The organism is Actinoplanes oblitus, assembly GCF_030252345.1.
In the GTDB taxonomy this organism is placed as follows: domain Bacteria; phylum Actinomycetota; class Actinomycetes; order Mycobacteriales; family Micromonosporaceae; genus Actinoplanes; species Actinoplanes oblitus.
In genome coordinates, this window is the sequence record NZ_CP126980.1 from 572,844 (window position 1) to 1,315,000 (window position 742,157).

Annotated in this window: 664 protein-coding genes, 14 tRNA genes, 1 other RNA gene, 8 pseudogenes and 4 riboswitches (1 of these 691 only partly in view); of the genes and pseudogenes, 436 read left to right on the plus strand and 251 right to left on the minus strand. The window is 71.0% G+C overall.

Annotation, left to right across the window (positions count from 1 at the left end):
• Positions 1 to 726, minus strand: partial view of a LysR family transcriptional regulator gene (locus Actob_RS02540; RefSeq protein ID WP_284918359.1) — the 5' portion only. It extends 150 nt beyond the left edge of the window; the window shows 726 of its 876 coding nt (coding positions 1-726); its start codon is at positions 724 to 726; its stop codon lies off the left edge, out of view.
• Positions 727 to 817: 91 nt separating this feature from the next.
• Between Actob_RS02540 and Actob_RS02545 the strand changes: the two genes are divergently transcribed.
• Positions 818 to 1,156 (plus strand): YybH family protein, encoded by a 339-nt coding sequence (locus Actob_RS02545; protein ID WP_284922215.1) that lies wholly within the window; start codon positions 818 to 820, stop codon positions 1,154 to 1,156.
• A 2-nt stretch (positions 1,157 to 1,158) separates the two neighbouring features.
• On the opposite strand, the gene Actob_RS02550 is transcribed toward Actob_RS02545, so the two are convergent.
• Positions 1,159 to 1,803, minus strand: a complete 645-nt coding sequence (locus tag Actob_RS02550; protein WP_407653684.1) for a LysM peptidoglycan-binding domain-containing protein — start codon at positions 1,801 to 1,803, stop codon at positions 1,159 to 1,161.
• Positions 1,803 to 1,977, minus strand: a riboswitch (cyclic di-AMP (ydaO/yuaA leader). (Overlaps the previous gene by 1 nt.)
• Before the next feature lie 428 nt (positions 1,978 to 2,405).
• On the opposite strand from Actob_RS02550, the gene Actob_RS02555 reads away from it, so the two are divergent.
• Positions 2,406 to 3,644 (plus strand): saccharopine dehydrogenase family protein, encoded by a 1,239-nt coding sequence (locus tag Actob_RS02555; protein ID WP_284918360.1) that lies wholly within the window; start codon positions 2,406 to 2,408, stop codon positions 3,642 to 3,644.
• A gap of 387 nt (positions 3,645 to 4,031) precedes the next feature.
• Here the strand turns inward: Actob_RS02555 and Actob_RS02560 are convergent, their stop codons facing one another.
• Positions 4,032 to 4,880 carry a class I SAM-dependent methyltransferase gene (locus Actob_RS02560; protein ID WP_284918361.1) on the minus strand — a complete coding sequence of 283 codons (849 nt, stop codon included), beginning with the start codon at positions 4,878 to 4,880 and terminating at the stop codon, positions 4,032 to 4,034.
• Positions 4,881 to 5,038: 158 nt separating this feature from the next.
• On the opposite strand from Actob_RS02560, the gene Actob_RS02565 reads away from it, so the two are divergent.
• Genes Actob_RS02565 through Actob_RS02575 form a run of 3 tightly spaced genes read left to right on the plus strand, consistent with a single transcriptional unit; the run spans position 5,039 to position 7,356 of the window.
• Entirely contained in the window at positions 5,039 to 5,647 is a 609-nt protein-coding gene (locus Actob_RS02565) for a GNAT family N-acetyltransferase (protein ID WP_284918362.1), read from the plus strand.
• 21 nt (positions 5,648 to 5,668) lie between these two features.
• Positions 5,669 to 6,766, plus strand: a complete 1,098-nt coding sequence (locus Actob_RS02570) for a DNA glycosylase AlkZ-like family protein (RefSeq protein ID WP_284918363.1) — start codon at positions 5,669 to 5,671, stop codon at positions 6,764 to 6,766.
• Positions 6,763 to 7,356, plus strand: coding sequence for a hypothetical protein (locus Actob_RS02575; protein ID WP_284918364.1), 594 nt, complete (start codon positions 6,763 to 6,765; stop codon positions 7,354 to 7,356). The genes Actob_RS02570 and Actob_RS02575 overlap by 4 nt, the downstream gene beginning before the upstream one ends.
• A 128-nt stretch (positions 7,357 to 7,484) precedes the next feature.
• Here Actob_RS02575 and Actob_RS02580 read toward each other — a convergent pair whose 3' ends face one another.
• The 4 genes from Actob_RS02580 to Actob_RS02595 form a co-directional block, all read right to left on the minus strand.
• On the minus strand, positions 7,485 to 7,793 hold the full coding sequence (locus Actob_RS02580) for a hypothetical protein (protein WP_284918365.1): 309 nt from the start codon (positions 7,791 to 7,793) through the stop codon (positions 7,485 to 7,487).
• Between the two features lie 50 nt (positions 7,794 to 7,843).
• Positions 7,844 to 8,548, minus strand: coding sequence for a hypothetical protein (locus Actob_RS02585; RefSeq protein WP_284918366.1), 705 nt, complete (start codon positions 8,546 to 8,548; stop codon positions 7,844 to 7,846).
• A gap of 349 nt (positions 8,549 to 8,897) precedes the next feature.
• Entirely contained in the window at positions 8,898 to 9,173 is a 276-nt protein-coding gene (locus Actob_RS02590; RefSeq protein WP_284918368.1) for a DUF3040 domain-containing protein, read from the minus strand.
• 402 nt (positions 9,174 to 9,575) lie between these two features.
• Positions 9,576 to 10,805 (minus strand): dolichyl-phosphate beta-glucosyltransferase, encoded by a 1,230-nt coding sequence (locus Actob_RS02595; RefSeq protein WP_284918369.1) that lies wholly within the window; start codon positions 10,803 to 10,805, stop codon positions 9,576 to 9,578.
• Positions 10,806 to 10,930: 125 nt separating this feature from the next.
• Between Actob_RS02595 and Actob_RS02600 the strand changes: the two genes are divergently transcribed.
• On the plus strand, positions 10,931 to 12,172 hold the full coding sequence (locus Actob_RS02600; RefSeq protein ID WP_284918370.1) for an FxsB family cyclophane-forming radical SAM/SPASM peptide maturase: 1,242 nt from the start codon (positions 10,931 to 10,933) through the stop codon (positions 12,170 to 12,172).
• Positions 12,173 to 12,211: 39 nt separating this feature from the next.
• On the opposite strand, the gene Actob_RS02605 is transcribed toward Actob_RS02600, so the two are convergent.
• The 4 genes from Actob_RS02605 to Actob_RS02620 all read right to left on the minus strand — a co-directional run bounded on the left by Actob_RS02605 (position 12,212) and on the right by Actob_RS02620 (position 18,122).
• Positions 12,212 to 14,371 carry an ArnT family glycosyltransferase gene (locus Actob_RS02605; protein WP_284918371.1) on the minus strand — a complete coding sequence of 720 codons (2,160 nt, stop codon included), beginning with the start codon at positions 14,369 to 14,371 and terminating at the stop codon, positions 12,212 to 12,214.
• A gap of 131 nt (positions 14,372 to 14,502) precedes the next feature.
• Positions 14,503 to 15,567 carry a 3-deoxy-7-phosphoheptulonate synthase gene (locus tag Actob_RS02610; RefSeq protein ID WP_284918372.1) on the minus strand — a complete coding sequence of 355 codons (1,065 nt, stop codon included), beginning with the start codon at positions 15,565 to 15,567 and terminating at the stop codon, positions 14,503 to 14,505.
• Between the two features lie 202 nt (positions 15,568 to 15,769).
• Positions 15,770 to 17,383, minus strand: a complete 1,614-nt coding sequence (locus Actob_RS02615) for a sensor histidine kinase (RefSeq protein WP_407653545.1) — start codon at positions 17,381 to 17,383, stop codon at positions 15,770 to 15,772.
• Position 17,384: 1 nt separating this feature from the next.
• Positions 17,385 to 18,122: a response regulator transcription factor gene (locus tag Actob_RS02620; RefSeq protein ID WP_284918374.1), complete on the minus strand. Its 738-nt coding sequence runs from the start codon at positions 18,120 to 18,122 to the stop codon at positions 17,385 to 17,387.
• Between the two features lie 202 nt (positions 18,123 to 18,324).
• Here Actob_RS02620 and Actob_RS02625 point away from each other — a divergent pair, with 202 nt between their 5' ends.
• Both Actob_RS02625 and Actob_RS02630 read left to right on the plus strand, forming a co-directional pair.
• On the plus strand, positions 18,325 to 18,696 hold the full coding sequence (locus Actob_RS02625; protein WP_284918375.1) for a tetratricopeptide repeat protein: 372 nt from the start codon (positions 18,325 to 18,327) through the stop codon (positions 18,694 to 18,696).
• 9 nt (positions 18,697 to 18,705) lie between these two features.
• Complete coding sequence (locus Actob_RS02630) at positions 18,706 to 18,990, plus strand: Smr/MutS family protein (RefSeq protein WP_284918377.1); 285 nt, start codon at positions 18,706 to 18,708, stop codon at positions 18,988 to 18,990.
• Between the two features lie 27 nt (positions 18,991 to 19,017).
• Here Actob_RS02630 and Actob_RS02635 read toward each other — a convergent pair whose 3' ends face one another.
• Positions 19,018 to 21,369, minus strand: coding sequence for a M28 family peptidase (locus tag Actob_RS02635; RefSeq protein ID WP_284918378.1), 2,352 nt, complete (start codon positions 21,367 to 21,369; stop codon positions 19,018 to 19,020).
• A gap of 76 nt (positions 21,370 to 21,445) precedes the next feature.
• Between Actob_RS02635 and Actob_RS02640 the strand changes: the two genes are divergently transcribed.
• From Actob_RS02640 to Actob_RS02680, 9 genes are all read left to right on the plus strand, one after another.
• The gene (locus tag Actob_RS02640) at positions 21,446 to 21,802 is read left to right on the plus strand and encodes a hypothetical protein (protein WP_284918379.1); all 357 of its coding nucleotides are present in this window, start codon (positions 21,446 to 21,448) and stop codon (positions 21,800 to 21,802) included.
• Between the two features lie 92 nt (positions 21,803 to 21,894).
• A complete protein-coding gene (locus Actob_RS02645) occupies positions 21,895 to 23,091 on the plus strand; it encodes a PP2C family protein-serine/threonine phosphatase (RefSeq protein ID WP_284918380.1) in 1,197 nt (398 codons plus the stop codon).
• Positions 23,088 to 24,689, plus strand: coding sequence for a sensor histidine kinase (locus Actob_RS02650; RefSeq protein WP_284918381.1), 1,602 nt, complete (start codon positions 23,088 to 23,090; stop codon positions 24,687 to 24,689). The genes Actob_RS02645 and Actob_RS02650 overlap by 4 nt, the downstream gene beginning before the upstream one ends.
• On the plus strand, positions 24,686 to 25,138 hold the full coding sequence (locus Actob_RS02655; protein ID WP_284918382.1) for a response regulator: 453 nt from the start codon (positions 24,686 to 24,688) through the stop codon (positions 25,136 to 25,138). Before Actob_RS02650 ends, Actob_RS02655 begins: the two co-directional genes overlap by 4 nt.
• Entirely contained in the window at positions 25,131 to 25,949 is an 819-nt protein-coding gene (locus Actob_RS02660) for an inositol monophosphatase family protein (RefSeq protein WP_284918383.1), read from the plus strand. Before Actob_RS02655 ends, Actob_RS02660 begins: the two co-directional genes overlap by 8 nt.
• Positions 25,950 to 26,111: 162 nt before the next feature.
• Positions 26,112 to 27,122 (plus strand): coiled-coil domain-containing protein, encoded by a 1,011-nt coding sequence (locus tag Actob_RS02665; protein WP_284918385.1) that lies wholly within the window; start codon positions 26,112 to 26,114, stop codon positions 27,120 to 27,122.
• A 24-nt stretch (positions 27,123 to 27,146) separates the two neighbouring features.
• On the plus strand, positions 27,147 to 28,655 hold the full coding sequence (locus Actob_RS02670; RefSeq protein WP_284918386.1) for a fused MFS/spermidine synthase: 1,509 nt from the start codon (positions 27,147 to 27,149) through the stop codon (positions 28,653 to 28,655).
• Positions 28,656 to 28,736: 81 nt separating this feature from the next.
• Positions 28,737 to 30,518 (plus strand): serine/threonine-protein kinase, encoded by a 1,782-nt coding sequence (locus tag Actob_RS02675; RefSeq protein ID WP_284918387.1) that lies wholly within the window; start codon positions 28,737 to 28,739, stop codon positions 30,516 to 30,518.
• 36 nt (positions 30,519 to 30,554) lie between these two features.
• Positions 30,555 to 31,280, plus strand: a complete 726-nt coding sequence (locus Actob_RS02680) for an SDR family NAD(P)-dependent oxidoreductase (RefSeq protein ID WP_284918388.1) — start codon at positions 30,555 to 30,557, stop codon at positions 31,278 to 31,280.
• 134 nt (positions 31,281 to 31,414) lie between these two features.
• Here Actob_RS02680 and Actob_RS02685 read toward each other — a convergent pair whose 3' ends face one another.
• Positions 31,415 to 31,810, minus strand: a complete 396-nt coding sequence (locus Actob_RS02685) for a hypothetical protein (RefSeq protein WP_284918389.1) — start codon at positions 31,808 to 31,810, stop codon at positions 31,415 to 31,417.
• 433 nt (positions 31,811 to 32,243) lie between these two features.
• On the opposite strand from Actob_RS02685, the gene Actob_RS02690 reads away from it, so the two are divergent.
• The 4 genes from Actob_RS02690 (at position 32,244) to Actob_RS02705 (ending at position 36,418) form a co-directional block, all read left to right on the plus strand.
• Positions 32,244 to 34,373 (plus strand): RecQ family ATP-dependent DNA helicase, encoded by a 2,130-nt coding sequence (locus Actob_RS02690; protein WP_407653685.1) that lies wholly within the window; start codon positions 32,244 to 32,246, stop codon positions 34,371 to 34,373.
• 140 nt (positions 34,374 to 34,513) lie between these two features.
• Positions 34,514 to 34,819 (plus strand): metal-sensitive transcriptional regulator, encoded by a 306-nt coding sequence (locus Actob_RS02695; protein WP_284918392.1) that lies wholly within the window; start codon positions 34,514 to 34,516, stop codon positions 34,817 to 34,819.
• A gap of 239 nt (positions 34,820 to 35,058) precedes the next feature.
• Positions 35,059 to 35,271, plus strand: a complete 213-nt coding sequence (locus tag Actob_RS02700; RefSeq protein WP_284918393.1) for a heavy-metal-associated domain-containing protein — start codon at positions 35,059 to 35,061, stop codon at positions 35,269 to 35,271.
• Between the two features lie 199 nt (positions 35,272 to 35,470).
• Complete coding sequence (locus Actob_RS02705; RefSeq protein ID WP_284918394.1) at positions 35,471 to 36,418, plus strand: hypothetical protein; 948 nt, start codon at positions 35,471 to 35,473, stop codon at positions 36,416 to 36,418.
• Here the strand turns inward: Actob_RS02705 and Actob_RS02710 are convergent.
• The gene (locus Actob_RS02710) at positions 36,411 to 37,568 is read right to left on the minus strand and encodes a class I SAM-dependent methyltransferase (protein ID WP_284918395.1); all 1,158 of its coding nucleotides are present in this window, start codon (positions 37,566 to 37,568) and stop codon (positions 36,411 to 36,413) included. The genes Actob_RS02705 and Actob_RS02710 overlap by 8 nt on opposite strands.
• Before the next feature lie 107 nt (positions 37,569 to 37,675).
• On the opposite strand from Actob_RS02710, the gene Actob_RS02715 reads away from it, so the two are divergent.
• Positions 37,676 to 38,329, plus strand: a complete 654-nt coding sequence (locus Actob_RS02715) for a biliverdin-producing heme oxygenase (RefSeq protein ID WP_284918396.1) — start codon at positions 37,676 to 37,678, stop codon at positions 38,327 to 38,329.
• 69 nt (positions 38,330 to 38,398) lie between these two features.
• On the opposite strand, the gene Actob_RS02720 is transcribed toward Actob_RS02715, so the two are convergent.
• From Actob_RS02720 to Actob_RS02730, 3 genes are all read right to left on the minus strand, one after another.
• A complete protein-coding gene (locus tag Actob_RS02720) occupies positions 38,399 to 40,273 on the minus strand; it encodes a DEAD/DEAH box helicase (protein WP_284918397.1) in 1,875 nt (624 codons plus the stop codon).
• A gap of 220 nt (positions 40,274 to 40,493) precedes the next feature.
• A complete protein-coding gene (locus Actob_RS02725; RefSeq protein WP_185039358.1) occupies positions 40,494 to 40,718 on the minus strand; it encodes a DUF3107 domain-containing protein in 225 nt (74 codons plus the stop codon).
• Positions 40,719 to 40,757: 39 nt separating this feature from the next.
• Entirely contained in the window at positions 40,758 to 41,417 is a 660-nt protein-coding gene (locus Actob_RS02730) for a TetR/AcrR family transcriptional regulator (protein WP_284918399.1), read from the minus strand.
• A gap of 236 nt (positions 41,418 to 41,653) precedes the next feature.
• On the opposite strand from Actob_RS02730, the gene Actob_RS02735 reads away from it, so the two are divergent.
• The 6 genes from Actob_RS02735 (at position 41,654) to Actob_RS02760 (ending at position 51,249) form a co-directional block, all read left to right on the plus strand.
• Complete coding sequence (locus tag Actob_RS02735; protein WP_284918400.1) at positions 41,654 to 43,393, plus strand: Daple; 1,740 nt, start codon at positions 41,654 to 41,656, stop codon at positions 43,391 to 43,393.
• Positions 43,393 to 44,340 (plus strand): alpha/beta fold hydrolase, encoded by a 948-nt coding sequence (locus tag Actob_RS02740; RefSeq protein ID WP_284918401.1) that lies wholly within the window; start codon positions 43,393 to 43,395, stop codon positions 44,338 to 44,340. The genes Actob_RS02735 and Actob_RS02740 overlap by 1 nt, the downstream gene beginning before the upstream one ends.
• A gap of 87 nt (positions 44,341 to 44,427) precedes the next feature.
• Entirely contained in the window at positions 44,428 to 45,309 is an 882-nt protein-coding gene (locus Actob_RS02745; RefSeq protein ID WP_284918403.1) for a DUF3152 domain-containing protein, read from the plus strand.
• A gap of 669 nt (positions 45,310 to 45,978) precedes the next feature.
• Positions 45,979 to 49,023, plus strand: coding sequence for a DUF3152 domain-containing protein (locus Actob_RS02750; RefSeq protein WP_284918405.1), 3,045 nt, complete (start codon positions 45,979 to 45,981; stop codon positions 49,021 to 49,023).
• A gap of 110 nt (positions 49,024 to 49,133) precedes the next feature.
• Positions 49,134 to 50,315, plus strand: a complete 1,182-nt coding sequence (gene moeZ / locus Actob_RS02755) for an adenylyltransferase/sulfurtransferase MoeZ (RefSeq protein WP_284918406.1) — start codon at positions 49,134 to 49,136, stop codon at positions 50,313 to 50,315.
• A gap of 127 nt (positions 50,316 to 50,442) precedes the next feature.
• Positions 50,443 to 51,249, plus strand: coding sequence for a prenyltransferase/squalene oxidase repeat-containing protein (locus tag Actob_RS02760; protein ID WP_284918407.1), 807 nt, complete (start codon positions 50,443 to 50,445; stop codon positions 51,247 to 51,249).
• 39 nt (positions 51,250 to 51,288) lie between these two features.
• Here Actob_RS02760 and Actob_RS02765 read toward each other — a convergent pair whose 3' ends face one another.
• Both Actob_RS02765 and proB read right to left on the minus strand, forming a co-directional pair.
• Positions 51,289 to 52,533, minus strand: coding sequence for a glutamate-5-semialdehyde dehydrogenase (locus tag Actob_RS02765; protein WP_284918408.1), 1,245 nt, complete (start codon positions 52,531 to 52,533; stop codon positions 51,289 to 51,291).
• Positions 52,534 to 52,552: 19 nt separating this feature from the next.
• Positions 52,553 to 53,665 carry a glutamate 5-kinase gene (proB, locus tag Actob_RS02770; protein ID WP_284918409.1) on the minus strand — a complete coding sequence of 371 codons (1,113 nt, stop codon included), beginning with the start codon at positions 53,663 to 53,665 and terminating at the stop codon, positions 52,553 to 52,555.
• A gap of 62 nt (positions 53,666 to 53,727) precedes the next feature.
• Between proB and Actob_RS02775 the strand changes: the two genes are divergently transcribed.
• Both Actob_RS02775 and Actob_RS02780 read left to right on the plus strand, forming a co-directional pair.
• A complete protein-coding gene (locus tag Actob_RS02775; protein ID WP_284918410.1) occupies positions 53,728 to 54,051 on the plus strand; it encodes an MGMT family protein in 324 nt (107 codons plus the stop codon).
• On the plus strand, positions 54,029 to 54,835 hold the full coding sequence (locus tag Actob_RS02780) for a class I SAM-dependent methyltransferase (RefSeq protein WP_284918411.1): 807 nt from the start codon (positions 54,029 to 54,031) through the stop codon (positions 54,833 to 54,835). Before Actob_RS02775 ends, Actob_RS02780 begins: the two co-directional genes overlap by 23 nt.
• Positions 54,836 to 54,848: 13 nt before the next feature.
• Here the strand turns inward: Actob_RS02780 and Actob_RS02785 are convergent, their stop codons facing one another.
• Complete coding sequence (locus tag Actob_RS02785) at positions 54,849 to 55,532, minus strand: TetR/AcrR family transcriptional regulator (protein ID WP_284918412.1); 684 nt, start codon at positions 55,530 to 55,532, stop codon at positions 54,849 to 54,851.
• Between the two features lie 102 nt (positions 55,533 to 55,634).
• Here Actob_RS02785 and Actob_RS02790 point away from each other — a divergent pair, with 102 nt between their 5' ends.
• On the plus strand, positions 55,635 to 56,561 hold the full coding sequence (locus Actob_RS02790; RefSeq protein ID WP_284918413.1) for an NAD-dependent epimerase/dehydratase family protein: 927 nt from the start codon (positions 55,635 to 55,637) through the stop codon (positions 56,559 to 56,561).
• A 14-nt stretch (positions 56,562 to 56,575) separates the two neighbouring features.
• Here Actob_RS02790 and Actob_RS02795 read toward each other — a convergent pair whose 3' ends face one another.
• Complete coding sequence (locus Actob_RS02795; RefSeq protein WP_284918415.1) at positions 56,576 to 57,967, minus strand: gamma-glutamyltransferase; 1,392 nt, start codon at positions 57,965 to 57,967, stop codon at positions 56,576 to 56,578.
• A gap of 48 nt (positions 57,968 to 58,015) precedes the next feature.
• On the opposite strand from Actob_RS02795, the gene Actob_RS02800 reads away from it, so the two are divergent.
• The 4 genes from Actob_RS02800 (at position 58,016) to Actob_RS02815 (ending at position 62,695) form a co-directional block, all read left to right on the plus strand.
• Entirely contained in the window at positions 58,016 to 59,347 is a 1,332-nt protein-coding gene (locus Actob_RS02800) for an MFS transporter (RefSeq protein ID WP_284918416.1), read from the plus strand.
• Complete coding sequence (locus tag Actob_RS02805; protein WP_284918417.1) at positions 59,344 to 60,762, plus strand: pyridoxal phosphate-dependent decarboxylase family protein; 1,419 nt, start codon at positions 59,344 to 59,346, stop codon at positions 60,760 to 60,762. The genes Actob_RS02800 and Actob_RS02805 overlap by 4 nt, the downstream gene beginning before the upstream one ends.
• An 84-nt stretch (positions 60,763 to 60,846) precedes the next feature.
• Entirely contained in the window at positions 60,847 to 61,383 is a 537-nt protein-coding gene (locus tag Actob_RS02810; RefSeq protein WP_284918418.1) for an NADH-quinone oxidoreductase subunit B, read from the plus strand.
• Positions 61,384 to 61,393: 10 nt separating this feature from the next.
• Entirely contained in the window at positions 61,394 to 62,695 is a 1,302-nt protein-coding gene (locus Actob_RS02815) for a DUF2252 domain-containing protein (protein ID WP_284918419.1), read from the plus strand.
• Between the two features lie 11 nt (positions 62,696 to 62,706).
• On the opposite strand, the gene Actob_RS02820 is transcribed toward Actob_RS02815, so the two are convergent.
• Positions 62,707 to 63,639, minus strand: coding sequence for a hypothetical protein (locus Actob_RS02820; RefSeq protein WP_284918420.1), 933 nt, complete (start codon positions 63,637 to 63,639; stop codon positions 62,707 to 62,709).
• Positions 63,636 to 64,181 (minus strand): RNA polymerase sigma factor, encoded by a 546-nt coding sequence (locus tag Actob_RS02825; protein ID WP_407653546.1) that lies wholly within the window; start codon positions 64,179 to 64,181, stop codon positions 63,636 to 63,638. Before Actob_RS02825 ends, Actob_RS02820 begins: the two co-directional genes overlap by 4 nt.
• Before the next feature lie 64 nt (positions 64,182 to 64,245).
• Between Actob_RS02825 and Actob_RS02830 the strand changes: the two genes are divergently transcribed.
• From Actob_RS02830 to Actob_RS02870, 9 genes are read left to right on the plus strand one after another with little or no spacing between them, the layout of a single operon-like run.
• Positions 64,246 to 65,088 (plus strand): NADH-quinone oxidoreductase subunit C, encoded by an 843-nt coding sequence (locus Actob_RS02830; protein WP_284918421.1) that lies wholly within the window; start codon positions 64,246 to 64,248, stop codon positions 65,086 to 65,088.
• Positions 65,088 to 66,047 carry a complex I subunit 1/NuoH family protein gene (locus tag Actob_RS02835; protein WP_284918423.1) on the plus strand — a complete coding sequence of 320 codons (960 nt, stop codon included), beginning with the start codon at positions 65,088 to 65,090 and terminating at the stop codon, positions 66,045 to 66,047. The genes Actob_RS02830 and Actob_RS02835 overlap by 1 nt, the downstream gene beginning before the upstream one ends.
• A 58-nt stretch (positions 66,048 to 66,105) precedes the next feature.
• Positions 66,106 to 66,705, plus strand: a complete 600-nt coding sequence (locus Actob_RS02840; RefSeq protein ID WP_284918424.1) for a 4Fe-4S binding protein — start codon at positions 66,106 to 66,108, stop codon at positions 66,703 to 66,705.
• On the plus strand, positions 66,702 to 67,274 hold the full coding sequence (locus Actob_RS02845; protein WP_284918425.1) for an NADH-quinone oxidoreductase subunit J family protein: 573 nt from the start codon (positions 66,702 to 66,704) through the stop codon (positions 67,272 to 67,274). The genes Actob_RS02840 and Actob_RS02845 overlap by 4 nt, the downstream gene beginning before the upstream one ends.
• The gene (gene nuoK, locus Actob_RS02850) at positions 67,274 to 67,639 is read left to right on the plus strand and encodes an NADH-quinone oxidoreductase subunit NuoK (RefSeq protein ID WP_284918426.1); all 366 of its coding nucleotides are present in this window, start codon (positions 67,274 to 67,276) and stop codon (positions 67,637 to 67,639) included. The genes Actob_RS02845 and nuoK overlap by 1 nt, the downstream gene beginning before the upstream one ends.
• Positions 67,636 to 69,543, plus strand: a complete 1,908-nt coding sequence (locus tag Actob_RS02855; protein WP_284918427.1) for an NADH-quinone oxidoreductase subunit 5 family protein — start codon at positions 67,636 to 67,638, stop codon at positions 69,541 to 69,543. The genes nuoK and Actob_RS02855 overlap by 4 nt, the downstream gene beginning before the upstream one ends.
• A complete protein-coding gene (locus Actob_RS02860; protein WP_284918428.1) occupies positions 69,543 to 71,120 on the plus strand; it encodes a complex I subunit 4 family protein in 1,578 nt (525 codons plus the stop codon). The genes Actob_RS02855 and Actob_RS02860 overlap by 1 nt, the downstream gene beginning before the upstream one ends.
• Positions 71,120 to 72,574 (plus strand): NADH-quinone oxidoreductase subunit N, encoded by a 1,455-nt coding sequence (locus tag Actob_RS02865; protein WP_284918429.1) that lies wholly within the window; start codon positions 71,120 to 71,122, stop codon positions 72,572 to 72,574. The genes Actob_RS02860 and Actob_RS02865 overlap by 1 nt, the downstream gene beginning before the upstream one ends.
• A gap of 29 nt (positions 72,575 to 72,603) precedes the next feature.
• On the plus strand, positions 72,604 to 73,581 hold the full coding sequence (locus tag Actob_RS02870; protein ID WP_284918430.1) for an L-histidine N(alpha)-methyltransferase: 978 nt from the start codon (positions 72,604 to 72,606) through the stop codon (positions 73,579 to 73,581).
• Here Actob_RS02870 and Actob_RS02875 read toward each other — a convergent pair.
• The 8 genes from Actob_RS02875 to Actob_RS02910 form a co-directional block, all read right to left on the minus strand.
• Entirely contained in the window at positions 73,574 to 73,876 is a 303-nt protein-coding gene (locus Actob_RS02875) for a GNAT family N-acetyltransferase (RefSeq protein WP_284918431.1), read from the minus strand. The genes Actob_RS02870 and Actob_RS02875 overlap by 8 nt on opposite strands.
• Before the next feature lie 30 nt (positions 73,877 to 73,906).
• On the minus strand, positions 73,907 to 74,566 hold the full coding sequence (locus Actob_RS02880) for an MOSC domain-containing protein (protein ID WP_407653547.1): 660 nt from the start codon (positions 74,564 to 74,566) through the stop codon (positions 73,907 to 73,909).
• Positions 74,563 to 75,384 (minus strand): GNAT family N-acetyltransferase, encoded by an 822-nt coding sequence (locus tag Actob_RS02885; protein ID WP_284918433.1) that lies wholly within the window; start codon positions 75,382 to 75,384, stop codon positions 74,563 to 74,565. Before Actob_RS02885 ends, Actob_RS02880 begins: the two co-directional genes overlap by 4 nt.
• Positions 75,385 to 75,402: 18 nt before the next feature.
• Complete coding sequence (locus Actob_RS02890) at positions 75,403 to 76,410, minus strand: LLM class flavin-dependent oxidoreductase (protein WP_284918434.1); 1,008 nt, start codon at positions 76,408 to 76,410, stop codon at positions 75,403 to 75,405.
• A 9-nt stretch (positions 76,411 to 76,419) separates the two neighbouring features.
• Positions 76,420 to 76,896, minus strand: a complete 477-nt coding sequence (locus tag Actob_RS02895) for a DUF1707 SHOCT-like domain-containing protein (protein WP_284918436.1) — start codon at positions 76,894 to 76,896, stop codon at positions 76,420 to 76,422.
• Positions 76,897 to 77,037: 141 nt separating this feature from the next.
• Entirely contained in the window at positions 77,038 to 78,291 is a 1,254-nt protein-coding gene (locus Actob_RS02900) for an MFS transporter (RefSeq protein ID WP_284918438.1), read from the minus strand.
• 155 nt (positions 78,292 to 78,446) lie between these two features.
• Positions 78,447 to 79,352, minus strand: a complete 906-nt coding sequence (gene htpX / locus Actob_RS02905) for a zinc metalloprotease HtpX (protein ID WP_284918440.1) — start codon at positions 79,350 to 79,352, stop codon at positions 78,447 to 78,449.
• 160 nt (positions 79,353 to 79,512) lie between these two features.
• Positions 79,513 to 79,593 (minus strand) — tRNA-Tyr (locus Actob_RS02910).
• 147 nt (positions 79,594 to 79,740) lie between these two features.
• Here Actob_RS02910 and Actob_RS02915 point away from each other — a divergent pair.
• The 4 genes from Actob_RS02915 to Actob_RS02930 all read left to right on the plus strand — a co-directional run bounded on the left by Actob_RS02915 (position 79,741) and on the right by Actob_RS02930 (position 83,021).
• Entirely contained in the window at positions 79,741 to 80,232 is a 492-nt protein-coding gene (locus Actob_RS02915) for a YajQ family cyclic di-GMP-binding protein (protein ID WP_284918442.1), read from the plus strand.
• Positions 80,233 to 80,528: 296 nt separating this feature from the next.
• Positions 80,529 to 81,275 (plus strand): hypothetical protein, encoded by a 747-nt coding sequence (locus tag Actob_RS02920; RefSeq protein ID WP_284918443.1) that lies wholly within the window; start codon positions 80,529 to 80,531, stop codon positions 81,273 to 81,275.
• A gap of 134 nt (positions 81,276 to 81,409) precedes the next feature.
• On the plus strand, positions 81,410 to 81,721 hold the full coding sequence (locus tag Actob_RS02925) for a hypothetical protein (protein WP_284918444.1): 312 nt from the start codon (positions 81,410 to 81,412) through the stop codon (positions 81,719 to 81,721).
• Between the two features lie 262 nt (positions 81,722 to 81,983).
• On the plus strand, positions 81,984 to 83,021 hold the full coding sequence (locus tag Actob_RS02930) for an AlbA family DNA-binding domain-containing protein (protein WP_284918445.1): 1,038 nt from the start codon (positions 81,984 to 81,986) through the stop codon (positions 83,019 to 83,021).
• A 54-nt stretch (positions 83,022 to 83,075) separates the two neighbouring features.
• Here the strand turns inward: Actob_RS02930 and Actob_RS02935 are convergent, their stop codons facing one another.
• Both Actob_RS02935 and Actob_RS02940 read right to left on the minus strand, forming a co-directional pair.
• Positions 83,076 to 83,633, minus strand: a complete 558-nt coding sequence (locus tag Actob_RS02935) for a flavoprotein (RefSeq protein WP_284918446.1) — start codon at positions 83,631 to 83,633, stop codon at positions 83,076 to 83,078.
• Positions 83,630 to 85,045, minus strand: a complete 1,416-nt coding sequence (locus Actob_RS02940) for a helix-turn-helix domain-containing protein (RefSeq protein ID WP_284918448.1) — start codon at positions 85,043 to 85,045, stop codon at positions 83,630 to 83,632. Before Actob_RS02940 ends, Actob_RS02935 begins: the two co-directional genes overlap by 4 nt.
• Before the next feature lie 662 nt (positions 85,046 to 85,707).
• On the opposite strand from Actob_RS02940, the gene Actob_RS02945 reads away from it, so the two are divergent.
• The 5 genes from Actob_RS02945 (at position 85,708) to Actob_RS02965 (ending at position 88,544) form a co-directional block, all read left to right on the plus strand.
• Positions 85,708 to 85,920, plus strand: a complete 213-nt coding sequence (locus tag Actob_RS02945) for a hypothetical protein (RefSeq protein ID WP_284918449.1) — start codon at positions 85,708 to 85,710, stop codon at positions 85,918 to 85,920.
• 35 nt (positions 85,921 to 85,955) lie between these two features.
• Positions 85,956 to 86,240, plus strand: coding sequence for a hypothetical protein (locus Actob_RS02950; RefSeq protein WP_284918451.1), 285 nt, complete (start codon positions 85,956 to 85,958; stop codon positions 86,238 to 86,240).
• 499 nt (positions 86,241 to 86,739) lie between these two features.
• Positions 86,740 to 87,030: a hypothetical protein gene (locus tag Actob_RS02955; RefSeq protein ID WP_284918452.1), complete on the plus strand. Its 291-nt coding sequence runs from the start codon at positions 86,740 to 86,742 to the stop codon at positions 87,028 to 87,030.
• Between the two features lie 23 nt (positions 87,031 to 87,053).
• Positions 87,054 to 87,686 (plus strand): LysE family translocator, encoded by a 633-nt coding sequence (locus tag Actob_RS02960; protein WP_284918453.1) that lies wholly within the window; start codon positions 87,054 to 87,056, stop codon positions 87,684 to 87,686.
• A gap of 48 nt (positions 87,687 to 87,734) precedes the next feature.
• Positions 87,735 to 88,544 carry a sulfurtransferase gene (locus tag Actob_RS02965; protein ID WP_284918455.1) on the plus strand — a complete coding sequence of 270 codons (810 nt, stop codon included), beginning with the start codon at positions 87,735 to 87,737 and terminating at the stop codon, positions 88,542 to 88,544.
• Between the two features lie 2 nt (positions 88,545 to 88,546).
• Here the strand turns inward: Actob_RS02965 and Actob_RS02970 are convergent, their stop codons facing one another.
• A complete protein-coding gene (locus tag Actob_RS02970) occupies positions 88,547 to 88,879 on the minus strand; it encodes a hypothetical protein (RefSeq protein ID WP_284918457.1) in 333 nt (110 codons plus the stop codon).
• Between the two features lie 255 nt (positions 88,880 to 89,134).
• Between Actob_RS02970 and Actob_RS02975 the strand changes: the two genes are divergently transcribed.
• The 56 genes from Actob_RS02975 (at position 89,135) to truA (ending at position 131,668) form a co-directional block, all read left to right on the plus strand.
• Positions 89,135 to 89,284, plus strand: a complete 150-nt coding sequence (locus tag Actob_RS02975) for a hypothetical protein (RefSeq protein ID WP_284918458.1) — start codon at positions 89,135 to 89,137, stop codon at positions 89,282 to 89,284.
• 44 nt (positions 89,285 to 89,328) lie between these two features.
• Positions 89,329 to 91,854, plus strand: coding sequence for a putative bifunctional diguanylate cyclase/phosphodiesterase (locus Actob_RS02980; RefSeq protein ID WP_284918459.1), 2,526 nt, complete (start codon positions 89,329 to 89,331; stop codon positions 91,852 to 91,854).
• Between the two features lie 94 nt (positions 91,855 to 91,948).
• Positions 91,949 to 92,021 (plus strand) — tRNA-Thr (locus tag Actob_RS02985).
• Between the two features lie 49 nt (positions 92,022 to 92,070).
• Positions 92,071 to 92,143, plus strand: a tRNA-Met gene (locus tag Actob_RS02990).
• A 109-nt stretch (positions 92,144 to 92,252) separates the two neighbouring features.
• Positions 92,253 to 92,420: a 50S ribosomal protein L33 gene (gene rpmG, locus Actob_RS02995; RefSeq protein WP_014440704.1), complete on the plus strand. Its 168-nt coding sequence runs from the start codon at positions 92,253 to 92,255 to the stop codon at positions 92,418 to 92,420.
• A 72-nt stretch (positions 92,421 to 92,492) separates the two neighbouring features.
• Positions 92,493 to 92,942, plus strand: a complete 450-nt coding sequence (locus Actob_RS03000; protein WP_284918460.1) for a MaoC family dehydratase N-terminal domain-containing protein — start codon at positions 92,493 to 92,495, stop codon at positions 92,940 to 92,942.
• A 2-nt stretch (positions 92,943 to 92,944) separates the two neighbouring features.
• Positions 92,945 to 93,340, plus strand: coding sequence for a MaoC family dehydratase (locus Actob_RS03005; protein ID WP_284918461.1), 396 nt, complete (start codon positions 92,945 to 92,947; stop codon positions 93,338 to 93,340).
• A gap of 79 nt (positions 93,341 to 93,419) precedes the next feature.
• A tRNA-Trp gene (locus Actob_RS03010) sits at positions 93,420 to 93,492 on the plus strand.
• Positions 93,493 to 93,596: 104 nt separating this feature from the next.
• Entirely contained in the window at positions 93,597 to 93,977 is a 381-nt protein-coding gene (secE, locus tag Actob_RS03015) for a preprotein translocase subunit SecE (protein WP_284918462.1), read from the plus strand.
• Positions 93,978 to 94,030: 53 nt separating this feature from the next.
• On the plus strand, positions 94,031 to 94,750 hold the full coding sequence (nusG, locus tag Actob_RS03020) for a transcription termination/antitermination protein NusG (RefSeq protein WP_284918464.1): 720 nt from the start codon (positions 94,031 to 94,033) through the stop codon (positions 94,748 to 94,750).
• Positions 94,751 to 94,827: 77 nt separating this feature from the next.
• Positions 94,828 to 95,547: a 50S ribosomal protein L1 gene (rplA, locus tag Actob_RS03025; RefSeq protein WP_284918465.1), complete on the plus strand. Its 720-nt coding sequence runs from the start codon at positions 94,828 to 94,830 to the stop codon at positions 95,545 to 95,547.
• 70 nt (positions 95,548 to 95,617) lie between these two features.
• Positions 95,618 to 96,409 carry an ATP-binding cassette domain-containing protein gene (locus Actob_RS03030; RefSeq protein ID WP_284918467.1) on the plus strand — a complete coding sequence of 264 codons (792 nt, stop codon included), beginning with the start codon at positions 95,618 to 95,620 and terminating at the stop codon, positions 96,407 to 96,409.
• Entirely contained in the window at positions 96,406 to 97,104 is a 699-nt protein-coding gene (locus Actob_RS03035; protein ID WP_284918468.1) for a hypothetical protein, read from the plus strand. The genes Actob_RS03030 and Actob_RS03035 overlap by 4 nt, the downstream gene beginning before the upstream one ends.
• Positions 97,105 to 98,222: 1,118 nt before the next feature.
• Positions 98,223 to 98,768 carry a 50S ribosomal protein L10 gene (rplJ, locus tag Actob_RS03040; protein WP_284918470.1) on the plus strand — a complete coding sequence of 182 codons (546 nt, stop codon included), beginning with the start codon at positions 98,223 to 98,225 and terminating at the stop codon, positions 98,766 to 98,768.
• A 58-nt stretch (positions 98,769 to 98,826) separates the two neighbouring features.
• Entirely contained in the window at positions 98,827 to 99,213 is a 387-nt protein-coding gene (gene rplL / locus Actob_RS03045; RefSeq protein WP_284918472.1) for a 50S ribosomal protein L7/L12, read from the plus strand.
• 600 nt (positions 99,214 to 99,813) lie between these two features.
• Positions 99,814 to 103,254 carry a DNA-directed RNA polymerase subunit beta gene (gene rpoB / locus Actob_RS03050; RefSeq protein WP_284918473.1) on the plus strand — a complete coding sequence of 1,147 codons (3,441 nt, stop codon included), beginning with the start codon at positions 99,814 to 99,816 and terminating at the stop codon, positions 103,252 to 103,254.
• Between the two features lie 100 nt (positions 103,255 to 103,354).
• Positions 103,355 to 107,245 (plus strand): DNA-directed RNA polymerase subunit beta', encoded by a 3,891-nt coding sequence (locus Actob_RS03055; RefSeq protein WP_284918474.1) that lies wholly within the window; start codon positions 103,355 to 103,357, stop codon positions 107,243 to 107,245.
• Positions 107,246 to 107,366: 121 nt separating this feature from the next.
• Positions 107,367 to 107,711, plus strand: a complete 345-nt coding sequence (locus tag Actob_RS03060; RefSeq protein ID WP_284918475.1) for a hypothetical protein — start codon at positions 107,367 to 107,369, stop codon at positions 107,709 to 107,711.
• 145 nt (positions 107,712 to 107,856) lie between these two features.
• A complete protein-coding gene (locus Actob_RS03065; RefSeq protein ID WP_284922220.1) occupies positions 107,857 to 108,228 on the plus strand; it encodes a hypothetical protein in 372 nt (123 codons plus the stop codon).
• 424 nt (positions 108,229 to 108,652) lie between these two features.
• A complete protein-coding gene (gene rpsL / locus Actob_RS03070) occupies positions 108,653 to 109,027 on the plus strand; it encodes a 30S ribosomal protein S12 (protein ID WP_007465318.1) in 375 nt (124 codons plus the stop codon).
• A gap of 1 nt (position 109,028) precedes the next feature.
• Entirely contained in the window at positions 109,029 to 109,499 is a 471-nt protein-coding gene (gene rpsG, locus Actob_RS03075) for a 30S ribosomal protein S7 (protein ID WP_196415138.1), read from the plus strand.
• Between the two features lie 84 nt (positions 109,500 to 109,583).
• Entirely contained in the window at positions 109,584 to 111,680 is a 2,097-nt protein-coding gene (gene fusA / locus Actob_RS03080; RefSeq protein ID WP_328518411.1) for an elongation factor G, read from the plus strand.
• A gap of 118 nt (positions 111,681 to 111,798) precedes the next feature.
• Positions 111,799 to 112,992 (plus strand): elongation factor Tu, encoded by a 1,194-nt coding sequence (gene tuf, locus Actob_RS03085; protein WP_284918482.1) that lies wholly within the window; start codon positions 111,799 to 111,801, stop codon positions 112,990 to 112,992.
• Between the two features lie 374 nt (positions 112,993 to 113,366).
• Positions 113,367 to 113,675: a 30S ribosomal protein S10 gene (gene rpsJ, locus Actob_RS03090; protein ID WP_007073037.1), complete on the plus strand. Its 309-nt coding sequence runs from the start codon at positions 113,367 to 113,369 to the stop codon at positions 113,673 to 113,675.
• Between the two features lie 12 nt (positions 113,676 to 113,687).
• Positions 113,688 to 114,338 carry a 50S ribosomal protein L3 gene (gene rplC / locus Actob_RS03095; protein ID WP_284918492.1) on the plus strand — a complete coding sequence of 217 codons (651 nt, stop codon included), beginning with the start codon at positions 113,688 to 113,690 and terminating at the stop codon, positions 114,336 to 114,338.
• Complete coding sequence (gene rplD, locus Actob_RS03100) at positions 114,335 to 114,982, plus strand: 50S ribosomal protein L4 (RefSeq protein WP_284918493.1); 648 nt, start codon at positions 114,335 to 114,337, stop codon at positions 114,980 to 114,982. The genes rplC and rplD overlap by 4 nt, the downstream gene beginning before the upstream one ends.
• A complete protein-coding gene (gene rplW, locus Actob_RS03105) occupies positions 114,979 to 115,281 on the plus strand; it encodes a 50S ribosomal protein L23 (RefSeq protein WP_122976227.1) in 303 nt (100 codons plus the stop codon). The genes rplD and rplW overlap by 4 nt, the downstream gene beginning before the upstream one ends.
• Before the next feature lie 14 nt (positions 115,282 to 115,295).
• Positions 115,296 to 116,135 (plus strand): 50S ribosomal protein L2, encoded by an 840-nt coding sequence (gene rplB, locus Actob_RS03110; protein WP_203739457.1) that lies wholly within the window; start codon positions 115,296 to 115,298, stop codon positions 116,133 to 116,135.
• 13 nt (positions 116,136 to 116,148) lie between these two features.
• Positions 116,149 to 116,430, plus strand: a complete 282-nt coding sequence (rpsS, locus tag Actob_RS03115; protein ID WP_014687760.1) for a 30S ribosomal protein S19 — start codon at positions 116,149 to 116,151, stop codon at positions 116,428 to 116,430.
• A gap of 37 nt (positions 116,431 to 116,467) precedes the next feature.
• Positions 116,468 to 116,926, plus strand: a complete 459-nt coding sequence (rplV, locus tag Actob_RS03120; RefSeq protein ID WP_284918497.1) for a 50S ribosomal protein L22 — start codon at positions 116,468 to 116,470, stop codon at positions 116,924 to 116,926.
• A complete protein-coding gene (gene rpsC, locus Actob_RS03125) occupies positions 116,926 to 117,774 on the plus strand; it encodes a 30S ribosomal protein S3 (RefSeq protein ID WP_284918498.1) in 849 nt (282 codons plus the stop codon). Before rplV ends, rpsC begins: the two co-directional genes overlap by 1 nt.
• A gap of 3 nt (positions 117,775 to 117,777) precedes the next feature.
• On the plus strand, positions 117,778 to 118,203 hold the full coding sequence (gene rplP / locus Actob_RS03130) for a 50S ribosomal protein L16 (protein ID WP_014687763.1): 426 nt from the start codon (positions 117,778 to 117,780) through the stop codon (positions 118,201 to 118,203).
• Positions 118,203 to 118,436, plus strand: a complete 234-nt coding sequence (gene rpmC / locus Actob_RS03135; RefSeq protein WP_284918499.1) for a 50S ribosomal protein L29 — start codon at positions 118,203 to 118,205, stop codon at positions 118,434 to 118,436. Before rplP ends, rpmC begins: the two co-directional genes overlap by 1 nt.
• Entirely contained in the window at positions 118,433 to 118,705 is a 273-nt protein-coding gene (gene rpsQ, locus Actob_RS03140; protein WP_284918500.1) for a 30S ribosomal protein S17, read from the plus strand. The genes rpmC and rpsQ overlap by 4 nt, the downstream gene beginning before the upstream one ends.
• Positions 118,706 to 118,797: 92 nt before the next feature.
• Positions 118,798 to 119,166 (plus strand): 50S ribosomal protein L14, encoded by a 369-nt coding sequence (rplN, locus tag Actob_RS03145; protein ID WP_093618755.1) that lies wholly within the window; start codon positions 118,798 to 118,800, stop codon positions 119,164 to 119,166.
• Entirely contained in the window at positions 119,163 to 119,483 is a 321-nt protein-coding gene (gene rplX / locus Actob_RS03150; RefSeq protein WP_185046399.1) for a 50S ribosomal protein L24, read from the plus strand. The genes rplN and rplX overlap by 4 nt, the downstream gene beginning before the upstream one ends.
• Complete coding sequence (gene rplE, locus Actob_RS03155) at positions 119,483 to 120,052, plus strand: 50S ribosomal protein L5 (protein ID WP_284918501.1); 570 nt, start codon at positions 119,483 to 119,485, stop codon at positions 120,050 to 120,052. The genes rplX and rplE overlap by 1 nt, the downstream gene beginning before the upstream one ends.
• 2 nt (positions 120,053 to 120,054) lie before the next feature.
• The gene (locus Actob_RS03160; protein ID WP_020513598.1) at positions 120,055 to 120,240 is read left to right on the plus strand and encodes a type Z 30S ribosomal protein S14; all 186 of its coding nucleotides are present in this window, start codon (positions 120,055 to 120,057) and stop codon (positions 120,238 to 120,240) included.
• A 73-nt stretch (positions 120,241 to 120,313) separates the two neighbouring features.
• Complete coding sequence (rpsH, locus tag Actob_RS03165) at positions 120,314 to 120,721, plus strand: 30S ribosomal protein S8 (RefSeq protein ID WP_014440735.1); 408 nt, start codon at positions 120,314 to 120,316, stop codon at positions 120,719 to 120,721.
• A gap of 14 nt (positions 120,722 to 120,735) precedes the next feature.
• Positions 120,736 to 121,275 carry a 50S ribosomal protein L6 gene (gene rplF / locus Actob_RS03170; protein ID WP_185039467.1) on the plus strand — a complete coding sequence of 180 codons (540 nt, stop codon included), beginning with the start codon at positions 120,736 to 120,738 and terminating at the stop codon, positions 121,273 to 121,275.
• Positions 121,272 to 121,667 (plus strand): 50S ribosomal protein L18, encoded by a 396-nt coding sequence (rplR, locus tag Actob_RS03175; protein ID WP_456319238.1) that lies wholly within the window; start codon positions 121,272 to 121,274, stop codon positions 121,665 to 121,667. The genes rplF and rplR overlap by 4 nt, the downstream gene beginning before the upstream one ends.
• 13 nt (positions 121,668 to 121,680) lie before the next feature.
• On the plus strand, positions 121,681 to 122,304 hold the full coding sequence (rpsE, locus tag Actob_RS03180) for a 30S ribosomal protein S5 (RefSeq protein ID WP_185039468.1): 624 nt from the start codon (positions 121,681 to 121,683) through the stop codon (positions 122,302 to 122,304).
• Entirely contained in the window at positions 122,304 to 122,486 is a 183-nt protein-coding gene (rpmD, locus tag Actob_RS03185; protein ID WP_014687772.1) for a 50S ribosomal protein L30, read from the plus strand. Before rpsE ends, rpmD begins: the two co-directional genes overlap by 1 nt.
• The gene (gene rplO, locus Actob_RS03190; RefSeq protein WP_284918504.1) at positions 122,487 to 122,936 is read left to right on the plus strand and encodes a 50S ribosomal protein L15; all 450 of its coding nucleotides are present in this window, start codon (positions 122,487 to 122,489) and stop codon (positions 122,934 to 122,936) included.
• A gap of 230 nt (positions 122,937 to 123,166) precedes the next feature.
• Positions 123,167 to 124,507: a preprotein translocase subunit SecY gene (gene secY / locus Actob_RS03195; protein WP_284918505.1), complete on the plus strand. Its 1,341-nt coding sequence runs from the start codon at positions 123,167 to 123,169 to the stop codon at positions 124,505 to 124,507.
• Positions 124,508 to 124,578: 71 nt separating this feature from the next.
• A complete protein-coding gene (locus tag Actob_RS03200; protein WP_284918506.1) occupies positions 124,579 to 125,232 on the plus strand; it encodes an adenylate kinase in 654 nt (217 codons plus the stop codon).
• A 1-nt stretch (position 125,233) separates the two neighbouring features.
• Entirely contained in the window at positions 125,234 to 126,067 is an 834-nt protein-coding gene (map, locus tag Actob_RS03205) for a type I methionyl aminopeptidase (RefSeq protein WP_284918507.1), read from the plus strand.
• 44 nt (positions 126,068 to 126,111) lie between these two features.
• The gene (locus tag Actob_RS03210) at positions 126,112 to 126,555 is read left to right on the plus strand and encodes a DUF1707 SHOCT-like domain-containing protein (RefSeq protein ID WP_284918508.1); all 444 of its coding nucleotides are present in this window, start codon (positions 126,112 to 126,114) and stop codon (positions 126,553 to 126,555) included.
• 441 nt (positions 126,556 to 126,996) lie between these two features.
• Positions 126,997 to 127,218 (plus strand): translation initiation factor IF-1, encoded by a 222-nt coding sequence (gene infA / locus Actob_RS03215; protein WP_007073013.1) that lies wholly within the window; start codon positions 126,997 to 126,999, stop codon positions 127,216 to 127,218.
• Positions 127,219 to 127,266: 48 nt separating this feature from the next.
• Positions 127,267 to 127,383, plus strand: coding sequence for a 50S ribosomal protein L36 (gene rpmJ / locus Actob_RS03220; protein ID WP_014687778.1), 117 nt, complete (start codon positions 127,267 to 127,269; stop codon positions 127,381 to 127,383).
• A 150-nt stretch (positions 127,384 to 127,533) separates the two neighbouring features.
• The gene (gene rpsM, locus Actob_RS03225) at positions 127,534 to 127,914 is read left to right on the plus strand and encodes a 30S ribosomal protein S13 (protein ID WP_185039472.1); all 381 of its coding nucleotides are present in this window, start codon (positions 127,534 to 127,536) and stop codon (positions 127,912 to 127,914) included.
• Positions 127,915 to 127,931: 17 nt separating this feature from the next.
• Positions 127,932 to 128,339: a 30S ribosomal protein S11 gene (gene rpsK, locus Actob_RS03230; protein WP_014440747.1), complete on the plus strand. Its 408-nt coding sequence runs from the start codon at positions 127,932 to 127,934 to the stop codon at positions 128,337 to 128,339.
• A 16-nt stretch (positions 128,340 to 128,355) separates the two neighbouring features.
• Entirely contained in the window at positions 128,356 to 128,982 is a 627-nt protein-coding gene (gene rpsD, locus Actob_RS03235) for a 30S ribosomal protein S4 (RefSeq protein WP_014687780.1), read from the plus strand.
• 85 nt (positions 128,983 to 129,067) lie between these two features.
• On the plus strand, positions 129,068 to 130,090 hold the full coding sequence (locus Actob_RS03240; RefSeq protein WP_014440749.1) for a DNA-directed RNA polymerase subunit alpha: 1,023 nt from the start codon (positions 129,068 to 129,070) through the stop codon (positions 130,088 to 130,090).
• A 38-nt stretch (positions 130,091 to 130,128) separates the two neighbouring features.
• Positions 130,129 to 130,695, plus strand: a complete 567-nt coding sequence (gene rplQ / locus Actob_RS03245; RefSeq protein ID WP_284918511.1) for a 50S ribosomal protein L17 — start codon at positions 130,129 to 130,131, stop codon at positions 130,693 to 130,695.
• A gap of 148 nt (positions 130,696 to 130,843) precedes the next feature.
• Positions 130,844 to 131,668, plus strand: a complete 825-nt coding sequence (gene truA, locus Actob_RS03250) for a tRNA pseudouridine(38-40) synthase TruA (protein WP_284918513.1) — start codon at positions 130,844 to 130,846, stop codon at positions 131,666 to 131,668.
• A 185-nt stretch (positions 131,669 to 131,853) separates the two neighbouring features.
• On the opposite strand, the gene Actob_RS03255 is transcribed toward truA, so the two are convergent.
• Entirely contained in the window at positions 131,854 to 132,603 is a 750-nt protein-coding gene (locus Actob_RS03255; RefSeq protein ID WP_284918514.1) for a hypothetical protein, read from the minus strand.
• A gap of 95 nt (positions 132,604 to 132,698) precedes the next feature.
• On the opposite strand from Actob_RS03255, the gene Actob_RS03260 reads away from it, so the two are divergent.
• The 9 genes and pseudogenes from Actob_RS03260 (at position 132,699) to thiC (ending at position 141,631) form a co-directional block, all read left to right on the plus strand.
• Entirely contained in the window at positions 132,699 to 133,319 is a 621-nt protein-coding gene (locus Actob_RS03260) for a class I SAM-dependent methyltransferase (RefSeq protein ID WP_284918515.1), read from the plus strand.
• A gap of 26 nt (positions 133,320 to 133,345) precedes the next feature.
• Positions 133,346 to 134,992 carry an ABC-F family ATP-binding cassette domain-containing protein gene (locus tag Actob_RS03265; protein WP_284918516.1) on the plus strand — a complete coding sequence of 549 codons (1,647 nt, stop codon included), beginning with the start codon at positions 133,346 to 133,348 and terminating at the stop codon, positions 134,990 to 134,992.
• 33 nt (positions 134,993 to 135,025) lie between these two features.
• Positions 135,026 to 135,136: riboswitch (TPP riboswitch) on the plus strand.
• Positions 135,130 to 135,714, plus strand: coding sequence for a thiamine phosphate synthase (locus Actob_RS03270; protein WP_284918517.1), 585 nt, complete (start codon positions 135,130 to 135,132; stop codon positions 135,712 to 135,714). (Overlaps the previous riboswitch by 7 nt.)
• A complete protein-coding gene (gene thiO / locus Actob_RS03275; protein ID WP_284918518.1) occupies positions 135,711 to 136,727 on the plus strand; it encodes a glycine oxidase ThiO in 1,017 nt (338 codons plus the stop codon). Before Actob_RS03270 ends, thiO begins: the two co-directional genes overlap by 4 nt.
• On the plus strand, positions 136,718 to 136,918 hold the full coding sequence (gene thiS / locus Actob_RS03280) for a sulfur carrier protein ThiS (protein WP_284918519.1): 201 nt from the start codon (positions 136,718 to 136,720) through the stop codon (positions 136,916 to 136,918). Before thiO ends, thiS begins: the two co-directional genes overlap by 10 nt.
• A gap of 2 nt (positions 136,919 to 136,920) precedes the next feature.
• Complete coding sequence (locus Actob_RS03285) at positions 136,921 to 137,667, plus strand: thiazole synthase (RefSeq protein ID WP_284918520.1); 747 nt, start codon at positions 136,921 to 136,923, stop codon at positions 137,665 to 137,667.
• Positions 137,661 to 138,239, plus strand: a pseudogene (locus tag Actob_RS03290) (thiamine phosphate synthase); the annotation flags it as partial. The gene Actob_RS03285 and the pseudogene Actob_RS03290, both read left to right, overlap by 7 nt.
• A 1,037-nt stretch (positions 138,240 to 139,276) precedes the next feature.
• On the plus strand, positions 139,277 to 140,038 hold the full coding sequence (gene thiD, locus Actob_RS03295; protein ID WP_284918521.1) for a bifunctional hydroxymethylpyrimidine kinase/phosphomethylpyrimidine kinase: 762 nt from the start codon (positions 139,277 to 139,279) through the stop codon (positions 140,036 to 140,038).
• Positions 140,039 to 140,110: 72 nt separating this feature from the next.
• On the plus strand, positions 140,111 to 141,631 hold the full coding sequence (gene thiC, locus Actob_RS03300; protein ID WP_284918522.1) for a phosphomethylpyrimidine synthase ThiC: 1,521 nt from the start codon (positions 140,111 to 140,113) through the stop codon (positions 141,629 to 141,631).
• Here thiC and Actob_RS03305 read toward each other — a convergent pair.
• The 4 genes from Actob_RS03305 to Actob_RS03320 all read right to left on the minus strand — a co-directional run bounded on the left by Actob_RS03305 (position 141,628) and on the right by Actob_RS03320 (position 147,010).
• A complete protein-coding gene (locus tag Actob_RS03305) occupies positions 141,628 to 144,051 on the minus strand; it encodes a DUF5305 family protein (RefSeq protein ID WP_284918523.1) in 2,424 nt (807 codons plus the stop codon). The genes thiC and Actob_RS03305 overlap by 4 nt on opposite strands.
• A gap of 219 nt (positions 144,052 to 144,270) precedes the next feature.
• Positions 144,271 to 144,705, minus strand: a complete 435-nt coding sequence (locus tag Actob_RS03310; protein ID WP_284918525.1) for a hypothetical protein — start codon at positions 144,703 to 144,705, stop codon at positions 144,271 to 144,273.
• Between the two features lie 19 nt (positions 144,706 to 144,724).
• Positions 144,725 to 144,799, minus strand: a riboswitch (cyclic di-GMP riboswitch).
• Positions 144,800 to 145,053: 254 nt separating this feature from the next.
• The gene (locus tag Actob_RS03315) at positions 145,054 to 145,482 is read right to left on the minus strand and encodes a ribonuclease domain-containing protein (RefSeq protein ID WP_284918527.1); all 429 of its coding nucleotides are present in this window, start codon (positions 145,480 to 145,482) and stop codon (positions 145,054 to 145,056) included.
• Between the two features lie 115 nt (positions 145,483 to 145,597).
• Positions 145,598 to 147,010 carry a hypothetical protein gene (locus Actob_RS03320; RefSeq protein WP_284918528.1) on the minus strand — a complete coding sequence of 471 codons (1,413 nt, stop codon included), beginning with the start codon at positions 147,008 to 147,010 and terminating at the stop codon, positions 145,598 to 145,600.
• 543 nt (positions 147,011 to 147,553) lie between these two features.
• On the opposite strand from Actob_RS03320, the gene Actob_RS03325 reads away from it, so the two are divergent.
• The 4 genes from Actob_RS03325 to Actob_RS03340 are packed head-to-tail and all read left to right on the plus strand — an operon-like array spanning position 147,554 to position 151,806.
• Positions 147,554 to 150,403 carry a sensor histidine kinase gene (locus Actob_RS03325; RefSeq protein ID WP_284918529.1) on the plus strand — a complete coding sequence of 950 codons (2,850 nt, stop codon included), beginning with the start codon at positions 147,554 to 147,556 and terminating at the stop codon, positions 150,401 to 150,403.
• On the plus strand, positions 150,400 to 150,804 hold the full coding sequence (locus tag Actob_RS03330) for a roadblock/LC7 domain-containing protein (RefSeq protein ID WP_284918530.1): 405 nt from the start codon (positions 150,400 to 150,402) through the stop codon (positions 150,802 to 150,804). The genes Actob_RS03325 and Actob_RS03330 overlap by 4 nt, the downstream gene beginning before the upstream one ends.
• A gap of 44 nt (positions 150,805 to 150,848) precedes the next feature.
• A complete protein-coding gene (locus tag Actob_RS03335; protein ID WP_284918531.1) occupies positions 150,849 to 151,211 on the plus strand; it encodes a DUF742 domain-containing protein in 363 nt (120 codons plus the stop codon).
• Positions 151,192 to 151,806 (plus strand): GTP-binding protein, encoded by a 615-nt coding sequence (locus tag Actob_RS03340; protein ID WP_284918532.1) that lies wholly within the window; start codon positions 151,192 to 151,194, stop codon positions 151,804 to 151,806. Before Actob_RS03335 ends, Actob_RS03340 begins: the two co-directional genes overlap by 20 nt.
• A 638-nt stretch (positions 151,807 to 152,444) precedes the next feature.
• Here the strand turns inward: Actob_RS03340 and Actob_RS03345 are convergent.
• Positions 152,445 to 153,569 carry a uroporphyrinogen-III synthase gene (locus tag Actob_RS03345; RefSeq protein WP_284918533.1) on the minus strand — a complete coding sequence of 375 codons (1,125 nt, stop codon included), beginning with the start codon at positions 153,567 to 153,569 and terminating at the stop codon, positions 152,445 to 152,447.
• Positions 153,570 to 154,290: 721 nt separating this feature from the next.
• On the opposite strand from Actob_RS03345, the gene rplM reads away from it, so the two are divergent.
• The 3 genes from rplM (at position 154,291) to glmM (ending at position 156,812) form a co-directional block, all read left to right on the plus strand.
• Entirely contained in the window at positions 154,291 to 154,734 is a 444-nt protein-coding gene (gene rplM / locus Actob_RS03350) for a 50S ribosomal protein L13 (RefSeq protein WP_109598659.1), read from the plus strand.
• 20 nt (positions 154,735 to 154,754) lie between these two features.
• Positions 154,755 to 155,270 (plus strand): 30S ribosomal protein S9, encoded by a 516-nt coding sequence (gene rpsI / locus Actob_RS03355; RefSeq protein ID WP_284918535.1) that lies wholly within the window; start codon positions 154,755 to 154,757, stop codon positions 155,268 to 155,270.
• A gap of 186 nt (positions 155,271 to 155,456) precedes the next feature.
• On the plus strand, positions 155,457 to 156,812 hold the full coding sequence (gene glmM / locus Actob_RS03360) for a phosphoglucosamine mutase (protein WP_284918536.1): 1,356 nt from the start codon (positions 155,457 to 155,459) through the stop codon (positions 156,810 to 156,812).
• 64 nt (positions 156,813 to 156,876) lie between these two features.
• Here the strand turns inward: glmM and Actob_RS03365 are convergent, their stop codons facing one another.
• A complete protein-coding gene (locus tag Actob_RS03365; RefSeq protein ID WP_284922222.1) occupies positions 156,877 to 158,016 on the minus strand; it encodes a pyridoxal phosphate-dependent aminotransferase in 1,140 nt (379 codons plus the stop codon).
• A gap of 67 nt (positions 158,017 to 158,083) precedes the next feature.
• Positions 158,084 to 158,803, minus strand: a complete 720-nt coding sequence (locus tag Actob_RS03370; protein ID WP_284918537.1) for an MmpS family transport accessory protein — start codon at positions 158,801 to 158,803, stop codon at positions 158,084 to 158,086.
• Between the two features lie 166 nt (positions 158,804 to 158,969).
• On the opposite strand from Actob_RS03370, the gene glmS reads away from it, so the two are divergent.
• Entirely contained in the window at positions 158,970 to 160,853 is a 1,884-nt protein-coding gene (glmS, locus tag Actob_RS03375) for a glutamine--fructose-6-phosphate transaminase (isomerizing) (RefSeq protein ID WP_284918538.1), read from the plus strand.
• 23 nt (positions 160,854 to 160,876) lie between these two features.
• Here glmS and Actob_RS03380 read toward each other — a convergent pair whose 3' ends face one another.
• Both Actob_RS03380 and Actob_RS03385 read right to left on the minus strand, forming a co-directional pair.
• Positions 160,877 to 162,358 carry an alpha/beta hydrolase gene (locus tag Actob_RS03380; RefSeq protein WP_284918540.1) on the minus strand — a complete coding sequence of 494 codons (1,482 nt, stop codon included), beginning with the start codon at positions 162,356 to 162,358 and terminating at the stop codon, positions 160,877 to 160,879.
• On the minus strand, positions 162,355 to 162,642 hold the full coding sequence (locus Actob_RS03385; RefSeq protein ID WP_284918542.1) for a hypothetical protein: 288 nt from the start codon (positions 162,640 to 162,642) through the stop codon (positions 162,355 to 162,357). Before Actob_RS03385 ends, Actob_RS03380 begins: the two co-directional genes overlap by 4 nt.
• Before the next feature lie 131 nt (positions 162,643 to 162,773).
• Between Actob_RS03385 and Actob_RS03390 the strand changes: the two genes are divergently transcribed.
• The 12 genes from Actob_RS03390 (at position 162,774) to Actob_RS03445 (ending at position 174,615) form a co-directional block, all read left to right on the plus strand.
• The gene (locus Actob_RS03390; protein WP_284918543.1) at positions 162,774 to 163,142 is read left to right on the plus strand and encodes a holo-ACP synthase; all 369 of its coding nucleotides are present in this window, start codon (positions 162,774 to 162,776) and stop codon (positions 163,140 to 163,142) included.
• A 45-nt stretch (positions 163,143 to 163,187) separates the two neighbouring features.
• The gene (locus Actob_RS03395) at positions 163,188 to 164,639 is read left to right on the plus strand and encodes an NAD(P)H-hydrate dehydratase (RefSeq protein WP_284918545.1); all 1,452 of its coding nucleotides are present in this window, start codon (positions 163,188 to 163,190) and stop codon (positions 164,637 to 164,639) included.
• A gap of 59 nt (positions 164,640 to 164,698) precedes the next feature.
• The gene (alr, locus tag Actob_RS03400; RefSeq protein WP_284918546.1) at positions 164,699 to 165,817 is read left to right on the plus strand and encodes an alanine racemase; all 1,119 of its coding nucleotides are present in this window, start codon (positions 164,699 to 164,701) and stop codon (positions 165,815 to 165,817) included.
• Between the two features lie 175 nt (positions 165,818 to 165,992).
• Positions 165,993 to 167,147 carry an alpha/beta fold hydrolase gene (locus Actob_RS03405; RefSeq protein WP_284918547.1) on the plus strand — a complete coding sequence of 385 codons (1,155 nt, stop codon included), beginning with the start codon at positions 165,993 to 165,995 and terminating at the stop codon, positions 167,145 to 167,147.
• On the plus strand, positions 167,144 to 167,593 hold the full coding sequence (gene tsaE / locus Actob_RS03410; protein WP_284918548.1) for a tRNA (adenosine(37)-N6)-threonylcarbamoyltransferase complex ATPase subunit type 1 TsaE: 450 nt from the start codon (positions 167,144 to 167,146) through the stop codon (positions 167,591 to 167,593). Before Actob_RS03405 ends, tsaE begins: the two co-directional genes overlap by 4 nt.
• Positions 167,590 to 168,273 (plus strand): uracil-DNA glycosylase, encoded by a 684-nt coding sequence (ung, locus tag Actob_RS03415; RefSeq protein WP_284918549.1) that lies wholly within the window; start codon positions 167,590 to 167,592, stop codon positions 168,271 to 168,273. Before tsaE ends, ung begins: the two co-directional genes overlap by 4 nt.
• A gap of 359 nt (positions 168,274 to 168,632) precedes the next feature.
• Positions 168,633 to 169,289, plus strand: a complete 657-nt coding sequence (tsaB, locus tag Actob_RS03420) for a tRNA (adenosine(37)-N6)-threonylcarbamoyltransferase complex dimerization subunit type 1 TsaB (RefSeq protein WP_284918551.1) — start codon at positions 168,633 to 168,635, stop codon at positions 169,287 to 169,289.
• A complete protein-coding gene (gene rimI / locus Actob_RS03425) occupies positions 169,286 to 169,723 on the plus strand; it encodes a ribosomal protein S18-alanine N-acetyltransferase (RefSeq protein ID WP_284918553.1) in 438 nt (145 codons plus the stop codon). Before tsaB ends, rimI begins: the two co-directional genes overlap by 4 nt.
• 53 nt (positions 169,724 to 169,776) lie before the next feature.
• A complete protein-coding gene (gene tsaD, locus Actob_RS03430; RefSeq protein ID WP_284918554.1) occupies positions 169,777 to 170,829 on the plus strand; it encodes a tRNA (adenosine(37)-N6)-threonylcarbamoyltransferase complex transferase subunit TsaD in 1,053 nt (350 codons plus the stop codon).
• A gap of 9 nt (positions 170,830 to 170,838) precedes the next feature.
• Positions 170,839 to 171,093 carry a hypothetical protein gene (locus Actob_RS03435; RefSeq protein WP_284918555.1) on the plus strand — a complete coding sequence of 85 codons (255 nt, stop codon included), beginning with the start codon at positions 170,839 to 170,841 and terminating at the stop codon, positions 171,091 to 171,093.
• A 43-nt stretch (positions 171,094 to 171,136) separates the two neighbouring features.
• Positions 171,137 to 172,822, plus strand: coding sequence for an ABC transporter transmembrane domain-containing protein (locus Actob_RS03440; RefSeq protein WP_284918556.1), 1,686 nt, complete (start codon positions 171,137 to 171,139; stop codon positions 172,820 to 172,822).
• The gene (locus tag Actob_RS03445) at positions 172,819 to 174,615 is read left to right on the plus strand and encodes an ABC transporter ATP-binding protein (protein WP_284918557.1); all 1,797 of its coding nucleotides are present in this window, start codon (positions 172,819 to 172,821) and stop codon (positions 174,613 to 174,615) included. Before Actob_RS03440 ends, Actob_RS03445 begins: the two co-directional genes overlap by 4 nt.
• 9 nt (positions 174,616 to 174,624) lie before the next feature.
• Here the strand turns inward: Actob_RS03445 and groL are convergent, their stop codons facing one another.
• Both groL and groES read right to left on the minus strand, forming a co-directional pair.
• Positions 174,625 to 176,280 carry a chaperonin GroEL gene (gene groL / locus Actob_RS03450; protein ID WP_284918558.1) on the minus strand — a complete coding sequence of 552 codons (1,656 nt, stop codon included), beginning with the start codon at positions 176,278 to 176,280 and terminating at the stop codon, positions 174,625 to 174,627.
• Positions 176,281 to 176,355: 75 nt separating this feature from the next.
• The gene (groES, locus tag Actob_RS03455; protein ID WP_014440794.1) at positions 176,356 to 176,670 is read right to left on the minus strand and encodes a co-chaperone GroES; all 315 of its coding nucleotides are present in this window, start codon (positions 176,668 to 176,670) and stop codon (positions 176,356 to 176,358) included.
• Positions 176,671 to 176,887: 217 nt separating this feature from the next.
• Here groES and Actob_RS03460 point away from each other — a divergent pair, with 217 nt between their 5' ends.
• The 10 genes from Actob_RS03460 to Actob_RS03505 all read left to right on the plus strand — a co-directional run bounded on the left by Actob_RS03460 (position 176,888) and on the right by Actob_RS03505 (position 189,385).
• Positions 176,888 to 178,066 carry a class I SAM-dependent methyltransferase gene (locus Actob_RS03460; RefSeq protein ID WP_284918560.1) on the plus strand — a complete coding sequence of 393 codons (1,179 nt, stop codon included), beginning with the start codon at positions 176,888 to 176,890 and terminating at the stop codon, positions 178,064 to 178,066.
• 85 nt (positions 178,067 to 178,151) lie between these two features.
• Positions 178,152 to 178,634 (plus strand): Cys-tRNA(Pro) deacylase, encoded by a 483-nt coding sequence (gene ybaK / locus Actob_RS03465; RefSeq protein WP_284918561.1) that lies wholly within the window; start codon positions 178,152 to 178,154, stop codon positions 178,632 to 178,634.
• Between the two features lie 306 nt (positions 178,635 to 178,940).
• Positions 178,941 to 180,047, plus strand: a complete 1,107-nt coding sequence (locus tag Actob_RS03470; RefSeq protein ID WP_284918562.1) for a sugar ABC transporter substrate-binding protein — start codon at positions 178,941 to 178,943, stop codon at positions 180,045 to 180,047.
• A gap of 121 nt (positions 180,048 to 180,168) precedes the next feature.
• Positions 180,169 to 180,972 carry an ATP-binding cassette domain-containing protein gene (locus Actob_RS03475; RefSeq protein ID WP_185039515.1) on the plus strand — a complete coding sequence of 268 codons (804 nt, stop codon included), beginning with the start codon at positions 180,169 to 180,171 and terminating at the stop codon, positions 180,970 to 180,972.
• On the plus strand, positions 180,969 to 182,228 hold the full coding sequence (locus Actob_RS03480) for a sugar ABC transporter permease (protein ID WP_284918564.1): 1,260 nt from the start codon (positions 180,969 to 180,971) through the stop codon (positions 182,226 to 182,228). The genes Actob_RS03475 and Actob_RS03480 overlap by 4 nt, the downstream gene beginning before the upstream one ends.
• 2 nt (positions 182,229 to 182,230) lie before the next feature.
• Positions 182,231 to 183,409, plus strand: coding sequence for an ROK family transcriptional regulator (locus tag Actob_RS03485; protein ID WP_284918566.1), 1,179 nt, complete (start codon positions 182,231 to 182,233; stop codon positions 183,407 to 183,409).
• Positions 183,410 to 183,588: 179 nt separating this feature from the next.
• Positions 183,589 to 185,073 (plus strand): peptidase M16 family protein, encoded by a 1,485-nt coding sequence (locus Actob_RS03490; protein ID WP_284918568.1) that lies wholly within the window; start codon positions 183,589 to 183,591, stop codon positions 185,071 to 185,073.
• A 64-nt stretch (positions 185,074 to 185,137) separates the two neighbouring features.
• Complete coding sequence (locus Actob_RS03495; protein ID WP_284918569.1) at positions 185,138 to 186,082, plus strand: hypothetical protein; 945 nt, start codon at positions 185,138 to 185,140, stop codon at positions 186,080 to 186,082.
• Positions 186,079 to 187,785 (plus strand): M16 family metallopeptidase, encoded by a 1,707-nt coding sequence (locus Actob_RS03500; RefSeq protein WP_284918570.1) that lies wholly within the window; start codon positions 186,079 to 186,081, stop codon positions 187,783 to 187,785. Before Actob_RS03495 ends, Actob_RS03500 begins: the two co-directional genes overlap by 4 nt.
• A 34-nt stretch (positions 187,786 to 187,819) precedes the next feature.
• The gene (locus tag Actob_RS03505; protein ID WP_284918571.1) at positions 187,820 to 189,385 is read left to right on the plus strand and encodes a molybdopterin-dependent oxidoreductase; all 1,566 of its coding nucleotides are present in this window, start codon (positions 187,820 to 187,822) and stop codon (positions 189,383 to 189,385) included.
• A gap of 159 nt (positions 189,386 to 189,544) precedes the next feature.
• Here the strand turns inward: Actob_RS03505 and Actob_RS03510 are convergent, their stop codons facing one another.
• Positions 189,545 to 189,931 (minus strand): WhiB family transcriptional regulator, encoded by a 387-nt coding sequence (locus Actob_RS03510; protein WP_221325578.1) that lies wholly within the window; start codon positions 189,929 to 189,931, stop codon positions 189,545 to 189,547.
• A 232-nt stretch (positions 189,932 to 190,163) separates the two neighbouring features.
• Between Actob_RS03510 and Actob_RS03515 the strand changes: the two genes are divergently transcribed.
• Positions 190,164 to 191,009 carry a response regulator transcription factor gene (locus Actob_RS03515; RefSeq protein WP_284918572.1) on the plus strand — a complete coding sequence of 282 codons (846 nt, stop codon included), beginning with the start codon at positions 190,164 to 190,166 and terminating at the stop codon, positions 191,007 to 191,009.
• 490 nt (positions 191,010 to 191,499) lie between these two features.
• On the opposite strand, the gene Actob_RS03520 is transcribed toward Actob_RS03515, so the two are convergent.
• Positions 191,500 to 191,898 carry a DUF5319 domain-containing protein gene (locus Actob_RS03520; RefSeq protein ID WP_284922223.1) on the minus strand — a complete coding sequence of 133 codons (399 nt, stop codon included), beginning with the start codon at positions 191,896 to 191,898 and terminating at the stop codon, positions 191,500 to 191,502.
• A gap of 119 nt (positions 191,899 to 192,017) precedes the next feature.
• On the opposite strand from Actob_RS03520, the gene guaB reads away from it, so the two are divergent.
• Both guaB and Actob_RS03530 read left to right on the plus strand, forming a co-directional pair.
• Positions 192,018 to 193,505 (plus strand): IMP dehydrogenase, encoded by a 1,488-nt coding sequence (gene guaB, locus Actob_RS03525; protein ID WP_284918573.1) that lies wholly within the window; start codon positions 192,018 to 192,020, stop codon positions 193,503 to 193,505.
• A gap of 55 nt (positions 193,506 to 193,560) precedes the next feature.
• Positions 193,561 to 194,682: a GuaB3 family IMP dehydrogenase-related protein gene (locus tag Actob_RS03530; protein WP_284918574.1), complete on the plus strand. Its 1,122-nt coding sequence runs from the start codon at positions 193,561 to 193,563 to the stop codon at positions 194,680 to 194,682.
• A 371-nt stretch (positions 194,683 to 195,053) separates the two neighbouring features.
• Here the strand turns inward: Actob_RS03530 and Actob_RS03535 are convergent, their stop codons facing one another.
• Both Actob_RS03535 and Actob_RS03540 read right to left on the minus strand, forming a co-directional pair.
• Complete coding sequence (locus Actob_RS03535; protein WP_284918575.1) at positions 195,054 to 196,445, minus strand: M1 family metallopeptidase; 1,392 nt, start codon at positions 196,443 to 196,445, stop codon at positions 195,054 to 195,056.
• Positions 196,446 to 196,472: 27 nt separating this feature from the next.
• Positions 196,473 to 197,585: an LCP family protein gene (locus tag Actob_RS03540; protein ID WP_284918576.1), complete on the minus strand. Its 1,113-nt coding sequence runs from the start codon at positions 197,583 to 197,585 to the stop codon at positions 196,473 to 196,475.
• Between the two features lie 146 nt (positions 197,586 to 197,731).
• Between Actob_RS03540 and Actob_RS03545 the strand changes: the two genes are divergently transcribed.
• From Actob_RS03545 to Actob_RS03565, 5 genes are all read left to right on the plus strand, one after another.
• On the plus strand, positions 197,732 to 199,564 hold the full coding sequence (locus Actob_RS03545) for a S8 family serine peptidase (RefSeq protein WP_284918577.1): 1,833 nt from the start codon (positions 197,732 to 197,734) through the stop codon (positions 199,562 to 199,564).
• Positions 199,565 to 199,692: 128 nt separating this feature from the next.
• Entirely contained in the window at positions 199,693 to 201,240 is a 1,548-nt protein-coding gene (gene guaA, locus Actob_RS03550) for a glutamine-hydrolyzing GMP synthase (RefSeq protein WP_284918578.1), read from the plus strand.
• A 131-nt stretch (positions 201,241 to 201,371) separates the two neighbouring features.
• Positions 201,372 to 202,319, plus strand: a complete 948-nt coding sequence (locus Actob_RS03555; protein ID WP_284918579.1) for an NUDIX hydrolase — start codon at positions 201,372 to 201,374, stop codon at positions 202,317 to 202,319.
• A gap of 5 nt (positions 202,320 to 202,324) precedes the next feature.
• Positions 202,325 to 203,215 carry an NUDIX domain-containing protein gene (locus Actob_RS03560; protein ID WP_284918580.1) on the plus strand — a complete coding sequence of 297 codons (891 nt, stop codon included), beginning with the start codon at positions 202,325 to 202,327 and terminating at the stop codon, positions 203,213 to 203,215.
• 179 nt (positions 203,216 to 203,394) lie between these two features.
• The gene (locus Actob_RS03565; RefSeq protein ID WP_407653551.1) at positions 203,395 to 204,360 is read left to right on the plus strand and encodes a CDP-alcohol phosphatidyltransferase family protein; all 966 of its coding nucleotides are present in this window, start codon (positions 203,395 to 203,397) and stop codon (positions 204,358 to 204,360) included.
• A gap of 175 nt (positions 204,361 to 204,535) precedes the next feature.
• Here Actob_RS03565 and Actob_RS03570 read toward each other — a convergent pair whose 3' ends face one another.
• From Actob_RS03570 to Actob_RS03580, 3 genes are read right to left on the minus strand one after another with little or no spacing between them, the layout of a single operon-like run.
• On the minus strand, positions 204,536 to 205,780 hold the full coding sequence (locus Actob_RS03570) for a phosphatidylserine decarboxylase (RefSeq protein ID WP_284918582.1): 1,245 nt from the start codon (positions 205,778 to 205,780) through the stop codon (positions 204,536 to 204,538).
• A 53-nt stretch (positions 205,781 to 205,833) separates the two neighbouring features.
• Positions 205,834 to 206,181: a phage holin family protein gene (locus Actob_RS03575; RefSeq protein WP_284918583.1), complete on the minus strand. Its 348-nt coding sequence runs from the start codon at positions 206,179 to 206,181 to the stop codon at positions 205,834 to 205,836.
• Positions 206,178 to 207,572 (minus strand): PspC domain-containing protein, encoded by a 1,395-nt coding sequence (locus Actob_RS03580; protein ID WP_284918584.1) that lies wholly within the window; start codon positions 207,570 to 207,572, stop codon positions 206,178 to 206,180. Before Actob_RS03580 ends, Actob_RS03575 begins: the two co-directional genes overlap by 4 nt.
• Before the next feature lie 133 nt (positions 207,573 to 207,705).
• Here Actob_RS03580 and Actob_RS03585 point away from each other — a divergent pair, with 133 nt between their 5' ends.
• The 7 genes from Actob_RS03585 (at position 207,706) to Actob_RS03615 (ending at position 215,548) form a co-directional block, all read left to right on the plus strand.
• Positions 207,706 to 208,968: a PspC domain-containing protein gene (locus tag Actob_RS03585; protein ID WP_407653552.1), complete on the plus strand. Its 1,263-nt coding sequence runs from the start codon at positions 207,706 to 207,708 to the stop codon at positions 208,966 to 208,968.
• A complete protein-coding gene (locus Actob_RS03590) occupies positions 208,965 to 209,630 on the plus strand; it encodes a response regulator (RefSeq protein WP_284918585.1) in 666 nt (221 codons plus the stop codon). The genes Actob_RS03585 and Actob_RS03590 overlap by 4 nt, the downstream gene beginning before the upstream one ends.
• Before the next feature lie 247 nt (positions 209,631 to 209,877).
• The gene (locus tag Actob_RS03595) at positions 209,878 to 211,515 is read left to right on the plus strand and encodes a peptide ABC transporter substrate-binding protein (protein ID WP_284918586.1); all 1,638 of its coding nucleotides are present in this window, start codon (positions 209,878 to 209,880) and stop codon (positions 211,513 to 211,515) included.
• A gap of 133 nt (positions 211,516 to 211,648) precedes the next feature.
• On the plus strand, positions 211,649 to 212,575 hold the full coding sequence (locus tag Actob_RS03600; protein ID WP_284918588.1) for an ABC transporter permease: 927 nt from the start codon (positions 211,649 to 211,651) through the stop codon (positions 212,573 to 212,575).
• The gene (locus Actob_RS03605) at positions 212,568 to 213,506 is read left to right on the plus strand and encodes an ABC transporter permease (protein ID WP_284918589.1); all 939 of its coding nucleotides are present in this window, start codon (positions 212,568 to 212,570) and stop codon (positions 213,504 to 213,506) included. The genes Actob_RS03600 and Actob_RS03605 overlap by 8 nt, the downstream gene beginning before the upstream one ends.
• Positions 213,507 to 213,510: 4 nt before the next feature.
• Positions 213,511 to 214,548, plus strand: a complete 1,038-nt coding sequence (locus tag Actob_RS03610) for an ABC transporter ATP-binding protein (protein ID WP_284918590.1) — start codon at positions 213,511 to 213,513, stop codon at positions 214,546 to 214,548.
• Positions 214,541 to 215,548: an ABC transporter ATP-binding protein gene (locus Actob_RS03615; RefSeq protein WP_284918592.1), complete on the plus strand. Its 1,008-nt coding sequence runs from the start codon at positions 214,541 to 214,543 to the stop codon at positions 215,546 to 215,548. The genes Actob_RS03610 and Actob_RS03615 overlap by 8 nt, the downstream gene beginning before the upstream one ends.
• Before the next feature lie 81 nt (positions 215,549 to 215,629).
• On the opposite strand, the gene Actob_RS03620 is transcribed toward Actob_RS03615, so the two are convergent.
• Both Actob_RS03620 and Actob_RS03625 read right to left on the minus strand, forming a co-directional pair.
• Complete coding sequence (locus Actob_RS03620; RefSeq protein WP_284922225.1) at positions 215,630 to 215,905, minus strand: chorismate mutase; 276 nt, start codon at positions 215,903 to 215,905, stop codon at positions 215,630 to 215,632.
• Positions 215,906 to 216,279: 374 nt separating this feature from the next.
• Complete coding sequence (locus Actob_RS03625; protein ID WP_284918593.1) at positions 216,280 to 218,121, minus strand: bifunctional metallophosphatase/5'-nucleotidase; 1,842 nt, start codon at positions 218,119 to 218,121, stop codon at positions 216,280 to 216,282.
• 169 nt (positions 218,122 to 218,290) lie between these two features.
• On the opposite strand from Actob_RS03625, the gene pcrA reads away from it, so the two are divergent.
• From pcrA to Actob_RS03640, 3 genes are all read left to right on the plus strand, one after another.
• Entirely contained in the window at positions 218,291 to 220,705 is a 2,415-nt protein-coding gene (gene pcrA / locus Actob_RS03630) for a DNA helicase PcrA (protein WP_284918594.1), read from the plus strand.
• Between the two features lie 373 nt (positions 220,706 to 221,078).
• On the plus strand, positions 221,079 to 221,861 hold the full coding sequence (locus Actob_RS03635) for an ATP-binding protein (RefSeq protein ID WP_284918595.1): 783 nt from the start codon (positions 221,079 to 221,081) through the stop codon (positions 221,859 to 221,861).
• Complete coding sequence (locus Actob_RS03640; RefSeq protein ID WP_284918596.1) at positions 221,858 to 222,445, plus strand: STAS domain-containing protein; 588 nt, start codon at positions 221,858 to 221,860, stop codon at positions 222,443 to 222,445. Before Actob_RS03635 ends, Actob_RS03640 begins: the two co-directional genes overlap by 4 nt.
• A gap of 157 nt (positions 222,446 to 222,602) precedes the next feature.
• On the opposite strand, the gene Actob_RS03645 is transcribed toward Actob_RS03640, so the two are convergent.
• Both Actob_RS03645 and Actob_RS03650 read right to left on the minus strand, forming a co-directional pair.
• Positions 222,603 to 223,388 carry a M23 family metallopeptidase gene (locus Actob_RS03645; RefSeq protein ID WP_284918597.1) on the minus strand — a complete coding sequence of 262 codons (786 nt, stop codon included), beginning with the start codon at positions 223,386 to 223,388 and terminating at the stop codon, positions 222,603 to 222,605.
• Between the two features lie 123 nt (positions 223,389 to 223,511).
• Complete coding sequence (locus Actob_RS03650; RefSeq protein ID WP_284918598.1) at positions 223,512 to 224,267, minus strand: M23 family metallopeptidase; 756 nt, start codon at positions 224,265 to 224,267, stop codon at positions 223,512 to 223,514.
• Between the two features lie 383 nt (positions 224,268 to 224,650).
• Here Actob_RS03650 and Actob_RS03655 point away from each other — a divergent pair, with 383 nt between their 5' ends.
• From Actob_RS03655 to purH, 6 genes are all read left to right on the plus strand, one after another.
• Entirely contained in the window at positions 224,651 to 225,055 is a 405-nt protein-coding gene (locus tag Actob_RS03655; RefSeq protein ID WP_284918599.1) for a cobalamin B12-binding domain-containing protein, read from the plus strand.
• A 461-nt stretch (positions 225,056 to 225,516) separates the two neighbouring features.
• Positions 225,517 to 226,695, plus strand: coding sequence for an ADP-forming succinate--CoA ligase subunit beta (sucC, locus tag Actob_RS03660; protein WP_284918600.1), 1,179 nt, complete (start codon positions 225,517 to 225,519; stop codon positions 226,693 to 226,695).
• A 4-nt stretch (positions 226,696 to 226,699) separates the two neighbouring features.
• Positions 226,700 to 227,581: a succinate--CoA ligase subunit alpha gene (gene sucD / locus Actob_RS03665; protein ID WP_284918602.1), complete on the plus strand. Its 882-nt coding sequence runs from the start codon at positions 226,700 to 226,702 to the stop codon at positions 227,579 to 227,581.
• Positions 227,582 to 227,692: 111 nt separating this feature from the next.
• Positions 227,693 to 229,168 (plus strand): cell division protein PerM, encoded by a 1,476-nt coding sequence (locus Actob_RS03670; protein ID WP_284918603.1) that lies wholly within the window; start codon positions 227,693 to 227,695, stop codon positions 229,166 to 229,168.
• 44 nt (positions 229,169 to 229,212) lie between these two features.
• The gene (gene purN / locus Actob_RS03675; RefSeq protein WP_284918604.1) at positions 229,213 to 229,830 is read left to right on the plus strand and encodes a phosphoribosylglycinamide formyltransferase; all 618 of its coding nucleotides are present in this window, start codon (positions 229,213 to 229,215) and stop codon (positions 229,828 to 229,830) included.
• The gene (gene purH / locus Actob_RS03680) at positions 229,827 to 231,389 is read left to right on the plus strand and encodes a bifunctional phosphoribosylaminoimidazolecarboxamide formyltransferase/IMP cyclohydrolase (protein WP_284918605.1); all 1,563 of its coding nucleotides are present in this window, start codon (positions 229,827 to 229,829) and stop codon (positions 231,387 to 231,389) included. The genes purN and purH overlap by 4 nt, the downstream gene beginning before the upstream one ends.
• Positions 231,390 to 231,543: 154 nt before the next feature.
• On the opposite strand, the gene Actob_RS03685 is transcribed toward purH, so the two are convergent.
• Positions 231,544 to 231,669: a hypothetical protein gene (locus Actob_RS03685; protein WP_284918607.1), complete on the minus strand. Its 126-nt coding sequence runs from the start codon at positions 231,667 to 231,669 to the stop codon at positions 231,544 to 231,546.
• Between the two features lie 184 nt (positions 231,670 to 231,853).
• Here Actob_RS03685 and Actob_RS03690 point away from each other — a divergent pair, with 184 nt between their 5' ends.
• Positions 231,854 to 233,068 carry an NADP-dependent isocitrate dehydrogenase gene (locus Actob_RS03690; protein ID WP_284918608.1) on the plus strand — a complete coding sequence of 405 codons (1,215 nt, stop codon included), beginning with the start codon at positions 231,854 to 231,856 and terminating at the stop codon, positions 233,066 to 233,068.
• Between the two features lie 943 nt (positions 233,069 to 234,011).
• Here Actob_RS03690 and galT read toward each other — a convergent pair.
• The 4 genes from galT to Actob_RS03710 all read right to left on the minus strand — a co-directional run bounded on the left by galT (position 234,012) and on the right by Actob_RS03710 (position 237,885).
• Positions 234,012 to 235,106, minus strand: a complete 1,095-nt coding sequence (galT, locus tag Actob_RS03695; RefSeq protein ID WP_284918609.1) for a galactose-1-phosphate uridylyltransferase — start codon at positions 235,104 to 235,106, stop codon at positions 234,012 to 234,014.
• The gene (locus Actob_RS03700; RefSeq protein WP_284918610.1) at positions 235,103 to 235,879 is read right to left on the minus strand and encodes a DeoR/GlpR family DNA-binding transcription regulator; all 777 of its coding nucleotides are present in this window, start codon (positions 235,877 to 235,879) and stop codon (positions 235,103 to 235,105) included. Before Actob_RS03700 ends, galT begins: the two co-directional genes overlap by 4 nt.
• Before the next feature lie 91 nt (positions 235,880 to 235,970).
• Positions 235,971 to 236,885 carry a glycosyltransferase family 2 protein gene (locus Actob_RS03705; protein ID WP_284918611.1) on the minus strand — a complete coding sequence of 305 codons (915 nt, stop codon included), beginning with the start codon at positions 236,883 to 236,885 and terminating at the stop codon, positions 235,971 to 235,973.
• Positions 236,886 to 236,952: 67 nt separating this feature from the next.
• A complete protein-coding gene (locus Actob_RS03710) occupies positions 236,953 to 237,885 on the minus strand; it encodes a sulfotransferase family protein (RefSeq protein WP_407653554.1) in 933 nt (310 codons plus the stop codon).
• A gap of 62 nt (positions 237,886 to 237,947) precedes the next feature.
• On the opposite strand from Actob_RS03710, the gene Actob_RS03715 reads away from it, so the two are divergent.
• Positions 237,948 to 238,943, plus strand: coding sequence for a WecB/TagA/CpsF family glycosyltransferase (locus Actob_RS03715; RefSeq protein WP_284918614.1), 996 nt, complete (start codon positions 237,948 to 237,950; stop codon positions 238,941 to 238,943).
• A 227-nt stretch (positions 238,944 to 239,170) separates the two neighbouring features.
• On the opposite strand, the gene Actob_RS03720 is transcribed toward Actob_RS03715, so the two are convergent.
• Positions 239,171 to 239,698 carry a DUF4262 domain-containing protein gene (locus Actob_RS03720; protein WP_284918615.1) on the minus strand — a complete coding sequence of 176 codons (528 nt, stop codon included), beginning with the start codon at positions 239,696 to 239,698 and terminating at the stop codon, positions 239,171 to 239,173.
• 99 nt (positions 239,699 to 239,797) lie between these two features.
• Here Actob_RS03720 and Actob_RS03725 point away from each other — a divergent pair, with 99 nt between their 5' ends.
• Positions 239,798 to 240,166 carry a VOC family protein gene (locus Actob_RS03725; protein ID WP_284918616.1) on the plus strand — a complete coding sequence of 123 codons (369 nt, stop codon included), beginning with the start codon at positions 239,798 to 239,800 and terminating at the stop codon, positions 240,164 to 240,166.
• Here the strand turns inward: Actob_RS03725 and Actob_RS03730 are convergent.
• The 8 genes from Actob_RS03730 to cysC all read right to left on the minus strand — a co-directional run bounded on the left by Actob_RS03730 (position 240,156) and on the right by cysC (position 250,184).
• Positions 240,156 to 241,151: a glycosyl hydrolase gene (locus tag Actob_RS03730; protein ID WP_284918617.1), complete on the minus strand. Its 996-nt coding sequence runs from the start codon at positions 241,149 to 241,151 to the stop codon at positions 240,156 to 240,158. The two genes, Actob_RS03725 and Actob_RS03730, sit on opposite strands and share 11 nt — an antisense overlap.
• A complete protein-coding gene (locus Actob_RS03735; RefSeq protein WP_284918618.1) occupies positions 241,144 to 241,881 on the minus strand; it encodes a class I SAM-dependent methyltransferase in 738 nt (245 codons plus the stop codon). The genes Actob_RS03730 and Actob_RS03735 overlap by 8 nt, the downstream gene beginning before the upstream one ends.
• Entirely contained in the window at positions 241,878 to 243,380 is a 1,503-nt protein-coding gene (locus tag Actob_RS03740; protein ID WP_284918620.1) for an oligosaccharide flippase family protein, read from the minus strand. The genes Actob_RS03735 and Actob_RS03740 overlap by 4 nt, the downstream gene beginning before the upstream one ends.
• Complete coding sequence (locus tag Actob_RS03745) at positions 243,377 to 244,255, minus strand: sulfotransferase domain-containing protein (protein WP_284918622.1); 879 nt, start codon at positions 244,253 to 244,255, stop codon at positions 243,377 to 243,379. Before Actob_RS03745 ends, Actob_RS03740 begins: the two co-directional genes overlap by 4 nt.
• Positions 244,255 to 245,484 (minus strand): hypothetical protein, encoded by a 1,230-nt coding sequence (locus tag Actob_RS03750; RefSeq protein ID WP_284918623.1) that lies wholly within the window; start codon positions 245,482 to 245,484, stop codon positions 244,255 to 244,257. Before Actob_RS03750 ends, Actob_RS03745 begins: the two co-directional genes overlap by 1 nt.
• Positions 245,481 to 246,854, minus strand: a complete 1,374-nt coding sequence (locus Actob_RS03755; protein WP_284918624.1) for an O-antigen ligase family protein — start codon at positions 246,852 to 246,854, stop codon at positions 245,481 to 245,483. Before Actob_RS03755 ends, Actob_RS03750 begins: the two co-directional genes overlap by 4 nt.
• Positions 246,851 to 248,575 carry a Wzz/FepE/Etk N-terminal domain-containing protein gene (locus Actob_RS03760; protein ID WP_284918625.1) on the minus strand — a complete coding sequence of 575 codons (1,725 nt, stop codon included), beginning with the start codon at positions 248,573 to 248,575 and terminating at the stop codon, positions 246,851 to 246,853. The genes Actob_RS03755 and Actob_RS03760 overlap by 4 nt, the downstream gene beginning before the upstream one ends.
• 88 nt (positions 248,576 to 248,663) lie before the next feature.
• Entirely contained in the window at positions 248,664 to 250,184 is a 1,521-nt protein-coding gene (cysC, locus tag Actob_RS03765) for an adenylyl-sulfate kinase (RefSeq protein ID WP_284918626.1), read from the minus strand.
• 176 nt (positions 250,185 to 250,360) lie between these two features.
• Here cysC and Actob_RS03770 point away from each other — a divergent pair, with 176 nt between their 5' ends.
• The 6 genes from Actob_RS03770 (at position 250,361) to Actob_RS03795 (ending at position 256,148) form a co-directional block, all read left to right on the plus strand.
• Entirely contained in the window at positions 250,361 to 251,614 is a 1,254-nt protein-coding gene (locus Actob_RS03770) for a glycosyl hydrolase (protein ID WP_284918627.1), read from the plus strand.
• A 110-nt stretch (positions 251,615 to 251,724) separates the two neighbouring features.
• Positions 251,725 to 252,639 (plus strand): ABC transporter ATP-binding protein, encoded by a 915-nt coding sequence (locus tag Actob_RS03775; protein WP_284918628.1) that lies wholly within the window; start codon positions 251,725 to 251,727, stop codon positions 252,637 to 252,639.
• A complete protein-coding gene (locus Actob_RS03780; RefSeq protein WP_284918629.1) occupies positions 252,632 to 253,492 on the plus strand; it encodes an ABC transporter permease in 861 nt (286 codons plus the stop codon). Before Actob_RS03775 ends, Actob_RS03780 begins: the two co-directional genes overlap by 8 nt.
• Positions 253,489 to 254,451, plus strand: coding sequence for an ABC transporter ATP-binding protein (locus Actob_RS03785; RefSeq protein WP_407653556.1), 963 nt, complete (start codon positions 253,489 to 253,491; stop codon positions 254,449 to 254,451). The genes Actob_RS03780 and Actob_RS03785 overlap by 4 nt, the downstream gene beginning before the upstream one ends.
• Positions 254,451 to 255,161 carry an ABC transporter permease gene (locus Actob_RS03790; protein WP_284918630.1) on the plus strand — a complete coding sequence of 237 codons (711 nt, stop codon included), beginning with the start codon at positions 254,451 to 254,453 and terminating at the stop codon, positions 255,159 to 255,161. The genes Actob_RS03785 and Actob_RS03790 overlap by 1 nt, the downstream gene beginning before the upstream one ends.
• A gap of 336 nt (positions 255,162 to 255,497) precedes the next feature.
• Positions 255,498 to 256,148 (plus strand): SMI1/KNR4 family protein, encoded by a 651-nt coding sequence (locus tag Actob_RS03795; RefSeq protein ID WP_284918631.1) that lies wholly within the window; start codon positions 255,498 to 255,500, stop codon positions 256,146 to 256,148.
• A gap of 562 nt (positions 256,149 to 256,710) precedes the next feature.
• On the opposite strand, the gene ppc is transcribed toward Actob_RS03795, so the two are convergent.
• Both ppc and Actob_RS03805 read right to left on the minus strand, forming a co-directional pair.
• On the minus strand, positions 256,711 to 259,509 hold the full coding sequence (gene ppc / locus Actob_RS03800) for a phosphoenolpyruvate carboxylase (RefSeq protein WP_284918632.1): 2,799 nt from the start codon (positions 259,507 to 259,509) through the stop codon (positions 256,711 to 256,713).
• Positions 259,510 to 259,682: 173 nt separating this feature from the next.
• Positions 259,683 to 261,464, minus strand: a complete 1,782-nt coding sequence (locus tag Actob_RS03805) for a hydrogenase maturation protein (protein WP_284918633.1) — start codon at positions 261,462 to 261,464, stop codon at positions 259,683 to 259,685.
• A gap of 180 nt (positions 261,465 to 261,644) precedes the next feature.
• Here Actob_RS03805 and mfd point away from each other — a divergent pair, with 180 nt between their 5' ends.
• Genes mfd through Actob_RS03825 form a run of 4 tightly spaced genes read left to right on the plus strand, consistent with a single transcriptional unit; the run spans position 261,645 to position 268,696 of the window.
• On the plus strand, positions 261,645 to 265,253 hold the full coding sequence (mfd, locus tag Actob_RS03810; RefSeq protein ID WP_284918635.1) for a transcription-repair coupling factor: 3,609 nt from the start codon (positions 261,645 to 261,647) through the stop codon (positions 265,251 to 265,253).
• 32 nt (positions 265,254 to 265,285) lie between these two features.
• Entirely contained in the window at positions 265,286 to 266,113 is an 828-nt protein-coding gene (locus tag Actob_RS03815) for a hypothetical protein (RefSeq protein ID WP_284918636.1), read from the plus strand.
• A complete protein-coding gene (locus Actob_RS03820; protein WP_284918637.1) occupies positions 266,110 to 267,069 on the plus strand; it encodes a nucleoside triphosphate pyrophosphohydrolase in 960 nt (319 codons plus the stop codon). Before Actob_RS03815 ends, Actob_RS03820 begins: the two co-directional genes overlap by 4 nt.
• Positions 267,070 to 267,079: 10 nt before the next feature.
• A complete protein-coding gene (locus Actob_RS03825; protein WP_284918638.1) occupies positions 267,080 to 268,696 on the plus strand; it encodes a DUF885 domain-containing protein in 1,617 nt (538 codons plus the stop codon).
• A 93-nt stretch (positions 268,697 to 268,789) separates the two neighbouring features.
• Here Actob_RS03825 and Actob_RS03830 read toward each other — a convergent pair whose 3' ends face one another.
• Positions 268,790 to 269,416 carry a hypothetical protein gene (locus Actob_RS03830; RefSeq protein WP_284918640.1) on the minus strand — a complete coding sequence of 209 codons (627 nt, stop codon included), beginning with the start codon at positions 269,414 to 269,416 and terminating at the stop codon, positions 268,790 to 268,792.
• A 101-nt stretch (positions 269,417 to 269,517) separates the two neighbouring features.
• On the minus strand, positions 269,518 to 270,147 hold the full coding sequence (locus Actob_RS03835; RefSeq protein ID WP_284918641.1) for a hypothetical protein: 630 nt from the start codon (positions 270,145 to 270,147) through the stop codon (positions 269,518 to 269,520).
• A gap of 249 nt (positions 270,148 to 270,396) precedes the next feature.
• On the opposite strand from Actob_RS03835, the gene eno reads away from it, so the two are divergent.
• From eno to Actob_RS03915, 16 genes are all read left to right on the plus strand, one after another.
• The gene (eno, locus tag Actob_RS03840) at positions 270,397 to 271,680 is read left to right on the plus strand and encodes a phosphopyruvate hydratase (RefSeq protein ID WP_284918642.1); all 1,284 of its coding nucleotides are present in this window, start codon (positions 270,397 to 270,399) and stop codon (positions 271,678 to 271,680) included.
• 92 nt (positions 271,681 to 271,772) lie between these two features.
• Positions 271,773 to 272,369, plus strand: coding sequence for an FtsB family cell division protein (locus tag Actob_RS03845; RefSeq protein ID WP_284918643.1), 597 nt, complete (start codon positions 271,773 to 271,775; stop codon positions 272,367 to 272,369).
• Entirely contained in the window at positions 272,369 to 272,869 is a 501-nt protein-coding gene (locus Actob_RS03850) for a DUF501 domain-containing protein (RefSeq protein WP_284918644.1), read from the plus strand. The genes Actob_RS03845 and Actob_RS03850 overlap by 1 nt, the downstream gene beginning before the upstream one ends.
• Positions 272,863 to 273,357, plus strand: a complete 495-nt coding sequence (locus tag Actob_RS03855) for an amino-acid N-acetyltransferase (RefSeq protein WP_284918645.1) — start codon at positions 272,863 to 272,865, stop codon at positions 273,355 to 273,357. The genes Actob_RS03850 and Actob_RS03855 overlap by 7 nt, the downstream gene beginning before the upstream one ends.
• A 28-nt stretch (positions 273,358 to 273,385) precedes the next feature.
• Positions 273,386 to 274,297, plus strand: coding sequence for a Ppx/GppA phosphatase family protein (locus tag Actob_RS03860; protein ID WP_284918646.1), 912 nt, complete (start codon positions 273,386 to 273,388; stop codon positions 274,295 to 274,297).
• A 227-nt stretch (positions 274,298 to 274,524) separates the two neighbouring features.
• Positions 274,525 to 275,097, plus strand: coding sequence for an LppU/SCO3897 family protein (locus tag Actob_RS03865; RefSeq protein WP_284918649.1), 573 nt, complete (start codon positions 274,525 to 274,527; stop codon positions 275,095 to 275,097).
• Positions 275,098 to 275,168: 71 nt separating this feature from the next.
• Positions 275,169 to 275,921: a uracil-DNA glycosylase gene (locus Actob_RS03870; protein WP_284918650.1), complete on the plus strand. Its 753-nt coding sequence runs from the start codon at positions 275,169 to 275,171 to the stop codon at positions 275,919 to 275,921.
• Between the two features lie 51 nt (positions 275,922 to 275,972).
• Positions 275,973 to 276,665 (plus strand): DUF4129 domain-containing protein, encoded by a 693-nt coding sequence (locus tag Actob_RS03875; protein WP_284918651.1) that lies wholly within the window; start codon positions 275,973 to 275,975, stop codon positions 276,663 to 276,665.
• Positions 276,662 to 277,240 (plus strand): hypothetical protein, encoded by a 579-nt coding sequence (locus Actob_RS03880; protein WP_284918652.1) that lies wholly within the window; start codon positions 276,662 to 276,664, stop codon positions 277,238 to 277,240. The genes Actob_RS03875 and Actob_RS03880 overlap by 4 nt, the downstream gene beginning before the upstream one ends.
• A 13-nt stretch (positions 277,241 to 277,253) precedes the next feature.
• A complete protein-coding gene (locus tag Actob_RS03885) occupies positions 277,254 to 278,255 on the plus strand; it encodes an AAA family ATPase (protein ID WP_284918653.1) in 1,002 nt (333 codons plus the stop codon).
• Entirely contained in the window at positions 278,248 to 279,552 is a 1,305-nt protein-coding gene (locus tag Actob_RS03890; RefSeq protein WP_284918654.1) for a DUF58 domain-containing protein, read from the plus strand. The genes Actob_RS03885 and Actob_RS03890 overlap by 8 nt, the downstream gene beginning before the upstream one ends.
• Before the next feature lies 1 nt (position 279,553).
• Positions 279,554 to 280,117 carry a hypothetical protein gene (locus Actob_RS03895; RefSeq protein ID WP_284918655.1) on the plus strand — a complete coding sequence of 188 codons (564 nt, stop codon included), beginning with the start codon at positions 279,554 to 279,556 and terminating at the stop codon, positions 280,115 to 280,117.
• A 98-nt stretch (positions 280,118 to 280,215) separates the two neighbouring features.
• Entirely contained in the window at positions 280,216 to 281,586 is a 1,371-nt protein-coding gene (locus Actob_RS03900) for an NAD(P)/FAD-dependent oxidoreductase (protein WP_284918656.1), read from the plus strand.
• Between the two features lie 77 nt (positions 281,587 to 281,663).
• Positions 281,664 to 281,746 (plus strand) — tRNA-Leu (locus tag Actob_RS03905).
• Positions 281,747 to 281,958: 212 nt separating this feature from the next.
• Positions 281,959 to 282,840 (plus strand): Bax inhibitor-1/YccA family membrane protein, encoded by an 882-nt coding sequence (locus Actob_RS03910; protein WP_284918657.1) that lies wholly within the window; start codon positions 281,959 to 281,961, stop codon positions 282,838 to 282,840.
• 465 nt (positions 282,841 to 283,305) lie between these two features.
• Entirely contained in the window at positions 283,306 to 283,611 is a 306-nt protein-coding gene (locus Actob_RS03915) for a hypothetical protein (RefSeq protein WP_284918658.1), read from the plus strand.
• A 329-nt stretch (positions 283,612 to 283,940) separates the two neighbouring features.
• On the opposite strand, the gene Actob_RS03920 is transcribed toward Actob_RS03915, so the two are convergent.
• The 3 genes from Actob_RS03920 to Actob_RS03930 are packed head-to-tail and all read right to left on the minus strand — an operon-like array spanning position 283,941 to position 287,076.
• Positions 283,941 to 285,185 (minus strand): acetyl-CoA C-acetyltransferase, encoded by a 1,245-nt coding sequence (locus tag Actob_RS03920; RefSeq protein ID WP_284918659.1) that lies wholly within the window; start codon positions 285,183 to 285,185, stop codon positions 283,941 to 283,943.
• Between the two features lie 56 nt (positions 285,186 to 285,241).
• Positions 285,242 to 286,030, minus strand: a complete 789-nt coding sequence (locus Actob_RS03925; protein WP_284918660.1) for an SGNH/GDSL hydrolase family protein — start codon at positions 286,028 to 286,030, stop codon at positions 285,242 to 285,244.
• Positions 286,031 to 286,074: 44 nt separating this feature from the next.
• Complete coding sequence (locus Actob_RS03930; protein WP_284918661.1) at positions 286,075 to 287,076, minus strand: SGNH/GDSL hydrolase family protein; 1,002 nt, start codon at positions 287,074 to 287,076, stop codon at positions 286,075 to 286,077.
• A 182-nt stretch (positions 287,077 to 287,258) separates the two neighbouring features.
• Between Actob_RS03930 and Actob_RS03935 the strand changes: the two genes are divergently transcribed.
• Together Actob_RS03935 and Actob_RS03940 are read left to right on the plus strand one after the other, a co-directional pair.
• Positions 287,259 to 287,603, plus strand: a complete 345-nt coding sequence (locus Actob_RS03935) for a YkvA family protein (RefSeq protein WP_284918662.1) — start codon at positions 287,259 to 287,261, stop codon at positions 287,601 to 287,603.
• A gap of 3 nt (positions 287,604 to 287,606) precedes the next feature.
• The gene (locus Actob_RS03940; RefSeq protein WP_284918663.1) at positions 287,607 to 288,965 is read left to right on the plus strand and encodes a cystathionine beta-synthase; all 1,359 of its coding nucleotides are present in this window, start codon (positions 287,607 to 287,609) and stop codon (positions 288,963 to 288,965) included.
• A gap of 137 nt (positions 288,966 to 289,102) precedes the next feature.
• On the opposite strand, the gene Actob_RS03945 is transcribed toward Actob_RS03940, so the two are convergent.
• A complete protein-coding gene (locus Actob_RS03945; protein ID WP_284918664.1) occupies positions 289,103 to 290,032 on the minus strand; it encodes a S1C family serine protease in 930 nt (309 codons plus the stop codon).
• Positions 290,033 to 290,233: 201 nt separating this feature from the next.
• Between Actob_RS03945 and Actob_RS03950 the strand changes: the two genes are divergently transcribed.
• A complete protein-coding gene (locus Actob_RS03950) occupies positions 290,234 to 290,527 on the plus strand; it encodes a hypothetical protein (protein ID WP_284918665.1) in 294 nt (97 codons plus the stop codon).
• Positions 290,528 to 291,364: 837 nt separating this feature from the next.
• On the opposite strand, the gene Actob_RS03955 is transcribed toward Actob_RS03950, so the two are convergent.
• From Actob_RS03955 to Actob_RS03970, 4 genes are all read right to left on the minus strand, one after another.
• Positions 291,365 to 291,868, minus strand: coding sequence for a GNAT family N-acetyltransferase (locus Actob_RS03955; RefSeq protein ID WP_284918666.1), 504 nt, complete (start codon positions 291,866 to 291,868; stop codon positions 291,365 to 291,367).
• 383 nt (positions 291,869 to 292,251) lie between these two features.
• Positions 292,252 to 293,145, minus strand: coding sequence for a ribonuclease Z (locus tag Actob_RS03960; protein WP_284918667.1), 894 nt, complete (start codon positions 293,143 to 293,145; stop codon positions 292,252 to 292,254).
• Positions 293,146 to 293,455: 310 nt separating this feature from the next.
• Positions 293,456 to 294,409, minus strand: coding sequence for a polyphosphate kinase 2 (gene ppk2 / locus Actob_RS03965; protein WP_284918668.1), 954 nt, complete (start codon positions 294,407 to 294,409; stop codon positions 293,456 to 293,458).
• 3 nt (positions 294,410 to 294,412) lie between these two features.
• Positions 294,413 to 295,843 carry a CYTH and CHAD domain-containing protein gene (locus Actob_RS03970; RefSeq protein WP_284918669.1) on the minus strand — a complete coding sequence of 477 codons (1,431 nt, stop codon included), beginning with the start codon at positions 295,841 to 295,843 and terminating at the stop codon, positions 294,413 to 294,415.
• Positions 295,844 to 295,995: 152 nt separating this feature from the next.
• Here Actob_RS03970 and Actob_RS03975 point away from each other — a divergent pair, with 152 nt between their 5' ends.
• Complete coding sequence (locus Actob_RS03975; RefSeq protein ID WP_284918670.1) at positions 295,996 to 296,166, plus strand: hypothetical protein; 171 nt, start codon at positions 295,996 to 295,998, stop codon at positions 296,164 to 296,166.
• Between the two features lie 49 nt (positions 296,167 to 296,215).
• Here the strand turns inward: Actob_RS03975 and Actob_RS03980 are convergent, their stop codons facing one another.
• Together Actob_RS03980 and Actob_RS03985 are read right to left on the minus strand one after the other, a co-directional pair.
• Positions 296,216 to 296,563 (minus strand): hypothetical protein, encoded by a 348-nt coding sequence (locus Actob_RS03980; protein WP_284918671.1) that lies wholly within the window; start codon positions 296,561 to 296,563, stop codon positions 296,216 to 296,218.
• A 159-nt stretch (positions 296,564 to 296,722) separates the two neighbouring features.
• On the minus strand, positions 296,723 to 297,034 hold the full coding sequence (locus Actob_RS03985; RefSeq protein WP_284918673.1) for an EthD family reductase: 312 nt from the start codon (positions 297,032 to 297,034) through the stop codon (positions 296,723 to 296,725).
• A gap of 212 nt (positions 297,035 to 297,246) precedes the next feature.
• On the opposite strand from Actob_RS03985, the gene Actob_RS03990 reads away from it, so the two are divergent.
• A complete protein-coding gene (locus Actob_RS03990) occupies positions 297,247 to 297,588 on the plus strand; it encodes a winged helix-turn-helix transcriptional regulator (RefSeq protein WP_284918674.1) in 342 nt (113 codons plus the stop codon).
• 142 nt (positions 297,589 to 297,730) lie between these two features.
• On the opposite strand, the gene Actob_RS03995 is transcribed toward Actob_RS03990, so the two are convergent.
• From Actob_RS03995 to Actob_RS04005, 3 genes are all read right to left on the minus strand, one after another.
• Entirely contained in the window at positions 297,731 to 298,324 is a 594-nt protein-coding gene (locus tag Actob_RS03995) for a hypothetical protein (protein ID WP_284918675.1), read from the minus strand.
• A gap of 161 nt (positions 298,325 to 298,485) precedes the next feature.
• Positions 298,486 to 299,145: a peptide-methionine (S)-S-oxide reductase MsrA gene (gene msrA, locus Actob_RS04000; protein WP_284918676.1), complete on the minus strand. Its 660-nt coding sequence runs from the start codon at positions 299,143 to 299,145 to the stop codon at positions 298,486 to 298,488.
• 2 nt (positions 299,146 to 299,147) lie between these two features.
• Positions 299,148 to 299,594 carry an HIT family protein gene (locus Actob_RS04005; RefSeq protein WP_284918678.1) on the minus strand — a complete coding sequence of 149 codons (447 nt, stop codon included), beginning with the start codon at positions 299,592 to 299,594 and terminating at the stop codon, positions 299,148 to 299,150.
• A gap of 24 nt (positions 299,595 to 299,618) precedes the next feature.
• Between Actob_RS04005 and Actob_RS04010 the strand changes: the two genes are divergently transcribed.
• From Actob_RS04010 to Actob_RS04025, 4 genes are read left to right on the plus strand one after another with little or no spacing between them, the layout of a single operon-like run.
• Entirely contained in the window at positions 299,619 to 300,785 is a 1,167-nt protein-coding gene (locus Actob_RS04010) for a cystathionine gamma-synthase (protein WP_284918680.1), read from the plus strand.
• 26 nt (positions 300,786 to 300,811) lie between these two features.
• A complete protein-coding gene (locus Actob_RS04015) occupies positions 300,812 to 302,170 on the plus strand; it encodes an amidase (protein ID WP_284918681.1) in 1,359 nt (452 codons plus the stop codon).
• 32 nt (positions 302,171 to 302,202) lie between these two features.
• Positions 302,203 to 303,438 carry a threonine ammonia-lyase gene (ilvA, locus tag Actob_RS04020; RefSeq protein WP_284918682.1) on the plus strand — a complete coding sequence of 412 codons (1,236 nt, stop codon included), beginning with the start codon at positions 302,203 to 302,205 and terminating at the stop codon, positions 303,436 to 303,438.
• 51 nt (positions 303,439 to 303,489) lie between these two features.
• Positions 303,490 to 304,743 carry a M48 family metallopeptidase gene (locus tag Actob_RS04025; protein WP_284922227.1) on the plus strand — a complete coding sequence of 418 codons (1,254 nt, stop codon included), beginning with the start codon at positions 303,490 to 303,492 and terminating at the stop codon, positions 304,741 to 304,743.
• Positions 304,744 to 304,746: 3 nt separating this feature from the next.
• On the opposite strand, the gene greA is transcribed toward Actob_RS04025, so the two are convergent.
• Together greA and Actob_RS04035 are read right to left on the minus strand one after the other, a co-directional pair.
• Complete coding sequence (greA, locus tag Actob_RS04030; protein ID WP_284918683.1) at positions 304,747 to 305,241, minus strand: transcription elongation factor GreA; 495 nt, start codon at positions 305,239 to 305,241, stop codon at positions 304,747 to 304,749.
• Positions 305,242 to 305,378: 137 nt separating this feature from the next.
• Positions 305,379 to 305,801 carry a DUF4307 domain-containing protein gene (locus tag Actob_RS04035; RefSeq protein WP_284918684.1) on the minus strand — a complete coding sequence of 141 codons (423 nt, stop codon included), beginning with the start codon at positions 305,799 to 305,801 and terminating at the stop codon, positions 305,379 to 305,381.
• A gap of 132 nt (positions 305,802 to 305,933) precedes the next feature.
• Here Actob_RS04035 and mca point away from each other — a divergent pair, with 132 nt between their 5' ends.
• The 5 genes from mca (at position 305,934) to Actob_RS04060 (ending at position 312,089) form a co-directional block, all read left to right on the plus strand.
• The gene (gene mca, locus Actob_RS04040; protein ID WP_284918687.1) at positions 305,934 to 306,815 is read left to right on the plus strand and encodes a mycothiol conjugate amidase Mca; all 882 of its coding nucleotides are present in this window, start codon (positions 305,934 to 305,936) and stop codon (positions 306,813 to 306,815) included.
• 16 nt (positions 306,816 to 306,831) lie between these two features.
• Positions 306,832 to 307,182: a hypothetical protein gene (locus Actob_RS04045; protein WP_284918688.1), complete on the plus strand. Its 351-nt coding sequence runs from the start codon at positions 306,832 to 306,834 to the stop codon at positions 307,180 to 307,182.
• A 235-nt stretch (positions 307,183 to 307,417) separates the two neighbouring features.
• Complete coding sequence (locus Actob_RS04050) at positions 307,418 to 309,928, plus strand: putative bifunctional diguanylate cyclase/phosphodiesterase (RefSeq protein WP_284918689.1); 2,511 nt, start codon at positions 307,418 to 307,420, stop codon at positions 309,926 to 309,928.
• Positions 309,929 to 309,959: 31 nt separating this feature from the next.
• Entirely contained in the window at positions 309,960 to 310,085 is a 126-nt protein-coding gene (locus Actob_RS04055) for a hypothetical protein (RefSeq protein WP_284918690.1), read from the plus strand.
• Positions 310,086 to 310,097: 12 nt separating this feature from the next.
• Entirely contained in the window at positions 310,098 to 312,089 is a 1,992-nt protein-coding gene (locus tag Actob_RS04060; protein ID WP_284918691.1) for a thioredoxin domain-containing protein, read from the plus strand.
• Between the two features lie 6 nt (positions 312,090 to 312,095).
• On the opposite strand, the gene Actob_RS04065 is transcribed toward Actob_RS04060, so the two are convergent.
• The gene (locus tag Actob_RS04065; protein WP_284918692.1) at positions 312,096 to 312,656 is read right to left on the minus strand and encodes a Uma2 family endonuclease; all 561 of its coding nucleotides are present in this window, start codon (positions 312,654 to 312,656) and stop codon (positions 312,096 to 312,098) included.
• A 181-nt stretch (positions 312,657 to 312,837) separates the two neighbouring features.
• Here Actob_RS04065 and Actob_RS04070 point away from each other — a divergent pair, with 181 nt between their 5' ends.
• On the plus strand, positions 312,838 to 313,980 hold the full coding sequence (locus tag Actob_RS04070; protein WP_284918693.1) for a 5-(carboxyamino)imidazole ribonucleotide synthase: 1,143 nt from the start codon (positions 312,838 to 312,840) through the stop codon (positions 313,978 to 313,980).
• Positions 313,980 to 314,477 carry a 5-(carboxyamino)imidazole ribonucleotide mutase gene (gene purE, locus Actob_RS04075; RefSeq protein ID WP_284918694.1) on the plus strand — a complete coding sequence of 166 codons (498 nt, stop codon included), beginning with the start codon at positions 313,980 to 313,982 and terminating at the stop codon, positions 314,475 to 314,477. The genes Actob_RS04070 and purE overlap by 1 nt, the downstream gene beginning before the upstream one ends.
• 279 nt (positions 314,478 to 314,756) lie before the next feature.
• Here the strand turns inward: purE and Actob_RS04080 are convergent, their stop codons facing one another.
• Positions 314,757 to 319,691, minus strand: coding sequence for an SCO7613 C-terminal domain-containing membrane protein (locus tag Actob_RS04080; RefSeq protein WP_284918695.1), 4,935 nt, complete (start codon positions 319,689 to 319,691; stop codon positions 314,757 to 314,759).
• A 206-nt stretch (positions 319,692 to 319,897) separates the two neighbouring features.
• Here Actob_RS04080 and Actob_RS04085 point away from each other — a divergent pair, with 206 nt between their 5' ends.
• Together Actob_RS04085 and Actob_RS04090 are read left to right on the plus strand one after the other, a co-directional pair.
• Entirely contained in the window at positions 319,898 to 321,052 is a 1,155-nt protein-coding gene (locus Actob_RS04085; RefSeq protein ID WP_284918696.1) for an acyl-CoA dehydrogenase family protein, read from the plus strand.
• A 523-nt stretch (positions 321,053 to 321,575) separates the two neighbouring features.
• Positions 321,576 to 322,019: a hemerythrin domain-containing protein gene (locus Actob_RS04090; protein ID WP_284918697.1), complete on the plus strand. Its 444-nt coding sequence runs from the start codon at positions 321,576 to 321,578 to the stop codon at positions 322,017 to 322,019.
• Positions 322,020 to 322,043: 24 nt separating this feature from the next.
• On the opposite strand, the gene Actob_RS04095 is transcribed toward Actob_RS04090, so the two are convergent.
• The 3 genes from Actob_RS04095 to Actob_RS04105 form a co-directional block, all read right to left on the minus strand.
• Complete coding sequence (locus Actob_RS04095) at positions 322,044 to 323,600, minus strand: AI-2E family transporter (RefSeq protein ID WP_284918698.1); 1,557 nt, start codon at positions 323,598 to 323,600, stop codon at positions 322,044 to 322,046.
• Between the two features lie 207 nt (positions 323,601 to 323,807).
• Positions 323,808 to 325,250 (minus strand): ATPase domain-containing protein, encoded by a 1,443-nt coding sequence (locus Actob_RS04100; protein ID WP_284918699.1) that lies wholly within the window; start codon positions 325,248 to 325,250, stop codon positions 323,808 to 323,810.
• Positions 325,247 to 325,591, minus strand: coding sequence for a response regulator (locus tag Actob_RS04105; RefSeq protein ID WP_284918700.1), 345 nt, complete (start codon positions 325,589 to 325,591; stop codon positions 325,247 to 325,249). Before Actob_RS04105 ends, Actob_RS04100 begins: the two co-directional genes overlap by 4 nt.
• A gap of 481 nt (positions 325,592 to 326,072) precedes the next feature.
• On the opposite strand from Actob_RS04105, the pseudogene Actob_RS43960 reads away from it, so the two are divergent.
• Positions 326,073 to 326,837: pseudogene (locus tag Actob_RS43960) on the plus strand (YhjD/YihY/BrkB family envelope integrity protein); the annotation flags it as partial.
• A 153-nt stretch (positions 326,838 to 326,990) separates the two neighbouring features.
• Here the strand turns inward: Actob_RS43960 and Actob_RS43965 are convergent.
• The 5 genes from Actob_RS43965 to Actob_RS04130 form a co-directional block, all read right to left on the minus strand.
• Positions 326,991 to 327,587 carry an STAS domain-containing protein gene (locus Actob_RS43965; protein WP_407653558.1) on the minus strand — a complete coding sequence of 199 codons (597 nt, stop codon included), beginning with the start codon at positions 327,585 to 327,587 and terminating at the stop codon, positions 326,991 to 326,993.
• Positions 327,588 to 328,133, minus strand: coding sequence for a cation-transporting P-type ATPase (locus Actob_RS04115; RefSeq protein ID WP_284918703.1), 546 nt, complete (start codon positions 328,131 to 328,133; stop codon positions 327,588 to 327,590). It abuts the gene before it with no gap.
• Entirely contained in the window at positions 328,130 to 329,104 is a 975-nt protein-coding gene (locus Actob_RS04120; protein WP_284918704.1) for an Acg family FMN-binding oxidoreductase, read from the minus strand. The genes Actob_RS04115 and Actob_RS04120 overlap by 4 nt, the downstream gene beginning before the upstream one ends.
• Before the next feature lie 65 nt (positions 329,105 to 329,169).
• Entirely contained in the window at positions 329,170 to 331,545 is a 2,376-nt protein-coding gene (locus Actob_RS04125; protein ID WP_284918705.1) for a phosphoketolase family protein, read from the minus strand.
• Positions 331,545 to 332,372 carry a slipin family protein gene (locus Actob_RS04130; RefSeq protein ID WP_284918706.1) on the minus strand — a complete coding sequence of 276 codons (828 nt, stop codon included), beginning with the start codon at positions 332,370 to 332,372 and terminating at the stop codon, positions 331,545 to 331,547. The genes Actob_RS04125 and Actob_RS04130 overlap by 1 nt, the downstream gene beginning before the upstream one ends.
• A 448-nt stretch (positions 332,373 to 332,820) precedes the next feature.
• Between Actob_RS04130 and Actob_RS04135 the strand changes: the two genes are divergently transcribed.
• The 5 genes from Actob_RS04135 (at position 332,821) to Actob_RS04155 (ending at position 339,068) form a co-directional block, all read left to right on the plus strand.
• Positions 332,821 to 333,438 (plus strand): DoxX family membrane protein, encoded by a 618-nt coding sequence (locus Actob_RS04135; protein ID WP_284918708.1) that lies wholly within the window; start codon positions 332,821 to 332,823, stop codon positions 333,436 to 333,438.
• Positions 333,439 to 333,523: 85 nt separating this feature from the next.
• Positions 333,524 to 333,991 carry a universal stress protein gene (locus Actob_RS04140; protein WP_284918709.1) on the plus strand — a complete coding sequence of 156 codons (468 nt, stop codon included), beginning with the start codon at positions 333,524 to 333,526 and terminating at the stop codon, positions 333,989 to 333,991.
• 56 nt (positions 333,992 to 334,047) lie between these two features.
• Positions 334,048 to 336,753: a cation-translocating P-type ATPase gene (locus Actob_RS04145; protein WP_284918710.1), complete on the plus strand. Its 2,706-nt coding sequence runs from the start codon at positions 334,048 to 334,050 to the stop codon at positions 336,751 to 336,753.
• A gap of 138 nt (positions 336,754 to 336,891) precedes the next feature.
• Positions 336,892 to 338,031, plus strand: a complete 1,140-nt coding sequence (locus tag Actob_RS04150) for a glycosyltransferase (RefSeq protein ID WP_284918711.1) — start codon at positions 336,892 to 336,894, stop codon at positions 338,029 to 338,031.
• 68 nt (positions 338,032 to 338,099) lie between these two features.
• Positions 338,100 to 339,068 (plus strand): glycosyltransferase, encoded by a 969-nt coding sequence (locus tag Actob_RS04155; RefSeq protein ID WP_284918713.1) that lies wholly within the window; start codon positions 338,100 to 338,102, stop codon positions 339,066 to 339,068.
• Between the two features lie 260 nt (positions 339,069 to 339,328).
• On the opposite strand, the gene Actob_RS04160 is transcribed toward Actob_RS04155, so the two are convergent.
• A complete protein-coding gene (locus Actob_RS04160; protein WP_284918714.1) occupies positions 339,329 to 339,766 on the minus strand; it encodes a hypothetical protein in 438 nt (145 codons plus the stop codon).
• A 318-nt stretch (positions 339,767 to 340,084) separates the two neighbouring features.
• Between Actob_RS04160 and Actob_RS04165 the strand changes: the two genes are divergently transcribed.
• The 4 genes from Actob_RS04165 to Actob_RS04180 all read left to right on the plus strand — a co-directional run bounded on the left by Actob_RS04165 (position 340,085) and on the right by Actob_RS04180 (position 343,438).
• Positions 340,085 to 340,714 carry a DUF5994 family protein gene (locus tag Actob_RS04165; RefSeq protein WP_284918715.1) on the plus strand — a complete coding sequence of 210 codons (630 nt, stop codon included), beginning with the start codon at positions 340,085 to 340,087 and terminating at the stop codon, positions 340,712 to 340,714.
• A gap of 13 nt (positions 340,715 to 340,727) precedes the next feature.
• Positions 340,728 to 341,453: a GAF domain-containing protein gene (locus Actob_RS04170; protein ID WP_284918717.1), complete on the plus strand. Its 726-nt coding sequence runs from the start codon at positions 340,728 to 340,730 to the stop codon at positions 341,451 to 341,453.
• A gap of 37 nt (positions 341,454 to 341,490) precedes the next feature.
• Positions 341,491 to 342,222 carry a GAF and ANTAR domain-containing protein gene (locus Actob_RS04175; protein ID WP_284918718.1) on the plus strand — a complete coding sequence of 244 codons (732 nt, stop codon included), beginning with the start codon at positions 341,491 to 341,493 and terminating at the stop codon, positions 342,220 to 342,222.
• A gap of 154 nt (positions 342,223 to 342,376) precedes the next feature.
• Entirely contained in the window at positions 342,377 to 343,438 is a 1,062-nt protein-coding gene (locus Actob_RS04180; protein ID WP_284918719.1) for a fatty acid desaturase family protein, read from the plus strand.
• A 316-nt stretch (positions 343,439 to 343,754) separates the two neighbouring features.
• Here Actob_RS04180 and Actob_RS04185 read toward each other — a convergent pair whose 3' ends face one another.
• From Actob_RS04185 to Actob_RS04195, 3 genes are all read right to left on the minus strand, one after another.
• The gene (locus Actob_RS04185; protein ID WP_284918720.1) at positions 343,755 to 344,210 is read right to left on the minus strand and encodes a DUF5994 family protein; all 456 of its coding nucleotides are present in this window, start codon (positions 344,208 to 344,210) and stop codon (positions 343,755 to 343,757) included.
• Positions 344,211 to 344,330: 120 nt separating this feature from the next.
• Positions 344,331 to 344,513 (minus strand): LapA family protein, encoded by a 183-nt coding sequence (locus Actob_RS04190; protein ID WP_284918721.1) that lies wholly within the window; start codon positions 344,511 to 344,513, stop codon positions 344,331 to 344,333.
• 353 nt (positions 344,514 to 344,866) lie between these two features.
• Positions 344,867 to 346,573 (minus strand): Na+/H+ antiporter, encoded by a 1,707-nt coding sequence (locus tag Actob_RS04195; protein ID WP_284918723.1) that lies wholly within the window; start codon positions 346,571 to 346,573, stop codon positions 344,867 to 344,869.
• A 231-nt stretch (positions 346,574 to 346,804) separates the two neighbouring features.
• Between Actob_RS04195 and Actob_RS04200 the strand changes: the two genes are divergently transcribed.
• The 8 genes from Actob_RS04200 (at position 346,805) to Actob_RS04235 (ending at position 371,117) form a co-directional block, all read left to right on the plus strand.
• Positions 346,805 to 347,677 (plus strand): helix-turn-helix domain-containing protein, encoded by an 873-nt coding sequence (locus tag Actob_RS04200; RefSeq protein ID WP_284918724.1) that lies wholly within the window; start codon positions 346,805 to 346,807, stop codon positions 347,675 to 347,677.
• A 73-nt stretch (positions 347,678 to 347,750) separates the two neighbouring features.
• Positions 347,751 to 348,551, plus strand: coding sequence for a carbohydrate-binding protein (locus Actob_RS04205; protein ID WP_284918725.1), 801 nt, complete (start codon positions 347,751 to 347,753; stop codon positions 348,549 to 348,551).
• A gap of 326 nt (positions 348,552 to 348,877) precedes the next feature.
• Complete coding sequence (locus tag Actob_RS04210) at positions 348,878 to 355,243, plus strand: RHS repeat domain-containing protein (RefSeq protein ID WP_284918726.1); 6,366 nt, start codon at positions 348,878 to 348,880, stop codon at positions 355,241 to 355,243.
• A 139-nt stretch (positions 355,244 to 355,382) separates the two neighbouring features.
• A complete protein-coding gene (locus Actob_RS04215; RefSeq protein ID WP_284918727.1) occupies positions 355,383 to 356,441 on the plus strand; it encodes a hypothetical protein in 1,059 nt (352 codons plus the stop codon).
• A 209-nt stretch (positions 356,442 to 356,650) separates the two neighbouring features.
• Positions 356,651 to 361,555, plus strand: a complete 4,905-nt coding sequence (locus tag Actob_RS04220) for a LamG domain-containing protein (protein WP_284918728.1) — start codon at positions 356,651 to 356,653, stop codon at positions 361,553 to 361,555.
• 275 nt (positions 361,556 to 361,830) lie between these two features.
• Complete coding sequence (locus tag Actob_RS04225; RefSeq protein ID WP_284922228.1) at positions 361,831 to 368,643, plus strand: RHS repeat-associated core domain-containing protein; 6,813 nt, start codon at positions 361,831 to 361,833, stop codon at positions 368,641 to 368,643.
• Positions 368,640 to 368,966, plus strand: coding sequence for a hypothetical protein (locus tag Actob_RS04230; RefSeq protein ID WP_284918729.1), 327 nt, complete (start codon positions 368,640 to 368,642; stop codon positions 368,964 to 368,966). Before Actob_RS04225 ends, Actob_RS04230 begins: the two co-directional genes overlap by 4 nt.
• A 330-nt stretch (positions 368,967 to 369,296) precedes the next feature.
• Entirely contained in the window at positions 369,297 to 371,117 is a 1,821-nt protein-coding gene (locus tag Actob_RS04235) for an arabinofuranosidase catalytic domain-containing protein (RefSeq protein ID WP_284918730.1), read from the plus strand.
• A gap of 62 nt (positions 371,118 to 371,179) precedes the next feature.
• Here the strand turns inward: Actob_RS04235 and Actob_RS04240 are convergent, their stop codons facing one another.
• Together Actob_RS04240 and Actob_RS04245 are read right to left on the minus strand one after the other, a co-directional pair.
• Entirely contained in the window at positions 371,180 to 371,983 is an 804-nt protein-coding gene (locus Actob_RS04240) for an alpha/beta fold hydrolase (RefSeq protein WP_284918731.1), read from the minus strand.
• 18 nt (positions 371,984 to 372,001) lie between these two features.
• Complete coding sequence (locus tag Actob_RS04245; protein WP_284918733.1) at positions 372,002 to 372,769, minus strand: 3-hydroxybutyrate dehydrogenase; 768 nt, start codon at positions 372,767 to 372,769, stop codon at positions 372,002 to 372,004.
• 152 nt (positions 372,770 to 372,921) lie between these two features.
• Here Actob_RS04245 and Actob_RS04250 point away from each other — a divergent pair, with 152 nt between their 5' ends.
• From Actob_RS04250 to Actob_RS04270, 5 genes are read left to right on the plus strand one after another with little or no spacing between them, the layout of a single operon-like run.
• The gene (locus Actob_RS04250) at positions 372,922 to 374,109 is read left to right on the plus strand and encodes a substrate-binding domain-containing protein (protein ID WP_284918734.1); all 1,188 of its coding nucleotides are present in this window, start codon (positions 372,922 to 372,924) and stop codon (positions 374,107 to 374,109) included.
• A 5-nt stretch (positions 374,110 to 374,114) separates the two neighbouring features.
• Entirely contained in the window at positions 374,115 to 374,861 is a 747-nt protein-coding gene (locus tag Actob_RS04255; RefSeq protein ID WP_284918735.1) for an ABC transporter ATP-binding protein, read from the plus strand.
• The gene (locus Actob_RS04260; RefSeq protein WP_284918736.1) at positions 374,855 to 375,559 is read left to right on the plus strand and encodes an ABC transporter ATP-binding protein; all 705 of its coding nucleotides are present in this window, start codon (positions 374,855 to 374,857) and stop codon (positions 375,557 to 375,559) included. Before Actob_RS04255 ends, Actob_RS04260 begins: the two co-directional genes overlap by 7 nt.
• Before the next feature lies 1 nt (position 375,560).
• A complete protein-coding gene (locus Actob_RS04265; RefSeq protein ID WP_284918737.1) occupies positions 375,561 to 376,427 on the plus strand; it encodes a branched-chain amino acid ABC transporter permease in 867 nt (288 codons plus the stop codon).
• Complete coding sequence (locus tag Actob_RS04270) at positions 376,424 to 377,440, plus strand: branched-chain amino acid ABC transporter permease (protein WP_407653559.1); 1,017 nt, start codon at positions 376,424 to 376,426, stop codon at positions 377,438 to 377,440. Before Actob_RS04265 ends, Actob_RS04270 begins: the two co-directional genes overlap by 4 nt.
• Before the next feature lie 195 nt (positions 377,441 to 377,635).
• Here Actob_RS04270 and Actob_RS04275 read toward each other — a convergent pair whose 3' ends face one another.
• Entirely contained in the window at positions 377,636 to 378,628 is a 993-nt protein-coding gene (locus Actob_RS04275) for a hypothetical protein (protein ID WP_284918740.1), read from the minus strand.
• Positions 378,629 to 378,994: 366 nt separating this feature from the next.
• Between Actob_RS04275 and Actob_RS04280 the strand changes: the two genes are divergently transcribed.
• Positions 378,995 to 379,825 (plus strand): TrmH family RNA methyltransferase, encoded by an 831-nt coding sequence (locus tag Actob_RS04280; RefSeq protein ID WP_284918741.1) that lies wholly within the window; start codon positions 378,995 to 378,997, stop codon positions 379,823 to 379,825.
• Between the two features lie 204 nt (positions 379,826 to 380,029).
• Here the strand turns inward: Actob_RS04280 and Actob_RS04285 are convergent, their stop codons facing one another.
• The gene (locus Actob_RS04285; protein ID WP_284918742.1) at positions 380,030 to 381,115 is read right to left on the minus strand and encodes an NAD(P)/FAD-dependent oxidoreductase; all 1,086 of its coding nucleotides are present in this window, start codon (positions 381,113 to 381,115) and stop codon (positions 380,030 to 380,032) included.
• A gap of 148 nt (positions 381,116 to 381,263) precedes the next feature.
• Between Actob_RS04285 and Actob_RS04290 the strand changes: the two are divergent.
• Positions 381,264 to 381,947, plus strand: a pseudogene (locus tag Actob_RS04290) (helix-turn-helix domain-containing protein); the annotation flags it as partial.
• Here the strand turns inward: Actob_RS04290 and Actob_RS04295 are convergent.
• Positions 381,920 to 382,990, minus strand: coding sequence for an alpha/beta hydrolase (locus Actob_RS04295; RefSeq protein WP_284918743.1), 1,071 nt, complete (start codon positions 382,988 to 382,990; stop codon positions 381,920 to 381,922). The pseudogene Actob_RS04290 and the gene Actob_RS04295 overlap by 28 nt on opposite strands.
• Positions 382,991 to 383,147: 157 nt before the next feature.
• Between Actob_RS04295 and Actob_RS04300 the strand changes: the two genes are divergently transcribed.
• The 3 genes from Actob_RS04300 (at position 383,148) to Actob_RS04310 (ending at position 388,298) form a co-directional block, all read left to right on the plus strand.
• Positions 383,148 to 384,173, plus strand: a complete 1,026-nt coding sequence (locus Actob_RS04300; RefSeq protein ID WP_284918744.1) for a LacI family DNA-binding transcriptional regulator — start codon at positions 383,148 to 383,150, stop codon at positions 384,171 to 384,173.
• A 106-nt stretch (positions 384,174 to 384,279) separates the two neighbouring features.
• A complete protein-coding gene (locus Actob_RS04305) occupies positions 384,280 to 386,127 on the plus strand; it encodes a ricin-type beta-trefoil lectin domain protein (protein ID WP_284918746.1) in 1,848 nt (615 codons plus the stop codon).
• Positions 386,127 to 388,298, plus strand: a complete 2,172-nt coding sequence (locus Actob_RS04310; protein ID WP_284918747.1) for a carbohydrate-binding protein — start codon at positions 386,127 to 386,129, stop codon at positions 388,296 to 388,298. The genes Actob_RS04305 and Actob_RS04310 overlap by 1 nt, the downstream gene beginning before the upstream one ends.
• Before the next feature lie 753 nt (positions 388,299 to 389,051).
• Here Actob_RS04310 and Actob_RS04315 read toward each other — a convergent pair.
• Together Actob_RS04315 and Actob_RS04320 are read right to left on the minus strand one after the other, a co-directional pair.
• Positions 389,052 to 389,687, minus strand: a complete 636-nt coding sequence (locus Actob_RS04315) for a nuclear transport factor 2 family protein (protein WP_284918749.1) — start codon at positions 389,685 to 389,687, stop codon at positions 389,052 to 389,054.
• Between the two features lie 150 nt (positions 389,688 to 389,837).
• Positions 389,838 to 390,992 (minus strand): trans-sulfuration enzyme family protein, encoded by a 1,155-nt coding sequence (locus tag Actob_RS04320; protein ID WP_284918750.1) that lies wholly within the window; start codon positions 390,990 to 390,992, stop codon positions 389,838 to 389,840.
• Positions 390,993 to 391,056: 64 nt separating this feature from the next.
• On the opposite strand from Actob_RS04320, the gene Actob_RS04325 reads away from it, so the two are divergent.
• Positions 391,057 to 392,583, plus strand: coding sequence for an aminotransferase-like domain-containing protein (locus tag Actob_RS04325; protein ID WP_284918752.1), 1,527 nt, complete (start codon positions 391,057 to 391,059; stop codon positions 392,581 to 392,583).
• A 1-nt stretch (position 392,584) separates the two neighbouring features.
• Here the strand turns inward: Actob_RS04325 and Actob_RS04330 are convergent, their stop codons facing one another.
• Positions 392,585 to 393,745 (minus strand): hypothetical protein, encoded by a 1,161-nt coding sequence (locus Actob_RS04330; protein WP_284918753.1) that lies wholly within the window; start codon positions 393,743 to 393,745, stop codon positions 392,585 to 392,587.
• 58 nt (positions 393,746 to 393,803) lie between these two features.
• Between Actob_RS04330 and Actob_RS04335 the strand changes: the two genes are divergently transcribed.
• The gene (locus Actob_RS04335; RefSeq protein WP_284918754.1) at positions 393,804 to 394,313 is read left to right on the plus strand and encodes an acyl-CoA thioesterase; all 510 of its coding nucleotides are present in this window, start codon (positions 393,804 to 393,806) and stop codon (positions 394,311 to 394,313) included.
• A gap of 51 nt (positions 394,314 to 394,364) precedes the next feature.
• Positions 394,365 to 396,293 carry an acetoacetate--CoA ligase gene (locus Actob_RS04340; RefSeq protein WP_284922229.1) on the plus strand — a complete coding sequence of 643 codons (1,929 nt, stop codon included), beginning with the start codon at positions 394,365 to 394,367 and terminating at the stop codon, positions 396,291 to 396,293.
• Here the strand turns inward: Actob_RS04340 and Actob_RS04345 are convergent.
• Complete coding sequence (locus Actob_RS04345) at positions 396,290 to 397,027, minus strand: TIGR03089 family protein (protein ID WP_284918755.1); 738 nt, start codon at positions 397,025 to 397,027, stop codon at positions 396,290 to 396,292. The genes Actob_RS04340 and Actob_RS04345 overlap by 4 nt on opposite strands.
• Positions 397,028 to 397,231: 204 nt before the next feature.
• Between Actob_RS04345 and Actob_RS04350 the strand changes: the two genes are divergently transcribed.
• Both Actob_RS04350 and Actob_RS04355 read left to right on the plus strand, forming a co-directional pair.
• Positions 397,232 to 398,377: a glycosyltransferase family 4 protein gene (locus Actob_RS04350; RefSeq protein WP_284918757.1), complete on the plus strand. Its 1,146-nt coding sequence runs from the start codon at positions 397,232 to 397,234 to the stop codon at positions 398,375 to 398,377.
• A gap of 22 nt (positions 398,378 to 398,399) precedes the next feature.
• Positions 398,400 to 399,518, plus strand: a complete 1,119-nt coding sequence (locus Actob_RS04355; RefSeq protein ID WP_407653560.1) for a mannose-1-phosphate guanylyltransferase — start codon at positions 398,400 to 398,402, stop codon at positions 399,516 to 399,518.
• A 10-nt stretch (positions 399,519 to 399,528) separates the two neighbouring features.
• On the opposite strand, the gene Actob_RS04360 is transcribed toward Actob_RS04355, so the two are convergent.
• From Actob_RS04360 to cofD, 4 genes are all read right to left on the minus strand, one after another.
• Positions 399,529 to 400,194 (minus strand): DUF4232 domain-containing protein, encoded by a 666-nt coding sequence (locus Actob_RS04360; protein ID WP_284918759.1) that lies wholly within the window; start codon positions 400,192 to 400,194, stop codon positions 399,529 to 399,531.
• Between the two features lie 104 nt (positions 400,195 to 400,298).
• Positions 400,299 to 400,853, minus strand: coding sequence for an NUDIX hydrolase (locus Actob_RS04365; RefSeq protein ID WP_284918760.1), 555 nt, complete (start codon positions 400,851 to 400,853; stop codon positions 400,299 to 400,301).
• Positions 400,853 to 401,863: a coenzyme F420-0:L-glutamate ligase gene (locus Actob_RS04370; RefSeq protein ID WP_284918761.1), complete on the minus strand. Its 1,011-nt coding sequence runs from the start codon at positions 401,861 to 401,863 to the stop codon at positions 400,853 to 400,855. The genes Actob_RS04365 and Actob_RS04370 overlap by 1 nt, the downstream gene beginning before the upstream one ends.
• Positions 401,860 to 402,810, minus strand: coding sequence for a 2-phospho-L-lactate transferase (cofD, locus tag Actob_RS04375; protein ID WP_284918762.1), 951 nt, complete (start codon positions 402,808 to 402,810; stop codon positions 401,860 to 401,862). Before cofD ends, Actob_RS04370 begins: the two co-directional genes overlap by 4 nt.
• Before the next feature lie 93 nt (positions 402,811 to 402,903).
• Here cofD and Actob_RS04380 point away from each other — a divergent pair, with 93 nt between their 5' ends.
• The 3 genes from Actob_RS04380 (at position 402,904) to Actob_RS04390 (ending at position 407,834) form a co-directional block, all read left to right on the plus strand.
• Positions 402,904 to 403,866 carry a hypothetical protein gene (locus Actob_RS04380; protein ID WP_284918763.1) on the plus strand — a complete coding sequence of 321 codons (963 nt, stop codon included), beginning with the start codon at positions 402,904 to 402,906 and terminating at the stop codon, positions 403,864 to 403,866.
• A gap of 99 nt (positions 403,867 to 403,965) precedes the next feature.
• Entirely contained in the window at positions 403,966 to 406,467 is a 2,502-nt protein-coding gene (locus Actob_RS04385) for a bifunctional FO biosynthesis protein CofGH (protein ID WP_284918765.1), read from the plus strand.
• A 1,109-nt stretch (positions 406,468 to 407,576) separates the two neighbouring features.
• A complete protein-coding gene (locus Actob_RS04390; protein WP_014688021.1) occupies positions 407,577 to 407,834 on the plus strand; it encodes a WhiB family transcriptional regulator in 258 nt (85 codons plus the stop codon).
• Positions 407,835 to 408,340: 506 nt separating this feature from the next.
• Here Actob_RS04390 and Actob_RS04395 read toward each other — a convergent pair.
• Positions 408,341 to 408,817 (minus strand): metallopeptidase family protein, encoded by a 477-nt coding sequence (locus tag Actob_RS04395; RefSeq protein WP_370644366.1) that lies wholly within the window; start codon positions 408,815 to 408,817, stop codon positions 408,341 to 408,343.
• A gap of 187 nt (positions 408,818 to 409,004) precedes the next feature.
• Between Actob_RS04395 and Actob_RS04400 the strand changes: the two genes are divergently transcribed.
• Positions 409,005 to 409,358: a DUF3499 domain-containing protein gene (locus Actob_RS04400; protein ID WP_284918767.1), complete on the plus strand. Its 354-nt coding sequence runs from the start codon at positions 409,005 to 409,007 to the stop codon at positions 409,356 to 409,358.
• 354 nt (positions 409,359 to 409,712) lie between these two features.
• Here Actob_RS04400 and Actob_RS04405 read toward each other — a convergent pair whose 3' ends face one another.
• Positions 409,713 to 410,588, minus strand: coding sequence for a polysaccharide deacetylase family protein (locus Actob_RS04405; protein WP_284918768.1), 876 nt, complete (start codon positions 410,586 to 410,588; stop codon positions 409,713 to 409,715).
• Positions 410,589 to 410,816: 228 nt separating this feature from the next.
• On the opposite strand from Actob_RS04405, the gene Actob_RS04410 reads away from it, so the two are divergent.
• On the plus strand, positions 410,817 to 411,395 hold the full coding sequence (locus Actob_RS04410; RefSeq protein WP_284918769.1) for a GNAT family N-acetyltransferase: 579 nt from the start codon (positions 410,817 to 410,819) through the stop codon (positions 411,393 to 411,395).
• Between the two features lie 78 nt (positions 411,396 to 411,473).
• On the opposite strand, the gene Actob_RS04415 is transcribed toward Actob_RS04410, so the two are convergent.
• The 3 genes from Actob_RS04415 to Actob_RS04425 are packed head-to-tail and all read right to left on the minus strand — an operon-like array spanning position 411,474 to position 414,660.
• Complete coding sequence (locus tag Actob_RS04415) at positions 411,474 to 411,848, minus strand: DUF779 domain-containing protein (RefSeq protein WP_284918770.1); 375 nt, start codon at positions 411,846 to 411,848, stop codon at positions 411,474 to 411,476.
• 11 nt (positions 411,849 to 411,859) lie between these two features.
• Complete coding sequence (exaC, locus tag Actob_RS04420; RefSeq protein ID WP_284918771.1) at positions 411,860 to 413,383, minus strand: acetaldehyde dehydrogenase ExaC; 1,524 nt, start codon at positions 413,381 to 413,383, stop codon at positions 411,860 to 411,862.
• Positions 413,384 to 413,415: 32 nt separating this feature from the next.
• Entirely contained in the window at positions 413,416 to 414,660 is a 1,245-nt protein-coding gene (locus Actob_RS04425) for a GAF domain-containing protein (RefSeq protein ID WP_284918772.1), read from the minus strand.
• A 73-nt stretch (positions 414,661 to 414,733) separates the two neighbouring features.
• On the opposite strand from Actob_RS04425, the gene nfi reads away from it, so the two are divergent.
• The 13 genes from nfi (at position 414,734) to hpf (ending at position 429,097) form a co-directional block, all read left to right on the plus strand.
• Positions 414,734 to 415,387 carry a deoxyribonuclease V gene (gene nfi / locus Actob_RS04430; RefSeq protein WP_284918774.1) on the plus strand — a complete coding sequence of 218 codons (654 nt, stop codon included), beginning with the start codon at positions 414,734 to 414,736 and terminating at the stop codon, positions 415,385 to 415,387.
• 86 nt (positions 415,388 to 415,473) lie between these two features.
• On the plus strand, positions 415,474 to 416,853 hold the full coding sequence (locus tag Actob_RS04435) for a phosphomannomutase/phosphoglucomutase (protein WP_284918775.1): 1,380 nt from the start codon (positions 415,474 to 415,476) through the stop codon (positions 416,851 to 416,853).
• A 42-nt stretch (positions 416,854 to 416,895) separates the two neighbouring features.
• Positions 416,896 to 417,090: a Trm112 family protein gene (locus tag Actob_RS04440; protein ID WP_284918776.1), complete on the plus strand. Its 195-nt coding sequence runs from the start codon at positions 416,896 to 416,898 to the stop codon at positions 417,088 to 417,090.
• Positions 417,090 to 418,313: an SIS domain-containing protein gene (locus Actob_RS04445; RefSeq protein WP_284918777.1), complete on the plus strand. Its 1,224-nt coding sequence runs from the start codon at positions 417,090 to 417,092 to the stop codon at positions 418,311 to 418,313. The genes Actob_RS04440 and Actob_RS04445 overlap by 1 nt, the downstream gene beginning before the upstream one ends.
• On the plus strand, positions 418,310 to 419,272 hold the full coding sequence (locus Actob_RS04450; RefSeq protein WP_284918778.1) for a cation diffusion facilitator family transporter: 963 nt from the start codon (positions 418,310 to 418,312) through the stop codon (positions 419,270 to 419,272). The genes Actob_RS04445 and Actob_RS04450 overlap by 4 nt, the downstream gene beginning before the upstream one ends.
• Positions 419,273 to 419,292: 20 nt before the next feature.
• Complete coding sequence (manA, locus tag Actob_RS04455) at positions 419,293 to 420,477, plus strand: mannose-6-phosphate isomerase, class I (protein ID WP_407653562.1); 1,185 nt, start codon at positions 419,293 to 419,295, stop codon at positions 420,475 to 420,477.
• A 1,481-nt stretch (positions 420,478 to 421,958) separates the two neighbouring features.
• A complete protein-coding gene (locus Actob_RS04460; protein WP_284918779.1) occupies positions 421,959 to 422,810 on the plus strand; it encodes a helix-turn-helix domain-containing protein in 852 nt (283 codons plus the stop codon).
• 50 nt (positions 422,811 to 422,860) lie between these two features.
• Entirely contained in the window at positions 422,861 to 423,064 is a 204-nt protein-coding gene (locus Actob_RS04465; protein WP_284918780.1) for a DUF397 domain-containing protein, read from the plus strand.
• Positions 423,065 to 423,249: 185 nt separating this feature from the next.
• The gene (gene mtrA / locus Actob_RS04470) at positions 423,250 to 423,939 is read left to right on the plus strand and encodes an MtrAB system response regulator MtrA (RefSeq protein WP_122976451.1); all 690 of its coding nucleotides are present in this window, start codon (positions 423,250 to 423,252) and stop codon (positions 423,937 to 423,939) included.
• A 29-nt stretch (positions 423,940 to 423,968) separates the two neighbouring features.
• A complete protein-coding gene (gene mtrB, locus Actob_RS04475) occupies positions 423,969 to 425,615 on the plus strand; it encodes an MtrAB system histidine kinase MtrB (protein WP_284918781.1) in 1,647 nt (548 codons plus the stop codon).
• 1 nt (position 425,616) lies between these two features.
• On the plus strand, positions 425,617 to 427,470 hold the full coding sequence (locus Actob_RS04480) for an LpqB family beta-propeller domain-containing protein (protein WP_284918782.1): 1,854 nt from the start codon (positions 425,617 to 425,619) through the stop codon (positions 427,468 to 427,470).
• Positions 427,467 to 428,186 (plus strand): ComF family protein, encoded by a 720-nt coding sequence (locus Actob_RS04485; protein ID WP_284918783.1) that lies wholly within the window; start codon positions 427,467 to 427,469, stop codon positions 428,184 to 428,186. Before Actob_RS04480 ends, Actob_RS04485 begins: the two co-directional genes overlap by 4 nt.
• Before the next feature lie 293 nt (positions 428,187 to 428,479).
• Complete coding sequence (hpf, locus tag Actob_RS04490; RefSeq protein ID WP_284918784.1) at positions 428,480 to 429,097, plus strand: ribosome hibernation-promoting factor, HPF/YfiA family; 618 nt, start codon at positions 428,480 to 428,482, stop codon at positions 429,095 to 429,097.
• Here the strand turns inward: hpf and Actob_RS04495 are convergent.
• Positions 429,081 to 430,277 (minus strand): GNAT family N-acetyltransferase, encoded by a 1,197-nt coding sequence (locus Actob_RS04495; protein WP_284918785.1) that lies wholly within the window; start codon positions 430,275 to 430,277, stop codon positions 429,081 to 429,083. The two genes, hpf and Actob_RS04495, sit on opposite strands and share 17 nt — an antisense overlap.
• A 184-nt stretch (positions 430,278 to 430,461) precedes the next feature.
• Between Actob_RS04495 and secA the strand changes: the two genes are divergently transcribed.
• Positions 430,462 to 433,377: a preprotein translocase subunit SecA gene (gene secA / locus Actob_RS04500; RefSeq protein WP_284918786.1), complete on the plus strand. Its 2,916-nt coding sequence runs from the start codon at positions 430,462 to 430,464 to the stop codon at positions 433,375 to 433,377.
• 251 nt (positions 433,378 to 433,628) lie between these two features.
• On the opposite strand, the gene Actob_RS04505 is transcribed toward secA, so the two are convergent.
• Complete coding sequence (locus Actob_RS04505) at positions 433,629 to 434,024, minus strand: Rv3235 family protein (RefSeq protein WP_284918787.1); 396 nt, start codon at positions 434,022 to 434,024, stop codon at positions 433,629 to 433,631.
• Between the two features lie 522 nt (positions 434,025 to 434,546).
• Positions 434,547 to 434,774 (minus strand): helix-turn-helix domain-containing protein, encoded by a 228-nt coding sequence (locus Actob_RS04510; RefSeq protein ID WP_284918788.1) that lies wholly within the window; start codon positions 434,772 to 434,774, stop codon positions 434,547 to 434,549.
• Positions 434,775 to 434,921: 147 nt separating this feature from the next.
• On the opposite strand from Actob_RS04510, the gene Actob_RS04515 reads away from it, so the two are divergent.
• The gene (locus Actob_RS04515; protein WP_284918789.1) at positions 434,922 to 435,452 is read left to right on the plus strand and encodes a DUF6912 family protein; all 531 of its coding nucleotides are present in this window, start codon (positions 434,922 to 434,924) and stop codon (positions 435,450 to 435,452) included.
• On the opposite strand, the gene Actob_RS04520 is transcribed toward Actob_RS04515, so the two are convergent.
• The gene (locus Actob_RS04520) at positions 435,449 to 436,393 is read right to left on the minus strand and encodes a hypothetical protein (protein WP_284918790.1); all 945 of its coding nucleotides are present in this window, start codon (positions 436,391 to 436,393) and stop codon (positions 435,449 to 435,451) included. The two genes, Actob_RS04515 and Actob_RS04520, sit on opposite strands and share 4 nt — an antisense overlap.
• Positions 436,394 to 436,522: 129 nt before the next feature.
• On the opposite strand from Actob_RS04520, the gene pruA reads away from it, so the two are divergent.
• From pruA to ssrA, 9 genes are all read left to right on the plus strand, one after another.
• Complete coding sequence (pruA, locus tag Actob_RS04525) at positions 436,523 to 438,151, plus strand: L-glutamate gamma-semialdehyde dehydrogenase (protein WP_284918791.1); 1,629 nt, start codon at positions 436,523 to 436,525, stop codon at positions 438,149 to 438,151.
• A 236-nt stretch (positions 438,152 to 438,387) separates the two neighbouring features.
• A complete protein-coding gene (locus Actob_RS04530; RefSeq protein ID WP_284918792.1) occupies positions 438,388 to 438,903 on the plus strand; it encodes a PadR family transcriptional regulator in 516 nt (171 codons plus the stop codon).
• Between the two features lie 52 nt (positions 438,904 to 438,955).
• On the plus strand, positions 438,956 to 440,068 hold the full coding sequence (prfB, locus tag Actob_RS04535; protein WP_284918793.1) for a peptide chain release factor 2: 1,113 nt from the start codon (positions 438,956 to 438,958) through the stop codon (positions 440,066 to 440,068).
• 140 nt (positions 440,069 to 440,208) lie between these two features.
• Positions 440,209 to 440,889, plus strand: coding sequence for a cell division ATP-binding protein FtsE (gene ftsE / locus Actob_RS04540; RefSeq protein WP_185039700.1), 681 nt, complete (start codon positions 440,209 to 440,211; stop codon positions 440,887 to 440,889).
• Positions 440,890 to 440,955: 66 nt separating this feature from the next.
• Entirely contained in the window at positions 440,956 to 441,831 is an 876-nt protein-coding gene (gene ftsX, locus Actob_RS04545) for a permease-like cell division protein FtsX (RefSeq protein ID WP_284918794.1), read from the plus strand.
• 114 nt (positions 441,832 to 441,945) lie between these two features.
• Positions 441,946 to 443,235 (plus strand): M23 family metallopeptidase, encoded by a 1,290-nt coding sequence (locus Actob_RS04550; RefSeq protein ID WP_284918795.1) that lies wholly within the window; start codon positions 441,946 to 441,948, stop codon positions 443,233 to 443,235.
• A 38-nt stretch (positions 443,236 to 443,273) separates the two neighbouring features.
• Positions 443,274 to 443,750 carry an SsrA-binding protein SmpB gene (gene smpB / locus Actob_RS04555; protein ID WP_284918796.1) on the plus strand — a complete coding sequence of 159 codons (477 nt, stop codon included), beginning with the start codon at positions 443,274 to 443,276 and terminating at the stop codon, positions 443,748 to 443,750.
• Between the two features lie 72 nt (positions 443,751 to 443,822).
• Positions 443,823 to 444,509: a cellulose binding domain-containing protein gene (locus Actob_RS04560; protein WP_284918797.1), complete on the plus strand. Its 687-nt coding sequence runs from the start codon at positions 443,823 to 443,825 to the stop codon at positions 444,507 to 444,509.
• A 23-nt stretch (positions 444,510 to 444,532) separates the two neighbouring features.
• Positions 444,533 to 444,914: a transfer-messenger RNA gene (ssrA, locus tag Actob_RS04565) on the plus strand.
• 565 nt (positions 444,915 to 445,479) lie between these two features.
• On the opposite strand, the gene Actob_RS04570 is transcribed toward ssrA, so the two are convergent.
• Positions 445,480 to 445,692, minus strand: a complete 213-nt coding sequence (locus tag Actob_RS04570) for a type II toxin-antitoxin system HicB family antitoxin (RefSeq protein ID WP_284918798.1) — start codon at positions 445,690 to 445,692, stop codon at positions 445,480 to 445,482.
• A gap of 620 nt (positions 445,693 to 446,312) precedes the next feature.
• On the opposite strand from Actob_RS04570, the gene Actob_RS04575 reads away from it, so the two are divergent.
• From Actob_RS04575 to Actob_RS04600, 6 genes are all read left to right on the plus strand, one after another.
• Entirely contained in the window at positions 446,313 to 446,822 is a 510-nt protein-coding gene (locus Actob_RS04575; RefSeq protein WP_284918799.1) for a HEAT repeat domain-containing protein, read from the plus strand.
• 207 nt (positions 446,823 to 447,029) lie between these two features.
• Positions 447,030 to 447,569: a SigE family RNA polymerase sigma factor gene (locus Actob_RS04580; protein WP_407653564.1), complete on the plus strand. Its 540-nt coding sequence runs from the start codon at positions 447,030 to 447,032 to the stop codon at positions 447,567 to 447,569.
• On the plus strand, positions 447,550 to 448,209 hold the full coding sequence (locus tag Actob_RS04585; RefSeq protein WP_284918800.1) for a LytR C-terminal domain-containing protein: 660 nt from the start codon (positions 447,550 to 447,552) through the stop codon (positions 448,207 to 448,209). Before Actob_RS04580 ends, Actob_RS04585 begins: the two co-directional genes overlap by 20 nt.
• Before the next feature lie 273 nt (positions 448,210 to 448,482).
• Complete coding sequence (locus tag Actob_RS04590) at positions 448,483 to 450,015, plus strand: Re/Si-specific NAD(P)(+) transhydrogenase subunit alpha (protein WP_284918801.1); 1,533 nt, start codon at positions 448,483 to 448,485, stop codon at positions 450,013 to 450,015.
• Between the two features lie 4 nt (positions 450,016 to 450,019).
• Positions 450,020 to 451,438 carry a Re/Si-specific NAD(P)(+) transhydrogenase subunit beta gene (pntB, locus tag Actob_RS04595; protein ID WP_284918802.1) on the plus strand — a complete coding sequence of 473 codons (1,419 nt, stop codon included), beginning with the start codon at positions 450,020 to 450,022 and terminating at the stop codon, positions 451,436 to 451,438.
• Between the two features lie 82 nt (positions 451,439 to 451,520).
• Complete coding sequence (locus Actob_RS04600) at positions 451,521 to 452,738, plus strand: cytochrome P450 (RefSeq protein WP_284918803.1); 1,218 nt, start codon at positions 451,521 to 451,523, stop codon at positions 452,736 to 452,738.
• A 315-nt stretch (positions 452,739 to 453,053) separates the two neighbouring features.
• Here the strand turns inward: Actob_RS04600 and Actob_RS04605 are convergent, their stop codons facing one another.
• A complete protein-coding gene (locus tag Actob_RS04605; RefSeq protein WP_328518412.1) occupies positions 453,054 to 453,869 on the minus strand; it encodes a mechanosensitive ion channel family protein in 816 nt (271 codons plus the stop codon).
• Positions 453,870 to 454,256: 387 nt separating this feature from the next.
• Between Actob_RS04605 and Actob_RS04610 the strand changes: the two genes are divergently transcribed.
• Positions 454,257 to 454,442: a hypothetical protein gene (locus Actob_RS04610; RefSeq protein ID WP_284918805.1), complete on the plus strand. Its 186-nt coding sequence runs from the start codon at positions 454,257 to 454,259 to the stop codon at positions 454,440 to 454,442.
• Between the two features lie 332 nt (positions 454,443 to 454,774).
• On the opposite strand, the gene Actob_RS04615 is transcribed toward Actob_RS04610, so the two are convergent.
• A complete protein-coding gene (locus tag Actob_RS04615; RefSeq protein ID WP_284918806.1) occupies positions 454,775 to 455,239 on the minus strand; it encodes a hypothetical protein in 465 nt (154 codons plus the stop codon).
• 328 nt (positions 455,240 to 455,567) lie between these two features.
• Between Actob_RS04615 and Actob_RS04620 the strand changes: the two genes are divergently transcribed.
• The 3 genes from Actob_RS04620 to Actob_RS04630 all read left to right on the plus strand — a co-directional run bounded on the left by Actob_RS04620 (position 455,568) and on the right by Actob_RS04630 (position 456,604).
• Entirely contained in the window at positions 455,568 to 455,732 is a 165-nt protein-coding gene (locus tag Actob_RS04620; protein ID WP_284918807.1) for a hypothetical protein, read from the plus strand.
• 108 nt (positions 455,733 to 455,840) lie between these two features.
• Positions 455,841 to 456,371 (plus strand): site-specific integrase, encoded by a 531-nt coding sequence (locus Actob_RS04625; RefSeq protein WP_284918808.1) that lies wholly within the window; start codon positions 455,841 to 455,843, stop codon positions 456,369 to 456,371.
• Positions 456,353 to 456,604, plus strand: a complete 252-nt coding sequence (locus Actob_RS04630) for a tyrosine-type recombinase/integrase (protein WP_284918809.1) — start codon at positions 456,353 to 456,355, stop codon at positions 456,602 to 456,604. Before Actob_RS04625 ends, Actob_RS04630 begins: the two co-directional genes overlap by 19 nt.
• Before the next feature lie 106 nt (positions 456,605 to 456,710).
• Here Actob_RS04630 and Actob_RS04635 read toward each other — a convergent pair.
• Both Actob_RS04635 and Actob_RS04640 read right to left on the minus strand, forming a co-directional pair.
• Positions 456,711 to 456,783, minus strand: a tRNA-Ala gene (locus Actob_RS04635).
• A gap of 77 nt (positions 456,784 to 456,860) precedes the next feature.
• Complete coding sequence (locus tag Actob_RS04640) at positions 456,861 to 457,409, minus strand: YqgE/AlgH family protein (protein ID WP_284918810.1); 549 nt, start codon at positions 457,407 to 457,409, stop codon at positions 456,861 to 456,863.
• A gap of 125 nt (positions 457,410 to 457,534) precedes the next feature.
• On the opposite strand from Actob_RS04640, the gene Actob_RS04645 reads away from it, so the two are divergent.
• Positions 457,535 to 458,341 carry an S-methyl-5'-thioadenosine phosphorylase gene (locus Actob_RS04645; RefSeq protein WP_284918811.1) on the plus strand — a complete coding sequence of 269 codons (807 nt, stop codon included), beginning with the start codon at positions 457,535 to 457,537 and terminating at the stop codon, positions 458,339 to 458,341.
• A 143-nt stretch (positions 458,342 to 458,484) separates the two neighbouring features.
• On the opposite strand, the gene Actob_RS04650 is transcribed toward Actob_RS04645, so the two are convergent.
• On the minus strand, positions 458,485 to 458,910 hold the full coding sequence (locus tag Actob_RS04650) for a PLD nuclease N-terminal domain-containing protein (RefSeq protein WP_284918812.1): 426 nt from the start codon (positions 458,908 to 458,910) through the stop codon (positions 458,485 to 458,487).
• A gap of 181 nt (positions 458,911 to 459,091) precedes the next feature.
• Entirely contained in the window at positions 459,092 to 459,478 is a 387-nt protein-coding gene (locus Actob_RS04655; protein WP_284918813.1) for a response regulator transcription factor, read from the minus strand.
• A 141-nt stretch (positions 459,479 to 459,619) separates the two neighbouring features.
• Between Actob_RS04655 and Actob_RS04660 the strand changes: the two genes are divergently transcribed.
• The gene (locus tag Actob_RS04660; protein WP_284918814.1) at positions 459,620 to 460,462 is read left to right on the plus strand and encodes an LLM class flavin-dependent oxidoreductase; all 843 of its coding nucleotides are present in this window, start codon (positions 459,620 to 459,622) and stop codon (positions 460,460 to 460,462) included.
• Positions 460,463 to 460,503: 41 nt separating this feature from the next.
• Here Actob_RS04660 and Actob_RS04665 read toward each other — a convergent pair whose 3' ends face one another.
• From Actob_RS04665 to Actob_RS04705, 9 genes are all read right to left on the minus strand, one after another.
• Positions 460,504 to 461,085, minus strand: a complete 582-nt coding sequence (locus Actob_RS04665) for a type IV pilus inner membrane component PilO (RefSeq protein WP_284918815.1) — start codon at positions 461,083 to 461,085, stop codon at positions 460,504 to 460,506.
• Positions 461,085 to 461,783 carry a hypothetical protein gene (locus tag Actob_RS04670; protein WP_284918816.1) on the minus strand — a complete coding sequence of 233 codons (699 nt, stop codon included), beginning with the start codon at positions 461,781 to 461,783 and terminating at the stop codon, positions 461,085 to 461,087. Before Actob_RS04670 ends, Actob_RS04665 begins: the two co-directional genes overlap by 1 nt.
• Positions 461,780 to 462,805 (minus strand): type IV pilus assembly protein PilM, encoded by a 1,026-nt coding sequence (pilM, locus tag Actob_RS04675; RefSeq protein ID WP_284918817.1) that lies wholly within the window; start codon positions 462,803 to 462,805, stop codon positions 461,780 to 461,782. The genes Actob_RS04670 and pilM overlap by 4 nt, the downstream gene beginning before the upstream one ends.
• A gap of 44 nt (positions 462,806 to 462,849) precedes the next feature.
• Positions 462,850 to 463,635 (minus strand): prepilin peptidase, encoded by a 786-nt coding sequence (locus Actob_RS04680; protein WP_284918818.1) that lies wholly within the window; start codon positions 463,633 to 463,635, stop codon positions 462,850 to 462,852.
• Between the two features lie 40 nt (positions 463,636 to 463,675).
• Positions 463,676 to 464,200, minus strand: coding sequence for a type II secretion system protein (locus Actob_RS04685; protein ID WP_284918819.1), 525 nt, complete (start codon positions 464,198 to 464,200; stop codon positions 463,676 to 463,678).
• 99 nt (positions 464,201 to 464,299) lie between these two features.
• Positions 464,300 to 465,532 carry a type II secretion system F family protein gene (locus Actob_RS04690; RefSeq protein ID WP_284918820.1) on the minus strand — a complete coding sequence of 411 codons (1,233 nt, stop codon included), beginning with the start codon at positions 465,530 to 465,532 and terminating at the stop codon, positions 464,300 to 464,302.
• Between the two features lie 2 nt (positions 465,533 to 465,534).
• Positions 465,535 to 466,656, minus strand: coding sequence for a type IV pilus twitching motility protein PilT (locus Actob_RS04695; RefSeq protein WP_284918821.1), 1,122 nt, complete (start codon positions 466,654 to 466,656; stop codon positions 465,535 to 465,537).
• An 81-nt stretch (positions 466,657 to 466,737) separates the two neighbouring features.
• On the minus strand, positions 466,738 to 468,405 hold the full coding sequence (locus Actob_RS04700; protein ID WP_284918822.1) for a GspE/PulE family protein: 1,668 nt from the start codon (positions 468,403 to 468,405) through the stop codon (positions 466,738 to 466,740).
• Between the two features lie 62 nt (positions 468,406 to 468,467).
• Positions 468,468 to 469,439: a GlxA family transcriptional regulator gene (locus Actob_RS04705; RefSeq protein WP_284918823.1), complete on the minus strand. Its 972-nt coding sequence runs from the start codon at positions 469,437 to 469,439 to the stop codon at positions 468,468 to 468,470.
• 59 nt (positions 469,440 to 469,498) lie between these two features.
• On the opposite strand from Actob_RS04705, the gene Actob_RS04710 reads away from it, so the two are divergent.
• Positions 469,499 to 470,776, plus strand: coding sequence for an MFS transporter (locus Actob_RS04710; protein ID WP_284922233.1), 1,278 nt, complete (start codon positions 469,499 to 469,501; stop codon positions 470,774 to 470,776).
• Between the two features lie 395 nt (positions 470,777 to 471,171).
• Here Actob_RS04710 and Actob_RS04715 read toward each other — a convergent pair whose 3' ends face one another.
• Positions 471,172 to 471,474: an STAS domain-containing protein gene (locus tag Actob_RS04715; protein WP_284918824.1), complete on the minus strand. Its 303-nt coding sequence runs from the start codon at positions 471,472 to 471,474 to the stop codon at positions 471,172 to 471,174.
• 177 nt (positions 471,475 to 471,651) lie between these two features.
• Here Actob_RS04715 and fxsT point away from each other — a divergent pair, with 177 nt between their 5' ends.
• The gene (fxsT, locus tag Actob_RS04720) at positions 471,652 to 474,003 is read left to right on the plus strand and encodes an FxSxx-COOH system tetratricopeptide repeat protein (RefSeq protein WP_284922234.1); all 2,352 of its coding nucleotides are present in this window, start codon (positions 471,652 to 471,654) and stop codon (positions 474,001 to 474,003) included.
• A gap of 3 nt (positions 474,004 to 474,006) precedes the next feature.
• Here the strand turns inward: fxsT and Actob_RS04725 are convergent, their stop codons facing one another.
• The 3 genes from Actob_RS04725 to fxsA form a co-directional block, all read right to left on the minus strand.
• On the minus strand, positions 474,007 to 475,692 hold the full coding sequence (locus Actob_RS04725; protein ID WP_284918825.1) for a putative bifunctional diguanylate cyclase/phosphodiesterase: 1,686 nt from the start codon (positions 475,690 to 475,692) through the stop codon (positions 474,007 to 474,009).
• 157 nt (positions 475,693 to 475,849) lie between these two features.
• Positions 475,850 to 477,406, minus strand: coding sequence for an aKG-HExxH-type peptide beta-hydroxylase (locus tag Actob_RS04730; RefSeq protein ID WP_284918826.1), 1,557 nt, complete (start codon positions 477,404 to 477,406; stop codon positions 475,850 to 475,852).
• A 17-nt stretch (positions 477,407 to 477,423) separates the two neighbouring features.
• Positions 477,424 to 477,612, minus strand: coding sequence for an FxSxx-COOH cyclophane-containing RiPP peptide (gene fxsA / locus Actob_RS04735; protein ID WP_284918827.1), 189 nt, complete (start codon positions 477,610 to 477,612; stop codon positions 477,424 to 477,426).
• 160 nt (positions 477,613 to 477,772) lie between these two features.
• On the opposite strand from fxsA, the gene Actob_RS04740 reads away from it, so the two are divergent.
• Together Actob_RS04740 and Actob_RS04745 are read left to right on the plus strand one after the other, a co-directional pair.
• A complete protein-coding gene (locus Actob_RS04740) occupies positions 477,773 to 478,246 on the plus strand; it encodes a hypothetical protein (RefSeq protein ID WP_284918828.1) in 474 nt (157 codons plus the stop codon).
• Positions 478,236 to 478,628, plus strand: a complete 393-nt coding sequence (locus Actob_RS04745; RefSeq protein WP_284918829.1) for a hypothetical protein — start codon at positions 478,236 to 478,238, stop codon at positions 478,626 to 478,628. Before Actob_RS04740 ends, Actob_RS04745 begins: the two co-directional genes overlap by 11 nt.
• A 23-nt stretch (positions 478,629 to 478,651) precedes the next feature.
• Here Actob_RS04745 and Actob_RS04750 read toward each other — a convergent pair whose 3' ends face one another.
• Positions 478,652 to 478,936 carry a DUF427 domain-containing protein gene (locus Actob_RS04750; RefSeq protein WP_284918830.1) on the minus strand — a complete coding sequence of 95 codons (285 nt, stop codon included), beginning with the start codon at positions 478,934 to 478,936 and terminating at the stop codon, positions 478,652 to 478,654.
• Between the two features lie 130 nt (positions 478,937 to 479,066).
• Between Actob_RS04750 and Actob_RS04755 the strand changes: the two are divergent.
• Positions 479,067 to 480,110: pseudogene (locus tag Actob_RS04755) on the plus strand (hypothetical protein); the annotation flags it as partial.
• 263 nt (positions 480,111 to 480,373) lie between these two features.
• The gene (locus Actob_RS04760) at positions 480,374 to 481,906 is read left to right on the plus strand and encodes a hypothetical protein (RefSeq protein WP_284918831.1); all 1,533 of its coding nucleotides are present in this window, start codon (positions 480,374 to 480,376) and stop codon (positions 481,904 to 481,906) included.
• A gap of 332 nt (positions 481,907 to 482,238) precedes the next feature.
• Here the strand turns inward: Actob_RS04760 and Actob_RS04765 are convergent, their stop codons facing one another.
• The 4 genes from Actob_RS04765 to Actob_RS04780 form a co-directional block, all read right to left on the minus strand.
• Positions 482,239 to 484,047 carry a GAF domain-containing SpoIIE family protein phosphatase gene (locus Actob_RS04765; protein ID WP_328518413.1) on the minus strand — a complete coding sequence of 603 codons (1,809 nt, stop codon included), beginning with the start codon at positions 484,045 to 484,047 and terminating at the stop codon, positions 482,239 to 482,241.
• Positions 484,048 to 484,146: 99 nt separating this feature from the next.
• Positions 484,147 to 485,043, minus strand: coding sequence for a bifunctional DNA primase/polymerase (locus Actob_RS04770; RefSeq protein ID WP_284918832.1), 897 nt, complete (start codon positions 485,041 to 485,043; stop codon positions 484,147 to 484,149).
• A complete protein-coding gene (locus Actob_RS04775; protein ID WP_284918833.1) occupies positions 484,976 to 485,470 on the minus strand; it encodes a beta family protein in 495 nt (164 codons plus the stop codon). Before Actob_RS04775 ends, Actob_RS04770 begins: the two co-directional genes overlap by 68 nt.
• A 36-nt stretch (positions 485,471 to 485,506) precedes the next feature.
• Positions 485,507 to 486,802, minus strand: a complete 1,296-nt coding sequence (locus Actob_RS04780) for an AAA family ATPase (RefSeq protein WP_284918834.1) — start codon at positions 486,800 to 486,802, stop codon at positions 485,507 to 485,509.
• A gap of 134 nt (positions 486,803 to 486,936) precedes the next feature.
• Here Actob_RS04780 and Actob_RS04785 point away from each other — a divergent pair, with 134 nt between their 5' ends.
• From Actob_RS04785 to Actob_RS04815, 7 genes are all read left to right on the plus strand, one after another.
• The gene (locus tag Actob_RS04785; RefSeq protein ID WP_284918835.1) at positions 486,937 to 487,308 is read left to right on the plus strand and encodes a hypothetical protein; all 372 of its coding nucleotides are present in this window, start codon (positions 486,937 to 486,939) and stop codon (positions 487,306 to 487,308) included.
• A gap of 1,089 nt (positions 487,309 to 488,397) precedes the next feature.
• Positions 488,398 to 489,066, plus strand: coding sequence for a hypothetical protein (locus tag Actob_RS04790; protein ID WP_284918836.1), 669 nt, complete (start codon positions 488,398 to 488,400; stop codon positions 489,064 to 489,066).
• Positions 489,067 to 489,286: 220 nt separating this feature from the next.
• Positions 489,287 to 490,066 (plus strand): SDR family NAD(P)-dependent oxidoreductase, encoded by a 780-nt coding sequence (locus tag Actob_RS04795; protein ID WP_284918837.1) that lies wholly within the window; start codon positions 489,287 to 489,289, stop codon positions 490,064 to 490,066.
• A gap of 141 nt (positions 490,067 to 490,207) precedes the next feature.
• The gene (locus Actob_RS04800; protein WP_284918838.1) at positions 490,208 to 494,617 is read left to right on the plus strand and encodes an AAA domain-containing protein; all 4,410 of its coding nucleotides are present in this window, start codon (positions 490,208 to 490,210) and stop codon (positions 494,615 to 494,617) included.
• A 328-nt stretch (positions 494,618 to 494,945) separates the two neighbouring features.
• Positions 494,946 to 496,598: an EAL domain-containing protein gene (locus tag Actob_RS04805; protein ID WP_284918839.1), complete on the plus strand. Its 1,653-nt coding sequence runs from the start codon at positions 494,946 to 494,948 to the stop codon at positions 496,596 to 496,598.
• Between the two features lie 203 nt (positions 496,599 to 496,801).
• Positions 496,802 to 497,251 (plus strand): MarR family winged helix-turn-helix transcriptional regulator, encoded by a 450-nt coding sequence (locus Actob_RS04810; protein ID WP_284918840.1) that lies wholly within the window; start codon positions 496,802 to 496,804, stop codon positions 497,249 to 497,251.
• Positions 497,252 to 497,288: 37 nt separating this feature from the next.
• Positions 497,289 to 498,374: an S-(hydroxymethyl)mycothiol dehydrogenase gene (locus tag Actob_RS04815; protein WP_284918841.1), complete on the plus strand. Its 1,086-nt coding sequence runs from the start codon at positions 497,289 to 497,291 to the stop codon at positions 498,372 to 498,374.
• A 19-nt stretch (positions 498,375 to 498,393) separates the two neighbouring features.
• Here the strand turns inward: Actob_RS04815 and Actob_RS04820 are convergent, their stop codons facing one another.
• Complete coding sequence (locus Actob_RS04820) at positions 498,394 to 499,764, minus strand: MGH1-like glycoside hydrolase domain-containing protein (RefSeq protein WP_284918842.1); 1,371 nt, start codon at positions 499,762 to 499,764, stop codon at positions 498,394 to 498,396.
• Between the two features lie 131 nt (positions 499,765 to 499,895).
• A complete protein-coding gene (locus tag Actob_RS04825) occupies positions 499,896 to 500,981 on the minus strand; it encodes a DNA polymerase ligase N-terminal domain-containing protein (RefSeq protein ID WP_284918843.1) in 1,086 nt (361 codons plus the stop codon).
• 307 nt (positions 500,982 to 501,288) lie between these two features.
• Between Actob_RS04825 and Actob_RS04830 the strand changes: the two genes are divergently transcribed.
• From Actob_RS04830 to Actob_RS04845, 4 genes are all read left to right on the plus strand, one after another.
• Positions 501,289 to 502,395, plus strand: a complete 1,107-nt coding sequence (locus Actob_RS04830; RefSeq protein ID WP_284918844.1) for an FAD-dependent monooxygenase — start codon at positions 501,289 to 501,291, stop codon at positions 502,393 to 502,395.
• A 136-nt stretch (positions 502,396 to 502,531) separates the two neighbouring features.
• Positions 502,532 to 504,292 (plus strand): aa3-type cytochrome oxidase subunit I, encoded by a 1,761-nt coding sequence (gene ctaD, locus Actob_RS04835; RefSeq protein WP_284918845.1) that lies wholly within the window; start codon positions 502,532 to 502,534, stop codon positions 504,290 to 504,292.
• A gap of 247 nt (positions 504,293 to 504,539) precedes the next feature.
• Positions 504,540 to 505,838 carry an MFS transporter gene (locus tag Actob_RS04840; protein ID WP_284918846.1) on the plus strand — a complete coding sequence of 433 codons (1,299 nt, stop codon included), beginning with the start codon at positions 504,540 to 504,542 and terminating at the stop codon, positions 505,836 to 505,838.
• A gap of 636 nt (positions 505,839 to 506,474) precedes the next feature.
• Positions 506,475 to 507,716: an LLM class flavin-dependent oxidoreductase gene (locus tag Actob_RS04845; protein WP_284918847.1), complete on the plus strand. Its 1,242-nt coding sequence runs from the start codon at positions 506,475 to 506,477 to the stop codon at positions 507,714 to 507,716.
• Between the two features lie 215 nt (positions 507,717 to 507,931).
• On the opposite strand, the gene Actob_RS04850 is transcribed toward Actob_RS04845, so the two are convergent.
• Both Actob_RS04850 and Actob_RS04855 read right to left on the minus strand, forming a co-directional pair.
• Entirely contained in the window at positions 507,932 to 508,513 is a 582-nt protein-coding gene (locus Actob_RS04850; RefSeq protein ID WP_284918848.1) for an isochorismatase family protein, read from the minus strand.
• A 9-nt stretch (positions 508,514 to 508,522) separates the two neighbouring features.
• Complete coding sequence (locus Actob_RS04855) at positions 508,523 to 509,809, minus strand: nicotinate phosphoribosyltransferase (protein ID WP_284918849.1); 1,287 nt, start codon at positions 509,807 to 509,809, stop codon at positions 508,523 to 508,525.
• A gap of 97 nt (positions 509,810 to 509,906) precedes the next feature.
• Here Actob_RS04855 and clpS point away from each other — a divergent pair, with 97 nt between their 5' ends.
• The 5 genes and pseudogenes from clpS to Actob_RS04880 all read left to right on the plus strand — a co-directional run bounded on the left by clpS (position 509,907) and on the right by Actob_RS04880 (position 512,620).
• Positions 509,907 to 510,197, plus strand: coding sequence for an ATP-dependent Clp protease adapter ClpS (clpS, locus tag Actob_RS04860; RefSeq protein ID WP_284922236.1), 291 nt, complete (start codon positions 509,907 to 509,909; stop codon positions 510,195 to 510,197).
• Between the two features lie 20 nt (positions 510,198 to 510,217).
• Positions 510,218 to 510,718, plus strand: a complete 501-nt coding sequence (locus tag Actob_RS04865) for a DUF2017 domain-containing protein (protein WP_284918850.1) — start codon at positions 510,218 to 510,220, stop codon at positions 510,716 to 510,718.
• A gap of 62 nt (positions 510,719 to 510,780) precedes the next feature.
• Positions 510,781 to 511,277 (plus strand): annotated as a pseudogene (locus Actob_RS04870) (Mov34/MPN/PAD-1 family protein).
• Positions 511,278 to 511,334: 57 nt separating this feature from the next.
• Positions 511,335 to 511,649: a MoaD family protein gene (locus Actob_RS04875; RefSeq protein ID WP_284918851.1), complete on the plus strand. Its 315-nt coding sequence runs from the start codon at positions 511,335 to 511,337 to the stop codon at positions 511,647 to 511,649.
• Between the two features lie 5 nt (positions 511,650 to 511,654).
• Positions 511,655 to 512,620, plus strand: coding sequence for a PLP-dependent cysteine synthase family protein (locus Actob_RS04880; RefSeq protein WP_284918852.1), 966 nt, complete (start codon positions 511,655 to 511,657; stop codon positions 512,618 to 512,620).
• Here Actob_RS04880 and Actob_RS04885 read toward each other — a convergent pair.
• Positions 512,617 to 513,003: a hypothetical protein gene (locus Actob_RS04885; protein ID WP_284918853.1), complete on the minus strand. Its 387-nt coding sequence runs from the start codon at positions 513,001 to 513,003 to the stop codon at positions 512,617 to 512,619. The genes Actob_RS04880 and Actob_RS04885 overlap by 4 nt on opposite strands.
• 273 nt (positions 513,004 to 513,276) lie before the next feature.
• On the opposite strand from Actob_RS04885, the gene Actob_RS04890 reads away from it, so the two are divergent.
• The 4 genes from Actob_RS04890 (at position 513,277) to rdgB (ending at position 516,645) form a co-directional block, all read left to right on the plus strand.
• Positions 513,277 to 514,023, plus strand: coding sequence for an MBL fold metallo-hydrolase (locus tag Actob_RS04890; protein ID WP_284918854.1), 747 nt, complete (start codon positions 513,277 to 513,279; stop codon positions 514,021 to 514,023).
• Between the two features lie 63 nt (positions 514,024 to 514,086).
• Complete coding sequence (locus Actob_RS04895) at positions 514,087 to 515,295, plus strand: glycosyltransferase (RefSeq protein ID WP_284918855.1); 1,209 nt, start codon at positions 514,087 to 514,089, stop codon at positions 515,293 to 515,295.
• A gap of 10 nt (positions 515,296 to 515,305) precedes the next feature.
• Entirely contained in the window at positions 515,306 to 516,034 is a 729-nt protein-coding gene (rph, locus tag Actob_RS04900; protein ID WP_284918856.1) for a ribonuclease PH, read from the plus strand.
• Entirely contained in the window at positions 516,031 to 516,645 is a 615-nt protein-coding gene (gene rdgB / locus Actob_RS04905) for an RdgB/HAM1 family non-canonical purine NTP pyrophosphatase (RefSeq protein ID WP_284918857.1), read from the plus strand. Before rph ends, rdgB begins: the two co-directional genes overlap by 4 nt.
• Positions 516,646 to 516,649: 4 nt before the next feature.
• Here the strand turns inward: rdgB and Actob_RS04910 are convergent, their stop codons facing one another.
• Positions 516,650 to 517,483 carry a MurR/RpiR family transcriptional regulator gene (locus Actob_RS04910; protein ID WP_284918858.1) on the minus strand — a complete coding sequence of 278 codons (834 nt, stop codon included), beginning with the start codon at positions 517,481 to 517,483 and terminating at the stop codon, positions 516,650 to 516,652.
• 98 nt (positions 517,484 to 517,581) lie between these two features.
• On the opposite strand from Actob_RS04910, the gene Actob_RS04915 reads away from it, so the two are divergent.
• Positions 517,582 to 518,400: an MOSC domain-containing protein gene (locus Actob_RS04915; RefSeq protein ID WP_284918859.1), complete on the plus strand. Its 819-nt coding sequence runs from the start codon at positions 517,582 to 517,584 to the stop codon at positions 518,398 to 518,400.
• 85 nt (positions 518,401 to 518,485) lie between these two features.
• Positions 518,486 to 519,421 (plus strand): expansin EXLX1 family cellulose-binding protein, encoded by a 936-nt coding sequence (locus tag Actob_RS04920; RefSeq protein WP_284918860.1) that lies wholly within the window; start codon positions 518,486 to 518,488, stop codon positions 519,419 to 519,421.
• A gap of 703 nt (positions 519,422 to 520,124) precedes the next feature.
• On the opposite strand, the gene Actob_RS04925 is transcribed toward Actob_RS04920, so the two are convergent.
• The 3 genes from Actob_RS04925 to Actob_RS04935 all read right to left on the minus strand — a co-directional run bounded on the left by Actob_RS04925 (position 520,125) and on the right by Actob_RS04935 (position 521,988).
• Positions 520,125 to 520,208 (minus strand) — tRNA-Leu (locus Actob_RS04925).
• Between the two features lie 807 nt (positions 520,209 to 521,015).
• Complete coding sequence (gene bcp, locus Actob_RS04930; protein WP_284918861.1) at positions 521,016 to 521,492, minus strand: thioredoxin-dependent thiol peroxidase; 477 nt, start codon at positions 521,490 to 521,492, stop codon at positions 521,016 to 521,018.
• Between the two features lie 67 nt (positions 521,493 to 521,559).
• Entirely contained in the window at positions 521,560 to 521,988 is a 429-nt protein-coding gene (locus tag Actob_RS04935; RefSeq protein ID WP_284918862.1) for an S-adenosylmethionine decarboxylase family protein, read from the minus strand.
• A gap of 254 nt (positions 521,989 to 522,242) precedes the next feature.
• On the opposite strand from Actob_RS04935, the gene Actob_RS04940 reads away from it, so the two are divergent.
• Positions 522,243 to 522,614, plus strand: coding sequence for an Asp23/Gls24 family envelope stress response protein (locus Actob_RS04940; RefSeq protein WP_284918863.1), 372 nt, complete (start codon positions 522,243 to 522,245; stop codon positions 522,612 to 522,614).
• Here Actob_RS04940 and Actob_RS04945 read toward each other — a convergent pair.
• From Actob_RS04945 to Actob_RS04960, 4 genes are all read right to left on the minus strand, one after another.
• On the minus strand, positions 522,611 to 523,606 hold the full coding sequence (locus Actob_RS04945; protein ID WP_284918864.1) for a hypothetical protein: 996 nt from the start codon (positions 523,604 to 523,606) through the stop codon (positions 522,611 to 522,613). The genes Actob_RS04940 and Actob_RS04945 overlap by 4 nt on opposite strands.
• Entirely contained in the window at positions 523,603 to 524,328 is a 726-nt protein-coding gene (locus Actob_RS04950; RefSeq protein WP_284918865.1) for a DsbA family protein, read from the minus strand. The genes Actob_RS04945 and Actob_RS04950 overlap by 4 nt, the downstream gene beginning before the upstream one ends.
• Entirely contained in the window at positions 524,325 to 524,810 is a 486-nt protein-coding gene (locus Actob_RS04955; protein ID WP_284918866.1) for a MauE/DoxX family redox-associated membrane protein, read from the minus strand. Before Actob_RS04955 ends, Actob_RS04950 begins: the two co-directional genes overlap by 4 nt.
• Before the next feature lie 88 nt (positions 524,811 to 524,898).
• The gene (locus Actob_RS04960) at positions 524,899 to 525,456 is read right to left on the minus strand and encodes a sigma-70 family RNA polymerase sigma factor (protein ID WP_284918867.1); all 558 of its coding nucleotides are present in this window, start codon (positions 525,454 to 525,456) and stop codon (positions 524,899 to 524,901) included.
• Positions 525,457 to 525,541: 85 nt separating this feature from the next.
• Here Actob_RS04960 and Actob_RS04965 point away from each other — a divergent pair, with 85 nt between their 5' ends.
• From Actob_RS04965 to Actob_RS04995, 7 genes are all read left to right on the plus strand, one after another.
• The gene (locus Actob_RS04965; RefSeq protein WP_284918868.1) at positions 525,542 to 527,203 is read left to right on the plus strand and encodes a copper resistance CopC/CopD family protein; all 1,662 of its coding nucleotides are present in this window, start codon (positions 525,542 to 525,544) and stop codon (positions 527,201 to 527,203) included.
• Positions 527,204 to 527,295: 92 nt separating this feature from the next.
• On the plus strand, positions 527,296 to 531,390 hold the full coding sequence (locus tag Actob_RS04970; RefSeq protein ID WP_284918869.1) for a hypothetical protein: 4,095 nt from the start codon (positions 527,296 to 527,298) through the stop codon (positions 531,388 to 531,390).
• Positions 531,391 to 531,821: 431 nt separating this feature from the next.
• Positions 531,822 to 532,379, plus strand: a complete 558-nt coding sequence (gene orn, locus Actob_RS04975) for an oligoribonuclease (RefSeq protein WP_284922238.1) — start codon at positions 531,822 to 531,824, stop codon at positions 532,377 to 532,379.
• An 80-nt stretch (positions 532,380 to 532,459) separates the two neighbouring features.
• Positions 532,460 to 532,535, plus strand: a tRNA-His gene (locus Actob_RS04980).
• 195 nt (positions 532,536 to 532,730) lie between these two features.
• A complete protein-coding gene (locus Actob_RS04985; RefSeq protein WP_284918870.1) occupies positions 532,731 to 533,975 on the plus strand; it encodes a GH12 family glycosyl hydrolase domain-containing protein in 1,245 nt (414 codons plus the stop codon).
• A gap of 41 nt (positions 533,976 to 534,016) precedes the next feature.
• Positions 534,017 to 534,544 carry a SigE family RNA polymerase sigma factor gene (locus tag Actob_RS04990; RefSeq protein WP_284918871.1) on the plus strand — a complete coding sequence of 176 codons (528 nt, stop codon included), beginning with the start codon at positions 534,017 to 534,019 and terminating at the stop codon, positions 534,542 to 534,544.
• Positions 534,537 to 535,334: an RAD23 family protein gene (locus Actob_RS04995; RefSeq protein WP_284918872.1), complete on the plus strand. Its 798-nt coding sequence runs from the start codon at positions 534,537 to 534,539 to the stop codon at positions 535,332 to 535,334. Before Actob_RS04990 ends, Actob_RS04995 begins: the two co-directional genes overlap by 8 nt.
• An 88-nt stretch (positions 535,335 to 535,422) precedes the next feature.
• On the opposite strand, the gene Actob_RS05000 is transcribed toward Actob_RS04995, so the two are convergent.
• The 4 genes from Actob_RS05000 to Actob_RS05015 all read right to left on the minus strand — a co-directional run bounded on the left by Actob_RS05000 (position 535,423) and on the right by Actob_RS05015 (position 539,205).
• A complete protein-coding gene (locus tag Actob_RS05000) occupies positions 535,423 to 535,920 on the minus strand; it encodes a hypothetical protein (protein WP_284918873.1) in 498 nt (165 codons plus the stop codon).
• A gap of 4 nt (positions 535,921 to 535,924) precedes the next feature.
• Positions 535,925 to 536,392, minus strand: coding sequence for a GNAT family N-acetyltransferase (locus Actob_RS05005; protein WP_284918874.1), 468 nt, complete (start codon positions 536,390 to 536,392; stop codon positions 535,925 to 535,927).
• Positions 536,393 to 536,566: 174 nt separating this feature from the next.
• Positions 536,567 to 537,820: a L,D-transpeptidase gene (locus Actob_RS05010; protein WP_284918875.1), complete on the minus strand. Its 1,254-nt coding sequence runs from the start codon at positions 537,818 to 537,820 to the stop codon at positions 536,567 to 536,569.
• Positions 537,821 to 537,966: 146 nt separating this feature from the next.
• A complete protein-coding gene (locus tag Actob_RS05015) occupies positions 537,967 to 539,205 on the minus strand; it encodes a L,D-transpeptidase (protein WP_284918876.1) in 1,239 nt (412 codons plus the stop codon).
• A 133-nt stretch (positions 539,206 to 539,338) separates the two neighbouring features.
• Here Actob_RS05015 and Actob_RS05020 point away from each other — a divergent pair.
• The 3 genes from Actob_RS05020 to Actob_RS05030 all read left to right on the plus strand — a co-directional run bounded on the left by Actob_RS05020 (position 539,339) and on the right by Actob_RS05030 (position 540,556).
• A tRNA-Lys gene (locus Actob_RS05020) sits at positions 539,339 to 539,414 on the plus strand.
• A gap of 67 nt (positions 539,415 to 539,481) precedes the next feature.
• Positions 539,482 to 540,444, plus strand: a complete 963-nt coding sequence (locus Actob_RS05025) for an SEC-C metal-binding domain-containing protein (RefSeq protein WP_284918877.1) — start codon at positions 539,482 to 539,484, stop codon at positions 540,442 to 540,444.
• 36 nt (positions 540,445 to 540,480) lie between these two features.
• Positions 540,481 to 540,556: transfer RNA gene (locus Actob_RS05030), tRNA-Lys, on the plus strand.
• A 115-nt stretch (positions 540,557 to 540,671) separates the two neighbouring features.
• Here Actob_RS05030 and Actob_RS05035 read toward each other — a convergent pair.
• Complete coding sequence (locus tag Actob_RS05035; protein ID WP_284918878.1) at positions 540,672 to 540,872, minus strand: hypothetical protein; 201 nt, start codon at positions 540,870 to 540,872, stop codon at positions 540,672 to 540,674.
• Between the two features lie 169 nt (positions 540,873 to 541,041).
• Positions 541,042 to 542,826, minus strand: coding sequence for a glycoside hydrolase family 9 protein (locus tag Actob_RS05040; protein ID WP_284918879.1), 1,785 nt, complete (start codon positions 542,824 to 542,826; stop codon positions 541,042 to 541,044).
• A gap of 112 nt (positions 542,827 to 542,938) precedes the next feature.
• On the opposite strand from Actob_RS05040, the gene Actob_RS05045 reads away from it, so the two are divergent.
• Positions 542,939 to 543,568 (plus strand): NADPH-dependent FMN reductase, encoded by a 630-nt coding sequence (locus tag Actob_RS05045; protein WP_284918880.1) that lies wholly within the window; start codon positions 542,939 to 542,941, stop codon positions 543,566 to 543,568.
• Here the strand turns inward: Actob_RS05045 and Actob_RS05050 are convergent.
• The 4 genes from Actob_RS05050 to Actob_RS05065 all read right to left on the minus strand — a co-directional run bounded on the left by Actob_RS05050 (position 543,557) and on the right by Actob_RS05065 (position 547,654).
• A complete protein-coding gene (locus tag Actob_RS05050; RefSeq protein ID WP_284918881.1) occupies positions 543,557 to 545,086 on the minus strand; it encodes a sulfatase family protein in 1,530 nt (509 codons plus the stop codon). The two genes, Actob_RS05045 and Actob_RS05050, sit on opposite strands and share 12 nt — an antisense overlap.
• A 287-nt stretch (positions 545,087 to 545,373) precedes the next feature.
• A complete protein-coding gene (locus Actob_RS05055; protein ID WP_284918882.1) occupies positions 545,374 to 546,024 on the minus strand; it encodes a response regulator transcription factor in 651 nt (216 codons plus the stop codon).
• Positions 546,021 to 547,121: a sensor histidine kinase gene (locus Actob_RS05060; protein ID WP_284918883.1), complete on the minus strand. Its 1,101-nt coding sequence runs from the start codon at positions 547,119 to 547,121 to the stop codon at positions 546,021 to 546,023. The genes Actob_RS05055 and Actob_RS05060 overlap by 4 nt, the downstream gene beginning before the upstream one ends.
• A 35-nt stretch (positions 547,122 to 547,156) precedes the next feature.
• The gene (locus Actob_RS05065; protein ID WP_284918884.1) at positions 547,157 to 547,654 is read right to left on the minus strand and encodes a hypothetical protein; all 498 of its coding nucleotides are present in this window, start codon (positions 547,652 to 547,654) and stop codon (positions 547,157 to 547,159) included.
• A gap of 115 nt (positions 547,655 to 547,769) precedes the next feature.
• Here Actob_RS05065 and Actob_RS05070 point away from each other — a divergent pair, with 115 nt between their 5' ends.
• Complete coding sequence (locus Actob_RS05070) at positions 547,770 to 549,014, plus strand: cytochrome P450 family protein (protein WP_284918885.1); 1,245 nt, start codon at positions 547,770 to 547,772, stop codon at positions 549,012 to 549,014.
• 62 nt (positions 549,015 to 549,076) lie between these two features.
• Positions 549,077 to 549,679: an FIMAH domain-containing protein gene (locus Actob_RS05075; RefSeq protein ID WP_407653686.1), complete on the plus strand. Its 603-nt coding sequence runs from the start codon at positions 549,077 to 549,079 to the stop codon at positions 549,677 to 549,679.
• A 1-nt stretch (position 549,680) separates the two neighbouring features.
• Here the strand turns inward: Actob_RS05075 and Actob_RS05080 are convergent, their stop codons facing one another.
• Genes Actob_RS05080 through Actob_RS05090 form a run of 3 tightly spaced genes read right to left on the minus strand, consistent with a single transcriptional unit; the run spans position 549,681 to position 557,010 of the window.
• Positions 549,681 to 554,486, minus strand: coding sequence for a DNA repair ATPase (locus tag Actob_RS05080; RefSeq protein ID WP_284918887.1), 4,806 nt, complete (start codon positions 554,484 to 554,486; stop codon positions 549,681 to 549,683).
• Entirely contained in the window at positions 554,483 to 556,447 is a 1,965-nt protein-coding gene (locus Actob_RS05085; RefSeq protein ID WP_284918888.1) for a flotillin family protein, read from the minus strand. The genes Actob_RS05080 and Actob_RS05085 overlap by 4 nt, the downstream gene beginning before the upstream one ends.
• Complete coding sequence (locus tag Actob_RS05090; protein WP_284918889.1) at positions 556,447 to 557,010, minus strand: hypothetical protein; 564 nt, start codon at positions 557,008 to 557,010, stop codon at positions 556,447 to 556,449. Before Actob_RS05090 ends, Actob_RS05085 begins: the two co-directional genes overlap by 1 nt.
• Before the next feature lie 133 nt (positions 557,011 to 557,143).
• Between Actob_RS05090 and Actob_RS05095 the strand changes: the two genes are divergently transcribed.
• Together Actob_RS05095 and Actob_RS05100 are read left to right on the plus strand one after the other, a co-directional pair.
• Positions 557,144 to 557,962, plus strand: a complete 819-nt coding sequence (locus Actob_RS05095; protein ID WP_284918890.1) for a helix-turn-helix transcriptional regulator — start codon at positions 557,144 to 557,146, stop codon at positions 557,960 to 557,962.
• Between the two features lie 32 nt (positions 557,963 to 557,994).
• Positions 557,995 to 558,717 carry an SDR family NAD(P)-dependent oxidoreductase gene (locus Actob_RS05100; protein ID WP_284918891.1) on the plus strand — a complete coding sequence of 241 codons (723 nt, stop codon included), beginning with the start codon at positions 557,995 to 557,997 and terminating at the stop codon, positions 558,715 to 558,717.
• Positions 558,718 to 558,855: 138 nt separating this feature from the next.
• Here the strand turns inward: Actob_RS05100 and Actob_RS05105 are convergent, their stop codons facing one another.
• Positions 558,856 to 560,688, minus strand: a complete 1,833-nt coding sequence (locus tag Actob_RS05105) for a sensor domain-containing diguanylate cyclase (protein ID WP_284918892.1) — start codon at positions 560,686 to 560,688, stop codon at positions 558,856 to 558,858.
• Between the two features lie 280 nt (positions 560,689 to 560,968).
• Here Actob_RS05105 and Actob_RS05110 point away from each other — a divergent pair, with 280 nt between their 5' ends.
• A complete protein-coding gene (locus Actob_RS05110) occupies positions 560,969 to 561,292 on the plus strand; it encodes a hypothetical protein (RefSeq protein WP_284918893.1) in 324 nt (107 codons plus the stop codon).
• Between the two features lie 92 nt (positions 561,293 to 561,384).
• Positions 561,385 to 562,524, plus strand: a complete 1,140-nt coding sequence (locus tag Actob_RS05115; protein WP_284918894.1) for a hypothetical protein — start codon at positions 561,385 to 561,387, stop codon at positions 562,522 to 562,524.
• 157 nt (positions 562,525 to 562,681) lie between these two features.
• Here the strand turns inward: Actob_RS05115 and Actob_RS05120 are convergent, their stop codons facing one another.
• From Actob_RS05120 to Actob_RS05130, 3 genes are all read right to left on the minus strand, one after another.
• Positions 562,682 to 563,533, minus strand: a complete 852-nt coding sequence (locus Actob_RS05120; protein ID WP_284918896.1) for a S1 family peptidase — start codon at positions 563,531 to 563,533, stop codon at positions 562,682 to 562,684.
• A 241-nt stretch (positions 563,534 to 563,774) separates the two neighbouring features.
• Positions 563,775 to 563,990 (minus strand): DUF397 domain-containing protein, encoded by a 216-nt coding sequence (locus Actob_RS05125; RefSeq protein WP_284918897.1) that lies wholly within the window; start codon positions 563,988 to 563,990, stop codon positions 563,775 to 563,777.
• 39 nt (positions 563,991 to 564,029) lie between these two features.
• On the minus strand, positions 564,030 to 564,878 hold the full coding sequence (locus Actob_RS05130; RefSeq protein ID WP_284918898.1) for a helix-turn-helix domain-containing protein: 849 nt from the start codon (positions 564,876 to 564,878) through the stop codon (positions 564,030 to 564,032).
• A 249-nt stretch (positions 564,879 to 565,127) separates the two neighbouring features.
• Here Actob_RS05130 and Actob_RS05135 point away from each other — a divergent pair, with 249 nt between their 5' ends.
• Genes Actob_RS05135 through Actob_RS05145 form a run of 3 tightly spaced genes read left to right on the plus strand, consistent with a single transcriptional unit; the run spans position 565,128 to position 568,068 of the window.
• Positions 565,128 to 565,769 (plus strand): GOLPH3/VPS74 family protein, encoded by a 642-nt coding sequence (locus Actob_RS05135; protein ID WP_284918899.1) that lies wholly within the window; start codon positions 565,128 to 565,130, stop codon positions 565,767 to 565,769.
• On the plus strand, positions 565,766 to 567,457 hold the full coding sequence (locus Actob_RS05140) for an APC family permease (RefSeq protein ID WP_284918900.1): 1,692 nt from the start codon (positions 565,766 to 565,768) through the stop codon (positions 567,455 to 567,457). Before Actob_RS05135 ends, Actob_RS05140 begins: the two co-directional genes overlap by 4 nt.
• The gene (locus Actob_RS05145; RefSeq protein ID WP_284918901.1) at positions 567,454 to 568,068 is read left to right on the plus strand and encodes a GNAT family N-acetyltransferase; all 615 of its coding nucleotides are present in this window, start codon (positions 567,454 to 567,456) and stop codon (positions 568,066 to 568,068) included. The genes Actob_RS05140 and Actob_RS05145 overlap by 4 nt, the downstream gene beginning before the upstream one ends.
• Positions 568,069 to 568,076: 8 nt before the next feature.
• Here the strand turns inward: Actob_RS05145 and Actob_RS05150 are convergent, their stop codons facing one another.
• On the minus strand, positions 568,077 to 568,631 hold the full coding sequence (locus tag Actob_RS05150; RefSeq protein ID WP_284918902.1) for a hypothetical protein: 555 nt from the start codon (positions 568,629 to 568,631) through the stop codon (positions 568,077 to 568,079).
• A gap of 478 nt (positions 568,632 to 569,109) precedes the next feature.
• Here Actob_RS05150 and Actob_RS05155 point away from each other — a divergent pair, with 478 nt between their 5' ends.
• On the plus strand, positions 569,110 to 570,771 hold the full coding sequence (locus Actob_RS05155) for a cellulase family glycosylhydrolase (RefSeq protein WP_284918903.1): 1,662 nt from the start codon (positions 569,110 to 569,112) through the stop codon (positions 570,769 to 570,771).
• Positions 570,772 to 571,952: 1,181 nt separating this feature from the next.
• Here the strand turns inward: Actob_RS05155 and Actob_RS05160 are convergent.
• The 3 genes from Actob_RS05160 to Actob_RS05170 all read right to left on the minus strand — a co-directional run bounded on the left by Actob_RS05160 (position 571,953) and on the right by Actob_RS05170 (position 576,883).
• Complete coding sequence (locus Actob_RS05160; RefSeq protein ID WP_284918904.1) at positions 571,953 to 572,585, minus strand: LysE family translocator; 633 nt, start codon at positions 572,583 to 572,585, stop codon at positions 571,953 to 571,955.
• A 227-nt stretch (positions 572,586 to 572,812) separates the two neighbouring features.
• Positions 572,813 to 575,620, minus strand: a complete 2,808-nt coding sequence (locus Actob_RS05165; RefSeq protein WP_284918905.1) for a glycoside hydrolase family 3 protein — start codon at positions 575,618 to 575,620, stop codon at positions 572,813 to 572,815.
• A 156-nt stretch (positions 575,621 to 575,776) separates the two neighbouring features.
• Positions 575,777 to 576,883: an ROK family transcriptional regulator gene (locus tag Actob_RS05170; RefSeq protein WP_284918906.1), complete on the minus strand. Its 1,107-nt coding sequence runs from the start codon at positions 576,881 to 576,883 to the stop codon at positions 575,777 to 575,779.
• Positions 576,884 to 577,054: 171 nt separating this feature from the next.
• Here Actob_RS05170 and Actob_RS05175 point away from each other — a divergent pair, with 171 nt between their 5' ends.
• The 3 genes from Actob_RS05175 (at position 577,055) to Actob_RS05185 (ending at position 580,622) form a co-directional block, all read left to right on the plus strand.
• Positions 577,055 to 578,698: an extracellular solute-binding protein gene (locus tag Actob_RS05175; protein WP_284918907.1), complete on the plus strand. Its 1,644-nt coding sequence runs from the start codon at positions 577,055 to 577,057 to the stop codon at positions 578,696 to 578,698.
• 65 nt (positions 578,699 to 578,763) lie between these two features.
• On the plus strand, positions 578,764 to 579,690 hold the full coding sequence (locus tag Actob_RS05180; protein WP_407653687.1) for an ABC transporter permease: 927 nt from the start codon (positions 578,764 to 578,766) through the stop codon (positions 579,688 to 579,690).
• Positions 579,687 to 580,622: a carbohydrate ABC transporter permease gene (locus Actob_RS05185; protein ID WP_284918909.1), complete on the plus strand. Its 936-nt coding sequence runs from the start codon at positions 579,687 to 579,689 to the stop codon at positions 580,620 to 580,622. Before Actob_RS05180 ends, Actob_RS05185 begins: the two co-directional genes overlap by 4 nt.
• Positions 580,623 to 580,688: 66 nt before the next feature.
• Here Actob_RS05185 and Actob_RS05190 read toward each other — a convergent pair whose 3' ends face one another.
• The gene (locus tag Actob_RS05190) at positions 580,689 to 582,896 is read right to left on the minus strand and encodes a glycosyl hydrolase family 95 catalytic domain-containing protein (RefSeq protein ID WP_284918910.1); all 2,208 of its coding nucleotides are present in this window, start codon (positions 582,894 to 582,896) and stop codon (positions 580,689 to 580,691) included.
• Positions 582,897 to 583,049: 153 nt separating this feature from the next.
• Here Actob_RS05190 and Actob_RS05195 point away from each other — a divergent pair, with 153 nt between their 5' ends.
• Both Actob_RS05195 and Actob_RS05200 read left to right on the plus strand, forming a co-directional pair.
• Entirely contained in the window at positions 583,050 to 584,990 is a 1,941-nt protein-coding gene (locus Actob_RS05195) for a beta-galactosidase (protein WP_284918911.1), read from the plus strand.
• A 10-nt stretch (positions 584,991 to 585,000) separates the two neighbouring features.
• Positions 585,001 to 585,588, plus strand: coding sequence for a hypothetical protein (locus tag Actob_RS05200; RefSeq protein WP_284918912.1), 588 nt, complete (start codon positions 585,001 to 585,003; stop codon positions 585,586 to 585,588).
• Here Actob_RS05200 and ftrA read toward each other — a convergent pair.
• Positions 585,549 to 586,532 carry a transcriptional regulator FtrA gene (ftrA, locus tag Actob_RS05205; protein WP_284918913.1) on the minus strand — a complete coding sequence of 328 codons (984 nt, stop codon included), beginning with the start codon at positions 586,530 to 586,532 and terminating at the stop codon, positions 585,549 to 585,551. The genes Actob_RS05200 and ftrA overlap by 40 nt on opposite strands.
• Positions 586,533 to 586,603: 71 nt before the next feature.
• Between ftrA and Actob_RS05210 the strand changes: the two genes are divergently transcribed.
• Positions 586,604 to 587,026 (plus strand): rhodanese-like domain-containing protein, encoded by a 423-nt coding sequence (locus Actob_RS05210; RefSeq protein WP_284918914.1) that lies wholly within the window; start codon positions 586,604 to 586,606, stop codon positions 587,024 to 587,026.
• Between the two features lie 59 nt (positions 587,027 to 587,085).
• Here the strand turns inward: Actob_RS05210 and Actob_RS05215 are convergent, their stop codons facing one another.
• Both Actob_RS05215 and Actob_RS05220 read right to left on the minus strand, forming a co-directional pair.
• Positions 587,086 to 588,201, minus strand: coding sequence for a low temperature requirement protein A (locus Actob_RS05215; protein ID WP_284918915.1), 1,116 nt, complete (start codon positions 588,199 to 588,201; stop codon positions 587,086 to 587,088).
• Positions 588,198 to 589,421, minus strand: coding sequence for an FAD-binding protein (locus Actob_RS05220; protein ID WP_284918916.1), 1,224 nt, complete (start codon positions 589,419 to 589,421; stop codon positions 588,198 to 588,200). The genes Actob_RS05215 and Actob_RS05220 overlap by 4 nt, the downstream gene beginning before the upstream one ends.
• A gap of 115 nt (positions 589,422 to 589,536) precedes the next feature.
• Here Actob_RS05220 and Actob_RS05225 point away from each other — a divergent pair, with 115 nt between their 5' ends.
• The 4 genes from Actob_RS05225 to Actob_RS05240 all read left to right on the plus strand — a co-directional run bounded on the left by Actob_RS05225 (position 589,537) and on the right by Actob_RS05240 (position 593,342).
• A complete protein-coding gene (locus Actob_RS05225) occupies positions 589,537 to 590,121 on the plus strand; it encodes a PadR family transcriptional regulator (protein ID WP_284918917.1) in 585 nt (194 codons plus the stop codon).
• A 115-nt stretch (positions 590,122 to 590,236) separates the two neighbouring features.
• Positions 590,237 to 591,130, plus strand: coding sequence for a response regulator (locus Actob_RS05230; protein WP_284918918.1), 894 nt, complete (start codon positions 590,237 to 590,239; stop codon positions 591,128 to 591,130).
• A gap of 246 nt (positions 591,131 to 591,376) precedes the next feature.
• The gene (locus Actob_RS05235) at positions 591,377 to 592,213 is read left to right on the plus strand and encodes an MHYT domain-containing protein (RefSeq protein ID WP_284918919.1); all 837 of its coding nucleotides are present in this window, start codon (positions 591,377 to 591,379) and stop codon (positions 592,211 to 592,213) included.
• Positions 592,214 to 592,403: 190 nt separating this feature from the next.
• Entirely contained in the window at positions 592,404 to 593,342 is a 939-nt protein-coding gene (locus Actob_RS05240; protein ID WP_284918920.1) for a 3-oxoacyl-ACP synthase III family protein, read from the plus strand.
• A 405-nt stretch (positions 593,343 to 593,747) separates the two neighbouring features.
• On the opposite strand, the gene Actob_RS05245 is transcribed toward Actob_RS05240, so the two are convergent.
• On the minus strand, positions 593,748 to 594,077 hold the full coding sequence (locus tag Actob_RS05245; RefSeq protein ID WP_284918921.1) for a hypothetical protein: 330 nt from the start codon (positions 594,075 to 594,077) through the stop codon (positions 593,748 to 593,750).
• 211 nt (positions 594,078 to 594,288) lie between these two features.
• Here Actob_RS05245 and Actob_RS05250 point away from each other — a divergent pair, with 211 nt between their 5' ends.
• Complete coding sequence (locus Actob_RS05250; protein WP_284918922.1) at positions 594,289 to 595,053, plus strand: hypothetical protein; 765 nt, start codon at positions 594,289 to 594,291, stop codon at positions 595,051 to 595,053.
• Positions 595,054 to 595,328: 275 nt separating this feature from the next.
• Here Actob_RS05250 and Actob_RS05255 read toward each other — a convergent pair whose 3' ends face one another.
• Together Actob_RS05255 and Actob_RS05260 are read right to left on the minus strand one after the other, a co-directional pair.
• Positions 595,329 to 597,878, minus strand: a complete 2,550-nt coding sequence (locus Actob_RS05255) for a lipopolysaccharide biosynthesis protein (RefSeq protein WP_284918923.1) — start codon at positions 597,876 to 597,878, stop codon at positions 595,329 to 595,331.
• A gap of 160 nt (positions 597,879 to 598,038) precedes the next feature.
• Positions 598,039 to 599,154, minus strand: a complete 1,116-nt coding sequence (locus Actob_RS05260) for a magnesium and cobalt transport protein CorA (protein WP_284918924.1) — start codon at positions 599,152 to 599,154, stop codon at positions 598,039 to 598,041.
• Between the two features lie 142 nt (positions 599,155 to 599,296).
• Between Actob_RS05260 and Actob_RS05265 the strand changes: the two genes are divergently transcribed.
• Complete coding sequence (locus tag Actob_RS05265) at positions 599,297 to 600,253, plus strand: helix-turn-helix transcriptional regulator (protein WP_284918925.1); 957 nt, start codon at positions 599,297 to 599,299, stop codon at positions 600,251 to 600,253.
• A 135-nt stretch (positions 600,254 to 600,388) separates the two neighbouring features.
• Here the strand turns inward: Actob_RS05265 and Actob_RS05270 are convergent, their stop codons facing one another.
• The gene (locus tag Actob_RS05270) at positions 600,389 to 600,922 is read right to left on the minus strand and encodes a GNAT family N-acetyltransferase (protein ID WP_284918926.1); all 534 of its coding nucleotides are present in this window, start codon (positions 600,920 to 600,922) and stop codon (positions 600,389 to 600,391) included.
• Positions 600,923 to 600,947: 25 nt separating this feature from the next.
• On the opposite strand from Actob_RS05270, the gene Actob_RS05275 reads away from it, so the two are divergent.
• Positions 600,948 to 602,330, plus strand: a complete 1,383-nt coding sequence (locus Actob_RS05275) for a family 20 glycosylhydrolase (RefSeq protein ID WP_284918927.1) — start codon at positions 600,948 to 600,950, stop codon at positions 602,328 to 602,330.
• Positions 602,331 to 602,406: 76 nt separating this feature from the next.
• Positions 602,407 to 604,443 (plus strand): M48 family metalloprotease, encoded by a 2,037-nt coding sequence (locus Actob_RS05280; RefSeq protein WP_284918928.1) that lies wholly within the window; start codon positions 602,407 to 602,409, stop codon positions 604,441 to 604,443.
• 309 nt (positions 604,444 to 604,752) lie between these two features.
• Here Actob_RS05280 and Actob_RS05285 read toward each other — a convergent pair whose 3' ends face one another.
• The 3 genes from Actob_RS05285 to Actob_RS05295 form a co-directional block, all read right to left on the minus strand.
• Complete coding sequence (locus tag Actob_RS05285; RefSeq protein WP_328518414.1) at positions 604,753 to 606,027, minus strand: helix-turn-helix transcriptional regulator; 1,275 nt, start codon at positions 606,025 to 606,027, stop codon at positions 604,753 to 604,755.
• A 64-nt stretch (positions 606,028 to 606,091) separates the two neighbouring features.
• Positions 606,092 to 606,862: a hypothetical protein gene (locus tag Actob_RS05290; protein ID WP_284918929.1), complete on the minus strand. Its 771-nt coding sequence runs from the start codon at positions 606,860 to 606,862 to the stop codon at positions 606,092 to 606,094.
• Positions 606,863 to 606,873: 11 nt separating this feature from the next.
• Positions 606,874 to 607,533 (minus strand): hypothetical protein, encoded by a 660-nt coding sequence (locus Actob_RS05295; protein WP_284918930.1) that lies wholly within the window; start codon positions 607,531 to 607,533, stop codon positions 606,874 to 606,876.
• 269 nt (positions 607,534 to 607,802) lie between these two features.
• Between Actob_RS05295 and Actob_RS05300 the strand changes: the two genes are divergently transcribed.
• The 4 genes from Actob_RS05300 to Actob_RS05315 are packed head-to-tail and all read left to right on the plus strand — an operon-like array spanning position 607,803 to position 611,883.
• A complete protein-coding gene (locus Actob_RS05300; RefSeq protein ID WP_284918931.1) occupies positions 607,803 to 610,511 on the plus strand; it encodes a sensor histidine kinase in 2,709 nt (902 codons plus the stop codon).
• Entirely contained in the window at positions 610,511 to 610,927 is a 417-nt protein-coding gene (locus tag Actob_RS05305) for a roadblock/LC7 domain-containing protein (RefSeq protein WP_284918932.1), read from the plus strand. The genes Actob_RS05300 and Actob_RS05305 overlap by 1 nt, the downstream gene beginning before the upstream one ends.
• Positions 610,917 to 611,303 (plus strand): DUF742 domain-containing protein, encoded by a 387-nt coding sequence (locus Actob_RS05310; RefSeq protein WP_284918933.1) that lies wholly within the window; start codon positions 610,917 to 610,919, stop codon positions 611,301 to 611,303. The genes Actob_RS05305 and Actob_RS05310 overlap by 11 nt, the downstream gene beginning before the upstream one ends.
• Positions 611,284 to 611,883, plus strand: a complete 600-nt coding sequence (locus Actob_RS05315) for a GTP-binding protein (protein ID WP_284918934.1) — start codon at positions 611,284 to 611,286, stop codon at positions 611,881 to 611,883. The genes Actob_RS05310 and Actob_RS05315 overlap by 20 nt, the downstream gene beginning before the upstream one ends.
• Positions 611,884 to 612,044: 161 nt before the next feature.
• On the opposite strand, the gene Actob_RS05320 is transcribed toward Actob_RS05315, so the two are convergent.
• Positions 612,045 to 613,487, minus strand: coding sequence for a BTAD domain-containing putative transcriptional regulator (locus Actob_RS05320; protein WP_284918935.1), 1,443 nt, complete (start codon positions 613,485 to 613,487; stop codon positions 612,045 to 612,047).
• 165 nt (positions 613,488 to 613,652) lie between these two features.
• On the opposite strand from Actob_RS05320, the gene Actob_RS05325 reads away from it, so the two are divergent.
• On the plus strand, positions 613,653 to 614,435 hold the full coding sequence (locus Actob_RS05325) for a hypothetical protein (protein ID WP_284918936.1): 783 nt from the start codon (positions 613,653 to 613,655) through the stop codon (positions 614,433 to 614,435).
• On the opposite strand, the gene Actob_RS05330 is transcribed toward Actob_RS05325, so the two are convergent.
• Positions 614,432 to 615,466, minus strand: a complete 1,035-nt coding sequence (locus Actob_RS05330; RefSeq protein WP_284918937.1) for a LacI family DNA-binding transcriptional regulator — start codon at positions 615,464 to 615,466, stop codon at positions 614,432 to 614,434. The genes Actob_RS05325 and Actob_RS05330 overlap by 4 nt on opposite strands.
• A gap of 35 nt (positions 615,467 to 615,501) precedes the next feature.
• A complete protein-coding gene (locus tag Actob_RS05335; RefSeq protein ID WP_284918938.1) occupies positions 615,502 to 615,696 on the minus strand; it encodes a hypothetical protein in 195 nt (64 codons plus the stop codon).
• 102 nt (positions 615,697 to 615,798) lie between these two features.
• On the opposite strand from Actob_RS05335, the gene Actob_RS05340 reads away from it, so the two are divergent.
• Positions 615,799 to 616,857: a lactonase family protein gene (locus Actob_RS05340; protein ID WP_284918939.1), complete on the plus strand. Its 1,059-nt coding sequence runs from the start codon at positions 615,799 to 615,801 to the stop codon at positions 616,855 to 616,857.
• A gap of 248 nt (positions 616,858 to 617,105) precedes the next feature.
• On the plus strand, positions 617,106 to 618,815 hold the full coding sequence (locus Actob_RS05345) for a substrate-binding and VWA domain-containing protein (RefSeq protein WP_284918940.1): 1,710 nt from the start codon (positions 617,106 to 617,108) through the stop codon (positions 618,813 to 618,815).
• Positions 618,816 to 618,906: 91 nt separating this feature from the next.
• Here the strand turns inward: Actob_RS05345 and Actob_RS05350 are convergent, their stop codons facing one another.
• Positions 618,907 to 620,037 carry an ROK family protein gene (locus Actob_RS05350; RefSeq protein WP_284918941.1) on the minus strand — a complete coding sequence of 377 codons (1,131 nt, stop codon included), beginning with the start codon at positions 620,035 to 620,037 and terminating at the stop codon, positions 618,907 to 618,909.
• Positions 620,038 to 620,111: 74 nt separating this feature from the next.
• Here Actob_RS05350 and xylA point away from each other — a divergent pair, with 74 nt between their 5' ends.
• From xylA to Actob_RS05370, 4 genes are all read left to right on the plus strand, one after another.
• Complete coding sequence (xylA, locus tag Actob_RS05355; RefSeq protein WP_284918942.1) at positions 620,112 to 621,296, plus strand: xylose isomerase; 1,185 nt, start codon at positions 620,112 to 620,114, stop codon at positions 621,294 to 621,296.
• Positions 621,297 to 621,298: 2 nt separating this feature from the next.
• Positions 621,299 to 622,699: a xylulokinase gene (gene xylB, locus Actob_RS05360; RefSeq protein ID WP_284918943.1), complete on the plus strand. Its 1,401-nt coding sequence runs from the start codon at positions 621,299 to 621,301 to the stop codon at positions 622,697 to 622,699.
• A 133-nt stretch (positions 622,700 to 622,832) separates the two neighbouring features.
• Positions 622,833 to 624,275 carry a pectinesterase family protein gene (locus Actob_RS05365; protein ID WP_284918944.1) on the plus strand — a complete coding sequence of 481 codons (1,443 nt, stop codon included), beginning with the start codon at positions 622,833 to 622,835 and terminating at the stop codon, positions 624,273 to 624,275.
• A gap of 2 nt (positions 624,276 to 624,277) precedes the next feature.
• Complete coding sequence (locus Actob_RS05370; protein WP_284918945.1) at positions 624,278 to 625,744, plus strand: RICIN domain-containing protein; 1,467 nt, start codon at positions 624,278 to 624,280, stop codon at positions 625,742 to 625,744.
• Between the two features lie 59 nt (positions 625,745 to 625,803).
• Here Actob_RS05370 and Actob_RS05375 read toward each other — a convergent pair whose 3' ends face one another.
• Both Actob_RS05375 and Actob_RS05380 read right to left on the minus strand, forming a co-directional pair.
• Positions 625,804 to 626,700 (minus strand): phosphotriesterase family protein, encoded by an 897-nt coding sequence (locus tag Actob_RS05375; protein ID WP_284918946.1) that lies wholly within the window; start codon positions 626,698 to 626,700, stop codon positions 625,804 to 625,806.
• A gap of 8 nt (positions 626,701 to 626,708) precedes the next feature.
• Entirely contained in the window at positions 626,709 to 627,134 is a 426-nt protein-coding gene (locus tag Actob_RS05380) for a carboxymuconolactone decarboxylase family protein (RefSeq protein ID WP_284918947.1), read from the minus strand.
• An 82-nt stretch (positions 627,135 to 627,216) separates the two neighbouring features.
• On the opposite strand from Actob_RS05380, the gene Actob_RS05385 reads away from it, so the two are divergent.
• Both Actob_RS05385 and Actob_RS05390 read left to right on the plus strand, forming a co-directional pair.
• Positions 627,217 to 627,783: a CGNR zinc finger domain-containing protein gene (locus Actob_RS05385; RefSeq protein ID WP_284918948.1), complete on the plus strand. Its 567-nt coding sequence runs from the start codon at positions 627,217 to 627,219 to the stop codon at positions 627,781 to 627,783.
• 194 nt (positions 627,784 to 627,977) lie between these two features.
• Positions 627,978 to 629,438, plus strand: coding sequence for an MFS transporter (locus Actob_RS05390; RefSeq protein ID WP_284922239.1), 1,461 nt, complete (start codon positions 627,978 to 627,980; stop codon positions 629,436 to 629,438).
• Here the strand turns inward: Actob_RS05390 and Actob_RS05395 are convergent.
• From Actob_RS05395 to Actob_RS05425, 7 genes are all read right to left on the minus strand, one after another.
• Entirely contained in the window at positions 629,346 to 630,950 is a 1,605-nt protein-coding gene (locus Actob_RS05395; protein ID WP_284918949.1) for a glycoside hydrolase family 13 protein, read from the minus strand. The two genes, Actob_RS05390 and Actob_RS05395, sit on opposite strands and share 93 nt — an antisense overlap.
• A 27-nt stretch (positions 630,951 to 630,977) precedes the next feature.
• Positions 630,978 to 631,697 carry an HD domain-containing protein gene (locus tag Actob_RS05400; RefSeq protein WP_284918950.1) on the minus strand — a complete coding sequence of 240 codons (720 nt, stop codon included), beginning with the start codon at positions 631,695 to 631,697 and terminating at the stop codon, positions 630,978 to 630,980.
• Positions 631,698 to 631,739: 42 nt separating this feature from the next.
• A complete protein-coding gene (locus tag Actob_RS05405) occupies positions 631,740 to 632,810 on the minus strand; it encodes an MHYT domain-containing protein (RefSeq protein WP_284918951.1) in 1,071 nt (356 codons plus the stop codon).
• A 173-nt stretch (positions 632,811 to 632,983) separates the two neighbouring features.
• Entirely contained in the window at positions 632,984 to 633,127 is a 144-nt protein-coding gene (locus tag Actob_RS05410; protein WP_014688232.1) for a GPGG-motif small membrane protein, read from the minus strand.
• A gap of 46 nt (positions 633,128 to 633,173) precedes the next feature.
• Positions 633,174 to 633,926: a metallophosphoesterase family protein gene (locus tag Actob_RS05415; protein WP_284918952.1), complete on the minus strand. Its 753-nt coding sequence runs from the start codon at positions 633,924 to 633,926 to the stop codon at positions 633,174 to 633,176.
• The gene (locus Actob_RS05420) at positions 633,923 to 634,216 is read right to left on the minus strand and encodes a hypothetical protein (protein ID WP_407653688.1); all 294 of its coding nucleotides are present in this window, start codon (positions 634,214 to 634,216) and stop codon (positions 633,923 to 633,925) included. The genes Actob_RS05415 and Actob_RS05420 overlap by 4 nt, the downstream gene beginning before the upstream one ends.
• Positions 634,195 to 634,764, minus strand: a complete 570-nt coding sequence (locus Actob_RS05425; protein WP_284918954.1) for a nucleotidyltransferase — start codon at positions 634,762 to 634,764, stop codon at positions 634,195 to 634,197. The genes Actob_RS05420 and Actob_RS05425 overlap by 22 nt, the downstream gene beginning before the upstream one ends.
• A 139-nt stretch (positions 634,765 to 634,903) precedes the next feature.
• Here Actob_RS05425 and Actob_RS05430 point away from each other — a divergent pair.
• A pseudogene (locus tag Actob_RS05430) lies at positions 634,904 to 635,518 on the plus strand (dTMP kinase); the annotation flags it as partial.
• A 594-nt stretch (positions 635,519 to 636,112) separates the two neighbouring features.
• Here Actob_RS05430 and Actob_RS05435 read toward each other — a convergent pair.
• Positions 636,113 to 636,796: an SDR family NAD(P)-dependent oxidoreductase gene (locus Actob_RS05435; protein ID WP_284918955.1), complete on the minus strand. Its 684-nt coding sequence runs from the start codon at positions 636,794 to 636,796 to the stop codon at positions 636,113 to 636,115.
• A 538-nt stretch (positions 636,797 to 637,334) separates the two neighbouring features.
• On the opposite strand from Actob_RS05435, the gene Actob_RS05440 reads away from it, so the two are divergent.
• Complete coding sequence (locus Actob_RS05440) at positions 637,335 to 638,336, plus strand: sigma-70 family RNA polymerase sigma factor (RefSeq protein ID WP_122976665.1); 1,002 nt, start codon at positions 637,335 to 637,337, stop codon at positions 638,334 to 638,336.
• Positions 638,337 to 638,410: 74 nt separating this feature from the next.
• Here Actob_RS05440 and Actob_RS05445 read toward each other — a convergent pair whose 3' ends face one another.
• The 3 genes from Actob_RS05445 to Actob_RS05455 all read right to left on the minus strand — a co-directional run bounded on the left by Actob_RS05445 (position 638,411) and on the right by Actob_RS05455 (position 640,499).
• Positions 638,411 to 639,274, minus strand: a complete 864-nt coding sequence (locus tag Actob_RS05445) for a C40 family peptidase (RefSeq protein ID WP_284918956.1) — start codon at positions 639,272 to 639,274, stop codon at positions 638,411 to 638,413.
• 122 nt (positions 639,275 to 639,396) lie between these two features.
• A riboswitch (cyclic di-AMP (ydaO/yuaA leader) is annotated at positions 639,397 to 639,544 on the minus strand.
• A gap of 178 nt (positions 639,545 to 639,722) precedes the next feature.
• Complete coding sequence (locus tag Actob_RS05450) at positions 639,723 to 640,046, minus strand: DUF3817 domain-containing protein (RefSeq protein WP_284918957.1); 324 nt, start codon at positions 640,044 to 640,046, stop codon at positions 639,723 to 639,725.
• 21 nt (positions 640,047 to 640,067) lie between these two features.
• Positions 640,068 to 640,499, minus strand: a complete 432-nt coding sequence (locus Actob_RS05455) for a hypothetical protein (protein ID WP_284918958.1) — start codon at positions 640,497 to 640,499, stop codon at positions 640,068 to 640,070.
• On the opposite strand from Actob_RS05455, the gene Actob_RS05460 reads away from it, so the two are divergent.
• Positions 640,498 to 640,839 carry a DUF6158 family protein gene (locus Actob_RS05460; protein ID WP_407653566.1) on the plus strand — a complete coding sequence of 114 codons (342 nt, stop codon included), beginning with the start codon at positions 640,498 to 640,500 and terminating at the stop codon, positions 640,837 to 640,839. The two genes, Actob_RS05455 and Actob_RS05460, sit on opposite strands and share 2 nt — an antisense overlap.
• A 28-nt stretch (positions 640,840 to 640,867) precedes the next feature.
• Positions 640,868 to 641,389: a DUF1360 domain-containing protein gene (locus tag Actob_RS05465; protein WP_284918960.1), complete on the plus strand. Its 522-nt coding sequence runs from the start codon at positions 640,868 to 640,870 to the stop codon at positions 641,387 to 641,389.
• Here the strand turns inward: Actob_RS05465 and Actob_RS05470 are convergent.
• Positions 641,386 to 641,592 carry a hypothetical protein gene (locus Actob_RS05470; RefSeq protein WP_284918961.1) on the minus strand — a complete coding sequence of 69 codons (207 nt, stop codon included), beginning with the start codon at positions 641,590 to 641,592 and terminating at the stop codon, positions 641,386 to 641,388. The genes Actob_RS05465 and Actob_RS05470 overlap by 4 nt on opposite strands.
• 375 nt (positions 641,593 to 641,967) lie before the next feature.
• On the opposite strand from Actob_RS05470, the gene Actob_RS05475 reads away from it, so the two are divergent.
• On the plus strand, positions 641,968 to 642,804 hold the full coding sequence (locus tag Actob_RS05475) for a GAF and ANTAR domain-containing protein (RefSeq protein ID WP_284918962.1): 837 nt from the start codon (positions 641,968 to 641,970) through the stop codon (positions 642,802 to 642,804).
• An 86-nt stretch (positions 642,805 to 642,890) separates the two neighbouring features.
• Here Actob_RS05475 and Actob_RS05480 read toward each other — a convergent pair whose 3' ends face one another.
• The 5 genes from Actob_RS05480 to Actob_RS05500 form a co-directional block, all read right to left on the minus strand.
• The gene (locus Actob_RS05480; protein WP_284918963.1) at positions 642,891 to 643,205 is read right to left on the minus strand and encodes an antibiotic biosynthesis monooxygenase family protein; all 315 of its coding nucleotides are present in this window, start codon (positions 643,203 to 643,205) and stop codon (positions 642,891 to 642,893) included.
• Between the two features lie 68 nt (positions 643,206 to 643,273).
• Entirely contained in the window at positions 643,274 to 645,004 is a 1,731-nt protein-coding gene (locus tag Actob_RS05485) for an MDR family MFS transporter (RefSeq protein WP_284918964.1), read from the minus strand.
• Positions 645,001 to 645,399: a MarR family winged helix-turn-helix transcriptional regulator gene (locus tag Actob_RS05490; RefSeq protein ID WP_284918965.1), complete on the minus strand. Its 399-nt coding sequence runs from the start codon at positions 645,397 to 645,399 to the stop codon at positions 645,001 to 645,003. Before Actob_RS05490 ends, Actob_RS05485 begins: the two co-directional genes overlap by 4 nt.
• Positions 645,400 to 645,581: 182 nt before the next feature.
• Positions 645,582 to 646,181 carry a class I SAM-dependent methyltransferase gene (locus Actob_RS05495; protein ID WP_284918966.1) on the minus strand — a complete coding sequence of 200 codons (600 nt, stop codon included), beginning with the start codon at positions 646,179 to 646,181 and terminating at the stop codon, positions 645,582 to 645,584.
• Between the two features lie 77 nt (positions 646,182 to 646,258).
• A complete protein-coding gene (locus Actob_RS05500; RefSeq protein ID WP_284918967.1) occupies positions 646,259 to 646,747 on the minus strand; it encodes a hypothetical protein in 489 nt (162 codons plus the stop codon).
• 213 nt (positions 646,748 to 646,960) lie between these two features.
• On the opposite strand from Actob_RS05500, the gene Actob_RS05505 reads away from it, so the two are divergent.
• Positions 646,961 to 647,620, plus strand: coding sequence for a response regulator (locus Actob_RS05505; RefSeq protein WP_284918968.1), 660 nt, complete (start codon positions 646,961 to 646,963; stop codon positions 647,618 to 647,620).
• Between the two features lie 102 nt (positions 647,621 to 647,722).
• On the plus strand, positions 647,723 to 649,033 hold the full coding sequence (locus tag Actob_RS05510; RefSeq protein WP_284918969.1) for a hypothetical protein: 1,311 nt from the start codon (positions 647,723 to 647,725) through the stop codon (positions 649,031 to 649,033).
• 22 nt (positions 649,034 to 649,055) lie between these two features.
• Here Actob_RS05510 and serA read toward each other — a convergent pair whose 3' ends face one another.
• Positions 649,056 to 650,339, minus strand: a complete 1,284-nt coding sequence (serA, locus tag Actob_RS05515; RefSeq protein ID WP_456319239.1) for a phosphoglycerate dehydrogenase — start codon at positions 650,337 to 650,339, stop codon at positions 649,056 to 649,058.
• A 276-nt stretch (positions 650,340 to 650,615) separates the two neighbouring features.
• Here serA and Actob_RS05520 point away from each other — a divergent pair, with 276 nt between their 5' ends.
• Positions 650,616 to 651,473 (plus strand): DMT family transporter, encoded by an 858-nt coding sequence (locus tag Actob_RS05520; protein WP_284918970.1) that lies wholly within the window; start codon positions 650,616 to 650,618, stop codon positions 651,471 to 651,473.
• On the opposite strand, the gene Actob_RS05525 is transcribed toward Actob_RS05520, so the two are convergent.
• A complete protein-coding gene (locus Actob_RS05525) occupies positions 651,445 to 652,554 on the minus strand; it encodes a sensor histidine kinase (RefSeq protein ID WP_284918971.1) in 1,110 nt (369 codons plus the stop codon). The two genes, Actob_RS05520 and Actob_RS05525, sit on opposite strands and share 29 nt — an antisense overlap.
• The gene (locus Actob_RS05530; RefSeq protein ID WP_284918972.1) at positions 652,551 to 653,207 is read right to left on the minus strand and encodes a response regulator transcription factor; all 657 of its coding nucleotides are present in this window, start codon (positions 653,205 to 653,207) and stop codon (positions 652,551 to 652,553) included. Before Actob_RS05530 ends, Actob_RS05525 begins: the two co-directional genes overlap by 4 nt.
• Before the next feature lie 126 nt (positions 653,208 to 653,333).
• On the opposite strand from Actob_RS05530, the gene Actob_RS05535 reads away from it, so the two are divergent.
• The 4 genes from Actob_RS05535 to Actob_RS05550 are packed head-to-tail and all read left to right on the plus strand — an operon-like array spanning position 653,334 to position 656,817.
• Positions 653,334 to 653,900, plus strand: a complete 567-nt coding sequence (locus Actob_RS05535; protein ID WP_284918973.1) for a hypothetical protein — start codon at positions 653,334 to 653,336, stop codon at positions 653,898 to 653,900.
• The gene (locus Actob_RS05540; protein ID WP_284918974.1) at positions 653,897 to 654,952 is read left to right on the plus strand and encodes an efflux RND transporter periplasmic adaptor subunit; all 1,056 of its coding nucleotides are present in this window, start codon (positions 653,897 to 653,899) and stop codon (positions 654,950 to 654,952) included. Before Actob_RS05535 ends, Actob_RS05540 begins: the two co-directional genes overlap by 4 nt.
• A gap of 5 nt (positions 654,953 to 654,957) precedes the next feature.
• Positions 654,958 to 655,608: an ABC transporter ATP-binding protein gene (locus tag Actob_RS05545; protein WP_284922241.1), complete on the plus strand. Its 651-nt coding sequence runs from the start codon at positions 654,958 to 654,960 to the stop codon at positions 655,606 to 655,608.
• A complete protein-coding gene (locus Actob_RS05550; RefSeq protein ID WP_284918975.1) occupies positions 655,609 to 656,817 on the plus strand; it encodes an ABC transporter permease in 1,209 nt (402 codons plus the stop codon).
• A 7-nt stretch (positions 656,818 to 656,824) separates the two neighbouring features.
• Here the strand turns inward: Actob_RS05550 and Actob_RS05555 are convergent, their stop codons facing one another.
• On the minus strand, positions 656,825 to 657,040 hold the full coding sequence (locus tag Actob_RS05555; RefSeq protein WP_284918976.1) for a hypothetical protein: 216 nt from the start codon (positions 657,038 to 657,040) through the stop codon (positions 656,825 to 656,827).
• Between the two features lie 98 nt (positions 657,041 to 657,138).
• On the opposite strand from Actob_RS05555, the gene Actob_RS05560 reads away from it, so the two are divergent.
• Entirely contained in the window at positions 657,139 to 658,146 is a 1,008-nt protein-coding gene (locus Actob_RS05560; RefSeq protein ID WP_284918977.1) for a hypothetical protein, read from the plus strand.
• Between the two features lie 296 nt (positions 658,147 to 658,442).
• Here Actob_RS05560 and Actob_RS05565 read toward each other — a convergent pair whose 3' ends face one another.
• Positions 658,443 to 659,369, minus strand: a complete 927-nt coding sequence (locus Actob_RS05565; protein WP_284918978.1) for an inositol monophosphatase family protein — start codon at positions 659,367 to 659,369, stop codon at positions 658,443 to 658,445.
• A 19-nt stretch (positions 659,370 to 659,388) separates the two neighbouring features.
• Entirely contained in the window at positions 659,389 to 660,522 is a 1,134-nt protein-coding gene (locus tag Actob_RS05570; RefSeq protein ID WP_284918979.1) for a hypothetical protein, read from the minus strand.
• A 326-nt stretch (positions 660,523 to 660,848) separates the two neighbouring features.
• On the opposite strand from Actob_RS05570, the gene Actob_RS05575 reads away from it, so the two are divergent.
• The 4 genes from Actob_RS05575 to Actob_RS05590 all read left to right on the plus strand — a co-directional run bounded on the left by Actob_RS05575 (position 660,849) and on the right by Actob_RS05590 (position 663,643).
• On the plus strand, positions 660,849 to 661,094 hold the full coding sequence (locus Actob_RS05575; RefSeq protein WP_284918980.1) for a hypothetical protein: 246 nt from the start codon (positions 660,849 to 660,851) through the stop codon (positions 661,092 to 661,094).
• 353 nt (positions 661,095 to 661,447) lie between these two features.
• Entirely contained in the window at positions 661,448 to 662,572 is a 1,125-nt protein-coding gene (locus Actob_RS05580; protein ID WP_284918981.1) for a radical SAM protein, read from the plus strand.
• Positions 662,569 to 662,733, plus strand: a complete 165-nt coding sequence (locus Actob_RS05585; RefSeq protein ID WP_284918982.1) for a hypothetical protein — start codon at positions 662,569 to 662,571, stop codon at positions 662,731 to 662,733. Before Actob_RS05580 ends, Actob_RS05585 begins: the two co-directional genes overlap by 4 nt.
• Positions 662,734 to 662,812: 79 nt before the next feature.
• Positions 662,813 to 663,643: a phosphotransferase family protein gene (locus tag Actob_RS05590; RefSeq protein ID WP_284918983.1), complete on the plus strand. Its 831-nt coding sequence runs from the start codon at positions 662,813 to 662,815 to the stop codon at positions 663,641 to 663,643.
• Between the two features lie 213 nt (positions 663,644 to 663,856).
• On the opposite strand, the gene Actob_RS05595 is transcribed toward Actob_RS05590, so the two are convergent.
• The gene (locus Actob_RS05595) at positions 663,857 to 664,684 is read right to left on the minus strand and encodes a DUF7019 family protein (RefSeq protein ID WP_284918984.1); all 828 of its coding nucleotides are present in this window, start codon (positions 664,682 to 664,684) and stop codon (positions 663,857 to 663,859) included.
• 608 nt (positions 664,685 to 665,292) lie between these two features.
• Between Actob_RS05595 and Actob_RS05600 the strand changes: the two genes are divergently transcribed.
• The gene (locus Actob_RS05600; RefSeq protein ID WP_284918985.1) at positions 665,293 to 665,526 is read left to right on the plus strand and encodes a tyrosine-type recombinase/integrase; all 234 of its coding nucleotides are present in this window, start codon (positions 665,293 to 665,295) and stop codon (positions 665,524 to 665,526) included.
• 90 nt (positions 665,527 to 665,616) lie between these two features.
• On the opposite strand, the gene Actob_RS05605 is transcribed toward Actob_RS05600, so the two are convergent.
• Together Actob_RS05605 and Actob_RS05610 are read right to left on the minus strand one after the other, a co-directional pair.
• Positions 665,617 to 665,692, minus strand: a tRNA-Arg gene (locus Actob_RS05605).
• Between the two features lie 13 nt (positions 665,693 to 665,705).
• Positions 665,706 to 666,785, minus strand: a complete 1,080-nt coding sequence (locus tag Actob_RS05610; protein WP_284918986.1) for an alpha/beta hydrolase — start codon at positions 666,783 to 666,785, stop codon at positions 665,706 to 665,708.
• Positions 666,786 to 666,948: 163 nt separating this feature from the next.
• Between Actob_RS05610 and ssb the strand changes: the two genes are divergently transcribed.
• From ssb to Actob_RS05655, 9 genes are all read left to right on the plus strand, one after another.
• Entirely contained in the window at positions 666,949 to 667,581 is a 633-nt protein-coding gene (gene ssb, locus Actob_RS05615; RefSeq protein WP_284918987.1) for a single-stranded DNA-binding protein, read from the plus strand.
• Between the two features lie 248 nt (positions 667,582 to 667,829).
• The gene (locus Actob_RS05620; RefSeq protein WP_284922242.1) at positions 667,830 to 668,288 is read left to right on the plus strand and encodes a hypothetical protein; all 459 of its coding nucleotides are present in this window, start codon (positions 667,830 to 667,832) and stop codon (positions 668,286 to 668,288) included.
• Between the two features lie 23 nt (positions 668,289 to 668,311).
• Positions 668,312 to 669,364 (plus strand): cobalamin biosynthesis protein, encoded by a 1,053-nt coding sequence (locus Actob_RS05625; RefSeq protein WP_284918988.1) that lies wholly within the window; start codon positions 668,312 to 668,314, stop codon positions 669,362 to 669,364.
• Positions 669,361 to 670,887 carry a cobyric acid synthase gene (locus tag Actob_RS05630; RefSeq protein WP_284918989.1) on the plus strand — a complete coding sequence of 509 codons (1,527 nt, stop codon included), beginning with the start codon at positions 669,361 to 669,363 and terminating at the stop codon, positions 670,885 to 670,887. Before Actob_RS05625 ends, Actob_RS05630 begins: the two co-directional genes overlap by 4 nt.
• 100 nt (positions 670,888 to 670,987) lie before the next feature.
• Positions 670,988 to 672,064: a M48 family metallopeptidase gene (locus Actob_RS05635; RefSeq protein ID WP_284918990.1), complete on the plus strand. Its 1,077-nt coding sequence runs from the start codon at positions 670,988 to 670,990 to the stop codon at positions 672,062 to 672,064.
• 39 nt (positions 672,065 to 672,103) lie between these two features.
• Positions 672,104 to 673,456: a dipeptidase gene (locus Actob_RS05640; RefSeq protein ID WP_284918991.1), complete on the plus strand. Its 1,353-nt coding sequence runs from the start codon at positions 672,104 to 672,106 to the stop codon at positions 673,454 to 673,456.
• 18 nt (positions 673,457 to 673,474) lie between these two features.
• Positions 673,475 to 674,953, plus strand: a complete 1,479-nt coding sequence (locus Actob_RS05645) for an FAD-dependent monooxygenase (RefSeq protein ID WP_284918992.1) — start codon at positions 673,475 to 673,477, stop codon at positions 674,951 to 674,953.
• A 117-nt stretch (positions 674,954 to 675,070) separates the two neighbouring features.
• Positions 675,071 to 675,364, plus strand: a complete 294-nt coding sequence (locus tag Actob_RS05650; protein WP_284918993.1) for a hypothetical protein — start codon at positions 675,071 to 675,073, stop codon at positions 675,362 to 675,364.
• 480 nt (positions 675,365 to 675,844) lie between these two features.
• A complete protein-coding gene (locus tag Actob_RS05655) occupies positions 675,845 to 677,395 on the plus strand; it encodes an ATP-dependent DNA ligase (RefSeq protein WP_284918994.1) in 1,551 nt (516 codons plus the stop codon).
• Here the strand turns inward: Actob_RS05655 and Actob_RS05660 are convergent.
• Positions 677,352 to 677,951, minus strand: coding sequence for a hypothetical protein (locus Actob_RS05660; RefSeq protein ID WP_284918995.1), 600 nt, complete (start codon positions 677,949 to 677,951; stop codon positions 677,352 to 677,354). The genes Actob_RS05655 and Actob_RS05660 overlap by 44 nt on opposite strands.
• A gap of 10 nt (positions 677,952 to 677,961) precedes the next feature.
• The gene (locus Actob_RS05665; protein ID WP_284918996.1) at positions 677,962 to 678,867 is read right to left on the minus strand and encodes an SURF1 family cytochrome oxidase biogenesis protein; all 906 of its coding nucleotides are present in this window, start codon (positions 678,865 to 678,867) and stop codon (positions 677,962 to 677,964) included.
• Between the two features lie 138 nt (positions 678,868 to 679,005).
• Here Actob_RS05665 and Actob_RS05670 point away from each other — a divergent pair, with 138 nt between their 5' ends.
• On the plus strand, positions 679,006 to 681,111 hold the full coding sequence (locus Actob_RS05670) for a cobyrinate a,c-diamide synthase (protein ID WP_284918997.1): 2,106 nt from the start codon (positions 679,006 to 679,008) through the stop codon (positions 681,109 to 681,111).
• A 290-nt stretch (positions 681,112 to 681,401) separates the two neighbouring features.
• Positions 681,402 to 682,055, plus strand: coding sequence for a TIGR03086 family metal-binding protein (locus tag Actob_RS05675; protein WP_284918998.1), 654 nt, complete (start codon positions 681,402 to 681,404; stop codon positions 682,053 to 682,055).
• Between the two features lie 149 nt (positions 682,056 to 682,204).
• Here Actob_RS05675 and Actob_RS05680 read toward each other — a convergent pair whose 3' ends face one another.
• On the minus strand, positions 682,205 to 684,349 hold the full coding sequence (locus Actob_RS05680; RefSeq protein ID WP_284918999.1) for a transglycosylase domain-containing protein: 2,145 nt from the start codon (positions 684,347 to 684,349) through the stop codon (positions 682,205 to 682,207).
• Positions 684,350 to 684,424: 75 nt separating this feature from the next.
• Between Actob_RS05680 and cobC the strand changes: the two genes are divergently transcribed.
• The 3 genes from cobC to cobA all read left to right on the plus strand — a co-directional run bounded on the left by cobC (position 684,425) and on the right by cobA (position 687,819).
• Entirely contained in the window at positions 684,425 to 685,483 is a 1,059-nt protein-coding gene (cobC, locus tag Actob_RS05685; RefSeq protein ID WP_407653567.1) for an Rv2231c family pyridoxal phosphate-dependent protein CobC, read from the plus strand.
• Between the two features lie 81 nt (positions 685,484 to 685,564).
• Positions 685,565 to 686,617, plus strand: coding sequence for a nicotinate-nucleotide--dimethylbenzimidazole phosphoribosyltransferase (gene cobT / locus Actob_RS05690; protein WP_284919000.1), 1,053 nt, complete (start codon positions 685,565 to 685,567; stop codon positions 686,615 to 686,617).
• A complete protein-coding gene (cobA, locus tag Actob_RS05695; RefSeq protein ID WP_284919001.1) occupies positions 686,614 to 687,819 on the plus strand; it encodes a uroporphyrinogen-III C-methyltransferase in 1,206 nt (401 codons plus the stop codon). The genes cobT and cobA overlap by 4 nt, the downstream gene beginning before the upstream one ends.
• Before the next feature lie 62 nt (positions 687,820 to 687,881).
• On the opposite strand, the gene Actob_RS05700 is transcribed toward cobA, so the two are convergent.
• Positions 687,882 to 689,294, minus strand: a complete 1,413-nt coding sequence (locus tag Actob_RS05700) for an alpha,alpha-trehalose-phosphate synthase (UDP-forming) (protein WP_284919002.1) — start codon at positions 689,292 to 689,294, stop codon at positions 687,882 to 687,884.
• 167 nt (positions 689,295 to 689,461) lie between these two features.
• On the opposite strand from Actob_RS05700, the gene Actob_RS05705 reads away from it, so the two are divergent.
• The 5 genes and pseudogenes from Actob_RS05705 (at position 689,462) to Actob_RS05725 (ending at position 693,650) form a co-directional block, all read left to right on the plus strand.
• Positions 689,462 to 689,947, plus strand: a complete 486-nt coding sequence (locus Actob_RS05705; RefSeq protein ID WP_284919003.1) for a hypothetical protein — start codon at positions 689,462 to 689,464, stop codon at positions 689,945 to 689,947.
• A gap of 97 nt (positions 689,948 to 690,044) precedes the next feature.
• Positions 690,045 to 691,721, plus strand: coding sequence for an energy-dependent translational throttle protein EttA (gene ettA, locus Actob_RS05710; RefSeq protein WP_284919004.1), 1,677 nt, complete (start codon positions 690,045 to 690,047; stop codon positions 691,719 to 691,721).
• A 53-nt stretch (positions 691,722 to 691,774) separates the two neighbouring features.
• Positions 691,775 to 692,158, plus strand: a pseudogene (locus tag Actob_RS05715) (acyl-CoA thioesterase); the annotation flags it as partial.
• 122 nt (positions 692,159 to 692,280) lie between these two features.
• Positions 692,281 to 692,940 (plus strand): serine/threonine-protein kinase, encoded by a 660-nt coding sequence (locus Actob_RS05720; RefSeq protein WP_284919005.1) that lies wholly within the window; start codon positions 692,281 to 692,283, stop codon positions 692,938 to 692,940.
• 128 nt (positions 692,941 to 693,068) lie between these two features.
• Entirely contained in the window at positions 693,069 to 693,650 is a 582-nt protein-coding gene (locus tag Actob_RS05725; protein ID WP_284919006.1) for a type III secretion system chaperone family protein, read from the plus strand.
• Between the two features lie 424 nt (positions 693,651 to 694,074).
• Here the strand turns inward: Actob_RS05725 and Actob_RS05730 are convergent, their stop codons facing one another.
• The 4 genes from Actob_RS05730 to Actob_RS05745 form a co-directional block, all read right to left on the minus strand.
• Positions 694,075 to 695,337: a PKD domain containing protein gene (locus Actob_RS05730; protein ID WP_284919007.1), complete on the minus strand. Its 1,263-nt coding sequence runs from the start codon at positions 695,335 to 695,337 to the stop codon at positions 694,075 to 694,077.
• 63 nt (positions 695,338 to 695,400) lie between these two features.
• Positions 695,401 to 695,805 carry a globin gene (locus tag Actob_RS05735; RefSeq protein ID WP_284919008.1) on the minus strand — a complete coding sequence of 135 codons (405 nt, stop codon included), beginning with the start codon at positions 695,803 to 695,805 and terminating at the stop codon, positions 695,401 to 695,403.
• Positions 695,806 to 695,844: 39 nt separating this feature from the next.
• A complete protein-coding gene (locus Actob_RS05740) occupies positions 695,845 to 697,155 on the minus strand; it encodes an MFS transporter (RefSeq protein ID WP_284919009.1) in 1,311 nt (436 codons plus the stop codon).
• Positions 697,156 to 697,357: 202 nt separating this feature from the next.
• Positions 697,358 to 698,359: a mechanosensitive ion channel family protein gene (locus Actob_RS05745; RefSeq protein ID WP_284922244.1), complete on the minus strand. Its 1,002-nt coding sequence runs from the start codon at positions 698,357 to 698,359 to the stop codon at positions 697,358 to 697,360.
• Between the two features lie 268 nt (positions 698,360 to 698,627).
• Here Actob_RS05745 and Actob_RS05750 point away from each other — a divergent pair, with 268 nt between their 5' ends.
• A complete protein-coding gene (locus Actob_RS05750) occupies positions 698,628 to 699,182 on the plus strand; it encodes an HNH endonuclease (protein ID WP_284919010.1) in 555 nt (184 codons plus the stop codon).
• Here the strand turns inward: Actob_RS05750 and Actob_RS05755 are convergent, their stop codons facing one another.
• Together Actob_RS05755 and Actob_RS05760 are read right to left on the minus strand one after the other, a co-directional pair.
• Positions 699,183 to 699,974, minus strand: coding sequence for a class F sortase (locus Actob_RS05755; protein ID WP_284919011.1), 792 nt, complete (start codon positions 699,972 to 699,974; stop codon positions 699,183 to 699,185).
• A 7-nt stretch (positions 699,975 to 699,981) separates the two neighbouring features.
• Complete coding sequence (locus Actob_RS05760; protein WP_284919012.1) at positions 699,982 to 700,464, minus strand: hypothetical protein; 483 nt, start codon at positions 700,462 to 700,464, stop codon at positions 699,982 to 699,984.
• A 203-nt stretch (positions 700,465 to 700,667) separates the two neighbouring features.
• On the opposite strand from Actob_RS05760, the gene ctaJ reads away from it, so the two are divergent.
• Together ctaJ and Actob_RS05770 are read left to right on the plus strand one after the other, a co-directional pair.
• Complete coding sequence (gene ctaJ, locus Actob_RS05765; RefSeq protein ID WP_284919013.1) at positions 700,668 to 700,958, plus strand: aa3-type cytochrome oxidase subunit CtaJ; 291 nt, start codon at positions 700,668 to 700,670, stop codon at positions 700,956 to 700,958.
• Positions 700,945 to 701,334, plus strand: coding sequence for a DUF5130 family protein (locus Actob_RS05770; protein WP_284919014.1), 390 nt, complete (start codon positions 700,945 to 700,947; stop codon positions 701,332 to 701,334). The genes ctaJ and Actob_RS05770 overlap by 14 nt, the downstream gene beginning before the upstream one ends.
• A 4-nt stretch (positions 701,335 to 701,338) precedes the next feature.
• Here Actob_RS05770 and Actob_RS05775 read toward each other — a convergent pair whose 3' ends face one another.
• Both Actob_RS05775 and pepN read right to left on the minus strand, forming a co-directional pair.
• Positions 701,339 to 701,884: a Uma2 family endonuclease gene (locus Actob_RS05775; RefSeq protein ID WP_284922245.1), complete on the minus strand. Its 546-nt coding sequence runs from the start codon at positions 701,882 to 701,884 to the stop codon at positions 701,339 to 701,341.
• Between the two features lie 128 nt (positions 701,885 to 702,012).
• Complete coding sequence (pepN, locus tag Actob_RS05780; protein WP_284919015.1) at positions 702,013 to 704,571, minus strand: aminopeptidase N; 2,559 nt, start codon at positions 704,569 to 704,571, stop codon at positions 702,013 to 702,015.
• Between the two features lie 101 nt (positions 704,572 to 704,672).
• Here pepN and Actob_RS05785 point away from each other — a divergent pair, with 101 nt between their 5' ends.
• From Actob_RS05785 to Actob_RS05795, 3 genes are all read left to right on the plus strand, one after another.
• Positions 704,673 to 705,299 carry a mycothiol-dependent nitroreductase Rv2466c family protein gene (locus Actob_RS05785; protein WP_284919016.1) on the plus strand — a complete coding sequence of 209 codons (627 nt, stop codon included), beginning with the start codon at positions 704,673 to 704,675 and terminating at the stop codon, positions 705,297 to 705,299.
• A 265-nt stretch (positions 705,300 to 705,564) separates the two neighbouring features.
• Complete coding sequence (locus Actob_RS05790; protein WP_284919017.1) at positions 705,565 to 706,761, plus strand: DUF1015 family protein; 1,197 nt, start codon at positions 705,565 to 705,567, stop codon at positions 706,759 to 706,761.
• A gap of 118 nt (positions 706,762 to 706,879) precedes the next feature.
• Positions 706,880 to 707,692, plus strand: a complete 813-nt coding sequence (locus Actob_RS05795) for an alpha/beta hydrolase (protein ID WP_284919018.1) — start codon at positions 706,880 to 706,882, stop codon at positions 707,690 to 707,692.
• On the opposite strand, the gene rpiA is transcribed toward Actob_RS05795, so the two are convergent.
• The 3 genes and pseudogenes from rpiA to Actob_RS05810 all read right to left on the minus strand — a co-directional run bounded on the left by rpiA (position 707,689) and on the right by Actob_RS05810 (position 710,074).
• Entirely contained in the window at positions 707,689 to 708,390 is a 702-nt protein-coding gene (rpiA, locus tag Actob_RS05800) for a ribose 5-phosphate isomerase A (protein ID WP_284919019.1), read from the minus strand. The genes Actob_RS05795 and rpiA overlap by 4 nt on opposite strands.
• A gap of 49 nt (positions 708,391 to 708,439) precedes the next feature.
• Positions 708,440 to 708,823, minus strand: coding sequence for a hypothetical protein (locus Actob_RS05805; protein ID WP_284919020.1), 384 nt, complete (start codon positions 708,821 to 708,823; stop codon positions 708,440 to 708,442).
• A gap of 28 nt (positions 708,824 to 708,851) precedes the next feature.
• Positions 708,852 to 710,074: pseudogene (locus tag Actob_RS05810) on the minus strand (GNAT family N-acetyltransferase).
• 102 nt (positions 710,075 to 710,176) lie between these two features.
• Here Actob_RS05810 and Actob_RS05815 point away from each other — a divergent pair.
• Positions 710,177 to 710,914 (plus strand): DNA-directed RNA polymerase II, encoded by a 738-nt coding sequence (locus Actob_RS05815; RefSeq protein WP_284919021.1) that lies wholly within the window; start codon positions 710,177 to 710,179, stop codon positions 710,912 to 710,914.
• A gap of 24 nt (positions 710,915 to 710,938) precedes the next feature.
• The gene (locus Actob_RS05820) at positions 710,939 to 711,835 is read left to right on the plus strand and encodes a glycosyltransferase family 2 protein (RefSeq protein WP_284919022.1); all 897 of its coding nucleotides are present in this window, start codon (positions 710,939 to 710,941) and stop codon (positions 711,833 to 711,835) included.
• A gap of 6 nt (positions 711,836 to 711,841) precedes the next feature.
• On the opposite strand, the gene Actob_RS05825 is transcribed toward Actob_RS05820, so the two are convergent.
• Genes Actob_RS05825 through Actob_RS05835 form a run of 3 tightly spaced genes read right to left on the minus strand, consistent with a single transcriptional unit; the run spans position 711,842 to position 712,863 of the window.
• Positions 711,842 to 711,991 (minus strand): hypothetical protein, encoded by a 150-nt coding sequence (locus tag Actob_RS05825; RefSeq protein ID WP_284919023.1) that lies wholly within the window; start codon positions 711,989 to 711,991, stop codon positions 711,842 to 711,844.
• A gap of 48 nt (positions 711,992 to 712,039) precedes the next feature.
• Positions 712,040 to 712,546, minus strand: a complete 507-nt coding sequence (locus Actob_RS05830) for an SRPBCC domain-containing protein (RefSeq protein WP_284919024.1) — start codon at positions 712,544 to 712,546, stop codon at positions 712,040 to 712,042.
• On the minus strand, positions 712,543 to 712,863 hold the full coding sequence (locus Actob_RS05835; protein ID WP_284919025.1) for an ArsR/SmtB family transcription factor: 321 nt from the start codon (positions 712,861 to 712,863) through the stop codon (positions 712,543 to 712,545). Before Actob_RS05835 ends, Actob_RS05830 begins: the two co-directional genes overlap by 4 nt.
• Before the next feature lie 140 nt (positions 712,864 to 713,003).
• Between Actob_RS05835 and Actob_RS05840 the strand changes: the two genes are divergently transcribed.
• The 5 genes from Actob_RS05840 to Actob_RS05860 all read left to right on the plus strand — a co-directional run bounded on the left by Actob_RS05840 (position 713,004) and on the right by Actob_RS05860 (position 725,192).
• On the plus strand, positions 713,004 to 721,994 hold the full coding sequence (locus Actob_RS05840; protein WP_284919026.1) for a golvesin C-terminal-like domain-containing protein: 8,991 nt from the start codon (positions 713,004 to 713,006) through the stop codon (positions 721,992 to 721,994).
• A 21-nt stretch (positions 721,995 to 722,015) separates the two neighbouring features.
• The gene (locus tag Actob_RS05845) at positions 722,016 to 722,513 is read left to right on the plus strand and encodes a hypothetical protein (protein ID WP_284919027.1); all 498 of its coding nucleotides are present in this window, start codon (positions 722,016 to 722,018) and stop codon (positions 722,511 to 722,513) included.
• Between the two features lie 145 nt (positions 722,514 to 722,658).
• Positions 722,659 to 723,975: an AfsR/SARP family transcriptional regulator gene (locus Actob_RS05850; RefSeq protein ID WP_284919028.1), complete on the plus strand. Its 1,317-nt coding sequence runs from the start codon at positions 722,659 to 722,661 to the stop codon at positions 723,973 to 723,975.
• Positions 723,972 to 724,421: an SIR2 family protein gene (locus Actob_RS05855; RefSeq protein ID WP_284919029.1), complete on the plus strand. Its 450-nt coding sequence runs from the start codon at positions 723,972 to 723,974 to the stop codon at positions 724,419 to 724,421. Before Actob_RS05850 ends, Actob_RS05855 begins: the two co-directional genes overlap by 4 nt.
• 489 nt (positions 724,422 to 724,910) lie before the next feature.
• Positions 724,911 to 725,192, plus strand: a complete 282-nt coding sequence (locus Actob_RS05860; protein WP_284919030.1) for a hypothetical protein — start codon at positions 724,911 to 724,913, stop codon at positions 725,190 to 725,192.
• Between the two features lie 533 nt (positions 725,193 to 725,725).
• On the opposite strand, the gene Actob_RS05865 is transcribed toward Actob_RS05860, so the two are convergent.
• Positions 725,726 to 725,793: transfer RNA gene (locus tag Actob_RS05865), tRNA-Gly, on the minus strand.
• A 457-nt stretch (positions 725,794 to 726,250) separates the two neighbouring features.
• On the opposite strand from Actob_RS05865, the gene Actob_RS05870 reads away from it, so the two are divergent.
• From Actob_RS05870 to Actob_RS05880, 3 genes are all read left to right on the plus strand, one after another.
• Positions 726,251 to 726,529, plus strand: a complete 279-nt coding sequence (locus tag Actob_RS05870) for a hypothetical protein (protein ID WP_284919031.1) — start codon at positions 726,251 to 726,253, stop codon at positions 726,527 to 726,529.
• A gap of 351 nt (positions 726,530 to 726,880) precedes the next feature.
• On the plus strand, positions 726,881 to 728,500 hold the full coding sequence (locus tag Actob_RS05875; protein ID WP_284919032.1) for an RNA-directed DNA polymerase: 1,620 nt from the start codon (positions 726,881 to 726,883) through the stop codon (positions 728,498 to 728,500).
• A gap of 53 nt (positions 728,501 to 728,553) precedes the next feature.
• Entirely contained in the window at positions 728,554 to 729,168 is a 615-nt protein-coding gene (locus tag Actob_RS05880; RefSeq protein ID WP_284919033.1) for a hypothetical protein, read from the plus strand.
• Between the two features lie 64 nt (positions 729,169 to 729,232).
• Here Actob_RS05880 and Actob_RS05885 read toward each other — a convergent pair whose 3' ends face one another.
• Positions 729,233 to 729,709: an NUDIX domain-containing protein gene (locus Actob_RS05885; RefSeq protein WP_284919034.1), complete on the minus strand. Its 477-nt coding sequence runs from the start codon at positions 729,707 to 729,709 to the stop codon at positions 729,233 to 729,235.
• 24 nt (positions 729,710 to 729,733) lie between these two features.
• On the minus strand, positions 729,734 to 730,951 hold the full coding sequence (locus Actob_RS05890) for a helix-turn-helix domain-containing protein (RefSeq protein ID WP_284919035.1): 1,218 nt from the start codon (positions 730,949 to 730,951) through the stop codon (positions 729,734 to 729,736).
• 357 nt (positions 730,952 to 731,308) lie between these two features.
• Here Actob_RS05890 and Actob_RS05895 point away from each other — a divergent pair, with 357 nt between their 5' ends.
• The 6 genes from Actob_RS05895 (at position 731,309) to Actob_RS05920 (ending at position 735,543) form a co-directional block, all read left to right on the plus strand.
• Complete coding sequence (locus tag Actob_RS05895) at positions 731,309 to 731,563, plus strand: hypothetical protein (protein ID WP_284919036.1); 255 nt, start codon at positions 731,309 to 731,311, stop codon at positions 731,561 to 731,563.
• A 358-nt stretch (positions 731,564 to 731,921) separates the two neighbouring features.
• Positions 731,922 to 732,647, plus strand: coding sequence for a GntR family transcriptional regulator (locus tag Actob_RS05900; RefSeq protein WP_284919037.1), 726 nt, complete (start codon positions 731,922 to 731,924; stop codon positions 732,645 to 732,647).
• Between the two features lie 121 nt (positions 732,648 to 732,768).
• On the plus strand, positions 732,769 to 733,188 hold the full coding sequence (locus tag Actob_RS05905; RefSeq protein ID WP_284922246.1) for a hypothetical protein: 420 nt from the start codon (positions 732,769 to 732,771) through the stop codon (positions 733,186 to 733,188).
• Positions 733,189 to 733,289: 101 nt separating this feature from the next.
• A complete protein-coding gene (locus Actob_RS05910) occupies positions 733,290 to 733,523 on the plus strand; it encodes a hypothetical protein (protein ID WP_284919038.1) in 234 nt (77 codons plus the stop codon).
• 398 nt (positions 733,524 to 733,921) lie between these two features.
• Positions 733,922 to 734,896 (plus strand): hypothetical protein, encoded by a 975-nt coding sequence (locus tag Actob_RS05915; RefSeq protein WP_284919039.1) that lies wholly within the window; start codon positions 733,922 to 733,924, stop codon positions 734,894 to 734,896.
• Between the two features lie 293 nt (positions 734,897 to 735,189).
• Positions 735,190 to 735,543, plus strand: a complete 354-nt coding sequence (locus tag Actob_RS05920; RefSeq protein ID WP_284919040.1) for a site-specific integrase — start codon at positions 735,190 to 735,192, stop codon at positions 735,541 to 735,543.
• Here Actob_RS05920 and Actob_RS05925 read toward each other — a convergent pair.
• A tRNA-Gly gene (locus Actob_RS05925) sits at positions 735,512 to 735,585 on the minus strand. The genes Actob_RS05920 and Actob_RS05925 overlap by 32 nt on opposite strands.
• Before the next feature lie 129 nt (positions 735,586 to 735,714).
• Between Actob_RS05925 and Actob_RS05930 the strand changes: the two genes are divergently transcribed.
• From Actob_RS05930 to Actob_RS05960, 7 genes are all read left to right on the plus strand, one after another.
• Positions 735,715 to 735,788 (plus strand) — tRNA-Pro (locus tag Actob_RS05930).
• A gap of 37 nt (positions 735,789 to 735,825) precedes the next feature.
• Positions 735,826 to 737,175 carry a trigger factor gene (tig, locus tag Actob_RS05935; RefSeq protein WP_284919041.1) on the plus strand — a complete coding sequence of 450 codons (1,350 nt, stop codon included), beginning with the start codon at positions 735,826 to 735,828 and terminating at the stop codon, positions 737,173 to 737,175.
• 205 nt (positions 737,176 to 737,380) lie between these two features.
• Positions 737,381 to 738,016, plus strand: a complete 636-nt coding sequence (locus tag Actob_RS05940) for a ClpP family protease (RefSeq protein ID WP_284919042.1) — start codon at positions 737,381 to 737,383, stop codon at positions 738,014 to 738,016.
• Positions 738,017 to 738,027: 11 nt separating this feature from the next.
• Positions 738,028 to 738,690 (plus strand): ATP-dependent Clp protease proteolytic subunit, encoded by a 663-nt coding sequence (locus Actob_RS05945; RefSeq protein ID WP_284919043.1) that lies wholly within the window; start codon positions 738,028 to 738,030, stop codon positions 738,688 to 738,690.
• Positions 738,691 to 738,902: 212 nt separating this feature from the next.
• Positions 738,903 to 740,192, plus strand: a complete 1,290-nt coding sequence (clpX, locus tag Actob_RS05950) for an ATP-dependent Clp protease ATP-binding subunit ClpX (RefSeq protein WP_284919044.1) — start codon at positions 738,903 to 738,905, stop codon at positions 740,190 to 740,192.
• Positions 740,193 to 740,305: 113 nt separating this feature from the next.
• Positions 740,306 to 740,836 (plus strand): GNAT family N-acetyltransferase, encoded by a 531-nt coding sequence (locus tag Actob_RS05955; RefSeq protein ID WP_284919045.1) that lies wholly within the window; start codon positions 740,306 to 740,308, stop codon positions 740,834 to 740,836.
• Positions 740,837 to 740,893: 57 nt separating this feature from the next.
• The gene (locus Actob_RS05960) at positions 740,894 to 741,688 is read left to right on the plus strand and encodes a carbon-nitrogen hydrolase family protein (protein WP_284919046.1); all 795 of its coding nucleotides are present in this window, start codon (positions 740,894 to 740,896) and stop codon (positions 741,686 to 741,688) included.
• Positions 741,689 to 741,713: 25 nt separating this feature from the next.
• Here the strand turns inward: Actob_RS05960 and Actob_RS05965 are convergent, their stop codons facing one another.
• A complete protein-coding gene (locus tag Actob_RS05965) occupies positions 741,714 to 741,929 on the minus strand; it encodes a hypothetical protein (RefSeq protein WP_284919047.1) in 216 nt (71 codons plus the stop codon).
• Positions 741,930 to 742,157: the final 228 nt, after the last annotated feature.

Genomic DNA, 742,157 nt, shown 5'->3' on the forward strand with positions numbered 1-742,157 from the left:
GAGCACGGCGACCCCCAGGCCGCGGCGGGCCAGGCCGGCCACGGTGTCCGGCGAGGTGGCGACGAGCGCGACCGCCGGTCGCAGCCCGGTCACCCCGGCGAAGGCCCGATCCAGAACGTCCCGGATGCCGGTCCCTTCCGGCAGGCAGATTATTTCGTACGCGGTGAGCCCGGTGACAGTGACACTGCCCCGAGCAGCGAGTTCACTGCCTGGCGCGGTCAGCGCCACCAGACGCTCGCTCGCGATGATCCGGGAGGCGAGATGGTCGGGTGGCTCGCCGGCCAGCCCGGCCAGGGCGACGTCGAGGCTGCCGGCGCGCACCCCGGCGACCAGGTGATCCGAGTTCGCCTCGGCCAGCTCCAGCTCGATGCCGGGATGCTCACGGTGGAACCCGGCGAGCGCGTCGAACAGCGGCGCCACCTCGCAGCCGATCACCATCCCGATGGTCAGCCGGCCCCGGACCAGCCCCTTGACGTCGTCGATCGCGTCCCGCAGGTCCAGTGTCGAATCGAGTGCCGCCCGGGCGTGCCGCAGCGCCGCCGAGCCGGCCTCGGTCAGCCGGGCAACCCGGCCGCTGCGGTCGAAGAGCTCCGCGCCGAGCTCCTGCTCCAGCGCCTTGATCTGGGCACTCACCCCGGACTGGGTGATGTGCACCCGGGTCGCGGCCCGGGTGAAGCTGCCGGTCTCGGCGACCGCGACGAAGTACTCCAGCTGCCGCAGATCCATGAGTCCTGATTGTAGTAGGTATGAAAACCATTCGTTGGACTTGTGGAGCCACGCGCGGCAAGGTGGAGTCATGAGCGAACGAGAGAAGGCAATGCACCCGGAGGACTTGACCCGTTTGTTCGTCGAGCGCGCCAATGCCAAAGACGCCGAGGGCCTCGCGCTGCTGTATGAGGAGGACGCCGTGATGGCCTATCCGCCAGGCAGCGAGACCGTCGGCCGCGCCGCGATCCAGAAGCTGTGGGCGGAGCTCCTGCCGAAAATGCCGGCTTTCGAGCCCGAGACCCCGCTGCCCACGCTGATCAGCGGCGACCTGGCCCTCACCTCGACCCCGCCGAAAGACGGAGCCGGGGCGCGGGCACAGGTCGTCCGCCGTCAGCCCGACGGCTCCTGGTTGCGCGTGCTGGACCACCCGGAGCTGGGTCGGTCCTGACCTCAGATCGCCAGAGGCTGGCCCACCCGAAGCCGGTTCGGGCTGCTCAGGCGACTCGCATTGGCGCGGTAAAGGGCCTTCCATCCGCCCTTGACGCGGTAACGCGCGGCGATGCCGGACAGGGTGTCGCCGCGCCTCACCACGTAGGTGCGGGTCGCCTTCAGCGGCGTCGTGTAGGACGCCAGGCGGTAGGGGCCCACCGACGTGCTCTTACGCGCCTTGGTGAGGCCGCGACGTCCGCATGTGGGCCAGGCACCGATGCCCTGGTTGCGCAGCACCCGCTCGGCGACCAGGATCTGCTCGCTCTTGGAGGCCAGATTGGCGGTGGAGCCGTATTTGCTGCCGCCGTGCGCCCGCCAGGTGCCCCGGCTGAACTGCAAACCGCCGTAATAGCCATTCCCGGTGTTGATTCTCCAGTTTCCACCGGATTCGCACTTGGCCACGGCGTCCCAGTTCACGTTCGGGGCGGCGCTGGCCGGGGACGCCTCGACGGCGAGCAGGCCGATGGCGCCGGCCAGGCCGGCCATGGCGATGCCGAGAGTGCGCTTGAGAGTGGTGCGCTTGCTCTGTGCGGGCCGATTCAGGGCGCGCGGGGACTGGGCTCGCCGGGACAGGGCACGACGAACCCGCTTGTTCAGGTGAAGCATGAAGTTTTCCTCCACGCCTGCGAGGTGAGCTGTCGGGTTCGGGCCGAGGAGCCCGGCCGCTTGAAGTGCGGCTTCACCCCGAGGTGCGCTCCGGAGAGCGCGCCGAGGAACTGTGGGTCCCCCGCTCCATGCCTGTGGGTTGTTGACCGTGACCAGCAGGCAGGACTCGGCGTTCCGGCCACGGTGTCCGCGAATTGCGGACTGTCGACGGTAGCCACCGCTTCATGGAACTGACCAAGACCGGAAGCGGGGCCGGTGACTTTGTTCTCACAAATTAGCCGCTTTGATCTTCCTTTGTGTGACTAACTCCCCGAGTTCTTGAGTCGCGCCGGGACTTGCCACCACCGTGGTCCACCATGCGGGGGAAAAGCCCGACGGGGCGGGATTGTCAGCGTCCGCAGTGGGTAAAGAGAGCCTGCTTTTTGGAGTTTCACCCGCATGCCGTTCCGGCGTGATCGGCGGCCCGGGCGCGCTCCTCCCGCACACCGTGCGCCTCTGCCCTGGGCGCGATCGGGGCGACAGACGCATTTTGGCTGCATGGCGCGATCTTTGTTACCCACGGGTTGCCTACGAGCCAGGCATAGGGTGCACAATCTCCGACCATGAGCGATCTCCCCCGAGACTTCGACGTCGTCGTCTACGGCGCCACCGGCTTTGTCGGGGCACTGGTGGCGAAACACCTCGCCGGGCACGCGCCGGCCGGCACCCGCATCGCCCTGGCGGGGCGCTCCGCCGCGAAACTGGCGGACGTCAAGTCCCGGCTGAACGTCGACTGGCCGGTCCTGATCGCCGACGCCGCGGACGCCGAAGCGCTGGCCACGGTCGCCGCCCGCACACGCGTGGTCATCACGACGGTCGGGCCGTACGCCAAGTACGGGCGTCCGCTCGCGCACGCCTGCGCCGCCGCCGGCACCGACTACGTCGATCTGACCGGAGAAGTGCTGTTCGCCCGGGACAGCATCGACGAGAACCACGAGCTCGCTCGCAGCACCGGTGCGCGGATCGTCCACTCCTGCGGCTTCGACTCCATTCCGTCCGATCTCGGCGTGCACGTGCTGCACCAGCGGGTCGAACAGGACGGCGCGGGCGAACTCACCGAGACCACGCTGGTGGTGACCAGCATGAGCGGCGGGTTCAGCGGCGGGACGATCGACTCGATGCGCAACCAGGTCGACGTACTGAAAAAGGAGCCGTCGCTGCGCAAGGTGGCCGGCAGTCCCTACTCGCTGAGCCCGGACCGGCACGCCGAGCCGAAGCTGGGCCGGCAGAGCGACATGGACACGATCCCCGCCTCCGAGGTGCACCCGAAACTGCGGGGCCGGCTCGCCCCGTTCGTGATGGCCTCCTACAACACCCGGGTGGTGCGGCGGACCAACGCGCTGCGCGGCTGGGCGTACGGTCGCGGTTTCAGATATCGCGAGGCGATGAGCGTCGGCGCCTCGCCGCTCTCCCCGCTCCTGGCCATCGGCACCAAGCTCGGCCTGGGCGCCCTGGTCGCCGGCCTCGCGGTGCCGCCCACCCGCTACCTGCTGGACCGCGTCCTGCCCAAGCCCGGCGAGGGCCCGAGCGAGAAGGTCCAGCAGAACGGGCACTTCACCATGGACATCTTCACCACGACGACCACCGGCGCCCGGTACACGGCCCGGGTCCGCGCCAAGGGCGACCCCGGTTACGCCGCGACAGCGGTCATGCTCGGCGAGTCCGCGCTGGCCCTGGTCCTGGACCGGGACGCCCTCCCGCCGTCGGAGGGCGGCGTCCTCACCCCGGCGACGGCCATCGGCGACGCCCTGGTGAACCGGCTCCGGGCGGCTGGCTTCGAGATCACCGCTCGCAAGGTGTAGCTGCTGACGGCGGATCGCCGCGGTTGTCCACAGTTGAGCTTTGTCCACAGCCCGCCCGTCCGCCCGGCCGCACTTCCGCCACACTGATTGCGGGGGCTACCCCCTTGGGGGAGGGCGGGCTGACGGGTTCGGCGGGGTAGGCGGGCGAAGATCGAGAAACTGGACATTCCGGTCGTCACGCGTCGCTGAACGATGGGCCGCCGACCTGAAAATGACCGTCGCAGTGAGCCTCTCCGCCTTCAACGGCTGGCGTCTCGGCCCCACCGACCGGGTCCCGGCCACCGACCGGGTCCCGGCCACCGATCGGGGCGTCAGCGTCTTCTCCGGGTCCTTCAGCGAGCCATCGGGACCGTTGCCGGGATTCGTCCGGTGGCCGGCGCACGCGGGTCAGCGGCGACGGGCGATCAGTTCGAAGACGTGCCAGTGTTTGGGGCCGCTGAAGGCGGGGCCCACCTCGTCCTCCTCGTGCCAGTGTTCGGTGGTGAGGCCGGTGGCCAGGGCGGCGGCTTCGGCGGCGGTCAGGAAGGTCATGTTCGGCGAGCCGGCCCAGGCGTCGTGCACGCCGAACAGGTCGACGGCGATCAGGCCAGCCGGGCGCAGGGCCGCGCGGATCAGGGTCCACAAGCGATCGAACGAGTGGCGGGGCTGGTAGGGCAGCGCGTAGCCGGCGTAGATCAGGTCGGCGGGCGGCAGCTCGGTGATCTGCTCGAAGGCGAGCAGGTGGGCGGTCAAGGCCGGGTGGGTTCGGTCGGTGGCGGAGAGCATGGTGGGTTCGCTGTCGTAGGCGTGCACCCGCCAGCCCGCCTCCAGCAGGGCGCGGGTCTCGCGGCCGGCGCCGCAGCCCAGGTCGACGGCGGTGCGGTCGCGTCCGGGCCCGGCCAGGTCCAGTGCTCGGCGGAGGGTTTCCCGGATGTCGCGGTCGCCGTGGCCGGCGTTGTAGCGCGCCCAGTGCCCTTGGGCGTGTGCCGGGTGGGTCGCCGTGGTGCCGATGCCGTCGGGGCCGGATGGCGGGCCGAGGCGGGCGGCGTCGGTCGGGGTGTCGGGTCCAGCGACGCTGCACTCGGCGGGGGTGGCCGGGCTGTTGGGTTCGGCGGGAGTGGCCGGGGCGTTCGGCTGGGCGGGAGTGGCCGGGCTGTTGGGTTCGGCGGGAGTGGCCGGGGCGATCGGCTGGGCGGGAGCGGTCGAGGCGTTCGGCTGGCCGGGGGTGGCTGAGGGCGTACCGGAAAGGGGTGACATGGGGGTAATCGTGCAGTGCCTGGTGGCTCGGGAGAAAGCGCCCAGAGGGCGCTCCGGAGCGCGATCCATGATCCGACGGATGGGCGGTCGAGAATTGGTGAGCGTGACCTGTCGATCGCCACTAGCCGCATACGGTCCTGATGGGCAGGATCTGAAGAGTGACCGCCAGCCCGCTGCCGCACCCGCTGAGGTTGGCGGGTCATGGTGTCGTGCTGCGCGAGTGGCGCCCGGATGATCTGCGCGATCTCGTCACGCTCCTGGACGAGCCGGACATCGCGCGGTGGACGCCGATGCCGTCGCCGTTCGATGTGGAGGCCGGGCTGGCCTATCTGAAACGGGCGCGGCAGGGTCGCCTGACCGGGCGGCGGATACAGCTCGCGATCACCGCTGACGGTGGTGCGCCGCTTGGCGAGGTGCTGCTGTTCGGGGTCAATGCCACGCTGCGCGAAGCCGAGCTGGGATACCTGGTGGGCGCGCCCTATCGGCGGCGCGGGCTGGCGGCGGCCGCGTTGTCGCTGCTCACCGACTACGCCTGCGGCACGCTCCGGCTGAGCCGGTTGCTGTTGCGCATCGACCCGGGAAACACGGCGAGCACCGCGGTGGCCCGGCGGTGCGGGTATCGGCTGACCGGCGAGCCGCCGATCCCGCAGGCGGGGCCCTACGGCCCGACCAGCCTGGACACCTGGGAGTACGTGCCGGGCCTGCCCGGCGCCCGCCGGGAACGCCTGAGAAATGTCGCAGCCCGGCGGTACGGTCGTCGCACCTGACCAACGGTGGAGGTGGGGCCCGTGATCGAGGTGGACCGCAGGCAAGTGCTGGCCTTCCGGGTCGCCGCGCTGGGACTGGCCGAGCGTGTCGATGCCCGCCCGGCCGACCTGCCCGTGCTCGACCTGGGCGTGCAGGAGTACACGCCGGGCTCCACGCACGTCGCCCTGGCGGCTCGCACCAGCGCCCAGTCGGAGGACGAGCGGCTGGTCACCGTCTGGGCGGCCCGTGGCGCCCCACACCTGCACCGGCGCGCCGACCTCGAGTCGCTCACCGCCCGGTTGTGGCCGGTCAGCGACGCGGACGCGGCAGCGCGGATCAAGAGCGGGCAGATCTCGGACGGGATGCGACTGGGCATCGCCGCGCTGCGGGTCACCGCCGAGGCGTTCCGTGCTGTGGTGCGTGAGCCGATGCCGCGCGGCGAGGTGAGCACCGAGGTGAGCAAGCGGGTGCCCCGGGAGCTGACCTATGACTGCAAGGCCTGCGGAGCGCGGCACATCGCCGGCAACGTCTGGCAGCAGTCCGGGCTGCCGGGCGCCGTCCAGGTGCTCTCCCGGGGGCGGGACGCGATGCTGGGGCCGCTCGACGCACCGCGGCCGGCGCTGCCGGAGGCCAATCAGGGCATCGACGAGCTGATCACCACCTATCTGCGGTTCCTCGGTCCGGCGGGGCCGGCCGAGGTGGCGAAATATCTGCTCAGTCCAACGGCCGAGATCCGGGCGAGGTGGCCGGCCGGCCTGGTGGAGGTGCGCGTCGACGGGCGGAAAGCCTGGTTGCCGGCCGACCGGGTGTCGGCGCTGGAGTCGGCGGCCACCCCGCGTGGGGTGCGGCTGCTGCCGGCGATGGACCCGCTGCTGCAGGGCCGCGATCGCGACCTGCTGGTCCCGGACCGGGAGCGGCAGAAAGAGGTGTGGCGGGTGCTGGGCAACCCGGGCGTGGTGCTGCTCGACGGGGAGATCGCCGGGGTGTGGCGGCCGCGGATGGCCGGGAAGAAACGGGTGGACCTGACGGTGACCGGGTTCGGGGCGTTCAGCGCGGCGCAGCGGGAGCTGATCGAGACGGAGGCCACGGTGGTCGCGCGGGCCCGGGGCGTCCCGGCGGCCACTACGGTGTTCGAGTGAGCACGATCGGTTTCCTGCACACCGCGGATGTGCACGTGGCGACGTTCCACGAGCTGGTCGCCGAGCTGGCGCCGGGGTGGTCGGATCGGCATCTGGTCGACGCGAGCCTGCTGGCCGACGCGCGGGCCGGGGTGCCGGTGGAGGAGCGGGTGCGGGCGCGGCTGGCCGAGCTGGCCGGCGCTGACGTGATCGTCTGCACCTGTTCGACGATCGGGCCGGAAGCGGAGCGAGCCGGGGCGCTGCGCGCCGACCGGCCGATGGCCCGGGCCGCGGTCGAGGCGGCGGGTGGCGGGCGGATCGCTGTGGCGTTCTCGGTGGCGTCCACTCAGGAGCCGACGGCAGCGCTGCTGCGGGACACGGACCCGCGGGCCGATCTGCTGCTCGTGCCGTGCCTGGAGGCGTGGGAGTTTTTCGAGGCGGGCCAGCTGGAGCGGTATCACGGGGCGGTGGCCGCCCGGTTGCGGGAGGTGACGGCCGACGTGATCGTGCTCGCTCAGCCGAGTCTGGCACCGGTCGCCGCGCTGGTGCCGGGCCGCGTGGTGCTGTCCAGCCCGCGCGCCGCTGTGCTGGCCGCCACGGGCGTGACCTGACCGGCCGCGTGGGCGTGACCTGGCGCGGTGACAGCATCGCTCACAGGCCGACAGCCCTCCCGGTGCCGGGTTCTCCCGGAGCGGCCCAGGGGCTTACTCCGGGAGAACGCGACAGTGTCCGCCGAGTGTCAGGGATTCGTTTCGGAAACCGAGTTCTCGATCACGACGGTGTCCGCCGACACCAGGAAGAACGCCATCAGAATCGCAGCGACCGACAGGGCTCCCGCCATGACGGCGAGAAAGATCAACAAACCCCGCGATTTCTTCGCGGTGACTGCCGACACGGTGCTGACCGCGAGCGCTATCAGCGACACCGGAATGGCGACAAGGAAGTTGACCGCCAGCATCGCACCCGCGAGCAAGACCAGAAAGCTGCTGACAATCTCGCGGACAGGTGCTTTCCGGACGCTTTCCTGCACTGGAGTGGTAGTGACCACGCAGGTCTCCTAGGTTGTCGAAGTTGCAGGTGGCCGCTCGCTGTCGTCAATCAATCGTACAGGCTGCAAACTTTGTCCGGCACGCCCTGCGAACCGTCGTTCATCCCGAACGTGCGGACGCACGCGTCGACGTTCTGCACGTCCCAGCCGGCCAGGCCGAGAATGAACTTGTGCTTGGCGAATCCGCGGGCCCAGACGGTGTTCACGACCCTGGCGCCCTTGTTCTTCACGCCGTCATAGCGCCAGCCAGGCGTGCTGGTCTCACCGTCCGCCTCGACGATGCTGGCCTTGGTGATCTTCTTGCCGTCGGCACACCACTTCAGGACCACCCAGTAGGTGAACAGCGTGTTGCCGCCCTTTGCCTTGTTGCCGAGCCGAGCCTTGGTGGTCCAGCAACCCTTCTTCGCCTTCGCGGCCAGAGCGGAGACGCCGGCAAGGCTTCTGGTCACGTCATCGGCGGGGGCCGCGTCCGAAGCCGGCTGCGGAACCGCCTGGTCGACGGCCGGCTCGGTGACCGAGGTGCCGAAGCTCTCCGCCGGAAGCATGAAGCGATCGAACTCACGCTTCTCTTCGGGGCGAAGGAGTTGGTAGGCGAGTTTCGCGTTTTCCGCGCCGATCACCTTCGCGACGGCATTGCTCTCGATGACGGTTCCGTCATTGAGAGTAATTGTCGTCGTGGCATTGCCTTCCTCGGCGCTGGATGCGTGGACCGCCGACGGTCCGCCGGCGATGATGGCAGCGGAAACCGCCAGCATGCCAGCCAGTCGTCCTGTTGTTGATAGCCGCACTTAAGTTCCCCCGGTTTGACCAATACGCGCCTGCACGGCCCTTTCGACACCTCGGCCGTTCGGCCCGGGTGGATAGACATCAGCAGGCGCGAATGACCTTACACAATCAACGAATGAATGGTTGGGCCAGGGGCGGCCGCGCAGTTCTTCGACGCCCGTTTTGATGCTGTTTGCCGACTCGGATACGGCAAAGGGGTCTGATGCCCGGCTGACCGTTTTGGCGGGAGATTTCTCCGGGGCATTGTTCCACCGTTCGCGGCACCGATCGGATCGCATTCGCGGTCGGACGCCCGCCCGTCGAACCGATGCCGGTCGGTCAGCGGGAGCGGAATTTGCGGAGGCGGTAACCGGCGGCGATCGCGGTGACGACGCCCCAGACGGCGACGATCAGGGCGGCGATCCACCAGCCGAGCGCACCGAGGACGATCGCGGCGACGGCGATCACGGCGGCGACGATGAAGAGCGCCAGCGGCGGCCGGGGGGTCGGGATGCTGAAGTTGCCGCCACCCATCCGGGCGCAGAAGTCGGGGTCGTCGCGCCGGAGCTGGCGCTCCAGCTGTGCCAGCCGTCGGCTGTCCTCTTTGCTGAGCATGGTTGCTACCTTCCGGTCCGCCGCGCCGGTGAAGCAAGGATCGAGAGTCGGCTATCCCGATCAAAGCCCATTGTTACCTCTGAGTTGCCTCGGTGATACGTCTGCGTGTGCCGAATTTTCCGGCCGATCTGCCCGTGCGCGCGGGCGCCGCGCCCACTGGGTGAGATGCCCGGAAAGTTGTTTGTAACCGGTACAACGGCTTTGCCGCCTTTCGATGACGGCGCGAACACCCGGACTGCCGTCCTACATTTCGGACTGTTCCGGTCAGATGGCGATAGAAACGGCATCGGTGTGGGCAGACGGGAACGCGGCGCCCATGCATGTGGGCGCCGCGTCGGGCGTACATCGAAGGCGGAGCTCGGACCATTCAGGAGTTAGCCGCTTTTCGGGAGATACCGGCTCTCAGGCGCGATTGCGGCCGCCGCGGAAGACCCAGATCCGGAGCATCAGGAAACGGACCGCGGTGGCGACCAGGTTGGCCAGTACCAGCACGACGAGTTCGACGGCACGGGACGGTTCGGTGGCCGCCGCGTGGAGCAGGGCCAGGGAGCCGCTGGTCAGTCCCAGCCCGATGCCGAAGACGACAAGACCCTGCGCCTGGTGGCGGAGCGCGCCGCCGTTGCCGCGTACCCCGAACGTGAGCCGCCGGTTGGCGGCGGTGTTCGCCACCGCGGTGGCCAGCAGCGCGACCAGGTTGGCGGACTGGGCGCCGAGGCCGGCCCGGAGCAGGGCGTAGAGCACCAGGTAGGCGAGCGTGCTGGCGACACCGACCCCGGCGAACCGGATCAACTGGCCGGTCAGCCCGGCCGGTACCCCGTCGACCGGGAGCGGATCGCGCCCGAGCTGCTCGCGGAGGGCGGCCAGGGGTAACCGGCCGGTGCTCAGCGCGCGGGTGATCCGGACGATGCCCTTCAGATCGGCGATCGCGGTGGCCGCGATGTCGACCCGGCTGTCCGGGTCGTCCACCCAGTCCACCGGGACCTCGTGGATGCGCAGCCCGGCCCGCTCGGCCAGGACCAGCATCTCGGTGTCGAAGAACCAGCCGGTGTCCTCCACCATCGGCAGCAGGCGGCGAGCCACGTCGGCCCGGATCGCCTTGAAGCCACACTGCGCGTCGGAGAAACGGGCGGCCATCGTCGTACGCAAGATGAGGTTGTAGCCGCGGGAGATGAACTCGCGCTTCGCGCCCCGGACCACCCGCGAACCGCGCGCCAGCCGCGATCCGATCGCCAGGTCGGAGTGGCCGGAGATCAGCGGCGCCACCAGCGGCAGCAGCGCGTCGAGATCGGTGGAGAGGTCGACGTCCATGTAGGCCAGCACGGCGGCGTCGGAGTGCGTCCAGACGTGGTTCAGCGCGCGGCCGCGGCCCTTCTGCGTCAGGTGCACCGCCTCGACCTCGGGGTAGGCGGCGGTGAGCTGCCGCGCCACCGCGGCGGTGCCGTCGACGCTCGCGTTGTCCGCGATGGTGATCCGGAATGGGTACGGGAACGAGGCGGCGAGATACGCGTGCAGGCGCTGGACGCAGGGCCCGAGGTCGACCTCTTCGTTGTAGACCGGCACGACGACGTCGAGGACCGGGGCGGTGACCCGGGCCGGCCCGGCATCCTGCGAAGACAGCGTCGAAAGGCTCATGGAAGCAACTTCCGCCGCCGGCCTTTGCGCCCTGTGTGGCGAAACTGTGCGGCGCCTGTGAGTTGAGGCGCTGCGGCGGCCGGCGGATGCGGCGGCGCCGCGCCGGGAAGCGGGAGAATGACGGGATGACGCTCCCGCTGATCCCGGTCCGCACCGACCCGCCGGGCGTCGCGGCCGAGCCGGCGTGGCCGCACCGATCGCTCGACGTCCGCGCGCTGCGGGCCGGCGGCTGGCGGCCCCGGCCCTTCCGGGACTTCGTCATCAAGGCGCATCAGCGCTGCAACCTGGCCTGCGACTACTGCTACATGTACACGATGGCGGACCAGTCGTGGCGGAGCCGGCCGGCCACCATGCCGCCCGAGGTGGCGCAGGCCGCGGCGGAGCGGATCGGCGCACACGTGCGCGCGCACGACCTGGATCGGGTCCGGTTCATCCTGCACGGCGGGGAACCGCTGATGGCCGGCCGGGACGGGCTGCGCTCCATCGTCGGCACGCTGCGCGCCGCGCTGCCCGAAACCTGCGTCGGCGACGTCGGGTTGCAGACCAACGGGGTGCTGCTGGACGAGCCGATGCTCGACGAGTTGCAGTCGCTGGGCGTCACGATCGGGGTGAGCCTGGACGGGCCGGCGGTCGCCAATGACCAGCACCGCCGGACGGCCGGCGGGCGGGGCAGCTTCGCCGCCGTCGACCGGGCGCTGACGTTGCTCAACCGGCCGGAACGCCGCGGCGCGTACGCCGGTCTACTGTGCACGGTCGATCCGCGCACCGACCCGGTGGCCTGTTACGAGACGCTGCTCGGGTACGCGCCACCCGCCATCGACCTACTCTTCCCGCACGCCAACTGGGCGGAGCCGCCGTGGCGCCCGGCACCCGGCGCCACCCCGTACGCGGACTGGCTCGTCGCGATCTTCGACAGGTGGTACGACGCGGTCCGGCAGGAGACCCGGATCCGCCTCTTCGAATCGATCATCAACCTGCTGCTCGGCGGGGGCAGTCGCAGCGAACAGGTGGGGCTCAGCCCGGTGGCCGTCGCGGTGATCGAGACGGACGGGGCGGTGGAGCAGGAGGACTCGCTCAAGTCGGCCTACGAGGGCGCCTGTGCCACCGGCGCCAACGTGCTCACCGACGACCTGGACACGGTGCTCCGGCACCCCGGCGTCGCGGCTCGGCAGATCGGCCGGGACGCGCTCGCCGACGTCTGCCGGAGCTGCCCGCTGCACCGGGTCTGCGGCGCCGGCCACTACGCACACCGCTACCGGCCGGCCGACGGCTTCCGGAACCCGTCGGTCTACTGCGCCGACCTGTCCCGCCTGATCACCCACGTACATGACCGGGTCAGCGCCGACCTGGCCCGGTCGAACGGCTGACGGGCGGCCCCTTCGCGGTGCCGCCCGTCTCGCTCGGGATCAGCTGGTCAGGTCGTAGACGGTGGCGTTGCCGACGGTCCGTGCGGTGAAGGTGTCGGCCACCCAGGAGGCGATCTGGCTGCTGTCGTTGCTGCCGGAACCGCCGCCGCCGAATCCGCCGCCACCGATGAAGTAGTGGATCTTCCCGGCGGCGACGTACTCCTTGAACTGGGCCAGGGTGGGGGACGGGTCGGTGCCGTTGAAGCCGCCGATGGCCATCACCGGCTGCTCGGTGGCCAGCTGGTAGCCGGAGGCGTTCTGGGAGCCGACGGCCGCGGCCACCCAGGTGTACTCGGCGGCGTCCTGCTCCAGCAGGGCCTTCATCTCGGCGCTGACCGAGGCGGCGTTGAGTAGGCCGCCCATGCCGCCGGCCGGACCGCGGCCGCCGTCCTGGCCCGGGCCGCCTCCGGCTCCCGGGAGACCGCCCGGGAGACCGCCCTGGGGCTGGCCTTGGTTCTGGCCGCCGCCGGGGAAGCCGCCGGTGCCCGCACCGCCGTTGCCCGCACCGCCGTTGCCCGCGCCGCCGGGGAAGCCGCCGCGGTTGCCGCCGCCACCCGGGAAACCGCCTCGGCCACCGCCTGGGCCGCCGAAGCCGCCGGCGACCGCCGGGCCCGCCGACGGGATCGACCCGGTGTGCGGCTGGGAGGCGGTCTGCACCGCGTACGCCGCCGGCCCGGCCAGCGCCGTGACCAGCGCGACCACCCCGCCCACCAGGGCGATCCGGCGGGACAGCCGGAACGCGGCGACCACCGCGACCGCCGCCGCGATGCCGGCCACCAGGAGCGGCGTGCGCAGCCACGGCAGGAAGTCCGAGCTGCGGCCCAGCAACCGGTACGACCACCAGGCGGTCACCGCGATCGTGGCGCCCAGGGTCAGTGCGGCGACCAGGTTGGCCCGGTGTTTCCAGAGCAGGGTCACGCCCATGCCGACCACCGCGCCGACCGCCGGGGCCAGCGCCACCGTGTAGTACGCGTGGAAGATGCCCTGCATGAAGCTGAAGATCAGCCCGGTGATCAGCAGCCAGGAGCCCCACAGCAGCAGGCCGGCCCGCTGGAGGTCGGTACGCGACCGGCGGGCGGTGATCACCAGCCCGGCCACCAGCACGATCAGTGCGGCCGGCAGCAGCCAGGAGATCTGACCACCCTGCGCGCTCTCGAAGAGCCTGGTCACACTGGGCGAGCCCCACATGCCGCCGGCGTTGCCGCCGCGCCCGCCGCCGCCGACACTGCCGGTCTCGTCACCGTTGAGCCGGCCCAGGCCGTTGTAGCCGAGGGTGAGTTCGAGCAGGCTGTTGTTCTGCGAGCCACCGATGTACGGCCGGGCCGAGGCCGGCACCAGCTCGACGATCGCGATGTACCAGCCGGCCGAGACGACCAGGGCGCCCAGCGCGAGCAGCAGCTGCCAGATCCGCTTGCCGAGCTTGGGTGGGCCGGCGAACAGGTAGGCCAGGCCGTACGCCGGGACCACCAGCAGCGCCTGGAGCATCTTGGTGAGGAAACCGAAGCCGACGAGGACCCCGGCCAGCACGATCCACCTGGTCGAGCCGTTCTCCACGGCACGCAGGGTGGCGTAGGCGCCGGCCACCATGAGCAGCACCAGCAGGGCGTCCGGGTTGTTGAACCGGAACATCAGCACGGCCACCGGGGTCAGCGCCGAGACCGTGCCGGCGAGCAGGCCGGCCACCGGGCCGAAACCGCGCCGGACTGTCGCGTAGAGCAGGCCGGTGCTGGCCACGCCGAGGAGCGCCTGCGGGACCAGGATGCTCCACGAGCTGAGGCCGAAGACGCGTACCGACAGCGCCATGATCCATAGCGAGGCCGGCGTCTTGTCCACGGTGATCGAGTTGGCCGCGTCGGACGAGCCGTAGAAGAAGGCCTTCCAGCTCGCCGAGCCGGCCTGGACCGCCGCCGAGTAGAACGCGTTGGCCCAGCCGGACGCGCCGAGTCCCCAGAGGTAGAGGACGGCGGTGCCGATCAACAGCGCGACGAGGGCCGGGCGGACCCACGGGGCGTCGGCGCGGCCGAGAAGAAGACGGGCGGCGCCGGACCGGTCTCGCGGCGGTGACGGCGGCGTCCCATCGGCGGGCGTCTCGCCCACGATGGCCTCGCCGTCGATCACGGCCACCGGAGCGGAGGGTTCAACGGGTGACGTCGAGGTCATCGAGGTACTCCCAGAGCTGGTGGATCGGTACCCGAGGAACTATTTACACCAGCGCTGTCGCGTCCTTGTGCCGTCGCTGTGCGCTCCCTGTGAGTCCCGCCGGGCGCCGGCGGGACTCACCGCGAGATCCTTCAGATAGCCCGGCGCTTGGCCGACGCCACGGCCAGCCGCTCCAGCGTGGTGACCGTGCTGTCCCAGCCCATGCACGCGTCGGTGACCGACTGGCCGTACGTCATGTTCTCGCCCAGCTCCTGGCGCCCCGGCTCCAGGAAGCTCTCCAGCATCACGCCGCTGATCGCCCGCTGGCCGGCCTCCATCTGCCGGGCGATGTCCTCGGCCACCAGCGGCTGCCGGTTGTGGTCCTTGTTGCTGTTGCCGTGCGAGCAGTCGATCACCAGGCGCTCCGGCAGGCCGGCCTTGCGCAACAGCTGCAGCGAGGCCTCGACGTCCGCGGCGCTGTAGTTCGGCTTGCCGCCACCGCCGCGCAGCACCAGGTGACAGTCCGGGTTGCCGGTGGTGTGCAGGATCGCCGGGGTGCCGGAGTAGTCGATGCCGGGGAAGACGTGCTGCGCCGCGGCCGCGTGGATGGCGTCCACGGCGGTGGCGACGCTGCCGTCCGGGCGGTTCTTCATGCCGATCGGCATCGACAGGCCGGACGAGAGCTGGCGGTGCACCTGCGACTCGACGGTCCGGGCGCCGATCGCGCCCCAGGCCACGGTGTCCGCGATGTACTGCGGGGTGATCGGGTCGAGGAACTCGACGGCCACCGGCAGACCCCGGCTGACCACCTCGAGCAGCAGCTTGCGGGCGATCCGCAGGCCGGTGCCGACGTCACCGGAGCCGTCCAGGGCCGGATCCATGATCAGGCCCTTCCAGCCGACAGTGGAGCGCGGCTTCTCGAAGTACACCCGCATCACGATCAGCAGGTCCTCGCTGAGGCGCTCGGCCTCCAGCTTGAGGCGGTCGGCGTACTCGCCGGCGGCGGCCGGATCGTGCACCGAGCACGGCCCGACCACCACCAGCAGGCGCTGATCTCGGCCGTTCAGCACGTCCTCGACCTGCTTGCGGCCGGCCAGCACGGTGTCGTGCAACTCGGGGGTCAGCGGCAGCTCGTGGTGCAGGAGCGCCGGGCTCATCAGCGGGACGATCTTCTCGATGCGCTGGTCGCGGACGCGCTGCACCTCGGGGGCGGTCATGGTGATCTCTCTCCTTCAACCGGCCCTGGGCGAGAGCCGGTTTGCTCGGGGCAAACAAAAAGGCAGCGACGTCGTCGCTGCCTCAGCCGGCTCTGGCGGGATGTCTCAGGTCATGCGGTCATGGCCGAGGCACCGGCGCGAGCCGGCCTCGTAAACCAATAGAACGCGTACGTCTGGGACATGCCCGCCAGCATAGACCGGATCAGCCGGCCCGCGGCAGAAACGGCGTGTGATGTTCAGCAGTTGGGACGGCCGGCGCCGTGGCGACCGGCAGCATCACGGTGAAGACGGTCTGCCCGGGCCGGCTCTGCACGCCGACCTTGCCGCCGTGCGAGGTCACCACGGCGTGCACGATCGACAGGCCGAGGCCGGTGCTGCCGGCCGCCCGGGACCGGGAGCTGTCGCCGCGGGCGAACCGCTCGAAGATGTGCGGGACCAGCTCGGCCTGGATGCCCGGCCCGTTGTCGATCACCTGGAGCACCGCGGCGTCCGGGACGGTGCCGACCTTGACCGTGACGGTGGAGCCCTCCGGTGTGTGCGTGCGGGCGTTGGCCAGCAGGTTCGCCAGCACCTGGTGCAGCCGGGCGCCGTCGCCGATCACGGTGACCGGCTCGTCCGGCAGATCCAGCTGCCAGTAGTGACGCGGGCCGGCCGCGTGCGCGTCACTGGTCGCGTCGACGGCCAGCATGGTCAGATCGACCGGATCCTGGGCGAGCGGGCGGCCGGCGTCCAGCCGGGCCAGCAACAGCAGGTCCTCGACCAGGGCGGTCATCCGCTTGGCCTCGGACTCGACCCGGCCCAGCACGTGCGCGAGCTCGTCCGGGATCGGCTGCCGGCTGCGGCGGCTCAGCTCGGCGTAGCCACGGATGGCGGCCAGCGGCGTCCGCAGCTCGTGGCTCGCGTCCGCGACGAATTGGCGGACCTGCATCTCGCTGGCGTGCCGCGCCTCCAGGGCGTTGCCGACGTGGTCGAGCATCCGGTTGAGGGCGGCGCCGACCTGGCCGACCTCGGTGCGCGGGTCGGTGTCGACCTCGGGGACTCGCTGCGCGAGTCGCACCTCGCCGCGGTCCAGGCGCAGTTCGGCGACCCGGCTCGCGGTGGCCGCGACCCGATCCAGGGGCTTGAGGGTACGGCGGACGATGAGCGCCCCACCCCACCCGGCGATGAGCAGCGACCCGAGAACGATGCATCCGGTGAAGATGGCCACCTTGACGAGCGTGTGATTCTCGTCGGCGACGGACAGCGCGGTGATGACTCGCACGGTGCCGCTGTCGGTGTCGACGCTCCACGACGCGGTGCGGAAGTCGCCGAGACCGTCGACATCCACCCCCACCTTGTCGCCGTTGGTCGGGACCGCGGCCGCGAGCGTGCTCACTTGGCTCTCGGTGAGGTCGTTGTACTTGTTGTTGAACCGGTGGTTGGAAGACGCTTCGGCCTCGTTGAACACGACGTGGCCACCGCCGACCACCGCGCCGGACGAGTCGAGATAAAGCAGGATCGACCCGGTCGGAATGTTGGGCGGCGGTTCATACAGGGGCAGGTCGTTGAACCCGAGCACCATGCCACCGACACTCTGCGGTGGACCGCCGGGTCGGTTGATGAACTCCCGGATCGCGAACTTGCGCGCCTCGGACAGCTTGGTGTCGACCTGCTTGTAGAGCGACTGGCGCAGATAGAGCTCGGCGGTGCCGCCGACGACCAGGCCCAGGACCGCGAGCAGCGCGATCATGATGGCGACCAGGCGGGTACGCAGCGGCCAGCCCGCCGGGCTACGCCAGCGGGCTGGGCGGGAAGGGGTGGTGCCGGCAGCGGCCACGTCAGTCCGCCGGCTTGAGGACGTAACCCGCGCCGCGCATCGTGTGGATCATCGGCGCGCGACCGGCGTCGATCTTCTTCCGCAGGTACGAGATGTACAGCTCCACGACGTTGGCCTGCCCGCCGAAGTCGTAGTTCCACACCCGGTCCAGGATCTGCGGCTTGCTGAGCACCCGGCGCGGGTTGCGCATCAGATAGCGCAGCAGCTCGAACTCGGTCGCGGTCAGCGTGATCAGGTCACCGCCGCGGCGCACCTCGTGCGAGTCCTCGTCCAGGCTGAGGTCGCCGACGACCAACTGCGACTCGGTACGCATCGGGGCGTGCCCCATCCGGCGCATCAGCCCGCGCAGCCGGGCCACCACCTCTTCCAGGCTGAACGGCTTTGTCACGTAGTCGTCGCCGCCCGCGGTGAGCCCGGTGATCCGGTCCTCCACCGAGTCCTTGGCGGTCAGGAACAACACCGGCACCTCGGGCGACTCACCGCGCAGCCGGCGCAGCACCTCCAGCCCGTCGATGTCCGGCAGCATCATGTCCAGGATGACGGCGTCCGGGCGGAAGTCCCGCGCGGTGCGCACCGCGGAGAGCCCGTCGCCGGCGCTCCTGACCTCCCAGCCCTCGTAGCGCAGCGCCATCGACAGGAGCTCGGCCAGCGTCGGCTCGTCGTCCACCACGAGCACCCGGACCGGGGTCCCGTCGGCCCGCCGGAGTTCGGTGCTGGAGTCTGGGTTCGCCATCGTCATGCCCCCACTGTGCTGGGCGACGCTCTGCGCCGGCTTTCCGTTTCCTGTGTACCAACTGTGAGACGCGTACCGTGCCGTCTTTGTCTTCGGCACGACGGCGCCGCCGGTTGAGCACGAGGGTGAGTTCAGCCGGCGGAACACTCGCCGTCGGCTCGATGTTGTGCAAGCGTTGGTCATCGAGGCGCTAGCGTGGGGAGTGCACGTGGATCTTCTCGAGGAGTACCGCAGGGCCAATTTCTTCTTCGAGTCCGGCGACCCGCTCGGCGCGTCCCGGCTGCTCGAACCGATAGTCGAGGCGGAGCCGCACAACACCGCGGTCCGTCAGCTGCTTGCCCGGGCCTACTTCAACTCGGCCCAGCTCAACGGCGCGGAAACGCAGCTCAGGGCACTGATCGAGCATGATCCGTCGGATCACTACGCGCACCACGTGCTCGGCCGGACCCTGGAACGGGCCGGCCGTTTCCGTGAGGCGCTGCCGCACCTGCGCCTGGCCGCCGCGATGAAGCAGCAGCCCGACTACCAGGACGCCTTACGCCGCGTCGAGACCTGGCTCGGCAAGAACGAATCGGCATAAGGTCGCGGCATGAAGCTGAAGCTCGACCTGCACGACATCTTCAACAAGGGCCAAGAGATCGACAAGGCCCTGCGGGGGATCATCGACGAGGCCGTCCAGAAGAAGGCGGCGCTCGTCGAGATCATCCCGGGGAAAGGCAGCGGCGCGCTGAAGAAGAAGGTGATCCGCTTCCTCGACCAGAAGGAGATCAAGCAGCTGTACCACCGGGTCGAGAAGGACGGCGACAACTGGGGCCGGCTGTTCGTGCACTTCCGCCACGAGGCCCCGGCCGGCCGTCGTGGCCGGGGCAGATAGCGCCTCCAGGACTCGCGGGCGACCCGCCTAGAAGTCGTAGGTCTTGGCGACGGCGACCATCTCGCTGCTGTGCGAGCCGAGGACGCCGACCCCGGCCGGCCGGGCCCGGAAACCGGGCATCTCGGTGACGTTGTCGCTGGCGTCCATCGCCCGCACCCGCACCGGCCCGGTGCCGCGGACGGTGAGCGCCACCTCGACGCCCTCGGGCGGTGGGGCGTGGAAGATGAAGCCGAAGCCCCACCCGCCGCCGGCGGACTTGTCGACCGGGACCACCTTGCCGCCCACCGTGGCGTTGACGACCTGGTCCTCCGCGGCGACGTGCAGGGTGACGAACCGGACCGCCCGCCGCGGTTTCACCAGCATGGTGAGGACCCGGTCGGTGGTCTTCAGGTCGGCCGTCACGGTCACGGCCGGCGCGGGCAGGTCGGCGGCCGGGGCCGGGCCGGTCCGCAACTCCTCGTCGCCGAAGGCCGGGAGGGTCTGGGCCACCGGTTTCGGGTCGCCGGAGACGTACTGCGAGGTCCACTCCTGGGTGCTCGCCTCGGTGCTCAGCCACTGGGCCGTGCCGGTGTCCGCGTCCAGCGCGTACATCAGCTGGGTCAGGGCCGGGTGCTCGGCGTCGGATCGGTCCACCGCCAGGCCGGCGACGGTGCAGGCCAGCACGGTCAGTGAGGCGATCAGGGTGGGCAGCGCGCCCCGGCGGCGGGCGCGCGCCGCGGGCAGCCCCCGCACCGGCTCGGCGGACGGGTGGATCAGGTCGATCACCGGCAGCAGGGCGAGCAGGAGCAGCACGGTGAGGAACGCGCCGGCCGCGCCCATCCCCATGCCCAGGGCGGGGAACAGCATGATCACGGTGGGCAGCAGGATCACCGTGGCCACCGCGGCGCCGGCGGTGATCGCGGCGGTGGCGGCCCAGTCGCGTACGAAAAGAGCCACCAGGGCGCCGAGCGCGCCGGCCAGGGCCGGCAATGTCGCCAGGTAGGCGCCGCCCGGGGTGACCGCGGCGAGCAGCACGCCGAGCCCGGCGAGCCAGCCGAGACCGGCGACGGCCAGGGCGGCGGCGCCGAGCCGGCGGCGCAGCAGCGCGAACCAGCCGAACACCACCGCGGCGCTCAGCGCGATCACGGCGATCCGGTAGAGACCGGGACGGTACGGGTCGATCGGCAGCGCGGCGTATGCCGGGCGGATCAGCGTGAGAACGGTCCAGAGCAGCTGGGCCAGCACCGCCGAGACCACGATCGGGGCCAGGGTGAGCACCCCGGCGAGGGCCAGCCGCCGCCCGGTCAGCCGGCCCCGGCGCCGGGCCAGCCAGGCCAGCGCCACGACCGCGAACACGGCAAGCAGCGCGAGCGGCCAGATCAGTACGCCCGGGTACCTGACCAGCCGGCCGAACACCGGGAAGTACGTGGCGTCGCCGGCCGCCCGCAGCTCCGACTTCAGGTCCTCGTCGCCCAGCTCACGAGCCACGGCCAGCGCGTTCGCCCCGTGGTGCTGCAGGCTGTCCCGGTTCATCGCGGACGGCAGGTCGGTGGGCGCGTGGTAGACCGCGGCGCCGTCGATGTACGCCGAGTTCAGCCCGGTGAACCCGGCGTCCCGGAACGCGGTGAAATCGGTGTCGTTCGGCAGCCGCCGGTAGATCTCCACGGCGAACGAGGTGCCCACCGGGAACGGGGCGTGCGCGTACGCCTCGACCAGTTCGGCGTTGCCCGGCGAGGTCTCGAACATGATCGCCGGACCGGAGCTGCCGCGCGCCTCCAGGTTCAGCACCACGCCGCTGTCCCGGGCCAGCGGGTGCTGCCGGACGAACGCCTCGGCGCCGCACAGGCAGGCCTCCTCGGCGTCGGTGAGCACCAGCACCACGTCGTTGCGCAGCTTGCCGCCACTGGTCAGGGCGCGGGCGGTCTCCAGGATGGTGGCGGTGCCGGCCGCGTCGTCGTTGCCACCCGGGCCGGTCTGCGCCGAGTCGTAGTGCGCGACCAGGAAGATCCGCCCAGTGGACGCGGCGCCCGGGATCACCGCCACCACGTTGCGCACCCGGGCCAGGCCGGTACCGCCCGCGCTGGCCGACAACTCGCCGCCCTGCGCCGAGACGGTGTCCTGCACCTCCGGGCTCAGCCCCAGCCCGCGCAGGGTCTGGACCAGGTAGTCGCGGACCTGGTCGTTGGCCGCGCTGCCGGCCGGGTGCGGCCGGGTGGCGATGGCCCGCACGTGCTGGAAGGCGCGCTCGGCGCTGAACTCGCCGGCCGGGGCGGAGACCGGCGCGGCCGCCGGCGGCAGGATGGAACGCACCCCGGCGAAGCCCGCGAGGGCGAGCACGGCGAGGACGGCCAGCGCGGCGAAGCCGCGCCGCGCCGGCCGGAGGAGAGCGGCGTCACGCATGGGTGACATCTAACAGCCGGGGTACGACGTCCGGGTACCCGGTAGATCAATTGCAACGTGCAATAGCGTTGTCGGGGTGACAGCCTCGCTCGACCCGGCCGCCGTCATCGCGGAGTTCATCGACGCGGTGGCTCCCTACGACCCGCAACCGGACGCCGCGCCGGTGGCTCTGCTCGGCCTGCGCACCGCGCACGGTGCCGAGATGTTCCCGATGAGTGATCACCTGATTCGGGCGATGTGTCGTGCTCTGGCGTCCTATCGGGACCCCGAGGACCGGGGCGAATGCGTTGAGTGTGGCGGTCGCCACCTCGACGAGAACCTGCACTGCCGGGACTGCGGACGATTGCACGGCATCCTGGGACAGGTGATCGCTGACCATGCCCGGCGGGTGGCCGCCTCCGGCGACGGTGGCGTTCCCACCGAGCCGGCGTGAGGGCATGTCACGAGGTGGTGACCATTGTTGTGCCACCGCGCCCGGTGGTACACGATTTCCGGGTCAGCTACGCGTCGAGTGGGGATTGTTAGATGATGGAGCGTTCGCTCGCACCCCGCACGTACGCGCTGAACCAGCTGGAGCGGCTGCGCATCCTGCTGGTCGAGGACGACGAGGGTGACGCCTTCCTGGTCCGTGAGCTGCTCAGCGAGGCCGAGGCGCCGTTCGAGCTGACCGTCGCCAGCAGTCTGCGGGAGGCCACCGCGCTGGTCGGTGGCGCCGACTGTGTGCTGCTCGATCTGGGCCTGCCGGACGCCGAGGGCATCGACGGCCTGCGCAAGCTGCTGGCGGTCGCCGGCAGTGCCGCGGTGTGCGTGCTCACCGGCCGCTCCGACGAGCACCTGGGCGTCCAGGCGGTCGCCGAGGGCGCCCAGGACTACCTGGTCAAGGGTCAGGTCGACGGCGTGTGGCTGGTCCGCGCGCTGCGTTACGCGGTGGAGCGCAAACGTGCCGACGACAACGCCCGCCGGCTGCGTGAGGTGGAGCTGCGCCAGGAGGAGTCGGCCCGCCTGGAGCGCGGCCTGCTGCCCAAGCCGCTGATGCAGACCAGCGAGGTGCTGGTCGAGACGTTCTACCGGTCCGGCCGGGCGGCCGGCCTGCTCGGCGGCGACTTCTTCGACGTGGTGCAGACCGGCGAGGACCGGTTGCACGTGATCGTCGGTGACGTCTGCGGGCACGGCGTGGACGAGGCCGCGCTCGGCGTGGAGCTCCGGGTGGCCTGGCGGGCACTGGTCCTCGCCGGGGTCCCCGAGGAACAGGTGCTGGCGTCACTCGAACAGGTGCTGATCACCGAGCGACGGGCCCGTGAGGTGTTCGCCACCGTCGCCTCGGCGGTGATCGACCTGCCGGGCAACCGGGCGACCGTACGGCTGGCCGGCCACCCGCCGCCGGTGGTGCTCACCGCGGGGCGTGCCGCCCCGGTCCGGGCGCGGACCGGCATCGTGCTCGGGGTCCGGCCCACCCCCACCCCCGCTACCGAGCTGGAGTTCGACGGCGATGACTGGTCCCTGCTGATGTACACCGACGGACTGATCGAGGGGCGGACCGGCGCCGGCGACGAGCGCCTGGACGTCGACGGCCTGTGCAAGCTGCTGGACGAGCCGGACTCGCGCCAGGTCCCGCTGACCGCGCTGCCGGCCTGGCTGGTGGGCCGGGCCGACCAGGACAACGGCGGTCCGCTCACCGACGACGTCGCGATGCTGCTGATCTCCCGGGGGAGTGGCCGGTGAGCCTGCTCAACGTACAGTCGTGGACTCTCCGGGCTCGGATCGTCGCGCTCTGCGCGGTGGTCGGCCTGATTCTCACCTGCCTCGGTGTCTTCGCCGCGATCACCGCCACCGCGCACAACCGGCAGCTCGACGACGTGCTCGACCGGGGGAGCCCGATGCGGGCGGCGGGCGAGAAACTGAACACCGCGATGGTCGATCAGGAGACCGGCGTCCGCGGTTTCGCCATCACCGGCCGGGACACCAGCCTGGATCCGTACCGCCGAGGGCTCGTCGACCAGAGCGTTGAGATCACCCGGATCGAGAATCTCCTGAAATCCGGTGATACGGAGGTCCGCGTCGCGCTGGACGACGTCGAGGCACGGATCAACGCCTGGCATCGGAATGTGGCCGATCCGGTGATCGCCACGGTGCGGACCAAGGGCACCGAAGCCGCGCAGGCTGAAGTCGAGGCGGCCGGTACCGGGCAGTTCGACGAGCTTCGCGCCTCCATCGATCGGATGCAGGCGAAGATCGTGGCCCTGCGTACCCGGAGCGCGGATGCCGCCAAGAACTCCAGCGAGACCATGGTCGAGATCGAGATCGCCGCCGCCGCGATCATCGTGCTGGCCGGCGCCGTTCTGATCTTCTTGCTGGACCGGCTCGTCACTCGTCCGATCCTGCAGCTGGCCGATGAGGTACGCCAGGTCGCGGCCGGCGACTACGAGCGACGCATCCAGAGTCCCACGGGAGCGCCGGTCCTGGCCGCGCTCGCCGAGGACGTGGACGGCATGCGCCGGCAGATCGCCTCCGAACTCTCCCAGGTGCGCGACGCCCGCCAGCAGGTCGAGTGGGTCAACCAGCAGTTGCAGAGCCAGGCCGAGGAGCTCACCCGGTCCAACCGGGACCTGGAGCAGTTCGCCTATGTCGCCTCGCACGACCTGCAGGAACCGCTGCGCAAGGTGGCCAGCTTCTGCCAGCTGCTGCAACGCCGGTACGCCGGGCAGATGGACGAACGCGCCGACCAGTACATCGGTTTCGCGGTGGACGGCGCGCAGCGGATGCAGCGGCTGATCAACGACCTGCTGGCGTTCTCCCGGATCGGCCGGCTCACCAGCGGCTTCACCGACGTCGACCTGAACCGGGTGCTGGGCGAGGTGAAATCGCAGCTGGACGCGCGGGCCGGCCTGGACGCCGAGATCACCTGGACGCCGCTGCCCACTGTGGAGGGTGAGGAGCCGCTGCTCACCACGCTCTTCATGAACCTGGTCGGCAACTCGCTCAAGTTCCGCCGGCCGGACGTGCCGCCGGAGGTGCGGATCACCGCCGAGCGGGACGGCAAGGAGTGGCGGATCAACGTCCGGGACAACGGCATCGGGATCGAGGCCGAGTTCGCCGACAAGGTTTTCGTGATTTTCCAGCGGCTGCACGCGCGGGACGCTTATGAGGGGACCGGCATCGGATTGGCGATCGTCAAGAAGATCGTCGAATACCATGGCGGACGGATCTGGCTGGACGTCGACGTCTCCCCGGGGGCGTCGATCTGGTTCACGCTTCCGGTGCTGATCGGGGCCGACGAGCCGGGCGAGGAGCAGGAGAGCCGAGAGGTGGTGGAGGCGTGAGCATCGAGCGCGAGAGTGGTACTCCTATCGAGGTGTTGCTGGTCGAGGACGACCCCGGCGACGTCCTGATGACCCAGGAGGCATTCGAGGAGCACAAGGTCCGCAACCGGCTGAACGTGGTCTCCGACGGCTCCGAGGCGCTGTCCTACCTGCGCCGCGAGGGGCAGTATGCGAACGCGGTCCGGCCCGACCTGATCCTGCTGGACCTCAACCTGCCCAAACGGGACGGCCGCGAGGTGCTCGCCGAGATCAAGAAGGACGACGAGCTGGGCCGGATCCCGGTCGTGGTGCTCACCACCTCGTCCGCCGACGAGGACATCCTGCGCAGCTACCAGCTGCATGCGAACGCGTACGTGACCAAGCCGGTGGACTTCGAGCGGTTCATCGCGGTGATCCGGCAGATCGACGAGTTCTTCGTCAGCGTCGTGAGGCTGCCGCCGCGTGCTTGATCAAGTTTCCGGCCTGATCCGCGAGGTCGCGCAGACCGTCGTGCTGCCTCGCTTCCAGCGGCTGGCGGCCGACGAGGTACACCAGAAAAGCCCCGGCGACATGGTCACCATCGCCGATCAGGAATCCGAGCGGGTACTGACTCGGGGCCTCACCGCGTTGCTGCCCGGTTCGACGGTGGTCGGCGAGGAGGCGGTCGCCGCCGACCCCGCGGTGCGCGATCGGATCAGCGCGGGCGGCGCCGTCTGGATCGTCGACCCGGTCGACGGCACCAACAACTTCGCCGCCGGGCGGACCCCGTTCTGCGTGATGGTCGCGCTGGTCCGGGACGGCGTCACCACCGCGTCCTGGATCCTCGACGTGGTCGCGGACCGGCTGACAGTGGCCGAGTCGGGCTCCGGGGCGTTCCGCGACGGGGTGCGGCTGAAGACCCGCTCCGACGCGCCGGCCGCCGGTGATCTGTACGGGGTGATCTCCCGGAAGTACTTCCCGGACGACTTCCGTGAGCGGGTCGACGCGCACGCGGACGAGCTCGGCGGTCACACCATCGGCCGGCACTGCGCCGGTTACGAGTACCCGGCGATCGCCACCGACCTGCAGCAGTTCGCGATGTTCTGGCGGATCCTGCCGTGGGATCACGCGCCCGGCACGCTGATCGTCCGCGAGTCCGGTGGCGTGGCCCGGCACCTGGACGGCGCCGAGTACCAGCCGGCCAACAAGCGCCGCGGGCTGCTGGTGGCGGCGAACGAGGAGATCTGGAAGACCGTGCACACCACCCTCTTCCCGGACGGACCGCCCACGATCGAGGACTGACCGGACGTTCCGTGGCCGATCTCACACCGCGTTCCGGCACGGTCACCGGGCGTTCTACGGTCCCGCCATGACGTCGACGGCGGCTATTCGGCGACCTGATCGATCTCCCTTCCGCCAGGTCCGGCACGGTAAAGTACCCGCGCTCCCGACTTGGAGGTTTTCGTGGCGGCCCTCTCCCCGCGCCGGTGCACCGCCCTGCTCGCCCTTGTCGCTGCCGCGGTCACGGCGATCCTCGTCGTGCCCGGCACGCCCGCCCTCGCCGCCGACCCGGAAGGCGGATCCAAGAAGCTGCGCGCCAACCTGGAAGCCGCCGCCAAGGGCTACGACCAGGCGAAGACGAAGCTGGCCGCGTCCAAGAAACGGCAGATCCAGCTGGCCGCCACGCTGAAGACGGCGCAGGGGCGCTCCGACGCGCTCACCAGGCGGGTGTCCGCGGTGGCCAACCGGTCGTACCAGATGGGCCGGATCAGCACCGTGATGCTGCTGCTGAACAGCAGCTCGCCGGACAGTTTCGTGGAGCGGGTGCAGGGCCTGGACATGCTCGCCCAGGTGGACAGCGCCACCCTCGCCGACTACCGGACGGACATCGCCACCATCAAGCGGGCGCAGGACGCGCTGGCCGCCGAGATCACCGAGCAGAAGCGCCAGGTCACGGTGATGGAGCGGAAGAAGAAGCAGGCCGAGATCGCGCTTGCCGAGGTGGGCGGCGGCTCGGCCGGCGGCTTCATCGACGCGGACTCGCCCGCCGCCGCGCCGGCCCCGCGCAACCCGGACGGCTCGTGGCCCAAGGAGACGTGCTCGATCAAGGATCCGACGTCGAGCGGGTGCCTGACGCCGCGGACGCTGCACGCGTACCAGGAGGCCCGCTCGGACGGGTTCACCCACTACACGGTGTGCTGGAGCCAGCGGTCGTCGGGTGAGCATCCGAAGGGCCGGGCCTGCGACTTCTCGGCCAACGCGACGACCTTCAAGACCTCGGCCGCGACCGGCAGCGACAAGGCGTACGGTGACCGGCTGGCCGCCTACTTCGTCAAGAACGCCGACCGGCTCGGGGTGATGTACGTGATCTGGTACCGCCAGATCTGGATGCCGAGCACCGGCTGGCGGGCCTACAGCGCGACCGGGGATGCGGCCGCCGTGCACACCAACCACGTGCATCTCTCCATGCTCTGACGACCCGCCGGATAACATCCGGCGGTGGAGACCGCGCCGCCTCGCGCCCTGCCCTCGGTCCTGGCCGCCGCCCTGGCCTTCGGCGCCAGCGGTGCCGTCCTGGTCCTGGAGATCGTCGCGCTGCGCCTGGTCGGCCCGTACGTCGGCGTCACCCTGCAGGTCAGCAGCTCGGTGATCGGCATCTCGCTGGCCGCCATCGCCTACGGCGCGTGGCTGGGCGGCCGCCTCGCCGACCAGTACGACCCCCGGATGCTGCTCGCCCCGGCCCTGATCCTCGGCGCGATCGGCACCGCGGTCACCCTGCCGCTGGTCCGCTGGGGTGGCGAGCTGCTGCGCGGCGGTGCCGCCCCGGCGGTGCTCCTGCTCGCCGCGCTGGCCGTCTTCCTGCCCGCCTTCGTCCTCTCCGCGATCCCGCCGATGGTGGTGAAACTCCAGCTCAGCAGCCTGCGGGAGGCCGGTACCGTGGTCGGCCGGCTGTCCAGCATCGGTACTCTGGGCGCGATCACCGCGACCCTCGGGACCGGGTTCGTCTTCGTCGCCGCGATGCCGAGCAGCGCCATCGTCCTGAGCCTCGCGGCGCTGCTGGCGCTCGGTGGGCTGGCGCTCGGCTGGTGGCTGCGGCGCGACGAGACCCATCCGGATCTGCCCGGCTCGCCGCGCTTCCGGGCCATGCTGGCCACTATCGGACTGCTCGGCGCCGGGATGGGCGCGATCTCGCCGACGCCGTGCGACGTCGAGACGGCGTACCACTGCGCCCACGTGGCGGCGGACCCGGATCGCCCCGGTGGCCGGCTCCTGCTGCTGAACTCGGCACCGCACTCGTACGTCGATCTCGACGACCCCCGCCACCTGGAGTTCGAGTACGTCCAGTGGATCGGCGCGGTCGCCGACGTGGTCCGCCCGGCCGGTGCCCCGATCGACGCCCTGCACATCGGCGGCGGTGGGTTCACCGTGCCGAACTACCTGCGCGCCACCCGCCCCGGCAGCGACCAGCTGGTCCTCGAGCTCGACGGCGAGCTGGTCGAGCTGGACAGGCGCGAGCTCGGCCTGGTCACCGGCCCGGACCTGCGGGTCCGGGTGGGCGACGCCCGGGTCGGGGTGACCGAGCGGCCGGCTGGCGCGTACGACCTGGTGGTCGGCGACGCCTTCGGCCACCAGGTGGTGCCCTGGCACCTGGCGACCCGGGAGATGGCCGCGGAGATCTCCCGGACCCTGCGGCCGGACGGCGTCTACGCCCAGAACGTCATCGATTACCCGCCGGACCTGTTCATCCCGGCCGAGGTGGCGACCGTCGCCGCGGTGTTCCCGCACGTCGCGCTGATCGCGCCGGCGGACGCGCTGGCCGGCGACACCGGCTCCAACTTCGTGATCGTGGCCTCGCGCAGCCCGCTGCCGCTGGCCGCCCTCGGCGCGCGGCTCGCCCGGATCGAGGAACCGGTCGAGGTGCTCACCGGAGCGGCACTCACTCGGTACCTCGGCGACGCCCGGGTGCTGACCGACGACTACGCGCCGACGGACCAACTTTTGGGCTGATTTGAGCGGTCTGGGCAGCGATTCCGTACGGGTTTTGGTGTGCAGCAACAGAGCATGAGCTGATCGGGCGAGAATCGGCGCATGGGGCGTACGGAGCGAAACGGTCATGAGGGATCGCTTCGCATCGCCGGGCGGTATCGCCTCGTCGAGAAGCTCGGCACCGGCGGCATGTCGGTGGTCTGGCGCGGTTACGACGAGACCCTGGGCCGCGAGGTAGCGGTCAAGGTGCTCTCCTCCCAGCTGGCCGAGGACCGCACGTTCCGTGACCGGCTCCGGCAGGAGGCACTGGCCGCCGCCCGGCTCTGCCACCCGCACATCACCGGCGTCTACGACTTCGGCGAGGCCATGCTCGCCGACCAGGAGCTGACCGTCCCGTACGTGGTGATGGAGCTGAACGACGGCGAGTCGGTCGGCGCCCGGATCGGCCGGCAGGGCTCGCTGGACTGGCGGGAGGCCGTGATGGTCTGCGCCGAGGTGGCCTCCGCGCTGGCCACCGCGCACGCCCGGGGCGTCGTGCACCGCGACGTGACCCCGGCCAACGTGATGCTCACCGGGGCCGGCGCGAAGGTGGTCGACTTCGGCATCTCGGCGGTGGTCGGCCAGCGGGACGCCGGCCCGGACGGCAGCCTGCTCGGCACCCCCGCCTACCTGGCCCCGGAACGGCTCGCCGGCGCCCCGGTCTCCCCGGCCACCGACGTGTACGCCGTCGGCCTCCTCCTCTACCGCGCGCTCACCGGCCGGATGCCGTGGCCCGCCGAGAGCACCGCCGAGGCCCTGCGCGCCCACCTTTACGCCGACCCCGACCCGGTCCCGGAGCTGCCCGGCATGCCGGCCGCGGTCGCCGACCTCTGCCTGCGCTGCCTCGCCAAGGCCCCGGCCGACCGGCCGCCCTCGGCCGAACTGGCCCGCGCGCTGGCCGCCACCGTCGGGGTCCGCCCGATCATCCCGCCGCTGCGCCCGGGCGAACTCTCCTCGGCCCCGATCGGCTCGGTGGAGCGCTCGCCGGTCCCGGCCGCCCGCGGCGTGGTGCCCGCCCCGCCGGCGCCCGACGACCGGAGCGGCCGGCTCGGCGGCACCCAGGTCCTCAAGCTGCGACTGCGCGCCGCGCTCCGGATCGGCGCGGCACTCCGGCTGGGCCGGGTGCGGCCGCTGGGCGGTGGTGTCTTCGTCGGCGCCCGGCTGTGGAGCCCCCGTCCGGCGGCGGCCCGGAACCGGCTGTCGGCGGTCGCCGCGCTGGCCGGCGTGGTGCTGCTGGCCGGCAGCGCGCTCAGCTGGTCGGCCCGGCGGGAGGCCGCCGACGCCGGCCGGTCCAGCGCCTCGGCGGCCGGGCCCGCGCCGGGCGGCGCTGCCGTGCAGCGGATCCGTTGTGCGGTCCGTTACCAGGTGCAACGCGACTCGGGCGGTAGCTTCCAGGCGCGGCTGACGGTGCAGACCACCGGCGGACCGGGCGGCTGGCGGGTCGACTTCAGCTTCCCCGGTGGCCAGCGGCTGACCGGCTCGCCGAAAGCCGTCGACCAGCACGGCCGGCACGTCATGATCCACGGGCAGGGCCGCAGCCGGGTGGTCACCCTGCGCGGCGGTTACCAGCAGCGCAATCCGCTGCCGCTCTCCTTCGCCATGAACGGGCACCCGTGCCGCGCCGAGGTGCTGGGCAGCGTCACCGAACCGGCGCCGGTCAAGGACGACTCGGTGAGCGCGGCCTCCGCCGAGGACCGCACCGGCCCGGAGGAGCCGATCCGCAAACGCAAGCGCTCGTCGGCCCGCCACGACACCGGTCCCCGCAAGCCGGCTCCACCGCCGCCGGCCGGTCGCTCGGCGGCCCCGCCCGCCAAACGTGACGGCGGCTTCTCGCTGGCGCTGTGAACGATCCGCTCGGACGGTCTGGATAGGGTCGACTCCATGACAAGACTGGCAGTGGTCACCGGCGGTGGCACCGGAATCGGCCGGGCGACGGCCGGCATGCTCGCGGGCGAGGGCTACGACGTGATCATCGTGGGCCGGCGCGCCGACGTGCTCGCCGACGCGGTGAAGTGGATCGGCCCGCAGGCGGCAGCGGTCACCGCGGACGCGGCCGACCCGGCGCAGATCCCCGCGGTGGTCGACGCGGTCGCCGGGCGCCCGGTGGACGTCCTGGTCAACAACGCCGGCGCGTTCGTCGGCGGTGACGAGAGCACCCTGGACGGGGTGGCCGCGCAGTGGCGGGCGAACCTCGACTCCAACGTGCTCACCGCGGTGCTGATGACCACCGCGCTGCTGCCCTCGCTCCGCCGGCCCGGCGGCAAGGTCATCCTGACCAGCTCGATCGCGGCCCAGCGCGGCGGGGGCGGGCCCTACTCCGCCGCCAAGGCCGCCCTGCACGGGTACATGCTCGACCTCGCCACCAAGCTCGGCGGGGAGGGGATCACGGCGAACGTGATCTCGCCCGGGTACATCACCGACAGCGAGTTCTTCGACGGTCGGATGACGCCGGAAGGGCACGCGTCGCGGGTGAACGCGTCGCTGCTCAAGCGCGCCGGCGAGCCGTCCGACATCGCCGAGGCGGTGCGCTGGCTGACCGGTCCGGGCGGCGGGTTCGTCACCGGTCAGATCATCAACGTCAACGGCGGGACCGTGCTGGGTCGCTGAGCGTTGCCACTGGCGGGCCGCTCGCTTTTTCCGTACGCCGAAAGCCCTCCCCGCCCACCCGCCTCCCGTGCCCGCGGGGTGTGGTGGCCGCCCGGCGGCCGGATCGTCCGGCCGCCGGAGTGGGTCGCGGTGGATCACTTGTCGCCGGTGAAGCGGCCCTCGTCCGGGCGGTTCGGCCGGAAGCGCAGGCCGGACCAGCGCTCGTCGATCGCCACCTGCCCGCACGGCCGCATGTCGAAATCGGCCACGATGGGCCACAGGGTGTCCCGGTTGATGTCCGCCTTGTTGCCCTTCGGATAGGCGATCCAGAAGGCGCCAGGCTTGCCCAGGTCGGCCCGGTGCTCGGTGAGCTGCTCGCGCGCGCCGGCGGCGTCCTCGACGAAGAGCACGGCGGTGCCGGCAGCGGCCAGCGACCCGGTCTCGCGCACGCCCTCCGGCATCGGGGTGAGCAGCGGCAGGCGGGCCGGCTGGTTGAGCCAGACGGTGGAGTTCGGCTTGATCAACAGCTTCTCGGCGATCGTTTTGCTCATGAGCTGAGACTTCCATTCGGGAGTGGATCCGGGTCGGGTTTGCGGCGAAGCCAGCCGCCCGGCCGCCGGGCCGGGACCGGCCTGTCGGAGGCCGGGCCGGAAGCGGCTCGGCGGCGGCTAGGCCGGGCCGGGTGTCGTGGTGGCCGGGCCCTGTGCGGCCTGGTGGGGCCGGGCCCTGTGCGGCCTGGTGGGGCCGGGCCCTGTCCGGCCTGGTGGTGGCCGAGCTCCGTCGCCCCGGTCGCCCGGCCGGAGCCGGCGCCTCGGCCGGTGTGCTGTCCGCATGGCTACCTCCCGCCGCTGAATTCGGTGCCCCCGCAGCTTGGCCCGAACCGCTCGAATCCGCCGGGCAGCCTGTGGACAACGGCGGAATGTGGATAACTCCGGTTCTGTCGGTGGGGGCTGATAGACATGCCGGGTGACCGAGACGACGCGAATCACGGCCGGAGCGGCCGAGCGGGCGAGTGTGCGGGAGCGCGCCGAGGAGGTGCTGCGCCGGCTCGCCGGCGAGCACGCGAGACTGCGTGAGGACCAGTGGCGCGCCATCGAGGCGCTGACCGTCGACCGCCGGCGGGTGCTCTGCGTGCAGCGCACCGGGTGGGGCAAGTCGGCTGTCTATTTCGTGGCCACCGCGCTGCTGCGGGCCACCGGCTCGACCGGTCCCACGGTGATCGTGTCCCCGCTGCTCGCCCTGATGCGTAACCAGGTGGACGCGGCGGCCCGGGCCGGCATCCGCGCCCGCACCATCAACTCGGCCAATCTCGACGAGTGGACCGAGATCGAGCAGGAGATCCGGGCCGGCGCCGTCGACGTGTTGCTGATCAGTCCCGAGCGGCTGAACAATCCCGACTTCCGCGACAACGTGCTGCCCGGCCTGGCGCACAGCACCGGCCTGTTGGTGGTCGACGAGGCGCACTGCGTCTCCGACTGGGGCCACGACTTCCGGCCGGACTATCGGCGACTGCGCACCTTCCTGGGTGGACTGCCGAGTCACACGCCGGTGCTCGCCACCACCGCCACGGCCAACGCCCGGGTCACCGCCGACGTCGCCGACCAGCTCGGCGACGACGCCCTGGTGCTGCGCGGCTCGCTGGACCGCGACTCGTTGCGCCTCGCCGTGCTGCGGCTGCCCGATCCGGCGCACCGGCTGGCCTGGCTCGCCGACCACTTGGAGCGGCTGCCCGGCTCCGGCATCGTCTACACGCTGACCGTGGCCGGTGCCACCGAGGCCACCGACTTCTTGCGCTCCCGAGGGTTCCCGGTCGCGTCGTATACCGGGCAGTCGGAGGACGCCGAGCGCCGCGCCGCCGAGCAGGACCTGCTGGACAACAAGATCAAGGCGCTGGTGGCGACGTCCGCGCTCGGCATGGGCTTCGACAAGCCGGACCTCGGCTTCGTCGTGCACCTCGGCGCGCCCAATTCGCCGATCGCCTACTACCAGCAGGTCGGGCGGGCCGGCCGGGCCGTCGAGCACGCCGAGGTGGTGCTGCTGCCCGGTCCGGAGGACGCGGCGATCTGGCGATATTTCGCCTCCCTCGCCTTCCCGCCCGAGGAGCAGGTCCGGTCGGTTCTGGCGCAGCTCTCCGCCGACCGGCCGATGTCCACCCCGGCCCTGGAGCCCCTGGTCGAGCTGCGTCGCAACCGGCTGGAGCTGATGCTCAAGGTGCTGGACGTGGACGGCGCGGTGCGCCGCACCCGCGGCGGATGGCTGGCCACCGGCGAGCCGTGGACCTATGACACCGTCCGTTTGCGGCGGGTCGCCGAGGCCCGCGAGGCCGAGCAGCAGACCATGCTGGATTACGCGGTGACGTCCACCTGCCGGATGGAGTTCCTCCGCCGCTGCCTCGACGACCCGGAGGCGGCGCCCTGCGGCCGGTGCGACAACTGTGCCGGCCCGCTCTTCGAGGCCGAGGTGTCGTCCGGTTCGTTGATGGCCGCCGAGGCGTTCCTCGGGCGGCCCGGGGTGGAGATCGCGCCGAAGAAGATGTGGCCCACCGGGATGGCAGCGGTCGGCATCTCCGTGAAAGGCAAGATCGGCCCGGCCGAGCAGATCGAGGCCGGCCGGGCCGTCGGGCGCCTCTCCGACCTGGGCTGGGGCGCGCGGCTGCGCGGCGTGGTCGGCCCGGAGTCACCGGACGCGCCGATCCCGGCCGAGCTGGCCGCCGCTGTGGTCGAGGTGCTCAAGGCGTGGGCCCGCGGGGAGGACGCGTGGGCACAGCGCCCGGTCGGCGTCGTGTCCGTCGGCTCACGCCGTCATCCACAGCTTGTCCACAGCCTCGCCGAGCACATCGCGACGATCGGCCAGCTGCCGTTGCTCGGCACGCTGAGCTCGACCCGATCCGGCGCGGAGACCTTCCGCGGCAACAGCGCCCAGCGGGTCCGGGCCTTGCACGACGCCTTCACCGTCCCTCCCGAGCTGGCCGCCGGTGTCGCCGCTCACCCCGGCCCGCTGCTGCTGGTCGACGATCTGGTCGACTCCGGGTGGACGATGGCTCTGGCCGGCCGTGCCCTGCGCCGCTGCGGGGCGGACGCCATCCTTCCGCTCTCCCTCGCGGTGGCCGGTTGATCGGTTACTACACGGGGCCGGAGTCTTCCGTCTGCACGGCGGCGGGCGGAGCGGCCGGGTGCTCAGGCGTGGCCGCCGGGCCGTGGACCGTCCCGCCGCCGATCATGCGATCGGATACCGGCGGGGGGTATGCTTGGCGCATGTCCGATGAGCCGACTCCGCAGCACGGGCCACATGGCTACTCCGGGGACAAGGCGGCCCTGCTCAGCCGCCTGCGCCGGATCGAGGGGCAGATCCGCGGCCTGCAGCGGATGGTCGACGAGGACACGTATTGCATCGACGTTCTGACCCAGATCTCCGCGGCGAAAAGCGCGCTGCACGCTGTCGCGGTCGGCCTCCTGGAGGACCACCTGGCCCACTGCGTGGTGGACGCGGCCCGAGCCGGTGATCCCACCGCCAAGGTCAAAGAGGCATCCGACGCGATCGCTCGGTTGATCAAATCCTGAGGGGCGCGGGGACCGGAAGGCCGGCGAGCCGCACGGCCGCAGGAGCCGAAGTGGCCCGGAAGTCTTGAGGAGGCGGGAGCCGGATCGGCCGGAAGTCTCGAGGACGCGGGAACCGGATCGACTCGGAAGTCTTGAGGGGCGGGAACCGGAGCGGTCCGGAAGTCTTGAAGACGCGGGAACCGGAGCGGGTCCGGAAGCGACATAGGTTTCAGAAGGCAGCAAGAGCGAAAGGCTTCATCATGGCTGTGACCAGCACCTACACCGTCAAGGGCATGACCTGCTCGCACTGCGTCAACGCGGTGACCGAGGAACTCTCGGCGCTGCCCGGCGTCGCCGGCGTGCAGGTCGATCTCGCGTCCGGTGGGGTGACGGTGACCAGCGAGGAGCCGCTCACCCAGGACGCGGTCCGCGCCGCGGTCGACGAGGCCGGCTACGAGCTTGCGGATGCCTGACCAACAGGACGCGGCCCCAAAGCGGATACCAGAGCAGCAGGACGCGTCACCGGAGCGGTCCGCAGGGCAACCGGGCGCGTCACCGGAGCGGGCAGCAGGACAGCAGGACGCCTCGCCGGAGCGGGCAGCAGAGCCGAGGGACGCGACCCCGGAGCGGGCAGCGCAGCGGCAGGACGCTAGCCCGAAGCGGACGAAATGGGTGCTGGACGTCACCGCTGAATCGGAAGCTGACACCGGCACGGCGAGCCCGGGCAAGAACGAGGGCTTCCGCTTCGCCGCCTTCGGGGCGTTGCTGATCGTGGTCCTCTTCGCCGGTTACGGCCTGGGCCGCCTCAACAGCGGCACCTCGGCGACCGCCACCCCGGCCGCCACCGGCAGCGCCGCCCCCGCGGCGGTCAACGAGAACATGCCGCACACCCACGGTGCCGGTGGAGCGGGCATGCCGACCACCGCCGGCGCCGCGGTCGGCGGCCTCTCGCTCAGCTCGGACGGTCTCACCCTGCACCCGGTGGCCACCGCGTTCCAGGCCGGCCGCCGACAGCGGCTCGGCTTCACCGTCGACGCCACCGGCGGCACCCCGGTCACCTCGTACGCGATAGTGCACGACAAGCCGCTGCACCTGATCGTGCTCCGCCGCGACCTCACCGGCTTCCAGCACCTGCACCCGGCGATGGCCGCCGACGGCACCTGGAGCATCGATGTGACACTGGCCGAGCCGGGCGTCTACCGGATGATCGCCGACTTCACCGCCCTGGTCGGCGGCCGGCAGATCGCCACCACGCTGGGCACCGACCTGACCGTCACCGGCGACTACCGGCCGGCGCCGCTGCCCGCGCCGGAACGGACGGCCACCACCGACGGGCTCACCGTCAGTTACGCCGGCACCCCCGGCACCCAGGCCGTGCAGCCGCTGCTGATGACGGTGACCGGCGGGGCCGTCGAGCCCTACCTCGGCGCTTACGGCCACCTGGTGGTGATGCGCCAGGGCGACCTCGCCTACGTGCACGTCCACCCGGAGCAGCAGCTGGTCGACGGCAAGGTGAAGTTCTGGATCACCGCGCCCAGCCCCGGCGACTACCGGATGTTCTTCGACTTCCAGGTCGCCGGGAAGGTGCACACCGCCGCGTGGACCCTGCGGGTCAGCTGACCGGCGCCCGGTCGCCGAGCATCAGCGCCAGCGCCGGTTTCACCTGCCACTGATCGAGCAGCGCGTCATACTCGGCGCGCTGCTCGGGACTGGCCGGAGCACCCGTCCGGCGGGCGCGGAGCAGCAGGTTCCGCGGGGTGTGCGCCGAGTCGATGAACTCCACCACGTCGACCCGATAGCCGTTCAACCGGAGCAGGCCGGCACGCAGCGAGTCGGTGAGGACGTCCGCGAAGCGCTCCCGGAGGATGGCGTGCCTGGTGAACTCACCGTACGGCGTGGGCGACGCCCCACCCTTGAGCTGCGCGGCGATGTCGTGGTGGCAGCACGGCGCGGCCAGCACCCAGCGCGCCTGCCAGTCCACCGCGCGGGCCAGCGCCTGATCGGTGGCGGTGTCACAGGCGTGCAGGGCGAGCACCAGGTCCGGGGTGAACGGCAGCTCGGCCGCCTCGATGGTGCCGGCCACGAAGGTCACCTCGGCGGAACAACCCAGCCGCTCGGCGACGGCGCTGTTGCGTACCCTCTGGTCCTCGCGGACATCGACGCCCACCACCTGGACATCGACGCCTCGCCCGGCCAGATGGCGGTAGGCGGCGAAGGTCAGATAGGCGTTCCCGCAGCCGAGGTCGACGACGCGCAGCGGCGTCGGCAGCTCGTCGGGGAGCGTGGCGGCGAGCGCACGCAGGAACGCGTCGATCTGCCGGCGCTTGGCGGCGTTGCCACCGATCACGTCGAAGAGCGGGTCGCCCGGATCGAGCAGCCACTGCTTGGCCCGGTCGTGCTCACGTGCGGCCGGCGCGGCCGGCGCCGCGGCGGACCGGTGCACCTGGGCGTCACCCTTCTTGGTGACCCGGACCTGGACGGTGGCCTCGGCCGTCTCCACGTGCCAGTTGCCGAACGGCTCGGCGAGCAGCTCGTCGACGGCGGTGGCCGCCTCGGCGCCGGGCGCGACGTTACGGGTGAAGGGGCGGGTGCCGTCATCGGTGACGATCTGCAGTTTCGGACCGCTCTTGAGCGTGACGGGACGGATCTGGGCGCGGGTCACCGAGGGTGCCTGCCCGCGGCGCCGGCCGGCGGCGACGGCCCGGGTCAGTCCGGGAGCGAGGAGGAGTTCGCGCACCTCGGCGAGCGCTTGATCGAGCGGTTGTGGCATAACACCATTCTGCCCGGAAGCTGGGATGTCCCCGAGGGGCTGTGGACAACGCCGCGTCCGGCTAGGTTGATCCGGGGCGCGGAGGGAGGAACGGTCCGATGTGGCACATGTCGGAGACCAGGACACCGGCCTCCAGCCTGCCGTCGGCGCGGGTGCGGCAGATTCTCGGTGACATGTACACGGTTGCCCGGCACAGCCGGTTCATCGGTGACCTCACCCGGGGCCGCCTGCCAATCGCGGCGTATGCCGAGCTCACCGCCCAGCACTGGTTCGTCTACGAGACTCTCGAACTGGCCACCGCCGCGATGGCCGACGACCCGGTGGCCGGCCGGTTCTGCTTCCCGGAGCTGTTCCGGATCCCGGCGCTCGAGGCCGACCTGCGGTTCCTGCACGGCGCGCGCTGGCAGAGCCGGCTCGTCGCGCTGCCCGCGACGACCACCTACTGCACCCGGATCCGATCCTCGGCGTTCGACCGGGCGACCGGTTACGTGGCCCACCACTGCACGCGGTACCTGCACGATCTCGACGGCGGGCAGTGGCTGGGCGCCGCGGTGCTGGAGGCGTACCGGTTCCGCCGCCAGGGCTACCGCTTCTTCGTCTTCGAGGGCGTCGACCCGGAACTGTTCCAGGCGCGTTACCGCACCCGGCTGAACCTGGTCCCGTGGAACCACGCCGAGCAGGACGCCTTTCTCGCCGAGGTGGCCGCCGCCGCGCAGCTCAATCTCGACCTGCTCACCGATCTGGAGAACCGCTGGACCTGAACCCCACCGGCAGAACCGAGCTGGGGTACGCCGTGGGACCGCGCCAGCGGTCCCACGCGCGAGTGGCGATCAGGCCTCGGCGGTGCCCACGCCGGCGTCGGAACCGCCGGTCATGCTCTCCGTCGGCTCACCGGCGTCGGCGGTCGGGCCGGTCGTCCGGCGACGGCGGCGACGCGGCTTGGCGTCGGTGTCCGCGTCGGCGGCCGGAGCGTCCGGGCCAGTGGCCGAAGCCGCGGCCGGAGCGGCCGAGTCGGCGGCCGGAGCGGACGAATCCGACGGGCCGGCTTCCAGGGTGATCGCGGGCGAGACGCCGGCGGTGCCCTCCGTGGCGGAGTCCGAGAAGGCCACCGCCGTAGCCGCGGTGCGCCGCCGCCGGGTCCGAGCCCGGGGAGCCGCTTCGTCAGCGGGCGCGGGTGCTGCTGACGCCTCCGTCGGCACGGATGCTTCGGGCGTACCGGAAATCTCGGACGCCGGACCCTCGACCACCCGGCGCCGGCGCCGCTCCCGCTTGGGCCGCTCCCCGTCCTGGGACGAGGAAGGCGACGACGGCGCCGCCGAGTCGCCCGGCGAAGCCGGAGCGGACCCGCCACGCGTGCGCCCGCCGCGTCCCGGGCGCTGCCGGCGACCCCGACCACCGCCCCCGAGATCCTCCTCGATCTCGGCGGACAGCCCGGCCCGGCTCCGCTCCGCGGTCGGCAGGGTGCCCGAGATGTCGGACGGAATGTCCAGGTCCGCATAGAGAGCCGGACTCGTGTGGTACGTCTCCGGGGGCTGCGGCATGGTCAGGCCGAGCGACTTGTCGATCAGCACCCAGCGCGGCATGTCCTCCCAGTCCACGAACGTCACGGCGACGCCCGTGGCGCCCGCGCGACCGGTCCGGCCGATGCGGTGCGTGTAGGTCTCCGGGTCCTCCGGGCAGTCGTAGTTGATCACGTGGGTGACGCCCGAGACGTCCAGGCCACGGGCCGCCACGTCGGTCGCCACCAGCACGTCGATCTTGCCGCTGCGGAACGCGCGCAGGGCCCGCTCGCGGGCGCCCTGGCCCAGGTCACCGTGCACCGCGGCGACCGCGAAGCCACGGAAGTCGAGGTCCTCGGCGACCCGGTCGGCGGCCCGCTTGGTCCGCGTGAAGATCATCGTGAGGCTGCGGTCCTTGGCCTGCAGGATCCGGGCCACCATCTCGATCTTGTTGAGCGGGTGGGTGCGGTAGACGACCTGCTTGGTGAGCGGGTTCGGACCGCTGTCGGTGGTGTGCCCGGCGTGGATGGTCATCGGGTTGCGCAGGAACCGGCGGGACAGCGCCACGATCGGATCCGGCATGGTGGCCGAGAACAGCATGGTCTGCCGCTGCTCCGGGAGCATCGCCAGGATCTTCTCGACGTCGTCGAGGAAGCCCAGGTCGAGCATCCGGTCGGCCTCGTCCAGGACCAGCGCGTGGACCGCGTTCAGCTTGAGCTGCTTCTGCTTGGCCAGGTCGAGCAGGCGGCCGGGGGTGCCGACCAGGATCTCGACGCCCTTCTTCAGGGTGTCCACCTGCGGCTCGTAGGCCACCCCGCCGTAGATCGGCAGCACCCGGACGCCGCGCGTGCTGCCGGCGGCGGCCAGGTCGCGGGCCACCTGCAGGCCCAGCTCACGGGTGGGTACGACGATCAGGGCCTGAGGACGGCCGTCGGCGCCCTCGGCAGGGGAGAGCACCCGCTCCAGCAGGGGCAGGCCGAAGCCGAGGGTCTTGCCGGTGCCGGTCGGTGCCTGGCCGATCAGGTCGGTGCCGCGCAGCGCGATCGGCAGCGCGTACTCCTGGATGGCGAAGGCGTGCGTGATGCCCGCGGCGGCCAGCGCCTCCACGGTCTCGGGACGAACGCCCAGCTCGGCAAAGGTGGGGCTGTCCGGGCGGACCGGAGCGCGGTTCGTAACGGGGACTAGAGCTTGCTCATTGTCGGTCATGAAGTTTTACGGGTGCCCTCTCGTGGTGCGCCCGTCGACTGTCCTGGGGCGCGGTCTGGATGTGGCGCGGGCCGCACGCTCGAAAGCGGGCCACGCGCGGGGTCGCCGACGGATCGATGCCGGCGGCGACATACGCCACTCTACCTGACCCAATAGCAGACGCACGCGAGAGCAGTTTCGGGAGGGAACGCTGTTACCAGCGCGCCCTCCCGTTACCGCATCAGCGGGTGGTGAAACCGAACGGCCGGTGCGAGGCCTCGGCGATCTCCACGTAGGCCAGCTTGGCGACCGGGATGATCACCTTGCGGCCCTTCTCATCCGTGAGCGAAAGGACGCCGTCCTTGGCCAGAGCCTCGGACACGGCCTGCTCGACCTCGGCCGGCGTCTGAGCGCTTTCCAGCACGAGCTCGCGCGGCGAGTGTTGCACGCCGATCTTGACCTCCACGGAGTCCTCCTCTGTCAACCCGTGTACCGCTTGGAAAGGCTATCCGATTTCCGGTGCCGTTCCGGCCGATGAACCGCCCTGCAGCGGGAAGCTCGCGATCCCACGCCAGATCAGAGCGGCGACGAGGCTCTCGGCTTCAGCTTTGGGCGTACGCCGGCCGTTCGCCAGCCAGTACTGAGCGGCCGCCCCGGAGGCCCCGGCGAGGCCGGAGGCGAGCAACTGCGCCTGGTCCTGCCGGAGCCCGGTGTCCGAGATGATGGTCTCGGTCAGCGCCTCGATGCAGCCCTGCTCGACCCGTTCCACCCGCTGCCGGACCTGCGGATCGTTGCGCAGGTCGGACTCGAAGACGAGCCGGAACGCCTCGCTCTCGTGGTCCATGAAGTCGAAGTACGCCCGGACCGCGCCCTTGACGCGCTCCTTGTTGTCCGGGGTCGCCTCCAACGCGCCCCGCACCTTGGCGATTATCGCGTCGCAGTGCGTGTCCAGCAGGGCCAGGTACAGCTCGAGCTTGCCGGGGAAGTGCTGATAGAGCACGGGCTTGGACACGCCCGCGCGTTCCGCGATGTCGTCCATCGCGGCGGCGTGGTAGCCGTGCGCGACGAAGATCTGCTGGGCGGCGGCCAGCAGTTGCTTGCGGCGTGCCGAACGAGGCAGCCGGGTGGGGCGAGTGGTCTGAGCCCCGCCGGACGCGGCGGTCATATCTGGTGAACCTCCAGGGGGTCGGTCCCCGCGGTTTGTCGTCGCGGATTGCCCGGATCGGTGCATGTCGCGGTCGTGCGGGCAATTGTCGCGACGCTGCAACTTATCGCCACTGCAACCACACGGTAGCCTCAGCGGGGGCGAGCGAGGAGCACGCGGTGGATGAATCAGGGCATTCCGGAGACACCGGAGCCGCGGGTGGCGGCAACGGTGCCGACGCGTATGACCGCAATCGGATGAACGGCTGGGCAAACGGCGAAAGTCCGTGGTCGAACGCGGGTTCGGCGCCGGAGCAGGAGGCGGACGTGCCGCCGTGGCGACGCGGTGCCGCCGGACGCCAACCGTTCCCGGAGCGCCCCTTCGGGCCCGCCCCGAGCTCGGCCGCGCCGGCCCAGGTGCCGCCGCCCCCGGGGTTCGGGGACCTGTCGCAGCCCACCGAGATTCCCCCTTCCGGGAACACCGACATTCCGCCGTCCTGGTCCGGCGACCGCAGCCGGCTCGCTGACATTCTCGGTCACCGACCGCGTCCGGTCGATCCGGCGTCACCCACGCCGTCCAGCGCGCCGCCGTTTCCCTATGAGGGGGACCTCGACGACTCGTACCGCGCCGCACCACCACCGACCGTGCAGCGCGCCGCCGTGCCGATGACCCGGCCCATCCCGCCGGGTCCGACCCAGGGAGATCCACTGAGCCGTACCGACGCGCCGTCCGAACCGATCCGATCCCGGCACGCCCTGCTCAACGACACGTTGGCGCAGGGGCTGCCCAGGGTGGAGCCCGCCGCACCGGCGGGGGACCAGCGATCGGTGGACAACGAGCCCGGGATGGGCCTGCCGACGTACGATGCCAGCGGCTTCGCCCGCCGGAGCTACCCTTCCGAGAGCCCGAGCTCCGCGCTGGACGAGCCGAGCGGGGCGCTGCCCCAGCGCGTGCCGGCCCAGCCGGACGTGCCCCGAGTCCCGGAGCCGCCCGCGGTGGAGCCATCGGCTGAGGCGCCAGCCCTGGCGCGGATCGCGACGCACCTGCGCCGCGGCGACGTGGTGCCCGCGCAGGAGCGCCAGGAGGGCTTCGACGTGCAGGCCATCCTGGCCGCGGTGCGCGAGGTGGACGGGGTCCGCGACGCGTCGCTGCGAGCCACCCCGGCCGGCGCGCACAGCCTCCGGCTGGACCTGGCCGACGGCGCCGACGCCGCCGAGGTGAGCCGGCACGTCGCCCGCCTGCTCCAGGAGCGGATGGGCCTGGACGCCGCGATGCCCGGTGGCCTGCCCACCGCCCCGCCCGCGGCCCCGCCGGTGCCGCAGCAGATCCCCCGGCCGGGTCGCGCCTCGGTCAAACCGATCTCGGCGGCGCCCGCCCCCGCGCCGGTTTCGGCAGCTCCGGCCCCGGCTCCGGCCCCGGTGTCCCCGATCCTGGCGCCGAGCCCGGTGTCCCCGATCCCGGCCTCGGTGTCCCAGGTCCCGGTGTCCCAGGTCCCGGTGATTCCGGAGTCCCCGCAGCCGGCGCCGCAGCCCGCGGTCCGCCCGCGCGATCTCAACCAGCCCCGCCCGCTCGACCCGGGTGACCGCCCCGGCCCCCGCGTGCTGATCGAGAACGTGCACGTCAACACGTTCGGCGCGGACGCCACCGTCGAGGTGCGGCTGCGCGCCGGCGACCGGACCGCCTCCGGCATCGCCACCGGCCCGGCCGTCGATGGCTACCTGCTGCGCCTCTGCGCCACCGCCACCGCCGGCGCTGTCGACGAGCTGCTCTCCGCCTCGACCCACGCGGACGGGCCGGCTCGCTGCTTCGTCGAGCACGCGTCAGCCGTCTCGTTCGGGTCCACCCAGGTCGCCGTCGTGGTGCTGCTGCTGTCCTGCGGTGGCGGCTGGGTCGAGCAGCTCGCCGGCTCGGCAGTGGTCACCGGTGACGACCGGCACGCGATGGTTCGCGCCACACTGGCGGCGGTCAACCGGCGCGTCGAGGCACTCTTGGCTTGATGAGAGGTGCTGTTCTGGCCGGCGACACCGCGGTGTTGCCGGAGGGCGAGGTTCCGCCACCCTGGCCCGCGCGACGTGTCCCGGTGGGCGGCGCGATGCTGCACGTCCGCGACACCCCGGCGCTGCGTCCCGACGCCGAGCCCGCTGTCTACGTGCACGGCCTCGGCGGTTCCTCGCAGAACTTCACCGACCTCGCCGGGCTGCTCGCCGACCGGCTCGACGGGCAGGCCGTCGACCTGCCCGGCTTCGGTTACAGCGATCCCAGCCCGCGCTATTCGATAGCGGCCTTCGCGGCCACCCTGATCGACTACCTGGAGGCCGCCGGCCGCGGCCCGGTCCACCTGATCGGCAACTCGCTCGGCGGGTCCATCTCGGTGCGCGTCGCCGCGCTCCGCCCCGACCTGGTGCGCACCCTCACGCTGATCTCCCCGGCGATGCCGTTCCTCGATCCGCGCCGTACCGCGCAGGGCCCGGTGCTGCCGCTGCTCGCGCTGCCCGGCGCGGAGCGCCTGATGGCCTGGGCGCTGACCCGGATCACCGCGGAGCAGATGGCCGAGCAGGTGCTGGCGGCCTGCTTCGGGGACACCACCAAGGTGCATCCGCAGCGCCGCGCCGAGGCGATGGAGGAGATCCAGCTCCGGTACACGGTGGCCCACTACCCGCGGGCCTATCTGGGCACCCTGCGCGGGCTGGTGGGCAGCTTCCTGCGGGCGTACCTGCCGGGGGTCAACTCGCAGTGGCGGCTGGCCGCCCGGGTGCAGGCGCCCACGCTGGTGATCGGCGGTCTCAACGACAAGCTCGTCGATCCCCGGGTGCCGGTCCAGGTGGCCAGGGCGATCCCGGACAGCCGCCTGCTGATCCTGCCCGGCGTCGGCCACGTCGCCCAGATGGAGGTGCCCCGGCTGGTGGCCCGGGCCATCGCCGGCATGCTCGACGAGTCGGCCTAACCTCGGTCTCACAAGATCGACTCGGATGCGTACGAGTCGCGCTCATGTGCGAGGCTGACGCGTAAGATGATCGCTCCCGTCACGCCAGTGCTCGAACCGGAAACCCCGCCACCCGCGGCCGACCGGTGGCGCCAGTGGTGGCTCGCCCTGTTCGCCGTCACGATGGTCCTGCTCACCGTCGTCACGATGGTCGCCCGCACCTCGTCGTCGCCCGGCGCGTCCGCCACGCCGGCGCCCTCCGCCCCCGTGCCGTCGCCCTCTCTCGCGCCCTCCGCGTCCCCGTCGGCGCCTCTGCTGGAGTCCGCGCCCGCCTCGGCCTCGGCTTCGCCATCGGCCACCCCGGCGCTGGTCGACCCCAAGATCCTGCAGGTCGCCGGGGCGGTCCCGACGCACGGTTCAGGCGATTTCCGGTACGCGACGAGACGCGGCCCAATCATGGGAACCAAGGGACCGGTACGCCGTTTCCGCGTCGCCGTGGAGAAGGAGAGCGGCGAGGATCCGGAGGCGTTCGCCGCCCAGGTGGTGAGCACACTCGGCGACCCCCGCAGCTGGATCGGGAACGGCACCCTGCGCCTGCTGATGGTCGGCGCGGGCGACCGGGCGGACTTCACCGTCTATCTGGCCACCCGGGACACCGCGGGCCGGATGTGCCAGCAGGGCGGGACCAACATCCGGATCGGCGGGGTGCCCTACACCTCCTGCCGCGCCACCGGCCAGGCCATCATCAACCTGGACCGCTACCGCAAGTCGTCGAAGCCCTACCTGAACGCCAAGGTGCCCCTCGCCGTCTACCGCAACTACGTGATCAACCACGAGGTCGGCCACGAATTCGGCCACCACCACGAGGGGTGTCCGCGCTCGGGCGGGCCGGCTCCGGTGATGGTCCAGCAGACGTTGACCACGCGGGGCTGCGTCCCGTATGCGTGGCCCCGTCTCGGCAACAAGCCCTTCGCCGGCCCACCCCTCTAGACCGTGTTTCGGAGTCCGACCGGGGCTGCGGCGTGGCCCAGAGCGCGCCTGGCAGCGTCCGCGAAACACCCGCATACCGGTGTTGTATGTGGGTGTTTCGCGGACGCTGCCAGCCACACTCTGGACCTCGCCTCGCACTCGGCCGGACTCCGAAACACGGTCTAGCCGGCGGAGCCGGTTCCACCCGGTCGTCGCTTCCGGGGCCTGACCGCCGGTCCGGTGCCGCTGCCCGGCGTCCCCGGTTCGGCGGGTCCGCGGCGGCCGTCGGCCGGGATCAGTGCTGGTCCTGGGCGATGTCTGGGCCTGGTGCGGGGGACCAGTGGAGCGCGCGCCGATGACTGCCGTGGGCAGGCGGGGTGGTGGGGTTCGCTTTCTCCGCTGGGGTATTCGATTCTCCTGTGACGGGCGGCGAGTCGTGGCAGGCTGGCCCTTGTTATGGCAAAAGCGACGAATGCCTCCCCTGATCCGGCGGCCGGCGCGAACCCGCCCGCCGCCGGCCGGCGTGCCCGCAACGAGCAGACCCGAGCGAAGACGACGTCCGCGGCAACCGCGACGTCCGCGAAGGGCGTGATCACGGCACCGGCCGACACCGCGAAGAAGTCCGCCCGGACGCGGAAGACGGCCGCCGAGCCCGCGTCACCGGCCGGTCGGTCGACGACGAGATCCGCCGTGCGTGAGACGGCCACCGCTAAGTCCGGCGCTGTCGCTCGCGGCACGGCCACCGCGAAATCCGCGGGTACGGCGAAGTCCGGCGTTGTCGCCCGCGGGACGGCCGCCGCGAGATCCGCCGCGGTTCGCGGGACCACTGCCGGGAAGCCTGCCGCCACCGGCCGCGAGGCGGGTGCGGCGAAGTCCGGCACCGCCGTTCGCAAGACGACCGCGGCGAAGGCCGCCGCCTCGGCGGTCCGCAAGGCGGCGGCACCCACCGTTCGGCCGGCGGATGCCGTGCGCGCGGCGAAGACGGCTCTTCGGGGCACGGCCGGCTCCGGCGACGCTCCGGCGGCCGGCAAGCCGGCGACCCGCCGGCCGGCCGGGCAGAGCACACCGGCCCGCAGCCGGGCCGTGCCGGCCGAGGCCAGCACGGCGGCGCGTCCCCGCAAGACGCTGTCCACCGAGGTGCCCGCGACGCCGCGCAAGACCGTGGTGCGGAGCGCGGGGCCGGCGCGACCGACACCGCACGCCGTTTCGGACCCGGACGGCGTGATCGAGGGCGGCGGCCGGCACCGGCTCAGCGCGGAGTCCCTCGCGCCCGGCGGCGGCCGCCACCGGTCGGCCGCGGAGGAACCGCCGGCCCGCCACCGGGCCGAACCGCAGCCGGCCGCTGTCCCGCCGGCGCCCGGTTCGCCGCCGTCGCCCGGTTCCGCGCCGGCGGGTATCCCGTCGTCGCCCGGTTCCCCGTCGTCCTCCGGTTCCGTGCCGCCCGGTTCCCCGTCGTCCTGTTCCGCGCCGGTGGCGGGGACACCATCGCCGCAGCAGCAGCCGGCGGAGGTACCGGGCCGGCACGCGGCGGCGCGGCACGCCCAGCCGCAGCCCGCGCCGATCCCGGTGGACCCGGAGACCGGGCTGCCCCCCGGCATGACCCGCGGCATCCTCGAACTGGCCGCCGAACGCCTGGCCGCCGCCCGCGCCACCCCACCGGAGGAGCCGGAACCCGAGCCGGAGGAGCCGGAACCGGTCGACGAGGCGCCCCGCCCGGTGGTGCGCCGTCGCTCGACCGGCGCTTCCGCCCCGCGCGCCACCGGGGTGCCCGCCGCCGGCACCCGGCCCGGTTCGGGCTCCCGGCCGCCCCTGGCCTCGCGCCCGCCGGCCGGCCCGCCCGAGGCCGTACGCCCGCCGACCACCCCGCCCGAGGCCGGCCCGCGCCACCCGTCAGCCGGTCCCGAGGCGACCCACCGCCACCCGTCGGCCGCTCCCGAGGCGAACCGCCGCCGCTCGGCGCTCGCCCCGGAGGCGGGCTCGTACCGTTCGGCGCCCGCACCGGAGGCGGCCTCGTACCGCTCGGCGAGCGTGCCGGAGGCGGACCTGCCGGTTTCGCCGGCCGCCCCCGACCAGCAGCCGACCCCCGACCAGCAGGCGAACCGCGGCGGCCGCCGCCGTCCGATCGTCCGCCCGTTGAAGGCGGACCCGTCAGCTCGGCCGAAGCCGGCCCACCCGTCCGCTCAGGCGGGGTTCTTCGCGCCGGTTCCCGCGGACCGGCCCGGCGGTCGGCCGGCGACCGGGCTCGAGAGCGCGGAGCCACCGCCGTCCGGGGCGCACCCGCGACCGATCATCGCCCCGGCGACGGATCCGGCCCGCCCCACCCGGAACTCGGCCGCACAGGCTCCGGCCGCGCTGGCGATGCCCGGGGCGGAGACCACGTACCCGATGGTGGAAGCGGCCGGGCCGTCCGAGACCGCCCCGGCCCCGGTCGAGGCCACCGCTCCGGACACCGCCGAGCACGGCCGTCCCGAGGCGCAGGCCGAGGAGGCGCCGGACGCCGCCCGGTTCTGGTCGGCAGACGAGCATCCGCGGCCCGGCTTGCCGGCGAGCGTCCGGCTGCCGGCCGGCCTCCCCGACAAGCTCTGGCACCCCGCCGAACAGCACGTCGAACCACCGGCCCCGGAACAGGCGATTCCGCACCAGCCCGACCCGCACCAGCCCGACCCGGTCCACTCCGACCCGGCGCACTGGGAACCGGCGCCATCGGAACCCGCCCACCCGGAGTCCGCCGCGCCGGAATCGGCTTCCGCGCAGGCCGGGGTGCGGCTCGCCGTGCCGCACACCGTCGCCTACGTCGCCGGCCAGGACGCGGACGCCGACCGCCTCGCCGCGCAGTCGCCCACCGCGGAACTACCGGTCGTCGAGATCGACCGGACCAGTCCGCCACCCGACGTCGACGAGCACCCCCGGAGCGGGACGAGCCTCACCCCCTCCGGCCGCAAGCTGCTGCGTCGCCGCCGCCGGGTCACCTTCCTGGCGTACGTCATGGTTGTCGCCCTGGTCCTGATCGTCGGCCATGAGCTGCGGGATCGGCAGCGACCCGGCACCGCCGGCCGGGAGACCGCGCAGCGCGCGGCCGAACCGGCGGGCGGTCCGCGACCGGCTGACGTGCAGGCGGAGAAGGAGACGGATCAGGTCGGTTCGGTGCAGGGCGCGCTGCCGGCCGACGGCCGGTCGGGCGATTTCCGGTACGCCAAGGGCCGCGGCCCGATCCTCGGTGACGCCGGCAAGCTGCACCGCTTCCGGGTGGCCGTGGAGGAGACGGTGACCGAGGTCGCGCCGGCCGATTTCGCCGAGTCGATCGACAGCATCCTCGGTGACCGGCGGAGCTGGATCGCGAGCGGCAAGCTGCGGCTGCGCCGGGTGCCGAAGTCGGACCGGGACGCCGACTTCACCATCTTCCTGGCCACCCCGGACACGTCGGAGCGGATGTGCGCCGCCGGCGGCCTGCACACCGAGGGTTTCACCTCGTGCCGGCTACCGGGCCAGGTGGTGATCAACGCCGAGCGCTGGGCCACCGCGATCCCGGACTACGCGGGCGAGCTGGACCAGTACCGCGAGTACGCGATCAACCACGAGGTCGGCCACCAGCTCGGGCACGGTCACGAGAGCTGCCCGGGCAGGGGGAGACCGGCGCCGGTGATGCTGCCGCAGACGTACGGTCTGGAGGGCTGCACCCGCAACGCCTGGCCCTACCGCGACGGCAAACGGTACGAGGGTGAACCGCGCCCGTGAAATATTCCTTGATCCCGCATGTCGGGCCCGTGTCCGACGTCATGGGCGTGGCGCCGCTCAACGAGCAACAATGGGCGGCGATCCTTACCACCGAACCCGGGGAGTGAACTGTGGCTCTGCCCCCGCTCGTCGAGCCGGCCGCCGAGCTGAGCGTCGACGAGATCCGCCGCTATTCGCGTCACCTGATCATCCCCGACGTCGGGATGGACGGGCAGAAGCGGCTGAAGAACGCGAAGGTGCTCGCCGTCGGCGCGGGCGGCCTCGGCTCGCCGACCTTGCTCTACCTGGCCGCGGCCGGCGTGGGCACGCTCGGCATCATCGACTTCGACACCGTCGACGAGTCCAACCTCCAGCGCCAGATCATCCACGGCGTCTCCGACGTCGGCACGCCCAAGGCGGAGTCGGCGGCGCGCAGCATCGCCGAGGTCAACCCGCTGGTCAACGTGGTCATTCACAACACCGCGCTGGACCGCGACAACGTCAAAGAGATCTTCAGCCAGTACGACCTGATCGTCGACGGCACCGACAACTTCGCCACCCGCTACATGGTGAACGACGCGGCAGTGCTGCTCGGCAAGCCGTACGTGTGGGGTTCGATCTATCGCTTCGACGGGCAGGCCTCGGTCTTCTGGGAGGAGCACGGTCCCTGCTACCGCTGCCTCTACCCGGAGCCCCCGCCGCCCGGCATGGTGCCGAGCTGCGCCGAGGGCGGCGTCCTCGGCGTGCTCTGCGCGTCGATCGGCTCCATCCAGGTCAACGAGGCGATCAAGCTGATCACCGGCATCGGTGAGCCGCTGGTCGGCCGCCTGATGGTCTACGACGCCCTGGAGATGGAGTACCGCAAGATCAAGGTTCGGAAGGACCCGAACTGCGTGCTCTGCGGGGAGAACCCGACGCTCACCGACCTCATGGACGACTACGAGGACTTCTGCGGCGCGGTCTCCGAGGAGGCGCAGGAGGCGGTGACCGGCTCGACCATCACCGCTCGTGAGCTCAAGGAGTGGCAGGACACGGGCAAGGACGTGTTCCTGGTCGACGTCCGCGAGCCCGCCGAGTGGGAGATCAACCGGATCCCGGGCGCGGTGCTGATCCCCAAGGGCGAGATCCTGTCCGGCGAGGCGCTGGCCAAGTTCCCGCAGGACCGGCAGATCGTGCTGCACTGCAAGTCGGGGGTGCGCTCGGCGGAGGCGCTGGCCGCGCTGAAGGCGGCCGGCTTCAAGGACGCGGTGCACGTCCAGGGCGGCATCGTCTCCTGGGTCAACACCGTGGACCCGTCGCTCCCGTCGTACTGATCGTTGTCACACTGGGGAGTCATGATCTTGACTCCCCAGTGTGACAGTTCCGGGACGGAATCGGACCATTGCGACAGATGGCCGATAGGTCCGCCGAAACACAGGATCGCCGGGTAGCGTCTCCACCGTGGTCGATATCGATGCCGCGATCGGTTACGTCGTGGCCCATGGTGACCCGGTCGAGCGTGCGCGCCTGTCGTACCTGCGGACCGGTCAGCCAGCGCCCTCGGAGATCATCGATCGGATCGCCGGCGGTCAGATGCCGGAGGGCGGCTGGCCCGCGTCGGCCGACGGGCAGGTTCCCTCGGTCGACGCCACCTGCTTCCGGCTCGCCGAGCTCGACGACCTCGGTGGCCTGCAGGCCGGGCCGGTCGCCGAGCGCGCGCTGCACTGGCTGGCCTCCGCCCAGCGCCCCGGTGGCACCTGGCAGGAGCACGAGTCGCTGGCCGGCGAGGCCCCGGCCTGGGCGCTGCCCGGCGACCCGGAGGCCACGCTCTATCTGACCTCGGTCGCCGGCTTCTGGCTGACCGCCGCCGCCGTCGAGAACGGGCCGTACCAGACCCGGGGCCGTTACGACGAGGTGCTCGCCGCCGCTGCCGGGTTCGTTGTCTCGCAGCTGCGTCCGGACGGCACGTGGCCGTCCTTCCTCGCCGCCGGGTGGCACGCCGCCGGCCTGCTCTATCAGCAGCAGTACTTCTACGAGTCGTCCCGGGTGCAGCTGGTGCTCGGCGAGCGGCTGCCCGACATGTCGCCGGCCGACGTCGCCGCGATGGCGGCCGCGCTGCGCCGGGTCAACCTGGGCGACGACTGGCTGCTGCGCAACGCCTGGAAACGGCTGGGGGAGACGCAGCGTACCGACGGCGGCTGGGACAGCAACGAGGGACCGATCTTCGACGTCAACATCACCCTGACGGTCCTGCGCGCGTTCCGCTGAGCCGCCGCCGGCTTGCGCGGGCCCCGAGCCGGTCGGCGGTCAGCCGCGGGTGTGACCGTTGCCGGTGACGATGTATTTCGTCGAGGTGAGTTCGGGCAGGCCCATCGGCCCGCGGGCGTGCAGTTTCTGCGTCGAGATGCCGATCTCCGCGCCGAAGCCGAACTCGCCGCCGTCGGTGAACCGGGTCGACGCGTTCACCACCACGGCCGCCGCGTCCACCCCGGCCACGAAGCGCCGGGTCGCGCCGAGCGACTCGCTCACGATCGCCTCGGTGTGGCCGGTGCCGAACTGGCGGATGTGGTCCATGGCGTCCTCCAGCGAGTCCACCACCGCGACAGCGATGTCCGCGGAGAGGTACTCCCGGCCCCAGTCCTCCTCGGTCGCCGGGACCACGTCGTCGCTGTATCCGGCCACCCGCGGATCGCCGTGCACGGTGACGCCGCGGGCGCCCAGCTCCTCCAGCACCAGCGGCAGGAACGAGTCGGCGATCTCGGCGTGCACCAGCAGCGACTCGGCGGCGTTGCAGACCGAGTTCCGCTGGGTCTTCGAGTTGATCGTGATGGCCAGGGCCTTCTCCAGGTCGGCGTCGGCGTCCACGTAGACGTGGCAGTTGCCCACCCCGGTCTCGATCACCGGCACCGTGGACTGCTCCACCACCGTTTTGATCAGGTCGGCGCCGCCGCGCGGGATCAGCACGTCGACCAGGCCGCGGGCGCGCATCAGCTCCTTCACCGAGTCGCGGGTGGTGGCGTCCAGCAGCTGGATGGTGTTGGTCGGCAGGCCGGCGTCGGCGACCGCCTTGCGCAGCACCGAGACGATCGCCGCGTTCGACGAGTAGGCCGACCGGGAGCCGCGCAGCAGCGCCGCGTTGCCCGACTTGAGGCAGATGCCGGCGGCGTCCGCTGTCACGTTCGGCCGGCCCTCGTAGATCATGCCGACCACGCCGAACGGCACCCGGACCTGGCGCAGCTCCAGGCCGTTGGCCAGGGTGGCGCCGCGCACCACGTCACCGACCGGGTCGGGCAGGGCGGCGAGCTGGCGCAGGCCGTCGGCCATCGCGGCGACCCGGGCCGGGTTCAGCGCCAGCCGGTCGATCATCGCCTCGGAGATCCCGGACTCCCGGGCGTTCGTCACGTCGACGGTGTTGGCCGCGACGATGTCGTCGGTCCGCTCCACCAGGCGGTCGGCCATCAGCAGCAGCGCCGCGTCCTTCTCCGCGCGGGTGGCCCCGGCCAGGTCGATGGCGGCGATCCGGGCCGCGGCCGCCTGCTCCAGCACGCTCATGAGAGACCTTCCTGAGGATTCAGAGGAGTACGAGGTCGTCACGGTGGACGACCTCTCGTTCATAGCCCGGCCCGAGCGCCGCCGCCAGTTCCGGAGTGGACCGGCCGAGCAGCGCGGGCAGCTCCACCGCGTCGTAGTTGACCAGCCCGCGGGCGACCGGCGTGCCGGAACCGGCGTCGACCAGGTCGACCGGGTCGCCGGCCGCGAACGAGCCGTCCACGGCGGTGATCCCGGCCGGCAGCAGCGATTTGCGCCGGGCCACCACCGCCGCGACCGCGCCCTCGTCCAGGTGCAGCCGGCCGCGCGGCGCGGTGGCGTGGGCCAGCCAGAACAGTCGCGCGGCGGGCCGCGAGGCGGACGCCTCGAAGAGCGTGCCCACCTCGTCGCCGGCCAGCGCGGGCGCGGCCAGCGGAGCCGCGGTGAGCACCACCGGGATGCCGAACCCGGTGGCGATCCGGGCCGCCTCCACCTTGGTCACCATGCCGCCGGTGCCGACCCCGGCCTTGCCGGCCGAGCCGATCGCCACGCCGTCGAGATCCGCGTCGGTGCGCACCAGCGGGATACGCCGGGAGGCCGGGTCCGCCGGGCTGCCGGTGTAGAGCGCGTCCACGTCGGAGAGCAGCACCAGCAGATCGGCGTCGACGAGGGCGGCGACCAGCGCGGCCAGCCGGTCGTTGTCACCGAACCGGATCTCCTCGGTGGCCACCGTGTCGTTCTCGTTCACGATCGGCAGGGCGCCCAGGTCGAGCAGCTTGCGCAGCGTCCGGTACGCGTTCCGGTAGTGCGCCCGCCGCGTCACGTCGTCCACCGTGAGCAGCACCTGGGCCACGGTCAGCCGATGCCGGGCGAAGCCGGCGGTGTAGCGCCCGATGAGCAGACCCTGGCCGACAGCCGCGGCGGCCTGCTGGGTGGCCAGGTCACGGGGCCGGCGGCGCAGCTGCAACGGGGCCAGCCCGGCGGCGATCGCGCCGCTGGAGACCAGCACCACCTCACGACCCTGGCCGGCCAGGCCGCCGAGGACGTCGACCAGGGTGTCCAGCCGCTGCTCATCGATGCCGCCCGCCGCGGTGGTCAGCGAGGACGACCCCACCTTGACCACGATCCGGCGCGCACCGGTCACCACTTCCCGCACTCGGCCCATTCTGCTCGGCCGCCCGGTGCCGAGCCGTCGCGGATCCCATATCGTGGCCGGTGATGACACCGGAGGAGTACGTCGAAGCGGTCCTCACCCTGGTCGAGAGCATCCCGGAAGGCCGGGTGATGTCGTACGGCGCGATCGCCGACGCGCTCGCCGAGCGGTCCGGCCGCAACTCGCCCCGGCAGGTCGGGACCATCATGGCCCGGCACGGCGGCGGGGTGCCCTGGCACCGGGTGGTGAACAGTGCCGGGCGGCTGCCACCCGGCCATGAGCGGGAGGCGCGGGCGCGGCTGCTGTCCGAGGGCGTACCGTTGCGCGGCGACCGGGTAAGGATCGACGAGGCCGGGTGGACACCTGATGGAGAGCGGACAGGCGAGTAAGACCGCGTACAGCGCGGCGCGGTATCGAGCGGCGCATCAGGTGCTGGAGCAGGGGTCGATCTTCCGTGACCCGCTCGCCCTGCGGTTGCTCGGCGCCGACGCCGAGGATCTGGAGCAGGACGCGCCGCGGCGAGGGATGCGGCTGTTCATCGCGGCCCGGCACCGGTTCGCCGAGGATCGTCTGGCGGCCGCGGTGAGCCGCGGGGTGCGCACCGCCGTGGTGCTCGGCGCCGGGCTCGACACGTTCGCCTACCGCAATCCGCATGCGAGTCTCCAGGTGATCGAAATCGACCATCCGGACACCCAGGCGTGGAAGCGCGAGCGGCTCGCCCGGGCCGGCGTCGCCATTCCCCCGGACGTGCGACATCTCGGCGTCGACTTCGAGAAGGAGAGCCTGGGCGACCGCCTGGACCTCGACGGTCCGGCGTTCTTCCTGTGGCTGGGCGTCGTGCCCTACCTGTCCGACGGCGGTTTCGGGGAGACGCTCAGGTTCGTCGCGCGGGAGCCGGGCAACGAGGTCGTCTTCGACTACGCCCAGTCACCGGAGCGGATGCCGGCCGAGCGCCGCGCCGCCCTGGAGGCCCGCGCCGCCCGGGTCGCCAAGCTCGGCGAGCCCTGGCTGACCTTCTTCGAGCCCGAGGAGATCGCTGCCGACCTGGACAAACTCGGCTTCGGCGAGATCGAGGACCTGGGCCCGGCCCAGCTCGCGGCCCGCTTCTTCAACCGCCCGGACATCCCGCCGGAGACGCCGGGCGGCCACGTCCTGCACGCCCGGCGCCGCTGAGACGGCCACCGCCTCAGCCCAGGCCGGCGAAGGATGCCGTGGCGCGCATCTGCCAGTCGAAGAAGCCTCGGCGATCTTCCTCGATCGTGTTGTTGAGCTGGCCGAACAGCTCGGCGCTGACCGCACCGCAGAGGTGCACGAAGCCATACATCGTCGCGCCCACCAGGTGCGCCGGCACCTCCGGCCCGAAGTGCTGGGCGACCGCGGCCATCTCCGCACCGAACCGTCCCTCCGGCTGGGCCGGCACCTCGACGAGCTTGCCGGAGGTGAGGGCGTCGCGCAGCACCCCGGCCAGCAGCATGATCACCCGAGTGGCCGGCTCGATGGTGTCCTGCGGCGCCTGATAACCCGGCACCGGACTGCCGTAGATCAGCGCCCACTGGTGCGGGTTGGCCAGTGCCCAGTCGCGGACCGCGTGCGCGATCGCCACCCACCGCTCGGCCGGCTCCGCCTCGGGCGAGTCGTGCAGCTCGGCGGCGTCCCCCACGGCGCGGTACGCGTCGATGATCAGCGCGGTGAGCAGCTCGTCGCGGCTCGCGAAGTAGCGGTAGACGGCTGACGAGGCCATCCCGAGGTCGCGCGCGACGGCCCGGAGCGAGAGGTTGGCCCCGTCGGTGGCCAGGTGGCGCCGGGCCACCTGCTTGATCTCTTCGGTCATCTCGGCCCGGACGCGGGCGCGCAGGTTGGCGGCACTCATGGGGGCCAGTGTGCCACAACGAGAGCACTGCTCTTGCATGCTGCGGGAAAACGTGCCATCGTTGTTCTCGCCAGAGAGCAGTGCTCACAAAGGAGAACACTAATGTCACATGTGATCATCGGTTCCGGTCCGATCGGTTCCGGAGTCGCCCGGCTGCTGGTCGAGCAGGGCGAGCGGGTCCGCATGGTGACCCGCAGCGGCAGCGGCCCGGAGCACCGGCTGATCGAGCGGGTCGCCGCTGACGCCTCCGACGCCCGCCGGCTGACCGAGCTGGCCCGGGACGCCGAGGTGATTTACAACTGCGCGAACCCGAAGTACACCGAGTGGGCCGACAAGTGGTTCCCGATGAACAACGCGATGATCGCCGCGGCCAAGGCGTCCGGCGCGGTCTACGCGATCACCGGCAACCTGTACGGCTACGGCCCCCAGCCCGGCGGCCGGATGACCGAGGACACCCCGCTCGCCGCCACCGGTCGCAAGGGCCGGATCCGGATCAAGATGTGGGAGGACGCGCTGGCCAGCGGCATCCGCACATTCGAGGCCCGGGCCTCGGACTACGTCGGCGCCGGTGCGGTCAGCACGCTCTCCGCGGTGCTGCTGCCGGCGATCAACAAGGGCCGCACCGCCTGGGCGCCGGGCGACGTCGACGCGCCGCACACCTTCACCTACACCGGCGACATGGCCCGCACGCTGGTCACCCTGGCCCGGGACGAGCGGGCACCGGGGCAGGCGTGGCACGTGCCGTCCGGCCCGGCGATCACCATGCGCGAGCTGGCCGCGCGGTACTGCGCGGCGGCCGGGGTGCCGCGGGTGCGGGTGCGGAGCCTGCCGCGGTTCGTGATGCGCACGGCCGGCCTGGTCGTCCCGATCGCCCGCGAGCTGGCCGAGATGGACTACCAGTTCTACGCGCCGTTCCACATGGACAGCTCGCGCACCGAGCGGACCTTCGGCCTGGCTCCGACCGATCTGGAGATCGCGCTGCGGGAGACCGCCGCCGCGTCCGAGGCCACCGCCGCCCGCCGGATGTGACTCCGAAGCGCGGCCTAGAGGAGCAGCCCGACGCCGCCCCGCCGCGGATCACCCGCGGCGCCGGCCTGGCCGACGGCTGTCACCCCGCCGAAGTAGTGGTTGAGGTCCGGCCACTCGACCACCTGCCACCCGGCGTCGCGCAGCACCGCCAGCTCCTCCGCCGAGCACCCGTGCTCGGCGTGGACGGTGTCCTCCACCGCGTGGAACCGGGGCCGGGCGATCGCGTCCGCCACGTCCAGCCCGTCCACCAGCACCCCGAGCAGCGTGTCGACGAGCGCGGTGCGGATCCGCGAGGCGCCCGCCGACCCGGCCGCCACGGCCAGCGAGTCGTCCGGCCCGATTACCACGAGCGGGCACATGTAAGACGACATCCGCCGGCCCGGCACCAGTTCCTCGGTGAGCAGCTCACCCTCGCCGAGCATCGAGTTCAGGTTGATCCCCAGCCCGGGCAGCCACACCCCGGCGCCCAGCCCGAGCGTCGTGGTGATCACGCAGGCGTTGCCCTCCGGGTCGACCACCGAGACGTTGGTGGTGTCGCCCAGCCGCTGTGCGCCGAGGTCGCGCAGCGCGGCGGCCACCCCGGCGGCCCGGCCGGGCCGGGACAGGTCGGCCGGCAGCGCGCCGATGGTGTCCACGGTCCGGTTCAGGTCGTGCCGGGCACAGACCCGATAACCGGCCAGCGTCGCGTAGTCCACCGGTGCCTCGGCCACCCGGTAGCTGGCCAGGTCGGCCGGGCCGATCGTGCCACCGGCCTCGCGCACCGTGGCGACCAGCAGGTCCGCGTACTCCCCGGTGTAGAAGACCTCCGGCCCGTCCACCGCGAGCGCGTCCATCGCGGTGGACAGGCCTTGGTGGAAGAGCAGCTCGTCGCTCTCCAGCAGGCGGCCGCCCGGCTGGTACGGCGCGGCGCCGTCGCCGTAGACCAGCGCCGGCGCGCACGACTTCAGCGTGCGGGCGTGCGCGGCCGGCAGCAGCACGCCGGTCCGGGCCAGGCCGGCCGCCGGGGCGACCACCTCGGACCAGGGCAGCCGCCCCCAGCGCCGGTGCACCTCGCCGAGTCCGGCCGGCACTCCCGGCACCGCCACGCTGGCCCCGCCGATCGAGTAGATCTGTGGCAGCCCGCCGAAGAACACGTCGACGGCGACCATCGGTTCCGGTTTCCGGTCGCCGTCCAGACCTGGCACCGCGACGAAGAAGTCCAGGCAGGTGACCTCGCCGGTGCGCGCGTCGAAGTAGGTGCCGAACCCGCCACCGCCGATGCCGGTGTAGATCGTTTCGGCGACACAGCAGGCCAGGACCGCGGCGACCGCCGCGTCGGCGGCGGTGCCGCCCGCTTCGAGGATCCGCACTCCGGTGCGGGCGGTGGCCGGATGGCTCGCGGCGACGCCGGCCGCAACGCTTCCCATGCGGCGAGCGTAGGCGGCAAGGCCCGATCATGGTTACGATGCGCGTCGATGACGGCCGCCGGTCCCTCTCCCGTGGTAACCCGGCCGAGTGTCCTGCCCAGGCATGTTTTGGCTGGGTATGCGCTCGGGTCCCTGGTCACCGGAGCGTTCGGCACGGTGCCCGGTTTGTTGCTTCTGCCGTATCTGACCGACACGCTGGGTGTCGCAGCGGGTGTATCCGGCCTGCTCGTGCTCCTGCCGAAGGCGTGGGACGTACTCATCAATCCGCTCGCCGGTCGGATCTCCGACCGGCGCGGTTCCCGCCGCCCGTTTCTCCTGGTCGCGGGCCTGTCGCTGAGCGTGTTGTTCGCTGCCATCTTTCTCGCGCCCTTCCCGGGCGCCGCGGCCTCCGGCGCCTACGTCGCCATCGCCTTCCTCGTCGCCGCCACCGCCTACGCGTTCTTCCAGGTGCCCTATGTCGCGATGCCGGCCGAGCTGACCGACGGCTACACCGAGCGCACCCGCCTGATGACCTGGCGCGTCGCCGTCCTGGCGGTCGCCATCCTGATCTCCGGGGCGCTGGCGCCGCTGATCGTCGAGACGACCGGCGGCGGCCGGACCGGCCACCGGTGGTCCGGGTTGTTCGTCGCCGCACTGATCGCCGTGGGCACTGCCGGCACCTTTTTCGGTACGCGTGGAGCCGAGTCCCGCATCGCCCGCGCGGCCGAGCCGTCACTGCTCGCCCAGCTGCGCGTCGCGTCGGGCAACGCCCCGTTCCGGGCGCTGCTGCTCTGCTGGATCGTGCAGGCGGCCGGGATCGGCACCATGCTGGCCGGCGTGCAGTACTTCGCCGACCACGTGCTGCGCCGGGAGACCGGCGGGACCTTCCTGTTCGCCGCGTTCGTCGGCCCGGCCCTGCTGGTCATGCCGCTCTGGACGGCGATCGGCAAGCGGCACGGCAAGCTCCGGTCGCTGGTCGCCGCCTCGCTGCTGTTCGCGGCCGGCGCGATGCTGCTGCTCGGCGCCGAGGTGCTGCCCGCCGTCGTGGTCTACCTGATCGTCGCCCTGGTCGGCGTCGGCTACGCCGGTCAGCAGGTGTTCGCGATGGCCATGCTGCCCGACTGCATCGCCGCCGACACCGCGCGTACCGGCCGCCGCCAGGCCGGCGTCTTCACCGGCCTGTGGACCGCGGGGGAGACCCTCGGCCTGGCCCTGGGTCCCGGCATCTACGCCCTGGTCCTGCAGGTCTTCGGCTACGTCTCGTCGGCGACCGGGCAGGCCGCCGCGCAGGACGCGACCGCCCGGCTAGGCGTGCTGCTCGGCTTCACCGTGCTGCCGGCGCTGCTGGTCGGCGTCGCGGTCGTGCCGCTCCGCGGTTATCGGGAAAGGATCGCTGAATGATCGACGCGCTTCCGGAGAAGGGCGTGCCCGCCGACCAGATCCTCGCGGAGCTGCGCGGGTTGCGGTCCGCCGATCTGCCCACCCACGGCGGGCGGCTCTTCGCGTACGTCTACGACCCGGCCGTGGCCGGTCTCGACGAGCTGGCGCGGCAGGCGTACGCGGTCTCCGCCTCGGTCAACGGTCTGGACCCGACCGCCTTCCCGTCGCTGCTCGCCATGGAGAACGCGCTGGTCGGCGCGGCCGCCAGGCTGCTCGGCGGGGACGCGGCGACGGTCGGCAGCGTGACCGGCGGCGGCACCGAGTCGCTGCTCCTCGCGGTGAAGGCCGCCCGGGACGCGCACCCGGCCGTGGCGAACCCCCGGCTGGTCGTCCCGTCCACCGCGCACGCGGCGTTCGCCAAGGCCGCCCACTATCTGCGGGTGGGGCTCGACGTCGTACCGGTGCGGGAGCTCCGGGCCGACCCGGCGGCGATGGCCGCCGCGATCGGACCGGAGACCGTGCTGGTCGCGGCCTCCGCGCCGTCCTACGCGCACGGCGTCGTCGACCCGATCCCGGCGATCGCCGCCGTCGCCGCGGAGCGCGGCGTGCGGTTCCACGTGGACGCCTGCTTCGGCGGCTGGCTCCTGCCCTACCTGCGCCGGCTCGGCGCCGACCTGCCGCCCTTCGACCTGTCCGTGCCCGGTGTCACCAGCATCTCGGTCGACCTGCACAAGTACGCCTACGCGCCGAAGGGCGTCTCGGTGCTGCTGCACGCCACCGAGGAACTGCGCCGCCCGCAGTACTTCGCCCACGCCGACTGGCCCGGGTACCCGATGATCAACCCGGTGGTCTCGTCCACCCGCTCCGGCGGGCCGATCGCCGCGGCCGTGGCCACGCTGCGCTCCATCGGCGACGCGGGCTACCTCGACCTGGCCGCCGCCACCCGGGAGGCGGTCGGCATCCTCGCCGGCGCGGTCACCGCCGTCGACGGCGTGCGCCTCCACGCCCCGCCGGAGACCAGCGTGGTCTGTCTGGCCTCGGACGGCGTGGACCTGTTCGTCCTGGCCGACGAGCTGACCGCCCGTGGCTGGCACACCCAGCCACAGATGGCGTACCGGGAGATGCCCCCGACCATCCACCTGACCGTGACCGCCGCGGTCCGCGCGACCGCCGCCTCCTTCCGGCCCGACCTCGCGGACGCGGTGGCGGCCGCCGCGGCCCGCGGCCCGGCGCAGGTCCCCGACCTGCCGCCGCTCTCACCCGAGATGATCACCCCGGACCTCGTCGCCGGCCTGGCCGCCGACCTGGGCCTGGGCGACGGCTTCAGCCGGATGGCCGAGGTGAACACGCTGCTCAACGCCGCCCCACCGGCGCTGCGAGAGGCCCTGCTGACCGGCTTCCTGAGCCTCCTGCAACGCCCCGCAGCCCCGGCGTGACGCTTGCCCGGCCGGTCCGTCCGGAAGAGGCGCGACGTCCGATGACGCCGACCGAGCCGTACGCCGATGCGTTAGGTTGACCGGATGGCCCTTCCTGGAGTGCTCGGTGAACCCATCCGGTTCGTGCTGAACTGGGGGCGCCGGTATTCGCTGTGGGTGTTCAACTTCGGGCTGGCCTGCTGCGCGATCGAGTTCATCGCGTCGAGCATGAGCCGGCACGACTTCATGCGGCTGGGCGTCATCCCGTTCGCGCACGGGCCGCGCCAGGCCGACCTGATGGTGGTCTCCGGCACGGTCACCGACAAGATGGCCCCGGCGATCAAGCGGCTCTACGACCAGATGCCCGAGCCGAAATACGTCATCTCGTTCGGTTCCTGCTCCAACTGCGGCGGGCCGTACTGGGACTCGTACTCGGTCACCAAGGGCGTGGACCAGATCATCCCGGTGGACGTCTACGTCCCGGGCTGCCCGCCCCGCCCGGAGGCCCTGCTGCACGGCATCCTCCGCCTCCAGGAGAAGATCGCCGCCGAGCAGTCCGGTCTCGGCGGTGTCGCCCGCCCGGACCCCTTGGCCAAGGACGCCGCCACGTTAACCGCTCCGATGGTGGCCCCGCCGGTCTAGCGTGATCGGCATGAGCGAAGTGTCCCGTGCGGACTTCATCGTCGACGTGCTGACCCGCGAGTTCGGCGAGCTGATGGCTATCGACCCGGCGGCGTTCCGCCGCAAGTTCCGGAAGATGGCGGCGTCGCCGTTCGCGTTCTACCGGGGCAGTGCGTCACTGTTCTACGCCGATCAGGTCGGCGACTACCGCGACGACAGGTACCTCGACGAGCGGACCAGCCGGGTGTGGATCCACGGCGACCTGCACGCGGAGAACTTCGGTACGTACATGAACTCGTCCGGGCGGCTGGTCTTCAACGTCAACGACTTCGACGAGGCGTACGTCGGGCCGTACTCCTGGGATCTGAAGCGGTTCGCGGCCAGCGTGGCCCTGATCGGCTACTCCAAGGCGCTCTCCGACGACAGCATCACCGCGCTGGTCACCGCGTTCGCCGAGTCGTACCTGACCGAGCTGCGGGCGATCGCGCACGGCGGCGACGACGCGATCGGCTCGATCACCCTGGAGAACGCGACCGGGGCGCTGCGCCGGGTGCTCCAGGAGGCCCGGCTGAACACCCGGGTCGACCTGCTCAGCGAACAGACCACCATCGACGAGTACGAGCGCCGGTTCGCCGTCGGCGAGGGCGTCTACGAGGTCGACGAGGCCACCGCCGCCCAGGTCACCGACGCGTTCCAGCGGTACCTGGGCACGCTGCCGGACGCCGGCCGGAGCATCTCGACGCACATCAAGGACATCAAGCTGCGCAAGGGCGTGGGGATCGGCTCGGCCGGTCTGCCGTCGTACAACCTGCTGCTGGAGGGGCACACCGAGGCGCTGGAGAACGACGTCGTCATCTACATGAAGCAGGCGCAGATCCCGGCCGTGGCGCGGTGGATCGACGACGAGCGGGTGCGGTCGTATTTCAAGCATCAGGGTCACCGGACCGCCGAGTCGCAGCGGGCCCTGCAGGCGCACGCCGACCCGTGGCTCGGGTTCACCGAGCTGGGCGGCGTCGGCCAGCTGGTCGCCGAGGTGTCGCCGTACGCCGCCGACCTGGACTGGTCGAACGTCAACGAGCCGGACGAGCTGTCCGGGGTGATCGCCGACCTGGGTCGCGCGGTGGCCCGGATGCACTCGGTCGCCGACGACGAGTCCAGCCACGACCTGGTCGACTTCTCGACCGAGGAGGCGATCGTCGCGGTGGTCGACAAGGACGAGGCGGGCTTCGTCGCGCACCTGGTCGAGTTCGCCCACAAGTACGGCGACCAGGCGCGCGAGGACCACCAGGACTTCGTCGACGTGTTCCGCAACGGCCGCATCCCCGGTCTCTGAACGACCGGGGATCAGAGCGGATCCCACCGCCAGGCCACGCCGGCCTGGTTCTCCGCCCCCTTCGACGGCGTCACCAGGATGGTCGCTTCGGTCGTGCCCGCCGGCATGGTGATCTCGTAGCCGCCCACCTTTCCGTCGCATTTCCGCTGGTACGTAGCGATCGGTCCGGCCGCCATCAGCTGCTGGTTGCCGAGCTCGATCCGGATCGAGCCGGCCCCGGCGCAGGCCACCGTGAACCGGTACCTCCCGGCATCGATCCGGTCCTCCTGCATGGTGACGTCGGAATAGACGAACGCCTGGTTGCCGCCGAATTCCGGGCTGCCACCGATCCGTTGGTAAGCGGTGAAGACGAGCGCGTCCTTGGCGTCCTGGGTCAAGGCCATCGAGTACGCCACCCCGACCCGGTCCCGAGCGGCCGCGTCCGGGGTGGCCTCCAGGGTGACCTGGTGTTCCGTCGCGGGGACGGTCACGGTGGCGTGCACCGGTCCGGGTTTCGCGCCGCACGGCAGGCTCAGGTGGGTGCCGGACACGTCCAGGCCGACGGTGCCCTCCTGGCCCGCGCAGGCCGCGATGAGCTCGTACTCGCCCGGGACGCGATCGAGGGTGACCGCCCGGCCGGGTTCGGATCCGTTGATGGTGCCGCCGTACAGATCGCCGTCGTGCAGCCCGATCTGCTGGGCCGCGACCCGGGCGAGCGAGTCCCGCGCCTGCGGGGAGAGCGTGGCCGGCTGCTCGGCGGGTGGGGACGGCCGGAACGGCGACAGGAAGCCGAATCCGGCGCCGGCCGCGACGACCGCCACCGCGAGTCCGGCGCCGGCGATCGCCGTCCGCCGGATGCGACGGCGCCGGACCGTGCTCCGGGCCGCGGCCGTACCCGGCGGCGTGATCCGCGGCGTCGTCTCGGCCCGCAGATCGGCGAAGAGTCGTTCGAGTTGATCCGTCATCGCTCGCCTCCAGCAGGCTCGGTCAGGTTCAGCCGTGCGGCCATCGCCGCGCGGCCGCGGTGCAGCCAGGACTTCACCGTTCCCTCGGCGACCCCCTCCCGGTGGGCCACCTCGGCGATCGGCATGTCAGCGAGGTAGTGCAGGACCAGGGCGCGACGCTGTTTGTCGGGCAGTTCGGCCAGTGCGGCCAGCAGGGCGACCCGGTCCGGACCGGGACCGTCGGCGTGCATGTCGCCGGCCGGTTGCCGGCGCAGGAAGCCGAGCGCGGTCCGGGCCCGGCGCCAGCGGCTGACCGCCAGGTTCCAGGCCACGCGCCGGACCCAGGCGACCGGATCGTCGTATCGGGAAACGGTCCGCCACCGGCTCAAGGCCCGGCAGAAGGCTTCCTGTACGACGTCCTGTGCCTCCTGTCGGTCGCCGAAGTAGGCATACAACTGGACGGTGAGATCGGCGTAGTGGGCGGCGTACACCTCGTCGAACGACGGCGGGTCATGGTGCACGGCGCTCGGCGTCCCCGATCTGGTCTCGGCGATGGCTGTCACGGCGACTACACGTTCGCGCCCGGCGGCAGGTTGCGGACCGGCCCCGGATCATAGGATGGCCGCTATGACGCCCGAAGAGGTCGGAGATCGACTGGTAGCGCTGCTCGCGACGGAGGAGCCGACGCCGGGCGTCGTCACCGCGAGTGTCTCCGGCGGTGGCCCCGGCCACGCCCGCGCGGTCGTCGACGTGCCGGCCGCCCGCTGGTGGCACGCGGCCACTGTCGCGCGGGACCCCGGCGCGCTGGGCTGTGACTTCTTCGACTGGCTGTCCGCGGTGGACGAGCTGGAGGACGGGTTCGACGTGGTCGCCCACCTCTGGTCGACCCGGCGCCGGCACGGGGTGCTGCTGCGCACCCGGGTGCCGCGGCGCGACCCCGAGGTGGAGTCCCTGGTCGACCTCTATCCGGGCGCTGCCTGGCACGAGCGCGAGACGCACGAGATGTTCGGCATCGTCTTCGCCCGGCACCCCGGCCTGCGGCCGCTGCTGCTGCCCCCGGAGTTCGAGGGGCACCCGCTGCGCAAGGAGTTCGTGCTGGCCTCCCGGGTGGCCAAGCCGTGGCCGGGCGCCAAGGAGCCGGGGGAGTCCGACCACGGCACCGCCAAGCGTGCCCCGATGCGCCCGCCCGGCGTCCCCGACCCGAACGAGTGGGGCCCGCTGAAGGGCACGATCCCGGCCCCGGAGACGCCGGCGCGTCCGGCCCGCGGCGAGCGCCCGGTGCGGACCCCGGGTGAGCGCCCGGCACGCCCACCGCGTACCGAAGCATCCGCCGCGACCGAAAAGCCGGCCGTGACGGAAAAGCCGGCCGTGACGGAAAAGCCGGCTGTGACGGAAAACCCGGCCGCGACAGAAATGGCCGCCGAGAAGCCCGCCGAGCAACCGAAGACGACCGGGGAAGAGGCCAACTGATGCCGCTCTGGCTGGACCTCCTCATCCGGGTAGCCGGCGTCATGGTCGGCTTCCTGGTCCTCCCGCTGCTGGTCGGCCAGGCCGAGCACAAGGTGATGGCCCACATGCAGGGCCGCGTCGGCCCGATGTACGCCGGCGCCTTCCACGGCTGGGCCCAGCTGGTCGCCGACGGCGTCAAGTTCGTGCAGAAGGAGGACGTCCATCCGCACGGCGCCGACCGCCAGGTCTTCCGCCTCGCCCCGATCGTCGCCCTCTTCCCCTACCTGGTCGTCATCCTGACCATCCCGCTCGGCCCGCACGGCCTGGTCGCCCAGCGCCTGGACATCGGTCTGTTCCTGGTCCTGGCCATCCTCGGGATCGGCGTGGTCGCGGTGCTGATGTCCGCCTGGGCCTCGGCCAACAAGTACAGCCTGCTCGGCGGCCTGCGCGGCGCCGCCCAGCTGCTGGGTTACGAGCTTCCGCTGGTCCTGGCCGCGGCCAGCGTCGCGATGGCGGCCGGCACGCTCAGCCTGCCCGGCATCGTCGAGGCCTGGCGCCCGTGGTGGCTGGTCTGGCAGGCCCCGGCCGCTGTCGTCTTCTTCGTCGCCGGCCTGGCCGAGATCCGCCGCCCCCCGTTCGACATGCCGATCGCCGACTCCGAGCTGGTCTTCGGCTACATGACCGAGTACACCGGCCTGCGCTTCGCGTTCTTCCTGCTCGCCGAGTACGTGGGCATCATCGTCATCGCCGGCCTCACCACCGTCCTGTTCCTCGGCGGCTGGCACGGCCCGTTCAGCGATCAGCTGGGCTGGTTCTGGACGCTGCTGAAGATCTTCGCCCTGTCCTTCGTGATCATCTGGTTCCGGGTCACCTATCCCCGGCTGCGCGAGGACCAGCTGCAGCGCCTCTGCTGGCTGGTCCTGGTCCCGCTCGCGCTGGCCCAGCTGGTCCTCACCGTCGCGGTGAAGTCCCTCCTTTAGCCGAAGGTCGCCGGGGCGAGGTCGCGTGAGCGGGCCGGACCGGGCAGGATATGCCCTTGTGACTGATGACGGCGATCGCCCCACGCCCGGCAAGGGACTGATCAATGGTCTTGCCGTCACGCTCAAGACGCTGACCAAGAAGACCACCACCCAGCAGTACCCGGACGTCGAGCCGGAGCTGCCCCCGCGCTCCCGCGGCGTGATCGCGCTGCTGGAGGAGAACTGCACGGTCTGCATGCTCTGCGCCCGCGAGTGCCCGGACTGGTGCATCTACATCGACTCGCACAAGGAGGAGGTCGTCGTCCCCGGCGCCGCGCGCGCCCGCCAGCGCAACGTGCTGGACCGGTTCGACATCGACTTCTCCCTCTGCATGTACTGCGGGATCTGCATCGAGGTCTGCCCGTTCGACGCGTTGCACTGGACGCCCGAGTTCGAGTACGCGGAGACCGACGTGCTCTCCCTGCTGCACGACAAGAACCGGCTCGGCGAGTGGATGCGGACCGTGCCGCCACCCCCGGCCCACGACGTGCTGGGCGAGCCCTCCAAGGAGGAGGCGACAGCGGCGCGCAAGGCGGCGGGTCCGGGCGCGGCCACTGCCGCCAAGACCGCAAGACCCGCTTCGGTACGCCCGGAGCCTCGCCCGGAGTCCGGCAAGTGACGGTCGCCGATGTTCTCCTGCTCGCTCTGGGTGCCGTCGCGGTCGGCGCCGGCGCCCTGGTGGTGACCAGCACCCACCTGGTCCGCTCCGGCCTCCACCTGGTGGTCAGCCTCGGCGCGATCGCCGGCCTCTACCTGGTGCTCGGCGCCGAGCTGGTGGCCTGGGTGCAGGTCCTGGTCTACGTCGGCGCGGTGGTCGTGCTGCTGCTGTTCGCGGTGATGCTGACCCGGGCCCCGATCGGCCCGTCCGCCGACCTGGACCGCCCGGCCGGCCCGTCCGCCCTGATCGGCGGTGGGGTGGGGCTCGGCCTGGCCGCGCTCCTCGCCGACGCGTTCCGCTGGATCGAGTACCCGCGCCCGGAGCCGGGCACCGCCGAGGTGATCGGCGAGGAGGTCTTCGGGACCTGGGTGCTGCCCTTCGAGGTGCTGTCGATCCTGCTGCTCGCCGCGCTGGTCGGTGCGATAGTGCTGTCCCGGCCGGACATCGGAGCCCGTCCGGCTCCGCCGGCCGAGCCCGCGGAGACCGATGATGATCAGGCCGGCGACGAGCCCGAGGAGGTCCCGGCCTGATGCACGTGACGATTCCGTACGTGGTGGGCGCCGCCCTGTTCGGCCTGGGTGTCTACGGCGTGACCCGCCGCCGCAACGCGATCCTGGTGCTGATGGCGATCGAGCTGATGCTGAACGCGGTGAACCTGATCCTGGTGACGGCCGACGTGTCGCTGCGGTCCGCGCTGCGCGGCATCCCCGGCGAGGCCTGGTCGATGCCGAACTCGCAGGCCGGGTCCGGCGGGGTGTTCGCGCTCTTCGTGATCGTGCTGGCCGCCGCCGAGGTCGGCGTCGGCCTGGCGATCATCCTGCAGTACTACCGGCTGCGTAAGGCCGTCGCGATCGACGAGGTGCGGCTGGACGCCGAGGAACGGGTGGACGGGTGAGCGTCGACACCGCTGCTTCGCTGCTGCCGGTCGTGCCCCTGCTGGCCGGTCTGCTCGGCCTGCTCCTGCCGCCGGGCGACGGTCGCGGCCCGCGCCGGCGGATCGCCGCCGGTCTCGGCGTGGCGGGTGCCGCGCTGGCCCTGCTGGTCGCGCTGCGCCTGCTGGCCTACCCCGGCGAGCCGTTCCAGGTCGGCGTCGAGCTGGTCCGGTTCGGGGATCTGCCGGTCACCTTCGGCGCGGCGATCAGCCGGCCGGTGGTCTACGTGGCGATCGCGGTGAGCCTTGTCGCGCTGATGGTGCAGATCTACTCGATCACCTACCTGCACGACGACCCGCGCTACGCGCCCTACGCCGCCCAGGTCAGCCTCTTCACCGGCGCGATGCTGCTGGTCGTGACCGCGAACGACCTGATCGTCATGCTGATCGGCTGGGAGGTGATGGGCGCCTGCTCCTACCTGCTGATCGGCCACGACCGCCGGCTGCCCGAGGCGCCGGCCGCCGCGGTGAAGGCGTTCCTGGTCACCCGGGTGGGTGACGTCGGCTTCCTGCTCGGCATCGCCGTGCTGATCACCGGGGCACACACCGCGAACCTCGGCGAGGTGCTCGCCACCGACTACGACCCGGCCACCCTGACCGCCGCGCTGCTGCTGCTCCTGGGCGGCGTGGCGGGCAAGAGCGCGCAGTTCCCGCTGCACACCTGGCTGCCCGACGCGATGGCCGGCCCGACCCCGATCTCCGCGCTGATCCACGCCGCGACGATGGTGGCCGCCGGGGTCTACGTGGTGTTCCGCACCTACCCGCTGTTCAAGCAGTCCCCGGCCGCCCTGGCGGTGCTCGCGGTGCTGGCGTCGATCACCATCCTGCTCGGCGCGCTGTCCGCGATGGCCCAGGACGACCTGAAACGGGTGCTGGCCTGGTCCACCGTCTCGCAGATCGGCTACATGACCGGCGCCCTGGCCGTCGGCTCACCCGCCGCCGCGCTGTTCCACCTGCTCACCCATGCCGCGTTCAAGGCGCTGCTGTTCCTCGCGGCGGGCGCGGTGATCCACGCGGTGGGCACCAACCTGCTGTCCCGGATGGGCGGGCTGCGCACGCACATGCCTGTCACCTTCTGGTCGTTCGTGATCGGCCTGGGCGCGCTCGCCGGCCTGCCCCCGCTGTCCGGGTTCTGGTCCAAGGAGAACGTGCTGACCGCCGCCGCGCACGCCACCGACGGCGGTGAGCCGGTGCCGGTCTGGGCCGCCTGGCTGGTCTGGCTGGCCGCGCTGCTCGCTGTCGGCATCACCGCCTGGTACTCGACGCGGCTGCTGCTCCGGGCGTTCTTCGGCCCGTCCCGGGCGTACGGGCCGGACGGCCCGGACTGGGCGGTCGGCTTCGACGACGCCGGCTACCGCACCCCGGCCGTCCCGCACGACCCGCCGGCCCTGATGCGCTGGCCGATCCTGCTGCTCACGATCCCGGCCGCGCTGCTCGGCTTGGCCGCCTTCGCCCCCGGTTTCCGGCACGCCCTGGAGCTGGACGACCCGCACCTCGGTGTCGCCATCGCCCTGCCGATGCTGCTGCTCGCGACCGGGGCCGGCACCGCCTGGTGGCTCTGGTGGGCGGCGCCCGGCGTCGACCCGGTGCTGGCGCTGGGCCGGGCCCGGCCGCTGTTCGCCTCCGGCTTCCACCTGGACCACGTGCAGGGTGTGCTGATCGTCCGCCCGGTGAAGGCGCTGGCCCGGCTGGCCACCGCCGCCGACGAGCGGGTGGTGGACGCCGCGGTGGAGGGCACCGGCACCGCGACCCGCGAGGTCGGCGGGATGTTCGCCGAGGCGCACCGGACGACGCTGCCCGGCGCCGCGGTCCTGGTGCTGTTCGGCGCCCTGATTCTCGGCATCGTCGCGTGGCTGGGGGCGGCCTGATGGTTCTCACCGGAGACTCCTTGACCGGGCAGGCGCTGCTGGTCGCGCTGCTCGCGGTGCCCACCCTGGGCGCGGTGGTGGTGGCGCTCTGGCCGGCAGCCAAGGACCGGCAGGCGCGGATCGTCGCCACCGTCTTCGCGGCTGTCGCCTTCGTGCTGTCGGTCGCCCCGGCCCTCGCCGGACGCGATCAGGGCTGGACGGCGGCCGGCGGCCGGAGCATCGCGCCGCTGCTGCCCTGGATCGACCTGGACCTGCCGTGGGTGCCGGCCCTCGGGCTGCGTTTCCACCTCGGGATTGACGGCGTCTCCTACCCGCTGGTGGCGCTCACCGGGCTGTTGACGCTCCTCTGCTGCGCCTACACGGTGCGCAAGGTGCCCCGGGGCGGTGGCTCCGGTCGTACGCTGGCAGTCCTGCTCTTGATCTTGGAAGTGGGTGTGCTGGGCACCTTCCTGGCCCTCGACCTGATCCTGTTCTTCGTCTTCTTCGAGGTCGTCCTGCTGCCGATGTACGCGGTGATCGCCGGCTGGGGTGGTGAGAAGCGCCGGGCGGCCGCCCGCAAGTTCGTGCTCTACACGCTCTTCGGCTCGGTCCTGCTGCTGCTCGGCGTGCTGCTGGTGGTCACCAAGTCGGGCACCGGCGACCTGGTCGCGCTCAGCGGCGAGCCGGTGCTCACCCGGACCACCCAGTGCGTGGTGTTCGCCCTGCTCGCCGTGGCGTTCGCGGTGAAGGCGCCGCTCTGGCCGCTGCACACCTGGCTGCCCGACGCGCACACCGAGGCGCCGACGGTGGGCTCGGTGATCCTGGCCGGCGTGCTGCTCAAGATGGGCACCTACGGCCTGATCCGGATCGGCGTCGGCGTCGCCCCGGACGGCGCCACCTGGGCCGCCCCGGTTCTCGGGATCCTCGCGGTGGTCGCCATCCTGGCCGGTTCGCTGATCTGCCTGCGACAGCGCGAGCTGAAACGGCTGATCGCCTACTCCAGCGTCGGGCACATGGGTTTCGTGCTGCTCGGCATCGCCACGCTGACGGTCACCGGCCTGCAGGCCGCGCTGCTCGGCAACGTGGCGCACGGGCTGATCACCGGCCTGCTGTTCTTCCTGGCCGGCACGATCAAGGACCGGGCCGGGACCGGTTCGCTGACCCAGCTCAGCGGCTTGCGGGAGACCGCGCCCCGGCTGGCCGGCCTGTTCGGGTTCGCCGCCATCGCCTCGCTCGGCCTGCCCGGCCTGGCGGGCTTCTGGGGTGAGGCGTTCGCCGTGGTCGCCGCCGTGCGGCGGGGCGGCCCGCTGTGGGTGACGCTGGCCGTCGTCGCGGCGGTGGGCGGCGCGCTGACCGCCGCCTACTTCTTGCGGCTGCTGCGCGGGCTCACCCACGGTCCGGCCACCCCGACCGTTCACTCGCTGCGCCCGACGATCGCCGGGGTCGAGTGGTTCGCCTGGGCGCCGCTGGTCGCGCTGATCCTGATCGTCGGCGTGCTCCCCGGCCTGATCCTGACCGAGACCGCCCTGCCGCTGGCCACCATCCTGGGCATCCCGGACATCGGCCAGACGCACACCCTGTCCGGAGGTGGCCGCTGATGAGCCAGTCGGTCGACCACGTCGCGCTGCTGCCGCTGTACGCCGCGGCCGGCACCGCGATTCTCGCCTTCCTGGCCGACCTGCTGGTCGCCAGGCGCGCCGTCACCGTGGCCGCGACAGCGCTCGGCGGCCTGGCCACCGCGGCCGCCGCGCTGGCCGTCGGATCGCGGGCCGGCACCTTCTGCACCACCGGCGGCTGCTCCTGGGTGCCGACCTGGCCGGCCGCCGTCACCGCCGTGCTCTTCGCCGGCCTGACCGTCGGCGTGCTCGCTCTCTCCACCCCGGCCCTGCGCCTGTCGATCGCCCCGGCCGGCGAGTTCTGCTTCCTGCTCGCCGCCTCGATGACCGGCGGCGTGGTCGTCGCCTACGCCGGTGACCTGATCACCCTGATCGTCGGCCTGGAGACGCTGACCCTGCCGCTCTACATCCTGGTCGGCCTGCGCCGGTTCGTCCCCGGTGAGCGGGTCACCACCGAGGGCGCCTCCGCCTCGGTCACGTTCTTCCTGATCAGCGTGGTCGCCACGGCCGTCACCCTGCTCGGTGCCGCGCTGAACTACGCCGCCACCGGTGCTCTGCACCTGGCCCTGCTGACCCACGCCACCGGCGTCTTCGGCCCGCTGGCCGGCGTCGGCGTGGCCCTGCTGGTGATCGGCCTGGCCTTCAAGGTCGCCGCCGTCCCGCTGCACGCCTGGGCCCCGGCGACGTACGACGGCGCCCCCATCCCGGTGGCCGCCTACCTCTCCACCGCCTCCAAGCTCGGCGGTGTCCTGGCCCTGGCCGCTGTCGTCACCCAGCTGGACGCGCGCGCCGTGCTGGCGGTGCTGGCCGTCCTCACCATGACCGTCGGCAACCTGGTCGCGCTGCGCCAGACCCGGATGGTCCGCCTGCTGGCCTGGTCCTCGATCGCCCAGGCCGGCTACATCCTGGCGGCCCTGGCGCTGGGCGCCGCCGGCGTCCCGGCGGCCCTGGCCTACGCCGTCTTCTTCGTGGTCCTGGAGCTCATCGCGTTCGGCGTGGTGGTCGCGCTCCGCCCGCCCGGCGCCGACGGCGGTCTCCTGCTCGACTACCGCGGGGCCGGCCGCCACCACCCCTGGCTCGGCGCCGCCTTGGTGCTGTCGCTGGCCGGTCTCGCCGGCCTGCCCCCGGGTCTGGCCGGCCTGTTCGCCAAGCTCTCCGTCGTCGACGTCCTGGTCCAGCGGAACTGGGCCTGGCTCGCCGCCGTGGTGGTGCTGAACGCTGTCGTCGCCCTGGCGTACTACGTGCGGGTCGCCGCGTCCCTCTACACCCTGCCCCCGCGCATCGGCCTCAGCGTCGCCGACCCGGTGCTGCTCGACGCGGCCCTGCACCCGAGGCTCCCGATCGCCCGCCCGGTCGCCGCCACCCTGGTCGTCTCGGTGGTGGTGGCGGTGGTGCTGGGGTTCGCCCCGCAGGTCCTCTTCGACGCCCTCACCTGACCATCGACTGACGACCATATGATCGCCGCATGATGGACGCCGACGAGCTGCACCGGCTCTTCTCGGAACAGCAGTTGACGGTGCTGGTCGACGCGCTCCGCGAGCACGCCGAGTTCCCGAAGGAACTGGGCTACATCGCTGGCGCGGACCGCTGGCGGCAGGCGGACGAGGCGCCCTCCGCCGACTCGGCGCCGCCGGTGCGGGACTTCCACAGCCTGCTCGGCGATCACCTCGACCAGGTGCTCGCCGGCCTGCCCGCCGGACAGCCGGTGGAGGTGGTCGACCTCGGTCCCGGCACCGGCCTTCCGGTGCTCGGGCTGCTGCGGCGGCTGCTGGACGCCGACCGGCTGGCCGGCTATCGCGGGATGGACGTCAGCCCGGACATGCTCGGTTTCGCGGGCAGCCGGCTGCGTGCCGAGTTCCCGGCCCAGGCCGGCCGGTTCGCGTTCCTGGTCGGCGACTTCACCGGTCCCGACCTGTACCGTGCGCTGCCCCGGGAGACCGCCGGCGGCCCGCCCCGGCTCGTCATCCTGGCCGGCGCCACGCTGGGCAATCTCGCCGATCCGGAGCACTTCCTGCGCCGGGTCGGTGCCGCCCTGACCCCGCGCGACGTGCTGCTCGTGACGCTCCGCTTCGACACCGGGGCGCACCGCCCGGCCTTCATGGACCGGCCGGAGGTCGGTTGCGCGATCCCGCCGCACCACCGGGCCGGCGTCGACCTGCTCGGCATCGACCCGGCCGCCTATCAGGCCGAGCGTGGCTTCGACGCGGACCGCGGCGAGATCTTCATCCGGCTCAGGTTCGTCAGGCCGGTCACGCTTGAGTTCGGCGACCGGGGCACGGTCGGGTTCGGCCCCGGCAGCACCGTGCTGCTCTACCGCTATCGCTACCTGGACCGGTCCGGATGGCTCGACATCATCGGCCGTGCCGGGCTGGAGACCCGGCTGTTCCAGGTCGGCGGCAGCGGTGAGGTGGCCCTGATCGTGGTGGGCCACCCACTCACTTGACCCGGCGGGTGTTGCGGACCACCAGCGACTCGTACGCCGGGTGCTTGTCCAGCCACGCCGAGACGAACGGGCACATCGGGACCACCGTCCGCGATCGCGCCCGGGCGTCGTCGAGCGCCGTCCGGGCCAGGGCCGAGCCGACGCCCCGGCCCTCGAACGCCGGATCCACCTCGGTGTGGGTGAACACCACGATCTGCCCGGTGACCTGATAGGTCAGCACACCGGCGAGCGCACCCGACTCGTCACGAGCCTCGAAACGGCCCTTCTCCGGCACGTCGGCCACCGCGAATTCCATCCCGCCATCCAACCACGGCGCCCCCGGGGGTCAGCCGAGACGTTCGCGGAGCTCGGCGAGCAGCTCCGGCGGCAGTTCGGGGGCGTCCAGCAGGCGCGCCAGCCGGGACTGGTCGTGCATGTAGATCTCGAACGACTCGGTGAGGGTCAACCCGTGCGCGGGCCGGTCGACCACCGTGATCCGGTCGCCCGGCACCAGCGAGCCGGGGACGACAACGCGCAGGTAGGCCCCGGTCCGGTTGGCCGCCGCGAACCGTTTCACCCAGCGCGGCTCGGCCATCCGGTTCTGGAAGGTGACGCACGGGATCCGGCCGAACGTGACCTGCAGCACCAGGCCGGACCCGAACTGCCACTTCTCGCCGATCACGCCGCCGAGCAGGTCGAGGCCCGAGGTGGTCAGGTTCTCCCCGAAGATCCCCGGCGGCAGTTCGCGCCCGAGCTGCGCGGCCCACCAGGCGTAGTCCTCCGTGGCGTACGCGTAGACCGCCTGGTCGTCACCGCCGTGATGGGCGGTGTCCCCGATGTGGTCGCCGACCACCCCGCTGTGCAGCCCGGTCTGTTTCGGTCCCGGCGCCCGCACCTGCACCGGCACGGACACCGGCTTCTTGTGGATCCCGGTCGACGTGGTGGCCTTGCCCATCGGCGGCTCGGCGGCGCCCACGTTCACCGACAACGCGATTCCAGCAGTCATCCGAACCTCACCATCGTCCGATCCTCCACCGGCCGGTAACCCAGCCGCTGGTACAGCGCGTTGCTCGTCGGGTTCGCCAGGTCGGTGTAGAGCACCACCTCGCTCACCCCGTCGTCGAGTGCGGCCCGGGTGGCGGCCGTGGTCACCGCGCCGGCGTACCCGCGGCGGCGCGACTCCGGCGGCGTCCAGACGCGCAGGATTCGGCTCATGCCGGCCTGCGGGCGGGAGCGGATCGCCATCGCGACCGGCTCTCCACCGTCGATCCACAGGGTGATCCCGGAGTACGACAGGTGGTCGTCGACCACCTCGGCGACGTCGTCGCGCGGCTCACCGATGAACGTCGCGAAGTCGGCCACCCAGGCGATCAGCAGGTCGCGGTCGGCCACTGTGGCCGGTCGGGCGAAGCCGCTCGGCGCCGGGTCCGGCGGGGTCAGGGCGGCGAGGCGGAACAGTCGCGTGCGCATCCCGACGGCGTACGGCCGGGAGCCGGCGAACGCGGCGATGTCGGCGGCCGCCATGTTGACGGCGGACACCTCGCGATCGGCGAGCGCGACGGCCGCCGCCGGAACGGCCTCGGCGGGCAGGGAACTGAACAGCACCGGATGCGGCGGGGTCTGCAGGAGAACGCCGCCGGTCGCTCCGGACGGCGTCGTCCACCAGCCGAACAAGGGGTCCGCCGGACCGTACGCGTGCGGTCCCCGGACCCGAAGGTTGTCGATCAGGGTGAGGAAGATGGTGTGCCGAACCGGCGCGGACCGCAGGAAGCCGTCCGCGGCCGCGGCGAACCTCTCCAGGTCGGTGGTGATCTCCCAGGCCATCCGGTCATGAAACCAGACTTACCGCCACCACGCCTTCGCGATTCGGGCCAGGCTGTCCCGCCGCGTCGCCGGGTCGTAAACCGTCCCGGCGAGGATCAGCTCGTCCGCTCCGGTACGCGTGACCAGCGCGTCCAGGCCCGCCACCACCTCGTCCGCCGTGCCCGCGTACTGGGTGCCGGGCAGCGAATCGAGCATCTGACGATCCAGATCGGACAGCTCCCGGTCGGCGGCGTCGGCCGGCGAGACGATCGGGCCGAGCCGCCCGGTCCGCAGGCTCAGCGCCATGATCCGGCTGGGTCCGGCCAGGTACTGAGCTTCCTCGGTGGTCTCCGCCGCGATCACCGAGGCGCTGACCATCACGTACGGCTCGGGGAACCGGGGCGACGGCTGGAAGCCGGACCGGTACAGCTGAAGCGCGCCGTCCACATCAGAGGAGACGGCGAAGTGATACGCGTAACAGAACGGCAGGCCCAGCGCCGCCGCCATCTGCGCCCCATAGGTCGACGACCCGAGCAGCCACACCTCGGGGTACGTCTCCGGCGCCGGCGTCGCGTGCAGCCGGCCCGCCTTCCCGGCCGCCCGCTCGTCGCCGAGCAGCCCCAGTACCGTCTGCAGGTGCTCGGGGAACCGCTCCACGGTCAGGTAGGGGGAAACGCCGCGCAACGCCGCCGCGGTCGCCTGGTCGGTGCCCGGCGCCCGCCCGATCCCCAGGTCGATGCGTCCCGGGTACAGCGCCTCCAGCAGCGCGAACTGCTCGGCCACCGGGAACGGCATGTGGTTGGGCAGCATCACCCCACCGGACCCGACCCTGATCCGCCGGGTCTGAGCGGCGACCGCCCCGATCAGCACCGGCGGCGCGGTGGACGCCACGGCCGGCATGTTGTGGTGCTCGGCGACCCAGAACCGGGCGTAACCCAGCTCGTCGGCGGCCTTCGCGGTCTCGATGGTGCCGCGCAGCGCGTCGGCGCTGCCGTGCCCCTCGCGGACGGTGGCCAGGTCGAGCACGGAAAGCGGTACACGGGTCATGGGGAAAAATTACCCGGGGCGCCGCTGGTGGCGGATCACCTGCACGCCGACCGTGACGGCGGTCAACGCCGCGCCCGGCACCAGCATCCAGATCGGCCACGGGTACACCCAGTGGTCGACGGTCTCCCGGACCAGGGCGTAGACCACCACGTTCACCGCGGCCAGCGAGGCCCAGACGGTCCAGAGGACCAGCAGCGCCATCGGCATCCGGCGGGCGGCGCGGCGCGCCTCGGCGCTCCGGCGGGCGTGCACCTCGGCCGCGCTCACCCCGGGCCGCGGCAGGTCCTGGACCAGGACCAGCAACTCCGCGTACGTCCGGGCGGCCCACGCTCCGGCGACGCGCTCGTCGTACTCGTGCAGGGAGAGCCGGCCCTCGTCGAGTGCGCCCTTCAGCTGATCGGCGATCTGCTGCCGGTCGGCGTCCGCCGCCCGCAGCGTCTCGAACTGCTCGGAGCGCCGGCCGGGGCCGGAGACCTCTTTAGCCATGGCCGGGCTCCTTCGCAGACGCCGGTTCTCGGCGTCAGGCTATCCAAAACTCGCCACCGGGTGGTGCTGCCGATGCCGGTGTGCCACGGCGTACCGCTTGGCGCCGGTGATCCTCCAGCGGTCACCGGGACGGTCAGTGCGTCACAGCACCGCGGCCTCGGCCGCCGTGGCGTGCCGGTCGGCGCGGGCCATCGACCCCTCCGGGATCGCGGCGACCGCGGCGGCCAGCAGCAGCACCCCGGCCGCGAAGACGAACGACCACGGCAGCCCGCCCGGCCGGTCCACGATCACCCCGGCCAGCGCGCCGCCCGCGGCGCTGCCGGAGACCGACACGGTGACCATCCAGGTGTACGCCTCGTTCAGCATCCCGGCCGGTGCGAGCCGTCCGACCAGGCTGTTCTCCACGGTCAGCGCGGGTGCGATGGTGGCGCCGCCGAGCACCAGGGCGACGCCCAGGTAGAGCGGGCTGGGCATCAGGGCCAGCACCAGGAAGCTCAACGCGACAGCGCCCAGCAGCCAGGCGAACTGCCGGGGCAGGGCCATGGCCGGTCGCCGGGTGCCGAACCAGATGCCGCCGATCGCCGAACCCACCCCCCAGACGCCGAGAAGCACCCCGCCGAGCGCCTCGTCGCCGCCGTGCTGCGCGGCGTAGGCCGGCACGATCACCCCGGCCGCGCCGAACGCCACCCCGAGCGCGCTGACGCAGAGCAACAGGGTCGGGAAGCCGCCGGCCCGCAGCGGGCCGAGTCCCTTCGCCGCGTGCTCCGCGTGCCCGGCACCGCGATGCCGCATCACCGGCAGCCGGGAGATCCACGCCGTCCCGGCGAAGGTGGCCACCGCCGCGGTGATCAGCGCGGTCGCCGGGTCGGTGGTGAGCACCAGCAACGCCGAGACCAGCATCGGGCCGAGCACGAAGACCAGCTCGAACAGCGAGGTCTCGGCGGCCAGCGCGGCCGCTCGCAGACTCTGCCGGCCGCTGCCCGGCGCGGTCATGTCGTTCCAGGCGCGGCGGATCGCCGCGGTCAGTGGCGGATAGGAGGCGCCGGCCAGGGCCGACGCCACGAAGATCGAGGCGAGCGCGTCCTCGCCGCCGCGGCTGGCCAGCAGCAGGGCGCCCAGCGCGAGCGGGTGCAGGATCGCGGTGGCGAGCAGGATCGGCGCCGGGCCGATCCGGTCGGCCAGCCGGCCGGCGACCGGGCTCAGGGCCGCGCCGGCCAGCGCGTAGACGCCGCCGGCGAGCCCGGCCGAGGCGTACCGCCCGGTGGCCTGCTCGACGAGCAGCAGCAGGCCGAGCGGGGTCATCCCGATGCCGAGCCGGGCCAGGATGCCGACGATCAGCAGGGTCCGTCCGCCGGGGAGCTGCCACACGCCAAGGTACTGACGCAACGCGGTCACGGGCGGAACCTCCGGGAATTGGTGTAACGGCCAACAAGCCCTTCGACGCTAACCTCGGCACCCCGGAAAGGCACCTGGAAAAGGTCCGCCTGTCATGCGGCTCACCATGCGCCGACGGCCGCGCCCGGGCGCGGCCGTCATCTGGAGTACGCGGATCAGCGCAGGTAGGGCCGAGCCGCCCCGCGGGTGAGAGCCGCCTGCTCGTGCAGCCGCCGCACCCGCTCCCGCATCGGCGGGTGGGTGGCGAACAGCGCCGCGACGCCACCACCCCGGAACGGGTTGGCGATCATCAGGTGCGCGGTGCTGGTGAGCTGCCCGTCGGCCGGCAGCGGGACACGTTGCGTACCGTAATGAATCTTCTCGAGGGCGCTGGCCAGTGCGAGCGGGTCGCCGGTCAGGGTGGCACCCGAGGCGTCCGCCTGGAACTCCCGGTTCCGGCTGATCGCCAGCTGGATGACCGACGCGGCCAGCGGGCCGAGCACCAGCATGAGCAGCAGCGACGCCGGGTTCGGCGCGTCCTCGTCGTCCGACCCGCCGAACGGCAGGAAGATCGCCAGCTGGGCGAACATCGTGATGATCCCGGCGAGCGCACCGGCCACGCTGGAGATCAGGATGTCCCGGTTGTAGACGTGTGACAGCTCGTGCCCGATCACGCCGCGCAGCTCACGCGCGTCCAGGATGCGGGTGATCCCGACCGTCACGGCGACCGCCGCGTGCTCCGGATCCCGCCCGGTCGCGAACGCGTTCGGCTGCATCGACGGCGACACGTAGAGCCGGGGCATCGGCTGCCCGGCCTGCTGCGCCAACTCCCGCACGATCTGGTAGAGCTGCGGGAACTCGGCCTCGCTGACCGGCCGCGCGCCCATCGACCGCAGTGCGATCCGGTCCGAGTAGAAGTAGCTGACCGCGTTGGTGACCAGCGAGAAGATCACCGCGATGACCAGGCCGGTGCTCCCGCCGAGCCAGTAACCCACCGCCAGGATCAGGCCGGTGAGCAGCCCGAGGAGGGCGGCCGTCTTGAGTCCGTTGTGATGGCTGTGCACGTTCGACTCCTTCAGCATGCGGGCTCGTGACCCACACCCAAGAGAACGCGAATCTCCTGCACGTTCATCCTGGGGTCCGCTGTGAGTTCGCTGGACCCGCTGCCGCTCTCGAACGGGTGATCCCCGGAAACGAGAACGGCCCCGGTTCCATCGGAACCGGGGCCGTTCTGCCTGCCTGTGGCGGGTAGAGGATTCGAACCTCTGTAGCTTTCGCGACGGATTTACAGTCCGCTCCCATTGGCCGCTCGGGCAACCCGCCTGGGCAGCCGCCCCGCTTTCGCGCGGCAGCGGAGATGAGCATAGCCGTACCGCGAGGCTGGTCCGCAACCGGGTACGGTCGGCATGTCGCGGGGCCGGAACGGGTCCCGAGCGACATCGACAAGCATCCAGCCGCAGGAGTCTGATCATGGCAGCCAACCCGTCGTTCGACATCGTCAGCAAGGTCGACCGGCAGGAGGTCGACAACGCTTTCAACCAGGCGGAGAAGGAGCTGAGCACCCGGTTCGACTTCCGGGGCACGGGCACCGAGATCGCCAAGTCGGGCGAGGCCTTCACCATCACGTCGGAGACCGAGGAGCGGGCCACCGCCGCGCTCGACGTCTTCAAGGAGAAACTGGTGAAGCGGAACATCTCGCTGAAGTCGCTGGACGCCGGTGAGCCCCGGCAGTCCGGCAAGACGTTCAAGATCGACCTGAAGGTCGTCGAGGGGATCGAGTCCGACAAGGCCAAGGCGATCAGCAAGAAGATCCGCGACGAGGGCCCGAAGGGCGTGCAGGCCCAGATCCAGGGCGACCAGTTGCGCGTCACCGGCAAGAAGCGGGACGACCTGCAGGCCGTGATCGCCCTGCTCAAGGCCGACGACTTCGGCGTCGCCCTGCAGTTCACCAATTACCGATAAGGGCGTTTGGCCGGTCCTGGCAGCAGGACCGGCCATGGGCGTTGACCTGGGTAAACGCCGTTAGTCATGGTCATCTTTGGTCAACGTTTTGGAACGTCTGACGGCCCAGAGACGGCCCAGGACGGCCTCAGCGGCCCGAGATCGTCGGACCCATGTCCTAGCCTTCGTCCGTGCGATCCCGCCCGCTACCGGAGCCACAGACGCTGGCACTCTCCTGGGCTGACTGGCTTCCGCTGAACGACCGGGCGGCCCGTCTCCGGGTACCGCGCGGCCCGGGGCTCTACCGCGTGAGGCGGGTGGGGGAGAGCACGCTCGCCTACGTCGGGCAGAGTTCGGGGCTCCGTGGCCGGCTCAGCCAGCTTTGCGCCCTGTATGGCGACGAGATGCCGTACAACGACCCGCACACCGCCGCCCCGTGCCTCTGGGTGATGCGCACCGCGGAGGGCGCCGAGTTCGAGGTCTCGGTGGCTGAGTTCGCGGGGGACGTCCGGGAGCGCACGCTCGCCGAGTGCGTCGTGGTGTCGCAGCATCGGGCGGAGTTCGGCCGCTCGCCGACGGCCAACTTCGGGCGCATGCCGGGCGGGTGGATCAAGTCCACCGGCAACAACGCTGCGCTGGTGAAATCCGGTCGCCGGGCTCGCGGGTATCAAGATCCTGCCGTCACCCGATCGCTGGATCATGCCTCGGTGCTCGACCTGGATCATGCCCCAACCGCCCCTGAGTGGGCCGGCCTCCCGTGGAGTCCTTGGCACCCCGGGCTGATCGCCGAGCCGACCCTGGGCGTCTACCGGATCCGCCGTGCCGGGGAGCAGCACCTCGTGTACATCGGCCAGGGCCGAATCGGGGCTCGGCTGGTCGCTCACGCCGCCAAGAGCCGCCTTGAAGACCACCGTCAGCGCGCTGCGTTCACAGGAGACCTCGAAAGATCCTGGGCGGCCTTACCGACCTGCACCGCGGCCCAGCTCCTGGAGGTGGAGTGCGACCTCATCGCCAGTCACGCCCTCCTCACCGGGTCAGCACCCGAGGCACAGTTCCTCGGCTGAGCCTTCCCGATGGCAAGCCGCGAAGCGGCGCGGCAGCGATCGCCGGAAGCACAGCGGCACCCAGCCACGAAAGCGATCGTCACGGCCTGGACCTGGTGCCTACTCTGAGCGCCGTCAGGGAGGAGGGGCCGGTCATGGCGTTGCCGCGCAAAGGGAGTCGTCTCATCACCGTGGATGACACGGTCTATCGCTGGTCGATCAGACCTCGGCCGACCTACTCGCAGGGCCTCGTCTGGTGGTCCCTGACCTTCGCCGTCGAGATCGCCGACTCCCCGAGACAGGTTCTGTCGGTGAGGACTTCGCTGCCCAGGCTGGACAACTGGCTAGGGCTCCGAAGCAAGCCGGTCACCCCGCGGATGGTGGAACGGACCATCAGAGCGGCCCTCGCCGCTGGCTGGAAGCCCCAAACGCCTGGCAGAACCTTCGTGTTCGACCTGCAGGACTAAGACCGCCGAGAGACGGTTGGGCCGGCGCGCCGGCCGATGCCGGCCGCAGGCCGCCAGCAGGCCGAGCGCGACCGGCCCGCGCCGCGCTTGCGCGGCGCCTTGATCCAGAACAGATCAATTCGGCAGTACAGGTCGCACCTCAAGGTCGCACCTCAACGTGGCCGATAGGTTGGCCGGAAAGTCAGTTGGGCCATAGGGTTGGGCGGAGGCTCGGAGCGGAAACCGTTACGCCAGAGCGTGGCACTGCTGGCATCATGTCCCGATGCGTCTTAGTTGGGATGAGACCTCGAACAAGATCGTTACCGAAGACGGCGCAGCTATAGGTGAACTGCGCAACATTGAAGATTACGACATTCCTTCTGAAGCGGTCGCCGATGTCTCGCTACGGGAATGGAAGCAGCTATTCCGCGAGGTTTTGACGAAGCGCGGAGAGGTGGTCAGCCCGGCCATCTGGCGGCGCGATAAAAAGTTCATCTTCGTGGATGATCTCGAATCGGGCAAGGTTGAGGTTTCGATTGATGCGCATGGCCCTCAATGGGACCTGGACCAGGTGAAGCGGACGATCGAGGCCTTATGTTTAGCCTCAAACGATGAATTGCACGAAATCGTCTATCAGGAGGAATACTGGATCTTCCACCTTGTATGCGATCCCGACGATCGGACAACTGAGCAATTATTCGCGCTTCAAGGTGCCTGCGCCGACCTATTGAAATTACCGGACGGTCCTGGGCTGGAGGCGTTAACTCACGCGGAGTCAGTGCATCGTATGGTGCTGGCTGGCGGAGGCGTGGCGATCGTTGGATTGAGGGAATCGTCGTGGCTGGAGGTAAAGTCTAGGGCCTACAACTCTGCCGTCTTCGCAGATGAAATCGAGCTTGCTCAAGATGTGGCACGTTTCGCTAACGGCTCGGAGTCCGCACTCTTGCTGCTCGGGTATCGCACCTCTAAGCGGGATGGGGTGGACAGGATCACTAAGATCTGCCCGCTGCGTATTGAGGAAAGCTTATGCAGTCGATATCAGCAGCTCCTGGATCGGAGGGTCTACCCGCCGCTAGAAGGTCTTAAAATCGATTACGTTGCAGCAGGGTCCGGGGGTTTGCTCGCAATACTTATCCCGAGGCAGCCTGAGGCAGCCAAGCCCTACCTCGTGCACGGTGCCATTATCGACGGCAAAAACGAGGGGTCTTTCATCTCGATCATCCAAAGGCGCGATGAAGGATCTCGCCCCATGTCTCCAATGGAAATCCATGCACTACTATCCGCTGGTCGATCAGCTTTGAGAGGTACATTCGGGAGTTGATCATGGTTCCGGCGTGCGGTAGGTACTGCTGTGCGACGCAAAGCGAGTCACTGATCAAAGAGACGGCCCGGTCAGGTATCGCCGACTCACTCGATCCAGCGCCAACTGCCAGGGATAGCCATTGAAGTGATCACCTCCGGAGCCCGGAGCGTGAGGCTCGAACTCGCCCGGTCCGAGTAGGACTTCCACGCCTTCGAGCCGAAGCTGTTCGATGCTCCGGTGAAGCGGCGCGCGGGAAGCGAAAGCGCTATTGACGAAGGGTAGGACGACCACTGGGATGCCGAGCCCGGGTGCTTCGGCTAGCAGGCCGAGAGCGTAGGTGTCGGCGATGCCCTGGGCGAACTTGTTGATCGTGTTGAAGGTCGCGGGGGCAACGATGATCGCGTCTGCTCGGGGACTCTTCGGATCACCAGGCTTGCGGTATTGGTTGCGCACCGGCCGGCCCGTCTGTTCCTCCAGCGCTGGCACGTCGATGAAGTCGAGGGCTGATGGGGTGGCGATGATCTGGACGGTCCACCCGTCGTCCTGAGCGAGCTTGGCCAGCTGACCGACTTCACCGGCCGGGCCGGCGGCGCAGACGATGATGTAGAGGACTTTGCTGTCGGTGCTCACGCGGCGATTCCGTAGGCGTCGGCGAACTCGCGGGCTTCGCGGCGGACGGTGATCGGCGCGGTGGCGACCAGGTCGCCGACGAGCTTGTGGATCCGCGGGCGTCCGGTGATCTCCTCGGGGGCAATCTGCCCGGCCGCCCGCATGGTGTGGAGGGCCTGTTCGTGCTTGCCCCACATGAGGAACGCGCGCGTGACATCGAGCAGGAGCACGGCCTTGCGTTCGTTGATCGGCAGGGCGTCCAGGTCGATGCGGCGGGCGTAGTCAATGGCGGTGCCGGCGTCGCCGAATCGCAGCGCTGCGTTGACCCGGTGGCAGAGCACGTTGTTAGGGCCGAAGGCGGTCCACATGTGATTGCCCTCGTGGCCGAGACGGTCGCCGGCCTGCTCTGCCTCATCGAGTAGTTCGGTGGTGGTGTGACGGTCGCCGTTGTGAGCGGCTGCGATCGCGCCGCGGAGTAGGAGCGAGCCGTAGACCGACAGGTCGTTGTCCGTCGGCTGGGTGAGCGCCGCGTCCATGCGCTGGGCGGCGCTGCTGGCGTTGATGGCTGCGGCGCCGTGGTGGCCGCCGTCCATGAGGGCGTGGGTGATGATCCGGGCACTGGACCCGATCATCAGCGGCACCTCGGTCTGCTGCGCGGTCTGGACGCTGCGGTCCGCAGCCAGCCACGCAAGGCCCTTGTCGCCCTGCTTGAGCAGGATGGAGGCGGCGACGTGGTACGCCTCCGCGGACAGCGCCTGCGCCTTGCGCTGCTGGGCGCCGTCGGTGGCGGTCGACGCGGTGCGTAGGGATCGAAGGAGCGGCGGCAGCATCGTGAGCACTTCGCCGTACTTGCACGCCTGGTAGTCACGCTTGGCGGCGGCGACCGTCGCGGATAGGCGGGTGAGGTTGACCGGGCCGGCGGCCGGCGTCGGCATCTCGGTGAGGGCCGTGGCCAGGTCGTCGATGCCGCTCGCCGCCGGTTTGGGGGTTGGCTCGGTCTCCGCCAGGATGGCGCCGAAGAGGGCGGCCCCGGTGAGGCCAACGAACTCGCGACGTCGCACGGCGTTGTCCTCCTCCGGTCGCGGATCTCTCTCCACGCTACGCGTCGAGTTGACCGTGCCCGTTGCATCGGAGTGGGAACCATCCCGGGCCGAGATGCTGCGCGGCGCCAGTCCGAGCGTCATGCGTGCGGTGTCCGGTAGTCGGAGCCCGTCGGCGATGCGTTCGTAAACGTCCAGCGTGGTGACCTGCTGGCTTCCCGCCATGATGCCGCTGACCTTGCCCTGACTCATCCCGATCAGGCTGCCGATCGCGGTCTGCGACATCCCGGCGTGCTGGCGCACCAAGCGGAACACGTGAGCGATGTCGCGCGACTGCAATGCGGTGAGCATGTCGGGCCGGGTCCAGATGGAGCCGGGGATCTCGGACTTCAATGGCACGTCCCTCCGCCAGGGCTTCCACGTCTCGTGATCCATCGTGGCCTGCCGATGGCCTATCCCGTCAAGGGATACCGCCGCGGAATGGGTTGAAAGGGTCTTGCGGCCGACCCTTTACGCATGACGAGCGATCAGATCAACGCGCAGGTTGCCGGGTCGTGTCGTAGCTGTGAGGGGCGCGGTTGGCGGTTGGCCTCGCCGCGCCGGACGGTGCGAGTCGACGAGATCACGGATCGGCTGATGCGCCGTGGCTGCCCCGACTGTGCGACCACGGGTGTCGCGTCGCGGGTGGGCTGACCAGTGTCAGGCGCGCTCGCTGCGTCGACGAGCGGGCGCCTGCGTAGGAGGCAATGGAAAGTGGCTGATCTGTCCTTTTCTCTCGACGAGCCCCCGGCGCGTCCGCCGAAGGAATGCGGCGACGAGCTGATGTGGCACTTGTCCTTCCGGCTATTCGTCGATCACCGGCCGGATGCGGACGGGTTCTGCATCACCTGCATACCGAGTGAGTTCATCCCTTGCGTGGCGCGGCATCTGGCCGTCCGTGGACTCCTGGCATCGTGCGGGGTGTCCGAACCGGGGGCGGTTCGATGAGCGGCAAGCACGGCACCGTGTTCCGAGTCCGGAGCAGGGGCCGGCTTACCCCGCAGGCTATTCGAGAGGTGCGGTTCCGGAGGACTGCGGGGTTTCTCCAGGGCGTACGGGCCGACGATGTCCACCAGTTCGTCGACCAGGTCTCGGAGGACGTCGCTTCGCTGTACGACGAGCTGGCCACGGTGTACGCCGAGAACTATCGGATCAAGACTGCGTTGCGCGACTGGCAGAGCGCGCAGGCAGTGCCGTCGTCGGCCGCTCACGATCAGGCGGACCGGTGACCCGGGCAGGCCCTCCCCGGCGGAGGACGGTGTGCATGAACGCCCGGCCCAAGTCCTCGAATGGGCCTCCACCGGTCCGTCAGCCGAAGGCCGGTGACGTGGTCCGCCTGACCACGAAGGCCAGCGTGCAGTTCGCCGGCGTCTGCGCGATGGTCTTCCGGATCATCCGCGTTGATCCGCGGGAGACGTACGCCGGCTGGGTCTGGCTGATCGGGTACTCCCTCGACGCGAGCGGCAGGGCCATTGAGCGCCGCGAGGTCTTCGTGCAGATCGCCGGGCTGATCTACGTGACGACGCCCCGCGTGCCTCCGGCTGAGTGAAGGGGCCGGATAGCTGTCCTTGACGCCGGTTCTGCCCTGGGAGACGCCCACCGGCAAGCGGGTGACAGCCGACCTGGTGATCTACGGCAAGACCGGCATCCCGCTGGACCGGAACGTCTTCAACCGCTACGCCTGGTGGCCGGCGGCTGCGGCGGCCGGGATCGCGAGAACCCGCGTGAAAGGGATGCACGGCCTCCGGCAGTTCTACGCCTCGGCCCTTCCTGGACGGCGGGGAGTTGATCAAGGCGCTGGCTGCCTACCTCGGCCACTCGGACCCCGGATTCACCCTCCGGACGTACACCCACCTCATGCCCAGCAGTGAGGAACGAACCCGCCGGGCCATCGACCTGCTGCTCGGCGGCGAGACGGTCCCGCGCCCCAGCGACGGCCCAGACAGGTCCGAGCAGCACGAAACCGCAGCTTGAGGCCCTGCGCCTCGCCGTACACCAATTACCGCTAAGCACCGGAACGCCGCCCGCTCCGGTCGCACACTGGGGCGATGAGTACCACGGTGCTGGGCGGCGTACTGGGCCTCGCCCTGTTCGTCTTCGGCATGCGGATGGTGGTCCGGGGCGAGGCGCCGGGCATGATCGCCCGCTCGTTCCGGTCGGCCCGCGACGCGGGGTACTACCACCTGCTGTTCGGCCTGGCCCTGCTGATCTACGTGGGCGGCCTGCACCTGCGTACCGTCGTCGCCGGGCAGGCCGCCGCACTGATCGCGATGGCCCTGGTGGCCGTGGCTCTGGTCCGGTTCCGGCCCCGGGGGCGCGGCCCGACTCGCAAGGCATGAACCGGACCGGCTAGGAATGACCCATGGACCTGACCCACGCCGTCCTCTCCTTCGCCCTGCTCGGCGCCCTGCTCACGATCACTCCCGGTCTGGACACCGCGCTGGTCCTGCGGTCGGCGGTGACGATGGGCCGCGGTCCCGCCTTCGCCACCGCGCTCGGCGTCAACGTCGGCGCGCTGACCTGGGGTGCGGCCGCCGCGGTCGGCGTGTCGGCGCTGCTCACCGCGTCCACCGTCGCCTACACGGCGCTCCGGGTGGCCGGCGCGGCGTACATGATCTTTCTGGGTGTCCGGATGATCCGTGCGGCCGTCCGCGCCGCACCGATCGAGTCGGCCGCCCCCGGCCCCGCCGCCCCGACCTGGTGGAGCACCTTCGGCAGGGGCCTGCTCACCAACCTGCTCAACCCCAAGGTCGGCGCCTTCTACGTGGCGGTCCTGCCGCAGTTCATCCCGCCGGACACGTCACCGCTCGGTGTCGGACTGCTGCTCGCCCTGGTGCACGACCTGGAGGCGCTGGTCTGGTTCGCATTGATCATTTTCGGCGCGCAGGCCGCGCGCGGTGTCCTCGCCCGCCGCTCGGTCCGGCGTAGCGTCGACGCGGGAACCGGCGTGGTCCTGCTCGGCTTCGGCCTGCGCCTGGGTCTCGCCAGCCGATAGCCGAAACAGGGAAGCTACAGCCGAACAGGGAAGAAGGTGGCAAGCGCGGTGCTCGACCCCGTGGTGGACCTGGACTGGCTGCACGCCCACGCCGGTGACGTGATCCTGGCCGACGTGCGGTGGTACCTCGACGGCCGGTCCGGCCACGAGGCGTACCGGAAAGGTCATCTGCCCGGCGCGGTCTTCATCGATCTGGACACCGCGCTGGCCGCACCCGCCTCGCCGGCCGAAGGCCGGCATCCGCTGCCGGACCCGGAGGTGTTCGCCGCGGCGATGTCCGCCGCCGGGATCGGGGACGCGTCGACAGTGGTCGCCTACGACGACGCCGGCGGCGTCATCGCCGCTCGTCTCGTCTGGTTGCTGAGCGCTCTCGGGCGCGAGGCCGCGCTGCTCGACGGAGGCCTGCTCGCGTACGACGGGGAGCTGACCACCGAGATCCCGGTCCCGTCGACAGCCGTCTTCACCCCGCGCCCATGGCCCCGCGAGCGGCTGGCCGATCTGGCCGAGACCGTCGACGGCGGCCACGTGGTGCTCGACGCCCGGGACGCGGCCCGGTTCCGTGGCGACACCGAGCCGGTCGATCCGCGCCCGGGCCACATCCCCGGCGCCCGTAACCTGCCCTGCCGGGACAACGTGTCCGCCGACGGCCGCTTCCTCCCGGTCGCCCGGCTGCGCGAGCGGTTCGCCGCGGTCGGCGCGGACGGCTCGGCCGAGGTGATCTCCTACTGCGGCTCGGGCGTGACCGCCTGCCACAACCTGATCGCGCTGGAGCACGCCGGGCTGGGGGAGGGCCGGCTCTATCCCGGCTCGTGGTCGCAGTACAGCCACACCGACCGCCCCGCCGCCATCGGCGACTGAGTTCAGCTCAGCTCGTGCTGCCGGGCCTGCTCCTCGATCCAGCGCTGGTGTGCCTCCCAGGCGGCCTGTTTGCTGGTGCCGAGGGCGGCGCCGATCTGGGTCCAGGAGGCGCCGGCCGCGCGGGCCGACCGCACCATGGCCTGCCGGCCGTAACCGGCCTTGCGGATCACCACCTCGCTCAGCGCCAGCATCTCCAGCATCTCCGCGGGGGAGAGGGCCGCTCCGCCGTCGTCCGGGTGCACGGCCGCGAGCGCGTCCCGCATCCGCAGGTCGTCGTAACGGCGAGTAGCGGTGATCAGCGTGTGCTGTCGTTCCAGCTCGTCCGGGGTCGCCATGGCATTCAGCCTTTCGTCAGGCGGCCTTGACGTCAAGGTGCCCTGACGGAGGTAGGTGAATTTGCCTCACTTCTCCCGCTAAATCGGCTATAAAGCCGCCAATTCTTCAGGTTGGACAGTCATGGTCGACTCAACCGTTCGGCCAGGTTTTGCCGGGGGGTCGTGGCGACCCGCCGATGAACACTCCCTGTCGCACAAGCTGTGTGGCACCATCAGGTAACCCGTCAACCGCAACCTTTAACGCGGGAGCCAAACATGTCATCAAGGAAGCTGGGCCGCCTCGCGGGCTTGGTTTTCGTTCTGGTTGCCGCCTTTGGCGGCGTCGGTGCGGTCAGTGTTGCCGAGCAGAGTTCATCGGACAGCGTCGCGGTGGTTTTCTCGACGCTCGACGCAGTCTGGACATGATGCCGCGATCGGCTGGCTAATCCAGAGTCACCGTTAGGAGCGTCATGAGCGGGCCCAGGGCATCCTCAAGGCGCTCCTCGGTTTATGCGTGGCTGGTCACCGCGCCGCTGGGGCTCTTCGGGATCATCTGTTTCGCGGTGTTCGCGACCGGCGAAAACGGGTGGTACAAGGCGTGGACCGGCGGGTTGATCATCGCGGCCGGCGCCGTCGCGGCGGGTGTGGCGGTAACGCACATCGTCATCGGCCGGCAGACCTACACCGTTGTGGTGACCGAAACGCCGCTGATCGTCGGCCTCTTCTTTCTTCCGCCGGCAATGGTCATTCTCGCCATGACCTGTTCGGCGCTGATCACCTACATTCGGCTCGAGCCCGCCAAACTGGGATTCAACGTCGCGAAACAGGCGGCTTCCACCTCGGCTGCCCTGATCGTCATGGCCTTGCTGCCGCCGGTCCGCGATGCCGGACCCGGCACCTGGGGCATCCTCTTCGCCGCCGGGGCGGCCAGCGCGATCGCTTCGCACACCTTCGTCGCCGGCGTCATCGCCGTGGTGCAGAGCGCGCACGCCGGGCGGCAGGCATTGATCGCCGGGTTGCCGACTCTCATCACCTCCGGGATCAGCATCCTCATCGGCCTGGTCTTCGTGGTCACGCTCGACGTGACCTGGTGGTCCGTCATCCTGCTCGCCGGCCTGATCCTGGCCATCGTCCTGGTGCTGCGCTCGTTCGCCGGGGTCTTCCGGCAGCATCGGACGCTCGCCGAGGTCTATGAACTGACCCTGGCTCTGCGCGACGAGGTCGACGCCGGCGGCCTGCCCGACGTGCTGCTCGGCCGGGTACGCACACTCATGCAGTCGGAATACGCGACGCTGTGGCTGCCCCCGCAGGGCCGGCACCCCGAGGTTCTGCTCACCGCCCGGGTCGACGACAGCGCGGGTCTGTTCGACATCTCGCCGACGCCCTCGGTGGTTCGCAGCCGGGTGGTGGAGACCGGCCGGGCCGTCGCGGTGGGATCCCAGTTCGAGACGGCCACCGACCTGCGGAACTCGATGCGGCGGCACAACCTGCGTGATCTCATCGCAGTGCCGCTGCGCTCCGGACCGATCACCATCGGCACACTCGAGGTGGTCAACCGGGTCGGAGCGACCTCGACGTTCCGGGACGCGGACGTGCAGGTGCTGGAGACGATCGCCGCGCATGTGGCCGGCGCCGTCGAGAACTCGCGGCTGGTCGACCGCCTCCGCTACGACGCCTACCACGACCGGCTCACCGCCCTGCCCAACCGCCGCCGGATCGTCGACGCGCTGGCCGAGTCGGTGACCGTGCGCGCCGAGGACGAGGTCGTCGCCATCCTGCTCTTCGACGTCGACGGCCAGCGCAACGTGAACGAGTCGATGGGCCACGCGGCCGGCGACAAGCTGCTGGTCGAGGTCGCCGAGCGGATCCGCGGCATCGCCGACTCGGGTGCCCTGGTCGGCCGGATCGGCGGCGACGAGTTCGTGGTGACCCTGCGGGCCGCCAGCATCGAGGCGACCATCGAGCTGGCCACCCAGATGCGCGAGCGGCTGCGCGGCCCGATGGCCGTGGGCTCACTCACCCTGGACGTGGACACCGCGGTCGGCGTCTCGGTCTATCCGGACCACGGCAGCGACCCGGAGACCCTGCTGCAGCGCGCCGAGCTGGCCGCCAACGCGGCCAAGGTCCTTCCGTACGGCGTGCAGCCCTTCCACCCGGCCCTGGAGTCCCGCGCCGTGCGCCGCCTGGGCATCGCCGCCGACCTGCGCCGCGCCATCGACAACGACCAGCTGGAGGTCTACTTCCAGCCCAAGGTGACACTGGCCGACCGGCATGTGCTCGGCGTGGAGTGCCTGGCCCGCTGGGCGCACCCGACGCACGGCGAGGTCGCCCCGGAGGACTTCGTGGCGGTGGCCGAGCACACCGGCCAGCTGGCCCGGCTCACCGAGGTGGTGCTCACCGCCGGCCTGCGGCACTGCAAGGCCTGGGCGGACGCGGACCGGCCGCTCTCCATCGCGGTCAACCTGTCGGCCCGCACCCTGCTCGACTCGCGCTTCCCGGACCTGGTCCGGGAGCTGCTGGAGGAGCATCGGGTGGAGCCCTGCCAGGTGACCTTCGAGATCTCCGAGCCGGGCATGCTCAACGACATCGAGCGGGTGCTGCCCACCCTCTACCGGCTGCGCGACCTAGGCGTCCGGCTGAGCGTCGACGACTTCGGCACCGGTGCCTCGTCACTGGGCTACCTGCGCCAGTGGCCGGTCCACGAGGTGAAGATCGACGACACCTTCGTCCAGGGCATGGCGACCGACTCGGGGGATCTCGCGATCGTCCGGGCGATCGTCAGCCTGGCCCGCGAATTCGGTCTCACCGTGGTGGCCGAGGGCGTGGAGAGCGAGCTCACCCTGGAGCTGCTGGAGGAGATGGGCTGCGAGATCGGTCAGGGCTATCTGTTCAGCCGGCCGCTGCCGTTCGAGCGCCTGGAGGCCTGGCTCAGTGCTCAGACCGAGCCCGAGTCCACTCCGACCGGTGAGGTTCGCAGGCTCCGAGCTGTCATCTGACCTGCGGTTTTGTGTTGTCGGGGGGTCGATTTCACCCCAGGGTCGGAGCCGTGTAGTCTTACTCCTGCAGCGAGCGAGAGATCGCAAGCGGCAAGCCCCCTTAGCTCAGTCGGCAGAGCGTCTCCATGGTAAGGAGAAGGTCTACGGTTCGATTCCGTAAGGGGGCTCTACCGGGTTCGTTCCCGCCCCGCCCGGCGTTGGACGTGAGCCTGGCTCGGCGGTGTAGCTCAGATGGCAGAGCAAGCGGCTCATAATCGCTGTGTCGCCGGTTCAAGTCCGGCCACCGCTACTCTTCTAGTCGGGCCTCAAATCCGAGGCCCACTTTGCAGAGCGACCGACTGAGCGTCTACGCTGATTGGTCGTCAAGTTAGATCCCGTTAGCAGGAAGGCACCCCGCCGTGGCCAAGGCGACCGACGTACGTCCGAAGATCACCCTGGCGTGCACGGAGTGCAAGGACCGGAACTACATCACCAAGAAGAACCGGCGCAACGACCCCGACCGCATCGAGCTGAAGAAATTCTGCCCGCGCGACGGGAAGCACACCCTGCACCGCGAGACTCGCTGAGCCTCGCAGCCCCACAGCTTCTCTCTGCGCCGCCCGGAGTTACTCCGGGCGGCGCATTGTAGTTTGTGGGGTATGCCCCTGGATCAGACGTTTGCCGGCCGGACCTGGCCGCCCACCGAGACCTACCTCGTCGGCCGGGAGAAGATCCGCGAGTTCGCCCGCGCGATCGGCGCCACCGACGCCGAGTACCACGACCCCGAGGCGGCCCGCGCTATCGGATACCCGGACGTGGTGGCCCCGCCGACCTTCCCGGTCGCCATCACCATGGCCGCCAGCCGCCAGGTGGTGAACGATCCCGCTCTCGGCCTGGACTACAGCCGGGTGGTGCACGGCGACCAGCGGTTCGCGTACACCCGCCCGATGGTGGCCGGGGACGCGGTGGTCTGTGTGAACTCGGTGGACGAGATCATCACCCGGGGCGGCCACTGGTTCCTGACGATCCGCACCGAGGTGCGCACCGAGGCCGGCGACCCGGTCGTCACGGTGTGGTCGAAACTGGTCCAGCGCGGCGAGGAGCACTGAAGATGAACGAGATCCTGGAACCGCAGACCTTCCGGGTCACCCGGGCCGACCTGGTCCGCTACGCCGGCGCCTCCGGCGACTTCAACCCGATCCACTGGAGCGACCGGGTCGCGACCGGGGTGGGCCTACCCGGCGTCATCGCCCACGGGATGTTCACCATGGCCCTGGTCGGCCGCGCGGTGACCGCCTGGGCCGGCGCCCCGGACACGGTGCGGGAGTTCAGCGTGCGGTTCGCCCGGCCGGTTCCGGTGCCGGACACCGACGAGGGGACCGAGGTCGTCGTCACGGCCACGGTGAAGGAAGTCACCGAGGATGGGGACACCCGGCTCGCCCTGACTGCCACGTGCAACGGAGACAAGGTACTGTCTCTGGCACAGGCGCTTGTCAGGAAGCGGTAGCCCGGGTTGGGATAACCAAGGGCGTACCCGTACACTGGTGCGCCGTGGGGCTGTGAGTCGCAAGACGACGGTCCCGCAAAGGGGTGTAGCTCAATTGGCAGAGCAGCGGTCTCCAAAACCGCAGGCTGCAGGTTCAAGTCCTGTCACCCCTGCGCAATCCTCCTCGACGTGCCCGCCCGGTGCGCGGTTTGCACAGTCCGCGTCCGGTCGAGTGCTGACGGGAAATCAACACCACCGACGACGGAAGTAGGGCGAAGTGGCCGATAAGGACCGGCCCGGTGACGACGTCCCGGGCGACGACGAGCTGCTCGCCGACTCCGCCGGCGGTGGCGATGCCGATGAGGCCGACGACGCACCGGTGACCCGTGGCGGCGGCACCGCCGTCGCCGAGCGCACGAAGGACGACGACACCCCGAAGACGAAGAAGGAGCGCAAGCGCACCGGATTCTTCGGTCGGATCGGTGGGTTCTTCCGCGAGGTCATCAGCGAGCTCCGCAAGGTCATCTGGCCGACGCGCAAGGAGCTGCTGACCTACACCGGCGTCGTGATCGCGTTCGTCACCGTGATGACGGCGATCGTGACGGTCCTGGACTACGCGTTCGGCAAGGGGATCCTGTACGCGTTCGGCGGCAAGTGAGCCGTAACGCGGCGGAAATCCGAACCGAGTGACTTATCTGGAAGTGAGCGAGCGTGCCTGAGTACGACGACGAGACCGCGCAGTTTGCTGACGAGCAGTCGTCGCCGGTCACCGAGGAGTCGGTCGAGGAGCTGGCCGACGAGACCCCGGTGGCGGTCCAGGCGCCCGAGGCCGACGAGGACTACGACCCGGTCAAGGAGCTGCGGCAGAAGCTGCGGTACGCGCCCGGCGACTGGTACGTCGTGCACTCCTACGCCGGTTACGAGAACAAGGTCAAGACCAACCTCGAGACCCGGATCACCAGCCTCGACATGGAGGATTTCATCTTCCAGGTCGAGGTGCCGACCCGCGAAGAGGTCGAGGTCAAGAACGGCAAGCGCAACCAGGTGCAGGCCAAGGTCTTCCCCGGCTACATCCTGGTCCGGATGGACCTGACCCCGGAGTCCTACTCCTGCGTGCGCAACACGCCCGGGGTGACCGGCTTCGTCGGTGCCACCGACCGGGTCGACCGGCCGGCGCCGCTCTCCCTCGACGAGGTGCTGAAGTGGCTGGCCCCGGCCGTCCAGGCCGAGGAGAAGAAGGCCAAGCCCGAGATCAAGGTGCTGGACTTCGAGGTGGGTGACTCGGTCACCGTCACCGACGGCGCGTTCGCCTCGCTGCCGGCGTCGATCAGTGAGATCAACGCCGACCAGCAGAAGCTGAAGGTCCTGGTGTCGATCTTCGGCCGGGAGACCCCGGTCGAGCTGAACTTCAACCAGGTCACCAAGATCTGATCGCCGGGTCCCCGGCGAGATCAGTGGGAGGGGCCGCCGTCGAGCGGCCCCGCCATCAACCACAGGAGTACTGAGAAATGGCACAGCGCAGCAAGGTCTACCGCGCGGCGGCGGAGAAGATCGACGCCAACAAGCTCTACGAGCCGAAGGACGCGGTCGCCCTCGCCAAGGAGACCAGCTCCAAGAAGTTCGACGCCACCGTCGAGGTCGCGATGCGCCTGGGTGTCGACCCGCGCAAGGCCGACCAGATGGTCCGCGGCACCGTCAACCTGCCGCACGGCACCGGTAAGACCGCCCGCGTCATCGTGTTCGCCCAGGGCGCGAAGGCCGAGGAGGCCGTCGCGGCCGGCGCCGACGAGGTCGGCACCGACGAGCTCGTCGCCCGGATCCAGGGTGGCTGGCTGGAGTTCGACGCCGCCATCGCGACGCCGGACCAGATGGCCAAGATCGGCCGGATCGCCCGGATCCTCGGCCCGCGTGGCCTCATGCCGAACCCGAAGACCGGCACCGTCACCATGGACGTGACCAAGGCCGTCAACGAGATCAAGGGCGGCAAGATCACCTTCCGGGTGGACAAGCACTCGAACCTGCACCTGATCATCGGCAAGGCGTCGTTCACCGCCGAGCAGCTGGTGGACAACTACGCGGCCGTGCTCGACGAGGTCCTGCGGGCCAAGCCGTCGGCAGCCAAGGGCAAGTACCTGAAGAAGGTCACCGTCGCCACCACGACGGGCCCGGGCGTCCCGGTCGACCCGAACGTGCAGAAGAACCTGCGCGGCGACGCCACCCAGGCCTGATCGCCCGCCAGCCAGACGACGAAGCCCCCGGGGACATCCCCGGGGGCTTTTTCGTGCGATCCTTGCCGCCATGCGTTTCGACGGCGTCTGGTTCCGGTACGCCCGCCGTGCGCCCTGGGCGCTGCGCGAGGCGGCCGCCAGTGTCGAGCCCGGGCAGACAGTGGTGGTTCTCGGCCCCAACGGCGCCGGCAAGTCCACCCTGCTCCAGCTGGCCGCCGGTGTGCTGCGCCCGGTGCGCGGGACGATCCGGGACCGGCCGCGGACCGTCGGCTGGGTTCCCGAGCGCTTCCCGGCCGACCAGCCGTTCACCGCGCTCGGCTACCTGCGCGCGATGGCCGAGCTGCGGCGTGCCCCGGCGTCCGCTGCCGACGACTGGATCGACCGGCTGGGCCTGACCGAACACACCGGCACCCCGCTGCCCGCGCTCTCCAAGGGCACCGCGCAGAAGGTCGGCCTGGCCCAGGCCCTGCTCACCCCACCCGGCCTGCTGGTGCTCGACGAACCGTGGGAGGGGCTGGACGCGCGAGCCCGTACGCTGATCCCGGACATCGTCGCCGAGATCACCGCAACCGGCGGAGCGGTATTGGTCAGCGACCACCGCGGCGAGATCGCCGGACTGCCCGAGGCGACCCACTGGTCGGTCGCCGCCGGCGCGCTCCGGGTGGAGACGACCGTCCCGGCCGCTGCGCGACCGGACGCCGACGAGGTGGTGGTCGAGATCGCGGTGCCCCGCACGGCAGCCGACGACGCGGTGGTCCGGCTCCGCGAGTCAGGTCACCGCGTGCTGGGCGTCCGAGAGATCAAAGACTTCGCGGTACGCCCGGAGCCGCCGGCCGGCGCTCGGTGGGAGGGCCCCCGATGATCGCCCTGGTGCGCATGCGCCTCGCCGGGTTCTTCCGCGGCGGCCGGGCACTCGCTCCGCTGATCGCCGTGCTGGTCGTCCTCGGCGTGCTCTACGGCGGCGGTGCCTCGCCGGCCGCCAGCGCCTACGGCTATTCGGCGGCCGCGCTCTTCCCGATCCTCGCCTGGCTCGCCAAGATCCTGCTCGACACCGAGCCGGACGTGCAGCGCCGCCTGGCCCGCCTCACCGTCGGCCCGGTCCGCGAGGGTGCCGCCGGCCTGCTCGCCGCCACCCTCGCCGGCGCGGCCGTCTGCGCCGCCGCGATGGTCGCCCCACTGCTGTTCCACGGCATCCGCCCACCGGAACCCGGCTCCCACGAGGCCTCCCTCGCCGCCGGCGTCCTGCTCGGCGCCCTGGCCCACCTGCTGTCCCTGATCGCCGCGGTATCCCTGGGCGCCCTGTCCGGCCGAGCCGTCACCCGCCGCGTCCTGCCCGGCGTTGCCGTCCTGGTCACCGGCTCACTCCTGGTCGTCATCCTGGGCCTCACCGGCTCGATCGCCCCATGGCTGGTCCCTCCCGTGATGGCCACCGCCCGCGCCCTGAACGACGGCAGCACCCCGCCGGTCACCCAGCTCACGCTCCTGACCACCTGGACGGTCACCTGGTCCGCCGTGGCCCTGACCGGCTACGCCCGCCTGCGCCGGTCCCGCTCCTGACCGGTCGTGCCGGCTCGCGCCGTTTCTGCTTCTGACTGGTCGTGCCGGCTCGTGCCGTTTCTGCTTCTGACCGGTCGTGCCGGCCCATGCCGATTCGGCTCCTGACCGCTCGCGCCGCTTACGCGCCCGACCGATCGGCGCCTTCGTGCCCGCCGATCGCGCGCTCGTGGCTCGCCGCTCATAGCCCGCCCACCCAAGGGGTAGCCCCCGCAATCAGTGTGGCCGGGATTGGCCGGCATCAAGAGGCCGGCTGTGGACAACCCGTAGCTGTGGATTCGCCTTTGAGGCAGATCGCTGGAGCGCTGCTGGCAGGCCCTCGTCGCCCGTTGTCCGGCGATGGTTCTTGAGGCAGTCGGCGGTGTGCTGGGTTGTCGGCGATATCAGGCTGTGCGGCGGCGGCGAGCGGGGGACTGGCTGCACTCCGGGCGCGGGCGGGCGTGTGGCGCTCGGGCTCGTAGGCGTGCTGGCGGGGTGGACGTGCTTGAGGCGGGCAAGGGCGGTGGGCTGGGCGTGGGCGAGCGTGTGGCGCTCGGGCTCGTAGGCGTGCCGACGGGGCGGACGCGCTCGGGAGCGGGCAAGGGGGAGGCGGGCTCGGCGCGGGCGGGCGTGTGGCGCTCCGGCTCGCGCGCATGCTGGCGGGCGGACGTGCTCGGGTCGTGGCAGGCGCGGACGTGCTCGGGTCGGGCTGGAGCCGACGTGCTCAGGGCGGACAGGCGCGGACGTGCTACGGGCCGGCCGCGGGAGACGGGCTCGGTGCGGGCGCGCTCGTGGCGTACCCGAATGGGGTCGGACGAGGCGGGCCTTAAAGCGCGTCGCGGTCCGAACATGGGCGGCGGTGGCGGGGGCCGGTGGGCGATTTGGTTTTTGGTGGGGTAGCCGCGTACTGTTGCTTTTCGAAGTTCCACCCATAGACCGCTGGTCGCCGCAGTGGCCGTCGTGAGACGGACGCCGCGGCCGAAGGTTCCGCAAGAGCGGGCGACCTGCGCAGGGAGAACGGTTCGTGATGTGACGGCGTGCGTTCGCGCGTGCTGGAAATCCGCCCCGTGCCCTGCGCCGGGGCGTTTTGCTTTTCCGGGCCCTCTCGACCAGTGGCAACGAGCACTGAGGAGAGGAGGGACATGGCGGACAAGCCGGTCCGGGCCGACAAGGCCACGGCCGTCGCCGAGCTGACGGAGAACTTCCGTGGTTCGACGGCCACCGTGTTGACCGAATACCGCGGCCTCACCGTCAAGCAGCTCACCGAGCTGCGGCGGGCGCTGGGCCAGCAGGCCAAGTACTCCGTCGCCAAGAACACGCTGGCGAAGCGTGCTGCTGGCGACGCGGGCATCGAGGGCCTCGACGCACTGTTCACCGGTCCTACCGCGCTCGCCTTCGTGAGCGGTGACGTGGTCGAGGCGGCCAAGGGCCTTCGTGCCTTCGCCAAGGCCAACCCCGCTCTCGTCATCAAGGGCGGCGTCTTCGAGGGCAAGGCCCTCAGCGCCGACGAGGTCAACAAGCTTGCCGACCTCGAGTCCCGTGAGGTGCTGCTGGCCAAGCTGGCCGGCGCCATGAAGGGCAACCTGACCAAGGCGGCCGGTCTGTTCCAGGCCCCGCTTGCTCAGGTGGCTCGCCTCGGGGCGGCCCTGCAGGAGAAGCGCGAGAAGGAAGGTGCCGCGGAGGCCTGATCTGGCCTTGCGGTGCCCACGCACGTTCTACATCAGAAGCTAGGAAAGGTTGCCTAACATGGCGAAGCTCAGCACCGAGGACCTGCTCGAGGCGTTCAAGGAGATGACGCTGATCGAGCTCTCCGAGTTCGTGAAGCAGTTCGAGGAGACCTTCGAGGTCACCGCCGCTGCTCCGGTCGCGATCGCGGCCGGCCCGGCTGCCGGTGGCGCTGCTGCCGAGGCTGCTGTCGAGCAGGACTCCTTCGACGTCGTTCTGGAGAGCGACGGCGGCAAGAAGATCCAGGTCATCAAGGTCGTGCGTGAGCTGACCGGCCTGGGCCTGAAGGAGGCCAAGGACACCGTCGAGGGCGCGCCGAAGGCGATCCTCGAGGGCGTCAACAAGGAGAAGGCCGAGGCCGCCAAGGCCAAGCTCGAGGGCGAAGGCGCCAAGGTCACCCTCAAGTGACCTAACGCTCCTCAGCGTTTTTCTTCGATGGCGGAGATCCGACTCGGGTCTCCGCCATCGGCGTTCTCCCGGACATCGGACCTGGTCAGCAGCGCGTGTTCGGGCTGCTACCGGGGCGGGTGACAAAGCATCACAAAGCTCGCCATCCATGCAGTAAGGTCGCTTTGGTGCGGCGACCGGGCGACCGTGTCCGTCCGACCCGCGGCACAGCCCTTGACTGTGTGTCCCCTGACAGGCACGCTGATGGCAGCAAGTTTCCGCGCTTGCGACAGCCGCCCCGTGGGTAATCGGTTGACTCGATGACCACGAACCGGCACCCGAGGAAGATGCGCCGCGTTTCTTGAGCGGCCCCGGCCACGGCGTTGACCACGATGATGCAGGTCAGCGGTGCTGGGGACTCGTTCCGCAGGCCACTTCGTGGTGTGGGCTGGACAGCGGTTAGCCAAGCGGCTACACTGCTAGTTTGCGCTGCCTTCTGTCTTGACGCCTGTCGTTGTATCCATGTCTATGGATGTCGACGGGTGTCTTTTGGAGTGCACGCAGACCAGTTGCATCAGCAACTCAGCCGCATAGCAGCACCGGTCCTCGGAAGGACGCATCTTGGCAGCTTCCCGCCCTGCGAAGACCAGCCGTACGTCGAGCGCTTACGCACCCCGCCGTGTCTCTTTCGGCCGGATCACCGAGCAGCTAGAGGTCCCCAACCTCCTCGCCCTCCAGACGGACTCCTTCGACTGGCTGGTTGGCAACGAGGCTTGGCAGGCCCGGACGACGGACGACCCGCACGCCCACTCGGGCCTCGCAGAGATCCTCGAAGAGATCAGTCCCATTGAGGACTTCTCCGGCACTATGTCGCTGTCCTTCTCGTCTCCCCGATTCGACGAGGTCAAGGCCTCGATCGAGGAGTGCAAGGAGAAGGACCTGACGTATTGCGCGCCGCTGTTCGTGACCGCGGAGTTCACCAACAACACGACTGGCGAGATCAAGAGCCAGACCGTGTTCATGGGCGACTTCCCGATGATGACCCCCAAGGGGACGTTCGTCATCAACGGTACCGAGCGCGTCGTGGTGAGCCAGCTCGTCCGCTCGCCGGGCGTGTACTTCACCAAGGAGCCGGACAAGACCTCCGACCGCGACCTCACCAGCGTCAAGGTCATCCCGAGCCGGGGTGCCTGGCTGGAGTTCGACATCGACAAGCGCGACACCGTCGGTGTCCGCATCGACCGTAAGCGTCGCCAGGCCGTCACCGTCCTCCTCAAGGCGATCGGCTGGTCCGCCGACCAGATCCGTGAGCGCTTCGGCTGGTCCGAGCTGCTCATGACGACGCTGGAGAAGGACCACATCGCCGGGCAGGACGAGGCCCTGCTCGACATCTACCGCAAGCTGCGTCCGGGCGAGCCCCCCACGCGGGAGAACGCGCAGACCCTGCTCGACAACCTCTTCTTCAACCCGAAGCGGTATGACGTCGCCAAGGTCGGCCGTTACAAGTTCAACAAGAAGCTCGAGATCGACGTCCCGATCGTCCGGGGCACGTTGTCCGAGGAAGACATCGTCAAGACCGTGGAGTACCTCTGCCGGCTGCACGCCGGTGAGGAGGGCTACGAGGCCGACGACATCGACCACTTTGGCAACCGTCGTCTCCGCACCGTCGGCGAGCTCATCCAGAACCAGGTCCGCGTCGGCCTGTCCCGGATGGAGCGCGTCGTCCGCGAGCGGATGACGACCCAGGACGTCGAGGCGATCACGCCGCAGACCCTGATCAACATCCGCCCCGTGGTGGCTGCGATCAAGGAGTTCTTCGGTACGTCGCAGCTGTCCCAGTTCATGGACCAGACCAACCCGCTCGCGGGTCTGACCCACCGCCGCCGCCTGTCGGCGCTCGGCCCGGGTGGTCTGTCGCGTGAGCGGGCCGGCTTCGAGGTCCGTGACGTGCACCCGTCGCACTACGGCCGGATGTGCCCGATCGAGACCCCCGAGGGCCCGAACATCGGTCTGATCGGTGCGCTCTCGACGTTCGCGCGGGTCAACCCGTTCGGCTTCATCGAGACGCCGTACCGCAAGGTGGAGAACGGTGTCGTCACCGACGAGGTGCACTACCTCACCGCTGACGAGGAAGACCGCTTCATCAAGGCCCAGGCGAACGCCGTGCTGTCCAGCGACAACACGTTCGCCGAGGACCGCGTCCTGGTCCGCCGGAAGGGCGGTGAGGTCGACTACGTTCCCGGTGAGCAGGTCGACTACATGGACGTGTCGCCGCGGCAGATGACCTCGGTCGCCACCGCGATGATCCCGTTCCTCGAGCACGACGACGCCAACCGTGCCCTCATGGGCGCGAACATGCAGCGTCAGGCCGTGCCGCTGGTCAAGGCCGAGGCGCCGCTGGTCGGCACCGGCATGGAGTACCGCGCCGCTGTCGACGCCGGTGACGTGGTCGTCGCCGAGGTCGCCGGTGTGGTCGAGGACCTGTGCGCCGACTACGTGACGGTGCACCAGGACGACGGCCACCGCCGCACCTACCTGCTGCACAAGTTCCGCCGCTCGAACGCCGGCTCCTGCGTCAACCAGAAGCCGGTGGTCTTCGAGGGTGACCGGGTCGAGGCCGGCCAGGTCATCGCCGACGGCCCGTGCACCGACGAGGGGGAGATGGCCCTGGGCCGTAACCTCCTGGTCGCGTTCATGTGCTGGGAGGGCCACAACTACGAGGACGCGATCATTCTGTCGCAGCGCCTCGTCCAGCAGGACGTGCTCACCTCGATCCACATCGAGGAGCACGAGGTCGACGCCCGCGACACCAAGCTGGGTCCGGAAGAGATCACCCGCGACATCCCGAACGTCAGCGAGGAGATGCTGGCGGACCTGGACGAGCGCGGCATCATCCGGATCGGCGCCGAGGTCGTGCCCGGCGACATCCTGGTCGGCAAGGTCACGCCGAAGGGCGAGACCGAGCTGACGCCGGAGGAGCGGCTGCTGCGCGCGATCTTCGGTGAGAAGGCCCGGGAGGTCCGGGACACCTCGCTGAAGGTTCCGCACGGCGAGACCGGCACCGTCATCGGTGTCCGCACGTTCTCCCGCGAGGACGGCGACGAGCTGCCCCCGGGCGTGAACGAGCTGGTCCGGGTCTACGTGGCGCAGAAGCGGAAGATCCAGGACGGTGACAAGCTCGCCGGCCGGCACGGCAACAAGGGCGTCATCTCCAAGATCCTGCCGGTCGAGGACATGCCGTTCCTCGAGGACGGCACCCCTGTCGACATCGTGCTCAACCCGCTCGGTGTCCCCTCGCGTATGAACATCGGCCAGGTCCTGGAGACCCACCTCGGGTGGATCGCCAAGACCGGTTGGTCGATCGAGGGCGACGACGAGGAGTGGAAGCGCCAGCTCCGCTCGATCGAGGCGCACGAGTCTCCCGCCGACAGCAACGTCGCGACCCCGGTCTTCGACGGTGCCCAGGAAGAGGAGATCAAGGGCCTGCTGGAGTCGACCCTGGTGAACCGGGACGGCAAGCGGCTGGTCAACGGTGACGGCAAGGCGCAGCTGTTCGACGGCCGCTCCGGCGAGCCGCTGCCGGACCCGATCTCGGTCGGCTACGTCTACATCCTGAAGCTGAACCACCTGGTCGACGACAAGATCCACGCACGGTCGACCGGCCCGTACTCCATGATCACGCAGCAGCCGCTCGGTGGTAAGGCCCAGTTCGGTGGCCAGCGGTTCGGTGAGATGGAGTGCTGGGCGATGCAGGCCTACGGCGCGGCCTACGCGCTGCAGGAGCTGCTGACCATCAAGTCCGACGACGTTCTCGGCCGCGTGAAGGTGTACGAGGCCATCGTCAAGGGCGAGAACATCCCGGAGCCGGGAATCCCGGAGTCGTTCAAGGTGCTTCTCAAGGAACTCCAGTCGCTGTGCCTGAACGTCGAGGTGCTCTCCAGCGACGGTGTGGCCCTGGAGATGCGCGAGACCGACGACGAGGTCTTCCGGGCCGCGGAGGAACTCGGCATCGACCTGTCCCGTCGCCCGAACGAGGGCGTCAGCAGCGTCGAAGAGATCTGACGGAGAGCGTCCCCGGTCGGTCCCGCGATTACCGGACCGGCCGGGGCGCCCCCGCCGGCCTTGAATTCACCCGAGCAACGAAACACGAGGGATAGTCCAAGTGCTCGACGTCAACTTCTTCGACGAGTTGCGCATCGGCCTGGCTACCGCTGACGACATCCGGCAGTGGTCGCACGGCGAGGTCAAGAAGCCCGAGACGATCAACTACCGCACCCTCAAGCCCGAGAAGGACGGACTCTTCTGCGAGAAGATCTTCGGTCCTCAGCGGGACTGGGAGTGCTACTGCGGCAAGTACAAGCGCGTCCGGTTCAAGGGCATCATCTGTGAGCGCTGCGGCGTCGAGGTGACCCGCTCCAAGGTCCGGCGTGAGCGGATGGGCCACATCGAGCTCGCCGCCTCGGTCACCCACATCTGGTACTTCAAGGGTGTCCCGAGCCGCCTGGGTTACCTGCTCGACCTGGCGCCGAAGGATCTCGAGAAGATCATCTACTTCGCCTCGTACGTGGTCACCAGCGTGGACGCCGAGGCGCGTCACCGCGATATGTCCACCATCGAGAACGAGATCTTCGCGGAGAAGCGGCAGTCGGAGAACGGCCGCGACTCGGAGATCGAGAAGCGTGCCGCCAAGCTGGAGCAGGACCTGGCCGAGCTCGAGGCCGAGGGTGCCAAGGCCGACGTGCGCCGCAAGGTCAAGGAAGCCGGCGAGCGCGAGATGCGCCAGATCCGGGACAAGGCGCAGCGCGAGATCGACCGCCTCGACGAGGTGCTCGACACCTTCCGCAAGCTCGACTCCAAGCAGCTGGTCACCGACGAGCTGCTCTACCGCGAGCTGCGGGACCGCTTCGGTGAGTACTTCACCGGCGGGATGGGTGCCGAGGCGATCAAGGCGCTGCTCGAGAACATGGACCTGGACGCCGAGGCGGAGAACCTTCGGGAGATCATCCGCACCGGTAAGGGCCAGCGGAAGATCCGGGCGCTCAAGCGGCTCAAGGTGGTCGCGGCGTTCCTGAACACCCGTAACTCGCCGCTCGGCATGGTGCTGGACTGCGTCCCGGTCATCCCGCCGGACCTGCGCCCGATGGTGCAGCTCGACGGTGGCCGCTTCGCCACGTCCGACCTGAACGACCTGTACCGCCGGGTGATCAACCGGAACAACCGCCTCAAGCGGCTGATCGACCTCGGCGCGCCCGAGATCATCGTCAACAACGAGAAGCGGATGCTGCAGGAGGCCGTCGACGCGCTGTTCGACAACGGCCGCCGCGGCCGGCCGGTCACCGGTCCGGGTAACCGCCCGCTGAAGTCGCTCTCCGACATGCTCAAGGGCAAGCAGGGCCGGTTCCGGCAGAACCTGCTCGGCAAGCGCGTCGACTACTCCGGCCGTTCGGTCATCGTCGTCGGCCCGCGGCTCAAGCTGCACCAGTGCGGTCTGCCCAAGCAGATGGCGCTGGAGCTGTTCAAGCCGTTCGTGATGAAGCGCCTGGTCGACCTGAACCACGCGCAGAACATCAAGTCCGCCAAGCGGATGGTCGAGCGGCAGCGGCCGGTCGTGTGGGACGTGCTGGAGGAGGTCATCAGCGAGCACCCGGTGCTGCTGAACCGTGCTCCGACCCTGCACCGCCTGGGCATTCAGGCCTTCGAGCCGCAGCTGGTCGAGGGCAAGGCGATCCAGATCCACCCGCTCGTCTGCACCGCGTTCAACGCGGACTTCGACGGTGACCAGATGGCGGTGCACGTGCCGCTGTCGGCCGAGGCGCAGGCCGAGGCCCGGATCCTGATGCTGTCGTCGAACAACATCCTCAAGCCGGCCGACGGCAAGCCGGTGACCATGCCCACCCAGGACATGATCATCGGGCTGTACCACCTGACCCACCTGACGCCTGGCGCGAAGGGTGAGGGCCGGGTGTTCAGCTCGGACGCCGAGGCGCGGATGGCGTACGACAACGGCGAGCTGCACCTGCAGGCGCCGGTGAAGATCCGCCTGCGCGACGTGATCGGCGTGGACAACGGCGCCAAGTCCGCCGCGTGGGAGGCTCCGGAGGAGTGGGTCGAGGGCGAGCCGCTGCTCGTCGAGACCACGCTCGGCCGGGTCATCTTCAACGAGACGCTGCCGCCGGGGTACCGGTACGTCAACTACGAGATCCGCAAGGGTCAGCTGTCGGCGATCGTCAACGACCTCGCCGAGCGCTTCCCCAAGGTCGCCCTGGCCGCGACCCTGGACGCGCTCAAGGAGGCCGGCTTCCACTGGGCCACCTGGTCCGGTGTGACGATCGGCATGGGCGACGTCATCGGCCCCCCGCGCAAGCCGGAGATCCTGCAGCGCTACCAGGTCGAGGCGGACCGGATCGACAAGCAGTACCAGCGTGGTCTGATGACCGCCGAGGAGCGCCGCGGCGAGCTGATCGAGATCTGGACCAAGGCGACCAACGAGATCTCCAAGGAGATGGAGACCTCGCTGCCGCAGGAGAACCCGCTCTGGGTCATGATCAACTCCGGTGCTCGCGGTAACCTGCTGCAGCTCCGGCAGATCGCCGCGATCCGTGGCCTGGTGGCCAACCCGAAGGGTGAGATCATCCCGCGGCCGATCACCTCGTCGTACCGCGAGGGTCTGACCGTGCTGGAGTACTTCATCTCCACCCACGGTGCCCGGAAGGGTCTGGCCGACACCGCGCTGCGGACCGCCGACTCGGGTTACCTGACCCGGCGTCTGGTGGACGTCTCGCAGGACGTCATCATCCGCGAGGAGGACTGCGGCACCGACCGCGCCATCCCGATGGCGGTCGGCGAGCGGGAGGCCGACGGCACCCTGGTCGTGCACACCCACGCCGAGACCGGCGTGCACGCGCGGACCATCGCCGACGACATCACCGACGAGGCCGGCAACCTGGTCGTCGCCCGGGGCACCGACCTCAACTCGATCCTGGTCGACAAGCTGGTCGCCGCGGGCGTCGAGAACGTCCGGGTGCGCAGCGTGCTGACCTGCGAGTCGAAGCTCGGCGTGTGCGCGGCCTGCTACGGCCGTTCGCTGCCGACCGGCAAGTCGGTCGACATCGGCGAGGCGGTCGGCATCATCGCGGCCCAGTCCATCGGTGAGCCGGGTACCCAGCTGACGATGCGTACCTTCCACACCGGTGGTGTCGCGGGTGAGGACATCACCCAGGGTCTGCCGCGTGTTCAGGAGATCTTCGAGGCCCGGGTGCCGAAGGGTAAGGCGCCGATCGCCGACACCCCCGGCCGTATCCGGATCGAGGACGGCGAGCGGTCGCGCAAGATCATCGTGATCCCGGACGACGGCAGCGACGAGATCGTGTACGACAAGATCTCGAAGCGGGTCAAGCTGCGGGCGCACGACGGCGACCACGTCAACGTCGGCGAGAAGCTCACCGAGGGCACCATCGACCCGCACGAGCTGCTGCGCATCATGGGCCCGCGCGCGGTCCAGGTCCACCTGACCAGTGAGGTCCAGGAGGTCTACCGCTCGCAGGGTGTGCTCATCCACGACAAGCACATCGAGATCATCATCCGCCAGATGCTCAAGCGGGTGACGGTCATCGACTCCGGCGCCACCGAGTTCCTGCCGGGCGTGCTGGTCGACCGGGCGCTCTTCGAGTCGGAGAACCGCCGGCTCGTGGGCGAGGGTGGCGAGCCCGCCGCCGGTCGTCCGGTGCTGATGGGTATCACCAAGGCCTCGCTGGCGACCGACTCCTGGCTCTCGGCGGCCTCCTTCCAGGAGACCACCCGGGTGCTCACCGACGCTGCGATCAACTCGCGCAGCGACTCGCTGGTGGGCCTCAAGGAGAACGTCATCATCGGTAAGCTCATCCCGGCCGGTACCGGTATCTCCAAGTACCGGAACATCCGGGTCGAGCCGACCGAGGAGGCCAAGGCCAAGGTGTACTCGATGACCGGGTACCCGGAGACCGACTACGGTTTCGGGCCGGCCAGTGGCCAGGCGGTTCCGCTGGACGACTTCGACTTCGGGTCGTACCGCTGACGCCGTACCGGAAAGGGCCGACGCCGTCCGTAAGAGGCTGAGGCCGTACCGGAAAAGCTGTGTTCGTCTGGGGTGGTCGCGCATCGCGCGGCCGCCCCAGCGGCGCTTCTAGGATGTACGGGTGAGCGCTGAAGCCGTGCCTGCCCGCCATCCGCTGGACCCGGAGCCCGCGTCCTCGACGAAGGCCCGGGCCGTCTTCGCGCTCGGCCTGGTCGGCCTGCTGACGGGTCCGCTGGTCGGCGGAGTGATCCCGGCCACGATCGCCCTGGTGCTGGCCCGGCAGACCGCCCGCGAGGCGTTCGCCGCCGGCGGCTACCTGACCGGGGGCCGGTGGATCCAGCGCGGCCGCAAGCTGGCCTGGGCGGGGCTGGTGCTGGCGCTGGTCACCCTGGTGGTGGCCGGGATCGCCGGGCTGCTGCACCTGGCCGCGGCGCCGGGTCCGGATTTCGCGCCGGGGACCGACTAGATCGCCCCACGGCCCGGGCTGCGCCACGGCTCGTCCGGGTGACATGCTTCTGCACATGATGCAGCCGCCGCCCCCGCCCTACGGACCGCCGCCATACGGCCCGCCGGTGCCGCCGCAGCCGGCCAGCGGCTGGGAGGCGGAACGGGTGGACGTGGTGGGCGGGACCGGGTTCGGCCTGGTCCAGCTGCGTGTCGTACCGATCACCTCGGGTCTGGCGATCGGCGGCCTGGCCGCCGGCATCGGCTCGATCTTCGTCTCGATCCTGGTGATCTGTTTCGGCGTCGGCGGCGCGGGTAGCTGGGTGGCCGGCGCTTTCACGCTGCTCAGCGTTCTGGCCGGTGGGGGAGCGGTGACCGCGTCGCTGATCGCGATGCGGCAGATCCGGCGCTCCGGCGCGCCGGGCCGGGTACGGTTCACCGGTCGGGGACTGGCGATCGCCGGGATCTCCTGCGGCGGCGCGGGCGCGGGAATATCGCTCCTCGCGTTGGTGCTGGGATTGGTGTTACACGCTTCATGACGGTGCCGGCGCCGGGATCCGGCACCGCGGCATTGCCGCGCTGGAGCACCCGGTACACTGGTATACGGAGATGTCCATCGTGGGAGCCCAGGTCTAATCTGACTGGTTCATTTTGACCTGGGTGCTTGAGGTGGGTACTCTTTCCCCTCGTGCCCGGGCTCGCCCGGGCAACTCGTGCGTGCACCCGAATCGGAACGTACGACGGGTAAAGCCGCACGACGGGCAGGGTTCGGCATGAACCCTTGTCCTGACACAAAGACAAGACCCGGGACGCGTGAATCATTCACGCGCGACGGGACCGTGAGCCGGACGACACGCCCGACCGCGGGTGCGGGACACTCCCTCCCGGGAGGGCCCTACACACAAGGCAGAAAACTCGGTGCGGCCGTAAACAGGAAGCGGCCGAAGGGAGCGGAGAAACCCGGTGCCCACGATCCAGCAGCTGGTCCGCAAGGGCCGCCAGGCGAAGACGACCAAGACGAAGACGCCGGCACTGAAGGGAAGCCCTCAGCGGCGCGGCGTGTGTACCCGCGTGTACACCACCACCCCCAAGAAGCCGAACTCTGCGCTGCGCAAGGTCGCTCGCGTGAAGCTGAGCAGCCAGATCGAGGTCACGGCGTACATCCCGGGCGTCGGCCACAACCTGCAGGAGCACTCGATCGTGCTCGTGCGTGGCGGCCGTGTGAAGGACCTGCCCGGCGTCCGCTACAAGATCGTCCGCGGTTCGCTCGACACCCAGGGTGTGCGTAACCGCAAGCAGGCCCGCAGCCGTTACGGCGCGAAGAAGGAGAAGAGCTGACATGCCGCGTAAGGGCCCCGCTCCGCGTCACCCGGTGGTCGCTGACCCGGTGTACAACTCCCCGCTGGTCACCCAGCTGGTGAACAAGATCCTCATCGGTGGCAAGCGTCAGCTCGCCGAGCGCATCGTGTACGGCGCCCTGGAGGGCTGCCGTGAGAAGAGCGGCACCGACCCGGTGGTCATCCTCAAGCGCGCGATGGACAACGTGAAGCCGACCCTCGAGGTCCGCAGCCGCCGCGTCGGTGGCGCGACCTACCAGGTGCCGGTCGAGGTGCGGACCCCGCGCCAGACCACCCTCGGTCTGCGCTGGCTGGTCCAGTACTCCAAGGCCCGCCGTGAGAAGACCATGATCGAGCGGCTGCAGAACGAGCTGCTCGACGCCAGCAACGGCCTCGGCGCCGCGGTGAAGCGTCGCGAGGACACCCACAAGATGGCGGAGTCCAACAAGGCCTTCGCGCACTACCGCTGGTAAGACCCTGCTGCGGGCCCGGCATCCGCCGGGCCACGGCAGTCGTACCGGTCCACGAGACGACGACGAAGAAAAGTAGGGATGGAAGTGGCCGCCGCAGACGCGCTCGCCAAGGTACGCAACATCGGCATCATGGCGCACATCGATGCTGGTAAGACCACGACGACCGAGCGAATCCTGTTCTACACCGGTATCACGTACAAGATCGGTGAGGTCCACGAGGGCGCTGCCGTCATGGACTGGATGGAGCAGGAGCAGGAGCGCGGTATCACCATCACTTCCGCCGCCACCAAGTGCGAGTGGAAGGGTCACACGATCCAGATCATCGACACGCCCGGCCACGTCGACTTCACGGTCGAGGTCGAGCGGTCGCTGCGGGTGCTCGACGGCGCGGTGGCGGTCTACGACGGCGTGGCCGGCGTGGAGCCGCAGACCGAGAACGTGTGGCGGCAGGCCGACAAGTACCACGTCCCCCGGATGTGCTTCGTCAACAAGCTCGACCGGACCGGCGCGGACTTCTTCCGCTGCGTGCAGATGATGATCGACCGGCTCAACGCGACGCCGCTCGTCCTGCAGATCCCGATCGGGCTCGAGGGCGACCACATCGGCGTCGTCGACCTGATCGAGATGCGCGCGCTCACCTGGCGTGGGGAGACCCAGAAGGGTGAGGACTACGCGATCGAGGAGATCCCGGCGGATCTGGCCGACTCCGCGGCCGAGTGGCGCGAGAAGCTGCTCGAGACCCTCGCGGACGTCGACGACGCGGTGATGGAGAAGTACCTCGAGGGCGAAGAGGTCTCGGTCGAGGAGATCAGGGCCGCCATCCGGCGCGCCACGATCGCCAGCAAGGCCAACCCGGTGCTCTGTGGCTCGGCGTTCAAGAACAAGGGTGTGCAGCCGATGCTGGACGCCGTCATCGAGTTCCTGCCGTCGCCGCTGGACATCCCGGCGATCGAGGGCACCGCTACCGACGGCGAGACGCCGATGGTGCGGAAGCCGTCGAACGACGAGCCCTTCTCGGCGCTGGCCTTCAAGATCCAGACCGACAAGCACCTCGGCAAGCTGACCTACGTCCGGGTCTACTCCGGCACGCTCGAGACCGGTACCCAGGTGATCAACTCCACCAAGGACCGCAAGGAGCGCATCGGCAAGATCTACCAGATGCACGCGAACAAGCGTGAGGAGCGCACCACCGCGCAGGCCGGCGACATCATCGCCGTCCAGGGTCTGAAGCAGACCACCACCGGTGACACGCTCTGCGACCCGGCCAAGCCGGTCATCCTGGAGTCGATGACCTTCCCGGAGCCGGTCATCCAGGTCGCCATCGAGCCGAAGACCAAGTCTGACCAGGAGAAGCTGGGCACCGCGATCCAGCGCCTCGCCGAGGAGGACCCGACCTTCCGGGTCTTCAACGACGAGGAGACCGGGCAGACCATCATCGCCGGCATGGGCGAGCTGCACCTCGACATCCTCGTCGACCGCATGCGGCGCGAGTTCAACGTCGAGGCGAACATCGGTAAGCCGCAGGTGGCGTACCGCGAGACGATCCGCGGCACCGTGGAGAAGCTCGACTACGTGCACAAGAAGCAGACCGGTGGCTCGGGCCAGTACGCGAAGGTCATCGTCAAGGTCGAGCCGCTGCCGCTCGACGCCGACGGCCCCACGTACGAGTTCGTCAACGCCGTGACCGGTGGCCGGGTTCCCAAGGAGTTCATCCCCTCGGTGGACGCGGGTGCGCAGGACTCCCTCCAGTACGGCGTTCTCGCCGGCTACCCGCTGGTGGGCGTCAAGTTCACGCTGCTGGACGGTCAGTACCACGAGGTCGACTCGTCCGAGATGGCGTTCAAGATCGCCGGCTCCATGGCAATGAAGGAAGCGGCCCGCAAGGCCGATCCCGCGCTGCTCGAGCCGATGATGTCCGTCGAGGTCACCACCCCTGAGGACAACATGGGTGACGTCATCGGCGACCTCAACTCCCGTCGTGGCATGATCCAGTCGATGGAGGAGCGTCACGGCGCCCGCGTCGTCAAGGCTCTGGTGCCGCTCTCGGAGATGTTCGGCTACGTCGGCGACCTGCGGTCGAAGACTGCGGGCCGGGCTAGCTACAGCATGCAGTTCGACTCCTACGCCGAGGTTCCCGCGAACGTGGCGAAGGAGATCATCGCTAAGGCCACCGGCGCCTGACGCGTTGAGGCACGTGCGGTCCGTCGAGGACCGCACGTGCACGAGCAGTCGACAGAGTCCTGAGCGCCTTATCGGCGTGCCGGGCGAAAAGTAATGATCAGTCCACAGGAGGACACCAGTGGCGAAGGCGAAGTTCGAGCGGACTAAGCCGCACGTCAACATCGGCACCATTGGTCACATCGACCACGGTAAGACGACGCTGACTGCGGCCATCACCAAGGTCCTGCACGACGAGTTCCCCGAGCTGAACCCGTACACCCCGTTCGACGAGATCGACAAGGCGCCGGAGGAGAAGGCTCGTGGTATCACGATCTCCATCGCGCACGTCGAGTACCAGACCGCGGCGCGTCACTACGCGCACGTGGACTGCCCCGGCCACGCCGACTACATCAAGAACATGATCACCGGTGCCGCCCAGATGGACGGCGCGATCCTGGTCGTGGCCGCCACCGACGGCCCGATGCCGCAGACCAAGGAGCACGTCCTCCTGGCCCGCCAGGTCGGCGTTCCGTACATCGTCGTCGCCCTGAACAAGAGCGACATGGTCGAGGACGAGGAGCTCCTGGAGCTCGTCGAGCTCGAGGTCCGCGAGCTGCTGAGCACCTACGAGTTCCCGGGCGACGACCTGCCGGTCGTGCGCGTGTCGGCGCTCAAGGCGCTCGAGGGCGACCCGGAGTGGACCGGCAAGCTCATGGAGCTGATGAACGCGGTCGACACCGCGATCCCGCAGCCCGAGCGTGAGACCGAGAAGCCGTTCCTCATGCCGATCGAGGACGTCTTCACGATCACCGGTCGTGGCACCGTGGTGACCGGTCGCGCCGAGCGCGGCATCCTCAAGCCGAACGAGGAGGTCGAGATCGTCGGTATCCGCGAGAAGTCGACCAAGACCGTTTGCACCGGCATCGAGATGTTCCGCAAGCTGCTCGACGAGGCCCGCGCGGGTGAGAACGTCGGTCTGCTGCTCCGCGGCATCAAGCGCGAGGACGTCGAGCGCGGCATGGTCGTCGTGAAGCCGGGCACCACGACTCCGCACACGGAGTTCGAGGGCCAGGTCTACATCCTCTCGAAGGAGGAGGGTGGCCGGCACACCCCGTTCTTCCAGAACTACCGGCCGCAGTTCTACTTCCGTACCACGGACGTCACCGGCGTCGTCACGCTGCCCGAGGGCACCGAGATGGTCATGCCGGGCGACTCCACCTCGATGGCCGTGAAGCTGATCCAGCCGATCGCCATGGAGCAGGGCCTGAAGTTCGCGATCCGTGAGGGTGGCCGCACCGTCGGCGCCGGCACGGTCACGAAGATCATCAAGTGATTTTGAGGGGTGTTCACTTCGGTGAACACCCCTCGTTGGTGACCCCGATTAGCAATGCTGGAGTTAATCCGGCATACTAGTCAGGTTGCGTCCGCGCGGGGTGGGTAGTCGAGCTGGTCACTTTGACTTGATCAACTGCCCACCCTCGCCGGGTGTCCGGGTGTGTTTCTTTGCCGCCCGGCGCCCCAGATCCCCGCGATCGCGTCCGCCCCGACAGGGGGCGGAGGCCGGAAGCTGAGTGCCCAGCACTCTGTGACGAGGCGCGACACGCCCGACCGCGGGGGTCGGACAACGCAGGATCAACGGTCCTGCGGGCATGTGGAGGCCACCGCTTCCGCACGTAGCGGCATCGAGAGAAGGAAACAGAAGCCACCATGGCGGGACAGAAGATCCGCATCCGGCTCAAGGCCTATGACCACGAGGTCGTCGACTCCTCGGCGCGGAAGATCGTCGAGACGGTGACGCGTACCGGGGCGCAGGTCGCGGGCCCGGTGCCGCTGCCCACGGAGATCAACCGTTTCTGCGTGATCCGTTCGCCGCACAAGTACAAGGACTCGCGCGAGCACTTCGAGATGCGCACGCACAAGCGTCTGATCGACATCATCGACCCGACCCCGAAGACGGTCGACTCGCTCATGCGCCTCGACCTGCCGGCTGGCGTCGACATCGAGATCAAGCTGTAGGGATCCGGACAAATGGACAGGCAAGTGAAGGGGATCCTGGGCGCCAAGCTCGGCATGACCCAGGTCTGGGACAACAACAAGGTCGTCCCGGTAACCGTGGTGCAGGCCGGCCCGTGCGTCGTGACCCAGGTCCGCACCTCTGAGAAGGACGGCTACTCGGCTGTCCAGCTGGCGTACGGCGCGATTGACCCCCGCAAGGTCAACAAGCCGGAGAGCGGCCACTACGCGAAGGCCGGTGTGTCGCCGCGGCGTCACCTCGTCGAGCTTCGCACCGTCGACGCGAGCGAGTACGAGCTCGGCCAGGAGGTCACCGTCGACGCGTTCGCCGTCGGCCAGCCGATCGACGTGACCGGCAAGACCAAGGGCAAGGGCTACGCCGGTGTCATGAAGCGGCACGGCTTCCACGGTCTGCGCGCCAGCCACGGTGTCGAGCGCAAGCACCGCTCGCCGGGCTCGATCGGCGCCTGCGCCACCCCGGGTCGCGTCTTCAAGGGCGTCCGGATGGCCGGCCGGATGGGTAGCAAGCGCTACACCGTGCAGAACCTGACGATCCAGGCGGTCGACGCCGAGCGCAACCTGATCCTGGTGAAGGGCGCTGTGCCCGGTCCCAAGGGTGCGCTGATCCTGGTCCGTAGCGCGGCCAAGAAGGGCGGTGCCAAGTGAGTTCGGTCGACATCATCAACGCCGAGGGCGCCAAGGCCGGCTCGGTCGACCTGCCCGCGAGCGTCTTCGACGCGCAGGCGAACATCCCGCTGATGCACCAGGTCGTCGTGGCCCAGCTGGCCGCGGCCCGGCAGGGTACGCACAAGGCGAAGACCCGCGGCGAGGTCGCCGGCGGCGGCAAGAAGCCGTACAAGCAGAAGGGCACCGGTCGCGCCCGTCAGGGCTCGATCCGCGCGCCGCAGTTCACCGGTGGTGGCGTCGTGCACGGCCCGGTGCCGCGCGACTACAGCCAGCGGACCCCCAAGAAGATGAAGGCGGCCGCGCTCCGTGGCGCCCTCTCCGACCGGGCCCGTGACGGCCGCGTGTTCGTCGTCGAGTCCTTCGTCACCGGCGAGACGCCGTCGACCAAGGCCGCCGTCGCCACGCTGCGGAAGGTCGCGCAGACCAACAAGATCCTCGTCGTGCTGGACAGCCAGGACGAGCTGAACTGGATCTCGCTGCGCAACGAGCCGACCGTGCACCTCATCGAAGCCGGCCAGCTGAACACGTACGACGTGCTGGTCGCCGACGAGGTCGTCTTCACCAAGGTCGCGCTCGACGAGTTCCTGGGCGGGTCCGAGCAGTCCGAGGAGGGCGACAAGTGAGCACGATCGCCGACCCGCGCGACATCATCGTCGCCCCGGTGGTCTCCGAGAAGAGCTACAGCGTTCTCGACCAGAACTGGTACACGTTCCTCGTCCACCCGGACGCGAACAAGACCCAGATCAAGATCGCGATCCAGCAGATCTTCAACGTCCGCGTGCTGACGGTGAACACCGCGAACCGCGAGGGCAAGCGCAAGCGCACCCGGACCGGCTTCGGTCAGCGCAAGGCGACCAAGCGCGCGATGGTGAAGCTGGCTGACGGTGACCGTATCGAGGCCTTCGGCGGCCCGGTCAGCTAAGGGGTTTGTGAATCATGGCAATCCGTAAGTACAAGCCGACCACGCCTGGCCGCCGCGGCTCGAGCGTCGCCGACTTCGCCGAGATCACCCGGTCGACGCCGGAGAAGTCTCTGCTGGTCCCGCTGCCCAAGAAGGGTGGTCGCAACGTCCACGGCCGCATCACCACGCGGCACCAGGGCGGTGGCCACAAGCGGCAGTACCGGCTGATCGACTTCAAGCGGAACGACAAGGACGGCGTGCCGGCCAAGGTCGCTCACATCGAGTACGACCCGAACCGCACCTCGCGCATCGCGCTGCTGCACTACGCCGACGGCGAGAAGCGCTACATCCTGGCTCCGAAGGACCTGAAGCAGGGCGACCGGGTCGAGTCGGGTGTCGGCGCGGACATTAAGCCGGGCAACAACCTGCCGCTGCGCAACATCCCGGTCGGTACGACGATCCACGGCGTGGAGCTTCGTCCCGGCGGTGGCGCCAAGCTGGCCCGTTCGGCCGGCGTGGGCATCCAGCTGCTCGGTCGTGAGGGCGCGTACGCCACGCTGCGTATGCCCTCCGGCGAGATCCGTCGCGTCGACGTGCGCTGCCGCGCCACCGTCGGCGAGATCGGCAACGCCGAGCAGTCGAACATCAACTGGGGTAAGGCCGGCCGTATGCGGTGGAAGGGCAAGCGCCCGACCGTCCGTGGTGTCGCCATGAACCCCGTCGACCACCCGCACGGTGGTGGTGAGGGTAAGACCTCCGGTGGTCGTCACCCGGTCAACCCGGCTGGTAAGCCGGAGGGCCGTACCCGCCGCAAGGGCCAGGAGAGCGACAAGCTGATCGTTCGCCGCCGCTACGCCACCCGCAAGCGCGGGTAACGGGAGTTAAAAGATGCCTCGCAGCCTGAAGAAGGGCCCGTTCGTCGACGACCACCTGCTCAAGAAGGTGGAAGTCCAGAACGAGAAGAACTCGAAGAACGTCATCAAGACCTGGTCGCGGCGTTCGACCATCATCCCGGACATGCTCGGGCACACGATCGCCGTGCACGACGGGCGCAAGCACGTCCCGGTGTTCGTCACCGAGGCGATGGTCGGGCACAAGCTCGGCGAGTTCGCTCTGACCCGCACGTTCAAGGGTCACGAGAAGGACGACCGCAAGAGCCGTCGTCGCTAAGCAGATACACGGATTAGAGGATTTAGGAGCTACAGCGATGCCAGCAAAGGGCGACGCTCCGGTGCTTCCGGGCGCGCGGGCGATTGCGCGACACGTGCGCCTCTCGCCGACCAAGGCGCGCCGGGTGGTCAACCTCGTCCGCGGTCTGCCCGCGAAGGAGGCGCTGACCGTCCTGCAGTTCGCGCCGCAGGCCGCCAGCGAGCAGGTCTACAAGGTGCTTGCCAGTGCCGTGGCGAACGCGGAGAACAACGAGCGGCTCGACCCCGACGCCCTCCTCGTGAGCGAGGCGTTCGTCGACGAGGGTCCGACGCTCAAGCGGTTCCGGCCGCGGGCGCAGGGCCGGGCGTACCGGATCCGCAAGCGCACGTGTCACATCACTATCGCGGTCGAGGCGGTCCAGACGGTCCGTCCGGCGAAGAAGGCTACGGCGAAGAAGGCCACCAAGGCCGCTGAGCCGGCTGCCGCCGAGTCCCAGAGCACGGAGGGTGCCGAGTAATGGGTCAGAAGGTTCACCCCACCGGGTTCCGCCTCGGCATCTCCACCGACTGGAAGAGCCGCTGGTTCGCGGACAAGCTCTACAAGGACTACATCGGCGAGGACGTCAAGATCCGCCGGATGATGTCCAAGGGTCTTGAGCGCGCCGGCATCTCCAAGGTGGACATCGAGCGGACCCGCGACCGGGTTCGGGTCGACATCCACACCGCCCGGCCGGGCATCGTCATCGGCCGTAAGGGCGCGGAGGCCGACCGGATCCGCGGCGAGCTCGAGAAGCTCACCGGCAAGCAGGTCCAGCTGAACATCCTCGAGGTGAAGAGCCCGGAGTCGGACGCTCAGCTGGTGGCGCAGGGCGTCGCCGAGCAGCTGTCCTCCCGGGTCAGCTTCCGCCGGGCGATGCGCAAGGCCATGCAGTCCGCCATGAAGAACCCGATCTGCAAGGGCATCCGGGTGCAGGTCTCCGGCCGCCTCGGCGGCGCGGAGATGAGCCGCACGGAGTTCTACCGTGAGGGTCGCGTTCCGCTGCACACGCTGCGGGCGAACATCGAGTACGGCTTCTTCGAGGCCCGTACCACGTTCGGCCGGATCGGCGTGAAGGTCTGGATCTACAAGGGCGACGCCGTTCCGGGTCGCGAGGCTGTCACCGAGGCTCCCGCGCGTCCGCGCCGGGACCGGGCTGACCGTCCCGAGCGTCCGCGTCGTGGCCGTTCCGGTTCGTCCGGTACGACCGCGGGCGGCACCGAGGCCGGCCGGGCCGCCGCCCAGTCGCGCGGCGCCGACGGCGACAATGTGAACGACGCCGCGGTTGCCGCGGCTCCGGCCGTGGCCGAGACGCAGCAGGAGGGCTGACACATGCTGATGCCGCGTAAGCCCCCAAAGGGCTTCCGTAAGCCGCATCACCCGGACCGCCACGGCGCGTCCAAGGGCGGTAACCGGGTCGTCTTCGGCGAGTTCGGTATCCAGGCGCTGGAGCCCGCGTACGTGACGAACCGGCAGATCGAGTCGGCGCGTATCGCGATGACCCGTCACATCAAGCGTGGCGGTAAGGTCTGGATCTCGATCTTCCCGGACCAGGCCCTGACCAAGAAGCCTGCCGAAACCCGCATGGGTTCCGGTAAGGGTTCTCCCGAGTGGTGGGTGGCGAACGTCAAGCCGGGACGCATCCTCTTCGAGATGTCGTTCCCGAACGAGACGGTCGCGCGTGAGGCGATGCGCCGCGCGATCCACAAGCTCCCGATGAAGTGCCGCATCGTGACGCGCGAAGTGGGTGAAAGCTGATGGCAGCGGGCGTTAAGGCAGCCGAGCTCCGCGAACTCTCCGAAGAGGAGCTGGTCGCGAAGCTGCGGGAGGCCAAGGCGGAGCTGTTCAACCTTCGCGTGCAGCGCGCGACCGGCCAGCTCGACAATCACCGTCGGCTGCAGGTCGTCCGCAAGGACGTCGCGAAGATCTACACGATCATGCGTGAGCGTGAGCTGGGGCTCTCGGTTGCGCCGGATGAGGTGAGCGCATGAGTGAGAACACTGCTGCGCCGCGCGCCCAGCGCAAGGTGCGTGAGGGTCTCGTGGTCAGCGACAAGATGGACAAGACCGTCGTCGTCGAGGTCGAGGACCGCGTCAAGCACGCGCTGTACGGCAAGGTCATCCGTCGTACCCGCAAGCTGAAGGTGCACGACGAGCAGAACTCGGCGGGCACCGGCGACCGGGTTTCGATCATGGAGACCCGCCCGCTCTCCGCCACCAAGCGGTGGCGGATCGTGGAGATCCTCGAAAAGGCCAAGTGAGTACGCTGGGCCGGCTACGGCCGGCCCAGCGGACCATCGTTCCGCCAAGCTTCGGTAGGTCACCGGAGAACTGGCAGACATAGGAGACAGACGTGATCCAGCAGGAGTCGCGACTGCGCGTCGCCGACAACACGGGTGCCCGGGAGATCCTGTGCATCCGCGTACTCGGTGGCTCCGGTCGCCGTTACGCGAGCATCGGCGACGTCATCGTGGCCACGGTCAAGGACGCCATCCCCGGCGCCGGTGTGAAGAAGGGTGACGTCGTCAAGGCGGTCGTCGTCCGCACCAGCAAGGAGCGGCGTCGTCCGGACGGCTCGTACATCCGCTTCGACGAGAACGCCGCCGTCATCATCAAGGACGGCGGGGACCCCCGCGGTACCCGCATCTTCGGCCCGGTCGGCCGCGAGCTGCGCGACAAGCGGTTCATGAAGATCATCAGCCTGGCGCCGGAGGTGCTCTGACCGTGAAGATCAAGAAGGGCGACACGGTCGTCGTCATCGCCGGCAAGGACAAGGGTGCCAAGGGCAAGGTCATTGCGGCCTTCCCGCGGCAGGACAAGGTCCTGGTCGAGGGCGTCAATCGCGTCAAGAAGCACGAACGCATCCGCACCACCCAGCGTGGTTCGAAGACCGGTGGCATCGTCACGCAGGAAGCCGCGATCCACATCTCGAACGTGCAGATCCTGGACGACCAGGGTAAGCCGACCCGGATCGGTTACCGGATCGACGAGAACGGCACCAAGGTCCGTATCGCGCGTACGACCGGTAAGGAACTGTGATGACTGCCGCCACTGAGACGAAGACGCTGCCGCGTCTGAAGAGCAAGTACCGGGCCGAGGTTCTCCCGGCGCTGCAGGAGCAGTACAAGTACGGCAACCCCATGCAGATCCCCGGCCTGGTCAAGGTCGTCGTGAACATGGGTGTCGGCGAGGCTGCCCGCGACGCCAAGCTGATCGACGGCGCGGTGCGTGACCTGACCACCATCACCGGTCAGAAGCCGCTGGTGCGCCGGGCGACCAAGTCCATCGCGCAGTTCAAGCTCCGTGAGGGCATGCCGATCGGCGCGAAGGTCACCCTCCGCGGCGACCGGATGTGGGAGTTCCTGGACCGGCTGCTGTCCATCTCGCTGCCGCGTATCCGCGACTTCCGGGGTCTCGACGGCCGCAAGCTGGACGGGCACGGCAACTACACGTTCGGCCTGACCGAGCAGTCGGTGTTCCACGAGATCGATCAGGACAAGATCGACCGGCCGCGGGGCATGGACATCACGGTGGTCACCACCGCCACGACCGACGACGAGGGCCGGGCGCTGCTGAAGCTCCTGGGCTTCCCGTTCAAGGAGAACTGAGCATGGCTAAGAAGGCGCTGATCCTCAAGGCGGCCGCGAAGCCGAAGTTCGCCGTGCGTGCTTACACCCGCTGCCAGAAGTGCGGTCGCCCGCACTCGGTCTACCGCAAGTTCGGCCTCTGCCGCGTTTGCGTGCGGGACATGGCTCACCGTGGTGAGCTGCCCGGCGTGTCCAAGGCCTCCTGGTAACCGACTTAGTAATACCGCTTCGCCGTAGGCCCGCACCCGCGGGAACCCCGGCGAGAAAGGTTGACGAATACCCATGACGATGACGGACCCGATCGCAGACATGCTGACGCGTCTGCGCAACGCCAACCAGGCGTACCACGACAAGGTGACCATGCCGTACTCGAAGATCAAGGCGAACATCGCCGAGGTCCTCAAGGCGGAGGGTTACATCGCGTCGTGGACGTCTGAGGAGCCCGAGGAGGGCGCGGTCGGCAAGCGTCTGGTCGTTGAGCTCAAGTACGGCCAGAACCGCGAGCGCAGCCTCGCCGGCATCAAGCGCGTCTCGAAGCCCGGCCTGCGGGTTTACGCCAAGTCCGACGAGCTGCCCCGCGTGCTCGGTGGCCTCGGTGTCGCGATCATTTCGACGTCCCAGGGACTGCTGACCGACAAGCAGGCCCGCAAGCGGAGCGTTGGCGGGGAAGTCCTCGCCTTCGTCTGGTAACTGGAGACTTAGACATGTCGCGAATCGGACGTAAGTCGATCCCGGTCCCGGCCGGCGTCGACGTCACCATCACCGGCCAGACCGTCAAGGTCAAGGGCCCCAAGGGCGAGCTCTCGCACACCGTGGCCGAGCCGATCACGGTGTCCCAGGAGGGCGCCGAGCTGGTCGTCAACCGCCCGAACGACGAGCGCAAGGCCAAGGAGCTGCACGGTCTCTCGCGCACCCTGGTCGCCAACATGATCGTCGGTGTGACCGAGGGCTACAAGAAGACCCTCGAGATCAACGGCACCGGTTACCGTGTCACCGCGAAGGGCAAGGACCTGGAGTTCGCTCTGGGCTTCTCGCACCCGGTGAACATCGTGCCGCCGGCCGGCATCACCTTCTCGGTGGAGAAGCCCACCCAGTTCACTGTGGCGGGCATCGACAAGCAGCTGGTCGGCGAGGTCGCCGCCAACATCCGGAAGATCCGCCCGCCGGAGCCCTACAAGGGCAAGGGCGTCAAGTACCAGGGCGAGGTCATCCGCCGCAAGGCTGGAAAGGCAGGTAAGAAGTGACCGCCACGCTGCTCAAGCGCCGCAATGGCGGCGGTGTCGCCGCTCGGCGCGCCGTTGGCAAGGCGCGTCGGCACTTCCGGGTCCGCAAGAACGTGCGCGGCACCGCCGAGCGTCCCCGTCTGGTCGTCACCCGGTCCACGCGGAACATCACCGCGCAGATCATCGACGACCTCAAGGGTCACACGCTGGCTTCCGCCTCGACCCTCGACACCTCGATCCGGGGCACCGAGGGCGACAAGAGCGCGCAGGCCGGCAAGGTCGGCACGCTCCTCGCCGAGCGGGCCAAGGCCGCGGGTATTTCCAAGGTCGTCTTCGACCGGGGTGGCAACAAGTACGCGGGGCGTATCGCCGCGCTTGCCGACGCCGCTCGCGAAGCCGGACTCGAGTTCTAGGAGGAATTGACCAATGCCTGGTCAGCAGCGCCGTGGCGGCGGGTCCGGCGGTAACAACGAGGGTGGCGGCCGCCGCGACAACCGTCGCGAGGGCGGTCGCGGCAACGCGCCCGTCGAGAAGACCCCGCACCTCGAGCGGGTCGTCGCGATCAACCGCGTCGCCAAGGTCGTCAAGGGTGGTCGGCGCTTCAGCTTCACCGCCCTGGTGATCGTCGGCGACGGTGACGGCACCGTCGGTGTCGGTTACGGAAAGGCCAAGGAGGTGCCCGCGGCGATCGCCAAGGGCGTCGAGGAGGCCAAGAAGCACTTCTTCAAGGTCCCGCGGATCGGTGCGACCATTCCGCACCCGATCACGGGTGAGGCTGCCGCGGGTGTCGTCCTGCTCAAGCCGGCGTCCGCTGGTACCGGTGTCATCGCCGGTGGTCCGGTGCGTGCCGTGCTGGAGTGCGCGGGCATCCACGACATCCTCTCGAAGAGCCTCGGCTCCTCGAACCCGATCAACATCGTCCACGCCACGGTGGCGGCGCTGAAGGGCCTCGAGTCCCCGGAGCAGGTCGCGGCTCGCCGCAGCCTGCCGGTCGAGGACGTGGCGCCGGCCGCGATGCTGGCGGCGCGTGCGGAAGCGGCGGTGCACTGATGGCTCGCTTGAAGGTCACCCAGATCCGGTCCGAGATCGGCCGTAAGCAGAACCAGCGGGACTCCCTGCGGTCGCTCGGGCTGAAGCGGATCAACGATGTGGTGGTCAAGGAGGACCGTCCCGAGATCCGGGGCATGATCTTCGCCGTGAACCACCTCGTCACTGTCGAGGAGGTCGAGTAAATGGCGATCAAGATTCATGACCTGAAGCCGGCGCCGGGTGCCAAGACCAAGAAGACCCGTGTGGGTCGTGGTGAGGGCTCCAAGGGCAAGACCGCCGGCCGCGGTACCAAGGGCACCGGCGCCCGGAAGAACACTCCGGCGTCGTTCGAGGGTGGGCAGATGCCTATCCACATGCGCCTGCCGAAGATCAAGGGCCTGAAGAACCGCCCGCGCAACAAGGTCGTGTTCCAGGTCGTGAACCTGGACCGGCTTGCCGAGCTGTTCCCGAACGGCGGCGAGATCGGCCCGTCCGAGCTCGTCGAGGCCGGTGCGGTCCGCAAGGGCCAGCCGGTCAAGGTGCTGGGCTCCGGCGAGCTGGGCGGCGTCACGCTGACCATCTCGGCGCACGCGTTCAGCGAGTCGGCCAAGGAAAAGATCGCTGCTGCGGGTGGTTCGACCACCGAGCTGTGAGGCTTGCGGGGATGCTCGTCCGGACTGATGTTCGGCGAGCATCCCCTTGTGGCGTTTGACCAGCACTTATGTGATCGGTCGTGACGCAGCGCCGTGTGGACGGCTACCGTGGCTGACCACGGCTGGCCAAGACTGTTAGAGTCCGTTTCCAGTTAGGGACATCGGTCATCCGGACCGTTGCCCTCCCCCCGTACCGCCGACCGGCGGTCACCTCGCGCAGGAGGAAGAAGTTGCTCTCCGCTTTTACGAGTGCGTTGCGGACGCCTGACCTGCGCAAGAAGTTGTTGTTCACGGTCGCGATGATCGCCATCTACCGGCTCGGCGCCACCATGCCCAGCCCTGGCGTGTCGTACACCAACGTCAAGGCGTGCCTGAAGCTCACCGAGCAGTCGGGTAACCAGGTTCTGAACCTGTTGAACCTGTTCTCCGGCGGCGCTCTGCTCCAGCTCTCGGTCTTCGCGCTCGGCATCATGCCGTACATCACCGCGTCGATCATCCTGCAGCTGCTGACCGTGGTGATTCCGCGGCTCGAGCAGCTCCGCAAGGAGGGTCAGTCCGGTCAGGCGAAGATCACCCAGTACACCCGGTACCTGACGCTGGGCCTCGCGATCCTGCAGTCCTCGGCGTTCGTCGCCCTGGCCCGGACCGGACAGCTGTTCGGCGGCCTGTGCGACCAGGACAACCCGCAGTACCAGATCATCCCCGAGAACACCGGCATCCCGATCTGGCTGACCCTGACCGTCCTGGTGATGACGATGACCGCCGGTACCGGCGTGGTCATGTGGCTCGGCGAGCTGGTCACCGACCGCGGCGTCGGCAACGGCATGTCCGTCCTGATCTTCACCTCGATCGCGTCCCGCCTTCCCGGCGAGGGCTGGACGATCAAGCAGTCCGCCGGCACCGCCAAGTTCCTCCTGGTGATCGCGCTGGTCCTGGTGATCATCGGCCTGGTGGTCTTCATCGAGCAGGCCCAGCGGCGCATCCCGGTGCAGTACGCCAAGCGCATGATCGGCCGGCGGATGTACGGCGGCACCTCCACCTACATCCCGCTGAAGGTGAACCAGGCGGGTGTCGTCCCGGTCATCTTCGCCTCGTCGCTGCTCTACCTGCCGCAGCTGTACTTGCAGTTCTTCGACAAGAACAAGCTGCAGAACTACCAGATCTGGATCCAGAACTGGCTGGCCACGCCGACCAGCTGGCTCTACATCACGGTCTACTTCCTGCTGATCATCTTCTTCACGTACTTCTACGTGTCGATCACGTTCAACCCGACTGAGGTCGCGGAGAACATGAAGAAGTACGGTGGTTTCGTGCCGGGTATTCGCCCGGGCAAGCCGACCGCCGACTACCTGGACTTCATCCTCAGCCGGATCACCCTGCCGGGTGCGCTCTACCTGGGCCTGATCTCCGTCCTGCCGAACTTCTTCTTCATCTGGCTGGACCAGAAGCAGTACCAGAACTTCCCGTTCGGTGGCACCGCCGTGCTGATCATGGTGGGTGTGGGCCTGGAGACGGTGAAGCAGATCGAGAGCCAGCTCATGCAGCGGAACTACGAAGGGTTCCTCCGGTAGTGGGTACGCGGGGCCGGGGGGCTCTGGCGGCGGTTGGCGTGGCTTCTTGCGGACGAAGCGAGGCGATGTAGGTGCGGCTGGTACTGGTGGGCCCTCCGGGGGCCGGCAAGGGGACCCAGGCTGAGTTCATCGCCGCCCATCTCGCCGTACCGAAGATCTCGACCGGGGACATCTTCCGGGCCAACGTGTCGCAGGGGACCCCGCTCGGGGTCGAGGCCAAGCGATACATGGACGCCGGGCAGCTGGTGCCGGACGAGGTCACCATCAACATGGTCCGTGACCGGCTCGCCGAGCCGGACGCCGGCGACGGTTTCCTGCTGGACGGGTTCCCGCGCACGGTGCCGCAGGCGTCCGCGCTGGACAAGCTGCTGGCCGACCTGGGCACGGCGCTGGACCTGGTGATGGAGCTCGTGGTCGACGACGACGAGGTGATCCGGCGGCTCTCCGGCCGCAGGACCTGCCGGGGCTGCGGCAAGATCTGGCACGTCGAGTTCGACCCGACCAGCAAGGAGAACATCTGCGACCGGTGCGGGTCGGAGCTGTTCCAGCGGGACGACGACAAGGCCGAGACCATCGCCAACCGGCTGGTGGAGTACGCCGACAAGACCGCTCCGCTGGTCGACTACTACGGCGCGCAGGGCAAGCTGGTGGGCATCGACGCCACCGGGCCGGTCGAGGACGTGACGGTGCGCGCCATCGACGCTCTGCGGTCGTACGGGGGCTGACGTGGCACGGCAGGATTCCGGCATTCAGCTCAAGACGCCGGAGCAGATCGAGAAGATGCGGGCGGCCGGACTGGTCGTCCACGCCGCGCTGGAGGCGATGCGTGAAGCGGTCGCCCCCGGCGTCTCGACGGCCGACCTCGACGCCATCGCGGAGAAGGTGATCCGCGACCACGGGGCGATCCCGTCGTTCAAGGGCTACCACGGCTTCCCGGCCTCGATCTGCGCGTCGAACAACGAACAGGTCGTGCACGGCATCCCGAACCCGGAGCAGATCCTCGTCGAGGGCGATCTGATCTCGCTGGACTGCGGCGCCATCCTGAACGACTGGCACGGCGACTCGGCGATCACGGTGGGCGTCGGCGAGACCGACCCGGCGTTGCTGCGGATGGCCGAGGTCGCCGAGGACGCGATGTGGGCGGGGATCGCCGCCGCCGCCCGCGGCGTGGCGAACGGGCGCGGCCGGCTGACCGACATCTCGTTCAACATCGAGAAGGTCATCCGCAAGGCCGGCCGGTACGGCATCGTCGACGGCTACGGCGGGCACGGCATCGGCACCGAGATGCACCAGGAACCACACGTGCTCAACCACGGCAAGCCGGGCCGCGGCCCACGGCTGGTCCCCGGCATGGCGCTGGCCATCGAGCCGATGATCACGATGGGCTCGCCGCGGACCCTGGAGCTCTCCGACGGCTGGACCGTGGTGACCCGGGACGGCTCCCGGGCGGCGCACGTTGAGCACACCATGGCGCTGCTGGAGGACGGGGTGTGGGTGACCACCGCCCTGGACGGCGGCCGGGCCCGCCTCGGCGATCTGGTGACCGCGCGGCAGCCCTAGGGTGGCCCTAGGAGGACGAGCGTCCGCCTGGCATGCTGTGACCCATGGGACGCGAGGGGATGCGGGCCGGCGACAGTGATCGTCAGCGCGTAGCGGATCAGTTGAAGTCCGCGCTCGACGAGGGCCGGCTCGATCTGAACGAGTACGACGAGCGGGTCCAGCGGGCCTACGGCGCCCGGACCTACGCGGATCTGGACGGTCTCCTCGACGACCTGCCCGGCACGGTGCCGCCCCGGCAGTCCCAGATGCAGCCACACATCCCGGCGCAGCACCCGGCCGCCGTGCCGGTCGGCAAGGCCGAGCGCGGCCACAGCGGCCGGCACACCTTTCAGTCTGCCCTGACCGCCTTCCTGATCTGCACGTTGATCTGGGCGGTCACCTCGTTCACCTCGGGGCACGCTCAGTATTTCTGGCCCGCCTGGGTCCTGATCCCGGTGATCATCACGGGCGTCGGCGCCTTCACGGAGCGCGGCCGCCGAGGCCGCTGAGCGAGACGGCCGGTGCCGCCGACCGAGACCTGCCGAGGCCGCTGAGTGGGTCTGCCGGTGCCGCCGACCGTGGCTCGCCGAGGCCGCTGAGCGAGATGGCCGTCGCCGTGGCCGGTGGCCGGTGGCCGGTGACGGGCGCGGCCGCTAGGGCCGCTGAGCGGGCCTGTGGGAGCCGCGGAGCACGGGCGACAGAGACCGCTGATCCGGGCCTGCCGGGGCGGCTGAGACGCGCGTGACACGCCCGACCCCGGGTAACGGTGACCTCGGTTTGGCGTCCCCGAAACGTGCGCGTAGACTGGCTTGCTGGCGCGCAGCGTCCACTCCTTCATGTCCTCAGCGCTTCGAGGAACGGGGGAGCCGCGGCTGGTCCGAGCCCCCCAAGAGGCTCGGGTACGACGTTGCACAGCCTGCCCCAGAACCCGATGTCAGGTAGCGGAGGACATGCCTAAGAAAGACGGAGCCATCGAGATCGAAGGCCGAGTGATCGAGCCCCTGCCGAACGCCATGTTCCGCGTTGAGCTCGCCAATGGTCACAAGGTCCTGGCACACATCTCCGGGAAGATGCGCCAGCACTACATCCGCATCCTTCCCGAGGACAGGGTCGTCGTCGAACTGTCGCCGTACGACCTGACCCGCGGGCGAATCGTCTACCGCTACAAGTAACGGGTCGCGGGGTTTTATGTCCCGTCTGACTGAGAGTTAAGGCAAACCGTGAAGGTCAAGCCGAGCGTCAAGCGGATCTGCAACAACTGCCGGATCATCCGGCGGCACGGCCGGGTCATGGTCATCTGCTCCACCGACCCGCGCCACAAGCAGCGTCAGGGCTGAGTAGACCCGCGCAAGATCCGCACCACTGAATAAGCCCGTCCCAGTCGTCGCGAGGCGGCTGTACCCCCGGTCGGAGGCCGGGGCCCGCCCGGGCAGGCGGGAGGGGACGGGCACAGACCTCCGCGACAAAAACGAGGAGTACGCCCACTAATGGCACGTCTCGTCGGCGTCGATCTTCCCCGCGAAAAGCGGATGGAGATCGCGCTCACCTACATCTTCGGGATCGGGCGCACCCGGTCCGTCGAAGCACTGAACGCTACGGCGATCGACCTGAACAAGCGCGCCAAGGACCTCACTGAGGAGGAGCTGCTCAAGCTCCGCGAATACATTGAGGCCAACTTCAAGGTTGAGGGCGACCTGCGCCGCGAGGTCGCCGCGGACATCCGCCGCAAGGTTGAGATCGGCTGCTACGCCGGCATCCGCCACCGCAAGGGCCTGCCCGTGCGGGGTCAGCGGACCCGGACCAACGCTCGTACCCGTAAGGGCCCGAAGCGCACGGTCGCCGGTAAGAAGAAGCCCGGTCGGAAGTAATAGGAGCGCACTGACTTATGCCACCGAAGGCACGCGCAGGGGCCGCAGTCAAGAAGGTCCGGCGCAAGGAACGCAAGAACGTCGCCCACGGGCAGGCGCACATCAAGAGCACCTTCAACAACACCATCGTGTCGATCACCGACCCGACCGGTGCGGTCATCTCCTGGGCCTCGTCCGGCCAGGTGGGCTTCAAGGGCTCCCGCAAGTCGACTCCGTTCGCCGCGCAGCTGGCCGCCGAGGCCGCCGCTCGCCGGGCCATGGAGCACGGCATGCGCAAGGTCGACGTGTTCGTCAAGGGCCCCGGTTCCGGCCGGGAGACCGCCATCCGTTCGCTGCAGGCCGCTGGTCTCGAGGTCGGTCAGATCTCCGACGTGACCCCGCAGCCGCACAACGGTTGCCGTCCGCCGAAGCGTCGCCGGGTCTAAGGGAGATATCGAAGCAATGGCTCGTTACGTTGGTGCGGACTGCAAGCGCTGCCGCCGCGAGAAGATGAAGCTGTTCCTCAAGGGCAGCAAGTGCGACGGGCCGAAGTGCCCGTTCGAGTCGCGTCCCTTCCCGCCCGGCCAGCACGGCCGTGGCCGGACCAAGGAGACCGAGTACCTGCTCCAGCACCGCGAGAAGCAGAAGGCCCGCCGCGTCTACGGCGTGCTGGAGAAGCAGTTCCGCGGGTACTACGAGGAGGCTGTCACCAAGCCCGGCAAGACCGGTGAGGTGCTGCTGCAGATCCTCGAGTCGCGTCTGGACAACGTCGTCTACCGGGCCGGTTACGCCGCGTCCCGCGACGCCGCCCGCCAGCTGGTCAAGCACGGCCACTTCCTGGTGAACGGCGTCAAGGTCGACATCCCGTCGTACCGGGTGAAGGAGCACGACATCGTCACGCTCCGGGAGAAGTCGAAGGAGATGACCCCCTTCGTCGTCGCCCAGGCCCAGGCCGGTTCCCGGCCGGTGCCGGCGTGGCTGGAGCCCATCCCGAGCGAGATGAAGATCCTGATCCACACGCTCCCGGCCCGCGCTGTCATCGACACGCAGGTCCAGGAGCAGCTGATCGTGGAGCTTTACTCCAAGTAGCAATTTGCCCGGTGCTTCGTCATGAGGTGCCGGGCAAACCAGATGGCCATCAAATAGCGGTTGGCCTGACAGAAAGAAGAACAGCGTGCTCATCAGCCAGCGGCCGACCCTCTCGGAGGAGTCGCTCAGCGAGACCCGTTCCCGGTTCACCATCGAACCGCTGGAGCCGGGCTTCGGCTACACCCTCGGCAACTCGCTGCGGCGGACCCTGCTGTCGTCCATCCCGGGCGCGGCGGTCACCAGCATCAAGATCGACGGCGTGCTGCACGAGTTCACCACGATCCCCGGTGTCAAGGAGGACGTGGTCGAGCTGGTCATGAACGTCAAGGAACTGACCGTCAGCTCCGAGCACGACGAGCCGGTCAGCATGTACCTGCGCAAGCAGGGCCCTGGCGACGTGACCGCCGGAGACATCCAGCCGCCGGCCGGTGTCTCGGTGCACAACCCCGATCTGAAGCTGGCGACGCTGAACAGCAAGGGCCGGCTCGACATGGAGCTGACCGTGGAGCGTGGCCGTGGCTACGTCACCGCGGCGCAGAACAAGAGCGCGGGCGCGGAGATCGGCCGGATCCCGGTCGACTCGATCTACTCGCCGGTGCTCAAGGTGACCTACCGTGTCGAGGCGACCCGTGTCGAGCAGCGCACCGACTTCGACCGTCTGATCATCGACGTCGAGTCGAAGGCGTCCATCTCGCCGCGGACCGCGCTGGCCTCGGCCGGCTCGACCCTGGTCGAGCTGTTCGGCCTGTGCCGGGAGCTGGACGAGACCGCCGAGGGCATCGACATCGGCCCGTCGCCGCAGGACGCGCAGCTCGCTGCCGACCTGGCTCTCCCGATCGAGGAGCTGGACCTCACCGTCCGGTCGTACAACTGCCTCAAGCGCGAGGGCATCAACTCGGTGGGCGAATTGATAGGGCGTACCGAGGCCGACCTTCTGGACATCCGGAACTTCGGCCAGAAGTCCATCGACGAGGTCAAGATGAAGCTCGCCGGAATGGGCCTGGGCCTCAAGGACAGCGCGCCGTCCTTCGACCCGGCGCACGTCGTGGACTCGTTCGGCGACGTGGACTACGACACCGACGATTACCGCGAGACCGAGCAGCTCTAAGCTCTCGGCCCTGCGCATCTTTTCAAGGAGCATCTGAAATGCCCACGCCCACGAAGGGTGCCCGCCTCGGCGGCAGCCCGGCACACGAGAAGCTCATCATGGCGAACCTGGCCACCGAGCTCTTCCGGCACGGGAAGATCAAGACCACCGAGACCAAGGCGAAGCGGCTGCGCCCGCTGGCTGAGCAGCTCATCACGAAGGCCAAGCGGGGCGACCTGCACGCCCGTCGCCGGGTGCTGGCCACCGTGAAGGACAAGGACGTCGTGTACGCCCTGTTCGAGCAGATCGCTCCGCGGTACACCGGTCGCCCCGGTGGCTACACCCGGATCACCAAGACCGGCCCGCGCAAGGGCGACGCCGCTCCGATGGCGATCATCGAGCTGGTCGAGGAGGCTCCGGTCGCGGCCACCACCGCGCCGGCCGCCAAGTCCGCCGCTCGCAAGGCCACCGCGCAGCAGGACAAGGTCGAGGCTCTGGCCCCGGAGGAGACGGTTCCGGCCGTCGCCGACGACCAGGACGCCGAGCCTCCGGTCAACGCCTCCGGCGACAAGGGCGCCGAGGGCCCCGGTGACCAGGCCGAGGGCGACGACACCGCCAAGGCCTGACATCGCTTCGAAGTGAGGCCCGGCATCCGTTCAGGGTGCCGGGCCTTTCGGTTTCACCACCACACCATTTCGGTACGGCCTGAGCACAGTCCCGTGGCAGCGGCGACGCGAGGCGGGTCGTGTTCCAGGCCGAGGAGCGCGCTGCGGCATGACGGAAACCATCCGCCTACGACTGGACGTCTCGTACGACGGCCGGGACTTCTCCGGCTGGGCGGCGCAGCCTGGACGCCGTACCGTAGCCGGGGTTCTGGTCGAGGCCTTGCACCGCGTCCTCGGCGCCTCGGGCGCGGACTGGCCGCTGGGCCTGACGGTGGCCGGTCGGACCGACGCCGGGGTGCACGCCACCGGCCAGGTGTGCCACATCGAGTTGCCCGCCGAGCGCTACGCGGAGCTGGCCGGCTCGCTGCCGCGCCGGCTGAGCGCGCTGATGCCGCCGGATGCCCGGGTCAAGGGCGTGCTGCCGGTGCCGGACAGCTTCGACGCCCGGTTCTCGGCCACCTTCCGCCGCTACGAGTACCGGGTCTGTGACGACGGCTGGGGACCGGAGCCGCTGCGGCGTTACGACACCCTCGGCTGGCCGCGTCCGCTCGACCTGGACCGGCTCAACGCCGCCGCCGCCGGGCTGCTCGGCGAGCACGACTTCGCGGCGTTCTGCAAGCGCAAGGAGCACGCCACCACGATCCGCGCGATCAACCGGTTGGACTGGCGCCGGGACGCGGACCGTACGCTGGTCGCCACCGTGCAGGCCGACGCCTTCTGCCAGGCCATGGTCCGCAGCCTGGTCGGTGCGATGCTCGCCGTGGGCGAGGGCCGCCGCGAGCCGGACTGGCCGGCCAAGCTGCTCACCCTGCGGGAACGCTCCAGCGAGGTGACTGTCGCTCCGGCGCACGGCCTGACGCTGGTCGCTGTCGGCTACCCGGCCGAGGCCGAATACGCGGCCCGCGCCGACGCCACCCGCCGCCTGCGCGCCTGACGTCCACACGGTCCCGTCCGGCGGTGACGCCGCCCGCTCCCACCACCCGGCTGGTCGTGGGGGTTCTGTGCGGGGCGGGGATGCCACCGTGAGTGCCAGCCCGGGGGTCTCGGCTGGTTGTGGGGGTTCTGTGCGGGGCGGGGATGCCACCGTGAGTGCCAGCCCGGGAAGGGTGGGAGCGCTGCTCAGCCGTGGCGCGCGAGGACCTCGTCACTGAGATACGAGTCGAGCAGGTGAGCCGTGATCTGCGCCAGCCGCGGGTCCTCGCCGAGCGCGGGTGCGCCGCCCGCCTCGGTGATCGCGCAGTAGATCAGGTAGTGACCGCGGGCCCGCCAGCCGATCGGGGTGCCCGCGGCGGTCGGGCTGCCGGACATCGAGGTGAAACCGCCGTCGCCGGTCTCCACCAGGGCGCGGACCCGGTCGGCGACGGCCGCGGCGCTCTGCGCGTCGGCCAGGTCCAGGATGCCGGCGGTGACCTGGTAGGCCCCGTCCGGGACGGTGAGGCTGGCACGGACGGCCTGGCTGCAGCCGTACCCGGAAAGCGCGGACCGCAAGTCGCCGGTGACCGCGAGCGTGCAGTCGGTCTCGGCCACCGCCCGGTCCACCTGATAGCCGGCGGCGCCGGCCGGAAAGGCCTCCGGGACGGTCAGCGGCACCCGGCCGGTGGGGGCGGCCGGGTCCTGGTGGTCGTCGGCCACGATCAGGAAGCCGAGGGTGAGGAAGATGCCCAGCACGATCATGGCGGCCAGGCCGCGGGTGAGTAGTTGGATGGCCGGATACGGCTCACGCCAGGCGTGCCGTCGCGGCGGGGCCTGAGTTCGGGGGTGCTGGCGGTGCTGGCCGGCGCTGGGCCGGGGGAGGCTCCGGACCAGGAACATCAGGTCGAGTGCCGGGGTGGCGCGGTGGGCGGAGCGGTTCGGGGTGGCGTACCGCATGGGTGTCAACGTAGGAGGGCACGTCGATCTATGAACGCACAGCGTGTCCGGCACCCGGTCGCCCGGGCGGCGTTGTTACGCGGGAGACTGAGCGGGTGACCGCCGAGCATTACTTCAGCACCGACCCGGACGCCCCGATGCGCCGGGGTGAGATCGAGTTCAGCGTGGCCGGCCGGGACTACCGGCTCGCCGTCGCCTCCGGGGTGTTCTCCGCCGGCCGGCTCGACCCGGGCACCGCGGTGCTGCTGCGCAAGGCCGGCCTGCCGACCGGTGACACCGGGGGTGCGCTGCTCGACCTCGGCTGCGGTTACGGCCCGATCACCTGCGTGCTGGCCACCGAGGCGCCAGGGGCGACCGTCCACGCGATCGACGTGAACTCCCGCGCTCGCGAGCTGACCGCCGAGAACGCCGCGAGTCTCGGGCTGGCCGACCGGGTCCGGGTGAGTTCGCCGGAGGACGTCCCGGCCGATGTCACCTTCACCCAGATCTGGAGCAACCCGCCCACCCACGTCGGCAAGGCCGAGCTGCACGCGCTGATGGAGCGCTGGCTGCCCCGGCTCGCCCCGGCTGGCGTGGCCTGGCTGGTGATCAACCGGAACCTGGGCGGTGACTCCCTGCACACCTGGCTCGTCGCGAAGGGTTGGCAGGTCGAGCGGATCGCCAGCCAGCGAGGTTTTCGGGTGCTCAAGGTGACCGGAAAACCGGCTGCCATCTGAGACCTCGACCCGGCAGGATGCCGGACATGGGTTACGTGGATGTCGCCGGCGTCGGTTTCGTGCTGCCCGACGGGCGGGAGCTCTTCACCGACGTGTCGTTCCGGGTCGGCGAGGGCGCCAAGGTCGCCCTGGTCGGGCCGAACGGGGCGGGCAAGACCACCCTGCTGCGGACGGTGGCCGGGGACATCCCGGCGCAGAGCGGGACTGTCGCGCGCTCCGGCGGGCTCGGTGTGATGCGCCAGTTCATCGGCATGATCGGCGACGACCGGACGCTGGAGGACCTGGCCCTGTCGCTGGTCGCGCCGCCGCTGCGCGAGGCCGGGCTGGCATTGCGGCTCGCGACGGAGCGGCTGGACGACACCGAGAAGAGCCAGATCGCGTACGCGAACGCGCTGGCCACCTGGGGCGAGGTCGGCGGATACGACGCCGAGGTGCTCTTCGACACGGTCGCCGTCGCGATCTTGGGCAAGCCGTGGGACGAGGCTCGCAGCCGGATCGTCCGGACCCTCTCCGGCGGCGAGCAGAAACGCTTCGCCCTCGACCTGCTGCTGCGCGGCGGCGACGAGGTGCTGCTGCTCGACGAGCCGGACAACTTCCTCGACGTGCCCGCCAAACGCTGGCTGGAGCAGCGGATCCGCGAGTCGAACAAGTCGGTGCTCTACATCTCGCACGACCGGGAGCTGCTGGCGCAGACCGCTGACCGGGTGGTCGCCGTCGAGGGCGGTGGCGCGTGGACGCATCCGGGCGGGTTCGCCTCCTGGCACGAGGCCCGGTCGAACCGGCACGAGCGGATGGAGGAGCTGCGCCGCCGCTGGGACGAGGAGCACGAGAAACTCCGCGAGCTGGTCTTCACGCTGAAGAACAAGGCGGCCTTCAACGACGGGCTGGCCTCGCGCTACCAGGCCGCGCAGACCCGGCTGCGCAAGTTCGAGGAGGCCGGCCCGCCGCCGCTGCCGCCCAAGGACCAGTCGGTGCGGATGAACCTGCGCGGCGGCCGTACCGGCAAGCGCTCGGTGATCTGCGAGAACCTGGAGCTGGAGGACCTGACGTTCCCGTTCGACCTGGAGATCTGGTACGGCGACCGGGTCGCCGTCCTGGGCGCCAACGGCACCGGCAAGTCGCACTTCCTGCGCCTGCTCGCGGCCGGCGGCAGCGAACCCGACCTGGAGCACCAGCCGGTCGACGGGGCACCGCTCACGCCGGTGCGGCACCACGGTGTCGCACGTCTCGGCGCGCGGGTGCGGCCCGGCCACTTCTCGCAGACCCACGACCGCCCCGAGCTGGTGGACAAGACGCTCGTCGAGATCCTCTGGCGGGGTGACGAGCACCGCTCCGGGATGGACCGCGCCGGCTCGATGAAACACCTGAGCCGGTACGAGCTCTCGGCGCAGGGCGACCAGCGGTTCGGCACCCTCTCCGGCGGTCAGCAGGCGCGGTTCCTGGTGCTGCTGCTGGAGCTGTCCGGGGCGACGCTGCTGCTGCTCGACGAGCCGACCGACAACCTCGACCTGGCCTCGGCGGAGGCGCTGGAGGAGGGATTGAAGGGCTTCGAGGGCACCGTGATAGCCGTCACCCACGACCGCTGGTTCACCAGGTCCTTCGATCGTTTCGTGCTGTTCAGGAGCGACAACGAGGTGGTCGAGGTCCCCGAACCGGTCTGGGACGTTCGCTAGCTTTTTTGGTGACGGACCGGTTAGGGTCCGGTTACTACAACCCACGGGAGTCCGGGCACCGGGCTGAGAGGGGGGCTGATGCGGCCCCCGACCGTCGAACCTGATCCGGGTCATGCCGGCGCAGGGAGGAGCGCGTCATGGACGCATTGTCGTTCCCCAGACTGCACGTCATCACCGACGACCTCGACGTCGTGCGCGGGGTGGCGCAACCCGGCGTGGCGGTGCAGATCAGAATCAAGAGCAACGACCGTTTCGCGTACGCGGTAACCGTCGAAGCCGTCCAGATCTGCCGGGCAGCCGGAGCGATGTGCCTGGTCAACGACCGGATCGGGGTCGCTCTCGCGGCCGGTGCCGACGGCGTGCACGTGGGCGCCGACGACCTGCCCGTCCACGCCGCCCGCCGGGTCCTCGGGCCGGACGCCGTCGTCGGGGCCACCTGCCGCACCCCGGAGGCGGCTCGCGCCGCGGTCGCCGAGGGCGCCTCCTACCTGGGAGTCGGCCCGGCCTTCGCGACGTCCACGAAGGACGGACTCCCGCCACCGCTCGGACCGGACCGGGTGGCGGAGGTCGCCGCCGCGGTGCCCGGCACCCCGGTGCTGGCGATCGGCGGCATCACCCTGGAACGGGCGCCGCTGCTGAAGACCCACGGGATCGCCGCCGTCGCCGCGTTCACCGCCGACCCGCGGGGCTCGGCCGCCGCGTTCCTCGAGGTCCTGGCATGAGAGCCGCGGTCGTCGGCGGCGGGATCATCGGGCTGAGCATCGCGGCCGAGCTGCTGCGGCGCGGTGCGGACGTCACCGTCTACGACCCGGCGCCGGAGGGCACCGAGGGCGCCTGGCACGTCGCGGCCGGGATGCTGGCACCGGCCGGCGAGTCGGTCTTCGAGTTCCCCCAGCTGGAACGGCTGCTGGCGGCGTCGAACGAGCTGTGGCCGGCGTTCGCCGCGTCGCTCGGTGACGTCGGCTACGACGACGCCGGGACGCTCGGGGTGGCGCTGACCGCTGATGACGTGACCGAGATGGCGCGCGAGTGGAAGCACCAGGGGTTGTCGCCGCTCACCGGCTCGCAGCTCCGGGAGCTCGCCCCCTCGCTCTCGCCCCGAGTGCGGGCCGGTGTCTTCGCGCCGACCGAGCGGCAGGTGGATCCGCGCCGGGTGGTGCGGGCGCTGCGCGGGATGCTCGGCGGGCGTACCGTAAATCGGTTTGTCTCCGACGTGTCCGAAGTGGAAGCCGACGTCGTGGTGGTCGCGGCCGGCTGCGGCACGGCAGGGCTCACCGGGCTGCCGATCCGGCCGGTGAAAGGCCAGGTGCTGCGCCTGCGAGGCGAGCCGGGACTGCTCCGGCACGTGATCGACGGGGCCGCCGACGGCCGGCACGTCTACCTGGTCCCGCGCGCCGACGGTGAGGTCGTGGTCGGCGCCACCCAGGAGGAACGCACCGACAGCACGCCCACCGCCGGCGGCGTCCACGATCTGTTGCGCGCCGCCCTGGACCTGGTACCCGGCCTGGCCGAGCACGAGCTCGCCGAGGTCACCGTCGGGCACCGCCCCGGCACCCCGGACAACGCGCCGGTCCTCGGCACTCTCCGCGACAACGTGGTCGTCGCCGCCGGGCACCACCGCAACGGCATCCTGCTCGCACCGATCACCGCGAGGCTGATCGCCGACCTGGTGCTCACCGGCAAGACCGATCCGATCATCGACGACTTCACCCCCGGGAGGTTCGGATGCGCCTGACCGTCAACGGCCGGCACCAGACCCGGCCCGAGTCCTGCTCGGTCGCCGTACTGGTAGCGGAGATCACCGACGCGCACCGCGGTGTCGCGGTCGCCGTCAACGGCTCGGTAGTCCCACGATCCACCTGGGCACAGGTCGACCTCGCCGACGGCGACGCGGTCGAGGTGCTCACCGCGGCGCAGGGCGGCTGACCATGGACCTGTTGCCGGAGAACGGACTCATCCTCGGCACCGGCGGCGCGAACAGCCTCGCCGCGCTGGAGGAGGCGATCGTCGCGTCGGAGACCGACCTGGTCACTGTGGCGCTCCGCCGGGTCGAGGCGGCCGGTCCCGGGCTGCTGCCGATGCTGGAGCGGCTCAAGGTGCGGATCCTGCCGAACACGGCCGGCTGCTACACCGCCGGCGACGCGATCAAGACGGCCAAGATGGCCCGGGAGGCGTTCGAGACCGACCTGATCAAGCTGGAGGTGATCGGCGACGAGCGGACCCTGCTGCCGGACGGCGTCGAGCTGCTGAAGGCGGCGGAGGCGCTGGTCGTCGACGGCTTCACGGTCCTGCCGTACACCACCGACGACCCGATCCTGGCCCGCCGGCTGGCCGACGCGGGCTGCGCCGCGGTGATGCCGGCCGGCTCGCCCATCGGTTCCGGGCTGGGCATCTCCAACCCGCACCACATCGAACTGATCCGGCAGAGCGTCGACGTGCCGGTGGTCCTCGACGCCGGGATCGGCACCGCCTCGGACGCCGCGCTCGCCATGGAACTGGGCTGCGACGCGGTGCTGGTGGCCAGCGCGATCACCCGGGCCGACGACCCCACCACGATGGCGGTGGCGATGCGGCACGCGGTGGCGGCCGGGCGGCTGGCCCGGCAGGCCGGACGGATCCCACGCCGCTTCCACGCGGTGGCGTCCACACCGGACGACGGGATCCCGGTGTGGTGACGCCGGGCGGGCTCGTCGTGCTCACCGACCGGCGGTCCACCGCCGGGCCGCTGGTGGAGACGATCGCCGCGGCGGTACGCGGTGGTGCCGCCTGGGTAGTGCTCCGCGAACGTGATCTGCCGCCCGAGCAGCGCGCCGAGCTGGCGGCCCAACTGCGCGCTGTGGTGCCCGCCGGGCGACTGATCGTGGCCGGCCCCGACCCGCTCGGCGGCGCGGCGGTGCACCTGGCCGCGGCCGACCCGGTCCCGGCCGGCGTGCCCCTGGTCGGCCGCTCCTGGCACGGCATCGAGCCGCTGTCCGAGGTGGACTATGTGACGCTCTCGCCGATCTACCCGACGGCGACCAAGCCGGGATACGGTCCCGCGCTCGGGGCCGAGCACGCGGCGGCGCTGGCCGGCGCCGTGCCGTGGCTCGCGCTCGGCGGGGTGGACTCGGCGGCCCGGGCCGCCGAGTGCGCGGCCGCCGGTGCGGCGGGGATCGCGGTGCTGGGGGCGATCATGCGGGCGGCGAACCCGGAGCGGGTCGCCCGGACGCTGGCCGGTGCCTTCGCGGCGGCGTGTCACGCAGCCGCGGGTCGCAGCCAAGCGGGGTCGGCTGGTGGTCGTGGTGGTGTCGTGGGGCCGGATGCGACGCTCAGTGCCAGCCGGGTTTCGTTGGCTGGTGGTCGTGGTGGTGTCGTGGGGCCGGATGCGACTCTCAGTGCCAGCCGGGTTTCGTTGGCTGGTGGTCGTGGTGGTGTCGTGGGGCCGGATGCGACTCTCAGTGCCAGCCGGGTTTCGTTGGCTGGTGGTCGTGGTGGTGTCGTGGGGCCGGATGCGACGCTCAGTGCCAGCCGGGTTTCGTTGGCTGGTGGTCGTGGTGGTGTCGTGGGGCCGGATGCGACTCTCAGTGCCAGCCGGGTTTCGTTGGCTGGTGGTCGTGGTGGTGTCGTGGGGCCGGATGCGACGCTCAGTGCCAGCCGGGTTTCGTTGGCTGGTGGTCGTGGTGGTGTCGTGGGGCCGGATGCGACTCTCAGTGCCAGCCGGGTTTCGTCGGCTGGTGGTCGTGGTGGTGTCGAGGGGCCGGATGCGACTCTCAGTGCCAGCCGGGTGACGTCGGCTGGTGGTCGTGGTGGTGTCGAGGGGCCGGATGCGACTCTCAGTGCCAGCCGGGTGACGTCGGCTGGTGCTCATGGTGGTGTCGTGGGCCGGGATACCACCGTCAGCGCTAGCCGTGAGGTGGCGCCTTCCGTGTGCGCTGGTCAAGCAGCTCCCGGAACAGCCATTAGCGCCCGCCTCGCACGTTCGGCTGGTGCTCGTGGTGGTGTCGGGGGTGTTGATGCGACTGTGAGTGCCAGCTCGGTGAGGTGGGCTGGTGCTGATGGTGGTGTCGGGGGTGTTGATACGACTGTGAGTGCCAGCTCGGTCAGATTGGCTGGTGCTCATGGTGGTGTCGAGGGCGCTGATACGACTGTCAGTGCCAGCCCGGACCGACAAGCCGCAACCCGGACGCAGCCCCCGCCCTCCCTGGGGGGCGACCCCAAGCACCATCCTGACCCCCACCCCCAAGATCCCGCCGGCCCCCTGTGGACAACCCCGCACTGTGGACAACGGCACCACGAGGCCCCCGCATGACGCCGCCCGTAGTGCTCACCATCGCCGGCTCCGACTCCGGCGGCGGCGCCGGCGTCCAGGCCGATCTCAAAACCTTCGCCGCGCTCGGCGCCTACGGCACCTCGGTGCTCACCGCGATCACCGCGCAGAACACGCGAGGGGTGACAGCCATCCACCCGGTCCCGGCCGACATCGTCGCGGCGCAGCTGGACGCCGTGCTCAGCGACTTCCCGGTGGCCGCCGTCAAGGTCGGGATGATCGCCGACCCGGCAGTCGCCAAGGTGATCGCCGATCGCGCCGCCCGGCTGCCCCACCTCGTCGTCGACCCGGTACTGGTCGCCACGTCCGGCAGCCGGCTCGGGGAGGCTTCCACGGTTTCGGTGCTCCTGCCGTACGCCGAAGTGGTGACGCCGAACCGGGCGGAGGCCGGCGCCCTGAGCGGACATCGGGTGGAGACCACCTCGGAGATGGCCGCCGCGGCGGCCGTGCTGGCCGGACTCGGGCCGCGGGCCGTGGTGGTGACCGGCAGCGAACTGGCCGTCGACGTGCTCTGGGCCGACGGTGTGGTCACCGAGCTGCCCGGCGAGCCGGTGCCGACGGCGAACAACCACGGGTCGGGGTGCACCTTCTCCTCGGCGATCGCGGTACGGCTGGCGGCCGGTGATCCGGTCCCGGAGGCGGTCGCGGCGGCGAAGAGGTACGTGACCGGGGCGCTGCGCGGTGGCGCCTCCTGGCGGCTGGGCGCCGGGCCCGGACCGCTTGATCACTTCTGGGCTTAGTCCCACGTCGATGCTCCGGCGGGGTGGCGTGCTGCCATCCGCCGCCGGTTTTGTACCTATCTGGGAGGAAACATGAGGCGCAAGGTCTACGTGGAGGGCTCCCGTCCGGAGATCCGGGTGCCGTTCAGCGAGGTGGTGCTGACCGGCGACAACCCGCCGGTCCGGCTCTACGACACGTCCGGTCCGGGCAGTGACCCCGAGCAAGGTCTGCCGAAGCTGCGGCAGCCGTGGTGGGACGGGCGGACCCAGCTCGCCGCCGCGCGGGCCGGCGACATCACGCCGGAGATGGAGTTCGTCGCGGTCCGCGAAGGGGTCGACCCGGAAGTGGTGCGGGACGAGATCGCGGCGGGGCGCGCGGTGCTGCCGGCCAACCGCAACCACCCGGAGTCCGAACCGATGATCATCGGGTCGAAGTTCCTGGTGAAGGTCAACGCGAACATCGGCACCTCGGCGGTGACCTCGTCGGTCGCCGAGGAGGTGGAGAAACTGACCTGGGCCACCCGCTGGGGTGCGGACACCGTGATGGACCTGTCCACCGGGCCGCGGATCCACGAGACCCGGGAGGCGATCGTCCGGAACTCGCCGGTGCCGATCGGGACCGTGCCGATCTACCAGGCCCTGGAGAAGGTCAACGGCGATCCGCTCAAGCTGACCTGGGAACTGTTCCGGGAGACCGTGATCGAGCAGGCCGAGCAGGGCGTGGACTACATGACCATCCACGCCGGGGTGCTGCTCGAATACGTGCCGCTCGCCGCCGAGCGGGTCACCGGGATCGTCTCCCGCGGCGGATCGATCATGGCGGCCTGGTGTCTCGCCGAGCACCGGCAGAACTTCCTGTACGAGCACTTCCGGGAGCTGTGCGAGATCTTCCGGGAGTACGACATCACGTTCTCCCTCGGCGACGGCCTGCGCCCCGGCTCGATCGCCGACGCCAACGACGAGGCGCAGTTCGCCGAGCTGCGCACGCTGGGCGAGCTGACGCACATCGCCTGGGAGTACGACGTCCAGGTGATGGTCGAGGGCCCCGGCCACGTGCCGATGCACAAGATCAAGGAGAACGTGGACCTGCAGCAGGAGCTGTGCTCGGGTGCGCCGTTCTACACGCTCGGCCCGCTGGCCACCGACATCGCCCCGGCCTACGACCACATCACGTCGGCGATCGGCGCGGCGATGATCGGAATGTTCGGCACCGCGATGCTCTGCTACGTCACCCCGAAGGAGCACCTCGGCCTGCCCAACAAGGAGGACGTCAAGGCCGGGATGATCGCCTACAAGATCGCGGCGCACTCGGCGGACCTGGCGAAGGGCCATCCCGGCGCGCAGGCGTGGGACGACGCGCTGTCGCACGCCCGGTTCGAGTTCCGCTGGGAGGACCAGTTCGAGCTGGCCCTCGACCCGGAGACGGCCCGGGCGTACCACGACGAGACCCTGCCGGCCGCACCGGCGAAGACCGCGCACTTCTGCTCGATGTGCGGCCCGAAGTTCTGCTCCATGAAGATCAGCCACGAGCTGCGGGCAGCCGGGATGAAGGCCAAGTCCTCGGAGTTCGTGGACGCCGGCGGCCGGGTCTACCTGCCGGTCACCTCGGCCTAGTCGTCCCGGGGCTGCTTGTCGCGCGGCAAGAAGTCGAAGACCGGGTCACGCGGGGCGCTGCGTGCCAGCCGCTCCTTGCGGGCCCGGTCGGCGGCGGCCTGGTCCTGCTCGGCCTTGCGAGCGATGGACTCCTCCAGGACCTTGTTGCGGTCGGCCAGCTCTTCGGCGGCCTTGCGTTCCGCCGCCGCGCTCTCGCCGTCGGCTGCGGCGGCCGACGGCTCGGCCTCGGTCTTCGGGGCCTCGGTCTTCGGGATCTCGGTCTTCGGGATCTCGGTCTTCGGGGCGGCGGCCTTGCGGGCGCGCGGTTTGCGGGGAGCCGCACGCTTCCGGGGAGCGGCTTTCTCCGGTGCGGCACCGCTGCCCGCCGCCGGGTCGTCCGCCGGCCCGGTCAGAGCCTCTTGGGGTACGGCTGGAGCCACCACCCCGGGTTCCGTCGCCGGCGGCCCGGCCGTCTTCCGCGCGGTCTTGGCTGCTCGCGGAGTGGTGGTCTGGCGCGCGGGCTTGGGCTTTCGCTGGGTGGTGCGGGGCGGGGCTTCCGCGACTGGGGATTCTTCGGCGGCGGGGGACTGCTCGAGCTCGGCCGGGTCCCGCGCCTCTGGTGGCGGCGCCTCTGCGGGCTTGGCCTCCTCGGACGGCGTTTCCGAGGGCTTCGCCTCCTCGGGCGGTGCTTCCAAGAGCTTGGCCTCCTCGGGCGGGGTCGCCTGGGCGGCTGGCTCTTGGCCCGCAATCTCTTGAGACGGCGTCTCTTGGGCTGCGGTCTCCCGGGAAGGCGGCTCCGGGGTGGCGGGCTCCGGGGTGGGCGGCTCTTGGGCTGCCGGTGGCGGGCTCGTCGGCTCTCCGGGTGGAGGTTGCGGCGGTTCCGTCTCCAGGAACGGGGTCTCGCGGGCCGGCGCCTCCGGTGTCTGGACGGGCGGCGGGGCGGGAGTGTTGATGACCGAGGCGATGCCGAGCGCCGCCGACTTCCGTGCGTGGCGAGCGGGGTGCGGCATCCCGGACAGCGGCGGCTTCGCGCCGGCCGGCCGCGCCGGCACGATGCGGAACCGGTAGATGACCCCGTCGTCGCGAACCACGAAGTCGTCGGCACCGTCCGGCCGGGTCCAGGTCAGGATCATCTGACCGTACTTCTCCGCCAGCTTCACCAGCGCCGGGAAGGTGGCCACCGTCACCACCGGCTCGCTCTGCTTCGCCATCGGCTCGATCGGCACCAGCAGGTGCCCGTACCGTCGCTGGATCTGCGCCCGGGTGGCCAGCGGCACGCTCCGCGACGCCGCCAGCCCGATGCCGATGATCCCGGCGAGGGCGATCAGCAGCAGCCGGATCGCGTGATTTCGTGCCGCGGCGGCCGTCATGAGGTCATGGCCGAGCACGCTGAGCTGCCGCGGATAGGTGGCACCGCCGGCGGCCTTCCCGGAGTGACTGACCACCAGGCTGTCGGGGCCGTTGACCATGGAGAGTTGCAGCGGCCCCAGCCCGAGGGCGAGTTGCGGCGCGAAGGTGCTGCCGTCGTCGTGCAGCACGTGCGCGATGACCAGGACGGTGATCGGGCCGAGGTCGGCGCCGATCGCCCGGGCGGCTTCCCGCGCGCGATCGGCCATCCCGTCGAGGTCGAGCAGAACCGTGCCGGTATAGCGGTCGGCGGTGAATCGGCGAGGCTGGGAGAGCTGGATCGTCGAGTGCCATCCGCTCTGCGCGGACAGGCGAGCGTCGACGTTCAGCCGGCCGGGCTTCCCGCGGTACTGCAGCTGGAGGTCGACGAAGTCGGCGAGCTTGCGGTAGATCGGGTCCGGCGAGTAGGCGACCGTGCCGTCGTAGGCGGCCGAACGTTCCACCTCGGCCGAGTACGAGAACCGCATCGACTCGCCGCTCTGGTTGCTGATCGGGGCACTCTGGGTCGCGGGCCGCATCCAGCCGGCCACGCCGAGCAGGAGTCCGGCCGCTCCGCAGAGGGCGGTGAGCGCGGCGGCCGCTCGAAGGATCGGGTGGAGCCGGCTGACCGCCTTGACCACGGCCGCTGCCGCTGCCCAGGAGCCGCCTTGGCGAGACATGCCCTTCACTTTCCTCTTACGACGACCGCGCGGGACGTCCCTGCGGTTCTCGGCAGCGCCCGCCCCGCCTCCGATGACGAGGAAACCGACCATCCCCAGGCTGGTGGGGCTGAGCAGGGGGCGGAGCCAGGTGCCTCCGCGGGGGACATGAAGGACTGCTCGTCCGATCAGTTCCCCGGCGGCCGGCCGGGCCGGGTCGATGAAATCGTTGTTGTCGCCTTGGAAGACGAATCCGGATTCGGCATCGCCACCGATGATGCGGTGCAGCACCTCGACGTCGGCGCTGGCACTATGGTATGCGGCGATCTGGCCGACCTCGTAGGAATCGACCTTTGTGAGGAAGACCAGGTCACCGGCGTGGTACAGGGGTTGCATGCTGACGCCGTGCGTCACGACATAGGAAATGCGATGAGTTCCGATCGCCCATGCGCCGATGGCCGCCATCGCGAGGATGGCGGCCACGGTGAAACGACGCAGCGAAGCGGATATGACGACTCAGTCCCTAGCGCGGTAAGCCGATGTCGGACTCCTCGCCGGCCGGGCCGTGAGGACCACACTCAAGGCTAGATGCGCTAGCGCCGCGCGAAACTCGAATCAGGGGACGGTCACGTTCAGGGCGGTGAGCTGACCGTCGAAGGTTCCCGCGCTGGGCGTGCAGTTCGAGGTGAACGGCGCCTGGTCGGTGTTGGTGCCGGTGCCGGTGATGGCGGTGCAGGTGAAGGTGGCACCGCCGGACGACGGCGTCAAACCGGTCAGGGTCAGGGTGGGCACCTTGCGCACGGTCAGGTCGGCGAAGGTGAGGTCGAGGGCGCTGAGCTTGGTGTTGGCGGTGTCGGACCAGGTGTAGGCGATGGCGTTGATGGTGGCGCCGGTGACGGTCTGGGTCGCCGTGCCGCCGATGAACTTGGTGGCGGTCGCGCCGTTCGAGCCGCCCAGGCCGACACCACCGCCGGCGGTGAAGGCGGTCGTTCCGGCCGCGACCACACCCGCGGCCGCGACGCCACCGATGAGCTGAAGCATTGTGCGCATATCGTTCCCCTGTTCGTCCGGTGGTAGCCCAGCCGACCTCGTGGGTCCTGTGGCTTTGCGTCCCCGGCTCGCACCGGGTTTGCCCTTCTCGCCGAGCGGACTTCGTCATCCCCTGGCGACAGGTTGATTCGGTCGGGGTGGGGACCGGGTGAGGCTTAGCCGTGAGTCTTGCCGGACTGACCTTTTCGGTTCGGTCGCCTTGATGGCAGTTCCGGTGCTATCGGTGAGGCGACGGTTGCGAAAGGCGGCCGGGAACCGGACGTCGACGGCGAACAGGTGCGGCGGACAGCGCGGCAGCCGTCTCGGGACGGCTGCCGCGGGAGTGCTCAGGGCGTACGGAAAACGGGTTCAGAGCTTGTAGAAGGTCACGTAGTGATCCGGGGTGAAATAGGCGACCCGGGTGCTGCGGTTCACCACGATCCGGTACGCGTCGCGCGACGCACCCTGGGCGCGCGAGTACACGTCATATTCGTTGTAGGTGGCCGACGGCAGGTAGCCCTCGCGGTTCTGGAACGTGCCGCCGGTGTAGTTGTAGTTGCCGTACGGCCAGGAGTACCAGCCCTTGCTGGTCGGCCAGCCGAGCGACTGCCAGCCGGTGTACGCGGTGCGCGCGGCCGAGCAGCGGCTGATCGTGCACGACGAGTAGACGGCGGCCTGGGCGGCCGAGGTGTGCGTGGGGGCGACCACGGCCGGGGCGACGAGCGCGGTGCCGGCCAGGCCGAAGACCAGGGCCAGGCTGACTAGCAGCTTGCGGACGCGGGGCAGGGGACGGTTCACGTTCGAACTCCGATGCGTGCGGAGGGGATGGGGCCCGGACACCGGTCATCGTTTCGGTCCGAGCCGTCCCGCGGTACCTCCCGGCCGCATCATTTCATCGGAGTTAACGAATGTTTTACTGGCCCCCGAGCCCGCTCACCCAATCGACATAGTCCGTTTCTGATCCCGGTCGACGGCCCGGTCCGCTGATCGAGGTGGGTTCCACCACGGGCCCCTGCGAGGCGGTGACCGGGCCGGCGTTGAACCCGTCGAACCGCTCGGCGGGCGGCGGCGGGGTCGGGGCCGGTGCCGTGGTGCGCCGGGACCGCCAGCCGCCTCGCCCGCCGGCGGCCGGGGTGGGCTGCTGTCCGGAGAAGCGCGGCGGGTTGCCGGGCGCCGGCGCCTGCGGCGGGGCCTGGACCGGCGCGGGCGCCTGGGGGCGGGCCTGGGCCGGGACCGGCTCGGCGGCGAACGGCGCGCCGGACCGGAACGGGCTGCCGGTGCCGGCCGAGAACGGGTTGTTCGGGGTGCCGGGCACCGCCGGCAGCACGCCGGTGTCGGACGGCCGCAGCTGCTCCGCGGGACGCTGCGCGGCGGCCGCGGCGGCCTGCGCGATCGCCGACTCCACCGGCACGTCCCGCTTCGGCAGCGGTGCGGCGGCCGGTTCGCCGGGCTCGGTGGCCGGCGAGGACGAGGTGGCCGGCACGCCGCGGACGACAGCGGCCAGCACCGAACCGAGCACGCCGGCGCCGCACGCGGTCATCGCCGCCCAGTACGGGTCGGACCGGAACCCGGTGGTGCCCGCTTCCGGGCCGGCGATCAGGTACGCCATGGTCAGCAGCGCCGGACCGGCCAGCCCGGCCAGTCCTACGGCGAGGGTGGGCAGCCTGCGCCCGCGCGCCACCCAGCCGACCACCAGGCCGGCGAGCAGGGCCAGGGTCGGCATGGTCAGGAAGGCGGTGTGCCCGGCCACGGCGGGCGGGATCAGGCTGCCGTTCAGCACGCCCAGCCGGATGGCGATCGGGGTGCGGCCGGGCAGCAGCGACGGGACGATCGAGACCAGCGCGACCACCCACATCAGCACGCTCAGCGTCGCCGCGCTCCACCGGGCCGCCGGCTTGGCGGCAGCGGCCCAGGCGGCGAAGATGCCGGCCGCCGCGCCGAGCCCGACGGCCGCGCCGATCACGAAGACCGGCTGCACCCCGGCGACCTGCGCGGCCCGGGCCGGCTGCATGGTCAGTGGCAGCACGGCCAGCGAGCCGAGTCCGGCCGCGATGCCCATGGCCAGGGCGCCGCCGGGGCCGACCGGGCGGGGGCGCCAGCGCGGGCGCATGCCGGTGCCGACGATCGCGCCGAGCACGGCGGCGGTCGTGGTGATCCAGGCGACCCAGGCGAGCTGTGCGGTCCAGCTGTTACGCGCAGTGACATCGAGAACGCGGTCCAGGCGCACGATGCCGAGTCCGTAGGCGATGCCGAGTTGGCCGGCTCCGATCACCACGGCTGCCGTGGCGGTGGTGGCCAGCAACTTCACCCAGCTCCGAAATGCCATGCCGGGCACGTTACGGAATGCGGTGGCCGGTCCGCCAGTGGGGACTCGGCTTCTTAAGGCAGCCTAAAGTCTGGTTGCTATCAGTCACTCTGCGTCATTTCGGGACGACTCGACGGTGAGTTGCGAGAGATACCCTCCAGAGTGGACACTGTCCGGCACGGACAACGAGTCCGTCGCGTCGTGCTGATCCTTGCGAACGTGAGACCCCTGCTCAGAAGCCGCGATGCGGTCAATGAGCGGGACGGGGCTCTCACATAGTGGTTGGAATCATGATGGTGTTCGGTGGCCGTGGCCGCGCCGGAAGTCGCACATGAGACATTCGTGCACGTCAAAGCGTCTGCGGTGGTATGAGCCGGGTCGCCGGTCCGGTCGCCACTCGGACAGCCGGGTGGTTTCCGGGAGGATCCAGGCTTCCCAAACCGGTCGGGGTTCTGATGAAATCGCCGCCGTGCCGAGTTCGGCACGAACCTTGCTGCGCGCGCCGGACGGGGCCGGCCCGCAGACCTCGAACGGCATCGCGCCGGCGTCCGCGAAGGAGATGTCGTGAGCACGGGATCCTCGGCCCTGGCTGTGCGACGTGGTCCTTTCTCCCGTCTGCGGGACGCCGGCATCCGCACCAAGCTGGCCTTCCTGCTGATCATCCCGATCACGGCGGTGCTGGTGCTGGCCTCGGTGCGCCTGATGGACGTGCGCGGCCGGGCCACCGACGCCGGCCGGGTCGCCGACCTCACCGTGCTCGGCAACGACGTCTCCGAGCTGGCCCGCCTGCTGCACCGGGAGCGGATGGCGGCCGCCGCGTACCTGGCCGCGCCGGACGTGTCGCCGGACGCGTACCGGCAGACGGCCGCCGCTGTCGACGCGCGGGTCCAGACCTTCCGGGCCCACCGCGACCAGGCCGGACAGGTGCCGGCCCGGGTGCGCGACCGGCTCGGGCTGATCCAGGAACGGCTCGACACGCTCGCCGGCACCCGTGACGACGTGTCCGCCCGGCAGAAGCTGACGATGGCCGCCGCGGTCCAGCGGTACAGCAGCATCCTCGAGGGACTGTCCGATTACGACGATTCGCTCAGCCAGGTCGCCGAGCCGGGCGTGGTCGCCGACGGGCTGCGCGCGCTGGCCGCGTTCAGCCGGATCGAGTCGGCCGCCGCCGACCAGGAGGCGGCCGCGTACACGGTCCGGATGACCGGTCTGCTCAGCGGGACCTGGCAGCAGCAGCTGATCGGCGCGCAGGCGGCCCGGCAGGAGGCGCTCGACGACCTCCGGCAGATCGCCACCGCCGAGCAGGCCGGCCTGGTCGAGGGAACCCTGGCGAACGCCGCGGTGGCCCGGGCGGACGGCCTGATCACCCGGCTGACCGGGCCGGCGGCGGTCTCGGACACCGAGCTGACCGAGGCGTACCAGCAGGTTCTCGACCTGCTCCGGGCCACCGGCACCCGGCTGGAGGCGGACGCCGTCCGGGTCTCCCGGGACGACAGCGACAGCACCGCCGAGCGGGCCACCGTCGAGTTCGTGGTGGTGCTGCTGGTCCTGCTCGCCGCGATCGCGCTCGGCGTCTACCTGGCCCGGACCCTGCACCTGTCGGTCCGCCGGTTGCGCGAGGGCGCACTCGCCGTCGCCAACCGGGACCTGCCCGACGCGGTGCACCGGCTGAAGGACGTGGACAGCCTGGACGCGGGCGGCGTCGACCAGATCATCGCGCAGTCCCGGGACCCGATCCGGCTCGCCGACCGGGACGAGTTCGGGCAGGTCGCCGAGGCGTTCAACATGGTGCACCGGGAGGCCATCCGGGTCGCCGCCGAACAGGCCGCGCTGCGGACCAGCGTCTCCGCGATGTTCCTCAGCCTGGCCCGGCGCAGTCAGGCACTGGTCGACCGGATGATCGGCGAGCTGGACCACATCGAGCGTACCGAGGAGGACCCGAAGCGGCTGGCCAAGCTCTTCGACCTGGACCACCTCGCCACCCGGATGCGCCGCAACGACGAGAACCTGCTGGTACTGGCCGGCGCCGACGTGGGCGCCCCGCGCCGCGAGGACGCGCTGCTGATCGACGCGCTCCGGGCCGCTCAGTCCGAGGTGGAGCTTTACCACCGGATCGAGTTCGGCGCCCTGGACGCCGACGTCTCGGTGGTCGCCGCGGCGGTCAACGACGTGGTCCGGCTGCTCGCCGAGCTGCTCGACAACGCCACCCGGTTCTCCCCGCCGACCACCGTGGTGGTGGCGCACGGGCGGCGGTCCGGCGACCACGCGGTGCTGCAGATCGAGGACCGCGGGCTGGGCATCACCCCGGAGCAGCTGGAGCAGATCAACCGGCGGCTGAGCGAGCCGGCCGAGGTGGACGCCAGCGCGTTCCGGCTGATGGGCTTCGCGGTGATCGCCCGGCTGGCGGCCCGGCACGGCATCGGGGTGCGGCTGCTGCCCAGCCGGGAGGGCGGGACGGTCGCCGAGGTGACCCTGCCGGCCGACATCGTGGTGCTGCCCGGTGCGCCGTCCAGCACCGCCGGGCGGGCGGCGAGCTGGACCCGCCCCGGCCCGGCCCCGCAGCCGGTCGGCGGCCGTGCCCCGGAGACCCGCGCGCCGGTGCGGTCCGCGCCGATGCCGGCGCCCGTCTCGCCGCGCTGGGCGCCGCCGGTCGATCCCGGACCGCCCGCCGAGCTGGATCTCCGGCCGACCCCGGACCGCCCGCCGCTGCCCACCCGGGTGCCCAGGCCGCCCACCGCGGAGCCGGACTCCACGCCGCTGTTCGCGCCGGTCTCGGCGCAGCCGGCGCCGGACTCCACGCCGCTGTTCGCGCCGGTCTCGGCGCAGCCGGCGCCGGACTCCACGCCGCTGTTCGCGCCGGTCTCGGCGCAGCCGGCGCCGGACTCCACGCCGCGGTTCCCGCCCGTCTCGGCGCAGCCGGCGCCGGTCTCGGCCCAGCCGGTGCCGATCCGGATGGAGATGCAGCACACCTGGTTCGACGCCGAGATGGAGCTACCGGAGATGCAGGGCATGCCGACCGCCGGTTACGCCCCGGCGCCCGTCTCGGCGGCTCCCGCCGGCCCGCCGCCGGTGGCCCCGGAGCCGGCGGCGCCCGAGCCGGTGGCGGCATCGGCGGTCCCCAGGCCCCGCCCGGCAGCCGACGACGACGAACGCTGGCGGAGCGCGGCCGACGAGGGCTGGGCTCGCGCGATGGCCGCTGCCGCACCCCAGGACGCCGGCACCACCCGCTCCGGTCTGCCGAAACGGATCCCGCAGGCGCAGCTCGTGCCGGGCGGGGTGCGGGACCTGCCGCGGGCACAGCATCGTCGCAGCCCCGACGACGTGCGCGGGCTTCTCGCCGCGTACACCAGCGGGGTGCGGCGCGGGCGGACCGACGGCTCCGTCGACCAGGTTCCTAAGGAGAGCGAACAGTGATCAGGCCCACCATGCAGGACATGGGCTGGCTGCTCAACAACTTCGCCGACAGCATCGCGGGCATCGCGCACGTGGTGGCGGTCTCCGCCGACGGGTTGTTGCTGGCCTGCTCGCGGGATCTGCCACCGGACCGGGCGGACCAGCTGGCCGCCATCACCTCCGGTGTGGTCAGCCTGACCGAGGGGGCGTCCCGGATGTTCACCGCCGGGAAGGTGCAACAGACCATCATCGAAATGGACAGCGGCTATCTTTTCCTGATGTCCATCAGCGACGGTTCGTCGATGGCCGTGCTGGCCGCGCGCAGCTGCGACGTCGGTCAGGTCGGCTACGAGATGGCCCTGCTGGTGGAGCGCGTCGGCGCCGCGTTGTCGCCGGCGGCACGCGAGGCCGTCAGCCACTAGGCGCCGGGGTTGCCGTACCCCGGCGGAGATGAGGTGACCGCGACATGACAGAGCCGCACGATCCCCGGGGGAACCTGGTGCGGCCGTACGCGGTGACCCGCGGCCGGACCGAGCCGATCCGGGACATTCCGATCGAGGCGGTCCTGGTCGCCAGCGCGGCGGCCGTCCAGGAAGCGCGTTTTGCCGGACATGACAAGTACCGCATCGCCGTGCTGTGCGAGCCGAAAGCCCTGTCGCTGGCCGAGCTGGCGGCGCTCACCCGGTTGCCCCTCGGGGTGGCCCGGGTGCTCGTCGCCGACATGGTCACCGAGGGACTGCTCGCGTTGCACAGCGCCGCTCCCCGGAAGGGTTTCACGGAGCGGATGGACCTGCTGGGAAGGGTTTTGAGTGGACTTCGCAAGCTCTGAGCGGGCGGGGGCGCCTCAATCGGAGATCGTCTCGGCGAAAATCGTCGTCGCCGGTGGGTTCGGCGTCGGCAAGACGACGCTGGTCGGTGCGGTCTCCGAGATCGAGCCGCTGACGACCGAGGCGGTGATGACAGCGGCCGGCGCCGGGATCGACGACGCCTCCAAGGTCCCGGAGAAGGGCACCACCACGGTGGCGATGGACTTCGGCCGGATCACCATGGCCGACGACCTGATCCTCTACCTGTTCGGCACGCCCGGTCAGACCCGCTTCTGGTTCATGTGGGACGAGCTGATCCGCGGTGCCGTCGGCGCCGCAGTGATGGTCGACACCCGCCGGCTCACCGACGCGTTCGCGCCGCTCGACTACTTCGAGAACCGGCACCTGCCCTACCTGGTGGCGGTGAACTGCTTCGACGGCGCACCCCGCTATGAGCCGGAGGAGGTGCGCGAGGCGCTCGCCATCCCGGAGCGGGTGCCGCTGGTGATGTGCGACGCCCGGCACCGCGAGTCGGTCAAGTCGGTACTGATCGGCGTCGTCGAGCACGCCATGGCCACCCTGGTCACCGAACACGAACGCGGCATGGTCGTGGGGTGATCGAACGCCGCCGCCAACCGATCCAGCAGGCCGGTAGCCACTGCGGCTGATAGCCAATGCGGCTGATCCGTTGATCGATGCCGCTGATCCGTGGATCGACGGTGTGGGCGATGCGGCGACGCGTAGTCGATATTCGCTGGCACCCTGAAGATCAACTTCAAGATCTTCATTTACGCGGGTCCGCTGTGGTGCGGATCGCATGCTCCCGCGCGGGCCGAGGGCGGCGATCTGGCCGCTGCGCGTCCATGGCGATCGCCGCCCTCTTCACTGTTCGTGGGTGGTCACCGAAACCCCCGTCACCCGCACGTGTTGTCCGTGAGTGGCCGGGCGGGCCGGGGTGGAGTTCCGCGAGCCGCGAGCCGCGAGCCGCGAGCCGCGAGCCGCGAGCCGCGAGCCGCGAGCCGGGGGACGGGGGTTCGGGGGTTCGGGTTGTAGGGGTTCGGGTTCTGGCGGGTCGTGACCACCCGCGGGCGTCGCCCTGGAAGGTCGGGCGTTCGGGACGCGCCAGCGTCCTGCCCGGCCTGGAAGGGTCCCTGGCGGGAGCGGCGATCAGTGATCAGCGCGGGTCCGAGTCAGCAATCTGTTGATCTGGAAGTTGATCTTGATTGGGGTTGGCGCGGGCTTCAGGGGGATGGGCTTCAGGTGGGGATGCGGTAGCCGCGTCTGACTACGGTTTGGATGACGCCGGGGATGGCGGCTCGGAGGCGGGCGACGGCCATTTCGACGGCGTGCTCGTCGGCGTGGCGGGGGAGGGCCTGCAGGAGGGCGGCTCGGGAGAGGACGCGGCCCGGTGAGTTGGCCAGGGCCCGCAGGACGGCCATCGGGGCGGGGGCGAGCTGGCGGAGTTCGCCGTCGACCACCGCGGCGTGGCCGCGCAGGGTGATCGCGTGGCCGTTGACCTGGATGGTGACCGCGCGTGGGGGGAGTTCCTCGACCAGGGTGCGGACCAGGGCGCTGAGCCGGGCGCGGTGCGGGGTGGAGACCGGGACGTCGTGGCGGCGCAGCGGCGCGGCGGTGACCGGGCCCACGCAGGCGGCCAGCACCTCGGTGCGCAACGCGTCGAGCAGCGCGTCGGTGGCCGGGCCGGCGGCGCGCAGCAGGGCGTGGACCGCCGCGGCCGAGGTGAACGTCACGGCGTCGACGAGCCGGCCGGTGATCAGATCCACCAGGCGGTGCAGCGGGGCCGGGTCGACCGGTGGCGCCCAGCGGTAGACCGGCACCTCGATCACCCGGGCGCCGGCCGTCTCCAGCGCCTCGCTGTACTCCGGCTGGCTCTCGCCGTGCAGCTGGAGGGCGACGGTGAGGCCGGCGACGCCGCGGGCGGTCAGGTGCTCGATGATCTCCGCGGAGCCCTCGCCGTCCGGGGTCCACTGGTCCCGCAGGCCGGCGGCCCGGACCGCGGCTTGCGCCTTGGGGCCGCGGGCCACCAGGTAGGCGCGGTTGAGCACGTCGCGCAGCGGCTCAGCCAGGCCCCAGCTCTCGGCGGCCTCGAGCCAGCCGCGCATCCCGATGCCGGTGTTGACCAGCACGATGTCCGGGGGAGTGTCGAGGCAGGCGCGGGTCGCGGCGCGCAGGTCGGCGTCGTCGGCGATCGGGACGATGCGCAGCGCGGGGGCCAGCACGACGCGGGCGCCGCGGCTCTCCAGCAGGCCGGCCAGCTCGTCGCGGCGGCGGTCGGCGGTGACGCCGACGGTGTAACCGGAGAGGGTCGCGGCCGGCTGCGCCAGTACCGGGCGGCGGGCCCCGGGGATCCGGCCCGTCATCAGCGGGTGCTCCCGGTGCCGGTGGACTCTCCCGTGCCGGTGGACGCTCCGGTACCGGACTCTCCGGGGTGGGCGGCGGTCCGATGGCCGGGGGCGTGGTGGCCGGGGGAGTGCGGGACGAGGGCGAGAAGTCGCGGCGTGGCCGGGCGGTCCACCGAAGGGCACGCTCGCGGACCGTCGTCCTCAGCGTGAACCCGCTCCCATGCCACGCTTACGGTCCGCGCCGTACCTCCGTCCGGGGCACGCCGCGACTTCTCCTCACCACTCCGGCGAGCCGGGGTGGTGAACACCGTCAGGTCCGTCCTCAACCCTGACGGTGGTCTCTCCATGGTGCGCCTGACCACACCGCGCCGGCCATCGCCGAGCCGCGTCGTCCGGGGTTCCGCACCGTTGGGCATGTCTGGAAGCGTGCCGGTGGGGAATTTCGGCCGGGCGTCCCTTTTGTTTCGAGCCTGCTAAGAGCCGTCCGGCAGCAGTTGTCGAACCCGCGGCTGGGCTGCTCCAGACACCGAGTATGCTGGATACCGTTTGAGGTCCCGCCTCGGGCCATTCACCCAGGGGCAGCCTGTTTTGACCACGCGCCGCGCGGCCGGGTATTGTTGCCTGCTGTTGTGCGATAGCTGCGAGCGCTCCCCCTGGGGTGTGCTTGAAGTTCGTGTCGACTCCCTGTTCGACATGATCAGCGCGCGCCCCCAGACCGACGACGAGACAAGGTAATTCTGTGCGTACGTACAGCCCGAAGCCGGGTGAGATCGAGCGTCAGTGGCACATTATCGACGCTTCTGACGTCGTTCTGGGCCGCCTGGCTACCCACACCGCGACCCTTCTGCGCGGCAAGCACAAGCCGACGTTCGCCCCGCACGTCGACACCGGCGACTTCGTGGTGATCATCAACGCCGGCAAGGTCGCGCTGACCGGCAACAAGCGGCAGACCAAGGTCGCCTACCGGCACTCCGGCTACCCGGGTGGTCTGAAGCAGGTCGGTTACGAGGAGCTGCTGACCAAGCGCCCCGAGAAGGCGATCGAGCTGGCCGTCAAGGGCATGCTCCCGCACAACAAGCTCGCGCGGCAGATCATCAAGAAGCTGAAGGTCTACCCGGGCGCCGAGCACCCGCACGCCGCTCAGCAGCCGCAGCCGTTCGAAATCAAGCAGATCGCGCAGTGAGCGCGGGAGAAGGCAGCAGCATGACCGACATCATCGAGCCCGAGGCCGTCGAGACCGAGGCTGTCGTCGAGACCGTCGAGGAGCCCGCTGAGACGGTCGTTGTCGTCGAGACGCCCGCGCCGGCTGCGGTCCGCGCGCCGCGTCCGGGCGACCGTCCGGTCCAGACCGTTGGCCGCCGCAAGGAGGCCATCGTCCGGGTGCGCCTCGTCCCCGGCACCGGCAAGATCACCTGCAACGGCCGTGACCTCGAGGAGTACTTCCCGAGCAAGGTTCACCAGCAGCTGATCCGTGAGCCGCTGGGCACCGTCGAGCGCGCCGAGCAGTTCGACGTCTTCGCCAACCTGCGTGGCGGCGGCATCACCGGCCAGGCCGGTGCGCTGCGTCTCGCGATCGCCCGGGCGCTGATCTCCAGCGAGCCCGACGACCGCCCGGCCCTGAAGAAGGCCGGCTTCCTGACCCGTGACGCCCGGGTCAAGGAGAGCAAGAAGTACGGTCTCAAGAAGGCCCGTAAGGCGCCGCAGTACTCGAAGCGCTGATTCTTCACCGACGGCCGAGTGCGCTCCCGGGTTTCCGGGTGCGTGCTCGGCCGTCGTGGTATTTCCCGGCACCACGTGGTTTTCCGGCATCATCCCCTCCCCCCAACTAGCCGTTTCGGTACTCCTGCCCTGGCCGTTTGCTGTTGCACGCTTGAGGGCACGTGTCACCGGCGAAAGGAAGCCGCCATGGGGCGACTCTTCGGCACCGACGGCGTTCGCGGTCTCGCGAACGGCGACCTGCTCACCCCGGAACTCGCCCTGTCGGTCGCTGTCGCGGCCGCCCGGGTTCTGGTCGAGACCGACAGCAGCCATCAGCCGCTCGCGATCGTGGGGCGTGACCCGCGGGCCAGCGGCGAGATGCTGGAGGCTGCCGTCGTCGCCGGCCTGACCAGCGCGGGGGCGAACGTGGTCCGGGTCGGCGTGCTGCCGACGCCCGCGGTCGCGTACCTGGTGGGGCAGACCGGCGCCGACCTGGGTGTGATGCTCTCGGCGTCGCACAACCCCATGCCGGACAACGGCATCAAGCTGTTCGCCGCCGGCGGCACGAAGCTGCCGGACGAGCTCGAGGCGCGCATCGAGAAGGCGATCGAGGACGGGCACGGCCTGATCGGGCGGCCCACCGGCGCCGCCATCGGGCGGGTGCACGACCTGCTGGACGGCGCCGAGCACTACATCAAGCACCTGATCGAGTCGCTCCCGCACCGGCTGGAGGGCATCAAGGTCGTGGTGGACTGCGCGAACGGCGCGGCGAGTGAGGTCGGGCCGGTGGCGTACCGGGAGGCCGGCGCCGAGGTGATCGCGATCCACGCCGAGCCGGACGGCCTGAACATCAACGAGGAGTGCGGCTCCACGCACCTCGACAAGGTGCGCGAGGCGGTCCTGCTGCACGGTGCCGACCTGGGCCTGGCGCACGACGGCGACGCCGACCGCTGCCTGGCCGTCACCGCGTCCGGCGAGGAGGTGGACGGCGACCAGATCATGGCGATCCTGGCGCTGGCCATGCGCGACGCCGGCACGCTCACCGACGACACCCTGGTCGCGACGGTGATGAGCAACCTGGGCCTGCGGATCGCGATGAAGCAGTCCGGGGTCAAGCTGATCGAGACCAAGGTCGGCGACCGGTACGTGCTGGAGCACCTGCAGGCCAACGGCCTGGCCCTGGGCGGCGAGCAGAGCGGGCACATCGTGATGCCGGCCTTCGCCACCACCGGCGACGGCGTGCTGACCGGCCTGCACCTGATGGCGCAGCTCGCGGCGAGCGGCAAGTCGCTCGCCGACCTGGCCGCCGTGGTGCACAAGCTGCCCCAGCAGCTGATCAACGTGAAGGTCGGCAACCGGGAGGCCGGTGCCGCCGCGCCCACGGTGCAGGCCGCGGTGGCGCTGGCCGAGGCGGAGCTCGGCGAGACCGGCCGGGTGCTGCTGCGCCCGTCGGGCACCGAGCCGCTGGTCCGGGTGATGGTCGAGGCCGCGACCGAGGAGCAGGCGCGCGCCGTCGCGTCGCGGATCGCTGACGAGGTGCGGGCGGCGAGCCCGGTCGTCTGACCGTCCCGGCGAGCCGGTCGTCCCGGTCGTTTGGTCTGCTAGGTCGCCCCGGTCGTCTGGTCTGCTAGGTGAGCGCCTTGAGGTGGTCGACAGCTTCGTCGATCACCTCGGGGCGTTTGCAGAAGGCGAACCGGATCAGGTGCCGGCCGGCCTCCCGGTGGTCGTAGAAGACCTGGGTGGGCACCGCCACCACGCCGCCGCGGCCAGGCAGCTCCCGGCAGAACTCGACGCCGTCGGTCCCGCCCAGCGGCCGGATGTCGGCGGTCACGAAGTACGTCCCCTCGGCGTGCAGCACGTCGAATCCGGCCGCGGTCAGCCCGGCCACCAGCCGGTCCCGGTTGGCCCGCAGCCCGGCCGTGAACCCGGTGAAGTACGCGTCGGGCAGGCCCAGGGCGACCGCGACGGCCGGTTGCAGCGGCGCCGCGTTCACGAAGGTCAGGAACTGTTTGACCCGCAGCAGCGCGGACACCAGCCGGGCCGGGCCGGTGGCCCAGCCGACCTTCCACCCGGTGCAGGAGAACGTCTTGCCGGCCGAGGAGATGCGCAGCGTGCGCTCGCTCATGCCGGGCAGACCCGCCAGCGGTACGTGGGTGCCCTCGAAGACCAGATGCTCGTAGACCTCGTCGGTGACCGCGTAGCTGTCGTGCTCCTGGCACAGCTCGGCGATCAGGGCCAGCTCGGCCGGCGTGAACACCTTGCCGGTCGGGTTGTGCGGGGTGTTCAGCAGCACCAGCCGGGTGTGCGGCCCGAACGCGGCGCGCAGCTCGGCCTCGTCGAACGCGTACCGCCCGTCCGGGCCGGGGCGCAGCGTGACCGGCCGCCGGACCGCGCCGGCCAGGGTGATCGAGGCCGCGTACGAGTCGTAGTACGGCTCGAAGCAGACCACCTCGTCGCCCCGCTCGCAGAGCGCCAGGATGGCCGCCGCGACCGCCTCGGTGGCGCCCGCGGTGACCGCGACCTCGGCGTCCGGATCCCGGGTCAGACCCCAGAACCGCTGCTCGTGGGCCGCGATCGCGTGCCGCAGCGCCGGGATGCCGGCCAGCGGTGGATATTGGTTGGCGCCGCCGCGCAGTGCCTCGGCGGCGGCGGCCAGCATCTCGGGCGGCCCGTCGGTGTCCGGGAAGCCCTGCCCGAGGTTCACCGCGCCGGTGCGCAGGGCGAGCGCGGACATCTCGGCGAAGATCGTGGTCCCGAACGGGCGCATCCGTTCGACCAGCGGGTCCGTGCTCACCGGGCTCCTCGGGGGTCGGTCTCGGGTCGGTCTCGTCAGGTCAGTTGAAGACCAGTTTGTTGCAGGTGGCGGTGGCCGCCGGGCCGGACGCGGTGTGCTCGGCGGCGGTCGTGCCGTCCACGGTGACCCGGCAGCTGATGCTGCCGTCCTCCAGCGACTCGCGGATCGCCGTCACCGAGGCGAACGACGCGCCCGCCATGGTCAGCGACAGTTTCCACGGGAGTTTCGTCTGTTTGATCGTTTTGGGCAGGTCGCCGAGCTTCTCGGTGTAGAGAATCGTGGCCGAACCGCTGCCGGTCACCTCGTACTTGACGGTGACCTCCTTGCCGTCGGTGAGCCCCGACACGTCACTCGGCAGGGCGGTCGGCAACGTCGTCGGCAGGGCGTCGGGGAGTTTCTCGGCGGCCTCTTTCGCCTTGTCGGTGGCACGCTGGACGAGCAGCACGCCGGTGGTCACCACGCCGCCGCAGAGCAGCAGGGTGACGGCCAGCACCAGGGCGATCAGCGGGACGTTGCTGCGCCGCGGCGGTGGCGGCGCGGCGTAACCGGGCGGGGCGTAACCCGGCGGCGGCGGGTAGCCCGGCGGTGGGTAGTCGCCCGCGGGCAGCGGGGCGTAGCCCGGCGGGGAGTAGTCGCCCGGGTGGCCGACGGGCGGGAACGCCGAGGTGGGCGGGTAGTCCGGGGACGACTCGTGGGGTGGCAACGAGGCGTGTCCCGCAGTGAACTCCGGCGACCGCGGCTGCTCGCGGTAATCGCTCATCTTCCCCTCCCGGTGGCCGATTGCCGACGGTACGCCAAAGGCGCACGCCGGTGGCAGCGGCCGGCGGGCGGCCCGCCAGCAGGTTTATGTTTCCGATCACGTACCATGCTCGTAACGGTGCTTCTCGCGCATGACGTTTGAGCGAAAGTCCGCTACGCTGCCCGGCATGTGTGGGATCGTGGGTTACGTAGGCAATCGTCCGGCCCTGAGCATCGTTCTCGATGGTCTTCGGCGGCTGGAGTATCGCGGGTACGACTCCGCGGGCGTCGCCGTCATCGACAATGACGTGGTTCGCACCGAGAAGCGGGCCGGCAAGCTGGCCAACCTGGAGAAGGCACTGGCCGAGCGTCCCGCCGACGGGATCGCCACGGGCAGCACCGCGATCGGGCACACCCGGTGGGCGACCCACGGCGGGCCGACCGACCGCAACGCCCACCCGCACCTCTCCGCCGACGGCCGGGTCGCCGTCATCCACAACGGCATCATCGAGAACTTCGCCCGGCTGCGTGCCGAGCTGGAGGCCGACGGCGTCGAGTTCCACAGCGACACCGACACCGAGTGCGCGGCGCACCTGCTCGCCGCCGAGATCCGTGGGCTGCGCGAGTCCGGCGAGCTGGCCGGTCCGGCGCTGCTGGCCGAGGGCATGCGGCGCGTCGTGCGCCGCCTGGAGGGTGCGTTCACCCTGCTCGCCGTCGACGTCGACGTGCCGGACGCGGTGGTCGCCGCGCGGCGCAACTCGCCGCTCGTGGTGGGCCGCGGCAACGGGGAGAACTTCCTGGCCAGCGACGTCTCGGCGTTCATCGAGCACACCCGGGAAGCGATCGAGCTGGGACAGGACCAGGTCGTCCTGATCACGCCGGCGGGCATCGAGATCACCGACTTCGACGGCGCCCCGGCGACCGGGCAGGAGTTCCACGTCGACTGGGACCTGTCCGCCGCGGAGAAGGGCGGCTACGAGTACTTCATGCTCAAGGAGATCGCCGAGCAGCCGCAGGCCATCGCGGACACGCTGCTCGGCCGGCTCAGTGACCGCGGCGAGATCATCCTCGACGAGGTGCGGCTCACCGACCAGGACCTGCGGGACGTGGACAAGGTGTTCATCGTGGCCTGCGGCACGTCGTACCACGCCGGGATGGTCGCCAAGTACGCCATCGAGCACTGGGTGCGGATCCCCTGCGAAGTGGAGCTGGCCAGCGAGTTCCGGTACCGCGACCCGATCCTGGACCGCTCCACCCTGGTGATCGTGATCAGCCAGTCCGGCGAGACCATGGACACCCTGATGGCGCTCCGGCACGCCAAGGAGCAGAAGGCCCGGGTGCTGGCCATCTGCAACACCAACGGCTCCACCATCCCGCGTGAGTCGGATGCGGTCCTTTACACCCACGGTGGCCCGGAGATCGCTGTCGCCTCCACCAAGGCGTTCCTCACCCAGCTGGTCGCCTGTTACCTGATCGGCCTGCACCTGGCCCAGATCCGCGGCGTGATGTACGCCGACGAGGTCGCCGCCGTGGTCGAGAAGCTCCAGGCCACCCCGGACAGCCTGCGCACCCTGCTGGACGGCATGGAGGACGTCCGGGCGCTGGCCCGCGACCTGCGGACCGCGTCGACGCTGCTGTTCATCGGCCGGCACGTCGGGTTCCCGGTGGCCCTGGAGGGCGCGCTCAAGCTCAAGGAGCTCGCCTACATGCACGCCGAGGGCTTCGCGGCCGGCGAGCTCAAGCACGGCCCGATCTCGCTGATCGACCAGGGCACCCCGGTGGTCTGCATCGTGCCGTCGCCGGCCGGCCGCGGCGTGATGCGCGACAAGGTGGTCTCCAACATCCAGGAGGTCCGCGCCCGTGGCGCCCGGACCATCGTGATCGCCGAGGAGGGTGACGACAGCGTCGCCGCCTTCGCCGACCACCTGATCACCGTGCCGCCGACGCCGACCCTGCTGGCCCCGCTGATGACCACCGTGCCGCTGCAGATCCTGGCCTGCGAGATCGCCGCGGCCCGGGGCAACGACGTGGACCAGCCGCGGAACCTGGCCAAGTCGGTCACCGTCGAGTAAGAGCGACGACAGGCAGCCGGCCCTCATGGCGTCCCGCCCAGCGTGATCCGGGCGAGGGCGTCCAGGGCCGGCTTGCCCGGCTCCCAATAACCCAGGTGGCCGCCGTTCCACTGGCTGCCGAAGACCCGCGCGCCGAACTCCGGGTCGGCGGGGTTGTGCCCGAACCACAGCCGGTCGGCCGGACCGGTGACCGGCAGCCCGGGCACCAGGTGGCGAGCGGCCGTGTCGAGCGAGACCGCGCCGTACTGGATCGGATCGCTGATCGAGGTGGAGGCGAAGACCCGGTCGGCCGGCAGCCGCAGCTGTGCCGCCGAGTCGACGCCGACGCCCGGCGAGCCCACGAAGATCACCCGGTCGGCGTCCAGCGCCCCGGTCGCCGCCTTGCCCACCACCAGCGACCCGTAGCTGTGCCCGAGAACCGTCTGCCGCGCCGCCGGCCCGTCGTGGGTGGCCCGCAGACCCTCCTGGAAACGCCGCAGCCCGGTGGCCCCGCTCTCGGCCTGCCCGGCCGACCAGGCCTCGTGCAGGAAGTCCGGCGCGTCGTAGCCCAGCCACAGCACCGAGCTGGTCGCCGCCTCCGGCCCCAGCTCGCCGGCCCGGGCCGCGACCCGCTCGGCCCGGGTCAGCTCGCCGCCGAGGCCGGCCAGGTCGGCGGTCATGCCCGGCACGTGAGTCAACACGTTCGCCGCGTGGTCCGGGTCGCCGAGAGCGACGATCGCCCGGCCGTCGCCGGCGACATCCAACCCGATGAGGTACGCCCGGGGCCCGCGCTCGTCCTCCAACCGGCCGGCCAGCCGGTCCAGGCCACGCAACTTCGCCGCGTCCGGGGTGCCAGCGGTGTGCCGCAGCCGGTCGCGCCGGTCGGCGAGCAGCAGCCGGTTGGCCAGGTCCCGGTCGGCGACCGGCACCCCGTCCAGCCCGGCGACCGCACCCGGCTCGGCGGCCAGCAGCCACATCCGCTCGGCCGGGGAGAGCCCGGCCCACCAGCGCGCCACCTGAGCGGGCGTCGCGGTGCAGTCCGGGCGGGCCGAGCCGGTGGGCGCGGCCGGGGCGACGGCAAGCTCGGCCAGCCGGGCCGCGGCGCTCTCGTCGGCGTCGCCGGCCACCCGCAGCGCCGTGGCCAGCTCGGCCGCCGCCGGTCCGGGTGCGACCCGGCCGGCGTCGTCGATGGTGAGGCCGGTGGCGTGTGCGGTGGCCCGCGCCCGGTCGAGCAGCGCCCTGGCCCGGGTCAGCGCCGCGGCGAACTCGCTGAGCGCCTGGTCGGCCCGCCAGCAGAGCAGCCGGAGCAGGACCAGTCGCCGGCGGAGTGCCCCGAGCCGGGCGGCCGCGGCGTCGGCGGCCGCACCCGACCAGGCCGCCCGCACCCTGGCGAGCAGCGGGCCGAACTCGCCGCAGAGCACGCCGATCAGCGCGGCCCAGTGCCGCCAGGCGAGCGCGGTGGCGGACCAGCGGGCCGGGTCGGTGGCGCGCAGGCGGGTGTAGGTGACCCGGACGGCGACGGTCATCGCACGGTCCGCAGGCGGGTGGCGGCACGGTGGTCGGCTTCCTCGTACGCCGCGATCGTCGTCTCGATCCGCCGGCCCGCGGCGGTGAGATCCGAGCCGGCCGTGAGCAATCGCCGCCCGGCCGCGTCAGCTGCCGAGTCGGCGGCGTCGGACGCCGCCCAGCGTGGGCCGGGCACGGGTGGCGGGGCCGAAGCCGCCGCCGCCCGCACCCGGGACGCCGTCCCGAAGACGGCGGAGACGGCGCGCCGCAACTCCTCGGTGGTCACGTCGAGATCGGGATTCATGGCGGCAACCTCCTGGGCTCCGGGGGACGGATGCGCCACGGTAGGCCGATTCCGGGAGGCACGTGACCGGCCTGTGGACAACGCCGCGCAGCCTGTCCACAGGCGCCGGAGCGGCGGCTAGGGTGTCCGTTGTGATCGTTTCTGTCGGCATCGACGTCGTCCTGGTGGACCGCTTCGCCCGTGCGCTGGACCGGACCCCGCTGCTCGGGGACCGGCTGTTCACCGAGGCCGAGCGCCTGACCGGGTCGGGCAACCCGCGGTCGCCCGAGTCGCTGGCCGCCCGGTTCGCCGCGAAGGAGGCGGTGGCCAAGGCGCTCGGCGCACCGGCCGGGCTGCGCTGGCACGACTGCGAGATCGTCACCGATCCGGACGGACGGCCGTGGTTGACCGTTTCCGGTACGGTCGCCGCCGCCGCGTCCGAGCGCGGGATCAATCGATGGCACCTGTCGCTGTCGCACGACGGCGGGATCGCGTCCGCGATGGTGGTCGCCGAGCAGTGAGGTGCTGGCCCGGGTTCGCGCGGGCCGGGCGCCGGAGGGGGAGAGATGCGGCAGGCATGGCGGGTCGCCGACGTACGGGCGGCGGAGAAGACGCTGATGGCGACGCTGCCGGAGGGCGCCCTGATGCAGCGGGCGGCGGCCGGCCTGGCCCGGCGCTGCGCGTTGCTGCTCGGCGACACTGGCGGGGTCTACGGGGCGCGGGTGCTGCTGCTGGTCGGCAGCGGGGACAACGGCGGGGACGCGCTCTACGCCGGTGCCGCGCTGGCCGCCCGCGGCGCCCAGGTGCGGGCCCTGCTGCTCACCCCGGAACGGGTGCACCTGGCCGGGCTCACGGCGCTGCGCCGGGCCGGCGGGTTCACCACCACCGACCTGCCCACCCGGGCCGACCTGGTGCTGGACGGGATCGTCGGGATCGGCGCGTCCGGTGGCCTGCGCCCGCCGGCCGCGGCGCTCGTGCACTGCCTGGGCGACTTGCGCGGGCGGACCGGTGAACGGGCCGTCGTGGTGGCCGTCGACGTGCCCAGCGGCGTGCGGGTGGACACCGGCGACGTGCCGGGCGAGGCGGTGACCGCCGACGTCACGGTGACCTTCGGCTGCCTCAAGCCGGCGCACGTGATCGGCCCGGCCGCGCCCCGCTGCGGGCAGATCGAGCTGGTCGACATCGGGCTCGGCCCGGTGCTGGTCACCGACCCGGCGGTGCGGGTGGCCGAGGCCGCCGACATCGCGGCCTGGTGGCCGACACCCGGGGTGGCTTCGGACAAGTACACCCGCGGCGTGGTCGGCCTGGCCACCGGCTCGGCGAAGTACCCGGGCGCGGCCCTGCTCTCCACCGCCGGCGCGCTGGCCGGCCCGACCGGCATGGTGCGCTACGCCGGCAGCGCCCACCGCGAGGTGGTCCGCGCCCACCCGTCGGTGGTGGCCGCGCCCCGGGTGGCCGACGCCGGCCGGGTGCAGGCCTGGGTCTGCGGCTCCGGGCTGGGCACCGAGGACCAGGCGCGTACCGAGCTGCGCAGCGTGCTGGCCACCTCGCTGCCGGTGCTGCTGGACGCCGACGCGATCACCATGCTGGTCGGCGGCCAGCACGCCGAGGACCTGCGCCGGGACGCGCCGCTGGTGCTGACCCCACACGACGGTGAGTTCAAGCGGCTGGCCGGCGAGGCGCCGGGCGCCGACCGGATGGCCGCGGCCGCCAAGCTGGCCGCCTGGACCAACGCGGTGGTGCTGCTCAAGGGCGACCGGACGATCGTGGCGACGCCGGGCGGCGAGATCTGGGCGAACCCCACCGGAACCGCGGCGCTGGCCACCGCGGGCAGCGGCGACGTGCTCGCCGGGCTGCTCGGCTCGCTGCTGGCGGCCGGGTTGCCGCCGGTCCGGGCGGCGGTGGCGGCGGCGTACGTGCACGGTCTGGCCGGCCGCCGGGCCGCGCTGGACGGGCCGGTGACGGCGCCGGACGTGGCCGCCGCGGTGCGCCCGGTGCTGGCCGATCTGCTGGGCTGATCACCTGCTGGACACCCGGTCCGGCGGAAACTGTCATACCCCTCAGTAGGGTGGATGGCATGTGGCAGGCCGAAGTCCGCGTCGATCTCGACGCCATCCGGGACAATGTCGCGACCCTGCGTGCCGGCACCTCGGCCGAGGTGCTGGTCGCGGTCAAGGCGGACGGGTATGGGCACGGCATGGTCCCGTCCGCCCGGGCCGCGGTGGCCGGCGGCGCGACCTGGCTCGGCGTCGCCACCCTCGACGAGGCACTGGAGCTGCGCCGGGCCGGGATCGGCGCGCGGGTGCTGGCCTGGCTGATCGCTCCCAGTCTCCCGCTGCACGAGGCCATCGCGGCAGGTGTCGACCTCAGCGCGGCCACCCCGGCCCTGCTCGACGAGCTGGTCACCGCCGCGCGGCGGGCCGGGCAGCCGGCCCGGGTGCACCTCAAGCTGGACACCGGGCTGTCCCGGGGCGGCGCGGTGCCGGCCGAGTGGCCGGCGTTGTTCGAGGCGGCGGCCAAGGCCCAGGCCGGCGGGGACGCCGAGATCGTCGGCGTGTGGAGCCACTTCGCCTGCGCCGACGAGCCGGGCCACGAGTCGGTCGACCGGCAGCTCGCCGCGTTCACCGACGGTCTCGCCCTGGCCGGGCAGTTCGGGCTGGCCCCGAGATATCGGCACATCGCCAATTCGGCGGCTACCCTGACCCGGCCGGACGCGCACTTCGACCTGGTCCGGGTGGGGATCGCGGCCTATGGCCTCTCCCCGATCGCCGGGGAGGGCTTCGGCCTGCGGCCGGCGATGACCGCCCGGGCCCGGGTCACCATGACCAAACGGGTGCCGGCGGGGCAGGGCGTTTCGTACGGGTTGACGTACCACACCGCGGCCGAGACCACGCTCGCCGTGGTTCCGCTGGGCTACGGGGACGGCGTGCCCCGGCACGCGTCCAGCGCCGGCCCGGTGCGGATCGGCGGCACCACCGCCCGGATCGCCGGCCGGGTCTGCATGGACCAGGTGGTGGTCGACGTCGGCGACGCCCCGGTGGCCCCCGGCGACGTGGCCACCCTGTTCGGCCCGGGCGACGACGGCGCGCCGACCGCCGACGACTGGGCGGCCGCCACCGGCACCATCAACTACGAGATCGTCACGCGGTTCGGCAGCAGCCGGGTGCCGCGGGTCTACACCGGGGAGGTCGCGTGAGCGGGCTCGTGGGCCGGTCCGCGCCGGGGCGGCGGGGTGAGCGGGTTCGTCGGCCGGTCCTGGGCCGGAGCCGGCTCGTGGGCCGGTGCGCGCCGGGGCGGCGGGGTGAGCGGGTTCGTCGGCCGGTCCTGGGCCGACCCGGGCTGATGGGCCGGTTCTCGGTGGGAGGGACGGCATGAGTCCGTCCCGCGCTGCCAAGCGGGCCGGCATCGCCGGTGCCGTGGTCGGTGTGGCGGCGGCCGGGCTGGCCACCGCGTTCGCCGTCGAGCGGGTCCTGGTGCGCCGCTCGGTCAACAAGCCCGGTGACCCCTACGTCGACGAGCCGTTCGGCGACCAGCCGTTCGACGAGGAGCTGACCGTCACCGCCGCGGACGGCACCGACCTGCACGTCGAGATCGTCAATCCGCGGGTGCGGCCAGCACCGGAGGCGTCCCCCGCACCGCCGGCGTCCAGGCGGTGGCTGGGCCGGAAGCAGTCCGGCAGCGCGGCGCCGGTCGGCGCGAGCGGCAAACCGACGATCGTCTTCGTGCACGGCTTCGCGCTGGACATGGGCACGTTCTACTTCCAGCGCAAGGCGCTGGCCGAGCTCGGCGAGCACCGGCTGGTCTTCTACGACCAGCCCGGCCACGGCCGGTCCTCCAAACTGCAGTCCGGGACCTATGACATCGCCGCGCTCGGCAGGTCGCTGGCCGCGGTGCTCGACGCGACAGTGCCGGAGGGCCACATCATCCTGGTCGGGCACTCGATGGGCGGCATGACGATCATGGCGTTCGCCGAGCAGTTCAAGGAGTGGTTCGGCAACCGGGTCACCGGCGTGGTGCTGATGTCCACCTCGGCCGGCCTGTTCGACAAGGCCACCCTCGGCGTGACGAACGTGGTGGCCCGGGTCAGCGCGCCGTTCTTCCCGCTCTGGGACAAGGCGGCCAAGCTGGGCGGCGGCACCATCGACCGGGCCCGGGTGGCCTCCTCCGACCTGGCCTGGCTGCTCACCCGGCGCTACGGCTTCGGCGACGCGAAACCCAGCCCGTCGCTGGTCACCTTCGTGGAGAGCATGAATTCGAAGACCTCGGTGGAGACGCTCACCAAGTACCTCAACACGCTCTACCGGCACAGCCGCCTGCCGGCGCTCACCGCGCTGCGCGGGGTGCCGGTGCTGGTGGTCGTGGGGGACCGGGACTATCTGACCCCGGTGACCCACTCCGAGCAGATCATCCAGCAGTTGCCCCAGGCCGAGCTGCTCAAGGTGGAGAACAGCGGGCACGTGGTGATGCTGGAGAAGGCCGACGAGGTGAACGCGGCCCTCATCCCATTCCTGGAGAAGATCTCGTGAAGCTGACCACCGTCGAGGAGACCAAGGCCTTCGGCCGCCGGCTCGCCGCCGTGCTGCGGCCGGGTGACCTGGTGCTGCTCACCGGCCCGCTGGGGGCCGGCAAGACCGCGCTGGTGCAGGGTATCGGCGCCGGGCTGGGGGTGCGGGGGCCGATCACCTCGCCCACCTTCGTGATCGCCCGGGTGCATCGGGGGCCGGTGCCGCTGGTGCACGCCGACGCGTACCGGCTGGGCGACCGGCCCGACCCGCGTGCCGAGATCGACGACCTGGACCTGGACGCCGCCGCCGACGAGGCGGTCACCGTGGTGGAGTGGGGCGCCGGGCTGGTCGAGCAGCTGAACGAGGAGTACCTGCTGGTCCGCATCGACCGGCTGGACGACGACACCCGAGTGATCGAACTGGTCCCGCACGGCGGCGACTGGGCCCGACGACTGGAGAGAATGTGAACCTGACCGAGCTGCTCCCCCCGCAGTGGCGCGCCGAGCTGGCCCCCTTCCTGGACGAGAAGGCGACCGCCGCGCTCGGCGAGTTCGTCGCCGCGGAGTACGCCGAGCACACCGTCTACCCGCCGGTGGAGGACCTGTTCTCGGCGTACCGGCTGTGCCTGCCGGAGCAGACCCGGGTGCTGATCCTGGGCCAGGATCCCTACCACGGCGCCGGCCAGGCGCATGGGCTGAGCTTCAGCGTGCGCGACGGCGTCCGGGTGCCGCCGTCGCTGCGTAACGTCTTCAAGGAGCTGGCCGAGGACGTCAACATCGCCCCGCCCAAGAGCGGCAACCTGACCGGCTGGGCCGAGCAGGGCGTGCTGCTGCTCAACGCGGTGCTCACGGTCCGCGCCGGCAAGGCCGCCTCGCACGCCAACAAGGGCTGGGAGACGTTCACCGACGCGACCATCCGCGCGCTGAACGAGCGGACCGAGCGGATCGTCTTCATGCTCTGGGGCAACTACGCGAAGAAGAAGGCCGGCCTGATCACCAACCCGGTGCACGCGGTGCTGGAGGCCGGTCACCCGAGCCCGATGAACCCGGCCGGGTTCCTCGGCTCGCGGCCGTTCAGCGCGGCCAACAAGGCCCTCGCGGACGGCGGCCGCCCGGTCATCAACTGGGACCCGCGGCCGGCTGCCTAGCGGGCGCTCGCGAGCCCGGGTTCGCGCGTGGCCGCGCGGACCATCGGGACCGGCGGTGGCGCGGGCCGGGGACGGCGGCGGCGCGGGCCCGACACGGCGGTGGCGCGGGCCGGAAAAGCGGTGGAGCGGGCCCGGCACCGCGACGGCGTGAGCCGGAAACGCGGTGGCGCGGGCCCGGCACGGCGGTGGTGCGGGCCCGGCACGGCGGTGGTGCGGGCCGGAAACGGCGGTGGCGCGGGCCCCGGCACGGCGGTGGCGCGGGGCCCGGGAAAAACGGTGGCGGCTGCTCCGGAGCGCGGGCTCGCGGGAGCGGGCGAGGTCCGGGTGGGGGTCGCCGGGCGGAGGCTAAGGTTTCAGGCGTGCTTGTTCTTGCTCTGGACACCGCCACGCCCGCTTCGACGGCGGCGCTCGTCGAGGTGACCGCCGACGGTCTGTTCGGGGTGGCGGAGAGCCGTACCGTCGATCCCCGCGCGCACGGCGAGAAGCTGGCGCCGGAGATCGCGGCGGTGCTCGCCGAGGGCGGGTTCCGGCCCCGCGATCTGACGGCGATCGTGGCCGGCCTGGGCCCCGGACCGTTCACCGGCCTGCGGGTCGGGTTGGCCACCGCCGCGAGCATGGGCCAGGCGCTGGGCATCCCGACCTACGGCGTGTGCTCGCTGGACGCGCTCGGGCGCGCGGCCGGCCCGGGGCGGGTGCTGATCGCCACGGACGCGCGGCGGCGCGAGGTGTATCACGCGACGTATGCGGACGGCGTACGGGAAATCGGTCCTGATGTCGCGAAGCCGGCCGATGTCGAGGTGCACGCCGACAGAGCGGCCGGCGAGGGTGCGCTGAAGTATGGCGACATCTTCGGCGTGCCGGTGGAGGAGCACCTGCTTTATCCGCCCGGCGCCGCGCTGGTGGCGATCGCCGCCGACCGGGTCCGGGCCGGGGCGCCCGGTGAGATCCTGACGCCGCTCTACCTGCGCCGGCCCGACGCCGTCGAGCCGGCCGGCCGCAAGCCGGTGCTGACGTGAGGATCGAGCGGTTCCGCTGGTGGCACATCGACGAGGTGCTGCCGCTGGAGGAGGACCTGTTCGGGGCGGAGAAGTGGTCGGCCGCGATGTTCTGGAACGAGCTGGCGCAGCGCAACCACTACGTCGTCGCCCTGGAGAACGACGAGGTGGTCGGCTATGCCGGGCTCTCCATCGTGGACGCGGAGGAGTCCTGGGTGCAGAACATCGCGGTGCGGCGGGACGCGCAGCGACTCGGGATCGGCCGGGCCCTGCTGGAGAATCTGCTGGCTGAGGCGGAGAAGAACCGGGTGGGGCGGATGCTGCTGGAGGTGGCGGTCGACAATCATCCGGCGCAGAAGCTTTACGCCACCTACGATTTCGAGCCGGTCGGCATCCGGCGTGGTTACTACCAACCCAGCAACACCGACGCCCTGGTGATGATGCGAGATGCGTGACCGGTTCCTGGTTCTCGGGTCCGAGGCCACCTGCTTCCTGATGATGGTGCGAGATGCGTGACGAGCCCCTGGTTCTCGGGATCGAGACCTCCTGTGACGAGACCGGCGTCGGGATCGTGCGCGGGCACACGCTGCTCGCCGACGCGCTGGCGTCCAGTGTGGAGCAGCACGCTCGGTTCGGCGGCGTGGTGCCCGAGGTGGCCAGCCGGGCGCACCTGGAGGCGCTGGTCCCCACCATGCGGCGGGCGCTCGACGAGGCCGGCGTCACTCTCGCCGACATCGACGCCATCGCGGTGACCAGCGGCCCCGGCCTGGCCGGCGCCCTGCTGGTCGGGGTGGCCGCGGCCAAGGGCTACGCGCTCGCCGCCGAGAAGCCGATCTACGGGGTGAACCACCTGGCCGCGCACGTCGCGGTGGACACCCTGGAGCACGGGCCGCTGCCCGAGCCGGCGATCGCCATGCTGGTCTCCGGGGGGCACTCGTCGCTGCTGCTGGTCGACGACCTGACCGCCGGGGTCACCCCGCTCGGCGCGACCATCGACGACGCGGCCGGCGAGGCGTTCGACAAGGTGGCCCGGCTGCTCGGGCTGGGCTTCCCGGGTGGTCCGATCATCGACCGGTCGGCCCGGTCCGGCGATCCCGCCTCGATCGCCTTCCCGCGCGGCCTGACCGCCCCCAAGGACCAGGCCGAGCACCGGTTCGACTTCTCGTTCTCCGGGCTGAAGACCGCGGTGGCCCGCTGGGTGGAGGCGCGCGAGCGGGCCGGCGAGCCGGTGCCGGTGGCCGACGTCTCGGCCAGCTTCCAGGAGGCGGTCTGCGACGTGCTCACCGCCAAGGCGATCGACGCCTGCCTCAGCAACGGGGTGGGCACGCTGGTGATCGGCGGCGGGGTGGCGGCGAACTCGCGGCTGCGGGTGCTCGCCGAGGAGCGCGCGGCCCGGCACGGGATCGCCGTGCGGGTGCCGCGCCCGCAGCTGTGCACCGACAACGGGGCGATGGTGGCCGCTCTCGGCTCGCACCTGGTCGCCGCCGGGGTCGCGCCGAGCCGCCTCGACCTGCCGGCGGATTCGTCGATGAGTTTGACCTCGGTCAGCGTGCCGGGGTAGGAAGCCTGCATGATCGCGCGGATGTGGGAGGTGCGGGCCTCGCGCAGTGGCTTCGACGAGCTGCTGAGCTGGGTCTGTGACACGGCGGTGCCCTCGGTGGAGGTGCTGCCACAACATGTGTCGAGTGACGTCTATTCGTCCACGGATCATCGCATCGTCGTCATCACCAAATGGCGAAACACCCCGGAGAGCCTGCCGGCGCCACCGGAGAAGCTGGTAGCACGCGCTCCGCACGTCTGGGATTTCACCCCCGTCGATCGCTGAGCGGTCGCAGCTTCGGCATCCCGGCTTTACCGTCGGGAGCCTGATGCGCAGACTGCCCGTGGCCGATCCCGGCCTGCCCGACGCCCGGTCCGCCACTCGATACCTCAGCTGGCTGGTCCGGCGCTCCCGTATGACGATCGTCGTCGCGATAGCGCTCTCGGCCGCCTGGATGGGATGCCAGTCCCTGGTGCCGGCGATGGTCGGCCGGGCCATCGACGCCGCCGCCGTGCGGGACGGGCGGGCGCTGGCCGGCTGGGGCCTGGCCCTGCTCGGGCTCGGCGTCGTGCAGGCGCTGACCGGGATCACCAGGCATCGGTACTCGGTGGCGAACTGGCTCGGTGCGGGATTCCGTACCGTGCAGGTCACCGTGCGCCGGGCGAACCAGCTCGGTGCCGCGCTCCCGGGCCGACTGGAGGCCGGTGAGGTGGTGGCGATCGGCACGTCCGACATCAACCACATCGGCGGTGCCGTCGACGTCGCCGCGCGGGGCACCGGCGCGCTGCTCGCTGTCACCACGGTCACCGTGCTGCTGCTGCACACGTCGATCCCGCTCGGGCTGGTGGTGCTGCTCGGCGTACCGCTCCTGATGATCGTCGTGGGTGGACTGATCCGGCCGCTGCACCGGCGCCAGCAGGTCTACCGTGAACAGCAGGGCCGGCTCACCGGGCGGGCCGCCGACCTGGTCACCGGGCTGCGCGTGCTGCGCGGCGTGGGCGGCGAGGAGGTCATGGTGGCGCGCTACCGGGAACAGTCGCAGGCGCTGCGCGCCGCCGGGGTGCACACCGCCTCGGTGGAGTCCCTCCTGGAGTCGGCGCAGGTGCTGCTCCCCGGCGCCTTCCTGGTCCTGCTCACCTGGCTGGGTGCCCGGTTCGCGGCCGGCAACCGGATCACCGTCGGGCAGCTGGTCTCGTTCTACGCCTACGCCGCCTTCCTGGTGGCGCCGTTGCGGCAGCTCACCGACTCGATCGACAAGCTGACCCGGGGGCACGTGTCGGCCCGCCGGGTGGTCGGCATGCTGCGGCTGCCACGGGAGCTGGCGGATCCGCCCGACCCGTTACCGGCGCCGGACGGCGACCTGGCCGACCCGGAGTCCGGGGTCCGCGTCGCGACCGGCCGGCTGACAGCGATCGTCGCGGAGGATCCGGCGGACACCGCCCGGGTCGCCGACCGGCTCGGCCGGTACGCCGACGGCGCCACCCTGGGCGGTGTGCCGCTCGCCGCCCTGCCGCTCGCCGTGGTGCGCCGGCGGATCCTGGTGGCCGAGAACGACGCCCGGCTCTTCTCCGGCCGGCTCCGGTCCGATCTGGACCCCGAGCACAGCGGCCGGCTCGCCGCCGCCCTGGAGGCGGCCGCCGCACAGGACATCGTGGACGGACTGCCGCGCGGCCTGGACACCGTGGTCGCCGAGCGCGGCCGGTCCTTCTCCGGCGGCCAGCAGCAACGCCTGCGACTGGCCCGGGCGCTGGTCGCCGATCCGGAGATCCTCATCCTGGTGGAACCGACGAACGCGGTCGACGCGCACACCGAGGCCCGGATCGCCGAGCGGATCACCGCGTTCCGGGCCGGGCGCACCACTGTCGTCTGCACCTCCAGCCCGCTCGTGCTGGGCCACGCCGACCGGGTGCTCTATCTGGAGCGGGGCCGGGTGGTGGCCGCCGGCACCCACCACGAGCTGCTGGAATCCGAACCGCGGTACGCCCGCGTGGTGCTCCGTGAGGAGCCGACGTGACCCACGCGCTACCGGTCGCCAGCCGCACCCAGGCCTGGCGGTACGCCCGATCGCTGTTCCGCGCCCACCCCGGCGTGTTCCGCGCCACCGTGGGCCTGCACCTGCTCGCCGCGCTGGCCGGGCTGGCCGGTCCCCGGCTGCTCGGCGAGCTGGTGCAGGCGGTGCAGGCCGGGACGAACCCGGCTCGGCTGGACCGGCTGGCCGGCACGCTCGCGCTGTTCGTGCTGCTGCAGGCGGTGCTGATCCGGTACGCCTATCTCGCCTCCGCCCGGCTCGGTGAGCAGGTGCTGGCCCGGCTGCGGGAGGAGTTCATCGCCCGGGTGCTGACGCTGCCCCTGAGCACCGTTGAGTCGACGCGGACCGGGGATTTGCTGACGCGTACCACCCGGGACGTGGACGCGCTCTCCAAGTGCGTCCGGCTGGCCGTGCCGGAGACCACCATCGCGCTGCTCACCGGCGGTCTGGTGGTGGTCGCCCTGATCGCGGTGGACCCGGTGCTGGCCGCCCCGCTGCTGGTCGGCGTGCCGATCACGGTGGCCGGCACCCGGTGGTACGTGCGCCGTGCCCCGTCCGGCTACCTGCGGCAGAACGCCGCGTACTCGGAGGTGACCGACGGGCTCACCGAGACGGTCGAGGGGGCCCGGACGGTGGAGGCGCTGGGGCGGCAGGGGCAGCGGGTGGCGCGTACCGACCGGGACCTGTACCGGTCCTGGCGGGCCGAGCGGTACACGCTGTTCCTGCGTACCGTCTGGTGGCCGGTGATCGAGATCAGTTACGTGATCCCGATGGTGCTGACCCTGCTCACCGGCGGCGTGATGTACCTGCGCGGCACCGTCACCCTGGGCCAGCTGACCGCCGCCGTGGTCTACGTCCAGCAGCTGATCCACCCGCTGGACCGGTTGCTCTCCTGGCTGGACGAGCTGCAGGTGGGCGCGGCGTCGCTGGTCCGGCTGCTCGGGGTGGCCGACGCGCCGCAGCGGTCCCGGCGGGACGCGCCGCCGCCGGACGGCACCCAACTGGAGGTACGCGGCGTGCGGTTCGCTTACGTCGAGGGGCGCGAGGTGCTGCACGGTGTCGACCTGACCCTCCGGCCCGGCGAGCGGCTCGCCGTGGTCGGCCCGTCCGGCGCCGGGAAATCCACACTGGGCCGGCTGCTGGCCGGCATCCACCAGCCCACCGAGGGCAGCGTCACGGTGGGCGGGGTGCCGCTCGCCGAGCTCTCCCCGGACCGGTTGCGGGCCGAGGTGGCGCTGGTCAGCCAGGAGCACCACGTCTTCGTCGGCACGCTGCGGGACAACGTGGCGATGGCCCGGCCGCGGGCGCCGGAGCCGGACATCCGGACCGCCCTGGCCGCGGTGCACGCGCTGGAGTGGGCGGACGGGCTCCCGGACGGGCTGGACACCCTGATCGGCGACGGCGGGCTGCCGGTGACCGCCGCGCAGGCGCAGCAGGTGGCGCTGGCCCGGCTGATCCTCGCCGACCCGCACACGCTGGTGCTGGACGAGGCGACGGCGCTGCTCGACCCGCGGGCGGCGCGGGACCTGGAGCGGTCGCTGGCGGCGGTGGTGCACGGGCGGACGGTGGTGGCGATCGCGCACCGGCTGTTCTCGGCGCACGACGCGGACCGGGTGGCGGTGGTGGAGGACGGGCGGATCACCGAGCTGGGGTCGCACGACGAGCTGGTCGCGGCGAACGGGTCGTACGCGGCGCTGTGGCGTGAGTGGCAGGGCGAGGCGCCGGAGAAACCCCCGGACACGGCGAGGGCGCGCCCCCGGGAGGACGCGCCCTTGTGAGACAACCGGTCAGAAGCCCGGACCGTGCTGGTGGCCGTGCCCGTGGCCGCCGTGGCTGTGCCCGTGGCCACCGGCCGCGGCGGGGGCCGGCTCGGCCGGCTTCTCCACCACGAGGCTCTCGGTGGTCAGCAGCAGCCCGGCGATCGAGACGGCGTTGGAGACCGCGTTGCGGGTCACCTTCACCGGGTCGATGATGCCGGCCGCGGCCAGGTCGACGTACTCGTCGGTGGCCGCGTTGAGGCCGTGGCCCCAGCCGAGCTCGTTCACCTTGCCCACCACGACGTAGCCGTCGTGGCCGGCGTTCTGAGCGATCCAGCGCAGCGGCTCGACCAGCGCCTTGCGGACGATCGACACGCCGATCGCCTCCTCGCCGGACAGGCCCAGACCGCCGTCGAGCTCCTTGGCGACCTGCGCGAGGGCGGCGCCACCGCCGGGGACGGTGCCCTCCTCGACGGCCGCCTTGGTCGCCGCGATGGCGTCCTCGATGCGGTGCTTGCGCTCCTTCATCTCGACCTCGGTCGCGGCGCCGACCTTGATCACCGCGATGCCGCCGGAGAGCTTGGCCAGCCGCTCCGAGAGCTTCTCCCGGTCCCAGTCGGAGTCCGACGCCTCGATCTCCTTGCGGATCTGCGAGACCCGGTCGGCGACCTCGGCGGCGTTGCCGCCACCGTCGACGATGGTGGTGTTCTCCTTGTCGACCACGATGCGCCGGGCGCTGCCCAGCTGCTCCAGGCCGACCTGGTCGAGCTTGTAACCGAGCTCGGGGGCGATCAGCTCGCCGCCGGTGGCGATCGCCAGGTCCTGCAGGATCGCCTTGCGGCGGTCACCGAAACCGGGGGCCTTCACCGCGGCGACCTTGAGGGTCTTGCGCAGCGAGTTGACCACCAGGGTGGAGAGCGCCTGGCCCTCCACGTCCTCCGCCACGATCAGCAGCGGCTTGCCGGTCTGCAGCACCTTCTCCAGCAGCGGGAGCAGCTCCTCGATGCTGGAGATCTTCTGCGTGGTGAGGAGGATGTGCGCGTCCTCCAGCACCGCCTCCTGCGACTCGGCGTCGGTCACGAAGTTCGGCGAGATGAAGCCCTTGTCGAACTGCAGACCCTCGGTGACGTCGAGCTCGGTGTGCAGGGCGGAGCCCTCCTCGACGGTGATCACACCGTCGCGGCCGACCCGGTCCATCGCCTCGGCGATCAGCTCGCCGATGGTGGCGTCCTGCGCCGAGATGGTGGCCACGTTCGCGATCGCCTTGTGGTCGGCGACCTCGACGGCCTTGCCCAGCAGCGCCTTGGAGACGGCCTCGGCGGCCTGGTCCATGCCGCGCTTGAGGCCGATCGGGTTGGCACCCGCGGTGACGTTGCGCAGACCCTCGCGGACCAGCGCCTGCGCCAGCACGGTGGCCGTGGTGGTCCCGTCGCCGGCGACGTCGTTGGTCTTCGTCGCCACCTCCTTGACCAGCTGCGCGCCAAGGTTCTCGTACGGGTCGGTGAGCTCGATCTCCTTGGCGATGGTGACGCCGTCGTTGGTGATCGTCGGGGCGCCGAACTTCTTGTCCAGGACGACGTTGCGGCCGCGCGGGCCGAGAGTGACCTTGACCGTGTCGGCGAGCGTGTTGACGCCGTGCTCCAGCAGGTGCCGGGCGTCGTCAGAGAAACTGAGGATCTTCGCCATGTATGAGGTCCCTTCACGCGCCGACGCCCTGCCCCGATTTCCCGGAACAGGGCGTCTGCACAGTCGGTTTAGGTCTTACTTCTCGATGACCGCGAGGACGTCGCGGGCGGAGAGCACCAGGTACTCCTCACCGGCGTACTTGACCTCGGTGCCGCCGTACTTCGAGTAGAGGACCACGTCGCCGACCTTGACGTCGAGCGGGACGCGGTTGCCCTTGTCGTCGATCCGGCCGGGGCCGACGGCGAGGACGGTGCCCTCCTGCGGCTTCTCCTTCGCGGTGTCGGGGATCACGATGCCCGACGCCGTGGTGGTCTCCGCCTCGTTCGCCTGGACCACGATGCGGTCCTCGAGCGGCTTGATCGCAACCTTGGTCGCGGTAGTCACGGGCATACCCTCCTGGGTACAGGTTTCGCCGGCCATGAAACAGGCCGGTCAGATGCCTCATGCCACCGGGCGGGGCCGTCGTCGCGGGTGCCGGTCCGCCTGGTGCCTAACCGCCACGAGCAAGCCCGGGCGGCTGGCACCCTCATGTTGAGAGTGCTAATCGGAGATTATGCCGGAACTAGCACTCCGTCAACCAGAGTGCCAACCTGTCACGCCGGGGAGAATGCCTGGTGTGACCCCTGAACTTCTCGCTCTCCTGCAAACCCCGGAAGGGACCGAGGCCCTGGCCGTGGCGGCCGAGGTCGGCGACGGTGAGCCGCTCGCCGCGGCCTCGGCCTTACGGGCCCGGGGCTTCGGCGCGGAGCTGTCCGCCGCCGCACTCACCCAGGCTAGTTTGCGCCGCCGGGCGGCGATGAAGTTCGGCCCGGACGCCACCGGAATGTTCTTCACCCGTCCGGGCCTGGAGCAGGCGACTCGCGCGGTGGTCGCGGAGCGCCGGGCGGCCCGGCTCGCCGCCTGCGGCGTGACGACCCTCGCGGATCTCGGCTGCGGGCTGGGGTCCGACGCATTGGCCGCGGCCCGGCACGGGATCGCGGTGTACGCGGTGGACGCCGACCCGGGCACCGCCGCGCTGGCCGCCGCGAACGCCGAAGCCGCCGGGCTGGCCGACCGCATCACGGTGGTCTGCGCCGACGCCACCACGGTGGAGGTGGAGCGGTACGACGCGGTGTTCGCCGATCCGGCCCGGCGGCAGGCCGGGCGGGGCCGGGTGTTCGACCCGAAGGCGTACTCGCCGCCCTGGGACTTCGTGGCCGGGCTGGCCGGGCGGGTGCCGCGGACGGTGCTCAAGCTCGCTCCCGGCATCGACCACGGGCTGCTGCCGCCGGGTGCGGAGGGCGAGTGGGTGAGCGTCGGCGGCGACCTGGTCGAGGCGGCGTTCTGGTGCGGGCCGCTGGCGTCCGCGCCGCGCCGGGCCACCCTGGTCGGCCTCGGTGAGCTGACCGGTTCGGGCCTGGAGCAGGCCCCGGTCGGCCCGGTCGGCGCGTGGTTCTACGACCCGGATCCGGCGGTGGTCCGGTCGCATCTGGTCGCCGAGTTCGCCGAGCTGATCGGCGGGCGGCTGGCCGACCCGGCGATCGCCTACGTCTACACCGACGAGCCGGTGGACACGCCGTTCGCCAGGCGGCTGGCGGTCACCGACGTGCTGCCGTTCTCCCTGAAGCGGCTGCGGGCCCTGCTCCGCGAGCGGGGCGTCGGCACCCTGGAGATCCGCAAGCGCGGGTCGGCCCTCGTCCCCGACCAGCTGCGCAAGGACCTCAAGCTGTCCGGGCCGCACGCGGCGGGGCTGGTGCTGACCCGGGTGGACGGCGCACCCACCGCGCTGTTGACGGCGCATTCCTGAGGAGTTCCGGAGGACGGCACCGAACCGTCGTAACGCGCCCGAATCGGGCGTACGGGTGGATCACTCCCGGAGTAGCGTGCGGCGCATGCCGAAGAAAGCGGCCGGCACCCCGGCCACCGCGCTGCTGACCGCGGAGCGAGTGGCGCACACCCTGCACCCGTACGAGGTGTCCCCGGACGCCCCGAACTACGGCGCCCTGGTCGCGGCGGCCCTCGGCGTGCCACCGGAACGGGTGTTCAAGACGCTGGTGGCCGAGGTGGACGGCCGGCTCGTGGTCGGCGTCGTGCCGGTCACCGGCGATCTGGACCTGAAGGCCCTCGCGCAGGCGGCTGGCGGCAAGCGGGCGACGCTGGCCGACCGCGCCGTCGCCGAGCGCAGCAGTGGGTACGTCCGCGGCGGGATCAGTCCGCTGGGTCAGCGCAAGCGGCTGCCCACAGTGATCGACGACTCGGTGACCGGACTGGACCTGATGTACGTCTCGGCCGGTCGGCGCGGCCTGCAGGTCGCCCTCGCGCCGACCGAGTTGATCAGGTTGACCGGCGCCACCGTTGCCATGATCCGGACGTGACGCCGGGTTCCGCCGACATCCGAGCGAGTTATTACTTAGCGTTACGTCATGCGACGGGAAACGCGACTTTCGGGGGCGGGTCGGGCGGGTTGCGAGGCGACCACGTTGCCGGATTGTTATCCCTCGTTACGAGATAGATCACCGGGGTGCCTTGTGTTCTAGGCCACCGCCGGAATACGTTGCCGGGCACAACAAACCGGTTCCTGATCCATCGGCGCCCAGGGGAGCGACACTCCCAGGCACGCACCACACCCCTGACAAATCCGAACGAAGGCTCCGGATTTACCCCCCGAAAGGACATACGGAATGCGTAAGGGACTGTTCGCCCTTGCCGCCGTCGGCCTCCTGGCCACCGGCAGCATGGCCGCCTGTGGCGACAAGAGCGACGACACCGCCAAGTCCGGCTCCGGCGACACCGCCAAGGCCGGCAAGGTCGGCGTGATCCTGCCCGACACCAAGAGCTCGGCTCGCTGGGAGACGGCGGACACCAAGTACCTCACCGAGGCGTTCAAGGCCGCGGGCGTCGAGGCCGAGATCAAGAACGCGCAGGGCGACAAGACTTCGTTCCAGACCATCGCCGACGGCATGATCCAGAGCGGCGTCAAGGTCCTGATGATCGTCAACCTGGACTCCGGTACCGGCAAGAACGTCCTGGAGAACGCCAAGAAGGCCGGCATCGCGACGATCGACTACGACCGTCTGACGCTGAGCGGTGGCGCCGACTACTACGTCTCGTTCGACAACAACGAGGTCGGCAAGCTGCAGGGTCAGGGCCTGGTGGACTGCCTGACCGCGGCCAAGGCCGTGAAGCCGGTCGTGTCGTACCTGAACGGCTCGCCGACCGACAACAACGCCACCCTGTTCAAGGAGGGCTACGACTCGGTCCTCAAGCCGAAGTTCGACTCGGGCGACTTCGTCAAGGGCCCGGACGACGCGGTTCCGGACTGGGACAACGCCAAGGGCGGCACCATCTTCGAGCAGCAGCTCACCAAGAACCCGAAGATCGCCGGCGTGCTCGCCGCGAACGACGGTCTCGGTAACGCGGCCATCGAGGTGCTGAAGAAGAACAAGCTGAACGGCAAGGTCCCGGTGACCGGCCAGGACGCCACCGTGCAGGGTCTGCAGAACATCCTCGCCGGCGACCAGTGCATGACCGTCTACAAGGCGATCAAGAAGGAGGCCGACGCGGCCGCCGAGCTGGCTGTCGCGCTGGCCAAGAGCCAGACCCCGACCACGGCCACCGGTTCGGTGACCGACCCGGAGTCGAAGAAGGAGGTCAAGTCCGTGCTGCTGAAGCCGGAGGCGATCACCAAGGAGAACGTCAAGACGGTTGTCGACGACGGCTTCGTGACCAAGGCCGAGCTCTGCACCGCCGCCTTCGCGGACAAGTGCAAGGCCGCGGGCATCAGCTGATCCCGCAGCATCACCGCTAGATCACCGGCGACGGCGCCGCTCACGTCCTCCGTGAGCGGCGCCTGAGTCGATTTCCAGCGGTCCCCTGAACGGTCGGTCACCGAACGAAGGAGAAACATCCGTGGCCGCGACACCCCTCTTGGAACTGCGCGGGATCGACAAGAGCTTCGGTCCCGTACAGGTCCTCCACGATGTCGAACTGAGCGTGTACCCCGGCGAGGTCACCGCCCTGGTGGGTGACAACGGCGCCGGTAAGTCGACGCTGGTCAAGTGCATCAGTGGCATCTACCCGATCGACGCCGGCACGGTCACCTTCGACGGCAAACAGGTCGCCATCCACAGCCCCCGGGACGCCTCGGAGCTGGGCATCGAGGTCGTCTACCAGGACCTCGCGCTCTGCGACAACCTGGACATCGTCCAGAACATGTTCCTCGGCCGGGAGAAGAAGCGCGGCATCGTGCTCGACGAGCCGACCATGGAGCAGATGGCCGGTGAGACGCTGGCCAGCCTCTCGGTGCGCACCGTCAAGTCGCTGCGCCAGCTCGTCGCCAGCCTCTCCGGTGGCCAGCGGCAGACCGTGGCGATCGCCAAGGCCGTGCTCTGGAACAGCAAGGTCGTCATCCTGGACGAGCCGACCGCCGCTCTGGGTGTGGCACAGACCGCCCAGGTGCTGGAGCTGGTCCGCCGGCTGGCCGACAACGGCCTCGGCGTGGTGCTCATCTCGCACAACATGAACGACGTCTTCGCGGTCTCGGACCGGATCGCCGCGCTGTACCTCGGCCGGATGGCCGCCCAGGTCAAGGCGAGCGACGTCACCCACTCGCAGGTCGTCGAACTGATCACCGGCGGACGCAGTGGCAACCTGGGTCTCCCGCCGGAGAAGCCCACCGACTTCGTCGAGATCATGCCGGGAGCCGAGCAGTGAGCACCTCAACCCTCGAGACCGCCGGTGGCGTCAAGGTCGTCAAGCCGACCGTCGCCAGCCACTTCCGGGACTACTGGGGCCGGGTCCGGGGCGGCGACCTCGGCGCGCTGCCCGCCGTACTGGGCCTGGTCGTCCTGGTGCTGATCTTCGGCACCGCGCGGACCGACACGTTCTTCAGCGCCGGCAACTTCGCGAACCTGTTCAACCAGGCCGCCGGCATCATCATGATCGCGATGGGCCTGATCTTCGTCCTGCTGCTCGGCGAGATCGACCTGTCCGCCGGTTTCACCTCCGGTGTCTGCGGCGCGGTGATGGCGATCCTGCTCACCAAGCACGGCGTCAGCCAGCCACTCTCGCTGCTCGCCGCGCTGGCCACCGGTATGGTGGTCGGCCTGCTGCTCGGTTTCCTGGTGGCGAAGGTCGGCATCCCGTCGTTCGTCGTCACGCTGGCCGCCTTCCTGGCCTTCCAGGGCGTCCTGCTGAACCTGCTCGACGAGGGCAAGAACATCTCGATCCCGGACGGCTTCATCAAGTCGCTGAACAAGGACAGCCTCCCGGTCTCCTGGAGCTGGATCCTGGCCATCGGCTCGGTGGCGGTATTCGCGCTGATCCAGTTCATGCGGTTCCGCGGCCGGGCCAAGCGTGGCCTGGTCACCGAGCCGGTCGGCATCATCGCGCTGCGCATCGCCGGTCTCGCCGCGCTGCTGCTGATCACCACCGCGATCCTGACCCAGGAGCGGGCGATCAACCCGGCCATCGCCTCGCTCAAGGGCGTGCCGATCGCGGCACCGGTGATCGGCTTCTTCCTGGTGCTCTGGACGTTCGTCCTGGGCCGCACCACGTACGGCCGGCACGTCTACGCCGTCGGCGGCAACGCCGAGGCCGCCCGCCGGGCCGGTATCCCGGTCGACCTGATCCGGATCTCGGTCTTCGTGATCGGTTCGTTCATGGCCGCGGTCGGCGGCGTCATGGCGGTCAGCCGGGCCGGCTCGGTCGACCCGAACACCGGTGGCAGCACCACCCTGCTCTTCGCGGTCGGCGCGGCGGTGATCGGTGGCACCAGCCTCTTCGGCGGCAAGGGCAAGGTCATCCACGCGGTGATCGGTGGCGCGGTGATCGCGGTCATCGACAACGGCATGTTCCTGATGGACGTCTCGTCCGGCAGCCGGTACATGGCCACCGGTGTGATCCTGCTGATCGCGGCGGGCGTCGACGCCCTGGCCCGGCGCCGGGCCGCCGCCACGGGCAACCGGTAACGATGCGAGCGGGGCCCAGCCAGGAAGAGGTTCGCCGGCACAATCTCGGGACACTGCTGCGGTACGTCCACGTACACGGCGCCACGTCCCGGGCGGAACTCACCACCCGGCTCGGCCTCAACCGCAGCACCATCGGGGCACTCACCGCCGAGCTGATCACCGCAGGGCTGGTCAGCGAGGCGGTCCCCAAGGAGACCGGCCGGGCCGGACGACCGTCACTGGTCGTCCGGCCCGAGTCGGACCGGGTCTTCGCCTACGCCCTCAGCATCGAGGTGGACCGGCTGCGCGCCGCCCGGGTCGGGCTCGGCGGGCAGATCCTGGAGCAGTACCAGACCGACCGGCCGCCCGGCATGAGCGCCGACGAGGCCGTCGAACCGCTGGCCCGGTTCGTCCGGGCGATGCACGACCAGCTGCCTGACGACTCCCGCTGCGTGGGCAGCGGCCTCGCGGTGGCCGGCATGGTGCGCCGCGACGACGGCATGGTCCGGCTCGCCCCGACCATCGGCTGGGTCGAGGAGCCGGTGGGCGCGGCCCTGCGCGCCGAGCTGGGCGATCCGGCCACGCTGAGCATCGGCAACCACGCCGACGTCTGCGCGCTCGCCGAGCACGCCCGCGGCGCGGCGGTGGGCTGCGACAACGTCATCTACCTGTACGGCGACGTCGGCGTCGGCGCCGGCATCGTGGCCGGCGGCCGCCGGGTCACCGGGCACGGCGGCTACGGCGGCGAGGTGGGCCACATGGTGGTCAACCCGTACGGCCGGCCGTGCGACTGCGGCTCCCGCGGCTGTTGGGAGACCGAGATCGGCGAGCACGCGCTGCTCCGCCTCGCCGGACGGGCCGACAAGACCGGGCGGGACGCGGTGCTCGAGGTGGTGGACGCCGCGGTCCGCGGGGACAGCCAGGCCCAGCACGCGCTGCGGCACGTCGGCGACTGGATCGGCTTCGGCGTCGGCAACCTGGTCAACATCTTCAACCCGGAGGTGGTGATCTTCGGCGGTACGCTGCGCGACGTCTATCTGGTGGCCGCCGCCCAGATCCGCAGCCGGCTCAACTCGGTGGGCCTGCCGGCCTGCCGCGAGCACGTCCGGTTGCGCACCCCGGAGCTGGGCGCTGACGCCGCGCTGATCGGCGCCGCGGAGCTCGCCTTCGAGCACCTGCTCGACGATCCCCTGGTCGGCTGAGCCGGCGAAGCGAAACCCGGGAGCGTCGGCTGAGCCCGGTAGCGGAAACCGGGGCGCGTCGGCTGAGCCCGGTAGCGAAACCCCGGGGGCGCGTCGGCTGAGTCCGGGAAGCGAAACCCGGGGCGCGTCGGCTGAGCCCGGCAGGCGCGGATCGCCGCGGAAGATCTATGCTGCCGCGCATGTCCCCCCGCCATCCTGATGCACCGCTCGAGGTGGACGGCGTACCCGCGCTGCTCGCTCCGGTCTCCGGGCCGACGCACGCGGGCCTGGTCTTCCGGGTCGGCGTGGTGGACGAGCCGCTGGCCCGGCGCGGGATCACCCACCTGCTGGAACACCTCGTGGCGCCGGTGCCGGTGACGGCCGGGACGCACCGCGACAGCGCCACCGGAGTCGAGCACACCTACTTCCACGTGCAGGGCACCGACGACGAGATCGTCGCGTTCCTGGCCGGCGTCTGCGACCGGCTGCGGGACCTGCCCACCGGGCGGATCGCGGCGGAGCGGGACGCGCTGCGGGCCGAGGCGGCCACCCGGCGGGCCGACTGGATGCCGATGTGGCGGCACGGCGCCCGGGACTTCGGCATGCCGAGCTATCCCGAGCTCGGTCTCGACGGCCTCGCGCCGGAGCATTTGAACGAGTGGGCCGCCCGCTATTTCACCAGGGAGAACGCCGCTCTCTGGGTGGGCGGCGAGGCGATCCCGGCGGGACTCGAGCTCGATCTGCCCAGCGGGGAGCGGCGACCGTCCCCGGTGCCGTCCTCGACGCTGCCGGCCACCCCGGCCTACTTCGTGGCCGGCGCCGACGACCTGGGCTGGGACACCGTGGTGCCCCGGGGGCCACGCGCTGCCGTCTTCGCCAACCTGCTGGAACGCCGGATGAACCGCGAGCTGCCGGCCGGGCCGGACGACGCGGACCGGGTCCGGACCCGTTACGAGCCGCGTGCCGACGGCTCGGCCCGCATCGTGGCCGCCGCCGGGATCCGGCCGGAGCACGCCGACGCGGCCCTCGACGCCCTGGTGGCCCTGCTGGCCGAGATGGGCGACGGGCAGATCGACGCGGCGGATGTCGCCGAGGTGACCGAGCTGACCGCCGACGGCCTGCGGGCGGCGCGGCAGCGGGGCGCCCGGCTGCCCGGGCAGGCGTTCAACCTGCTCACCGGCCACCCGGTGCAGAGCCTCGGCGAGGCGGTGGCGGCGGTGCGCGAGGTGACCCGGGACGACGTGGCGGAGGTGGCGGCGCTGGCGTACCGGGCCGGGCTGCTGATGACGCCGGCCGGCACCGAGACGGAGCTGCCCGGCTACACCGCGGCGCCGGCCGCCTCCACCGAGGCGGTGCGGGGCCGGGTCCACCGCGGCCGCGGCAACCGCGAGCTGCGGCTGATCTCCGGGGCCGACGGGGTGAGCGCCGACGACGGTGAGACCATCGCGACCGTCCGGTACGACGCCTGTGCCGCGCTGCTCGCCTGGCCGGACGGCGGGCGCCAGCTGATCGGTGAGGACGCCGTCGTGGTGCGCGCCGAACCGGGGCTGTACCGGCGTGCCCACCGGGTGACCGCGGAGATCGACGCCCGGGTCCCGGCCGACCGCCGGATCGAGCTCGCGCCCCGGGAACCGGCCGCCATCCCACGGCCGGCGCGGCGATTCGCCTGGTTCGCCGGAGGGTAGCGGCAGAACGGCCGAGGGTCGATCGCCGACATGGGCAAGCCGGCCGGAGCCTATGCTCCCGCCCATGTCACCAGCCCTCGACGTGGTCTTCGATCCGGCCGCTGCCTACCCGGACATCGCGGTGCTGAGCACCGCGCTGGCCCGCCGGGACTGGCCGGCCTGCCGGACCCTGCTCGACGCCGTCAGCACCGCCGACCGGACCGCCCTGATCCTCACCTGTGCCGAGGGGCGGGACCTGGAGGGGTTCCTGCGCCCGGTGGTCGAGGCGGACCCGTACGACGGTGCGGCGGCCGCCCTGCTCGGCGCCCACCTGATCACGCTGGGCTGGGAGATCCGGACGAGCGCCTGGGCCAAGGACGTCACCCCGGCGCAGTGGGCCGGCTTCCGGGCGTACCTGTGCCGGGCGGAGCAGGTGCTGATCGACGCCGCCGCGTACCAGCCGGCCGACCCGGCGATCTGGACCGTCCGGATGCTCTCCGCCCGCGGCCTGTCGCTCGGCATCGACGAGATCCGCCGTCGCCACCAGCGGCTGGACGCCGTGGCGCCGCACCACCTGCCCGGCCAGATGGAGCTGGCCAGCAGCCTGGAGCCGAAGTGGTCGGGCAGCTGGCCGGAGCTGCACGCCTTCGCCCGGGAGGCGGCGCTGGCCGCGCCGGCCGGCAGCCCGCACGGCCTGCTGGTGGTCGAGGCGTTCTTCGCGCACTTCCGGACGGCCACCGACGAGGCGGAGAAGGCGCGGGTCTACCACGACCCGGCGCTGCGGGACGCCCTGTACGCGGCCGCCCACCACTCGGTGCTGCACCCGCAGTTCCGCCGGGCGTACGGCTGGGTGCGGGCCTGCGGCAACTACGCGGCGCTCTTCAGCATCCTGGAGGACCGGCCGAACGCCGCCCGGATGTTCACCATGCTCGGCCCGCTCGGCACCGTCGACCCGTGGTCGGAGAGCGAGCAGGAGTCGGCGGTCAAGATTCGGCAGGCCCGCGAGTGGGCGTACGGAGGCACCCTGTGATCACCACCCATCAGGTGAGCGGGGTTCCCGTGCTGCTCGCCCCCACCACCGGCGCGATGCACGCCGGCCTCGCCTTCCGGGTCGGGTTCGCCGACGAGCCGCTGGCCAAGCGTGGCATCACCCACCTGATCGAGCATCTCGCGCTGCACGCGTTCGGGGTGACCGACCACCACTACAACGGGGCCACCGGCACCGAGTACACCTACTTCCACACCCGTGGCACCGAGGCCGACGTCGTGGCGTTCCTGAACGGGGTCTGCGCCGCCCTGCGCGACCTGCCGATGCAGCGGCTGGAGGTGGAGAAGGAGATCCTGCGGACCGAGGAGAACGGCCGCGCCGAGGGACCGGCCGAGCGGCTCGCGCTCTGGCGGCACGGCGCCCGCGACTTCGGCATGCCCGCCTACCCGGAGTGGGGCCTGACCGGGCTCACCCCGGACGACCTGCGAGCGTGGGTGGCGCACTACTTCACCACCGAGAACGCGGCCCTGTGGATCGCCGGTCCGGGCGTGCCCGCCGGGCTCGACCTGACCCTGCCGCGCGGGGTGCGGCGCCCGGCGCCAGCCGCGTCGTCGGCCCTCCCGGTGCGCCCGGCCTCGTTCGCCGGACCGGCGAACGTGGTGGCCTGGAACGCGGCGGTGCCGCACCGGCCGGCCGCCGCGGTGTTCAGCGGTGTGCTGGAGCGGACTTTGTTCCGCTCGCTGCGGCAGGACAGCGGCATCTCCTACACCGTGCAGTCCGACGTCGCCGTCCGTGGGGACGGCACGGCAGTCGTCACCGCGGTCGCCGACGCGCTGCCCGAGAAGCAGGCGGCGGTGCTCGGCGGGTTCGTCGACGTGCTGGCCGCGGCCCGGCTCGGCCGGTTCGACCCGGCCGACGTGGCCGGCGTGGTGAACCAGCGGATCACCGAGCTGACCTCCGCCGAGGAGACCGGCGCGCGCCTGCCCGCGCAGGTGTTCAACCTGCTCGCCGGGCGCCCGGTGGAGCAGCTCGACCGGATGCTGGCCGGCCTGCGTGCGGTCACCCCGGCGGAGGTGGCCGAGGTGGGCCGGATGGCGGTCGCCGACGGGCTGCTGATGACGCCGGGGCGGACCACCGCCGACTGGGCCGGGTACACCCCGGCGCCGGAGGGTTCGCCGGCGGCGGCGCCGGGCGCCGTGCATCCCTCGCTGGAGCGCCCGGACCTGCGCCTGGTCGCCGGCGAGCAGGGGGTCAGCCTGGTCGACGGGGACTCGGTGGCGACGGTCTGGTTCGACCGCTGCGCCGCGATGCTGACCTGGCCGGACGGCGCGCGCCGGCTGATCGGCGACGACGGGGTCCAGGTCCACCTGGAGCCGACCCTGTTCGCCGGCGGCCCGGCGGTGGTGGCCGCGCTGGACTCCCGGGTACGGCCCGGGCTGCGGGCCCCGATGCCGCCCCGCGACCCGTCGCGGGTGCCGAGCCCCCGTCCGGCGGCGCAACCGGTGCCCAGCGCGCCGGCCCGGCCGGCCGGGCGGGCCGGTTCGGTCGCCCTGCTCGTCGTGCTGAGCCTGGTCATCGTGCTCTGCGGTGGCCTCGGTGTGCTGATGGGCGCCGACGCGGTGGCGGAGCGGGAGGACCGGGCCTACGCGATCGGCATCGCGGTGGTCGGTCTCGGGTTCGCCGTCGCCGCCGGCTTCGGGGTGCGCGGCGTGCTGCGCCGGCGGCGCGGGAACCTTACGAACTGAGGAAGCGGTGCACCGGCGCCCGGCGTTCGCGCCGATGGCGAGGCAGGATGGCCTGGTGAGGACATCGATCCGGGACGGGCTGGCCGGCGTGGCGGCGGCCGCTGTGGCGCTCGGCGTGGCCGAGCTGCTGGCGGTCTTCGCCGGGGCACGCTCGGCGCCGCTGGTGGCGGTCGGCGGGGTGGTCGTCGACCACGTGCCGGCCGCCGTCAAGGACGCCGGCATCGCCGTGTTCGGGGTGCACGACAAGACCGCCCTGCTGACCGGGACGGCGATCCTTCTCGGCCTCTACGCGTTCGGCGTCGGGGTGCTGGCCCGGCGCCGGTGGCCGGTGGCGGTGGGCGGGATCGCGCTGTTCGGGGTGATCGGCGCGGCGGCCGCGGTGACCCGCCCCGGCGCGGGGGTGGGTGCCGCGATCCCGGCACTGGCCGGTGCGGCGCTGGCCGTGCCGGTGCTCCGCCACCTGATCGGGCTGACACCTGACGAGCAGCCGGGAGAGCGGGTGCCCACGGCGTACCGGACATCCGGCGGACCGGAGGAACCGGAGACCCGGCGGCGGTTCCTCAAACAGTTGGGGGTCGTGGCCGGGGTCGCCGCCGGCGGCGGCCTGGCCGGGCGTTGGCTGACCTCGCGCGGCGCGGTGACCGAGGCCCGGGACGCGGTCGCGCTGCCGTCGGCGGCCGAGTCGGTCCCGGCGGTCCCGGCGGGCGCCCAGGTTGCCGGCGCGGTGCCCTACGTGACGCCGAACAAGGACTTCTACCGGATCGACACCGCTCTGATCACCCCGCAGGTGGACCCGGCGGGCTGGACCCTGCGGATTCACGGGATGGTCCGCAACCCGATCACCATCACCTGGGCCGAGCTGCTGCGCCGGCCGATGATCGAGCGCTACGTGACGATCGCCTGCGTCTCCAACGAGGTGGGCGGTGACCTGATCGGCAACGCGCTGTGGCTGGGCACGCCGATCAAGGCATTGCTCGACGCGGCCGATCCGCTGCCCGGGGCAGACCAGGTGGTCCAGCGGTCCCGGGACGGCTGGACCTGCGGCACGCCGACGGCGGTGCTGCGCGACGGGCGGGACGCGCTGCTGGCGATCGGGATGAACGGCGAGCCGCTGCCGGTCGATCACGGTTTTCCGGTCCGGATGATCGTTCCCGGTCTGTACGGCTACGTCTCCGCGTGCAAGTGGATCACCGAGATCGAGTTGACCCGATTCGCTGACTTCGATGCCTACTGGGTGCCGCGGGGCTGGGCCGCGCAGGCACCGATCAAGACCCAGTCACGGATCGACACGCCCCGCGACGGCGCCGCCCGCAAACCCGGACCGGTGGTGGTGGCCGGTGTGGCCTGGGCGCAGCACCGCGGGATCGCCAAGGTCGAGGTGCAGGTGGACGACGGTGCGTGGGAGACGGCGGCACTGGCCCCGGCGGTTTCCGACGACACCTGGCGGCAGTGGACGCACGCCTGGCAGGCGACGCCGGGCAAGCACGTGCTGCGGGTCCGGGCGACCGATCTCGACGGCTACACACAGACGTCGGAGACCGCCGCTCCGGCCCCGGACGGGGCGACCGGATGGCATCAGGTGACGGTCGCCGTCGGCTAGCCGAAAGCCGCACTTTCGGTCCGACTCGAAAACGCAAGTCGCTCATACGGTGGGTTGCATGTCCACCAATGCGGTTGAAGAACCGCTGAATCACTCGACACGGCCCCCCGGGGAGGACCGTGTCGCCAGTCGTGTGGTGATGCCGCGCGCCGGGCGCCCTCAGGCGGCTGGTGCCTGCCTCTGTGCGGGTACCGCAGACTTGTGGGGCCGGCCGAGGCGCGCCTCGAGGCGCAGCAGGTCGACCCGTCCGTGACGATCGGCCAGATCCTCCCAGCCGACCGCGAGCAGCCGCAGCCGCTCCGATTCGCTGAACCCTCCCCATACCCCGTACGGCTCGCGCACCGCGAGGGCGTGGGCGGCGCACTCGGCTCGCACCGGGCACGCGCCGCACATCGTCTTGGCCTTGGCCTCGCGGCGATTGCGGGACGAACCGCGCTCGCCGTCCGGGTGGAAGAACTGCGCACTGTCCCGGCCCCGGCAGAGTCCGAGCCGCTGCCAGTCCCACAGGTCGGCAATGGGGCCGGGCAGCCTGCGAACGTTCGACATCAACACCCTCCTCACCGCGCGGCACCGCGGAGTGGTCGACATGGGGGCCTGGCGACAGGCCTCACGCGGGTGTACCCCGGCGATCGCCGGCTCACACGCAACATGTCGATGTCTCTGCGGACGGTGTGGCAAAGAGGTGGCAAGTCATACCTTTCTTTCCCGTTTTTTCCATCTAAAGCGCGTAATGCTGCGGCCCTCGCGTGATCTCCTCTGAGAGAGAAGGAGGATCACTGTGCGTACCGTCCTCGTGTGCGTCCGAACCCCGCTGGCGGCCCAGACCGTCGCGTCCACCGCGGCCCGGCTCGGCATGACCGGCGTCGTCCGGACCGCGGTCAGCGAGACCGAGGCCATGATCCGACTGGCGGAACGGCCGGCCGAAGTGGTCCTGGCCGACACCGCCGTTACCCGACCCGACAGCGTCGGCTTCACCCGGCGCGTGCTCGCCCGCGCCCCGCAGGCCCAAGTGGTGCTCTTCGGGGCTGAGGATCCCCGGGTGGCGGCGGCGACCGTCGCCGCCGGCGCCCGCGGCGTGATCCGCGGCGTGGAACACGACCTGGTCAGCGTCGTCGCCAAGGCGCTGCTCCTGCTCCTGTTGCCGGTCCGCCCGCAGGGCATGCCGATCAACGGGGCGAACGCCCAGCCGGCCGGGGTGGCCGGTGCGATGCGCAACAACAACTCGCCGGCGGCCCGCGGGCAGTATCGCGACGGGATGGGCATGGGCGCGCCGAACGCGGCGGCGGTGCCGGCCATGCTGCCGAACTCACCGATGGTGCCGGCGCAGCGCGGCGACGCACCCATCGACCCGGCGACCGGCCGGCCGATGGTGGCCTGGCCGGGCAACGAGGGAGTCGGCATGGGCGATGCTCAGCCGGCCGGCCGGCGGCTCACGCTCACCGAGCGCGAGTTGCAGGTGCTGCGCGGCATGGCCGACGGCAAGAGCAACGCGGAGATCGGCCGTGAGCTGTTCGTCTCCGAGGACACGGTCAAGACGCACGCCCGTCGCCTGTTCCGCAAGCTGGGCGCCCGCGACCGCGCCCACGCGGTGGCCGCCGGCTTCCGGGCGGGACTGGTCGCCTGACCGATGACGCGGGGGCGGGTTTCCGCCCCCGCGTCATCGGGAGATCATTCGTCTCGGGCGACCAGCTTCACGATCTTTCAAGATCAAGAGCTTGCTGACTCGGATCCGCGCTGATCACTGATCGTCGCTCCCGCCAGGGACCCTTCCGGGCCGGGCAGGACGCTGGCGCGTCCCGAACGCCCGGCCCTCCAGGGCGACGCCCGTGGGTGGTCACGACCCGCCAACCCCGAAACCCGGGTGTGGTGACGGGCTGCCGGACCGAACCGTGGTGGTCGCGATCCGCCGACGCCGAGACTCCGGGCGGCTGTGACGTGCCGGCCCTGGAATCGTGGGGGTCGCGACGTACCTGGCGCACTCCGGGACCGGACGCCGTCGTGGGCCGGGGCGGGGACGGAGCGGATGGCGCGGTGGGCGGGCTCGTGGCGTACCGGAAATCGGGCGCGACCGGGGCGCACGCGGACCGGGAGGCGGCGGACGGCCGCGACCGGGGTCAGCTCTCGTCGTCGTTGCCCTCGGTGAGGGTGTCGTGGACGCCGTCCGCGTAACCGCGGGCATACTCCCAGGTGACGTAGTGGTCCGGGTCCGGATCGTAGGCCGGCTCGTGCACCCGTGGGCGGCCGCTGCTCAGCAGGTGGCGCAGGTTGCCGCGGAGCAGGTCCCAGTCGAAGTAGTGCGGCTCGTGACAGTCCTCGCACTCGATGACCAGGCCGCGGATGCCGGTAGGGCTCAGCAGGGCCTGGTAGATCTCCAGGTCGGAGAGGTCCTCCAGCACGTCCTGCCGCTCGTCCTCGGACAGCGGCTCGGTCTCGGCGTCCTCGTTGAGGTCGTCGAGTTCCGCGGCCGGGTCGGCGGGGTCGCCGTTGAACGGGTCGATCGGCTCTTCTTGCACCCCCATACCGTACTCACCTCATCGGCGGGTGTGCTGGCCCGCACGTTCTGTCCGCCGCCCGGGTGCCACCTGTGGGATGGGTAGGATGATGAACTCCGCCTCTTCTCTAGGGATGATCTGTGGAAACTGACAGCGCTCGCACTGTTCCCCTCGGTCTGACTTTCGACGACGTGCTGTTGCAGCCCGGCGAGTCCGACGTGGTGCCCAGCCGGGTCAACACGGTGACGCGACTGACTCGCAACGTCGAGCTGTCCATCCCGCTGTTGTCGGCGGGGATGGACACCGTCACCGAGGCGCGGATGGCGATCGCGATGGCCCGGCAGGGCGGCATCGGCGTGCTGCACCGCAACCTCTCGGTGGAGGACCAGGCCGCCCAGGTCGACCTGGTGAAACGGTCCGAGTCCGGCATGATCACCAACCCGATCACCTGCGGCCCCGACGACACCCTGCGCCAGGTCGACGCGCTGTGCGGGCGGTACCGGATCTCCGGCGCCCCGGTGGTCGACGGGCAGGGCGTGCTGGTCGGCATCGTCACCAACCGGGACATGCGCTTCGTCAGCGACCTGGACGCCAAGGTCCGCGACGTGATGACCAAGGCGCCGCTGATCACCGCCCCGGTCGGTGTCTCCAAGGACGAGGCGCTGGCCCTGCTCAGCAAGCACAAGGTGGAGAAACTTCCGCTGGTCGACGAGGGCGGTCACCTGCGCGGCCTGATCACCGTGAAGGACTTCACCAAGTCCGAGCAGTACCCGCACGCGGCCAAGGACGCGCACGGCCGGCTGCGGGTGGCGGCTGCGGTCGGCGTCGGCGACGACTCCTACAAGCGGGCCCGCGCCCTGGTCGACGCCGGTGTCGACGTGGTCATCGTGGACACCGCGCACGGCCACCAGCGTGCCGTGCTGGAGATGGTCGCCCGGCTGAAGAAGGACGTCGCCATCGACATCGTCGGTGGCAACGTGGCGACCTACGCGGGCGCCAAGGCCCTGGTCGAGGCGGGCGCCGACGCGGTGAAGGTGGGCGTCGGCCCGGGCGCGATCTGCACCACCCGGATCGTCGCGGGCGTCGGGGTGCCGCAGATCACCGCGATCATGGAGGCGTCCCGGGCCTGCGCGCCGGCCGGCGTCCCGGTGATCGGCGACGGCGGCATCCAGTACAGCGGCGACATCGCCAAGGCGATCGTGGCCGGGGCCAGCACGGTGATGCTGGGCAGCCTGCTGGCCGGCTCCGAGGAGAGCCCCGGCGAGCTGATCTTCGTGAACGGGAAGCAGTTCAAGTCGTACCGGGGGATGGGTTCGCTCGGCGCGATGCAGTCCCGCGGTCAGGCCAAGTCGTACTCCAAGGACCGCTATTTCCAGCAGGATGTGAACGAGGACAAGCTGGTACCCGAGGGCGTCGAGGGTCAGGTGCCCTATCGTGGTCCTCTGTCCAGGGTGGCGCACCAGCTCATCGGCGGGTTGCGCGCGGCCATGGGCTACGTGGGCGCGGAGACCATTCCCGATCTTCAGGAGCGGGGACAGCTCATCCGGATCACGGCGGCCGGGCTCAAGGAGTCCCACCCGCACGACATCCAGATGACGGTCGAGGCTCCCAACTACCACTCCCGCTAAAGCCTTCCCAGCACCCCGCCCGCCACCCTAAAAAGGAACTGAAGGCATCCCAATCATGCGTGACGTAGTGGAGATCGGCCTCGGTAAGACCGCTCAGCGCGGATACCACCTGGACGACATCGCGATCGTGCCGAGCCGCCGGACCCGGGACGTCGACGACGTCTCGACGGAGTGGAAGCTCGACGCGTACCCGTTCAAGATCCCCTGCGTCGCGCATCCGTCGGATGCCACCCAGAGCCCGGACTCGGTGATCGCCCTGGGCCGCCTCGGCGGCCTGGGCGTGCTCAACGCCGAGGGCCTGTGGACGCGTTACGAGGACCCCACCAAGATCCTCGAGGAGCTGGCCTCGCTGGACGAGGAGGCGGACGCCACCAAGCGGCTCCAGGAGGTGTACGCCGAGCCGATCAAGCCGGAGCTGATCGGTGAGCGGGTCCGCCAGATCCGCGAGGGCGGCGTGACAGTGGCGGTCCGGGTGTCCCCGCAGCACACCCTGGCGCTCGCCCCGGTGATCCTGGACGCCGGCGTGGACCTGCTGGTCATCCAGGGCACCCTGGTCTCGGCGGAGCACGTCTCCACCACCGACGAGCCGCTGAACCTCAAGGAGTTCATCGCCGACCTGGACCTGCCGGTCATCGTCGGCGGCTGCACCGACTACAAGACCGCCCTGCACCTGATGCGGACCGGCGCGGCCGGCGTGATCGTCGGCGTGGGCGCCGACGAGTGGTCGACCACCGACACGGTGCTCGGCATCCGGGTGCCGATGGCCACCGCCATCGCCGACGCGGCAGCGGCCCGCCGGGACTACCTGGACGAGACCGGTGGGCGTTACGTGCACCTGATCGCCGACGGCGGCATCGCCACCTCCGGCGACATCGCCAAGGCGATCGGCTGCGGCGCCGACGCGGTGATGCTCGGCGAGCCGCTCTCGCTGGCCGAGGGCGCGCCGGCCGGCGGTGCCTGGTGGCACTCGGCGGCCAGCCACCCCGCTCTGCCGCGCGGCGGGTTCTGCATCGCCGGCGAGCCCGACGGGACGCTGGAGCAGCTGCTCTACGGCCCGGCGGACCGGCCGGACGGGCAGCTGAACCTGTTCGGCGGTCTGCGGCGGGCGATGGCCAAGTGCGGGTACCGGGACGTGAAGGAATTCCAGAAGGTCGCGCTGGTCCTCGACCGGAGCTGAGTTAGCAGAGCTGGCTGGCTTCGCTGCGCTCCGCGGCAAAGCTGAGCTGGCTGGCTTCGCTGCGCTCCGCGGCAAAGCTGAGCTGGCTGGCTCCGCTGCGCTCCGCGGCAAAACGCCTTGTAACCGGTGACGAGGCAGGCGATTCTCCGCCACCCGCAAACCCCGCGGGCGTCGGAGAATCACTTGCCTCGTCACCGGCGGCGTTTTGCGGGGCTGCGGGGGCAGCAGGTCTCGTGGGGTCGGAAGGGGCCTGCCTTGGCGGCGGCGCGGCGTTTTGCCGGGTGTGGGGCGGGGGCGCCGGTCTTGGCGGCGGCGGTTTGCCGGTGTGGGGCGGCGGGGTGCCTGCCTGGTTGGTGGCGGCGTTCTGGTGGTTAGGGGGCTGGGGGCATTTTGTCGCCGTAGAGCCAGGTCTGGAAGAACGTGTCGAGGTTCTTCCCGGACAGGCGTTCGGCGGTGGCGATCATCGCGGCGGTGTCCGCGTTGCCGTCGCGGTGTTCGCTGGTCCAGGTCTTGAGCAGGCGGAAGAACGCGTCGTCGCCGATCGTCCTGCGCAGCGCGTGCACGGTCAGCGCCCCGCGCTCGTAGACCGCCGCGCCGAAGAGCCGCTCCGGTCCGGGGTCGCCGGCCGGCTGCCGCCAGTCGGTCGAGGCGTACGACTGCTCGAACCGCCGCTGCGCGCTCTGCCCGCCCGCGTGCTCGGTCCACAGCCACTCGGCGTACGTCGCGAACCCCTCGTTCAGCCAGATGTCCGCCCACCGGTGCAGCGCCACGCTGTCGCCGAACCACTGGTGGGCCAGCTCGTGCGCGACCACCCCGGGGTTCGTCTCGCCGCGGGCGAAGAAGCTGGGCCCGTACACCGGGCGGGACTGGGTCTCCAGGGCGTACCCGATCCGGCTGTCGGTGACCACCACCCCGCCGTTCGCGTCGAACGGGTAGGGGCCGAAGACGCTCGCCAGATAGTCGGTGATCTGCCCGGTCATCGCCAGCGACCGGGCCGCCGCGCCGGTCGCCGGCATCGACTCGGGCACCGCGATGATCATCGGCTTGCCGTCGTGGGTGCTGGTGCTGATCCGGTACTTGCCGATCACCACGGTGGAGAGGTAACTGGCCATCGGCGCGCTCTCGGTCCACCGCCAGGTGGTCCAGCCGTCCTTGGTGGCCCGCGGCCCGGGCACCCCGTTGCTGATCACTTGCAGCCCGTCCGGGACCGTCATCGCCAGGGTGAGGGTGGCCTTGTCGGACGGGTGGTCGTTCACCGGGTACCAGGTGCTGGCCGATTCCGGCTGGCCGAGCGCGATGCCGCCGCCGTCGCCGGTCCGGATCCAGCCACCGTTGCCGAGCGCCTTGTTCTCCACCTGGTCGGGGATGCCGGCGTAGTCGACCACGACGGTGAACCGCCGGCCGCTGGGGATCCCGGCAGCCGGCGTGATCACCAGCTCGTTGCCGTCGGCCCGGCTGGTCGCCGCCGCGCCGTCGACGGTGACGCCTGACGCGCTCAGGTGGGCCAGGTCGAAGTTCAGCCGGGACAGGTCCTGAGTGGCCGTCGCGGTGATCGTCGCCCGGCCGCCGAGCCGCCCGGCCTTCGGGTCGTAGCGCAGGTCGAGGTCGTACCCGGCGACGTCGTAGCCGCCGTTGCCGTACCGGGGGAAGTACGGGTCGCCGGCCCCGTCCGCACCGGGCTCGAACCCCGGCGCGGCGTCCGGGGCGCAGCCCGCGGCGACCAGCAGGAGGGCGAGCAGCGGCAGCGAACCCCGTCGTGTCATACGCCGAGGTTATGACGGCCGGGCCGGTCAGCCCTTGTTGACCAGTTTCGGGTGCGCCTTCAGGTACGCGGCGATCTTGCCCGTGGCGACCGCCTTGAGGAACCCGCGGGCCTCCGCGTTGAGCTGCTCGCCCAGGTAGCCACTGCCGCTGCCCACGCCGCTGCCGTCCAGCTGGACCATGGTGATGCCGGCCGGCCGCAGGTCGCGCAGGGCGTACGCGTACTCCACCGGACGCCGCCCGCCCACCGTGACCAGCGTCCTGCCCAGCGCGGTGATCAGCGTCTGCAGCCGGGCCGGGTCGCTGAGGTTCTCCGCGAGCGCCTTGCCGAGGATCGCCTTGACCAGTTGCCGCTGGTGCCGCTGCCGGTCGTAGTCACCGTTCGGCAGGCCGTACCGCTGCCGGGCGTAATCGATGGCCTGCCACCCGGTCAGGTGTCGCTTGCCGGGCAGGTAGACCGCCTGCGGGCCGACGTAGTCGTGGCCGGACAGCTTGCGCGGCTTGCCGTTCGGCTGGCGGTGTTTCGACTTCACCTTCTGGTCGATGGTGAGGTCGATCCCGCCGAGCTTGTCGACCAGTTTGTCCAGGCCGCCGAAGTTGAGGATGGCGCCGGCCTGGATCGTCCTGACCCCGGTGTAGGCGCTGACCGACCTGGCCAGCAGCTCGTACCCGTTCGGGATGTTCCTGGTCTTCTTCCCGGGCACCCGGGAGCCGTAGGCCATCGCCTCGGTGATCTTGTGCGTGCCGCCGGCGAACCCGGACTTCTTGAACGCCGGGATCCGCACCCGCAGGTCGCGGGGGAGCGAGTAGAGGTAACCGGACTTCAGGCCCGGTTCCACGTGCAACAGCATGATCGCGTCGGAGTGGGTCTGCCAGTCCGGGATGGTGACCCGGGTGTCCACGCCGACCAGCAGCAGGTCCAGCGGGCCGGTGATGTCCGCGCCGGGGGAGGGCGCCGCGGACGCCGACGGGCGGGGTGTGTTCTCCAGCACCGGCGCCGAGCCGCTCGGCGTGGCCGGGCCGGTCGGTGCCGCCGCCGGTTCGCCGGAGCCGCGATTGACCGCGATCGCCACGCCGACGCCGGCGAGCACCGCGATGACCACCCCGGCGATCACTGCCCACGTGATCTTGCTGTTCCGCATAGCGGAACCCTAGATGACACCTGTGTGGTGCTCAATGCCTCGATATCTCGCCAACTGGAAGAGGTATTGCGAAATGCAAGATCACCAGTACTCTGGCCGGGCGATTCGCCGGTTCGCGGCGGTCGCCCACGGGGAGGCTCCAACTCATGAACCGTAAAGCCCGGCGGTGGACCGTCGGACTTCTCTCCGCTGCTCTGATCACGGCCGCCGGTGGTATCGCCGGCACGGCCAGCGCGGCGGACACCCTTCCGGTCCGGCTCCTGGTCGGGCTCAAGCCCGGCTACGACGCCAGTGCCCGGATGGCCACGCTCGCCGGCCTGGGCCTGCAGGGCGCCGAGGCGCAAGGCCACGCGCGCAGCTCGCTGCTGTCCGGCCTCGGGGCGAAATCCCTCAGCGTGCCGACCGCCCAGGTGCAGAGCACCCTCGCGGCGCTGCGGCGTGACCCGGCTGTCGAGTTCGCGCAGGTGGACGTCCAGCGGCACCTCAGCGCCGTCGTCACTCCGAACGACACCCTGTACGCGCAGCACCACCAGCCCGAGCTCGGGCAGATCAAGGTGCCGGACGCGTGGCAGACCACCACCGGCTCGGACCGGGTCACCGTGGCAGTGGTGGACAGCGGCGTGAACCAGGTCGGCGACCTGCGGGACAAGCTGCTGCCCGGTTTCGACTTCTTCAACTACGACGACGACCCCACGGACACCGGGAGCTTCCCGCACGGCACCGTGGTCGCCTCGCTGATCGCCGGCGCCAGCAACAACGGCAGCGGCCTGGCCGGCGTCTGCTGGCAGTGCCAGATCCTGCCGGTCCGGGTGATGGGCCCGGACGGTTCCGGCTACGACTCGGACATCGCCCAGGGCGTCATCTACGCGGTCGACAACGGCGCGCAGATCATCAACCTGTCGCTCGGCGGTTTCGAGAACGACCCGGTGCTGGCCAGGGCGGTCGCCTACGCCAACGGCCGCGGCGTGCTCGTGGTGGCCGCGGCCGGCAACGAGGACACCACCCGCCGCTCCTATCCGGCGGCGCTCCCGGACGTGCTCGCGGTCGGCGGCACCGACACCGTGCAGGGCGGCAACAACCGGGTCTACTTCTCCAACTACTCCAGCAGCCGGGACAACTGGGTGGACGTCGCGGCGCCGGCCATCACGGCCGGCATGCTGAGCAAGGGCCGGGGCACCCCCTGGTACTGCTACAACGGCACCACCGACAGCCGGTGCCTCTACCGGGGCAAGTACATGGTGCGGGGCACGTCGTTCTCGTCGCCGCTGGTGGCCGGCGTGGCCGGTCTGATCAAGTCGGCGCACCCGGAGTACTCCGGGTGGTCCCTGCAGCAGGCGATCACCAGCTCGGCCGTCCAGTCCGGCATCCGCTGGACCCGGTACGGCCTGGTCAATGCGGCCGCCGCGCTGACCAAGGGCACCGACCGGACCAAGCCGACGCTCAGCGGGATCTCGCCGGCGCAGAACGCCCGGGTGCACGGCTCGGTCCCGATCACGCCGGTCGGCCTCAAGGACAACTGGGCCGGTATCCGGGGCGTGCAGCTCTACGTGAACGGCAGGTACCACAGCTGGTCCTACTCCGGCCCGTCGTTCGCGCCGAAACTGAACACCGCGGGCAAGAACGGGCCGATCAGCGTCCAGCTGAAGGTGTGGGACAAGGCCGGTAACTACACCTGGTCCGGCACCCGCACGGTGATCGCCGACAACATCAAGCCGAAGCTGTCGGTGACCAGTTGGCCGAAGAACAAGAAGAAGGTCAAGGGCACCGTCACGGTCAAGGCCAAGGCCAGCGACGCCTCCGGGATCAGCAAGGTGCAGCTGCTGGTCAACGGCAAGGTGGTGGCGACCGACTACAGCGCCGCCTACAAGCTGACCTTCAAGGTCAGCAAGCAGAAGAAGACCATGAAGGTCAAGGTCCGCGTGTACGACCGGGCGGGCAACTACACGACGAGTTCCATCCGTACGTACACCCGCGCCTGACCCAGCGCGACGTCGTGTTCCGATCCGGGCGGGGGAATCCGCGCGGTGTGTGATGGTTTGCGGGGCCGGTCGGTGACGACCGGCCCCTCAGCGCATTCGGGCCAGGCCACCGTCGGTAAACTCGCCGGGTGAGTACCCCGCGTCCCGTCCTCGTCGTCGACTTCGGCGCCCAGTACGCCCAGTTGATCGCCCGCCGGGTCCGTGAGGCCCGCGTCTACTCCGAGATCGTCCCGCACTCGATGCCGGTGGCCGAGATGCTGGCGAAAAACCCCGCAGCGATCATCCTGTCCGGCGGCCCGTCAAGCGTCTACGAGCCGGGCGCGCCGGTCCTCGACGCCGGGCTGTTCGACAGCGACGTGCCGGTCTTCGGCATCTGCTACGGCTTCCAGGCGATGGCCCAGGCCCTCGGCGGCACCGTCGCGCACACCGGCTCCCGGGAGTACGGGCGGACCCTGCTGACCGCACAGGGCGGCTCGTTGCTCCGCGATCTGCCGACCGACCTGCCGGTCTGGATGAGCCACGGGGACAGCGTCTCGGTCGCCCCGGCCGGTTTCATGGTCACCGCGTCCACCCCGGGCGCCCCGGTCGCCGCGTTCGAGGACGTCACGACCAGGCGTGCCGGTGTGCAGTTCCACCCCGAGGTGGCGCACACCGAGCAGGGCCAGGAGATGCTCAAGCGGTTCCTGTACGACATCGCCGGCATCGAGCCCACCTGGACCCCCGGCAACATCATCGACGACCAGGTCGCCCTGATCCGCGAGCAGGTCGGCGACAAGCAGGTGCTCTGCGCGCTCTCCGGCGGTGTCGACTCGGCGGTCGCCGCGGCCCTGGTCCACAAGGCCATCGGCGACCAGCTCACCTGTGTCTTCGTCGACCACGGCCTGCTGCGCGCCGGTGAGCGCGAGCAGGTGGAGAAGGACTACATCGCCGCCACCGGCATCCGCCTGGTGGTCGTCGACGCGGAGGAGCAGTTCCTCGGCCACCTGGCCGGCGTCACCGACCCGGAGCAGAAGCGGAAGATCATCGGCCGCGAGTTCATCCGGACGTTCGAGGCCGCGGCCCGTGACCTGGACGCCGAGCGGCACATCGAGTTCCTGGTGCAGGGCACCCTCTACCCGGACGTGGTGGAGTCCGGCGGCGGCACCGGCACCGCGAACATCAAGTCGCACCACAACGTCGGCGGCCTCCCCGACGACCTGCAGTTCGCGCTGATCGAGCCGCTGCGCACGCTGTTCAAGGACGAGGTGCGCGCGCTGGGCGCCGCGCTCGGCCTGCCCGAGGCGATGGTCCAGCGGCACCCGTTCCCCGGTCCGGGCCTGGCCATCCGGATCATCGGCGCGGTCGACCGGGAGCGGCTGGACATCCTGCGCCAGGCCGATCTGATCGCCCGCGACGAGCTCACCGCCGCCGGCCTGGACCGCGACGTCTGGCAGTTCCCGGTGGTGCTGCTGGCCGACGTGCGCAGCGTCGGCGTGCAGGGCGACGGCCGCACCTACGGGCATCCGGTGGTGCTGCGGCCGGTCTCCTCCGAGGACGCGATGACCGCCGACTGGTCGCGGCTGCCGTACGACCTGATCGCCAAGATCTCGAACCGGATCACCAACGAGGTCCGCGAGATCAACCGGGTGGTGCTGGACGTCACGAGCAAGCCGCCGGGCACCATCGAGTGGGAGTGACGGCCAGTAGTGGATCAATCGCCCAGGGCGGCTAAATCCGCCCTGAGCTGCGGTTACTTAGCGCGATTCAACTGTCAGGAACCCGACAGTCGGTCTGAATTAGTAACATAATCCGGGCAGAATGCCGCTTCGTGACTCCCGCACTGGAACCGCTCCGCAGGATCGCCGCCTACGCCGTCGCGACCGACGACGAGGGCCGCGTGCTTCTGGTCCGCGCATCGGCCAAATCCGGGACGCCCGGAATCTGGTCGCTGCCCGGCGGCGCCGTCGACCACGGCGAAGATCCCAATCACACCGTCGTCCGTGAGACCGCGGCGGAGACCGGCCTCTCCGTCGCGGTGACCGGGCTGCGTGACGTCCTGGCCGACATGCGCTCGCTGCCGCACCGAGGCGTCACCATCCACACCGACCGGCTGATCTACTCCGTGTCGGTCCGCGGCGGCACCCTGATCGACCGGGTCGGTCACCCCACCGACCTGGCGCGCTGGCACACCCTGGAGGAGGCCGAGCGGCTGAAACTGCGGCCGTTCGCCGCGGCCGCCCTCGGGCTCAGCGCCGCCTCCGCCGACCTGCGCCCGGACGTGCCGCCGACCTTCCCGTCCTTCTATGCCTACGAGGGGCCGGACGGGCTGCACCGGGCACAGCGCTTCGCGGCGTACGCGATCGCCACCGACCCGTACCAGAACCTGCTCCTGACCCGGATCGCCCCGGGCTATCCCGGCGGCGGCCGGTGGCACCTGCCCGGCGGCGGCACCGACTACGGCGAGCAGCCCGGCCCGGCGCTGCTCCGCGAACTGGTCGAGGAGACCGGTCAGCAGGGCCGGATCATCGAGCTGCTCGGGGTGGCCAGCCACCGGGACGCCGCCTCGCTCGGGCCGGAGGGCTACCCGATCGACTGGCACGGGGTGCGGGCGTTCTACCGGGTGGTGGTCGACCACCCCACCGAGGTGACCATCCATGACGTGGGCGGCTCCACCGACGACGCCCGCTGGATGCCGCTCAAGGACGTGGCGGCGCTCGCCGCCGACCAGCTCACCGAAGTCACCGCCGATGCGCTCCGGGCGGCCGGGCTAATCTAGGGCCGGTGAAGATCAGAAGGGTGGCGGCGTACGGCGTGTGCCGCGCCGCCGACGGCAGCGTCCTGCTCACCCGCGGATCGGACCTGAGCTCGTTCCCGGGTGTCTGGTCGCTGCCCGGCGGCGGCGTCGACCACGGCGAGCACCCGGCCGACGCGGTCGTCCGGGAGTTCACCGAGGAGACCGGCCTGACCGTCGCCGTGAGCGGGGTCCGGACCGTGGTCGCCGACGTGATCGCGCTCCCGGACGGGCCGGTCGAGCACACCGACCGGATCGTCTACGACGTCACGGTCACCGCCGGCGAGCTGCGCCCGGAGGCGGACGGCACCAGTGACCTGGCCGCGTGGGTGGCCCCGGCCGCGGTGCCTGGGCTGCCGCTGCTGCCGTTCACGGCGCGGGCGCTCGGCGTGCGGTGCGCCGCGCCGGCCGAGGTCGCGCCGGACGACGAGCCGGTGCACCGGACCGGCCCGGTGCAGCGGTTCGGGGCGTACGGGCTGGTCACCGACCCGGAGGGGCGCATCCTGCTGGCCCGGATCGCCGAGGGCTTCCCGGGCGGCGGCCGGTGGCACCTGCCCGGCGGCGGCACCGATTACGGCGAGACCCCGGAGCAGGCGGTGCTCCGCGAGCTCTTCGAGGAGACCTCCCAGCGCGGCCGGCTCGACGGCCTGATCAGCGTCGGGCACCGTTACGACCCGGCCGCCCTGGGCCCCGAGGGGGTGCCGATGGACTGGCACGTGATCCGGGTGGTGTACCGCGTGCACGTGGACGAGCCGGTCCCCGCCGCGGTCACCGAGGCGGCCGGCGGTTCCACCGACCGGGCGTCCTGGTTCACCCCCGCTGAGGTGGCCGAACTGCCTCTGACCGAACTGGCCCAGGAGGCGCTCGCCAACGCGGGCTAAAATCGTTACGAGGAATAACGCGACGGCGACGTCGTTACAGGTAAGACGCGATGCGGCCCGTTACACAGCGCTACCAGGCGAACTCTCGCCAAGGCCGCCCCGCTGTGCGATGGTGTAACCCGCAATTTCGCCGGGCTCATGGAAGACGCCGGTGACCACGAACTCCATGGAGGAAGCACGTGCCGAGTACCCCTTGGCGCCGGCGTCGATCGACGGATAGTCCTCGTCCCGCCGGACGCCGTTGGGCTGGCCGCTTGCGCCGCGGCGGGTCGCTCGCCCGGCAAGCCCTGTTGGTTCGGGTGGGTCGCCGCTCCGCCGAGACGAGCCGGGCCGCCACGGCGACCCGCGCCGAGGTGTTGTACACCACGGTGGAGCCGGGGCTGAGCCGTAACATCGCCGCACCCGGAGTTCCGCTGAAGACCTCTACGACCATCGACGACGCGTCCGTCCCGGCGACCATCCCGCTACTCCCCGGCGAGCCCACGATGGCCCGCCGCGCGCGGTTCGCGCTGGTCAACGCGTGCACCCTGAGCAGCCTCGGGCTCGGCCTGCTGGCGATCTTCCTGGCCATGGACGGGCACGCCAAGATCGCGGCGGCCTGCCTGGTCGCCTGCGTGATCTTCGACGGCCTGGACGGCGCGCTGGCCCGCAAGCTCGGGGTCGCCAGCCCGTTCGGCGCGCAGATGGACTCGCTCGCCGACATGTGCTCGTTCGGCCTGGCCGCGCCGGTGGTGGTCTACGCCTCGCTGGTCGACAAGGCGCCGCAGTCGGCCGCCGCGCTGGCCTGTGCCCTGGTGGCCGGGTGTGCCGCGATCCGGCTGGCCCGCTTCAACGTCTCGCCGAAAGACGGCCGGTTCTTCTGCGGCGTGCCCACCACGATGGCCGCCGCGGTGCTCGCCCTGGCCGTGCTGATCGGCCTGCCGCTGCCCGGGCTGGCGGTGCTGGCCGGCGTCGCGCTGATCGCCTTCGCCATGGTGTCCAGCTTCCCGTACGCGAAGCTGGCCCGGATCGTGAAGCTGCCGCCGTGGCTCTGGCTGCTCCCGATCGTCGGCGCCCTGCTCCAGCCGAAGATGACGTTCGTCCTGGTCGTCGCGACGTACCTGGTCAGCGGCCCGGTGCTCTGGGTTCGCGCCAAGCGCGCCTGACGTCCGACAGCACTGAAGTCCGACAGCACTGAAGTCCGACAGCACTGAAGTCCGACAGCACTGAAGTCCCTCAGCACTGAAGTCCCTCAGCACTGAAGTCCCTCAGCACTGAAGTCCCTCAGCAACGCGGAAGGCCGCCTCCCGACGGAGGCGGCCTTCCGCGTTGTCCGGGCGGTTACTTCCAGCGGGCGATCACCGTCGCGCCACCGACCACCCGCTCACCGACGCTGACCAGCGCCTCCGCCTTGTCAGCGGGCAGGTAGACGTCGGTGCGGGAACCGAAGCGGATCAGGCCGAAGCGCTCGCCCTTGGCGACCAGCGTGCCGACCGGCGCGCGCTGCACGATCCGGCGGGCGATCAGGCCGGTGCGCTGGGCCACCACTACCGTGCCGTGGTCGGTGTCCAGGACCGTGTACGCCGCGACGTTGTGCTCGGCGGCGGCGGTCGCCGCGTTCGCGTAGCCACCCTCCTCGACGAAGTAGTCGGCCACCCGGCCGGCCACCGGCGAGCGGTTGACGTGCACGTCGAAGACGGACAGGAAGACGGCGATCCGGAGGAACTCGCCCGGACCGAACCGGTCGTCGTGCAGCCGCTCGACCGAGAGCACCTTGCCGTCGGCGGCGGAGATCACCGCGGACGCCTCGGTGGGCACGTCCCGCTCCGGGTCCCGGAAGAACGCCGCGACCGGGGCGGCGGCCAGCGCCGGGATCAGCCACAGCTTGGACTTCGGCCGGGCGCGGCGGGCCAGCGCGGCCAGGCCGAGCGCGATGCCGGCGGCGGCCACGCCGTTCGAGTCGATGTGCATGCCACGGGTGACCGGCACGCTCGACGGCCGGTACGCCGGGGCCAGGCCGGCGGCGCTCGCCACGTCGGCCGGGGTGAAGCGCAGCTTGTGCACGCGCAGCGGCGGCTGGTTGCGGACCACCAGGTCGGAGCCGACGCCGAAGAGCGAGCCCTGCCGGAACAGCTCGGCAGCGGCGCCGCCGGTGCGGCCCGGGCCGGCCGGGGTGGCGATGCTGAGCACGGCGCCGTCGTTGAGGTGTTTCGCCAGCTTGTCGATCAGGCCGCGGGTGTCCTCGGCGGTGCCGGTCTGCGGCTCGCCGACGATCACCACGTCGGCGGCCGGCGCCTCGTCCAGCGACTCGGCGATCCGCACCCGGTCGGCCACCCAGCTGCCCAAGCCGGTGATGTGGCCGCGGAGCAGGTCGGCGCTGCTGTGCTCGCCGGCCACCAGGACCAGCGTGTCACCGGGAAGCAGCGCCTCGACGGCGGCGGCCACCACGGCGGAGGCGTGGTCGGCGCCGATCAGCAGGGCGGTGGTGGCCGCGTTCTGCCTGGCGAACTCGGCGGTGAGGGCACGAGCGGCCCGGGCTCCCACGGCCGGAACGGGCGTGGCGGACACGGCGGGAAACTGGGTCATTCAGCGAGCATATTGCCCCGCCCCCGGGCGGTGGCCCGTGGGCGGGGCTTCGGTCATTTCTCCGGCTGCCGTTCGGTGCCCGGGTGCTCCTTCTGGAAGCGTGCTCCCGGGTCCTCCAGGAGCTCCTGGACGATCGAGGCGTGCACCTCGGGAGGCAGGTCGCCGGGCGTGGCGGGCACCCGGACCGGCTCCGCGACAGGGGCCACTGACTGGTCCCGGCGTCCGGAACTGATCGCCCCGAGCAGGCCCACCACCCCGAACAGGATCAGGCCGCCGGCCACCGTCCAGCCCAGCGCGGGCAGGTGCAGGGTGACCACCTGGGAGACCGCCCACCAGATCGCGATCAGGAGGAAGAACAGGCCGAAGGTCAGCGAGACGCCGTCCAGGCGATGCGGTTTCATCGGAGGACCTCCAGGTTCCCGGTGTCGAGGCGCAGGTCGAGGTGGAGCTGGCCGCCGCCGGCGCCGTCCCGGCCGAGGTCGGTGATCGACTTCGACTGTGCCTCGGTGCCGCTGTACTCCTGGCCGAAGACCTCGGCGCGGCCGCCGACCTGGACCTGGGTGGTGGTGTCCACCTGGTCCGGCAGCAGCACGCGCAGCTGGCCGACCTTCATGGTGACGGTGGTGGTCTGCTCGGCACCGGTGAAGTTCACCCCGCGCAGGTCGAGGGTGACGTTGCCGAGGGTGAACTCGTAGGAGTCGGCGACCTCGGCGAGGCTGGCCGGACGGTAGACGCTGTCCCGGAACTCACTGCCCCAGCGCTCGGTGCCCGTGGAGATCACCAGACCGATAGTGGTCAGGAAGGCTAGGAAGATCAACCCGCGGGCCCGGCCGAACCAGGCACCGACCAGCAGGCCGAGCGCGATGGTGACCAGGGCGGCCGCGAAGTACGCCGAGACCGCCACGCTCACGCCGGCCATGTCCAGCGCGACCAGCAGGCCCATCACCACGATCAGGGCGGAGAAGGTGAGCCGGCCGAGGATCGAGCGCTCCTTCGGCGGCTTCGGCGGTTTCGGCGGCTTGGGCGGGACCGACGGGTACGGCGGGTGCGCCCCGCCACCGGCGAACGGGCCGTGCGGCGCGAACGGCGGCCGGTACCCCGACTCGGTCGGCGGGGTCCAGCGCGGCGGTTCGTACGGCGGCGGCACCGGGGTCACCGGTTGGCCGGCCGGTGCGGCCGGGGCCGGCGGCGTGAACGCCATCGTGGGCTCGTCGGACGCCGGAGCCGGCGGCGGACCGGCAGGTGGCGCGGCCGGCGGGGGCGGTGGAAAGGCGCCGGCCGGCGCCCCCCTTTTGATCAGTAGGAACGCGCCGACCAGGACGGCGGCCGCGAGCATGCTGGCCCGGGCGCCGTCGCTGACGACGAACGAGAAGGTGAGCAGCGCGGCACTGCCGAGCAGCACCACGGAGAGCGGCGACATGCCGGAGTGGCCCTTGCCGAGCAGCGACTCGACAGGCGAGGCGGAGTCGCCCTCGGACGGGATGATCAGCCAGCCGATCAGGTAGAACAGCACCCCGGCGCCGCCCAGCACGCCGAGCACGGCGAGCAGCACCCGCCAGAGCACCGGGTCGGTGTTGGTGCGCCGGGCCAGCGCGCCGCAGACGCCGGCGATGTACCGGCCCTCCCGCGGGCGGATCAACTGCTGCCTGGCGAACGCCGCGCCGGCCGCGGAGAGCCACGGCGGCACGTTCGCCCCGGGCGGCGGCGGGGGCGGTGCGGTGGAGGCGGAAGGTGCCGGCCCGCCCTCGGGGCCGGTACCCGGGGTACGGGGTTCGGCAGCTTCGTCGGTCATGCCTTCGATCCTGCGTCCCGGGCGGCCCGAGGCGCCTCAGGACCCGACCCTGAGGCCACCCTGAGATCCCGGTCCCCGGTTACCGGGGAAGTTCCCCGTGGCCGGGGCTTGCCGTACGTGTGACGATTCGAGGGTGACTACCGCCACCGCTCCGCCGCCACCGCGCCGGTTGTATCGCCCCCGCGAGCACCGGATCGTGGCCGGTGTCGCCGCGGGCCTGGCCCGCCACCTGGGCGTGCCGGTGCTCGCGGTGCGCATCAGCCTGGTGGTGCTGCTCGGCTTCAACGCGCTCGGCCTGCTGCTCTACGCCGCCTACTGGGCGGTCCTCCCGCAGGAGGCGCGCAACGACGAGCGGCCGGCCCGCCGCGACTTCGCCGCGCTGGTCCCGTTCGCGGCGATCGGGCTGGGCGTGGTGCTGCTGCAGGCGCTGGTCTTCGGTGACCAGGTGGCCACCACGGTGGGCTGGATGATCGCGGTGGTCGCGGTCGGCGCCGGGGTGATCTGGCACCAGTCCGACCCGAGCCGCCGCGAGCAGTGGACCGACGCGAACGGCAAGTCCGGCTGGATGGCCGCGATCGTCGGCGAGACCGACCGGCGCTCGTTCATGCTCCGCTTCGTCGGCGGCGGCGTGCTGGTCGCGATCGGCGTGATCGGCGTCGTCGCGATCTATTCGCCGGCCGGCTCGCTCTCCTCGGTGCTGAACGGGATGATCTTCGCGCTGGTCGGCCTGCTCGGCGTCGGCGTGGTGGTGGCGCCGCTGGTCTGGCGCACCTTCGGCCAGCTGCGCGCCGAGCGCGAGGGCCGGATCCGGGAGCAGGAGCGGGCCGAGGTGGCCGCGATGATCCACGACCAGGTGCTGCACACGCTGGCCCTGATCCAGCGCAACTCCGCGGACATCAAGGAGGTGCAGCGGCTGGCCCGGGGCCAGGAGCGCAGCCTGCGCAACTGGCTCTACAAGCCGACCGCGTCGCCCACCGAGCGGTTCTCCGCCGCACTCGAGCAGGCCGCCGCCGAGGTCGAGGACACCTACGCGATCAGCGTGGAGACGGTGGTGGTCGGCGACACCCAGTGCGACGAGCGGGTGGCCGCGCTGGTCGCCGCGGCGCGCGAGGCGCTGGTCAACGCGGCCCGGCACGCCGGGGTGCAGACCGTGTCGCTCTACGCCGAGGTGGAGCCGGACGAGCTGAGCGTCTTCGTCCGGGACCGGGGCACCGGCTTCGACCTGAGCGGCGTGGCCGAGACGCGGCACGGGGTTCGTGGTTCGATCATCGGGCGCATGCAGCGCCACGGCGGGCGCGCGGAGATCCGCAGCGCCGCCGGCAACGGAACGGAAGTGCGTCTCACGCTCCCGGTCTCCCGGGAGAGCGTGACCGCCGGTAAGGAGTCAGCACGATGACCGAGCCCGTGACCCAGTCGGCCGGCCGGCTGACCGTCTTCCTGGTCGACGACCACGCGATGTTCCGCGCCGGGGTGCGCGCCGAGCTCGGCCAGCACGTCGAGGTGGTGGGCGAGGCCAGCACGGTGGCCGAGGCGATCAGCCGGATCGGCGCCATCGGGCCGGACGTCGTGCTGCTCGACGTGCACATGCCGGACGGCGGCGGCCGCGCGGTGCTGGAGAGCATCCGGCGCAGCCACCCGCAGGTCAAGTTCCTGGCGCTCTCCGTCTCGGACGCGGCCGAGGACGTGATCGGCCTGATCCGGGCCGGCGCCCGGGGTTACGTCACCAAGACCATCTCGCCGGACGAGCTGGCCGCCGCGGTGCGCCGGGTGGCCGACGGGGACGCGGTGTTCAGCCCGCGGCTGGCCGGGTTCGTGCTCGACGCGTTCGCCTCCCGGCCGGACGTGCCGGTCGCCGACCCGGAGCTGGACCAGCTGACCAACCGGGAGCGGGAGGTGCTGCGGCTGCTCGCGCGGGGGTACGCGTACAAGGAGATCGCCAAGGAGCTGTACATCTCGATCAAGACGGTCGAGACGCATGTCTCCAACGTGCTGCGCAAACTGCAGATGAGCAACCGCTACGAGTTGTCACGCTGGGCCGCCGACCGCCGGCTTGTCTAAGCCCGCATCAACCGAGTGTCACCGAAGTTCCCACGTTCGGCCGCGTTCGGTGTACGTTCGGCCACTGCGAGGAGTACATGCAGGTCAGACCCGTCGAATCAGCCGAAAGAACGATCTTTGAGCCTGCGTACGGACGTAAACGGCTAATATCGGCTTGATAACGGCGCTCTTTGGTTTCAGTGCCCCTGTGTCACAGTGGCAGCTACTCACACAACCCCTCGTGAGCGCCCCTGAAGGAGGCACTCCCATGTTTGGGAAAAGCCCATGGAAGATGGCGGTCGGTGCGACCGCCATCGCCTTGTTGGCCGCCGGTTGCGGTGGTGGCGGGTCGGAGGACTCGGACGCCGCTTCGAACACGGTAGTTATCGGTATCGGTGAGCCGCAGCACCTGATTCCGAGCAACACCACCGAGACCGAAGGCGCCGCGGTGCTCGCCGCGCTGTTCTACCCGCTGGTCGACTTCGACGCGCAGAACAACGCCGTCCCGGTCGCCGCGGAGTCGATCACCCCTGATGCCAAGAACACCGTCTGGACGATCAAGCTGAAGCCGGGCTTCACGTTCAGTAACGGCGAGCCGGTTACGTCGGACAACTACATCAACGCTTGGAACTACGGCGCCTACGGCCCGAACGGCCAGGGTGGCTCGTACTTCTTCGAGCGCATCAAGGGCTTCGCGGACATGCAGTCCAAGGACCCGGACGGCGAGGAGGGCCCGCAGAAGGCCCCCGAGCCGAAGGCGAAGAAGCTGACCGGGCTGGAGAAGGTGGACGACACCACCTTCAAGGTGACCCTCTCGGCGCCGTTCGCCGGCTGGGCGTCCGTCATGGGCTACACCTCCTTCTACCCGCTGCCGAAGGCCGCCTTCTCGTCGGACGGCGTCATCGCCGACGGCTTCGAGGACGCCATCATCGGCAACGGCCCCTTCAAGATGAAGGGCAAGTGGGAGCACGACTCGCAGATCGTCGTGGAGAAGGTCGCCGACTTCAAGGGCACCGTTCCCAAGATCGATGGCATCACCTGGAAGATCTACCAGGACCAGCAGGCGGAGTACGCCGACCTGGTCGCCGGCAACGTCGACGTCCAGACCGTGATCCCGACCGAGGCGCTGGCCAAGGCCTCCGCCGACCTGGGTGACCGGTTCAAGAAGAGCCCGAACTCCGGTTTCGGCTTCGTCGGCTTCCCCACCTTCCAGAAGGAGTTCTCGGACGTCCGCGTCCGCAAGGCGATCTCGATGGCGATCAACCGCGAGGAGATCAGCAGCCAGATCTTCCTGGGCTCGCGTTCGCCGGCGACCTCCTTCGTCTCCCCGGTCGTCGCGGGCTACCGCGCCAACTCGTGTGGCGACAACTGCGTGTACAACCCGACCGAGGCCAAGAAGCTGTACACCGAGGCCAACGGTCCGAAGGAAATCAAGATCACGTACAACGTCGACGGCGGCCACAAGGCGTGGATCGACGCGACCTGTAACCAGATCAAGGCTTCCCTGGGTGTCAACTGCGTCGGTGGCGAGGAGCCCAAGTTCGCCGACCTGCTGACCAAGGTCGAGAAGAAGCAGCCGGTCGGCCTGATCCGCCTCGGCTGGGTCATGGACTACCCGCTGATGGAGAACTACCTCGGCCCGCTGTACAGCACCGACGGTTCCTCCAACTACTACGGCTACTCCAACACGACCTTCGACAACCTGGTCAAGGCCGGTTCCGAGGCCGCGACGCCGCAGGACGCCATCAAGAAGTGGCAGCAGGCCGAGGACATCCTGGCCAAGGACATGCCGGTCGTCCCGATCTACACGCAGCAGAACGTGTACGGCTACTCGGAGAAGGTCACGAACGTGAACATGGACCTGTTCCGCAAGGTGGACCTGTACAAGATCGAAGTTGTCGGCTGATCTAGCCTGACCGCTCGACCGGTGGTGGCGTCACGGAGAATGTGAAACCGTGGCGCCACCACTGTGTTACCCCAACCTCATCGTCGCCGTGCTCACGAGGCCGGCGCTCTTCCGCGGAAGAGGCTAAACCCACATGTTCCGCTACATCGTGCGGCGCTTACTCCAGATGGTGCTCACCTTCTTCGGTGCCACGTTCCTGGTGTACGCGCTCATGTTCGCCAACCAGACCGACCCCATCCAGGCGTTGGTTGGCGAACGACCCGTTTCGGAGAGTCAGCGCATCGCGCTGACCGAGCGGTACCACCTGGATGAAAGCTTTTTCATGCAGTACTGGTACTACATCAAGGGCGTCCTCACCGGTGATTTCGGTACGTCGCTGACCGGCCGCAAGATCGCCGACATGATGGCCGACGCCTGGCCGGTGACCATCCGCCTCGCGCTGATCGCCATCGTCATCGCCGCGGTCTTCTCCATCACCGTTGGTGTCTACTCCGCCATCAAGCGCGGCGGTATCTTCGACAACTCCACGCTGATCCTCACTCTCGTCCTGCTGGCCATGCCGATCGTCGTGATCGCGCCGATCGCGCAGCTCGTCTTCGGCATCGAGCTGGGCTGGTTCCCGCCCACCGCAACACGGGACGCGACGTTCTGGCAACTGCTTTTGCCGGCGATCGTGTTGGCCTGCATCGTGATCGCGCCGGAGATGCGGGTGACCCGGACGTCGGTGGTGGAGAACCTCCGCGCCGACTACGTACGCACCGCGCGGGCCAAGGGCCTGACCCGGATTCGCGTCATCTGGGTGCACGTGCTGCGCAACTCGCTGATCCCGGTGGCCACGCTGATCGGCGTCGACCTGGGCACCTTGCTCTCCGGCGCCATCGTTACCGAGCACGTCTTCAACATCCCCGGTGTCGGGTTCAACCTGGCTCGTGCGATTCGCACCGAGGACGGCCCGCTCGTGGTCGGTTTCGTGAGCATCTTGGTGATCCTCTTCTTGTTCATCAACCTGCTCGTCGACCTGCTGTACGCCGCCCTCGACCCCAGGATCCGCTATGAGTGACTTGAACACCGTGACCGAGGCCGAACTGCCCGGCGGTCAGCCGAACGTCCCGCACGGCCCGGTCAGGAAGGACAAGCCGCGCAGCCTGGCCGGCGACGCGTGGGCCGACCTTCGCAAGCGCAAGACCTTCTGGACGGCGATCGTCCTGGTGGCGCTGATCCTGCTGATGGCACTCTGGCCGTCGCTGTTCACCACCGCCGACCCGGGGGCCTGCTCGCTCGCCAACCAGTTCAAGGGTCCGACCGGCAACGCGCTGTTCGGGTATGACTTCCAGGGTTGCGACATCTACGCCAAGATCGTCAACGGCGCCTGGAACTCGATCAAGGTGGGCGTGCTGTCCACGCTGCTGGCCGGCCTCATCGGTCTGGCCTTCGGTCTGGCTGCGGGCTACTTCGGCGGCGGAGTGGACGCGGTCCTGTCCCGGATCATCGACATCATGCTCGGCGTCCCGTTCTTGCTGGCCGGCATCGTGTTGTCCCGCCGGCTCGGCGCCGACCCCAAGTCGGACGGCGTGCTCGCCGTGACCCTGACCCTGGGCCTGCTCAGCTGGACCTCCGGCGCGCGTGTCATGCGATCCGCGGTCATCTCGGCCAAGCAGCAGGACTACGTGGCGGCCGCCCGGATGCTGGGAGCCAAGCCGAGCCGGCTCATGCTGCGGCACATCCTGCCGAACTCCATCGCGTCCTACATCGTCATGCTGACGCTGCTGCTGGGCATCAACATCTCCAGCGAGGCGACCCTGTCGTTCCTGGGCGTCGGCCTGAAGAACGGCGCGATCAGCTGGGGCATCATGATCTCCGAGGGCACCGCGTTCGCGCGGGCCGAGCCGTGGCCGCTGGTCTGGCCGGCCGTCTTCCTCGGCGTCACGGTGCTGGCCTTCATCATGCTCGGCGACGCGGTCCGCGACGCCTTCGACCCGAAGCTGCGGTGACCCGGTGACTGATATCAAGGCGCAACTGGACGTCCTACCGGGCGTCGATCCGCGCGCACCCCTGCTCGAAGTGACCGACCTGCACGTCGAGTTCCGTACCCAGTACGGCGTGGCCAAGGCCGTCAACGGCGCGAACTTCCTGCTCTCCCCGGGCGAGACGCTCGCCATCCTGGGTGAGTCCGGCTGCGGCAAGTCGGTGACCGCGCAGGCGATCATGGGCATTCTCGACACCCCGCCCGGCTACGTCACACAGGGAGAGATCCGCTACCGCGGTATCGACCTGCTGAAGCTGAAGGAGGAGGAGCGTCGGAAGGTCCGCGCCAACAAGGTCGCGATGATCTTCCAGGACGCCCTCTCCGCGCTGAACCCGGTCTACACGGTCGGTTTCCAGCTCGGCGAGCTGTTCCGCAAGCACCGGGGGATGTCCCGGGCTGACGCCAAGAAGCAGGCGATCGACCTGCTGGAGCAGGTGAAGATCCCGGCCGCGCGGAACCGGGTGAACGACTACCCGCACCAGTTCTCGGGTGGTATGCGGCAGCGCGTCATGATCGCCATGGCGCTGGCGCTCGACCCCGAGGTGCTGATCGCCGACGAGCCCACCACGGCGCTCGACGTCACCGTGCAGGCGCAGATCATGGGTCTGCTCGCCGACCTGCAACGGCAGCGCAACATGGGCCTCATCCTGATCACGCACGACATGGGCGTGGTCGCCGACGTGGCCGACCGGATCTCGGTGATGTACGCGGGCAAGGTGGTCGAGGAGGCGGGTGTCTACGACATTTACTCGCGGCCGGCCCACCCGTACACCCGTGCCCTGCTCGAGTCGATTCCCCGGCTCGACATGAAGGGGCAGCAGCTCAGCGTCATCCGCGGCCTGCCGCCGGCGCTGACCGACGTCCCGAAGGGCTGCGCGTTCAACCCGCGTTGCGCCTACGCGCGGGACGCCTGCCGGCAGGATCCGCCGCCGCCGGCGTACCAGGTGTCGGTCACGCCGCACCGCACGGCCCGCTGCCACTTCTTCCGGGAGGTCATCAGTGAGTGACGTCGTCCTCGAGACCAAGGGCCTGGTCAAGCACTTCCCGATCACCCAGGGCATCGTCTTCAAGAGCAAAGTCGGCGCGGTCCGGGCGGTCGACGGCGTCGACCTCCAGCTGCGCCGGGGCGAGACCCTGGGCGTCGTCGGCGAGTCCGGTTGTGGCAAGTCGACACTGGCCAAGCTGCTGGTCGGTCTGGAGAAACCGACCGCCGGCTCGATCAACGTGCGCGGCCAGGACATGGTCACGATGAAGGGTGCCCAGCTGCGGCGCGCCCGGCGCAACATCCAGATGGTGCTCCAGGACCCGTACACGTCGCTGAACCCGCGGATGACGGTCGGCGACATCATCGGCGAGCCCTTCGAGATCCACACGGAGGTGGTCCCGAAGGGCGGCCGGCAGCGCGCGGTGCAGGACCTGCTGGACACGGTCGGCCTCAACCCCGACCACATCAACCGGTACCCGCACCAGTTCTCCGGCGGTCAGCGCCAGCGGATCGGCATCGCCCGGGCGCTCGCGCTCAAGCCGGAGATCATCGTCTGCGACGAGCCGGTGTCGGCGCTGGACGTGTCCATCCAGGCCCAGGTGATCAACCTGCTGGAGCGGCTGCAGAACGAGTTCGGCCTGTCGTACATCTTCATCGCGCACGACCTGTCGGTGGTCCGGCACATCTCCGACCGGGTCGCCGTGATGTACCTCGGCAAGGTCATCGAGACCGGCGGGGACCAGGCGATCTACGAGCAGCCGACGCACCCGTACACGCAGGCCTTGCTCTCGGCCGTGCCGGTCCCGGACCCGCGCCTGCGCGGCCACCGTGACCAGATCGTGCTGGAGGGTGACGTCCCGTCGCCGGCCAACCCGCCGTCGGGGTGTCGCTTCCGCACGCGGTGCTGGAAGGCTCAGGAGGTCTGCGCCCAGCAGGAGCCGCTGCTGCAGATCCGCGAGCGGTCCCCGCACCCGAGCGCGTGCCACTTCGCGGAGATCCGCGACGTCGTGCACGGACGCTGAGCTGAGAAAAGGCCGGGCCGGAGCATTCCGGCCCGGCTTTTTCGTTTTCCGGCGCTTCGCGTTCCGGAGATCAGAACCCGGTCACAGGGGGCCGCGGCCGGAGCGGAGCAGCAGCAGGGCGACCTGGGTGCCGTCCGGGCCCAGGGCGGTGCGGAAGCGGTCGACGATCTCGCGCTCGCGGGCCAGGACGAGGCGGGTGCCGCCGGAGGCCATCCGGGTCTTGCCGACCTCCTGGGAGAGCCGGGAACGCTCCAGCCACAGGTCGATGATCGCCTGGTCGATCTCGTCGATCCGCTCGCGCATGCCCCGGATCTCGTCGGCGGCCAGCGGCTTGCCGGCGCCGGTGACCTGGTCCATCGCGGAGTTCTCGGGGGACTTCTCGGTGTTGGTGGACTGGTCCATCACGTCGGCGGTCATGTCGTGCTCCTCGGGTGCTCGTCGTCCCGGACAGCCCGGCCCGGAAAGCAACAAGCCCCGGGCTGTGGAAGGCCCGGGGCTTGAAGTAGGTCTGTCGTTCAGAGGCGACCTACGGCTGCCGGACTTCCGGTGCCGTAGTAAAAAAATCGCGCCTGCTGGATCACGAGCCGAGTATGCCCCGCTGCCGGACCGGCCCGCAAGGAAACCGCCCGAACGATGGGACACCGCTCCGGGGACGGTGCGTCCGCCGTACCGGAAAGGGTGCGGAGAGGGAGAGCGGCCCGGCGCGAACGCCGGGCCGCGAGGGACATCGGTCAGGGGGTCGTGCTGATCCGGTCGGCCGGGCCGGGCTGGATGGTGCCGCTGCCCAGGTAGGCGGTCAGCGCGTCGACGTCGAAGCCGGGGGCGGTCACCACCAGCGACGGGTCGACGACCAGCTTGCCGAAGCCGTCACCGCCGTTGGCCAGGAAGTTGTTCATGGTGACCCGGTAGGTGGCGGCCGGGTCGATCGGCGTGCCGTTCAGCGCCAGGTTGCTGACCTTGGCGCCGAGCGGGGCGGACGCGCTCCAGGTGTAGGTGAAGCCCGCGGAGACCTGCAGGATCTTCGTGGTGGTCTGGCCCTGGTAGCCGGCGAACTGCTGCTCCAGCGCCTCCTTGAGCTGCGCGCCGGTCAGCGGCTCGGTGGTCACCAGGTTGTTGAACGGCTGAACGGTGAACGCCTCGCCGTAGGTGACCTGGCCGTAGCCCTCGCCGCCGGACGACTGGTCGGCGTCCAGGTCGGCCCGGATACCGCCCGGGTTCATCAGGGCCAGCTGCGCGCCGGCGCCCGTCGTGTACTTCAGCTGGGCGTCCGCGATGACGTCGCCGAGCGGGCTCTCACCTGCCGCGTTGTTCGTCCGGACGATGTCGCCGGAGATGGTGCCGACCAGCTTGTTGGCGATCGGGGCGACAGCGGCGCGGTACTTGTCGGCCACCTTCTTCGCCGTCGCGTCGACGGTGTCCGGGTTCCTCAAGTAGACGCCCGACGTGTCCTTCTTCCACCCGCCGTTGCCGTCCGGCACGCCGTTCTCCACGATCACGTTCTTCGCGGTGATCCCGGCGAACCGGCCGGTGCGCCGGTCCAGTGAGTAGTCGATGTCGGTGATCAGCTGGCCGTTGGCGCCGGCACTGGTCACCACGGTGTCGGTGCCCGCCTTGTTGGGCAGCTTGCAGGAGTAGAACCGGTGGGTGTGCCCGGACACCACGATGCCGATCTCCGGGTTCAGGCCCGCCACGATCGGCACGACGGCGCCCGAGAAGTTCACGCAGTCCGAGACGCCCGGGGTGGGCGTGGCCGAGCCCTGCGAGCCGCCCTCGTGCAGCAGGAGCACCTGCGCCTTGACGCCGAACAGCTTGAGGATCCGGCTCCACTTGTTCGCGGTCGCCACCTCGTCGGTGAAGTGCACGTTCTTGATGCCGGCCGGGTTCACGATGCCGGCCGTGCCCTCCAGCGTCATGCCGATGAAGCCGACCGGTACGCCACCGACGAACCTGATGTCGACCGGCGGCAGGATCGGGCGGCCGGTCTTGTTGTCGATGGTGTTCGCGGCCAGGTAGCTGAACTCGGCGCCGCCGAAACCGTCGCCGTCCTGGCAGCCGTCGGTCGGGTGGCACCCGCCGCGCTGCATCCGGATCAGCTCGGCCACGCCCTCGTCGAACTCGTGGTTGCCCACCGAGCTGACCTGCAGGCCGACGGTGTTCATCAGCTCGATCGTCGGCTCGTCGTGGAACGCGGCGCTGACCAGCGGGGTGGCGCCGATCAGGTCGCCGGCGCCGACAGTGGTGGTCTGGCGGCCCTCGGCCGCCGCCTCGGCGCGCAGCCTCTTCAGGTACGTCGCCAGGTACTCCACCCCGCCGGCCGGGGTGCTGGTGCCGCTCGCGTTGACCACCGCGCCGCTGCCGGTGGGCGGGTCGATCGCGCCGTGGAAGTCGTTGTAGCTGAGGAACTGGCCCTTGACCAGGGCAGCGCGGTCAATGGCGGGGTAGGACGCGGTCACCGGGGCGAACTCGGCCGGTGGCGCGGCGGTGGCCGGCTGCACGGGCACGGTGCTGAGCGCGCCGGCGACGGCCAGCGCGACGGCCGGCACGGCGATCCGCCGCCGTAGCGGTGATGTCATGATATTCGATCCCTCGATCCGAGTGGACTGTCAAGTGACTCGATCAGACTGGTGGATCGGCCGGGTGGACGCCACCACTTCCAGGTGACAAGTCAATTGCCGCACACCGATGCGCCGGCCGCCTCGGCGCGATTTCCTGTCGGAGGGGCGGCATACACTGGCTCCCGCGATGCGACCTTCTTCAGAACCTTCCGACAACGCCCTGTTCGCGCTGCCCACGGTGGTCCCGCCGGCCCCCGTCGGCAGGCCGCCGGCGCCGGTGGCCACGCGTGCGCCGCGTCCCGCCGTCGACCCGGAAGCGCTGCTCGAGGGGCTGAACGGCCCTCAGCGCGACGCCGTCACCCACGCCGGTGGCCCGCTGCTGATCGTGGCGGGTGCGGGCTCGGGCAAGACCCGGGTGCTCACCCACCGGATCGCCTACCTGCTGGCCAAGCGGGACGTGCATCCCGGCGAGATCATCGCGATCACGTTCACCAACAAGGCGGCCGGCGAGATGAAGGAGCGGGTGGCCCATCTGGTCGGCCCGCGCGCCCGGTTGATGTGGGTGTCGACGTTCCACTCGGCATGTGTCCGGATCCTGCGTGCCGAGCACGAGCACGCCGGGCTGAAGAGCACCTTCTCCATCTACGACGCGGACGACTCGCGCCGGTTGATGCAGCTGGTGGCCCGCGAGCTGGACCTGGACCCGAAGCGTTACACCGCGCGCGGCCTCGCCGCCCAGGTGTCGAACCTGAAGAACGAGCTGGTCGACCCGGAGGAGTTCAAGCAGCGGGCGAAGGGGCCGAACGAGCGGGCCGTCGCCGAGGCCTACGAGCTCTACCAGCGCCGCCTGAAGGAGGCGTACGCGCTGGACTTCGACGACATCATCATGGCAGTGGTGCACCTGTTCCAGTCGCACCCGCTGGTCGCCGAGGCGTACCGCCGGCGGTTCCGGCACGTCCTAGTCGACGAGTACCAGGACACCAACCACGCGCAGTACACGCTGATCCGCGAGCTGGTCGGCACCGAGGACCCGTCGGAGCTCTGCGTCGTCGGTGACGCCGACCAGTCGATCTACGCGTTCCGCGGCGCGACGATCCGCAACATCCTGGAGTTCGAGCGCGACTACCCGGACGCCCGCACCATCCTGCTGGAGCAGAACTACCGCTCCACCCAGACCATCCTGTCCGCGGCCAACGCGGTGATCGACCGGAACACCTCGCGCAAGCCCAAACGCCTCTGGAGCGACCAGGGCGCCGGCGAGCAGATCGTGGGGTACGTCGCCGACACCGAGCACGCCGAGGCCGACTGGGTGGCCCGGGAGATCGACCGGCTGACCGACCGGCACCAGGTGCGGCCCGGCGACGTGGCCGTCTTCTACCGCACCAACAACCAGTCCCGGGTGTTCGAGGAGGTGTTCATCCGGGTCGGCCTGCCCTACAAGGTGGTCGGCGGGGTGCGCTTCTACGAGCGCAAGGAGGTCCGCGACGCGCTGGCCTACCTGCGGGCGGTGGTGAACGAGGACGACACGGTGAGCGTCCGCCGGGTGCTGAACACGCCGAAACGCGGGATCGGCGACCGGGCCGAGGCGTGCGTGGAGGCGCTGTCGAACCGGGACCGGATCTCGTTCGGCCAGGCGCTGCGGCACGCGCGGTCGGCGCCGGGCATCTCCACCCGCGCGGCGAACAGCATCGGTGACTTCGTGCAGCTGCTCGACGACCTGCGGGAGATGGCGCTGATCGTGCCGCCGGAGGAGGTGCTGGAGGCGGTGCTGCAGCGTTCCGGCCTGCTCAGCGAGCTGGAGGAGAGCCTCGACCCGCAGGACCAGGGCCGGGTGGAGAACCTCCAGGAGCTGGTCAGCGTCGCCCGCGAGTACACCGAGCGGGTCGAGTCGCAGGAGGAGACGGCGACTCTGGCCGGGTTCCTGGAGCAGGTGGCACTGGTCGCCGACGCCGACCAGATCCCCAGCGACGACCCCGACCATCAGGGCGTGGTCACCCTGATGACGCTGCACACGGCGAAAGGCCTGGAGTTCCCGGTGGTCTTCCTGACCGGCCTGGAGGACGGCGTGTTCCCGCACATGCGGGCGATGTCCGACAACGCCGAGTTGGAGGAGGAGCGCCGGCTGGCCTACGTGGGGATCACCCGGGCCCGCCAGCGGCTCTACCTGTCCCGCGCTGTCACCCGGTCGGCCTGGGGCCAGCCGCAGTACAACCCGCCGTCCCGGTTCACCGACGAGCTGCCGGCCGAGCTGGTGCGGTGGGAGCGGACCGGCGGGTCGTACACGTCCTGGTCGGGCACCGGCGGCGGGGTGGGTGGCCGCGGTGGCGGCGACCGCCAGCGCGGTGGCGGCTTCGCCGGTGGCACGCCCAAGGCGCAGCGCATCGCCGAGCGGCTCGGCATCGACGCCAGCAAGCTGGCCACCGCCAGCGAGCTGAAACAGGCACCGAAGGTGGCGCCCGGCGACCGGGTCAACCACCAGCGTTACGGCCTGGGCCGGGTGGTGGTGGTCGAGGGGCAGGGGCCGGGCGCCCGTGCCCAGATCGACTTCGGCGACCAGGTGATGTGGCTGATCCTCCGGCACGCCCCGATCGAGAAGATCTAGGCCGTTGCCGGTGAGCCGCGGAGGTTCGCGTCGACCATCCGGTCGGACATCGGCGCGGCAGCGGCTGCCATGATTGAGGAGTCCGGTCCTTCAGCCGGTTGGCGCCACCTCTCAGTGACTTGCGAAACCGCCGCTTCTCATGCGTTCCTCCACGCCGCGCGGCCCCGGCGGACCACCGGAACGGGTGACACGTAGCCCGGCGGACCTGCCGAGCACCCCACCCTGACGGCATCCAGCGGGTCGGCCGGCTCGGCGGGATACCCGAGTGATCGGTGCGCCCGAGGCCTATGAGCCCTTCACTATGGGCGTCTTGAGGAGAAGACTGCTGGATGTCAGGCATCATGCGCGATGATCTGGATTTGGTGGTCTTGATATGGATACCGGCTATCTGGTTCCCGAAGATTCCCATATCAGCTGCGCCAACAACCCTGACACCGGTGTGACGGAGGTGTCCGTGCACGGGTCCTGGGACCCGCAGGTACGCACGGCGATGGCGCAGACGTTGCGGATGTGTGTGGCCGAGACGCCCCGCTTGCTTCTCATCGACGTAGCCCGGCTGTCGGATCCCGCTGGCGAGTCCCTGACGACGTGGCAGATCGCGCACCAGTACGCCCGCGAGCGGACCCCGCCGGTCGACGTGGTCATGTGCGCGCCGACGCCGCGCCTGCGGCACCGCCTGTCCGGCACTGCCGGCGGTGTGACGATCGCCGTATCACTCGACGCCGCTCGCGCGGCCGGCCCACGGCAGCCGATATGGCCCCAGCGCCGTACGCGGCCGTTGCCGGCGGACCCGGCCTCCGTCAGGCTGGCCCGCGGCATGGTGAGAGATCTGTGCGACGGGTTGCGACTGCCGCGGCTCCGCTACCCAGCACAGCTGATCATCAGCGAGCTGGCCACCAACGCTGTCGAACACGTCCGCGCCGCCTTCGGCGTCGCGGTCACGCTGCGCGGTGACGTACTTCACCTGGCCGTGCAGGACCAGGCGCGGCAACTGCCCCGCCCCGCCGCGAGGCCGTTGCGAGGGCAACGGCCGATGCGACGCGGCGCGGGCCTGTGGGTCGTTGACGCCGCCGCCACCGCCTGGGGCGCCGTGCATTGCGGGGGCGGCAAGATCGTCTGGGCCACCCTCGCCATCGGCGGGAAGGAGATGTCGTGACAGACGATTCCCCCGGCCGGCTTCCACGCGGTGCCCGGATGCATCGCACGGCGTCGACCGTGACCATTATCTTGTCTGGTGAATTCGACCTGATGGCGAGATACTGGATGCCGGACTTCATCGTCGACACCATCGACGCCACCCTCCGGCACATCGTCCTCGACCTCAGCGAGCTCGCCTTCATCGATGTAGCTGGCCTGCGCATCCTGCTGGACGTTCACGACATCAGCATCCGCAACGGCATCACCCTGACCCTGCGCCGTCCGCCATCGTGTCTCGTCTGGCTGCTGGACACCTGCGGCGTCACCGACCTGTTGATTGACGACGACAGCGGCTCCCAGTACCGCGACGACGACCAGCCTCCTGCTCACATCCCTACTGCCGATCCGGCCCGCCACTCCACGGCCGACGAACGCGGCCGCGCGGCCGACGAACGCGACCGCGCGGCCGACGAACGCGACCGCGCCGCCGACGAACGCGACCGCCAGATCAACGATCACCAACGGTGGGAAGACATCCGCGAGGACAGGGCCAACCAACGCGAGCGTGATCTCGAAGCGCGTGAACGCTCTGACCTGCCGTGACATGGACACGATGAGCAGGGCATTCCTCTTGACGCCTTGAGCTAGGTGGCGCTGATCTTCGTCGCGAGACCCATGGCGCAGGTCGAGCAGGGGCCCGATCGGACCTGCTGAAGGCCACCCACGCGAGGCCAGGCATTAGCGGCTCGGCAACCTGCAGCTAGCAGCCGGGGATGTCGACACCGTGCTCGCGCATCCACGCGGTCGGCTCGACCGGGTTCTTGTAGTGCCCCTGGTGCACCTCGAAGTGCAGGTGCGGGCCTGTCGAGTGCCCGGTGGAGCCCTCGTCGCCGATCCGCTGCCCGGCCCGGACGCTCTCGCCCACGGTCACGGCGATCCGGGACAGGTGGCCGTAATGGGTGAGCCAGCCGTCGCCGTGGTCGATCAGGACGGCGTTGCCGTACCCCTGGGCCATCCCGGCGGCCACCACCACGCCGGCGCCGGCCGCGACGATCGGGGTGCCGTCCGCGGCGGCCAGGTCGACACCGGCGTGCAGCCGGCCCCAGCGCTGGCCGAAGCACGACGTGACCCGGGCGGTCGGGTTCGGGTTCACCCAGGCGGCGCCGCCGGCGACGGCTGTCGTCCGCTCCTCCCGCGGGAGCGGTTTCGCCTTGCGCTGGACCGTGGCCGGCACGACGGCGGCGCGGTGCGCGGCCGGTTGCCGGAGGTGCGTCTTGGCCGGGGCCTCGTCATCGGCCGGCGGGACGATCGGCAGCGCGGCCGGGGCGTGCGCGGCGGTGTGCTTCTCGTCCGAGGTGTGGTCGGCCGCCGAGGCGCTGGCGCTGGCCGCGCCGATCCCGGTGGCCAGGGTGGCGGTCAGCGCGGTGAGCGAGACCGCGGAGCGGCCGCGGCTGGCGAACAGGGCCGGGAAGGCCGGGGCACGGTGCCGGTGGAGACGTTCCTGGCGGTGCCGACCGGTGCTGCCCGATGCCGAAGTCTGCCGCACGCGCGACTCCCCTCCCGACGTCCGTGATCAGTGCTGACACGGTTCTGTCGGCCCGGGGCGGGATGCGCTGAGGGGGTGGGCGGCCGGTTCAACCGAGCCGCAACCGGGTGGTACCCGGAGGGGTCAGGAAGCGGCCTCGGCGGCGGCCATGCCCGCGTACACCGACTCCATCTGGAGCTGGATGTCCACGCCGTGCGGCTTGAGGAAGGTGATCGGGTCGACCGGCTTGCCGCCGACGTGGATCTCGAGGTGCAGGTGGGTCCCGTACGAATAACCGGTGTTGCCCACCTCGCCGATCACCTGACCGGCCTTGACGGCATCGCCCTTCTTGACCAGCAGCCGCCGGGAGTGGGCGTAGATGACCTCGGTGCCGTCGTCCTGCTGAACGGTGATCGAGTAGCCGTAACCGCCGTTGTAACCGGCGGCGGTCACCGTGCCGGCGTGGATCGACTTGTACGGGGTCCCGTCCGGGGCGGCCAGGTCGATGCCGGCGTGCAGCTTGCCGAACCGGACGCCGAACGCCGACGTGAACTGGTAGTCGTCCAGGGGGAGCAGGTAGACCTCGGCGGCGGCCTGCTCGTCGCTCAGCTTGCTGGCCGCCTTGGCGGCGGTGCCACGGTTTTCCGAGCGGGAGGCGCGGTTCGCGTCGCCGGCGCGGCTCTGCAGCGCGTCCGTGGCGACCTGGGACTTGTCGAGGCTGGACAGGACGTCCGGGCTGACCGTCTTGGCGTCCGGGAGGTTGGAGGCCGCGCCGAGGGCGACCACACCGGCGCCGACGAAGGCGGAGGTGACGACTGCGGCGTAGCGGCTGCGCGGCGGGGTCGGAACGCGGCGTCGGCCGCGATAGCGATCCGGCTCAGACGACAAGCGCTGGCGCACGAAGGACCCTCCGTCGGTGGCATTGCGGCGGCACGCTCATGGCCCCGCGCAAGCGGTTAACGAGTGTTGGCCGGGCGGTCGCTGGGGGGTGAACCTGTGCGACAGCCGTGGCCACGGTAACGAAACGACCGCCGGGTCACAAGTCGCAGCGCCATTTTCGTGACAGTTCCACGCCGGTATTGATCAGCTATTGTCCGAATTGGCCACCTTTCCTTAGGGGCAATTTAGCGACGGTGCGTGATCGCTCAGAAAACGGAAAGTAATGTGACCGGGGTAACCATTACTGGGCCGTGTCGCGGCCGGAGGCGCTACCCGGGGGCCGGTGGCGCGGGTTACCGTTCGTTCAGGTGGGACGTCGAGGTCCCCGGCGTGGAGGGGTCAGCATGCAAGCACGGATCAGGGTCGTCGTCGCCAAGCCCGGGCTGGACGGGCACGACCGGGGAGCCAAGGTGGTCGCCCGGGCGCTGCGCGACGCCGGCATGGAAGTCGTCTACACCGGGCTGCATCAGACGCCCGAGCAGATCGTCGAGACCGCGATTCAGGAGGACGCCGACGCCGTTGGCCTGTCCATCCTCTCCGGCGCCCACATGACGTTGTTCCGGCGAGTGATGGAACTGTTGGCGGAGCGTGATGCCGCGGACATCGTGGTATTCGGCGGCGGCATCATTCCGGAGGATGACATCACGGAATTGGAATCACTCGGGGTAGCCAAGGTATTCACGCCGGGTGCTACCACGGCGTCCATCATCGAATGGGTTCGCGCCAATGTGGGGACCCAGGTCGCGTGAGCAAAGGGGAGAGGCCGGACGCACCCCTCACACGTCCGGCCTCTCCATGCGCGATGCCCCGCCGCCACCCCTCGACCGACAGGGCATCGGCCGTTCTCATCCGCGGGCCCGTGTAGCACCTCGCTGACATCACACTCAACGACGCCCTTCTCCGCGGGGTTACGCGCGCTCCGGTGACTTTTTCTGACCAGTTCCCGGGAAGTCACCGCCGTCACTCCTCGCCCAGTCGTCCCGACCGTCCCGGAGCTGCGATTTCGTCCCTCCAGTGTGTGGTCTTGCACACCGTGTACCCGCGAGGGCACGGGGGCCGATTCGGTCGCTAGTCTGCGGGTGACGGCCATTTCCGGATGGCCGGACGATCCTCACGCTGGCGGCGCCGCTGCGACGCGCCGCGCACACAACAGGTCGGGACGCAATGGTGCGGCTTGCCGGCGCTTGGCGTCGCGAGCGAAAGGAGACACGTGGACCTGTTCGAGTATCAGGGGCGCGACCTGTTCGAACGGCACGGGCTGCCCGTGCTGGGCGGCGGCGTCGCCGAGACCCCGCAGGAAGCCCGGGCGATCGCCGAGCGGCTGGGCGGCAAGGTCGTCGTCAAGGCGCAGGTCAAGGTCGGCGGCCGCGGTAAGGCCGGCGGCGTCAAGCTGGCCGACGGCGCGGACGAGGCCGAGGCCCGCGCGACCGACATCCTGGGCATGGACATCAAGGGCCACACGGTCCACAAGGTGATGCTGGCCGAGACGGCCGACATCAAGGAGGAGTACTACTTCTCCTACCTGCTGGACCGCGCGAACCGGACGTTCCTCTGCATCGCCAGCGTCGCCGGCGGTATGGAGATCGAGACGGTCGCCGAGGAGGACCCGGACCGGGTCGCCAAGATCGCGATCGACGCGAGCAAGGGCGTGGACGAGGCGAAGGCGCGGGAGATCGTCACCGCCGCCAAGTTCCCGGCCGACGTCGCCGACCAGGTCGTCGACATCGCGGTGAAGCTGTGGCAGGCGTTCGTCGCCGAGGACGCCCTGCTGGTCGAGGTCAACCCGCTGGCCAAGGTCGGCGACGGCCGGGTGCTGGCGCTCGACGCCAAGGTCACCCTGGACGAGAACGCCGGCTTCCGGCACCCCGACCACGAGGCGCTCGAGGACAAGTCCGCCGTCGACCCGATCGAGCAGGCGGCCAAGGCCAAGAACCTCAACTACGTCAAGCTCGACGGCGAGGTCGGCATCATCGGCAACGGCGCGGGCCTGGTCATGTCGACCCTGGACGTGGTCGCGTACGCCGGTGAGCGGCACGGCAACGTCAAGCCGGCCAACTTCCTCGACATCGGTGGTGGCGCGAGCGCCCAGGTGATGGCGAACGGCCTGGAGATCGTCCTCGGCGACCCGTCGGTGAAGTCGGTCTTCGTGAACGTCTTCGGCGGCATCACCGCCTGCGACGCGGTGGCCAACGGCATCATCCAGGCCCTGGCCCTGCTCGCCGAGCGCGGCGAGACGGTCACCAAGCCGCTCGTGGTGCGTCTCGACGGCAACAACGCCGAGGCCGGCCGCGCCATCCTCGACGGTGCCAACAACCCGCTGGTCGAGCGGGTCGACACGATGGACGGAGCGGCCGAGCGCGCCGCCGAGCTCGCGGCTGCGGGGAAGTGAACTAATGGCTATCTGGCTCACCAAGGACTCCAAGGTCATCGTCCAGGGCATCACCGGTGGTGAGGGCTCGAAGCACACCAAGCGGATGCTCGCCGCGGGCACCCAGGTGGTCGGCGGCGTGAATCCGCGCAAGGCCGGCACCAAGGTGGACTTCGACGGCACCGAGCTGCCGGTCTTCGCCACCGTCGCGGAGGCGATCAAGGAGACCGGCGCCGACGTGTCGGTGATCTTCGTGCCGCCGGCGTTCACCAAGGCCGCGGTGGTCGAGGCGATCGACGCCGAGATCCCGCTCGCCGTGGTGATCACCGAGGGCGTACCGGTGCAGGACTCGGCGTCCTTCTGGGCGTACAACGTCGCCAAGGGGCAGAAGACCCGGATCATCGGGCCGAACTGCCCGGGCATCGCCTCGCCCGGCGCGTCGAACGCCGGCATCATCCCGGCCGACATCACCCCGCACGGCCGGATCGGCCTGGTCAGCAAGAGCGGCACGCTGACCTACCAGCTCATGTACGAGCTGCGCGAGTTCGGCTTCTCGACGGCTGTCGGCATCGGTGGTGACCCGATCATCGGCACCACGCACATCGACGCGCTGAAGGCGTTCCAGGAGGACCCGGAGACCGACGCGATCGTCATGATCGGTGAGATCGGTGGCGACGCCGAGGAGCGGGCGGCCGAGTTCATCAAGGCCAACGTGACCAAGCCGGTGGTCGGCTACATCGCCGGCTTCACCGCCCCGCCCGGCAAGACCATGGGGCACGCCGGCGCGATCATCTCCGGCTCGGCCGGCACCGCCGACGCGAAGAAGGCCGCGTTGGAGGCGGCCGGCGTCAAGGTCGGCAAGACGCCGAGCGAGACCGCGCGGCTCATGCGCGAGGTCATGAGCTGAGTACGGCACGGCACGGACGGCGCGCCGTCGATCAGGTCGATGCGACCCGATCGGCGGCGCGCCGCTGTTTCTGCATCGCCGTGAGCGCCGCGGCGTGACAAGGTAGTCGCGATGTCCAGCACAACCGACCGTCCCGGCGGCTCGGAGGACCCGTTCGCGGTCGCCGAGGCGCTGCAATCCGTGGTGCGGGACACCGAGCCGCTGCGGCCCGGGGCCCGGGACACCGAGGCGCTGCGGCCCGGGGTGCGGGACACCGAGGCGCTGGAGGTCCCGCCGGACCGGGACGAGGAGAACCGGGACACCGTCGTCGTCGACGAGGCGATGCTCGGCCGGCGGGAGACCGTCCGGGTGCCCGGCCCGCGCCGGCCGGAGTCCCGCCGGGGCGCGCCGCTGCCGGTGGCGGTGCTCTTCGCCACGCTGTGGGCCGCGCTGCTCACCTACCTGCCGGTCGCCGCGGTGCTCGGGCTGGCCCGGACTCTCGAGGGGGCCGGCGGGCTGCTCGGCGCGGCCCGGGCCGGGGCTGCCGCCTGGCTGCTCGGGCATGGCGTGCCGATCGGCACCTCGCTCGGCTCGCTCGGGCTCGCCCCGCTGCTGCTCACCGTGCTGGTGGTGTGGCGGCTCAACCGGGCCGGGCTGCACGTGGTCCGGGCGATCGGGGCGCGGCGTACCGGGTCGATCCGGTCGGCGCTGCTGGTGGCCACGGGCGTGGGGGTGGCGTACGCCGGAATCGGTGGCCTGACCGCCCAGCTCACCGATGGCCGCGGCACCCAGGTCTCCACCGCCGGCGCCGCGTGGCACTTCCTGGTCCTCGGCCTGGCCGGCGCACTGATCGGCGCGGTGCGCGGCAGCGACGCGGTGACCACCCTGGCCCGCCGGGTGCCGCCGGTGCTGCGGCACGGGGTGCGGACCGGCCTGGTCGCGGTCTTCTTGATGGTCGGCGCGGGCGCGGCGGTCGGCGGCCTGTCGATGGCGCTCGGCGGTGGCGACGCCGCGAAGGTCCTCTCCGCCTATCACACCGGGGTGGCCGGCCGGGCCGGGATCACCCTGATCAGCGTGGCCTACGCGGCGAACGCCGCGATCTGGGCCACCGCCTACCTGCTCGGGCCGGGTTTCGCGCTGGGCGTCGGCTCGGTGATCCGGCTCACCGAGTTCACCGTCGGTGACCTGCCCGCCCTGCCGCTGCTGGCCGGCCTGCCGGACGGGCCGATCGGCGCGGCCGGCACGCTGCTGCTGATGCTCCCGGTGATCGCCGGCGGGGCGGCCGGCTGGGGTCTCACCCAGCGGCTGCGCTACGGGCGGGCGCACGCCTGGGGGCCGGGCCGCGGGTCCGGCGCGGACGGGCCGGAGCCGGCCTGGTCGCTGCTGGTCGGCGCGAGCCTGCTGGCCGGTCCGGTGGCCGGGCTGGCGATGGCGGTCCTCGCCCGGGCGTCCGGTGGACCGGTCGGCGGCGGCCGGCTGGCCGAGATCGGGCCGGTCGCCGGGCAGGTGGGTCTGGTCGCCGCGATCGTGGCCGCCGTCTCGGTGCTGGCCGGGGCGTCGGCGGCCCGCGCCTTCCACGCCCCGCGTCGCCCCAAAGGCCGGAAGTAAGCCCCAGAATCCGGAAGTAGGCGCAGCCCGGATAGGGTGCACAGGTGACTGACCCCGCGCCCGCCCGCCTGGTCGTCCTGATCTCCGGATCGGGCAGTAACCTGCAAGCCCTTCTCGAAGCGACACGTGATCCGGCCTACGGCGCCGAGGTGGTCGCCGTCGGCGCGGACCGGGACGGCATCGCCGGTCTCGAGATCGCCGCCGCGGCCGGGATTCCCACTTTCGTCGACGCGGTGAAGGCCTACCCGACCCGGGACGACTGGGACGCCGCCCTCACCGGGCACGTCGCCGCCCACCGCCCCGACCTGGTGATCTCGGCCGGCTTCCTGAAACTGGTCGGCAAGCAGTTCCTGGACGCGTTCGGCGACCGGTACATCAACACGCACAACGCGCTGCTGCCGGCGTTCCCCGGCATCCACGGCCCGCGCGACGCGCTCGCCTACGGCGTGAAGCTGGCCGGCGCGACCCTCTTCTTCGTCGACGCCGGTGTCGACACCGGACCGATCATCGCCCAGGTCAGTGTCCCCGTGCTCGACGACGACACGGAGGAGACGCTGACCGAGCGGATCAAGGTGGCCGAGCGGGCCCAGCTGGTCGAGTTCGTCGGCCGGCTGGTCCGGGACGGCTGGACCATCGAGAACAGGAAGGTACGGATTCCGTGACTGCCGACGAGGGGCGCCGCCCGATCAAGCGGGCGCTGCTGAGCGTGTGGGACAAGGCGGGGATCGTCGAGCTCGCCCAGGCTCTGCACGCCGCCGGGGTGGAGGTCGTCTCGACCGGCTCCACCGCCACCACCGTGGAGAAAGCCGGCGTGCCGGTGACCCGGGTCGAGGACCTGACCGGCTTCCCGGAGATCCTCAGCGACCGGGTGAAGACCCTGCACCCGAAGGTGCACGGCGGGCTGCTCGCCGACATGCGGCTGGACAGCCACGTGGCGGAGCTGTCCGAGCACCGGATCGAGCCCTTCGACCTGCTGGTGAGCAGCCTCTACCCGTTCTCCGAGACGGTCGCCTCGGGGGCCGGCGAGGAGGAGTGCATCGCCAAGATCGACATCGGTGGGCCGGCGATGGTCCGCGCGGCGGCGAAAAACCACGCGTCGGTGGCCGTGGTCGTCTCGACCGACGGCTACCCGCTGATCCTCGCCGCTCTGCGGGACGGCGGCTTCACCCTGGCGCAGCGCAAGATGCTGGCGTCCACGGCGTTCATCAACATCGCCGAGTACGACATCGCGGTGGCGAACTGGACCGCGTCCACGCTGGTCGCCGGCGCCGAGTGGCCGGAGTTCACCGGCCTCGCCCTGAAGAAGCAGGACACCCTCCGGTACGGCGAGAACCCGCACCAGCGGGCCGCGCTCTACGTCGACCCGAACGCGCCGGCCGGGCTCGCGCAGGCCGAGCAGCTCAACGGCAAGGAGATGTCCTACAACAACTACGTCGACGCGGACGCCGCCTGGCGTACCGCGAACGACTTCACCGACCCGGCCGTGGCGATCATCAAGCACGCCAACCCGTGCGGCGTGGCGATCGGCGCGGACGTGGCCGAGGCGCACCGCAAGGCGCACGAGTGCGACCCGGTCTCCGCGTTCGGCGGCGTGATCGCCGTCAACCAGGAGGTCACCCTCGAGCTGGCGAAGCAGGTCGCGGAGATCTTCACCGAGGTGATCGTGGCGCCGGCCTACGCGCCCGACGCCCTCGCCCTGCTCCAGGAGAAGAAGAACCTGCGCGTCCTGGTCGCCCCCGCCTGGAACCCGCCGCCCGCGGAGATCAAGCAGGTCGGCGGCGGCGTGCTGGTGCAGCTGGCCGACCGGATCGACGCCGACGGCGACGACCCGGCGAACTGGACCCTCGCCACCGGCGCCCCGGCCGCCCCCGAGGTGCTCGAGGACCTGGTCTTCGCGTGGCGGGCGATCCGGAGCGTGAAGAGCAACGCGATCCTGCTGGCCAGCGACGGCGCCACGGTCGGCGTCGGGATGGGCCAGGTCAACCGGGTCGACTCGGCGAAACTGGCGGTCTCCCGGGCCGGCGCCGACCGGGCGGCCGGCAGCGTGGCCGCCTCCGACGCGTTCTTCCCGTTCCCGGACGGCCTGGAGGTGCTGATCGAAGCCGGCGTCAAGGCGGTGGTCCAGCCCGGTGGCTCGATCCGGGACAACCTGGTGATCGAGGCCGCGGAGAAGGCCGGCCTCACCGTCTACCTGACCGGCACCCGGCACTTCTACCACTGAGGTCCGCTTCCCGGCGCCGGACCGCTCGCGGTCCGGCGCCGCCTGCTTTCCGGTACGCGGTCAGCAACCCGCCCGGCGGTCCTGGTCCGAGCGGTGCTCGCGCCGTACCGAAAGCGCAGTGCACCTGGTCAACCGGCGACCGTGACCGCCGTGATCAGCGCACCCAGGCGGAACGCCGCGCCGACCAGCACGCGGACGCCGACGCCGCCCGCTGGAAGTGCTCCCGGGTCGCCGCGTAGAAGGCGAGGGCGGCGGTGAACAGGCCGGCGAAGCGTGACACTGGGCGCAGGGTCGGGAAGGGGTGGCCGCCATGTCGGGGCTGGTATCGCTGATCGCCACGCCGGATCTTCATCGCCTGGGATGGTAGAGGCAGATCACCAGTTCGGGGCCGCCCGGCGATCTTCAGTGGGCGGGCAGTACGCTCGTACTGCTAAGCATGTGTTTCGGGAGAGGAGCGCCGGCCGATGGCGAAAATCAAGGTCAAGAACCCGGTCGTCGAGATCGACGGCGACGAGATGACCCGGATCATCTGGAAGCAGATCCGTGAGCAGCTGATCCTGCCCTACCTCGACGTCAACCTCGAGTACTACGACCTCGGCATCCAGTACCGGGACGAGACCGACGACCAGGTGACGATCGACTCCGCCAACGCCATCAAGCGGCACGGCGTCGGCGTCAAGTGCGCCACCATCACCCCGGACGAGGCGCGGGTTCAGGAGTTCGGCCTGAAGAAGATGTGGCGGTCGCCGAACGGCACCATCCGCAACATCCTCGGCGGCGTGGTCTTCCGCGAGCCGATCATCCTGAAGAACGTACCCCGCCTGGTACCGAGCTGGACCAAGCCGATCATCATCGGCCGGCACGCCCACGGCGACCAGTACAAGGCCTCCGACTTCGTCGCGCCCAGCAAGGGCAAGATGACCGTCACCTTCACCCCTGAGGACGGCTCGGAGCCGATCGAGATGCACGTGGCCGACTTCCCGGCCGGCGGCGTCGGCATGGCCATGTACAACTTCGACGAGTCGATCCGCGACTTCGCGCGCGCCTCGTTCCGGTACGGCCTGGCCCGCAACTACCCGGTCTACCTGTCCACCAAGAACACCATCCTGAAGGCCTACGACGGCCGCTTCAAGGACCTGTTCGCGGAGATCTTCGAGACCGAGTTCGCCGAGGACTTCAAGGCCGCCGGCATCACCTACGAGCACCGGCTGATCGACGACATGGTCGCCGCCGCGCTCAAGTGGGAGGGTGGCTACGTCTGGGCCTGCAAGAACTACGACGGTGACGTGCAGTCCGACACCGTCGCGCAGGGCTTCGGCTCGCTCGGCCTGATGACCTCGGTCCTGATGACGCCGGACGGCCAGACCGTCGAGGCCGAGGCCGCGCACGGCACCGTCACCCGGCACTACCGGCAGTGGCAGAAGGGCGAGAAGACCTCGACCAACCCGATCGCGTCGATCTTCGCGTGGACGGGCGGTCTCAAGCACCGCGGCAAGCTGGATGGGACGCCGGAGGTCACCCAGTTCGCCGAGAAGCTCGAGCAGGTCTGCATCGAGACCGTCGAGGGTGGTCAGATGACCAAGGACCTCGCCCTGCTGATCAGCAAGGACGCGCCGTGGCTGACCACTGACGAGTTCATGAACGCGCTCGACGAGAACCTGGCGCGCAAGCTCGCCTGATCTCGCCTCGCGACAGGGCCCGCCGGTATTCCGGCGGGCCTTTCGTTTTGCGGTCCGCTTGTTCGGCTGGGGTGCTGGTGGGCCTTCTGGTCTTGCGGTCCGCTTGTTCGGCTGGGGGGTGCCGGCGGGCCTTTTCGTTTTGCGGTCCGCTTGTTCGGCTGGGGTGCTGGTGGGCCTTCTGGTCTTGCGGTCCGCTTGTTCGGCTGGGGGGTGCCGGCGGGCCTTTTCGTTTTGCGGTCCGCTTGTTCGGCTGGGTCTTTCGCCTGCGGCCCGTTCGTCGGGCGGGCCGTCTCGAGGGCCAGTGGGCCTTCGCTTGGGGTCCGGCCGTGAGCTCGGCTGCCAGGCGTGCCGGAAATTTCCCGAAAAAGGGATGTTTCTGGATAGTAACCGCTGGGTAGAAGGATTCGTTTGTCCTAGTGGTGCGGGTGGTGGGCTTGGGTACGCCGCTCGCCGTCCCCTTCAGCGGGGGCCTTGTCCCGGGCCCCCGCTGGTCCCTTTTCCGCCGCCCGCACCCCCAGCGGCATTCGCGACACACAACGGCTGGCACCCACGGTGGTCTCAACCGCCGGGACACCACCGCCAGTGCCAGCCGGTCGCTTTGCAGCTGTCCGGCTGGTGCCCACGGTGGTGTCCGGCACCGGGATACCACCGCCAGTGCCAGCCGGTCGCTTTGCAGCTGTCCGGCTGGTCCTCACGGTGGTGTCCGGCACCGGGATACCACCGCCAGTGCCAGCCGGTGGCTTTGCGGCTGTTCGGCTGGTCCTCACGGTGGTGTCAAGCGCCGGGATACCACCGTGAGTGCCAGCCGGTGGGCTGGGCTGGTGCTCAGGGTGGTGTCGGGCGCTGGGATGCCACCGCTGGTGCCAGCCGGCTGCTGGGCTGGTGCTCAGGGTGGTCTCGCGGTCGCGGAGACCACCGTCACGGCCAGCCGCTTCGGGCTGGGCTAGGCGGCGTCGCGGAGCATCTGGGCGGCCTTCTCCGGGACGACGTCGCTGACGAAGGCGCCCATCGCGGACTCCGAGCCGGCCAGGTACTTCAGCTTGTCGGCGGCGCGGCGGATGCTGAACAGCTGCAGGTGCAGGTAGCCCAGGTCGCGGCCCTCGCCGACGACCGCCTGGTGCCAGGCGGAGATGTACGGCATCGGCTTGCCGAACAGGCCGTCGAAGCGGTGCAGCACGTCGAGGTAGAGCGGGCCGAACGCGTCGCGTTCCTCGTCGGTGAGCGCGGGCAGGTCGGCGACCTGCCGGTGCGGGGCCAGCTGGACCTCGAACGGCCAGCGGGCGGCGGCCGGCACGTACGCCGTCCAGTGCTCGTTCGCGGCGATCACCCGGACCTTCGCGGCCTGCTCGGCGGCGAGCACGTCGGCGTACAGGTTGCGCCCGCCGGTCTTCTCCGCGTGCTTGCGCGCGGCCCGCAGCATCGCGGCGGTGCGCGGCGGAACCGTCGGGTACGCGTAGATCTGGCCGTGCGGGTGGTGCAGCGTCACGCCGATCTCGACGCCCCGGTTCTCGAACGGGAAGACCTGGCTGACGCCCGGCAGCTCGGACATCTCGGCGGTCCGGTCGGCGAGCGCGTCGACGACGGTGCGCACCCGGGACGGCGGCAGCGCGCCGAACGAGCTGTTGTGGTCGCTGGTGAAGCAGACCACCTCGCAGCGGCCCAGCCCGGGTCGGACCGGCACCATGTCGGTCAGCTCGGTGATCTCGCCGCCGGGCACCTCGCGGTAGCTGAACGACGGGAACTGGTTCTCGAAGACCACCACGTCGTAGTCCGGCGCGGGGATCTCGCTGGCGAAGTTCGCGTTCGTCGGGCAGAGGGGGCAGGCGTCGGACGGCGGCAGGAACGTGCGGGTCTGCCGGTGCGCGGCGACCGCCACCCACTCGTCGACCAGCGGGTCGTAGCGCAGCTGGGAGGCCGGCGGTGGCGGCGGCAGCTCCCGGGTGTCCTGGTACTTCGTCCGGCCGGAGTCCGGCCTCTCGTCGAAGTAGATGAGTTCACGGCCGTCGGAGAGGTTGACGGCGGAGCGGACGAGGGTCACTGGGGGTTCACCACCACGAGTTCGGGGACGGTTTCGGAGAGCAGGGAACGCGTGGCGGCGTCCAGGCCGTCGTCGGTGATCAGCACGTCGGCGCGCTGCAGGGGCACGATCGAGGAGATGCCGACGGTGCCCCATTTGGTGCTGTCGGCGAGGACGACCAGTCGTTCCGCGGCCTCGACGAGGGCGCGGTTGACGTCGGCCTCCATCAGGTTCGGCGTGGTGTAACCGGCCCGCTCGCTCATCCCGTGCACGCCGAGGAACAGCACGTCCAGGTGCAGGGTGCCGATCGCGGCGACCGCCACCGGGCCGACCAGGGCGTCGGACGGGGTGCGGGTGCCACCGGTGAGCACCACCGTCTGGTCCGGCCGGCCGGCGCGGTAGAACACGTCGGCGACCGGGATCGAGTTGGTCACCACGGTCAGCGAGGGCACGTCGACCAGGCGCTGGGCGAGCACCGCTGTGGTGGTGCCGGCCGAGAGCGCGATGGCGTCGCCGGGGGAGACCAGTGCGGCCGCGCGGGCGGCGATCGCGGCCTTCTCGTCGCGCTGGCGCACCGACTTGGCGGCGAAGCCCGGCTCGTGTGCGGAACCGGGGCTGACCGTTGTCGCGCCGCCGTGTACCTTCGCCAGCAGTCCGCGGTCGGCCAGGGCCTCCAGGTCGCGGCGGATGGTCATGTCGGAGACGCCGTACTCCGCGGCCAGCTCGCTGACCCGGACGCCTCCGGTGGCGCGGACCCGGTCGAGGATGGCAGCTTGACGTTGCTGTGCCAGCATTAGCAATCCACCATCTTCAGTCGCGGTATCCGCACTATTTCGAACACACTTGAACAGTACCTGCTGATCGGGTGTGCGCGAAAGAGTGACCTCAGATACCCCGGCCGCGCTTGTGCAGCGCTGAAAGAACATTCTCCACCTTCACCGCCCCGGTCATCGCGGCCAGGGCGATCGCGGTGCGCGGTTCCTTCCAGTTGGCACGTACCGCCTCCTTGCTGAACTGCCAGGCCTGGCTGCGGTTGCCGGTCGCCGCCGACCAGCACGCGAGCTGCCCGTACACCCGGGCGGCGCCGGGCCGGCAACCGCTGATCTCCGGGTGCCGCTGCATCATCCAGCGCAGTGAGGAGATCTTGGTGGCGTACTCGTAGGCGTAGTGCGAACTGCGGCCCCAGAGCACCCGCACCAGCGGCTCGTCCAGATGCACGATCGGCGCGCGGCGGGCCGCCCTGAGCAACAGGTCCCAATCCTCGTTCTGGCTGCCCGGGGCGTCCTCGGCGACCAGGCCGACGGCGTCCTCGGCGAGGGCCTCGCGGCGGATCAGGAACGACGACGAGTGCAGCATCGCCATCCGCGACCGGGCCAGGTCCTCCACCGTGACCCGGCTGCGGCCGGCCAGCCGGGGCGTGGTGCGCCCCTCGAACTCCACCTCGATCGCGCAGGTGGCGAACTCGGCGTCCGGCTCGGCCAGCAGCGCGGCCACCTGACGGCGCAGCTTGTCCGGCACCCACTGGTCGTCGTCGTCGCAGAACGCCACCAGTTCGGTGTCCAGGGCCAGGACCCCGGTGTTCCGGGCGCCGGCCAGGCCGGCGGACCGCCAGTTGGTCAGGACCAGCACCGGTACGTCCTCGGTACAGGCCAGCAGATAGTCCGGTTCGGTCTGGTCGTAGACCACGATGACCTTGAGCTCGCCGGGGTATCGCTGCTCCCGTACCGCGGCGATCGACCGGCGGACCAACTCGGGGCGGTTCCGGGTGGGGATGACGACTCCTACCGACGGCCAGTTCATCGGCTCTCCTGTGGGTAGCTGCTGCGCCGGGCTTCCGGTGGGTGGTTCCGTTCCGTCCGGGGGCGCTTCACCGGGCTTCCTGTGGGTTCAGCGGATAGCCGTACGCGCGCAGCATCGGTCCGCACACCGCGCCGACCAGGCGGCGCTGGGCGGCCGGAAGTGATCGCATCCAGGCGTCGTCGTGGCGCAGCGGCAGGCGGCCGACGGTGAAGCGCATCGGGTTGCCCGCCGCGCTGTGCCCGACCCGCAGGTCGGCGTGGCCGGGCCGGAGGAAGTCCAGGTCGCTGGGGTGCAGGGTGAGCCCGGCGAAGTCGGCCAGCCGGATCAGCGCGGCCCGCGGGTCGGCCAGGAACTCCTCGTAGCGGATCCGGCGGACCGGTACGCCGCGGCGGGCGAGCAGCCCGAACGCGGCGTTGTGCGCGTTCCACAGCAGGGCCGAGCGGCCGGGGGAGTAGCGGGTCATCTCCTGCACGCCGTCGGTCTCCGGGCGGGCCACCCGTTTGGTCCAGGAGTACGCGACCCCGCGCGCGTCCCGGACCACGTGCAGCACCTTGAGGTCGATGCCACCGGCCGCGCGCAGCACGTGGGCCAGGGCCGAGTGCTTCGAGGAGTCGACCACCAGCCGGGCGCCGGAGATCTCCGCGGCGGCGGCGTAGATCCTGGCGTAGTAGCCGGCGTACTCCCGCACGTCGGCGGCGGGTGTGGCGGAGGCGGCCAGCCGGGGGATGTGCCGGGTCCGCTCGACCGCGTCGCGCAGCGCGTGCACCCGGTCGACGTCGACGTTCGCCCAGCCGTCGAAGGCGTTCTTGCCGACCTGTTGCCAGAACTCGCAGGCCGAGAAGCGCGCACCGCACCCGCAGCGCTCGTCGTCACACAGGTCGCGCTGCCACAGGTGGACGACCTCACCGAGCGCGCAGACCCCGGGCAGTTCGCCGAGCAGACGTTCGACGAGTGTGGTGCCGCTTCGCCCCAATCCGCCCAGAAATAGCACTTGTGCCACTTTGGCCCGCCTTCACTCGTTTCGCTCTGGTAACGAGTGAAGCAGGCAAAAGGAGGCGTCAGGTGGTTATCGAGGCTTTCGACCGCGTGCACCTGGACGGCACCGGGATCGACCGGATCACCGAGGACGAGGTGGTGGCGGTGGTCCGGGACGCGCTGTCCCGCGGTCGGGGCGGCCGGATCATCACCCCGAACGTCGACATCCTCCGTCGCGCGTCCATCGACCCGGAGGCGCGCCGCCACCTCGACGACGCCGACCTGATCGTGGCCGACGGGATGCCGCTGATCTGGGCCAGCAAGCTGGGTGGGGCGCCGCTGCCGGAGCGGGTGGCCGGCAGCAGCCTGATCTGGTCGCTGTCGCGAGGGCTGGGGCGGGACGACCGTTCGATCTTCGTGATCGGCGGCGCGCCGGCGCCCCGGACGATCACCGCGGACCCCGAGGCGCCGCTGAGGACGGCCGTGGATCTCGAGGGCGCCGCGGCCCGGGCGAGGGCGGCGCTGGCCGGGGCGACCGTCGAGGTGCCGACGATCGGGGCCTCGGCGCTGGCCGGTCCGACCGCCGAGGTGCCGATCGTCGGCCGGCGGCGGAGCTCGGCTGCCGGCGCGGTGACGGTGCGCGAGGTGCGGGCGTCGGGGGCGGTGCGCGCCGCGGTCCGGCTCGCCGCCGCGAGCCCCGGGCTGCGCATCGCCGGCGCGGTCAGCCCGCCGTTCGGTTTCGAACGGGACGAGACGTCTTACGCCGAGGTGTGCCGGCAGGTCGCTGACGCGCGGCCGGACCTGGTCTTCGTCGGGCTCGGGTTTCCCAAGCAGGAGCTGGTCATCGAACGCCTCCGCCGGCAGCTGCCGGCAGCCTGGTTCGTCGGGTGCGGGGCGGCCGTCAACTTCGTGGCCGGCGACGTGCACCGGGCGCCGCGCTGGATGCAGCGCACCGGCCTGGAGTGGGCGCACCGCCTGAGCACCGAGCCGCGCCGGCTGGCCGGCCGCTATCTGCGCCACGATGCTCCGTACGCCCTGCGTCTGCTGGCCCGCGCGCCACGCCGCCGGTCCCGCCGAGCCTGAGCCGGTCGCGGGGCGGCCCGGCGGCCGCCGTGCGGGCCTGAGCCAATTCCGGAGAGGGGCCGGCGGCGGCCGTGCGGGCCTGAGCCACTCCCGGAGAGGGGCCCGGCGGCGGCCGGGCGGGCCGATCCGGATGGAGACGGTCATGCGGTGGCCCGGCCCGGAAGGCACCCGAGCGCACCGGCCCCGAGCCCCCCACCCGGCAGCCCGCCCAGCGAAGCGGGGACCACTCACCGGGTGGTCCGGCCACGACGGCCGCGCGGGCCGGCCAGGCTGCGAGGCGCCCGGCAGCGGATCACCACGGCCGGCGGGGCGTCGATCAGGGGCTGCCGGTACTCCTCCGCCGGATAAGCCGGCTGCCAGGGAAACCGGTCCTCCGGATCGGGCCAGACCAGCTGCTGGAGGCGGACCCGGCCGGACCCGTAGCGAGCCAGGGCGGCGCCCGGCCACAACTCGGCAGTGGGCGAGCCGGCGAGGACCACCACCTCCTGGTCGACGATCAGGTCGGCGACCCGGCGGCCGTGCCGGAACCGGGCGCCCTCCTCGTGCACCCGGCCGGCCACCTCGTTGAGCAGCTGATGGCCGAGGTCCGGCGGCAGCCCGGCGATGATCAGCTCGGGATGGCCGCCGGCGGTCAGGCCCACCGTGTAGGCGAACGGGACGGCGCCGGGCGGATCCTCGTCGGACGGCAGCACGTGCACGACAGCCCAGCCGAACTGCTGGATGATCTCGGTCTGCTCACTGAAGAAGTCGGACATGGGACCCCCTGGGAAGACGGACTGAGGCCCACTATGGAACAGGTGTACGACACTTTTCGCGGTACCCAAACCGTACGTACGTACTGTTAGAATGCCGCCATGCGCATCGTCGGCCTGCATCATGTCCAACTGCTGATCCCGCCCGGCGGCGAAGCCGTCGCGCGGTCCTTCTACAGCGGCGTCCTCGGGATGGCCGAGGTGGTGAAACCGCCGGTCCTGGCGGCTCGGGGAGGCTGCTGGTTCCGGGCCGGCGGCTGGGAGGTGCACCTCAGCCCGGTCCCGGACTTCGCCCCGGCCACCAAGGCGCACCCGGGCGTGCTGATTCACGACCTGGACGCCCTGGCCGAGACGCTGAAAGCCGCCGGCCACCCGGTCGAGTGGGATCCACACTTCCCGGGTCACCGGCGGCTCTACTCCGCCGACGGCCACGGCAACCGCCTGGAGTTCCTGGAACCGATCAGGGGTTGAAGTACGGGTCCGTGACCAGTGCGTGGAACGCGCCGAAGGCGGCCCGGTCGCCGCTGAGCTGGAACTGCTGGTTGGGGCCGTTGCCGTCCGGGTCGGACTCGAAGTACGCGACCGCCTTGATCTGCCGGTTCGCCTTGAAGGTGCGTTCCGCGTCGCGCAGCCAGGCGGCCCGGTTCGCCGAGCCCCAGGCCTTCGCCACGCCGAACTCGCCGATGATGATCGGTTTCGGGCGTTGGGCGGCCCACTGCAGGAACGGGCCCATCAGCTCGCCGATCGGCTGGAAGTCGGCGCCGGCGTACACGTCGACACAGGTCCAGTCGACCTGGTCGTCGCCCGGGTAGAAGTCCGGCGCCTCGCCGCGCTGGAAACCCTCGGCGGTCGGGCACCACACCCAGGAGACGTTGTCGGCGTGCTCCCGGTGGAAGATCGCCCGGACGTACTTCCAGGCCGCGATGTAGTCGGCGCCCGACCACATGGTCGCCCGCAGGTTCGGCCGGTCCATCTCCCAGCGCATCCGGAGCAGCACCGGGCGCTTGATCTTCCGGATCCGCCGGGCCTGCTGGGCGATCAGCCGGTCGTGCTCACCGTCCAGGATGGACCTGTTGTCGCCGGTCGCCCAGCTGATCATCAGGGACTGGCCCTGCGCCAGGAACTCCTGATCGGACTCGGTCCCGACCAGCTGGTCGAAGCGCCGGTAGGTGTTCAGGATGTCCAGCCGCCGGCCCAGCGAGGTCTCCAGCGAGTCGACAGCTGCCAGCCGCCCCACGTGGGTGAGCTCGTCCGGCTTGATCCAAGCGCCGACGTACGCTCCCGTCGCCGGAGGCGCGAACGGCCCGGCGGCGAACGGACCACCGCGCACCGCTACGGCCGGCGGCCGGCCGGAGAGATCGGGGGACGGCTCGGGCGCCGGTCGCGGCTTGTCGCCGGTGCAGGCCGACAGCAGCACGAGTACGGCGACGAGCGTCCCGGCCAGCGCCTTACGCATGGACCCGCCGGGCCGTGTAGAGCACGTTCACCGCGTACCCGTCGGTGCCGGGCAGCCGCCGGGCCGCCGCGTCCGCGAGCCGGGCCAGCCGGTGCTCGTGCAGCGACGGGGTGAGCATGGAGAACCCGCGGCGCTCCACGATCTCGAAGCCGTGCCGGTCGAGCAGCGCGGCCACCTCCTCGTGGGACAGTTCGGCGAACCAGCGCTCGCCGTGGTGCCGGCGGGCCCGCAGGTGCCGCACCGATCCGGCGTTGCCGTGGTTCTCCACCACCAGCAGCCCGGAGCCGCGGTGCGGCAGCGCCTTGGCGGCGAACGCCAGGGCCCGGTCGCGGACCGTCTCGTCCACGTTGAGCAGCAGCCGGAACACCGTCACGATCGCCGGGAAACCAGCCGCCACCGGGGTCGGCACCGGGCCGTCGGTGGCGACCTGATGCCAGTACGCCCGGGAGCCCACCTCGGCCGCCTTCGCCATCATCTCGGCCGACGTGTCGTAGCCGTGCGCCTCGCGGACCAGGCCGTGCAGGGTGCGGATGGCTCGCCCGGTGCCGCAGGCGAAGTCGTGGTGTACCGGCGGGTGGTGCCCCTCGAACTCGCGGCGGACCAGGTCACGCAGGTAGTCGCGCTGCCGGTCGTTGATCCGGGACGCGTAACTGTCCGGCGCGTAGGTCACCGACTCGTATTTCTCCACCGCTTCGGTGTCCCGGAACACCTGCGTGTAGTCGCTGGTCAACTCGCCTCCTGAGGGTTTCGTCGGGTGAACGCGCCGAGTTCGAGCCGGTCGCGCAGCAGCCAGGCGCCGCCGGCGAAGGCGGGCACCGCGACCGCGGTGGCCAGCGCCAGGCCGGCCGGACCGCCCCCGGCAAGGGTGGTCACGGCCCACGGCAGTACGCCGAAGCAGCCGGCCGCCAGCAGCGCGGCGGCCCGGGTGCCCGGCCCGAACGGGTGCAGGCGGGCGCCGCGGTACACCTGGACCAGCGGCAGCAGGTTGTTGGCCACCATCGCGCCGGCCAGTCCCGCGGCCGCGCCCAGCGCGCCCCACCGGGGAATCAACAGCACGTCCAGGCCGATCGTGACGGCCAGGGCGACCAGCACGTTGCCGAGATTGAGCGAGGTGCGCCCGGCCATCGCCAGCACCATGTCGACCATGCCGCAGCCGGTGGCCACCAGCATCGCCACCGCCAGCAGCCGCACCACCGGCGTCCCGGCGGCATAGCCGGGACCGAAGAACCGCAGGTAGTACGGCGCGAGCAGGATCACCAGCAGGCTGATCGGCCAGGTGATCAGCACCAGCCAGCCGGTGGCGACCTGGTAGAGCCGGTTGGCGGTGTCCCGGTCGCCGGTGCTCAGTGCCTCGGCCAGCCGCGGCTGCACGGACTGCGAGATGCCCTGGTTGGCGAACTGGATCAGGATCACGAAGCGGCCGGCCACCGCGTAGACGGCGGCCGCCCCGAGCCCGCCGAGCGCGGCGACCAGCAGCACGTCCACCCGTTGCAGGGCGAGCTGGGCCACCGCGGCGAGCGCGCGCGGTCCGGTGAACAGCCAGAATTCACGGCGCAGGGCCCGGCGCTCGGCCCGGCGGCTGGTCGCGCCGGCGGGACGTCCGGTCAGGTGGACGCGGCGGGCCGCGAGCCCGGCGAGCACGGCGGCCGGGAGGTAGGGGACGGCCCAGGCCAGCGCGAGAGCGGGCAGCGAGGGGAACCACAGTGCCGCGGCGCCGACCGTGAGCAGTTGCAGGACGTTGCGGGTCACCCGGTCCACCAGCACTGTCGGGCGCATCGAGCGATAGCCGCGGGTGGCGGTGAGGAGGGTGTCGGTGAGCACCTGCAGCGGCAGGAAGACCGCGAGCATCCGCAGCGCGTCCCGGTGGCCGCCGGAGCCGGCGATCCCCATCGCCAGGGCCAGGACCAGCGACAACCCGACGACCGGGAGGATGCCGGTGCGCAGGCAGGCGCCGAGCAGGTGGTCCCGGCCGGTGGCTCGCAGCCGGGCCGGCCAGTAGACCAGCCCGGTGCCGGTGCCCAGCTTGGCCAGGCCGCCGGCCAGCACGAACGCGGCGGTGGCGGAGAAGAACGCGCCGGCCTCGGCCGGTCCGAGGCGACGCGCGACGATCCAGGTCACCACCACGCCGACGCCGCCGGCCAGGGCCGATCCGGCGATGTTGGCCAGTCCGCCGCGGGCCGCGCCGCGCGTCTGTTCGGCGGGGTTCGCGGTGAGCAACCCTGAGGTCACCCGCGGCGCCAGATCGGGGTGTGCCGCAGCCAGGAGGCCAGCGCCTCGTCGTGCGGCTGGTAGTAGGCGCGCAGCTCGCGCCGCAGCCCCGGGTCCATGTCGGCCTGCCGGGGGCGGGCGTTGTGCCGTTCGAACGCCGGGCGTTCCAGCTGCGGCGGCAGCCCGAGGAAGCGGCAGACCTCGTCGTAGACCGGCTCCGGATCGGCGAAGAACCGCTCCGACTCCACCACGTGGATGCGTTCCCGCCCGACGTGCTGGGCCATCACGCTCAGGTACCGGGCGTACTCGCCGCGGGCCCGGTAGGCGTGGTGCTGGTGGGCGAAACTGTAGTACTCCGGGTCGGCGGCCAGCCGCTCCTCTTGCCGGTGCAGGCGAGCCGGCTCCAGGGCGAGCGCCGCGCCGAAATCACGCTCGGTGTCGAAGCCGCGAGCCACCTCGTGGTGGTGCTGCGAGTAGGCGCGCTCCACCGGATCACGAACCAGGACCACGATCTTGGCGTACGGCAGGTCGCGGGCGATCCGAGCGACGGCCTGCGGGTGATACATGTAGTACGGACTCGACTCGAAGGTCTGCGCCGGGACGCCGTACCGCTCGGCCACCTTCTCCGCCGCGCGCCGGGCCGGGAAGTGCGCCCGGTACCAGTCGATCCCGCGGTGGTAGGACGTGTCGAAGTAGTGCACGCCCTTGTGCAGCACCGCCTTGAGCACCACCGGGTGCGCGGACATCGCCCGGTACAACGAGGTGGTGCCGCAGCGCTGGCCGCCGCAGATCAGGAAGCTCGGGAGCATCCGCTGGTCCGAGGTGAGCCGGCCGAACGATCGGGAGCCCAGGTGCACCACCGCCTTCATCGGGGCGGGCAGGTTGCGGACGTTCATCAGAGTTCCTCCACGCGCCGGATGAGTACCGGCAGCAGCCAGGTGCCGAGCACGCCGAGCCGGGCACCGGCCTCGGCCTGACGGTCGGTCAGGTAGCGCACGGCGAGATCGACCAGGTAGAGCAGCGCGGTGGTCTCGCGGGCCACCGGAGCGACCCCGAACGGGGCGAGCAGCTCGTCGGCCCGGCGTACCGTGGCCTCCACCGCGCCCCGGGCGTCGCCGCTGGTCTGGATGCGTTTCTGCAGTTCGTGGTGCACCGCGTCGAAGCCGAGCGGCACCCCGGTGGCGAACCGCTCCCAGTCCCAGACCAGCAGCGCGTCGGCCAGGTTGGCCATGTTCCAGGGCGCCCAGTCGCCGTGCCAGGCGCCGTACCGCAGGGTGGTCTCACCGCTGTGCGCGGCGAGCAGGTCGACGGCGGCGGCCAGCCCGGCGCCCTCCGGCCGTTCGGCGACCGCGGCCAGCCGGGCACGCAGTTCGTGCCAGTACGCGCTCTGCACCAGCGGCCCGGTGGTGTATCCGCAGCACCCGGCGATGTCGACCATCGCCGCGGTGAGCCGGCGCGGGGTCAGCGGCGCGCGCGGCAGCCAGACCGGCAGCGCGGTCTGCACCAGCACCTGCAGGCCGCGCCACTGCCCGGCGTGCAGCACCCGGGGCACTGTCAGCTTGGTCAGCCCGCTGCTGCCCAGCGCGTGCAGCGCTGCCGTCTCGGCGCGGACCAGCCGCTGGGTGAGCGGGCCGGTGCCGATCTTGCCGAAGGCGAACGTCTCGCCCTCCGGGGTGAGCAGCTGGAGCACCGGCTTGCGGTTGGCCCGAGCCGGACCGATATGGACACTTACTGACAAATCGCGCCGGAGTGAGTCGCTCAGGTAACCGTCGATGCTGGCCGAGACCGGGCCGGTGATCCGGATCCGGTCGCGGAAGACCAGCCGGTCGGCCCGGGCGTGCACGGTGGCCACCACGGCGTTGCGCTTGAGCCGGGCCATCCGGGACTGTGGCTCGGCGTACCGGCGCACCGCCGCGGCGGCGACCGGGCGGGACGCGTTCGGCACCAGCAGGCGGGGGCGGTGCGCGTTCGGCACCACCAGGTACTCCGCGATCAGGTTGCCCTCGCCGCCGTTCGGGTCGCACGGCCGCGGGTACAGCAGGCTGAGGACCTCGGTGAGGTACTGCGTGCGCAGCGCCGCGTCACCCGCGGTCAGCGCGGCGGGTGCGGTCTTGACTGGGCTCAATTGGTGGTCTTCCCCTCGATCCAGTTGCGCCAGAGCAGCGCGTACGCCAGAACCATGAATGCCAGCGGGGTGACCAGCGAGTTGTACCAGAGCATCGCGGAGAACGAGCTGACCAGCGCGGCGCTGCCGGCCACCCCGATCGCGGAGCGGTCCCGGCGGAAACGCCACAGGCCGTACCCGAAGAAGCCGAGGTATCCGGCGGTGCCGACCGCGCCGTACGCGTAGAGCAGCTGCCAGAGCTGGCCGTTGCCGCCGATGGTGAAGTTGCCGCAGCGCTCGCACTCCGAGCTCTCGCCGACCGTGATCGAGTTGCGCCCGCCGAGGGTGTTGCGGGTGCCGCCGTAACCGATCACCGGGGAGTCGGCGAATCCGTCCATGGCCCGCTCGATCAGGAACGAGCGGACCCCGTTCGACTTGCCGTTGTCCAGCCGGGCCTGCACGGTGCCGCCGAGCGGGGTGGCCAGCAGCGCGACAGCGATCGCGGCGGCCGCCAGCGCCAGCGCGCCGAGCACCCAGAGCTTGCCGGCCAGCACGTAGCGGATCCCGGCGTAGAGGACCACCACGCCGAGGCCGATCCACAGGCCCCGGTTCAGCGAGACCACCGCCGGAGCCACCGAGACCAGCAGGCAGAGCCAGGCCAGCACCCGCCGGCCGCGGCGGTGGGTGGCCGCGGCGGCCACCATCAGCCACGGGACCAGCAGGCAGAAGTTGTTGCCCCAGGTGTTGGTGTATCCCCAGGGTGCCGCCGGGCGGGGCTTCTCGCCGCCGACGATGTCCATGATCTGCGCGGCGTACGGGTGCACCAGCGAGCGGACGAAACCCTTGCTCCGGATCCCGTGCGGCAGCAGCCACTCCACCGGCGCGGTGAACTCGAACGTGCCGGCCACCATGCCGAGCAGCCCGCCCAGCACGGTCAGCACGAACATCCCGGCCAGCAGCCGGACCAGCCGGCGCCGGGGCAGCTCCCGCTCGGTCAGGTTCCCGGCGTAGAGCAGCAGGACGGTCAGCGAGGCGTACATGGCCAGCTTGTAGAGCACCGCCGGCAGCCGGCCGGCGGCGCGCTCGACAACCGTCTGCGCCGGGTCCGCGCCGAGCGCCGCGATGCTCACCACCGCGGCGATCAGGAAGATCGCCCACCAGGCGAAACCGGGGGGCAGCCGGAGCGGGCGGCCGGCGGCCCGCCGGCGGATCAGCAGGACCAGCATCGGTACGGCGAACAGCGGAAAGATCAGCACGCCGAGCCCGAGCGCCCACCAGAGCGGGTACAGCAGCAGGATCCCGGTCACCGGCCAGGCCGGCAGGCTCAGGTCCCGTCCGGCGCGTTGCTGGGCCGAGCCGGCCGGGGGCGCCGCCGGGGCGACCGCCGTCACTTCTCGTCGCCGTCCGTGGCGCCCGTGCCGGCGAGGTCGATGATCGAGGTCGGCTCGCCCGGCTCGCCGTCGGCGGGGCGCGGCCGGACCGTGGCGGACACCGGCTCGCCGCGGTCCGGCAGCGAGGAGAGCTGCTGGGTGGCCTCGTCGATCACCGGTTCGGTACCGGGCAGCGGCAGGGTCACCGCCGGTCCGGACATCGCCTCGGTACGCCGGGCGGCCAGCCGTGGCAGCACCACCGCGCCGAGCAGCCGGGTGCCCACCCGCTGCAACTGCTCGGTGGCGTCCAGCAGCGCGGGGCGCCGGGTGCGGCGCAGCTCGACGGCGAGGATGGCCGCGTCGGCGAGGCTGGCCAGGCTCTGCGCGTCGGCGCTGCTGCTTGTCGACGGGGCCTCGACGACCACGTACCCACCCTGCCGGCGCAGTGCCTCCAGGGTGTCGCGCAGCCGCTGCGACTGCATCAGCCCGGCCGCTGTCGCGGTGCCACCGGTGGTGATCACCCGCAGCGACGGGATGCGCGGGGTGCGCTGCAGCGCCCGGGACAGCGGGACCCGGCCGGCCAGCAGGTCGGAGAGGCCGGGCGTGGCCGAGACACCGAGCATCCGGGCCAGCGGCGCGGCGTCCACCACGCTGTCCGGCAGGTGCGCGCCGATCAGCACCACGTCACCGCCGGTACGGGCCAGCGCGGCCGCCAGGTTCGCCGCGACCAGGGTGCTCGCCGAGCCCCGGCTGGTCCCGGTCACCACGATCACCCGGTCCTCCGGGCGCAGGCTGGCCAGCACCTCGTTGCGCAACCTGTTGAAGACCCGGCCACCCGGGCCGTACGGCTGCAGCACGTCGTCGAAGTGCGGGGTGGTCCGCTCGTCCAGGGCGGCCAGCACCGGCACCCGGCCCCGGTCCCGGACGTCGGCAGCGGTGACCAGCCGCCGGTCGAAGCGCTCCCGCAGGTATGCCAGCGCCAGCCCGGCCAGCAGGCCGATCATCCCGCCGGTGGCGATGTCCAGCAGCGTGTTCGGGCTGGACGGGGCGTCCGGCATCCGGGCGTCGCTGATGATCGCGCCGGCGCCCACGGTGGTGGTGGTCAGCTCGTTCAGCCGGCCGGTCAGGTTGTTCAGCTGGTTCTGCGAGTTGCTCCGCAGGCTCTGCAGATTGCTCTCCAGGGAGCTGCCGCTGCGGGCGGTGGCCAGCCGGGCGTTGATCCCGGTGAGCGCGGTGGTGAGCTGCTTGACCTTCAGGTTCAGCGAGGCGATCTGCTGGTCCAGCACCGACCGGGCGCTCTCCTCCCGGTTGCGCAGGTACGCCTCGGCGAACGCGTGCGATCCGGCCTGCGCCTTCAGCGGGGTGTCCGCCTGGAAGGTGATCACCAGGACCGTGGTGTTCGCCGGCACCTGCACCGACACCGAGTGCGCCAGCTCCAGCGGCGGCACGGTGGTACGCAGCAGCGCGGCGGCCTTCCCGGCGACCGCGCCGGAGCCGACCAGCTGGGCCTCGGTGTCCAGGTTGACCGCGCCCTTGGTGCGGCCACCCTGGGCGTTCACGTCCTGGTCCACCGGCTGGACCAGGACAGCAGCGGAGGACTCGTAGACCCGGGGCAACGCGTGCGTCACCCCGGTGCCCACGCCCAAGCCGGCGGCCGTCGCCAGCAGGGCGATCCACCAGTGCCGGCGAACCGCGCCCAGGTAGTGCGCGACATCGGAGGACGGCGGACGAGACGCTTCCATCGGATTCCGCGGCCTTTCGAGGAGGAGTGTCAGCTTTGGGCGTTTCGCCCTAAGGGGCTAACGTCCCACTCCAGCCGCGAGTGATGGGCTAACTGAGCTTCGGCTCGACCCAGCCGTTCTCGACCAGGTAGCCGAGGACCTGCTCGACGGCCTCGGGGACCGACATGGTGGTGGTGTCGAGGGTCAGCTCGGCGTCGGCCGGCTCCTCGTACGGGTCGTCGATGCCGGTCATGCCGCGCAGCTGGCCGGCCCGGGCGCGGGCGTACAGGCCCTTGCGGTCGCGGCGCTCGCAGACCTCCAGCGGGGTGGCCACGTGCACCAGGATGAAGCCGGCGCCGGCCTCCACGGCCATCCGGCGCACCGCCGCGCGAGCCGCTTCGTACGGCGCGATCGGGCAGGCCACCGCCATCCCGCGGTGCCGGCCGACCTCGGCCGCCACCCAGCCGATCCGGCGCACGTTGCGGTCCCGGTCGGCCTTGCTGAAGCCCAGCCCGGCGGTCAGCTCGCGGCGCACCACGTCGCCGTCGAGCAGGGTGACGGTGCGGTCGCCGGTCTCCCGCAGCGCGTCCGCCAGGTTGCGCGCGACCGTCGACTTGCCGGAGCCGGACAGGCCGGTGAAGAAGACCACCAGCCCGCGGTGCCGGCGCGGCGGCCGGACCCGGGACAGCTCCTTGGCCACCGCCGGCGGGGTGTGCCACTCGGGCAGCGGGAAGCCCCGGTCCAGCAGGTCGTCGATCTCCGCCGGGGTCATCGCCAGCCGGCGGTTGCGTGGCGGGATATCGTCCCGCCAGCGCCACTGCCCGTCCCGGTTGTCGTACGCCAGCTCGCGCGGGACCAGCACGCGCAGGCCGGCGCCGGGCAGTGCCTCGACGGTGGAGAGCACGTGGGTCACCCCGTAGGCGGCGGCCACCCGGGACCGCAGCAGCGCGTCGCGCATCTCGTCGCCGTGCGGCATCAGCGGCACCGCGACGACGGTGGCCGGGGGCATCCGGTCCCGGGCCGCGAAGATCGCCCGGACCAGCGCCTCGGGCGGCAGGCCGTCCGGCCCGTGCCCGCTGATCGGGATCAGGATGAGCAGGTGCGCGGCGAGCGTCCGGGCGGCGTGCGCGATCTGCGCGAGCTGCGGCCGGTGCAGCGGGCGGTCGGCGATCACGCCGAGCACCCGGCCGGGCGGGAGCAGCGCCTTGACCTCCTCCGGCGAGCGGCGCAGGCGCTGGAACGGGCCGTGCCCGCCGTCGCCCATCTTGCGCACCGGGCCGCCCAGCCCGTACCGGTTGTCGGCGATCCGCCAGACGTCCGCCGCCTCGATCGCGGCGATCGGCGCGCCCTCCAGGTCGGTCAGCACCACGGTGCGCCGCGCCGGGTCGGCCGGGTCGAGGCGCTCGGCCAGCTCGGCCGGGATCTCGCAGGTGACCGGAACCGGCCACGGCGTGCCGTCGGCCAGCCGGCCGGTGCGGGCCAGCGCGGCCAGGTCGGCGCGGACCAGGAAACCGGTCAGCGGCGCGTACGCCCCGGAGAGCAGCAGTTCGAGATCTGCCAGCTCAAAAGGGCGCGGGGCGAACGACGGTGCGTCCCGCAGGACGTCTTCGGGCAGTACCGAGCCACTCACCTTGCGATCCCCTTGCCGCGGCTGACTTGGGTGACAGTTTCGCAGCCCCGTTCGATCCGGTCGAGGCGGGATCACGATCTCGCGTTCGCGCCGACAAAATCGTCCGTTTACCCGATACCGGTTTGCGGGCCGTTCTTCCTGGACAATTCGGCATGATCCTCTAATACTGGGCGATTGTGAGACAGATCCTGCACGTCACCGCTCTGGGCACCGCCTTCGCGATGTCCGTGGCGGCCACCCTGGCCTGGGCCTGGACCGGAGGTGTGGAACAGCTCGGGCTGACGCCGTACGGGGACCCGACGGTCACCGCGGCGCCCGGCGCCAGCACGTCGTACCGGGAAGTCGAGCCCACCGGGACCACCTCGCCCACCGCGAGCTTCGCGGCGATCCGGGAGCGGCCGGTCCGGATCCGGCCGACCGTGCTCAGCGGCGCCGAGCGACCGCTGCGGGCCGGCCTGCCGGCGGGCGCGGCCTCGGCCCGCAAGCCCTGCCACACCGGGCCCAAGCTGGTGCCCACCTGCGGCGTGCTGTGGGGCGTGGCGCCCGGCGCGCGGACCGAGGAACGCGGTCCCAGCGCGCTCGCCGACTTCGAGCGCAAGACCGGCCGGCACCAGGCGATCTACCACGCCTACCACCACGGGATCCGGCAGGTCTTCCCGACCGAGCAGGAGATCGCGATCGCCCGGCAGCCGGGCCGCAAGCGGATCCTGCTGCTCAACTGGAAGCCGGAGAGCACCACCTGGGCCGGGATCGCCCGCGGCGACCGGCGCACCGACGAGTTCCTCGACCGGATGGCCGAGCACCTGCACCGCGACTTCCATGAGCCGTTCTTCTTCGCCATCCACCACGAGGCCGAGGACCAGGTACGCGAGCGGCCCGGCTCGGGGTACACCGCGCGGGACTACGCGGCGATGTTCCGGCACGTGGTGCGGCGGCTGCGGGCGCACGGGGCGACGAACATGGTGACCGTTCTGGTGCACATGGCGTACGTCCCGCACACCACGAAGAGCTGGTTCAGCGACATGTATCCGGGTGACGGCGTGGTCGACTGGATCGGGTTCGACACGTATTCGTACAGCGATCCCGGGTACGGCCACGGCGACTTCGAGGAGCTGCTCAACCGGCGGTCGGCGCTCAAGCCGCGCTGGCCCGGCTTCTACAACTGGGTGCGGGCCCGGCACCCCGGGAAACCGCTGATGGTGGCCGAGTGGGGGGTGTGGTTCAGCAAGCGCAACCCCGGACACATGGCGGAGTTCTACCGCGAAGTGGGGCAGCAGATCGGGCGGTTCCCGGCGATCAAGGCGATGGTGCACTTCGAGACGCCGGCCAACCAGAAGGGCCAGGACTCGTCGGTGGACTGCACGCCGGCGGCGCTGCGCGAGTACCGGCGGCTGGGCAAACTCCCGGTCTTCCAGGTGTCGCTGGGCTGAGAACGTCCCGCTTCGGGCGTATCGAACCTGTGAGAACGCTGAGGGACCCTGAGGACGCCTCAGGGTCCTTCCGGATTCGGCGGGGTGCGGTGGGTTCCTAGGCTGAGGCCGTGAACATCATCGCTACTCAAGCGCTCACCAAGACGTACGGGGGCGGGGTGACCGCCCTGGCCGACCTCACCGTCGAGGTCGAGGCCGGCGTCATCGGCCTTGTCGGCGCCAACGGCGCCGGCAAGAGCACGTTCATCAAAATCATGCTCGGCCTGATCGCGCCCAGCGGCGGCTCGGTCCGGGTCTTCGACCTCGACCCGGTCACCGAGACCGACAAGGTGCGGGCGCGGGTCGGATACATGCCGGAGAACGACTGCCTGCCGCCCGACGTGTCGGCCGCCGAGTTCGTCACCCACCTGGCCCGGATGAGCGGCCTGCCGCGCACCACCGCCCGGGAACGCGCCTCCGAGGCGCTTCGGCACGTCGGCCTCTACGAGGAGCGGTACCGGCAGATCGGCGGCTACTCCACCGGCATGAAGCAGCGGGTCAAGCTCGCTCAGGCGCTGGTGCACGACCCCGACCTGCTGCTGCTCGACGAGCCGACAAACGGCCTGGACCCGGCCGGCCGGGACGCCATGCTCGCCCTGATCCACCGGATCGGCACCGAGTTCGGCATCTCGGTGGTGGTCTGCTCGCACCTGCTCGGCGAGGTGGAGCGGATCTGCGACTCGCTGATCGCCATCCAGGGCGGCCGCCTGCTGCGCGCCGACCGGATCTCCTCGATGACCGCCGCCTCCGACGTGCTCGCGGTCGAGGTCAGCGAGGGCACCGACCAACTGGCCGCGCACCTCGCGCAGATGGGCCTGCCGGTGTCCCGGGACGGGCGGATGCTGCTCGTGCCGCTGGACTCGGACACGGCGTACGACCGGATCCTGCGCGCGGTCACCGACCTCGATCTCAACCTGCACCGTCTGGACCAGCGCCGGCACCGCGTCGCCGAGCTCTTCACCGCGAAGGAGACCGCCGATGTCTGAGACCGGCGTCATCCATGACATCGGCTATCAGCGGTACACCGGCCCCCGGCTGGGCCGCGCCGCCGGGATCAACGCGCTCTACGTGCACGGCCTGCGCGCCGCGTTCGGACTGGGCCGTTCCGCCAAGGCCAAGATCTTCCCGTGGCTGGTCGCCGGCATCACCGTGCTGGTCGCGGTGATCATCGCGGCGGTGCGGTCGCAGATCCCGGACTTCGAGTTCGGCTACGCCGAGTTCGACGACTCGCTGAGCTGGCTGATCATCTTCTTCGCCGCGATCCTGGCGCCGACGCTGGTCTCCCGGGACATCCGCTCCGGCACGCTGCCGCTGTACTTCAGCCGGCCACTGCGCGCCGCGGACTACGTGATCGCCAAGTTCCTGGCGATGACCACCGCCATCTTCCTGCTGCTCGGCGTGCCCCAGCTGATCATGTTCCTGGGTGCGGCGTTCACCACCGACAAGGGCTTCTCCGGGGTCTGGGCGGAGGTCAAGGACCTGGTGCCCGGCCTGGGGTACAGCCTGGTGTGGGCACTGCTGTTCACCAGCATCGGCCTGCTGATCGCGTCGCTGACTGGCAAGCAGGCGTTCGCCGCCGGCGGCATCGTCGCGGTGTTCCTGATGACCACCCCGGTGGTCGGGGTGATGAGCGTGCTGCCGTCCACCACCGCCAACCACCTGGCCGGCCTGGTCAGCCCGATGACCCTGATCAGCGGGTTCGGCTCCTGGGCGTTCGGCACCGAGATCGGCATCGACCTCGGCCGGTACGGCCCGATCTACGGCATCGAGGCGTTCTGCCTGATCGCCGCCTGCCTCCTGCTCCTGCTCGCCCGGTACCGGAAGGTGGCCGCGCTGTGACGACCTCTGTGGAATCCTCGGCCCTCGCCGTGCCTGACGACGTCACGCCCGGCGTGGTCGACCTGCGGAACGTGTCCCGCTGGTACGGCAACGTGGTCGCCGTCAACGACATCACCATGGCCCTCGGCACCGGGGTGACCGGCCTGCTCGGCCCGAACGGCGCCGGCAAGACCACGATCCTGCACATGATGGCCGGCTTCCTGGCGCCGTCCCGGGGCGCTGTCACCATCGACGGCAAGCCCACCTGGCGCAACCCGGCCGTCTACCGCGACCTCGGCCTGGTCACCGAGCGCGAGGCGGTGCACGCCTTCCTCACCGCCGAGCAGTTCGTGCTGGCCTGCGCCCGGATGCAGAAACTGCGCGACCCGGCCGGGGCCACCCGCCGGGCCCTGGAGCTGGTCGAGATGACCGACGCCGCGAACCGCCGGATCGGCACCTTCTCCAAGGGCATGCGCCAGCGCACCCGGGTGGCCGCCGCGCTGGTCCACGAGCCGCGGGTGCTGCTGCTCGACGAGCCGTTCAACGGCATGGACCCGCGGCAGCGGATGCACATGATGGAGCTGCTGCACCGGCTCGGCGACAACGGGCACACCATCCTGTTCAGCTCGCACATCCTGGAGGAGGTCGAGCAGGTCGCCGGGCTGGTCCAGGTGATCGTGGCGGGCCGGCTCGCCGCCTCCGGCGACTACCGCAAGATCCGCCGGCTGATGACCAACCGGCCGCACGTGTTCGCCGTCCGCAGCTCCGACGACCGCCGGCTGGCGGTGGCGCTGATCGGCGAGAAATCGGTGGCCGGCATCGAGATCGAGAACGGCGGCATGACCGTCCGTGCCGCCGACTACGGCGACTTCACCCGCGCCCTGCCCCGTATCGCCCTCGACCAGGGGATCCGCCTGCACCAGCTGGTGCCGTCGGACGAGTCCCTGGAGAGCGTCTTCTCCTACCTGCTGGAGGCCTGATGTCGACCGTCGCCATGATCACGGCACGCGGCCTCTTCGGCCGGCGCCGGGCACTCCTGCTCCTGCCGCTGCCCCTGCTGCTCATCGGCCTGGCGGCCATCTGCAAGGCGTACGGCCTGGAGCCCACCCAGTGGGGCACCGCCGTCATCGTCGGGCTCGGCTTCGCCGTGGTGCTGCCGGTGGTGGCCCTGATCGTCGGCACCGGGGTGCTCGGCTCCGAGGTCGACGACGGCACGCTGGTGCACATCCTGACCAAGCCGTTGCCCCGCCGGGACATCATCCTGGCGAAGTTCGCTGTCGCCGTACTGGCCACCGCGATCACCACCATGCTCCCGCTCTTCGTGGCCGGCGCGCTGGCCGGCTCCGTCCAGCTCGGTGTCGCCCTGGCCGTCGCCGCACTGGTCGGGTCGTTCGCGTACACCGCGCTGTTCCTGCTGCTCAGCCTGCTCACCAAACGCCCGGTGCTGCTCGGCCTGGTCTACATCCTGATCTGGGAGGGCCTGCTGGGCCGCTGGGTGAGCGGCACCCGCGTGCTCTCCATCGAGCAGTACGTGATCACCATCGCCGACAAGCTGCAGCCCACCGCCCTGCTCGACGCCAAGGTCGGCCTGATGACGGCCGCGGTGATGAGCGCGGTCTTCGTGGTGCTGTGCACGGTCATCGCCATCAACCGCCTGGGCTCCTTCAGCCTGGCCGGCGAAACCAGCTGACCCGGCCGGATCCGGTGCCCCGCGCGGACTTCCGCGCGGGGCATTTTCCATTCCGCTCCGGGCAGTCCGTCCCTACAGGTCAGACCATTTTTCGGTACGTCGTTCGCCGCCCGCCCGGTTCGCCCGCCCGCCCGCCCGGTTCGTCCGCCCGCCCAGCCGGTTCGCCTGGCCGTCCGGTTCTCGGGCTCTCGGTTTTCGGGCGCCCGGCCGGTTCGGCCGCCTACCCTCATTGCCGCTCCGCGCCCAGCAGTGCGCCGCCTTCCACCTCCGGCGTGGATTCCGAAGGCCGGCCTCGCCCGAGCGTTTTTGTCGGTGGGGGCTTGTAGGTTGCGGGCCGTGACAGGAATCGATTGGAGCGATGTTCGGGCGCGAGTGGCGGCTCTCGGCGCGCATCCGGATCGCGGCGAGGTGTTCGGTGCCCGGTGGGGACATGGCTGGGTGCTGGAGCCGCCGCTGTCCACCGCCGAGCTGGCCGAGGTGGAGGCGCAGATCGGCGCCGAGTTGCCGGGGGAGTACCGGTCGTTCCTGCTCCAGGTGAGCAGGGGCGGCGCGGGGCCGGCCTATGGGCTGTTTCCGCTGCGCCGGGTGGGCGGCAGGTGGCGGTGGGAGGGCGACGGGGCCGACCTGACGGACTGGGCCCGGCTGGGGGAGGCGTTTCCGCACAGCGAGGCGTTCAACCCGGTCGAGGGCATGCCGGAGCCACCCGACGACGAGGAGGCGGAGGACGACTACTGGGCGGAGCACGATCGGCTGATGGAGGAGGCGACCGACTTCGGCGGCCTGCTCTACCTGTGTCATCTCGGTTGTGCCTACCGTGAGGCGCTGGTGGTCAGCGGGCCGCGGCGCGGGGTGATGTGGGCCGACCAGACCGCGGACGGCGATGGATTCACCCCGATGCGGGACGACGACGGGTCGCCGCTGGGCTTCGCCCGCTGGTTCCGCCGCTGGCTCGACAACTCCGAGCACGTCGTCGCCGCAAAGACCTAGCCGACACCTACCGCCGCCCCGGCCCACGCCGAACCGGCTTCCGCAGCGGCCCACGCCGAACCGGCTTCCGCAGCGGCCCACGCCGAACCGGCTTCCGCAGCGGGCCGCGCCGAATGCGGCTACGCCGAATGGGCTGCCGGGCGGGAGGGGCAAGAAGGGTGAGCTGCCGCCGGGAAAGACAAGCGGGGGCCGTGTTTTTGATCTCCTGAACCACCCACGGACAGTGAAGAGGGGGGCGATTGTTTTGGACGCGCAGCGGCCAGATCGCCGCCCTCGGCCCGCGCGGGAGCATGCGATCCGCACCCGAGCGGACCTGCGTATATGAAGAACTTGATCTTGGATGCGGCCCGCAGGAAAGCGGTCCGCAGGAAAGCGGTCCGCAGGAAGAGTCGCCCGCAGGAAGATTCGCCCGCAGGGAAATCGGTCCGCAGGGAAATGGCCCGCAGGAAAGCGACCCGCTCGCAAGCGGCCTGCCGAGAAAGCGGCCCGAGAGGTAAGCAGCCGAGAAGCCAAACCGAAAGCGGCCCGGCGCTGAATGACGCCGGGCCGCTCGGTCAGACGATCAGCCGGTGTTGCGCATGCCGGCGGCGATGCCGTTGACAGTGGTGAGCAGGGCCCGCTCCAGGGCCGTCGAGTCCGACGGCCCGCGGCGGACGCCCGGAGCGGTAGGCAGCTGGCGGCCGGTCTCGCCCAGGTCGCGGTACTGGCGCAGCAGGGCCACCTGGAGGTGGTGCAGCGGCTCCAGGTACGTGTCGCGGACGCCGAGGGTGCGGGACAGCTCCGGCTGCGCCGCCAGGATCTGCGGCTCGCCGGTGATGGCCAGGACCTCCTGGACGGTCCGGTCGTATTCCGCCTCGATGGTGGCGAAGATCGGGTGGAGTTCCGCCGGGACCAGCGTCTCGACGTATCGGCGGGCGATCGAGAGGTCGGTCTTGGCCAGCATCATCGCCACGTTCGACAGGAACGTGCGGAAGAACTGCCAGTTCTCGTGCATCTCGTCGAGCACGTCGCCGAGACCGGCGGCGCGGGCCGCGGCGAGGCCGGTGCCGACGCCGAACCAGCCGGGAACGATCTGCCGGGTCTGGGTCCAGCCGAACACCCACGGGATGGCCCGCAGGCCGCCCAGGCCGGCGTCCGCGTTCGGCCGCTTGGCCGGGCGGGAGCCGATGTTCAGCGCGCCGAGCAGCTCGGTCGGGGTGGCCGCCCAGAAGTACGCGGCCAGGTCCGGGTTCTCGACCAGTGCGCGGTACGCCCGGAACGCCGCGTCCGACGCGGTGTCCATGGTGGCGTCCCACACCTCGAGCCGGGACGGGTCGACCGAGAGGGTGGTGTGCAGCAGCGTGGCCTGCAGCACCGCCGCCGTGGTCAGCTCCAGGTTCTCCCGGGCCAGGGCCGGCACCGTGTACTTGTCGGAGATGACCTCGCCCTGCTCGGTCACCTTGATCGCGCCGTCCAGCGTGCCGTACGGCTGCGCCAGGATCGCCTCGTGGGTCGGGCCGCCGCCGCGCCCGACGGTGCCGCCCCGGCCGTGGAAGAGCCGCAGCCGCACCCCGTGCCGGGCGGCCACGTCGCGCAGCGAGCGCTGTGCCTTGTGGATGCGCCACTGGCTGGTGGTGATCCCGGCCTCCTTGTTGGAGTCCGAGTAGCCGAGCATGACCTCCTGCACGTCACCGCGCGCCCGGACGATCTCCCGGTACGCCGGCATCGACAGCATCTCGTCCAGCAGGTCGCCGCCGGCGTCCAGCTCGGCCGGGGTCTCCAGCAGCGGCACGATGTTGACCCGGGCCCGCCCGGTCTGGATGTCGATCAGGCCGGCCTCGCGGGCCAGCACCGCCGCGGCGAGCACGTCGTCGACGCCGAGGGTCATCGAGATGATGTAGGTCTCGATGACGTCCATGCCGAACCGGTCCTGCGCGTCCCGGATCGTGTGGAACACGTCGAAGGTCTTGCGCGCCGAGTCGGTCAGCGGGGTGTCCGCGCTGGACAGCGGCCGCCGCCCGGTCAGCTCGGCGGCGAGCAGCTTGGTGCGCTCGGTGCGGTCCAGGGTGGCGTAGTCCTCCACCTCGCCGACCTGGGTGTACATCTGCTGGAGCACCTCGTGGTGCTTCTCCGCGTGCTCGCGCACGTCGAGCGTGGCCAGTTGCAGGCCGAACGCCGACACCTGGCGGATCGCGGTGGACACCAGGCCGACAGCGGACAGCTGGCCGGAGTTGCGGGCCAGCGACGCGCGCATCAGCTCCAGGTCGGCGATCAGCTCGTCGCTGCCCAGGTAGTCGCGGCCGGCCACGTGCGGGGTGCCGCTCTGCAGCCGGGCCCGGGTGTTGGCCAGCTTCGCCTTGATCGCCCGTACCTTCAACCGGTACGGCTCCTCGGCGTTCACCCGGCGGAACCGGGGCGCCACCTCGGGCAGGTTGTCCAGGTCCTGGGCCAGGCTGGCGGAGAGGTCGAGGGAGACCCCGCGCAGCCGGCGGGAGACGGACAGCTCCTCGATCAGCTTGTCCATCACCTTCTCGGCGGCCTGGATGCCGTGCTCGTGCTGGATGAGCAGCACGTCGCGGGTGACGGCCGGGGTGACGAACGGGTTGCCGTCCCGGTCGCCGCCGATCCACGAGCCGAAGGTGAGCGGGCGGGACGTCGGCGCGGTCTCCACGCCCAGCCGGCGCAGCGTCTCGGCCAGGTCGTCGAGCACCTGCGGGGCGGCCTCGGCGTACAGGTCCTTGAGGTAGTAGACGGCGTTGCGGGCCTCGTCCAGCGGGTCCGGCCGGTCCAGTCGCAGCTCGTCGGTCTGCCAGAGCAGGTCGATCAGCTCGGCGAACCGCTTGGTGGAGACGGTGGTGTCGGTGTCGCCGTAGAGCGCGGCGGCCGCCGACTCGGCGTCCAGCGAGTCCGCGACCTGGCGCAGCTTGCTCAGGATCGAGCGGCGGGCGGCCTCGGTCGGGTGCGCGGTGAAGACCGGGCGGACCGCGAGCCGGCGGGCGGCCGCGGCGATCTCGTCGGCCGGGACGCCCTGCTCGGCGATCCGCTTGGCGGCCTGGTCCAGCCAGCCGCCCTCCTTGGCGCGGCGGCGCCGCAGGTCCCGGGCGCGGTGCACCTGCTCGGTGATGTTGGCCAGGTGGAAGTAGGTGGAGAAGGCCCGGGCCAGTTTGGTGCCGGTGGTGATGTCCATCGCGGCGAGCCGCTCGGCGGCCGCCGGCGCGTCCTGCCGGACCAGGGCCCGGATCTCCTCGACCAGGTCGAGCAGCGGCCGGCCTTCCTGCCTGGCCAGGGTCTGCCCGAGCAGCGTGCCGATCCGGCGGATGTCGGCGCGTAGCGCGGCGTCCGACCCCTCCGGCTCGTCGAGGTGGGCAGGCAGCTCTGTCATCGGGGCGCTCCTTCTTTCGGATGGCTCCAGGACGGCGCTGTCCCGACTTCGCCGATCGTATCGGCGTCCCCCGTCGCGGGGGTGAATTGAGTCAAGAGTCTCACGGTCGTTCAGGCGGTCCGCGTGCTGGCCCGGCCACCACCAAGATCAAGACCGGTTTTCGGTACGCCCGGTCAGGCGGTCACCGGCACGGCCGGACGCACCGTCACGGGCGGCCGCCGGTCGCCCGGCCCGGCGTTGCCGGTACGGAGCCGGCCGGCGATCGCCGGTCCCGCGTTCCCGGCCAGCAGCAGCCGCCGCGGCGTGCCACCGGTACCCGCCTTGGTGACGAACGCACGCCGGGCCGCCGCGAAACCGGACCGGTCGGTGTAGATGTCCCGGCTCATCTCGGCGAGCTCCCGGGTCTCGTAGACGTCCAGCGGAACCCGCTCGGCGGCGAGCCGTCGTGCCTTCGCGGCGCGCCGCTTGCGCACCGTCCGGGGGTCCGCGTGCCGCTCGGCCAGCAGGGCGAGCCACTGCGCGTACGCCTCCGGGTGCCGCGGCCCGACCTCGTCGACCAGCCCGATCCGGACCGCTTGCGCGGTGCTCACCGGCAGTTTGTCGTCGATCAGCCGCTGCGCCCGATCCGCGCCGACTCGCCGCGGCAGGCTGAAGGTGTGCAGCTCGGAGCCGTACAGGCCGATGTCGTAGTACGGGTTGAGCACGATGCCGTCCCGGGCCGCGACCACGTCCGCGCCCAGCCCGAGCATCACCCCGCCGGCACCGGCGCTGCCCGCGTAGGCGGCCACCACCACCTGCCGGGTGCAGGTGATGATCTCCCGGCACACCTCGTTGATCGCCCGGATGTTCGCCCACGCGGTACCGGCCGGGTCCGGTGCCGCGTCGATCACGTTGAGGTGGATGCCGTTGCTGAACGCCTCGGTCCCGCCGCGCAGCACCAGCACCCGGGTGTCCTGCCCGGCCGCGTGCCGCAGCGCGGCCAGCAGGCGCCGGCAGTGCCCGGGCGCCATCGCGCCGTTGTAGAAGTCGAAGAACAGCCAGCCGATCGCTCCGGTGCGGCGGTAGCGGATCTGCCGGTACGTCTGCGGCGCCTCCGGCTCCTGGTCGGCGCCGAGCGGCGCGTGCGGCACCCCGCGCAGCCGCGCGCCGAGTGCCGTGGTGGCCGGCACCTTGATCCCCTCCGGCACCCTGAGGTGCCCGATCCACAGGCTGCCGTCGCCGGTCGCCACCAGCACCGCGCCCTGGCGGCGGCTCAGCAGCGTGCCGGGCCGGGCGCCGTGGGCCGGCCCGGGGTGCGCGTCGTAGACGTACGCGGGCAGCCCGCCCACCTCGGAGAGCACTCCCGGCGACCCGTCCGCGGCCCGGATCCGCCGCAGGATGGTGTCGCCCGGCTCGCCCCAGTCGAAGGCCCGGTCGGACTGCCGCATCAGCGGCCGGGGCCGGGCGCCGGGCGTCTCGGTCGGCGTGTTCTCCGCCGGTACCGGGCGGAACGCCGGGTCGGCGGCCTTGGCCACCACCTCGAGGGCGCACTCCAGCGCGGCGTCCGAGACCGGGCCGGCGTAGAGCGCCGACTTGCGCGGCGGGGCGGCCGGCAGCGGGAAGGTCCGGGTGGCCCAGATCGGCCCGGCGTCGAACTCCTCGACCGCCTGCAGCGCGGTGACGCCCCAGGTCCGGGCACCCTCGCTGATCGCCCAGTCCAGGGCGGACGGCCCGCGGTCGCCGACCGGGCCGGGATGCAGGATCACCGTGCGCCGGCGCTGCCACACCGAGGCCGGCACCCGGTGCTTGAGGAACGGGCAGAGGATCAGCTCCGGGTCGGCGGCGTGCACCCCGTCGGCGATCTGCTCCTCGCTCTCGGCGATGAGCAGGCCGACCTGGTGCCCGGCGTCGCGCAGCGCGCACCAGACCCGCTGACTCAAGCCGTTGAACGCGCTGACGAGCAGCAGGATCCGCACGTTGCCTCCCCTAGGTCCGCCACGAAGTCTTGGCGGGGCCACCGCCCTGATGTCGGACATGCGGTGCGATGAGGCGCACGCGGCGGGAAGTGTCGGTGGGTCGGACTAAGCTGTGTGGCACAGACCCCCGCCCCACTGGGCGACCGGGGTTGTTCGTCGTGCCCTCGGGGGGTCCTCGTCATGCAACTCGCCGGTCTCATCCCGGCCGCCCTGCGCGACCGCGGCCTCGCCCGGGCCCGTGACCTGGCTCGCAAGAGCTTCGTCGACGCCGACGCGCTGGACCTCACCGCGCCGGTCTCGCTGCGCCCGTTCGTGGTGGCCACGGTGGCCGGTCCGGCCGACGTCGGTGGCGCGCAGCGCCCGGTGCTCGCGGTCACCGCGACCTCGCGCGAGGCGGACGACCTGGCCGACGCGCTCGGCTGCCTGCTCGATCCGGACCAGGTCGCGGTCTACCCGTCCTGGGAGACGCTGCCGCACGAGCGGCTGTCCCCGCGCTCGGACACGGTCGGCAAGCGGCTGGCCGTGCTGCGCCGCCTGGCCCACCCCGGTGAGCAGCCCCTGCGGGTGGTCGTGGCGCCGGTCCGGTCGCTGCTGCAGCCGCAGCTCAAGGGCCTCGGCGACCTGGAGCCGGTGGAGCTGGTCAGCGGTCGTGCGGCCGAGCTGGAGGAGGTCGCCCGGCGGCTGTCCGACATGGCGTACGCGCGGGTCGACCTGGTCACCAAGCGGGGCGAGTTCGCCGTCCGCGGCGGCATCCTGGACGTCTTCCCGCCCACCGACGAGCACCCGTCCCGGGTGGAGTTCTGGGGCGACGAGGTGGAGGAGATCCGCACCTTCGCGGTCGCCGACCAGCGGACGATCGAGCAGGTCGAGCGGCTGTGGGCGCCGCCGTGCCGGGAGCTGCTGCTCACCCCGGCGGTGCGGGAGCGGGCCGCGGCGCTGGCCGCCCGGCACCCGGAGCTGGCCGAGATCCTGGACAAACTCTCCGCCGGCATCCCGGTCGAGGGGATGGAGTCGCTGGCCCCCGCCCTGCTGGACGGCACCGACAGCATGGAGCTGCTGATCGACTGCATGCCGGCGGGCACCCACGTGCTGCTCTGCGACCCGGAGCGGATCCGGACCCGGGCGCACGATCTCACCCGGACGTCGGACGAGTTCCTGGAGGCCTCCTGGGCCGCGGCGGCGGTCGGTGGTGAGGCGCCGATCGACGTCGGCGCCGTCGCGTTCCGCAGCCTGGCCGATGTCCGCGCGCACGCCGCGGTGCTGAAGCAGCCGTGGTGGACGGTCTCGCCGTTCGGCCTCGCCGCGCCGTCGGCCGACGAGGCGCTGCCCTGGGAGGACTCCTTGGCCGTCGAGGTCAGCCCGGACACCGGCGACGCCGTCGCGCTGGCCGCCCAGCCGGTGCCGCTCTATCACGGCGACACCGCGCGGCTGGCCGGCGACCTGTCCGGGTGGGCCGCCGCCGGCTGGGCGATCGCGCTGGTCTTCGAGGGCAAGGGGACCGCGCAGCGGGCCACCGAGCTGCTGCGCGACGCGGGTCTCGGGATCACCCCGGTCGACTCGATCAGCACCCCGATCGCCGACGGTCAGCTGCTGGTCACCTGCGGCGGGCTGAACCACGGCTTCGTCGACGAGGCCTCCCGGCTCGCGGTGATCACCGGTAACGACATCTCCGGTGGCCGCGGCGCGTCCACCAAGGACATGCGCAAGATGCCGGCCCGCCGGCGCAACACGATCGACCCGCTCGAGCTGAAGATGGGCGACTTCGTGGTGCACGAGCAGCACGGCATCGGCCGCTACATCGAGCTGGTGCAGCGCACCGTCAACGGCGCCGACCGGGAATACCTGGTGATCGAGTACGCCGCGTCCAAGCGCGGCCAGCCCGGCGACCGGCTCTACGTGCCCACCGACCAGCTCGACCAGCTCTCCCGCTACGTCGGCGGCGAGCAGCCCACGCTGCACAAGATGGGCGGCGCCGACTGGCAGAAGAGCAAGGCCCGGGCGAAGAAGGCGGTCAAGGAGATCGCCGCCCAGCTGATCCAGCTGTACGCCGCCCGGCAGGCCTCCAAGGGCCACTCGTTCGGGCCGGACACGCCGTGGCAGCGGGAGCTGGAGGACGCCTTCCCGTACACCGAGACGCCCGACCAGCTGGCCGCCATCCACGAGGTCAAGCACGACATGGAACTGCAGACCCCGATGGACCGGCTGATCTGCGGCGACGTCGGTTACGGCAAGACCGAGATCGCGGTGCGCGCGGCGTTCAAGGCGGTGCAGGACGGCAAACAGGTGGCCGTTCTGGTGCCCACCACGCTGCTGGCCCAGCAGCACTACAACACGTTCACCGAGCGGATGAGCCAGTTCCCGGTGCAGATCAAGCAGCTGTCCCGGTTCCAGACGCCGAAAGAGGCCGCGCTCACCCTGGAGCAGGCCGCCGACGGCACCGCCGACATCGTGATCGGCACGCACCGGCTGCTCTCCAAGTCGACCCGGTTCAAAAATCTCGGCCTGATCATCGTGGACGAGGAGCAGCGCTTCGGCGTCGAGCACAAGGAGCAGCTCAAGGCGCTGCGCGCGTCGGTGGACGTGCTGACCATGTCGGCCACCCCGATCCCGCGGACGCTGGAGATGGCGATCACCGGCATCCGGGAGATGTCCACCATCGCCACCCCGCCGGAGGAGCGGCACCCGGTGCTGACCTACGTGGGGGCGTACGACGACAAGCAGGTCGCCGCCGCCATCCACCGGGAGCTGCTCCGCGACGGCCAGGTGTTCTACCTGCACAACCGGGTCGAGTCGATCGACCGGGCGGCGCGCAAGCTGCGCGAGCTGGTGCCCGAGGCCCGGGTCGCGGTGGCGCACGGCCAGATGAGCGAGGAGCAGCTGGAGAAGGTGATGGTCGGCTTCTGGGAGAAGGAGTTCGACGTCCTGGTCTGCACCACGATCGTCGAGTCCGGCATCGACATCCCGAACGCCAACACCCTGATCCTGGAGCGCGCCGACCTGCTCGGCCTGGCCCAGCTGCACCAGATCCGCGGCCGGGTCGGCCGGGGGCGGGAGCGGGCGTACGCGTACTTCCTCTACCCCCGGGAGAAACCGCTCACCGAGCACGCCCACGAGCGGCTGGCCACCATCGCCCAGCACACCGAGCTGGGCGCCGGCATGTACGTGGCGATGAAGGACCTGGAGATCCGCGGCGCCGGCAACCTGCTCGGCGGCGAGCAGTCCGGCCACATCGAGGGCGTCGGCTTCGACCTGTACGTCCGGATGGTCGGCGAGGCGGTCAGCGCCTTCAAGGGCGAGCGGCCCGAGGAGGAGCCCGAGGTCAAGATCGACCTGCCGGTCGACGCGCACCTGCCCACCGACTACATCGCCGTCGAGCGGCTGCGCCTGGAGATGTACCGCAAGCTCGCCGAGGCCCGCGACGACGCCCGGCTGGAGGAGGTCATCGCCGAGATGACCGACCGGTACGGCGAACCGCCCGCCCCGGTGGTCAACCTGATCGCTGTCGCCCGGTTCCGCCAGCTGGCCCGGGCGTACGGCCTGACCGACGTCTCGATGCAGGGCAAGCATCTCCGCTTCGCCCCGCTCGACCTGCCCGACTCCAAGCAGCTGCGGCTCAAGCGCTACCACCCGGACTCGGTCTACAAGGCGGCGAACGATCAGGTCAGTGTCCCGCGGCCGAGCACCCGGCGGGTCGGCGGCGAGCCGCTGCGCGACCAGGAGCTGTTGCAGTGGTGCGCCCAGCTGCTCAAGGACGTGCTCGGCGACGCGCCCGTCCCGGCCCGCGTGTGACGGATCACATTCCGCGTGAGACAGTGTTGACCATGCAGCGTACCCGCCGACTCGCATCCATGGCCGTCGTCGCGTCACTGGCGATCGCCGGCCTCTCCGCCTGCCGCTCCGACCCCGCCGTCGCCGCCTACATCGGCGACAGCACGATCTCCGAGCGCCAGGTGGAGAGGGTCTGGGACGAGGCCCGGAAAGCGTTCGACGCGGAGACCGGCAAGCAGGTCGCCGCGGCCCAGGCCGCGGTCGACGACGCGAAGCGGAAAGTGGCCGCCGGCCAGGGCACCGAGGCGGACGTCCAGGCCGCCGACGAGGCGCTCGCGCAGATCCCCAGGACGCTGCCGATCACCCGGACCGACGTGGTCAGCGCCCTGCTCAGCCGGAAACTGTTCGACCAGGTCGCGCAGCGGCACAGCGTCACGCTGCCGGCCGAGCTGGCCTACGACCGGGCCGGCGCCGCGGTCGGCCTGCCGGCCTCCACCGAGTACGTGCGGCTCTACACCCAGAACGCGGTCCTGCAGTACCTCGTGTCGCAGTCGATCACCGGTGCCGCCACGCTCAGCGACAAGGATCTGAAGGACGTCTTCCGGCGGGCCGGCGAGAAGCAGGCGATCCAGCCCGGCACCACCTTCGAGTCCTTCCGCGACGGGCTCAACCCCCAGCTCGCCGAGGAGCTGAAGACCGGGGTCGCGCTGCGCGACGAGCTCACCTCGGCGGCCGAGCCGCTGCACATCACGATCAACCCGCGGTACCGGCCGATGGAGATCGTCACGTACGCCTACCCGCGGCAGAACGCGCCGGCCCTGGACCTGGTCGGCGCTGCCCTGGACGACCAGGCCACGCTGCCGGTCCTCGACGTCTCTTGAGCGCCCGGATCGTCCTGCTGGTCACCTCGCCGCGGCTGCCGGCGGGGCTGCTCACCGCCGAGGCGTGGGACACCGTGCGGTCCGGTCCGGTCTTCGCCGCCGCCGACTCCGAGCAGGCGATGGCGCTGCGGGCGGCCGGGGTGCCGGTCACCGTGCTGGACACCGACGCGCAGGGGCTGCTCGACGCGATCGGCCCGGCGCCGCTCGCGGTCTGGCTGGCCGGCCCGCACGGCGACCAGCCGTTCGCCAGGCAGCTCGGCCTGCGGCTGGCCCGGGAGCCCGGCCTCGCCGAGCTGGAGCTGATGTACGGCTCCTGGGACCCGCCCGGCGCCCGGCTGCTGGACGCGGTGGCGGTGATGGACCGGCTGCTCTCGCCCGGCGGCGACCCGTGGAAGCGGGCGCAGAGCCACCGGACGCTCGCGCCGTACCTGCTGGAGGAGAGCTACGAGGCGTACGACGCGATCGAGCGCGACGACCTCGACGAGCTCCGCGAGGAGCTGGGTGACGTGCTGCTGCAGATCGTGCTGCACGCCCGGCTCGCCGAGGAGCTGCCGGACGGCCGGGCGTGGAACGTCGACGACGTGGCCGGGACCCTGGTGGAGAAGATGGTGCGGCGCAACCCGCACGTCTTCGCCGGCGAGCGGGTCGAGGACATCGAGGAGATCACCGCCAACTGGGAGCGGATCAAGCGCGAGGAGAAGGCGCGGGAGTCCGTCCTGGACGGGGTGGCGCTGAGCCAGCCCGCGCTGGCGCTGGCCGCCAAGATCCTGCAGCGGGCCGAGCGCGGGGCTGTCGACGTGCCGTTGCCGGTCGGCGACGACCTCGGCCCGGCGCTGTTGCGCCTGGTCGCCGACGCCCGGGCGGCCGCCCGCGATCCGGAGGCGGAGCTGCGGCGGGCCACTTTGGCGTACGCCGAAGCCGTGCGTGCGGCGGAAATTGTCGGACCCGCCGAGTAGTTTTCTCGGCATGCCGGAGTTTGTGCCGCTCGCCGACCGCATCGCCGACGCTCTGCTGGAGAGCGACCCCGTGACGGCCCTCTACGCGGGGGACCATCGCTTCGACGATCGCCTGCCCGACCTCTCCACCGGCGGGGTCCAGGCCCGGGTCGCCATGCTGCGCGACGCGGCCGACGCGCTCAGCGGGATCGACGCCGACGCGCTCGACGCCGAGGAGCAGGCCGACCACGCCATCCTCACCGCCCAGGTGGAGCGCGGGCTGTTCGAGCTCACCGACGTCCGTGAGCACGAGTGGAACCCGTTGGAGCACAACCCCGGCCCGCTGCTGCACGGCCTGCTGTCCCGGCCGTTCGCGCCGCCCGCCGAGCGGCTGGAGAGCCTGCGCGGCCGGCTCGCGGCGCTGCCCGACGCGCTGGTCACCGCCCGGTCGGGGCTGCGCGACGTGCCGCGCGTGCACGCCGAGACCGCGGCCGGCCAGTTCGCCGGCACCGCCGGGCTGATCCGCGACGAGCTGCCCGTGCTGCTCGACCAGGAGCCCGGGCTGCGCGGCACCGTCGAGCCGGTCGCCGAGGCCGCGCTCCGGGCGCTCGGCGAGTTCGACGGCTGGCTGCGCGGCCTGCTGGAGGGCGGGGAGCCCGGCCGCGACCCCCGGCTCGGCCGCCGGCTGTGGGAGGCGCGGCTGTGGCACACGCTGGACACCGAGCTCTCCGCGGCCGAGGTGCTCGCCCGGGCCCGGGCGAATCTCGACCGGGTCGGCGCCGAGCTGCGCGTCCTCGCCGCCGAGCTGGTGGGTGGGCCGGCCGCCGACGAGACGGTGCGCCGGGCGCTGGACACCATCGCCGAGAAACATCCGGACAACGCGACGATCGTCGGCCTGGCCCGGCTGACGATGGACGAGGCGACCGCGTTCGTCCGGGAGCACGACGTGGTGTCGCTGGTGGACGACCCGTGCGTGATCGAGGAGATGCCGGAGTTCGCCCGCGGCGTGGCGGTGGCCTATTGCGATCCGCCCGGCCCGCTGGAGACGGCCGACGTGCCGACGTTCTACTGCATCGCCCCGGCGCCGTCGAGCTGGTCCGCCGAGCGGGTCCGCAGCTTCTACCGGGAGTACAACCACGAGATGATCCGGAACCTCACCGTGCACGAGGCGATGCCCGGCCACTTCCTGCAGCTGGCGCACGCCCGGCGGTTCCGGGGCAGCAGCAAGGTGCGGGCGCTCGGCTGGTCCGGCCCGTTCGTCGAGGGGTGGGCGGTCTATGCCGAGGAGCTGATGGCCGGTCTCGGCTTCGGCGGCACGGCGGTGCGGTTGCAGCAGCTCAAGATGCAGCTCCGGATGAGCCTGAACGCGATCATCGACCAGCTGGTGCACTGCGAGGAACTGCCCGAGGAGGAGGCGATGGCGCTGATGACCGGGCGCGGCTTCCAGGAGGAGGGCGAGGCGGCCGGCAAGTGGCGGCGGGCCCTGCTCACCTCGACCCAGCTCTCCACCTACTTCGTGGGGTACACCGAGGTGTCCGCCATCGCCGCCGCGCGCCCGTTCGGCGCGACGCCGAAAGCGTGGCACGACGCGATGCTGGCGCACGGCTCGCCGCCGCCACGCCACCTGCGGGCTCTCCTGGGGGTCTGACCGGCACGTCCGGGCGCAGGCGCAGACGCCCGCGGCGGAGCCGGAGACGCCCGCGGCGGAGCCGGAGACGCCCGCGGCGGAGCCGGAGCGCGGTCAGCGGGAGCGGTGGTCGTGGACCCGCACGCCCGCCGGCAGGCGGAAGCCGTCCGGGTCGGCGCGGGAGGTGAGCTCGGTCAGGGTGATCTCCAACCGGGTCGTCCCGCCTACCGTGCCGGTGAAGGCGGCCAGCGTGCCGTCCCCGGTCACGCAGGCCTCGTAAGCGGCCGGCCCGCCCCATCGGACGCAGGCGGCGTGCCGCTGGGCGATGGTGGTGTCCCGCTGGGAGATCACCAGGGCCGGGTCGGTCTCGGCCGAGCGGAGCATCGTGGCGACCGCCTCCGGGGTGATCAGACCGGTGGCGGCCGGCAGCTCGGGGTCGGCCTTGGCGGTGATGACGCAGGCCGCCGCGTCGCACCGGGTGGTGTCGGCCGGGGTGACGATGAGCCGCCCGGCCGGCCAGCGGTACGCGGTCCGGGCCGGGTCCTGTGCCCGGGCCACCGTGGCGGTGCCGCCGTCGGCCAGGCGGTAGATGGCGGTGTAGGTCAGGCCGGCCGAGTCGGCGAGCTGGCCGGCGATCACCGCCACCGCGTCGGCCGGGCCGACCCCGGCGGCGCTGGCCTGATCGACACCGGTGCAGGCCGCCCCGGCGAGCAGCGCGCCGGCGGCCAGTAATCCATTCACGAAACGACGGCGGGCCACGATCACCACCCTGGCCCAACCCCGATGTCGCGCGCAAACGATATCCACCGATCAATGGACCGGCGGACCGATCAATCGTTCATTCAGGCGGACTCCGCGGTTCTGGCGCGCATCTGGAGCTGATAACGCATGACATAACGGCGAATGATCTTCGCCTGCCACTCCTCCGGGTCGTAGAGCGCGACCATCTCCACCGAGAGCGGCCCGCGTACCGGCACCTGCTGGCGCATCGCGCTGGCCTTCGTCACGGTGGCCGGCAGCTCGATCACGTCCGGCCCGAGCTGCGTCCGCAGCGACACCTCGTGGCCGGGCCGCACCTCGACGTCGGTGAAGTGCGCGCGCACCGAGCGCTCACTGATGTCGTGGACCCAGCCGATCGCCTCCGGGAGCTCGGGGCGCGTCATCACGATCGGCTCGCCGCCGCCGCCGCGCACGTAGAGCCGGTTCTGGTTGATCTGCGGCTCCCCGATGAACCGCAGCTCGGCGCGGTTCTCGTCGACAGCGGCGACCGCGGCGGACACCTCGAACCGGCCGCGGGGCGCGGCTGCCCAGCGCAGCGTCACCGTGGCGCCGGTGGCCGGTACGTCGGCACGGGGGAGCGAGACGGTCACGGCCGCGGCGGAGGCGGCCACGACACGGACGCCGGAGTGGCATTCGCCGCCGGCCTCCATCTCGATGTGTGAGCCGTCCTCGGGAAACAGGCTGCTGCTCATAGTGCCCCCTGTTTCGGCAGGCGAGCCGCTGTTTTGAGGCATACCGGCGAGTCAAGTTGCCGGGCGGGCGGCCGAGGGCCCGGGAAAATCACCCACCCGGCGACCGGCTGCCGGGGCATACCGGCCGGTGAAGTTGACCGGGCGGCCGAACGAGCGCCCGGTGGGCTCGATACGCTCAGGAGCGTGGTCGGCCCGCAGGGTCGCGGACCGAAACTGTATTCGTACAACGCTTAGGGAGCGACACCACAAATGGCCACCATTGAAGCGATCGTCGCCCGCGAGATCCTGGATTCCCGGGGCAACCCGACCGTCGAGGTCGAGGTCGGCCTGGACGACGGCACTGTCGGCCGCGCGGCGGTCCCGTCCGGTGCCTCCACCGGCGCGTTCGAGGCGCTGGAGCTGCGTGACGGCGACAAGGGCCGGTACCTCGGCAAGGGCGTGGAGAAGGCCGTCGCCAACATCGAGGACAAGATCGCCGACGAGCTGATCGGTTACGAGGCGAGCGAGCAGCGCCTGATCGACCAGAAGATGCTCGACCTGGACGGCACCGACACCAAGTCGGAGCTGGGCGCCAACGCGATCCTGGGTGTCTCCCTCGCGGTCGCCAAGGCCGCCGCGCTCTCCGCCGAGCTCCCGCTGTTCCGTTACGTCGGTGGCCCGAACGCCGCCGTCCTGCCGGTCCCGATGATGAACATCGTGAACGGTGGCGCGCACGCCGACTCCAACGTCGACGTGCAGGAGTTCATGATCGCCCCGATCGGCGCCCCGACCTTCCGTGAGGCGCTGCGCAGCGGCGCCGAGGTCTACCACGCGCTGAAGTCGGTGCTGAAGAAGAAGGGCCTCTCCACCGGCCTGGGCGACGAGGGCGGCTTCGCGCCGAACCTGCCGGCCAACGCCGCCGCGCTGGACCTGATCGCCGAGGCCGTCCAGGCCGCCGGCTTCTCCCTGGGCAGCGACATCGTGCTGGCCATGGACGTCGCCGCGACCGAGTTCTACAAGGACGGGTCGTACGTCTTCGAGGGCTCGCCCAAGTCGACCGACGAGATGATCGCCTACTACGCGAAGCTCGCCGCCGACTACCCGATCGTCTCCATCGAGGACCCGCTGGCCGAGGACGACTGGGCCGGCTGGAGCGCGATGACCGAGCAGCTCGGTAACAAGATCCAGATCGTCGGCGACGACCTGTTCGTCACCAACCCGCAGCGCATCGCCCGCGGCATCGCCGAGGCGGCCGGCAACGCGGTGCTGGTCAAGGTGAACCAGATCGGCTCGCTGACCGAGACGCTGGACGCCGTGGACCTGGCCCACCGGGCCGGCTTCAAGACCATGATGTCGCACCGCTCCGGTGAGACCGAGGACACCACGATCGCCGACCTGGCCGTCGCGGTCGGTTCCGGCCAGATCAAGACCGGCGCCCCGGCCCGCTCGGACCGCGTCGCCAAGTACAACCAGCTCCTGCGCATCGAGGAGCAGCTGGAGAGCGCCGCCCGGTACGCCGGTGCGGGCGCGTTCCCGCGTTACCGCGTCGCGTAACACCGGACCGGCAGATCATGGGTGGTGGCACCCGCCCGGCGGTGGGTGCCACAATCCGTGACGGTCGTATCGATCGGGGGGAGGGCCGACGGATGACACAGCGCCGCATGCCGAGCGGTCAGGGCCCGTCCCGTCGCGCGACCGGCGCCACCGGCCGTCCCGGCTCGCGGACCCGGGTCACCGGTCCGGTCCGGACCGAGGCACGCCCGACCGTGCGGGTGCCCACGTCCCGCTCCGCGCGGCCGGCCGGCTCCCGGCGGACGTCACAGTCCGGCGGCCCGGCGGCCAAACGCACCGCCGCCCCACGCCCGCGCTCGCTGACCAGCCGGGCCACCGTCCTGCTCGCGATCTTCGTGGTTCTCGCCCTGGCCTACACCTACCCGTTGCGGATCTACCTGCAGCAGGAGGCGCAGATCGCGGAGATGGAGCGGGCGCAGGCCGCCCAGCAGGCCAAGATCGCCGAGACCCGCAAGGAGCTGGCGAAGTGGGGCGACGACGACTACATCCGGATTCAGGCCCGGGAGCAGGGTTTCTTCGTGCGCCCGGGTGAGACGCCGCTGCGGGTCTACTCCGACCCGGACGCCGCGGCTCGCGAGTCCGATCAGAAATCCCCGGCGGCCGCTCCGGACCGCTGGTACGACACGCTGTGGCACAGCGTCCAAGCCGCCAACGCGGAGCCTTCGAACTGATGGAAGCACCAAGCCCCGCCGACCTCGACATCGTGGCGGCCCAGCTCGGCCGCCGTCCCCGCGGCACCCGGGCGATCGCGCACCGCTGCCCATGCGGCAACCCGGACGTGGTGGAGACCTCACCGCGGCTGGACGACGGCACGCCGTTCCCGACGATGTACTACCTCACCTGCCCGCACGCCACCGCCGCCTGCTCCCGGCTGGAGTCGGCCGGCGTGATGCGCGACATGCAGGAGCGGCTCAGCACCGACCCGGAGCTGGCCGCCCACTACGCCCGCGCGCACCGGGACTATCTGGACCGGCGCCAGGCGATCGACGACGTGCCGGAGATCCACGACGTCTCGGCCGGCGGCATGCCGGACCGGGTGAAGTGCCTGCACGTCCACCTGGGACACGCGCTGGCCGCCGGCCGCGGGGTGAACCCGTTCGGCGACGAGGTGCGGGACGCCGTCGAGCCGTGGTGGGCCGAGGGCCCCTGCGTCAAGCGCGACGAATGCTGATCCGCCGCGCCCGGACCGGCGACGTCAAGGCGATCCGTGCCCTGGTCGACACGTACACCACCGACCGGCGGCTGCTCAGCAAGGCGACGGTCACCCTCTACGAGTGCGTCCAGGAGTTCTGGGTGGCAGTCGACGAGGACGACGTGGTGGTCGGCTGCGGCGCCCTGCACGTGATGTGGGAGGACCTGGCCGAGATCCGCACGGTCGCCGTGCACCCCGACAAGCGCGGGCACAAGATCGGCCACAAGATCGTCGGCGCGCTTCTCGACCAGGCGCGTGAGCTGGGCGTACGCCGGGTCTTCTGCCTCACCTTCGAGACCGGGTTCTTCGGCTCGTTCGGGTTCACCGAGATCGACGGCGCCCCGGTGCCGCACGCCGTCTACGAGCAGCTGCTGCGCTCCTACGACGAGGGTGTCGCCGAGTTCCTCGACCTGGAGCGGGTCAAGCCGAACACGCTGGGCAACAAGCGGATGCTGCTGCACCTGTGAACGCCGGACACCGGGGGGAAGGGCACCCATGAGAGTCGCCGCCATCGACTGCGGGACCAACGCGATCCGCCTGCTGATCGCCGACGTCGACGGCGATCGGCTGACCGACGTCGTACGGAAAATGGTGATCGTCCGTCTCGGCGAGGGCGTGGACCGTACCGGGATGCTGTCACCCGCCGCGATCGAGCGCACCCGGGTCGCGCTGGCGGGTTACGCCGCGGAGATCGCCGCGGCCGGTGTCCGGAGGACCCGGATGTGCGCCACCTCGGCCTCCCGGGACGCCTCGAACGCGCAGGATTTCCGGGACATGGTCCGCGGCGTGCTGGGCCTGGACCCCGAGGTGATCTCCGGCGCGGAGGAGGCTGCCCTCTCCTTCCTCGGCGCGGTCAAGGGCCTCGACGCTCCGGGCCCCTACCTGGTCTTCGACCTGGGCGGCGGTTCCACCGAGTTCGTCACCGGGACGGACACCGTCGAGCACGCGATCTCGATGGACATCGGCTGCGTCCGGATGACCGAGCGGCACCTGCACGACGACCCGCCGACCGCGGACCAGCTGGCGGCGGCCGAGAAGGACATCACGGCCGCCGTGGACACCGCCCTGGCGGCCGTCCCGGGCCGGGAGGCGCGCACCCTGGTCGGCCTGGCCGGTACGGTCGCCACCGTGGCGGCGCTGGCGCACGACCTGCCGGAGTACGACTCGGCCCGCATCCACCACAGCCGGGTCAGCCGGGACGCGGTCAGCCGGGTCACCGGCGACCTGCTCGGGATGACCGTCGAGCAGCGGCGGGCGCTGCCGGTGATGCATCCGGGCCGGGCCGACGTGATCGGCGGCGGGGCCTTGATCATGCGCGTCATCATGGAGCGTTCCGGCCAGCACACGGTGATCGCCTCGGAGCACGACATCCTCGACGGGATCGCGTTCGGCCTGGCCGCCGACTGATCGCCCACGGTCGGCCGACCGGACATTTCGAAATACCGTTTCGGCCATTTTTCGCCACCCCGGTGTCGCTGCGGCGGCACCCTGCGTCATTTTCCCAGCAAAGTCTCAGGGCTCCACCTGTGATTGTCGATAACCGCAGGTGAAGTGGGGTCGCGCGATCCTCCGGCGGGTCGTTATCCTCGCCTGCCAAGCGATCGGGCCTCGATCGTGCGTGAAAGGAAACGTCAATGTCGAACCCGGTTGAGCCGACTCCGTACGGCGCGAACGTTCCGCCGGCCACCGGCGGTCCGGCCTACCCGCCGCCGAACGGTGGCGCCGCCGGCTTCCCGCCGCCGAACGCCGGCGCCCAGGGCTTCCCGCCGGCCGGTGGCGCTCAGGGCTTCCCGCCGGCTCCGGGCGCTCCCGGCGCCCCGGGCTTCCCCGGTGCCCTCCCGACCCCGCCGAAGAAGTCGGCGGGCAAGAAGGTGCTCAGCGTCCTCGGCGTGATCGCCGTGATCATCGTGGTCGCCGGGCTGAAGTTCGGCCTGCGCAGCGCGCTCTCCTCGGACCCGACCGCGGATGCCAAGGTCGGTGACTGCATCTCGGTGAACAGCGCTCTGAAGGACGAGGCGTCGGACACCGACGCCAAGATCGTCGAGTGCTCCTCGTCGGACGCCAAGTTCACCGTGATCGGCCGCGTCGAAGGCGTCAGCGACGTGAACAGCACGGCGTGCGACAAGTTCTTCAAGGAGGGCGACGAGGGCGCCGTGCTCTCCAGCGACAAGGGCAAGGGCTACCTGCTCTGCGTGAAGACCAAGTAAGCGGCACCGAGTAGGTCCACCGGGGGTGGTGCGTCGTCACGGCGTACCACCCCCGGTGGCATTCTGGTCCGGTGCAACCGTCCGAGGCGTCACCGCGTACCCCCGAGGGGGTTGCCGCACAGGCGGCCTCGGCCGCCTCGCTGCCCGTGCTGGACGCGCGCGTCGCGGATTGTTTCGCCTGTCCCCGGCTGGTCGCCTGGCGCACCGACGTGGCCACGGTCAAGCGCGCCTCGTTCCGTGACCAGGATTACTGGGGGCGCCCGGTGCCCGGTTTCGGCCCGGCGGACGCCTCGATCGCCGTGCTGGGCCTCGCGCCCGCCGCGCACGGCGGCAACCGGACCGGCCGGATCTTCACCGGCGACCGCTCCGGCGACGTGCTCTTCGCCGCCCTGCACCGCGCCGGGCTGGCCAACCAGCCGACCAGCGTCGCCGCCGATGACGGCCTGGAGCTGCGGCACACCCGGATCTTCTCGGCGGTGCGCTGCGCCCCGCCGGACAACAAGCCCACCCCACAGGAGCGGGACACCTGCGCGCCCTGGTTCCAGCATGAGCTGACGCTCATCAGACCCACCTTGCAGGCCGTGGTCACGCTTGGCGCGTTCGCCTGGGCCGCCTGGTGGCCGGCGATGCGATCGGCGTACGGGGTACGCCCGCCCGTCCCTCGCCCGAAATTCGGGCACGGCGCCGAGGTGCACCTGCCCGGCGTGCCCCCGGTGCTGGGCTGCTTCCACGTCAGCCAGCAGAACACCTTCACCGGCCGGCTCACCCCCGGCATGCTGGACGAGGTGTTCACCCGTGCGAAGGTTCTGGCGGGCCTGGCATGATGCGAGTCCTGTCCGATTCCCTCCTCGAGTCACGGATCTGAAACCGCCCGCATGGACCTCAAGATGGTGCGCCGCTGGTGGCCGCTGGCCGCCGTCATCGGCCTGCTCTTCGTGACCTCGCTGGCGGCCACCCGATCCGCGCCGCAACTGGACCGGATCACGCCGAGAGCGACAGCCACGCCCACCCAGGCGCCGCTGCTGCCGCCCACCGCCCGCCCGACGCCCTCGTCGACCACCGAGACCCCGGTCGAGGCGGCCCGCGGCCTGCCCGACTGGGTCGGCACCGCGACCACGGTCATCCTGGTCATCCTGGTGGTCGTCATGGTGGTGGTGCTGTCCTGGGCGCTGATCCGGGACGCCGGTCGCCGGCGGCGCAACCGGACCGGCCGCCTCGCCCCGCGTCGCGCCGGGCAGACCGCCGAGGACCTGGTCGCCGCGCTCGACGCCGGCCTGGAGGAGCTCTCCGACACCGACCGTGACCCGCGTCGCGCGGTGATCGCCTGCTGGGTGCGCCTGGAGCAGGCGGCCGCCGCGGCCGGCACCCCGCGGCATCCCGGCGACAGCCCGACCGACCTGGTCGGCCGGCTGCTCGCCGAGCAGCGGGTGGACGCGACGGTGCTGGCCGCGCTGATGGAGGTGTACCGGGAGGCCCGGTACGCCACGCACGCCGTCGACGACCACATGCGCCAGCAGGCCCGGTACGCGCTGGAGCGCCTGCGCGCCGACCTCGGGGCCCTGGCATGAGCGACGGGGGACTGGGCGGGCTGTTCGAGGGCGCCGCCGCGCCCGCCTCGGCGGAGCCCGCGCCGCGGGTGCGCCGGCGGCGCTCGCCGGCCGCCCGGATCATCGGCAACCTCGTCCTGGTGGCCGCGGCCACAGTGGTCGTGGTGGCCGCCCTGCGGGCCGGCTCGGTGCGCGCTCCACTGCTGCTGGTGGTCGCCCTGATCGCCGGGTTGCGGCTGGTCACCATCGCGGCCGCGGCGGTCCGCCCGCCGAAACCCGGCAAGGGCGGTGCCGGGGCCGGCGGCGCCTCGGCCCGGGCCACCGACTCGCTGCGGGCCACCGTGCGCCGGTGGGAGAAGACACTCGACAAGGCGCACTCCGACCCGGACACCTATGCGCGTAACGTTCTGCCGGTGCTCGGCGAGCTCGCCGACGAGCGGCTGCGGCTGCGGCACGGCCTGACCCGGTCCACCGACCCGCGTCGCGCCCGGGAACTGCTCGGCGAGCCGGCCTGGGCGGTACTGTCCGACTCCGGTCGGCACGGGTTGAAGACGCGGGACCTGGAGACGTACGTACAAGCGATGGAACGACTGTGAGAAAGGTGCGCCGGTGACGCAGCAAGGCGTGCAGGCTCTTCCCCCGTACGAGGTGGGGCGGCTGGCCGGCGCGGTCCTCGACGCCGTGAACAGCGTCGTGGTCGGCAAGCGGGAGGCGCTCGAGCTGGTGCTGGCCGGCATCCTGGCCGGCGGGCACGTCCTGCTGGAGGACCTGCCCGGCCTGGGCAAGACGCTTACCGCGCGCTCCTTCGCCCAGGCGCTCGGGCTCGACTTCCGGCGTCTGCAGTTCACCCCCGACCTGCTGCCCGCCGACGTCACCGGCTCGTTCCTCTACGACCAGCGCAAGGGCGACTTCGCGTTCCGGGCCGGCCCGGTCTTCACCAACATGCTGCTGGCCGACGAGATCAACCGGACGCCGCCGAAGACCCAGTCCGCCCTGCTCGAGGCGATGCAGGAGAAACAGGTGTCGGTGGAGGGCGTGACGTACCGCCTGGACCCGCCGTTCCACGTGCTGGCCACCGCCAACCCGATCGAGTACGAGGGCACGTACCCGCTGCCCGAGGCACAGCTCGACCGGTTCCTGCTCCGGGTGTCGTTCGGCTATCCGACCGCCGAGGAGGAGTGGGAGGTGATGCGCCGCCGGATGTCCCGCCGTCAGGAGGAGGCGCAGCTCGCCCCGGTGGTCGACGCCCGGACGCTGCAGGTCATGCAGGCCGCGCTGGAGTCGGTGACGGTCGAGGACTCGATCGGCCGGTACATCGTGTCGCTGGCCGCGGCCACCCGCGAGCACAGCGCGGTGCTGGTCGGCTCGTCCCCGCGTGGCTCGCTCGCGCTGCTCCTGCTGGCCCGGGCCCGGGCGGCGATGTCCGGCCGGGACTACGTGGTGCCGGAGGACGTGAAGGACGTCGCGGTGCCGGCCCTGGCCCACCGGATCACGCTGCGCCCGGAGATGTGGCTGCGCCAGGTGAACCCGGCGTTCGTGGTGCAGGAGGTGCTCAGCGCGGTGCCGGCCCCGGCCAGCGGGGCGCTTCCCACGTACGCGCGGCATGACTGAACCTGTCGCTCCGAGCTGGGCGCCGACCCGGGCGCTCGGCCGCTCGGTGCTGCTCACCGGGCTGCTCCTGCTGCTCGGCGTGGCGCTGGGCCGGGTCGACCTGGTCCTGCTGGCCGCTCCGTTCGCGATCGGCGCGGCGCTGAACCTGCGCCGGATGCCGCAGGCGGTGCCCGAGGTGACCATCACCGCCGACGAGGCCCACCTGGTCGAGGGCGGCGCGGTGCAGGCCGGCCTGACCGTGGCCAACCCGGACGCCCTCGGCTACGACCTGGTGGTGGTCCGCACCAAGACCTCACCGTGGCTGCGCCTGCAACACGCCGACCGGCCGTTCGCGATCACCGTCCCGTCCGACGGCTGGGCCGCGATCGACCTGCCCGGCGAGGCGCTGCGCTGGGGCCGGCAGGACGTCGGACCGGCCGCCGCGGCGGCGGCCGCCTGCGGTGGGCTGCTGTCCTGCCGCCCGGTGGTCACCCCGGCGCACGGCGTCCGGGTCTACCCGGTCACCGAGCCGTTCAAGGCCACCGAGTCGATGCCGGCCGCCGCCGGCCTGGTCGGCGCGCACCGCTCGCGGCGGCTCGGCGAGGGCGGCGAGCTGGCCGGCGTGCGGCAGTTCGCGCCCGGCGACCGGCTGCGCCGCATCGACTGGCGGGTGTCGCTGCGCACCCGGGACCTGCACGTCGCGTCCACCCTCTCGGACCGGGACGCCGAGGTGCTGCTGCTGCTCGACCTGCTCGGCGAGGTGGGCCTCTCCGGCGGGGTGGGCGGCACGTCGTCGGTGCTGGACACCACGGTCCGGGCCGCCGCCGCGATCAGCGAGCACTACCTGCACCGCGGCGACCGGGTGTCGTTGCTGGAGTACGGCGCCACCGCCCGCCGGCTGCGCGCCGCGTCCGGCCGCCGGCAGTACCTGACGGTGCTGGAGTGGCTGCTCGACGTCCACGCCGACCCGGTCGACGAGGAGTACGAACCGGCGCTCGGCTCGCACCAGATCTCCACCTCCGCGCTGGTCGTGGTGCTCACCCCGCTGATCGACCCGCGCGCCGCCGACATGCTGGCCCAGCTCACCCAGGCCGGCCGGTTCGTGGTCGCCGTGGACACGCTGCCGGCCGACGCCGCCCCGCCGGTCCGCAACCAGTGGAGCCCGCTGGGCACCCGGCTGTGGCGGATCGAGCGGGAAAATGTGCTGGGCCGGCTCCGCGAGCACGGCGTGCCGGTGGTGTCCTGGGCCGGCGCCGGCAGCCTGGATCTGGTGCTGCGCGACGTGGCCCGGATGGCTGCCGCGCCGAGGGGGCGATGACGTGCTGGCGACGCTGCTGCACCGGCTCGGCCGGATCCCGACGCTGGTTCGCCGGGCCACCGTGCTGCCGTTCCTGGTCCGCTGCGGGGTCGCGCTCTGCGGCCTGCTGGCCACCGCGGTCGCCTGGCCCACCGAGCTGCTGGCCAGCCAGTTCGTGCTGCTGCCGCTGGCGGTGGCGATCTGGCCGGCGGTCGCGCCGCGCGGCCGGGGCGCCAGCTTCGCCGCGCTGCTGACGGTGGGCGGCTGGATCGTCGACACCGCGGGGTACGACTCCCGGATCGCGCTGTGGCGGGTGCTGTCCCTGGCCACCCTGCTCTATCTCGGTCACACGCTCACCGCTCTGGCCGCCGTTCTGCCCTCCGACGCGGTGGTCAACCTGGACGTGCCCGGTCTCTGGCTGGGCCGGGCGCTGATCGTGGTGCTGATCTCCGCGGTGTTGACGGTGCTCGCTCTCGGGCTCACCGAGGACCTTGGGGGTGAAGCGTTCCAATTGGCCACACTGGTCGGATTGGCTGCTGCGACGGGTGTGACGATTCTTTTGGTTCGCCTTACCAGGAGAAGTTGAATTCCGGGGAGTTTATGTGGCCTTCGACACTTGACTTTCAAGGTTGCGATGGTCACAGAACGACGCATGAACTGCCCGTCGCGCGCGAGAATAGGGGCGTGAATCCGCCGCGCATAGTCGTCGTAGGTGCAGGTCATGTCGGGCTGTACACGGCCCTACGCCTGTCCAAGAAGCTGAACCGGAACCACGCCGAGGTCGTTGTCATCGACCCCGTGCCGCACATGACCTATCAGCCGTTCCTGCCCGAGGCAGCGGCCGGTAGCATCTCGCCGCGCCACGCCGTTGTGCCGCTGCGCCGTGAGCTGAAGAAGTGTCGCATCGTCTCCGGTGAGGTCACGAAGGTCGAGCACGCTCGCAAGACCGTGACCATCCAGCCGATCGACGGCCCCTCCTACGAGATGGCCTACGACCACATCGTGGTGGCGCCCGGCTCCGTCTCGCGGACTCTCCCGATCCCCGGCCTCAGCGAGATCGGTATCGGTCTCAAGACCATCGGTGAGGCCATCTACCTGCGTAACCACATCCTCGACCGGCTCGACGTCGCCGCCGTGACGCCGGACCCCGAGGTGCGCAAGGCCTCGCTGAACTTCGTCTTCGTCGGTGGTGGCTTCGCCGGCATCGAGGCGCTCGCCGAGATGCAGGACGTGGTCGCCGACGCGCTGAAGTACTACCCGGAGCTGGACCCCAAGGAGGTCCACTTCATCCTGGTCGAGGCGACCAACCGGATCCTGCCCGAGGTCGGCCCGGAGATGGGCGCCTACGCCGCCCGTCAGCTCGCCGCCCGCGGCATCGACCTGCGCCTGGACACCTTCCTCAACTCGTGTGTCGACGGCCAGATCGAGCTCTCCGACGGTGACTCGTTCCGCGCCGAGACCCTGGTCTGGACGGCCGGCGTCAAGCCGTCCCCGATGCTGCAGCAGACCGACCTGCCGCTCGGCCCGCGCGGGCACGTCAACTGCCTGCCCACCCTGCAGGTCGCCACGCTGGAGGGCGAGGTGCTCGACGGCGCCTGGGCCGCCGGTGACTGCGCGCAGGTCCCCGACCTGACCAACCCGGGTGGCTGGTGCTCGCCGAGCGCCCAGCACGCGGTGCGGCAGGCCAAGGTGCTCGCCGACAACATCCGTCAGGTCGTCCTCGGCGGCGCCCCGGTGGAGTACCGGCACAAGCACGTCGGTGGCGTCGCCGGCCTGGGCATCAACAAGGGTGTCGCGCACGTCTACGGCATCAAGGTCAAGGGCTACCCGGCGTGGCTGATGCACCGCTTCTACCACGTCAGCCGGATCCCGTCGTTCAACCGCAAGGTGCGGGTGCTCGCCGACTGGGTGCTGGCCTTCGTGCTCAAGCGGGAGACCGTGGCGCTCGGCCAGCTGCACGCGCCGCGTGAGGAGTTCCTCGAGGTGACCCCGCCGGTGGCGCCGAAGCCCAAGGCGGAGGAGAAGTCGGCCGACAAGGTCGGCTCCACCCGCTGACCGACGGCCCTTTCCGGGCCGGCAGCAAGGCCGTTCCCCATCACCCGGGCGGCACCAGCTACGGTGTTCGCAGGCCCGCCCGGGTGGTGGAATGGCAGACACGGCCGCCTTAAAAGCGGCTGCCCTCACAGGCGTGCGGGTTCGAGACCCGCCCCGGGCACAGATAACGAAGCGGTCGCGACGTGATGTCGCGGCCGCTTGGCTTTTGTGGGCGTTTGTGCTCGCCCGGATACCACCGCCTGTCCGGTCGCACCCATGACACCTGTCATTTTCAGCCTGCTCACAGCTTCACCGAGCGGCAGTCCGCGCGTACAGCGCTTACCCTGGAGCTACAGGCATTGTTGTGCCGAACCTCAAGGGAGGCTGGACACAGTGAAGACTTCTAACCCGGTGCTCTCGCGCCTCGGCCAGGCGGCCGAGCGGGAGCGGACGGCCGGGTACGGGCCATCTGGGCCGGCCGGGCACGCGGGTTACGGTCAGCCGGGTTACGGTGCGCCGGGCTACGGTCAGCCGGCCTACGGTGCGCCGGGCTACGGCCAGCCGTACCCGACCGCTGATGGCTACGCCGCCGCCCCGCCCTCCGTGCAGCCGATGACCATCGACGACGTCGTCGTCAAGACGGTCACCCTGCTGGGCATCACCGGCATCACCGCGATCGCCGCGTGGAACCTGATCCCGACGGAGCTGACCGGCATCGCGTGGATCGGCGCCGCCATGGTCGGCGTCGTGCTCGGCATGGTCATCTCGTTCATGCGGGTCGCCAACCCGGCGCTGGTCATCGCGTACGCGGTGGTCGAGGGCGTCTTCGTCGGCATGGTCAGCAAGGCGTTCGAGACGATCTTCGGCTACGAGGGCATCGTCCTGCAGGCGGTGGTCGCCACCTTCGGCGTCTTCTTCCTGATGGCGGCGCTCTACCGAGCCCGGGTCATCCGCGCCACGCCGAAATTCCAGCGCATCATGATCTCGGTGATGGCCGGCCTGTTCGCGGTCATGCTGATCAACTTCGTGCTGTACCTGTTCGGCGTCAACACCGGCCTGCGCGACAACGGCCCGCTCGGCTACGCCTTCAGCCTGGTCTGCATCGTCGTCGCCTCGCTGAGCTTCATCCTGAACTTCAACGAGATCGAGGAGGGCGTCCGCGCCGGCCTGCCGCGGCGCTACTCGTGGACCGCGGCCTTCGGCATCCTGGTCGGCCTGGTCTGGCTCTACATCGAGATCCTGCGCCTGCTCAGCTATCTCCAGGGCGACGACTGACGGTTCGTCAGCAGCCGCCACCGGGACGCCCGGCCCGCCTCTTCCGCGGTCCGGGCGTTGCCCACCACCGACGCCCGGCCCGCCTCGCGGTCCGGGCGTCACCCTTTGCGCCTTTCCGCGGTTCCCGTTTTCGCATGCCTTTTCCCGGCTGACGCGGCGCGCGTCACCGATTCGGGTCGCTACGGCATGTCCGGTGCTCCTCTCCCGGAATGCGCTTTTCCCGACCGCCCGTCGATTTCCTCCGGAAAGCGTCCCGATTAGCCCACGGATCGCATTCCGCAAAACAATTTCCGGTACGCCGGGAAAACGGTGGTCGCCTCGCCACCCGGCCACCGCCGGTAAGAACAACGCTGCCGGCTCGCCGGGGATGCGCGGGGCGCCCGGCTCGCCCCGGACCGGGCGGGCGTCGCGTCCAGGGACGGGCGGAGCGCGGGCCGGTGCCGGGGCGGCGGGTAGGCTCGCCGGGTGTCCGAGTTCGCGACCTCCGTCGAGCGGCTTCTGACCCAGGTGCGGCACTGGGAGGAGCGGCGCTGGGCGGCATCCGCCGGTGCCGGCAGCAAGGGCGACCTGGCCCATCGGCTGGTGCAGCGCCTGGCCGACCTGGGTGCCGAGGCGGAGGGACGATCGGCGCGCGCGGTGCCGCGGCTTCCGGACCTGGTGCTGCCCGACCAGTTGCGGGTCGTCGCCGATGACATCGTCACCGCCGGGCCTTCCGCCGACCTGCTGACCCGCGCCACCACCGCCGTCGACGAGACCCGTCAGCTGCTCTGAGGGGGCCGCTGGTGGCTGCGAGGGGCTGGGTTGGGGCGTCGTCCCGCCCTCGACCGGTGGGAGCCGGCTGACTCGCGGAGGGGCCGGCCGTCAGGCTGCCCGGCTCGGTCACCAGTGGAGGGGCCGGGCCGCCCAGGGTGCCCTGTTCGGTCACGCGCGGTGGGACCAGGCCGCCAGGGTGCCCGGCTCGGTCACCCGCGGCGGACGTGCCGGCGAAGGGCCGGGCGACCGGCGTACCGAAAGTGGGTCAGGGAGACGAAGCGGGCCCGGCGCGCAGACGCCGGGCCCGGAGTGGTCGCTGCCGACCGGGTGTGAAACGACCTGACGGGTCAGCTGAGCCGCTCGATGACGAGGGCCATGCCCTGGCCACCGCCGACGCACATGGTCTCCAGGCCGATCGACTTGTCGTGCCAGTCGAGCGAGTTGATCAGGGTGCCGGTGATCCGGGCGCCGGTCATGCCGAACGGGTGGCCGACGGCGATGGCGCCGCCGTTCACGTTCAGCTTCTCCAGCGGGATGCCCAGGTCCTGGTACGACGGGATGACCTGGGCGGCGAACGCCTCGTTGATCTCGACCAGGTCGACGTCGTCGATGGTCATGCCGGCCCGCTTGAGGGCCTGCTTGGAGGCCTCGACCGGGCCGAGACCCATGATCTCCGGGGAGAGCGCGGTGACGCCGGTGGAGACGATCCGGGCGAGCGGGGTGATGCCCAGCTCCCGGGCCTTGGTGTCGCTCATCACGACCAGCGCGGCGGCGCCGTCGTTGAGCGGGCAGCAGTTGCCGGCGGTGACCCGGCCGTCCTCCCGGAAGACCGGCTTGAGCTGGGACACCGCGTCCAGCGTGACGCCCGGGCGGGGGCCGTCGTCCTTCGACACGACGGTGCCGTCGGGCAGGGTCACCGGGGTGATCTCACGGGCCCAGAAACCGTTGGCGATGGCCTTCTCGGCCAGGTTCTGCGAGCGGACGCCGAACTCGTCCATCTCCTCGCGGGAGACGTTCTTCAGCTGGGCGAGGTTCTCCGCGGTGTAGCCCATCCCGATGTAGATGTCGGGGAGCAGGCCGTCCTCGCGCGGGTCGTGCCAGACCCCGCCGTTCTTCGCGGTGGCGGCGGTGCGGGCCCGCGCGTCGGCGAACGCGGGATTTTCCCAGCCGCCGCCGACCAGCTCCTGCGCGGCCGAGGGCAGGCCGTCGGAGCTGCCCCGGGCGAACCGGGAAACGGTCTCCACACCGGCCGAGATGAAGATGTCGCCCTCGCCCGCCTTGATGGCGTGGAACGCCATCCGGGTGGTCTGCAGCGACGACGAGCAGTACCGGGTGATGGTGGCGCCCGGCAGGCCGTCCAGGCCCAGCTTGGTGGCGACCACGCGACCCATGTTGAAGCCCTGCTCACCGCCGGGCAGGCCACAACCGAGATAGAGGTCCTCGATCAGGGTGCGGTCGAGCTCGGGCACCTTGTTGAGCGCGGCGTCGACGATGGTGGCGGTGAGGTCGTCGGGGCGCAGATCCTTGAGCGAGCCCTTGTGGGCGCGACCGATCGGCGAGCGGGCAGTGGCGACGATGACAGCTTCCGGCATGGCCCCAGTTTACTTACGGGTAACATGGTCGGAAGTGTGGATTCGTCACACCTGCTTCATACTCCGCTCATCGCGGCCTTGGCGACCGCCGGGTAGAGCGCGTGCGCCCAGACCCGGTAACCGTCAGCGGACGGGTGGAACCCGTCGTAGCAGAGCGTTCCCGCGTCGGCGCGGAACACCGCCCCGGTCTCCGCGCCGAGATCGACCACCGAGCCGCCCGCCTCGATCACCGCCTTGGCCTGGGCCCGCGCCATCCGGCGGCCGACCAGCCCGGCGATCTGCCGCAGCGGCGGCGCCAGCGAGCGCATCGCGCCCAGGTCGGGGCAGGTGCCGACGACCACCTGCACGCCTGCCGAGCGGAGCCGCCGCACCGCCTGGCCGAGGTGACCGGCCGCCTCCTCGGGGTCGCGCAGCGAGGTGGCGTCATTCGACCCGATCAGGATGACCGCGACGTCCGGCCGGGCGCCGAGCAGGGCCCGGGCCACCTGGGTGGCCAGGTCCATCGACCGGGAACCGGCCACGCCGACGCTGGACAGCAGCACGTGCCGCGGGCCGGTCTCCGGCGAGCCGTCGGCGACCAGCCGGGCCAGTTGCCCGCCGACCGTGTCGGCCAGCCACTCCACGCCGACCCCGACCGCTGCCGAGTCGCCGAGCAGCACCAGCCGCAGCGGCGGGGCGCCGGCCGGGCCCATCGAGGTGCGCAGTGCCAGACCCATGGTGGGTTTCGCATAGCGGCGGGCCTTGGCGGCCAGCATCTCCCCGGCGAGCAGGGCGGCACCGCCCAGCGCGCCGGCGAGCAGGCTCGTGGCCGCGGCCTTGGTCAATCGTTCCGGCAGCCCAGCCATGTCCCGCCTCCCTTGCGTCCGGTCGATTCGATGATCCTTGCCTTCTACCCTACGGCGCTGGCGGCACCCGGCTTCGAGCCAGAGCCGAACCAGTGCCGCGACTCCCCGAACCACGGGTGCCGCCGCAACTGCGCCCAGCGCCCGCCGGCCCGGATCGGGCTGACCTCGGTGCCCGGCGAGCGGACCGCCTCGTCGGCGGCCTCCGGCAGGGTGCGCACCGCCTCGGCGACCGGCACGGCGGGGCGGTCGTCCTCGCCCAGGGCAGCCATCACCGTCGGCATCATCACGGCCGCTGCTCGTGCGTACCCCTCGGCGGACGGGTGGAAACGGTCCGAGCCGAACATCCGGGCCGGGTCCGCCTCGAACATCGGGCCGAGCAGGTTGCCGATCGACACGGTCCGGCCCCCGGCGCCGACCACCGCCACCGTCTGCGCGGCCGCCAGCTGGCGGCTCCAGCGCCGGGCCAGCCAGCGCAGCGGCGGCTTGATCGGCTGGATCGCCCCGATGTCCGGGCAGGTGCCGACGACCACCCGGCAGCCGGCCTCGCGCAGCCGGCGCACCGCGTCGCCGAGGTGCCGCACCGCCGAGGCCCGGGCCGAGACGTGGGTGACGTCGTTACCGCCGATCAGGATGATGGCCAGGTCCGGCTGATATTCCAGGGCGGCGTCGACCTGCCAGGGCAGGCCGGCCGAGACGCTGCCCACCACGGCCAGGCGGTGCAGGCGGACCGGGCGGTGCAGGCGGCGGGAGATGCCGGTGGCGAAGAGCGCGCCAGGGGTCTCCCGGGGCCGGTGCACGCCGTAACCGGCAGCCGACGAGTCACCCAGGATCACCAGGTTGAGTGGTTTGCCGGGCAGTTTCGGGCCGTAGAGGCCGTCGCCGCGCGGCGGTGGCGCCTCGGCCAGCGGGATGATCCGGCGCGCGTCGGCGGCCTGCCGCAGCAGGAGCCCGGCGGAGAGGGCGGTGACGCCGGCGAGTGCCCCGGCGATCTGCCCGGCGGCCTTGATGCGCTGCCGGGTGCCGCTGCTGATGAAAATGCTGTTCACAGTCTCCCTCGCTGTCGTCCGAAGGGAACCAACCGGCCCGGCGTTCGCTTCCCGCGGTGGCAGGAGCGGTCCGGCACGGCCTAGATCGGCACCTGGCGTCGGGATTCGAGGCTAACTCGCGTCCGCGAGGGGCAATCATGGCGGACCCAAGTCATGCTGGAGTTGCGGAAAGGGGAACAGACATGGCCAAAACACTGAAGCGTACGGCGGCCTTCACCGCGCTGGGCCGGGCCCTGATGGCCGGCGCCCGCGGCGGGCCGTCGCTGAGCCGGCGACTCGGGGCGATCCCACGGATGCTCAAGGCGACCGCCAAGGGTGAGTACGACGGCGGCATGCGGCTGGCCCTGATGGCCGCCGCGACGGCCTATGTGATCTCTCCCATCGACGCCGTTCCGGAGGCCTTCCTCTTCGTCTTCGGCCTGGTCGACGACGCGGTGGCGATCACCTGGCTGGCCGGCACGGTGCTCAGCGAGACGGAGCGGTTCCTGGAGTGGGAGCGGGTGACGAAGCCCGCCGTCGTACGCTGAAGCGTGCGCTATTACGACAACGTGGTCGAGATCATCGGCAACACCCCGCTGGTCCGGCTGAACAGCGTGACCGAGGGCATCAGTGCCACAGTGCTGGCCAAGGTCGAGTACATGAATCCCGGCGGTTCGGTGAAAGACCGGATCGCCCTGCGGATGGTCGAGGACGCCGAGGCCGCGGGGCTGCTCAAGCCCGGTGGCACGATCGTCGAGCCGACCAGCGGCAACACCGGGGTCGGCCTGGCCCTGGTGGCGCAGCAGCGGGGCTACAAGTGCGTCTTCGTCTGCCCGGACAAGGTCAGCGAGGACAAGCAGAACGTGCTGCGGGCGTACGGCGCCGAGGTCGTGGTCTGCCCGACCGCTGTGGCTCCGGAGGACCCGCGTTCCTACTACAACGTTTCCGACAAGCTGACCCGGGACATCCCGGGCGCCTGGAAACCCGACCAGTACAGCAACCCGGCGAACCCGCGGTCGCACTACGAGCAGACCGGCCCGGAGCTCTGGGAGCAGACCGAGGGCAAGATCACCCATTTCGTGGCCGGTGTCGGCACCGGCGGGACGATCAGCGGCGTCGGGCGCTACCTCAAGGAGCGGGGCGACGTCCGGGTGATCGGCGCCGACCCGGAGGGCTCGGTGTACTCCGGCGGCACCGGCCGGCCCTACCTGGTGGAGGGCGTCGGCGAGGACTTCTGGCCGACGGCGTACGACCAGCAGGTCACCGACGAGGTCATCAAGGTCAGCGACTCGGACTCGTTCGAGATGACCCGCCGCCTGGCCCGCGAGGAGGGGCTGCTGGTCGGTGGCTCGTGCGGGATGGCAGTGGTCGCGGCGCTCGAAGTGGCTCGCAAGGCCGGCCCGGACGACGTGGTGGTGGTGCTGCTGCCGGACGGCGGCCGCGGTTACCTCTCCAAGATCTTCAACGACAAGTGGATGGCCCGGTACGGGTTCCTGCGTACCCCCGGCGACGCGCCGACGGTGGCCGACGCGCTGGCCGCCAAGGGTGCGGAGATCCCGCCGCTGGTGCACGTGCACCCCACCGAGACGGTCCGCGACGCGATCGACTACATGCGGGAGTACGCGGTCAGCCAGCTCCCGGTGCTCAAGGCGGAGCCGCCGGTGGTGACCGGTGAGGTGGCCGGCTCGATCTCGGAGAAGGCGCTGCTCGACGCGCTGTTCACCGGGCAGGCGCACCTGCACGACACGATCGAGCGGCACATGAGCGAGTCGCTGCCGATGATCGGTGGCGGTGAGCCGGTGAGCGAGGCGGTGGCGTTGCTGGAGAAATCGGACGCGGCGATGGTTCTGGTGGACGGCAAGCCGGCGGGCGTGCTGACCCGTCAGGATCTGCTCGCCCATCTCTCCTGAGCGGTCCGCACTCTTTCTGCTCCTTCTCTCGAGCGCTCCGCCGGTTCTGCTTCTCCTCTCGAACGCTCCGCCGGTTCTGCTCCTTCTCTCGAGCGCTCCGCCGGCCTCGGTGCCCCACCTGCCGGGGCCGGCGGAGTTCAGGTCAGCTCGGCCGGCAGGGCGACCACGTCCACCAGTGCGTTGCGGCGGAGCAGGGTGATCGGCAGGTCCACGCCGATCGCCGGTCCCAGCATCAACCGCTGCAACGCCCGCACCGATCCGACCGGGCGCCCGCCCGCGGTGATCAGCACGTCGCCCAGGTAGATCCCGGCCAGCCCGGCCGGGCTGCCCGGCACCACCTCCACCACCCGCAGCCCGTGCTGCTGCGCCAGTCGTCCGGCCAGCTGCGGCGGCAACGGGATGGGCACCCCGGCGACGCCGAGCCAGGCGCGCCGGACCCGACCGGTGGCGACCAGGTCGCCGATGATCGAACGGGTGGTGCTGTTGATCGGGACGGCCAGGCCCAGGCCGTACCCGGCGACAGCGGTGTTCACGCCGACCACGGTGCCGGTGGAGTCGGCCAGCGCGCCGCCGGAGTTCCCCGGGTTCAGTGCCGCGTCGGTCTGGATCACGTCGTCGATGATCCGTACCCGGCGGCCGTCCCGGGCCGGCAGCGAGCGGCCCAGGCCGGAGACCACGCCCGCGGTGACCGAGCCGGCCAGGCCCATCGGGTTGCCGACCGCCACCACGAGCTGGCCGATCCGCAGCCGGTCGGCGTCGCCCAGCGGCGCGGCCGGGGCGCCCGGGCGGTGCACCCGGACCACCGCGAGGTCGGCGAGCGGGTCCGCGCCGACCACGTCGAAGGGCGTGTCGGTGCCGTCCGCGAACGCCGCCGAACCGGTGGTGGCGCCGGCCACCACGTGTGCGTTGGTCAGCAGGAACCCGTCGTCGGTGAAGGTGACCGCGGAGCCGGCGCCGCCGCGCGGAGAACTGATCGTGAGGGCCGCCACCGAGGGCAGGAGACGGCTGGCCACACCGGTGACGATGCGGCTGTAGGCATCGAGCGCTTCGGACTCTTCGGTGTCCATGCCAGGGTCAACACCGGGCCCGGAGACGTCGATGCCGGTAGATCGTCCGCCGTCGGCGAACACGACAACGGGGACACTGTGGACATCTACCGTCACAGATAGTCGCCACAGTCGCACACACAGTCCGACCAGCGGGGGACCCGATGCGGTTGTATGTGTCGTGACGGAGCTATGAGCCACTCCCGGACGAAGGGGTAGGGAATGGTCGACGTCGACGAGGCGGCACCTGCCGACATCGTGGATCGCCTACTGTGGCAGGACGCGCAGCAGATGCTCGGGCGGCACCTGACGGCCGGCCCGGACGGCAACTGTGTCTGGTGTGGATGGCGGTGGCCCTGCTCGGCCCGCCGGCTGGCGGAGCGCGCCGACGCGGTGTCCCGCCGGCCCTGGCGCGAGGCCTGGACCCTGCGACACGACCGCAACAGTCTGCCGGCCGCGATGTCCGAGCGCGGGCGCCCGGACCACAACCATCATCATCGGAGGTACCTGGACTGAGACTTCGACGTCGCCGACGAGCTTGACCGTCCCCCGGCAAGCCTTGGCTTCCCGGCCCGGCGTACGTCTCCCGGCGGTGACGCCGGGGCGCCCCGCCAGCGCTCCGGTATTCCCGCGCCCAAGCCCGCTCACAACCGGGCACGGATCAGCACGCCTCCGCTGATCCGCGCCTCCGGCCAGGCGCACCGGTTCGAGCGGGGCGGTTGGCGGGAGCGCGTGACTACAGGTTCCCCCGCATTCACTCGGTCGCGCGTTCCCGCCCAACCAGCGCTTTTCCTGGCCGGCCATCGTTTCTCTTTTACGCGCGTCCGCCATGGTGCGGATCGCATGCTCCCGCGCGGGCCGGGCCCGGCGATCTGGCCGCTGCGCGTCCACAGCGATCGTCGGCCCCTTCATTGCCCGTGGGCGGTCCGGGAAACCCATCCCCGTTCGCACCCACCGCCTGTTCAGAGCCCGACTTGGTCCGCCCGCGCCTGCCTTGCCCGGATCGCGGCGTAAGCCGCCCGCCATGGTGTGCCCGGCTCCGGTAGCAGCCTGAGCCGGTCTCGTCCGCTGCGCGCTCGACCCGCGCCCGCTGCGCGCTCAGCCCGGCCGCAGTCTGAGCCGTCTCCCTGCGGCGTGTGCCGTCCCGGTCGTCGTCGGGGCCCTCCCGCCCGCGGTCCTGTCCGCCGGCTGTTCTGCAGCCCTGCCCCCGGCGGCGCGCTCAATCCGTTGCAGCACGCCCCCCGTCCGCACTGCCCTTTTCTGCTGCAGCCCAGCACGCCTCGTCTGAACCCCACCCGCGCTGCCCGCTTCCCTCCCCGGCGCCAGCCCTGAGCGCTCGGTCCGCACCCCCGGTCACAGCGGGTGGGAGTAGCGGAGTTGGGGGACAGGAACGTCGTTTACAGGCTCGGTCCGGGTGGCGCCGTCGGGATGCCAGCCACCTCTCTCATAGAAGCGACGGGCCTGATGGTTTTCGGTCAGGACCCACAGGACCGCGCGGTCACCGCCGATGCTGGGCAGCTCCTTCAGCGCGTGGATCATCAGGGCGCGGCCGATGCCGGTGCCGATGTGGTCGGGGTCCACGTGGATGGCGTAGAGCTCGGCAGCCTCCGGGGTCTCGCTCGGGCCCAGGTAGCTGAAGCCGGCCAGCTCGCCGTCCACCTCGGCGAGGGTCAACCGGTGGGTCTCCCGCTCCCATCGCCAGCGCTCGGCCCACCACTCGCCGAACGACTCCGCGCTGCGGGCCTCGAGCACCTCACGGCTGATGAAACCGGAGTAGGTGGCCACCCGGGAACGCTGGTGCAGGGCGCCGACCCGGAACGGATCGGCGTCATCGGCGGGACGCAGCAGAACGCTCATGCGGTCGAGAGTAGTGCCGGATCTCGGGGGACAACCGGTTGTCCACAATGCTGGTTCGTCCACAGGGCGGTTCGCGGACCTCGGTGTTTCCCGGCAGACTGGTCAGCGGAGGACCCCCGGGAGGGTGGGACCTGTGGGCGCGGCGTCCGGACGAGACCTGCGGAGGAGACCTGCGGAGCGGTTTCCGGACGAGACCCGCGGGGCGGCCTCCGGACGAAACCTGTGGTTCGGGACCTGCGGGCGCAGCCCCGGGCAAGACCCGCGGGTGCGACCTGTCGGCGGAACCACCCGCCTGCGGCCCGAACCCGCTGGCACCGCCAAAGCCTCGACCAACGCCGAACGCGGATCCGCCCCCGATCACCCCGCCAGCAGACCCCGCCTGATCAGCGCCGCCCAGGAAACGGAACGCGCAACAGATCCTCAGCGACGGTGATCGGCCCGTCGAACTCCTTGCGGGCCTCCTCCAGGAACCGGGACGGGTCCGGATAGCGCTGGGAGAAATGGGTCAGCACCACGTGCCGCACCCCGCACTCCCGGGCCACCGCCGCCGCCTGCCCGGCCGTCAGATGCCCCACCTGCGCCGCCATCCCGGCGTCCTCGGCCAGGAACGTCGACTCGATGACCAGCAGGTCCACTCCCTGCGCCAGGGCGTAGACGTTGTCGCACAGGCCGGTGTCCATCACGAACGCCATGCTCTGCCCGGGGCGCTCCGTGCTCACCTGTTCCAGGGTCACCGCGCCGGCCCGGCCGGTCCGCTGCAGCTCGCCGACGGCCGGCCCGCTGATCCCGTGCGCGGCCAGCAGCTCCGGCACCATCCGGCGGGAGTCCGGCTCGGTGAGGCGGTACCCGTACGTCTCGATGGAATGACGCAGGGGCAGCGCCGTGAGGCGCCCGGCGGACGTCTCCGCGACGAACGCCGCGCCCACCGGCGACGGCACGATGTCGGCATTGTCCCAGTAACTGGTGGCGTGCCGGAGACGGTGGTAGAACTCCTGGCCGCCGGCCGGATAGTGCACCGAGACCGGATGCGGCACCCGGTCCAGCGAGATGCGCTGCAGGATGCCGGGCAGGCCGAGGCTGTGGTCGCCGTGGAAGTGGGTGACGCAGATCCGGGTGATCGGGGTGACCGGCAGGCCGGCCAGCAGCAGCTGCCGCTGGGTGCCCTCGCCGGGGTCGAACAGGATCACCTCGTCGTCGAAGCGGAGCAGGTAACCGTTGTGGTTGCGGTGACGGGTCGGCACCTGGCTGGCCGTGCCCAGCACGATCAGCTCACGCATCGTGTAGTTCGCGCATCGAGCGCCCCCGGTCGGAAAATGAAGCGACCCCCGGGGACTTCCATGCTCTCCGCGTTGACGAAGATCATGGTCCGGTCGGACAAGGCCGGATCCCCGGGGGCCGGGTGGCTGTCTGGTACTCGCCGGGCCGCTGCCACACGGTCTCGACGCATTCAAAACGAAGCTGTCAAGGACAGCGGCTAGCGGACAGCCACCTCACGAGTCCCGTTGCTATACAACTTCGGACCACCTCCCTTCACGTGTACGGCCACGTTAACCAGCCACGGCCGCCCGCGCCAACGGTTTTGAATCACTAGAGACGCGGGAATACCCGCGGGCCGGAGTCGGTGTACTCCACCACCAGCGAGGCCGGGCCGACGATCAGCGGGTCGGGGCGGCCGACCACCTCCTCGTCCTTCCCGGCGTACTCGAAGCGGCTCAGCACGTGCCGCATCGCCTCCAGCCGGGCGCGTTTCTTGTCGTTGCTCTTCACCACGGTCCACGGCGCGTCGGCGGTGTCGGTGTAGAAGAACATCGCCTCCTTCGCCTCGGTGTAGTCATCCCATTTGTCGAGGGACTCCAGGTCCATCGGCGAGAGCTTCCACTGCCGGACCGGGTCGACCTGGCGGATGGCGAAGCGGGTGTGCTGCTCCTTCTGGGTCACCGAGAACCAGAACTTGACCAGCTTGATGCCCGAGTTGACCAGCATCCGCTCCAGTTCCGGGGTCTGCCTGAGGAACTCCAGGTACTCCTTGCGGGTGCAGAAGCCCATCACCCGCTCCACGCCGGCCCGGTTGTACCAGGACCGGTCGAAGAGCACGATCTCACCGGCGGACGGCAGGTGCTTGATGTAGCGCTGGTAGTACCACTGCGTGCTCTCCCGCTGGTTCGGTTTCTCCAGCGCCACCACGGAGGCGCCGCGCGGGTTGAGGTGCTCCATGAAGCGCTTGATGGTGCCGCCCTTGCCGGCGGCGTCCCGGCCCTCGAAGAGGATCACCAGGCGCTCCCCGGTGTCCTTGCACCAGTTCTGCAGCTTCAGCAGCTCGATCTGGAGCAGCCGTTTGTGGTGGTCGTACTGCGCGCGGGACAACCGGTCGTCGTACGGGTAGTCCTCCCGCCACGTGTCCACCGGGGTGCCGTCCGCGTTCAGCAGACGCGGGTCATCGTCCTCGTCGTCGACCACGCGGTACCCGGTCAGCTCGGCGATCGGCCCCGCGTAGGGGTGGGTGATCGCCTCTTCGTACTCAGAGTCGACTTCAGTGCTCATCTGTCACGCCTTCATCAGCCAGCGACGAACCTTTTTACGCCGTGACGCCCGCTTCAGCACGGGGACGGCGTTGAGCGTCTCCTTACCCACGGCCTCCTGTCGACCGTAGAGGACGCCGAAGTGGAAACTGTCCGGCCCGATTTCACGCAGGGTTTCCCGGGCGATCGTGGAGTCCTGGTGGGCGCCCAGGCCGTCCTGCAGGCCGGTGAGCGCCTTGACCAGCTTCTTGGCGGGTTTGCCGGCCTCCGGGGCGATCAGTTCGACCGCGTACCGGGCCTGTTTGTACTTCTTGCGGGCGGCGTGCAGCTCCTCGTCGACGCCGTCGGCAAGTGCGGTGTCCAGCCGATCGTCCGCCTTGGCGAGCACCGCACGGACCCGTTTCGCCGGGTTGCCGGCGGCCGGCAGTGGGGCGTCGACCAGCGCGTCGATCCGGTCCAGCAGGTTCAGGTAGCGGTCGCTGTCGAGGGCGGCGACCAGTTCCTCGCGGCCCTTGGCGACCCGGTGCTCCAGGGCGGCCCGGATCCGGTGCGCGGTGGCCCGGAACTCCGGCCCGGACTCGGCGACGCCGGCCAGCAGCTTGCCCTCCAGCACCTGCGGGTCGCGGACCGCGCCGAGCACCCCGGCCAGCCAGCGCAGCTCGTCGCCGAGCTCGGCGGTGTCCTGCTCCGGGAACCAGCGGCGGAAGCTTTTCAGGGTGCTGCGCAGCCGGCGGGTCGCCACGCGCATCTTGTGTACGGCGTCCTCCTCGCCCCGCCGGGCCGCCGGGTCGTGCTCGATGATCGCGTCGCGCTGCTCCCGGGCGTACCGGGAAACGGGGTTGATCTTGTTTTTGCCGGACTCCGGTGGCGTGAGCCGGCCGGCCAGCGCGCGGGCCACCTTGGACGGGCCCGCGGCGGGACTGGCACCCGCCTTGAGCAGTACCTTCTCCACCTCGGCGAGCACCTTCTCGTCGCCGTCGACGAGTTCGACCTCGATCTCCTGCCAGGCGCTGTGGTCGTCGCCGGACTCGGCACGCACCTGGTCCTGGGCGATCAGCGCGAGGGTGCGGCCGGACTCGTCGCGCAGCGGCGTCTCGACGCGGTGGGTCCGCAGCCGGGCCACCGGCGCCAGCGGCCGGTGCCGGACGTAGGTGCGGACCAGCGCGAGCAACTCGTCGGGCACCTGCTCGCTCGCACCGGACATCCGGTGCTCCTTGCGGCCGTCCCCGTCGGCGGGGGTCTTCAGGTGCCAGCCCGCGTCGTGGCCACCGGAGCGGCGCCGAAGAGTCCGGCGATTTTTCATCAACCGGAGGTCCTCGGTGTCGAAGTACGTGGCGTCGAGATCGTGGGTCTCGGCACCGTCGACCCGGGCGATGCCGGCGGCACCGGTCAGGTCCGGAAGCTGGAAGGACTCGGGGACGTCGTACTTGCGTTCGGTCTCGGTCGCGGTCTCCACCCGATCAATGGTGCCCGCCACGGCCGTTTCGACACAGCGATGTCTCAGGTTGCCCTGGCATCGTGAAATTCTGCCCCGGTTCCCGATCGCCGCCGCGATCCGACCGGGGCGGCGGTGTTGTCACATCCCGGAAACCACCGAGGAGTCGCGGTATGGAGAAGTCGGATCGTCGCCAGGTCTCGCTCGCCGGCCTGCGGTTGATCGGAGCCGGCGCGGTGCTGGGTCTGGCGCTCGCGGCGCCGGTGAGCCCGGCGCAGGCCGCGCCGCCGCGTCCGGACACCGCGCCGGTCGCCGAGCACGACACCCCGCACCCGGACCGCTGATCCGCTTCCGGTTTTCCCGGACATTTCCGGTACGCCCGTACGCGCCCTCTCAGGCGCGCGCCGAGCGGCTCGTGTGCAGGTAGAGGGCGCGCGAGTAGTTGGCTGCCGCCGCGCCGTAATACATCGACGCCAGTGACACGTAGAAATTGTTGTTGGTGATCGCGTTCTTCGCGGCCGTCGACGCCGACCAGCGGATCTCCGCGTCCGTAGTGCCGATGCCCCGGCGCTCGCAGCGCAGCCGGTTCATCTCCTTGCCGGTCTTCCACATGTTCAGCGCGTTCTCGGCCTCGCGCATCATCGCCCGAGCCTGCTCCAGCAGGGCCTCGGCCTGCGCCCAGGCGTCCCGCTCGTCCGGATTACGGAACCGTTCGTCGTGGTGAAACAGGCTCGCTGACATTGGTCCACCTCCCACGTGTCTCACTTTCGAGTGTGCGGTGAGAGGTCGGGACCTGTCGATTTTTGTACCTCGACGGCGTGAACATTTCCGGTCAAACAGCGCCGCGCCGGATTTCACAGCGCCGCGCCGGAGTGACCCGGCCGGTCGGTCAGCCCGGGCTCAGCGGGCGCCGTCCTGCACCGGGTAGTGGATGACGACGACACCACCGGTGGCGTAGTTGGCGACATCGGCAGTCACCTGCCGGCCCTGCGGAGACGCCCTCGCCGCGGTCATCGCCGCGGCGTCGGCGAACTCGGCCTCGAAGACCGCGAAGTACGGCGGCTGTCCCTGGGTCGCTGCCACGTCGAAGCTGTAGCGCCACGCGAGCAGGCCCGGCATGCGCGTGACCAGCGGGAGATGGCGGGTCACGTAGTAGTCGCGGAAGTGGTCGGGATCGGCGGGCTCGGGATACAGCACCAGCAGCTTGTGCATGACAACCTCCGTTCGGCGGCGAGGCGGCCACGACATCCCGGGCCGTCGCCGTCTCGGCACCGCCACCTCCGACGCCCGGCCGGTCGCCGAACCCCGTGGTGATCGCCTCCCAAAGCCCCCTGAGTGCTTCGGAAATCGAATCGATGAGAGGCACGATAATGTGTCGGATATCGAAGCGGCAAGAGGGGACGGGGCGACGGATGGCGGGACCCATGCCGGGACGGGCGGTCCGCGGGTCGAGCACCGGCCGGCCACTGATGGCCGCCCTCGACCTGTTCGGCCGCAGGTGGAACCTGCGCATCGTCTGGGAACTGCGACACGGGCCGGTCGGGTTCCGCGCGCTGCGGGAGCGCTGCGACAACATGTCCTCCAGCGTGCTGCGGCAACGACTGACCGAGCTGCTCGACGCCGCCCTCGTCGAGCAGCATCCGGACGCCAGCTACGCCCTCACCGAGCTGGGCCACAGCGCCCGCCGCGCGCTGCGCCCACTCATCCGCTGGTCCGCGGAGTGGGCCGAGACCCTCTCCGCCGCCGACTCCGAAGAGGCCCGCTAGCGGTTCTGCCATCGAAGCGGGGTGGACGCGGCACATGTGGCACCAGCCGTGCCGGCCGCCGGTGTCGCGTCCGCGGCCCGCGGACTTCGCCGTTTCCCGCTCGCGCGGAGCCGGCATTCCGGCACAAGGCTCCAGGCCAGGCTCACTCGATGAATTTCGAGTCCGTATAGCCCATCTGGCGCATCTTCGAGGCCGTGAACACGACCACGATCTCGTCCCCCGGAATGAACACGCTTTCCGGGTTGGGGAACTGCGGAATACCGGCGACGAACCACACCGGGCCGCCGTCGAAGTCCAACCGCAGAGCGGTGGGAACGTCTACGTCATGCGATCGGCCGACCACTTGACCGTTCGACCGCATGGCAGGTCCGATAGTGAACCGTTCCCATGACACCCGCGCATCGCGCACCGGCTGTCCCAGCACCGCTGTCCAGCGCGAGTCGGTACTCGGCCCGACCCGTTGCGTCCCATTCTGGTCGACGTGGCGGTCAATCGGTTGCAGGAATACCTCGACGCCGTACGGATAGAACGTCGCAGTCCAGGTCACCGTCACCGGACCCGCACCGGTCGTCAACTGCACGCCCATCACCGCGTGGTGCCAATCGCCGAAGTCCCACTCGGCGTCCGGCCCCATGCCGTTCAGGTCCCAATATCCGACGGAAAGCACGCGGCGGCCCCGCAGCGAGCCGACTCGACGGTCGAAGTCGGCGCGTACCTCGGAATCTTGGATGGTCATAGCTGCAGGATCTCCCCGCAATGCCGGGCCCGACAACACCGTTGACAACCGGCGGTCGTACGCGAAACTGCCGCCGAAGTGCCGTAACTCGGCCAACCGGTTCCCACGCGAGGGCCGCTGCCGGGAAAGGCAGCGGCCCTACGGCGGTGGGACTAAACAGATTAAATGGTCTTTGCCACGCCAGTAGGACAAGTCAGGCCGTTGGGGCCGTGATTGCAATAACCGTTCGGGTTCTTCGTGGGGGCGAGGTACTGCTGGTGGTAGTCCTCGGCGTAGTAGTACTCGCCGAGCGGGCGGATCTCGGTGGTGATCTCGCCCAGGCCGGCCTTGCTGACCACCGGCTGGAACGCCGCCAGGGACGCCCGCGCGGTCTCGGCCTGCGCCTCCGTGGTGGTGTAGATCGCCGAGCGGTACTGGGTACCCACGTCGTTGCCCTGGCGCATGCCCTGCGTCGGGTCGTGGTTCTCCCAGAACGCCTTCAGCAGCCGCTCGTAGCTGATCTTGCTGGGGTCGTAGACCACCTGCACGACCTCGGTGTGGCCGGTGGTGCCCGAGCACACCTCCTCGTAGGTCGGGTTGGCGGTGAACCCGCCGGCGTACCCGGCCGAGGTGGAGTGGACGCCCGGCAGCTGCCAGAAGATCCGCTCGGCGCCCCAGAAACAGCCCATCCCGAAGACGGCGACCTCGTAGCCGGTCGGCCACGGGCCCTCCAGCGGGGTGCCCAGGACCTCGTGCTTGTCGGAGACCGGCATCGAGATCAGCCGGCCCGGCAGCGCGGTCTCGGCGGTGGGCAGGTCAAGCTTCTTGTGCCGCAGGAACACGGTCACTCCCTTCGTCCGCTGTCTGTAACGCCGAGGCGGCGGTATTCCTTACCGATGTTCTCGGCGAACTCCGCCGCCTCCTCGTCGCCGGCGTACTTGTGCCGGGGCCAGAAGAATCCGCGCAGGCCGTCGCCCTTGGTGCGGGGGACGACGTGGGTGTGCAGGTGGGGCACCGACTGGGAGACGAGGTTGTTCATCGCGACGAAGGTGCCGGTGCTGCCGGTGGCGCCGGGGACCGCGGCCGCCACCCGCTGAACGAAGGCGAAGTATCCCGGAAGGAGCTCGGCCGGGAGGTCGACGAGCTGGACGACGTGCGGCCGTGGAACGACCAGGACATGCCCCTTGAAGACCGGCCTGGTGTCGAGGAAAGCGAGCCCGGCAGCCTCGTCGGCGACCTTGAACGCGGGCACCTCGCCCGCCACGATTCGACAGAACACGCAGTCGGCCACGGAGTGAGACTAGCCTTGCGCTACATGACAACCGATCACAATCTGGCCGGTGGAGCAGGCTTCGACACCCTCGCCATCCACGCGGGCCAGGACCCGGACCCCCGCACCGGCGCGGTGGTTCCGCCGATCTATCAGACCAGCACGTACGCACAGGACGCGGTCGGTTCCCCCCGGCTCGGCTACGAGTACAGCCGCTCCGGCAACCCGACCCGGGACTCGCTGCAGGAGTGCCTCGCGGCGATCGAGGGCGGCCGGCGTGGGCTGGCCTTCGCCAGCGGTCTCGCGGCCGAGGACACCCTTTTGCGTACGGTCTGCCGGCCCGGTGACCACGTCGTCATCCCGAACGACGCCTACGGCGGCACGTACCGCCTGTTCGCCAAGGTCGCCGAGCGGTGGGGTCTGGCCTGGACCGCCGCCCCGCTGGACGACCTGGACGCGGTGCGCGCCGCGTTCCGCCCCGGCCACACCCGGATGATCTGGGCCGAGACGCCGACCAACCCGCTGCTCAACATCGCCGACATCCCGGCGCTGGCCGGGCTGGCCCACGAGTACGACGCGCTGCTCACGGTGGACAACACGTTCGCCTCGCCGTACCTGCAGCAGCCGCTCGCGCTGGGTGCCGACGTGGTGGTCCACTCCACCACCAAGTACCTGGGCGGACACTCCGACGTGGTCGGCGGCGCCCTGGTGGTGGCGGACACCGGCCTCGGCGACGAGCTGGCGTTCCACCAGAACGCGATGGGCGCGGTGAACGGTCCGTTCGACGCGTGGCTGACCGTGCGCGGCATCAAGACCCTTGGCGTACGCATGGACCGGCACTGTGACAACGCCGAGCGGATCGTCGCCTTCCTGAGCGAGCACGAGAAGGTGTCCCGGGTGCTCTACCCGGGGCTGGACTCGCACCCGGGGCACGAGACAGCGGCCAAGCAGATGCGCCGGTTCGGCGGCATGGTGTCGTTCCGGGCGGCCGGCGGCGCCGAGCAGGCGATCGAGATCTGCAACCGGACGAAGCTCTTCGTGCTCGCCGAGTCGCTGGGCGGGGTCGAGTCGCTGATCGAGCACCCGGGCCAGATGACACATCTGTCGGCTGCGGGCTCAGCGCTTGAAGTTCCCGCCGATCTCGTGCGACTGTCTGTCGGCATCGAAACCGTTGACGATCTGCTCGCCGACCTGGAGCAGGCGCTCGGCTAGGCATCGGAACCGCGGGAGATTCGGCGATGGACACGACGACCTGGGTGGGCGCCACCGCGAAACAGATCGCTAGGGCGGTCCGGCGCGGGGATACCAACGCCACCCAGGTCGTGGCCGACCACCTGGAGCAGATCGGCATCTCCGACCCGGCGCTCGGCGCGTTCCGGGTGGTCCGCGGCGGTGAGGCGATCACCGAGGCGGAAAAGGTCGACGAGCAGGAGGACCTGGCCAATCTCCCGCTGGCCGGGGTGCCGGTGGCGGTCAAGGAGAACACCGCGGTGGCCGGCCTGCCGACCTGGCACGGTTCGGCCGCGGCCCGTACCGCGGAGGTGGCCGAGGAGGACCACGAGGTGGTCCGCCGGCTGCGCGGGGCGGGCGCGGTGGTGGTCGGCGTCACGAAGATGCCGGAGATGGGTCTGTGGGCGGTCACCGACGACGAGAACGGGCCGACCCGCAATCCGTGGGACCTGGACCGCACGCCCGGTGGCTCGTCCGGTGGCTCGGCCGCCGCGGTGGCCGCCGGGCTGGTCCCGATGGCGCAGGGCAACGACGGGCTCGGCTCGATCCGGATCCCGGCGGCCTGCTGCGGCCTGGTCGGCCTCAAGCCGGGCCGCGGCGTGGTGCCCGTCGACTTCGGCGACAAGGACTGGTTCGGCCTGGTGGAGAACGGCGTGCTGACCACCACGGTGGCGGACGCCGCGCTCGGCTTCAGCGTGCTGGCCGGGATGGCGCCGGCCAAGCTGGTCGAGCCGGCGCGGCTGCGGGTCGGGGTGTCGCTGCGCTCGCCGATCTCCGGGGTCAAGCCGGACGAGGCGAACGTCTCGGCGGTCACCAAGGCGTCGAAGCTGCTGGTCGACGCCGGGCACGACACGGTGGTGGCGGATCCGCGCTATCCCACCGCGGTGCAACTCGGCGTGCTGGCCACCTGGTTCGCCGGGGCGTACAAGAACTCCGAGGGTCTTGATCTGCGCACCCTGCAGCCGCGCACCCGGCGGCACATCCGGCTCGGCCGGGCCGCGACCCGGGCCGGGCTGGTCCGCGAGTCGCAGCGGGCCGCGTGGCGGGAGCGGTCGATCGGCTTCTTCGCCGACCGCAACGTGGACCTGCTGCTCACCCCGGCGCTGGCCACCGCCCCGCCGCCGGCGCTGCAGTACTCGTCGATCCCGTGGTACCGCAACATGCGCGCGAACGCCGAGTACGCGCCCTACGCGGCACCGTGGAACTTCGCCGGGCTGCCGGCCATCGTGGTGCCGGTCGGGTTCCGGCCGGACGGGCTGCCGCTCGCCGTGCAACTGGTCGGCCCGCCGGACTCGGAGCTGCTGCTGCTCTCGGTGGCCGGCCAGTTCGAGGTGCGGAACCCCTGGCAGCGTCACGCCCTCGTGTGATGAATCCCGGACGGGTGGCACGATGGGTCCCCATGACCGACCTGCTCTCCCTGTCCGACGTCGAGGCGGCCCGGAAGCTGCTCGGCGAGGTCGTCAAGACCACGCCGCTGGTGACGTCCCGCCCGCTCTCCGAGATCACCGGGGTGCCGGTCTGGCTCAAGTGCGAGCACCAGCAGCGCGCCGGGTCCTACAAGGTGCGCGGCGCCTACACCCGGATCGCCCGGCTCTCCGAGGCCGAGCGGGCGCGCGGGGTGGTCGCGGCCAGCGCCGGTAATCACGCGCAGGGCGTGGCGCTGGCGGCCGGCCTGCTGGGCATCAAGGCGACCGTCTTCATGCCGGAGGGCGCGCCGCTGCCCAAGGTCACCGCGACCAAGGGGTACGGCGCTGCCGTCGAGTACGCCGGGACCAGCGTCGACGACGCGCTCGCCGCGGCCGGCGACTTCGCCCGGCGGACCGGGGCGGTGCTGATCCACCCGTTCGACCACCCGGACGTGATCGCCGGGCAGGGCACCGTCGCGCTGGAGATCCTGGAGCAGTGCCCGGAGGCGAGCACCATCGTCACCGCTGTCGGTGGCGGTGGACTGATCTCCGGCCTCGCCGTCGCGGCCAAGGCGCTCCGGCCCGACCTGCGGATCGTCGGGGTGCAGGCGAGCGGGGCCGCCGCGTTCCCGCCCTCGCTGGCCGCCGGTGCCCCGCACAAGCTGGACGCCTGCGCCACCATCGCGGACGGCATCGCCGTGCTGCGGCCCGGCGACCTCACCTTCGCGCACGTCGCCAAGCTGGTCGACGACGTCGTCACGGTCACCGACGAGGACCTGTCGGCGGCGCTGCTGGTGCTTCTCGAGCGGCACAAGATGGTGGTCGAGCCGGCCGGCGCCGCCGCGGTGGCGGCCCTGCTCACCGGCGCCTACGTGCCACCGCGCGACGGCGGCCCGGTGGTGGCCGTGCTGTCCGGCGGCAACATCGACCCGATGCTGCTGCTGAAGGTCATCGAGCACGGTCTCGCCTCGGCCGGCCGCTACCTGCGCCTGGCGGTGCGCTGCACCGACCGGCCCGGCCAGCTGGCCCGGATGCTGCGCGAGATCGCCGAGCAGCGGGCCAACATCGTCGACGTGGTGCACTCCCGGCAGAGCCCCCGGCTGGGCTTCGGCGAGGTGGAGGTGGCGCTCTCGGTGGAGACCCGCGGCCCGGCCCACTCGGCGGCGCTGATCAGCGCCCTGCGCGACGCCGGTTACCGGGTCGCCCTGCTGGCCGACGCGACCCCCTGACCGGAGGTTGCCGAGGCGCCCGCCGACCATGGATGATCCTGCTTCGTGTCGATGGTCTCGGTGGTGACGAGCTGCCCGAAGTGCACGGCGGCGACGATCAGCAAGCGGTCCGCTGAGCCCTGGTGTCCCGCCTGTGAATGGAACCTGGACCGGTTCGAGGCGGACCGGGCGCCGGAGCTCGGCTGGCGCTGGCTGGACCGGCGGCTGTTCGGTGCGGCGTACCGGCTGACCGAGCGACAGTTCGCCGAGCTGAAGGGCGCGCCCCGGGCCGGCCGTCCGGCGTCCGCCGCCCGGATCGCCACCATCGCCCTGTCGGTGGTGCTGCTCGCCGCGGTCGCCGCGCTGCTGGTGACCGGCGTCTGGCTGGCCACCTACGACTTCTTCGCCCCGATCAACCTGATCGGGGCGTTGCTGGTGCTGATCGCTGTGGCGCTCCGCCCCCGCCTGGGCCGGCTGTCCCGACTCACCGCGGGCCGGCAGGAGCTGGACCGGTCCACCGCGCCGGCCCTGTTCGCGGTGATCGAGCGGGTGGCCGCGGCGGTCGGCGCGCCGATGCCGGACGTGGTGCTGCTCTCCGCCGACCGGAACGCGTTCACCACCACGGTCGGGCTGCGCCGCCGTCGTGTGCTCTGCCTGGGCGCCCCGCTCTGGGCGGTGCTGGACCCGCAGGAACGGGTTGCGCTGCTGGGGCACGAGCTGGGCCACTTCGTGAACGGGGACGTCCGCCGTGGCATGGTGACCCAGGCCGCGGTGACCACTCTCGGACAGGTGGCGTACCTGTTGGCGCCTCGGGGGCGCCGCAGCGGCTTCGTCGAGATGGTTGTCGACCTTCTGGCCCGGACGGCGGCCCGCCTCTTCCTGGTGCTGCACCTGGTGCTGGTGTGGATCAGCATGCGTGACTCCCAGCGCGCCGAGTACCGGGCCGACGAGATGGCGGCGCGGGCCGGCGGCAGCGACGCGGCGATCCGGCTGTCCGACCAGTTCCTGTTCGACGACGCGATCGACACCGTGGTGCGGCGGGAGGCTCGGGCCGGCAACGGCGCGGCGGCGTGGCGGACCGCCGCGGACGAGGCGCGCACCGGGCTGTCCGTGGACGTTTCGGCGTTCCGGCAGCTCAGTAGGCGTACCGAAGCATCGCTTTTCGCTTCTCATCCGCCCGCTGGACTGCGGGCCGGACTGATCGCCGCGCGGGCCGCCCAGCCGGCCGCTGTCGTCCTGACGGAGCCGGAACGGGCCCGGATGGACGACGAGCTCGCGGCGCACTACGAGCGAGTGCGCCGCGAGCTCGCCGCAGCGGTCTGGTGAGGGTCAGCCCTCGAAGGCGCCGAACTTGACGACGGTGACCTTGATGTCGGCGCCGCTGGGCGCGGTGTAGGTCACGGTCTGGCCCGGGCGGGCGCCGAGGATCGCCTTGCCGAGCGCCGACTCCGGGCTGTACACGGTGAGGTCGGTGGTCGACGAGATCTCCCGCGAGCCGAGCAGGAACGTCTCGGTGTCGGCCTGGTCGTCGTCGAAGTAGATCGTCACGACCGAGCCGGGCACCACGCTGTCGGCGGCCTGGACCTCGCCGACCTCGGCGTTGCGCAGGAACTCCTTCAAGTACAGGATCCGGCCCTCCTGGCGGCTCTGCTCCTCGCGGGCCGCGTGGTAGCCGCCGTTCTCCCGGAGGTCGCCCTCCTCGCGCCGGGCGTTGATCTCCGCCGCTATCGCCGGCCGGCCTGCGATCAACTCGTCGAGCTCGGCCTGCAGCCGGTCGTATGCGTCCTGGGAGAGCCAGGTCTTCGGCGCCTCGGAACTGGACACGGTCGATCTCCTTGCTGGACGTGAAGTGCGAAAAGCTGAAACGGGCAGTGCACAACGTGAGTGCGTCGGAACGCAGCGAATCACCAACCTTACCAGCGGTACGCCGCACGCCGGACCGGTCGATCTCCCGCCCGAGGTCAGCCGGCCGGGCGGCAGCTCATCACGTCGCCCACCGAACCGCGCGCGGTCGTCGGCACCGTCTCGGAGACCACTACCTCGCCGCCGCCGTCCGGGGCGGGCACGGTGACGGTCCGGGTTCCCAACTCGTAACCCTGGTAATCGCGGGCCCGCAGCACGCAGGAGGCGGTCTCGCCGGCCGGCACCCGGACCCGGAATTTGATCACCATCTGGGTGTCGGCGGGCTCGTTCCAGCCGATGATCTCCGGGCGGTAATCGGTCTGCCCGAATTTCTGGTAATAGGCCCAGGTCACCCCGAGGGCGGCGATCCCGAAGACGGCGGCGGCCACGATCAGCGGCAGCGGGCGGCGCCGGCGGCCGTCCCGGCGCCGGCCGTATCGCCCGGGCGGGAAAACCGGAGTTGTGGCGCGCGTCTCGCTCACCTGGCGGCCCTCTCGTGCGTTTGTCGTCGGGTAATCGGCAAGAATGGCAGTGTTTCATCATCGCAGCCGAGCTCGCGCTGTCGGCCGGCAGGCTGCTGGCTGGCAGGCCAGGTCGAGAGGGTCTTAACAACTGTGGCTGAGCAACTGCGTCTCATGACTGTGCACGCGCACCCCGACGACGAGTCCAGCAAGGGTGCCGCCACGATGGCGAAATACGTCGCGGAGGGTGCCCAGGTGCTCGTGGCCACCTGTACCGGCGGCGAGCGCGGCAGCGTGCTGAACCCGAAGATGGACCGCCCCGAGGTGCTGGCGGACATCACCAACATCCGCCGCAAGGAGATGGACCGGGCCCGCGAGATCCTCGGGGTGGACCAGGCCTGGCTCGGCTTCGTCGACTCCGGGCTGCCCGAGGGCGACCCGCTGCCGCCGCTGCCGGAGGGCTGCTTCGGCCTGCAGGACCCGCAGGAGGCGGCGAAACCGCTGATCAAGCTGATCCGCGAGTTCCGCCCGCACGTCATGACCACCTATGACGAGAACGGCGGTTACCCGCACCCCGACCACATCATGTGCCACAAGGTGTCGGTGGTCGCGTTCGACCAGGCCGGTGACCCGGAGCTCTACCCGGAGCTGGGTGAGCCGTGGCAGCCACTGAAGCTGTACTACAACTCCGGCTGGACCCGGGCGCGGATGCTCGCGCTGCACGAGGGCATGCTCGCGGCCGGGCTGGAGTCGCCGTACGCGGAGTGGCTGGAGAAATGGTCGGACCGGCAGGACCGGGGCGACAAGATCACCACCCGGGTCGAGTGCGGGGAGTACTTCGCGGTCCGCGACGACGCGCTGCGCGCGCACGCCACCCAGGTGGATCCGGACGGGTTCTGGTTCCACATCCCGCTGGAGATGCAGCAGAAGGTGTGGCCGACCGAGGACTTCGAGCTGGCCCGCTCACTGGTGGACAGCCCGATTCCGGAGTCCGACCTGTTCGCGGGCATCCGGGAGAAGGTCGAGGCGGCCTGAGCAGTACGCTTGGGTCGTGGACATTCTCGCGGTCAACAACTTCGGGGACACCCGGGGCGGCGGCCTCGCCGGCCCCATGGGCCTGTTCCTGATCGTCCTGATGTGTATTGCGACGGTCGCGTTGATCCGCAACATGAACAAGCGCATCCGTCGGCTTCCCGACAGTTTTGACGCCGAAGCCGAGCGTGGACGTGTGGCGGAAATCGCGCGGCTCAATGCGGATCTCGAGCGGTCCGGCGGCGACGGCACCGGTGATGTCGAAGCGGATCGATCGACCAAGACCGGCGGTGGCGCGGAGTCCGAGGTGGCGGCGGTCGCCGACGACAAAACCGAGTCCGCATCGGACACCGGCCGCGACTCGCGCTGATCGTCGCGTCGCCCATCGCACCGGCCGTCCGGCCCGCGGTGGGCGACGAGTGGCGCCGGTCGTTCGCCGTCAAGCCCTGTTGCGTTCATCGGTATTGATTTAGCCTTCCGCCGGGGGCCATACGGCTTCCGGGACCCTGCGCGGAAGGGGGCGCCGAGATGAGTGCATTCCGGCGCCGAGTCGCTCCAGGGCATCTGCACGTGCATCGTCTCGTGCCATGCCGGCAGGCGCGATCATGAGCGGTCCATCCGCACCGCACCGTCGTGCGTGGACCGCCCTGACCGGCCGTTCCCGGCCGGTGCGCGTGCTGACCGTCACCGTCGTGGTCGCCGCCGTCGCCGCGGTGCTCCTCGGCGCGCTGCAACCCCCGCACCTGCCGCCCGGCAGCCCGCTCTCCGCCGTGGACGGCGTCTGCGTGGCCACCGTGCTGGCCGCCATCGCTCAGCTGGCCGGCCTGCGCTTCCGGCTCGGGCCGGACGCGATCTCGGTGAGCTGGGCCGAGGCGGCGGTGGTGGTCGGCCTGGTGATCTGCCCGGCCGGCTGGCTGCCGGCCGCCACCCTGGCCGGTATCGGCGCCGCCTGGCTGCTGCTGGCCTGGCTGACCGGGGTGCGCAACCCGGCCGAGATCGTCCACCTGGTCGCCTCGATGACGCTCGGTGTCTCGGCGGCCGCCCTGGTCACGTCGCTGCTGGCCGACGGCGCCGGGGTGCGCAGCGGCCGGCTGGCGCTGGCCCTGGTCGCCGGTGCGGCCACCTACTTACTGATCACTTTCGGCCTGGTGGTGCTCACCCTCACCCTGGAGCGCGACGTCCCGCCGGCCCAGCTCGCCGCCAAGGTGCTCTACGCCAAGGCGCCGATGTCGGCCGGCAACGTGATCGTCGGCCTCGGCGCGGTCGTCGCGCTGGTCCGCGAGCCGCTCTGGCTGCTCGCCTTCGGCCCGGCGCTGTGGCTGCTGCACCGCACCTACCGCTTCCACCTGCGGGCCGCCGAGGAGCGCCGGATGTGGGAGGCGTTCGCCGCCGCCACCGCGCGCCTGCCCGGTGTGAGCGAGGCCGAGGTGGCCCGGGCCGGACTGCGCGGCGCGCTGGACGTCTTCGGTGCCCGCCGCGTGCAACTGGAGTTGCGCTCCGAGCGGGGCAGCCGGAAATACACCGAGGACGGGCCCGGGCAGAGCCCGGACGTCACGCACTCCGGGCCGGCGGTCACCCGCAGCATGGCGGTGGCCGGCCGGCCGGTCGGCGAGCTCACCCTGTGGCTCGGCGAGCCGACCCTGCCGGTGCCGCACGACGAGGCGGCGCTCACCGCGTACGGGGAGGCGCTGGCCGGGGCGCTCCGCGACGCGGCCGCCCACCAGCGGATCGCCGAGCTGGACGCCCGGGTCGCGCACGACCGGGTGCACGACCCGCTGACCGGGCTGATCAACCGGGCCGCGCTGGTCAGCGACGGGGACGCGGTGCTGCGCGCCGGCGAGCGCGGCCGGCCGGCCGCCCTGCTGCTGCTCGACGTGGTGGACTTCCGCGAGGTGAACAGCACGCTCGGGCACCGCGGCGGCGACGAGGTGTTGCGGCTGATCGCCGAGCGGCTCACCGAGCAGGCCCGGCCCGGCGAGCTGGTCGCGCGGACCGGCGACGACGAGTTCGCCCTGCTGGTGCCCCGGCTGACCACGCTGGCCGGCGCCTCCGGGGCGCCGCACTCGCTCTCCCAGGCCCTGCGCCGGGCCCGGGAGCTGGTCGAGCAGCTGCGGCTGCCGATGCGGGTGGCCGGGGTGCGGCTCGCCGTCGAGGTGACCGTCGGCGCTGTGGTCGCCCCGGCCGGCCAGGTCGAGGTGGGTGAGCTGCTGCGCCGCGCCGCGCTGGCCGCCGGCCGGGCCCGGGAGCAGGGGCTGACCGTCGGCACGTACGACAGCGGCCAGGACGCCAGCAGCACCGACCGGCTGGCGCTGCTCGCCGAGCTGCAGGACGCGTTCGCCGCCGACGACCAGATCGTGCTGCACCTGCAGCCCGCCGTCGATCTGATCACCGCTGAGCCGACCGGCTGCGAGGCGCTGGTCCGCTGGCGGCACCCGCGGCGCGGCCAGCTCTCCCCGGCCGAGTTCCTGCCCGCGGTGGAGCGCAGCGAGCTGCTCATCCCGTTCACCCGGCGGGTGCTCGACCTGGCCCTGGCCGCCGCCGCCGACTGGACGGCGCACGGCATCGACGTGCCGGTCTCGGTCAACGTGTCGGCTCGCAGCCTGACCGACCCGACCTTCCCGGCCCAGGTCACCGAGGCGCTGCGGCGGCACCGGACCCCGGCCTCCCGGCTGGTCCTGGAGATCACCGAGTCGGTGGCGATCAGCGAGCAGGAGATCGTCGACGAGGTCCTCGCGCGGCTGCGGGCCGGTGGGGTGCAGGTCTCGCTGGACGACTTCGGCACTGGGTTCTCCTCGCTCGCCTCGGTCACCCGGATGCCCGTCGACGAGATCAAGATCGACCGTACGTTCGTGGACGAGATGATCGACTCGGCGGCGGCCGGCGCTGTGGTGCGCGGCGCTGTCGAGCTGGGCGCGCGGCTCGGCGTCCGGGTGGTGGCCGAGGGGATCGAGACCGTCGAGCAGCGTGCGGCGCTGATCGCGCTCGGCTGCCCGTCCGCACAGGGTTACCACTTCTGCAAGCCGATGCCCGCTGACAAGATCGTGCAGGCGCTGTCCCAGCTGCGGGACTCCTCGTCGGCCAAGGTGACCCCGCTGCGCGCCGACGACGCCTCCTGAGCACCGCTCCTCCAGGTGACCGTGCGCTGACATGCGCCTGGTCGAGCCGCGCCTGGTGGAGCGCCGCTTCGCCGGCCCGCGCTTCGTCCAGCGGCGCCTTGTTGATCGCCGCGCCCGAGTTGCCCGCTCGTTGATCGTCACGTTCCGGCCGGCGTGAGAGGCTGGGGACATGGCCAACCGTCTCGCCGACGCCACCTCGCCCTACCTGCTGCAGCACCGGGACAACCCGGTCGACTGGTGGCCGTGGTGCGAGGAGGCGTTCGCGGAGGCCCGCCGGCGGGACGTGCCGGTGCTGATCTCGGTCGGTTACGCGGCCTGCCACTGGTGTCACGTCATGGCGCACGAGTCCTTCGAGGACGAGGCGGTCGCCGCGCGGCTCAACGAGAACTTCGTGGCGATCAAGGTGGACCGCGAGGAGCGGCCCGACGTGGACGCCGTCTACATGACCGCCACCCAGGCGATGACCGGGCAGGGTGGCTGGCCGATGACGGTGTTCGCCACCCCCGGTGGGGACCCGTTCTTCTGCGGCACCTACTTCCCGAAACCACACTTCAACCGCCTGCTCGACTCGGTCACCACGGCCTGGCGGGACCAGCGGGACGACGTGCTCAAGCAGGGCGCGGCGGTGGTCGAGGCGGTCGGCGGCGCCCAGCTGGTCGGCGGGCCGACCGCGCCGATCTCGGCCGAGCTGCTGGCCGCCGCGGCCGAGGGGCTGGCCAAGGAGCACGACCAGACCTACGGCGGGTTCGGCGGCGCGCCCAAGTTCCCGCCGCACATGAACCTGCTGTTCCTGCTGCGCCACCACGAGCGCACCGGCTCGGCCGAGGCGCTGGAACTGGCCCGGCACGCCGGCGAGCAGATGGCCCGCGGCGGCATCTACGACCAGCTGGCCGGCGGTTTCGCGCGCTACGCGGTGGACGCGCACTGGACCGTGCCGCACTTCGAGAAGATGCTCTACGACAACGCGTTGCTGCTGCGGGTCTACACCCAGCTCTGGCGGCTGACCGGGGACGTGCTGGCCCGGCGGGTGGCCGACGAGACCGCCGCGTTCCTGCTCCGTGACCTGGGCACGCCGGCCGGTGGGCTGGCCTCGTCGCTGGACGCGGACACCGACGGGGTGGAGGGTCTGACATACGCGTGGACCCCGGCCCAGCTCACCGAGGCGCTCGGCGAGGACGACGGCGCCTGGGCGGCCGACCTCTTCCGGGTCACCCCGGACGGCACGTTCGAGCACGGCACGAGCGTGCTGGTCCTGGCCCGCGACATCGACGCCGCCGACCCGGAGATCACCGCTCGCTGGCGGGACGTCCGCGCCCGGCTGCTCGCGGCCCGCGCGCGGCGGCCACAGCCGGCTCGCGACGACAAGGTCGTCGCCTCCTGGAACGGGCTGGCGATCACCGCGCTGGCCGAGCACGGGGTGCTGACCGGGTCGCCGGAGTCCCGTTCGGCGGCTGTCGCGCTCGCCGAGGCGCTGGCCGATCGGCACCTGGTGGACGGGCGGCTGCGGCGTGTCTCCCGGGACGGCCGGACCGGCGAGCCCGCCGGGGTGCTCGACGACTACGGGTGCGTCGCCGAGGCGTTCCTGGCGGTGCACCAGATCACCGCGGATCCGCGCTGGTTGCGGTCGGCGGGCGGCTTGCTGGACGTCGTTCTGGCCCATTTCGGTACGCCGTCGGGTGGCTTCTACGACACCGCCGACGACGCCGAGCAGCTGCTCACCCGCCCGGCCGACCCGACCGACAACGCCACGCCGTCCGGGCTGGCGTCGGCGTGCGCGGCGCTGGTCGGTTACGCGGCGCTGACCGGCGAGACGGCGTACCGGGAGGCGGCGGACGCGGCCCTGGCCACGGTGGGTCCGCTGATCGGCGGGCATCCGCGGTTCGCCGGTTACTCGGCGATGGTGGCGGAGGCGGCGCTGGCCGGTCCCTACGAGATCGCAGTCGCCACCGACGACCTGGCCGACCCGCTGGTCACCGAGGCCTATCGAGAGGCCCCGGCCGGCACCGTCATCGTCGCCGGCGCCCCGGACCTGCCGGGCGTGCCGCTGCTGGCCGACCGCCCGATGATCGACGGCAAACCCACCGCCTACGTGTGCCGCGGTTTCGTCTGCGACCGCCCGGTCACCTCTCCCCAGGAGCTGATCGCCCGCTTCCAGCGCTGACCGGCGTCAGCTCGCCGGCGGCAGGTGATCGCCCGGGGCGGACTGCAAGAGCCAGGCGAGGGGCAGCTTGGTCGCCGTCTCGCAGTCGTCGCTGCCGTTGCTGCGATAAAGGGTCACCGTGTTCGCCGGATCGCGGTCGACCACCCAGTAGTGGGGGATGCCGGCGCGAGCATATTCCTTGACCTTGTGCTCCCGATCGGTGGTCCGGGAACTGGGCGAGACGATCTCGATGGCTAGCACCAGGCGGGTTGTCTTCGGCCAGACTCCCTGCGGAGGCTCTGTCCAGAGAGTCACATCCGGTATGCGACCACCGTCGCCCTCCGGCAGTGAAATGCGGATGCCCACGGCTTGCAGGATCTGCCGCGGCGGCCAACCGGCGGCGAGGAGCCATGCGAACAGGTCGCTGGCGATTCCGGCGTGCTCCGCATCGGGCGGCAGCGTGATGGTGACCACGCCCTCGGCGCTGAGCTCGAACCGATGGCCGTATTCGTCGGCCTCGATCATGGCGGTGAGGTTGTTGAGCGTGACGACAGGCGGCACGGACTTGGCGAATGCCTCTGCGCTCATACCGCCGTGCTAGTGGCTGCGCCTGCCGCTTTCCTCCATCACGCGGGGTCGTCCGGTGTCTGGCGGGAAGGGCTGCGGGCGTACCGGAAGCAGGTTTTGATCTCGGGGTGGCTGATCGGAAATGGGACGGCACCGGGTTGATTTCCGGAGGTCGGGAGGGCGTCGCTAGGCTGGGCGGGCGATGGATACCCGAACCGGTCTGCCTGTGGTCGGCATGGTGGGGGGCGGGCAGCTGGCCCGGATGACCCACCAGGCCGCTATTTCCCTGGGTCAGTCACTGCGCGTGCTCAGTGAGAAGCCCGATGACTCCGCTGCCCTGGTCGCGGCGGACGTGCCGATCGGCACGCACACCGATCTCGCGGCGCTGCGTGAGTTCGCCAAGGGGTGCGACGCTGTCACCTTCGACCACGAGCATGTGCCGACCGAGCACATCGAGGCGCTCGAGGCCGAGGGCGTGAAGATCTTCCCCGGGTCGAAAGCGCTGGTCTTCGCTCAGGACAAGGGCATGATGCGGGAGCGGCTGGGTGCGCTCGGCGCGCCGGTGCCGCGCTGGGCGCGGGTCAGCACGGCCGCCGAGATCGAGGCGTTCGCCGGTGGGTCCTGGCCGGTGGTGGCCAAAGCCACCCGAGGCGGGTACGACGGCCGTGGCGTCTGGATGGTCGGCTCCCGGGAGGCGGCCGAGGACCTGGTGTCGACGGGCATCCCGCTGATCGTCGAGGAGCGGGTGCCGTTGCGGCGCGAGCTGGCGGCGCTCGTGGCGCGGTCGCCGTTCGGGCAGGTCGCGGCGTACCCGGTGGTGGAGACGGTGCAGCGGGACGGGATCTGCGTGGAGGTGATCGCGCCGGCTCCGGACCTTTCCGAGGAGCGCGCGCTCGACGCCCAGCAGCTCGCCATCGACCTGGCCACCGAGCTGGGCGTGGTCGGCCTGCTCGCCGTCGAGCTGTTCGAGACCGACGCCGGCATCGTGGTGAACGAGCTGGCGATGCGCCCGCACAACTCCGGGCACTGGACCATCGAGGGGGCCCGGACCTCGCAGTTCGAGCAGCACCTGCGGGCCGTCCTGGACTATCCGATGGGCGCCACCGCGCTGACCGCCCCCGTCGTGGTGATGGCGAACGTGCTGGGTGGCGAGCCTGGCGGGATCTCCATCGACGAGCGGCTGCACCACCTGTTCGCCGAGGTCCCCGACGCCCGGGTGCACCTCTACGGCAAACAGGTCCGGCCGGGCCGCAAGATCGGGCACGTCACGGTGCTCGGCGACGATCTGACATCGGTACGCGCGCGGGCCGCGCGAGCCGCTCGGTGGCTTCAGGAAGGCAAGTGATGGCACCCTCCGTCGGCATCATCATGGGCAGCGACTCGGACTGGCCGACCATGGAGGCGGCCGCCCTGGCGCTGGCCGAGTTCGAGGTGCCGTTCGAGGTCGGCGTGGTCTCCGCGCACCGGACCGTACGCAAGATGGTGGACTACGCGGAGTCGGCGGCCGGGCGCGGCATCAAGGCGATCATCGCGGGGGCCGGTGGCGCGGCGCACCTGCCGGGCATGGTCGCGGCGCTCACCCCACTGCCGGTGATCGGCGTCCCGGTGCCGCTGAAGCACCTGGACGGGATGGACTCGCTGCTCTCGATCGTGCAGATGCCGGCCGGTGTCCCGGTGGCCACCGTGTCGATCGGCGGGGCGCGCAACGCGGGGCTGCTCGCGGTCCGGATCCTCGGGGCTTCCGACCCGGCGCTGCGGCAGAAGATGGTCGACTTCCAGGCCGGTTTGGAGAAACTGGTCGCGGAGAAGGACGCCGCTCTCCGCGACAAGCTGCTCGGTTAGCGGTGGTGGGTCGTGTCGCCGGCCTGAGGTGACGGAGCACGCTCGGGGCCCGGCGTGGGCGCGGGGTGGAGCCTGCTGGGTTCCGCGTGCCGGGACGCGTGTGTGGACATCGCGACGGTGGGCACCGGGGTTTCGGTGACCACCCACGGGCCGTGAAGGGTGCGGCGATCGCTCTGGACGCGCAGCGGCCAGATCGCCGCGCCCGGCCCGCGCGGGAGCATGCGGTCCGCACCTCGGCGGACGCGCGTAAAGGAGTATCCGAATCTGATTCTGCCGTGGTCAGCGCATCTGGGAGACGCGGGTGCGGAGTTCCTGGGTGCGGCGGCGGCTTTCGCTGGTGGCGCCCAGGAAGATCAGGATCACGCCGACCGGGACCAGGGTGACCCACGGGCCGCCCAGGCTGAAGACGAACTTCAGGGCGGCGACCACGGTGGCGAGGGTGCCGATCAGCACCGGGGCCTGCTGGCGGGTGCGGGAACCGATGATCAGGGTGGTCACGCCGCCGAGCAGGAGCATCAGGGCTCGGGCGTCCTGGTGGCCGCCGGCCAGCACGATGCCGATGGTGGGGACGAAAGCGGCCAGCAGGGCCGGGCCGTAAGCCGCCCAACTGCTCAGCTCGGGGCGGTGGTGCGCCTCGACGATGCCGACCGCGAGGGCCAGCGCCGCGAACGGCAGCGTGTAGGCCTCCGGCAGCGCCACCTCGGCCAGCGCGATGAACAGCCACCAGCCGACGATCTCGAAGCCGACGGCGAGCCAGAACATCAGGCGGCGCTGGCTCGGCGTGCGGTCCGGGCGGGACGCGGTCAGGCCGAGCACCGCGCCCCAGGCGGCCAGCAGCGCGGCCAGGTGGGCCGGTGAGTCGAAGGCCAGCGCGCCGGCGATGGCCGCCGAGGCGTAACCGCTCCACTCGACGGTGACCGCCTCGGCGCGGTACTGCGCCAGGCCGAGCCGGGGGAGCAGCGACTCCAGGGCGAGCAGGCCGGCGCCCACGGCGAGCACGCCGAACGCCGCCCAGTGCCGGTCCAGGCCCGCCGCGATCGCCCCGGCCAGCACGAACATCTGGCCCATCAGCGCGGCGAACAGCCAGCCCAGCAGGCGCGCGGCCGAGGTGCGCCCGGCGACCGCGGCGACCAGGCCGACGCCGACCGCACTGCCCAGGGTGAACAGCGTGAGATCCTGCCGCGCCAGGCTGCCGGCCAGGCCGGCGCCACCGGCCAGCAGGCCGATCACGAACACCACGGTCCGGGTACCGCGCAGCAGCGGCGCCCGGGTGGCGCCGGGCGGCAGGGTGAGCGCCAGGCCGAGCATCGAGATGGTGAAGACCACCAGCGCCGCGCCGGTCGCCGCCGGGAACCCGGCGTGCAGCGCGAGCGGGGTGATCAGCAGGGTGATCGCCACCCCGGGCAGGATCACCGGGACGGTCTCGGCGGGACGTCCGCCGAATCCGAGGGCGGCCAGCGCGGCCGCCCCGGTGAGCAGCACCGCGGCGAGGGCGCTGGTGGCGTCGACGTTGCCGGCGTCCGGGGTGATCAGGGCCGGGACCGGGCCCTGCCAGACCGCGCTGAGCTGTTTCATCGGGTCGACCAGCGCCGCGCGCAGGGCCGGGGCCAGCGAGAAGAGCGCCAGCACGGTGGGCAGCAGGGCGAGCATCACCGCGCCGGTGGCCGGGTCCTGCAGCCAGCGCTGGTAGAGGCCGCTGCCCCGGACCCGGCGGGCCCGGTGGTAGCGGATGTCGCCGGCCGGGAACTCGTCGACCACGGCGGGCCGGGTCGGCAGCGGGACGGCGCCGCGCAGCATCTCGGCGAGCACCCCGAGCAGGGCGGCGGCCGCGGCGTAGAGCGCTGTCGGGTACGACGTCCCGACCGACACCAGCGCGGTCACCGTCGAGCCGAGCACCAGCCCGATGGTGGCCCAGGGCAGGTACTGCGGGACGTGCTTGCCGAACATGGCAAGCAACGCCAGGCCCATGCTGGAGCCGGCCAGGGCGGCGGTCAGCACCACCTGGGCGTCCGAGCCCTGCTCGGCGGCGAACGCGGCGAGCATCCCGGGCATGGCGAGCAGCACGGCAGCGGTGGCGGCACCGCCGACCTGCGCCCGGTGCGGGGGCAGCAGGCCGCGCTCCGCGTCGCGGACCTGGGGGAACCGGGCGGTCACCGCGACCAGGGAGCCGAGCAGCACCACGGTGAGCAGGGCCATCCCGGTCGACCAGGGGCGGGCCAGACCGACCGTGGCGGCGTGCAGCAGGACCACGCCGGCCACTGTGGCGCGGGCCCGGGCCGCGTGCGGGTCGTTGGTGGCCAGGGCGGCCATCGCGTACGCGGTGGCCACGGCGGCGCCGATCAGCAGCGGGGACCACCAGGGCAGCCCGAGTGCCCAGGGCGCACCCATCGCGGCCAGCGCGGCACAGACCCCGGAGGCGTAGTGCGACCACGGCTTGGGCAGCCCGATGGCGGCCGTGATGGCGACCATGACCAGGGCGAACGGGGCCTGCCAGGCACCCGCCGGCGGAGCGGCGACGAAGTGGTCGACGTCGGACTGCCACAGCGGGCCGGGCGCGGACAGGATCCGCAGGCTGCCGCCGACCGCCTGCCAGCCGGCCAGTCCGGCGACCACCAGCGCGGCGATCCCCAGGCCGCGGGCCGGGCCGCGTTTCCAGTCGTCCATCAGCACCGTCACGCCCATGCCGACCAGCAGCACCACCACGCCGGCCACGGCCAGCGGAGCGGTCGGGAAGGCGAGCGCGGCGACCCGCGCCAGCGCGCCGCAGATCGCCACGGTGGCGGCCGCGGCGGCCAGGTCCGGGCCGTCCAGGTCCCGATCGGTACGGCCGCGGTTGTCGATGGTCTTGGCGAGGAAGAGCAGCAGCGCGGCGCCGAGCAGCAGCGCGCCGACGCACACGTCGGGGATCGTGCGGCCGGGCGCGAACAGCGCGGCAGCGGCCATCGCCAGCGCGCCCACGCCGGTGCCGGCGGTCAGCGGGAAGCTGATCTCCCGGCGGGCCACCTGGAACACCGCGGCGTAGCTGAGCGTGCCGGCCACCGCGAGGAAGCCGGCGGCCAGCGCCGGGACGGTGGCCGCGGCGGTGGGCGGCGGGCCCTGCCCGGTGTCCGAGATGGCCAGCGCGGCGGTCACCGCGGCGCCCGGGATGGCCAGCGCGGCAGCGCCGGCCGCCCAGTCGCCGACCACCCAGGCGAACAGCCGGACCGGGATCTGCCGGGCCGCGATGGTGACCATCACGCCGGCACCGGCCAGTGCGGTCAGCACCGCGGCGGTCAGCCAGGTGGCGGAGAGCGCGGCGCCGGCCCCGAACAGGCCGACCACGCCGGCCGCCACGACGTGGGTGATCGCCATCCGATGGGTGCTCGACCAGAGGCCGGCCCCGCCCAGCCCGATCGCCGCCAGCACCAGCGGCCAGGGCGCCTCGGACCAGTTCAGGCCGAGGGAGACCGGCAGGGCCAGGGCGGTCATCGCGATGCCGAGCACGGCGCCCTCGTGCCGGATGCCGGCCGGCAGTGCGAGCGCCGCGGCGATCGTCACCAGCAGCGCGCTGAACGCCAGCAGCCAGCCGGCCGGGCCGACCGCCTCGGCCATCGTCCGGGCGTAGCCGGCGATGTCGGCGTGCCAGATCGGACGGGCCGCGGCGACCGGGGCGATCGCGGCGCGGATCGTGTCGATCGCCACCAGGAAGCCGATCAGGCCCAGGGCGGCGGTGGACGCGTACTGCGGGCCGGTGCGGACGTTCGCCGGCAGCAGGCCGACGACAGCGCCGGTGAGCGCCACCGTGGCGGCCGCGATCACCAGCGTCCAGCGCGGGTCGATCACGTCGGCGACCCGGGCCGCGGCGCCGATCACCGCGAGGGTGAGCACGCCGCCGGCGATGTTGCGGGCCAGCGGCTGGTCGAGCAGCTGGGCGGCGGCCACCACGGTGCTCGCCGCGGCGATCAGGATCAGGCCGGAGCGCAGCGCGTCCGGAACCGCCTGGGCCTGCAGCAGCGCGACCGAGGAGTAGAGCAGGGCGCCCGCCGAGGCGGCGCAGAGCAGGGCGAAGGTCAGCTCGCGCAGCCAGTTCGCCGACGGCGGGACGGCGGGCGGGGCGAGCGGGACGGAGCCGGCGGGCTCGGCGCCCTCCGGTCGCGGACCGGGGAAGATCCGGGTCGGGATCCAGCGGCGGCGTTTCGGCTGCAGGCCGGGGATGATGAGGTCCGGCTCCTCCGGCAGCGACTCCGGCCGGGCGGTGCTCTCGGCGCGGGCCTCGGCCTCGGCTTCGGCGGCGGCGACCCGGTCGGCGGTGGTCGGCCGGCCCAGCGGCCAGCGCGGCACCAGCCGGCCCCGGCGCAGCACCCGGGTGAGCAGCAGCAGGTCGAGGACGGCCACCACGGTCAGCGCCATGCCCCAGCCGGCCGGGCTCTCGATCATCGGGTACGCCAGCAGGGGCGCGACCGGCTGGGTGGCGATCACCGTGGCGTACCGCGGGATGGCCAGGCGGGTGGCGCCGGCGTACACGAAACTGGCGATCGCGGTGACCGCGAAGGTGATGCCCAGGTAGAGCGGGGTGGCCACGTCCGGGCCGCCGGCCAGCGCGCTGCCGTGCAGCGTGTACAGCGTCATCGGCAGCAGGATCAGGCCGATCGCGGCGATCGTCTCGGCGGTCGAGGTGAGCGTGCGGCGGGCCACGCCGGGTGCGACGGTCAGCGCGATCGCGGTGAACAGGGCCAGGATCGTCGCCCGGGCGACCGGGTTGGAGAAGGCCACCCCGGCGAACACCACGGCGGCCACGCCGATCAGCAGCGCGCCCAGGCCGAGCAGGAGGTTCTGCACCGACTTGGTGGACGCCTCGGGCGGGTGCTCCATCGGCGCCAGCGGCTCCCGGGGCGGGCGCCGCTCGGCACCGGGCACGCCGGACCGGCCGGGCACGCCGAGGCGCCGGGCGCCGGCCGGCGGGGGTGGCGCCTCCTGCGGGCCGGTGGCCCGGGTGCCGGGCGGTGGCGGGGGCGGGTAGTCCCCGGTGTCCGGCTGCGGGCGGCGCGCCTTGGTGCCGGCCTTCTGCTTCTGCGCGTGCGCCAGGATGTCGCGCTGGAACTGGGCAGCCTGGATCTTGCTGGCGATCTTGGTGCGGGTGGCGGCGGCATCCATGTCCTGCACCTTGAGCGCCGCTATCGAGGCGTCGATCCGAGCCAGTTCGTCCTGATAGTCAGGCTCGTCAGCCTTCGCCACGGGACCCCCTCGCCAGCACTTCGCTCCGTAGTTAGAGCATGCCCGGTTGCGACACCATTAGAACAGTCTCAAGCGGGTCGAGATCTGTTGAAACGACCCCGAACCCGGCAGCGATATTCCGCACAGACCCGGTTCCGTTGCCCGCCGTGCGCTACGCGCCAGTAACATTGCGGCGGGTCCGTTGCTGAGGGAAGGTTAAGGCGAGCATGACTGATTTCGATGTCTACCGGTTGCCGGAGGATCACGAGACCATCCGCGCCGCCGTGCGCGAGGTCTGTGACGCCCGGGTGGCTCCGAACGCCGCCGAGGCCGACGAGACCGGGGAGTTCCCCAAGGCGTCGTACGACGCCCTGCGCTCCTCCGACTTCCACGCCCCGCACATCCCGGTGGAGTACGGCGGCGCCGGCGCGGACGCCCTGGCGACCGCGATCGTGATCGAGGAGGTGGCCCGGGCCTGCGCGTCCTCGTCGCTGATCCCGGCGGTCAACAAGCTCGGTTCGCTGCCGCTGATCCTCTCGGCCTCCGAGGAGCTCAAGCAGAAGTACCTGTCGAAGGTCGCCGCGGGCGAGGGCATGTTCTCCTACTGCCTGTCCGAGCCGGAGGCCGGTTCCGACGCCGCGTCGATGACCACCCGCGCGGTGCGCGACGGTGACTTCTGGGTGCTCAACGGCGTGAAGCGGTGGATCACCAACGCCGGGGTGTCGGAGTTCTACACGGTCTTCGCGGTCACCGACCCGACCGCCCGCTCGCGTGGCATCTCCGCGTTCGTGGTGGAGAAGTCGGACCCGGGCGTCAGCTTCGGCGCGCCGGAGAAGAAGCTGGGCATCAAGGGGTCGCCGACCCGCGAGGTGTACTTCGACAACGTACGGATCCCGGCCGACCGGATGATCGGTGCCGAGGGCACCGGCTTCGCGACGGCGATGAAGACCCTGGACCACACCCGGGTCACCATCGCGGCGCAGGCGATCGGCATCGCGCAGGGCGCGCTGGACTTCGCTTTGGCGTACGCCAAGGACCGCAAGCAGTTCGGCAAGTCGATCGCGGAGTTCCAGGGGCTGCAGTTCATGCTCGCCGACATGGGCATGAAGCTGGAGGCCGCCCGGCAGCTGACGTACGCCGCGGCCGGCAAGAGCGAGCGCGGGGACGCGGACCTGACCTACTTCGGCGCGGCGGCGAAGTGCTTCGCGTCGGACGTGGCCATGGAGATCACCACGGACGCGGTCCAGATCCTCGGTGGGTACGGGTACACGCGCGACTACCCGGTCGAGCGGATGATGCGGGACGCCAAGATCACCCAGATCTACGAAGGCACCAACCAGGTGCAGCGCATCGTGATGGCGCGACAGCTTTTGAAGGACTGAAAGAGCGCAAGTTTTAGCAGGTCAGAGCGGGGCTGACGGTCCGAGTCAGCCCCGTTTGCCATGACGAGTCCTCTCGTCGGGGTGGCGGCAAGACGCTTCCGAGGGCCGGTGAATCCGATGCTCGCTACGCTAAGTGATTTCTAGAGGGCTCCACCCCCGCGCGGGAAGGCGTTCAAGGCCGGTTGCGGTGAAGGGCCGGCCAGATGGCTGCGGGGTTGATCTCGGCTTGCGGTCGTGACGATCCGTTACCGCAGGCCGTCGTGCGGAGTTCTGCTCCGCGCCTCGCTCCTGGGCGATGGGGCTACGGCGCGCCAGCGATCGGCCTGGACCACTCCGCGAGGGAACGGGCGGCCACGCCGAGGTACTTCGTGCGGGATCCGGAGTATCGTGGAGAGGTCATCCCACAACGCTCCGGACCCCGGCGTCCCTGCTGTTGTGAGGTCTGGGGGCCGGCCATGAGATCCTCGATCCCTGTCGCATCGCGCACCTTCATCCGTCAGCCTGTCGTCAGCGGGTGGTCGTGATGGGCTACTCCGACGTGATCGACCTGCTGCTGGAGCAGCACGACGAGATCCGCCGGCTGTGTGCCGGTGTCGAGCGTTCCCGGGGTGCGGAACGAGAGCGTCGGTTCGCCGAGCTCGCCCACCTGGTTCACCTGCACGAGCGGGGCGCACGGGTGGTCGTCCATCCGGCCGTCCGCAACGGCACCGCCACCGCGGACATGGTCGGCGTCGCCCGCACGCTGGAAGGAGCCGCCATCGAGCGGTCCCTCGTGACCCTGCACGACCTCGGCACCCGCCACCCGGGTTTCGGAAGCGGGTTCGCAGCGCTGTACCGGGCGATCCTGGAGCACGCCACCCGTGAGGAACTGGACGAGTTCCCGATCCTGCGTGTCCAGGTGCCGGTCCAGCGCCTGCACATGATGGCCGGTGAGCTGAACGACGTGCAGGTCATGGATGCGGCTTGAGCTCACGGAGGCATGCGTGGCGACTCATCGTGACAGGTCGGTCTCCGTGGTACGCGGTTCCGGCACGGCCAATCTGTCACCGGCTGGTGTCGCCCCTCCGTCGTCCGGTCCCCGGTGGATGGTGTGCTGGAATGCTCTGTCGTCCGTCGATTCGGTCCCGGGCGGCTGACGGTCCGGGGTGGGTTCGCCGTGAGGATGGCTGAACAGGTATCGCACTGCGGTGTTGAGAACAGCGAGCAGCGGGACGGCGACCAGCCCGCCGATGATGCCGGCGGCGAGGACGCCGGTGGCGATGGTCAGGATCACGGCCAGGGGATGCAGGGCGACGGCCCGGCCCATGATCAGCGGCTGCAGGACATGGCCCTCCAGTTGCTGTACGGCGATCACCACGCCCAGCAGGATCAAAGCCTTGACCAGTCCGACGGTGACGAGAGCGACCAGGACGGCGACCGCGCCGGTGAGGGTGGCACCGATGACGGGAATGAAGCCGCCGAGAAAGACCAGCGCGGCCAGGGGCAGGACGAGTGGCACGCGCAGGATCGCCAGCCCGATACCGATCCCGACCGCGTCGACGAAGGCGACCAGCACCGTGGCGCGCACATAGGAGACCAGAGTGTGCCACGAGTAGTGCCCGGCGCGGGCGACGGGCAGCCGGGCGTTGCGGGGCAGCAGGCGGCACAGGAAGGTCCAGATCTGACCGCCGTCGCGCAGGTAGAAGAAGAGCGTGAACAGCACCAGGAAGAAGCCGGCCACGAGTTCGCCTACGGTGCTGGCGGTGGTGAGTGCGCCGGAGGTGAGGGCGCCCTGGTTTTCGGTGATCGCCGTCCGCAGGCGGCCGGCGGCATCGTCGAGCTGGGTCTGCGACAGGTGTAGCGGACCCGTCGCGAGCCAGTTCTGCACTTCGTCGATGCCGTGACCGACCTGGGTGCTCAGATCGGCCAGCTGCGCGACGAAGGTCCGCACGATCAGCGTGAGCCCGCCGACGACCGCGGTCAGGCCGGTGACCAGTACCAGAACCGCGGCAAGGGAACGGTTCACACCCCGGTTGCGCAGAGCCGCGGCGACCGGCTCGAACATCGCGGCCAGCAGCAGGGCGACCACCACCGGGATGACCACCACGCGCAGGTCGCTGATCACCCGGATGATGAGGTAAGCCGCCGCGATGAACAGGATCAGGCGCCAGGCCCACGCGCCGGCGATGCGCACTCCGCGGGGCAGGCCGTCGTCGACGGACGGCGTTTGTTCGACCAGCATCAGGGGCGCCGGCACCGCACCGAGTTCGGGTGTGGCGGTGAATGGCGGTGGCGCCAGGGCGCGCTGCGCGGCCGCAAGCCGCCGCCGCGCCCGCTGACGGGCGGTGGTCACCCAGATGGGCATGGGGCCTCCTCGGGTGTGTCCGGATGATTGCCGGACACCATGGATTCGAGGTTGCCGAAGAAATAGGGTGACCGGACCACGAACGATGTCGACCGGCTGCCCCGGCAGCCCCTTTCCGCTTCGGGCCTCGGCGGGGAGCCTTACGCCGGCCTGTCCGCTCGTGATCAGTCGAGTGGACGAAGGGCTGTCGGCTTCAGGCGCCACAGCGGGGCGGTGGGGAGTTACCAGGCCGCGGGGGCTGGACGGCCGCCGTAATCGGTCGTCTGCTGAGCAGCGACTACGACGTGAAAGATGTCATGGTGGTGATACCCCCCGAAACGGGGCACCAACCACTCGCTTCACCTTACTCCTCGACCGGTTACCCGGCTCGCCGAAGGAGCCAGGGTGTGGTCGCTGGCCGCCTCACCTGATTCAGTTGCCGAGGGTGGGGCAGTCGCGGAGGACGCTCCAGCCGAGTATTCCGGTGACTCGTCCCAGTTTGTCGCCCACGGTGAAGCCGTCGTCGGTGATGTGGCAGGCGTACATGCTGTGGTCGTGGCGGCTGCTGCGCATCTTCAGGACGTTGAGGGCCCGGCCGATCTCGGTGCAGCGTTCGAGGTAGCGGAGCTGGATCACGTTGTCGAACAGATACATGAGTCCCACCAGGGGATCTTCCATGGGTCCGAACGTCGTCGTCTCGCTGGTGACCCAGAGGGAGGCGCCGGCGTCGCGGACGACGCCGAGCAGACTGCGCAGGTAGGCGGGGAACCGGTGCGCCTCGCGAGCGGCGTTGGTCATGGCGTCCAGGCTGTCGATCACGATCCGGGTGGTCGCGCCGTCCGCGATGTGGTGGCGGATCACGGACGCGAGCACATCGAGGTCGAGGCTGCCCATCGGCACGTGCGAGACGACCAGTTGGTCGGCGGCGCGGGCGGCTTCGAAGTCCCACCCGAACGTACCGGCCATGTAGATCAGTTGATCGACGGTGTCCTGGAAGGTGATGTGGAGACTGCGCTCGCCTCGGGCCAGGCCTTCGGCGACGAATCGCAGAGAGCTGATGGTCTTGCCCACGCCACACGCTCCGAGCAGGAGGGTGGCGTCACCGTCGGGTATCCCACCGCCCATCAACGCGTCCAGCCCGGGAATCCCGGAGGGGATGCGCCCACTGCTAGGCGTCACTGTCTCGGGCAGGAACGACTCGACACGGGGATACACCTGGAAGCCGTCGGCGGTGATGTGCACGGCGTGCGTGCCGTTGAGGTGCGTGGCGGCACGCAGCTTCACGACTCGCAGACCGCGTCGGTCGACCGGCTCGCGGGACTCGTGCGTCAGGTGGATGATGCCGTCCGCCAGGGCGAACTCCACCCCGGTCTGCATGTCCTCGGGGGTGTATTCGCCGAGCAGCAGCAGCACCGTTCCGCTGTGCGCGACGCGGCTGGTCAGGTCGTACAACGACATGCGGAGGGCATGGTCGCTGACGAAGTCCCGCAGCATCTTGGCGCTGTCGATCACCACCAGCGCCGGCTGGTCGTCGAGGGCTTTGCGGACCACCTCGTCGATCAACGCTTCGAGGTAGCTCTCGCCGGTGTCGCGAAGCATGTCACCCAGGTGCACGTATTCGACCTTCGGTCCCACAGCCTCCGGGTCGAAGAACGGAAACCTGCTCAGGTGCTCGACGAGTTTGGTGTGCGGCTCCGACAGGGTCGTGTAATAGACGGCCCTGTGCTCGACGGTGGCGTTGGCGAAGCAGATCTGCTGGGCCAGGATCGTCTTACCGGATCCGGGCGGCCCGGCCACGACGACCATCGAGCCGCGCTGCAGGCCGCCACCGAGGATCAGGTCCAGATCCGCCAGCCCGGTCGACAGCCGCTTCACTTCGCGCCACGTCCTTCCCGCAGTAGGCCTTCAGCCACCTCGAGAAGCTCAGCGCTTTGACACGGCTTGGCGAGAGCGGCGTCGGCGTCGACCGCCAAGTGCGCGTCGCCGCTGACCGCCAGGACCGGAATCGAGATGGTCGCCGGGTCGGACCGAAGCGCTCGGATCAGTTCGACACCGCCCATGATCGGCATCATCATGTCGGTCACCACCAGATCCGGTGCCGACGTGTGCACCGAGACGAGAGCGGCGGCACCGTCACCGGCCTCACTGACCTCGTGGCCGGCACGGAGGAACACGCGGCGCATCATGAATCGGAGGTCCGGCTCGTCATCGACCACCAGAATCCTGCCCACCGAACCCGTCCGTTCACGAGGCAGCCTGCCAGCCCCCACCGTGATCAAGATACGCTGATCGGACCTGTGCGGTGGTGCATATCCAGCGATTGCGACAGGGCTTCAAGCGGCCGACATCTCCGGTGACTTCCGGTTCCCGAATGATCCGGGAGGCCCCGCATACGGCTGGCCGGACGATGTCGCGGGGCAGGTGCCGTCTCACTGTGGGCACGGTTGAGCTGGCTGCGCGTACAGTTGGGGTGACCGATGGCTCCGTCATCGGCGTCGGCCTCGGCGGCGTGCGGTCCGTCAGTCGGATGCCGCGCGGTTCACCGGACTCGGTGAACCTCATCATCGCCCGCGCAGCCGCCACCCATGATCGGCAGCAGCACCCCGGCGTCGGATCGCCCGTGGCGCACCATGCTTACGGCCGCCGGACAACTTCCCGTGCGCAACGACCACGACGGACGGCATGATGGCGAGCGGCATGGTCGAGCGGACCGTTGCAGGGTGGCAGCGTGCGCGGCGCCGCCACCGCTGGCTGGATCACCTGGCGCGCGCGTTGGTGCGTTACGACGAGGCCGATGGTGGCCGGCTCGCCGCCGCGCTCACGTACTACGCGTTCTTCGCGACATTCGCGTTTGCCTTGCTCGGCTTCGCGGCTTTCGGATTCGTGCTCGACAGGCCGGAGGTACAGCAGTCGTTGCAGCGGTATCTCGCCGAGAACCTGCCCAGTCTCGACGTGGAGCAACTGCGGGTGGCCCGCGGGACCATCGGATTCGTCGCCTTTCTCGGCCTCCCGGTCACCGGATGGTTCTGGATCGACGCCATGCGCTCCTGCATCCGCAAGGTATGGCAGCTTCCCGAGTATCCGGGCCGCATCGGGCCGCGCCTACTCCTCGATCTGCTCGCCCTGGTGGGGCTCGGCCTGCTGCTGGCCGCCTCCCTCGTCATGGCGTTCCTCACCGTCGCCGTCGCCAATCGTCTGATCCAGCCGTCAGGCGCGAGCGCCGTCCAGGGCCGGTGGCTGCTCACCGCGGTCAGTTTCATGGTCAGCATCGGGGTGAACACCCTGCTGGCGACCGCGGTTCTGTCCGGCCTGCCCCGGTTGCGCATGCCACTGCGCCGCGTCGTCGTACCCGCGCTGATCGTGGCGCTCGGGCTGGAATTACTCAAGACTGTCGGCCGCGTCTTCGTGCAGCACGTGGAGGCGAACCCGACGTACCAGGTCGTCGCCGGAACGGTCGGGTTGCTGTTCTCCCTCAATATCATCAATCAATTGATCATGTTTGCCGCGGCACTCGCCGCGACCAGCAGCGCCGGTGACGTCACCGACCTGTCCGCCCGAGCCTCATCGCCAAGCCGTACCTCCGGTCGGAGCGATCACGCCGCACACCTGGCCGGGTCACCCGATGAACACGTCGGCGACGCCGGCTGGGCCGATCGCGGCGAGAGGCGCTCTGCCGGGCTCCGCGGTGAGGACACCGAGCAGCCCGGTCAGCTTCAGGACACGACGCACGATGCCTTGCGGGTCCTTGATCCGCAGTCGACAACCTGTGCGGGCGCCGACCTGGCGCGCGACGATCAGGGCGGTGAGTCCGCTGCAGTCCAGGAACGTGACCGCGGCGAGTTCGACGTCGATGCGGCGCGGGCGCAGCGCGAAAAGAACGGTGAGTAGCTCCGCGTGCAGCATACCGACGGTCGCCAGGTCGATCTCGCCGATCATGACGACCCGGACGACGCCCGGTGACGGGCAACTGAGGTCGATACGCAACGGTGATGACAGGGCCACCGCGGGGCGACTGATGTCCATGGTCCCTCCAGCCAACGACCTTCGTCCGAAGAAATGCGTGGTGGGCGGGCAGGGTCCGGACCCGGCGTCGAGAAGACGACAACCACGGGATCGCGGCCGTTGCCGGCTCGGCACGGTGCTTGCGTTGGTGAGGTGAAACACTGACGCTACTCGCCGGACGTCTCGATCGGGTATCTCGCGGCACCGCATTCAGTGGGCGTCTTCACCCGCCCTCGCGTCCGCATCCGGGTGCGGGTTTCTCGGCGACGGGTGGACACGCCGGTCGATGCGGATGGCGGCATATCCGAGCGTGGCGGCGGCCGCGACGATCAGCAAGTCGGTGCCGGTGACCGGTTCGGTACCGAGTAGCTGTCGTAGCGCCGGCGCGTAGATCGCGGCGAGTTGCAGCAGCAGCGCGGTGCCGACCGCGGCGAACAGCATCGGGTTGGCCCAGGTGCCGGGACGGGCGCGTGAGCCGACGGCGACCGCGAGCTGGGTCAGGCCCCGGGCCAGGAAGGTCAGGGTCTGCCAGGGCCGGTCGGTGGCGTGCGCCCATACTCCGATGCTGATGGTGACGGCCGCGAGCAGGACCACCACCAGCGGGTCACGCAGCTGCGTGACGATCCTTCGCCACAGGGGTGTGGGCCGTGGCGACGGCAGCACGTTGCCGCCGTCGCGGGCCAGCCGCTGTGCGGCGTCACTCGACGACAGGCCGCCCGCGTCCGGCGCGGCCAGGCGAGCGGCGCCGGCCGTCACGGGTGACCGGGTGATATCCGATGCATCCGGAGTGACCTGTCTTGATCCGCGAGGCGCCGTGGTGTGCGCGCTGCGGCGGTGCGGGCCGGCTCACCGGTGGTGAGGCGAAGCACGAGGTGCGGGTGGCCGAGGCCGGCGAGCAGGTGCCGGAGGCGGTTCCGGGTGACGGCCACTTCGATGGTCGCGCTCAGCGGCAGGACCGACATGCCGAGCTCGGTGGCAGTGAGCCAGACGGCCGACAGTGCTTCGCCGGCGCGAAGCCAGTCGGCCGCCCCGTCCTCGGGTCCGTAGAGGATTGCGAACGTGGCGGCGCTCTCGTGCGCTGCGGAGACGGGCAGGTCGCCGTGATGGCCGAAGTCGCTGCCCGGCACGGTCGTCCGGGTGGCTCGATCCGGAATGGCGGCGTCCGGGATGCCATGGCCCGGTGGCCGGGTGCCGCCGGGCCAGTAATTGACCTCCGTCTGCCAGGTGAGGTCCTCGTTCTCGGCGCGTTGTGCCTGGTCGGCGGCGCAGGCCAGCTCGAGCACCTGATCGGGGGGCAGTATGTGCAGGCCCGCGCCGGCGGATTTCACGACTCCGACGACCGCGGTCAACTCGTCGGCGTCTATCGGGGTGCTCCCGGTGGGCCGGCGGTCGGTGTGCCGCAGCCCGATGGTCTGCCGGTGGCGTCGCGCTTCGAGACTGACCGGGACCCGGCGGTCGAGACGCAACCGCGCGAGATGATCGGGATGCTGGGGGTCCGGCATGCGCGCGAGAACGGTGTGCCAGCCGTCGGCGGCGAGGCTGACCAGGGCGTGGTGCAGTGCGGCGCCGCAGCTGAGAATGGCGAGCCGGGAGTCGGGGTCGGTGACGTCGAATGCCCGGCTGCGATCGAGGTAGAGGTCGAGTTCGGCGCCGCTGACACGCCAGCGCCACGGTTGCGTGTGGTGAATCGAGGGGGCGTGGACCGCCATGGTGGCGGCGTCGGACAACGCCTTGGCCTGCCCGCGAGCAACGGTGGTCATGGTGGTGCCTTCCTGAAGAGCATCAGGGCCGGTCAGGGCGTGTGCGGCCAGGTCCAGTCGCGGATCTCGGGCAGGTCTTCGCCGGTGCGGCGTACGTAAGCGCGGTGTTCGGCGCGTTTGTCGGCCATCTGCTGGCGCAGGACGGCGGCTTTGCGGGCGAGGCCGGGGACCCGGTCGATGACGTCGATGACGAGGTGGAAGCGGTCCATGTCGTTGACGACGAGCATGTCGAATGGTGTGGTGGTGGTGCCTTCCTCTTTGTAGCCGCGGACGTGCAGGTTGTGGTGGTTGGCGCGGCGGTAGGTCAGGCGGTGGATCAACCACGGGTAGCCGTGGTAGGCCATGATGATCGGCCGGTCGGTGGTGAAGATGGCGTCGAACTCGGGGTCGGGCAGGCCGTGCGGGTGTTCCGAGTCCGGTTGCAGGCGCATCAGGTCGACGACGTTGACCACCCGGACCTTGAGGTCGGGCAGGTGCTGTCGGAGCAGGTCGGTGGCGGCGAGGATTTCCAGGGTGGGTACGTCGCCGGCGGCGGCCAGGACGACGTCGGGGTTGCCGTCGTCGTTGCTGGCCCAGTCCCAGATGCCGAGGCCGCGGGTGCAGTGCAGGGCGGCGTCGTCGATGTCGAGCCAGGTCGGTGCGGGTTGTTTGCCGGCGACGATGACGTTGATGTAGTCGCGACTGCGCAGGCAGTGGTCGGCGACCGAGAGCAGGGTGTTGGCGTCCGGCGGCAGGTAGACCCGGACGACTTCGGCCTTCTTGTTGACGACGTGGTCGATGAAGCCGGGGTCCTGGTGGGAGGTGCCGTTGTGGTCCTGGCGCCAGACATGTGAGGTGAGCAGGTAGTTCAGCGACGGGACGGGGTTGCGCCAGCCGAGGTGCCGGGTCGTCTTCAACCATTTGGCGTGCTGGTTGACCATCGAGTCGACGATGTGAACGAAGGCCTCGTAGCAGGAGAAAAGGCCGTGCCGGCCGGTCAGCAGGTAGCCCTCCAGCCAGCCCTGGCAGGTGGTCTCGGACAGGATCTCCATGACCCGGCCGTGCCGGTCCAGGTGCTGATCCACGTCGTCGACCCGGGCCTGCCACGCCTTACCGGTGGTGTCGAGGACCGCGCCGAGCCGGTTCGACTCGGTCTCGTCCGGTCCGACCAGCCGGAAGTTGCGGTACCCGGCGTTCGCGGTCAGCACGTCGCGTAGCCAGCCGCCGAGCACCCTGGTCGCCTCGGCGGTCTCGCCGGCCTTGACCGCGTAGTCGCGGAACGCGGGCAATTCCAGATCACGAGGGAATCGGCCGCCGTTGGCGTGCGGGTTCGCCGACATCCGCAGATCGCCGTGGGGCAGCCAGTCCGTGATCCATGATTGCGGGGCACCGTGGTCGTCGAACAGCTCGTCAGGCCGGTAGGAGGACATCCAGGCGTGCAGGGCATCCAGGTGAGCGATGTCGTCGCGGGCCGCGGTCAGCGGGACCTGGTGGGCTCGCCAGGTGCCCTCCACCTGCAGGCCGTCGACGATCTTCGGTCCGGTCCAGCCCTTGGGGGTCCGCAGTACGATCATCGGCCAGCGCGGACGGTCGGTGACGCCGTCCTCGCGGGCGGCCCGCTGGATCTCGGTGATCTCGTCGAAGACCGTGTCGAGGGTCGCGGCGAGAAGTTGGTGCACGGTGTCCGGGTCGTCGCCGTCGACGAGGTACGGCTGGTGGCCGTACCCCTGGAGAAGTGCCGTGAGCTCGGCGTCGCCGATGCGCGCGAGCACGGTCGGGTTGGCGATCTTGTAGCCGTTGAGGTGCAGGATCGGCAGGACCGCGCCGTCGCCGACCGGGTCGAGGAACTTGGTGGAGTGCCAGGACGCCGCGAGGGGCCCAGTCTCGGCCTCACCGTCGCCTATCACGCACGCCACGACCAGGTCCGGGTTGTCCAGGGCGGCGCCGTAGGCGTGCGCCAGCGAATAGCCCAGCTCGCCGCCCTCGTGGATCGACCCAGGGGTCTCCGGGGCCACGTGGGACGGGATGCCGCCGGGGAACGAGAACTGGGTGAACAGCCGCTGCATGCCGACCGTGTCCCGGGAGATCCGCGGATAGATCTCGGAGTAGGTACCTTCCAGCCAGGTGTTCGCGACCAGCCCGGGCCCGCCGTGGCCCGGGCCGGTCACGTAGATGACCTCCCGGCCGCGGGCCGCGATGATCCGCGACAGGTGGGCGTAGAGCAGGTTCAGGCCGGGGGTGGTGCCCCAGTGCCCGAGTAGCCGCGGCTTGACCTGGGCCGGTTGCAGCGGCTCGCGCAGCAACGGGTTGCCCATCAGGTAGATCTGTCCGACGGACAGATAGTTCGCGGCCCGCCAGTACCCGTCGACGCGGTGCAACTCGTCGGCGCCCAACGGCTCACCCCGTGCCACGGAGAGGACGCCGGACATCAGCGGGCCGTCGTGGGCAGTGCGTTGCCGTTGATCGCAGTCGCCGCGGGTACGGTGGCCGCCGCGCTGTTCTCCCGGGCCAGGAACGTGCCCAATTCGCCGATGGTGCTCATCAGCGGCGCCGGGAACACGACGGTGCTGTTCTTGTCCACGCCGAGCTCGACCAAAGTCTGCAGGTTGCGCAGCTGCAGGGCGAGGGGGTGGGCCATCATGATGTCGGCGGCGGACCCGAGCGCGTCGGCGGCGAGGGCCTCACCCTCGGCGGCGATGATCTTCGCGCGCTTCTCCCGCTCGGCCTCGGCCTGCCGGGCCATGGCCCGTTTCATGCTCTCGGGCAGCTGGATGTCCTTGAGCTCGACCAGGGTGACCTCGACACCCCAGTCCTCGGTGGCGACGTCCAGGATCGTCTTGATGTCGATGTTGATCCGGTCGGTCTCGGACAGGGTTTCGTCGAGGGTGTGCTGACCGACGACCTTCCGCAGGGTGGTCTGGGCGATCTGGTTGATCGCCGCGCCGACGTTCTCGATCGCGACGACCGACTTCTGCGCGTCGACGACCCGGTAGTAGGCGACGGCGGAGACGTCGACGCTGACGTTGTCGCGGGTGATGATGCCCTGCGACTGGATCGGCATGGTGATGATCCGCAGGCTCACCCGGTTCAGCACGTCGACGAACGGGATGATCAGGGTGAGGCCGGCCTGCCGGACGGCGATGACTTTGCCGAGCCGGAACAGCACTCCCTGTTCGTACTGCTTGACGACCTTCACCGACAGAGCGGCCAGAACGAGGATCAAGAACACGATCAGGGTGATCCACAGGTACGACATGGTGGGATCCAGACTCCGGCCGCGGCCGGATATTCGAGCTAGAGAACAGTTTGCGTACGAAACGCACCTGATCGCTGCGGAGGCGAAGAAACGCCGGACACTCACAGCGGCCAACTACCGGGCCACCGGGGTCTCGGGCGACAGCTCAACCGTACGCCTGTTCACGACATCCAGCGGCGCGTGCCGTCCGGCAGACCGGACCGGCTCGGCAGGCCTGGCGAAATGCGCGTACGGTCGAGGTGTCGCCCGAGACCCCGGTGGCCGTTGAGCCCGCTGATGCCGCGACATCTCCCACCATTCGTGGAACCTGCCGTGGCTGGCCCCGGAGTCCGTACGGGAGCACGGCTGCCGCCCTGAGCGGGCGGCGCCGCACTCCGATCGATCCGTTGAGCGCGCTGGACGTGCCGCGGACCATGTGCCACGAACAAGCCGAAGGAATGTGAGTGCGATGGTCAACATCGCCGACAACCACGAAACGTCTGCTCACCGCACTCCCCGGGCCACCACTGGACGGCCGGACCGGGGCGCACGGCACCAGGCTCCGGTGCCGGACACCGCGCTTCCGATCACCGGCAGGACGGTCACCGCGACGCGATACCTGATGGCCGGCATCCGGCTCGCCCTGGGCTGGGTCTTCCTGTGGGCGTTCCTCGACAAGTTGTTCGGTCTGGGACGCAGTACTCCCGCCGCGCATGCGTGGCTGAAGGGCGGCAGCCCCACCGCCGGATTCCTCGGCAAGGCCGCGACCGGCCCGTTCACCGACCTCTACCATTCGATCGCCGGGAACACTGCCATCGACGTGCTGTTCATGGCGGCTCTGCTGGGTATCGGCATCGCGCTGATCCTCGGCATCGGCATGCGTATCGCCGCGTCCGCCGGGGCTCTGCTGACCGTCCTGATGTGGACCGTGGTGCTCCCGCCGGAAACCAACCCGTTCATGGACGAGCACCTCATCCACGCTGCCGTCCTGGTCCTGCTCGCCGTGCTCGGAGCCGGAACCACCTGGGGCTTCGGTCGACGATGGGCGGCGACCACGCTCGTGCGACGCAGCACCTGGCTGATCTAGGCCGGACCGCGTTTCGTTGCCCGCCCGCCGTGTTCATCGAGCCCACCCGCGTCTGGTGGTGGGCCTCTCATCCCAGGAGATCTTCATGATCCGTCAGGAACAGGTACCGGACCATCGCATCGTCGTCGGCGTCGACAATTCCGAGGGCGCGGCGGAAGCGCTGCGCTGGGCACTCGCCCACGCGCGGCTGACCGGCGCCACCGTCGAAGCCGTCACCGCGTGGCAGGTGCCACCCATGTACGCCTACGCCTATGGCTGGACACCGACCGGCATCGATGACGCCGGCATCATCAGATATGCCGAGAAGACCCTGACCGAGATAGTGGAGCAGGCGCAGGCCGGGGATGACCAGCCCGTAGCCGTCACCACCCGGGTCACGGAAGGGCCTACGGCACGGGTCCTGCTGGCCGCCGGAAAAGGCGCCGACCTGCTGGTGCTCGGCAGCCGCGGTAACGGCGCCTTCGCCGGGATGTTGCTCGGCTCGGTCAGTCAGCACTGCGTCCAGCACGCCACCTGCCCCACGGTGGTCGTCCCGGAACAGACCGGGCCGTAGGCGCACGGCCGCCGCGTCAGCATGGTTCGCCAACCGCAGATGAAGAGGCCCCGAGGATGACCACAGGAACCAAGAGCCCCGACGGCGTCGTCACTGCCGGCAACGCCGATACCGAGGTGAACGCCCGGGAGCCACTCGCCGAGCTGTATCGAGACCTGCGCACCTCACCGCACGGGCTGGCCGGCCGCGAGGCCGCCCGGCGGTTGATCGTGTACGGAGCGAACGAGCTGACCCGGCACACCGGCCGGCGCTGGCCCAGCGAGCTGCTGTCGCAGTTCACCCAACCGCTGGCCATCCTGCTCGCGGTCGCCGCCGGTCTCGCCTGGGCCGGCGGCACCCCGGCACTCGCCATAGCGGTGGTCGCGGTGATCCTGCTCAACGCCGGTTTCGCGTTCGTCCAGGAGATGCAGGCCGAACACGCCGTCGACGCCCTCGCCGCGTTCCTGCCCGCGACAGCCTGGGTGGTCCGCGACGGCGTACGCGCGGAGATCCCCGCCCGTGACCTCGTACCCGGTGATGTTCTGATCGTCGTCGAGGGCGGCCGGGTCAGCGCTGACGCCCGCATCATCGACGGCGACGTCACCGTCGATCTGTCCGCCCTGACCGGCGAGTCAGTGCCCGCCGACCGCAGCGCCGGGCCCACCGTGGTCACCGGCTCGCTGCTGGACGCTCACGACCTCGTGTTCAGCGGCACCACCTGCACCGGCGGCGAAGCCACCACCGTCGTGACCCGCACCGGCATGCATACCGAACTCGGTCGCATCGCCGCCCTGTCCCAACGTGGGGCCGCCCAGCCCAGCCCGCTGGAGACCCAGGTACGCCGGGCGACGTGGATCATCGCGGTCGTCGCCGTCACCGTCGGGGTGGCGTTCCTGCCTGTCGGCGTCTGGGCCGGCCTCGGCTGGAGCGCCGCGATCAGCTTCTCCATCGGGCTGATCGTCGCGAACGTCCCCGAAGGCCTGCTGCCCATCATCACCCTCGCCCTGGCCGTCGGCGTCCGCGAACTCGCCCGCAAGGGCGCCGTCGTCAAACGCCTCTCCGCCGTCGAGACCCTCGGCTCCACCACCGTCATCTGCACCGACAAGACCGGCACTCTCACCGAGAACCGGATGACCGTCACCCGGATGTGGCTGCCCGGAGCCGAAATCGACGCCACCGGCCGGGCCGACGACCGACGTGCCGTGATCCTCGCCGCAGCCGCGGCCGCCTGCACCAGCGCACACCCGCCGACCGACGTCGAACCCGCCGGCAGCGGTGATCCCACCGAATTGGCCCTGTTGCGCCTGGCCGCACACCAGGACGCGGCGGTGCAACCGGCATTGCGCGACGCCAACCGCCTGGCGATCTTCCACTTCGACGCCCATCTCAAACGCATGACCAGCGTCGACGACACGGCCGCAGGCGTGGCCGTGCACACCAAAGGCGCACCCGAGACGGTGCTGCCCTGCTGCACCGGGCTCGACGAACCGACCCGCCGCGACCTGCAACAAACCATCGACCGGTACGCGGCTGGCGGCCTGCGCGTCATCGCCGTAGCGCACCGCGTCCTCGCCGCAGGCGAAATCGCTCCGGTACGACGCGACGACGCCGAGACGGGCCTTACCCTGCTCGGCCTGGTCGCGATGGTGGACCCGGCCCGTGCCGGCGTGGCCGACGCGGTCGCCAGCGCCCACCGGGCCGGTATCCGCATCCACGTCATCACCGGCGACTACGGGCCTACCGCCGCCGCTATCGCCCACCAGGTCGGCATCGGCCGCACTGCCGGCCGCACTGTCACCGGCGACGACCTTGACCGGCTCAGCGACGCCGACCTCGACCACCTCGTCGCCGGCGACGACGAGATCGTGTTCGCCCGCGCCTCGCCCGAGGCGAAACTGCGGATCTGCGAGGCCCTGCGTGCCTGCGGGAACATCGTGGCGATGACCGGCGACGGCGTCAACGACGCCCCGGCGCTGCGCCACGCTGACATCGGTGTGGCGATGGGCCGATCCGGCACCGATGTCGCCCGGGAAGCCGCGACCATGGTGCTCACCGACGACAACTTCGCCACCATCGTCACCGCCGTCGACGCCGGCCGCCGGGTCTTCGCCAACGTCCGCAAATTCGTGCTCTACATCTTCGCCCACGCCGTACCCGAAGTCGTCCCGTTCTTGATCTTCGCCTTGTCCGGCGGAGCCATCCCGCTGCCACTGACCGTGCTGCAGATTCTCGCCATCGACCTCGGCACCGAGACACTGCCCGCCCTCGCCCTGGGCCGCGAACCCGCTGAACCCGGCCTGATGGACCGACCGCCCCGGTCCCGCCGCACCGGCGTGATCGACCGCAAACTGCTGCTACGAGCCTGGCTGCTGCTCGGCGGAGTGTCCGCTCTGCTCGTCATGGGCGGCTACCTCTACACCCTCACACGTGCCGGCTGGCATCCCGGCGACCCCACCGGACCTGGTACCGCCCTGCACCAGGCCTACCTGCAAGCCACCACCATCACCTTCGCCGGCATCGTCGCCTGCCAGATCGGCACCGCTTTCGCCGCTCGCACCGATCGGGCCGCCCTGTTCACCATCGGCGTGTTCAGCAACCGGCTCCTGCTCTGGGGAATCCTGTTCGAACTCGTCTTCACCGCCGCCGTCATCTACACACCGTGGCTGCAGCACATCTTCGGCACCACGGCACTCAACGCAGCGCAGCTCGCGGTCATCGTCCCGTTCCCGTTCATCGTCTGGGGCGTCGACGAAGCGGCACGCCGGGTGGCCCGGCGCCGGTGAATGCCACCCAGATCAGGTAATCCGAGATCGGCGCTCGGGCTGTCCGAGGAAGGACCTCGACAGGCGTAGTCTGTCAACTGTCGCTCCAGACCCCGGCGGCTCGACCAGCCGCCGACGAGTGATCTGGAAAGAGCGACGATGATCATCACGTATGGATTTCTCAGCACTCACCCGCCCACCCGGTGCGGCCTGGCAACCTTCAACGCCGCACTCGCGGGCCACCTGGGTGCGGCCGGTGGCCCGAGCGGCATTGTGCGAGTCGCCGAGGCCGGCGACGACCTCACGCCGACGCCGGGTGTGGTCCACACCTGGGTCGGGGGCGCGCCGTCCGGCTGGCGCGACAGCGCCGACGTGCTGAACACCTTCGACGTCGCCGTCGTCCAGCACGAGTACGGCATCTATCCCGGCCGCGACGGGGGAGAGGTCCTGTCCGTGCTACGCCGGCTCACCGTGCCGAGCATCGTCGTCCTGCACACCGTGCCGGCCGCACCCACCCCACGGCAGAAGTCGCTGCTCGAACAGATCGCCGCCGTCGCCGGCGCGGTCGTCACCCTCACCAGGTCCGCGCGCGACCGGCTTCTTCTCGGCTATGCCGTCGACGCCGCGAAAGTCTCCGTGATCCCGCACGGCGCCTCCGACTTCGCCGGGGAGCCGGCCCGCCGGAATGCCCGGCCACACCTGTTGACCTGGGGACTACTGGGCCCGGGAAAAGGGATCGAATGGGCGCTGGGTGCCCTCGCCCGGCTGCAGAAAGTCAAACCCGCACCGGTCTACACCGTGGCCGGCCGGACCCATCCCAAGGTCGCCGAGTTGCACGGCGAGGCGTACCGGGCCAGTCTGCACCAGCTCGGTGCGGCCCTCGGCGTCGGTCGCGACGTGCACTACGAGTCGTCCTACCTCGACCAGGCCGCACTCGGCGAGTTGATCCGCTCCGCCGACGTCGTCGTGCTGCCCTACGACTCCACCGACCAGGTCACCTCGGGTGTGCTCGTGGAGGCGGTGGCGGCCCGGATCCCGGTCGTCGCGACCACCTTCCCGCACGCGGTGGAAGTGCTCACCGACGGACCCGGCCTGCTCGTGCCGCACAAGAACCCGGCAGCCCTGGCGACCGCCATCAGGAAGATCCTCACCAGACCCGCCCTGGCCGCCGCCCTGCGGGAACGCCACGGCCACACCGAACCGGCACTGCGGTGGCCCGCCGTCGCCCAGCGGTATCAGGAACTCGCCGCGACACTCGTCACCGCCGGCTCCCGCCCGGTCCCCGTGGCGGGCAGGTGACCGGCAGCACCACCGCCACGGCGCCGAGGCCCGGCCAGGAGAATCCCGTTCCCCCTTTCACACACCTGATGCGGCTCACCGACGACACGGGACTCTTCGAACATGCCCGGCACGCCATCGTCCGCCGCGAACACGGTTACTGCACCGACGACGTCGCCCGTGGTCTCGTTGTCACCTGTCGCGAGCCCGACCCGCCCACCGAGATCGTCCAGCTCGCGGAACGCTATCTGGCGTTCCTCGCCCACGCGCAGGACACCGGAGGAGCCTTTCGCAACCGGCTCGGATTCGACCGGGTCTGGACCGACCAGCCAGGGCTCGGGGACTGGTGGGGGCGTGCGCTCTGGGGCCTGGGGACCGCCGCCGCGCGCTCCCCGGTCCCGTGGATCCGGCGGGAATCGTTGTTCGCCTTCACCCGGGGAGCCTCCCGCCGGGCCGCCGACCCGCGGGCGATGGCCTTCGCCGCGCTCGGCGCCGCCGAGCTGCTCCGAGCGGATCCCGGCAACGCGGCCGCCGCGGAACTCATGGCCGACGCCGCGGTCGTCATCGGCACTCCGGGTCCTGATCCGCGCTGGCCCTGGCCGCAGGAGCGGCTCACATACGCCAACGCCGCCCTGGCCGAGGCCCTCATCGCCGCCGGCGACCTCCTCGGCGCCCCGCGGGTCCTGGCCGCTGGTCTGCGGATGCTGACGTGGCTGCTGGAGATTCAGGTCAGCCAGGGCCATCTGTCCGTCATCGCCTCGGCAGGCTGGGAACGCGGCGGTCCTCGGCTCCGGCACGACCAGCAACCCATCGAGGTGTCGACGCTGGCGGACGCCTGCGCCACCGCCGCCGCCATCACCGGCGATCAGATCTGGTACGCCGGAGTGCGCCAGTGCGTCGCCTGGTTCCTCGGTGACAACGATGTCGACCAGCTCATGTGGGATCCGGCGACCGGCGGCGGCTACGACGGGCTGACGCCGCACGGGCCCAACCTGAACCAGGGTGCCGAGTCCACCCTCGCCCTCATTTCCACACTCCAACATCGCACCTCTGGGTGAGTTCGGGCCCGCGACCTCGGTCGCCAGCGCTCACCAGGCACTCGACGAGCCCGCTGCCCGCACGATCGGACGACTCGCCAGCAGCAGCTGACCGTGTTCGTCAGGGCCGTGCCGCGCTTGGTGGAGGCCCATCGCCATGCCGTAACCGTTAGTCCAGCATCGTTCGCGCCGATCGGCGATGAGACGGCACCGCCCGGTGACTCGGGACGGTATGTCAACCGGCCGCCGGCCGCCCCGTGGAAGTGGACCGGGTGCACCTTTCAGAGCGGCCAGAGGTCTTCGATCGGCCGGCCCAGCAGCTCCGCCAGCTCGTGCTCCGCGCGGGAGAGCCCTGATTCGTGGTGAGGCGGGACTGCGGGGTCCCGGCGCCAATCCGCGATCCGTCGGTCCATGATCCGATTGATCCACTGTGCGGTGTCGGATTCCGCGTCGCTTCGGCAGCCGGCGAGCCACCACAGCTCGACGTAGGTGGCGGCGAGGATCGCGATCCGCTGCCGTGGCTCCGGAAGGCGTGCCGTGAGGTCCGCGGCGAGGTCCTTGGCCGTGCGGTCGAAGAGTGCGGCGAACGCTTCGTGACTGCCGCGCGAGATCGCCTCCAGGGCCGCCGATTCGAGGTGTTTCCCCGCCGATGGTGCAGTGCTGGCCGGGCGTACGGCAGGCGTTACCGGACGGGCAGTGTTGCGGGCGAAGATGTGCATGGGTGCTCCAGGCTGGGGTCGAGCTGCCGCCGGGGTCTGGAGCGACCTGCTGGGTTTCGTCGGGTTCGGTGCCGCCTGATCGCGGACTGCCGCACCGCTGTGTTCACTTGATCGAGGTACCACGTCCGGGCGGTACCGGCGCCCGGCGAATCCGTGCCGATGGCGCCGTCGGCCAGGCGGCTCTCCGGGCAGCTGGAACGTGTCTCAGCCGAGCCGCACTACCCTGCGGCCGGGGGCGTTCTGACTCATGACAGCGCGCCTTTCCGTGGACGGCGCCCGTGCCGTTCGAGGGCTGGCGCCGCTTCACCGTACGCGCATATGAGCTGGCTGCGCGTACACTTGGGGGTGACCGATGGCTCCGCCGTCGGTGCCGGCCCCGGCCGGTGCGCGGCTCGCCTTTCGGATGTCGCGCGTTTCACCGGACTTGTGGACCTCGTCCTCGCCTGTTGTCTTCGGGTTGGGCCCCGCGCCTGCGTCGGTCCTGGACGATGGGATCTGGTCATGGCTCTATTCATCCGGCACCCCGAATTTCTGTCTCCGGCCGAGCGCCTCCGGGCGCGGGAGCCGGTGCGGTCCGATCACACCGCGTTCGACGGAAGCTGGTGGCCCGATTCAACCGATCTCGACATCGAGCTGGGCGTTCTCCTGCCTCTTCTCGATCACGTCCGCGGACCGGTGCGACGGCTGGTGATGAGCGCCGAGGACTGGCCGGCCGGGCCGGATCGGATCGTGACGGATCTGCGTACGGTCGGCGTCGACTATCTGACCGGCCAGTCGCGGTGGACGATGACCGTCGTCTGCGTCGACGGGGGCACCTTCACGATGCGAGTGGTGCCGCCCGGCCCGAGTCCCGCGGCGCCGGACGGTTCGGAGGCAGGGCGCGACGCGGATGTCTGGGAGGGCGAAGGCGGTGGGCTGGGCCTGCCGCTTCAGCGAGCGGCCCGATGACCCGGTGGGCATCATGGATGACCGGACCAGGATGATCCGCGGTCTCATCGCCGCTCAGCCCGCCCACACCGGCGGGCTTGTCGATCGCCTGCGGTGTGTCTGCCAGGCCGCGACGGGAGCGTTGTCGGCCTCCGGTACCGGGATCAGTGTGCTCACCGACGACGGGACCCGTGGCGTGTACGCCGCGTCCGACCCGCTCAGCGAGCACGTGGAGGAACTCCAGTTCCTCCTCGGCGAAGGCCCGTGCCTGGATGCTTTCGAACGCCGCCGGCCGGTGTTGATCGCCGATCTCGCCGAGGAGGCGATGTCGCGGTGGCCGATATACGCATCGGAGGCCCACGACCGCGGGGTCCGTGCCGTTTTCGCGTTCCCCCTGCAGGTCGGCGCGGCCCGGCTCGGTGTCCTCGACGTGTTCCGCGACCGCGCCGGCCGGCTTTCCGAGCAGCACCTGGCCGACGCCCTCTGCTTCGCGGACGTCGCGGTCGAGGCGCTGCTCGACCGGCAGAGCGACGACACCTCCGCAACCGACGGGCCGGCACCGGACAGCGTGACCGACGCGATCGGGAACAGAGCAGAATTGTTCCAGGCCCAGGGCATGGTCATGGTCCAGATCCGGGGCAGCATCGCCGACGCCGCGGCCCGTATCCGGGCGTACGCCTACGCTGAGAACCGCAGCCTCGGCGAGGTCGCCCACGCTATCGTCGCCGGTGACCTGCGCTTCGAAGCGGACCGCCGATGACCGTGCCACCGCACCGCCCAGCAGCCAGGAGCCAGGGATGACCACCGTTTCCGCGCAACGGCTAGCGTCGATCTTCGTCGAGGTCGCCGACACCCTCGTCGAAGAGTTCGACCTGATCGACTTTCTGCAGATGCTCACCGACCGCACCGCGGACCTGGTCGGTGCGGCCGCCGTCGGGCTGATGCTCGCCGACGGGCGCGGCAACCTCGAGTTCATGGCCGGATCCAACGAGAACGTCAAACTGCTGGAGCTGTTCCAGCTGCAAGCCCGGGAGGGCCCGTGCCTTGAGGCGTACCGCACCGGGCAGCCGGTCATCAACGTCGACCTGGGCGCCGCTGCCTCCCGGTGGCCGCGGTTCGCGCCGCGGGCGGCCGTCTCCGGGTTCCAGTCCGTGCATGCCTTTCCGCTGCGACTGCGCAGCCAAGTCATCGGCGCGTTGAACGTGTTCGGCGACACCAAGGGCGGCGACTTCAGCGGGGCCGACATACCGATCGTGCAGTCCCTGGCGGACGTGGCTGCCATCGCGCTGCTGCAGGAGCGTGCGCTGCGCCGCGGCGAAGCGCTGACCGAGCAACTTCAGGGCGCGCTCAACACCCGGATCGTCATCGAACAGGCGAAGGGCGCGGTCGCCTATGGCCAGGATGTCAGCGTCGACGAGGCGTTCACCCGGATCCGCCGTTACGCCCGCGATCACAACCGGAAGCTGACCGATGTCGCCTGGGCCATCGTCCACGACCGGACCATCTCACCGGAGCTCCGTCCGAGTTAGGCCGCCGAGTGGCGTCAAGCGCTGCCGTGGGCCGAGTGAGTCACCGAATCCCCGATGCTTTCGGTTTAGCGGGCTCCTGCCCGGGTAGTAAATCCGAAGTCGCCCTGGACCCCGGCGGTCGCCCGACATTGTCAGCGTCGCCGAGGGAGCCAGCATGACCGCCACCGACACGCCAACCGGTGGGCAAGCGCATCCGGCTGATGCCCTATCGACGGTATCCCGGGGCAGCGCGTACGCGCAGCTGTCTCGGCAGATCAAGCAAGCCGGCCTTCTCGACCGACGGCTCGGCTATTACACCGGTCAGGCCGCTCTCGTCCTGACCCTGGTGATCGCGGGCGTCGCGGCCCTGGTGGTGATCGGTGACTCCTGGTGGCAGCTGGCCGTGGCCGCGTACTTCGCGGTGCTCTCCACCCAGCTCGGTTTCCTCGGCCACGACGCGGGGCACCGTCAGATCTTCCGGTCCGCGCGCGGCAACTACGGATTCGGTGTCGTGCTGGCCAATCTCGGTGTCGGTTTCAGCTATGGCTGGTGGGTCGACAAGCACAGCCGGCACCACGCGCACCCGAACGACGAGGACAAGGACCCGGACATCGGCGCCGGTGCGCTGATCTTCACCACCGGGCAGGCGCAGGCCAGCGGGCGGATCGCCCGGGTCTTCTACCGCTGGCAGGCGTGGACGTTCTTCCCGCTGCTGATGCTGGAAGCGGTCAATTTGCGAGTGTCCAGCGTGCGATACCTGCTCGCCGGCCGGGGCCGCTCCGGAATCCGTGAGATCATGCTGATCGGCCTGCACGTCGTGGTTTACCTGACGGCCGTTTTCATGGTCCTCCCGCCCGGCAAGGCGCTGGCCTTCGTAGGGATTCACCAGGCTCTGTTCGGCTTGTATCTGGGCTGCTCGTTCGCCCCCAACCACAAGGGCATGCCGCCACTGAGCGACGCGGACAACGCCGACTACCTGCGCCGGCAGGTTCTCACCTCGCGCAACGTGCGCGGACACTGGCTTACCGACTTCGCCCTCGGCGGCCTCAACTACCAGATCGAACACCACCTGTTCCCGTCGATGCCGCGCGGCAACCTGCGCCGCGCGCAGCGACTGGTCAAGCAGTTCTGCGCCGACCAGCAGGTTTCCTATCTCGAGACCGGTTTGATCTCGTCGTACGCCCAGGCGCTCCGGCACCTCGACACGATCGGCCGGGTGGCCGCGCCCGCCGGTTAGCCGCCGGTGCCGCTCCACCGGTCGGCCATGGGTGCTGTGATCACCGTTTCCGGTTGAACCTGTTGGCAAGCTCCCGGAGTTTGCGCTGAGTCTGCGGCTTGGCCAACTCCTGACGTCCCCGCTTGACCATACGCTGCCCTCCAGGGCCCGCCAGGAAGGTCTTGATCCGCTGCGCCACTGATGTCATTTCTTGCCTCTTCTGTCGTCGTGTGTCGTCGATACATGTCCCGGACAGGGGCGTCCGGATGATCGAACGCTGGCTCGGGGCGGCGCCGTGTCGGCCGGTGGCCGGGGACCCGGTGTCGGGCTGACGGCGTTATCCGCGGTCGATCCGCTCATTCATGTCGGTAAGCATTCCTAGGGTGCGCCGCAGGTTGCCTGTGGCGGCGGCGCCGTTCATCGCTGTCTCCGCGCCGGTCGCTGTGGCGTTTGCCGGCACGACGAGCAGGTCGAAGCGGTCTCGGCCGAACTCGCAGATCAGGGTCAGCAGACCGGCCGGTTGGGAGGTGTACCAGCCCAGCCGGACGGTTCGGCCGTTGACGGTGATCTGAGGCTGGTGTGGCAGGTCCCATTGGCCGACGTTCAACAGCACGTGACTGATGGGACCGTGCCGACTGTCCAGCGTCGCGATCAGCGCGGGAAGTTCCGCGCCGGCGTCGCTGGACCGCGGCCACCATCCTCCATCGAGCAGCGTGGTGCGTGAGGATGTCGGCTCCAGTGTCAGTCGCGGCGACGGTGATGCGTTCACGGGCGGAAATGCGGTGATGGACACGGTCGTGGTTCCTTCCCGGTCAGTAGGCCCAGACTTGCCGGACACCTACGCGAATGTCATAGGCAGGGCCGGCTCGGCGGCTCTGGCGGAACCGGCTTACCGATCTCGGCTATCCGCGGATCAGCGGCGGCGGGAGAGCCGCCGCAATTGAGCGATGCGCGCTGTAGCGAAAGCCGCGGTGGCGATCCCGAAGCCGGTTGCGGCGATCGTCAGGGCCAGCGCCAAGGGCACGCTGCCGTGCATCCACAGGAAGGTCACTTCAACCTTGCGGGTGTTCTGCAGCATGAAAACGATGAGAACCACCAGCAACAGGGTGGCTGTGCAAATAGCGGTCCAGGTGGCTCCGATCCTGGTGGAGGGCACCTGAAGTTGCGACGGCTGCCGTGACGGGGATGCGCCTTGAGCATCTGTCGACCGGTCGGCCGGGTCTGCGGCACCGATGGCGCCTGGAGTGGTGGGAGAACGCGGAGCGGACATGACATCCCCTGAATGGAGCCGGTGTGGCGCACCTCAGGTGGGATGCCGTCGATTCCGGGATGTCCCAACCGTACTCCTGTTCGGCCTGCCGAAACGAGTTCGTGGCCGACCGATATCACCAGGGCGGCAGCTACTCCCACGCTGTCCGGGAGCCAGAGCGGCGGTGTCGCCAGATCGGCTCAGGTACGTTCTCGCCGGCGTACCGGCCGGTCGGGCAGGAGTCCTTCCTCGTGATCGAGTTCGCGTTCCAGCACCCGCAGCCCCACATCGGGCAGCCGACCGGCATCGCGCCACCGCAGCAGCTCCTCCCGCTGAGCATCGATCGCCACCCGGCGGACATGGAGGGCCGCCTCGTACCCCGGCGACACCGGCAGACACGTCGAGTCACTTTCCCGCAGCAGGGTGAGCCGGCCCTGGTAACGGGTCATCCGAGTGCCGAGTTGCCCGCGCATCGTCTCGATCACATGGGCGTGGATGTCATCGTGCTCCTGTGTCTCCAACTCGTCGAGCGCGGCGAGAGCGGCCTGCACAGAGGCCGAACGCGCCTCGTTGCGAAGGCGGGCCTGGTCTTTCTCGCCGGCGTGGAGCCCGAGTGCCCGGACAATCGGCGCGAAGGTGAGTCCTTGACCGACCAGGGTGACGAATACGACAACGAAGGTGCAGAACACCAACAGGTCACGAGCGGGGAAGGGCACGCCGCCGTCGGTGACCAGCGGAATGGTGGAGATCGCCGCAAGGCTGATCACTCCGCGGGTTCCCGACCAGCTCAGAGCGACGACCTCACGGCGGGTCAGTCGCTGGTCGCGCCGTCGGTCAGCCGGCGACAGCCTCGTACCGTCCGCGTCGTCACCGGTGTCCCGGTCCGACCGGTCACCGCCCAGCCAGGTGTGCAGTGAGCGCGGCATCGACTGGGTGAGGACCAGCCACACCGGTCGCAGCACGAGGACGATACCGAGGCTGATCGTGACGGCGATGACGATGGTGGTGGTGTCGTACCGCGTCAGCCCCTGTACGACGTCGGGCAGTTGCTGGCCGATCAGCAGGAACACGCATCCTTCGAGTAGGAAGTCGACCAGCCGCCACACCGCGCTGGTCTGTAGTCGGCCCGCGCCCGAGGCCGACCGAGGCGAGTGATGCCCGACGACGAGCCCGGCGATGACCACCGCCAGCACGCCGGACACGTGAACGTTCTCCCCGATCAGGTAGGCGCCGAACGGGGTGGCCAGCGAGACCGCGTTGGCCATCATCGGATCGCTGGCCAGCGGCCGGGACAGAAGACGGACGGCGAAGGCGACCAGCACGCCCACGGCCACCCCGCCGGCCGCCGCGATCAGGAACCGGCCCAGTGCGGACGGCAACGAGAAGTCGTCACCCGTGGCCGCGGCGACGGCGACGCTCAGGATGGTGAGGGCGGTCGCGTCGTTGAGCAGCCCCTCACCCTGAATCAGCGTGACGATTTTCGGGGGCAGCCCTACCCGCCGCCCGACCGCCAGGGCGGCCACCGGGTCCGGCGGTGCCACCGCCGCACCGATCGCGATACCGGCGGCCAGGGTCGCGCCGGTGACGAACCAAGCGAAGCAGAAGCCGATCGCCAGCGCCGTCAGCAGAACCAGGATCACCGACAGGCTCATCACCGTACGCAGGTTGCGGCGGATCCCGTGCAGGGACGAGTCCAGGGCCGCGCTGTACAGCAGCGGTGGCAACAGCAGCGTCAGCACGATGTCCGGGTCCAGCGACATATTGGGCCCCGGCAGCAACGCGTAGCCGACACCGATGATCGGCAGCAGCGCCGCCGCGGGCAACCCGGTCCGATTGGCGATCCACCGCACCACCACGACCACTGCGACCGCGGCCAGGACGAACACCAGGGACGATTCGACGCTCACCGTCCCATCCTCCCGGATCACCCGCCGCCGCCCCGGAAGAATGGGTGCGAGGTCAGCGTGGACGGCCCGTGTCCGAGCGTGCACAGCCCGCGCTGCGGAGGCTTGTCGTGCTGGTTGCTGTCGTCGCCTCGATCCGTGTCGGATCGCCGCCCATCCGACGCAACGTGGCGAGGGCTTCCCTGACGTTTTCAGCGCCTATGGTTAGGAAACCTTCCAACTAGACTGATCGGCATGCGTCGATGGGCTGACCCCCTGCCGCGACATGACCTCGAGGTGCCCGACCCCGAGGTCCTCCCGTTCGCCATCGGCACGTTCGACCGGATCGGCCCGCTCGCGCACGCCGACTTCGCGCACCGGCACACGTTCTACGAGATCGACTTCGTCACCGGTGGCCACGGGGCCCATGTGGTGGACCTCGCCGAGCGGGCGCTGTGCCCGCCGCACCTCTGCTTCGTCACCCCGGGCCAGATCCACTACTGGCGGGCTTCCGGGCTGCGAGGCCACGTCGTCCTCTGCACCGACGACTTCCTGCTCGCCCACCCCGGCGACCGGGAGGCGCTGCACCTGCTCGCCGCCCTGCCGTGGCGGCGGTTGGATCCGGCGGAGGCCGGGCGCATCCGGTGGCTGATCCGGCAGATGGAGCGGGAGCGTCACGCCCGGGAGGCCGGCTTCGCGACGGCCCTGCAGTCGTACCTGCACCTGCTGATCGTCGAGGCCGGCCGCCTGCACCGGGGCCGGCCGCCGGGCGGCGGGGAGCCGGCCGCCAGTCTGGTCCGGCGGTTCCGGGAGTTGCTCGCCGACGAGGATTTCGGCGAGTGGACGGTCGCCGCCTACGCCGCCCGGCTCGGGGTCTCGGCGAGCGCTCTGAACGAGACGGTCCGGCAGGCCATGGGCGCCACGCCCGGTCAGGTGATCCGCCGGCTGCGCACGCTGGAGGCGAAGCGGCTGCTGGCGGGCGCGGAGCTCTCCGTCACCCAGGTGGCGCGGCGGCTCGGCTTCGCCGATCCGGCCTACTTCTGCCGCTTCTTCCGGCGGGAGACGGGGCGCACGCCGGGTGGTTTCCGCGATGGCGTACGCGAAAAGCACCAGCATCCCGGCGTCTAGTCCATCGCCGTAGATCAATGGCGTTCGTAGTGTCGAGCCGATCCCATCCAGCGTGGACCAGAGGAGATCTGACATGCCCGAACCGTCAGGCATCAGCCGCAAGAGTCTGCTGAAGGCGGCGGCGCTCGCCGTCCCGGCACCGCTGCTGATGGCCGGTGCCGCCCGCGCGATGACCGGCGACCGGCTGGAACCGACCCCGTTCTGCGACGACGGCGACGATCCCACGCCGCCGCAGATCGAAGGCCCCTACTTCAAGCCGTCGTCACCGCAGCGCGGCTCGCTGCTCGAGCCCGGCATGGCCGGCACCCGCCTGACCGTCACCGGGTACGTCTTCGGTACCGGCTGCCAGCCCCTGGGCAACGTCCTGCTGGATTTCTGGCAGGCCGACGACAACGGGGCGTACGACAACGCGGGCTTCCGCCTGCGCGGCCACCAGTACACCAACGCGCAGGGTGCCTTCACCCTGACCACCATCGTGCCCGGGCTCTACCCCGGACGCACCCGGCACATCCACGTCAAGGCGCAGGCGCCGAACCGCCCGGTGCTCACCACGCAGCTGTACTTCCCGAACGAGCCGCGGAACACCACCGACACGCTGTTCGACCCGCGCCTGCTCATGACGGTACGCCCGGTCGGCAGCGCCAAGGAGGCGTCCTTCGACTTCGTCCTGAGTGTCGCGCCGTCGCCCGGAACGCCGTCGCCGAGCGGGTCGAGCCGGCCGCCGCAGCCGGGCGGCACCTGGGCGCCGGACATCGCGTACGCGATCGGCGCGCAGGTCACCTACGCCGGCGTGACGTACCGCTGCCTGCAGGGGCACACCTCGATGGCCGGCTGGGAGCCGCCGAACGTGCCGGCCCTGTGGCAGCGCGTCTGAGAGTCCCGAACGTCCCCGTGGGTGCATGGCCCGCGGGGACGTTTTCGTTCGGTGCGCCCGCCGTTTACAGCTTGTCCGGAAGCGCTTACGGTGATCGCAATCGATCAAGATCACACGGGGGATCGTTCCATGTCGAGCGCGCACCGGCGTTCCAAAAGAGTGGCTTGTCAAGCTTCACCCATCTTGTGACGCCCGAAGAGCAGCCGTCCGGCGGATGACCGCCTGAAACTCCTCCTCGCCGACCCCGGCGCCACAGCGGTGTGGGCAGCCGTGGGTGACCCCTGCGCGGGAACCCCCCCCGTTCATACCCCTGGGAGAAGTCCACTATGAGTCGTGCACGTCCTCCGTCGGGCGTACCCGCACGGAGACCCGCCCGCCGGCGTTGGCAGGCGCGGATCGCCGTCGTCGCGCTGGGCCTGCTGGTCCTGCCGACGATGGCGATCCAGCCGGCGAATGCCGCGAAGCCCCGTCCGGTGCCGCTGACCCCGCAGGTGGAGAAGCTGGACAAGGTCGGTGGCGAGGCCGCGGGACTGCCCCGCGAGCGGGTCGTCCCGCCGTCCGCGAAGCTGCCCGCGCCGGTGTGGCCGGCGGCCGACGCGCCCGTTCCGGTCCGCTGGGCGAAGGCACCGCAGGGCGCGGGCGCACGCACCCTGGCACCGGATGCCGCCGGGACGGCGGCGACCGGTGCGGTGAGCGCGAAGGTCGTCGACCGCGCCCGGCTGCCGCAGCGGTGGCGTGCCGGGATGGTCACCCGGGTGACCGGACCGGCCGCCGGTACCGCGTCGCTGAGCCTGGACTACTCCTCCTTCCGGTACGCGTACGGCGCCGACTGGTCGTCGCGGCTGCGCGCCTGGCGTATCCCCGAGTGCGCCCTGACCACGCCGGACCAGGCCGGTTGTGCGGCCACGCCGCTGGCGTCACGCAACGACCCGGCGCAGCAGAAGGTGACAGCGGAGGTGCCGGTCTCCGCCACGGCGAGCACCCTGGTGGCGCTGGCGGCCGAGCCCTCCGGCGACTCCGGTGACTTCACCGCCACCTCGCTGGCCTCCTCCTCCACCTGGTCGGCGGGCGGCTCGACCGGCGACTTCACCTGGAGCTATCCGGTACGCACGCCGCCCGGCATCGGCGGCACCCCGCCGTCGATCTCCCTCGGCTACTCCTCGGGCAGCGTGGACGGGCGCTCGTCGGCCTCGAACAACCAGCCGTCCTGGATCGGTGAGGGCTTCGGCTACTCGCCCGGGTTCATCGAGCGGTCCTACGTGTCGTGCAACGACGACAAGGCCGGTGACGACAACAACCCCACCTACAGCGGTGACCTGTGCTGGCGGTCCAGCAACGCGACGATGTCGCTGGGCAGCACCAGTACGGAGCTGATCTACGAGTCGGGCAAGGGCTGGCACGGCCGTGCCGAGGACGGTTCGAAGGTCGAGCAGCTGACCGGCACGAGCAACGACGACGACAACGGCGAGTACTGGAAGATCACCACGACCGACGGCACCCAGTACTTCTTCGGCCTCAACAAGCTGCCGGGGGAGACCTCCACGACCAACTCGGCGTGGACGGTGCCGGTCTACGGCAACCACGCGGGCGAGCCGGGGCACGCCGACACGTTCGCCGGGTCGCGGCTGACCCAGGCGTGGCGGTGGAACCTGGACTACTCGATCGACGTGCACGGCAACACCACGTCGTACTGGTACGACACGGAGACCAACCAGTACGCGGCGGAGGGCACCAAGTCCAAGAACGTGTCGTACGTGCGGGGCGGCAACCTGGCCCGCATCGACTACGGCACCTGGGACCGGAGCAGCACCGACCGGTCGGTCGCCGCGCTGGCACAGGTGAACTTCACGACCGCGGACCGGTGCCTGTCGGACTGCTCGACCCACGACGGCGCGCACTGGCCGGACACCCCGTGGGACCAGGAGTGCAAGGCCGGCGCGACGTCGTGTGAGGGCTTCTCGCCGACGTTCTGGACCACCAAGCGGCTGGCGAAGATCACCACCCGGATCTGGGACACCACGAAGGCGACGCCGGCGTGGCAGGACGTCGACTCGTACACCCTGACGCACACGTTCCCGTCGCCGGGCGACGGGCAACGGCCGGGCCTGTGGCTGGACTCCATCGTGCACGCCGGTCTGGTGGGCGGCACGGTGGCCACCCCGCCGGTGTCGTTCGACCCGGTGGCGATGCCGAACCGGGTGCTGACCAAGACGAACACCACCAACAACTGGCAGCGGATGGCCGCCATCCACACCGAGACCGGTGCCGTCATCCAGGTGACGTACTCGCTGCCGGAGTGTTCCAGCGGGAACCTGCCTGACTCGCCGCAGAACAACACCAAGCTGTGCTACCCCGTGGTCGGCCCGGACCCCTACTCCACCGACGGCGGCAGCATCACCGAGTGGTGGCACAAGTACGTGGTGCGGCAGGTGACCGAGACCGATGTGCAGTTGCAGGACGGGCACCAGGCGCCGGTGAAGAACACCTATTACACGTACGAGGGTGCGCCGGCCTGGCATTACGCCGATGACGACGGGTTGAGCAAGCCGAAGTACAAGACGTGGAACCAGTTCCGTGGGTTCGCCAGTGTGCTGACCCAGGTCGGTGACAGCGACAAGACGCTGAAGAAGACCACCTACCTGCGGGGCATGCACGGTGACAAGCTGGCGCCGTCGGGTGGTACCCGCAGCGTGACCGTGCCGGCGTCGCTGGGCTCGGAGACGGTGTACGACGAGGACGAGTTCGCCGGCATGATCCGGGAGGAGGTGGTCTACAACGGGACCACCGACAAGCCGGTGTCCAAGACGGTGAACGTGCCGTGGCGTTCGCCGGCGCTGGCCTCGCGCACCATCAACGGCGACACCGCCGAGGCCCGGTACACCGGGATCAAGACCACCTACACCGGTACGGCGCTCGGCGTCGACGGGGCGCGGGGCTGGCGGGTCACCAGCCAGGTCAGCACCTTCGACGACACCTACGGCACGGTGCAGACCCTGCAGGACAGCGGCGACCTGGCCAAGTCCGGTGACGAGAAGTGCACCACCACCGTCTACCACCGCAACACCGCCAAGAACCTGGTTAAGCTGGCCGGCCGGGTCACCGTCACCACCCTGGTGTGCGGCACCGCGCCGTCGAGCCCGGACCACCTGGTCTCCGACACGCAGTACTTCTACGACAAGGCGACCAGCGCGAGCACCGCGCCGGTACGGGGTGACGTCACCCGCACCGACGTACTCAAGGACTGGGTGGCCGGGTCCGGTACCACGTGGCTGACCTCGACGCAGGCGAGCTTCGACGACTTCGGCCGCACCATCGGGTCCTCGGACACCCGGGGCAACACCACCTCCACCGAGTTCAGCCCGGCCAACTCGCTGATCACCAGCCGGGTCGACAAGAACGCGCTGGGCTGGGCGACCACCACCGTGGTCAACCCGGCGTGGGGCAGCACCGCCAAGGTCACCGACATGAACGGCCGGGTCAGCGAGGGCGACTACGACGCGCTGGGCCGGACCACGAACGTGTGGAACGTCCGGTGGAGCCGGGCCGACCACCCGACGCAGCCCGCCCTGCGCTTCACCTACTACTACAGCCAGAACCGCAGCGGATATCCGTACGTCAAGACCGAGGCGCTGAACGCGGGCGGCGGGATCGACGTCAGCTACGAGATCTTCGACGGTCTGCTGCGGTCGCGGCAGACGCAGAAGGCCGCGGTCGGCGGTGGCCGGGTGGTCACCGACAAGCTGTACGACGCGCACGGCCGGGTGGCGATGGAGTACGCCGCGCACGCCGAGCCGGGCGATCCGTCGGGCACCCTGTGGTGGGAGCCGGAGTGGTCGGTGCCGGCGCAGACGGTGAACGTCTACGACCGGGCGGACCGGGTCACCGACGCGATCTTCCGGTCCGGTGACGGCGTGACCAACATGGTGGAGAAGTGGCGCACCAGGACCAGCTACGAGGGTGACCGGACCACGGTGATCCCGCCGGCCGGGGGCACGCCGCAGACCACCGTTTCCGACGCCAAGGGCCGTACCGTCGAGCTGCGGCAATACACCGCGGCGTCCGGCACGGCCGGGGCATTCGACACCATGAAGTACGTGTACGACAGCCGGGACCGGTTGAGCACGGTCACCGATTCGTCGAACAACCAGTGGAAGTACACGTACGACATCCGGGGCCGCAAGATCGAGGTCCGTGACCCGGACAAGGGCGTCACGAAGTCCTGGTACAACGACAGCGACGACCTGATCAAGACGACCGACGCCCGGGACGAGACGCTCGCGTACGCGTACGACATCCTGGGTCGCAAGACCGCCCTCTACGACGACGCGGTGGCCGACGCGAACAAGCGGGCCGAGTGGAAGTACGACAAGCTGTACACCGGCGTCACGGTCAAGGGCCAGCTGACCGAGAAGATCCGGTACGACAACGGCAACGCGTACAAGTGGCAGGCCCGCGGCTTCACCGGCGACTACAAGGTCTCCGGGGAGCAGTGGGTGATCCCGGCGGCGGAGACCGGGCTGGCCGGCACGTACATCTACGGGCACTCCTACTCGCCGTTCGACGGCTCGGAGACCAGCGTCAGCTACCCGTCGGCCGGTGGGATCGTCGACGAGCAGGTGACCACCGCGTACGACAAGACGTCCGGCCTGGCCACCTCGCTGACCTCGGCGTGGTCGGCGGTGGGCAGCTACGTGGCCGGTCAGGCGTACAGCGCGTACGGCGAGCCGACGGTGACCACCATGAAGATCGCCGGTGGGGTGTACACCCAGCAGGCGATCGCCTACGAGCTGGACACCCGGCGGACGCAGCAGATCAAGGTCAAGCCGGAGACCGCCACCGGTACCGTCGCCGAGCGCGGCTACACCTGGGACCCGGCCGGGAACCTGACCTCGATCGCCGACGCGCCGCAGGTCGGGCCGGCCGACACGCAGTGCTTCGGGTACGACGCGCTGCGCCGGCTGACCTCGGCGTGGACGCCGAAGGCCGGCGTGACCTGCGGCAGCACGCCGTCGGTTGCCGACCTGGGCGGGGCGGCGCCGTACTGGCTGGAGTGGTCGTTCGACAGCCTCGGCAACCGCACCCGGGAGGTGTCGCACTCCAGCGTGGGTGACACCGTGCGGGACTACACGATCCCGCCGTCCGGCACCGACGCGGTACGCCCGCACGCGGTGACCGCGATGAAGACGACCGGGCCGGCCGGCACCAGCACGATCAACTACGACTACGACAACACCGGCAACATGAAGGCCCGCGGTGCTCAGGCGCTGACCTGGGACGCCGAGGGCAAGCTGGCGACCACTGCCGAGAACGGGCAGACCACCACCAGCCTGTACGACGCCGACGGCACCCGGCTGCTGCGCCGCGACGCCGGCGGCACCACCCTGTTCCTGCCGAACAACGAGGTACGCAAGAGCGCCGCCGGGATCAGCGGCACGCGGTACTACACCTTCAACGGCAAGACCGTCGCCTCACGTACCAACGTGGCGCAGAGCCTGACCTGGCTCTTCGACGACCACCAGGGCACCCAGCAGGTGGCCGTCAACGCGTACACCCAGAAGGTCGACATCCGCCGGCAGACGCCGTACGGCGAGGCGCGGGGCACCAACCCGGCCTGGCCGAACGCCAAGGGCTTCGTCGGCGGCGACAACGATCCCACCGGCCTGGTCCACATCGGCGCCCGCGAGTACGACCCGGCCCTCGGCCGGTTCATCTCGGTCGACCCGGTGCAGGACCTCAACGATCCGCAGCAGTGGAACGGGTACGCGTACGCCCACAACAACCCGACCACCTCGGCCGACCCGACCGGTCTGTGGGACAACCCGTGGGCCATCATCGGGGCGATCATCATCGGGGTCGGTGCGGCCCTCGGGGCTGCTGCCGGTTCCACCGGTGGGTCGGGCTCCGGCTCCGGGTCCGGCTCGGGTTCCGGCTCGGGTTCCGGCTCCGGCTCGGGTGGCAAGGGTGGCGGCGGATCCGGCGGCGGGATAGCCGGCTTCGTGGTCAACAAGTTCGCCAACATGATGAAACAGAGCGTCAACTGCTTCATGGGTATCTGCGGCCCGGTGGGCGATTACGTCTCCGGCGAGGTGAACGGCGTCCAGCAGCGGCTCCAGGACGCCTGGGACGGTGCGCAGAACTGGGTGGACCAGAACGTCTTCAAGCCGGCGCAGGACGCCCTCACGTGGGCGAACACCAAGATCAACAGCCTGGAGTCGAAGATGTTCGGGCTGGGTATCGCCGGTGTGGTCATCGCGATGGGCGGATCCTGCGATCGGAAGCACGGGATGACCGTCTGCAAGGAGAACTCCTTGTTCTCCGGAGTCCGCAAGCTGGTCCAGAACAACAAGTGGGCGCAGGATCACCTCGGCGTGCCCTCGTACGACGACGCTCCGGGCGGCATCTTCGGCATGAACGGCGGCACCACCTACGGCGGCACGTTCGTGGGCACCACCGAGACCGACTGGGACGACCCGCAGCTCTGGGTGCACGAGAAATGGCACCGTGATCACCAGTGGGAGAAGTACGGCCTCAGGTTCGGCTACATGTACCTGAAGGAGGAGTTCACCCGGGACAAGGGCCCGAACTCCTGCAACCGGTACGAGGTCGAGGCGGAGAAGCACAGCGTCGAGGGCAACCAGACGTACACGGGTACCAACGGCGGTGGCGGCTACAACTGCACCGGATCGATGTAGTGGAATACCCGCGCGGGCGGCGCCGGCCGAGATGCCGGCGCCGCCCGCGCGGCACCGAGTACGGATGACGGCAAGGCATGGAAGGCGAGCAGTGGCACACATCGGATCGACCCCGCGGCGAGTACCTGGTGTGGTGACGGTGCTCGCCGTCCTCGCTCTGCTCGCCGGTTGTATCGCGGCGCCGACCGAGCCGGTGCGGCACTACCGGCTCGGCATCGCGAAGATCGGCGAGACGTACCACGTATTCGTCCCGCAATGCCCCGGCGAGAAGGTGGCCGACCTGCAGGCCGGCGACGAACAGACGTGGTGGCGCGCGGCGGGACCGCGATCGGTCACCGGACCGGGGGAGTTCCTGACCCTGGGCGTGGACGACCCGTTCGCGGAGGTCGTCGTGCGGGCCGGCAGCAATCCGGCGCTGCCCACGCCGCCGGCGCGTCTGTCGGTGCGCGCCTTCTTCGTCGGCCTGAACGGCGAGACGAAGTCCCTGATCGAGAAGTTCGACACCGGCGCGGTGCCGGCCCAGCCGGCCGGCACGGATCCGCAGACGGCGCGATACGCGGTGCGCGGCGACGACGAACCCGTGACAGCCGACGAGATCCGCCGCAGTGCGGGCTGCCCCCTGGGCTCGTCACCGGGCACCGGACCGGTCCCCGGCCAGCAGCCGGCCTCGGCGATCGCCAAGGACGCCGCGGACCGGGTGAAGCGCTCGCTGCTGGATCCGGCCGGCGTCGCCGGTCTCGGGCCGTGGACGTTGTACTCGCCGTACACCGAGGACGTCGCCTCGCACGTCTGCCGGAACAGCACCGCCATGGGTGCTGTCAGCAGCGCGTACGGTCAGCAGCGGACCTGGCACGACAAGACGCGGAGCGCCGAGCAGTTCGCCGGGGCGTTCGGCGCGATCCCGGCGGCCGATGCCGTGGCCCAGGTGGACGCCGCTCTCACCTGCACCGGATACGACTACCTCTACGCGTACCGCGACATCCGCCGGATGCCCCTTCCGCGGCTGCCACGGGTGGACCGGCAGCTGATGTTCTGTGCGCTGCGCGACGGCTCGGCCCACGTCTGCACCGTGCTGCTGGCCCGGGGCGACATGCTCACCCGTCTGCTCACCGTGGGGAAGACCCGGCAGGCCGCCGTCGGCCTGGCCGAGGAGATCGCCCCGCAGGCGGCCGATCGGCTCGCGGCGGGGACCGCCTAGCCACGTGGACTGCCGACAATCCCCAAGTCAGGGGGAAGCCGGGGCAGCCGGAAGGCGACCTTCCAAATAGAGTGCTGTCGTTCGTTTCTTGATCGACTCCGCTGCGGGTCCGATCGGGTCACGGCATGCCACAGCTACTCGGGGAGTCCACATTGGCTATACATCCCATATCCAGAAAGCGGATACGCGTCGTGGCCTGCGCCGCGGCCGTGAGCACCTCGGCTCTGGTGCTGTCCGCGCCGGCCGCCGCCCAGGCCGCTCCGAAGGGACCGGCTGCCGCTCCGGCGTCCGCGCCCTCCGAGGCCTCGGCGGTTCAGGCGGCGAAGAAGTACGGCAAGCGGGTCGAGGTCATGTCCGCCCGGACCGAGTCCAGCCAGATCTTCGCGGAGCCGACCGGGCGCCTCGTCTACGAGGCCACGGCGGTCCCGCAGCGGGTCAAGAACGCCGACGGCAGCTGGTCCGACATCGACCTGAACCTGGCCAAGGGCTCGGACGGATCGCTCGCGCCGGCCACCTCGACCTCCGACGTGCGGTTCTCCACCGGGGGCCCCGGGCCGCTGGTCACGCTGGTCCAGAACGGCAAGAAGTTCACCCTCACCTGGCCGCTGGGTGCCCTGCCGGCACCGAGCGTCTCCGGTGACGCGGCCACCTACGCCGAGGTACGTCCGGGGGTGGACCTGGTGGTGCACGCCACCGCCACCGGCTTCAGCCACGTCGTGGTGGTCAAGAACGCCACCGCCGCGGCCGACCCGGCGATCCGCGACCTGCGGTTCGACCTGGGCGGCGACGCCACCGTCACCCGGCTGCCGGACGGCACGCTGCGCGCCGCGGCCGGCTCCGAGGTGCTGGCCACCGCGCCCGAGCCGCAGATGTGGGACTCCACGACGACCGCCCCGGCCCCGGTCGCGTCTCCGTCGGCGGCAGCGGCTCCGTCCGCACGGTCGGCGGCACCGGCGGCGGACACCCGCAGCAACACGCGCTCGAGCCACGCCGGGCCGGGTGACGCGGCCCGCACCGCGGACATGGCGACCGAGATCAAGGACCGGCGTCACCTGATCCTGCACCCGGACACCAAGCTGATCGGGCTGACCACGAAGTTCCCGGTCTACCTCGACCCGCTGTGGAGCACCGGCAAGACCCGGTGGGCGTACGCCACCAACAACAACAGCAACAACACCGACACCTCGGTCGCCCGGGTCGGGTCGGACCCGGACAGCGGCAAGATCTACCGGTCGTTCTTCGAGTTCCCCACCACCGCCATCAAGGGCAAGTTCGTGCGCACCGCGTACGTTCAAATGGTTGTCGACCACACCTGGTCGTGCACCAAGACGCCGACCACGATGTGGACGGGCGGGTCGATCACCACGCCGCGTACGCCGTGGAGCACCGCGCTCGGCACGTACCTCTGGGCGGCCAGCTCGAACGCGAACGAGGGCAGCGGCTGCAGCGACTCGCCGCAGCCGGACATGACTGTCAACTTCGGCAACGACAGCGGGACCACGGCGGTGAGCAACTGGCTCAACACCGCGGCGGGCAAGGGCTCGGCGTCGGTCACCGTCGGGTTCAGCGCCCGTGACTCGGACAAGACCTCGGAGAGCGACCAGACCCGCTGGAAGAAGTTCTTCCCGTCCAAGGCGAAGCTGATCGCCGACGTGGACGCGAAGCCGGGTCAGCCGACCAGCCTCCAGGTCAGCGGCACCGCGTGCAACTCGACGCTGACCATCGGCACCACCACGCCGTACTTCGCGGCGGTCCTGCCGGACGCGGACGGCACGACGCAGACGCTGAAGGCCACCTGGGAGCTCTACAAGGCGCCGGTGGGCCAGGCGTTCACCGCGATCACCGCTCCGGCGCAGACCTCGACGGGTGGTGGCAAACAGACCCAGAGCGCCAAGACGTCGGCGCTGACCAACGGACTCCGGTACGCCTTCCGGGTCTACTCGACAGATCAGGCGCCCTACAACGTCAAGAGCCCGGTCTCGGAGTACTGCTTCTTCTGGGTCGACACCTCGGTGCCGAACGTCTCGATCACCCGGGTCACGCCGGACGCCGACCTGCTGCCCGGCAAGCCGGTCAAGTTCACCCTGTCCTCCACCTCGACGAATGTGAAGGGCTTCAACTACGGCTGGACCGAGGCGGCCACCTCGTCGGTGGTGCCGACCACCGCTAACGGCGTCACCTCGGCGACGGTCACGCTGAGCATCCCGAAGTACGGCACCAACATCCTGTACGTCCAGGCCGTCAACACCGCCGGATCCAAGGGGTACGGCTCCGCCGACTTCACCGCGCTGCGCCCGTCCCCGTCGGTGGCCCGCTGGCCGCTGGAGATCGGCGGCCCGGTCGACGCGACCAGCGCCGTCATCGACCAGCAGCCCAGCCTGGCCGGCGACAACCAGCTCACCCTGAGCGGTACCACCTGGGCCGACAAGGGCCGGGTGATCGGCGCGCAGAACCTCGCCTTCAACGGCTCCGGGGTGGTCACCACGCCGAAGTTCCTGGACACCACGTCGAGTTTCTCGGTGGGCGCCTGGGTCCGGCTGGAGAACGTGACCAACTACCAGACCTTCATCTCCGAGGACGGCACCGGCACGGCGAACTTCCAGCTGCAGTTCCGGCCGGACGACACGAACGGGGACGGCGCCGCGGACAAGTCGTGGTGCTTCGGCCTGCGGCCGACGGACACCTCGGCGACCACCGCCTTCAACTTGGCGTGCTCCACCAACACCGCGGTGCTGAACCGGTGGACGCATGTGGCAGGCGTCTACGACGCGGCGACCAAGAAGGTGAGCGTCTGGGTGGACGGCGTGATGCGAGCCGAGGCCGCCGCACCGGCGACGGCGTGGCAGTCGACCGGCCCGCTGCGCATCGGTAACCGCAAGTACTCCACCACCCAGTACGTCGACGCGCTCTACGGCAGCGTGGCCGACGTGCAGGTCTTCAACCGGGCCCTGGTCGCGAACGACTTCAGCGGCAAGATGGCCTCGGAGCCGGACTCCGGTGGCTTCGACGAGCCGGGGATCGTGGCGCCGACCCGGGTCGGCAAGTGGGACTTCGAGAGCGCCAACCCCTGTTACGAGGCGGCCAACGAGACCGGGCTCTGCGACGCGCCGGACGCGGGCAGCGGCTGGAACCAGCGGATCAACCTCACCCCCGGCTCGTACGTCGGTCCCGGTAACCAGAGCACCGGCCTGAGCCTGGACGACCAGCACTGGATCGACGACCCGTCCGACCCGCACTACCACCAGGCCACCCGTGAGTATGGCGTGGTCCAGCGCAACACGGCCCCGGCCGGCACCACGGAGAACTGGAAGGACACCCCGGTGCTGCGCACCGACCAGTCGTTCAGCGTCTCGGTGTGGGTGCAGCCGGCCAAGCTGGAGAACACCATGACGGCGATCTCCCAGCGGGGCACCTACCAGGCGCCGTTCTACCTGCAGACGCGCAAGTCGACGGTGGACGGCGTGACCGGCATGCGGTTCGAGGTCATGACGGTCAGCGCCGACCAGACCGAGAACGAGGTCTACAACCACCTGATCGCTCCGCGGGTGCTCACCGAGGACGACACCAACGACTGGTTCAACCTCGTCTTCGTCTACAACGCGGCCAGCTCCAACCAGCTGCGGCTCTACGTGAACGGCAACCTGGAGGGCACCGCGCCCGGCGTGCTGTGGAACGCTGCCGGGTCGATGACGGTCGGCGGCGCCTGGTGGTCCGGGGACCCGACCACCGGCGCGATGTGCGACCAGTGGTACGGCGGCATCGACGACCTGGAGATCTTCCAGGGTGCGCTGACCAGCGGCGGCGTGCAGGCGCTCGCCGCCGAAGAGGGCGAGCACACGCCGCCGGCCGCGGCGTGGAGCCTCGGCGACGGGTCGGGCACCACCGCCGCGGACACCAGCCCGTCGGCGGCGAACCCGGCGACGCTGACGAACGTGAGCTGGGGAGCCGGCCGGCTGCCCGGTACGCAGGCCGCCACGTTCAACGGGTCGAGCAGCTACGCGACCTCGCCGTACCACCTGAACACCAGCGACAGCTTCACGGTGTCGGCGTGGGCGCGGCTGACCGCCAAGGGTGCCGACCGCACCATCGTCACCCAGGACGCCAGCGGGTACAGCTCGCTGTATCTGCAGTACCAGGCGTCCAGTGACCGGTGGATCGCGCAGATGCCGTCCGCGACCTCCGGAAGCGTGACGTGGTCGACGGCGAAGTCGACGAAAGCGCCGGTGCTCGGCAAGTGGACCCATGTGGCGGCGGTGTTCAACGACCACTTGAAGACGCTGACGCTGTACATCAACGGCGTGGCGCAGTCCACCGTCTCGAACGTCAACTCGTTCTACGACCCGAACGGGGCGACCTGGATCGGCCGCAGTGGCACCACCTGGTTCCAGGGCGACCTGGCCGACGTGGCCATGTGGGACCGCCCGGTCACCGCGGGCGAGATCGGTGAGCTGGCGGCGCCGACCGAGGTCGCGTACTGGGCGTTGGACGAGACGACCGGCACTGTCACGGTGGACGGCTCCCCGCGGCAGGCTGCCGGCACGGTGCTGGGCGGCGTCACCCACACGACGCCGGGCTACCGGGCGAGCGACCCGGGCGCGTACAACTTCAACGGCACCGACGCGGTGGTGACGGCGGGCAAGCCGTTGGTGCGCACCGATCAGTCGTTCACCGTGGCGGCCTGGGTGCGGGTGACCAGCAACGCCCACTTCTCCACGGCGATCAGCCAGGACGGGGCCCACTCGACCGGGTTCCAGCTGCAGTGGGGCGGCAACTGCAAGTGTTGGGAGTTCGCCATGCCGAACTCGGACGCGGTCAATCCCGGTCAGGTCTCGGTGCTGGCGCCGGGCACCGCGCCGCTGAACACCTGGACGCATCTGGCCGGTGTCTACGACGCGGCGACCGCTACCGCGACGCTGTACGTCAACGGGGAGGCGGTGGCCACTCAGGCGGCCCCGGCCGCGCCGTGGAACGCGACAGGCCCGCTCACGGTGGGTAAGACCAAGTGGAACGACGTCGACAGCGACTGGTTCGCCGGCGACATCGACGACGTCCATATCTACCAGGGCGCCCTCTCCAAGGCGAGCATCGTCGCGCTGGCGGATCCGACCGTCTGACGGTAAGCCGGACCCGCCGGTGCCGATCACCCAGTGTGATCGGCACCGGCGGGTCTCTTTATTTACTGATTCGCACTCATGCATTTACTTCCCGATCGAGTGGATCTAGCATCGCAGCGATTGATCGCGGCTGCGCGGGGGAGTGCATGATGGTCGGCCACGAACGGCGGGCGCGGTATGCCCATTTCGGGTCCATCTTGGATGGTCGGTTTCCGCGCGGCGGGTTCGTGATCGGGCGTCTGGCTCGGGCGTCGCGGTCGCGGTGGTCGTTGGCGGTGGTGGCGGCCGCGGCGGTGACGGCGTCGATGATGTCGGTTCCCGCGCTGGCCGCGGAGAGGCCCGCGCCGTTGAAGGCGCAGGCCGAGAAGCTCGATCACGACGGCGGTGAGGTGGCCGGCCGTGGCTGGGCGGAGCATCCGGGTAAGCAGGTGGACCTGCCGGCTCCGGTGTGGCCGGCGGCGGGGTCGGCCGTACGCGTGACGCCGAAGGCGGGTCTGGCCCGCAGCGCGGCCGTGGCCTCGGGGATGACCGCGGCGGTGGTCGATCGCGGTGCGGTGCCGGCGCGCTGGCGGCGGGGCGTGGTGGTCAAGGTGTCGGCGCAGGCCGCGGGCACGGCCAGGGTGGCGATGAACTACGACAAGTTCCGGTACGCCTATGGCGGGAACTGGTCGTCGCGGCTGCGGTGGTGGCGGCTGCCGGATTGTGCGCTGAGCACACCTGACAGGGCGGGTTGTTCGCCGACCCTGCTGCCGTCGGGCAACGATGTGAGCAGCACGACGGTGACCGGTGAGGTGCCGGTGGCGGCGGCGAGGACGGCGATGGTCGCGCTGGCGGCGGCGCCGTCGGGTGACTCGGGGGATTTCGGTGCCACGCCGCTGTCGTCGTCGTCGACCTGGTCGGCCGGTGGTGCTACCGGTGACTTCACTTGGTCGTACCCGATGCGCGCGCCGAATGGGAACAACGGCCCGCAGCCGGGTCTGTCGTTGTCGTATTCGTCGTCAAGTGTGGACGGCCGGTCGTCGGCCACGAACAACCAGCCGTCGTGGATCGGTGAGGGTTTCGAGTTCTCGCCGGGTTCGGTGGAGCGGCGTTACGTGTCGTGTGATGACGACAAGTCGGGGTCGCCGAACAATCCGGCGCATTCGTTCGAGCAGTGCTGGCGGTCGAACAACGCGACGTTGTCGCTGGGTGGCAGCAGCACCGAGCTGATCTACGAGGCGGGTAAGGGCTGGCACGGCCGGTCGGAGAACGGTTCGAAGGTCGAGTTGCTGACCGGTGCGGATAACGGCGACGACAACGGTGAGTACTGGAAGGTCACCACCAACGACGGTATCCAGTACTTCTTCGGGCTGAACAAGCTGGCCGGGCAGAGCGATGCCACGAATTCGGCGTGGACCGCGCCGGTCTACGGCAACCACGAGGGCGAGCCGTGTCACAAGAGCGCGTTCGCCGACTCGGACTGCAAGCAGGCGTGGCGGTGGAACCTCGACTACGCGATCGACACGCACGGCAACACGATCTCGTACTGGTACGGCACCGAGTCGAACAAGTACGCGCAGGAGGGGTCGGCGTCCAAGACGGTGTCGTACATCCGGGGCGGTTATCTGAGCCGGATCGATTACGGCACCTGGGATCGGGGTGCCGGTGACCGGTCGGTGGCGGCGCTGGCGCAGGTGAACTTCGAGGTCGGTGACAGGTGTCTGGCCGACTGCTCGACGCATGACGGCGGCCACTGGCCGGACACGCCGTGGGATCAGGAGTGCAAGGCCGACGCGGCGACGTGTGACGAGTACTCGCCGACGTTCTGGACCACCAAGCGGCTGACGAAGATCAGTACTCGGGTGTACGACACGTCGAAGGCGGGCGGCGCGGGCTGGCAGGACGTCGACTCGTGGACGCTGGAGCACAGTTTTCCGTCGCCGGGTGACGGGCAGAAGGGTGGCCTGTGGCTCAAGTCGGTGACGCACACCGGCCTGGTCGGTGGCACCGCGGCGATGCCGGCGGTGACCTTCGACCCGGTCGCCAAGCCGAACCGGGTGCTGACCAAGACGAACACCACCAACAACTGGCTGCGGATGGCGGCCGTGCACACCGAGACCGGCGCGATCCTGCAGGTCAGTTACTCGCAGCCGGAGTGCTCGGCGGGCAACCTGCCGTCCTCGCCGCAGAACAACACCAAGCTGTGCTACCCGGTGATCGGCCCGGACCCGTACAGCACCTCGGGCGCGGACATCACCGAGTGGTGGCACAAGTACGTGGTCACCCAGATCACCGAGATGGACGTGCAGCTGGCCGACGGGCATCAGGCGCCGGCGAAGAACACCTATTACACGTACGAGGGTGACCCGGCCTGGCACTACGCCGACGACGACGGGCTGAGCAAGCCGAAGTACAAGACGTGGGACCAGTTCCGTGGCTACAAGACGGTGTCGACGCGGGTCGGTGACACGAACCAGACGCTGACCCGGACCACCTATTTCCGGGGCATGCACGGTGACAAGCTCGCGCCCTCCGGCGGCACCCGCAGCGTGACAGTGCCGGCGTCGCTGGGCTCGGAGACGGTGTACGACGAGGACCAGTTCGCCGGCATGGTCCGTGAGCAGGTCGTCTACAACGGTACCGAGGACAAGCCGGTCTCCAAGACGGTGAACGTGCCGTGGCTGTCGGCGCCGACCGCGTCGCGGACGATCAACGGGGACACGGCCACCGCCCGTTACGTGAACACCGCGAAGGTGTACACCGGTACGGCGCTGGGTGTGAACGGCTCGCGCGGCTGGCGGGTCAACAGCACCTCGACGACGTTCGACTCCTACGGCATGCCGGTCGCGGTGCAGGACAACGGTGACGACGCCAGGTCCGGTGACGAGAAGTGCACCACCACGACGTACAACCGGAACACCGCGAGCAACCTGCTGTCGCTGCCGAGCCGGGTGACCACCACGGCGCTGGCCTGCGGGGTCAAGCCGACCAGCCAGGACCAGATGGTCGACGACGCGGTGACCTTCTACGACGGCGCCACCAGCGCGAGCACCGCGCCGGTGCTGGGCGACCTGACCCGTACCGATCTGATGAAGGACTGGACGCCGGCCGGTGGCACGGTGTGGCTGACCAGCGGTCAGGCGACGTTCGACAAGTTCGGCCGGCAGGCGACCGAGACCGACGCCCGCGGGCTGACCGTCACCAGCACGTACACCCCGGCCGCCGGGCTGCTCACCCAGAAGACCGAGACCAGCGGCATGGGCTGGGTCACCACCACCAAGCTGAACCCGGCGTGGTCGTCGGTGGTGCAGATCTCGGATGTCAACAAGCGGATCACCGACGTCGCGTACGACCCGCTCGGGCGCACCACGAAGACCTGGGACGCCGGCTGGACCAAGGCGGACCACCCGTCCCAGCCGGTCGCGGCGTACACCTACCACTTCGACGCGAACCGCAGCAGCTACCCGTGGGTGAAGTCGACGACGCTGAACGCGGCGGGCGGCACCAACGACTCGTACACCATCTACGACGGGTTCCTGCGCTCGCGCCAGACCCAGCGGATCGCGGTGGGCGGCGGCCGGGTGGTCGCCGACACCCTGTACGACCAGTACGGTCAGGCGTACCTGGCGTTCGGCGCGCACGCCGAGCCGGGCAGCCCGTCCGGCACGCTGTGGTGGGAGCCGGAGTGGTCGGTGCCCACCCAGACGCTCACCGAGTACGACCGGGCCGGCCGGGCCACCGCCAGCGTGTTCCGTTCCGGTGACGGCGTCACCAACATCGTCGACAAGTGGCGGACCACCACCAGTTACGAGGGCGACCGGGTCACGGTGGTGCCGCCGGCCGGCAGCACGCCCAAGACCACGGTCAGCGACGTGCAGGGCCGCACCGTCGAGCTGTGGCAGTACAACACCGCGGCGGGTGTCGCCGGTGGGCACGACACGGTCAAGTACGGCTACGACGCGAAGAACCGGATGACCTCGGCGGCCGACGCGGCCGGCGACACCTGGACCTACAAGTACGACCTGCTCGGCCGCCAGATCGAGACCGTCGACCCGGACAAGGGCAAGACCACCTCGACCTACAACGACCTCGGTGACCTGCTCACCACCACCGACGCCCGCAACCAGGTGCTGGCCTACAGCTACGACTCGCTGGGCCGCCAGACCGGCGTCTACGACGGCAGCGTCGCCGACGCGAACAAGCGGGTCGAGCTCAAGTACGACAAGCTCGCCAACGGCCTGACGCTGAAGGGCCAGGTCACCGAGAAGACCCGGTACGAGACGGCGGCGGACGGCACCCGCCAGCCGTACACCTGGCGCGCCACCAACTTCACCCAGCGCAACCAGGTCAGCGGCGAGCAGTGGATCATCCCGGCGGCGGAGACCGGGCTGGGCGGAACGTATGTGTACAGCCACTCCTACTCGCCCTACACCGGCGCGCCGACCAGCCTGACCTATCCGGCCGCGTCCACGCTGCCCAGCGAGGGCGTCGAGACCGCGTACGACAAGACGACGGGCCTGCCGACCACCCTGACCTCGCTGTGGTCGACCGTCGGCACGTACGTGGCCGGGCAGGACTACAGCGCGTACGGCGAGCCGACCTCCACCATGCTCAAGATCACCGGTGGGGTGTACGCGCAGCAGACCCTCGCCTACGAGCTGGACACCCGCCGGGTGCACCAGGTGCGGGTCAAGCCGGAGACCGCCACCGGCACGGTGGCCGACCGTACCTACAGCTACGACGCGTCCGGCAACATCCAGCAGGTCACCGACGCCCCGCAGGTGGGCCAGACCGACATCCAGTGCTTCGTCTACGACTCGCTGATCCGGCTCACCTCGGCGTGGACGCCGAAGGCCGGCGTCGACTGCAAGACGACGGCGCCGTCGCTGGACAACCTGGGCGGACCCGCGCCGTACTGGATCGACTGGACCCTCGACGCGCTGGGCAACCGCACCAAGGAGGTCTCGCACAGCGCCGCCGGTGACACCACGCGCGGCTACACGGTGCCCACCGCGGGCAAGGACGTCATCCGCCCGCACGCGGTCACCGGCATGACCACGACCAGCCCGGACCAGAGCAGCGTCACCGTCGGCTACGGCTACGACGCGGCCGGGAACATGACCAGCCGGCCCGGTGACACCGGCACCCAGACCATCACCTGGGACGCCGAGGGCCACGCGGTCAAGACGGTCGAGGGCACCAAGGTCGCCACGAACCTCTTCGACGCCGACGGGACCCGGCTGATCCGGCGCGACAGCACCGGCACCACACTGTTCCTGCCCGGCCAGGAGATCCGCCGCAACGGGGCCAGCACCACCGCCAACGACGCGACCCGCTACTACAGCTTCGGCGGCACGGTGGTCGCCTCCCGCACGGTCGCGGCGCAGAGCCTGACCTGGCTGTTCAGCGACCACCAGGGCACCCAGTCGACGGCTGTCAACGCGTACACCCAACAGGTCAGCATCCGCCGGCAGACGCCCTACGGCGCGCCGCGCGGCACCAACCCCGCGTGGGTCAACGGCAAGGGCTTCGTCGGCGGCGACATCGACGCCACCGGACTGACCCACCTCGGCGCCCGCGAATACGACCCATCACTGGGCCGATTCATCTCGGTCGACCCGGTGCAGGACCTGACCGATCCACAGCAGTGGAACGCGTACTCGTACTGCGGCAACAACCCGATCACCCAGGCCGACCCCACCGGCATGCGCGGCGACGACCTGTTCTACGGAACGGCCGGTGCCGCCAAGCGGGAGAGCAACGACTACACCAAGGACCCGACCAGCGGCGGCGCCGGTGACGGCAACGACGGCGGCGGCAACAACGGTGGCGACAACAACGGCGGCGGTAGTTCCTCGGGCGACGGTGGCGGCGGCAACGGCGGCAGCGGAAGCCACAACCAGCCCAAGCCCAAGAAGAAGGCCTGGTGGCAGCGCGGCATCGACTGGGTCGCCGAGAACAAGAACACCCTGGCGGGTGCGGCAGTCGGCATCACCACGTTCGTCGGCTGTGAGGCGCTCACCGCGGGTACCGGAACCGTCGGATGCATGATGGCGGCCGGAGCCGCGGGCAAGATGACGACCGACGCCTTGGACGGCAACATCCACGGGGTCGGCGATGCCATCAACTCCTTCAACACCGGTGCGGTCGAAGGCCTGCTGGCCGTCCCGCTGGCCGCCGCCGACCTGGTCAGCCAGGCTGGCAACATCGCCGGCGACATCAAGGAAGGCGACTGGGCCGGCGCGACGGGGCACAGCGCGCTGGCGGCACTGGACGTCCTGACCGTGGTGGACGGGGTCAAAGGCCCCGGCAAGTGCATGCACAGCTTCACCGCCGTCACGCCGGTGCTGCTCGCGAACGGCGACAGCAAGCCCATCGGCGACATCGAGGTGGGCGACGAGGTCCTCGCGACCGACCCGCAGACCGGCCAGAACGCCGCCGAACAGGTCGAGGTCCTGCACGACAACGTCGATGAGGACTTCGCCGACCTGACGGTCCAGCTCACCGACGGCACCTCGTCGGTCATCAACACGACCGCGCATCACCCCTTCTGGGATGAGACCGACCAGAAATGGACCAACGCCGCCGACCTACCGACCGGCCACCACCTGCGCGACCAGGCCGGCCACGACGCGGCGACGGTCACCAACGTGTACGCCTACCCCGGCGCGCACCACATGCACAACCTCACGGTCGCCAATCTGCACACGTACTACGTGCTCGCCGGTGACACGCCGGTGTTGGTGCACAACTGTGGTGATACTCCCGCACCGGCGATGGCGGATAAGCCTCTCGGGCCGAAGACCGCTAGGGAGACTACCGAGTCCCTCGCCGGGCAGTTAGGGGATGCCTTGGGTGTTCCGGTCAAACCCGCCAAGGGCGATGGTTTCACCATGTCGATTCCCAACAAGCCCCGGAATCTAGTGCTCCGGGTGATGCATGCCGGAAGTGGTGGACGCGAGTTTCCGTACTGGAGGCTCTCGGTTGAAGGTAAGGAGTCGTTCACGCGGACGGGGGAGCGTTCGAACGATCCCAAGCAGATACATGTCGACATCGACGGAGACTCGTTCCAGACGATAATGGGTATCGTTAATGGGGTCAGGCGATGAACAGCGACATTCTTGTCGACCGGCTTTGGGGTGGCAAACTTGAGTCCACCTGGTTCGATGTGGCGGCCGGGCGGGCGGATCTCGTGATCTCGACCACCAGTGACGACGATGTCCGTCGATTCCGGGTCGTGGCTGACTCGTTGCGCGAATTCCGTTTCGAGACGGACGGAGGAGGGCGGCCGTGGTTCTATGCGGAGGTGACTTCCGCCTTCATTGAGGAAGTGGCGGAGGGGTTGGTTCGCCTGACCTTGGTCCTGTGGTCAGAGGCTCACGAAATGGTGATATCGGCGAAGTCGATCACGATCGAGGAAATGCTGACGTAGCGAAGCGCACGGGTTATGTTCCCCCGGTCGGGTCGGCAGCTCGGCCGGGGAGCGCCCGTCAGGGCGGCGGCTGTGGCGCCGCCCGGCCACACCCGCCGTTCTGGTGGCAGCCGGGATCACCGGCGCCGGCGGTCACCGGCGTCCCGCCGCTCCGATCACATGCGGGCAAGATCGTATAGAGCGCGGCCCGGCTTATGATCCAACAAAATCGAACATTACCGGCCGCATATTGACTGTTTCGATCAGGGCGGCGTAACTTCCGAAACATCAATGACTCGACGTATGTCGATGTCCTCAGCTCCGTCCGCCACCGATGGGAGCACCCTCAGCATGTCCAGAAAACGCTCTCTGATCGTCGCGGCGATCAGCCTGGTCGTCGGGCTGATCGCCGCACCGAGTCCGGCGAACGCCGCCGGAACACTGCCGTGCGACATCTACGCCTCGGCGGGCACGCCCTGCGTGGCCGCGCACAGCACCACCCGCGCCCTGTTCGGCGCCTACAGCGGCCGGCTCTATCAGGTCACCCGGGCCTCCGACGGGGCCACCCACGACGTCGGCACGCTGGCCGCCGGCGGCTACGCCAACGCCGGCGACCAGGACGCCTTCTGCGACGGGAGCACCTGCCGGATCACCAAGATCTGGGACCAGACCAGCCGGCACAACGACCTGTCCGTCGCGCCCGACGGCGGGGCCGGCAGCGGCGACCGCGGTGCCGGCGCCGGCGTGATCGCGGTGACGGCCGGCGGCCACAAGGTGTACGGCATCTGGGGCACCCCGGGCGTCGGCTACCGCTACACCGGCGTAGCGTCCGGCGTCGCCGTCAACGGCCAGCCCGAGGGCGTCTACATGGTCGCCAGCGGCACCCACGTCGGCTCCGACTGCTGCTTCGACTACGGCAACGCCGAGTCCACCCCGTACGACACCGGCAACGGGCACATGGACGCCGTCAGCATCGCCACCACCTGCTACTTCGCGCCGTGCCAGGGTTCCGGCCCGTGGATCGAGGCGGACCTGGAGAACGGCATGTTCCAGGGCGCCAACGGCTCGAACCCGAATCCCGGCAACAACTCGGCCTTCGTCACCGCGGTGCTGAAGAACAACGGCCAGACGACGTACGCGCTCAAGGGCGGCAACGCGCAGTCCGGCGGCTTGACCACCTGGTGGAACGGCTCGCTGCCCACCGACAAGCCGGGCTACAAGCCGATGCACCAGGAGGGCGGCATCATCCTGGCGATCGGTGGCGACAACTCCAACCGCAACCGGGGCACCTGGTTCGAGGGCGCGATGGTCTACGGCTACCCGAGCGACGCGGCGGAGAACGCCGTGCAGGCCAACGTGGTCGGCGTCGGTTACGCCGGGCAGACCCACATCCCGAACGGACCGCAGGGCACCGTCACCGGCCCCGGCGCCAAGTGCGTGGACGTGGCGGCCGACGACACCGGGGCCAACGGCGCCGCCGTCCAGCTCTGGGACTGCCAGACGTACGCCGAGGACCAGCACCTGACGCACTTCGCCGACGGCTCGCTGCGCACGCTGAACCGCTGCGTCGACGCGACCGGCAACGGGACCGCCAACGGCACCCTGATCCAGCTGTGGGACTGCAACGGCGGCGGTGCCCAGAAGTGGATCCAGCAGGCCGACGGCTCGCTGCGCAACCCGCAGTCCGGCCGCTGCCTGGACTCGCCGAACGGCAACACCGGCAACGGCTCCCGGCTGCGGCTCTGGGACTGCAACGGCGCGGCGGCGCAGAAGTTCGCGGTCAACGCCGGCGGCGTCGTGGGCACGCCCGGCGGCAAGTGCACCGACGTCGCCGGGGACGACACCGGCGGGAACGGTACGGCAGTGCAGATCTGGGACTGTCAGTCGTACGCCGTCGACCAGCACTGGTTCCACCATTCGAACGGGGCGCTGCGCACGCTCGGCCGCTGCCTCGACATCGTCGGCAACGGCACGGCCAACGGCACCCAGGTCGAACTCTGGGACTGCAACGGCGTCGGCGGCCAGGTCTGGCAGCAGCAGGCCGACGGCTCGCTGCGCAACCCGCAGTCCGGCCGCTGCCTGGACGCGCCGAGCGGCGCCACCGGCAACGGGACCCGGTTGCGGATCTGGGACTGCAACGGCAGCGCGGCGCAGAGGTTCGCCCTGACCTGACGGATCGGCAAACCGCTTTCCGGTACGCACGGAACCGCTCCGGGCGTACCGGAAAGCGGTTTTCAGATCAGGGTGAGAAGGCGGCCGGCGACGTGCTCGGCGCCGGAACCGAGCAGGATCGTGTAGTGGTTGACGTCCGGCACGAGTTCGGCGTCGACGCCGGTGAGCTGCTCGGCGCGGTACAGGCCGGTCTCCTCGTCCATCAGCCCGCGCGGCGCCCAGAGCAGCGGGAACGGTGCCGGACGCGGGTGGCGCAGCATGTCGGCGGCGTCGCCGCGGATCGCCTCGATGCGGCAGGACGAGCCGCTGCCGGTGAAGTCGCGCAGGAGGTACGCCTCCAGGTCCGGACCCCAGTAGCGGCCGAGCGCCGGGTTCTGCCGGAAGTAGGCCAGGTACTCGGCGGCCGACCCGAAGGTCATGGCGAGCCGCCGCATGGCCGGGCCGATCACCGCCTCCAGCGCCACGTCCACGTCGACGTCCGCGGGCACCCCGAGGCCGATCCCGCCGTCGACCATCAGCACCGGCCCGGTCCGGTCCGGGTGCCGCGCCGCGGTGGCCGCCACCACGAACGCGCCCATCGAGTGCCCGACCAGCGGCGCCTTCCCGACGCCGAAGTGACTGGCGACAGCGATCAGGTCGTCGGCGTGTGTGTCCATCCCATACGGTCCCGGCAAACCCGCGGAAAACGCCCGGCCGCGCAGGTCCGGCGCGACCAGGTGCACCTTGCCCGCGCAGGCGCGGGCGACGGCGGCCCAGGAGAGCGCGTTCGCGGTGATCCCGTGCGCGGCGATCACCACCGGTCCGTCGGCCGGCCAGCTCAGCACCCGCAGCGTGCCACCGGCCACCGCTACGTCGATCTCCTCCACGGAACACCACCTCCCAGGTCAGTGCGCGGTCCAGCCGCCGTCGATGATGATCGACGAGCCGGTGATGAACGAGGCCGGGGGACTGCACAGGTAGGCGACCATCTCGGCCACCTGCTCCGGCTCGATCAGCTTCTTGATCGCGGCCCGCTTCAGCATGATCTTCTCGACCACCTCGGCCTCGGCGATCCCGTTGACCGCGGCCTGGTCGGCGATCTGCTTGTCGACCAGCGGGGTCCGCACGAACGCCGGGTTCACGCAGTTCGCTGTCACCCCGTGCTCGGCGCCCTCCAACGCGGTGACCTTGGAGAGCCCCTCCAGGCCGTGCTTGGCGGTCACGTAGGCGGCCTTGTACGGCGAGGCGATCACCCCGTGCACCGAGGAGATGTTGACGATCCGGCCCCAGCCGCTGTCGTACATGTGCGGCAGCACCAGGCGGATCAGCCGGAACGGCGCCTCCACCATCACCCGCTGGATCAGCGCGAACCGGTCCGTGGGGAACTCCGGCAGCGGCGCCACGACCTGCAGGCCGGCGTTGTTCACCAGTACGTCGACGTGTGCCGGGAACGCGTCGACGGCGTCCAGGTCGGCGAGGTCGGCGGCGATCGCCCGGCCGCCGATGGCGGTGGCCACCTCCTTCGCCGCGTGCTCGTCGATGTCCACGGCCAGCACCTCGGCGCCCGCCGCGGCCAGTCGTTCGGCGCAGGCGCGCCCGATGCCGCTGCCGGCGCCGGTCACCAGCGCGGTACGTCCCGTCAGGTCGAGGTCGACCACCCGTGCCGTCGTCATGGCGGTGACCGTACGGACCAGCGACGGCGGCGAATATGTGCGCGACCCACACAAGGGCAAGTCCATCGATGTGCATGACGACGGTGGCCTGCGTCACTCGCCGCCTCCTACCGTGTGGCCACACCGAAAGTCTTATTAACGGAAGGCGTCCGATGAGGGGCTTGACGACAACCCGGCGCACACTCTTGGGCGCCGCGCTGACAGCCGTCGTGGTGACCGCGAGCGGCTGCGGCAGTCCGCGGGGATCCGCCGGGGACGATGCCGCGATCGATGTCGGGGTGGTCTACTCCCAGTCCGGCCCGCTCGCCAGTTACGGCGCGCAGTACGCCGAGGGGTTCAAGGCCGGCCTGGCGTACGCGACGAACGGCACCGGCAAGATCGGTGACCGGGCGATCAACGTGACCTGGACCGACGACGCCGGCGACCCGGTCAAGGCGGTCTCCGCCGCGAAGGACCTGATCGGCAAGGGCTATCGGGTGCTCGCCGGCTCGACCAGCTCCGGCGTCGCGCTGCAGGTCGCGCCGCTGGCCGCGGAGAACAAGGTGCTCTTCGTCTCCGGTCCGGCGGCGACCGACGGGATCACCGGGGCCAACAGGTACACCTTCCGCTCCGGTCGCCAGTCGTACCAGGACGTGCTGACCGCCAAGGCGTTCCTCGGCGAGGGCAGGAAGGTCACCGTCTTCGCCCCGGACTCGGCGTTCGGCAAGTCGAACGTCGACGCCGTCACCAAGGTGCTCGGCGGCGCGGGCGCGACGGTGACCAGCATCGCGGTGCCGGCCGGCGCCACCGACTTCACCCCGTTCGCCAGCCAGATCAAGGCCGCCGAGCCGGACCTGGTCTTCGTCGCCTGGGCCGGGACCACGGCCGGGGCCATGTGGCAGGCGCTCGACCAGCAGGGCGTGCTGGCCGGCACCAAGGTGGTCACCGGCCTGGACATCCGGGCCTCGTGGGCCGGCTTCGGGGCCGGCGGCGCGAAACTGAACCTGCTCGCCCACTACTTCGACGGCGCCGTGGACAACCCGGCCTACCAGGCGCTCAAGGGCGCGGTACCGGGCGGCAGGACCGACCTGTTCCACCCGGACGGCTTCGCCGCCGCGCAGATGATCGTGCACGCGCTGACCGCCGGCCCGGACGACGTGGACAAGATGGTCGGCGCGCTGGAGGGCTACCGCTTCGACTCGGTCAAGGGCGAACTCACCGTCCGGGCCGAGGACCACGCGCTGCTCCAGCCGATGTTCCAGGCCAAGCTGACCGGCACCGGCGACGCGGCCACCGCGACGCTGACCGGCACCGTCGACGCCGAGGCCGCCGCACCGCCGGTCGCCGCGATGAAGGGCTGAGACGGATGACGGCCCTCGCCGTCGAGGGGGTGTCGTGGCGGATCGGCGCGGTGCCGATCGTCGACGACGTGACGCTGGAGCTGGCGCCGGACGAGTTCGTCGCGCTGATCGGACCGAACGGCGCCGGTAAGACGTCGCTGTTCAACCTGATCAGCGGGCTGCGCCGGCCCAGCGCCGGCCGGATCCGGCTCGCCGGGGACGACGTGACAGCGCTCGCGCCGTACCGTCGGGCCCGGCGCGGCCTGGGTCGTACCTTTCAGACCTCGGCGGTCTTCGGTTCGCTGACCGTCGCCGAGAACGTCGCGCTCGCCGTGCAGGCGCGGCGCGGCGGCGCGATGCGCGCCTGGAGCCGCCGCGCGGACCGGGAGGTCACCGCCCGTGCCGCCGAGATCCTCGCCGAGGTGCACCTGGAGCACCGCGCCGGGCGGGACGCCGGATCGCTGGCGCACGGCGAGAAACGCAAGCTGGAGATCGCGCTGCTGCTGGCCGGCGAACCGCGGGTGGTGCTGCTGGACGAGCCGATGGCTGGGGTGAGCACCGAGGAGGTGCCGACCCTGGTCGAGGTGATCCGCGGACTCACCGCCGGCACCGGTCGCAGCGTGCTGATGGTCGAGCACCACATGGACGTGGTGCTCGACCTCGCCGACCGGGTCGCCGTGCTGCACCACGGCGCGCTGCTCGCCTGCGACAGCCCGGACGCCGTGATGGCCGACGCGTTCGTGCAGCGGGCCTATCTGGGGGAGGGATGGTGAGCGCGCCGATCCTGCGGGTCACCGGGCTCTCGGTACGCCTGGGCGGCTCGCACATCCTGCGCGGCGTCACCTTCGACGTCGCCCCGGCCGGGGTCACCGCCCTGCTCGGCCGCAACGGCGTGGGCAAGACCACCACGTTGCGCGCGATCCTCGGCGAGGTGCCGGCCGAGGGCTCGGTGGCGTTCGGCGGCCGGTCGATCCAGGGCCGGCCCACCCACCGGCTGGTCCGCGACGGCCTGGCCTACGTGCCCGAGGACCGCTGCGTCTTCGCCGGCCTGACCGTTGCCGAGAACCTGCGCCTGGCCGAACGGGTCCCGGACCCCGACTACGCACTGGTCCACGAGCTCTTCCCGGAGCTGGAACAGCGCGCCCAGCAGCGGGCCGGCACCCTCTCCGGCGGTCAGCAGCAGATGGTGGCGATCGCCCGGGTGCTGCTCAACCCGAACCGGCTGCTGCTCGTCGACGAGCCCACCAAGGGTCTCGCGCCGGCGGTGGTCACCTCGGTGGCGACCGTGCTCGGCCGGGTCGCCGAGCGGGTGCCGGTGCTGCTCGTCGAACAGAACCTCGCGGTGGTCCGCAAGCTCGCCACCGACGCCGTGGTGATCGAGACCGGGCGGGTCGCCTGGCGTGGCCCGGCCACCGACCTGCTCGCGGACGGCGACGCGACGCGATCCCTGCTCGGCGTCGGGAGGCACTGACTTGTCCACTGTGGTTCTGCTGGCCCTGACCGGGCTCGGCCTGGCGGCGCTCTACTTCCTGATCGCCTCCGGCCTGTCCCTGGTTTTCGGCCTGGCCGGGGTGCTCAACTTCGCGCACGGCCTGTTCCTCTCGGTCGGCGCGTACGTCACCTGGTGGTCCGCCCCGCACCTGGGCCTGCCCCTGGCCGTGGTGGCCGGCGTCGTCGCGGCGGCGGCCACCGGCGCGCTGGTCGAGCTGGCGATGATCCGCCCGCTCTACGCCCGGCACACCGAGCAGGTGCTGGTCACCGTCGGGTTGTCGCTGGCCGGGGTGGCGCTGCTCCAGTCGATCTGGGGCGCCGACGCCCGGGTGTTCCCGGCCTTCGCGTTCACCGGGAACGTCACCACGGTGCTCGGCGCCCAGGTGCCGGACGACCGGTTCCTGCTGATCGGCGCCGCCGTCCTGGTGCTGGCCGGCCTGCTCGCCTTCCTCCGCTTCACCCGGTACGGCCTGGTGATCCGGGCCGGCGTGGAGAACCGGACGATGGTCAAGGCGCTCGGCATCGACGTCCGCAACGCGTTCACGCTGGTCTTCGCGATCGGCGGCGCGCTGGCCGGGCTGGCCGGGATCCTCGGCGGGATGTACTTCACCTCGATCTCGCCGGGTCAGGGCGGCTCGCTGCTGATCTTCGCGTTCATCGTGGTGGTGATCGGCGGGCTCGGCTCGGTCACCGGTTCGGCCGTCGCCGCGGTGGTGGTCGGCCTCCTCCAGCAGTTCGTGAACTACTACGGCGCGTCAGGTGCCGGCGACGTCAGCGTGGTGGCCCTGCTCGCCATCGTGCTGCTGCTGCGCCCGGCCGGGATCGCCGGAAAGGCGGCGACCGCGTGAAAAGGTCAGTGCCCCTCGTGTTGTTGCTGGCGGCGATCGTGCTGCCGTGGTCGGCGCTGTCCGTGCCGGGCCTGTTCGACGGCCCGCTCAACTCGCCCGGCACACTGCAGCTGCTCGCCGTCTGCCTGGTCTTCGGTGGCCTGGCCCTCGGCTACGACCTGCTGTTCGGCCGGGCCGGCCTGCTCTCCTTCGGGCACGCGCTGCACATCGCCGGCGGCGCGTACGGGGTCGACATCCTGGTCAGCCACTACGGCTGGCCACTGTGGACCGCCATCGCGGTGACGGTGCCGGCCGTCGCGACGCTGGCCGCGCTGCTCGGCTCGGTGGCGCTGAAGACCTCCGGGATCGCGTTCTCGATGGTCACGCTCGCCTTCGCGCAGGTCGGCCACATCCTGGTGAACCGGGACCCGGGCGGGCTCACCGGCGGCGAGGAGGGCCTGCCGCTGGCCACGGCGGGGCTGCCCGGCGGCCTGGTCGGGGTGGTCAACACGGTGAACCTGTACTGGTTCGCGCTGGCGTTCCTGGTGGTCACCGTGCTGGTGGTGCACGCCGTCGACCGGGCGCCGCTGGGCCGGACCCTGATCGGCCTGCGCGACGACGAGCGGCGGATCGCTGTGGTCGGGCTGTCGCCGTACCGGTTGAAGCTGCTCGCCTTCGTCGTCTCCGGCGCCCTGGCCGCGCTCGGCGGCGCCGTCTACGTCCTGGTGGCCGGCGGTGCGTCACCGCACGTGGCGTCCTCCGAGTTCACCCTCGCGCTGATCGTGATGGCGGTTCTCGGCGGCGCCGGCACCCGCTGGGGCGCCGTCGCCGGCGGCATCCTCTACGCGTTCCTGGACCAGCGCCTGGCCCACCTCGGCGGTCGGCTGCCCGGCCCGCTCGGGCAGCCGCTCTTCGTCCTCGGCACGCTGTTCATCCTGGCCGTCTACTTCGTCCCGGGTGGCCTGGCCGGCCTGCGCGCCCGCGTCGAACCGATCCGCCGCGCCCTGCGCCGCCCCGCCGAGGCCGCCTCCTGACCTCGCCCGAAACCCCCATCCGGTACGGCTGGGCGAAGTCCCGTGGCTCGACGCGATGTCCGCTCCGGGTCACGGCCGCGAGGCACCGCCGGGCTGAGTCCCGGTGCCGGGAGCGGGTGCCGCTGTGGCGGTGACGACGAGAGGCCGGCGCCACCACGGGCGCCGGCCTCTCGCGTACCGTAAATCGGGTCCGGGTTATTTCTTGGTGACGACGACCTTCTTGCCGGACGCCTTGATCGTGTAGGCGACCTTGACGCCGGTCCACGGGTTGCGGGCGCTGATCCGGACACCGCCGGTGACGGTGGTGACCGCCACGACCTTGACCTTGGCATCCTGGTTGAACCTGGTGACGTCCCGCTTGACCACCTTGCGCAGCACCGAGACGCGCACGGTGTGCTTGTTCGCCGCGACGCGCACGTCGGCGGCGCTCTTCTTGGCGAGCTTCCGCACGTCGGTGCCGAGGTCGAGGTATGCCAGACCCTTGTCCAGGGTGGCGCTGCCGATCGTCTGCGCGGTGGTCGGCAGGGTGACGTGCTGGGCGCCGTAACGCCAGGTGAAGGCGACGGTCATGTAGCTCGAGTAGCTGATCTTCGCGCTGGTCAGCACCCCGGCCGCGGACACCTCGTAGGTGTAGGCGCCCTCGTCGTCGTCGTCGAACCGGTAGGTGGCCGAGTTGTCGGTGTGGGTGACCTTGGTGCCGGCGTACTCGGTGTCGTCGGTCAGCACGGTCGACGGGTCGGCGCTGTTGTCCCTGGTCCACGACGTGATGTTCAGCGACGGCCGGGCGGCGAACACGTACTTCACCGAGGGCCGGCGCATCATCTTGACGGCGGCCTTCTCCCGGGCCGTGCTCAGCGACGTGTAGACGCCCTTCCGGGCGACCGCGTACTGGGTCTCGTGCTGGTAGGGCACGTCGATCCGGGTGTACGCGCGGCCGCCGGCCGGGTCGGTGACGAACGTGCCGCTGCCCGAGCCCTGCCGCTCGCTGGTCATCCGGAACGAACCGGCCCAGCCCTTGGCGGCCGAGGCGCCGGTGGAGCCGGCCACGGTCTTGAGCGCCGCGGACATCTGGGAGGCGGTCAGCTGCGTGGTGGTGTCGGCCGCGAAGGCGGCGGCCGGGGCGGTCAGCAGGCCGGCCGTCACCGACGCGGTGGCCAGCAGCAGAGCGGGCCGGAGAGTGCGGAGCACCAGGTGGTCCTTTCGGGGTGTCCGTGGATCGGAGGTTCGGACGATACGTCATCGTCACGGCGTCCGGCAGGGGCGTTTCGGCCCTTTTTGATCACCGAGTGGGGTGGATCGCGGCGCTGGTCATCGCCGGCTGCCGAGCCGCGGGGCCGGAGGCAGCAGTCCCGGCGCCCCAGCGTTCCCCCGACCCGATCCGGCACCTGACGTCCGCCATCACCCCGTCCCGCCAGGGATGGATCGCCTCCTCGACCCCGTCCAGGTCCACCGGCAGCCCGGGGTGACCGGGTACTCGTCCCGGAACAGCGACCACCGCGCGGCCGGGGTCACCCGGGGCGCGACGACCGGTCCCGGACTGCTTGGATAGTGGGAATGTCCAGGACACTGCGCATCAGCACCCGGAACGCGACCTTCCAGCAGTGGCAGGCGCTGCTCACCAACCGCACCAAGCGGCACCGGGCCGGCGAGTTCCTGGTGCAGGGCGTCCGGCCGATCACGCTCGCCGTGGAGCACGGCTGGCCGATCCACGCCGTCCTGTTCGACGACACCCGGCGGCCCTCCCAGTGGAGCCGCGACGTCCTCGACCGGACCTCCGGGGTGGCCCGGTTCGCGCTGGCCGAGGACCTGATGCGCGAGCTGGGCGGCAAGGACGACGAGTCCCCGGAGCTGCTCGCCGTGGTCGGGATGCCGGCCGACGAGCTGTCCCGGATCCCCACCGGGCCGGACATGCTCACCCTGGTCTTCGACCGGCCGACCACCCCGGCCAACGTCGGCGCGCTGGTCCGGTCCGCCGACGCGTTCGGCGCCTCCGGCCTGGTGATCACCGGGCACGCCGCTGACCCGTACGACCCGAAGGCCGTCCGGGCCAGCACCGGTTCGCTGTTCGCCCTGCCCGTGGTGCAGGTGTCCAGCCACCGGGAGGTGGTCGACGAGGTGGTCGCGCTGCGCCGCGGCGGGCTCCCGGTGGAGATCCTCGGCAGCGACGAGGGCGGCGACGTGGACCTCGCCGACCACGATCTCACCGGTCCGAAAGTGATCGCGATCGGCAACGAGACCCGGGGTTTGAGCGGCGCGTGGCGGGCCGCCTGCGACCACATCCTGCGCATCCCGATGGCGGGCGCGGCCAGCTCGCTGAACGCGGCCGCGGCCGGCTCGGTCGTCCTCTACGAGGCCGCCCGCCAGCGCCGCCCCCGCGCCGCCTGACCCGTCCGCCCGCCCGCACTTCGCCGGGCTGGTCGTGGTGGTGGTCTCCGGGGGTGGGATACCACCGTGGCGGCCAGCCGGTTTTGTGGCTGGTCGTGGTGGTGGTCTCTGGGGGTGGGATACCACCGTGGCGGCCAGCCGGTTTTGTGGCTGGTCGTGGTGGTGGTCTCCGGGCGTGCGACACCACCGTGGCGGCCAGCCGGGTCAGACCGTGGCGGCGGCGCGCAGGGTCTCCAGGACGTGCTCCAGGTGGAAGTTCGCCTTGATCTGGGCGGTCACCTCGGCGCCGAGCAGGCCCGCGCCCACGTCGTAGGTGACGCCGCCGGACGGGCCGAGGGGCAGCACGATCCCGTCCGGCATGGGCTCGTAGCTGGTCAGTGGACCGCCTTCGATCAGGGCGCGGATGTTGGCGGCGACCACGGCGCCGTGCTGGCCGGCGGCCCGGGCCATCTTGAGCTCCGGGGTGTCGGCCAGGTCGCCGATGGCGAAGACCCGGTCGTGGCCGGGGACGCGCAGGTGTTCGGTGACCGCCAGGCGGCCGTTCGACCGGCGGGCCGCGGCCAGCTCGGCGCCGAGGTAGTCGCTGCGGACCCCGGTGCCGTAGGCCGGGAACCACAGGTCGGCCGCGATGATCTCGCCGGTGCCGGTGGCCACCGTGAACGGGCGTACCGTGCCGGGATCCGGGTCGGGCGTCGCGGTCAGGGTGGTGCCGAGCAGCACCCGGATGCCGAGCGCGTCCAGCTGCCGGGCCAGCTCGACCCGGAACCCGTCGGGGAACCGGCCGGCGACCAGTGCCGGGCCGCGCTCCACGACGGTCACCCGCTTCTCCGGCCAGGCCGCCGCGATCTCGCCGGCGAACTCCAGGCCGATCGGGCCGGCGCCGAGCAGCAGCACGTGCGAGGCCCGGTCCAGCACGTCACGCACGTCGTGCAGCCGGGCCCGGGCCGCGTCCCGGCCGGTCACGTCGATCCGGGACGGGAACGGGCTGCTCGAGCCGGTGGCCAGGACCAGGTAGTCGGCGTCCAGCCGGGTGCCGGCGGCCAGTTCCACGTGACCGGGCGTCACCAGGGTCGCCCGGTCCCGGACCACCCGGCCGCGGGAGAGCAGGTCGTCGTACGGAAGAAAGATCTTGTCGGCCCAGGCCGAGTCGACGGCGGCGCGCAGCGCGGCGACATTGTGGAAGAACGTCTCGCGCGGCTCGATCAGGGTCACGTCGGCGACGTCGTCCAGGGCACCCGCCGCCGCGATGCCGCCGTAACCGCCACCCACCACCACAACTCTCGGTTTCATGCCTCGACTCTCGATCGATCCGCGGACCGTAGGGAGACCGCGCTCAGGGTGGTAGTGGCGGGGACACCCTGAGCGGACGCCGCCGGGTTACCGTCGATCGGTGAGCGACAACGAGCTGGGCACGTTCCTGCGCAACCGCCGTTCCGAGGTGACGCCGGCCGAGGTCGGGCTGCCGCCCGGGCAGCGGCGGCGCACGCCCGGACTGCGCCGGTCCGAGGTCGCGATGCTGGCCGGGGTGAGCGTGGAGTACCTGATCCGCCTGGAACAGGGCCGGGACCGGCACCCCTCGGCACAGGTCCTCGCGGCGCTGGCCGGGCCGCTGCGGCTGACCAGCGCCGAGCGGGCCCATCTCTACCGGCTCACCAAGGTGGCGAGCGGGTTCCGCTGCGGCGCTGCCGAGCGGCCGCCGGTGCGGGACGTCCGGCCCGGCCTGCGCGCCGTGCTCGACCAGCTGGAACCGGCCGCCGCGGCGCTGGTCAACCAGGTCGGTGACGTGCTGGCGCACACCGCCGGGTTCCGCCGGCTGGCCGGGCCGATCGGGCTGTTCGACGGCGACCGGCCCAATCTGGTGCGGTACGTGTTCACCGACCCGCGCGCCCGGGACGCGTACCCGGACTGGGCGCACGTCGCGGACGAGCAGGTGGCGGCGCTGAAGAGCGGCCCGCCGCGGCCGGAATTCACCGATGAGCTGACCCTGCTTGCCGGTGCGGAGTTCACCGAGCGGGCCGCGCGGGTGCCCGGGGTGCCCCGGCCGCACGGGGTGCTGCGGCTGACGCATCCGGAGGCCGGGCCGGTGCGGCTGGCCTACGAGACGATGGAACTGCCCGGCGACGACGGGCTCAAGCTGCTGGTCCAGCTGCCGGCCGACGAGGCGAGCGCGGAGGCGCTGCGCGGGATCTCGCCGCTGCGGCTGGTCGCGAGCTGAGCGATCGCCCGCAGGGTGGAGGTGCCCGTCGCGAAGTAGCCGTCGTGGCCGGTCACGTCGTCGGCCGGCAGCGGCAGCGCGCCGAAGGCCGGGTCGATCGGCAGCCGCCCGTGGCCGAGGCCGAACACCCGGATCCCGGGCAGCTTGCGGGTCCAGTCGTCGGGGGCGCTGCCGGCCCAGATCCGGGCGGTCCCGCCCAGCGCGGCGCGGTCGGCGACGCCCATCCCCGGGCTGCCGAGCACCGCGATGTCGGTGACCTGCGCCGGCAGGTACGCGGCGGCGCGACCGGCCACGATGGACCCGTAGCTGTGGCCGACCAGCACGATCCGCTGGTCCGGTCGCTGGGCGACGAGGCCGTCGACGAAGCGTCGCAGGGCCAGCGCGCCGGCCGCGGCCCGGTCCTCGCGGAGTGCGGCGCGGCGGATGCCCTCCGGCGGGTCGTATCCCAGCCAGGCGATGACGGCGGTGTCCCCGGGCAACTCGTGGTGGAGCTGCCGGGCCTGCCAGGCGGGGGCGCGGCGCTCGACGCCACCGAGGCCGGTGTCGAAGTTCGCCAGCGTGGTGTCGACGCCGGGGATCAGGATGACCACCCGGGAGGCGGTCGCCAGGTCGCCGAGCACCTCGACGATCCGGCCGTCGCCGCGCCGGTCCAGCGCGAGGATCCGCCGGTCCGGGGAGGAGTGGTTCGCGGCGTACCGCAGCGCTGTGGGAGCGCCGTCCAGGTTGCCCACCACGTCCGGATATCTCCGGGCGAGTTCCGTCGCCTCGGCCGGAGCGAGCCTGGCGAAGAACGCCGCGATGGCGGCCGGCGCGGCCGTCGGGTCCGGCAGCCCGTTGGCCTGCCACTCGGCCACCCCGGGAAGCCGCGTCGCGACCGCCTGGGTGGGCCCGAACAGCCAGAATGCCGGGGCGATCAGCAGCGCCACGGCGACGATCCAGATGCGACTCACGACTTCCCCCTGCGTCGATGTCCGTTGTGCGACGAAAGGTAGGAAGACGGTGGGGTGCCCGGCGTCAGCCCGTGGCGGGAATCAACCCCTAGTACTCGAGGGCTACGCCGGTCGTACCGTGGTATCGCAGGTAGCGAGGCAGGTCTATGCTTCGCTCGTGAAACAGGGCGATGAAACAAAAGTCACCGTGCGCGACCTCGCGGCCGTCACCGGTCTCTCCATCGCCACCGTCTCCCGGGTGCTGAACGATCGGGCCAACGTCGCCCCCGGCACCCGCGACCGGGTGCTGCGCGCGATGGGCGACCTGGGCGAGCGCGCCCCGCGCCGGCGCGGCACCCGGACCCAGGCGGCCGGCGTCTTCGTCCGCTGCCCGTACGTGCTGACCGACTACTTCGGGCTGATCGTCTCCGCGGTCGCCGAGGCACTGGAGCCGCACGGCCTGCACGTGATCCTGAACGCCGGCACGGTGGCCCAGCAGGCGAGGGTGCTGCCCACCCTGCCGGCGCGGCGGGACGTCGCCGGCGCGGTGCTGATCCTGCCCCCGGAGCCGGGCGCCGAGCTCGTCCGGCTGCGCGACCGCGGCTTCCCGTTCGTCCTGGTGGACCCGCGGATCTCGCCGCCGCGGGACGTGGCGGCGGTGTCCGCCGCGCACTTCGCCGGTGCCCGCGCGCTGACCGCGCACCTGATCGAGCTGGGGCACCGGCGGATCGGCATCGTCGGCGGCCCGCGGGACTGGCTGGCCAGTGACAACCGGTTCCACGGCTATCTCGCGCCGCTGGCCGACGCGGGCGTGCTGCCCGACCCGGGGCTGTTCCGGTTCGTCGCCGAGCCGACCACCGGGCTGGGTCACCGGGCCGCCGCCGAGTTGCTCGACCTGCCGGACCGGCCGACCGCGTTGCTGGCGTTCAACGACAAGATGGCGATCGGGGCGCTGCGCGCGGCCGCCGAGCGCGGGCTGCGGGTCCCGCACGACCTGTCGGTGGCCGGGTTCGACGACATCGACCTGGGCTCGGCCTGCGATCCGATGCTGACCACGGTCCGGCAGCCGCTCGGCGAGATGGGCCGGATGGCGGTGCACCTGCTGCTGCGGATGCTCGGCGGGCACCGGCTCGACGCGCTGCACCTGGAGCTGGCCACCGAGCTGGTGGTGCGGGACTCGACCGGCCCGGTGAAGACCGTCTGACGTGTTTCACGGTTCCGGAACCGAAACGCCGCATCCGGAACCTCCAGCGCATTGACTGGCGTATGTGGCGAAGGTTTCCTTCCTGTTACTCAGGAGGGAGAGCACCATGCGCAAGACGCTGCTCGTCACCGCGGTGCTGGCCGGAAGCGTGCTCTACGCCCCGGCCGCGTACGCCGCCGGGGAAACCGTCAACGTCTACCTCACCACCACCTCGGACAGTGCCGGTCGCACGGTCACCCGCGGCCTGCAGCAGCAGGCGGCGATCGCGTTCGGGCCGGCCGGTGGCAGCGCCGGAACGACCATCGACGTCAACGAGGGCAGCACCTATCAGACCTTCGAGGGCGGCGGCGCGTCGATCACCGACACCACCGCGTACCTGCTGCGCGGGGGACCGGTCAGCGCGGCCACCCGGGACGCGGTGATGACCAAGCTGTTCAGCCCGGCGAACGGGATCGGGCTGTCCTTCGTACGCAATCCGATCGGGGCTTCCGATCTCTCGCGTCCCGGCAACGTCTCGCTGGACGACACCTGCTGCGACCTGAACGACTTCGGCGCCAACGGGTACGACACCGACGTGCGGCTCCTCACCCAGCAGGCCAGACAGCTCAACCCGGCGCTGCGGGTGATGGGCGTGCCGTGGAGCGCGCCGGGCTGGATGAAGGACAACGGCCGGATGGACCAGATGGGCTGGCTGAAGTGGGAGTACTACCCCACGTACGCGCAGTATCTGGTCAAGTATCTGCAGAGTTACCAGGCCGCCGGGGTTCCGGTGAACTACCTGTCGGTGCAGAACGAGCCGAACTGCTGCCAGGCCTCGAACCCGGCCGCGATGAACTACCCCGGGATGAGCTGGAACCCGTCCGGCCTGGTGGAGTTCACCAAGAACCACGTGTATCCGGCGCTGCACGCGGCCGGGCTGAACACCAGGGTGCTGGTCCACGACTGGAACTACGGCGACTACGCCGGCTTCGGCTCGGGGATCCTGTCCGACGCGGGGGTCCGCAACGACTCGGCGTTCGGCGGGATCGCCTGGCACGGCTATTCCGGGAGCGCCTCGACCGGCAGTGAGGTGCACAACGCGTACCCGTCGGTCAAACAGTTCGAGACCGAGCACTCCGGCGGCACCTGGATCGGCAATCAGCAGAACGAGGACATGAACAACATCATCGACTACACCCGGAACTGGGGTAGTTCGGTGGTCAAGTGGAGCCTCGGCGTGGACCAGAACATGGGCCCGCACAACGGCGGCTGCGGCACCTGCACCGGCCTCGTCACCGTGCAGAACGGCGGCTCCCGGGCCGGCCAGGTCGACTACACCATCGAGTACTACACGATGGGACACCTGACCAAGTTCGTGCGGCCGGGCGCGGTCCGGATCGACACCAACGCCACCAGCGCGGTGCCGAACGTGGCCTGGCGCAACCCGGACGGCTCGAAGGCGCTGATCGCGCACAACGGCGGGACGTCCAGCCAGTCGGTGCGGGTCAACTGGGGCGGCCAGTCGTTCACCTACACCCTGCCGGCCCGGACCACGGCGACCTTCACCTGGTCCGGTGCCGTGGTCGCGAGTCCGGCCGGCACGATCACCGGGCTGGCCGGCAAGTGCGTCGACGTGGCCGGGGCGAACACCGCCAACGGCACCGCGGTGCAGCTCTACACCTGCAACGGCTCGGCCGCGCAGCAGTGGACCCGGTCCTCGGACGGGACGCTGCGGTCGCTCGGCAAGTGCCTGGACATCGCCGGGCCGAGCACCGCCGACGGGACGCTCGCGCACCTCTGGGACTGCCACACCGGGACGTCGCAGAAGTGGGCCTACGACAGCGCGTCCCAGCACCTGGTCAACCAGTACTCCGGCAAATGCCTGGACGTGAAGGACAACCTGTCGGCGGACGGGACCCGTCTACAGGTGTGGACGTGCACCACCGGCGCCAACCAGAAGTGGGTGTTCAACTGATGCTGCTCAAGACGTTGGCCGTGGCGGCGTTGGCCGCCACGACCGTCGCCGCGCCAGCCCATGGTGAGGCGCCGACGGTCACCGGCACCTATTCCGCCGGAACCGCGCGGTGGCAGGCACTGTCGCCGGCTCGTCTCGACGGTTCGGCCAAGCCGGCGGCGGCCACCGTGGTGATCGACCCCAGCCGCACCGAGCAGCACTACGCCGGCATCGGCTTCTCGATCGACGAGACCAGCGTCGCCAACCTGTGGAAACTCACCCCGGCCGAGCGGGAGCGCGCCGTCAAGCTGCTGGTCGATCCGGAGAGCGGGGCCGGGCTGGACCGGTTCCGGCTCACCATCGGCAGCCCGGACCTGATCGAGCACCTGCCGTTCTGGTCCTACGACGAGTTGCCGGCCGGCGAGACCTCGGACCGGGGACTGCGGCACTTCTCCATCCAGCGCGACGTCGACCTGCACATCGTCGACACCGTCAAGCTGATCCAGAAACACAACCCGCGGGCCACCTTCTTCGCCTCCGCGTGGAGCGCGCCGGCCTGGATGAAGACCAACAACAGGTTCCTCGGCGAGGTCGCCCTCAAGCCGGGCAGCACTACCGATTACTACCAGGCCGGCAAGCTGCGCGACGACTGCGTCGACGTGTTCGCGCGGTACTACGTCAAATACCTTCAGGCGTACGCCCGGCACGGTATCCGGATCGACGCGATCACCCTGCTCAACGAGCCCGGCATGGACGTGGTCTACCCGGCCATGGACATCAGTGTCGAGCAGCAGCAGAGACTCGCCGTGGCGATCAAGCGGGAGTTCCGCCGGGCCGGCCTGCGCACCGACCTCTACGTGCACGACTTCAACTTCTGGGACTGGCGCGACCCGAACAGCACCGCCACCAAGAACTACCACCGGATCCTGGACGACCGGAAGGCCGCGGCGGCCGCCGACGCGATCGCCTTCCACCCGTACTGGGGTGACCCCACGGTGATGCGGGACGCCTACCGGCAGACCGGCAAACCGGTGCACATGACCGAGACCAGCGACCTGTCGCCGGCCACCGTGCTGTCCTACTTCCGGCTCGACGCGAGCAGTTACGTGCTCTGGGCGCAGACCACCGACCAGGACGGCGGCACGCTGCACTGGACCGGCGCGCGGGACAACGACGTGGATTGGGACGAGGTCGCGCGGACCAGCAAGTGGCCCGATCGACTCGTCAAGGTCGACACCAACACCGGTACTTTTTCCGTACGGGACGAGCTCTACCAGCTCGGCCAGTTCGCCAAGTACCTCACTCCGCGGCACGTCCGGGTCGAGTCCAGCGCGGCCGACCACGGGGTGAGCAGCGCGGTGTTCCGGGACGGCGACGACTACGTGGCGGTGCTCGGCAACGCGAACGCCACGGCCACCAGCGTCCGGGTGATCATCGGGGACCGGTCGTTCGTCGGCACGGTGCCGGCCGGGGCGTACGCGAGCTATCGCTGGACCAGCCGCCACCCGGACTCGCGACACCACCGCGCCCCGCGCCTGGCCGGCGTCCCGGACGTCGTCGCGGAGCAGTACGCGACGGTGCGGATCCCGCTGCACGCGACCGGCTCCGGTCACGGCCGGCTGGCGTTCTACGCCACCGACCTGCCGGCCGGCGCGAGCGTCGACGCGGACACCGGCGTGGTCACCCTGAGCCCGGCCGTGGCCGGCGAGCAGGAGTTCACCGTCGCGGTGACCGACGGCCGGGCGCACGCCGAGACGACAGTGCACGTCAGCACCCGGCCGCACGGCGCCCCGGTCGGCGCGATCGTCGAGGCCGAGGCCTACACCGCGCAGCACGGCTGGACCGAGGGCGGTGCCAACTTCGTCGAGAGCAACGGTGCCGCCAGCGGTGGTAAGAACGTCGGCTGGACCGCGCCCGGCAACTGGTTGTCCTACCGGTTCGACGTCCCGGGCGGGAGCCACCGCCTGCAGTTGCGGGTGGCCAACGGTTCCGGGGCGGCGGCCACCGGCGCGATCTCGATCCGGGACGCGGCCGGGACCGTGCTGTCCCTCGTCTCGGTTCCGGACACCGGGGGATGGGGGTCCTACCAAACGGTCGAGGTGCCGGTCTCGCTGGCTGATGGTGATCAGGCGCTCACGGTTTACTGTGAAACCGGTGGGTTCAACCTGGACTACCTACGGCTGACCGAGTAGGGGCGGTCGGCCGCCGGCCTGCCGGAGGCGTGCCACAAGCTCGCCTTCGGCAGCGTCGGACATCGGGTCGGTCCAGAAACCCAGCGATAGCCGGCGGCCTCGGACATCGGGTCGGCCCAGGAATCCAGCGATAGCCGGCGTCGGACACCGGGGTCGGCCCAGAAATCCAGCGATAGCCGGGGCGTCGTGGCCGCGATCCTTGCCGCTGTCGTCAGGCCTGTGCGCCCTCGCCGGCGAAGCCGCCACCTTCGCCCGCCGCGCTGAGTAACCCGCACAGCCCTCGGGTGCGTGCCCACCCACCAATGTCCAGCTCCCGCTCCGCACCGTCCGGCTGGTCGTGGTGGTGGTGTCCGGGCCCGCGATGGGGCTGTGGGTGCCAGCCCGAGGTTGTCGGCTGGTTGTGGTGTTGGTGTCCGGGCCCGCGATGGGGCTGTGGGTGCCAGCCCGAGGTTGTCGGCTGGTCGTGGTGGTGGTGTCCGGGCCCGCGATAGGGCCGTGAGCGCCAGCCCGGGGTTCGGCCGGTGCGGGTCCGGGTGGACGACGGGCCGCGCCGTGCAAGCCAGAAACCGGGTCGGGGCGCTGTGATCACGCGAACCCGCGCAGCACCACGGACCGGCAGCCTGCGCCTTGATCTGCTGGCGGCGCTTGATCAACCGGACGTCGCAGAGAACGTCTTAGGGGCTTTGCGGACGCGCGTGCACATAACGAGGTGCCGCCCCCGAAAGAAAGGAGCGGCACCCGGACGAAGATCGGTCAGTGCGCGACCGGGCAGCCGCCGGTCAGCTTGCCGAGGAACGCGTTCGGGTCGTAGTAGTGCTCGACCTCGAGGAGCTTCAGGTCGTCGTTGACCTTGGCGACGCTCATGCCGAACATCTCGATCGTCTTGCCGTTCGGCTGGAAGCCGTGGTACTCGCCGTCGAAGGAGCCCCAGTGCCGCCACTTGAAGGTGACCACCGGCGGCGGGCTGAGGACCTCGAGCACCTCCCAGTAGAAGCCGTTCGGGAAGGCGCCGTGGAAGACGTCGTGCTGGCCGTCGAACGACTCCGGCTTGTAGAAGACGCTGTCACCGACCAGCACGTTGTAGCTGCCCTGGTCGGCGATGTCCTGCGCGGACGCCCAGCCGCCGCCGTTGACGTTGGTGCGGAAGTGCTCGGACACCATCGAGACCCAGGTCTTCGGGTCCTTCTTGTGCGACACCTCCATCTCGAAGACCTGGACGATCGACTCGACGATCGCTTCGAGCGAGCCGGGCGCGTGCTGCGTGGTGCGCTGGCCGGGCATGACGACTGCCGACAGGTGGTAGTCGGGCGTGCCGTGCCGGAACTCGGACGGGTCGGCGGCCTCAATTACGGCATCGCGGCCCTGCAGCCACAACGGCGTCTCAGTCAAGGGAGTGGTCCTTCCAACGAGGGGGAGGGGGCCCTGTATGTCGCACTCTGGTTACCCCCCGTAGTCCAAAGGCGATGATCACCCTATCCACGTTGGACCTGCGAAAAAAGATCTCATCGGTTAATAGCCATTTACCGATCGACACCTGTATTAACGGCTCGCGACGTCGAGGGCCTGCTCGAGATCGGTGATCAGATCGTCCGGGTGCTCGATGCCGACGGCGATCCGGACGGTTCCCGGGGTGATCCGCGCCGCGCGCAGCTCCTCCGGGGTGAGCTGGCGGTGCGAGGTGCTGGCCGGGTGCAGCATCAGCGTCTGCGTGCCGCCGAGCGACGGGGCGGCCCGGATCAGCCGGACCCGGCTCAGCAGGCGTACGCCGGCGTCGTAGCCACCGGCCAGGTCGAAGCAGAACGCGCCCGGGTAGCCGGTGACGTGCTTGGCCGGCGCCGGGCCGGTCCAGCTCACCGAACTGACCGCGGGGTGATCGGCGAGCCAGGTGGCGACCCGGGTCACGTTGGCCGCGTGCCGTTCCATCCGCAAGGCCAGGGTCTGCAGGCCGCGGATGGTCAGCCACGCCGCGAACGGGTCGGCGGTCGCCCCGAACTCGGCCGCGTACTCCCAGGTGCGCTGGTGCAGCTCCGGATCGGCGAAGACGAGCAGGCCACCGGTGACGTCGGAGTGGCCGTTCAGGAACTTGGTGGCCGAGTGCACCACGACGTCGGCGCCGTGCTCGATCGGCCGGCAGAAGACCGGGGTGGCGAACGTGTTGTCGACAACGGTCAGCACTCCGGCGGCGCGTGCCACCGGGGCGAGGGCCGGCAGGTCGCTGACGTGGCCGGTGGGGTTGGCGATGGTCTCCAGGTAGAGGACCTTGGTGCGCGGGGTGAGGGCGGCCCGCACCTCCTCCGGATCCCGGCCGTCGACCCGGGTGACGGTCACCCCGCGCCGGGCCACCAGGTCGTGCAGCAGCGCGTGGGTGCCGCCGTAGACGCCGTGCTGGGCGATCACGTGGTCGCCGGTGCCGAGCAGGCTGTGCAGCAGCATGGTGATCGCGCCCATGCCGGAGGAGGCGGCGATCGCGGCGGCCCCGCCCTCCAGGTCGGCGACGGCGGTCTCCAGGGCACGGACGGTCGGGTTGGCGAAGCGGGAGTAGACGTAGGCGCCGTCCGGCCGGTGCATGCCGTCGGCCATCAGCTCCGGATCGGCGAAGGCGAACGACGAGGTCTGATAGATCGGCACCGCGAGAGGCGTGCTGTGCTCCGGGATCGGTGCGATGACGTGGACCATGCGGGTGTCGGGATGCATGCCTCTGATGCTGCGCACGGTGACCGGCCGGGTACAGGGCCAATACCGGTATATTGGTTCGCTGATGAGTCCAATCTCGCCCGCCGTCCTCGCCGCGCGACTCGGTCGCTGGTCGGCCGGGCGCGGCCCGCTCTACCTGCTGCTCGCCGGGCGGCTCCGGGCGCTGATCGACGACGGCGAGCTGCCGCCGGGCACCGGGCTGCCGACCGACCGGGCGCTGGCCGCCGGCCTCTCCGCCGGTCGGACCACCGTGGTGGCCGCCTACGACCTGCTGCGTCAGGAGGGCCGGCTGGTGCGGCGGCAGGGGAGCGGCACCTGGGTGGCCGGGTCCGCGCCCGGGCCGCTGAGCGCCACCGAGCCGACGGTGAACCCGGTCTTCCTGCATCTGCTGGACCCGCCGGACCACGTGGCGCAGTTCGCCTGCGCCGGGCCGACCGGGGCGCCACCGGCCGTGCTGGCCGCCTACCGGTCGGCGCTGGCCGGGCTGGGTGGGCCGGATCTCGGCTATCACCCGGCGGGGCATCCGCGGTTGCGGGCCGCGCTGGCCGCGCGGTACACGCTGCTCGGGGTGCCGACGACCGCCGAGCAGATCCTGATCACCACGGGCGGCCAGCAAGGGCTGGCGCTGCTGGCCCGGGCGCTGATCGCGCCCGGGACCGAGGTGGTGCTGCAGGCGCCGACCTATCCCGGGGCTTTGGAGATCTTCCGCGAGTCGGCGGCGGCATTGCTGCCGGTTGCGACAGACGATTTCCGGTACGCCGAAGCGCTGTCCCGTAAACCGGCGATGGCATATCTGATCGCCCGGTGCCACAACCCGACCGGGCAGAGCCTGTCCGCGGGCTCGCTGGAGCGGATCGTGGGCGCCGCGGCGGCCGCCCGGGTGCCGCTGGTGGTGGACGACGTGCTCGCGGAGCTGACGTTCGCGCCCCGCGCCGCCGAGTCCGCCGTCTCCGTGCCGTTTTCTGGCCCGCCGGCTCTCCCTGGGGGTTCCGCTGTCGGCGCGGCTCCTTCCCGCCGCGCGTCCGCGCCGGTGGCGGCGCTCGCGCCGGAGGCGGATGAGCTGATCACCGTGGGCTCACTCAGCAAGCTGGTCTGGGGTGGGCTGCGGATCGGCTGGGTGCGGGCGCAACCGACGCTGATCGGGCGGCTGGCCCGGCTCAAGGCGGTGCTCGACCTGGGCAGCGGGGTGCTGGACCAGCTCGCCGCGGTGGAGCTGGTCGCGGGTCTGGACGCGCTGGTGGCCGAGCGGGCCGGGCTGCTCCGGGCACGGCACAACCACCTCTGTGCCGAGCTGCGGCGGGAGCTGCCGGACTGGGAGTTCGAGCCGGCCGGGGGCGGGCAGACCCTCTGGGTGCGGCTGCCCGGCGCGGACGCGGCGTCCTATGCGCAGGCGGCGCTGCGGCAGGGGGTCGCGGTGCTGCCCGGCGGGTCGCTCGACCCGTCCGGTGGGAGTCTGGACCGGTTGCGGATCCCGTTCGTGGCGGAGCCGGCGGCGCTGAGCGCGGGCGTCCGGGCGATGGCCGAGGCGTGGCGCGGGTTCGCCGGGCGGACGACGGGCGGCCCGCCGCCGCTGCCGGCGATCGCGGTCTGACTCAGCCTTCGGTGCCGGCCGGGAGTTTGGCCACCTCGGGTTGCTTGGCGGGCGGGGTGACCAGGGCCGCGGACAGGACCGCGGTCTCCTCGTCGCCGGCCTGCTCCGGCTTGTCGGTGGCCCCGGCGGCGGGCTGCGCCGGCAGGACGGTCGTCTTGTCGTTGTCGGCCGGGGCGGCGATCGCGATGGTCTTGTCGTCGGCCGGGGTGGTCGCCGCGAGAGGCATCGCGATGGTCTTGTCGTCGTCGGCCGGGAGGGCCGCGGACGGCTTGGCGGGGATTTTTCCGGCTTCCGGCGCAATAGTTGGATTGGCGGTAATATCGGATTTATTAGTTTTTGGGGCCTCTGCGGCGATATTCGACGGCGCGGCGGCCTTCGCCGAGGTGGCAGCGGCAACGGGCTTGGCCGGGGCGGCAGTGGCGACCGGCGCCGGCGGCTTCACCTGAGCGGCGGCGGTGACCGGCACGGCCGGCTTCGCCGGGGTGGGGATGGCGACCGGCGCCGGCGGCTTCACCTGGGCGGCAGCGGTGACCGGCACCGACGGCTTCGCCGGGGCCGGAGTGGCCGCGGACGGGATCGCCACGGTGGGGTCCGCTACCGGCGTACGCAAAATCTGGGTTCTGTCGTCTCCGGACGGGTGGCGCGACGGTGCCGGCTGAGCGGTCCGCAGGACGGTCGTCTCGATGGCGGCCACGGTGTCCCCGGCGACCTTCGCCGATCCGCGGAAGCGGCCGATCTCGCCGATGATCGGCAGCACCGGCGGCTCGTAGCGGGCCCACCGGCGAGCGCTCAGCGCGGTGCACAGCAGCGGCACGGCGAGCAGCGCGGCCAAGCCGTAGCCCGGCCGGCTCAGGTCGAAATCGGCCTTGACCACGTCCGGCGGCCAGGCGCCGGCGTAGGACTCCGGCGCGTTCCACGCCCAGTACGTCACGCCCAGGTACGCCGCACCGGCGAGGGTCGGCCCGGCCGGCGAGATCGGCGAGAACGCCATGATCGCGAAGAGGATCCCGGCCATGACCAGCAGCAGCAGGCCGCTCACCGATTCGGCCGTGAACATGTCCCGCCCGCGGCTGACCAGGTCGTGGGTGAAGCCGACGCCGGCCAGAACCCAGGTGGCCGGGGCGAGCACGAGTGCGTACAGGATCGACCGGAGGTGACGCATGATCCGGCACGCTACCTCGGCCCGGCAACGACCGCTAAGTGCGCCGTATGGTGCCGGGATGGACGAACAGCACCAAGGTCGACCGATCGCCGACAGCCGGGTCACGCTCAGTAAGATCATGACCGCGGTGGACGTCAATCTCTACGGCACCGTGCACGGTGGGGTATTGATGAAGTTCGTCGACGACGTGGCCGGCGCCGCCGCGGCGCGGCACAGCGGGGGCACCGCCGTCACCGCCGCGATCGACGAGATCGTCTTCATCGAGCCGGTCCGGGTGGGCGACCTGGTGCACGCGTACGCGCAGGTCAACTGGACCGGCAACAGCTCCATGGAGGTCGGCGTGAAGCTGGCCGCCGAGCGCTGGGACGAGGTCGGCGGCACCCCGATCCCGGTGGCCACCGCCTACCTGGTGTTCGTGGCCGTCGATGTGGCCGGCAAACCGCGTTCGGTCCCGCCGGTGGTGCTCACCGACCCGGACGACAAGCGCCGGTTCAAGGAGGCGCTGATCCGCCGTGACCATCGTCTCGCTCGCCGCGCCGCCATTCAGCGGGCCCGCGCCGAGCAGTGAACGGTCCGCGCGGGGCTGAGTAAAAGTTAGGGTGAGCGGATGACGGTGACGATGGGCACAGTCCTCTGGGAGCCGCCGGCCGACGCCCGGCAGACCTCGCGGATCGGCGACTACCTGACGTGGCTGGAACGGGAACGCGGCCTGGCCTTCGCCGACTATCCGGCGCTGTGGGAGTGGTCGGTCACCGACCTCGGCGGTTTCTGGAGCTCCATCTGGGACTACTTCGGCGTGCTCGCCCACGACCCGCCGACCGCCGTGCTGGGCAGCCCCTCGATGCCGGGCGCGCGGTGGTTCCCCGGCGCCACGCTGAACTATGCGGAGAACGTGCTGCGGATGCCCGGCATCGGCGACGACGAGCCGGTCGTCCTGGCGTACTCGCAAACGCGCGAACCGGTCACCCTCACCGCGCGGCAGCTCCGTGAGCAGGTGCGGCGCGTGCGTGCCGGGCTGAAGGCCCGCGGGGTCGGCAAGGGCGACCGGGTCGCCGCCTACGCGCCGAACATCCCGGAGACCTACGTGCTGATGCTGGCCACCGCCAGCCTCGGCGCGATCTTCTCGTCCTGCGCGCCGGAGTTCGGGTCGCGCAGCGTGATCGACAGATGGAGCCAGATCGAGCCGAAGGTGCTGGTCGCTGTCGACGGCTACACCTACGGCGACAAAACTGTCGATCGCCAGGCCGAGGTCGCGGCGATTCGGCAAGCGCTGCCGTCGGTGGAGCACGTGATCACCATCGGATACCTCGGTACCGGAGGCGACTTCTCGGAGCTGTCCGGGCCGGACCAGCTCGCCTTCGAGCCGGTGCCCTTCGACCACCCGCTCTACGTGCTCTACAGCTCCGGCACCACGGGCCTGCCCAAACCGATCGTGCACGGCCACGGCGGCATCCTGCTGGAGCACCTCAAGATCCTCGCGCTGCACCACGACCTGGGCCCGTCCGACCGGTTCTTCTGGTTCACCACCACCGGCTGGATGATGTGGAACTACCTGGCCAGCGGGCCGGCCGTCGGCGCGGCGACAGTGCTCTTCGACGGCAACCCGGGCTGGCCCTCGCTGGACACCCTCTGGGATCTGATCGACACCGCCGGGATCACCTATTTCGGTACGTCGGCGCCGTTCCTGATGGCCTGCCGCAAGGCGGGTCTCACGCCGGGCAAGCGCTTGAAGGGGCTGGGCTCGACCGGCGCGCCGCTGCCCGTCGAGGGATTCGCCTGGGTCTACCAGGCGGTCGGCACCGACCTGCAACTGCTCTCGCTCTCCGGCGGCACCGACGTGTGCACCGGCTTCGTCGGCGGCGCGCCGCTGCTCCCGGTCCGCGCCGGGCTGATCTCCGGCCGCAGCCTGGGCGCCCGGGTGGAGGCCTTCGACCCGAGCGGCAAGCCGGTCATCGGCGAGCTGGGCGAGCTGGTGATCAGCGCGCCGATGCCGAGCATGCCCGTCGGTTTCTGGAACGATCCGGACGGCTCGCGCTACCGCGAGGCGTACTTCGACGTCTTCCCGGGCGTCTGGCGGCACGGCGACTGGATCACCATCGGCGAGGACGGCTCCTGCGTGATCACCGGCCGCTCGGACGCCACCCTGAACCGGGGCGGGGTCCGGCTCGGCACGTCCGAGTTCTACTCAGTGGTGGAGAGCCTGCCGGAGATCGTCGACTCGCTGGTGGTGCACCTGGAGTCCGCCGGCGACCCGAACGGTGAGCTGCTGCTCTTCGTGGTGCCGGCCGAGGGCGTCGAGGTCGACGACGCGCTGCGCGCGCGGATCGCCCGGGAGCTGCGCGGGTCGCTGTCGCCCCGGCACGTTCCGGACAAGATCTATGCGGTACGCGCGGTGCCCCGCACGCTGTCGGCGAAAAAGCTCGAGGTGCCGGTGAAACGCATCCTCACCGGCACCCCCGTGGACGCGGCAGCCGCCCGGGGCGCGCTGGCCAACCCGGAGTCGCTGGCCGCTTTCGCCGAGCTGGCCCGCACCCGGTCCGGTGCTTAGGCGCCCAGCACCAGGCTGACCTTCTCGGCGGTGGCCCGGGCGTCCAGCTTGGTCTCGTCCAGGTTGGCGCAGAGCACCGCGGAGGCCCCGGCCACCAGCGGCGCGAGCAGCCAGTCCACCGGGTCCGGGTGGATCGCGACGTCGATCAGCACCCGGTCGCCGGCGCCGAAGCCGAGCTGGCCGGCCCGGTCCTCGGCGGCCTCCAGCACGTCCTGATGGCTCAGCTCGATCGGGCCGGCGAACGCCCGGTCGGCCGGCCCGACCTGCTCGCCGCGGAAGTGGTCACCGTGGTTGCGCACCTCGGTGACGAAGTCGGCGTACCCGGCGGGCAGCTCGCGCAGCGGCATGGCGAGCGGGAGCAGGCCTGTCGCGTACCGGTCGGTGGTGGCCCAGGCGGCCGCGCGGCCGGCCCGGTCCGGGGTGGTGAACAGCGCCTCCACCGGCTGCGGGTCGCCACCCAGGTCGGCCAGGTCGGCGGCGAGCCCGGCGGCCGACACGCCGAGCAGGATGGCGGCGGTCTGCCAGTGCGGTGGCAGGAGCAGCGCGACGCTGTCGCCGTGCCCCAGGCCGACGCCGTCGACCAGCAGGTTCGCCGTCTTGGACACCCAGTTGTCGAGTGTCGCGCCGGACAGCTCGGCGCGGTCGCCGGTGGCGTCGTCATACCAGGTGAGCAGCGGTGCGGCCGGATCGTGCCGGACCGCCTTCGCGAGCGCCTGCGGGATCGTGGTCATCATCGCCTCTCACCTTAGGCTGGTCACCCACAGTGACCGTGTCGGTGCGTCTTTCCGGCATCGATTACGGCAACGTCCGGCAACCACCGGCGTCGCGGACACGTTCCCGGAGCGTTCCGGGCGTACGCTCGGGGTGGATGCCGAAGACCCATGGTGTCCACGTTCCATCGCAGCATCGGTACGTCAGAGACGCCAAGGAGATGCCTCGTGACCCCCGGTCGCCCCCCGCGAGTGCTGGTCGACGCCACTAGTGTCCCCGCGGACAGAGGTGGTGTCGGCAGATATGTCGACGGATTGCTCGGCGCCCTCGGGCAGCTGGGCCCGGATCGTGTGGACCTGGCCGTGGTCGCCCAGCGTTCGGATGCGGAGCGTTACCGGCGGATGCTGCCGGATGCCGAGGTGTTGCCCGGCCCGGCCGCGATCGCGCACCGGCCCGCCCGGCTCGCCTGGGAGCAGACCGGCCTGCCGCTGCTGGTCCAGCAGGTCGGCGCGGAGGTCCTGCACTCGCCGTTCTACACCTGCCCGCTGCGGTCCAGCGTCCCGGTCACGGTGACCGTGCACGACGCGACGTTCTTCACCGAGCCGGAGCACTACGACAACACCAAGCGGACCTTCTTCCGCAGCGCGATCAAGACGTCGCTGCGCCGCGCCGCCCGGGTCATCGTGCCCAGCAAGGCGACCCGCGACGAGCTGATCCGGCTGCTCGACGCCGACCCCACCAAGATCGACGTGGCGTACCACGGTGTCGAGCAGGCCGCCTTCCACATGCCGACCGAGGAGGAGAAGGCGCGGGTCCGCGCCCGGCTCGGCCTCGGCGACTCCGGCTACGTCGCCTTCCTCGGCGCCAAGGAGCCGCGGAAGAACGTGCCCAACCTGATCCGTGGCTGGGCCCGCGCGGTGGCCGACTGGCCGCACCCGCCGGCGCTGGTGATCGCCGGTGGCCAGGGGCACGACGACGACATCGACCGCGCGGTCGCCGAGGTGCCGTCCCACCTGCGCCTGCTGCGCCCCGGCTATCTGCGCTACGCGGACCTGCCGGGCTTCCTCGGCGGCGCGCTGGTGGCCTGCTACCCGTCCTTCGGCGAGGGCTTCGGCCTGCCGATCCTGGAGGCGATGGCCTGCGGTGCCCCGGTGCTCACCACGCCCCGGCTCTCGCTTCCCGAGGTGGGCGGCGACGCGGTGGCGTACACCACCGAGGCGCCGGAGCGGATCGCCGTGGACCTCGCCGATCTCCTGCACGACGAGCAGCGCCGGCAGGCGTTGGCCAAGGCCGGCTTCGACAGGGCGAAAGAGTTCACCTGGGCGTCCAGCGCGGAGGTACACGTGGCCACGTGGAACCGGGTCGTCGTGTGATCGTCAACTAAACTCGACGCGCATGAGCGACGAACAGGATGTGCTGTACGGAGTGGTTCTGGCCGGCGGTACCGGAACCCGTCTGTGGCCACTGTCCCGCGCCGGTCATCCCAAGTTTCTGCACCCGTTGACCGGCACCGAGGCCTCGTTGTTGCAGGCCACGGTGGACCGGTTGGACACGTTGACCTCACCCGATCGGGTCTTTGTGGTGACCGGCGTGGCGCATGCCGCGGCGGTCTCCCGGCAACTCACCGCGATGCCCGACGAGAACGTTCTGGTCGAGCCGTCGCCGCGCGACTCCTGCGCCGCGATCGCGCTGGCCGCCGCGGTGATCGCCCGCCGGGACCCGGAGGCGATCATGGGCTCGTTCGCCTCCGACCACCTGATCACGGACAAGGAGGAGTTCGCCCGGGTGATCCGCCGCGCGATGGCGGGCGCCAAGGCCGGGCTCCTGATGACCCTGGGCATCACCCCGACCCGCCCGGAGACCGGGTACGGCTATCTCCAGTGCGGTGGCGCTGTCGGCGACGGCCCGGCGCTGAAGGTCGAGGAGTTCAAGGAGAAGCCGTCGTACGAGGTGGCCGAGGGCTACGTGAAGTCCGGCAACTACCTGTGGAACGCCGGCATGTTCGTCTGGCGGGCCGACGTCTTCCTCGCCGAGCTGGCCCGGCAGCAGCCGCAGCTGGCCGCCGGGGTGCGCCGGATCGCCGCGGCCTGGGGCACCGCCGAGCAGGAGGAGGTGCTCGGTGAGGTCTGGCCGACCCTGCCCCGCATCTCGGTGGACTACGCGGTGATGGAGGGCGCGGCCGGGGCCGGCCGGGTCGGCACCGTCCCGGGCGACTTCGGCTGGAACGACGTCGGCGACTTCCACACCCTCGGTGAGGTGCTCACCGCCGACCCGGCCGGCAACGTGGTGGTCGGCCACGACACCGGCGCCGAGCGGCCCACCGTGCTGCTGCGCGAGGCGGAGAACCTGGTGGTGGTGCCCGGTTCCGGTCGTCTGGTGGCCGCGATGGGCGTCCGCGACCTGGTCATCGTGGACACCACGGACGCCGTGCTGATCTGCCCGCGGGACCGTGCGCAGGAGGTCAAGAGCCTGGTCGACCAGCTCAAGGAGCTCGGCCAGCACGGCTACATCTGAGCCCCGCCGCCTACCAGCCGACGATGGTGTGCACTGTCGGCTGGTAGGTGCCGATCTGCAGCGACTTCATCCGGATCTCGTTGCGCTCCGGGTCGCCGAACTCCTCCAGCGTCGCGAAGGGCCCGCCGGTGGCCGGTCCCCGCACGCTGTACCGCAGCGAGTTCCCCCAGCCGCAGTTGTCGTCGCCGGTGGGGCAGGGCACCCACTTGAGGCCGACGAAGACCGAGGTGCCCGGCTTGACGGTGAGCGTCTCGGCGGGACCCGGCATCTCGACCTTCCGGGTCGGCACCTCGATCACCTCGTTGGCGGCGTTGACCGGGGCGACCGAGATCCATCCGTCGACGGTGCAGCTGTGCTTGCCGCCGTTGGTCAGGGTGACCATCCCGTACGCGGGCGACGCCGTTCCCTCGGTCTGGCGGGTGATGGTGGTCCGCAGGTCCGCGTCGCGGCACTTCCCGCCGGTGACCGCCGTCGTCGCGGCCGTCGTCGCGGCCGCCTTGGTCGAAGCCGTCCCGGTCGGAGCCGCCTTGGCGGGAGTCGCCTTCGTGGTGGCCGGCGCGGCCGCCGTGGGCTGGCCGGTGGCCGGTCCGGTCGCGCCGGAACAGCCGGCCGTCGTGCCGAGCAGGAGCAGAGCCGGGGCGGCGGCCCGGAGAACTCGGGTACGGAGGTCGCGCATGTGGATTCTCACCAGGTCCCTCGATCGGTTAACTAGGACCATCCTGTCAGGACGGCACGGCCTGCACTGAACCGGTTAACCGATGCGGCACGAACGGGGGAGAATCAGCCGAGCCGCGACCGGGCCGGGCCGATCTGCTGGACCACGCCGGCCGCCAGCGGGCTGGGCAGCGCGTCCGGCGCGAACCAGGCCAGGTCGGCCGACTCGTCGCTGATCCGCTCCACCGCGCCGGCCGGTGCGCGCAGCAGGAAGCGCACGTCGTAGTGCACCGACGGCTCGGCCGGCGCCCCGTCGGCGGCCCCGCAGCGCACCTCGTGGATGTCGATGTCGAGCGGCTCCGGGTCGAGGACCAGCCCGTCGATGCCGGACTCCTCGGTCGCCTCGCGCAGCGCCGCGGCCGCCAGGGTCTCGTCGCCCGGCTCGCAGTGCCCGCCGAGCTGCATCCACATGCCGAGCCGGCCGTGCAGGCAGAGCAGCACCCGGCCGGCGTCGTCGACGACCAGCGCGCTGGCCGTGACGTGACCGGCCCGGTGCGCGCGGGTCATCGCGTCCGGGCCGTCGGCGAGCAGGCCCAGGGTCCGCTTGCGGTTCGTCTCGGCCGTCTCCGACGTGGCGGTCCAGCTGGTCAGCACGCGAACCGCGTCCTCGTAGAGGTTCATCAGGATGCTCCGAAAGTCAGGGTCAGGCCCGCGTCGTCGATGGTGATGCCGCTGCTCAGGCCCTCGGCGGCGAGTGCCGCCCGGATCCGTGCGGCGTCCGTACCCAGCCGGACCAGGTCCGCGGGCCCGGGCCCGGCCGGGGTGAGGCGTACCGCGCCGCCCTCCTCGGCGATCCCGGTGCCGGGCGTGCCGAGCTCGGCGGCCAGCGCCGCGGCGCGCGGGGCCGCTTCCGGACCGGCCGGCGACGCGACATCAGGCAGGTGGGCGGCATCGAGCAGGCCTTGGGTACGCGCTTCCGCGGTGCCCAGCCGGAACATGTCGCTCTCCGAGTCCCGGATCAGCACCGACGCCCCGGCGCCGGTGGTGTCCGGCCGGTACGGATAACCGCGCACCACCGCCACCGGGACCCTGTCGCACTTGCCCTTGACCAGCTCGGCGGCGGCCGACAGCTCGTCGACCACGGCCATCTGGGTCAGGCTCAGCTCGTTGCCGTAGGGATCGACCTGACCGCGGTGGTCGAGCAGTGCCTCGATCCCGGCCGCGCCGAGCGCCACGTCGGTGAGCCCGTTGCGCCAGGCCCGGCCCATCGTGTCGGAGATGATCACCGCGACGTCCAGCCCGCGCGCGGCGAAGGCGGCGCGCAGCGCCTGGGCGGAGGCGTCCGGGCCGACCGGCAGCAGCACCAGATGGGTCTTGTCCACGTTCGACGCGTCGATGCCGGCGGCGGCCATCACGAAACCGTGGTGGGTCTGCACGATGGTGGTCGGCCCGCGGCGGGCCACCACCCGGGCGGTCTCCGACTCCAGCACCCGGAGCCGGGCGTCGTCGCGCTCCGGTCCGTCGGCCGGCACCTCGACCAGCCGGCCCTCCGCCTTCGACACGATCTTGCTGGTCACCACCAGCACGTCGCCGTCGGCCAGCCAGGGCGCGGCCGACGTGATCAGCTCGGCCAGGTCGTCGCCGGCGGTGACGTCGCCGATGCCCTCGACCGGCAGCACCTCCAGCCTCATCGGGCCAGCTCCAGCGCGTCGGCGACCATCCGGGTGGTGAGCGTCTCGTCCCGCATCCACAGCGGCACCGCGCGGGTGCGCACCCCGGGCACCTCGACGCCGGCGTCCGACGTGTCGACCAGCCAGCCGTCGAGCAGGCCGCCCTCGGCGCGCGGGCCGTACATCCGCCCGACCGCGCCGGCGCTCACCTCCACCTCCAGCGTGGCCAGGCACTTGTCGGCCATCCCCCGGACGGGTGAACCGCCGATGATGGGGGAGACGCCGACGACCGGGGCCGGGCCGTTCGCCACGGCGTCGCGGATCTCCGGCACGGCGAGGATCGGGGCGATGCTGACCACCGGGTTGCTGGGGGCGATCAGCACCACGTCGGCCTGCCCGATCGCGTCGAGCACCCCGGTCGCCGGCTTGGCGCTCTCCGCGCCGCGGAAGACGAACCGGTGCGTCGGCACCTCACCGCGGTAGCGCACCCACCACTCCTGGAAGTGGATCGCCTTGCGCTCGCCTTCCACATCGACGACGACGTGCGTCTCGAGCCGGTCGTCGGTGGCCGGCAGCAGGGTGATCCCGGGCTGCCAGCGCTCGCACAGCGCGGCGGTGACCTGGGAGAGCGGGAAACCGGCCTGCAGCATGGTGGTGCGCACCAGGTGGGTGGCGGTGTCCTTGTCGCCCAGGCCGAACCAGGACGGCTCGACGCCGTATCTCGCCAGTTCCTCCTTGACGACCCAGCTCTCCCCGACGCGGCCCCAGCCGCGCTCCGGGTCGGCCGCTCCGCCCAGCGTGTACATCACGCTGTCCAGATCGGGGCAGATCTGCAGCCCGTGCATCCGGACGTCGTCGCCGACGTTGACCACGGCGGTGACGTCGGCGCCGATGGCACGGGCGTGCGCGCGCACGCCGACGAGGAACCGGGCGCCGCCGATGCCCCCGGTGAGGACCACGATTCGCATTCGCCCATCCTCTCCCACCGGCGCCGCCGGGCCGGTTGCCGGGTCGCGGTTTACGCTGGGCGCACCTCGATCACCGTACGTCCGGGAGAAACCGTGACCACACCGCAGCCCACGCCGGCTGAGGGCAAACCGATCGGCCAGTACCTGACGCCGCTGCGCGACCTCGCCGCGTACGTCCTGGTCGGCGCCCCGGCCGTGTTCCTTTTCACGGCCGTCATCAGCCTCTTCAAGGACGGCTTCGTCGGCAGTTTCGGCGGCTTCGTCAACCTGGCGACGCTGTTCATGCCGCTGGCCGCCGTCCTGCTGGCCCATGTCCTCGAGCCGGTCCATCCGAAAGCCCGGCTGATCACGCTGGCCGCCGTCGTCGAGTACGCGGTGATGGGCTTCTTCGGCGTGATCTTCGGCCTGCTGTTCGCCGTGATCAAGCAGGCCACGTTCGACCCCGGTGGGGCGTTCCTGTCGCTGCTCGCCGAGGTCGCCTGGCTGGCGGTCTACGGCCTGGTGGCGTACGCCATGTTCCAGATCTGGCGGGGCATGTACACGGTGCCGAAACCGGCTACGCCGCCCGGGGTGTACGGGCGGCCGCAGTACGGGACGCCGTACGGGCAGCCGCCGGCGTACGGCGCGCCGCAGCCGCCGTTCCCGGGTCAGCCCGGGACACCGCCGGCCACCTACGGGCAGCCGACCCCGCCGCCGGCGACGTACGGGCAGCCCACCGCCGCGCCGGCGGCCGCTCCGGCACCGGCGGCGCCCGCTCCCGCGCCGGTGTTCCCGCCCGGCACCTACGGCCAGCCGGCCCCGCCGCCGTCCTGGAACCAGCCGCCGGTCACCACCCCGCCGGTCGGGACGGCGACACCGGCTTCCGCGCCCCCGGCGTCGGCACCGCCCGCTTCCGCGCCCCCGGCGTCCGCCTGGCCTGCCTCCGCGCCCCCGGCGTCCGCCCCGCCGGCCCCGGCCGCGCCGGCCGTGGATCCGGCCGCCATCGACCGCACCACCAAGCTCCCGGACGACCGTCCCGGCTTCGGCCCGGCCGACGCCGACCCGCCCCGGCAGTGAGTATTCCCGTCCACAGGTCCGTGCCGCGTGTCACACGACACTCGACGGGCCTGTGGACGGCGGCGGCACCCGGCCCGATTCCGGCCTAGTCTGCTCTTCGTGGCAGAGGTCAACCAGATCCCGACCGAGGCGAGCATCCGACGTGCGCTGCGGCGCGCCGCCGACGGTAAAGCGATCGACGCAGACGAGGCGACCGCGCTGCTCGCGGCCACCGGCGACCAATTCGACGAGTTGCTCACCATCGCCGGTGGGATCCGGGACGCCGGCCTGCGCGAGGCCGGCCGGCCCGGCGTGGTGACGTATTCGCGGAAGGTTTTCATCCCGCTCACCCGGCTCTGCCGGGATCGGTGTCACTACTGCACCTTCGCCACCGTGCCGCACCGGCTGCCGGCCGCGTTCCTGGAGCGTGACGAGGTCCTCCAGATCGCCCGGCAGGGTGCCGCGCAGGGCTGCAAGGAGGCGCTCTTCACCCTCGGCGACCGGCCCGAGGAGCGCTGGCCGGCCGCCCGGCAGTGGCTCGACGAGCGGGGTTACGACTCCACCCTGGACTACGTGCGGGCCTGCGCCATCGCGGTGCTGGAGGAGACCGGGCTGCTGCCGCACCTCAACCCCGGGGTGCTGAGCTGGGCCGAGCTGCAGCGGCTCAAGCCGGTCGCGCCGAGCATGGGGATGATGCTGGAGACCACCGCCACCCGGCTCTGGTCCGAGCCCGGCGGCCCGCACTACGGCTCGCCCGACAAGGAGCCCGCGGTCCGGCTCCGGGTCCTCGACGACGCCGGCCGGGTGGGCGTGCCGTTCACCACCGGCATCCTGATCGGCATCGGCGAGACCCCTGCCGAGCGGATCGACGCGCTGTTCGCGATGCGCCGCACCGCTCGCGAGTTCGGGCACGTGCAGGAGATCATCATTCAGAACTTCCGCGCCAAGCCGGACACGGCGATGCGCGGGATGCCCGACGCCGAGTTGCGCGAGCTGGCCGCCACGGTGGCCGTCGGCCGGATCATCATGGGTCCCCGGGCCCGCGTCCAGGCCCCGCCCAACCTGATCGACGACGAGTTCGCACTGCTGCTGCGGGCCGGCATCGACGACTGGGGCGGGGTGTCCCCGGTGACTCCGGACCACGTCAACCCGGAGCGCCCGTGGCCGCAGATCGACGTGCTGCGGGAGCGGTCCGCAGCGTCCGGGTTCACGCTGCGCGAGCGCCTCACGATCTACCCGGAGTATGTGCGGCGGGGCGGCGAGGGGTGGCTCGACCCGCGGCTGGCCGCGCACGTGGCAGCGCTCGCCGACCCGGCCGACGGCCTGGCCCGGGAGGACGTCACGCCGGTCGGCCTGCCGTGGCAGGAGCCGGAGGAGGTGTTCGGCACCGGGCGGACCGACCTGCACGCGGCGGTCGACAGCGAGGGCCGCACCGGCGACCGCCGATCCGACTTCGACTTCGTCTACGGCGACTGGGACGAGGTCGCCGCGCACGTCAAGAGCGCGCCGCGGACCGTGCCGACCGACGTGCTGGCCGGGCTCAAGCTCGCCTCGGCCGATCCGGCCGCGCTGCTGCTGCCGGAGCACGAGGAGAAGGCGATGGCGCTGTTCAACGCGGACGGCAGCGCGCTCGACGAGCTCACCCGGATCGCCGACGACCTGCGCCGGGAGGTCAACGGCGAGGACATCACCTACGTGGTGAACCGCAATATCAACTTCTCCAACGTCTGCTACGTGGGGTGCCGGTTCTGCGCCTTCGCCCAGCGGGAGAAGGACGCCGACGCCTATCGGCTCTCCGTCGAGCAGGTCGCCGACCGGGCCGAGGAGGCGTGGCGGGACGGCGCCTCCGAGGTGTGCATGCAGGGCGGCATCGACCCGAAGATGCCGGTTACCGCGTACGCCGATCTGGTCCGCGCGGTGAAGCAGCGGGTGCCGGGGATGCACGTCCACGCGTACTCGCCGATGGAGATCGTCACCGCGGCGTCCAAGGCGGGGGTGTCGATCCGGGAGTGGCTCACCGAGCTGCGCGAGGCCGGCCTGGGCACCATCCCGGGCACCGCCGCCGAGATCCTCGACGACGACGTGCGCTGGGTGCTGACCAAGGGCAAACTCCCGACCGCCACCTGGGTCGACGTGGTCACCACGGCACACCAGGTCGGCATCCGCTCCAGCTCGACGATGATGTACGGGCACGTCGACCACCCGCGCCAGTGGCTCGGCCACTTCCGGGTGCTGGCCGGCATCCAGGACGTGACCGGCGGCTTCACCGAGTTCGTCGCGTTGCCGTTCATCCACACCAACGCCCCGATCTATCTGGCCGGCATCGCCCGGCCCGGCCCCACCTGGCGGGAGAACCGGGTCGTCCACGCCATGGCCCGGGTCCTGCTGCACGGTCGCATCGACAACATCCAGTGCTCCTGGGTGAAACTCGGCGACGAGGGCACCCGGGTCATGCTCAACGGCGGCTGCAACGACCTCGGCGGCACCCTGATGGAGGAGACGATCTCCCGGATGGCCGGCTCGGAACACGGCTCCGCCCGCACGGTCTCCGAGCTGAAGGAGCTGGCCGCCGCCGCGGGCCGCCCCGCGGTCGAACGCACCACGGTCTACACCCGCCGCTGACCCTTTCGGCCCGCACGCTCCGGGTCTCGCCGCGGGCACTTCCGCGGTCGCTCCGGCCCGGCCCGCACCCCAGCGGGCCGGGCGCCGGGCTGAGCGCGGCTTCGCGCGTCGGGCCGTGTCGTTCCGGCTTCGCGCGTCGGGCCGTGTCGTTCCGGCTTCGCGCGTCGGGCCGTGTCGTTCCGGCTTCGCGCGTCGGGCCGCTTCGCTCCGGCTTCGCATGTCGGGCCGCGTCGCTTCCGGCTTCCCGCGTCGGGCCGCGTCGCTTCCGGCGCCGCGCGGGCCCGGCACGGGCGCGAGGTGGGCATCACCCCTTTCCGGTACGCCGAGAAGACCCCTTTCCGGTACGCCGGGAAGCTCCCGTCGCCTGAGCCCGTTCGCCGCCCGGCCCTGAGCCGGCTCTCGGCCTGAGCCCGCTTGCGGCCTGAAGTTGGCTCGCCTTCCAGTCCGTTCGCGGGTCTGCCCTGCGACGCCGGGCGCCGTGGGTGAGGCGGGTGCGTGGGGAACGACACGATGGTGGCGGGTTTCGATGGGGTGCCGGATGGGGATACCCGCGGCGCCGGTCAGGGTTGCGTGGTGCGTGTAGACGGTCTTATCTGGGCGGGACTGTCCCTCGTGGCGGAACGGGTTCGGATCGGTGGGCATGGACGGCGGGCACTGGTCCGAGCGGGACATGTCAGGGCCCGTCAGGATGAGTGGGGGCAGGATCGAGACGGCATGAGGGCTGGTCAGCCGCGGGTGTGCGGGCCTGGCCGGGGGTGCGGGGGCGGACCGGGCGACGGCTGGCTCGGCGGTGGGATGGCACCGTCGCGGGACCCCCCTTCACGGGAGGTAACAAATCGGGTTAAATTGGACGTCGAGGCCGGCCCTCGCGTTACCTTCCGGTGGCTCCGGGAGATAGGGCAGGAACGGGACTTCGGCGCGCCCTGGCGCCTCGGGGGAACGGGCCCATTTATCAGGTTCGGCTTGACGACGCACGTCTTACACGCGTGTAATTTTGGTGGGGTTGTGGGGTCGATGTGCAACTTTTGCGGCGAACCCACAGAAACACGCCGCGTGCGTGGGGGGTCAGCGTCGGCATCGCTGCCGGCGCAGAATTTGGAGGCACGCCGATGGAAGCGCAGGTTGAAGGGGTAGACCTGCTCGGGGACGCGCCCGAGTGGCAAGAGCGGGCGCTGTGTTCGCAGACCGATCCGGAAGCCTTCTTCCCGGAGAAGGGCGGATCGACGCGCGAGGCCAAGCGCATCTGCGGGCGCTGTGAGGTCAAGGCCGAATGTCTGGAGTACGCACTCGGTCACGATGAACGGTTCGGCATCTGGGGTGGACTGTCCGAACGTGAACGTCGCAAGCTGAAGCGCCGCGTCGCCTGACGACACCGCGACAGGCGCGGCGAGCGTCCCGCGCGCGGCACAGCGAGCGGACGGCGACGCGGTGGACGCGGCGACGGGGCGGTCAGACGCGGTGGACGCGGCGACGGGGGCGGTCAGACGCGGTGGACGCGGCGACGGGGGCGGTCAGACGCGGTGGACGCGGCGACGGGGGCGGTCAGACGACGTCAGAAAGACGCGGCGACCACGACGATCAGGCGGCGCGTCAAAGGCCGCGCGGGGGCGCGGGATCAGGCGGCGTCAGAGGCAGCGTGGGGGCGCGGCGATCAGGCGGTGACGGAAACCTGTGGTGAATCCGCGCGGGGGCGCGGCGATCGAGCGGCGTCGGGAGACCTGCGGTAAGGCGTGCGAGGGGGCACGGCGAGCCGCGCGGCGGCCGCGGCGATCAGGCGGCGTCGGGGGACCTGCGGTGATCCGCGCGGGGGCGCGGCACGAGCCGGGCGACGCGGCGGGCCACACCCGACGGTGGACCGCGAGGCTGACCGGCGTCAGGCCAGCTCGTCGGGGTCGACGCCGAGCAGGTTGGCGACCTGCTCGATGATGACGTCGTGGACCAGGTCGGCGAGGTCCTCGCGGTCCATCGCCCGGAACTCCAGCGGGCGGCGGTACAGCACGATCCGTGGTGGCAGCTCGTGCCGCCCCGGACGGCCGGGCAGCAGCCGGGCCAGGGGCACCTCGCCGTCCTCGAGCACGTCCGAGTCGTACACGTTCAGCTCGGGTGGCACGTCCTCGACGGCGAACTCGACGCCGGCCAGCTCCTTGGCATAACGCCGCTCCAGGCTCTCGACGGTGTCCAGCACCAGGTCGTCGAAGATCTCCGCCTTGGTGCGGGCCAGTGGCACGGTCGCCGGCACCAACCGGCCGCGCAGGCCGCGGCCGTGCCGATCACGCCGCGCCGGATGCCCCGGGCCGGTGGTACGCGCCGCCTTCGGGTCGGTACGGCGGCGTTCAGGGCTGGTGGTCACCTGCTGAGCGTATCCCCACCCGGGCGACATCAGTGGTCAGGCCGTTCCTCGCCGTGTGTCTCACCCGTTAATTCGTCCCATCGGGGCGGCGTGTCTGCCGACCATGGCCGAATCGTGATGCATCGCGGGTCGGCGTGTCGCGGGGTAACGCTCCCCTGAAGGCCCGGCGGGGCGATAGGTTGCCGCCGTGAGGTCACCACGGCGCTGCTCCCGGAACGGCTGTCCCCGACAGGCGGTCGCCACCCTGACCTACGTCTACAGCGATTCGACGGCTGTCGTCGGCCCGCTCGCGGCGTTCGCCGAGCCGCACACGTACGACCTGTGCGAGCCGCACGCCCGCAGCCTCACCGCCCCGCGAGGCTGGGACCTGGTCCGGCACGACGGCGACTTCGCACCCCCACCCCCCACCACCGACGATCTGGTCGCCCTGGCCGAGGCGGTGCGGGAGGCGGCCCGTCCGGCGCCCCCACGCCCCGACGAGGACCACACCCCGCAGACCGGCCGTCGCGGCCACCTCCGCGTCATCCCGCCCTCCCACTGACCCGCCGCCTGGAGCAGAGGCGCCCGGACCCGCCGCCTGGAACAGAGGCGCCCGGAACCGCGCCTCGAACAGAGGCGCCCGGAACCGCGCCTGGAGCAGGGCGGGACGAGTGGGACTCGCCCGCGGCGGGAGAAGCCGCGGGCGGAACCGAGCCACGGACACGCTGTGACCGCGCTCCGGGACACACCCGTGAGTCGCCCGGTCGGTCCCGAGCGGGATCACGTCGCGGGCTGGCCACGGGACGCGGCTGCTGCGGTGGTGGCAGCCCGAGGCCGTACCGGGAAAAAACGAGGCTCCCGGAAGCCGGACGGCGACCGGAAGCCTCGGCGGACCCGACGCGGGCGATCCCGGACGTCAGGGCAGGGCGATCAGGTGAAAGCGTTTGCGCAGGTAGGGGATCAGGACCCGGTAGGCGCGGATGGTGTCCGGCTGGGCGTAGTCGTGGGAGAGGACGATCGCGCCCGGGTGGGTGTGCCGTTTCACCGAGCTGATGACGCGGCTGGTGTGTGCGCCGTCGGACTCGGTCTTGCCGTGCTCCCAGTCGCGGGGATCGACCTTCCAGTAGATCGAGGACATGCCAAGTTGCTTCGCGGTTTTCACGATCTGCGAAGTGAAGTTGCCGCCCGGGGCGCGGAAGTAGCTGATCTTCGCGTTCGGGACGGCGGCGCGGATGGCGGCGTTGGTGCGCTCCATGTCGGCGCGGATCTGGGCGGGCTTCTTCTTGCCCAGTCGCAGGTCGTGGTTCCAGGTGTGGTTGCACAGGGCGTGACCGCCGGCCGCGATCTTGCGGACCAGGTCGGGGTGCCGCTTCACGTTCTCCCCGACCAGGCAGAAGGTGGCTTTCACCTTCTCCTTGGCGAGGATCTTGAGCAGAGCCGGGGTGTTGGCCGGGTCTGGGCCGTCGTCGAAGGTGAGCGCGACGTCCTTGGTCCCGGTGGTGAGCCGGCTGCCGCCCGGGCCGGTGCGGCCTTTCGGGTGTTTCGGGATCGCGGTGCTCTCGGTGCGCGGCTTGGTCTTGGTGGGCGTGGGCGCCGGCTTGGTCGTCGGCTTGGCGGCCGGAGTGCCGGTGGCCGGATCGCTGGTGGCCGGCGTGGCGATCGCCGGCGTGGCCACCGCGGGCGGGGCCGCCTCGCTGTGGGACGACTCGGCGGCAGCCGCCTGGCCCACCAGCCCCAGCATGATCAGCGACATGCTGATCAGCAGAGCCTTTCGGGTATGGGACAGCCGCATCGATTACCTCCCCAGATCATCGGCGGACTGACGAGGATGCCTCGTGACCCGACCGGTCGCCAAGTCCCGAACGCATCTTTCGCACTCTTTTGGGAACTCATCAGCGTTCGCTGTCGTATCCTCGCGCACCGCGTCCAGTCCACGCGCACGCCCGTAAATGGACGGAATTGATGGCAATAGCCGCTTTTGTCGTCCGGGGCGGGCCCGCCGATCGACCAGACTGTTCCCATGAGTATCGATCCGGAAGCGATCCGTGACATCGCCCCTCACCCGCGCGAGGAACACCCGTCCGTGGCGGTCACCCTGCGCCCGGTCGGTGAAGAAGATCTCAGTCTGCTGCGCCGGTTCCTCGTCGAGCCCGGCCTGGTCGGCCTGGACTGGAACGGTTTCCGCGACCCCGGCGAGGTGGACCGCCGGTTCGCCGAGAACGGCTGTCTCGCCCCCGAACTGAGCAACCTGATCGTGGACGTCGACGGGGTCGCCACCGGTGCGGTGGCCCACCGTGAGATGACCTTCGCCGGGCGCGGGCCGTTCCAGGAGATCGGGATCGCGCTGCTGCCGGAGTTCCGCGGCCGGGGGATCGGCTGGCGGGCGCAGGCGCTGCTCTGCGACTACCTATTCCAGCACTGGCCGATCCAGCGGATCCAGGCCGGCACCCATCCGGAGAACGTCGCCGAGCAGAAGGCCCTGGTCAAGGCCGGTTTCCAGCGGGAGGGGACGATCCGGGCGGCGGAGTTCCGGGCCGGGGAGTGGCGCGACGGGGTGCTCTTCAGCCGGCTGCGCGGCGATCCGGCCCCGGAGAGGTGAACCCGATCGGGGTACGCCGCGAGCGGTCCCGCCACGGATGATCTCGGCGGGACCGCTCACGGCGTACGCGAAACGGGTTCAGCGGGTCAGTTCGGCCTGCTCCTGCTCGGTCAGCAGGCGGGAGCGGATCAGGAAGCGGACACCCTCGGGAGCCTCCAGCGAGAAGCCGGCGCCGCGCCCGGGGACCACGTCCACCGTGAGATGCGTGTGTTTCCAGAGCTCGAACTGCGCGGCCGACATCCAGAACGCGATGGGCTCCGGCACCCCCTCGATCGCCAGAGACTCCAGGAGCACGTCCGAGCCGCCGGTGCGGAACTCGCCCGCCGGGTAACACATCGGCGAGCTGCCGTCGCAGCAGCCGCCGGACTGGTGGAACATCAGTGGGCCGTGTTGCTCCCGCAGCTGCCGCATCATCGCGGCGGCTGCCGGAGTCACGTCGACGCGATTCGCCATGACCGCACGTCCTAGAAGAAGCCCATGGCCTTGGGGGAATAGCTGACCAGGAGGTTCTTGGTCTGCTGGTAGTGATCGAGCATCATCTTGTGGTTCTCCCGGCCGATCCCGGACTGCTTGTAACCGCCGAACGCGGCGTGCGCCGGGTACAGGTGGTAGCAGTTCGTCCAGACCCGGCCGGCCTTGATCGCCCGCCCGGCCCGGTACGCCCTGGTGCCGTCCCGTGTCCACACCCCGGCGCCGAGCCCGTAGAGCGTGTCGTTGGCGATCTTGATGGCGTCGTCGAAGTCGGCGAACGGGGTCACCGACACCACCGGCCCGAAGATCTCCTCCTGGAAGATCCGCATGCTGTTGCGGCCCTCGAAGATCGTCGGTTGCACGTAGTACCCGCCGGCCAGGTCGCCACCGAGCTCCGCCTTGCTGCCGCCGGTCAGCGCCTTGGCGCCCTCCTGCCGGCCGATGTCCAGGTACGACATGATCTTCTCGTACTGGTCGTTGGAGGCCTGTGCGCCGACCTGGGTGTCGGTGTCCAGCGGGTTGCCCTGCCTGAGGTTCTCCACCCGCTTCACCGCGGCGGCCAGGAAGTCCGCGTAGTGCCCCTGCTGGATCAGCGCCCGCGACGGGCAGGTGCAGACCTCGCCCTGGTTCAGCGCGAACATCGCGAAGCCCTCTTGCGCCTTGTCGAAGAAGTCGTCGTCGGCGCTGCTCACGTCGTCGAAGAAGATGTTCGGGCTCTTGCCGCCGAGCTCCAGGGTGACCGGGATCAGGTTCTCCGAGGCGTACTGCATGATCAGGCGGCCGGTGGTGGTCTCGCCGGTGAAGGAGACCTTGGCCACCCGGCTCGAGCTGGCCAGCGGCTTGCCGGCCTCCACGCCGAAGCCGTTGACGATGTTCAGCACGCCGGGCGGCAGTAGGTCGCCGATCAGCGACATCAGGTAGTGGATCGAGGCCGGGGTCTGCTCGGCGGGCTTGAGCACCACGGCGTTGCCGGCCGCGAGCGCCGGGGCGAGCTTCCAGGTGGCCATCAGGATCGGGAAGTTCCACGGGATGATCTGGCCGACCACGCCGAGCGGCTCGTGGAAGTGGTACGCCACGGTGTCCTCGTCGATCTCGCCGGCGGTGCCCTCCTGGGCCCGGATGGCGCCGGCGAAGTACCGGAAGTGGTCGACCGCCAGGGGCAGGTCGGCGGCCAGCGTCTCGCGGACCGGCTTGCCGTTCTCCCAGGACTCGGCGACCGCGAGCTTCTCCAGGTTCTGCTCGATCCGGTCGGCGATCTTGTTGAGGACGGCCGCTCGCTCGGCGGTCGAGGTGCGGCCCCACGCGCCGGCAGCGCCGTGCGCCGCGTCGAGAGCCTTCTCCACGTCGTCGGCGGTGCCCCGGGCGACCTCGGTGAACGCCTGGCCGGTGACCGGAGTGGGGTTCTCGAAGTACTGGCCCTTGGCGGGCGGTACGTACTCGCCGCCGATGTAGTGGTCGTAGCGGGACTGGTAGCTGACGATCGAGCCCTCGGAGCCGGGCGGGGTGTATGTGGTCACGGTCTCGCCTCCCTCATCGAGGCGGACGCTAGTCAGCCGAAGGTTGCGGGAACGTTGCACGCGTACTCGCGGGCCAGTTCGGCGACGCGCCGGGTGGCGACCGGGTCGTGCGGGGCGAGCGCGGCGTAGGCCTCCCAGAGCTCCAGGTCGTCGGTGCCGTGCGGGGTGCTCAGCCAACTCTGCAGGATCCGGCGGTCGCCGCTGCCGAGGATCGCCGCCCGGAGGCGGTCGTCCAGCAGCCGGCGGAGCCGGACGATGCCCGGGGCATCGGAGCCGGGCAGCAGTGGGCCGGGGTAGTGCGCCAGGGCCTCACCGACCAGCCCGCGATCGAGCAGTTCGGCTGTCACGGCGATGTCGGTCGTCATCCCTTGACGCAGCCGGTAGGGCCGCGAGTCCAGCAACTCCGCGCCGAGAATGCGCCGCAGCCGGGACATCTCCGCGCGGATCGTCACCGGACTGAGGTCGTCGCCGTAGAGGTCGAGGCCGAGTTGATCACCGGTCCGGCCCTCGGGGTGGGTGGTCAGCAGGATCAGCAGCTCGGAGTGCCGCCGGCTGAGACGCGTCCGGATGTTCCCGGCGACGAGGAGCGCTTCGTCGCGGCCCAGCGCGGTCACCGCCGGACGATCGCGGGGCGGTTCCCTCAGGTACGCCTCGGCCGCCAGCGCCGTGGCCCGCACCAGGGCCAGGCTGTGCGGGTTCGCCAGGTAGTCGCCGCCGGTCACGTCGACGGCGCCGAGCAGCCGCCCGGTGCCCGGATCGTGGATCGGCGCGGCGGTGCAGGTCCAGCGCTGCACCGGCCGGCTGAAGTGCTCGGTCGCGAAGATCTGCAGCGCGTGGTCGACGGCGAGCGCGGTGCCCGGCGCGTTGGTGCCGGCGTGCGCCTCGTCCCAGCGGGCGCCCGGCACGAAGTTCATCGAGGCGGCCCCGCGCAGCGTGCCGGCGTTCCCCTCGACCCAGAGCAGCCGCCCGTGCGCGTCGCAGACCGCCAGGATGTGCTCGCCGTCCTCGGCCAGCCCGCCGAGCAGGTCCCGGAAGAGCGGCATGACCCGGGACAACGGGTGCGCCGCGCGGTAGGCCTCCAGCTCGTCGTCGCAGAGGTCGATCGGCGCCGTGCTGTCCGCCCCGATCCAGGCCGCCGACCGGGCCCAGGACTCCGCCACCACGGCGCGCAGGCGTTCCGGAGGGGCGCCGTTGACGAAACGCTCGTGGGCGCGGCCCACCTGGCGGATCCGCTCCGCCGGGTCGTCACCGGGGGCCAGGGCAAGCCACGGATTCACCGGCAGCACCTCCAGACCCACCCATCGTGACGCGCCTCACGACCAGAGACAACGGTCTCTATGCTCGCGAGTCGTGCAGCCGTGGCCCCGTACCGAAGAAGAAGCCCGAGCCGTGCAGGACCTGCTGCGCGCCCAGGTCGTCGCCGAGCCGGGCCCCGCGTCCCCGGCGACGGTGGCCGGCCTCGACGTCGCCTACTCGGCCGACGACGACCGGCTGGCCGCGGCGGTGGTGGTGCTGGACGCGGCGGACCTCACGGTCCGCGACACCGCTGTGGTCAGAGGCAAACCCGCTTTTCCGTACGTGCCGGGCCTGTTCGCCTTCCGGGAGGTGCCGGCGCTGCTCGACGCCCTCGGCAAGCTGACCGTGCGGCCGGAGGTGCTGATCTGTGACGGGCACGGGCTGGCCCACCCGCGCCGGTTCGGGCTCGCCGCGCACCTGGGGGTGCTCACCGGCCTGCCGTCCTTCGGGGTGGGCAAGACCCGGTTGGTCGGCGAGTGGGCGCCGGTCGGCGAGACGCGAGGCAGCCGGTCGGCGCTCGTCGACGGCGGCGAGCCGGTGGGTGCGGTACTGCGCACCCAGACCGGGGTGAAGCCGGTGTTCGTCTCGGTCGGGCACCGGATCGACCTGGACACCGCGTGCGCGCTCACGCTGCGGCTGGCCCCGCGGTACCGGCTGCCGGAGACCACCCGGGCGGCCGATCGGGTCTGCCGTGATCTGCTCGGTTGAGTGCCGGTCACGCGGTTGAAACCATGCGGCGCGTGCTGCTCCGTTACCCTCGCTCCAAACAGGGCTTTTCGGTGAGGAGTCAGCGGGTGCTGGATCTGTCCCAGATCATCAAGGCGTACGACGTGCGGGGCATCGTCCCTGATCAGTTCAGCGAGCCGGTGGCCCGCGCGATCGGCACGGCGTTCGTCGAGATGCTGCGCGAGTCCGGCGACGAGCCCGACCAGATCGTGATCGCGCACGACATGCGGGAGTCCGGTCCCGGCCTGGCCGCCGCGTTCGCCCGCGGCGTCAACGCGGCCGGCACCGGCGTGATCAACATCGGGCTGGCCTCGACCGACCAGCTGTACTACGCCTCCGGGTCGCTCAACCTGCCCGGCGCGATGTTCACCGCCAGCCACAACCCGGCGCAGTACAACGGGATCAAGCTGTGCCGGGCCGGCGCCCGCCCGGTGGGGCAGGACAGCGGCCTGGTGGTGGTCCGGCAGCGGGCCCAGGAGCTGCTGCGCGACCTGAACGCCGAGGCCGACGGCCCGTCCCGGGTCGAGCAGCGCGACCTGCTCGGCGACTACGCCGCGCACCTGCGCCGGCTGGTCGACCTCAGCGGCATCCGCCCGCTCAAGGTGATCGTGGACGCCGGCAACGGGATGGGCGGGTACACCGTGCCGGCCGTGCTCGGCGACCAGGTCCTCGACGCGCTGCCGCTGACCATCGTGCCGCTCTTCTTCGAGCTGGACGGCTCGTTCCCGAACCACGAGGCCAACCCGCTGGACCCGAAGAACCTGGTGGACCTGCAGAACGCGGTCCGCCAGCAGGGCGCCGACATCGGGCTGGCGTTCGACGGCGACGCGGACCGCTGCTTCGTGATCGACGAGAACGGCGACCCGGTCTCGCCGTCCGCGATCACCGCGCTGGTCGCCGCCCGCGAGCTGGCCAAGTTCCCGGGCAGTGTGATCATTCACAACCTGATCACCTCGGCCGCGGTCCCGGAGATCATCCTGGAGAACGGCGGCAAGCCGATCCGCAGCCGGGTCGGCCACTCGTTCATCAAGGCCGAGATGGCCGATTCCAACGCGGTCTTCGGCGGCGAGCACTCGGCGCACTACTACTTCCGGGACTTCTGGTTCGCCGACACCGGCATGCTCGCCGCCATGCACGTGCTGGCCGCGCTCGGCGGGCAGGACCGGCCGCTCTCCGAGTTCGCCGCGGAGTACGAGCGGTACACCGCGTCCGGTGAGATCAACTCCACGGTGGCCGACGCCGCCGCGAAGAGCGCCGAGGTGCGCGCCGCCTTCCCGGACGCCCAGGTGGACGATCTGGACGGACTGACCTTCTCGTTCGAGGACGGGTCCTGGTTCAACCTGCGGGCGTCCAACACGGAGCCGCTGCTGCGCCTGAACGTCGAGGCGGCGGACGCCGCCCGGATGGCCTCGCTCAGGGACCGGGTGCTCGCCATCGTTCGCGGATAGGATCGCGGGGACATGCTTCCGCCGTCATGAAGGAGTAGATCGGTGGCGCTCGATCCGCAGTTGCTGGACATCCTGGCCTGCCCGGACACCCATCACGCGCCACTGGACTACGACGCCGGCGGACAGACGTTGACCTGCACCGAGTGCGGCCGCATCTTCGACATCAAGGACGACATCCCGATCCTCCTCCTCGACGAGGCGCGCTCTCCGGAGCAGGCCGCTGGGGAGGAGAACTGATGGTCAACCCACTCGAGGGCTCGGCCGGCGTCAACGGTCACCGCGTCGCCGACGAGTCACTGCTGAACGACGAGAAGTCGATGCTCGGCAACGACCCGGGCGGCATGCTCCGGGCCACCGCCTCGGCCGGCGCCCAGGTCCGCGAGACCGCGGCGCTGGCCGCCGAGGTCGACCTGAGCATGCTCGCCGACGAGGGCCGGCCGCGCGCCGTCGTGGTGGCCGGCATCGGCACCGCCGGTCTCACCGGCAACATCCTGTCCACCGTCGCCGGCCCGCGCTGCCCGGTCCCGATCATCGGGCACCGCAGCGCCGGCATCCCCGGCTGGGTCGGCGCGGCCGACGTGGTGATCGCGGTGTCCGCCTCCGGCCGCAGCCCGGAGGCCCTCGCGGCGGCCGAGGCGGCGGCCCGGCGCGGCGCCCGGCTGGTCGCCATCGGCAACCCGGACTCCGAGCTGGAGGCGGTGGCCGAGCGGGCCCGCGCCCCGTTCATCGGCGTGCCGCGCCGCGCGCCGGCCCGGGCCACCCTGTGGGGCCTGGCCATCCCGGTGCTGCTGGCCGGTCGCGCGCTGGGCCTGGTCAAGGTGACCGAGGCGGACATCGCGGAGACCGCCACCCGGCTGGACGCCGACGCCGAGCGCTGCCGTCCGGGCGCCGACTCGTTCGTCAACCCGGCCAAGGCGCTCGCCCTCGGCCTGGCCGGCTCGGTGCCGATCGTCTGGGGCTCCTCGCCGCTGGCCACCGTCGCGGCCCGCCGATTCGCCGACACCCTGGCGGCGAACGCGCGGTACCCGGTGATGGCCGGCGCGCTCGGCGAGGCCGGTCGCGGCCGGGTGGGCCTGCTCGACGGCGTTTTCGGCGGTCTCGCCGAGGGCTCCCGGGACATCTTCGCCGACCCGGACGACGAGGACGAGGCGGTGACCCGGCTGCGCCTGGTGGTGCTGCGGGACGGCGGTCTCAACCCGGAGGACGACGCCGACGAGCCGGTCGCCGTCGAGGAGCGCCGGGCCGACGCCATCCAGACACTCGCCGATCGCCGTGGCGTACGCTGCGACGTGCTCACCGCCGAAGGCGGTTCGACGTTGGAGCGGCTCGCATCTCTGGTCGCGGTGCCCGACTTCGCGTCGTTGTACCTGGCCCTGGCCCATGGCCTGGACCCGATGGCGGTCCCGGCGATCAGCGAGATGAAGGAGCTGTCCAACCCGATGCCTGAGGGACTTTCGTGAGCGCTGAGGGCGGTACCAAGGCGATCATCGCGGCGCTCAGCGCCAACCTGGGAATCGCGGTCACCAAGTTCGGCGCCTGGTTCCTGACCGGGTCGTCGTCGATGCTGGCCGAGGCGATTCACTCGGTGGCCGACTCCGGCAACCAGCTGCTGCTGCTGGTCGGCGGCAAGCAGTCGCAGAAGAAGGCCACCCCGGAACACCCCTTCGGGTACGGGCGGGAGCGCTACATCTACGCGTTCATCGTCTCCATCGTGCTGTTCAGCGTGGGTGGGCTGTTCGCGCTCTACGAGGCGTACCACAAGATCCGGCACCCGGAGCCCATCGAGAGCTGGAAATGGGTTCCGGTCGCCGTGCTGGTGGTGGCGATCGCGCTGGAGAGCTATTCGTTCTACACCGCGATCACCGAGTCGAACCGGACCCGCGGCAAGACCTCCTGGGTGGACTACGTCCGCCGGGCGAAGGCGCCGGAGCTCCCGGTGGTGCTGCTGGAGGACGCCGGCGCCCTGGTTGGCCTGGTCCTCGCCCTGTTCGGCGTGGGGCTCACCCTGATCACCGGCGACGGGGTCTGGGACGGCATCGGCACCGCGGCGATCGGCATCCTGCTGGTGGCGATCGCCGCCATCCTGGCGGTGGAGACCAAGAGCCTGCTGATCGGCGAGGGCGCCAACCCGGAGACGGTCACCCGGATCGAGAAAGCGGTGCTCTCCGGCAACGGCATCGAGCGGATCATCCACATGAAGACGCTGCACCTCGGCCCCGAGGAGCTGCTCGTCGCCATGAAGATCGCGGTGCCGCGGACCGAGCGCGCCGACGAGGTGGCCCGGCACATCGACGAGACCGAGGTGCGGATCCGCGAGGCGGTCCCGATCGCCCGGGTGATCTACATCGAGCCGGACATCTACCGGGTCCGGGAAACGTCGGACAGCGGCGTGACCTCGGCACCACCCGCCACTGCCTGACAACTGCTAATTTGCCGGGTATGACCGTGTACCCGTTGACCGGAGTGATCCGGCCGTACGCCTGGGGCTCCCGGACCGCGATCGCCGAGCTGCAGGGCCGCCCGACCCCGACCGAGGGGCCCGAGGCGGAACTGTGGCTCGGCGCGCATCCGGGCGACCCGTCCACAGTGCCGGGCCCGGACGGGCCGGTCACCCTGCTCGACCTGATCGCCGGTGATCCGGCCGGGCAGCTCGGCGCGGGCGTCGCGGAGCGCTTCGGGGCGCGGCTGCCGTACCTGATGAAGGTGCTGGCGGCCGGCGCCCCACTGTCGTTGCAGGCCCACCCGGATCTGAAGTACGCCACCGAGGCGTTCGCCCGGCAGGAGGCGGATCCGGCGCTGCCGAAGAACTACACCGACGCCAACCACAAGCCGGAGATGCTCGTCGCGCTCACCCCGTTCGACGCGCTCTGCGGGTTCCGGCCGGCTGAGGTGGCCGCGGAGGTGCTGGCCGGACTGGACGTGCCGCGGCTGGAGCCGGTGGTCGGCGTGCTGCGGGCCGGGGAGCTGTCCGAGGCGGTCCGGCTGCTGCTCAGCTGGCCGGCCGAGGACCGTGGGGCGCTGATCGACGCCGTGGTCGCGGCGGCCTCGGCGCAACCGGCCGATCATCGGCACGCCGAGTCGTACCGGCTGGCGACCGACCTGGCCGGGCACTATCCCGGCGATCCCGGGGTGCTGGTCGCGCTGCTGCTCAATCTGGTGCACCTGGCGCCCGGCGAGGCGATCTGGATGCCGGCCGGGAACCTGCACGCGTACCTGGGCGGGATGGGCGTCGAGCTGATGGCGGCCAGCGACAACGTGCTGCGCGGCGGGCTGACGCCGAAGCGGGTGGACGTGGCGGAACTGCTCAAGGTGCTCCGCTTCGAGACGCTCGACGATCCGTTGCTGCACGGTGCCGAGGTGGCGCCGGGGGTGACGTCCTGGCGGGTACCGGTGCCGGACTTCGAGATGTTCCGGATCGAGCTGACCGGCGACCGGCCGCCGGTGCGGCTGCCGGGCCGGGGGCCGCGGATCGTCCTGGGGGTGGCCGGGGACGTGCACGTGGGGGAGGAGCACGGGGTTCCGGTGACGCTCCAGCCCGGTACGGCGGCGTACGCACCGGACGCCGCGGGTCCGCTGACCGCCGCAGGCTTGGGTGTCGTCTTCGTGGCTGCCGTTCCGGACTGAGTTCGTTCGCTTCGCGGAGGCACGGGTGTCCCGCGGGACCTGTGCCTCCGCTGCTTTGGCCGCGCCCGTCGGGGAGCGGCCTCGCGCCTTGTTCAGCTCCTCGCTGCGGCGCTGGTCTGCTGCGGCCGTCCACCGAGGCTTGTCCCCGGATCTGGTTGCCGAGAGCAAGTCCTGGCCGTTTTCGGACGAGCCACGCCCGAAATTTCTGCAAATAGCTTGACATAGCATGTGCGGAGTGTGAATCTATAAACACGCAGCGTCATTGGTGATCGGGGGGTCCCACGGACGCGCGCGGTACCAAACCGGGGGGATGAACGGGGCGGCGAGTTTCGACTCGTCGCCCCGTTCGCTATCCGCTCCAGCAGTCTCCGGGCTGTCCGCCTCGGCTGTCCCGGCTATCCGCGCCGGATGTGCCTTCGGGTCTCCGCCTCGTGGGTCTCCTCGTGGGTCGCCCGTTGCCGTTCCCTGTCGCCGGGATCGTCGCCATTTCTTCACGGCCCTTGCCGGGTGTATCCGTCTGGCGAGGGGGAGGCGCATGCGCGTGCCGTGTCCCTTCCCGGCCGGATAGCCGACGTTTGGGCCGGATAGGCGTTTTGCTGAGGCGCGCTCGGACTCGGTATCGCGGACCGCGGCGCCGGTTCCTGCTGGCTCGGCAGCCGTGGACTCGGCCGCCCATCCGCGGCGTCCTGCGTGCGTTTTCGGTCATCAGCAGTGCGCTTGGGCGTTTCAGTTCACCCGCGCAGGCGCGCGTCTCGCGCCATCCGGGACGGCGACGGTTCCGTGCCGGGCCGGTGCGGCTCCCTGGGCGGGGGCCAGGTGCTTTCGAGCCGGGCCGGAAATGGCGGATTCCCGGACGGGGTGGGAAATACTATCGTGCGGCGCTTCTGGGTAAGCCGGAAATGCCGCCGTATGGGGCGCATCCCCGGATGGGTGCGAAATGCCGCTGTGTGGCGCCCTGGGGGCGGGCCGAAATGCCCCTCGTTGGGCGCTTCTGGTTGCCCGGAAAGTGGCTCCTCGGGGCTTCGTCGGCCGGCGCGCCAATGACGTACCAAAAGCCTCTGATGTCTTTGTGGCGGAGTCGCGGTCCCGGGCCGCCGGGCGGCGCTCGATGCGTCGCGGGCCCGCGGGGACCCCCGCAAGCACGGACAATCCCCGAAAAGCCGCCCCCGGCCCCGCGCCGAAACGCCCGACCTCCCGGTTCACCTGTACGGATGACTAGGCGCTGCCGAGATCGATGGGCGAGGCGGCCCGTAACGAGCCGATGAGATTCGGTCATCGGGCCGTCGTGCGGTCACCTGACAAGCCCGCTACCAGCGCGTCGATTGGCGCGAGGTGACTGCCGTCACCACGCAACGACGGCCGTCATCGCCGGAAACGGGCGCTGCGGGTCCGCCGAGCGGGAACGGACAAGTCGCGCCCTTTCCCTGCTGATCGGCCATGCAACTTGCAATCGGCCATTGATGCGCCGATATGGTGGCTCCGTGGCGAGGCCGACATCGACAGCGCGCCGGGAACTCGGCGGCGAATTGCGCCGGCTCCGTGGCGAGCGCCGGGCGGTGGATGTGGCGACCGCGCTGGGCTGGTCGGAGTCGAAGCTGAGCCGGATCGAGACGGCGCACACCGGGATCACCGAGGCGGACCTGGACCGCCTGCTCACCCTCTACGGGGTGCTGGTGGAGGACCGCGGCCGCCTGCGTGACCTGGCCCGCCGCGGCCGGGCCCGGGCCTGGTGGACGCCGTACCGCTCGTCGATGCCGGATCCCTACGACGAGTACCTGGCGCTCGAGGCCGACGCCGTCCTGATCTCGCAGTGGGAGGCCCAGGTCATGCCGGGCCTGTTGCAGACCGACGAGTACGCCCGCGCGGTGATCGAGACCGGCGCCGACATCGACGACGCGGAGGTCATCCAGCGCCGTCTGGACGTGCGGATGGGCCGCCCCGAGCGGTTCTTCCGCAAGGATTCCGAGGCCCGCCTCAACGTGGTCCTCGACCAGGGCGTGCTGATGCGCGAGGTGGGCGGCCGGGAGGTGCTGGTCCGGCAGCTGCAGCGGCTGCTCGAGGCCACCGAGCAGCCCGGCGTCGAGGTGCTGATCCTGCCGTTCGAGGCCGGGGCGCACGCCGGGCTGACCGAGTCGTTCCTGGTCCTGGAGTTCGGTGAGGGTACGCGCAACCCGGTGGTGCACTCCGAAGGGCTGACCGGTGGTCACTTCCGGGTGAAGCCGGAGGAGATCGACGTGTACCAGGAAGCCTTCGATGACCTGCGGGAACGCGCTTTGTCGAAAGAACAGAGCCGAACGGTCATCGCTGAGTCGAGGGATCGTTTGGCTCGCTGAGCGCCTGCGGTGGGTTCCAATGGAGAGGCATTTCCAGGGAAGGAGAAACCATGCAGGACGCCACGATCACTTGGCGTAAGAGCAGCCGGAGTGGCGCTGCTGGGCATTGTGTCGAGGTCGCCAACACTCCGGTATCGGTTCTGGTGCGCGACTCCAAGGACGCCACCGGGCCGATGCTCAGCTTCGACACACGGGACTGGACCGGTTTCATCGCCGGAGTCCGAGCAGGAGAGTTCGACCGGCCCGGCGCGTAATCCTCGGGCTCATCGAATTGCGCGCCACGGGCGGTCCCGGACCGGGACCGCCCGTTTTCACGCCCTCACCGAGGGTTTCCGGGTCCTCACGGCCTTCTGAGAAAGGTGCGTTTTCGCGTAGGCTGCCGGGCAAGATCGCCCCCAGGTAGCGCGGGGGCCGGGAGGACAGTGCAATATTGGACCGCATGAGAGCCCGGGTACTGGTCGTCGACGACGATCCCGCGTTGGCCGAGATGCTCGGCATCGTCCTGCGCAGTGAGGGATTCCTGCCCTCGTTCGTGGCGGACGGCGAACGCGCGCTCGCCGCTTTCCGGGAGAACCGCCCGGACATCGTCCTGCTGGATCTGATGCTCCCCGGAATGAGTGGCATCGACGTGGCGCGCGCCATCCGTGCCGAGTCCGGCATTCCGATCGTCATGCTCACCGCGAAAAGTGACACCGTCGACGTGGTCCTGGGCCTGGAGTCCGGTGCCGACGACTACGTGGTCAAGCCGTTCAAGCCCAAGGAGCTGGTCGCCCGGATGCGGGCCCGGCTGCGCCGGGGCGAGGACGCCGCGCCGGAGATGCTCACCATCGGACCGCCGGGCAACCAGATCAACATCGACGTGCCGGCGCACACCGTGTCCCGGGACGGCGAGGAGGTCAAGCTCACCCCGCTGGAGTTCGACCTGCTGGTGGCCCTGGCCCGCAAGCCGCGCCAGGTGTTCACCCGGGAGGTGCTGCTCGAGCAGGTCTGGGGTTACCGGCACGCGGCGGACACCCGGCTGGTGAACGTGCACGTCCAGCGGCTGCGCGCCAAGATCGAGCCGGATCCGGAGCGACCGGAGATCATCCTGACGGTCCGAGGTGTCGGCTACAAGGCGGGCACCGGCTAGTCGGGACCGGGGGCTAACCTTGCCGCGAGATGCGTGCTCCGGCCTGGCTACCCCAACCCGTGCGCCGCGCCCTGCGAGTGGTGCGGCGCTACTGGCGTGTGATCGCTCTCCGGCTGGAGAGATACACCACGCCGGTCCGCCGCTCCTGGCGGCGCTCGCTGCAGGTCCGCGTGGTGACCCTGACCCTGGTGGCGTCCAGCCTGCTGGTCGGCACCTTCGGCTGGTTCATCGCGGACCGCAGCGCCGACATCCTGCTCAACCGCGCGCAGGACGAGGTCGCCGCCTCCGTGACGCGCAAGGTCGACTGGGCCGCCCAGCAGCTCAGTGTGCACCCGCAGGCCTATGACGCGGGCCTGCCCGCCACCATCAGCGACACCGCCAACGCGCTGTACGACGGTGAGCAGGCCGGGGACACCGGCACGCTGGTGTCGCTGCGCGCCGAGCACTTCAGCGCCCTGCGCCCGCAGACCATCCCCACTGTCGACACCACCGAGCTGATCACCCCCGAGCTGATCCACACGGTTGCCGACGACGCCAAGGTCGCCTGGCAGATCCGGACCGCCGAGGTGGACGGCCGCCTGACGAAATACCTGGTCTTCGGCTCGCCGGTGCCGGCCCAGTTCGGCCACCTCGAGCTCTACTACATGGTCCCGCTGACCACCGAGAACGCCGCGGCCAACCAGATCCGCACCATGGTGCTGGTCACCGGCCTGGCCCTGGTGATCCTGCTGGGCGTGGTGGCCGGCCTGGTCACCCGGCTGGTGGTCACCCCGGTCCGGGTGGCCGCGCGCACCGCGCAGCGGCTCTCGGCCGGCCTGCTCGACCAGCGGATGAGGGTGGACGGCGAGGACGACCTGGCGATGCTCGCCGCCGCGTTCAACCAGATGGCGGCGAACCTGCAGCGGCAGATCGTCCGGCTGGAGGAGATGTCCCGGTTGCAGCGGCGGTTCACCTCCGACGTGTCGCACGAGCTGCGGACCCCGCTCACCACGGTCCGGATGGCCGCCGACCTGATCTTCTCGGAGCGCGAGGACTTCGACCCGGCGGTGGCCCGCAGCGCCGAGCTGCTGCAGGCCGAGCTGGACCGCTTCGAGGGACTGCTCACCGACCTGCTGGAGATCAGCCGGTTCGACGCCGGGTTCGCCGCGCTGGACGCCGAGCACACCGACCTGGTGCCGATCGTGCAGCGGGTGACCGAGCGGCTCACCGGGCTGGCCGAGCGGGTCGGCGTCGAGCTGGAGCTGCGCCTGCCGGACTCGCCGGTGATCGCCGAGGTGGATCCGCGCCGGGTCGAGCGGGTGCTGCGCAACCTGGTGGGCAACGCGGTCGAGCACGGCGAGGCGCGGCCGGTGCAGATCACCATGGCCACCGACGACGCCGCGGTGGCGATCACCGTGCGCGACCACGGCATCGGTCTCAAGCCCGGCGAGGAGCGGCTGGTCTTCAACCGGTTCTGGCGGGCCGACCCGTCCCGGGCCCGGCAGACCGGCGGCACCGGACTGGGCCTGTCGATCAGCGCGGAGGACGCCCGGCTGCACGGCGGCTGGCTGGAGGCCTGGGGCTCGCCCGGCGAGGGCGCCCAGTTCCGGCTGACCCTGCCGGTCCGGGCCGGTGACCGGCTGGTCGCCGCCCCGCTGCCGCTGATTCCCCGGGACCGGACAGCGGAGGTGAGCTGACATGCGTGCCAGGCGGTCCGCCCCGACCCTGCTGCCGGTCGTCGCCGCGCTGGTGGCGTTCGCCGCCGGTGCCTGCGGGATACCCGACAACACCGGGGTGAAAGAGGTGGGCCCCGGCCGGTCCACCGGCGCCACCTCGGCCGGCGACGGCGACGTCGTCCAGGTGGACCGAGAGGACTCCGACGAGGCCCGGCAGTTCGCGGCGAACTACCTGCGGGCGGCGGCCGGCGACCTGGGTACCGCCGCCGACCGGCTGAAAAGCTTCATGACCCCGGCCGCGGCGGGCCGGTTCAAACCCGCCGGCGGTGGCCTGCAGGTGGTCCGGCTGGTCGGCGATCCGCTCACCACGCCGGGCGACAACGTGGTGTACGTGACGTACGAGCCGGTCGGCACGCTCGACGAGTTCGGGCGGCTGGAGCCGGCCCGGGAGACCCGCCAGGACACCTACGAGATCAAGGTGGGTCAGCTCGCCGGCAAGTCCGGGCTGTTCGTCACCGAGGCGCCGCCGGTGCTGCCGCTCGACGTGCGGGCGCTGCGCGGTTCGTACGTGCAGCACCCCCTCTACTACTGGAACACCGAGTACACCGGCCTGGTCCCGGACGTGCGTTACCTGCCGAAAGCACTGCCCGTCGAGCAGCGGCCGACCACCGTGCTGACCTGGCTGCTGAACGGGCCGTCCGCCTGGTTGTCGGTCGCCAACCTGCCCAAGGGCACCGCGCTCAAGGGCAACGTGCCGACCATCGACGACAACAAGCTGCAGATCGCCCTGAGCACCCAGGCGGGCACCGCCGACAACGCGGAGCAGTCGGTGGACCGGCTGCGCCGGCAACTGCAGTGGACGCTGCGCCCGCTGCTGCCGGCCGGCGCCGAGCTGGACCTGAAGATCGAGCACCAGGACGTCCGGGCCTTCAGCGGCGACGACTACCTGACCAGCAACCCGGCGGCCCAGCTGGTCGACGAGCCGGAGCGGTTCGTGGTCTACGGGGGCAAGATCCGCCGGGTCTCCGGGCAACCCTGGTCGGTCAACCCGGTGCCGGTGCTCAAGACCGAGGAGAACAAGGACGTCCTGGCCGCCGCGATGAGCACCGTGGGGACACGCACCTTCGCCGCGGTGGTGGTCAAGGCCGGCAAGGGCCAGGCGCTGCGGGTGGCCGGCGCCGCGTCCGGTGACCAGGCCCCGTTGCAGCCGATCAGCGGCCTGTCCGGCACGCTCGGCGAGCCGGTCTGGGCGCCCGCCGGGGACGCCGCCGACGGTTCCCCGGACGCCGCGATCGGTCTGATCATCGCGGGCGACAGGCTGTACGCCTTCCCGGCGGGCAAGGGCGCCGCGCGGCAGATCCCGTGGACCGGCCCCGGCAGCCGGATCACCTCGGTCGCGGTGGCGCCGGACGGCCGCCGGGTGGCCCTGGTGGTGGACGGCAAGCTGTACCGCGCGTCGTTCAGCCCCGGCGGGGACGCGCCGTCACTGGGCACCCCGCAGCAGCTCCGGCCCGCCTCGCTGGCCACGGTCAGCGCCGTCGACTTCAACAGCGAGGGCTGGCTGACCGTGGCCGGCGTGCGGGAGAACCAGCGGGTCACCATCGAGGACGTGTCGGTGGACGGCGCGCTGGAGGGCGACCGGCTGCCCGACCTGGGCAGCAAGGTGGTGGACTCGCTGAGCGTCTACCCCGCCAGCCCGCTGGAGTCCAACTCGTTCGACGGGCGGCCGTCGGTCCGGTCGGTCTGCTACACCTCCGACGGCAAGGCCTGGGAGGCGCTCTCCCAGCCGGATCAGATCAAGGCCGACAAGGTGGCCGGGCCGCCGGCGAACCAGGCCGCCGGTACCGTGCCGCTGGCGCCGTTCTACCTGGAATGACCGGGTTGCTCGGCGAGCTCGCCGATCTGGTCCTGCCGGGGGCCTGCGCGGGCTGTGGCACGGACCGGGAGCGGCTGCGGCACGGGGTCTGCCCGGCCTGCGTGGCCGAGCTGGAGGGGCTGGAGCCGCTCTGGTCGGCGCCGCGGCCCCGGCCGCCCGGATTTCCGCCCTGCGCGGCGGTCGGGCCGTATGCCGGGGCGCTGCGCGGGGTGCTGCTGGCGTACAAGGAGAAGGGCCGGCACCGGCTCGCCCGGCCGCTCGGCGCGCTGCTGGCCGGCGCGGTCGCGGCCGTCGCACCGCGCGAGCGCCCGGTGCTGATCATCCCGGTCCCGTCGACCCGTGCGGCCCGCCGGGAGCGCTACGGCGACCACATGTCCCGGCTGACCGGGTATGCCGTCGCGCGGCTGCGGGCGGCCGGGTGGACCGCCGCGGCCGGCCAGCCACTGCGTGCCCTGCCCAAACCTGACTCCACGTCACTGGACGCTGCCGCGCGGTCCACGGCGGCTGTCAATTCGCTGCGAATCATTCCCGCCCGAATCGGCGTTCTGCGGCGCGGCGGCGCGATGCGAGGCACGCTGGTGGTAGCGGACGACATCGTCACCACCGGCGCCACGCTGGCCGCCGCGGTACGTCGTCTAGAGGAGGCGGACATGCAGGTCACCGGCGCCGCAGTACTGGCAGCGACACAACTCCGCCGAAGCTGTCCGAGGATTTGACTTCAGTCACGCTTTCGATTGCCGATAGAGGCGAATGTCAGCCGTTGGTTATCCCAAACGAGGGGTGACGAGCGAGGATCGGCAGGTTAGCGTCTAGGTGACGAGGGTAGGGTTCATCAACTCACCCGCAAGATCCCTCGATGGACCGGGCGCGTTCTTTCCGCACCGGAAAGGAGGCTTCTCACTCACGTTTGCCGCGTCGCCCCATCTTCCAGGCGAGCGGCGTCCTTCTCAGGCAACACGATGCGCCGGTTACCGGCGCCCCACGAAGAACACGTTGGGGGAGGTCACGAGTGGACATTGTCGTCAAGGGCCGCAACGTAGAGGTTCCCGACCACTATCGAGAGCATGTCGCGGAAAAGCTGAGCAAGGTTGAGCGGTACGATCAGAAGCTGATGCGGGTCGATGTGGAGTTGTTCCACGAGCGCAACCCGCGCCAGTCGGACACCTGCCAGCGGGTCGAGATCACCGTCATGACGAAGGGTCCGGTGGTCCGCGCCGAGGCTCAGGCACAGGATTTCTACGCAGCTCTGGACTGCGCCATCAACAAACTGGACGCCCGGTTGCGCCGATCCGCAGACCGTCGCCGCGTCCACCGCGGACGGCACGCACCGGTCTCGGTCGCCGCCGCCACCGCGAACCTTCCCACCGACCTGACCAGGGGTGGCGCCGCCACGCTGACCGCCGAGCCAGAGGCCGAGGAGCTGGCCGAGCACGACGAGAATCAGCCATGGCGGATCGTTCGCGAGAAAGAGCACTCCGGCGAGCCGATGACCGTCGACGACGCGCTCTTCCAGATGGAACTCGTCGGGCACGACTTCTATCTGTTCCATGACAAGGAGAGCGGTCGGCCCAGCGTCGTGTACCGCCGTCGAGGCTACGACTACGGGATCCTCAGCCTGGCTGGGTGAGTTCCCCGCCGGAGGCCTGCCTCAGCAGGTCTTCGGCGAACAGCACGAACTGGACGTCGTCGTGACGGGTGCCGGCCACACCGGGCAGCCGGGAGCGCAGGTACGCCTCCCGCCGGAACCCGGCTTTCTCCAGCACCCGTTGCGACCCCACGTTGTCCGGTAGCGTGCCCGCGATCAGCCGGGCGATCCCGGTCTCCGCGAACACCCACAGCGACAGCAGCTTGGCGGCCCGGGTGACCAGGCCGCGCCCGCGGAAGGCGGGCAGCATGCTGTAGCCGATCATGGCCTGCCCGGTGCGCGGCTCCTGGTAGTACAGCGAGATCTGGCCGGCCGCGGCACCGCTCGCCGCGTCCACCAGGACCAGGTCGGCCCGGTGCCCGGCCAGCCAGTGCGCGGCCGCCCACGAACACCGCCGGCGCACCTCCTCCGGGCTCGGCGGCACCGGCGGCACGCTGGTCGCCACCACGTCCGGCTCGCTGTGCAGGGTGGCGTAGAAGCCCCGGTCGTCCTCGCCGAGCGGGCGTAGCGTCACCACGCCGTCGGACAGCTCACCGCCGGGCAGATCGGGCAGCAGCCGCTCCACCGGCTCGCCGGAGTCGCCGGCCAGCCGGCCGTAGACCAGCACGTCGTCGTGCCCACCGGCCGGGTTCGGCAGCGCGCCGCGCCGCTCACCCTCGCGGACGTAACCGGCGGCCAGCGCGACCCGCTGGGCCACCGGGTTGTCCTGGTGGATCAGCAGTTCGAGGCGCTGCAGCCGGGGCATGCCCGGCGCACCGGCGAAGACCAGCTCGCTCACCTCGCGCAGCGCGGCGGTCGCGACGCCCCGCCGCCGGGCCTGCGGCCCGACCCAGAACCGGGCCTGCCCCGAGCCGAGGTCGGGCAGCAGGTGGTCCAGCTCCACCGCACCGACCGGGCCGCCGGCGCCTTCGGCGACTATGGCGTACGAGTAACGGTTGCTCGTGGCGGCGGCGGACAGGAACCGGCGGCCCAGCCGATCGGCGCGGGCCGCGGCCAGCGCCGCCTCGTCGGAGCGGCCGGCGGCGCGCAGGCGTATCCCGGGGTCGCGCTCACCCCGCTGGTCCCCGCTGCCCCGATCCGCCCGGTTGTGCCGGTCGTCCCGCTCCGGCCGGCCGTGCCGGCTGTCCTGATCCACCGGGCTTTCGCCGCTCTCCTGATCCACGGAGCCATCCTCGCGCGGACGCGCCCGGCCGAGAAACACGTTTCAACGGCTCGGCGACTGCGCTGTCAGCGAACTTCCTGCCCCGTTTAGTCCCTTTTGTGAGTTTGGCGGGAGGCTCGGGTCACAGGCTTCCGGAGAAGGTGCCTACGATGGTTCGGCAGACTGTCTAGGGGAGCGCTGACCCGTGTCGATATTGGAAAAGATCCTCCGTGCCGGCGAAGGCCGCATGGTGCGCCGGCTCAAGTCGATCGCGGACGCGGTCAACTCGATCGAGGATGACTACGTCGACCTCACCGACGACGAGTTGCGTGACTGCACCGAGCAGTTCAAGCAGCGGTACCAGGAGGGCGAGTCGCTCGACTCGCTGCTGCCAGAGGCGTTCGCGGTGGCCCGTGAGGGTGCCAAGCGCGTGCTCGGTCAGCGGGCGTACGACGTTCAGCTGATGGGTGGCGCCGCCCTGCACTTCGGCAACATCCCGGAGATGAAAACCGGTGAGGGCAAGACCCTGACCGGCGTGTTCCCGGCCTACCTCAACGCGTTGAGCGGCGACGGCGTGCACATCATCACGGTCAACGACTACCTCGCCCAGCGCGACGCCGAGTGGGTCGGCCGGGTGCACGTCTTCCTCGGTCTCACCGTCGGCGTGATCCTGCCGAACCGGCCGGCCGCCGAGCACCGCGCCGCCTACCAGTGCGACATCACGTACGGGACGAACAACGAGTTCGGCTTCGACTACCTGCGCGACAACATGGCGTGGTCGAAGGACGAACTGGTGCAGCGCGGGCACAACTTCGCGATCGTCGACGAGGTCGACTCGATCCTGATCGACGAGGCCCGGACGCCGCTGATCATCTCCGGCCCGGCCGAGCACTCCCAGCGGTGGTACGGGGAGTTCGCCGCCATCGTCAAGCGGCTGGAGAAAGGCAAGGACGGCGCCGGCGACTACGAGGTCGACGAGGCCAAGCGCACCGTGGCGATCACCGAGCGCGGTGTGGCCAAGGTCGAGGACCGGATCGGCATCGACAACCTGTACGAGTCGGTCAACACGCCGCTGGTCGGTTACCTGAACAACGCGATCAAGGCCAAGGAGCTCTACAAGCGCGACAAGGACTACATCGTCAGCCCGGAGGGCGAGGTCCTGATCGTCGACGAGTTCACCGGCCGCATCCTGCACGGCCGCCGCTACAACGAGGGCATGCACCAGGCCATCGAGGCGAAAGAGGGCGTCGAGGTCAAGCAGGAGAACCAGACCCTGGCGACCGTCACCCTGCAGAACTACTTCCGCCTCTACAACAAGCTCGGCGGCATGACCGGTACCGCGCAGACCGAGGCCGGCGAGTTCAACAGCGTCTACAAGGTCGGCGTCGTGAGCATCCCGACGCACCGCCCGATGATCCGGATCGACCACCCGGACGTCATCTACAAGACCGAGAAGGCCAAGTTCAACGCGGTCATCGAGGACATCGCCGAGCGGCACGCGACCGGCCAGCCGGTCCTGGTCGGCACGGTCTCGGTGGAGAACTCGGAGATCCTCTCCCAGCTGCTGCGCCGCCGCGGCATCCCGCACAGCGTGCTGAACGCGAAGTTCCACGCGCAGGAGGCCACGATCATCGCCCAGGCCGGGCGCAAGGGCGCTGTCACTGTCGCCACCAACATGGCCGGCCGTGGTACCGACATCCTGCTCGGCGGCAACCCCGACTTCCTCGCCGCGCAGGAGCTGGCCCAGCGCGGGCTCGACCCGGCGGAGAACCCGGAGGAGTACGCGAAGGCCCTCGAGGAGGTCCTCCCGCTGGTGAAGGAGGCCTGCGAGACCGAGCAGGCCGAGGTCCAGGCGGCCGGCGGCCTCTACGTCCTGGGCACCGAGCGGCACGACTCCCGGCGCATCGACAACCAGCTCCGCGGCCGCTCCGGCCGGCAGGGCGACCCGGGCGAGTCCCGGTTCTACCTGTCGCTGCAGGACGACCTGATGAAGCGGTTCCGGGCCGGCGCGGTCGAGGCGGTCATGGAGCGCTTCAACATCCCCGAGGACGTTCCGATCGAGTCCAAGATGGTGACCCGGCAGATCCGCAGCGCGCAGACCCAGATCGAGGCGCAGAACGCCGAGATCCGGAAGAACGTGCTGAAGTACGACGAGGTGATGAACAAGCAGCGGCAGGTCATCTACGCCGAGCGCAAGCGGGTGCTCGACGGCGAGGACATGCACGACCAGATCATCAGCATGATCGACGACGTGATCACCGACGTCGTCACGGTGGCCACCTCGGACGGGTACGCCGAGGACTGGGACCTGGAGCAGCTCTGGACCAACCTGAAGCGGCTCTTCCCGGTCACCCTCACCATCGAGGACGTGATCGAGCAGTCCGGTGGCGAGCGCAACTCGATCGACCAGGAGTTCCTGATCGAGCAGCTCAAGCAGGACGCGCAGGCGGCGTACCAGGCCCGCGAGGACGAGCTGGGCGCCGAGGCGGTGCGCGAGCTGGAGCGGCAGGTGCTGCTCGCGGTGATCGACCGCAAGTGGCGTGAGCACCTCTACGAGATGGACTACCTGCAGGAGGGCATCAGCCTGCGGGCCTACGCGCAGCGCGACCCGGTCGTGGAGTACCAGCGCGAGGGCTTCGACATGTTCAACCAGATGATGGAGGGCATCAAGGAGGAGGCCGTCGGCTTCGTCTTCAACCTGGAGGTCCAGGTCGAGGAGCAGCCCACCATCACCGTCGACCCCAGCCAGGCCTACGAGCTGCCCGCCGTCGGCGAGGTGCCGGACGACGCGCCCGTCGAGGAGCCGCACGAGCACGTCGAGGTGCGGGCCAAGGGGCTCGGTGGCGGCAACCGCCCGCAGAACCTGCAGTACACCGCGCCGGCGATCGACGGCGAGGCGGGCGGCGGCAGCCCGGTGATCCAGCAGCAGCAGCCGGAGCAGCCCTCCGTCTTCGGCCCCGGCGGCTCGCCGGTCCCGGCCAGCCCGGCGCACACCAGCGCCGGCCGGCACGCGGCCCCGTCGTCCGCCGAGTCGAACGGGCCGTCCCGGAACGCGCCGTGCTACTGCGGCTCGGGCAAGAAGTACAAGCGGTGCCACGGCGCTCCCGGCGGAGCCGCCTGACCTGGCCCGCCCCACGCACCATCCCGACGCCGCCCGGCCCGGACCGACCTGGTCCGCGCCGGGCGGCGCCGTTTCCCGCCGCTACCGCTCGCGCGCCAGCCCACCGGGCCGCGCTTCGACCCGGCTGCGGCCGGGTCGGCTCGCGAGCCGGTGTCGGGTTGGTGCCACCGGTTGGGTGGAACCCGGAACGGCCACCGCCTCCACTGCTCAGTGGACGCCCCGGGGTGTGCCCTGCTGTCTCTCCCCGCGCCTCAGATGAGGCGGAGGGCCGTCGCATACCAGTTGTCGTCGTGCAGCTCCAGGCGTAACGCCATGGCCCACGTTCGCTCGCCGGTGATCAGGGCGACAGCGGCCTCGACCGCGCCGCGCCGTGGCTCGCAGAGGTTCACCCTGAGCACCGCGACCGGGGACGGCCGTGCCGGTCGCCGGTCGCCGGGCCGGCGGGCGCGCCGCAGCTGGGCCACCCGGCGGGCACCGGAGAGGCCCTGCGCCACCACATCGGCGGCCTGCGCCGGCAGCGTCAGTCGGCGCAGGTGGGTCGCCGGGCGGTAGCCATTCAGCACCTCGAGGCACAGGTGCACGAACCGCTTCACCGCCAGCCGCGCGTCCCCGGACGGCCCGGCCACCACGGGCGCCGCCGCGGCCACAGCCTCCTGAGCCCAAGCCGCTTGAGCCGATGCCGCCTGAGCCGATGCCGCTTGAGCCGATGCCGCTTGAGCCGATGCCGCCCGGGGTGATGCCGCCTGAGCCGAAGCTGCCTGAGCCGGAGCCGCCTGAGGCGATGCCGCCGGGTCGTCCGGCCGGCCGGGTGCCCCAGGCAAAGAGGCCGGGTCACCCGGCCCGCCGCCCACCCGGACCGGTGTGCTCGGCGGTGGGCCGGCCGGCGCCCGCCGCACGGGGCGTGGCCACTCCAGAGCCAGCTGCTGCGCCGACGACCACGCCGGGGGCGTCACCTCATCGTCGAACGGAGGGTCGTACCGAAGAAGCGGGCGCAGCCGAATCGCCGGCCGCGACCCGGCGGGCGCAACCCGGGCCACCGATCGCATCTCCACCGCCAATCCTTGCGTTTGGCTTCGTTTGCTTTCGACAGCCTCAGTCTTCTCTCGCGCGAGTGGACCGGTCAACACGCTGGCGGGCATCCGGAAAAAGCGGCGAAAGGCGCGATCCGTTCAGTCGGACTCGCGCTCGGTCAGCGGGTTCTCGCGCACCCAGGCGGCGGTCTCCAGGTACTTCCCCTGGATGTATTCCTCCAGCTTGGCGCGCTCCACCCGCCACTGGCCGCGGCCACCGATCTTGATCGCCGGCAACTCGCCGCTGCGCACCATGTGATAGACCTGCGAGTCCGTGACGTTCAGTTCGGCCGCCACGTCGGACAGCAACAGGAACCGGGCCTCCACGTGCCCTCCCACCCTCGATCGTTCCGGCAGCCTGAGTTTGCCATCGTTTGCCTCGGGAGCCGAGCCGTGACTCCCGAGTGTCCACGATCCGGAGACGCCTGGTGGAATGAGCCTCGCCCGGCCCGCTGCGGCGGTGTACTGACCGGGATGGCGAAGCTGGAGGAGAACGTGCCGATCACCGAGCTGGTCCGGGTCTACATGCCGGCCACCCTGCCGATGCTGGCGGCCCTGCGGGCGGACGGCCGGCTCGGCGACGCGGCGATGGAGGCGCACGCGGTGACCCCCGCGCTGCGCGAGTGGTACGCCGAGGGCGACGAGGAGGAGCTGGAGTACGTCGCCTTCACCCGGGCCGCGCAGGGCGCCCTGCAGTTGCTCCGGCACGACAGCTCGGCGCCCCGCCGCCGGGTGGTGGTCTCCGCCGACGTGCCGGCGGACACGCTGGTCCGGGAGGACGTCGAGCTCGGCTCGAGCACCGTGCGGCTGCCCGAGCCGGTGCGGATCGCCCAGGTGGCGAGCATCCACGTGGACGGCGCCGAGGCGATGGAGGCGGTGGCGGCGGCCGCCGAGGTGGTCGAGGAGGCGCTCGCGGGTGACCCGGACGCGCAGTTCACCGTCGACGGCGCCGAGGACCACGAACTGGAGTGGTACGCGGTCTCCGAGCTGGACGAGCTGATCTAGGAGGCGGCCGGGACTTCCTCGTCCTCGTCCTCGTCGGGCGCGGGCGAGAGGGTCCGGCCGACCGCGATCATCGCGGTGAACGCCCCGAGGAAGAGCACGATCAACGCGCTGTTGAGCCGGTTGGCGCCGAGGATCTGCTGCACCGACCGCTCCAGGTCACTGACCTTGCCGGCCAGGTCGAGCACCTGCGCCCCGGCGGTCCTGGTGAGCACCTCGGCGATCACCGACAGCAGACCCGCCCCGGCACCCGCGATCAGGTAGAACGGCCAGCGCAGGTCGGCACCGGCCCGGCGGCGGGCGCGCCGCAGGACGGCGAACGCGATCAGGCCGGCGGCCAGGCCGCTGAGCGCCGACTGGGCGTACGAAAAGTATTGATTGGCATTGGCCGCGGCCTCGGTGGAATCGTTGCCGAACAGGTCGAGCAGCGGGTTCTGGATCTGCTTCGTGTTGAGCACCGAGCCGATCACGAAGACGCCCAGCGTCGCCCAGCCGGCCGCGGCGATCACCGGCGGGATCCGGAAACCGGCCAGCGCGCCGCCGATGGTGGCGGCCGCGGCCAGGGTCCCGCCGACCGCGGCGTAGATCGTGCCGTCCGTGTTGATGGTGACGATCGGCAGCGCGCAGAGCACCCCGGCGAGCAGGCCGCTGCCGGTGCCGACGGCGAACCGGGCGGTGGCGCCGAGCTGCCGGCGGGCGCCGACCAGGGTGAGCACCAGCAGGGCGACGGCAGCACCGGCCACGATGGCCGCCGCGACGGTGCCGGGCAGCGCGTACGCCGTCGAGGTGACCTCCATCTCGGCGTCCGCCCAACCGGTGATCTTGATGCGGGCGGACAGCAGCATCCCGGCCGTCCACACCAGCGCGGCAACCGCCAGCAGGATCGCGGTGAGCCGCGAGACCTCGCGGGTCTCCGGTGCGGACTGGCGCTCGGGGTCGGTCATGGGGGTCAGGGTAACCGGCGAACCTTCGGGGACCCGACCGGCCGCCCCCGCCGGTGCGAGGATGGACGAACAGCGCCCGGCGACCCCGGCGCGGGCCTCCCACCACACTCACCAGGTCGAGGAGCAGGAATGGATGCGCAGTTCACCGTGCCCACCCCCCGGAACGAGCCGGTCCGCACCTATGCCCCGGACAGTCCGGAACGCGCCGCGCTGGCCGCCCGGATCGCCGAGCTGCGGGAAGCGCGACCGGAACTGACCATGACGATCGGCGGCCGGCAGCGGATGGCCGACGGCCCGGCGATCGAGGTGGTGCAGCCGCACCGGCGGCACCAGGTGCTCGGGGTGACGGGTAACGCGTCGCGGGCCGACGCGGCGGCCGCTGTGGAGGCGGCCAAGCGGGCCGCGCCGGGCTGGCGCGAGCTGCCGTTCAGCGAGCGGGCGGCGATCTTCCTGCGCGCCGCCGAGCTGCTCTCGGCCGGTTGGCGCGACACCCTGAACGCGGCCACCGTGCTCGGCCAGTCCAAGTCCTGCTACCAGGCGGAGATCGACGCGGCCTGCGAGCTGATCGACTTCCTGCGGTTCAACGTGCACTTCGGCGAGCGGCTGCTGACCGAGCAGCCGGAGTCGGCGCCCGGTGTCTGGAACCGCTTCGACCACCGGCCCCTGGAAGGCTTCGTCTACGCGATCACGCCGTTCAACTTCACCGCGATCGCCGGCAACCTGCCCTCCGCCCCGGCCCTGATGGGCAACACGGTGATCTGGAAGCCGTCACCGACCCAGCAGTTCGCCGCGCACTTCACCATGCGGCTGTTCGAGGCGGCCGGCCTGCCGCCCGGTGTGATCAACATGGTGACCGGTGACGGCCTCGCGCTGTCCGAGGTGGCGCTGACCGATCCGGATCTGGCCGGCATCCACTTCACCGGCTCCACCGCGACGTTCCGCAAGTTGTGGCGCACGGTGGGGGAGAACATCGAGCGGTACCGGTCGTACCCGCGGCTGGTCGGCGAGACCGGGGGCAAGGACTTCGTGGTCGCGCACCCGAGCGCGGATCCGGACGCGCTGTTCGCCGCGCTGGTCCGCGGCGCGTACGAGTACCAGGGCCAGAAGTGCTCGGCCGCGTCCCGCGCCTACGTCCCCCGCGGGCTCTGGGAGGCCGGGCTGCGGGACCGGCTCGCCGCCGCCGTCGCCTCGATCCGGTATGGCGACGTCACCGACCTCTCCGTCTTCGGTGGCGCGGTGATCGACGACCGGTCGTTCGCCCGCCTCGCCGCCGCCCTGGACCGGATCAAGAACAGTGCGTCGTGCACCGTGCTGGCCGGTGGCACGGCCGACGACACCGAGGGCTGGTTCGTCGCGCCCACCCTGGTGGAGTGCACCGACCCGACGCACGAGGTGTTCACCACCGAGTACTTCGGTCCGATCCTGGCCGTGCACGTCTATCCGGACGAGGACTTCCGGGCGGTGGTGGAGCAGGCCGACGGCGCCGCGCCGTACGCGCTCACCGGGTCGATCTTCGCGACCGACCGGGAGGTGGTGGCGTGGGCGCAGCGGGCGCTGCGGTTCACCGCCGGCAACTTCTACATCAACGACAAGCCGACCGGGGCGGTGGTGGGGCAGCAACCGTTCGGCGGGGCGCGGGGGAGCGGGACCAACGACAAGGCCGGTTCGATCTTGAATCTGCACCGGTGGGTGTCGCCGCGGACCATCAAGGAGGCTTTCGACGCGCCCGGTGTTTGGGAGTACCCCCACATGGGCTGATTGTCCGAATGTGCGCGGCGACTCGCGCAGATTTGGGCGTTTCCTGCCTCGGCCTGCCTGTCTGACCGAATCGGTGCTCCATTTTAGCTGGTCAAGTAGGTTCCGGCGCGCGAAACGCCCGGTCTGCGCGCTCGTCGTCGGACTGTCTGTGCGGGACAGTCGTTTGTGGAGGCGCAAACTGGACGGATCGTGCGAAATCCTGGACGTGGCTGCGACAAAGTGGCAGCTTAGAAGGCATGCCCGACTTCCAGATCAATCCCACGGCTGCCGCCTTGCTCGGCCTGCTTCACGAGGGGCCGATGACCGGCGGACAGCTCATGGCGGCTGCCGAACGCCGCCTCGGGCCCTACTGGTCGATGACGCGGAGCCAGGTCTACCGCGAATTGCCCGTACTGGCCGAAATGGGGTATGTGCGCCTCGGCAAGCCGGGCCCTCGTTCCAGTCAGCCCTACGCGATCACCGCCTCCGGCAAGCGAGCCTTCAGTCGCTGGCTCACCGAGACGCCCGGCCGTGACGCGCTGCGCAATCCGGTCGCGCTGCGGGTGGCCTTCGGTCAGCAGCACAGCGAGGACCAGCTGAAGGCGCTCTACAGCAATGCCAACCAGTACCACTCGGAGGCACTGGCGATGGCGAAGGACCAGGCCAAAGAGGTGAAGAAGAACGGTGACCCGTACGGCGCGGCCGCTCTGGAGTTCGCGGTCGCCTATCACAAGGCGGCGCTCAGCTGGTTGAAGACCGTTCCGTCCGAATGAGTTGCCGACGCCCCGGCCAGTGAGCTGGCCGGGAAGCGTATTCTTGAGTGTCGTGACCGCTGCCGACTTCCCTGAGCAACTCAAAGCGCTCGACGCCACCCTCCGCAACATCGAGAACGTCCTGGACGTCGACCGGCTGCGCCGTGACAAGGCGGAGCTCGAGGAGCAGGCTTCCGCGCCCGACCTCTGGGACGACCAGTCCCGGGCGCAGGAGGTCAACAGTCGCCTGTCGTACATCTCCGGCGAGATCTCCAAGCTGGAGCGGCTGCGCAGCCGGCTCGACGACGCCGGTCTGCTGTTGGAGATGGCCCGGGACGAGGGTGACGAGGGCTCGGTCGCCGAGGTGGGCGAGGAGATCACCACGCTGTCCAAGGCGATCGAGGAGATGGAGGTCCGCACCCTCCTCTCCGGGGAGTACGACTCCCGCGAGGCCCTCGTCGCGATCCGGGCCGGGGCCGGCGGGGTGGACGCGGCCGACTTCGCCGAGATGCTGATGCGGATGTACCTGCGCTGGGCGGAGCGGCACGGTTACCCGACCGAGGTCTACGACACGTCGTACGCGGAGGAGGCCGGCCTCAAGTCGGCCACCTTCAGCGTGAAGGTGCCCTACGCGTACGGCACGCTGAGCGTCGAGTCGGGCACCCACCGGCTGGTCCGGATCAGCCCGTTCGACAACCAGGGCCGCCGGCAGACCAGCTTCGCCGGTGTCGAGGTGATGCCGGTGGTGGAGCAGACCGACCACATCGACATCCCGGAGAACGAGATCCGCGTCGACGTGTACCGGTCGTCCGGCCCGGGCGGGCAGAGCGTCAACACCACCGACTCGGCGGTCCGGCTCACCCACATCCCGACCAACATCGTGGTGACGTGTCAGAACGAGAAGTCCCAGCTGCAGAACAAGGCGTCCGCGATGCGCGTTCTGCAGGCCCGTCTGCTGGAGCGCAAGCGCCAGGAGGAGGAGGCCAAGATGGCCGGGCTGAAGCAGGACACCACCGGATCGTGGGGGGACCAGATGCGTTCGTACGTGCTGCACCCCTACCAGATGGTGAAGGATTTGCGCACTGAGTACGAGACCGGCAACCCGTCGTCGGTCTTCGACGGCGATGTGGACGGCTTCATCCAGGCCGGCATCCGCTGGCGCAAGCAGAACGAGGCTGCCGCCTAGCCGATTTCCTCACGTTGAGCGACCCCGCCTGAACACTCGGTCAGTTCGGGGTCGTTCAGTTTTGCTGTTGCCGCAGGTGGCGAAGATTCCCGACCCCAGCGGACTTGGCGATTTCGTTACACCGCGTAGACTCCAGTCCCGTGATTCAGCTCGAGAACGTGACGAAGACGTATCCGAAGGCGTCTCGGCCGTCGTTGGACAATGTCAGCGTCGGGATCGAGAAGGGTGAGTTCGTCTTCTTCATCGGCCCCTCCGGTTCTGGCAAGTCGACGATCATCAAGCTGCTGCTGAAGGAGGTCCAGGCGACCCGCGGCAAGGTGGTGGTGAACGCCAAGGACGTCACCACGCTGCGCTCCTGGAAGATCCCGCAGTTCCGCCGCTCGATCGGCTGCGTCTTCCAGGACTTCCGGTTGCTGCCCAACCGCACCGCGTACGAAAATGTCGCGTTTGCCCTTGAGGTGATCGGTAAGACCAAGGCCGTCGCCCGGCGCGTCGTTCCCGAGGTGCTCGAGCTGGTCGGCCTCGGCGGCAAGGAGCACCGCTACCCGCACGAGCTCTCCGGTGGTGAGCAGCAGCGTGTCGCGGTGGCCCGGGCCTTCGTGAACCGCCCGCTGATCCTGCTCGCCGACGAGCCCACCGGTAACCTCGACCCGGACACCTCGATCGAGATCATGCGGCTGCTGGACCGGATCAACCGGACCGGCACGACCGTCGTGATGGTCACGCACGACTCCAACATCGTCAACCAGATGCGCCGCCGGGTCATCGAGATCGAGAGCGGGCGGATCGTCCGTGACCAGGCGCGCGGTGTTTACGGCTGAGACCGGCTCCGTCATCCCAACCAACGCTGAACCAGTGACACGCGGAGTCCCGGAAGGATCCCCCCGATGCGCGTGAAGTATGTCCTCAACGAGGTCCTGGTGGGCCTGTGGCGAAACGTCACCATGTCGGTCGCCATGATCATCACCATGTCGGTCTCGCTGACCATGCTGGGCGCCAGCGTGCTGATGTACCTGCAGGTCGACCGGATGAAGGACTTCTACTACGGCGAGATCGAGGTTTCGATCTTCCTGGTGGACAACGTCACCGACGGCCAGAAGCAGGCGATCAAGCAGAAGATCGACGAGAGTCCGCTGGTCAAGGAGAGCGCCTACGAGACGAAGGACGAGGCGCTCAAGCGCTTCAAGGTGCTCTACGCCGACTCGCCCGACTTCGTGAACGCCGTCAACGTGAACAGCCTGCCCGAGTCGTACCGGGTGAAGCTGAAGAACCCCGAGGACTACGACCAGTTCGCCAAGACGCTCGAGGGCGAGCAGGGTATTCAGCGGATCATCGACCAGCGCGAGCTCCTGCAGAAGGTGTTCAACATCTTCAACTCGGTCCAGCTGATGTCCCTCGTGGTCGCCGCGGTGATGGCGTTCGCCGCCCTGTTGCTGGTGGGTAACACCATCCAGGTGGCCGCGTACAGCAAGCGCCGGGAAGTCGCCGTGATGAAACTGGTCGGCGCCTCGAACTGGTTCATCCAGGCGCCGTTCGTCCTGGAGGCGGTGGTCGCCGGCCTGATCGGCGCGCTCCTCGGGTTCGTCGCGCTGTTCATCGGCAAGATCGTCCTGCTGGACAACAAGCTGCAAGCCCTGACCGCCATCCTGACACCCGTGCCGAGCGGGAACGTCTGGCTGATGCTGCCCCTGATGGCCGGCGTCGGCGCGCTGGTCAGCGCGGTGACCGCCTGGGTCACCCTCCGGTTCTACCTCAAGGTCTGACCCACTCCGGGACCTTTCGCACGAAGGCCGCGCCCCTGCCGGGTCGCGGCCTTCGTGGGCTTTGAGGGCGATTTACCGCATTGCGAGCGGTTAGTCGGAGTACGGTGACTTTCCGTGAGGTACCGTCGCCCGAATCCCCTCCTGGCCGCCGTCCTCTGCCTGCTCACCGCCACCGGCCTGGTCTTTCCCATCCAAGATCAAACCCGCTTGGGGTACGCCGTGAGCGTCCCGCGGGTCGCCGCCGCCGTCCACACCGATCGGGACGATGCCGCCCGGGCGGCCGCGGCGGTCCGTCGCGCCGAGGCCCTCCTGGAGAACGCCGGCGCCACCGCCCGAGCCGCCGCCCGTCGCCTCGCCGTCGCCTCGGCCGCCCTGCCGGCCGCCCAGCACCGGGTGGCCGTCGCCCGCGGCGTGGTCATCGCCACCCGCGTCGAGGCGGACACCGCTCGCGGCCGGGCCACCGCCGCCCGGCAGAGCTACCAGCGGATCGCCGCCGACTGGGCGGCCGCCCAGCAACGGGTGGCCGACGCCCGCGACCGGGTCGCCGAGATCGCCCGCTCCAGCTACATGGGTGGCTCGATCACCCGGCTCAACCTGCTGGTCTCGGCGACCGGCCCGGTCGACCTGATGGACCGGATGAGCCTCGTCGACCAGCTGGTCCAGCAGGAGAACGCCGACATGCGGCGGCTGATCGCCGTCCGCCGCGAGGCCCGCACCGCCCAGGACCTGGCCGGTGCCGCCAAACGGGCCGCCGAGGCGGCCGAGGCCGAGGCGGCCGCCAAGCTGCGCGCCGCACAGGCCGCCCAGGTCGACGCGGTCCGTGCGCGGCGCGACGTCTACCAGCTCGTCCTGTCCCGGCGGTCGGCGCTCAGCGCGGCGAACGCCCAGCGGGCCACCGTCCTGGCGGAGTACCGGTCGGCGCTCGCCGCCGAACGCCGGGTCCGCTCCAGCATGCGCGGCTGGGAGGCCCACTCCGGTTACACCGGCCGGTACCACGGGCGGCTGCTGATGCCGGTGCATGGCTGGAAGAGCAGCGATTTCGGCAACCGCTACGACCCGTACTACCGGGTCTGGCAGCTGCACGCCGGCACCGACTTCGCCGCCGGTTCGGGCACCCCGATCCGGGCCGCGGCGGCCGGCCGGGTGATCCAGGCCGGCTGGAACGGCGGATACGGCAACTACACCTGCATCAGCCACGGCCGGGTCATGGGTACCGGGTTCTCCACCTGTTACGGCCACCAATCGCGGATCTACGTGCACGTCGGCGAGTACGTCAGGCAGGGCGAGGTGATCGGGCGGGTCGGTTCCACCGGCGCGTCCACCGGCGCGCACCTGCACTTCGAGACCAGGTTCGGCGGAGCGCCCCGGAATCCGCTGAACTACCTGCCGTCCTGCCTTTGTTAGACTTCCTGGTCGATCGATAAATCCGGGGGTCTGCTGGTATGCCACGCGAACAGGGGCGCAAGCTCGTCGCCTCCAACCGCAAGGCGTACCACGACTACGCCATCCTCGACACCTACGAGGCGGGCATGGTGCTGACCGGCACCGAGGTGAAATCGCTGCGCGCCGGGCGCTCCTCGCTGGTCGACGCGTTCGGCCACGAGAACCAGGGCGAGATCTTCCTGCACGGCATGCACATCCCGGAGTACACCCAGGGCACCTGGACCAACCACGAGCCCCGCCGGGTCCGCAAGCTGCTGCTGAAGCGCGACGAGATCCACAAGATCATGGGCAAGCTCCGGGACGACGGCGTCACGCTGGTCCCGCTCTCGGTCTACTTCCAGAACGGGTACGCGAAGGTCGAGCTCGGCGTCGCCAAGGGCAAGAAGAGTTACGACAAGCGCCAGGACATGGCGGAACGGGACGCCAAGCGCGAGATCAACCGCGCCATGGGCCGCCGTGCCAAGGGCATGAGCTGACGGGGTATCCTGCCCCGCCAGGCTTGTTGATCACTCGCCCCTTGCTCGACTCTTCACCGGGGAGACCGGCCGTTGTCCAAGCACAGAGACCGCCAGTTCTTCATCGCCCGCTCGGTGTTCGGCCTGGCCGCCGCCTTCCTGGTCGGCCTGGTGGTATGGATCGCGGTGCGGGCCGGTGGCCCGGCCGAGGCCGATGACACCCCGGTGATCGTCCAGCCCTCGGCCGACCTGCGGGCCGCCGAGTCGACGACCGCGCCGCTGCTCTCCGCGCCGCCGTCGGCCGCCACGCCGGCGCGCCACGCATCGCCGTCCGCCTCGGTGTCCCCGTCGGTCTCGCCGTCCGCCTCCGCGTCGCCGTCCGCCTCGCCGTCGAAGAGCTCCGCGTCACCGAGCCCGTCCAAGAGCCCGAAGCCGTCGCCGTCGAAGACCACCGTCTCGCCGCCGGCCCCGCAGGACCTGAGCGCGACGTACTCCACGGTCAGCTCCTGGGACCGGGCGTTCGTCGCCAGCGTGCAGATCACCAACCGGGGATCCCAGGCACACGACCTCTCGCTGACCCTTACCTACCCGGCCGGCGTCAGCCTCGGCGGCACCTGGAACGCCCGGGGCAGCAGCAGCGGCAGCACGATCACCCTCGGCGGCGTGTCGGTCCCGCCCGGCCGCACCATCACCGTCGGATTCCAGAGCTCCAAGACGACGACCAGCAAGATCACGCCGACCGGGTGCACGGTTGTCGGCGGGAGTTGTTCGGTGAGCTAAGATTGGCGAGCTGTACCAATCCAGGGGGTGACTGGTTTCGACTTCGTACGTGGAGACAGGGGAAGCGAGCCGAGGAAGCCGACGTCGTCTCGAGAATCGGTCGTCGGAAACTTATAAGCGCCAACTCTAAGTTTGACGCTGACCAGTACGCTCTCGCCGCCTGAGGCAAGTAGCGTGGTCTGTCGGTCTGGGAGCGCCTCCGTCCCAGCTGCCGGCATCAGCTAGGAGGCTGGCCAACCGGTCCCGGTCACGGGGACCGCGCGGCGAGATCAATCAGTGACTGGGCCCGTCGTCCGAACTTGCTCACGTGAGTCGGAGGGCCGAGTAGGGACATAGTGAGCTGCGCTCGGAGAAGCCCTGACAAAACAACGAAGGACCCGGGTTCGATTCCCGGCACCTCCACCAGTGGAGGACTACTTGAACCCGCGAGAGCGGGGGACGGTTCACCCGCAGCGGCGGCGCCCACGGCGCCGCCGCTGTCGTTTCTGGCCTCCTTGACCAGCGGCAACACGAGATCGCGGGAGCGAGGAGTTGATCTGGAAGCATCGGAAGGGCAGCCACCGCGCGGTCGTCATGCCCGGCGGAGCATTGCAGCGGACTTTCGTGTCGCCTTCGGGTGCCTCTCGTGCGCTGGCCGGCTATGAGGTCAACGGCTGGCGCCACTTGGCGCGAGCTCGCGACGGTGTCCGTCTTGCATCGCTTCGAGACCAGATCTAGGTACGCGGTGGCTCGCGACAGGAGTCTGCAAGCCGCATCGCAGTAGCTGCTGGATTCGGCTGTGGTCAGGCCTGCCTGGCGGAGGATCGAGGCTGACGTCCCTCGTTTGACCGCGGGGTGCTGGTGGACCACCGCGATCCGCCCGTTCGGATGCTGGAAGACGGCGTGGCTGCCTTTGGTGCGGACGTGGACGAAACCTGCCTGTTCAGAGCGTCTACTACCTTGCGGAGAGGGAGGTCGGCTAGAGCCGGACTCATGCGGCCGAGGCGATCTGGAACGCGGTTACGAACGGCGTCGCCTCGATCTGGGGCGGAGAAACCTGTTCCAGGTAAAGTTCCACCGCTTCGCGGAGATTCGCGAGAGCGTCATCCAGGGTCTCGCCCTGGCTAGCCACGTCGAGCTCAAGGCACCGAGCGACGAACCAGTCGTCCTCCTGGTGAACCGCGGCGGTCAGCGTTCGAGTCATGGGTTTCTCTCGCAGGGTGCGCTCAGGGATCCTCATTCTTAGCGGTCGCCGAGGATGTCTGGCTGCCCGAGAGTGTCTCGTAGGGCCGCAGACGCTCGATTTGGCTCAAGTAAGCGGTGAGCACCTCGGTCGAATTGTCAGGGCAACACTGGCGGCTGGCACGCTCGGACGAAGCAGCGACGGAGGCACTTGGGACTCCCGCGCCGATTCGACTAGTGGTGTGCTGTCGCGTTGACGAAACACAAAGCCCAGCCGGGACAGCGCGGTGGATCGTCTGCACCAGGCGGCTGGATTCGGCCCGGCTGCTCACCGACCCCACCGGCTCGGTCATCGGCTCCACCTACGGTCCGTACGGCAACCGGTCGGCGCCCACCGGCACGGCGGACAGCCGCATCGGTCGCACCGGCAAACTGGACGGCCCCCGCCACCGGACAGTTCCTCAGCCTGGGATTCGCTGGTGGACATCGCCCGGTCAGCCGTGACGACCGCGACAACGAGTTCGTCAAATGGGTCCACCGAGTTGGCAAGAAGTTCGAGAATGGCGGCGACGACATCGGCACCATCGAAGACATGAGGCGGATCCTCGATCGTTGGGTTCAGCTGGGAAAGCCGAAGGTGACATGAGGACGATCGAGGATCTGACGGTTCCCGAGCTGATCGAGCGGCTGGCCGCTGAGGACACGGACACCGTCGTGGAGGCCGCCGACGAGATCGGCCGCAGGCGCGCCACCGAAGCCGCGCCCCGCCTGCTGGAGCTGCTCCGGCTCACGCCGGAGGCGACGATTCGCAACGCCACCGCGCTGGCACTCTCCGACATGGAGATGCCTGAGGCGTTCGACTCCATCGCCGAACTGCTGCGCGACCCGAGCACCGAGGGACACCGGGGAACCCTGCTCTACGCCCTCGACCCCTACGACTGCCTGCCGATCCTGGAGCTGCTCATCGATCTGGCCTTGACCGGCGGATACGAGGTCCGAATGTCCGCGCTGGGTCTGATCAGCGGCATCGAGGGCGACATCGACGAGGAGATCTGGGACCGGGTGCGGGCGCGTTTGGAGGCCGCGGCCGCCACCGCGGGCAAGGAGCGGCGGACCGAGGTGATCGACCCGCTGCTGGAGATGTTCAGCTGAGCGACCTGACCGCCCGGATCCGGCTGTTTCATCTACTCACCTCGCTTCGAACGCCCCTGAAAGCGACTGTGCCCATGCGAGCCGGATCGTCGGCTCGTCCGAAGGGGCCCGTCCGGACCCGAGCCGGCGGGGAGAACGAAACGCTGAAAGTTTTCGGGGGTCGTAGGTAACCCGGTGGCCTGGACCGGTGTGTATTCAGGTGTGCGGGTGCCGACGGAAGCGGGGGACATGGCGGGGGACGACGGCGCTGACTTCGATGCCTTCTATACGGCGGCGGTACGTCGTGTGGTGCTCTACCTCTATGCCGTCAGCGGGGATCGGGCGGAGGCGCAGGACGTCGCGCAGGAGGCGTTCGCGCGAGCCTGGCAGCACTGGGCGCGGGTCGCCCGGTACGACGACCCCGAGGCGTGGGTGCGGATGGTCGCGGCGCGGCTGCTGATCAATCGCTGGCGGGGGTTGCGGCGGTGGGTCGCGGCGCGGTCCCGGATGGGGCCGCCCGACGAGGTGACCGGGAGCCCGTCGCCGGACCGGGTGGCGGTGGTCAACGCGCTGCAGCGGCTGCCGAAACCGCAACGGCAGGTCATCACCCTGCACTACCTCCTCGACATGCCGGTCCGCGACATCGCCGGGGACCTCGGCGTCCCGGAGGGGACGGTCAAGGTGCGGCTCTCCCGGGCCCGGACCGCCCTCGCCCGGCTGCTCGACGACAACGACCAGGAGATCAGTGATGTCACGTCCCGTGCCTGACCGTCTGCGGGATCTGGAGGCCGACGTCCGCGACCTCCGGGTCCTGCCGGCTGCCGCGATCCGTGCCCGCGGCCGGCGTCGGAGGCGCCGTCAGCTGGCCGCCGTGACGACGGCCGGCGTGGTGCTGGCGGCCGGTGCCGGCGTCGCGTTGGCCTGGCCGCGGCAACCGGCCACGACGGCCGGCGACCTGCCGAGCGGCGACGCGCCGGTCGTCGAGGTGCCGGCCGACCGCGAGGTGCGCTGCGTGCTCATGTTGCCGGACGATCCGGCCAAGGTGCGGATCCGGGTGCTGGACGGCGGAGCGCCGGCCGCACTGATCGACGCCACCGCCGATCAACTGCGGAAACGTCGCTTCAGGGTGCTCAACGGCGCGACCGGGTCCCCCCTGTCGGGTGCGGCTTCGGTGAGCTACGGACCGGCCGCGATCGGGGCGGCCGTCCTGGTGCGGGCGGAGCTGCACGACGCGGCGACCATGCTGTTCGACCCGAGCCTTCCGGACGCGACCGTCGAGGTGACGCTCGGCGCGGGCTTCACGCGTCTCGCCACCACCACCGAGACCAATCGGAACCTGGTGGCCATCGGCGAGCCGGTGGCGCCGCCGGAGTGCTCGATCGTCGTGACGCCCTCGCCGGGCGGCTGAACGGAGACGCCCGATTCACCGGCCCCGGTTCGCGGATGTCCGCGAACCGGGGCCTTCGTGCATGGATGTCTGGTGCCCACGAGTGGCTTGAGGTCACTGAGAGTGATGTGATGAGTTGTAGTGTGACAGCGGTCATGCGAGGGCGTTAAGCTACTCGCGAGTAACAAGCTCATTCCTTGAACGCGTTCATGGTCGGCATACGTGGAGACACTCACCTTCACGTTTTCCGCCGTAGGTCCGGCAACGTCGCTAGAACTGCACGGGAGTCGATTAATGATCATTGGTGTTCTCGGGGAGTCCAGCCCCGGTGAGACGCGGGTGGCGGCGACGCCCGCGACCGTGGGCCAGTTGCTCAAGCTGGGATACGAGGTCGTGGTGGAGCCCGGAGCGGGGCGGCGGTCGTCCTACTCCGACGAGGCCTACGCGGAGGCGGGTGCCACGCTCGGCGATCCGTACCGGGCGGACATCCTCTTCGCGATCAACGCGCCGGAACTGGCCCGGCTGGACCGGCTGCGGGCCGGGGCGACGCTGATCGGCGTCTTCAGCCCGCGGCTCAACGAGGAGTTGGTCCAGGAGTTCGCGCGACGGCCGATCACGGTGCTGTCGATGGACGCGGTGCCGCGGATCTCGCGGGCGCAGTCGCTGGACGTGCTCTCGTCGATGGCGAACATCGCCGGTTATCGAGCGGTAGTGGAGGCGGCGCACGCGTTCGGCAGGTTCTTCACCGGGCAGGTGACCGCGGCCGGCAAGGTGCCACCGGCGAAGGTGCTGGTGGCCGGGGTCGGGGTGGCCGGGCTCGCGGCGATCGGCGCGGCCGGCAGCCTGGGCGCGATAGTCCGGGCCACCGACCCCCGGCCCGAGGTGGCCGACCAGGTCAAGTCGCTCGGCGGGGAGTACCTCGCGGTGCAGGCGGCGGACGTCGAGGTGTCCGCGACCGGGTACGCCAAGGAGATGTCCGACGACTACAACGAACGGGCCGCCCGGCTCTACGCCGAGCAGTGCACCGACGTGGACATCATCATCACCACCGCGCTGATCCCCGGCCGGCCGGCGCCGCGGCTGATCACCGAGCGGATGGTGGCCAGCATGAAACCGGGCAGCGTGATCGTCGACATGGCGGCCGCCAACGGCGGGAACGTCGAGGGCACGGTCGCCGGCGAGGTGATCACCACGGCGAACGGCGTGACCATCATCGGCTACACCGACCTGGCCGGCCGGCTGCCCGCCCAGGCGTCCCAGCTCTACGGCACCAATCTGGTGAACCTGATGAAGCTGATGACCCCGGAACGGGACGGCTGCCTGGTACTCGACTTCGACGACGTCGTGCAGCGCTCGATCACCGTCGTACGCGAAGGCGAACTGACCTGGCCGCCGCCTCCCGTGTCGGTCTCGGCGACCCCGGCCCCGGTGGCTCCCGCGGTGATCGCCGAGCCGAAGGCGAAGGCGCAGCCGGCCACCGCCGGACCGCGCCGCGACCTGCTGCTCGTCGGCGCCGGCGCGGCGGTGCTGTTCCTGCTGACGGCGTTCGCGCCGGATGCCCTGCGCGTGCACCTCACGGTCTTCGCGCTGGCCATCGTGATCGGCTACTACGTCATCGGGCACGTGCACCACGCGCTGCACACGCCGCTCATGTCGGTGACCAACGCGATCTCCGGGATCATCGTGGTGGGCGCCCTGCTGCAGCTCGGGCACGGTGGGCCGGTGGTGACCGCGCTGTCGTTCATCGCCATCCTGCTGGCCAGCATCAACGTCTTCGGTGGCTTCGCGGTGACCCGCCGCATGCTCGCCATGTTCACCAGGAGCTGACGAGATGACCATCGAAACCGCGGCCCAGGCGGCGTATCTCGTCGCGGCCCTGCTCTTCATCCTGGCGCTGGCCGGCCTGTCCCGGCACGAGAGCGCCAAGTTCGGCAACCTCTTCGGCATCCTCGGGATGGCGCTGGCCCTGGTCGCGACGGTGGCGCTGGCGGTGGTCGGCGACCTGAGCGGCACCGGCCTGGCCCTGCTGCTGGTGGCGATGGGCATCGGCGCCACGATCGGCCTGTACCGGGCCGGCAAGGTCGAGATGACCGGGATGCCGGAGCTGATCGCCTTGCTGCACAGCTTCGTCGGCCTGGCCGCCGTGCTGGTCGGCTGGAACGGATACCTGCACGTCGAGGCCGATCCGGCCGGCGCCGAGGCGGCCGCGCTCGGGGCTCAGCACCTGCTCGGGATCCACAGTGCCGAGGTGTTCATCGGCGTCTTCATCGGCGCTGTCACCTTCACCGGGTCGATCGTCGCCTTCCTCAAGCTGTCCGCCCGGATGAAGTCGCGGCCGCTCATGCTGCCCGGCAAGAACCTGCTCAACGTGGGCGCGCTGATCGCCTTCGTGGCGCTGACCGTCTGGTTCGTGATCGACCCGCGGCTCGGGGCGCTGATCGCGGTGACAGCCATCGCGCTGCTGCTCGGCTGGCACCTGGTCGCCTCGATCGGCGGCGGCGACATGCCGGTCGTGGTGTCCATGCTGAACAGCTACTCCGGATGGGCCGCCGCGGCCTCCGGGTTCCTGCTCTCCAACGACCTGCTGATCGTGACCGGGGCGCTGGTCGGGTCGTCCGGCGCCTACCTGTCGTACATCATGTGCAAGGCGATGAACCGGTCGTTCCTGTCGGTGATCGCCGGTGGCTTCGGCATCGAGGCCGGGCCGTCCGACGACACCGACTACGGCGAACACCGGGAGATCCAGGCGGACGCCGTCGCCAAGCTGCTCAGCTCGGCCGATTCGGTGATCATCACGCCGGGGTACGGGATGGCGGTGGCCCAGGCGCAGTACGGCGTCGCCGAGCTCACCCGCAAACTCCGGGAGAAGGGGGTGGACGTCCGGTTCGGCATCCACCCGGTCGCCGGTCGCCTGCCCGGGCACATGAACGTGCTGCTCGCCGAGGCGAAGGTGCCGTACGACGTGGTGCTGGAGATGGACGAGATCAACGACGACTTCGCCCGGACCTCGGTGGTGCTGGTGATCGGCGCCAACGACACGGTGAACCCGGCGGCCACCGAGGACCCGGCGAGCCCGATCGCGGGCATGCCGGTGCTGAAGGTGTGGGAGGCCGGCGAGGTGATCATCTTCAAGCGGTCGATGGCGTCCGGGTACGCGGGCGTACAGAACCCGCTCTTCTTCCGGGAGAACAGCGCGATGCTCTTCGGCGACGCCAAGGAGCGGGTGAACGACATCCTGCGCGCCTTCTGACCGCCGCCGCCGGGGTCCCGGGTGTCCGCCCGGGCCCCGGCGGGATAGATAACGATCACTCGGGTCGGACAGAATCGCGGCTATGAGCGACCATGCCGCGACAGTACGGGACTACGACCTGTTCACCACCGAGGCGATGACCGACCCGGACGTCTTCCTGCACCGGGTCCGCGCCGAGAGTCCGCTCGCCTGGCTGCCCCAGTTCGACGCCTACCTGCTGACCCGGTACGCCGACGTGCACGCCGCGCTGCGCGACAAGCGGCTGGACAGCGCCAACATGGCCCGCGTCCTGCAGCGCCTGACCCCCGCGGAGCAGGAGGAGCTGGCCCCGGTCCGGCGCTCCATCGAGATGTGGATGGGGCACACCGTCCCGGCCGACCACGTGCGCTTCCAGCAGCTGCTCAAGCGGTACTTCACCCCGGCGATGGTGGACCGGTTGCGGCCGCGGGTGCGGGAGTTCACCCACGAGCTGATCGACGCCGTCGCCCCGAAGGGGAAGATGGACGTGGTCCGCGACCTGGCCTATCCGCTGCCGGCGAACGTAATCGCCGAGCTGCTCGGGATGCCGGTCAGCGACCGCGAGCAGTTGCAGGCGTGGTCCCGCGACATCGTGCCGATCTTCGGCAACGGTGACGTCCAGCAGCTGCGGGTGGCCCAGCGCAGCATGCTGGAGATGCACGACTACCTGCGGGTCATCGCGGCCGAGCGCCGCCGGGAGCCCCGCGAGGACGTGCTGAGCACGTTCATGGCGGCCGAGGCCGAGGGCGTCGTCACCGAGGACGAGGCGGTCGCCAACTGCGTGCTGCTGCTCTTCGCCGGTCACGAGACCACCGCCAACCTGATCGCCAACGGGCTGGTGCTGCTCTTCGACAACCCCGGCCAGCTGGCCAAGCTCCGGGCCGATCCGGACCTCATGCCGCTCGCCGTCGAGGAGATGCTGCGCTGCGACGGCCCGGCCGGGGTGATCGGCCGGGACGCCACCGAGCCGGTCGAGCTGGCCGGGCATGCGATACCGGCCGGGAAACACATCTACCTGGCGCTGATGGCGGCGAACCGGGACCCGGAGGTCTTCGCCGACCCGGACGTCTTCGACATCACCCGCAAACCCAACCGCCATCTCAGCTTCGGCATGGGCACCTATTACTGCCTGGGCGCGGCGCTGGCCCGGATGGAGACGGACGAGTGCATGCGGATCCTGCTGGATCGGTGCCCCGAGTTGCGGCCGGCTTACGAGACGCCGGACTGGCAGCCGAGCATGCCGATCGGTCACCGGCTCGGCTCGCTGCCGGTGACCTTCTGACGGCGTACCGAAAAGGGTGGGAAAAGCAGAACGCCCGGACCGAGGTCCGGGCGTTTCGCAAGGGTGGAGCTGAGGGACTCGAACCCCTGACCCCCACACTGCCAGTGTGAAGATGTCAGTTGCAGTGATCGGCAGGAGTCGGGTTTCGGCAGCTCACACGGGGGCTAGTCACACGCCTAACGGTATCTCGCAGCGCGTGTGAGATGACGACGTGTGATACGTGTGTGATATCGGAAAGGATGCAATTCCCCTGGTCAGGAGGGCTCAGATGTTGACACCGAGCCCATCAGTGGTCCCGTTGCGGGCGCAGTGACCTTAGGAGCTTCTTGCACGGGGATTCCCGCCCGCAGCATCCGAATATTCCGTCACGCCCGCGATAACTGCAATATCTTCGTCGCCTAGACCCGCCGATTCAGCATCCTCGGACTCCGAAGTTGTCACGGGTTCCCCCGACGGAGTCTGCGCATCTAGCTGCGACGGACCGACTGCCGCCGCCAATAAAGCCGCGTTCGGAACATTAAGCGGGCCCTCATCTGTTTCGAGGACTGTGTAGAGAAGTCCGGCCGAAAAAATGGTTCCGATGTGCGGACCGTTGATCGATCCGTTCATTACTCTTATCCTCTGCCCAGGGACGTACGGGCGCGCGAAGAGTAGAACTAGACCTGCGAATAGGTTGCTCAGTACGGGCTGAGCGGCAAGCCCTAGAACGACGCCAGTTATCGCACCGCCGACGAGCAGTTGTCGTAACTCGATTCCGGCGAGATCGCATACGGAGACCGCGACGGTAAAATAGCCGACTAGCAGCACCACGAAGCGCAGCGGAGTTCCTGCGGCGTCTCCAGCTTTTGCGGATGCCACACGTTGGACCTCTCGCGCCGCTGAGCGAGTCGCGGCAATCCCGAGCAATCCCGTAAGCATCGCGCACCCGTAGGCAATAAGTCGCATACGAAGCGAGGCGGTGTGTACGCCTCCGACGGCATGTCCGGCGATTAGCGTAGCTAATGCCCCCAGGCCTAATACAATTGTTCGCCGTAGATGCAGACGAAGACCAAGCTCTAGCCGGCGCGAAGACTCAGAGTCGGGGCTGGAAGGTGTACTTCCGCCAATACTTTGCCTCGTTGCTGACCACATGCTTGCTCTCCCTTCGCGGAAGCGCCAACCTTAGCGAACCCATCCAGGTCGAGTTCGAGGGATCACTCGCCCGAGCATCAAGATGTGACCAAGCTTACTTGTCAGATTTGCGGCATTGGTGCGGACCGCTAGGTCGGGTGGCAGCTCACCGTGCCAGGGTTGCTACCTTGCAGCGATAAGTGGGGGCGGCGCAGCAATCGGCAAGCACCTCGCGACGAGCCCCTGGCGTATTCCATCTTGCTGCGGATACGTCTCCACCGGGAGAGGCTAAGGAGCGCACCAAACGCAGCGATCTAAGATGTTAAACGCCGAGCGCTCGTCCTTTGATCACACAGGCAGGAGCATGCATCCTGTCGGCATGGTCGGCAGGAGGGATATAATTCAGGCATGCGCGCTTTTGCCGGCAAGACGGCCAAGGTTGTTTTCGTCGTCGTGACTGCCAGTCTCGGGTGGTACCTTGGAACGTTGATAGGATCTCAATTCTTCGAAAGCAAGGCGACCGGCCCCACTCTTGGGTTTGTGCTGGGAGTGGCATTGGGGGTATCTGCAATAACGCTCAGCCCGAGGAAGTGAGGACCATCAAGAACGCGTTCAGCTGTGACGTAATAAATTTGCCATGTTGGCCGACCGTAACGACATTACGATGCGCTATGCGTCGCGGTCGCCTTAGGCGTCGATATAAAATTGTCGTCACCTTGGACTATCGCGGCCACTCGGCGCCGGAACGCGGACGTTGCTGCGAACGCCCTCCTGTAATCAGGCACGTCGTTGGCCGCTTGCGCTCGCATTGCGAAGGCCGTGTCCCAATTGGGACACGGCCTTCGCCAAGATCAGCTTACGGTGTGACGCGCATGGCCATCTGTACGAATGGCCTGGCTGTGGGGCATCGCGTCGTCTGATTCAGTTCAGGCAGCCCAACATGCATAGCCGGGGGTGCGGATGGGCGCTTTCGGGATATGAACGATTTCCCAGTGGGCGCAAACCCGCTGCCCGCTGTCCCAATTTCGCTGAATGTTCTCCATGTTGCCTCGGATTTCGTCTCCCGGCCTTACCTGCGTTATGGGAGAAATCCAACTGCGGCCCCTGTTGTCTTCAAGGACAATCCGTCCAGTGTGCGAGTATTCCGAGCTTTCATTTTCGTACCCGCCATACATGGCCTCGACGTAATGACCTCGCCGACACATTGTCAGGCTGATGGTTCCGTTAATTCCGCCCTTTGTCGGCCTGAACTGTTCCATCTTGCAGGCAACTGGTGACGCTGCCGACGCCGCCTGCGGGACGATAGCAAGTGAGGCGAACAGCCCAGCAGCTACCGCAAGAGCGGCTTTTGTTTTACGCAAAACTAACCCTTCGCCTTTCGTGATGACCATCAGGCGGCCATTGGTCCCTGGTGGCAACCCGAAATCATTTGATCAAGCTCTGCAATAGAAGCGAGCATTGATCACTTTTGTCGGGCGAAGTCTAGGCGGATCGACCCCGATGCGTCAACCTCGATACTGAGCACGATGCGGCTCGGCTGTAAGGTTCAGGAAGGAAACCAGCCCTTGTCTCCTATTACGCAGGGTTGTTGGGCGGATTCATTGCGTGTTGGCGTAACTGCTACCTCGCCCTGTCCCTAAGGGTGTTACTCAAGGAGCAGGCCAGAAACCGAGAAGTGCTTTCTGATTGGGAAGGCGGGTATTTCTGCAAGTCCGACAGGTGGCCGTCGGCGAGACCATGCGGCTGGTCGACAATGCCCGACCGGACCAGGGCAAAGTGATGCGGGCCGGCGAGTCGACCCGCCTCAGCGCCGCAATTGATAGCGGCCGACGGTTCACTGCGGACTTCCAGATGCCGGACAACGGCGCGGACGATCGGGATTAGCAGGTGAAAACAATCGAAGTTGACCACATTGGGTGTGTGACGCGCCTGCCCTGACCTGCTTGTATAGGGCCGCGTCACACACCCATCTCACCGGAAGGACGGGTCGCGATGCCACGTGGCACGGACCCGCTCAAGAAAGTCGAGCTTCCCTCGGGCGAGATCCGCTACCGCTTCACGGTGGACGTCGGGCAGAAGGTGAAGACCGACAAGCAGGGCCGGCCAGCGCAGACGCAGAAGGAGATGACGATTTGGACCGCCGACCAGGCGGCCGCGTTCCTGGCGGCGACCGCGAACGACTGGGTGGCCATCGCTTGGGAGATGTCGATGTACGGCCTGCGCTGGTGCGACGTCGACATGATCAACCGGACCATCACGATCCAGAAGACCCGTTCGATCCTCGACGGCGTGGTGATCGAGGACGAACCGAAGTCCGAGCGATCGAAGCGCACCCTGCCGCTCGATGACGACATGGTCACTAAGCTGACGGCGCTGCAACTGAGTCAGCGCGGCGAGGCGGAGGAGGCGGGCGACGCGTACGGCGCTCGTGCCCGGACTGCGGGCAGCTGCACGTGGTCGTCGACGAGATCGGCGCCCCGGTGCACCCGTAGACGTATTCGGACATGTTCGAGTGGCGGGTGAAGAAGGCCGGCCTGCCGCGGAACCGGCTGCATGACACCCGGCACACCTGCGGCACGCTCATGCACCTGCGTGGCGTGCCGATCGCCGCGATCTCGGCGTGGCTCGGCCACGCGTCGGCCAGCTTCACGATGAAGACGTACGTGCACAGCCAGGACGACGCGATGCGTGATGCCGGGGCCACCCTGACGGGGATGCTCCGGCCCGTGTCGCCTGCCGAGAAGCCTACGGCGTGAAATCTCACAGGGCCGCTGAGTTGTTGTGAGATCTCGTGAGATTGTGGATCTCTGGAGATATGGAAAAGGGCCCGATCGGAGATCCGATCAAGCCCTTGACCTGGGGTGGAGCTGAGGGGACTCGAACCCCTGACCCCCACACTGCCAGTGTGGTGCGCTACCAGCTGCGCCACAGCCCCTTGCCGTTGTCCCCGGCGTTTCCCCCGGGCACGCTGGAAATATTACACACCCCTCCGGGGCCCCTGCAGCACCCCCCTCAGTTCAGCGAGACGTCCGGGGGGAAGTGCGCGACGGCGGCCAGGATGTCGCCCTGCCGGCGCAGGACCATGGCCCACAGGTCGTCCGGACGCTCGACGAACGGGTCGCCGGGGAGGGCGTCGAAGACGAACCAGGAGCCGGCCGCGATCTCCTCCTCCAGCTGGCCCGCGGACCAGCCGGAGTAACCGGCGAACACGCGGATGCCCGCCACGTTGTCCCGGAGCCGCTCCGGGTCGGCGGAGAGGTCGAGGGTGCCCAGCGAACCGGCCACCGGATGAAAACCGGTCACCCGCTTTTTCACCTCGGGGCGGGTGCGAGCCAGGCAGATGGCCGACTCGGGCTGCACCGGGCCGCCCTCGAAGAGCACCGCCGGGTCGCCGGCCAGCTCGCCCCAGTTGCCGAGCACCTCGGCGACCGGGACCTCGGTGGCCCGGTTGAGCACCACGCCCAGTGCGCCGCCCTGCTCGTGGGCGACCAGCAGCACGACCGTCCGGTCGAAGTTGGGGTCTTTCAGGGTCGGCGTGGCAACCAGCAGCTGACCGGTCATCGACTCCACCGACCGGCCTCCGATCCGCTGTCCCTCACCGAACACGAAACACCTGCCGTCCGTTTGACGTCAACGCCATGCTCAGCACATTAGCCCGAGTTTCCGGCCACCGATAAGGTCTGCACATGAACCCGTCACCCCCGGCAGCAGAGATCGGCGTCATCGGCGGATCCGGCCTGTACGCACTCCTGGACGGCGCCATTGAACACGAGGTGACGACGCCGTACGGTCCGCCATCCGACAAGATCACAGTGGCCACCGTTTCCGGGCGGCGCGTGGCCTTCCTGCCCCGGCACGGGCGTGATCACCGCTTCCCGCCGCACCGGATTCCCTATCGGGCGAACCTGTGGGCGCTGCGCTCGCTCGGGGTGCGCCAGATCATCGCGCCGTGCGCTGTCGGTGGCCTGCGTCCCGAGCTGGGGCCGGGCACGTTCGTGGTGCCGGACCAGCTGATCGACCGGACCAGCGGCCGCGAGCAGACGTATTACGACACCGGCGCGGTGCACGTGTCGTTCGCCGACCCCTACTGCCCGGCCGGCCGGGCCACCGTGCTGGATTCCGCCGCGCGGGTGAACGCCGTCGACGGCGGCACCATGGTCGTCGTCGAGGGCCCGCGCTTCTCCACCCGCGCCGAGTCCCGCTGGTTCACCTCGATCGGCGGCACGATCGTGAACATGACCGGTCACCCGGAAGCGGTGCTCGCCCGCGAGCTGGCCCTCTGCTACACCGCCATCGCCCTGGTGACCGATCTCGACGCGGGCGTCGAGGGCGATCACGGGGTAACCCAGGAGGAGGTGTTCGGCGTCTTCGCGGAGAACACGGCCCGCCTGCGCGACATCCTGCTGGACGCGGTGGCCAAACTGCCGGCCGAGCGGGCCTGCCCCTGCAAGGACGCTCTGCAGGGGATCAAGCTTCCCTTCGACCTTCCCTGAGCAAACCCGTTTCGGGTACGCCGTGAGCGTCCCGGAGCCGGTCAGCCGCCGCTCGACCCGGCCGTGACCGGCCGGCTGCCCGCCGCCCGGCTCGGGAGGCCCGTCCGACCTGGAGCGACAGCCGGCAGCCGGACGGGTGCACGTCACGGTTGCCGGTCGCGGCCGTCCGGGTCGGACTGGCGGCGGCGCAGGTCCTCCTCGCGGCGGCGCAGGTCGGCTTCCCACTTCTGCAGGAGCTGCTCGTCCTCCTTGCGGGAGGCGGCCAGCGAGCGGAGGAACTCCGGGTCGTCGTCCGGGGCCACCGGGCCGCGGCGGACCGGGCGCTCGGACTCGGGGAAACCGGCGCCGGGCCGCCAGGTGGTGCCGTTGCTGAGACGGACCGGGCGGGCCGGGCGGCCGGCGACGAACCAGGCGATCGGGCCGACCGGCGAGAAGAGCAGGATCAGCAGCACCCAGACGACCCGGGGGAGGGCGCGGATCGCGAACTCCTCGGTGGCCAGGCAGTCGATCAGGGCGATGACGACCAGCGCCAGGTCGAGCAGCGCGAAAAGCGAGTAGAGGCGAATCACGCGCCAGATGATGCCAAACGAGCGGGGGAAATACTGTCCCCCGCGGTCACGCTGCCCGGAGCCGCGGCGCGGTTCCGGGGCCGGGACCGGGGTGGCGGGCGGCGAGCGAGCCGGGCGTACCGGAAATCGTCCTTGATCGCGGCGGCCCGGTCGCCGCCGGATCCGTGCGCGGCGTTGGGTCTCAGACGCCCAGGTGGCGGCGGCTGATCAGCGACTGCAGCTCGGTGACCAGCTGCTTCGGCGCGAGTGGCTTGGGCAGGTAGCCGTCCGCGCCGGAGATCAGACCGGCGTCCACGTCGTAGGCGTGGCTGTTGCCGGAGACCATGAGGATCGCCATGTCGCGGATCGCCGGGGTGCTGCGGGCCAACTGGCACAGCTCCATACCGTTCATGGCCGGCATCCGGACGTCGGTGATCATGCCGATCGGCTTGGCGACGGTGAGGATGCGGGCGGCGGTGTGGCCGTCCTTGGCGCCGAGCGCGCGGTAACCGGCCGCCTCCAGGCTGACGGTGAGCATGTCGCGGACGTCGGCGTCGTCGTCGGCGATCAGGATCAGGTTCTGGTTCATGGGGTGGCCTCCTCCTCGTGGACCTTCCTGATCGGCAGCCGGGCGGGCGGTGGAAGAAGTCCGCGGTTGCGGTCGGGTAGCGACCTCTGCTGTCCGCAGAAGAATGCGGCGGTCGCGGTGGCCGCTGGGCAGAATCCGGCGATGGCTACCTTTTCCCTCCAGGCACAGCCCGACCACGCCGCCGGCTGGCTCGACCTCGCCCGCCGCGCCGAGGCCGCCGGTTTCCACACCCTCTACTGCGCCGACCACCCGGGCAGTTGCGCGTCGCCGTTCGTGTCGCTGGCCGCGGCCGCCGCGGTCACCAGCACCCTGCGGCTCGGGTCGTACGTGGTGAACGCCGGCATCCGCGAGCCGCTCCTGCTCGCCTCGGACGTCGCCACCCTCGACCTGGTCTCCGGTGGCCGGGCCGTCCTCGGCATCGGCGCCGGGCACACGCCCGCCGAGTGGGCGGCGGTCGGGCGGGAGCGGCCGGACGTGCGCGGGCGGGTGGCGCACTGCATCACGGTGGCCGAGACGACCCTGCGGATGCTGGCCGGTGACGGCCTGGCCAAGCCCCGGCCGGTGCAGGATCGCGTCCCGCTGCTCTTCGGCGGCGGCAACACCCGGCTGCTGCGCTGGGCCGCGGACCACGCCGACCTGATCGGGCTCACCGGGCTGGGCCGGACCCTGGAGGACGGGCACTCGCACACCGTCCGGTGGCGGCCGGCGGACGTGGATGCCCAGGTGGAGCTCTGTGGAGCGGTGCCGGTGGAGGCGCTGGTGCAGCATCTGGAGATCACCGAGGACGCGGGCGCCACGTACGCGAAGTGGGCGGCGGAGGCGGAGCTGAGCGAGGCGGAGATGGCGCTCGCGCCGTACGTGCTGGCCGGGACGGTGACGGAGATCCGGGCCAAGCTGGCGGAGAACGAGCGCCGCTGGGGGCTGACGCGGTACGCGGTCCGTGTTCCCGCTTTCGAGGCGGCCGTCGCGCTGATGGCCGGATGAGTCCGGCCGGGCCGCCGGAGGGCGGCCCGGCCGGTGCCGGCTCACTGGGTGGTGGTGACCGTCGTGCCGTTCGAGGCGCTGGTGTTGCGGAAGGCGACGAGGGTCAGCGACAGCTCGGCGGAGTCGAGATCGCCCAGCGTCAGGACCGCCGACCGGATCAGCACCGCCCGCGGCTGGGTGTTCTGCAGCGCGTCGACGAACTTGCTGATGTCGGCCACCCGGCCGGTCGCGTTCAGCGAGATCGGCAGCTCCTCGACGGTGCTCACCACCGCCGAGGTGGAGCGGGCGGACGCGGTGTACGCGCTGACGTCCACCTTGAGCGTCGAGCCGAGGGTCTGCAGCTGGCGCAGGAAAGCCGGGATGCTGTCCGCGGTGGGCAGCGCCTTCTCGTACCGGGCCTTGTCGGCCTGGTACTCGGGCAGGTTCTCATTGTCCGCCTTCAGGTCGGCCAGGCGCTTGCGCAGCTGGGCGAACTGGGTGGTGGCGTCCTCGACCTGCCCGCGCATGTCGGAGGCCTCGGCGTACTTCGGCTTGATCATCACGAACCAGCCGGCGACGATCAGCAGGACGACCAGGGCCAGGCCGCCGAAGAGCCAGATGCGGTCGGAGCGGAGCCCGCTCATCACTTACCTCCGGTCGTGCACTCGGTGGTGCTCCACTGGCCGCAGAACGCCTTGGCGGTGATCGAGACGGTCAGGCTGAAGGTGACACCCTTGTCGTCGTCGTCGGCACCGGAGACGTTGGTGACGAACGGGTCGGCCAGACCCTTCTTCTCGAGCTTGAGCAGTGCCTCGATGTACTTCGCGACGGCCTTCTTGTCCTTCGCGGTGCCACCGATGGTGAGCTGGCCGACGCCGCTCTTGCCGGCCTGCGCACCGGCGTCCTGGGCCAGCGATCCGTTGACCTCGGTCACGTTCGCGCCGGCCTCCTCGCCGGTGCTGCGGACCAGGTCGAGCATGGTCTGCCAGGACAGGTCCTTGGCCATCAGCTTGGTCAGCTCGCCGGAGAGGACCGTGTTGGCGTTCTTGGTCTGGGTCAGCTCGGTGTACGCGGTCTGCTGCTTCTGCACCGCCGACACCTGCCGGGTGACGTCCTCGAACTCCGCCTCGGCGGTCTGCTTGAGCGAGGCCGCCTGCCAGTACCAGCCGCTGAGCGCGGCCAGCACCAGGACCACGGTGACCAGCACGGCGGTACGCGTGTGGCGGGCCCGCCGCCCGTCGGTGATGTCCTGCGGCAGCAGGTTGGCGCGGATGCCCAGCACCCGGGTCGCCTGCTGCGGGGAGACCGACGGGTCCAGCGGCATCAGGGCGGTGGTGCTCATCGGCCCGCTCCCAGGGTGAGGCCGATCGACACGGCTGCCGACGGCACGAAACTGTCGAACCCGCGCTCCCGGGCCCGGCGGGTGTCGCGCAGGCGGGAGGTGCTGTCCGCGTACATCACGGCGATGCCGAGCTGCTCCTGCAGGTGCTCGGCGAGGCCGGGCATCAGCGCGCCGCCACCGGACAACGCCAGGCGGGTGACCTGCTTCTGCCGTTCGCCGGAGGCCAGGTAGGTGAACGAGCTGCGCAGCTCGCTGGCGAGCGGGCGGACCGCGTCGGTGAGCGCCGCCACGCTGTCCGGTGTGCCGTCGCCGTGCAGGCCGAACCGGCACTTGAGGCCCTCGGCCTGGATCGCCGGGATGCCCAGCCGGGTGGCGATGCTGTCGGTGATCTCCGAGCCGCCGCGCGGCAGGGTCCGGACGAACAGCGGCTCGCCGTCGGCGTGCACCACCACGCTGGTGATGTCGGCGCCGATGTCGACGATCGCCTCGACCTGGGCGTCCAGCCGGGAGGCGGCGCGCAGCAGGGCGAACGAGGCCAGGTCGACGCCGGTCACGTGCAGGCCGGCCTTCTCCACCGCCTGTACCAGGTCGACCACGGCGTCCTTGGGCATGGCGATCAGCAGGCCGCGTACGGTCGGGTTGTTGCCGGGCTGCTCCAGCGGGTAGAAGTCCAGCAGCGCCCGCTCGACGGCGAGCGGCAGCTGGTCCTTGACCTGGAACGGCAGGGCCTGACGCATCTGGCCGGCCGGCAGGTTGGCGATCGACATCTCGCGGACCACCAGCTGCGGGTTGGTCACCCCGAGGTGCACCCGCTTGGTGCCGAACCGGGACGCCGCCCAGAGCTGCTTGAGCGAGTTGGTGACGGTCTGCGGGTCCTGCACCACGCCGCCGTGCACGGTGCCCGGGGCGAGCGGGATCTGCCCGAAGTTGGTGAGCGTGTAGTCGTCCTTGGTGCGACGGACCTCGACGGCCCGGATCGAGGACGAGCCGACGTCCAGCCCGATCGGTGTTGCGCCAGCCATCGGTCTTCCTTTCTGTCCGGGAACGTCTTCCTACCGGCTATCGGTCAGTAGGAGGCGGAGGTGAGCAGGTTGGCGTACCAGTCGCCGATCGGCGCCGCGGCGAACACCGCGAGGAACGCGCCGGCCAGCATGTACGGGCCGAACGGGACCCGGGTCTTGCGCCCGGCCGCCCGGGTGAGCAGCAGGACCGCGCCGGCCAGGCCGCCGAGCAGGAAACCGGCGAACGCGCCGATCGCCACCGCGCTCCAGCCGAGCCAGCCGAGGTAGAAGCCGAGCAGCGGGGCGAGCTTCACGTCGCCGCCGCCCATCCCCCACACGGCGAGGACGCGGTAGAGCAGGTAGAGCAGGGCCGCGGCGAGCGCACCGCGGAGCAGGGCGGCCGGGTCGCCGGCCAGCAGGGCGGCCGGGGCGAGCAGGGCGGCGGCCACCGCGTACGAGGGGAGGACGATCTTGTCGGGGAGCCGCATCACGTCCAGGTCGATCAGCGCCAGGGCGATCGCGACGGCGGCCAGGTAGAGGTAGCCGGGCAGGGCCCAGGACCAGCCGAAACGGGCGGCCACCGCGACGAAGAGGGCTGCCGTCCCGGCCTCGACCAGCGGGTACCGGGCGCTGATCGGGGTGGCGCAGTCGGCGCACCGGCCGCGCAGCAGCAGCCAGCCGAGGACCGGGACGTTGTGCCGGTTGCGGACCGCGTGGCCGCAGTGCGGGCAGTGCGAACCGGGGTGGACCAGCGACTCGCCGCGGGGGACTCGGTGGATCACGACGTTCAGGAACGAGCCCACCGCGAGCCCGAGGAGGCCGATGACACAGAACAGTGGGTACTGCGGCATGGCGTCTCCTCGAGGGCTCGCGGCGGGCCTTGGCCAGGCGTCAGCCGCAGGTGTTGAAGTTGGTGCTGTTGATCGAGCTGGACGCCTTCACCGAGCCACCGAGGCCGCTGTCGTAGACGTAGTACTTGCCGCTGCCGCCGGTGTTGACCGCGCAGACCCGGTAGCCGGCGGGGGCGGTGGCGGTGGCGGGCACCGGGTAGTACTGCATCTTGGTCTTGTCCGAGAGGGTGATGGTGGCGTCGCCGTTGCTGCCGGTCAGTTTCATGATCGACGTGGCGGGGGTGCCGGCGGAGTTGTCGACCTGCTGCGCGGTACCCGGGTAGGCGTTGCCGTTGTTGGTGTAGTACTGCTCGACGGCACTGATCGCGCCACGGACGTCGGACTGCGCCGACTTGTCGGCCGCGCCCTGGCGGTAGTTCAGGTAGACCGGCACGGCGATCGCGACCAGGACGCCGATGATGACCACCACGACCAGGAGCTCGATCAGGGTGAAGCCCTTGTCGTCGTCCTTCTTGGCGAGGATGTCGTCGCGCTTGACGGCCAGGCGGTCGATGACGTTCTGCATGTGGGGTGCCTTTCATGGCAGGTGGTGGAACGGGGATGGGAGAGCCGGCCCTCGGGAATCGACCGGGTATTGCGGCGTGCGGGAGCGCACGCGGGCGAGTCAGCTCGACTGGATGTTCTGGTAGATCGTGAACATCGGCAGGTAGAGGCAGACGACCATGCCGCCGACCACCGCGCCCATGACGAGCACCATGATCGGTTCGATCGAGGCGGCCAGGGACTCGGCGGCGGAGTCGACCTCCCTGTCGTAGAAGTCGGCAACCTTGTCGAGCATCTGACTGATCTGACCGCTTTCTTCCCCGACCTCGATCATCTGGTTGACCATCTCGGGAAAGATCTTGTGGTGCCGCATCGCCGAGGACATCGGCTGGCCGTCGCGGACGGTGCCCTGGATGTCCTTCATGGCGATGTTGATCACCTCGTTGCCGGTGGTCTCGCCGACCACGGCGAGCGCCTGCATGACCGGCACGCCGACGTTCAGCAACAGGCCGAGGTTCCGGGAGAACCGGCTCATCGCCAGCTTCTGGAACAGCGAACCGAAGACCGGGAGGCGGATCTTGAGCTTGTCCACCGCGAGCCGGAACTCGGCGCTGGTCCGCAGCTGATGCTTGTAGGCGACCGTGCTGCCGATGCCGACGGCCAGCGCGAGCGGCCCGATCCACCACATGTTGTGGCTGGTGGTGACCAGGAACTGGGTGATCGCCGGCAGCTCGCCGCCGAGGCTCTTGAACATCCCCTCGAAGATCGGGACGATGAAGATCAACATTGCCGCGATCAGGACGAAGGTGAAGCCCAGCACGATCGCGGGGTAGGTCAGCGCACTCTTGATCTTGCCGCGGAGCGCGGTGTCCTTCTCCAGGCTGTCGGCGATCTGCTCGAGAGCCCGGTCGATCATGCCGCCGGTCTCGCCGGCCCGGATCATCGCGACCATCAGGCGCGGGAACACCCGGTCGTGCTTGGCCATCGACGTCGACAACCCGCCACCGGCCGCCACGTCGGCGCGCACCTCGCCGATCGCCTTCTTCAGCGGCGGCGACGAGGTCTGCTCCTCCATGATCGAGAGGGAGCGCAGCAGCGACATGCCGGATGAGGTCATGGTGGCGAACTGCCTGGCGAAAACCGCCAGGTCCTTGAGTTTGACCCGGTTGCCCAGCCCGGGGATCTTCAGCTCCCGCTGCAGACCCTGCCCGGCCTCGGCCAGCCCGAGTGGCACCTCGCCACGCTGTTTGAGCATGTGGGTGGCGGCCGCCTCGTTGGGGGCCTCGATGGTCCCCTTGGACTTCTTGCCCGAGGGTCCGATCGTGTTGTAGGTGAAGGTCTTGTTGACGCTCACGGTCAGCTCCGTCCGACGAGCCGTTTGAGCTCCTCCGGAGAATGGCTGATCTCCAGAGCGGTCTGCATGGTGATCACGCCTTCCCGCACCTTCTCGGCCAGGTGCTGGTCGAAGGCGAGCATGCCCTCGTTGCTGCCGGCCTGCATGAAGGACGGGATCTGGTGCGACTTGCCCTCCCGGATCAGGCTTCGGATGGCCGGCGTCGCGCTGAGGATCTCGCAGATCACCGTCCGGCCCTTGCCGTCCGCGCGGGGCGCCAGCGCCTGGGTGACCACACCCTGGAGACTGGCCGCCAGCTGCGCGCGGATCTGCAACTGCTGGTGCGGCGGGAAGATGTCGATGATCCGGTCGATGGTCTGGGTGGCGCTCTGCGTGTGCAGCGTCGCCATCACCAGGTGACCGGTCTCGGCGGCGGTCAGCGCCGTCGCCGTGGTGGTCAGGTCGCGCAGCTCACCGACCAGGATGATGTCCGGGTCCTGCCGCAGCGCGTGCTTGAGCGCGCTGGCGAAGGTCTCGGTGTCGGCGCCCACCTCGCGCTGGTTCACGATGCTGCGCTTGTGCGGGTGGAGGAACTCGATCGGGTCCTCGATGGTGATGATGTGGTCGGCGCGGCTGCGGTTGGCCAGGTCGAGCAGCGAGGCCAGGGTGGTGGTCTTGCCCGACCCGGTCGGGCCGGTGACCAGCACCAGGCCGCGGGGCAGGTGCGCGAACCGGCCCACCGACTCCGGCATGCCCAGCTCGTCCAGCGGCTTGATCTTGTGGGGGATGGCCCGGAAGACCGCGCCGCACGAGGTGCGCTGCCGGTAGAGGTTGCCGCGGAACCGGGAGACGCCGACGATGCTGTGCGCGAAGTCCATCTCCTGCTCGCGCTCGAACGTCTCCCACTGCAGCGGGGTGACCGCCGCGCGGGCCAGCAGCTCGGTGTCCGAGGCGTTCAGCTTGCCGTACCCGGGTACCGGACGGAGCGAGCCGTCGACCCGCATCATCGGCGGGGAGCCGACCGTCAGGTGCAGGTCGGAGCCGCGCGACTCGACCAGCGTGATCAGCAACTGGTCGAGCACAGCGAGGTCGTCAGCGGTGGCGACCGCCTCCGGCTGCCGCACCTCGTGCTCGATCGTGTTCACCGTTCTGGCCCTCTCGTTCGGGTTCCGACGCTTGTTGATTCGGCACGGAGGGGACCGGGTTTAGTAGCGACACGGGTGTCGTCAGACTGCTACTCGGGACACCTCGCGCACCGAGGTCAAACCGCCCGCCGCCTTGGCCAGGCCGTCGGCGCGCAGTTCGTACATGCCCTGGGCGAGCGCGACCTCGCGGATCTCGCCGGCCGCGGCCCGCTGGATGCACAGCGACTCGATCTCCGGGCTGATCGGCATCACCTCGTGCAGCGCGATCCGGCCCTTGTACCCGGTGTTCGCGCAGTTGCGGCAGCCCACCGGCCGGTAGAGCACCTGCGGGAACGCCAGGTCCTCCAGCGGCCACCGGGCGCCGAGCACCTCCTCCTCGGTCGGCTGGTACGCCTCCTTGCACCAGTCGCAGAGCCGGCGCGCCAGCCGCTGGGCCAGGACGCAGTCCAGCGACGAGCCGACCAGGAACGGCTCGATGCCCATCTCGGTGAGCCGGGTGACAGCGCCCGGCGCGTCGTTGGTGTGCAGCGTGGAGAGCAGCAGGTGACCGGTGAGCGCGGCCTCGACGGCGATCTGCGCGGTGGTGCCGTCCCGGATCTCACCGATCAGCACCACGTCCGGGTCGGAACGCAGGATGGCCGGCAGCACGGCCGCGAAGGTCAGCCCGGCCTTCGCGTTCACCTGCACCTGGTTGACCCCGCGCAGGCGGTACTCGACCGGGTCCTCGATGGTGATCACGTTGACCTCCGGCTTGCTGATCCGGCCCAGCGTGGCGTACAGGGTCGTCGACTTGCCGGATCCGGTCGGGCCGGTGACCAGCACCATCCCGTGCGGCTTGCTGAACGACTCCTCGAACCGGCGCAGGTTGTGCTCGGTGAACCCGAGCTTGCGCAGGTCCAGGTCGATGCCGCCGGTGTCGAGCACGCGGAGCACCAGCTTCTCGCCCCACACGGTGGGCAGCGTCGCGGTACGCAGGTCCACCGTCCGGTCCCGGATCAGCGCCGTGATCCGGCCGTTCTGCGGCACCCGCTTCTCGGTGATGTCGACGCCCGACATGATCTTGATGCGTGAGGTCAGCGCCGCCATCACGCCACGCGGCACGATGTCCACCTCGTGCAGCACGCCGTCGATCCGGTACCGCACCCGCATGTCGTCCTCGGTCGGCTCCAGGTGCAGGTCCGAGGCGCGGTTCATCACCGCCTGCTCGATCAGGCTGTTCACGTACCTGACGATCGGGGCGTCGTCGGTGCTGGTCTGCTGCGCGGCCATGCCGGCCGAGTCGCCGCTCTCGGCGTCCACCAGGTCACCGAGGTCGCTGTCCTCGCGCTGCAGCTTCTCGATGATCCGCCGGACCTCGCTGCGGGCCACCACCACCGGGCGGACCGTCATGCCGGTCGCGGCCCGTACGTCGTCCAGCGCCACCACGTCGGCCGGGTCGGTCACGCCGACCACCAGCTCGCCGTCGCTGATCGCCAGGCCGAGCACCCGGTGCCGCAGGACCACCGGCAGCGGGATCCGCTTGAGCGCTGTCGGGTCCGGCGTGAAGCCGACCAGATCGAGGGTGTTGATCCCGAACGCCGCGGCGGCCGCCTGGGTCAGCTGCTCCTCGGTGACCACCTGATCGTTGATCAGGACCGCGCGCACCGGCCGCCCGCTGCGCTGCGCCTCCTCGGCGGCGGCGTCGACCGCGTGCGGGTCGATGCCGATCTGCTTCAGGGCATCGAGCAGAGGCCGGAAGGTCTGGTCCATGAAGTCCTCAAGCGCGGCGGCACAGGGTATACACCCCTCCATCGGACATCCCGGCCGAAAACTTAGTGGCGAAAGGTCCGGCGATAAGCCGACGGCGCCACCCCGATAGTGGCGTGCAGGTGCTGCCGCAGGGCGGTGGCGCTGCCCAGCCCGGACCGCCGGGCTACCACGTCCACGCCCAGATCGGTGGACTCCAGCAGCAGCCGGGCGTGCTCCACCCGCTGCCGCAGCAGCCACTGCCGCGGGCTCGACCCGGTCTCGTCGCGGAACCGGCGGGTGAAGGTGCGCACGCTCATCCGGGCGTGCCCGGCCATCTCCTCCAGGGTGATCGGCTCGCTCAGCCGGTCGAGGACCCAGGCCCGGGTCGGCTCGGTGCCGGCGCCGGCCGCGGCCGGGATCGGGCGCTCGATGTACTGCGCCTGGCCGCCGTCCCGGAACGGTGGCACCACGCACCGGCGGGCGGCCCGGTTGGCCACCTCGGCGCCGTGGTCGGAGCGGACGATGTGCAGGCAGAGGTCCACCCCGGCACCGACCCCGGCGGAGGTCAGCACGTCGCCGTCGTCGACGAAGAGCACGTCGAAGTCCCAGTCGACCCGCGGATAGAGGCCACCGATCCGCTTCGCCCAGGCCCAGTGGGTGGCCGCCGGGCGGCCGTCCAGCAGACCGGCCGCGGCGAGCACCGAGGCGCCCGTGCAGATCGACACGATCCGGGCGCCGCGGGCGGCCGCGGCGAGCAGGGCGGCGCGGACCGGCTCCGGAAGCGTGCCGTCGGTGACCGGGCCGCCGGTATGGATGCCGGGAACCAGCACGGTGTCGGCCCGGTCCACCGCCGAGAGGCCGAACTCCGGCGTCACCGTGAAGCCGGCTTCGGTCGACGCCGGTCCCTCGCCGCAGAAGAGCAGCTGGTAGAGGCGATTCCGGTCCGCGTCGCGGGACGCGCCGAAAACCTGGGCCGGCACTCCGAGGTCGAACGGGACGACGCCCTCCAGGACGAGCACGGCGATCGTGTGAACCATGGCTCGATTCTTACGCATGATGGCCTTCGGGCCACTCGCCCGAACCGGCCGGACTCCCGAGAATCGATCACGTGAAGATGCGCATCCACCCCGCCTGGACGGTCGCCGCCGTCGCGTTCGTCGCGCTGATCGGTGCGGCCGGCTTCCGGTCCACCCCATCGGTGATGTTGCAGCCGCTGCACGCCGAGTTCGGCTGGTCGCTCGGCACCATCTCCGCCGCCGTCTCGGTGAACCTGCTGCTCTACGGCCTGACCGCGCCGTTCGCCGCGGCGCTGATGGCGAAGTTCGGCATCCGCCGGGTGGCCGCCGCCGCGCTGCTGCTGGTCGCGCTCGGCTCCGGGCTGACCGTGTGGATGCACCAGAGCTGGCAGCTGATGCTCTGCTGGGGCGTGCTGGTCGGGCTCGGCACCGGTTCGCTCGCGCTGGGCTTCGTGGCCACCATCACCGGCCGGTGGTTCGTCAAGCACCGGGGCCTGGTCACCGGGGTGCTCACGGCCGGTGGTGCGACCGGCAACCTGATCTTCCTGCCGGCGCTGTCGACCATCACCGAGTCGCACGGCTGGCGGACCGCGGCGCTCACCGTCTCGGCGGTCGCGCTGCTGGTCGTACCGTTGATCCTCTGGCGCCTCCGGGACCACCCGCGGGACCTCGGGGTGACGGCTCTCGGCGGGCTCACCGAGCCGCCGGCGCAGCCGGTGGGCAACGCCGCCAAGGCCGCGCTGACAGCTCTCCGCGACGCCGCCAGGACCCGGGCCTTCTGGCTGCTCGCCGGCGGTTTCGCGATCTGCGGGGCGACCACCAACGGCCTGGTCGGCACGCACTTCATCCCGGCCGCGCACGACCACGGCATGCCGAACACCACGGCGGCGAGCCTGCTCGCCCTGGTCGGCCTCTTCGACATCGTCGGCACGATCGCCTCCGGCTGGCTCACCGACCGCGTCGACAGCCGCGTCCTGCTCGGCGCCTACTACGCGCTGCGCGGTCTGTCCCTGCTGGTGCTGCCGTCGATCCTGGCCGCCACCGCACACCCGAGCATGCTGGTCTTCATCCTCTTCTACGGCCTCGACTGGGTCGCCACCGTGCCGCCCACCGTCACCCTGTGCCGCGAATACTTCGGCGCCGCCGGGCCTGTCGTCTTCGGCTGGGTCTTCGCCGCCCACCAGTTCGGCGCCGCGATCGCCGCCACCTCCGCCGGGCTGGTCCGCGATCAGCTGGGCGCCTACACCTGGGCCTGGTACGGCGCCGGCGCCCTGGCCCTGCTGGCCTCGATCCTGAGCCTGATGCTCTTCGCCGGCAAACACCTCAAGCCGATCGCGCCCGGCCTCGGCCTCGCGGTCCCGGCCGCCAAGGCCTGAGGCGCGCGGTCCGCCCGGGTCGTGACACCCCTTTCCGGTACGCCTACCAGCACCGTGGCTGGTCCTGGTGGTGGTGTCCGTGGCGCCGAGACCACCGTGAGTGCCAGCCGCAGTCGGTGGCTGGTCGTGGTGGTGGTGTCGGGAGCGTTGAGGCCACCGTGAGTGCCAGCCGCGATCCGTGGCTGGTGGTGGTGTCGGGGGTGTTGAGGCCACCGTGAGTGCCAGCCGCGACCCCCGGCTGGCGCTGGGCGGGACCGGCAGCGCCCCAGGCACCACGAACCACGACCCGCGCCGCGGTCAGGCAGACCGGATCGCCTCGCGCGGGCGGGCGCCGCCACGGGACACCGGGTACGCACGGATGCTCCGGTCGTACCGAAAAGCGGTCGGGAAAAAGGCTAGGGTGTGACCTGGACCACTTCGAGGAGGCCGCTGAGGACCAGGATCTGGCGGACGTTGTCGCTCGGGCGGGCCAGGACGAACGGGATCTCCTGGTCGCGCGCCCGCTGGAAACCCGAGATCAGCGCACCCAGCCCGGTGGAGTCGATGAACGCCACGTCCGCCATGTTCACCACGATCTGGCCCGGTCGCCCGGCCACCGCCTCACCGAGGGCCACCCGAACCTGCTCGACGGTCAGCACGTCGATCTCCCCGTGCAGCGAGACGGTGGTGGTGCCGCCGGCGGTATCCAGCGTTGTCACTTCTTCGATCACCGGGGGGCCTTCCGTCTCACCGGGCGTGTGCCCGCTTTGCTGTGGCGGGGGTTCCACGTACGGTAATCGGCATCACCAAGACGTGAGGAGCACGGTGTGCCGATCCGTGGCGGTCTGCCGCCGCGCAACCCCCGCTTCGTGGGCCGTGAAGAGCTACTGTCCCGCGTGCGCGGCCTGCTCGGCAATGGTCCAGTGGTGTTGCTGCCGAGTCCGGACCATCAACTCGGCGGAACTGGACGTACCCAGTTGGCGGTGGAGTATGCCTACCGGCACGCCGACGCCTACGACCTGGTCTGGTGGATCCCGGCGGAGCAGAACGCGGGGATGCGGGCGGCGCTCGCCGGCCTGGCACAGAAACTCGGGCTGCCCGAGGCCCGTGATCTGAACCGCACCCTCGGGGCGGTGCGCGACGCGCTGAGCCGGGGCGAGCCCTACCGGCACTGGCTGGTCGTCTTCGAGAACGCGAACCGGCCCGAGGACATCATGCCGTACCTGCCGTCCGGGGCCGGGCACGTGCTGGTGACCAGCCGCAACCCGCGCTGGACCGCCGAGGTGGCGCAGGCCCTGCCGGTGCCGGTGTTCGACCGGGCGGACGCTGTCGACATGCTGCGCGGCCGGGCTCCGGAGCTGTCCGCGCAGGAAGCCGACCGGCTCGCCGATCGCCTGGGCGACGTGCCGATCGCGCTCGACCTGGCCGCCGCGGTCCGGTCCGCCACCGGCTGGCCGGTCCCGGAATACCTGGACCGCTACGACCGGCGGGCCGCCGAGCTGGCCTTCCCCACTCCGCTCCGGGTCACCTGGGGGCTGGCCGCCGACGCGCTCGCCGAGGCCGGCCCGGCCGACCGGATGCTGCTCGAACTCTGCACGTTCCTGGCCAGCGCCCCGATCTCCTGGCAGCTGCTCTGGGCGGCGCGCACCCTGCCGCTGGACCCGCAGGTGGCCCGGACGGTCCGGGTGGAGCGCCGGCTGCGGGCCGCGATGCGCCGTATCGCCCGGTACGGCCTGGCCGGCCTGGACCCGTCCGGCGAGCGGCTCACCGTGCACCCGCTGATCCGCGGCATGTTCGCCCAGGAGCTCAGCTCGGAGCGGCACGCGGAGCTGCTGCGGACGGTTCGCGGCATGCTGTCGGCGGCCGATCCGGGTGACCCGGACAACCCGGCCGGCTGGTACCGGTACGCCGAACTGGCCCCGCACCTGATCCACTCGGACCTGCTCGGCGGTGACGCCGAGGAGGTCCGCCAGCTGGTGATCAACTGCATCCGGTTCCACTACGCCCGCGGCGACTACGACTCCAGCCGCGAGCTGGCCGGCGCCGCGGTGGCCCGCTGGCGCGACGCGCTGGGCGAGTCCGCCGAGCAGACCCTGCTCGCCTCGTTCCACCTGGCGAACGCGCTGCGGGCGGTGGGCCGGACGACCGACGCCCGGACCCTCAACCTGCAGACCCTGCGCACCCAGCGGGAGGTGTTCGGCGCCGACGACGAGGCCACCCTGGCCACCGCCAACAGCGTCGGCGGCGACCTGCGGATGCAGGGCCACTTCGGCCAGGCCCGGCAGCTCGACGCGGACAACCTGGTGCGCTACCGCCGGCTGTTCGGGGACAGCTTCCCGACCGCGCTGCGCTGTGCCAACAACCTCGGCATCGACCTGCGACTGATCGGCGACTTCCGGGGCGCCCGGGCACTCGACGAGCAGACCCTGCGGCACCGGCAGGCGATCAACGCGCCCGGCCACCCGGAGACGCTGGCGTCCCGGGCCGCGCTGGCCTACGACCTGTTCGGGCTGGGCGACTACGCCGGGGTGGCGACGGTGCTGGGCGGGCACGCCGAGCAGGTGGCCGAGGACCACCCGTTCGCGCTCTGGGCCGGCCGGCTGACCGCGATGGCCGCGCACCGGCGGGGCCGGCCGGAGGCACGTGAGCTGGCCACCGCCAACTTCGCCGCGTGCCGGCAGCGCTTCGGCGACCTGAACGTGGACACCCTGTCCACCGCGGTCTCGCTGGCCAACTGCGTGCGCGCCGCCGGTGACCTGACCGGCGCGCACGAGCTGCTGGAGCGGGCGGTGATCCGGTTCCACGCGGTGCTCGGCGACGAGCACCCGTTCACCCTGGCCGCCTCGGCCGGGCTGGCCGGGGTGGTCCGCGCGGCCGGGCGGCACCACGAGGCCCGGACCATCGACGAGGAGGTGCTCGGCGGGCTGCGGCGCAGTGTCGGCGCCGATCACCCGTTCACGCTGAGCTGTGCGAACGGGCTGGCCGCCGACCTGTTCGCGGCCGGTGAGGCGCAGCCGGGGCGGGAGCTGGCCGCTGACACACTGCGCCGGTCCCGGGTGGTGCGCGGCGCCGACCATCCGGACACGGTGGCCTGCGCCTGGAACCTGGCGCTCGCCGACCAGGACGAGGCGGGGCAGCAGCAGGCACTGGCGGCGCTGACGAAGGCGTACGGCGACGGCCACCCGATCTTTCAGGTGACCGCCGCCGGCAAACGTCTGGAGACGGACATCGACCTGCCGCCGTTGTGAGGCTCAGCCGGCCAGCGGGATGTCCCTCTCGCTGTCGGCCTGCTTGTCGAGGAGCTCGGTGACGCCCAGGGCGGGCATCGGCTTGGCGAAGTGGTAACCCTGCGCCCGGCTGCACGCCAGCTCCCGCAGCCACTCGGCCTGCGCCGCGTCCTCCACGCCCTCGGCCACCGGCGCCAGGTTGAAGGTCCGGGCGATGTGCAGCACCGCCTCGGCCACCGACGCCCCGCCGCTCTCCGGCATCGCCTGCACGAACGAGCGGTCGATCTTGACCACGTCCACCGGCAGCGCGCTCAGGTGGCTGAGCGAGGAGAACCCGGTGCCGAAGTCGTCCAGCGCGATCCGTACGCCGAGCTCCTTCAGCTCGCTGAGGATCCGCGCCGACTCGACCAGGTCGACCAGCGCCACCGACTCGGTCAGCTCCAGGACCAGGTGCTCCGGGTCCAGGCCGGTACGCTCCAGCACCGCGCGGACCTCGGCCACCAGGTTCGGGTTGCTCAGCTGTGAGGCGGACAGGTTGACGTTCATCTCGAAGCCGGGGAACTGGCGCTGCCAGTGCACCGCCTGCCGGCACGCCTCCTCGAGCACCCAGCCGCCGAGCCGGGGGAGCAGGCCGAGCTGCTCGGCCAGCTCCAGGAAGAGGCCGGGCGGGACCAGGCCCTTCTCCGGGTGCTGCCAGCGGATCAGCGCCTCGACGCCGACGGTGTGCTCGCCGTCCAGGTCGACGATCGGCTGGTAGTGCACCTCGAACTCGCCCAGGTCCAGGGCCCGGATGATGTCGCCCTCGGCCTTGCGGCGCTGCTCCTCCAGGGCGAACAGCTCGGGGTCGAACCGGCGGACCGCGCCGCCGCCGTCCAGCTTGGCCCGGTGCAGGGCCTGGTCGGCCTCGCGCAGCACGTGGTCGATGCCGTCGCCGCCGTCGGTCAGCGCGACACCCGCGCTGGCCCGGATGGTCATCCTGACGCCGTCCACCTCGATCGGCCGGTGCAGCTCGGTGAGCACCCGCTCGGCCACCGCGACGGCTGCCTGCTCGTCCTCCAGGCCGGGCAGCAGCACCACGAACTCGTCGCCATCGAGGCGGGCCACCACGTCGTTGGCGCGCACGTTGGCGGCCAGCCGGTCGGCGGCGGCGCGCAGCAGGCCGTCGCCGATCTCGTGACCGTGCGTGTCGTTGAGCTCGCGGAAGCCGTCCAGGTCGACCACGATCACCGCGGTCATCGTCCGGCTCGCCTCGGCCAGCTCGTGCTCGGCCCGCTCCAGGAACATCGTGCGGTTGCCGACGCCGGTCAGCGGGTCCCGGTAGGCCTGCCGGACCAGCAGCGCCCGCTGCGTCGTCATCTCCCGGATCAGGGCCTTGTCCGAACCGGCGCCGATCCAGCGACGCGCCAGCACCGTCACGGCCATCGCCAGCAGCAGCCAGATCGCTCCCCGGGCGAGTTCGCCCTGCAGGTGCCGGATGCCGCTGACGGCGAGGGCCGCCGCTGTCGGCGCGAACCGCAGGATCGGCCGCTCCGGCGCGACCAGCAGCATCGCCAGGCCGAGACAGAGGGCCGCGGCCACCGGAACCAGCCGGGTCGTCCAGGTGCCGCCGGCAGCGTCCGCCGCAGGCCACACCAGCAGTACCAGTGAAGCCAGAACGATGCCGTCGTCGACGACGCGCCGCATCCGGTCCAACAGTGCTTTCCGAGCCACGATCCACCTCCGGTCGCTCAGATCGGTCCACCGGCGGTCGGGTTAAGTGATCCAGGTCGCCTTTCGGGCTCTGCTACCGAGTACAAAACCGCAGGTCAACCGAGCTGCAACCGACAGTTCGGCGGTACTGTCGGCTGCACGTGCAGAAGCCGGTGCGTCAGCCCGAGAGCCAGGCCGCCAGGTCCGCGATGTCCGCTTCCGGAGCGGCGAGTGCCGCAGCGCGGACGATCTCCGGCCGGTCGCGCAGCGCGCGATGCGGCGAGACCAGGGCCAGCCCGCTCCAGGCCGCCTCGCGCGAGCGGTCCGTCAGAAGAGCTTTCCGGTACGCCCGGAGCGCCGCCCCGTGGCTGCCCCGCAGACACGCGTCGTCGCCGTCCAGCGCCGCCCGCTCCGGCTCGTCCCGCAGCAGCGCCCGGATCAGCCGCAACCGCGGGCTCGACTCCACGACCCGTTCGGTGCGGGCCACCGTGGCCTCGACCGCGGGCGGCGGCTGCCCGGCCCGCCACGCCGCGGCCAGCGCCGCCGCGTCGCCGGGCGGCACGGTCAGGTTCCGCAGCCGCCAGCGCGCCCGGTGATCGGCCCGGGCCAGTCCGGCCAGCCGGTCCACCTCGGGATCCACCGGCTCGGCCAGCCACGGCGCCACCTCGTCGCGCAGCGCGGCCACCACCCGGGCCCCGGCCGGGGTCAGCGCGCCGCCGCCGAGCAGCCGCCCGGCCGTCTCGTGCACCGCCACCCGCCAGCGGGCGAACTCGAACTCGGCCTCGCTGACGCCCGGCGCGGCCGGTCCGCCGTCGCGGGCGTCGAACTCGGCCTGCCCTTGTTCGCCGGCGTCGTACGCGGCCTGCCCTTGTTCGCCGGCGTCGCGCGTGGCCGGTCCGGCTTCGCCGATGCCTCGCGCCGCGCCGGCGGCCCGCAGCTCGGCACGCCAGAAGCGGGTCACGGCCAGGAAGGCGTAGATGCCGTGCAGGATGCCGAAGACCGGCCGCGGGTCCTCCCGCCACGGCGAATAACTCCGGTCCGCCCCCGGTGCGACCAGGGGGAAGAGCCCGTGCGCCGCGTTCAGCACGCTGTGCTGGGTCTCGTGCAGCAGCGCGACCGCCAGCCCGGTCCCGGAGGCCGGCGCCGACATCGCCACCGCCCCGAACGCCTCCGCCGAGGTGGCGCTCACGCCCTCGGCGAGCGGGTCCGGGCGGGCCGGCACGATCACCCGCAGCACACCGCCGAGGATGCCGGCCGCCGCCGGATGCCTGTCGACCAGGATCCGCCACGCCGCGTCGAGGCAGCGCCGCCAGTGCGCCAGCCCGGCCGGGTCGAGCGGCTCGGCCGGCGGCAGCCCGATCAGGTGGCGCAGCGGACCCCGGTCGTCCAGCCGCACTCGCAGGGTGCGCCCGGCGTGCGTGGTGACCAGCAGATGCCCGGCCGGCTCGGGTAGCTCACCGACAGTGGGCGGCACCCCGGCGCGGCGCGCGGCCAGCAGCCGGGCCGCCCACAGGCCGGTCATCGGGTCGGCGGCGCGCTGCCGGGACTGATCGGCCGGCAACGCGCGCAGGTGGGCGTACCAGAAGGGGTCTTCGGGAACCGCGCGCCGAGCCTCCCGCAGGAGGAGCAGATGGCGGCTGAGGCGGGCCCGGCGCAGCAGGGCGAGGGTGTCGGCCGAAGGCCGGCCGGCACCCAGGGCGGCGAGGTCGGCGTCGGCGAGCCGGAACTGGCGCAAACCGCAGATCCCGCCGGTCAGAGCGCCGAGTTGAAGCCGGCGATCTGCTCGCTGGGTCCGGCCAGGTCGTCGGCGAACCGGCGCAGGCAGTGGTCCAGGGCGGAGTCCTCCCGGGCGACCAACTCGTCCAGGGTGGACTCGGAGACGTCGATCATGGCGGACCGCCAGTCCGGCGCGTGTGCGTCGTGCGGCTGACCCGTCTCCACGGCACCCCCTCGATCGTGGCGGTCGATGCGTTGTCTGAAGGTTACGGCGGTCGCCGGGTCGGGTGAGCGCCGGGAGTCGCTACGGTGGGTGCTCGCAGGGATGGCGCGGTCGTGATCTCATGGGACTTCACCACCGCGAGTCGGTAACGGAGGGCGAAACGTGCTGGGTGGAGATCTGGGCGCCGCTGGCGGCGCGCCCCGGCCGCGGGGTGCGGCCGCGGCGCTGGCCGATCGGGTGGCGGCGTTGCAGGCGTCGGCCGCCGGTGCTGACGGGGCGATCCTGGTCACCGTGGCGAGTTCCGGCAACGTGACCGGGCTGGAGCTGGACGAGCGGTCGCTGGGTCTGGGCGCGCCCGGGCTGGCGACCGAGATCCTGCGGACCATCCGGCGGGCCCAGTCGGCGCTCGCCGATCGGGTGGCCGACGCGGTCGAGGCCACCGTGGGCATCGAGACCGAGACCGGCAAGGCGGTGCTGGACAGCTTCGCCCAGCGGTTCCCGGTGCAGCCGGACGAGCCGGCCGCCCCGGTGATGCCGGCGCGGGCGCCGTTCCCCAGCTTCTCGACCACGCCCACGCTGCCGCACCAGGCTCCGGGCGGCGGTTACGAGGGCGGGCGGGACAGCCGTGCACGCTGAACCGAACCCGCGGCTGCCCCGGCGCGGCCCGGCCCCGGCGGTCGACCAGATGAGCAACGCCGAGCTGGCCCGGATGGTCGAGGCCGAGCACCCGTACCGGGGGAAGGCGCTCTTCGAACTCTGCGACCGGCTGCCGCACGACGACGACGCGGTGACCAAGGTGGCGATGCTGACCCGGCTCACCTCGCTGCGCCGCGCCCGGCTCTTCGACCGGGTGTCGCTGGCCTGGTCGGCGATCATCGCGCTGCTGGCCGCGGAGACGGCGAACGCCCGGGACGAGGCGTATGCCGCCTTCCGGGCGCTGGATCCCGCCGAGCAGCGGGACATGCTGGACTATCTGGAGGTCACCGCGATCGAGGAGGCCCACCCGCGCATCGCGTGAGCGGGCCCCCGGTTACCTGTGGACTACATCTCCACCTTCACGTCCTTGCGGAAGGCCACCCGATCCCGGACCGCTGACGCGTCCGGTTTCGGGTCCGGGTAATACCAGGCGGCGTCCGCGGCGGTCTGCCCGTCGGCCCGTAGTGAGTAGTAGGAGGCCTTGCCCTTCCACGGGCAGACGGTGTGCGTGTCGGAGGGGATGAGCACGTCCTCACGGACCGAGGTGAGCGGGAAGTAGTAATTCCCCTCGAGCACCACGGTGTCGTCGCTCTCCGCGATCACTTCGTCGTTCCAGATGGCCTTCGGCATGCCTCGAACGTAGCGCGTCGTCGGTTTTGTGACTGATATGCGCGTTTTATTCACCTCTCGCGGGTGAAAGGCGGCGAGATTGCCGCCGTACCGTAGAATTCCCCTGATTTGTCGATCAAGAAGGGCTCTGATGACCCGGCTTGACGAGCTACGCGGCTCCGGTAAGGCCAAACGGCACAACGCGCGCACCATCGCCGCGCTGACCGGGAACCCGGGCTGCAACCGGCGTGCCGTCCTCGACGCGGCCGGCGTCGACAAGCTGAAGCTCGCCGAGACAGTGGGCTTTCCCGGCAGCTTCGGCCAGTCCCGGTTCGCGCTCTCCCGCGGCAACGCGTTCGAGGCGATGCTCAAGGCTGACGACTGCGCGCTGCTGCGCACGGTCCTCGACGCCGACGGGCCCGCGCCGTACCAGGACCTCGGCGCCGACACCGACGACACGCTGGGGGACCGGCACGCGCGGACCGTCGACCTGCTCGCCTCCGCGTCCGCCGCGCTGATCGACCACCCGCTGCTCACCCTCGAGATCGCCGGGCAGACCGTCTACCTCGAACCCGACCTGGTCGCCTACGCACACGCGGGCCGGTTGCAGGTCGTCGAGATCAAGTCGTTCGCTATCGTCGACGGGCAGGCGGAGAGCGCCAAGGTGTCGGCGGCCGCCACCCAGGCCGCTGTCTACGTGCTGGCCCTGCGCGAGCTGCTCGGCCGGCTCGGCATGGACCCGCTGCTGGTCGACCACGAGGTGGTGCTGGTCTGCCCGGAGAACTTCGCGATGCGCCCGGTCGCGGTCCGGCTCGACGTCCGCAAACAGCTCGCCACCCTGCGCCGGCAGCTGTCCCGGCTCGCCACGGTCGGCGAGATCATCGACGCGCTGCCCGCCGGGCTCACCTTCGACCTGAGCCGGCCGGCCGAGGAGCTCACCGCGGCGCTCGGCCAGGTGACCCCGCGCTACGCCCCGGAGTGCCTGTCCACCTGCGAACTCTCCACGTTCTGCCGGCACGAGGCGGCCGGGACCACCGGGGCGCTGGGCCGGCCGGTGCGGGAGGCGCTCGGCGGGATCGAGACGGTGGCGGAGGTGCTGGCGCTCGCCTCCGGCGTGCAGGCGCCCGCGGCGGATCAGGAGGAGGCGGCGGCGTTGTTGCGGGCCGCTCTGCGGCTGCGGACCGAGGCGCTTTCCTCGGGGTACGCGGATCCGCTCGCTCCGCTCGTCGAGTCGCCCGCTCCGCCCACCGGGTCCGTTCCGCCCACCGAGCCCGTTCCGCCCACCGGGTCCGTTCCGCCCACCGAGCCCGCTCCGCCCACCGAGCCCGTTGCGCCCACCGAGCCCGTTCCGCCCACCGGGTCCGTTCCGCCCACCGAGCCGGCTCCGCTCGTCGGGCCGGCTCCGCTCGTCGGGCCGGCTCCGCTCGTCGGGCCCGCTCCGCTCGCCGGGCCCGCTTCGTGAGTGTGCTCACCGCTCTCGCTCGTGCGCAGGCCGTCGCGTCCGGGCGGGCGCAGCCCATCGCCACCGTGCGCCACCTGCACGTGCACGACCACCCGCTGGTGCTGATCCCGCTGGCCATGGCCGGCGAGGCGAACGCCCCGCTGGCCGCGCTCGCCGGCACCGACCCGGCGAAACCGGAACTGCTGGTGGTCACCCAGCCGCGGGACCGTGACGAGCGGTTCCGGTTCGCCGACCGGCTCGGCCAGATCCTGGTCGCGTACGCCGACTCGTTCACCGACCAGACCGAGGACGTGCCGGTCGAGCGGGGCAAGGACGTCCGGACCCGGTACGCCGACGCCCCGCAGCTCTGGGTGCCGAACCCGGCCGGCGTCGACTTCCTGCGCCTGTTCGGCCGGTCCACCCGGTTCCGCACCGTCGACGGCGAGCACCCGGTGCCGGTCTCGGTGCCGCTGCTCGGCCGGTGGCTGACGTTCTTCGCCAACAGCGCCGAGGTACCCGGCTCGTCCCTGCTGCTCACCGCGGTGCAGGCGCTCGGGCTGCACTGGACCACCGGGCAGAGCGGTGCCGAGGACGCCCAGCTGGGTGTGCTGCTCGCCTGGATCGAGGAGGGTGCCGAGGCGGCCCGCGCGGTGGAGAACGGCCCGGTCGCCGGCCCGGCCACCGACCCGGATTTCGACAACAAGGTGCTCGCCCCGCTGATCGAGCGCGCCGCCCCGGAACTGTCCGAGGTGCTCCGCTCGCTGCTGATGCCCACCTGGGACCGGATGTGGCGGACCCTGAACCTGCTGCGCCGGCTGCCGGCAGGGGAGCGGGTGGGCCGGCGCTGGGAGGGCGACAAGGACGCGTACACGGCGTTCAGCCAGTACGTCGCGGAGGGCGGCGCCCCGCAGCCCCGCCGGGACGGCGCGGTCGCCGCCGCCGCCCGGTTGCAGCGGCTGGAGAGCGCCGCCTCCCGCTACGCGGTGCAGCGCGCCTTCGACGACCCGCTGGTGCTGGCGGAGTACCGGCTGTCCGGCGCCGCCTTCGCCGGGACTGTCACGCTGGCCGCCCCGGACCGCGTCGACGACAGCGGCAAGCGTCCGGTCCTCCGCCCGCGCATCATGGTCCGCACCACCGAACAGGTGCGGGTCGAGCCCGGCACCTCCCTGACCTCGCCCACGCGCCCGTCCCAGAAGGCCCGAGTGGTCTCGGTGACCAGGGTCGACCCGGCCGCCGGACGCCCGGCGCCGGCGGCGATCCCGCCCTCCACCGAACCGGACGCCACCCCGGCTTCAGCCTCCGTGACGCTCACCGCCGCCCCCGTCTCCTCGTCGGCGTCCGGCGTTGTCGAGTTCGATGTGCTGCTGGAGCTGTCCGGGGGGATGGGCCGCAAGCTCGTCGCCGAGCCGGGCAGCGTCCCCGCGGTGGGCGAGCGCCTGATCTTCACCACGCTGAGTGAGGAGTTCCGCCGCGGCGGTGCTCTCCCGGATCCGTCGGAGACCCCATGGACCCACGGCGGCCCACCGGTCTACGAGGAATCACCGGCCTGACCACGAGCAACCAGGCCGGGCCGAGTCGGTCCTGTCCGATACCAGCCTGGACCGCCTCGACCGCACCGAGTCGGTCCTGACCGATACCAACCAGGGCTGCCCGCACCGGACCCGGTTTGTCCTGACCGGACCGCTCGGGCCCGTCGCCACTGAGCGAAGACGACCGATGAGGCGCCCGATCTCATGGGCGGACCACCGCGACCACCGGATCCAGCCCGGATGCCCGCTGGACGGCCCGGAGTGGGCCGCAGCCTCGCGTGACGCCCAGGGACTGCTGGCAAAGGCGTAGAAAATAGGTTTTATCGGGTATCTGAGCCAGGAGCGAACCGGGATCAGGATCCGGTGAGGCGGACCAGGAGCAGGGCGATGTCGTCGCTGCGGCGCGGGGCGACCTCGAGCAGGCGGGCGCAGAGTTCGTCGCCGGGGTAGACGGCGCAGTGGCGGAGCACCTCGGCGAGGCGGGCGACGCCGTCGTCCAGCAGCTGGTCGCGGTCCTCGACCAGGCCGTCGGTGTAGAGAACCAGTGTCGACCCGGGTGGGACGTAACGGATCGTGGTGGTGCGGGGCTCCTGCGGGGGCAGGCCCAGCAGCGGCTCCGGGGGCACCCACCACACCTGCACGCGGCCGTCCGGGAGGAGGAGCAGCGGGGGCGGGTGGCCCGCGTTCGCGAAGCTGAGCTGGTATCCGGACCAGGACTGGCGGACCCGGGCCAGCACCGCGGTCGCGGCGGCCGGGACGCGCAGGCCGTGCAGGGCGCTGTCGAGCTGGGTGAGCAGGGCGCCGGGCTCGTCGTCGCGGCCGTAGGCGTTGCCGCGGACCAGGTTGCGCAGCTGGCCCATGGTGGCGGCGGCCTCGATGTCGTGACCGGCCACGTCGCCGACAGCGACCAGGACGCTGCCGTCCGGCTGGGCGAAGGCGTCGTACCAGTCGCCGCCGACCGCGGCGCCGTCCTGGGCCGGCAGGTAGCGGGCGTGCAGCTCGACGCCGGGCAGTGCGGGCAGCTCGGTGAGCAGGCTGCGCTGCAGCACCTCGGCGACGTGCCGCTGCTCGCGGTAGAGGCGGCTGTTCTCCACGGCCAGCCCGGCGCGGCGGCCGATCTCGGCGGCGATCCGCTCCTGCGCGGCGCTGAACGGCGCCCGGTCCGGCCCGTTGACCAGCAGGACCGCGCCCAGCACCCGGTGGTGCACCGGGGAGATGATCGGCGCGACCATCGACGAGCCGAGGCCGGCCGAGGTGGCGATCGCGGCGATCTCCGCGTCGCTGAGCCGGCCGCGCAGTTTCGCCGGGCTGTCGGCGCGGCGCATCGGGCGGCCGTGCCGGCGGGCGGCCAGCACGATGGCCCGCAGGTCGGTGCGGGAGCGGGCGGCCAGGTCGGCCAGCCGGGCCATGTCGCCGGCCCGGGCCGGGTCCCGGTGGGCCGCGCTGACGTGCGGCTCGGCGCCGGGCTCGTCGGCATAGGTGACCACGCACCAGTCGGCGAGCCGGGCCGTGACGATCCGGCCGAGCCGGCGCATCGCCTCGTCCACGTCCATCGTGGCGGCCAGCGACTCGGTCAGGTCGGTGAGCAGCTCCAGCTGGTGGTGGGCGGACTCGGCGGCCAGCCGGGCCTCCTCGGCGGTGGCCCGGGCGATCCGCAGGCCCACCTCCGACGAGCAGAGCGCGGCCAGCTCGGTGAGCAGCCCGATCTCGCTCGGCGTCCAGTCCCGTGGCTCGTGGTCGACGGCGCACAGCGCGCCCACCACCAGGCCGTCCGGATCGGTGATCGGGGCGCCGGCGTAGGCGATCGCGTTGAGCTGCTCGATCGACGGGTTGCCGCGCATCCGCGGGTCGGCCCGCACGTCCGGGATCACCAGCATCTCGCCGGCGACCACCACGTGCCGGCTGTACGAGTGGGTCAGCGGCATGGCCCGTTCACTGGCGAACGGCTCCGGCATGCCGACCTGCCCGGCCAGGAACTGCTGCTCGGCGTCGACCAGGCAGACCACCCCGAGCGGCGCGTCCACCAGCTGGCGGACCAGCATCGCCACCCGGTCGAACGCCTCGTCCGGCCCGGGCTGCCCCAGCTGCCGGACCGAACGCAGGCGCACCGGATCAGCGAGCACACTCTGCTCGGCGTCGCCGATGACGTCCCACTGCAGCACCCTCGCCCCCCGGCCGGTTGCCTGCCAGGTTACCGGCGTCGTGGGCCGGTCGGCGCGCACGCTCCCGACCCGATCATCCGTTTCCGGAGGTCCAATCGGTCAGGCCGGACCCCTCATCCGTGCCGTCTCCCCAGGCCGGCGCACCGATCGCGATCCACTCCCGTCGAGTGACCCAGCCCACATCGGTTGGCGGCGGCCCGCGTGCAGCCCGGACTCGATGGTGCCGCGGATCTCCTGCCGGCCCAGCCCGGCCGATCGGGCCGCCGCCGCCAGCTCACGGCGGACCGTGTCCGCGTCGAGCAGGCCCGCCCCGACGAACCGGCCCAGCGCGAACGCCGCCCGGTTCAGCGTGTCGTTACGGCAGCCCACCGCGGCGCCCGCCACCCGGTCGACGGCCGACTCCAGTGCCGTCTCGGCGTAGCGATCCGGGTGCGCGACCGGGTGCAGCGGCGCCGGCGGCGGCCCGGCGATCAGGTCACGCAGCGCCGGCGGGCTGACCGGCAGGCCGGCGCCGGGGCGGTGGATCCAGGTGTAACCGGCGCCGCCGGCGTGCCGGGAGGGCGGGGCCAGCACGTAGCCCCCGGCGCCGCGCCAGTCCAGGCCGGGGATCAGACGCACCCGGTTGCCGTAACCGGTGGGGTGGAACCACAGGTGACGGCCGCCCCCGCCGGTGCGCACCTGCGGGCCCGGCGGGATCTCGTTGCCGAGCAGGTGGCGCAGCCCGTGCCAGCCCTCCGCCGAGTCGACGTCCGCGACATCCATTACCACGCCGGTGCGCAGGCCGACGTTGGCCCGGGGCCAGTGCGCCCACCAGAGCCGGATCCGGTGCGGGTCGGTGCTCGCCTCGGTCACGCCGTGCCGCAGCAGCGGATGCTTGCCGGGACTGTCGCAGCGCGCTCCTCGATGGCAGGAACAGACACCGCTCCGGTCAGGCGTGTGCACCGGCAGGACGGGGATGCCGTGCCGGGCGTAGGCCAGGGCAGCCGTGAGCGACATTAGAACAAGCGTACGACGATTTCACCGGGCCGGCAGCGTCCGGATTCCCCGCGTCGGCGTGCGGCTGAAGCCGCGGGATCGCCCGCTTGCGGTGCATCCGCGCGGCCAGGCCGTGGGCCACCAGGCGGCTACCGCTTTCGTACGGCCGGAGCACCGGCACCATCGTCACGCCGAGCCGGGCCAGCCGATCCGCCAGGGACAGCGGCTGCTGCACCGGGCCGGGCGGCTCCGGCACATGGCCGAAGTCCAGCGCCAGCATCTCGGTGCGCGGCGGCAGCTCGCGGAGCAGCGCGAGCACGCTGATCGCCGGGTTCAGCTCGACGATCGGCAGGACCCGGCCGGCCTCGTCGGCGGAGAGGTGGGCGAGCGCCGCGAACTCCCCGCGCCGTGGTCGAAGAATCGGTCGATAAGCCCCGTCGGGCGTCATAGCCCCACGGTAACCGGATTGCCGGTTGCCGGTGAGTTACACGCTGTATAAATGCGCGAGCATCGATTGGTTCGCCTCCCAGCCGTCCGGGAACTTGACCGGGACGTTCAGGTGCACGGGCTCGGTGGACGGGTGCGCGTCGAGCAGCTCGGGGATGCCGGAACGGGCCACCACCACGCAGGCGTGCCGGTGCCGCGAGGTGAGCACGCAGAGCCGCCCGGACTCCAGGTGGAACGCTGTCGCGTCGCGCCGGCCGGAGAGCGGGTGCAGGACGACGGTCAGGTCGTACTCCCGGCCCTGGAGACGGTTGGCGGTGTCGACGGTGACGCCGGCCGCCTCCGGCGGGAGCAGCGCGCGGATCGCCGCCGCCTGGTCGCGGTGCGCGGCGCCGATGGCGATGCGGGTGGTGGTCAGCGAGCCGATGCCGGCCTCCGACTCGGTCACCCCGCCACGAGCCAGCGCCCGGGCGGCGAGCCGGGCACAGGCCGCGGCCGCCTCGGCGTCGGTGCGCACGGTGAACCGGGCGGGCAGCTCGTGCAGGCCCCAGCCGGTCGCCGCGGCGGTGTCCAGCACCTCGTCGAGCGGGGTCTCGGCGGGCCGCTCGAAGCGCAGCGCGCGGTCGCCCGGGCCGGTGCCGGAGCGGAAGCCGGTGAACGGGTAGAACGCCTCGGCGACCACCGGCGCGGCCGAGGCCGGCAGCCGCCAGGAGACCGGCAGCCGGTGCACCGGCAGCTCCGGGTTGTGCCGCAGCAGGACCGCCACGGCGCTCTGCATCGGATCCCAGGACAGGCCGGTCCAGCGGTCCACCTCGACGGTGGAGAACGGGTCGAGCTGGCCGGGATCGCCGACGAACAGCGCCCGCTCGAACCGTGGCGCGACCCGCAGCAGCGCGTCCGACCGCATCTGATAAGCCTCGTCGACGATCGCCCACGGCCAGCTGCCCTCGGCCACGGTGGCCCATTTCGCCGCCGTGCCGATGGTGATCGCCGGAGACGCCAGATCGGGCACCTTGGCCGCGACCCGGCAGTTGGGGTGCTCCTTGACCCGGTCGGTGCGCTGATAGTCCACAGCGGAGAGGCGGCCGACGGTCACCTCGGGCGAACGCGTGCCGAGCCGCTCGATCAGGTCGTCGACCTGCTCGTTGGTCTGCGCCACGATCATCAGGGGCGCGCCCGTCGCGGCCAGCTCGCCGGCCGCGCGGACCACCAGCGTCGACTTGCCGGCGCCGGGCGGCGAGTCGACGACGACGCCCCGGTGCCGGCCGGAGCGGAGGTCGCCGAGCACCGCGGCGATCACGGTGGCGGCCTCCTCGGCCGGGCTGATCGAACTCACCCCGGCACGGTAGCGCGGCCCACCGACAGAACCCGTCCGGCGGGGTCGTGCCCGGTGTCGCCGGACGCCGCCGGCCTTCGCCGGACAGCTCGTGCTCCCGGCCGGGTGTTTCGCTCGGTACGCTGCGTCCTGTCATGGATCATCCGGACTGGACCTGGCCGATTGCCAAGCTGGCGGCGCTGCGGCTCGGCCGGCGGCTGGCGGTGCTGGTTCCGGCGTCCCAGCCGCACCGCTGGTCGTTCGTGCACATCGTGCCCAGTGGCGGGCCGGCCGACGAGGCCGCGCTCCGGGACGGCGCGGCGCGCAGCGACGCCGGTCGCAGCTTCCTGATCACCCAGTGGGAGTACGAAGCGGACCGCCTGGAGGGCTACGACGAGGATCTCGGCGTGATCCGGCTGCGGCGCGCCGAGGCCGCCGACGAGTCGGAGCTGCTCGCGGTGCTGCGCGAGTGGCGGCTCCCGCCGGACGGTTTCGCCTATTCCTGGGACACCGTCGACCCCGGCTGACCTGGGAACGGTATTCCGGGGCCGTTAGGCGCGACGATTGTCCGGACTGGTCGATCGGTGTGTGCCGGCCGTCTGATCGGCGGAGCCGTTGGTGCCGGAACGGGCGGTGCGCGCAGCCTCTCGGTGTCGCCGCCAATGCGGATCTTCCAGCCCTTTGCCGGACCGCCGATGAACGGACAGTCACCGGGTTATCGAGCTGGGGCAATCCGGACGGATGGTGCACGCCGAGGAGTATCGGTGCAGGCTGCGTGCCTGCGGGGTGCAGGGAGCGATTCCGCGCTTATTCGGTTCAGCCGCCAGCTTCGCCCGGGCGCGGTCCCGGATCGGGAATCGACGGGTCACGGTCCGTTTCCATTATGCTTTTCCCGGCCCTTTGTTCCGGCTCGGTTCTCCGCTGCTCTCCCATTCTTCCGGGCGTGTCCCCGCGGGCTTTTTCGTGGGCCGCGCCGAGGTTTCCCGCCGGCGTTCTCGTTCCTTTCCCGCGGCGGGCGGCGTCCGGGTGAGCCGGGCGTCGCGGTCGCGGGGAGGCGCCGAGATCGCAGAGGCCGTCCGGCGGCTTTTTGATCTCCGAACAGGTGTTCTGACGGGTATCCGACAGTTGGCTGTCTCGAGTTGCGCGGAGGTCGGGGGTTTGCCGGGTTGCGCGCCGCGCCGACCGGGTGTGTGGATCTAGCTGCAAGGCGGAGGCGATCCCTGGAACGGGCTTGCAGCCCGGTGCTCCTCGGCGGAGCCCGCGACCCGTTGGCCGTCGATCCGGCGGGGCCGCAGGTCGTGAAGTGTTTGATCATGCGGATGCGGAAGTGTTCGCCGCTTTGTCACGGATCGGAAATAAGCCCGAGGTTCAATATCGGGTACGGAGGAATAGGGAAACCGTCTTGCAACTTGCGCGTGCGGTTCGCCGCGCAAGTTGCAGGTTTCGCCCCCTCTCGGCTCGATGCCCCGGCGCGGTGGCCGACCTTTGATCGATGCGCGCGATTTCATTCATGTTGATTTTTATTGATCTCGTTGCGGCCCCTTCCAGTCGATCATCGGAAGTGCAACTCTTCTAGCCAGCAGTGACGTCGACATCACGGACGGTGGTGGTGGGGAATGCGTCCAGACGTTCTCGTCGGTCCGAGCGATTGGCTGGTCGACCAGTTCGGCGACAGGATCGCCGACGAGCTGTGGACTCGGGTGCCAGAGGCCCTGAGCACGGCTATCGACCGTGAGGTGCACGCACGCCCGGCCATGACCCAGACCGTGGAGCGCGTGCTGGGTAATCCGCGTTGGGCGTTGCCCTATGAGGAACTCGTGCTCTTCCTCGGTACCTTGCCGGGTGCCGAGATCATCAGCGTCCCCAAGTCGGTCTACCAGCTGGTCCTCATCAACGGGCACGTCGTGGTCCCGTGGTGCTACGGCCAGTCGGCGCGGCTCTCGATGGCCGATGCCGAGGTGGGCCGCTCGTTCGGCCGGCTCGCCCGTGAGCTGCTCGGCCGGTTCGGGCCGCCGTGGCGGCGCTCGCCGGTCGAGGCACCCCTCCCGCTGGACTCGGTCGACGAGCGGGAGGTCGCCAAGATCTGCGCGGCCATCGCCCGGATCGAGCCCAAACCGGAAGTGGTGATCGCGGGCTACGCGGGTGCGCCCAACCTGGGCCTGCTCCGCGCCTGCCTGGGCGAGGTCAAGTCCACCGACAACGGGACGCTGAACTGGAGCCACCTCGACGACTTGCCGCTGCCGCCTCCGGTCATCCCGCGACCTCGGCGCATGCAGTTCCCCTGAGCGAGCCGGGCGCCGCCGATCGGGCGTCGCTCGCGCGGGGTGCCGTTCGCTCTGAGCTTCCGCCAGCGGCGGGCCGGAGCCGCCCGGTGGATGCCGCCCGCCCGCCCTGGGCGGCGTCCACCGGTTCCGTCTCGTGCGTGGTCTCCTCTCGCCCAGCGGCCGGCCGTGCCACCCCCTAGGTTGGCGGAGGTACGAGCCGACGACTCGGGGGCGATGGTCGATGACAGCGGTCTCTTCGTTCGTGGTCACCGGCGGTGGCGGTGGCATCGGCCGGGCGGTCGCCGACCGTCTGCTCGGCGACCGCGACCTGGTGGTCGTCCTGGATCGCGACCCGGCGGCCCTGGGCTGGATCGACGGGCACCCGAGCGGCTCGCGAATCATCCCGGTGCTGGGGGACGCCACCGACCAGGCCGTCGCCGAGCGCGCCGCCCGGACCGCGGCCTCGGCCGCCCCGCTGCGCGGCTGGGTCAACAACGCCGCGGTCTTCCCGGTGGCCTGGTTGCACGAGACCCCGGCCGTCGAGGTGAGCCGGCTGATCCGGCGCAACCTCGACCTGACGCTCACCGGCTGCGCCGCGGCGCTGGGCACCTTCCTGTCCGCCGGCACCGGTGGCGCCATCGTCAACATCTCCTCGCACCAGGCGCAGCGGGCGGTGCGCGGCGCCCTGCCCTACGCCACGGCGAAGGCCGCCATCGAGGGCTTGACCAGGGCGCTGGCCGTCGACTACGGGCAGTTCGGGGTACGGGTGAACGCCCTGGCACTGGGGTCGATCGCCACCGAGCGGTCCGCGGCGTACCTCGGGAATCTGCCGGAGGCGGACCGCCTCGCCTTTCACCGGGAGATCGGCCGGCTGCAGCCGCTCGGGCGGATGGGGCGGCCGGACGAGGTGGCCGAGGTGGTCGCCTTCCTGGTCTCCGAGGCGGCCGGGTTCGTCAACGGCGCGATCATTCCGCTGGACGGCGGCCGGTCGGCGGTCGGCCGCGATCCGGAGGAGGCCTGACCGGCGGCTCCGGGATGCCGGTGACCGGGAGGGCTCCGGGATGCCGGTGACCGGCGGGGCTCCGGGATGCCGTGACCGGCGGCGAAAAGGCGCGGCGAACCGTACTCACCGGTTGGCGGTGGCGGCTCTAGACTTCACGGGATGGAGTCGCCCACGACGATCCGGGACCGGGCTGTCGCGGTCGCCGACTACCTGCTCGCGGTGCGCGCGCAGCTGGACCGCCCGCCCCGCACCGTGCCCGCCGACGCGCACTGGCTCGACGCGCTGCCGGCGCATCCGGACTGCCGGCTCGGTCCGGGCGCGGACGGCACGTCCTGGCTGCGCGTCGGCCGTCCCGAGCTACCGCCTCCGGTGACCGTCCCGGCCGCCCTCCGCCGCCGCCTGCGTGGCGAGATCACCGCCACCGCCGAACCGGCCACCGAGAGCGGCCCGCCCCGGCGGAGCGCCGTCGGCGACCTCGACAGGAGCGGCTCCGGCGAGGCCGGGACCGGGCCGGCCGGTGCCGGACGCGTCGGTGGACCGAGCGCACCCGGCAGGGACGGGACCGGGCCGGCCGGTGCCGGGGCCGGCGCGACCGGGGCCGGGACCGGCGAGGCCGGGGACGGGGCCGGCGCGGCCGGGGACAACGGGCGGGCGAGCGTGGACGGGGCGGCGCCGGACGACTTCACGGTCTGGCGGGATCAGACCTGGCGTCCCTGGTCGCTGCTCACCGCCGCCGCCGAGCAGACCCGTGACCTGCACCGCAAGCTCTTCGACCGGATGCATCAGCTGGACATGGCCGCCGCCACCGAGTTGGTCTGGGGACACGGCATCCTGGAGACCACCGTCGACGGCACCCGGGTCCGTTACCCGTTGGTCGCCACCCCGGTCCTGATCGAGTACGACCCGGATCGCGCGCTGATCGCTGTCTCCCCGGCCGGCCCGTCCCGGCTGCAGACCGACGCGCTGCACGGTCTCGACGAGCGGCACCTGGCCCAGCTCCAGGGGCTGGCCGGCCCGGGCGGGGTGGTCGAGGTCGACCTGTGGAACGAGTTCGAGCGCCGGGAGTTCTTCGAGCGCGCGCTGACCCGTCTCGGTCACGACCGCGTGGTGGTGGCTGCCGGCGACGACCGGCCCGCGACCGCTTTCGTCCGGGACACCGCTGTGCTTTTCGCCCGTCCGCGCCAGCGCCAGCTGCGTGGCTTCCTGGAGAACCTGCGCAACCGGCTCACCGCCGGCCGGGCCACCGAGGGGGTCGGCGCGCTCGCCGCGATCCTGGCTCACGAGCCGAGCCGGCTCGCCATGCCCGACGACCACCCGGAGACCTGGCACCGGGTCGGCGAGCGGCTGCTCATGCCACTGCCCACCAACGCGGCACAGGAGTCGATCGCCCGCCGCCTGGCCCAGCACCGCAACGTCGTCGTGCAGGGCCCGCCGGGCACCGGCAAGACGCATACCATCCGCAACCTGATCTGCCACCTGATGGCGAACGGCAAGCGGGTCCTGGTCGTGGCGCAGAAGGAGGAGCCGCTCCGGGTGCTGCGGGACGGCCTGCCGGAGGAGGTGCGGGCGCTCTGCCTCGCGGTTCTCGGGCGCAGCACCGACCAGCTGGTCCAGTTGCAGCTCGCCGCCCGGGAGCTCTCCGACCGGGCCGCCACGCTGGACTCCGACGCCGAGGCGCGCCGGGTGGACCGGCTCACCCGCAACCTGGAGGAGGCCGAGCGTGAGCTGGCCGCCGCGCTGGCCGGGCTGCGGCTGATCGCCGAGAGCGAGGCGGCGACCTATCAGATCGGCGGGGTCAGCCTGTTGCCGGCCGAGGTCGGCGCCTGGTTGCGGGAGCGGGCGGCCGCGCACGGCGGCATCCCGGACCCGGTCGCCGGTCCGCCGCCGCTGACCATCGAGGACTTCGGCACGCTGCTGAAACTCGCGGCCCGGCTGACGCCGGAGGATCGGGCGGCCGCGATGCGGCCGCTGCCGGAGATCATGGACCTGCCGGACGCCGCCACGGTGGCGGCCCATCGGGCCGAGATCGCCGCGGCGCGGGAGCGTCTGTCCCGGTTGGCCGACCAGGGCGTCGATCTTTCTTCGGTACGCCGTGAGCAGCGCCCGTCACACGTCGAGCTGATGAGCGACCTGGCGGAGGCGGTGTCCTGGCTGCGCCGCCGCGAGGGCACCTGGACCGACCGGCTCGGCCGGCTGATGGACGACCAGCACTGGCGCACCATGTGGGCCGATCACGTGGCCACCGTCGCCGGGCTGCTCGACGAGCTGGCGGCCGGCGCCAAGCAGCAGGCCGGGCACCGGGTGGTCATCGGCGAGTCCCTGCTGGCCGAGCCGAAACTGCTGCTCACCAGGCTGGCCGAGATCCGGCTCCGGTTCGCCGCGGGCAAGGGGCTGAGCCGGCTGTTGCAGGCCGGGCTGTTCCGGATCGCCGAGGAGATCCGGGTGGACGGCGAGCCGATGCGCACCGTCGAGGACGTCGACCTGGTGGCCGCCCGGGTTCGCCGGGCCCAGGCGCACCGCCGGCTCGGCGACGTGTGGGCGGACTGGGTGGAGCGGCTGCGGATCGACGAGCCGACCGGCGGCTGGACCGATCCGGAGGTGTGGGCCGGCGCGTTGCTCGCCGAGGCCGCCCAGTCGCTCGAGTTCGACCTGCGGCGCTGGCCCACGCTGGTGGAGCGGGTGACGGCGCGCGTACCCCAAATCGATCTTGAATTGGACGGCGGGCGACTGGCGGCGGTGGCCGGGCTGCTGGACGGCGCCGCCGAGGTCTTCGTCGTGGATCAGGGACTCGCCGAGGAGCGGGCGGTCGCCGAGCGGCTGGCCCGGTGGCCGGAGCTGGCTGAGGCGTGGGCGAGTCTGGACGGGTGGGACGAGGCGGTCGCCGAGGTCCGCCGGGTGGCCCTGTTGCAGCCGGATGTGCTGCGCTTCCACGCCTTGCACGACCGGCTGGCGGGTGCCGCCCCGGAGTGGGCCGCCAAGATCGCCACGGGGGAGCACCCGGTCGTCTCCGGGCAGGCCTGTCTGGACGCCTGGGAGTGGCGGCGGGCGCAGACCTGGTTCGACAAGATGGTCGGCGACGTGGATCCGGCGCTGCTGAGCCGGCGGGTGGAGCGGGCCCGCACCCGGATCCGCCGGTTGACCGGTGAGCTGGTGGTGGCCTCCGCCTGGCTGGAGGTGGCCCGGGCGCTGGACGACCGGCGGCGGGCCGCGCTCGCCGACTGGACCACCGCGCTCCGGAAGATCGGCAAGGGCACCGGGCGCAGCGCCGCGATGTGGCAGGCGCACGCCCAGCGGGCGATGGAGTCGGCGGTGGCCGCCGTGCCGGTCTGGGTCATGTCGGTGGACCGGGCGATCGAGCAGTTCGCCGGCGGGGCGACGTTCGACGTGGTGATCGTCGACGAGGCCTCCCAGGCCGACCTGTTCGCGCTGCCGGTGCTGTCGCTGGCCGAACGGGCCGTGGTGGTCGGTGACGACCAGCAGATCGGCCCGCAGCTGAGCTTCGTCGGCTCGGTGCGGGGTCTGATCCAGCGGCACCTCACCGACGTGCCGTCGGCCGAGCACTTCGACCCGGAGTCGTCCCTTTACGATCACGCGGTACGCCGCTCGCCGGAGCGCATCCTGCTCACCGAGCACTTCCGGTGCGTGCCGCAGATCATCGAGTTCTCCTCGCGGCACTACTACGACGGCAAGATCATGCCGCTGCGCGCGGACCGGCCGGCGCTGCTGCCGATCCGGAACGTGTACTGCCCCGACGGGGTGCGGCAGAGCCTGGCCGGCTTCGGTGACGTCAACCTCGACGAGGCGGACGCGCTGGTCGGCCGCGTTACCAAGATCGTGGCGGATCCCCGGTACGACGGGAAGACGCTCGGCGTGATCAGCCTGCTCAGCAGCGGCGGGCAGGCGAACTACCTGCTCACCAAGATCCGTGAGGCGATCGGCGAGGACGAGATCCAGGCGCGGCGGCTGCGGGTCGGTGACGCGTACACGTTCCAGGGCGACGAGCGGGACGTGGTACTGGTGTCAATGGTGGTGTCTGAGAACGATCAGCGCATCGCGGCCTTCACCAAACGCGACTACCACCGGCGGATCAACGTGGCCGCGTCCCGGGCCCGCGATCAGTTGTGGATCTACCATTCGGTGCGGCCGAGCGCGCTGCTCGCCGACGACGCGCGGGCGCTGCTCCTGTCGTACGCGATGGATCTGCCCACCGAGACCGCCGCGACCGACCTGGCGGCCCGGTGTGAGAGCGACTTCGAACGCGATGTCCTGCGCCGGCTGGCGATTCGCGGCTACCGGCCGATCCCGCAGTTCCGGATCGGCGGCTACCGGATCGACTTCGTGCTGAACGCGCCGGACGGCCGGCGGCTGGCTGTCGAGTGCGACGGCGACGCCTACCACGGTCCGGAGCGGTGGGAGAGCGACATGCGCCGGCAGGCGGTGCTGGAACGGGTCGGCAACTGCGTGTTCGTCCGGATCCGGGGCAGTGTCTTCGCCCGCGAGCCGGAGGCGGCGATGCGCCCGGTCTGGCAGCGGATCGCGGAGCTGGAGATCAGCCCGGTCGGTGACTGAAAGCTAGGTTGTCGGAACGTGGTGTGCATGTGGACGGTGGCACCCGGGTAAGAAATCGCAGAAGGTTTTAATACGGATACTGGCAGTGACTGTCCGTCATGGAGTCGACGACGCTTTTTCGGTGGAATTGAGCGGGTAAGCGGTCCGCCGTTCGGTTGTTTCGTTACTCTGGATGGGCGATAATTCCCTGCTCCTGGCCTTGCTCGCGGATACGTCAAAACTTTGACTGTGACGTCCACTGTTACTACGGCCCGGTGACAGGTCGTAATAGGTGAGGGGTCTGGTTGGCGGGGGGAGCTGCCGTGTGCAAGGGGGGAGGTGCCGTCGGATGACCGTGCCCGAGGAACGGGAGCGCTGGTCGCCGCCGGTGACCCCGTTGCCCGAGCCGCGCCCGCCGGCCGAGGACCGGGCCGCCTGGTTCTCGTACACCACCGCCAGCGACCAGATCGTCTGGTCGGCGGCGCTCTCCGCGATGCTCGGCCGCCCACCCGCCCAGCACGAGATGACCCGCCAGGTGCTGGCCCGCTACGTGCACCGCGACGACCTGGCCGGCGCACTCGGCGCGATCACCGAGGCGTGGACCAGCCGGACCACGGTGCGGATCACCGTCCGGCTGATGCGCGCCGACGGCGGCTGGTTCGATGTGGACTGCCGGCTGGAGCCGATGATGAGCCCGGACGGCACGGTCCGCGGCATCCGGGGCACGGTCCGCGACGTCACCGCCCGGGAGCGGGCCCGCCGGGAGGACGCCCGGCTCACCCGCCGCGGCGAGACGGTGCAGGCGTCGCTGGTCGAGCCGGACCCGGTCACCGGCCTGCTGACCCGGGCCCGGTTCGCCGACGAGATCGACAGGGCGTTGCGCCGGGCGGCCGGCGCGCTGCTGGTGCTGCGGGTGCAGGCCGAGGAGGCCGGCGAGGGGCTGCTGCACCGCACCGCCCGGATGCTGGAGTCGCTGGCCGGCCCGGACCGGTTGCTGGGCCGGGTCGGCACCAACGAGATCGCGGTGCTGCTCGCCGCCACCGACTGGGCGACCGCCCGCGAGCAGGCGGCCGAGCTGGTCGACGCGGTCCGCGCCGAGTCCGCGGCCCGGGTCTGGTGCGGTCTGGTCCGGTTCCGGCCGGACGCCGAGGCGGGCAGCCACGACCTGCTGATCGACGCCGAGCAGGCCTGGCGGCAGTCGCGGGAGGCGGACCGGCCGCTGACCCTCGTCGCGCATCCGGTGCCGGCCCGGGACCGGCAGGGGTCGTACCGCAACCGGGTGGCCGACGCGCTCGGCACCGACCGGTTCACCCTCTACTCCCAGCCGATCCTGGAGCTGCAGACCAACCAGGTGACCCGGCACGAGCTGCTGCTGCGGGTCCTCGACGAGGCGGACGGCCCGCAGTCGCCGATCCAGGTGCTGGACGCCGCGGAACGCCTCGACGCGGTCTTCGACATCGACCTGTGGGTGGTGGAGCGGGCCATGCGGCTCGCCGTCGAGCAGCCCGGGATGTGCCTGCAGATCAACCTGTCCGGCCGTTCGGTCGGCGACCCGCGGCTGACCGACGAGGTGGAGCGCCTGCTCACGCGGTACCAGGTGAACCCGCAGCAGCTCACCTTCGAGATCACCGAGACCGCGCTGATCGGGAACCTGAGCGAGGCCCGCCGGTTCGCCGACCGGATCCGCGACCTGGGCTGCTCGCTGGCCCTGGACGACTTCGGCTCCGGGTACGCGTCGTTCCGCTACCTGCGGCTGTTCCCGATCGACCTAGTGAAGATCGACGGGGAGTACGTGGTGGACCTGGTGGACAACCCGCAGGATCAGGTGCTGGTCCGCGCCCTGGTGCAGGTCTGCCAGGCGTACGGCATCCACACCGTCGCGGAGTTCGTCCAGGACGAGGCGACGCTGCGGATGCTGCGCGAACTCGGCGTGGATTACGTGCAGGGATATCTGATCGGTCGCCCGTCGCCGGTGGTCCCCGGGCGGTTGCGCAGCGCCTGAGCACCTGCGCCCAAGCCGAGGCACACGACGCCGGAACCGGCCGAGGCCCCCCAGCCAGCCGGTTCCGGCGCCGTGGCGGGGTAGAAAGTCCTCGGACAGAGTACTCGCTGAGGTTCACGTAAGTCGATCGATTCGGTGACGCGCCGTGGAATGCTGTCCACCCGGCCTATATCCGACTGTCCGAACGCCACTAGCCTGCCACCATGGACGAGCCCCGCTGGTTGACCGATGAGCAGCAGGCGATCTGGCGACGGCTGGTCGAAGTGCTGGTCAAGGTGCCCGCGGCGATGGAGGCGCAGCTGCAGCGGGATGCCGGCCTCACCCACATGGGCTACCTGGTGATGATGACCCTCTCCGAGCATCCGGACCGCCGCCTGCCGATGAGCCATCTGGCCAAACGCGCCTGCGCGTCGCTGTCCCGGCTCTCCCACGTGGTGGCCCGGCTGGAGCAGCAGGGCTGGCTGCGCCGGGAGCGCGACCAACTGGACGGCCGGGTGCAGATCGCGGTGCTCACCGACGCGGGGTACGCCAAGGTGGTGGCGAGCGCGCCGGGCCACGCCGAGGCGGTCCAGCAGCTGATCTTCGACCGGCTGACCGCGGCGCAGGCCCGTCAGCTCGGCAGGCTGGCGGAGGCGCTGCTGAGAAATCCGTAGGCTCGAGCTACCGGTCAATGGCGAAAGGTGCGTGCGTATGAGTCAGCGGGTACGAGGCGTGATCGCCCGGGAGAAGGGCAAGCCGGTCGAGGTGGCCACCATCGTGGTGCCCGACCCGGGTCCCGGCGAGGCGGTGGTGCGGGTCCAGTCGTGCGGGGTGTGCCACACCGACCTGCACTATCGGGAGGGCGGCATCAACGACGACTTCCCGTTCCTGCTCGGGCACGAGGCGGCCGGCGTGGTGGAGGCGGTCGGCGACGGGGTGACCGACGTGGCACCCGGCGACTTCGTGGTGCTCAACTGGCGGGCCGTCTGCGGCACCTGCCGGGCCTGCGCCAAGGGCAAGCCGTGGTACTGCTTCGACACCCACAACGCGAAGCAGCGGATGACCCTGGAGGACGGCACCGAGCTCGCCCCGGCGCTGGGCATCGGCGCGTTCGTGGAGAAGACGCTGGTGCACGCCGGCCAGTGCACCAAGGTCGACCCGCAGGCCCGGCCGGCCGCGGTCGGCCTGCTCGGCTGCGGCGTGATGGCCGGTCTCGGCGCGGCCATCAACACCGGCGGGGTGACCCGCGGCGACGCGGTGGCGGTGATCGGGTGCGGCGGGGTCGGCGACGGCGCGGTGGCCGGCGCGGCGCTGGCCGGGGCCACCACGATCATCGCGGTCGACACCGACGACCGGAAACTGGAGTGGGCGCGCGGTTTCGGCGCCACCCACACGGTCAACGCCCGCGAGCACGACGTGGTGGCCCGGGTCCGTGAGCTGACCGGTGGCTTCGGCGCCGACGTGGTGATCGAGGCGGTGGGCCGGCCGGAGACCTACGAGCAGGCCTTCTACGCCCGTGACCTGGCCGGCACCGTGGTGCTGGTCGGCGTGCCGACCCCGGAGATGCGGATCGAGCTGCCGCTGCTCGAGATCTTCGGCCGGGGCGGCGCGCTCAAGTCCAGTTGGTACGGCGACTGCCTGCCCAGCCGGGACTTCCCGATGCTCACCGAGTTGTACCGGCAGGGACGGCTCGACCTGGACGCGTTCGTCACCGAGGAGATCCCGCTGGACGGGGTGGAGCAGGCGTTCGCCAAGATGCACACCGGCGACGTGCTGCGCTCGGTCGTCGTTCTCTGAGGCCGAGCGGTTACCGGTCTCATCGCGCGTAGGCGGGCGCCGACCGGTCGGCGAGCAGGTCGAGGCACAACGCCGCGGTCCAGCTGAAGGCCGGCGCCCCCAGCCCCTGCCCGGTCTCCGGGTGGAAGTACTCGTAATGCCCGTGCTCGTGCACCAGCCGCAGCATCGCCCGGCGCAGCTGCTCCGCCTCGCCGTGGTGCCCGTGCACCTGCATCCCGCGGCGCAGCAGCCAGTTCACGTTGATCCAGACCGGCCCGCGCCAGTACCGGCCGGCGTCGAAGGACGGTGCGGTCCGGTCCGCGCTCGGCGCCGGCAGCCCGAACCGCTCCGACCGGATCTCCGCCATGATCGCGTCGGCCCGGTCGGCCGGCAGGTCCGGCAGCATCAGCGGGAGCAGGCCGCTGACGCAGCGGGCCGGGCTGAGCCGGCCGGTGCGGGCGTCACGGGCGCGGAACGACCGGGTGGCCGGGTCCCACAGCCGCCGGGCGAGCGCCGCGGTGATCTCCCGCGCCCGGTCCCGGTGCCGGCCGGCGTCGCCGGTCCGCCCGAGCACGCCGGCGATCTGCGCCAGCGCCAGCTCGGCGGTGGCCAGGATGCTGTTGAACGCCGGGCACTCCACCACGAACGGGTGTCGCAGCACCAGCTCGGTGTCCGAGTACCCGCCGTCGCGGTAGCCCAGCACCAGCCCGAGGTAGCGGGCGAAGTCCAGATCGGTGGGCAGCTGGGTGGCGTCCGCCACCGGCAGGTCGCGGCGCGGGTGCCGGTCCAGCAGCGTCAGGTCGGCCGGCACCGCGTCCAGCACGGTGTCCCAGGCCGGGCTGTCGTCCAGGCCGGACTCCCACGGGTGCACTATCGAGGCGAGCCCGGTGCCGCCCGCGTCCCGCCGTTCGGTCAGATAGTCCTGCTGGGCCACCAGCCGGGGATAGAGCCAGGCCAGCTCGGTTCGGGCCTCGCTGACGCAGGCCGCCCCGTGCGCCGACGCGTGCCGGTAGACCTCCCACGCGGCCAGCGCGTGCAGCGGCGGCTGGACCAGCCCGGTGCTGCCGCGGGCCCGGCGGCCGGCGTAGGCCGGGACGTTCCAGATCCCCGGCCCGGGGAAGTAGTCCTCCTCGGCGGTGTCCGGGTCGAAGACGATGTGCGGCACCCGGCCGTCCGGCCACTGCGCCTCGAACAGGCTGCGCAGGTCACGCCAGGCCCGGCTGGGGTTGACGTAGGCCAGCCCGACCGCGATGAACGCGGCGTCCCAGCTCCACTGGTGCGGATAGAGACGACGGGACGGGACGGTGTGGTCGCCGGACCAGTTGGTGTCCAGCACGCGTGCCGCGGACTGCCACAGTTCGGCGGACGGGTCGGCGACGGCGACCGGGGACGCGGGCGGGTGTGGCTGCATCTGTGACTCGAGGCCCTTTCCACTGCGGTCGCCGGTTGAACCCCCGCCATCGGGCGCGCCACGGTGTTTCTGAACGAACTGCCGGTTGCATCTTCGGTAGCACCGCGCCGGACGCCGAAACCGGGGTTACCTCAGTTCACGTCGATCTCCCGCCACCAGCGACTGGTCCGGCCGGGCAGGTAGGGCGAATCCAACCGCTTCGCCATCACGCCGGACAAGCCCTGCGAACGTGCCGCGCCCCGGGCGAACCGTCCGCCGCCCGGGAAGAACGGCGGGGTCTGCCAGTGCTCGCCGGCCAGCGCCAGGCCGTCCAGCAGCTCGCGGCGCTCGGCGTACCGGAGCCGTTCGGTGGTGCGGTGCCCGTCCAGCCAGAGCAGGTCGTAGAGGAGGAACTGCACCGGATCGCGGCCGGCCGCCCGTTTCGGGTTGCGCGCCCCGCCGCGCCGGGCCAGCCGATCCGGGTCGGGCCGGGCGCCGTCGAGGACCACCAGCTCGCCGTCGAGGATCGCCTCGACCGGCGCGAGGTCCGGCCCCAGGGCCCGGACCTCGGGAAACACCGAGATCAGCGGTTCGCCGCCGGGTCCGCTGAGGCTCACGCGTCCGCCATTGACGTACGCGAGAGCGCGCTGCCCGTTCCAGCGCATCTCGTACCCCCACGCCGCGTCGTCGGCGGGTAACGCGGTGGCCGGGGTGGCCAGCATCGGCCGCAGGTCGCCGGGCATCGACTCCCAGCCGGGCTCCGGCGGGTCCATCCGGCGGACCATCCAATCCGCACCGTCGGTCTGGAAGAAAACGTATCGCCCCTTCGTGCGTTCGCCGTGAAAGGTGACGCTGATCTCGTCGGAGCGCCACTTGCCGGTCTCGTAGGTGCCCCGGTCGAAGACCGTCATCCGGCCGCCGCCGTACTCGCCGGCCGGGATCTCGCCGGCGAAGGTGAGGTACTCCAGTGGGTGGTCCTCGGTGTGTTTGGCCAGGTGGTTGCGGGCCTGGTCACGGGGGAGGCCACGCGGGACGGCGAACGAGACGAGCACGCCGTCGCGTTCCAGGCGGACGTCCCAGTGCAGGCTGCGGGCGTGGTGCTGCTGGATGACGAAGCGGTGCCGGGCCGGATTCTCCTCCTCCGGCTGCCGCTCCGGTCCTCCCCTCTCGGGCGGGACCGGCTCGGGGGTGCGGGCGGCATCCCGCTTGCGGCGGTATTCGTGCAGGCGGTCCGGCATGTGCCGATTCTGCCGCCGCGGCGCCGGGAATTGTCATACCCCGATGGTTGGGTTCGGCCATGACGGGGATCACTGTTCCGCCGCGGCTCGCGCGCCGCGTGATCCGGGCCCGCCGGGCCGTCGCGCTCGCCCGGGCCGGTCGCGCGTTCGCCACTGTGGATTCACTCGCCGGGGTGATGCCAAAGGCGACGGAAACGCCGAGTGCAGTGCAAATCGGATTCGATGTTGATCGTGGGTTTCCCGCCACGGTGGCGCGCGGTAGTGTTCTGGCTCCGACGCGTATCCATCGACAGGAAGGCGTTGGCCGATGACCTTGCGCATCCTGGTGGTGGGCGCCGGCATCGCCGGTCTGGCAGCGGCCCGGGGGCTGCGAGTCGCGGGCTTCCGCCCGGATGTGGTGGAGGCTCTGCCCGCCAGCATGAATCCCAGCGCCGGCATCTATCTGCCCGGCAACGCCTCCCGCGCGCTGCGCCTGCTCGGCCTCGACGTCCCGCTGCGCCCGCTCGGTGACCTGATCTTCCGGCAGGTCTTCCTGGACATGCGCGGCCGCGAACTGTTCGAGATGGACGTGGCCGGTCTCTGGGCCGGCGTCGGCGAGTCCCGCGCGCTGTCCCGCACCGATCTCCAGCAGGTGCTGCTCACCGGCGTCGGCGGCGAGGTGCGTTACGACACCGGGGTGCGTGATCTGCAGATCGTCGAGGGCGGCGCCAAGGTCGAGTTCGCCTCCGGCGCGATGGCGGAGTATGACCTGGTGGTCGGCGCCGACGGCCGCCGCTCGACGATCCGCGACCGGATCGGGCTGGGCGGGCCGCCCACCCCGACCGGGCAGATCGTCTATCGCGCCGTGGTCTCCGGCGGCCCGCCGCTCACCGACTGGACCGCGGTGCTGGGCCGGCGGGCGCAGTTCGTCGCGATGCCGATGGGCGGTCGCCGGATCTACTGCTATGCCGACGAGACCGCGCCCGACGCCCCGGACCCGGCCGACCCGCGTGCCCGGCTGCAGGAGGTGTTCGGTTCGTTCGGCGGGCCGGTCCCGGCCATCCTCGACCGGATCGAGAAGGTGTCGGTCGCCCGCACCGACGAGGTGGTCCTGCCGTCCTGGTCGAGCGGTCCGGTGGTGCTGGTCGGTGACGCCGCGCACGCCACCGCGCCGACCCTGGCCCAGGGCGCGGCGATGTCCTTCGAGGACGGGTACGTGCTGGGGCAGGAGCTGCGCCGGGCGGAGGCCGACATCGCGGGCGCGCTGCGGGCCTTCGAGGAGCGGCGGCGGCCGCGCTGCGCCGAGGTGCGCGATCGCACCCGCGAGCGGGACCGGACCAGGGACGTGCCGCCGGCGCTGCGTGACCCGATGCTGCGCCGCCGCGGCCTTCGCATCTTCACCGATCACTACAAGGCTCTGACCGCCCCCGTTTAACACACCGAGTTCGTCCTAGGTGGCCCTTTGGTCACCCCGCGATGGCCTGAGGTCGTCGGGGGACTATTCTGCCAGCGAGGTACGCCCGATCTTCAGGGTGTGCCGAGTGGGACGAACGAGACAACGGAGGCATTTCGTGACGACCGTTGCGCCGTCGCCGATCGCGACCCGTCCATATCCGGTCAGGCGGCAGGTCAAGGGTTCGGCATTGGCCCGAATCCTGCGCACGACGGACGCGAAGCAGATCGGGATCATGTACATGGTCACCGCCTTCGTGTTCTTCCTGCTGGGCGGCCTCATGGCCCTGCTGATGCGGGCCGAGCTGGCGCGGCCGGGGATGCAGATCCTGTCGCCGGAGCAGTTCAACCAGCTGTTCACCATGCACGGCACGATCATGCTGCTGTTCTTCGCCACCCCGATCGTGTTCGCCTTCGGCAACTACGTGGTGCCGATCCAGATCGGCGCGCCCGACGTGTCGTTCCCCCGGCTGAACGCGTTCGCGTACTGGCTCTACCTGTTCGGCGGCCTGATCACCATCGGCGGGTTCCTCACCCCCGGTGGCGCGGCCGACTTCGGCTGGTTCGCCTACACCCCGCTGAGCAACTCGCTGCACTCGCCGGGCGTCGGCGGCAACATGTGGGTGGTCGGCCTGGCGATCTCGGGTCTGGGCACGATCCTCGGCTCGGTGAACCTGATCACCACGATCCTGACCCTGCGCGCGCCCGGCATGACCATGTTCCGGATGCCGATCATGACCTGGAACATGCTGGTCACGGCGCTGCTCGCGGTGATGGTCTTCCCGTTCCTGGCGGCCGCCCTGTTCGCTCTCGCCGCCGACCGGGTCCTCGGCGCGCACGTCTTCGACGTGCAGACCGGCGGTCCGATGCTCTGGCAGCACCTCTTCTGGTTCTTCGGCCACCCCGAGGTGTACATCATCGCCCTGCCGTTCTTCGGCATCATCACCGAGGTCATCCCGGTGTTCAGCCGCAAGCCGGTGTTCGGCTACAAGGGCCTGGTCGCCGCGACCCTGCTGATCGGCGCGCTGTCGATGTCGGTGTGGGCGCACCACATGTTCGTCACCGGCCAGGTGCTGCTGCCGTTCTTCAGCTTCCTGAGCTTCCTGATCGCCGTGCCGACCGGCATGAAGTTCTTCGTCTGGATCGGCACCATGTGGCGCGGCCAGATCAGCTTCGAGCCGCCGATGCTGTTCGCGATCGGCTTCATGGTCACGTTCCTCTTCGGTGGTCTCTCCGGCGTGCTGCTGGCCGCCCCGCCGATCGACTTCCACGTGTCGGACTCGTACTTCGTGATCGCGCACTTCCACTACGTGCTCTTCGGCACCATCGTGTTCGCGGTCTTCTCCGGCATCTACTTCTGGTTCCCGAAGATGTTCGGCCGGTACCTGGACGACCGCCTCGCCAAGGTGCACTTCTGGCTGACCTTCGTCGGCTTCCACACCACCTTCCTGGTGCAGCACTGGCTGGGCACCAAGGGCATGCCCCGGCGTTACGCCGACTACCTGCCCACCGACGGCTTCACCACGCTGAACACGGTCTCCACGATCGGCTCGTTCATCCTGGGCCTGGCCACGCTGCCGTTCCTCTACAACATCTGGAAGTCCTACAAGGTCGGCAAGGTCGCCACGGCCGACGACCCGTGGGGCCACGGCAACTCGCTGGAGTGGGCGACCACCACCCCGCCGCCGCTGCGCAACTTCGACCGGATGCCGCGGATCCGCTCCGAGCGGCCCGCCTTCGACCTGAAGTTCCCGGAGCTCGCGGCCGGCGACAACCAGTCGATCGCGGGTCCGCCGGAGGGCGGCGCCCGGGTGCTGACCCACGAGTCCGACGGTGGGGCGACCTACCGGGAGGACGTCGCGAGCAACAAGGACAACTGAGCCCGTCGCAAACGGCCCGCATCCCCTCGGGGGTGCGGGCCGCTTCGTTTTCCGGAGGTGGCGCCGCTCGCCGGATTGTCGTCACTGCTACCGGTCGCGTCGTCGGTGGCCGGTTTTTCCGGTCGTTCCGTCGCCTGGCGCCTCGTCGCCGGTCGTTCTGTCGCCGGTCGCTGACGTGAGCTGTACTAAAGCCGTTGGTTTCTGTCGTACCCCTGCGGGAGGATCGGCGGCGGAGGTCAGGATCGTCATGTTGCTCAAGCCTTACCGGGAAACCCTCGCGCTGCCCAAAATCCCGTCGTTGCTGGTGGTCGCCACGCTGGCCCGCATCCCGATCGCGGCCGCCGCCGTGGTGCTCACCCTGCACGTGGTCACCGACCTGGATCGGGGTTATGGCGCGGCCGGCCTGGTGGGCGCTGCGGCGACCATCGGCGGCTCGCTCGGCGCCCCGCTGATGGGCCGGCTCATCGACCGGCGCGGGCTGCGCCCGGTGCTGGTGCTGACCACCGTGGCCGAGGTGATCTATTGGCTGGTGGCGCAGGCCCTGCCCTATTGGGCGCTGCTGCCGGTCGCCGTGGTCGGCGGCTTCCTGGCGCTGCCCGCGTTCTCGGTGGCCCGGCAGTCGATCGCCGCGCTCACCCCGGAGTCGCATCGGCTGCCCGCGTTCGCCCTCGACTCGATGACCACCGAGCTGTCGTTCATGGCCGGTCCCGCCCTCGGCGTGCTGATCGCGACCAGTCCGGCCGGCCCGCGCGTCGCCATGCTCACCCTGGCCGGCGGCATCCTGCTGGCCGGTCTCGGCCTCTGGCTGCTCAACCCGCCGACTCGCGCCGAGCACGAGGCCCCGGTCTCGGCCGGTGAGCGGGTCGCCCGGCGCGAGTGGCTCAAGCCGCGGTTCGTCGCCGTCCTGGCCGTCACGATGGCCGCGACGCTGGTGCTCTCCGGCACCGACGTGTCGGTGGTCGCGGTGCTCCGGGAGTCCGGCGAGCTCGGCTGGAGCGGCCTGGTGATGTCGCTCTGGGCGCTGTTCTCCCTGATCGGCGGCTTCGCCTATGGCACTGTCCGGCGCGGCCTGCCGGTCCTGGCGCTGTTCGCCCCGATGGCGATGCTGACCATCCCGGTCGGCCTGGGCGGCTCACACTGGTGGCTGCTGGCCCTGCTGCTGATCCCGGCCGGCGCGCTCTGCGCCCCGACCATCACCGCCAGCTCCTCCGCGATCAGCCGGATGATCCCGGCCGCGGCCCGCGGCGAGGCGATGGGCCTGCACAATTCGGCCCTCACCGTCGGCGTCGCCCTCGGCGGCCCCCTGGCCGGCCTGGCCATCGACTCCCTCGGGCCGGCCTGGGGCTTCACCGCCGTCGGCGCCGTCGGCGTCCTGGTCGCCCTACTGGTCCTCCCCGCCGAGCTGCGCCGCCGCCGCGACACCCCTGCGGTCCCGGACGGCCCGGACGCGGTGCCCGCCGGCGTCCCGTCGCCGCCGGAGACCGCTCGCGATGTCGAGCTCGCCTCGGCCCAGCCCGCCTCGGGCGCGGCCTCTGGGGCGCACTGACCGTTCCTCACCTCGGCCAGGTCGAGCGCTTCTTGACTTGACCTGACCGAGGTGGGCCGCTCGGCTGCCCCGGATCTCCGGCCAGCCCCTGCTTGGCTGCTGCCTGCTGCCCGCCGCCTGCCCCGGGCTGCTTGCCGTCTGCCGTCTGCTGTCCTGGCTGCCCGCTGTCCCGGCTGTCCCAGCTGTCCCGGCGGTCCCAGCTGCCGGCTGTCCCGGCTGCCCCCGGGCTGCCGCCTGCGCCCGGGCTGCTTGGCGCCTGCCGTCTGCCGCTCGGCCGTCCGGATCTCCGGCCGGCCCTGCTCGACCGCGCCGACTGCCCGCAGCGCACTGCTCGGCTGCTGGGGCGGCTCGGTGGTGCCGCCGCTGCGGTGCTGCGTTTTCTCCTCGCCGGGTCTTTCGCGGTCTGCGCCGCTTTGTGTCGGGCCGGCTGCTGCGGTCGATTTCTGGAGGCGGGCTGGTCCGGAGAGTGGCTGGCATAAATCGTTTGGTGGCGGTGGGCTCGGCGGGTAGCTTCTGTGCGGAACTCCGAATTTCCGGGCCTTGGATACGTGTCGCAGACGGGCCTGGGGACCTCGCCGTGAGCGGGGAGGAGGTGGCGACGTCAGTTGTTGCTGCCTGTCTTTCGAGGAGACGTTCATGGAAATCGGCCTTGGGCTGCCCGTCAGTGATCCGGTTCGGTTGCTGGAGTGGGCTCGGCTCGCCGAAGAACATCAGTTCGCCACGGTCGCGCTGCTGGACCGCCTGGCCTACGACAACCCGGAACCGCTGACCGCGCTCGCCGTGCTGGCCGGCGCGACAAGCCGGATCCGGCTGCAGACGGAGGTGCTGCTCGGGCCGCTGCGGTCCACCGCGCTGCTCGCCAAGCAGGTCGCGACGCTGGACCGGATGTCGGAGGGGCGGTTCGTCCTGGGCATCGGGATCGGCGGGCGCGAGGACGATCACGCGGCGGCCGGTGTGCCGATCGCCGAGCGAGGCCGCCTGCTCGACACCCAACTCACCGACCTGCGCACCATCTGGCGCGGCGAGCCTTACCGTGCCGCACTTGCCGGCCAGCCCCGTCACCTCCCGGAGCCAAACGACGCAGCGGCCGGCGGCCCCGGCCGCAACGCGCAGTCGAGCGATGTGGTGGGCGAGGAGCCCCATCGCGGCGGTAGGCCGGGCGACGAGTCGGCCGGCGACTCCGCTCCTGTCGCGCGGCTGGGCGATGTGGTGGGCGGCGACTCTGCTCTTGTCGCGCGGCTGGGCGGCGTGGTGGGCGGCGACTCTGCTCCTGTCGCGCGGCTGGGCGATGTGGTGGGCGGCGACTCCAGCCGCAACGCACAGCCGGGCGGCGTGGTGGGCGAGTCCCATCGCGGTGGCCGGCCGGGCGACGACGAGCGGGGGAGCGTCGGGCGGGGCGGCCGGGACGATGAGCAGCGGGGGAGTTGGGCCGGTGGCTCCGGGGCGTGGATCGGGCCGCGGACGGTCAAGGCGGGTGGGCCGCCGATTCTGATCGGTGGGTTCGCGCCCGCGGCGTTGCGGCGGGTGGCTCGGTTCGCGGACGGGTTCATCTGCGCGGCGCCGTTGGACTGGGCCGGGGGCTTGGTGCGTACCGTGGAAGAACAGTGGGCGGAAGCGGGCCGGGACGGCCGGCCGCGACTGGTTTGTCAGATCAACGTCGCGGTCGGTGACGCCGAGATGATCGCGCGTGGACGGCAGGCGGTGGCCGACTATTACGCCTTCACCGGGCGGCCCGGGTGGGGTGCGCCGCTGACCGATCCGGTGCGGATCGCCGAGACGGTCGCCGTCTATCGCGAGTTCGGCGCGGATGAGCTGGTCATGTACTGCTATGGCGATGACCCGCGGCAGATCGAGATCCTGGCCGACATCGTCCGGTGACCGGATTCGGCTGATCTGTTCCTGGCTGGTTCGCGGGAGCCCCTGGCCGTCGCGGCGCGGGGCCGTCGCGGACCGGCCGGGGCCCGGCCGCGGCTGTGCTCGGCAGGACCAACGCGACGCTGCCGCACAGAGCGGTGGCCTCAGACATGCGGTGGCGCGGTGGCTTCGGGCGTGCGGGGTCGTGCGGTGGCTTCAGGCCGGGGTGACGCCGGGAATCAGGCCGGGGCGACGATCGGGGTGCCCGTCGTGGCGACCGAGGCGGTGCGGAACTGGGCGAGGGCGGCATCCGTCGTCGCCCGGGCCACCCCGGCGGTCAGCTCCAGCAGGACCGTCGTCGCGAAGCCGGCGGCGGCCGCGTCGAGCGCTGTCGCGCGTACGCAATGGTCTGTCGCGATGCCCACCACCTCGACGTCGGTGACCCCCTTGGCCCGCAGCCACCCGGCGAGATCGTCGCCGCTCTCGGTGTGGCCCTCGAAGCCGGAGTACGCCGCCTGGTGCGCGCCCTTGTGGAAGATCGCCTCGACCCGGTCGGTGACCAGCTCGGGGTGGAAGTCGGCGCCGGACGAGCCGGCCACGCAGTGCGCCGGCCACGAGTCGACGTAGTCCGGGTGCGCGCTGAAGTGCGCGCCCGGGTCGACATGGTAATCCTTGGTGGCGACCACGTGGTCCCAGCGCTCCCCGGCCTTGGCCAGCACCAGCGAGATCCCCTTGGCGACGGCGGCGCCGCCGGCGACCGGCAGCGAGCCGCCCTCGCAGAAGTCGTTCTGCACGTCCACGATGATCAGCGCGCGAGACATGGTGGCCCCCTAGGCGGTGGGAATGATGACGACCGGGATGGCCGGGTCGCCCGCGGAGAGCTTGAGGCCCTCCCACGGGATGGAGATCAGGCACTGCCGCAGGTGGTCGCGGGACTCCTGCAGGGTGGGCCGTGGCTGCGGCTCGCCGGCGGCGATGTAGGTGCGCTGCAGCAGCCGGTCGTTGGCCTGGTGGTCGGGCACGCCCTGGGAGACGATGATCTCCTCGGTGGCGGTGCCGGTGGGCTTGTGGCGGCGCACCGCGGTCTTGCGGCCGCCGACCGTCGCCTTGTTCTCCGAGCGCTTGACGACCGGCCGGCCGGCCACCTCGACCAGCTTGTAGACCAGGCCGGCGGTGGGCGCGCCGGAGCCGGTGACCACGGCGGTGCCGGCGCCGTACATGTCGACCGGCTCGGCGGCGAGCGTGGCGATCGAGTACTCGTCCATGTCACCCGAAACGATGATCTTGGTCTCGGTGGCGCCGAGCGAGTCGAGCAACTCGCGGGAGTGCTGGGCCAGCACCGACAGGTCGCCGGAGTCGATCCGGACGGCGCGCAGGTCGGGCCCGGCGATCGCTATCGCGTTGCGGATGCCCTGGCTGATGTCGTACGTGTCGACCAGCAGCGTGGTGTTCTTCCCGAGCGCGGCCACCTGGGAGCCGAACGCCGCCGGCTCGTCGTCGTGCAGCAGCGTGAACGCGTGCGCCGAGGTGCCGGTGGTCGGGATCCGGTAGGCGCGGCCGGCCGCCAGGTTGGACGTGGAGGCGAAGCCGGCCAGGTAGGCGGCCCGGGCGGCGGCGACCGCGGCGTGCTCGTGGGTGCGCCGGGAGCCCATCTCGATGATCGGGCGGCCCCGGGCGGCGGTGACCATCCGGGCGGCGGCGGCGGCTATCGCGCAGTCGTGGTTGAGCACCGAGAGGATCAGCGTCTCCAGGACCACGCACTCGGCGAACTTGCCGGAGACGGTGAGGATCGGTGAGCCGGGGAAGAACAGCTCGCCCTCCGCGTACCCCTCGATCTCGCCGGTGAAATGGTAGTCGGCCAGCCATTTCGCGGTGGGCTCGTCGATCACGCCGGACGAGCGCAGATAGTCGATCTCGGCCGGGTCGAAGCGGAAACCGGCGATCAGGTCGATCAATCGGTCGGTGCCGGCGACCACGCCGTACCGCCGGCCGGTGGGCAGGCGGCGGGCGAAGACCTCGAAGACGCACTGCCGATCCGCGGTGCCGTCCTTGAGGGCGGCGCTGATCATGGTCAGCTCGTAGTGATCGGTCATCAGAGCCGGCCCGGTCGTATTCACGGGACCTACCCTAATGCGTACCTCCGGCATGCGTCGCGACCTGCCGTTCGGTGCTCCGGTTCACAGGTACGGCCGAACCGGTGGCACCATGGTGGGCATGGCGTTGCCTCAGGTTGCTCCCGTCGAGACGCCGGAGATCCAGGAAGTACCGGCCGAGGACCGGCCGTGGGTGACCATCGTCTGGGACGATCCGGTCAACCTGATGTCGTACGTGACCTGGGTCTTCCAGAAGCTCTTCGGATTCAGCAAGGAAAAGGCCGAGAGGCTGATGATGGACGTGCACACCAAGGGCAAGGCGGTGGTTTCCACCGGCGCCCGGGAGCGCATGGAGATGGACGCCAACCAACTGCACGGATACGGTCTCTGGGCAACTGTGGACCGAGCCTGACAAAGCGGGTGGGGAAGAGCATGTTCCGACGCAGCGGCGGTCAGTGTGTGGCCACGTTCGCCCATGACGAGGTGCGTGTCCTGCGGAAGGTGGCCGCCGAGGTGGTGGGTCTGCTGACCGACGGGATGGATCACACCGACCCGGTGGTCGGCCGCCTCTTCCCGGACATCTATCCGGAGCGGCCGGAGGACTCGCAGGAGTTCCGGCTGTACACCGAGGGTGACCTGAAAACCGCCAAGATCGACCAGGCCGGCGCGATCCTGGCCGCGCTCCCCGACGAGGGTGAGGGCGAGGTGCGCCTGGACGGCGAGGCCGCCGAGGCCTGGCTGCGGGCGATCAACGACGCCCGGCTGGCGATGGGCACCCGGCTCGACATCCAGGCGGACACCGACCTGGCCGAGGAGTTGGACGACGCGGTGCTGGAGGATCCGGGTTCCAGCCGGGTGTTCCAGCTGTCCGTCTACGCGTACCTCGGCTACCTGCAGGAATCCCTGCTCAACGCGCTGCCGGAGATCAAGTAGCGGCCGTGAGTGTGTGCCTCGCCACGCGCGGGGTGGCGAAATACTTCGGTAATGTGAACGCCGTGCTGACCATCGACAGTTCGATCGTGCGTGCGATCGTCGCCCATGCCCGCCGGGACCACCCCGACGAGGCCTGTGGTGTGGTTGCCGGCGCGATCGGCAGTGACGTGCCGTCCCGGCACATCCCGATGGACAACGCCGCGCGGTCGATGACGTTCTACGAGTTCGACTCGATGGAGCACCTGCGGGTGTGGCGCGAGATGGACGACAACGACGAGGAGCCGGTGGTCATCTACCACTCGCACACCGCCACCGAGGCGTACCCGTCGCGGACCGACATCTCGTTCGCCGGCGAGCCGGGCGCGCACTATCTGCTCGTCTCGACCCGTGAGCCCGATTCCGAGGAGATCCGCTCGTTCCGTATCGTGGACGGAGTGGTGACCGAGGAAGAGGTCAACATCGTGGATGCGACGGTGAAGTCGTGAAGGTGAGTGCCGTGCAGTCGTACATGTTCGGGCAGAGCCCGGTGTCGGTCGTCTACGAGTGTCGCTGTCGCTAGTTCCGCGACCCGACGACGACCAACCCTGCCCGCACATTCCTGAGGAGCATGACAATCATGGCTATCGAAGTTCGCGTCCCCACCATCCTGCGCAGCTACACCGGCGGCTCCAAGATCGTTGAGGGCGCCGGCGACACCCTGACCGCGCTGATCGACGACCTGGACGCCAAGCACAACGGCATCAAGGGCCGGCTGATCACCCCCGAGGGCGGCCTGCACCGCTTCGTCAACATCTACGTCAACGACGAGGACGTCCGGTTCCTCGGTGCGCTCGACGCGAAGCTGAACGACGGCGACTCGATCACCATCCTGCCGGCCGTGGCCGGTGGCGCCCTGGGCTTCGCCGCGGCCGCCGCCTTCTTCGGGCGCTAATCGCCATGGCTCGCTTCGAGAGCCTGCTGGACGCGTGCGGGGGCACGCCGCTCGTCGGCCTGCCCCGCCTCTCCCCGGTGGTGCCCGAAGGGGCGCCGCCGGTGCGGCTCTGGGCCAAGCTGGAGGACCGCAACCCGACCGGCAGCATCAAGGACCGTGCCGCGCTCTTCATGGTGCGCGAGGCCGAGGAGTCCGGGCATCTCCGCCCGGGCGACACCATCCTCGAGCCGACCAGCGGGAACACCGGCATCGCCCTGGCCATGGTGGCCAAGCTGCGCGGTTACCGGCTGGTCTGCGTGATGCCGGAGAACGTGTCGGCCGAGCGCGTCCAGCTCCTCCGGATGTACGGCGCGGAGATCATCTTTTCGCCGGCCGCCGGCGGGTCGAACCAGGCGGTGGCCACCGCCAAGCAGATCGCCGCCGAGCACCCCGACTGGAAGATGCTCTTTCAGTACGGCAACCCGGCGAACGCCCGCGCGCACTACGAGACCACCGGTCCCGAGCTGCTGCACGACCTCCCCACGATCACGCACTTCGTGGCCGGCCTGGGTACCACCGGCACCCTGATGGGCACCGGCCGGTTCCTCAAGGAGAAGGTCGAGGGCATCCAGATCATCGCCGCCGAGCCGCGGTACGGCGAGCTGGTCTACGGCCTGCGCAACATCGACGAGGGCTACGTCCCGGAGCTGTACGACGCCAGTGTCCTGACCCGCCGTTTCTCGGTCGGTACCCGGGACGCGGTGCTGCGGACCCGTCAGCTGGTCGAGGTGGAGGGCATCTTCGCCGGTTTCTCTAGCGGCGCGATCCTGCACGCCGCGCTGGCGGTGGCGCACGAGGCGGTCAAGGCCGGCAAGCGCGCCGACGTCGCCTTCGTGATCGCCGACGGCGGCTGGAAATACCTGTCCACGGGTGCCTACGGCGGCACGCTGAACGACGCCGAAGAGGCCCTCGAAGGGCAGCTGTGGGCCTAGTAGGCCACGGCTAGCAGCAGCGCCCCGAGCATCGGCGGCGCCGCTGCCAGCAACAGGATCCACGGCAGGGTGCGCTGGTGGACGGAGAGGACCGCGCCGACCGCCAGCCCCACGCTGAACATGGTCAGCATCGCCAGCGCCGGCAGGTACCAGCCGGGCGCTCCGCGGAAGACCGCGAGCAGCGCGTACAGGCCGACCCCGACGCCGGTCAGCCCGAGCATCGCGGAATATCCCGCCATCGTCAGCACCCGGGTCGACCCGGGTGTCTCGTCGTCCTCGGCGGGGAACCGGAATATCGGCGGTTCCGGATCCCAGGACGGTTCGAACGGGACGATTTCGGGTAACGCGGTGCGGGAGATGCGGGCCGGCTCGACCGCGGTCACGTCGCCTCCATCGGATCGCTTTCACGTGCTCACCGAGAGCAACGCAAAGGGCTTACCGGACGTGACGGTGGAAATGGTGACGACCGAGGTCACAGGGTCTGTGATGTGCGTTGTCGATTTAGCGACAAATCGATCAGTTGTTAACGTCAGGCAGTGGTCAGCGCGTACGCTTCGCTCCGTGATTGACTGGTCTGACATGTCCAGCGCGGACCGGTTGGGCCGAGGGTGGACGACCCGATGGTGGCCGACCCAGTGTGAGTCAGAGGGACCCGCATGCGACTAACCGTTCTCGGATGTGCCGGCAGTTTCCCCGGCCCCGAGTCGGCTTGTTCGGCCTATCTCGTGGAAGCCGAGGGATTCCGCCTGCTGATCGACTTCGGGTCGGGAGCGCTCTCCGCCCTGCAGCGGTACTCGGACATGCGGTCGATCGACGCCATTCTCCTCACCCACCTGCACTGCGACCACATGCTGGACGCGTGCACCTACGTCGTGGTCCGGCGGTACGACCCGGCCGGCCCGCTGCCGCCCCTGCCGGTGTACGCGCCGCTGGGTGCCGCCGAGCGGATCGCCGCCGCGTACAGCGCCGAGGGCGAGCCGGTCGACGACGTCTACACGTTCTACGGTTTGCAGCCCGGCACGTTCCCGATCGGCCCGCTGACGGTCACCGTCGATCGGGTCAACCATCCGGTCGAGACCTACGGCGTCCGGATCGAGCACAACGGGCGGGTGATCGCCTACTCCTCGGACACCGCTCCCTGTGAGGCGTTGCTGCGCCTGGCCGCCGGCGCCGACCTGTTCCTCTGCGAGGCCAGCTACATGGACGGCGTGCCGAACCCGCCGGACCTGCACCTGACCGGCGGTGAGGCGGGTGAGGCGGCCACCAAGGCGGATGTGGCCAGGTTGCTGCTGACCCATCTCGTTCCGGCGTGGGCCAGCGAGGCGGCTATCGTCGAGGCGGCCGGCGCGGCGTACGCGGGACCGGTCGAAGTCGTCCGCCCGGGGGCCAGATACGATCTCTGAGCCGGTACGGGGTGGGATCGGCTAACACCGGTGCGCCACGTGTCGTGATCTTGGAGTTGTTGCATGCGCATAGTCCGCCTGGCCAACTTCGTCACGGTCCATACCGGTGGCCTGCGGACCACCCTGCGCGAGCTCGGCAAGGGTTATCAGCGAGCCGGCCACGAGGCCGTGCTGATCATCCCCGGGCGGCAGTTCAAGGACCGGCAGCTGCGCCAGGGGCGGGTGATCACCCTGCCCAGCGCGCCCATCCCACGCACCGGCGGCCACCGGGTGCTGGCCGGCCGGCGCGAGCTGGCCAAGCTGCTGGACAGCCTGAAACCGGACCGGATCGAGGTCTCCGACCGCACCACGCTGCGCTGGACCGGCAACTGGGCCCGGCAGCGCGGGGTCCGGTCGATGATGGTCTCGCACGAGAGCCTGGCCGGCCTGCTCGGCGTCTGGGGCATGCCGAAACGGGACGCCCTCGCCGACCGGCTGAACAGGCGTACCGCCGAGGCGTTCGACACCATCGTCTGCACCACCGCGTACGCGGCCGCCGAGTTCCGCCGGCTGGGCGTGCCCAACCTGGTCGAGGTGCCGCTCGGCGTCGACCTCGACGTGTTCCACCCGAGCCGGCTCGACATCGGGGTCCGCTCCCGGTACGCGAGGCCGGAGGAACTGCTCATCGTCTACGCCAGCCGGCTGTCCGCGGCGAAACGGCCGGAGCTGGCGGTGGACACGGTGGCCGCGCTGCGTACCGGAAAGGTCCCGGCCGTGCTGGTGGTGGCCGGCGACGGCACCCGGCGCGCCGCCCTCGCCTACCGGGCCGCCCGGCTGCCGGTCCGGTTCGCCGGGCACATCTCCGAGCGCAAGGACGTCGCCGCGCTGCTCGCCTCGGCCGACGTGGTGGTCGCGCCCGGCCCGGTGGAGACCTTCGGGCTCTCCGCGCTGGAGGCGCTCGCCTGCGGCACCCCGGTGGTGGTCGACGAGCAGAGCGCGCTGTCCGAGGTGATCGGCGACGCCGGCGTCGCGGTGGCCGGCAACCCGGACGCGTTCGCCGACGGTGTTTCCCAGCTGATGGCCCGGCCGCGCGACGAGCGCCGGGCCGCGGCCCGGGCCCGGGCCGAGCAGTTCGGCTGGGCCCGATCGGTGGCCGGCTTCCTGCGGGCGCACGACGTGCAGCCGGCCGAGGTGCCGGTGGAGGCGCCCGCGCTGATCCGGCCGGCGGTCCCTCGGCCGCGTTTGTTGCGGGAGCCCGGGGCGGACGAAGCCGGCGCACCCCGTTACGCATAGGGTTGGAGTCATGGCGCGTCCCGACGGCCGTTCGGCCGACCAGTTGCGACCGGTGACCCTGACCCGGCGGTGGAGTATCCATCCCGAAGGTTCGGTCCTGGTGGAGTTCGGCAACACCCGAGTGCTCTGCACCGCCAGCGTCACCGAGGGGGTGCCCCGCTGGCGCAAAGGCTCCGGCCTGGGCTGGCTGACCGCGGAGTACGCGATGCTCCCGCGCGCCACCAACACCCGCGGTGACCGGGAGAGCGTCAAGGGCAAGGTCGGCGGGCGGACCCAGGAGATCTCCCGGCTGATCGGGCGGAGCCTGCGCGCCAGCATCGACCTCAAGGCGCTCGGGGAGAACTCGATCGTCCTGGACTGCGACGTGCTGCAGGCCGACGGCGGCACCCGGACCGCGGCGATCACCGGGGCCTACGTCGCGCTGCACGACGCCGTCACCTGGCTGGCCGGCCGCAAGGCGCTGGCCGGCAAGCCGGAGAAGGTGCTGCACTCCTCGATCCAGGCGGTCAGCGTCGGGATCATCGACGGCGAGGCGCGGCTCGACCTGCCCTATGAGGAGGACGTCGCCGCCGAGGTCGACATGAACGTGGTGTGCACCGGCGCCGGCGACTTCGTCGAGGTGCAGGGCACCGGGGAGAACGGCGTGTTCAAGCGCGCCCAGCTGGACGCCATGCTCGACCTCGGCCTGCGCGGCTGCGCCGAGCTGGCGATCGCGCAGCAGAAGGCGTTGGCCCAGTGAGCGCCCGTCTGCTGCTCGCCACGGCGAACAAGAAGAAGCTCGTCGAGCTGCAGCGCATCCTGGACGCCGCGCTCGGCATGCACCAGATCGAGCTGGTCGGCCTGGGCGACTTCCCGGATTACCCGGACGTCCCGGAGACCGGCCTCACCTTCGGCGAGAACGCGCTGATCAAGGCGCGGGAGGGCGCGAAGCGTACCGGCCTGCCGACCGTCGCCGACGACTCCGGCCTGGCGGTCACCGCGCTCAACGGGATGCCCGGCGTGTTCAGTGCCCGCTGGTCCGGCGCGCACGGCGACGACGCCGCCAATCTGGACCTGGTGCTGGCCCAGATCGGTGACGTCGGCGACGAGCACCGCGGCGCCGCGTTCGTCTGCGCCGCCGCCCTGGTCCTGCCGAACGGGCGGGAGCACCTGGTCGAGGGCCGGCAGACCGGGCGGCTGCTGCGCTCCCGGCGCGGCGACGGCGGTTTCGGCTACGACCCGATCTTCGTCGGCGACGGCCAGGAGCGCACCAACGCCGAGCTGAGCCCGGCCGAGAAGGACGCGATCAGCCACCGGGGCAAGGCGTTCCGCGAGCTGGCCAAGGTGATCGCCAAGGAACTGCCCCGCTGACGGCTCACGCCACGAACAGATGCCGCTGTGCCGCCGCCGCCTCGAACTCCTCCAGGCGGCGGTGCACCGGTTCCGGTGCGGTGTCACACATCGCCTCGAGCAGCACCATGGCCATCGTCATCGGCCCGGTGTGCAGGTCGAACACCAGACGCGTGCCGACCACAGCGGGCAGCACCAAGTCCGCCACCTCGGTGATCGGGCTGACCGCCGAGTCGGTGATCGCCACCACCGTGAACCCGGCCGAGCGCGCCTCCCGGATCGCCGTCACCGACTCCCGCGGATACCGCGGCAGCACCATCGCCAGCAGCGCCGAGGCGCCCGCGGCCCGCGCCTGGTCCAGCCGGTCCAGCAGCCCGGTGCCGCCACCGTCGAGCAGCCGCACGTCCGGGAAGACCTTCGCCGCGAAGTACCCGAAGTACGCCGCGAGCGGCGCCGCCGCCCGCAGGCCGAGGACCGGTAACGGCCGGCTGGCGGCCAGGATCGTCGCGGCCTCGCGTACGTCATCCAGCTGCCCCAGGTCCTCCGCCAGCCGCCGCAGGTGCTCGGCCTCGGCCAGCACCGCGCGCTGCATCCCGTTCCGCCCGGCCGGCTCGCTCGGCGCCCCGGCGGCGAGGGCCCGCAGCTCCCGCCGCAACGCCGGATATCCCGGGTAGCCCAGCGCCATCGCGAACCGGGTCACCGACGGCTGGCTCACCCCGGCCAGCCCGGCCACCTCGGCCGCCGACAGGTAGGCCGCTTTCCCGGAATGCTCCACCAGAATCTGCGCGATCCGCCGCTGCGTCGGCGTCAGGCGCGCTCCCTGAAACAGGTCGAGCACCCGCTCCCCAGTCACCGGCACAGCCTATGCATGAGGAATTTCACACCGCCAGACGCGTGCATCGCTTCTACCGGAAAGAGGCGTCGGGTGCGGCCGGCGGGCATGAAAGGGTGGGCGGCATGCGGATCGCTGAGCTGCACACGTACCCGGTCAAGGGCGGTCACCGGCTGGACCACGACGAGGTGGTGGTCGAGCCGTGGGGCCTGACCGGCGACCGCCGCTGGATGATGATCGACCCGGACGGCGTCGGCATCACCCAGCGCGACACCGCGCGCCTCACCCAGTTCGCCGTGCACCCGCGCCCCGGTGGTCTCCGGCTCACCGCTCCCGGCCTGCCCGGCCTGGACCTGGACGAGCCGGTCGACGGGCCGAAGGTCGGCGTGCACGTGTTCCGCAACAAGCCCGAGGTCCCGGCCCGGCTCAGCGTGGCCGGCAGCGCGTGGTGCGCCGAGTTCCTCGGCCGCGACGCCCGGCTGGTCTGGCAGGCCGACCCGACCGGGCGGACCATCCCGGAGTTCGCGCTGCCCGCCGACCGGGTCAGCCTGGCCGACGGCTACCCGGTGCTGCTGGCCAACGCCGCGTCCCTGGACGCGGTGAACGACTGGCTGGCCGAGGACGGTGACGACCCGGTCCCGATCCACCGGTTCCGGCCCAACCTGGTGGTCGAGGGCGCGCCCGCCTGGGCCGAGGACGACTGGCTGGGCGGGCGGCTGCGGATCGGCGAGCTGACCTTCCGGGTGGCCAAGCACTGCGCGCGCTGCCGGGTCACCACGATCGACCAGGAGACCGGGGAGGCCGGCCGGCAACCGCTGCGCGTGCTCGGCCGGCACCGGCGGATCGACGGCGGCCTGATGTTCGCGGTCAACCTGATCCCGGACCTGGCGGCCGGGGTCACCGCGGTGTTGCGGATCGGCGACGCGGTGACACCGATGGAGTGACGCGGCACTCATTAGCGGTACCCGTGTCTTAGGAGTGTCTTAGAAGATTTGCTCCCGGCGTCCGGCCGAACCAGTATCGCTGAGCGTGAGTGCTCATCGACGCCCGTTCCCGACCCGATGGCTCGCCGCAGGCGGCGCCGCGGCTCTCGCCGGCATCATCGGCGTGGCGCTGCTGCTGCAGACTGGCGGGTCGGCCTGCGCCGCGCCACCGAGCACCAGCACCAAGACCGGCAAGGCCACCTTCTACGAGCTGGGTGGCACCACCGGCAACTGCTCGTTCGAGGTGCCCGCCGACGACCTGTACGTCGCGCTCGGCCCGGAGCAGTATGCCGAGGGCGCGTCCTGCGGCGCCTACCTCGACGTCACCGGCCCCAAGGGCAAGGTCCGGGTGAAGGTCTTCGACTCCTGCCCGGAGTGCCAGCCCGGCCACCTGGACCTCAGCCGGACCGCGTTCAAGAAGATCGGCGCCGAGGTCGCCGGGGTCGTCTCGATCAAGTACCGGCTGGTCACCAACCCGTCGACGCCCGGCCCGATCACCGTGCAGCTCAAGGACGGCGCCTCCAAGTACTGGTTCGCCGCCCGCATCGACAACCACGGCAACCTGCTGTCGTCCGTCCAGGTGGCCGGCCCCGGCGGCAGCTTCAAGTCGGCTCACCGCACCGACTACAACTACTGGCTGATCGACGGCGGCGCCGGTTCCGGCCCGTACAAAATCAAGATCACCGACGTGTACGGCAACAGCACCACGGTCACCGGCATCGACCTGGACCCGGGCGCGGTGCAGAAGACGTCCAAGACCCTCACCGGCGGCTCCCGGGTCGTCGAGAAGGCCACGTCACCGACGCCCACCGCCAAGAAGTCGTCCCCCACCAGCAAGCCCACCACCAAACCCAGCAAGCCGGCGACCGTTTCCCCGCCGGCGTCCTCGGTGGCCCCGCTGCCCGCGTCGGTTGCCGCCGCCCCGAGCACCACCGGGGACGCCTTGGTCGCCCTGGCCGCCGGCGAGACGACCTGCGATTGATCCAGTTCCTCCACGCGCCCGCTACCGATCCCGGTCCCCACTGAGTCCGCTCCCCAGGCGAGTCCGCTCCCCGAGGCCTCAGTTCCGGTCCCCCCAGAAGGCAGCCCCGCCACGGCGTCAACGGCGGGGCTGCCGACTGCCGCACGCGACCGGGACGGCGAGCACCGCCCGGATGCCGTAGTCCTGGGTTCACGATCAAATCAAGATCAAATGCTTGATGACTCGGATCCGCGCTGATCACTGATCGTCGCTCCCGCCAGGGACCCTTCCGGGCCGGGCAGGACGCTGGCGCGTCCAGAACGCCCGACCCGCAAGGGCGACGTCCGCGGGTGGTGACGACGTGCCAAACCCCATGCCGGACCCGAGCGCACCAGCTTGTGCACAACCTGTGGATAACCCGTCCCGTTGCGGGACCAGGCGCGCGGACCAGTCCGCGCCGACCAGGATCAGGCGCGTGGACCAGTCCGCGCCGACCAGGACCGGGTGTGTGGGGCAGCCCGTGCCGACCAGGCCCGGGTGTGAGAAGCACTCCGTGTGGGTGCGTGGAGCACTCCGCGGCGATACGACCGCGTGCGTGGAGCACTCCGCGCTCGCCGGGGTCGGGTGCCTGGAAACGCCGCGCCGATCGGGATCAGGGGCGTGGAGCACGCCCCGCCGGCGGAGCTGCCATGACCTGTCGACGGCGTGCTCTGTCGGGAAGTTGTGCGGGAGAAGGGACTCGAACCCTCACGCCCTCTCGGGCACGGGCACCTAAAACCCGCGCGGCTGCCAATTTCGCCACTCCCGCCCGTTTTGCCCATCAAGAGCAAAGCGTTGGGTGGAGTCTAAACGGTCGCCCCTGTTCATGGCGCCTCGGTTCCGCCCGTGGAGGTGATGCGCCATTCATACCCGCCGTCCCGCTACCGACCGTGCGCACCGCATTTCCTTTCGTCGCACACCGTGCCTCACCGGCCGCGAGCGTCCAGCGCCGTCGTTCAGCCCGTCAGGCGCCGGCGTGCGAGGCAGCGCCTGGCGCCCGGATGTCATCGGGTCCGAGGTGGGCGGTGGTGCCTGGCATTCAGTCCCCGTTGGGGTCGGGGTGGGCGGTGCTGCGTGGCATTCAGTCGCCGTTGGGGTCGAGGCGGGTGGTGGTGCCTGGCGCTTCCGGCTCTGGGGTTGGCGGGTCGTGACCACCCGCGGGCGTCGCCCTTGCGGGCTGAGCGTTCTGGACGCGCAGCGGCCAGCTCAGACCGGAAGGGTCCCTGGCGGGAGCGACGATCGGTGATCAGCGCGGATCCGAGTAATCGGGCATTTGATCGTCAATTCGCGCAGCCGCTCAGACTGGAAGGGTCCACGGCGGGAGCGACCACCCGGACGGCGCGGTGCTGCTGGCCGACGAGTTCGGCGGCCATCGCGGGTGATCCGGAAGCGCGACCGGGTTCGCCGGGGAATGTGCACGGCGGCCGCCTTGCGGGTTGGTACCGCATGACGACCGCCGTGAGTCCGGGTCCCGCTGGGGGAATTGCTCTCCTGATCGGCGCGGAAGGCCCGGACTTGCGGACTTTCCCGGGATTCGGACGATCGCGGTGAGGGCGGTGACCGATCTCCGGGCCGATCAGTCCAGTCCGAGGTCGCGGCGCAGCTTGGCGACGTGGCCGGTGGCCTTGACGTTGTAGAGGGCCCGTTCGATCGCCCCGTTCTCGTCGATCACGAACGTGGAGCGGATCACGCCGGTCACCGTCTTGCCGTAGAGCTGCTTCTCGCCGAACGCGCCGTACGCCCTCAGCACACTCTTGTCCACGTCGCTGACCAGCGGGAACGTGATGGCGTCGCGCTCGCGGAACTTCGCCAGCTTCTCCGGCTTGTCCGGGGAGATGCCGACCACCTCGTAGCCGGCGGCCTGCAGCGAGGCGAGCGAGTCGCGGAAGTCACAGGCCTGCTTGGTGCAGCCGGGCGTCATCGCGGCCGGGTAGGCGTACAGCACGACCTTGCGTCCGCGCAGGTCCTTGAGCGCGAGGCTCTCGCCGGTGTCGGTGGTGAGGGTGAAGTCGGGCGCGGCGTCGCCGGCGCTGAGACGCACGTTGTCAGTCATGGGACCGACGATAGTGCCGGGCCCGGGAGCGCCCCGCCGACAGTCGCCGGCGGGGCGCCCGTCGTGCTCAGGCGGCTGTCCGCCGGCTGCTCCAGAGCTGCTCGGCGGCGGGCAGGTCGCGGGGCCACTCCTCGCCCCGGCGGCGCAGGGTGTGCTCGGTGATCTCGTAGTCGCCGACCAGCCGGCGGAACTCGGCGAGCACATCGGCCTCGCGGAACGGCTTGCAGGAGAAGACGTTGACGAAGATCTCCCGCAGGTGCGGGTAGGTGTGGATGGCGGCGTGCGACTCGGCCAGGATCACCACTGCCGACTTGCCGGACTTCTCCGGCGGGCCGCCCTCGGTGGCCACCAGCGGACCGGCGATCACCGTCATCCCGATCCGGGCGACCAGATCGCGCATGAAGGTGGTCAGCGCCTGATCGTCGTCGAGCGCTGTGGTGTCGGCGATGCCGGACAACCGGAGGGTCAGCTCATCGCCGTAGTGGTCATTCTCCATGACGCCTCCCGGGGCTGTGAAACGTACGTTACCGGCGTTTGAAGATGCCGGATGTGCCAACGTTTTCGCTGGTGGAGGGCATGTGGCGATTCCGTTTCGGGTGAGCCGGTAAACGCCGCTTTCCGTATTCCGGACACGGTGGACAGTGCGCATTCCGGTGTTCCACTACGGACAATTCGCCGGTGGTCTGGCGGGCCGTCGCGGATCTTCAGTACGCTCCCCGGGCAGACGCGTCGAGAGCGGAGATCAGGGCCATGACGGCACCCACGGGCGGTACCACGGCGAACGGCAGCACCACCGTCTCCAGCGAGGTGGTGGAGAAGATCGCCGCCGCCGCGGCACGCACCGTGCCCGGTGTCGCTGACCTGGGCGGCGACGTCGCCCGTTTCTTCAACACCGTCCTCGACAAGGTCGGCCTGGACACCGTCGGCGACGCCAGCCGTGGCGTCTCCGCCCGGATCAAGGACGGCACGGCGACCATCGACATCGTGGTCGTGCTGGCCGCCGGCACGGTGGTCGCCGAGGTGACCGATGCCGTGCAGACCACTGTCACCGAGGCCGTGCAGGGCTACGGCCTGCGCGTCATCGCCGTCAACGTCAACGTGGACGACATCGCGATCGGCTAGTCGCGCACCGGCTCGGCGGGGGACGGCTCCGGAGCGGCGGGGACGGCGGCGCGCATCCGGAGCAGACCGGTCAGGGCCAGGGCGGCTCCGGTGGCCAGTGTCGCGGCGACGCAGATGCGGGACAGCCAGCCCGGGCCGGCCGCCGGGACCACGGCGGCCAGGAAGGCGTCCGAGCTGCCGAACCCGGCGAAGGCGGCCAGCACGAAACCGGACAGCGCCAGGTAGAACGGCGGGTGCCGCCAGGCCGCGCCGAGGGCCAGGGCGCCGGTCAGCAGGAGCACTCCGGACCAGCCGGCGCCGTCCAGGCCGCGCGCCACGGCGTACGTCAGGACCGACAGGCCAGCGAGGACCGCGAGTGGCGCGATCCACCGTGGGCGGAAGCGGACCAGGGCCGTCAAGGCCAAGCCCAGCAGCGCCGTGCCGGCCCACCACGCCCAGGTCACCGGCGCCGGCTCGTAGTCGAGGGTGCCGCGGATCTCGAAGACACTCACCTGGTCGCGCAGCGGGACGGCCCACTCCCGCAGCCGGTGGATGTGATCGGGATCGGCCACCGCCTGGGGCGGGCGGGCCGCGCCGAGCCAGTGGGTGCGCTGGTCGTGCCAGCGGACCGTGGTGCCCGTGGAGATCCGCTGCCAGGTCGGCGCGGTGGTCACGTCGGCGGTCGCCGGGACCGGGGTGTCGCCGGCCAGCGTCTGGTTGACGTAGGCGGCGGGGGAGGCGGCGTTCTGGTAGACGCCGTCCGGGCGGACCTCCAGGTACGGCTCGCCGGAGTAGCCCAGGATCTCGATCGGGCGGCCGGTGTCGTTCGTCAGTTCGAGCCGGGCGCCGCCCTCGACGGTGCGCACGGTGAGGCCGTCCATCGGGGCGCTGATCCCGGTGACGGTGGTCCGGTACGACGTGACGTTCGCCCCCTCGCCGCCGTGCGCGAACGCGGGTGTGGCCGGCGCGATCGTCGCGCCGGCCACACACAAGCTCAGAACGACCCGCCTCACCCGGCCGCCTTCTCGATGGCCTGGGTGATGTTCGCCAGCGAGGGGGACGGGATCTGGGTGCCGTTGACCACCACCGTCGGCGTGGCGTTGAAGTGGCGCTCGGAGAAGACCTCGGTCACGTGCGTCACCCATGGCTCGTAGGTACCACCGTTCACCGCGTCGGCGAACTTGTCACTCGTCACCCCGACGGACTTCGCCAGCTCGATGATCTTCGCGTTGGTGAGGCCGTCGCTGCCCTCCTCCGGCTGGTTGGCGTAGAGGGCGTCGTGGAACTCGGGGAACTTGCCCTCCTCGGCGGCGGCCGCGGCGGCGCCGGCCGACCGGGTCGAGTACTTCGTGCCGTTCGAGACGCGGTCCAGGATCGACACCACGTGGTACCGCAGGGTGATCTTGTTGGCGGTGGCCATCTGGCGCAGCGTGCCGCCGCTGCTGGTCTCGAAGTTCTTGCAGTTCGGGCACATGAAGTCCTCGTAGACGTCGACGGTGACCGGCCCGGTGCCGACCGCGAACGCGGTACCCTCGTCGACCGCGACGCCGGGCGTGACCAGCTTGCCCTGGTCCTGGCCGGCGAGCGTCGCGTAACCGACGAACCCGGCGATGACCAGCACCACGGCCACCGCCACCGAGGTCCAGATGGTCACCTGGCGACGCCGCTCGGCGGCCTTCTGCTGCTCGACGATCCGGCGGGCTTTCTCCGCCCGGTCCCGGTTTCCCTTGCTCAAGACGACTCCCCCAGCAACGCGCCATCGATGGAGAACCGGGTCCGCGGCCGCCACAGCAGAATTCCGGCGAGTGCCAGGAAACCGAGGTCACGCAGGATGTCCAGGCCGTACTCGGTGTTCCGCCCGGCGCCGAGCTCGCCGCCGGAGCTGAAACAGCCGCAGTCGATGCGCAGCCCCTTGGCCCAGGCCCAGACGATCCCGGCCATGAAGATCACCAGGAGCACCGCGGAGATCGCCGCGGTGAGCCGGGTGGCCACGCCGGCCAGCAACAGCAGGCCGAGCGCGATCTCCAGGAACGGCTGGACCGCCCCGATCACCTTCGCCACGTCGTAGGACATCAGCTGGTAGGCGTGGACTGCCCGCGCCGACGCCGCCAGGTCACCGACCTTGGTGGCGCCCGCGACCAGCCAGACGGCGGCCAGCCCGAGCCGGGCCAGCGTGGAGATCCACGGCCAGACCGCCGGCCGCGTGATGGTTTCCATGGTCACGTCCCGTTAGACGGAGTTGATCGGGTTCCGGTTCCCGATCATCTTGTGCTCGGTGACACGTCACACCGGAGGGCACAAGGTCCTAACTCGCCCGGGCCTTCGCCACCGCGGTGATCAGCTCGTCGCGGGCCCGGGCCACCCGGGACCGGATCGTCCCGACCGGCACCGACTCCACCTCGGCGGCCTCCGCGTACGACAACCCGAGCACCTGGGTCAGCACGAACGCCGTCCGCCGCTCGTCGCTCAGCCGGCTCAGCAGGTCGGCGCTGCTCAGCCGGTGTGCCGGGTCCGGCGCCGGCGCCTCGGTGGCGGCCTGCACGGCCAGCCGCGTGTTCAGCCTGCGCCGCCGCACCACGGCCCGCAGGTGGTCGGCGCAGGCCCGCCGGGCGATGCCGAGCAGCCAGGTGCGGACCGTGGACCGGCCCTCGAACGAGGACAGCGCCCGGAACGCCCGGAGGTACGTCTCCTGGGTGAGGTCGTCCGCGGCACCCGGATCGACCAGCGCGGCGGTGAACCGCCACACCTCGGCCTGGGTGGCCCGCACGAACCCGGCCTGCGCGGCCGGATCGCCGTCGCGGGCGGCCAGCGCGAGCGCGGTGGTCTCGTCGGTCTCCTGCTCACCAGCCGTCACGAGCGGCATCGTACGCGAACCGCCCGGGCCGGGAACCAGCCGAAGGCCACCGGCGACTACCCGCATGTGGTCGAACGGAGCGTGATCAGAGAGCATGGCCGTCATGACCGTTGACCGACGCCGGGGCGCGACAGTTCTGCTCGGGCTGCTGATCGGCATGTTCGGGGTGCTGCTGTCGGCCGTTCCGGCCAGCGCGCACGCCGTGCTGGTGAGCAGCGATCCGAGCAACGGCACCATCGTGCCGGACGCCCCCAACAAGGTGACCCTGACCTTCAGCGAGTCGGTGCAGCTGATCAGCGGGAAGATCCGGGTGATCGCTCCGGACGGCTCCCGCGCCGACCAGGGCGATCCGACGGTCGACGGCGGGCGGGTGGCGATCCCGCTGCGCTCCGGCGGTGCCCGGGGGACGTACCTGGTCACCTTCCGGGTGATCTCGGCGGACAGCCACCCGGTGGGCGGCACGGTCAGCTACTCGGTGGGCGCCGCCTCGACGCCGCCGTCGGCGGACGAGACCGCTGACGTCAAGGTCGACCCGCTGGTCCGGGCCTTGATCCCGGTGGGCAAATATCTGGGGTACGCCGGTCTGGTGCTGCTGGTCGGCCCGGTGCTCGTGCTGGCGCTGCTCTGGCCGCAGCGGCTGTCCCGGCGCGGCCCCGGCCGGGTGATCTGGACCGGTATCGGGCTGGTCGCCGGCAGCACCGTGCTCGGACTCTGGCTGCAGGCGCCGTACACGCTGGGCACCGGCCTCTTCGACGTCCGGGTCGGCGACCTGCGCGACGTGCTGGGCAGTACGTTCGGCGCGGTGATGCTGGTCCGGCTGGCCGTGGTGATCGCCGCCGCCTTCCTGCTCCGGCCGCTGCTGGTCGGCGCCGGCGGCGAGTCGCGGCTCGACCTGGCGCTGCTCGGCGTGCTCGGGGTGGCCGCGCTGGCCACCTGGCCGCTGACCGGACACCCGACCGCGTCCCCGGTGCCCGGCGTGTCGGTGGTGCTGGACGCGCTGCACCTGGCCGCCATGTCGGTCTGGCTCGGTGGCCTGGTCATGCTCTTCGCGTTCCTGCTGCCCCGGGCCAGCGCCCGGGAGCTGGGCGCGATCCTGCCGATCTGGTCGCGCTGGGCGGCCACCGCGGTCGGTGCGCTGATCTTCGCGGGCGTGGTGCAGGCGCTGATCGAGGTCGCCACCCTGGACGGCCTGTTCAACAGCACGTACGGACGGTTGATCCTGGTCAAGGTGGGACTGGCGGCGATCGTGATCGGGGCCGCGGCGTACTCCCGGAAGCTGGTGAAGGACCGGGCCGCCGAGGAGTCGCCGCGCGGGCTGCGCCGGGTGGTGCTCGCCGAGCTGGCGATCACCGCGGTGGTGCTCGGGGTGACGGCGGCGCTGGTGCAGATCGCCCCGCCGCGGACCGCCGAGGCGACGGAGATCACCGAGACCAGTCAGACGGTCACCCAGACGCTCACCGACAAGACCATGTCGCTGCAGGTGGACATCTATCCGGCGACGGTCGGGAACAACTCGATGCACCTGTACGCGTACACCCCGGACAACAAGCCGCTGCCGGTGGTGGAGTGGAAGGCCACCGCGGCGCTGCCGGCGAAGGGCATCGAGCCGATCGAGATCCCGCTGCTGCGGATCACCGACTTCCACGCGATCGGCGACATCGCGCTGCCGCAGGCGGGCGAGTGGACGTTCAAGTTCACAGCGCGGACGACCGACATCGATCAGACGACGTTCACCATGACCGCCAAGATCTCCTGACCCCCGGAAACGCGATGGCCCGTTCCGTATCGGATCGGGCCGTTGCCGTATCTGTCGAGGGCTGCCTGCTCGTTTGACCATTTTGGGGCTATTTGCCTCGGTATGGTGCGCGCAGTGGGCCCGAGAAGGGGGAATTAACGATGCGGCTGTTCCGGCCGGTCCTCGGCATGCTGCTACTGACGATCGGACTGCCCGCGCTGCTGGCCGGCGGGTGCCTGTGGGCGGCGCTGCGGCACCGCGACGCCGGCGGGGCGTTCAGCGCCGAGTTGCAGCGGCTCAGCGTGCCCGGGTACGCGATCGTCGTCCCCGACGTCGGCCGCCTGCTGCGCGACGACGCCTCGTTCGCCCGGATCGGCGGCACCGAGCTGCGGGTCACCGCGCTCACCGCCGAGGGACCGGCCTTCGTCGGCCTGGCCCCGGCCGGTGCGGTCGAGGGCTATCTGCGTGACGTGCCACACACCGACGTCCGCGGCGTCCAGGTCGGCACCGGCGAACTGCCGATCAGCGCGGCCCGCGTCGACGGCGACCGGCGGCTCCCGTCCGCCCCGGGACATCAGGACTTCTGGACGCGTACCGGCGGCGGCGCGCTGCGCTGGACCCCGGGCGAGCTGTCCGGCCGCTACAGCCTGGTGATCATGAACGCGACGGGCGCCCAGGGTCTGCGCCTCAACGGCACCGTGGAGGTCCGCCCCGGCTGGCTCGACCCGACCGCCTGGGGCCTGCTCTCCCTCGGTGCCCTCCTGGCGATGGCCGGCGTGATCACGCTGGCCGTGCCGGGCCGCCGCCGCGAGGTGGTCTACATCGTCGAGCCCAGCCAGGTCCCGGACCTGATGCTGGCCATCGGCGCCCCGCTCCCGCGGCTCGGCCTCGAAGGCGGGGCCCGCCGCGCGTTGCCCGGCTCGGGCCCGTCGCAGCCGGGGCTCGATGCGGCGCTGTCCGGGTTCGACCCCGCGTTGGCCGCTTCTGACGCCGCGCTGGCCGGTTCTGGAGCTGCGTTGGCTGGCTCTGGAGGTGCGCTGGCTGGCTCTGGAGGTGCGCTGGCTGGCTCTGGAGCTGCGCTGGCTGGCTCTGGAGCTGCGCTGGCTGGCTCTGGAGCTGCGCTGGCCGGTTCTGGAGCTGCGTTGGCTGGCTTTGGCGCTGGGTCGGCCGGGTCTGACGCCGCGCTGGCCGGTTTCGATCAGGATTCGATCAGGGCGCTCGGTGGGCGCGGAGGGCTGTTCGGTTTCGGTCACGGCGGGGGCCGTGGTCTCGGTCAGGGCGGGGCGCACCGCCCGCGGACGCTCGCCGACGCCCAGCCGGTCCGCCCGCCGGCGTTGCCGCAGTTCGCCTGGCCACCGAAACACCCCGGTGGTCCGGGAGGCGATTCACTCCCGCTTTCTTCCGGTACGCCCACCGCTCCCGCCAAGCCCACCGCCGAACCGGCCCCGGCCCCGGCCACCGTCGCCGGTGTCCCGTCCGGTGTCGCCGGTGCGGGAGCCGCGCCCGGCGTAGCGCACACCGGCATCCTCCCCGGCGGCACGACCCCGGTGGTACCCGGCGCACTTCCCATCCCGTCCCCGGCCGGCGCCGGCCAGTCCGCGCCCGAGCACCAGCCGGCCTCGCCCGGCGCGTCCCACGCCGGCGCTGTCGCTGACCCGGGTACAGCCGGAGCCGACACGATCGTCGGTTCCGGAACCGGTGCGGCGGCGCCCGTGCCGGGCCGGCCGTTGAGTCTGCTCGGGACCACCCCGGCGGGAGCCGACCTGCCCGGCGCTCCGCCGCGCCCGGATCGCCCCGGACGTCGCCGGTTGCCGGCGCCGACCGACCTGCCGGAGTTCCACGCCACCGCGGTCGGCGCCTGGGTGGCGCAGACTGCCCCGGAACGCGCCCGCCAGACCGAGGCCCAAGCCGCCGCCGCCCTGGCCGAAGCCGCCCGCAACCGGACCACCAAGCCCACCGGCGATCCCGCTTCGGCTGTGAGGGAGCAGGCCTCCGCGATGTCGGCCCAGCCGGCGGCCCCGGACCCGACCGGCTCCTCGGCGACGTCCGACTCGGCCAGCTCGCCGGTGGCGACGGATTCGGCCCGCCCGTCGGCGGCCCGGGATTCGGTCAGCTCGCCGGTGGCGACGGATTCGGCCAGTTCGGCAGTGGCGACGGATGCGACCGGTTCGTCCGAGGAGACAGCCTCCGTCGGCAAGCCCGAGAGGGACAGTGGCGAGTCGCGACAGCGGGATCAGAAGAAGGGCGACGGGAACCGCAAGGGCGGCATCTGGCCGGCTCCCGCTCCGCGCCGGGTGGCCTTGCTCACCGGGCCGGGCGCGACCGATTGGTCCGCCACCGGCCTTACCCGGATGGGCAGCCGCCCGTCCCCGAAGTCGACTCCACCGAGCCCGGCCAACCCGGTCCCGTCGGGCAACGCCGAGGCAGTTTCGCCGAGCACGGCCAACCCGGTCCCGTCGGGCAACGCCGAGGCAGTTTCGCCGGGCGCGGCCAACTCGGTTCCGTCGGGCGACGCAAACGCGGTCTCACCGGGTGTGGCCACGATGGGCGAGAAGGCGACGGCCGCTGGTCCGGCCGTTTCCGAGTCGAAGCCCGCCGGACCGGCTCCGCAGCCCGGGCCGAAGCAGCCGGTGCCCTCCACCTCGGCGGCGCACGGCGCTGCCCGGGTGGCCGCGGCAGCAGGAGCAGCCAAGGTCGCCGCCGCACAGGGCATCGCCACGACCGCGCTCGCGGAGGCCGGCGAGAAGCCGAGCCCTCAGGCCCCGGGCCGGCAGCGAGTCGGCGAGTCAACTGCCACCGCGTCGACCAGCATCGAGAACCCCGCGCCGGCTGTCGAGCCGGAGGCCGGGCCGTCGACCGAGCCGGCCGCGGAAGAGTCGGCTCCGGATGCGCCTACGCAGCCGAACGAGAACCGGCCCAGCACGGCTGCGCAGCCGACGGAGGGCGGTCTTGCCGCTGGCCTCGAAACCGAGGCGACCGGGAGCGAGCCGGTCGATGACGCCGCCACGACGAGCGACGAAGCGGCGTCCACCGAACCGCGGGAGACCGAGGCGACCACGGATCAGCAGCTCAAGGATGAGCACGTGGCAGACGAGGTCGGAACGGGGAAGGAAGCGGATGACTCGGCTCCGGAAACGGAGACGCGGGGGGAGCCCAAGCCGCCGATCGTGCCGTTCCCGACTCGTCAGCCGACCGCTTCGCCCCATCCCGTGCCGACCGCCCGGGCCGCCGAATCGGACGTGCCCGCGAAATCGGCTGGGATCGCGGAGCCGGCTGGGATCGCGGGACCGGACAAGGTAGCGGAGCCGGCTGGGATCGCGGACTCGGACAAGGTCGCGGGGCCGGTAGCGGTGGAACCGAGGGCTGACGACGAGGCGAAGCGGGCGTCGATTCATGAGGCTGAGGCGGGGCAACCCGTGAAGGCGGCCGCGATGGCCGGACCGACGCGGGCGCTCATGCCCAAGCAGGCCGGCGAACGAAAAGTCGACGAGCAGAAGGCCGACGAGCGGAAAGCCGACGAGCGGAAAGCCGACGAGCGGAAAGCCGACGAGCAGAAGGCCGAGGAGCAGAAGGCCGAGGAGCAGAAGGCCGACGAACGGCCTTCGATGCACGCGATGGAGGCCGGTACCGCCGAGCAGACCTCGAAGCCGCAGACCAAGACCGCCGCGAAGCGAGCCGCTGAATCCAACCGGCCACTGTCCCGGGCGCAGGACCGGCTCACCGGTGCAGCTCGTCAGGGCGGCACGACCGCCGGCCGCAAGGTTCCCGCCGCCTGGCTCAAGGCCGCCGAAACGGTGGCGGCGCGCGCCGCCACCCAGACCGGCTCAACGCCGCCGTCCGCCGAGGCGACGGCCCCGGCGGACGCGACGACGGCGGCTGGACAGGGCGGATCGGTGGTCGCCACGGCTGGTGAAGCGGTCACCGTCGCTGACGAAGCGAGCACCGCGGCTAGCAAGACCGCGGCCGGCAAAGCGGCGGCCGATGAGGCCACCGTAAATGCTGAGGAAGCTCCGGCGGCCCGCAAGCCCCGCCCCCGGACCAAAACCACCCGCACCGCCGCGGAGAAGAAGGCGGATTCGGCCGAAGCCGAGAAGGCGGCGCGGACTCCGAGCTACCGGGAGGAGGCCGCGGAGCTGCTGGCCGCGGCAACCGAACGCAAACGCCGCCGCCCGACACCCCGCAGCCGCCCGAAGACCGAGGAGAGCTGACCGGCGTACCGAACGAGCGACGGCGAGGGCCACCCGAACACCGGGGTGGTCCTCGCCGCCTTTTGCGGACGGGAACTGCCCGCAACCGCTCCTGGCGTCGGCGATGCTGACGAGCCGCGCGGTACCCAGCATCGGTGCGACGGGGGAGCGGGGGCCGGGTCGCCGGCGCGCGTGATGCTGGCCGAGTAGGCCGAAGGGCCCTCCGCGCTGCCGACACGGAGGGCCCTTTACCGGGGGGAACGGAGTAACCGAAGGGGGGCTTCGTCCGTTAAGTTCACTTTACCCCCTCAATCGGCTAAGTGGGAAGTCAGCCCCCTAAACCGGACAAACAACGTGAATGTTCGCTGTGGTGACACTCGCGTCGAACAACCGCGTCGCCTGCGGCGTACGCTGTCCGGGTGGCGGATCTTCTGGTGTGGATCGACTGTGAGATGACCGGTCTCGACCTGGGCAAGGACAAGCTCATCGAGGTCGCGGCGCTGGTCACCGATCCCGAACTCAACGTTCTCGGCGAGGGTGTCGACCTGGTCATTCACGCCGACGACGCGGCGCTCGACGCGATGCCCCCGGTGGTCCGGGACATGCACGCCAAGTCCGGCCTCACCGAGGAGGTGCGCCGCTCGGCGCTCACCATGAGCGAGGCCGAGGAGCGGATCCTGGCGTATGTGAAGGAGCACGTCCCCAACCCGCGGACCGCTCCGCTGTGCGGCAACAGCATCGCCACCGACCGCGGGTTCCTGGCCCGGGACATGCCGGCGCTCGACGCGCACCTGCACTACCGGATGATCGACGTCTCCTCGATCAAGGAGCTGTGCCGCCGGTGGTACCCGCGGGTGTACTTCGGGCAGCCGGCCAAGGGCCTGTCGCACCGCGCGCTCGCCGACATCCGGGAGAGCATCCGCGAGCTGGAGTACTACCGGCGCACCGTCTTCGTCCCGCAGCCCGGCCCGGACGTGGAGGCGGCCAAGGCGATCGCCGCGGAGCTCTGAGGTAACCCGCTCGACGGCCCCCCGGGGCGGGCGGCTATGATTAGCCGGCACCACGGGGAAGCTTTCGCCGTGTGGGCATGGTGGTCGTAGCTCAGTTGGTAGAGCACCTGGTTGTGGTCCAGGGGGTCGCGGGTTCGAGTCCCGTCGATCACCCCATGTAACGAAAGGCTCGGTCCTCGGACCGGGCCTTTTTCGTGTTCGGGGGCGTCCGGTCCGCCGGGGTGCGGTAGACCGTCGCGGCCCGGTCGTCCCGGTGCGCGGTGGAATTTTTCCCGGAGCGCGCAACCTTTCCGGCCTCCGCGGCCACTGGGGAGGTGATCAACCTTCGTGCCTTCCCCGGGAGTCCCCCTGATGCTCGTCAAGCGTTTCGTCGTGCCGCTCGCGGTGGCGACGGTCGGCACCGGCGCCGCGGTCTTCGGTGTCCTGAACGCCGACGCCGCCGAGACCTCGAACTGCGCCGTCACCTACACCGTCACCAGCCAGTGGAACAGCGGTTTCACCGGCGACGTGCGGATCCGCAACGCCGGGTCGTCGGCGATCGACGGGTGGACGCTCGGGTTCAGCTTCCCGTCCGGGCAGAAGCTCGCCTCCGGGTGGAACGGCACCTGGACCCAGAGGGGGGCCAAGGTCACGGTGACCGACGCCGGGTGGAACAAGAGCATCGCGGCCGGGGCGACGGTGTCGCTCGGGTTCAACGGAGCGGGGAGTGGGAGCAACGCGGTACCGGGCGCGTTCACTCTCAACGGGCTGACCTGCGGGTCCGCGACGACAACGGCGACAGTGGCCCCGACCCCCTCGAAGTCCGCGACAGCGGCCCCGACCCCTGCCAAGACCGCGACAGCGGCCCCGACCACCCCTTCGAAGACCGCGACAGCGTCGCCGACCGCTTCGCAGACCGCCGCGAAGGGTCCCGAGAACTGCACCGACTACGCCGCCCTGCCCCGCGGCAAGTACTGGATCAACAACAACGTCTGGGGCAAGGCCGACGGCACCGGCTCCCAGTGCGTCTGGGAGAACGGCCTCTCCGGCGACAACCTCAGCTGGGGCACCAGCTGGACCTGGTCCGGCGACACCACCAAGGTCAAGTCCTACGCCAGTGCCGTGCTCGGCTGGCACTGGGGCTGGAAGGCCACCGGCACCGGCCTGCCGATCCAGCTCAGCGCCGGCAAGAAGGTCCGGGCGAACTGGAACTTCGCGGTCACCCAGAAGACGTCGAACACCATGAACGTCTCCTACGACCTGTGGCTGCACGCCAAGGGTGACGCCGACTGGCAGGACCAGCCCACCGACGAGGTGATGGTCTGGCTCTACAGGTCCGGCGGGGCCGGCCCGGTGGGCACCAAGCAGGCGACCGTCACGGTCGGCGGCACCACCTGGGACCTCTACAAGGGCGACATCGGCTGGAACGTGTACTCGTTCGTGCGTACCTCGAACACCACCTCCGCCGACCTGAACCTGACCGATTTCACCAACCACCTGGCAGGGCGGGGATGGCTCGACAAGACCAAGTATCTGTCCAGCGTGCAGGCCGGGACCGAGGTCTTCACCGGCTCGGGACAGCTCGACACCAGCGCGTACTCGGTGAAGATCAGCTAACCCGGTCCGCCTGCGGGCCCGCCACGGTCAGGAAGAGCCGCGTGCCGGAGCACGACGACGTCGAACGCGCCTTCCGGCGCTTCTTCGACGAACACCACACCGACCTGTCCCGCCTCGCCTACCTCGTGACCGGCGAGACGCAGGTGGCCGACGACCTGGCGTCGGACGCGTTCGTCGAGGTCTGGCGGCACTGGGAGCGAGTGCGGGCGGCGGACAGCCCGATCGCGTACGCCCGCGGCATCGTGACCAACCTGGCCCGTCAGTGGATCAAGAAGCAGACCCGGGAACGGGCCGGTCTGCTCCGGCTCGGCCTGCTGCGCCGGGAGCGCGGCGGGGAGACCGACACCCCGGCGATCCTGGACGTGCGGGAGGCGCTGCGGCGGCTCCCGCTGCGCCGCCGCGAGTGCGTGATCCTCCGCTACGCCTTCGACGTGCCGGAGAAGGAGGTCGCCGCGATCCTCGGCATCTCGGTGGGCGCGGTCAAGAGCCACACCTCGCGGGGCGCCGCCCAGTTGAGCGAGTTCCTGCGGGACATGCCGTTGATGACGGGAGGAGGTCACCATGGGTGAGGACCTGGGTGCGGTGCTGCGCCGGGAGGCCGGACGGCACGTGCCGGACAGCGACGCGATGTTCGACCGGATCAACCGCGGGCGGTTCGCGGCCGCGCCGGTCCGGGCGCCGCGCCCTTTCCCGTGGTTCACCGGGCTGCGGCCGGTCGCGGCGGCCGCCTCGGTGGTGGCCACCCTGGTCGCCGGGTTCACCGGCATCCGGATCCTGACCGCTGACCAGCCGGACCGGACGCCGACCGCGACGACGAACACCGCTTCGGCGTCGCCGCCCGCCCGGTCGCCCCTGCCGCCGGCCACGTCGTCGTCCCCGGCCGGGAGGCCGAAGCACGCCGGCGGCGATCCGGCCCGGCCGCACGGTGACCGGACGAGCGCTCCGCAGTCCTCGTCTGCCTACCGGCCGGTGTCCGATTTCGTCAGCACCACCGGCGTGCTCGACCCGCACTCCACCGACGTCTGGGCGCAGAGCGACGTGACGCTCACCACGGCCAAGGAGGTGACGGCGCTGGACCTGGCGATCAGCGTGGCGCGCACCGAGGGCGTGCGGAGCACCGGCAGCTGGAGCACCATCCCCACCGAGATGATCACGATCGGCGTCACCGAGGAGAAGGACGCGCTGATCTACCGGTTCACCCTCAAGCCGGGCGGCACCCTCGCCGCCGGCGCCTACGTCTTCGCCGCCCAGTACGAGCACGCCGCCGCGGGACGCGCCACCGGCGCCGACCGGTATGGCGCGTTCGTCTCGGCCGGAGACCAGAAAGTGGAGGTCACGGGGGCCTTCACCGCGAGCTGAGCCGGACTTCCCATCCCCGCCGGCGACTGGTCGCGGTCCGCTTCGCCGGCGACCGCCGCTTTCCGGTACGGCAGCAGCCCCCGCCCGGTCAGTTCGTCGCGGCGAAGCCGCTGTCCGCGCAGACCTGCGACATGTCGGCGGCGGCCGCGCTGACCGCCGCGACCGCATCCGGCTCACCCGCCGTGCCTTGCGAGGCCACCGCTTTCCGGTACGCCTCGGCCAGCCGCGCCGCGGCATCCGCGACCGGGGCGTCCGCCGTCCCGCTGACGTCCACGATCGCCGGGATCACCCCGGGCTGCATGAGCGACGCGTCCCGGATCGCGGCGGCCAGCGCCCGGCAGGTGAGCAGCCCTGGTGGATCGTCGACCGGCGCCGGCCCGCCGGCCACGCTCGGGCCGGGGGAGGGCGGGACGGCGGCGGGGCTCGGTCCGGCGGACGCCGATCCGGTCACGCCCGGCCCGGCCGACGCCGAGGCACCGGCGGTGCCCGGCGCGATCGGAGCCGACGGCCGGGTCGTCGAACCGCAGCCGGAACCGGCCAGCCCGGCAACCAGGGTCAGCGCGACAAAGCCCGCAAATCGTGCCATCTCTTCACGCTACGTCCCGGGGCCCGGGTAGGGGGAGACCGGTGAGGGAGAGGACGAAGCGGCGGGCCTGTTCGTGCGTGTCGGCGTAGCCGAGACTCTCGTAGAACCGATGCGCGATGTGCCGTTCCCGGCTGCTGGCCACCTCGATGAACAGGCAGCCCGCCGCCCGGGCCCGCTCCTCGGCCGCTGCCATCAGGGCCCGGCCCGCCCCGCGCCGGCGGTTCTCGGCGTCCACCACGAGCGCCACCAGCCGGGCGAACTTCCCGGTCACCTCGATGATCGGGGTTACGTGCAGGGCCGCCACCCCGGCCAGCACGCCGTCGTCGTCCGCGCCGAGCAGGAAGCTGGCCGGATCGTCCAGCCAGTACCCGAGCCGGTGCCGGACGTCCCGCAGGCTCGACGGGAAACCGAGCTGCTCGAGCAGCACCGCCAGCCGCGGCGCGTCCCCCTGATGGATCGGCCGGATGTGCACGCCCAGAACGTTACGACCGCCATCGCACCCCGTCCCCGGAACGCGGGGAGCGGCCGGGGCAGGGCTCCGGGAGTGGACGCGTGGGTGGGTGGGCGGCTCCGGGCGTACCGGAAAAAGCAGCGGGCCCGGTCGGAAGGACCGGGCCCGTGCCGAAGCGGGGGTGAAACGATCAGCTCAGAGGTAGCTGCCCTTCTTGTACTCCTCGTAGCTCATGTTCCAGTCGGTCCAGCCGTTGCCGTTCTTCAGTTTCTCCTCGGTGCCGGAGACCGTGATCACGTCGCCCATCATGGTGCGCTTGAACAGCCACGCGCCCATCGCCTCGGAGACGTTGACGCAGCCGTGCGACACGTTGGCCCGGCCCTGCACGCCCTCCGACCACGGGGCGGCGTGAATGAACTGACCGCTCCAGGTGATCCGCTGGGCGAAGTCGATGTCGGTGCGGTACCCGCCCTTGGGGTCGGTGTCGGTGGTGTCGAAGACGGTGTGCTCCTTCTTCTCGATCACCACCATGGTCCCGCTCGACGACGGCGTGCTCGGCTTGCCGAGGCTGACCGGGATCGTGTTGATCGTCTTGCCGTCCTGCTTGACAGTCATCTTCTTGGTCTTGTTGGAGACCGTCATGACGAACGAGCGGCCGATCTTCATGTCGACGGTGAGGTCGGAACGGCCGTACCACCCGTCACCCATCTTCACGCCCTTGAGCTGGACCTTGTAGAAGACCTTCGAGTACGCCTTCCAGTACACCTTGGGGCGGTAGTGCACCTCGGTGGGGCTGATCCAGCGCCAGGTGCCCTCCTGCGCGGGCGTGGCGGTGACCACCATCTTGCGCTCGACGTCGGCCCGGTACTTCTCCGGGATCGAGCGGCCGAACTTGATGATCAGCGGCATGCCGACGCCGACCGTGTTGTTGTCGCCGAGGAAGCTGGTGACGCGCACCAGGTTGGCCGGCTTCTTCATGGTGGTGAAGGTGCTGGAGACCGTGTTGTTCTTACCCTCGGTCTCCGGGGTGGTGACGGTCACCGTGTACTTGCTGCCCCAGTCCATCGACTCGCTGGGGTGCCAGACGTGCTTGTCCTTGTCGACGGTGCCCTTGACCTCGTCACCCTTGGAGTCGGTCACCTTGACGGTGGTGTTCTCCGGGTCGTCACTGGTGTATTTGACGTCGGACCAGGCCTCGACGCCGGTGGCCGCCGCTTTCGGCGAGGTGACCTCGGCCGTGTTGGGCAGCGGGGCGGCGGAGGGGGACTCGGACGCCGCGCCGCCGGCGTTGTCACTGCCGCCCTGCCAGGACGGCGACTTGCCGCCGCTGCACGCGGCGGTGAACAGCAGGCTGCCCGCGAGCAGCGCGACCAATGTCGCCCGCACCCGGCGGCGACGGCTGGCGGCCGGCTGGCTCAGCTCCGTCGGCTGGACTCCTTCGATCTGCATGGTCCCCTCACGGCGTCGTTTCTCCCCGGCGCCCAATACTGCTCCAAAATCGCCAGTTGACCAATCCCGGATTCGTGCCGGGAGTCACTGGATTCCCTATCGGTGTGATGCGGGAAACGCTGAATCGCGACCCGTCCCGATGCCGGTCAGCCGAGCCCGGCGGGCACCGGGAGGGCGCTGCCCGCGGCGAACTTCTCCCAGCTCACGTTCCATGGCGTCCAGCCGTTGCCGTACTCCAGCTTGTCCTCGGTGCCCTTCACCGTGACCGGGTCGCCGACCAGGGTCTTGTCGAAGAGCCAGCGTGCGTTCGACGGCGAGACATTGACACACCCGTGCGACACGTTCCGGTGACCTTGCGCACCGGTGGACCACGGCGCGGAGTGGATGTACTGACCGCTCCAGGTGAGTCGCTGCGCGTAGTCGATGGGCGTCTTGTAGCCGTTCACCGGGTCGGTGTCGGTGGTGTCGAAGACGGTGTGCGACATCTTCTCGATGATCACCATGGTGCCGCTGGACGACGGGGTGCTGTGCTTGCCGAGGCTGACCGGCATCGTCCTGACCGTCGTGCCGTCCTTCAGCACTGTCATCTTCTTGGTCTTGTTGTCGACCTTCATCTCGAACCTGCGTCCGATCTTGGCGGTCGCCGCCCGGTCCCGGTCGCCGTAGAGGCCCTTGCCGGTGGGCAGGCCACCGATCGCGATCCGCACGCTGATCTTGGTGCCGGGCTGCCAGAACTCCGGGGCGCGGTAGTAAGCCTGGGTGCCGCTGGAGGTCCAGGACCAGGTGCCCGGCTGGGCCGGGGCGGTCTCCACGAACATCCGCCTCTGCACGGCGGCCCGGTCGGCCTTCTTGATCCCCGGGCGGAACTCGACCACCACCGGCATGGCCACGCCGTACGTGTGGTCGTCGAAGAGGTAGAGCCCGGTGCCGGTGTGGTGGGCCGCGTCACCCATCGTCGTGAACGTCGTCTTCGCCGTGGTGGTGGCGCCGCCGGCACCGGTCGCGGTGACCTCCGCCCGGTACTTCTCACTGTTCTTCAGGGTCTTGGCCGGCACCCACGCGGAGCCGTCCTCGCGGAGCTTGCCGGCGACCGCCTTGCCCTTGCTGTCGGTGAGCTTGACCGAGGTCACCTCGCCGTTGCTGACCTTGAGCCCGATCTCGGCGCTGGTCGGCACGTTCTTCTTGCCGGCGGCCGGGGTGACGGTGAGCGTGGCCGGGGCCGCCGGGGTGGTGGTGCTCTCCGGGACCGCTGACGGTGCCGGGCCGGCGCTGCTGGTCACCGCCGGGTCGGCGTACGCCGGCTTGTCGTCGTCACCACATGCCGTGAGCGGCGCGGTCACGGCCAGCGCCAGCAGTGCGGCCACGCAGCGGCGGAAGTCAACCATGGTCAGCCCCGTTCTGGAGTTCTATGCGCAGACATACTGACGCACCGGAGCAAATCGCGGGCCCCCCTCAAGGCGTGATCCTGGCGATTTCCAAGATCTTCCGAGGTCGTGCTAACGTTTTCTCCGTTGCCAGGCGTCGCTAGCTCAACTGGCAGAGCAGCGGACTCTTAATCCGCGGGTTGTAGGTTCAAGTCCTACGCGACGCACCAAACGATCAAGGCCGCGACACCGTTCGGTGGGCGCGGCCTTTGTCGTCTTCGCGGGTTAGGGTGGCCCGTGCCTTCCGAAGCCAGGATCACCCACGAGGATCTGGACGCCATCGCCGATCGGGCCGCGGCGCTCGACGACCCGTCGCCGCTGCTCGCCGAGCTGGTGGCGGCGGTCGACGGGGACCGGCTCGCCGACCCGGCGGACGTACCGCAGGCGTTGCTGCTGGCCGCCGAGATCGCCGAGGCGACCGGCGACCTGCCGGCCGCGCTGGGCCTCGCCGAGCGTGCCGTGGCGATCTCCCCGGAGGACGGCTTCGCCCGCGCCTGCCGCGCCGAGCTGCTGGTCAAGTCGGGGCGGGCGGACGAGGGGCGCCGCGAGTTCGGCGCGCTCCGGCCGGAGCTGCTGCGCGATCCCGCGGCCCCGTTCTACCTGGCCGAGACGCTCACCGCCTGCGACCTGGGCGAGGCCGCGGAGGAGTGGCTGACAGCCGCCGTCCGCTCGCTGACCGAGGAGCGCGATCCCGGCCTGGACCGGGTCGAGCAGCTGTTCGAGCTGGTCAAGGAGCGGCACCGGGTGCGCGAGGAGCTCGAGCTGGGTCACGACGACCTGGACGACCTCTACCACGAGATGGCGGCGGCGGTCGACGGCACGGCCCCGGCGGGCGGCCGGGCGATGCTGTTCTGGCCGGAGCCCGAGTTCGCCGAGCTGCTCGCCCGCTGGCCGGAGCACGCCGACAGCTACCACGCGGACTGGGACCAGCACCGGGCCGGAGTGGAGCGCGCCCTGGCCGGCTGGTCCGCGTCCGGCACCGTCCACCTGGGCCTGCTCGCCGGATCGGTGGACGGCCTGCTCACCTTCGCCGAGGCCCAGGGTCTCGATCCGGCCGCCGAGGACACCCACGGCGCCTACGCCGACGAGATCGCCGACGCCCTCGGCGCTGTCGAGTGGCCGCCGCAGCGTAACGCTGCGTGCTGGTGTGGTTCCGGCCTGAAGTACAAGAAGTGCTGCCTCCCCCGCTCCCGGGGGTGACTCCGCGGGTGTGCTAACGTTTCTCCTCGTTGGCGGGCGCTGCTAGCTCAACTGGCAGAGCAGCGGACTCTTAATCCGCGGGTTGTAGGTTCGAGTCCTACGCGGCGCACCACATCCGAAAGGGCCCCTTGACCGGGGCCCTTTCGCTTTTCCCGGCCGGGCGCCGCGGTCTCGGGTGCGCGGTCGGCCGGATCGCCTCACGGCCGCCAGCAGACCGTTTCGCCTCGTCAGCCGGTGATCAGCACCCGGTCCAGCGGGCTCAGGCAGACGACTGCCACCCGGCTGCAGTAATCGTCACACTCGGCGTCGTGCTGCTCCAGCCAGGCCGCGCCGGCCAGGGTCTCCCCGCACATCGCCGCGGTGTACTCGGCCGTCCGGACCGGGTCGGCCGGGCTGTCGAGGCTGACGGTGAGTTCGGTTCGCTCCATCGCGGATCACTCCCGATCGTTCGTCGTCTGACGAGCCGCGCCGGGCCGGGCGGTCCGGCCGCCACCGGTCCCGGGCATCCCCGGCCGACGCGACTCATACCCGGATACGCCTACGTTCAGTAATCAGTTCACCGAGCGCGCAACACTGGCATCTCCGATACGGCCGGGGTCAGCGGACGAGGGCGAAGGCCAGCATCCCGGTCGCGGTGAAGTCGATGGACGGCTCGTTGGTGGCCGAGACCCGCATGTCGTCCACGTACTGCGCGTCCGGCCTGTCGAAATCCGGGTAGGACCCCGCCGAGCAGAGCGTCTCCGGCGTCGCCTGCTCCAGCGACTCCACCCGGTCGGCGGCGTTCGGCCCGTTCACCACACCGCCCGTCATCGGCACCCCGGTCAGCGTCCCGATCTGGTCGTGCGGGCACCTGGGGAAGTCCGTCCCCGCCCCGATCACCAGCGACACCCCCCAGCCGTTGCGGCCCAGTGCCGTCCCGCGCTGCGCGGTGGCGAACCCGGCGTACCGATCGTCACCGGTCATCCGCCGGTACAGGCCGGCCGCCGCCGCCCAGCCGAACTGCCGCGCCGTCCAGTCCGCCCCGCCGCTGCCGGACGTCGCGCCCATCGGGTCCGCGCCCGCCGCCTCGACCGCGCCGTCCAGCCGCTGCCGCAGGTCGGCGGCGAGCGAGGCGACCGGCGTCAGCCGGTACAGCTCGGCGTCGGCCAGCGCGGCGACGTCGTAGACGGTCAGCCCGTCGTCACCGCCACCGGCGTCGTCGGCCCAGCGCGTCGCCTGCCCGGTCCAGCCCGCGGTCCGCCCGTCGCCGAGCGCCGTCCCGGCCAGGGCCAGCTCGGTCGCGCCCAGCGCCAGGTCGTCGGCCCAGCTCTCCTCGGGGTAGAACGAGCGGGGCACGGTGGTGACCAGGTCACCGCCGGGATCGGTGTCCGCCCGGTCGAAGATCGCAGCCGCGGTGTCCAGATAGGACCGGGCCCGGTCCGGGTCGGTGCCGGCCTCCCGCTGGGCGGCCAGGGCGAACGCCGCGGCCACCCGCCCGGCCAGGTTCGGGCTGATCGGCTCGCCCGGCGCCGCCGCCCGGAACACCGGCCGGTACCGCTGGTAGTAGCGCCGGTCACCGGGGTGCACGGCGAGCTCGTCGTCCGCCTCGGGCAGCCGCCACGCGTCGTGGTCCCCGAGGAAGTGACCGTTTCCGGCCACCCCGACCTGGGTGTAGAGCACGCCGTCGCGGTACATCCGGCCGAGCCAGTCGAGACCGTGCCGGATCTCCGCGGCCAGGATCTCCGGCGCCGGGCCGTCGCGCTCGACGAGCTGCATGACGACCAGCGCGTACGCGGTGGTGTGGGTGAACTTCAGGTAGTCCCCGGCGTCGAACCAGCCACCGCTCACGTCGGCCGTGACGCCCGTGGACTCCAGGGACGCGTCGTCGTCCGCCGGGGTGCGGTAGACCGTCGCGGCCCGGTCGTCCCGGTGCGCGGTGGAGCGCTGCCACGGCCCCTCGACCTGGTCGGGCCCGTCGCGGTGGGCCTGGAAGTAGTGCACCGCCCCGGTCACCAGCGGCGCGAAGAGCCGCTCCGCCGGGCCGATCCGGAACGGGGGTGAGACGGCGTGGAAGCGGTCGTCCAGGCGTACCCGAAAAGTCCCGGACCGGCGCAGACCGGTGAGATCCAGGGGGTTGATCGCGCGAAGGCGCGCATTCCAGGCGCCCCGGCTGGCGCCGGCGGTGACCGTGAGCACGGCGTCACCGTCCTCGTCGAGCACGGTGGCGGTCACCCCGGCGGCGTCCCCGGGGGCCAGCAGCATCGCGATCTTGGTTTCCCCGGTGGTCCAGCCGACCTGGTCGACGCGGATCAGGGCGGTGGGCAGCACCGGTCGCGGCGCGTCACAGGCGGTGATCAGCAGGACGAGCAGAAGAAACGACGGGCACCAGCGACGGAGGCTCACGAGGCGCAAGCCTCACCGAGTCCACGATCACCCGGGCGCACCCGTTGTGCGGCAAAGATCTGACAGTTGTCGGTGAGCGGGCCGCCGCGGGTGTGGACGTATCGTCGGCGCCATGACCCGCGTCCTGCTGATCTCGGGAAGCACGCGCGACGGATCGTTGCACAGCGCCGCGCTGCGCACCGCCGCCCGGTTCGCCCCGCCCGGTCTCGACGTCACGCTCTATCCCGGTCTGGCCGGGCTGCCGGCGTTCGTGCCGGGGCTGACCCCGCCGCCGGCCCCGGTCGCCCAGCTGCGCCGCCTGGTGGCCGCCGCGGACGCGCTGCTGTTCAGCACGCCGGAATACGCCGGCGGCCTGCCCGGCAGCCTGAAGAACCTGCTCGACTGGCTGGTCGACGGCGGCGAGCTGACCGGCCGGGCCGCCGCCTGGCTGTCGGTGGTCGAGCCCGGCCGCGACGAGGGCGCCCGGGCCGGGCTGGAGTCGGTGCTCGAGCACGGCGGCGCGCGCCTGCTGCGGCCGGCCTGCGTCCGCCTCCCGCTGGACATCCGCACCGTCGACGAGCAGGGCCTGATCGACGACCCACGGCTGCTCACCGCGCTGCGGGACATGCTGCAGGCCCTGGTCCGGGCGCCGGCCGAGCGTCGGCCGGAGCCGTCCTGGCAGGTCCAGTCCAGCCTTTACCCGGTGGTCAGCCCGGCCGGCATGCCGCGGTTCGGCGGCACCCCGTTCCGATCAGCTCAATGAGCGCCCGGCGGTCCAGCACGCCGCCTGCCCCTTGCACGCGGTCATCGTGACCACCGCGGCGTGCAGCTCGGCCAGCCGCTGTGGGGTGAGCGTGCCGACGATGTTGTTGAGCATCTGCGGATCCCGGCTCCGCTCGTAGTACTCCTTCGAGCCGTCCGCGTACTCGACGTAGGTGAACGTCTTGGTGCGCAGCGCGTTGTACGCCGGTGGGATGTTGGCGCTGTCCTTCTCGAAGTCCGGGTCGCCCGGGTCGGTGGCCGGATCCCGGTGCTCGACCAGCGCGGTGGACCGCCAGGCCGGGTCGCCGGCGCCGGTGAGCAGCGGCACGAAGCTGTGCCCGTCCACCCCGTCGGCGGGCGTCTTCGCCCCGGCCAGCTCGCCGAAGGTGGGCCGCAGGTCGACGTTCTCCACCACCTCGTCGACCGTCTGACCGGCCTTGACCTGGGGCCCGGCGACGATCAGCGGCACGTTCACGTCGGTGTCGAAGGCGGTCTGCTTGCCGGAGGTCAGCCGGTACTCACCCATGTGGTAGCCGTTGTCCGAATTGAACACCACGATGGTGTTGTCCGCGACGCCGGCCGCCGCCAGCGTGGCCCGCAGCGAGGCGAGCATCCGGTCGACCGACTGCACGGCCCGCACCCGCAGCCGGAACTCCTGGTCCAGGGTCTGCCGCTGCTCCTTGGTCAGCGGCGCGTGGCGGGACAGCCAGTGCGGGGCGTTGACCGGGACCCGGTCGTACGCCCCGGTCCGGGGAGCCTGCGCGGTCAGGTACTTGCCGGTGTCCTGCGCCGCCGGGGTGTACGGCGCGTGCGGCGAGTACGTGGCCAGCTCGACCAGGAACGGCTTGCCGCTCGCCGCCGAGCTGGTGATGAAGTTCGCCGCCTTCGCCGAGATCACGTCGGTCAGGTAGTCCCGCGGCCCGTGCCCGTACCGCTTGACCACGCCGTTCTCGTTCAGCGCGTAGTCGTAGTTCTGGTACGCGTTGCCGCCGGCGTACCACTCGTCCCAGCCCGGCGGCACGTACGGCTTGCCGGTGTACCGCACGTCCTTGGGCTGGTACTCGTTGAGGTACTTGCCGAGGAAGGCGGTGCGGTACCCGGCCTCGCGCAGGTCGGTGGCGAAGGTCGACGTCTCCTCGCCGCGGCTGTGGAAGAGCTGGAACCCGCCGTCCGAGCCGTGGTTCTTGAAGATCCCGGTGTTGTGCGGGTACTGCCCCTTGAAGATCGACGCGCGGGACGGGCAGCACAGCGAGTCGGTCACCGTGTAGTTGGTGAACGTGGTGCCCGCCTTCTGCAGGGCGAGCACCGCCGGCATGTACGGCACCAGGTTTTTCGACAGGTCGTCGGTGAGCACGAAGACGATGTTCGGCCGCTTGGCGGTCACCGCCTCGGTGGTCGGGGCGGGCGGCGCCAGCGCGTCGGCGAGACCACCCCGGCGGGAGCCCGTGCAGCCGGCCGCCGTCGCGAGCAGGGAGACGGCGAGGACGGCACAGAGGGCACGGCGTAGGCGAGGAATCATGGTGCTGCGGATGCTCCGTCCGGCGAGGTGGTGACAGCCAGGTTAGCCTCCGCTGAGATGATCTTTAAAAGAACCTCAAGTGGCCGGGTAAATCGATCCTGGTGACACATAGTGGATACCCAAGCCCTGCCCGGAAGGGGAATCATCACCGTGGCCAGCGCAGATCCGCTGCATCCCCGTATCGTTGCGGTCACCAACTGTCATTGCTGCCGGCCGGAGCGCCCGGTCCGCGCGATGCCTCGCCGGCCGCGCCTGCCGGTCCGCCCGCCCCGCTCCCCGCGCCGGGTCTAGGCCGACAGGCCGTGCTGGTAGGCGTATCGCACGGCCTGCGCCCGATCCCGCACCCCGGCCTTGGCGAACAACCGGTTGATGTGTGATTTCACTGTCACCTCGGTGACGTGGAGCCGCCGCGCGATCTCCCGGTTGGACAGGCCGCCGGCGATCAGCCGCAGCACCTCGGCCTCCCGGGCGGTCAGCCCGTCGGGCAGCTCCCGCGCCGCGGCCGGAGCCGGGGCGTCACCGGCCGCCGCGGCCAGCAGGCGCTGCTGCACCAGCGGGTCGAGCACCGCCTGCCCGATCGCCGCGGCCCGCACCGCCTGGGCGATCTGCACCCGGCCGGCGTCCTTGGTCAGATAGCCGACCGCGCCGGCGCGCAGCGCCCCGAGGATGTGCTCGTCGTCGGCGAACGTGGTCAGCACCACCACCCGGGTCGCCGGGAACCGCGCCTTGATCAGCGCGGTGGCCGCCACCCCGTCCCGGCGGGGCATCCGCAGGTCCATCAGCGCCACGTCCGGCCGCTCCCGGCCGACCAGCTCCACCGCCTGGTCACCGTCGGCCGCCTCGCCGACCACCTCGACGTCGTCGAGCAGGCTCAGCATCAGGGCCAGTCCCTCGCGGACCGCCGTCTGGTCGTCGGCCACCACCACGCGGATGCTCACCCCGGCATCCTGACATCCACGAGCCAGCCGTCGCGGTCCGGACCGGCCTGCGCGGTGCCGCCGGCCAGCTCGGCCCGCTCGCGCAGCCCGATCAGGCCGTACCCGCTGGACAGGCCGGTGACCGGGGGACCGGCCGGGCCGTGGTTGCGGACCCGCAGCACGACCGCGTCCGGCTCGAACGCCAGCCGGGTCTCGACAGCGCTGCCCGGCGCGTGCTTGCGCACATTGGACAGCGCCTCCTGGGCGGCCCGGAAGAGCGCCAGCCCGGTCTCGGCGTCCAGTTCCCGCGGCTCGCCGTCGACGGTGAACGTGGCCGGCGCGTCCAGGTCCCGCCCGTAACCGCGGGTCAGCTCGCCGACCAGCTCCGGAACCGGCAGCGGGTCGCCGCGCAGCGCGCTCACCGCCCGGCGGGTCTCGGTCAGGCCGTCCCGGGCCAGCGTTCCGGCCCGGTCGACCAGCACCGCGGCCTCCGCCGTCCGGTCCCGCTCGAGCAGCGCGGCCGCGGTCTCCAGCTGCACCGACAGCGCCGACAGCGAATGCGCCAGCACGTCGTGGATCTCCCGGGCCAGCCGGGCCCGCTCGGCCAGCATGGCGGCCAGCGCCTGCTCGTCGGCGAGCAGCCGCTCCTGCTCGGCGGCCGCCGTCCGCTGCCGGCGCAGCACCACCAGCAGCGTGACCACGCCGGTGATGCCGCACCAGATCGCGATGGTGGCCACCGGCACGTCCCGCGCGGCCAGCGCCACGGTCAGGGCGAGCAGCCCGATGCCGGCCAGCACCCCGGTGGTCACCAGGTCGAGCACGGCGGCGCAGCTGGCGAGCGCGAGGATCAGGTAGATCGGGGCGATGCCGGGACCGGCGACGGCGATCAGCCACAGCCCGGCCGCCATCGTGACGCACGCGGCCATCAGGTGCCGGCGGGGCGGCAGGATCCGCAGCGCCAGCAGGGTCCCGCCCAGCCCGGCCAGCGCCACACCGGTCAGCAGCCGGACGCCGGGCCGGTTGTCCTGGAGGATCCCCACCGTGACGAAGACCAGGAGGATCAGGTTGCGGACCCGGCGCCAGAGGGGCAGCAGCCGTTGCCGGTCGAGGGTGAGCACGGGCCCAGTCTGCCGAACCGCCGGAGTCATCGGGATCAGCGAGTCGCGGCGACCCGGGACCGGCGCGGTGCGAACGGGACGCCGGTGGCCATCGCCCGCGGGCCGACCACCGCTGCCTCGCCGAGGAAGCTGAGACCGAGGGCGAGCAGCAGCGACGCGGTGAGCACGCCACGGTCGGCGCCGAGCGCGACAGCGGCGGCCGCCTGGCCGAAGCGCAGTGCGATCAGGCCGGCCCAGACGGCGATGGTGACCGGCGTGTAGCGGTACCAGACGTGGCCGTCCCGGACGAAGAGCCGCACGGTCCGCCCGCGCAGCAGGCCGCCGCCGACGGCGGTCAGGCCGCAGAGCGCCAGGGCGGTGAGGTTGGCGGTGGAGTGGGCGAAGCCGGTCTGGGCGACCACGAAGCCGCCGTACACGCTGAGCGCCAGCGGCAGCACGATCAGGCGACGCGAGGTGAGCGGCTCGCCGAGGTACCGGCGGACCATGGCGTAGGTGAGAGCGACGACGACCAGCAGCGCGGTGAGGATTTCCATGCCCTGAAGGTAGGTATCGAGCCGGGTGGAACGCCGCCACCCACGGGTGGAGGCCCGGGTGGAAATCCCGCCGGTATCGTCGGCAGTCGATACCGGTGAATCGGGGAGGAAAGTGATGACGCAGGAGATCGTCGACCTGGGTGATCCGGCGTTTCAGGCCGATCCGCATCCGGCCTACGCGGACTGGCGCCGGACCGGCCCGGTGCGCCGCGCCGTGCTGCCGTCCGGGCTGAACGCCTGGCTGATCACCCGCTACGAGGACGCGCGGCGGGCGCTGACCGACCCGCGGCTGTCGAAACGGGCGTACCCGATGGGGTCCGGGGAGGCGAGCGGTGGTTCCCGGACGGCCGGCGCGGCACCGGCCGCCGACATGGCGCCGGGCATCGGCGCCGCGATCTCCCGGCACATGCTCGCCGTCGACCCGCCGGACCACACCCGGCTGCGCCGCCTGGTCTCGGCCGCCTTCACCGGCCGCCGGATCGAGGCGCTGCGCCCCCGCATCGAGCAGATCGCCACCGAGCTGCTGGACGCGCTCGACGGGCGGGACCGGGCCGATCTGATCGACGTGTTCGCCTTCCCGCTGCCCATCCAGGTGATCTGCGAGCTGCTCGGCGTACCGGCCGAGGACCGCGACGACTTCCGCGAGTGGTCGAACGCGGTGGTGGCCGGTTCGCAGGCCGGCCCGCGGCTGGCGCCGGCCATCGAGGCCATGGTCAAGTACATCCACGAGCTGCTCGCCGAGCGGCGCGCCCGGCCCGGCGACGACCTGCTCTCCGGACTGATCCAGGTGCGCGACGCGGAGGACCGGCTGACCGAGGAGGAACTCTCCTCGATGGTCTTCCTGCTGCTGGTGGCCGGCCACGAGACCACCGTCAACCTGATCGGCAACGGGATCTATCTGCTGCTGCGGGAGCGGGCCGCCGGCGGCGACACGGCATGGGACCGCCTGCGTGCGGACCGCGGGCTGCTGCCGGGCGCGATCGAGGAGTTCCTCCGGTACGAGGGTCCCGTCGAAACCGCGACGTTCCGGATCACCACCGAGGACGTGACGATCGGCGGCGTCACCATCCCGGCCGGTGACCCGGTGGTGGTCTCGCTGCTGTCCGCGAACCGGGACACCGACCAGTACCCGGACGCCGACGAGCTGCGCCTGGACCGGCCTCCCTCGCACCACCTGGCGTTCGGCCACGGCATCCACTACTGCCTGGGCGCCCCGCTGGCCCGGCTGGAGGCGCAGATCGCCTTCACCGCGCTGCTCGACAGGTACCCGGACCTGCGCCTCGACGTCCCGGCCGAGGACCTGCGCTGGCGGCCCGGCCTGCTGCTGCGCGGCCTCGACGGCCTGCCGGTGCGGTGGTGAGGGCCGGACAGCGGAAACTTGCGGCGGCCGGGTGAACTGGCAAGATGTCGGCCGTGTCCGACATGCAGGAGCCTCGCCCGTCCGCGCCGCACTGGCCGACGGCCGTGTTGCCGACCGTGCCGCAGCGGGACGAGTACACGGCCGGCCGGCGCCGTCGCTGGATCGTGCTCGGCGCGGCCGGCGCCTTCCTGGCGCTCGCCATCGGTTACTGGGCGGTCTCCGGGCCGGACGACGACACCCCGGCGGCCGCCACGGTGACCTCCGAGGCGCCGCTGCAGCAGCTCACCGCGCCGCCGACGATCGAGGCCACCACCGACGCGGCCCCGGCGACCGCCCCGACCGGCACGCCGAGCGGCAAGCCGACCACCGAGCCGGTCGTGCGGGTCCGGCCCGGCGTGCTGCTGCAGCGGATGCAGCGCGAGCTCGGCCTGCTGGTCCGGCGCGGGCAGCTGGAACGGGACGACGCCGGGGCACTGGCCAAGCGGCTGCGCAAGGTCGCCGAGTCGCTGCGCAAGCAGGACCGGGAGAAGGCCGCCGGGCGCCTCCGGGACTTCGCCGAGAAGCTGGTCGACCTGCGCGACGACGGCGACATCAGCCAGGACGGGTTCACCGCCCTGGCCAACGCCGCCGCGCAACTCGGCGCCCAGCTCCCGCGGGAGGACTGAGCTAACGGCCCAACCTGCCGATCGCCGCCTCCACCGCCGCGACCCGGTCGGCCACCAGGGCCACCGCGCCGGCCGCCCGGACCAGCGGATCCGCCTCGGTCCCGCCGAGCGCCTGCTCCCGCAGGTACCCGGCCTTGACCTCGGCCCACCGCTGGGCGCGGGTCGCGTCCAGGCGGCCGCGGATCTCGGCCAGCTTGAGCAGGTTGGCCTCGGCGCCGCCGGTGAGGGTCTGCGCCTCGCCCAGGTAGTGGTCGTCGAGCACCTGCTCCAGCTCGTCGTCGTTCATCGCCGGCACGATCCGCTCGGCCAGCTTGTTCATGTTGCGGTAGGAGCCCTGCAGCTTGAACGGCGGCTCGGTGCGGCTCGCGTCGGCCTGCGCGGCCGAGGCGATGTACGCCTGGTTGACCCGCAGCACCACCCGCTGCACCCGCTTCATCATCCGCAGCACCGCCAGGATCTGCTCCAGCTCGGCCGCCGAGTACGGGTACGACAACCGGTCGGCCCGCGCCGTCTCGTCCCCCTCGGCCAGCCGGATCAGCAACGGCAGGTCGGCCGCGTCCCGCCCGGCCAGCGGCGCGAGCACGGTGTTCGAGGTGAGCGCGTTCTCCAGATAGGACAGCTCGAACAGGTCCTCCCGGCCGGCCAGCACGTCACCCAGGTTCCACACGTCGGCCCGGTTGGCGAGCATGTCCGGGATCCGGAACCGCTTGCCCGACTCGGTGTACGGGTTGCCCGCCATGCACACCGCGAACCGCTTGCCCCGCAGGTCGTACGTCCTGGTCCGGCCGTCCCAGACGCCCTCCATCCGGCGCTGCGCGTCGCAGAGCGAGATGAACTTCTGCAACAGCTCCGGGTTGGTGTGCTGGATGTCGTCCAGGTAGAGCAGCACGTTGTTGCCCATCTCCAGGGCCAGCGAGATCTTCTCCACCTCCTGCCGCGCGGTGGCGTCCGGCGCGTCGGCCGGGTCCAGCGAGGTGACGCCGTGCCCCAGCGCCGGCCCGTTGACCTTGACGAAGATCAGACCGAGGCGGTCCGCGACGTACTCCATCAGGGTGGTCTTGCCGTAGCCGGGCGGGGAGATCAGCAGCAGCAGGCCGGACCGGTCGGTGCGCTTGTCGTCGCCGGCCGCGCCCAGCTGCCGGGCCAGGTTGTCGCCGATCAGCGGCAGGTAGACGTCGTCGAGCAGCCGGTTGCGGACGAACGTGGTCATCACCCGCGGCTTGAACTCGTCGATCCGCAGCCGGTCGCGCTCGGCGGCGGCCAGCGCGGCCCGCTGCTTCTGGTACGCCCGGTAGGCCGGCATCCGGACGTCGCGGAAGTCGCGGGTCCGCGGCAGCAGCTCGTCGATCCGGACGGTCAGGTGCCCGTCGGTGATCCGCGGGTGGACGCCGAGCAGGCCGGACACGGTCTCGCTGGTGGCGGCCGACACGTCGTATCTCGATACGGCCGTGCCGGTCAGCTCGACGGCCACCGCCTCGTCCACCTCGGATCTGTCGCCCGCGTCGGGCTTGGCCTGGAGGAACGCGTCCAGCCAGGCGTGGGCCAGCTGCCGCCGAGCGCCGAGATCCGACTCCAGAGCCCGCAGGTCGTCGGCGAGCCGTGCCCCACCGAGTTCCCGGTGGAACCGGTCCAGCAGGGTCCTCGCTCCGGCGCTGGTCGCGAATCCCGCGGGGGAGAGAGCCAGCTCCTCGACCAGGTACTCGCCGATCGGGACACCCGCGGCCGCGTCCAGTTCGGCCCGCAGTTCGTCCAGGGCCGCCCCGGCCGACCCGAACATCTCCCGGGCGCGGATCAGCGAGGTCGCCCGGAGAGCCCAGAGCTTGCGCTGCTCCGGCGAGGTACGGAAGGCCCAGAACAGCTGCGCCTCGGCCCGGGTGCGCGGGTCGTACCGCAGCAGCCCGGCCGCCGCGTGCAGGCGTAGCAGCGCGTCCAGGATCACCGTGGCGTCGGCGTCGTGGACACCCCGTTCGTACCCCTCGTCGTACCGTGCCTCGGCGGTCCGGCGCACCAGCTCGCGCAACGTGCCCTCGGTCAGCGCGGCGGCCGCGGCCGCCGGATCGTCGGCGAGAATCGCCGCGGCCAGGTGTTCCGCGCGGTACAGCTGCCGGGACTCGGAGATCAGCGGCTGGTCCCAGAACTCCCGGGTCAGCTGAAAGCCCGGATCGGTCACCGGCGCGCGGTAGTCGGTGCCGGTGATCGCGTAGGCCAGCCCGCCGTCGTGCGGCACCAGGGTGAGGTCGATCGCCTGTTCGTTGACCGCGAAGGTGTGCCGGCCCAGCCGGATCCCGCCCTCGCCGAACAGGTCCTGCCGGTCCCGCAGCGCCCGGCCGGCCTCCTGCCGGGCGGCCTTGAGCCGGCCGTCGAGCTCCTCGGCGCGGACCGTGTCACCGGCGGTGCGCAGCTCGTCGGCGACCGACCGGACCTTGGCCACCATCGGGTCGGTGGCGAAGTACGTGTTGACCTCGTCCGGGTCGTTCAGGGTGAGGATCCGCCGGTGCACCGCGTCCAGGATCCGGCGGGCCGAGTCGGCCAGCTTGTCGGCGCGGCGGGCCCGCTCGTCGAGCAGCGACTGGCGCCGGCCGGCGATCGCCTCGTAGACCTCGGTCCGCTTGGCGGCCAGCCGCTCCCCGAAGTCGTCGACGTCGCCGAACCTGGTTTCCAGGGTCTCCACCTGGGCCATCAGCCGGGCCAGGTGCTCGTCGCAGCGTTCCGGGGTGTCCGCGGCGGCCAGCGCGGCGGCCACCGACTGGCCGAAGAGCGCGAACTCGGCGGCGAACGCGGCGCGCCCCTCGATTGCCGCCAGCTCACGGCGGCGACCGTCCAGTGTGGCCCGGGCCCGGTTCAGCCCGCCCAGCACCGTGCCGATCTGCTCCAGGATGGACACTCGTACGGTGGCGTCGGCGATCTCCAGGCCGCCGACCACCTCGGTGACCACCTGCAGGCCGTCGGCCTGTTCGGTGATCCGCTCGGCGACCGGCTCGGCCTCGGCCACCGTGCCGATCGCGGCGGCCCGGACGGCCAGCTCCTCGACACCGGACTGGTAGTCGGCGAACGCGTCCGGGCGGCGCAGGAACTCGACGGCCCGGCGGGCGGTGTCGTCGGTGGCGGTGATCAGCGACGCGTCGATCTCGTCCAGCCGGGCCGGGTCGGCGTAGCGCATCTCGCGCAGCCCGGCCAGCCGGCCGCGTTCACGGCGCAGCTCGGCGAGCCGGCCGACCCACCCGTCGGTGGTGGTCGGCGCCTCGGACTCGGCGCGCCGGACCAGCGTGCCGGCCGCCGCCTCGGCGTCGGCCAGGGCCTGCGCGGCCTGCTCGGTCAGGGCCTGCACCGAGGCGAACTCGTCCAGCACCTGGGTGGCCGCGGCCCGCACCTCGGTGAGCGGCTCGGCCAGATTTTCCAGCTCCGGGTCGCCGAGCCAGTGGTAGGTGTCGAAGGCCCGGGTGCAGGCCGCGATGATCGCCTCGAAGACCGGCCCGGCGGCGGACATCTCGTCGACCATCCGGGTCACCGACAGCGCGTCGGCGATGCCCCGGACCAGATCGGCGTTGCCGATCCGGTCGAGCGGTCCGGTTCCGGCCGGCTGGGCCGCGGCGTGGGCGTCCGAGACGTACGGCGTCTGCCACACCTGCACCGGATGGACCCGGGCCGGCTCGTCACCCGGGCTGCGCAGCACCACCAGCGTGCCGTCGTCGAAGATCGCGTAGCCGTGCCCGGTGATCGGGGTGGCGACCTCCTTGCGGATCACGTTGTACGGCAGCAGCAGGTAACGCCCGGTCCCGGCGTCGTGGAAGACGTGCAGCACGTCCTCGCCGTTCACCGACCGGACCACCCGCTCGAACGCCAGTCCGCTGGTGTCCTGGTCGAAGGTCTTGCTGACCCCGGTGGCCAGGTAGTAGCCACCGGGGAAGATGAGGCCCTGGTCCTCCGGCAGCCGCCGGCAGGCCGGCCCGATCCCGTCAAGGCGTTGCACGTCCCGGGTGCGGGTGTTGAAGACCAGGTACCGGTACGCGGTCTCCTGGTACGGCAGCACCCGCAGCAGGATCATCGGCCCGACCCGGGCGTACGAGATCTCCGCGTCGGCGAGGCTCTGCAACGGCTCGTCGACCGGCTCGGAGAAGATGCCCTCGCCGTCCTCGGTGTTGTTCTCCACCTTGACGGTGAGCGTGCCGCCGACCGCCTCGACGAACACCTCGTCCTCGATCGAGACGTGCGGGTGCCGGCCCAGCACGTGCTGCTCGCGGGTGGTGATCGTCCAGGTGAAGTCGTGCGTGGGCGGGAGCACGTGGTCCCGCTCCCCGCGCGCGTCCTGGTACGCCAGCGACCCGTCCAGGCCGACCCGCCAGCGCAGCACCTTGAGGTCGTCGGCCCGCGCCCCGGTCTGGAAGACCGCGAGCAGCAGCCCCTCGACCCGGCGCAGCTGCCGCAGCCGGGTCTCCTTGTAGTAGCGGTACAGCTCGGCGAAGTCCCGCCGGAAGCCCGGATCGTCCAGCAGACCGGGCACCTGGACCGGCTGGAACTGCCGGTCCACCACGGTGAACACGTCGTCCACCGACGTCTCGGCCTTCATCCCGAGGAACGCGTTGGCGCCGAACAGCAGCGCCTCACCGGCCGGCGCGACGTCGGCCGGCACGCAGTTGTTGCCGGTGCGGATCCGCTCGGCGCCCAGCAATTCGGTCTGCTGGGCCCCGAAGACCTCGACCCGGCGCGTGTTCAGCGCCTCGGCCCGCGCGCCCAGCTCGCGGGCCTTCGCCGCGAGCCGGGCCCGGAGCACCTCGTAGGTGCCCGCGTCGATGGTCGACTCGGTCACTCAGACCGGTCCTTCTTCTCGTTCCTGATCTGGTTGGCCACCGCCGCCGCGACGCTCAGGTTCGCCACGTCCGCTGTCGACACCGCGCCGGCCACCTTGCGCAGGTCCTCGGCCAGGTCACCGTCGCCGTTGAGGTAGCGCGCGCCGACCGCCTGGGCGACCGAGCTGTGCTCGACGAACCCGTCGATGCTCTTGCCGAGCGAGATCGAGCCGACCAGCTTGTCGAAGAAGACCGAGTCGCCGCCGACGATGTCGATGTCCGCCTTCTCCAGGCCGGCCGCCACCACCATGGCCTGCGCCTCGGCGATCTCCTTGTGCACGTTGATGCCGGCCAGCCGGATCTCCTTCTCCATCTCCAGCCGCAGGCGGTACTCCTCGTGCGCGCGGGTGACGTCGTCGAGCGCGGCCATCGCGCCGGCCTTCTGCTCGAGACCCTCGGCCTCGCCCTTCAGCTTCTCCTTGATCGCCTCGGCGGCGACCAGCGCCTTCTGCCGCTCGACGGCGGCCTCGGCCAGGCCGGTCTTCTCGATCACCTCGGCCTCGGCGCGGCCGGTCTTCTCGATCACCTCGGCGTTGCGCTCGCGGACCTGGACGTCGGCCAGGCCGGCCGCCGCCGTCTCGGCCTGGATGCCCTCGGCGAGGCGGATCTTGGCGCGGGCGTCCAGCTCGGCCGACTGCTGCCGGGCCTCGGCCAGCAGCAGCTGCTCGCGGGCCTTGAACTTGGCGGCGGCCTCCGCCGCCTCGGCCGCCTTGATGTCCTTGACCAGGGCCTCCTGGGCCTCGGCCTCGGCGTTGATGATGACCGCCTGGCGGGTCCGCTCGGCCTCCTCGACGGTGCGCAGGCGCTTGATGTTCTCCTCCTGCTCGGCCACCGTCTTCTCCACCGCGATCCGCTCCCGGATCACCTCGGCCATCGACCGCTTCTCGGTCTCGACCTCCTTGTCCTTCGCGATGGTGGACAGCTCGGTCTCCCGCTGGCGGCCGATCACCTCGAGCATCCGGTCCTTCTCGATGCGCTCGGTCTCGATCGCGATGACCCGCTCGCGGTTCTTCTCGGCGACCGCGATCTCCCGGTTCTTGTTCTCCGCCTGCACGCCGAGCTGCTGCTCGGTCTTGATCCGGGCGGCTTCCGAGCGCAGCGTCTCCTCGGCCCGGGCCAGGGCGATCTCGGCCTCCTCGCGGGCCCGGATGGTCTCGATCTCGCGGCGCTGCTTGATCTCCGCGTCCGCCTTGCGGCGCTCCAGCTCGAGGATCGCCTCGCGGGCGTCCACGTCCTGGCGGGTGATCTCCTTCTCCTCGTTGCGCCGGAAGTCGTTGGTGCGCACCGCCTCGATGGCGGTCAGCTCAGTGATCTTCCGGATGCCCTGGGCGTCCAGGATGTTCTTCGGGTCCAGCGAGCCGAGCGGGGTCTGCTCGAGGAAGTCGATGGCCGCGTCCTCCAGGCTGTACCCGTTCAGGTCGGTGCCGATCACCTCGATGATCTGATCCCGGAAGTCGTTGCGCTTGGTGTAGAGGTCGACGAAGTCGAGCTGCTTGCCGACCGTCTTGAGCGCCTCGGAGAACTTCGCGTTGAACAACTCCTGCAGGGTGGCCTCGTTGCTGGCCCGGCTGGTGCCGATCGCCTGGGCCACCTTGATCACGTCTTCGGTGGTCTTGTTGACCCGGACGAAGAAGGTGATCCGGATGTCCGCGCGGATGTTGTCCCGGCAGATCAGGCCTTCCCGGCCGGTGCGGGAGATCTCGATCGTCTTCACCGAGATATCCATGATCTCGGCCTTGTGCAGGACCGGCAGCACCACCGCGCCGGTGAAGGTGACGTCGACCCGGCGCACCTTGGAGACGATCAGAGCCTTGCCCTGCTCCACCTTCCGGAACATCCGGCTGAGGAAGAACAGCACGCCGATCGCGATGAGTACGACGACGGCGACAAGCACACCGAAACCGGTCGAGACAACGTCCATCAAAGGCCTTTCTTGGCGATATCAGCGGGGACGACCCAGAAGAACTCGGCTTCCGGGTCGACGTCGTAGATGAGGGCGACGGTGCCGGCGCCCAGCTCGTCCGCGCCGGTCTGGCGGACCTGGACGATCGCCGACGAGCCGTCCGGGGCATGCACCTCGGCCTGGCCGAACGTGCGGGTCACCCGCCCGGTGCGGATGACGCAGGTCAGGCCGACGAAGTCGGCGCGGGAGGCGTCCGGGCCGGTGGGCAGCAGCCGGCGCAGCGGGATGGCCACCAGCCGGGTGACGATCGCGGCGGCCACCAGGGCGGCGAGCGGGACCAGCCAGAGCGGCGCCGGCCCGGGCCACTGCGCGCCGGCCAGCGTCCCGAACCAGGCGAGCGCCACCAGCAGCGAGACGAAGACCGGGATCGGCACGCCGAGCAGGGCGCCGTGCTCGTGGCCGGCCTCCGGGTCGGCGCCGCCCACGATCACCACCAGCCAGTAGCCGATCACCAGGAGCAGCAGCGGGGTCAGGAGAACGGTGGGGAAGCTCAGCGCGGCCTCGATGAATCCGTTCCCCATGAACCTCTCGTTCCTGTGTCTCCCAGCGGGCTCACAGGGTGACAGCCCGCGTCAATACGCGCTGTCCAGGGACAGACAGTCCGGGGACAACCATGGCCTTCATCGGGCGATCACGGAAGTGGAGACTTGGCTCATGGATCGGGAACAACTGGCCCATTTTCTGCGGACCCGGCGCGAGGCGCTGCAGCCGGAGGACGTCGGACTGCCGCGCGGACCCCGCCGGCGGACCGGTGGCCTGCGGCGCGAGGAGGTGGCGGCGCTGGCCGGCATGTCGGCCGACTACTACGGGCGCATCGAGCAGCAGCGCGGGCCGGCGCCGTCCGACCAGATGCTCGCCGCGCTGGCCCGGGCCATGCACCTGAGCCTGGCGGAGCGGGACCACCTGTTCCAGCTGGGCGGGCATCCGGCGCCGCGCCGGTCGCTGCGTGACGACCACATCAGCCCCGGCATGATGCGGATCGTCGACCGGCTGACGGACACCCCGGCCATGGTGCTGTCCCGGTTCGGCGAGACGCTGCGGCAGACACCGATGGCGGTGGCCCTGTTCGGCGACGAGACCCGGTTCACCGGGCTGGCCCGGGCGACGGTCTACCGCTGGTTCACCGATCCGGCGAGCCGGCGCGTCTACCCGGAGCGGGACCACCCGAGGCACGGGCGGTACTTCACGGCGAGCCTGCGGCGAGCGTACGCGGCCGATCCGGACGGCCGGGCCGGCGAGCTGGTCGCGGCGCTGCTCGCGGCCAGCCCGGAGTTCGCCGCGCTCTGGGACGAGCACCAGGTCGGCCTCACCCACGTCGACCGCAAGACGCTGGTCCACCCGCAGCTCGGCGAGCTCGAGCTGTGGTGCCAGAACCTGTACGACCCGGAGCAGGAACACACCCTGCTCGTCTTCACCGCGGCGCCCGGCTCGGCCAGTCACGAGAAGCTGCAGCTGCTCGCCGCCGTGTCGTGACACCCCCGCACGCGACATCGAAAGGAACCACCATGTCCAAGATCGCCCTGATCACCGGCGGCAACCGCGGCCTCGGCCGGGCCACCGCCCTGGCCCTGATCGACGCCGGCATCGAGGTCGTCTACACGCACCGTGGCGACCCCGGCGAGAAGATCGACGCCATCCCGCTGGAGCTCAGCGTCGGCAAGCTGGAGACGTACGACGCGTTCGCCGCCGAGCTGCGCCGGGTGCTGCGCGACCGGTTCGGCCGCGAGGACTTCGACTTCCTGGTCAACAACGCCGGGGTCGGCATCCACGCGTCGATCGCCGAGACCACCGTCGAGGCCTTCGACGAGCTGCTGGACGTGCACTGGCGCGGGATGTTCTTCCTCACCCAGAAGCTGCTCCCGCTGATCGCCGACGGCGGCCGGATCATCAACCTGTCGACCGGGCTGGCCCGGTTCACCGGCGACAACTACGCGGCGTACGCCGCGATGAAGGGCGCCGTCGAGGTCTTCACCAGGTACCTGGCCAAGGAGCTCGGGCCGCGCCGCATCACCGCGAACGTGGTGGCGCCCGGCGCGACGGCCACCGACTTCGCCGGCGGCATGCTGCGCGACAACGAGCAGGTCCGGGCCGGCCTGGCGAGCGTGATCGCGCTGGGCCGGGTGGGCGAGCCGGCGGAGATCGCCGGGGTGATCGCGGCGATGCTCGGCGAGGGCACCGGCTGGATCAACGGCCAGCGGATCGAGGCCTCCGGCGGGATGCGGCTCTAGCCGACGCCGAGCTCGCCGAGCCGCCGGATCCCGCTGCCCCGCTCGGCGGCCGCCCCACTGGCCATTTCGGACAGTCGGCCGCACCGAGCGGGACGACGGGCCCGGCGCCGGGTGACCCGGGTGCGCCCGGCCGGTGTGTCAGCGCACCGGCTGGGCGTTCGCCTTGCGGTCGTGCTTGCGCCGGTACATCGCGGCGTCCGCCTCGCGCAGCAGCCGGTCGCCCTCGCCCGCCAGCCCGGAGGCCACCCCGGCGCTGGCGCCGACGGTCAGCCACTGCTCGCCGATCATCATCGGCTCGGCGACCACCACGGCGATCCGCTCGGCCAGCCGCGCCGCCTCGTCCGGCCCGGCGCCGGGCAGCAGCACGGCGAACTCGTCGCCGCCCAGCCGGGCGGCCACCTCACCGGCACCGAGCACCCCGGCCAGCCGTTCGGCGACCCGCACCAGCACCTGGTCGCCGGTGTGATGCCCGTGCCGGTCGTTGATCGCCTTGAACCCGTCCAGGTCGATCAGCAGCATGCTGATCCCGGCCGGGCCGGCGGTCTCGGCGACCTCGTCGATCCGGCGTTGCAGCAGCACCCGGTTGGCCAGCCCGGTCAGCGCGTCGTGGGTGGCCTGGCGCTGCAACTCGTCGTGCAGCGCGCGGGTCTCACTGGCGTCCCGGGCATTGATCACCACGCCCCGGATGTTCTGGTTCCGGTGCAGGTCGGTGCTGATCAGATCCAGCCATCGGTACGTCCCGTCGGCGTGCCGCCACCGCACCTGCGTGGCCACGCTCTGCCCCGGCTCGGCGATCAGGCACGCCACGTGCCGGTCCACCGTCGGGAGATCGTCCGGGTACGTGCGCTCGTACAGCGAGGTGCCGACCAGGTCCGCCGGGTCCACGCCGAGCACCCGCTCGGCGGCCGGACTGGCGTACCTGACGACGCCCTCGCGGGACACCACGAGGGTCAGGTCGGAGGTGTTCTGCACCAGCGCCTGGAACCACTCCCGCTGCTGGTCCAGCTCGGTGACCAGCCGCTCGTTGTCGCGCACCGCGGAGAGCTGGCGGCCCAGCACCAGCGTGGTGATGGCCACCGCGCCCACCGCCACGCCCCAGGTACGCAGGCCGGGCTCGCCGCCGCGGAGCGCGCACACCAGCAGGATCTGGGTGGCGATCACCGCGAGGTACGGCAGCCGGCTCGGCCGGTGCCCGGGCGTCCGGTCCCGCGCCGGGTCGGCCGGGCGGGTGTGCAGCAGCTGGAGCCGCAGCGAGCTCAGCATGATCACGCAGGGGAGCAGCTGGACCAGGGCGAGCACGCCGGTCGGCAGCGCGTCGCCGAAGAGCTCGCCGGCCACCGAGGCGCCCAGTGAGGTCCCGGCCAGCCCGAGACAGCCGATCATCCCGGCGGTCCGGGTGAACGGCGCGGTACCACTGAAGATCAGTTTGAGCAGGCCGAACGCGATCAGCAACATCACCAGTGTGGTGGCCGCGGCACCCCACCGGCCGGTGTCGCCCGGGCTGCCCAGCTCGTCGGCGAGCAGGAAGTACCAGAGGAAGACGGCGACGCCGGTGAGCACGGTGGCGGCGTCCAGCCAGAGGCGCAGCCGCCGCCGGCCGGTGCCGCCGAGCGGGTGCCGCAGCGTCGCGCCGACCGCGATCGCCATCCCGGTCACCACCAGGGCGGTCTGCACCACGCTGATCCGGTCGCCGGCTCCGGCGTACGCCGTCATGGTCTGGAACGCGTCACCGGCCGCGCACGCGCCGCACGCGATGATCACCGCCCGCCAGAAGCGGCGGCCGGCCGCCGGGACGTCCGGGTGGGTGGCCAGCCGCCACGCGAAGTAGACGTCCAGCAGGTCGATCGCCGTCTGCGCGGTCCACGAGGCGCGGTCGCCGCCCAGCCCGGTGAGGAAGAGCGGGAACAGCAGCACCGTGCCGAGCACCAGGGCGAGCAGCACGGGGTCGGCGGCGCCGGCTGGTCTGCGCATGATCGCTCCCGTCGTGGACGCACTGGTCGGTCCGGACGGTCTCATCGGCCTCGGCGGGCGCCAGATGAGCAACTCGACGCCGGCATCGATCCCGGCACCGTTCCGGCGGAAGCCGCCCGTACCGGCTGGAACCGTGCCACTGCCCGGCGCGGACCGCCCGGGCCGGTCTCCCCGTGGTCAAGGTGGCCGGCCCCGCCCCCGGCGCCACCTGCGGGTGAACCCGCCCGCGCGGCGCGCCGCGTCCCCCGGCCGACCTGGGCCGACGGCTACCTTGACAGCCATGACGACGACCGCGCGCCGCACCTCGGTGCTCCGGTCGTTGCCCGCGTTCCTGGCGCTGCTGCTGGCCTTCCTCGCGGCTCCCGCGACTCCGGCCACCATCGCACCGGTCGTCCCGAACGTCTCCGTTTCCGCCGCGGCCCCGATCTCCGGTACCGCCGCGACCACCTCCGCCACGCCGGCGTCCGCCGCACCGGCCGAGGTCATCGCTCCGCCCGCCGAGCCGGTCTCCGGCCGCCCCGTCACCGACCGCACGCGCGTGGCACTCGCGCAGCGCTCGGCCGGGGCCGCGGGCTCGCGAGCTCCGCCCCGCACCGTCGCCTGAACCCCGAGAACGGCCTGTTCACCGGCCGTTCCGGGGTCGCGTGCACGTGCCCGGCCAGCGGAATCCTCAGACGAGCGGAACGGATGGAAGTCATGAACATGGTCGCCGAGATGTTGCTGAACGAGCCGGCCCCGGTGGCGATCTGGGGTGTCCTCTGGCTGGCCACCGTGCCGGCCATGATGGTCCTGTCGAGTCCGGCGAAACTGCGCAATCCGGGCCGGGCGCTCGCCGACGCGTGGGCGTTTCTGATCGGCCGTCCGGCCCGACCGCGGGCGGTGGCCGAGGCCGCCGCGCCCGTCGACTTCTTCGCCGGCGACGCGGTCTCCGCGGAGTTCGCGGTGGCCGCTGTCCGCTCCTACCGCACTGTCGCCGCGGAGGAGGGAGCCGCTTTCCGGTACGCCGTTCCGGCCGAACCCGCCGCCGTTTCCGGAAACGGTGTCCCCGCCGTTTCCGCCGTCTCCTCCGATTCGGATGAGGCCGTTTCCGCAAACCGTGCCGAGGCCGTTCCGGACGAGGCGGTTTCCGGCGATCGGCCGCCGGCCGGCTCACCCGTTCCGGAGGTGCCCGGCACCATCCGCCGATCGCTGTTCGGCCGCCTCTTCGGCCGTGCGGCGGCACGCCGCGAGCAACGGCTCCGGGCCGAGGCCGGCGCGGTCCGGACCGTCCGGTACGCCGAGGAGGTACGGGTCGCGGCCGAGCGCGCCGGCTACGCGGCGGACCGCTGGCAGGAGCACTGGGAGGCGGCCGCCGAGCGGGTCGACGCGGCGTTCCGGGCCTGGCAGGCGGCCGACTCCCGGGTGCGGCGCAGCCGCCGGGCGGCCGCCTTCGGCACCCCGTGGACCGGGCACAGCCCGGCCGAGTACGCCGACCGGGAGCGTCACCTGCACCTGGCCGTCCGGGCCGCCGCCGAGCGTGGCGAGCTGCCGACCAGCGCGGTCGCCGACGCCCTGACCGGGCGCGGTGGCTGGGACGCCCGGCTGCACCCGGTCGACCAGGAGCTGGTCATCCAGCGGGCCTCGGCCGCTCACCTGGAGGCGGTCTGGCAGCGGGCCGTCGAGGCGGAGCACGCGGCCTGGCGGGACGCCCAGGCCGCCCGGCGCAACTGGCAGAGCCTGTGCCAGGAGGGCATCCTGGCGGCCGCGCACGCGACAGCGGTACGGCACCTGCTGCCGGCCGAGCCGGTCGCCGCCGTGGTCACCGGGCACCCGGCGCCGGTGGCGCGCGTCGCCTGACCGCCGGCGGCTGGGGACGGTCGCCGGGCGGTGGGACTCCTTCCCACCGCCGGGCAGTCGGGCTCAGCCGTGGGCGTACCGGAAGTCGTGGCGAAGCGGCCCGCGGCGGGGAAGGGACCGCGCCCGGCCGGGGGACCGCCGGCCGGGCGCGGGCCGGCTACGGCTTGGTCAGCAGGCAGCCGGACTTGGTCAGGTCGATGGTGCGCGAGCTGGTCAGGCAGGTGGTGAACCAGTACGTCTGCTCGCCGTAGCTCTGGCCCTGGTAGGCGTGCGTGGTCCCGTTCGCGTCGACCTCGCACGGGTTGTTCAGGGTGCACATCTCGCCGTCGTCGTTGCCGGTGTTGTTGATCCCGACGATCTCGCCGGTGGTGGCGCTGACGATGGGTGAACCGGAGGTGCCGTGGATGGTGTCGCAGTCCGGGTCGTAGCGGATCGAGTCGTGCCAGGTCCACTCGTCCTCGCGGAGCGTGCCGACGAAGCTGTCGATCCGGCAGGACCAGATCCGCTTCCAGTAGCTGGACGGGATGCCGATGCTGATCCCGGCGGCCGGGTGGCTGGCCGAGATGGTCAGCGCGGTCGCCCCGTAACGGCTGCTGAGGGTGGCGTAGGTGGTGGTGAGCCGGTACAGCGTGACGTCGGTGCCGGTCATCGTGGCGTACAGGATCCGGTCGGCGCGGACCGTGCCGAGGGACCTGCCGCTGCTGTTCAGCAGGGTGCCGGAGCGGCTGCTGCTGCGGTTCTGCAGGACGGTGCCGGCCGGTATCAGGCCGCCCTCGTAACAGTGTCCGTTGGTGAGCATCATGGCCCGGTCGGTGCTGACCGAGGTGGGGTAGCGGACCAGCGAGGCGGAGCAGTTGCTCAGCGTGATGGTGGATGCCAGGGTGGTGGCGGCCAGGGTCGCGGCGTGTGCCGGGGCCGGTCCGGCCAGCGGTGCGGCGTGTGCCGGGGCCGGTCCGGCCAGGACCGCGGCGGCGGCCGCGACGGCGGCGAGGGCGCTGCGTAGGCGCATGCGAGGGTCGTCCCTTCGGCGGGGTGACGGTACCCACCGCCGGGTGGGCGGGGAACGTCACCGAGCGGTCAACGGTGCACGTACCCTGGCATTGGTCCTAGTCGATGTCAATGGTCATGGATCTTGACCGGGAAGGACCATGAAAAAAGCTGTAGCACCCGCGGGTGCTACAGCTTCCCTCACATCGTGCACCTAAGAAGTTCGGTTCGACCCTTCCGTCGGTGCGAGCCTGTCGGTAGGCTCACGAAGCGATATCGAACTCGCCGTCCTTGGCAGAGTCCACGAAGGCGGTCCACTCCGCCGTCGTGAACAAGAGAGCTGGTCCCATCTGGTTCTTGCTGTCACGGACGGCGATTCCCTCGTCGAGGAACGCAACCTCGACACAGTTGTTGCCACCGTTACCGTTGCTGCGACTGCCTTTCCGCCAGACGGCACCGTTGATCTGGTGCGCGAGCAACTCGGCACCTCCCTCCATTAGAGATAGCTTCGGGAGTCGCTAGGCGGTGAGCAGACCCTCGATCATCTTGATGGTGGTGCGATGGTCGAGCGCCCTCGTGCTCAATCGCTCGAACTCCTGCCGGTATCGGGCAACCTCAGGCGGCTGCTCCTCGTAATAGTCTCCCGCGAGACCTTCGAGATAGACAACATCCGAAAGAGTGGTATCCCGGAATTCCAAAAGTGTGGCAGCTCCACCGAGGAACGGATGCTCACCGGCGTCGAACGGCATGATTTGAAGCGATACATTCGACAATTTAGCTATTTCTATCAAATGTTCGAGCTGGGCCTTCATGACGTCCGCGCCGCCGACCATGCGCCGGACCGTCGCCTCGTCGACGATCGCGGCCAGTTCCAGCGGACGCTCGCCGGTCAGTCGGGTCTGCCGGGTGAGTCGTAGCGAGATGCGCCTGTCGATGCGCGGCGGCGGGTCGTTCGATCGACCGGTACTGATCAGTGCCCGCATGTACGCCTCGGTTTGCAGCAGGCCGGGCAGGATGATCGGCTCCCAGGAACGCATCGACGTGGCGGCCGCCTCCAGCCCGACGAAGTTCCCCGGGCGCATGATGTCGCGGTAGTCGGTCCACCAGGAGCGCTGCCGGGACGACCGGGCGAGGTCGACCAGCGCCTCCCGGTACTCCTCCTCCTCGACCCGGTAGAGGGTCAGTAGATCTCGGACATCGCGGGGCGTCACGGCGACCCGCGCGGTCTCGATCCGAGTGACCTTCGCGGAGTGCCACTCGAAATGCCGGGACACCTCCTGCTGGGTCAAGCCGGCCGCCTCGCGGCACCGTTTGAGCTCGACGCCGAGACGGCGGCGGCGCAGTGTCGGACCCTCGATATCGGACACCTGTGACTCCCTAATGGTCCCTAGGAAGCTGATGTTACGAGCGTTTCTCACCATCCAGGTACCCCCATTCATGATCGACTATAGGTGATCATTGAACAGGTGTTGAGCAGCGGGGACTGAATAAGAAGTCTAGTACTTCTTGCATTGACCTTGCTGTCGGGGACATGATGCTGCGGACATCGAGTTCTGTCTTCTTTGCTACAAAGGCAAAATGATCATTGGAACTGGCGTCTAAGGGGCGTGGCGCAAGTGTTGGCTGACCAGTACTACCTGATCGCACACGAGGATCGCACCGGCCGGTCCAGGCTGCATCCCCGCGCGACCGGCCTGGGGCTGGCCGCGGCATTGCTCTCCGAACTCGTGCTCGAAGGGCGCATCGGCGTCAGTGAAGGCGACCTTTTCATCATTGATCAACGGCCGCCGCGCGACGCGCTCTCGCACGACATTCTCGATCTCCTCTGCGCCCAGTCACAACACCGCGATGTACGCACCTGGTTGGCCTTCCTGGCGCAGGATTCCGCGCTGCGGGTCGCCGAGCGCCTGATGCGCGTCGGCGCCGTCGAGGCGGTCACCCGGCGCCGGATGCTGGGCAGCACCCAGACGCTCTACATGCCGAACACCGCCCGCCAGCGCAACGCCGCCGCCTGGGCCTCCACCCGGATCGCCAACATGCTGGTCCGCGGCATGGAGCTGAGCGCCAGCGACCGGATGCTGGTGGGCATCGTGGTCGCCACCGGCCTGACCCGGCACGTCATGTACGGCTTCGAGAACTACCCGCACATCTACCACGGGCTGCCCAGCATGATCGCCTCTCTCCCGAACGACCTGCGCGAGCTCGTCGAGTGCACGGAGTCGTCGGTCGGGTCGGCGCTGACGGTGGGACGCCGGTGAGCCGAGGACGCCACCAGCGCCGCCGGGACAACGTCGACCGCTGGGCCGGGACGATGCTGACCGAGCTGCACGCGCGCTCGGGCGGCCCGGCTGACATCGTCAGCCAGACCCTGGCCAGCAACCGGCTCGGGGTGCCGTCGGTGGTCTTCTTCGGCGTGGCCGGCGCCGCGCCGCTCACCGTGATCATCGGGGCCATCTCGACGATCTACGCGGTGGTCGGCAACACCGCGCTGCCCCTGGTCTACCTGGTGGTCGCCGCGATCCTGTCGCTGTTCACCGTCGGGTTCGTGGCGATGAGCCGGCACATCGTCAACTCCGGGGCGTTCTACTCGTACATCAGCCACGGGCTGGGCCGCGAGCTCGGCATCTCCGCCGCGCTGGTCGCCCTCGCCGCGTACTCGATGATGCAGGCCGGTCTCTTCGGCCTGTTCGGCGTGGTCGCGTCGAGCGTGCTCGGCGCGGTCGGGGTGAGCGCCTCCTGGGTCGCCTGCGCCCTGGTGGCCTGGGCGGTCGTCGCGGTACTCGGGATGCTCTGGGTCGACCTGAGCGGCAAGGTGCTGGGTGTCCTGCTGGTCGCCGAGATCGCCGTGGTGCTGATCTACGACCTGGTGATGGTCGCCAACCCGGGCAGCGGCGGGGTCAGCTTCGCTCCGCTCAACCCGGAACAGCTGATGACCCCCGAGGTGGTGGCCATGATGGTGCTCGCCATCAGCGGCTTCACCGGCTTCGAGGCCACCGTGGTGCTCTCCGAGGAGGCGAAGGACCCGAAGCGCACCATCACCCGCGCGACCCACATCGCCCTGCTGATCACCGGCCTGATGTGCGCACTCTCCGCCTGGGCCATGTCGGTCGGCGCGGGCACCGACCAGATCGCCGGCCTGGCCCGGCAGCAGACCACCAACCTGGTCTTCAGCCTGGTCGGCCCGCACGTGCCGGACATCATGATCACCCTGGGCTACGTGCTGTTCATGACCAGTATCTTCGCCGCCCTGCTGGCCTTCCACGCGGCGGTCTCGCGCTACCAGTTCGCCCTCGGCCGGGAGCGGATCCTGCCCAGCCGGTGGGGATACACCCACCCGCGGACCGGTGCGCCGGTGGTCGGCTCGATCACGCAGAGCGTGCTGGCCCTCGCGGTGATCGTCGGGTACTGGCTGGCCGGCGCCGACCCGCTGGTCCAGCTCTTCGGCTATCTCACCTCGGTCGGCGGCCTCGGCGTGCTGATCCTGATGTGGGGCACCTCGGCCGCGGTTATCGCGTTCTTCCTGCGGCATCCGCACCGGGAGAACGCGTGGCGCAGCAAGATCACGCCGATCATTTCGTTCTTCCTGCTCAGCGTCATCCTGTTCGCCACCGTGGTGGGCCTCGGCGACATCCTGGGCCTGGCCGACGACTCGATCTTCAACTGGGCGTTCTCGGCCGGGTACGCCGTGCTCGCCGTGCTCGGCGCGCTCTGGGCGGTCATGGTGCGGTACTCGCGGCCGGAGGCGTACGCCTCGATCGGGCGTGGCGTGGACAACCGGCCGGTCGTGGACTTCTTCGAGCCACCGCCGCCGCACTCGCACTCGGTGGCGTTCCAGCAGCACCCGCACTTCGAGCAGGGTCCGTACGAGCAGGCCCCCTACGAGCAGGCTCCGTACGAGCAGTTCGGTCCGTTCCCGCCGTTCGACCAAGTAGGGAAACCCCAATGACGTACGCCATCCAGGAACTCGTGATCCGGCACGTGTCACCGTTCGACACCGAGGAGATCACCGACCTCGTGGCCGCGGCGATGGGCGACGGTCCGGTCGCCCGCTGGCTGCAGCCCGATCCGGTGCTGCGCCGGCGTACGGCGCCCGGCTACTTCGAGATCTTCGTGGACTACGCCCTGCAGTACGGGGAGGTGTACAGCACCGCCGACGCCGAGGACGGCCGGATGTGCGGGGTGGCCCTCTGGTTCCCGTTGACCTCGCTGATCCCGCCGCCGGCCGACTACGACCGCCGGATCAAGGAGGCCACCGAGACCGCGTCCGACCGGGTGCACGTCCTGGACGCGGCGATCGAGGCGCACCACCCGGTGGAGCCCCACCACTACCTGGCTTTCCTGGCCGTCCGGCCGGACAGGCAGAACGAGGGCATCGGCAGCGCGCTGCTCGATCGTCATCACGCCCGGCTGGACCGGGCCGGGCTGCCGGCCTATCTGGAGGCCAACGATCCGCGTAACCGGGATCTCTACCTCCGGCACGGGTACCAGGTCCGGTCCGTGATCCAGTTGCCCGCCGGCCCGCTCCTGTGGGGCATGTGGAGGGCGCCTATGGGTTGAGCCGAGAATCAGGCGGCCGTCGGGAATTCGTAGATCCAGAACGACTGCTGGTCCATGCATTCGGCTCGTAGCGCGCCAGAGGACAGGCGGCGCAACATGAGCCGGACGACGCGACCGAAGTTGCGTTGATCGTCGTTGTAGCGACAGTAGTCGATGGCGATCATCCCGTTCCGGTCCGAGGCGGTGCGGTGCATGGCCTCGACCAGTTCGGCGAATGCCCGGGTGTCACGAGCGTCCTTGCCGACTGCGGTGAAGCCGACGTACCAGATCTTCTTCTGCTGGAAGAGGTCCGGCCAGCGTCGCTCGAAGTATTCGGGGGCGATCAGTGGCATTGCCTCGAGATCGTTGGTGAAGGTGGACAGGCCGCACAACCGGCCGCCGTCATCAAGGCACAGGTACTTGTCGACCCGCTGGTCGCGCATCACCTCGTCGAACTCCGACCGGTACATCAGGTGCCGTTGTACGGCCAGCGCCCGCAAGTCCTTGAAAGCGCCCTCGTACAGTTCCCAAGCGGCCTTGTGCATCTCATCGCTGGGGATTTGATCGACGATCTTCACAAGCATGGCTGCTCCCCTTGCGGGCCCCGTAAGACCTGCCCGCGTCATCGTACTCAAGTTGATCGATGATGGTTGACCAACAGAGTACGTACGGCAATCGGCTCGGGACAATGCGTTCCGAGGAAATAGGTGTGCCACTTTCCAGAAAGGAGGGTCGTTAGCGAAAAAGCATGCAACTTGCGAACTGGCAGGTGACAAGCCGTGTCGAGCCCGCTCGAACCCCCGCTGGAATTGGTTACCGGAAAGGTCAGCATTCCGCGAGTCGGCCTTTTTGCGGAATGCACCGAGTACTGCACTCCGTGCACTTGACGTGAAGTACTCACCGAGTGGCCACCTGGCGGGATCCCTTCGACGACGGAGCGGGATCGGCTCGGCAGGACACCGCGGGCCATCCCGTGCGGCGATCAGTCCCCCCGCCCACCGGATGGCCCGCATCCATCCTGGCCGATTGACATAGTTCAGATGTCAAACTTAGTCTGCGGTCATGACCGGCAGGTTAAGATCCCTTATCGCCACCCTCCTGCTCGCCGTAGGGGTGCTCACTCCGACCGCCGCGCAGGCCGCCCCGCTGGCCGCCGGCAGCGCTGTCGCCGCCATGCAGCCCGGCTGGAACCTGGGCAACACCTTCGACGCCACCGGCGCCGACGAGACCTCCTGGGGCAACCCGCGAGTCACGCCGGAGTTGCTGGCCGGCATCCGCGCCCAGGGCTTCCGCAGCATCCGGATCCCGGTCACCTGGAGCCAGCACCTCGGTCCGGCACCCGACTACACCATCGACCCGGTAGCGCTGGCCCGGCTGGCGGAGGTGGTCGGCTGGGCCCTTGACGACGGCCTCTACGTGATGGTCAACGTCCATCACGACTCCTGGCAGTGGATCAACAGGATGCCGGCCGACCACGACGCCGTGCTGGCCGAGTACACAGCGATCTGGACCCAGGTCGCCACCGCCTTCCGCGACGCCTCGCCCCGGCTGCTCTTCGAGAGCGTCAACGAGCCGCAGTTCGTCACCGAGAAGGCCGCCCTGCTGGCCGAGCTGAACACCGCCTTCCACACGGTCGTCCGCGGCTCCGGCGGCCGCAACGCCACCCGCCTGCTGGTCATGCCGACCATGCACACCAACGCCGGCCAGGCCTACCTTGACGAACTGGCTAGCACCTTCACCGCGCTCGGCGACCCGAACCTGATCGCGACGGTGCACTACTACGGCTACTGGCCGTTCAGCGTGAACATCGCCGGCGGGTACCGCTTCGACGCCGCCGCGCGGCAGGACCTGCTCGACACGTTCCAGCGGGTGCACGACACCTTCGTGGCCAAGGGCATCCCGGTGATCATCGGCGAGTACGGCCTGCTCGGCTTCGACCGCAGCACCGGCACCATCGAGCAGGGCGAGAAGCTCAAGTTCTTCGAGTTCTTCGGTCACCAGGCGCGGATCAGCCGGGTCACCACGATGCTCTGGGACAACGGGCAGCACTTCGACCGTACCGCCCTGACCTGGCGTGACCCGGAACTCTACGAGCAGATGCGGTCCAGCTGGCGGACCCGGTCCGGCACCGCGTCGAGCGATGTCGTCTTCACCGCCGCCACCGGCCCGATCACCGCCAAGACGGTGACGCTGAACCTCAACGGCACCAGCTTCAGCGGCCTCCGCCTCGGCCGCACGACGCTGCGGCGCGGCGTCGACTACTCGCTGGCGGGCGATCAGCTCACGCTCTCCACCGGGTTGCTGCGGCGCTTGCTCGGGGACCGCGCCTACGGCGTGCGGAGCACCCTCTCGGTCCGCTTCAGCCACGGCGTCCCCTGGCGTCTGGACATCCTCAGCTACGACACCGCCACGCTCTCCGGCGCGACCGGCACCGTCGACGCGTTCACGCTGCCAGCCGCTTTCCACGGCGACCGCCTGGCCACGATGACCGCCGTCTACGCCGACGGCTCCTACGCCGGCCCGCAGAACTGGACCGCCTACAAGGAGTACGACGCCACCTTCCACCCGGACTATGCCGCCGGCACGATAGGCCTGACACCGGCCTTCTTCGCCGAGGTGACGGACGGCGCCCCGGTCACCCTGACCTTCATCTTCTGGAGCGGGGCGACGGTCACCTACCACGTGACCCGCACCGGCACGACGGTCACCGGCACCGCCGACTGAGCCCGAGCGGCGCGCCTCGCTGTCGGAGAAGGCGTCGGCTCCCGTCGTCGGCTGAACCCGACCCGGGAGGTCACGCGCATCCAGCGCCGCCGGCTGAATCTTAAGCGGGAGGTCACGCGCATCCAGCGCCGCCGGCTGAATCTTAAGCGGGAGGTCACCCGCATCCAGCGCCGCCGGCCAGCCACGAACCCCCAGCCGTGGCAGCACCGGGGCCGGTGCCGCCACGGCTGGGCCATTCTCGCCGGCTGCCTCTTCCGATTCTTCCGGGAAGCGGCATCCTGTCGTCCTCGAGATCAACTTCAAGATCTTCATTACGCAGGTCCGCTCGGGTGCGGATCGCATGCTCCCGCGCGGGCCGGGGCCGGCGATCTGGCCGCTGCGCGTCCAAAGCGATCGCCGGCCCCTTCACGACCCGTGGGTGGTCACCGAAAAACTCGCTTTCCCTCACCGTGTTGTCGGGTCGGTCGTGTGCGCTGGTAGTGGCTGTTCGGGTGCGGCGTGTTGTCGCGTCGGTCGTGTGCGCTGGTAGTGGCTGTTCGAGTGCGGCGTGTTGTCGCTTCGGCCTTGTGCGGTGGGTTGTGGCTGTTGGGTGAAGCGTGTTGTCCGTCGAGTTCGTCCGCCGGTGAAGCGTGTTGTCCGTCGAGTTCGTCCGCCGGTGCGGCGTGTTGTCCGTCGAGTCCGTCCGCCGGTTCTGGCTGTTGGCTGCGGCGTGTTGTTCCGTCGGTGCTTGTCCGCGGGTTTGTCGCTGTCCGGTGCGACGGGGTGTCCCGGCGGCCCTTGTCCGCTGGCTTTCCGCTGGCCGGCGCAGTGTGTTGTCGGGTTGGGTCTTGCCCGCCGGGGCTCGCTACCCATTTCACTGCGTTGCCTGCTGAGCTCGGTCCACCGAACGCCGCTGTCCACACCACCGTGTTGTCCACAGCCTGCTCCGTCGGGTCCCGCGAAATCCGCCACACTGTGCGAGGAAGGTCCCCCCTGGGAGGGCGGGCTGTGAGCGTGGCCGGTGGAGGTCGTCAACGGCGGCACAGCGGGCGCAGCAGCACAGCCCAGCGAGCGCCGGCCCGTGAGGGGGCCCGACTTCGGTAAGGGGCGTTGTCGGGCCCTCGGGCGTCATGGCGGGAAAATGCTCGGCGCGATGGTGGAGAAGTGCGGCGGGGCTGCGTTCGCCAGGCGCTCGGCGGACGTCAGGCGCTGGTGGCGGCCAGGCGGAGGCCGAGGGTCACCAGGACGGCGCCGGTCAGGGCGTCGAGGGTGCGGCGGATCCGGGGGCGGGCCAGGACGCGGCGCAGCGCGGCGACCAGGGTGGCGACCGTGGTGAACCAGGCGACGGTCACCGCGACGGCTACCGAGGCTAGCAGCAGGACGTCGGCGGGGCGGCCGTCCATCGGGACGAATTGGGGGAGGACGGCCATGAAGAAGACGCCGCACTTCGGGTTGAAGACGTTGCAGAGCAGGCCGTCGCGGTAGGAGACCCACGGCCGCGCCGGTGCCCGTGGCGCGTCGGTGATTCCCGGCGCCGCGCCGCCGCGGCGGGCGGCGAGCAGCGCGGTCACCCCGAGCCAGAGCAGGTAGGCCGCACCGGCGAGCTTAACCACGGTGAACGCCACCGCGGACGCGGCCAGCAGCGCGGCCACCCCCATCGCGGCCGCCACCGACCAGACGAACACCCCGGTCGCCACGCCGAGCCCGGCCAGCACGCCGTGCCGCCGGCCGGCCACCATCGATCGCCGCACCACCACCGCGAAGTCCGGCCCCGGCGAAGCCGCGGCCAGCGCGATCACCCCGGCGAATGCCGCAACCTGTCCCATGCTCGTCATGTCTGCCTCCCCGTCTGTCCGGCCGCCAACCGACTCTGCCAGGACCGGCCGCTCAGGAGAAGGCCGACCGGGCTGGTGGATGTCGAAGAGCAGGCCGGTCGGGAGCGAGCCGGGCTCCGGCGGCAAGGGCAGGGGTATCCGAACGCGGGCCGGGCCGGTAGGGGGAGGCGCTGGCCCACGGACGCGGCGCCTGGTCCAGGCCGGCAGAAGGCGGCGGCGGGCCGGAGTCAGGCGAAGGTGACGGTGGCTGCCGTGAGATCGGGGGTGTCGAAGAGGACGTACAGGTCGTGGATGCCGCTCACCGGGCCGATGGGGGCGTGTGCCGGGGCGACGGTGAGCCGGTCGGCGGTGGGCGGGGCCGGGAGGACCGCGAGGACCGGGCCGGTGAACGGGTCGTCGAGGCGCAGCGTGAGGGTGCCGGACGTGCCGGCGGCGAGGACGGTGGTCTGCTGGAGGCCGCCGTTCAGGTCGACGTCGCGGAAGACGGCCCAGGCGTCCGGGGTGGTGCTGCGCAGCGCCTCGTCCGGGGTGCCGGTGACTGCCACGGGGACGGTTCCGGCGTACCCGTCGTTGTCGATCAAGCGGAGGGTGGCGCGGGCCGCGCGTGGCGGGATCTCCTCGCCGCGGACGCGCAGCGTCGTGGTCAGCCGCAGGTCGGTGCTGGAGCTGCCGACGGCTATCGTGTGCGGCGCCGTCTCGACCACCCGGCGGGACCGGGTGACGTCCCAGAACGCCAGCTCGGCGACGTCCAGGTCGAGGGTGACCCGGGTCCGCTCGCCGGGCGCCAGGTGCACCCGGCGGTAGCCGCGCAGGCGACGCAGGGGCTGCTTGACCCGGGACCGTTGCTGCCGGGTGTAGAGCTGCACCACCTCGGTGCCGGGGCGTTCGCCGGTGTTCACCACGTCGACGGCGATCGTCACCACGCCGTCGGACGGCGCGTCGGGCGTACTCAAGGAGAGGTTCTCGAAGCGGAAACTGGTGTAGCTGAGGCCGTGGCCGAACGGGAACAGCGGGGTCCCGCGGTAGTAGAGGTAGGTCGCGTCGGTCGCGACGATGTCGTAGTCGAGCAGGTCGGGCAGTTCGCTGTCGTCGGCGTACCAGGTCTGGGTGAGGCGGCCGGCCGGCTCGGCGCCGAGCAGCACGTCGGCGAGGGCCGTGCCGTGTTCCTGACCGCCGTGCGCGGACCAGACGATGGCCGGCAGGTGCTCCTTGGCCCAGCCGATCGCATAGGGATAACTGCTGGTCAACACCATTACGGTACGAGGGTTGACGGCCCGTACCGCACGCAGCAGCTCCTGCTGGGTGCCGGGCAGGTCCAGGTCCCGCCGGTCGATCGTCTCCCGCCCGCAGACCATCGGGTGGTTGCCCAGCGCCAGCACCACGACGTCGGCCGACGCGGCCAGTTCCGCGGCCGCCGCCACCCCGTCCACCAGCATGTCGACGGTGAACGCGGTGGCTTCCGCGAGGTCGGTGACGGCGGGCCGGACCAGCCCGTCCGCCCCGGCACGCAGGAACTGCCCGGTCTGCGCGTGACGCAGCGCCACCCCGCTGTCCACCGGCACGAACGTGAAGGTCTCCTTGACCTCCCAGCCGTTCGGGCCGGGCTGGTCATGGGTCAGCCGGTCCCCGTCGAAGCCGACGAACCGGCCGTTCGCCACGGCACGCAGCGAGATCGTCTCCTGGCCCCAGTCCAGGACGTCGAAGAGCGCCTCGTCCGGCGTACCGGAAATGGGGGTGATCTTGAGGGTGCCGTCCGCGGTGACCAGGGTCCCGGCGGTGGCGCGCAGCAGCACTCGGTCGACGCCTTCGTGGAAGGCGAGGCCGGGAAGGCGGGCGGCGAGCTCCGCTCGCAGCGTCTTGCGGTACGGGGGAGTCCCGCTGTACCAGTCCTCGAACACCGCGTCGCCGAGCGGTCCGATCACCGCGACCCGCCCCGCCCGGGCCGGGTCCAGCGGCAGGATCCCGTCGTTGCCGAGCAGCACCACCGACGCGCGTGCCGCTTCCCGGGCCAGTTCCCGATGCGCCGCGCAGTCGATCGACTCGGCGCCGATCGACCGGTACGGGTCCTCGTCCGGGTTGAACTCGCCGAGCCGGATCCGCACCGACAGGATGTGCCGGGCCGCGGCGTCCACATCGGATTCGGTGATCAGCCCGCGCTCCAGCGCCGAGGTGAACCGGGCGATCGTCGGCGCGGCGTCGGGGCCCTCCTCGGTGACGCAGTCGATGCCGGCGCGCAGCGCGGCCGCGAAACCGGCCACCTGGTCGTCCGCCCAGTGCTGGTCGCCGCCGAGGTTGTGGACCGCGTACGCGTCGCCCACCACCATCACGTCCTCCACCGACCAGCCGCGCAGCACCTCGTTGATCAGCGGGCTGACGTGCGTCGGCCGCCCGTTGATCAGGTTGTAGGAGGCCATCACGGCGACGGCGGCACCCGACTCGACGGCCGGGCGGAACGCCGGCAACTCGTACTCGTGCAGCACTCGCGGCGGCAGGTTGCTGGCGGTCAGGTGGCGCTCGGTCTCGTTGTTGTAGGCGAGGAAGTGCTTCACCGTCGGCGCGGTGCGCAGCCACTGTGGATGGTCGCCGCGCAGGCCGCCGGCGTACGCCGTGCTGAGCACCCCGGTCAGCCACGGGTCCTCGGCGTAACCCTCCTCGTTGCGGCCCCACCGCGGGTCGCGCAGCAGGTTCACCACCGGTGCCCAGACGTTCAGGCTGATCTCCGGGTTGGTGTGGTGCATGGCGCGCACCTCGGTGCCGACCGCCTCGCCGACGCGGCGCAGCAGCTCCGGATCCCAGCTGCTGGCCAGCCCGACCACCTGGGGGAAGGTGGTGGCGGTGCCGAGCCAGGCGACGCCGTGCAGGCCCTCGGTGCCGGTGCGGAACGCGGCCATGCCCAGCTCGGGGACCGGCGCCTGGTACTGGTGCAGCAGGCCGATCTTCTCGGGCAGGCTGAGCCGGGCGAGCAGGTCGGCGACGCGGGTGGCGAGTTTCTGCTGGGGGTCGCGAAAGACGACGCGAGCGGGGGATTCGGTCATCACAACGTGTTCCTTCGGGGCCGTGCCCGTTCGTCGAAGCGCTTCGACGAACGGGCGAAGAGATCCACGCGAGTGGTTTCGCGAATGTTTCGGACGGAGTTCCCTGAGGCTCGCACCCCTGTCCTGACTAGGTCAAGGTGCGAACCGCATGTTCAGTCATCGATCGTTATCGGGGAGCCGTCCGGTGTCGACCTGATCAAGATGGGACACGGCGCCGCCGAGCGCGGCCGCATGCAGGCCCAATGTGGACGCCCTGAGGTCGGTGCCGAGAGCCGGTGCGAGCCGGGCCAATTCGCCGGACGCGGCCGGGATCAGCCACTCGGCGAGCGTGGCGAAGTGGTCGCCGAGCACTATCACCTCCGGCTCGACCAGGTTCACCAGTGCGGCGAGGCCCTGGCCCAGGCAGCTCCCGGCGTGCTTGAGCGCGGACAGTGCGGTGGTGTCGCCGGATCGGGCGCGGATCGCCACCTGCTCGACGGCGGGCGCGAGATCGGCCTGGGCGGCCGGATCGAGATCGGGCAGCGCGCGGCGGACCAGCGGCGCGATCCCGGCCTGCTCCCGCAGTGCCGGGGTGCCCGCCGGGCCCAGGGTGAGGTGCCCGAGGCGGCCACCGCGCACCGGGTGGCCGTCGATGATCAGCCCGGCGTCCAGCCCGGCCACGCCGGAGACGTACGCCACGTTCGCCCACCCGCCGTGCCGCCGCTCGGCGATCGCCGCCAGCGCCGCGTGCCCGGCCACCGTGACGGCCAGGTCCTTCTGCCGCAGCGAACCCGCCACCCGGTCCCGCAGGCCGGTGCCGTCCACGTCGCCGGGCACCGCCAGGGTCAGGCCGAGGACGTGCCGGCCCTGCTGCCGGACTCGGGCGGCGGCGCGCTGGGCCAGCCCGACCATCTCGGCGGTGCTGTCGCCGGCCGCCCGGTGCCAGAGCAGCAGCCGCTCGCCGGAGTAGTCGACCGCCAGTGCGGTGAGCTGGTCCGGCGCGACCTGGATGCCAATCGACGCGTACGCCGAACCATCCAGCGCCAGCACTGTCGCCGGGCGCCCGATCCGGTTGCCGCCCGGCCCGGTCTCGCGCAGCAGCCGATGCCCGATCAGGTCGCCGGTGAGGCTGGAGACGGTGGCCTTGGTGAGCCCGGTGGACGCCGCGATCGCGGCCCGCGAGCTGGGGCCGTGCGCCCGCAGGTGGCGCAGCACGACCGCGAGGTTGGTGGTGCGCACGTCGGCGAAGTCGGCCGGCTGCGGTTCGGCCCGTGTGGTGGTCACGTCAAGCTCCCGATCTCGGCCGGCCGTCTCTGTGAACAATCTTGCCGCATTCCGGCGTGGGCGCGCTCCCAAGTGCTTCTTGTCGGGTTGCGCCACTTCAGTTAGCTTGTCTTCGATGCACTTAGTTTAGAGCCTAGACAAACTAAAGTCATATAGGAAGGCAGGTGCGCCGTGGGCGCGTCTACGAGCAGGCGGACATTCCTCGGCCTGGCCGGCCTCGGCGCGGCCTCCCTGGCGATGGGGTGCAGCAAGAAGCCGAGCGTGGCCGGCGGGGCCACCAACGCCGAGGAAGCCGCCGGCGTGGTGCCGACGTTCAAGGACTCCGGGCTGGTCGCGCCGGATGTCAAGGGCATCCGGCCGATGGCCGACGGCTACACCAGGTACCCGACCAGCCTGGTCGACGCGATCACCGACAAGGCGATCACCTCCGGCAAGCCGGTCACCGCGGTCACGCCGTGGTGGGGCCCCGCGCCGCCGTCGTCGAACAAGTACGTCGAGGCGGTCGGCGCCGACCTGGGCGGGACGATCACCTTCAGCGTGCAGGACGGCAACACCTACGGCGACAAGCTCAACACCATGCTCGGCGCGCGGGACGTGCCGGAGCTGACCTGCATCCCGGGCTGGGAGATCAACAAGCTGGCCCGGTTCTCGGACGGCGTGCACGTGCTCTTCGAGGACCTCACGCCGTACCTGGCCGGGGACAAGGCGACCGGGTACCCGCTGCTGGCCGGCCTGGACACCGCCGCCTGGAAGGACTCGGTCTGGGGCGGCAAGCTGATGGGCGTCCCGTTCCCGACCGACTCGCCGTACCCGACCGCGCTGTTCATCCGCAAGGACGTCGCCGACCAGCGGGGTATCGCCGCGCCGACCGACCTCGACTCGCTCTACGAGTTCGGCAAGAAGTTCACCAACCCGGACAAGGGCGAGTGGGCGTTCGGCGACATCTTCCTGGAGGTCCTGCAGATCTGCGGCAACCCCGGCTCGCAGAACGGCTGGTTCAAGGGACCCGACGGCAAGGTCATGCACCGGTACGAGACCCCGCAGTACCAGCGCGCCGTCGAGTGGATGGCCCGCGTCTACCGGGAGAAGCTGATCCACCCCGACCTGGCCAGCAGCAAGGGCGGGGACGTGACCACGCTCTTCAAGGGCGGGAAGATCTTCTCGTACGCCACCGGTCTCGGCTCCTGGAAGGAGACCCAGCGGGAGAAGACCCGGGAGGGCAAGGGCTTCAACATGCAGGCCGTGAAGGTCTTCGGTGCGGACGCGAGCACGCCGCCGGTGCGCTGGCAGGGCACCCCGTCGATCATGTGGACCTTCGTGAAGAAGGGGCTCGGCCAGGACCGGACCCAGGAGTTGCTGCGGGTGCTCAACTACACCGCGGCGCCGTTCGGCACCAAGGAGTGGGAGCTGCAGAACTACGGCGTCGAGGGCACCCACTTCACCCGCGACGCGAACGGCGCCCCGAAGACGAACGAGACGTTCACCAAGGAGTTCGCCAACCAGTTCATCTTCCTCGGCGGCCGCCCCGCCGTGGTGGTCAGCGACCCGGACCTGCCGACCTACGCCCAGGACCTGGTGGGCTGGGGCAACGACGCCACCAGGTACCTGGAGAAGAACCCCTGGGAAGGGATCAAGGTCGAGGTGCCCACCGCGCAGGCGGCGATCCAGCAGCCCACCGACGACAAGATCACCGACATCCTCCGTGGCCGGCGCCCGCTCGCCGACTTCGACAAGGTGGTCAAGGAGTGGAAGGCCGGCGGTGGCGACCAGGCCCGCGACTTCTACGCCAAGGTTCTGGCAGACAACGGGCGATGAGCAGCTCACCGATCGTGGAAGGGGCCGTCACGACGGCGGCTCCCGCCGCGAGCAAGGCGAAGACGATGACGTTCGGGGCGCGGCTGCGGCGGGACTGGCCGCTGATCCTGATGTGCGTCCCGGCCATGCTGCTGCTGGCGGTGTTCCACTACCTGCCGGCGCTCGGCAACATCATCGCGTTCCAGGACTACAACCCGTTCGCCGGCGACTCCCCGCTGCAGGCGTTCCTGTCCAGCGAGTGGATCGGGTTCGGCAACTTCCAGTACCTGTTCGAGACCCCGGCGTTCTGGGAGTCGGTCCGCAACACCCTGGCCATCACCGCCTTCCAGCTGGTGTTCTACTTCCCGATCCCGATCATGCTGGCGATCCTGCTGAACAGCATCATGTCGCCGAGGCTGCGGTCGTTCGTGCAGAGCGTGGTCTACCTGCCGCACTTCTTCAGCTGGGTGCTGGTCGTCTCGCTGTTCCAGATGATGCTCGGCGGGGCCGGCCTGATCGCGCAGACCGCACGCGACCACGGGATGACCGCACCGGACTTGATGACCAACCCGGACACCTTCTACTTCCTGATCACCTCGCAGGCGATCTGGAAGGACGCCGGCTGGGGCATGATCGTCTTTCTGGCCGCGCTGGCCGCCATCGACCCGTCGCTCTACGAGGCGTCGGCCGCCGACGGGGCCGGCCGGTGGCGCCGGTTCTGGCACATCACGCTGCCCGGCCTGCGCCCGGTCATCGTGCTGCTGCTGATTCTGCGCCTGGGCGACGCGCTCAACGTCGGCTTCGAGCAGTTCTACCTGCAACGCGAGGCGGTCGGGCGGGACGCCGCCGAGGTGCTCGACACCTACGTCTACTACCAGGGCATCGGGGTCCAGCAGTGGGGCGTCGGCGCCGCCGCCGGCCTGTTCAAGGCGCTGGTCGGACTGCTGCTCATCCTGGGCGCCAACAAGGTCGCCCACAAGCTCGGCGAGCAAGGGATCTACTCGAAGTCATGACCACACTCGCCTCTGTCAAGCCGCGGCGTCCCACCGGCAGGCCGGTGTGGGAGGAGAAGCCCACGCTGCTCGGCCGGCTCGGCAAGGGCACGATCATCACCGTCGTGGTGCTGGCCGTGCTGGTGCCGCTCTGGGTCGTCGTGGTCACCAGCCTCTCCTCGACCGACACCATCAACGCGGCCGGCGGATACGTCTTCCTGCCGCGCGAGTTCAACCCGTCCGCCTACGTGGTGATCTTCTCCGGCGGCCAGGTCACCGACGCGGTACTGGTCAGCACGACGGTGACGCTGATCGGCACCGCGCTCAGCCTCACCGTCACGGTGCTCGCCGCCTACGGCCTGTCCCGGGTCGGCACGCTCTTCCACCGGCCGATCCTGTTCTACTTCCTGCTCACCTTCCTGATCTATCCCGGCATGATCCCCAGCTATCTGGTGGTCACCGGCCTGGGTCTGAAGGACAACCTGCTGGCCCTGGTGGTGCCGGCCGCGGTGAGCGCGTTCAACCTGGTGGTGCTCCGGGCGTTCTTCATGAGCATCCCGCAGGAGTTGTTCGACAGCGCCCGGATCGACGGCGCCGGCGAGTTCCGGATCCTGTTCCGCATCGTGCTGCCGCTCTCCAAGGCGGTCACCGCTGTGGTCGGGCTCTTCTACGCGGTCGGTTACTGGAACACCTTCTTCAACGCGGTCCTCTACATCGACCGCAACGACCTGCAGCCGGTCCAGCGTGTCCTGCAGCAGTTCATCCTGGCCGGCCAGTCGCCGACCAACGCCGGCACCGGCGTGGTGCTGCCCGGCATCGGGTACTCCGCCCCGCCCAACCTCGCCATCAAGATGGCCGTCGTGGTGATCACGCTGATCCCGGCGCTGATCGTCTATCCGTTCGTCCAGCGCCACTTCACCAAGGGCGTGATCGTCGGCGCGGTCAAGGGCTGACCGCCGCCGCCTCGATCCACCGCCGGGTGGGTTCCGGATCCCAGCTCCGGTCCCGCCCGGCGGTTCTCACCGGCTCCGCTCCGGGCCCGGTTGCCGTGGCAGCCGCAGCTCGTGCGGGACGCCGGCGGCCAGCGTGACGGTGACCGTGCCGCCGGGCCAGGTGACCACGGCGTCCCGGGTGACCGGTGAGGTCAGCGTGGCCGCCACCAGCCCCGGCTGCCACCGGAGGTCCACCCGGACCGGGCCGCGCGCGACCAGCCCGTGCACGCCGCCGGCCGGCCACTGCGCGGGCAGGGCCGGGAGCAGGCGCAGCCGGGCCGGGCCGTCCGGTGCCACGTCCCGGCTGGCCAGCAGCATCGCGGCGACCAGGGCCGGGAAGCCACCGGCCAGGTCCACGTTGAACAGATGGTCCCGGTTGTGGGTCGGCACCAGGCTCGGCCGCCAGTAGGCCTCGGCGAGCCGGGTCAGCGCGGCATACGCCTCGGCGGCCAGTCCGAGCCGGGCCGCGGCCACCCCGAGCAGCGCGAGCCCGTACCCCATCTCGTCGGACGCCTCGCTCAGCCACCACCGCAACCGGCGCCGGACCGTCGCGACGGCAGCGGCCCGCAGCGCCGGATCCTCCTCGATCGCTGGGTCCCCGGCGTAGTAGAAGGGATAGAGGTGACTGCAGTGCCGGTGCTCGTGGTTGTCGTCGAACCGCGGGTCCAGCCACTCGGCCAGCTCGCCGGCCGCGGTGATCCGGTGCGGCGGCAGCGCGTCGAGCAGCGCCCGCCAGCGCGGCGCCCGCGGGTCCCCGGGGTCGTGCGTCAGCAGCGCGCGCAGCACGTCCCCGGTTGTCTGCACGTCCAGCGCAGAGTCCACAGTGGCCTGCGAGCCGGTGTTGGCCGGATGGTTCTCCGGCGAGTAGGACGGGCTGAACCGCGCCCGCCCACCGTCGATCTCGGCGAACCCCAGGTGGAAGTCGGCCACCTCGCGCAGGTAGGGCAGTGCGCGATCGTCCAGGAAGGACCGGTCGCCGGTGTGCTGGTAGTGCTCCAGGTAGAGCCGGCCCAGCCAGGCCGCGCCGGCGGTCCAGAAGGTCAGGCACCAGATCGGGCCGAAGTGGTTCTGCTTGCCGTGCGTCCCCAGGTGGGCGGGGGCGTAGAGGCCGGGCAGCCGGTAGAGCCGGCGGGCGTTCTCCCGCAGGTCGTCGCGCAGGTCGTCGAGCAGGTCGAAGAGCGGTGGCATCAGCTCGGGCGTACCGGTGGTGTGCACCGCGAGCAGGGCCGCCTGCAGGTTGCCGTCGATGGTCCAGCCGCTGCGCCACGGCGGTGACCAGGTGCCGCTCCAGACGCCCTGCAACGTCGGTGGCCGGGTGCCGGTGCTGCTGATGATCGCGTATCGCCCGGCGTCGAACAGCAGCTGCGCGCGCCGGTCGCCGGGCAGGTCCAGGCGGGCCCGGCCGAACAGGTCGCCGTGCTCCGCGGCGTGCGCCGCGAGCGCGGCCTCGAAGTCCGGCATCGAGGTGAAGGGCCTCGGTCGCAGGCCGGGGGTGGTGCGGGCCGCGACGACGAACCCGCTTTCGGTACGCCACGAGCGCACCGTGACGGTGTAGCCGTCGAGCGCCCCCGCCCAGTCCGCACCCCGGAACCGTGCGGTCAGCGTCAGGTCGCCGCCGACCGGGTGCTGCCCGGAGCCCGCGGCCGCGGGGCCGGCCGAGTGTCGCGCGGGATCCTCGGTCGCGCCACCGGCCGGGTGCTGCCCGGGACCCTCGACGGAGAAGTCGACCGGGCGCTCCGGGAGGCCGGCGACCGGGGCGAGCGACAGCGTCCCGCCGCCACCGGTGAGCCGGATCAGCAGGGCGTCGGCCGGGCGGGAGAAGAACGCCTCGCAGGTGCCGCCGTCCCACTGCTGGCGGACGACGCCCGTACCGAAATCGGTGTGCCGGGACCAGCCGCGGCCCGGACGGTCCGGGATCAGCGTGAGGGTCGCCGTGCCGATCAGCGGATCGATCCAGCGGGTCTCGGCGAAACCGGGATGCTCCGCTGCCGCCAGGTCGCAGACCTCGGTGGCGGCCTCGGCGAACCGCCCGTCCCGCAGCATCTCCCGCAGGCGTGGCAGGGCCGCGGCGGTGGCCGGCGCCGGCAGTGGCTCGGTGACCGGCTGAAAGACCCGCTCGTGGGCCAGGGTGAACCGCAGCGCGGCGGACGAGCCGTAACACAGCGCCCCCTGTCGTCCGTTTCCGGTGATCAGCGCGTGCTCCCAATCCTCCGCCGCGATCGTCGAGCCGGACACCGGGTCAGCCTCCGAGAACCTGGGGGCCCGCCTGGTGGCCGCGGTCGCCGCAGCAGCGGGGGAGTGGGTGCCCGCAGGCCCGGCGCTCGGATTGACGGAGATGCTCACGGTGCCTACTTTGTTTAGCGTCAAAACTAAAGTCAAGGTGGTGTGATGCTGTTCTTCGGCGGCGACTACAACCCCGAGCAGTGGCCGGAGGAGGTCTGGGCGGAGGACGTCGCGCTGATGCGGCAGGCCGGTGTCACGGTGGTGTCGCTCGGCGTCTTCGCGTGGTCCCATCTGGAGCCGGAGGAGGGTCGCTTCGCGTTCGGCTGGCTCGACCGGATCATGGATCGGCTGCACGACGGCGGGATCAAGGTCGCACTGGCCACCCCGACCGCGTCGCCGCCGCCGTGGTTCACCCTCGCGCATCCGGAGGGGCTGCCGGTCACCGCCGACGGGGTGCGGCTCAGCCACGGCAGCCGGGACACCTACTGCGTCTCGGCACCGGCCTACCGCGCCGCCGCCCGCGGCATCGCCGGCAAGCTGGCCGAGCGCTATGCCGGGCACCCCGCCCTGGCGCTCTGGCACGTGCACAACGAGTACGGCACCGACTGCCGCTGTGACCTGACCGCCGCCGCCTTCCGGGAGTGGCTGCGCACGAGACACGGCGACCTGGACGCGCTGAACGAGGCCTGGACCACGGCGTTCTGGAGCCAGCGGTATTCCGACTGGGCGCAGATCCTGCCGCCACGCGCCACGCAGTACCTGCCGAATCCGGCACACGTGCTGGACTTCCGCCGGTTCCTCTCCGACGAGCTGCTCGGCGCGTTCGTCGAGCAGCGGGATCTGCTGCGCGCGGCGAACCCGGCCATCCCGATCACCACGAACTTCGTGCAGGGCGGCTGGGTCAGCGTGGACCATGCCCGCTGGGCCGCCGAGCTGGACCTGGTCGCGGTCGACCACTATCCGGCGGTGGCCGGCGACGGCGCCGAGGCGGAGACCGCGTTCGGTGGCGACCTGGCCCGCGGCTGGGCCGCCGGGCAGGGCGGCGAGTGGCTGCTGATGGAGACCGCGCCGAACCTGATCTACACGCCCGGGCGGATGCACGCCAAGGAGCCCGGGCGGCTCACCCGGCACAGCCTGAACTACGTGGCCCGCGGCTCGCGCGGGGCGATGTACTTCCAGTGGCGGCAGCCGCGCGGCGGGGCGGAGCTGTTCCACTCGGCGCTGGTGCCGCACGCCGGGCCGGACAGCCCGGTGTTCCGCGAGGCGATCGGGCTGGGACGGAAACTGGCGGCGCTCAGCGATCGGGTCGGCGGGACCGTCGCGGCGCGGGTCGCGATCGGCTGGGACGCGCCGTCCTGGTGGGCGCTGCAGGGCGGGGGACTGCCGGCCGCCGACATCGATTACCTGGCCGCGGTGCAGCAGGCGCACCGGGCGTTCTACCGGTCCGGGATCGCCACCGACTTCGTCTTCCCGGGGCTGGACGATCTGGCGGAGCGGCTCCGGGCGTACCGGATGGTGGTCCTGCCGCATCTCTATCTCGTGTCGGACGCGGCGGCGGACGCCCTGCGCGAGTTCGTCGCGAGCGGCGGGCATCTGGTGATCGGGCAGCTCAGCGGCATCGCCGACCCGGCCGGACGGATCCGGCTCGGCGGATATCCGGGCGCCTTCCGGGAGGTCCTCGGGGTCCGGGTGGTGGAGTGGCGGCCGCTCGCCGCCGGGGCGGAGATCGCACTGGACAACGGCGACCGGGCGATCCGGTGGAGTGAGCGGGTGGAGACGGCCGGTGCCGAGACCCTGGTTCGCTATGCCGGGGATCTGCTGGCCGGAGCTCCGGCGATCACCCGGAACCGGTTCGGGACGGGTTTCGCCTGGTATGTCTCGCCCGGTCTGGCGGATGACGCGTTGCGCCGGGTGCTGGATCAGGTGGCCGCCGAGGCCGGGGTGACGCCGGTGCTGGCCGGGCTGCCGGCGCGGGTCGAGGCGGTCCGGCGCGGTGACCTGCTCTTCCTGTTCAATCACGGCGATGTGCCGGCCGAGGTCCCGCTGCCCGGCGCGGAGCCGGTGACCGTGCCACCCGGCGGTTCGGTGACGTGCGGGCTTGAGTGACACTGGCCTGGTGACCGACACCAGCCCGGAAGCCCCCGCCGCCGCCGAGCCGACCCCGCGCCGGCGCCGGCGCCGGCGCCCGATCGTGATCGCGCTGGGCGTGCTGGCGGTCGTCGTGCTCGCCCTGGTCGCCTGGAGCTGGACGCGGTCGCCGTCGCCGACAGCGGACCGGGACCTGGCCCTGTCCGGCGTGCTGAGCTACGGCGGCCCGGCCGGCTGGCAGGTGGTCGAGAGCCCCGCGGCCGGGGATGACGCCCAGCGCGCCGAGCGGGACGGCAAGCCGGTGCTGCTGCGCGACAACTGGTTCATGGTGACGTGGGCGACCGCGCCGGCCACCGCGGCGGACTGCGCGACCCTTGCCGAGTGGGCGGGCAAGCGGATGGCGCCGGAGGCGGCCTCGGACGTGACCGCGTCCTGCCCGGACGCGGTGGCGACCAAGCCCGCCGAGGCGCGCATCATCAGCAGCTACGGCACCGAGCCGGGCGCGCACGGCCGGTACCTCTTCAGCGCCTGGGTGGGGCCGCTGGAGGGGCAGAACGCGCTGTTCGCCGGCATCACCTACGAGGGGCCGTCGGACACCGTGAAGGCCTTGCGATAAGCCGAGGGCGACGTTCGCATCGTGCGGGCGAAGTGGTGCCGGAAGGTGACCGGCGAGTCGAACCCGACCGTCGCCGCCACCTCCTCGATCGGTGACCCGGTCGTCTCCAGCAGCGCCAGGCTGGCGTGCACCCGCTGGCCGATCAGCCAGCGGATCGGCGTGGTCCCGGTGGCCCGGGCGAAATGCCGCAGGTAGGTGCGAGCCGACATGTGCGCGCGCCGGGCCAGCACCTCGACGGTGATCGGCTCGGCCAGGTTCCCCAATGCCCACTCCATGCTGCGGGCCAGCCGGTCGTCGGCCGGATCGTCGGTCACCGGGGCCTCGATGAACTGCGCCTGCCCGCCGTCCCGGTGCGGCTGCACCACCAGGCGGCGGGCCACCGCGTTGGCGATCGCCGGGCCGTGGTCGCGGCGGATCACGTGCAGGCACAGGTCCAGGCCGGCGGCACTGCCGGCGCTGGTCAGCACGTCGCCGTCGTCCAGGTAGAGGACGTCGGCGTCGACCTCGACCCGGGGATAGCGGGTGCGCAGCAGGTCCGCGTACCGCCAGTGGGTGGTGGCCCGGCGGCCGTCCAGCAGGCCGGCGCCGGCCAGGGCGAACGCGCCCGAGCAGATCGACATGATCCGGGCGCCCCGGGCGTGCGCCGCGCGTAGCGCCGTGACCAGGGCGGGTGACGGGTCGGCACGGACGTCCGGCACACCGGAGACGATCAGCGTGTCGGCGGCCGCGAAGGTCTCCAGGCCGTGCTCGGTGTGCAGGGCGGCGCCGCCGATCACCCGGACCGGGCCGGGGGACTCGGCACAGATGGTCAGGTCGTACCAGGGGCTGTCGAACTCCGGGCGGGGCAGGCCGAACACCTCGCTGACGATGCCCAGCTCGAACACCGACATCCCGTCGAAGGCCAGCACGGTGACGCGCGGGCCTCTCCCGCGTACCTGGTACATGGCGGGATCTTAGCGCTGGATGACATCCGCGCCACTGGGCCGCTGGGGCCGTGGACGGCACGATCGACGGCATGACCAGCGCGATCGAACACTTCAGCAACCGGCTCCGCTTCGAGACCGACGTCAGCGACGTGCACCACGACATCGAGACCGGCACGCCGGGTGTCGTGGTCGTCGACTCCCGCGGCGACGAGGCCTGGCGGCAGGGCCACCTGCCGGCCGCGGTGCACCTGCCGACCCACCAGATCGCCGCGCGGGCCGCCGAGCTGATCCCGGCCGGCAGTGCCGTGGTGACCTACTGCTGGGGGCCGGGCTGCAACGGGGCGACCCGGGCGGCCCTGGAGTTCGCCAAGCTCGGCTACGCCGTCAAGGAGATGATCGGCGGATACGAGTACTGGGTGCGCGAGGGCTTCCCGGTGCGCGACGAGAAGGGCGAGTGGTCCCGCCCGGCCGACGAGCTGACCGCGCCGGCCGGTGCCGCCTGCGGCTGCTGATCAGCCCAGGACCGGTGGCGCCGGCGCGAAGTCATCGGCGGTGAAGGCGTCCGGGATGCTCACGCCGTGGCCTGCCGGGTCCGGCGGCGCACCGCGACGGCCTCCGCCACGTTCAGCACGACCAGCACCCCGACCAGCGTGAGGACCGCGACCACGGCCGGCGTCACCAGCGCGAGCGGCAGGAGCAGGGCGGCGGCCAGCCCGGCCGCGGCCCGGCCCCAGCCGAACACCCGGAACATCCGCCACCGGTTCCAGGCGAAGGTGACCAGGTAGAGCGCGGTCCCGCCGAACAGCAGCGCGGCCGCGTCCAGGTGCAGGTGGGTGACGGGGTGGGCGACCACTTCGGACAGTCCGACGGCGACCGCGATGATGCCACCCAGGAAGAGCAGATGACCGTACGCCAGGACGCCGCGCACCACGTCGGTCTGCACCCGGGCGATGTCCAGCGCATGCCGCATGGCGTCCGAGGCGAACGAGAAGTACACCCACCACAGGGCGCAGATCAGCGCGTACGCGGCGGTGACGGCGAGCAGGCTGGACGCGGTGACCGGCTCGTCGACGGCCACCCCGCCGATCGCCACCACCGACTCGCCCAGCGCGATGATCAGGAACAGTCCGAACCGTTCCGGCAGGTGATGCGGTTCGAAGCGGACGGACATCAACCGGCGCCGGACCAGGCGCGGGGTGAGCAGGTCGATGATCGCGGCGGCCGTCCACAGCCCGAGCCGGACGTCACCCTCGGCCAGGCCGCCGGCCAGCATCAGCGGGCCGGTGACGCAGGCCGCGACGCTGAACGTGTTGATCGGGATGTTCCGCCAGCCGCGGAACACCAGGGCGGCCAGGATCAGCCGGGCCGCCCAGTACCCGGCGCCGAGCAGAACGCCGCGGTCCTGGTACGCGTACGGCACCGCCAGCGCCATGAACAGGCTGGCCGCGCCCATCGCGAAGACGCCGAGCCGGTCCCCGGCGTTGTCCACGTCGTGGGTGTTGGCGTGCACCGTGGTGCCCACCCAGACCCAGTAGATCGGTACGAAGACGACCAGCGCGTGGCCCACCCCGGACCACGAGTGGTGGTCGTGCAGCAGGTGGGACACCTGCGTGACGGCGAAGACGAAGACCAGGTCGAAGAGGAGCTCGGCCCAGGTCACCCGTTTCTCGGTGCCCACCTCGGTCATCCGAGCAGCCGTTTCACGAACTCGTTGCGGAACTTGCCGGCCGGGTCGAAGCGCTGGACCAGTGCGGCGAAGTCGGCGAGCCGCGGCAGGGCGGGCACGCTGGTGAAGACCTTGCCGAGGTGCGGGCGGGCGTCCAGCGGGCCGAGCACCTTCGTCAGATCGGCGACGACCGGCAGCACCGCCTCGGCGTCGGCGATCCAGGTGAAGTGCAGGGCCAGGCTGTCCCGGTCGTGGTTCGGTGACAGCCACAGGTCGTCGGCGGCGATCGTCCGCATCTCGCAGACCTGCAGGACGTCCGCGACCCGCTCGCGGATCTGGGCCACCGCGTCGATCGCGTCGTTCGCGTGCGACAGCGGCACGTGCCACTCGGACTGCAGCTCCTCGCCGCTGCTGGGGGTGAACTCCATCCGGAAGTGCGGCAGGCGCTCGTGCCAGGGGCCGGGCACGCCGCCCTGCTCGGTGCAGTTCTCGGTGGGCATGCCGGGCACCGGGTGGCGCGGGCCGTCGGCCAGGGTGGCGCCGTGGAACACCGGGCCGGTCAGCGGATCGCGCCGTTTCAACCACACCTGGTCGACGTCGGTGCTGGTCCAGCGGGTGAAGAGACTGACACTGTAGCCGTCGGCGAGGATCTCGGGCAGCTCGGTGCGGACGGCGGCGGCCGGCAGGTTCTCGTAGACGTACTGGCGCAGCTCGAAGGTCGGCTGCACGTCCAGGGTCAGCGCGACCACCACGCCCAGCGCGCCGAGCGCCGCCACCGAGCCGGGGAAGTCCGCGTCGCCGCGAGACAGGGTGACCAGTTCCCCGTCCGCGCGGACGATCTCCACGCCGGCGACCGCGGTGGCCAGGTTGCCGTTGCGCACGCCGGAGCCGTGGGTGGCGGTGGCGACCGCGCCGGCCACCGAGATGTGCGGCAGCGAGGCGAGGTTGTGCAGGGCCAGGCCCTCGGCGTGCAGGCGGGTGGCGAGTTCCCCGTACCGGATCCCGCCGTCGACCCGGACGGTCCGCCGGTCCGGTCCGATCTCGACGGTGCGCGGCAACTCGGCCAGCGACAGCAGGTCGCCGCCGGTGTCGGCGAGCCGGTTGAACGAGTGCCCGCTGCCCAGCACCCGCAGCTCGGTGGCGGCCGCGACGCGTTCGCGGACCTCGTCGGCGGAGCGCGGGCGGAGCACCTGCCGCGCGCCGAAGGTGATGTTGCCGGCCCAGTTCGTCAGTCGTTCCACCCTGGCACCCTACGACGTGCCACATCGTGGGACAGTGGAGTGCGATCGGGCGTTTTCCGGAGATCAAGGTCAATATGGGGTTGTCTCTAGGTGTATACGCCCATAACGTTGGTTCATGCCGTTGGATGCCTCACGGAACAGTCTGGTGCTGCCGATCCTCGGACTCCTCGGGGAGCGGCCGGCCCACGCCTACGACCTGGCCACCCGCCTGCGCGAGCGGTATGCGCACCTCACCGCGACCCGCAGCACGGTGACCACGCTGCTCAAGTCCCTGCACCGGGACGGTCTGGTGGAGGCGCGCGAGCCGGGCCGCGTCGGCAACCGGCCGCCCCGCACGGAGTACGAGCTGACCGAGCCGGGCCGGGCCGGCTTCCGGACGAGGGTGGAGACCGGATTGCGGGACACCCCGGTCGCCTCGGTGGACTTCGCGCTCGCCGTGGCGCACCTGGGGTCGCTCCCGGCCGAGCAGGCCGCGGCCCTGCTCACCGCGCGGGCCGAGCGGCTGGCCGGTGAGCGCGCCGCGCTGCCGGCCGGGGCGGGCGACATGACCGAGGTGCACTCGCTGGAGCACGGGTACTGGCACGGGCTGGTCACCGCCGAGCTGGCCTGGATCGCCGCGCTGGTGGAGCGGATCCGGACCGCCGAGCTGGCCTGGCCGACCGGATCGCCGGCGGCCGACCCGGTCCCGGCGGCCGCCTGATCCTTGCCGGTGAGCAACTAAGCAGTCATATCCGACTATCCGGGTTTCCGGGGATATCGTCCACAGCCCGGTTTACAGTCGGTGCGTCTGTGCGGCCGACCGAGGAGGGCGGGTCATGGCTTCCATCGTGATCGCGGAGGACGACCGGGACATCGCCGAGCTGCTCACCACGGTGATGACCAGCGCCGGGCACACCGTGCGGATCGCGCCGGACGGTGCCGCGGCGCTTGCCGTGATCGGCAGCACCGCCCCCGACCTGGTCATCCTGGACCACCACATGCCCGGGATGAGCGGGATCGAGGTGGCCGACCGGCTGCGCGCCGACCGGGCCACCGCCTCCATCCCGATGATCATGATGTCCGCCGCCACGCCGGCCGCGGCCCGGCAGCTGTGCGACGTCACCATTTCCAAGCCGGTCCGGCCGAAACACCTCATCGAGACGGTGAACGATCTGCTCGCGGCGTATCCGGCCGGCGAGCACCCGCCGGTGGCGTACCCGGACGCCGCGGCACACCTGGCCGACGTACCCCGGCTGCTCGCCGTCTCGGACTTCTTGACCCGGCCCGTGAAGGCGGCCGGGCTGGACGCGTTCGCCGAGCGGCTGGCAGTGCTCACCGGCACGCCGACCGCGGCCGTCACCCTGATGCTCAACGACACCGTCGTGGTGGCCGGGTCGTACGGGCTGCCGACGTGGGTGCGCGAAGCGGGCGGGGTGCCGGCCGAGTGGTCGCCGGACTCCATCGTGGTGGCCGAGGACGTACCCGTGCTGATCGGCGACAGCCGGACGGACGAGGAGTACGCGAGCAGCCCGCTGTTCGCGGTGAGCGGCATCCGCTCGTACGCGAGCGTCCCGCTGCACTCGCCGGAGGGCCACATCGTGGGCACCCTCTGCGTGATGGACGAGAAACCCGGCACCTGCACCGAGGACACCGTGCAGACGCTGCACTCGCAGCGGGCGGCGGCGCTCGGCCTGCTCTCCCCGGCCGGTCAGGCCCCGAACGCGTCCTGAACTGCGGCTTCGGCCGGATTTCCGGATTCTCACCGCATCGCACGAATGCCCGCGGGCGCGATGCGGACGAGACGCTCTCAACTGTCTCCCAAATCGAGATCATCTGCTCGTGCGCTCGTAACGAAATGTGGATCACAATCGGTAACGGCCGCAACGCGGGTGGGGCAGGATGCAGCGCGGCGAAACTCTTCAGGAGACAGGGAGCGCGCCATCATGGCGGAGATCCACCACTTTGACCACGGATGGGTGACCCCCGCAGTCAGCTATCTGCTGTCCGTCCTCGGTTCACTGCTCGGCCTCACCAGCGCGGTCCGTCTCCGTTCGGCGCGGACCACCGGCGAGAAGGGCTGGTGGCTGGTGCTCGCCGCACTCGCCATCGGCGCCACCGGCATCTGGAGCATGCACTTCGTCGCCATGCTCGGCTTCGACGTGGTCGGCACCGCGATCCGCTACGACGTCAGCCTGACCGCCGCCAGCGTGGTGATCGCCTTCGTGGCGGTCGGCGTCGGCCTGGCCATCGCGCTGCTCGGCACCAGTGCCCGGCAGGTCCGGATCGTCATCGGCGGCGTGCTGGCCGGTCTCGGCGTCGCGGCGATGCACTACACCGGCATGGCCGCGATGCGGCTGAACGGCGAGATCCACTACTCCGGCTCCCGGGTCGCCCTGTCGGTGGCGATCGCCGTGGTCGCCGCGACCGTCGCGCTCTGGCTCACCCTGGTGGTCAGCAAGCCGATCGTCATCTTCATCTCCGCGCTCGTGATGGGCATCGCGGTCAACGGCATGCACTTCACCGGCATGTCCGCCATGTCGGTGATCGAGGAGGACCACTTCGGCACGATCGAGGGCGCGACCGCCGGGTCACTGCTGGTGCCGATCGGCGTCGCGGTGGTCTTCGGGATCATCGGCATGGCGTACGCACTGGCCGCCGCCCCCAACGAGGAGGACCGCGCGGCCGCCGAGTACCTCAACGCCCGGATCGACGCCCGGCTCGCCCAGCAGGCGCGGCAGACGAAGAACCCCTCGGGGCGTGGCACTCTGGGTAACGGATCCTGGACCTACCGGGACCGCGGCCCGCAGTCCTGAGGTAGTCCTCGCCGTCCGTCCCGGCTTTCTCAACCGAACCGGCAGCTAGACGATACGCACGGCCCCACCGCAGCTAGATACGCTTCTGACGGCTTCGGAACAGATGAAGCGTCAAGCTTTTCCAGAAGTGGGTGGGGCACGCGTGGCGGTCGGGATTCTCGGAACCGGTTCGTATCTTCCGTCACAGATCGTGACCAACGAGGGCCTTAAGGTACGCGTTCCGGACGCCGACCCGGAGTGGGTCGCCCGGAAGACCCTGATCGAGGCGCGCCGGTTCGCGGCCCCCGGGGAGGCGGCCTCCGACCTGGCCGGGCACGCCGCCCGGGCGGCGCTGGAGGATGCCGGCGTCGCCGCCGCCGAGATCGACTACATAGTGGTCTCCACCTCGACCGGCGACTCGCCCCAGCCGCCCACCTCGAACCTGGTGCAGCACCTGATCGGCGCCGACCGGGCGGCCTGCCTGGACGTGAACGCGGTCTGCGCCGGTTGGGTCTTCGCGCTCGGCGTGGCCAACGGGCTGGTGGCCACGAACCCGGGCGCGCTGGTCCTGGTGATCGCCGCGGACATCTACTCGCGGATCCTGGACTTCGGCGACCGGCGGACCGCTGTGCTCTTCGGCGACGGCGCCGGCGCCGCGGTGGTCGGCGCGGTGCCGGACGGGTACGGCATCGTCGATCTGGACCTCGCCTCCCGGGGCGAGGCGAACGGCCTGATCTACGTGAAGGGCGGCGGCAGTCGCCTGCCGGCCTCCCCGGAGACGCTGGCCGCCGGCGACCACTACTTCCGGATGAACGGCCGCGGCGTGCGCGACTTCGTGGCCGACGCGGTGCCGCCGGCATTGGAGCGGCTGCTCACCCGCAACGGGATGAAGGCCGGCGACGTCGACCACTTCGTCCCGCACCAGGCCAACGGGATCATGCTCGCCGAGCTGGTGGCGGCGGCCGGTTTCGAGAGCGCGCGGACCCACCTGACCCTGCAGCGCTACGGCAACGTCGGCAGCGCCTCGCTGCCGGTCACACTGGACGACGCGAACCGCGCCGGCGCCTTCGGTCCCGGTGATCTGGTGCTGCTGGCCGGTTTCGGCGGCGGCATGTCGATGGGCGCCTGCCTGCTCCGCTGGGGCCGCTGACCGTCCACATCGTCCCAAGCCACCTGGTGCTGCCCCGGCCCGGGATGGGGCGGTGGGTGCCAGCCGTGGGTTTGGGGCTGGTCGTGGTGGTGGTGTCGCGGCCTGCGATGGGGTCGTGGGTGCCAGCCGTGGGTTTGGGGCTGGTCGTGGTGGTGGTGTCGCGGCCTGCGATGGGGTCGTGGGTGCCAGCCGTGGGTTTGGGGCTGGTCGTGGTGGTGGTGTCGCGGCCTGCGATGGGGTCGTGGGTGCCAGCCGTGGGTTTGGGGCTGGTCGTGGTGGTGGTGTCCCGGCCCGGGACAGGGCCGTGAGTGCCAGCCGCGCGTCGGGAGCGGACCGTGCGCCGTGGGGACGGCGGACCGTGGGCGGTCTTGCGGCTGGTGAATGCCGGAGCCGGCGGGCTGCGGGTCAGCGGGGCTGGACGAGCCAGTCCCACGCTCGCTTGAGACCGCTGTCGTGCCGCCCCTGCGGCAAGTCCGCACTCGGCCGGGCCAGGCTCTCCGCCGGTTCGGTCACGATGGCGCCGTTCTCGTACAGGCCGGCCACCTGCTCACCGGTGGCGAAGCGGTGCCCGTCGGCCGTCTTGATCAGGAGGCCGTGGAAGACGTCCTCGCGCTCGTCGGCGACGACGTGCTCAACCGTGCCGACCGTGTCGCCACTGGGCGCGTAGACCGGCACACCCTCGCGCAGCACCAGATAGGCGACCGGTTCGCCGAGGTCTTCCGCCTTCTCTGCCATACCCGCGGGATACCCAGCCGGATGTGCCGGAAACCCCGGATCAGCTTTTCGGCTGACCGGATCATGGCGATTTGTCCAAATCGGGTTTCCGTTCCGGAATCGCGGTCAAATAACGGCGGTCCGTCCCCCAATTTCCCATATCGTCCTTTTTCGCCGGGCCGCGCTACTGCCGGACCGGAGAACAGAGGGCATCGGAGGATTCTTAATGCAGATGAGTCGGCGAATCGCAGCAATCTTCGCGCTGGCCACGGCGACCGCCGGGCTGACCGCCGCGGCCACCGCCGGGCCGGCCGCCGCGGCGCCGTTCCGGGGCCCCGAGCCGATCACCACCTGGCTCCGGCCGGTGCCGGCGAACGTACCCAGTTGGATCGACATCGCCTGGCGCACCGATCGGACCATCTGCGACGCCCGGGTCCAGGTCCGCGGTGACCGGGTCCGGGTGGATTACCTCGGCAACCGGCGCGGGGCGCTGTTCTCGCGCGGCGCCACGCTCTCCCCGTGGCGCACCGACGTCACCCGGGTCCGGGTCACTCCGTACGCCATGCGCGTCGGGGTGGCGCGGCTCTGGGCGACCATCTCCTATGACGAGTGCGGGTGGCGGTCCCGTACTCAGATGCGCACCACGGTGCTGTCGCTACCGGTGCTGCGCAACAGCTCGCCGGGGGGTCAGGGTGGTCCGGGCGGCCCCGGAACCGGACTCCCCGGCGGCCCCATCGGGCACGGCGGCCCCGGCCAGGGTCAGGACGGTCCTGGTCAGGGCGGTCCGGGTCAGGGTCAGGGCGGTCCTGGTCAGGGCGGTCCGGGTCAGGGTCAGGGCGGTCCCGGTCAGGGCGGTCCCGGCCACGACCACTCCGAGAACCCCCAGCAGGGCGGCGCCAACCCCGGCGGCTCCCACTCCGGTGGGGGCGACCAGGGTGGCCCGCAGCAGGGCTGGCCGAGCCACGGTGGGCCGGGGCAGGACAGCGGTCACCACTGATCCTGTTTCCCGGATGAGAAAGGGCGCACGACCGGCTTCCCCCCGGTCGTGCGCCCCTCGTCGTACCGGAAATCGGTATTGATCTGGAAAAGCGAACCGGCCGCCGGACAGGGGGTGTCCGGCGGCCGGTGGAGCACCCGGTCGGCCAGGGGGCGGGCCGTGCCGGGCGCGGGCTCGAAACGTCAGCGGTGAGCGATGACGTCAGCGGCGAGCGATGACGTCAGCGGCCAGCGATGGCCGGCGGCCGCTGGTGACGTCAGTGGCGGGCCATGACGTCAGCGGCGGGCCATGATCAGGCCGGCCGGGTCGCTGCAGACCAGGTCGAGGGCCCGCTGCACCACCTGCGGGTCGTAGGTGGAGGCGTGGAACGTGGCCTCCAGGTGCAGCACCCCGTTCATCTCGCTGGTGGTCAGCGTGACGCCCTCCGGACCGTTGAGCGTCGGCACGCTCTGGTTGACCCGGCCGGTCGCGTCGACCGCCCACGGCAGGTCGCCGAGCACGTCGTGCCGGCCCTGGTTGCTGAAGGTCAGCCGGGGCCGCGGGGCCACCGTGATCTCCGTCGGGAACGGATCCGGCATGCCGGGCGCGCCGGTCAGCATCAGCTTGCCCTCGCGCAACGCGATCATGGTGAGGATCCGGCCGGTGGCCAGCTCCGCCTTGAGCGTCCGGTGGATCGACAGCGGGTCGGTCAGGTTCTCCGGGGCGAGGTACGGGCCCATGCAGAAGTTGCTGTCGATGCTGACGCCCTTGTCCAGGTAGCGGCGGGCGTCGGCGAGGAACGTGCCGCCGGCCAGGTCCGGGTCGAGGCCCAGCTCGATCAGCGCCGAGGTGAACGCCGCGAAGGTGATCGCCGAGGTGGTGACGCCGGGGGCGTACTGGTCGCGCCAGCCGCGCATCTGGCCGAGGACCAGCGACGAGCGGGCGGTACGCACCGTCAGGTCGGGCTGCCACGGCCGGGTAGGCCCGGTTTCGGGGTGCGGCGGCTTCGGAAAGCTCAGGCCGGTTTTCCACCGGTCCGGGTGCATGCCGAACTGCTTCCACCAGGCCTTCGGCAGCGCCCAGCGGTGCCGCGCGGACGGGGCGACCCGCGCCGCCCGGCCCTCGTAGGCGGCCAGGACCAGCTCACGCAGCAGGGTGTTCACCGGGCCGGCGTCGCCGTACGCGTGGGAGACCTTGAGCGCCACGTAGCCGCCGCCGGCCAGGATCCGCACCGGGTGATGTCCCCGCGGCTCGGCCTGCAGCTGCCGGGTCATCGCGTCGAAGTCCACCGGTCCGGGGCCGAGGTCGGTCACCGCGTCCAGCACGTACGTCGCGAAGCTGGCCGCGTCCATGTGCTGCCACTTCGCGCCGGTCCGGTCCAGCCGGGAGACCGCCCGGTGCGACGGATCGGCCAGGTGCAGGCCGACCAGGGCGTTGCGCAGCCGGTCCGCGGTGACCCCGGTCAGCGGGCCGACAGTGCGGATGTACTCCAGCGGCAGCCAGGCCTTCTCGTGCAGGGTCAGGCTGGTGGTGGACATGACATTCACTCCCTCTGCCAGCGCCGTCTCGTCGACGACGGGCGCGAATACAACCTTGAGCACTGTCGGCGCGACCAGCACCGTCTCGATCGCCATCACCACTGCCACCGCGGCGACCAGGTCGTTCAGGTCCCCGTGGCGGCCACCCCACCAGGCCGCGAGCAGCTCGGCCGCGCCGGCGAAGACCGAGAAGATCCCGGCGCCGCGGACCTGGCCGCGCACCCGGGAGACGGCCAGGAAGAAGTGGTGGAAGACGAACGGGACGTAGGTGAGCGTGAGGATGGCCAGCGCGGAGCCGGCGGTCCGCGCGTACTCGTCGCCGAAGACCGACATGATCGGGTCGGCCAGCAGCATCACCACCAGCGCGACCGGCAGGCCGCCGCCCAGGCAGATCAGCAGGCCCATCCGGACCTTGCTCCGCAGCGCGGCCCGGTCGCCGGCGGTCACCGCGAAGAGCGTGAGCGCCACGTTGCCGGGCACCATGGCCAGGAACGACAGCACCATGAAGGCGGTGTAGAAGGCGGCGTTCGCCTCGGCCGACAGCACCGCGGTGACCACCAGCGGCAGGGCCGCCCGTGGCAGGTAGGTGGCCAGGTTCAGCAGGTTGTGGTCGAAGGTGGCCCGGCCCCGGCCGCGCAGCAGCGCGACCCGCGGCCGCAGCGAGTCGATCATCCCGCGCCGGCGCATCGCGCGGTGCAGGATCGCCGTCGAGGCGACGATGCCGGCCACCCAGGTGAGCAGCAGCTCGCCGCCGGTCAGCGTGATCGGCAGCAGCGCGAGCACGCCGAGCAGGACCAGCTTGATCACCGAGAACCAGGCGTTGCGCATCAGTTGGAGCGGGCCCTGCAGCAGGCCGACCATCGCCTCGTCGAGGACCAGCGTCATGGCGTTCAGCGCGATGCCGGCCACCAGCAGCACGGTGCCCGGGGTGCCGCCCATCGCCTGGCGCAGGCTGGGGATCCAGAGGTGCGCGACGGCCACGTAGAGCAGGCCGCCGGCGGTCGCCGCGGCGCCCGCCACCAGCAGGCAGGTGGAGATCAGGTCCCACTTGCCGCGGCGGATCGAGGGCAGGTCGGAGATCAGCATGGTGCCCATGCCGAACATGCCGATGGTGCCGATCAGGGTCATCGCCGAGACCGCGGCGGAGGCCTGGCCGACCGCCGACTGGGTGGCCACCCGTGCGGCCACCCACCAGTACGCGAATCCGAACGCCGAGGTGACCAGCGTGGTCGCCATCAGCGACCCGGCGTTCAGGAAGAGGTCGACGTGACCGCGGAGTGCGGCCAGGATGCCCCGGCGTGCCGTCACTTCGTCACTGCTCCCAAGATCGGCATAGTGACGAAACTAGTAACTCGCCGTGTTCATCGGCTAGAGCGAACCTGATCACTCTGGCGAGCTGTCTGGACTGGAAAAACGGCCGAATGGGGGACCTGTGTGACGTGGCTTTCAGTCACGTGGAGTAGTGGATCTAGAGCCAGCCCGTCTTCTTGAGCCGCCAGTAGAGGCCGCCGCAGAGCACCGCCATCGTGCCCATCGCGCCGGGGAAGCCGAACGGCGAGTCCAGCCCCGGGATCACCGTGAAGTTCATCCCGTAGATGCCGGCGATCACGGTCGGCACCGCGGCGATCGCGGCCCACGCGGCGATCTTGCGCATGTCGTCGTTCTGAGCGATCGAGATCTGCGCCAGCCGGGCCTGCAGGATCGAGTTGAGCAGGTCGTCGAAGCCGGCCACCCGCTCCACCGCCCGGCTCAGCCGCCCGCGCACGTCCCCCAGGTAGGGGCGCAGCCCGGCCGGCAGGTCCCGGGCGGCCAGCACCTGGGCGAACGGGTCGGCCAGCGGCAGCACCGCCCGCTTGAACTCCACCATCTCCCGTTTCAGCTGGTAGATGTGGGCGATACCGGCGCTCCGCCCGGTGCTGAAGATCTCCTCCTCCAGGGTCTCCAGGTCGCGCTCCACGTGGCCGGCCACATCCAGGTAGCTGTCGACCAGGCGACTGCCCACCGCGTACGCCACCGCCCACGGCCCGTGCCGCAGCACGTCGGGTCGTTTCTCCAGTTCCTCCCGGACCGCACCGAGCGGGCCGACCGGGCCGTGCCGCACCGTGATGGCGAACCACCGGCCGATCAGCAGGGTGATGTCGCCGGTCTCCACCACCTCGGAGGTGTCGGTGAGCCGGTCGTGCTCGACGTACCGGGCGGCCCGCAGCACCAGCCGGGTCACCTCGCCGGCGGTCTCCATCCCGGGCCGGTGCCCGCCGCTGGTGGCCCGCTCGGCGAACAGCTCGTGCAGGCCGAACACCTCGGCGATCCGGGCCATCGTGGCCCGGTCCGGCTCGTGCAGGCCGAGCCAGACGAACGCGTCGCGCCGGCGCCGGGCGAGCCGGGCCGCCTCCGGGAACGGGACCTGGCGGGGCTGCCCCGGCTCGGCGCGCCGCAGGCCGGCGGCGTAGACCGCGCAGTCCACGACGGCGTCCGGGTCGTCCCGGTGCGGTGCGGGAGCGGTCTGCCGCGGCCGCCGCAGCGTGCTCAGCACCTGGCGGAACGGGCGGAGCAGCGAGAACTCGTCGTCGCGCCGGCCCAGCATGCGTGCTCCCGTCCCCAGATGTCTCGGTTCCGGATGCAAGGTAGCCGGTCGGTCCGAGCGTTGCGTCGCCGCACGCCGGGCCCTCGACGCCGAGGTAGGTTGCGGCCATATCCTGGCCGCAATAGAGGGGATTCTGGGAACCATGGCGAACACGAGTGCCCGGATGCTGCGGTTGCTGTCGCTGCTGCAGACCCATCGCTACTGGCCCGGGTCGGAGCTGGCCGAGCGCCTCGAGGTCAGCCCGCGCACCCTGCGGCGGGACGTGGACCGGCTGCGCGAGCTGGGCTATCCGGTGGACGCCAGCCGCGGGGTGGCCGGCGGTTACCAGTTGCAGGCCGGCGCCGCGGTGCCGCCGCTGCTGCTCGACGACGAGGAGGCGGTGGCCATCGCGGTCGGGCTGCGCAGCGCCGCGGCCGGCGCGGTGGCTGGGTTCGAGGAGACCTCGGTGCGTGCCCTGGCCAAGGTGATCCAGCTGCTGCCGCCCCGGCTGCGCCGCCGGATCGACGCGTTGCAGGCGGTGACCAGCCCCGGCGTCTTCGGTGGCGGTCCGGCGCTGGACGCCGGGGTGCTGACCACCATCGCGATGGCCACCCGGGGCGAGGAGCGGCTGCGTTTCGACTACTCGCCGCGCGAGGGCGCCGCCGGCGGCCGCCACGTGGAGCCGCACCGGCTGGTCCCGCTCGGTCGCAAGTGGTACCTGCTGGCCTGGGACCTGGATCGGGGCGACTGGCGCAGCTTCCGGGTGGACCGGATCGCCGGCCCCGCGCTGACCGGGGCCCGCTTCCGGCCCCGGGAGATCCCGGGCGGGGATCCGGTGGTCTGGTTGCGGTCGCGGATCCGCGCCATCCCCAATCGGTACGACGTCGCCGTCCTGCTGGCGGCCGAGCCGGACCGGGTGCGGGCGGTGGTCGGCCACTGGGGGACCGTGGAACCGGTCCGCGAGGGCGTCTGCCGGCTGCGGATGAACGTCGACGACCTGGGCTGGCCGACCATGGTGCTCGGCGTGCTGGGCGCGCCCTTCACCGTCGAGTCGCCGGCCGAGCTGCGGGAGAACGTGCAGGCGGTGGGCCGCAACCTGCTGCGCGGCACGACGCTCTGATGTGGACGGACCGACGCCCCCGTGGCGCCGGTCCGCATTCACGAAGGTAGCTATCGGGTGCGACATTTCTCGTCACTTTTCGCCCCGCGCTTATATAAAATTCAACTTATTTTGGGTACGCCCGGAGCGCCCCGCTCAGGGCAGCGCGCGCCGGCGGATGTGGTCGTCGTGCCACTGCGAGCCGACCAGGAACCGCTTCACGCCGACGATGGCGAAGCCGTGCTTGGCATAGAACTTGGCGGCCCGCACGTTCTGCTGGTTCACGCCCAGCCAGCAGGAGGCGGCGCCGGTCTCGGCGGCCGCGGCCAGGGTGGCGGTCATCAGCGCGTGCGCGGTGCCGGAGCCGTGCCGGTCCGGGGCGACGTAGAACTTGCTCAGCTCGACGCTGGTGCCCGGGTCCACCACGGCGGCCACGTCCGGATCCGTGATCGGCCCGCGAACCAGCATCGCGTAGCCCACCGGCCGGTTCTCGTCGCTGGCCAGGAGCACGGTCCGGGCCGGGTCGGCGAGGTAATCGGCGAACCGCTCGGCGGACAGGTGGGTGGCGACGAACGCGTCGATGTCGGCCTGTGCGGTGCCCGGCGGGCAGGCCAACCCGAAGGTAAGTGTCGCCAGCGCGTGCAAAGGTTGCTCATCGCCCCGGGTGGCGTGACGCACAGTTATCGACATAGCGAAACAGTTTAGAGTCTTGAGAGTGCGCCCTCAGACGAAGCAGCTCGCCGATGTGATTCCGGCGCCCGCCCTGGTTGTTCCGGAACCGACCGTGACCTTCACCGTCGCCCCCGACGCCGTGGCGGCGCTCGCCCCGGCACCCCGGCCGGACGGGCCGATCCGGCTCGACCTCGGCGATGCCGGCGGCCTGGGGCCCGAGGGCTACCGCCTGGAGATCACCGAGGGCGGCGTGACGCTGCGTGCCGCCGAGCCGGCCGGGTTGTTCTGGGGCCTGCAGACACTGCGCCAGCTGGCCGGTGACGACGGCGTGCTGCCCGGCGGGGTGATCGAGGACCGGCCCCGGTTCGCCTACCGCGCGGCGATGGTCGATCTGGCCCGGCACTTCTTCACCGTCGACGAGATCAAGGCGCACGTCGACCTGCTGGTCCAGTTCAAGATCAATCACCTGCACCTGCACCTCACCGACGACCAGGGCTGGCGGCTGGAGATCCCCGGCTGGCCCCGGCTCACCGAGGTCGGCGGGGGACCGGGCACCGGCTGCGACGGCGCCGGGCCGGGCTTCCTCACCTTGGCCGAGTACGCCGACGTGGTCGCGTACGCCGCCGCGCGGTTCGTCACCGTCGTGCCGGAGATCGACATGCCGGGGCACGTGAACGCGGCGCTGGTGGCGTACCCGGAACTGACAGCCGACGGGCAGCCGGTCGCGCCGCGCACCGACGCCGAGGTCGGCTACAGCTCGCTGGTGGCCGGCAAGGAGGAGACGTACGCCTTCGTCGAGGCGGTGCTGAGGACGGTGGCCGACGTGACGCCGGGCCCGTTCCTGCACATCGGCGGCGACGAGTGCCTCTCCACCTCGGCCGAGGACTACCGGGCGTTCCTGGCCCGGGTGCTGCCGCTGCCGGCCAAGTACGGCAAGCGCGCCATCGGCTGGCACGAGATCGCCGCCACCCCGCTGCCGGAGGGGACGGTGGTGCAGTACTGGCGGCCACTGCACGAGGAGGGGAACCTGACAGCGGTGGTCGAGGCCGGCCGCCAGGTGATCATGTCGCCGGCCGACCGGACCTATCTCGACATGAAGTACGACGCGGACACCCCGCTCGGGCTGGACTGGGCCGGGCTGGTGCCGCTGCACCGGGCGTACGACTGGGACCCGGCCGAGCGCCTGCCCGAGGAACTGCTGCTCGGGGTGGCCGCGCCGCTCTGGTCGGAGACCCTGCGCAGCGTCGCCGACCTGCGCTACCTGACGTTCCCACGGCTCCCGGCGGTGGCCGAGGTCGGCTGGACGCCGCGGGCCGGCCGGGACTGGGAGTCGTTCCGCAAGCGGCTCGCCGGATTCGGCCCGCGCTGGGACGCGGCCGGGGTGACCTGGTTCCGCGCTCCGGAAATCGACTGGCCGGCGGGCTGATCGGCAGAGGGCCCCGCAGCCGTATCTCCGGCCACAGACCCTAGGCTGGGCGTTTCTCGACGGTGAGGAGAGCGGCTTGAGCAACGACGCGCGAGCGGCGGCGAGGTCGGCCGCCGCCCTGGCCGGCTTCCTGATCGTCGCCGGGCTGCAGCTGGCAGTGGTGCTCGCCGTGCTGTGGACCGTGCTGAAGTCGCTGCCCACCGACTTCGCGCTGCGCGCCGGGGTGCCGCTGAGCATCGCCACGTTCGGCGCGCTCGGCTACGCCACCTGGCGGGCCCTGCGGCTGCGCCGGCGGCCCCCGGCCGGGGTGGCGGTGCCGCGGGCCGACGCGCCCGAGCTGTGGGCTCTGGTGGACGCGGCGGCGGCCGCCGCCGGAGTGACCCCGCCCGCCGGGCTGACCGTCGTCGCCGACGCCACAGTGGTGGTGGGTGAGCGGACCCGGGCGCTCGGGCTCGGCGGCGGTCGGCGTGACCTCTACCTCGGGCTGCCGCTGCTGCAGGCGTGGGATCGCGGGCGGTTGCGCGCGGCGGTGGCGCACGAGCTGGCCCACGGCTCGGCCCGGCTGGGCCGGTGGGCGCCGGCGGCGTACCGGGGACGGGTTGCGGTGGGCCGGCTGGCGCCGCGCTGGAGCCGCGGCCGTAACCCGGCCGCCGCCGTCCTCCGGGCCTATGCCCGGTTCTATCGCCGCTGGGACGCGCCCTTCAGCCGGGCACAGGAGCTGGCCGCGGACCGGATCGCGGCGCAGCACGCCGGGGCCGAGGCGGCCACCGGCGCGCTGCGTGACCTGCCGGTGCTGGCCGGCATGCAGCGGCTGTTCCACGCCGAGTACGTCGGTCCCGGCTGGCAGGCCGGGCAGGTGCCGGACGACCTGTTCGGCGGGTTCCTGCGGGTGCTCGCGGCGCGGGCCGAGGACGTGGCGATCCTGCGGGCGCGCGGGCCGGAGCCGGCCGGCGCCTGGGACACCCATCCGCCGCTCGCCGAGCGGCTGGCCGCCATGGCGCCCGCGTCCCCGGCGGATCCGGCGGCACCGGAATCCGTGCCGGCCGCCATGGCGCCCGCGTCCCCGGCGGATCCGGCGGCACCGGAATCCACGGCGGCCGCGCTGACGCCCGCGTCCCCGGCGGATCAGCGGGCGTCGGAATCCGCGGTGGCTGCGGAAAGAGAGGAATCGGCCGGCGAACTGGTGCCCGACCTGCCCGCACTGGGCCGCGCGCTGCAAGCCGTCGCCTTCCCGCCGGCCGGGCGGGCCCAGGTGAGCTGGGACGACTTCCTCAGCCAGGCCCGCACCGCGGAGATGGAGCGGGAGGCCGAGGCGGCCCTGGCGACAGTGGCTCGGGCGGTCGGCACCGCGGTGCCGGACGCGGCCGGGATCCTGGAGCTGGCCGCCGACGGGCGGCTCGCCACCGCTGCCGCGAGCATCTTCCCCGGCCTCACCGCCGAGGAGACCGCCGACCGGATCGTCGAGCTGCTCTCCCTGATGCTCGCGCTGGCCGCGCTGCGCAGCGGGGTGGCCCGCTGGCGGCACAGCTGGACCGGCACCGCGGAGCTGGTCGCCGCGGACGGTGCCCACCTGAACCTGACCGACGTGGCCGCGGCCGCCGCCGACCCGGAGCAGGCCGAGGCGGTCCGCGCCTACCTCGCCCGGATCGGGGTGGATCTCGCCGCGTCCGGCGGCGAGCGACCGGCCGCCCGGGCGCAGGTGCTCGGCGGCCTGATCAACCTGTCGGCGGACGGCCGGCGGACCGACCTGCTCGTCACCGACCTGGGCTTCCTGCTGGTCCCCGGCCTGTCGCGGGGCAAGGGCGTGGCCGCCAAACGGCGGCTGCAGCAGATCGCGGCCGGCGGTGTCCCGGTCTCCGGCGAGGCGGGACCGGCGACGGCGGTGGCCACGATGGAGCCACCCGGCGACGGCCGGCGGTTCGTCCCGTTCGCCGACGTGGCCGAGGTGACCAGCCTGCCGGGCCGGCGACGCGGGTGGACGATCGGCCTGCACGACGGGGGCACCCTGACCCTGCGGCCGTCGCTGGACACCGACGAGCTGCCGGGCGGATGGTCCGCCTGGGACGACGCAGTCACCTTCCTGACAGGAACGCGTCTCACCGGAACGCGCTGACGTCTCGTCCGTTCCGAATGAGTCGCTCTTGGGCCCCTCCGGGTCACAATGACCTCAGCGATTGTTGGCTTCCCGGACTCTCGAAACGGGTAGCAGGGAACCGGTGCTGAGCGAGACGATCGCCGGGACACGGGGAGGCGCTATGGAGCGGGGGCCGGTGGCGCTGTTCGGGGCCATCGTCGCGGTCGGGCTGGGCCCGGCGCTGTGGCTGGGCGTGCAGCTCGCCGCGATCAAGGCCCCGGCGGTCAGCACGCCGCCGGCCACCGTCCGCCAGCAGCAACTGCCGGCGGCCGAGACCGACTCGGGCGGTTACGGCGCCGGGGAGGCGTCGGAGACCGCCGACCCGATCATCGACCGGACCGTGCCGCCGGCCGCCGGGACGCCGGTCAAGCACGCGGCACCACGGCCCCCGGACAGTCCCTCACCCTCGCCGTCACCGCCGGCCCGCCGGTCCGCGTCGCCGTCGCCGGTGGTCACCTCGTCACCGGCGGTGCCCAGCAGCCCGTCGGCCGAGTCCACCACCGTGCCGCCCGCCGACGACCCCACCGAGGGCGAGCCGGAGCCGTCCACCTCGCCGTCCGCCGACGAGTCCACCGCGCCGGACCCGGACGAGACCTGGTAGAGCGCGGCCAGGTCGCGGGCCGACGCGGCGAACCTCGCACGCAGCTCCGGTGGCCCCAGCACCTCCACCTCGGCGCCGAATTTCAGCAGCTCGAGGTGCCCGTGCCGGAGTGACTCGATGGGCACCACAGTGGTCCGCCAGCCGTCCGGGCCGGGCGGGCCGGCCGCGGTGTGCGCGACCCGGGACATCTCCGGGGCGAAGACGAACGGCATGGTGCGCAGGGCGTCCGGCGAGACTCGGACGGTGGCCTCGGCGGTGTAGACGCTCCGCTCGTACCGCTCGGTCCACTCGCGCCAGAAGCCGGCCAGGTCGAAGCCGGGCGGGCGGGTGGCCGGCTCGTCCAGCACCGCCGACTCCAGCACGTTCGTCACCCGGTACGTGGTGACCCGGTCGTTCCACTCGCCGACCAGGTACCACCGGCCGGCCTTGAGCACCACGCCGAGCGGGTTCAGCTCCCGGTCCACCTCGCGCGGCTGTTTCCAGCGCCGGTACCGGATCCGCAGCCGCCGCCCGTCCCAGACCGCGCCGGCCACCGTGGCCAGGTGCGGCACCGGCTCGTCGGCCCGGAACCAGCCGGGCGCGTCCAGGTGGAAGCGGTCGCGGATCAGGTCGGCGCGCTCGGCCAGCTCGCCGGGCAGCGCGGCGCGCAGCTTGAGCTCGGCGGTGGCCAGCAGGGAACCGAGACCGAGCTCGGCCGCCGGGCCCGGCATCCCGGCCAGGAAGAGGGTGCCGGCCTCGGCGCCGGTCAGCCCGGTGAGCCGGGTGCGGTAGCCGTCCAGCAGCTGGTAGCCGCCGGTGGGGCCGCGGTCGGCGTAGATCGGCACGCCGGCCGCGCCGAGCGACTCGACATCCCGGTAGACGGTGCGCACCGAGACCTCCAGCTCGTCGGCGAGGGCCTGCGCCGTCATCCGGCCCCGCGCCTGCAGCAACAGGAGCAGGGAGACGAGTCGGCCGGCGCGCATGGCACCCAACGTACCGAGCGAGGGGAGTCCGGGTGGGACTCCCCCGCGTACCGGAAAATGGGTCTCAAAGGCCGAGCAGGCGGTCCAGGATGTCCCGGTACGCCCGCAGCTCCACCCGCAGCGCCTCGGTGTCGTCGCGGCCCGAGGCGAGCGAACCGCGGTGCTGACGCAGCGAGCTGGTCAGCTTCTCGATGGTCTCGTCGACCAGCGCGGCGGCCTCGCCGGTGCTCGTCTTCGGGTCGTCGACGAAGCGCAGCTGGATGTCGCGCCAGCGGTCGCGCAGCGGCTGGGTCTCGGATTCTGGGAAGAACGCGGTGGGACCGGACGCGGCGGGTGCGGCGGGCTCGGTGGTAGTGGCCGTGTCCGTGGCCCTGTCCGTGTCCGTGTCCGTGCGCGTGTCTCTGTCGGTATCGGTGCCGGTGTCCCGGTCCGTGACCGTGTCGTTGTCGGTGACCGGGATCGCCGCGACGGCGACGACCGGCTCGGCCTCCTCGACCACCTTGGGGTCCTCGAAGGTGCCGCGGTCGTCGATCGCCTCGTCCACAGTGGTGTCGTGGACCCGGTCCTCGCCCGCGCGCTCCGCCTCGTCCCGGTGCTCGTGCCGTTCCTCGTGGCGCTGCTCGTCGGTGACCGGCGCGTCCGCCTCGGCGCGGCGGTCGGCGATCGGCTGGGTGGCGTCGTCGTCGTGCGGATCGCGGTGGGTGCCCGGCTCGTCCGGCCGATCGTCGGCGGGTGCGTCCTGCCACGGCGACCCGGCGCGCTGCGGCGGCACAGCGTCGGTCCGGTCGCCCTGGTCGGTGGCGTTGTCCGGGGCCTCGTTGGAGAAGAAGCGCATCGTGGGGCTCCTCAGCGGCTGGTGGCGTCGTTCTCGGGGGCGGGCTTGTCGGCCGGCGCGCCGGCCGGCTTCTCGGTCTCGGTGACGGATCGGTCCGCGGTGGTCCGCGGCGTGGGCACCGCGGTACTGCCGCCCGGCACCGGGTCCTCGCCGAGCAGGTCGGCGAAGAGGGCCCGGTAGTGGACCAGCGCCTGGCGCAGGTCCTCGGTGCCGGCCTCGTCATTCTTACTGCGCTGGCTGATCTCGTGGGCGGCCCGGTAGTGCTCCAGCGTGGCGGCGTGCTCGACGGAGAGGTTGGCGAGCCGCTCGTCGTAGTCGGCGGTCGGATAGCCGCGCTCGGTGATCAGCCGGGTGACCAGCTCGTCGGCGGTGCCCACCGCCTCCTTCGGACTGTCCACGAAGCGGATCTGGACCTCTTCCCAGGCGGCGGCGTATTTCGCCCGGGACTCCGCGGAGAGCGGCGTGAGCTCCAGCTGCGCGTGCCGCTTGGTGCGCTCCAGCAGCTCGCGCTCCGCCTCGGTGCGGTTGCCGGTGTCGGCGACCACCCGGTCGTACTCGGGTCCGAAGGTCTGCTGCAGCTTGCGACGCCGGCCGGCCCGGACCGCGAGCACGATCGCGGCCAGCACCAGCAGGATGACGACGATCAGGACGATGGTGGCGGTGGCGGACATCAGGTTCCTCCTTCTTCCATAGCCGATATGCCCACTCACACCCATCCATCAATCGCGTTGAGTGCGCTGAAGTGGAGATCCGCGGCGGGTACCGGGGACAAAGGGAATGGAAGGGAAGTTTCTGATGGCCCGGAAGCTGGCTGTCACGGACGTCTTTACGTATTCTTCCGGGGCGCATCTCACCCGGGCCGGCCGTCCACTTCTGATCGGCCGGTTCCCGGGCCGCGGATGTGTCGCCGTTTTCTGCCGAACCCCTCGGGCGGAGCTTGATGAGAAGCCGCAACTGGTCGATCAGATCGAAGATCATCGCGATGGTCGCGGTGCCGCTCGCCGCGCTTCTCGCGCTCTGGGTCTTCGCGACGGCGGCGACGGCCGGACCGGCGATGGATCTGCTGAACGCCCGGGACGTGGTGCTGCGGATGGGCGACCCGGGTCTGCAACTGATCGCGCAGCTGCAGCGGGAGCGCCACTTCTCCGCCGTCTACCTGGCCGCCAAGCAGACACCGGGCACCGAGCTGAAGGTCCAGCGGGCGGCGACCGACGCGGCGATCGCCGACTTCCGGCGCGCCGCCGCCGGACTGGACGTGTCGGCTGACCTGAAGGTCCGGGTCGGGACGCTGTTCCAGCACTTCGACGCGCTGCCGGCCACCCGGGCCCGGATCGACGCGCGCGAGGTCCGGCTGCTCGACATGGTGAACACGTACAACGACGTGCTGGACGCCGGCTTCGACGTCTCCGCCACCGCCGCCGTCTTCTTCCACGAGAAGGTCGACCGGGAGGTGCGTGGCCTGATCACCGGGTACCGCGGGCTGGAGTACCTGTCCCGGGTGGACGCGACGCTGGCCGGGGCGAACGCGTCCGGCAAGGTCGACGAGCGGACCCGCGGCCAGCTGATCGAGGACGTCGCGACCTCGCGGTACCTGCTCAAGTCGGGCGTCGCGGACATGCCGGAGCGGGCCCGCGGCGACTACGCCCAGCTGGTCACCCGCGGTTCCACCTTCGTCACGCTGGACGTGCTGCAGAACAGGCTGCTCAACCTGAGCTACACCGGGGCCGCGCCGCCGGTGAAGGGCACCGAGTGGCAGCCGGTCTTCGACCAGGTCTCCGCCGAGTTACGGGCGTTCGAGCTGCGTACCGTCGACGCGGTCGCCTCGGACGCCACCCCGCTCGCCATCACCGTCTTCCTCTGGCTGGGCCTGTCCGCGCTGCTCGGCCTGGTCGCGTTCGTGCTGGCCATCTGGGTGTCGGTGCGGGTCGGCCGGTCGATCGTCGGCCGGCTGATCAAGCTGCGCCGGGAGGCGCTGGAGATGGCCTCCGAGCGGCTGCCCACCGTGGTCCGGCGCCTGCAGCGCGGCGAGGCGGTCGACGTGGACGTGGAGACGCCCCCGCTGGACTACGGCAAGGACGAGATCGGCCAGCTCGGCCAGGCCTTCAACGACGTGCAGCGCACCGCTGTGCAGTCCGCCGTCGACGAGGCGAACGTGCGGCGTGGCATCAACGAGGTCTTCCTCAACATCGCCCGGCGTAGCCAGACGCTGCTGCACCGCCAGCTCTCGCTGCTGGACAAGATGGAGCGCCGGGAGACCGAGCCGCAGGAGCTGGAGGACCTCTACCGGGTCGACCACCTGGCCACCCGGATGCGGCGGCACGCCGAGGACCTGGTCATCCTGGCCGGGGCGGCGCCCGGCCGGGGCTGGCGCAACCCGGTGCCGGTGATCGACGTGGTCCGCGGGGCGATCAGCGAGGTGGAGGACTACAAGCGGGTGGACATCCGCACGGTGGCCGCCTCCGCGCTCTTCGGCCGGGCCGTCGGTGACGTCATCCATCTGCTCGCCGAGCTGATCGAGAACGCCGCCTCGTTCTCCCCGCCGCACACCCGGGTGCAGGTCTCCGGGCAGCTGCTGCCGAACGGGTACGCCATCGAGGTGGAGGACCGCGGCCTGGGCATGTCCGCGGAGGCGCTGGAGCAGGCGAACCGGCGGCTGGCCGAGCCGCCCGAGTTCGACCCGGCGGACAGCGCCCGGCTGGGCCTGTTCGTGGTGGCGCAGCTGGCTCACCGGCATCACATCCGGGTGTCGTTGCAGGCCTCGCCGTACGGCGGGATCACCGCGGTGGCGCTGCTCCCCGGCGACCTGGTCACCGAGGCGCCCGCGCCCACCGCCGTCGGTGGTCGCGCCACCCCCAAGTCGCTGGCCGGCCCCGGTGCGGACGGCCCGGCCGAGCCCGCCCCGGCCGTCCCGCAGTGGCCCGGCGGCGGCGAGCTGCAGCAGGTGCCGGCGGTGCCCCGGCAGCGGACTGGCAACGGCGAGTCACTGCCGGCGCACGGGCTCAACGGGAGCGAGCCCGGCGGTGCCACGCCCGGCGGTCCCATGCCCAGCGCGGTCGCGTCCGAGCTCAGCCCGGACGGCCTGGTGCAGCGCAAGCGGGTCCGGCGCACCCCGCGGGTGCCACCGGCCGAGTTGCCCCCGGCGGCCACCGCCGGTCAGCTCGACGACGTGGCGGGCGCGCTCGGCGCACCCCGCTCGGTGCCCCGCAACTCGGCGCCGCTGATGCCGACCTCGGCCGCGCCGCTGTTCACCAGCGCGGAGCCACCGACGCCAGTCGCACCGACCTCGGCCGCGCCGATGTTCGCCGCGCCGACCTCGGCGCCGCCGGCCGGCAACGGTGCTGGTGACGAACCGACCGTACGGCTCGGTCCGGACGGCCTGCCCAAGCGGGTCCGGCAGGCCAGCCTGGCCCCGCAGCTGCGCAATCCGGTGGTCGAGCCGGAGTCCACCGCGCCGCAGCGGTCGCCGGAGCAGGTACGTACGCTGATGAGCGCGCTGCAGCTGGGCACCACCCGGGGGCGCATCCAAGCCTCCAAGGTGGCCGGCGAGAGCGCCGGCAAGGCAGTATCCGGGGCCGACGGCGATGCGGCCGGCGACCGTGCCGGAAGCCCCGGCGGTAATGACAGCAACAGGCCGGAGAAGGACGCATAGTGGCACAGACGACGAAGCAGAGCGCGAACCTCACCTGGCTCCTCGACGATCTCGTCGAGCGGGTGCCGACCGCACAGCAGGCCGTGGTGCTCTCCGCGGACGGCCTGATGCTGGGCGCCTCGGCCGCGATGAGCCGGGAGGACGCCGAGCACCTCTCGGCGATGGCGGCCGGGTTCCAGAGTCTGGCCAAGGGCGCGAGCCGGCATTTCGGGGCCGGGCAGGTCCGCCAGACGGTGGTGGAGATGGAGGAGGCGTTCCTCTTCGTCACCGCCGCCGGACAGGGCGCCTGCCTGGCCGTGCTGGCCTCGGCCGACGCCGATCTCGGGCTGATCGCCTACGAGATGGCGATGCTGGTCACCCGGGTCGGTCAGACGATGAGTGCCCCGGAGCGCACGTTGGCGCCCGATGCCCGCTGAACCTGCCGACATGGCACACGACTGGATGGATCACGACGCCGGGCCGGTGGTCCGCCCGTACGCGATGACCCAGGGCCGCGTCGCACCGTCCGGTGGCGACTTCGACCTGGTCGCGTTCGTGGTGGCCACCGTGCCGGACCTGGCGCCGGGCATCCAGTTGCAACCGGAGCACCACGCCATCGTGGCCGCGGCCTGGGAGCCGATCTCGGTGGTCGAGGTGGCGTCCCACCTGGACCTGTCGATCGGCGTGGTCCGGGTTCTGCTCGGTGATCTACGCTCGGCGGGTCTCATCTCGCTGTACGAACCCCCGGCGGCAACCCAGCCGCACGACGTCGACGTTCTCAAGGCGGTTGTCAATGGACTCCGTGCGCTCTGACCGCGCCAGCGGCTCGCGCATCCCGGTCGCCCTCAAGATCCTGATCGCGGGCGGCTTCGGCGTGGGCAAGACCACCATGGTCGGGTCGGTCAGCGAGATCCGCCCGCTGCAGACCGAGGAGATCCTCACCGGGGCGGAGGGCGCCGACGACCTGTCCGGTGTGGAGGGCAAGACCACCACCACCGTGACGATGGACTTCGGCCGGATCACCATCACCGAGGACCTGCAGCTCTACCTGTTCGGCACGCCCGGGCAGGACCGGTTCTGGTTCCTCTGGGACGAGCTGTCGCAGGGCGCGCTCGGCGCGGTGGTGCTGGCCGACACCCGGCGGCTGGCCGACTGCTTCCCGTCGATCGACTACTTCGAGCAGCGCGGCACGCCGTTCGTGGTGGCGGTGAACGACTTCGACTCCGCGCAGCGGTTCGGCCCGGAGGCGGTGGCCCGTGCCCTGGACCTGGACCCGGGCGTACCGGTGGTGCTCTTCGACGCCCGCGACCAGGTGGCCGCCCGCAACGTGCTGATCGAGCTGGTGGAGTACGTCGCCCGCCGGCAGTTCGCCGCGGCCGGCACGCTGAGCTAGGCCGTGTTTCGGAGTCCGACCGGGGCTGCGGCGTGGCCCAGAGCGCGCCTGGCAGCGTCCGCGAAACACCCGCATACCGGTGTTGTATGTGGGTGTTTCGCGGACGCTGCCAGCCACACTCTGGACCTCGCCTCGCACTCGGTCGGACTCCGAAACACGGCCTAGGTGCTCGATTCCAGGCAGATCAGCCAGGACGCGGCCCGGCGCAGCCGGCGCGGGGTCAGCAGGCCCCGCGTCACCAGGTCGGCGGGTTGCCGGTACGGCCCCGTGTAGTGCCGGTCCAGCCCGATCCGATGCGCCTCGGCCGGGCCGATCCCGGGCACCCGGGCCAGCACCTCCGGCGGCGCGTTGTTCAGGTCGACCAGGCCGCCGTCGTCGAGGTACCGGATCAGGTCGGGCCGTCCGATGCCGGCCTGTGCCGCGGCCGCCGGGTCGAGCGCGGCGAATCGCCGGGCCATCTCGCGCCGGGTCCGGGCCGAGCGGGTGTCGCCGCCGTGCACGGCGAGGATGATGCCGTGCACCGTGGAGCCCAGCCAGAGGGCCAGCCAGGACATGACGGCGACGCCCTCGGCGGCGGTGGTGGTCTCCGAGTCGATCGGCGACGGATCGATCTCGAACCACATGACGATCCACGGCAGCGCGACGAGGTACAGCCCGGCGACGGCGTAGTGGTACCACCGGCCGCGCTGGATCGCCGCGTACAGGAAGTAGACCCAGGCCGCCACGCCGCAGGTGAGGAACGGCGCGGCCGCCGCGGCGGCGATCTCCAGCCAGCGGGGGTGGCCGCTCGGTGGCGCGAGGGTGGCCGGCGGGAACGGCGCCGGCGAGAACGGGGCGCCCGGCGGCGGTGACACCGGGCGGTACGGCGGCGGTGACACCGGATCCGGTGGCGGTGGCTGCTCCAGCTCGCCGCGCAGGATCCGCCGGTGCACCTCCTGCATCCGCTCACCCGGCTCGGCGCCGAGCTCGTCCAGGAAGAACTCCCGGGTGTCCCGGAACACGGCGAGTGCCTCGGCCTGCCGCCCGGCCCGGTGCAGCGCCAGCATCAGCCGCTCCCGCAGGCCCTCCCGCAGCGGGAACTCGTGCGTCAGCCGGGTCAGCTCGCCGACCAGCCCGGCGTCGTCGCCGGTGGCCAGCCGTAGATCCGCCCACAGCTCCCAGGCGCCGGCCCGGTCGTCGGCCAGCCGGGTGCGGGCCGCCTCGAACACCGGCCCGCCGAGCCCGTCCAGGGCGTCGCCGTGCCAGAGCGTGAGCGCGGCCCGGACGATCTCGGCGGCCGCGCCGTCGCGCCCGGCCCGCTGCTCGGTCCCGGCCCGGGCCAGCTCGGCCCGGAACACGTCGGCGTCCAGCGCGCCCTCGCCGACCGCCAGCGTGTAGCCGCCGGCGGAGAGGACGAGCGACTCGCGGCCGAGGGCCCGGCGCAGTCCGGCGACGTACTTCTGCACCACGTTCGCGCCGTTCTCCGGCGGCTCGTCACCCCAGACCGCGTCGACGATCCGATGGGTCGGCACCGGCCTGCCGGGGCTCAGCAGCAGCACGGCCAGGACGGCCCGTTGCTTGGCCGGGCCGAGGTCGACGGGGTCGGGTCCGCGGAAGGCGCGCACCGGGCCGAGGATTTCGAACCGTGCTTCCGGTTCCACCCCCTATGACCAGCACTTTCCTTGACACGGCAGCGGAACGGCAGCCGGCAGCAGCATAGCCGCAGCGCGACGGCAGACCCACCCGGGAGCCTTTGATCCGTCGATGCACGAACGTAGAGGGATGGAACGATGACTGTGCTGACCAAGCGACTCGCCGCGGTGGCGGCACTGATGATCCTGGGCGGCTGCGGCCAGGCCGCCGGGCCCGAGGCGGCGAAGCCGGCCGCGCCCACTCCCGCCGAGGTCCTGAAGAAGGCGGTGCCGAGCACCGCTACCGACGTCTTCCACTACGCGATCACCGGTGGCGTGCAGACCGGGTCCGGCGTCGTCGACAGCGCCAAGAAGACGATGACCATCGACGTCACCCAGAAGGAGCCCGACGCCGGGTTCACCATGACGATGAAGCTGCTGATGGTCGGCGACGACGCGTGGGCCAAGATCTCGTTCGGCGGCGACACGACCGGCCTGGACCTGCCCGCGCTGCCGAAGAAGTGGATGAAGCTGGACGCCGCGAAGCTCGGCGCGGACGCGCAGGACATGACGTACGACGGTCAGATCGACCCGGGCAACGTGAGCACCCTGGTCGACGCGGCCGCCGGCCTGACCGAGAAGTCGCCGGGTCACTTCGCCGGCACCGTGGACCTGACCCAGGCGGCCGACGCCGACATCGTCGAGGCGGAGACGCTCAGCGCGCTCGGCGACAAGGCGCGGGCGGTGCCGTTCGAGGCGACGCTCGACGCCCGGGGCCGGGTCAGCACCGCGACCGTGCGGGTGCCGGCCGCCGGCAAGAGCAAGGCGCTCACCTACCACGTCACCTACGACCAGTACGACAGCGCCCGGTCACCGTCCGCGCCGACCGGCTCGGCCCAGGTGAAGGCGCCGAAGGCGGCCTACGACCTGCTGAACGGTTAGGCCGGGGCGGGGCCGGTGCTGTCTCGCACCACCAGCGTGGCAGGCAGGAGAAGGTGCGGGATATCGGGGGAGTGCCGCAGCGCCGCGTTCAGCAGCGCTGCGGCGTTCCGCCCCTTCTCCGTCACGTCCTGGCGGACCGTGGTCAGCGCCGGCTGCGTCTGGGTGGCGATCGGGCCGTCGTCGAAGCCGACCAGCGAGACGTCCGCCGGGACGCGCAGCCCCAGGTCGTCGGCGGCCTGCCGGACGCCGACGGCGGTGACGTCGGAGAAGCACAGCACGGCGGTCGGCCGGTCCGGGCGGGACAGCAGCTCGCGGGCGTCCGCGCGGATCAGGTCGACCCGCTCGAACGGCCGCCGGATGACGACCGGGGTGATCCCGGCCGGGCCGAGCACGTCGTTCCAGCCCAGGCGGCGCTGGATCGAGGCGTACCCCTCGGCCGGCACGTCCCGGTCGGCGATCAGCCCGTACGGCCCGTGCGTGCCGACGGTGGCGTACGCGATCCGGGTGTGCCCGAGGCCGACCAGGTGCCGGGCGGCGTCCCGGGCGGCCTCCCGGTCGGCGACGTTGACGCAGGCGTAGCCGTCGACCGGCGCCTGGTCGACGAAGACCAGCGGCAGCCGGCGGCGGCGCAACCAGCCGACCGCCGGTGAGGTCGGGTCGCAGGAGTAGACCAGCGCGCCGTCCATCGCCACGTCCCGGGCCGGGATCAGGTCCCCGGTCGACGCCGAGCTGAGCAGCGTGATGGCGAGCCCGGTGGGGGCGAGCTCCTCGGCGATCGCGCCGAGGAACCCGCCGGCCACCAGGTCGGTGAAGGCGTAGCGCAGCGAGTCGGTGAGCAGGATGCCGATCGTGCCGGTGGTGCCCTTGGCCAGCGCGCGGGCGGTCGGGTCGGGTCCGGCGTACCCCAGCTCCCGGGCGGCGTCCAGGATCCGCTCGCGCAGGGTGGGGGAGAGCTGGTCGGGCCGGGAGAACGCGTTGGAGACCGTCATCCGGCTCACGCCGACGCGGTCGGCGATGGTCTGCAAGGTCACCCTGGGCACCTCTACACGGTAGAGCGCCCCCGGGATCACCGGAAAAGAGCTTCGGGCCGCCGGCCGCCCGGCGCGACGGCTGCGGCGACGCGGTACAGCACGCGGGCCAGCGACAGGCGCAGACGCGGCGGTTTCTCGACGAACGGCACGACCGGCGCGTCCGGCCGGGCGCTGAGCACCTCGCGGTTGGTGTCGTGCACGCCGCGCAGGTAAGCGGTGGGAAGTTCCATGACGTCCTCCTCTCTGTACCGGTACAGTAGCGCGCGTCTTCTGTACCGGTCAAGAAGCGGACCGCGCCAAGGTGGCCGGCCCACCTGTGATGGGATCGGAGGATGGGCGCGAACGCTGAGTACGTCTTCGTCGGGTGCTACACCGCTGACAAGGGAGGTGAGGGTGACGGCATCACGCTGCTGCGGCGTGATCCGGCCACCGGCGCGCTGACCCGGCTCGGCCTGGCCGCGCGCACCCCGTCACCGTCCTTCCTCACCCAGCACCCCACCCTCCCGGTCCTCTACGCGGTCAACGAGCTGGACGAGGGCTCGATCTCCGCCTTCACCGTCGCTCCGGACTGCTCGCTGATCCCGCTCGGTGTCCGCTCCACCGGCGGCGCGGACCCCTGCCACCTCGCGGTCACCGCGGACGGCCGGCACCTGGTGGTGGCCAACTACACGAGCGGCTCGGTGGCAGTGCATCCGCTGGACGACGACGGCGCCCCGGGCGAGCGCAGCGACCTGCTCACCCTGGCCGGCTCCGGCCCGGACGCGGAACGGCAGGCCGGCCCGCACGCGCACATGGTGGTGCCGGACCGCAACGGCCCGGACGTGCTGATCTCCGACCTGGGCTCGGACCGGGTGTGGCGGTCCCGGCTGGACCCGGTCTCCGGCCGGCTGGGCTCGCCCGAGCCGGCGGTGGTGGCGAAACCCGGCACCGGGCCGCGGCACCTGACCCGCTCGGCGGACGGCGCGCTGCTGCTGGCCGGCGAGCTGTCCGGCACGCTCGGCTGGTACCGCGCGGCCGGCGGACCGGTCCTGGAGGCGCGAGGGGAGGTGGCCGCCAGCAAGGTGACCGGTCCGGTTCATCCGTCCGAGGTGACCGCCGGCCGTGACGGCCGCTTCGTGTACCTGGCGAACCGCGGGCCGGACACCGTGTCGACGTTCGCCTGGGACGGGGAGAGCGCGACCCTGATCGCCGAGACATCGACCGGCGGCACTTGGCCACGACACATGATCTTGATTGGTGATCACCTCTACGTAGCCAATGAGCGTTCACACAACGTGACAGTTTTCCGGGTCGATCCGGACCGTGGAATACCGGCCGCGGAAGGGGATCCGGCCACCGAGCCGAGCCCCACCTGCCTGCTTCGGTGGACCCCGACAATGATCAGGCCATAGGCCAGATCGGGCACCCGGGCAGGTCCGTGATCTTTGCCGTGAAATCGGGCACCCGGGTGCCCAAACGTGATACTGATCGAGATGGCGTCGTCACGCTCGGTGTTTTCTAGATCGGAGAACGCCAATCTGAGTAATTTTCGACCGAACGTATATGGCATTCAGGTCTCGACATGCGCACTATGGAGCGCGTGTCTGGCCGCCATCGTAGGAACTTCAACTTAAAAGGGGCGGGCGTCGTTGGTGGAGCGATGGCGATCGTCGTCGTTATCGCGGGAACGTGGTTCGGATACAGCCAGCTGGCTGATTCCGGCTGCACCGGCTCCATCAAGCTGAACGTCGCCGCCACCCCTGAGATATCACCCGCCGTCACCAACGCTGCGAACAAGTGGTCGCAGGGCGGGGGCAACGTGAACGGCACCTGTGTGTCCGTCAACGTGGAGTCCCTCCCCTCGGCCGACGTCGCCAGCGCGATCGCGGGACAGCACGGGGTCAACCTGTCCGGCCTGGGGCAGCCGTCCGGCGCCATCCAGGTGCCCGACGTGTGGCTCCCGGACTCGTCGACCTGGCTGCTGCGCCTGCAGAACGAGGCCTCCGGCTTCACGCCGTCCAAGGTCACGTCGGTGGCGCAGAGCCCACTGGTCATCGCCATGCCCGAGCCGATCTCCAAGCAGCTCGGCCTGCAGGGCAAGAAGGTCGCCTGGAGCTCGCTGCTGGGGCAGATCAAGGCGTCCGACGGCCCACGGTTCGGCATCGTGAACCCGGCCCGCGACGCGTCCGGTCTCGCCGCGCTGATGTCGATCGGCTCGGCCATCGGCGCCGGCCAGGGCAGCGTCCCGAAACTGGTGGACGCGCTGACCTACCTCGCCAAGAGCCGCTCCGAGCTGCGCGACGAGTTGCTCGAGTCGTTCCCGAAAGCGACCGACGAGGGCACCCTGCTGGAAAGCCTCGGCGCCGCGCCGCTCTCCGAGGAGGACGTGATCGCGTACAACGCGAAGCGGCCGCCCGTCGCGCTGAGCGCGCTCTACCTGGAGCCCAACTCGGTGCCGATGGACTACCCGTACTCGGTGCTGCCGCAGGTGGTCGACGGTCAGAAGATCGACGCCGCGCAGGCTCTGCTCAAGCAGCTGACCGCGTCCTCGTTCAAGAACGAGATCTCGGCACAGGGCCTGCGTGCCCCGGACGGCACGTACGGCTCCAGCTTCGTGGCCCCGGCCGGCGCCCCGCCGGCGTCCCCGGCGATCAGCGCGCCCGCGGCCGGCAGCGACAAGGGCGGGACGGCCGCGGCCGGTCTGGACGCCACCGCGGTCAGCAAGGTGGTCGGCTCCTGGAACGCGACCACCCAGGCCGGTCGGGTGCTGGCGGTCTTCGACGTCTCCGGCTCGATGAACCGTCCGGTGCCCACCGCCAACAACGCCTCCCGGGCGGACGTCACCAAGGCGGCGGCCACCACCGGTCTCAGCCTGTTCAGCGACGAGTGGGCGGTCGGCGTCTGGCGCTTCTCCACCGACATGGGGCCGAACCACCGGCCCTGGGAGGAGCTCATCCCGATCACCTCGCTGCGCAGCAACCGGAAGGGTGTTCAGGCCACCATCCCGCGGCTCACGCCGAAGGAGGACGGTGACACCGGGCTCTACAACACGGTGCTCGACGCGTACAACTACGCCAAGGCGAACTGGAAGCAGGGCAAGGTCAACTCGGTGATCCTGTTCACCGACGGCGAGAACGACAACGTCAACGGCATCGACCAGGCGCAGCTGCTCGCCCAGCTGAAGAAGGTCCAGGACCCGAAACGCTTCGTCCGCCTCGTGCTGATCGGCATCGGCAACGACGTCAACAAGAACGAGCTCGGCACGATCCAGAAGGCGGTCCGCGGCAGCGGCCTCTACTTCGCCCCGGACCCGACCAAGATCACGGATATCTTCCTGCAGGCGATCGGTTCGCGCACCGGCGTCGAGTAAGAGCCGGCACGACCCACGCGGCCGCCGTCCCCACCGGGGCGGCGGCCGCGACCACTTCGCCGCCGATGTCCACACCCTTCGGCGTACGCCCTCAGCCCGCCCGCCGCAGCCAACCGGCCGGGTCGTCACGCACCCCGCGGATCACCGTGTCCGCCGCCCCGCGCACCGCCGCGTCCGCCCCGAGCCGGGCGGCCCGCAGCGTCACCGGCGCCAGCCCGGCGGTCAGCACCCGGCGCCGCAGCTCCGCCTCGATCCCGTCGCGCAGCCGCTCGAAGTACGGCGCGTAGGCCCCGCCCAGCACGATCACCGGCACGTCCAGCAGGTTGACCACGGTGGACAGCGCGATGCCCAGCGCGGCGGCGGCCCCCGGCTCGTCGGCCGCGAGCGCCTCCTGGCCGGCGTACTGCTCCAGGCAGCCGGTCGCGCCGCACCGGCACGGTTTCCCGTCCGGGTCCACGGTCAGGTGCCCGATCTCGCCGCTCCAGCCCCGCGCGCCGCGGTAGAGCTCGCCGTCGATCACCAGTCCGGCGCCGATGCCGATCTCGCCGGAGACGTACAGGAAGGTCTGCTCGCCGCCGGCCACCCGCAGCTCGCCGAGCGCCGCGAGATTCGCCTCGTTGTCCACCGTCACCGGTAGGCCGGCCAGCTCGGGCACCTCGCGCAGCAGGGCCGGGGCGGCCACGTCCTGCCAGCCGAGGTTGGGCGCGACCCGGACCACGCCGGCCGAGACCAGGCCGGGCACGGCCAGCGTGGCGCCGGCCACGACCAGCCCGTCGGCCTCGGCGGCGAGCCGGGCGCGGGCGGCCAGCCCACCCAGCGCGGCGAGCGCGTCGGCGGCGGCGGCCGGGCGCTGGTCGGCGTGCTCGATGAAGCGCTGCCGGACGGCGCCGGTCAGGTCGACCACGCAGGCCGCCAGGTAGTCGACGTTGATCTCCAGGCCCAGCCCGGCCGGGCCGGCCGAGGTGAGTGCCAGGCCGGCCGCCGGACGGCCGGCGCCGGTCCGCGGCGGCGGGTCCAGCTCGATCAGCAGCCCACCCTCGATCAGGTCGTCGACGAGCGCCGAGACGGTGGCCCGGGTGAGCCCGGTGGCCGCCGCGACGGCCGCGCGGGATGGGGGATTCGCCCTGTTCGCCACGGTGTTGAGAACCAGCGCGAGATTATGGGCCCGCACGCTGGACTGCCGGACGGGAGTGCTGGAGGGGGAGGACATCCGGGCCGTCACGGCCTTGACAATGCCACACCGCCGCCAAATAATTCAACCAATAAACAAATCGAACGCGTTTCCCGGAGGTAACCGTGTCGGTGCAGGCCACTCGTGATGACAAGTTCTCCTTCGGTCTCTGGACCGTCGGCTGGCAGGCGCGCGACCCGTTCGGTGACGCCACCCGCCCGGCCATCGACCCGGTCGAGACCGTGCACAAGCTCGCCGAGATCGGGGCGTACGGCGTCACGTTCCACGACGACGACCTGGTGCCGTTCGGTGCCGACGCGCAGACCCGTGACGGCATCGTCGCCGGGTTCAAGAAGGCGCTCGACGAGACCGGCCTGATCGTCCCGATGGTGACCACCAACCTGTTCACCCACCCGGTGTTCAAGGACGGCGGCTTCACCAGCAACGACCGCAACGTCCGGCGCTACGCGCTGCGCAAGGTGCTGCGCCAGATGGACCTCGGTGCCGAGCTGGGCGCCAAGACCCTGGTCCTGTGGGGCGGCCGGGAGGGCGCGGAGTACGACTCGGCCAAGGACGTCAAGGCCGCCCTGGACCGTTACCGCGAGGCGCTCAACCTGCTCGCGCAGTACTCGGAGGACCGGGGCTACGGCTTCCGCTTCGCCATCGAGCCGAAGCCGAACGAGCCCCGCGGCGACATCCTGCTCCCGACCGCCGGCCACGCCATCGCGTTCACCCAGGAGCTGGAGCGCCCCGAGCTGTTCGGGATCAACCCCGAGGTCGGCCACGAGCAGATGTCGAACCTCAACTTCACCCAGGGCATCGCCCAGGCGCTGTGGCACGGCAAGCTCTTCCACATCGACCTGAACGGCCAGCACGGCCCGAAGTACGACCAGGACCTGGTCTTCGGCCACGGCGACCTGCTCAACGCGTTCTCCCTGGTCGACCTGCTGGAGAACGGGCTGGACGGCGGCCGCGCCTACGACGGCCCGCGGCACTTCGACTACAAGCCGTCGCGCACCGAGGACCTGGACGGCGTCTGGGAGTCGGCAAAGGCGAACATCCGGATGTACCTGCTGCTCAAGGAGCGGGCCAAGGCGTTCCGCGCCGACCCCGAGGTGCAGGCCGCCCTGGCCGCGTCCAAGGTCGCCGAGCTGAGCACCCCGACGCTCAACGCCGGCGAGAGCTACGCCGACCTGCTCGCCGACCGCAGCGCGTTCGAGGACTTCGACGCGGACGCCGTGGGCGCGCAGGGCTACGGCTTCGTCAAGCTCAACCAGCTCGCGATCGAGCACCTGCTCGGGGCCCGCTGACCATGGCGCTGGTTGCCGGGATCGACAGCTCGACCCAGTCGTGCAAGGTCGTGATCCGTGATGCCGAGACCGGGAAGCTGATCCGGCAGGGCCGGGCCGCGCACCCGGACGGCACCGAGGTGCATCCGGACGCCTGGTGGGCCGCGCTGCGGCAGGCGATCGAGGAGGCGGGCGGTCTCGACGACGTGGCCGCCGCCTCGGTCGCCGGGCAGCAGCACGGAATGGTCGCGCTGGACGCGCGGGGCGAGGTGGTTCGGCCCGCGCTGCTCTGGAACGACACCCGCAGCGCGGGCGCCGCCGCCGACCTGATCCGGGAGCTCGGCGGGCCGGACAGGTGGGCGGACGCGGTCGGCATCGTGCCGGTCGCCAGCTTCACGCTGACCAAGCTGCGCTGGCTGGCCCGCGCCGAGCCGGAGAACGCCGCCCGGGTGGCAGCGGTCTGCCTGCCGCACGACTGGCTGACCTGGAAACTGTCGGGCTCCACCGACATCGCGGACCTCAAGACCGATCGCAGCGACGCCAGCGGCACCCTCTACTGGTCGGCCAAGACCAACGAGTACCGGCACGACCTGCTGGAACTCGGCTTCGGCCGCAAGCTGATGGTGCCCGAGGTGCTGGGCCCGACGGGCGTCGCGGGGCACCTGCCCAACGGCGCCCCGCTGGGCCCGGGCGCCGGTGACAACGCGGCGGCCGCCCTCGGCACCGGCGCGCTGCCCGGCGACGTGATCGTCTCGATCGGGACGTCCGGCACGGTCTTCGTCTCGTCCGACGCGGCGCCGGTCGACCCGAGCGGCACGGTGGCCGGCTTCGCCGACACCACCGGGCGGTTCCTGCCGATCGTCGTCACCCTCAACGCCGCCCGGGTGCTGGACGCGGCCGCCACCCTGCTCGGCGTCTCGCACGACGAGCTGTCCCGGCTCGCGCTCACCGCGCCCGCCGGGGCGGACGGCCTGGTCCTGGTGCCGTACCTGGAGGGCGAGCGGACCCCGAACCGGCCGGACGCCACGGGCGCGATCCACGGGCTCACCCTGCGTACCTCCACCCCGGCGCACCTGGCCCGGGCCGCCGTGGAGGGCATGCTCTGCGCCCTCGCCGACGGCCTGGACGCGCTGGTCGGGCAGGGTGCGCTGGCGAACCGGATGGTGCTGGTCGGCGGCGGCGCCAAGAGCGAGGCGGTGCGACGGATCGCGCCGGCCCTGTTCGGCAAGCCGGTGCTGGTCCCACCGCCGGGCGAGTACGTCGCCGACGGCGCGGCCCGGCAGGCGGCCTGGATCACCCTGGGCGGGGACGTCCCGCCCGCCTGGTCCGCGGAAACCCCCGCGACGTACGAGGACGACCCGGTCCCGTTGATCCGCGAACAGTACGCTGCCGCGCAGCACGCGGTACTCGACCGGACCCGCTGATCGGTTCCGGCCGGCTCGCCTGGGGAGCCGGCCGGAACTTTTTCCCGGAAAGTTGTTGTCGCCCCGCCTGGACCACATCTACGTATCGGCCGCATCCCCGGCGGCCCATCCCCATACGTAGGAAGGATCCGCAGTGGCGACTCGCAAGCGGAAACTGCTGGGCGCGGCGGCGGTGCTCGCCGTCCCGGCCGGCCTGATCGGCTGGGCGGTGCTGCCGTCGGAGGCGGCCACCGCCCCGGCGGCCGGTGGTGTCTACACGCTGGCTGTGAAGAAGAGCGGCATGTGCGTCGATGTGCCGTCGGCTGCCAAGGACGACAAGGCGCTGTTGCAGCAGTGGGGTTGCACCGCGAATGCGGCTTGGCAGCAGTTCCAGGTGGTGGCGCGGGGCGGCAACTTCCAGTTGAAGAACGTCAACAGTGGCAAGTGTGTCGACGTGCCGTCGGCGTCCACCGCCTCGGGTGTGCAGCTGTGGCAGTACACCTGCGGGACCGGCACCAATCAGCAGTGGAGGTTCGTGGCCTCGGGTACCGGCACGTTCCAGATCGTCAGCGTGAGCAGCGGGCTGTGCGTCTCCGACCAGGCCGCCTCGACCGCCTCGGGCGCGGCGATCATCCAGGAGACGTGCACCGCCAACTCGAACAAGCAGTGGGCGTTCACCCCGGTCACCGGCGCCACCACCCCGCCCACCGGGGGCACCTTCACCGTCGCGTCGGACGGCACCGGCAAGTACCGGACGGTGCAGGCGGCGATCGACGCGGTGCCGGCGAACAACACCAGCCGGGCCACCATCACCATCAAGCCGGGTACCTACCGTGAGGTGCTCACGGTGCCGTCGAACAAGCCCTTCGTCACCCTGGCCGGTGGTGGCGGCGCGGCGTCCGACACGGTGCTGGTCTACAACAACTCCGCGCACACCAGCGGCACCTCGGGCAGCGCCAGCGTCTCGGTGGCGGGCAAGGACTTCGTCGCGTCGAACCTGACCATCGCCAACGACTACGACGAGAACACCTACGAGGACGGCGACCAGGCCGTGGCCCTGAAGCTGGGCGGCGACCGGGCGACCCTGGACAACGTGCGGCTGCTCGGCGACCAGGACACGTTCCTGCTCAACAGCGGGCGGTCGTACATCAAGAACTCGTACGTCGAGGGCACCGTCGACTTCATCTTCGGCGGCGGCACCGGGGTCTTCAACGCCACCAGGGTCCACGAGAAGCGGACCACCGGCGGGCCGATCACCGCGGCCAGGACCGACGCGGCCAACCCGTACGGCTTCCTCTTCTACAAGTGCACGATCACCGGCGCCACGAACAACACCACGCAGCTCGGCCGGCCGTGGGGTCCGGACGCGCAGGTGCTGTACCGCGAGTCGTCGCTGAGCGCGACCGTCAAGACCGCGCAGCCGTGGATCGACATGTCGTCGAACTCCTGGCAGAACGCCCGTTTCCTGGAATACCGGAACACCGGCTCGGGCGCGACGACCAACAGCAACCGGCCGCAGCTCAGTGACGCGCAGGCCGCCAACCACACCCCGCAGAAGTACCTCGCGGGCACCGACAACTGGAACCCGGTGGGCTGATCATGACGAAGAAGCGCATTCTCCTGTCCGCGGCCGTGCTGGCCGTCCCGGCCGCGATCGTCGGCTGGTCGGTCCTCCCGTCGAACGCGGCCACCGTGCCGGCCGCGGGCTCCACCTACACGCTGGCTGTGAAGAAGAGCGGCATGTGCGTCGATGTGCCGTCGGCTGCCAAGGACGACAAGGCGCTGTTGCAGCAGTGGGGTTGCACCGCGAATGCGGCTTGGCAGCAGTTCCAGGTGGTGGCGCGGGGCGGCAACTTCCAGTTGAAGAACGTCAACAGTGGCAAGTGTGTCGACGTGCCGTCGGCGTCCACCGCCTCGGGTGTGCGGCTGTGGCAGTACACCTGCGGGACCGGCACCAATCAGCAGTGGAGGTTCGTGGCCTCGGGTACCGGCACGTTCCAGATCGTCAGCGTGAGCAGCGGGCTGTGCGTCTCCGACCAGGCCGCCTCGACCGCCTCGGGCGCGGCGATCATCCAGGAGACGTGCACCGCCAACTCGAACAAGCAGTGGGCGTTCACCCCGGTCACCGGCTCCACCGCGACCCCGGCACCGACCGCGTCCGGCGGCCGGACCTGGTCCGACACCGCTGACGGCTTCGCCTCGACCGGCGGTGGCACCACCGGCGGTGCGGCCGGCACCACCGTCACCGTGAAGACCCAGGCCGACCTGACCAAGTACGTCACCGCCGCCGAGCCCTACGTGATCAGGGTGGCCGCGCCCATCACGATCACCCCGAAGGGCACCGAACTCAAGGTCACGTCGAACAAGACCATCGTCGGCGCCGGGACCAGCGGCCAGATCCTGCAGGGCGGTTTCTTCCTGGGCGCCGGCGTGCGGAACGTGATCATCCGCAACCTGACCATCAAGGACGCCGCGATGGCCGAGGACGACCCGGACGACAAGGTCTACGACTACGACGGCATCCAGATGGACACCGCCGACCACATCTGGATCGACCACAACACCATCACCAACATGAACGACGGCCTGATCGACAGCCGCAAGGACACCACGTACCTGACCGTGTCGTGGAACGTCCTGTCGAACGAGAACAAGGCGTTCGGCATCGGCTGGACGGACAACGTGACCGCCCGGATGACCATCCACCACAACTGGATCCACGACACCAACCAGCGCAACCCCAGCGTGGACAACGTCGCGCTGGCGCACCTCTACAACAACTACATGCAGAACATCACGTCGTACGGGAACCTCTCCCGTGGCTCGACCAAGCTGGTCCTGGAGAACAGCTACTTCGATCACGTGGTGAACCCGTACTACAACGACACGTCCGCCGCGCAGCTCAAGCAGTCCGGCAGCGTCGTGGTGAACTCCAGCGGCAAGCAGCAGACCAACGGCTCCGCCTTCAACCCGAAGGACTACTACTCGTACGCCCTGGACGCCGCCGCCGACGTCCCGGCGCTGCTGAAGAAGTACGCCGGTCCGCAGGCCACGATCGGCAACTGAGCCCTCCACGGGAGAGGGGAGCGGCCCCGGGACCGTGGGAGCAGTCCCGGGGCCGTCCATCAAGCCGCCGTGCGCCAGTCGGCGGCGAAGGCCCGCGCCGGGTTGGTGATCAGGACGGCGGTGGCCACGTCGCCGCCGATCTCCCGTTCGAGGCGCGGCCGCAGGCCGCTGAGCAGGAACGGCATGCCGGGCCCGTCAGCGGTCGAGCGGGCGGCGGCCGTCACGGTGTCCCCGCCGAGCAGGATCCGGTCCGGATGGCCGGCGTCCACCAGCGCGGCGATGCTGTCCAGCAACCGCCAGTCGGTCTGGTGATGGGCCCGGGACGGCCCGTCGAACGCCACGTACGCGCCGGCCTCGGCGACCGCACGGTGCACCCGCGTATCCGGGAACCGGTGCAGGTGCCCGAGGATCACCCGGCCGGGCGGCACCCGGTGCGTGTCGCAGAGCAGGTCGAGCAGGTCGAGCGCGGCGGTTCCGCCCTCCAGGTGCACGCCGATCGGGGCGCCGGTGGCGTGATGGGCCCGCGCCGCGGCGGCGGCCACCCGCCGGGCGTGGTCGTCGAGATGGTGGTAGCTCCCGGCGATCTTGATGAGGCCGGCGCGCACCGGAGCGGTGGTCAGCTCGCCGATGAACAGTTCGGGCAGTCGCTCGTACACGTCCCGCAGCCGTTCGGGGTCGTAGTGTTTCGCCTGGTGCAGGCCGGTCGCCGCGACGATGTGCACGCCCGAGCGCCGGGACAGCGCGGGCAACTCCTGGTGCCGGCCGCCCATGCCCCACGGGGTCCACTGGATCACCGTGCCGCCGCCGAGCGCCGCGAACGCGGCCAGCTCGGTCAGCGCCGCCGCCGGGTCGTCGAGTTCCTGACCCGCCAGGGCCGGGGAGCGCAGGAACAGGTGATCGTGCGCGTCGCACACGCCCAGCGCCGCCGGTTCGACGTCACCCAGGACGGTACGCACCGCCGCGCTCACTGCGGATCACCGCCCGCGTGCTCGACGGCGTCCAGCGCGGCGCCCACCACCCGCAGCCCGGCCAGCGCCCTGGGCACGCCGATGTACGGCGCCAGGTGCACGAACACCTCGACGATCTGCTCCCGGTCCAGGCCGACCCGCAGCGAGGTCCGCACGTGCCCGGTGAGCTGCGGGTCCACGCCGCCGAGGGTGGCGAGCGCCGCGAGGTTCACCAGCTGCCGGTCGCGCAGCGACAGCCCGTCCCGCTGGTAGGTGCCGCCGAACAGGCTGGTGACGACCCAGTCGGCGAAGCCGGGCGCGAGCCGCTCGACGGCCGGCAGGGTGGCCAGCCGCGTCGGCTCGTCCTGCAGGACGTCCAGCATGCGATAGCCCCGGTCGCGGTCGAGCGTCGCCGGAGCCAGGTGTTCGGACAGGTCGGGCATGGCTACCCCCTCGATCGGTGTAACGGTTGAGCCGTTACGGGCAACGTAGCAGACGTAACGGGTGAAGCGTTACCATCGTCGGGTGACCACCCATGACCCGCTCGCGCTCCGGTACGACTGCGGCGCCGTCTGGCTCAACCTGCTCGCCACCCGGGGCCGGGCGTTCAGCGCCGACCCGGTCGAGCGGCTGACCGGCCCCGAGCGGCTCGCCGAGTGGCTGGAGCGGAGCGAGCTGTCGCCGGTCCGCCCGCCCGGCCCCGAGGATCTGGCCCTCGCCCGCGAGCTGCGTGAGATGCTGCGCCCGCTGGCCCTGGCCACCGTCGACGGGGTGCCGCCCCCGCCCGCCGCCGCGGACCGGCTGGCCGTGTTGCTGGCCGAGCAGGATGCCCCGCCGCGATTGATCACCGGTGACCGGCTCCGGCTCGCGCCGCCGGCGACCGCGCGCGAGGCGTTCGCCAGGATCGCCCGGCAGGCGGTCGATCAGCTCACCGGCGCCGACCGGCACGCGCTGAAGGTCTGCCCGGAGGACGACTGCCGCGGTGTCTTCGTCGACCCACCGGGCCGGCGCCGCTGGTGCCCGTCACCGGCCTGCGCGAGCCGCGGCCGGGTCCGCGCGCTGCGCGCCCGCCGGGCCGCGCACGAGCGATAACCGGGTCCGCGCCATCCGCGCGCTGCGCGCCCGCCGGGCCGCGCACGAGCGATAACCGGGTCCGCGCCATCCGCGTGCCGCGCGCCCGCCGGGCCGCGCACGAGCGACAACCGGGCCCGCGCCAGCGGAACCGGTGGTCGTCGCGGCGCCGCCGCCCTGCCCGCCGGCTCGACTGTCGCTAACCTCTACCCGTGATGGGCAGGGGCGGCACCGTGCACCGCGGCTACAGCGTCGCGGTCTTCGTGATCCTGGCGTCCCTGGACAACGTGGCGATCGGCATCGTGCCGCCGCTGTACGGCAGCATCGGCGACGCCTTCGGAGTGGGCGAGGCACGCATCGCGCTGGCCACCACGACCATGTTCCTGATCAGCGCCGTCGCCGCGATCGGCTGGGCGTACGCCGGTGACCGCACCGACCGCAAACCGGTGCTGCTCATCGGCACCCTGATCTGGGTCGCCGGCACCGCCTGGTCGGGGCTGGCCGACGGCTATCCCGCGTTTCTGCTCGCCCAGGTGATCGCCGCGTTCGGGCTGGGCGCCGTCGCCTCGGTGAGCTTCTCGGTGGTCAGCGACCTGATCTCACCGCGGCGCCGTGGCCTGGTGATGAGCTTCTGGGGCCTGTCGCAGGGCCTCGGGACGCTGGCCGGCACCCTGACCGGCGGCATCCTGGGGCACACCGACTGGCGGGAGCCGTTCCTGGTGACCGCGGCGGCCGGGCTGGTGGCCACGGTGCTCTACCTGTTCACCTACAACGTGCCGCGCGGCGAGAGCCAGCCGGAGCTGGCCGGTGTCGAGTACGACGAGCGGATCCACCACGACCACCTGCCGATCATCCTGGGCCGGCGCACCAACGTCTGGCTGATCCTGCAGGGCGGCACCGCGCAGATCGCCTTCGGCTCCCTGGTCTGGCTGCCGGTGCTGTTCCGCGCCCGCGCCGAGGACCAGGGCTATTCGACAGGCACCGCGGTGCTGGTGGGCAGCGCGTTCGCGACGATCTTCCAGCTCGGGGCGGCACTGTCGATCCTCGGCGGGCTGGCCGGGGACCGGCTGCAACGGCGTACGCCACGAGGCCGGGCCCTGGTGGCGGCGGTCGGTGTGCTGGCAGCGGTCCCGTTCTACGTGGTGTTGTTCTTCGTCCCGATGACGATCACCGTGCCGGACGGGGCGGGCACCGGCGCGGTGATCCGCGGCGTGCTGGACAACGTGGTGACCGAGCCGACCGTCGCCGCCTGCCTGGGCATCGCGGTCTTCGCGTTGATGCTGACCTCGGCCAACTCGCCGAACTGGTTCGCCATGATCGCCGACGTGAACCCGCCCGAGCACCGCGGCACCGTCTACAGCCTGGGGAACCTGGTCAACGGCGTCGGCCGGGCCGGTGGGAACGCCCTGGTCGGGGTGGCCTTCCAGCGGCTCTCCGGCGCGTTCCCGCCGCCGCTGAACTACGCGGTCGGGCTGGCCGCGTTCCAGTTCTTCTTCATCCCGACCGGGGTCATGTACTGGCTGGCTAGCAGGACGGTGGCGGCGGACATGGCCGGCACGCACGCCGCCCTGCTGGCCAAGGCCTCAGCGAAGGGCCCAGACGGTCACGTCGGTGGGGACCCGGCCGTCGTCGCCGAGGGGCTCGCTGCTCAGCAGGATCCGGACGCCATCCGGTAACGGCACGGCGGACGGGCCGAAATTGGTCAGCACCAGAACGTCCTCGTTGTGGAACGCCAGGGTGCTCGCCGCGGACTCGATCCAGGTCAGCGACCCGGCACCGAGCCCGTGCTCGCGGCGCGACCGCAGCGCCGACCGGTACAGCTCGTAGGTCGAGCCGGGCACGTCCACCTGCCGGTCCAGCGCGTACTCCGCCCAGGCCGTGGGCTGCGGCAGCCAGCTGTGGTCGCCCGGCCCGAAACCGTAGGACGGCGCGTCGGCCTCCCACGGGATCGGCACCCGGCAGCCGTCCCGCCCGCGCTCCGCGTGCCCGGACCGCTCCCGGGCCGGATCCTGCCGGAACTCGTCGGCCATCGTGGTGTGCTCCGGCAGTCCCAGCTCCTCACCCTGGTAGAGGTAGGCCGAGCCGGGCAGGCCCAGCATCAGCAGCGTGGCCGCCCGGGCCCGGCGCAGGCCCAGCCCGGTGTCCGGCTGCGGATCGCCGATCCCGATCCCCGGCTTGCGCTTCTCGTCCACCGGGTAGCCCAGCCGGGACGCGTGCCGCACCACGTCGTGGTTGGACAGCACCCAGGTGGTGGTCGCGCCGACCGCGCCGGTGGCGGCCAGCGAGGAATCGATCACCTCGCGCAGCTCGCCCGGCTTCCAGGGCGCCTCCAGGTAGGGGAAGTTGAACGCCTGGTGCATCTCGTCCGGCCGGACGTACCGGGCCAGCCGTTCCTCGGGCTGCACCCAGGCCTCGGCGACCAGGATCCGGTCCGGTGAGTAGCCGTCCAGCACGGCGCGCCACTCCCGATAGATCTCGTGCACGCCCTCCTGGTCCCACATCGGCGGCGGCGGACCGGCCGGCTCCAGGCCGCCGAGCACGGTGGCCGGCTGCGTCCAGTCGGTCAGCGCGGCGTCCTTGACCAGGCCGTGTGCCACGTCGACCCGGAAACCGTCCACCCCCCGGTCCAGCCAGAACCGCAGGATGTCCAGGAACTCGGCGCGGACCTCCGGATGGTCCCAGTTCAGGTCGGGCTGCGAGACGTCGAACAGGTGCAGGTACCACTGGCCGTCCGGGACCTGCTCCCAGGCCGGCCCGCCGAAGACGCTCTGCCACGAGTTCGGCGGTTCGTCGTGGAAGATGTAGCGGTCTCGCTCGGGGCTGCCGGGCGGCGCGGCGAGCGCGGCCCGGAACCAGGCGTGCTCGCTGGACGTGTGGTTCGGCACCAGATCCACGATGATCTTCAGGCCGAGGTCGTGTGCCGTGCCGATCAGCTTGTCGGCGTCGCCGAGGGTGCCGAACCGCGGGTCGACGTCGCGGTAGTCGGCGACGTCGTAGCCGGCGTCGTGCTGCGGGCTGACGTAGAACGGGGAGAGCCAGACGGCGTCGACGCCGAGCTCGCGGAGGCGGGGCAGGCGGGCGGTGATGCCGGGCAGATCGCCCATCCCGTCGCCGTTCCCGTCGGCGAAGGACCGCGGATAGATCTGGTAGATGACAGCGTCGCGCCACCAGGCGTCAGTGGAGGGCATGCCGCCAGCCTAGGCGCGGCACCGGGCTCACTCGTCCAGGATGGCGGCGAATCGCTCCTCGGCCAGGTCCAGCTGGTCCAGGATGTGCTCCTTGGCCTGGGTGGAGAGCGGCGTGTCCGGCCGCCCGATCAGCTCCCGCAGCTTCGGGACCAGCGGGCGGTACTTGGTCGCCGAGCGGTGCGCCTTGTCCAGCGTGGTGTGGATCACCCCGACGCCGTTGTCGGTGAAGTCGGAGATCTTGATGACCCGGGCCCACGGATCGCGGTCCAGACTGTCCGCGACGTGCTCCCGGTACTGCTCGTGCCGGTCGCGGTCCGGGTCGTAGGCCGGGTTCGTCACCGACCGGACCAGGGCCGCCACCCGCGGATTGAAGCGCTGCGCGAGGACGGCCAGGGCCGCCTCGGTGGCCTTTTCGTACGAGGTGTCCGGTGCGATCCCGGCCAGCTCGGCCGGATGGTCCTCGACCGCGTCGTGCAGCAACGCCGCGACCAGCACGTCCACGTCCCGGACCTGGTAGTAGCGGATGATCCGGATGGCCACCCGGAGCAGGTGGTTGAGGTACGGCTCGCGGACCCGCCGGTCCTCCGCGTGCAGTGCCGCCGCCAGCACCAGCGCCTCGGTCAGCCGTTCCCGCTCCGGCTCGGGGAACGACTCCAGCTCCAACTGGAAGCGTTGCCGGAGGCCGGCCTCGCCGTACACCTCGGTGATCGCGTGCAGCGGCATCGACAGCAGCATCCGTGGCGCCATGCGGATCAGATATACCCGATCGTCGGCCGTGGCGGGGATCGATCACGTGCCGGATGTGGCCGGACCCACCACCGGACCACCGGGTTCGGTGCCCGGTACGGCCGGTGCGGCCGGGGGTGTCGCGGCCGGTGGCGCCATCCGCTGTTGCGTCATCCGCGAGGGGACCGGGGCGCCGGCCACCGACGGGTCGAAGGTGGGCGGCCGCGGCGCCGGGCGTGGGCCGGGCGACGGGCGGGCGCTGCCACCGGCCCGGCCGGCCGCCATCGCGCGGGCCGCGGGAGAGAGCCGGAGCCCGCCCACCGAGGGCTGGCGCAGCGTCCAGGGCTGCGGCGTCTCGGCGTGCACGCCGCGCTTCGGGGTGCCGGCGCCGTCGGTGAACTCCTCCTCGGTCATCGCCTGCAACGCGCTCAGGGCCACCGCGACGATGATGATCGCGGTCAGCACGGTGATCGGCACGATCATGGTGAGCGGCCGGATCCCGGAGGTGCTCGGCACCAGGGTGGGGTCCATCCGCACCGACATCGCCGCCATGCCGGTGTAGTGCATGCCGCAGACCGCTACCGCCATCACCGCGGAGGCGCCGGCCACCCGGTGCAGGCCGCGTACCGAGACGGTGAACCACAGGGCGATCGTGCAGGCGGCCAGCGCGATCACCGCGGACGCGGCGACCAGCAGCGGGTTGTAGTGCACCCGCGCGGACACCCGCATGCCCTCCATCCCGGTGTAGTGCATGGCCAGCACCCCACCACCGGTCAGCACGCCGGCCGCGATGGTCTTGGCGGTGCTTCGCCCGCCGTGCCCCACCACCATCAGCCCGATACCCACGGTGACCACCGAGAAGGCGAGGCTGAGCAGGGTGACCGGGAGGTCGTAGCGGACCGGGCTGTCCGGCACGTCGAAGCCGAGCATCGCGGAGAAGTGCATCAGCCAGATGCCGCCACCGCCGATCGCGAACGCGGCGATCACCAGCCACCGGTTACGCCGGCCGCGACTGTGCGCGTCCCGCGCCCGTGCCGTGCAGAGCAACCCGAGGAACGAGCCGAGGTACGCCAGCAGCGTCGCGGCTATCGGGTTGAAGGCGCCGTAGGTGAAGTGGTGAACATGTGCAGCCACTGGCTTACCTCGCGAAACTCGGCGATCGTCCGCGGGGGATTCAGTCAGATTTCAGCTGTCGTCCATCGCACGTCGAGTGCGTCGGCGCACCAAAGAGATCGGGACCGCCTCGCGTCGGAGAACGCGAGACGGTCCCGGAGCCGGTACCGATGGGAGGAAGCGGGGGATACCGATCAGGTGAAGATGCTGACGCCGCCCGGCCCGACCAGCAGGCCCACGATGATCAGCACAACACCCCAGAGGATCTGCCGCCGGAACAGCGCGAGAATGCCGGCGACCACGAGGATTACGGCGAGAATCCAGAGCAGTAGGTCCATGCCGGTCCGATACCCGATGTCCGGAAATCGAAAACCTGGTTCCGGCTCAGGCCGTCGCCAGTTCCTCGTGCTTGGCGTCCACAGTGTCGGAGAGCAGCTGATACACGTTGTACGCCTGCTTGATGACCGGGTGCGCGACGTTGCGGACCGGCACCCCGCCGGGGGTCCGGCCGCGCTCCGAGCCGTGGTGCGCGTGCCCGTGCAGGGCCAGGGCGGTGGGCGCGTCGTCGATCGCCTGGCCGAGCTGGTAGCAGCCGAGGAAGGCGTAGATCTCCAGCGGCTCGCCGGTCAGGGTCTCCGGGACCGGCGCGTAGTGGGTCAGCGCGACGAGCGCGTCGCACTCCACCGAGCGCAGCGCCTCGCGCAGGCTGTCGGCGTACCGCTCGGTGGTACGGACGAAGTCCTTCGACTCGCGTTCGCCGAAGTTGCTCGCGCAGGCGCCCTTGAAGCCGCCGCCGAACCCCTTGGTGCCGGCCACCCCGAGCCGGTGCCCGCGGATCTCCAGCACGGTCGCGGTGCCCTCCAGCACGGTGATCCCGGCGTCGGTGAGCACCCGGGCGACGTCGTCCTGCCGGTCGCTCTGATGGTCGTGGTTGCCGAGCACCGCCACGACCGGCACCGCCAGTCCGCCGAACTCGGTGGCGAAGCACTTGGCCTCGTCCACCGTGCCGTGCCGGGTCAGGTCGCCGGCGACCAGCAGCGCGTCGGCCCGGCCCGGCAACTCCTCCAGGGCGGGCCGGTAGCGGCCCACCACGTCCTTGTCCACATGGACGTCGCCAACGGCGGCGATCCGGATCATGAGATCTCCTCCACCTCGGTCGGCGCCTGGGTCCGGATGATGCCGATGTCGCAGGCGATCTCCAGGTCCGGGTAACGCGCGGTGATCTGCCGGCAGATCTCGTCCCGCCGTTGCGAGCTCTCCACCTCACCGCTGAGCACCAGCACGTGCTCCCGCTGCTGCACTGTCACACCCTGCTCGGAGATCCGGTCGTGCTCGGTCAGCAGACGCTGGATCTCGGCCTCCAGGTCGATCTGTTTGGTCATCTCAGGCCCTCTTCGTCGGACGACTACCCGTCGGTGGACGGGAATGGCACCACGTCGAGCCGGTCCAGCAGGACGAGGAACGCCTCGGCGTACGGTGACTTGGCGGTCTCCCGCCGCACCCGGCCCCAGTCGATCTGCTCGCGCAGCGAGCGGGCGACCGGCAGCCCCTGGGCGAAATCGCAGTGATGCTGGCTGTAACTGAGCAGCTTGTGGATCATCAGCTGGGTTGCCGAGAGCACCGGCATGTAGATCGCCTCGACGGAGATCCGCTCGGTGTCGGCAAGCGTCTCGTCGGTGACCGGAGTCTCCACCGGCCGGTAGATCAGATCCACCATCCGGTTGTCCTCGTACACCTTGACCAGCCAGTCCTCCGGCGGCTCCTCGGTCTGGAAACCGACCTTGGCCAGTTCCTGAAGAGCCCGCTCCTTGTCCTGCTCGCGGATCAGGAAGTCCACGTCGTGGTCGCTGGAATGGCCGCCGTGCGCGTACACGGCGAAGCTGCCGCCCAGCGCGAAGGGAATTTCCGCCGTCTTCAGGGAGGCGGCGACGCGTTTCATGGTGCCGGCCAGCCCCTCGTCGACCCGGTGCGGCATGGTGACCTCCTGTCCGTGTCCAGTTGATGACGACTACCCAGGGTGGCCACACCTTGAACCACTGACGATCATTCTGGTCCGGGACGCCCGGTTCGCGAGGGGGAACGCGGTGTGCGGCCCCCGGCTACCGTCGGTTGGTATGTCCGCCCCCTCGGTTGGTCCCCCCGTCGCCGTGAAGCGCCCCGTCCGCACCGTCGCCCTGGTCGGTGTCGACGGCTCCGGCAAGACCACGCAGGCCCGGCTGCTCGCGGCCGCGCTGGCCGGTGCCGGGCACCCGGCGGTGTACCGGCAGAACGCCGGCGGCCGGGCCTGGTTCGGCCGGCTGGCCGCCCGCTGGGGCCGGGGCGACGCCGAGGGGCTGTTCGGCCGGCGGGGCATGCTGCTCATCGAGTCGCTGCTGCGCTGGCTGGCGATCGCCCGGACCCTGCTGCGCCGCGCCGTCCGGCACGAGATCGCGGTGATGGACCGGTACGCGGCGTGCCAGTTCGCCAGCCTCCGGGCGCGGGGTGCCGGACCGGCCGCCGAACGGCGCGCGCGGCTGGCGTACCGGCTGTTTCCGCGGCCGGACGTGACGTTCCTGCTGGCGGTGGATCCGGCGGTGGCCCGGGAGCGGATCGACAGGCGGGGCACCGACCGGGAGTCGATCGAGTATCTGACGGCGGCGGACCGGGCCTATCGCTCGCTGCCGGAGGCCGCGGGGTTCGTGGTGATCGACGCGAACGGGTCGCCGGAGCAGGTGCACGCGGCGATCAGGGCCGGGTTGGCCGCGGCGATGGTGAGCCAGGCGGTCCCGGCGGCGGCCGGGTCATCCGCGATGGCGGCCGGGTCATCCGCGGTGGCGGCTGGATCCTCCGCGGTGGCCGGGACAACCCCGGGGGTGGCCGGGACAGCCCCGGGGGCAGCGGCGGGGACAGCCGCGGTGGCCGGGGGCAGGGGAGCCCCGGTGGCCGTGAGTGGGACGGCCGGGGCGGTCGCGGCCGGGCCGGCTGGGGCGACACCGGGCCGGCGCCGGGTCCGGGTGCGGACGCTGGTGCTGGCCGGCGTGCCGGCGGTGGCCGGGGCGGCGGTCATCGGGTGGCAGTTGGCGGAGAGTCTCTGACCGGCCCGGTTGGAGGTCGCGGGCCGGTCGCGCTCGAGGTCAGGTGCCCGGCTCGGTGGGGCTCCTGACGAGCATCGACGATCCGTTCGGTCCGGCCCGGCGCGCTCGAAAGCCCACCCTCCCAGGGGGATCCCCCGCTGAGCAGTGTGGCGGAAGATCGCTGGATCGCGCCGGTGGGCTGTGGACAACCCGCGCCTGTGGACGACGCGAGCGATCGACAGGACGGGGATCATGCCTGGCCGACGGGGACTATGCCTGGCCGTAGACGGGAACCTGGGCGCCGCTGACCGGGGCGGACGCGTCCGAGGCGAGGAACAGGACGGTGCCGGCGATCTCCGCCGGGTCCACCCAGCGGCCGTGGTCGGCGTCCGGCATCGCGGCGCGGTTGGCCGGGGTGTCGATCACGCTGGGCAGCACCGTGTTGCAGCGCACGCCCTGCTTCTTGTACTCGACCGCGACGGTCGCGGCGAAGGCCAGCACCGCCGCCTTGGCGGTGACGTAGCCGGCCGCGCCCGGGAACGGCGCCACGGCGGCCCGGGACGAGACGCACACCACCGCGCCGCCGCCGGCCGCGATCAGGTGCGGCAGGGCGGCCGCGGTGGTCAGGTAGGTGGGTCGCAGGTTGGTGGTGAGCATGGCCTCGAACTCGTCGACCGGGGTGTCGGCGATCAGGCCGCTGCCGGCGTACCCGCCGACCAGGTTGACCACCGCCTTCAGCGGGGCGTCCGGGTCACCGGCGGCGGTCGCCACGGCGGCGGCCGCACCGGCCGGGTCGGTGAGGTCGGCCGGGACGGCGACGACGCCGGCCGGCAGCCGGTCGACGGAACCGGGCCGGGCCGGGGCCACCACGCGCCACCCGGCATCCAGGAACGCCGCGATGGTGGCGGCGCCGAGTCCGCCGGTGCCGCCCGTGACAAGAGCAGTGTTGGTCATGGGAGCAGGTTGTCACACGTACGTGGATGTGCTTTTGCTCACTCCCGGCCGCTCGGGTGGCCGGCCGGGGGAATGTCACCGCATCGGGAAGCGTCACCCGGGCGGGCGAGTGAACTGTGGCCCACCGTGGCGCATTGTGGCCGATGGTCCCGTTCGACCTGCCGGTCACGCGGAGTGAGATCTTTTTTGATGTACGCGTTTGATTCAGGCCTGTCTGCTGCCGGTCGATGCTGCACGTGAACCCCAGGGACGGAAAAACCGTAGAACCAGGGTGACGAGCATCGCGGCGCCCAGGTGATGCCCGTCGCTGTGGACGATGAGAGGCCGATGGTGTTATGAGGCGCGCTACGGGTAACCGTCTATCTGCAAGACGGCCGCAGAGAGATCGTACTCAGCTACCGCGCACTGGGCTCTCAGGTAAGACCCAGGCATTCGTGACACTTTCGACCAGCCAGCCGGAATCAGCGCAGGCAGCCATTTGTTGTGTAGATGTCAGCAACCGCAATGCACGAGCTGCGGACGTTACGGGAGAGGGCTGATGGACGCAGGTAATGCCCGTAACAGGGTTAGTGACGGCAATGAGGGGACCGTGGGCAACGTGGAGAAGAACACCGTGATGCGTACCGACCAGGTTGCCGAGGAGCGCGACCTCGTCGGAGTCTACCTGCACGAAATCTCCCGGACGCCGCTGTTGGACGCCGCGCGGGAGGTCGAGCTCTCCAAGGCGATCGAGGCGGGCCTCTACGCCGAGCACCTGCTCGAGCAGGGCGAGGAGCGTCGCGGCGTCAGCCGGGAGGAGCTGGAGCGACTGGTCACCGAGGGCCAGCGCGCCAAGGACCTGTTCATTCGAGCCAACCTGCGCCTGGTCGTCTCGATCGCCCGCCGCTACGTGCGGTCGGGCATGCCGATGCTCGACCTGATCCAGGAGGGCAACACCGGCCTGGTCCGCGCGGTCGAGAAATTCGACTACGAGCGCGGCTACAAGTTCTCGACGTACGCGACGTGGTGGGTGCGCCAGGCGATCAGCCGGGCGATCGCCCAGCAGGAGCGCACCGTCCGTCTCCCGGTGCACCTGGTCGAGGACGTCAACCGGATGCGTAACGTCACCCGCCAGCTGGTGCGTGAGCTCGGCGGCGACCCGGAGCCGGAGCAGGTCGCGGCGGCCCTGGGCGTGACCGTGGAGCGGGTCAACGAGCTCACCCGCTGGGCTCAGGACACCGTCTCGCTGGACACCCCGGTCGGCGACGACGGCGACACCAACCTGGGTGACCTGGTGGCCGACAGCGACGCCCCGTCGCCCGAGGAGATCGTGCTGAGCGCACTGGAGCGCCAGCGCATCGAGGGCCTACTCAACCACCTGGACGACCGCTCGGCCGGCATCATGCGGGCCCGCTACGGCCTGGAGGACGGCCGCGAGCACTCGCTGACCGAGGTGGCCTCGCGCTTCTCGCTCAGCCGGGAGCGGATCCGCCAGCTGGAGATCCAGGCGCTCGGCCGGCTGCGCGAGCTGGCCCGGGCCGAGGGCCTGCAGGCCGCCTGACAATCCCTTCCCCCCGGATAACGACTGGAGGCCGGCACCCCGCGGGGTGCCGGCCTCCTTCACGTCCGGGTGCCTTACGACACGCGGCCGTACCCGGGACTGTCCGGGGTCATGATGTTGATCGTTCGGTACAGCACGTCCCGGCCGGCCGACGGCGCGTCAATGATCTTGCCGTCGCCGACGTAGAGCGCGACGTGCCCGCCGCCCCGGTAGAACACCAGGTCGCCCGGCTTGAGCTGGCTCTTGTCGCTGAACATCCGCACGGCGCCCTTCTGGGCGGCCGCGTTGTGCGGCAGCGACTTGCCCGCCGCCGCCCAGGCCGCCATGGTCAGGCCCGAGCAGTCGTACGAGTCAGGACCGGCGTCGCCGAATCCGTACGGCTTGCCGACCTGCTTGAACGCGAAGGCGACCGCCTTGCCGGCCGAGCCCGCGATGTTCGGGATCGAGCCGGTGTAGGAGCCGGTGTCCTCGGTGGCGCTGCCGTAGAGGTCCTCGCGCATGTCATACAGCTTCTGCAGGTCCTTCTTGATCTTCTTCTTCTGCGCGTCCAGTTCCTGGATCTGCAGGTTCTGCTTCTGCTCGGTGGTCTTGAGGGCCGCCTGCTTCTGCGCGAAGGTCTGCGTGGTCTCGGTGTACGTGTCGATGTCCGCCTGGTTGGACAGCGTGATCTGCTCCAGGTAGCCCATCCGGTCGAGCAGCTCGCCCTGCTTGCCGCTGAGCAGCACCGTCATCGGGCCGACCCGGCCGGTGATGTACTGCGACGTGGCGATCGTCGACATCTTGGCGCTGGCCTGGGCGAGCGCCGCCTGGGCCGGCTTCAGCGAGGCGGACAGCTTCACCGCGTCCGCCTTGGTCTTCTTCAGGTCGAGACGCGTCTTGTTGTACGTCTCGGTGACGTCCTCGAGCTTCTCCGAAGCCTTGTCGATCTGCTTCTTCAAATCGCTCTCGGACGGAGCCGCGTGGGCGGCCACAGCTCCCGACGTGGTGATCGCAAGTGCGGTCAGCGCGACCACCAGCGCCCGGAGCCTGGTACGGGGGTGTGGCACTGGTCAGGGGCCTTTCTTCCGCTTTGGCCGCCTACCGGGTTAGCTGACGGGTTCGGGCTCGGAAGAAGGCCCTACCGCGCGCGGCGCGGATTCACCCCCGGGAGATGGTTCCCCGGTTCACGAACGACGGGGGTGTCGTTCAGGATTCGGCGGCGTTGGCCGGCGCCATCGGAGGGTTTGTGGCTGCGGACCGGACCAACCGCATCAACTTATCGGGGAAGAAAACAAAATCAAGACCTCGCCGAGTGATTTCTTCCAATCGTCGGTCTTGCGAAGTAAATCCCGATAACCGGCTGTTATTCGATCCGCGCTGAGCGTTATTTCGACGCTGACGATCCTACTAATCCTTCAGCGCGGGCTCGAGTGCGGCATTCGGCATCCAGTGCCGGGTGACCTGGCGCTCGGCCCAGAACGAGAAGAACGGGATGGTGCCGGCCAGCATCACGACGACCATCCGGCCGAACGGCCAGCGGACCCGCCGGGACAGGTCGAAGGTGAGAAGCAGGTAGACCATGTACAGGAAGCCGTGCAGCGGGCCGATCAGGGCCACCAGCGTGGCGTTGTCGCCCAGGTACTTCAGCGGCATGCCGACCAGCACGAGCACGACGAGGAGCACGCCGACGATCCAGGCGATGGTCCGGTAACGGGTGAGGGCGCCCTGCACGGGGGTCTCCTTCTGCTTCTACTACTTGACGATGCGGCCGGGGTAGTCGGCCGGCCGGGCGCCGGGGTGCTCGGCCAGCCAGGCCAGGTAGTCGTTGTACGCGTCGAGCTCCGGGTCGGCCGCACCGGGCTCGGCCGCCCGCACGGCGACCCGGACCGGGCGGCCCAGGGCGACCGGGGCGTCCGGATCGCGCTCCGGGGCGGGCGCCGCCGCGGACTCGTCGGCCGGCTCGCCGGCGGACCCGAGCTTGCGGCGGTGCAGCTGGATCTCGCGGATCCAGATGAACACCACGAAGCCGGCGAAGACCGGCCACTCGAACATGTAGCCCCAGCTGAGCGAGTTACCTCCGGTCGCCCGGCTGAACTGCCACCAGCCGAGACCGAGACAACCCGCGGTCAGCACCAGCGCCAGGAGGTGCCGGGCGATCCATGCCGGGGTCCACAGCCCTTTCATGCACCCGAGCCTACCGGCGGGTTTGGCGGTCGCCCGCACGGGCAAGCCCCTGGACGAACAGCGGCTCATGAGACAGCGGAGGTACACGATGACGGATCCGGGATCCTCCGGCGGCGAGCCGGTGGACTTCGAGATCGGGGTCGACCCGGTGGGTCTGCCCGACGACGCCCTGTTCCGCGAACTCGCCAGCCTGTACCGGACCCGGCTGCAGACCCTGCGGCACGGTCCGGACGCGGCGCTGGAGAACCACTTCCGGCGCACCGCCGAGCTGGAGACCGAGTACATGGCGCGATATCCGGGACGTGAGATCGACCCCGCCCGGCTCACCCAGGACTTCTGACCCGCCCGGTGTGGAAAGGACCCCCTAGATGACCAGCCTGCAGGCCCGGGTCGCCGAGACGGCCCGGGCGTACGCGCCGCACGAGCACCGGCCGATGGCCGGCTATCTGGTCGCGATGGGCGCCTACGGCGCGCTCGCGGCCGGCCTGGCGGTGGCCGCCAAGATGACCGGCCGGACACCGCCGGAACGCCCGGCTCTGGCCGACGTGGTGCTGATCTCGATCGCCACCCACAAGCTGAGCCGGCTGGTCGCCAAGGACGCGGTGACGAGCCCGCTGCGGGCGCCGTTCACCCGATACACCGAACCGGCCGGAGCCGCCGAGCTCAACGAGGAGGTCCGGGACTCCGGCAGCAGTGTCAAGCACGGCATCGGTGAGCTGCTCACCTGCCCGTTCTGCCTGGCCGCGTGGGTGGCCACCGGGATGACCGGCGGGCTGGTGCTGGCGCCCCGGCTGACCCGGCTGGTGGCGACCGCGCTGACCGCGACCGCCGCCTCGGACTTCCTGCAGATGGCTTACTCGATGGCCAAGGAGAAGGCGGAGGGCAGCTAAAGGGTACGCAGCGCCTCTTCGGCCTCGTCCTGCAGATACTCGCCCTCGGGTAGGGCGTCGATCCGGGTCAGCAGGGTGGCCGGCAGGTCCTCGGCGATCGCCCGGCGCTGCAGGTCACCGCTGCTCATCCGTTCCTCGGCGCGGTACGCGTCGTCGAGGAAGGTGGTCAGGCGGGCGTCGTCCCCGGTGGTTTCGTCGGTCACGGCGGGTGGGGTACCCGGGGCCCGGCCGGGCAAACGCGGGACGCTCGGCGACTGTAAGCCAGGTCACAATAGCTACCGGAATCGTGGGCGGATGCCGAAGGTTGTGAACGGATGCCGGTGTGCCCAGTGTCCCCGGGCCTCACCCATCGCCTGCACGGAATACCGTTCGGCTGGAGCCGTGTTGAGCCACTCGCCGCGAGGCGACCTGCACACCGGCATCTACTTCGTTCGGCCCCCGGTTCGCCGGGGGCCGTACCGTTTCGCCGGCTCAGGCGTTTTTGAGCGTTCCCGGCGCAGAGGGTTTAAACGGACAACACCCCCCGATCGGGGCACCGAACCGCGCCTTCCCGGAATCGACATGGCAGTATCCGTCGAGTGTCTGTACCGCAACGTCGCGTACCGGCCGCGCAGCGCGGCACCCGGTCCCACCGACGCGCCACCCCCGGTGGGGTGACCGCGCCCGGCCGGCCCCGCCGTCTCGTCGCCGGTGGCCGGCCCCGGCACGGCGCCGCCGATCTGCTCGGTCCCGGTGCCCCGCACCCGGTCGAACTGGCCGGCCTGTTGCACGAGGTCACCGTGCGGTTGTTGAGCGCCGACACGCTCCAGCAGGCGCTCGACCGGCTGGCCGCGCTGATCGCCGGCGCGCTGCCCGGCACGACCCGCTGCGCGGTCGCGCTGATCAGTGAGGGCGGCCCGGTCACCGTCGCGGCCGCCGGGTCCGCCGGTGAGACGTCAGATCGGCTTCAGTACGGCGACGGCAGCGGCCCCGGGCTGGAGGCCGCCCGGACCCGCAGCCTCGTCACCACGCACGACCTGGGTGCCGACGAGCGGTGGCCGGAGCTAGCCGCGGCGGCCCGGGCGGACGGGATCGGCGCGGTCGCGGCGATCCCGCTGGACGTCCGGCGCACGGCGGTCGGCGCGCTCAGCGTCTGCCTGGGCCGGCCCGGCGAGATCGAGCCGGATCTGCTGCTCACCGCGATGGCGGTGGCCGGGCAGGCCGAGTTGCTGCTCGGTGAGCTGCATCGGCGGGAGACCCGGACCGAGGGGGCCGCGGTGGACCGGGCGGTCGGGGTGATCATCGCGCAGCGCGGGTGCGGGGTGCAGGAGGCCCACCGGATCCTGCGGGACAGCGCCCAGCGGCTCGGCCTGGACCAGATGGTGGTCGCCGAGCGCCTGGTCTCGGCGGCGGCCCGGAACCGGGCGGGCGCTTAGGGCCGGCGCCGCCGACCACGCCGTGGCCCCGGCGTGGTCGGCGGACGGCGGCCGGGCGCGTCACGCCCGGCCGGTCGGTGTGCTCGTCAGGCCCCGGTCTCCTTGTGGACCTGCTGGATCACCTCGAACTCCAGCAGGCTGGCGCCGGTGGCCACCGGCTTGGCCCGCTCGCCGGAGTGGGCGGCCCGGGCGCCGCCCTGCGACCAGTTCTGGAACGCCTCCTCCGACTCCCACTTCGTGTACACGAAGTAGCGGTTGTCGCCGGCGACCGGGCGCAGCAGCTCGAAGGCGAGGAAGCCGGGCTCGTTCTCCACAGCGCCGTGCCGGGCGGCGAAGCGCTTCTCCAGTTCGGGGCCGGCGCCCTCGGGGACCTCAATCGCGTTGATCTTTACTACAGCCATGCGGTCACGCTAACGCGTGCTCACCGGTACGGACGGCGGCGCGCTGCCGTCCGTACCGTAAGCGGTTGTCAGTGAGTGGAACCCTCGCTGCCCGCCTTGACCCCCGCCTGGTTGTCGTCGTCGGCGACCGGGCCGGAGCCCGGACCGGGAACGCCGGCGCTCTGCCCCGCCTGCGCCGCGTCGTCGGCGCGCTGCTGCTGGGCCGAGCGCATGGAGAGCGGGATCTCCGGCAGGAAGAGCACCACCACCAGGCCGACCAGCATGATGAAGAAGGCCATCAGGTAGACGACGTGCACGCTGTCGGAGAAGCCGACCTTGAACGGGTGGGTGAGCCCGTCGACGAACTTGTTGATCACCGAGGTGTCGCTGAGCGCCGACTTCATGGCGACCTGGAGCTGCTGCACCTGGTCCGGGTGGGCCTGGGCCGCGGCCTGGAACGCCGCGTCGCTCTTGCCGGCGTCGGTGTACGCGTCGTTGATGTTGCCGGGCAGGACGTTGAACAGCACCGACAGGAAGACCGCGGTGCCCAGCGTGCCGCCCATCGAGCGGAAGAAGGTGACAGCGCCGGTGGCGACGCCGATCTCCCGGGGGGAGACCGCGTTCTGCACCGCGGTGATCATCGGCTGCATGTTGCCGCCCAGGCCGAGGCCCATCAGCACCATGACCAGCATGGTCCGCCAGAGCGGGGTGTCCGCGCCGACCAGCGAGAACAGGAAGAGCGCGAGCACCATGAAGATGCTGCCGACGATCGGGAAGATCCGGTAGCGGCCGGTGCGGGCGATCAGCTGACCGGAGATGATCGAGCCGGACATGATGCCGAACACGAACGGGATCATCTGCAGACCGGCCATGGTGGCCGAGGAGCCCTTGACGATCTGCAGGTACAGCGGCACGGTCATCAGGCCGCCGAACATCGCGATGCCGAGGATCGTGCTGGCGCCGGTGCCGACGGCGATCGTCCGGTTGCGGAACAGTCGCAGGGGCAGCAGGGCCTCATCCTTGTAGGCCCGCTCGGCCAGCAGGAAACCGATCAGGCCGAGCGCGCCGAGCACGTAGCAGGCGATCGAGCGACCGGAGTCCCAGCCCCAGGCGCGGCCCTGCTCGGCGACGGTCAGCAGCGGCACCAGGCCGATGATCAGGGCGACCGCGCCGGGCCAGTCGATCCGGTGGTTGACCCGGGTGTGCGGCAGGTGCAGCACCTTGGCCACCACCGCCATCGCGGCGACGCCGATCGGCACGTTCAGGTAGAAGACCCAGCGCCAGCCGTCCACCCAGAGGATCTTGTCGGCGCCGGCGAAGAAGCCACCCAGGATCGGGCCGAGCACGCTCGCGGTGCCGAAGACGGCCAGGAAGAAGCCCTGGTACTTGGCGCGCTCGCGGGGCGGCACGATGTCCCCGATGATCGCCAGGGCCAACGACATCAGCCCGCCGGCGCCGATGCCCTGGATCGCCCGGAACGCGGCGAGCTGGTACATGTCGGTGGAGAGACCGCAGAGGAACGAGCCGACGATGAAGATGCCGATGGCGAACAGGAAGAACGGGCGCCGGCCGTAGATGTCGGACAGCTTGCCGTACAGCGGCGTGGAGATCGTCGAGGTGATGAGGAACGCCGTGGTGGCCCAGGCCTGGAGGTCGAAGCCCTTCAGGTCGTCGGCGATGGTCCGGGTCGCCGTGGCCATGATCGTCTGATCGAGGGCGGCGAGGAACATGCCCATCATCAGGCCGACGAGGATCGTGAGGATCTGTCGGTGGGTGAATTCCCCGGTCGATTTCTCGGCCGGAGGGCTGGGGTGGCTCACGCGGTCTCCCGTGGTGGTGCGCCGAGGTCGGTGCGCAGCAGCGCCTCGACGGAGCTGTTGAATTCTTCGAAGAGCTGGGCGAACGTGTCGACCCGCTCGGCCGGCCAGTCGCTCAGCGCCCGTTCCAGCAGGGCGGTCCGGGCGGTGCGCAGTCGTTCACAGGCCGACAGGCCGGCCTCGGTGACCGCCAGCCGGGAGGCCCGGCCGTCCGCCGGGTCGGCCTCGCGACGGGCCAGACCGGCCTTGACCAGCTGGGCGACCTGCCGGCTGACCGTCGACGGGTCGGCCTGTTTCAGGTCGGCGAGGTCGGTCACCCGCATCGGGCCCATCGCGCCCAGTGGCAGCAGCAGCATCAGCGCGGAGAACTCGGCACCGAGGTCTCCGGTCTTGAGCATGCCTCTGAACCGCGGCCCCATCCGGATCAACCGGATGATTTCCTCGGACAACCGCGATGCGCCGGCCGTGGCGGTCTGCTCGTCGTGCACGTGATTGCCGTCCTCAGGAGTGTGGGGACAATACGTGTAGCGTACAAGTTGTTGCGTGATGAACACATGGGGGTGGGCCGGCTCGGCCGGGGTCAGCGCATGCGCCAGACCCCGGTTCGCAGTTCGCCGGTCTCCTCCAGGCTCTCCGGGACCGGCACCACGTACTCGGTGATCAGCTCGAAGAGCCGTTCCGGGAAATACCCACGCCCGGGGTCGCCAACCAGCACCGACGCACCGTTTCGCCGGAAGTCGCGCAATTGCCCGGCCATCAACGGGGCGACGGTGGGGCTGTAGAAGACGTCGCCGGCCAGGACCAGCTCCGGCTGGTCCGGCGGTTCGGCCAGGGTGACCCCGTTGGCGGCCGCGTTGCGGTGCGCGGCGGCGACCGCGTCCGGATCGATGTCGGTGGCGGCCACCAAGGCGGCGCCGCAGCGGGCGGCGGCGATCGCGGCCACCCCGGAACCGGTGGCCACGTCCAGCACCCGGCGGCCGGCCGCCTCCGCCGGATGATCCAGCAGGTACCGGGCCAGGGCCTGGCCACCGGCCCAGACGAACGCCCAGAACGGCGGCGGGACGTCGCTGCGGAACTCGCCGCCGGTCAGGTCGAAGAGACCGACCGGGGCGTTGACCAGGTGCAGGGAGATCTCCGGGGCCAGCGGGACCGGGAGCAGGGCTGTCGGCGCGTCGAGCACCCGGCGATTGTCCGCCTGCCGGCGGTGCGCCGCGCGGGGTTTTCCGGCCTTGTCCGGCCGGGCCGTGTCCTGTTCCCTCAGACCAGGGCGGTGACCGGCGGGTTCGCCATCAGCAGCCGGGCGCGGTACTCGGCGCGCAGCTCGGCGGCCCACGGGGTGTCCTCATCCGCCAGCAGCGGGCGGGCGGCCAGGAAGGCGGCCGCGGTCAGCGGACGGGCGGCGCGCTCCGGCGAGCGGCCCTCGGCCGCCATGATCAGCTCATCGAAGGTGTGCACGTCGACCCGGACACGCTCGGCGTCCAGGTGGTAACGCCCGAACCGGCCGACCACCACCGAGTCACGGCCGCGCACGCCCGGCTCCAGCGCCTCGCGCAGCACCTTGAGGTCCGCCCGGACCACCGCCGGGGGGACGTCCACCAGGTCGGACAGCTCCACAAGCGACTGCTCGCCGTGCAGCGCCAGGAGGGCGAGCAGCCGGCGCGGGCGGTCACCGCCGAAGTCGTCGCCCGCGAGGCGGATGCCACGGGTGCGGACTTCGATGCTGCCGAAGAGCTGGATGTCGAACATGATGCAAAATCGTGTCGGCGACGGCAGGCAGCGGCAAGCCCCAATGCGGGGGGTGCCCTCGGCCGAAAGACTGGTTACCGCGGCCGCTCGGCTGGCAACCTGGCGTCCTCGTGGCGCAACGGCCGCCTGTTGGTAGGGCGGGCAGGGTGGTGGGTAGTCCTTAGACTGCGCGGGGCTCATCGGGCCGAACCGCTGACAGAGGATGGTGTACGCATGGGAAACGGCGAGGCGATCCGAGTGCTCGTCGTCGACGGTCACCAGACCTTTGCTGAGCTGCTCGGACATGCCCTGGCAGGGCAGCCCGACCTGCTCTGGGTGGGGCATGCCCGGACCGGCGCGGAGGCGTTGCACCTCGCGTCCGAGCTGTCACCCGACGTCATCCTGCTCGATCCGGAGCTGTCCGATGCGGACGGTATCGCGATCGCCCAGCTGATCCGGGTGCGCCAGCCGGACGTGCGTGTGGTGATCCTCACTGCCCGCGAGGACCCGGGTCTGATCAGCCGGTCCACCGCGTTCGGCGCGGCCGGCTTCATCTCCAAGAACGGTGCGCTGGCCGACGTGCTGAACGCGCTGCGGACCGCGCACGGCGGCGGGATGACCGTCTCCACCGACATCATGGCCCGGCTGCTGCGCAGCACCGGCCCGGCCACCGTCACCCGGGCGAGCAGCGGCCTCACGGCGCGTGAGGACGAGGTGCTGCAACTGATGGCAGCCGGTCTGGACGCCCGCGCGGTGGCCCGCCGGCTGGGCATCAGCGTGCACACCTGCCGGGGGTACCAGAAGGCGGTACTCGCCAAGCTGGGCGCGCACAGTCAGCTCGAGGCGGTGGCGATCGCCACTCGCCGCGGGCTGGTCCGGCCCGACCACCGGTAAATTCGCCGATCACTCGCCGATTCGGTTCATCTGCGGAGGGCTGCGATCCGTATTGCCTTGCGGGCGTCGAGTGACGACGTCGCAGGGGAGAGGACATCGGCCGTGGACCGTACCGTCGCCGACGGGGCAACGCCGGAGTCGGCGGGTCAGCCGTCGGGAGAGCTGCCGCAGCGGCGGCGCGGAGAGCGGCTCTACCGTCATCCGGCCGGCCAGGAGCCGGGTCCGGCGGAATCCACCAGTTGGTTCGGGGACGCGGCGAGCACGCCGGCCACCCCGGGCGCGTCCGCGTCGCCCGCGTCGCCGGGCTCGCCCGCGTCGCCGGGTTCCGCCACCCCGTCTCCCGCGCCGGCCACCCCGCCGCCGGCGCCCGACTACGGGCCCGCCTCGCCGGCCGGGCCGGGCCGGGCGTCGTTCGGCTTCACCGCCGGGCCGATCAGTGGCAACCGACCGGCGGACTGGCCGGTCGCCGCGCCCGAGCCGGAACCCGGTGCCCTGCCGGTGGTGCGGCGCACGCCCGACGAGGCCGCGTCCGCCGCGTCCGCCGCGCCGGCCACCGCCCTGCCGTCCTGGGAGGAACCGCACTGGGCCAGCACGCTGAACCAGACGCCGGCGCGGCCGTCCGCACCCGCCGCGCCGGTGGCCGGCCCGCCGCGCCGGCGCGGATCGCGGCTGGTCACCGCGGGGATGACGGTGCTCGGGGTGGTCGCCCTGCTGGTGATCGCGCTGACCGGGGTGGTCTTCTACTCCGGCCCGGACTCCAAGGTCACCCAGATGCTGAATCTCGGCCGGGACACCGGCACCGGCGGGTCCCGGCTGGTGACCGCGCCGCTCAACGGCCGGACCACGGCTTCCTTCGAGATGCTGGCCGCCAGCGACCGGGTACGGGTGACCGTCGCCGACATCGGCGACGACCTGTTCCGGATCAGCACGCCGGACGACTCGCCGCTGCGGCCCAGCCCACAGCTCAGCGAGGCCGGCGTACGCCTGCAGGTCACCCGGCAGGGTGACGGCGCGGACGGCGAGGTGGACGTGGTGCTCGCCCAGGCGGTGCGCTGGACGCTGCGGTTCTCCGGGTACGCCGCGGAACGCGACGTGGACCTCGGCAAGGGACAGGTGACCAGGATCGAGCTGGTCGGCGGGACGCGCCGGGCGGTGATGGCGCTGTCCGCGCCGGCCGGCACGGTGCCCGTGAAGATCACCGGTGGGCTGGAGGAGCTGACCCTGAAGGCGCCGGCCGGCAGCCCGATCCGGGTCAAGGTCGGCGGCGGGGCGGGCACTGTCACCGCCGGCACCCGCACCCTGCGGGACGTCGCGCCGGGATCGACGCTGACGCCGAGGAACTGGGACGCCGCCGGCCGGTACGACGTCGACGCCGCCTCGAAGATCACCCTGCTGAACGTGGAGGCGGGGTGATCTCCGAGGCCGGCGCGCCGGATCAGGACAGCACGCGGAGGCGGACCGTCTGCTCCATCGCGCGCAGCTGCTCCAGCACCTCGTCGCTGTAGCCCTTGCCGATGTCGGTGATCAGGTAGCCGTACTCACCGCGGGTGCTCAGCAGCTGACCCTCGACGTTCACGTTGTGCTCGGCCAGGATCCGGTTGACCTGGGCCAGCACGCCCGGGGTGTTGACGTGCACGTGCACGATCCGGTGCAGGCCGGGCTGCTCGGGCAGGACCACGCCGGGCAGGTTCACACTCAGCGTGGTGTTGCCCTCGCGCAGGAACTTGGCCAGCTTGTTCGCCACGAAGCCGCCGATGTCGGACTGCGCCTCCTCGGTCGAACCGCCGATGTGCGGGGTGAGAATCACGTTCGGCAGGCCGCGCAGCTCGGAGAGGAACTCGTCGCCCCGGCCTTTCGGCTCCTGCGGGAACACGTCGACGGCGGCGCCCGCCAGGTGACCGCTCTTCAGCGCGTCACGCAGCGCCAGGTGGTCGACGACGATGCCGCGGGAAAGGTTGAGGAACAGGCTGCCGGGGCGCATCCTGGCGAACTGCTCGGCGCCGAAGAAGCCGGCGTTGCCCGGGCGGCCATCGACGTGCAGGGTGACGATGTCGCTCGTCTCCAGCAGCTCGTCCAGGCTGGCACAGCGGTGCGCGTTGCTCAGCGCCAGCTTGTCGGCGGTGTCGTAGAACGAGACCGACATGCCGAGGTTCTCCGCGAGGACCGAGAGCTGGGTGCCGATGTTGCCGTACCCGATGATGCCGAGGCGGCGGCCGCGGATCTCGTGCGCGCCGTCCGCCGACTTGTCCCACACGCCGCGGTGCATCAGCGAGTTCTTCTCGGTGAGCCGGCGGGTCATCGCGATGATCTCGGCGATCGCCAGCTCGACCACCGAGCGGGTGTTGGAGAACGGGGCGTTGAAGACCGCGATGCCGGACGTCGAGGCGGTGGCCAGATCGATCTGGTCGGTGCCGATGCAGAACGCGCCGATCGCCACCAGGCTGTCGGCGGCCGCCAGCACCTTCGCGGTGACCTTGGTCTTCGAGCGGATGCCGAGCAGGTGCACGCCGGAGATGCGCTCGATCAGCTCGGCCTCGTCCAGCGCGCTCGACACGGACTCGACAGCGAAGCCGTCCTCCTCGAGCCGGGACACCGCATCGGGATGGATGCTCTCCAAAAGCAGGACTCGCACCTTGGCCTGGTCGATCATCATCTTCCGTTCCATGTCTCGGTAGACCGCCCGGGCCGCCACGCCGAAGCCCAGTTCACAGGGCGTCAAGCCTAGTCCCCTCGCCGGCGGGGGCCGGTGCGGTGTGGGTGAGGTCCCAACAACCGGTCGGTTGCCGGTGCCTCCTGCTGTTCTCCGGTGTGTCGTCGCGGTGCGTCCCGGCCGGTGTGGCCGGGGCGGTTCAGTGCCTCCTCGCCGTTGTGCAACGCGCGATCCGGATCGTGGCAGCGCTGTCGCCGGCGGAAAACAGATTTTCCCGCCCGGTGGGTAACGCCGGTTCGTGCCACTTTGGGGGGTGCCATGCGGTCCGGGCGGTATTTTCGAGGGGTGGGAGGACTGGGGTGGGCCGCCGGACTCTCCGTGCTGTCCGCGGCCGCCTACGCGGCCGCCGCCGTGGCCCAGGAACGGCTCGCCGAGCACCGGCACCGCGGCCGGTCGCGCTGGGCGGCGGCGCTGCTGCTCACCGGGACCGGCGTGGTCCTGCACGTGCTGGCGCTCAACTTCGGGACGGTCGCCGTGGTGCAGGCGCTGGGCACGCTGACCCTGCTGTTCGCGCTGCCCATCCAGGTGGTGCGCTATCACCGCCGGGTCAGCCCGGCGGCCTGGCGCGACGCCGCGCTCACGGTGGCCGGGCTGGCCCTGATCCTGTCCCTGTCGGTGCAGCCGGCCGGGCCGGCGCTGCTCACCGAGCCGGCGGTGCGGGTGCTGTCGGCGGTCACCGCCGGGGTGGTCCTGCTCGGCGCGCTCGGGGCGTGGCGGGCCGGGCCGCGGACCCGCGCGGTGCTGCTGGCCGGCGCGTCCGGGGTGGCGTTCGGGATCGCCTCGGTGCTGTCGAAAGCGGTGCTCGCGGCCCTCACCAACGGCGGCCCGGGACGGGTGTCCACGGTGGCCGGTGTGATGCTGGTGGCGCTGGCGGTGACCGGTTACCTGCTCGGGCAGCTGTCCTACCGGGGTGCCGGCCTGGCCGCGCCGCTGGCCACCGTCAGTGTGGCGAATCCGCTGGTGGCCGCGGTGGCCGGGGTGGTGATGTTCGGCGAGGGCGTGCGGTTCGGGACGGCCGGGCTGGTCACCGCCGCGATCGCCGCGGTGGTGATGGGACTGGGCGTGACCGGGCTGGCCCGGCGCAGCGCCGGGTCGCCGCCGGACGACCCGCGCCTCACGGCGCCCGCGGCAGCAGCACAGTGACGTCGAGGCCGCCCTCGTCGCGGGCGTCGGCGCGGACGTCGCCGCCGTGCGCCCGGGCGACCGCCCGGACGATGGACAGGCCCAGCCCGGCGCCCGGGGAGACCAGCCGCTCGCTGCGGTAGCGATGGAACGGCTCGAACAGGCCGGGTACCTCGTAGCGGGGGATGACCGGGCCGGAGTTCCAGACCCGCAGCTCCACCCAGCCGTCCGGGCGGGTCAGCGTGTACACCCGCACCCAGCCGTTCGCCGGCACGTTGTGCCGTACGCCGTTCTCCACCAGGTTCTGCACCAGGCGTTCCAGCAGGACCGGGTCGCCGAGCACGGCCGCCTCGCGGGGCTCGGCGACCACCTTGACGGTGTCCGCGACGGCCACGTGGTCGACGATGTCGGCGAGATCGACGTACGAGCGTTCGGTCACCTCGCGGTCCGAGCGGGCCAGCAGCAGCAGCCCGTCGATCAGCCGGCTGTGCCGGTCGTTGATCGCCAGCAGGGTGGTGCCGAGCTGCCGGACCTCCGGTGACACGTTCTCCGGCTCCAGCGCCACCTCGAGCAGCGTCCGGTTCAGAGTCAGCGGGGTGCGCAGCTCGTGGGAGGCGCTGGCGATGAACCGGCGCTGCCCGTCGAACGAGTGGTCCAGCCGGGACAGCATCACGTCGAACGTGTCGGCCAGCTGTTTCACCTCGTCCTCCGCACCGGTCAGGGCGATCCGCTCGTGCAGGCCGCGGTCGGCGGCCGGGGACTCGGCGATCCGCCGGGCGGTGGCGGTGATCTGGTGCAGCGGCTGCAGCATCCGGCCGGCGATCAGCCAGCCCAGCGCGATCGTCGCGGCACTCACCACGACCAGGGCTGTCGCGCCCTGGGTGAGCAGCGCGTGCAGGGCGTCCGCCCGGACGTCCCGCACGATGGTGTTGAGGGCCGCCGTCTGGCCGTCCGGGCCGATCACCGTCTGGGCGCGCTGCTCGCCGGTCACCATGGCGTCCCGGCCGACAAGTACGTAGGTGACGCCCAGCAGCACCAGGCCGGCCAGCACGAACAGGCCGCCGTAGACCAGGGTGAGCCGGGCCCGCACGGTGAGCGTCATCGGATCCGGTACCCCACTCCCGGCTCGGTCAGCACCACCGGTGGGTCGCCGAGCTTGCGGCGGAGCTTCAGGATGGTCATCCGGACGGCGTGCGTGAACGGGTCGGCGTTCTCGTCCCACGCCTTCTCCAGCAGGGTCTCCGCGGAGACCGCGGTGCCGTCGGCCCGCAGCAGCTCGGTGAGCACGGCGAACTCCTTGCGGGACAGCGGCACGTACCGCCCGTCCCGGTGCACCTCGCGGCGGTACGGGTCGAGGCTGATCCCGGCCCGGCGCAGCACCGGCGGGGCGGCCGGGCGGGCACGCCTGCCGAGCGCCGCGACCCGGGCCGACAACTCCCGGAACGCGAACGGTTTCGGCAGGTAGTCGTCGGCGCCGAGGGACAGGCCGGTGACCCGGTCGTCGATGCCGGCCGCCGCGGTCAGCATCAGCACCCGGATGTCCGCGTTGCGCTCGGCCAGCACCTGGCACACCTTGTCGCCGTGCACCACCGGCACGTCGCGGTCCAGCACCACCACGTCGTAGTCGTTCACGTCGATCCGTTCCAGGGCGGATCCGCCGTCGTAGACCACGTCCACCGCGTACGCCTCGTGCCGCAGGCCCTGCGCCACCGCGTCGGCCAGCAGCGGTTCGTCCTCGACCACCAGGATCCGCATGCGTCCATCTTGACCCGGCGCGGTGTCACCCCGGCGTCACCGTTTTCCGTGACGCCGGGGAAACCCGCGCGTCGCTCTACTTCGGTGCGTGGTGGCCACCCGGCCGCCGGTGAAGGAGAGACGACGATGAGGAAGGCGACCATCCTGGTGACGGGCCTGACGCTGGCCGCGGCACTGGCCGGATGCGGGAAGGCGGGCGGCGGTGACCCCACCGTGGCGACCGCGCGCAGCGCGGCGCCGGGCGGCGAACCCACCGCGTCCGCCACACCGTCCGACGATCCGGACGCCCCGGTCAAGTTCGCGAGGTGCATGCGCGAGCACGGGATGACCTGGTTCCCCGACCCGGTCGAGGGCAGGCAGACCCTCAAGATGCCGGAGAACGTCAAGCCGGCCGACTTCGAGGCCGCTCAGCAGGCCTGCAAGCAGTGGTCACCGGAGCGTGCGGGCAGCGGGCGACCGAACGCCGAGGACATGGCGAAACTCCGGCAGGTGTCCAAGTGCATGCGGGAGAACGGGGTGCCCACCTTCCCGGACCCGAACCCGGACGGCGGCATCGGCATCGACCGCAAGATGGGCATCGACCCCGAGTCGCCCACCTTCAAGGCCGCCGAGAAGAAGTGCGAACAGTACGGACCGAGGCCCGGCGACAAGCACACCGACCACGACGAGGCGGGAGCGGGGGGCAACGCGTGAACCGGACATGGACCACAGCCGCCGTGGCCGGCGCGCTGGTGGCCGCCGGGGTGGCGGCGTTCGTCCTGGTCGGTGGTCTGCCGGAGGGCGACACCCCGGCACGGGCCGGTGGCAGCGCGCCGGCCGCGACCGCCGACGTGACGAAGCAGACGCTCGTCGACAAGGAGAGCCACGACGGGACCTTGGGGTACGGCGACACGACCGCGCTCGCCTCCGGCCAGGACGGCACCGTCACCTGGATGCCCGCGGCCGGCGCCACGGTCCGCCGGGGCAAGCCGCTGTACAAGGTGGACAACCAGCCGGTGCTGCTGATGTACGGCGCGATGCCCGCCTACCGCTCGCTCTCCGCCGGTGACGAGGGCACCGACGTCAAGCAGTTGGAGAAGAACCTCTGGGCGCTGGGCTACCGCGGCTTCACCGTCGACGACGAGTACACCTCGGCGACCGCCGACGCTGTCGAGCAGTGGCAGGACGACCTCGGCCTGGACGAGACCGGCACCGTCGACCTGGGCCGGGTGGTCTTCAAGCCCGGTGCGTTGCGGATCGACTCGCACACCGTGGAGCCCGGCGGCGCCGCCCAGCGCGGTGGTGAGCTGCTGCAGGTGAGCGACACCGGCCGGGTCGTCACCGTGGAACTGGACGTCGCCGACCAGCGGCTGGCCAGAAAGGGTGCCGAGGTCGAGGTCACCCTGCCGGACGGCACCGAGGTCCCGGGCCGGATCACCGGCGTGGAGACCACCGTCGAACAGGCGGAGAACCCCGGCGAGGAGGACACCACCAAGGTCACCGTGACGATCACCTTCGACCGGACGCCGGCCGGGCTGAACCAGGCCGCGGTGTCAGTGCTCTTCGTCGCCTCGCAGGCCAAGGACGTGCTGACCGTGCCGGTCAACGCGCTGCTGGCGCTCGCCGAGGGCGGGTACGGCCTGCAGGTCGCCGACGGCGGCACCACCCGGATCGTGGCGGTCCGGACCGGCCTGTTCGCCGACGGGCGGGTCGAGGTCTCCGGCGCCGGCCTGGCCGCGGGCATGAAGGTGGGTGTCCCGGCATGAGCCCGGTGATCGAACTTCGCGGGGTCACCAAGACCTATCCGGGCGGGGTCACCGCGCTGCGCTCGGTCGACCTCACCGTCGAGGCCGGCGAGCTGATCGCCATCGTCGGCCCGTCCGGCTCCGGCAAGTCCACCATGCTGCACATGATCGGCACCCTGGACCGGCCGAGCAGCGGCACCATCCGGATCGACGGGCACGACGTGGCGGCACTCTCCGACCGGCAGCTGTCGGCGTTGCGGGCCCTGTCCATCGGGTTCGTCTTCCAGCAGTTCCACCTGGCTCCGGGCCGCACGGCGGTGGCCAACGTCGCCGACGGGCTGCTCTACTCCGGCGTACCGAAAAAGGAGCGGGAGCGGCGCGCCGAGGCCGCCTTGACCCGCGTCGGCCTCGGCGATCGTCTCGGGCATCGCCCGCATCAGCTCTCCGGAGGGGAGCGGCAGCGCGTCGCGGTGGCCCGCGCGGTGGCGGGCGACCCGGCGGTGCTGCTGGCCGACGAGCCCACCGGCAACCTCGACTCGGTGGCCGGCGCGGGCGTTGTCGACCTGCTGCGCGAGCTCAACGTCGCGGGCACCACGGTCCTGGTGATCACCCACGATCAGGAGATCGCCGGCTCGCTGCCGCGCCGGGTGCCGATGCGCGACGGGGCGGTGAGCTGAATGGCCGTCCTGGCGGAGTCACCGCGACGTTCGCCGCGCCCGGCCCGGCTCGGCGCCGGTGACCTGGTCCGGCTGGGCGGGGCCGGCCTGCGCTCGCGGCCGCTGCGGGCGGTGCTCTCGGCGCTGGGCATCGCGATCGGCATCGCCGCGATGGTCGCCGTCGTCGGCATCTCGGCCTCCAGCCGGGCCAACCTGGACCGGGCCCTGGCGCAGCTGGGCACCAACCTGCTCACCGTCTCGCCGGGCAACACCATGTTCGGCGAGGACGCCACCCTGCCCGACGAGGCGCTCTCGATGATCAAACGGATCGGGCCGGTCACCTCGGCCACCGCGGTCGGCAAGGTCACCGACACCGCGATCTACCGCACCGACCGGATCCCGTCCGGCGAGACCGGCGGGCTCGCCCTGCTGGCCGCCCAGCTCGACCTGCTCACCACGGTCGGCGGCAGGATGGCCGAGGGCAGCTGGCTCAACGCGGCCACCGCCGAGTACCCGGCGGTGGTGCTCGGGTCGGCGGCCGCGCGCCGGCTGGGCGACGTGCCGGCGGTCTACATCGCCGGCCGCTGGTACCGGGTGATCGGCGTGCTGGACAGCGTGCCGCTCGCCGCGGAACTGGACGACGCGGTACTGATCGGGTGGGACGCGGCGAAGACGTACCTGAGCTTCGACGGGCACGCCACCACCGTCTACACCCGCTCGGTGGAGGCCCGGGTGGAGGCGGTGCGGGCGGTGCTCGCGGCGACCGCCAACCCGAAGAACCCGGACCAGGTGCAGGTGTCCAACCCGTCCGACGCCCTGCTGCCGAAACGGGCCGCCGGCACCACGTTCAACGCCCTGCTGCTCGGCCTCGGCGCTGTCGCGTTGCTGGTCGGCGGCATCGGGGTGGCCAACACCATGGTCATCTCGGTGCTGGAACGACGGGCCGAGATCGGGCTGCGCCGCTCGCTGGGCGCCACCCGCGGGCAGATCCGCATCCAGTTCGTCGCCGAATCGCTGCTGCTGTCGCTGCTCGGCGGGCTCGGCGGGGTGCTCGGCGGGATCGCGGTGACCGCGCTCTACGCCACCACCCAGGACTGGCCGATCGCCGTCCCGCTCTGGGTCACCGCCGGCGGGGTCGCCGCCACCCTGGTGATCGGTGCGATCGCCGGTCTCTACCCGGCCGTCCGGGCGGCCCGGCTGTCACCGACCGAGGCGCTGGCCGCGGCCTGACCGGCGCTCAGCGTGCCCCACCGGCCGCCGGCTCGTCGAGCAGCAGCCGGTGGGCACGCTCGTACAGATCGGGCGCGTCAGGCGTCTGCACCAGCGCGGCGACGATGGCCACCGCCTCCTCGTGCCGGGCGGCCCGGCACCGGGACGCGGCCAGGCGGAAACCGAGCAGCACGCCGGCCACCAGAGCGACAGCGGCGACGGCGAAGAACAGGCTGGCGAGCATCCGCCGAGAATACTTCTCCGCCGACATTGATCCGTTCTGGGAGCGATCCCGTATCGATGGCCGAAGCAAGTCTTTGCCAGGGGGAGAGGCGCCGGCCAATGTATCGGTCCAAAATCAGCAGCAAACCGCGTCGCTGGAAGGTGGTCGCGGTCGTCGGGGTCGCGGTGACCATCGCCGGCATCGGACTCGGGGTGGCTTCGGCCGCCGAGTCCACGCCCACCGTCAACTGCCCGGACGTGAAGATCAACGTGGCGGTGCCGGCCCAGGCGCAGAACGAGGTCAACCGCAACCTCGACCTGCTGAAGACCCAGATCGCCGAGGCGAACAAGCGGATCGCCGACACCAAGGGCCAGGGCGGCGCCAACTTCATCCAGAACGCCATCCTCGGCCCGCTGAAGGACAAGCGGTTCGCCGCCATCAGCCGGATCGAGACGGCGATCGGGCGCAACGCGGCGAAGCCGAACCTGAACGCCGGCGGCCTGGCCGCCTGCACGCTCAACAAGGACGGCGGCGCGGCGCCGGCCAAGCCGGTGGCCACCGTGACCAACGCGGCGCCCGGCGCGAACCTGGGCATCCTGACGAACAGCTGCGACACCAGCAAGCTGACGCGGCACGACGGTTTCCAGAAGGGCGACCGGTGCGTCTCCACCGAGTTCGGTGAGGTCGGCTCGGCGGCGAACAACCCGTCGCTGCTGATCACCGGCGCGCCCCGCCAGGTCAACCGGAACCAGGCCTTCACCCTGCAGGTCAGCACCCGCAACCTGATCCGCGACCGGTTCCTCGCGGCCGGCCAGGGCGGTTACTACGTGGAATCGAGCGTGCTCAAGAACGGCCTGGTGCGCGGCCACTTCCACACCGCGTGCCGGATGCTGGCGAGCACGAACGAGGCGCCGACCCCGGAAGGCGTCCCGGCGTTCTTCGTGGCCACCGAGGACAGCAAGGGCGGGCGGACGCCGGACACGGTGACCATCCAGGTCCCGGGGCTGCCGCAGTCCGGGCTCGCGCAGTGCGCGTCGTGGGCCGGTGACGGCTCACACCGGATTCCGATGATGGAGCGCGCCAACCAGACGCCGGCCTTCGACACGGTCCGCATCCGGGTCCGCTGACCCGACGACGAGAAGGGCCCGCCGGCCGGTGGGCCCTTCTCGCAGGTCCGGGTGATCAGGCGCGCCCCGTAGGATTCGAACCTACGACCGACGGATTAGAACACTGCCGGGCGTGTCGACTCACCGGAGATCATCAGATCTCCGCTTGACCTGCCGAGACGCTGATTCGGTCCCGTTGCGGTCATCCAAGATCATGGTGATCCATCCGCGATAACGCTGATTATGGGTAACAAACTGGGTAACCGCTCCGCGCCCTCGCCGGAGTCATTCGTGCTGTTCAACGCTGGATTGGCCGGCTACCCCAGGGCCGAGACGATCTCGGTGGCGAGGTCCATGCTGCCGGCGGCGACGAATCGCTGTCGCCGGTCCATCGCCTTGGCTACCTCGTCGAACGTGTCGAACCCGTAGTCAAGGGATACGGGCTTGCCTTCCAGGTCAAGCACTGCTCCGCCGGAGGCGTGCAGGATGTAGTGCCCTGGTGCGAGGTCCCACACTGCGAAGCCCTTGGCGAACTCGATGACGGACTCGGTCATACCGGCCGCGACATGGCACAGGCTGACCGACCCGAAGTCGACGCCGATGCGGCCCCGGCTCTTTCCGTCCGTGCCGGGCGTGTCCAACGCTTCAATGAGCCGGGTCTGCTGAGACAGGGGGATGAACCGCTCACCCGCCTTCATCAGGAAGTTGGTGACCAGGGACTCGGAAAGCTTCTTCGTCGAGCGCTGCTTCAGCTCGAACGTGTCGGAGTCCGCCGTGATGACGAAAGCGCGGTCAACGCCCTGGTCGTCACGTGCGCCGACGTAGAGCTGAAGGTGATGGAAGATGTCGCCCACCACGGCGACGATCGGCTGAGCCGCTGCGCGCGAGTAGACCATCACGTGCGTGTAGCCGAGCAGGCCCCGTACCGCCAGTTCGCTGGTGTCCAGGGGATCGACGAGCACGCACAGATCAGGGTCGGAGTTGTCGCCGATGACCTCCGGTTCGGCTTCCTCGGAGGCGTAGACGAACGATCCGAGGATGGGGGTCAGGAGTTCCCGGTACCGGCGATGCATCCACAGGTCATGCTCGGACAGGAAGTTGTCCTCGTGGCGCAGGTTCTCGCTCTCGCCGCGCCTGCCGGTCAGAGCCGCTTCGATGAGTCGTGGCCGCAGCTCTAGCATCACCCCTCTCACCGTCTCGGCGATTTCGTGAGCGAGGGGTGGCATGTCCTTGGCCTGCTCCATCAGCGCGTCTCCAGTCCTCTCAGCGCAACTCCAACGGCGGTTCGATACCGGGTGGGCTCATCGTCGCTGCGATGAACACCGCCTCGAAAGTTGCCGCCTGAATGATCTTTGCTCCGGTGAGTTCTTCGAAGCTCTCGACTTCAAGCGTGTTGCCCTTCGTCATAGCTCCGAACACGGCGAAGTACAACTCGGCACCGGGGTATCGCTCGCGTAGCTCTCGGGCCACCAGGCCCACCACGTCAGCATGCTTGACCTCGAAGTCGCAGATCACGATGACCGGAGCCTCCACCGAGTCGGGGAAGTGTGATTCCGGCGCGAAGCTGATCGCGTTCCTCGCGCGGTTACAGCGGAGGTACCCGATCGAGCATCGGTTGAACTGAGCCGACGCCAGGAAGGTCGCCATCACGAGGCCGGCCTCATTGATGCCGAAGCAGATGTCCGCGTCCAGGCGGCGACCGAGACTCTTGATCTGCCTCATGATGCGCTGAATCCCGAAGCCGAACGTGTTCCAGGTCAGATCTAGCAGGTGCCCGGGATTCGGGTTAGGCAGCGAGAACGCGCAGATGGCGGGGTTGCCGTTGTCAATCGTCGGCACCAGGAGGTTGAAGTCCGCGCCGATGATGTTGTCGACGTCCGGTGATCCGTCCACCACCGCGTTGCGTACGCGGAGCGTGTCGCTTGTCGCCGGAATGGAGGAGCGGACGGCGGTCATCTTCAGCGCCAACTGATCTTCTGGGGGCAGCTTTTCGTAAGCCTCCTGCACCAGGTCGCCTGGGGAGATCACTTCTTCCCCCATACGATGCGGGCTACGCCCGTATGCAGCCGCCAGGATGAGCAGGCTGGCGTACGACGGCGGAGATCCGACCCCAGCAGTTCCGCGCGACCGCGCCCAGCTCTCCCAGGCGTTGATCGTTGTCCCGCCCAACGTGGTCTGGTTGCCCGCGACGTCGTTGTATCGCACTGCGGCCTGGTCCTGGGAGAGCCCTGCGGCGTACCTGAATGCCTGAATGCTCGGTAGGTCGTCGTGCCGCTCCATCAGCTTGCGAGCCGCAGCCTTGACCGATCCGTACTCGAAGAAGAGGGCTTGACCTTGGCGGGCAAGTTCCCGTCCACGCTTCTGCGGCGATTGGTTCTGTGGCGTTGTACTGCCCAAGATGGCCCTCCGACGCCCCGACCTACGGCTTCGGTCCTCACTGGTCGTGACGGCCACCTTACTGTTGCCCATCCTGATGGGCAATGAATGCCAAGGCGCGTAGATCCGCAGGTAAAAGCTGCCCAGAGATCCGGTCGTCATTGGACTGGCACACAGGTGTGCACCCCGATCCGCAAGTGCGACTGTTCTCGCAGCGCTTGACCTTACGGAGTCAACGCCCCAGTTCCCCGCTCGCCGTCCCAGCACCGTGAAGCGAAGGCGGCGAGCGGCCATCAACGTGCAAATCCGGTGCGAGGAGGTGAGCAGTGGGGCACCGCGTTCCGTCCGTGAAGCGTGAGATTCTGCCCGGCGTCACCCTGACGGTGAGCGTCATGGGCGGCTACTCGATCGAGCGCGACGGCGAATACATCGGCTGGATTCATGCCAGCCTGGGAGACCGCTGGAACGCATACGTCAGGCGACCGGGGAGCAGTGGGGACCTGGTCGGTCGCTATGCCCAGGACGACGCCGTGAGAGCCATCGTGGCCGCATGGGAAGCAGGTGCGGCCTTGCCCAACAAGTGCCGACCGTGACGGGGCAGCGAGAGTATCCACCTGCCGCGCTGGTGCACTCCGAGTCGTGCCGGGACGTAGAGGGCATACGTGCGAGTGGCGCAGTCCTGATTCCGATGCTCACGCCGGCCATCGCCCGTGCGTACCCGAACGCTCGGATGCATTCGTGTTACCACTTCACGCTGCATGCGCGCGGGCTGGTGGAGACCATGCACTACCCGCCACATCCGTACGAGGAGTCCACGGTGGTCTACGCGGACGCAACCATGCCGCTCTGCAAGGTGTGCATGGGGACGCATAGCGCCCTTGACCGCCTGATCTTGCCGCCAGAGGTGCGCTGACACCCGCTTCCATCTCCGAGAACAGGGGACCGGATGTACCAGGCAATCATCAGCCCACAGGAAAATCTGTTCGTCGCCGTCCGGGCTGGCCAACAAGCGGCGATGCAAATGCCCTCCGGCTACTACGCCGAACTCGCCGACCGAGCGGACACAAACGACATCGTGCCGGACTGGTTCAGCGATGCCGCCCGCCAAGCGTGGCAGATCGAACTAGCCGACTTGCCCATCGGCGACGTGCTCATCGTCCGTCCGCCGTCGGTCTCTCCCGTGACCTACAGCCGCGCCTCATGGGAGATCAACAAAGGCTGCAACTTCTCCTGCGAGCACTGCTACCTGGAACAGCGCCCGTTCACTGGCCTACCCCTGCCGGAGAAGCTGCGACTACTCGACATGCTTCGCGACATGGGAGTGATCTGGTTCGAGATCACCGGCGGGGAACCGCTCATCGACCAGGACTTCATTCCCGCCTACGAACACGCTCACGAAGCCGGAATGATGATGGAGATTCTGACCAACGGCTCCCGGCTCTACCGTGACGAGTTGCTTGAAGCGTTCACCTCACGTCGCCCACACAAGATCACCGTCTCCATGTACGGGGCCAGCCCGGAGACAGCCGACGCGCTCACCCAGACACGGGGCGCGTTCAAGAACGCCTATCGCGGTCTCGTTGCGGCGGCTGGAGCCGGTTTACCCCTTGAGGTCACGCTGATCATCACCAAGCACAACGTCGAGGAACTGAGCGAGATGCGTGCGATGGTGCGCGATCTGGGCCTGCCGTTCAAGGAGTACGGCTCCATCTCTCCGACCTATACCGGCAAGGGCACGACCCTGGAGACACAGGTCCCGGGCCTCATCGGTAAGAGCGACATCTTCCAGGGCTGCCCTGCCGGTCACACGTCCTTCCACGTCGACCCGCTCGGGTTCACCACGATGTGCAAGGTCGGCCGGGACAACCCCATCAACTTGATCACCGAAGGGCCTGATGGCCTGCTGCGTCTGCCCGCCATCGCAGACGCCCAAATGCTTCGCACGGGTGGATGTACGGGCTGCAAGCTCTCGTCCGCCTGCCGGGTATGCCGACCCATGGCACGCGTGTACCAGGAGGCGAAGGCACCACTCAGTCACTATTGCCAGCACGGCATGAAGGAGGAGTCATGAGCGCCATCCCCGTCGAGATCATCAGCCGTACCCCGAACACCGGCAACGCCGCGAAGCAGTTCCCCCGGCGGCAAGAGCCGGCCGGGATCGTCGTCACTCAGATCGACGCCCTGACCAAGGGCAACGAGCGCGGTTGCGGTGACGACAACCCGTACAACTAGCAGCATGTAGGGGTCGCCCCGGAGGGCTGTCGTGCCATGGCGTGGCTCACCGGGGCCGTCCCGAGCTAGGAGAAGGACTGTGCCTACCAGCCGCATTCCATACGCCGAATTGCCGGGAGCTGTTCGTCACGCGGTCGAGGACATCACCGGATCCCCCGAGTCGCTGGAGCCGGCAAGCGACGGCCTGAACAGTGCGATCGCGGTCAAGCTGAACAGCCCCAAGGGCGCGTACTTCGTGAAGGCTCTACCGGCTGATCACCGCTGGGTCCGGACGCAGCAACGCGAAGCAGCCATGGCGCCGTACCTAGACCTGGTCGCTCCGAAGCTGCACGCCCGCCTGACAGAGGGCGGGTGGGATGTCCTTGTCTTCGAGGCGCTGGAGGGACACCGCGCGGACTACGCGCCGAACTCGCCGGACCTACCCATCGTCGTCGACCTGCTTCGCCGTATCGCTGGGATCCAATGTCCGCCAGTGACACTGCGATGCGCTGAGCAGCGACTCCAGGCGTACGCCGGAGCAGACGAATTGCGCTACTTCGCCGGTGACGCGCTCCTGCACACCGACCTGAACAACGCCAACGTCATCGTCACCGGCGACCGGGCGCGCGTCGTGGACTGGGGATGGGCAACGCAGGGCGCCCCTTGGCTGGATGCCGGCTACTGGGTGATCTGGCTCATCGCCGCAGGGCATACGCCCGACTCCGCCGAAGCGTGGGCATCGCTATTGCCGTCCTGGCAAGCGGCTCATCCGCGAGCGGTCAACGCCTTCGCTGGCGCCAACGCACGCATGTGGGCTGACATCGGCGGCGCCGAACCGGACGCGTGGACACGCCGGCTTATCGATGCTTCCGCGGCCTGGCGTGACTATCGAGGAAGGAATACCGAAGCAGAATTGACTGAATTCAGTTGACCGGGGGTATGACCCCTTCAGCCTAATCAGTAAGACCGCCATGTCTTAGCAGCCCGCATTCTGCCACGGTTTCCAAGTCGCTCTGGATGCCTTAACGCATGTGCGATGGAGGCAGGTGATGTAACCTGCCTCCATCAATTCTGTAAGGATTAGCTGCCGCCTTGCTCGGCAGCCTAGATTGTCAAAGGTTCGCCACAATACCCTGCTGCGGCTTCATGGCTTCAGGCTGTCGACAATCCTACGCCAGATGCTCATACGCACCATTTCATCAGGATTCGACCCTTGCTCCGGCAGGGCGGGCAATTGTCGCGCGTATACGACGCGCCGGTCCGGGAGTGGGGGGCATGTCGCGGCCCAGATAGGCGTCCCAAGCATAGCAGCGCGGCCCTGATCTGAGCCTTCGGGATAGTCGATACGGCCGAAAACTTGAAATAATACTTCAAGCTCTGCGCGCCCGGCGATGTGTGATCTACCTAGAGTGGTATAGATGGTCATCGCCGTTGTGACGGCCTTCTCTATGTCCTCTTCCTCACTCCAAGCGATAGCTCCGTTGATGTCCTCGTTGCCGCGTGAGAATGAAGAGACAAGCTTCGCCATTCCTACTGGCGCCGACGGGTACCATCCACCGCGAGCTTTGTAGTCATCATCAGACGCATATCCCTCGAAATTTCGCAAGGACCCACAAAGCGCGGCGAAGACCGGACCTTCCTCGGTATCCGTGAAGCAGCTAAGCCAAGCAACGCGGTGACCGCCCTCTAGAAACGGAACCTCAGCCCATGTGACTTCCATGCGAGCCCGCACGTAAGTGCCAGGGTGAAGCAGTGTGCCGGTGTTGTCGCGAATTGCCGCTGTAACCTGCCGAGCGAGCCAGTAATCATTATTCTCTAGCTTACGCCTTTCCCCCCGGGCATCGAGGCCGGGTACCTTCGCCGTCACGCTGAACTCGACGCCGCCTTTCTGTGCCTCTGCTCTTTGGTGCAATTCGCGAAGTAGGCGGCGAGAAAGATAGATGTACGACCTAGGGTGAGCGTCGATGGCCATAAATTGAAGATATCAAATGAACGCAAGAGTTCGCTGGCGCGTAGCTTAGGTGGACTAGTGAAGCGGCCGACACTCTCACGAGTGAAGCTAGAGCTACCGGGTAAGCGGGAAGCCCAACGTAGAGAGGCTCGGTGGGCAGGGTCCCAATAGCGAGATCCTGCCCTTTGCTGCCTCGCTATAGCTTTGAGCTCTACGCTGCTCGACTAGCGACGGCGAAACGTACGTTCACGCCGAGACCTCGACCGTGCTCAGACTGTGCCGGCTTCCAATCCAAGAACTGCACTTCCTGAACCCGTCCGAGCGAAGGTGCAAACTTCCCTTCTTCGCCGTTCAGGCATGCCTGAATTCGCGACCTGATTTCGTCGAGCGTGTAGGGGACGTATGCGCGAATGCTAATCTCCACAAGACGAGTGACAGCCTTGCCGTTACGGTGTTGGCTAACAAGCGTCCCGCTTGCGTATGCCTCCAGATCAGAGACTCTTGCAGAGGCATTATGCATGGGTTCGCTGGCGAACTGCTTGCCTTCCGCCGTCGCATGGCCCCTTCCGGGGCCTCGATCGGGTTACGTGCGTCGTGGCGAACCCGTCAGCGGCGGAGAACTGCCAGGGATGCCCTTCGCCGATGCCGCCAAGGCCCTGGCGCGGATCTTCGTGGGCAGCGGCTTCCCGTGGGCCACGCCGCCCACCTTTCGGCGTACGGTGGCGACGCTGCTCGACCAGGCCGGCGTTCCGATCGCAACGATCGCCGACCAACTCGGCCACACGGACCCCGCCATGACGGCCAGGGTTTATCTCGGCCGCGACCTGATGGGCGACAAGCCCTCGGTCGCTGAGCATCTGTGACGCTCAGCAGCCAAAATGGGTAACAAAACAGGTAACTTGACCACGAGAGCATGCGGCATCAGCCGCTGAGGCCCTGGTTAATACAGGGAGTGGCGCGCCCGGCAGGATTCGAACCTGCGACCGACGGATTAGAAGTCCGTTGCTCTATCCGCTGAGCTACGAGCGCTGGCCAGCACATACTAGGCGGTCGTGCCGGACTTGTCGTCCGCCTCGTCGGCTGCGTTCTCGACGGCGGCCTCGGCGGCCTCCAGGACCACCGCCCGGCCGCCCTGATCCTCCGGCGCCGGCGGGACGTCGATCTCCGGGGTGCCCGGGGCCGGGAGGAACGCGTCGACCCATCGGCCCAGCTCGCGGAAGACCTCGGCGCGGACCTCCTTGCCGGACAACGTCAGGTCGTGCTTGCCGCCGTTGAACTGGGCGATGGTCACCCGGGGGCCGAGGCCCGGCGCCCACCTGACGATGTGCTCCACGTCGAGAACGGAATCGGTCACGTGCACGTCCTCGTGCCAGGCGCGACCGCGGAACGTCCGATCCGAGCAGGCGACCAGCACCGGGGCGTCGATGGACAGGCCGGCCTGCAACCGGCGCTGCCCGCGGCGGATCGCGGCCAGCCAGCCCATCCGGACCGGGAAGCCGAGAATCGGCTTCCACGCCAGGTCATAGGCCCATTCGCCGTGGTAGTCGCGGTGGATGCTCTGGCCGTAGAGGCCCAGCGAAGGGGTCGGCAATTTCCGGTACGGCGTCCGCCCGGTCGCCGCGATCAGCATCGCCATGGCCGGTCGGCGCACGAACCAGGGCAGGTTGAAGTCGAAGAACGGGCTGTTCAGAAACAGTCCGTCGACGACGCCCTGCTCGCGGCGCGCATGGGCCCACAGCGAGGTGATCAGGCCCCCGGTCGAGTGGCCGGTGACCAGCAGCTGGTCATGGCCGTCCTCGTCGCGGATGATCCGGGCCGCCTCGTCCAGCTCCGGGTAGTACTCGGTCAGGCTGCGGGCGAAGTTCGGCGTCTGGTGCGGCAGCAGGCTGCGGCCGTACTTGCGCAGGTCGAGGGCGTAGAAATCCCAGCCGCGCGCGACGAAGAAGTCGGCCAGATGAGTCTGGAAGAAGTAGTCCACGAACCCGTGGACGTGCAGCACCGCCCGGCGCGACGGCTGCTCGGCGCGCCGCCGGACCAGCGTGGCCACAACCGGGCCCTCGTCGTCGGTGCCCAGCTCGATGGTGTGCCGCTCATACGGCCAGCCCAGGACGTCGGTCTCCACCCGGACAGGTTACCCATGAGTACGCCGTGGCGCGCCATAACAGATCGACCCCGATCCGAGCCGGTCGTCCACATTTCCGCGTCGTCCACAGGCCGGGCCGCCCAGCGCCGCCCGGCGGGCCAGGCTCTGCCACGTCCGCTGCAATCGACGCAAGGAGACACCAGTGTTCGACACCCACATCGTCGTCGTCGGCAACGTGCTGACCAAGCCGGAGTGGCGCCGCACCACCAACTCCAACCAGCTGGTGGCGAACTTCCGGCTCGCCTCCACCGCCCGCCGGTACGACCGGGAGAACCGCTGCTGGGTCGACGGCAACACGCTCCGCGTCCGGGTCTCCGCCTGGCGCAAGCTCGCCGAGAACGTCGGATCCTCGATCAACATCGGTGATCCGGTGATCGTCTTCGGTCGCCTCTACACCCGCGACTGGCAGGACGAGGAGGCCAACCACCGCGTCTCGTACGAGATGGAGGCCCTCGCCGTCGGCCACGACCTGGCCCGCGGCCGATCCCGGTTCTACCGCACCCGGCCGGCGGCGACCAGCGCCCAGGAGGACACCGAGGCGGACGCCGTGATCGGTGGCGAGCCGGCCGAGCCGGTGGCCGACAACGAGACACCGGTCCGGTACGGCGACGGCCTGCCCGAGATCGTCCCCGGTGAGGCCGAGCCGGCCTTCCTCGAGGTGGTCGCCGACCTGGCCGACGAGGAGAGCGCCACCGCGACGACCGCCGAGGACGAGCCGGCCACTGCCGAGATCCGGCGCACCCGCCGTACGAAAAAGGAGCCGGTAGCGGCCTGAGACCTTCCCGCACAGCCGCCACCCCGGGGTCTCTCCCTGCGGATTCCGGGGCGTGTGGCGCCCGGCGGCCCGGCCACGTCGGGGTCCGGGGCGGGGCCGCCGGTGCGGGGCGGACAGGCATGCCGGATGGTGTCGACCGGTCCCGATTCCCTCGATCGGGATAGGCCGATCGTGCCGGTTCTCTCAACCGGGAGGCGGAGCGGCCCGGTTGGGCGGGAGACAACCGCAACCGGCAGACTGAAGCGGTGATGCTGAAGGACATCCGCGCCATCGCCGACGAGACGATGGTGCTAGCGCCCGAGGATCCGGACGCCGAACAGGTGAACACCAACTGGTTCGGCGCACCCCCGCATGAACGCCTGGGTACCTCGCCCGACGAGGTGGTGGCCGTGTTCGAAGAGGTCGCCGCGGTCCTGCGCGAGCAGGTGTCCGGCCGCGGGCACCGGGGCACCGCGACCTTCTACGTGTGGCACGACGCGGAAGCCGGCCAGCTGCGCTGCTCGGTCGGCACCCGCAAACCCAGCGATCTGGTGTTCCCGGTCGCCTACCAGGTGACCGAGGACCTGCGCGCGATAGTGGTGGAGTTCTTGGAGGATCGCGCACCCGGATCGATCCAGTGGGGTGCACTGGAGCCGGTGCCGTACCCGGAGTCGGAACCGGCGGCGCTGGCGGTCTGGGCGTTCGATCTGACGCCGTTCGGCCGCTGACCAGCAGAACCGGAAGGAAACACGTGCCGTTTCGGTGGACCGCTGACGCGGCCGGACTGATCGCCGGATACCTGTTGGACGCCGCGCTCGGCGACCCGCGCCGCTACCATCCGGTCGCCGGGTTCGGCACCGCGGCCGCCGCCCTGGAACGCCGGGTCTACCAGCCCCGGCGCCGGGCCGGCGCCGCGTTCACCACGATCGCTGTGGGAGTCCCGGTCCTCGCCGGGCTGGCGGTCGGCCGGGCCACCCGGCGGTGGCCGGTCGCCCGGTTCGCGCTCACCACCGCCGCCACCTGGACCGTGCTGGGCGGTCGTACGCTCCGCAAGGAGTCCCGGGTGATGGCCCGCCACCTGGCGGCCGGCGACCTGCCGGCGGCCCGCGGCCGGCTCAACCACCTGTGCGGGCGGGACCCGGCCGCGCTCGACGAACCCGAACTGGCCCGGGCCACCGTCGAATCGGTGGCCGAGAACACCTCGGACGCCGTCGTCGCCCCGCTGTTCTGGGGGGCGCTGCTGGGGCCGGCCGGGCTCCTCGGGTACCGGGCGGCCAACACGCTGGACGCCATGGTCGGGCATCGGTCGGCCCGGTACGCGCGGTTCGGCACGGCGTCGGCCCGGCTGGACGACGTGCTGAACCTGGTGCCGTCGCGGCTCACCGGACTGCTCACCGTCGCTGTCGCGCCGATCGGCCGCGGGTCGCCGCGGGAGACGTTGCGGGTGTGGCGGCGGGATCGGGCGGATCATCCGTCGCCGAACTCGGGGCAGTGTGAGGCGGCGATGGCGGGGGCGCTCGGGGTGCGGCTCGGGGGACGGAACGTCTATTTCGGACGTAGTGAGACAAGGCCGTTCCTGGGGGACGGGCCTCGGCCGGGGGTGGTGCATCTGCGGCGGGCGGCTCGGATCTCGGGAGGGGTCGGGGTGGCGGCGGTGTTGCTGGCGGCTGGGGGTGCGGTGGTTCGGGGTGGTTTCGGGGCGGTTGGCAGGAGGCGGGGGTGGGGGTGGGGCCCCAACGGGGCCACCAGCGCCACCAGCATGATCACCGCGACCCGCCCGACCACCACCCGGAGCCCCCGATGACCGCGGGCCTGCTGATCGCCGGCACCACATCGGACGCCGGCAAGAGCGTCCTCACCGCCGGCATCTGCCGCTGGCTGCACCGCAACGGCGTCCGGGTGGCCCCCTTCAAAGCCCAGAACATGTCCAACAACTCGGTGGTCGTGGTCGCCTCCGACGGCCGCGGCGGCGAGATCGGCCGGGCCCAGGCCATGCAGGCCGAGGCCTGCGGCGTCGCCCCGGACCTGCGGTTCAACCCGGTGCTGCTGAAGCCCGGCAGCGACCGCTCCAGCCAGGTGATCCTGCTCGGCGAGGCGATCGACACGGTCACCGCCGGCAACTACCGGTCGCTGCGCCCCAAGCTGGCCGAGACCGCGTACGCCACCCTCACCGACCTGCGCGCCGATTACGACGCCGTGATCTGCGAGGGCGCCGGCAGCCCCGCCGAGATCAACCTGCGCGAGGGCGACTTCGTCAACATGGGCCTGGCCCGCCGGTTCGGGCTGCCCACCCTGGTGGTCGGCGACATCGACCGGGGTGGCGTCTTCGCTGCCTTCTTCGGCACCCTGGCCCTGCTCTCCGCCGAGGACCAGGCGCTGGTCGCCGGGTTTGTGATCAACAAGTTCCGCGGTGACCTGGGCCTGCTCCAGCCGGGCAACGACATGATCACCGCGGTGACCGGGCGCCCGGTGCACGGGGTGCTTCCGTTCCACCGGGACGTGTGGCTGGACGCCGAGGACTCGCTGGCGTACGGAACGACGCTGGGTCGTCCCGGCCCGCCGCAGGGCCGGGAGTGGCTGCGGGTCGCGGTGATCCGGCTGCCCCGGATCTCCAACGCCACCGACGCCGAGGCGCTCGCCGCCGAGCCCGGTGTCCGGGTGCACCTCACCGTCGAGCCGGGCGACGTCGCCGACGCCGACCTGGTGGTGCTGCCCGGTTCCAAGGCCACCGTCAGCGACCTGGCCTGGCTGCGGGAGACCGGGCTGGCCGGCGCGGTACTGGCACACGCGGCCGCCGGTAAGCCGCTGCTCGGCGTCTGCGGGGGCTTCCAGATGCTCGCCGAGTCGATCGACGACGAGGTGGAGAGCGGGCACGGCACCGTACCGGGACTGGGTCTGCTGCCGGTCGGCATCACCTTCGCGGCCCGCAAGACGCTGGCCCACAGCGCCGGGGCCGGGCTGGGCGCGCCGGTGCGCGGCTACGAGATCCACCACGGGCTGGTCAGCGCCGGTGACCCGGAGCCGCTGCTGCGGTACGCCGACGGCCGTCCGGAGGGCGCGGTGGCCGGTAACGTCTACGGCACCCACTGGCACGGCGCCTTCGAGTCCGACGAGTTCCGCCGCCGGTTCCTGACCGTGGCCGCCGCCCAAGCCGGTCGGCACGGGTTCACCGTCGCCCAGGACACCCGGTACGCCACGATCCGCGAGCGCGCCCTGGACGTGCTCGGCGACCTGGTGGCCGAGCACCTGGACACCGAGGCGCTCTGGCGGCTGCTGGAAAAGGGTGCGCCACCAGGGTTGCCGTTCGTCGCACCAGGTGCCCCGTAAGGGTTCGACCCTGACGACATCGTTGCGTCCCGGGCGTACGTTGGGTCCGGCGCGGCGGTCGCCGCGCGGCCGGAAGTGCCACGAGGACGGGGTGTGATCCATGACCACCGACGAGGAGAACCGACCGGTACGCCGCCGGGTGACGCTGACCGGGATCAGCTCGCGGGCCTGGGAGCATCCGGCCGACCGGGGCGCGCTGACCGCCCTGCGGGAGCTGCGCGGCTTCGACGACGTGGTGAAGACGTTCTTCGGGATGTGGAACGAGCGCGGCTTCCGGCTGGCCTACCTGGCCGGCTCGATCCGCGTCGACCACCGGCAGTACCCGCGGGTCTACCAGCGTTTCACCGAGGCGGCCAGCACGCTGGACATCGCCGAGCTGCCCGAGCTCTACGTGAGCCAGTCGCCGATCATCAACGGTTCCGCGATCGGCCTGGACAAGCCGTTCATCGTGATCACCACGGGCGCGGTGGAGAAACTCGACGACGACGAGCTGCGTGCCATGCTCGGGCACGAGCTGGGCCACGTGCGCAGCGGGCACGCCGTCTACAAGACCATCATGATGATCCTGACCGGCTGGGCGGCGAACATCAGCTGGATCCCGGTGGGTGTCATCGCGCTGCGGGCGATCATCGCGGCGATGCTGGAGTGGTGGCGCAAGGCGGAGCTCTCCGCCGACCGGGCCGGTCTGCTCGCCGGGCAGGACCCGGCCGCCTCGCTGCGGCTGCTGATGAAACTGGCCGGTGGCGGCGACCTGTCGCAGATCGACACCACGGCGTTCCTGGAGCAGGCCGCGGAGTACGAGGGCGGTGGTGACCTGCGGGACAGCATCCACAAGATCGGGATGACCGCGTGGAGCACCCACCCGTTCCCGGTCGCCCGGGCCGCCGAGCTGCGCAAGTGGATCGACTCGGGGGCGTACGCGCAGATTCTCGGTGGTGACTACCCGCGGCGTGACTCGGACGGGGACGCCTCGGTCACCGAGGACGTCAAGGCCGCCGCGAAATCGTATCGGGACGACTTCGCCAACTCGCAGGATCCGCTGGTCGGCCTGATCCGGCGGTTCGGCGACGGCGCCACCGACATGGCCGGCTCGGCCGCCGGGCGGGCGATGAACTGGGCGAGCGAGGCCCGCCGCCGGGCCCGCGGCGACGGTAACAGCGACGGCGAAGCCAACTGATCGCGAAATCTGTCGGGGGACGGTTCTACGATCGGGCGCATGAGCCTTACTGAATCCGAACTGCGCGCCAAAATCGCGCAGGAGATGCCCGGTGTCCGCGCCGACCTGGAACGGTTGGTGCGGATCCCGGGCGTCGCCTTCGAGGGTTTCGATCACGCGCACGTGGAGCGCTCCGCCGAGGCGGTCGCCGAGCTGCTGCGGGGTTGCGGCCTCGACACGCAGATCGTGCGGCACGGCGGCCAGCCCGCGGTGATCGGTCGCAAGCCGGCCCCGCCCGGCGCACCCACCGTGCTGCTCTATGCCCACCACGACGTCCAACCGGCCGGTGACCCCGCGCTCTGGGCCAGCGACCCGTTCGAGCCGGTCGAGCGGGACGGCCGGCTCTACGGCCGCGGCGCCGCCGACGACAAGGCCGGCGTGATGGCGCACGTGGCGGCGCTGCGCGCTTTCGGCGACCAGCTGCCGGTCGGCGTGGTGGTCTTCGTCGAGGGCGAGGAGGAGTACGGCTCGGATTCCCTCGACGCGATCATCCAGGCCCACCTGGACGAGTTGCGCTCCGACGTGATCGTGATCGCCGACTCCGGCAACTGGGACATCGGCACGCCTGCCCTGACCACCTCGCTGCGCGGCCTGGTCAACCTGTTCGTCGAGGTCAAGGTGCTCAAGAGCGCCGTGCACAGCGGCATGTTCGGCGGTGCCGTGCCGGATGCGCTGATGGCCCTGTCCCGGCTGCTCAGCACGCTGCACGACGACGACGGCGAGGTCGCGGTCGGCGGCCTGGTCGGCCGCGAGGGCGCCAGCGTCGACTACCCCGAGGAGCGGTTCCGCCACGAGGCCGGGATGCTCGACGGCGTCGGCCTGGTCGGCCGTGGCACCATCACCGACCGGATCTGGACCAAGCCCTCGATCTCCGTGCTCGGCATCGACGCGCCGCGCACCCTGGAGGCCGCCAACGCCCTGCAGGCCACGGCGAAAGCCAAGATCGGCATCCGGGTCGCTCCCGGCGATGACCCCAAGTCGGTGTACGCGGCGGTCAAGAGCCACCTGGAGAAAAACGCCCCGTGGGGCGCGCACGTCGAGGTGACCCTGGAGAGCGACGGCGACCCATGCGTGATCGACGCGACGGGTGCCGGTTTCGAGGCGGCCCGCGCCGCGTTCCGGTCGGCGTGGGACGGCGTCGAGCCGGTCGACATGGGCATCGGCGGCTCGATCCCGTTCATCGCCACCTTCCAGGAGCTGTTCCCCGGCGCGACGATCCTTGTCACCGGCGTGGAGGACCCGCACTCGGCCGCGCACGGGCCGAACGAGAGCCTGCACCTGGGCGAGTTCGAGCGGGTCTGCGTGGCCGAGGTGCTGCTGCTCAAGAACGTCGCGGAGACCCTGGCGAAATGATCTAGGAGGGAGTCGCTGATGGCCGAGCTGTCGTGTGAGGTCCTCGTGGTGGGTGCCGGCCCGACCGGGCTGATGCTCGCCAACTGGCTCACCCGTCTCGGGGTCCGGGTGCTCGTGGTGGACGGCAAGGACGGTCCCACCCGCGAGTCCCGGGCGCTCGTGGTCCAGGCGCGCAGCCTGGAGATCTACGATCAGCTCGGCATCGGCGACCAGGTCCTCGACGCGGCGTGCCGGGCGGAGGCGCTCTCGCCCGGCACCGGGGCCCGGGTGTTCGGCCGGATCCCGGTCGGCCCGCTCGGGCAGGGCGTCACGCCGTACCCGTTCCTCGAGGTGCTCGAGCAGAGCCGCAACGAGGAGATCCTCTACGACAACCTGCGCAAACTCGGCGGCGACGTGGTCTGGGAGACGCCGGTGACGGCAATGACCCAGGTCGAGGAGGGCGTCGAGGCGAAAGTCGGCAACGACACCGTCCGGGCCCGGTTCTGCGTCGGCTGCGACGGGGCGAGCTCAGCGGTGCGCAAGGCCCGGCGGATCCCCTTCGAGGGCAGCACCAACGCGCACCGGTTCTACGTGCTCGACGCGGCCGCGGCGGCCGGCCTGGTGACCGGCGCCGTCAACGTGCGGCCCGGCGGCCGGGAGTTCCTGCTGGCGTTCCCGATGCCGGGCCGGGGCAACTGGCGGCTGATCGGCCTGATCCGGGACGAGGACGCGGACGGCGTGCTGGACGAGGACGACGTGCGCGAGCGGCTGCGCTCCACCTTCGCGATCACCTTCGACAGGACCCGCTGGTTCGCCACCTACCGGGTGCACCATCGCGTCGCCGCGGCGTTCCGGGACGGGCCGTTCTTCCTGGCCGGCGACGCCGGGCACGTGCACTCGCCGGTCGGCGCGCAAGGCATGAACACCGGACTCCAGGACGCGCACAACCTGGCCTTCAAACTCGCCGACGTGCTCCAGGGCCGGCGCAAGGACACCTGGCTGGACCGTTACGAGGCGGAGCGCCGCCCGGTCGCCCGCACGCTGGTGGCCACCACCGACCGGCTCTTCCGGGCGGTCACCTCGGAGCGTCCGGTGGCCCGGGCGCTGCGAGGCGCCGCGATCCGCCTCGCGGCGCCGGTCGCCGTGCGAGTGCTGCCCCGCACCGCCGGTGGGTCCCGGTTGTTCCAGTACGTCTCGCAGATCCGCATCCACTATCCGATCGGTCCGGAGGCGCGGACCGCGGACGGCAAGCGTGATCCGGTGGTCGGCCGCCGGCTGCCCTGGACCGGTCGCAACTTCGCGGTGCTGCGCTCCGCCGACTGGCAGATCCACGGATACGGCGGGGTCGAGGGCACCGAGGCGCCCGACCTCGGCCTGCCGGTCCACATCTTCCCGGCCGCCCCGGCGACGGCCCTGAGACCGGGATATTTCTACCTGGTCCGGCCCGATGGCTTCGTGGCGTCACGCGCCGAGCCGGCCGAGGCGGAGGTGAAATTCCGGCACGCGATGGCGGTGTGATGACGCGGCCGTGCGATTCCGGCGGCGCTGGCGGTGTGATCGCGGGCGGGTTCTGGAGGTGAGATTCCGACACTCGATGGCCGTGTGATCGGGGTTCGGTCCTGTTAGGATTCGAACATGCGTTCGATAACCGCAGTTCCGCCGGGCAGCGTCGGGCGGGTGAAACCCGCTGGTCCGCGCGCCACTTTGGATCGGCTTCGGACTCGCGATCGGATCGAGTCGATCGCGCGGCTGCGCGCCGCGGTCCGGGCCCTGGGGGACGTCGATGTCTCCGGGTGGGACGACACCACCCTCACCGAGCATCTCGACGAGCTTTCCCAGGCGTTGTGCGGCATCGACGCCGAGCTGACCAGGGTTGCCGAGGCGGTCCGTGCCCGCGGTTTCCGCATCGACGAGCCGAGAGCGGCGTGACCACCGGAGGTGCATGATCGCCGGCCGCGCGAGGGACCGGGAAAATCAAGATCAAATGCTTCATGTGCGCACGTCCGCTGGGGTTCGGACCGCATGCTCCCGCGCGGGCCGAGGGCGGCGATCTGGCCGCTGCGCGTCCAAAGCGATCGCCACCCTCTTCATTGTCCGTGGGCGGTCACGGTCAAACCGCAACGTCAAACCCCGGTCGAGCCGTGGCGTCAAGCGGCGGCGCGTTGGTTGCAGCGTCGAGCGGTGGCGTTGAGCGGTTGGGTCGGTGGCGGCGTTGAGCGGTGGCGTCGAGCGGTGGCGGCGTCGGGTGCGGGCGTTGAGCGGCGTCGAGTGGTGGCGTCAAGTGCGGCGTTGAGCGGTGGCGGCGTTGAGCGGTGATGTTGGATGCGGCGTTGAGTGGTGGCGTCGATTGCGGGGCGGAACCGTGGCGTCGGGGCACCGGGCGGTGGCTGCCGCTGCGAGGATGGATCTATGCGGTTCGTAGACATTGCCGCGACCTCGGCCGCGGTCGCCGCGACGGGCGGGCGGAAGGCGAAGATCGAGCTGCTGGCTGACGCGCTGCGCCGGCTGGAGCCGGACGAGATCGCTGCCGGTTCCGCCTATCTCGCCGGTGAGCTGCGGCAACGGCAGACCGGGGTGGGTTATGCCGGGCTGCGTACCCGGCCGGCGCCGGCCCTGGAGCCGACCCTGACCGTCGCCGCGGTCGACGCGGCGATCGCCGAGATCGCCACGGTGTCCGGCACCGGGTCACAGGCGCGCCGCCGGGAGTTACTGGGGGCGCTGTTCGGGGTGGCCACCGCCGACGAGCAGCGACTGCTGGTCGGCCTGTTCGGCGGCGAGCTGCGGCAGGGCGCGCAGGCCGGACTGCTGGCCGAGGCGGTCGCGGTGGCCGCCGGGGTGCCGGTCGCCGCCGTACGCAGAGCCCTTCTTCTCTCCGGTGATCTCAAGCAGGTCGCGGTCGCCGCGCTGAGCGGCGGTGCCGCCACGCTCGCCGGCATCAGCCTGCGGGTCGGTACCCCGCTCACCCCGATGCTCGCGCAGAGCGCCCCGGACGTCGGCGCGGCGCTGCTGGCCACCGGCGCCCCGGCGGTGATCGACACCAAGCTCGACGGCATCCGGATCCAGGTGCACCGCTCCGGTGACGAGGTGGCCGTCTTCACCCGCAGCCTCGACGACATCACCGCGCGGCTGCCCGAGGTGGTGGCGGCGGTCCGGGCGCTGCCGCTACGCGAGGTGGTGCTCGACGGCGAGGCGATGGCGCTCGACGAGCAGGGCCGGCCGCGGCCGTTCCAGGAGACGTCGAGCCGCGCCGCGACCAGGGCGAAAAGCAACCCGCTGGCGCTGGTGCCGTACTTTTTCGATCTTCTGCATCTGGATGGCGCCGACCTGCTGGACGAGCCGGGCCGGGTGCGCTGGGCGGCGCTGGCCGACGCGCTGCCGGCCGAGTTGATCGTCGGGCGGGAGACGGTCGAGACCGAGGAGCAGGCGGCCGCCGTGTTCGCCGCCGCCCTGGCCGCCGGGCAGGAGGGCGTCGTGGTCAAGGCGCCCGAGGCACCCTACGACGTGGGCCGCCGTGGTGCCGCCTGGGTGAAGGTGAAACCCCGGCACACCCTGGACCTTGTGGTGCTGGCCGTCGAGTGGGGACACGGGCGGCGCAAGGGCTGGCTGTCCAACCTGCACCTGGGCGCCCGCGATCCGGAGACCGGCGGCTTCGTGATGCTCGGCAAGACGTTCAAGGGGCTCACCGACGAGTTGCTGCGCTGGCAGACCGAGCGGTTCAAGGAACTGGCCGTCGAGGACGACGGCTGGGTGGTGCGGGTGCGGCCGGAGCAGGTGGTGGAGATCGCGTTCGACGGGGTGCAGACGTCGCCGCGGTACCCGGGCGGGGTGGCGCTGCGGTTCGCCCGGGTGCTGCGCTACCGGGACGACAAGCGGGCGGCGGAGGCGGACACCATCGACGCGGTCCGGTCGATCGGTGTCACAGGGCAGCCAGACTCCGGACGTAATTCACCTGCTGATTGATGGTGATCACGTCCCGCTCGTGGTGGGTGGGGATGCGGGCGACGTACTGCCTCGGGCCGCTGGTGACGGTGACCTGCACGCTGCCCTGCGGCACCGACTCCTTGACCAGGAAGAGCAGCAGGCTGAACCCGGCGGTGAAGCAGACCCCGGCGACGCCGACGATCTTGGCCCAGGCCGGGGTGCGTCGCTGGGTCACCCAGAAGTCGTTGACCTGCCACTGCGAGCCGGACAGCGGGAAGTCGCCGGCCGGGGTGCGGATCACCGACGAGGTGATCTCGATCTCGGCGATCTGGACGATCACCGGACCGGAGGCGTAAGGCTCGGGATCGGCCGGGACCTGCGCAGCGGCGCCGGCAGCGCTCGGCGGCACCGCCGGAAAACCGGTGGGGCTCGGCGGCGCTGAGGGGTAGCCGGTGGAGCTCGGCGGGACTGCGGGGTAGCCGGTAGGGCTCGGTGGGGCCGGGGCAGGTGCGGGCGGCGGCGTGGCGGGGCTCGACGGCGGGCCGGGCGGGGCCGGCGCGGGGGTGCCCCAGGGATCGTCCGGCGGGAAGGTCATGCTCCGGACATTAATCCGCGCCGTTCTGCGCCGCGAGCCTGCGGTCGGCCTCGTCGACCCGGTCCACCGGCTGTTTCGCGGCCTTGCGCTGGTCGGCGGCGGCCACCCGGTCGCGCGGACGCTCGGTGGGGCCGTCCGGGGCGGCCCGCTCGCCCGGCGGGGTGTTCGCGCCGTGCGCCTCCCGGCGGGCCTGGTAGCCGTAGAGCAGCAGGGCCATCACCGAGAACAGCCACCACTGGACCGCGTACCCGCCGTTCTGCCAGGCGTCCTCGTGCTCGATCGGCACCGGGACGAAGGCCGGATCGTTGGCCGGGGTCTGCGAGGTGACGAGCACATACGCCCCATAGACCGGGAAGGGCAGCTCGCCGGCGAGCCGGGGCAGGTTCAGCCGCCGGGTGTCCAGCCGGCCGTCCCGTCGCTCGACCGGGGCAGGTCGGCTTTCCGACAGGTGAACCTTGCCGACCACTGTCACCTCACCGGCCGGGGCGGCCGGAGCCTGCGGGCCGGCCAGTGCACCATCCGCCGCCGGTGGCACCCAGCCCCGGTCGATCAGCACCGCCGCGCCGTCGGCCAGCACCAGCGGCGTGAGAATCTCGAAACCCACCTCGCCGTTCACCGTGCGACCCCGGGCCTGGATCTCGTGAGCCGGGTCGTAGCGCCCGGTGACGGTGACCTTTGTCCAGGCCAGCGACTTGCCGGGGGAGGCGCCGGCGGTGCCCGGGGCGGTCGGCGCGGCCAGGACCGAGGTCAGCGGAACGGCCTGGACGGAATCCGCGGCATCGATCCTCATATTGATCTCGTGGCGCTCGTGGTACCGGTGGAGCTGCCAGTTGCCGAGCAGCACCATGATCACTGAGGCGACCACGGCCAGGACGGCGGCGCCCAGCCAGCGCGGGGTAAGCAGGAACCGGTACACCCCCCGAGGCTACCCGGCGAGGCGGTAGCCTCCGCCGCAGCCGGGTACTGTGCGAACTTCCGGCGGCCAATACCACGTGACCGCCGGTCCGCGTAACCCTCGGGGGAGACATTGATCACCGCCCAGCCTCGTCTGGTCGTGAGTGCGCCGTCATCCGGCCACGGCAAGACCGCGATAGCCGTCGGGCTGCTCGCCGCGATGGCAGCCCGTGGCGTCCCCACGGCGGGGTTCAAGGTCGGCCCGGATCACACCGACGCGGCGTACCTCGGATTGGCGGCCGGACGCCCGGGCCGCAACCTGGACCCGCGCCTGGTCGGCGCGCAGCGCATCGCGCCGCTGTTCGGGCACGGCGCGTCCGGCGCCCAGCTCTCCGTGATCGAGGGCGCGATGGGCCTGTTCGACAGCCTCACCGGCCAGCCGGAGATCGACGGCACCGCTGCCGTCGCGGCCACCCTGCGCGCCCCCGTCGCCCTGGTCGTGGACGTGGCGGCGATGGGTCACTCGCTGGCCGCGCTGGTTCACGGGTTCCGGATGTTCGACGAGATGGTGCACCTCGGCGGCGTGATCCTGAACCGGGTCGCCTCGCCCCGGCACGAGCAGATGCTGCGCAGCGCCCTGGACGACATCGGCATGCCGGTGCTCGGCGCGCTGCGCCGCGGTGACCTGCCCAACGTGCTGCCGTCCCGGGCGCACGGCCTGGTCCCGGTGGCGCACCGGACCGTCGAGGCCGGCCGCGCGGTCCGCCGGCTGGGCGAGGCGGTCGCCGAGTCCCTCGACCTCGACCGGCTGATGGCGCTGGCCAACTCGGCGCCGCCGCTGCCCGGCCCGCTCTGGACGCCGGCCGAGGCCGGCGAGGCCGCCGAGGTCCGCCCGGTGGTCGCGCTCGCCGGTGGTCCGGGAGCGCCTTACACGTACGTCGAGACCGCCGAACTGCTCACCGCCGCGGGAGCCGACGTCGTGGTGGTCGACCCGCTCCGGGACGAGTCGCTGCCGCCGGGCACCCGGGCCCTGGTCGTCGGCTCCGGCCTGCCCGAGGGGTACGCCGAGGAGCTCTCCGCCAACCGGCGGCTCTGCGCCGACGTGGCGAAGTTCGCCCGGGAGGGCTGGCCGGTGGTGGCCGAGGGGGTGGCCCTGCCCTGGCTGGGCCGCGACCTGGACGGCCGGCCGATGTGCGGGGTGCTGGACATCGCCGGGATCACCGGGGAGCAGACGGTCGCCGGGTACCGGGAGGCGACCGCGCCGGGCAGCTCGGTGCTGGCCCCGGCCGGCGCCCGGATCACCGGGTACAAGCAGCACCGCGCCCTGGTGACCCCGCGGGCCGGCACCTCGCCGGCCTGGACCTGGTCGGGCGGGAACCCGGAGGGCTTCGTCTGGCGGCAGGTGCACGCGTCCCAGTTGGGCCTGCACTGGGCGGCCGCGCCGGAAATCGCGAAGCGCCTGGTCACGGCGGCGATCGCCGGACCGGCGATGGCATCCGGCACGGTCCCGCAGATGTCCGCTCCGCAGATGCCGGGTTCGCATCCGGCGCCGCAGATGTCCGGCCCGCAGATGCCGGGCCAGCAGATGTCCGGCGCGCACCCGGGGCCGCCGATGCCCGGGCCCGTGCCGCGGGTCAGCGAGGGGCTCGCCCAGCCGGTCCCGATGCCGATGAGCGCGTCCCTGCCCGGCCCGGCGCAGGGTGGTCCGGGACAGACCGGTCCGGTGCCGGGCACCCCCGGGCCGGGTCCGGTTCCGCCGGCCGAGTTCGGTCCCGGCTCCGGCCACGCGGGGGAGTACGGGCCCGGTCCGATTCCGGCCGGTGATTTCGCCCAGGATGGGCCGCACGGTGAGTACGGCCACGACCGGCCGCACGGTGAGTACGTCCAGGATGGGCCGCACGGCCAGTATGTCCAGGATGGGCCGCACGGCGAGTTCGTCCGGGATGTACCGCATGGTGAGTTCGCCCAGGGCGCGCCGCACGGCGACTTCGGCCAGGATGTGCCGCCGCCGAATGGTCCGGTACCGGGGATGGCGCCGGCGCATGGCCCCGGGGTGGGACCGATGAACGGTCCGATTCCGGGGACGGGCCCGGCGAACGGTCCGGTGCAGGGGATGGCCGGGGCCAACGGGCCGATTCCGCCGCGTCCCGGGTCCGGGATGCCCAATGCGGGCCCGGCGCACGGGCATCCAGGGCCCGGCTCCTCCCACGGTCCGGAGGGGACACCTGACAACCGGCCGACCACGGACATCCCGATTCCGTCCTGATCGTTGCGGCGGCCGGCCTCCCGCAGGCGTCGCGCTGCCGCCCGGCGGATGTCGGTGTCCGATTCCGCCGGACCGCCGAGGCCTGTCCGGCATCGGATCGCGGAACCTTGGTGGTGATCCCGCCCACGCGCGGTGAGGTGCCGCTGAGCGGCCGGCCCGGCAACCTCGGGACCGGTCGCCGGCGGAGCCCGCCGGAAGCGGCCCAGCGTGCCAAAACGGCGATCGGCGGACCGGAAATTGTCGTACCCCCCTCGTACCGTGAGGGGCACGACAACCGAAGGAGGACGACCGTGGCCGCCCGTCTGCCGCTGGATCTGGACCCGCCGGTTCGTCAGCTCAGAGCACTGCTGCTGGGGGTCGACGACCGCGAGCTGACCGCTCCCACACCCTGCCCGGGCTGGTCGGTCGCGACCCTTCTCGATCATCTGATGCGGCTGGCCGAGGCGTTCGCCGAGGCCGCCCGCAAAGGCGCCGACACGTCCGCCGCCGGTCCGCCGCCGGCCCCGTCAGCGGCGCACCTGTCGCCGCACTGGCGCAGCCGCCTCCCGATCCTGCTGGAGGAGCTCGCCACCGCGTGGAAGGACCCGGCCGCGTGGCTCGGCGAGGCCCGGGCCGGCGGGGTCACCATGCCGGCCCGCGCGATGGGCACTGTCGCGGCCAACGAGCTGGTGATGCACGGCTGGGACCTGGCCCGCGCCACCGGGCAGGACTTCGCTGCCGACCCCCGTGTGCTGACCACCCTGATCGACTTCCTGGCCGCCGGCCCACCCGGCGGCACCCCGGGCTTCCTGGGCCCGCACCTCCCCATCGACCCGGACGAGGATGCCCTGCCCCGGGCCCTGGCCCTGGCCGGTCGCGACCCGGCCTGGCGTCCTCCCCGCATCCGCGACGTCCCCTCCGCCCAGCTGCGCCGACAGCACCCACCCGCCGCCCGCTCCGCCTGACCGGCATGCGGTTCGCCGGCGGCGCCGGGGCGCGTGAGCGGCGATCGGCGGCGGGGCCGGCTCGATGGGGCCAGCGCTTCGGGCTGGCTGGGGCCCGCGAGGTGTTGGCCGAGCGAGGGCGTTGCGGCGACCCCGGCACGGGCTGGTGGTTACGAGACCAACTTGTCGGAGGGTGGGGTGAACTTGAGTTTGGGCTGGCCCTTGAGGGCGTCCCGGAGGGTTTCCGCGACCGTGTACTTGGAGATGGTGGAGCGGCTGGTGCCCACGTAATGCTCCGGGTTGTCCGGGTCGGCGACGAAGGCTGACGCCGCCAGCTGCGGGGTGAAGCCGCTGAACCAGGCGGTCTTGTTGTTGTCGGTGGTGCCGCTCTTGCCGGCCACCGGGCGGCCCAGGGTGGCGAAGACCATCGGCGACGTGGCCCAGCCGCCGCAGCCACCGCGGGCGGCGCCGTAACCGGTGACGCAGCGGGCCGCGTCGGTCGCGGCGCGGGCCACGTTCTCGCTGAAGACGCGGTGGCAGCGCGGGGCGGCGATCACCCTGCCCTGGTACATCGCGTCGGTGCCGTCGGTCTTGCGGATCGCGGTGACCGGCAGCGGCTCGCAGTACCGGCCCTCGGCCGCGACGGTGGCGAACGCGTTGGCGATCTCCACCGGGGTGGCGTCGCTGACCCCGAGGGTGAACGCGCCCCACCCGGACGCGTGCTCCGGCGTGGCCAGCCGCCGGTCCACCTCGGTACGCCACTTGAGCCCGAGCCGCTCGGCCATCGCCACCGCCTTCTCCGCGCCGACCCGCTGCTCCAGCTGCACGAAGTAGGTGTTCACCGATTTGCCGAACCCGCTCCACATGGTCTGCGTGCCGGTCATCGACTTGCTGGAGTTCTTCGGGCACCAGTGCGTCCCGCAGGTGGCCGGCCCGGGCGCGGTGATGTATTTCGAGACGAACCGTTCCGGCGAGTAGAACGACGTGGAGAGCGGCAGCCCGGCCTCCAGCGCCGCCAGCATGGTGAAGATCTTGAAGGTGGAGCCGGCCTGGTACCCGGCCATGTCGCCGCCGCCGAGCAGCGGGTTCACCGTGTTCGGATAGTTGCCCCGGACATCGGAGTCCTGGGCGTGGTCGCTGTGCTTGCCGTTGTCGTCCTGGTGCAGCGAGTATTTGCGGTTCACCGCCATGCTGACGATCCGCCCGGTCCCCGGCTGGATCACCACCTCGCCGTGCGCGAACGGGCTGTTGCGCTTCTCCTTGGCCAGTACGTGCTTCATGGCCGCGGCCTGCACCTTCGGGTCGATCGAGGTGATCACCCGATAGCCGCCGCGCCGCAGGTTCTCCTCCCGGTCCAGCACCGTCGCGCCGAACGCCGGCTGCTCCCGCCACCAGCTCTTGAAGTAGTCGCAGAAGAAGCCCCAGTCGTTGTGCTCGTCCGGGACGGAGACGCAGTCGTTCGGCGGGGCGCTCAGCTTCAGCTTGATCTTGGCTTTCCGCGCGGACGCCGCCTGCGCCGCGGTGATCGAGCCCATCTTCCGCATCTGGTCGATCACGTAGTCGCGCCGCTCCCGGGCCGCTTCCTGGTCCTTGGTCGCCGGGTCGTACGCCGACGGCGCCTTGACCAGCCCGGCCAGCAGCGCCGCCTCGTTCAGCGTGAGGTCTCTCGCGGGTTTCGAGAAGAACACCTCGGAGGCGGCGTAGATCCCGTACGCGCGGTGGCCGAAGTAGGCGGCGTTCAGGTAGCGGGCCAGGATCTCCTGTTTGCTGAGGCGCTGCTCGACCTCGATGGCCAGCCGCATCTCCCGCAGCTTGCGGGTGGCGGTCTGCTCGGTGGCCTCCAGGGCCTCCTTCGGCGTCCGCGCGCTGTCCCGCAGCGCCATCCGGACGTACTGCATGGTCAGCGTCGAGGCGCCCTGGGAGACCCCGCCGGCCTGCTGGTTGGCGACGAAGGCGCGGGCCACCCCCTTCGCGTCGACGCCGTGGTGCTCGTAGAAGCGGGTGTCCTCGGAGGCCACGATGGCCTGGGTGATGTAGGGCGACATGTCCCGGAGCGGCACCTGCCGCCGGTACTCCTCGTAGAACATGGTCAGCAGCGTCTTGCCGTCCTTGGCGTAGACGTAGCTGGTCTGCGCGGCGGGCACCTCGGTGAGCTGCTCGGGCAGGTTCGCCAGGGCGTCGGTGCCGGCCTTGACGCCCATCCCGGCCAGGGCCGTGAAGGGATAGGAGAGGCCGGCGATGACCAGGCCCGCGATGAGCCCGGCGCGGATCAGGAGGGCGACTCTTCCGGCTACGGTGGGGCGTCGGTCAGTCACCCTTCGAAGGTATGACAAATCGCCTCATGTTCCCCAGGAATCCGTCAGAGAACGCGAGTCCGGCATGCTGGGGCCATGACGTTCGATCTCGATCATCACGGCGACGCCGAGGTGGAGGCGGGCCTGATCGATCTCGCGGTCAACGTGCGGCACCAGGCGATGCCCGCCTGGCTCGCGGACCCGATCGCGGCCTCGCTGAGCCGGCTCGCCGCCTATCCCGACGCCACCGAGGCGACCGCCGCGGTCGCCGCCCGCCATCGCCGGGACCCGGCCGAGGTGCTGCTCACGGCCGGTGCCGCGGAGGGGTTCGTGCTGCTCGCCCAGGCGCTGCGCGGCGCCCGCCGGCCGGTCGTGGTGCATCCCCAGTTCACCGAGCCGGAGGCCGCGCTGCGCAACGCCGGGCACCGGATCGAGCGGGTGCTGCTGCCCGAGGCGGACGGTTTCCGGCTGGACCCGGCGCTGGTGCCCGACGACGCGGACCTGGTCTTCGTGGGCAACCCGACGAACCCGACGTCGGTCCTGCACCCCGCCGAGGACCTGGCGAAACTGGCTCGCCCCGGGCGGGTGCTGGTGGTCGACGAGGCGTTCGCCGACACCACGTACCGGAAAGGGTGTCCGGGCGAACCGGAATCCCTGGCCGCGCGCGGCGACCTGCCCGGCCTGGTCGTCGTGCGCAGCCTGACCAAGACCTGGGGCCTGGCCGGCCTGCGGATCGGCTACCTGCTCGGCCCGGCCGAGGTGCTGGCCCGGCTGGTCGCGGTCCAGCCGCTCTGGGCGGTCTCGACGCCGGCGCTGGCCGCGGCGACGGCGTGCGCGTCGCCGGTCGCGATCGCCGCCGAGCGCGAGATCGCCGCCGAACTCGCCGCCGAACGCGCCCACCTGGTGGAACGTCTGCGGGAGGTGCCGAACGTCACGGTCGCCGGCACCCCGGCGTCCGCTTTTGTTTCGGTACGCACGCCGGGTGCTGATCAGATCCGCGTCGAGCTGCGCAAACGCGGCTACGCGGTGCGCCGTGGCGACACCTTCCCGGGTCTGGGTCCCGACTGGCTCCGGTTTGCGGTGCGCGACACTGCCACCACGGACCGATTCGTGCAGACTCTGCGGGAAGTCCTCGATGAACGACCCGAGGAGTGAGCGGGGAGTGCGGCGAGACCCGAGCCGAGTCCCCGCGCGACATGAGCCGAGAGCGAAGCGAGAAGTGACCGAGGAGCGCCCGTGACCCTGGAGACCACCCTGGCAGCCATCCGCCCGGCCGACGAGCAGGCCATGGCGGCCGCCCGCGAGCTGCAGGCCCGGCTGACCAAACCGGCCGGTTCGCTCGGACAGCTGGAGGAGCTGTCGGTGCGCCTGGCCGGGCTGGCCGGGGTCTGCCCGCCGCCGCTGCCCGCCCCGGCCACCGTCGCGGTCTTCGCCGGTGACCACGGCGTGCACGCCCAGGGCGTCACCCCGTGGCCGCAGGAGGTCACCGCCCAGATGGTGGCGAACTTCGTGGCCGGCGGCGCGGTGGTCAACGCGTTCGCCCGGCAGGCCGGCGCCGACGTGCTGGTGGTCGACGCCGGGGTGGCGATCCCGCTGCACGGCGGGCCGACCCTGCTGGAGGCGAACGTCCGCCGCGGCACCCGGGACATGACCGTCGAGCCGGCGCTGACCCGCGAGGAGGCGCTCGCCGCCGTCGAACTGGGCGTCGCGGTCGCCGGCCAGCTCGTCGCCGCGGGCGCGAAATGCCTGCTCACCGGGGACATGGGGATCGCCAACACGACTCCGGCCGCAGCGCTGATCGCGGTCTTCACCGGCAGTGACCCGGCCACCGTGACCGGGCGGGGGACCGGCATCGACGACGCCATGCTGGCGCACAAGACCGAGGTGATCGCGGCGGCGCTGGCCCGGCACACACCGGTCGCGGCCGACCCGCTCGGCGTGCTGGCCACCGTCGGCGGCCTGGAGCACGCCGCGCTGGCCGGTTTCATCCTGGGCGCCGCCGCGAACCGGGTGCCGGTGGTCGTGGACGGCGTGATCGCCGCCTCGGCCGCCCTGGCCGCCGCCGCGTTCGCCCCGGACGCCGTCGCCGCGATGGTCGCCGGGCACCGCTCGGCCGAGCCGGGTGCCACCGTCGCGCTCGCCCACCTGGGCCTGGAACCGCTGCTCGACCTCGGGATGCGCCTCGGCGAGGGCAGCGGCGCGGTGCTGGCGCTGCCGATCGTCGCGGCAGCGATCCGGGTCCTGCACGAGGTGGCGACGTTCGACGCGGCGGGAGTGTCCGAGAAATGAGCCTGTACCCCCTCGCCCTGCGCCTCGACGGCCGCCGCGTGCTGGTCGTCGGCGGCGGCACGGTGGCCACCCGCCGGGTGCCCGCGCTGATCGCGGCCGGTGCCCGGGTGGAGATCGTCGCTCCCGAGCTGACCCCCGCGCTGCGGGCGTACGTCGACGCGAGCCGGGCGACCTGGACGCCGCGGCGCTTCGAGCCGGCCGATGTCCAGGGCGCCTGGCTGGTGCACGTGGCCATCGACGACCCGCGGGCCGCTGCCGAGGTCAGCGCGGCCGCCGAGGATCACCACATCTTTTGCGTACGGGCGGATGACCGCGATGCCGCCACCGCGTGGACGCCGGCTGTCACCCGGCACGGGCAGGTGACCGTCGCGGTGACCGACGGCGGTGACCGCCGCCGGGCCATGGCGGTCCGTGACCTGGTCGCGCACGCGCTCGAGGCGGCGCCGCCGGCCGCACCCGAGCTGAAGGGCGTGGCGCTGGTCGGGGCCGGCCCGGGCGACCCGGAGCTGATCACCGTGAAGGGCCGCCGGCTGCTCGCCGCCGCCGACGTGGTGGTCGCCGACCGGCTGGTGCCCGGCATGCTCCTCGGTGAGCTGCGCCCGGAGGTCGAGCTGATCGACGCCGCGAAGATCCCGTACGGGCCGTCGGCCGCCCAGGAGGAGATCAACCGGATCCTGGTGGACCGGGCGCTGCAGGGCCGGTTCGTGGTGCGGCTCAAGGGCGGCGACAACTTCGTCTTCGGCCGCGGCGGCGAGGAGGCCCTGGCCTGCGCCGAGGCCGGCGTCCCGGTGCTGGTGGTACCCGGGGTGACCAGCTCGATCGCGGCGCCCGCGCTGGCCGGCATCCCGGTCACCCACCGCGGGGTGGCGCACGAGTTCACGGTGGTCTCCGGGCACATCCCGCCGGACCACCCGGACTCGCTGGTCGACTGGCCGGCGCTGGCCCGGCTGCGCGGCACCCTGGTGGTGCTGATGGGCCTGAAGAACCTGCCGAAGATCGCGGAACGGCTGCTCGCCGAGGGCCGGGACACGGACACGCCGGTCGCGGTGATCCAGGAGGGCTCCACGGCGCACCAGCGGTCGTTGCGCAGCACGCTCGGCGCGGTCGCCGGCGAGGTGGCGGCCGCCGGGATCCGCCCGCCGGCAGTGGTGGTGATCGGCGAGGTGGTCGCCGCCACCAGCGCGTTCACCCCGGCCGGCTGACCCGGGCGTACGCCAGGCGGACGGTGCCGGGCCGCAAGCGGCCCGGCACCGAACCGCATGGTCTACGCGTCTGCCGGCTTCTCGGTGTCGTCGACGCCCAGCTCGTCGAGGAACGTGCGGGCCCAGCGAGCGACGTCGTGCGTGCGCAGGTGCCGCTGCATGACCCGCATCCGGCGCTTGAGCTCGGCCGGCTCCGCGTTGATCGCCCGCAGCAGCGCGTCCTTCACCCCGTCCGGGTCGTGCGGGTTGCACAGGAACGACTGGCGAAGCTCCGTGGCGGCGCCGGCGAACTCGCTGAGGATCAGCGCGCCCCCGGTGTCGCCACGGCAGGCGATGTACTCCTTCGCCACCAGGTTCATCCCGTCCCGCAGCGGGGTCACCATCATCACGTCGGCGGCCGCGTACATCGCGGCGAGTTCCTGCTTGCTGACCGATTGATGCAGGTAGTGCACGGCCGGGGTGCCGACCTTGCCGAACTCGCCGTTGATCCGGCCGACCTCGCGCTCCACCTTGACCCGCAGCGTCTGGTAGTGCTCGACACGCTCCCGGCTGGGCGTCGCCACCTGCACCATCACCGCGTCGCCGACGCTGAGTTTCCCGTCGGCGAGCAGCTCGCGGAACGCCTTGAGGCGCAGCTCGATGCCCTTGGTGTAGTCCAGCCGGTCGACGCCGAGGATGACCGTTTTCGGGTCGCCGAGCTCGGCCCGGATCTGCTTGGCCCGGGCCTGCACCGACGGGTCGGCGGCCAGCCGCTCCATCTCCTTGGTGTCGATGCTGATCGGGAACGCGCCGGCTTTCACCTTGCGCCCGTCCACCTGGATCGACTGGCCCTCGTAGCGCAGGCCGAGCAGGTGCCGGGCCAGCCGGACGAAGTTCTGCGCGGCCAGCCGCTGCTGGAAGCCGACCAGGTCGGCGCCGAGCAGGCCGCGCAGGATCTCGGCCCGGAACGGCATCTGCATGAACAGCTCGATCGGCGGGAACGGGATGTGCAGGAAGAAGCCGATCCGCAGGTCGGGGCGCATCTCGCGGAGCATCGCGGGTACCAGCTGGAGCTGGTAGTCCTGCACCCAGACGGTGGCGCCCTCGGCCGCGACGTCCGCCGCTGCCTCGGCGAACCGCTGGTTGACCGCGCGATACGAGTCCCGCCAGCGGCGCTTGTAGGCGGGCGTCTCGACGGCATCGTGGTAGAGCGGCCAGATCGTCGCGTTCGACTGGCCCTCGTAATAGCGCTCGAGCTCGTCGGCGCTCAACGGCACCGGATGGATGTGGATGCCTTCGAGGTCGAACGGGTCGGGGGCGGGTCCGTCCCCGCCGGCCCAGCCGATCCACGTGCCACGGTGCTCGACGAGCACCGGGTGCAGTGCTGTGACCAGGCCGCCCGGGCTGGGCCGCCACTGGCGTTCCCCGCTCGGGAGGGTTACCTCGTCCACGGGCAAACGGTTGGCGACGACGACGAAGGAACTTCGTTGGGCCACGCTGAGTACACCTCCGGGTGGTTTCTGTTCCCCAGTCGAGCCTACTGTGCGTAGCCGCCTGGGGTCGTACCCGACTCTGGTCATACGGTTTTTGACCGGGGTGCCATCCTGTGCCGGTGAGCCCCCTCGATGATCATTCCCAGCATCGGCGTCCAATCTTCTACCCTGTGGTGATCGCCACGGTGCTGCTCACGATCATCGGGATGATCGGCGGGTACCTGCTCAGCGAGCGGAAGGACCGCGCCCCGGTGGTCGCAGCCTCCACCGACGCCCCTTCCTATACCCCCTCGGAGGGCCCATCCCTCCTGCCCACCGACGGGTTGTGCCCGCAGCAGACCCAGGACCTCGGGCCCTCGCAGGGCGCGCAGGGCGAGCTGTCCCAGGTGCTCCGGCGCAGCACCACCCGCGGGACGGCGATCTGGATCTGCCAGGACGATGTCGGCCAGCTCTTCTACCACGCCAACAAGGGCGGCGAGTCGGCCGTCTGGGAGGAGGGCAAGACGGCGCTCTTCCTGCGCGGCGTGCGGCTGCTGCCGGACGGCAGCTACGAGGGGACCGCGTCGGACGGGAGTATCTTCAATCTGAACAACGAACGTCTGCTGATCACCCGCCTCGGCGGCAAGCAGCAGGTCCAGGACTTGGCCCCGGAGTGACCGCCAGGGGTTGACGTTCACGGCGCCCACGGGACCTGGAAAGATTGTCCTTTGATTCCGGCACCGACAACTCACGATCTCGGAGGTAGGGCACACCGTGGCCCAGTTCATCTACGTCCTGGAAAAGGCGCGCAAGGCGCACGGCGACAAGGTCGTGCTGGACAATGTGACGCTGAACTTCCTGCCGGGCGCCAAGATCGGTGTGGTCGGCCCGAACGGCGCCGGTAAGTCCACGCTGCTCAAGGTGATGGCGGGGCTCGAGACGCTGAGCAACGGCGATGCCAAGCTGATGCCCGGCTACACCGTCGGCATGCTCGCGCAGGAACCGCCGCTCAACGACGCGAAGACCGTCCTCGGCAACATCGAGGAGGCGGTCGCGGAGACCAAGGCCAAGCTGGAGCGGTTCAACAAGATCGCCGAGCAGATGGCCACCGACTACTCCGACGAGCTGATGGAGGAGATGGGCAAGCTCCAGGAGCAGCTGGACCACGCCGACGCGTGGGACATCGACTCGCAGCTGGAGCTGGCGATGGACGCGCTGCGCTGTCCGCCGCCGGACGCCGACGTCACCCAGCTCTCCGGTGGTGAGCGCCGCCGGGTCGCGCTGTGCAAGCTGCTGCTCGAGGCGCCCGACCTGCTGCTGCTCGACGAGCCCACCAACCACCTGGACGCGGAGAGCGTGCACTGGCTGGAGCAGCACCTGGCCAAGTACGCGGGCACCGTCATCGCGATCACCCACGACCGGTACTTCCTGGACAACGTGGCCGGCTGGATCCTCGAGCTGGACCGCGGCCGGGCGTACCCGTACGAGGGCAACTACTCGACCTACCTGGAGAAGAAGGCGCAGCGTCTCGCGGTCGAGGGCCGCAAGGACGCCAAGCTCAAGAAGCGCCTCACCGAGGAGCTCGAGTGGGTCCGGTCGAACGCCAAGGCCCGCCAGACCAAGTCGAAGTCCCGCCTCGACCGGTACGAGGAGATGGCCGCCGAGGCGGAGAAGACCCGGAAGCTGGACTTCGAGGAGATCCAGATCCCGCCGGGCCCGCGCCTGGGCAACACCGTCATCGAGGTCAGCGACCTGGTCAAGGGCTTCGACGGGCGGACCCTGATCGACCACCTGTCGTTCTCGCTGCCGCGCAACGGCATCGTCGGCATCATCGGCCCGAACGGTGTCGGTAAGACCACGCTGTTCAAGACCATCGTCGGGCTGGAGCAGCCGGACGAGGGCTCGGTGCGGATCGGTGAGACGGTCAAGCTCTCCTACGTCGACCAGAGCCGGGCCGGCCTGGACCCGAGCAAGACCGTGTGGGAGGTCGTCTCCGACGGGCTCGACCACATGATGGTCGGCAAGGTCGAGATGCCGTCCCGGGCGTACGTCGCGGCGTTCGGCTTCAAGGGCCCGGACCAGCAGAAGCCGACGAAGGTCCTCTCCGGTGGTGAGCGCAACCGGCTCAACCTGGCGATGACGCTGAAGATCGGCGGCAACGTGATCCTGCTCGACGAGCCGACCAACGACCTGGACGTGGAGACGCTCTCCAGCCTGGAGAACGCGCTGCTGGAGTTCCCCGGCTGCGCCGTGGTCATCTCCCACGACCGGATGTTCCTCGACCGGGTGGCCACCCACATGCTCGCGTGGGAGGGCACCGAGGAGGACCCGGACAAGTGGTTCTGGTTCGAGGGCAACTTCGAGGCGTACGAGAAGAACAAGATCGACCGCCTCGGCGCCGAGGCGGCTCGTCCGCACCGGGTGACCTACCGCAAGCTCACGCGTGACTGAGCCGATCCGCAGCGGCACACCGAAGCAGCATCGTGACTGATTCTGGTCGGTTCATCCACGAGGTGCCCGTGCGCTGGTCCGACATGGACGCGTACGGGCACGTCAACAACGCGCGCTTCCTCACGCTGTACGAGGAGGCGCGCGTCGCGATGTTCTTCGTCGGGGCCCGCAAGCACGGGCTCGGCTCGTTCGAGGAGGGCATCGTGATCGCCCGCCACGAGATCGACTATCTGCGGCCGGTGGACTTCGGCGAGCCGGTGCGGATCGAGATGTGGATCTCCGAGCTGCGGGCGGCGGCGTTCACCGTGGCGTACGAGCTGTTCGACGACGGGGTGCTGGCCAGCCGGGCGAAGTCGGTGTGCGTGCCGTACCACCTGGCGAACGGGCATCCGCGGCGGCTCTCGGCCGAGGAGCGGGCGTTCCTGAAGCCCTACCTCGGGGTTGCCGGGGGCGGGTCCTCCGATCCCGGACGCGGCTCTCCCGATTCCCGGGGTGCCGGGGGCGGCTCTCGCGATTCCGGGACCGCCGGGGGCGGGCCGCTCGATGCCGGGGGCGGGTCATGAGTGGGCACGGCCTGCTCGGGGTTCCCGACGCGGGCGCGTTCCTGGCCCGGCTGACCCGGCTTGACCCCTCGGCACCGGTCCGATTGCGATCAGTCGGCGGCCGGACCGCGCTCTGGGCGCACCTGCCCTGGGACGTCCTTGTCACCCGCGAGGTGGCCGGCCCCGGGCCGGGCGACGCCACGGTCTCGGCGGGCGCCCTGCTCGCCGTGCTCGCCGCCGGCGGCGAGGACCTGCCCGAGCGGCGGGACACCCAGTGGCGCTGGCCGCTGCCGCCGGCCGCGAGCCAGGCGATCGAGTCGGTCGCCGGTGCCGAGCTGACCCGGCTCGCCGTGGCGGCCGCCGGCACGCTGCGGGAGGTGTCCGCGGGCGGGGTGGCCGGCCGGGCGGTGGGGCAGCGGGCGGTCCGGGACGCGCTCCTCGATCACGTGGCGCTGGTCGTCACGCCGGAGTCCGGCGACCCGGTTCAGGTCTCCCAGCGACTCGTGCAAGCGGTTGCCCGGATGGGTTTCCTGGGTCCGCGGGACGCGGAACCGGCTACGGCGCGAGTGCGGCGAGCCGGCAGCTGGGTGGGAATTTCGGCACCATATGGAGTCGCTTGGCGACAGAGCGCCCACAAATTGGCTGTTATGACGATGACGACTCACCCGAAAGGGTGAGGTCGCCTCGTCCTTCCGGTCCCGCCCTCCCGTTGGGGGGATGACCTTCAGGAACGGTCCGGGTACCGTCGGCCCTCGGATCTACTGCACGTCCGGCAGTGGGTCTGTTGGGGAGTGAGGTGCACACGATGCCGTGGTGGTCATGGCGTCCAGGATCGGCAGCGGGTAACGAGCCGGATACCGGTGGCGAAGTGGCGGTGCAGGGCACCGTCCGCGTCGGTGTCCCGGCTCAGCGCGAGCCGAGCCGGACCGCCGCTCCGTCCGAACTGCCTGCGGCCGGATCGTCCGATCTGGTCGAGCCGGTGTCGCTCACGCGCATCGGCAAAGCGCTCGACCTGCTCGACATCCGGTTCCTCGCCGACGGCGGCGGCAGCCTGCTCGCCATGTGGGAGCGGCACGCGGTGCTGTTCACCCTGGAGGGTCCGGACGACGAGATCCTGGTGATGCGGGCGCGTCCGCACGCGACGGTGCCACCGGACTGGGCCGACCGGGCGTACCGGGTGGTCAACGAGTGGAACCACACCCGGCGCTTCTGCAAGGCCTACGTGGGTGACCCGACCGAGCGCGGCCAGCTGCCGATCTATGCGGAGCTGCAGGTGCCGCTCGCCGCCGGGGCCCACGACACCCTGCTGGTGGAGCTGCTGGACTGCGGTGCCGCCGTCGCCACGTCGTTCGTCGACTGGCTCCACGACGAGGGCGCCCTGCTGTAATGCTGAGCTGGCTGGCTCCGCTGAGCTGGCTGGCTCCGCTGCGCTCCGCGGCAAAACGCCTGGTAACCGGTGACGAGCCAGTCGATTTTCCGCCGCCCGCACACCCCGCGGGCGTCGAAAAATCGTCTGTCTCGTCACCGGCGGCGTTTTGCGGGACCTCCGGGGCCTTCCGGCGTGCAGTGCGATGAACATCGCCTGACTCGTCATCGGTGGTGATGGCGGGTTCGCGCGGGTTTGATCTCCGGCACCGCCCACGGGCAGTGAAGGGTCCGGCGATCGTTGTGGACGCGCAGCGGCCAGATCGGCGGGCCCGGCCCGCGCGGGAGCATGCGATCCGCACCCCGGCGGACGCGCGTACATGAAGATCTTGACGTTGATCCTGGGCTGGCGGCCGCTGGTGGGGAGAACCCATCGCAGCCCGCGCTCAGTCGAGCGGGAACATGCCTAGCCGGCCGTGGTACTCCTTGCCCAGTTGGTCGGTGTCCGAGCCGACCAGCAGGCCGCGGGGCACGGTCAGGAAGGCGCGCACGCCGACGCCCCGGGAGCGGGTCGGGTTCCAGGACAGCGCCTTGCCGGTGGTCGGGCTGACCGCGCCGATACCCGGGCGGGAGACCGCGCCCGGCCCCGGGCCGTTGCCGTCGGTGCCGTACGGGTTGTCGAACCAGCGCTGGTGCCCGCCCAGGTAGACGGCCGGCCCGGTGACCGCGACGGCGTAGAGCGAGTCGCCGCCGGTCCGCTGCACCCAGGTGGGCCGCTGCTCGCCGGTCCGGTTGGTCTCGAAGCGCGCCGCGGAGTCGCAGAGTTTCTGCGCTGAGGAGGCCCGGCCGGTCGCGGCGACCACGAAGTAGGAGCCGTCCGGGGAGAACTTCACCTGACGCAGGTAGGTGTCGAAGCCCTTCATGCACTGCGGCTCGTACGCCCTGGTGTACCAGCCGGTGAGCTGCGCGGAGGCGCCGCCGACGTCGAAGAGCGCGATCTGCGTACGGTCCGCGCCGCCGGACTTGAGGAAAGCGCCGACCGCGACGAGCTTGCGCCCGTCCGCGGTGACGTCGAAGTGCTCGACCCGGGTCCGGCTCAGTCCCGGCCCGGCCAGGTGAGCGTCGAAGCCCTGGTCGACGGTCCCGGTCTCGGCGTCCATCCGGGCCAGGCCGACCCGGCCGACACCGTTGATCGCGGAGAACGTGCCGGCCGCGTAGAGGTCGTTGTCCCGGGTGGCCAGGGCGCGTACGTCACCCCAGTTGACCTTGGCGCGGAACGCGGTGTCCCGGTTGCCGCTGCTCAGCCAGAGCCGGGTGAGCCCGCGCGACGAGACGCCGTTCACGGTCTTGAACGCGCCACCGGCGTAGACGGTCCCGTCGGCGCCGGGCGCGAGCGAGTAGATCGCGCCGTCCACGTCCGGGGCGAACGACCGGATCGAGCCGTCGTGCAGGTCGAACGCGAAGATGTTCTTCCGGGCCAGGGTGGTCCGCCGGCTGCTGTCCGCGACCTTGGTGAACGCGCCGCCGACGATCACCGTGTCGCCGACTACGGCGAGCGACCAGACGGTGCCGTCCAGCACGTGCGGGGTCCAGTCGACCGGGTTGCTGGAGACGATCGCCGACTGCGCGATGTCGGCCACCGCCGGTGGCGGGGAGCCGGCCAGGGCGGCGAGGAAAACTGTGGCGACGGCCAGCTGGCGACGACGCATGGGGCGGCTCCAGGATCGTGGATCGACTATCCGATCAACGAGCCATCGGCCACCACGTGACTGTCAGACCGCCGGGTCCATGGTGTTCACCATGAAATAGGCCGCCCGCTCCAGGTAGTCCCAGAGCATGGTGTGCAGCTCGGCGGGCAGGCCGAGCGAGTCGACGGCCACCCGCATGTGCGCCAGCCAGGCGTCCCGCTCGGCCGGGCCGACCCGGAACGGCGCGTGGCGCATCCGCAGCCGGGGGTGGCCGCGGCTGGCGGAGTACGTGTTCGGACCGCCCCAGTACTGCATCAGGAACAGGGCCAGCCGGTCGGCGGCCGGACCGAGGTCCTCCTCCGGGTACATCGGGCGCAGCAGCGGATCCTGCGCGACGCCCTCGTAGAACTTGTCGACGAGGCGGCGGAACGTCTCCTCGCCGCCGACGGCGGTGAAGAAGGTGACCTCTTCCGGTACTGGTGCGCTCACCGTTCCATCCTGCCAGCCGGGTCCCGCCGCGCCCCGCGCCTACCCTGTGTGCTCGGCCACCGGGGTGGCGGCCCGCTCGGCGGTCAGGAACTTCTCCCGGCTCGGCCAGGACATGGCGACCACGAGCAGCGCCACCGTGCCGGCCACGCTCCAGCCGCCGACCACTGTCGGCACCTTGATGCGGTCGGCGAGCAGCCCGGTGATCCCGACCGCGAGGAACTGGCTGGTCTGGATGCCGCTGTTCATCACCCCGAAGGCCCGGGCGCGGTGGCTGGCCGGCAGGGCCAGCACGAACGACCCGTTGAGCGCCGGCATCTGGGCACCCTGGGTCATCCCGGACACCAGGATCAGCCCGGCGGCCACCAGGGTCGGCGGGTTGACCAGGATCGGGATCAGCACCAGGGGAGTGCCGACGGCCAGCAGCGGGAGCAGCCGCCAGCGGCGTTCGGCGGGGACCAGGCGGGTGAAGAGCAGGCCGCCGATGACGTAGCCGCAGGGGCCGGCCGCCATGATCAGGCCCTGGGTGAGGCCCTGCGAGGTGCCGTCCGGGGAGGCTTCGGCGGCCCAGGAGGCGGCCAGGCTCTCCGGGACCACGACGAAGGCGATCACGGTGAACACCACTATCGCTATCGAGCGCAGCACCTCGTTGCCGAAGACCAGCTGGAAGCCCTCGCCGGTCTCGCGCAGCAGGTGCCGGCGGTGCGCCTCGGCCACCGCGGCCGGCCGTGCCCGCAGGTGGGTGGCGATCAGCAGCGCCGACAGGGCGAAGCTGCACACGTCCAGGGCGAGCGCGGCCCGTGGGTCCAGGCCGACGGCCACCGTGGCGCCGATCAGGTAACCGGTGACCTGGGCCGCCTGGCCGGTGGTGTTGTTGGTGGCGATCGCCAGGGTGAGCCGCTCCCGGCCGACGACCAGCGGCAGCACCGCCGAGCGGGCCGCCTGGGCGGGCGGCGTGGCCAGGCTGGCCACCAGGATCACCAGCAGGACCAGCGGCGTCGGCAGGCCGGGGATCAGCAGCACCGCGGTCAGCGTCATCCGGAAGACGTCGCAGAAGACCATCACCCGGCGGTGCGGGTAGCGGTCGCCAAGGGCGGCGAGCACCGGACCGAGCAGGATCCACGGCAGGTAGCCGATCGCGAACGAGATCGCGGAGAGCAGCACGGAGTGGGTCTGCTGGTAGACCAGGACGGTCACGGCCGCCCGGGACAGGTAGTCGCCGATCCAGCTGATCACCATGGAGGCGTAGATCGCCCGGAACTCTCGCAGCCGGAAAAGGCTACGGAAGGTGGCGCTCTCGACACCCTCCGTAGCAGACGTGGCTGGCTTGGGTTCCTCCGGGGCGTTGGCCACGTGTCCTCCATCGCTCTCGGCGGTCGCCGAGAGCCCGGCGAAGGCCATCCGCACCCGTGGGTGAACCGGCGCGAACGTGCCTATGCATGTGCAGAAGCTTTACCGGATTCTGCCCGATCGTCCGAGTCGATGCTAGGGCGGTTGGCCCGATTTTCGGCCGTTCGGCGGAGGTTGTAACCGATCTTCCTACCGTAAGCGCAGGTCAGGCCGGTCCGCCCGGCCGCTGCTCACCCATCGAAGGCGAGGAATTTTCGGGCCCGTTGTGCCAGGCCGGAGGCGTCGCGGAGCGGGGGGCCAGCCGGGACGCGGCGATCCGCCCGGACAGCCCGGTGTTCTCCAGCGCCTCGGTCAGCGCCCGGCGCAGCTCCCGCTGCACTGTCACCTGGCTGTCCGCGGTGGTCTTCGCGATGGTCCGGATCGTCGCGCCGTCGACGGTGAGCGTCTCCACGCCGACCACGTCCGGCGGCTCGATGAACTCGGTCTGGTGATCCGGGTGCTCGGCGACCGCGTCGGCGGCCTCCTTCAGCACCGCCACCGCCTCCTCGGAGCTGACGAAGCCGATCGGGATGTCGATCACCACCATGGCCCAGCCCTGGCTCTTGTTGCCGACCCGGACGATCTCGCCGTTGCGGATGTACCAGAGCACGCCGCGGGAGTCGCGGACCGTGGTGATCCGCAGGCCGACGCTCTCCACCACGCCGGTGGCCTCGCCCAGGTCGACGGTGTCGCCCACGCCGTACTGGTCCTCCAGGAGCATGAACAGACCGGCTATCAAGTCCTTGACCAGGCTCTGCGCGCCGAAGCCCAGGGCGACGCCGACGATGCCGGCGCTGGCCAGCAGCGGGGCCAGGTTGAAGCCGAACTCACCGAGCACCAGCAGCGCGGTCATCGTGAAGACCACCGCGCTGACGAAGCTGCGCAGCACCGAGCCGATCGCCTCGGCCCGCTGGCGGCGCCGCTCCGGGATGTACTGCGCGTCCTCCGCCGTGACGTCGGCCCGCTCCTTGAGCGGTTTCAGCAGGGCCGGCATCGCGGCTCGCGAGGTGCTGGCGGTCAGCCGGGAGATCGTCCGGTGCAGCAGCCAGCGGATCAGCATGGCGATCGCGATGATCGCGATGATCCGGACCGGCTTGAGGATGAGCACGTAGCCGCCCTGGGCCACCCATTCGGGTACCACGTTCTGGTCGGTGAGCCACTTGCACATCGAGTCGTCGAGGCACGACTGCTTCAGGTCGAGCGTCGGGACCGAGACGGAGGGGGACGGTGGGTCGAGGAGCAACACGGGTAGTCAAGCTACCGGGTGTGGCGGGGTGGACGACGTCAGACGTTTACCGTCAAGCCACAGATTGTGCTCGCAATTTGGTCATCCATCAGGGACTATTGGCGCACAGGCTTCGTCAGCGAGGCCCAGATCACACACGGCTGAGCTACAGGAGCGCGCACCAGTAACTGACACCGGAAGGGTGATCGCGATGCCTGACATACGACCCACAGTGGGCTCTTCCGCGTTGGTGCTGAACGCTACCTACGAGCCGCTGTGCGTCGTATCGGTGCGTCGAGCCACCATCCTCGTGCTCACTGCCAAGGCCGAGTGCGTGTCCGACGGTGACGGCATCCTGCACAGCGCGCACGAGCAACTCCCGGTCCCCTCCGTGGTCCGCCTCACGCGGTACGTGAAGGTGCCCTACCGCACGCACGTCGGCCTCTCCCGTCGTGCCATCTTCGCCCGTGACGGCGGCCGTTGCGCGTACTGCCGGGGTTCGGCCGAGACCATCGACCACGTCTTCCCGCGCAGCCGCGGCGGCCTGCACGCCTGGGAGAACGTCGTGGCCGCCTGCGCCAAGTGCAACCACAGCAAGGGCGACAAGACCCCCGCCGAGCTGGGCTGGCGGCTGCATTCCATACCGCAGGCACCACGTGGAGTGGCGTGGCGGGTGCTCGGGCATCGCACGCCCGACCCCCGCTGGATGGACTGGCTCGACCTGCCCGACACCCACGCCGCCACGGCTCCCGCCGAGGCGGCGTAATTATTGCTCGGCCTCGATCAGCGACGCGTACACGACCACGTTGTCGGCGTATCCCTGGTCACCGCCGAGCCACTTCCCGCCACAGGTCATCAGGCGTAACGAGGGCCGGCTGTAGTCGCCGTACACGCGGTGCACGGGCAGCCGGTCCTTGTCGTAGTGCTCCACCGAGTTCACCTCGAACACGGCCACGGTGCCGTCCTCCCGGAGCACCTCGATCCGCTGCCGCGGCCTGAGCCGCATCAGGTCGTGGAAGACCGACGGCCCGGTCCGGGTGTCCGCGTGCCCGACGAAGAGCGCCGGCCCGAACTGGCCGGGCGTCGGCCCGCCGCCGAACCAGCCGACCTCGTTGTGCCGTTTCAGCGGCGGCACGTCGACCGACCCGTCGCCGGCCCGTCCGACTTCCAGCACCGGCGCGTCCACGTGCAGATCCGGAATGGTGAGCCGCCGCGGCCGGCTCGGCTCGAGCACCGGGAAGGCGCGCGGCGGCGGCTGGTCCGGATCCCGGAACATCCCGATGTCGAAACCGGTGGCCACGCCGAGTCCCATGCCGACCGCGAACAGTCCGATGAAGAACATGACCAGCGCGATCCAGCCGGCGCCGAGCGTCCGGCGCCGGGGGCGACGGGGCCGGCCCGGCTGCACGGGTCTGCGTTGCCGCCGCCCCGCCTGGGACGGCGGCGTCGGCAGCGGCCCGGTCACCACGCCCGGCGGCGGGGCGGCGATCACCTGGGCCGGGCGTTTCCGGGCGACCGCCTCGGGCATGCGCGGCGGGCGCTGGGTCTCCTCCGCCACCGGGGCCTCAGCCCAGCCGCCGGCGACGGATCGACAGCGCGGCCAGGCCCAGGCCGCCCACCATCACCACCAGGCCGCCGCCGACCAGCAGCGACGCGATCCGCTCCGGGGCGGTACCGCCGCCGCCGGTGGCCGGCCCGCGGCTCGGCTCCACCTTGGCCAGCACGTGCAGCGAGGCGCTCGCGGTCTTCCCGTCCGGGCAGCGCAGGGTCGCCGCGTAGTCGCCGGCCGCCTGATCGGCCGGCACCTTCACGGTCGCGGTCAGGAAGACGAAGTCGGGTTCGACGGCCACCGCCCCGATCGGATCCGCGCTGACCGTCGCGGCTTTCAGGTTGTCGGTGCAGGAGGCACGCAACGAGACCGGGTCGCCGGCGCGCACCGTGCTCGGATTGATCTCGAGGAAGACCGACGCGGCCTGCGCGGCGGACGCCGGCAGCAGGGTCGCCGCCATGATCATCGCCGCCGCGGCGGCGGAGCCGAGCAATCGCATGGAACCTCCCTCTCGCCGTTCGCGGGCGGAAAGTACGCGGACGGCGCGTGAAGGTGATTTTCGCATTGCCGAGCACAATCCGCGTAGATCCCGACGGCGTGAGACCCCGGTTCGAGACCCGACGGTCCGGCACGACTCGTGCTCCGCTACCGTGATTGATGTTCGACATAAAATGAGGATCACCGGCGCCTGGGGGCGTTCAGTTGTCTGTAATCACAACCGTTCTGGTCTATGTGATCATCCCGGCCGCGGTCATCGGCACGGTGGCCGTCATCGTGTTCGCCGGCTCCGACAAGGGCAAGCCGTCCAAGCGGTACCGTCCCGGCCGGCCGTACGAGTTCGCGCCGATGTGGTTCATGGCGTCGCCCGCGCGTACCGTCGCGGCCGGCCACGGCCACGAGGCTCCGGCGCTCGAGCGCGGACTGGTCATCGAGGACAGTTCCGGCGCTCCGGTCCGGCCCGGCCCGACAGGAGGCGCAAGTGACAAGTGGTGAGCTGGTCGAGGCCGACCGCGAGGGTCCGTTCTCGACCCGGCAGCTGCTGCGCCTCGACGAGGCGCTCCGGATCGCCGACCAGGCGACCGGGCTGACCTTCAGCATCTACCTCGGCGAGCTGGCGGAACCGATCCGTGAGTCCGCCGAGAAACTGCACAGCGAGATCGTGAACCCGCACCGGGCGGTGCTGCTCGCGGTCTCGCCGAACCAGCGCCGGTTGGAGATCGTCACGGGCGACGAGGCCCGCAAGCGGATCACCGACCGGGACGCGAAACTGGCGGCGTTCGGCATGGCCGGTTCGTTCGCCGGCGGTGACCTGGTCGGCGGCCTGCTGATCGGCCTGGACCAGCTCGCCTCGCACGCCGGTAAGTCCTGACCGGCTAGAAACGGCTGACCCTGATCGGGTAGGGGGCGTCGAGCTTCACCGGCTCGGCGCCCTCGACGCGTTGCAGCTGCCGGTACGCCGCACCGTCCAGCATGTGCACGGAGAGCGCCGCGCCCGGCTCCACCCGCCAGTAGGCCGGGATGCCCGCCGACGCGTACACCGCGGGTTTGAGCAGGCGGTCGTAACGCCGGGTCTCGGGTGACTCCACCTCGACCACCAGTGCCACATCGGCCGGATCCACCCAGATCGCCCCGGACGAGCGCGGGCGCAACACCGTCACGTCCGGCACCAGGCTGCTGGAGTCGATCTCGACGCCCAGCCGGGCGCAGACCCACCAGTCCGGCGGGGCGGCCGCGCGCAGGGCGAGCACCACCGCCTCGACAGCGGCGTCGTGTGCCGGGCCGGGTGGCGGCGGGGTGACGTGCAGGCTGCCGTCGACGATCTCGTAGCGGTGCCCGTCCTGGGGGAACAGGTGCAGGTCGGGCTCGGTCCACCGGCCGTCCGGAGCGGTCCATCGCACCGGCGAACCCTGGCTCAGCATCGTCACGCGCCACCTCCAACGCCGCGGAGTGTCAGCCTACTCACGCAGCGTCGATGCAACTTGCAGTACGCAGGAAAAACGGCCCCATCCAGCGAACTGGACGGGGCCGTTCACCCGTACCGGATGAGTCAGCCCGCGGCCTGGTCCTTCGCGCGGGCCTTGAGCGCCCGCAGGATCCCGTCCCGGCCCTCGGCGACCAGCCGGCGCAGCGACGCCGGGTGCCCGTCCCGGGCCAGCCAGGCGTCGGTCAGCGCGACCGTCTCCTCGCTGATCTGGAACGTCGGGTACGCCAGGGTGGCGAACTCCTGGGCCGGCTCGCTGTCCGAGCGCGCCCAGACATCGCCCACCACCTCGAAGAACTTCTCCGCGTACGGCGCCGTGAGGGCCACCTGGCGGGTGCTCTGGAAGCCCTGCAGCAGCGACCGGTTCAACCAGTTCGGCGGGGTCTGCGGCCCGGTCAGCTCGGCCCACACCCGGGCCTTGTTCTCCGGCGTCGGCAGCAGGGCGCGGGCGGTCGCCGCCTCCCGCTCACCGCTGGCGGTCTTGTCGCCGGCCAGCTCCTCGTCGATCTCCGACTCGGTCGCCGCGCCGATCGCGGCCAGCGCCTGCAGCAGCGACCAGCGCAGCTCGGTGTCGACCACCAGGCCGGCCGGTTTCTCCCCGCCGCTGAGCCAGGCCCGCAGCACGGCGGCCTGCTCCGGCGTGCGGGCCGCGGTGATGTACGCCCGTGCCCAGGTCAGCTGCCAGCCGCTGCCCGGCTCGGCGGTGCCCAGCTGGGACTCGGCCAGCTCGGCCAGCATGGCCCAGCCGGTCGGCGCCCACGCCGGGTCGGCGAAGCTGACCAGCGCGCTGGCCGCCTGCCGCAGCGTGGCGGTGGTCAGGTTGATGTCGCTCTCGGCCGGCAGACCGGAGCAGACCAGCTGCAGGTAGTCCCGGGCGGCCAGCTCGGCGTCGCGCAGCATGTCCCAGGCCGCGGCCCAGCACAGCGCCCGCGGCAGCGACGACTCGAAGCCCGCGATGTGCTTGACCAGCACGCCCATCGAGCGCTCGTCGAGGCGCAGTTTCGCGTACGTCAGGTCGTCGTCGTTGAACAGCAGCACGTCCGGCGCGGTGACCCCGGCCAGCGCGGTGATCTCGGTGCGGTCGCCGGTGACGTCCACCTCGAGCCGGTCCCGGCGCACCAGGCGGTCGCCGTCCAGGTCGTAGAGGCCGATCCCGATCCGGTGGGTGCGCAGCGTCGGGTAGCCGGCCGGCGCCTCCTGCAGCACCGCCACGCTGGTGTACCGGCCCTCGTCGTCCAGCTCGACGACCGGGCGCAGCGTGTTGACCTGCGCGGTCTCCAGCCACTGGGCGGCGAACTTGCGCAGCTCCCGGCCGGACGCCGTCTCCAGCTCGTTGAGCAGGTCGTCGAAGGTGGCGTTGCCCCAGGCGTGCTTGGCGAAGTAAGCGCGCAGACCGGTGCGGAACGCGTCCAGCCCGACGTACGCGACCAGCTGCTTGATCACGCTGGCGCCCTTGGCGTACGTGATGCCGTCGAAGTTGACCTCGACCGCCTCCAGATCCGGCATCTCGCAGTACACCGGGTGGGTGGAGGAGAGCTGGTCCTGCCGGTAACCCCAGGCCTTGCGCATCGCCAGGAACGTCGACCAGGCGTCGGTGAAGCGGGTGGCGTGCGTGTTGCACCAGTGGCTGGCCCACTCGGCGAACGACTCGTTCAGCCACAGGTCGTTCCACCAGCGCATGGTGACCAGGTTGCCGAACCACATGTGGGCGAGCTCGTGCAGGATGGTGTTGGCGCGCTGCTCGTACTCGTAGTCGGTGACCTGCGAGCGGAAGATGTAGTGCGCCTCGGCGTGCGTCACGCAGCCGAAATTCTCCATCGCGCCGGCGTTGAAGTCCGGAACCCACAGCTGGTCGTACTTCGGCAGCGGGTAACGCACCCCGAACTGCTCGTGGAAGAAGTCGAAGCCCTGCTTGGTGATCAGGAACAGGTCGTCGGCGTCCAGGTACCGGGCCATCGAGGCGCGGCAGAACACGCCCAGCTCGATCCCGTCGTGCGAGTCGCGGACCTCGTGGTACGGCCCGGCGCAGATCGCCGAGATGTACGTGCTCATCCGCGCCGAGGTGGCGAAGTGGACCGTCCGGGTGCCCCGCGGACCCGTCTCGTCCCGCTCGACGGGCATGTTCGAGACCACTTTCCAGTGGCCCGGCGCTGTCACGTGCCAGGTGAAGACGCTTTTCAGGTCGGGCTGGTCGAACGCCGCGTACACCCGCTGGGCGTCGGCGGTCTCGAACTGGCTGTAGAGGTAGACCTCCTGGTCCGCCGGGTCGACGCTGCGCTGCAGGCCCTGCCCGCTCGCCGAGTAGGCGAAGTCGCCGTCGACGACCAGGACGTTGGTCGCCGCCAGGCCGGGCAGCCGCAGGCCCTTCTCGGCCGACCAGGCGCTGAGGTCCAGCGGCGTGCCGTTCAGCGTGGCGCTGTGCAGTTTCGCCGCCGCCGCCTCGATGAACGTGTCGGCGCCCGGCTCGCCGCACTGGAACGTGATGGTCGTGGTGGAGCGGAAGGTGTCGGACCCGGGGTTGCCGTTTCCGTCGGTCAGATCGAGTGTGATGTCGTAACCGGTCACCTCGAGCAATCGACTCCGCTCGGCGGCCTCGACCTGGGTCAGGTTGTGAACACCGGCCACGTGCACTCTCCTTCGAGCTGACTGCTTTTCCCCGAAGCCTATGCGCCGCGAGCCCGTCACACCGCACCCGCACCACCTTCAGTTGGTGGCAGGATCGATCTATGACTGAACGCGCCACCGTCGACATGTGGTTCGACCCCATCTGCCCCTGGGCCTGGATGACCTCTCGCTGGCTGCTCGAGGTGGAGAAGGTGCGCCCCCTGGACGTCCGTTTCCACGTGATGAGCCTGTCGGTGCTGAACGAGGGCCGTGATCTCCCGGAGCAGTACCGGGACCTGATGTCCAAGGGCTGGGGCCCGGTCCGGGTCTGCATCGCGGCCGCCGAGACAGCCGGCCCGGACGTGCTGCGTGACCTCTACACCGCCCTCGGCACCCGTATCCACCTGCAGAAGTACGAGCTGGACGAGAAGCTGTACCGGGAGGCGCTGACCGAGGTCGGCCTCGACCCCGAGCTGGCCGCGGCGGCGAACAGCGACAGCCGCGACGAGGCCCTGCGGGACAGCCACAACGCCGGGATGAAGCCGGTCGGCACCGACGTGGGCACCCCGGTGATCCACGCGCCCGGCCCCAACCCGGACGAGAAGATCGCCTTCTTCGGGCCGGTGGTCACCCCGGCGCCCAAGGGCGACGCGGCCGGCAAGCTCTGGGACGGCGTGCTGCTGGTCGCCGGCACCCCGGGCTTCTACGAGATCAAGCGGAGCCGGGAGATCGGTCCGATTTTCGATTAGTTCGCCACCTGTCACCGCGGGCGGTCGTTGGATGAGGTGATGTACACCTCATTCAACGACGCCGCCGGTGTGACCTTCGGCGTCCAGCGCGAAGTCTGGACGGATCTGTCCCCTGAACTGGCGGGGCTCGTGGCCCCGCCGGTCGTCGTGACGGCCCGCCCGGTGCAACGTCCGGTGAACGGCCGCCGGCGGGCCCAGTTGAGCAGGTCACGCGGGAACATGCCGGTGCGCGGGTACCGTCGGCCCGCCGGGTAAGTTGCCAGCCATGACGGTCGTGCACCCGATCAGCCGGGCCTGGATCACCACTGGCGGTACCGGAGCCCAGAACTACGACGAGTTCGCCGACGACGCCGAAATCACCGACATCATCGCGGCCAACGCGCACAGCTCGCTGGCCGTGGAAATGCCGCATCTCGCGCCCGAGTCCCTCGGCAAGACCTTCGCGGAATCCCTCCCGGACGCCGTCGTCCGGTTGGAGCGCGACAAGGCCGAGGGCCACTACCGGCAGGCTGAGCACGTCGTGGTGCTCTACCGGATCACCGCGAAGGACGAGGCGCCCGCCTACGGCCTGTGGAGCCTGGTCGACACCGACCAGATCTCCACCAGCGCCGACGAGCCGGGCCTGGTCATCCGCAACGAGGACGTCTTCATCGCCAAGGTCCGCGAGCGGGTGGCGCTCGCCGACGCGCTGCGGACCCTGCTCTCCCCGGTGCTGCTGCTGCAGACCGGCAAGGGCGAGGAGCTGCACGCGGCGCTGGCCGAGGCCTGCGACGCCGCGGGCGAGCCGGCGGCCACCGACACCGACCAGAGCGGCCGCACCCACGCCATCTGGGTGCTCGGCCCGGGCCGGACGCAGGACCGGCTGACCGAGCTGGCCGGCGGCGGTGAGCTGGTGGTCGCCGACGGCAACCACCGCAGCCTGGCCGCGCAGACCGGTGGCCTGCCGCGTTTCCTCGCCGTGATCACCACGCCGGCCTCGGTCGCGATCCAGCCGTACAACCGGCTGGTCGGCGAGCTCCCGGTCCGCCCGGAGGAGCTGGTGGAGCGGCTCCGCGCGGCCGGTGCGACGGTCACCGAGCTGCCGCGCGCCGCGGCGCTGCCCGGCAAGGGGACCATCGAGATGTACGCCGGTGGCCGCTCCTACGCGGTCGGCCTCCCCGCCGACCCGGCCGGCAGCGTGGTGGAGAACCTGGACCACGCGCTGGTCGAGCGGGTGCTGCTGGGCGACGTGCTGGGCCTCGACCCGGGCGACAAGCGGATCTCCTACATCGGTGGCGACTACCCGGTCGAGTGGCTGCGCGGCGAGGTCGACGCCGGCCGTGCCGAGCTGGCCGTGCTGGTCGCGCCGGTGACCGTCGACGACTTCGTCGCTGTCAACCTGGCCCGGCTGAAGCTGCCGCGCAAGAGCACCTGGTTCACCCCGAAGGCGCGGGGCGGTCTGGTGCTGGCCCAGCTCGACTGACGTACCGAAGAAAATGCTCCATCCTCAGGTGACGGCGGCGGCGAAACTTCGCCGCCGCCCCTCCGCCGAGCAGCTCTCGGCGAGTCCCTACGAACAGCTCCAGTTTGCCCGTGCGGCGATGGAGGAGTCCAACGAGGCGGAGACCGGGCCGGCGCTGCCGCTGCCGGTCGTCGCCGATCTGGACGCCGGTGGCGTGCCCGCCCGGCTGTACGCCACCCGGCCGGACGCCCCGATCCTCGTCTACCTGCACGGCGGCGGCTGGTGTTACGGCAGCATCGAGACGGTGGACCGGTTCTGCCGTCGGGTCGCCGACCGGTCCGGCCTGGCGGTGCTGTCGGTGGGCTACCGGCTCGCCCCGGAGCACGTCCACCCGGCCGCCCTGGACGACGTCGCCGCGGTGCTCGACCACGTCCGCAAGAACGGCGCCGAGCTGGGCGTCGACCCGTCCCGGCTGGCCATCGGCGGGGACAGCGCCGGCGGCCAGCTGGCCACCGTCACCGCCCGCCGCCAGCGCGACGCCGGCACCCCGCTGGACTTCCAGGTGCTGATCTACCCGGCCCTCGACCCGCTGACCTCCGCCGAGTCCTACGACGAGCTGGGCGAGTACGGCCTGGACCGGGCCTCGATGAGGCTGGCCTGGGAGACCTTCGTCCCGGATCCGATGACCCGGCTCACCCCGGACGTGGCCCCGCTCGCGGTCGCCGACCTGGCCGGGATGCCGCCCACCCTGCTGATCACGGCGGAGTACGACGCGCTGCGCGACGAGGGCGCCGATTACGCGGACGCCCTGGTCGCCGCCGGGGTGCCGGTGGTGCACACCAGGTACATGGGGGTGAACCACGGTTTCGCCCGCAAGATCGCCACCATCGACGCGGCGCGGGCCGCGGCCGACCAGGTGGCCGCCGCCCTGCGCGCCGCGCTGACGTTCTAGCCGGCCAGGATCAGCTCGAAGTCGTACCCGAAGAACAGGCCGGTCTCGACGACGCCGGACATCTGCTTCAGGCGGGTGTGCGCGTCGTCGGCGATCTCGTTGAACCGCAGGTCCAGGGTGAGGTTGCCGCGCTCGGTGATGACCGGGCCGTCCTTGCCGCCGGCCGGCCGCAGGGTGACCTCCGCCAGCCCGGGGAAGCCCTCGAGCTGCTCGAAGATCAGGCTGAGCGCCGCCGGGTCGATCTCCACCGGGGCCGCGAAGTTCTGCCCGAGCCGGTCCACGATCTTGGACTGGTCGACCACGATGAACGCCTTCGGCGCCGCGGCCATCATCAGCTTCTCCTGGTAGAGCGCGCCGCCCCGCCCCTTGATCAGCCGTTTCTTGGCGTCCACCTCGTCGGCGCCGTCGAAGCACCAGTCCGGCCGGACCTCGTTCAGCGTGGCGGTCCGCAGGCCCAGCGCGGCACACGCGTTCGCCACCTCGATCGAGGTGGGGATCGCGGTGAAGGAGAGACCCTCCCGCTCGGCCCGGGCGGCGAGGGCCTGGAGGGTGAGGAAGCTGGTCGAGCCGGAGCCGATCCCGACGGTCTGCCCGTCCTTCAGCTCGGCGGCGAGCCGGGCCGCCGCCTCCCGCTTGGCTTCCTCGTTCTTGATGACACCTGACCAGGTCAGGCCGTTGGGGCGGTTCTTCCACTGCATGTGCTGGTCAACCGTTTCCGTCAGCGGTCGGTGGTCTTCCACATCGTAGTCAGCGGCGGGGGAGGTCCTCCCGGGGCAGCCAGTTTCGCCGGACGATGACCAGATCCCGGTCGGCCTCCGCCAGATCCTCCTCGGTCGGCCGGGCGGCGTCCCGGGCGCGCAGCGCGGCGCCGACGCTGACCTGTGACGATCCGGAGCCGACCAGGCCGCGCAGGCCGCGCTCGGCCTCCCGCTCCTCGCCGGCCGCCGGGGCGGGGCGTTTCACCGGCCGGGCGCTGGCCGGCGGGGCCGGCACCGGTGCGGCGGGCGGCGGTGCGGCGGGTGCCGGTGCGGACGGCGGCGGCGTGGGCACCGGAGCCGCCGGCTCCGCCGGGGCGGGACTCGCGCCCGACGGTGGGCGGACCCGCCGCCGGCGGCGTTCTGGCTCAGCCATGATCCCGACGGTACCGCCGCGGCGGCCCTCAGAACACCTCGGTGGCGCTGGGCGCCCGATGCCAGCCGAACGCCACACTCGGGTCGTTACCGGTCAGCAGGCGGACCCGCCCGGCCGCCGCGAGCGCGTGGAGCGAGGTGCCGCCCAGATAGGCCGCGCCGAGGTCGGTCACCGAGCAGGCCAGGTCGGCCGGGTCGGTGGTCCGCTCACAGGTCGCGCCGTCCGGGCCGCCGGTCAGCCGCCACCGCCCGGCGTTCGCCGGCAGGATCGGATCGGTCACCTCGAGCACCACGTCGACCGGGGCCGGGTACCGCCGGGCGGCCAGCGCGGCGGGCAGGTCGACCAGGCGGACGAAGAGCCCGTCGGCGATCGTGCCGCCCAGCCGGCGGGGCTCGTCCACCAGGTGGAGCAGCGGCTCGTCGACGGCGGCCAGGTGCCAGCTCACCTTCCGGCTCAGGTCGATGCCCAGCAGGAACCGCCAGAGAGCCCGGTAGGTCGCCGGATCGCCGGCGACCACCTCGCGGACCAGCACCTCGGCGTCCGGCCCGTGATCGGTCCAGCCGTGCCGGACCCGCCACAGCGCGTAGCCGCTCGGGCCGGCCGGGCCGTGGTGCACCACCGCGTACAGCGGGGTGGCGCCGTCGCGGTCGTCCTTCGGGTCGGTCAGTACGTACCGCCACCAGCTGTCGTCGCGGTCCGACCAGCCGGGCCGGGTGGGGCGCAGCCGGTCGTAGAGCCTGCCGAGATCGGGCAGCAGGGCGGCCGGGTCGCCCATCAGCAGCCGCCCGGCGGGCTCGGCGGGCGGTTCGGTCAGGCGTACCTCGCGATTCATGATCGAGAACTTGAGGCGGGACGAGGCCAGCCCGTAGCCGAACCGCGGGTAGATGGTCGTCTCGCTGGCCCACAGGACCGCGATCGGCTCCCGCCCGGCCGCCGCGATGTCGGCCAGCTGGCGGCGCATCAGCGCGGTGAGCAGGCCGCGCCGCCGGTGGGTCGGCCGCACGCCGACGCTGGAGATGTGCGCGGCCGGCAGCACCGCGCCGGGCACCGTCAGCTCGCGGCTGAACGCCAGGGCGTGCCCGGCCAGCACCCCGTCGTCTCGGCGATCAGCGACCGCCCGGGCTCGTAGACGGCCGTCTCGGCGGCCTTGACCTCGCCCTCGAACTCCTGGTGGAACACCAGGCCGAGCAACTCGCAGACCGCCGCGATGTCCTCGGGCGTGCCGGACCGCAGCCGAACCTCGTCGTCCATGGAGCTTGTGTAACGGACCGCGGTGTGTACGAGCCACCTATTTGCGCGCTGGCTACTCTCGGAACAGACGACCGCCCGGTCGTACGTGCCGAGAGGGGAATCATGCCGGAGCAACCGCAGTGGTCGGAGCGGACGCTCGACATGCCGCCGCAGGATCCGTGGGCCGAGCCGCCGACGGTGACCGCGCCGGCCGGGCCGCCGGGCGACGACCCCACCCGCGTGCAGCACGCGCCGGCGGGCGACGACCGCACCCGCGTGCAGCACGCGCCGGCGGGCGACGACCGCACCCGCGTGCAGTCCGGGCCGGCGGGCAGCGACCGCACCCGCGTGCAGTCCGGGCCGGCGCCGGCCACCCCGCCGGCCGCGCCGCCGTCCCCGTTCAGCCGGGGCCGCGCCGTGGTCACCCCGCGCGAGCAGCGCCGCGACGAGTTCACGGCGGTCCACGAGCCGACCGGCACCGGGTGGCCCGGCGCCGGGATGCCGCGGGAGCAGCACAGCCTCGGCTGGCACCTGCGCCAGCTGCGCCGCGGCGGCGAGTGGAGCACGGCAGCGGTGCTGTTCGCCTTCGTCTGCTGGGGCATCTGGGCGCTCTCCGACGGCGGCTCGCTGGCCACCCCGGTGGTGGTCTTCATCATCACGCTGCTGGTCGGGGTGGGCGTCTTCTTCCTCGCCCGGCTGGTCGGCCGGGTGGTGCTGGAGCGCTATCTGCACCGGCCGCGGCACACCGCCCGCGGCGCGCACATGGTCGCCGGGCTCTACCTGGCCGGCGTCGGCATCACCTTCCTGCGCCAGACCGCGTGGGTGATGGACGCCGTCAACTGGATCAAGGATTTGTTCTAGCCATCCGGGGTATCGGACGCCCTCGTGGGAGATCCGCGGGTCGGCGTCGTCGTCATCACCTGGCAGCGGCGCGAGGAGGCGCTCGCCTGCGTGGCACGGTTGCTGGCGTTGCCGGAGCAGCCGCACGTGGTGCTCGTCGACAACGGTTCCACCGACGGGACCGCGGGCGCGGTCCGCGCCGCCTTTCCTCAGGTCGAGGTGGTCGCGCTGGGCCGCAACCGCGGCGCGGTAGGCCGCAATGTCGGGGTACGGCGCCTGCGTACGCCCTATGTCGCGTTCTGTGACGACGACACGTGGTGGAACCCCGGCTCGCTGTCCCGGGCGGCCGACGTGCTCGACAGCCATCCGCGCCTGGCCCTGGTGAACGCCCGGATCGTGGTCGAGCCCGCCGGCGTCGAGGACCCGATCGTCGCCGAGCTGCGGCAGTCCCCGGTGCCCGGCCCGGCCTGGCTGCCCGGCCCGGCGCTGGGCAGTTTCCTGGCCGGCGCCACGGTGCTGCGCCGGGACGCGTTCGAGCGGGCCGGCGGCTTCAGCCCGCGGCTCTGGCTGGGTGGTGAGGAGGAGCTGCTCGCCACCGACCTGGTCAGCGCCGGCTGGGAGCTGTGCTACCTGGACGAGCTGACCGTGCATCACCACGCCTCGAAACTGCGCGACGCCACCCACCGGCGGCGCGTCGGGCTGCGCAACACGCTGTGGTTCACCTGGCTGCGGCGACCGCTGGCGCCGGCCGTACGCCGGACTCTCTTCCTGGCGCGGACCGTGCCGCGCGATCGGACCTCGCTGCTCGCGGCCTTCGACGCGGCCCGCGGCCTGGGCTGGCTGCTGGCCGAGCGGCGGGCCCGCCCGCACCCGGTCGAGGCCCGGCTCGCCCCGCTGGACGAGGCCCAGCGCCGCTCCACCGCCCGTCGTTACGTGGGCTGACCGGGGTCAGGACCCGTCCGGGTCGCGATGGCGCCCCGGCTGCTCGGGCAGGTCGCGGCGGGACAGCTCGCGGCGGCGGTCCCGGAGGGCGAGCCAGATCGCCGCGCCGCTCATCGACATGCCCAGCCCGAGCAGGGCCAACCAGAGCACGACCATGGCCCGGAGGCTAGCGCACTCCGGGCCGTCGCAGCGGTACCGATCGGGTCAGCTCGCGGCCAGGACCTTGCCGGTCTCCAGCAGCGACTTGAGGTCGCTGAGCACCCAGGCCCAGCCGCCGCCACCGTCGGCAGTGGCGTCCTGGTTGCCCTGCACCATGGCGGCGGTCGCCGGGGCGCCGGTCAGCTCGTGGGTGATGGTGACCCGGCAGACGCCGGGCGAGGAGTGCTCGATGTCGTAGCTGAGCGTGGTGAACGGCTCGGCGGCGGTGGTCGGGTCCATCAGCATCCGCCAGGTCTGCACCAGCCGGCGCGGCGGGTCGGCCTCCAGCACCTCGCCGTCGACGATCACCTCGGGCAGCGTGAAGCCGTTGGCGCCGGCGTAGTCCTTCATCTCCTGGGTGGCGGTCGAGTAGTACTTGCCGCCCTTCTTGAGCTCGTAGAACTGCGGTGCGGCGTAGCCGTAGCGCGCGGTCCACTCCGGGTCGGTGATCGCCTCCCAGATCCGCTCCGGGGTCGCCTTGATCCAGATGCGGAACACCTTGGTGTCGCTCATGACTCTTCCTCCAGCGTGCGCTTGAGATCGATGAGTGCGGTGATCTGGTGCTCGGTGTACTTGTCGATCCACCGGTCGTGAATCTCACGGATCGGCACCGGGTTGAGGAAGTGCAGTTTCTCCCGGCCCGACCGGCGTGTGACGACGAGTCCCGCCTCCTCGAGCACCCGCAGGTGCTTGGCGACGCCGAACCGCGTCATCTCCAGCTCGGACTCCAGCTCGGTGAGCGTGCGGCCGTCACGCGCGTAGAGCAGGTCGAGCAGGAAGCGACGGCTCGGGTCGGCCAAGGCCTTGAACACCCGGTCGTCGTCCGTCATGACTCCAAGTTATGTGACCATCCGGTCACATGTCAATGGTCGGCGCCGCGTACTTCGCTGATGTGCGAGGAATATATGCCGATGAATATGTGGGCTCCCTAGCTTGCCCATGTCGACTGTCCACAAACGGAGGACTGGGCATGGGAAGAAGACGGGGCGCGCTCGTCGCGGCCCTCGCGCTGACGCTCGTGGTGAGCGGCGGCACCTGGGGCTATGTGGCGACGCGGGACGACACCGGGCCGGTGGCGGCGGACCGGTCCACGGGCCGGCCGGACCGAGCGGACCAGCCCGGTCTGCTGGACCGGCTGCGGGGAGCCGCCGGTGACCTGGTGGGCGGCGATCCGGTGCCGCGGGCCGAGCCGGTCAGCGCCGGTCTCGCGGCCGACCAGCGGGTGCCGGCCGGCCGCAACTGGCCGGCGGCGAAGCGGGTGCGCGAGGTCGCGTCGAAGCGGACCGCGAACGGCACCGTCTACCAGCTCTCCGACGGCCGGTTGCAGGCGGAGATCGCCGGGGCGCCGGTGCACTACCGCGACAGCCGGGGCACCTATCGCCCGATCGACACCCGGGTACGGCCGACCGGCCGGTCCGGATACGTGCAGGGCAACGTGACCAACACGTTCACCAGCCTGTTCGGTGACACCACCGGCGACCTGGTGCGGTTCGAGAAGGACGGCCGGTCGGTCGCACTGGGGCTGACCGGCGCCGCTCGCCGGGTCGAGCCGGTGGTCACCGGCTCCACGGTGGCCTATCCCGGCCTGGCCGGTGGGGCCGACCTGGTCTACGACGTCAGCCCGACCGAGCTGAAGGAGAAGATCGTCCTCAGACGGGCCCCGGCCGGCCCGGTGTCCTACACGTTCTCGCTGGACACCGCCGGCCTGACCGCCCGGGAGGAGGCGGACGGCTCGATCGCGTTCCGGGACGCCGCCGGCGCGACGGTGCTGACCATGCCGGCGCCGTTCATGATCGACGACGCGGCGGCGACCAGCACGAAGGTGACGCAGAAGGTCACCGGAGACACGATCACGGTGTCGGCGGACGCGGCCTGGCTGGCCGATCCGGCCCGGAAGTACCCGGTCGTGGTGGACCCGACGATCAAGGTGCAGCCGGTTCCGACCGACGCCCAGGACGTGATGATCTCCTCGGGCGCGCCGTCCACCAACTACAACAGCTCGTACGAGCTGCGGGTGGGCACCGACGCCGGCGCGGCCTGGCGCTCGCTGCTGCGCTTCGACACGAGCATGGTGCCGGCCGGCACCGCGATCGACGACGCCCAGCTGCAGCTGTACTACGACTCCTCGTACTACGCGTACGGCCAGGACGTGCCGATGGAGGCTCGCAAGATCACCGCGGCCTGGTCGGAGACGACAGCCACCTGGGCGTCCGCCAGCGCCACCGCCGGGACCGACCCGGTCGGCAACATCGTCACCGTCGACGACGGGGACGGCTCGACGGCGGCCTCCGGCACCTGGACCGCGTCGGCCAACACGACGCTGATCGCGAAGGCCGTCGGCGGGGACTACCACGTCAACAACGACGCGGCGACCGGTAACACCTACACCTACCTCCCGACGATCACCGAGGCCGGGGACTACCTGGTCGAGGTGCACTACGTCGGCGAGTCGGACCGGGCCTCGAACGCGCCGTACACGGTCTACTACAACGGCGGCTCCAAGACGTACACCGTGGACCAGACCACACCGACCGCCGACGGCGCCTGGAAGACGCTGGGCGTGCACCCGTTCGCGGCCGGGACCGGGGGCAGGGTGGTCCTCGGCGACGTGGCCTCGAAGGCGGTCATCGCCGACGCGGTCCGCTTCACCAAGGCGAGCACCGTCAAGGCGGCCGCGAAGTCGAGCGTGTGGTCGTCGTTCCCGGTGCGCAACGTGGTACAGGACTGGGTCAACGGCGGTGCCAACAACGGCCTGATGGTCAAGGCGGTGAACGAGGCCGACAAGGGTCGCGGCGGCGCGATCTTCCAGGCCTCGGAGTACGCCTACAACAACGCCCGGCGCGACGCCAACCTGCCGAAGCTGGTGATCACTTACGGCAAGCCGGGTGTCGCGGTGAACCCGCCGACCACCATCACGGCGACCGGCGCGCTGCTGGACTGGCCCGCGTACACCGGCACCGACATCGTCGAGTACCAGGTGCACCGCAGCGTCTACCAGACGTTCACACCGTCCGCGGCGACGCTCGTCGCGCCGGTGGCCAAGGGCGCCACCAGTTTCCAGGACACCACGGCCGCGCCCACGCCGGCGGCCGAGACCGATGTCATGAAGCGCAAGTTCTTCTACTACATGGTCGCGGTCAAGACCACCGACGGGAAGGTGATCGCCGGTCCGACGGTGCCGGCCATGCTGCCCAAGGCCGGACAGATCACCAAGATCTTCCGGTCCGGGGTGACCGACACGACGCTGTCCGCGGCCCAGCCGACCGGCAACGTCAACAGCTACGCCGGCGACCCGTACGTCTCGCCGGGCAACAACTCGGCGGTCTACGGCGACACCCGCGGCCTGGTCAAGTTCCCGATCTCCGGGGTACCGGCGAACGCCCAGGTGACCGACGCGCAGCTGCGGATGTGGAACGTCGGGCTGTATCCGGGCACCGACACCGACGAGTACGTCGACGCGTACCGGCTGACCCGGGCCTTCGACCAGACCAAGGCGACCTGGAACACCAGTGACGGCAGTACCGCCTGGACCCGGGCGGGTGGCGACTTCGACAGCACCGTGCTGTCGGCGAACAACACCTTCACCAACGATCCGAAGTGGATGACCTGGGACGTCACCGGCGCCGCCAAGTCGTGGGTGGCCACCCCGGCCACCAACTACGGCGTGCTGCTCAAGCAGCGCGACGAGGCCGGTGCCACGGCGCGGGCGATGCTGCTGTCGGCGGAGGCCGCCGAGCCGATGCTGCGGCCGACGCTCGAGGTCACCTACCTGGAGCAGACGCCGGAGTCGACGTACTACGCGGCGCAGCTGCCCGACGGCGCTCCGCCGGCGACGACGTTCAGCACTCCGGTGTCGATCTCCAACCCGACCCCGAGCACCTGGAAGGCGGCCGACTGGCAGCTGTCGTACAAGTGGTCGCGGGCCGACGGGGAGGCGGTCACCGGCTCCACGGCGGTGACCGCGCTGCCGGCCGACGTGCCCTCCGGCGGCACGGCGGACCTGACCGCGACGGTCACCACGCCGCCGTCGACGACCGAGGGCAACAAGCGGACCGACTACACGATCAGCTGGGAACTGCAGAACAGGACGACCGGGCAGACCCTGTCGCAGACCGCGTCGATCGCGCCGCTGGCGCAGACCATCGCCGTGGTCGAGCCGACCTCGGACCAGCTCGGCCTGGAGGACTTCTACTCCTACTCGGGGAAGAACACCGGCGCCGGCGGGACGCTGATGAACAACCTGTACGCCGGCAACACGGTCTGGCAGTACAACGCGTTCAGCAACCCGGGCCGGGGCCTGAACTCGTTCGTCCGGCTGTCCTACAACTCGCTGGACACCACCGACACGGTCGCCGGTTTCGGCTGGTCGCTGCAGGCGTCGTCGATGATGCGCCTGGGCTCGCCGCTGGACTTCCACCCGAACCCGCACCCGACCAGAGTGACCTTCACCGATGGCGACGGGACCAGCCACTGGTTCACCCTGGACACGGCCACCGGCACCTGGGTGTCACCCAAGGGCGTGCACCTCTACCTGCAGCAGAAGGCCGGGGTGGAGTGCAAGCCGAACACCCAGGAGCCGCAGGCCTGGTCGCTGACCCGGCCGGACCGCACGCAGTTCTTCTACGACTGCGACGGCTACCTGACCTCGACGGTGGACAAGAACGGCAACACCATGACGTTCACCTACGAGGAGCGCAAGAGCAACAACGCGCCGACGAAGTTCCTGCGCTACGTCACCGATCCGGAGTCGCGGCAGACCATCACGCTGGACTACTGGGCCAAGGGCGACGACTTCGAGTACATCGACGACACCACCTGGACCCGGGCGACCGGCACCAAGCTGTCCAACCCGAAGATCATCGACCACGTCAAGACGATCAAGGACATCGCCGGACGGACCCTGTACTTCACGTACACCGACAAGGGGCTGCTCGGTGAGCTGATCGACGGGTACGGCTCGACCGACGGCACGCCCAAGACGTTCTCGTTCCAGTACGACATGACGCAGGGCAACAAGAACGTCAAGCTGGTCAAGACCATCGACCCGCGGGGCAACGCGACCGGCCTGGCCTACAACTACCCGGCCACCGGCGACGACCCGCAGTGGCACTGGCGGACCAAGTCGTACACCGACCGGCTCGGCGGGCTGACCCAGTTCGGCTACACCGACCCGGACGGGCCGCAGGGCACCCAGGTCGACACCGTCGTCACCGACGCGGAGAACAACAAGACCGGGTACCACCACGACGGGTACGGGCGCGCGTACCAGGTGATCAACGCGAAGAACGAGGTCACCGGGCTGGCTTGGGACGACCAGCACAACGTGACGTCGCTGACCGAGGCGAACGGCGCCGTCTCCACCTGGCGGTACGACGCCAAGACCGGCTACCCGCTGGAGACCAGGGACGCGCTCGCCGTCAAGAACGACTACCCGGGCACCGTCCTGACGTACCAGATGCAGCTCAACGGGTACGTCGCCGACCTGGCCACGAAGACCAGCCCGGAGGGCCGCAAGTACACCTTCGGCTACACCACCGAGGGTGACCTGCAGACGGTGACCGATCCGACCGGCGCCGTCACCACGAACGTCTGGGACACCTGGGGCCGCCTGCTGGAGGCGAAGGACGCCAACGGCAACTCCACCTGGTTCGACGACTTCCACCCCAGCGGCTATCCGCGCGTGATCACCGACGCGCTGAAGGCCAGGACGACGTTCGTCTACGACCCCCGGGGCAACGTCACCGAACTGACCAACGCCAAACAGGCGAAGACCACCCAGGGCTACGACACCTTCGGCCGTCCGAAGGACAAGGTCGAGCCGGTCGACGCCGCCGGCGGACGCTACCTCACCACCAAGGCCTCGGCGTACGACGCGAACGACAACATCGTCACCGCGTACGCCGCGAACGGGACGTCGACCACCTCGGTCTACGACAAGGCCGACCAGCCCACCGCGACGGTGGCGCCGAAGGACGAGGCCGGCGATCCGGAACGCCGCACCACCTACACCTACGACAAGGTCGGCAACGTGCTGACGGTGACCTCCCCGGAGGGCAACGTGACGGCCGCGACCGGCGATCACACGACGACGACCAGGTACGACTCGCTCTACCAGGCCGTCGAGATCCGGGATGCCAAGGGCCGCCGGGTCACCTCGGACTACGACAACGTCGGCAACCTGGTGACCATCGTCGACGCCAAGAAGAACGCCACGGCGGACCCGGCCGACTACACCACCAAACTCGAGTACGACCTGCTGCACCGGGTGGTCAAGACGATCGACGCCACGGGGGCGTTCACCACGATCCGGTACGACCGCGACGGCCTGACCGTCGGCACCACCGACGCCGCCGGCAACGAGTCCCTCGCGGCGTACAACGGCCGTGGTGACCTGGTCGAGTCGAAGGCGCCGTACACCAAGGACGCCGCCGGCGCGATCACCTACCGCACCACGAAGTACGAGTACGACGCGGCCGGCAACCAGACCAAGGTGATCACCCCGCGCGGCGTCGCCTCCACCGACGACGCCGACGACTTCAGCCAGGTCACCGTCTACGACGTGCTGAACCGGGCGAAGGAGGTCTGGTCCGCCTACGACAAGGACGACAACCGGTACGACAAGCCCGAGAAGACCATCTACGAGTACGACACGGTGGGCAACCTGGCCAAGGTCAGCGCGCCGCCGTCGGACGGGCAGACGGTCCGGAACGAGACGAGGTACGAGTACTTCGACAACGGCTGGCAGAAGTCGTCCACCGATCCGTGGGGCATCGTCAACACCTTCGACTACAACGACCTGGGCCAGCAGACCAAGAACACGCTGACCTCGGCCGGCGGGTCGGTGACCCGGACGATGACGTGGAGCTTCTATCCGTCCGGCAACCAGAAGGCCCGCTCCGACGACGGTGTGCCGGTCGGCAAGGACGTGGTCCTGGTCGACAGCTCGGACTCCAACAACACCGCCAGCCAGGGCACCTGGACCAGCGGGGCGGCCACCGGCCAGTACGGCTACGACGTCTACACGGCTCCGGCCGGCAGCGGCGCGGCCCAGTACAACTGGCAGCTGAACATCCCGCGGGACGGCACCTACCAGGTGTTCGCGTACTACCCGCAGGTGAGCGGCGCGGCCACCGACGCCAGGTTCACCGTCACCCACGCCACCGGCAGCACGGTGAAGACGGTCGACCAGACCACCGGCGCCGGCACCTGGGTCAGCCTGGGCAGCTACACCTTCGCCGAGGACGCGGCCCAGAAGGTCACGCTGACCGACCAGGCCACCGGCAAGGTCGTCGCGGACGCGATCAAGCTGGTCCGCAGCAATGCCGGAGACACCGACAACGAGAAGAAGGAGTTCACCTACCGGTACAACGCGAACGGGATGATGACCGAGGTCAAGGACCTCAGCCCGGGCGCGAAGATCGACACGTACCGGATCGCCTACGACGAGCTCAACCAGATCGGCAAGGTCGAGGAACTCGCCGCCGGCTCGGTGCGGAACACCACGGCGCTGACCTACGACGAGAACGGCAACCCGCTCACCTCGACCCACGACCTCACCTGGTCGAAGATCGAGTACGACGCGCGCGACATGGTCGCCAAGGTGACGAACGCCGACTCGCCGGCCGCCGGCAACCAGCAGATCTCCACGTTCGCCTACACCGCCCGCGGTGAGCTGCTCAAGCAGGTGAAGCCGAACGGCAACACGGTGGACTTCGAGTACTACCTGGACGGCTCCACCCGGCACCAGGTGGAGAAGACGTCCGGCGGCACCGCGGTGGCGGAGCACACCCTGGAGTACGGCCTCAACGGGACCCCGTCGAAGGACGTCCTGAAGCTGATGAACGCCGACAACACGTCGGACTACATCGACAACACGTACACCTTCGACTACGACCCGCAGGACCGGATCGCCAAGCTCACCAAGACCGGCGACAGTTCGGCGACCGAGGAGTACGTCTACGACGCGAACAGCAACGTCGTGGCGCAGACGGTCGGCGGGGTGGAGACCAGGAGCCGGTACGACCGCAACCGGCTGCACTCCACCACCACCGCGGGGGTGACCTCCACCTACAACTACGACCCGCTGGGCCGGTTGGACACCGTCTCGGTCGGCGGCCAGCGAGCCGAGAAGTACTACTACGACGGCTTCGACCGCACCGCCAAGACCACCGCCGGTACCGGCACGGGCGCCAAGTCGACGACCTACGTCTACGACCCGTTCGACCGGACCGTGTCGCAGACCGCCGACGGCAAGACGACCGCCTTCACGTACCTGGGGCTGGACAACCAGGTGCTGCGGGAGGAACTGGACGGCAAGGCGGACAAGTCGTACCAGTACGCGCCGTGGGGTCAGCAGCTGACCCAGATCAAGCACAAGGACGACGGCACGAAGGAGTACTCGCAGTACACCTACCGGCCGCGCGGCGACGTCGTGGCGATCACCAAGGAGGACGGCAAGACCCGCGCCACGTACGGCTACAGCGCGTACGGCAAGAACGACGACGCCCAGTTCACCGGCGAGGACAAGCCCGGCGCCGACGGTGCGGCGAAGCAGCCGTACAACGCGTTCCGCTTCAACGCCTCCCGGTGGGACGCCGGATCCGGCACCTACGACATGGGCTTCCGCAACTACGACCCGGGCCTGAACCGGTTCCTGACCCGGGACGGCTACGGCGGCGCCCTCGCCGACATGGGCCTGACCACTGACCCGTTCACCAACAACCGGTACGCGTTCGCCGGCGGCAACCCGATCAGCTTCGTGGAGCTGGACGGTCACCTGTTCGGCATGTCCTGGTCCGACCTGGGCCACGCGGCCCTGGACGTGGTGGGCATGGTGCCGGTGGTCGGTGAGGTGGCCGACGTGGCCAACGGCATCTGGTACCTGGCCGAGGGCCACTACGTCGACGCGGCGTTCTCGCTCACCTCGGCGATCCCGCTGGCGGGCAACGTGGCCACCGCGGCGAAGTGGGGCAAGCGCGGCGTCGAGGCGGCGGACAAGCTCAACGACGCCCGCAAGGCGGAGAACGTCGTCGAGGGCGCGGCCGACGCCCGGAAGGCGGTCGACGACGTACCGGTCAAGGCGCCGGACACCCCGGCCACGCCGAAGGCGCCGGACACCCCGAAGGTCGACAAACCGGTCAAGTGCAACAGCTTCGTGCCCGGTACCCGGGTGCTGCTGGCCGGCGGCGCGACCAAGGCGATCGAGGATCTCGAGGTCGGCGACCAGGTGCTGAGCACCGACGTGGAGACCGGCGAGAACCAGGCCCGGCCGGTCACCGACGTACGCAGTCACGCCGGGGTGAAGAAGCTGGTGACGGTCACCGTCGACGCCGACGGCCGGGCCGGCTCGAAGACCGGCAGCTTCACCTCCACCGCCGCGCACCTGTTCTGGCTGCCGGACGCCGGCCGCTGGGTGGAGGGCGCCGGGCTGAAGCCGGGGATGTGGCTGCAGACCGGGTCCGGCATCTGGGTCAAGATCACGTCGATCGTGAAGCACACCCGTACCGAGCGGGTGCACAACCTGACCGTCGACGGCCAGCACGACTACTACATCCTGGCGGGCGACACCTCGTTGCTCGTGCACAACTGCCGCAACGGCGTCCCCTGTGGCTGCAAGAGCGGTGACACGGTGCCGTACCGGCCGAGTCACGTCGGGCTGGAGAACCACCACGGCATCCTGGACGTGTGGGCCAAGCACAACATCCCCAACTACAAGAGCCGGGCGGCGGGCAGCACCACTGTCGCGCTGAAGAAGGGCGAGCACGACGCCACGAAGAAGGTCTATCGGGACTGGCTGGAGGCCCGTACCGGGAAACGGGTCGGCGGCCGGGTCGACTGGAAGAAGGTCAGCCCGCAGGAGATCTACGAACTGTCCGAGCGGATGTTCGACGCCGCCGGTGTCGCCAAGCCCGCGCGCGACAAGTATTACGCCGAGTTCAACCGGTATATATATGGTTTGTGATGACTAGTCGACAGGTCGGTCATGCCTGAGCTCGAAGAACTCATGGCACGGCTGGTCCGGGAGGCGAGCTGCTCGGTCGCGCCGGCGGCCGGGCAGCCCCGGATCGCTCCGCCGTACCGGATACCCGCCGATCTGGCCGCCTTCTACCAGCAGTGCGGTGGAGCGGTCCTGTACGCCGGCGCCACCTACTGCTGGGAGATCTCCCCGCCGGACCGGCTGGTGTCGGCCAACGAGGAGATCCTGGGCGAGCGGTTCCCGGACGACATCACCTCGTCCTGGTTCGTGGTGGCCCGGGAACGCGACGCCGCCGGCTCGCGGATCAGCATCGACCTGGGGCCGGCTCGCCTCGGCTGGTGCTACGACAGCTTCGACGAGGTGCACGGCGTCGCGGGCAGTTCCGCGGTGCTGGCGCACAGCTTCGGCGACCTGCTGGAGCACCTGGTCGAGGCCCGTGGTGAGGAGCTCTTCTGGGAGGAGCCCGGATTCACCGGCCTCGGCGACGCCTACGACGAGGACTGATCGAGGGGGCGATCCGGTGGCCGTTTTTGTTACTCCGGATGGCCCCCTGACCGGTTGATAATGCTCACTGCGCGATTCTCCCGCTTCGCGTTGATCTCGCCCGGTCGTTCTTCCTAACCTTGGACCCGATCAAGGGGGAGGATCGATGTCCATCGAGGTCCGCCTGCTCGGGCCGGTGGAGTTGCGGGGAGAGTCCGGGCCGGCGCGTCCCGGGCCGGCGAAACAGCGGGCGGTTCTCGCCGTGCTCGCCCTGGACGCCAACCGGCCGGTGCCGTTGAACCGCTTCACCGAACTGCTCTGGGCCGGGCGGCCACCCGCCTCCGCTGTCGCGAACATCCGCAATCACATCGCCGCGCTGCGGCGTACCGTCGGCGGCCGGATCGTCTCGCAGCACGGCGCGTACCAGCTGAACCTGGCACCGCACGAGCTGGATGTCACCGAGTTCCACCGGCTCGCCGAGCGCGGGCGCGCCGCGCTCGCGGCCGGCGATCCCGCCCGCGCCGAGCCGGACCTGGCCGCCGCCCTGCGCCGCTGGCGCGGCCCGGCCGGCCAGGGGCTGCCGCGGGGCGCCGCGCTGGACGTGCTGCTCGCCGGCCTGGAGACGGCCCGCCTGCGGGTCGTGGAGGACCTCGCCGAGGCCCGCCTGCGGCTGGGGTACACCGGCGAGCTGGTGCCCGGGCTGCGCGACCACCTCACCGCCCATCCGTTGCGGGAACGGGCCTGGAGTCAGCTCATGCTGGCCCTGTACCGCGCCGGTGACCTGGGCGCCGCGCTCACCGCGTACCGGCAGGCCCAGGCGATCCTGCACGCCCAGCTCGGCGTCGACCCGGGCGGCGAACTGGCCGGCCTGCACGTGGCGATGCTGGAGCGCGCGGCCTGGCTGGAGGCGCCGGCCCGCCGGCCGGCCCCCGGACCCCGGCCCGCCGGCGTGGAGGTGCCCCGGGAGTTGCCCCCGGACCCGGTCTTCCTGACCGGGCACACCGCCGAGCTCGCCGCGGTGCTGGCCGCCGCCCGGCCGGGGCCGGAGGAGCTGGCACCGGCCGCGGTGGTCGTGCACGGCCCGTCCGGCGCCGGCAAGACGGCCCTGGTCACCCGGGCCGGGCACCGGCTGGCCGACGCCTTCCCGGACGGGCAGGTCTTCGCCGTGGCCGGCCCGGAGATCGCGGCGGCCGACCTGCTGGCCCGGGTGCTGCGGGCGCTCGGCGTGCCGGCCACCGAGGTGCCGGCGCCGCCGGACGAGCGGCTCGGGCGGTACCGGTCGCTGCTCGCCACCCGCCGGGTGCTGATCGTGGTGGACGGCGCGGCCGACGCCGGGCAGATCCGGCCGCTGATCCCCGCCGCGCCCGGCTCCGCGCTGCTGGTCACCAGCCGCCGTCCGCTGCCCATGCCGGAGAACCCGCCGCACGTGGCGTTGCCGGCGCCGGCGCCGCTCACCGGCCGGGTCGGCCCGAGGTGCCGGTGAGCACGCCGCTGCTGCGCCTGATCCCGACCGACCCGCACTGGGAGCCGGAGCCGGCCGCGATCGAGCGGGCCCGGGCCCTGCTCGGGCGGCTCCTGCCGGACCGGGAGATCGGGCATCAGGCGTACCGGTCGGTGTTCTTCATCGACCAGGGGGAGAACTTCGAGGAGGTACGCTGCCCGCGCTGCCGGACCGTGCTGGACGTCGGCTGGTGGGGCGAACGGGTGAATCGCGCGGCCGAGCACGGATTCGCCGACCTCGCCGTGCGATGCCCGTCCTGTGATCTGGACACCACGCTCAACGATCTCGACTATCGGCTGCCGGCCGGCTTCGCGCGCTTCGAGCTGACCGTGGCCGACCCGCCGCCGGACGGCCTCCCGGCCGCCGGGCTGTCCGCGATCGGCCAGGCGCTGGGCCACGAGATCCGTGCCGTGCTGACCCGGTACTGACCGCCGCGCCCGGCCGGGTCGCCAGAAAATCCGACGTACGGCGCACGTGCTAAGTTGGTGGGGTCAAGTTCGGCATTCGTGGACATTTCGGCGCCTGATGGGTTATCTGAAAACCCGTCCAGGCGCTTTTCGTTACGCTGACGAGAGTTCCGGATCCATCAGCCCGGGACGGCGGCCGACGTCGTCGCCCACCTCTTCGCGACCTCGAGGAGAACCGGAAGGCGGAGTTCGACGTCACCCAGGGCTGGACGGCCCCGCGGGCGGAGCCTGTCCGCCCGCTCTGATCCGAGCGGTACGACATGGCGGCCCGAGTGGTACGGCGGGCTGCCGCTCGGCGTTGCCGGGCCGGTCACGCTGTCGCGCGATCGCCATGACAACGGCAGGATGTGAAATGCGAAATGGTAGAGCCGTCCCCCGGCTCGCTATCGCTCCTGAAGGGCTGACAGCCGCAACCATGGGTGCCCGCGCGACATCCTGAAGGAGATGAGTATGACAACAACCTATTCCGGCCCCGCGAAGCTGACGCTGATCGACGGCGCATGCATCTCGGGCATGGCCTCGCTCAGCACCAACCAGCGCGGCGGGATCAACGGCTGGGGCGGCACGTTCCGCCCCGACGAGATCACCACGGATCTCCGCAACGCAGGCGAAGGGCTGCAGCTGGAACTGCCCTACGACCGGGTGGGTACGGTCGCCGTCACCGGCATACGCAAGCTCCTCGCCACCCAGATCCTGATGTCGCTGACCGGTCACGGACCCGTGCCGTTCTGATGGCGTGACGCTGGACCGCCACTGCTTCGCCGCCGCTCGACGCCCGTACCGCGTCGACCCGGCGGCGAGGCGTGGAACTCCGGCTCGTTGTCCGGCGGGCCCTTCCACCAGCCATTGCGCACCGGCGGTGGTGGTGCTGCCGGCGGGGTCCGGATCGGCGGAATAGGCGCCGCCAATAGTCCTCCGCGCTATTCGCCAGCCCTTTTGGTGCAGGTCGGATCGCGGTTCCGCAGTTCGGTGGCGCGGGCGCAACTCGGCGCGGCGGCTGGAGCGGATGTCGCCCCGGCAGGTGGCGCTGATCACTGGGGTGGCCCTGTTCGGATCGCGTTCGTGGCGTCGGCGGGCAGTGCGCGTACCGAAAGGTCCGGCGCTCCTCCGGGGACGGCCCGGCCAACCCCTGGCCGGATCTCGCCGACTTCCCTGGCGCGGATCCGGAGGCCCTGGTGTGCGCCGGTCACCCCCAAGATCACCCGAGGGGTGACAGCAAACGGCCCCGGCCGGGGAAATCCTCTGACCAGGGCCGTTGCGGCTGAGCGGGCGACGAGAATCGAACTCGCGTAATCAGTTTGGAAGATCGCTGCGACCTGTCATGATCCGCCCGGATTGCCTGGTCAGGTCATGATCGCGAGTGCCCGATCATGACCGCTTGAGCCCGCCAATGGCACGCCTTAATGGCACGCTCCTGGCACGACCGCGCCCGGCTCGCCGGCCCGTCGGCGCCCCGCCCGCGGTGACCACCGCTCCCGGTGGCATGCCGCGAAGCGGCGCGGCAGCGATCGCCCCGACCCGGGTCCACGGTGACCACCCGTAGCGATCGTCGCGGTCGCTACCCGGCTGGGTGGCCCGTCTGATGAGTTCCAGGCCAATCTCGGCCGTGGTCACACGGCGCTTCGGGAGACCTGGGGGAAGGACACCTTCCCTAGGTAGCGGGCCAGCCTGGGCGTGCGCCTGCCCGATCTGCACCGCGCTGGTCAATGCCAAACCCGAGCATTAGCGTCATGAGCCTCCCGTGATCGAGTGAGGGCCGAACGAGGGATTCGGGACGTAGCGTCCTAAGCATGACGAAGGACGATCAACGGACTCCGGACCAGTTCGACCTGATCATCGCTTCCAAGAGCATCGACGGTCCCGAGTTCGGCCAACAGACCGAACTGATCAAGTCCAGTGGGGCCGGATTCGACACCTACTCGAAGACGTGGCGCCTGTGGCTGGAGCATGCCCTGATCGGTGACGAGCCCGGACTTGAGATCCTCTTCCGGGCCGCACGCGACTATGGCACCACCGTCTGGCTGAGGCGACGACAGCCGAGCCAGGGCTTCGTTCCTCCGCCGGAGTAAGCGCTGGCCGCCGGCCGATGCCGGCCGATGCCGGCCGAAGCCCGCCAGCCTGCTGGCGGGCCAGCCGCGCCGCGCTCGCGCGGCGCCTTGATCCAGAAGAGATCGATTCGGCAGCGCACCGGGGCTAGACAACTGGGACTAGGCGACTGGACTAGAGAAGGCTTCTGCCGTGCTGCACGTGACGAGAGGCCAAGGTGCCAGGTGAAAGGCGTACGCCAAGTCGTGCCCCCTTTGCGAGGGCGGCCCTGCTGCCTCATCTGGATTCTTGAGTGAGCCGTCTTAGCGTGATCAACTTACTTCAGTAGAGTGGCTCATGAGGCTAACTGGTTATAGTGAAAGATTAGGGGCCAAATGGGGGCAATTGATCGCAGCGCGTTTGACCGTGCCGTTGTCAACGTGGCGACAAGGGGAGATACTGACGTCTTTCCTTTTCCTGTAGAGAATCATGTTCTGCATGATAAGACGAGTGAGATCGTCGACCTGCTTGTTCGCATCTCTAATAACTTTCGCAGCGCGCTTGCGGATTCGGCGGTTACTAGTCATTCATCTTTAGCGCCAGTCGGATATGCCGGGTATCGTTGGACTACGCAAATTGATCCGGCCTGGAATGCTTACCTTCTGGGAGTCGTTACCTCCCTGGCTCCGGCCATAGAAGCGGCGCGGATTGACCCTGAAGAAAAGACGGTATTCTCTTATAGATACGACAGTGATCCGGCAAATGGACTTTTTGAGGCTGATGGATGGCGTAAATTTCAGGAACGTTGTTTGGAATTAGCCGGCCGTCATCAGTATGTCGTCAGTGTTGACATCGCCGACTTCTACTCGCGCATATATCACCACCGGCTTGAGAATGCTCTTTTAGAGGTTGACGACTCAAGCCACGAGCGCACTAAACAAATCATCTCTCTCCTTACTAAGCTGAGTGGTGGTACCTCGTATGGGCTACCCGTTGGCGGGAATGCTGCCCGGCTCTTATCTGAATTGGTTCTCAATCGCGTGGATCGACTGCTCTTGGCCGAAAGTGAGGCGGGAGAATTTTGTCGATACGCAGATGATTATCGGTTTTTTGTGAACGACATCCAGTCCGCTCATCGATGCATCGGCATGCTTTCCGAGAAGTTGATGCGCAATGAAGGGTTTTCGCTCCAAAAGGCAAAAACGAGGATCTTCACATCTACGGAGTATGATCTTGTCACTGAAGCTCAGCAACAGGGGAGTCCGGGAAGTGCGAGTAGGTTTTTGGGCCTTCGTCTGCACTTCGATCCGTATGCAACAACGGCCGTAGAAGACTATGAGCGCATGATGCTACAGGTCTCCGAGTTTGACATCCTCGGCATGCTGCGCGACGAAATCACAAAAGGTCGCATCCATGTAAGTCTTACTAAAAGACTTGTCAGCGCATTGCGGTATATGGATGAGGAGAGTCGGTCGCAGGCCGTCGTCTCCCTTCTGGAAAATGTGGAAACTCTTGCCCCTATCATCCCTCAAGTCATGCTTTCGGTTCGTCAGTGTCTCGATGAGATGACCGACGAAGATGCGGCTAGTGACATCTTGCGCACTGTGCGGGGTCTGATCGAAGACCAGCACTATGTTGCAAAGAATGATCTAAATCTCGCATATATAGTTAGAGTCCTCGGCGCACGAAAGACCCGAGAAAACGAACGTATGCTGATCCGGCTATACGGCACGGCTCATGGCTACGGGGTAGAGTCGGCTCCCAATATCCAACGTGACATCCTTCTGATCATGGCAAAATGGAATGCCCGTTACTGGCTGAGTGAACGCAAGCATTCATTTGGTACGGATCATCTATGGGTCAAGCGTGCGTTTCGGGTCGCAAGTTACGCACTCAGTGATGAGGGGCGACACTGGCGTCAGAAGAACAAGCCCGCCTCGGATTCGTTTGACGAAGTTGTTGATAAATGGGCGTCTGAGCGATTTGGGCAGACGGGTTGGTCGGTGCCGATATGATCTCTGTCCGCAGATTTTCGCTTCAAGGCTCTGCATGGCGACAGTTGACACCTATGATGGAGCAGGTAGTTCGATGGATTAACGATCAAGAGGTTCCTTTCGGCCGTGCTGTTCCCCTTTCGACTATGGGAACGAGGAGCGCGTTGATTGCGGAGACAGCTTTTCGGCGTGCGGCAGTGGGAGCATCACTGTTTCCCGCCGACGACGATGCGGAAAGAGCGTCTGCGGCGATGATCTCACTACTTCCCAGAGGTCAGTTCGGGGATGCAGTCCTCTCCCCGGGAGAGCAACTTGAGGTGGGGCTTATTCAGCGAAACTTAATGCGTTATGCTGAGGTGCTGGGTAACCCCGAGTATTTTCCAAAAATCCCAGGTTGTGGAGTGGTCAATAATTCCATCGGCGATATCTACTCTTTCGCGCACCTTGTTGAGGTGAAGACTGTATCCAGGCCCTTCAGGAGTACCGATCTCAGGCAACTTTTGACATACAGCGCGATGATGCGAGCATCGGGCATCGCGGTCGAGAAGCTGAGCCTTTATAATCCGCGACGCGCGTACCGTTTCACGGCGGACTTGGACGAAATTTCATTGAGCCTGTGCGGTAGGTCCTCAGTTGAGCTGATGGAGGACCTCATTGACACGATGATTGGATTTCAGGTATCGGCGTAAACTTCAATTGCTGGCATTTTCTGCAGTTGTACGGCGCTAAGGTCGAGTTCTGTCGTTTTGCCGACTACAGCTCGGATGGCTCGGCTCCGTGCTCGGCATATGCCGGTACGCCCCGCTTCTTTGCCGCGATCGCGGTGCGAACTCGTCGCGATAGGCGTGAAGGCATGTGGCGATCTAAATCTGCGGCGGCAACGAAGCGCCAATGAGTTATTTCGCCATCAGAGAATTCGATCTGGACGCGTTGGTCTTCGGTAAGGATTCCCGCATCGAATATAAAGAGCATCTTGTCGCCCTCATTCTGGGCAGGAGCCCAGTCGATGACGAGGTGGCTCCCGATGGTGGCCGAGAGACCGAGCTCTTCTCGAATCTCACGGATGCAGGCCGCCCGGGGTGACTCTCCTGGCTCGACGTAACCACCCGGGATGTCCCACCCGTTCTTGTAGGCAGGCTTCACGAGGAGGACCCGCTCTGCCTCATCGAAGAAGAGGGCGCCGGCGGCGACGCGTGGGGTGGCCATCGGTGGCGTCTCGGATGTCGTCACATCGAGCAGGGTAGAGCGAGCGGATCATTCGAGCACGTGGAGACGGCGTGCCAGACCGACAAGCTCCGACGATGGCTTGCCGCGCTGTTGCCTGATCCAGGTGAGGACGAGTTGGCGACCGAGGTAGTGGTGTCGAACCTGTTCGGGGGCCATCTGTTCGGCGTCGAGGAGAACAGATAGCGCTTCGTGCTGGCGGTTCCAGGCACCGTAAGCCCGAGACACCTCCAGGGCGTGACGGACTCGGCGTTCCATCGGTAGGCCGGCGGTGTTGACTCGCGGCCCGAGGTCGATCGCGACCTGCACGTTCCCGAGTTCGCCGGCAGCCGCGACCCGGTGGATCGCGACGTTCGTCGGCCCGAATGCTGTCCACAGGTGGTTGGCGTCCCCGCCCAGCCGGCCCGCGGCCTCGTCGGCGGCCGTGAGGAACGTCCGCGCCGTGCCGGCGTCGTTCGCCCTGGCGGCGGCGACCGAGCCGCCCAGCAGCAACGTCCCGTAGACGGACAGCAGCTTCGGCCCGGCTTCGGTGAGGTACTGGTCCAGGTAGTCGGCGGCGTCGGTCGTCAGTCGCACCGCGTCCTGGTAGCGGCCCGTCGACAGGAGTGCGTGGCTGACGGACCGAAACAATGACCCTGTGATCGTCGGATCGCCCACTGGCCGGACGACGGAGAGCCCGCGGTCGGCCGCGATCCACGCGAGATCCGTTTCCCCAAGCTTGGTGAGTTGCGTGGCCGCCAGCTGGTAAGTAAGGCCGAGCAATCCTCGGGCTTCTTCCTGCTCGCGTCCCACCAGCTCATCGGCGGCGACCTGCGCTTGCGTGAGCAGGCCGGGAAGCTGACCGGTGACGAACCCGAACCTGGACGCCTGGTAGGCGTTCCAGAGCTTCGCGGTCTCCTTGCGGAGGTCGTCAAGGTCGGGCGGAACGGAGCTCTCACCTCGGGCGCCGAGAGCGGTGATCGTCCGGTATTCCGTGAGCGCGGCCCGCAGAGCCGGCACCGTCTCCATCCCGCTGTCCGCGGTCCACTCAACCAGTGACGGCTCGGCCAGCAGATCACCGAGCGAGACGTCCAAGACGTCGGCGAGGGACTTGATCACCGAAAGACGGTCAAGCTCGATCCGGTTGTTCTCGATCTTCCCGAGCCAGTCCGCGGTACGGCCGATGAGGCCGGCGAGCACCTCCTGGGACAGGCCGCGCCTGCGGCGGTACCAGGCGACTCGCTCGCCAATCGTCAAGTTCATGGTCATGCCGCGCATCCGCTGACCCTCCCCGTGTGGAGATCGGCGACCCCGGAATGATTTTCCGGGTTCTGGGGCGGTTTTGGCCACAGCCTGTCTCCATAACCGTTCTCAGCCCTTCCGCTCCGGCCGCTGCCTGCCCGCTCGTGCGCTGGCGTGGGCTGGAAGTACACGACCCATCGGACCGCCCTGCGGATGGTGGCGCAGACGTGCCGGGCTTCCCGGGTCACGGCCCGGCGCTCCTGCATGGACTGCGGCGGGCGTGGCCATCTGGTTGTGACGGCCTCATGAGCTGGCACCGGGGCGGGTGCTGGCTCTGAAGCCCGCCCGCCTCGGTGTCCTCCGATCTGGTGTGGGGGAGGACCCGTGATTCCGCGTACTGGAGATGTCGTGATCGTGGGCGGCAAGGCGTCGGTGCAGTTCGCCGATACGCGCGGGCTGTTGTTCCGAGTGATCTCCGTCAGTGACAGGCCGACCTACGAGGGCTGGGTTTGGCTCCACGGCTACTCGCTGGACAGCGCGGGCACCGCGATCGAGCGCCGGGAGATCTTCGTCCGTTATGACGGCCTGCGGCACTACCGATCGCGGTCGACTCGTCGGAGCGTGGGGAGTGGCAAGTGAGCGTCTTCCTGTCCGCCGGCGTCCGTGAGCAACTGGAGTTCGCGCAAGCCCAGCTTGATCGGCACGTGGCGCCGAGCGCGGAAGGTCGCTGCGCAGTCTGTGGCGAGGAGGATCCGTGCTCGCTTCGACGGGTAGCCCTGCGGGTCTTCGGCCGGTACGGCTGCCTTCCACGGCGGTGGCCGGGTGCATCGCGACCGGAAGAGGTCGGGACGCCCAAGGCATGGTCCGGCTGGCTTCAAGCGTCGACGGCGGTCGAGGACCCGACAGACTGACCCATCTTGTTCAGTCGTCCTTACAAGCCTTATGGTCCTGTATTGACATGACATGATCTTCTGTTGAGCCCGATGGGTGGATCCCGATGGCGTACGAGATTCCGACGCCGAAATACCTGCGCGTCCTGAACGCGCTCCGCGGCCGCATCGAGGACGGGACCTATGCTCCCGGCGCCGGCCTGCCGTCCGAGAGCCAGCTGTGCTCCGAGTTCAACGTCTCCCGGCCGACGGTGCTGAAGGCGCTCGGGATCCTCAAGCAGGACGGCTGGATCGAATCCCAGCAAGGCAAGGGCAGTTTCGTACGGGGTCGGCCGCAGTCGGAGCGCAGTTCGCCGCAGTACGCGCGCGACGCGATCGACTTGGATGAGACCGCCGAGACGGAGATCCTGCACGTCGGGCCGGTTCTGGCCGTGCCGTGGGTCTCGGCCGCGCTCGGGATCCCGGAGGGAACGCCGGTCTACGAGCGTCGCCGGCGCACGATTTCGCCGTCCGGGCCGATCGACCTGATCTCCACGTTTGTGCCGGTGGACATCGCTGTCGGGACCGACGTGATCAAGTCGGACCCGATCTCGGGCAGCATCCTGGAGCACATCAAGGACCGTAAGAACCTGCGCGCCGACTACGCGACCGAGCGCCTGACTGCCCGGCGGATCGACGAGGCGGAGGCAGGCGCCCTGGACGTGCCGACCGACGAAGCTGTTCTGAGCGTCGTCATCACGGCCCACCGGTCCACCGGCGAAGCGCTGATGACCTCGTTGATCGTTATGCCGGGGAGCCGGCACGAGATCGAGGACTCCTACCCGCTGTCCTAATTGGTCATTGCGCCACCTGAAGATCAGACATAGATCGTTGCTTGTGCTTACATGCTGACCTAACTTGTTAGCATAAGCGGATGTCACATTGACGTTCGTGCGATCAGGAGGTCAGGTCCGGATGGTCCCGCTGACGTTGAAGGTCCCCGTCCCGTTCGACTACGTCTTCCCGGCCGGTGTGCTCTGCCTCGGAGTAGAGGCCGCGGTCGACTTCGACCGTCGCCACGAGCCGGACAACCAAGTGCGCGACAAGGAAACCGGCGAGCGGGTCTGGGTGGTCCGCGTGATGGACCTCGACCCGGCCGCCGGCAAGTTCGGCCGCACCACCGAAGTCAAGGTCAAGATCTGCGCGCCGCAGCAGCCGGTGCCGCCGGCCTCCGCGGTGCCCGGCTACCCGCCGTCGATCGAGTTCGACGGGCTGACCCTCACGCCATATGTCGACTCCCAGCGCTGCAAGGGCGCCGGTCCCTGCAAGGCGCGCATGGCGTACTCGCTGCGCGCCACTGCGATCCGCCCGGCCGCCGTCGGCGCTGCTGTCTGATGGCATTCCGCTGAGAGCGCGGGCGGGCCGTTTCCCCGCCAAGAGTCCCGGCCCGCCCGCGCGGCGACCCCTCAACCCCTCGACAAGCGAAGGAGGGCCTCGTGCCCACCGTAGATCAGGCTGCCCTGACCGACCTGCACACCTTCTCCGCGGACCTGTCCGCCCTGCTGCGTGACTGGCCCACCCTGTCCACCCCGCCCGCCGAGCGGGCCGACTGGTTCGATCGCAAGGCCGAACTGCTGGAGCGTGTGGCCGTCATCGCACCGGAAGCCGCCGAACTGGCAGCAGCCGCGCGGACTCGGGCGGCCGAGCTGCGCAGAGGCGGTGCGGCATGAGCCCTCAGCGCCTCGACCGCCCGCTGTCCCGGGTCGTGGTCCGCTCGATCGTGATCCTGCGGCAGATCACCGGCCGCTCTCACCTGTCCGTGACGCGAGCCGCCCTGTGTCCGCGGTGTGGTTTGTGGGTGAGCCCGCGGCGGTACGACATCGGGCACATGGCCTGCCGGACCTGTGTACGCACGCTGGCTCGTCCCACCCTCATCGGCCGAGGGCGATAGCCGTGCCCCTGATCAATGTGATCCCCCGGGGAGAAGATCCCCACTGCACCGCTCAACACCCGGCTTCCGGTCTGGCGTGTCCCCGGCTGGCTGCTGGTCTTCGTCTGGCTGGCGCGCGGGACGTACCGCTCGGTCGTCCTGACGGTTCGGTACTGGTGGCTCACCGCGCCGGCCGCTGTGTCGTGGTGGATCGGCCAGGCATACGGCTGGCCTGCGCTGGTCGGCGCGGTCAGCGGGCTCGGCGCCGCGATTGCCATCTGGTGGCGCTTCCATCCGGCTTCCTGGCTGCGCTTCGGCTGGTTCCCGCTCGTTGGCCGGTGCCGGCGGCTGTGGATCTACCGGCGTGGCCGGACGCGCACGATGACCGCATGTGGCCTGGCCGCGATGCACGGCGGCCAGCGGTGGGTGCCGCGACTGCTCGGCGTGCGGTCGGACCAGTGGGGCGACCGGGTGACGGTTCGCCTGCTGCCGGGCCAGCATCCGGACGACTGGGCGAAAGCGGCGCCACGGCTGGCGTACTCGTTCCACCTCCGCGAGGCGCGGGCCTTCACCTCGGACCGGCCGGACCGGGTGGTCCTGTACTTCGCTCGGCGCGACCCGCTGGCGGCCGTGGTCGGTCCGCTGCCGGTGCCGGCCGCGCCCGACCTGGCCGGCCTGGAAGTGGGGAGGCAGGAAGCCGGCTCGGCCTACCGGCTGCGGTTGGCCGGTTCGCACGTGCTGATCGCCGGTGCGACGAACTCGAGCAAGGGCTCGGTGATCTGGTCCCTGCTGCGCTCGCTGGCCACGGGCATCTCGTCCGGCTGGTCGAGGTGTGGGCGTTCGACCCGAAGGGCGGCATGGAGCTGGCGGCGGGCGCGCCGCTGTTCGCCCGGTTCGTGTACGACGACCCGGAGGCGATGGCCGGCGTACTGGAGGAGGCGGTCAAGCGGATGCGGCAGCGCGCCGCCCGCCTGCGCGGGGTCACGCGTCAGCACCACGCCGACCGTCGACGAGCCGCTGATCCTCGTCCTCGTCGACGAGCTGGCGGCGCTGACCGCCTACCTGACCGACCGGAAGATCCGCGATCGATCCGGGAGTCGCTGCGGCCGGTCGCCTCCGTCGCCCAGGTGCTCGCGCTCGCCGAGAAGATGCCGCCCCGATACGTGGCGCTGATCACTGTCGCTGCCTTCTCCGGCCTGCGCTGGGGCGAGCTGGCGGCGGTGCGACGTCGACGAGCAGGGCGTGACTGTCCGCGTACCTCGGAAATTGGCCGCGCTGAAAAGCGGCCTGGAGTTCGGGCCGCCGAGATCCGCGGCCGGGATCCGGGTCGTCGCCCTTCCGGCAATGGCCCGGCAAGCTCTGGCCAGGCACCTCGCTGACTTCACCGGCGCCGACCCGGAGGCGCTGGTGTTCACCGGGGACAAGGACATGCCGCTGCGAACCGGCAACTTCCGGCGGACGCGGGGATGCCGGCGGGCTTCCACTTCCACGATTTGCGGCACACCGGGAACCACCTCGCGGCGGCGAGCGGCGCCAGCACCCGGGAGCTGATGCACCGGATGGGCCACGCGAGCATGCGGGCCGCGTTGATCTACCAGCACGCGACGAGCGACCGCCACCGGGAGATCGCCGAGAGCATGGACAAGCGGATCGCGAAGGGCGCGAAGCCCAAGGCAAGGATCGGCGTCGCAAGGGCTAATGGCACGCCAATGGCACGCAAGATCACCCGTGGGGTGACAGCAAACGGCCCTGGCCGGAGGAAACCACCTCTGACCAGGGTCGTTGCACTGGAGCGGGCGACGAGAATCGAACTCGCGTAATCAGTTTGGAAGACTGAGGCTCTACCATTGAGCTACGCCCGCGAGGCCCGGATCAGCTCCGGACTCGTGGACAGCTTACTGAATCATCTACCGTCCGCGCGAACCGGATTCCCCAGCAGGTGACTCCAGCGCACACGCGGGTAAGCAGACCGCATACACTGGCCGACGCCACGGGGTGTGGCGCAGCTTGGTAGCGCACTCGCTTTGGGAGCGAGGGGCCGTGGGTTCAAATCCCGCCACCCCGACTGATCATCAACTATCCGCAGCACAAGGAGTACGCCTGTGAAGAGCACCGTCGAGACTCTGAGCCCGACCAGGGTGAAGCTCGCCATCGAGGTGCCGTTCGAGGAGCTCAAGCCGAGCCTGCAGAAGGCGTACCGGGAGATCGGCGCGCAGGTTCAGGTGCCGGGCTTCCGAAAGGGAAAGGTGCCGGCCGCGGTCATCGACCAGCGTGTCGGCCGCGGCGCGGTTCTCAACGAGGCCGTCCAGGAGGCGATCCCGCAGCAGATCCTCGCCGCGGTCCAGGAGCACGACGTCAAGACGCTGGGCCGGCCCGAGGTGGAGATCACCGAGTTCGCCGACAACGCGCCGCTGAAATTCACCGCTGAGGTGGACGTCCGCCCGGAGATCACCATCCCGGACCTGAAGGGCATCACCGTCGAGGTCCCGGCCGTCGCGATCGGCGACAACGAGATCGACGAGCAGATCAACGGCCTGCGCGAGCGCTTCGCCACGCTGAAGACCGTCGAGCGTCCCGCTGCGGAGGGTGACTACGTTCAGCTCGACCTGAACGCCACCGTCGACGGCGAGGAGGTGCCGGGCGGCTCGGCCACCAACATCTCCCACGAGGTCGGCAGCAAGCAGCTGCTCCCCGGCCTGGACGAGGTGCTGGTCGGCCTCTCCGCCGGTGACGAGACCACCTTCACCACCCAGCTCGTCGGCGGCGACTTCGCCGGCCGCGACGCCGAGGTCAAGGTCGTCGTCCGGACCGTCAAGGACAAGCAGCTCCCCGAGATCGACGACGAGTTCGCCCAGCTGGCGAGCGAGTTCGACACCCTCGAGGAGCTCAAGGGCGACCTGCGCGAGCGGCTCACCCGGGTCAAGAAGGTCGAGCAGATCTACGCGGCCCGCGACGAGGCGCTCAAGCAGCTCGTCGAGGCCGCCGACATCCCGGCTCCGGAGGGCGTCGTCAAGGACGAGGTCGAGGGTCGCAAGCAGGCGATGACCGACCAGCTCGAGCGGATCGGCGCCAGCCTGGCCGACTACCTCGCCTCCGAGGACAAGACCGAGGAGCAGATCGACCAGGAGCTGACCGAGGCGGCCCAGGAGGGCGTCCGGATCCAGCTGCTGCTCGACACCGTCGCCGACGCCGAGGACGTGCAGGTCTCCGACGACGAGTTCGGCCACGAGATCGTGCACCGGGCGCAGCGCGCGCAGATGCAGCCGCAGCAGTACTACGACCAGCTGGTCCGGTCCGGCGCCGCGGCCGCCGTCTTCGGCGACGTGCGCCGGGGCAAGGCTCTCGCGTCGGTCATGGAGCAGGTCACGATGAAGGACAGCGAGGGCAACGTGCTCTCCCTGGACGACCTGCGTGCCGCCAGCGAGGACGAGCACGCCGGGCACAACCACTGAGACAGGCGTCATCCGGCCACCGCGCACCGCTGACGGTGCGCGGTGGCCGCTGTCGTTTCCGGGGTACGCGAGAGGCCCCGTGCGCTGTCAGCGAACACCTGCCCGAGCGGGAAGCTGATGCGCAATCGACCAGTTAGGTTGGTCGTACGACGGACAACCTGCCGGCCGGACCCTCGGCCGACACAGCAAGCTGTGAAGGGCTGCCATGACCGATCTCCACACCCCTGCCGGGCCGGTGTCACGGCGCGGCGGCGACTCCCTGAGTGGCAACCTCGACGACTCGGTCTTCAACCGCCTGCTGCGTGAGCGGATCATCTTCCTCGGCAGCGAGGTGACCGACGCGGTCGCCAACCGGATCTGTGCGCAGCTCCTGCTGCTCTCCGCCGAGGACCCGGAGCGCGACATCCACCTGTGGATCAACTCACCGGGTGGCTCTGTCTACTCGGGGATGGCCATCTACGACACGATGCAGTTCATCGACAACGACGTGTCGACCGTCGGGATGGGGATGGCTGCCTCGATGGGGCAGTTCCTGCTCTGTGCCGGGACGCCGGGCAAGCGTTACGCGCTGCCGCACGCCCGGATCATGATGCACCAGCCGTCCGGCGGCATGGGCGGCACCGCCGCCGACATCGCCATCCAGGCGGAGCAGATGTTGTACACGAAGCGCATGTTCCAGGAGCGGATCGCGTTCCACACGGGCCAGACCCAGGAGCAGATCGCCGCCGACTTCGACCGGGACCGCTGGTTCACGGCCGCTGAGGCGAAAGACTATGGCTTCATCGACAAGGTGATCACCGGGGCCGTCCAGGTCCCGGACGGCGCCGGAACGCTGAACTGAGGAGCTGACCCATGACCGACCTTTCCCTGCCTCCCGGTTTCGCTCCGGTGCACAACCGCTACGTGCTGCCCTCGTTCTCCGAGCGCACCTCGTGGGGGATCAAGGAGTCGAACCCGTACAACAAGATGTTCGAGGACCGGATCATCTTCCTCGGCGTCCAGGTGGACGACGCGTCGGCGAACGACGTGATGGCCCAGCTGCTGACGCTGGAGAGCACCGACCCGGACCGCGACATCACCATGTACATCAACTCGCCCGGTGGGTCGTTCACCGCCATGACGGCGATCTACGACACCATGCAGTACGTCCGCCCGGACATCAGCACGGTCTGCCTCGGCCAGGCGGCCAGCGCGGCCGCGGTGCTGCTGGCGGCCGGCACGCCGGGCAAGCGGATGGCGCTCCCGCACTCGCGGATCATCATCCACCAGCCGGCCACCGAGGGTGGTTACGGTCAGGGCTCGGACATCGAGATCCAGGCTCGCGAGATCATGCGGATGCGGACCCAGCTCGAGGAGATGCTGGCCCGCCACTCCGGCCAGTCCGTCGAGAAGGTCCGCAAGGACATCGACCGCGACAAGATCATGACCGCCGACGAGACCAAGGAGTACGGCCTGGTCGACACGGTTCTGGTCAGCCGGAAGAAGAGCCTGCAGTCGGTCGGCTCCGGGAGCTGAGGCAGTCGATGTCAGGGACCGGACCGGTCGGACTAGACTGGCCGGTCCCTGACACGCCCGTTTTGGGGGGTCGGAGAACAGCCCCTTTGCGGGTAACGTCGAGCCAGCAGCCTCAGTTACGCGGGTCGGCAGACGATGAGATGGCAACGAGGCAATCCGTCCTCGGACATGGACCGGCCAGTGGTCAGTCGTTGAGCGCAAGGAGAACGTAGGTGGCACGGATCGGTGACGGTGGCGACCTACTCAAGTGCTCCTTCTGTGGGAAATCACAGAAGCAGGTCAAGAAGCTCATCGCGGGCCCAGGGGTCTACATCTGCGACGAGTGCATCGATCTCTGTAACGAGATCATCGAAGAGGAGCTGGCCGAGACCGGCGAGGTGAAGTGGGAAGAGCTTCCCAAGCCGATGGAGATCTGCCAGTTCCTGGACAACTACGTGGTCGGCCAGGAGCAGGCGAAGAAAGCACTCGCCGTCGCGGTCTACAACCACTACAAGCGGATCCAGGCCGAGTCGAACGGCGCTCCCGGCGGGGGCAGCGACGTCGAGGTGGCCAAATCCAACATCATGCTCATCGGCCCCACCGGCTGCGGCAAGACCCACCTGGCGCAGACCCTGGCCCGGATGCTGAACGTGCCGTTCGCCATCGCGGACGCCACGGCGCTGACCGAGGCGGGTTATGTCGGTGAGGACGTCGAGAACATCCTGCTCAAGCTGATCCAGGCCGCCGACTACGACGTCAAGCGCGCCGAGCAGGGCATCATCTACATCGACGAGGTCGACAAGATCGCCCGCAAGAGCGAGAACCCGTCGATCACCCGGGACGTCTCCGGTGAGGGCGTGCAGCAGGCCCTGCTGAAAATCCTCGAGGGCACGGTGGCCAACGTGCCGCCCCAGGGCGGCCGGAAGCACCCGCACCAGGAGTTCATCCAGATCGACACGACGAACGTGCTGTTCATCGTGGGTGGCGCGTTCGCCGGCCTGGAGCGGATCATCGAGCAGCGGGTCGGCCAGAGCGGTGTCGGCTTCGGCGCTCGCCTGCGCTCGATCTCGGAGCGCAACACCGACGACATCTTCAGCAAGGTGATGCCCGAGGACATGCTGAAGTTCGGCCTGATCCCCGAGTTCATCGGCCGTCTCCCGGTGATCACCACGGTGCGCAACCTCGACCGGGACGCGCTCATCAAGATCCTCACCGAGCCGCGCAACGCGTACGTGAAGCAGTACCAGCGCCTCTTCGAGCTCGACGGCGTCGAGCTGGAGTTCGACGAGGGCGCGCTGGAGGCGATCGCCGACCAGGCCATGCTGCGGGGCACCGGTGCTCGCGGCCTCCGGGCGATCATGGAAGAGGTCCTGCAGAACGTGATGTTCGAGGTCCCCAGCAACCCCGACGCGGCCCGTGTCGTGATCACCCGCGAGGTCGTCGTGGAGAACGTGATTCCCACTATCGTCCCGCGCGAGTTCGTCGGCCGCCGCCGGCACGCCCGCGAGGAGAAGTCGGCCTGAGCGGGTCCCGCGACCTGGCGGGCATCCTCGCCGACGTCGAACGCGGCAACCGGCACGTGCCGGACCCGTGGCTCGAGGTCGTTCCACCACCGTCGCCCGACCGGGCGGCGGTGGTGTCGTTTCCGGGCCATGTGGTGGTCGCTGCCGACGTCGAGTGGGCGTGGGCCGAGAAACGCGCCGGGGAGGATTTCGCCGCGCCGACCGGTCCGCGCTTCCTGACCGCGCTGGAGGACCGGCTCGGCCTGCACGCCGGGGCCTTCGACGTGTCACTGCTCGCGGGCCCGCTGCCCGGTGCCCCGCCGATCCGGCTCAGCGCGCTCGACGCGAGCGAACATCCCCGGGCCCTACGTGCCCACCGTTACCGCACCGACGTGCGCCTGTGGGCGTCCGAGCACGGGTTGCTCGTCGTCGGGCGGGGCCTCGGCGGGCGCTGGGAGGTCGCCTTCGAGGTGGATCCGGCGGCGCGGGGGAGAGGCCACGGCCGGCTGCTCGCCGAGGCGGCCCGGCACCTGATCCCGGAGGAGCGGCCGATCTGGGCGCAGTGCGCGCCGGGGAACGCGGCTAGCCTCCGAGTGCTGCTGGCCGCCGGATTCCAGCCGGTCGGTTCCGAGGTGCTGTTGATGCCGGGCACCGCGGGCTGGTGACGGGCTGGACGGTTGGACGGTCACCGGGGACGCGGCGTACGTCGTACCCTCGCATTTATGCGTGTCGCCGTTTGCCAGCTGAACTCGCGGGAGGACCGCGCCCACAATCTCTCCGTCGCGAGGTCGCTGCTCGAGCGTGCCGCCGCGGGCGGCGCCGAGCTGGCCGTCCTCCCGGAGTATGTGGACTTCCTCGGCCGGGCCGCCGACGCGCCGAAACCCGAGCCGGTCGACGGGGAGTTCGCCGCCTTCTTCGCTGAGGCCGCGCGCGAGCTGGGCATCTGGGTGCATGCCGGCTCGTTCCACGAGACCGGCCCCGACGAGGGCCGGACCTTCAACACCACGCTGGTCTTCCGGCCCGACGGTTCGCTGGCGGCGAGCTATCGCAAGATCCACCTGTACGACGTGGAGATCGCCGGCCGGGTCTCGTACCAGGAGTCGCGCACCGTGGCACCGGGCGACCAGACCGTGGTGACCGAGATCGGTGGCGTCCCGACCGGCCTGAGCATCTGCTACGACCTGCGGTTCCCCGAGCTGTACCGGCGCCTGGCGATCGCCGGGGCCAAGATCCTCGTGGTGCCGGCCGCGTTCATGCTGCACACCGGGCGGGACCACTGGGAGGTGCTGCTCCGCGCCCGGGCGATCGAGAACCAGTGCTACGTGCTAGCTGCCGGGCAGATCGGTGACCACGAGCCGGGGCGTACCTGCTTCGGCCGCAGCATGATCATCGACCCGTGGGGGACGGTGCTCGCCCAGGCGCCGGACACCGAGGGGATCGCGACAGCGGATCTGGATCTGGATCGGCTGGACACCATCCGGGAGCAGGTGCCGAGCCTGGCGAACCGGCGGCTCTGAGGTCAGGCTCGTCGTGTAGCCGGCGTCACAGGGTCTGGATCAGGTAGCTGACCACGGCCAGTCCGACCACGGCCGAGCCGACCAGGAGCAGCGCTCCGCCCATCCGGGACGGGCCGCGCAGCAGCAGCTTCCGCGCCGAGACAACCATGGTGACCAGCAGAAGCAGGCCGATGACCACCTGCCAGAGCGGAACCAGAAGGCCGAGGAACGCGTCGACCGCCAGCGTCTCGGATGCGTTCATGAAGTCACTCTGTCACGGTTTCCCCGCGGCGTGGGCGCCCGCGCCGGACGGAGCGTGCACGTTCGTCGATTTGCGGATCGGCGGGCCGGTCAAGTAATTTCTTCTCTGCCCGCAGGAAACCGGTACGGACAGCCACGAAAGTGACAATCCGGATCGCGCCCTCAAGGGCCGCTGAGGCCAGCTAGGCTGACCTTCAGTGCCGGGCGGTGCGGTGCGGATCTGGGAAAC

Bases quoted from the DNA above. Each gene is read 5' to 3' on its own strand.
- Actob_RS03030 (WP_284918467.1), top strand. From the start codon at position 95,618: ATGCGTTTCGACGGCGTCTGGTTCCGGTACGCCCGCCGTGCGCCCTGG.
- Actob_RS04360 (WP_284918759.1), bottom strand. From the start codon at position 400,194: ATGCGCGACCTCCGTACCCGAGTTCTCCGGGCCGCCGCCCCGGCTCTG.
- Actob_RS05400 (WP_284918950.1), bottom strand. From the start codon at position 631,697: ATGGCGCCACGGATGCTGCTGTCGATGCCGCTGCACGCGATCACCGAG.
- Actob_RS04610 (WP_284918805.1), top strand. From the start codon at position 454,257: ATGCGCGCTTTTGCCGGCAAGACGGCCAAGGTTGTTTTCGTCGTCGTG.
- Actob_RS04130 (WP_284918706.1), bottom strand. From the start codon at position 332,372: ATGTCGTACCTGTGGATCACCCTGATCGTGTTCTTGATCCTCGTTCTG.
- Actob_RS03255 (WP_284918514.1), bottom strand. From the start codon at position 132,603: ATGCGGTACGCCACCCCGAACCGCTCCGCCCACCGCGCCACCCCGGCA.
- glmM (WP_284918536.1), top strand. From the start codon at position 155,457: ATGGGGCGACTCTTCGGCACCGACGGCGTTCGCGGTCTCGCGAACGGC.
- Actob_RS02875 (WP_284918431.1), bottom strand. From the start codon at position 73,876: ATGGAATTCGCGGTGGCCGACGTGCCGGAGAAGGGCCGTTTCGAGGCT.
- Actob_RS03790 (WP_284918630.1), top strand. From the start codon at position 254,451: ATGTCGACCGTCGCCATGATCACGGCACGCGGCCTCTTCGGCCGGCGC.
- Actob_RS04310 (WP_284918747.1), top strand. From the start codon at position 386,127: ATGCTGCTCAAGACGTTGGCCGTGGCGGCGTTGGCCGCCACGACCGTC.
- Actob_RS05630 (WP_284918989.1), top strand. From the start codon at position 669,361: ATGACCGCGGGCCTGCTGATCGCCGGCACCACATCGGACGCCGGCAAG.
- Actob_RS04480 (WP_284918782.1), top strand. From the start codon at position 425,617: ATGCGTGCCAGGCGGTCCGCCCCGACCCTGCTGCCGGTCGTCGCCGCG.
- Actob_RS05760 (WP_284919012.1), bottom strand. From the start codon at position 700,464: ATGCGATTGCTCGGCTCCGCCGCCGCGGCGGCGATGATCATGGCGGCG.
- Actob_RS03365 (WP_284922222.1), bottom strand. From the start codon at position 158,016: ATGCGCCCGTTCGGGACCACGATCTTCGCCGAGATGTCCGCGCTCGCC.
- Actob_RS05875 (WP_284919032.1), top strand. From the start codon at position 726,881: ATGGGGGCAATTGATCGCAGCGCGTTTGACCGTGCCGTTGTCAACGTG.
- Actob_RS02915 (WP_284918442.1), top strand. From the start codon at position 79,741: ATGGCAGCCAACCCGTCGTTCGACATCGTCAGCAAGGTCGACCGGCAG.
- rplJ (WP_284918470.1), top strand. From the start codon at position 98,223: ATGGCGGACAAGCCGGTCCGGGCCGACAAGGCCACGGCCGTCGCCGAG.
- Actob_RS03605 (WP_284918589.1), top strand. From the start codon at position 212,568: ATGAGTGACTTGAACACCGTGACCGAGGCCGAACTGCCCGGCGGTCAG.
- Actob_RS04320 (WP_284918750.1), bottom strand. From the start codon at position 390,992: ATGCATCCCGACACCCGCATGGTCCACGTCATCGCACCGATCCCGGAG.
- Actob_RS05965 (WP_284919047.1), bottom strand. From the start codon at position 741,929: ATGAACGCATCCGAGACGCTGGCGGTCGACGCGTTCCTCGGCCTTCTG.
- rplQ (WP_284918511.1), top strand. From the start codon at position 130,129: ATGCCCACGCCCACGAAGGGTGCCCGCCTCGGCGGCAGCCCGGCACAC.
- Actob_RS03995 (WP_284918675.1), bottom strand. From the start codon at position 298,324: ATGACCATCCAAGATTCCGAGGTACGCGCCGACTTCGACCGTCGAGTC.
- Actob_RS02795 (WP_284918415.1), bottom strand. From the start codon at position 57,967: ATGGGAAGCGTTGCGGCCGGCGTCGCCGCGAGCCATCCGGCCACCGCC.
- Actob_RS02735 (WP_284918400.1), top strand. From the start codon at position 41,654: ATGAACGGCTGGGCAAACGGCGAAAGTCCGTGGTCGAACGCGGGTTCG.
- Actob_RS05635 (WP_284918990.1), top strand. From the start codon at position 670,988: ATGACCACCGACGAGGAGAACCGACCGGTACGCCGCCGGGTGACGCTG.
- rpsS (WP_014687760.1), top strand. From the start codon at position 116,149: ATGCCTCGCAGCCTGAAGAAGGGCCCGTTCGTCGACGACCACCTGCTC.
- Actob_RS05085 (WP_284918888.1), bottom strand. From the start codon at position 556,447: ATGGACGTTGTCTCGACCGGTTTCGGTGTGCTTGTCGCCGTCGTCGTA.
- pntB (WP_284918802.1), top strand. From the start codon at position 450,020: ATGACCATCGAAACCGCGGCCCAGGCGGCGTATCTCGTCGCGGCCCTG.
- Actob_RS05560 (WP_284918977.1), top strand. From the start codon at position 657,139: ATGTATCGGTCCAAAATCAGCAGCAAACCGCGTCGCTGGAAGGTGGTC.
- Actob_RS04405 (WP_284918768.1), bottom strand. From the start codon at position 410,588: ATGCGGCTGTCCCATACCCGAAAGGCTCTGCTGATCAGCATGTCGCTG.
- Actob_RS05180 (WP_407653687.1), top strand. From the start codon at position 578,764: ATGACGTTCGGGGCGCGGCTGCGGCGGGACTGGCCGCTGATCCTGATG.
- Actob_RS03890 (WP_284918654.1), top strand. From the start codon at position 278,248: ATGACTGAACCTGTCGCTCCGAGCTGGGCGCCGACCCGGGCGCTCGGC.
- Actob_RS04175 (WP_284918718.1), top strand. From the start codon at position 341,491: ATGACCACCGTTTCCGCGCAACGGCTAGCGTCGATCTTCGTCGAGGTC.
- mtrA (WP_122976451.1), top strand. From the start codon at position 423,250: ATGAGAGCCCGGGTACTGGTCGTCGACGACGATCCCGCGTTGGCCGAG.
- Actob_RS02970 (WP_284918457.1), bottom strand. From the start codon at position 88,879: ATGGCGACCCCGGACGAGCTGGAACGACAGCACACGCTGATCACCGCT.
- Actob_RS04965 (WP_284918868.1), top strand. From the start codon at position 525,542: ATGGCCGTCATGACCGTTGACCGACGCCGGGGCGCGACAGTTCTGCTC.
- Actob_RS05645 (WP_284918992.1), top strand. From the start codon at position 673,475: ATGGCCGAGCTGTCGTGTGAGGTCCTCGTGGTGGGTGCCGGCCCGACC.
- smpB (WP_284918796.1), top strand. From the start codon at position 443,274: ATGCCACGCGAACAGGGGCGCAAGCTCGTCGCCTCCAACCGCAAGGCG.
- Actob_RS04880 (WP_284918852.1), top strand. From the start codon at position 511,655: ATGGCTCGCTTCGAGAGCCTGCTGGACGCGTGCGGGGGCACGCCGCTC.
- Actob_RS04785 (WP_284918835.1), top strand. From the start codon at position 486,937: ATGGATCATCCGGACTGGACCTGGCCGATTGCCAAGCTGGCGGCGCTG.
- mtrB (WP_284918781.1), top strand. From the start codon at position 423,969: ATGCGTGCTCCGGCCTGGCTACCCCAACCCGTGCGCCGCGCCCTGCGA.
- Actob_RS05600 (WP_284918985.1), top strand. From the start codon at position 665,293: ATGCCCTTCGCCGATGCCGCCAAGGCCCTGGCGCGGATCTTCGTGGGC.
- truA (WP_284918513.1), top strand. From the start codon at position 130,844: ATGACGGAAACCATCCGCCTACGACTGGACGTCTCGTACGACGGCCGG.
- Actob_RS04180 (WP_284918719.1), top strand. From the start codon at position 342,377: ATGACCGCCACCGACACGCCAACCGGTGGGCAAGCGCATCCGGCTGAT.
- Actob_RS05940 (WP_284919042.1), top strand. From the start codon at position 737,381: ATGACCGATCTCCACACCCCTGCCGGGCCGGTGTCACGGCGCGGCGGC.
- Actob_RS05850 (WP_284919028.1), top strand. From the start codon at position 722,659: ATGTCCATCGAGGTCCGCCTGCTCGGGCCGGTGGAGTTGCGGGGAGAG.
- Actob_RS05905 (WP_284922246.1), top strand. From the start codon at position 732,769: ATGGTCCCGCTGACGTTGAAGGTCCCCGTCCCGTTCGACTACGTCTTC.
- Actob_RS03510 (WP_221325578.1), bottom strand. From the start codon at position 189,931: ATGTCGAACGTTCGCAGGCTGCCCGGCCCCATTGCCGACCTGTGGGAC.
- Actob_RS05160 (WP_284918904.1), bottom strand. From the start codon at position 572,585: ATGACGAGCATGGGACAGGTTGCGGCATTCGCCGGGGTGATCGCGCTG.
- glmS (WP_284918538.1), top strand. From the start codon at position 158,970: ATGTGTGGGATCGTGGGTTACGTAGGCAATCGTCCGGCCCTGAGCATC.
- rplL (WP_284918472.1), top strand. From the start codon at position 98,827: ATGGCGAAGCTCAGCACCGAGGACCTGCTCGAGGCGTTCAAGGAGATG.
- Actob_RS03210 (WP_284918508.1), top strand. From the start codon at position 126,112: ATGGGACGCGAGGGGATGCGGGCCGGCGACAGTGATCGTCAGCGCGTA.
- Actob_RS03545 (WP_284918577.1), top strand. From the start codon at position 197,732: ATGAACCGTAAAGCCCGGCGGTGGACCGTCGGACTTCTCTCCGCTGCT.
- Actob_RS04865 (WP_284918850.1), top strand. From the start codon at position 510,218: ATGTTCCGACGCAGCGGCGGTCAGTGTGTGGCCACGTTCGCCCATGAC.
- Actob_RS04630 (WP_284918809.1), top strand. From the start codon at position 456,353: ATGTTCGAGTGGCGGGTGAAGAAGGCCGGCCTGCCGCGGAACCGGCTG.
- Actob_RS03920 (WP_284918659.1), bottom strand. From the start codon at position 285,185: ATGCCGGAAGCTGTCATCGTCGCCACTGCCCGCTCGCCGATCGGTCGC.
- Actob_RS04665 (WP_284918815.1), bottom strand. From the start codon at position 461,085: ATGAGCGGGCTCCGCTCCGACCGCATCTGGCTCTTCGGCGGCCTGGCC.
- Actob_RS04465 (WP_284918780.1), top strand. From the start codon at position 422,861: ATGCAGGACGCCACGATCACTTGGCGTAAGAGCAGCCGGAGTGGCGCT.
- Actob_RS03265 (WP_284918516.1), top strand. From the start codon at position 133,346: ATGGGTTACGTGGATGTCGCCGGCGTCGGTTTCGTGCTGCCCGACGGG.
- Actob_RS05300 (WP_284918931.1), top strand. From the start codon at position 607,803: ATGAGAAGCCGCAACTGGTCGATCAGATCGAAGATCATCGCGATGGTC.
- Actob_RS02585 (WP_284918366.1), bottom strand. From the start codon at position 8,548: ATGCTGGCGGTTTCCGCTGCCATCATCGCCGGCGGACCGTCGGCGGTC.
- rpmC (WP_284918499.1), top strand. From the start codon at position 118,203: ATGGCAGCGGGCGTTAAGGCAGCCGAGCTCCGCGAACTCTCCGAAGAG.
- rpsG (WP_196415138.1), top strand. From the start codon at position 109,029: ATGCCGCGTAAGGGCCCCGCTCCGCGTCACCCGGTGGTCGCTGACCCG.
- Actob_RS03975 (WP_284918670.1), top strand. From the start codon at position 295,996: ATGGAGAAGTCGGATCGTCGCCAGGTCTCGCTCGCCGGCCTGCGGTTG.
- Actob_RS05065 (WP_284918884.1), bottom strand. From the start codon at position 547,654: ATGGAAATCCTCACCGCGCTGCTGGTCGTCGTCGCTCTCACCTACGCC.
- thiC (WP_284918522.1), top strand. From the start codon at position 140,111: ATGAGGCGCAAGGTCTACGTGGAGGGCTCCCGTCCGGAGATCCGGGTG.
- Actob_RS03725 (WP_284918616.1), top strand. From the start codon at position 239,798: ATGCGCATCGTCGGCCTGCATCATGTCCAACTGCTGATCCCGCCCGGC.
- Actob_RS04960 (WP_284918867.1), bottom strand. From the start codon at position 525,456: ATGCCGCTCGTGACGGCTGGTGAGCAGGAGACCGACGAGACCACCGCG.
- Actob_RS04585 (WP_284918800.1), top strand. From the start codon at position 447,550: ATGTCACGTCCCGTGCCTGACCGTCTGCGGGATCTGGAGGCCGACGTC.
- Actob_RS03880 (WP_284918652.1), top strand. From the start codon at position 276,662: ATGAGCGACGGGGGACTGGGCGGGCTGTTCGAGGGCGCCGCCGCGCCC.
- Actob_RS04800 (WP_284918838.1), top strand. From the start codon at position 490,208: ATGGAGTCGCCCACGACGATCCGGGACCGGGCTGTCGCGGTCGCCGAC.
- Actob_RS03380 (WP_284918540.1), bottom strand. From the start codon at position 162,358: ATGACCGTCGCCGTCCGGGTCACCTACACCCGCCTGCGCGCCACCGAC.
- Actob_RS02780 (WP_284918411.1), top strand. From the start codon at position 54,029: ATGGAGAGCGGACAGGCGAGTAAGACCGCGTACAGCGCGGCGCGGTAT.
- Actob_RS02715 (WP_284918396.1), top strand. From the start codon at position 37,676: ATGTCGGAGACCAGGACACCGGCCTCCAGCCTGCCGTCGGCGCGGGTG.
- Actob_RS04140 (WP_284918709.1), top strand. From the start codon at position 333,524: ATGATCCGTCAGGAACAGGTACCGGACCATCGCATCGTCGTCGGCGTC.
- Actob_RS03985 (WP_284918673.1), bottom strand. From the start codon at position 297,034: ATGCACAAGCTGCTGGTGCTGTATCCCGAGCCCGCCGATCCCGACCAC.
- Actob_RS05165 (WP_284918905.1), bottom strand. From the start codon at position 575,620: ATGACCGAATCCCCCGCTCGCGTCGTCTTTCGCGACCCCCAGCAGAAA.
- Actob_RS03670 (WP_284918603.1), top strand. From the start codon at position 227,693: ATGTCCAGCACAACCGACCGTCCCGGCGGCTCGGAGGACCCGTTCGCG.
- rpsC (WP_284918498.1), top strand. From the start codon at position 116,926: ATGGGTCAGAAGGTTCACCCCACCGGGTTCCGCCTCGGCATCTCCACC.
- Actob_RS03875 (WP_284918651.1), top strand. From the start codon at position 275,973: ATGGACCTCAAGATGGTGCGCCGCTGGTGGCCGCTGGCCGCCGTCATC.
- Actob_RS03320 (WP_284918528.1), bottom strand. From the start codon at position 147,010: ATGGCATTTCGGAGCTGGGTGAAGTTGCTGGCCACCACCGCCACGGCA.
- Actob_RS03690 (WP_284918608.1), top strand. From the start codon at position 231,854: ATGGCGAAAATCAAGGTCAAGAACCCGGTCGTCGAGATCGACGGCGAC.
- xylB (WP_284918943.1), top strand. From the start codon at position 621,299: ATGGCGCTGGTTGCCGGGATCGACAGCTCGACCCAGTCGTGCAAGGTC.
- Actob_RS05010 (WP_284918875.1), bottom strand. From the start codon at position 537,820: ATGCAGATCGAAGGAGTCCAGCCGACGGAGCTGAGCCAGCCGGCCGCC.
- Actob_RS03005 (WP_284918461.1), top strand. From the start codon at position 92,945: ATGAACGAGATCCTGGAACCGCAGACCTTCCGGGTCACCCGGGCCGAC.
- Actob_RS05960 (WP_284919046.1), top strand. From the start codon at position 740,894: ATGCGTGTCGCCGTTTGCCAGCTGAACTCGCGGGAGGACCGCGCCCAC.
- rpsD (WP_014687780.1), top strand. From the start codon at position 128,356: ATGGCTCGTTACGTTGGTGCGGACTGCAAGCGCTGCCGCCGCGAGAAG.
- Actob_RS04660 (WP_284918814.1), top strand. From the start codon at position 459,620: ATGGCTACCTTTTCCCTCCAGGCACAGCCCGACCACGCCGCCGGCTGG.
- Actob_RS02955 (WP_284918452.1), top strand. From the start codon at position 86,740: ATGAGTACCACGGTGCTGGGCGGCGTACTGGGCCTCGCCCTGTTCGTC.
- Actob_RS04255 (WP_284918735.1), top strand. From the start codon at position 374,115: ATGACGGCCCTCGCCGTCGAGGGGGTGTCGTGGCGGATCGGCGCGGTG.
- Actob_RS05250 (WP_284918922.1), top strand. From the start codon at position 594,289: ATGAGTCGGCGAATCGCAGCAATCTTCGCGCTGGCCACGGCGACCGCC.
- Actob_RS04485 (WP_284918783.1), top strand. From the start codon at position 427,467: ATGACCGGGTTGCTCGGCGAGCTCGCCGATCTGGTCCTGCCGGGGGCC.
- Actob_RS04680 (WP_284918818.1), bottom strand. From the start codon at position 463,635: ATGCCGCAGTACCCACTGTTCTGTGTCATCGGCCTCCTCGGGCTCGCG.
- Actob_RS02765 (WP_284918408.1), bottom strand. From the start codon at position 52,533: ATGAGCGTGCTGGAGCAGGCGGCCGCGGCCCGGATCGCCGCCATCGAC.
- Actob_RS04355 (WP_407653560.1), top strand. From the start codon at position 398,400: ATGAGCGACGAACAGGATGTGCTGTACGGAGTGGTTCTGGCCGGCGGT.
- purE (WP_284918694.1), top strand. From the start codon at position 313,980: ATGGCACCCTCCGTCGGCATCATCATGGGCAGCGACTCGGACTGGCCG.
- Actob_RS05150 (WP_284918902.1), bottom strand. From the start codon at position 568,631: ATGCTTGTGAAGATCGTCGATCAAATCCCCAGCGATGAGATGCACAAG.
- Actob_RS02975 (WP_284918458.1), top strand. From the start codon at position 89,135: ATGTCATCAAGGAAGCTGGGCCGCCTCGCGGGCTTGGTTTTCGTTCTG.
- Actob_RS04325 (WP_284918752.1), top strand. From the start codon at position 391,057: ATGAGTCCAATCTCGCCCGCCGTCCTCGCCGCGCGACTCGGTCGCTGG.
- Actob_RS03595 (WP_284918586.1), top strand. From the start codon at position 209,878: ATGTTTGGGAAAAGCCCATGGAAGATGGCGGTCGGTGCGACCGCCATC.
- Actob_RS02630 (WP_284918377.1), top strand. From the start codon at position 18,706: ATGAAGCTGAAGCTCGACCTGCACGACATCTTCAACAAGGGCCAAGAG.
- Actob_RS04815 (WP_284918841.1), top strand. From the start codon at position 497,289: ATGAGTCAGCGGGTACGAGGCGTGATCGCCCGGGAGAAGGGCAAGCCG.
- ilvA (WP_284918682.1), top strand. From the start codon at position 302,203: ATGACCGACCTGCTCTCCCTGTCCGACGTCGAGGCGGCCCGGAAGCTG.
- Actob_RS02695 (WP_284918392.1), top strand. From the start codon at position 34,514: ATGTCCGATGAGCCGACTCCGCAGCACGGGCCACATGGCTACTCCGGG.
- Actob_RS02785 (WP_284918412.1), bottom strand. From the start codon at position 55,532: ATGAGTGCCGCCAACCTGCGCGCCCGCGTCCGGGCCGAGATGACCGAA.
- Actob_RS05050 (WP_284918881.1), bottom strand. From the start codon at position 545,086: ATGATTCCTCGCCTACGCCGTGCCCTCTGTGCCGTCCTCGCCGTCTCC.
- Actob_RS05730 (WP_284919007.1), bottom strand. From the start codon at position 695,337: ATGCGTCGTCGCCAGCTGGCCGTCGCCACAGTTTTCCTCGCCGCCCTG.
- Actob_RS04685 (WP_284918819.1), bottom strand. From the start codon at position 464,200: ATGCAGAACGTCATCGACCGCCTGGCCGTCAAGCGCGACGACATCCTC.
- Actob_RS05245 (WP_284918921.1), bottom strand. From the start codon at position 594,077: ATGGCAGAGAAGGCGGAAGACCTCGGCGAACCGGTCGCCTATCTGGTG.
- rpsI (WP_284918535.1), top strand. From the start codon at position 154,755: ATGACCGACATCATCGAGCCCGAGGCCGTCGAGACCGAGGCTGTCGTC.
- Actob_RS02560 (WP_284918361.1), bottom strand. From the start codon at position 4,880: ATGTCACCCCTTTCCGGTACGCCCTCAGCCACCCCCGGCCAGCCGAAC.
- ftrA (WP_284918913.1), bottom strand. From the start codon at position 586,532: ATGTACCAGGTACGCGGGAGAGGCCCGCGCGTCACCGTGCTGGCCTTC.
- Actob_RS03385 (WP_284918542.1), bottom strand. From the start codon at position 162,642: ATGAATCCCGATCTCGACGTGACCACCGAGGAGTTGCGGCGCGCCGTC.
- pcrA (WP_284918594.1), top strand. From the start codon at position 218,291: ATGCGACCTTCTTCAGAACCTTCCGACAACGCCCTGTTCGCGCTGCCC.
- Actob_RS03860 (WP_284918646.1), top strand. From the start codon at position 273,386: ATGAGAGTCGCCGCCATCGACTGCGGGACCAACGCGATCCGCCTGCTG.
- Actob_RS04600 (WP_284918803.1), top strand. From the start codon at position 451,521: ATGAGCGACCATGCCGCGACAGTACGGGACTACGACCTGTTCACCACC.
- Actob_RS03835 (WP_284918641.1), bottom strand. From the start codon at position 270,147: ATGAGCAGCAGCCTGTTTCCCGAGGACGGCTCACACATCGAGATGGAG.
- Actob_RS04670 (WP_284918816.1), bottom strand. From the start codon at position 461,783: ATGAGCACCACCGCCCTGATGCCGCTGGACCCGTCGGTCTCCCCGCAG.
- Actob_RS03435 (WP_284918555.1), top strand. From the start codon at position 170,839: ATGATCGCGCGGATGTGGGAGGTGCGGGCCTCGCGCAGTGGCTTCGAC.
- rpiA (WP_284919019.1), bottom strand. From the start codon at position 708,390: ATGCAGTGGAAGAACCGCCCCAACGGCCTGACCTGGTCAGGTGTCATC.
- Actob_RS05210 (WP_284918914.1), top strand. From the start codon at position 586,604: ATGACCAGCGCGATCGAACACTTCAGCAACCGGCTCCGCTTCGAGACC.
- Actob_RS02805 (WP_284918417.1), top strand. From the start codon at position 59,344: ATGATCGACGCGCTTCCGGAGAAGGGCGTGCCCGCCGACCAGATCCTC.
- Actob_RS04150 (WP_284918711.1), top strand. From the start codon at position 336,892: ATGATCATCACGTATGGATTTCTCAGCACTCACCCGCCCACCCGGTGC.
- pilM (WP_284918817.1), bottom strand. From the start codon at position 462,805: ATGGCTGGCGCAACACCGATCGGGCTGGACGTCGGCTCGTCCTCGATC.
- Actob_RS05270 (WP_284918926.1), bottom strand. From the start codon at position 600,922: ATGTCGATAACTGTGCGTCACGCCACCCGGGGCGATGAGCAACCTTTG.
- Actob_RS04330 (WP_284918753.1), bottom strand. From the start codon at position 393,745: ATGCGTCACCTCCGGTCGATCCTGTACGCACTCGTGCTCGCCCCGGCC.
- Actob_RS02595 (WP_284918369.1), bottom strand. From the start codon at position 10,805: ATGAGCCTTTCGACGCTGTCTTCGCAGGATGCCGGGCCGGCCCGGGTC.
- Actob_RS04065 (WP_284918692.1), bottom strand. From the start codon at position 312,656: ATGAGCGCAGAGGCATTCGCCAAGTCCGTGCCGCCTGTCGTCACGCTC.
- Actob_RS03575 (WP_284918583.1), bottom strand. From the start codon at position 206,181: ATGAAACCGCATCGCCTGGACGGCGTCTCGCTGACCTTCGGCCTGTTC.
- Actob_RS04570 (WP_284918798.1), bottom strand. From the start codon at position 445,692: ATGACTCGAACGCTGACCGCCGCGGTTCACCAGGAGGACGACTGGTTC.
- Actob_RS05435 (WP_284918955.1), bottom strand. From the start codon at position 636,796: ATGACCAACACTGCTCTTGTCACGGGCGGCACCGGCGGACTCGGCGCC.
- Actob_RS05535 (WP_284918973.1), top strand. From the start codon at position 653,334: ATGAGGAAGGCGACCATCCTGGTGACGGGCCTGACGCTGGCCGCGGCA.
- Actob_RS04515 (WP_284918789.1), top strand. From the start codon at position 434,922: ATGGCGAAGCTGGAGGAGAACGTGCCGATCACCGAGCTGGTCCGGGTC.
- Actob_RS04145 (WP_284918710.1), top strand. From the start codon at position 334,048: ATGACCACAGGAACCAAGAGCCCCGACGGCGTCGTCACTGCCGGCAAC.
- Actob_RS03570 (WP_284918582.1), bottom strand. From the start codon at position 205,780: ATGACCCAGTTTCCCGCCGTGTCCGCCACGCCCGTTCCGGCCGTGGGA.
- rplF (WP_185039467.1), top strand. From the start codon at position 120,736: ATGTCGCGAATCGGACGTAAGTCGATCCCGGTCCCGGCCGGCGTCGAC.
- Actob_RS04995 (WP_284918872.1), top strand. From the start codon at position 534,537: ATGGGTGAGGACCTGGGTGCGGTGCTGCGCCGGGAGGCCGGACGGCAC.
- Actob_RS04830 (WP_284918844.1), top strand. From the start codon at position 501,289: ATGACCTTGCGCATCCTGGTGGTGGGCGCCGGCATCGCCGGTCTGGCA.
- Actob_RS05920 (WP_284919040.1), top strand. From the start codon at position 735,190: ATGCCGGCGGGCTTCCACTTCCACGATTTGCGGCACACCGGGAACCAC.
- Actob_RS03955 (WP_284918666.1), bottom strand. From the start codon at position 291,868: ATGAGCGTTCTGCTGCGTCCCGCCGATGACGCCGATCCGTTCCGGGTC.
- Actob_RS04410 (WP_284918769.1), top strand. From the start codon at position 410,817: ATGAGTATCGATCCGGAAGCGATCCGTGACATCGCCCCTCACCCGCGC.
- Actob_RS03470 (WP_284918562.1), top strand. From the start codon at position 178,941: ATGCGTAAGGGACTGTTCGCCCTTGCCGCCGTCGGCCTCCTGGCCACC.
- Actob_RS05900 (WP_284919037.1), top strand. From the start codon at position 731,922: ATGGCGTACGAGATTCCGACGCCGAAATACCTGCGCGTCCTGAACGCG.
- Actob_RS02555 (WP_284918360.1), top strand. From the start codon at position 2,406: ATGAGCGATCTCCCCCGAGACTTCGACGTCGTCGTCTACGGCGCCACC.
- Actob_RS04340 (WP_284922229.1), top strand. From the start codon at position 394,365: ATGGGCACAGTCCTCTGGGAGCCGCCGGCCGACGCCCGGCAGACCTCG.
- Actob_RS02930 (WP_284918445.1), top strand. From the start codon at position 81,984: ATGCGTCTTAGTTGGGATGAGACCTCGAACAAGATCGTTACCGAAGAC.
- Actob_RS03540 (WP_284918576.1), bottom strand. From the start codon at position 197,585: ATGCGGAACAGCAAGATCACGTGGGCAGTGATCGCCGGGGTGGTCATC.
- nuoK (WP_284918426.1), top strand. From the start codon at position 67,274: ATGCACGTGACGATTCCGTACGTGGTGGGCGCCGCCCTGTTCGGCCTG.
- Actob_RS03395 (WP_284918545.1), top strand. From the start codon at position 163,188: ATGCGGCAGGCATGGCGGGTCGCCGACGTACGGGCGGCGGAGAAGACG.
- Actob_RS03460 (WP_284918560.1), top strand. From the start codon at position 176,888: ATGCCTGGTGTGACCCCTGAACTTCTCGCTCTCCTGCAAACCCCGGAA.
- Actob_RS05315 (WP_284918934.1), top strand. From the start codon at position 611,284: ATGGACTCCGTGCGCTCTGACCGCGCCAGCGGCTCGCGCATCCCGGTC.
- Actob_RS04010 (WP_284918680.1), top strand. From the start codon at position 299,619: ATGACAACCGATCACAATCTGGCCGGTGGAGCAGGCTTCGACACCCTC.
- Actob_RS02950 (WP_284918451.1), top strand. From the start codon at position 85,956: ATGAACGCCCGGCCCAAGTCCTCGAATGGGCCTCCACCGGTCCGTCAG.
- cobA (WP_284919001.1), top strand. From the start codon at position 686,614: ATGAGCCTGTACCCCCTCGCCCTGCGCCTCGACGGCCGCCGCGTGCTG.
- Actob_RS02895 (WP_284918436.1), bottom strand. From the start codon at position 76,896: ATGGCTAAAGAGGTCTCCGGCCCCGGCCGGCGCTCCGAGCAGTTCGAG.
- htpX (WP_284918440.1), bottom strand. From the start codon at position 79,352: ATGCTGAAGGAGTCGAACGTGCACAGCCATCACAACGGACTCAAGACG.
- sucD (WP_284918602.1), top strand. From the start codon at position 226,700: ATGGCTATCTGGCTCACCAAGGACTCCAAGGTCATCGTCCAGGGCATC.
- Actob_RS05640 (WP_284918991.1), top strand. From the start codon at position 672,104: ATGAGCCTTACTGAATCCGAACTGCGCGCCAAAATCGCGCAGGAGATG.
- thiO (WP_284918518.1), top strand. From the start codon at position 135,711: ATGAGAGCCGCGGTCGTCGGCGGCGGGATCATCGGGCTGAGCATCGCG.
- Actob_RS05380 (WP_284918947.1), bottom strand. From the start codon at position 627,134: ATGCCCGACCTGTCCGAACACCTGGCTCCGGCGACGCTCGACCGCGAC.
- Actob_RS05260 (WP_284918924.1), bottom strand. From the start codon at position 599,154: ATGCTGGGCCGGCGCGACGACGAGTTCTCGCTGCTCCGCCCGTTCCGC.
- Actob_RS03505 (WP_284918571.1), top strand. From the start codon at position 187,820: ATGGCGAGGCAGGATGGCCTGGTGAGGACATCGATCCGGGACGGGCTG.
- Actob_RS04050 (WP_284918689.1), top strand. From the start codon at position 307,418: ATGAGCGGTCCATCCGCACCGCACCGTCGTGCGTGGACCGCCCTGACC.
- Actob_RS05795 (WP_284919018.1), top strand. From the start codon at position 706,880: ATGGAGGAGTCCAACGAGGCGGAGACCGGGCCGGCGCTGCCGCTGCCG.
- Actob_RS04250 (WP_284918734.1), top strand. From the start codon at position 372,922: ATGAGGGGCTTGACGACAACCCGGCGCACACTCTTGGGCGCCGCGCTG.
- rplE (WP_284918501.1), top strand. From the start codon at position 119,483: ATGACTGCCGCCACTGAGACGAAGACGCTGCCGCGTCTGAAGAGCAAG.
- Actob_RS02980 (WP_284918459.1), top strand. From the start codon at position 89,329: ATGAGCGGGCCCAGGGCATCCTCAAGGCGCTCCTCGGTTTATGCGTGG.
- Actob_RS04155 (WP_284918713.1), top strand. From the start codon at position 338,100: ATGCGGCTCACCGACGACACGGGACTCTTCGAACATGCCCGGCACGCC.
- Actob_RS04845 (WP_284918847.1), top strand. From the start codon at position 506,475: ATGGAAATCGGCCTTGGGCTGCCCGTCAGTGATCCGGTTCGGTTGCTG.
- Actob_RS03745 (WP_284918622.1), bottom strand. From the start codon at position 244,255: ATGAACGTCCGCAACCTGCCCGCCCCGATGAAGGCGGTGGTGCACCTG.
- Actob_RS03440 (WP_284918556.1), top strand. From the start codon at position 171,137: ATGCGCAGACTGCCCGTGGCCGATCCCGGCCTGCCCGACGCCCGGTCC.
- rpsE (WP_185039468.1), top strand. From the start codon at position 121,681: ATGCCTGGTCAGCAGCGCCGTGGCGGCGGGTCCGGCGGTAACAACGAG.
- Actob_RS05465 (WP_284918960.1), top strand. From the start codon at position 640,868: ATGACCAGCCTGCAGGCCCGGGTCGCCGAGACGGCCCGGGCGTACGCG.
- Actob_RS03590 (WP_284918585.1), top strand. From the start codon at position 208,965: ATGACCGAGCCCGTGACCCAGTCGGCCGGCCGGCTGACCGTCTTCCTG.
- Actob_RS04625 (WP_284918808.1), top strand. From the start codon at position 455,841: ATGCCACGTGGCACGGACCCGCTCAAGAAAGTCGAGCTTCCCTCGGGC.
- Actob_RS05340 (WP_284918939.1), top strand. From the start codon at position 615,799: ATGGGCGCGAACGCTGAGTACGTCTTCGTCGGGTGCTACACCGCTGAC.
- Actob_RS03625 (WP_284918593.1), bottom strand. From the start codon at position 218,121: ATGACATCACCGCTACGGCGGCGGATCGCCGTGCCGGCCGTCGCGCTG.
- Actob_RS02685 (WP_284918389.1), bottom strand. From the start codon at position 31,810: ATGAGCAAAACGATCGCCGAGAAGCTGTTGATCAAGCCGAACTCCACC.
- Actob_RS02775 (WP_284918410.1), top strand. From the start codon at position 53,728: ATGACACCGGAGGAGTACGTCGAAGCGGTCCTCACCCTGGTCGAGAGC.
- Actob_RS03935 (WP_284918662.1), top strand. From the start codon at position 287,259: ATGGCCAAAACACTGAAGCGTACGGCGGCCTTCACCGCGCTGGGCCGG.
- Actob_RS05835 (WP_284919025.1), bottom strand. From the start codon at position 712,863: ATGACGGACGACGACCGGGTGTTCAAGGCCTTGGCCGACCCGAGCCGT.
- Actob_RS04390 (WP_014688021.1), top strand. From the start codon at position 407,577: ATGGAAGCGCAGGTTGAAGGGGTAGACCTGCTCGGGGACGCGCCCGAG.
- Actob_RS05550 (WP_284918975.1), top strand. From the start codon at position 655,609: ATGGCCGTCCTGGCGGAGTCACCGCGACGTTCGCCGCGCCCGGCCCGG.
- Actob_RS04365 (WP_284918760.1), bottom strand. From the start codon at position 400,853: ATGAACCTCTACGAGGACGCGGTTCGCGTGCTGACCAGCTGGACCGCC.
- Actob_RS02545 (WP_284922215.1), top strand. From the start codon at position 818: ATGCACCCGGAGGACTTGACCCGTTTGTTCGTCGAGCGCGCCAATGCC.
- Actob_RS04135 (WP_284918708.1), top strand. From the start codon at position 332,821: ATGGTCAACATCGCCGACAACCACGAAACGTCTGCTCACCGCACTCCC.
- Actob_RS05790 (WP_284919017.1), top strand. From the start codon at position 705,565: ATGACGGTCGTGCACCCGATCAGCCGGGCCTGGATCACCACTGGCGGT.
- Actob_RS05620 (WP_284922242.1), top strand. From the start codon at position 667,830: ATGCTGAAGGACATCCGCGCCATCGCCGACGAGACGATGGTGCTAGCG.
- Actob_RS05295 (WP_284918930.1), bottom strand. From the start codon at position 607,533: ATGTCCGCCACCGCCACCATCGTCCTGATCGTCGTCATCCTGCTGGTG.
- Actob_RS02890 (WP_284918434.1), bottom strand. From the start codon at position 76,410: ATGACCCGTGTACCGCTTTCCGTGCTCGACCTGGCCACCGTCCGCGAG.
- Actob_RS04795 (WP_284918837.1), top strand. From the start codon at position 489,287: ATGACAGCGGTCTCTTCGTTCGTGGTCACCGGCGGTGGCGGTGGCATC.
- Actob_RS05785 (WP_284919016.1), top strand. From the start codon at position 704,673: ATGACTGAACGCGCCACCGTCGACATGTGGTTCGACCCCATCTGCCCC.
- Actob_RS05105 (WP_284918892.1), bottom strand. From the start codon at position 560,688: ATGCGCAGACCAGCCGGCGCCGCCGACCCCGTGCTGCTCGCCCTGGTG.
- Actob_RS04605 (WP_328518412.1), bottom strand. From the start codon at position 453,869: ATGTGGTCAGCAACGAGGCAAAGTATTGGCGGAAGTACACCTTCCAGC.
- Actob_RS05115 (WP_284918894.1), top strand. From the start codon at position 561,385: ATGAACATGGTCGCCGAGATGTTGCTGAACGAGCCGGCCCCGGTGGCG.
- thiS (WP_284918519.1), top strand. From the start codon at position 136,718: ATGCGCCTGACCGTCAACGGCCGGCACCAGACCCGGCCCGAGTCCTGC.
- Actob_RS04955 (WP_284918866.1), bottom strand. From the start codon at position 524,810: ATGGAAACCATCACGCGGCCGGCGGTCTGGCCGTGGATCTCCACGCTG.
- Actob_RS05845 (WP_284919027.1), top strand. From the start codon at position 722,016: ATGCCTGAGCTCGAAGAACTCATGGCACGGCTGGTCCGGGAGGCGAGC.
- Actob_RS04025 (WP_284922227.1), top strand. From the start codon at position 303,490: ATGGTCTCGGTGGTGACGAGCTGCCCGAAGTGCACGGCGGCGACGATC.
- Actob_RS04085 (WP_284918696.1), top strand. From the start codon at position 319,898: ATGACTGATTTCGATGTCTACCGGTTGCCGGAGGATCACGAGACCATC.
- Actob_RS04520 (WP_284918790.1), bottom strand. From the start codon at position 436,393: ATGACCGACCCCGAGCGCCAGTCCGCACCGGAGACCCGCGAGGTCTCG.
- groES (WP_014440794.1), bottom strand. From the start codon at position 176,670: ATGCCCGTGACTACCGCGACCAAGGTTGCGATCAAGCCGCTCGAGGAC.
- Actob_RS05100 (WP_284918891.1), top strand. From the start codon at position 557,995: ATGTCCAAGATCGCCCTGATCACCGGCGGCAACCGCGGCCTCGGCCGG.
- Actob_RS04770 (WP_284918832.1), bottom strand. From the start codon at position 485,043: ATGTCGCTCACGGCTGCCCTGGCCTACGCCCGGCACGGCATCCCCGTC.
- Actob_RS05775 (WP_284922245.1), bottom strand. From the start codon at position 701,884: ATGCTGAGCCAGGGTTCGCCGGTGCGATGGACCGCTCCGGACGGCCGG.
- rplC (WP_284918492.1), top strand. From the start codon at position 113,688: ATGGACAGGCAAGTGAAGGGGATCCTGGGCGCCAAGCTCGGCATGACC.
- Actob_RS05830 (WP_284919024.1), bottom strand. From the start codon at position 712,546: ATGAGCGACACCAAGGTGTTCCGCATCTGGATCAAGGCGACCCCGGAG.
- Actob_RS03865 (WP_284918649.1), top strand. From the start codon at position 274,525: ATGTCGAACCCGGTTGAGCCGACTCCGTACGGCGCGAACGTTCCGCCG.
- Actob_RS03345 (WP_284918533.1), bottom strand. From the start codon at position 153,569: ATGACGGGCCGGATCCCCGGGGCCCGCCGCCCGGTACTGGCGCAGCCG.
- Actob_RS05565 (WP_284918978.1), bottom strand. From the start codon at position 659,369: ATGGAGCAGGCCAAGGACATGCCACCCCTCGCTCACGAAATCGCCGAG.
- Actob_RS03160 (WP_020513598.1), top strand. From the start codon at position 120,055: ATGGCTAAGAAGGCGCTGATCCTCAAGGCGGCCGCGAAGCCGAAGTTC.
- Actob_RS05095 (WP_284918890.1), top strand. From the start codon at position 557,144: ATGGATCGGGAACAACTGGCCCATTTTCTGCGGACCCGGCGCGAGGCG.
- Actob_RS05310 (WP_284918933.1), top strand. From the start codon at position 610,917: ATGCCCGCTGAACCTGCCGACATGGCACACGACTGGATGGATCACGAC.
- Actob_RS03760 (WP_284918625.1), bottom strand. From the start codon at position 248,575: ATGGAAGCGTCTCGTCCGCCGTCCTCCGATGTCGCGCACTACCTGGGC.
- Actob_RS02960 (WP_284918453.1), top strand. From the start codon at position 87,054: ATGGACCTGACCCACGCCGTCCTCTCCTTCGCCCTGCTCGGCGCCCTG.
- Actob_RS03815 (WP_284918636.1), top strand. From the start codon at position 265,286: ATGCAGCGTACCCGCCGACTCGCATCCATGGCCGTCGTCGCGTCACTG.
- ftsX (WP_284918794.1), top strand. From the start codon at position 440,956: ATGCGCGTGAAGTATGTCCTCAACGAGGTCCTGGTGGGCCTGTGGCGA.
- Actob_RS03270 (WP_284918517.1), top strand. From the start codon at position 135,130: ATGGACGCATTGTCGTTCCCCAGACTGCACGTCATCACCGACGACCTC.
- Actob_RS05285 (WP_328518414.1), bottom strand. From the start codon at position 606,027: ATGCGCGCCGGCCGACTCGTCTCCCTGCTCCTGTTGCTGCAGGCGCGG.
- Actob_RS03720 (WP_284918615.1), bottom strand. From the start codon at position 239,698: ATGTCCGACTTCTTCAGTGAGCAGACCGAGATCATCCAGCAGTTCGGC.
- Actob_RS04775 (WP_284918833.1), bottom strand. From the start codon at position 485,470: ATGACGCCCGACGGGGCTTATCGACCGATTCTTCGACCACGGCGCGGG.
- pruA (WP_284918791.1), top strand. From the start codon at position 436,523: ATGGATGCGCAGTTCACCGTGCCCACCCCCCGGAACGAGCCGGTCCGC.
- Actob_RS04370 (WP_284918761.1), bottom strand. From the start codon at position 401,863: ATGAGGCTGGAGGTGCTGCCGGTCGAGGGCATCGGCGACGTCACCGCC.
- Actob_RS05505 (WP_284918968.1), top strand. From the start codon at position 646,961: ATGGGAAACGGCGAGGCGATCCGAGTGCTCGTCGTCGACGGTCACCAG.
- manA (WP_407653562.1), top strand. From the start codon at position 419,293: ATGACCGTGTACCCGTTGACCGGAGTGATCCGGCCGTACGCCTGGGGC.
- Actob_RS02790 (WP_284918413.1), top strand. From the start codon at position 55,635: ATGTCACATGTGATCATCGGTTCCGGTCCGATCGGTTCCGGAGTCGCC.
- Actob_RS04705 (WP_284918823.1), bottom strand. From the start codon at position 469,439: ATGCGTAAGAATCGAGCCATGGTTCACACGATCGCCGTGCTCGTCCTG.
- Actob_RS04940 (WP_284918863.1), top strand. From the start codon at position 522,243: ATGACGGCACCCACGGGCGGTACCACGGCGAACGGCAGCACCACCGTC.
- Actob_RS02810 (WP_284918418.1), top strand. From the start codon at position 60,847: ATGGCCCTTCCTGGAGTGCTCGGTGAACCCATCCGGTTCGTGCTGAAC.
- Actob_RS05725 (WP_284919006.1), top strand. From the start codon at position 693,069: ATGCCGTGGTGGTCATGGCGTCCAGGATCGGCAGCGGGTAACGAGCCG.
- Actob_RS05090 (WP_284918889.1), bottom strand. From the start codon at position 557,010: ATGGGGAACGGATTCATCGAGGCCGCGCTGAGCTTCCCCACCGTTCTC.
- Actob_RS04915 (WP_284918859.1), top strand. From the start codon at position 517,582: ATGCGGATCGCTGAGCTGCACACGTACCCGGTCAAGGGCGGTCACCGG.
- Actob_RS03925 (WP_284918660.1), bottom strand. From the start codon at position 286,030: ATGGCTGGGCTGCCGGAACGATTGACCAAGGCCGCGGCCACGAGCCTG.
- Actob_RS02740 (WP_284918401.1), top strand. From the start codon at position 43,393: ATGAGAGGTGCTGTTCTGGCCGGCGACACCGCGGTGTTGCCGGAGGGC.
- Actob_RS04230 (WP_284918729.1), top strand. From the start codon at position 368,640: ATGAACAGCGACATTCTTGTCGACCGGCTTTGGGGTGGCAAACTTGAG.
- Actob_RS03620 (WP_284922225.1), bottom strand. From the start codon at position 215,905: ATGGACCAGGTCACCGGCGCCGGCAAGCCGCTGGCCGCCGACGAGATC.
- Actob_RS05415 (WP_284918952.1), bottom strand. From the start codon at position 633,926: ATGATCCGGATCGCCGCCGTTGGCGACGTCCATGTGGACAAGGACGTG.
- Actob_RS02645 (WP_284918380.1), top strand. From the start codon at position 21,895: ATGATGGAGCGTTCGCTCGCACCCCGCACGTACGCGCTGAACCAGCTG.
- Actob_RS04245 (WP_284918733.1), bottom strand. From the start codon at position 372,769: ATGACGACGGCACGGGTGGTCGACCTCGACCTGACGGGACGTACCGCG.
- Actob_RS04530 (WP_284918792.1), top strand. From the start codon at position 438,388: ATGCCCGACTTCCAGATCAATCCCACGGCTGCCGCCTTGCTCGGCCTG.
- Actob_RS05815 (WP_284919021.1), top strand. From the start codon at position 710,177: ATGCCGGAGCAACCGCAGTGGTCGGAGCGGACGCTCGACATGCCGCCG.
- Actob_RS04825 (WP_284918843.1), bottom strand. From the start codon at position 500,981: ATGCCGGACCGCCTGCACGAATACCGCCGCAAGCGGGATGCCGCCCGC.
- Actob_RS05425 (WP_284918954.1), bottom strand. From the start codon at position 634,764: ATGCCGCACCGGGTCGACGAGGGGCTGGCCGGCACCATGAAACGCGTC.
- Actob_RS02675 (WP_284918387.1), top strand. From the start codon at position 28,737: ATGGGGCGTACGGAGCGAAACGGTCATGAGGGATCGCTTCGCATCGCC.
- ppc (WP_284918632.1), bottom strand. From the start codon at position 259,509: ATGACAGAGCTGCCTGCCCACCTCGACGAGCCGGAGGGGTCGGACGCC.
- Actob_RS04810 (WP_284918840.1), top strand. From the start codon at position 496,802: ATGGACGAGCCCCGCTGGTTGACCGATGAGCAGCAGGCGATCTGGCGA.
- Actob_RS04790 (WP_284918836.1), top strand. From the start codon at position 488,398: ATGCGTCCAGACGTTCTCGTCGGTCCGAGCGATTGGCTGGTCGACCAG.
- Actob_RS05195 (WP_284918911.1), top strand. From the start codon at position 583,050: ATGCTGTTCTTCGGCGGCGACTACAACCCCGAGCAGTGGCCGGAGGAG.
- Actob_RS04060 (WP_284918691.1), top strand. From the start codon at position 310,098: ATGGCCAACCGTCTCGCCGACGCCACCTCGCCCTACCTGCTGCAGCAC.
- Actob_RS04890 (WP_284918854.1), top strand. From the start codon at position 513,277: ATGCGACTAACCGTTCTCGGATGTGCCGGCAGTTTCCCCGGCCCCGAG.
- Actob_RS02710 (WP_284918395.1), bottom strand. From the start codon at position 37,568: ATGCCACAACCGCTCGATCAAGCGCTCGCCGAGGTGCGCGAACTCCTC.
- Actob_RS05660 (WP_284918995.1), bottom strand. From the start codon at position 677,951: ATGACCTTCCCGCCGGACGATCCCTGGGGCACCCCCGCGCCGGCCCCG.
- Actob_RS05440 (WP_122976665.1), top strand. From the start codon at position 637,335: ATGGACGCAGGTAATGCCCGTAACAGGGTTAGTGACGGCAATGAGGGG.
- Actob_RS05345 (WP_284918940.1), top strand. From the start codon at position 617,106: ATGGCGATCGTCGTCGTTATCGCGGGAACGTGGTTCGGATACAGCCAG.
- Actob_RS02600 (WP_284918370.1), top strand. From the start codon at position 10,931: ATGACGCTCCCGCTGATCCCGGTCCGCACCGACCCGCCGGGCGTCGCG.
- Actob_RS02925 (WP_284918444.1), top strand. From the start codon at position 81,410: ATGGCGTTGCCGCGCAAAGGGAGTCGTCTCATCACCGTGGATGACACG.
- Actob_RS03655 (WP_284918599.1), top strand. From the start codon at position 224,651: ATGCAAGCACGGATCAGGGTCGTCGTCGCCAAGCCCGGGCTGGACGGG.
- Actob_RS02860 (WP_284918428.1), top strand. From the start codon at position 69,543: ATGGTTCTCACCGGAGACTCCTTGACCGGGCAGGCGCTGCTGGTCGCG.
- Actob_RS03000 (WP_284918460.1), top strand. From the start codon at position 92,493: ATGCCCCTGGATCAGACGTTTGCCGGCCGGACCTGGCCGCCCACCGAG.
- Actob_RS43965 (WP_407653558.1), bottom strand. From the start codon at position 327,587: ATGCGGTGCCGCGAGATACCCGATCGAGACGTCCGGCGAGTAGCGTCA.
- Actob_RS03495 (WP_284918569.1), top strand. From the start codon at position 185,138: ATGTCACCAGCCCTCGACGTGGTCTTCGATCCGGCCGCTGCCTACCCG.
- Actob_RS03310 (WP_284918525.1), bottom strand. From the start codon at position 144,705: ATGCGCACAATGCTTCAGCTCATCGGTGGCGTCGCGGCCGCGGGTGTG.
- thiD (WP_284918521.1), top strand. From the start codon at position 139,277: ATGACGCCGCCCGTAGTGCTCACCATCGCCGGCTCCGACTCCGGCGGC.
- rpsK (WP_014440747.1), top strand. From the start codon at position 127,932: ATGCCACCGAAGGCACGCGCAGGGGCCGCAGTCAAGAAGGTCCGGCGC.
- cobC (WP_407653567.1), top strand. From the start codon at position 684,425: ATGACGTTCGATCTCGATCATCACGGCGACGCCGAGGTGGAGGCGGGC.
- Actob_RS05870 (WP_284919031.1), top strand. From the start codon at position 726,251: ATGACGAAGGACGATCAACGGACTCCGGACCAGTTCGACCTGATCATC.
- Actob_RS05455 (WP_284918958.1), bottom strand. From the start codon at position 640,499: ATGAAAGGGCTGTGGACCCCGGCATGGATCGCCCGGCACCTCCTGGCG.
- eno (WP_284918642.1), top strand. From the start codon at position 270,397: ATGGCCACCATTGAAGCGATCGTCGCCCGCGAGATCCTGGATTCCCGG.
- Actob_RS05390 (WP_284922239.1), top strand. From the start codon at position 627,978: ATGGGCAGGGGCGGCACCGTGCACCGCGGCTACAGCGTCGCGGTCTTC.
- Actob_RS03990 (WP_284918674.1), top strand. From the start codon at position 297,247: ATGCCGGGACGGGCGGTCCGCGGGTCGAGCACCGGCCGGCCACTGATG.
- orn (WP_284922238.1), top strand. From the start codon at position 531,822: ATGACCGGTCTCGACCTGGGCAAGGACAAGCTCATCGAGGTCGCGGCG.
- Actob_RS04640 (WP_284918810.1), bottom strand. From the start codon at position 457,409: ATGACCGGTCAGCTGCTGGTTGCCACGCCGACCCTGAAAGACCCCAAC.
- Actob_RS04335 (WP_284918754.1), top strand. From the start codon at position 393,804: ATGGACGAACAGCACCAAGGTCGACCGATCGCCGACAGCCGGGTCACG.
- Actob_RS03825 (WP_284918638.1), top strand. From the start codon at position 267,080: ATGCCGGAGTTTGTGCCGCTCGCCGACCGCATCGCCGACGCTCTGCTG.
- Actob_RS02885 (WP_284918433.1), bottom strand. From the start codon at position 75,384: ATGGCCTGGGAGATCACCACCGACCTGGAGAGGTTCGCCGCGGCCGCG.
- Actob_RS05335 (WP_284918938.1), bottom strand. From the start codon at position 615,696: ATGGAACTTCCCACCGCTTACCTGCGCGGCGTGCACGACACCAACCGC.
- Actob_RS03705 (WP_284918611.1), bottom strand. From the start codon at position 236,885: ATGAACTGGCCGTCGGTAGGAGTCGTCATCCCCACCCGGAACCGCCCC.
- clpS (WP_284922236.1), top strand. From the start codon at position 509,907: ATGGCGTTGCCTCAGGTTGCTCCCGTCGAGACGCCGGAGATCCAGGAA.
- Actob_RS04700 (WP_284918822.1), bottom strand. From the start codon at position 468,405: ATGGACCAGACCTTCCGGCCTCTGCTCGATGCCCTGAAGCAGATCGGC.
- Actob_RS04445 (WP_284918777.1), top strand. From the start codon at position 417,090: ATGGTCAACCCACTCGAGGGCTCGGCCGGCGTCAACGGTCACCGCGTC.
- Actob_RS05045 (WP_284918880.1), top strand. From the start codon at position 542,939: ATGACCCGCGTCCTGCTGATCTCGGGAAGCACGCGCGACGGATCGTTG.
- Actob_RS04070 (WP_284918693.1), top strand. From the start codon at position 312,838: ATGGATACCCGAACCGGTCTGCCTGTGGTCGGCATGGTGGGGGGCGGG.
- rpsJ (WP_007073037.1), top strand. From the start codon at position 113,367: ATGGCGGGACAGAAGATCCGCATCCGGCTCAAGGCCTATGACCACGAG.
- Actob_RS02610 (WP_284918372.1), bottom strand. From the start codon at position 15,567: ATGACCGCCCCCGAGGTGCAGCGCGTCCGCGACCAGCGCATCGAGAAG.
- Actob_RS05720 (WP_284919005.1), top strand. From the start codon at position 692,281: ATGAGTGGGCACGGCCTGCTCGGGGTTCCCGACGCGGGCGCGTTCCTG.
- Actob_RS04415 (WP_284918770.1), bottom strand. From the start codon at position 411,848: ATGGCGAATCGCGTCGACGTGACTCCGGCAGCCGCCGCGATGATGCGG.
- Actob_RS04260 (WP_284918736.1), top strand. From the start codon at position 374,855: ATGGTGAGCGCGCCGATCCTGCGGGTCACCGGGCTCTCGGTACGCCTG.
- Actob_RS05880 (WP_284919033.1), top strand. From the start codon at position 728,554: ATGATGGAGCAGGTAGTTCGATGGATTAACGATCAAGAGGTTCCTTTC.
- Actob_RS03850 (WP_284918644.1), top strand. From the start codon at position 272,369: ATGGAAGCACCAAGCCCCGCCGACCTCGACATCGTGGCGGCCCAGCTC.
- Actob_RS02620 (WP_284918374.1), bottom strand. From the start codon at position 18,122: ATGACGATGGCGAACCCAGACTCCAGCACCGAACTCCGGCGGGCCGAC.
- Actob_RS05655 (WP_284918994.1), top strand. From the start codon at position 675,845: ATGCGGTTCGTAGACATTGCCGCGACCTCGGCCGCGGTCGCCGCGACG.
- Actob_RS05840 (WP_284919026.1), top strand. From the start codon at position 713,004: ATGGGAAGAAGACGGGGCGCGCTCGTCGCGGCCCTCGCGCTGACGCTC.
- Actob_RS05580 (WP_284918981.1), top strand. From the start codon at position 661,448: ATGTACCAGGCAATCATCAGCCCACAGGAAAATCTGTTCGTCGCCGTC.
- Actob_RS05480 (WP_284918963.1), bottom strand. From the start codon at position 643,205: ATGGCTGTAGTAAAGATCAACGCGATTGAGGTCCCCGAGGGCGCCGGC.
- Actob_RS04895 (WP_284918855.1), top strand. From the start codon at position 514,087: ATGCGCATAGTCCGCCTGGCCAACTTCGTCACGGTCCATACCGGTGGC.
- Actob_RS02605 (WP_284918371.1), bottom strand. From the start codon at position 14,371: ATGACCTCGACGTCACCCGTTGAACCCTCCGCTCCGGTGGCCGTGATC.
- Actob_RS04170 (WP_284918717.1), top strand. From the start codon at position 340,728: ATGGATGACCGGACCAGGATGATCCGCGGTCTCATCGCCGCTCAGCCC.
- Actob_RS05370 (WP_284918945.1), top strand. From the start codon at position 624,278: ATGACGAAGAAGCGCATTCTCCTGTCCGCGGCCGTGCTGGCCGTCCCG.
- Actob_RS05410 (WP_014688232.1), bottom strand. From the start codon at position 633,127: ATGGACCTACTGCTCTGGATTCTCGCCGTAATCCTCGTGGTCGCCGGC.
- Actob_RS04055 (WP_284918690.1), top strand. From the start codon at position 309,960: ATGCGCCTGGTCGAGCCGCGCCTGGTGGAGCGCCGCTTCGCCGGCCCG.
- Actob_RS05155 (WP_284918903.1), top strand. From the start codon at position 569,110: ATGACCGGCAGGTTAAGATCCCTTATCGCCACCCTCCTGCTCGCCGTA.
- Actob_RS05490 (WP_284918965.1), bottom strand. From the start codon at position 645,399: ATGCTCAAGACCGGAGACCTCGGTGCCGAGTTCTCCGCGCTGATGCTG.
- Actob_RS04285 (WP_284918742.1), bottom strand. From the start codon at position 381,115: ATGAAACCGAGAGTTGTGGTGGTGGGTGGCGGTTACGGCGGCATCGCG.
- Actob_RS05110 (WP_284918893.1), top strand. From the start codon at position 560,969: ATGACGACGACCGCGCGCCGCACCTCGGTGCTCCGGTCGTTGCCCGCG.
- Actob_RS02835 (WP_284918423.1), top strand. From the start codon at position 65,088: ATGCCGCTCTGGCTGGACCTCCTCATCCGGGTAGCCGGCGTCATGGTC.
- Actob_RS05075 (WP_407653686.1), top strand. From the start codon at position 549,077: ATGCAGGAGCCTCGCCCGTCCGCGCCGCACTGGCCGACGGCCGTGTTG.
- Actob_RS03845 (WP_284918643.1), top strand. From the start codon at position 271,773: ATGACACAGCGCCGCATGCCGAGCGGTCAGGGCCCGTCCCGTCGCGCG.
- rph (WP_284918856.1), top strand. From the start codon at position 515,306: ATGGCGCGTCCCGACGGCCGTTCGGCCGACCAGTTGCGACCGGTGACC.
- Actob_RS05000 (WP_284918873.1), bottom strand. From the start codon at position 535,920: ATGGCACGATTTGCGGGCTTTGTCGCGCTGACCCTGGTTGCCGGGCTG.
- Actob_RS03945 (WP_284918664.1), bottom strand. From the start codon at position 290,032: ATGGACACCGAAGAGTCCGAAGCGCTCGATGCCTACAGCCGCATCGTC.
- Actob_RS05595 (WP_284918984.1), bottom strand. From the start codon at position 664,684: ATGGCCATCGACGCTCACCCTAGGTCGTACATCTATCTTTCTCGCCGC.
- Actob_RS03530 (WP_284918574.1), top strand. From the start codon at position 193,561: ATGCGTGACGTAGTGGAGATCGGCCTCGGTAAGACCGCTCAGCGCGGA.
- Actob_RS04125 (WP_284918705.1), bottom strand. From the start codon at position 331,545: ATGTCCGGCGTCCTCTCCGTGGCACGGGGTGAGCCGTTGGGCGCCGAC.
- Actob_RS04305 (WP_284918746.1), top strand. From the start codon at position 384,280: ATGCGCAAGACGCTGCTCGTCACCGCGGTGCTGGCCGGAAGCGTGCTC.
- Actob_RS02830 (WP_284918421.1), top strand. From the start codon at position 64,246: ATGACGCCCGAAGAGGTCGGAGATCGACTGGTAGCGCTGCTCGCGACG.
- rplV (WP_284918497.1), top strand. From the start codon at position 116,468: ATGCCAGCAAAGGGCGACGCTCCGGTGCTTCCGGGCGCGCGGGCGATT.
- Actob_RS03370 (WP_284918537.1), bottom strand. From the start codon at position 158,803: ATGAGCGATTACCGCGAGCAGCCGCGGTCGCCGGAGTTCACTGCGGGA.
- Actob_RS04645 (WP_284918811.1), top strand. From the start codon at position 457,535: ATGAACCCGTCACCCCCGGCAGCAGAGATCGGCGTCATCGGCGGATCC.
- Actob_RS03305 (WP_284918523.1), bottom strand. From the start codon at position 144,051: ATGCAACCCCTGTACCACGCCGGTGACCTGGTCTTCCTCACAAAGGTC.
- Actob_RS03960 (WP_284918667.1), bottom strand. From the start codon at position 293,145: ATGCGTGAGCTGATCGTGCTGGGCACGGCCAGCCAGGTGCCGACCCGT.
- Actob_RS03730 (WP_284918617.1), bottom strand. From the start codon at position 241,151: ATGCGTAAGGCGCTGGCCGGGACGCTCGTCGCCGTACTCGTGCTGCTG.
- Actob_RS03635 (WP_284918595.1), top strand. From the start codon at position 221,079: ATGGATACCGGCTATCTGGTTCCCGAAGATTCCCATATCAGCTGCGCC.
- Actob_RS05945 (WP_284919043.1), top strand. From the start codon at position 738,028: ATGACCGACCTTTCCCTGCCTCCCGGTTTCGCTCCGGTGCACAACCGC.
- Actob_RS04090 (WP_284918697.1), top strand. From the start codon at position 321,576: ATGGGCTACTCCGACGTGATCGACCTGCTGCTGGAGCAGCACGACGAG.
- Actob_RS05825 (WP_284919023.1), bottom strand. From the start codon at position 711,991: ATGGTCGTGCTCTGGTTGGCCCTGCTCGGGCTGGGCATGTCGATGAGC.
- Actob_RS03285 (WP_284918520.1), top strand. From the start codon at position 136,921: ATGGACCTGTTGCCGGAGAACGGACTCATCCTCGGCACCGGCGGCGCG.
- Actob_RS05120 (WP_284918896.1), bottom strand. From the start codon at position 563,533: ATGCGCCTACGCAGCGCCCTCGCCGCCGTCGCGGCCGCCGCCGCGGTC.
- Actob_RS03335 (WP_284918531.1), top strand. From the start codon at position 150,849: ATGACAGAGCCGCACGATCCCCGGGGGAACCTGGTGCGGCCGTACGCG.
- Actob_RS03700 (WP_284918610.1), bottom strand. From the start codon at position 235,879: ATGCTGGCACAGCAACGTCAAGCTGCCATCCTCGACCGGGTCCGCGCC.
- Actob_RS04840 (WP_284918846.1), top strand. From the start codon at position 504,540: ATGTTGCTCAAGCCTTACCGGGAAACCCTCGCGCTGCCCAAAATCCCG.
- Actob_RS03950 (WP_284918665.1), top strand. From the start codon at position 290,234: ATGGTCGACGTCGACGAGGCGGCACCTGCCGACATCGTGGATCGCCTA.
- Actob_RS02590 (WP_284918368.1), bottom strand. From the start codon at position 9,173: ATGCTCAGCAAAGAGGACAGCCGACGGCTGGCACAGCTGGAGCGCCAG.
- rpmD (WP_014687772.1), top strand. From the start codon at position 122,304: ATGGCTCGCTTGAAGGTCACCCAGATCCGGTCCGAGATCGGCCGTAAG.
- Actob_RS02870 (WP_284918430.1), top strand. From the start codon at position 72,604: ATGATGGACGCCGACGAGCTGCACCGGCTCTTCTCGGAACAGCAGTTG.
- tsaD (WP_284918554.1), top strand. From the start codon at position 169,777: ATGCGTGACGAGCCCCTGGTTCTCGGGATCGAGACCTCCTGTGACGAG.
- groL (WP_284918558.1), bottom strand. From the start codon at position 176,280: ATGGCGAAGATCCTCAGTTTCTCTGACGACGCCCGGCACCTGCTGGAG.
- Actob_RS04710 (WP_284922233.1), top strand. From the start codon at position 469,499: ATGCGCATCCACCCCGCCTGGACGGTCGCCGCCGTCGCGTTCGTCGCG.
- Actob_RS05460 (WP_407653566.1), top strand. From the start codon at position 640,498: ATGCACCCGAGCCTACCGGCGGGTTTGGCGGTCGCCCGCACGGGCAAG.
- Actob_RS02865 (WP_284918429.1), top strand. From the start codon at position 71,120: ATGAGCCAGTCGGTCGACCACGTCGCGCTGCTGCCGCTGTACGCCGCG.
- Actob_RS05650 (WP_284918993.1), top strand. From the start codon at position 675,071: ATGCGTTCGATAACCGCAGTTCCGCCGGGCAGCGTCGGGCGGGTGAAA.
- Actob_RS02880 (WP_407653547.1), bottom strand. From the start codon at position 74,566: ATGACTGCTGGAATCGCGTTGTCGGTGAACGTGGGCGCCGCCGAGCCG.
- Actob_RS03600 (WP_284918588.1), top strand. From the start codon at position 211,649: ATGTTCCGCTACATCGTGCGGCGCTTACTCCAGATGGTGCTCACCTTC.
- Actob_RS02730 (WP_284918399.1), bottom strand. From the start codon at position 41,417: ATGACCGCCGCGTCCGGCGGGGCTCAGACCACTCGCCCCACCCGGCTG.
- Actob_RS05145 (WP_284918901.1), top strand. From the start codon at position 567,454: ATGACGTACGCCATCCAGGAACTCGTGATCCGGCACGTGTCACCGTTC.
- Actob_RS02800 (WP_284918416.1), top strand. From the start codon at position 58,016: ATGACGGCCGCCGGTCCCTCTCCCGTGGTAACCCGGCCGAGTGTCCTG.
- Actob_RS05525 (WP_284918971.1), bottom strand. From the start codon at position 652,554: ATGACGCTCACCGTGCGGGCCCGGCTCACCCTGGTCTACGGCGGCCTG.
- Actob_RS05750 (WP_284919010.1), top strand. From the start codon at position 698,628: ATGCCTGACATACGACCCACAGTGGGCTCTTCCGCGTTGGTGCTGAAC.
- Actob_RS05230 (WP_284918918.1), top strand. From the start codon at position 590,237: ATGGCTTCCATCGTGATCGCGGAGGACGACCGGGACATCGCCGAGCTG.
- Actob_RS02550 (WP_407653684.1), bottom strand. From the start codon at position 1,803: ATGCTTCACCTGAACAAGCGGGTTCGTCGTGCCCTGTCCCGGCGAGCC.
- Actob_RS03405 (WP_284918547.1), top strand. From the start codon at position 165,993: ATGAGTCCGTCCCGCGCTGCCAAGCGGGCCGGCATCGCCGGTGCCGTG.
- Actob_RS04750 (WP_284918830.1), bottom strand. From the start codon at position 478,936: ATGCCGAAGGCCATCTGGAACGACGAAGTGATCGCGGAGAGCGACGAC.
- Actob_RS04985 (WP_284918870.1), top strand. From the start codon at position 532,731: ATGCTCGTCAAGCGTTTCGTCGTGCCGCTCGCGGTGGCGACGGTCGGC.
- Actob_RS03580 (WP_284918584.1), bottom strand. From the start codon at position 207,572: ATGACCGACGAAGCTGCCGAACCCCGTACCCCGGGTACCGGCCCCGAG.
- Actob_RS05070 (WP_284918885.1), top strand. From the start codon at position 547,770: ATGACGCAGGAGATCGTCGACCTGGGTGATCCGGCGTTTCAGGCCGAT.
- rpsH (WP_014440735.1), top strand. From the start codon at position 120,314: ATGACGATGACGGACCCGATCGCAGACATGCTGACGCGTCTGCGCAAC.
- Actob_RS02820 (WP_284918420.1), bottom strand. From the start codon at position 63,639: ATGACGGATCAACTCGAACGACTCTTCGCCGATCTGCGGGCCGAGACG.
- rplP (WP_014687763.1), top strand. From the start codon at position 117,778: ATGCTGATGCCGCGTAAGCCCCCAAAGGGCTTCCGTAAGCCGCATCAC.
- mfd (WP_284918635.1), top strand. From the start codon at position 261,645: ATGCAACTCGCCGGTCTCATCCCGGCCGCCCTGCGCGACCGCGGCCTC.
- Actob_RS03035 (WP_284918468.1), top strand. From the start codon at position 96,406: ATGATCGCCCTGGTGCGCATGCGCCTCGCCGGGTTCTTCCGCGGCGGC.
- Actob_RS05035 (WP_284918878.1), bottom strand. From the start codon at position 540,872: ATGGAGCGAACCGAACTCACCGTCAGCCTCGACAGCCCGGCCGACCCG.
- Actob_RS04165 (WP_284918715.1), top strand. From the start codon at position 340,085: ATGAGCTGGCTGCGCGTACACTTGGGGGTGACCGATGGCTCCGCCGTC.
- bcp (WP_284918861.1), bottom strand. From the start codon at position 521,492: ATGACTGACAACGTGCGTCTCAGCGCCGGCGACGCCGCGCCCGACTTC.
- Actob_RS05860 (WP_284919030.1), top strand. From the start codon at position 724,911: ATGACAACAACCTATTCCGGCCCCGCGAAGCTGACGCTGATCGACGGC.
- Actob_RS03980 (WP_284918671.1), bottom strand. From the start codon at position 296,563: ATGTCAGCGAGCCTGTTTCACCACGACGAACGGTTCCGTAATCCGGAC.
- cofD (WP_284918762.1), bottom strand. From the start codon at position 402,810: ATGCGAATCGTGGTCCTCACCGGGGGCATCGGCGGCGCCCGGTTCCTC.
- Actob_RS05185 (WP_284918909.1), top strand. From the start codon at position 579,687: ATGACCACACTCGCCTCTGTCAAGCCGCGGCGTCCCACCGGCAGGCCG.
- alr (WP_284918546.1), top strand. From the start codon at position 164,699: ATGTGGCAGGCCGAAGTCCGCGTCGATCTCGACGCCATCCGGGACAAT.
- Actob_RS05890 (WP_284919035.1), bottom strand. From the start codon at position 730,951: ATGACCATGAACTTGACGATTGGCGAGCGAGTCGCCTGGTACCGCCGC.
- Actob_RS03535 (WP_284918575.1), bottom strand. From the start codon at position 196,445: ATGACACGACGGGGTTCGCTGCCGCTGCTCGCCCTCCTGCTGGTCGCC.
- rplA (WP_284918465.1), top strand. From the start codon at position 94,828: ATGGCACAGCGCAGCAAGGTCTACCGCGCGGCGGCGGAGAAGATCGAC.
- Actob_RS04280 (WP_284918741.1), top strand. From the start codon at position 378,995: ATGTCCAGGACACTGCGCATCAGCACCCGGAACGCGACCTTCCAGCAG.
- Actob_RS04820 (WP_284918842.1), bottom strand. From the start codon at position 499,764: ATGCAGCCACACCCGCCCGCGTCCCCGGTCGCCGTCGCCGACCCGTCC.
- Actob_RS05265 (WP_284918925.1), top strand. From the start codon at position 599,297: ATGGCGAACACGAGTGCCCGGATGCTGCGGTTGCTGTCGCTGCTGCAG.
- rplB (WP_203739457.1), top strand. From the start codon at position 115,296: ATGGCAATCCGTAAGTACAAGCCGACCACGCCTGGCCGCCGCGGCTCG.
- Actob_RS03490 (WP_284918568.1), top strand. From the start codon at position 183,589: ATGTCCCCCCGCCATCCTGATGCACCGCTCGAGGTGGACGGCGTACCC.
- Actob_RS04200 (WP_284918724.1), top strand. From the start codon at position 346,805: ATGCGTCGATGGGCTGACCCCCTGCCGCGACATGACCTCGAGGTGCCC.
- Actob_RS02720 (WP_284918397.1), bottom strand. From the start codon at position 40,273: ATGACCGACAATGAGCAAGCTCTAGTCCCCGTTACGAACCGCGCTCCG.
- Actob_RS04345 (WP_284918755.1), bottom strand. From the start codon at position 397,027: ATGATGACCACGATCCCGCAGGCGCTCGCGAAGGCGGTCCGGCACGAT.
- Actob_RS05215 (WP_284918915.1), bottom strand. From the start codon at position 588,201: ATGACCGAGGTGGGCACCGAGAAACGGGTGACCTGGGCCGAGCTCCTC.
- Actob_RS05745 (WP_284922244.1), bottom strand. From the start codon at position 698,359: ATGTGCAAGTGGCTCACCGACCAGAACGTGGTACCCGAATGGGTGGCC.
- Actob_RS03780 (WP_284918629.1), top strand. From the start codon at position 252,632: ATGTCTGAGACCGGCGTCATCCATGACATCGGCTATCAGCGGTACACC.
- Actob_RS05395 (WP_284918949.1), bottom strand. From the start codon at position 630,950: ATGCCCTCCACTGACGCCTGGTGGCGCGACGCTGTCATCTACCAGATC.
- Actob_RS04590 (WP_284918801.1), top strand. From the start codon at position 448,483: ATGATCATTGGTGTTCTCGGGGAGTCCAGCCCCGGTGAGACGCGGGTG.
- Actob_RS04575 (WP_284918799.1), top strand. From the start codon at position 446,313: ATGAGGACGATCGAGGATCTGACGGTTCCCGAGCTGATCGAGCGGCTG.
- Actob_RS04850 (WP_284918848.1), bottom strand. From the start codon at position 508,513: ATGTCTCGCGCGCTGATCATCGTGGACGTGCAGAACGACTTCTGCGAG.
- Actob_RS05325 (WP_284918936.1), top strand. From the start codon at position 613,653: ATGACTGTGCTGACCAAGCGACTCGCCGCGGTGGCGGCACTGATGATC.
- Actob_RS04875 (WP_284918851.1), top strand. From the start codon at position 511,335: ATGGCTATCGAAGTTCGCGTCCCCACCATCCTGCGCAGCTACACCGGC.
- Actob_RS04160 (WP_284918714.1), bottom strand. From the start codon at position 339,766: ATGCACATCTTCGCCCGCAACACTGCCCGTCCGGTAACGCCTGCCGTA.
- Actob_RS04615 (WP_284918806.1), bottom strand. From the start codon at position 455,239: ATGGTCATCACGAAAGGCGAAGGGTTAGTTTTGCGTAAAACAAAAGCC.
- Actob_RS05015 (WP_284918876.1), bottom strand. From the start codon at position 539,205: ATGGTTGACTTCCGCCGCTGCGTGGCCGCACTGCTGGCGCTGGCCGTG.
- rpsQ (WP_284918500.1), top strand. From the start codon at position 118,433: ATGAGTGAGAACACTGCTGCGCCGCGCGCCCAGCGCAAGGTGCGTGAG.
- Actob_RS05805 (WP_284919020.1), bottom strand. From the start codon at position 708,823: ATGGCTGAGCCAGAACGCCGCCGGCGGCGGGTCCGCCCACCGTCGGGC.
- rpsM (WP_185039472.1), top strand. From the start codon at position 127,534: ATGGCACGTCTCGTCGGCGTCGATCTTCCCCGCGAAAAGCGGATGGAG.
- ppk2 (WP_284918668.1), bottom strand. From the start codon at position 294,409: ATGAGCACTGAAGTCGACTCTGAGTACGAAGAGGCGATCACCCACCCC.
- Actob_RS02680 (WP_284918388.1), top strand. From the start codon at position 30,555: ATGACAAGACTGGCAGTGGTCACCGGCGGTGGCACCGGAATCGGCCGG.
- Actob_RS05225 (WP_284918917.1), top strand. From the start codon at position 589,537: ATGCCGTTGGATGCCTCACGGAACAGTCTGGTGCTGCCGATCCTCGGA.
- Actob_RS04935 (WP_284918862.1), bottom strand. From the start codon at position 521,988: ATGGAGAATGACCACTACGGCGATGAGCTGACCCTCCGGTTGTCCGGC.
- Actob_RS05290 (WP_284918929.1), bottom strand. From the start codon at position 606,862: ATGCGCTTCTTCTCCAACGAGGCCCCGGACAACGCCACCGACCAGGGC.
- Actob_RS04205 (WP_284918725.1), top strand. From the start codon at position 347,751: ATGCCCGAACCGTCAGGCATCAGCCGCAAGAGTCTGCTGAAGGCGGCG.
- Actob_RS02635 (WP_284918378.1), bottom strand. From the start codon at position 21,369: ATGCGTGACGCCGCTCTCCTCCGGCCGGCGCGGCGCGGCTTCGCCGCG.
- Actob_RS03855 (WP_284918645.1), top strand. From the start codon at position 272,863: ATGCTGATCCGCCGCGCCCGGACCGGCGACGTCAAGGCGATCCGTGCC.
- Actob_RS05585 (WP_284918982.1), top strand. From the start codon at position 662,569: ATGAGCGCCATCCCCGTCGAGATCATCAGCCGTACCCCGAACACCGGC.
- Actob_RS05530 (WP_284918972.1), bottom strand. From the start codon at position 653,207: ATGCGGATCCTGGTGGTCGAGGACGAACCGCTGCTGGCCGACGCGGTG.
- Actob_RS04015 (WP_284918681.1), top strand. From the start codon at position 300,812: ATGGACACGACGACCTGGGTGGGCGCCACCGCGAAACAGATCGCTAGG.
- Actob_RS03485 (WP_284918566.1), top strand. From the start codon at position 182,231: ATGCGAGCGGGGCCCAGCCAGGAAGAGGTTCGCCGGCACAATCTCGGG.
- infA (WP_007073013.1), top strand. From the start codon at position 126,997: ATGCCTAAGAAAGACGGAGCCATCGAGATCGAAGGCCGAGTGATCGAG.
- Actob_RS05555 (WP_284918976.1), bottom strand. From the start codon at position 657,040: ATGCTCGCCAGCCTGTTCTTCGCCGTCGCCGCTGTCGCTCTGGTGGCC.
- Actob_RS02815 (WP_284918419.1), top strand. From the start codon at position 61,394: ATGAGCGAAGTGTCCCGTGCGGACTTCATCGTCGACGTGCTGACCCGC.
- ybaK (WP_284918561.1), top strand. From the start codon at position 178,152: ATGCCGAAGAAAGCGGCCGGCACCCCGGCCACCGCGCTGCTGACCGCG.
- Actob_RS04655 (WP_284918813.1), bottom strand. From the start codon at position 459,478: ATGAACCAGAACCTGATCCTGATCGCCGACGACGACGCCGACGTCCGC.
- rplO (WP_284918504.1), top strand. From the start codon at position 122,487: ATGGCGATCAAGATTCATGACCTGAAGCCGGCGCCGGGTGCCAAGACC.
- Actob_RS05500 (WP_284918967.1), bottom strand. From the start codon at position 646,747: ATGTTCGACATCCAGCTCTTCGGCAGCATCGAAGTCCGCACCCGTGGC.
- Actob_RS02700 (WP_284918393.1), top strand. From the start codon at position 35,059: ATGGCTGTGACCAGCACCTACACCGTCAAGGGCATGACCTGCTCGCAC.
- Actob_RS04235 (WP_284918730.1), top strand. From the start codon at position 369,297: ATGTCCAGAAAACGCTCTCTGATCGTCGCGGCGATCAGCCTGGTCGTC.
- Actob_RS04805 (WP_284918839.1), top strand. From the start codon at position 494,946: ATGACCGTGCCCGAGGAACGGGAGCGCTGGTCGCCGCCGGTGACCCCG.
- Actob_RS04210 (WP_284918726.1), top strand. From the start codon at position 348,878: ATGAGTCGTGCACGTCCTCCGTCGGGCGTACCCGCACGGAGACCCGCC.